We start from the raw sequence: 922,746 nt of genomic DNA on the forward strand, positions 1-922,746 counted from the left end.
AATCAGGTTGCGAGAAATCCGCGGTTTCTTCTCCTTCATGGACATTCGACATGATGATCCTAAAAATATCCCGGGCGATTTGTTGTTCCTCACCGGCAGCCAAATAACCGTCTCCACGGTTTGTGTGCCCGGCCCATACAGCTGCCGTATAATTGGTCGTATAACCGTTGAACCAAACGTCGGGAACCGCTCCGTCGGGAACGCTTTGCCGTTCTTCCTGGTCAAAGTTCGATGTGCCGGTTTTACCTGCCAACGGCAACCCTTCGACGTTGGCTCGCTGCCCGGTGCCCGATGAATCGCTCACCACTCCTTTAAGTACATCCGAAATCATATAGGCCGTGTAGTCGTTCATCGCGCGCTCGGATTCAGGGGAGAATTCGATCTCCCGGCCGTCCCGGAATTCAATCTTGCGGACAGCGTGCGGTTCATTGTAGACGCCGTCATTGCCAAAAGCCGCGTACGCGCCGGCCATGTCCAAACTATTGACTTCTTCTTCGGTACCTCCGAGAGCATAGGCTTCGTGAACTTCTTCGAATTCGAGTCCAATGCCTTCCGCGAATGCTTGTGCATTATCCGTGCCAACCTCCTGAATCGCCTTGACAGCCGGAACATTTAAAGAACGCACGAGAGCTTCCCGCATCGTTACTTCTCCGCTGTAGCCCCCGCCGTAATTCGTAACCTCGGTTTCATTAGCATCGTTATAAGAATGGGGCTCATCGACGAGAGGTTCGCCCGTTGACCATTGCTGATAATCTATGGCTGGACCGTAATCAAGGAGGGGTTTGATCGTTGACCCTGGTTGGCCACCCCCTCTGGCCGCGTGGTTCCAACCTCTTTGCTCATCGGTTTCCTGACGGTTTCCGACCATGGCGCGCAAGGCTCCGGTCTCGGTGTCCAGCAAGGTAAACCCAATCTGAAAGTCTTCATTATCCGGGTAGTGGGCAATGTAATCATCTGTTTGAATCACGTCTTCAGCGTATGCTTGGGCATCCGGATCCAAAGTAGTGTAAATATCAAACCCGGCGGCATACAAGTCCGCGCTTTCAATTCCCTCGATATTTTCCACTTCATCCATGACTTGATCGACAAACGATTCATACATTCCCTCGTCTTCGGCAGGGGTGTAATCCAGTTGATCTTCAATATCCACATCTCTTGCCTCGGCGGCTTCATCCCCTGTAATTAACTCCTGTTCCTCCATCAGGGAAATGACCAAGTTCCGTCGTTCTTCGGCGTTTTCTGGATTGCTTTCCGGGTTATAAAAAGAAGGGCGTCGCGGAATGGCCGCCAATACAGCCGAATCGGCAATTGTAAGTTCACTTAAATCTTCTTTGTTGAAATAACGGATGGCAGCCTCGCCAACCCCCCAAGCGCTCTCATCAAAATAATTAATGTTTAAATACATTTCCAAGATCTCGTCTTTGGAATATTGTTGTTCCATGCGCACAGAAAGCCATTGTTCTTGCACTTTTCTTTCGATCGTTTGATCCGTAGACAAAAAAGCTTGTTTAACAAGCTGTTGCGTGATGGTGCTCGCGCCTTCCGCGCCGAAACCTTCCGTAATATTCGCGGCGATGGCTCCGCCAATCCTACGGACGTCAATACCCATATGGTCGTAAAAGCGATAGTCTTCAACAGCAATGAAGGCATCTTTCAATTGCTCGGGCATTTCCGAAATATCACGATACGTGCGGTTTTCCGTTCCTTGTAAGCGTAGAACTTCATTGTCGTTCTGGTCATAAATCGTTGAGCCCTCTGCGAATACAAGTTCATCGGCATCGATGGGAGGGGCGTTTGAAATCATCGCTACCGCCGTCGCTGTTCCGCCGATAATGCCAACAAGCATGACAATGAGCGCGCTTACCACAACTTTCTTAAAAGCGCCTCTTTTTTTCTCCCCCCGTTTTTTCCCGTTTTTATTTCCTTTGCGCGCCGTCTCCTGGGCACGCCGTTTTTCGGTTCTCGATCTATATTCGGACATAGAATACGGTTCCCTCATTTCTGAATGAAGCCATTCACCTCATGCATTTGTCGATGTTTGTCCTTATTTGTTACGTCGCTCCTTAGAAAAACTTGACTTATCGCCAAGGATGGCGAAAGTCAAAGTCTTTCTTATACTATCACCCAAGCATTTTATACTTTCTGATAGTGCTAATAAAATAATCGGTCCACGGCAGGCAAAAAATCAATCGGCGGAATGAAACCACTCGGCACAGCGATGCTATTTTCGGCAATTACTTGCTTTTGTAATGATTTGCGTTCGCTTCTCTCTTTTAATTGTACAAAAACAGAAGCCTTCATTACAAAAATTTCGTCGCTTTCTGCGAAGCGGAGGATGAGAAAGGCGCACCCTTGTTGCTCGTCCACATCCGCTAAATGTTGCAGTTGGTGCTCATGAAAATTTTTAAAGGGAAACGATTGTTTCTGCCTCGTTTCCTTCGCTTCAAAATCGAGATAGCATCCACGGTAAACTCCGTTGTAGTCGGTAGTAGAAGCTTGCCGAAAGTAGGCTTCCGTAATTTTCGCCCGGCTTCTTGCCGGATAGTCGACGTTAACAATTTGCACGGGTGTTGGTTTTTTGTGAATGACGGCCAATTTTTCCCGTCGATAGTAAGCGATCGATTCGTTAATATCATCTTCAAGTCGCATCCCCCGGTTCCCGTTGTGTGTGGAAGGGAGGGAGGAAGCCTTTTTTTTGGACGTGTATAATTTTCCGTTGGGGTATCGAAAGCGCAACCGAGTTCCCCGTCCTTTCGTCGTTCGTCGTTGATACATGGTTCCTAATCAACGTTAAATAGTACCATAAATATAAGAATTATAGAACCACCTTTCGCCTTGTCCATTGAAATGTTAAACTTTTATTGGTAACAATTTTACGGAAATGAGGCAAATTATGACGCAGAAGCCTTTAAATATCGGGTTTGGCAACATTGTGCCTTCGGGTCGGATCGTTTCGATTGTCCAAGCAGATTCCGCGCCGACCAAACGGATGATCCAGGAGGCGCGGGAACGCCAGATGCTCGTCGACGCGACAAATGGCCGCAAAACGAGAAGCATTATATTGGTTGACAGTGAGCACTTAATCTTGTCGGCGATCCATCCGGAAACCGTAGCGCAACGATTGGATACTTAAGGGAGAACATAGAGCGAAATCCCGGAATCTTTGGCGAATAAGCACCTCTTTTGTCATGCTTGCAGGTTTCTTTTAAGGAAAAGAGAAACTTAATAATTACAAGCGTGAAAAGGAAGGTGTTTAGGTTGAGCACATTGGTGAAGACGAAAAACGTCGCTGAAGTATTGCAGGTTGCCCCAAAGACGGTGCAAACGTGGGTGAGGAAATACCAAATTCCGGTGAAAACGAATGACCGGGGCCATTATTTATATGACCATAATGCCATTGATCGTTTGCAAACCGTAAAGTCCACGCAGATGCCGGAGGAAAATGGTCCGGTCAATGAACGGGAGGCGAAACCAACATACGAAGAAGCGGAGAAGCGCATGGATGACATCTTGCGCAGACTCGATCACCTCGAAAACATGATCGAGCAAAAAGCCGATGAAGTCGTCAGTTTCCAACTCCTTAAGCATCGGCAAGAATTGGACGACGTTCAGTGTTCCCTCGCCGCGATGGAAAAAAACCTGAAAGATTTACAAGTCGAAAAGATAGACCCCGAACGAAAGTTTGAATGTCCGAAGAAAGAACGGGGAAAATTAGCAAATATGTTTTTATTTTCAAGTTAGAAGGTTGGGTCATGGAAGAAAAAGAAATCATCGCCGTAAGCCGGCGTTTATCGAAAGACATGGAAGAGGCAAATCTTTATCGAAAAGCGGTCGACGAAGGCCGGTCGTTTTCGTTTCAAGAGGAAATCGTTCCTTTCGTGGACGATTTACAGACAAGAGCCGAAGAGTGGCGAGCTGGCGTACAAACGCTCCTTTCAAAACGAACGATCGGGGTGTTGCATCCCGACCAGGTGGAGCATACGTATGAAAACATGTACGTGCTGGCAACGGAATCTTTTCAACCGCATATACAAAAGCAACGGTATCAAGAGCGGCAACAAGCGATTGCGTACATTTTGAATATCGTGCTCGAAGAAACAGAAGAACGATAGCAGGATTCCGTAGGGGTCCGCTATCGTTTTTGTTACCTCGGTTTCTCTTAAAAACGGCCGGAGCGAAAAATCGAGAAAATGATGAGACAGAACATAAAAAACGAAATGATAAAACTAATTTCAATGACGGGAAGTTGCACAAGAAAGGATGAAGAATCGCCAAACGTCGATCCGACAATCAACCCGACCATAATAATGGAAAACGCGAGCAACGTTAAACTAAATGAAATCCGGTTGCTGATACGGTCAAGCTTATTTAAAAAGATGTTGAGTTTCGGTAACCGTATTCCGATGGTGAGCTCATCATCATTGATTTTAGCGAGTGCCGTTCTCAATGAATGGGGCAATACGAGCAAGGTGTCCCGTTGCCGTTTCGCTTCTTTAAGCCATTTTTTTGACCATGTTTTCGGGTTGATGCGTTCGCGGGCAAGCAATCGCCCGTAAGGTTCCGCAATTTCCACAATGCTAAGTTCCGGGTCTAGCTCGGAAATAATGCTTTCGATCGTAATCACGGCTTTAGCAAGCAGCGTATATTCTTTGTAAATACGGATATTAAAGCGTTGCGAAGCGGAAAAAATATCGTTGAGCGCTTCGCCGACACGGACTTCTTCGAATGGACGTTCGTAATATTTTGCCAATAAGTATTCAACTTCGTCCGCAAATTCCTCAGCGTCCACGTCCTCGGGAACATCAGCCATGTTGTAGACCATGCGGGCAACTTCCTCCGGGTCTCCTTTCGTCATGGCGATCACATAATCAATGAAATCATTTCGCATCGAACGGTTTAAACGGCCAACTTGTCCGAAATCAAGCAAGCATAACTTGCCATCGGCAGTGAGGAGTATATTCCCGGGATGGGGATCGCTATGGAATAAACCGTCGATGAGCACTTGGTGCAGGAAGGCGTCCGCGAGTTCGCGAGCCAATTTGGGATGGTCTCTTTCTTGCTCATCTTTCCAATGTTTATACTTTATGCCGTCCATAAAAGCCATCGTTATCATTTTCCCCGTCGAATAGGCCGGGTGAACTTCCGGAGTGTTGATGCTACTGAATTTTTGCATATTCACGTGCATTTTTTCCGTGTTGCGAAGTTCCAGTGTGTAGTCCGCTTCATTGCGGATGGCTTCGGCGAATTCATCGGCGACGTCTTCCAGCCGGTAATACTCTGCCCAATGAAATCGTTGGGACAAGAGCCTGGTAAGGTCATGTAAAATGTCCAAATCTTTTTCGATGGTTTCTTTAATTTTTGGGCGGGATACCTTTACAGCGACGACGGTGCCGTCGGGAAGCTGAGCTTTATGTACTTGGCCGATGGAAGCAGCCGCAAGCGGTTCTTCGGAAAATGAGGCATATGCTTCATGAATCGGCGTTTGCAACTCTTGTTCCACGATTCTTTGTACTTCTGCATAAGCAAATGGAGGGACATCATCCTGCAACTTTTGCATTTCATCGACGATATAGTCGGGAAATAAATCGCGGCGCGTGCTGATCATTTGGCCCAATTTTATAAAGGTCGGGCCCAGCTCCTCCATGACGTTACGAATGCGCTCCCCGATTAAACGGTAATTAGGGTCTTTGGGATTCGTGGCCAAACGCTTCGGCAGCGATAAAACGTGAAAAAGACCAACCTCTTGTAAAATATAACCGAAGCCATGTCTAGCCAGAACGGTGGCAATCTTTCGGTAGCGATTGGCGTGTTTCAATCCTGTAGAGAGCACTGGACATCTTCCTTTTTAAAGTGTAAGAAAGAATGACGATCAATGTGTGATCGCCAAGGTTCATCATTTTGGGTCATCATTTGTCCCAGACTGTTTCAGCATGTTTTCCAAACGCTCAATTTTCGCTTCCAATTGCTCGACATCATCGCGGGTAGCAACGCCCATGTCGCTAAAAACCCCTTTGACACGGTCTTTGGACGCTTGTGACCATTCTTCCTCTTTCGTTTCCCCTTTGCGAATTAATTCATCGGCAAATTCTTCCGCTTCGCGGGGGTGATACGTCCTCTCGAGACGAGATCATCCAGATATGTTTGCACTTTTTCTTTTCCGGCGACAGCAGCGCCTAAACCTAGAAAAAAACCGTTTCTGAGCCATTCGTTCATAAAAAATCGCTCCTATCTTTATTATGTTTCATTTCCCGATAGGCGGCAGGATTGGGCAGCGTATGTGAGCTATTCATTAATCATTATCTTTAAACATAGAGACGATGAAATAAACAATCGTAACCGCGGATAGAACATAGATGCTGTTTACAAGAAAAGGCTCGGCATCGTGAGGGGTTGTCGCTGCACCATGGACAATATTTGCCGGAACAATAGCGAACAACATCACAATGAGCCCGGTGATTAATTTCGTTTTCATGGCAGATCCTCCTTTAATGACTATTCAATCACATTCATTATAGAAGTTTAGAAGCAATTTAGCAATTCTTAACGAAAAATAGATCTCCGCGAACGTCAGGTGCTCGGTGCAACAGATGGAACCTTGATTAATGTGTCACAAAAACAGCGCGACCATTCACGCGCAACGGATAAAAAGTTGTTGCTATACATGGCAAAACAGGCGATAAATATGTTAAATTTAATGGATGATAAAGAATTCGATGACAAAAGGCGGTTACGTATGATGACACGAAAGGAAATGACCACGAGTCCGTTACAAATTGAAGATGTAATCATTGCTTACCAAACGTTAAAAGATATTGTGAAACACACCCCGTTGCAAAAGGACGAGGTTTTATCCGAACGGTATGATGCGAATATCTATTTAAAGCGCGAGGACCAGCAGCTTGTTCGCTCATTTAAGTTGCGGGGCGCTTATTACCTAATGAAGACTCTATCCGATGAACAAACGGAAAATGGCGTCGTGTGCGCAAGCGCCGGCAATCACGCGCAAGGAGTCGCTTATGCTTGCCGGGCGCTGAAAGTTCCGGGGAGAATTTTCATGCCGACAACGACCCCGCGCCAAAAGAGAGATCAGGTTAAACAATTCGGCAAAGACTATATTGAAGTCGTCATCACCGGCGATACGTTTGATGATTCTTACGCAGAAGCAATTCACTACCAAGAAGCAAATGATATGGCGTTTATCCATCCCTTCGACAACGAGAAAACGATCGCCGGACAAGGAACGGTCGGGATGGAGATTATGAATGACATCGATGAAAACATCGATTATTTGTTTTCTTCCATTGGTGGAGGAGGGCTGATCTCAGGCCTAAGCACCTATGTTAAATCGATTAGCCCCGGTACGAAAATTATTGGTGTTGAGCCGGGAGGCGCGCCTTCCATGAAAAATTCCCTCGCGAAGAATGAAGTCGTCGCCTTACAGGAAATGGACAAATTTGTGGACGGCGCAGCCGTAAAGCAAGTTGGAAATATCACGTATGAGATTTGCCGCAGATTCGTCGATGATATTGTCCTCGCTCCGGAAGGGAAAATTTGCACGACGATCCTGGAATTGTACAATCAACACGCCATTGTTGCCGAGCCGGCAGGAGCAATGCCAATCTCTGCGTTGGATTTTTACAAAGACGAGATCAAAGGCAAAACGGTCGTTTGCGTTGTCAGTGGCGGGAACAATGATATTGGCAGAATGGCGGAAATGCGGGAACGTTCCATGGTATACGAGGGCCTTCAACATTACTTCATTGTTAATTTCCCACAACGGGCAGGCGCATTGCGGGAATTTTTGAATGATGTATTAGGGCCCGATGATGATATTACCCGTTTTGATTACACGAAAAAGAACAATAAATCAATTGCTCCTGCACTCGTCGGCATCGAATTGGCTGATGCGAATGATTACCCGGTTTTGATGGAACGGATGCGGGCGGAAGGTTTTATTGTCGATAAAATCTCTGCGGACGATAACATGTTCAATTTTGTTTTGTAGGAGGAGGGAAGAAATGATCGTAAGAGACGCAGGAAAGCATTTGGCGTGTATTCATCAAGACGAACACGCGCGCTTAAGCGGTGCTCTATTTCGACAATGGGGAGACCCATTGCTTGAGCAAAAAGGGTGGAAGGAAAGTTTGCACACAGCGATTGCCGAACATGACCGGGCATGGATCTCGCTGGACACGCATCCGATATGGAACGAGGCCGAAGGAAGGCCTTATGATTTCACCGATTATCCCGAGCGCGAAAAAATCGCCGCCTATCAAACGGGAATCAATGAAACGGAAATGATGGACGAATGGGCGGGACTGCTCGTAAGCCGCCATTTGCATTCCTTTTTTGCCCGGATCAATACAGATGCTGCAGAAGCGTTTAAAGCGGAGGAACAAGGCCGATGGGAACGCTTGCGGAGGGCAGAGGAAAGCGAAGATGAAAAAACAGCCCTTTCAATTTTGAAAATGTGCGATGAACTTTCGCTGTTTGCCTGCATGAATCAACCGGGAGCCCGGAAGGAAGATGAAGTTACCTGGTTTCAAAACGGGTTCTCGATGCACTTTGGTTTCTTGAATCATCAAACGGTCATCCCCTCTTGGAAAAATGACGAAGAAATTGAGCTAACCCCTGCCCCCCTCCGTGCTGAAGTGCAATTCCCATTAAAACTCCGGCGAGTTGCCAAGGAAAGTATTTGGGAGCATGGATGGAAAAGCGCGTATGACCGCACGCCGGTATCCACGCAGGTCGTCACGTACTTAGTGAAATGAGGGCAACATGGGGGCACGGCGACTTAAACAAGGGTGTCAATCGTGATTCGGTCACCATGACGGATTCATGAACGCTTCATCGCGACTGTATCATGCTAGTTTCCATCAATTCGGACGTCATCATTGTGACCATGGTGCCATCAACATCCGTACTTAACGGTATGGGTGTTTGTTTTATTTGTTGGGCCGCCAGTCATCATGTAAAATGAAGGTGGCATGCACGGAGAGGAAAGGTGTGGCATTTGTTACAAGAAATAAGCGCGTCCGAATGGAAAAAAATTGAACCCCTTCATTATACGGGATTGTTAATAACCTCGCCTTTTTGCGCAACATGCACGCTTGCGGAGAAAATGGTTGAAGAGGCGTTGAACTTGGAAAGGCAAACGGACATATATAAATTAAACTTGCAACTCGCACCGGACTTTGCGCGCGAGTATAAAATTCAATCCGTACCGATGCTGTTGCTTTTTTATGGAAAAGAGCCTGTCGGACGTTTATCGCCGATCAAAAATCCCGCGAATATCATACATTTTCTTGCTACCTATAGAAGCAATTAGGAGGGCACAGAAGAATGAAACAAGCACCGGCTTTTTCCGTATACGACCCATTTAACGAAAAAGAAATCACCAATGAAACATACAGAGGAAAACCCCTTGTATTAACTTTTTGGACATCTTGGTGCCCGGATTCGCACCGTGATTTGCAAAAGAAAGAAGTTTTATATGCACAAACCGGCGAAGAAACTTTCGCCATGCTAAACGTCAACGTGACAGGGCGGGAGCGCGCAAATCAAGCCGGTCAGACGTATGCACGTGCGCACGGGATGAAGATTCCGATGGCCGAAGACGAAGGAACGGATACGTACGAAAGGTATCAGTGCCAAGGGGTGCCTACGACTGTCTTTATTACACCGGACGGAAGGGTTGCCGAACAGTTTGGCGACCAAACCCCTTTTGAAGAAATTATGAAACAATTGGCTTCTTTTCTCAACGAGACTTCCAATACAATAGGAGGCTAATAGAATGAAAATTACCGGAATTGAACCAACCCCGAGTCCTAACACGATGAAACTAACGTTAGACGAGCATTTGCCTGGAGGCAAAAGCGGCAATTACACGAAAGACAACAAAGATGATGCGCCTTTGCAAATTCAACAATTGTTTGAGGTTGAAGGCATTAAAGGCGTCTATCATGTCGCTGATTTTATTGCTTTGGAACGGGAACCGAAAGCGAGCTGGGAACAAGTGCTTGCAGAAGCGAGGAAAGTATTCGGTGAAGAAGGCGCCGAGACTGCCGAAGCATCTGTTGCCGGCAGCGACCATTTCGGTGAAATCCAAATTCAAGTGCAAACATTCAAAAGCATTCCGATGCAAATAAAAGTGTTGACGGCAGAAGAAGAAAAGCGAGTGGGGTTGCCATCCCGATTCACGGAAGCTGCATTCGCGGCTGCCGGTGAACAGGAAAACATCGTTTTTGAACGGAAGTGGGAAGAACGCAGCGCCCGTTACGGAAATGACTTGGAGGCAATTGGTAATGAAGTAGCCGAGGAAATCGCGGCGGCTTATAGCCAGGAAAGGCTCGATCAACTCGTTCAATGGGGGAACCCCGATAAAGAAGACCCGGCAGAACGCCCACAACCTTTGAAGGTAACGAAAGAAATGCTGCAAGACCCCGACTGGAAAAATCGTTTTGCAGCTTTGGACCAAATGGATCCCGACGAAGAAGACCTTCCTGTATTGGATATGGCGCTGGATGATCAAAAGCAATCGGTGCGTAGACTTGCCACGACGTTGATTGGCATGATTGAAACGAAAGCAACGCTCCCTTATCTTTATAAAGCACTCAAAGACAAATCGGTAACCGTGCGGCGCACAGCCGGAGATGCCTTTTCCGACCTCGGGGATCCGGAAGCGATGGACGCGGTGATTGAAAGTCTGCGAGACAAAAGCAAACTCGTGCGTTGGAGAGCCGCCATGTTTCTTTATGAAGTCGGGGATGAACGGGCGATTGCTCCTTTAAAGGAAGCGATCGGCGACCCCGAATTTGAAGTTGACATGCAAATGCAGATGGCACTCGAGCGCATTGAAGGCGGGGAAGAAGCAAAGGGATCCATATGGAAACAAATGACGGAATCGGTTCGAGCCGATCGAAAAGAAAAGGATGGACTGCAATGACCAGGGAAGAACTCATACAAACGTTGGAGTCAAAAGGATTGGACGAAGTTTTGGAGCTGATCGAGGAAGCAGATAACGGGGAAATGGATGAGCTTGAACTTCTTCCTTCTTTGGGATTGTTACAAGATCAACAATTAAACGACGCCGTCCTTGAGTACCTTAAGGGCAAAGGGGTCACCATTGTAGATGCCGACGAAACGGATGGGTAGGTTCTAAGCCAATGTGCGGCAATAAAAATTCTTTCCCATGGCCGATCGCAGTCTGTGATATGCCACCGCCGCCAAGCGCGAATTGTCCCTTTCAGAGTAGGAATTTCCTCTTTAGAGGTACAATTAAGCGTGAATCGTCCCATTCAGGATAGGAATATCCTCTTTAAAGGTACAACCAATCGCGCAAAAGGGAGAACTTCTGAGACTGACCACTCGATTTGCTAAGCATGTGTGACACATGTGCAACGTGTTATTTGAAGCAGCTTAAAAAGGAGCTAACATTAATGAGGGAAGCACCTGCAAACCGTCTTTCCAAAAAAGCACTCCCCGTTTGGCGGATTACCGGGTTTTTGGAAAGCTTGTTTTATTTAATTTTCCCGGTTGGATACGGAATCGTTTCGGTTTTGTTTGATTGGCCGTTATGGATTTTATACGTGTTGATTCTGATGTGGATTGCCGTTGCTTTATTGCAAAGCCTGCTCGTGCCGGCGATTCGTTGGCGACGATGGCGTTATGAGGTATATGAAGAAGAAATTGATTTGCAATACGGGGTGTTCATTATTCGCCGGACGCTGATTCCCATGATTCGGGTTCAGCATGTAGATACGGAACATGGTCCCATTTATCGCCATTATAAACTCGCGGCTGTATCCATATCGACAGCTGCCACTGTTCATCAAATACCGGCGCTCACGGAAGAGACAGCTTCCAATCTCCGCGATCAAATAGCCGTTTTCGCGCAAACGGCTGATGACGATGAATGATGGAAAGCGCCTGCATGGCGCCACCGTTGTCATTATGTTGCTCACCCGTCTCAAGGATTTTATCATTCCGATCATCTTCGTCTTTTTTGTCGGCGCGACCGGTGGGGGGATTGGACTGTTTGCCATGGTTGCTCTTCCGTTTTTGTTCATTTTTTCCGCTGTTTACAGTTTATTATATTGGTTGACGTATTGGTACCGCGTTGAGGATCAGGAGCTTCACGTTAAACAAGGGATCTTCGTCAAAAAGCATCGGTATATCCAACGAAAACGTGTGCAAAGCTTCGATATGTCCGCGGGTATTTTGCAGCGAATGTTCGGTTTGGTGAAAGTTCAAATTGAAACTGCCGGTGGGGGAAGCGAGCCGGATGTGCATCTGATTGCCCTCGATCGTGCGGAAGCTGAGCGTTTAAGGCAAACGCTCTTGGCAAAGCCGGAAGTTACTGCTGAAGATGGAGAAGCCCGGCCTGCGGAAATGACGGAAGATGAAGAACCTGAACCGCTTGAGCAGGAGATTGAAGCTTCTTGGGCATTGGGTTTTAAGCATTTGTTGTTTGCCGGGATGACTTCCGGCGGGGTAGGTCTTGTCCTCTCGGCTGTACTGGCCTTGTTTTCCCAAGTGGATGTATTGTTGCCGGATGCGTTTTATGAAACAACCGTCGGTTTTGTCCTGTCATCAACGATCACGTTTTTATTGATCGCCATTTTTCTGATTGCCTTTTTTGCATGGTTGATTTCCATTGTCATCACTATCGTGAAATATGGGCAATTTACCGTCGTTAAGCGCGGCAATGATTTGGTGATTTCCCGAGGGTTGTTGGAAAGAAAACAATTAACGTTAAACGTTCACCGAATTACGGCCGTGCGCTTTGTAACGGGCATTTTGCGACAACCGTTTGGTTTTACGACGATTTATGTGGAAAGCAAAGGAGGCGGACGCGCGGACGAACAACAATCAACCATTCTCGTCCCTCTCGTGAACCGGCGAATGGCCAACAGAGTGTTGGGAAAATTTTTGCCGGAATTTGTCGTCGAAGACGAAGTTGGGATCAAGCCTTTACCAAGAAGGGCCCTGATTCGTTATATGATTCGCGCGGTCGTTCCGATTTTGGCCGTGGTGGTTCCGTTGAGCTTTTTAATGCCGTCCGGCGCCTATACATTACTGTTTATTCTTCTCGGGATTTTTCTTGGTTGGTTAAGGCATCGCAATGGCGGATTCAATGTAAGCGGCAATTATCTTATTTTGCAATGGCGATTGTTTAATTTGAATCGGGCAGTCATCCCCCGAAAACGCATTCAGGCAGCAGATGTTACGCAGTCGCCGTTGCAAAGATGGCGCAGATTGTCCACGTATTCCGTATCCATTTTATCGAGTATGTCCGGAAAAAGCTTTGAAATCCGTGATATCACGGCCGTTAGGGGTGAAGATCTCCTCGCCTGGTATTCAAAAGAAGGGGACACCCCTGATTTTTCACGGGAAGGGGAAAAAGAAAAATCGTTGATGTGAAAAAAGAAATTCGCTTTTTTCTGCGGGGTCTTCCCGCTGCGCTTTCCCACAGGAGTCTTCGTGTCGCCAGCAAGTTTTATGACCCTCATTATTCACTGATATCAACGATAGATTTTCGTGAAGAGTCGTGATAAAAATTGGCTTTCGCAAACCGTTGCGAAAGCCAATTTTTCATTTTGACGTTTGCATGTTCGTATACGTCATCACTTGTCGTTCATTGTTCTCGGATGTGCATTCAAAACGATCGTAAATATAGTCATCGCGATCGCTATGGAGCACCCGTTCAAATCGGTGTTGGATCGTAAGAAACGCATCATTTTTTTGGAATGTCATGAAGTTAACGCCTTGAAAATGTTGATCCTCTTCCGATTGCAGCAATTGACGTAACAAGGTGTTGTGGCACTGGACCATATGTTTGCGTTGAAAGCCGTAATAGTGCAACAACCGTGCCAATGATTCTTTGGAAGGTGATTCCAATTCATTGAGGAGGATTTGAAAAGGTTCGAACTGTTCTTTGTGAATACGAATCAAGTCTTTCGTTTGCAGGCGGACTTTTCGGCCTGTGACCGTTTTAAATGTCCACTGGCGATCATGGGCAATTTTGGTCCATTGGTTTTGGGCGGAATCAAACCAGTCCATGTCAAATGGGCAGCCTTCCAGGAGCATTTTCTCGTTTTGTGATTGTTCTTTTAAAACGACTTCCCCGTGTTCCTCCGTGAGATGAAAATACAAGTATGGGTCTTCCGACCTCCCTCGTTTATTTCCCAGTTCGAGACGCATGTCTTGTAATTGTTGCTTTTCATTTTCAAGTTCACGGATGGACGTATTTGTTTCTTTTTCCAATGCCCGAATGGCATATAAAAGGGAAGCGCGAAAAGACCGTGTGAATTTGCCCGAAAAAGGCTTTATTTTTGTGCCGGAGAGCTTTACTTCTTCCCATTCCCCGTATGGAAGGTGAGAGGCAATGTGTGCATTTTCTATGGAGTGGATGCCTGTCATCCGCACCGTGCCTTGCCATGTTTTGTTGTCCGGGGCATCAATAGCCAGTAATTCCCCATAATAAACACAGTCCGGGTGGGCGTTCACCAAAACGGTAGATCCTTTATATTCCATTGCTTCTTTTCGGTTCATAGAATACCCTCGCTTTTCGCAAATAACCTGTTTGCCATTATATAGTGATCGACAAAAATCAGCAATCATAGGGCATTTTTCACAGTCTTCCTTTTTCATATGCTTGGTACAAACCGAGAGAGGAGACGTGACAATCCATTTTTATTGCTTCCCAGGCAGGGTTATTCTCGTCTAATCCTTTGTATGCGTCTCGCACGGACTGATATAAACGCTCGCTTAACGTTCCGCTTCCTCCTTCTTCAGCAGCGACTTCTTTTGTAAGGCTTATCCATTTTTCCAGCCACTCGGAAGTGGATTGGAAAATGTCGGCGATATTTCCGCTCCCACCGAAATGGCCAAAATAAATCGTCGCCGGTTGTAATGATTCAATCCGTTTCCACGATTCTTTCATGTTTGCTGCATCAAATTGCGGCGGGGAAGTGGAAGGTAAAACGAGTAGTTTTTCATGACGAAAGCCTCGATAAAGAATCCCGACAGTGTCACCGGTAAAAAGGGCATTCGTGTGTTCGTCAAGGATGGACATATGGTGGAACGCGTGCCCGGGGGTATCAAAGAAACGCAGCGTGTGGTTCGTTCCAATCTGCAAACGGTCCCCATCTTCACATATGTTTGTTCGTTCCGCGGGGACAGGGATCACGGGGTCGAACAAATCATGAAAACTGGAGCCATACACGAGTTTTGCCCCTTCGACAAGCTTTTCGGGAGCGACGAGATGCTTCTTGCCCGAAGGATGGACGTGAACGGTGGCATTGGGAATATCTTTCAGCAATTGCCCGCAGCCGCCGGAATGGTCAAGGTGGATATGGGTGACGATAATATGGCGGATATCCGCGAGCGTTTTCCCGAGTTGCTCCAATCCGGCTTTGATTTGCGGATAGGAAAGGCTGGGACCGGTTTCTATGATCGTTAATTCTTCGGCGTCGAGGACATAAATGCCGGTGCGCTCCGGCAGATTAAGATCATACCCGTCAATCATATACGTATCCGCATCAAGTTTTTCAACCTTTGCTTCCATGTGAACATGCCCCTTTCTCATTCGTCTTCTTTTTTATTTGGGTATCGTTTTTCGTTTAATTTCAGCAAGTATTCAAAGCGATCGGTCTTAGCACGGTTTTCATGTTCTTGCAAACGTTGCAAGGTGAGTTCCATTTTCGTCAATGCTTCGTATACGCGGGTCATTTGCGTCGTTTGCGTTTCTTCATCCAACCCCAGGTACGCTTCCAGCAAATGAGGGATATCTTCATCGATCATTCGTTTAATTTGATATCGGTCTTCTACCGAAAGCAGATGAAAGGATGGGGTCAGTGTGGTTATTTCTTCCAGAAGCTGCTTGAGCCGATTGGAAAGTGCTTGCGGAAGCTCGGAATTTTGCCTGTACAGTTCCCTTATCGCTTTCTCATAGCTTGATTGTTCCGCTTGTTCATCATTGTTGGCCGAGACTTCCTCCGTTGGTAAAGGTGCACTTGGCCCGGGCGTAGGCGTATGGCCTTCGAGTGCTGCATCCAATTGGATAATTTTTTCCAGAATCCCTTGAAAAAAAGGAGATTTTTGGATGCTGCGCACGTGTGATTTCCCGTTTTTCATGTAATAAACGAGGCCTTCTTTCAACGGTTGTTTCTGGGCTTTATACGTTTGTTGGCGGACAAATGTGATCACCACACGCTTTTTTATGGCAGACGGAGACAGATGGGTATCAAAACTCATCAATTTTAATCGCTTTTGGCTCACTTTCAGTTTTAACTTGAAAGTGCGGCCATTTTTTTTAAACATTTGCGTCCCTTTTATCGGTCCCTTTTCGAGGACGTGCGTGATAATTTTATCAATGACGGCCTCGCTTTCTTTAATGAGGGAGAGGCCGTTAGGATCGGAAAAAATATGATCATCCACGGAACGCAGCCGTTCCGGCAGAAAAAATTCTTGTATCGATGCTGAGAGCCAATCTTTCACCACCATCATCACCTTTTGCTACTCAGGTAGTTTCTTGCGCACATCTTCGTTTAACTTTTCAAGCTCGGCAATAAATGCTTTGCCCGATTTTACAATGCGCTCATTGGATTGTTCGGTTATATCAATTGCCGCCTGCACGTCTTCGTACGCCTCTCGGAACGATTCAATGGCGACGGCAGGTTCTTCAAGGGTTTTTAACGTTTCTTCGGTATTGCTGCGTAACGTTTTTGCGTTGCTTAAAATCATGTCTTCGGTTGCTTGATTGACGTTTTGAACGGCATCAATGACGTTTTTCTGATTGCCGAGGGCGAGTTGAATGGAAGCGGTCACGGTGATGACGTTTTTCGTCATTGTGATCGCGTTAAAAATGGCTTCCTCCAACTTTTCGTTGTTTTCTTTAATGAGATCGACGGAAGCGAGCGATTGCTGCAATACCATGATCGCCTGGGACATGTTTTGGATTCGGGTGACGACTTTTTGCTGTCCTTTTTGCAAGGGGACGGGGTTATCGCGCCATTCTTCAGCCGTCATTTCCGCTTCCAGCATTTCATTTAATTGTTTGCCCGTTTCGATTTGTTGTTCAAGATTTTGAATGCGCGCGTTTGCGGTCTCGCGCAATTGATCGAGCATCAGGTTGTCGGCCTGCAATTTATCTTTGCCGGCGAGGAGGGACTCGATAATGTTTTCCACTTGGCCCTCGACCGTTTTATATTTTTTCGCGTATTGCTCGACCGGATCTCTGCGAATCAACTTGTTTAATGTTTTTTGTAAGCGGCTTTCTTTTAAATGGTCGGGTTCGAGACTCGCCACTTTTTGGCGCAAATCGTATAAACGATCCGGGAGTTCATTGTTTTTTTGTTCCAACATTTCCCCAACCGGCCGTTTTAATGCTTCCAACGAATCCCCGGCCAGTTTTTGTTCTTGTTCGCCCAAATTGCCAAGTTCGTTCACTAACGCTGTGGCATCGTCGTTTTCTTTAAATTTTTCCATGTAACCTTTAGCAGCTTCCTCTGCTTTCGACTGTTCTTCTTCAGGGAGCTGCGTTTCTATTTCTTCATTTTCCTGATTATTTTCTTCGGACATGCATTGCTTCTCCCCTTTACGCAAAATATGCTATATCCATTGTATCATTTTAAGACGAATTCGTCGTTACATACTCGTTTTACTACGATTGGAAGGTCGTTGCGGGAAAATAAGAAGGAAAAAATTTTCGATAAAAAATTTCTTTAATGGCCTTTCATTAAGCGCTTTCAGCTTCTTGCATGAAATAAAAAAAATATTGCCGAAGGTTCAGACAAGTGATAAACTCTTCCTTACCCAAAAAAGGAAGAGGTGAAAGCACCATGCTAAACCAAGACGTAAAAAGCCCGGGTCTCTATCGATCGGATTTTGAACGTGACAATTGCGGGATTGGTTTTCTCGCAAATATGAAAGGAGCCCCTTCTTACATGATCGTCCGAAGTGCGTTAGATTTGTTGTGCAACTTGGAACATCGCGGAGGGGCAGGCGCCGAGAAAAATTCCGGTGATGGGGCAGGGATCCTATTGCAAATCCCCCACGCGTTTTTTAAGGCGGAGGCGGAAAAAGAAGGTTTTCCACTTCCAACAGCTGGGGAATACGGCGTCGGCATGATGTTTTTGCCTACCGACAAAGAAAAACGAGACGTTTGTAAATCAATGCTCATGGACATATGCGCCGAAGAAGGCGCGGAAGTGCTTGGCTTCAGAAGCGTGCCGGTGAATGAAGAGGGCATTGGTGATATCGCTCTTGGCGCTCGGCCATTTATAGAGCAAGTGTTTATTCGGGCTACAGATTTAAGCGATATCGATTTGGAAAGAAAACTATACGTGCTTCGAAAGCGTGCGGAACGGGACGTGCCCAAGTGGGTTAGTAATGATGAACCTTTTTATTTTGCAAGTTTATCAACAAAAACGATTGTTTATAAAGGCATGCTGACGACGGAACAGTTGGGAAGCTTCTACGTCGATTTACAAAAAAAGACGTTCAAAAGCACGATGGCGCTCGTTCATTCCCGTTTCAGCACGAATACGTTTCCCAGTTGGGAACGTGCCCATCCGAATCGTTATTTAATGCATAACGGGGAAATCAACACGATCAAAGGGAATGTGAACTGGATGCATGCCCGCGAATCTGTTTTTCATTCCCGGGCGTTCGGAGACGACTTGGAAAAAGCAAAGCCGATTATCGATGGAAGCGGCAGTGATTCGTCCATGTTTGACAATGCGTTTGAGTTTCTGACGTTATCCGGACGTTCCATGGCCCATACAGCCATGACGATGATTCCCGAGCCATGGCAAAATACGTATGGGATGAGTGAATCGAAGCGCGCGTTTTATCAATTTCATAGTTGTTTAATGGAACCTTGGGATGGGCCGACCGCCATTGTGTTTACCGATGGCAGTCAAGTCGGCGCCAGTTTGGATCGTAATGGCTTGCGGCCGTCCAGATACATCGTGACGGAAGATGATATTGTCGTCATGTCATCGGAAGTCGGGGTACTGCCGGTGGCACCGGAGAAAATTGTAAAGAAAAGCCGCTTGTATCCCGGGCAAATGCTTATTGTCGATCCGGATGAAGGTCGCATTCTTCCCGATGAAGAAGTGAAAAGCAAGATTATCGGCGAAGAGCTATACAAACAGTGGGTAAAAGAGCAAATGCTCACCCTTGATGACATTCGTGAGCATGCCGCTAACACGTTGGAAGACGGGGAGCCTCTCCGGTTGCAGCAATCGGTGCACGGTTACACAGAAGAAGAAATTACGAAACAATTGCTGCCGATGGTTAAAGACGGTGCGGATCCGGTTGGATCCATGGGATACGATCATCCACTCGCCGTATTGGCGGAGAAACCGCAGCTTTTATTCAATTATTTCAAGCAACAATTCGCCCAAGTGACCAATCCCCCGATCGATGCCATTCGGGAAGAAACGGTTACTGCTGTCGGAACAACGATTGGCCGTGAAGGGAATTTGTTGCATCCGGGACCGGAAAACGCGCGACGAATCTATTTGGATACTCCGATTATTACCGATGAAGAGATGGCCAAATTACGCACGTGCGATGAAAGAGGGCTTCGCGCAGCGACATTGTCGATGGTGTTTTCGGCAACGAATGGGGCTGAGGACATCGATATGGCATTGGAACAATTATTTGCGGAAGCAGATAAAGCCATCGAACGTGGCGCGACCCTTCTCGTTTTAAGCGACCGGGCGTTTTCTTCGGAATGGGTACCGATGCCGGTCTTGCTGGCAGTATCGGGCTTGCACCATCACCTTATTCGCAATGGGAGACGTACGCAAGTAAGCCTGCTCGTAGAGTCCGGTGAACCGAGAGAAGTTCATCACCATTGTGTATTGCTCGGATACGGGGCCGAGGCGATCAATCCATATCTTGTGTTCCAAACATTGGATGAGTCGATCAAAAACGGTGAACTCTCGGATTATTCTTACATTGAAGCGGTACAACGGTACATTAATACCGCAACAAAGGGAATTATGAAAGTTCTTTCGAAAATGGGAATTTCCACGATTCAAAGTTATCGGGGCGCGCAAATTTTTGAAGCTGTCGGCATCGATGAAACAGTCATTGACCGTCATTTTACGTGGACGGATTCCCGGATAAGCGGGATTGACTTACCGACGATAGCGAGTGAATCATTCAAACGCCATCAACGGGCATACGAGCTTCTTCACTTTGATGAACTTGCCCTTGATGCCGGCGATGATCATCAATGGCGCCGCGGTGGGGAAGAGCATCAATACAATCCCCATACGATTCACATGTTGCAGCAAGCGTGTCGTACCAATGACCAAGAAATGTTCAGAAACTATAGCCGTTCGATCGATGAACAAAGTGAACGGCAAACGACGCTGCGCGGGCTGCTACACTTAAAAAAAGATCGTTCTTCCGTTCCCCTTGGAGATGTTGAACCCGTCGAAGAGATTTTTAAACGGTTCAAAACGGGAGCCATGTCTTTCGGGTCCATTTCCAAAGAGGCCCATGAGACGTTGGCGATCGCCATGAACCGGATTGGGGGAAAATCCAACACCGGGGAAGGCGGGGAAGATCGGAATCGGTTTACGAGGGATGAGAATGGGGATCTTCGTCGCAGTGCGATCAAGCAAGTTGCTTCGGGACGTTTCGGTGTAACGAGTCATTATTTGGTAAATGCCGATGAAATCCAAATCAAAATTGCGCAAGGGGCAAAGCCCGGGGAAGGCGGACAACTTCCCGGAGAGAAAGTATACCCATGGGTTGCGGCGGTTCGCGGAACGACTGCCGGTGTTGGATTGATTTCACCACCTCCGCACCATGATATCTATTCAATTGAAGATTTGGCGCAATTGATTCATGACCTTAAGCATGCAAACCCGCAGGCCAACATTAGTGTAAAACTTGTCTCCGGAACCGGTGTGGGGACGATCGCCACCGGTGTGGCAAAAGGGCGTGCGGACGGGATCGTCATCAGCGGGTATGACGGCGGAACAGGCGCTGCCGCCCGCACTTCCATCAAGCATACCGGCCTTCCTTGGGAAATCGGTCTGGCCGATGCCCACCAAACACTGGTGATGAATGGGTTAAGAAACCGTATTCGGCTTGAAACCGACGGGAAGCTGATGACAGGAAAAGATGTGATTTACGCCGCGATATTAGGCGCTGAGGAGTACGCGTTTTCGACCGCACCGCTCGTCGTCATCGGTTGTGTCATGATGCGCGTGTGCCATATTGATACTTGCCCGGTCGGGATCGCGACACAAAACCCGGAACTGAGAAAAAAATTCGGGGGATCCGCGGACCAAGTCGTGCGTTTTATGACATTTATTGCAGAAGAAATACGAGAGGTTATGGCGACACTCGGTTTCACGAAACTCGATGACTTGATCGGACGTACGGATCTTTTGGAACAAAAAGCATCAATCACGAATCCAAAAGCCAAACAAATGAACGTACAATCGCTTCTATACCGTCCGAAAGCCGATGATCAAGCCGCCCATGTAGGCAATGGAAAGCAAGAGCACCTGGTAGACGATTCGTTAGACCGGAAAGTCTTAATGGATAAGTGCCGTCCGGCGCTTGAAAACCAACAACCTGTGCGGGTTTCCTTGCCCATTTGGAGCATTAATCGTGCGGTCGGTACGGTTCTTGGAAGTGCCATCTCCAAAACATACGGCTCTGAAGGTTTACCGGAAGATACGATCAATCTGACCTTTTCCGGGTCAGCCGGCCAAAGTTTTGGGAGCTTTATTCCGAAAGGAATGACGCTTTGCTTGCTCGGAGATGCCAATGATTATATCGGCAAAGGGCTTTCCGGCGGCAAAATCATCGCGGCGCCACAAGCCGAAGCGCAGATCGACGCCGAGGACAATATTATTGCCGGAAATGCCGCCTTTTATGGTGCTACATCCGGAGAGGCTTATATATCGGGAATCGCAGGGGAGCGTTTTTGTGTACGAAACAGCGGCGCAAATGTCGTCGTGGAAGGAGTAGGCGATCACGCCCTTGAATATATGACCGGCGGACGTGTCGTTGTCCTGGGTGCAACCGGCAAGAACTTTGCAGCCGGGATGTCAGGCGGAGAAGCGTTTGTATATAATCCGGACAACGTATTTGCGTACTGTTGCAATCGGGAATTGGTGGAGATTGAACGCGTGACAGGTGACGATGCCGAAGAATTGTTCACGTTGATCGGCAAGCACGTGGATCATACGGACAGCGCGTTAGGTTCACGCATTTTGGCCGATTGGAACGTCGCCATCACACAATTTGTAAAAGTGATTCCGTCCAATTACCGTAAAATGTTGCAGGCGATCGAAGCGTTGAAATGGGAAGGGTTATCCGAAGATGAAGCGATCATGATGACGTTCGATAAAAGCAAACAAAAACAACTACATTAGAAACCTAGACAGGGGAGGGATAATATGGGAAAACCCACCGGATTTATGGAGATTGAACGTAAAACCCCCCCGAAAAGGGACCCAAAAGAGAGGGTGAACGATTGGAAAGAATACCAGTTGACGCCCCCGGAAGAAGAAGTGCAAGCGCAGGCGTCGCGCTGTATGGATTGTGGCATCCCCTTTTGTCAAGCGGGAACGAATATGCCGGGCTCCAATGAAATCGGCTGCCCGGTGTATAACCTCATTCCGGAATGGAACGATCTTGTTTATAAAGGCCATTGGAAAGAAGCGCTTGCGCGTCTGCATAAAACGAACAATTTTCCGGAGTTTACCGGGAGGGTGTGTCCCGCTCCTTGCGAAGGCTCTTGTACAGTCGCCATTGACACCGAACCGGTAACGATCAAATCAATCGAACTGCAAATTGTAGAAAAAGGTTTTCGCGAAGGGTGGATCAAGGCGAAGCAACCGCTTCGCCGCACCGGCAAGAAAGTGGCGGTCATTGGTTCCGGGCCGGCCGGTTTGGCGGCAGCCGCCCAGCTAAACAGAGCCGGCCATGAAGTGATTGTCTATGAAAAAGAGGATCGGATCGGCGGCTTGCTCACCTACGGCATCCCTGATGTGAAATTACCATATGAAACCGTCATGCGCCGTATTCACTTGCTTGAGGAAGAAGGCGTAACATTCAAAACCGGCGTTGATATCGGAACAACGATCCGTTGGGACGAATTACGCCAATCCGTTGATGGCGTGATCCTTTGTACGGGCGCACAAGTTCCGAGAGGTGTTGAAGGTGCCCCGGGGTATCACGCAAACGGCATTGAATACGCCATGAATTTTCTGACGCAAAACACGAAAGCATTACTGAACCACCATTTACGTAACAATGATTATATTTCGGCTAAAGATAAGGATGTCATCGTGATCGGAGGGGGCGACACCGGTGTGGACTGTATCACAACCTCTGTCCGTCACGGCGCAAAATCGATCACGCAATTTGACATTAACACCGAAAAAGATGAAGTGCGCGGAGAAGAAGATGCATGGCCGTTGTTTCCGATGACGTACAAACAAGAAGAGGGGCAAAAAGAAGCCGAGGCTGTTTACGGAAAGGACCCTCGTGTTTATCAGTGGCTCACGACCGAATTTCTCACCGATAATTGCGGAAATCTTATCGGTCTAAAAGCTGTCCAGGCAGACACCGTTTACGAAAATGGGAAAAAGGAGAGAAAACCGATCTCCGGGACAGAGCAGGTCTGGGAAGCGGATCTCATATTGCTTGCGATCGGTTTTACGGGTCCCGAACGGAACCTTCTCGAACAAATGGGCGTAAACATGACAAAGCACGGCACGGTAGACGCGGCGTACGGAGATTACGCAACAACCCAAACCGGTGTGTTTGCGGCAGGCGACAATCGCCGTGGCCAAAGCCTCGTCGTTTGGGCCATTCATGAAGGAAGGGAAGCGGCAAGAGAATGTGACCGTTATTTAACCGGATCGACCATTTTGCCTTGAGCACCGGAGTCTTTGCTGGTGACGAACGCAATTGGTTTTTGTTGGTAGAAAAGTTGGGTGAAGGCTTTCGCCATAAAAGCTTGGCGAAAAACCAAGTTTTCCAAAAGAGCAGGGATGTTTTCGCCCTGCTCTTTTTCCTGTGCCCATAACAGAGAGGCGCTTAATGTGTGAATGCACTCGGCTGCCGCTTCATGAACGATGGGATTTGTTCCCCCCGATGATCGTAAACATTCTCGTAATGCTTCATTTGCGAATATATATGCTGTATATCCTCCTCGTTACTTTCACTTCGTCGGACAGACTCCTAGTGCAACGTTTCAAAAATGCTTTCCCGCGCAAAAATCCAGCCAAACGATGATCAACCACGGCAACTGAGGACTCAAAATGTAGTTTTTAACCCCGATGAGTCCCCAGATCGGGCAACTGAGGACTCAAAATGTAGTTTTTAACCCCGATGAGTCCTCAGATCGGGCAACTGAGGACTCAAAATGTAGTTTTTAACCCCGATGAGTCCCCAGATCGGGCAACTGAGGACTCAAAATGTAGTTTTTAACCCCGATGAGTCCTCAGATCGGGCAACTGAGGACTCAAAATGCAGTTATTAGCCCCAATGAGTCCTCAGATCTGACAACTGAGAACTCAAAAGAAGAAACACGCCTTTAGAGGGGCGACAATGTGAACCCTGTCTCTCTCATAATGGGTATGAATACCATTGGGCTGGCGAACAAAGGGAGAAATATCTTTCTAAAAATCGTGCGATGTGTGGTCAATCGATCTGAAAACTGACTGACCTTTGACAGTAGATCGATGGGGGCTTTCTAACGATCTGAAATCAGGGTGATCGCCGAAAGCAGATCGATGGAGGCTTTTTAACGGTTTGGAATCAGGTTGATCATCGAAAATAGATCGATGTGCGACTGCATACGGCCGATTGACACGGGGTTCGGTCTTTTTGCGCGACTTGTCCTATAGTGTGGAGGTCAAACTGCGCGGAGCCCGTTCAATTATTTATAGGAAATGGATTGTTGCATTAGTCCTTGGCGCCGACATTTTTCGCTTCTTTTTTGAAAGGTGCCATCGTGGACGACTTATAAAGGATAATGTTCATGATCGAAGACATGATGATGCCAACTAACGTGCTCATGACACGTGTGATGTATTCGTAAAGTTCAGCACCAGCCATTGTCGGCAATATGGCAATGGCGGTAACGGAAGCGATCGCCCTGAATTTACCGATATTCCTGTAATAACAAAAAGCCAGCGTGATGACGGTTATAAAAGCGTAAACGAATGGGTGTGCACCGAGGGTGTAAAAGAAAAGCAAAGCAAATCCGGCACCTATACAGGCAGAGAGCAAACGGGTCCATCCGTTGCGCACCGCACTGACACCTTTGGGATCCCAAGTGAGCACCGCCGCAATAACGGCAAAAAGGGGAGAAAGCTGCAAATGTAGGCAAACGGCAATACTCAAACCAATACTTAAGCCTGCTTTAAACAATCGTCTGCTCAACATGGCTGCCCAATTCAAACGAAGCCCTCCAAACAATAAAATTTCACGTACCGTAATAATCTACCTTCAATTATAATCTTCCTAATAAAAGGGGAGATTATGCACACAATCGAAATCATTGCTGAGTGTGTGCATAATCTCTTAAGATAACAATAGGAGAACTTTAGAAGAAAGAGGTGCGAATCATGATTATTCAGGGAAAATATAAAACTGGGGTATATGTCGGAGAAAAAATTGAAGAAAAAGGAGACCGTACATTATTAAAAGTATTGGCCGTTCTCAAACATCCACTGCAAGGAGATCTGCATCAAGGGTTTGATACGAATGTTCCTCTTTTTCACGAGAGAAATGCGTTATCCCAATATGAAAAAACGTGGGTGCCTACGGTAACGGTACAAGCATACGATCAGGACATTCCTGACTATAAAGAAAGTTTGCGAACAGCGCTGGATGAAGAAATGAAAAAAATGAAAGCACGAAACGATGAATTTGGAAATGAAGCGCTTAAAAGTTTGGAAAAACTTGAAACAAGATATAAATTTGACTCGTAAGTCGTATCATGGGGTAGGGAATATTTTGGCATTAACATAAACCATAAGGCGAGAAAAGGAGGATAGACTTTTCCCCCGATATCCCCATATTTCGATCGTCAATGAAACAAGATTAATAAATGATGTAGAGGGGAGTCGCAGATGGATCACAAAGTTGCGCTCTTAGGTTTCGGCGGTGTCGCTCACGGGTTTTTGAATATTATCAAAGAAAAGAAAGCGGCTTTGCAAAAAGAGTACGGGCAATCTATTGAAATTGTCTCGATTTCTGACGTTTCAAAAGGCGGTTTGCATCATGCCAACGGTTTGGATTTAGACAAAGTCTTATCCAGCCTGCAAGAAGATGGTACTCTCCATCATTATACGGATGAGTCTGGATTGGAAAAGGGGTGGGACGCTATTACCACGGTGAAAAAAACGAATGCAAATGTCGTCGTGGAGCTCACCCCTACGGATATAGAAACCGGGCAGCCAGCCATAGATCATTGCAAAGCAGCATTATCTGCCGGTAAGCATGTAGTCACGACGAATAAAGGACCGGTGGTAAACGCCTATCGGGAATTGAAACAGTCAGCCGCAAAAAATGATGTCGGCATTTTTTTCGAAGGAACGGTTATGAGTGGGACGCCAGTGTTAAGAATGGCAACGGAAACATTAGCCGGCAACGACATACAGAAGATCCGCGGGATTTTAAATGGAACGACAAACAGTATGCTCACTGAGATGGCCACTGGCGTTAGCTATGAAGATGCCCTCGCAAATGCCCAATCGAAAGGCTATGCGGAAGCTGATCCGACCAATGATGTCGAAGGGTATGATGTTCAGGGTAAAGTCATTATTCTTGCGAATGTTCTCATGGGAGGAAACGTGTCGAGAGATGACATTGCCTGTCAAGGGATCGCCCATTTAACGGAAGCAGACATTGCCGAGGCAAAGCGCGAAGGGAAAACATGGAAACTAATCGGCGTCATCGAAAAAAATGGAGAACGGGTAGAGGGACATGTTCGCCCTGAAAAATTGGATGATACCGATCCCCTCGCGAGCATTTCGGGACCGGCGAATGGCATTTGTTATCAATGTGATTTGTTGGGGGAAGTAACCCTTACCGGTGCAGGCGCGGGAATCACTGAAACCGGATACGCAGTGCTTAGTGACATTCTCACAATTGGGAGGAATTAAGTCTCATGTGTGTAAAAGTGAACAATAAAGGGTAAAGAACTTTAGTATTCACTTTTTCAAAGGTAGGTGGTTGAATTGATGAAGGAAAAAGCAATGTTTTTAGCAGGAGAATGGAAAAATAAATCGCAAGTGATCGAAGTGGATGATCCGGGTACCGGAGAAATTATCGCCACCGTTCCGAAAGGCACGTCCGAAGATATGGAAGAAGCATTGGCGATGGCTATAGATGGAAAAAAGGTAGCTGCCAATCTTACGACGAAACAACGCATGGATATCCTTGTAAACACCGCGAAGTTGGTGGATGAAAATGTAGAAGAAGCTGCCCAGATCATTGCCACGGAAGGCATTAAAACGATTAGCGAGGCACGTTCGGAAGCGAGTCGTGCCGCTGAGACCCTCCGTTTGGCTGCAGAAGAGGCTAGGCGTTTGACAGGGGAAACGATCAATTTTGATCAGGTATCCGGAAATGCTGATCGACATGGATACACATTTCGTTTTCCATTAGGGATTATAGGCGCGATTACACCGTTTAATGACCCTTTGAACCTCGTTGTTCATAAAATTGCGCCGGCGATCGCGAGTGGAAATGCCGTTATACTCAAGCCCGCGACACAAACACCGTTATCTGCTTTATGGCTTACGGAAAAATTTCTTGAGGCTGGGTTGCCTGCGAAAGTGATGAGTACGATTACCGGGCGCGGCAGCGAAGTGACGCCTCCTATGCTTGAAAGCCGGGACGTTCGGATGATCACGTTTACCGGAGGATTGGAGGCCGGTGAAAAAATCGCCAAAAGCGCGGGTTTGAAAAAATTGAGTATGGAACTTGGCTCGAACTCCCCATTTATCGTTTTTAAAGATGCCAATTTGGAAAAAGCGGCGGAAGCTGCCGTTGACGGAGCATACGGCGCAGGCGGCCAAAATTGCTTGAGTGTGCAAAGAATTTTTGTCCATAAAGATGTTGAACAAAGCTTCACGGATAAATTCATACAAAAAGCAAAACAACTGGTCACCGGCGATAAAAAGAGCGAAGACACCGACATGGGACCTGTGATTTCCGAAAAAGAAGCAAAAAGCATCATGACAAACATTGAGAATGCAAAAGAACAAGGAGCGGAAGTGCTTCTCGGCGGCACGCACAGAGACGCATTCGTGTCCCCAACGTTATTAAGCAACGTTCCCAAAAGTTCAACGTTGTATGAAGATGAGATTTTTGGCCCTGTTGCCACCCTTCATACGTTTTCCGATTATGATGAAGCTATCCGATCGGCAAATGAAGTCAATTTTGGCCTGCAAGCAGGTGTTTTTACGAATCATCTGCAAACAGCTCACAAAGCTGCTTACGACCTGCATGTCGGTGGCGTCATTATCAACGACAGCAGTGATTTCCGAGTAGATGCAATGCCTTTTGGCGGGGTTAAAGGATCCGGCATTAATCGGGAAGGCGTGCACAATGCAATCATGGATATGACGGAACCGCGAGTCGTGAGCTTCAAAATAGAAAGTCAATAACCCACGTCTAAAGACGCGGGCTTGCAAAAGCCCTTATTGACTAGCCTAAGCCTTCATTGGCTACGTTCTTTGGGTCACGGCACACCGGGGGTGCCTGCTCTAGCTCCTTGCCCTGTCGTGCGTGAAGTTCTGATGGGTAGGAACAGTGTTGCACATGTAAAAAGCACGTACAACATGATTTGAGATTGTTAGACGGCACTCCTGTCCATAGAAGTGGCTAGTTACAAAAAAATAAGTGTCATCGAAAAAGCAAACACATTGTTAACACAAACCCAAAAAAGAAGGAAAGTGCAGGCTGTCTCCTCTCGTGATTAAAGTCCCGATTCTCCGGCAGCCTAATTTGATAAGAATAACAGGTTGGCGTTTTCACAGCTCTAAGCCGGCCACATCTTGTGAAAATGTGGCGGCTTCTGCGTTTCCAGCATAATATGGCGATTATAAGAGGGGGGAGATAAATGTTCTCGAAAGATGAATTTGTGACGAGGTTGAACAAAACGAAGCAGAAAATGCAAGAATACGGCGTAGAGGTCTTGATTCTTTCCAATCCTTCCAATATGTGTTATATCACGGGGTATGATGCCTGGAGTTTTTATGTCCATCAAGCTGTCATCGTTTTCATCGATGAGGAAGAACCGGTTTGGATTGGCCGGGAAATGGATGCGAAAGGCGCAAAAATAACCACTTGGTTAAGCGACTCTCACATTATCTCTTACCCTGATGAATTTGTTCAATCAACGATTAAACATCCGATGGATTTTGTTGCTCACGTGTTAAATGACTTGGGACAACATACAAGAAAAATCGGTGTCGAGATGGATGCCTTTTATTACACGGCTATGTGCCACGACAGGCTGCAATTCGGATTGCCGGATGCCGAGTTTAAAAATGCAAGCTCTCTCGTAAATTGGGTACGGGTAATCAAAAGCGATGCAGAAATCGACTATATGCGAAAAGCTGCATTTATTGTGGAAAATGCCATGCAAGCGGCCTACGACAAAGTAGATGTAGGCGTGCGGGAAAATGAAGTAGCGGCAGCCATTTATCATGCTCAAATCTACGGCAGCGAAGATTTTGGCGGAGATTATACGTCCATCGTTCCAATGTTGCCGTCAGGAAAGTATACGGCAAGCCCACACTTGACCTGGACCGAAAAAAAATATAAAGAAGGCGATTTTTTAACATTGGAAATCGCCGGTTGTTATCATCGCTACCATACACCGATGGCGAGAACAATGGCTATCGGAAAAGCTCCGGACTTTGTCCGGGATGTTGGAAAGGTCGTTAATGAAGGGATTTCGGATACGCTTGCCGCTATGAAACCGGGCATGACAGCTGAAGAAGTGGAAGAGACTTGGAGCAACTCAATTGCCAAACATGGTTACGTGAAAGCTTCCAGATTGGGTTACTCGATCGGATTGAGCTATCCTCCGGATTGGGGAGAGCATACGATAAGTTTCCGAAAAGGCGATCATTCCATCCTGGAACCCAATATGGCTTTTCATCTCATGCCGGGCATTTGGTTTGATGATTTCGGAATCGAGATTACAGAGCCGCTGTTAGTGACAGAAGATGGGATAGAGACGTTCACGTCCTTCAATCGTGAAATTTATGAAAAGCCAATTGGCTAATCCTTTTTCTTTTTCTCCGGTACCGGGTCGTAACCGCCACGATGAAAAGGGTGGCATTTGCTCACTCGAACAATGGCCAGCAGGATACCCTTGAAAGCCCCTTGTTTTTCAATGGCTTCGACCGCATATTGGGAGCATGTCGGGTAAAAACGACAACTTGGCGGTGTATAAGGAGAGATGTAGCGCCGGTACAATTTAATAGGGAAAATTAACACTTTACGCAGCATATGTGCTCCTCAATTCATTTATTAGAAAACTGGCTTTTCGCCAAGCTTTTATGGCGAAAAGCCTTAGCTGCACTTATGTAGGTAAGGTAAGTTGATTATAATTCTAACTACCCAATATAGAAAGAGCGACCATTTTCATTGGCCGCTCTTTTTTTCATCCATAGCTTAACTAACGAAAAAAGTAGCTTTTGGTTGCAAGGTTTGATACAAAAGTTGATGTTCCTCATCATTTAAACGGATCAATGGCAAACGCAGATTGCCGGATACAATGTTATGCATTTCCAATGCTGCTTTCACCGGTGCAGGGCTTGGAGCCATGAACATGGCTTTCATGACGGGCAATAATTCCCGGTGTTGTTTGGCTGCCATTTGAATATGCCCTTGCGAGAAGTTCTGTATCATTTGCGACATGCCCTTTCCGACAATATGTGAAGCGACGGAAACAATTCCGCTACTCCCGACGGACATTAGCGGCAATGTTAAACTGTCGTCTCCGCCGTATAGTTTAAAACCGTCCTGGGCATTTTCAATAATGAAGGAAGCCGCGTCGGTGTCTCCGCTCGCTTCTTTGACGGCTTCGATGTTATCGATGTTGGATAAGCGGACGATCGTCTCCGGTGCTAAACTGACAGCGGTTCGGCCGGGTACATTATATAGCATGATCGGTAAATCCGTGCTGGCTGCAATGGTTTTAAAGTGTTGATACATCCCTTCTTGGGAAGGTTTGCTGTAATAAGGGGTAACGAGCATAATACCATCGACACCCGCCTTCTCAGCTGCTTGTGTAAGCGCGATCGAAGCACGGGTATCACTCGTCCCTGTTCCGGCAATAACAGGGATTCTTCCGTTCACTACTTTTACCGTATGCTTAAATAAGGACAATTTTTCCTCTTTGGATAACGTCGGTGATTCCCCTGTCGTCCCTGCAACAACGAGTGATTCCGTTCCATTCGCAATAAGATGGTTAATCAACTTCGTGACGTCGTGAAAATCAATCTCGCCGTTGTCATCAAAAGGCGTAACCATCGCTGTAACCAATCGTCCTACATTCATTTTTTACCACCCTCGTGTTGATATTTTTGAGTCTTTTCCATGAGGGGCTTTACACAATTTTAGTTTATGTGCATTTGGTCAGAAAGTGTAGGCGTCCATCCAGAAAAAAATGGACGTTCAATAAAAAACAGCAATGAGCGCTCTCATTGCTGCATGAACACTTCCTTATAACCAGAAGCACTTCATGCGTGAGATAGCCCTCCATATAGCATTTTGCTATATGACAGCCCTGCACTTGTTCAATGCAAGACCAGCCGAGAATGCGTGGAGTCATTCCTAGCTTCGGCAAATACCCCTTTTCGTAAACGCACCGGAATTCCACAGTCCCTGCGCATACGTACTGATGGTCTCTGCTCCTCTACTCCCACTTCAGAAGAAGCTGGATGTATTTATATATGTATGATATCAAATTTTTTTTGGAACTGCAACGGTTTATTTACACTTTTTGTGGATGAAATGTAATTTTTGGCCGTCATTAATTTCCGGATTTTAAACGCAAATAATCGGTTATCCTAATCGGTAAGAAAGGAGGAAGGTCTGTATGAAAAAGAAGTTCCTCGTCTTGGTGATGATTACAATATTCGTAACCAGCGGTTGTGTCCAGACGCAACATGAAACCGGGCATGCCAGACAAGATTACAACCCCGAACGTGAACTTGGCATAAATTTGCATGATCATCTCGGTCCCGCCTCCGATTTGTTGGTGCCAGATGACGGACCGGGAAATTTAACAGAAGAAGGAACGCAGAATATCGATAGCCAACGGGATTACGGTTGGCATGAAAACCGTGCCAACGCCGTAAAAATTGGCCGAGTGAACGATCACCCGCGTTTAAATGATGACGCTGAAAGTCTTCGTGACCAAGTACAGGAGATTAATCAACAATACGAAGGGGAACAAGAAGACCTTATCACCATTAAAGAAAAAATTGAAATGCTTGAACCTGTGTCCAATGTTTATGCCATTTCGCACGACGGCCGTCTATATATAGGTATCGAAGGTGCCTCGGTGGATGATGAACAATTGGGACGGGCAATCTCATCCCTCGTCAGCGAAGAAGATATTGTATGGCATACGGATCGTAGAGCTGTGAACCGTATTCGTGCGGCGGAGAAAACGATGGATCCCAATGGTGAATTTGGCGCGCATGACTGGCTTGAGAACGTCGAGTATGAATTACAAAAATTAGGGGACGACTGGACGCATTAACACTCGCGTCCCTTTTCATTTTAACGTTTTGCCGAGAAGTCCTCTTCAAAGTTTGACTACAGGTGCGGGACTGTTTTAGACCGCGACTAATGCGGCCATCAATATTGAAAAAAAGTTGGACTGGATCTTGGGTTTGTGTCCAACTGTATAAATCGATTGTTTCGACTGTAGGGCAAGGTCCTGTCCGAGTAGTATAAAACAAATTCCTGGGAGAGATGTAAGCAAAGCCATCGTCTATGAAAAGGGAAGCTCCATCAAAATCTTTGATTTGGGTGGAGAGGTTCCCATCACGCGCAAAGCCTTTTCTTCAATATTAATTTTTATCGGCGTTTGTCCGATAATTTCACCGTCCCCGTGCACAATCATGGCCGATGAGGAAGAAATTTCAATTTGCTTTCCCGTAAGCATTTTGATGGATGGATGGCTTATATGTTTTCCTTTAAATACGCCGGGGAATGTTCGGATAAATTGGAGCTTCGACATTCCGTGAACGACACAGAGCTCGAAATAACCATCGTTCCCGTTTGCATTCGGACAAATGGCCATTCCACCTGCATAATAGGGGAAATTTGCAACGGCAACCAGCCATACATCGGTCATTTCTTCCGTTTGATCATCGATTTTTATCGATATGTTGGCCGGTTTATAATTGAACAAAACTTTAAAAACACTGATGATGTAAGACATTCTTCCCAAGCGTAAAAACCTCATCCATTTTTTCGTTTTGGAAGCATTTACGGTTTGGGCCACTTTTCCGTCAAAACCGATTCCGATAACGGTAGCACAGCTTTTATCTCCGATTCGTCCAATATCAACCGTTCGCTCAGTTCCTGCCAAAATCGATTCGAATGCTTCTACTGTATTCATGGGAATGTTCAATGCTCTGGCAAAATCATTTCCCGAGCCGGCAGCGATGATCCCCATGGGGATATTTTTTGACGTTTTCAATCCGTTAATGACTTCATGAATGGTCCCATCTCCGCCAATGACAATGATAACCCCGTTTTTAATTTCTTTGCTGATCTCCGTGGCATGTAAAGGATAGCTTGTAAAAAAAACCCGATAATTCAATTGTTTATGAGCAAGAATTTTTTCAACGTCTTTCCAAATAGCCAAACCTCTCCCATTTCCCGAAACTTTATTGACGATAAAATGATACAAAACACTCGCCCCTTTCTAAAGGACTCACGGTTCATAGCGGGGAGCTCCTTCGTTATTTTCAGAAGAGTTTCCGGCCCGTTGTCCCTCTTTATCAGCAAGGTCTTTAATTTGGTCCATCACCAATTGTGCCAATGCATGGTTGCTTGTGTTTGGAAAATGACCCGGATTGATAGGTTTTCCGATCACAATGGTTACCGGGGCTCGCCATAATGTTTTATTTCCCCAAACAATCGCGACAGGCAAAATCGGCACAGAAGATTTCCGGCTTAAAAAAGCCACTCCTTTTTTGGGACGTACCGTTTCGCCTATTTTGCATCTTTTTCCTTCGGGAAATATTCCAAACCATTCTCCGCGCTCAATGACCTTTAAAGAATGGCGCACCGGCCGAATGACGATCCCGCTTTTACGGTCAATAGGAATGGCATGGAGCCGGCGTAAAAACCAATTGGCAAACGGATGGATGAATAATTCGCTTTTGGCCAAAAAATGAATCGGCTGCTTGAACATTCCGGATATAATAATTGGATCGACGATGCTATGGTGATTGGCGGCAATGATAAAAGATCCCTTCGGAATACGCTCTTGCCCGATCATGTTTATTTTATACAAACAATGCGAAACCATTATTCCAATCGATTTCAACAACCAATAAACCATGACTCCACACCCCGTTTACTGACTTCATCCCTTATTGTGCCTAAACTACTTCTTAAAAATACCGGAAAGCGTATACCAACTTCCCATGTGGTTAAAATAGGAAAGGTATTTCTTCCAAGCGTATGACGCCCGAACATGGAAGCCGATCGTGCTTTCGGTCGCCATGAAGAGCGTATGGCGCTCGACAGGGGAGGGTCCATCTGTCTAAAAACGATTAAGGAGGATTCATTGATGAAAAATTTCACGGTGGCCGGGAAGGCGGAAAGTCCATTTTTATCATGGTTGACTGAAGGGATGATCAATGAATTTGAAGCGGCCGGTTATCGTTATCATAATGAACCTGTGGATGCCATCAATTTGGTTTTCAACCTCATTGACCCCGAAAGTCCCCGTCATTATCGTAGAAACTCCCAGTCCACGTTTGTCGTTTCCATAGTTGAAAACGATGAAGAGCCGGAGAATGTTTTTAAAGCCGCTTACCCTTATTTGGTTCGGTCCCTCGCCAATCACTTGATTTTCATTTCCCATCATGCTGAAGACACAACCCTCTATTTTCTTACGCCCGAACAAGGTTTCTATAGCAAGTCTTACAACAGGGGAGAGGATACAGGCCTTTTTTTCCAACACATATTCGAAAGGCTGGAGCCGTTAGCTTCATCACAGCTCGTCATCGATAATGATTTTTACGAAGATTTGTTTGACGGGTTGGCAGAAGGAAATGAAGTGACTGAAAAAATGGCTTTAGGCGGAAAAAAATTGGATGACATGAATTTATTGCCCGCGCCTTTTCCGATTGAGGACTATTTGTCCTCGCGGGACTTGCGTCATTTGAAAAAATTGTATGGCATTGGCGGGTTGAGTTACGGAAATCTAAGCAGCCGTGAAACTAACGATCATTTCTGGATGAGCGCGAGCGGGATTGACAAGTCAAACATGAAAACAGTGGGAAGAGATATGCTTTATATCACCGGGTATGATTCGGAAAAAAATGCGATGAAAATCAGTATCCCTCCGAAAACAACGCCTAAAAGAGCCTCCGTAGACGCGATTGAGCATTGGATGATTTATAAAGAACACCCGGATGTAGGAGCGATCGTACATATCCATGCCTGGATGAACGGCGTCGAACCGACCCCTGTTAACTATCCTTGCGGGACGATCCAACTTGCAGAAACAGTGGCGGAATTGGTGCGTGAATCCACTGAACCATCCAGAGCGGTGATTGGCCTTAAAAATCATGGATTGACGATTACAGGAACGGATTTAGATGATATTTTTCATCGTATAGAAGGCCGTATCATTCCCCAAGTCCCGATGTCGTAAGGGAGGTTATATGAAACAGACACTTCAAAGCCTCATCGAAGTCGTTATCGAAGCATTAATGTGGTTGTTTGAATTTGAGTATGAAGAAGTGTTGGAACAGTGCAACATGCATCAAAAACAAATCAAATAAATGAAGGAGTAGAAACTGTATGGATGGAATTCATCCAATTGCTTTCGAATTGGGACCGATTCAAATTCATTGGTACGGAATTATTATTGTTGCCAGTGCTCTCGTTGGATTATATCTCGCCGTTCGAGAGAGCGAACGCCGTGGTCTTCCGAAAGACACTTTTGTCGATCTTCTGCTTATCGGGTTCCCTGTGTCCGTTCTTTTCGCCAGGGCCTATTATGTTTTTTTCAATTGGGAACGCTATGCAGACAATCCTTTAAGGGTATTCGCAGTTTGGGAAGGCGGACTGGCCATGCATGGGGTACTAATCGGGGCTGTGCTAACCCTGATTGTTTTTGCGTATGTCCATAGGCATTCCTTCTGGCAACTTGCAGACATTATGGCGCCCAGTTTGATTTTAGCGCAGGCGATCGGTCGCTGGGGGAACTTCATCAACCAGGAAGCCCATGGCGGCCCTGTTTCACGGGCATTTCTGGAAGGGCTATCGTTACCTGATTTTATCATTAATCAAATGTACATAAATGGCGCTTATTATCACCCGACGTTTTTGTATGAATCCTTGTGGAATTTCGCGGGATTTATCGGGTTGATGTTGTTGCGGCGGGTAAATTTACGTAGAGGGGAACTGTTTTTAACCTATCTTCTTTATTACTCGATCGGACGTTTCTTTATTGAAGCTTTAAGAACGGACAGTTTAATGCTTACGGAGCATTTACAGATGGCTCAAGTCGCTTCTTTGTCTCTTATCGTATTTGCAGTGGTTCTAATCATTTATCGCCGGAAAAAAGGGCATGCCGACGTTCGTTATCTAGATGATGGAAGCGGGGTGGCAAGCGCCGTAAAACGTTCATAATTAAAGATTCGGCCACAACCTGAGGTGGCCGAAAAAGGGGGGCATCAAGACACGACCCCAAAATCATCTACTTTCGCTTGATGCGTATACTCCATCGTCCGTAAATATTCCGTGAGGTTTTCTGTGTAACTGCGGGTGAGATCACAGGCTTCTTCGTTGCCATCCGCACATTCACTAATGTTTTTGTCGATGGCGTTCATTTCCAACAGGGAACCTAATGTAACATCCCTTAGATCATAAAACTCGGGTGGTGTTGGCTTTTCCGTAATTTCGTCTACCAAACCGGATAAACGTCCGACGGTCGCTTGTGTTTCAGATTCATCAAGCTCATCAACATACGTATAAAGGCCGAGAAGTTCCTCATGGAAAGTTGTTAAAAAAGCACTGTAATGATCACTATATTCTTTTATTTCGTCATAATTGCTCGTCGCGTTATGCAAATCTCTTCGATACAAGTCGTTAGGTTCATTGCCGTCGTTTGTCACATATTCCATCCTGGCAAGATCATCGTCCAGATCATCCGCATTCTCACTTCCGCAACCCGAAATCGCAAGCATGAGCAAAAGGATGACAAATGATCCTTTCATTAAACGCATATTTTTCATCCCCTTTCCTGTTGAATCCTCATCATTTAGTATGGGGTCAAATGAAAGCATCTATGCATGAAAGAATCCGGATGGGGTCACCCTGATTGATGAGGGAAATCATTTTTTAAGGAAACTTATCGCAAAATATCTTTAATCCAATTTGATTTTCGCTTATAATGGTGTGGAATACACGTCTGGGGGGCGCAGGGACACCATGCAGTCAGAAAAAATTTCCGTACCACTTACAGATGAACTATTCAGTGAAATCAAGCACTTATCCGAAAACGAACAGAACCAATTTTTCCATCAGTTGGTTCAACGCTATATTGAGCGAAGAAGAAAGGAACACCTCCGCGCTGACTTAAAGGAAGGGTATATTGAGATGGCAGAATTAAATCTGTCGATCGCAGAAAGCTTCGCTTACGCGGAATCGGAAGCGCTCCACAAATCAGAAACCAACAAGGAGCCAATCCAATATAACAAGGAGGTGAATGGATGACGTGAATAATTCGAATCAGTCTCAACATCCAACTGCAAAGAAAAGCGTTAAGCGAGGAGATGTTTTCTTTGCAGATTTATCTCCGGTTGTCGGGTCGGAACAAGGCGGTGTTCGGCCGGTCCTTATTATTCAAAACGATATTGGTAACCGCTTTAGCCCCACCGTCATTGTAGCGGCGATTACCGCACAAATTAAAAAGGCGAAATTGCCGACACACGTAGAAATCGACGCTGAAACGCATCGATTTGATCGCGACAGTGTCGTGCTTCTGGAACAAATCCGCACGATTGATAAACAACGTCTTACGGATAAAATTACGCATTTAGACGACGAGATGATGAAAAAGGTTAAACACGCATTGGAAATCAGCATCGGCCTTAGTGATTTATAACCATCCGTACATAATTAGGAAAACGCCAGCTCTCCCCCCGGGCTGGCGTTTTTATATGCATAACATTTCCAACGTTGGATAACCTAACCAAAAGCACCGTCATTTCAAAATAATATGTGATATTGTGTGAAAAAATGAAATAAAATCGCACAAATTTAACGTAAATATGGTACAATAACTAAAAGAGAGAGGGGGGAATGGCGGAGAACGCTGCAAGCTATGATAAAAAGAAAGATATTTTCCGCATCGTTCAAGATTGCCGTTGGATTTTGCATTATCTTATCAAGCTTCGTGAGTGGGTGGGCAACAACATCAGAGGGGGATCTGCCATCGAAAACAGCAGTGATTCTTCATGCCATTAACAATCAATTGGTTGTCCCCGATGAACAACTGACTCCGCCATCGTTTTTAACCGGAAACAATGCATCCGGAGGGACAGCATTCGATCACGAATCTTTAGAAATCCCCGTGAGCGACGGTGCTGTATTGCCAGGGCGCATGCACCGGCCCGCGGATGCTGAAGATGCCCCCATCATCGTTTACTACCATGGTGGCGCTTTTATGGAGGGATATGGGGATATCCATACGCATGATAATATCGTTCGTGCCCTCGCTTATCGTTCAAATGCCATTGTGATCAGCGTTGGGTACCGCCTGGCACCGGAGCATATTTTTCCGAAAGCCGTCGATGATTCCTATGATGCGCTTTTATGGGCGTATGAACAGGCTGAAGCGCTTGGCGGTTCAAAAGATAAAATGATTGTAGCCGGGGATAGTGCCGGCGGAAATCTTGCCACTGTCACAGCGATGAAAGCACGTAATGAAGGAGGGCCCGAATTGACAGCCCAGCTTCTCTATTATCCTTTAACGACGTTTCATGACCGACCTTTGGAAACCCGTGATAAATATGCAAGCGGCAATTATTTGCTTTCAAGATCGGTGATGGAAAAAGCGCGAGACACTTATACACCCGGGGAAGAAATGTGGGAAAATCCATACGTGTCCCCCCTTGACGAAGGAGTGGTCGGTGGGCTCCCACCCGCTTTTATTGCAACAGCTGAATTTGACCCGCTCAGAGATGAAGGTGAACTATACGCCAATAAACTCCATGAAGAAGAAGTGCCCGTGGAAGCCATTCGATACGAAGGTGTTATGCATGGGTTTTTATCCTTTTATGAGGTGCTGGCCACCGGCCGCCACGCGTTGGATGACAGCTTGGCATTTCTTGACCGTACCTTAAATGACAAACAAGTGGCCGGGGCGGGATTCCGAATCGTGGAAAGGGAACAGCCATCAGGTTTTGAAAGACTAAGAGAGGAAACAGAAGCCCATATGGGGGCCGTGTACCTTCTTGGGTTACACGTCCAACGCCAGTTCAATCAATGGGTGGAAACCTCGTTATTGGCTGATTCCGAAGATGAATGATGAAAAGAAACTTATCCTGAATCACATATGAGTGGTTCAGGATTGATTTTTGGTTATATATAATCATCAGATAGTCTGTACCTTTATTTTGTCCAATTTATGTCCATATCCTTTTATATTCTCTGTTTTATTTTCATTATGACTGTGCTAAACTACTAAAGGATTGCCTAACATGGAGAAACAATCACGATGAAAAGGGGGGTCCCTAATGTTGGCGGGACAAAAACAACGACTACAGACATTTGCCGAACGGCGTCGTAGGTTAAATGTCCATGAACGAATACGGGAAAATGAAAATCTTGCAACTCTTGAGAGGGAGATGCCCCGATTTATTAATATGACGATGCCGATTTTTTTATTGCGGCCGGAAATGGAACGGCAGCTCCATCAATTTTTACAGACAGTCGGTCAGAACCGGGTGCCTTCAAAGCTCTTTTTCAAAAAGAATGGCCGCGATCACGCGCTTTTTTATCATAAAGATCTTTTTGTCTTTATTAAGTATTTGCGGAAACAAGGGTTCGATTTAAAGGGCCATGAAGCATTGTTCGCTCATGTGCTTTTAAATCATTTGGCGATTATAAGCTTTCAGCATATGCAAAAGCGATATGGCTTGTTAACATTACGGGGGGACTCCCTTATAGATGTGTTCGATCGTTATTTGCATCTCGTTAATGAAACAAATTATTATCACATTGATCATTTGGAATACTTGCGGCAAAATTTGATCAGCAAACGCTTGGTGCCGGTAACGACGAGTCAAAATAAACTCAAGCGCCAACTGAAACAATATGAAAAAAATCATGAAGACCTGCAAATTCACAAGTTTGAAAAACGAATGGAAAATAATGTTAACTAAAAAGGCTCCCCGGAAAAATGGGGAGTCTTTTTTAATACCTTTCGTATTGCTTAATGAGCGACCGAGCCTAGTTTGGTATAGGGGCGGATTTAGCCTCATCCCACATCTAAAGAAGTGGGCTTTCTCGCTCTAAGTTCTGTAGTGGGCATTAAACACAATGCCTTGTCCATCAATTTCCGAGTATCGTACCCGTAATTCGTGAGAAAAACGAAAGGTTTGATCCATTTCGCTCCTCCCTTAAAAAATAATATGAGCGCATAAAACGATGATCGGCAAAGTAATGATGGTTCTCAACAAGAAAATCATAACCAGTTCCCAAAAGGTAATCGGAATTTTTGAGCCGAGAATCATCCCGCCGACTTCCGACATATAAATTAACTGGGTGATGGAGAGACAGCCGATAATGAAACGCGTCATTTCACTTTGGATATCCGCAGCGATTATAGCGGGGAGCAACATATCCGCGAATCCGATCAAAATCGTCTCCGATGCCGCTTGCGCTTCGGGCACTTGCATAAGTTCCAGAAGCGGGATGAATGGAAGGCCCAACCATTGAAAGACCGGTGTGTGTTCGGCAATGACGATCATAAATGTTCCAAGCGTTAAAACAATGGGAATAACGGCAAGCCACATCTCCAAGACATTCCTTATTCCGTTTCGTCCCGCTTCTTGTGCACTCGCGTGACGTGCACGTCCGAGCGCCCCGCCCCACGCTCGGGTGAGCGCCGTCTGACCGGGATTTTCGTTTTTTGTTTTTGGTTCCGCGCCCGGGTAGTGCTCTTCGCTTTTTCTTGAAAGCGGTGGGATGCGCGGCATGATGATCGCCGCGGCGAAACCGGCGATGATAATCGTGATGTAATAAGGAACGAACATATGGCTCAGCTCGAGGTATCCCAGAACGACGATGGTAAACGTAATGGACACGATATTAAAGGTTGTTCCCAACACGGCTGCTTCCCGTTTTGTATAAAACCCTTGTTCATACTGCTGGTTCGTTAATAATACGCCTATGGCAGCGTCCCCGAGCCATGAAGCCAAACTGTCGATGGAAGAACGGCCGGGCATCGTAAACAGCGGTCGCATAATGACATGCAACAATGCTCCTGCAAATTCCAGCAGGCCAAAGTTCATTAACAGCGGCAAAAAGACGCCGGCAAAAAGGAAGACGGTCAGCAAGAAGGAAGCCAAAGCGAGGATTTCTCCGCCCGTTGCATCTCCCCAAAACCATTCCGGTCCCCACTCAAAGAGAATGGCAACCGCGAATATAAACCCGATGATTCGGATGATGAACCATACGGGCGTAACTGAAAAAAGGGAATCAAAAAATGAACGGCGCATCCATTGCGGATAGAGATAACGATAGATGCCGGTTCCAATCACCGATACGCCGGTAATGGCCACGATCGTCTCCCCCAAAATCGGTGAAATCCATCCGTCAAGTGTTTCGGCCAACCAAGCGATTGGGATGGTGAGCTCCCCATCTACGGTGATCGGTGTAATAAATATAATGATACCGATGATGGAGGGGAGAAGAAATTTTAGCATGTGTGCACTGTTAAACTGTTTCTCAGACAATCAATCACTTCCAAATCAGAAAAGCATATTTTAATCGAATCCGTTGAGCTTACCCAGTGCTCCTTCAAGCTCTCGCAAGGTAGCGATCTCAACGTCCGGCACAATCGTAGTATCGGGTTCGACACCCTCGCGGTTCACCCAAATGGTTTTGATTTCGGAGCGATTGCCGCCAACAATGTCCGTATGCAAATTATCCCCGATCATGACGGTTTGATTCCGGTCGGCGCCAAGTTGCGTGAGAGCATGGTCAAAAATGGACGGATCAGGTTTTCCCACTCCGAACGTGCCGGAGATGACGATTCGGTCAAAGTGAGGAATAAGCGCTTTTGTCATTTGCAACTTTTTCAGTTGTAAACTGGGCGCGCCATTGGTTATGAGTGCAAGTTGGTAAGGAACGTTCATTTTTGTCAACACTTCAAATGTTTCTTCGTATACATAGGGAAGAGTTTCTCGATATTCAATGAAACGTCCGGACAGCTCCCTCGCCAACGAAAAATCTTCAATGCCAACTTTTTTCAATGCTTCCGTCCAAACCTCAAATTGATACATGCGGATGTTTGTCCCCATCTCCCGAAGCCGAACGTCGTGGATGTCATCAAACGTTCCCCATAACCCTTCAAACGGATTAATGCCGAGAGCGGTTGTTAACGGATAAAACGATTGCTTTTCGTAAAGGGAAGGTGCCACTTCCCGCACGGCTTCCATCAATCCGTTACTTTCAACGCCCGCTTGCCGCCAAGCTTCATTGCATGTCGCCAGCAAAGCTTCGGAAATGCTTTTTTTATCCCATAGTAATGTGTCATCCAAATCAAAAAGAAGTGTATGGATCATGTAAATCCACCCTTTCCAATTTTAAGTCTAATGATGTGAGTGAAATCTCCCCCGGGAGATTCCATCTTATTGTAGCATATAGGCAAACAATACCAATAGCAATTGTTGAGAATTCTTTTCCTGATAATGGAATTGTTGCTGTCGGATATTGGAGAAACGAAAAAATCCTGGACTTTTGCCAAGAATAGTGGCCTTTCTTTTGTATCCTTCTAGAGGGCATGTTAAAATAAATTTGTGAACACATGATGACTTTATGATTTGCATGAAAATGGGAAGCGTGTTTTGGGAAAATTTGTCGTATAAAGATGTGGTGCTCCCCAATTTTTCATGCACTAAAAGACAAGTGCAACGGGAGAGTGATGATGCCGGAGTCCGGTTACCTTAAAACGCACCTTAAAAAAAAAGACCGTCAATCCTTGAGAAGCAAACAAGTGTAGTTGGAGGTAGTAGCAGATGGACAGAAACGTTTCCAAGGCGGATAAGACTTGGGAAACATTTCACGGGCCTAACTTAGGTTACGTGATGGATATGTATGAGAAATATAAGAATGAGTCAGACGAAGTAGATTCAGACTTAAAAGAATGGTTTCAAACCTACGGAGCACCATCCGTGGAACCATTAAATGGACATGCAACGGCTGCATCGACGGAAGTATCCGCTTCTGCAATGCATAAAATAGGAAAAGCCATCAAATTGGCGGATAATATCCGTACCTTCGGCCATATTTTGGCAGACATGCACCCCCTTGAAACTCCTGGAGAGGAGTCTCCTCTTTTACAGCCCGAGGAACATGGTTTAGATGAAGAAGATCTGAGATCCATGCCTGCCGATATGCTGTGCAAAGATGCCCCAAGCTATGTAGAAGATGGATATGAAGCTATTCTACATTTAAAACAGATGTATACAAAGACCATCGCTTTTGAATTCGATCATGTATACGACTTGGAAGAACGACACTGGTTGAACCGTATGGTCGAGTCGGGAGATATTTATGAAGACTTATCGAACGAAAAACGACGGAACCTGCTTGAACGTTTAACGGCCACGGAGAAATTTGAACAGTTTTTGCATAAAAATTTTGTCGGGCAAAAACGCTTTTCCGTTGAGGGTCTTGATTCCATGGTTCCCATGCTTGAAGAGATGGTCCAGCATTTTACGCAAGAGGGCGCGAAACACGTCATGCTCGGAATGGCGCACCGCGGCCGCTTAAGCACGCTGGCACATGTGCTCGGAAAGCCATATAGCCTGATTTTTTCCGAATTTATGAATGCGCCCAACAGAGAAGTCTCTCCTTCCGAAGGTGCGTCCACGTTAAATTATGGATGGACCGGTGATGTGAAGTATCACTTAGGCGCAAATAGAAAATTTAATCAAGCATCTACCCATACAACGGTGAGCGTAGCCAACAACCCCAGCCACCTGGAATTTGTCAATCCTGTTGTTGCCGGATATGCACGCGCTGCTCAGGAAGATCGCGATAAAACCGGTTTTCCGGATGTTGAACTAAACAAAGCAGGCGCCATTCTTGTGCATGGAGATGCAGCATTCCCCGGCGAAGGCATCGTGGCTGAAACGTTGAATTTAAGCCGGTTGAAGGGATATCAAACCGGAGGGACACTCCATATCATCGCGAATAATTTACTAGGTTTCACGACTGAAAGCCACGATTCCAGATCAACAACTTACTCAAGTGACTTGGCTAAAGGATTTGAGATCCCCATTATCCATGTGAACGCCGATGATCCGGATGCGTGCATAGCAGCCGTCCATTTGGCTTGCGAGTACCGCAGCCGTTTCCATAAAGATTTTTTAATTGATTTAGTCGGTTATCGTCGTTACGGCCATAATGAGATGGATGAGCCGGCGGCTACACAGCCCCAACTGTACGATACGATTCGTTCCCACGAAACGGCAAGGGCCATCTACGCCGATAAGCTTCAACAAGAAGGGATCGTCGAAGAGGATCAACCAAAAGCCATGCAAGAGGAAGCCCAGGAAAAGTTGGAAAAAGAATATGAAAAGGTTTCCGGACGAAGCGCAACTCCCGGAAAAGCAGAACCCCCGGAAGTCATTGAAAAAGGCTTGCCCGACATTGACACCACCGTTGATTACGAGACACTTAAACAAATCAACGAAGAATTGCTGCAATTTCCGGAAGGATTCACGGTCTTTCCCAAGTTAAAACGCATTCTTAATCGAAGGGAAACAGCTTTTACCGAGGGGAAAATTGACTGGGGGCACGCAGAAGCCCTGGCTTTCGCATCCATTATTTCCGATGGCACACCGATCCGAATGACCGGTCAGGATTCGGAACGGGGAACATTTAACCATCGCCATCTCATCCTTCACGATGCAGAGACCGGGGATAACCATTCGCCTATGCATACATTATCGACGGCTAAAGCATCCTTCGCCCTTCATAATAGTCCTTTGTCGGAGGCTGCAGTCGTAGGGTTTGAGTATGGATACAACGTGCAAGCCCCGGACACTTTAGTGCTTTGGGAAGCGCAATACGGGGATTTCAACAACGCCGCCCAGGTTATCTATGACCAGTTCATATCTGCCGGAAGAGCAAAGTGGGGCCAAAAGTCAGGCATTGTGCTGTTATTGCCACATGGCCATGAAGGCGCGGGACCCGAGCATTCCAGCGCTCGTTTGGAACGCTTCTTATCTCTGGCCGCCGAAAATAACTGGAACGTCGTCAATGCCACCAACACGTCGCAGTATTTCCATTTGTTGCGTCGGCAAGCTGCTTCTTTGAACATGGATGAAGTAAGGCCGCTGGTATTGATGACACCGAAGAGCCTCCTTAGAAACCAAACGATTGCCGACACGAACGAAGCATTTACGGATGGGACATTTTCAGCCGTTATCGAAGATCCGAAAACCGCCGAGAACAATGATGACGACGTGGAAACGTTAATCTTTTGCAGTGGCAAAATTTCCATTGATCTCCATGAAAGCATCGACGAAAATGTCAATGTAGACCATTTGCATATCGTAAGAATCGAAGAATTGTATCCTTACCCGAAAGAAGACATTCAAGCGGTTCTGTCCAAATATAAAAATGTGAAACGGGCAAAATGGGTACAAGAAGAACCAAAAAACATGGGAGCCTGGGGCTACATCGAACCTTATCTTCGTGAAACGTTGCCCGAGAAACTTGACATCGAATATATCGGCCGCAGACGCCGTTCCAGCCCATCTGAAGGTGACCCTAATGTCCACAAACATGAACAGCAAAGAATTATCGACAAAGCGTTAGGCCTTAAAGAAGGGAGAAACTAGAATGGCAGAAATAAAAGTACCAGAGCTTGCGGAATCGATCACAGAAGGAACGATTGCCGAATGGTTGAAAAAACCGGGCGATTTTGTCGAAAAGGGAGAAGCGGTTGCCGAGCTGGAAACCGATAAAGTAAACGTAGAATTGAACGCAGAACAATCAGGAGTCCTACAAGAAATCATTAGCGAAGAAGGAGCAGACGTCTCCGTCGGAGACGTCGTTGCCACCCTGGATGAAAACGCTACGGAAGGAAGTAGCGGAACATCCGGAGAATCCGAAACAAAAGAAGAGGATTCCAAAGGCGAGAAAGAAGAAACGCAAGCGGATAAAAGGGAAGGCGACAACAAAGAAGCGAAAACCGAAACCGCTTCGCAGCAAGAAAGTTCCGAGACTGCGGAAGATGCGTCATCCGAGCATGTTGTTGCCTCTCCCGCTGCCCGCAAACTTGCACGGGAAAAAGGCATTAACCTTGACGATATCCCGGTTCGGGATCCGCTGGGTCGAGTGCGAAAAGAAGATGTTGAATCATATGAATCAAATAAAGCGGCACAAAAACAAACGTCCACACAAAAAAGCGCTTCTGAAAACGATGAAGAAAGCGATGAGTTCGGCGGAAAACCGGTGGAACGCGAACGCATGTCAAGACGCCGGCAAACGATTGCCAATCGTCTCGTAGACGTCCAACAGTCCACCGCTATGCTCACGACATTCAATGAAGTGGATATGTCTGCCATCATGGATTTAAGAAAACGAAAAAAAGAATCTTTCCAGGAGAAACACGATGGCACAAAACTGGGTATGATGTCTTTCTTTACGAAAGGTGTTATCGGTGCGCTTAAGCAATATCCGCTCCTGAATGCGGAAATCCAGGGCAAAGACATTATCAAAAAGAATTTCTACGATATCGGCATGGCTGTTTCCACCGATAACGGTCTCGTCGTACCCGTTGTGCGCGATGCCGACCGCTTAAGCTTTGCCGGCATCGAAGAAGAGGTTGGCAGACTCTCGAAGAAAGCCCGGGATAATAAATTAGGCTTGGATGATTTACAAGGAGGGACCTTCACCATCACGAACGGCGGTGTCTTCGGCTCCTTATTGTCCACTCCAATCTTGAACACACCGCAAGTCGGGATCCTCGGCATGCATACCATTCAATGGCGTCCGGTTGCCATTGATAAAGAACGAATGGAAAACAGACCGATGATGTATACCGCTCTATCGTATGACCACCGAATCGTCGATGGAAAAGAAGCCGTAAGCTTTCTCGTCACATTAAAACAGTTGCTTGAAGAGCCGGAAAATCTATTGTTGGAAGGATAGTCGATCGGATCGAAAAACGCCCTTGCGGGGGCGTTTTTTTTTCACATTAAGAATGTTTAACTTTGTTAAAGGACTAAAGTATAAGATAAACTAAGGCTTCCACTATAAAGACTTGGTGGAAGCCAAGTTTTTCTAAAGGGAAAAAGCACTCATTTCCCCCTTTATCGTTGCAAATATGAAAAATCTTAAAAAATGGGCTTGCAAAAATCAAGAATTATGATATTATATTGCTACCTGCAATACATCCCGCCAAGCGATATGAATTGTAGGTGTTCTTTTCTAAAGTCTCACATTTTAGTCGCATCCATACGGTGCACACGTCAATGGCAAACGCCTAATTTTTTGAGGAGGGATTGACATGCGTGTACAATCAAAAGCGCGTGAACTATGTGCGGCTATTCAAATGCGAGGCTGGTCTAACACTCAGCTTTCTCCGAATCAACATCAAGGATTTGTGCTGAATAGTCGAACGGGTTGTCGTTCCTGGAAGGGAACAAGATGGGGACTGATTTCCGAAAACACACCGGAGCGTCTCACGATCAGCGTTGATTTACCGAGCGGTCATTTTGAAATTGAAGCGGTGGCCGAAAAACTGGGATTGGATATTATTCCCGGAAAAGAAATGACGGATACCAGCGGTGTATTTTTGGAAAACAAATCGGACCGGGACACGTTGCACATATTCTTGTGTGAAGAAGAACTGAGCAATACTAAGTTCAACGATTCCGCGCTCGTTGATATGATCGGTGACATTCGACGATTAAATTGTCTATAATGAACGTCCCATGAGTTGGGAGAGGGCGCCCTCTCCCATAAAACAACCGGTCCGGGTACCGGTTGTTTTTTCATTCGCTGCCTTCCGGGTTTTTTTCTCAGGATACACATGATATAATAATGATAATTACTATCAATTAAAGGGAAAAAACGTTGCGCGTGATTGACGCGAACAACGCCTGGAGGGATCACCATGAGCAAAGCTCCTAAGCACTATTATTATCTTCGTTCACTAAACCATTCCATTGAACCGATTACATGGTCAAAAATAAAAGAAGATGGGTTCGATTTAACGATTAAACGTGAAGATGTTCCGTTTTTTATTTCTTTCTTTCGGGAATTAACCGACCTCTATGAAAACAAAGCTACCCGTGTTTCCGATTCGCACCGCATTTACATGGAGGAGCTTGCCTCTTTCTTCCGGGAACAAGCGCGGGAAATGTCCCAATGTACGTCTTTACAAAGCGAAACGAACGTTTACGTCATTCCGTTCAGCGATTTTGTTGCCGCGTTCATGTTGGCCGATGAAGCCTTCGAACGAATTTTTCAGGACAATGAAAAAATGGCGCATCATTTCGATAAAGTGTTGACGTATTACAAACGATTCAACTTAAAAGCAGACCCTATGAAAGCGCAGTTTATTTTGGATCACTTACCTGAACTTAGCTTTCATTATGAGTAACGACGACAGATGATGGGAGAGGCGTTTCATGCAACATTTGCAGTGGCAAAACCGGGCCCCGATAAAAACAATTACGTGTGTCCATGCAAACGCGGAAAAATACAAAGTGGACCGGGTGCTGACCCCCGGGAAAACATACGATGTGCAAAATGAAACCGATGAATTCTATTTCATCATTGATAACACCGGGATTATCGGGGGATTTAAAAAAGATTATTTTCGAGAGAAAGCCTAAACTTTTCGCCAAAAATGGCGGATGTTACAGACTTTCTTACATTATCAAACGGCTGCTTCGGCGGCCGTTTTAGCTTTTCATTGGCATCTTTTTCTCGATTGTGTTATGATAACGAAAACATATGTTCTTTATTTTCCTCTATGTTAGTATAAAGGGTGGCTTATTACATATGGATCACTACAGACGACGGGAACATGATGAACGAGATAAAGATCCCTTTGAAGAAAAGGATCATGATACGGGGGAAAGAGACGATGAGGACATCCCGCCGGAAGAGCCTCCGTTAGAGGATTTTTATCGCGAAGAAATAGAAGATGCAGGAACTGTAAAGAAAAAGAAAAGCAAGAGACGTTGGATGAAACTAGGCATCATTTTTGTATCTTTTTTATTGGTCATTCAAGGGACCACCTCCCTTATTCAACTTTTTCAACCTGATGTCGTGGATTTCCTGGCAACATCTTATGAGTTATCCCAAGATGAAGACGTGGCGGAGTGGCGGGAATCCGTCGTCACATTGGAAGTGGAAAAACCGGGCCAGACAACGCGGGGGACAGGTTTTTTTATTCATGAGGACGGGCTCATTGCTACGAACCGCCATGTGGTAGAGGATGCGTTGCAAACGGTTGTTACCTTGCACGACGGCTCCGCTTATGAAGCAACGCCCGTGAGCCAATCCGAGGATGTGGATTTGGCATTGATCCGGATCGAGGAAGATGTTGCTGTCGATCCGCTCCAACTGCAATCGGAAGAAGATGTTGAAGAAGGAACTTATATTACGATTATAGGAAATCCGCTTAATTTTAGCGGTATCGCCAACGAGGGCGAGATAATTGAAAGCGGCAACCCAACTGCCATTTCCGCACCCACTTATCGAGGAAACAGCGGCAGCCCTGCCATCAATGAGGAAGGAGACGTCGTCGGTGTCATTTTTGCGACAAGGCATCAGCCGAGAGGACAAGGAGGAAGTGTAGGGTTGATGGTTCCTGTGGGTGAAGTATGGCGACACATTCAAGAAATAGGAGAGGAAGGGTAAGCATGCAATTGCGTTTTTATATGGGGGAAAGCGGAACCGGAAAAACAACCGCCTTATTGAATGAAGTAGAGCGCGCATTGTCTGAAGAAGCCGTCGACGGCCCGCCCATCCTTTTTCTCGTTCCGGAACAAATGACGTTTCAAATCGAATACCAATTGACTAAACAGCTCGGCGGGATGTCGCGTGCCCATGTGTTAAGTTTCTCGCGTCTGGCTCTGCGTGTCTTGCAAGAAACCGGGGGGAATACCGGTGACCGTTTGCAACGGGCCGGTGTCCATATGCTGCTTCGCAAAATTGTGGAAGAGGAGAAAAAGCATTTCCGCGTGTTTCGAAAAGCAGCCGATACGGACGGCTTTATTAATGAACTGGAACTGATGATGACGGAAATGCGGCGGCAAGCGTTAACACCGGAGATGATCGCCGAAAAGCAATCGCTATTGGGAGAAGATGGAAAAACGGCCGGGCTGCACGATAAGCTTCATGATATATCTCTCGTTTTTGAGCGGTTTGAACAAGCCTTTCAGGGCACTTACATGAACACGGAAGAAGCGCTAAAACGGCTCATCCGACAATTGCCTGATTCGGAGTGGCTGGAGGGTGCCATCGTTTACATTGACGGGTTTTACGATTTCAGCCCGCAGGAGCTGTATGTCATCGAATCCTTGTTTGCCAGAGCAAAGGAAATGACAGTTGCCCTTACCATCGATCATGTCCCTAACCAAGACAGGGATCCCAATGAACTTGACCGTTTCTATCTGACGTCAAAAACGTACACAAAATTGACCACTCTTACCATTGATCACAATATTGGTTGGAACGTCCGTATGTTTTCAGACGAACACCCAAGTGTTCACGAAGAAGCCCCTCAGTTGTTTGAAGCGGTGAACCGGCGAGCGGAAGTTGAAGGCGTTGCGCGTAAAATCATTGAACTCGTTCGCGACGATGGGTATAAATACAAGGACATTGCCCTTCTCGTTCGCGATGACAGACCGTACGATGAATTGCTAAAACGCGTGTTTGGCCGCCTTGAAATCCCGATTTTTTTGGATGAAAAAAGGTCAATGATGCATCACCCGGTCGTAGAGCTTATTCGTTCTACGCTCGAAATCGTTGAAAAAAATTGGCCGTTTGAAGCGGTATTTCGCGCCTTGAAAACCGACTTGTTTTTTTTGCCCGAAGACAATTGGAGGGATTGGCGTGAGAAAGTGGACGAGCTGGAAAACTACGCGTTGGCTCACGGCATTTACGGAAATAAATGGAAAGAAGAACATCGTTGGCACTATTTACGGCACCGAAATGTGATGGATACCGATGGACAGACCGATATGGAAAAAAAGATTGAAGCTCGCCTTAACAACACGCGAGATGCGTTGATTGCGCCGTTACTCACGTTGGAAACGCGTTTGAAAGAAAGAAAAAGCGTACGGGGGCGTTGCGAAGCATTGTATCTTTTTTTCGAAGAATTGCAGTTGCCGGCTAAAATAGAAAGGATGCGGGATCAAGCAATGACAGACGGTGCGTTGGAAAGTGCTGCAGAGCATGATCAAGTATGGGAAAATGTGATGGATCTGCTCGATCAATTTGTGGACGCGGCCGGCGATGACCATCTCTCGCTCTTTTACTTTAGCCGCATGATGGATGCCGGCTTGGAAAGCATGCAATTTGCAATCGTCCCCCCTGCCATTGATCAAGTGACCATCGCGGATATGGAACGCTCTCGTCTGCCGGATGTACGCGTCACCTTTATTCTCGGTGCAAATGAGGGGATTTTGCCGGCTAAACCGGAAGAAGAAGGGTTGATCCGCGACCGTGAACGTGATCAGCTGGAATCCATCGGTCTTTCCGTCGGACCTTCAGCCAATGACCGTCTTTGGAACGAACCCTTTTACTTATATATGGCAGAAGAAAGCCCGGCCGATTTGCTTATTTACACCTATGCACTTGCCGACGAAGACGGCAAAACATTGCTTCCGTCCCCGCTTGTTACGCGTTTGCGGGAACAATATCCAAATATGGCACAAACATTTATCGAAGCGGATGCCGGCAGCGCGCAGGAAGACATGCAATGGACGTTTATCAATCATCCGGAACAAGCGATTGAGGAACTGGTTATGCAATTGCAGAGATGGCGGAATGGCGAAGAGCTCCCTGACGTTTGGGGTCATGTCTATAATTGGTTTACGGCAAAATCAGAATGGCAGGATCGCTTGCGAACCGCGTTGGGAAGTTTATTTTACAAAAATCAAGCCATGAGGTTGGATGAAGGAACGACGAAGGAGCTTTATGGAGAAGATATCCAAACGAGCGTCAGCCGTATGGAAATGTTTCAAAAATGTGCGTTTCGGCATTTTGGTACGTATGGATTAGGGTTAAAAGAACGTGAGATTTTCAAATTGGAAGCCCCGGATATCGGTGAGCTTTTTCATGCTGCCCTTAAAGATGTAGCGGAAGTTGTCCGGGAACAAAACCTTGTATGGGCGGATCTATCCGATCATGAGTGCGCGCAGATTGCCCGCGAAACCGTAGAGAAGCTGTTGCCCTACGTCCAACGAAATATTATGTTCAGCACGAATCGCTATGCTTATTTAAGCAAAAAATTGGAGGATGTTGTTGTCCATACGACGAAGACGTTGCGTACTCAGGCGCAATCATCAAGTTTTGTCCCTATCGGGCTTGAAGTCCAATTCGGAAATCAAAAAGGGAATATCCCCACTTATGAATTTCATTTAAAAAATGGAAGCAATCTGTCTTTGCGCGGGCGTATTGACCGCGTGGATCATGCCAAAAGTGAAAGCGGCGACCTGTTGCGTGTGATCGACTATAAATCGAGCCGGCAACAATGGCGCCTATCGGATGTCTTTCATGGTATTTCCCTACAAATGCCGGTTTATTTGGATATCATTTTGCATGGCGCCAAACAATGGTTGGGGACGGACGCGGATATCGGCGGGATGTTTTATTTCCATGTCCACAACCCGATCGTTGAAGCGGATGAGGATATGGATGAGGCCAAGATTGCCGACAAACTTTTGAAGCAGTTTAAGATGCAGGGGATTTTACCCGCGGATGAAACGATTGCCACCTTGATGGATCAATCCCTTCATGAAGGCGGTCACTCGTCCATTATCCCTGTTTACATGAAAAAGGACGGCGCTTTTTCCGAATCTAAATCTTCCATTGTTGCAAAAGATGATTTCCAATCGTTGCGACGGTATTTGCGTACCAAGATGAAAGACATCGGAGAAATGATGAGTGAAGGCAAGGTAGGGATCGACCCATACCGCACCGATAAAAACGAAATCGCTTGTACGTATTGCCCGCTTCAATCGGTTTGTCAATTTGATCCCACACTTCCGAGCAATGACTATCGACTGCTCCCTACGCTTTCGGATGAAATAACGATGGCAAATATGAAACGTGAGGAGGATGAGTCTTGACTCCAGATGTAGAACACGTGCGGTGGCAGATGGCCGAAAAGCCGACCAATGTCCGTTGGACCAATGATCAGTGGCGTGCGATCGCGTTACGCGGGGGGAATATTCTCGTATCGGCGGCCGCCGGTAGCGGGAAAACCGCTGTGCTTGTCGAACGAATCGCGCGCAGAGTTATCGATCCAAATGATCCGGCAGAGATCGATCATTTGCTCGTCGTTACCTTTACAAATGCAGCTGCAGCGGAAATGAGCATACGCATTGGCGAACGATTGGATGAAGCTTTGAAAGATAATCCCGGATCATTACATTTACAAAGGCAGCGCCAATTGTTAAACCGTGCCCACATCTCCACGCTTCATTCATTCTGCAATCAAGTGATTCGACATTATTATTATGAAGCTAATATTGATCCGAATGTGAGAGTCGCCAATGATACCGAACGGGAAATTTTGAAAGAAGAAGTGCTGGACGAGGTTTTGGAAGAATACTACGGATCCGGGGACGGGCTTTTCTTTGAGTTGGTGGATGCTTACAGCGGCGACCGCAGTGATGAAGGGCTTCGACAGTTGCTATTGTCCTTGTTCACTCAAGCCCGGGCGCAGCCGGAACCGCACCGCTGGCTGGAAGATGTGGCCCGCATGTATGAACGTTCCTATGAAAGCTTGGAGGATACGCCCTGGGGGGCTTCTTTTCAATCGCACGCCCGTGAACAATTGCAAGTCGCCGCAGATTTATTATCAAAAGCAATAACTCTCGCCGAGCACCCTTCCGGCCCTTCAAAATACATTGGCGTGCTCACAAATGAACAGCAAATGTTGGAAACTTTGCTTGCGAGTGATACTTGGGACGATTTGCACGAGACATTCAAACATTTCTCTTCGCAAAGGATGCCCGCCAAAGACAAAGAAGCCGATGAATCGATGGCAAAAGAGAGCAAGGGTTATCGGGACGAAGCAAAGAAAATCATCGATGATGTTGCCAAAATATTCGCCCCGAACCCAGAAACCCATTTGGATAAGATTCGCGGTATGAAAGAGAATGTACGCTTGCTTGTGACCCTTGTCCAAGACTTTAGCGTACGCTATGCGGATGAGAAAAGGGAAAAAGCGCTCATTGACTATGAAGATTTGGAGCATTTAACGTTGCAAATTTTGCGGGAAGGAGACACGCAACAACCATCGGCGGTTGCCCTTGCCTACCGGGATTATTTTACGGAAATTCTCACCGATGAGTACCAGGATACAAACCGTGTCCAAGAAGCGATTCTTCAATTGCTTTCCAACGGTCACAACCGTTTCATGGTCGGGGATGTAAAACAGAGCATTTACCGTTTTCGCCTCGCTGAGCCCTCGCTTTTTTTAGAGAAACAACAAAGCTACGGAACATTGAAAAATGAAGATGTAGGGAGCGTGAAGAATAATGGGATTCGCGTGGACCTCGCTGAAAATTTCCGAAGCAGAAAACAGGTGCTCGACGGGGTCAACTATGTTTTTAAGCAAGTGATGGATGAAACGATCGGAGATGTCCATTATGATGAGGACCAAGCGCTTCGTTACGGCAATCTGGACTATGACCAAGAAGCTATAGGTTATGAAAACGAGGTCGTCCTGCTAGACAGAACGGGGCATGGGCACGACGACGAAGAGGAAGAACTTCAAGCCGCAGAAAAGGAAGGACAATGGATCGCGGAGCGCATCCAATCCATGATTGAAAACCGCTTTCCCGTTTACGATAAACACTCCGGCCAAACGCGACCTGTGGAATACCGGGATATCACGATTTTGATGCGCACAATGAATGCTGCGCCAACATTTATGGATGTCTTTAAACAGGCGGGAATCCCCAGTTACGCGGCCCAGTCCGGCGGGTATTTCAGACGCGTGGAAGTACAAGTTATGATGGCTTTACTTCGTGTGATTGACAACCCATATCAAGACATTCCACTCGCGAGTGTGCTCCGTTCTCCAATCGTTGGGCTGCGTGAAAATGAACTGGCAGACATCCGTTTGGCCGGTAAAGGAGAAGCCTTCTATGAAGCGATGAAAAAAATTGTGGCGGAACAACCCGTCCTTCCGGCCGACGCCAAACTTTCGTTTATGGAAGAAAAACAAAGAGCCGGAGAAGAATGGAGAAATCGGGTGGCGGCCTTTTACCGCCATTTACAAAAATGGCGCTCCCAAGCGCGCAATCATTCTTTATCCAAATTAATCTGGGATTTGTTCCATGAAACAGGTTATGATGCCTTCGTCGGTGGTCTTCCCGGAGGAAAGGAGAGGCAGGCGAACCTCCATGCTCTTTATGATCGGGCACGTGCTTATGAACAGACTTCTTTCAGAGGCTTGTTTCGCTTTCTGCGTTTCGTTGACCGTATGGAAGAGAGGGGAGACGATTTGGAAGTAGCGCGTACCCTCGGAGAACAAGAAAACGTTGTGAAAATCATGTCGGTTCATAAAAGCAAGGGGTTGGAGTTTCCCGTGCTGTTCGTCGCCGGGATGACGAAACAATTTAATTTGAGAGATGCACAAGCGCCCATACAAATTCATCAATCGCTTGGGTTTGGCTCCAAATATATAGACACCGAAAAACGGGCAACATTCCAAACATTGCCCCTCATCACGATGAAACAGGAAACACGAAAAGAGCAAATTTCGGAGGAGCTCCGCATTCTTTACGTAGCGATGACGCGCGCCAAAGAAAAAGCCATTCTTGTCGGGGTCGCAAAAGAACCCGAGAAAACGGTCGATGGATGGCTGAAAAAAGCAATGACAGCGAGCGAAAAATTACCCTTTCAAACGAGGGCTCGGGCGAAAACATTTTTTGATTGGATTGGTCCTTCCATCATTCGACACCCCGCTTCAAGCGCATTGCGTGAAATAGCGGAAATCCCATTCGATTCTATTCTTGCGGATGAATCCGAGTGGAACGTCACCTTTTCTGAAACCGAGGGCTTATTTGCCGACGAACCAAACAGTGGCGACTTGGAAGCGACATTTGCTAAGGTGCAAACCTTACAGCCCATTGAATTGGAGTCAAAAGACGATACCGTTGCCGACCTCGTGCAAAAACGTCTCGATTGGGTTTATCCACGCCCTTCGGCAACAACACATTTTGCCAAGCAGAGTGTGAGCGAAATAAAAAAGCGTAACGATAACGAAGATCCATATGCTGCAAAACCGATGCGTGAACAGCATTTTCAATCGAACAATGCCACGCGTCCACGTTTCATGCAAGAAGATAAAGGTTCCCTTAACCGTGCCGAGTTCGGAACAGCAATGCACGCGGTGATGCAACGCATCTCCCTTCAAAGCCATACTGTTTCTCAAATTGAGGCAAAGGTTAAAGAAATGAAAGAAAAAGAGCAGTTAACAAAAACACAAGCACAAGCGATTGATGTCCATGCCATTTCTCGTTTCTTTCAATCCGACTTGGGCAAACGGCTCCGATGTTCCTCTCATGTCTATCGCGAAGTGCCATTTACGTTCGTTAAATCCGCTGAGGAAATCCATCCTGGCTGGGACGATGAATATTCGGAACCAATCCTTATCCAAGGGGTGGCTGACTGTTTGTTTCATGATGATGATCAACGATTCGTTCTTATTGATTACAAGAGCGATAAGATCAATACCCGGATGAATGAGACATTGCTTCGCAAGCGTTATGAACAACAGGTGAACCTCTACACGGAAGCGATCGAACAAATATGGAAAACGAATGTTCATGAAAAATATTTGTATTTCTTTGATGGCGGGTTCACGATCTCGATATAAAAGGCTGACGCTTCACCGAAATCCATCGTTAAGATTTAGCTGTGGAAAAACACTGCGCTTTCCGTGGGCTTGCGCTCAGCCTCCTCGTTAGTCGCACTTATGCCGGTAAGAAAGTTGATTATAATTTCTTACCGGCAAAAAAGAAGTTTGCTTTTTTTGGCGGGGGCTTCCCACTGCGCTTTCCCACAGGGGTATTCGTGTTTTTCATCCGCTAGCCAGTGTTGTGTGGTTGAATTACCTGGTCACCCAGCATCGGGCAAGCCACGCGTCAATCGGCCGCAAGCAGTCGCCCATCTCTGTTTTCGACGATCATCCAGATTTTAGATCGATAGAATCCTGCGCAAAGAGGGGCAACCCATATTGAACCCGTGTCTCAGTAGCATTTGCAGGTGTGATCTTTTATTTCAGCCATAGTGCACACTAGTAGAAGGACCGAGGAGACAGCAAACACTCGCAAGGGTAACAAACATCAGACACGCGGGAAACGTGCCCGAAAAAGGGCTATATTTCGAGTGTGTGTCTCTGTTGCCATCCAGGTTCGGAGTCGCGCCACTTTTAACAGAAACTTCTCATAAGCTTCGTTTTGTGTTCTGTTTCTAATATCGCATGTGGACAGCTTACGATCTAATTTCAGCGCTATCGCCGTTTTTATATCGCAAAAAGCCATTATGCGTTATAATTTCGCGGATCGTTTCAGTCATTATATCGCAAAGAGCCGTCATACGTTATAATTTCAGCGAAAGCTCCGCTAATATATCGTATCGAGCTGTCTTCGGGTCTAGTTGGTCACCCTTCTATTCTAGCCCGAATTGTAACTGTTCTTACCGATGTCAAGCGTATAAACATTTGGATCTTTACTCGTTTGTTAGTCGCACATTAATCCATATACCATCGATTTTAGCGTTTGCCCAATGACGGAAGTCAGATTTCAAAAGCCTGAGATCGAAAATCCCTCTTAGGAAACGAAGAATGATTCTCCGACTTCCGGCATAAAGGAGGTTCTTTAATGAGAATTTTACACACCGCCGACTGGCACTTGGGACGCACATTGGAAGGCAGAGACCGAAAGCCTGAACATGAGGCGTTTATGGATGAACTCATGACGATTGTTGACGAATATGCCGTTGATGCCGTTCTGATTGCCGGGGATATTTTCGACAGCAGCAACCCACCTGCCGAGGCCGAACGTTTCTATTATGAAAGCATGAGCAGACTTTCTGATCAAGGGAAGCGACCGGTCGTCATCATTGCCGGCAATCACGATCAGCCGGAGCGTTTGTCGGCCGCAATGCCCCTCGTTCAAGGCCAAGAGATTTACATGGTCGGATTGCCGCAATCCGCAGCGTTAAAAGTCCCGATAAAACAGGAAGGGACGCATTTACACATTGCCGCGCTTCCTTATCCCTCGGAGGCAAGGTTAAAGGAGAGTTTTTCGGATTCCGAAGCATTTGCAGGGGATGATGAAACGTATCGTGCTGCATATGATGCCCGCATTGCCCGTTTATTTCAACAGTTAAGCAGCGGCTTCACGCGTGATAACGTCAATATGGCGATGAGCCATCTCTTTATAGCCGGAGGCGCAGGCTCCGACTCGGAACGTCCAATCGAAATGGGCGGGGCATACACGGTGCGTCCGGGAAGTCTTCCCGAGAATGTTGCTTACACCGCTTTGGGCCACTTGCATCGTCCCCAATGGGTAAAAGAAGCAACATCTTCGGCCCGTTATGCCGGTTCCCCCCTTGCTTTTTCCTTCAATGAGACCGGGGTTACCAAATCGGTCACGGTGATTGAAGCTGACCCCGGTAAGCAAGCGCGTGTAACGGAAGTACCGCTTTCGAGCGGGAAAAGACTGACACGTTGGCATGCCACGGAAGGCATTGCACAAGTGCATCGATGGTTGGATGAACGTCATGGAATGAATGATTGGATTGACTTGTCTATTCATAGCGAGCACACCATCAAACCTGATGATATCCAAGCGATTCGTCGTGCTCACCCGGGAATTGTAACCATTCGCGCCGTTTTACCCGAAGAGACGTTTAAACCAATGGAATCGCGTCAACATCTGCCCATTGATGAATTATTCCGGCAATTTTATGAGAAAAAAAGCGATGGAGCTACACCGGAACCTGAACTTACGCAACTATTTTTGGAACTTCTGGAAGAAGATGATTCCGTTCAGGAGGAGGTGAATGTCCGTTGAGACCATTACAGTTAAACGTACGGGGCCTCCACAGTTTTCGCAAAGAACAAACGATTGATTTCAGCCAACTCTGTGATGGTGGTGTCTTCGGTATTTTCGGCCCTACGGGAAGTGGGAAGTCGTCGATTCTGGACGCGATGACGTTTGCTTTGTATGGGAAAATTAGCCGGTCTGGAAGTGTCGGCGCGAGCATGATTAATCAATCGGAGACGGAAGTCGCCGTTTCTTTCTCTTTTCGGCTCGGCAACCGTACGTTTATCGCCGACAGAAGGGCAAAACGAAAAGATACGGCCTTGCAAACGACGCGTTCCCGTTTTATCGAAACGACCGAAGAACCGGTCGTACTGGCCGACAAAAAAGGGGCAATGGATCGGGAGATCGAAATGATGATCGGGTTGAAAATTGAAGATTTCACCCGCGCGGTCGTTCTCCCGCAAAACAAGTTTTCCGAATTTCTGAGTCTCAAAGGCGCCGAACGCAGCAAAATGTTGCAACGATTATTTGATTTAGAGAAATATGGGGATGAGTTAAACGAGAAAATCAAAAAACATCTCGCCGAGGCAAGTGCAAAAAAAGATACAATTGAAGCCGAACAAAACGGGCTAGGCGATGCTTCCGAAGAAGCATTGACGAAAGCCAGGCAGACGGTAGTCCAAGTAGAGAACGCACTACATAGGGAAGAAACCTTAAAAGAAGAACTGGAAACGAAATGGCAAAGGGCAAAAGAAATACTACAACAACAAAAGATTGAAGCTGAACTCGAAAACGAGCTAGCATCCTTATCGGAGGAACGCCCCCATCACGAAAAGCGCCGGCAAGCGTTGCGTATCAGCGCGATCGCGAATCAGCTGCTCCCGTATCGGGAAGAGCAGGAACGGAGCGAACGTGAACAACATGAGGCCGAAAAAGCGTTAAAAGAAAGCAGTGAACAAGTGGAAAAACTGGTAAAAAAGGAAAAAGAAGCGCAAGATTACTATCGGAAAACAAAGGAAAAACGACAAGCGGAAGAGCCACAGCTCACCGTAAAAATCGCGAAACTGGAAGAGGCAAAAGGACTGGAAGCAGAGTTGCAAACATCTGCTCAAAAAATGGAGGCGCTCCGGGAAGAAGAATCGCGTTTGTCAAAGGAAAAAGAAACCGCAGATAATAACTTTCAGAAAGCACAAGAAACGGAAACGAACGCGAAGCGCCTTATAAAGGAGAAAGAAGAGCTGCTTAACGCCTATGAAACAGCTCAATCCAGTCGGGAAAAAATTCGACAGGCTTTTGAAAAGGGCGAAGCTTTAAGGCAACAAGCCGAGCGTTTGGATGAGGAGAAAAGCGCGGAACAAATCGCCGTTGATAAAGTTAAACAACAGGAAGCTTACATGAGAGAGGAAAAAGCAAAAAGGGATCAATTATTCGAGCGTTTGAAGTCGACCCGAAAAAACCTTTTCCAGTGGTTTTTTGATTTAAGCGAAGCAAAAAGAGAACAACAATCCTTAATCGCTACCATCAAGGACATGCAAGCAAAAAAGATTCATGCGAGCGAGGCGAAAGCGGTACAAGCCCTTGTTTCCCGACTGGAAAAAGGAGACGCTTGTCCTGTTTGCGGTTCCACCGAGCATCCGGCGCCAGGGCATTCACTTGATGCTCAAGCGCACGATAGAGATTTGTTTCAATCCATATGTGAGCGTTTGGAAGCAGAAACAAGCATTGACCGATATCGTTGGGAACTTGAGCGTTATTCCGAGCAAATCACGGCGGTGACAAAGGAGAAGGCAGCGCAGCCACCAATAGATCAAGGCACGCCTTCCCATCCTAAGCTTTTAAGCGATTTGACCGCAGAGGATGCACAAACGAGAGCAGATCAATTTTTGCATAAATTGGAAGCGAAAACCAAATCATTGGATACACTTTTGACTAATACAAAGCAATGGCTCGAACAAGCACAACAACACACCTCTAATCTCAACGAAATCGACGCACTCTACAAGCAAACGGCGTCCAATCGCGAGGATGCCACAATGAAAAAACAAAAGCAGGAAACCATTTACGAAAAACAAAAGAAAGAATGGCACGAATCGTTTCCGGATCATTCCTTGGAGACCATTCATGAAGAATGGCAAACGGCACAAAAAGAACATGAACAACAGGAAGAGCTTAGGGAAGATGTGCGTCAACAACAAAAACATTTAGAATCATTACGAGAAAACATAAAAGAGATCGAATCCAAACGAACCAACGTACAAATGTTTCTTTTACAACGAAAAGCGGAACGGGAACATCAGGAAAAAGAATACCGGCAAGCTCAAGTAAAGCTTGAGGAAGCACTCGGTGAAAACACATCAGCAACAAAAGCACTGGCGGACGCTGAGGAGACCCTCCGGCATCTCCAAAACGACGAGAAAACCGCGGAAGAGAACTATCAAAAAACGACAACCAGCCGACAAGAAGCAGAACAAACAAAATCGGCCGCCGAGGAACAATACGCATCTGCACATAGAAATCATGCATTGGCGAACGAACGCTGGGAACAGCAAAAAAACACAGACGAAGGCACGGAAGCCGAAAAGCTTTTGCAAGGGGCATTGGATAGTTCAACACTTAAAGGTTATGCCTTAAATGCTGAAAAACGAAACGAATACGAAACGCAAATTCAGCGTTTTGAAACGAAATGGGCTCAAACAAAGCAACGACTAGCGGAAGTAGAGGAAGCATTGGACGGAAAACGGATGACAGAGGAAGAATGGGGATCATTAGACGAAGCCTTTCAACAAAAAAAGGAACAAGTCGATCAAAAGAAGGAAGAACGAAGCGTTGCCCGCTCAAAATGGGAGGACCTTCAAGAAAAGCATCACCGTTATGTGGAACTTGAAGAAGAACGGCAACAAGCGGCGACTAAAATCGGTCATTATCAAGAATTGGAGAGAGTGTTTAAAGGAAAAGCATTTGTCAATTATATCGCCGAAGAACAACTTGTGCAAGTGACTCGGCATGCTTCCGAGCGCCTCCATGCCCTCACACAGGGGAGGTACGCCTTGGCGCTCGATTCAGACAATAACTTTTTAATTGCTGATTATTTTAACGGCGGGCAAAAACGGCCGACGTCCACGCTTTCCGGAGGGGAAACCTTTTTAACTTCGTTGGCGCTCGCTCTTTCCCTGTCCGTATCCATTCAATTGAGAGGCCAGTATCCGCTCGAATTCTTTTTCCTTGATGAAGGCTTTGGTACGCTCGATGCTGAATTGTTGGACACTGTCGTCAACGCTCTTGAACAATTGCAGACCGACCACCTTGCCGTTGGCGTCATCAGCCACGTCCCCGAATTGCAAGAGCGTTTGCACAAACGCTTGCTCGTGGAAGCGCCGAAACCCGATGGCCAAGGCAGCTGCTTAACGATCACGAGCTGATATCAGGGGCTATGGTGCCCGAACAATGTAAAAAACAGGCGATTCGGGTATCATAAAGCGTTCATGAAGCCCGAGAAGAGTCAAAAATCAACGATTCGGTCGCCATGAACGCCCTATGGAGCCCGAAAGCATGTAAAAAAGGTGAATTCAGTCGTCATGGGGATCCGAGTGAAGCAAAAAAGCGGAAAAGACATCGGCGGCTAGGCTTCTCACTATGCATTCAATGACTTTCCAGCATACAATAACGAAAAATGAAAGTAATGAGGGACGAACATGTCATTTAATGAGCGCATCCATTTAGGGGCCGAGCGTTATCAAAACCAAAAAGATAAAAGATTGTGCCGAAATCCAAAGCCCTCTTGCCCACAGTGTTGTATGGTTTGTTATTTCTTGAAAAACTGTGGTTAAAGGATATTAATAAGAGATAGCCATGAGGGTAAATGCTTCGTGGCTATCTCTTTGTGCTACATTTTACGGTTAAGATGTGATAAAATACAGAAAAAGGTGTTTGAGGTGATCTGAAATGCACAAGGAGCAGGTAAAGGATATTATTGATAAGATGCCTGAAAACAGTTCTTTCGAAGATCTTCAATATACCATTTTTGTACAGAGTAAAATTCAAAACGGACTTCACGCTGTCGAAAATGGTGATATTGTTTCCCAAGATGAAATGGAGAAACGGGTAGAAAAATGGCTAAAACAGTAATCTGGTCAAGTCCGGCTGCTACTGATTTGGAAAGGGCAGTCGCGTACATTTACGAGGATTCACCATCGTATGCGATTGCTTTTTATAATAAAGTCAAAGAACGTTCCAGATCTTTAAGTGAGTTTGCCAATCGTGGAAGGATAGTTCCTGAACACGACGACAAACAAACAAGTGAGAGAGATATTCATTCATCGTTACCGCCTAATTTATAAAGTTTTCTACCGAGAAATTGTGATACTTGCTTTTGTACATGGTGCTCAACAATGTATGAAAAGATAATCAGCCTTAGGATGATTATCCATTAAACCCCCGCCGTTCGATCTCCATCTCGCTCCATGCCCAAAGGTCCTTTGCGAGTTCGTCATCCAACGCTTTTCTCTTCAGTACCTGTCGTCTCCCGCCTTCATAATAATAACCGCCGTTCACCAATTCGCGGGTCGAAGCCAAATAAATGCTCGTTTGCGCACCTTCACGCGCTGTTTTCAAAAAAGGGCGCAGGACATCATGAATCTTTTGACCGAATCCCGTGTCGCGATTGACTCCGATTTGGGTGCTTGCCGCCCCCGGATGCACACTGACGGCATTGACAAAACTTGTCTTCAAACGCCTCGCCAATTCTATCGTAAACAAGACATTGGCAAGCTTTGAGCGTGCATACCCTTTCCATATCCCAAACGTTTCTAAATGCGGATCAGAAAAATCAATCGTTCCCCATTTGTAAGCGCCGGAAGAAAGGGTAATAATGCGGGCGTTATCCTTTCCATTAAGTAATGGCAACAGTTTGGTTGTTAAGTAAAAATGGCCAATATGGTTGACGCCGAGCATCTTTTCAAAACCGTCTTCGGTGTATTCCCGCTTCACTGTTACGATTCCGGCATTATTGATGAGCGCATAAAGATGTCCGTGTTTTTCTCGATACGTTTCGGCAAAGGAATGAACGCTCGCTAGTGAAGCCAAGTCACAGTGCTTCACATCCAGTTGGGCATACGGAATGCGGGTGAGGATATCCGCTTTCGCATCTTCTCCCCGCCGGACATTCCGACTCGCGATCGTCACATGTGCGCCCCTCGCCGCCAATACTTCCGCTGTTTCTTTTCCTATTCCTCCACTCGCTCCGGTAATAATGATTTTTTTGCCTTGCACTGAAAAGTTTCCCTCGCTATCATAAGAAGATAGATTCATTTTATCATTTAGCCGAGAAAATCGCGACTTCAGTCGTGTAGATGAATCGGCTTTAGCTATGTCAATTAACGACATATGTTATAATGAAATAAAGACCAAAAGTTGGCATTACTGGAGGTGAGCTTAATCCTTCAACACAAAGCATATAAATTTCGCATCTATCCAAACAAAGAACAAGAAATACTAATTGCAAAAACAATAGGTTGTACGAGATTCGTGTATAATCATTTTCTAAATCTATGGAATAAAGAATATTCCGAAGCCGGTAAAGGCTTATCCTATAACGCCTGTTCTGCTTTACTGCCGCGAATGAAAAATGACTCAGAAACTTGTTGGCTGAAAGAAGTGGATAGCATCGCCATTCAATCTTCGCTTAAACATCTTGCCGATGCGTTCGCTCGATTTTTTAATAAGCAAAATCATAAACCTCAATTCAAAAGCAAAAAACATCCTGTTCAAAGTTATACGACAAAAAATGTGAATGACAGCATCCAAATCAAAGAGAATCGTTTGAAATTACCTAAACTTGGCTACGTTAAATTTGCCAAAAGCAAAGACGTCAAAGGACGTATCCTCAATGCCACGATTCAAAAAAAGCCGAGCGGTAAGTTTTTTGTCTCTATGCTTTGCGAAGAAGCCATCAGCGAGCTTCCTAAAACGGATTCGACGGTTGGTATTGACTTAGGTATTACTGATTTCGCCATTCTTTCTGACGGCCGAAAAGTGGACAATCATAGATTCACGTCTCAAATGGAAAAGAAACTAAAGTGTGAACAGCGCAAGTTATCAAGGCGTGCGTCAGTGGCTAAAAACAAAGGCATCAATCTCTTTGACGCCAAAAACTATCAAAAGCAAAAGAAGAAGGTTGCTACATTACACGAAAAAGTGAATAATCAACGGACGGATTTTTTGAATAAGCTAAGTACAGACATCATCACAAACCACGATGTGATCTGTATTGAAGATTTAAACACAAAAGGGATGTTGCGTAATCATAAATTGGCCAAAAACATTTCTGACGTATCATGGTCTAGTTTTGTCGAGAAATTGTATTATAAGGCTGACTGGTATGGGCGTGACATCATCAAAGTGGATCAATGGTTTCCGTCTAGTCAGATTTGTTCCGGGTGCGGACACCATGATGGTAAGAAAACGCTTGATATTCGAGCATGGACTTGCCCTGAATGTCTGGCTCACCATGACCGTGATATCAACGCCAGTAAAAACATCTTAACCGAAGGGTTAAAACATCTTTCTTCAATATAAGATCAACAAAAACCGTAGGGACTACGGGGATAGCTTGGTAAATAAGAGAAACCGCTGATGCTTGCGTATGCCGCTATTCATCAAGTATGCTCTTTTCCCAAGAATCTCGCGACTGTTTAGTCGGGAGAGGTTCAACGCAACCTTTCTGGGAGGATCTCAATGTTTACGAAAGCGCGCCATCTATTGCACACGTATTATGGCTATAATGATTTTCGGCCCGGCCAAGAAGCGATCCTCGGTTCCATTTTTAACGGGCAGCACACGATGGGGATCATGCCTACCGGAGGCGGAAAATCGGTTTGTTATCAATTGCCGTCGCTCGTTTTGGATGGACTGACGATCGTTATTTCGCCGTTGATTGCGTTAATGAAAGATCAAGTCGACGAGATTCAGGAACTCGGCATTTCTGCCACGTATTTAAATAGTTCCTTATCCTTTGAAGAGATGCAGGAGAGGTTGAGTGACGTGCAGGCCGGAAAATATTCCTTGTTATACTTGGCACCGGAACGTTTAACCGCGCCTCATTTTTTGGCTCGTATCCAATCGATGCCGGTCTCGCTAGTCGCCATTGATGAAGCGCATTGCCTCTCGCAATGGGGCCATGATTTTCGCCCGAGTTATCTTGATATCCCTCATTTTATCAATCAACTGCAATCCGAGCCAGTGATTTTAGCGCTCACGGCAACGGCAACGCCGACGGTCGCTGACGATGTATGCAAATCCCTCGGGATTCCGGCAGGAAATATCGTAAAAACCGGGTTCGCGCGTGATAATCTCACGTTCTCTGTCATTAAAGGGCAGGACCGAGACGCGTACATACAAAATTATATTGAAAACAATCAAAACGAGTCGGGCATCATTTACGCGACAACGAGAAAAGAAGTGGAACGCATTGCCCAACGTTTAAAGACGAAAGGATTCAATGCCGCTTATTACCATGGGGGTATGGAAGCAAACGAGCGCGCCGAAAGCCAAGAAGCATTCGTATACGACGAAATCAACGTGATGGTGGCCACAAACGCTTTCGGGATGGGGATTAACAAATCGAATGTTCGCTATGTGATTCACGCGCAAATCCCGAGGACGATGGAAGCATATTATCAAGAAGCGGGGAGAGCAGGGCGGGATGGCGAAAACAGCGATTGCATATTGCTATTTTCCCCTCAAGATATTCAAATTCAGCAATACCTGCTCGAACAATCCCAGCTTGACGAACCGAGAAAAGCAAACGAATTCCGTAAACTACGGGAAATGGTTAATTATTGCCACACCGAATCTTGTCTGCAAGCGTACATTCTTGACTATTTCGGCGAAGCAAACCCGATCGATTGCAAACGATGTCTCCATTGCACAGATCAGCGCAATGTTATTGACGTCACGAAAGACGCCCAAATCGTGTTATCATGCATTAAACGAATGAAAGAAAGGTTTGGGAAAACGATCATTGCCCAGGTGCTTACAGGATCCGGCAACCAAAAAATAAAAGATTTACGCTTTGACCAATTGTCTACCTACGGCCTCATGAAAGGGGAGTCTCAAAAGGCGATCGTTGCATTTATTGATTTTTTAACCGCCCATCGTTATTTAACGCTTACGCAAGGGCAGTACCCTGTGTTGCAACTAAGCGAAAAGTCGGTTGCGATCCTCAAAGGGGAGCAAAAAGTGATGAAAAAAGAGGATGCAACGGCCAAAGCACAAGTCACGGATGACGACCCTCTCTTTCATCGTTTGCGAGAGCTGAGAACCGCACTCGCAAAGAAACATAAAATAGCCCCGTATATGGTGTTTTCCGATCAAACCTTAAAGGAAATGTCCGGCAAACAGCCCGCGACAAAAGCAAGTATGCTTGCCATTAAAGGCGTCGGCGAGCATAAATATGAAGTGTACGGCGAAGCGTTTTTGGACGAGATTCATGGGGAGGAATAACTGGAGTGGCAAAAGGGATGCCCATGGAGGCGCCCCTTGTTTGGCTAATATTGATTAATGAGTCTAGGGAGAAAGGTGAAAAAGCGGTACTAAGAAAACTAGTAATCGCTGTAATATCTATTGTACTCTTTAGTTTCATTATCCCGTTTATCCAATATACGCCACAATCAGAACAAGAACCCAATGTGGGCTATTTTTCTTTTCTTGATCTTGTAATATCTTATATCATCAATTCATCCCTATTTTTTAGTAGGTGGTATCCCCACTTCGTTATTAATTGGAAAAATGGATGAGAAGATTACTTTTCCCCTGAAAAAGCATTGGTTTTGAAAGGCAATTGTATATCGTTGTTTCAGAGCTATAAAATCATATTCCCACACGAAATGGTATCCACAACTCTGACATTCTCGCGCAATCGCGAGAAACACCCATGGATAAATGGCGAATACCACGCTTATAAGGCGTGCCGTTCCGTTTCACCTGTTCAGAGAGATAAACCGGACAAGGTTGAATATGCTTGGTAGGCGTTATCTCAAAGATTAAATCTTTCTCGGGATTGAGATAGCTTTGTTTAATATATTAACGTCTGGAAGTTCGAGCAATTGCTTGGTACAATGATTGTCCACCTGATCACCCCACTATGATTTTGGTTGCACATTCATCATAGCAAGGGTGGCGGATACTATTCATTTATTTGGATTTATTAACATATTTGTCTGTCGATATTTACTTATCCCACTTCCCAGTAATGGCCGCAAGGATCAGCCAAGGCTCAATAAATAAATTAATCAAAACATGAGCAACTATGGGGGCGAATATATTACGATCAGCAATAATGTACAAAATGGCCAGTAACCCACCAAGGACTGTCGTAGACAAAATAGCCGGAAGAGCAATCTTCAGCTCTCCTCTAAGTAACACGCCAAACCAAATAAAATAGCTGACGCTAGCACTTGGATCGTTAGTGAATAATCTAAGCGCAGTAACCAATCCATCAATAGCTGCCGGAATAATATTTCTTCTACCGTACTAAGAACAAGTGCGGCCCATATACCAATCAGTTTAAGACGCGAGATTGTGAATAAGTTTTCACGAACAAACGGAATGGCTTTAACGGTAAATATAATATACCCAATCGCAATGATTAACGTTAGTATCCAAACGATCGGATTGTTAAAAGCATTGGAATTGATGCCTAATTGATGCTCAATAAATTGCTGCGGATTTCCAACATACCTGAACAACAACCAAATTGTAATCATTAATGAAATACTTACGAGTACGAATGCTGTTTTTCTTTCACCCGGTGCCATCGAGGTTTTCATTGTATTCATATCAAGACTCCTTTAATATGAGTTTGAAACGAATTCATGTATTTTCATAATAAGATCTTAAAGCTTTCCGATATCATAAATCCGACAATTTCAATGTCAAAAATATCGGATCGATGTAGATTGCAGATAATAGATTGTTTGTGTAATGGAGCGGGTACAATGATAAAGGAGCTTAATAACGTCGTATCATATATTGAAGATCATTTGGCAGAAGAATTAAATTTAGATAAAGAAATTCCTCATATGACAGGCATTTCCTTATTTCAGTTTAAAAAACTATTTCTTTTGTTAGCGCATATGCCTTTGTTAGAGTACATTCGTAAAAGAAGGATGGCTTTGGCAGGTTATGATCTTAGGGAAAGAAAAATGAAAGTGATTGATGTAGCGGTGAAATACGGGTATGATTCACCGGATGCTTTTGCAAAGGCTTTTTATAAAGTACACGAAGTGAATCCATCGAATGTGTATGAAGAGAAGACGCTAATAAAATCCTATTCTCCAATCTACTTCCAATTGACAATGATTGGAGGATCTCAAATGAATTATCGAATTGAAGAGAAAAACGCTTTTAACGTGGTCGGAATCCAAAAAAGAATTCCTTTTGTTAAGTGGGGGAAAAGCAAAGCCATTACGACTATTAAAGAAACATTAGATGATGAGATGTATCATAAATTAAATCAATTATCTAATGTGGAGCCTTACGGCGGCTATAGTGCAGTGTACAATATTATGGATTTTGAAGATGAAACAAATGCTCAGTGCGATTTTATTTTAGGAACATTAACAACAAAAGAAAATGTGTTCGATTTAGATGCCCTTTATGTTCCTGAAGCCACCTGGGCGATTTTTACTTCTGATGAAAACAAACAACTCCAACTCCAAGAAGTATGGGCAAAGATTTATACAGAATGGCAGCCATCCTCTGAATACGAAATAATTGATGATGCGCCCGGAATCTTCTTTATGGAGAATGAAGGGGTTGACGATCCTTCGGTAAGAAAAGAAATTTGGGTACAAGTTAAGAACTCAACTTTCGGAGCTAAAAATTACAGGTAAACCCTTATAAAATCAGGATTTGTGGCAGATTTTTTATCCAAAAAAAGCAAAAAACACCCTATTCTTTGGTAAAATAAAGGTACCACACCAAAACCAAAGAAAGGATGTTTTCTGTGGTTTCAATGATACCAAATTCTGATCAAGGTAACCAGCAACAATCTCGCGTGACGCACTTTTTCAAACAGGCTAAAATTGGTACGTTTTTGCACCAATCCAATATCCATAAAGAAAAAGGATTTTCTGCCCTCGTTCTTGTACAATTTATCTTTTCCCTCGTTCTGCAAGGGAAGAATCTTTATCGGACGCTCGAGTCCGGCCGCCTTCCGGATGCGCCGGAAAAGGATGCCGTGTACGACTTGATGAAACGCGCAACGTATAACTGGCGGAAATTTCTCGTCTTGGTGAGCGCGCATCTCATAGAGACCTATCTCCAACCGTTGACGGATCGCGATGGTGTGTTGATCGTCGATGACTCGAGCTATGACCGTAATCGCAGTAAAGCCGTCGAACTCCTATCACGTGTCAAAGACCACAGCACAGGCGCCTATTTCAAAGGTTTTCGGATGCTTACACTTGGTTGGTCGGATGGTGCAACGTTTCTACCTTTGGCCTTTTCATTGCTCAGTTCAAGAAAGGCAAAAAACCGTTTCCAGGAGGTGAATCCGACCATCGACAAACGAACGGTGGGTTACCGCCGCCGACAAGAAGCGCTGCAGAAAGGGACGGAAACGTTGTTCACCTTGCTGGATGACATCAATCCTGTGAAGCTTGGCGCTAAAACGCTCCTTTTCGATAGCTGGTTTGCGTATCCTTCGATCATCAAACGCGTAGTTACCCAGTATCCCCTGGATGTCGTATGTATGATCAAGCGATCCCCCAAGATTCACTACACCTACGAAGGGGAATCCTATACGTTGAACCAGCTTTACCAAAACGTGCGCAAGAAACGAGGCCGGGCAAAAATCCTTGCTTCCATTCTTGTTGGCCTAGGTTCGGATGAAAATGGGCAAGAGATTCAAGCTCGCATCATTTTTGTTCGTGATCGTAACCGTTCGAAACAGTGGTTAGCCATTCTCACGACGAACCTGGATCATACCGAAGAAGATGCTGTTCGCATTTATGGTAAACGCTGGGCCATTGAATGCTTTTTCAAAGTGACCAAATCTCACTTGAGATTGGCCAAGGAATTCCAATGCCGCAGTTATGATGCGTTAACTGCGCACACATCAATTGTTTTTCTCCGCTACATGATGCTCGCTGTGAGCTCGCGGGAGGAAGAAGATCCTCGCACGATTGGTCAGCTGTTTTTCATGTGTTGTGATGAGGTCGAAGATCTTCGATTTTCCGAAGCGATCTTGATGATCCTTGAAGTGTTAGGTTCGATGCTGGCGGAAGAACACTTGCTCACCGACGAGCAAATTCAGCCGTTTTTGGATCGATTGTTTGATAACTTGCCGGATTTTTTGCGAAAACCGTTACTTTCTTGAGGGTGAATTAGTCTTAAATCCCTTTATATCAGGTGTTTTCGTGTATTAGTCATGTCCGAAAGTTGAGTTAAGAAGAAATAAAAATGCCTGACAAGAGTGATGTTTAAATGAACATAATTAGAGGTAATGTTTACCTAAAGTTACATTATGATCAAATTATGATCATAATGATAATTTATTCTGTTAATTTGATAAAATAAAAATAATACTATCCAGTTAAGGGGGCAATAAATTGGAATATTGGGATGTATACGAGCTTAAAAGTAATAGAAACAAAAAATGTTTTATTGAATATCTTGAGGAGCTTCTGAAAACAGAAAATTATGATGCATTATTCCGTGCTATAAAAAGTTCTGGTGTGTATATAGCATATGATCCCAAGACAACAATAGATGAAAAGCAAGTGGAATTAGTAACAAATTTTATAATGGATAACCTTTATATGCTTTCACCAGAGAGAGTTGATTCTTTATTAAAAGAAGTTAAAACATTACAAGAGTTAAGAGATTCAGTTCTAAAAAAAGTGAATAAAACTTATAAACTCATATCAAAACAAAAGCAACCTTATTATTTGATAGAATATATTAATAAATTCTTTGCAGAGAGGTCTGAAGTTGAATTGTATATTAATTCAGATTTCAGTGATATACTTGATTTAAATGAAGAGATTATTATGTCCTTAGGTATTATTTTAAAAGACATGTCTAGCAGAAAAATACCTTTCTTAGTGACCAATGATCCTTCAAGTAATGAATATTATTTAATAGGCAAACATCTGGAAGTTGCTACTGAATTGAGATGCATTAATAATATTATTGAGATGTGGATGTTTGGAGACATAGAAATAAATGAGAATGGAGAAAATGGCCTGCTCGAGATTAGAGAAGTAGGTAATTGGGGGAAAAAGGTATTAATGAGTAAAATACCTTTTCTAGACTTAAAAGAAACTAAGAATGTAAATATGAACAAAGGTTATAATTCAGAGATATTTAATAAAAGAAAAGTGTTAGAAAATAAAATTAAGGAGTATTTTTACACACAAGATTTTTTACAGAAATATAAAGGAATACCTCTAAAAGATTGGATTAATTCCTATTGGTGTCTCTATGAGTATTCTTTGAGACTCGGAACTAACCCTAATATTATTCACCATAGTATAACAGAATGGGAATATATTTTAATGAATGCTGGTGTTTCTGAAGTGCATGTATCTAATTTATTAAATCAGCTCACTTTTACAAAAAGTTCTAGAGATCTGTTTGACGCTCCGTTAATTAAATTTTCTGATGGACTTGTTTGTATAACCAATATGATACCTTATATTGATATTTCTAGAGCATTAATGTCTCAACTTGGTATTCAAGAGGATGAAAATAATAAATTTGGTAGTTTTAACCAAAAAGGCGGGAATTTTGAGAACCATATAGAGCTGCTTACAAAGAAAAATATATCCAAAGTTATTCCGAATTTAAAGCGTAGTGTTAAAAAGAATGAACTTTATGAGGTAGACTTAATTTTTCAATTGGAGGGAAATTTATTTTTCGTTGAAGCAAAAACCCAAAAGCAACCTGTTTCACACAAGGATTATAAGAGGAATCAAGAAGAATTATTTTCCTATATTAAAAAATTCAATCGTAATGTCAATTATTTCATGAATAGTGAAACAGAAAAAAAGCTTATTATGAAAGAACTCGGAATGGAAAAAATAGAAAAAGTATATAGGATATTTGTTACAAATGTATATCAAGTTTTATCTTTCCTAGAAGGAGTTTATATAACAGATGAAATAAATTATTTTTGTTATATGAATCGAAGACCACAAGCAATCCATATTGAATCTGTTACTAAAAGAACTTTTACTAAATACCTTGATCCACATTTATATCAGGGCGATATAACATCTGATCAATTTTTATCAATGATTACTAATGATGAACAAAATAATAGATTGATAAAAAGAATTGGAATTCGCGAAGTGGATTTAAAGGAGCAACTAAATCTTATCCATACTTGTTACTATATAAAAAATGGAGCATACAAATTTTATGATGGTGATTTATCCAACAACGAAATGTTTAAAAACCTATATAATGATTACTTGTAGCAAAAAATATCTAATTTAATAATTAGATATAAAAGGTGAAGATGAAGCGATGATTATAATCTCCAAAAAATTCCATAAGGAGATTGATGATCTGAATATCAATGATTTCAATGAGTAAGTCATTTATAAATTTAGAAGAAGGAAGTTTAACATTCTATTTAAAGCAAGCCCAAATTCACCAATGGGGATGGGGTTCACCGCCGAATCGTGTAAATCGATCAATTCGTGTTACACTGGATATTTCGGCTGATGCATCCATGAGCTTTTTTCTCCTAGCCTCGGACTAACAGATGGGATTATTTCCCATTAGATGTCCTAATTTTGCATGTATCTCGGAGCACCCGTCGCAAAGAAACATAAAATAGCCCCGTATATGGTGTTTTCCGATCAAACCTTAAAGGAAATGTCCGGAAAGCAGCCCGCGACAAAAGCAAGTATGCTTGCCATTAAAGGCGTCGGCGAGCATAAATATGAAGTGTACGGCGAAGCGTTTTTGGACGAGATTCATGGGGGGTGAGTACGGCGGACAATTCTTACCACTTGTGCGGTCTTTTTTACCACCTTTTGCAGGAAAATGTACCACTCAATGCGGATCCCTTTACCACAGATGAAAAGAACGGCTTGAAATAAGATATTCCCCGCCCATGGGCGGGGAATATCTTTAGCCATTAAAATGGGAGTCTCCCTAATTCAAAGTCAAGCTCACATTTCAGCTTATCAATCTTTTTTTGTAACTCTTCCACTTTTTCCTCGAGTCTTACGATTTTGGTTTTATCACTAATTCCTTTTTCATAGGGTGTTCCAACACGACTTAAATCGACCAAAAACGATAATACTGCTGGCTCTGTAATATTGAAATCTTCTCCATTTTCTGTTGCTTCGATTTCACCTTCAGCGATCCATTTTCTAACATCTAATTCATCGCAGTCAATCTCATAATTGTGTAGGAGATCGAGAGTCTCCGCGAGTGTCATGTATTCCCTCATTTTAAACACCCTTTCATTTCTAGGTTTTTTATAAAAAATTGTTGTTCTCTTTATCGTTTGCCGTTTGTTTTTGCACACCAAGACGTTCGCGCATCGACACTTTTCCGTCAATGAAAATATCATAGGAATCATGAATAATTCGGTCGAGAATGGCTTCTGCCAAGGTGCCATCTCCCAGTTTCTCGTACCATCCATCAATATCAAATTGAGAACAAAAGATGTTGGATTGTTTTGCCTGACGTCTTGCGTTTATGATTTCAAGAAGGAGAGCTGCTTCTTCATTGGTTAAGGCGTGAAGCAGCCATTCATCAAGAATAAGAAGATCTACCTTTAGAAGCTTTCTCATGAGTTTGACATAGCTGTCATCCTGTTGATATTTTGCAAGTTTAAATTCCTCTAATAGATCAGGAAGCCGTGTGTAATGTACTTTGAAGAACTGTCGGCACGCCTGTACGCCAAATGCGGCGGCCATCCACGATTTCCCGGCTCCAGACACGCCTTTAAAGATAATATTTCGCCCATCCAGAATATAGCTTCCGCTGGCTAAACGCTGGAGTAAATCTTTGTCTAGTTTCCGGTCATCATAATACATGATCTCTTCGATTGAAGCCGGTTCAGGAAACGCTGCCTGTTTGAGAAGACGGTTGAGTTTATTACTTTTCCGGCGGGATTCTTCATGGTCAATTAAGATGCCGAATAATGTATCAAAATCCATCTCTTTATTTTCTGCCTTCGTGAAAAGAGATTCATAGGCTTCTGCCATCCCTGATAGTTTCAATGTTTTTAGTTTATCAATATTCTGCTGGTTCATTTGTTTTTCCCTCCAAAATAGGAAGCCCCACGTGTAAACGCATGCTTATTTTTGACGTTCTGTTGCTTCTGTGTGAAAGCTTTCTCTGCGTCTGCTTTTTTATTGTTCTTGATGAGCGTTTGAATACTTTTTACTGTAGGCCGATTCGTGATCTGGTGGACCATTTTACACGCACGTTCGATATCATAAACCGTGTAGGTGCGTTCCAATTTCTTTAAGGCAAAAACAGACTTCAGCGCTTGTTTTTCAACCCCGTAGCTCTCCAACAAGAACTTCACCACGGAAAGCGTATGTTCCCCAACATCTGTAGCCCAATCTAATGCATTTTGCGGCGTTTGTTCCACGTAATGCTTATGGTTATCCGGCATATGATCTTTCACAGTAGAATGTTGGCCGTATTTCCCATATAATGTTTGATGTGAGGCAATCCTCATGTGATCGAAATAGACTTCGATCACATGATCTGAGACTTTCACATCGACGTGCTTTCCGATGTATTCATAGGGAACGGAGTAGAACATGCTTTTCACAGAGATGTGATAATCAGGCTGCACCTTGGCGGTTCGCCACTCAGACATCTCGTAGGGTTTAACGGGAAGAGGAGTAAGGGCGAACTTCTCTTCTTCCATAAACGCTGACCAGCGAGAGCCTTCTTTTTTTGTGAAGGGCCGGTGGTTAAACTCCCCTAGCTTCTTTCGGATCTCTTGGTTCATTTCCTCCAACGTAAAACATTGGACATGCCTTAACGCAGCGATAATCCACGTCGACACCGTGTTCACCGAACTTTCCACACTCGGCTTATCTTTGGGTGAACGCACGCGTGCTGGCATGACCACGGAGTGATAGTGGCGGACCATTTCTTCATACGTCTTGTTTAACACCAGCTCTTTGGAGGTATGCTTGGTCACCCCTGTCCTTAAATTATCGGGCACAATAATTTGGGTGGTGCCTCCCATGTATTCAAACGCGTGTTGATGAAGCTTAATCCAAGAAGCTAAATCCATGGATAAAGAGCCCTCCACATAGGAAAGCTGAGAACACGGTAAAGCTGCCACAAATACATAGACTTTCACTTTTTCCCCGGTATCGGGATCAATGATAAATAGGGTAGAACCTGCCCAATCGACTTCTAACAATTCCCCTGGTTTCCGCTTAATTCTCATGGTCGCTTTATACTTCTGGGCAAAATTGTGGTAGTGTTCCGTAAAAGTCCGATAGGCATAGGGAATCTTCGCTTGGTCCCGGGCTTTCCTCACATATTCCTCATGAAGCAATGTCAAAGTGACATGGGGCTTGGCCAACTCCTCATGCAAATAATCAAAATCAATCATTTGCCGTCCAGAAGCTTCTAACTTTTTCTCTGGATATAGAAAATCTTCAATCCAAGCATCTGTCATTTCCTCATCGAGCGGACACTTCAACCCTCTTTTCTCCGCCAAGCGTATGACTTCCGTTACTTTTTGCCTTGAACGGCGGGTCATAGCTGCGATACTTCGTAAACTCCTTTCCTCGTCATGTAATTCCAGCATCTGTCGATATGGGAACATAAAAAACCTCCTGTATTCCTAATGTCATGCCGTTTGGCATGCCCATTAAGTATACAGGAGGTGGTGTATTGGTAAAGGCTTCCGCAATAAGTGGTAAATATCTCCGCACTTGGTGGTAAAAAAGATTGCAAGGGTGGTACAAACCGAATGCAATACTCAGGGGGGAAATAACTGGAGTGGCAATAGGGATGCCCATGGAGGCACCCCTTGTTTGGCTAATATTGGTTAATGAATCTAGAGAGATTCATAATACCTGCCGGAAGACGGTAACGGGTCCATCATTAGAGGCTAAAAAAGCCACATATACGAAAAAGCTGTGATAAAGGGTTTTATTGTACTTCCAATTGGCTCTTTCAATGCCCCTTATAACAACAGTTTCTGCTATTCGGGGGACGTTGTGGACCTTATAAGGACCGGCGATCACTGCTCGGAGGTGCGATGGGTGCTAATCAGCTGTATCAAGCTATCGGTGAATGTGAACAGTTGTTTTGGGAAGAACTCCTGTTATCAAAAGCGTAATATCAACCGTATTATTTTGGTTGAAAATATCATATTGACTTCAATTGGAGTCATGATCGCTCCGCCAATCAGTGATTATGTATATAGATTGGTTGTTCAATCTTTATCCAATTCCAATTAATAGATTCCTGACACTTTTAATTTGGCATCAATAGATTTGGCAATCATTTGTATTAACGATCATATCGAATCTGAAGCGTGTTGAATAGGTATTTCAGAAGGACAGTTTTATCAATTTTTTTCAAACTCTGGCGGCTATCACAAGAGCACTCCATTAACATTGTCATCCCCCCATCCGTACAAAGTAAAAGCTATAAAAGGTTAGCCAAAACAATAACCAGGTGATCATCTTCCAGTGTAACCAGATAGGCTTTAACAACCACTGACTAAGTCCCCATACGAGCAATCCGGCAAGAAGAAAACGTACCACACGCGCCGGGACACTAATGAGCAAAAAGAGCAGGAGGGAAATGTCTGCTTCAGCGGCGTAGCTGGCATAAATTTTATAAGGGATGCCTTGAGTAGGGCCCAGGATGATCGCTTGCCATCCTGTCTCTCGTAATTGTGTACGAACGTCTTCAATTAAAGCGTCATCAATCGCCGGGACCATGACAAGAAGTTGGCGCGTGTGATCAGCAAACCATACGCCCATGATGTACATCAGGCATCCCCCTATTAAAGCTCCGCCAAGCGCCCACAAGCATAAACGAACGACCATCCGGATTCGATTCGAGAGAGCCCCATAGGTAATGAGCACATCGGGAACGATGAAGAAAAGGGTTGCCTCTGCCAACCCCCACACACCTGACCAACGCTTCATTCCCATTCGCCGTAGTTCCCTTCTTCTTTCAATGTCCGAAAGCGGTCACTGGCAGCAGCCATAAATTGCTCGCGGTCCCCTTGCCAAAAAAGCGGTTCCCCAATATGAATATTAGCGGTAAACGGGACGATCAACGGATCTCCTTTCGGCATCGCTTTTCCTAATCCGTGTGTAAAAATGGGATGCACAGGGACATGCGGGTGACGTTTAATCAAATGAGCCAATCCGCTTTTCAGTTCTGTCATTTGCTCCGGTTCTCCGCGTGTGCCTTCGGGGAAGAAAATAAGCACCTCGCCACGATCAAGAGCATCTGATAACGGTTCAAGCGGATCCCCTTGTTTTTTGTCGCCACGTCTTGCAATCGGGATGATATTCATAATGTTTGTGGCGAACCAAGCAAGCCAGCGTGTTTTGAAAAAGTAATCAGCGGCGGCAATCGGACGGACGTTGGGCAATTTGCTGAGTGGAAACAGATTCATCAATAGCGGTGTGTCCATATGACTGTTGTGATTGGCAATCAACACTGCAGGTCCGTCCTTAGGCAGCCGGTCCGGATGATGGAGGTTAATGCCGAGCACAATGAGCAATATCGGTTTTACCATAAAAATAAAGAAGAGCTTTTGTAACCAGGGCATAATGCCACCCCCTTTTTAACACTTTAAGAATATTTACCTTCGTTTTTCGTTTAAGGATTAAAGTATAAGAAAAGACTTTGACTTTCGCCAATTTCGGCGATAAGGAAAGATTTTCTAATAAAAGAAATTTGTGAAATGGAAAAACAACGGGGCAGTGTAAGTCAAGCTGTCGATCCGATCGAGGATTCCCCCGTGGCCCGGAAGCGCCTTCCCGCTGTCTTTGACACCAATGTCCCGTTTTAAGGCTGAAACATTCACATCCCCGATAAAACCGAAGACACTGATCAATACCCCGCTGCCAATTGCTGCCACCCATGTGAAAGGTGTGAGCAAGGGAGCAAGTAAAAGAGCAAGCAACACCGTGGATCCGACACCACCAAGAAACCCGGCCCACGTTTTGTTCGGGCTGACGGCAGGGACAATTTTTCGCTTGCCGAGCATTTTTCCGAATAAAAATTGTGAGACATCATTCAATTGCGTAAGAATGACCAAGTAGATAATAAAACCGGCACCGCCTGCTAACGGGTTCATCGCTTCAGGCAGCGCCAGAAAATAAGCCAAGTGGCTTAAGCCGAAAACCATCAGCATGATTCCCCAATGGATGGCCCCGATGGACTTCAGAAAACCCTTCGTCTGACCGATCAATACCATTACAATAGGCAAAAACAAGAACATATAAATGGGAATGAAAATGATAAACATGCCATACCATTCCATATAAATCCACAGAAATTGAATAGGAATGGAAAGATAGGCAAAGAACAACACTCTGCGATCCGCTCGCCGTGTCGGGATCATCGAAAAGTATTCTTTTAAAGCCAGATATGTAAGAAAAGCAAAAAAAACGAGTGATATGTTCTCGTGAATCAACGTCGCGATGGAAAAGACAATCGCCATAAACCACCATGAACGAATGCGGTTGCCGATCTCACTGAAATTTTTGTCAGGTCTCGATCGTTTCAGAAGATGATTAACAATACTCGCGATAATCAAAAGCACGAAAATCCCGAGCAGCACTTGCACTAGAGGATTTGCCCAAACATTCATGTCCAAAATGGTCTCCATTACATCCGATAGAAATGCCATTTATGAACGAACCTCCTTTAAAGCACGGTTTGCGCGATTAAATGTTGTTAAAACCAAGAGCAGAAATAATACAGCGATCACGATGGTGTAAAGGATCGATGGAAAAGAAAAAAAATAAATCAACAGAGACAGCATACCAAACACAAACGCACGATCACTTTTGCCCATAGGGCCATCATAACGCCTGCTTCCGCCAATCACTGTACCAAGAATCCCCGTGACTTCCGTAACAAGCGCTAATACTACGAGAGATACGACCAAAGCGGGAGGTACATCAAGAATGAGGGCAAAAGGTAAATAAAGGGCTGCATCGGAAACAATGTCCCCCAATTCGTTTAAAATGGCTCCCATGGAAGATTCCATCCCATGTTCACGGGCAAGCATGCCATCAATGGCATTCAACATCATTCGAAAAAATAAAAAAACAGGGACAAATAAAATCAGCCAGTTATAAGAGGGATATAGCAGCAAAAGGATCCCGAGCGCGATCGACAGGACAGCGGCAGTTATTGTAACGAAATTTGCTGTTACTCCTATTTTCGCCAATCCTCTCACAAGTGGGCGTAATAATTGTTGAAATTTAGGCTTCAATTCGTAGATACTCACCACAGCAATATGACTCCTAACGTAAATAGGATCTTATATTGAGCATATCGAATGTCAGTGATTCGGCAAGGGACGATAAGCCTATTTTTCTAGGTTTTTCTTCATCCCTTGCATTTATCAAAAAGGAAAATGATAATTTAAGTAACGGGAGGGGTACAATGAAAATGAAAGCGATACTATTCGATTTTGATGGCACACTCGCCAATACTTTGCCGGTGGTGCACCATGCTTTTCAAACAACCTTTGCAACCTTTGACGGGAAAAATCTCTCGGCGCAAGAGGTCATGTCTATGTTCGGTCCGTCAGAGACAGAGATTATTAGAAAAAACCTTGTGAATCAGGCGAAAAATGATGCCATCGAAACGTATTACGAGGCATATAAAAAGAACCATGCCAGGTTGGTACATAACAACGAAGACATCAACAATTTATTGCGTTCATTGAAAAGCGATCAAGGGATAAAAGTGGGGATCGTCACGGGAAAAGCGAGGCGAAGTTTGGATCTATCTTTGGAAGCGCTTGGAATGGAACATTTTTTTGATGTCATCATTACCGGCGATGATGTTGAACGTCCGAAGCCCGATCCGGAAGGGATACAACAAGCGCTCTCTATCGTAAAGACGGACACTGATCAAGCAATGTTTCTCGGTGATAGTGATGCGGACATTGAAGCTGGGCTCGCCGCTAAAGTGTACACGATTGGGGTACAATGGCTTCCGGAATATCAAACAACAGACTTTAAGCAACAGCCACATCGTATTTTAAAGCGAGTGGAGGAATTTAACAATCTCTAGTACGCTAGTCAAAAGAGAGTTTGCATGGATATCGATCTATAGATTTATCCGATTATTTTTGTGGTCGGTTTTTTCGTTGGTATTATTAATACCGTATTGCGGATGGCATGAATCGTGTGAATCGATCAGTTCGTGTCACACTAGTGCAGGGTGGTTGAATTACTCGGTCACCCAGCATCGGGCAGGCGCTAGTAATCCCTCTGCCGGAGATCGAGCCGCTCCGAGCGGAACAAAGTAAGCAATATCATCCCGTCCCCCTCTCATATTTGGTATGACCACCGTCGGGGGATATAGATACGCACAATTGAGGATATTTCTTTTCTTAGTGACACAGGAGCTTTCAACGTCCCCCATATCGAAGATCATACTTTTTTAAAGACGCTGGAGCTGGCCAGTGTACGCCTGTTTGAGAAATCATTCCAGTTAAAATTTGATGATTCTTCTGTTATACCTTTTTACACTATAAGGATAAACGTACCATTGGCGAGAGGTCACGTTTTTCTAAAAGGCATATACCCAGGCGCGTTGATTTACCATTAAATTCCATACAATTACTTACGTAGGTGTCATGTTCTTCCTGTCATCTAGAAATTGAGCTAAGGTGTCTTTGACTTCCAATGGTGATGTACCAAGGATCAATTCCCGTGCAAATTGAATGAACGTACGCCGGGTCATCCGCCATACAGGTGCCAGCTGGTTGTATAAAAATCGCAGGACCATATAAACCATGATGGCGCAAAATAATTGCCCATAGACCGCATTCGGCGTCGTTCCAAAGAAGTGATTCAGATTCAAGTGTTGTTTGAGAAAGCGGTGAAAAAGCTCGATCTGCCAGCGTGCCTTATAGAGATCGGCGATATCTTCGGCAAAAAGGGTGCTGAGGTTTGTGGCCACCCGAAGGGTATTCCCTTCATCATCATAAAAACAAACGATACGAAACCGGTGATTGGACTGCTTCTTCCCTTTCCCTATTTTCGCTGAATAATCATCGAAAACTCTGGAATGTTCAGACGTTACACGTGGGATAGGCTCCCGCTCTTCGGTATAGATGGACGTTTTCAAGCGGATCACAAAGCCTTTGTCCTCGTCTTCAAGGTTATCGAAATCACGGATGGTAGCATAGGCGCGGTCTCGAACAGATGTGATCAATTGGTGCGAAAATGAATGAGCAACAGCCGCATCATGCGTCAATCCTTTGGAAGCCTCCACTTGGATCGGAAGCAGCGTATCCACACGGAAAAATGTATGCATTTTAACGCCGTTACGTTTCCCGTGATAAGGCGCCCATGGGAGCCGGTTTTCGCCTACGGTCATCGTCGTTGAATCCAGCGCTGCCAACGAAACCGGCAAGTCCATGGAACGACGAGTTTCCCGATTGAAACGGGAACCTAAAAGCTCCAGTATCTCTTTGACGGCTTCATAAGGAAGGATGCTAGCTTTTGTCGATAACGTCGTGTGATCAACGGCTTTGAGGCTCGGATCAATTTTGAGTTTGTTCTCGCTTTCACGGTAATTTTGCCATTGTTCACTTGACGCCAATAGCCAAAAGAAAATTTGATCGGTTCCCAGCCATTTTCGCCCGACTTCTTGGTAATCATGTGAACGAAGAATGTTCTCGATTTCTTCCATCGACACGAAGGATTTAAAAACCTTTAAAAGTGTGTTAGATTGTCCCATGAAGGCATCACTCCTTTGGTAGGGTTTACCTTTATGGTCATAGTGATGCCTTCATTTTTTTAAGTCATTTGCTTGGATAATTTTGGCTAATCAACGCGCCTGGCGTATACCCTTTATTTGATCACCCAAAGCGTCCTTGCCGAGGGTGATTCCCTATTTCAGCTGTTTTGCGCTAGATATGTGACTGATGCTTCCATGAGCTTTTTCCCCTAGCCGCAGACTAACAGATGGTATTATTCCCGATGGGATGTCCTAATTTTGCACGTATCTCGGATTTACCCGTCGCAAAGAAATATAAAATAGCCCCGTATATGGTGTTTTCCGATCAAACTATAAGGGAAATGTTTGGAAAAAAGCCCGCGATAAAGCAGGTATGGTTGCCATTAAACGACCCACCTGCTTTAGCAGGTGGGTTTGGACATAAAATGTCCGCGATTGAAAGCCGCTTTTCAGACTGAGCCCTTCTGAAAGACCCTAAGCTCAAGCATCTGATTTCTTAAAGGGGTCGGCGAGCATAAATATGAAGTGGAAGCGATTCATGGGGAGGAATAAGTGTAAATGAGCAGCCGCATGATCCTGTTGGTCAAGCGGCGCTTCAAAAATCAGCCTAAAATTACGCCTGCGAAAGTGCCCGTCAATACTTTGGTTTCGTTTTGATTTAAACAAACAAATGATGCAGAAATGGAGGTTTTTGCTTCATCTTTTTTCTTTAATTCATCAATGGTGACCTCGCACTGTATCGTGTCTTCCGTATAAACAGGTTTTCTAAAATCAAACGTCATGGTTCGGGCGAGCACATTATTGTCTCCTCCGATTTTTGTTGGCAACGTTGCGGTCAATAATCCTTGGATGACAAGTCTCCCTTTCTCGTCAGGAGTTACGTGGTGCGAACCTTCGTCCAACGATATTTTCGTAAACAATTCAACATCCTCTTTTGTGAACGAACGTTCGAACGTAATAACGTCTCCCGATTTCAGTGACAATGAAATTCCTCCTCCGAAAAAGATCCCTATTCTTTTTCAGTCAACCCCCAAACAAAATAATCGCTGTATTCAGGAACGGCAAAATGGTGATCGAGAAACGATCGGTAAGGATCCTCATAATAATTGTTTTGTTTGGCAAGGCGTTTCAGGTGCTTGGCAATGCCCATGATTTCAGAATCGAGCAACATTGGGGCCATATCCAAATTTCTTTGTAAATAAAATACTTCACGATAAATGAGATCTTCGATGGACGTCCCTCCCTTTAATAAGCGGATAATTTTCTGTTCACGCTTTTCGATGATCGCTAAATACTGCCGGAGCGCTTCCTCATACTCCGAACGCGAAAAGGTTCCTTTATGGTGAAACGTCACATAATAGTCGGCGTCGATGTCCAACGTTCGTTCACCCGAAGTGATGAAATCGTCAATGTCCGAATCAGCGTTGTTGTACCACGGACCGAAAGAGGTTAAATCATAGTCGCCCACGACGAGCACGCCTTCGTCGGGAAAGTAAGGGCAACAATAGCTTTCGCAATGCCCGGGGGTATAGAGCATTTGTACATTTTGCCCCGCGATCGTCATCGGTGTTTCATAAGGGTAGCGCTTTTTCTCTCTAGTTATGACCCCTTGATACGGTGGCGTATCCTTGTTGCTTTCGATCCATTCTTCAACAGCGCTATTCCCTTTTAAAGCATACATCCCCATTGCCTTGGCAAGTGAATCCAAATTGCTTAATTTATATTCGTCAACGGCATTTACCCATATTGTTGCCTCCGTGAAATGGGGAACGCCTTTGATATGGTCAATATGATAATGGGTGATAAAGATGTCTTCGACATTATGATTTTCATGAATGTATGCGTACCCTTCTTTTCCCGTACCGATATCCACGAGTGCGTCTTTTTCCCCGTTTTTCCCTTTGATAACAATACTTGTGGAGTAGGGCACTTTACTGTTTCGCCTCCCTTTCACCAGTTCCAAGTTCCCGATTTTATCTATGTCCATCTGTTTTGTTCCTCCTATTCTGAATGATGATTCAGTATGTAGCAATAAGATGATTGTACCGTTTCTTGAAGGTTTCGTAAATATTGAAACGCGATTATTCGAACATAAGGCAGAAAAGCACACATATTCGAAGGATTTTTAGCCTAAAGCCTGGAAGTTCGCGCTCATAAACGATTACTGCGAATCAGTTATAAATGCAGCCACGAATGAACGTTGATTATTCGACAATCTTTGATAGTATACTATAAGTAATAGTTGATTTATACTTTTCTTACCTGCCAAGGAGGCTTGGATTATGGAAAAAAATCAGGAGGAACGCGTACGCGGCGAAAATGCCGTCGATTATTTGCAAGTTCCCTCCTTTAATAACGTTGAAGAGGAACGTCTGCATAACAAACAACGGTTAGCAGGCGCTTTTCGTTTATTTGCACGTTTTGGTTTTACAGAAGGCGTTGCCGGTCATATTACTTATCGCGACCCTGAATATAACGATCATTTATGGGTGAACCCGTATGGAGTTCCATTTGGAAAAATGAAAGTGTCGGACTTGGTGCTTGTCAATGAAAAAGGGGAAGTCGTTGAAGGGAAATATTTTCTTCACAAATCAGCATTAACCATCCATTCGGCTGTTCACAAAGCAAGACCGGATGTCGTGGCTTCCGCTCACGCGCACCCGATTTATGGAAAAACATGGTCAACAAGCGGAAGGCTGCTTGACCCACTAACACAGGACGCATGTGCGTTTTACAACGACCATGCCGTACTGGATCAATATTCCGGTGTCGTCTTTGAGGAAGCAGAAGGAGAACAAATCGCGAAAGCGTTAGGGAATCACAAAGCCGTTTTATTAAGAAGCCACGGTCCATTGACGGTCGGACAATCGGTTGATTCAGCCGCCTTCTGGTTTATTACGATGGAGCAATCTTGCAAGGCTCAGTTAATGGCTGAGGCAGCCGGCATTGTTAACCCCATTGATGAAAAAAATGCTGAATTGACCGCTAAACAAGTGGGAAGGGAACAAGATGGCTGGGATAATTTTCAACCGCTTTGGGAAACGATCGTGAATGAAGAACCGGATTTATTAGAATGATTAGGGGGGCTCATAGTTGTTAAAATTTGAAAATGTATCAAAGACTTATAAAGGCAACCAATACGCCGTTAAAAATCTTTCTTTTGAATTTGATGAAGGCGAATTTATTGTTTTCATCGGACCGAGTGGCTGCGGTAAAACGACGACGATGAAAATGATCAATCGCTTGATCGATCCTACCGAAGGCTCTATTTTGATCAATAGCCAAAATGCCCAAGAAAAAGATGCGGTAAAGCTACGCCGGGATATCGGTTATGTTATCCAACAGATTGGTTTATTTCCGCACATGACCATTCAGGAAAACGTAACGCTCGTGCCGAAACTGATGAACTGGTCCAAAGAACAAAGGAAGGAACGGGCGAAAGAACTGTTGGAACTTGTGGATATGGGCGAAGAATATTTATCACGTTACCCTAATGAACTAAGCGGGGGACAACAGCAACGTATCGGCGTATTGCGGGCACTTGCGGCCGATCCGCCGTTAATTTTAATGGACGAGCCTTTTGGGGCGCTTGATCCGATCACCAGGGACACGCTCCAAGATGAATTCAAAAATCTACAACAGCGACTAGGTAAAACGATTGTTTTTGTCACTCATGATATGGACGAAGCATTAAAATTGGCCGATCGGATGGTCATCCTTCGCGACGGGGAACTCGTGCAAATGGGCACCCCCGATGAAATCCTGGCGGCGCCCGCCAATGAATTTGTTGAGGAATTCATCGGGAAAGACCGTCTGTTGCAAAGTCGCGCGACCGTGCAAACCGTGGAACAACTTATGAACGCAAATCCAATCACGATTTCCGAAGGGGCGACGACGTCGGAAGCAGTGCAAATCATGCGCGAAAAACGGGTGGACTCTTTGCTTGTGACTAATGGTAACGGCACCCTTAAAGGCTATGTGGATATTGAAATGATTGAAAGTAACCGAAAAAATACGGAAAACATATCCGACATCCTCTTGTCTAAATTGCACACGGTGAATAAAGATGCACGCGTACGCGACTCCATCAGTCGAATTTTAAAAATTGGCGTTAGCTTCGTCCCGGTTGTCGATGGAGACATACGGCTTGTCGGGATTCTGACACGAGCATCTCTCGTCGACTTGGTTTACGATTCGATTTGGGGTGTGGAAGAGCCTGCAGAGGATGAGCAAGCGGCCGCGATTGAGGAGTCGATTTTATGAACGCTATCATCGATTTTTTTCAAGCGAACGGGGGAGAAATGCTTTTTTTAACCTCACAGCATCTTTTCATTACCTTGAGCGCGCTTTTTCTCGGAATTATCGTAGCGGTTCCCCTCGGTGTTGGTTTAAACAAAGTGCCATCTAAGCTGGGGAATGTTGTCATCGGCATCGTAAGCATTCTGCAAACGTTCCCGAGCCTTGCCATACTGGCTTTTGTTATCCCGTTTTTAGGTGTAGGGATGTTTCCGGCGATTGTTGCCCTTTTTATTTATTCACTGCTGCCTATTTTACGAAACACTTACGTCGGCATTCGCGGCGTTGACCCTGCACTTAATGAATCCGGCAGGGGCATGGGCATGAGTGCGTGGGAGCGTATCAGATATGTAGAATTGCCGCTCGCGACACCGGTGATCATGGCCGGTATTCGCCTCGCAACTGTCTACTTGGTAGGATGGGCGACGCTTGCCTCATTTATCGGTGGCGGGGGATTGGGTGATTTTATTTTTAACGGCTTGAACCATTATCAGCCGGAATTCATTATTGCCGGTGCCATTCCGGTGACATTGATGGCACTGTTTTTCGAAATCGTTTTATCAAGACTGGAAAAAGGCATGACCCCGAAAGGGTTGCGAAATCCTGCCACATAAGGAGGGACAAGCCAATGGCGAAAACGAAAATAAGACAGGGATTTTTAACGCTTGCGCTAACGGCCGGCTTAATGAGCGGGTGTGCACTCCCCGGTCTTGGCGGCGGTGGTGGAGATGAGCAAGTCATCATCGGCACGCAGCCTCAATCAGAATCGCAAATTTTGGGGCATATGATACGAATTTTGATCGAGAGAGAAACAGATACAAATGTTGAAATGATCAACAATCTCACGACCAATGTCGTGTTGCATCAAGCGATGCAAAACGGTGACATAAACGTTTCGGCGACGCGATACACCGGAACAGACATTGCAGGTGTGTTGAATGAAGATCCGATCCTTGAGCCTGATGAAGCCTTAGATGTTGTGATTGAGGAATTCGATGAACGATTTGATCAAACGTGGTTTCCTACCTATGGTTTTGATAATTCTTATGCATTCACAATCCGGGCAGATTTGGCCGAAGAAGAAGGGATTGAAACTGTCTCCGATCTGGAAGCGATCGCCGATAACGCTGCCACCGGCGTCGATAACAACTGGTTAACGAGGGAAGGGGATGGCTACCCTGCCTTTCAGGAAGAATACGGGTTTGAATTTAACAATATTAATCCCATGCAGATCGGACTCGTTTATGATGCACTTGCGAACGAACATATGGACATTGTGCTCGCTTATACTTCGGACGGACGAATTGCGGCCTATGACCTCGTTTTGTTGGAAGATGACGAACAGTTTTTCCCTCCTTACGACACTTCGGCCGTGGCCACCAATGAAGTGTTGGAAGCCAATCCGGAACTGGAAGAAGCTATTTCCAAATTGGAAGGACAAATCAGCACCGAACAAATGCAAGAGTTGAACTACGAAGCGGATGCAGAACTGCGGGAACCTGCTACAGTTGCGCAAGATTTCCTTGAAGAAAATAACTACTTTGAGTAAATAATTTACAATTAGAAAAGTAGGAGGTGAGCACATGATTGAAGTGATTGGAGATGTCGTAAACTATTACAGCCAAAACTTTTCGTATGTTGCGCATGAATTTTTCCGCCACTTTTTGATGGCGGCGTATGGCGTCTTATTTGCGGCCATTGTAGCGATCCCCCTCGGGGTATTGATCGCGAGATACGGCCGATTGAGCAACTGGGTGATTCAAGTCGCGAACATTATTCAGACGATCCCGCACTTGGCGATGCTCTCCATCCTCATGCTTGCCATGGGACTTGGAGCAAATACCGTCATCGCCGCCTTATTCCTTTATTCCATCCTCCCGATTCTAAAAAATACGTATACGGGCATTGTCAATGTCGATCAAGTCCTGCTTGATTCCGGCAAAGCCATGGGGATGACAAAAGGGCAAATCTTACGAATGGTGGAGCTGCCGCTCGCGCTGTCGGTGATGATGGCCGGGCTGAGAAACGCCCTTATCATCGCCATCTCGATCGTCGCCATCGGCGCATTCTTCGGAGCCGGTGGATTGGGAGACATTATTATTAGGGGGACAAACGTCACCGATGGCACAGCGATTATTCTCGCCGGTGCTATTCCCACTGCATTGATGGCCATCATCGCCGATTTAATCATGGGGACGCTTGAAAAGCTTTTAAACCCGGTGAAAACGGCAAAAAAAGGACCTGCAGATGTAGAAGCGGCTTGAACAAAAAGTTAGCGCCGCTTTCCCTTCAAAATCTCTGATTTAGTGGGCGTTAGGCGCTAAGGTCTTGGTCTGTATAATTTTAAAATCATATTGGCTAAGTATAAGACTAGACTTTGCATAAAGGATAAAGTATAATAAAATCAAACAAATGTTCCTCTTATAAATAGATAACCTTGGAAAATGCTTGGAAGGAGGGTTTGATGATGAACATAGCCAAAACGTTGTCGCACAAGATTACGAATCACTCTCGTATCTTTGATGCAACGCTAGATATCTACAACGATGCTTTATCCTTTATTATCGAAGTCATAGACAAAGAATTTGATAATCTCGATGAGATGACGACGACATCTATCGTACCTGCGGTGGAACGGCTCATTCATACAACTAAATCAAACCCTTCTCCAAAATACCGGGCGTTTAACGCTCGTTTTTATAAGTTCCCTTCGTATTTTCGAAGAAGCGCCATTGCTTCGGCTTTTGGGAAAGTGAAAAGTTATCGTTCTAATCATTGTAACTGGGAAGAAGAGAAGGCAATTGCGCTTACTGAGGGGAAACATTTTAAAAAGAACCCTCCAAGGTTACAATTAAAACACAAAGCGTTTCCAGTGTTTTATCGAGATAATATGTTCAAGCGAACATCAGATGCAACGGCTCAAATCAAAATTTTTTATAACAATGATTGGGTATGGGTAGATATTACCTTCAAAGACCAAGATTTATATAAACGTGGCGTTTGGGATTGGAAAGAAAATAATCCTACGCTTGTGAAAGTCGGTAAGAAGTATTTCCTGAACGTTAGTTATCAAGCAAAAGTGACATTAAATAAAACCAAAATTAATGACCAAAAAGTATGTGCGATAGACCTTGGCATCAACAACTCTGCGGTTTGTTCGGTCATGGATATAAAAGGCACTGTCTTGGCTCGTAAGTTTATTAACCAGCCAAAAGAAAAAGACCGGTTATATACGTTGACGAACAAACTACGCAAAGCGCAACGGACGTCGGGTTGGATTGCTGCGCCGAATGTTTGGAGAAAAATCAATGGGCTTCAAAAACACATTGTGAACGATACGTCGCATGACATTGTGACATTTGCGAGCGAGAATGATTGCGATGTCATTGTTTTTGAGTATCTGGATAAGATGAAGATCCCAAAAGGGTTTTGGGGCGCAAAGAAACTTCGCTTCAAACTTCGTTACTGGCGGAAAAAAGGGATTCAGAATAAAGTAACGGAGATGGCGCATTATCTAGGTATGCGTATGTCAAGAGTGAACGCCCGAAACACAAGTGCCCTGGCATTTGACGGTTCCGGAGAAGTGAAACGGAATAGAAGAAAAGACCTCGCCACATTTTCAAGTGGAAAGGTCTATCATGCCGATTTATCAGCTTCGTATAATATTGGAGCGCGATATTTCGTTCGGGGAATCCAAAAATCCATCTCTGAAAAGCGATGGTCGTCACTCCAGGCAAAAGTCCCTGGATTGGCAAAAAGGACATATACGACTTTGTCTTCATTCATTAGCCTTACGAAAGCATTAGAGTCGCCGAAGGCGGCTTAACCGCTTTTGTTTGTGCTGTATTTAAGATAAGGGGTGCTCCATCAAAATCTTTGATTTAGGTGGAGAGGTTCACAGGCAATCATCAACTTCTGCAGAGAGTGCAATTTTCAAGCTGCAAATCAATGATCGACTTGAACAATTTGGGAGGACGACATGGATAACAACATACCATTCACTGTTTCGGAAGCAATTGTAAAAGAACTTGTACAGACAGGCGTAGATGTCGTTTACGGGATTGTCAGCATCCATAATATGCCTATTTATGAAGCGATACGACGACAGGGAAGTATTCGCATTGTCACCGCTCGCGGCGAAAGTGCTGCCGTCAATATGGCTGATGCGTATGGACGTACGACAGGCAAATTAGGGGTTGTCCTGACGAGCACTGGCGCCGGCGCCGGAAACGGCGCAGGTTCATTAACAGAGACATGGAATTCAAGTACCCCTCTTTTACACATTACGGGCGAAGCCGATTCGCATTATATCGGAACGGACCAGCGTTATATTCATGAATGTAAAGATCAGTTGAAAATGATGGATGGCGCGAATAAAAAAGCCTATTTATTGAAGCGGCCGAAACAAATCACCCCATTTATTCGCGAAGCGATCAAAGAGGCGCTGACGGTTCCGACTGGACCGGTTACCGTTTCCATACCGACTGATTTTCAAACCCAAATCATTCCCCATTATCAATTGATCGAAGCGGAAACAACCGAAAGACAAAAAAGAACCGTGGACATTCCCCCGGCAGTCATTGAAAAAGTGTTAGAGGCAAAGCGGCCGGTCCTTTGGGCAGGGAAAGGCGTTATCGCTTCAGAAGCTTCCGAAGAACTTTTAACATTCGTAGAAAAGATCCAACCCGGAGTCCTCACAAGTGAAGCCGGAAAAGGTTCGATACCGGAAAACCATTCGCTTTGTATCGGGAATTTCGCAGCTACCCCACAAGTGGAAGACTTATTAAGCAAGTCGGATCTGCTTATTAGCATTGGTACTCATTTCCGGGGAGAAGAAACGAATGATTGGACGTTGCCAATTCCGAAAAATCATATCAATATTGATGCAGATCCAAATGCATTTAACCGTAATTTCGAAACATCATACGGCTTAATTGGCGATGCAAAAGCTGTTTTATTGGAAATGAATAAATCCTTGGAAGGGAAGGATTTATCTCCGGATACAGCCTATGTAGAAGAAGTGAAGTCCGTTCGTAAGGCAGTACGTGAAACCCTTCGAGGTACAATTGGCCCTTATGGAGACATTGCAGATAGCATGCGAGAGCAGTTGCCGGAAGATACGATTTTGGTACGGGACATAACCATACCGGCTTACACTTGGGGAAATAAATTGTTTGATATTTATAAGCCAAGAACGTCGATAACGGCTACCGGTGGAGGAATCGGCCAAGGGTTGCCTATGGCCATTGGTGCAAAAATCGGGCATAAAGCGGAGCCGGTCGTTTTGATGGCAGGTGACGGCGGATTCATGTTAAATGCGGGGGAGATGATTACTGCCGTTCAAGAAGACGCGCCAATCATCATCCTTTTGTTCGACGACTCCGGATACGGGATTTTGCGATACCTTCAAGATGCAGCTTACGGAGAGTGCACATCCGTTGATCTGAAAAATCCCGACTTCGTTATGATGGCAAAATCGATGGGATTTGAATCAGAAAAAGTTACATCCGTAGACGAATTCAAACATGGGTTGGAAAAAGCGATCGCTAGCCAAAACCATTACATGATTGTCGTGGATATGGATAAACTGGAACCCATGAACTACGAGGAATCCAACGAATATATCGAGACATTCCGTCCGAAAAAATAGGAAGTGATCGGGTAGGGAGCAACAGATCTCATGTGTTCTCCCCACTCGCATAAAGAGGTGAAAAAAATGCTGGATGTATCCATGTATATAGATGGGGAATGGAAATGGAGAAGCGCGAAAGGGGATAACACGCGGAACATTTTCAATCCTGCCACCGGTGAGGTGATCGCCACCGCGGCGGAAGGGAACGAAGATGATGCACAAGCAGCCATTACAGCCGCCAGAAAAGCTTTCGATAGCGGTCCGTGGCCCGATATGGGCGTGGATAAGCGCGCGGAATATTTGTTTAAAATAGCGGATAACATGGAAGAAAAACAGCAAGCACTCACGCAACTGGAGACGATGAATAATGGCAAAACCTTTCCCGAAGCAAGTTACGATGTCAGTGATGCAGCCGCTTGTTTTCGCTATTATGGTGAGCTTATCAAAAAATCCAGTGATCAAACCATAGATGTCCCCGATCCCATGCAATCCATCATCACACATGAACCTATTGGTGTATGCGGCTTAATCGTTCCTTGGAATTTCCCTTTGCTCATAAGTGCATGGAAGCTTGCGCCTGCTTTAGCTGCCGGTAATACGGTCATTTTGAAACCGGCGGAAATCACCCCTCTTACTGCTATAAAGCTATTTGAAATCTTTGATGCCGTGGGACTTCCAAATGGTGTCGCCAATTTGGTGCTTGGTGCAGGGGATACTGTCGGCAATAAACTGGCTACTGATCATGAGGTGGATAAAATTTCGTTTACCGGGGGAACAGAAACCGGCAGGCACATTATGCGGGCAGCTGCCGGAAACATAAAAGATGTTTCATTGGAACTCGGCGGAAAATCACCGAATATTATTTTTGCCGATGCGGATTTTGAAACAGCGGTTGATTATGCCCTTTACGGAACTTTTTTTGGAGCAGGCCAAGTTTGTACCGCCGGATCACGAATTTTGGTGGAGGAAAGTATTCACGACTTATTTATCGAACGATTGGTTAACCGAGCGAAGAACATTAAGGTGAAACCCGGAAATCAAACTGGCGCGGAAATGGGTCCGCTCGTTAGCGAAGACCATTTTAACAACGTCATGAGTTACATCGAAGCAGGTCAACAAGAAGGTGCGACATTAAGGTGTGGCGGAAAACGGCTACTATCTCCGGATTTGGAAAATGGATTTTTTGTTGAACCAACGATTTTCACTGACGTAAAAGAGGATATGAAAATTGTGCAAGAAGAAATTTTCGGTCCGGTAGCTGTCGTGCAAACATTCAAAGATGAACAAGAAGCTATCCGTCTTGCCAATGGGACGGATTATGGGCTTGCCGGCAGTGTATTTACTACCGATGATAAAAAAGCAATGCGTGTCATAAAAAAAGTTCGGGCAGGCATTACTTGGATCAATGCATATCATGCAGCTTATAACGAAGCACCTTGGGGCGGGTATAAGCAAAGTGGAATCGGACGCGGATTAGGGACCTATGGGTTAGAAGAATTTCAAGAGGTTAAACAAATAAATGTTAATCTCCAAGTAGAACCTGTCAATTGGTTTTCCGAGTAACAAGAAAGCTCTATCAATCATTTTGAATATTTTTCCGCTTCCGTGCATATGATAGAATATGGGAGGGGATGCAGATGACACGACTGTCACGTGCAGAGATGATACGCCTGCTGATAGACCTATGCGGAATTCCCAAACCATTTCTGGAAACCATGGACACGGAGACCGTTCAAAAACTGTTTGGAGAGCGGCTTGGCAGCCTGGAAAAAGAAGCATGAACATAAAAGAGCGCGCCTACGGGTGGCGTTCTTTTCGCTTTTCGCTTAAGCTAGAAAGCAAATGTAATCAAAAGGGGTAGACGGCATGGCAGATATTCAAATTGACTTTAATCGCGGAGCACCCCTGTACTTTCGCGACCCCGTTTCCATTATCCAAACGGAGCAGCCAAACGAGGTAGAAGCATGTATCAGTAAAGTCCAAACAGCCGTCGATGAAGGATTTTATGCCGCGGGGTATATATCATACGAAGCGGCCAAAGGTCTGAGGCCGGATTTGTCAGTCGTTAGCGGGCATAAAATGCCTCTCGTTTGGTTTGGCATTTTTGAAGAACCGAGCCTGCCACCTGATAGGATGACACAACCTTATCATCTCTCGGATTGGGCGTTTTCGACGAGCGCGCCGGATTACAAAAATAACGTCGAGGCCATTCGCCGGGCCATTGCAAGAGGAGAAACCTATCAAGTGAATTATACGATGCGCATGGAAGCTCGCTTTCAAGGACATGCTCGCACCTTGTATGAACATTTAAAGCCATCCCAACAAGGGATTTACAGTGCTTTTTTGAACATAGGGCAACAACAAATCCTTTCGGTGTCTCCGGAGCTCTTTTTTGAAAAAAAGGGAAATCACTTGCGAACGAAGCCAATGAAAGGCACAATCGCCCGCGGCACTACGAAACAAGAAGACGAGCGCCTATATAACGAACTGCGGCATTCAAAAAAAGATCAGGCGGAAAACGTCATGATCGTCGACCTGCTCCGAAATGACTTGGGGCTAATTGCCGAGACGGGCAGTGTCCATACGACAGACCTTTTTGCCATCGAAGCGTATCCGACCGTTTGGCAAATGACGTCAACGATTGACGCTGAGCTAAAGCGAGGGATTGACTTCGTTGAAATATTTCGTGCCCTCTTTCCGTGCGGCTCCATAACAGGCGCACCGAAAAAAGAGACGATGAAAAAAATTGCGGCGTTGGAGTTCGATTCCCGTGACGCCTATTGTGGGGCAATCGGCTATATAACCCCAACAGGGGACAGTGTGTTCAACGTTGCCATCCGTACCGCCGTCGTTGATTCTGCGAAAAAAACGATCACTTATGGCACAGGCGGTGGTGTTACGTGGGACTCAAGTCCGCAAGGAGAGTACGAAGAGGCTGTTCTGAAAAGTAAAATCATGACCGACATGAGGACTGATTTTTCTTTACTGGAAAGTTTGCGTTTGGAAGATGGGCATTATCCGTTTTTAGCGCGGCATTGTCAACGCATGCAAACGTCTGCGGATGTTTTTCACTGGTCATTTTCCGTGGAAAAAATGCGTGATGTTCTGCTTTCATTTGCCCGCGAACACCCGAACGGGGCTTATAAGGTTCGTTTGCTTTATCATCCGGAGCGAGGGTTTTCTATCGAAGGAGCCGAGATTCAAGGAATGAGTGAACCGGTCGTCGTTGAGTTAGCCCCGGCGGCGATTGCCACGAACGATCCGTTTTCCTTTCACAAAACGACGGCCAGAGACGTGTTCAATGCGCTTCATTCCCGGGCATCAGGTAATGCCTTTGATATTTTGCTCTATAATGATAACGATGAGCTTTTAGAGTTCACGATCGGCAATCTTGTGCTTGACATCGATGGAGCGTATGTGACTCCGCCTGTATCCTTCGGTTTGTTGCCGGGTGTCTATCGACAGTATCTTTTCGAGCAAGGCGTCGTCAAAGAGCAAATGCTTTCGATTGCTGATTTGGAAAAAGCTAATCGCGTTTGGCTAATTAACAGTGTACGCGGATGGGTTGAAGTTTCGTTAAAAAGTTTGTGAGCCCGCGATAATACAAACGTGAGTTCTTGTGTGCTATACTTAAAAAGAAGGAGGGAGATCATGAGACAAAAAGAAGACCTCCAAAGCTTAATCGCGACACTTAAAGAAGATGAACATATCGCCCATTGGCATGAACAACCGGAAAAAGAAGCCAAATACGCGGCGTTTCCTTCCACGTTAAACGAAACGTTGGCCCATACACTCGGCAAACGGGGGATTGAGTCACTATATACCCATCAACGTTCGGCCTATGATGAAGTGGAGGCTGGGGAGAATATCGTGACGGTGACCCCGACCGCTTCCGGGAAAACGCTTTGTTACAACTTGCCCGTGCTTAACGCGATCACAGGGGATCCCGAGGCACGTGCCATTTATTTATTTCCGACCAAAGCGCTTGCCCAGGACCAGAAAAGCGAAATGGCGGAGTGGATTGAAGCGGCCGACCTGGATGTTAAGAGCTATACGTACGACGGAGATACGGCGCCGGCCATCAGGCAAAAAATTCGCCATGCCGGCCATATCGTCATGACAAATCCTGATATGCTGCACACCTCGATTTTGCCCCATCACACGAAATGGGTGTCTTTGTTTGAAAAGCTGCGCTTTATCGTCATCGATGAGCTGCACACCTATAGGGGTGTATTCGGGAGTCACGTCGCGAACGTCATCCGCCGTCTCTTGCGGCTTGCAAATTATTATGGAAGCAATCCACAATTTATCGCGACCTCGGCAACGATCCGCAACCCGCGAGAACTGGCCGAAACGTTAACCGGGCGCTCCTTTTCCCTTATTGACAACAACGGAGCTCCGCAGGGGAAAAAACATCTCGCTTTATACAATCCGCCGGTCGTCAATCAATCGTTAAATGTACGCCGCAACGCCTCCAAAGAAGTACGTACACTCGCTAAAAAGTTTCTTGAAGCGGATGCCCAAATCATCGTATTCGTCCGCAGTCGTGTGCGTGTAGAGGTGATCTATAGCGACCTGCAAACGTTAATCAAGGATGATTACGGCCCTGCCTCCATTCGCGCGTACCGCGGCGGTTACCTCCCGAACGAACGACGCGCCATCGAACGCGGCTTGCGGGAGGGAGAGATTCGTGGGGTTGTCAGCACGAATGCGCTTGAATTGGGGATGGACATCGGACAACTCCAAGTATGCCTACTGACAGGGTATCCGGGCTCAGTCTCCAGCCTTTGGCAACAAGCAGGCCGTGCCGGACGCCGTCAGGAAGAATCCCTCGTCATTATGGTCGCGGGCTCAACGCCGATCGATCAATACGTTATGCAGCACCCGGACTATATTTTGTCATCGCCCGTGGAAGAGGCGAGAATCGAACCGAACAACTTGATTATTTTAATCGATCACTTGAAATGCGCCGCTTATGAATTGCCATTTAAGGTAGGTGACACGTTTGGCGGCATCGACATCAGCGATATGATGAACTATCTTGCCGAGGAGCGTGTCGTCCACAAACGCAAAGATTCCTGGTACTGGATGAGCCAAGCTTTCCCGGCCCACAATGTGAGCCTGCGCTCCGCTTCCCAAGAAAATATCGTCATTATTGACACAACAATGACGGGAAGCGCAAAGGTCATCGGCGAAATGGATCGGTTCAGTGCCATGACGTTGCTCCATGAAGAGGCGATTTATCTTCACCAAGGGCAGCAATACCAAGTAGAAGAGCTCGACTGGGACGAAAAAAAGGCATACGTCCGACTCGTCGAGGTCGAATATTTTACCGACGCGAGCCTGAATGTGAAATTAACCGTCATTGAAAAAGACGAAAGCAAACACCGTGACCATCATCACGTCGCGTTTGGCGATGTGGCAGTGACGATTATGCCTTCCATTTTTAAAAAAATAAAACTATCGACGTATGAAAATATCGGTTCAGGGCCGATTCATCTTCCGCAGGAAGAAATCCATACCGCGGGCACATGGATGGACTTTGACGAAACATGGTTGCAAAGATTTGGCGAGCAACGTTTCGAACTTATGCTTGTGTCTTTTTCCCAAGTGGTTCATCACCTGGGCGCAGTGCTTACGATGAGCGACAAGAGTGATCTCCATGTGGCGGTACAAATCAAAGCCGATCATTCTCAAATGCCGGCGATTTTCATTTATGACCATTATCCGGGCGGCATTGGCCTTGCTTCCCAGTTGTATAAGCGCGTGGACGAGCTGATTGAACGAAGTGCCAAATTGATTCACGACTGCCCTTGCAGCGACGGTTGCCCGGTCTGTATCGGCACGAGTGAGCAAGAAGGGCTGAAAAACGATGTCCAACAATGGTTATCATCATTATTGGAAAAACAAGCGAGGAACGTGTAGGTTATGGATGTTCAAAAAAAATTGCAACGGCTTAAACCGCATATCAATCGTTCCCAACCAGCTGAAACCGTCCCGGAGGAGCAAGATGTGCCTACACAAAAATGGCATGATTTTCAATGTGATGTTTTACCTTTTGAAGATGGCTACGCAGTTCGGCGGCGTAGGCGCTACCCACTTTCCCACGTGCATGGCATTCACCCTTTCAAAAAACTGCAAAAGGCAATTGCCGCCTGGAAAGAAGCCGGCATTGAAGGTCATCCGCTCGCTCCCGGGAAAGACATTGAAGCAGAAGATCTCGTCTTTCTCGATACGGAAACGACCGGACTCAGCCACGGGGCGGGAAATATGATTTTCATGATAGGGACGGCGCAGCTGAGTGAAGAGGAGATCATCGTCGATCAATTTTTCTTGCCGGGACCGGAACATGAAATCGCGTTTTACCACCACTTTTTAATGAACAAAACGTCTCTGCATGCCCTGGTGACGTATAATGGAAAAGCGTTCGATTGGCCGCAGCTAAAAACACGGCATACGTTACTGCGTGAAGAACTCCCGTCATTGCCTGTTTTTGGGCATTTCGATCTCTTGCACGCTGCTCGGCGTTTATTTAAGCATGAATTGGCTTCGTGTCGCTTAAACATCGTGGAAGAAGCGATTCTCAGGTTTGTGAGAGATGACGATATACCGGGTTATCTAGCCCCCATGTTTTATCAGGATTTTCTTTCCGAAGGAGAACCATCTTATATTGAAGGTGTATTTCGCCATAACGAGCATGATTTATTATCACTTATCAGCCTATATATCGAACTTTCGGAAAGGGTTCTGAATGGAGGAACATCAGCTGAAGAAACCTATGAAATTGCACGTTGGTGGCGGGATACAGGGCACTATGCATGGGCAATCGATGCATACGCCGAAGTAAACGAACAAAGCGGTTGCTATGAATATGCCCTTTACGAACGAGGGCATATTCTCAAGAAAACAAACAGGCATGCCGACAGTATTGGTTATTTTGAAAAGGTTTGGGCCATCCAAGGATACTTGGCTCCTAACGCGGCAGAGGCGCTCGCGATCTGGTATGAACATCACCAAAAAGATTACGTCCGCGCCTATTATTACAGTAAGCGCGGGCAGGAAAAATCTCAAGATCGGGATGCAAAAAACGATGCATGGGAACATCGGCTGGGGAGGCTGCGAAGGAAATTGGGAAATAAAGCTCCATTTCCGGGGTGATTATTTCCCGGGGAAGCGCAAGATTCGCTAAAATAATGGTTTTGTATGTAAAATCATCGCGGCTGCTGTCAATGTATTGGAGATTTTCCGATGAAAGTGCCCACAAAAAAATAGGTACTTGCATTATTCCTCCAACTACCTATTCCTCATAAGTTATTAGTAGCCCCAAAATAAAGGAGGAATTGGTGTCATGGGTTATAATCATTGGAACAACAATAACAATCATTGCGGCAATAACCATGCGCAAATGCAACCGATGCAGCATTGCCCGCAAAAACCGGTTGTTTTGCCTGCCGTTGTCCATCCGCCGAAATGCAATGTCACACACAGTATGCAGGAATATGTTGTCCCTGAAGTGCATCCATCGCACACGACGCATGTTCACAATGACGTCTACAAACATGTACACAGTTATCCGCACAGCCAGGATCAAGTCGCCGGTGCACAGTCAGAGCATTATCATTGCCCGCCGGAGCAGCAACACGGGCACGGGAAGCATTGTAATCGTCCTTGGTAGTTCGTCGGCCAGCCTTGATATGACAACTGCCTTTCCATTCCCCCATATCCCCGGCAGACAGATTTTCTGTCGGGATTTATGCATGTCATCAGCAGCAAATTGACATTTCCCGCGTCTTCTGAAAAAATAAAGATAAGTTTAAGAATACTAGCGCGGGGTGTGTACGATGCCAGCAAATGTTCAATTAGAAGCAAAAGAGATCCTTGAAAAAGAATTTAAGACGAGTATGAAAGGCTATAACAAAGAAGAAGTTGATCAATTTTTAGATACGATTATCCAAGACTATGAGCGATTCCGGGAGCAGGTCGACAAGTTGGAGAAGGAAGTAGGACAATTGCGCAAAATGCAATCATCAGGCCTTTCCCAACGCTCCCAACGTTCGCAAGCGGAGCCGGTGGAAGAAGCCACGGCAACGAGTCGGGCACCGGCTGCGGATGCATCAGCGGCCGGGTCAAGCAACTATGATATATTAAAGCGTATTTCCAATCTGGAAAAAGAAGTGTTCGGAAAGAAATTATCTGAATGACGACCGCCCAAGTGGTTCATGTCTATGTCGATGCAGCGTGTAACGGGGACCCCGGTGCATGCGGATACGGCCTTTTTATGAAGCATCCAAGCGGGCAAGTGGAAAGAAAGATGGAAGTTTCACAGTTAACGCATATCCACGAAGTGGAATTTGCGGCTCTTTTTGAAGGGTTGAAATGGGCGAGACGTTTTGGCTATCATCAAGGTCGATTTTTCACGGACTCTCAACTCGTTTTTGATGCAGTGAATCAGGGAGCGGTGAAACGTGCCCGTTACAAGTCCTTTCTAGACGAAATTTTGCTCGTAAGCGCTGACTTTTCCCTGTTTATCGTGGATTGGATCCCCACGCGTGCAAACAAAGAAGCTGATCGCTTGGCGAAAAAGGCTTGTTTTCATTCATGATGTTGCATAAAATGGGAAAGCGCGTTATAATACAGCTTGGTACACGCTGAAAATGTTCGGGCAATCGCTCTGTTCATGCAGGACAGAGAGGAAAGTCCATGCTCGCACAACCTTAAAGGGTTGTAACGATCGTGCCTGACGAAACCATAAGTCAGGGCAGCCCGGATATCCGGGCTGACGGCGCAAGGAACACCTACGTTCTTTTTGAAGAATACGGTTATCCTTCTGAAAGTGCCACAGTGACGAAGTCTTCGTGGAAACGCGAAGAGTGGAACGCGGTAAACCCCGCGAGCGAGTAACCCAAAAATATGGTAGGGGCACTCTCCCCGTTGGAAACGACAGGGAGAGGCGATTGGTTCGCAGATAGATGATTGCCATCGCCATGCAAGGTGAACAGCCGTAGCACGGCGATACAGAACATGGCTTACAGAACGTTTTCAGCCTCTGGGAGGACCCCGTATACGGGGTTTTTTTCATACTTACGGACAGGAAAGGACCCAATTCATGGGAACATATACATACATTGCAACGGCAACGATGGGGCTTGAGAGCCTCGTTGCCAAAGAAGTGCAAAAACTCGGATACGAAACGACGGTTGAAAACGGAAAAGTGATGTTTGAAGGGGACGAGAAAACCCTTTGTCGGGCCAACCTTTGGCTACGAACGGCCGATCGGGTGAAACTTAAAATCGGCGGTTTCACCGCGACATCTTTTGAGGAATTGTTCGAAGGAACGAAAGCCTTGCCTTGGGAGGCGATCATCCCCGTTTACGGCACGTTCCCCGTTGTTGGACGCTCCGTAAAATCCCAGCTGTATAGCGTCCCCGATTGCCAACGGATTGTAAAAAAAGCGGTCGTGGAGCGTTTGAAACAAACGTATAACCAATCGTGGTTCAATGAGGATGGACCTCTTTTTAAAATTGAAGTCGCACTGTTAAAAGATGAAGTCACGCTTACGATTGACACGACAGGAGACGGGCTGCATAAGCGGGGGTATCGGCGTCTGCACGGCGAAGCACCGCTGAAAGAAACGTTGGCCGCTGCCATGATTCAATTAACGAATTGGCAACCCGATTCCGAGATGGCCTTCCTTGACCCGTTCTGCGGTTCCGGAACGATTCCGATTGAAGCCGCATTGATGGCCAAAAACATCGCTCCCGGCCTGCAGAGAGGCTTTCAGTCCGAACAATGGCCGCTGATTGACGAAAAGACATGGGCGGAGGCGAGGGAAGAAGCCCGGGATCTTGCCCAGGCGTCGATGACACCCTCTATACACGGCAGCGATCGGGATCCGGAGATGACTAGACTTGCTACCGAAAATGCAACACTCGCCGGGGTGGGCGAAATTGAATGGGGAACGAAACACGTTAAAGATCTCGGACAACTGGCGGAAAAAGGGGTTCTCGTTTGCAACCCCCCTTACGGAACGAGGATGGAAGAACGGGATAAAGTTCAAACCCTTTATGAAACCCTCGGCCGTGTGAGCGAGAAATATTTTCAAGGTTGGTCCGTCTATGTACTCACCGCAAACGAACAGTTTGAACAATTTTACGGACAAAAAGCCACAAAAAAAAGAAAGCTGTTTAACGGTAATATCAAAACCGACTATTACCAATTTTGGGCGAAGAAATAGTCAGTTTCGCGACAAAGGATCGAGGTTATTGTACCATTGGGCGTCGTTTTCTTTCCTCTTGAGGGACGAAATCGGGTTAGTTTGCTGCTCCCCCTTAAAAGTGGACATCTTTTCCGTGGCATATGGATACGATCGTTGGGTTAACGTTTTCTAGCGCTTCCCGCCCCGAACGCACAGCTTCATCCATATTTGCAGTAAAAGCAGCCATGGGTTTTGTTAACGTACCTTTCTTCGACATGAATGCATCGCCGGCAATGAAAACATCGTCTTCAACATGATAAAACGCAGTGTGCCCGGGGGAGTGTCCCGGTGTTTGATGAATGGTCAAACCCGTATCTTCCGTGAAACGATCATGAAAGGCCTCTAAATGGCCCGATCCCGAAGGCTTTTGAGGTTTCTTCCTGCCGGGATACGGCTTCTCCCCGAGCACATAAGGGATTTCCGATTCGTGCAGAGAAACGGGAACAGGTTTTTCTTTCAAAATCGCGTCCAAGGCCCCAATATGATCAGGGTGCCCATGCGTGAGCACAATCCGTTGGAGGGCGCCCTCTTTTCCAATCTGTTTCATGATTGATCTTTTCATCATCCCAATTCCCGTATCGACAAGTACGACTCCGCCTCTAAGCTTCACGATCCAAACACTGATTTTCAGCCCGAAATTGTATTCCAATTTCACGATGTGCTTCGATAATTGTATACGTTTCATCCTCATTCCCCCCGCACTATTTTTTCGACTGCAACTTCAACAAGCGGCATCACTCTGGCTCCAATCGTTTCAAAATCTTCCTCTGAATTTACATACGTCATGATTGTTCCGTGTAACTGAAAAAATAGAATCCGCGTGAGCAGCAACGTGTCTGCATCTTTTGTTGTTTCACTACTTAAAATGGTTCTGAGTTGTTCAAACAATTGAATGCGAATCTGATTCAGAAAATCTTCACTCTCTTCATCAACGCGCGAACCGTGAAATGTGATATAGAGTTCGTATAAATGACGATGCACGAGACCGAAGCGCACGTAATGTTTCGCCACTTCCACCAGCGACATATCCTGTTTAAGTTCATGAAGCAACTGTTCCAATGGCGGCGCAGCCAGGGAAACAAGGAGCTGCCATTTCGTTTTGTAGTACACATAGATGCTCGTATGCGAAGTATCCGCTTCCTTGGCGATCTCACGAACCGAAACATTTTCATAGCCTTTCGTTGTAAATAACTTCTCAGCCGCGATCAAAATTCTCTTTTTTGCAGACATGTATTCCCACCTCCATAACCAATGGTTACTAACCGATGGTTATAATTGTAATGGAAAAAGAAACAAAAGAAAAGCCCCTTTTTTCACCAGGAATAATTGCGCGAGGCATAATCTAACAATCCTGTGCGTACAATAGCTTTGTTACCACCATCTTAAAGGGAGGAAAGATCGTTGTACGCACAGCTGTGTTTCAAGGAACGCTCGCATACTTACGAACAAATCGCTCGTATTCAATCCGCCGTCAAACACACGGAAGAACAGCTTCATCATATACCGCCCGAATTCGAAAACGATGAAGCGGAAAAAGTGAAAGCGGCTCTGAAAAAAGCGCACCTTTATATCGATCGAGCGCTTTATCATGAACTGGTACATGACGGATAAACTGTCGTTTTTTCGACAGTTTTTTTGTTTGGTGATGGAAAGAAGCGGGAAAGTTAATGAATGTGAGAGGCAGGTGACGTTTGCTAAAATGATCTCATTCAACAATGTATCAAAAACTTTTTTCGCCCAATTTGAAGCGGTAAGGAAACTTAATTTCCATGTGGAAAAAGGAGAGTTCTTTGCCCTTATTGGACCAAGCGGGTGCGGAAAAACGACGAGTTTAAAAATGATAAACCGGCTTGTGGAACCGACAGAGGGAACCATTTCTATTGCCGGGAAAGACATTCGCGACTTTAACCGGCAGAAATTGCGTTGGAATATCGGGTACGTGTTACAGCAAATCGGGCTATTCCCGACGATGACGGTTTCTGAAAATATCGCGGTCGTCCCGGAGATGAAAAAGTGGGGAAAGCAGGAAACCAAAAAGCGGATCGACGAATTGCTGGAAATGGTCGGTTTAGAACCGGATACATATCGAAATCGTCGGCCTGAAGAACTATCCGGCGGTGAACAGCAACGGGTGGGTGTTGTGCGGGCGCTCGCGGGTGACCCCGATATCTTGCTTATGGACGAGCCCTTTAGTTCCCTTGACCCGATCAGCCGCGAACATTTGCAAAGAGATGTCGCCAAATTACAAGCGAGAATTAAAAAAACGATCGTCTTTGTCACCCATGACATCGAAGAGGCGATGCAACTTGCCGATCGCGTATGCTTGATGAGACAAGGAGAGGGTGTGCAGATCGGGTCCCCGCGTGAACTCATGTATTCCCCCGCAAATACGTTTGTGAAAAGGTTCATTGGCGATCGAGGGAGAGATCTGTGGGAGACACCGGTCTCGGAAGTGATGGATAAGGACAGCAAACATATGGCCAAGGAAACGACCCTTCAAGCCCCATCCTACCCTGCACCTTTATATGTGTTTGGCGATCAAAGACGTTTTATCGGTCGTTTGGAACCGTCGGGGACCGTGACCCATGAACTGATGGTTTCACCAGACCGGCCGTTACATGAAGTTGTTCCCACCGTGGAAGCATCCGAATATGATGCGCTCCCCGTCGTTGATGATGATAAACTTGTTGGCGTTTTGACCTATCGAAGCATTGTCGCGTACATGCACGCCCATCGCACGGAAGCGGAGGGTCTATCATGACAGAAGCGATACAGGAATTTTTCACCCTATTCGCCAATCAACAAGAAATGCTTCTGGAATTGCTCTGGGAGCATGTGCAAATGTCTTTCATCTCCCTGTTATGCGCGATTCTCATAGCCGTTCCTCTCGGAATCGTCCTTACACGCACACGACGGCTGGCCGAACCCGTGATTGGCGTCGCGGCTGTTCTGCAGACAATCCCGAGCCTTGCACTCCTCGGATTTATGATTATTTTTTTCGGAATCGGAACGGTGCCTGCCATTATCGCGCTTACCGTATACGCGCTTCTTCCGATTCTTCGCAATACATACACGGGCATTAGCGAAATTGATCCGTCCATTAAGGAAGCGGCTACCGGAATGGGGATGAGTCCCGCGAGAAGACTTCGAAAAGTGGAATTGCCGATGGCAATGCCGGTTGTAATGGCAGGGATTCGCACATCAATGGTCCTGATCATCGGCACAGCCACATTGGCAGCCTTAATCGGTGCAGGCGGTCTTGGTGATTTGATTATGACCGGCATCCAGCGGGCGGATCAATCCTATATACTACTCGGGGCAATTCCGGCCGCGATATTAGCCTTACTGTTTGATTTTATCTTATGGTGGACGGAAAAGGCAAAGCGTTCATTTATGACGTTCTCGATCGTTATGGGGGCTGCTTTCTTGATTGTGATTACGCCGGCCATCGTGTCCACACAACAAGAGGACATCGTTGTTGGCGGAAAACTCGATGCAGAACCGGAGATATTGGCCAATATGTACAAACACTTGATCGAACAAGATACAGATTTAAGTGTCGATGTACAGGCAGGGCTGGGCGGTACAGACATCGTGTTCGATGCTCTTCTTGTCGGCGATATCGACATTTATCCGGAATTCACGGGGACCGCTTATGTGGATCTTCTGGGAGAAGATCCATCGGGTATGAATGAAGAAGACGTGTACGAAGCGACAAAAGAGGGAATAGAAGAAGCATACAGCGTCACTTACCTCGAACCTATGGATTATAATAATACTTATGCGTTAGCGGTAAGCGAAGCAATCGGGGAAGAGTATGAATTAGAGACGGTATCTGATTTGGAACTCTATCAAAACGAGTTAACCGCCGGTTTTACGTTTGAATTTCTTGATCGCCCCGATGATGGCTATGATGCTTTTGTCGAGACGTATGGTTTTGAATTGGCCGATGTGAATGGCCTCGATCCCGGGCTTCGTTCGCAAGCCATTGAAGAAGGGGAAGTGGAAGTCATCGATGCCTATTCTACGGATGCTTATCTCGTGGAATATGAGATGATCGTTTTGGAGGATGACGAGGAACTGTTCCCGCCGTATCAAGGCGCGCCGTTGATGCGGGAGGATGTTTTGCATGAGCATCCCGAATTGGAAGGGATTTTAAACACACTCGCCGGGGAAATTAGCGACGAAGATATGCAGGAAATGAATTACCTCGTGGATTACGAGGATGCTGACCCTGAAGAGGTTGCAAAAGATTATTTACAGAAAAACGGCTTGTTACAATAAAGGAGGAACAACTATGACTACAATTTCCAATCCATCACAAGAAGAAATCGGCCAACTGTTAAAGGATGCCAAACGCATTGCTGTTGTCGGTTTATCCGATAACCCTGCGCGTACGTCTCATGAAGTTTCTAAAGTGATGCAAGAAGCAGGTTATAAAATTATTCCCGTCAATCCTAAAGTGGATGAAGTTCTTGGGGAAAAAGCTGTTTCGTCGCTTAGCGAAATCGAGGAACCAATTGATATTGTGAATGTGTTTCGACGGAGCGAATTTGTGCCGGCTATCGCTGAAGAAGCTGCGCAAACGGATGCAAATGTTTTTTGGACGCAACTCGGCGTCGTCAGTGAGGAAGGCTATACAATAGCAAAAAATAGCGGTAAAACCGTTGTAATGGACCGGTGCATTAAAGTGGAGCATAGTAAAATATAATGGGAACGCGAAATGATGTGTTCCCCTTTTTAAACCGTTTGGAACAGGACCGTGCAGCTGGTTGTTACGGTTCTTTTTTGGTAGGTTGGAAAGTATAAATCAACTTTCTAACCTACATAAGTGCAACTAAGGCTTTTCGCCATAAAAGCTTGGCGAAAAGCCAGTTTTCTAATGATTTGAAAAAAATGCTGAGTTGACAGTTTCGAAAAGCATTGTCAAAATCAGTGTAAGACGAACGCATCGACAAACAACGAATGTTTCAGCGATCCGCTATGCAAAAAAGTTTTCATATAAACACACGTAACACTTGAATGAAAAAATTAGCGCCGCAATCCTCTTCAAAATCTCCGATTTGATGGGGGTTAGGCGCTAAGGTCTTCGTCTATTTATTTCTGATAAGTATAGAATTAGACTTTGCATAAAGGATAAGGTATAATAGAAACAAACGTTCCTCTGATAATGACACTTCACAAGAAATTGTGACGTTTGCAACCGATAACGATTGTGATGTCATTGTTTTCGAATACCTGGATAAGATGAAGACGTCGAAAGGGTTTCGGTGAGCGAAGAAACTTCGCTTCAAGCTCCGTTACTGGCGAAAGAAAGGGATTCAAAACAAGGTAACGGAGATGGCGCATTAGCGTATGATGGTTCCGGAAAAGCGGGACGCAATGGCAAACATTTACAACGGGCAAAGTCTATCATGCCGATTTATCAGCTTCGTATTGGAGCGCGATACTTTGTTCGAGGCATTGAAAAATCCATGTCGGAAACGAAATGGTTGTCGCTTCAGGCAAACGTTCCTGATGTGGCAAAGAGGACATATACGACCTTGTCTTCATTAACTAGCCTCACGAAAGCATTAGAGTCGCCGAAGGCGACTTAAGCGCTTTTGTTTGTGCTGTATTTAAGATAAGGGATGCTCCATCAAAATCTTCGATTTAGGTGGAGAGGTTCACAACGTATGTTCTTTTGTTTATTCTATATAAGAGATAACTATAGATCGAAAGTTGGTACACACTGGAAAGGGGTCACGGAAATTCGTGGACGACATTAAACACACACTCGAGTATAACGACGACGCCATTCAAGTGCTTGAAGGTCTGGAAGCTGTGCGAAAAAGACCCGGCATGTATATCGGAAGCACCGACACACGGGGATTGCACCATCTCGTTGACGAAATCGTCGATAATGCCGTTGACGAGGCAATGGCCGGTTTCGGCCAACATATCGAGGTCGCCTTGCATCGGGACGGAAGCGTTTCCGTGAGCGATGAAGGTCGCGGCATGCCCGTCGGAACACATCGGACAGGGCGACCGACACCTGAAGTGGTCATGACGGTGCTGCACGCCGGCGGAAAATTCGGGCAAGGCGGTTACGCGACGAGCGGGGGGCTCCATGGTGTGGGCGCTTCTGTTGTGAACGCGTTATCTTCCTGGCTGCATTTAACGATTTATCGGGATGGCCATCGTTACGAACAACGATTTGAAAATGGCGGGGTACCCGTCACAACGCTTGAAAAAAAAGAAAAAACGAAGAAGACAGGGACGCTCGTGCGCTTTCAACCGGATCCGAAAGTGTTTCAAGCCGTTTCCTTCCACCATGAGACATTGGCCGAGCGATTGCGGGAAGCCGCTTTTCTTTTGGGCGGAACAGCGATTACTTTTACGGATGAACGAGGGGAATCGGCACAAACCGAAACATTTCAATATGAAACGGGACTGGAAGCTTTTGTTTCCTACTTGAACGAAGATAAGGAAACCTTGCATGAGGTTATCTCTTTTGAGAGTTCCAATCAGGACATCCATGTCAATTTTGCCTTTCAATTCAATGACGGGTATACCGAGAATATTTTATCCTTCGTGAATCACGTTCGAACAAGAGATGGAGGAACGCACGAATTTGGGATGAAAACCGCCCTCACGCGTGCGTTGAACGAACATGCCCGGAAATTGCAAATGATTAAGGCAAAAGATAAAAACTTGGACGGAAACGATATCCGCGAAGGATTAACGGCGGTGTTATCCGTACATATTCCGGAGGCGCTTTTGCAATTCGAGGGGCAAACGAAAAGCAAACTGGGAACACCGGATGCCCGTTCCGCCGTTGACGCTTTTCTCTCGGATAAGCTTGGGTATTTTTTGGAAGAAAACCCGAAACTGAGCACGATGCTGATCCAAAAAGCCATCAAAGCCCAACAAGTCCGGGAAGCGGCTCGAAAAGCGAGAGAAGAGGCGAGAAGCGGCAAAAAGTCAAGGAAAAAGGAGGCCTTGCTGAGCGGAAAATTAACCCCCGCCCAGTCCAAAAATCCGCGACGAAATGAACTCTATCTCGTGGAAGGGGATTCCGCGGGCGGTTCCGCGAAAGAAGGGAGAGACCGTAAATTCCAGGCCGTTCTTCCCTTGCGCGGCAAAGTGATTAATACCGAAAAAGCAAAGCTCGACGACATCATGAAAAACGAAGAAATCCGCACGATTATTTACGCGATCGGAGCAGGCGCGGGGACGGATTTTTCCATTGACGATTGCAACTATGATAAAGTTGTGATTATGACGGATGCGGATACGGATGGCGCACACATTCAAGTATTGTTGTTGACGTTTTTTTACCGCTACATGCGACCGCTCGTGGAAGCAGGCAAAGTATTTATCGCCTTGCCCCCCTTATACAAAGTGGAAAAAGGCAGCGGTGCGAAACGAAAAATGGAATACGCGTGGGATGAAGAAGGTTTAAACGCGGCGATCAAAAACGTAGGAAAAGGGTACACGGTTCAAAGGTATAAAGGTCTAGGCGAGATGGACCCGATCCAGTTATGGGAGACGACAATGAACCCGGATGGACGCACGCTCATACGCGTGAACGTTGAAGACCTTGCCAGGGCAGATAAGCGCGTATCGACCTTAATGGGCGATAAAGTGGAACCGAGACGTAAGTGGATTGAATCAAACGTTGCCTTCGGACTTGATGAAGAAACGAATATTATGGACAATGAGCAAATGTTGTTTGCAGAAGGAGAGGAAAGCCGTGCCTGAAGCTGAAAAATATTTGGACCTGCCGTTGGAAGAGGTCATTGGAGACCGGTTCGGCCGCTACAGCAAATACATCATTCAGGAACGGGCCCTCCCGGATGCAAAGGATGGTTTGAAACCTGTACAGCGCCGAATTCTTTACGCCATGTTAAGAGACAACAATACCGCCGACAAACCTTTTCGAAAGGCGGCCAAAACAGTCGGGAATGTGATAGGGAATTATCACCCCCACGGTGATTCATCGGTCTACGAAGCATTGGTGAGGATGAGTCAAGCCTGGAAAATTCGTCATGGCCTCGTGGAGATGCAAGGGAATAACGGCTCCATCGATGGGGATCCGCCGGCAGCCATGCGGTATACCGAAGCCCGTATTTCCGCTTTGGCACAAGAAATGCTTAACGATATTGGAAAAGAGACGGTTGAGTTCATTCCGAATTTTGATGACACAGACAAAGAGCCGGTCGTTTTGCCCGCGTATTTTCCGAATTTGCTCGTCAACGGATCCACCGGCATTTCTTCGGGCTATGCCACCGACATACCTCCCCACAATCTTGGGGAGGTCATCGATGCGGCCATTCATATGCTTGACCAACCGGATAGCCCCCTTGAAGAGATTATGAGCTTCATAAAAGGACCGGATTTTCCGGGTGGAGGAACCGTGCAGGGGACACAAAACCTCAAGCAAGCCTATGAAACGGGCAAAGGGAAAGTCGTCGTAAGGGGCACAGCCACCATCGAAACGGTGCGGGGCGGGAAAGAACAAATTGTCATCAGCGAGATTCCATATGAAGTGGTTAAGGCGAATCTCGTTAAACGCATGGATGAAATTCGCTTTGATAAAAAAATTGACGGCATCGCGGAAGTTCGCGATGACACCGATCGTACCGGTTTGCAAATCGTTGTGGAGCTAAAAAAAGAAGCAGATGCGCAAAGCATTTTACATTACTTGTATAAGCATACGGACTTACAAGTCACTTATCACTTCAACATGGTCGCGATCGCCGATAAAGCTCCGAAATTAATGGGATTAAAAGAATTATTATCCGCCTATATTAACCATCAAAAAGAAGTCGTTATCAATCGCAGCCGATACGAACTGGACCAAGCATTGAGACGGCAACATATTGTGGAAGGGTTAATGAAAGCAGTCAGCGTACTGGATGAACTTATCGCCCTTATTCGCCAATCGAAAGATAAGGCGGATGCGAAGCAAAACATAGCCGACGCTTTCGGTTTCACCGACGTGCAAGCGGAAGCGATCGTAAACTTGCAGCTGTACCGTTTAACGAATACAGACGTTGTAACATTGGAGAAAGAAGCAGACGAGTTAAAACAAACGATTCAACGTTTAAATGAAATTTTGGGAAGCTCTAAAAAGCTCGTCCAAACGATAAAAAAAGAATTAAAACAAATGAAGAAAAAATATGCGGATGACCGCCGCACCATCATCGAAGAAATGGTTGAAGAACTGAAAGTGGACATGCAAGTGATGATTCCTGCCGAGGAAGTGGTCGTAACAGTCTCCCGGGACGGGTATGTCAAGCGCACGAGCCCGCGTTCTTACAGTGCGTCGATTGATGAGCGTCCGGGGATGAAAGACACAGATGACTTGCTGTTTTTCGAGGAGATGAACACGACGGACACATTGCTGCTGTTCACTTCACAAGGTCGTTACATCTATATTCCCGTTCATCAGCTCCCGGACATTCGCTGGAAAGATGACGGGCAACACGTCGGCAACCTCGTAACGCTTGCCGCGGATGATGGCATTGTACGCGCACTCCCGGTCCGTTCTTTTGAGGAGGATCGTTACTTGCTTTTCCTTACGAAAAATGGAATGGCCAAACGGTCGGTGTTAAGCGATTATCAGGCACAGCGCTTCTCCAATGCGCTGATTGCGCTTAAGCTCAAGGAAGGGGATACACTTCTTGATGTCGCACTTACAGATGGTTCAGGCGATATCTTTTTTGCCACAAAACAGGGCTATGGCCTTCGGTTTTCGGAATCCGAGATTAATATAGTCGGGCAACGGGCCGCCGGCGTGAAAGGCATTGCGCTAAAAGACGAAGACGAAGCCGTGTCTGCGTTCGCTGTGCCCGCGGAGCATGCAGGGTCACTTTTTTCCGTCTCCCACCGCGGAGCCGTGAAAAAAATGACATGGGATCAATTTCCGAGAAGTTCCCGTGCGAAACGCGGCCTTACGATGTTGCGAGAGTTAAAAACGAATCCCCATACGTTAGTTGCCGTCATCCCTGCAAATGTAAACGAGACGTTGATGGTAAAAACCGAGGATAATAGCATCCATGGGGTCTCGACAGCAGGGATCCGCAACTATGACCGTTATCAGACGGGGAGTTACGTGATTGATACGGATGCTTCCGGAGTCGTTCGCGATGTGTGGGCTTACATCGATCACGAACGATCGACAGAAGAATGAAAAGGAGCATAAATTATGAAAGGCGGCACCCATCTCGTTGGCGCTCTAGCGGCCGCGGCAACTTATGATATACTCGCCCCCGAAACGTTCCCGTCTATTGCAGGGGGTTGGGACGCCGCTGTTTTTTTCGGCGCCTCTCTCATAGGGGGCTACTTCCGGATATTTGCCATCCACAATCGAAAGTAGGAAGGCGAGTCTCCTTTTTTTCATGGTTGATCAAACGAATTTTTGGGCACCGCACCTTTACCCATAGCTTGATATTCCTTGTCCTCATCGCGGTACTCACAGGCATGATCCCGGGCACAATTGGGGTGATGATCCAATACGGAGCCTTTATCGGGATGATAAGCCATTACGTCCTCGATATGCTCACGTCCCGGGGCATTCAGCTTTTTTATCCCATCGACGCGACAATACGTTTTCCATTCCATACCCGAACCGGTTCCTGGCTTGGGGAGGGGAGTGTAAACGTCCTCTGTATTGCATGGGTTACGTATTATGGGATGTCGATGGCCGGAATTTAAAGCAGGTATTGTTTATGGGCCTTTTGTCTTATAATAAAAGGTGGCAATTACAAGACTTTAGAGGATATTCCGAAGGAGCATTCCATGCGGCATTTTTTTCGTTCTACCATTCTAGTCGTTATTTTAGTTGTTGCGTCTTTATTATTGTTTTCCTCTGAGATGATTCAAAAAACTGCAATGGAAGATTTATCGGAAAAGAATGTAGGATTGGCGGAAAGATCTGTTATTACACCGATGGGGTCCGAAGACGTTCAAACGGAAGCGGAGGCCGCGGTTCTGTTAGACGGCGATACGGGCAACGTCCTTTGGCAAAAAAATGCCTATGAACCCTTGCCGCCGGCTAGCATGTCAAAAGTGATGACGATGTATTTAATTTTGGAAGCGCTTGAAAACGAGGAGATGGATATTGAAGATGATGTAGATATTAGCGAGGTTGCCGAGGCAACCGGAGGAGCCAGTATCTACCTCCGGGAAGGCTCTGTTTTGTCGGTTGCGGAGCTTTTTCAAGCAATGGCGATTGTCTCTGCCAATGATGCCTCGGTGGCACTGGCTGAATATGCGGCTGGGAGCGAAGAAGCTTTTATCGAGCGAATGAATGAAAAGGCTGGGGAATTAGGGTTGTCTCAGGATGCGCACTTTATCAATGCCAGTGGTCTACCTCATGAAACTCTCGATTTTGAATCCAGAATGACTGCTCTGGATACAGCAGTGCTCGGTTACCATTTGATCCATGATTACCCGGATATTATAAACCTTACAAAGCAGCCAACATTAAGCCTTTCATATCGGAACCAGGTATTGCCCAATACCAATGAACTCTTGGCGAGTGAAGAAGCGGATGCCGACATCGATCCTCCGGATGTTGATCAACATTTAAATCTTCCAGAAGTGGATGGGTTAAAAACCGGGTATACCCGCGGGGCAGGATACTCATTTATCGGCACTTCCGAAGAAAACGGGAAACGATTAATTGCCGTTGTCATGCGTGCAGATTCTGTTGAAGGCCGTTTTGAAGAAACGCAAGAGATATTGAAGGCCGGATTTGAGCATGTACATAAGGATCTTCGGGCTGAGGGTGAGTAGCTGGGTGTTTGCCTGCCTGATGCGGAGGTAATCTTCGCACCCTGTTCCCCTAAAATGAAAAAAAGTTCAAATGGGGGTCCCTGGCGATTCTAGCGCCCCTCAAAAAGGAAAGATGATAAAGAATGGGGTGCGCTGAAGGTTACAACGCCCCCAAAAATGAAGCGCGACACTATAGTGGTTTTCATGCAAAAAGACGTTGACTTTTGCCATTTTGGCGATAAGCCAAGTTTTTCTAAACGTTCATTTCTTTTTGATTGCTGTGAGATTGACTCCCATGGTTAAAACGGCAAAAGCACATGAAAGACGCCGTTTTCTGCCATGATGTAGATGCCTAAACCGATGAAGACAACGGGAACGAGCCAACGTTCATATTTCTTAATTTTTTCCGAGATCAACCGTAGGTTTGCCAAACGGTAACTGACATAACATAACACGCCGACCATAATAAAAAAGACGATGATGACCACGGGGAGTTCATTCATATGTAAAGTGGTGAAATAAGGGATGTAGACGGCAAAGTCATCGGCGCTTGATGCTAATACGATAAATGTTACTGTTAAAAATAACTGTTTAAATCGACCGGACGACAAAAGCGATAAGATATCGCTTTCCTCTGCTTCTTCTCCGCCGTTGATCCAAATTTTCACACCTAAATAAATCGGCAAAAGCCCGAGCAACCCGACGATCCATTGGTGGGGAATAAAAATCGTACCCAGAGCCGCTAATAAGCTGAGACTTATAATAATTGTCGTGCCTAAATATTGCCCGATAACGATATGCTTCAGTTGTCCCTTTTTGATTGTTTGTGAAAAGAGAATGATTAATAGGACAAGGTAATCGATCGCTGTCGCGGCATAGGCGGCGATTGCCGTTAAAATCGTGATACCCATGTAAACAACCTCGAATCTGTTTCATTTTGAAGAGTATAACATATTGAGAAGGGACCGGTTTAATGACGGATAAAAGCATTGGCATCGGCTGGGACGTGGGAGGCTGGATGGGAAATAATCACGGTGTCGCGATTTGTGAGTGGGATCCGGCAACAAACACCATCGATTGGATAGGTACACCGACCGAAATAGCCATCCCGGAGAATGAGAATTTATCATTGCAATACTTAATCGATGCGTCAGGAGATCCCTTTAAACTTGAAACCATCAATGATCACCGCATCATTATTGGCGTTGACGCCCCGCTTGGCTATCCAAAGGCGTTTATACAATTGATCAATGGTAAAATAAACCAGGTGGATAAGCCGGAAAAAGAAATTTACAATCCGCTTGCCTATCGTTACACAGACCGGGTGATCTATGAAACGTGGGGGAAAAAACCTTTATCCGCAGTTTTCGACCGAATCGGAAATAATGCCACCGCCGCTATGTCCCATGCGAAGATGTGGGAAAAACACGATGGTTTCAAGATTTGTCCAATGGCGAAACGAGAAAAAACAGACAAAAAATTGATTATAGAAGTGTATCCTGCTTTGGTTAAGGCGTCCAAAACGGCTGTGGCTCATGCAAACCTCACACAGTATTTGCCAACCGATATTAAACCGGGAACCGACGCCTACGATGCCTGTATTTGTGCCCTTTATGCCATAGCTTTCGGCGCAGACGACGCTCCTTTGCCCAGTATCGCATCCCCTCCGGCGCATGCAGAAGAAGTGGTAAAGGAAGAAGGATGGATTTATTATTTCGAGAAGGGGTGAGTGAATTGCATGATCAAGAAAAAGACATCATCCGCTATTTTGAGCAAATGGATCGTAGTTATTTTATTGATGAAAATAAAGAATTAGCTTCGTTGGATCAGGCTTTATCCATTGGGTATGGTCAAACGATTTCCCAGCCGACGCTCGTGTTGAAGATGACGTTGGAACTTGATCTGTTTCCCGAATCCAGGGTATTGGAAGTTGGCACAGGCTCTGGTTTTCAAACCGCTTTACTGGCGGCATTTTCAGAATCCGTCTATACCGTAGAACGGATTGGAGCCTTGCATGAGCGGGCCAAAGAAAGATTGAAGGAAGCGGAATTTACGAACATTCACTTCAAACACGGGGACGGGAATCTTGGTTGGAAAGAAAACGCTCCCTTTGACCGAATCATGGTGACAGCGGCTGCTCCCGACATCCCGGAGCAACTCCTCGGGCAATTAAAAAATGGGGGTAAGATGATCATTCCCATCGGTAATCCGCACAGCCAAGACTTGACGTTAATCGAGAAGGGTGAAACGGGAGAGATTACGTCTACATTCATTATGCCGGTCGTATTTGTAGGCTTGGTCGGTGGAGAAGATTAAAAGTGGAAAATAAGACACTCATGATTTTGATTGAGTTCTCGATGATTGTTTAGTAAAATAATAATTGTGTAAGGAAAAAGAACTAAATATCGGGATTTATTACATGAATAGGGAGTGAATATAATGAAGTTACAAGATGTTCTTCCTAAGATGAGTAAAATGTATCTATCACGAATCATTGATAGCTTTCTAAAAGATGTAAAGATCAAAGAAGAAGAAGAGATGCGACAAGTCATTTTGAAAAACATAGATGAATTTCAGAACGAAGATCGTGTGAAGAGAAATTTAAATTTTCTGGAGGAAGATAGAGATATTGCTCTCCTCAATGAAATGATTCTTATGTCATTAATGGAAAACGAGGGGTATGTACTAGAAGAAGCATCATTGCTACAGGACGTGGAAAAATTAGAAAGCCAGATAGTATCAGATAGTGACGATGAAGAATTTATAAAAGGACTAATGACGGAAGAATATTATAGAATTTATTCTTCTGTTCTCTCAGCTGCCTGGAAGAAAGACGAGACTTTAAATGCCCATGAAACTAATATATTAAGGGTATTAAGAACAGAATTAAACATATCTAAAAGAAATCATTACATTGTTGAAAGCAGAATAGGTCGCTTTCCTCAAAAAGGAAACAGGCCTCATAGCCATAGGCAAATTGAAAAATCTTTGCGTAACTTACAATCAAGAGGGCTTATTTTAAGGTTTAAATCCAATGCTGTCTATTACATCATCCCATCTGAGATTGCCAGAGTTATTCGGTACGAACTTGGTGGAGAGTTAAGAAAGAAAACCTACGAAGAATTACTAGGTGATCTAACCAAAAATCACTTGAAGCATGTTGTGTCACAATTCAATTTTAATTCTTCCGGGTCAAAAGAAACAATAATCAACCGAATCCTCAAACATGATATTCTGCCATCAGAAGCCTTGGATACTTTTTCTAATAAAGAATTAACGGATATTCTGAAAAATTTGGAAGGGGTCAATATCTCAGGAAAGAAAGAACAAAGAATCAGCAATATCATCGATTATTATGAAAATCTTTCAACCTCTAATATATCTGATCCAACTGATAAACGATCATTGTACTATGATTATTTTGAAGAATTAGCTGCTAGGAATTTGAAACCGTTACGAGTGAACAAAGTCATTAAAAAAGACCTCGACACTGAAAAGTATTTTGAAGAAGCTACCAGGTATTTATTCGAGGAAAAGTTAGGGGTCGAATTGGTCAACATGTCCGGGAATAAGCATGCTGACGGAAAAATAAAATTTAACAGCAAAGAATCTATTCTTTGGGACAATAAGAGTGTCGAATCAGCCTATACTTTTCCAGATAATCATTTTGATCAGTTTCTCAACTACATTAGAGCAAATGATAATCGAGTAACAGCTTTCATAATAATCACTTCTTTCATTTCTGATGAAGCGGTATCCAGGGCACAGAAATTGAAGGCTTATACGGAAACGGATACTGACGTAGCCATCATTACATCCGAGGACTTAAAATTTGTTGCTGAAAACTGGAAGGAATATTCAACACAAAAAGAACCAAAATTTAATTTACAAATACTTAACTACACTGGGGAGTTGACAAGAGAAATTTTAAAAGACAGAATGAGCTGGTCTTTATAAGAATCCATCCAGTTAAACACCTTTTCTTCGGCATGCCACAAAGCGTGCCGTTTTTCTTAACATGAATACATACAATTAAATTGACGAAAAGTTTTTGCAAATATATACTGATTTTTAATTCTAATATCTTTACCGTAAAAGTTTTGCAAGACGCTAATTTATGTATCTACCAAAAGAGGAGGCCTTCATATCATGGATGCCGATGTTATTGTCGTTGGCGCAGGACTCGCGGGATTGGTTGCTACGGCTGAAATTGCTGACGCGGGAAAAAAAGTTTTACTTTTGGATCAAGAACCGGAAGCTTCAATGGGCGGTCAAGCGTGGTGGTCGTTTGGTGGTTTATTCTTAATTGATTCACCGGAGCAACGCCGCATGGGCATTAAGGATTCTAAAGAACTGGCATGGAAGGATTGGATGAGGACGGCGGGTTTCGACCGTGAAGAGGATGAAGATTATTGGGGAAAAAAATGGGCAGAAGCCTATTTGGATTTCGCTGCCGGGGAGAAACGTGAATGGCTACGCAATTTGGGCGTTCGTTTTTTCCCAGTCGTTAGTTGGGCGGAACGTGGGGGATACCTTGCCGAAGGCTATGGAAATAGTCTCCCTCGCTTTCACATCACATGGGGAACAGGTCCGGGACTGGTCGAGCCTTTTGAAAAAAGGGTGCGGGAACATATGAATAACGGAAGGGTTGTTTATCATTCGCGTCATCGCGTTGACGAACTTATGACCCATAACGGTGCGGTTGTAGGAGTGAGTGGTTCAAAACTTGCACCGAGCCACGTTTCCCGAGGAGAGGAAAGTTCACGTGAAATAATCGGAGATTTTGAATACCGATCTGAAGTGGTGCTCGTATCGAGCGGAGGCATTGGTGCGAATTTTGACTTGATTCGTCAAAATTGGCCGAGTCGTCTCGGTGAACCTCCCAAGCGCATGATTGCCGGAGTGCCGGCCCATGTGGATGGGCGCATGCTTGCCATTACGGAAAATGCAGCTGGGCGTATTGTCAATCGCGACCGTATGTGGCATTACACGGAAGGGATTCAAAACTGGAACCCGGTTTGGCCCAAGCACGGCATCCGTATTCTGCCGGGACCTTCCTCGATCTGGCTAGATGCCCGAGGACAACGTTTTCCGGCGCCCAATTTCCCTGGTTTTGACACGTTGAGCACATTAGAGGCGATCCAAAAGAGCGGCTACGATTATTCCTGGTTTATTTTAACGGAAAAAATCATTGAAAAAGAGTTTGCCCTCTCGGGATCGGAACAAAATCCCGACTTAACGAATAAAAGCATTACACAGGTATTAGGCCGTGTGAAATCCGGAGCACCCGCTCCTGTACAAGCTTTTAAGGATAAGGGCGAGGATTTTATCGTCGCCGATACCTTGGAAGCACTCGTTTCCGGAATGAATAATCTTGTTGAAGAAAAATTATTAAATACAGAACACATTGAAAAACAAATTCGCGCGCGGGATCTTGAACTGGAGAACAAATTTACGGAAGACTTGCAAATGATGGCTCTGCGTGGCGCCCGGACCTATTTCGGCGAAAAAATTAGCCGTGTGGCCGCACCTCACAGCATCCTCGATCCGAAAAATGGTCCGTTGATCGCGGTACGCTTGAACTTACTCAGTCGCAAAACGTTAGGAGGTTTGCAAACGAATCTATCAGGAGCGGTATTAAACGAGGCAGGGGATGCGATTCCTGGGCTTTATGCCGCGGGTGAAGTTTCTGGATTCGGAGGCGGCGGCGTTCACGGATACCGGTCACTGGAAGGAACTTTTCTTGGCGGATGCCTATTTACCGGTCGAACGGCGGGTCGGGCGATCGCGGAAAAACTAGGGTGAAAATGTAGCAATATTTATAAATAATTTCCATATCCCTCAACACAGCCGTTGAAAGGAAACGTGTGCTTGAAAAAGACCGCGTCCGTCAAGATCCTGATTTGCTAGAACAACGTGCCACAGCCACTAAGCAGTCTTAATCTACACGTGGATGTTAGCACAACTCTAAACCCCCTTGTTGCTAAGCAGCAAGGGGGTTTTAAATATTTGGCAAGGCAGATGCCCGGAACATTTATTTCATTTTAAGCATCTGTGCATTGATCGCTACAATAACCGTACTTAAAGACATAAGGACTGCACCTATGGCAGGATCAAGCAGAAATCCCCATCCAGCTAGCACGCCTGCCGCGAGTGGAATCGCGACAATGTTGTAGCCGGCAGCCCACCATAGGTTTTGAATCATCTTGCGATAAGTGACCTTTGATAGATCGACAATGGATACAACATCGAGGGGGTCACTATTGACGAGCACAACATCAGCTGTTTCCATGGCAACGTCCGTGCCTGCTCCAACGGCAACGCCGAGATCGGCATTCGCAAGCGCGGGCGCATCATTAATGCCATCCCCTGTCATACCGACACGTTTTCCGTTTTTCTTTAATTCCTTCACTTTTTCCGCTTTTTCATGCGGAAGTACTTCAGCGATGACTTGGTCAATGCCAATTTGCTTGGCTACTTCCTGCGCCACTTTTTCATTGTCTCCGGTTAGCATCACGGTTTCGATCCCCATTTGATGCAAACGATCAACGGCTTCTTTTGCGGATGTCTTTACAACATCAGCCAAAGCAATGGCTCCGAGTAAGGTTTGCCCTTCAAGGACGAAAACAACGGTTTTGCCTGCTTCCGCAAGTTTGGAAAAGCGCGCCTTATCGTGGCTGATGCCCTCCCTTTGCAGATAACCCGGGCTAACGACCGAAATCGTCTTGCCGTCGACGTTTCCGGTAATGCCCGATCCGGTCATCGAATCAAATGCTTCCGGTTGAGGGATATTGATGTTTTCTTCTTTTCCTTTCGCGACAATGCCGGCAGCAATCGGGTGCTCCGATTGCGACTCCAACGAGGCCGCGAGCCTTAGCAATGTCTCCTCGGATACGTTTTCTTCCGGGATAATGTCCGTGACTCCGAACTCCCCGTGCGTTAACGTTCCGGTTTTGTCAAAAATCATCGTGTCAACCCTTCGGGCGCTTTCAAATCCAATGCGGTTGCGAATGAATAACCCTTTTTGAGCTGAAATTCCCGTGGAACGGGCGGCCACTAATGGAATCGCGAGACCGAGGGCGTGCGGGCAAGAAATAACAAGCACGGTAACCATTCGGGTGACCGCAAAATTTGTATCCACACCAAGGGCCATCCAAGTGCTGAAGGTTACGATTCCGGCAACAACAGCAACGTAGAACAGTAGACTGGCGGCGCGGTCCGAAAGCATCTGGGTCTTTGATTTGCTTTCCTGGGCCTCTTTGACGAGTTGCACCACTTGCGATAGATACCCTTCATCGCTTGTTTTGGAAACTTCGATTGTTAAAGAACCGGATGAGTTAATAGACCCGCCAATCACTTCGTCTCCATCACTTTTTTCAACAGGCTCGGATTCCCCTGTAAGCATCGATTCATTGATCGAGGATTTTCCATGTAAAATATGGCCATCTGCCGGTATTTTTTCACCTGGTTTAATAAGAAGACGGTCGCCCTTTTTAAGATCAGACACAGCGATGGTCATGGTTTGGTCGTTCTCATCGAGCTTATTGGCTTCTTGAGGCATAAGTTCCACAAGGGATTCAAGGGAATCGGATGCTTTCATCACGGATTTCATCTCAACCCAGTGGCCAAGAAGCATGATGGCCACCAGTGTGGCCAGTTCCCAGAAGAAGTCCATCCCTTCAAGCCCAAAGACCGTAGCGGCACTGTAGACATACGCAACGGTGATGGCAAACCCGATGAGGGTCATCATTCCTGGGGCTTTATCTTTGATCTCGCTAACAAGCCCTGTTAAAAATGGCCAACCTCCGTAGACGAAAACGATGGTTGCCAAGATGAGTTCAACGGCTGTATCGCCGGGAAACGCAACCGTGTAATTAAAAAACAGCTGAATCATATCGGACAATATGATAATCGGGATAGCGAGAATAACTGTAACGAAAAAGCGTTTTTTAAAGTCGGCCATCATATCGCCGTGATCGCCATGTCCGTGGTGACCGTGACCGGAATGATCGCCATGATGGTCATGCGCATGGTGTTCATGATGATCATGATGATCGTTTTGTTCGTGATGTTCGTGATGATTATTATTGGCCATTATATCTCCTCCTTATAAATCTAATACCCTGTATGGGTATAAACAAAACATACTTATTTTATCTTGTCAATATAGGTTTTACCATAGACCCAACGTTTATGACTTGCGTTTCGGAATAATCCCAGAGACGCAATGGGATTATTCGAATGGGAATGTTTGTTACTGGCAAGAAAACAATTATTTATTATATATTACGGGGGTAAGGTATATAATTTATGACATGGGCCACCAAGAACAGCTAACCATGGAATAAACGGCGCACTTAATATTTTTTCCTTGATTGGTATTACATTTCATTAAGCTTTTTATTTTATCAGCTAGGATGGTCAGCGCAAAAGAGCAGCAGATGGTATAATGAAGATAAAATAAAAAAGAAGGTGTTTCTAATGGTTGGAGTCGAGATTAATATGATTGTAACAGACAGTTTGCGTGCATTGGAGTTATACGAGAAAATATTTGAGACCGAGCGTGTTGAGGTTACGGATTTTTCGAAAGGGGAAAATGAAGTCATTTTTAGCCTGTATGGGGTACGTTTTCACATGTTGGATGAAAACCCTGAATTCGGGTTGAATGCACCAAATGATGATGACAATAAAACCATTTCGTTTAACATCATGGTTCCCGACATTAAAGAAACATTCTCAAAAGCGATCACCCACGGCTGTACGGAGATGCAAGCGGTAACTGACCTGCCTGATTACGGTGTGTCAAATGCCATTTTTATCGACCCTTTCGGCTATGTGTGGATGCTCCATCAAGTCCATAAAGAAGTGAGTTTTGAAGAACGTGTGCGCCTTTGGGAGGAAAAAAGGGAGGATTAACCATAAAAACAATGAGGCATATTAGAATAAAAAAGAAGGAAGTTATCCAACCGGGAGATTTAACGTCCCTGATTCGTGAAGCCGTGGCATTGAATGAGGAGTAAGATTGTTTGACAGGGTATATCACAACAAATGGTGAACCAACTGGGGAATGCCTTTCCATACTATCATTCGATTTCATGTCTTAAAAAAGGAGGATACCTACATGGCAAAGAGTAATAGTGACAGCCTTAAAAAGGAGTTGTCACCGGAAGAATGTGAAGCGTTACTTCGGGTATTGAAAGAGCGCTTTGAGAACAACATGCATCGCCATAAAGGTTTTGAATGGGCCAATGTCCAAGCAAAACTGGAAGCTAAGCCTGACAAGCTATGGTCGCTCCGTGAAATGGAAAGAACAGACGGTGAACCGGATGTTGTTGCTTATGGTGAGGAGACGAACGACATTATTTTTTGCGATTGTTCACAGGAAAGCCCTAAAGGTCGCAGAAGTGTATGCTATGATCGTGAAGCATTAGAGTCAAGGAAAAAACATAAACCGGAAAACAACGCTATCGATATGGCAACTGCCATGGGTATTGAACTTTTAACAGAAAACCAATATCGATCGTTGCAGAAACTGCAAAATTTTGATATGAAAACATCAAGTTGGGTACAAACACCTTCCGATATTAGAGAACTCGGTGGCGCGATTTTTTGTGATTATCGGTACGGACATGTTTTCGTTTATCATAACGGAGCAGAATCTTACTATGGTGCCAGAGGATTTCGTGGCTCGCTTAGGGTCTAAGTTTTCTGCGGCACTTACATGTGTCTGTCTGGGCATAGATAAGTTAAGGATAGGTTTTGATTTCCATCTTCAATAATATACTAGTTATTAGTCAATGTCCAAAATATGGTGAAACAAAAAAGACAAGTAAAACAGGTTCTGCAACGACACATCGCTTTATCCATCGACGATTTTATCGTGAGACATCTCAGTATATTATGGGATAGGGATTGCGCATGATACGGAACCCCTGTTCACTACAAGAGACAGGGGAGCAAGATTGTATAGTTTACACCGCTATACCTCACTAAAAAATTTCCCGCAAATCAACTTGAAATCCGTTCAGCGCTGTTGATTTTGCAATACCTTCACTCTTTAGAATGTCAGCTTGCTGATAGTTTTCATATCAGCAAGTTCATCTCGATGCAATTTAATATCATAAGGGGCACTGAAGACTTCGCAATTTCCACCTTCAAGAAAATTAAATAATTTCGCCTGCAGTCTGGAAGAAATTTGTTGATGTCGTGTTGATGGTGAAGGTGACATGAAAACGATACCATCAACGTATTCCAATATACGGTCTGTTTGTTCGCGCATTTCATAAAATGTTTCGATACCTACATTTGTATCCTTATGGGCTTATTATATCATAGAAGGAAGCGATCTTAACCGCGATTGATAGTCAAGAAAACCAGCTTTATTTTTAAAAAGTTGATGATTTTAAAAAAATTCCCCAATCCCACATGTTTATGTTATCATTATATATAATGATAATAATAAAAAGGCAGGAGATTCTTTTAATGAGCAAATCAAAAGTAGATATTATCTTACACCCGGTGCGGATGAGGATCATTCAAATGTTAATCGGACGTGATCAAACCGTTCAAGAGTTAAAAGAACGACTCACTGATCTTCCGCAAGCAACCTTATACAGACATCTAAACATTTTGAAAGAACATGAAATTGTATCTGTGGCAAAAGAACGTAAAATTAGGGGGGCTATTGAGAAAACATACACGTTAATAACAGATCAAGCTCGACTTTCCGGGAAAGAAGCCAACAAAATTAGCATCGAAGACCATAAGCAGTATTTTCTGAAATACACGGCCAATCTGTTTCACCAAGTAGAAGCTTACTTTGAAGGAGACTATGATATCGAAAAAGATGGTTTCGGTTATAACCAAGTCGATGTCTATGCTAATGATGACGAATACCAACAGATGACAAATGAAATTGGAAATATTTTAGAAAAATATGCAAAACAAGAGCCGCGTGCAGATCGACGTAAACGAACATTAGCGACCATCTTAATTCCCGAGACTCATAAACATGAAGAATAAGCGAGGCGAACGTAACGTATGCGGATAATTTTAAAGTATACTCTTATGTTTCTCTCTATCTTTGCCCAAACAGGCACTCTCGTATATGCATTCATTGATCTGTCTCAAGTATGGTGGTTGGCAGGCGTTTATGTTATTGCACTACTTTTGCTCATTGTGATTTTGATTGTTGAAAAAAGAATAGAAAAAAGAGAGGAAGATAAGTATGTTAATCGCGACTACTGATCAACTGGAAAATCACCACGTACAGGAGGTCATTGGCTATGTAAAAGGAAATGCAATTAAAACGAAACACCTCGGCAATGATATTATGGCTTCGTTGAAAGCTTTGGTTGGCGGAGAAATTAGAGAATATGACGATATGTTAAATCAGGCGAGACAAATGGCGATAAGCCGTATGGTTCAGGAAGCGGAAGAGAAGGGAGCCAATGCGATTATTGGTTTTCGCATGCAAAACTCTGCCATTATGAAAAGCGCATCAGAAATCGTAGCATATGGAACCGGGGTGAAAATCGAGTTCCCCCCGAACGGTTAGATCATGACGTATCAGAAGAAATGGATCATGCGTCGACGGAAGCCATTACCAATACTATGATTGATCCGACATCGCCATCGGTGCTTCACCTTCATAGTGATGAAGATGACGGGTACATCTCGTTTGCGGTGGTATTAGCTACCGTTTTATCAGGGGTTTTCTCTATGATGGTTTTACAATATTTTTTTGGATAAAAAAATATATATTTATGAAAGGAATTAACGGACTGTGCATTTAAATGTGACAGTGGAATTTAATCCACATTGCCACTAGACAATGGTCGGGATGATGCCGCCTTCCATTCGGAGGGCTGCCCCCCTGATAGCGGTGGAGTATGGACTGGCTAAAAATGCGGCCACTCTGCCGATTTCTATAGGACGGATGAATTTTTGAAGAGTGGCACCAGGTATATTTTCAGCGATAAATTCTCGTTCAATTTCTTCGAAGGTTTTATTTGGATCAGTATTGTTGTTTTCTAAAAGGTGTTTGACATTATCCGATAGAGTAGTTCCGGGTAAAATGGTGTTTACAGAAATGTCCCTGCCTTTTGTTAATAATGATAAAGATTTTGAAAGTGATAATATCATCGACTTTGTGACCGTGTATTGCGGCATACCACCGGATGGCATCACCGCCTGGTCACTGCTGATGAAAATGATGCGTCCAAAGTCATTTTCCATCATTTTATTCCGGTAAAATCGGGATAATCGATCCGCCACCAAAAAATTCGTATTGAAATAGTGGTTCCAGGTCTCTTTTGTAATGTCTTCGTACGACATCATTTCATAAATGCCAAGATTATTGATCAGAATATCCACTTCAGGCACATCACCCATAATATTTTCCATATCTTTTTGATCTGCAAGGTTTCCGAATGCGCTTTTTGGATGGGTGTCGCTTTACAACAAGCGTTGGAATAAGTCCAGGATGAAGAACGCGAGCAGGAATATCACGGGCAGGCAGGGGTGACGGCGGAGCGTTTTGTAGAGGCGTATTTCACGTATGAAGGAAATCCTGTTCGTGAAAATGTTGAACCCTATGCGGATGTCCATGTACTGGATGATTTACAGTTTGAAGAACCGGAGATGGGATATGACGATATGGGGGCTGTGCAATCAAGCGTTGAAGATGTCGACGTTTATTATGGGCCGTCGACGGACAATCAGCAGGACATTGTCATTCATTTTGATAATGCCATTCGTGTGGATGGGGTTGATACGAGCACCTATTCCATATTGGACATGGATATGGTTTTATCGGAGGAAACATGGAAAGTTGAAGCGTTGCATTTTTACCAGTTGCCATAGGGAACGAGATAACCGCTTATGAAAAAGAAAGTGGAATGATGTTCCCCTCTTTATGATGTTAACAGCTTGCGGATTAAATCCCGATGAGAGGCGAAAGTTGTGGAATTGATGACGTCGGAGAAATGTGAAACGATCATGTTTATCCGAATCACGGGGCAATTGCTCTTGGAATAGAGCAAATTAATGAATTGTTTGGTATCTACCTACGCCGTAGTCGGACAAGACAGGCTATTCACATAAAATACGCTAGAATGTATGTAGTGTTTTTTGGTGATATCGATTTATAATTATTATTCGTTCTTCATTAATTTCTATGATATGATATTGATAATCATTATCAATTATTGCGAGAACTTAAGTTTTCAATGGTTCATCTCTGTATGTCCGAGTATGTTCAGCTTCTGACCGGTTATAGTGTCAAACGAGTGCATGAGATCAGTGTTTAAAATTAAGAGGCAGCATGTATTTTTAGGTCAAAGGTTACAGAAGAAGGACTGTGTGGTTGATGAACGACAAATTTGAGGACATTGAAGATATGTATTCGGACGATTAATATAGGCCTTGCTAATCCATGCCCGTTGGTTTTTATGATGTTGTGATTGCCAGTGTTCATGATGAATCAAAGGATAAGGGGAAAAATTTCACGATGAAAGGAGCGCGTTCGCGTACGCGCATTTAAATGAACGACTGTTGTCGCTGCCAAGTTATGTCAACTCATCATTAACACGGCGCTATCCAGACGTCTACGTTCACGTGGGGAATAAGGCAAAGATCTCTCCTGACTCCTATGCACAAAAAGTGCTTACTAACGATTAACAGTAAAATTGGTTAAATAAATAAAGAGATCACTGTACAAAAAGTGGCACGCTCATGCAGTCTCAAAGACCCACCTGCCATTTATATACATTAAAATGGAGGATGATGACATGTTCGAAAATCTTTACATTGAGGTTGGCCATATAGGCACAGACTTACAGAACAATTATTCTACGGATCCCAACGACCAAACCGTTGTAGTCATCACTCAAGGGAGAGCATATACAGAACTATCGGGAAAAACAACCTTTTTAGAGGCGGGTGACGCCCTGCTCTTGAACCGTAACATGTGGGGTACGCTACTTTCAGTTTCTACTACTCCCCTGCATGGCATTGTCGTTGATTTTAAAGCAGCGCAGGTTTATTACGAGAAGGATCAATGGAGGATCGAAACAGCCGTTTTCCCACCGAGGCACATCCATAAAATAGATATTTTTATGGTTCAGAACTTTGAACAACTGTTAACAGCCGGAAATCAGAACCAAATTATTTTTGGCCAATACTTGCTGAAAAAACTTTTGTATAAATTCCATCACCAAAATGAAATCTCCTCCCCCAATACGGATAGCCATGTCATCCAGCAAGTCGTCAATTATATTAAAACCAGCCCTCAAGATCCATTCGAGATCGAAAAATGGATCAAACATTGTCAAATGAGTAAAAGCGTTTTCTACCAAAAGTTTAGAGAACAAACAGGTTACTCGCCTCATCAATTTGTGACGCAAAAACGGATGGAAAAAGCAAAACAGCTTCTTGTCCAACAAAACATTCGTGTACAAAAGGTAGGAATTCTTTCAGGATATGGAGATGCGCATTATTTTAGCCGAATTTTTAAAAAAAGCATCGGAATTTCCCCAAAGCATTTTGCCGATTCTTTTTCAAAGAAAGTGTTGTTATTATTGCCAGCGATACTAGGGGACTTGTTGGCCCTTGGCTTCCCTCTCCATAATATTATACCCAACTGGAATACGAAGGATCAGAAGCTCATTTATCAGCACGACAAGCAAAAGCTTTCTGTTCAAACACAGATCTCTCAAAAAGCAGAATGGGCGATTTTTGATGAGCGAACAAAGGATAAGCTTATGAAGATCACAAATATCCAATACACATACCCGATTTATTTATACCCTTCTAAATCTTACATTTGGAAAGAAGGTTTTCTCGATCTTGCCAAAAAGATGGGGGTTGGAGAAGTAGCTGAACATTGGCTACACGATTATGAACAAAAAGCTGCGGTCTTACGCGAGACATTGCAACCACTGATGGCACAAAAAACGGTCATCGGTGTTCGAGTACTCCCCCATTCTTTTAGAGTAATGGGCGCAAGACGCAGAAAGATTGCGCCACTGCTTTATCATGATTTAGGAATGACCCCTCCCTCGTCTGTCCGTTCTTTAACATTTAAAGACGTGGAAACAGTCGAAGAGATCAATCAGATGAATGCTCATGTGGTTCTTTTATTCGAGGGGGATCAACTCTCCTCTAAAGAGATTAAACAATTTAATGGTGAGGTGTACTGTCTTGAAAAAAGTCCTTGGTTTGATGTGTCAGCATTTGGACAAAAAGCCGCCTTAAAACAAACCGCAAGCCTGCTTTTATCTGTTTACGGAGAAAAGTGCAAGTAAGAAAAGAAGATTGTCTATTTTTTTTTTGTTTTCGGGCTTATATACTTTCAATAGATAATGAGAATCATTATCACTAGTAGTTTGCAAGAAAGGTCGAAGGAGATGATGGTCCATCATGAAAAGCAGTTACAATCCTCTAGAGCAATAACAGGAACCACGGTCATTTTAATCAGTCTCGCACTTATGGTCTTTGGTTTCTATTATTCGATCACATCAGGAGCGGCGGATATTTCCGGAGCAGATGTAAGACAAGCTTTTTCCCATTTCAATGCAGAGAAAGAAACGCATTTAATCGTGATGGATTTGAGATTGCCTCGAGCACTTGCAGCATTGCTTGTTGGAGCGGGTTTTGCAGTAGCTGGTGCACTCATGCAAGGGGTGACGCAAAACCCCTTGGCTGATCCAGGATTGCTCGGCGTTAATGCGGGGGCACAATTCATGCTCGTGATCGTGTTCGCTTTTTTTCCATTCTTGCCTTTTTCATCGATCATTTTATTTTGTTTCGTTGGAGGCGGATTTGGCGCTTTACTCGTCTATGGTATTGCCTTTTTATCCGCAGGCGGGATGACACCTGTAAAGTTAGCACTTGCAGGTGCTGTTGTAAGTGCCGTTCTCGTTGGAGTGAGTCAAGGGCTCGCCATTCTATTCGAATTAAACTATGAGATGGCGTTTTGGGAAGCTGGCGGTGTTGCTGGTGCAGAATGGACGCAAGTTCGAGTGATTATTCCATGGATTCTTTTGGGGCTAGTCATCGCTATCCTTCTCTCTTCCTATATCACCATGCTGAATTTAGGAGAGGAGATGGCAAAAGGGCTTGGGCAAAGGGTAAATTTGATTAAAATCGGTGCGGCAGTCAGTGTATTTCTGCTTGCTGGAGCAGCGGTATCAACGGTTGGCGGCGTCAGTTTCGTCGGTTTACTCGTTCCTCATATTGTCCGTTACTTAACCGGAACCGATTACCGTTGGATTGTTCCTTGTTCAGCGCTTGTTGGAGCCGCCGCTGTTTTGTGGGCGGACATTGGCGCCAAAATGGTCAATGCTCCCTATGAAACACCGCTTGGTTCAATCATTTCGCTCGTTGGAGTCCCTTTCTTTATCTACTTAGCGCGTAGACAAAGGAGGGAGTTGTATTGAAACCTGAAGAATTAGCGGTTTTGTTTACAAAACGTCGGAAAATCATTCTAACGATTTTATTGATACTCATGGTGGTCTTCGTTATTCTTTCTGTCAATTGGGGTCAGTTGCGTTTAACGCCATTTGAAGTCTTACGTACACTCATTGGCGATGGGACAAATCAACAAGAACTCGTTTTGTTTGAATTTCGAATGCCACGCATTGTTCTGGCTGTCCTTGTTGGGGCGGGATTAGGACTTTCAGGAGCTATTCTACAAGGAATTTCTCGCAACGATTTATCAGATCCAGGCATTTTGGGCATTAGCTCTGGGGCAAGTTTAGCGATTGTTATGTACATTACCTTTCATCCATTGTCTGGAGGAACATCTCCCTATATCCTTCCATTTCTAGCCTTCATTGGTGCGGGTGTAACTGCCGTACTCATTTATGTCCTGTCGTACCGAAAAGGAACTGGCTTATCGCCCACTAGACTCATTTTAACAGGAATCGCTGTGGGGATGGGGCTAAGTGCGGTTTCTATCGTCTATACGCTTCGCTTTCAACCGGAAGAATTTCAATTTGTCGTTGAATGGCAAGCCGGAACATTATGGGGAGGAAACTGGGTATTTGTCATGGCGTTGTTGCCTTGGATTGTCATTCTGTTCCCTTTATCACTTTATAAGGCGCATACGTTGAATTTGCTGCAGCTCCATGAAACACTTGCAACTAATGTTGGCGTAGCGATCGAGAGAGAGAGAGTTGGTTTACTTGCTGTCGCTGTCGGTTTAGCAGCTTCAGCCGTTGCAACCGGCGGGGCCATTGGATTTGTTGGGCTCGTGAGTCCCCATGTAGCAAGGAGACTGGTTGGCAATAAACATCAAGTGCTTCTTCCAGCGACAGCTGCTATTGGTGGATTGCTTGTTTTATTTGCTGACACGCTCGCGCGAAATATTATTCCCGGAACGGAGATACCCGCTGGAATTATTGTCTCACTCTTAGGCGGACCATACTTTTTGTATTTGCTCATTAAGCAAAAAAAATAAAAAGGAGGAACATCGTAATGTTAAAAAAAGCAACCACATGGTTAACGTTTCCGGTATTTTTGTTAATGATTGGTGGCTGTGGTACGGAAGACGCATCATCATCTGACCGGGAACCAGAGGAAAATGAAGAAGCAAGCGATACAGAAGGCGAAGAAGAAACAGACGAACGCTTTCCACGTACAGTCGAACATGAAGAAGGTGAAACGGTCATTGAGGAAGAACCCCAGCGAGTCGCATTAGGTGATGTTAACATTATTGACTACTTTTTAGCACTGGATGAACTTCCAGTTGGGGCAAGAATCGATACGATCGATCGTTCTCCCGCCTTGCAAGAAATTGTTGAGTCCGCTGACCCAGAAGGCTCGATTACCAGCCTTGGTGGACAAATCAATATGGAAACACTTATTGGTTTGGAACCAGACTTAATCATCGATTCTGAAGGCAAGGCTGAGAATTACGAACGAAATTCCAAAGTCGCTGATACGATCGTGCTCGATGGCTCCAATGACCGCACGGTTCGCCTGGAGCAACTCGCGGATATTTTTGGAAAAGAAGACTTGGCGGAGTCGCTCATTGAGGACTTGGAAACACTAAAAGACGAAACGAAAGAAAATATTGCTCCCAATGCAGATGAAACGGTTTTATTTTTGCGGGCAAATGGAAGAGACTTCACCGTTTTAACACCTGAAGAAAACGGTTTATTGTATGAAGAAATGGGATTAGAAACGGCTGGGACATTTGATGATTTAGGTCAAGTAGGGGTCGAAGCGGTTAGCGATGCAGATCCTGACCACATCTTTATCATGGAGGCCCGACGAGAAATGGATGCGGACAACATCGGGGCGCTCATAGATGTTTGGGATGATAACTCTGTCTGGAATAACATTGATGCTGTTCAAAACGATCAAATGTACATTCTCGATCCTCTTGTAGCGGATGACTTCTTTGCCGGCTGGCACCTAGAACTTGAAGCATTAAATGAACACCTGGGAGAGTAATAATGAATTTTGACCCAAGGATCCGAACCGAATCATTAACCATTGCCTATGAACGAAACATTATCGTTTCCGAATTGGATCTTACCATTCCAAGTGGAGAAATCACTGCACTCGTGGGCGCAAATGGTTCCGGTAAATCCACTATTTTAAAAGCGATTGGTCGCATTCTTAAAGTGAAAAGCGGACACATCTTTTTGGACGGCACAAACTTAAAGGAGATGGCGACAAAAGCCATCTCCAAGCGTCTGACCATTTTGCCGCAGAACCCACAATCCCCTCGTGGTCTCCGGGTCGATGAATTGGTAGCTTATGGGAGAGCCCCTCACCAAACCGGGTTTAATCACTTGTCAAGAGAAGACAAAGAAATCATATATAACGCTTTAGATCAGGCTGGCGTATTGGCCTATGCATACCGAGAATTAGAGTCTTTATCCGGCGGACAAATGCAACGGGTGTGGATCGCGCTGGCACTAGCACAACAAACGGATATTCTTTTACTGGACGAACCGACAACCTTTCTTGACATGTCCTATCAAATGGATGTGCTCCACTTATTGGAAAAATTAAACCGTACACAACAATGCACCATTGTAATGGTTGTTCATGACTTGAATCATGCCTCCCGCTTTTCTGACTATATGGTTGCCATTAAAGATGGATCGATTGTCAAACAAGGGACACCAAGCGAAGTAATGCTTCCCAATGTACTCAAAGACGTTTTTGATATTGAAGCAGACATTATCCCTGATCCTCGTCTTGGTTACCCGCTCTGCATTCCCTATGCAACGACGAGAACTGATACTGGGGCTTCTCGTATATGAAAAAGATCGAATAGGAGTGATAGACATTGCAATCAGAAACCATTAGAGATTACATCCGATCATTATTCGGAAATGATGAGGAAATTTCTTTTGCTCAACAACAAATCAAACACAACGAAATGCCGTCAATCTCAATTGCGCCACTGTATGGAAGGCTGTTAACAATGTGTGCAAAGATGATTAACGCAAAAAACATCTTGGAACTTGGCTGCCTTGGCGGCGTTGGCAGCATCTATTTGGCAAGAGGACTAAGCCAAGACGGAAAGGTGATCTCATTGGAGGCGAAGGAAAAGCATGCACAAGTAGCAAGAGAAACGATTCGAGGTTGTACTCTAGAAGGAAAAATTGAAGTCATCGTTGGAGATGCGTTGACTACAATGAGTGAATTGGAAGAACAACAGATCATTTTCGATTTGATTTTTATTGATGCTAACAAAAGCAATTATCCTGCCTTTTTAGAACAAGCACTTGCGCTATCGAAACCTGGGACGATCATTGCTGCAGACAATACTCTAAGCCGTGGAAAAGTCATTGATCAAACAGACAAATCAGAAGAGACGCAAGCTATTCGAACGTTTAATCGCATGGCTTTGTCGGACAATCGCTTGGAAGCAACGTTGCTTCCAAGTGCCGATGGTTTTGTTCTTGCTAGAGTAAATGATTAATACACGTTGATGAACGGAATTTTTACGAAAGTATAAAATTTCAATTAAAAGGGCAAGCGGTATCTGTTATGATTACCTAAAAATACTATACTTAGGAATGCGTTACAGGAATCTCAAGCTGTAACGCGTTTTTATATAGCCATTTTTAAACGAGAATGCCAGAGTATAACAGACTTGATGAGCAGTATTGTTTTTATGGTAGTTGGTTAGCGATGTTAATTCATTTCAAGTGATTCGCTTTATAAATTCTTTAGAATTGTGTTTTACAATCACATTATTCGCTACAGCACATCATTATTTCTCAAAAAATATTGTCGAATATCAGTACATGCTTTCGTATGCCGTATACATCGGATATAGTGCAAAAAAAATCAATTGAAAAGGACTTCTCCATCACTATCCTTTTTTTAATCGGCTCGTTATAATGAAATTAATAAAAGTTGAAATGCATTGATCAGGAGTAGTACTTGCCGGAATGTTTTCAGAAAGTTGCTGGCTGATGAGAAGCAATAGCAGGAAGGCAGGGAACTCACCTTAGAGCAGCCTTGGTGAAATCGAAATTTCAAAGTAGTTAAGGACGGGAACCCCGCCGTTACAAGGGAAGGATATAAGACAAAGCTGTCTGTATCTGGATAAGTGCATGATAATAGGTGATTATCATGAAATCGGGGTGGTACCGCGTAAGAAAAAGTCTTTCGTCTCCATAGCAAAGTAATTTGCTGGAGAAGAAGGGCTTTTTTCATATTCAATTTGAGGAGGAATCGATGATGTTTAATCATCAAAAATACGACAAGCAATACTACTTGCCACCGACTCTTTCTTATGACTGGGTCAAGAAAGAAACATTAGAGAAAACTCCGATATGGTGCAGTGTGGATTTGCGGGATGGAAACCAGGCATTACCGATTCCGATGAATTTAGAAGAAAAACTGGAGATGTTTCAGTTATTAGTAGATATCGGTTTTAAAGAAATAGAAGTCGCTTTCCCGGGTGCTTCGGATACAGAGTTTAAACTATTACGGACGCTGATTGATCACCATATGATTCCGGACGATGTAACAATTATGGTCATCACGCAAGCGAGGGAGCATATTATTCGTAGGACTTTTGAAGCGATTCAGGGAGCGCCAAAAGCGATTGTGCATTTATATAATTCGACCTCAGAAGTGCAGCGTAGACAAGTATTTAAGAAATCCCAAGAAGAAGTTAAACAAATTGCATTAGATGGTGCTGTTTTAGTGAAAGAGCTTGCCGATGAAGTAGAAGGGGATATTCATTTTCAATACAGCCCGGAAAGTTTTCCGGGAACAGAGGTGGAATATGCATTAGATATTTGTAACAGTGTTTTAGATATTTGGAAGCCGACAGCTGGGCATAAGGCAATCATCAATATCCCGACAACCGTTGAGTATGCCATGCCTCATATCTATGCGAGTCAGATAGAGTATATTCATAAAAACCTAGCTTATCGGGACAGTGTTATACTATCCATCCACCCGCATAATGACCGTGGCTGTGGAGTAAGTGATGCAGAATTTGGTGTTTTGGCTGGTGCTGAAAGAGTAGAAGGGACGCTATTCGGTATTGGCGAACGCACAGGTAATGTAGATTTGATTACGTTGGCGATGAATATGTACTCTCAGGGTTATAATCCGGCATTGAATTTTGGTAATTTAGAAGCCATCCGCAAAGAATATGAGGGATTGACACGAATAACCGTTCCTGACAGACAGCCATATTCCGGGGATTTGGTTTTTACTGCATTTTCCGGATCGCATCAAGATGCTATTTCTAAAGGCATGAAATACAGAAAAGAAAACAACGTGAAAAAATGGGAAGTGCCGTATATTCCTGTAGACCCGATCGATTTGGGAAGGAATTATCAGACCGATGTGATTCGAATTAACAGTCAGTCTGGAAAAGGTGGAATAGGCTATATCCTTGAAACGAATTATGGAATTAAACTTCCATATAAAATGAATGAAGCGATGGGATATGTCACGAAAAAAGTATCGGATGAGACACATAGAGAATTGTCATCAGAGGAAATTTACCACGTGTTTAAAGAGCATTATGTTGATTTTCAGCCTTATTTCCAGCTTGTTGATTACCAATTTAACAAGGGGGATAAGCGGGAGGCTACTTTAACATTGCTTAAAGATAATCAAGAGATCGAAATACAAGGCAAAGGTACCGGAAGTTTAGATGCTATCAGCAATGCAATAAAAGTATATTTTGATATTGATTACGCTTTGGAAGTTTATGAACAGCATTCACTGGGCAAAGATTCCTTTGCAGAATCCTGTGCACAGATCGGTATTGCTTATAAAGGGCAGATGTGTTGGGGGGCCGGAATTGATAATATTATGAGAGCATCGATACAAGCTTTAGTAGTTGCTGTAAATAGACTGGAGGATTTGAAATAGATGAAAAAGGATAAAATCGAAAAAAGTGAAGTGATGCAACATTTAAGAAAATATAACGAACAAGAGATCTTTTATCAGAAATATCAGCAGAAAAAACAGGATAAGAAGACACTTCAAGTGTTTTTGAAGGATTATGATAAAGATGATCTTAAGCGTAAACAAATATATATAGAAGAATTCTTGTCAAAAGCGCATAAGGAATTTGAACAAGAAGATACGATGTGGTCAGGTGAAGAGAAAGATATCGATGTGAGAAAGTATAATCGTTTTATGCCTCATCTGTCGGCTGTCCATGATTTCTTCGAGATCATCTATGTCTTGGAAAATGAGATGTTTCTGGAAGTTGAAGATGAGAGTTTTTGTTTACAGACTGGAGATATTGGCTTTATTCCACCTAATACAATACACAAACCAATCATAATGGAGGATACAATCGCATTTCAAATGATGATTCGTAAAAGTACGTTCCAAAAAGTGTTTTTTAAGATGTTAAAAGGCACTAATGTCATTTCAGATTTCTTTTTAAATGCTTTGTATGTAAACGAAAATCAAAATGTGCTTATTTTCCATAGTCACTTGGATAACGACATATCAGATAGCTTTCTTCAACTATATCAAGAAAATTATAATCAATTGCCTGGCCATCAGCTGATTATTAATAATTTGTTTGAGGTTTTACTATGTTTCTTATTGAGACTCGAATTTACGTATATAAAAATAAATCAAGTCAAACAACATAACGATATGCGCGCGATTCAAATGCTTCAATATATTCAGCAGCATTGTGAACATGTAACCATCAAGGAGATGGCGGACGTATTTAATTTTTCAAAAGCCTACGTATCAAAATATATTACCCGTAACCTTGGTAAATCATTTAGTGAGATTCTACAGGAAATAAGACTGGAAAAAGCCTGTGAGATGCTCAAGAGTAGTTATGTACAAATAGATAACATTGCAGCTGCTGTCGGCTATCAAAATGTGGAGCATTTCATTCGCTTATTTAAGAGAAAATATCAACAAACACCACATCAATATCGCTTAAATAATAGATGATATTAGATATAAAAAACTTTTAATGAGAGCATATCTCCGCAGCAGTATCGCTCTGAAAGAGAGATAGATGTCCTGAATGTCAAAGAAAGCTTTTTTCTATCAAGAATATCGTAAATAATTACCGTAAACTGTTCTCTGCATGAATACGGCGGATGATTTTTAATGGATCGGGACACTTATCTTGAAAGGATGGCGTCCTTCAGAAACGAAACAGATAGTGAATGAATCAGTGAATCTAATTGACAAAAATCGTGATTTGGCAAATGTTTTTCTTATATTATAGTCATGTGCAGGAGGCTGGAATTGATGATCATTAACCTCGAAGATGTCACCGTTGCAAAAAACAAAACGATTCTTAATCAAATAAACTGGAAAGTGGAACGGGGCGAGCATTGGGCAATTTTAGGCATGAACGGCGCTGGGAAAACCGCACTTTTAAATGTGATTTGCGGATATATTTTTCCGACGAAAGGAAAGGTAGAGGTATTTGGAGAAGAGTTCGGGCGATACCCTTGGCAGGAGATCCGTAAAAAAATCGGCTGGGTCAGCTTTTCTTTTTCTGAAAAGATGCATGATCAGTTGCAAAATATCGGCCTCGAAGTCGTGTTAAGCGGAAAACATGCTTCAATCGGATTGCATGAGTTCCCGAGTGACGCTGATATGGAGAAAGCGCAGGGGGTTATGAAAAGCTTGGGTGTTACTTATTTGGAACGCCAGCCATATGCGCATATGTCGCAAGGGGAGAAGCAGCGAATGCTTATTGGTCGCGCGCTTATGGCCAATCCAGAAATTCTTATACTTGATGAACCATGCAACGGGCTTGATTTTTTTGCAAAGGCACAATTACTGCGCACTGTTGAACAACTTGCTGCTGAACAAGCCACAACCATCATTTATGTTACCCATCAAGTAGATGAGATTTTACCGGCTTTCAAACAGACGCTGCTCTTGCGCGATGGTGGAGTATTTGCGACAGATCGTACCGATAAATTACTCACTTCTGAATCATTGTCGGCTTTTTGTCGAACTCCTGTGCGTGTACAAAAGAAAAATGATCATTACTTACTGGAAATTGAGGCAGAAGTACGAGCGAATCCTTCACAGACTTAGAATACGGTCGAAAAGAAAAATACACTAATTATATCTGTAAAAAAATAAGAGGACTGAAACATGAAGGAGCAGAGATTATTATTTTGGCTAAAGGTGTAACATGAGACACGTTTAGAGCTTGGTAAAATACAAGATGACGTTCGTTGATGTCCAATGACACCTAGGTTGATTTTTTAAAGGGGTGGACATGACAGCCATTAAATTTTTGTTGGGCCATCATCAACAGGACAATCTTCAATATTACGTTCGAAAACACAGTCGGTTATTAAATATATTAACAAGACAAATCAATCAATTGGAAGAAGAGCTGATGAGTAACTCTTCTGCGGAAACAGAGACGCTCAATCAGCAGTCTGCCGCTGAAGCAGAAGATGTAGCACCATCAGCGGAGATTGCCAAAGATTGATATGCGTATACATCCCGGTCGTATTTAAACTTTCATGCCCAAGTAATTCTTGTAGGGTTTTTAAATCCACACCTTGTTCATCAATCAAAAGTGTCGCAAACGTATGACGTAAATGATGTAATGTGAACCGTTCAGGGGGGCAATCCCGCCGGTGCCAATAGTTTTTTAAATACACTGTGCAGTCCCCGTGGATCCAATTTAGTACCTCGATAACTAAGAAACATGGGTTCTGTTGGATAGTGTTGGATAGGTTCGATACTTTGGCAAAGACGCCTTGTATTCGTTAAACAAGGGAACCACGATAGGGTGAAGAGGCAGAATGCGTTCTTTTTTCCGTTTTCCGATAACAAGAATGGTATTCACATCCAAATCTAATTGCTTCCATTTTAAATCGACCAATTCTTGACGACGCATACCGGTGGTGGCCATTAATTTGAACATGGCTTCATTACGTAACGCAAAGGCCCCTGTATCCGCCTCCAAGTAGGAGAAAAACTGCTGCAATTGTGGTTGAACATCGTAATTCAACACTTGATCTTGAACAAACCGGCGGGACATGGATGTCGAGAGCTCAGCGACATCGAGCGTACGATTATTGGTGATCAAAAATTGCTGGAAGCAATGTAAATCGTACGTATAAGATCGCAACGTGTTGATCGAATAATTTTTTTCAACCTCCATGTAAAACAGAAATTCATCGACAGCGGCTTGACATTCCATGCTAACGACCTCCAAAAAAATGGTTAAGAGACCGTCTTCGGTATTTATGTATCGACATGTCTGATTAAAATCCCGACATCAACGATTAGCAGCAGCGAACCAAACCTTATGAGAACGCGTGGCTTGATGAGTGAACAATAATGATTATTATGCTCACTCGGATCGTTAAGTTACTGCCCCGCCTGCGTTTCATTAAGTTAACATAATATATATTATCGGAAGCTTTGTTTAGTTGTGTGGATAATCTGTATTCTGCGCTTCACTCATGAATATTTATGCAGTGTGCATCTTCTTCTTTTTAGCAAAGTTACTGTTGTTTAATATAGTGAACAAAGCTGCGTGGAGCTTTCACTATAAACTGTTCGAGGTGTTCGTAGCATCTGTTTGCTTTTAATGGTTTCGCGACATTTTTAATCAGTTTCATCAATTTATTATTGATCGTCGTCTTCGCACTGCTTTTCCGGATATCACACTTGCTGCTTGTTCAAATTTAAAAACGTGATCTGATCTTTGAATAAGAAAAAACATCGCCGCACACCACAATGCACGACCATGTTCTCTTTACCACCTATTATTTTCCTACCAACGCTTGTTCATTAACAACAATTTTCAGATAACATGAGCAACGATCTCAATACAACGAAAGCCCTTCCTACTCTTTCATCATTGCGGCTCCAATGACCGCGCCATAGGAATTGAGCATGTACTTCCAATTACATCGTGGGTATGCATGATAAGATAAGAATGGAAGCGGAAGTTTGAGGTGATTTTCGAAGGAGTTGGTATGACGGGGCATTAAACATACCAACATGAGAAGCATACAGCACAAACGGCTGGAAGTCAAATTTTTCGAATTTAGTCACTCTGATCTTCTTCTGTACAATTTTTTTCCTGAGAAAACGATTCGCCCACTGCTTTTGTAAAATAGACGGCCCATAATTGTGACGAATTTTCAAAATATTGATATGAAAGCTGTGCTTCCGGCACTGTGCTCTTCATGGCTGTTTTATTTCTACACGTTTGCCAAATTGGTTGTAATTACTTCAATACTGTGTTTATAAATGGAATTTTTTGTGTGACATGCTGATCATTCTCGCCTTTTCATTAGCTCAATAAGCACTTGTTGATCAAATGGTCCAATCAAATGCCATGTATGTTTATCCATCATGACCAGTCGCATATATGAATATGATCAGCCCTGCTTTTGTTTTGCGAAATTCTGCCCAACTGATGGATGCACAGTCAACCTCTTTTTGTAGATTTTCACCTGCCATTGCGTCACTTATCTCATGCAGACTTTCCAGAAGCATCAGTTTAATAAGTTTCTGTCGTCAGCTTTTTCATGTAATGTCGAGCTCAAGCTTGGTGACTTGTTCATATAACAGATCAAAGTCTATTGGAGCTATCTATTTATCAAATTCTACCGCTTATACCATAAAAAACCCCTTAGGCAACTTACATCTAAGGGGATAAAACGATCTGTGATTCCGTTAAGCATCGACCAAAGACAGACTTATTTTGCCTTAAACCTTATAAAGAAAACTAGGCCGCTCCCAAAAGCGTTGCTTAGCCATTGCATCTATAAATGTTTGGCCGAATTGAGGATCCGTGTCTATAATAACTCCCGGCATGTCTTCAATGCCCATTTCTTTTAGTAACTGACGACTCTCTTCTTTGGCACTTATCGGCTTGAAATGATTGAACATAGTCGTAATAAAGGTACGAGCTTCGTAATGAAAATAGTCATCCGCTTCGGTGCCGCCAACAAGATATACGCCTTCATAGCTCAATGGAGATCCTGTTAGAAAGCTTTGGTCCACCTTATACGTATATCCCCCACTGCCACTTACTTCTCCGAGATTATTGCTGACAATAACCGGATGCATTCCCGCCTCGGTCCATTGCTTCAGAATGGCATCCACTTCTTTTCCGGGAAAACCTTCCGCAAGAAAAACAGCTACTTTAAGTGTATCCGCCACAAACGTTGTATTCTGCAAACTTACAGCTGGTGATGATTTCGTAACAGCCGCTTCTTCCACATTTGGTACGGTAACGCCAACTTTTTTCGCGACAGGCTCGGCGAGTTCTTTGCTGACCCTTGCCAAGCGGTCAACCATCTGCTGGCGAACAGGCACATGAAGACATCTTCCCAGTTCAAAACTATAAGCTCCAATAATATGTTCTCGTTCCACTGGTGTCATACTGTTCCAAAAGAGCTTGGCCTGTGAATAATGATCGTTGAACGATTCTGCTGTTTGACGCTTTTTCAATCCTTCTACGCTGGAAGGATAGGTAACAAACCCTCCGTCATCTGCCGGAACTTCTGATGGCGTATTATTCGCCAATAAGTTTTTATGGTAAGAAACTTTTCCGCGATCAATGACATGACGCGATGCCCCATCACGCTGGTTGTTAAAAACAGGACAAACCGGTTTATTGATTGGGAGTTGTTGATAATTAACGCCAACACGCGCCTGTTGCGTATCTGTATACGAAAAAAGACGGCCTTGCAGCAACGGGTCATTGGAGTAATCAATGCCGCGAACAATGTTCCCTGGATGAAACGCGCTTTGCTCTGTTTCCGAAAAGGCATTATCAACCGTTTTATTCAATGTTAACTTCCCTATCTTTTGAAGCGGGACATCCTCTTCCGGCCAAAATTTTGTCGGGTCTAAAATGTCGAAGTCAAACATAAACTCCTGATCTTCTCGAATAATTTGTACAGCAAATTCATATTCCGGATAATTGCCCATTTTAATATTTGTCCAAAGATCTCTTCGGTGAAAATCTGCATCTTCTCCAAGCTTCTGAGCTTCATCCCAAATTAATGGATGAACACCTAGGACAGGTTTGACATGAAACTTTACGAAATGGGCTACCCCATCTTTGTTTACAAAACGATACGCGTGAACACCGAAACCTTCCATTGTACGATAATTCTTTGGAATGGCTCGGTCAGACATAATCCACATAGCCATATGGGTCGTCTCCGGGTTGCTTCCCATAAAATCCCAAAAGGTATCGTGCGCTGTTTGGCCTTGAGGGTATTCATTATCTGGTTCTGGTTTCACAGAATGAATCAAATCGGGAAATTTAATCGCATCTTGAATGAAAAAAATAGGAAAGTTGATGGCAACAATATCAAAATTACCGTCATCTGTATAAAACTTAATGGAAAACCCTCGCACATCCCGCACGGTTTCATTACAGCCTCGCGAACCGATAACTTGTGAAAATCTCACAAATAGCGGTGTCTTTTTGGAAGGGTCTTGTAAGAAATCTGCCATGGTTACGTCACTCATGGATTGATACAGTTCAAATTCTCCGTAAGCCCCATAACCTCGTGCATGAACGACCCGTTCCGGTATTCTCTCCCGATCAAAATGTGCCAATTTTTCTCTGGCAAGAAAGTCTTCAATAAGGGTCGGTCCACGATCTCCGGCGGTCAGTGAATTTTCATCATCCACGATTTTTTTCCCTTCATTAGAACTCATCTCTTGATTATGCGTATCTCTAACAGACGATTCTAATTGCTTTTCCTTTTTGTTTAAATCTTGACCTTCACTCATACAGATTCATCTCCTAACAATGATAATCACACTTATTTTTAGCAAAAAAGCTAAAAGTATTCTTTGCAAAGTTAGGATAATCACTAGAAAGCCCTCTGTTTATTTTGCTTCTGCCAAGAGGAAATCATCTGCCGTGTCGTGTGTTATATTCGTTACATACGTCTACATTTTTTCAAGATATACACCTTCATCTTTTTTCCACTCAAAATAAAATATATCTTTATAACGATCGATATTATGCTTTTGAAGATGATTGAGCAGCCACTCTTCACTGTGCCCAGACTTGGATAGATTCTCCCAATCGACTTGTCCATCATTTATTAATGTAACAGGCAGATATACGGGTTTTAAAGGAAGATTCATATCTGAAATCGTAGGCATTTCATATTTTGTTTTTTTCAGGACGCTCATTGTACCATCGGATTCAAGAATCGCATAGGCCACTTCTCTTAAGGAAAATACCTTTTCTTTTCGTAGTAATTGAAGCATTTGGTTCATATCGATTTTATTCTTTTTCATTTCTTGTCTTTCAATTTGACCATCACGAATGAGAATAGATGGTTTCCCTTCAAGAGCTCCCCGTGTCCAGCGGAATTTTTGAGTGCACCATTCAATTAATAAGATCAATGTCCCCCATACAGCAATGGCAAACAGGATCCAGCCAATATTCGCTTCGTCTTCGTAAATGGCGTTTCCAATGAGATCACCGAGAATAAGCGCCGAAATGAAATCAAAGGGGGTCAGCTGGGAAAACGTCGATTTCCCTAAAATTTTTAACAAAACCAGTAATGCAATAAAACCCACGGAAAGCTCGATTGCTGTAGACAGTAAGTTCATTTTTTGTGCACCTTCTTTACATCGATTTTACTTTTAGAATGATCCAAAGAAGGAAGTAATACTCACATTGTAAAGGTCATTCACTGTGTGCTTGAACGAAATGGTAAGATATTTAAGTTAAGGACAAAAAAATTAATTTATCCCTTTACTTTGACACCATGTCATACTTTATATTGATAAGAAAGGAGGCGTTAAGATGAAAATCAGTGAGTTATCAGACCACACAGGTGTTAGTACCCGTTCCATTCGCTATTATGAGAAGAAAAGGTTAATTAAACCATCACGCACAGACAATGGTTATCGGGTTTATGAAGAGCAAGACATTGAACGTGTAAAAGCCATCCAATTATTTTTAGATATCGGGCTTAAAACTGATGAAATACAGCCTGTTATAGCTTGTGGTGCCATCGAACCCATGGATGGGGATTGGAATTGTGCAGATACAGCAATAACTTTATACGAAGAGCAATTGCTCAAAACTAGGCAACAAATGGAACAATTGGAAAATGCCCAAAGACATTTAAAAGAATTAATTGAATTCTGGCGTACGGTTAAAGATCGCCAAAAAAGGAGTCATGAACAATGAATTACCGACTCTTAATATTGGTGTTAGGAACTTTTATCATTGGAACAGACGATTTTGTTATTGCTGGTTTACTGCCGAACATCGCAAGTGATATGAATGTAACGATTGCAGTTGCTGGACAATTGGTAACAGCATTTGCCATTGCTTACGCAATTGGGGCCCCTGTTTTGGGAACATTAACGTTTAATATGCCCGTTAAAACACTACTGGTATTATCTATGTTTGTGTTCACAAGTGCTAATGGTCTTTCTGCAATTGTGACTTCATTTGAATTATTATTTGTCACAAGAGTAATCGCAGCATTAGCTGCAGCTGTGTTTACCCCTTTAGCTATGGCTGCTTCAACTAGTTTGGTTCCTGATACTATGCGCGGGAAAGCTTTGTCATTTGTCATAGCTGGTATAACAGTTGGACTAATTTTAGGTGCTCCTATCGGGACATGGATTGGAAATGCCATGACCTGGCGTTATTCTTTCGTTTTTGTCGCGGTGGTATCTTTCGTAACAGTCATAGGGATCTTAATATTCTTGCCAAAAATAGAACGAGAGGCTTCTGTGAGCATAAAAGAGAGACTCAAAAGTTTTAATAAAATGATCGTATTAACATTGAGTGTCAGCGTTATCGGAACAACAGGCGGATTTATGACTTATACCTACATCGCTCCCATTATTACGGAGATCACAAATATCGAAAATATAAGCATTTTCCTACTGTTACTTGGTATTGGAGCATTATTTGGCAACCTAGTCGGCGGGTACTTAACAGATCGTATAGGTGCTCCAACAACACTTAAATTATCCCTTTTTGGTTTCGCTATTTTATTAGCAGCTCTCTCTTTGCTTCCCGTGTTAAATCCATCTACGTTGGCCATTGTTCTCGTAGGCTTGATTTCCCTATTATGGGGAATCCCTGGTTTTGGAATGAATCCGGCATTAAATGCATTTCTTATTTCACTAAATCCTACCCAAGCATCGATGATTTTATCGTTTAGTGCTTCAGCGCTTTATATGGGCATAGGCTTAGGTGCAATTGTAGGCGGTGGAGTCATTCGTTTTAGCTCTGTAAACTACGTAGGACTGGGAAGTTCAATTTTAGTCATTGTTGCATTAATGATATTCATTTTCGTGAACAGAGCGGTAAATAAAAAAGCAACAACAGCTAATCCTACTGTTTAATTAGCAAAGATCATGCTATAGAGAAGCATTTGTGAATAGATTCATGAATGCTTCTAGTATGATTAAGCTAAGTTTATAGAGTAATTTCAAATATTTTACCTTTCCTCTCAAATAATTGATTGTCACTACTAGTTGTATAATTTCCAATTTCTGTACCAAGACGGCTGTACAAAGAAAACACCTTTTGATGACTTGATTTTACGTATATTGTTTTAAAGTTTTTAAATCTATAAAACGGCATAATAATATCCTTAAACCACATTTGCCCATTTCCTCTACCCTCTTGGGATATATGGAAGTAGTTAAATATCAAGACATCACGATTATTTTCACTTATAGGTATGGGTTCTTTAAAAAAAGTATTATAATCGATATTTCCTTTATTAATAATAGCAATGCCCAAATATTTTTCTTCCTTCATCATAATATGGAAGTCCATATGCATATCCTTATTATGTTTTACCTTCTCAATTAAATTACAGCAATGATAAACTTCATTATAGTCATCCCACTCATTTTCCATTTTAAATAACAAATTTTGGACCATTGGTGCAAGGTATTTACTGTTAAATTCGGTCGTAACTCCAAAATTAATATCATTTATTTTGCTGATAATATCCATGACGTCTCCCCCTTTGCAAACAAAATATGCTTTTTCTGTATCGGAGCTACCTACTATAAATGCTATTCAATAATTTCCGCAAAAGCTCTTATTGGTAAAGCTGCCACTTTTTCCGCTTTCCATGGAACGGCGAAAAAACGAAATTCATTGTTATATAGTTTTTCCAAACCGGTCAAGTTTTCGACGATTAGTATATCCTTTTCCAGGAATAACGTATGGGCAGGCCGATATAAGTCATTGGCGTTGTCTATATTTAGCGTGTCTACCCCAACAAGCTTCGCTCCTTGGCTAATAAGATATCTGACCAATTCTTTGGAAATATAGGGATATGAGTAATACGTTTCTTCGCCCCAGTATTGATCCCAGCCAAAATTAAATAGCACTGCTTTTCCATTTACATTTATATTTTTCGGAAGAGCCTCACACCCTAATGGTTCAAATGCTTCTTTGTAGCGAACATCAATCACTTCACCTGGGAGAATAACTTCATCTATTCGAATATTACTTATATCTCTATTATCCGAATAACGATGGTATGGAGAATCTAGATATGTGCCAACTGAGGTTTGAAACGAGATCTCGGTAATTTCAAAAGACGCTTTGCCATCAAATTTAGGTAGTGATTGTTCGTGTGTTAAAAATGGTTTAATTTCTGATGTGTACTGTGTATACGAATCATCTTCATTTTTTAGTTTAAATCCGGGCATCCTATCCTTAAAGGTATGGCTAAGATCAATAAACTTTGGCATTGAAGTCACCCTCCTTTTAATTGAAAATTAGGTTCCGCCTTTACACAAACATCGAAATCTTCAACTAAACTGCATTCCCGGTAATTTTAACATCATATGAGTCGTTTTTCTTTGATATATGCACCGCAGCACGACCATCTTTTTGAATTTCATGTCCTTGCTCAACTATAAGATCCAGAGAATCTTTAACGCTGTTATTTTTTATGTACTTATCAAAAAATGCTCCCATTACCCCCGAAGCAGTGCCGGTAACTGCATCTTCAATTGTTCCTGAGAATGGTGAAGAAAAGTGTCTAGCGTGCATGTCAGCATTCGTATCATAGGTCCCCATACAAAAAGGATGAATAGATGATGATCCGGGTATTTCTTTCATAATCGCTGGAAATTCCTGATTATTAGGTTTCATTTTTGAAAAATGTGTTAAGCTTTTAGATTACCGTAGCCGTCTTTCCTCAAACTCAGGTTTCTGTTGTTAAAAGGAATCAATCCAGCCATCATTAACTCACTCCTTTATACAACGTTTGACCTCCTGTTTGATAAAAAATCTCTCCATCACTTTAAGCCTCTGCAACATCCCCAAAAGCTAGCGTGCATTCACTCCAAGGGTTTCTCTTGCCATCTGTTCATACTCTTCCAAGCCTGAGGTTATCGCAAACTCAGCAATTGCAACCGGGTATGCCGCCTTAAGTTCGATGATATGCTCTTTCATGGCAGGCCAGTAGATCCCCCCTGCTTGTTTGTAATAGCTAATCAGTTTCTCTAAAGCTGTTTCGCCGAATGCTTGGTATTGGAAAACAAAGTCAATGGATACATCTGTTATTTTTGCTTCGGTCCAGTCGATCAAACCGGTTACGTTCGTATTTTTATCAATCATCATGTGGCCAGCATGAACATCTCCATGAGTCAGACCTGTTCTCAGAGGCCATAATTCCTTATTATTTACCCATAACATCCAGCGGTTCCATAAAGATTCGTCTACACCGAACGTCGCTTTGACCTTTTTCATACGCTCAATCATGGATAATCTTGCTTCTTCTGCTGACTGCACAGATAAGCCGATGTTAAGAGCCTCTGCTTTCGGAAGAGTGTGCAGAGACGCCAAAGCTTTGGCTAATGTCTGATGAAATTGTTCAGGCACGTTTTCATGATTCATCTCCCAAACATAGTTATGAATCTCTGGATCAATTGTGCCGGCTGGTACGCCGGTTAATTTTCTATAAGCAATAAGATCATCTTCATAAATCGACCATACGGGGGCTTGAAACGTGACATATCTATTGATTAAATCCAGTGCTCTCTTCTCTACAACTGCCCTCGGCATCACATCGTCACGTCTTGGGAGCCTGAGTACCCATTCTGCCCCCTTATCGTCTTCTGCGTAAGCGACCAGAAAGTCTAAACCAGACTCGTTGAATGAGATCGAATCCTCATTGATTTCCAAACCACACTTCCGTGCTGTTTCTGCCACTTGCTGCTTGTTCAAAACGATCACTTCCTTCTCTTCATTTACTGATCTTTGCAGTAAAGATACACAGACTGATCCTTATGTCAAAGTCGGAAACGAATAACCGTAAAAATTTTCGATTTTCTTTTTTGGCATTCAAACTTATTTTAACCAATATGCTCCTTCATAATATGGAACAAACATTCTAAACCTCCCCAAAATGTTTTTGTTGGATAAGATTATTTTTCACTTAGTTTAGTATAAATATTTTGAACGAAATTCGTCATTTTCCCATCGTACTCAGGATATTTATAATTTAATGATGAGGCAACTTCTTTGGAATAAATCCTAAATAATTCACAACATAACTCGAAAGATTCCCATGATTCCTTGTAGCCAGATTGCGAAAAAGTATTAACTAATTTTTCTAACTCAGCTTCAGAAAGATAATTACCAATAAATTTATAGTTCTTGCCTACACTAAAATCAAAGCCTTCCTTAATCCCAACTGCCCATGATATCACACGAAAAAGTTCAGGACGAAGAATTTGATTGAAATGATCCAATGCGAAGAACAGCTCTTTTCTAAATAAACCCTTTGCCACATAAGTTGATACATGCCAAAACTCATTACAGCAATCATCAAACTCTTGCTCAGACGGCTTTTTAATCCAATACTTTTTGTCACTTGGAATAATTTTTTTATTGATCCGGTTGTCTTTATCAATCAATATTTCCACTAATCCATCCGACTCAGATAAATAAGCTTCTACTTCATTTAATGGAATCAAAGTCAAATCAATCTTAATGCCATCATTAAAATACATGATATAGCTGAACCAACTTCCTAAAGCTGGTGGAAATAGCCTCATGTCTTCAGGTTTTTGCAGAAAAGTTAAGTCACCAAATACTTTGAGCCAACAGTCATCTTTCTTATAAGATTCTATATCCGTTACAAAAAAAGAAAGATCATAATCCTGAAAATCATCTTTCGGGATGTTTTTGTTTGTTCTAGAACCCTCAAGAACTGATAATCTAACGCCATCATCGTTCATAACAATATTTTCAAAAAGGTTTATCATCTCTTTTTCGTTACGCATTTACATTCACCCAATTTCAAACCTTATTCCACTCTTGCGCTCCGATAGTTGAATGAGAAAGATCTCCAAAAACTTAATTATTCATACGACCTATTCATTAACACGATTCGCCAACCATCAGGATCTTCTATAGTTATCCCTTGTTCTTTCCAGTAGTCATTATCAGGTTTAACTTCCCCATACCCCATTTTTTGTAATCTCTCAAATACTTTACTGATTTCTTCTTTGTTCGTTATATAGAAGACTAAAAGATTATCTTTTGTAGGTGCAGGGCATGGACTTCCATCAATATGGCGAGTGAATTCCAAGTGATAATGAACATCTGGTAGGCCAACAATCACGCCTTCATGCCCTCTATTCCCTTTAAAGTTTTGTATTTGTTTAAGCCCTAACCCATTTACGTAAAAATCAATGACCTCTTCAAATTTTTCTGTTGGCCTAGCTATCCTAACTTGAGCTGCTGTAAAGTCGTTAAATTCCATGTGGTCACCAACCTTTAATCAGTCCTTTTGTTATATTTTATTCTCCCATTTGTAGTCTTTTCCAAAAGCTTTATTATAATGAAAGAAAGATAAGTCACATAGAAGCTAGTATCCAGATTATATGCGACGTCTAACCTTACCTTTATCCTACACTTCCTTCACCCATTTGTTTTTGGGTATAGTATTTACTTTTCGAATTATCAAATACAACCAGATTAATCATTGATCCTAAAGTCAAAAATGCAAATGAACCAATGATATAAACTGGACGAATTTCAAATAGATCAGCTGAAACCCCAATCACTGCCGTGAGTAAAATTACTAGCACAGCTTCTATATTCAATTCCATTTAGAAGCGATTGAACTACGATATTCAAAATAGTTCAGTTGTTACCGATATATTATGAACGTTATTAATCGTTTTTGCTTTGGTGGCTTCGGACACGCATCCGCATCAATCATTTTTATCCTCTGCAATGATCAAATCTTTTTCCGCGCATGTTAAAGGTCATTCGTGTCTTTCGGTGGTGTGTCACCGTCGTTCAGCGGCCGCTTTGACCAATAGGTTGCCATGATTGGTCCTGTAATGTTATGCCATGCAGTTCCGATTACACTTGGAATGGCAGCAATCGGTGTTAAATGGGCAGTAGCGAGTGTAACGCCGAGACCGGTATTTTGCATGCCAATCTCAATAGATACGGCTCTTCGTTGGCTTGGGGTAAGTCGGGATACTGCTGCAGCAGCATAACCAAGTACGAGTCCTGCAGCGTTAGATAAGACCTGCTGTTGCAAGGCTATCTGCATTTGCCCCGACAGATGCCATAAGAATAGCAAGAATGGCTAGAACCGATACGAGTGGCATGCCCGTTATTACCTTATCGACAATGACGGGCAGAAAGCGTCGCAAGACAAGGCCGAGTACAACAGGAACGATGATGACTTGAACGATCATCGTGACCATTTCCCAAACGTTCACCGGCATCCAATGACCGGCTAGAACGAAAAGGATAGCCGGTGTCGTAATTGGTGCCACGAGCGTTGACAAGGACGTCATCGTAATCGACAAAGGTAAGTCCCCTTTTGCGAGAAAAACCATGACATTTGATGCCGTTCCGCCGGGGACGGATCCGAGCAAAACGAGGCCTGCTGCAAGCTCAGGCGGAAGACTTAATAAATAAGCGATCAAAAGGGCTGTGAGTGGCATAATCGTATATTGAAAGATCAAGCCAAGCATAACCGGAAGCGGGTGTTTAGCGATGAGTTTGAAATCGACAGGTTTGAGCGTCATTCCCATTCCGAGCATAACGATCCCGAGTAAGAAAGGCACATAATCATTAATTGGAATAAATGGTTCTGGAACTGAAAAAGCAAGAATTGCAGCGGCAATGACAAAAAAAACAAAAAACCTTCCGGCAAATGTACTGATCGCTGATAAAGCCTTCATGATTTCTCCTTTAATTGGACGAGCTTAAACGGATTTAATCTACTCTCCGGATCTAACGCTTGTTTGATCTTCTCCATAACAAAAAGTGATTCTCCGTGCTCTTTTGCCTGATATTTTTGTTTGCCAAGGCCCACTCCGTGTTCGCCGGTACATGTGCCGCCGACAGCGAGCGCGTATTTAACGATTTCTTCATTTAATTTGGCAGCAGCGTGTATTTCCTCATTGCTACTGGGATCAAACATTAGAATGATGTGATAGTTACCGTCACCGACGTGCCCGGCGATGCCTCCTTCAAACATGGATGCATCAACAACTTCACGCGCATGCTTGATTGCTCCTGCCAATTCGGAAATAGGAACACAGACATCTGTGACCATCATTTTCTTGCCGGGTGCACCGTGAACGTACGCATAAGCCAGGTTGTGCCGAGCATCCCACAGCTTGTTTCTTGCTGCATTATCTTGTTCGAATTCTATTTTCTCACAACCGTGTTCCTTAACAATCTCTTTCATAAATTCAAGATCTTGATTAAGGCCAGCTTCATTGCCGTGAAATTCTAAGAATAGTGTAGGTTGGATTGGATAATTCGTATCGCTAAACTCATTTGCCTTTTTTACGGATGGTTCATCGACGAGCTCACAACGTGCGATCGGCACACCGGCGTGTAATGTAGATACGACGGCTTCAACGGCTTTGTTAATCGTAGGGAAAACAGCTCGTCCGGCGACGATATGCTCGGGAATACCATGCACATTCAATGTTAGTTCTGTGAAGCATCCAAGCGTCCCTTCCGAACCGATGAATAGCCCGTTTAAATTATAGCCGGAAGAAGACTTGGCGGCGAGATTTCCGGTATGCATGACCGAGCCGTCGGCGAGGACAACTTCAAGATCACGGACCTGATCACGCATAATTCCGTAACGTACAGAACTTGTACCACTTGCATTTGTCGCGGCCATGCCGCCAATCGTTGCGTCAGCGCCGGGGTCCACGGTAAAAAAGAGCCCATATTTTTTGAGTTCTTTGTTTAACTGTGTGCGTGTGACGCCAGGTTGGACTTTGACAAGCAAATCTTGCTCCTTTACTGCAATGATGCGATTCATTTCGGAAAAATCGATAGAAACCCCATCTTCAGTTGGAATTACATGGCCTTCAAGACTGGATCCAAGTCCAAATGGGTAAACAGATCGATCAAACTGTTTCGCGATTTTCATTATTTCACTGACGTCCTGAGCGTCGTAAGGGTAAACGACGACTTCAGGCGTTACCGGTGGATGGTAAGATTCATCTTTGCTATGTAATTCTCGCGCTGTTTTGTTTGTAGTCACTTGTGACGTGTTTAGTGATTCCTGCAATGATTTAACAAGGGTGGACATTTGTAGAGCCCTCCATAACAATAGATTTTATAGGTGAAATTTTACACCATATGTCGCAGACCACTTTATTAATTAGTATACTAATCTCAGTTGTATTGCACAACAAATGGTTTCGGGAAATGTGGTTCCGTCATCATCCCTAATTTCCCTACACATCCCTATTTTCGCCAAACATCCTTGCGCTTAGCCGGATCCATTTTTTCAAAAACATCGTTCATATAAGCTTCGACTTCCGGTTTTATCGTTTGTGAGAACATCATTGGTTTATCCTCAAAAGCTTTCTCGGCCTTTTGTAATTCAACTTCATCTGTTGATTCAAAAACCGTTGCCAGCAATGTTAATAGTTCCAATGCTTTTTCCTGTGCCTCCTGACTATCCGTATGTTTCCCTTCATTATAGATCCGATTGATGTCTGTTAAAATTGAGGTCATTTGCTGCTCTGCTGTTAAACGTTCTTCCGCCGGTTTTCCTTCCATGAACATTCTGTCGACCAAGGATTGCGAGACATGGTCTGCCAAATGTTGTTTTATATCTTCCTCATGTTGAATGCCATGAATAAGAGATAACACTAACTCGCCATCGATCTGTTCCTGACCATGAATGAGGTCCTGCACCCGTTTCATTGTTTCAAGGATATTGGAAATTTGCTCCTGCTTTTGTTTGAGCAGTTTCTCTTGTATCCTCAATGATCCCTGAAGATCCTCCCCGGATTTTTCAAGATGGTCGATAATATCTTCCAGGGAAAAATCCAGATACTTGAGCGTTAAGATGTTTTGAAGTCGATATAAATCTTTTTCCTTATATAGCCTGTGCCCTTGCTCGCTATATTTCGAGGGTTTCAACAAATCTTTGCAATCATAATAGCGAAGTGTTCGTTCCGTCACACCGGTTAATGTAGCAAATTGCCCGACAGAATAAGTTTTTTCGGACGATACCATCATCCCAACTCCTCCATTCATTATGGTTATATAAACAGAATAATCCCTGACGTTACGTTAAGGGCAAGAAAAAATTATAAAATGGATTTTGGGATTTTTGCACGCCTCTTATATTGGGATAATGCGGAAAAAATCGCATTCCCTAAAAAAGAGGCAATGCGATTAATTGAATGATGCCGTCTTCCATTCTCTCTGGTCATTACAAAAGGCCGTTCATGGTCTAACTATAGGTATGAAGATTTCAAAATGAGGATCGCTTGCGCTTGAATCACTTGGGTATTTTTCATGTTTTATTGGAAGCTCATCGTAGTATTGAACATCTTGCTCTGTAAAAGGGACGTATTCACTTCCTTCTAACCATTCCATAATTTTTCCGTATGTGTCTTCAATGCTGCCACCTTTATGTTTTGTTACCAAATAGGTCATTTCCGGAACATTAACTTCAGCCATGCCTTCTAGAAGTGGTTGTTCTTTCTGAACTTCATAAGCAGAATAATATACGAAACCATCAGGTCGAAGATGATAAGACAACCCTAATCTCATATCTGTGTTTATAGCATATTCCAGCTCCTTTGCCCTTTTAATTGAATGTTGAATGCCTTCTTTTATGGCTTCAATTTCAGTAAATGCAACGTCACATTTAATCCCCATAGCACGATACGCAGGGAGCGTTTTAATGTCATATTCTAATCTGTTCATCATATTCCCTCCAAGAATTTTATTAGGGTAAACATGCCGTCTCTTAATAAGCCAGAAACCGCAGTATTGCTTAGAGCATACCACATTTTCTTACATTAACTGCCACGCACAATTATTCCATTTTTGAGATGCCTAATTCCCTGGGAGGTTTTTCTAATAATAGCGAAAATGCAGCCCAATTCCCCAAAAAATCTTTTTCACGAAATCCGACTTTATTGGCGAGTTTCAAAATCGTTTCTTTTCTTTGAAAATGTGGATCGAATATGACCTCGGTTACTGTCAAAATGCCGCCCGGTTTAAGCTTATCAAAGATTTCTTTAAAAGCTGCATCTCGATCCGGGATTTCACCCAAAACAGTGACAAGCACAGCACGTTCACAGGGAGCAAGTTGCAGTTTTCCCTCACCGATTTTGCCCTGTATGAATTCAATATTTTTTAAATTCTTGTCCATTGCCTTGCTTTTTGCCCTCTGCAGCATTTCAGATTGCATATCAATTGCGGTTACCTTACCACCGGAACCAACACTTTCTGCCAATGGAATCGTAAGTCTGCCAGGGCCACATCCAAAATCAATGACATGCATTCCCGGATGAATGTTTGACTGTTGAATGATTGTTTTCGCCCTATTTGTCTTTGTAAATGGATTGTCCAGTTCGACAAACCAACGTAACCAAAATGGACAAGGAATTTCATGGCTTCGTGATGCATACCGCCACGCATAAAAGGTAAAAACAGGCAAAATCATCATGAAAATGATAAATACAATCTTCTTCATTTAAACCCCCTTTTCATTGTACCACTACCTCATCTTAGAACTCACTTTCCGACAAAAGAGACCAGATGATTAAAATGATCCATCCGATAATGCCTATAAATCCCATTACAAAGAGATATAGACCGCCTACAATTAAGTTGCAAATAAAAATGGCACCGCTGCTACGCTTTTTTCGCGTCACAGCGATTATTGTAGGTAAAAAACATAACCCTACTATGACAGCTATATAGATCACCGAAAATAAAAAATTTAAAATAACTTCCATATGTCCTCCTCAACACGCCATCTTATTGCACGATACACGCCTCTAATAATATTGATTTATTCACACTTCATTACTTCTTCTTTCCAACAAAAAAATATCACGCCAAACTCCATCCATTTCACCTATACGTTCTCGCCGTCCGATCTCCCGAAAGCCATTGTTTTTATGTAGTTTAAGACTTGCAACATTTTCGGGGAAAATCCCGGATTGTAAGGTCCAGAACCCATTTTGTTCACTTTGTTCGATTAATGTTTTTAAAAGTAAATCGCCAATCCCTTTTCCTTTGCTCCTTTGGCTTACATAAACGCTTACTTCCGCAACGCCTGCGTAGACATATCGGTTTGAAACCGGCGTTAAAGCAACCCAACCTAAAATTTCATCCTTTAAACGTGCAACCATTCGGCATGTAGCTAGATGGTTATTATCCCATTCTTCCCAGGAAGGAGCTTCTTTTTGAAAGGTTGCATTTCCGGTAGCAATTCCTTCAAGATAGATGTCTTTAACTTTATCCCAGTCTTCCGGGTGCATTTTATCAATAACTATTTTACTTTCCATTAGACCACCTACTCAATGACTTGAAAAATGAAAGCACCGCTGTACCGTAAAAGTAAAATCCATCAAAGAAGCGATGCTTCATAAAATAATCTAACATACTTTAGTGTAATCGTTAATCACTTAATTGAACAATCGTTAAAGAGCGATTCATATAACCTAAAATATCAGGAAAATCCGTACGGATACTTACTCCTACTTCATCTCCTGCGTTTAAGGCGGCTTGAACCACAAATGTTGAACTACTTCTATTGGCTATTTTAAAAAAGGTTGTCGTATCGCCAAAAATAGGTGTGCCGTTGACCGTAATAATCGCATCCAAAAATGGTTGATCCGGATCCGGATCAGTTGTTGCTTCTGCATTAATCGATACCGTTATTTGATAAATGCCGCTTTCTCCAACGACTAGTTCATTGCCCGTCCCGCTAACTGTAATTGTATCTGATAGAGGCCCTACTATATTAAATGGTACAGGCTCAAAATCTTCACCGGGTGTTTCTACACTACTTCCCCTTAAAGATCCATAAGCCAAAACAACTTCTCCGGTGGCTCCGGTTGGTCCCGTGGGACCTGTAGGCCCAATGTCGCCTGTGGGGCCTGTCGGCCCGGTTGATCCCGTGGGACCTGTCGGACCAACATCACCTGTGGGGCCCGTAGGGCCAATTGGACCGTCTTCACCTGTCGGACCCGTCGGTCCGGTAGGTCCAATGTCGCCTGTGGCTCCTGTCGGTCCGGTTGGTCCACTTTCACCAGTCGGACCCGTAGGACCTGTCGGTCCAATGGCTCCGCTCTCTCCGGTGGCACCCGTAGCGCCGGTTGATCCCGTGGCACCAGTGGGACCGATGGATCCTGTGGCCCCGGTTGGACCTGTAGGCCCTGTCGGTCCAGTTATAACACAACAATCCTTCTGTGGTATTTCGGAACAACAATGGTCATCTTTCTTTTTCGGGAGTTCTTTGGGATGATGACCACGATATCGATGACCTCCTAAATGTATATTTTTATCAAAAGGCATAGATTTCCCCTCATTTTCACATTTTGATTAGCATATGTAAGAAACTTTCGCGAGGTATGGGGAAATGCCATTATACTTAGAATTTCCTATGTTTGATACGTGAGTGGGTACATGCCGATACCTTTTTTGATTGCGCTTAATAAGATGTAAGAAGCCTCTGTATCGATTATCATATCAAAAAGGAGAAACGGTTTGATGATAAGCCTCTGTATGATTGTGAAGAATGAAGAAGCCGTCATCGGCCGGTGCTTGGATTCGATAAAAAATGTTGTTGAAGAAATCAATATCGTTGACACCGGTTCAACGGATCGCACGAAAGAAATCGCCCGGGATTATACCGATCGCATTTATGATTTCGAATGGGTGGATGACTTTGCGGCGGCAAGAAATTTTTCATTCGAAAAGGCTACACAAGAATACATTCTTTGGTTGGACGCCGATGATGTATTAGCTGAAAAAGATACGGAAAAATTCTCGGCCCTAAAGCAAACCCTTCAACCATCCGTCGATGCTGTCGCTATGGATTATCACTTAGCGTTTGACGAGTATGGAAATGTGACCTTTTATATCAAGCGAAATCGCCTCGTTAAAAGGAAAAGACAATTTCGCTGGATCGGGGCTGTTCATGAATATCTGGAAGTGGGGGGAACCATCGTCCAGAGTGATATAGCCGTGACTCATCTTCCATTGCACCATGATTCTGACCGCAATCTACGGATTTACGAAAAACGCTTGGAACGTGGAGAAGCATTTACCCCGAGAGACTTTTTTTACTTTGCAAATGAACTCGCCGACCACCTTCTATATGAACGGGCTATTTCATATTACGAAAAATTTCTTGCAACCAATAAAGGGTGGATAGAGGACAATATCACAGCGTGCAGTAAATTGGCCGATTGCTATTTTCAATTGGGGCAACCGGAAAAGGAACTGCAAGCTACATTCAGATCCTTCATATATGACCGCCCGCGCCCTGAATTTTGTTGTAGGCTAGGCTATTACTTTTTAAACAGAAACGCATTGGAGACAGCCGTATTTTGGTATACGCTAGCCACTCAACAAACTGAAACAACAATGGGGTTTGTCAATAAGGCATGCTCCACTTGGTTGCCTCATTTGCAGCTGTGCGTTTGCCATAGCCGTTTGGGCGATCATGAATCAGCCTATCATCATAATGAAAAAGCACGTAAGTATCGTCCAACGGATCCAAATGTGTTGCATAACAAGCATTATTTGGAAGGAATAATGCAGAAATACATTCTTTATTAATATGGATTAAAAAGAATGCCGGAAAGGGCATTCTTTTTTTCTGGATGCTCGGTAATTCATGGTCAAGAAGGCGTTACAACGCCTTTACCAATCCCCCGTCAACTAACATCGCTTCTCCGGTCACGTAACTGTTCGCCTGTGAGGCCAGGAATACGACTGTTTTTGCGAATTCCCCGGGTTCACCGTAACGTCCGGCAGGGATACGTGCTTCGGATTCTTTGCGTACGGTTTCCCTATCTTTATTTTGTTTCGATGCCTTTAATTCGTCCAGAGAAGCTACGCGGTCCGTGGCGATTCTCCCCGGTCCGACGGTGTTGACGAAGATATTATCGCCCGCGTATTCGGAAGCCAGGCTTTTCGTTAATCCGAGCACTCCGGCTCGAAATGTATTGGATAATACCATCCCGTCAAGAGACTCTTTGATCGATGACGACGTAATGTTTACGATCCGGCCGTTTTGTTGTTTTTTCATATGGGGAAGCACAGCTTCAGTGGCCCGAACGTAGCTCAACAAGTTTAACTCATAAGCGTTTTGCCAATCTGCCGCGTTAACATCATCAAAACCGCCTGCTTTCGGCCCCCCACTGTTGTTAATCAAAATATCCACGGTGCCGTATTGATCAACCGTCTTGTTAATGGCAGCCTTAATGTCATCTTCCTTCGTTAAATCACAAATCGCGTACTGCACATCACTTCCGGTTTCCTGCCGTATCTCCCCTGCGGTTTGTTCCAATTGTTCTTCGTCACGGCTTGCAATGATAACGTTCGCGCCTTCGCGTGCCAACTCGGCAGCAATCGCTTTCCCCAGCCCTTTGCTCCCCGCGAGGACGAGTGCTGCCTTATTGTAAATGTGTAAATCCAAATCAAATTCCTCCCTATTTTTTCAGACCTTTCACCGGGTTTTCCAATGATGGAAAGCCGGTGATCTCACAGCTGATCATGTCACCATCTTTTAACGGAACTGCTCCCGGCGTTCCCGTGGATATAATATCTCCTGGTTCCAACGTCATGACATTCGAGTGAAAAGAAATAAGCATCTCCGGTGTAAACGTCATATTGGCAACGACATTTTTGCGATGAAGGGAGCCGTTGACGTATGTGGCTACTTCTAAATCGTGTAGGTGATCGATTTCATCGGGCGTCAGCAACGCCGGACCGAAGCTGAAAAAAGTATCAAAACTTTTCGAGCGCGTTAAGTACCTTGGATTTTTAGCCAAAATATCTTCTGCTGTCATGTCGATGACTGTCGTGTATCCGGCAACGACGGAAAGCGCATCGGTTTCGGACACATTCTTACAACGTTTGCCGATCACAATGCCGAGCTCCGCCTCTCCGGTCGTACGTTCCGATTGCGGGGGCAATTGGATCTCATCCCCCGATCCGATGATTGTCGTCGCCGGTTTCATGAAGCTTGCAGGTTCCGTATTTGGCGCTTGTTCATGTAAATCGGCTGCGTGATCCACATAGTTCAAGCCAATTCCCCATATTTTAGGAGGCTGTCGGTATAAAGGGGCGAATGAAAATTCATTTATGTCGACAGCCTCCGGAAGTGTATCATGCGCTTCCATCCATGTTTGCAATTCCCGGATACGCCCCGTTTCAATCAACCCCTGCACTGTAGTCGGGAAATCTTTCTCAACCGATTGATTCACGTTCGCCACCTGGATGACCTGATCCCCTGTCAATATCCCGGCGGTTTCTTCATTCTCTTCTCGATAGCTGACAAGTTTCATAAACACGCTTCCTTTCAATAACGGGCCGGAAGTCGGTTCTTTAGGACCGGCACAGCTTCTCGGAATTCATCCACTTCGGAAAGATCAATAGTGGCGACGAGTGTCTCTTCCTCATCGGGGCTTGCAAGCGCGAGCACATTTCCCCAAGGTGAAATCACGGTGGAATGACCGGAAAAGTTCGGGCCGTCGTGACTGCCGACAGCGCCTGCGGCCACGATAAAACATTGATTTTCAATCGCTCTTGCCCGCAATAAGGCATCCCAATGATCACGTCGCGCTTCCGGCCATTCGCCGAAAACGTAGATCACTTTTGCTCCATTCACTGCTAATGAGCGAGCGATTTCCGGAAAGCGCAAATCATAACAAATGAATGACCCCATCGTTGTTTCTTGGAGCTCATAAGGGCGTACCTTGTCTTTCCCCGCCGCTAAATAACGGGGTTCATCAAGCATGGGCACTAAATGGATCTTGTCGTATTCGCTAATGACCTCCCCGTTTCCGGAGATGGTCAGCGCGCGATTGACAACCCCGTCAGCCGTCTTCACGGCGATGGATCCGGCAACGAGATCGATCTTGTGTTCTTTTGCCAGACTTTTTAGCATTTGCTGTGTTTGCCCGTTTTCCTCATCTGCAAGTTGGGCAATTTCGGAAAGCGTGTATCCGGTCGTCCACATTTCCGGCAGTACAGCCACATCTGGTTGGTGACGCTCCGCGACGTCCTTCAGCCACTGTTGCACCTTAGCTCGATTTGTTTCCGGTTTTCCGGCTTGAACATTCATTTGATAAAGCGCGATCTTCATGTCCATCTCCCCTCCTACTAAAAAACGTTCAATTTTGCAATGCGGTCCAACGCTTCTTCGATTGTCTTTTCATCATTGACGAGTCCTAATCTCACATACCCTTCGCCATGTTCGCCAAAACCACGTCCCGGTGCAACAGCGACATGGGCTTCTTTCAGGAGTTTGCTTGCGAATGCATCAGAAGTCATGCCGTCGGGGCACGGAAACCAGGCAAAAAAAGAACCTTTGGGCGCTTCGCCTTTCCACCCCATTTCACGTGCTTTTTCCATTAAGACATCCCTGCGGCTTTGGTACATGTCAATCAGCTCATCGACATTATCTTGCGGACCTTTCAAAGCATCTGCGGCCGCTTTTTGGATACCCCCGAAGAGACTGACGTACATATGGTCTTGAATCTTGTTGAGCATTTGGATCACCGAACGGTTCCCTACCGCGAAAGCGATACGCCAACCCGCCATATTATAGGTTTTCGACAAGGTGTAAATCTCGATGCCCGTTTCTTTTGCCCCTGGAACTTCCAAAAAACTTTCATGGCGTTTGCCGTCAAAGCTTAGTGCACCATAAGCAAAATCATGTACGACACAAATATCGTTGGCGCTGGCGAAATCGACGCTTTCTTCAAAAAACGCGCGATCAGCGACGGCCCCGGTCGGATTGTTGGGATAATTAATAAATAGGAGCTTAGCTTTTTCCTTTGCTGCTTCCGAAATCGCTTCGTACTGTGGCAAAAAGTGATGCTCCTCGCGCAATGGCATCATTTCCATTTGCGCATCCGCGAGCGCAACGCCTGACCAATAATCGGGATAACCCGGGTCGGGAACGAGCGCGACGTCGCCTTTATCGAGCATGCACTCGCTCACTTCCACGAGCCCGCCTTTCCCGCCGAACAAAACACAAACTTCCTCGTCCGGGTCCAAGTCGACGTTATAATGATGGTTATAATAGTCGGCCGCTGCTTCTTTTAAAAAACGAAACCCTTGGAATGGTGAATATTTATGATACCGCGGTTCTTCCGCTGCTTCTTGCAGCGATTCAATAATATGTTTAGGTGTCGGTTGGTCCGGACTCCCTTGCGCCAGGTTAATAACATCGTGCCCTTGATCTTTGAGGGCGAGAATGCTCTTTTCCAGCTTCGCAAAATACTGATCCGGCAATCGTTGAATCGCTTTTGAGGCTTGAAATGTTTTCATATCGGAGACATCCTTTTTTCTAGCGTTTCCATCAGTTTAACATCTTTTCTCACTTATCGACTAATTATAATAAAAGACGAAATTATTTTCACAGTTTTTCCAATTCGTTATACTGGTGATATAGTTACCTTTCATAAGGAGGAATCGTTATGGGATTAAAATTTCTTGTTGTTGGTGCCGGCGCGGTTGGCGGTTATTTCGGCGGACGCTTACTGGAAGCCGGTGAAGATGTCACGTTTCTCGTGCGGTCCAAACGCCGAAAGCAGTTGGAGCAAACCGGGCTTGTCTTGGAAAGTGTAAAAGGAGATGCGAAACTTGATCCCCCGCTCATCGAAAAGGGAGAAGCGGGAACATTCGATGTCGTTTTATTGAGCACGAAAGCCTACCAGCTAGACAATGTTCTTCAAGACCTTTCTTCTTTTATTAACGAGGAGACGGCAATCATCCCGCTCTTGAACGGTATTGGCCATCTTGATACGCTTGATGATTATTTTAACAAAGGTGCGGTGTTAGGCGGGCTTTGCCACATTGAATCAACGCTCACAGAGGAAGGTCACATTTCCCATACGAGCAGCGGTCATCGCCTCACGTTCGGGGAACGAAACGGAGATATGAGCGAACGCGTCAAACGGATTGCCGCGAGCTTCGAAAAATCGAATGCCGACGTGCAAACGAGCATACATATTTCCGAGGCGATGTGGCGAAAATATTTATTTATCACCACGCTGTCCGGGATTACCACACTGTTTAACAGCCCGGTCGGACCGATTCGCAAGAGCGATGAAGGGCGAGCATTTACACATAAGCTCATTGACGAAATCGTCACGGTCATGCGGCATACAGATGAACCCATCAACAATGATTTTGCTGATAAGGCATGGAGCCAGTTCTTGAAACTCTCCGATGAAACGAAAGCCTCGATGCAAAAAGATAAGGAAAAAGGATTGCCGGTTGAAGCTGACCATATCCAAGGCTATCTGCTTCGGCTTGCGGAAAAACATAAGTGTTCTGCCCCTTATTTACAAGCGGTCTATGCGAATTTGAAGGTCTATGAACAATTCAGAAGGGATGTTGATTGATGACGGAACATACGCTAAAACAGCGGCAAGAAGTCCCCGAAAACCAAAAATGGCACATCGAAGACCTTTTCCCCAGCGAGGCAGCGTGGGAAAAGGCTTATGGGGAGTTACAAGCGCAAATACCGGAAGTATGTCAGTATAAAGGACGATTGCATGAAAGTGGGAACGTATTACTCGCATGCTTCGAGACGGATGAAAAGTTACAGGAAAATCTGATCCCCATCACCACCTATGCGCAATTACGAATGGCAACAAACGGCACCGATCCGAAAAACCAAGCCCGCCAAGGAAAAGCCCGAGCCTTAATGAGCGAGTACAACCAAGCGGTTGCCTTTATTTCTTCTGAAATCATTGCTTTGTCTGAAGGAACAATCGGGGCATTTTTTAAGGACGTTCCTGATTTGCACAAATATGACACACCTATTCAAGATATTTTACGGGATCAACCGTATGCCTTCTCGAAAGAATCCGAGGAAATCCTCGCGGCATTAGGGGAAGTACATAACGCCCCTTTGAAGATTTATGAGCAAAGCAAATCAGCCGATTTAACCTTCTCCCCTTTTCAAGATGATTCAGGGGTAGAATACCCTTTGTCATTCGCCCTTTACGAGGATAAATACGAATTCTCCTCCCAAACGAACATTCGCCGAAAGGCTTACGATGCATTTGTCGACGGGTTGCGTCGCTACCAAAATACTTATGCCGGCACGTACGACACTGAAGTTAAAAAACAGGTGGCGACCGCCAGGTTGCGCGGCTATGCATCTGTGACCGATATGCTTTTGCACCCCCAGCAGGTTTCTCAAGCCATCTATCATCGGCAAATTGACACCATCTATGAGGAATTGGCGCCGCATATGCAGCGCTATGCCAAACTAAAGCAACGGGTGCTCGGTTTGGACAAAATGACGCTCGCGGATATAAAAGCGCCGCTCGACCCTGATTACGAACCGGAAATCAGTTATGATGATGCGGCAGAGACGATTTTGGCAGCTCTGAACGTGATGGGAAGCGAATACGTATCGATCATGGAAAAAGGATTATACGAAGGTTGGGTGGACCGGGCCGATAATATTGGCAAGCAAACCGGCGCTTTTTGTTCCAGCCCTTATGGCACCCACCCCTTTATCCTTCTCACCTGGACGAACATGGCGCGCGGGACGTTCGTTTTGGCCCATGAACTTGGGCATGCCGGCCATTTTTATTTGGCGAATCAACAGCAAAGGGTTGGGAGCGTACGCCCGTCCACTTATATGATTGAAGCGCCGTCAACGTTGAATGAGATGCTGCTGGCCCGCCATTTGCTTAACAAATCAGAGGATGTGAAAATGAAACGTTGGGTGATTTTGTCATTACTCGGCACTTACTATCATAATTTCGTCACACACTTGTTGGAAGGGGCTTTTCAACGCGAGGTTTACAAGGTCGCTGAGAAAGGAGAAACCCTCACCGCCCAAATGTTGAACGAACTGAAATATGATGTTCTTTCCGGTTTTTGGGGAGACGCGCTCACCCTTGACGACGGCGCGGCCCTTACTTGGATGCGGCAACCGCACTATTACATGGGCCTCTACCCTTACACGTATTCTGCTGGCTTAACGGCAGCCACGGCTGTTTCCGAAAAAATTGCGACCGAGGGACAACCGGCCGTCGATCAATGGCTTTCCATGCTTAAAGCGGGAGGCACAATGGAACCGATTGACTTGCTCAAAAAAGGCGGCGTTGATATGTCGACCTCCGCACCCATTTCGCAAGCGGTTAGCTATGTCGGATCATTGGTTGATGAATTGGAAAAAAGTTTTGGGTAAAATCAAAGATATGTGAAACAAATAAAGAAAAGAATAAAAAGCGGGTGTATAAAAATGACAACGACGTATGAAAAACGGCAGGATGTTCCTGAAAAAGAAAAATGGGATTTGACCGACCTTTACACATCCGAAGATGATTGGCAAAAAGACGTCGATGATGTGTTGAAAATGGCAGGTGACCTGAAAACGTACGATGGAAACATCAACGACGGCGCTTCTCTTTTCGCCTACTTAAAAAAACAAGAAGAAATGATTTATAAGCTCCAACATGTTTTCGCCTACACGATGTTTTCTTCCGACATCGACACCCGGGATTCCCATGCGCAGCAACTGAAAGCAAAAGCTTCCCAGACAGGTGTAAAAGTGAGTGAAGCAACAGCTTTTTTCATGCCTTTTTTATTAAGCCTCGATGAAGCAACTTTGGAGCAATATATTCAGGAAGAAGAGCAACTTGCTTATTTTGAAGACAATCTATGGAAGTCGTTTCGATATAAACCTTATGTTCTTTCGAAAGAAAAAGAAGAACTGCTTTCACAATTAGGCGAGTCGTTATCAGCGCCTGCGGATACGTACAATATGCTCAATAATGCCGATATCCCGTTTGGCAATGTGACCGACGAAGATGGGAACGAGGTGCAGTTGAGCCGCGGCATGTACGCGAAGCGCATCGAAGATGAAGACCGGAACGTTCGAAAAGAAGCTTATAAGGCCTATTACAAGCCTTATGTGGAATTAAACAACACGATCGCGACGAACCTTGCCGCAGAAGTGAAAACAAACACGACGATCGCAAAATTGCGTGGTCATGACTCTGCGCTCAGCCAATCCCTTTTCGGAGATAATATTCCCGTGGACGTGTATGAAAATTTGCTTACAACAGCAAAAAATAACATTCAACCCTTGCATGATTACACGGCCATACGAAAAGAAAAACTAGGTGTCGATGAGCTGCGCCAGTATGACTTGAACGTGGCACTCGTTCCTGATATGAAAGTGGACATTTCTTATGATGACGCTTACGATACGATGCTGAAAGCGCTCGCGCCTCTTGGTGATGAATATATTGAAGTTCTCCGGGAGTTCAGAGATAAACGCTACATTGATGTGCGGGAAACACGGGGAAAAAAATCAGGCGCGTATAATATGGGCGTGTATGGCGTTCACCCATTCGTTTTGCTTAATCACCATGATGATTTAAACAGCCAGTTCACGCTCGTCCATGAAATGGGCCACGCGATGCATAGCTACTTTTCAAACAAACACCAGCCGCAAATTACAGCCAACTATCGTATTTTCGTTGCGGAAGTTGCGTCTACCGTCAACGAGGTCTTGCTGATCCAACACTTGCTCAAAGAAACCGAGGACCCGAAAATGCGGAAATATCTGCTCAATCACTTCATTGAACAGTTCAAAGGCACGTTCTTTACTCAAGTTATGTTCGCGGATTTTGAAAAACAAACCCATGAACGGGCGGAAGCGGAAGAGCCGTTGGATGCGAACAGTTTAAATGAATTATATGAATCGCTCTTTCGCACCTATCATGGGCCAACGCTCGTTTTCAACGATGAAGTGAAGTATGGATGGTCACGCATCCCCCACTTCTACCGGGCTTTTTATGTGTATCAATACGCGACAGGTTTTGTCTCGGCCATTGATATCGCCATGCGAATTCTTGATGGCAATAAGGAGACACTCGACAATTATTTGCAGTTTTTGCGTAGCGGCAGTGAGGATTTTCCACTCGAATTATTGAAAAAAGCGGGAGTTGACTTAACAACGCCGGAACCGGTGGAGAATGCCATGAAAATGTTTAGCGACACCGTGGAAGCGTTCAGAAAAGCATGATCACCCGGAAGTTAGGGTTCAGAAGCCGGAAGACGGAAGCCGATCCCGTTGACTGTTGACGTTATAAAGCCGCATTCTTCCATTGAAGAATGCGGCTTTATAAAAATCTGATGACTATTGCTTTAAAGCTCCGTTCGCCTCTGGAATGTTATCGACGTCAAGGGCATTCATTTCACAGAAGTATTTCAGGAAATTTTCAGCCACTTTTATTTCCTCTTCATCCGTTTTTAATGCAATAATATCCTTTAAGATTTGAGCGGCCCAAGCATTTTCGAAATATCGATATTTACCGGAATTCCATGTCATTCGATGAGGATATTTCTTATTGACATAATAATTCCAGAAAAGCATGTTCTCAGTTTCATGGTCTGTGAGCTTGATTCTAAATTCCTCATGAGCCGGGACGATTCCATCATCGCTAAGATTGCCGATAAATGTTTCACTTACCATATAGAGACCGAGAATTTGTCTTTCTGTTTCTGGTTTGTCCGACTTTTTTGCAGTCAAAAGACATAGACTGTTCGGACGCAATCGTGATGGCCTGTTAAGCTCGCCTTTATTTTTTCCGCTTTTGACTTTACCGCTAGGCATTTGCCAGTCGGTAAATACATTTTGTTGCACTTCTTCGTCTAACCAGAAAACAATTTGAGAGCTTTTATGAATTTTATTGTTCTTCAGTTTTTTTCTAAGCTGCTGTTCAAGCGCCTGCCGCTCTTTGTCCTCTTCCCGTTTCTTTTCAAGCTCTTTCTTTTCCGTCTCCCGTTCAGAAATGATTTTCTGCAGATACTTCGCAGTATCCCGATTCTTTAATGTTATAAATGTTCCAAAAGCATCAGGGTAAACGAATTTTTTTGTCTCCTCATTGAAATCAATCGTGATGCTAGATTCGTCCTGATCCACAATATCTCCTTCACCAAAGGTTTTATGAGTTATTTCTTCATTAATTAAATTCATTCATACACTCTCCATGTTCATTATAGTTAGACGCGTATTTTCTGATCAGTCCGCCACGAATTAAAAAACCGCACCCAAATTCTGTCTAGAATAAGTTGCGCACAATGATCGAATGTCCTCTCCATATTATTGTAATTATAGCTTATCATATAATCTGAAATAATGCAAGTTATCTGTTGACATCGGCAGTATGTTTATTGTAAAATATATAGTTATTTTATTTATTCCTTCAGATCAAACCCAAACATCCACATATCGGATGATAGTGTAAAAAAGACGTTGACTTTCGCCACCAATATTGGTCGTGAAGTCAACGTCCTTTCTGAAATCAATCGGCAACGCCGAGCGCGATTTTTGCATAGCGGGACATTTTGTCCTTATCCCACGGTGGGCTCCAAACGATGTTTGCTTCGACGCCCCCGATTTCATTTACGTCTTGCAATCCTGATAAAGCATTTTTTATTTCCGATTGGATCATGCCTGCAAGCGGGCAGCCCATGCTCGTCAACGTCATGGTAATCACTACATTCTTGTCAGGATCCAAGTCGACCTCGTATACTAGACCAAGATTCACAATATCCACGCCGAGCTCAGGGTCAATGACATTTTCCAGTTCTGCCCATACCCGTTCTTCTGTTTCTTGGATATCTTGTTCATCTGCCATATCCATCACCCCTTTTATTGATTCATTGTACTTGATTTCAGCTTGTTAGACAATCAGGAGGATCAGATCCCAATGCAAAAACTCCCACGTGCTTTTTTTCAACAGCCTACGTTGGAAGTTGCAAATGCACTTATTGGAAAACGTCTCGTTCATCAGCAAGAAGGCGAAACACTCGTGGCCAAAATCGTTGAAGTCGAGGCATATAAAGGACCGGACGACCGTGCCGCCCATACATACGGCGGCCGCCGCACGCCCAGAAATGAAACAATGTTCGGGGAAGCGGGTCACGCGTATGTTTACCTCATCTATGGCATTCATCACTGTATAAATTGTGTCACCGTGGGTCCCGAGTATCCCGAAGGGGTACTGCTCCGCGCGGCAGAACCGTTAGAAGGGCTGGAAACGATGGCAAAAAACCGATTCCAACGCCCATACAACACGTTGACACTGCCCCAGCAGCGACAATTAACGAACGGTCCGGGTAAACTCGGGCAAGCATTTGGCATCACGAAGGAACGATACAACGGATACGATCTTCAAAGCGACTCTCTTTTCATTGCAGAGGGATCCGGAGAAGACATTGTTGTCGAAACTTCTCCGCGAGTCGGCATTGATTCGAGCGGCGAAGCGAGAGACTATCCGTGGCGTTTTTTTGAAAAAGGACAACCCTATGTGTCCAAACGCCCTAAGCCCCGTGCCGACGGATGAACCGTTCCAAGCGATGGCATGCTTCCGTGAGATTTTCCATGTCATAAGCATAGGAAAGGCGCACAAACCCTTCGCCATATGAAGAAAAGGCTGTGCCTGGAACGACGGCAAGTTTTTCTTCTTCCAATAAACGCTCAGCAAATGTATAGGAATCAAGTCCGGTCGTTTGGATCGACGGGAACAAGTAGAAGGCGCCTTCAGGTTTTTCGACGGCCATTTCCATGTCACGTAAACGACGAAGCATGTAATCCCGTCGTTTTTCATATTCCGTCCGCATGCGATCCGCATCGTCTTTTCCTACGGTCAATGCCGAAAGCGCGGCATGTTGGGAAATGGAACTTGGACAAGAAATGTTGTAGCTATGCACTTTCAACAGTTGTTCCGTAAGTGCTGCCGGTGCGAACGCGAAACCGATTCTCCATCCCGTCATGCTGTGTGATTTCGACAAGCCGTTAATGACAACGGTACGTTCTTTCATGCCGGGTTGGAAAGCAATGGAGGAATGAGGCCGCGCATAAACGAGTTCGCTATAGATTTCATCACTGACAACAAAAATATTTGTATCCCGAAGAACAGCGGCAATCGCCTTTAATTCCTCTTCGGTGAGCACCACCCCGGTCGGGTTGGAAGGATAGGATAGGATAATTGCGCGTGTTTGCGGCGTTATCGCTGCTTGAATTGCCTCTTTTGTCAGCTTAAAATTCGTCTTGCTCGTATCGATATACGTTGGCTTCGCGCCGTTTAGCCGAATAAGCGGTTCATATGCCGGATACGCCGGTACAGGCAAAAGCACCTCATCCCCGCTAGAAAGCATTGTGCGCAAGGCAATGTCCAGCGCCTGGCTTGCTCCAACGGTGGTGATTGCTTCTCTTTTCGCATCATACGTCAATCCGTATTTTTCCCGTAAAAAATCCGTGGCGGCTTCTTTCAGTTCCGGAATGCCTCCGTTTGCCGTATAAGTGGTGTGATTATGATCAATCGCCTGTTTGGCGGCTTCTTTCACATGACCGGGGGTGTGAAAATCCGGTTGGCCGAGAGTGAGTTGCACCGCTCCTTCTACAGTCGCCACTTTATCAAAAAATTGCCGGATGCCCGATCGTTGAATATGCAATACGTTTTCATTTATGTTCCGATCCAAATGTTCCATTGTTTATGCCCTCCCCTTCTTATCAAGATTATCACACCTCCCTGGTAAAAAAAATGGAATTAAGGCATAGCATCTATGCTGTTTCTTCGTTACAATAAAAAATATGAAAGAGAGGTGACGAAAAATGGCAAGACCGGACGAACGAGTATTAATGACAATCGATGGCTACCAATTTAAAAAAGCTCGTAGCTATAACCAAGTATTTATTACGTCCCCCCAAGGCGTGAATATTACGTTGGATGTGCATGTATTGAAAGAATTTATTAACCAACTGGAAAATAATGAAACAACTGCCAAACAATTCGGGCTATAAGTCTGTCTCGAATTGTTTTTTTGTTTGCGAATGAAAAGAGTAGGGTAACATTACACATATACTGTTATTCATTTGAAAGGGGGAATGTAAAGGTTCTAAATTACGGAGCCTTTACGTTGACATGTCAAAGCATTATACATACGAAATGAAGCGTCCAAACATTGTTTTCGCGATTTCAGCTATTTTAGTGCTGGCATTCGTCTTATGGGGGGCGCTGAACACCCCGTCGCTGGAACACGTCGCGAATGTTGCACTGGACTTTACCATTGAGAACTTTGGCTGGTTTTACATGATTGCAACGGCCTTCTTTGTTGCTTTTTCTATTTTTGTCGTCTTCAGCCCTTTTGGAAAAATTCGGCTCGGTAAAGAAGATGATCGGCCCGAATACCCTTTTTATACGTGGATCGGCATGATTTTTGCCGCCGGGATCGGCGTAGGCTTTGTTTTTTGGGGAGTAGCCGAGCCGGTCATGTATTACTTGGATCCGCCCGAAGGCATTACCCCGGAAACGGCAGCGGCTGCTGACGCAGGTATTCGCTATGGATCCTTTCATTGGTCTCTGCACGTATGGGCAATCTTTGGCGTAGTCGGGTTAACGCTTGCTTATGTACAGTTTAGAAAAGATAAACCGGCGTTAATCAGTTCCGCTTTCGCCTCTTATTTTGGAAACCAAATGGAAAGATGGCCGGGAAAAGCAATTGACACATTTGCTGTGATGTCGACCGCGATGGGGGTTGCGACAACGTTTGGTTTGAGCGCGTTGCAAATGTCCGGGGGGCTCTCTTATATTACGGGCATCCCCAATAATTTCGTTACCCAATTTACAATTATCGCCATCGTTACCGTTTTATTTATCATTTCGGCAGCTTCCGGCGTAAACCGGGGGATCAAGTATTTAAGTAACATCAATTTGGTCCTCGCGGCCGTCTTGCTTTTGTTCGTCATCGCTGCCGGACCAACGATCCAAATTGCCGAGAGCTTCTTGACGACACTTGGCGGATACATGTCCAACATTGTGCCGATGAGTTTGGAATTAGCCCCACATTCGGCGGAAGAGAGCGAATGGCTCGGTGCCAACACGATCTTCTTCTGGGCGTGGCACATGTCTTGGGCCCCCTTTATCGGTTTATTTATCGCGAGGGTATCGCGGGGGCGAACCGTTCGGGAATATATGATGGGGGTACTGCTTTTGCCATCTTTAGTCGGTGTTGTTTGGTTCACGGCGTTTGGCGGTACTGGGCTGTACCAGGAAATTGTGATGGGCACCGGCATTTCCGAATTAGTGACCGCGAATGAAGAAATCGCGCTGTTTGAAATGCTTTCCAGTATGCCTATGGCACTGATTATGAGCATCTTGGCCTTTGTGTTAATCGGCATTTTCTTCATTACTTCGGCTGATTCCGCATCTTACGTGCTTGGGGTCATGACCTCGCAAGGCGGGCTTAAACCAATGCTCTCCATTAAAATTATATGGGGATTTTTGATTGCCGGCACGGCAAGCGTTCTGCTATTAACCGGAGGTTTGGAAGGATTACAAACCGCTGCTATCGTATCTGCGCTCCCCTTTGGGGTGATCATGGTTTCTATGGTGATCGTCGTTCTTCTCATGATGATGAAAGATCATAAGATCGCAAAAAGAAAGCAGAAAGAAAAAGAAACAGCGGAACTCACAGAAAATATCCGTGAAGAAATGTACGATGAGATGAGAGATGAAGTGTACGATAAAATAAAAGAAGACGTGCATCAACAAGTGCAAGAGGAAATGGAGGAAGAAAGAAACGGGCAAAATAATCAAGACGATCAACGATCATAAAAAAATGAGCGGCGCACTCTTCACGCCGCTCATTTTTGTTGCTCCACCAACATTGCTGTCCCCATTCCACCGCCTATTCCCAACGTGGCAATTCCTAATGTCGCATTAGCTACTTCCATTTCTTTTAGCAAACGGACGATCAAGACGGCTCCCGACGCCCCATACGGATGGCCTAAAGCAATTGCGCCACCCCCAAGGTTTACCCGGTCCCAAGAGATACCCATCTCTTGAATGGACGCGACGACTTGGGAGGCAAATGCTTCATTAAATTCCATTATTTCAATATCGCTGATATGAAGGTTATTACGCTCTAATAATGCGCGTACCGCCGGCACTGGACCGATACCGAGCAAGTTAGGATCGACCCCTACCGTGCAACTATCGACGATGGAAAACCGCGTATCCAGGCCGAGGTTGTTGGCTTGCTGTTGGTTTGTCACAACGGCCAAAGCTGCTCCGTCATTAATGGGGCACGCGTTTCCGGCGGTAACGGTTCCATTTTTTTGAAAAACAGCGGGCATTCGCTTCAGTTTTCGCATGGATATGTTCGCTCTTGGGCATTCATCCTCGTTTATTTGCCCTAAAGGAACGATTTCTTCTTCAAACCTTCCTTCTTTTTGGGCGCGTACAGCTTTTTGCTGGCTTTTATAAGCAAATTCATCCTGTATTTCTCTGGATACTTGATATGTACGAGCGACATTTTCTGCTGCCTCCCCCATTTCCGGGTCTCCGATTTCATCCGGCGAAAATCTTGCACGCTCGAATAATACAGGCAGTTCTTGTGCAGGTCGTGATGGCTTTTCCATTTTCCACGGGGCTTGGCTGACACTTTCAGTTCCCCCGCATAGAAAAAGCGCTTTTTCGTTCCATTTTGCCCGTTCAAAAGCCAATTCTATGGCAGCAAGCCCGGATCCGCATTGGCGATCAATCGTCACGCCAGGGACGTTTACAGGAATTCCTGCATTTAATGCACTTAAACGAGCGATATTCCCTCCCGGGCCGACAACATTTCCGAGCATCACATCTTGTATCTTTTCCCCTTGTATACCGGTTTCTTCCTGCATTTGACGGATCAGCGCGGCAGCCATTTTTTCCGGTCTGTAGCTTTTTAATGTGCCGCCTACTTTTCCGATTGGTGTCCGTTTTGCCCAGCCGATCACAACATTACTCATTTTTCTCCTCCCGTTTTACCGCCCACGCTTTCACGGTAGATCTTTTCGGTTTTCCGCTAGTTGTCAGTGGAATTGGGTCCATATGCAGCCAATGTTTTGGACATTTGTACGATGCCAGAGACATTTTGCACGTTTCGATTAACAGTGTAATCAAGTGATCGGTCAGCGGCCGATGATTCTTTATCTCAAGAACAGCAGTGACCTGTTCGCCCCACTCGTGATGATGAATGCCTGTGACAACAACATCCTGAACATCAACATGGGAACGAAGCACCTCTTCCACTTCTTCAGAATAAACATTGAGCCCACCGGTTACAATTTTATTTTGCTTTCGACCTGCCAAATGAAGGATACCCTCACGATCTTTCCAAACATAATCCCCGGTTGGAATCCAAGAGGCTGGAGAGACTGTCTCACCTCCATCGTAGCCGGAGAATACCATGGGGCTGGATACAAACAATTCCCCAACGTCTCCTTCTTCTTTTTTTATATCAATGGATACGGAAGAAAAGGGACGGCCGATAGCGGAAGGATTCGCCTCCTCCGCGTGATGGAGAATCGCGATAAAACTATGTTCGGAAGAACCGTAGAAATCAATCCAATTTGCATTTGGCGCTATTTTCCGCCATGATTTCGTTACAATGGAAGACATCTTGGCCCCGGACGTAATCAGTGTGTGCAAGCACTGGAACGTTCGGGATTCGTTCTTTGCCATACGAAAATACATTGTAGGAACCCCATACATAACGGTAATTTCATGTTTTTGTATCTCATCTGCCAAACGCTCCGGCTTGGGCGATGCTGATAAATAACAAGTAGCCCCAACATCTAACGTATGCAATGCGGCATATAAAAAAAGGGAGTGAACGAGAGAACCGGATACCAATACTCGATCCCCCTTTTTAATCGGTAATTCTTTTTTTCCTTCCGCAAAGCTTTCCACCCAAGAGTGATGAGAGCGAATATACCCTTTTGGTGTGCCGGTAGAACCTGAAGTGAAGCCGATATAAAAAGGTTCCTCCCCGGTAAGGTCGGGCAAAGGTATCTGTTCGGGACCTTCGTTCAACCATCGGTCATTATTGCTACAAATGATTCGTTCTCTATCGAACGAAAGGGAAGCTATTTTATGTTCTAAAGTTGAGTCAACAAACAGCAAATGCAAAGACGTATTCTTTAAGCATTTTTCCAACTCTTCCGTCGTCCATTTCGGATCCAATGTAACTGCCGTCCAGCCAGCCTTCGCCGCCCCTATAAACAATTCCAGAAAGCGAATGTTGTTCGGAATCAAAAAAGCGGCCCGGAAATTTTCGTAATTGGAATACGCGATCAACCTACGGGCAATCTTATCTGTTGTTTTATCAAAGGCTTTATACGTCCGCTTTTCATCTCTTGCTACGATTGCCACATCTGCCGGGTGATGCTTCGCATAATTTGATAAACCTTTAGCAACGTTCATCATCTCACCCCCGCGCTATTTTGAAAAAGAAAAGGACTATGTTGCAGAATTTTTGCAGATAGAATGGCAGCTATAATCGCTTTAGCCAAATCGCCGGGTAAAAAAGTGAGAGAGGAAAGAGCCGCGGCAGTTAAGGGCAGACCTGCAATCCAGGAAAAATATAGGATGCCAGATAAATGGATCACGATAACCCCTCCTGCCAGATTAGCCATTACAGTGTTTATTACTGTCACATTTTTTGCATGATTAATGATAAAACCAATGACGAACGCGGCAATCGGCCAAGCTAATATGTATCCTCCGCCGGGAGCGAGCAGTATGCCCAAACCTCCCCGTCCGCCTGACAATAAAGGTGCTCCTACAGCTATCAAAGCCACAACCAGAAGAGCACTTCCTCCTCCACGTTTTGCACCAAGAATAGAGCCTGCCAACATTACGCCCAATGTTTGCGCAGTAATGGGCACAGGGCTGAAAGGTAAAATAAGTGGCGGAAAAAGACCTAAAATACCGATAATTGCTGCAAACATCGCCATCATTGTTATATCTTTTGTATTCATGGCACACCTCATTTCTTTTCCAACATAAATTGTAAAAAATACAAACATTATTGTCAACATATTTTTTATATTGGTTTACAATTAAATTCAAGAATAAATGTTATTCCCCATGCAAACAGTAATATAAAACAATTGCTTTTGGAGGACTCATCCATGCGAAATAAAACAATGTTGTTATTCCTGCTGCTATTAATGTTAACGGGGGCGCTCATCGGTTGTAATCCCTTCACGGGAGATCCCGGAGCCATAAATGATGATGCGCGTCCTTTTCAAAATATGAATGAACGACAACCTGAGGAAGAACTTTTAGATGAGGATCAAGTGACCACCGTTCAATACGAAACAACACCCGCGATGGACGGGGGCTCGGAGAGAGACGTTCGTGATCCCAATCCGGTCAGTAATGTGGAGTTGCAAAATGCTTTTCCGGACATTGTCACATTACAAGGCCCCGCTGAAGAAAAACAAGTAGCGTTAACCTTTGATGACGGTCCTGATGAATTGATCACTCCGGCCGTTTTAGATAAGTTGGATGAATACGATGTTGAAGCAACCTTTTTTCTTATTGGGGAACGCGCGGAAGCTCATCCGGACATTGTTGAGTGCATCATAGACGAAGGGCATGTTATCGCCAACCATAGCTGGAATCATCCCGAGTTTACAGAGATCAGCAATGAAGAAGTCGAAGAGCAAATAGACCGTACCGAAACAGTTCTTAATGATATCACCGGGCAAGAAGTTCGTATGTTCCGCCCTCCTTACGGCGCACAAAACGAGGATAATGTTCGTACCATAGGGGATTTAAATTATTCCAATATCATTTGGACACAAGATTCTTTGGATTGGAAGGACTTAGAAGTTGAAGAGGTGGCTGACAATATACTAAGCGATATTGATTATGGTGCCATTGTTTTACAACATAGCGCCGGTATGGAGGGCGACGAAGGATTAATCAGAACGGTAGACGCTCTCGACAAAGTGATTCCGGAACTGCAGGACGATAATGTAGATTTTGTTACCGTGGATGAATTGCTGGGGGAAAGTGCATATCGGTAATTGTAAAACCAAAGGGGCGGTCGATAAAAGGCCTCCCTTTTTTGTTTTCAAGACGTTTGAATAAGGACAAAAATGCGGATTATCTAAGTTTTTTGTCTTGAAAAACGTTGAAGGAAGACAAAAATGGCAATTTGGTGGGCGTTTTGTCTTAAAAAGAGCGAATGCAGGATATAATGCTTGACGATAGTAAAATCTTGTCTTATCTTTTTTAGTTTTTTAATATAATTTTTATATAAATAAATACGGTACGTGAAATTTTATGATCTTTTTCCGTGAAAAGCCGCCCCGAAGGACGGCGGCTCAATGCTTAATACGGATCGGACACATCACCCATGCGTTCGGCGTCCAGTACTGCTTCTTCTTGTTTTTCATTCTCCGATGTTTGTACTTTTTCAATGCCTTCTTTTAGGCGCCGACCATATTCCGGATCCGCTTCTGACATATGGTGGATCATTTGCCTTTGGATAGCTTCATCCGCGTCGGAGAGCGCATTTGAGAGGTTTGAAATTAAATCGGCCTTTTCCCGTTCATTAAATCGCCGCCATGTTTCGCCGGCTTGTCCGAAATGATTTTTCCGATCAATTGCCTCTTTTTTCACTTCTCCGCTCACATGCGGTTCGTGCGGTTTTCTTTTTTGTTCTGCTTCTTTTAATCCCCCTGTCAACGAAGGTTCATAATTAACATGAGGATCACTTCCAGGAGGGTTATCGACGTGATACGTCATTTGACCATCCCGTTGATTCGTACCGAGACGCTTTTTCGGCGCATTGATCGGCAGTTGCAAATAGTTGGGGCCAACCCGGTAACGCTGGGTGTCCGAATAAGAAAACGTACGGCCTTGGAGCATCTTGTCGTCGGAAAAATCAAGCCCGTCAACAAGGACACCCGTCCCGAAAGACGACTGCTCTACCTCGGCAAAATAATTTTCCGGATTTTTATTTAACGTCATTTTCCCTACTTTATGCCAGGGGAATTGATCTTTGTACCAAAGTTTCGTGTCATCGAGAGGATCAAAATCAAGCTCTGTATGTTCCCCATCCTCCATAATTTGGACGTACAGTTCCCATTCCGGATAATCGCCATTTTCAATCGCTTCATATAAATCTTGTGTCGCGTGATTAAAGTTTAACCCTTGAATATGGTCCGCTTCTTCTTGCGTCAAGTTTTTGATGCCTTGCACCGGCTCCCAATGGTATTTGACCAACACCGCTTTCCCTTCATCATTGACCCATTTATACGTGTTTACACCGGAACCTTGCATATACCGGTAATTGGCCGGAATACCCCATGGCGAAAACAAAAACGTGATCATATGGGTGGCCTCGGGAGAGCTTGCCATGAAATCAAAGATTCTTCTTGGATCCTGGCGATTGGTGACCGGATCCGGTTTCAACGCGTGAATGACATCCGGAAACTTGATCGCGTCACGAATGAAAAAAATTTTTAAATTGTTGCCGACCAAATCCCAATTTCCGTCTTCCGTGTAAAATTTAACGGCAAACCCTCGCGGATCCCGCTGTGTTTCCGGGGAATGGTTGCCATGTATAACGGTAGAGAAGCGAACAAAAACCGGTGTTTCAACCTCTGTATTCGTAAACACCTTCGCTCTCGTAAATTTGGAAATCGGGTCATCGCCCACTTTTCCATAGGATTGAAAATAACCATGGGCGCCGGCACCGCGAGCATGAACGACCCGTTCAGGGATCCGCTCGCGGTCAAAATGGCTCATTTTTTCAAGAAACTCATAGTTTTCAAGTGTTGTAGGACCACGATTGCCGACCGTTGTCATATTTTGATTATCCGTGATCGGATGGCCCTGTCGGTCCGTGAGCGTATCTTCTTTCTCATTTTCCGCTTTACGGTTGTCCAACGCATCCCCCTCCCCGGATACATTTACTCCATAGGAAGGTTTTTTATATTCGTCTTGCACGATCGCCTTCTCTCCTTTCAAAATGCCATAATTCCCCCGTAGTGTCTCCCGAAACGTTGATCCGTATGCATGAAAAAGGCATAAGCCGAGCGCCTCGTCTTATGCCTGCTTATTTTTTCATTTCAACCAACTGCATATGTTTGTTAAAAAAGAAACGATAAAAAACGATGGTCGTAATCATCGCAGCCAATGACACGGATGTAAAAATGCTCAGGGAAATGACAATCTGATAACGAATCGCTTCAATGGGCGGTACACCGCCTAAAATAAGCCCAGTCATCATCCCGGGCAATTGTACGAGTCCGACGGTTTTTAACCCATCGACATTCGGGATCATTGCGGCCTTAACGATTTTTCGGATGAGAATTGTAGAGGCTTGTTTCGGACTAGCCCCCAACGCCAAAGCAGCGACAAGCTTCCCTTTTGACTGTTGAAACTCGCTTTGCATGCGTTCGAGCGCCAGACCTATGGCCACCATGCTATTGCCGATCACCATCCCGCTCATTGGGATGACCTGATCAGGCTCAAAAGAAATCATATCAAAGCCGAGCCACATGGCAAGGATAAGCAGGGCCACACCGACAATGATCGTGAAAATAATTAAGCGAACAAAAGGCAGTCCCGCCCCTTTTTTACTCGCGTGAAAGGAAGCCACGGCAATCATAATCGAGAGCATGATCGTAATCCCGATCGCCGGCGGCAACGAAAATAAATACGTTAACACATAGCCGATGATAAATAATTGCACGATGCCGCGAAAAGATGACCAAATGATGGATTTGCTTAAGCCAAGGGCATAAAAATAAGACAAAGACACCGGAATGAGAACGAAAAAGATGAGAAAAAACATGGATACATTCGAAATTTCAGGGGCCATTGGTTACTCCTTCAGAAAATATTGAAGACGTTCGGTTTGTGGATTTGTGAATAGCTTCTCCGTTGGTCCCATTTCAACGATTTTTCCATTTTCCATAAAGATCGTTCGGTCTCCAAGTCGTCGTGCCTGCTTCACATCATGGGTTACCATCATAATCGCCTTAACATTTTTGGGCACAATCTCCAATAGAAAAGCTTCAATAAGATCCACGTTTTTTAGATCCACCGCACTTGTCACTTCATCGAGGAGCAAAACATCCGGGCGGTTGGCCAGCGTTCGAGCAAACGCGACGCGCTGTTGTTCACCGCCGGAGAGTGTTTCCACCTCACGATGCAGATAAGAAGCGGGAAGTTGCACATGCGCCAATAGTTCTTCTCCCATGTTTTCTTCCCATTCTTGAAACAGTTTCGGCCCAAAAGCCAGATTATCGGCAACGGTCCCTTCAAAAAGGGAGGAGGATTGCAATACCATCCCTATTGATTTCCTTAGTTTTGGGATTTCGTAATCTCTTACATCCCTTCCCCTAAAGTGAATCGTTCCTTTATCCGGATCAACCAAACGATTCAGAAGCATAAGCAAGCTGCTTTTCCCGGCCCCGGATCCCCCGATTAAAGTAATGATTTCGCCTTTCTTCACTTGTAAGGAAATATTTTTTAGGATAGGAGTATGTACATCTTCCATTTGAATAATCGTTTCCGTTTCTTCCATGTGCCTCACCTCGAATCACAGCCTACTCATTATTCTAGCGTTTCTTATGCCGGAAGAAAACATTTATGAACGAAGTATTCGTGATCATTCGTTTTCATGGCGCCCAAAACAAACAAGACGCGTTGCGACACTCCAAGGAAAGATGAAGGAGGTGTTGATCATATCGTGTTTGTCGCATTTGCGGACTCATTTGACTTCCCGCGCTACATATTGAGTCCTCAAAACCCTATCCTGAGGACTCATATTAATCACGCGCAACACAATAAGTCCCCAAACCCCCGTCCTGAGGACTCATTTGGGTCCCATGCAGCACTTTGAGTCCGCCAAACCCAATTCTGAAGACTCATATGGGGCTCGGACAGCATAAAGAGTCCTCAAAACCCTACCCGAGGGCTAATCTAGTATTGAGCATTAGTGTTCTCATTTCATGCCAGAGCTTTTTATGCTTTGGAGTCGATGTTTCATGAATGATACTGTTGAACGCCGCTATGCCTATAATATTTTGTTGGAATTTAGCGAGGAAATTTACTTTCGACTTACTCTTATCCTTTGCGGAAAAGATGTGGCAGCGCAATTAGCTAACTAATCAAAACTATTGCTCATCTTACTTTTCTAAATTAAACTAATGATAGATTTTTATCTAAAGGAGGGCTTACATGAACACAGATACAAATCAAGAATTGGACAAAACATTGGCTCGGGCTAGACGCCAAACGCTCGGGGATTTGTTGGCCGGAACTCGAGAACGAATGCCGGACAAACTCGCAATCATTTATGGAGCACAAGAACTAAATTACGGTGAATTGGATGATGCCGTGAACCAGACGGCTCGAGCATTCATTACTGACGGCATGCGCAAAGGTGATATGATTAGCGTCATGTCCAAAAACAGCCTTGATTTTGTTATCGTAACATTTGCCCTGGCCCGTATCGGAGCGGTGATGATCCCCATCAATTATATGCTCTCCACCGATGATGTGCAGTATATTTTGGAACACGCCGAAGTGAATGGAATGATTGCTTCTGCCGAATATACCCATGTCTTGGATCCATCTGCCGAAAGACTGGAGATCAACCATCGTTATTTAATGGATACAGATGAAATGGAGGGCTTAAACGACGGATGGGTACCGTTAGCACACGCGCGTGACGGCAAGCCGAAAGATTTTGTTGAGGCTGAGATCGATGATGATGACCTTGCCCATGTGCTTTATACAAGCGGAACCGAGTCTAAACCAAAAGGGGTCATGCTTTCCCATAAAAGCATTATTAGTGAATATGTGAGTTGTATTGTTGATGGAAATATCGAACCAACGGACGTAGCGATTCAAGCGATGCCGCTCTACCACTGTGCCCAGCTCCACGTCTTCCTCGGCCCAAGCATATATGTAGGGGCGACCTGCATCATTCTGGAAGCAGCAAAACCGGACCTCATCTTAGAAACGATTGAAAACAAAAAAGCGAATCAACTGTTTTGCCCGCCAACGGTATGGATCGGATTGCTCAGATCGCCTGATTTTGATCACCGCGATTTGTCCTCTTTGGAAAAATGCTATTATGGCGCGGCAATTATGCCCCGTGAAGTTTTAAAAGAACTTTCCGAACGTTTACCGAACGCCCGCTTTTGGAACTTTTATGGCCAAACGGAAGTTGCGCCTCTCGCCACCGCTTTGCAACCCGAAGATCAATTGCGAAAACTTGGCTCTGCAGGTGTGCCCGCGTTAAACGTACAGACGAAAATCGTCGATGATAAGGATAAAGAGGTCCCCCACGGAGAAATCGGCGAAATTGTTCATCGTACGCCTCATGCCATGAAAGGCTACCTGCACGATCCCGGGAAAACAGCTGAAGCTTTTCGTAATGGCTGGTTCCACAGCGGTGATTTGGGCGTTATGGACGGGGAAGGTTACGTCACGATCGTTGACCGCAAAAAAGATATGATCAATACAGGTGGTGTGAACGTATCCAGCCGTGAAATTGAAGAAGCGATCTATCAAATGGAACACGTATCGGAAGTTGCTGTTGTAAGTGTTCCGGATCCCTATTGGATCGAAGCAGTGATGGCCATTGTCGTTCCAAAACCGGATGTTCCATTGGAAAAAGAGGAAGTAATCGAATTTTGCCGAGGCACGTTAGCCAAATACAAAGTTCCTAAATTTGTGGAGGTAACCGATGAATTGCCGAAAAACCCTAGCGGCAAAATTCTCAAGCGCGACCTTCGCGATCAGTATCAGGAAGTGAAGGATTCATAAAGTGTTTTAACTGCTTTGAAGATCCCTCATGCTCACTTTTTCCTTCCCATTACTGGGAGAACGTGATTATTAAAGCTTTCTCCTTATCCATATCCATACACCACTGATTGGAAGATCTTCTTCTTTTCGGTGGTGCAATTGGATCTTTCCATTCACCTCGAATACGCGTTCATACCTGTCTCAGATGCATTGAATCCTTCATTGTTTCTTCGATTCATAATTTTCCTGATTTCTCAAAGTTCACCTCTCCTTCGGAACTTTCTCGTTTATCATCAAACAAAGACCAATTCGAGTATTTTTTACAGCCACTCATAAAGTTAGATTAACATGTCTGATATTATTGTTCCGGTACACATTTCCATATACTTCTTGACTCCTTCCCAAAGTGGAAACAAATTTTCGAGGTATAACCTTAGGTTATGCCAAGATCACCTTTCGGTATTTCCGGGGATCAGATGACCTCCATTATAATTTGTATGGAATAGGCATTCATTCTGTGAAGGAGCTAGATAAGATGAAACCGATCAAGTTAATGCTTCCCGGATTTTTAATCGTTGCAGCAACATATGGTTTTGCAAGGTATACGTATGGTCCCTTTCTTGCCATGATTCAAAATGACTTTAATCTGGACCATCAAATGACAGGCTTTATTGGCGGCCTGCCTTACTTCGGTTATATCATCGGGACAATACTTGCGATTTGGTGCGTCAAACGCATTGGATTAAAAAAACCGATTATCATTGGAGGAATGCTGGCAACGATTGGTCTTTTTCTGGTCATGTCCTCATTTTCTTTATGGCTTTTAATGGCCGGGATTATTATTGGCGGTTCAAGCGGTGGTTTTGTATGGACCGCTATGCCGATAGCGGTCACTCGACTCATCGATTCATCGAAACAAAGTGTGGTCATCGCCTTTGTTAATGCCGGACCTGCTTTGGCCATCTTTTTAACAGGTCCTTTGGCTTTTACATTCGGTTCTGAGTGGCGTCTGATATGGGGCGTTTTCAGTATTTTAGCTTTGATCACATTGGTATGGACTTATAAGGTGCTGCCTTCAGACCAGCTAACGATAGATCGGAACGCCCTTAAAGGTTATGTAAAGAAAAAAACCCTTCTTAATCAAGGGAAAGTCTTTTTTGCAGCCAGCGTTATTTGTGGGATCGGCACCGGCGTTTATGTCACTTATGCGGTAAACCTAATCTACGACATGCCGCTTTCCATATCCGTTTTAAGCCAATATCCGCAGTTCTTTATGTCTTTTCTTGGACTGATTAGTTTGGCCTCCGTCTTGACGGGCTTAGCATTAAAAAAGGTGCCCTTTCAAACCTTTTACTTACTGACAACATCGACATTGGCTTTTTCAGTCTTATTATTGCCATTGGCTTTTCACTGGTCGATTCTAGTCCTTTCCGCTATCATGTTCGGGCTTACATTTTTCACCTATTTCGCCTTGTTGGTTTTATGGGGATTGCGACGATTTAAGGAGCAAGCATCAGAAGCGAATGGCATCATGTTGTTGCTCATTTCCCTCGGCCAGTTTTTAGCCCCTATTTTTACCGGTTATTTTCTTTCATTTGTTTCGTTATCCACCATTTTTGTGGCATCGGGCCTATTACTTGCGACTTTACTCGTGCTAAAACCTGTTGCTGAGAGCACAAGGAAAACATCTGCTATGCCGAAAGAGCATATACCAGCACATCAAGGATTGAACGATTAACACTAAATAAGTAAAGATTTCGTGTGGGCGTATAATCCACAATCGGCAGGAAACGAACGCCTCGAAGTTCGATATAATTTGCCATAATGCCGGGTATAAAGGAAATGCCGTAACCGCCGGCCGTGAAAGCCACAACGTTGTGCCAAGATGTTTCCATCACTTTTTTTGGCGTCACTTTTCGCTGCTCAATCAACGTCATGACACGTTGATGCAAAGGTGTGCTCGAGAGCGGGAGAATGAGTGTTTCAGCTAAACATTCGTCAATGGATACTTTCGATTGTTTGGCTAACTGATGATCGATGGGAACAGCGATCTCGAATTGATCCTCAAATAAAAAATGTGAAAACAGCCCTTTGTATGAGGGCACATCTTGGATGATCGCGGCATCCAGTTTTGTGTCGAACAACAGGGGGATTAAATCTTTATCGTTATCCAAAACGTCTGGTATGATAACATTCGCACTGTGTAGCCTCCGGTAATGAGCGGGTAAATAATAAGAACTTTCCGTTGGCGCACAACCTAAATGAATCGTTTCATGGTCCATATGTTTTTCAATGGCACGATGGACATCCGAAAATAGTGGCTCAAGATCCTGAAATAATGCCTCCCCTCTTTCCGTTAACTCAATACCTTTGGAGGAACGCCGTAAGACGAGAAATCCTAAAACCCCTTCCAACTTTTTGATTTGCTTACTCAGGGCAGGCTGAGAAATAAATAACTTCGTCGCGGCTTTTGTAATGCTCTGTTCTTTTGCGACCTGAATAAAATAATACAGCATTTGCAAGTTCATGCTCAGTTTAGCTCCTTATGTTGTTATCCTTTCATCTATTATATCATTGTGGACAACCATTCCTTGTCATGTCCAATAGTTGACACGCTTTAACCCCATCTCAGACGTTACATCTTTATTCATTGTTTAGTTTTTTTTAATTTTTTAGATATATTACGCTCCTAATTATAACATAACTGCAATTGAAATACGGCGGTTATATTGAATGATTATGAAAATTAATATAATGGAAATCAAAATGCCCATTCAACACAAAAGGAGAGGCGCGACTAATTCACCCCCCTCCCCATCAAAACCTCTGAATAATAAATGCCGCCGCGATCGCTGCAATAATAACGATCATGATATGTCCTCTGAAATAAGCAATCACAGCTGCCACAAGCCCGCCGATGACCCCGACAACCGGCGCTCCCGGTTCCACCGTAAATATTCCCGGTACGATCAAGGCGCCGAGCGCCGCGTAAGGGATTGCTTTTAACCACTTGTTCACCCACCCGGGAAATTGCAGGTGATCCATAATAAATACTGGCAACACTCTCGGCAGATAAGTAACAAGTGCCATCGCAATAATGATAAGCGTTAACGTCATTCTTTATCCTCCTCAAGCATCCACACACCGATCAAACTTCCGAACACGGTTGCTAGCACAATCGCCCACCCTTCCGACAAATAAAGCGAAAAAATCCAACAAAGCCCGGCGCTTCCGGCCGCGATGAGCCCTATTTTCCGGTAAGCGCGAATCGCCGGCACGAGCAAGCCGATAAATAACGCGTAGAGGGCGATCCCCATGCTATCGCTTAACGCATCGGGGACGACATTACCGATCAAAGCGCCAATCCCCGTGCCAATGACCCACATCCCAAATGCACCGGAAAAAATGCCTAAGTAAATGGCAGCAGACGGATGAGTGCCGAGTTCTTTTTGTTTAAGAGAGGCGAGTGCGAAACTCTCGTCCGTAATCCCTTGGGCAAGTATGGCTTGCCATCGTTTCGGAATGTGCTGCAAGTTGCTGAACAAAGAAATGCTCATGACAAAATGGCGCACGTTTAAAATAAATGTTGCCAGTATGATCTCGAGGCCGACCGTTCCAATCGCTAACATGTTCAGCGCCATAAATTGACTGGCTCCGGCATAAACGGTCATGGACATCAATAATGCATGAAAAAACGAAAGCCCCGTTTGCACAGCGAGTACCCCAAATGAAATAGCGATTGGCAAGTACCCGAGAATGACCGGGACAGCAAGCTTTAACCCATGCCAATAATCCTCTGAATATGTAGTGCTGTGCATTTCTTCTAGATGTTCTTCTCTCATCGCTGTCATCCTTCGTCCGCATAGTACATAATCACTTGCAAAACCGTTTCCGTATCGGCTTTATTTTCATATTGGTGGGGAACATTTGCCGAAAATTGAATACTTTTCTTTTCATCCAACATGTATGTCTTGTCATGAAGGGTGATTTCAAATTCTCCGGCCTTCACGGTAATGTATTCGCGCACCCCATCAAGATGCGGCAAAGAGTGATAATTGGCGCCCGGCCGTAAAATCATCGTATACACTTCGAATTGCGTTTCGGGATCAAAGGGAAAAATAAGGTATAGACGGCAACGACCATTGTCTTCCTCCAAATCGGGTGTTTGTTTTTGTTCCACAATATTGACAACTTCGGCTTCTTGTTTAATCAAGGAAGAGAACGACACATTTAGACCGGTGGCAATTCGCCACACGATCGTGATCGTCGGCTGGGTCTCCCCTTTTTCGATGCGATAAAGCATGCCCTTGCTGACACCGGTGCATTCGGCAATTTTGTCAAACGTCCACCCTTTTCTTTTTCTGATTCGTTGCAAGTTTTGCCCTACCCGTTCGTGTATGTCGATGAACCTCACCCCCCTATTATTCCTTATAGTAAATAATAGCACACTATATTGAACAAAAAAAGAAAGACAAAACGTTTCTCGATGGTTTTGCCTTTCCATGATTATTTTTTCCGTGCAATTTGGTCATCCGCTTGTCTCACGTCATCCGGAACCATACTGCCGCCGGTACCCCAGAGCAAATGCGTGGCATTGGCGAATTTTTCTTCATCGAGTCCTTGTTGCTTCAAGTATTCTTTTCCCGCCGCCGTTCCAATCAAGTTGTAAGGACCAGGAAACCCGGCGAGCGCGGACGGCTCCAGATACATTTCTTCAGCATCCATTAACTGCCGCAAAAGTTGGTAAAGATGTTCGTCCCGAACTGTATACATGCCACTGACCATCTTCTCGATTATTTTTCCGACAGCACCTGAAGGTCTCCCTACCGCCAGCCCATCGGCAACGGTATGGTTGCTCAATCCGAAATCTCCTACACTCACTTTTTCATGCATGCCTGTCAATAAACCGAGAAACATCGCCGGTGATTCCGTCGGCTCTGCAAAAAAACAATGGACGGCATCCTCAAAGACTTGTTTCAAGCCAAAGGTGACACCTCCCGGCCCACCACCGACCCCGCATGGCAAATAGACGAACAATGGATGGGCTTCATCGACTTGAATGCGCGCGGTTTCCAACTGTTTTTTTATTCGAAGCGCAGCGACCGCGTACCCCATGAACAAGTCCCGGGACCATTCATCATCAACAAAATAAACATGGGAATCCGCTTCAGCGGCTTTTCGCCCTTCCGCAACCGCCCCGGAAAAATCATCTGTATGCTGAACGACGGTGGCTCCAACGCTCCGTAACGTTTCCTTCTTCCACTCTTTCGCATCCGCGGACATATGGACGTCCACGTTAAACCCGAGTTTCGCACTCATGATTCCAATGCTTAAGCCGAGATTTCCGGTCGAGCCAACCATGATGCCATATTGTTGAAACAACGCGCAGGGACCCGCGCCGGCAAGCAAGCTGTAATCATCGCTTGTTTGCAGCAAGCCATGCTCCAACGCCAAGTGTTCCGCGAACTTTAATACTTCATAAATCCCTCCGCGCGCTTTTATGGATCCGGCAATTGGCAGTTCGTGATCGGCTTTCACCCATAGTTTTCCGGGTAAATCCACACCGTAATGCTTCGATAAATCGGATTGCATCTTCGGGATTTGGATAATGCTTGATTCAATTAAACCATCATCGTCTGCTGTTTCCGGGAACAATGTTGCAATCAGCGGTTGGAAACGCCTGAATCTTGCTGCCGCTTCTTTTATATCCTCCAGGGATAGCGAAAGAGACGCTTTATAATCGTTAAACGATCGGTATTTTGGATTTAACCAGACGACTTCTTCCGCCCGTATGATTCTTTCAAGAGCAGGATGGCGCTCGATCCACGCTTCCAACGTCTGCCCGTGGATGTTTTGCTTATCCATGAAAAAACTCCTTCGTGTGCCGCTTTATAGAAAAAATAAGCATGTTTTCAGGGCACCGGCGATATATTTGGTATTAGTGCTTGTCTACATCATAATTGTTTGTGAGGTCATCTGTCATGTTTTCAACAAAACGAAAGGAAAGCATTGCACGTTTTATATACCGGTGTTTTATGGTTACATGCGGCGCTATTTTAACAGCCGTCGCGATTCAACTTTTTTTGATCCCGAATTCTGTCATTGACGGCGGGGTTATCGGCGTCTCGTTAATATTGAATGAATTAACCGGTTTGGGCTTCGGCATTCTCGTGCTCGTTATTAATATACCCTTTTTGTTATTTGGATTAAAACAAGTAGGAACGACTTTTTTCCTAACGTCTTTGTATGGGATTGTCATCCTGGCGATTACGGAGCAACAGCTTCATCAATTTACGACTTTCATCCATGAACCAATGATCACGACACTGTTTGGGGGTTTTATTCTCGGAGCCGGGATAGGGATCGTAATCCGCTACGGCGGGGCGTTGGATGGAACGGAAATTCTCGGCATTTTACTGACAAAAAATGTCCCTTTTTCCGTCGGGGAATTTATCATGTTTATCAACATTTTTATTTTCACATGGGCCGGGTTTGTGTTCGGGTGGGAACAAGCGATGCTGTCGGTCATCACTTATTTCGTGGCATCGAAAACGATTGATGCAGTCATACAGGGTATCGACGAGACAAAAGCGGTCGTCGTCGTTTCCAATAAGTATGCGCAGCTCAGTTCCGCGGTCGTGCATCGCTTGGGGCGATCGTTAACGGTCATGGACGGGCAAGGCGCCTTCACCCATAGCGACAAAGAAGTGTTGTACATCGTTGTCACCCGTTTGGAAGTGATGAAATTAAAATCCATCGTTTTTGAAATCGATAAAGAAGCATTTATTACGGTCATGAATGCGCAAGAGGTGCACGGGGGAAAGTTCAAAAGCGACCTTCATTAGCAACATCACAAAAGTTAGACCCCCCATTTTTATGGGAGGTCTTTTCTTATCGCTTATCAGCCTTCTCGCTTTGCTTTCTCTTTTCGAATGACGATTCGTTGAAAAGGAAATTCTTCCGATCGTTCCGGGATCGGAAAGCGATTAAACTCGGCTACAATCGTCCGTTCATGCTCGGCGATCACTTTCAACAGTTCTCCTTCATATTTTACGGTTTCTCCGATTTCAAATAAATTTTCTTTCTCTTCCATTGTGCATCTCTCCCTAAAATCATTGGGCTTTCATCATTTTAGCATACATGGGAGAGCAACACACATTTATTTGACTGAGAAACAATGAAAATGAAGATTGCTATTTTTCCAACGTGTGATTAACCATGATAGTCATTGATCAATTCAATAACTGTTTTCTGTTCTGATACAGGCTCATGATTTTGCTCTCTTCTTTCCTCTGTGTTTGCCATATGGATCATCCCCTTTGTTTTGTTAAGTTTATTGTAAGGCATTGTTATAATACAGTCAAGATAAATTTATAATTTTATATAACAATGTGCTTTAGCCCAAAACTAAAAAAGCACTCTGTAATCAGAGCGCCGTGATGATTCCGAGGTTTCATTGAGGTTTTGGGGGGTGTCTGTGTTAACGGAATCGTTTCCTATAATCCTGTTTGATAACAGTTTCAGAAATAATATCCATCATGATTTTCTCTTCATCCAACATGAACGCGATACGGCCGTCAATACGGAGCACGCCTGATACGTTGGATTCCAATCCTTTTGCTAACTCATCGGGGGCCTCGATGTCTGACCACCGGAGACGCCAAATTTTCGTGACCCTTTGCACGTGAAAAGCCATTTTGTTCCGGCTTTCTTCCAAAATCATAAATTTGTTTTCTTTGCTTGCTTCATGGGTCTTTACATTAAGAACAGTGGCAAGGTTGACAACCGGGATCCATTCATCCCGCAATTGGACGACTCCATCAACATAAGGATGCCGGTTTGGTGATTCCGCGACTTCCGACGTTTGAATAATTTCCCTCACATTGAGAATATCAATCGCGAATAAAACGTCACCCACCTCGTAAAGAATCACTTCAAGCTGATCGGCCTCTTGTGACTCCGTTGTTTCGGAAAAAACGGACGTTTGTTCTTTCATATCTATTGTGGCGCAAGCTGCATACTTGGCACTTCCCCCTTTCCCTTATTTTGATTCTTTTTTCCTATTTTTATCCTAGCACATCATCTATAAAAAGAAAAACCCGAGGGACGTTATCCGCGATCCCTCGGGTTTATTGCTTATAAATCTTCAATGGAGTCAATATCCATATATTCGGGTACAACCAATCCTAGCGCGGCTTCCCCATCCATATTCGCACCTAAATTCTCTACGTCATCTTCGATAGGGTCATAGTATGCGCCATGTGTGTTGGGTAACCATGCACTAATCATGGCATCGACATCGCCATCTGCGACCGCTGAATACATATAGTTCGCTTCCACATTGGTCAATTCCACGTCATAGCCCATGTCTTCCAATACAGGGACCATCATGCCCACCGTGGACAAATCCGTTTCCCACGGACCGTGAACGATTTCGAACGTTTCACCATCCACTTCGTCCACGCCTTCGGTCCAACTGTTAACGGTATCTTCGTTTTCGTCAATCCAGTCTTGCCCTGCCTCGAATTCATCGGTTCCTTCAACAACTAAGTCATACATGATTTCCGCCATGTCATCAGCTGTCCATTCAAAATTCTCCAAGATTTCATAGGCTTCCGGATGGTCATCTTGCAATCCTTCACGGGCGAGTGTATCAATATCCTCCGGTTCCCCAAATGACCCTTCCGGATCGTCAAGATATTTAAGGTCGTGATCAACAAATTTCCAGTGAGGATCCCATCCAGTGATAACGATTGGTTCTTCATTTTCAAGGGCTTCTTCCATCTCAGCGATCATCGCGGTTTCCGAACTTGATTGTAGCGTCCAGTCATCAAGGTTATCATAATCCTCGAGCGCTTGTTCAGCGGCCTCCATGATTCCGGCTCCCGGGTCTATGCCGGTAACCGTGTAATCCATTTCTTCGGCATATTCCGAGGCTGCTTCGCCGTCGCCCGTGTCCTCTCCATCATCATCCGCGCCGCAACCGGCGGCTACAAGGATGACGGATAGACTTGTCAGTAAACCCAAACGTGTTAAATACTTACTCATAGCCAAACTCCTTTTCGCTTATGTTATGTAATCAGCCCAAAGACATTCATCTTTGGGCTGACCGGCTTATTTTATTCTTGCAGATCTTCAATCGATTCAATATCCATATAAGCCGGAACGGTCAAACCAAGTTGCGCGCCATCTGGCATGTTTGGTCCAAGATCTTCGTATTCATCCTGATAATCCTCATGATAATCTTCGTGTGTATGTGGCAACCATACAGCAACGGATGCATCAGCATCACCGTCAGCCACAGATTGAAACACAGGGTTTGCTTCCATCTGGTTCATCTCAACTTCGTAACCAACACTTTCAAGGACGTTTGCAATTACATTGGTGGAAGCAATTTCCGTATCCCAAGCAACGAGGGAAAGGGTGAGGGTTTCGCCTTCTCCTGCATCTTCATCTACGCCGTCTGTCCATTCGGATACCATATCTTCATTGGCATCCACCCAGTTTTGGGCAGCCTCGGCTTCATCTACGTCATCTTGAATTTCAAGCATGACTTCTTCCATGTCCTCTTCTACCCATTCAAAGCTATCCAGAATTTGATATGCATCCGGGTGCTCGTCTTCGAGTCCTTCACGCGCGATCGTATGGATGCTTTCGGCATCCCCATACGAGCCTTCCGGATCATCAAGGATCTCTAGGTCATACTCTTGAAATTTCCAGTGCGGCGTCCATCCGGTGATGAAAACAGGGTCTTCATTTTGATAAGCGTTATCCAACTCCTGAATCATCGCGGGATCAGAGCTTGTCTGTACGTTCCACTCGTCCAGCCCGTAATCTTCAATAGCTTGTTCCGTTGATTGTACAACGCCTGAACCTCCGTCAATGCCGACGATTGTATGATCAACTTCTTCTCCGTAATCCGCGCCTGCTTCACCGTTCGCATCATCGTCATCATCGTCGTCCGCTTCTGTTTCTTCAGCGTCCCCATTGTCGTCTTCGGCGCCTGCGTCATCCCCTTCATCATCTGCACCGCAACCGGCGGCAACAAGTGTAAGCGAAAGTCCGGTGGCAATACCGAGACGTTTCCAGTGCTTAATCATCGACTAACACCTCTCCCTTTCTATTATGTTAATTAACCCCCCTGCGCGCTGCCAGCGGCAGGGAAGAAATGTTCTATTTTTTCTTTTTGAGTTGAAAACCGGCGGTTAAGCGGTCAAGAATGATCGCCACGACAACGATCGCGATACCGGCTTCGAAACCACTGCCCACATCATTTCGTCCGACCGCTGTATAGACAACATCCCCGAGGCCGTCAGCACCGATCATCGAGGCAATGACAACCATCGATAAGGATAACATAATCGTTTGGTTGACCCCGGCCATAATCGTTGTCTTGGCCATGGGCAATTGCACTTTATATAGTTTTTGCGACGGTGTGGAACCAAACGCGTCCGCGGCTTCAGTAACCTCTGAAGATACTTCCCGAATGCCTAAATTCGTTAAACGTATCGTTGGAGGCATTCCAAAGATGACAGATGCAATAACCCCGGCACCATGCCGATCCCGAAAAAGGCAACCGCCGGGATCAAATAAACGAACTGCGGCAATGTCTGCATGAAGTCCAGGATCGGTTTAATGATTGCTTCAACCGTCCTGCTTTTTGACATCCAAATGCCAATCGGTATCCCGACCAAAACGGAAATAAATGTCGCTGCCAGCACGATGGAAAGCATAAGAATCATGTCATTCCAAAATTGGAGATTATCGATAAGCAATAAGCCGAAAAAGACGAACAGACTTAAACCAATCTTCCTGCCGGCAAAGAAAAAGGTAAGAAGGGGAATCCCAATAATCACAACCGGAATAGGCACAATGTCCATAATCGTCGTTAAAGCGCTCAGTATCCAAGCGATTAAAGCATCAATTGAATCAAATATCACATCCGCGTTCGTCAACCAATCAACGAAACGCTCAATCCAATCAGCTAGAGGAAGGCTCGGAAATAGATCCATTGACATTCACCTCTCCTCCTGCTAGCGCACCGAGCACTGAGCTTCGCACGATAATACCGCGAAGTTTTCCGTCTTGGACAACGGCCGCGGGCACTTTGCTGTTTTTGATAAGATCGATCACTTCGGTAACGGGCGTTTCAAGTTCTACTCTCAGCACATCATTGTGGATAACACCCTTGAAATCATCGACTCCTTTATCCACGAGTTGGGATAATTCGTCCGCGTGGACAATCCCTATCAGTTCCCGGTCGCGTTTAATGGCATAAATGCTTGAGATGCCTGAATTGCGCATGCGCTGCAAAGCGACGCGCGGGCCTTCCCGTTCCGGCTGGACGGTTTCAGGTCTCGTCATGACATTTTGTGCCGTGAATACTTTTGAACGGTCTACATCTTCTACGAATTTCTCAACGTACTCATCGGCCGGATTCGTAAGAATTTCTTCCGGAGTTCCGATTTGTACGATGGCTCCGTCTTTCATAATCGTAATCCGATCTCCAATCCTGAGTGCTTCATCCAAATCGTGCGTGATAAATATAATCGTTTTCTTCATGTTTTCCTGCAAATCCATCAGTTCATCTTGCATGTCTTTTCGGATTAAAGGATCGAGTGCCGAAAATGCTTCATCCATAAGAAGAATTTCCGGATCATTGGCCAGGGCGCGGGCAAGTCCTACACGTTGTTGCATCCCGCCCGATAATTCTTCGGGATACATGTTTTCATACCCTTCCAAGCCAACGAGCCTCAGGGCATCACCCGCTTTTTTACTTCTTTCCTCCCGTTCAAATCCCTGTACTTCCAACCCATACTCCACATTGCTTTGAATCGTTCGAAAAGGGAAGAGGCCAAATTTCTGAAACACCATGCTCATGTCCCGGCGGCGAATCGTCCGCAATTTTTTTTCGTTCATTTCCGCCAAGTTGTCATCATTTAAGTAGACAGCACCTGATGTCGGTTCGATCAAACGGTTGAGCAAACGCACGAGCGTTGATTTTCCGCTCCCCGACAAGCCCATAATCACAAACACTTCACCATCTTGAACGTCAAATGATGCTTTGTTTACACCGACGGTAAGGCCTGTTTCTTCGAGAATTTCTCCTTTCGACTTGTTTTCTTTCAAAAGAGAGATGGCCCGTTCCGGCCTTTTCCCAAATACCTTGGTCAAATTCTCAACCTTGATTTTCGCCAATGAATTCACTCCTTGGGCGATCTGTTTTTTTAATAAGGTGCTCAATATGCTAGGGGTCAAATTCACAGCAAGGACATATTCATCTTATGGTAACTTCATCATACTTTCGTTAGCTTTGATCAAAATTTTTCACTCATTCAACTATGATGTTCGTCCGATTCATCTTTGGAATAGGCCATTGTTTAAACCCTACGAATGTCCTGTTGATTTTGACGATCATTCACCCGCACAGCATCATACTTTAAATACTATACTCCTTTCGAAAGATGAAAACAAATCGAGCAATTAAGGTTTATTGCCCGTATTCTCATAATATAATGCGTTATTCATCATAAACATGTCTATTTTTGTTTTATCTATTCATATCTTCTAATATCGACAAAATACGTGTCCTTGATTTGCTAATGATTTGAAAACAATTTATTTTCATTTATTATATAAAAAGGCTTGCCGGAAGGCAAGCCTTTTGTGTACATCAAGTTCCTAGACGTGTATTTCAATGTTCGCGTCTTCTTCCAAGTCATTCGTTAGCGCTTCACGATTTTCTTGATTTTCCATTTGTTCTGCCTGATCCCGGAGTTGATCTTCCATTTCATCGAGCTCCGGCGGATCTTCTTCCATTTCATCGCCCATTTGTTCTTCCATCATAGCGATTTGCTCTTCATAAAGTTCTTCTAATTCTTCATCGCTAACTTCAACTTCTCCGAACTCATCTTCAATTAATTGTTCGATGCGAAGATCTTCCTCCAAAATGTTATGAACTTCGTCTTCCGACATGCCCTGTTCTTCCATCACTTCAAAGAATTCTTCTGTGTCTTGGCCCATTTCTTCGGCCATTTCTTCGATCGCTTCATCCAAGTCCTCGTCGCTTACTTCGATTCCGCGCTCACCCGCTTCTTGAAGAAGCAGTTCCTGTCTTGCAAGTTCATTAGCAATTTCCTCGCGAAATTCTTGGTCTTGTTCCTCATCCTCGGTAATATCCATCATCTGGGTTTGCGCGATCTGTTCCACTTGCATCGTATAGATCTCTTCAAATTCATCTCTGTCGATGCTTTCTTCATTTACTTCAGCAACGGGGTCAGGGACGTCATCCAAGTCAATGTCCGGCTCCGGCATTTCCATTTCTTCCTCCGGAAGCGCGTCACTGGCTTGTTCCTCGCCCTCCTCTTCTCCGTTCTCTGTATCTTCTGCTTCTCCGTTTTCTTCGTCATCGCCGTTGCATGCAGCCAGTCCAATCGCGAGAAGAAACGACAATCCACCAGTTACTAATACTCTTTTCACATAAAAGCTCCTTCCTTCCACAGGCTGAAGGCATTATAACACAAAAGCAGGTGTACTCAGCAAACGTCATCACATTTATAACTTGTTTCATCATTGTGACCGATTTGTGACAGTTATATCACAATGTCGTTCAACTTATGTGAGAGGCGCCCAAACATTCCCGACATGTTTTTCATAGGCTACCGTAACGCTAATAAAACCTTTAGAAAAACTTGGCTTCCGCCAAGTCCTTATAGCGGAAGCCTTAGTTTTACTTATACTTTAATCCTTTAACAAAGTTAAACATTCTTAAAGTGTAATGAAAAAAACGGAAAGTAGGGACACTATGCAACATTCGCTATTCCCGATAAAGGTATTTAGCCGTTGGTACACGAATGACGCCGGTTTTTTTGGATCGTCACTTACACCGGTGCAAACTAAAACAGAAACGCATTGGATCCTACGCTTTCCAATCCAAGGGATGCGTGCAGAGAACGTAATCACTTACATTGACAATCACAATTTGCATATCCGCTTTCAACAAATGACGGAAGAAAAACAAGTGAATGAAACAACGGGCATTGTTTCCGCTTATCAAGCTTTGACAGAATGCGAGACCCTTACATCGCTCCCAGTATACGTAGACACGGGCAGTTATTCCGTTATTTGTTGCAGCGATCATGTGGACCTTTACTTCAATATTCTGAAAGGAGATGAGTATTGATGATCCATCATTCTCAGCAGCGGCCACGGCCGCCTCATTATGAAGAGCCTTACATGTATCCACCACGCCCTTATCCGCCTTCGTTGCCGCCGATTTCCGGGCAACCTTATGGCAGTCCCGGGGCGCCCGCCTATGGAAATGCGGGGAAAAAACCGAGACCGCCGGCTGTCTCCGGAATTATGACCGGATTTACGAATGAAAATGGCCAATTAGATGTTCAGAAAACAATGGCAACAATCGATACGGCAGTAAAAACGTACCAACAAGTTTCACCGATGATTAAACAGCTCTCGTCCATTTTCCTATACCGAAATTAAACCCGGCCCGCGCGGCCGGGTTTAATTTTCTCGATTTAAGATTCTGCGAACGATCGAATCGCTTTTGCTGTTTCCTTCGGCATTTCTTCCGGAAGAAGATGGCCAATTTCCGGATAAGTAGAAAGTGTCGCGCATGGCAAAGCACCCACGAGCTTTTCTCCCACTTTCAAAGGTACGATGCTGTCCGCTTCTCCCCACAGCAAAAGAACCGGCACGTGAATTTCCGCAAGCTCCGTTTTTGTTAAATCACCTTCGCGGTGGCGGATAAATTTAGTTAACGCTTGATACATCGCTTTTTCCCGTAATGGTTCTTCATAAGCGGATACGTGTTTGTCTGTGACGATGGACGAATCAAAGATGACTTCATGCAAAATATTGCTTACGTCGTGTTTGCGTATATAGCGCCTCAGCCAAGTTGAAAAGAACGGGAGGTATGTTGCTGCCCGCAACCAAAAAGGGAGACGGGCGATGCCTCCGGAGCTTGCGAGCAACACAATCTTTTTCGGCAGACGGGGCATTATTTTTGGCAAACGGAGGGCGATTTGTCCTCCCATCGAGTGGCCGACCGGAATCACTTCGGTTTGTTCGGTCACATAGAGCTTTATAATGGCATTTACCGTTAATGCATATTGTGCGTACGAATAGCGGTATCGCAATGTTTTCTTGCTTTTTCCAAAACCGGGAAGGTCGAAGGTGACAACCTCGCCGTAAAGGCGCAATTCGGGAATGAGGGCCTGATAGCTATATGCGGATGACATGAATCCATGAATCAATACGAACAATCGCGGGGGTGAGGCGTTTCCGGCCTCAGGATAATGTTGAACGTTCATATCTTCCGGGCGAACCGGATAGCGGTCAACGTAGTTCATAAGGTGTTTCTTGATAGACGTAATAGTTTAACCAATTGGAAAAGAGCAAATGGGAATGGGCTCTCCAAAGGAGTAACGGATCGTTGTCCGGATTCTCGCTCGGAAAATAACCGGTCGGTGCCTGTGTATCGAGTCCCCGTTCTCGGTCACGTTGATACTCATCCCGCAATGTTGTCGCCTCATATTCCGCGTGCCCGGTGACAAACACCTTGCTCCCTTTCAAATCGGCGATCAAGTATACGCCCGCGTCTTCAGACTCAGCAAGGACAACCAATTCATCTTCCGCTTCAATATCCTCATTTTTCGTCGTCGTATATCGTGAATGCGGAACGTAAAATTGATCGTCAAATCCTCGCAAAAGCGGACTGTTCATCGTTTTAATCTCATGTTTGTAAACGCCGAATTGTTTATGGGGCAATTCAACCTTCGGTATTTGATAATGGTAGTACAGGGCCGCTTGTGCTCCCCAACAGATATGCAATGTGGAAGTGACGTTGGTTTTGCTCCATTCCAACATTTCAACTAATTCATTCCAGTAGTCCACATCCTCGAAGGATAATCGTTCAATCGGCGCTCCGGTGATAATCATCCCGTCAAAATACTGATCTTTAACGTCTGCAAACCTTTTATAAAAAGCTTCCAAATGCTCCGAGGACGTATTTTTTGACCGGTGTGTGCTCGGATGCAGAAACGTAATCTCCACTTGCAAGGGGGAATTTCCCAACAATCGTAAAAGTTGGGTTTCCGTCGTTTCTTTCAACGGCATTAAATTCAAGATAACGATATGCAACGGACGGATGTCTTGCGTATACGCCCGTCTCTCATTCATGACAAATATATTCTCTTGTTGCAGTACATCTTTTGCCGGCAATTCATTCGGAATTTTAATTGGCATCGTATTTCCCCCATGCTCCTTTGTTCGGTTATTTTTATATAATTTCCCACCACTCATCTTGAGGGCTTACAGGTGTGCGTCGTTTATGTTCGGTTACCCGATAATAATGAATCAGTTCATTCTCTATCTTTTTGTTAACGGTTTTTCCTTCCAGAAAATCATCAATTTCATTATATGTCAATCCTAAGGCTTCTTCGTCTGAAAGTCCGGGCTGATCATCTAACAAGTCGGCCGTCGGAGTTTTCATATAGGTGGATGCCGGCGCGTCCAACATTCGTAACAGCGCTTTGCCTTGTCGTTTATTCAATCCGGATAAAGGGACGATATCACAAGCGCCATCCCCATGCTTGGTAAAATAACCGGTAATCGCTTCCGCGGCATGATCTGTTCCGATGACGAGCAGCCCGAATGCGGCTGCCACATCATATTGGACCTTCATACGCTCCCGGGCTTTTGTATTCCCTTTGTGAAAATCGCTAAGCTCCTCGTCAAACGCTTGCGCAAAGCTATTTGCGGAGGCGTCAACCGCCGGTTGGATATTAATCGTTTCCGCGCGATCCGGTTGAATAAACGCGAGCGCTTTGTTTGCATCATCTTCATCTTGTTGTGCCCCGTGGGGGAGGCGCAGGGCAATAAACTGATAATGTTCGTTTTCTTCTTCGCGAAGTTCTTCGACTGCTTCCTGTGCCATCTTTCCCAGTAATGTAGAATCTTGCCCACCGGATATGCCAAGCACGAAACCATTTGCCCGTGCGTGTTTGGCGTAGGACTTTAAAAACCCTTTCCGTCTTCGGTATTCTTCTTCGGGGACAATTGTTGGTTGGACACCTAAAGCACGAATAATCGCTTCCTGTTGCATTGGATATTTCCCCCTATTCAGCATCATTTCTAAATCTTTTCCATTGGTCATATAATCCTTCTGCCAACAGCACACGTCTTTGGTGATTTCCGAAGAGGTCAAAATGGGACAATTCCCCTCGCTCATGAATCCATTTTTCCTTCAACCCGTATGCTTTTCCCCATTGTACCAGTTTCGGGTAATCCCCACAGGCTACTTTCGTCACAGAATCACAGTCGGGAAACCGGTCATCCACCCAATAATGGGTAATAACAGAAATTTCACCTGCCTTCGCTCGCGCTTTCCATTTTTTTAGTTCGTGTTTATCAATCCCAAAGGCCATAGCAGCATTATTCACTTTCTTTTTTTTGTTTCTTTTCACGTTCATATACGTCGTGCCATTCCGGCAAGTGTTTTTTCATGGAACGGGGGCGAAAACGCTCACGGTCGACGATCACATGGGTCGTCGTCCCACTTACGCATAATTCGTTATCTTCATTATAAATGGCGTAACCGTACACCGCCCGTATTCCATCGTAATCCTCAATCCATGTCTCTACACGGACGGTTTCCCCATATCGTACCGCTGTTTTATAAGACAAGTTTGCTTCTGTTACCGGAGCAAGTACACCGCTCTCTTCCAGTTTTGCATAGGAAAAACCCAAATCGTTGATAAGTTCGGTTCGGCCTATCTCGCACCATATTAAATACTGGGAATGGTGTACAATCCCCATTTGATCTGTTTCCGCATACCGAACTTGTATGTGGGTGGACGCTATTTTCAAGCATATACGCCTACTTTCCATTCGTTTATTAAGCTTGAGTTACAGAACCGCTTTCTCTTTAGAATAATAAACAATTGCCGTTCAATCAAGAAAAAGGGGTCTTAAAAAATAAAAATGGCCGCCTCACCTTGTAACAAGATAACGACAGCCGATGGTCACATACGGATTATTTTCTTTTGGCATCCAAGCGTTCTTCAATTCGATTCATCGCTTCCCGATCATTAAGAATCGCTTCGCGATTGTCCCTTAACAAATCGATAAAGCGAACATTTTTGACTCTTCGCATAGGAACGCCTCCTTTTTTTCTTCTATTATCGGTGAATTTTTACATTTTTATACGCGTAACCGAGGGGTCACATACCATTCACCAGCCTCATTCACCGTCATCAGGAAAACATCCTCGACGGCATTATAGCCATGGTCAATCAACCCGTTTTCGAGCTCTTGTCGGGTCATGATTTTCTTCATGTTATGCGTAATCACTCTTCCATCGCTAATAATGACTTTTGGATATCCTTTGTTTTGCGGGCTCAATCCCACGTCTTTCGCAGTTGCCGCATGAAACGGACTTCTTTTAATCACGCTAATTTGGCCGTTCGGTTCCAACACCGCGTAATCAATTTCCTTCAAATCAGCAGCATCATTCAACCTGAGTTCCATTAATAATTGTTCCATGGTGATGCTGCACTTTTTGAGCATATGGTCAAGGATCTGCCCTTTTTCAATAATAATGAACGGTTCATCTTCAATCACTCTTCTGAAACGGGGAAATTTAAGCCCGGCATATGAAAGAAGCCAATGCAAAAAAGCAATCATGGCAGCTCCGGCAAAAGGACCGGTTAGATCTTCATCACCGCTAGAAATTGATTCTCCTAAAATATCCCCAATCACCACACCGAAAATAAAGTCCAACGGGTCAATATTGGCCATCGAACGTTGCCCGATCACCTTCACCATCAAAAATATGTATATATAAACAAACAGCGCGCGAACGATAAAACCATAAAACGGTAAATCTTGCGCCCCTGTCCATACGTCTGTAATATTTTCCATTCTTATCCCATCCCACCTGATGATGTCACCTTTCATCTTTTGCAGATTGCATGGAAATATTCATTGTATAATTACGGTACGTGAAATTTTAATTTGAGAACCATCGATAGGTGATCTTGGTTGGCTCATGGCACTCATGGCACCTCAAAAATGTAAAATCAACCAATCTGAGGTTCCATAAACGATCATATGACACCTTAAAAAGGCAAAATTTCGCATTTTGAGGTGCCATGCATCTAGTGTACCCGTCCATCTCCACTCAAACGAAAAAACCTAGCCGCTTTGGCTAGGTTTTTTTGCGTTTATGCTTTTGTTTCTGCCGCCAGTTTATCGCGAAGAACCATTGGCAAGATTCCGCCGTGACGATAATAGTCAACTTCCACGTCGCTGTCGAAGCGAACGACGGCTTCGAATGTTTTTATGTTTCCATCGTTGTCTTCTGCTGTAACGGTGACGAGTTGCCGCGGGTTGACATTTTCGTCGATGTCTACCCGGAACGTTTCTTCACCTGTTAAACCTAACTCGTCGGCGCCTTCGCCCTCTTTAAATTGAAGGGGCAAAACGCCCATAAGCGCAAGGTTGCTACGGTGAATCCGTTCAAAGCTTTTAGCGATGACCGTTTGAATGCCCAGAAGCGTCGTTCCTTTGGCTGCCCAGTCACGGGAACTTCCCATCCCGTAATCGTCACCTGCAAGCACGACGAGTCCGGTGTTATCTTTTTTATATTCCATCGCCGCATCATAGATGGGCATAACTTCACCGCTCGGCCAGTGCGTCGTAAAGCCGCCTTCTGTTCCGGGTGCTAACTTGTTGCGAATGCGAATGTTCGCGAACGTTCCCCGCATCATCACTTCATGATTTCCACGACGGGAGCCGTAAGAGTTAAACTGCGCCGGCTTTAATCCTTTTGATTGCAAATACTGTCCTGCCGGGCTGTCTTTTGCAATCGAACCTGCCGGAGAAATATGGTCGGTTGTTACCGAATCGCCGAACTTGCCAATGGCCCGCATGCCGCTTAACGTTTCAATCGCCTGCGGATCTTTGGACATATTTTCAAAGAACGGAGGATTCTGGATGTAGGTGGACGCCTCATCCCAATCATACAGGGTAGCATCATCCGATGATTGTAACGCGTTCCAGCGTTCATTATTGTCAAATACACTGCTGTACTCCTCTTTAAAGAGTTCAGGGGAAACGTTCTCCTGAATGAACGTTTGCACTTCAGACGTGCTTGGCCATAAGTCTTTGAAAAAGACGTCATTTCCGTCTTTGTCTTTCCCGAACGAATCTTTGCGAAGATCGACATTAACGGTTCCCGCGAGCGCATAGGCAACGACGAGCGGCGGGGAAGCCAAGTAATTCGCACGCACGAGCGGGTGAATTCTGCCTTCAAAGTTACGGTTACCGCTCAGCACCGAGGAAACGAGCAAATCATTGTCCGCGATCGCTTGCTCCACTTCATCCGGCAGCGGTCCGGTATTGCCGATGCACGTCGTACACCCATATCCGACGAGGTTGAAACCGAGTTCGTCCAAAAACGGCATTAACCCTGAGTCTTCAAGATAGCGGGTGACAACTTTCGATCCGGGAGCGAGGGATGTTTTCACATATGCCGGAACATCCAGTCCTTTCTCAACCGCTTTTTTGGCCATTAATCCTGCACCGATCATGACGGAAGGATTGGACGTGTTCGTACAGCTCGTGATCGCCGCGATTGTTACGGCTCCGGTCGGAATCGTGGACGTTTCGCCATTCGGATGCGTAACTTCCACTTCTTTGTCCAATTCAGCCGCGTCAAGTCCAAAACCTTGATTGCCTTCCGGACCGGTGACGGCTTCTTTGAACGATTGCTGCATATCATTAAGTTCAATCAAATCCTGCGGCCGTTTCGGACCGGCCAATGCCGGTTCAATGCTGTCCAAATTCAAAGGAACAACTTCCGAATAGTTCGGCTCAATGGCATCCTCGCTGTAAAACAGTCCATTCGCCTGGCAATAAGCTCTCACGAGCGCAATTTGCTCTTCGCTTCGTCCGGTCAGACGCATGTAGTTCAAAGCTTCCTCATCAACCGGGAAAAATCCGCACGTTGCGCCGTATTCCGGTGCCATGTTGGAGATCGTGGCACGGTCAGCGAGGGACATGGTCTTCAACCCGGGACCAAAAAATTCGACGAACTTGCCGACGACGTTTTTCGAACGCAACAGCTGAGTGACTTTCAGGGCCAAATCCGTTGCGGTCGCGCCATCCGGAAGGCTGCCTTCAAGCTTCACGCCGACCACTTCGGGCGCCGGGAAGTAAGACGGTTGTTCCAACATGCCTGCTTCCGCTTCGATTCCGCCAACACCCCAGCCAAGGACACCGAGGCCGTTAATCATTGTCGTATGGGAGTCCGTGCCGACGAGCGTATCCGGATAGGCAATCTTCTCCCCTTGATCATTTTCTTTTGCATGCACAACATTCGCCAAGTATTCCAAGTTCACTTGGTGAACGATGCCGGTTGCCGGCGGTACAGCGCTGTAATTGTCAAACGCTTGCGTTGCCCAGCTCAAAAGCTTGTAACGTTCTTCATTCCGCTCAAATTCGAGGTTCATATTCCGCATCAGTGAATCGCTTGTCCCGAACTGATCCACTTGCACGGAGTGGTCGACGACGAGATCTGCCGGTATCGCCGGATCGATCGAAGACGGGTCGCCGCCAACGTCCTCCATCGCTTTTCGAAGCGAAGCAAGGTCCACAACCGCGGGAACTCCTGTGAAATCCTGTAGAATAACGCGGGATGGTTTAAACGGCACATCTTCGGTTCCGCCATCCTTTGTTCCCCAGTTGGCAAGGCTTTCCACGTGCTCCGAAGCAATCACTTTGCCGTCTTGTTGTCTCAGTAACGATTCCAATAATACTTTAATTGAATAAGGCAACTTGTTAATGTCGCCGATACCCGCTTTTTCCAAAGCGGCGAGGTCATAATAATAGTAGGTTTCATTTCCTACATTCAGCGTTTTCTTCGCCTGATACATGTCTTTGGTTTCTCCCATGTATACCCCTCCTCTGTCTCTATCATATAACAATCTGTTAAAAATGTCGAAGCAAAACTAACAGTATAAAAAAAGGAGCGAGATGTGCTAAACTATTCGTAAGAGATTTAGGACGTGGTGGTGGTGAGCAACGTGGGTTCAGATATTTTTATGTGGTTGATTGTCCTTTGGTCTGTGTTCATGATTGTGTTCATGTTTATCGGCGGTTTTTTTATGTTTCGGAAATTCCTAAAGCGTCTTCCGAAAGAAGATGGGCACTCCATCCTCGATTGGCAAGACTACTACCTTGAAAAAACCCGCCATCTTTGGACACGCGAGCAAAGCGATTTACTGGAAGAACTCGTCTCGCCCGTTCCTGAATTGTTCAGGGACATTGCCCGTGAAAAAATCGCGGGAAAGATCGGAGAGCTTGCGTTAAATGAACACGCAAAACAAATGAACGAAGACTTGATTATCCGCGGTTATATTTTGGCAACCCCGAAACGTGACCATAAATTTTTGCGAAAAAAACTGGATGAAAAAGAGATGGATTACAGCCAATATGAACAGCTATTCTAATGAAAAAACCGGGCCACCCAAAAAAGGGAAATCCCGGTTTTTTCACGTTCTTTCTCTCATGGGCATGTCCATGATCGGGTCATTGATTTCTTGTTGTTTCTTTTTGAACATAAAAAGCATCGCGATGCGCCACGGCAGGATCATCCCGTATGCAAGCAGGAAAAACATGCCTGCCAGTTGAGGGAGAATAATTTGTTCCCCGATGATGAGTTTGATGATCACCCGCACGAGGAGCAATCCCATCAATAAAAAAATAAACAATTTGGATCTTTTCATATAGATATCGCCATTGTGTATTTCAAAGCGCGACGTGCGAATCAGCAAATAAGAAGCGGCGGCACCGACCACTAGTGGCGCAACAATACGTTCAATGGGAAGGTGCGTAGGTTCGTATAAAAACATCAAAAAACCCGTGCTCATCATGAGTGGCGGGATAATGATTTTTTTCACAGTCGCCGGTTTTTTTATAGCTTTCATACGCACAATGATGGCGAACGTCCCCATCACCGCCGCGCCGATTGTTGTAAGTATAAAGATGAATGTTGTCTCTGTTATGTTGCCCACCTCCTCCGTACAACCTATCATACCTGTTTCATGTCGAAGGATCAATTTTTTCCCTTTCTCTGATCAAATCGTTGGAGACTGGGCGAGCCAAAACCGGCTTTTATGATACGCCGGCTGCCTTTTTTGATTCACGTCCGGCTTGTACGACTGCCCGATGTATAGCAGGAGCTAGTGCAAAAAGGCTGAAATAAGTGATCACACCGACTATCGGAAGTCTGGATTGGGACTTCAAACCAGGGTAAACGGTCACTGCCCTAGTCAAGGGATCAATTACTCTCGTCAATGACCGAATATCTTCCCTCGAAACAGGACTCCCGGTTTTCATGAAACGGTCATGGCGACCGAAAACAAAAGCCAATCGCTCGTTCGGGCGCCATGAGGCAGCCATGCCGACCGAATATCTTTGATACAAGCCTTTTCGGTCACCATGAAGCGGCTATGACGCCCGAACGCTTTCGATTCAGGCCATTACGGTCGCCATGACGCGGTAAATTGTCCGTTAGGGAGTCAGAAGCGTTGGCGCCCTAACTTCCTCCGTGATTGGCTAATTGAGCCACCTTGCACTAGTGGCGTATACCCCAAAGCGAGAGGGTGAACGACTCCCATTGCTACTATAAACCCGTTTTCGTACCACTTTCGGAAGGAGAACGGGCCCCCAATGGGACAATTTAAATCGATTTTGTTCCACAAACGGAGGGAATACGACTCTAAATGGTACAATAAACTCGATTTCATACCACAAACGGAAGGAAAGTGACTCCATATGGTACGAAAAACCTGACTTCGCCTCTTAATCAGATGGGAGGTGCTCTTCCCAATAGATTTCCATTATATCAAACCACTCTTTTTGGATCATAGTTCATAGATACCCCGCTTGTATTCAGCATAGCACGTTCCACCTTAAAAACAAAAAACACCCCCAAATCCTAAAGAGGTGTTCCGTTCGGTTATTTTTTTCCCTGTTCTTTTTGCATGGCTTTCATCATTTGATTGATCTTCTTTTGGGATGGATTTTGGCCCATTTGCATCATCATCACACGTAGCATTTGTTCATTGATAGGCGGGTTTTTCTTCATATAATTGACCATTGTTTTCCGGGCAATGAAAAACCCTCCCACAAGACCTACGAGCAAGGCTGCCATCGCGATCAAAACAACCCAAATCGTACTCATGCGGTTACTCCTCCTTACGTCGATCGTTCGGCACCGGATAGGTTTCGCTTAAGCAAACATCATTCATTATACCGTATCGATCGAACGATGAAAAGGGATTGCCTCTCAATTAACCGAAAAGATGGGTATGCATTTTGATCGGTTTCAACCACCCGTATCTTCCCCGTTCGACATCACAAGCAAAAAAGTAAGGGTCATACGCCTGCAATTGATCGAACCATGGCCATTCATCCTCCATATGGAGGGTGCTCCAAATTTGCACTCTTCTTTCAGAGAGCATTAATTTTACGCTTTCGCTCTCTTCCAAATAATAGACGAGACCATCGTCCCTCCCCTGTGGAAAGGGAGTTATTTGCGCGGAAGAAAGCCATTCCCCCAAATGATGAATGGAAATCGGCTGACAAATATAATCGACTTGTTTTTGAACCTCATGGTGAAGGGAGGGGACTGTCTCATACTCTTTAAAAAGTTGGAAGAGTTTGTTTTCCAATTGGATAAATTGCCGAGCGATTCCGGGCTTCAAAAGATAGATGTCATATCGATGCAAAAGCTCGCCCTCCTTTTATGTCTTCCCATTATTGTAATGCCTGGCCACAAAATAATATGTCAATATTTGTTTGATAAAACCCGGTAATGGTCGACAAATTTTTTATCCCGGTGATAAGCATACAAAAGAGGTGTCCTGACGTTTGTCCAGGACACCTCCCCAGGGCGATGCTTACTGTTCTGTTAAGGCTTTCACTTCATTTGCGATATTTTCTTCGTGAAATCCGAAGGCTTCCATAACAACGTTGCCGGGGGCTGAAGCGCCGAATTGATCGATGCCGATCGCCTTGCCGTTCGCTCCGGCATAACGCTCCCATCCGAACGTAGCCGCCGCTTCCAACGTGACCGTCGGAATGGCGTTGTCGATGACCGATTGCCGGTAAGCTTCCGGTTGTTTTTCAAATAAATCCCGGCACGGCATACTGATGACGCGAATGGCAATCCCTTGTTCAGAAAGTCTCTCCTTTACGCCCATGGCGAGCGCAACTTCCGATCCTGTCGCGACAATCGCCGCCGCCGGCCGGTCGGCGTCCGCCAAAATATACGCGCCTTTTTTCACGTTTTCATACGTACTCTCCGCATCCGTCATTGTCGGCAGCCCTTGCCGCGTTAATACCAAAGCAGTCGGGTGATCCTTCGCTTCCAGCGAAAGCCGCCAAGCTGCAACAGTTTCGTTCCCATCCGCCGGTCGGATGACGGAAAGGTTCGGCACCGCGCGCAAGGATGGCACCTGCTCAATCGGTTCATGCGTAGGCCCGTCTTCTCCGACCGCGATGCTGTCATGAGTAAAAACATACGTAACGGGCACGCCCATTAACGCCGACAAGCGAATGGCCGGTCGCATATAATCGGAAAAGACGAGAAAGGTTGCTCCATACGCATGCAACCCTCCGTGAAGGGCAATGCCGTTTAAAGCGGCCGCGGTGGCAAATTCCCTCACCCCAAACCAGACATTACGGCCTTCACGGTTGTCCTTCGTAAAATCTTCATACGCGTCCATCAATGTATTATTGGAAGAGGCGAGGTCAGCAGAACCACCGAACAGCCCGTCCACTTGAGACGAAATCGCCTGAATCGTTGCCCCTGAGGCTTTTCGGGTGGCAAGTGTATCTTCTCCGGCAACATAACTCGGCAACGCTTCGAGCTGATCCGTTTGCCAATCACGGTCAAACGCGCGCCTGAGTTCTTCAGCTTTTTCCGGAAATGCCTTGCTGTACCCCTCAAATGTTTTCATCCATTGTTGATACCCATCGACGGCTTCGTCTTGTTTCTTTTCAAAAAAGCTGAGAACATCATCGGGAATATGGAACGGTTCGTGATCCCATTCGTATGCTTCTTTTACGAGCGTGGCTTCTTCATCTCCAAGCGGCTTCCCATGTGCTTCATTTGTGCCTGCACGGTTTGGCGAACCGAAACCGATCACGGTTTTTACTTCGATAAAACTCGGACGGGGATCTTCTTTCGCCTCTTTAATCGCGCGGTCAATAGCCTCAACATCATTACCGTCTTCGATAAAGATCGTGTGCCAACCATACGCTTCATATCGCTTGCAAACATCCTCCGAAAACGCGCGATTCAAATCGCCGTCGAGCGAAATATCATTGGAATCGTAAAGCACAATCAACCGTCCCAATTGCTGGTGGCCGGCTAAAGAAGCGGATTCCGAAGCGACTCCTTCCATGACATCCCCATCACTGCAAATCACATACGTAAAATGGTTAAATAATTCATACCCTTCACGGTTGTACGTAGCGGCCAAATGGGCCTCTGCCATAGCCATCCCTACCGACATGGCAATGCCTTGTCCGAGAGGGCCGGTCGTCGCATCTACCCCTGCCGTATGTCCGTACTCGGGATGGCCGGGCGTTTTGCTCCCCATTTGCCGGAAGTTTTTCAACTCCTCGAGGCTCAAGTCGTATCCGCTTAAATGGAGCATACTGTACAGCAACATGGAGCCGTGGCCTGCGGATAAAACAAAACGGTCCCGATCCCACCATCCCGGTTTTGCCGGGTTATGTTTGAGATGCCTCGACCATAATGCAAAAGCCATCGGCGCCGCACCCATGGGCAATCCCGGGTGGCCTGCATTTGCTCGATTGACACTGTCGATGGACAATGTCCGTATCGTATTAATGGCGCGTTGTTCTATGTTTGAAGTCAATGTTTCCATCCTTTCTTTTGTGAATTGTCTCTATTGGTATGATATATGGTTTTTAAAACTAAAACAAGAAAAAAGCGGCGCACCACTTTGACGAGCGATGCACCGCTTTTTATCGTTAATAAGAACGGCGGTTGCCTTTTGCATTACGTAATTTTTCCGGGGTTACTTCGTTTCCGTTCTCATCGACGACAGATACATTTTGAATCTGCTGTTTAAAAGAGGTTCTGAAGTTCTGTAGATATTCTTCCCGCAAGTCTTTTTGTTCGTCTTGCTCATCTGCAGTCAACCCCGTCGTTTTCTGTCGTTTGGCTAGTTCATTAATACGGTCAAGCTTTTCATCGGATATCAATGAAGCTCCCCCTTATAGAATCATAAATGATGCTTATCGTCACTATAACGTTCATCCCCGCGTGAAATCAACAGGCAACAGTTCATATTATAACCTAAATGAATGGCTGAATATTAATAGTCCTTGATATTCTTTCTTTTTCTTCCCCATTCTTTTATTCTCTCTACCAATCCGTATGTTCGATCGGTGTTGGCACAAGTGTTACTGTTTGCGGATCTCCTTCCGCTTCCGGCGCACTTGTCCCAATCGATTGATCGGCAACCATCGTCATAATGATGATAGAAAGAGCGAATAAAAATAATAATAAACGTTCTTGTCCTTTTCCGCGTTCTTTTTCAACTTTTTGATTCGTCATAAGAAAACCTCCGAAACAATTGTTCTATTATTAGTGTATCAGAACGATCGTTCGTGTCAAGCATTTCAAGGAACTAATGTTTGCAAACGTTTGTTTTATATGGTAAGCTTTAGACAAATATAAATTAACGAGGTGAATAAAATGAAAAAGCTTTCGCAACGACAAGAAACGATCCTTGAGTTTATTAAAGACAACGTGAAAAAGAAAGGATATCCACCCTCTGTAAGAGAAATCGGCGAAGCAGTCAACCTTGCCTCAAGCTCAACCGTGCACGGCCATTTGGCTCGATTGGAAAAGAAGGGGTATATCCGCAGAGACCCGACCAAACCAAGGGCAATTGAAGTTCTTCATCTCGATGAAGATGGAAACGAAATAGCCGAAGCAGACAAGCCGGCAAGTGCTTATGTTCCTTTGATCGGTAAAGTAACCGCGGGCGTTCCCATTACAGCTGTCGAAAATGTAGAGAGCTATATGCCGTTGCCCGACGATTTTGTCGGAAGTGACCAGGTGTTCATGCTCACCATTGAAGGAGACAGTATGATTGACGCGGGGATTCTTGATGGAGATCAAGTGATTGTACGCCAACAACCGACCGCAGATAACGGTGATATTATCGTAGCGATGACAGACGAACAAGAAGCAACCGTCAAACGCTTTTATAATGAAGGGGACCACATCCGATTACAGCCCGAAAACCAAACATTGGAACCGATCATTCTTGACAATTGCCAAGTGCTCGGAAAAGTAAGCGGTGTCTTCCGTACGATTTCGTAAAACAAAATGCCGATAAAGGAGAATGGAAAGAGTGAGTCTTTCCTTCTTCATCTTTTTGACAATTAAGTTAACATAATAATATTACATCAACCTAATTCCGTTTCTGTTTTACTGTATGCACAGCGCGTATCTGTTTAGAACAGCCTGGGTTATTTTTTCTTCCCGTTTTTCTTTTTACAGCGAGAATCAACAATCCAGGCATGGAAACCGCGATTGTTTAGAAAAACTTGGCTTCCACCAAATCTTTATGGTGGAAGCCTTAGTTCATCTTATACTTTAATCCTTTAACAAAGTTAAACATTTTTAAAGTGTAAAAAAAGACCAATTTCCAACACACCCATCACCTCGCGATCATTGCCAATATGGTATGTATAAACGAGCGCGAGGTGAGCGGTAAATGATTGGCACGAAGGGGCCATGAAGACCGAAATGATGATCGAAACACTAATAAAGGCGCCATGATGTGCTCATGGCGCCCATAACGACGATCAAGTCTAAAATTCAGGTGTCATGAAGCAGTCATGACACCTGTAAATCGCTTTTACCCGGGATTTCGGGCGCTATGAAGCGTCCATGGAGACCGAAACGACGTTCGAGACTTCGTTTGGAGCGTCATGAATCGGTCATGGAACCTGAAGGCCTCACCTGCATCGTATTACGAGATGTCCATGATACCCGAAATCGAGCATACACCCATTTGATCAACGATCCTTTTCCATGAAAAACCCCCCGAGCTCATTTGGCTCGAGGGCACTTACGCGCACAACATGCTTGTTTTAGTATTCATTCTCCAGAATCGAAGAAACAATGTGCAAAGAGTCCCATTCTCCCCCGGAGACGCTTATAATCGGGTACTTTTTCGGATAAAAATTGTCTCTAATCTCCTCAACGGAAAGCCCTTCTTTATGTAGGTGTTTCACCTCTTGGGAAAGGTTCTCAAGGTGATCTAGTTTTTGCTTTAGCATCTCTTTCCCGTTTTCTACATATCCGGCATGGCAACAAAATAGCGATTCAAAATCATAAGCGAGCAATGTTCGAATGGAATCCATCGTCTGCGGGATGGACTCGCTGCTCATAATGACCTTCGGTTTCGGAGCAACAAATAAATCCCCAGCAAATAGCGTTCTATTTTCTTCATCGAAAAAAGCGACATGATCATCTGCATGCCCCGGCGTGTAAATGACTTTCCATTCCCTGTTTTGAGATCGGATCGCACTTTCAAGTGGCGTCGTCTGAAACCCTTTCCGTTTCCCCCAAGTCATCTGACGATACTTCGGGTAGGGTGAGTCTTGGGCGCATATATCAACCCCCTTTGGATGAACATAAATAGGCACTCCATGGTTTTGCTGAAGCCACGGCGCTGTTCCGGAATGGTCTTCATGGCTATGGGTCAGGACGACAAAATCAATCGCATGTGCTTCATAAAAAGGAATAAGGTCCGGCTCCATGCGCGGTGGCCCAGTGTCGACTAACATACCGTCAACCAAAAAGGAATAGACGGTATTTGTCTTTTTCCCTCCGAGGACAACGTCCATTTTTACACAAGTCACATTTTCCTTTTCATATACTTGCAACGCAGTTTCACCCCTTTTCTGTTGTTATTTTTTTGGAACAACCGCCATCGTACAACGTGAGACACAAATTAACTTTTCATTTTCATCCGTCAATTGAATATCCCAAACCATGGTCGTGCGTCCTTTGTGAAAAGGCGTAGCGGTTGCCGTAACAACGCCGTCGGTTTTACTGCGAATATGGTTTGCATTAATTTCCATTCCTACCGGATTGAATTTTTGCGGATCGATATTCATAGCCGTAGCCATCGTCGCAGCTGTTTCCGCCAAAGCAACCGATGCCCCGCCGTGGAGAATACCGGCCGGTTGTCTTGTTTTAGGTCCTACGGGCATCGTCATAATCAGACGGTTGGAACTGAGTTCCACATACTCCATTTCTAGTTCTCCAACAAGGGAATCTTTCCCTCGTGTTCGCATTTCCTCGGCAAAAACTTCCTTATCCTCCACACCGTACAAATCCAACACATCTTGAGAAACGATCATTCCAATCCGCTCCTTCTGTTTTTTGAGAATGTTCATTCTAGATCGATCAAAAAAATTTAATCCAAGGCAATCAGTGTCATTTCAATGATCTCTTCCATTTTTTGTGTGTCTTTGCGCGTTTTCGCCAACACACGTAACCCCACAAACGAGTTATTGAGAAACCTTGCTAACTTTTTCGCATCATGACGTTCCGGTATTTCCCCCGATTTTTGGCCGCGCAACACTAGCTCATATAGCATGTTTTCTGTACTTGAGAAACTGTCCATTACCATATCCATTGCTTCTTGGTCATGTTCGGCCAACTCAATCGCAGTATTGACCGTCAGGCAGCCGCTCGGTAATGTTTCTTTTCGATGGATCGTCATCTCAAATAATCGCCTGATCCCTTGCATGGCTGAATCCATCGATGTTAATTGTTTCTTGATATTCGCTTCCACTGTCTCCACGTAGCGTTTCAATGCTTTCATATACAACGCATGTTTGCTGCCAAACGTGTCGTAGATGCTGCGGCGATGGATGCCCATCTGCGTGACCAAATCTTGCATGGATGTTTTTTCATAGCCCTGATGCCAAAAAAGTTTCATGGCTTTATGCAAGACAGCATCCTCATCATACTCTTTGCTTCGAGCCATGCTCTGTCCTCCCTTACAAACCCTATCCTATCATTTCTAGAATGATCAGTAAAGAATTTTTTGATTTCTCGATTATTGCTAATTCATTGGTATCTTTGGGAACAGAAAACCGAAGCGCCCTTGCACATTAGTTAGCAACATTCGGATTTAATTGGTATACTTAAATTAACGGTATTCTAAATTAAAAATCGGGTGATATCCATGGAATGGAAAACCTATTGTCAATAACTCCCACCAATTCGTAGAATTGGAAGGGGCTTGAAAAGCCTTTATTGACTAGCCTAAGTCTTAACTGACTACGTTATCGACCATGAAGAAACCTATGGATGATTCCCTAGTCCGTAGCTCTTTCGTGGCTCTGTAAACATCTCTGAGGGGGTAGGAGACATCAACCACATCGCGAAGGGTCGATAACATTGGCGAAGGGAAACCACTCCTAGAAAGGAGGAACACTTCATGTTAGTGTTCGTAAAAAACAAGCATGGCGAGTCACTAATGCCGTGCAAACCGCAAAAAGCAAGGCGATTACTGAAACAAAAGAAAGCTAAAATCGTATCTTATGAACCCTTTACGATCCAGCTATTATATGGATCAAGTGGCTACAAGCAAAATGTGAATATAGGCGTTGATTTGGGCGCGAAGGATACAGGCGTTGCGATCACTAGCGAGGATAAAGTGCTTGCAAAAGGTGACATCGAAACCCGCCAAGACGTGAAAAATTTGTTGAATACAAGACGAGCGTATAGACAATCAAGGCGTCATCGTAAGACACGCTATCGAAAACCACGCTTTGACAATCGAAAACGCCCCGACGGATGGCTACCACCGAGTATCGAAAGTCGGATTCAAAACACATTCAGATGGATCGATAAATTCTATTCCCTTGTGCCGAATCCAACATTAACAATCGAAGTTGGCAAATTTGATCCTCACAAGATGATCAATCCTGACATTCAAGGGATCGATTATCAAAAAGGACAAACCTATGGCTATTATGATGTCCGGTATTTTGTGTTTGCAAGAGACAACTATACGTGCCAAGTTTGCAAGAAACAAAGCAAGATACTGAATACCCATCATATTGTCTATCGTTCTCATGGTGGTAGTGATCGTGCGGATAATCTCATTACTGTTTGTACCGATTGTCATACGCATGAGAATCATAAAAAAGGGAAAATCCTTTGGGAGTGGATGATGGAGGGCAAAAAGCTACCTAGCTATAAAGAAGGTACGTTCATGAATGTGTTTCGCAGGAGAGTGTTTGATAAATATTCGGATGTAAATATCACCTATGGTTCCGTTACGACACCTAAACGTAAAGCATTAGGGTTAGATAAAACCCATTATAACGACGCGATAGCGATCAGTGGGATAGATAAGATTGATTATGACACCTATTCCATCTTCAAGATCAAGCAGTTTCGCAAAAAGAAACGATCTTTACATGAAGCAACAGCACGAAAAGGAAGAAAGTGTAAAAATACAATCAGCCAGCGAAATATAAAGAATAAGCCGTTCTTAAACGACCCACCTGCTTTAGCAGGTGGATTTGGACATAAATTGTCCGCGACTGAAAGTCGCATTTCAGACTGAAGTCTGCTGAAAGACCTTAAGCTCAAGCATACTGATTTTGACTGGAACTCAATCATCAATCCTGAATATATCGTTCCTCTTCTCGCTGGTCTGGTTTTCGATATAATTTCTAATGATTTCTTCCGTCACATTTCCTACTGTTGCACAAAAATATCCTCTCGCCCATAAGTGCTGACCCCAATATCTTTTCTTCAGGGCGGGGAATTCGTCTTGGATTAACCTTGATGATCTCCCTTTGAGATATTGCAATATCTTACTCGGTGCTATGCTCGGCGGACAGGACAATAATAAGTGAATATGGTCTTTCCCTACACTTCCTTGTACTATCGTGATCCCTCTCGCTTCACATCCTTGTCTGATTAGTTCCCTTACTCGGTGGGCAATGTCGCCACGTAACACATGATATCTATACTTTGTAACCCATATAATGTGGTATTTGATGTCATAGACCGCGTGGCTACTTCTTTTGTATTCATCCATACTCTCACCTCGGTTTAAGTATGGACATTCAAAGGCAAGGCTAAAAGCTTATACCGTCTAAAGACGGTGGAGTTAGACCACGCTTCTATAACTTAAAGGGATTTTATCTCAATGACAAAGTGCTGTTTCAAGGAAAGGTGGGATGGATCTCGGGTTTCAATGGTACAAGCATGGCCTTTGTCAAAAACATCGAAGACCAATATCTCACAAACCCAGATAAAAGTTACAAACAAGTTCCACTAAAAGCACTCACGTTTATCAAACACACAAACAATTGGTAATTCCTCCCCCACTAAATCACAGATTTTGAAGGGGAATCCTTGCCGAAGCCCTTGTTGAAACGGAAATCACGGCATTTACAGCATTCGTGCAGGAAAATATTCGTCATTTAGAACAAAATGATTAGGTTTTCTCACCATCACTTTTCAGCCGTTTTCCTCCTACTTGCAAGTTTTCCTAATAGGCGTATAATAAAGAATGATCATTAAAATATTTTTCCACTAGAGGTGTCGAAAGACTGAGAGGGACGCGCGTCCTAACTCTTGGAACCTGACCCGGTTCATACCGGCGTAGGGAAGTGGAAGGCATGGATTTACGGGCCCAATAGGCTTGTAGACGCCTGGCTTCCCCCTGTGGACAAACAGAAAGGGGATTTTTTTATGCAACAACGGACGCTTGTTATGGTTGAAATCGCTTTAATGACGGCACTCGCGTTTATTCTGAGCTTCGTGAAGTTTCCCGGGCCTTGGGTGCAAGGCGGCTCGATTTCTCTTATCATGGTGCCGATTTTCATTATGGCTTTTAGGCGCGGGTGGCGAGTTGGGGTGCTCACGGGATTGCTCGTCGGGATCGTGAATTTGATGTACAACGCTTCAATCATTCATCCGATCCAGATGTTGTTGGATTATCCGGTGCCATACGCGGTTCTCGGACTTGCCGCATTGTTTGCATTTCGAAATAGCGAGGGGAAATTGTCCGTGCCCTGGGCGCTTTTCGGTTTGTTGTTCGCCGGGTTTTTACGATTGTTATCTCACATCGTCTCCGGTGTCGTTTGGTTTGGGAGCTTCACTCCGGAAGGTATGAATGTCTATCTCTATTCGATCGGTTACAATATTTCCTATTTATTGCCGGAAATTTTGATCACGCTTGTTGTCGTCTACATCCTCTCCAGGGCACAGCCTGATTTTTTTCACATGAAAAAAACAACCCCACTTCCCTCTTAAGATCTGTGCACGAGCGAACAATTCGCTCGTGCCTATTATTTTTCATTGACTTATCAATCACACATGTTATCATAATAATGACCAATTTGTTCATTTGGTCATTTTCTCGAAAAGAGGGACCAAAAAATGATCACTAACAAACGCGCAACGATTTTAGAAGCTGCAAAACGGGCGTTCTCCTTGTTTGGCTATAAAGGCACATCGGTCGCCCACGTTGCCAAGCTCGCCGGTATCGGCAAAGGCACGATTTATACCGAATTTAAAAATAAGGAAGAAATGTTGGAAGCGGTCATGGATGGCATTTTACATGATCTCGGGACCATTTTTGAACGGGTGAAACACAACGATGAACGATCCATACTGAAACTGCACCGTGCCTTATATGATACGTTGCAATATCGAAAAGAGCATCAACTTCTGATGCATCTGGCCGAAGAAGTCAACGTCCATGGCACGAAAGAAGCGGTGTCCGCGATGCAAAAGGTCGAGGATTTCATTATTACCGCTTTGGAACAAGCCGTTGCGCAAGGGGTGGAAAAAGGTCGTCTGCAAGTGATGGACACGGAGATCACAGCCTTCACCATCTATAAACTATACATTGCGTTCATTGTTGATTGGGAAGCAAAAAAACGTCCGTTGACGGAGGAAGAATTATTTCAGGTCTTTGAAAATCACATTTTTAAAGGAATCGTCGTTCGATGATACACGTGAGCGATGTTTTTTTTGAATAAAAAATGACCATCTTATTATTATGGTCATTTGGCCGAATCAGGGAGGTTTTACATTGAAAGGTTTTATTGCCGAATGGAAGGCAATTTTCGCAGACAAAAAAATGCTCATATCGATCATCGGCATTCTATTGATTCCCGTTTTGTATGGAGGTATTCTGCTTTCGGCTTTCTGGGACCCGTACGGGCAGCTTGAAGAACTTCCCGTTGCTATTGTAAATGAAGATGAAGGAGCTGAATTGGACGGAGAAGAAATGAACGTCGGGGATGAATTCGTAGACGAGCTGCTGGAAAGCGAGGATTTCAATTGGAACGTGACGGATGCCGATGAAGCGCAACGAGGCTTCGATGCATTCGATTATTATTTATACGTGTTAATCCCTTCTTCTTTTTCTGAAGATGTTTCTTCATTACAGGACGAGGATCCTGCAAGTGGAATGATTTATTATGATATCAATGAGGACGTTAACTTTGCTGCCTCGCAAATGGGCACGCAGGCAGTGGACACGATTGAAGAGGAACTGTCCCAAACATTAACGGAAACCTATGTGGAAGTTGTCGATGATGTATATACCGAGTTGACAGACGCGGCTGTTGAACTTGAGGAAGGAGCTGAAACGCTTGCGGACGGTGTCGATTCAGCGCTTGAAAACATGGGCTCCCTCACGGACGGCTTAGCAGACTTGCATGAGGGCGCCGACTCCTTACATGAAGGGGCGAACGAAGCTGCTGAAGGCACCCAAGAATTGCGAACGGAAGTCGAAGCTTTCGCGGAGCTTTTCCATAACAGTGAAGAAGTCGATCAATTGGAAGATACATTGCACGAGATGCAAACGGATGTAACAAACGCCCGCGCTTATTTGGAAAGCGACGATGCCGCCCAGCTGGAACAATCCCTTCGTTCCCTTGATGAAAACTGGTCGGCTGCACGTTCTTCCCTGCAATCCGCTGAAGAATCGTTGAGTCAACTGGACGATCGCCTTGAAGACGTTGATCAACCCGTGCAAGACGCACAAGGTACACTCGATGACATCCGCGAGATGAATGATCGCCTGGATCAATGGCAAAACCGGGCAAATGAAAGCTTGAATGATTTAGAATCGCTTGCAGGCGTCTGTTACGAATGGGAAGAGCGGCTTGGCGATTTTGATGACGCCGATGAAGAAGCTCATGCCTTGTCTGATTATATTGCTGAACACTACCCGGAAGATGAAGCATTACAAAGCTATGCGGATACATTGTCAGAAGTAATAGACGAGATTGACGCTGATGATATTCAACCATGTCAACAAGTCGATGAAACCGTAAATACTTTAAATGAGACGTATGATGATATGGAAGAGGCAACGCCGGAGCTTTCAGAGCAACTGGAAGCGATCGATGCCGCATTCAATGAAACCGCAGATACGATTTCAGATGGACAGGAAGATGTCTCCAATTGGATAAATGACGTAAGTCAGGAGTTGGAAAATGTTCGTGCTGCCGCACCTGAGGGCATCGGTGATGGAGACATCGAGCTATTGGACGTGTTTCCGCAAGCAAGATCTACATTGGCAGATCTGGATGAATCCCTTTCCCGGGCAGATGAAGTATTTTCATCGGCAGACGCTACGATCGATGAAGCGGAACAAGCGGTGCAAACCCTAGATGAAGGGGTGCAAGATCTGAACGAAGGCGCAGACGAATTGTCATCGGAAATGCAAGAGGCATTCGAAGGAGGCATTGAGATTGAAGATGGCCTCGAAGAACTCGATGAAGGTTCCCGGGAACTGCACGAAAATCTGGAGACATTGGCCGAAACATTATTGGAAAATGAATTAACCGAAGAGCAACAAGCGCTTTTCACTTCCCCCGTTGAATCCGTGTCGGAAAGTGAAACAATGGATTACACGTACGGAGAAGGGCTCTCTCCTTATTTCTTATCGTTGGGATTGTTCGTCGGAGGCTTGACGCTCTCGATTATCTATCCTTTTTACCAACCGTTGACGAAACACGAAACGGCATGGAGTTGGTTCTCCGGTAAGTTGGGTGTCATCTGGACAGTAGGCATACTTCAAGCGATCGCTCTCATCGGAGTCACCTTCTTCGGGCTTGATCTGGATATCGCCAGCCCTGGTTGGTTTTCATTTTTCATGGTCTTCTCCGGCCTTTCCTTTATGACACTGATTTTCATGCTCGTTGCCATATTGGATAATCCCGGACGCTTCATCGCGATTATTTTATTAATCGTACAGCTCGGAGGAAGTGGAGGTTCTTTCCCCGTGGAACTAACCCCTGTTTTTTTCCAATACGTGCACAACTTGCTGCCGATGACGTATTCCGTGGAAGGACTGCGGGCGACGATCATGATGGGCGAACCGGGATTGTTGCTTGAGTCTTGGCCGTTGCTGTTGATTTTGGTGGTATCATTAGGGGTAACTTTCCTGTTTTTCACCATGAAGCACAAGAAAAATGACTGAATCAAAAGGGGCAGCTTACCAGTTGTAGCTGTCCCTTTTTCTATCATTCATGCACATATTTTGCCCCTATCAAACGAGCGATGCCAACACCGAAACGCGAGAAATATAGCCCACTAATCGCTCGTCATTGTCTACCACGGCAATTGGATACTTAGCTTCCGTGGCGATTGGAATTAGTTTCTCAATATACGTTTCAGGGTCGGTCGTAGGATAATCGGATTTTACAATATTTTTCAGTGATTGATTTTCCTTGTTTGCTTTCATCGCATCGTCGATGGTGACGAGTCCTTCAAGTTTTTTGTTTTCACCGATCACAAACACGCTCGAAATCCCGTGATTTCTCATTTCCTCAATCGCCAGTTTAGGGCCTCCCCCAACAGGGACAATGGCGGAGGGTTTTAACATGACATTTTGCGCCTGCAATACTTTCGTTTTATCAATGTCTTTCACAAATTCTTTAATATAGTCGCTTTTCGGGGTTTCCAAAACTTCTTCCGGTGTGCCGATTTGCTCCATAACGCCATCTTTCATAACGGCAACCCTGTCACCGAGTTGAAAAGCTTCGTTCACATCGTGCGTAATAAAAATAATTGTTTTTTTCAGTTTGGCTTGAATGTCCAGTAATTCCAATTGCATCTCTCGTCGAATCAATGGGTCCAATGCACTGAATGGTTCGTCCATCAGCAGAATATCCGGATCAGTAGCTAAAGCCCTTGCCAAGCCAACCCTTTGTTGCATGCCACCACTTAGCTCGCCGGGTCTTTTTTGTTCCCAACCTTCAAGCCCGACGGTTTTTAAAACTTGCTTAGCCGTTTCTTCTCTTTCTTCTTGACTGATCCCTTTGACTTCCAGACCATAAGCGACATTCGTTAAAATCGATCGATGGCTAAACAAGCCAAAGTGTTGAAAGACCATAGCCATATTGTTTTGCCTAAATTCACTTAATGTTTTTTTCGAGTAGGGAACAATATCTTCCCCGTTCACAATCACTTTTCCCGCGGTCGGTCGATTCAACATATTTAAACAGCGGATCAAGGTCGATTTTCCACTTCCAGACAAACCCATAATAACGAAAAATTCACTTTCGGACACGTCAAAGGAGACGTCGTATACACCGACGGTATGTCCCGTTTGTTCCAATATGGCGTCCTTGGAGTCTCCTTTTTCCACTAGGTCAAGAGCCTTCTCAGGGTCTTGACCAAAGATTTTGGTTAAATGCTCAACTTTGATCTTTGTGGACATCTTCCATTCCTACTTTCACAATTTGATCAATCACTGTATTTGTACTTTTCAGCCACGCTTTGAGATAAGCGATCCAGAATAATGGCCAGAAAAACGATGCTGATCCCGGCTTCAAACCCTGTAGCGATATCAATTTGTTGCAATGCAGAGAGGACTTCCAGTCCCAAGCCTTGTGCACCAACCATGGAAGCAACGACGACCATCGCGAGCGCCATCATCGTCGTTTGGTTAATCCCGGTCATAATGGTCGGTAAAGCTTGAGGCAATTGGACTTTTAACAGTATCTGTGAAGTGGATGAACCGAAAGAGTCAGCAGCTTCCACCATTTCTTTTGAAACGTTGCGAATCGCCAAGTTCGTTAAACGAATGACAGGAGGAATCGCGTAGATGATAGTGGCAAACATGCCCGGAACAACGCCCAATCCGAAAAGCATCATCGCCGGAATGAGATAAACAAAAGTAGGCATCGTTTGCATGGCATCCAGAATCGGTTTCATGAACCTTTCGAATCGATCTTTATAGGCCATAAAAATACCGATAGGGATACCTACGATAAGGGAAATGATGACAGATGCCAAAATAATCGATACTGTATCCATCATGAGCTCCCAATAGCCGAAAGCACCGATCATAAAAATGAAAATCGCAAAAATCAAACCTGTCCACAAACGAATCAACCGCCAGCCCAGCAGAAAAACAACCGCGATGATCACCCACCAAGGCAACCACAAGAGGAAGGAAGACGATAACTGAAAGCTCCATATAATAGCATCTGAAAGCACATCAAAAACAACGCCAAGGTTGTCGGTAAGCCAGTTGACAAAATCATCTATATATTGTCCAAGATCAAAATCAATGTCTGGAAACGTATTCATCGCTTCCCGGGGAACCGGATAGTAGCCATTCCCACTTCACTCCATTCTCTTGGTAACTTTTTCTTTAAAACAAAGAGGAAAGAGCAAACAGAGACTTTATCATTTTGTCCACTGTTTGTCTTTCTTCAAACGTTGTTTATAAAGACGCCAGTACATCTTCAGCTACATCTTCGGGCACCCATTCGGTCCAAAGATCTTCGTACTCCTCTAAGAACCATTCGGCAGCTTCCCATTCATCCGCATCATTTTCTTCCATATAGTGAAGTGCTTCTCCGGTAATGTCACTGCTCGTCTCATATTGTTCCAGAAACGCAACAAATTCCTCATCATTTTCTGCAAACTCTGTGTTGGCTGTCACGGTTACGGGCTGGGATGGGAAAAACGGATCGTCAGGGTCTTCTTCTTCTAATAATGTCATATCAAGCAAACCGATAATCCAAGTAGGCTCCCAATTATAACCGATCCACGGCTCTCCATCTTCATATGCAGTTAACAAAGAAGTGTTAAGGGCAGCCTCCGATCCCGGGCTGAACAAATTATAGTTCTCATTCAATCCGGCCTCTTCATACATATCATCTACAATCGTTTCCGCTTCGTATCCGGGGGGAGAACCATATATTCGCCCAATTCCATCTTCATCCGGGTCCTCGAACACTTCCCAGTATTCTTCCAAGTCCCCTACAGATTCCAGATCAGGCGCCATCGGTTCTATACCTTCCTCTTCGTCTCCTTCAATGACAAATGTTGGAACATACAACCCTTGTTCATTATCATCAAAGTTCGTGGAAAGCTCAACAATTTCGCCTGCATCCATCCCTTCTTGATACGGCTCTTGCATATTCTCGATCCATGTTTCCAAATAAACATCGATATCTCCGTCTCTCAACCCTTGCAATGTAGCCGGAGAGCTCCCTGTCTGCGTCTCCGTAGCATACCCGTATCCTTCTTCAGCAATGATTTGCGCAACAGAATTATGAAACCATATGCTTTCCCATTCAGGTTCGGCAAAGACGATCGTTTCGTTGTCTTCTTCCGCTCCACCACAAGCCGCTAAGCTAAAGGCTGCAACGGAAAGCAGACCACCTGTGCACCATAATTTATTTCTTTTTTTTCGAAATCCATTCTTCATTTAACAAAACCCCTCCAAATTTTCTATGTATGATGTTTATCTAATTTACTTGCTCATTACACCAAACTTCATGTAAGAAGTCAAAATAGTAATCAGTCGTTATTCTTACATATTTGTCGTTATCGTTATCATTTGCTGGCAAAGAAAACTTATACCGATGAATTTTAGCAATTTCGGTTATAATTCATTATAATTCGACAAAAACACTGATTGAATTGAATTCTTTTATGGAAAATGAAAACAGAAGCTACCATTTGACGCTTTTTTCTGCTTTTTGGACACATTTTTTGCCCCGCGCTTCCCTGATATTCCATTAATTAAAAAAACTTGATACTTCAAGCCAAAAGGAACACCTTCATCGTGAAATATCAGTACATTCACCTATTTAGGGACTGCTGAATAACGGAAAAAGATTGGCACATAAGTATTTTTCGTTGATGTTATCAAAACTGGATGCAAGGAATTCTATCCTAAAAGCAGAAAACCCTTGCACTTCTGGAAACATACGAAGGGGTGACGCTGCAATGGCGAGACGCCAGCGGAAAAACGGACGCGTCAAGACTCCGCAGCGCCGGTTTTGCGCGAGGAGGCTTGACCGTTCGTCCGCGAAAAGCGAAGCCATGGAAGCGGCATCCCGGCTTCAGCTGATATATGCAGTTGTTCAGCAATCCCTATTTATCGACGATTATCCACATATTTAACTTGCTAGTTTACCGCGTGACACGGTTCATCAATCGTCTTCTTCCTTCGAAACCATTGATAGTCATCAGTGCTTTCTAAAATGAGAGTTCGTCATATTCACCGGTGTGTTTGTTTCGATAATGTGCTTTTTTAAACTTTGGATAGCCTCATCCACATCTCTCGTTTTGAAAGCATCCAATACAAAACGGTGGTCTTCCGTATGTTTTTGTAAATCTAAAGACTGTTCTTTTTGATATGAAAAAAGCAGACGAATCCGGTTAAATATCCCATCCCATAAAGATTCAACATTACTCATGTTAGAGGAAGAGATGATCAATTCGTGAAATTGCATATCCAAGTCGCTAAAAAGGAGATGATCATTAAATATGGCGGCACGTCTCATTTGCTCTACGATACGCTCGAATTTATCAAAATCTTTCTGCTCCCAAAGTGGCAAAGTGTTTTTTAAAGCAAATGTTTCAATATTAACCCTCATAGGAACTAACAACTCTGTAACTTCTTCCGTTGTAATATGACTTACTTTGGTTTCTTTATATGCTGTAGAAATCAGTAACCCTTCCATAACTAATAGTTGCATAGCTTCACGTATGGGACCTCTACTCACTTCCAAATCCTCGGAAATTTTTGTTTCTGTCACTTTTTCGCCAGGGCTAAGCTGGCCCATAAAAATGGCCTTTCTGATTTCCCCGGCAATTTGATGTTTTAACGAAGTTTTTTTTAGGTTATTCATGATATCACCTTAATTAAATACGATAGTCTCTCGATTCTATCGTAGCATCTATGACAATATACACTTTTTATGGAAGCGAGCCAAATAACGGCATCCACTAGAGACTCGTTGTCATTCCCAATGGGAGTGTGCCCTTGAAAACCCTCGGTATCAGACACCGAGGGATACAAGGGTTAAACAACCAGTTGATATGATGTGCGGCATGGTCTTCTGCTTCATCTAAACTTGACCCATTTTCGGGAACAAATGTGTACTGTGTTGTGGTTGCAGGCGGCTCTCCGGATCAAGGTATGCTTTCACATTACTTATGCCTGTAGGTGCTTCTCCAAATCCGGTGGCAATGAGCTTTATTTTTCCCTCATACGTTGTTATATCTCCTGCCGCAAAAATGCCTTCGATATTCGTTTCCATTTTAGAATTGACGACAATCGAGTTTTTCTCAATATCCAAACCCCAATCTTTAATAGGCCCCAGGGAAGATATAAACCCGTAATTAACAATCAGGTCGTCAATGTCATACCCCTCTTTTCTATCCCCATTCGTTTCTTGAACCACAATCTTATTCACTGTCTGTTCGTCTCCTATAATTTCTTCAGGTGTAAAGGGGGTTAACACATTGATGCTTGATTGTTGGAGTTTTTCCACGCTGTGCTCATGGGCTCGAAATTTGCTCCGCCTATGACATAGTTTTACGCTTTTGGCAATGGGTTCAAGCATTAAAGCCCAGTCCACAGCCGAGTCTCCTCCGCCACAAACAAATACTTCTTTTCCTTCAAAATGGTTAAGGTCATCGATAAAATAATGAAGATTTTTGTCTTCGTACCATTGAGCATTGTCTAATTTTAATTTACGTGGTTGAAACGCACCGACACCAGCTGTAATTAAAATCGTTTTGGAATAATGAACATTTTCCTCGGTTTGAAGGGTAAATATTCCTTCTTCATCCTTCTCTATCGTTTGTAACGTCTCATTTAATATTATAGCTGGATCAAACTGAAAAGCCTGCGTTTTTAAATGATCAACAAGCCCTTGTCCAGTTATCTCCGGAAAACCTGCCACATCATAAATATATTTTTCGGGATACAATGCAGAAAGCTGCCCTCCGAGCTGGGGCATGCTTTCGATTACCTTCACATTTAATTGACGCATCCCGGCATAAAAGGCAGAAAATAATCCTGCCGGACCGCCTCCGATAATGATTACATCATAAATATCCTCTTTAGGCAACAATTTTTGCCTCCTCTCTTGCCACTTCCACACCGGGGCAGGTCTCGCGTGGTATGGTATGGTATGGTATGCTTTGCTTTATCTTATTTCCTGGTAGAAACGATAACATCGTCCCCTTCGAATGATACGTTGAAATTCCCTAGCTTGCGATTGGGATCGACAAGCATGCGTCCTTCGTTTTTGATGTCATATTCGATTCCATGCCAAGGACAGCGAAGAATCTCGCCTTCTTTCACATAATGGTATTCTCCGGGCGTATCCGTAGGAGCAGGAGCCCCACATACCACGCCTTCCGACATGGCAGCCCCTTGATGGACACATTTATCTGTAAAGGCATAAAATTCACCGTCAGGTGTACGGCACAAAACGATCGGTATCGGACCTAAATTAGTACTCATGATATTTCCGGGGGATAATTCTTCTTTCTTGCACACCACTTCTTTCATTGTGTAACTTTCCCCACCTTTGTTGGTAACTTTGGATATAAATTTCTGGCATTTTCTGCAAAAATCTTTTGTTCCAGCTCTTCTCCGAGGGGGGGGAGTGCCCGGAACGGGGAATCATAATCCCAATGGGGATAATCCGTGGAAAAACAAACGATTTCGTCAGAATCCATAAGTTCAATAAACTTTAGAAATTCGTCCTTTGTTAGCTCATCGACAGGCTGAGTCGTAACGCGAACATGATCCTTAACGGTATCACTTGGCATCCGCTTGACCCAAGGGACCTCATGACGAAGTACTTTGTATTGTTGATCCATTTTTTTCATAAACGCAGGGATATATGTGAAACCGGCTTCAATCATCGCCAACTTCAGATTCGGGTATTTTTCAAAAACGCCGTTAAAGATCATGCTGCTAATCTGAATCATATGCGTATTCGGCATGACGGAATGCCATTCAACAAAGTAACGCGGAAATTTGCCGTAATAATTCGGCGGTTCTTGATGATGCATACCGATCATCAAATTATGGCGTTCAGCTGCCTCAAAAATCGGGTGGTAATACGGATCTCCCCACGGGCGATCATCAATCGGCAACAGCACTTGCACCATTTTCGGATGAGAGCCAACCCGTTCAATCTCTCTGACCGCAGATGCAGGATCCTGAGCCGCAATGTGTACAGATCCATATAAGCGGTCATCTTTTTCCAGCCAATTTTCAATTTGCCAATCATTATAAGCAGTAGCTAAAGCTACAGCCATCTCATACCAACCATTCATCGATGATGGAGACGGATCACCCGCTCCTGTTAAAATCCCCGCCTCATGGCCAACATCATCGAGTAATTGTTGCTGCATAAATGAGAGATCGTTTCCTGCCGGACGACCGTCGGGAACTTTAGCATCCGCCCGATCAAGGCCCGCTGCTCCTAATATAGGATAAGGAAGATGTTTTTCCTGCACCCAATTCGTATCTTTTATATATCTTTGCCAAGGATTATCCAAATAGGGAAGCAGTTCATCGTAAGTAACCCTTTCGTGAATATCCATGTCAATAATTGGACGTTTTTTCTTGCTTTCAGCCATTTTCCACCTCTCCTTTGTATTTATTTATCAATGCCCTTGTCGCAATCAAGTGGTCATATGCCTGTGCTGTTTCCTAGTCGAATTGAGGCTCGCGTGAAAAGACTCTTCTTACCATAGGTTCAAAAAACTCAATCGGCAAATATTCATAATCCGGATCAAAACAATTTTGATCGTAATCCCTGCAAAACTTCACACAATCATCATAATAAGGGTGATCTTTAAAGTGGTCACGAGCATTTCTGTCTTCCTCAGATAGATGGCTCATGTAGTGTTGTTGAAATACCGGATGCATTTTTATGATCCATGTGACTTTTTTGGATAGAAAAGGTTTAACGATGGCAGCTACCATTTCTCCGTGCGTATGAGGCGCTAATTCGTCACCGATATCATGTAAAAGTCCGCCTACAATCATATCCTCATCTTCGCCATTTCTATAAGCTCTTGTCGCCGATTGTAAAGAATGCTCATAACGAGAGATTCTGTAACCACTAAAGCTATGTTGAAGTGCTTTAACTGTTTCCAATAACCGATCGGGAAGACCTGTATTAAAGCCATCTTCTAACTCCTCTAAATAAATGAAATCTTCCTCAGTTCCCTCATTCATCTCTCTAAAATTGACTACTTTTTGCATTGATTAGACCTCCTCAAATATTAATTCAGTAAATCTGGCTGCTCATTGACAATACGTTCCCACAAGGGTTGGAAATTTTCCCAACCATCTTTTTCTCTTCCGACTTGCCGGGCTGTTAATTCAGCATTTTTTGGATCGATCGGATGGACGATACCTGCAGCTTCCGCTAGCAATTGTGATTGACAGGAACGCTCCATTGTAATAAACCAAAAAGCTGCCGCGTCTACGGATTGCCCGACGGTTAAAGGACCATGACTCCTCAATAAAACTGCTTTATTGTTTCCTAATGCCTTAGCAACTTTTTCTCCCTCCTTGTCTTCGTATACAACGCCTGAAAATTCATCCAACACAGAATGATCATTATAAAAAGCGCAAGCATCCTGGGTAAGTGGATCAATCAATCGACCACTAGTAGACCAAGTTTTTCCATAAACAGGATGGGCATGAGCAGAAGCAATGACATCCGGCCTTGCTTTGTGCACAGCAGAATGTATAGAGAAGGCCGACTTATGAATCGAATAGTCTCCCTCAACGACTTCTCCACGATCATTGACTAAGACAAGATCCGTTGTCTTAATCTCAGTAAAAGGCTTGCCATAGGGGTTCACCCATAAATGATCTTTATATTCCGGATCTCGATATGTAATGTGACCGGCTGCTCCCTCGGAAAATCCGAAGCGCCCAAATAAACGAAAAGCCCCTGCCAAACGTTGCTTGCCATGTTCACGCTCTTCACTAACACTCTCAAACGAAGGGGGTTGTAAGTAGTCTTGAACATCGTTACCTTTTATACGTTCTTTTTGCTCATCATTGATACTCACATTTCTTCACTCCTTTTTTGACGAGCCTTGATTTTGGATCCAACGAAAAGTTCAGCAACTCTTTACAAAAGAATAACATTAATTATTATATTGTCAACAACATTATAATCATTCAATCTTATGATTGACGTAATTTCTATAACAAGTTACTATTTTACTATGTAATCAAAGATTAAGAAATTTCTGGAGGGTCATGTAAAATGGATGTTGATAAAGAAGTTGAGCATGGATACCTGGAGGTTAATGGGATCTATCTCCATTATGTCACTAGCGGTCAGGATGGCGCACCGGTTTGTGTTCTCTTACACGGGTTTCCGCAAAATTGGTTTTCTTGGCGTTATGTCATTCCTGAACTTAGACATAGCTATAAAGTTATAGCTGTAGATTTAAGAGGGTATGGAGATTCGGATAAACCAGAGGAAATAAAAAGTTATGATAAACAAGTGATGGCAAGTGATATACAAGGGCTGCTCCGTCATTTGGGTGTACAAAAAGCCATCATCGTAGGTCACGATCGGGGAGCTAGAGTAGCGAGACGTCTGGCAATAGATTTTCCTGAACTTGTAGATAAACTTGTGCTTATTGACATCTTGCCAACAGAATACATCTATGATTCGTTGTCGGTTTCGGAAGCAGCCATTAACTATTGGCAATGGGTTTTCCCAGTCATTCATGATCTGCCAGAAGCTTTCATCAAAGGAAAAGAAGAAGAATATCTAAAATTCACATTAAACCAAGGAAATGATTTTTTCAATTTGTTAAGGTCAGATGGGTCTTGGGAGAAATACTTGGCAGATTGGCAACAACCGGGTGCTGTTTCAGCAGCTCTTAATGACTATCGAGCTTCATATCACATAGACTTGCCTCGATACCGAGAAGAAAAAAATACCGAATTAAGAGTAAATACGCTTTTATTATGGGGAGATGAAGGAAACGTGGCTCATTTTCCTGTTCTTGATGCATGGCGTCGTACTGTTCCCAATGCCATAGGTTTGAAAATAAAAGGATGTGGACATTTTGTGCCAGAGGAAAAACCAAAAGAAGTTGCGCAGAATATCATTCATTTTTCAAAAGAATTGTAACTGTTCAGGTGGGGGGATTAAAGCAGCGCTCGTCAAAATGCACGCCACAGCTATCAAGCAATGTTCGATGGTCATTTCCGTCGGTTGTTGAAAGGAAAGAGCAAACAGAGACCTTAGCGCTAATTGATGCGGTCAACTGTTTGTCTTTCTTTTTGTTTATAAAGATGCTAATACATGATCAGCTCCAAAAATCTTCGTACTCCTCTAAAAACCATTCCGTAGCTTCCTGCTCACCGGCATCGTTATCTTCCGTATAGTGCAGTGCTTCCCCGGTGATATCACTGTTTGTCTCATATTCTTCCAAAAACGCAACAAATTCATCATCTCTTTCTGCAAATGATGTTCGCAGTGACCGTTAGCGGCTGGGATGGGAAGAAAGAATCGTCAGGGTCCAAACTTATACCGATGAATTTTGACAATTCCAGTTATTAATCAACATAATTCATCGAAAATATTGATGGGTCAACACTAAAATCTATGGCTGACAAATAGGTTTAAGTATGGGCTATGGTAACCGTTACGGAAAAACACGACGTTTTCCGTGGACTTGCGCTCAGTCTCCTCGTTAGAAAACTTGGCTTTTCGACAAGCTTTTATGGCGAAAGCCTTAGTTGCGCTTATGCAGGTAAGAAAGTTGATTTTTACTTTCTTACCTGCAAAAAAGAAGTTCGCTTTTTCTGCGGGGTCTTCCCACTGCGCTTTCCCACTGTCTCCGCGTTTTTCCTCCGCTAGTGGTCTATATCAGACGTTCTTTTCAAAACGCCTATTCACATATCTCCCGATTCTTTGAGGACTGATCGGGGTCAAAAACTGCATTATGAGTTCTCAGTAGCTCGATCTGAGGACTGATCGGGATCAAAAACTGCATTATGAGTCCTCAGTAGCCCGATCTGAGGACCGATCGGGGATAAAAACTGCATTATGAGTCCTCAGTTGTTGTGGTTGATCATCGTTTGGCTGGATTTTTGTGCAGGAAAGCATTTTTGAAACGTTGCACTAGTGGAACGTTTCAAAAGTCCTTTCAGTGTATAAGTTCCCAAAATCGACTTTATTTCGTCTTTTCCTGAAATGAAACCATATGGATGCCCTGTCAATGTAAGTCATTTCCTTTTTACCGAACAAATAAAGCTATTCTCGGGATTATCATTCGTTTTTGTTCTTAAAAAAGACACAAGTCACTCCAAATAGGGGTCAAAAGTTTTAAAATTTGGATTGTCCCCATCAGTTACCAAGGCGCAATCGCAAAGGCAAAATCATTGATCAATAAATCAATGATCTCTTCCATTATCCCTTTGAACGGGGTGGATTCCCATTTGCCACGGTGATTCGCCATGCCGAGTTGGTAATACTGGGTACTGACCTTTGTTAACCGAGCTCGATTGACTCGTTCACCGTCTTCTACCGAGTAAATAACCAAATGATTGCCATGTTTGCGAACGTTGAGATGGGTCAATCCCTGTTGTTCCAACGCTTCTTCTAATGCATGTTGATCCAGTTCATCGGGTTTTGACATGTTAAGCGGCCTCCTTGGGTTCATGTTGCATTGGATAACCGCCAAATGTCCAGTTAAACGGGTGGCCTTCCTCATAATTCCAGTGCTGAATGAACGCCATAACGTTCGCTTTTAATGCCTCCTGGGAATGAAAGCTACCCCATTTCAAGCAGCGGCGGTGTAAGATGGAGAAAAAGATCTCGATCTGGTTCATCCAAGAGGCATGCTTCGGTGTATAATAAAAGGAAAATCGGTTTCCGTTCCTTTCGTTGAACTTGCTCCATCTCTCGGACGGCCCGTCATGGTGAATGTTTAAGTTATCCCAAACAATAATGACTTCTTGGTGTGGATACGCTGCGGCCAGTTTTTCCATAAACGCCATTAAATCATCGGCTTTTCGGGTTGGGCGGCATTGAGCAACAACGTCTCCGGTCGTGATTTCAAACCCGGCAATCAGCGACATGGTGCCATGACGAATGTATTCATGTTCGTAGCGACCCGGCTGGCCTGGCAACGCGGACTTCGGTTCAAATTTTCGTTCCAATGCCTGCATGCCGGTTTTTTCATCCACGCAAATGACCACCGCGTCTTTGGGCGGTTCAAGGTAGAGAGAGACAATATCATTCACCTTTTCCCGAAACCTCGGATCTTTGCTGTGGAGCCACATGTCGTGACGATGGGGACGGAGATCATTGCGTTGGAGCGTACGCTGAACACTTGAACGACTCATTGCCGGACCTTGAGCATGTTGTGCTGCAGCTTCGGCAAGACTATCCAGGCTCCAATATGGCCGAATGGGAAAGGCATACGCTTTCGGTTTGTCACAGGCAATGGCAATCACTTCGCAACGTTGTTCGATGGTGAACTTTCTGGGAGCTCCGGAACGAGGTGAATCATGAATCCCTTTCATCCCTTGTTCCTTAAAGCGCTTGCGCCACTTCTTCACGGTTTTTTCAGTGGTGTTCTGTTCCTCGGCAACTTGCCGATCGGGCTTCTTTCGATAAATCGTTTCATAAACCAAATGCGCGCGAAATTTTTGACGGTACTCAACGCTTTGACCATTTTTCTTCTCTTGTAATAAGCGTTTCTCTTTCTTGGTTAGAGAAGCCATATCATTCCCTCCAAGTAAACAATTGATATAAATGGATATGAATTTCATTCTATCAATCTATCTGGGGAGACGTGAACAGGTGTTTTGGAAAGGATTTCTGATATAGACCACTAGCTCGTGTTAGTACCATAACTATTCACTGATATCAACGATAGATTTTAGTGAAGAGCCAATATTGATTATAGTAAATTCTTTTATGGAAAAATGTTAGCAGAGACTATTTTTGGCCTCCAGCTTTTCATTTTTGGGCACATACTTTGCCCCGCGCTTTCCTGAATGCTATCCTTTTCTTTGAGAAAGTGAGGATGGTTCTTTTGGTTAACGAAATTCTGTTGAATGATTACACCATTAAAGTTGAAAGCTACGAAGAAGAAAAAATCGATGGTTTATATACCATCAACGTTGGATTTAAAGTGACAAGCGAGGAGTATCACGCGATTACGACTTTGCTGTATGAAGGAACGTTTGATGTGAAGGTGCCGGAGAGAGAGTTAACGTTTCGCGGGACGATTCAGCAATATTTCACCTCTATTACGAATCTGTATATCGAAGGGCAAGTAGGCGATTACACATTAAAATTAATCGAAAATAAGGGATAGTTGGTCTGGATCAGAAATTTTGCCTTCCTTTGTTCCTCTCGGAGTAACTCGTCACCCGTTTGAGGAATTACTTTGCTATTCTTGTTCCTCCCGGCGCAGCTCGACCTCCGTCCGAGGGATTACAATCGCGCTACCGTCCCTATATATGTGGCAATATCACTCTAGATCTACTGATAAGAAAAACAATTTCTGGGATAAATCACTAGAAAGAAGGCATGTTACATGAAGCTAAGCATCTTGGATCAGTCTCCGATTTCGTCAAATCAAACGGCTGAAGAGGCATTGAATAAATCAATGGAGCTGGCACAGACGGGCGAGCAGCTTGGATATGAACGTTTTTGGATGACCGAACATCATGATTTGCCGGGGCTGGCGTGTTCAGCGCCCGAAGTCGTGTTAAGTTACATCGGAGCGAAAACCAATACGATACGCCTCGGCACCGGCGCGGTTTTGCTCCCCCACTACAAACCCTACAAAGTAGCAGAAGTCCACCATCAGTTAGCTACGCTCTTTCCGAATCGGATTGATTTGGGAATCGGACGAGCCCCGGGCGGGTCCGCTGAAGTGACGAATGCTTTAAATGATAACTTTTTGCAAAATGTCTATAAGATGCCTGAGTTGGTCGAGGAACTTCTCGCTTATTTAAATGACAAGGTCCCAAAAGTATCTGCTTCTCCAATTCCGGACGCCTCCCCTACTCCTTGGATGCTTGGCACGAGTGCAAAAAGTGCCTTGTTTGCAGGAGAATACGGGATAAACTATGTGTTCGGCCAGTTCATGAGCGATGAGGATGGACCTCAAGTCACCCGGAAATATTTGGATACCTTCACCCCTAGAAAACAAGGACATACACCGCGAATCATCGTAACCATTTCCGCCACCTGCGCAGAAACGACTGCAAAAGCGGAAGAAATCGCTCTAAGCTCTCTCATTTGGCAGATACAGAAGGAAAAAGGAGACGAAGGGCATGGCGTCCCCTCGATCCGGGAAGCAAAAAACTCCGCTGACAGATAAGGAAAAAGAACGATTAGAAGACATGAAACAGCGCATGATCATCGGCGATCCGCAAGAAATAAAGGCGCAGATTCAAGACATTCAATCGAAATATCAAGCTGATGAACTCATGATCATGACGACCACATACTCCCCGGAAGATCGTGTACGCTCGTATGAGTTGATCGCCGAAGAAATTTTTAAGCGGTGACCCTCTCCCTATTCACCCTCTTACTTCCTCACCCTGAAACAATGACTTATCTTCCACCTTGTGCGTTAGGATCGTGAGGAACATGCCAAATGCAATCATTCCTGCCGCCACGAAAGTAATCATCGTATACGTTAACCCGGCACTCAACAACAACGATCCGAGTGCTGCGCCAATGGCATTCGCGAGATTGAACACAGAAGCCGCGATGGTGCCGGAGAGCGAAGGTGCTTCTTTTGCCGCAAGAATTATCTTAGTATTTAAAATTGGCGTCGTGCCAAACGTTCCCGCGCCAAACAAAAAGGCCATAACGAAGGCGAGGACCGAAAATTGCAAGATGGATGTGAACATTGCAAGCACAATAGCCAACAAACCCAAAACAGTGATAAGTCTCTCGGTTAAACGATTGGGATGAATGTTTCCGGAAGCAAAATTGCCGATAACTGCCCCAAGACCAAAGAAAAATAACCCCGCTGTCACCCCTGTCACGCCAAAATCGGCAAACTCCCGGAGCATCGGCTCTTTAAACGTATAAGCCGTGAATACACCGGAAAATCCAAAGATGATTATGGCAATGACCATAAGGACATTTTTATTTTTAAAAATACCAAGTTCCTTTTTCAAGTTCGGAGCCTCGGACTGTTTCGTGTTTGGAGTGACCGTCGCAAGACCGATCAACGTTATAAAACCAAGAATAGCCATGAACCAGAATACGAATCTCCAGTCAAACATGCCGCCGAGAAAAGAGCCGAACGGCACTCCGAGCATCACGGCAATGGTAAGGCCGCCCTGAACCATAGCGATTGCCCCTGTCCGTTTTTCCGGAGGGGACATATTCATGGCCAGAGACATACATAAGCCAAAGAATGGAGCATGCATGGCAGCCGAGGTCAATCTAGACAGCAATAAAACGTCAAAGTTTGGAGCGGTTGCCGCCATAATGTTACTGGCGACAAATATAGCCATAAGACCAACAAGCAATGGTTTTGGCGGGAATTTAATCGTTATGATGCGAAGGAGCGGACCGAAGATCGCCACACTAATCGCATAAACCGTTAACAGCAATCCTGTCGTTGATACGTCAACGTTCAGATCTTCCGCAAATTGCGTGAGCAAGCCTGTCACGACATATTCGGTCATGCCAACGCCGAATGTGCCAAGCATAAAAATGGTTAAAATCGTTTTCCTGGAAAAGGTTACGCCCATCATGGTCCAACACCCCTTTGTTTCCTCTGTTTTTGAAATCACAAGAAAACATCCTACACCATATGCGGGGAGGTGTCTAGCCCTTTTTAAAATGAATGGCAAATGACATAATTGGCAACAAGCTGTATGAAACTTCTCCTTGATTTTTATCAACTTCAGGCGAGAAATCCACAGTTCCCCCGATGTTACGGTTGTATCTGACAGACACTTTCATAGAAGGTGTTGATGCAAGGGCGTTTCACACACTGCGATCGGCCAAGGGGAAAAATTTCTGTAATAGAGTACTTAACATATTGCTTCAAACATATAACAGACGTATACAGTTGGACAAATCCGTGAAAGATGGAGTAGTGCAAAACTTTGAATCGATGGAGGGACCACCACTTATGAACACGAAAGATGTTCTCATTGGAATGGGGATTGGTGTTGCCGTAGGTGTAACGACAACATTGCTTTCCACGCCAAAATCAGGAAAAGAACTGCGGAATGATATCGGGGAAAAATCAACAAGAGCAAAGGAGAAGACGTCAACGTTCGCCAATATAGTGACTGAACAGTCAAGTCAAGTTAAAAGCCAAATGCAACATGCAGCCAGCCAATTGAAGAACGAGCTTAAAAAAAATTCTGTGCCACCCTTGAATGACACAGAGACAAACGAAGGTCAAAAACAAAAAAAGGCTGAATAAATGGGAAGAAGAATGAGCTAAAAGCTCATTCTTCTTTTTTCTTTTTTGAAATCATTTACTTTCTGAAGAGTGTTATTCATCATCACGGTGTTTCGAATTTTTACCGGTACGTTCTCTCGCTTTTCTATATAATTTTCCGGGTGCTTCAGATGTTTTGCCAATAGCATCATTCGCTTTATTGGCTGTGCCTTTGAGAATTTTTCCTGAAGAATCCGTTGCTTTGCCTACCAACCCTCCTTCTCCTGAAACCGATTTGATCACGCGGCCTGCGGAATCAACCGTATTGCCAAAAAGATCGGTCGCTTCTTTTGATGTCTTTTTGACAAAGTTATCGTCTTGCTCTTCATTTTTGCCATTTCTTTCATCACTCATGAGCCATACCCCCTTTTTTGATCCTCATTAGAGATTATGCAAATTGCTTCACGATATGATTTTTCACAAAATGCAGAGGTGTGCCGGAACCCATGTAACACGAAAAGGCCGGGTTACCCCGACCGATCTGTCCGTTTAATCATCGGATTCTTCGTCCTCTGCATCCTCATTATTTTCCTCATCCTCATCATCTTCGTCTTCCTCTTCTTCTTCGTCCTCCTCTTCTTCGTCTTCCTCTTCTTCTTCGTCTTCCTCTTCTTCTTCGTCTTCCTCCTCTTCTTCGTCTTCCTCCTCTTCTTCGTCTTCCTCCTCTTCTTCGTCTTCCTCCTCTTCTTCGTCTTCCTCCTCTTCTTCGTCTTCCTCTTCTTCTTCGTCTTCCTCTTCTTCTTCGTCTTCCTCCTCTTCTTCGTCTTCCTCTTCCTCCTCTTCGTCTTCTTCATCTTCTTCGTCTTCCTCTTCTTCCGGTTCTTCTTCTTCTATTCCTTCTTCCTCCGGTGTTTCCGGTGTCTCTTCTTCCGTTCCTTCCTCATCCGCTTCCTCGGTTACTTGTGCCGGGGGATCTTCACATCGATAAAGTTCACCGTCAGTCTCACAAACGGAATTCGGTCGTGAGAAATCTTCCGTTTCCTCGCCTTCGTGAACATTTGCCATTATGATACGAAAAATGTCCTGAGCAATATTCCGTTCTTCATCGCTTAAATAGCCGCTGTCTCGTCCGCCGCCGAACCCAGTCCAAACAGCTGCCGTATAATTAGTCGTGTAACCGTTAAACCAAACATCCGGCACACCCCCGTCAGGAACATCAAAATCCCCTAGTTCTTCCTGGGTGAAATTCGAAGTTCCTGTCTTTCCGGCTAGCGGCAGTCCTTCAATATTCGCACGTTGCCCGGTTCCGGAAGAAGTGTCCACAACACCTTTAAGCATATCCGACATCATATAAGCGGTCGATTCATACATCACTTGGTCCGATTCAGGCGAACCTTCTATTTCATCTCCGTCTTGAAATTCTACTTTTCGTACGCTATGAGGTTCATTATAGGTTCCTTCATTTCCAAACGCGGCATAGGCGCCGGCCATGTCCAAACTGGATATGCCATCGGAAAAGCCCCCCAGGACAGAACTCTCGGTAATATCCTGATCAAAGTCGAAGCCGAGACTTTCGGCAAACGACTGGGCATCGTCCAAGCCCACAGCCTGAATCGCCTTTACAGCCGGAACATTGATCGAGCGCACAAGCGCTTCTCGCATGGAGACTTCGCCACTATAACTGTCCCCATAATTGCCAAAGGAAGTCCCATCCGAATACTCATGCGGTTCATCGACAATGGTTTCTCCGGTATGCCAACCCAATTCTTCAATCACCGGACCGTAACCAAGGATAGGCTTGACCGTTGATCCCGGTGAGCCGCTAGCGGCAGTCGCGTAATTCAAGCCCCTTTCCTCTTCTATTTCCTCGCGATTACCCACCATTGCACGTATCGCGCCGGTTTCCGTGTCAAGAAGGGAAAAACCTACTTGGAACTCGTCATTATCGGGATACTGCGAAATATATTCATCGCTTTGAATAACATCCTGTGCGATTTCCTGCGCGTCCGGATCAATCGTCGTATATATGTCAAAGCCGGCGGCATACAGATCCGCACTCTCAATCCCATCAATATTTTCCACCTCTGCCATTACCTGGTCAATAATCGATTGATAAGCGACATTTTCCGGTGGCGTATAATCCAACTGATCTTCGATGTCCACAGACATGGCGTCTGTTGCTTCCTCTTCGCTAATGAAGTCATGCTCCTCCATCAGGGAAAGGATTAAATCTCTGCGTTCTTCCGCCTCCCCAGGGTTATTTTGTGGATTGTAATAGGAAGGCCGTCGCGGGATAGCTGCCAAGACGGCAGCATCGGCGACCGTAAGTTCGTCCAGATCTTCTTTATTAAAATAACGAATCGCGGCTTCTCCAACCCCCCATGCAGAACTGTCGAAGTAACTGCTATTCAAATACATTTCCAGGATCTCATCTTTCGTGTATTCCCGCTCCATTTGCAAAGCGAGCCATTGTTCCTGCACTTTTCGATCCATTGTTTGCTCGGGGGATAGGAAGGCTTGTTTTATAAGCTGCTGGGTGATGGTACTTGCGCCCTCAGACCCAAACCCATCGGTAATATTCGAGACAATCGCACCGCCAATCCGGCGGATGTCAATGCCACTGTGTTCATAAAAACGATAGTCTTCCACCGCGATGAAAGCATCCTTGAGATGTTCGGGCATTTCATCAATTTCCCGATAGGTACGATTTTCCGTTCCCAGCAATCGCCCGAGTTCATTATCATTCATATCATAAATCGTTGCCCCTTCGGCAAAAACCAGTTCCTCTGCATTAAGCGCAGGAGCATCCGAAATCATTGAAGCCCCTACCGCTATTATCGCTGCCATACCAACGACCATGGTCCCTAAGATAATGAATAACACTTTTTTAAGCGTGGACCGTCTTTTCTTCTCTCCAGCACGACGTTTCTCCGTTCGCGAACGGTGTTCCGCCATTCAACTATTCCTCCAATTACAAACCGATGAATTTAGTAGAATATACATACTCTTCTTCCCCATAACTTTTATGATAATACGACTCTTTTTCTATTAAAACATATTCGCTTGCTGATTTTTGTCAAATGTTGAAAAGCCTATGCCTTTTTCTCATTGCTGCGCCCTTCGGCCAAAAGCTCGGGATATAACGATTTCAACGTTTCATAAGTTCTTTCCCACGAAATTATCAAGGCTTTCACCACCTGTTTTTCCGAATTCAATACAATAAACGTTTAAAAACCGCATCCTTTGATTCCCCTCGGTTGTCGCGTATATTCCAAAAGCTTAACTGATCACCTTTTTGATATCAATCCTCTGAATGGATGATTCCGTTTGCTCTTTTTCAATTATCATTCGATAAAATTCGGTCAAAAGCTTCAAACGTTAATTGAAAAGGAATAATTCCCTGTTTTTGATGGATGTGAACAGTTCATATCATTAGACTCTCAGTTTTGTGAAAACGATTCTATGTATTTCATATACATCTCCATTTTGAAATCAAATTGTCTTTCTTATTTAGGGACTGCTTCACAAAGGAAAATAATAGAATATCAGCATTTTCCGTTAATGCTGTCAAATCTAGATGCAAGAAAATCCATCCTATAAGCAGAACAACCCTTGCTCTTCTGGCAATGTACACAAGAATGACGCTGCAATGGCGTAGACATCAAAACGGACGCGACAAGACCCCGCAGCGCCGGTTTTGCGCGAGGAGGCTTGACCGTTCGTCCGCAGAAAACGAAACCATGGGAGCGGCACCCCGGCTTCAAAATCCATTCCAATAGTCAAATTCCGAGCGATAGAGGATATAGGTTATTACATAGGTAAAAAATGGAAGGATAAAAACAGATAAAAGGGTAAGAAAGAGTAATGACAAATTATAAAACGGGTGAACATGAATTATATATCTGATGAACTTCTCCTTGAAGCCTACGATTACGCTAAAATGTTGAACTTAGATCCAGCTTTTATTAAACTGCTTGAAAAAGAAATTAAACGCCGCGGTTTATAAACACCGCAGTATTTTTTATGCACTAATCTTACCCTTTCATTAAAGATCGTTATCCAAATTGGTAAAAGTATTCTTCATGAAGTAGTATCCCCAACCGCTTAAGCGTTGTACCCCTTTCCATCATCAACCATAACTTGATGGTTTTTATCCCAAACGGTCGCAAAAAAGACATCTTCCAGTTTTTTATACCCTTTTTCATTCAATTGGGATCTTAACCATCGTTCATCTCGATAAAGGAGCTTTAAATTTTCATGTTGGATGATCCCTTCAACCACTACAGTAATAGGGAATCCAGCTTTTTCAACATCCACATTTAAATCTTTGCGTGTAACAGGATGAACATCTTCTTTCAGCACAACACTAAGGTCTCCAAAAGGTTCAAGAATGGCATATTGAATGTTTTTTATGTCTAGATATCCCTTACTCCTCAGACTAGAAAGCAACTCAATTAAGGAATAACGATTTTTCTTCAAATTTGATTTAATGATTTTCCCATGCTTGATGAAAATCACAGGTTCGCCTACCACTAAATGGTGAAATTTCCGAAGAAGGCTTAACCTCGCCATGGAATAGTGCAAAACCCCTACGGTGATAACCCCCAAAATTGACTGAAGGAGCGTATTTATTTCAATAGGTGCTGTGGCAATGATAACCAAAAAAAAGACAGCCACTAAGTCATGAGGGGTGATTTGTGAAAAGGCGGAGTGCCCAAACATGCGAATAATGAATAAGGTTAAAAGGAATAGGACAATAATTTCAACGATAAACACTAAGGCCACCTCGAACACAATACGATTTCTTTCGTTTCCCTCTTCTTATAGTTTGTACATTCAGCCATCTTATACAGCAGAAGCTATAAAACGACCGTTAACCATTTTCGAGCGGAATAGTCCGATCATATATGTTTTTACACAAATAATGCCCACTAAAAGGAGCATTCCTGTTAGGGGAAATATTGAGCTTTGAACACAAAAGAGTCCCCTTGGTATAGTACGGAGTGTCCGATGATAACTCATCGACCTCTAAATTGATAACTACCAAGGAGGACTCACCATGAATGATACACAAAATGAAAAGCTCGCTCAAATCACCCCGGAAACACTCGTCATCGGTATCGACATCGCTAAGAACAAACATGTTGCTCGAGCCATTGATGATCGCGGCTTCGAATTTGGGAAACGCATCACGTTCACAAACGATCGTGAAGGCTTTGAAAAGCTTCTACGCTGGGTTGAAGAACACCAAGCGGATCATCAAAAAACACACGTGATGGTCGGTATGGAGCCCACCGGCCACTACTGGTTTAGCTTGGCGGATTACCTTGACTCGTGCGGCCATCAGCTCGTGTTGGTCAACCCCTCGCACGTTAAACGGCTCAAGGAAATCGATGATCATTCGCCAAGTAAAAACGACACCAAAGATGCGATGGTCATTGCCAAACAGGTGAAGGACGGGCGATACTCCGTTCCGAACCTTCTCGAAGGTATTTACGCCGAATTGCGGGAAGGCATCAAATTAAGAGATCAGCTCGTGCAATTAAAAAACCAGACCGAAGGCCGGGTTCAAAATTGGCTGCACCGTTACTTCCCGGAATTTGAGCAGGTGTTTAAAGACTGGGATGGCGTCAGTGCTTTGGCCACTTTGCGAACGTTTCCTCTTCCCCAAGCGATTGCGGAGACGACACCGGAAGCCATCGTAGACACATGGAAAGCCTATGCTAAGCGACACGCCGGATTCGCTCGAGCCCAAAAGCTTCATGAGGCCGCTGAAAAAAGTGTAGGCATCACCGCAGGGCTTCGCTTTGCCCATCAAGAGTTGGAGGCGTTACTGGATCAGTATGAGCTTTACACTCGGCAACTCGAGACATTGGAAGCGCAATTGACTGAACAGCTTGAGCATCTCCCTGGCGCCGAACAAATGAGGGATATCAAAGGCTTAGGCGACATGACCATTGCCGCTTTCTTTGCCGAAGTTGGGGATATTCACCAGTACCGTCATCCCAAACAGCTGATCAGTCTGGCCGGCCTAGATTTAAAAGAGAACAGCTCAGGGGTTTACAAGGGCCAAACCACCATTAGTAAACGAGGACGGAGTCGATTACGCCGCATTCTATTTTTAGCGATTCGGCCGCTCGTCAATCATAATGACACGTTTCGCGCCCTTCATCATGAGCTCACGCAGCGTTCAGACCGCCCTCTGACAAAGATGCAGTCGTTGATCGCCCTGTGCGGTAAACTTCTGAAAGTCTTGTTTGTCATCGGGCAACGCGAATGCCCCTTTGATGGAGCGAAGCTCCTTCAAGATCGGAAGTGTTCCCAGACACAAGCCGCGTAAAGCAAGCAGCAGGAACCATGTTTTCTTGTAAAAACCAGCCATTTTCTTGTCTATGGAACAAACACCAACAGTGCCGAGGCGGCATTCATTTTATCCATTCGGGCCTAGACCCAGCAAAGGAGCATAGCCGCCCCCACCACATGGATACGCCGGACGAAGGAATGTGTGGATCATCACCATCCAGCGATATATGGGAGGTTAAGCGACCATGTATGAAGTGGGCGAATATCAAGCGCACGGTCACCTAATTTTTCCCAACCCCTAGGGGTTGGGTGAGAGGATAGACTCCGGGATGGAATATCATTCCTTCCATTCAAGAATATTCATGAAGTGAAGGGCACGCTCTGGTGTTACTAAATCCTAAGGGCATGAAATTCTAAGAAATCAAGAGCATATGGAAGAATATTTAATTACAAAGAGGGTACATGAACAGAACAACACCGAGGAATTATTAATACAGATAGGTAAGGGTTTGAAGTTATCGTCCCCTTTTCCCCCGCACGTGCGACTTTCACCGCATACGGCGTCCAACTAATCCAATTCGATTTGACCATAACACTTTTTCGTTTATGACAACGCCAGTGTTTCATTTCTTCCGTTTCAATAAGTCGGTGCCTCCCCTTGGGAGGTGAACCTCTATTAGTTTTACAAGAACCTTATTAACCGATAAAGAAATGCCTTGCATGGTTAAATGAACCTTCATTAGCGTTAATGGGGTTAACCTATTTTTCCTTGTTAAAACGCCAAGAAATCTTTGTCGATCAATCATAAGCAAGGATTTAATTTTACAATATTTCGACACCTTATCGATTCAACGGTAAGGTTCTTTAGTGTGTGCAATTTTAGTGTAACATGTTTTATTTGTTCTTTTTCACCTTTAAATGTTGACAACTATTAGCTGGTATTGTTTAGCAACCTTACCAAAATAAAACGATCTTTTATTGAAATTGTTCTTTCACTAAATATCGATATTTCAACCCATCTGATGTATTCGTTCTTTGAAAATGATACCCTAACCGTTCATATAGCTTTTGTGCCCTTGAATTGTCAAATTCCACATTTAAAGAGACAGTTTTGTATCCTCTAGCTTTAGCTCGGTTTTCAGCGTAGCCTATTAACTGATTCCCAATACCTTCCCCTCTAAACTTTGATGAGACTGATATCAAATTAATATAGTAATCATCCGGATCTACGTCATCTTCAACTGAATCGTAGTTTAAATTTGGATAGTGCTTCTTTAAAAAGTCAAATATCGGTTCAAATAACTGATCATCTTTATAACCAGGGTAGTGTGAAATAACCCCAGCTACTGAAGAATCATCTCCATATACATGACAATATTTATAACTAAAAGCATTATTGTCTTCCCGTACAAAGTGATTAATGAACTCCAATCTTTGTTTTTTCTCTACATCTCCTATCCAATGGTTTATATGCGGGGATAAAATCAACTCAAATAGTGGCGCAATTTTATCCGCATCACTTACTTTTGCTTCTCGAATGTTCATGATTGATTAACCTCCCTCCAAATTTTAAAGATCAAATGTTCTATCATCCCGCAATCACTGCGATTTGTACAAAGTTAATCACCCTGAATTACCATTGATTTATTATGGAGAGCGTATTCCCTGTTATTCCAGGATTGCGCTCGATTGCGGTAGATTAAATCGTACTATTTCTTGCATTTTTATTCTACTCTACCAAAAAATCCACAAAAACTTGGCAAAACTCCATCGAATGTTCCTTTTGCGGCCAGTGGCGCGCATTTTCAATAATATACAATTGAGAATCTTTTAACTCATGGTGGGCAAGTTTGACATCTTTTAAGGAAACTGAGCGATCTTGTTTACCATGAACAAAGAGTGTTGGCGTTTTTATTTCATTTAGTTTGGGGGTATAGTAAGTTTTTACACCGTCTCTTCCTTGAAATTCACTTTGTTGATATGACTCAAATGCTTTCCCAGCGTGTTTATATTGAACACTTTGAAAGACATCATTTAAAACATCATTTGTGATGTTTTTCTCATCAAAAAACAGTCCTGCCTTGATTATTTGCTTCGTCAACCCCTTACTTTTTGCCATAAGTCGATAAGACCATAGGTTCAACGGTGTGTTTACAAAGAGATGATAACTGAGCATGTGATAATTCCATTTTTTCGCTAGCCCATTTGGAGCAATTAGGCAGAGCTGTTTCACCCTGTCTTCGTGTGCGATACAGTAACCAAGTGCAATTCCAGCGCCAAGAGAAATGCCTGCGAGTATCACTTCTTTAAGATTGAGTGCCTCAATAAAGGAAGCAACGAACTGAACATAGAAATCTTGCGAATACTCAATCCCGTCTATGTAGCCTGTTTGACCATGTCCCGGAAGATCTACTAGAATCAGTTCATGCTCGATTTGACTCGCCAATCTTTGGGTTACTTCCTTCCAGGACAATTTTGATGAATCTGCGCCAGCCCCGTGAATAAAAATAATCGGTGTTTTCCTACCTTCCACCCTGTAATAAACTGTTTCAATTCCTTTTACTTCTATTAATAGCTCTTTCATTAGTTTGAATCCTTTCCATGGATAACTCGATTAACTCAACTATAGCCTTTTGCTACTTTACGAACTCCGACAATAGTTATTAAGCAATATGGCCTTATTCTGGTACAATTTTCATTCCATTAAAGTGCTCTTTTATTGAAGATCATAAAGATATCAAGAATAAACAGATATCTTATTCCCAAACTTATTTATCTACTTATTTGACTTATTCATTGGTTCTGTAAAACTTAGCTATTTCATGAAATGCCTCTTTAGGCTCCCAGTATCCACTCGAATAGGGTTTCTCAGAATCCTCCGAATAAACCTTGACAATACCATAGCTTGCCATGTCTAAATCATGTCGTGTATTCGAAGAGTGGGGATGATACGGCTGAATAAAATCATATACGAATGCGCCATAGATATTTTCTGATTGATATATATTGAGTAACTCAATAATATAATTTGCTTGTGAACTCTCGTTTCTTTTAATACCGTCTTTAATTTCGGGAACAGTGGTGTTCCAATCTATGATTTCATGGCTTTCCGGTCCTTTTTTATCTGCGTTCTCGAAGGTTCCGCAACCAAATTCAAAAATAACAATGGGCTTATTTTTGCGATGGAACTTCCTGAGGGTTTTAACATATCTTGATTCATTGTAAGGTACTTTGTAAAGATTCAAACCAACTACATCGAACGCTTTCCAATCAACTCTTTCCCAAAGGGCTGCCCCGTAACTTATCTTACCTTTGAATTTTTCGCGCACTATCTTACTTGCTTTACTAAGATAACCGTTCAATTTTTTATTGAACCATGGAAGCAGCCACCACATCGTACGCAACTTCTCTGCTCTCTCGGCATAATTATTTCCTGGCATCAAACCCGATGAAAAGATCGAAAGTTCACAGCCTAGGCTTAGATCGATTCTCTGGTATTTCTTTCGCAATTGTTCGGCAGCTAGTGCTACTTCCGACAAATGTGCTAATGTTTCTTCTTGATTCCCCTCCAACAATCGAGGTTGAAGCCATACGTGAAGACCGTTCTCTAAGGCAATCTTTGCACATGCTATCAATCTATCCACATTCGTGCCATAAATTTGGATTGAAGTACAATGCAACTGTTCACATATCAAGCGGATTTCTTGTTCCATTAACCTCTTTCGCCATTCACGACTCAGAGAATCCGGACTGAAATTGGTTCCCGTATCATAGTTTATTCCCTTTTGAACCAGTGCTCTTTGATGTTTCATTTATCTTCCCCTCGTATTTGTAAGCAAAATATCGCTATATAAACTGCTACTGCTGACAATTTTTATTTTCTTCATAAGGTGCGTCCCATTGTTTATTTCGATAGCTTCCTTTATCCCGTTAAATGGCCCGATAATTGAACACCTTATTCAAAAAAGACACTTGGATACTCAATTACACCAGAAACATTATCAAGGGACCCTTCTTGTAATTCAATAGCCATTAATGCTTCTTCAGGTACTTCAAATGGTGCTTTAATTTGCCATAGTGATGCCTTCTTAAAACCAAATTTCGGATAATATTCTGGATGGCCTAATACAACAACTGACTGAAATTCAAGCTCCTTTGCCTTTTCTAATGCCTTTTGTATTAAAATCCTTCCTATACCTTTATTTTGATAATCAGGTAAAACAGAAACGGGTGCAAGCGCTAGTGACTCTGCCTTTTGATTGCCATCATTAATTAACACTTTAGATAAAAGTATATATCCTAGTATCTCATTATCTTCACCAACAGCCATTAAAGATAACTCGGGAATGAATGCATCTGATCGCCTGATTCGCGAAACTAACTTATGCTCATTCTGATCACTTTGATCTGCAGAAGCAAATGCAATTTCTACGACCTTCTCAGTTGATTCATAGTCACTTTTTTGTTCTTGTCTAATAATAAAATTCATATACACAACTCCTAACTCATTAATCTGGCCCTTCGTGGTACAACTTTTATTCAATTAAAGCGCTTCTATTGTGGAACTTTTATGATTCATTTAAATCACATGATTGGAAGGTTAAGTTGCCAAGATACTCCAAACTGATCATTTATCCAGCCAAATTTCTTACTGAATCCATAGTCATCTAAGGGCATAAGTTCCTGTCCATTCAAAGTTAGTTTTTCATAAAGAGTGTTAATCTCTTCTTCGGAATCACAAGTGATATATATGGAAAACGAAGGTGTAAAGGTAAACTCATGCTTCACATTACTGTCAATACACATGAATTCTTGCCCCTTCAAAGAAAACGTCGCATGCATCACTGTTCCTTCTTCTCCAGATTCATTTGCTCCGTAACGCGTTATGCTTTTGATGCCCGAATCCTCAATAAGGGATATGTAATACTCCATTGCTTCTTCTGCTTTACCATCTTGAAACATTAAAAATGGCGTTACTTTTTCCACTGCAAATCAATCCTTTCCCGTTTCTTTGTTTTGACTATTATTTTCGCAAAATCTTCTCCATCGCTTTTCCCTTTGCCAACTCATCGATTAGTTTATCTAAATAGCGAATTTCCTGCATGGTTGGTTCCTCGATTTCTTCCACTCGGACGCCGCAGATCATACCTTTGATCAAGATCCGTAAGGGATTCAGTTGGGGAGCTTCCGCAAAGAAGGTCTCAAAGTCTGTTTGTTTTTCTAGTTGTGTTTCTAATTCTTCCTGGCTATACCCTGTTAACCACCGTAAGATTTCATCGACTTCTGTTTTCGTACGTTCTTTTTTCTCCGCCTTTGTAACATAATGGGGATAGACACTTGCAACACTCATTGTATAGATTTTATGTTTGGCCATGATACACCTCCTGTAATTATTCCGTTAAATGGCCCTTTAACGGAACAAACAATAATGATCGAACCATCAAACTTTATTTTAACATGAAAAGCTAGCCGCACCCTTTAAAAGAATGCGGCTAACCAAGAAAAATCATTTTCAGCGCAAAATGTTAGTTTTTTGTTAGTTTTTCTCTTTTAATGGCAAAGGATAATGGTTTAAACTCCTCATATCAAATTTGCATATATAGTTCATAAGAATTTATTTTCATTTCAAATTATACTGATTTCTGAATTATTTAGTGCTATAGTTGCAGTATCCTGGGGAATAATCTAGGGGACGGCGCCGTTCCGGGAAGGAATTTCCGTGAACAATTATCAATCGGCCCGTCAGCAGTATTCATTCGAGGACATCTATCAGCAGTACACACCGTTAGTGCATGGGATGCTTAAACGTCTCCATATCCATAGCAACCATGAGGATTTTCTGCAGGCAGGTTATATAGGATTATGGCTTGCATACCAACACCACGATAGTGAAAAGGGACCATTTCCCGCTTATGCCTTTCTTCGTGTCAGAGGAGAAATGTTGACGATGCTGCAGAAGGATGCCAATTATTACGACCGGCATTCCTTCAGTTCCAATGATCAGGAACCTGCTCAAGTGCGCATAGAGACAGAATCCTGGATGCCAGACGTAGACACATTAGCCCCTTACTTGAACAAATTATCCGACCGTGAACAACGCTGGGTCATCGCGCATGCCGTGCACGACCAACCCCCACGCATGATCGCGGCCAATTACAACGTTTCCGTCGAAACGGTGAAAGGTTGGCGGAAAGGAGCACTTGCGAAACTAAGAAAATATGTAAAATAATTCGAAAAGCCTGCAGTAATAACTGCAGGCTTCTATACGAAAACAATAATGTTCCTTTTAGTAACAATGTCTCAAGGGTTATTAGTGTTTGATTACAGTAGAAATGTTTTTAATACAAATCCTCTCCAAACGGGGTCTGGACAATAACCAGAAGCTCTGCACACGTTTTTTTATTAATGTTTTTTAGGATGTTTTACTGATTTCTTAGCGATCTTTACTGTACAGTTTTGTCATGAAAACAAAAGATTTGGATTTGATATCATTTCTTGTTCTCACCTAAAAGTATGAATAATTCCGTATCATTTTTCCCTCCAATATTTTGCTTTTTATTCTTGATCAAGAAATTAAAGTGTCAATGACTCTAAATCACGTGGATAATCTGTTAACCATTCGCAACCATTTCTGGACACAACAAGTGTATCAGAATGTCGAAAACCACCAACATTGGGGATATAAATGCCTGGCTCTATTGTGAATACCATCCTTTCTTCAATGATAAGATCATTATCAAAACGTATATATGGTTCTTCATGAGGGCTCAAACCAATGCCATGTCCAGTTCTATGCACTGCATAGTCTTTGTATCCTTCCCTAATGAAAATGTTACGAGCAATATTGTCAATGTCGCCGGCACGTGCCCCTGGTTTGAGAGCTTCAATAGCAGCACTCTGTGCCTCAACCATTATTTTAAAAGCCTTCTTTTGTTTATTGGTTGGCTCACCGATAAAAACAGTGCGTTCGAGTTCTGTTCGATAACCATCAATACCCACCTGACGCGTATGGATCATGACGTCTCCTTTTTGCAATTTTCTTGAGTTAGAAAAAACATGTGGCATTATGCTACGTTTAGTGCCGGATGGTGACATACCAATAATTTGAATAGTGGAGTTTGGATGGGTCTTTGGGATTTCGGTATACAAAAACGAATTTCCATGATCATCGATTTCGAGTTCACTAACACCTGGTGTACTATATTGCAACGAAACGTGCATAGCTTGATTGATCCAACGACTTGCTTCATGGATATGTTCAATTTCTTCATCCTCTTTAATATAACGCATTTCCACGATTCTTTGGCCGATATCTTTTATCGTAGCGCCTTGAGGAATAACATACTGAGTGAGTATAACCGGTGCACTGTCAATATCGAGAGCGACCGTTTGCGACCTAACACTTTCAATAGCATTTTGAAGGGTCGTAAAATATGAGATGCTTCCTTTATTTACTTCATACTCAAAATAAACATGTAAGACATCAACGGCAGCTTTTTGAGCATGATTCTCTTCAAGACTTGGAATTATAAACTGTGTATGCTTTTCATCAATTAAAAGTGTAATAGGACGAGAGTAAGTTAATGCTTTAAAACCTGTTAAAAAGTACTGATGATCTGGGTTTGTTACTATACTTAAACCTATGCTTTCCTCTGTCATGTAGCTTCTCACTTCATCGATTCGTTTATGATAAATACTCATTATACTCAACTCCTTTAGTATGGTAATATCTGGAAGATTCTTGACAGTGTGAAAAATTTCAAAATTAACTAAACATTGCTTATATTAAAATTCCTTGTGGAAATTGTAGTGTCATTACTTCCTCGAAAGTAATTAACAACCCAATAATCAGAACGACACTTAACACAATGGCTAACCAATTAAAATCGGTTCTTTTTTTCAAAAAAGCAGTAATGAAACTTGCAGCAGCGATTTTAAAGCCTAATAAAAAAATTAACAGAAAGAAACTAGCTACCCAAAGAAAGTTGACAGCGGCCACCTTGAATTTGTGGGTCATGGGAATCTCATATTCATTCGTGTTTTCTTGATCATTCGGTGTCGTCCCTTGCCTTTTGTGGCGAAAAAAAGATCGTGATTGTGACAAAATATTAATTGCTGATAATAAAATACCTGCAACGCCAACAACTAATGGAAAGTACATAGCTGTTGGTGAGAAATCCAAAGATCTCCAAGTTACACTAGCAAATATAAAAAATAGAATCACGCTGAAAACAATCGATAGTTTAAGCTTTATCATTTTTTTAGCCCTCTTACTTTTTAAAAGATTTAATAAAGTTGACTAAGGGACCGTACAAAAATACTAAAAATATAATAACCCCAATGATGGTAACACCTGGACGTGTCAACCAATCAAATTCATAACGACCTATTGAAATGAATAAATATTGTTCAGATGGAATTGCCAAAACGACTCCAATAATCAAGGGTATTCTAGGCCAATCCAATTCCCTTAAAATCCATGCAAGGAAACCCAATGTTAAAAGCAACAAAAGATCTCCCCAATCTCGAGAAGCTTGGTATGCACCGACACTTATGATTATTAATAGAAAGGGAACAAATTTATTAGGGTCAATCGTGGTTAATAAACTTACTGGCTTTGCTATAAAAAAGCACAAACCCGTGGCAAAAATATTGGCAATAACGAGTGTCCATATGATGGAAAGGGTTATTGGCATATTTTCATCAACCATGCTTGGCCCAGTCTGTACGCCCATAAGAATAAGCCCTGCCATAAGAACGGCTGCGGTACCGCTTCCAGGAATGGAGAATAGTAATGTAGGAATTAATATTCCACCATCCTTCGCATTATTGGCACTTTCAGGAGCAATTACTCCTCGTATATCTCCCGTTCCGAATTTTTCATTATTTTTTACTGTTTTTTTAGCAAAAAAATAAGCAATCCAGTCTATGATACTAGATCCGACTCCAGGGATTGCCCCCATTAATGTACCAATACCAGCACTTCTAACAACTAACCACTTATTTCTGAACACATCTAAAAGACCCTGCAAGTTGCTTCCTTCAAGTTTTCCTGTACTTGATATTTTCTTTTCCGAGGATACAAGTTGAATGAGTTCCGGTATGGCGAAAAAACTCAACACGAGAACAACCAATGGTATTCCATCGTACAAATATAACCAATCAAATGTAAAACGATATTCAGGCGCAGCTGGCGCTGCTCCAATAGTCCCTAATAATAGCCCTACAAGCCCTATTAAGATTCCTTGTATAGGTTTTTTTCCTAATAACATACCCATGATACAGATCCCTAATAAAGTTAGCATGAAAAGTTCTGGGGAACCGAAACTCAAAATCACCGGTCTAATAATTGGAATAACTAGAAATAAGACTATGGCTCCAATAATACCTCCAAACATCGATGAAATAAAAGCAGCTGATAAAGCTCTTCTGGCGTGTCCTTGTTGAGCCAAAGGATAACCATCCACAATCGTGGCTTGAGATCCAGCTGTTCCGGGTATTCCAAACAAAACCGAGGGGAATGTATCTGACGTTTGAGTGACCGCGAGGACACCGATCATAAGTGCTATGGCAGAGTCTGGATCCATCCCAAATACGAAAGGAAGTAAAAGAGCTATTCCAACAGTCCCGCCGAGTCCCGGTAGAATTCCAATGAGTATACCTATCAACACACCTAGAAGCATGAATAATAAATTGATAGGATCTAATACAGTAGCTAAAGCTTGGATAGCTGCCTCGATCATTCTAATTCCCCTCTTACTAAAATAAATTTAGACATCATCTTTCGGCGATGATAGCCTCTGCGGTTCGCAGTCCTATGCCGAGGATGGTATCGAGAAGCGCCCGTTCTTCCACAAAAGGGCGCATCCGCTCCTGGACTTTATCGTAAACAGTTTTTAGTTTAATCCTTCCACATCGTATTCTTCAATTAACAAATTCTTTACAAAATCTATAGTTTCAGGATCTATATATTCTTGTTCTCTTTCATAAGCTGCCTCAAGTTCTTCTCCCACCAAAACATTTGTAGTGCCCAAAGCATCCTCTGCTCCTTCTAAAAATTCTGGATCTTCAGCAACATCCTCTGCCGCGTCCTTCAAAGCTCTAGTAGCCTCTTCAGGAGCATCGTTTGGAATGTAAACCCTTCTGGACATTTGGCCTAACGAGCCTTGAAAAAGCTTATAGGCTTCCCATAATTCACCGGAAGGTTCCTCACCATGTAATTCCTCATAAAACTCTTGGATTGTTGGAAGATCTACCTCAGGATCCCTTTCAAAATCACCCTCTTCATTCAATATTCCTGTTTGAAAAAGCGGGATAATAGTCCCTTCCTCTACCATGGGCATCATATCATTAAAATAAGTGTTATTCCCTTGTAGAGTAAGACCTAGTTCACCCTGCTCCAAGGCCATCAATGTAGCACCACCACCATCATAACCAGAAACGAAATCCATTTTATCAGCTATATCCAACAATTCAAACGCGAGGATATGACGGAGGTCTGCAATTGGATCGGCAAGTCCATATGGGATATCTTCATCCCCGAACGCTAGCAAGTCTTCAGGTTCTTCATAACCGGTTGCGGTGCTAATAGCTACCACACTGACTCCCGGCACACTCATAATCACATCCATATCAGTTACATCGTACTCAGCCTCTGGTCTCCCAATCAAATCTTGAATTACCACAGCAGGATTAGCCCCTAGCAGGCTGTAACCATCAGGTTCGCGCATGGCAAAATCATTACTTCCGGTCATAGATGAGCCTCCCGGAATATTAACAGGTTGAATGGAAGGAGATCCTTCTGTGTATTCTTCTATAAATGGAGCCATATACCGATTAGCAGTATCAGATCCTCCTCCTGTTGAGAAGGGTATAACTAGCTCAATGACATCTCCACTCTCATAAAATTCGTCAGCTTCTTCGTCTGTAGACGCTGACGAATCTTCTGTTGAACCCTCCGACCCTGAACCGCATCCTGTAGCAAAAACCATTAAAATACTCGTTAATAGAATACAGTATTTCTTACTCTTCATGATTTCAGCCCCTTCAATTAAGCTCACTTACTTTTCATCTTTTGAGCATTTTTTTATAATTCATCCAATATTAGACTTAATCATATAATTATGAAATCAAAAGCTATATCCCCCAGAATAGTCATTTTATAACTAGACATAGATATATCAAAAGGCATAGTCATCACATAATATACGGCAATTTTATTTATCAAAAACATGTTTACTCAAAATATCTCGAGCAACCATCTCTGGTGCTGGCAAACGATTCTCTTCTTTTAAATTTACAAAGTGACCTCTGTTTGGAAAGTATACATTCTCAGCTTGGCGTATATTTTCTTGCAATTGGGTGTCCATCACACCTGGATCGATAGTCGTTACCTCTACTTTTCGATTATCTTTGTGCTGTTCATCAATAACGTCGTAGAACATTTTAGCTCCTGCCTTAGTGGCACAATAGAGACCCCATCCATCATAAGTCTGAGTCGCTGCTTTCGATGAAATGTTGAGTATGCTAAATTTTGTCTTTAACTTTAAACTTTCTTTGTATAACATTTGCGTCATGTACAATGGCGAAGTAAAGTTAACATCAATAGATTTTCGAATTTTATCTGGTTCAAACTCTTCTATACTACCAATAGGTTCCACTATTCCTGCATTATTTATAAAGATAATCTCTTCAACGTTAAAAGCAGATAGTTCTTGAGAAATTTCCATCTTCTTTAGTAACTGCTCGGGCTGATTGAAATCCTGTTCGATTAACCGAATATGTTTATTTGACTTAGCTAGCTCTAATTGTGAATCCAAAAATCGCCTTGATAAACTAATGATTAAAATAGAAGATAGGTCAGTTAATAAGTCAAACATTTCTTTTCCCAACCCACTTGATGTACCTGTTATAATAACTGCTTTTTTCATAAATATACCTCCGTCGAATTGATTGAAAAGATAGTTCCTAGTCCTTTTTTCGTTTCTTAAGACGTAGTTTAGATTGGCACATTCATTGCTAATAAAATCTCAAACGGGATAGAGGTAAATATATTAGTAATTATATAATAATTTTTGGGATTATTACCTGTTTTTAAAAGGTAAATCCTCATCCCGAATGAGAGAGCATTTCATTTATCATAGAGTTAAATGGTCATAATATTTTATCCTATTTCTTCCTAATAATCTCCACACCACGATTTTCTAATACACGATCATAATAAGCGTCTTTTTCTTTGTTTTTCTCTACAACATCAGGCCAATCGTCTTCGTTTTCTTTAATTGGTATATTCTCACATTTGGCAATAATTCGATCAGCATATTGTTGAGGAACACAACAAAGACCATCCTCATCACCCACTATAATATCACCTGGATGAACAATGACACCTCCACAGTTCACTGGTACACCTATTTCGCCAGGTCCTCGTTTCGGTCCCGTAGCTGGTTGAACGCCCTTGCTAAATACTGGAAAATCAAAGGATTGAATTTGGCTCATATCACGATAAGGCCCATCAACGACTAAACCCGAAATCCCTCGCCTTTTAGCGATTAGTAGCATTCCCCCGCCTCCGCAACAATATGAGGATTGTCCCCTAGCGTCAACGACTATCACATCCCCTGGTTCAGCCAAGGTTAACGCTTTTTTTACCATGAGGTTATCACCAGGTGGAATTTTAACTGTAAACGCTGTTCCTACTACTTTTTTCATTGGTTTGTACCCCGGCTTAATAGAACTGTCCATTGAATAAAGTTGCCCGACCCAATCTGAGATATCAGGTACAAAAAAATCTCGAAACCTTTCTACTTTTTCCTTTGAAGGCCTTTCAAAATCCAAATTGATTTTAAGTCCAATCTCAGGATAGATTTGTTTCCAACCCGGGTCTTTAGGTTCAATCATTTTAATTCCTCCTTCTTCTTTTTAGCGATTTGTATCCGCTTTTAATTTAATAGAACCATTACCAACTACGGTAGAAAATAGTTTAGCACTGCTTTTTATATTTATCTTTTCTGTCCGTACGTTTATACGCACAATACTTTCTATCCTTATCTTGTACCTTTATAAGTACAGAAAACCTTTTTGTGAAAAGAAGTGAACAAGATGAAAAAAATCGAAGTTAAGATTAATACACTCCTCAACAAGCATGACCTCACCATCCACGCACTGCATTTAAATCAAGCATACGCCGAGCTTCACTTAGTGAACTTACTAGTGATAAATGAGAACGTATGCAACTTGAACACATTGAAAAAATTGCTGAGGCATTGGACATCAACGACATTAACGAGATCATAACTATTAAAAATATGACATCCTTTCATCAAATAGACTCATGCATTTAATATTATGCCCTTTTCAAAAAAACGTTTGCTTAGGTTATCACCTCACACTTTTCACAAAGTAAATAACTTGTTGGTTTTTTCTAAATCTTTCATTATAGAGAAATTCTTGTTGTTTTAGAATAATGGTTGGGTCTGTGAATTCTCTAAATCACTTATCAATTTCACGGGTTCATTTGTACTTCAGACCAACGGTGGAAAGGATTGCAAAAAGAACCTACCTTGATGCCATAGTATATATATTTACTGAAAGCTCCAATATGATGCTAAGCATTATGAGATATTCCTATAAAGCCCATAGTCATACCTAAGAGATATCTGTACTATCCCCGACATCATTGGTAAAATTCTTCATGCTTATATCTAGCCTATGATTCCCCCTTGAGATATGGATTTAAAACCCATCCATATATTTCTTTCGGGTGTTGTTCATCCCCCCTTTTAAAACACTGTGATAACAATTGATCCAGCTTATTGATAACCCTAGGATTTAAGCTTGTTTTAATTATAACAAATAGAAATATTTTGTCAACATTTTTATTGCTATTAGTAAACTATACCTATTTCTATTGCTGTTATACCTTGATAAACATATGCTTTCCTTAGGGTACTATTACTGATTGTAATAAAATGGGGGTTTATCATGGAAATTGGTCAAAGGATCCGAGAAATTAGAAAAAATACTGGGTTGACGCTAACTGAACTGGCTGAAAAAATCCAAATATCTCAGCCCTACCTTTCACAAATAGAACTTGGTGGAAAGCAACCGCCAATAGACGTTATCGTCAATATTTGCAAAGCTATTGATATTCCGTTAGCCGAATTTTTTGCAGATGAAGACGATCACCTCCCCACAGACATTCTTCAATTAATTGAAACAGCCAAAAAACTATCATCAGAAGAACGGGAGTACCTTAATCAATTTCTACAATCTACAGTAAAAAGAGCAAAGAAAAATGACTTTGAATAGTTAGCTATTGTTAAAAGTTGTTTCCACTTTTGTATTGAAATAATATTAGATATTATGATTATCCCACTCGTTCAGAATGAGTGATCGTATTCGTTGAGGCACAGAACGTCATTAAACGGCTGAACCATTCAAATCCTATCAAGAAGATGGATGAGATGGTTTGGCTATGAAGTTTTCAACTGGAAGGCTGCCGAGGTTAAATGAAGAATAACAGGATCAATTAAAACAAAAATGGAACAATGGTGAAATTGATCACATTTTGTTTGAAGATAAAAGCATGATCCGAGATTACCAAGCGCTTCAGCATACATGGTTTGCCACAGGAAAGCAACGAATCATTCATACGACCGGTAAACATCGTGGTGTGAAGCTTTTGGCTACGGTCGATTACGTCACCGGAGACATCGTATGGCAAGAGGAAGAGCAATATACGGTCGTAGGGTTTCTCTCCTTCCTAAAAAAAGTGATGGAAGCCTATCCAACCGGAAACATCGTCATGATTCTGGACAATGCACGGATTCATCATGCCAAGTTACTTGCCCCCTTTCTACAAGCATTGAAAGAAAGATTGACATTTATGTTTTTGCCTTTCTACAGTCCACAACTGAATATTGTCGAGGATAAAAGCATGAAAAACCATTGATATCGTGAAAGGTTATTTGGCCCATGATCCACAGAATGGATGGTTAGGCAGGCACCCAATTTCATGTGCCTGAATATCATAGAAAAGAACGTTCTTTGTGACCCAGCGAATCCTTTACTCCTTTTTCGTCCAAAAGGGGCAGTCCCTGTTGGGCTACTGCCTCTTTTTAAAGGACATCTATCTTCCTATTGTGTATCGTTGGAATGATGATACTTTGGGCATACCTTGATCATATCGTCGGAGTTTACTCGTGTACGCTAGAATGGAGAATAAGTATGCACAGAAAGCAATCAAGGCGGAGCAATTAATAACTGCTCCGCCTTGATTGTGTGAACAGATGGGGAAACAAGTTTTTATATCTTTCGTTTCCATAAAGGATAATCTTAATAAACATTAATATCAATCTTTGGTTACTGTTTCCTTATATGTCCCAGTGACAAAGTTCTTACTCTAGACAGCAAAGCACCACATTGTTAATGATTCTCCTAATTCCAACGCTCTTCTTTTATGATTTTATTGTAATCAATTATAGTATTTCTATATACCCATCTGCTCCGTTCACCCTTATCCTTTGTCCATCCTTGATTAACTTCGTAACATTCTCCACTCCGACAACTGCTGGTAAACCATACTCACGTGCGATTACTGCTCCATGGGTCATCAGTCCACCAACTTCGGTAACGAGACCTTTTATGGATACAAACAATGGCGTCCAACTAGGATCAGTAAAGGCAGTGACTAGAATATCTCCATCTTCCAGATTTGCATCTTTCATGTTTAAGATAACGCGTGCCCTGCCCTCTATAACTCCGGTAGAAACCGGTAGACCTACAATAGCACCTGCTGGGTGATTTTCCCGTTTGTATTCACCTGCAATGTTTTCACCATCAGACGTGACCACACGTGGAGGAGTTAGTTTTTCATATAATTTGTACTCGTCTTTTCGTTTTCTGATGATCTGATAATCCAGTTTATTTGTGCGTACGACTTCGTGAAGTTCTTCAAAAGTGAGATAGTATATATCTTCTTTTTCATGAATCACGCCCTCTTGTACGAGTTGTTCGGCTTCTTTCAGTAAGGCCTGCTTATAAACGAAGTAACGATTAACCATTCCATATTTTGGATATTCCCTATACCCGCTGAAATTCCGGATTAGATCGATCATTCGTTTTGTTTCTTTGGCTTTTTGTTCACCATCGGGTAATTGCTTCAATCGATCTAATAACTCTTGTTCTTTTTCTAAAGCAACACGCCGCCCTTGCTCAAATTTCCGACTGCTGGCATTAGGCTTGAAGTTTTTGATATTGCTAAGAATCATGGGGATAAGTGTAATTGGTTTTTCACTCCAACGGGTTTTTGTAATATCGATTTCCCCGACACATCGCATTCCGTATTTCTTGAGATAAGCATCAATAGCATCCCGGGTTTCCTGTCCACCCTCAAACGTAACCAGTTTATCCAAAAAGTGATCATCTTTTACATGTTGTAGGTAATGTATTACTTCCGGATAAGGACGAATCACATCTGCGACATCCAAAAGTTCAAGACCCATTTCCGAAGTAATATTGTTTTGTACAGATTGGGAAAACGTGTCTGCTACGCTTTTTTCACCTAACCACTTATTCATTTTTTCATTGATCCATGATGAAGCATCCATAGCATCCATGATCACACCCATACGTGGGTCAAATAAAATCTTCTTTAATTGCGGGATATCTTCCAGGATAAAATCAAATAAATCTGCTCCTGATTTCATTTGGATGTTTTGTTTTAACACTTCTATTGATGTTTGACTACCCTTAATCGCATCAGAAACAATTTTAAAATTGGTTTCGTTTTGTGTTTGAAAACCCGAAGACGACATACCTTTATTGCCTTTACCAGGACTCGATACTTTTTCAGCATTTGGTGACAATTTTATAAAATCTTCTCGCTCTACGATGGTCATAAGTGCGTCTTTTATGAGCGGATCGGATTGTCCCAAGGCATCTATATATTTCTTTCTGCTAACAGGTGAAGCCAGATCATGTGTAACATCAACAAACAACCTTCCACCAGCTTGACGCATGGGGGCAGGAGTCGTTAACAGGAAAAACGACAATCCCAATGGCTTCATGGGGTCGGTCATCATTTGTTGATGACCGACCGATACATAGACGTGGTTTTCTTTATCATTCACTTCAGGTATCGGAAATAAGGTCGTGATTGGACGACTCTGAACAATATAAAATGTATCATCAACCAGACACCATTCGATGTCTTGAGGACAACCAAAATGAGCTTCAATCTGTCTTCCGATGCGTGCCAATTGCAAAATTTGTTGTTCAGAAAGTGTTTGCGTTTTTTGCTGATCCTGATCGATCTGCTTTGTCTCCGTTCCACCTTCTTTTCGTCCATAGATAGCTAATTTTTTGGTTGCTATCATCTTATCGACGATTTCATCAGCCTGTACCTTATAATTGTCCGCAGTCACTAAGCCAGAGACAAGCGCCACACCCAGTCCAAAACTAGCATCGATGGATAGCAGTTTTCGATTGGAGGTAATGGGGTCAGCAGTAAATAAAATCCCAGAAGCCTTTGGGAATACCATCTGTTGGACGATAACGGATAAATACACTCGGCTGTGATCAAATCCGTTTTGCATACGGTAAATCACGGCACGATCCGTAAATAGAGAAGCCCAACATTTGCTGATGTGCCACAAAATGGCTTCTTTTCCGATGATATTTAAATAGGTGCCTTGCTGACCGGCAAAAGAGGCGTGTTGTAAATCTTCAGCAGTTGCACTGGAGCGCACAGCATAAGCTTGGTTCTCGCCAAACTGGGAGAGATAGTGAGCAACAGCTTTCACAACGTCGGAAGGGATCTCAACTTCCATAATGATTTTCCGAATCTTCCTGCTGATTTTACCAATTTGATCTTGATCCTCTACTTTCAACAGTGCTAGTTGATCCAACAATGCATGGAAGGCTTCGTTTTGTTCGAGGGCTTTTTGGTAAGCTTCTGTCGTAACACAAAATCCTTCTGGTACTTGTATTCCATAAATCTTCGATAGTTCCCCTAAATTAATTCCCTTTCCTCCAACTACCATTTGTCTTGTTTTATCAACTTCTTGAAGCTCTAAAACATATTGTTTCATTTCTTTCCCTCCCATTTAATAGCTACTGATTTCGTCAATGTAGCGACATTACATGATTTATGCTAACGATTTTAAAAGATAAAAAACAGTCTAAAAATTTTCAGGTAACTATGGTATAATTAAACTAGGGAAGGGACAGTTGCCGATTATTTATCGTACTGTCCTTTTTAGTAACAAATCGTTATTGAGCTCCCATGACCATTAACTTAATAACTCAACTTTCGGACATGATTAACAAGCTGCATCAACTCGGTTATATGTACATATAGTGAGGTAAAATATGCGAAGGAAGTGAACTGCATATCGAATGACCAGCTGAAATCGCTACAAACACAAACCCCGGAAGAAGGGTTTGAATTAGCGGTTAAGCTCTCCCAACAAGGGGTTGAGGTTACACAGCCTTATGAAGAGATCAGGCAAATGTTACGACCGGTATATTCGAGAAATGCGGATAGCTTAATAGCGGTATCATAAGTCGTCGCGATTCATTTTCAAACAATAGTTGCCGCAAACAACTATTGGAAGATGGATACACCGCAACACTGGGGACACCACAATATTGGTATTGGTAATACCGAATGAATTGGATCGAGCGCAAATTAGCGTAAAGTTACGCTCTTTGGATGAAATGTTGGTATACTGGCCTAAACAAGAAAGGACGCAAGTCTTATTCGTTTCTTGCGTCCGATGGCAGGATTTCTCACTTCAGAAACTTTTTATCATTAAAACACCCCTATTCCTTTATTTACATGTAAATTGATTTTAATCAAAGTCTTCTTCCTCAATTTTTAATATATTTCCTGTATTTCCGTTTACCTCTACTTCATAAATTCTGTTATCTGGTGTTAAAATAAAGATTTCATAAACAAAAACCCCATGTTCTAAATCCATATCCACATGAATAACCTGGCCAGGAATCCTTTGAAGAGCAATATCTTGTGCTTGTTGCATCGTTAACCTTTGTCTAAACATGAAAACGATCCTCCCTATTTGAAAATATAGGCATTTATCATCATGGGTATAATATGTTTTAGTCATGTAAAAGGTTCAGATAAAGTTAAAGATACTCATTTAGTATATTTTGGGCAGTGAAAAATCTAACAAGAAAAATAACCCTTTCTGGCGAAGGTATACACCCAAACTACCAGAAAGGAGATCAGATCGCTGAAAGGGTTATAGTGAAGTGTACTGTTTTCATGCGATTTGACTATATCCCCACCGTATGCCAAACTTCTTCTTTTTCGCATGTTTGCCCGCAACCCGCATATAACCCATAACGCAAATCTATACAGGTGTGCCAGTGACGACGAAGGTGACCTCAAACATTCCCATTCCCAAAGATCCATGATGAAAAGGGGTGACATTCATTGGATATAAGTGGTTTCCCTGTAAGGTATGTATCCGTATCAACATTGAAAGATGTCCTTTGAAAAAAGGCATTAGCCCAACAGACAGGGACTGCCCTTTGGGTTAAAAGAAAGTTCTTTATAATTATGATTTGCAGAGTGTAATTGGGTGCCCGCTCAACTATACTCTTCGGGTCATGGATAACAGCCAAGGTACTTCACTCCTCCTGTTGCCTTTGCGGCCACATCGATTCGTTGCTTCGGTTGGGCTGACACGCCGTCGCATTCGTGATGAAAAATTGAGAATGGAGATTATGAAAGCTGGAACCCGTTCAAAAACTGGCGTATGCCTTTGCTACATAGAGGACATTTTGGACCCGGATTTACTCAATATTGTTAAAAAAGAGATTGAGGCTATCGATGCCGACAGTATAACGGCAGCAGATCAAGGGCTAGTGGAATATATCACGGGGCAAGGGTACAACCCTTTTCCCTTTGTTCGTTATACGGAAAGACCAGACGTTGCGGCCGTGCACATATTAGAAGGGTATTTAGTGATTATTGTCGATACATCCCCCTCTGTCATCATTACGCCAACGACATTATTTAATCATGTGCAGCACCCGGAAGAATATCGTCAACCACCGGGGGTTGGGACCCTCCTTCGTTGGATGAGATTTTTCGGGATTCTCATTTCCTTTTTAATCGTCCCCTTTTGGCTACTGCTGGTGGAGCATCAAAATTTGGTTCCCCCTGTTTTGGATTTCATCGGCTTGGAAGAAGAACTTGAAGATTTCCCTGTATTTGTACAAATACCTCATTGCTGAAGCTGGAGTTGAAGCTCTTAGAATGGCCGCCATTCACACTCCGGGGCCGCTGGAATCAGCCTTGGGTGTCGTCGCTGCTTTAATCATTGGAGATATGGCCATCGATATTGGCTTTTTTACACGAGAAGTGCTCTTTTACGTAGCGGTTGGGGCCATCGGCATGTACATGACGCCTAGCTATGAGTTTGGATTGACACTTAGAATCTTGAGATACATGCTCATTATAGCGATCGTTGCCTTTGGCCCGATGGGTTTTGTTTTTGCCTTGTTTTTATCCTTTATATGGATCGTTTCAATGCGCCCTTACGGAAAACCGTATTTGTGGCCATTCCTTCCCTTTGACCCGTATGGGATGTATGAAATTCTCGTTCGAACAGCGATTCCTTCCGAGCATTGGCGACCGGCTATTGTTGATGCCAAAGATAAACATAAGCAGAGATCTATGGACGAGTAAACATGCCATTTCTAAAGAAAATGACTCCTATTATCTTTTAAATAGGAGTCATTTTTACATTTAAATTTAACCGTATTATTGGCCTTTACGTGAAGCCTGTTGATTTTGTTTTTTTACCTTCTGTGCATCTGTTTCACTTGCAAATTCTGTTTGGTTGCTTTTTCCTTTTTCAGCAGCCTCATTTTGTTTCTTTACCTTTTCGACATCCGTTTTCGATGGATTATTTTGGTTTTGTTGATGATTCATTTTTATCACCTCCTCGTCTTAACTAACCTGTACGTTTTTCTTTTCTTCTATTCAAACGAACGATTGTCATATTTCTATGATCAAAAAAACAACCTTTTTGGGCGACAAAAGGCTGTTAAGCAAAGAAGGTATATAGATGAGTAACAATAAGCGAACACATACACTTTACCGGGGCCTTTCTTTGATGTCTAATCACCCACTAGAAACGGGAAAACTTTTTAATGCTGAGAAAGCCTTCGCCATTTTTTTTGCAAAATTTATGGGAGGCTCTACGGATTGAACATGTATATAAAGAATCGTTGGGTCCGTGTATATCCAATGATTGTGAATAGCACTCACCGTTAACTCTTGTTGTAACAGTGCCTTTGAAAACGGAAAAACTTCCGTTTCCAAAACGGTTACTTCTGATAGGTTTAGTGCATTTCCTTTATTGTCTAATTCCCCAAAAGATAAATGTGCCACCAATACAGATGAAGCATCCTTCCCTTCAATGGTGACATGAAAATCTCTAGTCAGATCAACAGAACAAGTTCCTTTTTCCACTTGCTCTTTCCCCTTACCATGAACGATACTGGCAAATTCATGGCAAAGAGATTTTTCCTTGCGCTCCTTTGGTTCCCCTTTCGAGCGAAAGTCCTCATACCCCTGATACAACTCATCCATTAGTTGGGTAATAACTGATCCATCCTGGTTACCATTCTCACCAATTTCTTTACGTAGGATTGAGATGTTTCGGTGAAGAATGTTCGCCTGATCAGAGGGAGAATGCTCATTAATCATTTCTTCCATTTGATTCATCCAGCGGTTCACGTCGGTTAGGTAAAGTTCCCAATGAGTTTGTGCCACGGTGTCACCTCCGAAATGTGCTTCTTACCATATGTATGGGACGGATGGATCGTCTTATACCTAACGGTTATTCAAGGTAATTAATTTTATGACCTCAAATCTAATAAGAATCGACTACAAAAAAAAGAGGAGATCGCCCAATCTCCTCATAATGAAAGTTCCCTAACGAACCAACGAATCCAAATGGATACCAACCATTTCCGACTTTTCACTAATTTATGCATCCAATAAGAATATGTTCAAAACTAAAAATCCGGAGGCTTCCCTCCGGATGATGCACGGCCTTCCTGATCATTAATGCTCTTTTTTATCCATGTTTTCTTCGGCCATTTTCACGGCCTGCTTAACCATATTTCCAGCATCACGAGTCGTAATACCGCCCCAACCTTCTTGCTGTACAGTGTCATAAAAACCCAGCTCTTTTGAAATTTCCTCTTTTAAGGCATCGGACATAATACCCCGGTTTCGGGCCACATGAACAACTCCTTGTTTCAAAATACCGTGCTGTATATAGTTTGAATCAGAAGGGCGAAAATATAACTACCGATGTCCAGCACAACTGGAAATCGAAGCCATTTTTTGGTCCAAAAAACTTACCGTAACATACATAAGAACCGAAACCTGAGAAACCCTATCGATATCCAGGTTAAAAAGGTGGTAAGGTTATGCAAGAATCCCTGGTCGTCATTGTACGGGCCCTGATTACTTTTTTTATTATCCTGCTGTATGCCAGGATTATTGGGAAGCAACAAATTGGAAATTTTACGATGTTCGATTACATCAATGGGATTACCATCGGTTCCATCGCAGGTACGCTAGCCACAGATCTTTCTTCTAAGGCCCTGGTTCACTTTCTTGCTTTGACTGTATTTATTATCTTAACCATCGTTTTGCAATTGATTGGAATCAAAAATCGATTTCTGTCTAAGGTCCAAGATTCAGAACCCGTTGTTCTGATGCAGGCAGGCAAGATCCTGGAGAAAAATTTACAAAAGGTACGTATTACCAAGGATCAACTCATGGCGCAATTACGAGCCAAAAATATTTTTTCTCCGCTAGAGGTTGAGGTTGCTTTGTTGGAACCCGATGGTGCCATTTCTGTGTTACCGAGTTCCTCCTATCAGGTCGTCCAAAAAAAGGATTTAAACATTCCTCCTCAAGCAGCAAAACTCACAACTGAAGTGGTCATAGACGGAAAAGTTATTAACCAAAACCTCACTCAGCGAAATAAAGATCAAGATTGGCTTACGGAACAACTCAACAACCAAGAAATCACCAATCTTCGTGAGGTATCTTATGCGGCTATCCTGCCAAATGACACGCTTTACGTGGACAAGTTTGACGATCAGGTTGGGGACGAAATGAATATTAGTGATTATCCTGGTCCTTACTAAGCCAAACGGAATGGGGGAATTCATTCATGAATAAATTTTTGCTTTATTTCATTCCAGCGTTATTTCTTATTTTCGTCATAGGGCTAATGACAGGCGGGGGTTGGCTTAAGGAGCCTATAACCGGACAAGATGATCTATTGGCTTACATCCAGAACATTGAACAGGCCATGGAGGAAGAAAATTGGGAGGAAGCATCGGCTCAACATCAGAATGCTGAACAGGCGTGGGAAACGATATCGAAACGTATTCAGTATAGTGTAGAACGGGAGGACATGCTCGCTGTCAGTGAGACGATTTCTAAAATGGAAGGCGGAATTGAGGAAGAAGATTCAAGCACGATTTCCCCCGAACTCTATTATTTCTATGAATTATGGTCCAAATTAGGTTAAACTTGTTTATATATAATAACACCCACATTTCTATTTTTGTTCATACGTTCATCACAGATTCTCTGATAATGGAGTGTACAACACTGTGATGAACAAAAAACCAAACACTTTATACAACATTGAGTGTTTGGCATTCCATATTCTACTGATAAAAAATGCTCCGCAAAAATTATCTAGCCTTTACGGGAACATTCATAAAATCATTTCTCTGTAGATGTTATTTTTTAAAGAAGTCTATAAATATAGGCGTTTCAAGGATTTGTAAGCAAGCTTACATCATGCCGTCCATATATCAGGTATGTTTTTCATACCTTTCTAATCAATATTGATAATTAATGTCCCAAAAAGGGTACTTTTATTCGTATTATTTCGCCTATAATCCCTATAATCCACTTTTTTTATAATTTTCTTGTTAAAAAGTCATAGTTTAAATTCTTTTGCCCGTTATTCAATTCCTATATAAATGTTACAAACTTAGTTTTGAAAAGGAAAGATTGATCGTTTATCATTATGAGAATATATATTCTGAAGGTGGTTAAAGCATGTATTAAGATTTGTTGTCATTGGAAAGTTGTTATTTACTGAAATCATCGTTAATACCATTGCTCAGAGGATTGTAAAATACCGTCGACAAACTTCAGTTTCCGTTGTTGATGGATGGATAAATGACCACCAGAATGTATATACCCATACCTCCAACCTGGGCACAGCTTCGTTGGAATTAACCCATTTGAACCCGATCGGGGAAGCATTTAATAATAAACCTCGAATATAAAATGGTATAACGCAATATTTATCCAAGTGGGGTTAAAAATCCATCGGTGAGGAAAGGTGATAACATGACTGATGAGTCAAGATACAATAAAGACGAGGAAAATCTAAAAAATCAGCAACTGGATAAATACCGCAAAAGAAATACCGGACATCCATTAACGACTGAACAAGGGAGATTAATATCAAATGATACGGATCAATTAAAAGCCGGTGAGCGCGGTCCTTCCGCACGTCAGGATTATGAGTATTTTGAAAAAATGACACGCTTTGTTCACGAAGAGATACCAGAAAGAGTCGTTCATGCCAGAGGTTACGCAGCCCATGGTGAATTTGAATGTTATGAGTCGATGAAACAATTTACTAAAGCAGGATTTTTGCAGAAGGCCGGAAAAAAGACGCCATTATTTGCCCGATTCTCTACCGTTCAGGGGGACAGGGGATCCAAGGATACAGCAAGGGATTTACGCTGCTGGGGGACAAAGTTTTATACGGAAGAAGGAAATTATGATCTTACAATGATTAATATGCCTGTAAAGGAAAATCAGGATCCGATGCAGTTTCCGGATTTGATGCATGCATACTTCCCCGAGCCACGTACTGGTTATCCAACAGCTTCCGGTGCTCATGACACTTTTTGGGATTATGTTGCCAACAATGCGGATTCCCTTCACATGATTATGTGGATCATGTCTGATCGAGGCATTGTAAGAAGTTATCGCATGATGGAATCGTTTTCGATTAATACGTACCTATTTGTCAATGACCAAGAGCAAGCAACTTTTGTGAGGTTTACTTGGAAACCTGTACTCGGCACCCATTCCCTGACAATGGATGAGGCGCAAAAAATTGGGGGGATTGATCCGGATTACCATCGTCGGGATCTACGGGAAGCGATTAACCGCGGGGCTTTTGCGGAATATGAATTGGGCGTCCAAATGATACCGGAAGAAGATGAATTCAATTACGATTTTGATGTGATCGATTCAACAAAGTTTTGGCCGGAAGAGATCGTCCCTGTTCACATTATCGGTAAGATGACCTTGAACAGAAATGTTGATAATGAATTTGCGGAATCGGAACAAGTCGCCTTTAACCCAGCGAATGTCGTTCCGGGCATAGATTTTTCCAATGATCCCGTCCTTCAGGGCAGGTTAATTGCTTATCAAAGTGCCCAGTACTACCGGCTTGGGGCGAACTTCCAACACTTACCGATCAATCAGCCGATTTGCCCGGTAACGAACAATATTCGACGAGGTTCCATGAGGTATCCCATCGATGTTGATCAGGTAAGCTATCATAGAAATTCGCTGGCAGATAACACGCCACATGAGACGCCCCCGGAAGAAGGCGGCTATGAAAGTTATCCAAAATGGGTGGAAGGACATCTCACGCGAAAACGGAGCGAAACGTTCAAAGATTATTTTTCGCAACCGAGGATCTTTTGGAATAGTTTAACCCCCGTTGAAAAACAACACACGATCGAAGCATTCGGTTATCAGGTTGGAAGTGTCAATAGCGAGTCTGTTCGTCAACAAGTGGTTGACTTACTTGTCAACGTGGATAGGGATTTGGCATGTATTATTGCTGACAAAGTGGGTGTCGATCATCCAAGCGGATCCCATGTTGATGTTTCCACGAGTTACCCTTCTTTGAGCCAAGCGAATACCCCCCATTACGCTTATACGCAGAAAGTTGGGGTTCTTATAGGGGATGGTTTTAACGGGAATGAGGTCACTCATACGATGAACGTGTTACAAGAGTACGGGGTTTTTGTCGATATCGTAAGTGAATCGCTTGGGACTGTGACTGGGGATGATGGCACACAAATCAAGGTTGATAAAACCTTTGATACAACGAACGCCGTCCTTTTAGATGCCCTTTATGTTGTGGGGGGAAAAGCGAACAACCAGGCAAAATTTGATGACGACATTGTTACATTTATCAGAGAAACATTCAAACACTTTAAACCGATCGGCATTGCAACAACCGGACAATCTTATTTTTATGCCCAAGATCCCAAAGCTTATCCTGGTGTTGTCTTTGCTTCCCATAATCCTGATTTCGGGCATGAATTTGTCTCTGCCATCGCCCAACAACGTTTCTGGAGTCGAAAGGTGTATTAGGTTTTGTTCCATTTAGATGAAAAGAGTAGCGCTGGCTACTCTTTTTTACGTCGACGAGCTTCTATGAATACAAATACATTATCAATTTTTCTCTAGCTTATTTGAGCAACATTAAGACTATCTCTCAAGCCAGTCAAGAATTCAATCTCCGGTAGATCAGTTAAAGTAACAATAATAGGAAAAATGTCATATTTAGTAGTTTGATTTTATAGGCGATAAGTTTTTGAACTTGAATCAAAAAAGGTTGGTTGATCCCTCATCCGTTCACCATGGTAAACCTGACTAATGAAGATTAATAGATAAAGGTCAATAATCTATAATAAGATACGTCAAGAAAAATTACAAAACTTAATTATCGGTGTGTATAACGATAATTGAGATTTTCCGTTATGCCTTGAGCACCTGCTTCTTAGCAGCGTTCATCACTGCCAATAACGAAGAAAAACCATCAGTTTTGGTGTTTCACGATTAGTCACCGTTATCCAAACATTTGCTTTTTGTATGAGAGGGCAAGGGTGATTTTCAGGGGAAAGGCTACGGTGCCGATATTCTTCGAATTGCAGTTTTTTCACATGGAAAGTTCGCGCGTTGCATTTTTCCACATCGTTTTCCAACAACTCTTCCAAATCATAAGCTGGATAATCACTTCTTTCGTGCATGAAATGAAAGACTTTTCGCGTGCAAATCAATCGCGCTGTACAGCTGTTTTTTCAATATGTCCCGTAATATCCAATTTTTCAGCCGTACGGCTTATCCGTTGGCATACCTTCTCCCTATAAGTGGCTCCAGCTTCGTTCTGCCGAATCACCTGTGCTTCATACCCTCAGACCTGTTAACGGCATGTAGGATTTGTTGAAGGATGGTTTCGGGAAACATGGTTCCGTCATTCCCATCTTTCATTGTAAAGTTGGAATTACGTTAAAATTCCCTGCATGTTCACGCTTCAAAGCGTTTATAATAGAACTTGTCGCGCGCGCTCTTTTCTTGAATAGTGAATGTGGTGGGATGTGTGTATTCCATAAGTGACATAAAGGCGAGTGAACCTCTCCACCTAAATCAAAGATTTTGATGGAGCTTCCCTATTCACAGACGATGGCTTTGTTCTATGTGAACCGAGTCTTACATCATCTCCCAGGGCTTTGTTTTATACTGATCGGACAGGACCTTGCCCTACAGTCGAAACCATGTATTTATACAGTTGGACACAAACCCAAAAGGTCCCGTCCAACTTTTTCAATATTGATGGCCGCATTGTGGTCGCGGTCTAAAACTGTTCCACATGACTTGCATACATGCGTGCGAACGGACAGGGCCTTTTTCACACGCTTCCCACAGCTGGAACAGTCTTGACTCGTATAATGGGCTTTAATTTTGACGAGTGTTCCACCATTATTGTTACACTTGTACTCGAGCTTACGACAAAAAGCACCCCAACCAGCGTCATGAATCGACTTTGCCAAATGGCGGTTTTTCACCATATTTTGAATCTTTAAGTCTTCTACAAAAACGACTTTATACATTTTCGAAAGGTGATAACTTCGTTTATGGAGAAAATCACGCCGTTGGTTCGCAATTTTTATGTGCAGTTGCTGCACGTTTTGACGTTGTTTCTTCCAGTTATTTGAACCTTGCGTCATTCGGGAAAGTTTCTTTTGTGCTCGTTTCAGTTTCTTTTCTGCTTTCAAAAGGAATCTCGGATTTTCGACGTTGGTCCCATCCGATAGCACGGCAAACTTATGAATCCCAACATCAACGCCTGTGGATTGAACGGGAAAATCAACCGTTTCGTTTACGTGTCTTTCGACGCTGAAGATCGCAAACCAACGATGACCTTGGCGTTTGATCGAGACTTGTTTCACCTTTCCTTCTATTGGGCGGTGAAAGTTTACATAGACTGATCCGAGTTTTGAAATAAGAAGATGATTGTTCTCATCTAACGAAGCGGCATAACGCACATCACGTACGTGAACGTCGCCGGTTTTCTTGTTTTTTACCTTTCTTTTTTCCACCCCAAATTGTGTAAATGTCATTGACGTATAATCCTTGTGTTTCTTGATTTTCGGATAGCGTGCACGCCCTTCGAAAAAGTTCTTATACGCTTTTTCCAGACGGAAGAGTACCTCCTGCAAAGGTTGCGACGGTATTGGTTTAAGAAGTTCGAATCTTTGTTTATCCTTTGTTTGCTGTTTTTGCAATGCATGTCGGGACAGTCCGGTCTTATTCTTTTGGTAAAAACGCTGTTTATCCAAAAGAGCGGAATTGTACTGTTGACGACAGATAGACAGCCAACGATCCATCGTTTGCCTCTGTTCTTCGTTTGGAAACATCTCGTATTTATAATTCATGCGCATCAGCATTTGTTTTCACCTCCCGAACGTTTGATTTGCTTCTATTATACCAAACATATGTTTTTTATCAAGATGTTTTTCTATTTTTCTAATAAAAAAACCGATTCATCCCCCACTAAATCAAAGATTTTGAAGGGGACTTCTCGGCAAGGCGATTAAGACTAGAAAGAATTGAACCTCTACTGAGTTATGTTCTCGAACTGATTTTCACTATCTCTATCTTGCACTCGTTTCCACGCGTCGGATATTGAACATAACGTCAACATCGACGTCAAGGTTTTGGAATTCTTCATGCCAGTTATCTTTCGTTCTAATCTCTCGGTTCCAGTAGCCGGGGTGCTTGGCGCGGATGTATTCCCCAAACCCGAAAATATCCGATTGTTCCTTTTGCATTGTCTGAATTAAATGTTCAACATGATCCGTAGCTATTTTGCCCCCTTCTTCTTCTATTTTCTCAATGAGTTGTGAATCGTTCAGATTGATGTCTGGATCCCCTTCAATGACCGTCTCTTCATATCGAATTTTAACCCTGGCATAAGGTTTTCCTTCTTTTATTTCTGTCTTGATTTTACCTTGACGTAAAAGTGTTTCCCTTGTGATATGTTTATCTGTGCCCGGGATCGGAACAAAACCTTCATTTCCGCCTATCGGATAATCGGTTACAGCCATAAAATATCCAACTTGTAACGGCTCAATATGACCGATCATTCGGTCCGCTTTGAAATAGGCAAGGCCATCTAACCGAATTTGTTCCTCACCTACTGCTTGGAGGTAAGGAAGATAACCATCTTGGCCTTGGCTGGACACCATTCGCCAAAATAAACCCATGTAATTATCAGGAAACTTGCCTAAATCCACAAAACTTTCCACCATATTGACAAGGTACAATGTCGGCACTGCTTCCAATTTCGGAGAAAGATCCATATATTGAGCCGCTTCCTCCTGGGACACGACCATCCACGCGTTCCTCCGCACTTGCGGGTTTTGCCGCAGAGCTTCATTGAAGCGCTCTACCCCTTTTTTGGCAACGTCTTCATTGATGACAATGACACGCAGTTGCCCTAAAAATATATCCTCGGCCACTTCTTGCTGCAAATTGCTGATCGCTTCCTCCACTGTATGACCGGTCACACTCAGCACCCATACCGGATCTGATTGTTCTCCCCCTCCTTGCGGTGGACCCAAAAGCACTTCCCCCGGAACGGCGATTTGCACGGTCACGCGAATCATTTCCGTGTTTGGTGTATCTTCGAGATGGGCAATGTTATCTTCCTCTTCGTCACTGTTGTCTGCTTCGTCAATGGCGATCGCGAGCACATTGGCCCGGTTTTCAATATCCTGGCTATCCCAGCAACCTGTTAGGATTGAGGCCAGTACAAAAAAGAATGCCCCATACAGGCTCATCCGGTGTATTCCATTATTCATGAGCTGATCTCCATTTTAATATTTGATCATGACGGCATTGCTACAATTATGCATGAATATATCTGGACAGCATTTATTGTATGTGTTCGAAATGACAAATATTCAGAGGTGTACATAATGTTGATGAAAGCTAAAAATAAATAGGGTTAACTTCCAACTAGATGGCCTGATCATATTATAAGGTCAGCCAGTCCAGTCATTTCTGGTTGACCATTTTTCATGGGTTTTATGTTTGAGGGAGCCGGGGTAGAACGATCTGACCTGTGGAAAGTTGATCCCGTCCGTAATGCTGTCCACCCCTCCTTGTAGAAACATGTTTGATGCCATCACAAGTTCTAGCTAACTAACACTTAAAAAGGATGCCGCTGCGTTATGACACTAAATAGCATTAGGCCAGTAACTCTTATCCCTTCCGTTCCGGTATTTTCACACGGTATATTTGATAATGCTGTTTTAAGAAATTACGTTGTTCGCTTTCAAAAAGTTTGTTATGTTCCACGGTATTAACGTAAGCGTCATAAATCGAATAACCATATAGGGACGGTAAAAAAAGATACCATTGAGGATCCAAGACCTGGGTAGCTTCACTGATTTGCCCAAGGAATAAAAGATGAACGGCGACCAAAACTCTAGAAAAATAGACGAAAATAATGAACCAAGAGGTGATAAAAAATCCGTGTAGGATGCGATGAATGTATAATTGTCCTGAACCAGGCGTCAAAAGGGACCAAAGTGCCGCCATTAATGGACTTCTTTTGTCCATATAATCAATTTCCATAGGTGACATACTAAAAGACGAAAAAGGAGCGTTTTCTTTTTCAGCCAATAAGAACTGTTTGTTCAGGTCAACGGTCGTTCGGTAACTATCCCAAATCGTAAAAATATAAACGGGAATATACAGAAGCAGCCATCTTGGTTCAAGGACATTTTTTGCCATTTCTATTTGGCCTGTAAATGAATAAACCATGGCAAGGTTGAGATTGGACATGACATTCACAAGAATTTCCCACAGGAATAATATAAACCCTCTTAGACTCTTATTCAATAGAAAATGTCCAAACCCCGGAAGGGCAGCACTCCACCATGCGACAATGTACGGACTACGTAAATGCATCTGGGTGGTGCCAAAAATACTCACATGGGCTTTGGTGCGACGTGCTTGATTCGTTTGTGAGAAATTCTGCATGTATAGACGTCATCCTTTATACTACCTATGCTGTTTATCGCTTACTTTTCTTACAAACACTACGAAACTTTTCGTCATTAAAGACTTCAAGGTAGAACTTAAAAAGGAATGCCGCAACGTCCATCCCTTATTCCATTCGACTAAATTTGTTTTATTTTCTATTAGCCATTCACATAAATTTGCTGGAATTGTTAGAGCAAGTAATTTAAAAACAATCGTCTTTGGCTTATCTTTATCCGTCCATTGGTTGAAGAAAATGGTAAATGTAGGATATACAAGATAATCAAATAGCAAACTTGTTCTAAATAAATTCGGAAAGTGACGAACGGGATATTCAAGTATTTTGTATGAAGCAAGTACATTATCTATAATTCCATTGGTTATTCCATTAAACAAATAAGCCAGTAACCAATCTTTAATTGACGATTTTTTCCTTAATATTAAAATTGGTAAACAGATTACTGTAATAATCAGCGTCCCTCGTAAAACGAATTGATCGACTTTATTCCCTTTCATGGAAACACCTATCTTTCTCTCCATAGCATGCTTTATGAAAAAAGAATTATTCATCCGTGGAATCTAAGGTTATTACACATAATGGCCGATCGTATTCTGATTGAAGATGTGAATAATTTTTAGGGGGGAGTGAAAAATACACTGACACACACGTATTTTGGAGGGAATCACCATGGCAACAACACATAACGCGCCTTTATCATCTGCGGAAATCGCGCAAATCTGGACGTCTTACCAACAGGATACCATGGCGATTTGTTCGCTAAAATATTTTTTAGAGACAGTTGAAGACCCGGATATTGCTGCGTTACTTCAGCATGCTTTGGAAATGTCTCAGTCACACATCCCTCAGCTTACAAATTTTTTTAATGGTGAGAACTGGCCCGTTCCTAATGGATTTACGGATGCTGACGTTAACTTGAACGCCCCACGGTTGTATACGGATGGATTTATGCTGACCTACCTGCAAATGATGGGAATTTTAGGGGCAAATGCTTACAGCGCGGCTATTGGAACGGCCGCACGCTCGGATATTCATAACTATTATTCAACGTGCATGACGGAAACCGTCGACCTTCATAAACAGGCCGTCGATCTTTTGCTGGACAAGGGGATGTTCGTCCGCTCCCCTGAGATAACCCCACCTGATCGGATCGATTTTGTTACCGCTCACGATTTTCTCGGAAAATGGATGGGAGATAATCGCCCTCTTACTGCTATGGAAGTTGGGAACCTTTACGCCAACAACCAACGTAATATATTAGGAAAGTCACTACTGATCGGATTTAGCCAGGTGGCAGGAGATCCGGAGGTTCGCAAACATATGGTCAAGGGGAAAGAAATTGCTGAAAAACACGTGGAAGTCTTTAGTTCAAAAATCAATCAAGATGATCTCCCGGCTTCCACGACCTCGGATGCAGGCATCACCGATTCCACGGTCGCGCCTTTTTCAGACAAGCTCATGATGTTCTTCACAAGCAGTCTTATTGCTACGAGTATCGGGTACTACGGGGCGGCCATGGCCGTGAGTCCTCGAAAAGACATCATTGCCGATTATTCTCGTTTAACCGCTGAAATCATGAAATACTCCGCTGAAAGTGCCAAAATCTTGATTGACAACGGTTGGATGGAAGAACCACCACAAGCAAAGGATAGGGATCAGTTGGCGAAAAAGAATGGAAGCGATTAGAAAATATGTCAAGGAACAATAAAATGTCCCCTTAACCTAATGGGTACATTTTTGTTGCATTCCTTTATTAAACAATCTGGCCCGTTTTTTTCATCACATCTTTATTGTCACTCTACAACACCAACGGTTGAGATCAGGATAAATGCCAAAACTTTCATATGTGAGATTTATCTATTAAACTATAACCATACTTGCAACATCCGTGGACAAATGGCATCATAGAGAACCTGCTTGCTTTTTGTATATCCCTTCCATTTTTGGAAAAGATGTGGTAGGACTTAGGATTTTCCGTCAAACGTAGCAAATGGTACGGGTTGTCTCACGTTTCCAAGGCAATCCCTCCTAATTACGTTTCCCTCCCCTAACCTTGACCTTAGACGCCGTGAATGCCATCTGCTTTGATCGAACACCTGTTTGTTAGCATAAGGAATTTAATTTTAAAATCGTGGTCGTTCCTCCATCCGATTGAAAATTAAAAGCGATGTTTGCTCAACGATTAAATCGGGGACATATCTGTAACATCATGATTATTGCATTTGTGGAGGTTTAAGCCGTGAGCAAGAAAGAGTATGTCACCGAATGGATCGAGGACGTTTTTGGGGATTTGAACGAAGTTACGATCGAGGATTATGACCATTTACCGTACGGGAAAAAAATCACGGATTGCACCGATGATTACGTGATCGTTTATTATGATGACAGGAAAAATCGGGTGAGCTTTATATTTAAAGAAAAGTAAGAAAAGAGGAATATTATGCGTTCGAACACTCTAAATATCGGTTTTGGAAATGTCGCTTTATCCCACACAATATTGCCATTACTTCCGCTGATTCAGCATCTATCAAGCGCATGGGTTCAGGAAGCAAGAGATCAAAACAAGCTTATTGACGCCACAAATGGGCAAAAATCGAGAAGTGTCATCCGAGCCGATAGTGATCACATCATATTATCTGCGATCCAATCTGAAACGCTCGCTGAACGATGGGAAAACGCAGAGAACTGAGCAAATGGGAACTCAGTAACGAATAAAACCGCCTGAGAAGCAAGGGGCAGCTCATTTTTTACCATGAAAGGATCAAGCGAATGCTACGCCACCTCATTATTATGTTCAAGCAAAGAGGAGAATATGTGCCAAAAACGCCCGATATACATAAGGGACTGTCAAAGCATCCCTTTATGCCACAATCGTTAGCAATAGGTAAGCGTTTGATATTAATCCCTGTACAAACAACTACATCACTCCAAAATAGGTATTCAACATAAGGCCCATATACGGCAATATGGACGCAAACCCTTATTCCAGAATTGTTAGCAATAGGTAAGCGTTTGATGTTATCTCCGGCTTTTCCCCTGCTCCGCACAGGGCGTGCTAGTTTCCCAGCACCCTGCGGTCCATCTAACGAGATGTACTATGATGATAAGTTCCTCGTTACCTTCAGACAAGAGAAAAACCATTGCCCAAACAGAAAACTCTAGCCTGAAAGCTCGCACTGTGTAAAATCACACGTTCCTACCCGATCGGTGCGATGCACGCTTGGAAAACCATCGTTCCATTCGCTAGACTTGGGGCTGTTCCTCCACTCCCATTACAGGAGATTCTTCGGTCATACCCCTACCCTCACAAAGATAAATGCTTTTCGATCTATGTCTTATAGCAAACGTTTCGAGTGACAGCTCTTGTTCCAACGTTCCTTGCTTTCCAAGTCCCTTACAACGTAGCTATCGATACTGGACGTAGGTGCTTCCTTTAAGCCTGTGAGCTGGATACCGCCTTTGTCCGGTATAGCGTGTTTCAGAGAGCGCATTTTTACTCCACACCACTCACGCCATCGTTGGATAGCACATAAGTTTCCCTATGTCGAATATCTAGACCCTTACATTCGGAAGTTTGTCAGTTCTCTTTTGTGAGAACATTCTCACCATATCCAGTTTTTCAGCCGTGCGGCATATCCGTCGGCATACCTTCTTCCCATAGAGTGGCTCCAGCCTTCGTTCTGCCGAATCACCTGTGCTTCATACCCTAAGACCTGTCAGCCTTAACGCATGCAGGATTTGTTGACGGGATGGTTTCAGGAAACATGGTTCCGTCATTCCCATCCTCCGTTGTAACGTTAGAATTCATTAAAATTCCCCGCATGTTCACGCTTCAAAGCGTTTATAGCGGAACTTGTCGCGCGCGCTCTATTCTTGAATAGTCTTAGGGAAAAATACTAACAACATTGATCCGAGGAACAACACGCATTGTTGTCTTTAGAACTTTGTTTCTCTTTTTGATCAAAAAAGTTTTTCAAGTTTCCAGACAGCACAAAATTATCCTTTTTACCTTCATTTAACACTGGGGATTGTCCATATACCTCTGTTAGCATAGCGTCCATAATTAGCCCTTTTGGTGCTTCTGTGTACTCTTCACCTTTATACATCCAAACCCGACAATCAACATCTATGCCAGTAATCGTATTACAGGAGCCACAGTTACTCTCTTTTGATACCTGTTGAATATCAACTCCATTAATTCGAATGGTTGGAGAAAGGTTAAATTGTAAGGTATTAGCGTGTTCTTCACTATCAACCAAAACACGATTTACTTTTACATTGTAACCTACTGTGTTTAGCACAGGCGTCACTTCATTAATGGCTTTATCTAGGTTAGATTCTGTTCCTTTACAACGAGAACAAACTTCCAAATCAATATACATAAAATCAATGATCAATTGATTGTGGGATGATTCATGGTTATCCATGAAAAAACCTCCTGCCTTCTTATTTATCTTTCACGTAAGAAGACGAAGGCTTTCCAAAAAAGATGCATTCTTAACATCCATCACAGATAGAATTTCCGTGATTTATTTTATAGTCAAGGATATTTCCAAAACGATCAAAGTTCAAATAACAGCATTCCAATAGTTGATTTTTAAGCTTTTTCCTTGCTCGTTGAACCCTCGATTTAGCCCCCGACATTGATATACCAAGTTGATCGGCTAATTCTTTTTGAGTCATGTTTTCAAACTCAGTTACATATAGGGCAGTCCTATACTTTTCTGGAAGTTGATCAATAAATCTTGTTAACCAAACGGAAACTACTTCATTTATATTTTCTTCATCAGTCATATCATTCTTGTTAATCACTTTGCTTTCCATTTCTGCATCTGGAAATTCAACCCCATTTGATTTCTTGCGATAAAAATCAATAATAGTGTTTCTTGTGATTTGATATAACCATGATCTGAGCTTTCCTTTTTCTTGCAAATCAGGTAAGTGATTATGGACTTTAATAAAAACTTCTTGAAGAATATCCTCTGTATCCTTCTGATTAGATACCCGTGAGACAATAAATCGGTGCAGTGGGTCTTTAAATTCAGTCCAAACAGATTGGAAATCCATTGTATCACCTCCACCAAATGATTTGTCTCGATAATAACATAGCTTTAATTCTCATTCATGAAGAGAGCGCCACTTTATTCAACAAATGCTATCGTTTGCTTAAGAATCACAATCGGCTTTTACGGTGTTGTTTTCGCAAATTGTTGAATGCGGTGGCCAATTTCATCACGTACCCGTTGGAATTCCGCCCACTTCTCTTCGTCCGATCCTTCAGCTTTCACCGGATCATCAAAACCCCAATGATCACGGCGTATATGCGACGGTGTCATAGGGCAACGATCCACCGCATCACCGCATAGGGTCACAATCATATCAACGGCATTCAATAAGTCCGTATCAATCACATCTGATGTTTGATTAGAAATATCAATATTGACCTCGCTCATGGCTTTTACTGCATTTGCATTCAAACCATGAGCTTCGATACCTGCACTGTACACATACCATTCCTGACCTAAATAATGTTTGGCCCATCCTTCAGCCATTTGACTACGGCATGAGTTCCCTGTACAAACAAAATAGATCGTTTTTTTAGACATGATGGGTTCTCACCTTTCTTTAACTAATGATCATTAACCAGAGATAGAGACCGAGCAAGGTAATAAATAAAACGGGTAATGTAATGACAATGCCTGTCTTAAAGTACGTCCACCAGGAAATTTTGACGCCTTTTTGCGTAAGGACGTGTAGCCACAATAACGTTGCCAAAGAACCAATCGGCGTAATTTTTGGCCCGAGGTCTGAACCGACCACATTTGCATAAACCATGGCTTCTTTCATCAACCCAGTTGCAGCTGTTGTATCAATCGCTATGGCATTGATCATGACCGTAGGCATATTGTTCATAATCGACGACAGAATAGCTGCTAAAAAGCCCATACCCATGGTTGCCGTAAAAACACCTTGTTCAGCAACATATTCAAGCCCTGTAGCTAGAACATCCGTTAAACCTACATTTTGCAGCCCAAACACAACGACATACATCCCAACCGAGAAAAAGACAATGTTCCATGGTGCACCTTTAAGGACGGAACGTGTCGTGACAGCAGGGCTCTTGCTAGCAATTCCTAAAAAGATAAGAGCAATCGTTCCTGCAACAATGGATACAGGAATATGTAAGAATTCGCTAACGAGGTAGCCCACGAGCAAAACAGCTAACACGATCCATGAGATCCGAAACATTTTTTCATCTTTAATGGCTGTCACAGGCGCCTGCAGTTTTTCATAGTCGTATCGTTTTGGAATGCTCTTTCTAAAATAGAGATACAAAACAAGGATACTGGCCACTAGTGAAAAGAAATTTGGAACAATCATCCGTGTTGCATATTCAATAAATCCTATCCCAAAGAAATCCGCCGAAACAATGTTGACTAAGTTACTCACAATCAACGGGAGTGAAGTGGAATCAGCAATAAATCCACTCGCAATAATAAATGGAAACACCATCGTTTCGTTAAAGTTCAAAGAGCGAACCATGGCGAGAACGATAGGTGTCAAAATGAGTGCTGCGCCATCGTTTGCAAAGAACGCTGCCACAATGGACCCTAAAATACAGACATAGACAAACATGAGCACGGCATTTCCTTTGGCCGCACGCGTCATATGGAGGGCTGACCATTCGAAAAAGCCTATCTCATCCAAAATTAAGGAAATAATAATAACAGCAACAAACGTTAAAGTTGCATTCCAGACAATGCCTGTAACTTCAATGACATCGCTAAAAGAAACAACACCGAGAAGTAATGCAACAATGGCACCACCACAAGCAGACCAACCAATATCAAGGTTTTTAGGCTGCCAGATGACCAAAACAAGCGTAATAACAAATACAGCAGATGCTAAAATGACTGAAGTCAACGTCTAATCCTCCTACTGACAATCTACAGGTGCTTCTCTCTCCAAGAGTTGACGGTATTGATCATCCTTCTCATCAATTTGACTAAGAATCCCCTTTACGATACTTGCTTCTGGTGATGATTCATTCATCGAATAAAAACGCCATTGCCCTCTGCGGTTTTCTTTAACGAGACCTGCTTCCCTTAATTTACGTAGATGTTGGCTAGCCGCCGGCTGACTCATGCCAAACATATCGACAAACTGGCAAACACAGTATTCTTTTTTCTCCACCAATTTCATCATTAACAATCGGGTAGGATCGCTGATCACCTTAATGCAATTAGCCACTTTAGTGGAACTTAATTTTATCGTTGAGGTGCCCATCTGACCATCTCCTTTTGCGATTAGTATATTACGATTTATTTATATAAGTCAATCGTTATAAATAGCCTTCATCAAATTTTTTTGTTTTAAATGGTTGCAATTTCTGTTTATACAGCATATAATCCAATTAAATCAAAAATAATTGATGTGAAATGAGGAATTGAGTATGAAAGAAACCATGGCTCCGTCAAAAGTTGACCAACATCAGCTATTTCAAACATATAAAGGGAAATTTAAGGCCCTTGCGGATGAGCTTCGTCTAAAAATCATGTATGAATTAAATCAACGTGGCCAAGTTTGTGTATGTGATTTAACAGACATTGTTGGATTGTCCCAATCGAAGTTGTCTTATCACTTAAGGATTTTACTCGATGCAAACTTGATTCAACAAGAAAAAATCGGGACTTGGAATTACTATCGCTTGAATGAAACTGAAGTTAAAAACTTGCTATCTGAAGAATTATGTTGCATTTTCTATCCGAATAGCCCCTAATCATTGGGGATTACTTTTTGATCTTATCATCAAAAAAAGTTGATGAAAGAATCGCTTATATATCAAAAAAAATTGATTAATAAGGAGACAATAATGGATACCTTCTTAAGCTTTCTAAACACCTTTTTCATTCTGTTTTTAGAACTGACCGCTTTGTTCATACTCATTAGTTTTTTGGTCAGTTGGTTACAACAAAAGGTGACAGAAGAGCGAGTTAGACGCATCCTTAATCGACCAAATAAATGGAGTGGCTATCTCTATGGCGTAGGGTTAGGCTCACTGACCCCTTTTTGTTCTTGTTCAACGATACCGATTTTAGCAGGATTGTTGTCGTCTAGAGCGCCCTTTGGACCATCGATGTCATTTTTAATTGCCTCTCCTCTGTTGAATCCTGTGATCATTATCATGATGTTGACCTTGTTGGGGTGGGAATTAACCCTATATTACGCAATACTGATAGTCATTTTTTCAATACTCATTGGTGTTGTATGGAGAGGTTTAGGTTTGGAGCAGTCGGTTAAACAGGTGAGGGTTAAAAAAGGCGATCGTTCAAGCGAAGATCAAAATGTGCCCAAATGGAAATTGGCGCTTCAAGATGCATGGACGTTCTTCTATCCCTTATTCCCTTACCTTCTCATCGGTGTTTTTATCGGAGCGTTAGTTTATGACGTCATCCCGCAGGAATTTATCGTTCAGTACGCTGGAGGGGATAATCCTTGGACGATTCCGATTGCATCGGTGATCGGGATTCCCATGTATATTCGTGCAGAAACCCTGTTGCCGATTGCGGGCGCCTTAGTTAGCCAAGGGATGGACCTGGGAGCTGTGATTGCTCTCTTAATCGGTGGTGCCGGGGCGAGTATTCCAGAGGTTATTTTATTAACCAAATTATTTAAACGAAGATTAGTTGTGGCTTTTGTCGTTTCCGTTTTGATTGTTGCTATTGGTACTGGATTTATCGTGCAAATCATCCTATAAAGGAGGTGATCCCATGGTCCAAAAACAATCAAGCTTGAAAAACCTTTCCAAAGCAAAGCCGGCGCAACAAGATTGCTGCAGTGTAGAAATTGAAGAAGTTGAATCCAGTCAGGAGAACTGCTGTGATTCTATCGAGCAAGAGAAGAAAAACGCGGAATAACATTGTGAAAATCAATGGATAATGATGGTTTCGACACCGTGTTCAAGGGACTTCGTTTTAAGAAGCCCCTTGTTTTAGTTGAAAATGTTTATCCAAGAAAATACAATTGTTCGGATTTAATATATAATGATCAGACCTCATACCTCTCATTTTTCAAAACCTTGCACTTTCGTGCGCAAATCATGAAATACTCTGCGGAAAGTGCCAAGCTCATGATTGACAACGGTTGGTTAGAAGAGCCACCCCAAGCAAAGGATAGAGACCGGTTAGCGAAAAAGAAGCATAACAATCTATAGAATATCAAGGTAAAAGAAAATGTACTCTTTTAAATTAAGAGTACATCTTTGTTGATGCTTTATTCAACAATACGGCTCTTGAATTAGTTACCACTAGGCCCTCAACCTTGTGGAATTTTATATCTCATGTTGTTTCCTATCATGTCAATCATTTCATTATAGGCACCAATAAAACTTGTAGCTTTCACCGATCCCCATATTTACATGAATCAACGTATTTTTTCCTTCTTATTTACTCAACTTTCGCACCTAGATAATGATTATGAAACCTACGGTTGCTTGATCTAGGAAGCTATCAGGTTCGGTTCTTGACATGAGAAACAACCATAAAAAAACACCTCGACGTTTGGTATAGTGTCATTGACAGAAAACACAACCAAAAAGAAGAGGTGCATCTCTATGATACCGAAAAATAGCAAGCATCATCAACTGCCAAATGAATTGCGATCAACATTTCGAGAGTTAAAAATGCTCAAACACCTGCGAAACGCTGGTATTACGAAGTCATTCGGCTTTTCTTGCGGCTATCTTTTTCAGTTGGTCTTCTGCTTGATTTTTGAACATAAAAACTGGTTTCAATTTCTTGAAAGCAAGAAATCAGATGAGTCTCCGGCTAAGGATACGGTCTATCGATTTTTGAATGAATCCACTTTTGCATGGCGTCGGTTTCTCCTCTTTCTGAGTGCTCACACGATTGGAAAAGTGACAAAGCTAACCCGTCATGATCGGCCAAAAGTGTTTGTTCTGGACGATTCCTCCTACGATCGCAACCGAAGTAAAAAGGTGGAATTATTAGCTCGTTGTTTTGATCATGCTTCTCAAAAAATGCGCTATTACAAAGGGCTTCGAATGCTCACGTTAGGATGGACAGATGGAGCAACTTTTCTGCCTGTCGACTTCTCGTTGCTCAGTTCTAAACAATCGTGTATCAACGGCATTTCTGATTACATTGATAAACGGACCTCTGGGTATAAAAGACAGCTTGAAGCTCTGCAATCAGCTCCGGAACAAATTCCGAGCATGCTTCAAAGAGCAACGAAAGCAGGGATTGATGCCTCTTACGTATTGATGGATAGTTGGTTTACGCAGCCGCCATTGATCCAAGCCATTACGGAACAGGGCCTCGACGTCATCGGCATGGTCAAGAAAATGAACCAGCGTTATATCGTGGACGGCAAGCAGGTTGATTTAGAACAATTCTACCGCCTCGCTGCCCCAAGAACCGGGAAAAAGGCGTTGCTTCGCTCCATTCATACAACGATGGCTAACGGCGTTCCTGTCAAAGTTGTTTTTGTCCGCAATCGAAATAAAAAGAGTGACTGGTTGGCAATTCTGAGCACGGATTGTACATTAAGCGATCAGGAGATCATCCGTATTTATGGCATGCGGTGGGATATCGAGGTGTTTTTCAAAACGAGCAAATCCCTTTTAAAGTTGCAAAAAGAGTTCCAAGGGCGCTCGTATGATTCCCTGATCAGCCATACCACCATTGTTTTCGCTCGATATATCGTACTGGCATGGCAAAACCGATGTAGCACCGACCAAAGAACGCTTGGCGGTATGTTTTATGACGTCTGTGATGAAGTGAGTGAACTCGATTGGGCTGTAGCTCTCCAGCAACTCGTCGAGCTTCTTGAAGATGTCTTCAACAACAGCGACAAGAAAATGAAAACATTCATTAAAAGTCAACTCCAACAATGGATCGCGGGTTTACCCAATTATATCAAGGTGTACATGCCTTATTTGGGCTGCGAAAGTTGAGTTATTTATTCTTTTTATCCAAGATGGATCTTAACTCTTCGATTTCTTTTTCTGAGAAAGAGTCGTCCTCAATAAATTGAATTAACGCAGATTTCATTGTTCCCCCGCGTATCTTTTTGATTAGGGATTGGGCCTCAGCACGTTGACATTCGTCTTCAGAATACAAGGGGGAAAATGTGTAAACCTTCTTCTCCTTGTTGACATCAATAACTTCTTTCTGCGTAAGGCGATCTAATAATGTGCGAATCGTCTTAGGGCTCCATTCGGTTTGTTCACGCATCGAGGAGATGACTGCATTTGCTGTTTGTGGCGACTTTCCCCAAAGCACCTTCATCACCTCCCATTCTGCCTGAGAAATACTCGGTACTTCACGTGTCATTTTGTTTTCCCTCCTTTCGATGATGATATATATTTTTCTGATTTAAGATGTCCAACGTTATTTCTGCTGCTTTACTTCCGGTCGCATGATCGTTTTCCTCTATATTTGTAGCAAAGAAAAACGTATCATTCGAAGTCTCTACAAATCCGATAAACAAGCCATTCCTATGTTTTCCGTTAATATTACCAGTTCCCGTTTTGCCGTACAATGTCCCACTGTCGTTCTCTTCGAGTATCATAACATCTTTCAGAAATTGGATATGCTCTTCTTCAAATTCAAACTGATTTGTGTAAACATCTTGCAGTAATTGCACTTGTTCAATTAATGATATTTCAAGCGATGATTCTAACCAGTACTCTTCAATCCCTCCACTAAGATCGTGATTACCATAGTCAACTTTTTCTAAAAAGGATTGGATGTTCTCTTCATTCACTTGTTTGTCCAGTTCCTGAAAATACCAGGTTACAGAATGTTGCATGGCCGATGGTAAGTCTTGATCTCTGTTCCATTCATTGTAGGCATATGGTTGACCATTCCAGTTCAACGTTGAATGATCGATGCTGATAACGTTTTGCTCAAGGGCAAATAATGCACTAAATGGTTTATAAGTGGAATTCGGGGACATTCTGAGCGTACCCTTCTCTTCATTATGGATATGATATTGCTCATTCTGCATGCTGTAAAGCACAAAACTACCGTCATATCCCCCAAAATCGTCGCTAAAATCTTCATACACGGGTTGATCATCATCAAAATCATAGTAATCATTCGGTTCAGCCGTTACAGCTGTAACGGGCACTTGAATAGTGATAACGATACTTAAAAAAATACAGGTGATGATACCTTTTCGTTTTTTTGGCAAGGAATCCCCATTGTAGTCTGCAATATTTATGATTCGTTTCTTTAAATGCGTTTTTGAACCAAAGAATTGGTTCGTCAAATGGAAGGACGAAAACCGCGCATACCGATGGGCAAAATTTATTAGTGTGTTGCCATAATCTTTATAAGATTGTCGGTCTAATGTATGCAAGACAGCAGCATCACATGCGATTTCACGATCCAGCTTCATTTCTTTAAACGCCCACCAAACCAAGGGATGAAACCAATACATGATTTGATAAACCAAAAATATATAATTAACGTGTACATGTTTACTTTTATAATGATGCAATTCATGCAACAAAATCAATTCGATTTCCCTCATGGAAAAACTTTTATCTAGATCGTTGGGTAACAGAATATACGTTTTGAAAAATCCGAACGTGGTCGGAGATGTAACAACGGATGACTCTTTCATCACTAAATCTTGGGTGATTCCCAAGCTCTTCTTACATCGGGCAAACAAACGACGGACGTCTTGATTTTCGATGGTTGTAGAAGCATTTTTAATCCGATGAATCCTGACTTGCGCTAGAATGGCGAAAACCCCGAAGAAAACCATGCCTATCATCCATCCATAGAATATAATCTCACTTAGAATTGTGAAATCAAGACGGTTGACGGAATAGCTGAAGTCATTCATCCAGTTCCCGTTGTTGACCGAAGTACTCGTTTCTGAATGTTGGGAGGTATTCATTATGGAATTATTGGCCTGAGGAACCGAATGTTTCCAATCGATATATTGGATAGGCAAAAGAGGGATTGTCAGTGAGATAAGGAGAAAAAACCACATATAATACTTCCATTTAGCGGTTAATTTATTTCCATAAAACCTTCTGATCAACAGGATCATGGCTATCGTCGCTGTAGAAAACACAATAGATAGAACCATAAGTAAAAAAAACACGCAATCTCCCCTCCTCCCCCATCATTCATTACCTCTTTTTCCCAGGGGCTGATTTTACATTGACATATCCGGACTACATATGTAGTATTTGATTACAGTTGTAGTCATGAATGATCTACTTCTAATTTTACACGATAATGCCACGACAAAAAAGAGGTGAATGATGGATGGTGAAGTAATTCTTTCTCCTTTTTCCACTAAAAATATAGGCGAACAAATCAAAATCGTGAGGTTGATAAATATGGTAAGGATTACGAAGATAGCGGGCTCTTTTCTTTTTACTTTTGTCATGCTTATGGGTTGTACAAACCAAGAGGAATTAGAAGCAAATGATCATGAATCTACAGAAGACACGAACGATGTGTTTCGTCAACTTGAGGAAGAATACGATGCAAATCTCGGTATTTACGCTCTAGATACCGGCACAAATCAAAGCATATCCTATCGAGAAGACGAACGTTTCGCCTATGCTTCCACACATAAAGCGCTCACTGCAGGTATAATGTTGCAGCAAAACGATATCGATGAGCTTGACCAAACGATTCGTATCACAAATGACGATCTTGTGAATTATAATCCGATCACCGAGGATCACGTCGGTGAACAAATGACATTGGAGGAACTTGGCGAAGCTTCAATGCATTATAGTGATAACACTGCTGGTAACCTGATCCTTGAACAGATCGGGGGCCCTGAAGGTTTTAAAGAAGCGCTTCGTGATATGGGAGATGATGTGACCAACCCGGAAAGATCGGAACCAGAATTAAATGAATTTCTACCCGGTGAGACACAAGATACGAGTACCCCTGAGGCGCTGGCATCCAGCCTACAAAGTTTCACAATCGGAGACGCCTTGCCACAAGAGAAACAGGAATTGTTAACAGATTGGCTGAAACAAAATCAAACCGGAGATACTTTGATTCGAGCAGGTATACCGGATAATTGGGAAATTGGCGATCGAACGGGGGCAGCTTCCTTCGGGACCCGAAATGCTATCGCAATCATTTGGCCACCAAATGAAGAGCCTATTTTTCTCTCTGTTCTTTCTAACAAAGACCAGGAGGATGCCGATTATAACGATGAGCTCATTGCAAGGGCCACCGAAGAAGTCATAAACCTTCTTGAATAACAAGGTGTAAAATAAACGGTAAAAAGCCTAACTTCTCGATTACAACATTGAGAAGTAGGCTTCTATTCTGCCATATCCAGTTAGACACCCAATCATTTAAAAATTTGGTTCCTTATATATCAAGTAAACAAAAATCTAGTCTTAGAGCTTTATACCATAGTTTAATCATACAAATTCTTCTCCTTGCTGCCAGCATAGCTGAACATCCACTGTACTCCGTATTTATCCATACATTGGCCGAATTTCTCCGCCCAGGTCGTTTCAGCAATCGGCATTTTCACCTCACCGCCTTCGGAAAGGGCATTGAAGAGTTTGTCAGTCTCTTCTGCCGACTCAGGTTCAATCTCAATCATAAACATATTACCGGCGGTGACGCCGTGGCCAAAAACCCCCTTCCCATCGTCTCCCATGAGCGTCGTGTTTGCCCCAATTGGCAGGGCGATGTTAGCAATCTTTTCACCGTCTTCTTTAGAAAGCTGGTCAAGCCCCGGCATTTCATCTTTCATTTCATTAAACCGCACAAGCTGCGGCTCGCCACCAAAGATCGATTGATAAAATGTAAACGCTTCTTCGCAGTTGCCGTCAAAATTTAAGTAGGGATTTACTTGTTTCATGATATTCCTCCTTTGAGTTTTATTTTACTCTACCATACACCTTTCGAACAGATTTCTTCTGGATTGCTGTTTTTTCAGCTTCAAACCTTTTACACTGCTCAATTTAAATGAGCTTGTTTAGAAAACCGTTCACATGTCACGCAGCCGTTTCTTCATCCGTATTTGCATTTCCCTAATGATTCTATTGCTTTCGTGGCGGATACATAGCTGGAAGGTAAACTAACAATCCCAAGCGCCACGAAAAAAAGCCCCGATGCTTACACACCAAGGCTTTCGACGCTTAATAACTTTGCATATACTGCTCCCGCTCCCACGGGTGGACTTGCGTGCGGAACATATCCCATTCGATTTCTTTTGCTTCGACGAAGTGTTCCACCGCGTGTTCACCGAGTGCATCAAGCAAGGTTTTATCCCTCTTGAGCTCATCGATTGCTTCCTTTAAGCTCGGCGGCAAGGCTTGGATATTGTCTTCCTCCCGTTCTTCCTCGCTCATCACATAAATATTGCGGTTGGTTTCTTCAGGTGCCTGCAATTCGCGTTTTACGCCGTCAAGGCCGGCGGCGAGCATCGAAGCTATCGCGAGGTATGGATTTGCGGCAGGATCCGGACTACGCACTTCTATTCTTGTGCTCGCTTTTCGCGAGTTCGGGATACGTACGAGCGGGCTCCGGTTCCTATGGGACCAGGCAATATAGACCGGTGCCTCGAAACCGGGAACGAGACGTTTATATGAATTGACGATCGGGTTCGTAAGTGCCGTAAAAGCTTTCGAATGTTCCAAAATGCCGGCGAGGAACTGCATGGCTGTTTTGCTTAACTGCGTCTCGGTGTTTTCATCGTAAAATGCATTGGTTTTCCCTTTAAAAAGCGACATGTTGCAGTGCATGCCCGACCCATTCACGCCGAATAAAGGTTTCGGCATAAACGTCGCGTGCAAGCCATGCTGACGGGCGATCGTTTTGACGACGAGCTTAAACGTTTGGATATTGTCACAAGTCGTGACGGCATCAGCATATTTAAAGTCAATTTCGTGTTGGCCGGGAGCGACCTCGTGGTGCGAGGCTTCAATTTCAAAACCCATCCCTTCCAATTCAAGGACAATGTCCCGACGGCAATTTTCCCCCAAGTCGGTAGGCGCAAGGTCAAAATAACCGCCTTTGTCATTCAATTCCAATGTCGGGTCGCCTTTTTCATCGTTTTTGAACAAGAAAAATTCCGGTTCGGGACCAATGTTAAAATCGGTGTAGCCGAGGCTTCTCGCTTCTTCGAGTACATTTTTAAGCACTCTGCGCGGATCTCCATCGAAGGGTTTCGGCTCGTCTCCATGCTTTTCAGGTGGTTCATATATGTCACAAATCAGCCGGGCTACTTTCCCTTTTTCCGGTGTCCACGGGAAGATCACCCATGTGTCCAAATCCGGATATAAGTACATGTCCGACTCTTCAATGCGCACGAACCCTTCAATGGAAGAACCGTCGAACATCATTTGATTGTCGAGTGCTTTCTCCAATTGATCGGTAGGGATTTCCACATTTTTTACGGTTCCTTGCAAGTCGGTAAATTGCAGTCGAATAAACTTCACATTTTCTTCTTCTACCATGCCGGTAATGTCTTCACGCGTATACGACGTTGGCATTTTGATTCCCCCTCAATGGAAAAAATGAGCAATTTGTCCCTGGATCATCGACGCTTTATGCGCGTGGGCATTATTAAGCGCCTCCCACCTGAGTTGTTCATGCAATCGCTTCGTTTCGATTCTCTCTCGTTCCGCTAGTGTTTTCTTTTCTTCTTGTTCCGCGCGATCCCGGAACACCTCTTTAATGCCTGCCATGTTAATGCCACGCTCCATTAGCTGCTTGATGTCAAGCAAACGGTCCACATCCGCAAACGAAAACAATCGTTGATTGCCTTCGGTCCTTGTCGGAGTTACAAATCCGTGGCTTTCATAGTAGCGGATTTGGCGAGGCGTCAAATCTGTTAAGTCTTTGACGATGCGAATCGAGAACAAAGGCATATGCAAACGGTCGCTTTGTCCCACGGTCTCGCCCCCTTTCCTTCACATCCGTTAACGACTATGGCTTTATTTTAAGCGCGTTCGATTATGATGTCAAGTTTATTTACATTTATATGTTATTTTTCCTTACATCATTGCATCCAGAGCATGAATAACGGCGATTTTCACGTGTGCAAAAGACAATCCTCCTTGCACATACGCCGTATACGGCGGTTTTACGGGTCCGTCCGCGCTCAGTTCAATGCTGGCCCCTTGAATAAATGTGCCAGCCGCCATGATGACATCCCCTTCATAGCCGGGCAATGGACCGGGAATCGGAGACACATAGGCATTGACCGGGGAGTATTTTTGAATGTGTTGGCAGAATGAAATCATCTGTTCCTCGTTTTGAAACGACACCGATTGGATTAAATCCGTCCGTTCGGTAAAAGGAGCAGGGGTCGTTTCAAAACCCGCTTTTTTCAGCAACGCGGCCGTAAAATGGGCGCCTTTCAGCGCTTCTCCCACGATCATGGGCGCGAGAAAAAAACCTTGAAACGCTTCCCCGAGAAACGAACCGGTTGCCCCCGCTTCCAAGCCAATGCCCGGAGCGCTCAGTCTGGACGCCGCCTGTTCAACGAATGATGCTTTACCGGCAATGTAACCGCCGGTTTTCGCCAATCCTCCTCCCGGATTTTTAATTAACGAACCGGCGAGTAAATCGGCGCCGACGTGTCCCGGTTCTTTTTTTTCGACGAACTCGCCGTAGCAATTATCGATAAACACGTGTACGTGCGGCCAACGCGTTTTGATATAGTGAATCTGCCGTTCCAGTTGTTGAATGGGAATCGACGGGCGTTCATCGTACCCCTTTGACCTTTGGATGACCACCCATTTCGTATTTTCATGGATCGCCTCCGGCAGTCGATAGAGATCGACATCCCCGGACAGCGTTAACGGCAACACGCGCGTTTGTATGTCATATTCACGAAAATTCCCCGGGCTGTTGCCGACGAGTCCGAGCACTTCTTTCATCGTCTCATAAGGGTCTCCGCTCGCGTAGACGATTTCATCCCCGGGGCGCAAATTGCCGAACAGAGCGGAGGCAATGGCATGTGTGCCGGAGACAAATTGAGGGCGCACGATGGCGCTTTCGGTCCCGAAAGCATGCGCATAAACGCGGCCGAGTGCTTCCCTTCCCGCATCATCGTATCCGTATCCGTCCGACCCTTGCAAATGATCATCGGAAATATTCTCTTTGCGATAAGCGCTCAACGTTTTTGCCTGATTGGCTTCAACAATATCTTCGATTTTCTTTTGAAGCGGCATCCATTCTTCCTCGATCTCTGCTAACCAGCGAGAGATTGTCGAGGCGTTTTTTAGGTCTGTTGTATCCATTAGCTATGATCTTCCTTTTTATCGGTTTGGGTTTGTTTTTCGGCTGCAATTTGTGGATGATGATCAAATGCATAGCCTTGCAGCTTGTACATCTCACTTTCTTCGTCAAATGTTTCAACGCGCACAATCGTTGAATGTCGAATTGCATAAAGACGACGGCCATCGCCGGCCGGGATAGAAATAGAGTAAAAGGACATTTGCTTGATTAATTCTTCTTCCATGATGGTTTGCAGTTCGTCGATATTTTGATCTTCCCGAGCGCTTACATATAATCTCGGGCGTGCCGCGTTTACAACGGGGACCCCTTCCTCATCAAGGTTTTCAGCTTTGTTCATCACCGTGATGACCGGGATGTCCCCTGCGCCGAGCTCATCCAATAACTCCATAACCGTTTGCTTTTCCGCCTCCGCTTCGGGACTGGTGGCATCAATGACATGAATGAGCACATCAGCTTCCGACACTTCTTCTAACGTCGCCCGGAATGCCGCAATCAACGTCGTCGGCAACCCGCGGATAAATCCAACGGTGTCACTGATTTTTACCGATAAGCCCGAGGGCAAACGCAAAGCCCGTGTTAACGGATCCAACGTTGCAAATAACAAGTCCTCGGCCAAAGCGTCTTCGTTTGTTAGCGCGTTCAAGAGAGTGGTTTTGCCGGCGTTTGTATACCCGACGAGTGTAAATTGCGGGTCGTTTTGCCTTTCTTTTTGCTGTCGGAGCGTGGAACGGTGTTTTCGTATCCGTCGCAGTTCCTTTTTTAATTCATCCATTCTTTTTTGAATATGGCGGCGGTCCGTTTCCAATTTTGTTTCACCCGGACCACGTGTGCCGATGCCGCCCCCAAGACGCGAGAGCGCATGTCCTTGCCCGCGTAATCTCGGCAATAAATACGTCAATTGCGCCAACTCGACTTGAATGCGCCCTTCCTTTGTGCGTGCGCGATCCGCAAAAATATCTAAAATCAATTGGGTGCGGTCAATGACACGGGCACTCGTCCTTGCAGCCAGCGACTGCCCTTGCCGCGGAGACAACTCCCCGTTTATGACGACAACATCGGCTTCCCACGCTTCCACGAGCGCCTCAATTTCATCGGCCTTCCCTTTTCCCACATACGTGGATACGTCGGGGGCGGGTCGATTTTGCACCGTCGTTGCCATGACCGTACCCCCTGCGGTGGTGACGAGGCTTTTCAACTCTTCAAGCGAGGCGTATGCTTCTGCCTCGCTTTCCTTTTCGCTAATAACAGCTGTCGCAATCACTCTTTCCAAAAGCCAAACCCTCCAAGTCATTTAAAATCGGCGCTGATTAACGTCCGCAACGCATCTTTATCATGTTCCTTTTTTTCCCGCATTGTTCTAACCGCGTGCTGGCGAACGGCCTGCTCGATTTGATTTCGCACGTAACGGCCATTGCTAAATGCACTTGCCCCATTCTCCGAGCGGCGCAAATGCATTTTTTTCTGTAGCTTTTCTTTCGCTTCCGATGTCCAGATATAATCCCGGTCCACGAGCATATCTTCCGCGATTTTCATTAATTGCTCCGTTGTGAAATCAGGAAAATCAAGCTGTACGGGGAAGCGGGACGGGAGTCCGGGATTCATGGCAAGGAAGCGTTCCATTTCCCTTGAATAGCCGGCTAAGATGAGCACAAACGGAGGCGACTGATCCTCCATTGCTTTGACGAGCGTATCGATGGCTTCTCTGCCAAAGTCTTTCTCTCCACCTCTGGCAAGGGCATAAGCTTCATCAATAAACAAAATGCCGCCTTCGGCTTTTTGCACGATCTCCCGTGTTTTTTGTGCCGTTTGCCCGATGTATTCTCCAACGAGATCCGCCCGTTCCGCTTCAATAAAATGCCCTTTCTCTAAAAAACCCAATTCCCGAAACATATCGCCAAGTAAACGTGCTGCCGTCGTCTTTCCTGTTCCCGGATTTCCTTTGAAAATCATATGCATCGATTGCTGTTCCGTTTTTAATTGATGTTTTTCCCGACAGCGGTTAATATGAATCCAGGCGTAGATTTCACGAATAAATGTTTTTAATTCATTGACACCAACGAGTGTGTGCAACTGTTGCTCCGCTTTTTGCAAGACATAGTGATCGGGGTCAGGTTGATCACGTTCCCGGTCTTGAATGAGTACCCGTATACGCGATTTCGATTTTTGCGCATGCATATAACCCCTCCGCTTCTCTGGTCAAAACAGATTTACCAGGGCATCTGCCCATAGTTTACGCAAGAAGGAATCAATGTGTGCATTTTGGAGGTGGGAGGTGGGAGAGAGGTTGGAAATTGAGAGCACTAAGGAGGTTGCTATGCGTCCCCAAAATGAACAGTTGCCGACAGAAGCCCGTCGTTTTCTTGATTTTTTGGTTTCCAGAGGCAGGAAACCGTCCACCATCCGCAGATACATGTACGACATCGCGGATTTTTACCGTTTCGCCGCCCTGCACGCAGAAGAAAAAAACGTAAGTCTCCAGCATTTGGAACCCGCGCTGATTGAAGATTATTTTATGTTTCTCATTGATACTCGCCAATACAATTATAAAACGGCGAAACGAATCGCAACCGTTTTGCGGCGCTATTTCCAATATCTATCCCAATCCTACGGATTTGCGGAGAATATTATGGAAGATGTTTCACTTCCCGAGGCAGAGGATGAAACGATCAGCGACAATGACCTATTCAGCCAAAAAGAACTTTCCCGCTTGTTTAGAAGCATCGAGTCCGATCTTGGCTTAAGCGATGAACAGATACAGGCTCGACCTCTTTTGGCTCCTCGCAATAAAGCGATGATCCAACTCCTTCTCCATTATGGTTTGCGACTACAGGAATTGCACGGATTAAGCTTAGATGACGTGAATTTCGGCACGGGAACAATGGCTGTTTCCCCAGATGACGGCGAAGTGTTGCCGAGGCATATTCAACTTTCCAAGCAAGATCGCCGGGATTTAAATCATTATTTAAAAGGGATCCCGAAACCTGTCCGCCCATACCCGGGGCAAAACCATCCTTTGTTTGTCGCGTTTGATTTTCAAAAACAGACCTACCGCTGGTCTTATGAACGTGATGAGCCAAAACGTTTAACAATCGTGGCCATGCAAAAAATGATTCGCGAAGAAGCAAAACGGGCAGGCGTCGCATCCGGAAAAAGCGCCCGGAATTTTCGTCACACCTTTATTGTGTCTGCTTTAAAACACGGCCATACGCTTGAATACATTCAAGATATCCTCGGCCTCCATTCCACGCTCGTATTGGCACGTTATCAAGCGTACGTGGACGGGCTGGCGGAATGAGGAAGCTCCGCCTATATGCTAGACGGAGTCTTTTTTAATCGTTTTTTTCCAATTGCAACTCCACGTTTTGTTTGGGGGCAAATGTCGAGATGGCATGTTTGTAAACGAGTTGCTGTTTCCCGTCCGTATCAATGACGACCGTAAAATTGTCAAATGCTTTTAAATAACCCCGCAGTTGAAATCCATTGGTAAGAAAAATCGTAATCGGAATATTGTCTTTGCGCAACGTATTCAAAAATTGATCTTGGATGTTAATGTTTTTCATTATGCTTCCCCCTCAACTTTTGCTTTTCAGTTAACCTTTCGACATGTGTGTCAATTTTCCTGCAAGGTGCACCTTAATTTTTTCCATAACATTTTGTTTTGCCTCTTCGCCCATCTCAAACCATATCACTTGTTCCTTGTTTCGAAACCAGGTGAGTTGTCTTTTCGCGAACCTTCGTGAATTTTTTTTCAGTTGCCGGATGGCCTCGGACCATGAATAATCTCCGTCAAGATAAGCGACGAGCTCTTTGTAACCGATCCCTTTCATCGACTGTGTGTAACGGATACCGGCATCATATAACGCACGCACTTCCGAAAGCAGGCCTTCGGCAATCATTTGATCTACTCGGGTTTCGATTCGCTCATAAAGCGAAGCACGATCCATCGTTAATCCGATCATGATGACTTGATGGGACTTGGCGTTCGGATTTTCGCTTTGAACGGGGGCCGGAGGATGTTTGCCGCCGTATATAAGTTCGAGGGCGCGAATCACTTTGCGCACATTGCGGGGGTGGATTCGTTTCGCCGCATCCGGATCAAGACCTCGCAATTCATCATGGAGGCGGTCCACCCCTTCTTCTTCTGTGGCCCGCGCTTCCAATCGGGCGCGAAGTGACTCATCCCTCGCGGTCCCGCTAAATGACCAGTCAGCGGTTAGGCCTTTGATATACATTCCCGTTCCGCCGACGATGATCGGTTGGTGTCCGCGAGCTATGATATTCTCTACTTCTCGTTGGGCATCCTGACGAAAACGGGCGGCTGAATATGTATCCGTCGGGTCGAGAATATCAATGAGATGGTGGGGTATGCCTTCTTTTTCGTCTTCACTCACTTTTGCGGTTCCAATATCCAAGCCCCGATAAACTTGGAAGGCGTCTCCGTTAATGATCTCTCCCGAGAAATCTTTCGCGATTTCAATACCAACCGTCGTTTTTCCCACCGCCGTCGGCCCGACGATCGCAATTATCGGTTTTTTCACCTTTTTTGCCCACCTCCCATGTGCATCGTTCCGTACGAAACCGTTCGGTGCTTTCTCACATTGTCAAACTGAAAACGTTCAAATAGAAGGCTGTCTCGCTCTGCCTTTAGTACAACGGCACGTTTGGCCACTTTTTTGGCCTCTTCAAGAACAGCTTCATGAAGGGTTCCTGCATCGGCAAAGGCACGCAGCGGTTCGATATGTGCAGAATGCGAATGGGTATGCGTAAACATAGGATCAAAATAGACGACATCAAAGCTATTTGCCGGCATGGATCGTAAGTAGGCATGATGATCATTCTGAACAACCGATATCCTCCGCATTGCCTCATTCAATGCCTCGACATCTTCTTGGTAGCAGTGCAAACCTCTTGCCATCACTTCGGCTATATAGGGACTTTTTTCGACAGCGGTGACGCATCCGGCGGTGGTGACCGCATAACTCGCGACAATGCTGTCCGCGCCAAAACCTAGCGTCATATCGAGAAAAGCGTCTCCCGATCGCAATCCCGCAACCGAAATGAGCGAATCAACTTCGCCGGCCATTAAACGTTGCACACGTATTTTGGCCATGCTCGGGTGAAAAAATAATGGCTGGTTGCCATTGCCCTCATATAGCCTGTCCCGCCCATCTTTCCCGACCATGTATACGGTTTCCGCTTTTTGCAAAAAAGCAGTCATCGTTTTTCGGAAACGCGTTTCATACGGGCATCGAAAACGTTTGGCCAATTGCCATGCGCGCGTTTGCATTTCCGGCGTTGGATAGCGACTCGTCGTGACAATCACTTTAAGGGGCTCCATGTCTATAGTGTACATGTATTCTCCTCGGCACTCAACATAAATAGGCGCAGTCATTGCTGACTACGCCTACTCATGGACTAATTTTTATCGGATGTTGCCAATTTGAACATAACAAAGGTCATGATGACAGCTGCGGCGACGGCGATAAATGAAATACCGATGATTGCGACGAGGTCCATTCCTGACAATTGATTTCTCTCCTTTTTCTCCCTTTTAATGCCATTGTACCAAAGTGTGCAATGAACAACGGTGACGACTGTGACGATGTGTTGACTTTTCTTTATTACATAACTCGCTTGAACATCTTTTCAAGTTCATATCGCGTAATGTGGATATAAATCGGGCGCCCGTGCGGACAAGTGAACGGGTCTTTGCAAGCCCGCATGTCTTCCAGCAACGCGAACATTTCATCAGAACGCAAATGACGATTGGCTTTAATGGCTGCTTTACATGAAGTTAAAGCAACCGCTTCTTCACGCAACTCGGGAATATCCGGTTGTTTTAAGGAGAGCAATTGAGCGATCAGTTCCCGGATCGTCTCTTCTTCCACTCCTTTCGGGATCCAAGTGGGATGAGCGCGGACGCGGTACGTATGCACACCAAAAGGTTCCAACTGAATCCCCATTTCCTCAAACGCGGATGTTAGCTCTTCAATGCGGGCTGCTTCCTGTGGTGTAAACGTCATCGTAAAAGGAACGAGCAACGATTGGCTCATCTGTTCGGGATCGCCGAGTCTTTTCCGAAAATATTCGTAGTTGATCCGTTCTTGGGCGGCATGTTGATCAATCAAATACAGCCCTTGATCGTTTTGCGCCAAAATATACGTGCCATGCAACTGGCCGATGGGATACATGACCGGGATCCGTTGTGAATCCGGCGATTCCGTATTCGTGTTAGGCTCTTCGTGAACGGGATCCTTATCTTCATAAATAGGTTGTGCATCTTCGTCTTTTTCCTGTATCTCGGGTTTTTCAACGGGTCGACGATTTTCTTCTTTAAGGTACGAGACGTGGACGCTCTCATCTTTATTTTGTTCATCATCCTTCTCTCTTACGCTGGAGGTTGTTGGGGCATCTTTTTCTCGCTCGCTGGCAAAAGTGAGTGGAAGCTCCCTCACTTCTTCCCGAGGTTTATCAACGCGTTGGAGCTCACGCTCTGTTTGTTCCGGGATAAGCGTTTCTTGCTGCAAACGTTCCCGGATCATTTCACTTACTTCCAAGAGCAAGGTTTCTTCTTTACTAATACGCACGTCCCATTTGGATGGATGCACATTGACGTCCACCAAAGCAGGATTCATCGTTATCGCGATGACAGCGATTGGATAGCGATGGATGGGGAGTAACGTGTGGTATGCTTTTTCAATCGCTTTTAATAAGGGAAAATGTTTAATATACCGCCCGTTAATAAAAACACTCATATAGTGGCGGCTCGCGCGGTTCATTTCCGGTTTTGCCATAAAGCCGGAAATCTCAAAATCCTGGGAGGTTTTGGACGCCGTCAACATATTTTGTGCCACTTGCTTTCCATAAATAGCATACATTACCGAACGTCGGTCCCCATTGCCGTTTGTAAACAACACTTGCCGATCGTTGTGAATCAAGCGAAAAGAAACATCCGGACGCGCCATTGCCACCCGATTCACGACATCGGTCGCGTTCCCAAGTTCCGTATTAACGGTTTTCATATACTTCAGGCGAGCCGGGGTATTGAAAAACAGTTCTTCAACGAGGACAGAGGTGCCTTGGCGTGCCTTGCTTTTTGTGCGGGCAATCAACCTTCCTCCTTGGTAACGGAGGTGGATGCCGGTTGCTTGATTCTGGGCCGTCTCCAACGTCAACTTGGAGACGGAAGCGATGCTCGGAAGGGCCTCCCCGCGAAAGCCAAGCGTTTGAATGTGGTGAAGGTCGTCTTCATTTTTAATTTTACTCGTCGCGTGTCGCAAAAACGCAAGCTCTGCCTCTTCAGGAGCAATGCCTGTGCCGTTATCAAGCACGTGGATACGGGAAAGGCCACCGTCCTGCAATTCAATATCGATACGAGTGCTACCTGCATCCAGTGCATTCTCAAGCAGCTCCTTGACGACAGAGGCCGGCCGTTCAACGACTTCTCCGGCAGCGATTTTATTGGAAAGTGTCTCTTCCAGCGTAACGATGGCACTCATTGTTTCCCCTCCCGTTAAGTGATGGCGTGAAAATTTTTCGATGGTGACCAGATCGGAGCGATTTTTCTGGTTTCGGGCTTCATGAGAGCTTCATGGCGACCCTATGCGCTTGGTTCATCCAGATTAGGGTTCCATGACTGCTTCATGGTGACGCTAGGCGTTCGATTCATCCAGATTCGGGCTCCATGATTGCTTCATGGTGACGCTAGGCGTGCGGTTCATCCAGATTCGGGCTCCATGATTGCTTCATGGTGACGCTAGGCGTTCGATTCATCCAGATTCGGGCTCCATGATTGCTTCATGGCGACCCTATGCGCTTGGTTCATCCAGATTAGGGTTCCATGACTGCTTCATGGTGACGCTAGGCGTGCGGTTCATCGATTTTCGGGCTTTATGACCGCCCCGCGGGGACCCAATTGTTCCTCTCATAGCTGCTCGATCCCCGTTCGAGGGATTACTTCGCTTCTTTTGTTCCTCTCAGAGCTGTTCAACCGCCGTCTGAGGGATTACTTTGCTCTTCTTGTTCCTCTCAGAACTGCTCGTTCTCCGGTCACCTCATGTTTTTGAACGCAATTGTTTTTGCCAGTTGCCGATGGCTTGCATCGCTTCCAACGGCGTGATGTTCAATATATCCATGTCTCGTATTTGCTTGGCCACTTCGGCATCTTCGGGCGTTTCTTTTTTAACGGAACGGGTCGTTTTTTTCTCTTCTTCGTACGTAAACAACGGTAGCTGTTCATCATGGGCTATCCCATTTTCTTGCGGAACGTTCTCATATTCATCCAACAATGCACGCGCGCGTTCGATCACTGTATCGGGGAGGTGGGCCAATTGGGCAACGTGAATGCCGTAACTTTTATCAGCGCGCCCTTCCTCCACTTTGTGCAAAAAGATCACTTCTCCCGCTTCTTCCTCTGCCCGCACGTGAACGTTCCATAACGTTTCCAGTTCTTCTTCCAAAACGGTCAGTTCATGGTAATGAGTGGAAAATAACGTTTTTGCCCCAATATGCCCGTGAATATATTCCACGATGGAACGGGCAAGCGCCATGCCGTCATACGTAGATGTGCCCCTCCCAATTTCATCAAGGAGGAGGAGACTGTTTGCCGTCGCTTCTTTCAAAGCATGTTCGGTTTCAAGCATCTCCACCATGAATGTGCTTTGGCCACTGACGAGGTCATCGGCAGCACCGATGCGCGTAAATATTTTATCAAACAATGGCAACGTTGCTTCGTCCGCAGGCACAAAACAGCCGATTTGCGCCATAACAGAAATGATCGCGATCTGCCGCATATACGTACTTTTTCCCGCCATGTTCGGACCGGTAATCAGTAACTGTTCCCGCTTGTCATCCATATGGACGTCATTCGCGACGTACGCGCCTCTTTCTAACGTTGTTTCAACGACAGGGTGACGACTGTTTACGAGCGACATCGTGCGCTGTTCGGAAAAGCGAGGGCGCGTGAAACGCCTTTCTTCGCTGACCTGGGCAAAACTTTGCAAACAATCGACATAAGCAATCATTTGCGCAAGTTGTTGCAGGCGGGGAATGTACGCGTTCGTTTCCTCCCGAACGCTTTTAAAAAGGTCAAATTCCAGCTGTTCCATTTTTTCTTCCGCTTCCAAAATTCGATTTTCCATTTCTTTTAAATCGGGCGTGATGAAACGTTCCGCGTTTGTCAGCGTCTGTTTTCGTTCAAAGTGATCGGGGGCGTGCGGCAACTGTGCTTTGGAGATTTCGATATAGTAACCGAAAACACGGTTGTAGCCCACTTTTAAATTTTTAATGCCCGTCGCTTCCCGCTCTTGGTGCTCAAGATTGGAGAGCCACGTCTTCCCGTTTTCACTGGCTTCCCGGTATTCATCAAGTTCTTCGTGGAAGCCGCGCCGAATCATCCCTCCTTCACGGATCGCGATCGGCGGGTCATCCACAAGCGCGGCTTCCAGGCGTTCGCGCAATGCTTCGCACACATCCACATCTTCAGTCAGACGAACACCTTCATCCCCGAGCGCAGGCAACGTATCCACAATTTCCGGAACTTGTTGCAACGACGTTCGCAATTGCACGAGCTCGCGGGCGTTGACATTGCCATACGCGACACGGCCCGCCAAACGTTCCAAGTCGTAAACATTCTTCAGTTGATCCTGCAATTGCGCGCGAGTGAGCATATCATCCACAAGTTGATGGACAAGGGTCTGCCTTCGTTCCACTTCCCTTTTATTCGCTAACGGACGCTCCAAAAAACGGTGGAGCATTCTGCTGCCCATCGCCGTCTTTGTATCGTCGAGCAAATGATACAAAGAGCCTTTCTTTTTTCGCTCTCTTAATGAAGCGGTGAGCTCCAAGTTTCGCCGGGTATGTACATCCATTTGTAAAAATTCCCGCGGCTCAATCGTTGCCAAGGGTTGCAAATGGGCAAGGGAACGTTTTTGTGTTCGGGCCAGATAATGGAGCATCCGTCCGAAAGCGGCGCGAACAGATGGATCCGAGCCATCGTATAAATGCAGATAGGCATCGGGCATGTCCTCGTTTTCTTCATAAGAAATCGTAAAGGCGGCCGTTTTTAGCCATTTTTCCCAATCAGACGGAAGTTCCTCGCGCGGAAAAATCACTTCCCTTAGCCCATCCGCGAGCAGTGCCTTTTCAATATCGGTCACTTCGGAACCGATGATGCCGCCGTCGGTTTCCCCTGTCGTTAAGTCCGTGCGAACATACGCCAACCTATCATGATCCATGCCGGACAAAGCCGCAATGTAATGATTGGCATCTGCCGTTACGGCCCGTTCTTCCATGATCGTTCCCGGCGTAACGACACGGATCACTTCCCGCTTCACAACCCCTTTGGCCGTTTGCGGGTCTTCCACTTGTTCACATATCGCAATTTTATACCCTTTATCGATTAAACGAGCGATATAATTTTCGGCGGAATGATACGGCACCCCGCACATGGGGGCCGCGTCATCGCCTTTTCCCCTGCGTGTCAGGGTTATCTCCAGCTCCCTGGCCGCCAATTCGGCATCGTCGAAAAACAGTTCATAGAAGTCTCCCAACCGAAAAAATAAAAACGCATCCGGATACTGATTTTTTATGTCATGGTATTGCTGCATCATCGGTGTAATTTTCGACACGACTATTCCTCCACTATAAAATGAATCTACTAATTTAAATTATAGCATAGGGAATGCAAGTGCTCGAAGGAAAAAGAAATTCCATGAAACGAGCCGGCACATATCCCTCGGAATTCGTCATATGAAACGTTCCGTTTTTTAGCTGATCATGCCGTTATAGAACGTATGCCAACACTACTGAACCCTTCATGAAGACTGGGCGGCGAACTAAAAAACGAGTGATGGGTTCAAAAACCCTTCACTCGTTCTTTAATTAGTCTTTTTTTTCGCCATGCGCCTCTTCTTTTTTATCTTCCTCCTTCGTTTCCTTATAACGCCCGTGCAATTCAAAATCGCTCGGCCGTCTTCCAAGGAAATCGGGCTGAATGTCATCTTTCAATTCCTGATCGGACACTTGATCCGCCCATTTGACGTCCTTATAATAGTCGTCTTCTTTTTCCGGATGAACGAGAATAGAGATTTTCGTCTCCCCGACGAGCTCTGCCGCAAACTCCCGTTCCACTTCCACATTGACTTCTTTATCTTTCTTGGAAATGGATGCTTCGATGGTATTCGGCTGCTTTGTCGCTCGGGCAATGACATCAAAATCGTCTGTCATCACTTCATCAGAGCGCATTTTTAACGGCACATGTTCCTTGTAAGATACTTTTTCGCTCGCCACGTCCGTTTTTGTGTTATTTTCATAAGAGTACCATACATTAATATCATAATCGCCGGTAATCTCTACACTGTCCCCCTTTCGTTTGGCATCGTACTTGTGGTTAATCACCCAACAACCGAGAATGCTTGATGGGCGATGGGCTGGCTTAATCGTATGTGTCGTCTTTGAGAATTTTTTTCCTTTTCCGCAAACCGCCTTTGTGATGATTTCCCGATAATGTTCTTTTTTATGATCCAAGTGACGGTCCCTCCCTTAAGATTCAGCTTCCGGCGTTTACATGCCTCTTCTTCATATGTATGAACGTATCTGTTGTTCATGACAATAAAAAAACCTGCCACTCGGGGCAGGTTGAAAAAGACATTAGTCTTTTCCCAAATAGGAACGAAGCATCCAGCCGTCTTTTTGGTAATCGCGCGCGATGTCTTGCACCGCGTCAGCGAGGGATAACGCATTTTGGTCTTCAAGGTTTTCCACTGTTTCTAACAGTTGATTGCTTACAAATTGCAAATCAGCGACTAAGGTTTCCACCATTTCCTGTTCTTCTTCGTTGCCGGAAGCTTCTTCAATGGTCGCGTTGGCGAGGTAATCTTTCATCGTTGCGAGCGGTTTAACTTGAATCGCCAGCATTTGCTCGGCATAGTCATCGATGTAGTCCTTCGTTTTGTTATACAGCTCTTCAAATTTTTCATGGAGAGAGAAGAAATGCGAACCCTTTACAAACCAATGATAATTGTGCAGTTTCACGTAAAGCACTTGCATATTCGCGAGTTCCCGATTCAAATCTTGTTCCAACACTCGTCCGGCTTGCCCTTTAATTTCAGTTGCTTGTCGTTTTGCCATCTTTATTGCCTCCTCAGTACATTTCATTTTTTGGTTGTTTTGATTACAATATCTATTATATTATAATCATTATAAAAAAACAACCATTATCATAAATGCCTTTCTACTTATTCCATTCCCGTTTGACACAAAAAGTATGCCACGAATTTAAAATATCCATCAAAAAACTGCCATGCGTTTGATTACACATGGCAGCTTTGTTATTTATTTTGCTTTAAAGGCGACTCATCATCTGAGCGATGATTGATTTCGTTGGTGACTTCATTTGAAATCGTCGTGGACACGGTTTGCAACATTTCGTTTACGTCATTTTGGCTTTGCTTGAACTCTTTAACAATCGGTATTTCATCCACTTCGGCGTGTAGCGCGTTGATCTCCGCTTCCTTTTGGCGGACCCCTTCAGTTTTTCCGTAATGTTTCAAGTTCACGAGCTCTTTTTGCTTATCCTTTATGTCACTAATCAGCTTTTGGATTTTTTCGTTTTGGTTAATCGTCTTCTCGGCTCTTCTAAAAAAGTCAACTTCTTCGGTGTCGACCATCATGTTGGCCAGTTCCTTGGCTTTCGCCAAGATGTCATCCTTTGTATATAACTTTTCCGTCATACGTTTTGCACCTCACTATATGATACCATTTCTCCGTTTAACGACCACGTTTTCACATCGGTAATTTTTACGTCTACAAGTTTTCCGATGGACGTTTTAGGTGCACGAACGTTGACGAGTTTATTCGTACGCGTGCGCCCGGCAAGGATCTCGGGATCTTTTTTGCTTTCCCCTTCAAGAAGCACTTCGACGGTTTGGTCTTGCAGCGCTTCATTGCTTTTTGCCGACAATTCGTTGACGACAGCATTCAACCTTTGCAACCGTTCGCGTTTCACTTCATGAGGGACATTGTCGTTCATGCGGGCTGCAGGCGTGCCATCACGCGGCGAATAAATATATGTGAACGCACTGTCATAACCCATTTCTTTCACTAAGGAAAGGGTGTCTTGAAATTGTTCTTCCGTTTCATTCGGAAAACCGACAATGATGTCGGTCGTAAACGTGGCATGCGGCATGGCAGCTTTGATTTTGCGTGCCAGTTCCACGTATTCCTCTCGCGTGTATTTGCGCCCCATTAACTTCAATACATCACTGTTTCCATGTTGAACAGGCAAATGAATATGCTCAAGAAGGTTATCGCCTTTTGCCAACACTTCGATAAGGTGGTCATCAAAATCACGGGGATGGCTCGTTGTAAAACGAACACGAGGGATATCGATTTTTCGTATTTCATCCATTAAGTCGCCAAGTCCGACATCGTCGTCCAAATCTTTTCCGTACGCGTTCACATTTTGACCGAGCAACGTAATTTCTTTATAGCCATGTCTGGCGAGTTCGCGTACTTCTTGGATAATATCTTCAGGGCGCCGGCTTCGTTCTTTTCCACGGGTATAAGGAACGATGCAATACGTGCAAAATTTGTCACACCCATACATGATGTTCACCCATGCCTGAATATTGCCTTGGCGGCGTCTGGGCATGTTTTCCACGACGTCGCCTTCTTTGGACCAAACTTCCACGACCATTTCCTTACCCTGGATCGCATCTTTTAGCAAATGAGGCAAGCGATGAATGTTATGTGTGCCGAAAACGAGGTCCACATGTTGATGTTTTTGTAAAATGCGATTGACGACGCTTTCTTCTTGAGACATGCAGCCGCATAGGCCGAGAACGACTTCCGGTCGCTCTTTTTTAAGGTTTTTTAAATTGCCGACCTCGCCGAACACTTTATTCTCCGCATTTTCACGGATGGCACATGTATTTAACAAGATGATGTCGGCATCATCGGTCGTATCCGTCGGTGTGAACCCTAGTTCCTCGAGGATTCCGGACATATTTTCCGTATCGTGTACGTTCATTTGGCATCCATACGTGCGAATATAGTATTTTTTTCCGTTACCAATGCTTTGCATATCCTCGGGAATTTTAAAATCATAATAAAATTCCACGTCTTTGCGGCGACGCCGTTGTCCTTTTCGATAGTTTGGCTGTTCGTTTATCTTAATATGCCGGCCGCCGATCTTCATGATTTCCTGGCCGTCTTCATTAACGTCAATGGTTGCATTAGAGAAATCAAAGTACTTGCTGTAGTCTTTCGTTTTATTGGCCGGACGGTGTTGTTCCTCGTTCATACGCGAGGGGAGCCCCCTTTCCTCTATCCTATCCTTTTCAAATTATAAAGCTTCCGGTACCGGAAAACAACCATCTCTATTTAACGATCGCGCGCGATCGACAATGTGCGCAAACGATTAATGGCAGCCGCGATTTCAAAACGGCGCGGCCGTGCCAAATCGCCTGGATGTTTGCCTTTGAACGGGGACAATTCATCCAGTCCGGAGGCGGTGTCTCGTTCATAAATATCCAGCATTTCCCCGAGGGTGTGATTTCCATTGGCGTATTGTTTCGCCAAGTAGTGAAGCGCGCGGGCGATTGCTCTCGTTTGGCTGGGATCGATGCATTGCTCGACTGCGGAAAGGTCGATGGTTTCCCGTCCGTAAAGGATCGTATGTTTCCCTCGGGCATCAACCTTTTCTTTTTTCCCGCGTTGGGCATCAAAACTTTTTGCCAAGGGATAGCGCGTACTTTTAACCGTGAATGGTGCCGCTTCGTGGGTAATCCGCTGACTGCGGGCTTTTTCAGCAATTTCCTTCGCTTTGCCTGTAACGTCATACGGTCGGTACGCATCCATCATCGTCACCGTATCGGCAACATCAAAGTAATCGCCTGTGCCTCCGACAACGATAATGGTAGAGACGCCTTCTTCCTCATATAAGTCCCTCACCCGGTCGATAAACGGGGTGATCGGTTCTTTTTCTGGGGAAACGAGTTGTTGCATGCGATAATCGCGAATCATGAAATTCGTCGCGCTCGTATCCTCATCGATGAGCAAAAGACGGCTTCCGGCTTCAAGCGATTCGATAATGTTCGTCGCTTGCGAGGTGCTGCCGCTCGCGTTGTCCGTTTGAAAACGGTCCGTGCTTTTTTGATTCGGAAGATCGTCGATAAAAGGCGATATATTTACATTCGTGACCCCGCGCCCGTCTTCGGCACGTATTTTACAAGCGCTTGTATCCGTGACGATAAAGGCGCGTCCATCTCCATCGATATGATTGTAAATGCCGCGTTCCAATGCCTCAAGTAATGTGCTTTTCCCGTGGTAACCGCCACCGACAATGACATGAACACCTTTCGGGATAAGCATACCCCGTATATCCCCGCTATGGGGCAACGAAACGGTAGCCGCCCTCGTCTCCGGGCTCTCAAAAGGGATCGCGCGGCCGGGATCAAGGGGACGATTTTCGACGCCGCTTGCCCGCGGAAGAATCGAACCATCTGCAACAAACGCGAGGGCGTCACGTTCTTTTACATAGGCACGCAAGGCGTCTTGGTCATCGCTGAGCGCCACATGATTCTTGAGCCCTTCCATATCAATATTGAATAGGGCTTGTTCAATGATACTCGGTAGTTGTTCAGTTAACAGTTTCGCCGCCTGGACGCCCATAATCGTTCTGCCGCGTGCAGGCAAATGGATGGACAAACGAATCTCCACTTTTTCTTTATCGCAAACGACGGCTGTCCGCTCTAGGATTTCTTGTCCGGGGCGATCGATAAAAAGGCTTTTTTCCGCCTTTTGTTTGCGTATTGCTTTTCCGACCGAACGAGCAACATAATCTGTAAACGCAACGTTGCGATGCCCGCTTTCATACAACGCTTCATTCATATGTAATTGTCGATGGGGGATCTCTACCCTTGCCCGGGAAGGGCTGGCATAAGGATCTGCTTGGATGTGATCCAAATGGAGGCGAAACGAGGGAAACGTAAACGTCCCGCGAATATCGTTATAAGCTTTGTATCCTTTCCGATCGATGCGTTCTAGCGTTTGCTGTAATTGTTTCAACTCTCATTCACTCCAACTTTTAGAAAACTTGACTTCTCGCCATAAAATGGCGAAAGCCTTCATTGCACTAGTGCTGAACGGCTGAAATAAATGATCATCTGTAGTTGTGGCGCCAAATAATCGAGATAAGACTGATATTAGTCCTCACCGGGCGTGAGTGCGGACAAAAAGATAGATAAAGCGTAAAATAATGTTCTCGCCATACAAGTAGCGGCACCGAAAATTCATTTGATATCGCTCATGCTTTTGTGATCGGATAATTCAACCACCCTGCACTAGTGATACTTTGATATCTGCTTTGAAAAACTCAGCGCATGAGGCACGCTGAGTTTTTCATTCATCACCTGGGTTCGATAATGAGTTTAATGGCTGTTCGCTCTTCACCATCAATCTCAATGTCCGTAAACGCCGGGATACAAACCAGGTCAATTCCACTGGGTGCTACAAATCCTCTCGCGATGGCAATTGCCTTGACAGATTGATTTAAAGCGCCTGCTCCAATAGCTTGAATTTCCGCAGCTCCTCTTTCGCGGATCACGCCCGCTAGGGCACCGGCGACAGAATTAGGGGTGGATTTCGCTGATACTTTTAATACTTCCATGATTAGCCCTCCTATAGTTGTGGAATGTCACCTTTTATCCCTTACTATATTCTTTGGATCGTTCTCTATGCCTTCGTTGCATCTATTCGTCGAATGGGTGATCATCATTGATCAGGATTCTTTCAATTTTTCGGGCTTTGCCTGTTTTTTCATCGAATTCCATAAATACAGCGTTGAGTTGACTCCTCCCTTTCGCAACTTCAAATTTTGCCGGCAACGCCGTTTGGAATTTTTTCAAAATCACATCCTTATCAACGCCGATAATGCCATCGTATGGCCCGGTCATGCCGACATCGCTTAAAAAAGCAGTGCCACCCGGCAGTATTCTTTCATCGGCTGTTTGCACGTGAGTATGAGTCCCAATGACGGCACTGGCACGCCCATCCAAAAACCAGCCGATAGCTTGTTTTTCGCTGGTCGTCTCGGCATGAAAATCAACAAATACGAACGGCGTCCGTTTTTTGGCATCCTCCACCGCTTTGTCCAACGCTTGAAAAGGGCAATCAATCGCTTCCAAAAACACGCGTCCCATCGCATTAATGACGACGAGTTCCAATCCGTTCACATTGATCGAGGTTTGCCCCCTTCCCGGGGCGCCCGGCGGATAATTTAACGGACGGATCAGATTTGTTTCTTCGTTAATGAACGTAAAAATTTCGCTTCTTGCCCACGTATGGTTGCCAAGCGTAACAACTTGAGCGCCAAACCCCAAAATACTTTTGTAAATTTTCTCTGTAATCCCTTTCCCGCTCGCGGCGTTTTCGCCATTGACAATCGTTACTTGAGGTTTATATTTCTTCTTAAGCTTCGGCAATTGTGCCTCCAGCATATTTCGCCCGGGCCGGCCGACAACATCTCCGACAAATAATAGTCGCATGCGCTTTAGACCTACTTTCCAGTTTGAAAAGACATTTCTATCCTCACTTATACCCACTTTATATGCCTTGTTAAACGTATGGCTTTCATGATCATGAATATATTTTTCATTCCGTCAAATAATAAAGCAGCACAAATGTGCTGCTTTATTTTGCATAATTTACTGCCCTCGTTTCACGAATAACGGTGATTCGTATATGCCCGGGGTAGTCAAGTTCATTTTCCACTCGCTTCGTAATGTCCCGTGCCAGCCGATGGGCCAACACGTCGTCGACCAAGTCTGGTTTTACCATAATGCGGACTTCGCGACCCGCTTGTATGGCATACGTCTTTTCAACACCATCAAATGATTCTGCAATCTCCTCGAGTTTTTCCAAACGGCGAATGTACGTTTCAAGCGTTTCCCGTCTTGCACCCGGCCTTGCCGCAGACAGGGCATCTGCAGCAGCGACGAGTGTAGCAATGACTGAAGTTGCTTCGACATCCCCGTGATGAGAGGCAACGCTGTTCACAACGACCTCGTTTTCATTGTATTTTTTCGTTAATTCGACACCTATTTCAACATGACTGCCGTCGACCTCATGGTCAATCGCTTTTCCGATATCATGAAGCAATCCTGCCCGACGGGCAAGCTGCACATCTTCTCCAAGTTCCGCCGCCATTAAACCTGTTAAATACGCGACTTCCGTTGAATGATTCAAGACATTTTGCCCGTAGCTCGTTCTAAATCGCAGACGGCCCAAAATTTTGAGAAGATCAGGATGTAAATGATGAATCCCCATTTCAAACGTCGTTTCTTCCCCATATTCACGTATCCGTTCATCGACCTCACGCCGGGATTTATCCACGGTTTCTTCAATGCGGGCGGGGTGAATCCGTCCATCTTGAACGAGCCGCTCCAACGCCGTGCGCGCGATTTCTCTTCGAATCGGATCGAAGCCGGATAGGATGACCGCCTCGGGTGTATCGTCTATGATTAAATCAATTCCGGTTAACGTCTCCAACGCGCGAATATTTCTCCCTTCACGCCCGATGATTCGGCCTTTCATTTCATCATTCGGCAAATGGACAACGGATACCGTCGTTTCCGCCACATGATCAGCCGCGCATCTTTGCAGTGCCACAGAAAGAATATCTTTGGCTTTCTTATTTGCTTCTTCCTTGACTTTATCCGTATTTTCCTTAATCATCACTGCTTTTTCATGATCGAGTTCCCGTTCGGTTTCAGCCCGGACAATCTGTCGGGCGTCTTCTCTCGTCAGCCCCGAGATCCGTTCCAGTTCTTCCTGTTGTTCGGAAATTAATTGTTCCACTTTGCTATTCATCGTTTCTGTCTCTTCTTGTTTCTCAGCGAGCGTTTGCTCCCGGAGTTCTAGAGATTCTTCCTTGTTGTCAAGCGTTTCACTTTTACGGTCAAGCGCCTCTTCTTTTTGCTGAAGGCGGCTTTCCTGATTCTGAATTTCGGTTCTCCGTTCGCGAATATCGTCTTCGGCTTCGGAACGCAAGCGGTACGCCTCATCTTTGGCTTCCAACAGTGATTCTTTCTTGCTGTTATCCGCATCGCGTTCCGCTTCTTCGATCATCTTATTTGCCGCATATTCTGCACTCGTAATCTTTGCTTCGGCAATTTTTTTACGGATGACATAACCAATAAACCCGCTTAAAACAGCAACGACAATAAGCAAAATGGAGATGATCAAGATGAGTGTTCCGTTCATCTCGCCTACACCTCCTTTGCTATTCAATTGTACGTGTACATTTACACCGAAAACGTTGCGGGCTTTGCCTAACGAAAAACGGAGAATGCAGGCAGGCGGGTGCCTGCGATCATTCGTTGGTGTTGATCCATTTCGTTCTGTTGTTTGAATAAAGGTGTTTCCCTCTATCGTTTTCATCCCTTTGGAATGGATGAAACGATGGACACGGCGATAAACCGGTTCAGAGCATGTTTCCTACCCTTTTTTGCCATCATATTCTCGTACTGTGTTCAATTGTTTCAAACGAACGGTTAAAACATGATGCGTTACAACCAGAGAAAAGCCTTTTGTAAACGGCGAATCAATTTATGCGATCCCGCCGTTCCCCAACATTCATATTTAATTGTATACTTGCCATTGTTCATATGTCAACCGTGTCAATCCCATCCATTCGAGCGTGAGAAAACTTAGCTTTTCGCCAAGCTTTTACGGTTTTACGGCGAAAAGCCTTAGTTGCACTTATGTAGGTAAGAAAGTTGAATTATACTTCTTACCTACCCAAAAAGCCGGCTATCCGAGCCGGCTTTTCAATCACGATCCTGATGAATCTTGTGTTTCTTCCTTTTCCTCCTGCTGCTGGTTCTGCTGCCCGCTATTTGGAAGCTCATGGTGGTCACGAATACGTGTTTCAATTTCGGACGCTACAGATGGGTGCTCTTGCAAATATTGCTTTGCATTTTCACGGCCTTGACCAAGCCTCTCGCCGTCATACGCGTACCAAGCGCCACTTTTTTGCACAATCTCCAATTCTGTCGCGATGTCCAACAACGAACCTTCCCGGGAGATGCCCTCCCCGTACATAATGTCAACTTCTGCTTGGCGAAACGGCGGAGCCACTTTGTTTTTCACGATCTTTAATCGTGTCTTGTTCCCGACTGTCTCATTTCCTTGTTTCAAAGCTTCAGCCCTGCGTACTTCCAAGCGTACTGAGGAATAAAACTTCAAGGCCCTTCCCCCGGGCGTTGTTTCGGGGCTTCCGAACATGACGCCTACCTTCTCGCGAATTTGATTGATAAAAATCGCCATCGCGTTCGACTTGCTAATGGCCCCCGACAGCTTTCTCAATGCCTGTGACATGAGGCGGGCCTGCAAACCGACATGTGCATCACCCATATCCCCTTCGATTTCCGCTTTTGGCACGAGGGCCGCCACGGAATCAACGACGATGATGTCAACAGCGCCGCTGCGGACGAGCGCCTCTGCAATTTCCAAGGCCTGTTCTCCCGTATCCGGTTGCGAGAGCAGGAGTTCATCGGTATCGACGCCAAGGGCGCGGGCATAAACAGGATCAAGGGCGTGTTCCGCGTCAATAAATGCCGCTTGTCCGCCTTCCCGTTGGGCTTCGGCAATGGCGTGCAAAGCAACGGTTGTTTTCCCGGAAGATTCCGGACCGTATATTTCAATGACCCGTCCACGCGGATACCCGCCAACACCGAGCGCGATATCAAGGGCTAATGTCCCGCTTGAAACCGTGGACACACGGCGTTCCGTGTCGTCCCCCAACTTCATGATGGAACCTTTGCCGAATTGTTTTTCAATGCTTCGCAAGGCTTGGTCAAGCGCTGCTTTTCTTTCACTCATGGCAATACTCCTTTATAGGCATAAATTTAATCATTGCATTATTTCCCGATAGGCATAAGAACCAATCGTTTCCCCTGCACCTATCATACCGTGTTTTTCATCATTTGCCAAGGATTATACGAACATTTATTCTGAAACTGTTCCGATGAAAAAGGCCCCTCCGTGGAGGAGCCCGATGTGTTTTTAGTTAGAAACGGAAGGATTCGATGTTTGCCGCCCTTGGCGTTTCGGCTTTGGTTTTGCCGGCTCCAAATTCACGCGCGCACCGTGAACACGGGAGTGGCGCAATCCTTCATAAACAAAGGGAGCCACGTCTTCCGGAACTTCCACGAACGTAAATTTTTCGAAAAGGTCGATGCGTCCGATCGACTGTTTTGAAATCCCGACTGCATCGGCAATTTCATCCACGAGTATTTTCGGGGTTAAGCTCACATTGCGGCCCACGTTCATAAAGAAACGGACCATGCCTTTTGCCGCACCGGTATCACCAAAATAATACCCTTCTTCAGAAATATTATTTTCCGTTTGATAATTCATTTTCAACAACGCATCGATGACTTCCTGCGGTTGATACTGCTCGAGCAGTTCCCGGGTTAATTCATCAAAGATCGATGTCTCTTCGCTATGTTCAATGACACCGGTGATTTGCTGTCGCCACGAGTCTTGCTGTTTCTCCACGACTTCTTCCAGCGTCGGGATATCCCGTGTCGGCAAGGACATCTTTATTTCTTTTTCAATCGAGCGTAAATGCTTCATTTCCCTCGGAGTGACGAGCGTCAGGGCCTGGCCGCTCTTGCCGGCTCGTCCGGTCCGCCCGATGCGATGGACATAGGATTCCGGGTCTTGCGGGATATCATAGTTGATCACGTGGGTGACGTTTTGGACATCCAGTCCGCGGGCAGCAACATCTGTCGCGACGAGATACTCAATCGTGCTTTCCCGAAACCTTTTCATGACCGCATCCCGCTGGGATTGGTTCAAATCACCGTGAAGCCCGTCTGCAAAATAACCCCGTGCCTGCAAGGACTCCGATAATTCCGCAACGCCTTTTTTCGTGCGACAGAAAACGATTGCAAGCTCCGGGTTGTAACGATCAATCACACGGCAAAGCGACTCGAGTTTGTTCCTTTCAAGCACTTTAAAATAAATCTGTTCGATCGAGGGAGCCGTAACATCGCTTTTGCTAATGGACACCGTCTCAGGTTGCTTCATATAGCGACGGGAAAGCTTTCGGATCGGGTCAGGCATCGTTGCTGAAAAAAGCATCGTCTGCCGGTCCTCATTCGTTTGTTTCAAAATCGATTCAATATCATCGATGAAACCCATATCAAGCATTTCATCCGCTTCATCCAAGACGAGCGTTTTCACACGGTCAAGCTTTAACGTTTTTCTCCGCAAATGGTCTTGAACGCGCCCGGGGGTTCCGATAACGACTTGGACCCCGCGTTTAAGCGCCTTGATTTGATGACCGATCGATTGCCCGCCATAGACCGGCAACGTTGTGACATGCAGATGGGTGGACAGCTTTTGCAATTCCCCGGCCACTTGAATGGCAAGCTCCCGGGTTGGCGTTAAAACGAGCGCCTGGACGTGGGAGGAGGCGTTTAGTTTTGTAAGCAGAGGAATCCCGAAGGCTGCCGTCTTCCCGGTACCGGTTTGCGCTTGTCCAATCACATCTTTGTCGTTTAGTGCTTTCGGTATCGCTTGTTCCTGGATCGGAGAGGGCTCCTCAAAGCCAATCTCCTTAATTGCTTTTTTTACTTCCGGTTTAATATGTTCACTTTCAAATACATTCATATTCTTCATCACCTTCTTCTATCAAATAAGAAAAACCTCGGCGCCGCAGCAGAAGGCGGGTTATAACGGGTTTTATCCCAATTCTCACCTCTCACTTCCCACATCCAGCATGGCGGCACAAGCTTCTTTTACCGCCCTGCGTCGTATCGATGCGCGGTCCCCGCGTAAACGTCGCTTATAGACATGCGTTTTATCCGGATATGCAACGCCAATATAGACCGTACCCGGCGGATGGCCCTCCTGGGTGCCCGGACCGGCAACACCTGTCAGCGAGACCCCTATATCTGTCCCGTATTCGCTTCTCACGCCTGCTGCCATCTCTTCGGCACATGCTTCGCTTACAGCGCCATGTTGCTCAAGCGTCGCTTTCGTCACATGAAGCTGCTTTTCTTTTGCCTCGTTGCTATACGTAACGGCACCACCGGCATAAACATCAGACGCTCCCGGAACATCGGTGAGCGATGCCCCGAATAATCCTCCGCTTAAACTTTCGGCAACGGCCAACGTCCACCCTTTTGACCGTAAATGATCAAGAGCGCGTGAAAATAACGTGTCTTCATTATACCCATATAAAAAAGATCCGCAACGTTCACAGACGGCGCCTTCCAACTCATCAAGCTTTTTTTTTGCCTCTGTCGGGTCGGTCGTCTTTACCGTCAAACGCAACGTGACTTCATCTTGACCCGCGAGCGGCGCAATCGTCGGGTTTGTTTGCTGTGTGATTAAATCATGAACACGCGCTTCCAGCGCCGACTCGCCAATCCCGTAAAATTTAAGTACCCGCGACAACAATAAATCCCGTGATTCATTCATGGCATCAAGAAAGGGGCTGACCTCTTCTTCAACCATCGTTTTTAACTCGTGTGGTGGCCCCGGCAACAGAAAAAACCACGTGTCTGTATGTTTATAAGCCATGCCGCAAGCGAGCCCTGCGCTATTTTGAAACACGTGCGCCCCTTCCGTATGAAGAGCTTGGCGACGGTTCGCATCATTTACGGGTTGGTTTCTCGATTGAAAAAAAGCTTCCACTTTGTCGAGCGCCTGCTGATCATAGACGAGGTTGAGGCCGTATTCCTCCGCGAGTGCGTTTCTCGTCACATCATCCTCCGTAGGCCCGAGCCCCCCGGTAAGAATAACGATGTCATTGTCGTTCGCGGCCATCCGTATCGCTTGCCGAATGCGTGGCAAATTGTCTCCAACGACCGTATGTTTGTATATATTCACCCCGTGTCCCATGAGTTGCTTTGAAAGATACTGTCCGTTTGTATTCGCTATTTGCCCAAGAAGTAGTTCGGTGCCTACGGCAATGATCTCCGCGTTCATGGATGGATCTCCTTCCAGTCATCTAAGCGTCGTTGAACACATGTTTATTTTTTAAAAAGTAATCGATGCCGGAAATTACCGTTAAAAAGAGGGCGATCCATATCAATATCGCCGCGATCGGCAACCCGAATGCATCAAAAGGTGCGTTGTGAACCATTAGGAAAAAAATTGCGAGCATTTGAAAAAGCGTCTTCCCCTTTCCGAGCGGGCTGGCCGCAATGACCTTGCCTCCGGACGCTGCCACAAGCCTCATCCCGGTGACGGCAAATTCCCGGCTAAGAATGATCACTGCCATCCAAGCCGGCAAGAAGCCAACCTCGATAAGAGATAATAAAGCCGCTGTCACGAGCAGCTTATCAGCTAACGGGTCTAAAAATTTTCCGAAATTGCTGATGAGATTACGGCTGCGGGCGATATAGCCATCGAGCCAATCCGTCCCAGCGGCAACGGCGAAAACAATCCCGGCAACCGCGTGGTTCACAGGCACTTGTGTCCCAAAGACATCTAAGGGAGGACCCCATTGAAAAGGGTAAAGGAAGATCAACATAAATATCGGGATGAATCCGATACGGATGATCGTAATCTGGTTTGGCAGGTTCACGTAACGGTTCCTCCTACAGGAACACCCTTTTATTTTAACAAAAATCATAACAAAGAAAAATGCCAATGTCCGTGCACTTGTCTGGATTTCAGATGTCGGATGCCGGATGCCGGAAGTCAGATGAAAGTTACTTCTTCGATATTATGCCTCGGACCTCTGGCTTCTGAAATCTGTCCTCCGGTAAGCCGGGGGTGTTCTCAAAGCTTAATTCTCTTTTTCGATGGTAATGCGCTGAAAATCTCTTTCTCCGGGATCTAATTCATATTCCAACTCTTCGCCGTTCACATAAATCGTGAGCGCGGGTGTGTAGCCAGCATTGATGGTGATCGCGTCGTGTTCACTAAAATCAAAGTCTTGTTCTGTTGCCTCGGAGGGGGCAGCGGCTGTTTCTACGATCGAACCGTCGTCCGTCGGGTCTTCGCGAAAATCAACATAGCTGTCCGTTTCTTCATCAAACTCAAGCGTGATTTCCAATGAATCACTGTCGATCGTGTAGATCGAATTAAATCCATCTACTTCCCCAAAGGAAAGTTGTCCATTTTCACTTTCTCCGTTATTTCCGTTTTCCCCGTTTTCTTCATTCTCCTCGTTATCCTCATTTTCTTCATTGCCGTTCGTTTCTTCTTCTGCCGTTTCATCCACGATATCTACTTCCCCGTTTTCTTCTTCCTCATCGGATGCAATGTCACCACCACCGTCAATGTTGGAGAGCCATATAACAGCGACGATCGCGACGAGGAAAAAAACGACCAGAACGGAAGGAAGGACCGTGTTCTTTTTTTTCCCTTCCTGGGATGATCGTTTTGTTTTCGAATGTTCGGTTCTGGTTGGAAGATCCACCGACTCCTTTCTCGGTTTCGGCAAATCATGCTCAAACTCCGCAAACACTTCTTCAGGTTCGAGCTCCAATGCTTCTGCATAACTCTTGATAAATGCCCGTGCATAGAAAGCACCGGGCAAATCGTCATACCGTCCTTCTTCTATGGACAATAAGTAGCGCTTTTGAATTTTCGTCCGCGTTTGGACTTCATCAAGCCCCCACCCTTTTTCTTCACGTTTTTCTTTTAAAAATTGCCCTAATTCAGCCATGCTAAACACCTACCAAGTTAGCTAATATCAAAAGAAGAAAAACCCGATTCCACCATTTCATACGTAATTTTTTCATTTTCATCATTACGGAGTTCAATGATGCAATCGAAATCTTTTAATGTATATGCCGTCTCACGCACAAAAATATCCGGATGCTCCACAACTTTTACAGCAGATAAGGCCATAATCTCATCAACGAGGGAGCGATGCTTTTCCGGGGCGCGCATGGTCGTAACGATCCCGTCAATGATATAGACGAGGTCTTCACTAAATTCATCGTCAGGAAGCGTACTTCTGATCGTCTGCCTTAGCATCGTCGAAGAAATAAATGACCAGTGCTTGTTGGCAGAAACACTCGCGGCCACGATTGATTCTGTCTTTCCGACTCTCGGCATCCCCCGGACACCCACGAGATAATGCCGCTTCTCTTTAAACAACTCCGCCAAAAAGTCGACCAACAGTCCAAGTTCATCCCGAACAAATCGATAGGTTTTTTTGTCGCCCAAGTCTCTTTCGATATAACGGCCATGCATCACGGCTAGCCGGTCCCGAAGTCTTGGCACCCGAAATTTTTTAAGCGAAATTGCATCCATCGTTTGCAATATATCTCGTAAACGCGTCACATGATCATCGCTGGCACTGCGAATTAACATGCCGCGCCGATCATTTTCGATCCCGTTAATCGACACGATATTTATCGATAACATTCCAAGTAACGAGGAAATATCCCCCAGTAAGCCGGGACGGTTCTGCCGAATCTGATATTCAAAATACCACTCTTTCTTTTCCATCCCGTTCCTCCTTCTTCATTACATAGGCTCTCGGAATTCACCGAGGCTTGTGTGACAAGGGTTTCTTTGTCACACCTGATTGGCTTTCCTCCCTCTGTCGGGAGGGATTTTTTTATTTTCGCCTGATCTGAAACTGGAAATTAATGCCCTGAAATTTATTGTATTTTTAGATCAAAAAGCACTTGACATTTCGGAACCACCCTCATAATCGCCGGTGAAGGGAACGTTTTTTCCCTTACTACGATCATTGGGGGCTTTCATTTGAAACCGACGGTTATCCCGCATGCGGCTTACCAACATTTTGTCATGGAACAACTCCACGCCCGTTATGGACGCGCAATCTTGTTCGTGAACGCCGATTGGCCTTTAGTCTTAAAATGCTGGCAGACTGATCTGTCCGGCGTCACCACCCAACTACGGACTACCTATTCGAACCGTGGACCTGAACCACGCGATCCAGCCTCGATGCTACGCTCGTATCTCGTCTACTTGTTTACGAATCCAGAAAAAGGGCTGACGGAATGGGTGAATATCATGCAACGAACGCCTATTTATGCCATCCTCAGTGGGTTTTCGCCGGATGATATCCCCGGACTCGGAACGTTCTATGACTTCTTCCGACGGTTGTGGCCGGTAGCGGACAAAAACATCAAACCCAACAAACAACCCAAGAAGAAGAAAAAGCAAAAGCCCAAGAACAAGAAGGGGGAGAAAGCCCCTATGAAACCGGGAAAAGTCCAGCGTTTAGTCACGTGGGTGTTACGGTCCATCGACGTCCACGTGGAGCTACCTGGCGATCGGCTCTTCCATTTCTTCGAGACGAACATTCTGAGTGTTTCCAAAGAGCTAGGCTTGCTCGGCGATGCCGACCATCTTAGTATTGCCGGTGACGGAACACCCCTTGTCACCCAAGCCTATCGCCGAAGCAAAGCCACATGTGATTGTCGTGCCCGTGGTATAACTGGATGCAACCATCATCGCTACTATTCCCAGCCCGACTGTGACCCGGGATGGGATAGCTCCCGAGAGCGCTACTTTAACGGCTATCACCTCTACATGTTCACCGCCGCCGATAGCCCTCACGATTTGCCTGTGTATCCGCGACTGCAGCCAGCTTCCCGGCATGACGCCGTCAGCCTGGTCGCTAGCTCGGTTGAGTTCCAGCAACGTTTCACCCTGGGCACGACCCGCCGGATGATTCTTGACGCTGCTCATGATGCTCAGGCAATCTACGAACTCTTGATTCACCAAGAGATCGAGCCTTTTATCGATTTGAATACTCGAAGCAAAACGAACATAGAAACGGGCAGTGATATTGAGATCTCTCCAGAAGGCATTCCTATCTGTCCGAAAGGGACCAAGATGAAGCCCAATGGCTATGACAAAGCCAGGCATCGGCGTAAGTGGCGCTGTCCACCCGATTGCGGATGTTCGGATGCCAAGTACGGTCGCACTTATTACACACGCACCCAAGATGACCCTCGCTTGTTTCCCAACACCCCGCGGGATTCCAAAGCATGGGAGCTGATTTATAACACGCGCACATCCAGTGAGCGCACGAACAAACGTGAGAAGGTCGATTATCATTTGGAATCAGGCCGGCATCAATCAACAATGATGTGGTATATGCGCATCTATGGCATTATGATCTGCCAACATCTCGACGCTTGGTACGTTAGCCAAAAAGAGGAGTGGGATCTACTTAAGAAAGACATCTGTCCAGCCGCTGCCTAAATTTTTTAAAAATACCCTGATCGCACCTTAGTCAAGTGTGCCCTTTTCTGAAAGTGGTTTTCATTTCCATTTATTCCAGTTCAGATTTTGACGCTACCCCCTTTTTTGGCTTACGAATTCCGAGAGGCTATTTACCATTTTTTTAAATTATAACGTAGTCGCTTCATTTTAGCACTTGTTGTCATTTTACGTTATTTCTTAGCATTTGAACAGGGTTAGGGCATTTCTTTTTGTGAACGGATAGGAAAAGAACGATAGATCCTGGCGATTTTCAATGTGCTCCATAAGAATAAGCACCCCCAGACACAGTAAGACGTGTCGAGGATGCTCCTAGGTGTGCCATGTAACGTTATTTTTCTTGTACCAACTTCACCATCACATTCGCGATCGCGTGTTGCTCTTTTTCATCAGCAACGTGCCACAAATCAGACAAAACGCGTTCTTGTTCGTTTTTCGGGTCTACGTTGTTCGCCAAGTAATCGCCAACTTGGAAAGCCACATCGGAAATTGCATTGTTTGTCATGCCGTCATTTTCGGCATTTCCCAAGCTATCACCCAAAAACGATTTCCACTGTTCCCAATTGTCCAGTACGGACATGGATCGTTCCCTCCTTATCAGACAAACTTCGTTTTACGTTCATAGTTTGACATCTAGAATCAGAAAATATACACCGATTCTCGAGGGAACAAACAATACGGACATTTACTTGGAAAAGAAAATAGTCGCACCGCTTCATGGTGACTGAAAAGACTCGGAATTTATGATTTCGGGCTTCATGGCCGTCTCTTGGCGACCGAAACGATTCGGAGCTTATGGTTTCGGGCTTCATGAACGTCTCTTGGCGACCGAAATGAACCGGGGCCCCTGTTTTCAGGCTTCATGACCGCTTCATGGTGACATTAGGCGCTTCCTTCCTCCCAATTCGGTTTTAACCGCCCCAGGCCCCGTTCACGGAAAGAATATGCCCATTGATATAACTTGCTTCCGGGCTTAGCAAATACGAACAAGCGCCTGCCACTTCTTCAGGGGTTCCGAAACGTCCGGCAGGGATGGCAGCTTGCAATTCCGCTTTCTCTTCGCTGCTAAACGCATTCATCATTTTCGTATCCACCACTCCCGGCGCCACCCCGTTAACAGTGACGTTGGACGGCGCTACTTCTTTGGAGAGGGCGCGGACGAATTGATTCAGCCCACCCTTTGCCGCGGAATATGCTACTTCAAGCGCTGCCCCCACATCGCCCCAAATGGAGGAAATGGCGACGACGCGGCCGTATTTTCGGCTAATCATAGAGGGCAGAAAATGTTTAACGATGCGCATCGGGGCCGTTACATTCAGCGTAAATAAATCAACCAACTCCCGGTCATCCATGTCTGTAAATAGTCCGTAGTAAGCTTGGCCGTTTACGAGAACAAGGTGGTCAACCGGGTCATGCACACTTGCGAAAAGAACGGCGATGCCTTCATCGGCTTGCAAGTTCGCGCACACTAAATGGGCGCTTGCCCCTTGTTTTTCACAGTATGCACGCACTTTCTCTGCCTCTTTCTCCCCTTGATGGTAGTGCAGATACAGATGTTGCCCGGGAGCAGCGAGCGCCTTTGCAACGGCGGCGCCAATGCCTCCGCTGCTTCCCGTAATCAATGTGGTCGTCATGAACCGGAGCCTTCCACTTTCACGACAGAACTTCTTTCGGAGCGGAAGTGCCGATGCAAAATGTTTTCCAAGTCATCGATGCTCATTTTTTCCAGGGTTGGCACAACTTCAAAAAGGGCATCCCCGTTCATCTCATAGCGAGTGAATTGCGTCGCGATGAACTCGGGGCTGTTCAATTGTTTTAGGAACGTCCCGATTTTCCGTTTTTTGGCGAGCTGCACTTCTTCTTCCCGTAAGCCCTGTTGTTTATAGGCGTCTACCGTTTCTTCCAACAAGGAAACGAGCCGATCGGGATCTTTCGTATCGCCTCCGATGGCGGAAAACCCAAACGAACGCTCCATCGTGAAATCAGCGGAAAAACTATTGTCAATTATGCCTTCTTTATACAATTTTTCATAGGTGCTCGATCCAAGGCCGAACATCACATCCAAGAGAAGTTGCACTCCTAATTCATACGCGAGCCCGGAAAGCGGATATTCCTCGTTGGGCTCTTTAAACCCAAGCAAACATTTCGGCGTTTGCACGTTCATCTCTATTGATTTTTCCCGCTCGAAACTTTCCTCAGGCTCAGATCCATACGTGCGCGCGAGCGTATCCGCTTCCGGAAATGATTTCTTTTCCTGATTGGCTTTGACGAGTTGAAGGGTTTCCTCGGGATCCACAGGGCCGACAACGAACAAAACCATATTGGAAGGATGGTAAAAGGTTTGATAGCACGTATAGAGCAAATCTTTCGTAATGTCATCGATGGACTCTACTGTTCCGGCAATATCGATACGCACCGGATTATTTTTATAAAGCGCGCCGATCAGCCCAAAAAATAAGCGCCAGTCGGCGTCGTCGTTATACATGTTTATTTCCTGGCCGATGATCCCTTTTTCTTTCTCTACCGTTTCCTCGGTAAAATACGGGGTCTGCACAAAGTCCAACAACGTTTCCACATTTTCCTCTACCTTACTCGTGCTAGAAAATAAATAGGCGGTTCTCGTGAAACTGGTGAACGCATTTGTCTGAGCTCCGCGCTTGCTGAACGTGTCAAACGCGTCACCATCTTCATCTTCAAAAAGTTTATGTTCGAGAAAATGGGCGATGCCATCCGGGACGTGCATCATCTGATCACTGTTTATTGGAGTAAACGCTTGGTCGATGGAACCGTAATCGGTCGTGAAAATAGAAAACGTCTTATTGTGGTCGGGTTTTGGCAATACGTACACTTTTAATCCATTGCTCAACGTTTCCATATAGATCGTTTCATCGATTTGCTCGTAATGCTGTTTTTCCATTTAAGCTGTCCCCTCCTCGCCGGTCAACAAGTAGACCGTGTCCAGTTGAATCGTTTTGGCCACGGAAATGACGGTTTCCATATCTACGGTATCGATTTCCCGGAGACGATCGTCCACTGTTCTGTTTGCGCCACTAAGCACATTTTGATAATTCATTTCGATTGCCCCGCGGGCACTGTCCACTTGTTCCAAGATTTGATTTTTAAGCATTTGCTTCGTCGTCGTTAACTCTTCCTCGGTTATTTCCCCGCGCTGCATGGCTTCCAGCTGCTCTTTCATAATCCGGACGGCCTTTTCGTATTGATCGGGCGCAATGCCGGCCATGGCAAAAAGAATCCCTTTATAAGGTTCGTAACGGGAAGCCGCGTAATAAGCGAGGCTTTCTTTTTCCCGGACGTTCACGAACAATTTGGAGTGCGGATAGGCACCCAGTATTCCGTTTGTCACGAGAACGGCCGTGTATTCGCTTGATCCGACTGTGTAAGGGACTCTGAAACCGAGATGTAATTTTGCCTGTTGGATGAATTGTTTTTCCACCACTTCATTCACCTGTGCCGGTGCGTCTTGAATCGTTGGCGTTGTTTCGACAGGGTCCCCCGCTGCAACGTTCTGCCCCGTGGAATGAATGGCGTCGGTAATTTCTTCTTTCGTCCCCGGTCCTGTCACAAACAAATCAAATTGATCACTCTGAAGCATGCGTTCATAAGCCTTTTGGAGCTCCTGATCGGTAATCGCTCCCACTTCTTCGGCGGAACCGAAAGGGTGGAGGCCAAACGGCTCATTCGCGCACATCTCTTCCAGCATACGGATATTCGCATAGCGTGTTTTATCATCTGCAATGTTTCGAATCCGTTGCATGAGCGCCTGCTTTTCTTCTTGAATAATTGCTTCACTAAAGCCGTCTTCCGAGCGGTATGACTTTTGAATGACCGACAACAAAAACGCCAACGCTTTGGGAAGAAGGGGGGATTCGTTTTGTAAATACCGTTCGCTTGCCACCTCCATCACGAAGGTAAGCACGTGGTTTTCCCCTTTTTTTCCTACATCTGCATAGAACGTTGCGCCATATAAATCATCCAGAAAATAACGGATTTTCCTACGGCTTGGGAATGCTTCGGTTCCTGCTTGCAGCACATGCGCGAGAAGCGTGCGCGCAGCTGCCGTCTCGGCCTCCAATGGAGCCTTCACGTGCAGAACGATCGTCGTCGTTTTGAATGTGTCGCTCGGTTGCCAATGAACACGCAAGCCACCGGCATTGAATTGTTCTGCCTCTGCCATTCTATCACCTTTTCTTTAGCCTTAAACGAATGACTTATTTCACATTCGTTAAATCTTCGTTGTCGGGCGGCTGATATAAAACTTCCCGAGGTTTTTTCCCTTCGTACGGCCCAACGACCCCTTGCGCTTCCATCTCGTCAACGAGTCGGGCGGCTCTTGTGTATCCGATGCGAAAACGGCGTTGCAACATGGATACGGACGCGGAATTCATTTGGACGACGAGAGCGACGGCATCGTAATAAAGTTCATCTTCCGGTTCGGCACTTGTTTCCGGCACTTCTTCCGGCATCATCTCTTCCTGATACGCGGCCTTTTGTTGTTCGACAACGTCATTTACGATCGCTTCAACCTCATTATCCGATATGAATGCCCCTTGGATCCGCGTCGATTTGTTTGCACCAACCGGCATGAATAACATATCCCCGCGCCCGAGCAATTTCTCAGCCCCGGCCGCATCTAAAATCGTACGGGAATCTGTTTGGCTGGAAACGCCAAAAGCAATGCGCGATGGGATATTTGCCTTGATTACGCCGGTAATGACATCAACCGACGGACGCTGGGTAGCAATGATCATATGAATGCCCGCTGCTCTTGCCATCTGTGCCAAACGAGTAATCGCGTCTTCTACGTCGCCGGAAGCCACCATCATCAAATCTGCCAATTCGTCGACGATCACGACGATATAAGGTAACTTTTGTTGCTCTTCTTCCTCCCCTTCATTTTGCTTCCGGATCATGTCATTATACGCCTCAATATTTCGAGCGCCACTATGGGAAAAAAGATCATAACGGCGCTCCATTTCCGCGACGACTTTTTTCAATGCCTGTGCTGCTTTTTTCGGCTCGGTAACGACCGGCGTTAACAAATGGGGGATGCCGTTATACACGTTCAACTCCACCATTTTCGGGTCGATCATCATTAGTTTGACTTCGTGGGGCTTCGCTTTCATGAGTATGCTAGTGACAATCCCGTTGATGCAAACACTCTTCCCGCTTCCTGTCGCTCCGGCAACGAGCATATGCGGCATTTTATGAAGGTCGGCCGTCATCGGTTCCCCGGAAATGTCCCGGCCTAAAGCGACGGATAACACATGGGAATTTTGCGCTTTATCCGATTCCAGCACTTCACGCAAGGTAACCATCGAAATATCCTGATTGGGGACTTCTATTCCGACAGCGGCCTTTCCCGGAATCGGCGCTTCAATTCGTATGTCTTTTGCCGCCAGAGCCAAAGCAATGTCATCGGTGAGGCTGACAATTTTGCTCACCTTGACGCCGGTCGCCGGTTGTACTTCGTATTTTGTGACCGCGGGTCCCAAATGGACCTCGTTCACCTGTGCTTGCACTCCGAAACTTTGCAATGTATCTTCCAGTTTTTTCGCATTTGAAGAGACATGGCTGCGGTCATTCGTCTGTTTGTTTTGAACGGGCGCGCTCAATAACTTCAAAGCCGGCAACCGATAATCTTCGTTGGTCGTTCCCGAGGTTAACAGCGGAGCCGTTTCGCTGTCTTCCGTTTTCTTTTCTGCCGACGGCTTTTTCTGTACGTTTGCCGATTTCGTCGGCGTTTCCCGAGTCGCCTGTTCCTGGAAATTATGAATGACCGGGCGATCGTCCTTATTTTCATTGGATTTTTGTGCCCCGCTAGGTTGCGTAGCTTCTTTTCCTGATGCCGTTTGTGTTTTTGCTTCATTAGCGGTTACCTGGGATTTTGCGGCTTTCCCGCTTCCCGATTGGCGGCTTGTACGAAAGTTCCGGATGGATCCGGCAAGCGGGGCGGCAGCAGCTTTTATACGTCCATAGACCCACGTTCCGCTTTCTTTTAATGACTTGCCGCTTAACAAAATAAATCCGATCACGACGAGCAATATAGCGATCACTTGAGTGCCGGGCACATCAACTAAAAATGTTCCTGCCGCGTACCCTACCGCCCCGATCATCCCCCCGCCGAGATCATCGGCTTGTCCGGTCAAATCCATCGTGTAAAGCCGAAATGTGTTCATAATAACCGAACCATCCTGAAAAGGGCCACTGCTTGCCAAATTTTCGAAGAGGCCTAAATGGCTGTAAAGCAGAATGGTGAACATAATCGTATAAACGCCCGCCAAGCGACGGGACCAAAAGCTCACAAAGGCGCGCCGGAAAATAAGCGTAAGGGCAAACGCGTATAAAACGACAGTTAAAAAATGATGCCATTCTCCGGTAAAAAAACGAAAAAGCTGAATGATAATCGTGCCTACCGGACCATAAGTAAACGTGGCGATCACGGCGAGAGCGAGGAGAATCAATCCCGATACTTCAAATTTCAGTTGGCTCGTCCATTCCTGCTGTTTCTTTCTTCTGCGTTTTTTCTTTTTGGCCGCCAAACTATCCCCTCCTTCCTGAACTCCCTTCATGGTATCGTATGTATTTTTAAATTGATGTCACTTCTTGCGCTCAATGGCAACACTTGCCTATTATAACATAGATCCGAAACATTCTTCACGGCTTTTTCATTCTAGAGCTTTTTGCGACACCCCATGGAAAGGTGAAAAGGATGTTGAGCCTATCGTTTTTTGTTGCATCTGCGGACCATTTGGCGCTCGGGATACAGTATGAGTTCACTAAACCCTTTCTTGAGGACTCATTTGGGACCCGGGCAACACATAGGGTCCTCAAAACCGAACCCCTATGACTATTCTGATACTAAGCATTGGTATTCACTTTTCATGCCTGAGTGCTTTTTATGTTTTAAAGTCATGTTTCGATAAAAGGACAGACGCACGGGCTTAAACGATTTTATTATTTTGATTATTCCGTCTTTATTTTGTGAGGTTGGAATTTCCAACCCTGTACCTCTATTCTTCGCTATCCCATCTGCTGCCCGGTTGGTACTCATCTTGTAAATAGTCATTTGGATCCGGGCTTACCAAACGTTGAACAATCCAAGTTCCCTCTTCATTCTTCTGCAATACAACCGTGCCGGATGGAGTGTCTTTATATTTCACTTCCGTGTCGTTTTTTTCTGCCATCACATCTTCGAGAGGGAGGTGTGTGTAGATGGTCATTGTAGCATCTCTCCTTGTTCCGCTTCTTTTTCGCGGATAAGTTCATTCAGTTTGCGAATGGCCGGCCCCACACCCCCGGGGGAATGGATCAATCCATGATCGACGGCATCTTTGCCGATCACATTCGTACCGATATCTCTGGAAAGGTTTCCTTTGGCAAACATTAATTCCCGAAACTTATCATCATCCACATTAGAATGAGTCGTTACAAACTGAATGATGCGTTCCTGCATTTCCTCGATATATTCAAATGTTTGCGGCACACCGACGACCATTCCGTTTAAACGGATGGGATGGATGGTCATGGTTGCTGTTTCGGCAATAAAGGAGTAATCACCCGCGACCGCGATGGGAACACCGATGGAATGCCCGCCACCGAGCACGATTGTTACCGAAGGCTTATCCATGCTCGCCACCATCTCCGCGATCGCCAAACCTGCTTCCACGTCACCGCCGACGGTATTTAGCACGAGCAAAAGTCCCTTGATGTTTGGATTTTGCTCAATCGCAACCAACTGGGGAATAATATGCTCGTACTTCGTCGTTTTGTTTTGCGGCGGCAATTGCATATGCCCCTCAATTTGTCCGATTACCGTGATCACATGAACATCCGAGTTGGCTTTTGGAACGTTCGTTTGCCCTAGCGCCTGAATTTTGTCCACGAGCCCTTGCGCAGTTTCATCGGACTGTTTATTCGGTTGCTCGTTCGGTTGGTTTGGTTCTTGTTGTTCTGCCATATTTCCTGCCTCCTTATGCCTTTTTATTATTGGAGAGTATTTGCTTATTCATGCATAAGGCCTGAAATTGGATCGCATACATTTTCCAAAACCTAGGGACGCTCATCCAGACAAAGAAATGCTACATTCATATCATGTCTGTATATTCAATAGAAGGAGGGGATTCGAATGTGTTGCCATCATAGAGGAAGCAACGAGCATAATCATGGGAAAAACAACCACGATAATAAAAACCGCAATCACCTTGATAACGATAATATCCTAAAAGATAAGAACTACAATGTTAGCCATTCAGAAGTTAAAGGCAGCGGGAACGCTTATGTAAATGTAAACGTGGATTCGGAGGCTGACGAGGGAAAACACGGGAAAAGATGTTAATCGCGGGAACAAGAGAGAGGTATGCGAGGTGCTATTGTTTTAGCACCTCTGTATCTTTCTCGATCAAGGGGGGGATAAATCGTGTATAGACGAAGTGACGTTATCCCACAGGTGGAGTCCAATTCGTTGGTGAACGACAGCGGAAACTCGGATGTTGATGTAACGGTTAACGTTGAGACAACCGCCCTCGCTTATGCGCTTGCCTGCTTTTATTATGCCGACGGCCGATTGGATAAAAAACAATACGAAACGATGCTTGGGGAAATGGACCGCCAATTTGAAAAACGAGGACTTAGGACATCACGACCTGCCGAAGATACGACTCCTCACCCCAGGCCATTTTGGCTTCTATAAATAAAGCTTGCTCCTTCATGGGAGCAAGCTTTTCTCCGATTCGAAGTGGCTTCTATTCACACTTCCATTATAATCGGCAAAATCATCGGCCTCCGTTTCGTTTTATCAAAAAGATAACGGCTGAGAACGTCGCGAATATTGCTTTTCAGGGATGACCACTCGTTTACGTTGTCATCCATACACTCGCGTAACGTTTCGGCCACCTTTTGTTTGGCTTCATCCAGCAACTCTTCGGATTCACGAACATAAACGAATCCGCGGGAAATGATGTCAGGACCCGAAACGAAAGCATTGGTTTTTTTATTCAATGTGACTACGACAACAAGAATGCCATCCTTGGATAACAAACGCCGGTCTCTCAATACGATATTTCCCACATCGCCGATGCCGAGTCCGTCGACGAGTACATTTCCGGCTTGGACTTTCGTGCTTTTCGTCGCATTTTTTTCTTCAAGCTGCAACACTTCTCCGTTTTGCAGCAAATGGATTCGTTCGGGATGGACACCGGCCGTCTTCGCCAAATTCCCGTGGGCGATTTGCATTCGGTATTCCCCTTGAATCGGGATAAAATGGCGCGGTTTCATGAGATTGAGCATGAGCATAAGTTCTTCCTGGCTGGCATGTCCGGATACATTCACATTTTTATCGGAGTGAACGACTTCGGCTCCGACTCTGTAAAGAAAATCCACGACTCTTCCAATTGATTTTTCCTTTCCCGGGGTCGGGCTTGCCGAAATCACGACGGTATCCTTCGGCATAATCGAAAGCTGACGGTCGGTTCCTTTCGCCATGCGATGCAACCCGGAGGTAGGCTCTCCTTGGCTACCCGAGGAAAGGATCGCGATATTTTCCCCGTTGTGTTTGGACAATTCATCGACGTTGACCATCAATTGTTTGGGGACTCGCAAATAACCGAGCCGCTTGGAAATTTGGATGTTTTTCTTCATCGACTCACCGACCACCGCAACTTTTCGGTTCGTTTCCATGGCTGCATCAATGACTTGTTGGATGCGGTAAATATTCGATGCATACGTACTGACGATCACTCGACCCGGCGCTTCTCGAAACACGGCCTTGATTCCCGGCTCCGTTGCTTTTTCCGAAGGCGTTGAACCGGGGATTTCCGCGTTTGTGCTATCGGACAGTAAACAAAGGACGCCTTTTTTTCCATACTGTGTCATTTTACCGATGTCGGCAAATTTGTGATCTGCAGGGGTCTGGTCAAATTTAAAATCACCGGTGTACACGACATACCCTTGCGGCGTTTCAATGGCAACACCGACACAATCGGGAATGCTGTGGCTCACCCTGAAAAATTCAGCTTTCACATTCCCGATTTTCACTTTATCGCCCGAAGAAACCGTTTTTAAATCCGTCTTCTTTAGCAAATGCTGGGCTTTCAGCTCCCCTTCAATAAGGCCGAGGGTTAGTTTTGTTCCGTATACGGGCACTTGGAGTTTTCGTAAAACATAAGGCAAAGCGCCGCAATGATCTTCGTGCCCGTGGGAGAGTATAATTCCTTTCACACGATCACTATTTTGGACGAGATAGGATATATCGGCAATAACAACGTCGACGCCGAGCATATCATCTTCCGGGATCATTTGACCCGCGTCCAAAACGATGATTTCGTCGTTCACTTCCACTACATACATATTTTTGCCTGTTTCACCTAGTCCGCCCAAGGCAAAAACACGTACTTTATTTGTCTCTTCTTGCTTCGGCAATATCAGTTCCTCCTAATTAATATGTTGACCATCGTTGTCCGTCAAAACGATGTGCTTGCTTGGTTACTCATTCTGGATGCCGGATATGGGGGGAAGTAGCTCCGTTTATTCTTCCCACTTATTCTCCGCGTTCACAGCTTGATGTACCCGAACGAATGAACTGCTAGTTAGTATACCTTAATTGCCGACATCAAGACAAGCGGAATGACTGTGTTTTTTTACATAAGCTTGAACGAAATTAAAAAAGAAGAGGCATTAAAAACCTCTTCTCCCGCGACGTTTCCTATTCGAAAGTTATCGTTCACTGGCTTTCGGCTAAGTTGAACACGCCATGTAGCGCGTTAATGGCCCCGTTCATCTCTTCTTCACGGACGAGCACCCAAATGGTCGTATGGGAATCCGTTGCTTGCAGGATATCAATCCCCGCTTCATAAAGCGCGCTCGTAATCCGCGACACGACTCCGGGAACGCCGGTCATTCCGGCTCCGACCGCTGAAACCTTGGCACATCCTTGCAATAACCTAGCGGGATAGTTCAGCGCATGAAGCTTTTGTTCCACGCGTTTGCTTTTTTCATCCGGAACGGTAAATACCACCGATGTTGGATCAATATTGATAAAATCGACACTAATCCCTTCCGCTGCCATGCGCGCAAAGATCGTCGAAGCCGCCTGCATATCCTCCTGCCGCTTTGGCACAATCACTTGCGTAATCCCGCGCACATACGTAATACCGGTTATGAGGCTTTCCCTAATATCGCTGCCCGGGGCATGTGTATGAGCAGAAGAAACGAGCGTCCCGCCATTGGAATCGGAAGCGAGTGAGCGAATACGAATCGGGACTTTTGCGTGCATGGCGATTTCCACGGCTCTTGGATGGATCACCTTCGCTCCTTGATGAGCCAAATTGGAGACTTCCGTATACGTCAACGTCTTCATTGGCCGCGCATCCCCTACGATTCTCGGATCAGCGGTCATAATGCCGTCAACGTCGGTGAAAATATCCACGGATTCTGCCTGCAAAGCTGCACCGAGCGCAGTTGCGGAAGTGTCGCTCCCGCCACGCCCCAACGTTGTCGTTTCCCCGCTTGCCGATTCTCCCTGAAAACCGGCAACGACAACGACATCCACCTCTTCCAAACGCTTGAGCAAATGACGTGTATCCATTTCTGTTATACGGGCGCTTCCAAAGTCTTCTGTCGTGCGAAATCCGGCCTGTTTGCCAGTAAGTGCCGAGGCCTTCAAGCCCTCGGAAATCAAAAGGTTCGTAAAGACTACAGAGGAAATCACTTCGCCGGTAGACTGCAACATGTCACGTTCGCGTTTTGGCAACGCTTTGTCTCCTTCGGATATTAAGTTTAGCAACGTATCCGTGGCATAGGGGTCATTCATGCGACCCATTGCGGAGACGACCACGACGACTTTGTACCCGGACTGCACCGCGCTTTTGGCGTGGCCGGCAGCTTTTTGGCGCAACGTTTCCGATTGGACGGATGTTCCGCCATATTTTTGCACCGTAATTCTCATAGGCCGATAATTCCTAATTTGACGAGACTTTCCGCAATCTGCACCGAGTTGTACGCTGCTCCTTTTAACAAGTTATCGGAAACGACCCAAAGGTGATAGCCATTTTCCGCATCAAGATCTTGGCGCACACGTCCGACAAAAACATCCGGAAGCCCCTTTGCTTCGGTGGCAAGCGGGTACGTCTGCGTGGCCGGGTCATCTTGCAAGGTGATCCCCGCGCCTTCCGCGAGCACCCCTTGCACATCTTTTGCCGTCGCGCCACCCTTTTCCGTTTCCACATACACGGATTCCGAGTGGCCGGTTTCCACAGGCAAACGCACACACGTTGCCGATACGGCGAGAGACGAGTCGCGGAGAATTTTTTTCGTCTCGTTGACCATTTTCATTTCTTCAAACGTATACCCGTTATCTTGGAAAACATCGATTTGAGGAAGCGCGTTAAACGCGATTTGATAATGCTTTTTATCTTTGGAAACCGGAAGCAACTCCGGGGAAATGTCTTCCTCATTTAAAATTTGCTGTGTTTGCTCATACATTTCATCGACAGCGCCTAATCCTGCGCCTGAAACGGCTTGATAGGTGGAGACAATGACTTTTTTCAAGCCATAAGCTTTTTTGATCGGCTCAAGTGCCACGACCATTTGGATCGTGGAACAGTTTGGATTGGCGATAATGCCTTGGTGCTTGTGAAGATCGTCCTCGTTCACTTCAGGGACGACGAGCGGCACTTCTTCATCCTGGCGATAAGCGCTCGTATTGTCGATCACGACCGCTCCCCGTTTCACTGCCTCCGGTGCCAATTTTTTCGAAACGGCCCCCCCGGCGGAAAAAAGCGCGATGTCTACCCCTTCGAATTGTTCGGGGGTGGCTTCTTCAACCGTAAGCGTTTCTCCGTTGAATTCAATTTTCTTCCCGGCTGAACGCGGGGATGATAACAGTTTCAGCGAGCGAATCGGAAATGATTTGTCGACGAGCGTTTTCAACATCTGTTGCCCAACTGCTCCCGTTGCTCCAACCAGAGCTACGTTAAATGTTTGATTTTTCGTCATTCTTTAGGTACCTCCTCGGTCGATTGCTACATTTAATCCTCTTTTCTTAAAATAAAAGAATATCGGCATTTTGGCAACAGCTGTGAGCGATTAATCATTGAACTTTTCTATGAAAAGCGGTTGATATTGTTCACCACGTATCGCTGCTTCAATGGTTTGCGGTATATCTTCCATTCTCGCCACCAGAGAAGTCGGTTTTTTATACGGGTTATCCTGGCCGAGCGGAACAAAGTACACATGATGCATTTGCAGCAATGTTGCCAAATTACTGGCATTTAACCCAAGCGCATCGTTTGTGGAAATGGCCAAAACGACAGGGGAACTGTTTCTCAATGTTGCTTTCGCCGCCATTAATACCGGGGAGTCGGTTTGCGCGTTGGCAAACTTGCTCATGGAACTTCCGGTCATGGGCGCGATTAACATGGCATCAAGCGGCGTCTTCGGACCGTAGGGTTCTGCTTTCGGGATGGAGTTCACCACTTCACGGCCGGCCGCCTTTTCGATCGAATCCAACCAATGATTCGGCGTACCAAATTTTGTCTCCGTTGTTTGCACCGTATGACTGACAAAAGGAATTACTTCCGCTCCTTCGTCTTTCAGGCCATTGATCATCGGGATCACTTCTTCCAACGTGCAATGGGACCCTGTCAAGCCAAATCCGATCCGTTTATCGTCGAGCATCATTTTTATCATCCTTTCTTATTATTCTCCGATTTCAATATTGCCAACGTCACGATGGCGAGGATCTCTCCAGCCGTTTCAGGAGCCACTTTTCCCGGCAAACCCGGCGCTTCTTGCGCTTGTAACCCGAGTTGGCCGGCAGTTTCCATATCAATGCCTCCGGGACGACTTGCGATGTCAAGGATATAGCAACTTTCCTTCACATAAGGCAATGTATCTTTTGCAAGCACGGGCGCAGGGATGGTATTGATGCAAATATCGGCACAAGCAAGTTCCGCATGCATCATGCATAGGCTTTTCACGCGATGGCCTGCCTGGTAGGCCCTTGCCTTTTCCTTATCATCATCCGTCACGACGGTTACTTTTGCTCCAACGGATTGAAAAAGATCGGCAATCGTCACGCCACAACGGCCAAAACCGAGGTTAACCACAGTTGCGTTGTGAATGGTGGCCGATGTGTGCTGCATCGCCAGCATCAATGCCCCTTCCGCTGTCGGAACGGAATTGTAGACAGCGACATCGTCCCTTTCCATCCAACAGACGAGGTTTTCACCCAAATTATTTAAGAATTCCGTCCTGATGCCGGTGAAAATAATGCAGTTTTTTGGTTTTTTTGCAAGCATTTCGCGTGTGACGATAAGCGGTTCCGGTGCATATTGCGCCTCTACCTCTCCGTCCGTGTTCACACCACTGACGGGGAAAAGGATGGCGCTTAATTGCCCCCAATGAATGTCTGATAATGTATGGACAGTAACATTGGCATCCGCGAAGGAAAGCTGGTCAAATCCGACCACCGAAATATGGTCAACGCTTTTTTTTAGTCGATGCACGAGTTCAACTTGGCGACGATCTCCTCCGATGACTGCAACATGTTCGATGATCTCCACCTCCTTTTGACCACTGCCCTATAGATTATGAGCAGGTGCACAGTTCCGTGAGGTTTTTCATCATTTCACCAACGGCTTATCAGAGGAAGTACATTTCGTGGAATTGCCCTTACGATATTGCGAAAATACGTGCTTTCCGGAAAAAAGGTGTAACTTGCATTCAATGCGCAACATTTATGTCCGACAAAGAGAGAAAATGGATATGTGCCGGTTGCGGCCACGAGGGAGATAACGAAACAACCATTCTGCGAAGTGCAAAGGAATATCAATTTCTATTCCTGGATAGAAATTGACAGGATTAATGGTTCCAAGAAAAAATAAGAAGAGCCCTATCAACACATTTCAGGCACCTTAGTCAAGGGAGTGGTGCCTATTATGTTCAGTTACGATCAGCGTTGCTTCGTGTTGATTTTTACCGCTGACCGGATACCAATGACACGATTAGTGACCCTTTAATCGGTTAGCCCCCGCTGTTCGGGTGTTAATTGTATGATTAGTGACCCTTCGAGCGTGTTTTTTGCCTCTGTTCGGGTGCTAATGACTCGGTTAGTGACCCTTTAACCTGGTTTTCACTGCTGTTCGGGTCCTAACCCGCAATTGTATGCCCTCCGTTCGAGCGGCAAAACCGCCGGCGCGTACGCCCGAAATGCTCGCAACCAAGTACCCATTACAGCACCTAAGAAATTTCACCAAGCTTTTATGGCAAAAAGCCTTAGTTGCACTTATGTAGGTAAGAAAGTTTATACTTTTTTACCTACCAAAAAAGACCCCAGCAGGGGTCTCTCAAACCGAACGATTGACGATAATCATATCTTCACCAATCGTATGAATATGATGCCAGCGAATCTCGAGCGTTTCTTCATTTTTTCGGAATGGACTCCATCTCGTTGTCGGAAACAAGAAAGCTTCAATTTCACCGGTCGAAGCATTGACGCGGGCATCTAAACGCCCGGGAACACCAAGGCGTTCGCCTTGTTCAAAGTCAACGATTTCTTTGGCGCTCATTTCGCTTAATCGCATACGATCCCCCTTGTTAGGTGATAACGGTGGCCGCACAAGCCGCTTTCTGTAAAAATCTATGCCAACGGCGACAATTTAGAACGACCTTTCGGTAATTTTCCGTCCGGGCTTATGATCGAGAGGGCGTAATCTTTCTCATAAAGGTTTCGGGCAACTTTTTGAATTTCTCCGCTTGTCACGGCATCTATGCGTTCGGTTACCGTATCAAGCGAAGGGTGCCTCCCAAGGCTTAACTCATTTTTTCCGTTTCGGCTCATACGGCTGCTCGTGCTTTCCAATCCCAAGACCATGCTGCCTTGAACTTGCGATTTAACATCCTCCAGATCTTTGCCATCCACCTGTTCGTTTGCAAAGCGCTCAACCATCGATAAAACCGCCTCTAAAACTTCGTCTACATGCGTGGGAGCAGTTCCCGCGTAAACCGTCAACATCCCTCCGTCACGATACGTTACATGATCGGAGAACACCGCGTACGCAAGCCCCCGTTGCTCCCGGATGTCCTGGAACAAGCGGCTGCTCATGCTCCCTCCCAATAATTGATTGAATAAGACCATTGCATAAAGTTCATCATCACAGACCGGAATCCCGCTAAAACCAAGGCACAGATGGGCCTGCTCGATCCTTTTTGACCGTGCTTGCTTTTTGTTAAGCAACACAGGCGGTGTTTCGGAAACCGAGGGAGCCATGGTCGCCGAGAACCCGGAAAATTGAGATTTTGCAAAGGATAACAATTCATTATCTATTTTTCCCGCCATCGATAAGACAACGTTATCAGGCCGGTAATGAGTATGAATAAAATCATATAATTGGTCACGGCTAAACGTGGGAACCGTTTTTTCCGTACCGAGAATTGGTCGCCCCAATGGATGGTCTCCGTAAGCGACGGCGTCGAGGTCATCATGCACAACATCATCGGCTGTATCCTCGACCATGCGGATTTCTTCAAGAACGACATTTCGTTCTTTTGCCAATTCATCTTCATCAAAAACAGAGTTAAAAAACATGTCACTTAAAATATCCAAGGCTTCTTTCCCGTGTTTATCCATCACTTTTGCATAAAAACATGTATATTCTTTCGCCGTAAAAGCATTGACATCCCCGCCAATACGGTCAAAGCTTTCTGCAATCTCGGTTGCCGACCGTTTTTTTGTTCCCTTAAACAACATATGTTCAAGAAAATGGGACATGCCGTTTTCTTCTTCCTTTTCATCCCGCGATCCTGTGTAAATCCAAATGCCGATGGAAAGCGAACGGACATGTTCCATCGGTTCATAAACGAGGCGCAGCCCGTTTGGCAAATTCATTCGTTGAACAATAGCTCATCGTCCTCCTCTTCCTCTGATGGTCTTTGTGGTCCGCTCACCCGATTTTCGCTCATGACCGAAGAGATCGTACCTATCTCCAAATCCTGATCCCGAATCTGCTCAATCATCGCGCCGATGCCTTCGGCTGTCGGTTCTGTCGGGTGCATAAGGACGGTCGCTCCCGGGTGTATTTGATTCGTTACTCGTTCCACCATAGCATCCGGATCGGGATTTTGCCAATCAATCGTATCGACGGTCCATAGCACAGTATACATGCCCAGTTCGTGGGCGATTTCCACCACTTCATTCCTGAAACTTCCCGACGGTGGCGTAAACCATTGCGGATGTTCATTTAACGTTGCTTCAATCACTTCATTCGTCTCTTCCAATTCATTTCTTATTTCTTCCGAGGATAAAGAAGCCATATCACGATGGGAATACGCATGATTGCCTATTTCATGGCCTTCTTCCTTAATCATGCGGGCGATCCTGGGGTAGTCTCGTACCCACGATCCATCCAGAAAAAACGTTGCCTGTACATCCTGTTCGTTTAACTCGTTCAAAATGGTCGGAAGATGCTCGTTCCCCCAGGCAACATTTATAACAAAACCAACCATCGGCTTGTTCGGGTTTGCTTTATAAAATGGTGTTGGTGGCAAATCTTCATAAGACACTTCAGGGACCGTATCACGAAAAACAAGAAGTTCTTCGGCGTAACGGTCATGTTCTTTCATGTTTTCATATGACTCCGAAACATCAATCGTACGACCGTTATAACCGGGAATTCCTTTCCAAACGTCATCAATGAAAGCATCAATGGGAGGTTCATTGAACGCCTCTTCCGCCTCTTGAATCTGCTGGCGAATGTCTTCTGCGCTTTCTTCGGTCTGCAACTCTTCTGCTTCTTCTGTCCATGTATCGACGGTATCCTCCGATGTATGTGGAAGCTGCCAAGCGGTAAAGCCTACAATGACAACGAGAAGGCCTATGAACAGTTGCAAAAACCTCGTTTTAAACATCATTTCGCTCACCCCTCGTCCCATTTTATGCGAGAGTTAAAGCGTTATGTTATGTGATGGACGTCAATGTAATGCAAAAACAGGTCAACATAAACTCAATGGTTATAATATATGAGTAGATGGGATAATGACAACTAGCTAGCGGGGGAAAAACATGGGGACTCCTGTGGGAAAGCGTAGTGTTTTTCCGCAGCGGTTGCCCGAGCAAAAAAACAGTAAAAAAACTTGGTTGTTCGACCAAGTTTCTCTTGCTGATCAATTATTCTTCGTTTAGCAACACTTTTCGGGATAGATTTACGCGCCCTTGATTATCGATTTCCGTGACTTTCACGTTAATCGTGTCCCCGATCTTTACAACATCTTCTACTTTGTTCACACGCTCTTTCGCCAGTTGGGAAATGTGGACGAGTCCGTCCCTTCCTTTGAACAATTCCACGAATGCCCCGAATTTCTCAATGCGTTTCACTTTGCCTTCGTAGGTTTGCCCGACTTCAACTTCGCGGACGATATCTTCGATCGTCTTTTTCGCTTTTTCGTTCGCGCTTGCATCCGTTGAAGAAATATAGACGGTGCCGTCTTGTTCAATATCAATTTTCACGCCTGTATCTTCGATAATCTGATTAATCATTTTCCCGCTCGGTCCGATCACATCGCGAATTTTGTCCGGCTTAATATGCATCGTGAGAATTTTCGGTGCGTAAGCGGACAATTCCGGCCGTGATGTGCTGATCACATCGAGCATGCTTTTTAACACTTGCATACGGGCATTACGGGCTTGATCCAAGGCTTCTTTCAACACTTCACGAGTGATTCCTTCGATCTTAATGTCCATTTGCAAAGCGGTTATCCCTTCGGAGGTTCCGGCCACTTTAAAGTCCATGTCCCCGAGAGCGTCTTCCATTCCTTGGATATCGGTTAACACGGTTACGTCCTCATCTTCTTTGACAAGCCCCATGGCAATTCCGGCAACCGGTGATTTGATTGGAACACCGGCATCCATCATCGCGAGTGTACTCGCGCAAATGCTGGCCTGTGATGAGGAACCGTTGGATTCCAACACTTCGGAAACGAGTCGGATCGTATACGGAAACGCGTCCTCATCGGGAATCACTCTTTCCAATGCCCGCTCGCCAAGCGCGCCGTGTCCGATTTCCCGGCGTCCGGGTGCTCGCATCGGGCCTGTTTCCCCCACGCTAAAGGGCGGAAAATTGTAATGGTGCATAAACCGTTTCGATTCTTCCTCGCCGAGACCATCGATGATTTGTACGTCTCCGAGGGCACCCAACGTACAAACGCTGAGAGCTTGTGTTTGCCCGCGCGTGAATAATCCCGATCCGTGAGTACGTGGCAAAAGCTGAACTTCGGAAGAAAGATCCCGAATGTCTTCCCGGCCTCGTCCATCGGGGCGAATATTTTCTTTCGTAATCAAACGGCGAAATTCGTTTTTGAGAAGGCTTTGCAAAATTTCCTTTACATCTTCATGATAGTCGTCGTCAAAGTTGGCGAGGATGGATGCTTCCACCTCTTTAATGGCAACATCACGGGCATGTTTTTCTTTGACGAGCACAGCTTCTTTCAATTGTCCCTCCGCTTGATGCCGGACGTCTGTTTCCAAATCAACATCCGGTTGTTTCAACGTCACTTCCATCTTCTCTTTGCCTATTTTAGCGACGATTTCTTCTTGAAAAGCGACAATTCTTTTAATTTCCTCATGGGCAAATAAAATGGCTTCCAACATCTTTTCTTCGGCTACTTCGTTTGCACCCGCTTCAACCATGTTAATGGCTTCTTTCGTTCCCGCTACCGTTAATTCCATTTCGCTTAATTCCGCTTGCGCGCTTGTCGGGTTAACGACGAACTCCCCGTCCACAAGACCAATATCCACGCCGGCGACAGGGCCTGCAAACGGTAGATCCGATACCGAAAGTGCCAAGGAAGACCCAACCATTGCCGCCATTTCCGGAGATGCGTCCTGATCCACGCTCATCACCGTACTGATCACTTGGAGATCATTTCGGAAACCATCGGGGAACAACGGACGAATCGGTCGGTCGATAAGCCTACTCGTTAATGTAGCGGCTTCCGATGGCCTTCCTTCCCGTTTAATAAATCCGCCGGGAATTTTTCCGGCTGCATACAAACGCTCTTCATAATTCACCGTTAATGGGAAGAATGGCAAGTCTTTTGGTTCTTTCGAGCCGGTCGCGGTGGTGAGCACGACACTATCGCCATACTTTACAAGTACCGCGCCATTCGCCTGTTTGGCAAGTTTGCCAATTTCAAAAGACATCGTGCGGCCGCCGACATCAAGGGAAAATATTTGTTGTTCTTCTTCCATGTATATACCTCCTTTTTTGTCTTTTCGCGAATACATTTTCTATATACTCTTTGAAAAAAAAGCGGGATCAACCCCCCGCTTTTTGTTTTATCCCATCCTAGCAACGGCGGGGAGCGCTGATAGCAACGAGTGCCTCCGGGGAAGAAACCTCCTCCCCTTACAGCCTCTGTTTATCGACGTAGTCCCAGCTTGCGGATAATATCACGATACCTTGTAATATCTTTGTTTCGCAGATACGTGAGCAAGTTTCGGCGCTTCCCGACCATTTTGAGCAAACCGCGACGTGAATGGTGATCTTTGTTATGGGTGCGCAAATGCTCGTTCAATTCGACGATTTGTTCCGTAAGGATAGCGATTTGAACTTCCGGAGATCCGGTATCCGAATCGTGCACTTTATACGTATCGACAAGTTCTTGTTTACGTGCTTGACTAATAGCCATCCTTTCCACCTCCTTTTTATTTCTCCATTTCCCTCGCTTACCGCCGGTGGCGCGTGTAAGCCAAGCAAATGGCAGTAATGGCCCGGGAAACAGACCACATCGAATACAATACATTTTTTTTTACGAGAATGCAAGTGTTCGTTCGATTTTTCTTTTCATAGACCGGGGATTATTTCGAAATAACGATAAGCCGCGCGCTTGTCAGTTTCCATTTGGGTGACCAGTGCGTCTGTGGAATCGAATTTTATTTCAGGGCGGAGCATCGTTAACCATTTCATCTGTACGCGTTTCCCGTAAATCGTTTCATGAAAAGAAAGAAGATGGGCTTCGATCAGTGGCTCCGGTTGCCGGTCATGAAACGTCGGACGGTACCCGAAACTGCATACAGCCGGGTAATCCGTTCCATCGATTTGCACATACGCGCAGAACACTCCGATTGGCGGCAATACATAGGTATCATCGAGCGCTATGTTCGCGGTCGGGAACCCCATCTCCCGTCCGCGCTTATCTCCTTCCACGACTACCCCATACACCGTATGGGGGCGTTTCAGTAAATAGCTTGCTTGCTCCAATTCCCCGGATTCTATATGTTGACGAATACGGGTGGAGCTTACTTTTTCTCCTTCTCTCTCCCATTTTGTAACAGCTGTCGTCGCAAATTTTCCATGGGCATGGGAAGGTAATGTTTCCATGTTGCCTTTCCCGTATTGACCATAAGAAAAATCAAAACCGGCAACGGCATGAACGACATGAAGCGGAAGGATATAACCATCAACAAATTGCTGGGGCGAAAGAGAGGAGAGTGTTTTGTCGAAAGTGACGACAATGAGCCGATGAACACCCAATTCACGTATGCGCGATTCTTTTACCGGCAAAGGGGTTAATTCGGGATAATCAGTCCCTTCATAATCCTTGGAAAGAACCGTGCGCGGGTGAGGATGAAACGTTAATACAGCAGCCTCGACGTCTCTTTTTTCCGCTTCTGCAATTGCAGTCCGAATCACTTTTTGATGCCCTTCGTGAACCCCATCGAAATATCCAAGCGCTAGCACGATGGGAGGGCGTGATTCGCGTTCGTCAGCTGTTAATTCCGCCTGTAAATATTCCACTTCCATATCTTCGGCCTCCTCATACTGGAGGTGAAAGGTGAGAGGTCTCACCTCTCACCTCCCACATCTATCTCCCCACATCCACTTCCATCATTACATCCGGTTTGATCATGCCTTGTTTGCGAGGATGCGGTTTGTAAATCGCAAGGGTTTGGCGTTCTTTTGTAAACACGATCCGCTTCGATCGCGGATAATCATTTGCCGGCAGAACAGCGCCGTTTTTGATTTTTTGTAATTCCCGGTCGCTGACTTCGTAGTGAGGGTAATCCCGGAGTACATATTCAACGGGCAACAGGGATTCCTCGGCACGTCCATTTTGCGAGCGCTCGTCCATTTCCGGAATGCTCACGCACGCGTTTTGCCCGATGCCTGCACTCATCGTTCTTTTTAGCAGCGATAAATGGCCGGGATACCCGAGGCGTCTTCCAACTTCTACCGCGAGCGTTCGTACGTAGGTCCCTTTCGAACAAATAACCGAAAAAGGGATCAAAAGATGATCCCGGTCCGGTGACCACATTTCATTCCCGGTCTGGTCAAATGCATAAACCGTAACCGAGCGGACCGGGCGTTCAACAGTTTCTCCCGCTCGCGCATACTCATAGAGTCGTTTGCCTTTGACCTTTACCGCCGAATACATCGGAGGGACTTGCCGTATCTCCCCAAGCAATGATGCGAATGTTTGTTCCAATTCCTCATCCGTAATCGCTTCGCTCACCTTTTTGCGCTCGATCACCTCTCCCGCCGCATCTTCCGTCGTTGTCGCGCTTCCCAATGCAATCTTGCCTTCATACGCCTTCGTGCCTTCCATTAAGATAGGTACGAGTTTGGTCGCCCGTCCGACACAAAGAGGGAGAACGCCCGTGACATCCGGATCGAGCGTCCCCGTATGTCCGACTTCGCGCGTTTTGAACCAGCGGCGGGCGCGCAACACACAATCATGTGAAGTCATCCCGGCCGGTTTTTCCAACGGCAAAATGCCACTAACATTCATTGTTTTTTCCCTCTAATCTTCCTTTTTCAGATCATTGATCAGTTTTTCAATCCGATTGCCGTAAGCAATCGATTCATCAAAATCAAACTCAATATCCGGGGTTTTGCGAAGGTTAATGCGCTTGCCGATTTCCGAGCGAATGAATCCTTTCGCTTGGCGGAGCGCCTTCAATGTTTCCTCTTTGTCTTCGGATTCCCCCATCACGGTAACATATACCGTGGCTTGCTGAAGATCCCCGGTTACGTCAACGCCTGTGACGGTGACAAACTCCACGCGGGGGTCTTTCACTTCCCGCATGAGGATATCGCTCAGTTCTTTCTTCATTTGTTCACCGACCCGTTGGGCACGCATTTGACTCATCGTAAACACTCCTTCTATCACTACAGCCATTCATACTGAACCGAATGGCATTCCAATCCTGCGCTGCCGTCGATCATCTTAAGGGCATGCTCGAGCTCTTTCTCAATCACCTTGCGGGTCTTATTAATACAGCAAACAGAAAGGGATGTACGCTGCCATACATCTTGATGGTCCATTTCCGAAATGGAGACATTTAAACGGCGCACCCGGGTAATAAGACTTTGCAAGATTGAGCGTTTTTCTTTTAAGGAATAGCAATCCGGCAAGAAGCATTCACAATGGACGACGCCGATCATGTGCGCGGAACTTCTTCCATTACATAAGCTTCCATCGTGTCTCCTTCTTTCAAGTCGTTAAAATTCTCCAACGTAATGCCGCATTCATAATTGTTGCTGACTTCCCGAACATCATCCTTAAACCGCTTGAGTGCCGAAATTTTTCCGTCAAAAATAACGACACCGTCCCGAAGCACGCGCACGTTTGAATCCCTCGTAACCTTGCCGTCGGTGACATAACTTCCGGCAATTGTTCCGATTCGCGACACTTTAAACAGTTGGCGGACCTCTACATGTCCGATTACTTTTTCTTCATATTCCGGATCGAGAAGCCCTTTCATGGCAGCTTCAATTTCCTCGATGGCGTCATAAATGACTCGGTAGAGACGCACGTCAACGTCTTCTACTTCCGCTGTCCGTTTTGCGTTCGCACCGGGGCGAACATTGAAGCCGATAATAACCGCGTTGGATGCGGAGGCAAGAATGACATCCGATTCCGTTACCGCTCCGACGCCCGTATGAATAATATTAACCTTTGCGCCGGCAACATCAATTTTCTCAAGAGATCCGCGCACGGCTTCTACGGAACCTTGTACATCCGCTTTAACGATGATGTTGATTTCTTTAATTTCGCCTTCTTGAAGTTGGTTATACAAATCATCAAGGCTGACACGGGACGTTTGACGCCGCTGCGCTTCCTTCGCTCGGACCGCACGCCCCTCGCCGATTTGTTTTGCCTTCTTCTCATCGGCAAATACGAGAAATTGATCGCCGGCTTGAGGTACGTCGTTCAAACCGGTAATCTCCACCGGTGTCGACGGTCCGGCAGTTTTTACACGTCGACCGACATCATTCATCATCGCCCGAATACGACCGTGCGTATACCCGACAACGATAGGGTCACCGACGTTCATCGTTCCCCCTTGCACGAGCAATGTTGCAACCGGCCCCCGTCCTTTATCAAGCTCCGCTTCAACAACCGTTCCTTGTGCTCGTTTTTCCGGATTGGCTTTTAACTCTTCCACTTCCGCGACGAGCAAGATCATTTCGAGGAGCTCATCGATGCCTTCGCCTTTCACGGCCGAAACGTTAACAAAGATCGTCTCCCCGCCCCATGCTTCCGGGACGAGCTCATATTCCGTTAATTCTTGCATGACACGATCGGGATTCGCATTTTCTTTATCCATTTTGTTTACGGCTACGATAATGGGCACTTCCGCTGCTTTTGCATGGTTCAATGCCTCCACCGTTTGCGGCATGACCCCATCATCAGCAGCGACGACGAGAATGGTGATGTCGGTCGCCTGCGCGCCGCGGGCACGCATCGTCGTGAATGCCGCGTGGCCGGGAGTATCAAGAAAGGTAACCCTTTTTCCCCCTTCTTCCACTTGATAAGCACCGATGTGTTGGGTAATGCCGCCGGCTTCCGTATCGGTGACCTTCGTCTTGCGGATACCATCTAGCAAGGTGGTTTTCCCGTGGTCCACGTGTCCCATGATTGTAACGACCGGAGCTCTTTCTTCGAGGTTCGCGGGGTCGTCCTCTTCCTCATAACGTTCAATATCCAGCGGATCGACGATTTCTTCTTCTTCCACTTTCACGCCATAATCATCGGCAATCAACTCGATGGAGGCTTTGTCAAGGGCTTCGTTTTTCGTCGCCATGACGCCTAAGCCCATGAGCTTTTTGATGAGTTCGGACGTTTCTTTGTGTAATTTCTCAGCCAATTCCGCAACGGTTAAGCTTCCGGCAAACGTAATTTTTTCAGGCGTTTTCGGCGTTTCTTTTGCGCGCCTTTTTTGATTTTTATTGCCTTTGCCTCTTCTGCCGGGTCCTTGGTTTCCTGCGCGCTGCCCGCCGGGACGTTGGCGCTTTTGCCCATTACTTCTTTTATCTTGTTTCGTTTGTTGATGGGCTTTTTTATGGTTATTTTGGTTTTGGGACCGTGTTGAAGCGTTCGATTGTTTTTCTTTTGTTTGGTTTTGATTTTCGTTTTTCCCCATACTCCCATCCTTTTTCCCTGTTGTTTGATTTTGCTCTAGCTGTTTGATTTGTTCGTCATTAATCACAGACATATGGTTGCTCACGTTTATATTTTTCGCCTTTAAGTCCGCAACGACTTCTTTGCTTGATTTATTAATGGACTTGGCGTATTCATATACTCGCATTTTTGCCATATAAACAACCTCCAACTTCTATTGTTCTAGCATCCGGATCATTTTTTCGGAAAATCCTTTATCCGTAATGCCGATGACAACACGTTCGCGTTTTCCGATCGCTTCCCCTAACGCTTGCCGTGTTCCCGCTTGCCTGATTGGAATATGATAATGGCTACATTTATCATAAAACTGTTTGTTTGTGTTTGTTGATGCATCCTCGGAAATAAGAACAAGATGAAATCGTTTCGTTTTAATGCCTCGCATAACAGTGTCTTCACCGCTAACAACCTTATTGGCTCGTGTAGCAAGCCCGAGAAATCGGTAAAAATCCTGTTTCATTTGTTTATTTGAAGACGTTCCGTCTCCAGCCTTTCATAGGTCTCTTCATCGACGTTTACTTTTAAGTGCCGTGATAAAAGGTCTTTCTTTTTGGCAAGCACGAAACATTCCTCTGTGTTTGAAATGTACGACCCGCGCCCGTTCTTCTTTCCGGTCGGATCAACGGATACATGGCCATCCGTGTCCCGCACGATTCGCACAAGCTCTTTCTTGGCTTTCATTTCACCGGTTACGATGCACTTTCGCAAAGGGGTTTTACGCTTTTTCATTCTTCTTTCTCCTCTACGGTCTCGGTTTCCGGCAGCTTTTCATCAAGTTCGTCATCCAAAACATCTTCTATATCTTCATCTTCATACACGTCTTCATCTTCGATCTCGTCTTCCCGGGTGTTATCCTCTTCTCCTTCATCTTCGCCGGGCACACGAGCGGTTGCCGGATCATATATTCCTTTCTCTTCTGCTTCCGATAGGCTTTTGATATCAACTTTCCAGCCCGTCAACTTCGCTGCCAACCGCGCGTTTTGCCCGCGCTTTCCAATGGCAAGCGACAATTGGTAATCCGGGACGATAACGAGGGTGCTTTTCGATTCCTCATCGACTTGAACGTCGAGCACATTCGAAGGGCTTAAGGCGTTTCCGATGTAGTTGACAGGGTTATTGGAATAATGAACGATATCGATTTTTTCGCCTTTCAATTCATTAACTATCGCTTGAACGCGTTGTCCGCGCTGCCCGACACAAGAACCAACCGGATCAACGTCGGGATCTTCAGCGTAAACGGAAATCTTTGACCGGTCCCCCGCTTCTCGTGACACTGATCGAATCTCAACAGTTCCATCATATATTTCCGGAACTTCAAGTTCAAATAATCGCTTTAAAAGACCCGGATGGGTACGTGAAATCATAATTTGCGGACCCTTTGTCGTTTTTTCCACTTTCGTAATATAAGACTTGATCCGGTCGTTATGCGCGTAGGTTTCATTCGGCATCTGTTCGCTTTGCGGAAGGATGGCTTCCACTTTCCCTAAATCAACATAGATAAAGCGATGATCCTGGCGTTGGACGATCCCAGTCATAATATCTTCTTCCCGATCGATAAACTCTGAGTAAATGATGCCCCGCTCCGCTTCGCGCACCCGCTGGGTAACGACTTGTTTTGCGGTCTGCGCGGCTATTCTCCCGAAATCTTTCGGTGTTACTTCAATTTCGACAACATCATCAAGCTCATAATGCATGCTTATTTCTCTAGCGGCTTCGATGGTAATCTCCAGCCTGTGATCGAAGACTTCTTCAACCACTTGTTTGCGTGCATACACTTTAATTTCGCCATTGTCACGGTTGATGTCAACACGTACATTCGGCGCTTGGCTGAAATTTCGCTTATAAGCCGATATCAACGCGGATTCAATCGCTTCGAGCACGATTTCCTTTTCGATGCCTTTATCCTCCTCCAATGTCGTCAAAGCATCTAAAAAGTCGCTGTTCATAACTACGTGGTCCCCTTTCAGTGAATACAGTGAAACTTCCATTAACAGAGGTCAGATTTCAAAGGCCGGAGATCGGTATTGAGATCACAGAAATCAGAAGCCAGAGATCAGATGCAGATCCAAGAAGCGAGGAGCTTCTAGAAAATAACTTTCATCTGACTTCCGGTGTCTGATCTTCGGTTATAATACGGACAATCGTGCATTTGCAATCAGGCGCTCCGGCACATGGAAAGTAATGGTCCTTGCCTTTTCACGAATGTTGATCGTTATTTCTCCATCTTCATAAGCAGTGAGTTCTCCCGTAAACGTTTTTCTGCCATCAACATGCTCGTACGTCTTGAGATAGACGTTCTTACCGATAGCTTCCTGAAAATCCTTGGCGTTTTTTAGCGGCCGTTCCGCCCCCGGAGAACTTACTTCCAAATAATAAAATCCCTCTATTGGGTCTTCTTCGTCCAATTTTTGACTCATCCGTTCACTGACGAGGCTGCATTCCTCAAGTCCTACACCATCCGGATGGTCAATAAACATACGTAATACCCAGTTTTTTCCTTCTTTTTTATATTCCACATCGACAAGTTCCATGTTGAGGTCATCAAGAATGGGTTTCGCGATCGTCGCCACGTTTTCTTTCACGTTTTTTGACATGTGCTCCCTCCTTTGCAAAAGCCGTCTTAACGATTAGAAAACTTGGGCTTAGCTTAGTTGCACTTATGTAGGCAAGAAAGTTGATTTATACTTTCTTACCTACTAAGTTCCGGTAGCGAGCCTTAGGTTTTACGAAAAGTTCTTTCTAAGTGCAAGCAGAAAGAGTGGGAACCAGCCCCACTCTTTTCGCCGTACGTATCCATCTGTTGCCAACGTTAAAGTATCACAATTTCCAAACGATTGCAAGTCACATGAGGACCGAACGGTGCTCTTTCCGCGTCATTTGCTCATGCTTGTTATTTAATCTTGCCAAATTGTGCAGATCGTAAACCTTGGAACGTCTATAGAGCTTGCACGGTTTTTCAGTGCTTTTACGAAATCTTGTTCACGGACTTCGAAAAAGATCTAAGGACTCGTACAGGAGATGTGGAAGGACCCCCGTACCCCCAGTTAGCGGGATTGCTTGGGCCTCTTTTGTTCCTCTCGGAACAACTCGGCCTTCGTCTGAGGGATTACTCTGCTTCGCTTGTTCCTCTCGGAGCATCCCGGCCTTCGTCTGAGGGATTACTTTCCTTCGCTTGTTCCTCTCGGAGCATCCCGGCCTTCGTCTGAGGGATTACTCTGCTTCGCTTGTTCCTCTCGGAGCATCCCGGCCTTCGTCTGAGGGATTACTTTCCTTCGCTTGTTCCTCTCGGAGCATCCCGGCCTTCGTCTGAGGGATTACTTTCCTTCGCTTGTTCCTCTCGGAGCATCCCGGCCTCCGTCTGAGGGATTGCAATCGCGCGGTCGTCCCCAAAAAGGGGATAGATTACTAAAACAACGAAAGCTGATTCGAATCCGGCAAGCCTTCCAGGCAGTTGCTCGCCTCCAAATTTTGAATCACGTTTTTCGTCGCTTTGCTTCTTTGCTGCAAGTCTTCCTTTGATAAAAACTCACCGTCCGCCCGCGCGTCTACAATATTTTTCGCGGCATTCGCGCCTACGCCTTCAAGCGCGCCAAACGGCGGGATCAACGTGTCTCCATCGACGATAAACGTGTCTGCCTCCGAACGATAGAGATCGACCTGCCCGAAAGAAAATCCGCGCTCCGTCATTTCTAACGCCAGTTCCAACACCGTGACCAAGCTTTTTTCCTTCGGCGCCGCGTCGAATCCTTTGGCTTGAATGTCTTCGATGCGCGCCCGGATAGCGGTGCTGCCTTTTTGCATCGTTTCAAGCTCAAAATCGCTGGCCCGTACGCTGAAATACGTGGCATAGAACAGAATCGGATAGTGGACTTTGAAATAGGCGATCCTCACCGCCATCAAAACGTACGCTGCTGCGTGCGCCTTCGGGAACATATACTTGATTTTCAAACACGACTGAATATACCAATCCGGAACGTCATGCTTTTTCATTTCGTCAATCCATTCTTGTTCCAAGCCTCTTCCCTTTCGGACGAATTCGGTAATTTTAAAAGCAAGCGATGGTTCCAGCCCTTTATAAATCAGGTTAACCATAATGTTATCTCTAAGGCCAATCACGTCTTTCAGCTCACAAACCCCATCGCGGATTAATTCATCCGCATTTCCGAGCCACACATCGGCCCCGTGGGACAAACCGGAAATTTGCAGGAGCTCGGAAAACTTCTGCGGCTTCGTTTCTTCCAACATTTGCCTCACAAAACGTGTGCCAAACTCGGGGATCCCATACGTGCCGGTTTTGCACATAATCTGCTCCGGAGTGACGCCGAGCACTTCCGGTCCTTCGAATATACGCATAACCTCAGGATCGTCAATAGGAATATCGTTCGGATCGATGCCGCTTAAATCTTGCAACATCCGAATGACTGTCGGATCATCGTGGCCAAGAATATCAAGTTTCAATAAATTGTCATCGATGGAATGAAAATCAAAATGGGTCGTTTTCCAACTCGCGTTTTTGTCATCGGCCGGATACTGCACCGGGCAAAAATCATGGATGTCTTTATCGCCCGGAACGACGATGATACCGCCCGGGTGCTGGCCGGTCGTTCGTTTCACCCCTGTGCAGCCATGGACGAGCCGGTCGATTTCAGCGCCGCGGATATGGTCAATTTGATTGTCGTTTTGATACCCGCGCACGAATCCGTAAGCCGTTTTATCCGCAACCGTGCCGATCGTTCCCGCCCGAAAAACTTTGTCATCCCCGAACAATTCACGGGTGTACGCGTGGGCGCGTGCTTGGTAGTCCCCGGAGAAATTCAGGTCAATATCGGGAACTTTGTCGCCTTTAAATCCGAGAAACGTTTCAAAGGGAATATCGTGGCCTTCGCGAATATACGTGGCCCCACATTGTTCACATGATTTATCCGGCAAATCATACCCCGATGCCACTGACCCATCGTCATAAAAAATGGAATGGGAACAGTGCGGACAGACGTAATGGGGCGGCAACGGATTGACCTCGGTAATGTCGGACATCGTTGCCACGAAGGATGACCCGACAGACCCGCGGGAGCCGACGAGATAGCCATCGTCCAGGGAGCGTTTGACAAGTTTATGGGAAATCAAATAAATTACGCCATATCCGTGCCCGATAATGCTTTCCAATTCCTTTTCCAAACGGTCCTCGACAATAGCGGGGAGGTCTTCCCCGTAAATGCGCTTTGCTTTTCCATAGGTGAGCGTCCGCATTTCTTCGTCGGCGCCCTCGATGTTTGGCGGATATAAGCCATCCGGAACCGGCGCGATCGCTTCGATTTCATCGGCAATTTTTTTTGGCGATGTGACGACAATTTGGCGCGCTTTTTCTTCTCCAAGGAAAGCAAATGCCTCCAGCATTTCCGAGGTCGTGCGAAAGTGCACCTTCGGCATCGTTTGTTTATTCAACGGATTTGCCCCGCCTTGAGACGCGACGAGGATCTTTCGATAGATATGATCGTCCGGCTCCAAATAATGGACATTGCCGGTGGCGACAACCGGTATCGACAAACGTTCGCCAACCTCGTACAATTTTCGCATAATGTCCAAAAGCTGTGCCTCGCTTCTAATGATGTCTTTTTCCAATAAATGGCCATGAATTTCCGGCGGCTGTATTTCGATAAAATCATAGAAACGGGCAGCCTTCTCAGCTTCTTCAGCGGATTTTTGCATCATCGTTTCAAAGACTTCCCCTTGCTCACAGCCCGATCCAACGAGCAACCCTTCCCGATACCGGACGAGTTGCGACCGCGGGATTCGCGGGGTTCGGTAAAAATACGATAAATGGGATAAAGACACGAGTTGATACAAATTTTTCAAGCCTTCTTGATTTTGAACGAGAATCGTGCAATGGGAAGGCCTGTTTTTATAAAAATCGCCTTGCCCGATATTTTCATTGAGTTGGCGATGCTGATCAATGCCATTCTCCTTGGCATCACGAATCATTTTCATAAAAAGATAGGCGGTGGCCTCCGTATCATAAATGGCGCGGTGGTGGCTGACGAGTTCAATGTCGAATGCCTTGCATAATGTGTTCAACCGGTGATTTTTCATATTCGGATATAAAAAGCGGGCAAGTTCCAACGTATCGACGACCGGCTGTTCTACCTCCGGCCATCCTTCTTTTTTATAGCCGGCGTTGATAAAACCGATATCAAAACTGGCGTTGTGCGCCACAAGGCCGGCGTCACCGACAAAATCCGAAAACTGTTGCAAGACATCACTTACCTCGGGGGCGTCTGTCAACATTTCATCGGTAATGCCGGTAAGCTCAGTAATTTTCGCGGGAAGGGCTACATGTGGCTGCGCAAACGATTCAAACCGGTCCACAATTTCCCCGTTCGCCACTTTTACGGCAGCAAGTTCAATGATCGTGTCATAAACGGCTGATAACCCGGTCGTCTCCACATCAAAGACGACAAACGTTGACGTTTCAAGATCCCGTTCGCTCTCGTTGTAAGCGATCGGCACGCCATCATCAACAAGATAGGCTTCCATGCCGTAAAGCAGTTTAATATCATTTTTTTTCGCGGCCGAATAAGCTTCCGGAAAGCCTTGTACGACCCCGTGATCCGTAATCGCGACCGCTTCGTGCCCCCATTGTGCCGCCTTTTCCACAATTTCGCCCGGGGATGCCACACCGTCCATTTGGCTCATCGTCGTATGCGCGTGCAACTCAATGCGTTTTTCGTTTTCAGGAGCGTCATCCACCCGTTGGGCAATTTGAACTTCCGTGAGGTCATTGGCGATCATGACGAGATCACGCACGAACGTATCATCTTGAATACTGCCTCTTGCTTTCAACCACTTGCCCGCTTTTATTTCATTGAATAGCGGAATATCCTCTTTATCTCTGGAAAACATTTTCACAAGCAAAGAGTCTGTGTAATCGGTAAGCTTAAACGTGACTAACATACGCCCGCTTCTTAACTCGCGCGTTTCCGCCTGAAACACATACCCTTGTATCGTTACCCGGCGTTCTTCATCTTGGATGGAAGCGAGTGGAAGCGGTTCGTCTTTAATCGGATAACCGATTTGCAATTGTTTTTTTACTTCCGGCGTTGCTTGCTTTTCCTTTTTTTGCTGTTCCATCATGGCTTCAATAACTTTCGATTGTTCTTCTTCTTTTTTTTGTTCCAAAAAGCGGGTTTCTTCTTCGGTAGCAACTTCGACTTTCGGGGAAAAGGTAAGCGTTTCAAACCCTAAAGATTGGAGCGCGGCTTCCAAAGCGGGACCTGCTTGTTTGGTTAGGGAATTGGCTTCCGCCTCACTGTGGCACGTCAGCATCAAGGAACGGCCGTTCACAGCCGGTTCCGAGCGTTCCAGTTTCAGGGCGATATGATCGGGGAGGGCACGCGCTTTGGCAATGATCGCAGGCCAATAAGCCGCCACTTGTTCGGAATGTATGTATCCTTCATCATACACGATGGAAAAATCGATCGTGGCCATTTCCCGGAATCCTGCGTTTAGTTTTTCCTGTAACAGTTGGATTGCGAACGCATTAACCGGTTTGTCTAGCCTGAACATAAAATGCCATTTTCGCGTTTCCCGATAAACATCCAATTTCTCGATGCGCCCGGAACGAAGCTCGGATTTGTAAACATCTTCAGGGATCCCGATTTGTTCCAAAAGAAGTTGAAAACGTTCATACCGAACAGCACTGTCATCCATAGGCAAACCAACCGTCCTTTCGTTCCAGATGTGAGAGGTGGAAGGTTAGAAAACCTTCCACCCCCTTTACCATCCGATATCGTTTAAATACGCGGGCAAGTTTTCTGCTTGAACTTCCGTTACTTCGCCCGTTTTCCTGTCTTTTACTTCGACGATGCCTTCATTCGCTTTTTTGCCGGCTGCAATGCGGATGGGCATACCATAAAGGTCGGCATCCTTAAACTTCACGCCTGCGCGTTCTTTGCGGTCGTCATAAAGAACGTCATAGCCTTCCGTTTGAAGCGCTTCGTAAAGGTTATCCCCGAGCGTCTGTTGCACTTCATCTTTCGGATTAATGACGAGCAAATGCAAATCAAACGGTGCAAGCGCTTTTGGCCAAATGATGCCGTCTTCGTCATGATGCTGTTCCACAACGGCAGCCAGTGTACGGCTAATACCGATGCCGTAACAGCCCATTTGCATCGGCACGCTTTTGCCGTTTTCATCCAAAAACTGGGCGCCGAGAGCCTCCGAGTATTTCGTTCCAAGGCTAAACACTTGCCCGACTTCAATGCCTTCGGCAAATTGAATCGTTCCTTCCCCGTCAGGGGACGGATCTCCTTCCTGAATCATGCGGAGATCAGCGAAGGCATCGATGTCAAAATCACGGCGATGGTCGACATTAGCATAAAAGGTTTCGTCTTGATTGCCGCCGCAAACAGCATTAACGAGCGGGCGAATCGCTTGATCGGCGACAACCTTTACGTTCGACGGCGCCTCCACCGGGCCAATGTAAACAGAAGACGTGCCGAATAGTTCTTGCACGTGTGTATCCGATGCAACTTCAACATCCAATGTATCAAAATGGTTTCCGACCTTTACATCGCTAATTTCATGATGCCCCCGCGTAAGGATCAGCACGGGAACCTCGTCGATATAAAAAAGCCGGCCGGTAATCACCGCGGACGTTGGTTGGCCAGCGGCAGTTGCCGCGGCTTCTCCGCTTGTATAACCGTTTTCTGCGGAAAGGGCTGCCGGTGTGCCCTCCTCTGTGTCGTCAGGCGGACGCACAGCCGCGATTTCAATATTTGCGGCGTAACCGGAGCGATCGGAATATGCGATCGTATCCTCGCCAATATCGGCGAGCGCCATAAATTCATGCGTGCCCCCGGTCCCCCCGATAGCACCAGCGTCCGCTTCCACGGCGCGAAAATCAAGGCCGCAACGACGAAAGATTTTCATGTACGTGTCATACATCACTTCATAAGTGTGCGCGAGCGCTTCTTCCGAAGGTTCAAAAGAATAGGCATCTTTCATAATAAATTCCCGACCGCGCAACAATCCAAAGCGAGGGCGGCGCTCATCCCGATATTTCGTTTGAATTTGATACACATTGATCGGCAAGCGTTTATAAGAATGAATGCCATCGCGAACGATAGAAGTGATCACTTCTTCATGGGTGGGGCCAAGAACGAAACGACGCTCATGTCGGTCGTTCAACCTCATTAACTCCGGTCCGTAATCATCCAAACGGCCGGATTCTTCCCAAAGTTCGGCCGGTTGAACCGCTGGCATCAATAATTCTTGCGCCCCCGCGCGGTTCAATTCTTCTCTGATGATCGCTTGAATTTTGTGCAATACTCTTGTTCCAAGTGGTAAATATGTATAAATGCCGGCAGCGGTTTGCCGCATTAACCCGGCGCGCAACATCAGTTGATGACTGATTGCTTCCGCATCCGCGGGGACATCCCGCATTGTCGGACTGAAAAACGTTTGTTGTCTCATTCGCTGAACCCTCCTTATCCGAAATCAGAAGCCAGAGGCCAGAGACCCGATAGGCACTCCAACCTCCAAACGTCACATAAATAACCGATTTAAGTCATTCCAGGTGACCATGAGCACGAGCAACATCAAAAGCGCAAAACCGATGAAATGGGCAACGCCTTCTTTGTTCGGGTCGATCGGCTTTCGGCGGATGGCTTCCAAACCGATAAAGATCAAGCGGCCACCATCAAGGGCGGGGAGCGGCAACAAATTGATGAGGCCGATATTGACACTCAGCATCGCTGTCCACATGACCAAAATAAGAATCCCCATTTGCATCACTTCACCGGTATAATCATAAATCCCCACCGGTCCCGCTAAATAATCCAGGGAAAAATCACCGGTAAAAATGAGCTGAAGAACGTCGAAGATTAATACAACCACTTCCTGAATTTGTGAGAGGCTGTATTGAAGCGCCTCGAAAACGGAATGGCTCCACGTCGGTTCGACCCCTATTTTACCGATTTCAGCATCCAACACGTCCTCGTAAACGCTATCTACCACCATCGTGAATGATTCCGTGGCACCGTCCCGATCCACCAGCATCGTGATTTCTTCATCCGGCTGTTCCTGAATGATTTGTGTCATATCGGTCCAGCCGTCAATGGACTCTCCTTCAATGGAGACGATCCGGTCTCCTTCGGCCAGCCCTACTTCCTGAGCGACACTATCATCCATCACGTTCGAAACGATCGGTTGCGGAATTCCTTGGATAAGCCCATAGATCAAAAACAAAATAAACGCAAGGGCAAAATTCATCGCCGGCCCCGCAAAAATGGCAGCTGCCTTTTTCCACGGTTTTTTTGATCCGAATTGCCGGTCCCAAGGAGCAATTTGTTCCCTTTCTTCATCCACAATCATATCCGCTTGGCGGTGAATGTCGTAACGAATCAAGCCTTCTTCATCGTCGCTGTAGCCGTCTATAAAAAGGTCATGTTCAAGATCGGCCCGTTCAACCGAAACAATTTTGGCATCGGGATGTTTCGCCTTGTTATTCACGATGATTTCTTTTACGGTGTCATCCGCATGAAACGTTAAACCCACTTCATACCCCGGTTTAATTTGCACGATTTCCGGATCTTCGCCGGCCATGCGAACGAAACCGCCAAGCGGGAGCAACCGTAACGTATAAACTGTCTCGTTCTTTTTCTTGGTAAACAATTTCGGCCCGAAGCCGATTGCGAATTCTCGGCAAAGAATGCCTACTTTTTTCGCTACGTAGAGATGGCCCCACTCGTGAATGGCAATAATGAGCCCGAAAATCACGATGATGGCAATGAGCGTTTGCACGTGCTTCTCACCTTCTTTTTGGCTTGCATATCAGAAGTGACAGGTGGATATTTCCCTACTCACCATTCACTCCCATTTCTAACCCGTTCTCGTGTTTCTTCATCAATCTCCAACACTTCTTCGATTGTAGGCTCCGCAATTACGCTATGGGCAGCGAGCGCCTTTTCAATGACGGTCGCGATGCCGGGGAACGAAAGCTTTCCTTCCAGGAAGCGTTCGACCGCGCCTTCATTTGCCGCGTTTAACACCGTCGGCGCCGATCCACCCGTTTCACCGGCCCGGTAAGCCATCAATAAACATTGATGCTTGACCGGATCGATTTTTTCAAAATGTAACGTTCCGACTTCCCATAAGTTTAACCTTTCCGGTCCATCTAATTCAAGCCTGTCCGGAAAGGTGAGCGCATACTGGATCGGCCCTTTCATATCCGGGGTGCCCATCTGTGCGATCACACTCTTATCTTGATATTCAACGAGGGAGTGAATAATGCTTTCGCGATGGATAACGACATCAATGTTTTCATAAGGCATATCGAACAACCAATGGGCTTCAATGACTTCGAGCCCTTTATTCATCATCGTGGCAGAATCAATGGTAACTTTCTGTCCCATCGACCAATTCGGATGATTCAAGGCATCTTTCGGTGTAGCGTGTTGGATGTCTTCTGCGCTCCAGTCGCGAAAGCTTCCGCCGGATGCAGTGATGATCAGCCGCTCGACGTCGCTGCGATTGCTTCCTTGCAAGCTCTGAAAAATCGCGGAATGCTCACTGTCGACGGCAATCAATTGTGCGCCGTAACGTTTGCAGGCAGCGATAACGAGATGTCCCGCGGTCACGAGGGTCTCTTTGTTGGCGATCCCAATCGTTTTCCCTGCTTTGATCGCGGTCATTGTCGGTTTCAAACCTTGGCTTCCCACCATGGCGTTCATCACGAATGCGGCGTCCGTCTCGCCAAGCGCATCCAACAATGCCGCCTCGCCTGCAATTGCCCGTGTCTCCGGTGGGAGATGGGCTTTCAATTTTCCAAGATCGCCTTCATTTGCAATGACAACGGTCGCAGGTTGAAACTCGGTGATTTGCTTTTTTACACGTTCAATATTTCGGCCACAGGCGAGCAAGCTTACCTGAAATAAATCCGGATGTTGACGGATGACGTCAAGGGTTTGCGTGCCGATTGACCCTGTTGAACCAAGTACAGCAACTTTTTTCATTCGACTTCACCTTCTTCACACCCGTTAGCGGGCCGATTAAATCATTAATACATAAAGGGCGGGAAACACGAAAATAAGACTATCGAAACGATCAAGAATACCGCCATGACCGGGAAGGATTTTGCCGGAATCCTTCACATTATAATAACGTTTAAAGGCAGATTCCACGAGATCCCCGCATTGGCCGGCAACGGAAATGACGATCACCGCGACGATCGTGAGCCACAAGGACGAAAAAGGAGGCCAAAACGACGCGAAAATAATGCTCGCCACAAGCGCCAGCGCGAATCCTCCCAACGCGCCTTCGACCGTTTTCTTCGGTGAGATTTTCGGCCAGAGCGGACGCTTTCCGAATTTTCGTCCGAAAAGATAAGCGCCCGTATCCGTTGCCCAAATAGCGATCAGGACGAAAAGAACAAATGCAAATCCTTCCTCAAGGCGAGCCGCCAGAAAGAAGTGCAATCCGAATCCAACATAAAGGGCGGCAAATGCGACAAACGCAACTATTTCAAAATTGTACCGGTTGGCCGAAATTACCGTTACGAGCAGCAGCAACCAGGCAGCAATCATAACGCTCATCAAGAGGGCCTCATTAGATATCCACGCTGTTTGTGGCCCCGCAACCAGTAGAAAAAGAGAAAGGAGCAATCCGATGAAAGCGGGCATGGAAAAGATGCTCAGTTGATTCATTCGTAACAACTCTATGAAACCGACAATCGCCATTGCTGCAACAAGCAGAGCAAAAACAAACCCGCCGACGACGAGAGGAGCGAGGAAAATACATAAGCCAATCATTGCGGTTACTACTCTTTGCTTCATGCGAATCGCTCCTTACACCCCACCATAACGACGTTTACGTTGTTGGAAAACCGAGATGGCCTCAGCAAAATTTTCTTCGTTAAAATCCGGCCACAATACATCTGTAAACCAGAATTCGCTATATGCCATTTGCCAAAGCATGAAGTTGCTTAAACGAATTTCTCCGCTCGTTCTGATCAATAGATCCGGATCGGGAAAATCGGATGTGTACAGTTTGTCGGAAATCAGCTCTTCGGTGATGTCTTCCACTTGGTAACGCCCTTGTTCGACTTCGGCACTAAGGCGCTTCACCGCTTGGACGATCTCCGATCGTCCTCCATAATTAAGCGCCAAATTTAAAATAATACCATCGTTATCCGCCGTTTCAAGCATTACCGTTTCAACGGCTTTTTTCGTATGGGAAGGCAAGTCTTCAACGGCCCCCATGACGCGAACTTGTACATTGTTCGCTTGCAGCTTTGGCAACTCACTGGATAAAAAACGTTCCGGAAGACGAAGGATAAAGTCGACTTCTGTCTTGGGCCGTAACCAGTTTTCCGACGAAAACGCAAATAATGTGAGCACTTCGACACCCATATCATTCGCGGCTTCTGCAATGCGGTGGATGGTTTTCATGCCTTCACGGTGGCCGATATTTCTCGGCATTCCCCGTTTCTGTGCCCATCGCCCATTTCCATCCATAATGATGGCCACATGGGACGGAACATCCGTTTTCACATCAACGGCTTGTGATTCTTTCTGATGATTAAAAAACCTTCCCAACATGGTTTACGCACCAACCTTACTGGATGTGAGAAGTGAGAGGCGGGAAGTAAGAGAACAAGCCCTACGCTCTCCACATACGTTATTTTCACATCCGTTTATCCGCCGTGTGCCGGCATCGCCACAGCCGACCGGCCGATCCTCCTTAACAGCTAAAACCCCCTTGTCGAGCAGAGGGTTTTTTAGCATCGCACCGCTTTACACTTCCATAATGTCTTTTTCTTTCTCGTCTGCCGCTTCATCGATCGTTTTTATATGCCCATCCGTGATTTTTTGGATTTCTTCTTGTGCACGCTTCGATTCATCTTCGGCAATATCGCTGTTTTTTTCCTGTTTTTTCACTTGATCGTTGACATCCCGGCGAATATTACGGATGGCAACACGTGCGTCTTCTGCATATTTGCGCACAAGCTTCGCCAATTCTTTGCGGCGTTCTTCCGTGAGCGCCGGAATCGAAATGCGAATCACTTGGCCGTCATTATTGGGGGTAAGGCCAAGATCCGCTTTTTGGATGGCTTTTTCAATATCAGCGATAGCTGATTTGTCAAAAGGTGCCACGACGAGCAGTCTTCCTTCGGGTACCGTAATGCCGGCCAACTGATTGAGGGGTGTTTCCATTCCGTAATAATTGACGACAACTTTGTCTAGAATTGCCGGGTTAGCACGGCCAGTACGCAATGTTGCAAGTTCACGGTTTAGCGATTCCACTGTTTTTTCCATACGGTCTTTCATGTCTTTTTTCATTTGGTCATTCAAGATCCATTCCCCCTTACGACGGTTCCAATATCTTCTCCTTGAACCGCCCGTTTAATATTCCCTTCTTTTGAAATCGAAAAAACGATGACCGGGATATTGTTATCCATGCATAAGGAAGATGCGGTCGAATCCATCACGCCCAATCCGTCCTTTAAGACGTCAAAGTAGGATAGTTCCCGGTATTTAACCGCATTTTCGTTCTCCGCGGGGTCGGCATCATAAACGCCGTCCACGTTATTTTTTGCCATTAGGATGACGTCGGCTTCGATTTCAGCCGCCCGTAATGCTGCTGTTGTATCCGTCGTAAAATAAGGGTTACCGGTACCGGCTGCAAAGATGACGACGCGTTTTTTTTCCAAGTGCCGGATTGCTTTGCGACGTATGTATGGTTCAGCGACTTGCCGCATTTCTATGCTCGTTTGCACCCTGCTTTCCACTTCAATTTCTTCAAGGCTGTCCTGTAAAGCGAGGGCGTTCATGACTGTTGCAAGCATCCCCATGTAATCGGCGGTGGCACGATCCATTCCTTGAGAACTGCCTGCCATCCCCCTCCAAATATTACCGGCTCCGACGACGATGGCGATCTCCGTCCCCAACGCGGCTACTCCTTTTAGCTGGGAAGCAATGGATTGGATGACGTTGGGATCAATGCCATACCCTTGTTCCCCGGCAAGTGCCTCTCCGCTTAATTTCAAAACCACGCGTTTGTAATTGTGCATCGTATGCCTCCATTACTAGAAGTGAGAGGTGGGGTGGGGGGTGGGAAAACCCACCTGAATCCACCGTTTGCCTTACTCTTTCACTTGTGACATGACTTCGTCGGCAAAATTCTCCTCTTTTTTCTCCATGCCTTCTCCCACTTCATAGCGAATAAAGGAGGAAACTGTTGCGTTTTGGCTTTTCACGTATTGTTCAACAGTTTGATCACTGTCTTTCACAAATTCCTGATCCAGGAGCGTCACTTGTTGGAAAAATTTCTTCAAACGGCCTTCCACCATTTTTTCAACGATCTTTTCCGGTTTCCCTTCATTAAGTGCCTGTTGCTTAAGAATTTCTCTTTCTTTGTTGACCTCTTCTTCGGGGACTTCATCGCGCGACACGTACGTTGGCTTAATTGCGGCCACGTGCATCGCTACATCCTTTGCAACCGATTCATCCGTTGTGCCGTCGACCACGGCAAGCACTCCGATGCTTCCTCCCATATGAAGGTAAGCGCCAAATGCCTGGTTTTCTGTTTTCTCAACGACCGCGAAGCGCCTTAGCGAGATCTTTTCACCTATGGTAGCGATTTGCTCGGTAATATACTGTTCGAGGGTGTCTCCGCCTTCAGTCTTCTGTGCCAACGCAGTTTCCACATCGCTTGGCTGATGGTCAAGCAGATGCTGAGAAATAGTCGCAACAACCTGTTGGAAGTTTTCGTTTTTCGCGACAAAATCGGTTTCGGCGTTGATTTCCACAATCACTGCTTTATTGCCGTCAACCTTGACATTCGCCAATCCCTCTGCCGCGACACGCTCCGCTTTTTTCGCTGCTTTGGCGATTCCTTTTTCACGCAGAAAAGCAACCGCTTCTTCCATATTTCCATCTGTTTCCGTCAACGCCTTCTTGCAATCCATCATTCCGGCGCCGGTTTTTTCCCTTAGTTCTTTGACCTTGCTTGCGCTGATGGCCATGTAAACTCCTCCTTATTTTTGGTTTTTCGTGGAAAAAAGGTGACATGGGACTCGCCCTTGTCACCCCGTTTTTTCGCTTCCTTATTCTTCAGCGCTTGTTGTTGCCGGTTCAGGTTCGGCATCCGGTTCTATTTGTTCTTCGTCCGCCACTTTTTCTTCTTCTCCCTGGCTTGCTTCCACAACGGCATCCGCCATTTTTGATGTCAACAAACGCACCGCGCGAATGGCATCATCATTACCGGGAATAACGTAGTCAACCTCATCCGGATCACAATTGGTGTCGACAATGGAGATGATCGGGATGTTAAGTTTACGCGCTTCCGCAACGGCGATCCGTTCTTTGCGAGGGTCAATAATGAAAACGGCGTCCGGCAGTGTCTTCATGTCTTTAATCCCGCCCAAGAATTTCTCAAGGCGATCCATTTCTTTTTGCAAAACCGTTACTTCTTTTTTCGGAAGGACGTCAAATGTACCGTCTTCCTGCATTTTTTCCAAATCTTTAAGGCGCGCGATCCGCTTCCGGATCGTCTGGAAGTTTGTCAATGTGCCGCCTAACCAACGTTGATTGACAAAGTACATCCCGCAACGGCCAGCCTCTTCCTTTACGGACTCCTGCGCCTGTTTTTTCGTGCCGACAAACAAAATTTTGCCGCCGTCCGCAGCCAAGTTGCGCACGTATTTGTAGGTTTCATCTACTTTCTTCACCGTTTTTTGCAAATCGATGATGTAGATGCCATTACGTTCCGTGAAAATATAACGGCTCATTTTCGGATTCCAGCGTCTTGTTTGGTGGCCGAAATGCACACCTGCTTCCAGTAACTGTTTCATAGAAATAACAGCCATATTTTTTCCTCCTTTGGTTTTTTTCCTCCGCTTTGCATCATTTTCATGGAAAAACTGTCGTTCTCCCATTACTATCATTTGATAGTAGAACAAAACCGTGGTCGTTCGACGGCACCTTTGTTCGAATCAGCAAGCGTGTGTATTCAATAACACCGCAGTAACTATACCATAAGATGCACGGGCTCGACAAGCGTTATGTTGCGCTTCTATTATTCGTCACTACGAGTTCAATGACTTTCAAAATAGGATCGCCTTGAATGACGGGTTGTAAACGTTTATCGCATACCCATTCGCAAATCAATTATCTTTGTTCATGTTTTTTTAGCAACAATTCCACTTCTCCGTGGCCGAGGGAAAGCGCCTCGGCAATCTCCTGTTTACTTTTTCCTGTTTGTGCCAACCTTAACGCTTGCGCGGCCGGCGTTACTTGCGCTTCGTTCTCTCCGGTCGGTTCAGGTGGCTCATACCCTTTTTCCTGCTTTTCAAGTTTACCAGTTGCTTGTTCAAGCTCGGACAGGAAGGAGCTTTTTGGCGTTTTCGCTTGCATGGGTCGCAATTGCCGGAGCAGTCGCTCATTGTCTTCTTTCATTTCATTTGTGTACCTTTTTAACAATCGTTCAATTTCATCTCCGGTAGCGGCCTTTTTCTGAAAAAGATAGACGATGGCGGCAAGGGAGACGAAGTGCAGGAGTACACTTAGGATTACAAAGACGATCACAATTAGCCTCCTCTTTTTCTCGCGTGGCGTACGGTTGCTTTAAGAATCTTGTTCGGCGATGCGAATCTCCCCTTCGGACAAGAAAATTTTAACCGCGCTTCTGTTTTTCGTAATTCTGCGTTTATATTTGCCGATGTGCACGTTTGTATTCACGAAAACTTGATGGCTGATAAAAACCCCATCGTAACCGTGCCCGTCTATTCGATCATTAATGGCTTGCAAGGTGTCGCGGGCGTCTCTCATTCGGTCGTAAAGCTCGCTAAGCGATTGGCGAATCCGAAGTTTCATTATTCGATCTTTCGTTGACAGAGGAGGATTCTCCTTTCCTTTCTCCGCCATTTTTGTTTGTAATGTTTGCAACTTGGCCTTTTCTTTTTTTCCGTTCAGTAAAACGCTTTCAGCTTCTTTTCGGGCCGTTAGCAACTTTTCCTGTACCCCAATGTATAGGGACGTGCGTGTGTTTAGCGTATTGCCTGCTTCTTTTACTTTGATCGTTCGGCCGGCGGAAAGTTTCCCGCCGACAACATTCCCTTTTCCACTCGTGCATATCAATGCATGTCCAGCCTCACATTGGCTGTGCAAAATGTGATTGGAAACATGAATATTATGACCGGCAAAAACGACCCCTTGATTGATATAGCCACTATGAACATCATAGCGCGCGTTAATTTCCCCTTTTCCTTGGCCGGCAATGCCTTGTGAGACAAAGACAGACCCTCCTGCTTCCAAATAAGCAGCGTCGACGGATCCCTTGACATGGATATCGCCATCGGCATTCACCCGATAGCCGGAAGGGATGGAACCATGAATGACGACATTTCCATTAAATGTGATACTCCCTGTTTTCATCGTTAGATTGCCGGGAACTTCATAGACGGGATAGACGTGCACGGTCCGGCCGGCGATGCTTAATTGGCCGTTCAGAATCGCTTGCAGGCTTTTCCCGTCTTCGGACAAAGCCGTGTTCTTTCCGGGTCTTAACGGAAAGTCTTTCCCTCTTAGGCCTGGGATCGTGTTTCCATATACATCCACACCGGACTCGCCTGTTGTTGGGTCCACTTTGCGGGCGACGATTTCGTTTTGCGTGGCCATCGGTATCTCAGTTACTTGTCGCAAATCCACAGAGCCGGAATCTCCGTTTTCTTCTCGTGATGAAGAGTGCTTGCGGGTCGTTTCCAAATACGCGTCCGTTCCGCGAGTCGGTTTTTTTCCTTTGGCCATAATCAATGGAAAGGTTACATGGATAGGATCATTCGCGAGTTTTCCGATGCTTTCGTCGTCAATGCCATAGACAATCCCATTGGCATGCAAAAATTTTAGGACATCTTCTTCATGAAAATCCCCATCTTTCACCGGTTTATTTGAAAAGCAACTGGCCATCATTGCATCACGAGACACCTTTATTTTAAAGTACTTTGAAAGTTCCATGCCCCCACGTCCCCTCCAATTAAACTATAGCCCGGCGAACGGTTATATTTTTGCTTCTTCTTTTTGAAATGCCTGTTTTAAACGAAACAACGCCTTTGCATGAAGTTGGGAAATCCTTGAAGTGGACAACCGCAATGTATGGCCGATTTCCGTCAAGGTCAGATCTTCTTGGTAAAAAAGGGAGAGCACGAGTTTTTCTTTCTCCGAAAGCGTCGATATCAGATGTTGCAACTGTTTCTTTGTCTCATTCTTTTCTGCCTCTTCATGAGGAGTGGGCGTTTGATGATCTTGCAACATGAACGGATGACCATCTTCCCGGTCCTCGTCCTCCGGCGCTTGATCGATCGATAATAGCTGTGCCATGTAATTTTCGGCCGTCGTTTTTAAAACATCATCGATGGATAGCTGAAGCGTGTTCGCAACTTCATATTCCGTGACATGCCGGCCTTTTTGCTGTTCAAGCCATTCCGTCGTATCTTCAATCCTTTTTGCCTTTTCCCGCGAAGAGCGAGGCAGCCAATCCTCTTTCCGCAAACTGTCAATGATAGCCCCGCGTACGCGAAAGGACGCATATGTATAAAATTTCAAATCACGTCGATGATCGAATTTTAACAACGCATCGTATAAGCCAATCATGCCTTGCGACCGCAAATCCTCACGGTCGACATTTGTCGGAAGCGTAGCGCCGATTCGCTGCACATGGTAATCGACGAGCGGAGAGTGGGCAGCCATAATTTCTTCGGCTGCCTGTTCATCTTTTTCATTGATCCAACGGGCCCAATGATCATCCATTGCGGTTGGTCGTTCCATGGTAGCGCCTCCCTTGCTAGAGGTTAGAGGTTAGAGATTAGAGGTTAGAAGTTTGAAGTCGGATTGGCAGGAATCATTGAAAAAACCGATTTCTTCATCTAAACTTCTTTCCCTCTGAGTAGTCATCGTAATTGATTCTGGTTATTCACCAAAATATATAGTTGGTATCATGGTAATAACACTTGCTAGCGGAGAAAAATACGGAGACTCCTGTGGAAAGCCGCAGTGTTTTTCCGCAACGATGACCATCGTTCATGATCACACCTATTTATCAATGTTTACCCTTGATTCTTTCTTACCTTTTCAATAAATCTTAGTCCCGCTGTGAATCGTTCGTACCGAAAGCGATTGATCCTTAAGTGAAAATACAACACTTCGTCCCTCGGATCCGCCTGTTACATCTGCCATGATCGGGATATTCGCTTGTTTCAACGCTTCTCTTGCCACTTCGGTATTGCGTTCGCCAATCTTCATCATCGGATCAACCGTTGACAACCGTTGAAACATGTTTGCCCCACCGGCAATTTTCGCGCGTAACGTGGCGTTCCGGAATGGGCCGAGTCGCTGCATCGTTTCAAGGAGCAACGGCACTGCTGTGTCCGCATACTTTGCACGGTTAAAATCATCGTTTCTGCGAATCGAAGCGTCCGGCAACATGACATGGGCGAGAGCAGCCGCTGCACCGTTCGCGGGATAAATGACAATCGCAACACATGACCCCAATCCGGAACTCCCGATCGAATTCGGCGCCAAACAATACCCCATATCCGCCATTCCAACTTTCACCGTTTTTTTCGTCAACGTCATGACGGCATACCTTCTAAAGCAGTACGAAGGACATTCATACTGCCCGGTTCGGGGAGTAAGTAAAACTGTGCCTGAAAACGTTCCGGGCTTTTTTCAAACCAATCGTTAAAATTCGTTTGAATCAAAATAACGTCATCCCCGTATAACGAAAGAGGCAAGAGGCTTGGGGTTATCGCCGCACCCGCCATATCGATCACAACATCCGGTATGGATGATCGCACATTTAATTTCGTCAAATCGGCAAACGTCGCTACATAAGCACCGGTAATGATATTTCCAAATTCACGAAGCGCTGAATGGCCGATCCCTTCCAAGATCCCACTCTGTTCTCCGGTTAATTGCTTGACAATGCTTGAGACATGAGCAGCAGGGAAAATAAACAGCATCGTCGCCCGAAACGCACCCTCCATTTTGAGGGAAATTGCAGCGACTTCGTTTTCGGCACCGCCCGCCAATGCGATAATATCGTCAAAGCCGGTGACCGTAACGGCCGGGACCGTCATTTTACATGGCATATCCAACAACTGGGAAAGGGAAGTCGCCGCCTGACCCAGCCCGATGTTGCTAATCTCTCGGATTTTATCTAATTCTGTTCGACTGATGGTAACCATCATTTTCCACTTCCCCGTTCGAATACTCGGTTGAAACACAAACTTGTTTAAGCGACATTGACCACTCCCACACTTTGAATCACCACTTGCGGTTCCAACTCGTTATAGGACAAGACCGGAACATTCGGGAATTGCCGTTCAATCAAATGGCGGACGTGCATTCGTACTGCAGGGGAACAGAGAATGACCGGTGTTTGCCCCAATTCAGACAGCTTTTCTGCTTCCCGACCGATCGTTTCAATCATTTTGCCCGAATCTTCGGGTGGCATGGACAAAAAAGTTCCGTGTTCCGTCTGTTGGAGCGCATCTGCAATTTTTTTCTCTGCAGTGCCTGCCAGGGTGACGACATATAATGGTCCGTTGTTCGGAACGACAGCCTTTGTAATTTGCTTGGATAACATTTGTCGCGCGTACTCTGCGATTAACTTCGGATCTTTGACCATCTGCCCATAGTCCGCCAACGCTTCAAATATTATAGGGAGATTTCGGATCGAAATTTTTTCCTTCAATAGGGTTGCCAACACTTTTTGAATGTCGCCAAGGGCCAGCGGGTTTGGCGTAACCTCTTCCACAAGCGTCGGGTGAGACTCTTTCAAATGCTCGACAAGTTGTTTCGTTTCTTCGCGCCCCAATAATTCATGAGCATGGCGTTTTATCGTTTCCGTTAAATGGGTGGACACAACCGAAGGTGGGTCAACGACTGTATAGCCTGCGATTTCGGCATCATCTTTTTGCGCTTCATTCACCCATAGTGCCGGCAGACCAAATGCCGGCTCTACCGTTTCGATGCCGGTAACCGTTTCATCCTCGACACCGGGGCTCATGGCCATGTAATGATCGAGGAGCAATTCCCCGCGCGTGATTTCATTGCCGCGAATTTTAATCACATATTCATTCGGTTGGAGCTGAATGTTATCGCGGATGCGAATGACAGGCACGACAATCCCATAATCGAGCGCCAATTGGCGCCGGATCATGACGACCCTGTCAAGCAAGTCCCCGCCTTGGTTTGCATCTGCAATCGGAATGAGTCCATAGCCAAACTCGAATTCGATCGGATCAATCGTCAAAAGCTCCGTAACCTGCTCCGGAGAGGTAGTATTCTCGGGGCGCTCTTCCTCTTCCGTTGCTTCCGGTTCTTTTTCCAAGTTGTCGGATTTGCGTCGAGACAGCGTCCATGCGCCTATGCCGAGAAACAGAGCGATCGGCAGAGTAACAATATTGTTAATCGGCGTGAGCAGACCGAGGAGCAGAATGGCAGCCCCCGCGATATAGAGCAATTTGGGATACGCAAGCACCTGCTCGCTGATGTCGTAGCCGAGCGACCCGTCCGATGCCGCCCGTGTTACGACAATGCCCGTGGCTGTCGCGATCAAAAGGGCCGGAATTTGTGTTACGAGCCCATCGCCAACCGTGAGCAATGTGTACGTGGCGGCTGCTTCCTGAAAACTCATCCCATGTTGAAGCATCCCGATGATAAAGCCGAAGATAATATTGACGAGTACGATGACGATGCCCGCGATCGCGTCCCCTTTGACGAATTTGCTCGCGCCGTCCATCGACCCGTAAAAGTCCGCTTCCTCTTCAATTTTTTCCCGTCTCGCTTTTGCTTGTTGTTCCGTAATTAAACCGGCATTAAGATCCGCGTCAATGCTCATTTGTTTCCCGGGCATCGCATCAAGGGTAAAGCGCGCGCCGACTTCAGAAACACGTTCCGCGCCTTTAACGATGACGATAAACTGGATAACGACGAGAATAAGAAAGATGACAAAACCGACGAGCGCATTCGAGCCGACAACAAAGGACCCGAACGTATCAATGACGCTGCCCGCCTCTGCGAGGCTTAAAATCGCGCGGGTCGTCGATACGCTTAACCCAACGCGAAACAACGTCGCCAACAAAAGCACAGTCGGAAAGATGGAAAAATCCAACGGTTCTTTCATATTCATGGCGACGAGGATGATGATGAGTGACATCGAAATATTAACGATGATAAGCACATCAATCATCGGAGACGGCAATGGGAAAATAAGCATTGCCACGATTAAAATAACGCCTATTAAAATGACTAAATCACGTGCTCTCATCGTTCCATCTCCTTCAAAGACTCGGGCGGGCTTCTACGAGGTCGTTTCAGTATGGGTGTGTATAACAGGCTTGGATTCGGTAACAGTTTCAGGCGCCATGACCGCTCCTTTACGACCGGTTGAAAAATAGGCTCAACACCCTCTCTCACCTCTCACCTCTCACCTCCAATCCGATACACATAGGCGAGAACCTCGGCGACCGCGCGAAATAAATCTTCCGGCACTTCTTGTCCGATGTCTGTTCCATCATGGAGGCTACGGGCGAGCGGCTTGTTTTCGACGATCGGCACTTCGTTTAAATTGGCGATTTGCCGCATGCGCAAAGCCGTATAATCCGCCCCTTTGGCAATCACCGTCGGCGCTGCCATCACCTCTCCATCATATTGAAGGGCAACCGCGTAATGGGTCGGGTTAGTGATGACGACATCGGCTTTTGGAACTTCCTGCATCATGCGTTGCATCGCCACGTCTTTGGCACGTTGCCGTCGCTTTGATTTTATTTGCGGATCGCCTTCCATCTTTTTATGTTCATCTTTCACTTCCTTTTTGGACATGCGAATCTGCTTTTCATGGTCATAGCGTTGGTAGACATAATCGGGCACAGCTAACAGGAGCAAAAGCAACGCGCAAGCGATGCCGATCACCCCTGTCAACCAAGCCACCAATTGAAATCCTTCGACGACATCCATGAGTGCCAGTTGCAGAAGTTCGTCCGCATACATCCATATAATCCCAAAGGAAAGCAAGCCGACAAGGCAGATTTTCAGAAAAGCTTTCAACAATTCCACGATCGCACGCGCGGAAAAGATTCGTTTAATCCCTTTGAGCGGGTTTATTTTCGACAATTTCGGTTTAATCGCTTCCGGGGCAAACAACACCCCCACTTGCAGCATACTCGCGACTACACCTGCCAAAAGGGCGGCCAAAAATATCGGCAACAACACAATCACAACTTCGGACATCAAATCAAGGAATAACGCCATCACATTTTCAATAGAAAAAGCCATACCCGCGTAGTTGATATACATTTTTGTGAATAGATCGTGCAGAAATTGTCCGGGAACCGCGGCATAAGCAAAAAGCAAAATAAAAACGATCAGTAAAATGACGGCGGTATTCACATCGTTACTTTTCGCTACCTGCCCTTTTTTGCGGGTGTCCTCACGCTTTTTAGGCGTCGCCTTTTCCGTTTTTTCCTGCCCGCCTTCTGCTGCAAAATATTGCAGATCCATTCGCATGCTTTTTCACGCTCCCTCAAACAACTCTAAAAGCATCCGCATCGTGATTACCATTTCATCGACAAGATTGGTGACGAGCCAAAAGAACGCCGGCAACATCAACAACATGATCGGCAATCCCAGGAAAATTTTCAGCGGCAAGCCGACGACAAAAACATTCATCTGCGGAACCGCCCGCGACATCATCCCAAGCGCCACATCAACGAGAAAAAGTGCGCCCACGATCGGGAAAGCCATTTGAAAAGCAATGACAAACATCGCCAAAACGGCTCCGGCCGCCGTTTCCATCACTGACTCTCCACCAAACTGAACATTCATTTCCTCGACAGGCACATAGGCATAGCTGTAAAAAATCCCATCCAATAACAAATGATGGCCATCGGTAACGAGCAAAAAAAGCACGGCAAAGGCATAAAGGAATCCGCCGGTTAACGGCGTTTGCGCCCCGGTTTGCGGGTCCATCACGTTCGCGATGAGAAACCCCATTTTAATATCAATAAAAGCGCCGGCAACTTGAATGGCATAAAACAATATCGAGGCAATCAGCCCGAGTAAAAGGCCGATCAACACTTCCTTTATGATCAACAAAAAAAAGGTCGCGTCGATCCCGATCGCCGGTGCATCCAGCGTGAAAAAAATAATATAAGCAAAAAAGAGCGAAAAAGCGATTTTAAAGATATTCGGCACATTGCGGTACGAAAACACCGGCAACGTCGCCAAAAAAGCGAGAATACGCACAAAGATTAATAGAAACGCCGGCAGCTGATTGATCCACTCCATCGCCTTATCCTATAAAGTTATGCAAATTAGTATAGATTTCCGTTGTGAAACTCACGAGTTGACTGAGCATCCAAGCACCGAAAATCACGACCGAGGCGAGAACGCCAATAATTTTCGGAATAAACGCCAGCGTTTGCTCTTGGATCTGTGTCGTCGCCTGAAAAATAGCGACAGCCAACCCCAAAGCAAGCGCGACAATTAACAAAGGTCCCGCAACGAGAAAAACAACCGTTACACTTCGTTCCGCCATGCTTATAACCGTCTCTTGATTCATCCCATCCACCCTTTGTTAAAAGCTGATTAAAAGCGACTCTACGACAAGATGCCAACCGTCCACCAAAACGAATAACAACACTTTAAAAGGGAGTGAGATCATGACAGGTGGCAACATCATCATCCCCATGGACATTAAAACGCTGGCAATGATCATGTCGATCACAAGAAATGGCACGAAGATGAGAAATCCGATTTGAAAAGCCGTTTGCAATTCGCTAATCGCAAAGGCAGGGACCATGGCCGACAGTGGGATATCATCAATCGTCTCCGGAGACTCTGCTTCGGCATAGTTCAAAAATAGAGCCAAATCTCTTTCCCGGGTATGATCCGCCATAAATTCTTTTATGGGAGAAGACGCAGCTTCAAAGGCTTCTTCTTGATCCATCTCGCCCTCGAGTAGTGGCGTCAGCGCTTCTTCATTCATTTCGGATACGACCGGGGACATTATAAAAAAGGTCAGAAATAACGCCAGACCGATCAACACTTGATTCGGCGGCATCTGTTGGGTAGCGAGCCCCATCCGCACGAAGGCGAGCACAACGACAATTCTCGTAAAACAAGTCATCAAAATGAGGATTCCCGGCGCAAGGGAAAGGACGGTAATAAGGACAATCAGGCGCAACGCCGTGGACAATCCTTCGGGGTCATCGCCGAAAAACTCACCGATGGGTACGCCCGGTATGATGGATGATATCATCATTTTCTCCCCTCTACCCGGTTCAATCCGCTTTCTTTTTGACGCTTCACGTCACGCATATGCACATCCATTTGCGAATAAATGGAACGTTCCTCATTCGCCTCCATCTTATCCCCTTTCAGAAGTGCCCGCGCTTTGCCTGTAAAATCCGTCGTCTGCTGCTCCTCTGCCAAAGCGATCAGCGCTTTTGCTTCCGCCTCATCCTCGATTTCCCGAAGCAATTCAATCGTCTGCCCGACACCGACAACAAGGAGCCGATCGCCTACGCGAATGAGTTGCACCGACTTTTGCTGTCCAAGGCCAATGCCTCCCAAATTTTGCATCGTGCTCGTCGCTTGAAAGCGATTCGTCCGATTGGCCAACAATTTTAATAAAAGAAACATGACGAGAATGACGGCACCGAGGGCTAATCCGAGCTGAAACAAAACACCCCATAAACTTTGCTCGCCGCTTTCTCCGGCTCCTTCTTCCTCTTCATTGCCTTCGTTCACGCCTTCATTATTTTCCAGGGCATCCCTTACGGAGTTATCTGCGAATCCCTCGTGAGGGAGACCGAGCATGAAAAGTGCGAGCATGCATGTGGCCAACCAGGCTCTTACTATTTTCATGAAAAGTTCTCCTGTCTAACCGAGGGTTTTCTGAACCGCATCAAGCACCCGGTCAGCTTGAAAAGGTTTCACAACAAAATCTTTCGCTCCTGCTTGAATCGCATCGATCACCATCGCTTGTTGCCCCATCGCGGAACACATAATGACTTTTGCCTGTGGATCAAATGCCAAGATTTCTTTTAACGCCTGGATGCCGTCCATCTCCGGCATCGTAATGTCCATCGTTACGAACGCGGGATTCAATTCCTTATATTTTTCCACTGCCTCTTTCCCGTTTTCCGCTTCGCCGGCAATCACATATTGATTCTTTTCCAATATGTCCTTAATCATCATTCGCATAAACGAAGCATCATCTACGATAAGCACGCTACTTGCCATTGTCCTTCTCTCCTTTAGTCATTCCTTAAGTGTTGTAATCGTTGTTCGCGGCTAGCGATGTCTGTCACACGCACGCCAAAATTTTCATCGATGACAACGACTTCGCCTTTTGCCACCAAACGCTGATTGACGAGTATATCCACCGGTTCCCCGGCAAGTTTGTCCAACTCAATGATCGATCCTTGTGTAAATTGAAGAATATCCTTAATCGAACGGCTCGTTCTGCCCAGTTCGACGGTCACATCCAAGGGGATATCCATCAGCATATTGAGGTTTTGCGCTTCGGCAGCTTGTAACCCTACATCATCAAAGTCATGAAAAGCGGCCGGTTGAACGCTTCTTTTCGACGTTTCATCATGGACGTTTAATGCTGATGCTGCTCGTTCCCCTTCTACATTTACACTTCTATCATTTGCTGTTTCATTTATTGCAAGTGGAGGGCTTTCTTCGGTGCTAATTTTATCTTCATTTTCTTCACTTTGTGAATGAAGCAATTGAGAGGTCAGCTCTTTTGCAAAAGCTACTGTGACTAACTGCATAATGGAAGAATCGATCATATCCCCTACACGTAACCGAAAGGAGATTTTGATCAATGTCGCTTCACCGGACAGTTCCTCCGTTCCGGATCCTTCCATCGTATCAAGCATATCGATGCTGGGCGGTGAAATATTCACGCGCAGCCCAAAGATCGTTGACATCGATGTTGAGGAGCTTCCCATCATTTGATTCATGGCTTCCTGAACGGCGCTGATATGCATGTCGGTAAGTTCAGGCTCCGGGTTTAAGCCGTCTCCTCCCAACATTAGATCGGCAATAATTTTTGCATCATTTTCCTTAATGACGAGGAGATTCGTTCCTTTAAACCCTTGCGTATACTTGACGTGAACAGCCACATGCGGGACAGGAAACTCTTCATGCAATAGATCAAATTCAATGGCCTGTACGATAGGCGTCGTGATCGATACCTTTTGGTTAATCAACTCGGATAACGCGGTGGCAGCACTCCCGAACGAAATATTTCCGATTTCACCGAGGGTATCTTGTTCAACATCGGTTAAATACTGATTCACATCCAAGACTGCTTTCGTTGGAGACGGAGGGTAGCCATCTTCTTGCATGTCGTTGCTTTTCGTTTTCTCTGCCCCATCTTCTTCAAAACCTGCGAGCAAACGATTGATTTCCTCTTGGGATAGTTTCTCATCTCCATGGTCGTTCATTTATTGATCGCCCTCCTTCTTGAAGTCCTCAGTCACTTGCACAGCAAGCCGTTGGTTCTTTTTCCCTGCCTGCACGTAATATTTCGGCTCGCTGCCTACATAGGCAATTAGTGGATCATTCACGCCTTGATCGAGTTCAATGACATCTCCTTTATTTAAGTAAAGGAGATCTTCAACGCTAATCGTTGAATGGCCAAGCACCGTTTGCAATGTCAATTGTGCCTGCCGAACCGATGTCTCTATTTTTTGTTCTTCCTGTTCATCACGCGTTTTTTTCGTCGTTTGCATCCAATAATGACCCGACAATTTCGGTAAAATTTCTTCGAGCACGACGTACGGCAAACATACGTTAATCATTCCGGCTGTCTCCCCAACCGTTGCCGATAGGGATACGACAACGACGGTTTCATTCGGCGAAACCATTTGCATAAATTGGGGATTTACTTCCAAATCAACCATCTTCGGTTCAATTTCAACGAGCGATTGCCACGCCTGTTGAAAACTATCCATTAAATAACTCGACATTTGCGAAAGAATCCGCGTTTCGATTTCAGTTAGATTTTCGATCTTATTATAATCGGACCCGACTCCTCCTAAAATGCGGTCAAGCATGGCGTAGCCGATTTGGGGATTCATCTCAATTAACAACCGCCCTTCGAGTGGGGGCGCTTCAAAAGCGTGAAGCAAGGTCATTTTCGGAATCGAACTTATGAATTCTTCATAGGGCAACTGCTCGACGGAGGCGACGGACATTTGCACAAAGGTCCGTAACCTGGAAGATAGGGTTGTCGTAAACAGGCGGGCAAAATTTTCATGCATGCGTGTCAACGTTCGGATTTGGTCTTTTGAAAAACGGAGGGCCCGTTTAAAATCATACGTCGTTATTTTTTTTTCATCGATCTCCTTGCGCAATTCCTCCGCATCCTTCTCCCCTGTGGACAGGGCTGACAACAAGTCATCGATTTCGCCTTGCGAGAGTACGTCTGCCATCACTACCAACTCCGGTTTATCAATGTTTCTTCTTCGTTACCATGCTCTTTTTCGGCGACGCCCGGGAACCAAGGGTGGCCGTCATCGTATGATCCGGCTTGTCGTATACACTCTCTCCACTTCTCCGGTATCAAGCAAGTCATTAATATCTTCCTGTAATCCAGCTTCCAGCGTTTATAATCCATCTGAACTGCCCAATTCATCTGCGTCCATCTCCGCCAATCGATAAATAATCGCATTTTGTATTTGAAAGTCCCGTTTTTCCAATTCTTCAGTCGTATCATTGGAATCTGCCTGGATCCGAAACGAGGCACGTACGTAATGATCTCCCGCCAAATTCGTCGTTAATTCTTCCGTGTCCCAAGAACGATCGATGACTTCATCAATCCCGGGGTCTTCATTTTCCGCCGCTGACCCGCTTCCCGTTTGACCGGCAAGAAAAAACGCCGCCGTTATGCTGACGAGCAATAGCCCAATGATAATGCTAAACGTAATGACCAACTTTTTCATCGAGACGCCCCCTCTCTTCCTCATGGCCAAAATCTTTTATCGATTCTTTGCTGCATTAATATGTAGTCGCGGCGGGCTTGCACCTTTGAAACCTCAGAGGGAGATCTCCCCCTCTGATGAAAGTCAGTTTATTTATTTCATATTCATAATTTCTTGCAAGACTTCATCGGACGTCGTAATAATGCGTGTATTGGCTTGTAAACCACGTTGACCGGAAATCATTTCCACAAATTCTTCGGAAAGGTCAACGTTCGACATTTCCAACATGCCCGCGGCGATGTCACCGGCACCACCGGTTCCCGCTTCCAAATTATTTACGTCTCCCGAGTTAGCCGTTTCCCCGTATAAATTGCCGCCCAAGCTTTCCAACCCTTCCGGGTTCGCAAATGTAGCCAAACCAATCGTCCCCGCATCTTCAGGTTCGCCGTCGATCACTTGCGTCACCGTACCGTCGCTGCCAATGCTGAAATTGGATGCCTCCTCAGCAATATTAATGGTGCCACCATCGTCGTCGAGCACATAATATCCATCTGCGGTCACGAGATCCCCATCACTGTCACGGGAAAAATTGCCCACGCGGGTGTAAAATTCTCCGCCATCCGGATTTTGAATCCGAAAGAAACCATCCCCTTCAATCGCGAGGTCAAGTTCACGGTTCGTCGGTTGCGTCGGCCCTTGGGTATGAATCGTATCGATAGAGCCGGTCTGCGTGCCTAGCCCTACTTGTTCCGGATTTGACCCTCCTTGGGCATCTCCGGGTGCAGTTGCGCCTTGCATTTGTTGGCTCATCATGTCTTGAAAAGTAAAACGCCCTTTTTTAAACCCATGCGTATTCACATTAGCAATATTATCGCCGATAACGTCCAATTTCGTTTGATGGTTTTGCAAGCCGGAAATCCCGGAATACATGGATTGCAACATGGAATAACCCCTCCTGTTTGGTAAAGTAAATGCGACTCTTCATCAAAATCTATCGTTGATATCAGTGAATAATGATGGCCATAAAACTAGCTAACGGGGGAAAAACACGGAAAGCGTCGTGTTTTTCCGCAGCGGTGACCATCGTTCATGATTACATCTATTTTTCAACCATAGATTTTAGTGTTGATCAATAAATGCTTATGTTTCCTCATTTTCGTGCTCCAAGCCGATTTGAGCCACTTGCCTGCTGTCAATCCAACGCCCTTCATCGAGAAGCAGCTCAATGTCCCCCTGTTCGCTTCTGCGCACGGAGGTGACTTCGTTTTCCGCGTACTGAATGTCTCCGTGATCTTCATCAACGAGGCTTGCCCACTTGACCGTCGTTCCGATCAACTCGCTTTGTTGAACGAGGGCACTCCCTTCTTGCCGATCAACGAAACGTTGCATTGCTTCATTCATATTGGTCATTTGTTCCAAAGAAGAAAACTGCGCCATCTGGGCAATAAATTCCCGATCATCCATCGGGTCAAGGGGATCCTGATTTTGCAATTGGGCAATTAAAATTGTTAAAAAATCATCCTTGCCGAGCATGGCGTCCTCCGGCTCCGCAACCTGTCCTTCATTCATGCCTCTTTCACCCGGGGCAGCCGTGGTTTGCATGTTCACGTCCATCTGAATGTCACCTCCCTATTCCTCCTGATTTAACGTCGTCTGTAACCATTCTTCAAAGGATGGGAGGTGTTTCCCATCCCTGTCTTCATCGCTTTCTTCTTCATATGCGGAAGCATCTTCATCCGCCGAGTGTTTTCCTTCTCTTCGTTCGTCGGCAACTTCGGTGCGCGCTTCATCAACAACGATCCGTTCCACCGGGAGCTGTTGTTGGTGGAATGCGTGTCGAAGATTGGGTAGCTGGGACTCCACCAATTCACGGGCCAGCGCTGTTGTCGTCACGAGCCTTGCTTGTAAGACTCCGTTATCTCTTGTGATTTGCACGTCCAATCGACCCAAGCTTTCAGGATGAAGTTTAATTGTCAATTGTTGCCTGCCTTCTCCATCAGAGCGCAAGTGCCCTTTGCTGAGCGCTTGTTGAAATTGTTTCATGAAAGCCATCGCCCGTGCATGCTCGGTTTTTTGATCGCCGATATGAATATTCAATTGTTCCCCTTGATTCAAGGCTTGCATCGTCATCGTTTCATTGAAAACGAATGCAGCAGGAGGCGGGGTTCCATGATTGAGCTTCGGAAGGATCATTTCCATCTTTACAGCTGCATTTGAGGGTTCAAAACGATAAAAGCGGGGGGCAACTTCTGTTGTTTTTCTGCTTTCCTTCACATGACCGGAAGCATCCCCATAATTTTGCGTTCCAATCTCCCTTCCCGGCGACGAATACAATTGTTGGGCGTACTGGGCAAGCTGTTCACGTATCGGTTTTGCATTTTCACCCTCTTCAGCGACAAAAGCGATAAGAGCTATTAATGGCGGTAGGTTAGCCTCCTTCAATTCTTCGGCAAAAGCGAATGCCTCCTCGTTTTCCCCGGGCCCTTTTTCACTGTCGAGGAAGATTGTTTCAAGCATTTCCGGAATGGGGAGGCCGGCATCAATGATAAACGCCGCTATTTGTTCAAAATCGAAAGAAAGGAAGTCTTCTCCTTCGTTTTCGCTCAACGCTTCTTCTGCAATCATCATCACATTTTCCCAATCAATGTCCTCAAAGAAAGATTCTGCTTCAGGGAAGGAGCGAACCCAGTCATAAAACAGTTCCAGGATAGCTTCTATATCAGGCAAATCTTTGTTCACGGTTTTTTCTAACATATCTTGGCTAGTCAGTGAGCCTTCCTCTTGCGAAAATGCCTCGTTCTTTTCTTGGAAATGGGCAAGCTGTTGCGCAAACGTTTGCTCAAGGTTCTCGCCCAATCCTTCCATGGATGCCGGAACGAACCCAGAGACTCCTTCATGGAATGAAAACGACTGTAATCCTGCTGGAATCACCTTTTCACCTCCCTTCGCAGTTGACGCTTAATCGGTTAGCAAGGCCGTAATTTCAGCGGCTCGTTCCGGATCCATATTTTCCAGAATCGCCGAGCGGCTATCATCATTCATCTCCGACATGTGCAACAAAATCTCATCATTTGTCAGTTCTTCCATAATTTCAGCCGCCTGTCCCGGTCTCATATTTTCATAGACGCGGGCAATCCTCGTGAGCGCTTCCGGACCATCAGCCTCGTCAAGCTCCTCGGTGCTTGCTTCTGCAAAGGCTTCATCCTCTTCCATTTGCTCGATCTCGTCTTCCAATTCCTCAATGGTGTCCTCCGCTTCTTGCAGCTGCTCTTCAAGGTTGGCAACTTCTTCATCGCTTTCGGCAAGGGACGGTTCCTGTTCGTCCCTGTCTTCTTCTTCGCTCATCCAAGTGGATGCTTGTTCCATTGGGTTCATCCCCAATGCCGATAAGACGATCGCCCCAATGATAACGAGAAATGCCCCGGGAATAACGATGAACAGCACAAAACGTTTGAAGCCGTTTCCCTTCTTCTCTTTTCTGTTGACCATTGCGTCACCTGCTTTGCAACACTTGTCGGGAAGCGAGTTCATCCATGAGTTTTTGTTCTTGCTTCTTCATTTCCCGGACGTGTTCTTCCCACTTGCGCCCTTTCATCTTTTCGTATTTCTTTGCCTCGATCGTTGCCGTTTGCCATTCTTTTTTCCGTTTGACCATCGTCTTTCGGGCCGCATTTGTTTTTGCTTGGCTCCGGTCAATGGCGGTTTCAATGTTTGTTCTTGCCAATTGTTTGCTTTGCAAGGCCGCGATCGTCGTGCCCGCTTTGCAATCTTGTGTTTGGCTATCATCAAGGGTTTCACGCGCTTTCAACCATTGATATAACTCGTAGCCAACGGATTCAAATTTCCCGGCGGCTTCTTCATACCCTCTCCTGCATTCGGCAGCTTCACGTTCTTTCACTTCCAACACCTTTTCAAGGGCAAACGTAAAAGACATCACTCATCTCTTCCTTTCCTTGCCAGCAACTGTAATTGTTCAATCGTCTCCGTTATGGGATGAGCTTGTTCGGTTCCCTGTTGCAAAAATTCCTGAATATCGGGTTGCACTTGTATGGCAAGGTCCACGTCTTCTGACGTCCCTTTCTTATAAGCGCCCACTTGGATCAAATCCTCACTGTCTTCATAGGTAGCCAAATGTTGCCGGATCGTCATAGCCGCCTCCAAATGTTCCTTTGGAACAATATCTGTCATCAAACGGCTGATGCTTTTTAAAACGTTTAAAGCCGGATAATGCCCTTTATTCGCCAATTTTCGATCAAGAATGAAGTGACCGTCCAAAATCCCCCGCACAGCATCCGCAATCGGCTCATCCATATCATCACCATCGACAAGCACGGTATAGAAGGCGGTGATCGACCCCCGTTCATTGGCTCCCGATCGTTCAAGCAATTGCGGCAAAAGGGAAAAGACAGATGGGGTGTACCCTTTTGTCGTCGGCGGCTCCCCGGTGGCAAGGCCGATTTCGCGTTGTGCCATCGCAAAACGGGTGACCGAATCCATCATTAAATTAACGGTTTTTCCCCGGTCGCGAAAATATTCCGCGATTGCCGTCGCCGCCATTGCGCCTTTAATACGTACGAGGGCCGGTTGATCGGATGTGGCGACGACAACGATCGTGTTCTTCAATCCTTCAGCCCCGAGATCCTTTTCAATAAAATCCTTGACTTCCCGGCCTCGTTCGCCGATCAGCGCGATCACATTGATATCGGCTTCCGAAAATTTTGCAAGCATCGCCATCAAGGTGCTTTTTCCGACGCCACTGCCGGCAAAAATCCCGACTCTTTGGCCTTCGCCGACCGTTAACATGCCATCAACTGCCCGTACACCGAGAGAAAGCGGCTTGACAATTCTAGGGCGCGCCAGCGGGTTCGGCGCTTCCCTGTCAACAGGAAATTTATGTAACCCTTTGGGCAGATCGCCGCCATCAAGCGTCCTCCCCAGACCATCAATGACCTTTCCGATTAATCTTGTCCCCACACCGATTTCTAAAGGTTTTCCCGTGCTTTTCACGAGGGAACCGGGCTGAATATTTGCGGTTTGCGAATATGGCATCAATAGAATGCGCGCGTCTTTAAAGCCAACGACTTCCGCGCGTATCGGTTCACGGGTGTTATCCGTGAAAATAAAGCAGAGAATCCCTACGGCCGCTTGTGGCCCTTTCGCCTCGATTGTCAGGCCGACGACACGTGTTACTTTTCCCATCCATTTCAATGTACGAACGTCATCAAGCTGCTCTTTCACATCTGCGGCTCTCAAGGTCCCCTCTCCCCGGCTAACAGTTCGTGAAGCTCGGTTTGCAACACCTCTAACTGATCGTCTAATGAAGCGACCAAACGCCCGTATGGCGTTTCAATCAAGCAACCATTCTTATCCAAATCCTCATCCGGGAAAAACCGAATGCGTTCTGTGTGGCTGAGAAGGGCTTGCCACTCCTCCCGTTGTTGAACGGTTTCCCCGTAACGATCCGGATGGACAAATATATCGACCTCGCTTTGATCTTTCACTTCCCGGAGGGCTTGTCTTACGAATTGGGACCAATGATTCTCCATTTCCAGCTTTTCGCCAAGGATTTTTTCCGCGAGCTTCACGGCCAGGTCAATAATCGTAGGTTCGGCACCGTCCATGTATTGGCGGTAATCCTCGTGAGCTGCGGTGACAATATTTTTGGCTTCGGCAATGATGGTTTGATACGTTTCATAGCCTTGTTCCTTTCCTGCTTGAAGCCCCTGTTCTTCCCCTTTGCTTTTTGCATCGTTGTATGCTTTTTCAATGGTTTCGTCCAGGTCGGCACGGGCTTTTTCCATCTCTTTTTCCATGTATTCCTTTTCCGATTTTGCTTTTGCGATGATCGTTTCCGCTTCTTCATGGGCTTTGGCAAGCACTTTTTGCTTTTTGCCGCCCTTCGATCCCTCTGACGCTTCATCCGCATCCGCGGCAAGGTTTTGTCCGTTTCTTTCACGTATCGGCTGCAGCAGGACAGCGTGGGGGTCATTCGCCTTTAGGCTTGATGTATCTGCTTTAATAATGTTAGACAACAATATCGTCTCCCCCACCACGGGCAATGACGATTTCGCCCGCTTCTTCCAGGCCCCGTACCGTCCCGACAATTCGCATTTGCGCGTCCTCCACGTCTTTAAGACGAACAGGTCCCATGTATTCCAATTCTTCTTGAAAGGTTTCGGTCATCCGCGTGGACATATTGCTGAAAATGATTGTTTTCACTTCGTCACTGACCATTTTTAAAGAAAGCTGTAAATCTTCTTGACCCGCTTCGCGGATAATGCGTTGGATCGAGCGATTATCAAGCGTGACGATATCTTCAAATACGAACATCCGCTTTTTGATCTCATCGGCAAGTTCCGGATCTTGAAATTCCAGGGAGTCAATGATCGTGCGCTCCGTTCCCCGGTCGACGCTATTCAACACATCCACGACCGATTCAATCCCGCCCGCCTCTTTATAGTCTTGAGATACAGCCGAAGAAAGTTGCCTTTCAAGAATGCCTTCCACTTCGTTAATGACATCCGGAGACGTGCTATCCATCAACGCGATTCGTTTCGCAACATCTGCTTGCACCTCGGAAGGCAATGCCGAGAGAATTTGCCCCGCTTGTTCTGCATCCAAATAAGAAAGAACGAGGGCGATCGTTTGCGGATGTTCATTTTGGATGAAATTTAGAATCTGCATCGGTTCAGCTTTGCGGGCAAAATGAAACGGGCGAACCTGAAGCGTGGACGTAAGTTTCGTGATAATTGCCATGGCTTCTTCTTCCCCGACGGCTTTTTCCAACACATCCCGCGCATAGCCGATGCCACCTTGCGTCATATAATCTTGGGCAACCGCGAGCTGGTGAAATTCACCGATGATTTTATCTTTCGTCTCGCTTTCCACTTTGCGAACGTTGGCAATCTCAAGCGTCAATTGTTCAATTTCTTCCGGTTGCAATTGCTTGTATACGTTAGCCGAGACATCGGGTCCCATGGAGATGAGAAGAATTGCCGCTTTTTGCTTGCCGGTCATTTCTTTTTTCCCTCTCGCCATTGATACTCCCCCCTAATCTTCCGACATCCACGTTCGGAGAAGTTTGGAAAATTCCTCCGGTTTTTCTCTCGCCAGTCTTTCCAAGCGCTGCCGCTGCTCGCCTTCGATCGAATGATCTTCTTCCGGGATGTCGTCGAGCGCAACACGCGCTTCCTCCACTTCTTCATCGTCTATCACATAACGATTGCGCCTAATGAAAAAGACAATGGCTATAATCGCCGCCAAAATGCCGAGCGCCAATATGTAGACCCATGCCGGTATTCCCGCGGATTCCGGTTCTTCATCGGTATCCATATTGCCCATAAATGGCTGGGCGGAAACAAAAATTTTATCCGTGATTTCTCCATCATCCATGTCTTCCAAATAAGTTTCGTCGATGCTCGTTGTGACGACCGTTTCCAAAATCTCTTCAATGTTATCGACGGTGTCCGCCGGCAACGACAACATATCTTCCGGATCCGGCGGTTCAACAATGACTTGAATACCTAAGTCCCTTAACTTGTAAGGACTTTCCTGGATTTGGCGATGAATGCGGTTGACATCGCTGTTTACCCGCTCTTCGATTCTTTCGTAATCGCCGTCCCCACCGGCACCGACACCGGGATAGTTGGCAATGTCATCTTCCCCTGTTCCGGCAACGCCTTCCTCGGGAACTTCTTCGCCTTCATACGTTTCGATGATCGACTCTGCGCTGATCTCAATCCCTTCCATTTGCTCTTCATCGACCGGTTCCACCAGTTCTTCTTCCCGCGTTTCCTGGGTGAAATCGATATCCGTCGTGACCGAAACCATCACGCTGTTTTGCCCCATCATTGTGCCCAACATCTGTTGAAGGTTTTGTTGCAGGTCACTTTCGACGGTACGGCTGATTTCCCGTTGTTGATCATAGGCTTGTTGCGTTCCATCGATGGCCCCTTGGTCCTCATAATGGTATTGATTCGCCAGCTGATCCGTAATCGTGATATTTTCCACAGGCAATTGGGGGATGCTTCTTGAAGCGAGGTGATACAGCGCCTGCACGTTTTCTTGATCCAACTGATAGCCGCCGGCAAGCGAGAGAACGATGGAAGCGTTGGATTCTTCCGGTTCGTCGCTCACCCACACCGTTTCTTCCGGCAGCGTGACCATAACGTCTGCCTGCGAAACACCATCCACCGATTGCATCAAATGTCCAAGCTCCGTTTCCAGCGTCGCTTTTTCCATGACGGAAAATTCATTTTCCGTCATCCCGAATCCAAGTTGATCCTGAAAATCTTCATAGCCGATGGAACCGCTTTGCGGAATCCCTTCCGCGGCCAATTCCACTTTTAGCTGATCGACGCTTTCCCTAGGCACTAAAATAGCTGTCCCGTCGTCGGTAACCTCCGACGGGACCCCCCTGCTGTCGAGCGTTTCTTTTATTTGGCCGGTTTCTTCAACGGGCAAATCATTGTACAACGGGGCATAGTTCGTCCGTGTACCGAAAAAGATGAGCAGCACGATGAATATGAGGAGTAACAGTGCCCCGCCGATGATGAGCAGTTGCTGATTTTTCGTTCTACCCGACCAATGCTCCCGAATTTTATTTCTGTACATATGTATCTTTTCGTTCATTTCATGTTCACTTTCCCATCAAGTTAAGGCGTCTATAAAGTCATTCTCATTACGCTGTCGTATGCGTCGATTACTTTATCCCGCACCTCTACCGTTGCCTGCAAGGCTACGCCTGCCTTCTCGGAAGCAATAAAGACGTCATGCATATTGTCCACTTCTCCAGTCAACAGTTGTTCTGTCTTTTCCGTGGATGCTGACTGGTAGTCTTGTACATTTTGCAACGCTTCGTTTAATATATTTCCAAAACTGTTTTGCACTTCGTCCGTGCGCACCTGTTCGCTTTTCCCGGATTCCGCCGGGCTGTTCGCTGCCTGCGGGGATAACGGTGAAAGGGGCATCTCCCCGGGCGGGTGCCCTTGTATCATTGGCATTTTCTTTCCTCCCTCTTTTAGCCTCGTCCGATTTCCATGGCGTTCATTTTCATAGCTTTATGAGCATCGAACACGGTTACGTTAGCTTCATACGATCGTGTGGCCCCCATAACATCCACCATCTCTTTCAGCGGATCAACGTTGGGAAGCTCTACATTTCCGTCCTCATCCGCATCCGGATGCCCAGGTTGGTGCATTGTTTGAAAAGGCGTCTGATCTTCAACGATGCCGGTCACTTGCACGCCTTCGGTGTTTTCCCTTTCCGCGTTTTGCAAATGGGAAGCAAACGACGGCCGGTTTTCCTGAGGCGCCATCGTCACCATTTTTCGCCGGTAAGGTTCCCACTCCCCATCGACCATGCGTCCCCTCGTCGCCGATGCGTTCGCCATATTCCCCGATGCCGTATCCATGCGCAGGCGTTGCGCGGTTAAGGCGGAAGCGGTCGCGTTCATTCCATCAAACATCGCCATGCTACTGACCTCCCAAAGCGGTTTTCAAGTTGCCAAACTGTCCGTCCATCCGATCAACGAGCGCAGATTGATAGATTTGATTGTTGGCCATTTCCGCCATCTCTTTGTCCATATCTACACTGTTGCCGTTATGATTATAGCTTCGGCTGCGGTCAACGGATGTGTAGGCCTCGCGATGCCCCTCGCCAAAGTCCACATGCCGTCCGTCCGTCTTTTGGGAATCAAACTGTTGCCTTGCATCACCCAACATGTGTTCAAAGCTTGCCTTCCGAGCTTTATAGTTCGGCGTATCTGCATTTGCGATGTTGTTCGCGATCGTATTTTGTCGAAGTTCGGCTCCGTCCAACCCGTTGTGCAATTGGTCGATGGTCGATGAAAACAAAGCCATGGCTCACTACCCCCTTGTTCAAAAATAACTAAAACGTTAAACCCAGACTTATATACTTAATACTTATGTTGGATTTAATTTGTCCTCCCCATTGTATAAAAAAGACAAGATAAATGTCTATCAGAATCGAAAAAAAGCAAAAATCAGTAACTTTTATCTATGCAAACCAAAAATAAGTCCACTTAATTTAAGTCTTTATGCTCATATTTGTTCTCATAAAAGTTGTTTGGGCCTAAATTATTAATGGACGCGCTTAGGGGAGCCATTAAAATTATTCTGCCTTTTGGCGTAATAAAAAACACCCAATATCGTTTTTGAGATATTGAGTGTTTCATCCTATTCAAGAACTGCTGAATTATTTTTTTGTGGTTGATGTGGCAAAGTTGGATGCAAGGAAATCCATCCTATAAGCAGAAAAACCCTTTCACTTCCGGCAACGTACAAAGGGATGACGCGCCAATCGCGTAGACACGTCAAGAGACCCCGCAGCGCCAGTTTTTGCGGGAGAAGACTTGATCATTATGCGTCCCCGGAAAGCGTGGCCATGGAAGGCGGTATCCTGGCTTCAGCTGAAATCTGTAAGTTGTTCAGCAATCCCTGGTTAAATCGCACGGCCTTTCATGACGACCCTAATGCTGAGAAACGGGGCCAATTTGGGCGCCATGGACCTCCCATGGTGCCCGAAAAGCTGATATTCGGTCCTGTTCGGGCGCCAAAGACCTCCCATGGTGCCCGGAAAGCTGGCATCCGGTTCCGTTCGGCCGCCGTGACAGCTTCATGACGACGAAAACCCAACGGGAGACCCATTTCGGGCGCCATACGCCTTTCATGGTGACCTTACAAGCACGTTTCGACTCAATTCGGTCGCCATGAAGTCCTCGATCTAATTCTCATAAAAAAACAGCCTGTCCCCTCAATGAAGAGGAGACAGGCTGTCGTTAAGTGTCGTTTTATTCGTCGCGAAGACGCTCCAATTCGACGAGAAACTTGTTGTTTAGCACTTTAATATACGTTCCTTTCATGCCGAGGGAGCGAGATTCTATCACACCCGCGCTTTCCAGTTTGCGAAGAGCGTTAACAATGACCGAGCGCGTGATGCCGACACGATCGGCTATTTTACTGGCGACGAGTAATCCTTCTTTGCCGTCCAACTCTTCAAAAATGTGTTCGACAGCTTCCAATTCGCTGTAGGAAAGGGAACTGATCGCCATTTGCACAACCGCTTTGCTCCGGGCTTCATCTTCGATTTCGGAAGCTTTTTCATGAAGGATTTCCATGCCGACAACGGTCGCCCCGTATTCGGCTAACACTAAATCATCGTCACTAAACCGTTCATTTAAACGGGCGAGAATTAACGTTCCCAACCGTTGACCGCCACCGATAATCGGAACAATCGTTGTGAGCCCGGTGCGGAATAGGTCCCGGTTTTCCGTTGGAAAAGCGGTGTGCTCGCTGTCAATGTCGAGGTTTGGCGAAGTTTCATTGACGCTGGAAATACCGGCTGTGTATTCTTCCGGAAATTGTCGTTCTTCGAGAATCCGGTCGATTTTTTCATGGCCAATCTCTTGTTCAATCGAGTAGCCGAGCAATTTTCCACGGCGACTTACGACAAAAACGTTGGCAGCAATCACTTCACTTAACGTTTCTGCCATATCCTTAAAATCCACATGTTGGCCCGTCGTCTTTTGTAACATATCATTAATTTGCCTTGATTTCATTAGTAGTTCCATTGTGAATCATTTCCTCCTAATTGTTAAATTACAAAATAAAGTGGCTTGTGTCTTCGTTTCCAGCAACATCCGCGAGTTTTTCTTCGACATAAGGGGCAGTGATTGTGATTTTTTCCAGTGTGATATCGGAAGCCTCGAAGGACAGCTCTTCAAGCAATCGTTCGAGCAATGTATGCAAGCGCCTGGCCCCTATGTTTTCCGTTTCACGATTGACATGTTCAGCTAATTCGGCGATCTTGTCAACAGCTTCGTCAGAAAATTCTACATCTATACCCTCCGTTTTCAAAAGTGCCGAATATTGTTTGAGGAGGGCATTGTCAGGTTCACGAAGAATCCTGATAAAATCTTCTTTTGACAAATTCTCCAATTCCACGCGTGTCGGAAAACGGCCTTGGAGTTCGGGAATTAAATCCGAAGGCTTTGACATATGGAACGCACCGGCTGCCGCAAATAAAATATGATCGGTTTGTACCGTCCCGTGTTTTGTCGTCACCGATGCTCCTTCTACGATGGGGAGAATGTCACGCTGGACGCCTTCCCTGGAAACATCGGCGCTACTGCCTTGTTGTGATCCGGCTACCTTATCGATTTCGTCAATAAAAATCATCCCGAGTTGTTCCGTCTTTTTGACAGCTTGGTGGCTGACTTCTTCCATATCCACGAGTTTTTGTGCTTCATCGTCTGCGAGAACACCTCGTGCTTCTTTCACGGGCAACTCACGTTTTTTCTTTTTGTTCGGCATCATTTTTCCGAACATCTCCTGCATATTCATGCCCGTTTGTTCCATTCCCGTCCCTTGAAACATATCGGAAAAGGATGGGCTTTGTTCTTCTACTTCAACCGTGACGAGGTGATCTTCCAATTCGCCAAGGGCGAGTTGATGGGCGATGCGTTGCCTGCGTTCCCGATTGCTTTCCCGTTCCGATTCACTTTCGTCAGTACCTTCCTCCGTGTCTTCATTGGATGAAGTTTGAAAAAGCATTTCAAAGGGATTTTTTTGTTGCTGATTTTTTCGCTTAGTCGGAGACAAAAGCTTCACTAAGCGCTCATTTGCCTGTTTTTCTGCCTGTGGCCTGACCGTTTCCATTTTTTCAGCTTTTACAATACGGACGGCATGGTCGACGAGATCACGTACCATTGCTTCCACATCACGGCCAACATAACCTACTTCCGTAAACTTCGTTGCTTCCACTTTGACAAAAGGGGCACCGACGAGTTTCGCCAAGCGACGGGCGATTTCTGTTTTCCCTACGCCTGTCGGGCCAATCATGAGAATATTTTTCGGCGTAATCTCCTCGCGGATACCCTCAGGCACTTTACTTCGTCGATAACGATTGCGAAGCGCGATCGCTACCGCACGTTTAGCCTCATTTTGCCCGACGATGTATTGATTGAGCTGCTCAACAATTTGACGCGGGGTATGATTGGCATATTCCACCGGTTATCACCTTTCGTAACCCATTATACGGGAGGTTAAATTTCTTCAATCACGAGCCGGTCATTGGTGTATACACAGATTTCACCGGCAGTTTTAAGCGCTTCTTCGGCGATATCCCGAGCCTCGAGCCCGGAATGTCTCGCGAGTGCCCGACCGGCTGCAAGCGCGTAGAAACCACCGGAGCCAATAGCCAATATACCGTCATCGGGTTCAATGACTTCCCCCGTACCGGCAATCAACAGCAACTGACGATCATCCATAACGATCAGCATTGCTTCCAACTTTCTGAGAACCTTGTCGCTGCGCCATTCTTTAGCCAACTCGCGGGCTGCCCGTTGCATTTGGCCACCGTATTCCTGCAATTTCCCTTCAAATTTCTCGAATAAAGTAAACGCATCGGCGACCGAGCCGGCAAATCCCGCGAGTACCTTCCCGTTATAAATTCTGCGTATTTTTTTGGCACTATGCTTCATGACCGCGGCCTGCCCCATCGTGACTTGACCATCCCCGGCCATTGCGCCTTTGCCATTATGGCGAATGGCAAAAATCGTTGTTGCGTGAAAAGTGGACTCCATAATGACTCCTTTCAGGCTCGCGGGTGCGCCCCTTTATAAATCGTGCGTAAACGATCGGTTGTCACATGTGTATAGCGCTGGGTCGTCGACAAATGCTCATGACCGAGCAATTCTTGAACAGCGCGAAGATCAGCGCCTTCATTCAAAAGGTGGGTGGCGAATGTATGGCGCAAACTGTGCGGAGACATTTTTAAAGAGTGTGACGCTTCTTGTACGCGTTTATTCAACACGTAACGCAATCCGCGATCCGTTAATGTTCCGCCTCTATAATTCAAAAAAAGAGCGGAAGGACGATTTTTTTCGTGATTGGCTAACGCGCTCCTCCCGTCCTCGCAATACTTTATTAAAGCATCGAGGGCATAGGCGCCTATGGGAATGTACCGTTCTTTCCCGCCTTTTCCGGTCACATGGATGGTTTCCGTGCTCAAATCCAAATCGTCGAGCACTAAACCGCAACATTCCGATGCACGGATGCCGGTTGCGTAAAGCAACTCTATAATCGCAAGATCCCGTTGTTTTAGCGGATCTTCCCCTTCACAGACGCTCAATAGCGTTTCCAGTTCGTTCGAATAGAGAAAACGGGGCAAACGCTCGGTTTGGGTCGGAAACCTCGTGAACGACACGGGGTTGTTCTGTATTAGTGATTCCCTTTTTAAGAAGCGATAAAACGACCGAATGACAGAAAGTTCGCGGGCGATACTCGTTCTTGCCAAACCTTTGTCATGCAGATGAGTCAAATACATGCGAATGTGGCGGTAATCAACGGCACATACGTCTACTTGCAATTCCTCCTGCACATAGTGTTGCCAAACGCCCAATTGCCGTCTGTACGCGGCCATCGTATGAGCCGTCGCATTTTTTTCAACCTGTAAATATTGAAAAAATGCCAAATAAGGATCTCTCGAGTCTGAACGCATCAGCATTCACCTCAAATGGATTACTTTCCTCTATGATAAGCGTTTAAAGCTTAACATATTGCATCGTGTAAAAGCAAGATTTTATTCATAAAATTCTGATATGATTTTGCAATAAAGCGTTGCTTATTGATCGCTACTGAGCCTCCCACAATCAGCATATGGAAAACCCCAACTGATGACAAGGGGTTTTCCTTTCCATAAAAGGAATTGTCACTAAATCGTACACAATTATGCTAATTGGGCTCTTCACGATAATCGCAATTCGAACACTGTACCCGCACCGTTTTTTTGGCTTTTTTCTCGACGAGTAAGCTTTGGCACTTCGGGCACGGCCGTGCAATCGGCTTATCCCAAGACACGAACTCACACGCCGGGTAGCGATCGCATCCATAAAATGTCCGCTGTTTTTTACTTTTTCGTTCTACGACGTTCCCTTCTTTACACCGGGGACATTTTACGCCGATCGGCTTTAGAATGGCCTTTGTATTCCGGCAATCGGGAAAATTGGAGCAAGCCATAAACCTTCCATACCTTCCCATTTTGTAAACCATGGGATGCCCGCATTTTTCACAGTCTTCCCCTACCGGCTCGTCTTTGATCTCAACTTCTTCCATTTCCCGATCGGCTACTTTTAACCGTTTCTCAAACCCTTGGTAGAAGGTGTCGATGATCTCGATCCAGTTTTCTTTTCCTTCCTCAACGTCGTCAAGATCCGATTCCATTTGGGCGGTAAATTTCACGTTTAAGATTTCGGGGAAAAACTCGACGATGAGATCAAGAACAATCTCTCCAAGTTCCGTCGGCACGAAACGACGGTCCTGCAATGAGACATACCCGCGCCGCTGAATAGTGTCAAGCGTTGGCGCAAACGTGGAAGGACGGCCGATGCCCAGTTCTTCCATCGTGCGCACGAGTCGTGCTTCCGTGTATCTGGGCGGTGGTTGCGTAAAATGTTGCGTCGGCTCCAGCGATTCTTTTTGTGCCGTTTGCCCTTCTTCGAGCGCGGGAAGAAGTTTGTTTTCTTCCTTTTTGCGATCGTCGCTTCCTTCCACATAAACTTTCATGAACCCTTGAAATTTTATTTTAGATCCCGTTGCCCGAAAGATCATTCCGCCATTTTCCAAATCTGCCGTCATCGTATCCATGATCGCTGGTGCCATACGACTCGCCACCAGACGTTCCCAAATTAGACGATAGAGCCTTAATTGATCCCGGCTCAAGTGATCTTTGACTGATTTGGGTTCACGGGAGACAATCGTTGGACGGATGGCTTCGTGGGCGTCTTGCGTGTTCTCTCCCTGTTTCTTTGGCTTGCGGTCGCCGCCTACATATTGCTGTCCGTATTTTTCTTGAATGTAGGTCCGCGCTTCTTCTTTTGCCGTATCGGAAATTCGTGTGGAATCGGTACGCATATACGTAATTAAACCGACAGTGCCCTCTTTGCCCAGCTCTATTCCTTCGTACAATTGCTGGGCAATCATCATCGTCTTTTTTGCCCGGAAATTAAGCTTTCGGGCCGCTTCCTGCTGGAGCGAAGAGGTGATGAAAGGCTGTACCGGATTGCGTCGCCGTTCTTTTTTCTGAACGGAAGCAATCGTAAAATCGTCCCCTTTTATGTTGCCAAGGACTTCGTCCACATCTTCTTTTGTCTTCAAAGCCTCTTTTTTATTCCCTTTTCCATGAAATTGGGCTTCGAATGTTTCTTTTTCATATGAAAATGTTCCTTTTATGTTCCAGTATTCTTCAGGTTCAAACTGTTGAATTTCTTTCTCCCGGTCATTAATCATTTTTACGGCGATCGATTGTACACGTCCTGCGCTTAAACCCTTTTTCACTTTTTTCCAAAGCAACGGACTGATGTTGTAACCAACGAGCCGGTCCAAAATTCGACGTGCCTGCTGGGCATCAACGAGATCGGTATTAATAGTGCGCGGGTTTTTGAATGCTTCCTGAATCGCAGGTTTTGTGATTTCATTAAACACAACCCGGCAAGGCGTCCCTTCATCAATCCCCAAGCTGAATGCCAAATGCCACGCAATCGCTTCCCCTTCACGGTCGGGGTCCGCGGCAAGGTAGACTTTTTTTGCTTTTTTTGCTGCTTGTTTCAATTCTTGTAAAACCGGGCCTTTCCCGCGAATCGTAATGTACTTCGGGTTATATTGCTGATCCACATCCACGCCCATTTGTGATTTCGGCAAATCACGCACGTGTCCCATCGATGCTTTCACCGTATATTTTTTCCCTAAATACTTTCCTATTGTTTTTGCTTTAGCGGGAGATTCAACGATTACAAGGTAATCTGCCATCTCTAAAGTTTCCTCCCCCCTGATAAGGTAGCTCAAAGGCCTGTGCCACGTGTTGCGCAGGGCGATTTGAACATGTTCGAATTTTAATGTAAAACCTTCCTCATTATTAAACAACAATTTCGTGTTTGTCAAACAAAGTTTTTTGGTAAGGGGAAGAATTTTTCGAATTTGGGAGCGTTTACAGATCCGAGGATCGCAGGACAATCGCTGCTCCTTGTTCGATCAAACGGTTGGTGCCCATGGACATTTTGCTGTAAATCGTTCCGGGAAGGGCACATACATCGCGCCCCTGTTCCAACGCTTGATCAACGGTAATAAGTGTTCCCGAACGTTCGCCGGCTTCCACGACGAATATGCGGTCACTGAGCGCGCTGATGATGCGGTTGCGCTCCGGGAAATGCCACTTTTGCGGACGGCGGTCCGGGGGATATTCTGAGATGATTAAATGGTTATTCGCCAATGTTTCCGCAAGTGCCTTGTTCTCGCGGGGATAAATGTGAAAAAAGCCTCCGGCGATTACGGCGATCGTCTTGCCTTTCGCGATAATTGCACGTTTATGGGCGATGGTATCAATGCCTCTGGCCAAGCCGCTAACGATGACACGGCCGGATTGAACGACCGGAGGGAGCAGTTCTTCCGTGGCCCGCACACCATAGTTACTCGGTAGGCGCGTGCCGATAACAGCCAACGTTTCTTTGTTGCACAGAGAGAGATTTCCTTTGCAATAAATCACCCAGGGCGGGTCGGGCATTTGCAGCAGGCGTAACGGGTAGGAAGGGTCATCTTTCGTGATCGGAATGACTCCGAGCCCCTTCATTTCTTTCTCCAGTTCAACGACGGAGGTGCTTTTCCAATAGGATTGCCAAACGTGTGCCGATTTCGAGCGACAGCCGGTAAGGCCTATTAATGTGTCGATGGAATGCTTGGCATATCGTTCTAATGAGGGGTCATCTGCATGCAGGCGTTGAAGCGCGCGCCAAGTCATGCCGGGGGCGAGATGGGCGTGGAGCAAGCGTTGCCGGTACGAGGACATAGCGTCTCCTTCCATAGATCATATGTTCGATCTATCCTATTATAGCACATGCAAAAAAGAAGTCAAGACTAAAAAAGACACCTGTCACACTTTTTATGACAGATGCCTTTCACGGTATTAATTGCGAGGTTCATGCGTTAAGCATGCATCATACAAATTGTTTTCTTTCAACGTTTCAATCATCGTTTCTCCGATAATCGCCGGTGTTTCGGCAATGGCAATACCGTTATCGGCCATTGTCTTTTTCTTTTCATCCGCAGTGCCTTTGCCGCCGGAAATAATTGCTCCTGCGTGGCCCATACGTTTCCCCGGAGGCGCAGTGGCGCCGCCAATAAATCCGACGACCGGCTTGTTCATGTTTGCTTGCACCCATTCGGCTGCTTCTTCTTCTGCCGTACCGCCGATCTCTCCGATCATAACGACTGCTTTGGTATCGTCATCTTCATTAAATAGATTCAACGCATCGATGAAATCGGTCCCGTTCACCGGGTCGCCGCCGATGCCGACAGCCGTCGACTGTCCGACGCCGGCCGCGGATAATTGATCTACCGCTTCATACGTGAGCGTTCCGGAGCGGGAAACGACGCCAACGTGCCCTTTTTGATGAATATAGCCGGGCATAATGCCGATTTTGCACTCATCCGGCGTGATGACACCCGGGCAATTCGGCCCGATTAAACGGGTCTTTTTGCCTTCCATGTAACGCTTGACTTTTAACATATCGATCACGGGAATGCCTTCCGTGATACAAATAACGACATCAAGCTCGGCATCGACCGCTTCAAAAATAGCGTCAGCCGCAAGTCCCGGTGGAACGTAAATAACGGAAGCGGTAGCTCCTGTTGTGTCTACGGCTTCTGAAACGGTGTTGAATACCGGCACACCTTCAATTTCGGTGCCGCCTTTTTTCGGCGTGACGCCGCCTACAATTTGCGTCCCGTATTCGATTGCTTGTTTTGTATGAAAGAGGCCGGTGGAACCGGTAATCCCTTGAACAATTACTTTCGTATCTTTATTAATTAAGATACTCATAGTAGCGTGCCCGCCTTTCTATTTTACTAAGTCTACGATTTTCTCGGCACCATCTGCCATGGAGTCTGCAGCGGTAATATTTAAGCCTGATTCTTCGAGAATTTTCTTGCCTTCACCAACGTTTGTGCCTTCCAAACGGACAACGAGCGGCATCGTGAGACCGATTTCTTTTGTTGCCGTTACAACACCTTCCGCGATGACGTCACACTTCATAATTCCGCCGAAAATGTTGACGTAAATGCCTTTGACGTGTTCATCTTCGAGGATGATTTTAAACGCGGCGGTTACTTTCTCTGCCGTTGCGCCGCCTCCCACGTCAAGGAAGTTCGCCGGTTCGCCGCCATTATGCTTAATGATATCCATCGTCGACATGGCCAGGCCAGCGCCGTTGACCATACAACCGATGTTTCCATCGAGGGCGATGTAGCTAAGGTCATATTTGGATGCTTCGATTTCTTTCGGATCTTCTTCGTCGAGGTCACGAAGGTCCTGGATATCGTTTTGACGATAAAGGGCGTTGTCATCGAAATTTAGCTTCGCGTCAAGCGCCAAAACGTCGCCGTCTTTTGTCGTAACGAGCGGATTGATCTCCGCAACGGAGCAATCGTTTTCCATAAACACGTCAAAAAGCCCGCTCATAAACTTAACCGCTTTTCCGAGGGAATCGTTCGGAATGTTCATGTTAAACGCAAGTCGACGCGCCTGGAAGCCTTGCAAGCCAATCGCGGGGTCGATAAATTCTTTAAAGATTTTTTCGGGTGTTTCGGCCGCTACCTCTTCGATTTCGGTGCCGCCTTCTTCCGAGCCCATCAAAACGATCCGGGAAGTACTGCGGTCCAATACCAAACCGATGTAATACTCTTGGTCAATGTCGCAGCCTTCTTCAATGAGCAAGCGTTTTACTTCTTTGCCTTCAGGGCCTGTCTGATGAGTGACGAGTGTTTTGCCGAGAATCTCCTCGGCATATGTACGCACTTCATCCTCATTCTTCGCTATTTTTACACCGCCGGCATTGCCGCGGCCGCCGGCATGAATTTGCGCCTTCACGACGCGCACGTCCGTTGTTAATGAACGGGCTTTTTCGACGGCTTCTTCCACAGAGAAAGCCTCATACCCCGTCGGCACAGCGACGCCGTACTGTCGGAGGAGATCTTTGCTCTGGTACTCATGAATATTCATGTTCTGTCCATCCTTCCTATGAGTACTTATCAATTCGATCATGCGATAAAGGAGCGATGAATATCACCTGTCCAATACCTTTACACACATTTTTTATGATACCAGTCTTTTGGAAAAGAATAAAGGGCAAGATTCGTGTGCATTCTTGTTTTTTCCCATTATTTTTCGTATGATAAAAATAATCTATCGAAAGGAGATGAGCGATGAATCGTAGGGAACGACAAGAACCCCTTGAATTAAAATATTTCAGACTTTTGGAAGGACGAATGCATCTCTCCCCGGAAGAAAAACGACAATACACCAATGCTCAAAAAGGGTTTGAAGGTGAGATGACATTTGACCGTTGGATCGAGCAAAATCTATCGACCGATCACCTTCTAATAAAAGGCTTGTTGCTCGAACATAAAGGGGAATTATTTCAAATTGATACCCTTCTTATTTTTTCTTGGCAAATCTATCTCTTTAATGTAAAAAATCACACCGGTGATTATTATATTAATGGAGAAAAATGGCACTTCATATCCGGTGCTGAAATCAAGAGCCCCTTCCTTCAGTTACAGCGAAGTGACTTTCTCCTTCGTCAATTGCTTCGAAAACTTGGCACAAACGCTCCTATCGAGCCCTCACTAGTTTTTATCCACCCTGAATTCATTTTGTATAATGCTCCCCCACAGCTTCCTATCATTTTTTCCGGCCAACTCAATCGATTTAAAGAAAAACTGAACGGCAAACCTTCTAAAATAGAGCAAAAACATGAAAGACTTGCCGAGCGATTAATTTCTTCGCACTTGGAAGATTCGCCGCATACTCGGTGGCCGGACTACGACTATCAACAGTTGAAAAAAGGAGTGACTTGCACTAAATGCGCAGCTTTTATGTCCGACAATGAGAGAAAATGGATATGTGCCGGTTGCGGCCACGAGGAAGACAACGAAACAGCCATTCTACGAAGCGCAAAGGAATATCAATTTCTATTCCCGGATAGAAAAATGACCACAAACGTGATTAGTGAATGGTGCGGGATCAATGGTTCCAAGAAAAAAATAAGAAGAGTTCTATCAAAACATTTCAAACACCTTAGTCAAGGGAAAGGTTCATATTATGTTTAGTTACGATCAGTGTTGGTTTTTACCGCCGACCGGATACCAGGTTAGTAACCCTTTAATCGTTTTCCGCTGGTTCTTCGGGTGTTAATTACATGATTAGTGGCCCCTCGAGCGAGGGTTTTGCCTTTGTTCCGGTGCTAATGACTCGATTAGTCACCCTTTTAACCGGTTTTCACGGCTGTTCGGGTGCTAATTGCATGGTTAGTGACCCTTCGAGAGGGGGTTTTGACTCTGTTCCGGTGCTAATGACTCAATTAGTAACCCTTTAATCGTTTTCCGCTGGTTGTTCGGGTGTTAATTGCATGATTAGTGGCCCCTCGTGCGTGTTTTTTATCGCTGTTCGGGTGCTAATGACTCGATTAGTCACCCTCCAATCCGATTTTCCCTGCTGTTCGGGTCCTAACCCACGATTGTACGCCCTCGTTCGAGCGTGTTTTTTCCTCTGTTCAGGTGCTAATTAATCAATTAGTAACCCTTTAATCGTTTTCCGCTGGTTGTTCGGGTATTAATTGCATGATTGGTGACCCCTCGTGCGTGTTTTTTATCGCTGTTCGGGTGCTAATGACTCGATTAGTCACCCTCCAACCCGATTTTCCTTGCTGTTCGGGTCCTAACCCACGATTGTACGCCTCCGTTCGAGCGTTAAAAACCGCCGGCGCGCACGCCTAGCGGTAATTGTAAAACCCTTCTCCAGATTTACGGCCTAATTTCCCGGCTTTCACATACTTAATAAGAAGTGGGCACGGCCGATATTTTTCGCCAAGTGTTTCATACAACTTCCACCGTTTCCTTGTTCATTTTTTTCCCGAGATCCTGCACAATCCGTACCGTTTCTTCGGAAGTATCCAATCCCTTGATCATCTCTATCAGCTTCATTTTGTAAACCGGATTGAAAAAATGCATGGCCATCACTTTCTCAGGGCGATTCATCGCCGCGCCGATCTCGGTCGGGCTGAGCGTTGATGTATTTGTCGCCAAGACGGTATAATCCGGGCGATACGCATCAAGCTGACGGAAAGCCTCCACTTTTAACAGGATTTCTTCCAACACCGCTTCGATGACGACGTCTGCCTTGCGGACCGCTTCCCGCAGATTATTTTCATAGCTTAATTGTTGCTTCGCCGCTTCTGCCTGACCACCATCGGTAAACCCTTTATCTGCGCCTTTTTTGCAATAATTTCCCAATCACTCCCCTTCCCTGCTCAAGGTTGGCTTCATCAATATCACCCGGAAACCGCTCAAAGCAGCCGTATAAGCGATGCCTCTGCCCATCGTACCAGCTCCCACGATACTAATTTGTTGCAACACACTCACCCCTTATCCCTTTCAAGCATTAAAGCCATGCCCTGACCACCGCCGACGCACAAGGTCGCGATGCCAAACCGTTCATCTTTTCGTTTCATTTCGTAAAGAAGCGAGGTGGTAATCCGCGCGCCTGTGGCTCCTAGCGGGTGGCCCAAAGCAATCGCCCCGCCGTTGCGATTGACATCCACCTCCGGAAGGCCAAGTTCTCGGATGACCGCCAATGACTGGGAGGCAAACGCTTCATTCAGTTCCCATACCCCGATGTCTTCTTTTTGCTTTCCCGTTCGTTCCAAAAGCAGCTCAACTGCCGGCACGGGACCGATGCCCATCACTTCCGGGTCAACGCCTACAGCCGTCCAGTCTACAATCGTCGCCATCGGTGCCACGCCGAGCGCCTCTGCCTTTTCTTTCGTCATCAGCACGAGAGCGGATGCGCCGTCATTGCGCCCGCAAGCATTCCCTGCCGTCACCGATCCATCCGCTTTAAATGCCGGTTTCAAAGACGCGAGCTTCTCCGTGGACGTCTCCCGAGGGTGCTCATCGACGGAAAACGTAAACGAACGCTTCCGTTCTTTCACTTCCACAGGCACAATTTCATCCGCAAACGTCTCGTTTTCAAGCGCGCGCTTCGCCTTCTCCTGGCTTTCAAATGCAAAGGCGTCTTGGTCTTCACGGCTAATTTCATAGCGATCCGCCACATTTTCCGCAGTCGCGCCCATCCCAAGTTTGTCCCCATAAATGTCCATCGGTTGTTGCCCGGCTTCCAGGTTGGAGTCCACAAGCTTCTGTACCCCTTCCCCATAGCGGGTGTTACGCAAATACATAGGTGCTTGGCTCATGTTTTCCGTCCCGCCGGCAACGACGACATCTGCCTGTCCGAACAAAATTTGTTGGACACCGGACCCAATGGCCTGCATACTCGACGCACATAGGCGATTAACGGTAAACGCCGGTTTGCTCTCCGGTACCCCCGCCCGCAAGGCGGCAACTCGGGCTACATTTGATGAAGCAGTCGTTTGCCGAACTTCCCCAAGGATAACTTCATCCACATCGGCTTTTTCAATCCCGGCTCTTGAAACCGCTTCTTTAATCACCGTGCTGCCGAGGTGACCGCTGTCTACATTTCTGAGCGCCCCCCCAGCGCGCCCGACAGCGGTTCGCACGGCGCTTGCAATGACAATCTCTTTATTTTCAACCTTCAAATGGATTCACCCTTTCTATTTTCCTTGGAAATTTGCCTTTCTTTTCTCCAGAAAAGCACTTGTTCCTTCATATTTATCATCGGATTGGAAAGCGACTGCCTGTGCCAGTTTTTCCAATAACTGAGCGCTCTCAAGGTTAGAATCCGCACCCCGGGTCACGACCATTTTCGCGAGGCGAACGGCAAGCGGCCCTTTAGCGGAAATGTCAGCTGTGATTTCCCGCACGTTTTCCTCAAGCGCTTCCGGATCAGCCACATCATTCACGAGTCCGATTTGATGAGCCTCATCAGCCGCGATCAATTTCCCCCGCAAAATCATTTCAACCGCTTTTCCTTTGCCGACAAGCCGGGTTAAACGCTGCGTCCCGCCGGCCCCGGGAATAATCCCTAAATTCAATTCCGGGAGCCCGATCTTCGCTTTCGTGCTCGCCACGCGGATATCACACGCCAAAGCCAGCTCGCAGCCGCCCCCGGCCGCAACCCCGTTGATCATGGCAATTGTCGGCTTTTCAAAGTCTGCCAGTTTGTCGTACACCGCTTGCATGCCGGGCGAGAGCGCATCGAGTGCCTCCTTCTCCCGAAGTTGTGTGATATCTGCCCCTGCTGCAAAAGCCTTCTCACCTGCTCCTGTAAAAATAACACCGTCTACGTCGGCACGCCTGTCAACGTCATCGAGCGCAGTTTCCATTTCTTCCAACACTTGTGCGTTCAATGCGTTGCGCACATCCGGCCGGTTGATCGTGATCGTCGCCCATCGGTCTTCGACGTTTAATTGAATGAATTCAAAGTCCATTTTTTCTCTCCATTATGATTCAACGATTATTCTGTCATTGTCTTCTTGCAACAAGATCGACGTATTGTTCAACCTTCTCGCAACGTCCATCACCGCTTCTGCCGTCTCGTCAGAAGTATGCGGCCCCTGAACAGTCTCGGCCGGATTAAAAATAGACAAATTGCAGACTTGCGATGGCCGCCCGGTGGCATCCGCGATCTTTGAACTGACGAGCGTCGAACTGTTCGTCGCGAAAATCGCGTGCCCAGGGGCATACGCATCGATGGTTTTAAACATATCTGTTTTCGCTGCCAGATTCTCTGTCATCGCCTCGATGACGAAATCCCGATCCTTAACAGCGCTTTCAAGTTCAGGTTCAAAAAAGAGATGGGCAAAAGAATCATCCAGTTTTTTCCATGATATTTTATCTTTCCCAACTTCGTACTGTAATCGTTTGCTAATCCCTTCCATGTTTTTTTCAAACGTTTTTTCATGAATATCCTGAACGTTTACATCAAAACCGGCAAGCACGCAAACGGCAGCGATATGTGAGCCCGCGGCACTTCCGCCGATGACAGCTACTTTCCGGGGGGTTTGTACCATTACTGGCTCCTTTCCTTTTCCATGTGATCCATCGTTTCCTTCACGAGTTCCCGACGCAATATTTTCCCAACGCTCGTCTTGGGGATCGAGTCGCGAAATTCGATTATTTTTGGCACCTTGTAACTCGCCATTCGTTTTTTGCACCAAGCAATTAATTCAGCTTCGGAAAGCGTTTCCCTATCTTTCAACACGATGGACGCTTTTAGTGTTTCTCCACGGTATGGGTCAGGAACACCATAAACCACGAGCTCCTCGATGCTCGGATGCTCATACATGATGCCTTCTACCTCATTGGGATAAATATTAAAACCGCTGCCAATCACCATTTCTTTTTTCCGGCCGACAATATAAAAATACCCTTCGCTATCCACTTCAGCAATATCGCCGGTGGCGAACCAGCCATCTTGCAACTGCTCATCTGTTTCTTCTTTAAGTCCCCAATACCCGAGCATGACTTGCGGTCCTTTAATCCATAATTCACCTGATTCCCCGACGGAAAGCGGATCTCCACTTTCAATATCAACGATTTTGCATTCCGTGCTGGGTAGCGGCAAACCGATACTTCCCGTCTTTCGTTTTCCTTTGAACGGATTTCGATGGGTCGTCGGGGACGTTTCCGACAATCCGTAAGCCTCTGAAATCACCCCGCCCGTCAACGCCTCAACCTTTCGCATGACTTCGACAGGCAATGGGGCGCTGCCACTTGTCATTGCCTTGATGGAGTCAAGGGAAATGGGATGGTCCTCAGCGTAGCGCAACAACCCAATGTACATCGTTGGAACAGCAGGAAAATACGTCGGCCGGTAACGCTCAATAATGTCAACGCCCTCTTCTACCGTCCACTTTTTCATACAAATAATCGTTGCCGCAGCAAAAACGCCTTGATTGATAACACTCGACATTCCCAACACATGATAAAAAGGAGCAGCACCCAGGAAAATTTCCCCCGGCCGTTGCAGCGTATCCGACGTGAATGCAAACGTTTGGTAGACATTCCCAACCAGGTTGTAATGGGAAAGAACCGCCCCCTTAGGTGAGCCGGTCGTTCCACCCGTAAACTGAATAAGCGCTGGATCGTTCCCGGGATCTATCACCGTTTCTGGGATACTGCCGGAATTGCCTTGATCAAAGAGGTCATGTAAATCATATTCATTTTCGTCTAGTTGTAAGTGACCGTGATAGATGCCGAAGGCCGGGGATTTGACCGATTGCACTTTTTCTTTTTGTTTCGCTTCCCCGATGAAGATCAGCGGCTCTGTTTGCCGGAATATATGCTCCAGTTCCCCCGCTTGATACATTGGGTTCACTTGGACGACGATACCGCCGAGACGCTGGATCGCAAAGTAACTCACAATATATTCCACGCCGTTCGGTAGCATTAAGGCGACACGGTCGCCTTTTCGAAGGCCCAACCCGGAGAGAGAAGAGGCGAAGCGCCGAACTTCGTCCCTCAGTTCTTCATACGTGTAGCTTAACTCACCATCGATGACCGCGAGAACGTCACCGTAGTCGTCTGCTGTTCTTTCCAAAAAATCATATACAGAAAGATTCGGAACCTCGATATCCGCCGGAGCATTTTCAGGATAATTTTCGAGCCATATACGTTCCATACCCTCACGAGCCTTTCAACATATTTTTAGAGATAATGAGTCTTTGAATCTCATTGGTGCCTTCATAGATTTTCGTGATTCTGGCATCACGATAAAATCGTTCCGCAGGGTACTCGGCCATGTATCCCATCCCGCCATGAATTTGTACCGCTTTATCAGCCACCTTATTATAGGTCTCCGTTGCAAAAAGCTTGGCCATCGAGCTTTCTTTAATCGCTTTTTCGCCCTGGTCGATCAACCATGCCGCCCGATACGTCATCGTTTTGGCCGCTTCCGTCTCCGTTTCCATATCGGCGAGCATCCATTGGATCGCTTGCTGTTTGGAGATCGGCTTTCCGAATTGTTTTCTTTCTTCCGCGTACTCCATGGCAAGGTCAATCAACTTCTTCGATGATCCGACGGAACGGGCAGCCAGTCCAACGCGTCCTTCCCCTAAAATGGTAAGCGCGGAAACATAGCCCATCCCGACTTCACCGATGACATTTTCATCAGGGACTTCACAATTGTCAAAGATGACTTGACTCGTATGGGAACCTTTAAGTCCCATTTTCTTATCCGGTTTACCGACCTTTATCCCCGGAAAATCCTTTTCGATCAAAAATGCCGTGATGCCGCCTTTTGCCCCTTTTTCTTTATCGGTAAGAGCAAAAACGGTGAAAACATCGGCGATCGGCGCATTCGTGATGAAATGCTTAGTACCGTTTACAATCCAGTTGTCTCCCTTTTTCTCCGCTGTCGTTCCAAGATTTGTTGCGTCCGATCCTGCTCCCGGTTCGGAAAGGGCAAAACAGCCAATTTTTCGTCCAGCAGCCATGTCCGGCAGATATTTTTGTTTGAGCTCTTCCGAAGCCAATCTGACGAGCCCGGTACTGCCGATGCCAGTATGAGCACCAATAAGAGAAACATAGCCATTATGCGTACGGCCCAACTGCTCATACACAATGCACTTTCCTACCGTATCGAGACCGATGCCTCCGTATTCTTCCGGAATGCTTAAACCAAAAAGCCCAAGTTCCTTTGCTTGGTCCACAAGATGCTGAGGAATCTCATCTTCCTCTTCGATTTGCTGCGCGTACGGCTCCACTTCGTTTTCCACAAAATTTTTCACCATCACGCGCATCTGTTCATTTTCTTCGCTAATATTAAAATCCATGAGGTTTTCCTCCCTTTAAAATTCTCATCTCTAAATAGATGCAAAATCCATGCCATTTTTTATGAGCGTTTTAAGGAGGATTCATGCGCCGGGAAAATCATCTATGTATGATTTGATTTATAAATGTATCTTGGACGAAAAAGCCGGCTTCACTTCGAAACCGGTTTCAAAATTGTAAGTCACTTTCGGATTTTTAAGGGTTCGATCACGATGGCCATAAATATTGGGTAATCATGTAAAAGCTCCAGGTTTAATCGATTCAAGCATTTCCTCCGTTGTGAACACATTTCCTGTGGCAATATCCTGATTTGCCCGTTCGATCATTTTTTGCAATTCCGGATTATTCTCGATCTCTGTTTGTATTTCATTTTTTTCAATTGGATGAATCAAAAACTGTTTGCCTTTAATATCGATAATCGTGTCTTCATTTTCATTCAGTACATTTTGTATAGCTTCAGTGCCGTCAAGCTTTTTTGCCATTGAGAATCCCCCCTTTACAATTGTACAGGACCTTTCGATATATCCAAAGTTCATGTAAATACTATCCCCGATATCGATCATGTTGGACGGGGATCGTGACTTGGTCAATTCCCATATTCCCGTGCCCATCGAATTGATAGAAAGTTTTAGTGAGAGGAAAGATCATTGAATAGAAGCAAATTCGTTGTCGTCAAAAGGACCGTCGGACAAAGGATCATAGTCCAGAACTTGAAGCACCTTATCATACGTTTCCCCTTTAATTCCACTATGCCCAGTCTCAATTTTGGAAATCGTAGCTTGTGTAATCGGTCTCTGGCCTTGACTACGTGCTTGCTTAGCTACCAATTGAACGATATCCTGTTGAGTAAGCCCTAAATCAATGCGGCGTTTCATGATCTTTTTTCCCATTTTAACAGGAAAACTTTCCAAGTGCTCTTTCACGCCCGGTACCTGTTTCAGCAAATCTTTTAATTGTTCATGGGAACTGCTCGATTCTTGATGATTGACCATCAAAAACCTCTCCTTTTCATGTTTCGCGGTTTCGGGTATACATTAAGACAATTTGTTCACTTTCTTGAATCAGCCGTTCAAATTCAGGTGGATTTTTCTCTTGTTTTAGAATCGCACGGGTGAAATATAGGATCTCGAGTTTCGCACCCTGATAAATCAATAAAAAAACACCATGAAAATGGATGAAAAAACGTAAAAAACCCGCATGAACACAGGGCTTTTGGTATAATTAAGGTACCAATCCAAATCATGCCAAAAGGACGTGTTATCATGCGGGGAAAAACCAAAGAGATTGAAAAAGTGATTCAAACTCATAGTTTTTCAATTGATTCAATTATAAGGGATGTTATGAAAACGTTCAACTTTCGTTCCCTTTGTCACAAGGTCGGATTCAAGAAAGAGCAAGGATATCCGGTTGCAGATATCATCACCTCCCTCTTTGTAATTAAATATTCTTCCATATGCTCTTGATTTCTCAGATTTTCATGCCTTTAGGATTTACTAGCACCAGAGTACACCACTCATTCGATGAATATATTTCAATTGAAGGAATGATATTCCACTCAGAGGTCCATCCCTCTCATCCAACCCCTAGGGGTTGGAAAAAATTAGGATGACCGTGCGCTTGCATTCGCCCACTTCATACATGGTCGCTTAACCTCCCATACATCCCTGGATGGTGATGATCCACACATTCCTTCGTCCGGCGTATCCATGTGGTGGGGGCGGCTATGCTTTCTAACTGGGTCCAAGCCCGAAAGGAGGAAATAAACGCCGCCTCGGCACTGTTGGTGTTTGTATGCCATTGACAAGAAGTATCCGTTTCACAAGAGATGGCTGAGTTACTGTATTCCTGACTTACGTGGTTTGCGCTTGAGCGCGCTTCCGGTCTTGTAGAAGTTTAGCACCGTCAAAAGCACATCCTCGCTGACCCATCACAAACAAGACTTTCAAAAGTTTTCCACACAGAGCGATCAGTGATTGCATTTTTTTCAGCGGTCGGTCGGAACGCTGCGTGAGTTCATGATGCAGGGCGCGAAACGTGTCATTATGGTTAACGAGGGGACGAATCGCTAAAAATAGAATGTGGCGTAATCGTCTCCGTCCTCGTTTACTAATAGTGGTTTGGCCCTTGTGAACCCCTGAGCTATTTTCTTTTAAATCAAGACCGGCCAGACTGATCAGCTGCTTCGGATGACGATACTGGTGAATATCCCCGACCTCGGCAAAGAAAGCGGCAATGGTCATGTCGCCTAAGCCTTTGATGTCCCTCATTTGTTCGGCGCCAGGGAGATGCTCAAGCTGGTCCGTCAATTGGGCTTCCAATTCCTCGAGTTGCCGGGCATATAGGTCATACTGAGCCAGTAACGCGTCAAGTTCTTGTTTGGCAAAGCGGAGCCCTTCGGTGATGCCTACACTCTTCTCAGCAGCTTCATGAAGCTTTTGGGCTCGAGCGAACCCTGCGTGTCGCTTCGTATGGGCTTTCCATACGTCCACGATAGCTTCCGATGTCATCCCCGCAATGGCTTGGGGGAGAGGAAAAACCCGCAAAGTGGCCAAGGCACTCTCTCCATTCCATTGCTTAAACACCTGCTCAAACTCCGGGAAGTAACGGTTCAGCCAATTTTGAACACGGCCATCCGCCTGGTTTTTCAACTGCACGAGCTGATCTCTTAATTTGATGCCTTCTCTCAATTCAGCGTAAATGCCTTCAAGAAGGTTGGGGTGAGAGTATCGCCCGTCTTTCACCTGTTTAGCGATCACCATCGCATCTTTAGTGTCGTTTTTGCTTGGCGAGTGATCATCGATTTCTTTGAGCCGTTTGACGTGCATGGGATTGACCAACACCAGGTGATGACCGCACGATTCAAGATAATACGCCAAGCTCAAAAAGTAGTGCCCGGTGGGCTCCATACCTACCACCATGTGCGTTTTTTGATGGTTATCCTGATGATCTTCAGCCCATCGTAGAAACGTCTCAAAACCTTCAAGATCGTTGGTGAAATTGATGCGTTTCCCAAACTCGAAGCCGCGATCATCAATGGCACGAGCGACATGCTTGTTCTTGGCGATGTCGACGCCAATGATGAGCGTCTCCGGGGTGATTTGAGCGAGCTTTTCATTTTGTGTATAATTCATGGTGAGTCCTCCTTGGTAGTTATCAATTTAGAGGTCGATGAGTAATCATCGAACACTCCGTACTATACCAAGGGGGCTCTTTTGTGTTCAAAGCTCAAAATTTCACCTAACAGGAATGCTTACTATTGGTGTTTCCACTGATGCTTTTGAACAGCGTCAATGCCTTCTACAAAAGTGGATACAAACAGGTCACCAAAATGCAAAAGGATACGATTTATCGCTTGAAAAACAACGCCCGGATGCCTTGGCGCAACTTGCTTCTTCATGTGTCTAAGCAGTTTCAATCTTTGGTTAACCCTGATCAGGACGTGGACGATAAGTCGGCTTTTATCTTTGATGATACGATGGACGAGCGTGTTGGCCGCCGGATTGAAGAGGTTTCTTACGTCCACGACCATGTGGCCGGACGCAAGAAATCCAAAGCAACGCTCGGGTTCAAAAATCTCACCATGGGACTCTTTGATGGGAAAAGCTTTAACCCGCTTGATTTCAGTCTTCATTCTGAAAAGAAGCTATACAAGAAACAGCGGAAAGAGCAATATCAAAAGAAGCGTGATCCTCGCTCAAACGGTGCCAAGCGCAAGAAGGAATGCGATACGTATGCTCAAAAGAGCGGTGAAGCACGGTTTCAAAGCCAAGTATGTTCTCGTAGACAGTTGGTTTGCCAGCAAGGACTTTATCCGCACGTGTAGAGGGGTCAAAGATGGAGCGATACACGTCATTTGTGCTGTCCGCAAGGACTGGAGAAAGTACCGTTACCAAGGGAAAGACATGCATGCGAAGGAACTGCTGAAAACCCTGAAAAGCGAAGGAAAAGAAAAACGTTGCCGCAAACGCAATACGCGTTATTATGAAGTCACCGTCTACTATCCCGGGATCGATGAAACCGTCAAATTGTTTTTTTGCCGCTTTCCGTACCAAAAAGAGTGGCGACTGTATCTCTCTACAGATATCAGCTTATCATTCATTGAAACCATGGACATTTATTCGGTTCGTTGGACGATCGAAGTTTTTTTCAGAGAGACGAAACAGCACCTTCGTCTGGGGAAATGCCAATCCCAAGATTTCGACGCGCAAATCGCCCATGTAACAACCACCTACATCCTGTATGCCTTTTTGTCTTATTTCCGACGAGTCAACGATTACGAAACCTTGGGAGGATTATTTGAAGAGATGAAAGACGACATGGTGGAGAAAAATATGGCACAACGGTTATGGGAAATGTTTGATGAGCTCCTGGACGTGATTATCGCAACCATCTCAGAATCAGGAGCGGTCGATATTCATGCCTTTAAGACGTCTGAGGAATACCAATACATCAAAACCCTTTTTGAAGACTCATTTTTGGACCATCAGCTATTTGACGGCGATAATGTCGCTTAAAGAGCGAAAATGGAATTTCGATGAAAACACTGTCATACAAGGGCCTTAGGCAGCAATATACACGCTGAATCCCTTGTTATTTGGGGTGCGAAACTCGAGTAGGATTTGCTCGCTTTCATCCTCTACACAAAAGAAAATTGCTCTAAAATATCCCGTTCCTCGCCAGTTGACTCGAAATTCCAACAGAGGTGAATGATGCGTAAGTTCTTTCAGGATTGTGGCAAATGTAAGCGGTCTGCCATTGTCCCGCTCTGTATAAAAGGGTAAGAATTTTTTCTCCGGGACACCTACGTCTTCAAGGTAATCCAACGCTTGTGCAATGTACTTTGCCAAGTTGGCATACCCTTTATCTTCCATTCCTCTCAATGCAATTTCGTAAATGAGATCAAAAACCGGTGCCTGCCCATTTTCGTCTTTCACGTAATGTATAGTTGGCATAATAATTATATCACGTACAATATACATATTCAAAAAAGTGATACGATGTACGCTATATTTCCCCCTCCCATCACCTTGTTAAAGTAAGTTCCAAATGTAAATTCCCGTTAAATTTTATTATACACGAACAATAGTTCTGTGTCTACTTCCAAGTTCCTAACAAAAAAAGTGCCATTCGATCGGCACTTCTTTTCGTCACTGAATTTTTTCTTCTGCCTACGTCATCTCATACTTCTTCAATTTCCTTACAATCGTCGCTTGACTCGTTCCTAATGCGTCAGCGATTTTATACGTATTTTCATAAAGTTTCAGGGCTTTTGCCAAAAGCGCCCTCTCCGAATGTTCCGTTGCTTCCTGCAGTGTCGTAATCTCTTGGGGTAGACCGTCATCGCCTGTTTCCTCCCTAATATCGACAGGGATATCGCTGATATCAATCATATTGGTTGGTATGGTGACAACGAGCCGTTCCACCAAGTTGGCCAATTCCCTTACATTCCCGTGCCAATCAAACTGATAGAAAAAATTTAATGCCGACTCCGAAAACTTTTTAGTGACATCATATTTTTCATTATAATGGTTGAGGTAAAAATAGATGAGGGCCAAAATGTCTTCGCGTCGCTCTCGTAGTGGCGGAATGTGAATCGGAATGACATTAATGCGATAGTAGAGATCTTCCCGGAAGGTTCCTTCTTTCACCATTTTCTTTAGATCACGGTTCGTCGCGGCAATCACCCTGACGTCGATCCGCGTCGTGTTCGTGCTTCCAACCCTTCTGAGCTCACCTTCTTGCAATACCCTTAATAACTTAACTTGCAGCTCCAAAGGGAGTTCACCAATCTCATCGAGAAATAACGTGCCGTGATCTGCCAGTTCGAACATCCCGGCTTTACCCGTTTTTTGTGCACCGGAAAATGCGCCCGCTTCATAGCCGAACAACTCGGATTCCAAGAGTGTCGGCGGGATTGCACCGCAGTTGATTTTTATAAATTCTCCTTGTTCCGAACGTAGACTATGCTCATGCACATTTTTAGCGAAAACATCTTTCCCGACACCGGTTTCTCCGAGAACGAGGATAGTGGCATCGATATTCGCCACTCGTTCCCCCGTGAAAAAAATATTTTTCATTTCCGCGCTCTCGCAGACAATATCCGTCGTCACATCAGGATTTTCCTGCATTTTATTAAGTTCAGCTTTATAAAAAGAGTTCAGTTCCTTCATTTTTTGATTTTCATCGCGTAACTGTTTTAAATCTGTCAAATCACGAATGTTTGTGATGACTTTTTCCACTTCGCCATCTTTATTAAAAATGGGGCTTCCGGTGAGCATCACTTCAATATCCCCTTGACCCCGCTGGTAAACGGTCACCGGTTTCTTTTCTTCCACCACTCTAAAGGTGACGGATTCTTCCAATATGCCCCGCTGAACGAGCTGGTTTACATTTTTTCCAATGTAATAGTCTCTCGGAATTTTAGTAATCCGTTCAATAGCCGGATTGGTTTTCAACGTTGTTCCTTCGGCGTCTGTAATGTAAATCGCATCATACGCGCTTTCCAGCAAACTATTTAATTCTCTTTCCATCTCTTCATATTTTTGGGGAGCAGCCCCTTTACTTCTCGGATAGAAAAAATAAAAAAAATAATTGTTCATATGGGAGTGTTCATATTTTTCCACTAGATAATCCTGACCATCAACGTTGCATGCAAAGTGATGCTCGCCTTCCTTTATGCAACGATGAAAATCTTCATTTGCCCGCTCATTGCGTGCGATCACTTCTCCGCGATCGTTCACAAGAAGCATCGGAAATGGAAGATAGGACCATTCACTGGATAATAACGCTTTTGTTGTCATCAGAAACACTCCTCAAGAGAATGGATTCTATTAGCCATTATACCAGAATGTAATCAAGTCGTCCCAGCCCAATTTTTAGATCCCGTATTTTTTGCCCCGTTGAAAACGTTCAGGATTGACGATCCCATTTTTCCTCTTCGTATAAGCGTTCAATAACAAACTGTTTTAATAAAGTTTGATAGCCTTTCTGTTTCTTATCGGCTAGGGTCTGCAAGCGCTCAAGTGGATCCTGGTCCATTCTGATCGTAATGGATTTTGCTTCTGTTCGTTTTGGGTGGCATTTCAGAGTCATCTAACGGACGGGCGCTTTCAAGCAATTCATCGGTAAGTTCATGGCTATCCCAAAAATCAGCGGATGCACCGTCTTGTGATCAGGCACTTTGTCCGGATGAGGGGCGGATGAGAATTTTTCGTTACAGGCGCGTTGATTATCAAAATTTATCCAATAAAAAAGCTTAAACAAATGTGACGCTTCGTGAAGCCCTATTAAAGGTGAAAACGATGTAAAACATACCGTGTTTTATTATGTATGGACTAGTTTAGCGTTCAGCTACCCTTATGAATCCCCAAAACCCGAGCCTGAGAGGATTCATCTGGCTGATGAACAACACTTTGAGTCCGCAGATATGCTTCCTGAGGACTCATTTGGCTGTTGAGCAACGCTTTGAGTCCGCAAATCTGCTTCCTGAGGATTCACCTGGCTGATGAGCAACGCTTTGAGTCCGCAGATATGCTTCCTGAGGACTCCTCTGGCTGTTGAGCAACGCTTTGAGTCCGCAGATATGCTTCCTGAGGACTCCTCTGGCTGTTGAGCAACGCTTTGAGTCCGCAGATATGCTTCCTGAGGACTCCTCTGGCTGTTGAGCAACGCTTTGAGTCCGCAGATATGCTTCCTGAGGACTCCTCTGGCTGTTGAGCAACGCTTTGAGTCCGCAGATATGCTTCCTGAGGACTCCTCTGGCTGTTGAGCAACGCTTTGAGTCCGCGGATCTGCTTCCTGAGGATTCATTTGATACTAAGCATTGGTTTCTCGTTTCATACCAAAAGGTATTTCTATCATTAGAAACTTCCGATAGATAACATTTGCACTAAGGCGCATTGGATTGCTACGCGATCGAATATAGGCCACCTATGTGAAGGTATTTTAAGATCAACGCCTGTTTTCGTTACTCATAATCGTTTCCTCCTTCGAAAAATCTGTTTTTCAAAGACAGGCAATCATTTATACGTATGATTATAGCTACATTTGCGAAGCACACAATTTTTATACGAATCATCAACATCGAGGACATGACCGATCTGCTTTTTTAAATAAAATATAACATGCGCCCAAACCTTGTTTGGGCGCACGATTTGCAAATTAGTACTCCGTAGATATCCCCACTGTTGTACTTTTATCATTGCCTCGCCATTGATAGATAAAAACAACCGCCAGCAACACAAGCCCGATCAAATCCGTCCATAAGTGATCCGTGACCAATAGAACGGCCGCTACCAATAAAGCTATTCGTTCCCAAACAGCTGTTATTTTCAGCATACATCCTTCGATAAATCCGGCAAAGGCCACTAGTCCCAATAGAGCGGTTATAATGCCGAAAATGATCGAAGGAACACTTCCATCAAAGGAAAGCGAAGGATTATAGACGAGCATATACGGCAGTATAAATCCGGCCATCCCGACTCTTAAAGAATAGACAGAGGTTCGCAACGGATTGCTGCCCGCGATCCCAGCCGTAATGAAAGAAGTGATCGCCACCGGTGGTGTAATGCCAGAAAAAATGCCGAAATAGAATACGAAAAAATGAGCGACAAGGACGGGTACACCCAGTTGCGTGAGCGCTCCGGCAGCAACCGTCGCGAGAATGACATAAGCCGACACCGTCGGCATGCCCATCCCGAGAATAATGGATGCGACCATGATTAACAAAAGTAACGGCAACAGTTGTCCGCCTGACATTTCTACCGCGAATCGCGAGAAAGCCATGCCAAGTCCGGTCATAATAACAGACCCGGCAATAATGCCTGCGCCGGCACACGCCATTACCGTCGGCACAGCATTGCGGATGCCTTTTTCCAAAGCGGCAAGAATAGCCATTACGTTCAAACGGCTTTCTTTTTTAAATAAACTTAATATAAAAACGGACAACAACGCCCACATCCCGGCCCTCATCGGACTGTAACCGCTGACCATCAAAACAATAATGATCACTAACGGCAGAATGAGGTATCCTTTGCCCGCGACGAGCTTCCAGAAATTTGGGAGTTGATGCCCCGGGATGCCTTCCAACCCTAAGCGACGCGCTTGAAAATAAATGACCACGCCGACGACGGTAAAGAACAGGATAGCCGGGAGCAGTGCATAGCCAGCTACTTCAATGTAAGGAATGCCGGTGTATTCCGCCATAACAAAGGCAGCCGCGCCCATGATCGGCGGCATAATCTGCCCGCCTTGGGAAGCAACCGCTTCCACGGCACCGGAAAACGTTTTCGTATAACCGACCCTTTTCATCAGCGGAATCGTGAACGGTCCGGTCATAGACGCGTTCGCCGCTCCGTTTCCGCTCACCGTCGCCAACAACCCACTAGATAATACGGACGCAAGAGCGGGGCCGCCGCGAATGCGTCCGGTCAAGGCAAATGCAAATTCAATAAAAAATTGCCCAACCCCTGTCCTCATCATAAAAGCAGCAAAAATCAGAAACAGAATGAGGACTGTGGATGCCACGTAAATGGGATCACTGAAAATCCCGTTCGTCGTCGTGTAAAGGGCATCAGTCATGCGGCCATAACTAAATCCTTGATGGCCTAAAATTCCCGGAAAAATAGGCCCGATAAATATATACGCCCAAAAGAACAATGCCAATATGGCCATTGCGTGCCCAATCGTCCGTCGTACCCCTTCGATAACTAGAAGAATCATAACCGTCGCCACGATTTGATCAAAAAGGGTAGATGCTCCTTGGCGGAGGGCAATCTCCGGATAGGAAAAGAACGCATGCCCGAGTAGGGCAATCGACAAGACGAGCGGCACTGCATCGAACAATAAATGGCCGGGTTCTTTGCCTTTACGATAGGAAAACGTACTAAAACACAAAATCAAAAAGATTGATGTAAACACGGCACGGTGTTGCCAAGCCGGCAAACCGCCCGCTGCCGCGTAATAGATCACATAAACCGCGAGGGTGATCGCGATGATGGCAATCATAAATTGCCGCAAGCGCTTCCACATTGACCAGCCGTCCGGGTTGTACAAGGACTTCTCAATGGAGGAGTTCATTCTTTCTTCTTCGATGGTTAAGTCAATTTTTTCATTTCCGGTATTTGTTTTCTCCATTGCGCTCTCCCTCCTTTCTAGTCAGTTGCACCGACTTCTTCATAATATCGCAATGCGCCGGGATGAATATTTTCTTCGGGATCGTCAATTTCACCGTAAGCAAATTCCGGATCGAACCATTCCCCTCGGGTCGGTTGTTCCTCTTCAACTCGATCAACATTTTCCCAAATAGCCTTTGTCAGTTCATACACGACGTCATCATCCATATCCTCGTGTACAATCATCATCGCCCAAGTCACAACGGTCGGAACATCTTCCGTTTGAGCGCTATAACTGTCAGCGGGAATCTCCAAATCCGTCGTATACCCATACTCCTGTTCCTCCAACTCATCCAACACTTCATCGGGGATGGACAAAAGTTCCACGGACTGGGTAGCATCAATTTCTGTCAAACCCGGAACGTAAGGACCGCCGCCTTGAATCGTGAGATCAATAATCCCATCCCTCATCTGATTGGCAGCATCACCGTAACCCCCATAATCTATTGCCACACCCGCTTCTTCCAAATCTTCTTCGTCATACCCCATGGCTTCAAAGATTCGATGAAAGGTTTGCACGCTTGCGTCGCCCGGGTTACCGGGAATCACATCTGCGCCATATTCAACCACATCTTCCAGGGATTCATATGGGCTGTCTTCCAATACCGCGATGTTCCAAAAGGTAGGATAAAATGCGCCGAGCGCCTTAACATTCTCCTGAGGTTCCCCTTCAAACCCTCCTTCCCCGTTAATCCCATCAACAAAGTCAGATACAAACGCGAATCCGGTCTGCACGTCCACACCTGTATTCACCTCGCGAATGTTGCCAATCGCGGCACCTTCAACAACAGTCACATCGGCTTCTTCCAGTTCATCAAGCCAAATGTCGGAAAATAAGGTGGACAGCGGGTACCATCCCGAATCTGTCGGCCCGGAAATGTGGGCATGCTGCCACTCATCATCCTCAGCTTCACTATTGCAAGCCGTTAACAGACCGGCTGTGAGTAAAAACGAGCCACTTAACAAACAAAATTTCTTCGCTTTTTTATTCAATCTCAATCTCTTCCCTCCTGTATGTCTTAGATGTCGTCTCATTCTTTTAATGCAATAATGATGCCAAAAAAATAATCGACAAAAAAGGCATCAAATTAAAGGGCTTTCATTTTCTTTATTTTGCTATCATTCATTTCCGTATGGATCATACAAAAATGAATGAAAAAAAGCTTCCGCAGAAGCTTTAACTGGATAAGCTGTTGTCATGTGCAATATTACGTCCGGCTTTTTTTGAACGCAAATAAAGATGAAAAACAATATGGGCAATGATCATCCAGCCTATATAAACGAAAAATAAATTTCGGAAAATCTCTTCTTGAGGCAATTGCTGCTGAACGGAAATAAGCATTCCCGCGACTCCGGCACCGAAAGCGCCTCCCACAAATTGGGATAATTGTATGAGCCCCATGCCTGAACCGATAAACGTTGCCGGTAGTATTCTTGATACCTCATTATTCGCGCTTGCAAGCAAAATGTTCGAGCCGGAAATGGCGATGATGATAATGCCAAGCGAGGCATATGGCGATACATTTGCAAAAAATGCGAACAGTATATAAGCGATGAATAGAAACGCCAAGCCTGCCCGGATCACATTCACCGGTCCTTTGCGATCGATGACTTTCCCTGCTAAGTTTGCAGAAAATGCTGCTAAAATTGCTCCCGGAAAAATAATGAGTCCTGTTTCCAACGGATTTTTATTAAAAAGCTCGGATAAAAGAATCGGAATCGTAAATAACGTTGCAAAGTTCATAAAGAAAGAAGTGAAAGGCATAAGAAGCAACAACAAGTAACTTCGATAATGAAGCAATTCAGACTGGATAAAAGGAATTTCAGCCTTATGTATATGTTTCCATAAGAGGAACATAGCAGGAATCGAAAAAATGAGCGCAATGTAGATCCCACTCGTCACAAACAATAGTACGCCGCCTACAGATACGCCAATCAATATCGCCCCAAATACATCAAACTTCACTTTTTGTATAGCTTCAGAAGGCAGATTCCTGCGAATGATCGGCAAAATCACCAACACGGCAAAAGGGACAAGAAACAAATAATTCCATCCCCATTGCTCTGTAAGCACTCCTCCGAAAAGCGGTCCCATCCCAAATCCTAATGACGCGGAGGCCGCAACGACCGCCATCGCGTTCCCACGCCTGTTTACCGGGATATATTTTGAAAAGAGGACAACAGCTAAACTGGGGAGCGCACTTGCACCAATTGCTTGAAAAAGGCGGGCAAGAAGTAAAAAAAGAAACGAGTTGGAAAAAAATCCGATCAGTGAGGATATACCTAAAACGAGCAGCCCGAAACTGATCAGTCTGCGGATTGGCACATAATCTGATAAACGGCTGAATGTTATCGCAGATAACGCAAACACGACGGAATATCCGGAGACAATCCAGGTGGCAACCGATGAAGGGATCTGAAATTCCGTAATAACCGTAGGGAGCGCGACATTAAACATAGTCGTATTCATCGTCATCAGAAACATCCCGATTCCCCAGAAGACTAAAATGGTTCGTTCATTCATTTCAAAAGGCTTGCCCATGTTTTGCTTAGCCGCAGGCGAACCAGACATAAACGTTCCTCCAATTGTTTTTCATTTGCCTATGCGTGGGCTTAAGATGAGCTCACATACTTTATAAAACAAAAAGAGACCGCTAACACCTTTATATGCAACAATCATTTTTTCAATTATTTCTAATGAATCATCGCTAACGTCAATATGTATTAAACCCCTATCACTTGAAACTACTTTGAGTCCGCTAAACACAATTCTGAGGACTTTTTGGCTCCCGTTCAACACAAAGAGTCCTCAAAGCCCAATCTCGAAAGCTAATCTAATGCCTGAGCATTGGTGTTCACTTTTCATGCCAGAGGGCTTTTATGCGTTGAAGTCGTTGTTTCACATTGGTCATTATAAGCACCGCCAATCCTCGTGAATTTGTTGGGATTGGCGGAAAAATTTTTTCGCGTTTCAGTCATCCCTTGCATGCCAAGGATTCCGAGATAGCGCAATTAGCCTCGGAAGTGCTTTGTGTTCTTCTTCCTATTCTTGTTTTCTTAATAGATAACGCTGAATTTTTCCACTCTGTGTTTTAGGCAGGTTTTCCAGAAATTCTACTTCTCTGGGATACTGATGTTTCGATAATTTCTCCTTTACATACGTCATCAATTCTTTTGACAATTCTTCTGATGGTTGATAGGAATCGCTAAGCACTACGTACGCTTTTACAATCTCGCCTTTTGCTTTATCCGGTTTTCCGACAACGGCTGTTTCTACCACCGCGGGATGTTCCATGAGGCTACTCTCCACCTCAGTCGGCCCAATCCTGTAACCGGCACTGGTAATAACATCATCCGACCGCCCGTCAAACCAGAAATAGCCTTCCTCATCCTGTTTTGCAAGATCGCCTGTTAAGAACCATTTGCCTAAATACTTGCCTTCTGTTTTTTTTGGATTGTTCCAATATCCCATAAAGTTAAGGTCTTGATCTGTTGTATCAATGGCGATTTCCCCTGTTTCACCATTTTTCACGACATTCCCCTGATTGTCTATCAATCGTACACGATAACCCGGTAGTGGTAACCCCATAGACCCGGGTTTTACGACCATATCTGTTATATTATAATTATTCACAATCATTCCGGACTCGGTTGAACCGTAATGGTCATAAATCGCCGTGCCAAAATTATTTTCAAAAAAACGAACAACCTCAGCATTTAATGGCTCACCTGCGCTGCTGAATTTTTTCGTTTGTATATTGTAGTTTTTAATAAGTTCTGGACCTGCCGCCATCATCATTCTGTATGCGGTCGGTGCGTACGTGAAGTTTGTGACATTATATTCGTCCAAAAGCTGATAAATTTTCTCCACATCAAAAGGACCTTTATAGACGAGAATAGGTATTCCAAAACTTAACGGGACAAAGGTACAAGCCATTAAACCATAGGACCAGCCCATATCCGCCCCACCAAAAAAGATATCTTCATCGTCTATATTTAATGCGTATCTCATATATGGATACAAACTTATGACGCTTTTATGAGTGCTCACCGCGCCCTTTGGAAGGCCCGTCGTCCCTGAGGTGTATTGAATGACGGATGGGTCCATCTCGGTGGTTCGTTCAAGCACATAGTCATTAGGGAAAGCTTCAACAAATTCCCAGAAAGTCTTTCCTTCATTCGTTAAACCATCCGTTAATAGTACTTGAAAAGAAGTATTTTGATCTTCGAGTTTACTCATCTGTTCACGATTCGTAATTAAGAAACTGACGCCTGAGTCCGTCGTACGATGCATAATGGCGTCCGGTCCGAATGCTGTAAACAATGGAACGTATATAGCGCCAATTTTCCATGTGGCCAAAACTGAGATGATGAGCTCCATGTCTTTCCCTAAAAGACCTGCTACTCGATCACCTTTTTTAACGCCAAGATGTTTTAAAGCATGTGCCATTTGATTGGATTTTTGCCTCAACTTTTCATACGTCCATGTCTGTTTGTTACCTGAAGCATCTTCCCAATAAATTGCAATTCGATCCGGTTCCTCTGCCCACCGATCACAAACTAAATGAGCCATATTAATGTCATCACCGGATTGCCAATCAAATTTTTTCTCTACCTCTTCCCAAGAAAAAGTTTCAACCAACGCTTGATAATTCATGATTGACCACCTTTCGCATTGTATATTTAAACCTACTTAACTAACCTACTCTCTATATCTAATTGCCTTCTTCTGCATTCGTCAAGATAAGCGTGTAAATAATCCGGTTCCTCATATAAAGTTTTGATAACTTCACTAAAAAGAGTATTTAATGTTTTCCACCTATTTTAGATCTCATTGATAAAATGCATATGATCTAGTTGCGTTTGAGATTCGACTTCATTCATCATATTCCCTTTTCCATATGAACAATTTATATGACTCTTTCTCTTTAACTGAGAAGCATAAATTTTAATGAAATTTCTCTAAATTAATAAGAGAACGATTAGGCCAGTCATTAAGATGAATCCGCAATCATAGACCACACATCGTCTGAACCGCTCTCCAAAACTCTACTCCCCAGAAGATCCGCCCACTCACTCTCGGAACCGTATTCATCTCGCCATGACCATAATCGTCTCGTGCTGTGATGTAATGGGTGTTCATCGGTGAAGCCCATAGCTCCATGAACTTGATGAGCAATGTTTGTGACAGCCTTTGCAGCTTCACCAACTTGGATTTTGGCCATTGCTATTTCCTGATTTTGTGCCCCATGTTCATATGCAGCAACAGCAGAATCGGCCGCTATTCCTGAAGCGGTCACTTCTCCTGTCATGACGGCTAATTGTTGTTTTACGGCTTGGAATTTTCCGATTGGTCTTCCGAACTGTGCCCGTTCTTTTGCATACGTCAGCGATAGTTCCAGTATGTTTTCAAGCGCGCCGGCCATAAGAGCGGTTCGCGTAAGTGAGCCTCTATCCCAAATATCTGCTTCTGTTAAATCGGGAGCAAAAGCAACCCTGTCACTTTCAATCAAAATATCAGTCAAAATAACTTCATCCCTAGGTTCTCCTGCTAGATTTTGTCCATGGGTTAATTGACAATCAGCCGTAGAAACAGTAGATACAATCTGTTTACCTGCACTGGTCGCACCAAATATAACGATGTTCTCTACATCACGTGCCCACGGGATATGTTGGGCTTTTCCAGTCACCACCCAAGCGTCGTCCGTTTTTCTAAAAGAAATTTGGTCGTTTTTTTGTGCAGGTAACAGGGAGATCGGTCCGTCTAATAAAGGTAAACGTGCAACACTTAATATCCATTTTGCAAGCAAGGTCTCTGCTAGAGGGATGGGACCGGAAAATTTACCGACGACCTTTAATAAACTTTGAACATCACTCACATCACCGCCCATTCCTCCTGCTCGTTCCGGCACACCAACGGAAGTCATGCCAACGTCTTCCAATGCTTCCCAGAGACCTTGAGGGAATTCCCCTTTTTCTGCTTTATTGATGACTTCTTTCGTACAAATATCCTTCATAATTTTGGTTGCTGTATCGGTAAGCATGGATTGAATATCACTCATTATACCCCTATCCCCCTAGCTATAATGCTTCGCAAGATTTCGGTCGTTCCTCCGCGAAGCGTAAACCCCGGTGCATGTAGGATCGATTCGGCAAGTAATGTTTCAAATTTAGTTGGTGCATTCATCGATGGCCTGCTCGGGATTAATTCTCTTGCCACGTCGATGACATCCTTTTCGAATTGGGTCCCCATATCTTTCACTAAGGACGCCGCGATATCAGGTGAATCTCCCTTCTCGAGTAACCCCGCGACACCTAATGACATGCATCGCAACGTCCATAATCGTGACGCCAATTTTCCAACTTTAATGTTTGCATGTTTTCCTGATGTTTCTGAAAGTTGATTGATAAGTTCTTTTAATAATGGATAAGTGCTTAAAAAACGTTCCGGTCCACTTCGCTCATACGCAAGTTCGGCCATGCTCTGTTTCCAGCCACCCCCTACTTCGCCGACGATCATATCTTCTGAAACTTCCACATCCTCGAAAATCACTTCATTAAAATGATGCTCACCCGTCATTAAATAAATCGGCCGTACCGTGACCCCGGGTGCGGAAAGATCAACAATCATCTGGCTGATCCCGTCATGTTTTTTCTCGCCCTGTGTGGATGTTCTGAGCAACACAACGATATAATGCGCATGATGGGCACCGCTGGACCAAATTTTACTACCATTCATCACCCATTTATTCCCTAATTTTTTCGCGCGGGTGGAAATCGAAGCTAAATCGGACCCGGAATTTGGTTCACTTAAACCAACGGCAAAAAACAGCTCACCCCTACTGATTTTCGGCAAAAACGTTTGCCGCTGGTATTCATTGCCATATTTCAATAAAAGTGGACCGGTTTGCCGATCTGCAAACCAATGTGCCGCAACAGGCGCACCGGCTGCTAATAGCTCTTCGGTTACAACAAAACGTTCAAATGCCGTTCGCTCGTGTCCGCCATATTTTTTTGGCCATGTCATGCCCAGCCATCCACGTTCGCCTAACTTGCGGCTAAAATCAGCTGAAAAACCACTTAACCAAGAGTCACTTCGCGTTGTAAACGATTCATTATGCAATTCTGTGGAAATAAAGTCGCGAACGTCCTCCCGTAAACTTTCCGTTTCCTTTGGAAGATCAACAATCGGCAATTCTAGCTCTTTTACCATCATATCCCTCCCCCCTTTATTTAAACTTGGGCTTTCTCTTTTCAATAATCGCGTTTAAGCCTTCTTGATAATCGGGGTGTTCGGTGACCAATCCCATATAAGAAGAAACTTGATCAAGCGATGTCCGTAAATCTGTTTTAAGTCCTTGATAAACAGTTCTTTTCATTAACCTTATTGCTTGTTGAGGGCCTCGAGCTATTTTCCCTGCCAAATCATAAGTTTCATCCAATAGATTTTCCGGTGGAACAACTCTGGTCACAAGTCCAATGTCTGCCGCTTCCGCTGAATCAATAATTTTTCCGGTCCATAACATTTCCAGTGCACGATCCAAACCGACAATTCTTGGCAAATAATAGCCTCCGCCATCTCCCGGAACGAGTCCTACTTTGACGTATCCTTCTCCAAAACGAGCCTTCTCTGAGGCAATTCGAATGTCACATTGAAGCGTCATATCTAACCCTGCGCCAATAGCATCCCCATTAATGGCAGCGATCGTTGGTTTATCGATCTCTTCCATTAATAGCGGAATTCGTTGAACATGTTTCCATAAACTATTTTTTCGATTGATGCCTGTCGAAGCGAAATCCTTCTCCTCATGCCCGTCTTTATTGAGAAACCCTTGGCCATTCTTCATCGTCTTGAGATCACCGCCTGCACAAAATGCTTTCCCAGTGCCGGTTAAAACCAAGACTCGAATGTCATCATTGTCACGCACTTCTTCAAGCGCTTTAATCCAATCTTCAATCATTTTCACACTAAACGCATTCAATGAATCCGGTCGATTTAACGTGATTGTTGCAATGCCGTCTTCTATATCAAATAATAAATCTTCCATCTTTTCCTCTCTCCTTCATCTTCGATTGATGTATAATAATGCAATATCTATGCCATTAAAGCCTCCCTCCTTTATTGCGTTGGAGCAGTGAGAGGGCAATTTTTATTCATACAACGACAAACATTTTGTATATAGGTAAATAAAATATATAGCCGACCACTTTTAAAGTCTAATGGTCAAAACTACACTCGATTATAAAATCCCTAGGACATAGCGAGATATAGCAAGAACGATAACGACAATGACAAACAAAATCAGCGCGAAGACCCAGTTTTCCTTCATACCTACTTGAAAAGAAGAACGATTCGTCAGTGAGCTCGTCAACAGTGTTAATCCCGAGAACGGCGATAGGATAGACGCAAGGGACCAACTGGTGAGTAACATAATCGCGATGGCAAGGTGAGACTGTTCAAACTGGGGCAGCTCACTTAAACTTACGGCCATCAATGTCACGGTTACAATCGAATGGACACCTACCATAGAAAGTAGAACGACAATACCGATGATGACGACAGCAAGAATGATAATGTTTGTGCCGACCAGCGAAAAGAACTGATCCATCCACTGCTTAAAATCGGTTTGTACAATCACTGCCCCAAAAAATCCCGCTGTTGCAAATAATACTAACTCTACCTTCATGTTCGGAAGGCTCGTAAAGTATGTATTCTTAAACTCTCCAAAAAAAGGTTTTATTTTCCGCAAAAACAACGACCAAATAACAGCGGCACAAACGGCTGTTACTGAAACAACAACGATGACACTGAGTTCTGAATAAAACTCTATGATAAAAATGCTAGCTGTAATTGCCAATCCAGTTGCGATTAACTGCTTGAGTTTATTTGCACCGTTGTTTCGGGTATTTTCGAACGTGACATCCTGTTGTACACCGTTGTGTTCTTTTTTCCGTTCCCGTTCCATCCCATAGCCGACAGCTAATCCAGTCAGCGCAATAATCACTCCAAACGGAAATATTTGCGCCCAACTAACATCAAAATAAGAAATCACGAGCGCCATTGAAATGAAGTAAGGTGACCACATAACGGCCAAAACATAGCCCCTCAACAAAGCCTTTCGCAATTTTCCCGATAAGGCTTTGTTTTGCTCCGTGTTAAGCATTTGATACAAGAGTGGGAGGGACCCTAAGTTCAATAAGACACTGAATAAAAACGACGTACTGCTCGACATAAAATAGAACTGATTGGCATTGTTAATACGCCGTTTGTAAAAATCATCTAACGCATCCAAATAATAACCAATGCGAACCGGGATACTTAAAATCGGAACGGTGATGAATAGTGTCAGGATACTGGCATTTTCCCCAAACGCGAGGAACCAGCCCTTAAAATCTCCATCTTGTGAAATATGAATCCAAGTTCCTGCAATGAGGAGCAGTACGATCGTTAGAGCCGGAATCCCCTTCAGAGAAGAAAGGCTAGTGATTATAAGCAGCAAACAAAAAAAGGTAAATGCAATTAAGAGAAAATCGTTTGGCACAAATACGTAGAGTAAATAGGTAAAAGCAATGAGGACGGTAATGAGCGCCCTTATCATTTCAGGTTTGTTTAGCAACGATTCATCATCTTTTCTTTCATCCCTTACCTAGTGCATAACGGCCGTAATGATTGTTCACACCGCCTCCTGTTGAAAGCCGTACGACTTCCGACTGTCAGAGATAGGGCTTCAAAAGCTGGCGTTGACGACCTAACGGCTTTCATTTACCGGCGTTAGGTCGTCAAAAGTTGTTATTGGCGACCTAACGACTTTCTCCTACCAGCGTTAGGGGCCAATCGCTGGCGTTGGCGACCTAACGGCTTCCAAAAATCGAATTAGGGCGTCAAAATCCGTTAGTGATTAAATAACTATTATAATTTCAGATCGCAGACCGTTTTCGTGAACAATGCGTTCACGATTGTAGATCAAAATAACACCATTTGTGTCATCGTTGTGATCGAGAACCAGTCATAACTCTTCTCTAAAATCGGGATGAGTAATACTAATTAACTCTTCTTTTCTTTCTGCAATTGTTTTCCCATGCAGCGAGGCGATCCCATATTCCGTAACGACATAATGGACATCGGATTTTGTAGAAGTAACGCTTGAAAACTCAGGAACAATTCTTGATTTCGTTCCTTTTGCTGCTGTCGACGGGAGGGCGATAATTGACTTCCCGCCTTTGGATGCCATCGCTCCGCGCATAAAGTCCATTTGCCCGCCTACACCTGCAATGTAAAAATCTTTTATTTTTTCAGCGTTAATCTGTCCAGTGAAATCTACTTGTACTGCTGAATTGATCGCGTGAAAGTTTGATAGCTGCGAAATGGTTGCTGTGCTATGCGTGTAATCGGATGGATATAATTCTATGTTTGAATGGCGATGGGCATAGTTATACAAGTTTTGCGTTCCTGCTAAACACGTGGCGACGATTTTACCTTGATTAATTTCTTTATATTCGTTCGTCACGACACCGCTCTCATATAAATCGATCAATGCCTCCGGAAATGTACCTGTGTGAACGCCGAGAGCGGATTTATTTTTTAAAGCACTTATAATGCTGTTCGCCAATGATCCTATCCCGATCTGGATCGTCGAACGGTCAGGAATTAATTCAGCCACATACTGAGCAATCCTGTTCTCTGTATCACCCGGAGTTGCACTGGGAAGTTCAGTTGGGGGGAGTGACCCTTCCACAAATAGGTCAATGTCGCTTGCTGAAATCGTTCCTTTTCCGGACGCCCAAGGAAGCTGATCATTTATTTCCGCGATCACCAATTGTGCATGATTAATTAATGATAGTGTGTAATCTGCGGACAACCCTAAATTCACGTTCCCTTCGTTATCGAGCGTCGTACATTGGATAAAAGCAACATCCGGTGCTAATTGTTCCATAAAACTTGGAATATCGGAAAGATTCATAGGAAGGTAATCGGTCATCCCACATTTATATGAATCTTTTAATACCCCGGATAAAAGAAAGCTTTTCACTTTAAAATGTTGATGCCATTCAGGATTTGCGTATGCACATGGACTTCCGAGCGGCATGTTATAGATTGTCACATTTTCAAGCCGCTCTCTTTGCTGAATCAATTCTTGGATTAACGCCGGAGGTTCACTGCACATCCCGGCGAGCACGAGATGATCATTTGATTTCACCTGTTTAACAGCTTCTGATACCGGTACCGTTTTATCCATCATTTTTACAACACCCCGTCTTCGCGCATACGGGAAATTTTTTCACCGGTAAAACCTAATGAAAACAGCACTTCTTCTGTATGTTCACCCAATAAAGGCGGATGGTGGCGCACCGATGCCGGGGTGTCTGATAATTTAACCGGAAATGCAGGTGTTTTTAAGTCTTTAATTTTGGGATGATCAACGTTTACCATCGTCTCTCTGGCAACAGATTGTGGCGACGTGACTGCTTCACCGACAGCGTTCACGGGGCCACAAGGCACTCCGGCTTCGTCCATTCTTGTGACAATTTCATCGCTTGTAAACTGAGCGAACCGTTCAGCCAAAATAGGAATGAGTTGGTCACGGTTGGCCACACGCAATTGATTGGTTTTATATTCTTCCACTTGCAATAAGTCTTCCCAGCCCATTGCTTTGCACGCTTTCTCCCAGAGATTATCATTGGCGGCAGCCAGGATGATATTTTTGTCGCTCGCTTTAAACACTTGATAAGGCACAATCGAGTTATGCCCTTGCCCCATCGGCTTTGCAGACTGGCCGGTTGCAAAGAAGCCTGTGGCCAAGTGGTTTAAGGTCATGATTTGACCATCCAATAAACTGGAATCTACAAACTGTCCTTCACCTGTCTTCCCTCTCGCCAATAAAGCAGCCAAGACCCCCAAAGCACCTAGAATACCTGTCGTTAAATCTGCCACTGATGGTCCCGCCTTATATGGGACACCCGGCTCCCCGGTTGTGCTCATCAGGCCCGCGTACCCTTGCATTAAGATATCATAGCCTGCACGGTCTTTTTCGGGACCCGTTCTGCCGAAGCCTGAAACGGATAAGTAGATGATTTGAGGGTTGATCTCTTTCAGTGTTTCATAGTCAATCCCTAACTTCTCGGTAGCCCCGGTTCTGAAGTTCTCAATTAAAACATCACTGTCTTTGGCTAATTCATGAATGATTTGTTTTCCTTGTTTCGTCTTTAAATTTACAGTGATGCTTCGCTTGTTTCGATTTGAACTTAAATAATAACAGCTTTCCCCTTCCCAATCCGGAGGCGAGAAATGTCTGGCTTCATCCCCCCTTCCGGGCTGTTCCACTTTAATCACTTCCGCACCGAGATCCCCGAGCATTTGGCCGGATACCGGTCCTGCAAGCGTTCTCGCAAGTTCTAAAACTTTTACTCCTTCCAAAGGTAAATGCATGCTCTCCCCCACTATCAAACTTGTAAATTTTCGAAGATGGTCGTAATCCCTAATCCGCCGCCAATACAGGCGGTTACCGCTCCATACTTACTGCCGCGGCGCTCCATTTCATTCATCAACTTAATCGTTAAAATATTGCATGTTGCACCTAATGGATGGCCTAAAGCAATTGCCCCACCATTGACATTCAAACGGTCTTGGTCGATGCCCAACTCCTTAACGACCGCGAGTGACTGGGCTGCAAACGCCTCGTTCAATTCGATAAGATCGATATCTTCCAGTTTAAGACCGGCCTGTTTTAAAGCTTTCCTCGTGGATGGAACAGGTCCTATTCCCATAATATCAGGGCCTACGCCTGCTGAAGCCTGTGCGACAACTTTCATTTTTGGTGTCAAGTTCATTTCTTTAGCTTTTTCCCCGGACATAACAAGCGTTGCCGCTGCTCCATCGTTCCTGCCGCTTGAATTGCCCGGTGTGACGGTGCCGTCTTTTTTAAAAACGGCCGGTAATTTCGATAATTTTTCCATATTCGTTTCCCTTGGATGCTCATCGGTGTCGAACTTAATGGTTTCTTTTCTCGATTTCACTTCATAAGGGGTAATCTCATCCTTGAATTTTCCTTTTTCAATGGCATCTTTAGCCAATGCCTGACTGCGCAATGCAAATTCATCTTGTTCGGATCGGCTGATATTGTGCATGTCCGCCAAATTTTCCGCCGTCAGTCCCATCGTTAAATCATTTCCATATAATTCCTCCGGCTGTGCTTTCGGTTGACTTTCCGTATTCGGATCTACGAGTACACCATTGCCGGCCGTCAACCCAAAGCGAGCACCCCGTATATAATAAGGAGCTGTACTCATACTCTCTGTTCCTCCGGCAATAATCGTATCGTCCAGATTACTCGCAATTTGTTGTGCAGCATTATTGATCGATTGCAGGCCGGAACCGCATTGCCGATGGACGGTATACCCGGGAATTTCGATCGGCATCTCTGCACGAAGCGCAGCCTTTCTCGCAATATTCGGTTGGTCTGCGCTTTGCTTCACATGACCAAGGATCACTTCTTCAACTTCTGAGCTATCCAACTGGGTACGGGAAAGAAGCTCTTTCATTACGTGCGACGCCAAATAATCCGGTTCCACATCTTTTAGCGTTCCACCCATTCTCCCAATTGCTGTTCTGACCCCATTGATGATGACAACATCTTTCATTTGACAACAACTCCCGTTAATTTTTTTGGCATGTGCGTACTATTTCAAAGGTTCTTTCACGGCGTTATACGGACAAAATCCTTGTTAATAGAGTGGAAACTGTCCGAACTAAGGGTGACTTCGGACAATTTTGCAAGGTAAAACGAGGATTTTGTCCGACCTAAGGACAAGTTCGGACACGTGTACCGGGAAATGCGCAAAAACTGTCCGAACCCAATGTTCCGTTGGAACTTTTGGCGGTTTGGTCCTGATAAATTCCTCTAGGAAAGATCAATAATCAGTTTATAGTGTTGATTCTATCTCATAACTCCTTCATGACACCTCTGTTTGAACGTTTTTTCCATTATGAGGTGCCATAGTCCCGTCATGACACCTCTGTTTGAACGATCCTTCCATTATGAGGTGCCATAGCCCCCTCATGACACCTCTGTTTGAACGTTTTTTCCATTATGAGGTGCCATAACCCCTTCATGACACCTCTATTTGAGCGATATTTTCATTATTAGGTGCTATGGTCTCACAGCACTAGACAATCCATGCTGAAAAACCCCCCTCGGCGGGGAGTTCCCTTTATTGATATTCTTTTTTCAGCCTTCCCGCGATAATGTTCTTTTGAATTTCCGATGTTCCTTCATAAATCTTGGTTATGCGGGCATCGCGGTAGTAGCGCTCAATCGGATACTCTTTCATATAACCCATCCCCCCATGGATTTGAACGGCAAGGTCGGCCACCCGGTTATAGACTTCGGCTCCGTGCAATTTCACCGTCGCTGCTTCCTTGATAAGGTTCTGGCCTTGATCACTCATCCATGCCACTTTATAAGTCAGCGCTCGCAATGTCTCAATATCGAGCGTCATATCGGCGAGATAATGTTGAATGATTTGTTGTTCAAAAATCGGTTTCCCAAATTGTTCTCTTTGCATCGCGTAGTCCAAGGACATTTCATGTAACTTCACGCAAGACCCTAGATTCCGTGCCGCTAAGCCGGCGCGGCCACTGGCAAGAATTTTTAATGCATTGACGTATCCCTTGCCTTCTTCGCCCAGAACATTTTCAACCGGCACCTCACAGTCTTCGAAAAACAATTCCACAGACTGAGAGCCGTGCAATCCCATTTTTTCCTCGATTTTTCCTACTTTAAATCCGGGAAAATCGCTTTCTACAATAAAAGATGTAATGCCTTTTGCGCCTTTTTCCGGATCGGTAGATGCCATTACCGTGAAAACATTTCCAATTGTCCCGTTGGTGATAAAATGTTTTGAACCATTTAAAATATATTTATCACCTTTGCGAACAGCTGTTGTTTTGACATTTGCAGCGTTCGAGCCTGCCGCGGGTTCGGTTAAGGCATAACCGCCGATCCATTCCCCTCTCGCCATTGGAGGCAAATATTTTTTCTTTTGTTCTTCTGTTCCCATTTCTACAATGCCGACACTTCCGATGCCTGTATGGGCACCGATAACGGTCGTAAACCCATTAATGGTCTTTCCCAACTCTTCATATACGGCGCACTTCCCAACCATGTCAATGCCTAAGCCGTCATATTCGGCGGGAATGCTTAAACCGAACAAACCGATTTCCTTGCTCTTGTCCATAACATCTTTGGGGATTTCATCTGTCTCTTCAATTTGATGGGCGACAGGATCCACTGTTTCATATACAAAATCCTTGACCGTCGCTTTTAACATTTTAATGTCTTCCGGAAAATCGTAATTCATTTTTTTGCCTCCATCTCGATTAAACGATTTTGCTCTGTTTTAATTGCTCTATATCGGTTGAAGAATATCCCAATTCATCCAATAATTCTTGATTATGTTCACCCAAGTCCGGTGCGCTTCGTCTAACATCGCCTTTTTCCGTAGAAAATTTAATCGGGAATCCAATCTGTTTTAGCATTCCTAGAGCCGGATGTTCATTTTCAACGAGCATCTCTCTGGCGATTACCTGCGGATCTGCAAACACTTCGTCAATATCGTAAACCGGTCCCACACATGTTTCTTCTTCTTTTAATAAATTCAGCCACTCTTGTTGATTGTTTTGTAAAAAAATACGTTGTAATTCTTGTTTCATCTCTTGTTGCTCGTCATCGGGGGCTGACAAACGGTCAATAAAACCCTCTTTTCCAAGAAGTTGACAAAGCCTTGCCCAAAACTTTTCTTCCAAAGCACCCACGGAAAGATACTTTCCATCTTTCGTTTCATAGACCCCGTAACATGCTTTTTGCCCGGAAAGTCTTGTCTCTCCTCGCTTCGGTTTTTCATTCGTTGCCAGATAGCCTCCGGCTACACCTGATAACCAGGAAAGCACCCCGTCCATCATGGAAATATCTACATATTGCCCTTGACCCGTTCTTTCTTTATGGAGAAGGGCCATTAACACTCCAGACAAGGACATTAACGATCCCCCGCCAATATCGGCAATTTGAACACCTGGGATAATCGGTTGGCCATTTTTTTCACCGATCAACCCCAATACGCCGCTATATCCGATATAGTTAATATCGTGGCCGGCCAACTGACTGTAAGGGCCATCTTGTCCATACCCAGTAATCGAGCAATAAACGATTCCCGGGTTTAGGGCAGACATTTGCTCATAAGATAACCCCAACTTATCCATCACCCCAGGCCTAAAACCCTCTATGATGACATCTGCATCCTTGGCAAGATTTTTAAAAATTTCTTTTCCCTTTTCGCTTTTTAAATCAAGGGTAATGCTCTTTTTATTTCGGTTAAGCACTAAGTGCCTTGAACTGTAGCCTTCGATAAAAGGATCGGTGTTTCTGCCATAATCCCCTATGACCGGTTGCTCCACCTTGATTACTTCAGCGCCATAATCCCCATTAACATCGTGCAGTAAGGACCTGGCAGCAATCTCGTCAAATCAAGAATCCGTATTCCATCTAATACAGCCATATACTTATCCACCTGCTTTGCTGTTATTTTTGTAAAATGGTAAAAGCTGCAGTTGCAATCGCGATCAGTCGATCTTGATCATCAACCACTTTTGATTCCACCGGTAATATTCTTTTGCCCGGATGGACGATGTTTGCAGTGGCATACAATGTTCCGTCCTTCACCGGAGCTACAAAGTGTGTATTTAAATAAATCGTCGCTACTCTAACGTCCTGGGATGAACGAATGGTTACGCCAATAATTGAATCCAACAGGGATGTAATGGACCCGCCGTGTAAGTATTGATTGCAATTCATTTGGTTTTCGGATACCGGCATTTTTATTCTCGCTTCCCCCGCTGATAAATAATCCATGGATATCCCCATATGCTTCCAAAAAGGGGACTCTTCAAAATCATTCTTTAGCCAAGTTAAGTATTCGCTATCCAATTGCGCCCTCTCCCTTTATAAGTTGCCGTCCAACCTTTTGGTTGCTAGGTTTGCTTCCTTTAAAATTTGATAAAATAACTGGTCAACGCTCGGGATATCGTCAATCAGTCCGACCCCTTGGCCTGCCCAACCGAATCCTTCCTTCAAATCACCGTCTTGAATGAACTTTTGGTTGGCTTCGCCGTTGATGTATGGCCATAATTCCTCAAATGAAGCCCCTTTTTCTTCCATTTGAGCAATTTTTTCCGTCGCTTCCGAACGTAAGCCACGCGCAGGGATGCCGATTGATTTTTTGATAATGATGGTTTCATTTTCCTGTGCATTTACGATAGCTTCTTTATAGCGGGGATGAGCGATACACTCCTTTGTCGCGATAAACCGCGTTCCCATTTCTATGCCTTCGGCCCCTAAGGCCAAGGAAGCAGCATAGCCTCTCCCATCTACAATCCCCCCGCTTGCCAGCACTGGAATTGATACAGCATCAACGACTTTCGGGACTAAAACAATCGTGCCTACATCATCCCTGCCGAGATGGCCGCCACCTTCGGTTCCGACGACAATAACCGCGTCCGCTCCCAATTCTTCAGCCTTTTGCGCTTGCCGTACCGAGGCTACGAGCACGAGCTTTTTAATATTCGTTCCTTCCAATTGTTGAATAACGTTTTCTGGATTGCCCGCTGTTAGGGAAATTGCAGGAACTTCCTCCTCAATGGCCACGTCCACAAATTGGTCTACCGGGCGTCTTCCTAAAGCAAAATTAACACCGAAGGGACGGTTCGTTAGCTGTTTTACTTTTCGGATTTCATCACGTAAATCCTTTGCATCATTAAAAAACGTAGCCGTGATCTGACCAAGTCCTCCCGCGTTTGAAACAGCAGCGGCTAGCTCGGCAAATGCCAGATAGGCCAGCCCGCCTTGAATGATCGGATATTTAATTCCAAACGTTTCACTCACCCTATTTGACACCCGGAACAACTCCTCATTTGATCGTTTTAAACCGCTTACAATTATTTGTCTCTATTTTACTTATGAAAAAATTTTTTGTCAAATAAAATAAGGATTGAAATTACAAATGTATCCATTTTGCCAAGTTTAATATTGATGGTTGAAAACCTATTTTTATTTCTTTTTTGAAGCAAGAAATTCATCCAAACGATTTTGGGGAACATCTGTCGTAAATGAGAGAGCAAACTGATCAATACTATCTTTAATGGCAATGTCCAATGAACAGTTCTGCCACGTTTCAAACAGCTGTTTTTGAGTGGCAATTGTCTGTCGATCGTTTTTTCCAATTTTTCTGGCCAAAACCTCTGCCTCACCTATCAAATCTTCTAATTTGACGACTTTGTTTATAAAGCCACGGTCATTGATTCGATCAACTGATACACTTTCACCGATTAATAGCATTTCTTTAGCCAAACTTAAGCCAACATGTTGCTGGAGCAGTACAGAGTCAAGGACAGATGGAATACCAAGATTAATTTCCGGCATAGCAAACATTGCATTTTCGGATGCAACTCGCAGATCCGCAGCCATTGCAAGCTCCATAGCGGCGCCAATGCAATATCCATTAATCGCCACAATAACAACTTGCGGCATCGTCCTAACGATTTGAAAAACTTCTTTCAACTCTTCCATAAGTCCGCGTGCACTTTGTGGAGTCAGTCCATTAAATTCATCCACATTCATACCTGCACAAAAGGATTTTTCACCCATCCCGGTAATGATAACGGATGTTATTTGATCATCCTTACTGATTTCACGCATATGTGAACCTAACTCACGGACTGTACTGCGATGTAAGCTGTTTAATTTTTGAGGATTGTTCAGTGTGATCCTCTCGGTATTTTCTTTACGTTCATATAATAAATGCTCTGTCATTTCAATGCCCTCCCGACCTATTATCAGGCCCGACTTCGGCCACTTGCGTTTGCGTGCCCCAAAAGGAAACCCATTCATCCCGATTGCATCATCTCCTCAGGCTTATATTCCTATTTTCGTTTAAATGTATTGCTTAAATATAAGGAAACGATACTCGCGGCTACTAATAAAATGCCCGTGACTCCAAAAGACACCAGATGCGTGCCGTAGGTATCATATCCCCACCCCCCGAGCCAGGAACTTAACATCGCTCCAATTTGGTGGCCGAAGTATGTCCAGCCATATAACAATCCGACAAGTCTCACCCCATATACATCCGACAATATCGCGGAAGAAAGGGCAATGCTGCCTGCCCAAACGATGCCGGCTATGGCTGCCACCAAATATAGCTGCCAAGTGACCGTAACGATAACCAGCGCGACCATTCCCAAACCCCTAACAAAATAAATTAAGGCGAGCAAGTGCTTACGTTGCACTTTGTCTGAAAGAACACCTAAAAACAGCGTACTCGGGATAGCGACAATACCGATTAAACCAATCGCAAATGAAGCAGTGATCGGTGCAAATCCATGATCCTGCAGCATCGGCACACCATGAGTGCCCAAGAGATTCATGCTAAACCCGCATGTAAATAAACCAAATGCGATAAGCCAAAATGGGGGTGTAGCTATCGCTTTTTTCCAAGTCAGTGCAGGGCTTGGATCTTGCGGGGCATTTTGTTTTACATCCGGGAGTGACGCACTTTCCGGCGGATGGTCTCGGATAATGAATATGGTGGTCGGAACGATGATAATAAGAAAAGCTGCGCCAAACAATAAGATGGTTGCCTGCCACCCAAACCGTTCAATTAAAAATGAGAACACCGGAGTCATGATGGCGATGCCGGCCATGGAGCCAGTAGATAAATAAAACAACGCTCTGCCTCGAAGCTTCGTAAACCAGCGGCTAATGATCGGTGTAAGTGCCACCGGGCTCGTAAAAGCAAGCCCGAATGATAAAAAGACACCGAATGCCATGAAAAAGTTTAACGGATGTTGCGCCAGGACGGTCCATACACAAGAAATGGTGACGATTATAATCCCTAAAATAAGCACCATATTTGTGCTATATTTTTCTACCAGATAACCCGCGATTGGCATACCGATGCCATACACAATCATTCCCACCGCGATGATCGTTGACAACTCGGTACGGGTGAAATTTAAATCTTCCATAATAGGCAGAACAAATGGGCCAACACCCATTCGCATGCCAACTGTCAACAACGTAATGACGGCAGCAGCCCCTACAATGTTCCATCCAAAATACCATTTTGGAATTATAATCATCCCCTTGTTTCGGTATACTCAAGTGCTTGCAACAATCCATCAACGATGTCCGTGGGAATCTCCTCCCAATCAATGACTGTGTCCAGCCATTCACTTACCGACTGATCAAACAAGGTGAGATCGTCTGCAGCTTTGATATAGCGATGATAATAATGAAGGCACAGAAATAGCTTACGGTAATTACCATTAACGTTTATATCGTGCTCTGCTTCTTCCAGCAATAAACTTGCAGCAATAAGATGATACATTTGCTCCATAAAGCGCCTGGCCGCTACATTATGTGTACGTGTTTGTTCTTGCGAGATTTTGTCCATGTGCCCGGAAATAACACTTGTACGTTTCTGGATGAGCTTTGCCGCGCGTTCAGTATAAGCATTCTCCAACCCTGAAAGCCGCTGTTCAAAATGATGAAATAATGTACTGCCTGCATCTTCCTTGCGAATCGCCCTTAATACATCAAGGGAAACAATATTTGTCGTTCCTTCCCAGATGGAACCCAAATGGGCATCGCGCACGAGTCTCGGGTTTACCCAATCTTCAATATATCCATTCCCGCCCCGAATTTCCATGGCCTCGGCAGTAACATAACGAGCACGCTTACAAATATAACCTTTCAGTAAAGGCGTTAGAATGCGCAATGATTTTTTGGCATCTTCATCACCATTATCCGACTTATCAAACACATTCGCTGTAAAAAAAATCATGGATGCGGCTGCTTCTGTATCGAGAAGCATTTCGAAAAGACCTTCCCGCATCAAAGGCAGCTGACTGAGTTGTTGACCGAAAGCCAGTCTTCCTCTTGATGCCACAATCGATTCCAAATAGCTGCGTCTCATCAATGCTGCTGATCGAACGGCATTGGAAAGGCGTGATGAATTAACCATGGACATCATCTGCTTAAAGCCATTTTCTATGCTTCCAACGACATATCCAACGGCTCCTTCAAAGGTGACCTCCCCTGAAGCCATGTCTTTTGTTCCGAGCTTATCTTTTAATCGATTGATGCGAAAGTCATTGTGCTCACCATTTTCTAATCTTTTAGGGACCAAAAACATTGCAAGACCTTTTGATCCTTGTTGCGCTCCCTCGGGACGGGCGAGAACTAGCGCTATGTCAGCTGACACGTTGGAACAAAACCACTTATCTCCCGTTATCTCCCAGTGATTGCCAACTTGCTTCGCTGTCACTGTATTGGCGCCAACATCGGATCCGCCCTGTTTTTCTGTCATAAATTGGCCGGCTGTCCAAAGCTCATCCATATCGGTGCTTGTCAATCGAGGTAAGTATTTTTCTTTTATTTCATCGCTTGCAAACTTTTCAAGAATAGTTGCTGCCGAGTCCGTCATACTCATTGGACAACATAGGCTAAATTCACCTTGGGCAAATAAGTACCAAAATGAGTATTTTAAAACTCTGGAAAAAGGAGTCTGCCAATTCATCACACCTGGGCGATGGGACATTGCTGGAAGTCCAAATTGGCCATATCCGATCTCTTCCAACCTAAGATATGAAGAGTGATACTTTACATGGTTTACTTGTTCCCCTTTTTTATTATAAGAAACCAATTCAGGAGGATTGCGATCCGCATCGTGTGCCAGTTTATCCACTTCATTGCCCGCTGTCTCCCCCAAATCTCTCAAAAGCGGGTGTACTTTTTCATATTCATCTTCCGATACGTAGTAGCGAAGTAAAAATTCCATATTTGGGTCTGTTTCAAAAAAGTTGAGCCCATGTGCATCATGCATACCCTGAACGACTGCTTCCGGTTTTGGGACTTGACAATGTTTTATCATTCTCGATCATTCCTTTCTGGTATTATCTCCCCGTAAACTGCAGTGCTCTTTAAAATTTTCGGACTGGAAGCATATATCCTGCCCTTGCAATTCCATCTCCAATAAGGTTTTCAAACCCTTGTTCAAATGTTCGTTCATCATCTTTTTCGCCATACCTCTGGCAGCTATCGCTTTCTTCTCTAACTTTCCAGCTATATCAATGGTTTTGCTTTTGCCACAGTCTCTTCATTTTGTTTCCATACAATAATGCCATCTAAAGCCGCAATCCCTTTGCCGTCTTCAAATACCCATAGTGGGTTAATATCCATCTCCTGAATTCGCTCTTGATGGGTTGAAGCAAATTGGGAAATGCGCACAAGGGCATCTGTCAATGCCTGAATATCCCTCGTTGTTCCACCTCTGACCCCTTCGAGAAGAGGATAACCTTTCAATTCTTTTAACATCGCAAAAGCTTCTTTATCAGTAATAGGAGCGCGGCGAATCGATATGTCTTTCAATACTTCTACGAAAATACCTCCCAAACCACACACAATCAAAGGCCCGAACTGAGGGTCTTCCTTAACACCTATAAACATCTCAACGCTTTCGTCCTGTAACATCTCCTCAGCAAGAATACCCTCAACATCCGCATCAGGGTTATACACGTGTAAGGAAGAAACGATAGATTCATAAGCTTCTTCCAGTTCGGCAGCATCTTTGATGTTTGCTTTAACACTGCCGGCGTCTGTTTTATGCAACACATCTTTGGAGATTCCTTTACAGACGACCGGATAGTGGACATTCGTTTTTACTTCCTGCAAGTGTGCACGATCTTTAATGAGCGTGCCTCGCGGAATCTTTATCCCTAAAGAATCTAGTTCTTTTTTGACACGAACTTCAGTCCAAATGCCGGTTGCATCTATATTCTCTTCTATTTGCACGCCACCATCCTCGAATTGATCTGGCTCTTGTCCCCGGCTAAAACGAGAGAAGTTTGATAAATGTTTGATCGCAAACATTGTTTTATAAGACGTCGTATAAACAGGCACATTTGCTTTTTCCAAGATCGTTCGTCCCTCACCTGTAATCTCCGCCGTTCCCGTGATCGTCACGATAATTGGCTTAGCGGTAGTCTTATCAATTTCGGCGACTTTTTTGCATATTTTTTGGCCTAACTCTCCCCCGAATGTCGTTTGAATGACGATGACATCTACCTCATCTTCATTGATCAAAACCTCAAGGGTGTCTGTGAAAATATGTTGCTCCTTCAAAGCCTGTGCCGTTATATCAATCGGATTTAATGCAGATCCGTAGGACGGGATAATTTCCTCTACTTTAGCTTGTGTTTCATTAGGCAAACGGACGAGTTCTAATCCGAGGGGTTCACTGTAATCCGCCATGGCAATGCCAGCTGCCCCGGAATTGGAAATGGTTACAACTCGATTTCCGTTTGATTGCTTTCCACGGGAAAAAACTTTCATTAAATCAATCATGTCGTCGACATCATTGGCAGTTACCAAACCGTATTGCTTAGCGATTGCCTGGAACGTTTCATCAGACCCTGTTAACGAAGCGGTATGGGACATCGCCGCTTTTCTTCCTATTTCTGAGCGACCGGCTTTTAAGACAATGAGCGGTTTTTTTAACGTTTTGGCCCTTTTCGCCAATCGAATTAACATTTCGCCATCAGGAATCCCTTCCAAATACCCTGCCACAACATCTGTATCCCCATCTTCCAGCATGTAGGCGATACAATCCAATGTATGAAGGTCGATCTGATTCCCAGTATTAATAACGTGAGAGAAACCTATGTTTTCCTCTTGGGCCAACCCGAAAAGGGAGAAACCAAGGGCGCCGCTTTGAGAGGCGAACCCTACGTTCCCGGAAAGAAAACCTTCCTTTGTCTCAAACGAAGTTGAAAAGCCGAGCGGAATGCTTTTCTTCACATTTAACAAACCTATACAGTTAGGGCCTAAAATCGTTATCCCCGCTTTTTTAGCTTTTTCCAGCACTTCTTCTTGCAATCGTTCACCCTCTTCACCGATTTCTGCAAAACCTGAACCGAAAAGAATCACACTGCGGACATTTTTTTGCTCGCATTCGGAGAGAATTTGCATCATTCTTTTAGAAGAGACGGCGATTAAAGCAACGTCTACTTCTCCGGGAATGTCGAGAAGGCTAGGATAGCAGGTAAAGCCTGCTATCTCCTCGTACTTCGGATTTATCGGGTAAATTTGCCCTTTAAATTGATGTCGAATTAAATTTTTCATAGGTTTTCCGCTGATGGATGTAAAATCTTGGGATACTCCTACTATCGCTATCGATTCAGGGTTCAGTAATCGTTCGATGGCTTCTCTTTTAGACATATTGAAACCTCCTTGTTAATGTTACCTTTGACTCACGTTTTCTTCCGTTGTATTCCCTATCTTCTTGCTTATATAAGTAATAACATAAAAGATTATCAACATTGTAACGACAATCATATTTACTGCGAAGTTAGGAACTAGCATCGCGATACCACCAATAGAGAAAATGACCCTGTGAATCATTGTCATGCTGCCATAGCCAATAAGATATCCTTGCAACGCGGATGCAATAAGGAAGACGCCGACCAATGCCGTACCGATGCTAAGTAGCGATTCCGTCAATGTGCCACTCCAAATTAATGCAGGTTGGTACACAATGAAAAACGGGATGAAAAACGTAACGATACCCAATTTTGTCGATACAACTGATGTTTTCAATGGGCTCGAATTTGCTATTCCGGATGCCGTAAACGAGGCAAGCGCGACAGGCGGTGTAATGTAAGATGCAGTTGCCCAGTATAGAACGAATAAATGGGCCGCAATAGGATCAACACCAACCCCTACTAATGCAGGAGCCAACACAATAGCTAAAAAGATATAACTTGCAGAAACGGTCATCCCCATACCGAGAATGAAACTTGTGATCGCGCCGGCAATCAATAGCAGTAAAAGATTATCACCTGCCATCATAACCAGTTCTCTTGAGAATGAGAAGGAAACGCCTGTTGCAGAAAAAGCTCCTACGATTAAACCGACACCCGCAATCAAGGAAATAATTTCTCCAAGCACTTTGCCAGTGTCCACGATCATATCTCCGAGATTCTGCAAACTAAAACGTGTAGACTTCCGTAATGTAGCCAAAATAAGAATTAAAGCGCTGGCATAGTACGGCGCTTGTCCCTCCGATTGAATAAACACGAGAACGAGAATCAGCGTTATCATGCTTGCCAGGTAAATCCAACCTTGGCTTAAAGTCTTTAACACCGGTGGCAACTCCCTTTTCGGAATCCCGCGTAAATCATGTTTGGCAGCATAGCCATCTACCTGGAGAAACACAGCTATAAAATACAAAGCTGCCGGAATGGCCGCCGCCACTACAATTTCTAAATACGCAACGCCGACGAACGATGCCATAATAAAAGCGGCAGAACCCATGATAGGCGGTGCAATCGTTCCACCGGTTGATGAGGTTGCTTCAACGGCCGCCGCATACTCGGAATCGTATCCGGATTGCTTCATCGCTGGGATCGTCATTTGACCGGTCGTCACGGTATTTGAAATCGCACTCCCGCTTAACATCCCAAAAAATGCGCTCCCCGCAACGGAAACTTTCGCCTCTCCACCTCTTTGACTACCAAAAACCGACTGCGCCAACTTGAAGAAAAACGTACCTCCTCCGGTATGTGTGAGAATCACGCCAAACACTAGGAACCCAACAACCAATGACCCCACCGTATCCAAAGGAACACCAAGCACACTATTTGTACTCATGATATGGTTATTTGCCAAGGTAATAAAGTCGAAGTTTTGCCCTTGTAAAAAATACACCGGGATCACATGGGCAAAAAGCGGATAAATCGATATGATACCGCAAATGGCAAATAAAATCTTCCCTCCGGCCCGGCGTAATATTTCAAGAACAAGCACCCATAGTACAACCGCGGCAATGGTCGGTGCTACCGGTGCCACCCAGTCCCATCCTTCCAAAATAATGCGCTCACTGTTGAGGCCTAAATAAAGGGTTGCGACAAGTGTCAACGCAAAACAGATAACATCGTAATAACGAATGGAGGTATCTGTTTTCTTAGCTGGCAACACTAGGAATGAGATTGACATAAATGTGGCAAGTAAATAATATAAATATTCATTTTGTAACGGAGCAAATCCGAATAATCGTAGATAAAAAACATGATTAACGGATAATAATACCCCTAAAAGCGTCGCGATGATAACAATGACTTTCCAAGGTCCGTGTATACGATTCAAAACCTATCCCTCCATTCTAAGTTAGACACTTCTCTAGAAGTCCTCCGGCACTAGCTCTTCTTTTCGCTCTAACCAGTGCTCCTCTTGTTCGTCCTCGGATAGATTCATATCTTCTGCTTCCTCCTGAACAATAGTCCACGCTTCTTGAAGCTGTTCCTGACGCTCAATTAAGGCATCATTCTCTTCTTGCTTCTCTTCATCCCATATTCCAATTTCTTCAAGATATTGGATGGAACCTTCATGATAAGGCACGCCCATTTCTGCCGGACTCGCAACGATTTCATCAGGGTGATAGGTCCACATATTGGCGGTCGCCCCTTCATAGTTCTCGTACTGCTCGACCATAGATTTCGTAAATGCATACATATCTTCCTCATCTTGGTCTGCATATCCAGCAAACAAATAAGCATGTCCTAAAATTTCATTCACATCGGTCATCCCGGCACCATCATCTATTTCTCTTGGATTAAACCAGGATGCAACGTCATGAACTCGATCCCATCCTTCTTCATCGGACGCCGGCATTTGCAACCAGCGAATCCCGTCAAGGCTATCCGCTTCAAACATCCCTCCGGCTAATGGATTGATCGACGCAACATCAAGTTCACCTTGAATTAGCGCCTCTCCTTGTCCCCCATAATCGTTAAATTCAACGACATCGACGTCATCAAAGGTCAATCCGCCGAAAGCAAGTATAGACTCTGTCTTTATATTAATGGACGTATTTCCGCTAATATGAGGAACGCGCATTCCTTCCAAATCTTCAATTGATTCGATATTTGAGTCCTCGCGCACAGCTATACCAAATGGGGCAATCGGTGCCCATATGGCGCGCATATCTTGAGGACCCCAGCCTAGATGGAAAAATTCCTCCGTCCCTTCAAATGCAAACTTAACTTCATCTCCAATTTTGCCGACATCCGCATCTCTTAAATAAAGAGGCATCATGCGGCCAACACCACTTGAAGATGGAAGCATGCGTATTTGCGTGCCATATGCTTCTGTAATCTCATTGGCCACAGCAGACGCCTCTGCATATCCCCCGGCATTAATATCATATACACTCCACACCATATCTTCCGGCATTTGTTCACCATTTTCGCCTATTTCAAGCGTTTCCGATGAAGCTCTTGGATTCGAACAGCTTGATAATATAAATCCCACCACTAACAGCAAAATAAAAACGCTAGAACGATGATAGTTCAATAGTCGCACCTCCTGAAGTTGTGTTTTTAAATTGTTGGCAACTATAATTCTCTTTGAAAAAATATTATATTTTTAGTTTCAATTTATGGAATCGCTTCCAAATAAGATAAGCGCATTTTATATACCACAATAATTTTTGTCAATAAAAATTAAAACCCTTTCAAACAGTTCTTCCGATTAAAAGGGTAGTCTTTTTTATTTTCTGTAATAGCTCCTCTGCTCTCATTGCTTCACTTAATCTCGTTCCTTACCACAGCGACATATATACCGGATTGCGTTGCTCTGAATCGGTCTTTGGTGACTGCATTTTAATTTCCTTTTTATGTACGTCCTTCGAGTCACTTTCTTTACAGGTCAAGAAAGGGTGATCATATGCACCCCGGAAGCCTCAAAATCAGAGCAGCCGCTACTCCCCGGCGATTACGATTATTTCTCTTTATCCCGGTGATGAGCACCCGATTCATTCAACTAACTGTCAGAGTAAAATCCGTCCTCTGATAAATTCCACTTTATTTTACTTATGAATTGTCAAATAAACTAAGGCAGGTGTGATCACCCAAGGTTTTTAACCATGATTCACATTCCAACCAGCCCGGTTGGAGCACTTTTTCAATCAGCTCAACCCGATTCCCGTTCCTAAGGAGCGCTATTAGATACCCAATGATCGCCTTTTTTGTTTTTGTTGGACGTTAACTGTGTGGTTGGATACCCTTGGGTAAGATTTTTCCCTCTGTTCGGGTCTTAACCGGGTGAATAGTGACAAATGGAAATCATTTTGCTGGGAGTTCACATTCGAATTTCCCTTTTACTTTCACTTCCCCATCCTGATTCACCGCTTGAACTTCACCCACAACCCGATGATCATCTTTCTTTTCCAAAATAGAGCCTTCGACCCGTATCTTGTCACCGGGATAAGTCATCTTTTGAAAGCGCACATTAAATTTTTTCACGTTTTTTCTGGGCATCCATGTAGTCACACCCTCGGCCGCCATCCCCATAATCAGCATTCCATGAGCGATCAAACCGGTTCCGGCTTGCTCGCCAACGTCTTCATCCGTGTGCAATGGATTAAAATCCCCGGAAGCACCGGCGTATTTCACCAATTGCACTCGCGTTATCGGATCTTTTTCAATCACCGGCAACTGCTCGCCAACTTCTATATCTTCATAGAACATAATATCTCCTCCTATTGATCAATGTCGTTCAATAGTTGTGCTTCTGGCAATGGCAACTTTTTTATCATGTTGATTGGTATAGATGTTTTCAGTCGTTATTAGATTCATTCCTCCGGAGGCACCTTCTTTTACTCTTACATCAATCACTTTAGAAGTAACGGTTACATGGTCCCCCGCATATATATCACCGATGATTTCATACTCCTGTTCTCCGTGAAGAACCTTCACCGGGTTTATATCGAGCACTTCCACCTTCTTATCAAACGTATATCCACCCCACAAATCAATCGCTTGCAAGAACGTTAATGGAATAGGAATCCCTTCAAACCCTTCTTTTTTAGCCGCGTCCTCACTAAAATAGATAGGATTGTCATCTCCAATTGCCATTGCCAACTCCTTAATTTTTCCTTTCTCTACATCAAAATGATACGGCTCAAGTTCCAAGCCGATTAATTGTTGTTTGTCCGACATTCTGAAACCTCCTCGAAAACTTTAGCCTAATTCTTTTCCTACGATGGAAAGAAAAGAAACACATTCCCACGGCCGTCCGCCTAAGTTATGGGTTAATCCAAGTTTTGGATGTTCGATTTGACGTTTTTCCGCCTTTCCCTGAAATTGCTTATACATTTCATACAACATTCTCAGTCCGCTTGCTCCAATGGGATGGCCAAACGATTTCAAGCCTCCATCGGGATTGACGGGAAGGTCCCCATCCAAATCAAATTTTCCGTTTAAAGCATCTTTCCAACCTTCGCCTCTTTCGCTAAATCCCAAATCTTCATAAATGACTAATTCGGTCGGTGTAAAACAATCATGAACCTCCGCCATACTGATTTCTTTTTGCGGATTTTTAATTCCCGCTTGTTTATAAGCCGTCGTTGCCGCGGCATTGTTTTCCTTAATGCTTGTAAAATCAAAATCTTGGTGGATCGCTCCAACACCTGTGCCTGCAGCAATCGTTAAAGCTTTCACATACATGGGATCGTGTCGGTATTTATGAGCATCTTCTGTCCGAACGATCACCGCGGCAGCGGCCCCGTCAGACACCCCGGAACAATCAAAAACCCCTAAAGGATCGGCAACCATGGGCACGTTCATGATTTTATCCATTGGCACTTCCTTTTGATACTGCGCCTTCGGATTCAACGCACCGTTTTTATGGTTTTTCCATGCAATGCGAGACAGTACTTCTTTTCCCTGTTCAGGAGTAAGTCCATACTTTTCAAAATAAGCGGGCGCTAAAAACGAAAAAGCAGCAGGGGCGCTGATATTGGGCCGGGTGCCGTCCGGATCCGGATCTGTATTGGGCAGACCGCTGAACCCGGAATCCTTCAATTTTTCAACCCCTACCGCCAAGACGACATCATATGCTCCGGAAGCCACGGCATAACAGGCATTTCGGAAAGCTTCCGAACCGGAAGCACATTTATTTTCCACTCTCGTGACGGGAATAAACCCGGTTTTGAGCGTTTTGGAAACCATTAACCCTGAGCCCGACGTCAACAACGTTCCAAACCATGCCGCGTCTAAATCTTCGGATTCAATTCCTGCATCTGTAAATGCTTCCACGGATGCATCTAAAATCATGTCTTCCGGACCTTTATCCCACTTTTCTCCAAACTGCGTACAACCCATGCCGACGACGGCAACTTGATCCGCGATGCTTTTTGCCAATGTCGAACCCTCCTATCGTTTTGGCCGAACTTTCCACGTATAATTATGGATACTTCCTGCTTCATAAAGATGTCTAAACGTCATCTCAACTTCCATCCCTACCGCCAATTGATCCAAATGATAATCGACCATTTCACAAATCATGCGGCCGCCACCTTCAAAATCGATCACATTAAACGTGGAAGGCGGATCCGGAGAGACCGCTAAGTAGTCGGAGGTATACGTGACCACTTTCCCTTTTTTGTCCGTAAATTTATAAGGTTCCATTTGCTGGATTGCTCCACATTCCGCGCAAACGTGCTGTTTAGGAAAGAACGGGGTTTCACAAGACGTACAGACGCTTCCGTACCCTTCTAGATTTTGCTCTTGATGTCGATACATGGCAGGAGCGGAAGGCTGCGGAATCTCCGGACGCCGACCAGCTTCCGTCGGGAGCATGTTTTTCCATTTCAAATAAGTTGTATAGGGAAGGTTGTCTCTTTTTGATTGCAATTGTTTTGCAAATCCCATACGCGGAGCATATGAACGGATGTTTTCTGTTACTTTAAATAGCATAGCGTCACTGCCCGACCCATAGGTGGCCATTACAATCAAATCGCCCGGATGTGCTTCTTCCAAACAGTCTACGAGTAACATGGGAGCCTGCGCAGTGCTGCAATGGCCGATGCGATTTTCATGGCCGGACACAACCTGATCATCGGAAAATCCGAGCGTAGCCGCCAGTTTTTTCTGATACCTTTCCTTTGGTCCTGCCAGAATCACCTTCGAGATATCAGTCGTCTGTAGGTCGTTAGATGTTAAAAGGTCATGAACAGCATCGGACACGAGTTGGTTATAACCGCTTTCAACGCCGAAGCGCTCTTCCCACGATTTAAGGAAATCATCCGCAGAAGATCGCCATTGATCGGTAATATCTACCGTAATGCTCTTGCTGTCTTCAATCGTTGCCAAGACGTTTTCCGTTCCGATCAAAAATGCGGCAGCGCCATCCCCCAGTAACGATTCAAACCCTCCCTGAGCTCCGCCTACCCGCGTATCTGAAGCTGTAACTAACACGCTTTTCTCTCCTGATTTCACAGCATCTGCAGCGGATAATAGTGCTCCGGAAGCTGCCCGAAGTGAGTCGGTCACGTCGGTTGAACGGATGTTCCGCTTAAAATCCAGCGCTGACCGAATAATGGCGGACGATTGCTTCTCCTTGTATGGGGGCGTGGTGGACGCGAAGAAAACGACATCTGCATTGAAATTGCCCGCGTCCGCCTTTGCATCTATGGCCGCTTCTACTGCCATCGACAAACTATCCTCATCGTGGTTTGCGACTGCCTTCTCACCGGAACCTCCTTTTTCCCCGTATGCCTCCGCGATGACTTTCTTTTTTAATCGACTAAATGGAATGTACGCTCCATAGCCTGTAATCCCAACCACATGGATCCCCTCCCTTGTTTCATTAACGTTTAGTGCCCGTCTGCTCCCAGTACGGTTGCCGCAATTCCCTTTTAAGTATTTTGCCGGATGCATTCCGTGGCAGTTCATTTACAAAGTCTACGATCTTTGGTTTCTTATAACTGGCAAGGTGTTGCTTCACAAAATCAATAACGGCGTCTCCTTTTAGATCGTTATTTCTCGATACGATAAAGGCTTTGAGCGACTCACCCCATTTCTCATCCGGAACACCGATGACAGCCGCTTCTTTTATATCGGGATGTTTGTAAAGCACTTCTTCAATTTCTTCCGGAAAAATATTGACGCCACCGCTAATGACCATATCTTTTTTTCTGCCGACGATATAGATGTAACCGTCATCATCTTTTGTCGCTAAATCCCCGGCCGTTATATAATCATGATGGAAGACTTTTGCCGTCTCTTCCGGGCGATCAAGATATCCTTTAAAATAGTACGGGTTTTTTGTGTAGATCGTTCCGACTTCACCGGTTGGTACTTCATTTCCCTCATCATCCAAGATTTTGATGTCGTTAAACGGGGCCGCTTTACCGGCTGATTGGGGCCGTTGCAACTGTTCATGTGGATATAAAAGCGTGTTGACACCGGTCTCGGAAGCTCCGTAAAACTCATATAGGCCTGCATTTGCGAATTCGGACGTGATTTTTTCTTTTATTCTTGTTGGTAACGAAGAGCCTCCTGAAATCATGGTTTTCACGCTGCTAATGTCATAACGTTCTTTCGTTCGTTCATCCAGGTCCAATACAAAGTTGTACATGGTAGGTGCCATAAACATATTAGTCACTTGATATTCGGATATATGCTTTAACACTTCTTCGGGATCAAATTCTTTCATTAATACAACAGTACCGCCCATCACGAGCTGCGTAAGTAAAAACACATGGGGAGCTGAATGGTAAATAGGACCGGCTACTAAATGGACACCACCCGTGCCGATGCCAAATTCGACAGCGTTAATCAATATGAGCATGCCTCGTGATTCATGCGAAACGACACTGCCTTTCGGTGTGCCCGTCGTTCCGGACGTGTATCCAATATAATAAATATCCTGACTCTCAAGCTCGATTTGCGGTTTGTGATTGGGTTGAAGGTTTAATTCCATGGATGCAAAATTGTCGATGTTAAAATAATCGCTCACGCCAATATGAGCTTTCAGGTTTTCTACTATATCAAGGTATTCTTCGGAAAAAAATAATCCCCTGGGTCGACAATGCTGTAACAAACCCGCGATTTCTTCTTCGGTCATGCGATAATTAATGGGTGTAAAAGAAACCCCTGCTTTCGCAGCCCCGATAATGATAACGGGGTATTCGATATGATTCTTCGCCACAATCGCGATCCGATCATTTTTCTTATATCCCATACTCATTAATAGATGAGCAACCTGGTTCGTTCTTTTTTCCAATTCCCGGTGGCTGATAGACTGTCCTTCGCAAATAATAGCAGGCTTTTCGCCTAAATGAGCACAATTTAATGTGTACAATTCACCGACATTCATTGTTCTCCTCCTCTCGACTGCTAGTGTTCTGCCCCCCAACTCGGAATGGCTGATAAACCATTTGTTTTAGCTGATATATTGCAACATTTGGCTGATATCGAGGCGTTTTTGACTGATAAACATGGAACGCGTGTCCAGATTCTCATCTATTTCCACCAATTTCTGAACACACCTCTTACCTTATATCACTGCTAAGTTCAAAGCGCCTTGGAATATTATGTCTGTTCGCGTCTTTCCAATCCAAGGCATCTTCGGCGATCAGCACCCGTTGAATGTTGGCTGAACCCTCGCCCGTGTGCAACATGTTGGCGTAATTCAAAAATTTCATTACCGGGTATTCATCAGCGAGGGCATACCCGCCAAAAATTTCGAACGCCGATTTCGCCACTTTTGTCGTAATCTCAGCAGCGAAGTATTTGGAATGGGCGCTTTCCCTGGTCGCCGCTTCCCGATTGTCTTTCAGAAACGCGCTCTTGTGGACCATCAGTCTTGCTGCCTCTGTTTCCACAACCATGTCCGCGATTAAATGTTGGATCATTTGATATTCACCTATTTTTTGGCCACCGACGACTCGCTCATCACAATAGTTCAACGATGCATCGATACAACCTTGGGCGATCCCGACAAGGCGTGATGGAACCGTGAGTCGCCCATAATCCAGCGCGTTCATGCAAATTTTAAACCCTTTTCCTTCTTCCCCGAGCAAGTTCTCCTTTGGAATTCGATAATCATCGAAAAACACTTCGCAACTGCGAACTGCATTCCCTAACCCGCTCATTGCAATGGGACGTGCTTCAAAACCTGGGCGGTCCGTTTCGATGATAAAAGCCGAAATACCTTTATGTCCGGCATCAGGCTCCGTTTTCGCAAAAAGGACGCCGACATCTGCTTCATTCGCGAATGTAATAAATACCTTTTGGCCGTTGATCACGTACTCGTCCCCGTCACGTCTGGCCGTCGTTTTCATTGCACCTGCCGCGTCGGAACCTCCGCCCGGTTCCGTCAAGGCAAACATACCGATCGTATTTGCCATGATTAAATCCGGAACATATTTTTCAATTTGTTCTTCTGTTCCCCAATTCAGAATCGTAAACGGGCACGTCATCGCTTGCATATTGAAGCCATAGGAAATAGCAGGATAGACCCGGGCAATTTCCTCAGCAATGAGAGCTAGGTTTAAAAAACCCAGTTCCGAACCACCATATTTTTCAGGAAAACAAGCACCAAAAAAACCTTGTTTTCCCATCGATCGCAAAAGATCTTTCGGGAACGCCCCGTTGCTCTCATATTTTTCGATATTCGGAGCGATTTCTTTATTCGCAAAATCAGCCGCCAGTCTTTTGACTTCCTTGTTTTCTTGCGATAGATTAAAATTCATGCTATATTCCTCCGTTTTGAGTTTAACGATGGCTTTGTGCTGCTTTTTCTTTTAAAGCTCGTTTTAAAATTTTGCCTGCACCGGTAATCGGAAGCTCTTCTTCGATATATACGTCTCGAATTTTTTTATAAGGAACGACTTGTTTATTTATATCAGTCATGATTCGTTCTTTGGTTGACACAATATCCAATGAATCAGGCTTCGATTTTAATATAACGAAAGCGATTGGAATTTCAACACTTTCCTCATGAGGGACTCCAACAACAGCGGCATTGGCTACCAATGAATGTTGCATCAATAGTTCTTCCAGCTCCCTCGGATAAACGTTGTATCCTTTGTGAATGAGCATATCTTTCTTGCGATCAACGATATAGAGATAGCCATCTTCATCCAACTGTCCGATATCGCCTGTTCTTAACCAACCATCCTTTAACACTTCTTTGGTTTCTTCAGGCTTTTTATAGTAACCTTTCATGATTTGGGGGCCTTTGGCACAAACCTCCCCGGAACACCCGATAGGAAGAGGCTCATCGGAATCATCCGCTACGATTTTGATATCGGTATCAAAAACCGGCATGCCAACGGAGCCTAATTTTCGGAGCCCCGACTTGTTCCCCGGGTTTGAGGTGTGCATCATCGAAGCTTCGGTTAAGCCGTAGCCTTCTGATATAATCGCGTTTGGAAACAGTTCATGTAAGCGCTGTAACACTTTTTTAGAAATGGGGGCTGCACCGGAACGAACTTGACGAACGGAAGTAAGGTCGCGATCATTAATGCTCTCAGCATTGACAAGGGCACTAAACATCGGCGCTGATCCGCCAATCGTTGTTATTCCATACTGTTCGATGGCATCTAAATAATCTTCGGGTTGGAAACGCGTGTGCAATACAATTCTGGCTCCTTGCAAAATTAAATTATTCATGTAACCTAACGTCCCCATCGCGTGATACCAAGGGGAAATGTTCAAGACTGTCCCGGTGCCTACCGGTACCGGAAATTCCTCTTTAGAAATTTCGGACGCAGAATTAACGATAAGCCCGCCATCTTCCACGTCATGCAAGAGCCCACTCGACCAACAGCATGATTGAATGATGTTACACACCGCCTTATAGTGGGTGATCATCACACCTTTGGATCGCCCCGTCGTCCCGCCTGTATAGGCGATATGCGCCAAATCCCGTTTAGGTTCGATATCCACCTCCGGACATTTAGGTTCATAGTTTGATAGCAAAGCTGATAACCGATACCAATCATCCGGCCATTCTTCAGTCTCATCATCCTTTTCACCTGTTAAGACAACTATGTCTATCACGGTCTCCGGTAAAACTTTCCTCAATGTATCTGCAGCTGTCTCGTGTGTCACTATAGCCCGCGCTTCACAATCTTTTAATTGATGACTTAATTCACGCCCCGTGAGCATCGGATTGACCGGAGAGAAAATAGCCCCATTCATCATTATACCGTAATATGCGATCATATATTGAGGACAATTCGGCATATGAATGGATACGACATCCCCTTTGCGGATTCCTAACGTATGCAAAGCATGGGCAAACCGTAAAGTTTGATCATATATCTCTGCAAATGTCCAATTTTGATCCTTAAAAGTTAGCGCGACTTGATCCGGAAAACGGTTCGCAGACCCTTTTAAAATAGAGTGCACGGGCAATTCAGGAAAATCCATGCTTTTTGGAAGCCCTTTCGGCCAATTGCTATACCATGGTTTATTCATAGAAACATAACCTCCTAAACGAGTGAGTTAATTCATAAAATTATCAGGTAGCCAAAGTGCGATATTCGGAAATACCATAACGAGAATGATGACTAAAATATACAAACCTACGAAAGGCCAGACGGAAACGTACAATTCACGAATACTAATGTCAGGTGCAACACCTCTGAGAACAAATAGATTAAACCCAAAAGGCGGCGTCATATAACCCATGCACATTGTTATAATGAACAATACACCAAACCAGATAGGATCAAAATCCAAACCTGTAATTACCGGCAAAAATAGGGGAGCTGTCATCAATAAGATCCCTGCTGGATCAATAAACATACCCAGGATAAAAAAGATGAGTAATATCCCTACCAAAATCAACCAGCGATTAACATCCAAACCTGTAATTGTCCCGGCAAACCAATCACCTACACCAGAAACCGTTACGATTCTGGCATAAGCCGTTGCACCTATAAGGAGCCAAAACACCATCCCGTTAATGCGTACTGTCATCATAAACATTTGCTTAATATTGGACCAGTTCATTTTTTTCTTAATACCGGCACTAACAACGGCTCCCATCACGCCCACCGAAGCAGCTTCCGTAGGTGTGGCTACCCCAGTGTATATTGTACCTAACACTAAGATAATGATGCTTACAGGTAATAGAATCCCTTTTAGTGATGTTAATTTTTCTCCAAATGTAAACCGATTCGCCTTGTCTATTGACGGTCCCATCTCCGGTTTAATATAGCAAACGATAAGGACATACGCCATAAAAACCAAAGTCGCTAAAATCCCTGGTCCAATTCCTGCGAAAAATAAAGCTGCCGTAGAAACACCAGCTTCCGAAGCGTATAAAATCATGATGATACTTGGAGGCAACAATACCCCTAGAGATCCTCCAGCCACAATTGTGCCTGATATGAGCTTACTATCATATCCTCTTTTAAGCATGGAAGGCCGTGCCGTCACACCAAGTGTGGCCGTTGCCACCGTTGCTATGCCTGTCATTGAACCAAATATAGAGGAAACAACATTTGTGCCTGCGGCTAAACCTCCCTTTATTCCGCCCAACCAACGATAAATCGCTTCGTACATATCTTCTGCTAAATCACTGTATCTCAGTATGGCAGCCATTAATATATATAACGGCAATGCCGATAACGTGAATTCAGAAACCTTACCAAATGAACCCAGGACAAACCCGTCGACGCTGGACAGACCATCCCAAAAGAAAAAACCAAAAATGAGCGATAATCCACCTAATGTGAATGCAACCGGTATCCCCAGTCCCATAAAGAGGAGAAGTGATCCAAACAGTATTAAAGCGACAATTCCACCATCCACTTAGGACTCCTCCTCCCATAACTTATTTCCGGTGAAAACAGTGTACATATCATTAATGACGTCTATCAGCGCTTGAATCGCTAACAATATCCCACCGATTGGCACCATTAACCATTGGATCCACATGAAAATATTTAAACCCGTAGAAGCTACTGCTTCTAGTTCCATTAGATGCAAAACCATTTCTCCGCCTATGATTATAAAGGCAAACGCGATTAAAAATATGAATAAAGCAGTAACGAGATCAACCATGCTTTTTTTTCGCTCTGAAAAATTTTCATAAAAGAAATCAATTCGCACATGACCTTTATGTAACAAGACATAACCGCCTGCTAAAAATGCAGAAAGCCCTGTAAACCAAACGGATAAATCAAACCCCCATTGTGTTTGATTGTTAAAAAAATACCGGGCGATCACATCATAAAACAATAAAATGGCCATTAATGAGATAATAGCACCAATCACCCACAACATTTTATTATTAATCGCGCGAACAATTTTCACAAACGTATACATGTGCTCCCCTCCTTAATCCGGTAATAAAGGTAAAGGAAGCAATATGCTCCCTTTAATAAAAGTCCTCATTTAATCCATGCGATCCTCTAAAATTTCTACCATCCTTGCAGTATCTTCGTTAATCTCAGCAAAATCTTCATATAGCGGTGTACTGCTTTCCTGAAAAGCTTCTATTTCTTCATCCGTGAGTTCATTTACCTCTACATCATGCTCTACCGCCGTATCTAACGCCTCTTCTGTCAACTGTTGGGATCCCTCGATTGCTTTTTCTTCCATTTCCTCTCCAACTTCCAAAACGGTCTCCTGTAAATCATTTGGAAGTTGTTCCCAGCTTTCCATGCTAATCGTAGTCATACAGACAATCGGATCGACAATACCCGGACTAGTTGCATAATCCACTACTTCATGATAATTATGCGTATCCAATGTATATAAAGGATAGATTGTTCCATTCATCATCCCACGTTGCAACGCTTCATACATTTCCGTGGCAGCGATGTTAGAAGGAGCTACATCCAAGTCGTTAAACCAGTCTAAATATAGTCCGGTAGGTAACCTCATATTTGTATCACCCATTTCTTCCGGACTCCTAATCGGTTCATTCGTCATTAAGGACTGTGAACTTGTGGGCCAATAAAACAACACCTTAGCGCCGTATTCCTCCATGTTTTCTTCAAAAATGTCCCCGAATTCTGTCTCTCGCATTAAATGCATCGCGTCTTCCTCTCCCTGTGTTGCAAAGGGAAGCCAAAGAGCATCATTCGTCGGCACAAGGTCACCCCAATAGGGTCCATGCCCTCCCATGTCAACGGTTCCGGACGCTAATGCGTCAAGCAATTGATCTTCCGGTGCTAATTGGTTGCTATAGTAATAATCTATCTCTAAACGGCCATCCGTTTCTTCCTCAATTCTTTCTGCAAATGTTTCTACCGCGTAATGCTTCGGCTCATAATCATATTCTGAAGGCGGAAACGTAATATTATAAGTAAGTGTATATGTTTCTTCTTCCGAAGTAGCGGACGGGCTACTACCACAGGCAGAAATAAATAATAATAGTAAAGATAAAATTAATAACATTCTTATTTTACTCATCATAACCCCCCTTCGTTTCATTGCGGTAATTCTTAGACAAAAAGTCAGTCACTCACTGACGGGGAATATCGGTGGTAAAAGCAAGGCTAAATTCATTTATACTGTCCTGGATAGCTATATCCAAACCTCATCCCATCAGCTTACAAGTCATCCTTATATCTCCCTTTGTTCAACCAGCTCCCACCATCAATAACATGATTTGCCCCTGTCACATAACTTGCATAATCACTGACTAGGTAGGATGCTAAGTTTGCCACTTCCTGACGTGTCGACAGTCGGTGGGCCGGGACATTTTTTAATATCTCTTCCTCTTGTTCCGGACTTGCCCACAATTGACTAACTGCGCCAGTATCCTCCGTTGGTCCCGGGGTGATCATATTCACACGTATATTATGAGGCGCCCACTCAACAGCTAATGTTTTTGTCAATGCTGATACGCCCGCTTTTGCTGCGGCTGAGTGGGCAGTTAATGGCCCACCGGTCCAAGCATAAGTTGCTCCCACGTTTAAAATTGCCCCTGATGTGCCTTGGGCAATCATTTGTTTAGCGACACTCTGACTGCAATACCAAGTTCCATTCAAGACGATATTAATGACGGTATTCCATGCATTCGTTGACATATCGATGGCTTTAACGAGAAAATTTCCGGCGGCATTGTTGACTAAAATATCTATTCTCCCGAATGCCGATACAGTTTCGATCACCATTCTCTCCACTTGATCCGGTTCCCGGACGTCTACTTGTATGGTCTTAACCTTTGTTCCATACTTTTCAATTTCTTTTTTTGCTTCGTCCAACTTTTCCTGTTTGCGGCTCGCGATGACAATATCGGCACCCAAGCGTGCATATTCCTTAGCCATCGCTTCGCCGAGACCTGTTGCTCCTCCTGTGACAATAGCAACTTTTCCTTTTAAACTTCCTTCCGGTAGCATCGGTTGTTTATATTGCTCTGCTGACACATGAATCCCTCCTTTTTAAAATCACACCAATGGGTTATAAGGAAATACATCGGATGAAACATCAAGGGATGTGAAGTCGTTTTTAAACGCTTCCTTTACCGTGTTGCCTATATCTTCAACGCTCCACCCTTCGGAACTATAGGCAGAACGAATCGGTCGTGGTTGCGAAAACAGCATAATTTCTTTGCCGCGAACGCCAAAGATTTGACCGGTCACATCCGCTGCATCATCACTTCCTAAGTACGATACGATGGGAGCGATATGGGCAGGAGTCATTTCTTTCAATTTTCCCACCCGCTGCTCTTGTTCTTCATTTTCCGTTGGAATCGTGCCGATGAGACGACTCCACGCAAACGGGGCGATCGTATTGGCCGTAACGTTATAACGGGCCATATCAAGTGCCGTCACTTTCGTTATCCCGGCGATCCCCAACTTCGCCGCACCGTAATTGGCCTGTCCGATGTTTCCGATGAGTCCGGAAGTAGAACTGAAGTTAATAAAACGCCCGCTTTTTTGTGCCTTAAAATGTGGGGCAGCCGCACGCGTCATATTGAATGTCCCTTTTAAGTGGACGCCGATAACGGTATCCCATTCTTCTTCTGTCATATTAAAAATCATGCGATCTCTTAAGATGCCGGCATTATTGACGACGATATCAATACTGCCGAAAGCATCAATCGCCTGTTGCACCATTTTTTGGCCATTTTCGAACTCCGCGACAGAATCGTAATTCGCAACAGCTTCTCCTCCTGCTTCTTGAATATCAGCAACTACTTGATCAGCAACTTTAATGTCTTTTCCTTCTCCACTTGCTTCACCACCCAAATCATTGACAAGTACTTTTGCACCTTCACTTGCCATCAGCAAAGCAACTTCACGTCCGATCCCCCGTCCTGCGCCTGTCACAATCGCCACTTTGTCATCTAAATGTCCCATGTTTTCCCCTTTCAAATCTTACAATTTCATTTGTCTTGCGATGATTAATTTCATGATCTCCGTTGTTCCGGCCGCGATTGTGTCCATACGGACATTGCGGTATCGGCGCGCAATCGAATACTCCTCCATGTAACCGTTGCCGCCGTGCAGCTGCAAACAATGATAGGCGACGCGATTGGCCATTTCCGTAATCCACCATTTCGCCATTGACACTCTTTTTATATCTTCTTCGCCTTTGAGATGCCCTTCCAGCAATTGGTCAAGTAACGTTCGTCCCAGTTCAATCTCTGTCGCCATCTCGGTGATTTTAAATTGATTATGCTGAAATTTACTGATCGGCTTCCCGAAGGCCGTTCTTGTTTGACAGTAATCGATGGTCATTTCCAACATCGTTTCCGCATCTGTTTGGCTTCTAATAATCTGAATCAGACGCTCTTGCTGCAATTTTTCCATCATGTATTGAAAGCCCTTACCCTCTTCGCCAATCAAATTACCGACGGGCACGCGGCAATCTTCGAAAAATAATTCCGCAACTTCAGATGTGTTACGACCCAATTTATCCAATTTTTTTGCTTTAATGAATCCAGGTGTTCCATCTTCCACAGCGATTAAACTAATGCCCTTATGGGGCGGATCAGCTTTTGTGTCCGTTTTACACGCGACCAGTACCATTCCGCAATTCATACCATTCGTAATAAACACTTTTTGCCCGTTAATAATGTAATCATTTCCTGATTTCTTCGCCGTCGTTTGGATGCTGGCCAAATCAGACCCGGTATTTGGCTCCGTCATGCCGATCGCCAGCGGCAATTCCCCGGATACACACTTGGGAAGCCATTTTTCTTTCTGCTCTTCAGTCCCGTGACTGGCAATATACGGGGCCACAATATCACTATGTAAGCTTGTAGCCATGTCAAACCCGATTTTTGCCATTTCCTCGATTGAAATAACCGAGTATTCAAAACCTACGCCGGCTCCTCCATATTTTTCATCTACCCATGGACATAGAAATCCATGTTCACCGAATTTCTTCCACATCTCTTTTGGAACGGATTTTTCCTTATCCCATTCTTCGAGATTGGGGACTACCTCTTTCTCCAAAAATCGCCGTAATGATTCGCGGAATATTTGATGTTCGTCGGTGTAAACACTTAAACCCATATTGATATCCATCCTTTCTGTTTTGCCGGCTATTGTATACAATTTGTTTAAAATTAATGAAGAAAGCGTTTTCAATGTTTGGTGTTATTTTACATACTATAATTTTTTTTGTCAATAATATTTTGATGATTTTATTTTAGGCATCCGAAGGATAAGTGCATTAAGTAACAACTTCCTCTTAAAAGAGGCGGATCATTCTTATAAAAAATGATCCGCTCCAACATCACGACATATTAAAATTCTCTTGATTGTAAGATCTTTTTCACTCTAAATACTGATCCATGTAATCTTCTGCCTCCGGATTCTCTTCAATCCATTTTTCATTTTCGATCATCAGGTGCTCTATCATTTGTTCAGTTCGTTCATTTATAGATGCAAAATTGTCCCATACTTTTTCTCGACTCAATTGTTCCATACGCTCGTAATCTTCTTCAGTCATACTGACAAATTCAACTCCATTATTTTCTGCGAATTCGAATACTTCTTGTGTGTATCGTTGTGAACCTTCAATCGCAGCTTCCTCCATTTCCTGACCTGTTTCTAATATAATGTCTTGAATATCTCCAGGTAGATCTTCCCATGAATCCTTACTAATCGCTATATGGGTAACAGCCGGATTAAGCGTTGGAACAGCCAAATAATCAACAGTATCAACAAGACTATAGGTTTCCAGTGCGTAATATGGAAATTGTATTGCATCAATCGTTCCTCTATACAACCCCTCATACTGATCTATTGCCGGCAAGGAGGCTATGCCAGCACCCATTGATTGATTAAAATCAATCGTTAAATTACTTGAAATATTCATTACAATCCCTTCCATATCTTCATTGTTGGAAAGTGGGGTCGTTGACATATACCCAGTTGTACTACTAGGCCAGTAATGTAAAAGTTTTATACCATAATCTTCTAATGCCTCTTCATACAATGCCCCGACTTCGGTTTCTCTCAGTACATGAAGGGTATGTTCTTCACCCATATTCCAATATGGCAGACTGACAAGATTTCCTTCCGGAATTCTTTCCGCCCAATAAGATGGTGAGATATTCTGTATATCAATGGTTCCGTTCGCCAGAGCATCAGCCGATTCGTCTTGACCAACTAATTGGTTACTATAATAGACGTCAAATGTTACACGACCATCCGTTCTTTCTTCTACCAACTCTATAAACTTCTCTTGGGCATAATACTTTGGTTCCCAATCATGCACAGAGGGCGGTAGGGATGAGTGGAAAGTCAATGTATACGTTTCCTCTTCATTAGTTCCACCCTCTATTTCTGCTGATTCCGATGTAACGCATGCAGAAAGAATAAATAGTAGCAGCAAAGATAGAAATACGAACCAATTTCTTTTATCCAAACCATTCACAGCTATCCCCTCCTATTGAATATTCTTTCGTTATCTGCCGAGAATGCTGTGCTATTTATTTTGTAATCGCTTTTATTTTTTCAATTTACAGCATTTCCGATTCCGAGCGTTCCCGAGAAGCCCCGGGGTATTTCCCAGGGCTGATGTCTTTTACTTTCTCAGTATGCGCACAATGGCACACGGTTTATTTCGTACATCGGATCTCTTTTCATTATTCGGCTAATCCGTGTCAATCCATCATCATACCCGGCAACCACATAGCGACTTCCGGGAAGATTAATACGATTACGATCAGCAACAAAAGAAGAAAAACAAAAGGCCATACCGCCGAATAAATTTTTCCGATACTTATTTCCGGCGCTACCCCTTTCATTATAAATAAGCTCAAACCTACGGGTGGCGTGAGGCTTCCTATACAAACGGTGATGATGAATAAGACTCCGAACCAGATCAAATCAAAATCTAAAGCCGTAAGTAAGGGTAAGAAAAAGGGAGCCGTGATTAATAATACAGCCACCGAGTCCATAAACATCCCAAAAATAAGGAATAAAACGAGGATTAGTATTAACACAATCCAGCGGTTATAGTCGGACTCAGAAATCATAGCCGCTAATCCGTCTCCTACTCCCGTTACGGCAACGATACGTGCATAAGCTGCTGCACCTATTAGAATCCAGAACACCATACCGGTTAAACGAGCGGTCATGAGAAATATACTTTTAATATTTTCCAGGTTTAATTTTTTCTTCGTACCTGCGGCACATAATGCACCAACACCACCAACAGCTCCTGCTTCCGTCGGTGTGGCAACCCCAAAATAAATGGATCCAAGCACGATAACAATCACGACCAACGGTAGAATGACCCCACGTAATGAACGAAATTTTTCCCCCCAAGTATAACGCTCTTCAAAATCAATCTTTGGTCCTTTCTCCGGATTTATGAAACATAAAACGAGTGAATAAACAATAAATATCGTCGCTGCCAAAAAACCCGGAACGATTCCGGCCATAAAAAGAGCTGCTGCCGATTCGCCAGATTCCGATGAATAAATGATCATCACAATGCTTGGCGGGATCAGAAGTCCTAACGTACCCCCTGCCATAATAACGCCTAAGGTTAATTTATCGTCATAGCCTCTTTTTAACATGGAGGGCCTGGACACCATCCCCAATGCTGCAGTGGATGCAGAAATAACCCCAACCATGGAGGAAAATATAGCGGCAATCACCGATGTTCCGGCAGCCAGTCCTCCACGAATGCCTCCGAACCAACGGTAAATGACTTCATATAAATCTTCCGCTAAACCACTGTACATCAAAACGGCTGCCATAAAAATATACAAGGGAACGGCTGTGAGGATGGCTTGCGTAACATTTTCATATGAACCTAAAACAAAGCCATCCAGACTAGGAAGGCCGCCCCAATAGATCATTCCGAGAATAATAGATGTGCCTCCGAGGGCAAAGCTTACCGGAATACCCAGAAAAAGAAACAAAAGCAATGATCCAAATAAAATAATCGCTATCATCCATAATTCCATTTATTGACCCTCCCCGGCATCATACAGTTCTTCTCCGGTGATAATAATATAGATGTCGTTGATGACTTTCACCAAGCCTTGGAGACCGATTAAAGCTCCTCCTGCCGGAACGATAAGCCATTGAATCCACAAGGGCATGCCCATCCCCCCCGATGACATGGCGTCGATTTGATAATAATGGATGACATAATCCATACCTAACCAAATTAATGTGATCGCCATCAGAAATAAAAAGGCAGCACTAATCAAATCTACGAAACATTTGTGTCTTCTTGAAAACCTTTCAAAAAATAAATCAATGCGGACATGGTATCCCATAGCCAATGCATATCCACCAAGGCCAAAAGCGATGATACCAGTGCTCCACGTTGATAGGTCGAACGCCCATGCGGTAGGGGAGCTAAAGAAATACCTTAAGAGCACATCGACAAAAAGCAATACACTGACGACAGCGATTAATGCGCCCATGATCCATACCATCGATTTATTTATTTTTGTGATCCCATCCATGATCATGATAACGGAGCGTTTCATTGACATCCCCTCACGTTCATAAATTTGTAAGTGGCTTGTACCAACATCTTATACAAGACTAATCTAGATACTGGTCCATGTAATTTTCTGCTTCAGGGTTTTCTTCCAGCCACTTCTCATTTTCCATAAGTAATGATTCGACCATTTGTTCTGTACGATCATTCACAGACGCAAAGTCTTCCCAAACGGTTTCCTGGGCAAGCTGTTCCATTTCCTCAAAATCTCCTTCAGACATGTTGATCAATTCTACTCCATGGTCTTCAGCAAATTCAAAGATTTCTTGATCATAACTCGGTCCCACTTCCGCTGTAGTTTCTTCCATTTCTTGTGCTGTCTCCATCATAATGTCTTGGATATCCTCGGGAAGTTCGTTCCAAGTGGACTGGCTCATCGCAACCATCCCTACAGACGGATTAAAGGTTGGAACGGATAAATAATCAATAACATCAACATATCTTATGCTCTCTAATGAATAATATGGGAACTGTATGGTATCGATCGTTCCCCTATATAGTCCCTCATATTGTTCTGCCACCGATAAAGACGCAGTCCCGGCACCCACTTCTTCGTTAAAATTTATTGCAAAATTACTGGTGGTATTTATAATCGATCCCTGCATAGCTTCAACATCAGAAATAGGAGAAGTGGACATATACCCAGATGTCCCGCTGATCCAATAGTTTAAAAGCTTTATATCATATTCTTCCAATGCCTGTTCATACAGCATACCTACTTTCGTTTCTTGTAATATATGAAGGGAATGCTCTGCCCCCATATTCCAGTAAGGCAAATTAACGATAAAACCTTCCGGTATCCTTTCTGCCCAATAATCAGGAGATGTCATTTGTATATCAATGGTTCCATTTGCAAGTGCATCGACGGATTCATCCTGTCCTACCAATTGATTATTATAATAAACATCAAACGTTACACGCCCATCCGTCCTTTTTTCAACCAAGTCCATGAACCTTTCCTGGACATGATACAAGGGATCAAAGTCGTCCGATTCATCTTTTGGTGTGTAGGAAGAATGATAAATTAAATTATAAGTGTCTGCTTCAATTCTTCCCTCGTCCCCTATTGTTGGCATAACAGTAGACGGAGTAAAGCATGCTGAGATAACAAGTATTAGAAATATAAATGAAACAACCTGCTTACCATGCATTGTCAATTGCTTCATCGTTATCTCCTTTCGTCACTATTTCCCTGTTCATTGTTTCTCATTTTTCAATCCTTAAGAAATCGCTTACAATGCTTTTTGAGCCCTAGCAAATAGTCGACTCAGTAACAAAAGGGGGCGATGCCCATCCGCTGACAGCCCCCTCAATATATAAGTAACCTTTTTTCATATACCCCCGACTCAAATCAGCCCTGCCGCGGACCGCCCTCCACTTTAATCGTCTCCGCCGTAATATAAGAAGATGCCTCGCTTGCCAGATAAAGACAAGCGTTCAAAATATCTTCCGGTACTCCGATTCTCCCTACAGGAATTTTATTTCTATATTCTTGTTCTTTTTTTTCGGTCGGTATTAACACATCTTTAGTCCCCTCGGTTACGATCAACCCCGGAGCAATGCAGTTCACAAGTATATTATACTTCGACCACTCCAAAGCGAGGGTTTCGGTCAAACTAATGACACCGGCTTTGGCTGCGCCATAGGCTCCCAAGCCCGGGGAGGGTCGAATGCCTGCCATCGAACTTACATTAATAATCCGGCCTCCGTCTTGCTCAGCCATAAATGGCCGGACGGCAGCGCAACAATTAAAGACTTGATCCAAATTATTACGGGTAATCGCCGAGAATGCATTTGGTGATAGCTCATCCAATGAATGCCCGAAACTTCCTCCCGCGTTATTGATTAGTAGATCGATTCTTCCAAACCGCTCATTGGCTTTTTTCATTAACGCTACGACATCATCATACTCTCTCATATCCGCTTGCACAGGAAGTACTTCTCCACCGGTTTTCTCTATTTCTTCAATCAGTGGTTTGAGTTTTTCATATTTCCTGCTGTTAACGACAACTTTAGCGCCTTCTTCGGCAAATCCCGTTGCAAGTCTATGTCCGATCCCTTGAGAACTCCCGGTAATGATGACAACTTTGTCTTTAACCGAAAAGTCTTTTAAGCTCAATTTGAGCACCTCCAAATACCTCGTTCGTATGCCGATTACTCGTGCGTAAACACCGGACGTCTTTTTTCGATAAATGCACTGATGCCTTCTTTTGCATCCTTCGTCTCGAAAAGCCCGTCAAAAAGTTCACGCTCCATTTTAAGGCCTTCCTCCAGCGGTTTTTCCGTTCCTTCATTCACTAATTGCTTAATGCGGCTGAGTGCCTGAAGGGACTGCCGTGCAATCTTCGTCGCTAATTCTTGCGCAGTAGCCAGCCCTTCTCCTTGCGGAACGACTTTGCTGACAATGCCGAGCTGAAGCGCTTCATCGGCTGCCACTTGTGAACCAGTAAACATTATCTCTTTTGCTTTGGAGGGGCCGACGATTTTAGGCAACCTTTGCGTACCGCCGCCTCCCGGTAGCAATCCAAGCTTTACCTCCGGCAGACCGACGCTTGCATGTTCTTCAGCGATACGAATATCACATGTTAACGCAACTTCAAGGCCACCGCCTAATGTATAGCCGTTAAGCATTGCAATGGTGGGCTTCGGCGTATTTTCAATCACACTAAAAACATCCATCGATGTGGAAGATGCTTCTTGCTCCGCTTCTTTATCCCGATCCGGAAACTCTTTAATATCTGCCCCGGCCATAAATGCACGTTCCCCGGCACCTGTTAAGATGATCGCAACAACTTCGTTATCTGTCTTTAAATCTGTGAAAACTTCAGCTAGGTCTTTTCTCATTTGCGCGCCCAATGTATTCATCGGAGGATTGTCCATCGTTACGGTTGCAATTCCTTGCTCCTTGCTTACGGATACAACTTCAGCCATTTATAATCTCCCTTTCTATTTTTTATTTCCTTTATTTAGGCTGCATACGAATCGCGCCATCAAGACGAATCGTTTCGCCATTAAGCATGGGGTTCTCGATGATGCTTTTCGCCATTTGCCCAAATTCATCAGGATAGCCAAGCCGTTTAGGGAATGGCGTCATTTCTCCCAATGCGCTTTTTACTTTTTCGGGCGCGTTCCCGAACAATGGTGTTTCAAACAATCCCGGAGCGATCGTTGATACTCGAATGCCCAAGCTGGCTAAGTCTCTTGCAATCGGCAACGTCATCCCAACAATTCCGCCTTTTGAAGCACTGTACGAGGCTTGCCCCATTTGCCCCTCGAAAGCAGCGACAGATGCTGTATTAATGATGACGCCTCTTTCTTCATGCTCATTTGGTTCATTGGCGCTCATTTTCTCCGACGCAAGGCGGATGGCATTGAATGTTCCGATCAAATTAACTTGAATCACTTTTTGGAAATGTCCGAGGTCGTGCACTCCTTTTTTGCCATACGTTTTTTGTGCACCGCCAATCCCCGCGCAATTTACCAAGACATTCATATAGCCAAATTTTGCTACAGTTTCATCTAACGCGGATTGTACACTTTCCTCATCCGTAACGTCTGTTTGAATATAAATGACATTTTCTCCGAGAGACTGAGCCAGGTCCTGTCCTTTCTCTTCGTTAAGGTCGAGGATCGCTGCCTTTCCTCCATTAGACACGATGTTTTTTACAACGGCTTCTCCCAGCCCGGAAGAACCTCCGGTAACGACGGCTACATTGTTCTTTAGTTCCATGTTTGATAAACTCCTCTCGTTATACGTTCCTTAGACTTGTCATAAGCACCTTTTAGTTCATCAACAACTTCTTGCACAGTCTGAACTTCGCGGATGGACCCAACACCTTGGCCGGCACCCCATACATCTTTCCAGGCTTTTACTTCTTTATTTCGAAGTTCCGAGAAATTAATCTCTTCTTTTTTCTGGAGGTTATTAGGGTCAAGACCGGCATTTTGAATGCTCGGAATAAGGTAATTTGCGTTGACGCCGCTGAACGCATCCGTGTAAATGATATCTTCGATGGAAGATTCCACAATCATATCTTTGTATCCTCGCGGAGCCATACTTTCTTCCGTCGGAATGAACCGTGTGCCAACATATGCAAAATCTGCTCCAAGTACTTCGGTGGCCAGAATATCTTCTCCTGTTGTCATCCCTCCGGATAAAGCGATTGGGCCATAAAAAAATTCTCTGATTTCATGGATAAAAGAAAAAGGATTAAATGTCCCCGCGTGGCCACCAGCACCGTTTGCAACGAGTACTAATCCATCCGCCCCTTTTTCGATGGCTTTTTTGGCGAATTTTATATTGATGACGTCGGATAAAACAAAGCCTCCATATTTGTCAACGACTTCAACAACAGGGCTTGGGTCCCCTAAAGATGTAATAACAACTGGGGGCTGATATTTTTCAATCAGTTTAAGATCTTCTTTGTATCGTTTATTCGACTTATGGACGATAAAGTTAATCCCCCACGGGCCAATGTTTCTTTCAGGATTTTCTCGTTTTAATGTAGCTAATTCCTCGTTTATTTGCTTCATCCATTCTTCCAAAATCGTATTCGTACGAGCATTTAGTGCTGGAAAGGTGCCCATGATGCCAGAGGCGCAAGTATTGATCACCATTCTGGCATCATTGATCAAAAACATCGGTGCCATAATAACCGGCAAGTCCATTGATTGTTTCAGATGTTCTATTTTTCTGTTCACCTTTATTAACTCCTTCATAACATCAGCTCTTAAACGTACGTTCTTCCCACCATGGATAAAATTCCGGCATATCTGTGCTCGGTTTCATGTCAAAATTCGGTTCGCGTTTTTCAAGAAAAGAATTAACACCTTCCCGTGCGTCCTCCCGTTTGCCAACCCAATAGAGGTACTTCGATTCTATTTTGTGCGCTTCCATTGGGTGATCAGCACCCATCATTTTCCACATTAACTGCCTGGAAAGCGCTACTGAAATGGCAGATGTATTGTCCGCAATTTCTCGACCCAGGGAAACAGCCGTATCCATGAGTTCTCCAAGGGGAACTACGTTGCTTACAAGATTCTTTTCCAACGCTTCTTCTGCCTTGAAAATCCTACCTGTAGAGACCCACTCCATCGCTTGGCTAATGCCCACAATACGCGGTAAAAACCATCCGCTGCACGCCTCTTGCGTGATCCCCCGTCTTGCAAATACAAAGCCCATCTTTGCTTTATCTGAAGCAATACGAACATCCATCGGTAGCGTCATCGTTGCGCCTATACCAACTGCCGGTCCATTAATGGCTGCTATGATCGGTTTTTTTAATTCATAAATACGTAATGCCAATATCCCGCCGCCATCGCGGTGTTCTTCGATCGAGCCTTCAAAACCGAACGTCTCGCCACCCTTTTCCAAATCAGCCCCGGCACAAAAAGCTCTGCCTTCACCCGTTACGATGACAACCCTGACCTCATCATCCGAATCTGCACGATCCAGTGCGTGTATGAAATCATTCTGCATTTGACGGTTATACGCATTTAGCTGATCCGGGCGATTGAGGGTGATCGTCATAATCTTGTTACTGACATCAACCTTGATCGTCTCGTACATGATTGAATCTCCCTTCCTCAATTTATACGCTCAATGATGGTCGCGTTCGCCATACCGCCTCCTTCACACATTGTTTGCAATCCGTAACGTCCGCCGGTGCGTTCCAATTCATGCACCATCGTTGTCATTAATCGGGCGCCACTTGCACCGAGCGGATGGCCCAAGGCAATTGCGCCTCCATTAGGATTAAGCTTTTTGGGATCAGCCCCGGTTTCTTCTAGCCAGGCGAGTGGTACGGGAGCAAAAGCTTCATTGACTTCATACATATCGATATCATTGATGGTCAAACCTGCTTTTTTCAGCACTTTTTCAGTGGCAGGAATCGGCCCGGTTAACATCATCGTTGGGTCAGATCCCACAACGGATCGCGCTAAAACGCGGAAGCGCGGTTTAAGCCCAAGCTGCTCTGCTTTATCTCTGGACATGAGGACAAGCGCCGCTGCCCCATCGCTAATTTGGCTTGAATTTCCGGGATGAATGACCCCGTTTTCTTGAAATGCGGGCTTTAAACTGCCAAGCTTCTCGAGCGTCGATCCTTTTCTCGGACCGGAATCCTCCCGTACAATTGTCTGTTCCCCTTCCGGCGTCGTCACTTCCAATGGCATGATTTCTTTCTCAAAGCGCCCTTCTTGTTGCGCCTGTAAAGCACGTTCATGGCTTTCTAATGAAAATTCATCCAGTTGTTGCCGGCTCATCCCCCACTTTTCGGCAATACGCTCTGCCGACAGCCCTTGATTGATCATCTCATAGCGCGATGTTAATTCTTCGCTCCGCTCTGCTCCCTTATAAGTTGAGCCCATTGGAACTCTGGACATATTTTCGACGCCCGCAGCAACGACAACATCCATATCTCCACTAGCAATCGCTTGGGCGGCAAAATGAACCGCTTGTTGACTAGAGCCGCATTGCCGGTCAACGGTCGTGCCGGGCACTTCCGTCGGATAGTCGGCAATTAAAGCAGCAACTCTTCCTATGTTTAGCGCTTGTTCTCCAATCTGGGAAACACAACCCATAATGACGTCTTCCACATGCTCTGGAGATAACCCGCCCCGGTTTGCTGCTTCTTTTAGAACTTTTGCTGCCAATTCATCGGGTCTAGTCCCACTTAGTAAACCATCTCTTCTCCCTACCGGTGTTCTCACTGCATCTACAATGACTGCTTCACGCATTGTTATCTTCCTTTCATATGTTCATAGTTTTTGTTATTCGCTGTATACTGTTCTTTCAAAACGTTCTTAAGAATTTTCCCGGTTGAATTTCGGGGTAATTCAGAAACAAACGTGACGTAACCGGGCTTTTTGAAACTTGTCATATTCTCCCGACAATATTGAATGATGGCTTCTGCATCCGGCTGGTTGTTCTCGTCTTTCGGGACGATGATGGCCATCACTTCTTGTCCCCACTCAAGGCTCGGAACGGGGATGACCGAAACCTCATGCACCTCCGGATGCTGGCTAATGACTCCCTCAACCTCCAAAGGAGATATATTTTCGCCGCCTCGTATAATTAGCTCGTCGCTTCTTCCCATAATATAAAGGTAGCCATCTTCATCCAAATAACCCATGTCACTGGATTGAAACCAGCCATCTGAAGTGAATGCCTGTTGTGTAGATGTTTCATCTCCTAAATAACCAGCCATCGTGCGTAATGTTAATAGCTCCACACGCCCCACCTTTTCGGGGGGAAGCACATTTCCTTTTTCATCACAAATACGTATACGTACATCAGGTAACGGACGACCAACAGAATGCAGACGTTTTTTCTGTTTTTCAAGCGCCTCTCCCGTTCCGGATAATTGATGATCACTTGGACCTAAAGCAGTTACCGTCGACATCGTTTCCGTCATCCCAAAAGCATGAGAAAAATCTGTCGTTTCCGGGAACCTTCGCATTGTCTCTTCGATAATGGTGATGGATGCCGGTGCCGAACCGTACGTAACTAATTTCAAGCTCGATAAATCATAGCGATCAAACTCTTTATGATCCAATACGTGTTTCATCATCGTCGGGGTCAGGAAAGTGCGGGTGCATTTCTCAGTATGGACCTTCTCAAGCCATACCTGTGCATCAAACTGCGGAATTAATACGAAACGGACACCTTTGTAAATGCCGATAATTGCATTTAGTAGCCCAGCCACATGAAAATTTGGCACATGTTGGAGCAAAACTTCTTGTTCCTTATTTTCTGAAGAGGGGTAGACGTTTAAAAAATTGTACACTGCTTGGTGCGTAAGCATCACCGGTTTAGGGTGAGACGTCGTTCCACTTGTAAATAAAAGAACGGCAAGATCCTCTTCTGTCCCCTCATGGGCTGATTTTGTTTGAACGCCACGCTTCAAAAGGTCTTTGTAAAATATTGCATCCTCATGATCCCCTTCAAATAACACAACATTTTCCAATGAAAGCACATGACGCTTCACCTGTTGAACCATCGGGTAGTAACGTTCCCCGACAAAAACCATTTTTATATCCACCCGATCCAACATGTATTCCAATTCTTGTGCTTTTGCCCGGTAATTGATAGGTACGAAGACGGCACCCAATGATACAGTCGCAAAAAGGATTTCAAAAAATTCATACCGGTTAGTATCAATAAAAGCAACACGGTCATTTTTTTGCACACCTGCCGCCTTCATGGCAGATGCCAGTCGTTGTGTGCGTTCAAGTTCTTCGTGATATGTTGCTTGGTATTCTCCGTCCGTCACCATTTCCAGTTCACCGAAATTTTCTGCTGACCTCTCGAACAGTTTGCCTAAATGCATGATTAAGCCTCCATTACCAACCTAATTCACCGGCAGCGATTTCAAGGCAGTCGTCTGAAGATCCAAGGTAATTTTCTAGTGCACGCGCACGTTTTAAAAATAAATGGCAATCAAATTCCCACGTGAATCCCATTCCGCCGTGAATTTGAACATTGTCACTTGCCGTCCGGACAAATGCTTCCGAGGTGAAAGAACGTGCAAGCGCGATTGCTTCTACCATATCGTCAGCGTTATTTTCCAAGGCCCAAGCTGCATAATAGGTGAGCGACCGTGAACTTTCCAAATCCATTCTCATATCTACGATGCGATGCTTAATAGATTGAAAGCGCCCGATCGGTTGGCCAAATTGCATCCGTGTTTGCCCATATTCATTCGCCATTTCTACAACTCTATCGATGCCGCCAACCATCATTGAACATAAAGCGACATGTAAATCGTTTATGGCGAATTGCAAAGCGCCCCAGCCTGCATGTTTCGGTCCTAACAGCTGTTGTTTAGCTACTTTTGTTTCCTCAAACGCTATTCTTACTATTTTTCTCGTTTGCTCTAAACTTTGTTGTTCTTGTATCTTTACGTTTGCATCCTCCCGGTCAACCAATAGCAAGGAAATGCCGTACTCGCTATGAATCCCCCCTGTACGGACAGGTACAATTAACGTATCAGCCACGTCCCCGTGTGGGATTAATATTTTTGTTCCGTTCAGTGTATAGTCTCCATCACCCTCGCTTGCGGTCAATTGGATATTTGCCGGGGCAATTTCCCCATTTAATTCATGGAGGGCCAGTGTCAGTTTCCGTTTACCATCTACAATTTCCGGCAAATACTTCTCCTTTTGTTCATCCGTTCCATAAGCCTCCAGTAGAGGAACCGCCACTGCCATCGTTTCCGGATAAGGCCCGGGGATGATGGCACGTCCCATCTCTTCTAATATCGGAACCAAACTAAGCGATCCTTGTCCAAGCCCGCCATAGCTTTCCGAAACATTAACGCCCAAATACCCTTGTTGGGCTAAGCCATGCCACATATCTTGCAAAATGTTCACTTCCCCGTCCATGTAACGACGTGGAATTTCTAACCCCCCTTTTGATTTTAGGTATTGCCGCGTTGACGTTTGGAACATTTCTTGATCTTCATTTAATGCGAAATCCACCTTATCCACCCCTTCTCATCCTTGAAAATTGTGCAACTTATTAATATTTTACATCTTTCGGCAATCCGAGCATTCGTTCCGCGATGATATTCTTTTGAATTTCAGAAGTGCCTCCCTCGATAGTGAAACCAAACGACCGCAAATAATTTTCCTGCCAATCCGATGATACGATTGCATCTTCTTTCCACAATACGTTCCCCGAACCACTTAATGTCATTGCATAGGCGTACATTTCTTTAGCCAATTCACTGGATGCCATTTTATCCATGGATCCTTCAGGTCCCGGACGACCGGTGCGTATGATGTTTGTCAGATGTCGATAGTAATTCATCAAAAGTGCTCTCGACCTGGCCCGGAAACGGGTAAGGTTTTGGCGCACGATTGGATCCTTAATCAGTGAGCGACCATTCTTTTGCAAGGTTTTCGCCAAGTCAACCAACTCCTCAAACTGCTTCTGGATGGCAAACGTTCTTCTGGCTACTCCGACTCGTTCGTGACTTAATAGGATGAGCGATACTTTCCACCCCTCGTTAATTTCGCCGACGATATCTTCATCATAAGCAATGGCATCCGTGAAAAACATTTCATTAAAAATTGGATTATCATCGATTGATCTGATTGGCTTTGTTTCTACACCTTCTTGATTCATGTCAACTAAGAAAGCAGTGATTCCGTTGTGTTTTTTTCCGCTATTATCGGTTCTGGCCAATAAAAAACATTGATCGGCATAATGAGCGTAACTCGTCCAAACTTTTTGACCATTGATGACCCACCGGTCTCCCTTTTTTTCGGCTCTCGTTTGTATCGCTGCTAAATCAGAACCTGCATTCGGCTCAGAATAGCCTTGGCACCATATTTCTTCACCGTTTAAAATTTTATGAACGTACCGATTTTTTTGCTCTTCGGTCCCAATTTGAAGTAAAGTCGGGCCAACCATTGCAGTGCCAATGATGTTCAAAACAGGTGGGGCACTAACCCTGACCATTTCTTGTTCGTAAATGACTTGTTCGATCAGAGAAGCTTCTCTGCCCCCATACTCTTTTGGCCAAGAAATGCCTGCCCATTTCCCTTCATATAGTTTGCGTTGCCAATCACGAAGGAAAATTCCTTTTTCTTTTTCATCTTTAGGGAGCGTGCGTTTTCCGTCCATCCAACCTGTCGGCAAATTTGTTTCTAACCACGCCCTCAGTTCCTCCTGAAAAGCTTTTTCTGTCGCTGAATACGAAAAATCCATTATGTAAATCCTCCTTTATTTTCCCGTGAAATTTGGCTCCCTTTTCTCAAAAAACGCTTGTACACCTTCTTTAAAATCTTCAGTTTGAAAACATATATCTTGGCCTTGAGCTTCCATTTCCAATAAATTTTTCAAATCCTTGTTCAAATGCTCATTCATAATTTTTTTCGTCATTCCCATTGATGCCGTTGCTTTTTTTCCTAATTTCTCTGCCATATCAATGGCTTCCGGCAACAATTGGTCGGAAGAAACAACACGATTCACAATTCCAAACCTTTGCGCATCATCAGCAGAAACCCGTTCCCCTAAAAACATGAGCTCTTTCGCACGTTGGGTCCCAATTAACGCGGGAAGAAAATGCATGGCCGCGAAATCCGGGATTAAGCCAATGTTTACAAAACTTTGAACGAAAAAAGCTTCGTCGGAAGCTACGATGAGATCACTAAGCAATGTCAAACTGAAACCTGCCCCGGCAGCCGCTCCATTGACAGCTGCAATGATCGGCTTTTCCATGCTCAGCATCTTCAGAAGCAAAGGATGGGACTCTTGCAGCCTTTTCCTGCCTTCCAGAGGTTTTATCTCTTTTTTCATGGCCGAGATGTCCCCACCTGCTGAAAAACCCTTACCCGATCCCGTTAAAATGATACATTTAATATCATCATCTTGTTCCGCATCTTCCAATGCTTGCAGTAATGCCATCCTCATCTCCATCGCCAACGCATTACGTGTTTCCGGTTGATTCAAGTAGATGATGTTCGTACTTCCCTGTTTTTCATTAATGATAAATTGCTTCTTCATTTTGACACCTTCCCTATACGAATAAGTTGTTTTCTTGTCCTTTAATTTTTGCACTAATCCGATCGGCCGCATCTTTTAACAATTCCCCTTTTGGAATCAGCTCGTGTTCGTCATACTGTGCAGTCATTCCGAACAAATTGATCGTCATGTCCACATTGTCATCCATATTGAAAATCGGCGCGGCTACCCCGAAGATCCCATTGATGGATTCCCCAAAATTGGTTGCATATCCATAATCACGGATAACGGGAAAATCTGCTTTTAGCTGATCGATTTCTTGATCGGATAATGGGCGTTGCTCTTTTACCTCTTGGAGCAGTTCATTCGATGCTTCTTCTTCCATATACGCGAGTAGGCATTTTCCGTATGCGCCATCCACAATCGAAAAGTGCCTGCCCACCGAAACATTAACGCCGAAATCGCCCCCTTCGCTTTTGGCAACAATCGTTGTGCGTGTTTTGCCAATTCGATTAACGAGCACGGACGTTAGACCGGTTCGTTCGGATAGTTCCTCCAAATAAGGAAGGATAATGGTAATATCCAATGAGTTTTCTTTCGCCCTTTCGCCTAAAACCACTAAATAAGGCCCCAGACTGTACTGTTTTGAACGTTTGTTATAATGAACAACAGAATGTTCCCTAAGTTGTTGCAATACGCGATAACACGTGGTCGGTTGTAATTCGAGGGCATTGGCAATTTCGGTCAAATTGCTTTGGCTGAATTTTTTTCGGCTTAACAGCGTCAAAATTCTAAATGCAATTTCCACGGCAGGTACACTATATTTTCTTTTACCTTTTTCTGTCTCGTTTGTTTTTGACATATTCATTCTCCTTCGTGCGTGAACCATATTATGTAATCGCTTTCAAATATAGATGATAATTTTATTTTATATATTACAAAGTTTTTTGTCAATGAAAATTTAAAGTGAGCTTTTTGTGCTGTGCCGTCTTTTCGCTTTAGGCATAAAAATGGGACTGGGGGCTCACCTTGTTTTATACTGCATCTTCCGCGAACCAACCGCCTCTATTTATAGATCACTCGTTTTTATATGCCGCCAAAACAAGCATTACGTGCTGCAACACCCCTTGGAAAGATGATAAGGATGCTGAACATATCGTGTTTTGTTGCATTTGCGGACTCATATGAGGGTCGGGAAACATTATGAGTCCGCTAAACCTATTTCCTGAGGACTCTTATGGTTTCCGGGCAGCGCTTTGAGTCCTCCAAACCCTTTTCTGAGGACTCTCATGGGGCCTGGGCAGCGCTTTGAGTCCTCCAAACCCTTTCCTGAGGACTCTCATGGTTTCCGGGCAGCACAAAAAGTCCCCAAAACCCATTCTCGTGGGCAAAACTGATACTGAGCATTGGTATTCACTTTTCATGTAGAGGGCTTTATGTTTTGCAGTCAGAGTTTTAATACGGTTGAACACTGATATACCTATGATTGCGTTGGTTTTTGGGGTATTTATTTTCGACTTGCTCTTATCCTTTGCACAGCAAGAATTCTTCGACAGCGCAATTAGCTACAAGTTTTTACTGCATTAAATGAGGTTGCCATTTCACCGCTTATTTTCATCATGAACGCTCTCCCGCAAATAACATGCAAGTTGCACTTGAAGAACGTCGTGACTGTTTTGAAAGGATATTTGTAAAGTTTCCTCAATCTTCTTTAAGCGTTGGTACAAGGTGTTTACATGAATATACAGTTGCCTCGCCGTTTGACTTGCCGAGCGATTATTATTCATAAACGTTTCAAGCGTTTCGCTTAAGCGTTCCTCTTTTCCTTCTATCACGTTCAGTGGCTTAAAAAAGTCCTGTACAAAGGCGAGAAGGTCTTCTTGCGGCTGATCGATAAAAAGGCGGTTAATGCCAATATCCGTATAGTTCATCACCCGCTGCCATTCTTTTTTTGCGCCGAGGTGGGCGAGCGCTTTTTCTGCTTCTTTGTAACTTCTTGGCAGTAATGAGCGTTGATCTGCTTGAGAGCCCAACCCAGCGCGCACCCGCATATTATCGTTTTCCCGAGCGAATCGCCATATGAAAGCATCGATTTCTTTTTTTCCCAACCGTGATACATAGAGAAGCGTAACCACAGTCGTCCCCTTTGTATAGAGAACGGAAAGCTTATCATCAAAGTCATTTCTGATGTCAGTGATGAAGCGATGGATATAGAGATTGGTAAATGAAGGATCCATGTCAAATTCAAATTCAAACTTGAGGATCATTACCGGACGATGATCTTCTATCTTTAACAAACGGGAAGCCTCTTTCAGCTCCTTGGCCGTCTCTGCCATTAACAGCTTTTGAAAGGCTTCTTCAGATGCTTTCAACGAATGGTCGATCACAGATTTCTCCCGAATGAATTCTAACGCTAAAATTGGGATGCCCAGCTCGAGCGCCATTCGTTGTAATGAAGACAAAGGCTCACGTTGCCGGCAAATGATGTACCCCAAACACACGCCTACGCCAACAATGGGAAACACTTCGTGCATCTCCCCTTGGTAGTCTTCAACAGTAAATGAGGCACTTAGCGAGCCCTTCTTTTCAAGGATGACATTTTGGTGATAAGCGGCAAACGTCGACGCATCCGAGTCAACGGGATCGTCGAATATACTTAACAACATGAGCGGCAATCCAAGCACGTCTTCCAACGTTTTTCTAATCGCCGGCGCCCCCTCCCCTTGGATGGAAAGGCTGACTAACCGTTCGTGTATATCATTTCTTTTCGCGAGGAGATAATTTTGTTCTTGTAGCCGGTCAAACAGCTCGGCATTTTGAAGGGCGATCCCGACTTGGTCCGCAAAATTTTGCAAAAGATTAAGTTCATGCTTTGTAAAAGACGCGTAGTTAAATTGATAGAGAATTAACACGCATCTCGTTATTTGCCGGATTTTCACGGGAACACACAGGACGGACGCCGCTTCACCGAACGGGTAGGAGCGTTCGAGGATCGAAAGATTATCGTGTGACATCGTTGAAGCGGCGAATAAAACGTCACGGTGTGTTGGATACAATGCCGCTTCTTCTTTTTCAAACACGGTGCCAACCATTCCTTCCCCCGGCTTCATGCGCATATTTTTCATCGTGCGCGTGTTCACTTCAGCTGAAGTTTTTTGCACTTTAAGACAATCCTCGGCTTCATCATACATCCACAAGACGCCAATATCCGCTTCGAATATCACTTCCATCGTCGTATCGAGAATTTTTGAAAGCAATGCATCCAAATCCGTCAACGCTGTAATCGCGCCAATGCTTTCATTCATTTTTTGGAGAAGACGTTTTTGCTGCTTTTCGGTGATATGATGGGCAAACAGAGGCAGTTCTTTCGCCAATAATTCCTCCCCATGTTTAGGCAGAGACACCGTCGACGCTATCCGCAAAATCAAGCGTTTCCCGTAGGAATACTGAAAATGATATTCAATATAATCCCGGAACCCCCCGTCTGTATACGCCACATCTCCGGCATTTAACGAAAAAATACTAGGTTGTCCAGGTTTATCCAGCGCTTGCTTCGTGATCAACCTTAATCCATCCCCTTCTGAATAAGCCCAAAGTTGAAAAGGGGATGAATGCAAAACATCCGTGATAATATCCGGCATAGAAATCCCGCTCCCGACCTCAAAGATAAATATATTTTTTCACATATATTATATATTATTATAGAGATTATTACACTATTGTAACGATGAATTTTGAATTATACTTTATGCAGAATCTACGTCAAGAAAGGGTGTAAATATGCAAGCGGATACAAAAAATGTTGTGGAACGGGTTTCGCAAATAATAGAGAGCCAGAAAGAAAAATTTACAGCAATTAGCGATCAGATTTGGGAATTCGCTGAAGTCAGGTTTGAAGAAAATGAGTCGTCTGAATGTTTGGCATCCTTCATGGAAGAACAGGACTTTCACATCGAACGGGGCGTAGCAGGGATTCCAACCGCCTTTACGGCAACTTCCGGAACATCAGGACCTGTCATCGCGATATTGGGAGAATTTGATGCTCTCCCCGGTCTCAGCCAAAAAGCCGGGAAAACATCAAAAGAGCCGATTCAATCAGAAGCCCCCGGCCATGGATGCGGGCATAATTTGTTGGGGGTAGGAGGAATTGCTGCTGCTGTAGCAGTACGAACCTACATGGAAGAACAAGGTCTGGAAGGAACGATTCGCTATTACGGCTGTCCGGCTGAGGAAAGTGGTTATGGAAAAACGTATATGGTCAAGGCAGGCCTTTTTGAAGATGTGGATGCGGCCTTCTCTTGGCACCCGCATTATATGAACAGGCTTTTCAATGGTCCGACGCTTGCTGTCGTTCATGCTCATTTTACATTTAAGGGGGTAAGCTCTCATGCAGCAGCTTCACCGGAACTTGGGAGAAGTGCCCTAGATGCGGTGGAATTGATGAATGTTGGCGTGAATTATATGCGTGAACATATGCCGGATGACGCTCGTGTTCACTATGCCATAACCAACACGGGAGGAATGTCGCCAAATGTTGTCCAACCAGAAGCAGAGGTTGCTTATTTTGTCCGGGCTCCTCAATCTGCACAGGCAAAAGAACTTTTTGAACGAGTGAAGAATATTGCCAAGGGTGCCTCTTTAATGACGGAAACAACAGTGGAACACCGTATCGAGGGCGCGTGCTCAAACCTTGTCTCTAATCGTGTCCTGGATCAGTTACTCCACCAAAATATGGCCGCTTTGGAAGAAGCTCATTTTACCGAGGAAGAACTCCGGACGAGCAAAGCCTTTTATGAAACACTTTCCGATAATGAGAAGCAAATGGCGGCATCACTTGTTGGCGAACAACAGGCAGCAGAATTGTCCGAGCGTCCGCTCATTCATGAAGTTGCCCCATACAGCGAACCGAAGGCATCAAGCAAAGGAACAGGTTCTACAGACGTCGGAGATGTCAGCTGGGTGACGCCAACCACGCAATTAATGGCGGCAACCGAGGCCTTCGGAACGCCATTGCATACGTGGCAAGTCGTAGCTCAAGGACAAACGTCTTATGCAAAAAAAGGGATGCTATACGCCGGCAAAAGTCTGGCAAGCACTATCATCAATGCATTGCAAACACCCGATGTGTTAAGGGAAGCAAAAGAGGAGTTACACCGGCAAGGTGCCGGCGCGGACCAATATGATTGTTTGCTGCCGGAAGAACAAGTACTTCCGCATATGCTGCATCAGTAAATTGCATTTGCGCGGGGTCAAGCTTTTGTTGACCCCTTACTGATTTTATTCCTAAATAAGGGGGGGAGAAAGATGACGAGAAAACAAGAACCATTAGAATTTTGGAAGGATTGGCGTTTGTACTTTCTTATTTTATGTATTGTTCTTGTTGCAGAATTAGTCGGACCCATCGATTTTTCCGTTGGACCGGGTGTCATCTCACTGTTGCCTTTGCTCATCGCATTCGCAATCGGTTTTGGCCTGTATTTCACACCGATTATAAAAGAAAAGCAATCAAAAAACGCCCAAAGCTTTGTTACTTTATCGATCAGTTTACTGGTCGCCAAAATAGGAGGAACGATCGGTCCGGCCATCGATACAATTATGGAGGTAGGTCCGGCGTTATTGCTCCAGGAACTTGGAAATTTAGGTACAATTATCTTGGCACTTCCTATCGCTATATTAATTGGAGTGAAACGGGAAGCCATTGGTATGGCTCCGGGTATAGGCCGTGAAGGTTCTGTGGCTATTATAACGGAAAAGTATGGATTCGATTCACCGGAAACACGTGGCGTCATGAGTATGTATGTGTTTGGCACAGTATTTGGCGCCGTATTCTTTGGGGTTTTCGCAAGTTTCTTAGCGGCATTTACCCCCTTTCACCCTTTGTCACTTGCCATGGCTTCAGGGGTTGGGAGTACGAGTATGATGGCGGCTGCAAGCGGGTCTCTCATACCGGCATTTCCTGCTTATGAAAATGAAATTGTCGCGCTAGCAGGCGCCAGTAATCTTTTGACGATGATCACCGGCATATTTGTATTAACGTTTATCGCGCTCCCATTAACACTTAAACTTTATCAAATGTTTACGAAACGAAAATCTCCAAATGCCAGTTCAAAAATGGATGCGGGGGAATAAGGAATGTTAAAAAATATACAAGAATGGTCCGTCGTTTTAGTCATCGTGGGGGTTATTGTTGTCCTTGGCAACTGGTTAGGGTTTGGGGTTATGCCATTTGAAGCTATTCCGGGCATGCTTATTCTTGTGCTTATTTGTTTAGCCGGTTTATTTATCGGAAAAATTTTGCCATTCAACCTCCCCAGCATGATCTATATAGCGGTCTTAGGAGTCATCGTCTCCTTGCCAGCCACACCGGGGTCCGAATACGTTGTCCACGCAACAGATCAAATCGATATGCTCGCGATTACTACACCGGTATTGGCTTTTGCCGGAATTGCCATTGGCCGGCGTTGGGCTGATTTTCGAAAATTGGGTTGGAGAGTAATCGTTGTCGGATTTTGTGTTTTATCAGGCACTTTTCTCGGATCTGCAATTATTGCTGAAATCGTTTTACAAGTGCAAGGAATCGTGTAAGATCCGTCGAAATATCATTAATGCGACTATTATGAGTGGCCGCATGTCTGTATTTTAAACGCGACAAAACGCATTGGGCAACAGGCGGGTCGCTCTTGGTGGTGCCAACCAATAAAAATGACCCTATTGATAGGCTCACTCGATCAATAGGGTCATCTTATCAACTTCTTTCTGATAAGTAACGTAACTCACTTAACATCGTCATTCTTTTAATTTCTTAATGGTTTCTTTCGGCATATTTGTTATTTTCGATATATACGCAGGAAACATTCCATTCTCCCGGTAATGTTCTGGCGATTTTTTATCCCATTTAAGCCCATACCCTATCAACGGTCGTTGGATCATGAAGAACAATGAGTTAAATAAGTACTCCAAAAATATCCACTCCCCTATCTATCCATCGCTCAAAAAGCCAAACGCGGACATATCACGCCTGGCTAAATATCGGTTTATCAATTACACTCCCCTTTACCTCCATTAACTGAAGCTGCACCTGCTTTCATGACCAACCCTTCTAAAGTTTTTTCTATCCATTTTTCCAACTGTTGAGATGTCTGGATCATTTTCTCTAAATTGACGCCTGTTTCCACTCCCATTTCATCGAACATATGGATCATATCCTCTGAGCATACGTTCCCTACAGCCTTAGGTGCAAACGGGCATCCTCCGAGACCTCCTATAGAAGCGTCGAACCGTCTTACACCGGCTTCGTACCCTGCCAAAACGTTAGCGAGGCCAAGACCGCGTGTGTTATGAAAATGAAGTCCTAAAGGAATGTCCTTGCCGAATGATCTGCGGAAGCTTCCTATCATATCCTGGACCTGGTATGGATTTGCCATGCCTGTCGTATCGGCGAGCACAATTTCATCCGCGCCGGATTCCAGAAAAGATTCTACTGCTTGAAATACAGTGTTCGGGTCAACTTTTCCTTCATAAGGACAGCCAAATGATGTGGCTAGAATAGCTGTCACCGGGTAATTGCTTCCCACAGCATCACTAGTAACCTCGCTCAGCTCATTCACCCCATCCTGTACAGACTTTTTCGCGTTTTTTATGTTAAACGTATCACTAGTTGCAGCAGCTATGTGTACGCGATCAATTTGTGTTTGTATAGCTCTCTTAAAACCCCCGCGATTCAACACCAACCCTGCTATTTCTATTTTCTGTTGGTTACCAATTCCAGCAAGCACCTGCTCGGCATCAGCCATCTGAGGCACAACTTTTGGATGCACAAATGATACCGCTTCAATTTTTGTTACGCCAGAGTTGATTAGTTGTTCAATCAGTTTGACTTTATGTTCTGTAGATACATGTTTGTCTTCATTTTGCAGGCCGTCACGCGGACCAACTTCACAAAGAGTTATCATGATGATCTCCTCCTATATAATGCATTAATACATTATCTCTTCCCTGAAATATATGTTCGTGCATTGCTACTTTGGCACGGTCCATATCCTTTTCTTTAATTGCCTCCAAGATCGTTTGATGCATTTGCAGCGATTGCTTTGTTTTGTCATTCGTTGTCCAGTAAAAGGAACGGAAAACTAACGGAAGAACGACCACTTTAGCAACGAGATCGCGAACGTGTTCGTTCCGACTGGCATTAACAATAGTGTCGTGAAAGCGTTTGTTTGCTTCTATTATCGCTTTATTTTGGGTTAAACGTTCCTCATTATCCTGTGCCAACACTTTTTCAAAATCGGCATTTGCCCTCTGCATTGTTTTTATATCTTCCTCGTCCCGATTTATAGCAGCTTGCCCAGCTGCATAGCTTTCGAGCAATGCGCGTATATCATAGATTTGACGAAGGTCTTCTTTAGAAAAAATTCGGACAATAAACCCACGACTTAAAGGTGTGATAAGACCATCGAATTCTAACCTTTTCAAAGCTTCACGGATAGGGGTTCGGCTGACATTCCAGTCTTTAGTCAAAGATTCTTCGGTAAGTCGATAACCGGAAGAGTACTCTCCGGTTATAATTGCATTTTTAATACTTTCGTAGACACCCACACTTAGCACCTCATTCACATTGTATACAAAAACGTTTACTCCTTGCAATATTCCTGTAATATCAACATTTTATCTGTTAGGCGAATGTCGCCATACCCGCTTTGTTGTATACAGTAATGGTGTCTATTCTCGATTTATACCATGATAATATAATTTTATCAAGGTTTGTCAAATTCTATTGCTTATATGTATACATAGTGTTAGATTGTATACATCTAATTTCCGGAATATTTTTTAGAGAGAAGGTGCTAGCTAAATGACAGCCAAAGTAGACAAAGAGAATTTACCGTTAGACGGGGTAAGAGTGCTTGAACTCGGGACACTTATCGCCGGGCCATTTGCAGGCAGGTTGTTGGCTGATTTTGGGGCGGAAGTCATTAAGATAGAACCGCCGGATAAGGAAGATCCAATGAGAAACTGGGGGAAAACGAAGGAGGGACAAGGCCTTTGGTGGCCCATTCAATCCCGTAACAAGAAATCGGTTACCCTTAATCTTCGCGAAGAAGATGGCCAGGAACTGTTCAAGGAACTCGTAAAAGAATCTGACGTTATCATTGAAAATTTCCGTCCGGGAACGATGGAAAAGTGGGGACTTTCCTATGAAGAACTTTCCGACATCAACCCTCGCGTTATTATGATGCGCACCTCCGGGTTTGGGCAAACGGGCCCCTATAAGGAGCGGGCAGGCTTTGGCAGCGTTGGCGAAGCAATGGGTGGCATTCGTCATGTGACCGGCTATCCGGACCGGCCACCTTCGAGAATAGGCGTCTCTATCGGCGATTCACTAGCTGCTTTATTTGCCACGATCGGTTGCCTTACTGCCATTCATGAAAGAGAAAAATCAGGCTACGGCCAAGTGGTAGACACTGCAATCTACGAATCTGTGTTTTCGGTTATGGAAAGTGTCATTCCCGATTACCTTCTTGCCGGGTACATCCGGGAAAAGATGGGGAATATTCTTCCCGGGGTTGCTCCTTCCAACATTTATTTTACAAAGGACGAAACGTACATAGTTATCGGAGCAAATGCCGATGGCGTATTTAAACGCCTTTGTGAAGCGATGGGAGAGCCTCAACTTGCCGAACATCCGGAGTATAACACCCATGAGGCACGAGGCCGCAATCAAAAGAAATTGGATGTGATTATTGAGGATTGGACCAAAACCCTTTCAGCCGAAGAAGCGCTGGAAAAGTTAGAAAATCACGGTGTCCCATCAGGCCTTATCTATACAGCAAAAGATATGGTGGAAGACCCTCATTATCAGGATCGTGAAATGATTGTAAATGTAGACCATCCGGAACTTGGGGATTTCCCGATGCCTGGCGTCGTTCCAAAGTTAAGCCGAACGCCGGGAACGATTACACAGCCTGGAGCAAGCAAAATGGGCGCTCATAATGAAGACATTTATCAAGGGCTTCTTGAATTTGATCAGGAAAAATTAACTGAGTTAAAGAAAAACAACATTATTTGAGGGGGTATTCGTGATGAAAGAGCCTGTCAAGAAGCCTTGGATTTGGATCATCATGGGGTTGCTCGTCCTTTTTAATGCGCCGTGGTATTTTCCGGAAGGGACCATTGAACCTTTGATTTTTGGTCTGCCTTATTGGGTGGTAGTTTCTACTGTATTATCGCTGTTGCTTTGTGCTTATCTATATTGGCTGTGCAGAAACCAATGGCATATTATCGAAGATGAAGAAGAAGCGGAAAACGAGCGGGAAGGAGATTAAGGATGGAAGAATTACGTTTTGCCGGACTCGATGCTGTCATTATTTTATCGGCTTATGCCGTTTTAATGATCGTCATCGGCTGGTTAGCCGGACGAGGAAAAAAGGTGGGAAAGAGTGTAAGCAGCTACTACCTGGCTGGCAGGGATCTCGGAATCATCACACTTTTCTTCACGCTTTTTGCTACTCAATACAGCGGGAACACAGTCGTTGGATACGCGCCACAGGCCTATCGTGAAGGCTTTTCCTGGCTCCAATCCGTTCCTTTTTTTACACTGATTATTGGAATTTATCTATTATTTGCCCCGCGTTTGTATGCTATCGCTAAAAAGAAGAAATTTGTTACGCCTACGGATTGGATTAGTTATCGATTTAACTCCAAACGCGTGACAATCCTCGCTATTTTGCTCATGCTTTGGGGGCTTGCCAACTACCTGTTGGAACAACTTGTGGCTATTGGGCACGCAGTTTCCGGATTAACCGGAGGGACGATTCCTTACGAAATAGCAGTCATTGGATTTATTATAGTTATGCTGACCTATGAATGGTTAGGTGGGATGAAAGCTGTTGCGATCACGGATGCCGTGCAAGGAAGCTTATTGTTTGTAGGGGTCATTCTTCTGCTCGCGGGAGCCTTCGCGCTTACCGGCGGAGGGCTGACAGACTTAACCGAGAATATCGCTGCCGTTGATCCCGAAAGAATCGGGGTGCCTGACCTGACTACCAATATCAACTGGATAAGCATGATACTTCTTACAGGTTTTGGAGCCGCGGTTTATCCTCATGCGGTGCAAAGAATTTATTCATCACGGAGCGAACGTACTTTGAAACGATCATTGGCACGCATGGCATGGATGCCGCCGTTCACTGCCGGCTTCGTTTTAATCATAGGAATTATTGGGATTCAATTATATCCAGGCCTAAGTGTTCCAGAGTCGGAACAACTCGTTGGTATACTGGCGAACGATGTGGCAAACTTAAACACATTTTTCTACTGGGCAATGATTATCCTATTTGGAGCGATTGTAGGTGCCATTGTCTCAACGGCTGACTCTGTATTGCTTAGCTTTTCATCGATGATATCAAATGATGTTTACGGAAAATATATTAATAAGTCAGCGCCTGACGAACGAAAAGTCAAGGTCGGGAAGTTCGTAGGTGTTATTCTTGTTGCTCTATTGCTATGGGTAGCATGGAATCCGCCGGGAACGTTATTTCAAATATTTGTATTGAAATTTGAAATACTTGTCCAAGTAGCCCCCGCCTTCATTTTGGGGCTCTATTGGAAACGTTTGTCCTCCACTGCTGTCTTCTGGGGAATGTTAGTCGGTGCAACCATTGCAGGCGTGATGACGCTTATCGGGCATGAAACAGCTTTCGGCATTCACGGAGGCGTTTACGGATTAGCAGTTAATTTTATGATATGTGTTGCTGGGTCCCTAATGGTTCCTACGAGCCAGGATTACAAAAGAAAAGTAGAAAAAATGACCACAATTGATGCACAGCAATGATACCCCCGCCCCTGACAACACCAAGAGTGCTGCCAGGGGCGGCGCGTGCATAGTTCAACCTTTTTGTTGTCGCTTTATTTTTTTAACGTATCCAAACCTTCCCCGGGCATCATCTCTAGGCAGTATTCACAGTTGTTTTCTTTATGTTTGTCTCCCTTTATAAGCATCCGAACCTTGTTGATACAGATCATTCCCATAACAATCATTAATAACCGTCACCGGAAAATCCTTGATGGTAAGGCGACGAACTGCTTCAGGGCCCAAGTCTTCATAAGCAACGACCGTTTCAGCTTGGATTTTTTTGGACAACAGCGCTCCCGAACCACCGATGGCGCCAAAATAAATGGCATTATATTTTTGGATAGCGGCTTTTACTTCTTCATTTCGATACCCTTTGCCGATCATCCCTTTTAATCCCAGAGAGAGCAATTTAGGTGTATATCTATCCATCCTTCCACTCGTCGTCGGGCCTGCCGAGCCGATAACCTGGCCGGGTTTCGCAGGTGTCGGCCCGACATAATAAATGACCTCACCTTCCAGATTTATAGGCAATTCTTCATTGGCTTCGATACGGTCCATCAATCGTTTATGAGCCGCATCCCTTGCCGCATAGACGTCACCGTTTAAAAGCACCCGATCCCCGGCTTTTAAATCTTGGACCTTTTCATCTGTTAAAGGAAGCGTTACTATTTTTTGTCCCATTCAAGTCCGTCCCTTTCTTATAAAGTCACTTCTTTATGCCGATTGGCATGGCACTGGATGTTTACCGCCACCGGCAAAGCCGCGATGTGACAAGGGTGGACTTCAATCTTAACATCGAGGGCTGTTGTCGTGCCTCCCATGCCTTGCGGGCCGATTCCCAAATCATTGCATTGTTCGATCCATTTCTCCTCCAGTTCAGCAATCCGTTCATCTTTATGACGCACCCCCACAGGTCGAAGCAATGATTTTTTTGCAATGTAGGCGGATTTTTCGAAACTGCCTCCGATACCGACGCCAACGATCATTGGCGGACAAGCATTGGGACCAGCCAAGCGGACGGACTCCATCACGAATGCTTCTATGCCTTCCAAGCCGTCAGACGGTTTTAACATTTGCAAGCGGCTCATGTTTTCCGCGCCACCGCCTTTTGCCGTAAATCGGATCGTAAGGTGATCGCCTTCAACCATTTCCACATACGTAATGGCCGGTGTATTATCCCCGGTATTTTTACGGTCCAAAGGATCACGAACGATCGATTGACGCAAATAGCCGTCCCCATAACCTTTGCTTACCCCTTGATTAATGGCATCGTACAAATTTCCGCCCGTGATTTTGCAATCATACCCCAATTCAATAAAAAATACAGCCACTCCTGTGTCCTGGCACATGGGTATGCGTTCCTGCTTGGCAATTTCGGCATTATCCAACAACTGTTCAATAACATCCTTGCCAATCTCCGATTTCTCTGTTTTCATGGAAGATTGAAACGCCTGGATCATGTCATCGTCCAAATCGAAACTGGCCGTTTGGCACAGGAAAGCAACACTATCCGTGATGTCGTCCACATGGATTTCTCTCATATCCCATACCCGTCCTTTCCGGCAAAGACTCCCGAATAATCTGGCACTTTTATTCCTCCTTTAAAACCTCCATCATGTCCAACGTTCGCTGGGCGCCTTTCACAACGGGAACATCGATCATTTTGCCTTTCAGCTGAATCGCTCCGTCGCCTCGTTCTTTTGCTCGTTCATATGCATCGACAATTTCCAAAGCTTCTTGCACTTCCTGTTCCGAAGGCGTATAAGCGTGGTTCACGGGCTCGATCTGCTTCGGATGGATAATCATTTTGCCTTTAAAACCGAGGCGAATGCCCCGTTCTGTCTCTTCAACTAGCCCCTCTTCGTTATGGAAATCCGGATAGACGGTATCAATGGGTCCTTCAATCCCTGCCGCGTAGCTGCTGTTCACCAGTTGAGATTGAGCATAGAGCAATTCTTCGCCATAGCCGCTGATTTTCGTTTGCATATCTGCCGTGTAATCAATTGCCCCGAAACTAAGCCGTTCGATTCTCGGCGCGGCACGGGCAATCTCGTAACTGTTATGGACACCGAGCGCGCTTTCCAGCAATGGAAGTAACTCAATATGGCCAACGGGAAGACCGTTCTCTTCTTCCAACGTGGAAATCCATTCGTCCATTTCTTTAATATGGTCGGGATTCTCCGCTTTTGGCAGCACCAAGCCGTGGGCACCATTCCTGACACCTGCTTTAACATCTTCACTAAAAAAAGGAGACGTGCTTTCATTCACCCTTAATAACTTGTAAGGCGCTTTATCGATATGTTTCTTTTGCAAATGTTGCGTTGCCATGTTCCTCGCCTGTTCCTTTTCTTCCAATGGAACTGCATCTTCAAGATCATAAATGACAACGTCTGCTTTCGTTTCCATCGCTTTTTCCATCGTCCGCGGATGATTGCCGGGCGCGAAAAGCCATGTGCGATGTTTTTTCATTTCCGTCCTCTCCCTCTATTTTAGACTAAAATAATACAACGGTTCTAGAAAAACTAGAACCGTTTGTCATCATCAAAACGACCGGGGCAAGCCGAGCACGTGTTGACCAACATAGCTACGGATTAAATTATTCGTGATCGGAGCGACCATAAAGAGACGTGCTTCCCGAAATTTGCGCTCAATATGATACTCTGCCGCAAATCCGTACCCGCCGTACGTATCCATCGCGCTGTTTGCTGCTTTCCAAGTGGCTTCAGAAGTCAAAAACTTCGCCATGTTTGCTTCTTCTCCGCAGTTCTCTCCTTGATCAAATAACTCCGCTGCTTTGTCACGCATCAATGTCGCTGCCTGTATGTTCATGTAGTCTTCAGCCAATGGAAATTGCACGCCTTGATTTTGGCCAATGGGACGATTAAAGACGACGCGTTCGTTCGCGTAGTTGACCGCTCGGTCGATAAAATATAAACCGTCGCCGACACTCTCCGAAGCAATCAAAATACGCTCGGCATTCATCCCGCCCAAGACATATTTGAACCCTTTTCCTTCTTCACCGATTAAGTTTTCCTTATGGATTTTTGCCCCTTCAATGAATACTTCCGTTGTGGCATGGTTAATCATCGTGTCAATCGGGCGAATATCGATATGTTCCGCTTGCTCGTTCATATCGAGCACAAACAAGCTTAGGCCATCGGTTTTTTTCTTTTCCTGCCCTTTCGGTGTCGTGCGTGCAAGAAGTAGCATTAAATCGGAATATTTGGCTCTTGATGTCCAGATTTTCTGGCCATGGACGATATAGTGATCACCTTGTTTTTCGGCGAACGTGGAAATGCTCGTCGTATCGCTTCCGGCCGTCGGCTCTGTGATCCCAAACGCTTGCAATCGTTTTTCACCTGAGGCAATCGGTGGGAGCCAACGTTGTTTTTGCTCTTCCGAGCCATGACGAAGGATGGCCCCCATCGTATACATTTGCGCGTGTCCGGCAGCCGCGTTTCCGCCGGAACGATTAATTTCCTCCATTATAATGCCCGCTTCTGTCATCCCAAGACCGGCACCGCCGTATTCTTCCGGAATTAAAACGCCTAACCACCCTTCATCGGTCAATGCTTGGATGAATTCTTCGGGGTATTCATGCCGTTTATCGATATCCTGCCAATACGACTCCGGAAAACGCTCGCATAAACTACGTACACTTTTTCGAATCATGTCATGATCTAGTTTTGTTTGTGTCATTTGTCATCCTCCTGATTATTGAGAGTTTTCCCGATGAACTTTTTCAAATAAATCATTTCTTCCTGAAGGCGCATGGTCTTTTTTATAGACCATAAATGTCCGTTTGTAATCGATGACAACTTGGCCTTCCTGATTGTACCCATATGTTTTCACCGTGACGATGCCTACATTTTCCCTTGAACCGGATTCTCTTTTATCCAAGACCTCGGAATAAGAATAGATCGTATCCCCTTCGAAAACGGGATTGGGCAATCGAATATCTGTCCAACCGAGATTAGCCATCACATTTTGGGATAAATCATTTACCGACTGGCCGGTAACAAGCGCAAGGGTGAACGTTGAATTCACAAGTGTGCGACCGAAATCTGTTTGTTCAGCATAATGATCATCAAAATGAATCGGGTTCGTATTTTGCGTTAGCATCGTAAACCAACTGTTATCTGTCTTCGTAACCGTCCTTCCCAGTGGATGTTGATACACATCCCCTAATTCAAAATCCTCAAAAAAACGCCCTTTCCAACCATCTTTAACACTCACAATGATTCCTCCTTATGTTTGTCATTTATTGGATTCATATTTTCATGTTCCCAAATCCAAATTCCTCCAATATCGAATTAGTATGTTCCCCAAGCGCGGGAACGTCCCCCATCACGGGTTCGACGCCACTGATCGATGCCGGGGGAATTAAAGCCTGAATGGAACCTTGGGGTGTATCGATCGCTTGCCAACGCTCTCTAGCTTGTAACTGCGGATGATCGAAGAATTCTTTCATGGAATTTAATCTCGCGTTTGCGATATTGGCGGTCTCCAACCGATCAATGATGGTATTTCTATTTAACTTTGAAAAAATACCCTCGATCAATTCCTTCAATGCCTGTCGATGTTCAGAACGTTTGGCGTTACTCACAAACCTTTCGTCTTCGGCGGTTTCAGGCTTTTGTAAAACGTTTTCACAAAAACTCAGCCATTCCCGTTCATTTTGGAGGCCGACGAAAACGGTTTTTCCGTCCCCGCATCGAAACGGGCCATATGGAAAAATCGTTGAGTGGCTAGCCCCTTTTCGTTGCGGTTCTTCCCCGCCGTATGCTGCATAATACGTTGGGTAACCCATCCATTCGCCCAAGGCTTCCAGCATGGAAACATTGACGGTTTGCCCTTCGCCGGTACGGGATCGCACGAGAAGTGCCGTAAGAATCCCGGAATACATGTACATGCCCGCGGCAATATCGGCAATCGAGATACCTGCTTTCGATGGAACGTCTTCACTTCCAGTGATTGACACGAGGCCGGCTTCACACTGAACGAGCAGATCATACGCTTTTTTGTCTTTATATGGTCCGGTGTCGCCGTATCCTGTTAAATTACACGTAATTAATGCCGGATACCGTTCACGAAGCACCTCTGTTCCATACCCCAACCGTTCCATCGCCCCTGGCGCGAGATTTTGAATAAATACATCCGCTTCAGCCAATAACCGTTCAAACACCGGTTTCGTTTTCTCCGATTTTAAATCAAGCGTCATTGATTCTTTCGAACGATTTAACCAGACGAAATGGCTCGACATACCATGAACGGTGTTATCGTAATCACGGGCAAAATCACCTGTATGGGGACGTTCCACCTTGATCACCCTTGCGCCAAGATCAGCGAGCTGTCGTGTAGCAAAAGGCACGGCAACAGCTTGTTCAACGGAAAGAACCGTTATCCCTTCTAATGGTTTCATATTGATCCTTTCTATTTTCCAGTAAGTTCTTGTATCCATCCGAAATGAACAGATAGGATATTGTATCCAATATTAATCTGCGAAAGCGATGATTCCTGTTAACCATCCTTCGCCTCGATAAACGCGATTAACCGTTTACCAGTATTGAGAATATGATCATGAAGCAAGGAAGACGCGCGTTCAGGTTCCTGGTCTTTTAATGCTTGAACGATTTGTTTATGACCTTCATTCGATTTCTCCATTTGTCCATGTAAAAATTCCGGCGTTTGCTGAGAATAACCATTCCACAACACTTGAATAAACGTGGAAAGCCGCTTCCATGGGCATCGCTTTAAGAGCAAATGGTGAAAATCAATATTGGTTTGAACGAACGCTTCATGGTCAGCCTGATCCATCCCTTTGATAAGCGAATCCATATCAGCTAAATCTTTCTCCGTGATAAAGGGATATGCCTTTTCAAGCGCCATCTTCTCCAATTCCGAACGCAAAACATAATTTTCATGGATCGCTTCCGTGTCCACTTCGTTAACAAAAGCACCCCGGTAAGGTTCGATCTTGACGAGCCCTTCAATTTCCAATTGCTTTAATGCCTCCCGAATCGGCATTCTGCTGATCCCTAATTGTCTGGCCAATTGTTCCTGAACCAATTTTTTTCCGGGCGGGAAATCCCCGCTTAGAATCGCCTTTCGAATCGCATTACAGGCTTTTGTTTCAATTGAATCTTTATTTTCTAACTGAAAATTTTCCATGATCATTCTCCTTGAGATATAGTATATCGTATCCAATATACTCTTTCAATAGCATGTGAATAATTTTTGAATTTTTATTGACGCTCTACTCATCTTCCTGTTTCTTTTTATCCATATACGCTTGCAAAAAGGGGTACGGAATACCAACGATCGCAAATAATGTTATTATGAGCGGAATCCCTTCTATTTCCATAAGAAACACATAATTCAGGATGATTAATAAAATGGCACCGAAAAACACACCGAATAGCCATTTGAGGTATGCATGTATATAATATCGAATCGTCATGGCGTTTCCTCCGTTCTTCGTCTTCTTCCATCCTACCACCGGGAAAACGGTCATGCCAGACATTTTCTGTCAAGATTCCCTGTTGACATTTTCGTAATTTTCATGCTAAATAAATGTAAACGGTTTCATAATGAGGTGGTGACAAAAGAGCAGCGAGCAGCACCGGTTCATTTTTAACATAAGGAGGCAACGTAATGGCGTTAGGTGTTTTAGCTTTATTGGCATTATTACCGATCCTTGTCGTCTTTTTCCTTATTGCCGTGTTGAATTGGTCCGCGAAAAAAGCGATGCCGGTCGCGCTTATCCTAACCATATTAATGGCATTGATCATCTGGGGGACGGATTTCTCACAGGTGAGCGCAGCTGTCATTAATGGTGTTGTCCTGGCATTGGAAATTTTATTCATCGTTTTTGGAGCAATTTTGCTGCTTAATACATTAAAAGAAAGCGGAGCGCTGCAAGCGATTCGATCCGGATTTACAAGTATCTCGCCGGACAGAAGAATTCAAGCGATCATTATCGCCTGGCTTTTCGGTTGTTTCATCGAAGGATCGGCCGGTTTTGGGACGCCGGCTGCAGTCGCCGCACCTTTGCTTGTCGCGATTGGATTTCCGGCGATGGCAGCTGTTGCAGTAGCGCTCGTTATCCAAAGTTCGCCTGTTTCTTTTGGCGCAGTAGGCACCCCGATCTTGGTCGGTGTCGGTTCAGGCCTGGAAGGTCAGGAAACAGTGATGACAGCGCTGGGAAGCATGCCATTTGACGAATTTATCCATTCCATAGGTGTGCAAGTAGCCCTTACCCACGGGATAGCGGGAATTCTCGTTCCTTTATTAATGGCCGGTCTTTTGACGCGGTTTTTCGGAAAATCAAGATCGTTTTCAGAAGGCTTTAAGGTTTGGAAATTCGCGCTTTTTGCTGCGTTCGCCTTCATTATCCCCTTTTATTTGGTGGCGTTGCTGCTCGGACCGGAATTTCCGGCCATGCTCGGAGGGTTGATCGGATTGTTGATTGTCGTTCCCGCCGCGAGAGCCGGTTGGTTCCAACCGAAGGAATCAGAGTTGTTCGACTTCGAACCTCGGGAGCGCTGGGAACCGGAGTGGATCGGCAAGTTGCAAGACGCAGCTTCTAAAGAAGTGGCTAGTCGGAATATGGGGATGATAAAAGCCTGGTCGCCTTATATTATTGTTGCTTTTCTGTTAATCATTACGAGAGCCGTTGACCCCATTAATGATTTTTTACAACAGCCTGCCTTATCCTTTATATGGGAAGGCATCTTCGGTTCGAACGTAACGGCGGAATTATCTCCGTTGTTCGTTCCGGGAATGTTCTTTGTCATCACATCCATAATCACTTATTTCATCCATGGCATGCATCAACGAAAAGGCGCGTACGCGACAGCCTGGTCGGACACGTTCAAAACGTGGGTGGGCGCGGCCGTCCCCTTGTTGTTCGCGGTACCGATGGCACAAGTGTTTATCAACTCCGCGTCGGACGCTTATCAAAGCATGCCGATCGTTCTGGCGGAAGCAGCCACTAACATGGCCGGTGAAGCATGGCCGTTATTTGCACCCATCGTCGGCGCTTTAGGTGCCTTCCTTGGTGGAAGTAACACGGTAAGCAATGTGATGTTCTCCCTCTTTCAATTTGGCACCGCCCAAAATCTTGGGCTCGATATTGCCGGCTCTAGAGTCATCGTTTCTTTGCAAGCGGTGGGAGGTGCTGCCGGCAACATGATCGCGGTTCATAATGTTGTCGCCGCTTCAGCAACCGTCGGCTTACTCGGAAGAGAAGGGTTATTGATCCGGAAAACATTAATCCCGATGGTCTATTATCTCGCCGTTGCCGGTATGCTCGGCATGGGCTTCATCATCGGCGGCATTAACTTCTGGTTCTTCACAGCCATCTTGTTCGCGATTGTCTACCTCTCTATTTTGGCAAAAAATAAAGGCAAGAACACGCCGATCGATACCGGACGGAAACCTTCGGCATAAGGACAACCGGAAAAAGCGGCAGAGCGCTCTGCCGCTTTTTTTATTTGATGCAAAATATAGCGCAATTTTTGGGGGAAATCTGAAACTATAATTTCCCTACATCCATTAACCGTCTTCATGCATCTGAAAAATAACATCAAATTCATCTGGATTCATGCCAAAGTCTTTGGCAGTTCGCACTTTTGGCGCGTTTACTGAATTGCTGGCTTTATGTCAATGCCCACGGATATTCTGTCATTTCCTAGTGAATATTCACCGCCTGATGCGCTTCACCACTCCCGACAGCATGCTTAACCTCGCCGCAGCGCGCGGGTTTTGGAAATTGTTTATCCGGATTCATTAAGTTATTTGGATTAAACACATCACGCACCGCGAGCTGCCGGTCGATTTCCTCCTCCGTAAAGACGAGGCGCATGTCTTCTTTTTTCTCAATGCCGACGCCATGTTCACCCGTAATGGACCCACCCACGTCTGTGCAAGCCTCTAGCGTTTTCGTTCCCACCTCCAAAGCGAGATCGGTTTCGCCTTCATTTCGGGCATCAAACAGAATGAGCGGATGCAAATTTCCATCGCCGGCATGAAACACATTCGCAATGCGCAAGCCCGACTCCGCACTGATTTCGGCGATTCGGGCCAACACTTCGGATAATCGGCTGCGCGGAATAACGCCATCTTGCACGAGATAAGCAGGGGAAATCGCGCCCATCGCTCCGAACGCCGTTTTCCGGTTCGCCCACCACTTCCCTCGCTCGCGGTCATCTTGAGCTACTCTTATTTCTTTAACGTTGTGGCGCTCACACACCTTTACCATCTCGTCAATTTGATCTTCAATCCCCGCGGCAATGCCGTCCACTTCCATGATCAGCACGGCTTTTAAGCCTTCCGGATGTCCGACAGGATTCGTCGCCCTTTCCACGCCTTGAATTGCAATTTCGTCCATCATTTCAATCGCCGCGGGGACGATACCGGCAGCGATAATGTCCGAGACCGCGTAGCTCGCGTCTTCGGCGGAATCAAAATAAGCCAGTGCCGTTTCTTTTGATTCCGGCTGTTTTAAAATGCGCACGGTAATCGAAGTGACAATGCCAAGCGTCCCTTCCGAGCCTGTAAGAATCCCGAGCAGATCATAACCGGGCGCATCGGGCACGCCCCCGAGTTCAACGATTTCTCCGTCATGCATCACCACTTCCAAGCCAAGCACATGGTTCGTCGTCACCCCGTATTTCAGGCAATGGGCGCCGCCGGCATTTTCCGCGACGTTGCCGCCGATCGTACAATTCGCCTGGCTTGACGGGTCCGGCGCGTAGTAAAAGCCTTTGTGTGTAATGGAATTGGTAAGCGCGAGATTAATATAGCCCGGTTGCACAACCGCTTCCCGATTATCGTAATCGACGTGGAGCAACGCTTTCATTCGCACGAGGCTAATAATCACTTCGCCTCCGAAAGGAGTGGCGCCACCGCTTAAACCCGTGCCTGCTCCGCGGGGGATAAACGGAATCTCATGGGCATAGAGCCACTTCACGACATCGGACACCTCTTCGGTCGTCGCCGGAAAAACAACTGCAAGCGGCATCCCGCGAAAAACCGTTAAACCGTCACACTCATACGTAATCAAATCCGCATCCCGATGCAAAACTGCGTCTTCCCCGAGCAAACGCGTCATTTCCTCCACCAATGCCCTTTTCTGTTCAGTCATCGCTTTCAGCCTCCTCCCGTTCATACGCCCAATCCAAGAGCTGCATCGTGTGGACGATTCGCTCGTCACGTCCGTGCTTCTCGACACCCATCGCCATTTGCAACATGCAGCCGGGGTTCCCCATCGATATCATTTCCACGTCATCCGGCACATCTTCCATCTTTCGATCAAGGAGACGCCCGGCCATATCCGGGTGCGTGATGTTGTAGATACCCGCGCTCCCGCAACAACGATCCGCGTTCGGCAACGGCGCAAGCGCCACGCCCGGGATCGCTTCAACAATTTCCCTCGGCTCATCCCATACGCCCTGACCGTGCGCGAGATGGCATGCATCATGATACGTCACACGCTTGTTCAACGCCGCTTTCGGCGGCTCATACCCGTAATCATATAAATATTTCGACACATCAAGCACTTTTTCCGAAAACTGTTCCGCTTTTTCCCTGTATTCGTCGTCGTTTTGCAAAAGCTCCGGATACTCTCGCAACGCACAGCCGCATCCTGCCGCATTAACGACGACATGCTCCGCACCTGACTCCAAAAACGTATCAATGTTCTGGCGCGCGAGCCGCTTCCCCATCTCCCGATCGCCAGCATGTACGTGCAGTGCGCCGCAACAATTTTGCTTCTTCGGAATCTCCACGTTGTGTCCATTTTTTGTCAGCACCCGCACGGTCGCTTCATTCACATCGCTGTACATCACATCCATAATGCAGCCGGTAAACATCGATGCCGTGCCCTTCTCTTCTCCCTTCGCCGGAATCTTCTCCGGATGCGTTTTCAACACCGGCCGCCCTACGTCCGGCATAATCCCTTCCATCGCGCCGAGATGATCGGGCAACACCTTCTTCGCCCCACTTTTACGAACCACCGTCTGCATGCCACTTTTTTGATAGATTTTCGTCAGCATGCCGAGCGCATGCAACCGTTTAGTATGCGGAAATACCCCGCGCAGGAAGAAACGACTCACGAAACCTTGCCACCCTGTGAGCGGCATCGCCTGCCGCACCTGCCCACGTGCCTCCTCGATGAGCGCGCCCACCTGCACACCCGCCGGACACGCCGTCTCGCACGCGCGACAATCCAGACACGTGAACATCGGATCTTCAAACGCTTCATCAATGCTAATTTTCCCTTCCGCTACCGCCACAATCGAATGAATTCGCCCCCGCGGCGACTGATGCTCATGCCCAAGCTCCAAGTACGTCGGACACGCCTCCAAGCACATCCCGCAATGCACGCAAGCGGAAAATTTATCTTCATCAGGCGGATCCTCCCACAAATAATTCCCCTTCGGCGGTTCATTCTTCGTCACGACCAAATCAGCCAACTTCGGTGCCGTCGACATCTCAAATCCCCCCTACAAATCGTTTTGGATTCAAAACCCCATTCGGGTCAAGCTGCTCTTTAATACCTGTCAGAATGGAAAAATAACCCGGTGTCGCACCCCAAACACCGACAGTCGTGCGCATATCAAGGGGCGCGTGCGTCAAGATCGCGTAGCCCTTTGATTGTTCACTATAAGCCCGCAAGTCTTCAACAAAGGACTGGACGGCATCGCCACTGGCATATACACGACTAATCCCGTGGCCGGCACCACCGTGGGCATACACGTGTACATCCCGCCCTTCCTGCAATCGTTTACAATGATGGATATGATCGAGTACTTGCATGTTTTTGCTGCCGACTTTCACATGAACAGCATCAGTAAAGGTAAGTTGGGCGAATGTTCGCCAAAATTCTTCGGCATCGTTATCACGAAAAACGGTGAGCTCCGCTCGGTCCGGCATATTCGCTTGGATCCATTTTTCCTGAACGTCTATCGCTTTTTTCACGTCTTCAAACGTGATGACCAAACTGTAGCCGTTTGTTTGAAACATGCGCTCAGTGAGATTTGGGTCCATATATTCCAAGGTAATCGGTTCCAGATGCGTATCCAATAATTCCGACACGAAAGGTTTGACGACGCGTGTCGCGTCTTCGTCCGGAAACGTAAGCACACACACGCTGCTGTGCGGTGAATAAGGGCGCAATTTCAAGGTGACTTCTGTGATGACTCCAAGCGTCCCCATCGAACCGACGAGCAACTTGTTCATATCGTAACCGGCGACGTTTTTGACGACTTTTCCGCCTGATCTCAAGATCTCGCCGTTCGGATCGGCCACGCGCAAACCGATGACATGGTCCCGCGCAGAGCCATAAGCCATTCGTTTCGGACCACTGTCGTTAGCGGCCACCACCCCACCGATCGTAGCCAGCGTCGGATACGATGGATCGAGCGGCACCATCTGCTGCTCCGCGCGCGCGGTTTCGTTGATTGTTTCCATCGTCGTACCTGCCTGAACCGTCATCGTCATGTCTCCCGGAGAATACTCGATCACTTGATTCAGATTTTCCATGGATAATAGAACATCGGCCGTGCCACCTTCCCCGCCAAAGCCTTGTTTCGTTCCTCCGCCCACAGGGATCACCGTTTCATATCTGTCATTGGCGCGCTTTAAAATGGCTGCAACTTCCTCGGGTGTGGACGGGCTAACACGCTGTCGTCCCTCATTCCCCAGCGTTTGCTGTTTCATAATCCTCCCCCTTCAGAGCTTGTTGTAGCAGCTCTTCGACATAGATTAAGTGCGTCTGCATGGATGCTTTCGCCGCTTCCGAATCTTGCTGTTTAATCGCTTCATAGATACCCGCATGTTGCTCTTCGATTTTTTTTGCCACATCAGAATCTGCCGCGATCATGCGGTGGCAATCCATCAATGCTTTTTTCATATTTGCTGAAATCGCTTCCATTAAATGCTCAAACATATCATTGCCTGTTGCTTTTGCAAGCGTGATGTGGAAAAGATAATCCGCTTCCCATCCTTCTTCTGTTCCAATAGCCTTTTCCAAGGTAGCGAGGTGTTTCTCATCACGGTGCAGTGCCGCTTCTTCCGCGATGCCGATTTCCATCCACTTTCGCACCGTGTATACATCACGAATCGCCGCTTCATCGCTTAACGCGAAGGTGCCGAACGTCTGCCAGTTACTCGATTCAGACACAAACGTCCCTTCTCCCTGGACGACATTCACCATCCCCTTGCCTTTTAAAACCGTGATCGCATCCCGCACCGCCGATCGCCCGACCTGGAATTGTTCGCAAAGTTCCCGGACCGATTGCAGCTTCTCCCCCGTCGGAAGACTGCCGTCCACAATGGATTGTTCCAATTGCTCCGCCACTTGCTCGGAAATCTTCTTTGTTGTTATTTTTTGAATGTTCATCCTGCCCGCCTCTCAGTTGTCAGATATGTGATATCTTATGGGTTGTTTTTTTATTATAGCCCAGATTATTCAGAAAAGAAAGAGGGTATAGCAATAAATGTATATAAATAATGGAAAGGAAGCGATCACCTTGTTAGAAAGCTTATACGAACGTCCTTATTTTTCAAGACTGAATGAATTCTCCGACTTGGCCCCGGAGATGTTTAAGGAATTTATGACATTCAATGAAGGCGTCATGAAGCACGGCTCGCTTTCGTTGAAATTGAAAGAACTCGCTGCCGTGGCTGTTGCCCACGTCACAGGCTGCCCGTATTGCATCGAACTCCATGTCAGCCAGCTAAAAGAAGCCGGCGGAAGCAAAGAAGAAATGAGCGAAGCGATTTTGATCGGAACGGCGCTAAAAGCAGGTTCCTCGGTGGCGCACGGGGTCAACGCCTTAAATGCGTACGACGACGTGAACGATGACACACTTTATAAACGCAGTTACTTCGATCGGCTCGGTGAATTGTCCAAGTTGCAACCGGACATGTTTAAAGCCTTTGCCAATTTCGATCAACAAGCCATGAAACCAAGCACCATGAGCAAAAAAGACGCCGAACTCATCGCCGTCGCAGTCGCCCACACGACCGGTTGCCCTTACTGCATTGACTTACACACGAAAAATGCCAAAGAAAAAGGCGCCGAAAAAGAAGAAATCGCCGAAATCATCTTCGTCGCCACTGCCTTGAAAGCAGGATCCGTCCTCGCCCACGGGGTAAACGGATTGAACGCGTATGATCGGTAGGTGAGAAAGACGCCCGGGCTCAGTCCCGGGAGGTTCTCGATATATGGGTAGACCATCCTGATAAAATGTCCCAACAAGTGAAAATGACAGAATATCTGTGCAAAATAACAGAATAGGACGTAAAAGTGACAGAATAAGTCGCGAAAACACTATATTACCTCTTGCCGAAACCAACTGTCGTATCCCTTGTCCCTCTCGGCGTAGCCCGACCTCCGTTTGAGGGATTACTTCGCTTCTCTTGTCCCTCTTGGCGCAGCTCGACCTCCGTTTAGGGGATTACTTCGCTTCTCTTGTTCCTCTCGGCGTAGCTCGACCCCCGCCTTGAGGGATTACTTCGCTTCTCTTGTTCCTCTCGGCGTAGCTCAACCTCCGTTTGAGGGATTACTTGTGACCAAAAATGTCTCCACCAAACGAAGGGAGCGCTACTTCCCAAATGGAGGGAATAGATATTTTCGTGTCTCCGACTCATCGAAACGAGATTTCCCCCATAACCCCCTTTTCTTGCCCGCGCGCTGCATCATTATTATACTGGAGTAAGTGTCTGCACCAGGAAAGAAGGAATACGCATGCCCTACATTATCTATTTTATTTTGTGTGGATTGGGCGGACTTTTGTTTTCATTTACGAATCTATCGATTGCATGGATGATCGGCGCTTTGGTTGTCGGCAGCTTAGTAGCGATTTTCCAACCCGGCTTTCTCGACCTAAAACGCGCGGTCAACAAGGTACCCAAAAGTTGGCTTTGGCTCGGCCAAGGTATCCTCGGAATCCAACTCGGCCTCTATATTAATATGACGCTCATCGAAACACTCAGCAACTATTGGATCATCATTCTTTCCGTACTCGTGCTTTCTATTATTTTTGCGTTCATCACCGGTTTTTTTCTCTTTTATTTTACAAAAACGGATCTTTTATCAAGTTTTATCGCCACGGCCCCCGGCGGGGTTGCCGCGATGCCCGCTTACGCGCAAGAAGTTGATGCAAATGTGGCGGCTGTCAGTGTGACGCAAGTGCTCCGCGTCGTGCTCGTGATCAGTACCGTCCCGGTTTTATTATCTTTCAATGGCGGAAACGGGGGCGCTTCCGAAAATATCCAAAGCATCACGTATGAGGCCACCGTTTTGCCATTGTCTTTCGGCCAATTTGGATGGACGTTTCTATTGCTGGCACTGGCCCTTCTATTTGCCTTCACATCAAAAAAACTGAAAATCCCTGCCCCTTGGTTGCTCGGCGCAATGGTAACCGCGGCGGCCTTCAACCTCATTTCGGCGCAAGCATTGCCTGCAGCCACGCTTTGGTGGCCGGACTGGGCATTGCCCGTTGCCCAATTATTCTTAGGGGCAAGCATCGGGGCCAAGATGCAGAAGGATTTATTTCGAGACTCAAAAGCCGTGATCATTGTCGGCATCATCAGTTCCCTGGCGTTAATCGCAGCGCTCGCTGCTTTGTCCATCCTGGTCGCCTCACAAACACAACTGGATATGATCACATCGATCCTCGCGTTTTCACCCGGAGGCGTCGCCGAAATGGCCGCCACCGCAGTGGAATTAGACGCCGATTCAACCTTCGTCGTCGCTGTGCAAGTCATTCGGATCATGGCAGTGCTGCTCGTCCTGCCCCCAATGTTTCAACTGTTGCGCAAGTATGTGTTGAAGGAAGGAAAAGAAAACCATGTGAAAAGCTCATGACTAGCGGGCATAAGTCTTTCACGTGGTTCGTTTAGGAAAAGGCTACGGTTCGGCGTTTACTCGAACCGTAGCCTTTTTCGTTACATGGAAAAGATACGCATATCGCAAACAAAAAAATTGTCACCGCATTTCGTCATGCTTGGCTTCTCCGCATCACGCGCTTCTTCACTTTCCAAATTCAGCCTATGCAAGCAACATTTGTCCGTTTTCAATGATTCTTTTACCCAGACTAAAACAATGAAATAAAGACAACATAATGGTGAATTTTTAGGAATACCTTTGCATGTTCTGGACTCATTTTTATTTCGCCTAAATGTACATCACCATTAGGTGAATTGTCATTAAAATTGAAAGTAAAAACATAAGGACTTAAACGACCCACCTGCTAAAGCAGGTGGATTTGGACATAAATTGTCCGCGACTGAAAGTCGCATTTCAGACTGAAGTCTGCTGAAAGACCTTAAGCTCAAGCATACTGATTTTGACTGGAACTCAATCATCAATCCTGAATATATCGTTCCTCTTCTCGCTCGTCTGGTTTTCGATATAATTTCTAATGATTTCTTCCGTCACATTCCCTACTGTTGCACAAAAATATCCTCTCGCCCATAAGTGCTGGCCCCAATATCTTTTCTTCAGGGCGGGGAATTCGTCTTGGATTAACCTTGATGATCTCCCTTTGAGATATTGCAATATCTTACTCGGTGCTATGCTCGGCGGACATGACAATAATAAGTGAATATGGTCTTTCCCTACACTTCCTTGTAGTATCGTAATTCCTCTCGCTTCACATCCTTGTCTGATTAGTTCCCTTACTCGGTGGGCAATGTCGCCACGTAACACATGATATCTATACTTTGTAACCCATATAATGTGGTATTTGATGTCATAGACCGCGTGGCCACTTCTTTTGTATTCATCCATACTCTCACCTCGGTTTAAGTATGGACATTCAAAGGCAAGGCTAAAAGCTTATACCGTCTAAAGACGGTGGAGTTAGACCACGCTTCTATAACTTAAAGAAACATCCACTTAATTTATCGCTGTTTTCTTGCATAATCCCCTGTTATATTTCGACAAAAGATCCTAAAGTCCTGCAAAAAATAAAAATCCCTATACATTAAAGAATAGATGGAAATCGATACCTCGAATTATATTCAATTATTTTCACAGATACATTATAATACCACTATACATTCCTGCGATAATGGTGGTGAAAAACATGCACGCGCTGCCTAGATGGATTTGGTTGATTATTGTCGTTTTTGTCTTCATTGTGCTTATGCTTGCACTGCTTTATTTTTTTCAACATCGGTTGATTTTTCACCCTACTTCCCTATCGGAAGATGAAGCTGATCTGATTAGATCGCAGCACCCCGAAGCGGATGAGATCACGATTCCTGTGACAGATGAAGTGAGCGTGCACGGCTGGTTGATCTCCAATGCAGAGGAAGAACCGGCGCCATTACTGATTTATTTTGGCGGGAATGCTCAGGAAGTATCGGGATTGATTCCCGAGACCGCGAAACTTGAGGGCTGGTCGGTGTTATTGATGAATTACCGCGGCTATGGATTAAGCGAAGGCGCCCCTGATGAAGAAGCGTTGTTGGGAGATGCGTTGATGGTCTATGACGAAATGGCCGCTCGCGAGGATATTGATGAGGGTAATGTCGTCACGATGGGCAGAAGTATCGGGTCTGCGGTGGCAACCCATCTCAGTGCGGAAAGAGATGTGCAGGGGACGATTCTCATTTCCCCGTTCGATGAATTTCTGAACGTCGCAAAATCCCAATTCCCTGTTCTCCCGGTGGAATTGCTGTTGAGATATCCTTTCGATTCCACGAAAATCGCCCCGCAAATGGAGCAACCGTTGTTGGCGCTAATCGCTGAGAAAGATGAAATCATTGACCCGGCATATTCGAAATCCCTCGTGGAAAAATGGGGCGGACCCAAGGAAAGCTATGTAATTGAGGGTGAAGGGCATAATACAGTTCATTTGAGCGAGATGTATCAGGCATATATTCAAAATTTTTTACAAGAAATGAAGCAAGAACAATGACTCACCTATGCTATAATGAATGCATCACGAAGAAAAGGTGAATAATCATGGATAAGCAAGTGTCCTATTGGATCGATGAAAGTCTGGAAACCATTGATGCTGCCAAAGTATTATTGGATAAGAATAAATACTTGGAAGCGGCGTATTTTTGTCATCTTTCTTGTGAAAAAATGTTGAAAGCGGCGGTTGTTCAACATACGTCTCAAGTGCCACCGAAAATTCATGCGTTAAACAGGCTTGCGAAGCATGCGTCAGTTGATCAAACTATGAATAAATCACAACAACACTTCTTAGATCACCTAGATGTTTTTCAATTAGAAGCGCGTTACCCACAAGATCGACATAAACTGTACCAAACAACTCCACCAAGTGAATTCGTACGCATACATATATGAGGAAACGGAGGAGATGCTCGCATGGCTACAACAACAGATACAATCTTCCGGGAAATAAAACAATACACTCAATATGTAAGCGGGAAAGTGAATATCGAGCAAGTCATTTTATTCGGCTCATACGCGCACGGAACCGCCACAGCAGACAGCGATGTTGACATCGCAATCGTCTCCCCTGATTTCGGGAAAGCACCGCTAATGGAAAAGATGGATTTATATGGATGGCGGTCCGATTCTGATGTTCAAGTTATAATGCAACCCTTCCCATTCGGAACGGACGAATTCAAACAAACGGACGATTTTTTTATTAATGAAATTAAGAAAACCGGGGTGGATGTTACGTATTTACTCGAGCAATAGCAAGTATGTGGTTCCTCATGGAACCTCTTTTTTGGCTATATTTCGCCCTGTAGACAATATTCACGATTTTGCCTATGCTTGTTGTCTTCTAACGCCCTGGTTGAAAACAACACCGCTGGTTTCTCTTATCTTTGTCTTCTTCTATCTGCTTGTGCTCTTTACCCTCCCCATATCCCCTTTTCCTGCTCCCGCGCCTCGTCCTGAATCTCATAAAATTCCTCTTCATACCTCACATCAGGCTCATACACGACAACCTCAGCTAACCCTTCTTCCAACAACATTTCCTGAAACATCCGATCTTCATCCACATAAACATAAAACAACAACCGATCGTATTGATCCCGCTCCGACACGTCTTGCTCCAGATAAACCGTTTCCCCAAGCAACACATCCGTCGCGAACTCGGTCGCTTCATCCCCATATGACTCCGGCTCACATTCCGGGGGATCATGTTGATGACAAATCTCAGGGGCGTCCACCATAATCGGACGTACCCGTTCATCGCCCATTCCCTGAATGTTGACATCAAACGTATCGCCATCCACGATGTTCACGACCGTCCCTTGCAACGGTTCATCGTCAGACGGACTCTGGCATCCAACGAGAATCAGCATAGAAAAAATAACAATCACAAAACGAAACATAAATGCTCTTTCCCTTCCAAAGTTGTACACCAAATTTAACAACAGTCATCTGTTTCAGCCATTCTCAAGCGTTCGAAACCGGTGCAATGACTGAAATTTGAACGCTTAACAGTTTGATGCGTTATAATTACCGGTGTATTCTCTTTAATTACATCGCATAATGGCTTTTCACGATATAATTACCAGCGCACGCTCTTAAATTACATCGCATAATGGCTTTTCACGATATGATAACCGGTGCATTCTCTTTAATTACATCGCATAATGGTTTTCACGATATAATAACCAGCGCATTCTCTTAAATCACATCGCATGACGGCCTTTTACGATATAATTACCGGTTGGTTCGCCGAAATTTAAACGCGAATCCGTCTCATAGGGCTATCGTTCGATGCTTTATCGTAGTTGCGGCGCTCCCTCCTCTTAAAACGCCGTGACACTATGGTTCTTTTTCCCATCATAGCATGATAGAATGGGAGGAATTCCAAAGAAATAGAGGCCATCCATGAAACGAGACAACAAACTCATCATCTACATCCTTATGTTAATCATCACACTCCTCTGGGGCTATGCGTGGGTACTCATGAAAGACGCGCTTACATACATGGGACCATTCACGTTTTCGGCATTTCGCTTCGGCACCGGCGCCGCCACGCTACTCCTCGTCGTATGGATCATGAACATCGGCTTGCCGCCAAGACGTTATTGGAAACATTTAATCGTCATCGGGCTTCTGCAAACATCGGCCGTTTTCCTGCTCGTCATGTACGCCCTGGAATTCGTCGACGCCGGCCAATCCTCCGTCCTATTGTACTCCATGCCGATGTGGAGCAGCTTGCTAGCCGTTCAATTCCTTGGCGAAAAAATAAACCCGGCGAAGCTGACAGGCTTAATTGTCGGGATCATCGGGCTATTTACCATCGTCGGGTGGGACATGTGGGTCGGGCAACCGCTCGAGGTGATCTTCGGCCAACTTCTGATCATTATTGCCGCCATCGCTTGGGCAATATCAAACATTTACTATCGACGTAACGTGTCCGGGCTATCCCAATTGCAAGTATCTGCCATGCAAATGTTCTTCGGCACCATCGGCATAACGCTTGCAGCCCTAATCGCGGAATGGGGCGAACCGATTGTGTTTAATGCAACGAGCATTTATCATGTTTTATTCACCGGTGTGCTCGCCTCGGCGTTAGCTTTTACCGTCTGGTTTTTTATCATCAGCAAAATTGATATGGTCACGGCGACGATCTCCACATTACTCGTCCCGATCTTCGGATTGACATTCAGCAGCCTTTTGCTCGGCGAACAACTAACCGTTGGCATATTGACCGGATCCGCGCTGATTATTGCAGGGATTGTGATCGCGACGGTTGCGAAGGAACGATAACGGCAGCCTTCGTTATGGACCCGTGTTCGGACAGGTTACCAGCGTTTCCTTGCTATAATGTCCGAAGTTACCCCCAGTTCGGACAATCTCCTCGCTTCGTCGCAAAAATTTGTCCGAACCTCACCCATGTTCGGACAGTTTCCGCCCATTTCGCCGTAAAAGTGTCCAAACCACCCTTACAGACATGCTGGTGCCATCATATTAAAAGGCACCCCTTCTCGGGTGCCTATAACGGTCACCTCCCCTAAACCAATGCCTCCAATTTCTGCAGCAACGCCTGATCATTTTGCCACAACTCAGCGTAACGTTGCGCGTAATCGATGGCTTCGTTCTCATCTCCGAGTCCGTAAAATGGGGGGATCGTTTCCGGAATTTTTCTTTTTCCGAGTAAGTAAACCGGAACGTGTAGATTTTGATCGATTGCCTCTTGTAACCACTTCTCCGTTTTTTTCGTCCATCCATTCAGCTTGTATTCGGCATAAGCGCGACTGTAGACCATATTGGCTGTCGGCTCGTCATATTCTTCCACCAGTTCTTTCGCTTCTCCATAGTCGCCCGCCTTCATTAGCGCGCCAATTAAGAGGTAACGAATGCCTTGATTGTCCATCTCGTTTAAGTCAAGCAGTTCCCGGTAGTGTTCCTTCGCGAGATCCAAAGCGCCCAATTGCTCACACGTTTCGGCGTAGCCCTGTTTGGCTCGCATATACGGCCGTGTCTCCGTTAGCCCCCAGAATAGCCCCCGGTTATTTTCAAAAAAATCCGGGCCGAACTCCGCTTCCCCCTTGATCATGCCTTCAAAATACAAATCATTTTGTTCTTCCAACGTGTCTGCCCCTTCTGCCAAAAGCACGTATTGATCGACCTGATCTCCGGTAGCCTCGCTTGTACCGAATGGCAGATCAGCCGGAAGAAGTTCGTTTATAAACTGTTCAATCTCTTCTTCAGATGAAAATTCTTGGCTTTCGAGTGCTTGTTTTAATTCACCAAACATTTGCTCCGCTAGCTCCGAAGCCCCTTCCGTATCAGGGTCAAACGGCGAGAAATCGTCCAGCATGTCATCAAAGAAATCATACATCAAATAGTTCATTTCTTGGTATCGTTGCGATAAAGTGCTCGGGGATGTCCCGTATTTCTCCGCGATCTCTTTTTGCGTCGCGCCATCCCCGTCCATCATATTTACAAGATATTCAAGCGCGGCGGCAAATACTGCTTCTTTTTTTATAACGGGGTTTTCATCTTCACAAAATTCCTGCCATACTTCGATCGCTAAATTGAGGTCTTCATCGTCCCAAATCGGTCTGTTCGTTTCATATAAAAGTTCAATAACTGCCTGATGTTTTTTTGAAGCCCAATCATACGTATCGATTAATTTACGCGGATCCGCTTCCTCGTTAAACAGGTCGTGCAAAACGAAAGGATATTCGTTTTTCATCGCTTTTGAGAAACGAGCAAGGTCCAAATCACTGCGGTATTGCTCATATACGCTTTGCAGCAACTCCAATGGAAACTCATCATAAGTAAAAAGAAAGTGGTTAACGTTATTCGTAAAGGGTACGAAGATCCCGATCACGCCATTGCCGATTTCAGGTAACTCGTCTTCTTTATCGCAGAACACATCGCGTTCACCGGTTTCCAATGAAACCACTTTAAAATGATCGTCATCAATATGATCAATGACTTCATACATGCCGGGCACCGTTACCCATCCATCAATCCTTTCTTTTGTCTCGGGACGCAACGCCCCGCTTTGCTCGTCCATAAACGTTTGAAAAATCGTCTCTCCATCAATCAGCGGAGCATTGCAAATTGCCCAGGCCACAAACAACAGATAATATTCTTCTTCATAATCAGAATCTATGTCCCAGTTATTTTCATGAACATAAGCTTTATACAACGAGTAGATGGGATCGGTATAGTGAAGCGAGAAGTCTTCCAGATCCTCGCTTAGCTGCTCCAATTCTTGTGCCCCCATCTTCGTTCTGATATCTACGACTTTATTAGCCAAACAACAATGTTTATATTTTTTCCCACTTCCACATGGGCACGGCTCGTTACGTCCGATTTTCGCCATCCAATCACTCCCAAACGCTCTTTCTCACAGTCTACCATAAGGCTGGAGATCATGCTAAAATGAAAAAAAAGATATATTCATAAGTTTGAAAACAACAGGAGGTCACACAATGACAGTGCAAGAAGGAACCCTTCTTTGGGAACCGTCACAGGCATTTATCAACCAATCCAATCTCAACGCTTACATGCAATGGCTCAAAAACGAAAAAGGATTGACGTTTAACACCTATCAAGACCTTTGGGACTGGTCCGTTACCAACGTTGAAGATTTCTGGGAAACGTTATGGGTTTATTTTGACATTCAAGCCAATCCTTCCTATCAACGCGTGTTAGAGGCCGACGGCGTTCCATTCGCAAAATGGTTCGAAGGCGCCAAGCTTAATTATGCGGAACATGCCTTTCGCCGCGCCCGACCGGGGGAAACCGCGATTATTTCCAAGTCCGAAATCCGTCCGACCGAAAAAATGACTTGGGAAACGCTTTATGAACAAGTGGCTTCTTTTGCCGCCGGATTAAAAGCGGAAGGCATCAAGCCCGGGGACCGGGTCGTTGCTTATTTGCCGAATATTCCTGAAGCAACAATTGCCTTTTTGGCGTGCGCGAGCATCGGAGCCGTTTGGTCGAGCGCTTCCCCGGATTTTGGCAGCCGAACGGTCGTTGATCGCTTTCAACAGATCGAGCCAAAATTGCTCATTGCCGTCGATGGTTATCGTTATAACGGCAAGGATCATGATCGAATTAGTGCGGTACGTGAAATTCAAACAGCGATCCCATCGCTTGAAAAAACGGTCCTTCTCCCCTACTTGTCGGCTGTCCCTAACACCGCTGGCCTAACGAACGTTGAGCGCTGGTCAGATTTTATCGAAGTCAATCGCTCCACTTCTCTCGATTACACGTATGTTTCTTTTGATCATCCGCTTTGGATTCTTTATTCTTCCGGAACGACCGGGCTTCCGAAGGCGATTGTTCAAGGACAAGGGGGCATCTTGCTTGAACATCTGAAAAAACTGGCCTTCCACACCGACTTAAAACCGGAAGACAACTTCTTTTGGTTTACGACGACCGGATGGATGATGTGGAATGTTCTTGTAAGCGGTTTACTCACCGGCTCCACGATTGTCCTGTATGACGGCAGCCCGACGTACCCGAGGATAGACACGCTTTGGCAATTCGCCGAGGAAACAGAAGTGACTGTTTTCGGCACGAGCGCGAGCTACTTGATGGCGAATAAAAATAATGATGTAACACCCGGGGACACTTATCGATTGGAGCACTTGAAAAGCGTCGCCTCTACCGGTTCGCCGCTCCCGCCGGAAGGATCGGAATGGGTCTATGAAAATGTGAAAAAAGATTTGTGGCTCGCCTCCGTCAGCGGCGGGACAGACCTTTGTTCCGCATTCGTCAGCGGCTCTCCGCTTCTGCCGGTGCACGCGGGCGAGATCCAATGCCGCGCACTCGGGGCTGACGTGCAAGCGTATACGGAAGACGCTCAACCGGTGTTCGATCAAGTCGGAGAGCTCGTACTCGCCAAGCCCATGCCATCGATGCCGATTTATTTTTGGGGCGACAAAAACAATGAACGTTACTATGACAGCTATTTCGCAGATTTCCCCGGCGTATGGCGGCACGGGGACTGGATTAAAATTACATCCAAAGGGAGCTGCCAGATTTACGGACGTTCCGACTCCACGATTAACCGCGGGGGCATTCGCATGGGAACGAGTGAAATTTATAGTGCTGTCGAAGATGTGGAAGCGGTTGAAGACAGTCTCGTCGTTGATATCAATGACCCGAACGGAAAAGACTATATGCCGCTATTCGTCGTACTGAAAGCAGGCGAGGAACTGACCGAAGCATTGGAAAAAGAAATCAAGCAAAACATCCGCGAGCACTGCTCTCCCAGGCACGTGCCCAATGACATTTTCAGGATCAACGAAGTGCCGACAACTTTAAACGGCAAAAAGATGGAAGTTCCCATCAAAAAAATTCTTATGGGCACGCCAATTGAAAAAGCGGTAAATGAAGGATCGATGAAAAATCCGGAGACGTTGGATTATTTTGTTGAATTCGCCGAAAAGGGATAGGGATGCCGGGGCAGGTGCGGCTACCTCCAGTTGATCTGTTCAATGCACCTCTAATGTTCAGAATCCGACCAGGTCAGGTGCGTTGGAACGTTCAATGCACCTCAAATTGCCTGGAAATCCCCAGATCAGGTGCAACGCTTCATGACACCTCTTGCTTCAATATTTTTCCTTTGGTTGGTGTCATGAAGCTTGCATGACACCAATTATTATCATTTTTTCTTTTTAGAGGTGCCATGGGCCGTTCATGGCACCTTTCATTTCTATTTCCTACCTGTTAATGGTGTCATAACGCTCCTAAAAGACCACTTTCTCCGCACCACTACATAAACCCCAATACCTACCAAAGCACCGATGCTATCAAGGACCACATCGCTCACTTCACCGCTGCGCCCCGGAATAAACAGCTGGTGCACTTCATCCGTGATCGCGTAACAAACACAGAGCAACCACGCCCACAAGGTTATTTGCCGCGTACTCCTTTCGGTTGTTGAAACCCGAAACGCATGGACCGCAAAAATCCCGAGCACGACATACACAGCCACATGCGCCGCCTTGCGAATCAACGTATGAAAGCTTTCAAAATCGATCGTCACAAACGGAATTAGACGTTGGCTCCAACTATACGCAACTTCCGTCACTCCACCGCTGAGCGAACTCGACGCTTCGCCCGACTGATGCGAAAAATAAAAAATAAGCCCCATCCATCCAATCACAAGGAGCCATGCCACGATCTTCTGTTTTGATAGATTCTTCATTTTATGCACATCCGCAATAAACACCCATAATCGTTTGTATATCCGATTATATCAATAATCCTTTTCACTTTACTATTTTTTTGCGAAAGAAATTTAATTCACTTTAAAAAAATAGCGTTTATATCATTTTTTCTTTAAAAATGTAGCATGCTGGTATAAAATGAAAAGTAACGTCAAAAATGAGGAAGTGGGGGCTATGCAAAAATATAGAATGAGCCGAGGGATTAATCAGGCTATTATAAATGGCATTCTCCAAGGTTACAAGAACTATATTGAGGAAAGAAAAGCTAAGAGAGAAGAGATGCATATCAGCACTGCTTATTCATGGGTCAAAGGAAATCATATTGATCATCAAACAGCTGAAGAATGCAAAGAATTTGGCATTGGCTTTAAAAAGGCGAAAGCCGGATACGCATGGGGCTATCTTCAATTCGACATTGATACAGGCCCAAGTATGTTCATCATAAAAAATGGAAAATATTTTGATGAAGAAAATTTTACTCGCAGAAAAGGAATGCCTCGCGAAAACACAGATCCGGAAAGGGAAACTTATCTTAAAAGGCTTTCCCATATTAATAACAATGTAGCGTTCCCTGAAGAGCCTTCCCTATTTACAACAGCTCAAAAGAAAGAGTACCTAACACTTTTTGATGATGAGCAACTGGAAGAACCCCAAGCCCGCGAGCTTGAAGAAAAGTTTAACCATTTTTATATCATTACTTACGAAATCGATGAAGCTTTTGCTATTTCTAAAATTCGAATGCTGATGCCGAACCCCCAAGACAATCAGGCGTACGAGATTGAAGATCTTTCAGAATACATTGCCACAAGTACAGTTATTTTTGAAGAGGACGATTATGAAATATTGATCGAAGACGGATTTGACGCTCCTCAGTCACCGGCTGCTGCCGATTATGGCATCGTACATCAAGAAGAGCTGTTTAAAGATGATGAAGAGGAGGGCTAAGAAAATGTTTGTTGGTCCCAATTTAACCAACATTCGTATTCTCCATGGTTTTACCAGAAAACAATTGGCAGAAGAGCTGACAGTCACTGAACAAGCCGTTTGGCAATATGAAAATGGGTTTGTATCCCCTAAAATGGAAATTGTTAATAAACTAAAAGCCATTTTTCAAGTTAAAAGCCAATACTTTTATAAAGAAGATCAACTAAGCAAACATAAAAAAACAACGGTTAACCACAATCACATTGCTTACCGATCTTCTGTAATGAATAGTATACAAAAAACACAATTTGAAGCAACGCATATCGAAAATTTAATTGCCCTTTTGGATCTGATGGATGGGAAGTTGCAATTCCCGGAGAACAGATTAAGAAAACTGCGAAATAAAGTTATTGCAAAGATGGATCATCCGGGAGACAGATTGGCATCCATTCGCAGGGTGGCAGAATATGCAAGAGATTTTCTGGGAATGAGAGAAAATAGCAACAATGACCTATTGTTTCAAATTGAGAAAAACGGTGCTTTTGTTTTTGAAAAATCCATCGGAGAAAAGATAGACGCTTACAGTGTATGGGCTAATGACGACACTCCCTATATAATGCTAGGCAATTTAAAAAAATCAGCAGCCAGAAGAAATTTTGACTTGGCACATGAGTTAGGCCACTTACTTTTGCATTATAAAGTTGAGTTCGCTTTGCAAGACAAAAAAAACCTTCGGGAGTATGAACATGAAGCCAATGTATTTGCCGGATCTTTTTTACTGCCCAAGAACCAATTTATAGATGACATTCAACCTATATTAAAAATTTCCCACCCGGACTCATACATTGAATTAAAAAGGAAATGGATGGTGTCCATCCAGGCAATGGCATTCCGGGCACACTTTTTACAATGGATGTCTTATCAGCAATACCGATACTTTAATATTATGCTTAACAGGCTAAAATACAAAGAAATTGAACCGCTCGACAAAGAGCTGCCGGTCCCGCACCCCGGGAAAGTAAAAAGTATACTTCAATTATTGTTTGAACAAAAATATTTAACATTAGATGAAATAATAGATGACATGGAAATTGATATAGGGTTTTTGGCCAACTTAACGGGGATTGAAAAAGACTTTTTTAAGGAATACCAATTTCAACATGCGAGGGCTTTTTCCATACAGGACTTGGATGTTAAATGATGGCTTCCCAATGGAAGAATGAATACGGTTTTGCCGATTAATTCGAGTTTGTAATTGTTATTATAAAGCGACACCCCACCCTTGTTGGTGTGATGCCGCTTTATTTTTTATCTTGCTAATTCAGGTTTCTTTCCTTTAACAGGATTTGTTTTTTCTATGGCGTAGCCGATATTCAATATCGTCGCTTCATCAAAGGCATTGCCCATAATCTGCATGCCGATCGGCATCTCTTGTTTGAAACCGCAGGGAACGGTGAGAGATGGAAGACCGGTCAGATTCCCCGGGCCTGTAAATCGTATAATATTGTTGACTAAATCCACTTGTTCCCCGTTTAAATCGACGTAGTCTTCACCTATGTCAGGTGCAATGATAGGAAGTGTCGGGGAAACGAGGGCGTCGACTTTTTCAAACGCTTTTTGAAAGTCTTGCTGAATTTGTCGCCGTAGTTGTTGCGCTTGAAGATAGTCAACAGCCGATGGCAATTCACCTAACTCAAATAAGAGACGGATGTCATCCCCAAAGTCATCGGGTCGTTCAATTAAATTTTCATGGTGGATAGCTGCTGCTTCAGTTAAAATTGTGATCAATTCAGTATATTCTGCATATCGGAGCGATGGGATCGCTACTGTCTCTACGTTTGCCCCTTGTTCTTCAAGTGATTGGATTGCTTGTCGAACGGATGCTTCAACAGTCGAATCAACATTGTTGAAAAAATAATCTTCGTTAACGCCAATTGTTACGTCTTTTATATCCGCTGTTAGTTGCTGTGTATATGAATGTACGGGCACATTCATCGATGTCGGGTCATTGGCGTCATATCCGGCGATAACTTCCAAGAAAGCAGCCGCGTCTGTCACCGATTTGGTCATGGGACCAATATGATCAAGGGACCATGATAATGGAAAACATCCATATTTACTCACTCGTCCATGTGTCGGTTTTAATCCCACGATCCCACAGACCGAAGAGGGAATGCGGATGGAACCGGCAGTATCTGTTCCTAAAGTAGCAACACTCATATCAGCGGCAACGGCTGCACCGGAGCCCCCACTCGAACCTCCGGGTATTTTTCGTGTATTCCAAGGGTTACGACATGCCCCGAAGTGTGGATTATTATTAGTAATCCCCCACGCATATTCATGCATGTTCAATTTACCGGTAAAAACAATGCCTGCATCTTTCATCTTCTTAATAATGGTGGCATCATAATCGGAAACAAAATCCCTATGGATTTTTGATGCCATTGTAGTCACCTCGCCCTTAAAATATAAGTTATCCTTCACTGCAATCGGGATACCATGGTATATCCCTTTATAATTCCCGGCGGCAATGTCACGATCGGCCTGTTCAGCAGCCTGTTCTGCCTTTTCTTTCGTAAATGAAATATAAGCGTTTATATCTTCATTATGTTTTTCTGCATGATCAAGTACAGCCTTGGTTAATTCTTTGGATGATACGTCCTTGTTTTTAATTAAGGGCGATAACTCTTCCACCGATTTTGATACGAGCTCATAACTCATAATGATCGCCTCCCGGAATGTTTCTTAACGCAATATCATAATCTTCCAAAGACGCAGTTTTTGATTCTTTTCCTAATGATTGGATCGCCTCCCACCTTGCATGCAAGATCAGTAAATGTTCATCGGGCACCTCTATACCCTTGCCTTCCAACACTTCTTTGATCGATGGATTCATAAAAGTTTTGCTCCTTTCCAGTAGATTGTCCATTCCTCAAGGGTGTACCCATTTAGCTTAAAAATCAAACTTAAATTTCCGAATATTTCATCCATGAACAAAACCTCGTCTCGACCTTTTGATCGAAACGGGGTTAATTGTTCTTGGTTATGGCACTAAAACCGTCCGGCCATTAATTTTACCTTCATCCAGCATTTTCAATACTTCGTTCGCTTTGCTCATTGGATAAGTGGTTGAATGGAGTCGAACTTTTCCTTTCGCATGCATTTGCATGAGTTCATATAATTGATTATAGTTTCCAACGAGACTCCCTATAATGCTGAATTCGTTGTTAATGACGTCGAGGGACGGAACATGTAGAACCCCTCCATATCCGACAACGAAATAGGAGCCGCCTTTTTTTAGCATCTTCATGCTATTGGCATGGGTATCATCTTCTCCTACCAAATCGATAATCAAGTCAATTCCGTTACCATTATTTGATAGATTCAATACCTCTTCAATCATGCCATCCTTTGCGACAACGCCGTGATCAGCCCCGTATTCAAGCGCCATATTTAAACGTTCTTCATTTGTGTCGAGCGCAATAATATCCGAGTTTCCAAATTCTCGCATGAGTTGGACGGCTATGTGCCCAAGACCGCCCATACCCATGAGGAGTGTTTTTGTCCCCGGTTTTGCAAGAGGGGCTGCCCGTTGCACGGCTCGATAAGCAGTGATACCAGCATCTGCCAGTGGTGCAACTTCCTCCGGCTTCACATCGTTTTCCAGTTTTATAAGTGCCCGTTCGGAAGTCTTTAAATATTCCGCGTAGCCACCGTCGGTCGTCAATCCCGGGAATACAAGGTTTTCGCAATGCATATCTTCGCCAGCCCGGCAACTTAAGCATTTTCCGCAACTGGCCACAGGATGAACAATGACGGGGTCCCCTACATCAAACATTGTCACGCCTGAACCCTTTTGGTGAACCCATCCGGCATTTTCATGCCCAATCGTAAAAGGCAGAGGCGTTTCTAATGCCCTGTCCCAAACCCCTTCGATAAGATGAAGATCCGTACGGCAAACGCCTGCTCCACCAATTTTAATGATCACATCGGTCGGATCCTTAATTTCCGGATCGGGAATTTCCTCATATTTCAATGGCTTGTCAAATTCCTTCAAGCGCCATGCTTTCATCTCTTAATCTCTCCCTTAATATGCAAAATTTGTATATCTTGTTTGCAATAACCCCTGGCAGTAATGGCCGTTAAAATCCATGGTTAATCGTGAACGCCGTGCATGCAATAAATGTTGGTCAAATTCCTCTTTCTCTATCGACTTTCCCGTGTGGTCAGTGATAAGGAAACTGTTCTCCTCTTGTGATAATTTGAAGTCTTTACGGATATCCAAGTAGTTCAAATACAGATATTCCAATTTGCGATCATCTATAGATTTTAGGGAATCTAGCGTTATAGCTAAAATTAAATCTTTTGAATGCCCCTTTTTTAATAAATACTGTAGCAAGCGCTCTTGACGGGCATAAAATGCTTTTCTTTTAAAAATTGACCGCAACTCATCTAACCCGCTTCCATCCGTTTTATCGGGAAACATTTCTTCAAACGAATATCCTTCCGTCACACCTTTGCTCACTTTTTCTGATTCAGAATGATCGTGCAATGTTACTTGTACATGTTTTGGCCATTTCAGTCCCAGGATTTCATCACGAATATCTTCTCCCATGATATAGGCAAAATTAGGTGAGCACCAGTAAGTGGGGAGCCTAAATATGACATGAACTACATTCTCGTTAATTTCCACATCCTCAATAAAATCAAGCTCCAGTAATGATTGGTCAAGTTCTGGGTCCATAACTAACTCAAGACAGTCATATACTTGTTTCGTTTTAAACAATGGACCTCCCCCTAACCTCATCTGTAGGACTACTTTTAAGAATTTCTTTTTGCTTTGGTATATCAATATTATACAGGCGAGCTATATTCTCTCCAAGAATCTTTCTCTTCACGTTTATATCGAGCACTGCCCCCGTTTCTTCCCTAATATCCTCTGGCAACTCAAAATCAATAAATTTTTCAATAAGCCAACCTGGCTCCCAAATTGGGTAATCACTGCTGAATATGATTTTATCCTCATCAAGCCAGAACAACAATTCACTTATAATTTGTGCGAAGTATCGGGGACGGGCATATACAAATGGCATTGCAACAGCCAATCCACCATAAACATTCTTTTCTTGCGTTGCTATCCAACAAAAATCCTCTAAACGAGGTAGTCCAACATGCTCTACGATAATATTTAGATTTTGGAATGTACTAGCTACATCATCAACATCACTCACGTCGAATGCATCTTTGTTTAATGGGGTAATGGTGGGTCCTTTATGAATGTGAATATTTCTTATACCCAGTTCCTCACATTTTTCTAAATACTTTTTCGTCCAATAATCTGTTAGTTTATACCCCTTTGAATCCCCTCGCCACTCAGCTGTATATAGTTTAATTCCTTGTAATTGGAACCTCTCGGCTTCTTCTTCTAAATATTTCAAACCTTCTTCTTTATTTCTGGGATCAAAACTACTGTTACAAATAAAACGTCCAGGGTAACGCTGTGACAACTCCATATCATTTTCTACTGAACCAAATGGTTCGCGATAAAAATCAGTTAATGGAACCGGTTGAAAAATTGCCATATCAGCATAGCCACGGTTAAAAACATCGTCTATCAACCTGTTATGATCCGGTTTTAAAAATTCGTTGTAATCCCACACATACTCTGGTGGAGATAGATTCCGTTGGTAATCATAAAAACAATCGATAAACTGCTTACCATAATCATTCCGTTGGTTTTTCCGACTAGCATTCCAATTGTGAATATGCGCATCAATGATAAACAATTCATGCCCTGATTTTGTACGAAACATGATAAATTTCCTCCCCTAATAAGAAATATTTATACTTTTTCAGGTGTCTTGTTAACCTGCTTAATAAATGCTTTCATAATTGCTGGTAAATCCGGCCAAGCATGCCCTGATACAAGATTACCGTCGACATAATCCATTTCATTTATATACTCTGCTCCCATACTTTCCACTTCTGGTTTGCAAGCCTGATATGCTGTCATTTTACGGCCTTTCACAACATCAGCAATAGGAGTAAAAACAAGACTACCATGACACATTACTGCAATTGGCTTTTCGGTCTCGAAAAAATGCCTGACAATGTTTTGAAGTTCCTCATCCATACGAATGTGTTCGGGTGCTCTACCGCCGGGGATGATTAAAGCATCAAAGTCACTCACTACAATGTCCGAAAAGGCAAGAGTTGCGTCTATGCCATAACCTTTCTTTTCAGTATAGGTGTCCCAATCCTCAAAATCATGAATAACTGTCTGGAGCTTTTTAACTGAGTTGGCTGCAATGAAAGGCTCAAAACCTTCCTCTAAGCATCTAAAGTAAGGATAGTAAACTTCTAGGGATTCAACTGCGTCACCCGTCACAATAAGAACTTTTTTGGACATGAAGAACTCCTCCTTTGAATATAAGCGCTTACAATTCGTTTTGCTATGCGCTCTTCTTTATTTTATTGCAACATTTATGCCAATATCGAAATCCCTTTAAAATAGGAATTCGATAGATTTCTAGTATAGTTATTCAAAAATAAATGTCTCATTTTGCTTCATATTGTCTCACTTTGATACATCTATAATTCGAATTTCGTTTTCCAACGATACACTGTAGATCTACTCACACCCAATTGATTTGCCATTTTTGAAACATGACCATTATTTTGGTCGTATGCTTTGAGAAAAATATCTCTTTTTATATCTTCAACCTGTTCTTTATCTTCAAATGAATGGTTTTGTAAATCTTCATCAATAATATCAAGGACTTCATTATGGTCTATGACTGTAGAATCACTCATGATAAGACAGCGAGAAATAATATTTTCAAGTTCTCTGACATTACCCGGCCAGTCGTAGTCTTTTAATAAGGCCATAGCGCCAGGTGTAAAACTTTGTGAGGAGTCATTCCACTGTCCTTGAATGATCCAAGTTACTAATTCTTCGATATCCTCTGGTCTTTCGCGCAATGGAGGGATAGGGATTCTTAATATATTTAAGCGATAGTACAAGTCTTGACGAAATTCACCGTTTTCCATTGCAGATTTTAAATCTTTATTTGTAGCTGAAATGATACGAATATCTACGGGAATGGCATGATTACCGCCTAAACGAGTAACCATTTGTTCCTGAAGCACCCGTAAAAGGTTGATTTGCATATCCGGTGTCATTTCACCTATTTCATCAAGGAAGATAGTTCCTCCGTTTGCGACCTCAAATTTTCCTGGTTTCCCGTCTTTCCATCCACCTGTAAACGTCCCTCCTTCGTATCCGAAAAGTTCACTCTCTAATAGGGTACGCGGTAATGCAGCACAATTAACAACAATAAAGGGTTCATTATGACGATGACTTAGATTATGAATACTATGAGCTACGATCTCTTTTCCACTACCTGTTTCACCCAATAAAAGTACAGTAGCATCTGAGTGGGCTACTTTATCAATTTTGTTACGTAATTGTCCCATGACATCACTTATACCCTTAAGAGATTGTATTGATCTATAAGCTTTATCCCCTTCTACGCTACGTGCCAGACGATGAATTTGATTGACCTCACGGAAAGTTATTACAATTGTCGTGTAATTCGCTATATTTGAAACTGGTTTCACTTGTAATAAGCATGATTTTCCTGCAGGGGTAGCAATTGCTTGTTCATTTTGGAGAGTGGAAAACGTGCGAATAGCTTCTATAAGTTTTGAATTATCAAATATATCATTTAGCTTTTTTCCAGACAATGATTTCATTGTAGTTCCAATTATTGTAGCTGCTCTTTGATTTGTATTCACAATTTTAGCTGATTGGTTCACAACCAACACACCATCTTCAATCACATCAAGTAACGTGCTCAAAGTATGATTTATCTCATTACTCTCTGAAATCTTATGATTTAGGGCATATTGCCGTTCAATAGCTTTTGCTGCTGAAACTACCATCCCAAGTGTATGTTCATGAACAAGTTCAACCGGACCGGAGATGTTTAGAATTCCTCGCAGGATACCTTCCTCATCTTTGATAGGAGCTGCGGAACAAGTCATGCCATTCAACCGCTCCCAATAATGTTCTTTGCCTATTACTTGATTTGGTTGTTCTTCATGTACAACAAGCCCAATAGCGCTTGTCCCGGTAACATCTTCACTCCAAATACGACCAGATTGCAGCTTATATTTTTGAATGAAAAATTCAGTGGAAGGATCATTGAATACTTTAATCACAACACCTTCTTCAGTGGTTAAGAGAGTGAGGAATCCAGTATCGTAAACTATATCGTGTAAATCCTGAATAATTGGAGCAGCAACACTTAGTAGGCCTTCATGTGATTTTTTTAGTTTATCAAATTGCGGAGCGGTCATTCGTTTTTCCATTTCTTCTTGAAAACGATCTAAACCGGCTTTTTCACACCTATTCCATGAACGTTCAATAGTTTCCCTCATAATATTTACCCCCCTCGACTGAATGACCAGATCTTTTTTCCAATTATTGTGGGTCCATTATAACACACTCATTATTAGTCGTTGCCATCGGAAAAAAACAATCACTACAACCTCCCTCCATTTAATGATACAATGAAGTCGACATTGTCTCTTCTTACATAAAAACACCTTAACACCATAAAGGAGTGTCACGCATGCAACAACAGCAATTCGAACAAATGAAAAACGGAGATGGATTTATCGCGGCATTGGACCAGAGTGGCGGCAGCACGCCGAAGGCACTGGCCCTATATGGCATTTCGGAAGATGAATATAGCAACAAAGACGAGATGTTTGACTTGGTGCACGAGATGCGAAAACGAATCATCACCTCCCCTGCTTTTGATTCCGAGCATATCCTCGGCGCTATTCTGTTTGAGCAAACAATGGACCGCAAAATCGAAGGCCTGTACACAGGCGATTACTTGGCTGAAAAAAAAGGCGTTGTTCCTTTTCTGAAAGTGGATAAAGGCCTTGCCGAGGAGTCTAATGGCGTGCAAATGATGAAGCCGATCCACGACTTGGACGAAACATTGAAACGGGCGAATGAACGGAATATATTCGGAACCAAAATGCGCTCCGTGATCAAGGAAGCCAATCCGGAAGGCATTAAGGCTGTCGTTGACCAACAATTCGAGATTGGCAAACAGATTATTGAAGCGAGCCTCGTACCAATTATCGAACCGGAAGTCGATATTAACAGCCCGGAAAAAGAAAAATGCGAGGACATATTGAAGGCGGAGATTCGCGGCCATCTCGATCAACTCAGCCAAAACGATCTCGTGATGTTAAAACTGACGATCCCAACGGTTGCAAACACGTATAAAGAACTGATTGACCATCCGAATGTCGTGCGCGTTGTCGCCCTATCCGGCGGCTATCCGACAGACGAGGCAAATGAAAAACTGACAGAAAACGAGGGCCTCATCGCCAGTTTTTCCCGAGCGCTCACCCAAGATTTGAATGTTAACCAAACCGATGACGCATTTAATGACACGCTACAACAAGCGGTAGACTCCATTTATCGAGCTTCGATTACGTAATATCGCGCACATTCCCGGGGCCAAGTGTCCCCCGGGTTCTTTTTATAAAGTGAGTATCAAGAAATGATATGAAATACGCGAGAATCGGCATATGTAGATGGATGAATATGATGGCCCCCGAAGCATGGGTTCCTTCTTTATTTTGCGCCCCTTTTAAAATCCAGATACAATGGGCGCAGTTATGTAAAATAAGGAGTGAACCTTTTGATTCGGCAATTACACGTTGAAGATTTACCGCAATATAAAAAAATGAACACGGGGATCGAAGATGATTACATACTGGCAATATTTGATCATTTAGTAACCGGAAACCATCGGCTTTATGGGTTATTTATAGATGGCGAACTTGTAAGTACAGGCGGCTATACAATTTTTGCAAACCGCTACGCCATGCTTGGAAGGCTTCGGAGTGACCAATCCGTGCAGGGACAAAGCTTTTCCACAAAGCTAATGACCTATGTGATCGAGCAGGCTTGGGGGCACCCGGAAATCCAGTGGGTCGGCGCGAATACCCAAGAACATAATACACCTGCGCAACGTGTGCTTGAAAAGCTCGGTTTAACGCCACAAACCACATTATTTAATGCCACAACCGACAATATAACGTCACTGGAATCGGGCAGCGAACCTTGGCAGCCCATCCATGATTTAAAAAAGAAACGGGAGTGGTTAGAAAATACATATATTCAATCGGCTACCATTTTTCCTTTCGAATGCTACTATCCTTTTCCCGCGTCGCCAGCGTTATTTTCAGATGACCATTTACAAAGCTGGTCTTTTTATGAAAATAAAAGCCAAACTCGCTTCTTCATCGCAAAAACCGACCAGAAAAAATATCATTACTTGCACATCGTTTATCCATGGAACGATCTATGGTCCCAAAGCGGCTTATGGGAGACTGTTTCTGATGCTTATCACACATTGAAAAAACAAACGGGGGAAGACACCTACATATGGATCGATCTCACCAAAGAAGAAGTTAACCTTCTCCCGGACGATCATCCATTTGCGCTCCCCTCCCCTTGGATTCTGTACGGGATGGACCGGCGTGGCAACGTTTAACCTAGTGCAGAGGCCTTTGCAGGTGTGGCCTTTTATTTCAACTATGCTGCACTGGTCCACAGCCGTGGTTGATTATCGTTTGGCTGGATTTTTGTGCAAGAAAGCATTTTTGAAACGTTGCACTAGTGCAGCTTGTCGAAAATAAGCGGTCACACCGACGATCGGAAGACAGGATTAGAGCTTCAAACTGGGTCAGTGATCGATTGGATTAAACCGCCACAGCCCGAGTTAAGGTATCAAAGGCTATCGTCAATGACCGAATGGTTTCTTGCGAAGCAGGCTCCCCGGTGAAACGGTTCATGGCGACCGAACACGAGAACCAATCGCTCGTTCGGTCGCCATGAGGCAGCCATGCCGACCGAATATCTTTGATACAAGCCTTTTCGGTCACCATGAAGCGGCTATGACGCCCGAACGCTTTCGATTCAGGCCATTACGGTCGTCATAAAACGGTTATGGCGACCGAGCACGAGAACCGACCGCTTTTTCGGTCGCCATGATGCGGTAAATTGTCCGGTAGGGAGCCAGAAGCGTTGCCGACCGAACTTCTGCCAACTGTCTCCATGATTAGGTAATTAAGCCACCTTGCACTAGTCCGTGCTATGTTCCTAGATTTTATCAGCCAAACATGTCACTATATCAGCCATTCCTTTAATCGGGGAAAACAATTTTTAGCAGAAACAGCCCGCTTTATGTTTAATTGTTTATTAGCTTGATCACCCGCTTGTATCACCTTGCTGAAAAATTGACAATCAAAAAGAAGAACGAGCGATGCTCGTCCTCTACTTTTAAAAATGAAACCGACGTACGATTTCGTTTTTCATTGTTTTATTCGCAAATAATCCCATGCCGATGAATGTTAACAGGGCATATAGTGCGGTTACTGCACTTGGCCACAAGACGTAGGATAAAGCACTTAAAAACAAAAGGACAGGGATAAAACCGAGAAAGATCATCGTCATCATGTAGCCGAGGTACTCTCTCCATTTCATCGGTTTGCGCAGTATGATGATCGTAACCATCAATGTCGCCAAAATCACGAGGAAGGGAATCACATAATGGATGGACCAACGTGTACTTCCGCCTGCAACGTCGATCACGACGAGCATCGCCGACAGCGCGAGCACTTGAAAGATTATTTTTGATCCGACATGTGCTTTTGAAAGAATGGTGTGATTGATGAATAACAGGGCATATAAAACAGGACCTACGATGTAAAACACCCAAAGTTGGTCCGGTGTGGTGAGCAAATTAATGAGCAGACTTGAACTAATGATAAAAATCGCAATAAACAAGAACACTCTCTGTTTTAAGTTTCGGTACTTGGCATCCGATTGATAGGGCGGATACATATTCAATGAAGCGATTCGATCCGTTAGTTGGCGTTTACACAGCGGGCAATTCCGGTGGGCGGTCCACACGCCGCAATTTGAGCATCGATGCATATGGAATCACCCTCCATCATTGGCATACACTTCAATATCAATGCCTGATGCTTTTGTGAGTTCTCGGAAGAAGGAACGAATAACGTCGGCTTCTTCAATCGATCGTGCGAACGAAATGACAAATTGATCATTAATGGAACAAATGCCGCCGTTCACCGGACTTTTTTTCGTTGGGTACATGACCATTTCCATCCGTTCAATATGAGGCATCATCTGTTCCGGCAATTGAACGTTGCCTAAATTTGTAAGCGTCATCGTTTTCGTCCGTTCCCCATAGTTTTTATATCCATAGCGGATGGCGTAGTATTTTATAAAATTCGGCACAAAACGAGCTGCCAGCATCGTCTGTAATTTAACATGATGATTTAACCCATGTTGTAACGTTTCTTTCTCTGCTTTTTTTTGTAACTGCTTCGAGACTTCTTCTATGATGTCTTCAAGCGTTGTCTGTTCCTCAACCTGCATCCCTACATTCACGACAGCGAAAAAGTTCCGGAGTGATTTTGACGTAAACATTTTCCGTAAATTAACAGGAATCGCAATTTTAATTTCTTCTTTTCGTGAACGATAGAGCAATTTTTCATGATAAATCGCGGCTATCAATACTGAAGTAATGTAAGCGGTCATCGTTATGCCATGGGCTTTCGCAGCCGTTCTGATATCGCTTGATTTCATGACGCCATGAACGACCATCGTCTCATCGGTCGGTGTCCCTTTAACTTGAAACGCGTGCCCTTCGCGAGGATTCTTAACCGCATGATCGGATTTATAATTATAATAGCTGTCATCTAATTCATAAGTGCTCGGTTGATCCTCAATATCAAGAATCGAACCGTCATTTTCAAGCCGGGCATGTTGCTCGAGCAAATAATGATAGACGAGCGCTTTGAGAAACTCAAGGCCCCCGGTGCCATCAGTGACCGAATGAAAGAACTCAACCGCGATTCGTTTTTCATAATAGATCACACGGAATAAGAAACCATTCGTTTCAATCGGATCAATCGGCGCACACGGAAAATGATGTTCTTTTTGCACGAATAGCTTCTTGTCATTTTCTACGAGAAAATCCCAGAAAACGCCCTTCCCAAGCTTAACCGCAAACATCGGCAACCGCTTCATCACATCATCCAGCGCGCTTTGAAGCTTGTCTGCTTCAACCGGTGCTGTCATGATCATCGCAATTCGAAACACAGAAGAGTTCGCAGATTCGGATACCGCGTGAAAAATCTTTCCAGCATTGTCGATCTTGTACCATTGGTCCATGCGACAAACTCCTCTGACATGTTTATTGCTATCATAACATTTCCTGTCGGTGAAATGGGACATTGCCACAGTAAAAAATAAACAAAGCCATCGCGAGACCATTTGACATTTAACTGAAAGAAGGTTCAACAATGATTTGCATTGATTCTTAATAACGCTGTTGGATTTATCAGCCAGAAAACGCCGCTAGATCAGCCATTCCGTTAAAAACAACCAAAAAATTAAAACGGAGCGATCCACCGCACTACAAATTTTTGACAAAAAACAGCCCAAAACCCTAGGTATATAAGGTTTTGGGCTGTTCTCACTATAGTTGCAAATGCCAAACATCATGTCTTTTCCCCATCGCTATCTAACACCCTGCATAATGGTTGAACACACCAAATGGGCGAGGGTATATATCTAGCCGGGGATCATAACACGTAACCAATTCATCATCGGTTTCTTCAATCATTTCTTGACTCCATGGTGGTGTGGTCTCACCGGGATCGCTCGTTCCTTTGGGCATGCGGATACCGTATAACCGACGTGTTTCGCTGTCTACGATATCTGTCAATTGCATGCCGAGACTTAAACTTTCAAGAAGGCGTTGATGAACATTTTGTGAGATTAACGTTCTAGCTTCTTCATTTTGATGGTTCTGAAGCAACCAGAAATATTTTCCTTCCAACTCTGCTCTCTCCACAACTTCTCCTTGCTCGAAACACTCCATAGCCCCTGTGATGTAATTTAAAAATTGCACCGGATGTTCACTCGTAAAGTACAGCAATCGTTTAAATTCTCTTACGGCATACCTCGTCGCTTCCTGAGGAGCATAATCAGCATTTAAATAAGTTGAATCAGCGTATTTGGTCAAATACCGATGCTGGACAAATTCAGGAGGCACAGCATAAGGGTCTGTTTCTATCGGTATCGGTACATAAGGAGTGGTAACGGCTCCTGTGACGGCGAGCCACAATGTTTGCAATCGATCAGGCACGTGAGACCGGATGTGAGCCACTTGACCGTAACCGGCACGATCGTTTGACCAACGCGGGTCACGCACAAGAGCAAGCATGTCTTCGAGACTAACTGGCGTTAAGCCCATTACCTCTGCTTCTCTTTCCGGAGGAACACGCACAGAAACAAAATGATTTTCTTGCATACTCACCCCTTCCCCCTCGAAAGGTTCTCCATACACATCCTGCAAGTTTAAATAATCAGGATGATCTGTTTCAGGATTCCACCATCCTTGCTCTCTCGCAAACGAAACGATATTATCCGACCCCATATAGTTGTCATTATTTTCAAAATCAACAGGGAAATTATGAATATAACCGGGATACGACACACGCACTTCATCCGGCCCTAATCGCTCTGCTGCCCACAGTCCTTGGCCGCCCGCATACTCGATCACCACCCAGCCTTCCTGTTTATCCGCAAAGAGATGGGAGTTCCCTCCATAGGTGGAATATCCATAAGTGTTAATAAGTCCTCCAATAATCTCAACAGCTTCTCGGGCAGTTCTGGCACGTTCCATGGCGATACGGGCAAGATCACTGTAATTCGGTCCTTGCTGTGGTTCCGACGTCATTTCCACTAATTCAGGACGGGAATTAGACCAAATATCACGCCCGCCTACCCCATACTCGTTTAATCCTCCATTCGTTAAGGGAGGAGGAAACCCTTCGAATTCCGAATACGATGAACTAATAAATTTGTTTGTATAGGATGCTTGCGGAATGTCGGTCAGTCTGCCGGGAATGTTGGCTTCCTCCGTTACGCCGACCTGCGTTGTCGCCCCTTCCGGATGATGCTGACCCGGAACAATATCGATCCAATGACTGGAAGGTTCATGACCAAACCCGCCAAGTAATGTAGAACCGTCTTTTGTTAATTGATTTCCTACATAGAAACCAATGCTCATAAAAAACACCCCTCTGACAGCCATATCAATTTACGTTATGCCCATCAGCCGTTCATTATGTTTCCAAACTCAAAGAATAAAAGCCTGAAAAAGATAGCGGACAAATTACCCCGCTGGTTGGTTAATTAGGTCATGTCTTTTGTGTATAACATGTGACATTTTCAGCAATAAAATTCGACATTAGTTCCACTATTGCGTATAATACATACTTGTATATATTTTTCCGTTTCTTAATGAAAAATATTGGCAACTCGAAACGAGAGGAAATGATTAACATGCAAGTAAACATGTATATTAACGGGGAGTGGCAAATGCCGGAGAAGGATCGCCTTTCATCCCTCATCAACCCGGCAAACGGCACATCTATCGGTACGACTGCAATGGCAACGGCAAGGGATGCTGAAAACGCCATCGGCGCAGCCAACAACGCATACGATGAATGGTCGGCATTGCCCCCGGCGGAACGAGCGGCTTATTTATATCAAATCGCCGATCAAATCGAAAAACGAAAAGAAGAAATATCGAAATGGGAAACGAGAAATAATGGAAAGCCGCTTCGCGAAACCTTCGCAGATGTTGAAACCGCATGCGAATGTTTTCGCTATTATGCAGGGCTCATTTCTTCCACCGACGGCTATACATTCACGAGCGGAACGGAAATACAGGGACTCGTTACTTATGAACCCATCGGTGTATGTGGATTAATCATCCCCTGGAACCACCCTATTCTCATTACCGCTTGGAAAACGGCGCCGGCTTTAGCTGCAGGCAATACAATTGTCCTTAAACCTTCGGAATATACGCCGATCAGCGCGTACATACTGTATGAAATCTTCGATCAAGTTGGTTTGCCAAAAGGTGTTGCGAACCTCGTTCCCGGCGGTGGGGATGAAGTGGGTGCCACAATTACGAACAGTACAGCGATTGATAAGATATCCTTTACAGGCGGGACGGAGACCGGTAAAAGAATCATGGCTGCTGCGGCCAACAATATTACGAATGTCACCCTGGAATTGGGCGGAAAATCTCCGGTCATCGTTTTCGGGGATGCGGAGATCGAACATGCTGTTGACCATGCGTTATATGCCATTTATTTCGGCAGCGGGCAAGTATGCTCGGCAGGTTCAAGAATTCTGGTAGAAGAAAGTGCCTATGAGAAATTTGTCGATCATTTTGTCGCACGAGCGAAACAAATCCGCGTTGGCCCCGGAGAAAACGAGCAGACAGAGATGGGTCCGCTGTACACGGAAGCCCATATGAACAACGTGCTCGCAGATATTAAACGCGGAGAGGAAGAAGGGGCTACGTTGCAATGTGGCGGATACCGGATGCACGGCGAAGATTTAGTTCATGGTTTTTTTGTTGCCCCTACCGTCTTTACTGATGTAAATGAAGACATGTCGATTGTGCAAGAAGAAATTTTCGGTCCCGTCGTTGTCATCCAGACATTCACGCACGAAAGTGAAGCGATCACCCTTGCAAATAAGACAAAATATGGGCTGGCAGCAGCTGTGTTCACCGGCGACAGTGCAACGGGAATGCGAGTCATCCGCGGAGTGAAAGCCGGTTTAACAGGGATTAACACTTACGGCATGGGGGATGTAAAAGCACCTTGGGGCGGTCCTAAAATGAGCGGGATTGGCCGAAGCCTAGGACCGGACGGTTTAAAGGAATTTCAAGAGGCAAAACAAATTAACGTAGCTCTTCACAACGAAAAACTCGGATGGTTTGCAAATTAAGGAGAGACTTCTTAATGAATTTTGAATTCATGTTTCCAACAAAGGTCGTCATGGAAAAGGGAATTCGGAAGCGGATTTCACAGTACATTGCAGACTTACAGATAGAAAAACCCCTGATTATCAGTGATCATGGCATTAGCGAAGCCGGTATGCTCCATGATGTAATCGAAGATCTCTGGAAAAATCATATTCGGACGTCTATCTATCTAGACGTAAAGCCTAATCCAAAGGATAACGATTGCCATCACTGTGCTCACGAGATCGATGGCAAAGGCATTGACGGCATTATAGCGCTTGGAGGCGGGAGTGTCATCGATACTGCAAAAACAGTCAGCATTCTCGCAACGAATGGGGGAACGATCAAAGATTATGAAGGCGTAAATGTTGCTGAAAAAGCCCCTTTGCCGCTCGTCTGTATCCCTACAACCGCAGGAACCGGAAGCGAGGTCACCTCTTGGGCAGTTGTTACGGACACAAAGCAGCAATATAAAATGGCCATTGGAGATGAAAGAATGATCCCGAAGCTCGCTCTCCTTGATGCTGAGCTATTAGATTCGTTACCTCCTGCGATTGCCGCAAGCACAGGTTTGGATGCCCTCACCCATGCCATTGAGGCTTATACATGCAAAGCAGCCAATCCCATATCTGACGCTTTAGCCTTATATGCGATTACGTTAATAAGTGACCACTTGTCCGATTCTATCGTTCTAGAAAACATTGAACACAAAGAACAAATGCTAGTGGCAAGTCTCGTAGCAGGGGCAGCATTTGGCAACGCGGATACCGCCGCTGTCCACTGTCTATCTGAAGCCATAGGCGGGCGTTATGATACTCCCCATGGAGAAGCAAACGCCATGTTTCTGCCATTCGTCTTTGACTATAACAAAACCGCAGACATTAAAAGACATGCAGATGTTGCGCGGGCGATGGGAGTTTGCATTCATAAATCAGATGAAGAGGCTGCCAACAGATGTGTAGCCAAGCTGTTTCAATGGAATGATGCGTTGAACATCCCTCGTTTCCACGAAGTTCCACAAGTCAACGAAGCAAACTTTGCTGATTTGGCGACGCGTGCCTCCCAAAACTATTCGAATGAGGATAACATACGAAGCATGGAGCCGGAAGATTACCTCTTCATCTTGCAAACAGCATTTTATGATCACCGCTAATGGAGGTGTTTAGTATGAAAAATAAACAAGAGTTGTATAAAGCAATCGCAGAAAAAACGGAACAAATGGATGATCCGGATTTTATATCCGGTCCATCATTAAATAAAAAGGATGCCATTGCCATTGCGGTCATCGCCTTGATAAGTGTGATCAGTTTAGTATGGGGCATTTTAATATAGGGGGAATTATCGTTGTATGAGTAAACAAGCGAAAAAAAGAGCAATCGATAGTGAAGTCTATTACGGGACAGTGCCGTTAGGGAAAGAAGATAAAATATACGGATTCTGGGATATCTTTTTAATTACAGGCGGATGGGCAATTGCCACATGGGCGTATGTCCAAGGTGGACAAATTGCAACCATGATTGGTTTAGAAGAAGCGGTGACGAACACGTTCTTTGGCATGACGCTGGCAGGACTGTTTCTTTGTCTCTGTGTCCTGATTACAACGCGATATGGCATTGACATTTGGATGTATCAAAAGGCATTGTTTGGCTACTTTGGCCTCGTCATCTTTGCGGTCATTATTCTTGCAAGCCAACTAGGCTATGATGTGATCAACGCCGAAGTGTATGCCAGTTCGATGATGAAAGTGTTCGCCGAATTTGGGATTACGATTCCTGAATACTTAACGCCATATATCGCTACGACTTGTGTCATATTCGGTGCATGGATTGCCCTTCGCGGCCCTATCGCAGTACGAACAGCTACGCGCATTATGGTTCCTTGTCTTATGGCGCTCGGTGTGTTTATTATCATCACCGTGTTTCGTAACTTTTCACTTCAAGAATTGTTGAATGTTGAGCCTTTATACGAAGCTGAATATGGCAGTGGCCTCGCGAATTACATGGTCGTATTAGAATGGAACATTGCTTTTATATTTGCTTGGTTTGCCTCCATCGGTGTATTATCCAGGCTTGTCAAAACAGAGCGCTCCGCATACTGGGGGCACGTTGGCGGTTTCTCCATTGTGATGGCCACCTTTACGGTCATTGGTGTATTAACAGCGCTGGCTATGCTGCTTGCTACCGGTGTAGAGAGCGTTGATCCAACGGATTGGCTGCTTGAACTTGGCGGTCCCGTGTTAGGTTTGTTGGCGATCCTATTTGTTGCCGTTGCCAACGTAACGACAGTGGCTGTATCGCTGTATGGGATATCGATCAGTACGAAAGTATTAAAACCCGAGTTAAGTTTCAGCAAAGTTGTCATCTTTTGGTCAGCATGGGTTGTAATCCTGCTATTCTGGGGCGGCATCTGGGAGTATTATAGCGTTTTTCTCGCACTCGTCGGTGCTACATCAGGATCAGTGGTTGCTTTAATCGTTGTCGACTTTTTTATCGTTCGCAGACAGAAAATATCCATGAAAGACTTGTACCGAATTGGCGGAAGAAACGCCTACCGCTATACAGGCGGTTTCAACCTCATGGCGATTCTCTCGTTTATTGCGGGGGTTATCGGTTACCTGTGGGTGTATGAACCGATTGAAGCCGTGCCGCGAAACGATATCTTTTTATATACGACGGCAACGGGATTTTCCATGATTATCAGTGGTCTCACTTACTTATTGCTCAGCATGATTAAACCTTTCAATGATTACTTAAGAAAAGACAAGAAAAGGGGGGAATAACACTCATCCGATCAACTTCAAAGACAGCGAAGGAGAGAAACGATGGGGAATGGAGTAGAATTACAACGCAAACTAGGTTTTTTCAGTGTTTTCGTCATCGGATTGTCCTTATTAACACCCGCCACAGTCTTTACGATATTCGGAATCGCGTCTCAAAATACGAATGGCCACGTCCCTGCCGTGTATTTGTTTTCAGTGATTGCGATATTGTTCACAGTTTTAAGTTATACGCATATGGTCAAGGTGTTCCCGCGTTCAGGTTCCGCCTATACGTATGTTCAGCAAACCTTTCACCCAAATTTAGGATTTCTTGTTGGTTGGGGAGCGCTCCTTGATTATCTATTTTTGCCAATGGTGTATGTATTAAGTGTTGCGATCTATATGGTGCCTTTGTACCCCAATGTCCCTGAATGGGTATGGATTGTTGGCACACTGGCTATCATTACGCTCAGCAATATATTCAGCGTGAAGGTTGCCGTATCTTTCAGTACACTCTTAATTGCTTTGCAAGTGCTCATCGCTGGTATATTTATCGCATTGCTCATCAATTTCTATTTGGTAAACGAAGGGGCAGCAACACTTTTCTCGTTAGCGCCTTTCTATACTGAGGAGTTCACACTGACAAATGTGTTTGCAGGGTCGGTCATTCTAGCCTATACTTTTGTCGGCTTTGATGCCATCAGCACATTAGCTGAAGAAACGATTGAACCAAAGAAAAATATACCGCGGGCAATGATTGCTCTTGTTCTCTTTCTCGGTGTGCTGTATACGACCATTACGTATTTCATGCAACGTGCCTTTCCCGATGTGACTGTCTTTGCCACACCAGATTCAGCAGTTGTGGAAATTGCCATTCAAGTCGGGGGAATGTTCTTTAACGCTGTGTTCACGGGCATCGTAATTGCTGCAACATTCGTTGGTGGGATCGCAGCACAGTTGGGGACATCGCGTCTATTGTACGCAATGGGAAGAGATAACGTATTTCCGAAGAAAATCTTTGGTTATTTGCATCCAAAAAGTCACATCCCGATCTTTAACATTTTGGCAACAGGCGTTGCCAGCCTTCCGGCAATCTTCATAACGCTGGATACGGCCTCTTCGGTCATCAGTTTTGGTGCTTTCACAGCGTTCACAGCCGTAAATCTTTGCGTGATTTACTACTTTCTCGTAAAGCGTAAGCGAAAAGATGGCAAAGCGTTGATTTTGTTTGGCCTCTTTCCCAGTATTGGGATTGCCTTTCTTGCGGTCATGTGGTATAACATTGAACCGCTTGCCCTTACGCTCGGCATTGCCTGGAATTTACTTGGCGTCTGTTTCCTCATTTATATCACTCGTGGCTTCAAGAAAACTGCGCCATCACTTGATTTTAATCCTGAAGAAACGACGAAGAAGGTGAAAAAATATGACGACAGCGTTCATTTGGGATGAGTGTTTCGGCCATGCGCACGATATTGGTTACCAATCATTTACGTTTACCGAGACGTCAATCCCTTCAGATGTTGAGTTTGAAAACCCCAGGCGTCTTCAGCTTGCCTATGACATTTTCCGTCACACGAAACTATTGAATAAAATGTCTCAGTACCAGGTGCTTAAGGCTGAAATGGCAGATTTACTGCGCGTCCATTCGGAAGAAATGATTAACAAAGTCATTCGGGCGAGCAGACAAAACGATATCATAGAAGTTGGCGAATCGGCGTTGGCGGGGCCAGGATCTTTTGAATCCGCCCAACATTCGGCCGGCGGTGCAATGAAAGCTGTTGAAGTACTGTTTACAGAGGCTGACATCGAACAATCCTATGCATTCATTCGGCCTCCCGGACATCACGCCGGTAAAGATCAATCCATGGGCTTTTGTCTCTTTAACAATGTCGCGGTAGCTGCAGAATACAGCAGAAAACAATACGGAACTGAAAAAATTTTGATTATCGATTGGGATGTGCATCACGGCAATGGCACACAAGAGATCTATTATGAAGATCCAAACACGTGCTTCATTTCCATCCATCAAGAACACAACTATCCCACTACGGGAGGAGATACCTCGGAAACGGGTGCAGGCCATGGCAAAGGCTATAATGTCAACATCCCATTGCCACCGGGTTGTAATGATCGAGCGTATTGCACGGTATTGGAAGAAATCGTAAGCCCGATTGCCCGATCTTTTCAACCTGAGCTGATCTTGCTATCAGCAGGGCAAGACGCAAATCTCTACGATCCTCTAGGGAGAATGATGGTGACAAGAGCCGGTTATCGCAAGATGGCGCAATGGTTACAGCAACTGGCATCAAACGTATGCAATAACAAACTTGCCGTCATCCAGGAAGGTGGATATAGCCTGCCTTATGCTCCTATTGCAACACTTGGTTTAGCAGAGGGATTGCTCAATTATACGAGTCCGATCACATTTGCGATTGAAGAAGGAAAACCGTCTAATCATTTTTCACCACCCATTGATGGCATCATACAAAATGTCCAAGCCATGTTCCCCCATCTATTTGGACTTCGATAGGGGCAATGGTACAATGAAGCTATCCGTCAACCTGGAAATGATTCGAAAAACAACTGAACAACATATTAGCAACGTTTCCGCTTTTTTAGCGGAGCACGCACATTACTACGGAGGAGCGAGAGTATATGGCAAAGGAATACAGTTTACAACAATTAAAAAACATGGACAAAGACATGATCTTACATCCCCAGTCCACACCAAAAGAGGTCTCCACAAACGGACCAAGCATGATCTTTTCTAAAGGGGAAGGCATTCGTTTCACTGATATGGAAGGCAATACTTATATTGATGGCGTTTCTATGCTGTGGAACGTGAACCTTGGCCACGGCAACAAAGAATTAGCGCAAGCTTCTTATGACCAGATGACAGAGATGGCTTATGGTTCCCAGTTCTACGGCAATAGCAACGAGCCTGCCATCCGCCTTGCCGAAAAAATCGTCGATAAAGCCCCGGGAGATTTGAATTCGGTCTTCTATACATCGGGCGGATCGGAATCAAACGATTCAGCCTTTAAATTCGCTCGTTTTTACTGGCAACTCAAGGGTTATGAAAATAAGAAAATCATTATTTCCTTGAAATGGGGATATCACGGAGTGACAATCTCTACACAGCGGGCCACCGGCATTAAAGAATTCCGTGCCTTCTCAGGCTCATCAGATCCTTACATCTATAATGCCGCCCCGCATTTAACAGCCGCTGAACAAGGAGATCGTTCACACCCGGATTACGAAAACAGTATTCGCGGTTTGATTGAAAAACATGGCAGTAACAATGTAGCCGCGGTCATCATTGAACCCATTCAGGGTGCCGGTGGCGTGCACATCGCTCCCGACGGCTACCTTGAAGCAGTCAAAACGCTTTGTGAAGACAATAAAGTACTATTTATTTCCGACGAAGTCATTTGTGGATTCGGCCGTACCGGAAAGCACTTTGGTGTAAATCATTGGGATATCGTTCCAGATATGATCACATTTGCCAAAGGTGTCACGAGCGGTTATTTCCCGCTAGGCGGCGTCATTCTCAGCGACGAAATAAAGAAAACCATCGATACGTATGACCAAGATATTCCCCACGGCTTCACTTACAGTGGACATCCAACAGCGTGTGCCGTGGGGCTGAAGAATCTTGAAATCATCGATAGAGATGATCTAACTGCACATGCGGCTGAAATGGGCGTACGTTTGCAGCAAGGATTCGACAACCTCGAAAAAAAACATTCGACATTCACGCATTCCCGTACCGTTGGCTTGCTCGGCGCCTTTGAACTTATGCGCGATCGACAAAATGAGGTGCCATTCAAAAACCATGAAAACGAAAGCATCGCAGGCGATTTCGTAAATGAAGGCAGCAAACGCGGCCTACTCATCCGCTCCTTTGATTACGAGGAAGGCATGAATATCCTCGCAGTCGCACCGCCGATCACCATAACGAAAGAAGAACTAGACGAAGTGCTCACCATATTAGATGACACACTTTCGTTTATAGAAGAGAAATGGCTTGCCCTTTAAACCATTTGTTCGCTGGGGATTACTCAGCGAACGTTTTTTATTTACAGCCACAGGGAAGAATAAGTGATTTCAGAATTTTATCACATATAAATACCTCCTCTCTTTTTATTATATACTTCATCAATCCCCGCCTTAGCATGTCTACTCTTCCCAGTCTTCAGGTTCAATTCCCCAGAAAATCTGATGGGCCCATGCCGTATTTGCAAAAAAACTCGCAAGGACATACACTTTTTTATTTCGTTCAGAAATTGAATATACTAAAATCACATTATTCAATAAAGTCCAATAACAACCGTTGTACTTGAAGTTTTCAAAGTCTACGACATCGTAAGCAACAATCCTAGGCGATCGACCTAACAAATGATTTGACTTCACAAATACCAACTTGGGATTAACCTTGTATGACTCCATTTCGGCAAGGCGTATTTGTGCAGCTTGCCCCCATCTTACTTCATACAATTCTTCTTTATCGGTCATTAACTTCGTCCACCAACTTTGAGAATTGCTCTTCATCACCACTAAAATAATCCATATTGCCTTCCTTTAGATGCTTTTCAGCTTCCTCTAATTGACGCAAGATATCAGGCTCAGAAAAAATCTTCTTAGTAGCATATTTCCTTTGCTCAGGTGTAAGAGCCGGCCTCTTTTCAAGCATAACCGAATAGCCTAAGGATTCTAAGGCCTCAACTAAATCTGAAACCGTAACCTTTTGATTAAATTGCTCTCGTGTAATAAACTCCATAATTTACACCACCTTTCATACATTTTATCATATCGCGCTTTTTTATATAAGCAATTGTGCATCCTTAACATCAGTGCCCATGATCTTTCCAATGAGAAAAGGGAAAGGGTGGTCACTTATAAGGGGGGATCACAGACCCTCGAAGGCACGCCAAACAGCCGGCTGGTCCGTGATTCAGCCGGCTGTTTACATTCATTATTCAAACAACGACAGCTGCTCCACCTCACCGAGCCGTTGCAGAGCCTGGGGGTCATGGTCCTGAAAATACGCATGATGCAGGTGTTTTTTTCTTGTCATGATCTGCTTCGACGGGTCGACAGCGGACTGCAGGCGACAGCTGTAGATGATTGGGAAGAATTCATACAGAAATTTCCCCTCGGCATGGGCCGTGAGCGCGATTACCTGGAAGCCGAGCTGTTCGGCGATAAAAAAGACCGGATGAAGCACGTGATCACTGGATGCCTCGCCGAATGGGTTGTCGAGAATGACGGAACGGTGACGTTTCATATACGGTTCGATATGTTTCTGCTTCTCTGCGATATAATTCAGAATGCCTAAAAACAAGGTCATGTTTTTGCTCCACCGTTCACCGCCGGACCATTTATTGGACTGCTCCCATGAGTAGCGGCTCGTCGTGACGCGGGTGTCGTTCGTTACTTTTCGGCAGGTGACTTTCATTGGTTGGCCGTTGAAGACCTGTTGGAGCAGTTGCTTGGACTGAAGCCATGTTTCGATGTCCTTACGCATCCTTGTCGTGTCGGGGCTGCCGTCAGAGGTCTGATACCGTTCCTCATCAAGCTGCTCAATGATCCATTCCACGTGCCGGCGGAGGCGGGACCTGCCTTCATCTTCCTCCCACCCTGGGATTGTGAACGTATAGATCTGTTTCCAGTCATCGCCTGCTTTCACCCGTGTTTTCTTCGGTATCATTTCGAGTTCCTGTTTTACTGCGCTCAGGTGAGTGTGCATCTGGGCGATGAATTGTTCGAACTGCTTGTCGTAGGTGCGTATCGTTTCTTCGTTGATACGGATGGCATGCTCGAGCGCCTGTTTCATGTTCCGACGAAACTGAAGTACGTCCTCATATGTTCGTTTCTGTTCAATACCTTTTATTGCTTTTTGCTGCAGTTTCACGTCCTGCACGTGGTCGCGGCAAAACTGGATGAAATCAGAGGCGGCATGCTGAAGGCCTTTTTGTTTTTTCTGAAGTTCACCGGCAGTGTCTTTCAACGCATCGGTCGTCTCCTGAATGATGCGGCGCTGATCATGTTCGAGTCGTTGGGCTTCGTGAACGCTCAGCACGGCGGCTTCTACCGACGGAACTTGAAATCGGTGCGCTATCTCGAATTTGTCTAGTTTATGCCACGCCTCTTCAAGTGCCTGAAACTGAGCTTCCATCCGGGTCTTCTCCTGCATCAGGAAGGCTTTCCGGCTGTTCACCTGCTCCATTTCCTCCTCCAGCTGCAGGGCAGCTTTTTCAAGCGATGGGAAGTCATCCGGTTCCCGGTCGTGAAACCGCTGCTGAAATTTGCGGTACGCGTCCTGATACGACTGGTCTGCCTTTACCCACGATTCCTTCACGTGTTCGACTCGGGAGCGTGCCGCTTGTTCTTCGGTTTCCTTTTCGCGGTACGCTTGAAAAAGTCGGTCCTGTTCTTCGTCACTGAACAGAGGCGGTACAGCGTGTTCGTCAAGATTATCATGCTCGCGACGGAGTTCATATATCTGTCTTTGCGCCGCTTCTTTCTGTTCCTGCGCGCCTCGGCGCTCGGCGTCCCATTCGCCGCGGCTTTGTGAGATATTGCGGTGCTGCATACGGATGTCATCGTATTCCTGCTCCAGAAGCGCCCGGGATTTTTCGGTGAACTCCGGCGTTGCATCATTCGTTTCCTTGTAACGCGGGTCATCTTGGAGCAAGGTGCATGTCCGCTTGTATTCTTTTTGGTCATCCCGGCGTTCCTGAATATCATCACGGTAACGGCCGCTGTCGCGCTGTAGATGCTCCTGTTCTGCCCGCCGTTCCTTCAACGACACGGCAAGTTCTTGCTGGGCAGCCTGCCCTTTTTCGACCTCTTTAGCCAGCGCGTCATGGCGGACGGCTTCCTGTATAGTATTTTCGAGCCCCTGCAGCACGCCAAGCAGTTCTGTGCTCTCGTTTTGCTCGCGTTCGATCTGCCACGTCATATCCTCAATCTGCTGCGTCAATGTATCGTGTCGGCGGCCTGTTTCTTCCAGTATGGTATTCTGTTCCGACCGTTCTTCCTCCAGCTGACACCAATTGTCATACGAGTAATCCTTGAGAAACTGTTCCAGTTCCCGATAGACGAACTGCCAGTGCCGCAGCTTCTCTTCCTGCTGGCTGCGCAACTCGGTTGCCGCATCCGCCTGCTTCTGGATATCCTTCTGCCATGTTTGAAACGACGCTGTTTCCAGATTCATTTCCCAGTGATCGGGAACGATGCCGGCCGTGTCGGCTTCCCCGCCTTCCGAGATAACCTTAGCTTCTTCTTGGGTTAAAAGAAACACCGGAAACTGGAGCTGTTTTTTCACGGAGGCAAGCTTTTCCCGAAGCGCCGGTTTATCGCGTTTCGTTGTAATCAATGTTACCGGCCAGAACAGGTAGCGGTGCGCATGCTCCTTTGTTTCGTTCGGCAATGTCTGCAGATAGGAGGTGCCGGTTTCAAGAAGGTCAAACTGCGCGACCCACGCCTGCAGGCGCGATGAAAGATACGCATCGGCGAAAAAGTGATCCTGTCCGCTATAATCATCGGTAAAGCGACGCGCTACACGTTCTTTGAACAACGCCTCCTCCAAACTTCGACGCTGTTTATCTATCTGTTCGGCGAACTGCTTGTCAAGCTGGGATTCGTTGTAATAGATGGATGTGACGCTGCGCCACTGATAACGTAGTTGCTGAAGCGATGCCAGCATGCGGTCGTGCTCGGTTTCGAAGGATTTCTTTCTCGTTTCGAGCTTTACTTGCCGGGCTCGCGCAGTTTCAAGTGTTTCCTGTACATGCCGGAGCTCGGAGGCTTTGGCTTCCTTCTTTTCTTTCAGGCGGCGGCTGTTTGTGATAAGTGCATTCCGCTTTTCGTCAGTTTCCTGGTATTGCTTCTCCCATTCTTGTTGTTTCTCCGCAACTGATCCCTGTTTCGGATCCGACAGAATACGGCTCCGGATCCGTTGCTGCTCCGTTCGGCTCCCCTGGATGCTGCCTTCTTGCGTGTTGTACTGTTTCTCTTCGTCATGGATGGCTGCGTCTGTTTCATTGATCCGCTCCTGCAGCCGTGCCAACTCATCCTCAAGCGGGCTGCATTCAGTGTCAAGCTCCTGAATAAGGCGCTCCAGGCGTTCTTCTTCCTGAAGAAAGAAACCACGGTATTCGGATATGTTCTGCCTCGAACGTTCGTTCAGATCCTGCATGTCCTTCTTTTCATCAAGCGCCGCGATTTTGTCCAAGTAATAGGTTTCGCGCTCCTTCTGCTGCTGGAAAAATGTTTTCGCTTCCGCCAGTTTGTAGGAGTAATAACGACGGCGCGCCTGAGTGAGATCATCAGCCGCCTGCTGGTACAAAAGATCCTCTTCTTCCCATTCGCTGTACCGCTGCTGCTTCGCCTGTTCAAGGTTCCGAACGTTAAGGGCATCCTTTTTTCGCAGCAACTCGTTTTGCTTTTCCTCGCATTCCTTCCATCTGTTCTCATTTTCGCGGAGGTTTTGCGTTTTCTCGTTCCGGCGCATCTTTGTCAGCTCCGCCACCGCTTTGGCATACTGCTTGGCGCGCTCGTACGCTTGCTCGTGCTCATGCAGCTCTTCAAACACTTGCACGTAGTCTTCCAGTTCATTTCCGATCATCCGGTTTTCCTCAATGCGGTCGCGTAATTCTTTGTACGCCCGGAAGCTGTCGCGGTGTTCTTCAAACGTATCGGCGAACGTATGACGTTCAAATCCAGCCATCGCGTCTTCAACAACCGGTATGAGGAGCCGGTCGAATAGCTGGTTCGTCTGACGACATTCCGTGAAAAACTGCTCCACATCGCCTTCGTCGCCATTGATTTTGGCAATGCTCTCCCATTCTTTCGTAATAATCTGATAGTGATCCTCCAAATGCCGCTTGTAATCCCGGATCGTCTGAAACGTATGGGCGTTCATCTGTTCTCTTGCCATCCTCTGGTAATAATCCGCGATCTCGCCGCGGTCTGAGGGGCGACGACTGTCCTTGTGGACGAACGGAAGGGCTTGGATGTCATGCTTGTCTCCTTCGCTGTATTCATAGACGTAGCGTAGCGAATCGAGCTCATTGTTCCCCTGATAAAGGCTGACCGCGGTGACGACGTAGCGCCGCGGCACGGATTCCGACAGCAACCACTCCACCGCGATATGGGCGGGCGCACCGTCTAGCTGGAGCGTTTCTTTCATTTTCCGGTCACCAAGAGACGCGTGCGGCAGTACCGCCTGCAACATCGTATGCAGAAACACGGTTTTTCCGCCACCGTTTTCGAGCACAACCGCGCCGTTCCATCCATCAAAATAAAAGCATTCATCGTTGTAGCGCTTCAGGCCTTCTTCATAGATAACGTTCGTGAACCGGATTTTACTGATCGATGGCATCGTTATCCTCCCTCTCCCATTGATACAAAAACGATAGAATGCCGCGGTTGTATTCTTCTTCGCGGAAAAACCGCTGCACAATCGTTTTCGCTTTTTCCGTCAGGGCAGTTTCGTCATTGCCAATATCTTCGGCGAGCTCCTGGTCGATGAGAAAACGTCGCACGGTGTCGATGAAGCTGAGCCGGCTGATTGTGTTGCCGCTCTGCTGTTTTACCCCTTCTTTCACATCATTCATGTCTTCCCATTTCTCGATTACATTGCGCCAGTTGTAAGCAAAATCGGATTCATACGTTTTCAGCATCTCTTCGTTGTGCCCACGCAGGCCCTGGATCCGCTCCTGGACCGCGTCGGTCCACAGATCCGGTCGAACAAAGTCCCGTGTCGGCTCCGGCGTCTGATAACTGTCGTAGAATAATCCGAAAAAAATAATCACGCACACGTACATGAGATACAGATCGGCATTGGTCGCGCCCGCTTTTAAATAGCGCCGCTTGATATCGTCGTTTTTCATATGAAACGGGGAGAGCGATGCTTTCGGAATCATGTAGATTCGTTCGCCGGCAGTGAGAACCGCGCATTCCACGTGAGCGGCAAACGAGTCCACGAGCGATCGGATGTTATCATCGACTTGGTATGTATTTCTCTCTTCTCTGCCACCGTAACCGTCGCGGGCGAGCACCGTATAGAGTTGGAAAGCTTCCAGGATTTTCGTTTCTTCATACATCAGCATGTTCCTCCAGCGAGAATGTCATATTCTGAATCGAAAAACGACTTGAGGGCCGTAGAATTTCCGAGTGTTCCATAACATAAAGGGTTCGTCTGCCAAGGAGCGGCAGCGCATCATCGAGCACGTGGCGGTGCTCGTCCGTCTCGGCGGGAGAGGGAACGCTTGATAGCGGAGACCGTTGATGAAGCAACATCCAGAAGTCGTAAAACATGCGCTCCTCTAGCAACTCCTGGTCATTGTTATCCTTCACCGCTTCCAGCACACCTTCAAGCGTATCGAAACCTCGATCCCACGCTTCCAACAGTTTTTTCATCAATACGGCATAATTTCGCCGCACCGTTTCCGTGTCCCGCGCGGTTTCCTTTTCGTCCCCGGGCTCTTCAAAATTATCAACCCGCGGCTTGTTATCCGCATCGTGCACCCGCTGCTCGGCAAACACCGACAGGGGCGACCACTGTTTCGTCTGTTGCACGCCAAGAAACGGATGAAGCACCCCTTCCACCGCCTCGAGCGGTAGCGGCGGACCGAAGAGCTCCGCACCGATATCCTGTTCGAAATTGAACGATGCCAAGCCGACCCAATAGAGCGACTCCTGCGCCGCCCGAAGTGTATGATTTTTCAAATTGATGCTTTGTTCGAGCAGCCTGGAATGGTTATAATGGACGGATTCTAACTCCTTAGCGATATCAAGAATATAGGCGTACGCTATGCTCTCTTGCTGATGGTAATCCTTTTCGTACAGACGACCCCGGTTTTCTTTCACAAATTCGCGCAGTTCCTGGAATTCCTCCTCCTCAAATTCGAGACGCGATTGAATGTCGTTAAGCAGTTTTTTATACCGGTCGAACGTCTCCTCCGAGACGATATTGCGTTGTACTTCATGGCGGAGCACTGCCATTCGGTCGGTTAACGTGTCAACATCAATCCTCATTTCGTTAATCTGCTTCAACGCACTCCGGAACTCCCCTTTTTCCAGTTGCTTGCGTAACATCAGCTGATTGATAGAAAGTTGAAATTCGCTGTAGAATTCTTTCGTCGCAAAAATCAGTTCCAGGCCCTGGTCGGCGAGCGTGTAATACTGCGTGTTCGTCCCGGCATCAAACTTATTATCTTTTAACAGCGAATACTCTACGGCGTCTTCCTGTTGCATCTCCCAATTGAAAAATGTGTATACCTTCTTTTTCCCGTCGGCGGGACGAAACGTCTGGATCAGGGAGCGGGCAAGTTTCTGCCAGCCTTCGTCGGAAAAGCGGTAAGAGGTTTGAGCCGTGCGCTGCAGAAACAGAGCCAGGTCCTTCTCCCCGGTTCTGCTGCTTCGCATCAGCTTCTCCTCAAAGAAAAAAAGCAGCGTCAGTAGACCGAGCCCTTTCATATCCACAACGGCGCCGTCTTCATCTTTTCGCTGTTGGCGGTCGAGTTCATACAGCGGATCAAAAATGGCGAGCCGCCGCATCCTGTCCCGGTACCCGGCGGCTATGTCATTGATGTCGTAATAGTCCATGACCACTGCCTCCAAATCTCCTGAAGTTCCCGAGTTTTCAGCAACTCCTGCGGAAAATAATAGTCCGTGTTCAGACAGGAGTGGATCTGTTCCTTTCTGTCTTTATCAAAATACAGCAAAAAATCCTGCACCGCTTCGTTCTGCCAGCGCTGCGCGGTGATTTTCTGCAGTGGATCTTTGGCAAGGCAGGCGTTATAAAAAACCAGTGCCGGAGCCGCGAGCCGCTGCTTTTGAAGACGGTGCCAGATGGCAACACCTTCCCGGTCGATATCCCCGAAATAATAGAGGTCATGCGGTCCCGGCAATGGAAACTGCCTGTCCAGCTGTTCGATGTTCTTCGTAATTTTATTGCCGTACCCATAGATCAGGGTGGAAAAGCACGTCTTCGGGAGCTCGTCCAAAAGCGCCTGATAGGTAGTTTTATTTTCGACAATCAAATGCCGATGCCTGGCAAACGTGGAACAACCAGGATGTAATGCAAACATGAGTGGGTCCGACACCGGTAAAATGCCCATTGCCTCCCACAGACCGCAGCGCTCCAACACTTCCTTGCCGCGACCTTCGCTCAGCCACTTTTCATCCCCCACCAGCGCCACACTCCGCTCCGGAGCGGGAACGTTATCCTCAGGAAGCCCATACTGACGCAGGTATTGATCAATCTTTTCAAGAAATGGCAAATCCCGTTCCCACTCTGTCGGTCCCAGTCGGAAATACGTCTCCAACGAAAGCGAAGGATGAAACGTATGCCGTTTTCTTTTCAATTCTTCCAGAAAATCTTTGGAGAGAGCCGGCTTATACAGCTGGTATTTAAAAGCGACCGAAGGATTGCGCCCATTGCGACCTTTTGCTTTCACCATCACCAACACTCCGTCTTCTTCCATTTCCCGAACGATCCCGGCGAATTGTTCATACGTAGATGCAAAAGGGGCGAGGAGCTGCTCCAATTCCGAGAGTTCCATATACTTTTTCGGAAACTGAAGCAGCTGCTTCTGAAATTCTGCCTGCAAAAACCTCCCTCCTTTTCTTCTTTCCATTATACTTCCTCCACTCTATATGTCGGATAAACAGAACGACCAACCTATCTGATTTATTCACACTGATGAATCCCCGGATATTTATGGAATGCAGTTGAATTGAATATTCATCCAATAGTAACTGTTTAGGTACCTTCGAATATTCCTCGAAAAATTTTCGTTTTCCCTCTGGACTCCAACTCATTTCTGTAGCACTGCTAAAAAGTAACGACACGTTATCTTTAGGATCGATGGGTCATGGCAGAGGAGCCAATTGTTGATTTTTTCAACGTCGGTGCATCCAGTTTGATCAAGCATCTTTGTGACAATATCAATTTGTTGGAATCATTATAGCTCGCAGCATATCTAAGAAAATGTGGAAAGTAAAAAAGATGGATGATGGGGGGACATTTACTTTGCCTACACCCTTGTAGTATCGTAATCCCCCTCGCTTAACACCCTTGGCCGATAAGTTCTCTTACTAGGCGGACAATGTCGATGTAATTGAAACAAAGGAGGATGTTTAATTTATATAGTCACCAAATGATTCAAATTCCGCCCCATTATTGGTTTTGATTCACATTGTTTGTTTACTACTTCTAAGTGAAACTTATTGTAAAATTTTATAAGTCTTTGAATGTCAATTTGTTTCTTTTCTTCATCTTTTTCTTCAAATGCCGAGGGAATTAACGCAAGATAATCAATACTTAAGGTCTCCAAATACTCAACAATTTCGATGAGAGCTTTCGAGCCGAGCCCCTTTCCTCTATATGCTTTATTTATTTGTAAATGGTCTAGAATAGCTAAAAGTCCAAGAAAATCAGATTCTTGTTGTAAAACGTCTTCTAATTCATAAATAAGATGAGACATATCACCAGAAATACCATCTGCGGCATCCCGTATATCGAACCAACTATTTTTAGAAAAAGTATTAATAAAATAGAGTGAAGCATAACCAATTGTTGTTCTTTCATCAGAATTCACATTTACAAGATCAAATTCTACACTGTAAGAAATAAATTCTGTCTCTTCATCTAAAAACGAATAAAATTCAACCGCTAGAACAGAATCTTCCATTATGTTACACCTCTTTCAAATTCAAATATCTCAGAATTTCTAGTTTACCGACATTCAATAAGTTTTTAAAATACTTACAATCAATATTATAATAGCACATCTCAAAAGTGTATGAAAACCCTTGTTCCTATTTATAGTTACCTAGAGCTGATTGTTTGAAAGTATTCCTCTGTAATCCGCGGGAGACATATTCACCTCGCCGGTGCCGAATCAATAAACACCGACCGCGCACCTTAATACAAAATCGGATTCGCGCTCGCCACAAACGTCAGCGAAGAACACAAACACAGAGCATCCCTACGCCAAACTGCCGCAATGCAAAATGAATCGCCGCCGTTCCCGAACTCAGCACCGCCCCGTCTTACATGCCCCCAACACTTTTTTCATTTTGCATACGAATCATTGACGTTGAATCCCAGCGCTATTTGAATAACATATTGGACTTAAATAAACCGTGAATATGCTATAATACAAGTAACTAAACATGACAAGGTGGCGTATAAATGAAATCAAAGGTGTTGAAACGAATCCCACTCGAACGACTCATGGACCTCAAGATAGAGTACGCGTTCAAACAGCTTTTTGGCAATGAAAAAAACAAAGATATCACCGTTGTATTTCTAAACGCCATTTTGCAAAAAACCGGCAGAAATCGCATCATAGATATTTCATTCGAAAATACGGAAGCAGGTGGAGAAGATCCCGATGATAAGCGTTCGAAACTAGACTTGTTAGTGACGACCGATACCGGTAAAGTCATCAATGTTGAGATTCAATTCACAAATCGGCACAACATGATTAAGCGTTCCATGTATTATTGGGCAGGCACCTACCACCGGTCTTTTAAAAAAAGGATGACTTATAAAGAATTGCATCCGGTCATTGCCATTAATATTCTGAATTTTAATATCCTTAATGGAACCGATCGGTTTCATACCACCTACCACTTATATGAAGACGAGGAAAACTTTCAACTGACCGATGATATGGAATTTCATTTTATCGAAATGCCCAAACTAATCAAAGATTGGAAAGCCAACAAACTCGACCCATGGAATAATGTGTTGGCTCGGTGGCTTTTGATGCTCGGCATCATTGATCGTAAAAACGATAAGGTTTATGCTGACAAAAAATTAAGGAAGGCAGGCTAAAACCGCCACGTCCTGTGGCAACGCCTGCAGAACCCACCTCCTGTGGGCCCGAGGTGATAGCCATGAAAGACGAAACTTTATACGAGGCTTTCAACCACTGGGAAGAACTCAGCTCAACAAAGGAACAGCGTATAGCCTATGAAGAGCGCTCAAAAGAACTTATGGATCAAGAAGCCGCGGAACGAGAATACGAACTTCGCGAACAAGCATTGAAACTTCGTGAACAGGAGTTGAAACTTCGTGAACAAGAATTGGAACTTCGTAAGAAGGAAGCTGCGGCAAGAGGTGAGGAAAAGGCAAATGAAGCAACTGTCCGCAGGTTTTTAGCAATGGGTATGGACGTTGAGACAGTAACCAAAGGCTCGGGTCTTGATGTGAAAAGAGTCATTGAAATCCAGCGGGAGATGAATAAGAGGTGATAAAGGACGTCAGGGTTTTCCCTGAGGTCCTTTCTGTCTTTTTCGTTGGCCCCATGGGAACCAAGTATCTTCCGGTCCGCACCTTAATCAAAAGTTCGATGGATAGGCAAACTATAAATTTGTGTGGAATGATCATCTCAACAACTCTTCGACAACCCAATCACCCTATCATGAGCTTCCTCACTTATATTCAACCCAGAAGACAAACGCAGCCCATATCAGTAAAAATTCACCATTAAATTTCCCTGGATTTTTATCGAAAAAAATCTGTAACCTCAGATCCTTTTTACAAAATTAGATGCAAAACAAAATGACTTATGACTACATTATCAAATATTAGGCTTAATGTCATTTTAACAGGAAATTTTTTTATGTGACATACCGTTAACACAGAAATATGAATCATTTTATTGATTCAAATGTGAAAAGGCGCATGTCCGGATAAAAAAGAGTTCCAGTTGTTATAGCTATGCATTGATTGATGAATCCGAAGAAGAGCGCTCGGCTTATTGCAATAAGAAAGAGCTATCAGTAACTCTTTCTCCTAGGCGAGATTTACTATGAATACAAAATAACAAGCGTCCTTACTATACTAGATCATTTTTTCACAGTTGGATGGACAGCTGCAGGTTCCGGCCATGTGAAACTTTCTTAAGGTCCAAATAACTCAACAATACATTTCAAATCATCATGTGCTTTCCTCATCAACCATGCTGTATCTGATCTAAATCATTTTTCTTGCAAAATTCTACCGTGCTTTTATAAGATTGCGTCTCTAATGCCACATGATGAAGCCCTTCCCCATTGTCTTTAAAAATCGTGTATAATCACTGATTTCATCCAGCGGTTCAATTAATTCCCATTAAACTGAATGTAAAAACCATAATATCTCTAATCTCCATCCTGCAATCGCCAGTAACGGCTATGCCTAGAGCCGTTAAAGATCATCGATTCAAGCACGATCCCTCTGGATCTGACGAACCGTTAACATCTGCTCACCGTTCATATCTTTTTTCGACCTCATTGAGTGGAGTCATCTTGATCCACTTCCATTCCGGACATCACAGGATCCTCCTCATTTTGAGAGACAATACGGTCACCATCCTCAATTCCGGCAAGAATTTGCACTCCTTGCTCATTACTGATCCCCGTTTCAACTCCTTGTTTGACAATGATGCCATCTTCAATCAGATAGACATACTTAATGTCCGCTTCTTCTTCAGCGCTCGTTTCCGTTTCAATAACTTCCGCAGGGATCACGGTAGCGTCCGTTGCTGTTTCTACATCGATGAATACATTGACATGAAAACCATACTCAAGTTCAGGAGCATCTTCCTCCAACTGCACAGTGAACGGGTAAGAAGCTACGTTCTCCTCTTCCGTTTCCAGTGGATCCTCCTCGTCTGCAGGCGTGGTTCCAAGTTCTACGATAGTTCCTGACCACTCCCGATCATTCAGCACATTTGCTTCGACAGTCACTTCATGATCTTCTTGTAAATGAACAAGATCATACTCAGACACGATCCCGTTAATATCCCAATCTTCATCTGATACAATATGTAACAGTGATTCACCCTCAAAAGCCTCGGCAGGTTCATTTCGTTCATGCACAATGCCACTGACATTGCTATGTACTTGATAAGCATCATCATGCTGAGCTTGATAGTAAGCCAACTCTTCTTCTTCCTCCTGAATTTCTTGTTCCGTTAACTGCTGCTGAAAAAGAAGATCGTCGCGCTCCTGCTCGTGCTGTTCAATCACTTCATCCGATTCTTGATTATTTTCCGCATTCGCGATCCTTGTTTCAGCATTTAAAATTTGTTCGTTTTGTTGTTCCGCCTCCAAATGTAGGCGGTCAATACGATTTTCAGTCGAAATCATTTGTCTTTCCATGTCCTCATCTTCTTCATAACTGACGAGGAGATCGCCTTCCTCAACTGTCTCTCCTTCGTCCACTTCAATTTCTTCCACTTCTCCATGCTGAGGTTCCTCATATACCCGCTGATCGCTTCGTGGCTCTACAATACCGCTTGCGGTTATTGATTCATACATATCCACTTCCTCAGCCATAACAATGTCCAGGTCTTCAAGTTCCACCATCTGCTCTTCCAATAATAGATATGTATTTGTCCCGATCACTCCAAGCACGACGATCAAGCCGACCACTATTGCCATCCATTTTTTCATAAGCTTACTACTCCTTGTCCCATTCCTAGCATCGAGATTCCGGCTATTATCGTCATCACAATCACATATGCAATTGCGCTGACGGTAACGATATACCGTGTAGACTTCGTCGTATTTACTTTTATAGCAAATAGTTGAACAAGAAAACACCAAATGAACAATAAAGATACTTGACTAAAAAACGCGACGAAAAATGGTTGGTCCCAAATTTGCTCGGCCATGAATCCTAAACTTGTCATCGACCTTCCCTCCAGCCCTTCAAAATAAATCAGAAAAGGAAAATCGATCAGTAAAACCAATACATAGATCGGTAAAAAATAAGTAAAAATAAGTAAAAGGTTTTTTAAACCGATATCTTTAAAAAAGCCCCAAAAGATCAACGCTGCGACCAAAACTGCGATCACACTGATGCCAGCAACAAAAATACCTATCAGCACCGCCAAAAGTGTAATAAATGCGGAAGCCTCTTCTGCACTGACCCCTGCCCTTTGAAATGCAGCTATCACCTGATCAGATAACAAATACATAGATAAACCAGTCAGTACACCGATCAATAATGCACTACCAATAAGCCTCCAAAGGCTCCCTTTAATCTCTTCTGCTTCCCGCAACGGGGAGAAGTGCCGCTTCGTATTAAACAATCCACTTGCATACCTCGCATGATGTATGATCCAAGACGCCTCCTATATCAATAAAATATGAGTTTATATCAACATATTTCATCATCCTATCTCTTATTGTGCCATATTTTCTAAAAAATACAATAATCATTGTAGACAGCTGTTTCATCGAAACTAGTTAGGCTGACGAGATTATATCACATCAAGGGGAACGTGATACATTCGTAATATCAATAAGATTATGAAATTATAGCATTAGCTTGTACTTAGGGATTGCTGAACAACTTGCAGATATCAGCTGAAGCCGGGATGCCGCTTCCATGGCTTCGCTTTTTCGCGGACGAACGGTCAAGCCTCCTCGCGCAAAACCGGCGCTGCGGGGTCTTGACGCGTCCGTTTTTCCGCTGGAGTCTCGCCATTGCAGCGTCATCCCTCCGTATGTTTCCAGAAGTGCAAGGGTTTTCTGTTTTTAGAACAGATTTGCTTGCATCTAGTTTTGACAACATCAACGGAAAATGCTTATGTGCCAATCTTTTTCTGTTATTCAGCAATCCTTACTTATGAATTTTTCTTATTACTTCAGATTGTTTGTATCTATAGCCTTGGCATATTACTCATAATCCATTTTACACAAAACCCTCGATATCCAATATTAGATGATCCAAGGGTTGAAAATCTGCTGTTATGATTATCTTTGTTCGACTTAGCTGAAACCAGAGTACACCCCCTGAGACAGTCCAACTGCCACAGGGGAATTTGGGGTTATTATTCCCACTGATCTATCAATTCCTCAGATTGGGCATAGAGCTCATCAAACGCTTCTTCGGAAGTCAAATCATTATCTAACTGATGTTCCAGCAAATCTTTAAATCCTCCCATATGCTGAACCACATTTTCTGCTTCTTCTTGATCTTCGTAATGGCTGACCGATGTTAGGTGAGTCGTTAAGGCCTGAACTGCTTCCTCGCTTGCAAATTCGCCTTCTTCATCGAAACGTTCGACAGATTCATTGATATCGGCTACGGTGATAGGCTCGTCCTCGTCTTCTTCTTCAGCAAATTCGACAACGATCTCACCATCATTTGTTACGTATCCGTACGATAACCCACCACTGGAGAATGGCGAAGCAAGGTTTCCGTCATGATCCAAGGCAATGACAGCACCAGTGGCTCCAAGAGCAGGCATGTTTTCTTCTACAACGGCTTCTGCGGCTTCATAAACAGATTGCTCATCGATTTCAACGAGGGCGGATATGTCCCTTGCGGCCGTTCCCCTGATAAAAACTTCTCCCGTGCCCGTTGCTGATACGGCGACGCCGTTATTATCGGCATACGTTCCCGCGCCAATAATCGGTGAATCTCCAATCCTGCCGACGGCTTTATTTGTCAGCCCTCCCGTAGACGTTCCCGCGGCTAAATTATCGTTTTCATCAAGACCAACTGCGCCAACGGTTCCATGATTTTCATCTTCCGTATCTGCTTCATCCTCATCTTTTGCATCGAGAAGCTGTTCCCATCTTCTTTCGGTGAAAAAATAATCTTGAGTAACAGTTTCAAGCCCTTGCTCTATACCAAACAGATCAGCTCCATCGCCACCGAGCATGACATGTTCGGATTCTTCCATGATTTCATGAGTAAGCGTAATCGGATTTTTTATATTTTTCACCCCGGCGACAGCCCCGGCTTCTAGATCTTCTCCATTCATTAAAGAAGCATCTAGCTCATGAGCGGCATCCGTATTAAAAACAGATCCACGTCCTGCATTTAGTAATGGTGAATCTTCCAGTATAACAATGGCCTCTTCCACGGCTTCTACACTGGTCCCACCTCCCTCAATGGTATTTTTCCCGGCTTCTAGCGCTTCTTCCATCACTTCACGTTGATCATCCTGCTCGTCTTCAGCAACGGTTCCGCTGCCTCCGTGAATGGCAAACATAATGTCTTCTTGTTCAGGATCTTCTTGTTCAGCACTGGAATCCATACTAGCTGTTGCGAAAAAAATGAGCAAAGCAAACAAGCCTATGATTGTCCCCGTTTTAATCATGAAGTTATTTGGCATGTTAGATCCCTCCCCAGTGAATATTTTCCAACTGACTAACGCACCATATCCAAAATCGCGCTACTGACGAGTTCTCCATGCGTTTGAATCCTTTCCTCGCTGATCAAGTCTATCGTATCATAAGGCGTATGATACGTAGGTTCCAGCTCGCCTGTTCCGGGCTCTCTCCAACTAATATTCGCAGCATCAATGCCCACATCATAAAAAGATTCATGATCGGATGCCCCTCGTTCAAAAAGGGTGAGGGCATCGAAGTCTAACCTGTCCGCTGCAGCGTCTGCGTAGTCCCATACAACATTCGGTTCGCCGTCCACAACATTGACATTAAGGCTAGTCGCCTCTTCCCAGTCCGTTCCAACCATATCAAAGTTAAAATTGGCGGCACTGTTGTCAATTTCTGATTGGGACAATTCATCCACGTAGTGGCGAGAACCGTTTAAACCACCCTCTTCATAGCCAAAAGCAATGAATCTGATTTCTTTATCAACGGATATATCTTGCATGGTTCTCGCTAACTCAAGGATATGGGCTGTACCTGAAGCATTATCGTTGGCTCCAGGAGAAAATGCAACAGAATCATAGTGTGCGGTCACATACACAATCTCCGGATCTTCTATATCTTCCTCAGGTTCCTTTACGGCAATGACGTTTTGAGAAATTTCATCCGTCATTGTTTGTACGCTAAGGTTTACAGTCAATCCGTCCTCGGAAATCTCTGAACGCAATGTTTCACCATCTTCCTGTGTCACACCCACAACGGGTATATCAGCAGTTTCATCGGATAATCCAGGTCTGAAGGCCCGGAGATCATCCGTATCATCAGCAATAATCAACCCTACCGCTCCAGCTTCAGAGGCACGATTGGCGGCATCCAGGAAAGATGCTTCCCCTCTCTGGATGAGAGCTATGTTACCTTCAACCTCATCCGGAAAATCGTCTTCCTCGCCATAAGCAACATCAATAACATCAGCTGTGATACCTTCCTCATCCGTTTCCGCTGAACCTAATGCGCTCCGCAAAGGGACTTCGCCGTCACCGCTCGATACCATTGTTAATTGGTCTAAACGTTGTTCATCTTCCTCATCAATATTAAATTCTTGTACTTCAACCGGATAGCCAAGATCTTCAAACTCATTTTTAATATAATCAGCAGCCTCTTTTTCTTCATCCGTACCGGCATATCTCACGCCGATATCTTCGCTCAAATAGTCAATATGCTCGAGTGAGTTTTCAGCATCAAAGGCTAAGACGCCCCACTTTGCCATTAACTGATCGGCTGCATCTTGCAACGTTGTATAAGCATTCTCGGAGATTAACTCATCCTCGAATTGCTGGTCGAGTAAATCGTGGAATCCTTCCATGTGTTGAATAACTTTCTCCGCGTCCTCTTGATCTTCGTAATGACTGATGGATCCCAGGTGAGTGGTTAGAGCACGAACGGCTTCATCAGAGCTGAATTCTCCCGCTTCGTCGAGTTGTTCGATCATTTCTATCATGTCATCGGCTGTAACATCTTCCCGCGGTTCTGGTTCAAGGTGGTCATCTGGCGCATGTGGCGCTTCTTCTCCACCAATACCAACGCCTATATATGCATAGTCATTAACCATCCCAGGCGTTGAATGGGAGATCCCGACCTGCCCGCCGAACATCGTACTTTCCGTTGTCGTCACTTGCCATTCCTCTGGTTCTTCTTCACCATCTGGCCACATTTTCACCTGCAAAGCTTCCGCTTGTCTCTGTAACAACACGCGATACCAATTATCTTCTTCCAACTCAAATGGCAGTTCAGCAGAATCAAGCGTTTCAGTGCTTCCCCCGCTCCTTTGCATAATTCTTACGGAATTTTCGTCTGAGTCTGCGTCAGGCATTTGCGCATCGGCGTAGATAGCGTTCTCGCTTTCCGGGGCACCGGACATATGGAACCCGAGTTCGAACAAGGTCTCATGGATCTCGTCACCTCGAACGAGACCGAAAATTTGGGTATCCCCATAAATGTCACCAACCTCATCCGGCGTGAATCCGCGAATGCCCGATTCGGTGATGTGTTGTAAGCGATTGGGTTCATCCAATACCGTAAATTGATCTTCATCTCCTTGCCAGATCGGAGACCAATCGGCTGGCGCTTCCCCAACGTCATATTCTGTAAAGTCTGTGGAATATTGGTCAGGATCAGAGACATCAGGTGTATCCGGCCAATATTTCGGCAATTCGTAGAAATCATCACCATCGAGTTCATCGTCAACACTTCCATCCGCCATATGCTCCAAAATGCCCCATACCCCATCTTCTTGAATATCAATTAATTCCTGATCATAGGGTGTCTCAGGTTGCTGGCCAGGCATTTCGAATAAGACCGTGGCCGTTCCGTTAAGGGCAAAAGCATGTCTACCTTGACCGGGAAGGTCACGCGTCGAGTGATGCACGTAACGGGATAGTCCCGGCTCTACGTCACCCTCTGCTCGCTCATTAACGCCGTTGGCAGCAGCAAGCGCATAGCTGCGAGACTGGTCTTGATCCCATTCGGGATAGTCATCGGCGTACCTTGGATTATCATCCGGTCCCAACGCCGGGTAATCGATAGCAATTGTTACGTCTTCATCAGTACCTTCAATTTGATTTTGTGCTCCCATTTGATGAAGGTCAACATAAGCGTCCACATGGCCAAATTCATCCTGAAGGTCTTGATACAATTCCGTGAGTATTTGCGATTCGTTAGTTAAAAAGAATCCAAAATGTGCCGTTGTACCAGGAAGATCTTCAGCTTGCGGTTCATAATCGAGATCTGCGTTAAAATCGCGGTTGATATCAAATCCCGGGAAGTTTTCGTTAAAGTTCCAAGCCGGTTCTGCACCTTCGAGCTGAGGGTGGTTCTCTTCAACTTCATCCCAAGTAATATCATTTTGTCGTTGCACGAGCTCGGAACCGTCAGGATTAAACTTGGGTACAGTAACAATGGTGACTTCATTCAAAATAGTTTGAACATCATCGCTATCGCTGGTCCCAAGGGTGTCGAGTAATTGAATCAATGACTCAGTACCGAAATTTTCGTTTCCATGGATTTCACTCGTGATCAAAATGACTTGATCCCCGGATCCAATACGGGCGGAGTAGATATCACGGTCATTCTGTGATTGACCCAAGACGTCAATGTCTAGTTCGCCATCACTTTCCTCTTCAATTTGTTCCAGTTCCGGCAACAAATCATCATAACGGATAAAATCCTCAGGGTCGTATTCATCGTCCTCAGCAGTCATTGTTTCAGCCTCATCATCTTCAATTTCCTGAATTTCTTCGAGCGCTTCAATGGCTTCAACAGGATCGAAATCTTCTTCATCCTCGTTTTCTTGTGCATTCAAACCAGTTGCCGGTAACATTGATAAGAGAAAAGCAGCAGGTAACGTTTTTTTCCAACCAATTTTTTTCATAATAACCTCCTAAAGAGAATGGGCACGGGTAATTTTAACTTTAGAAAATAGAATTAGCACCTTCTTCTATTAATCTAGTTTCTATTCATTGACCAAAGTAATAATTTTCGTTTTTCTAATTATTTCTAGTATTTCTCCTAACCTTCCGTTTGCGTAGCTGTAAACATTCACTCAATGTCGTTTGAAAAATCACTTCGGCCAAATTGCCAGTATTATACAAAAAATGAATTTCCCGAAATCTTCTGTGTTATTTCCTTCTGCATCGATCACTGTGTAGTCGGCTTCCAACATCACCGTATCAATGTCGAGGGTCCCGTTGTTTTGCAGTTCAAAACCATGAATCATCGTATCTCCGGGCTGCAAGTTGTCCACTACCCTCCGATTAACGTTAAGCCGAAAACGGAACTCCTATGCCAAGCTATTGTTTGTTTCCCATTATGGATTCCTCCTTGTGACATTTTGATTATGTGAACGCCTCATCAGGTTGCTCGGAATTACCCCTGACGGGCGGCGACACCGGTTCTTCATTTTTCTTCGACGATTCGATCTATCGTTTGACTGGAAATTACCGCGATCGGGTGACAACGAATAACGTCAATAAATAAAATTGTTGTGAAACTGTTGATGACTTTTTGGTGACACGCCACATAGTATTTCATCACACCACGATAGAATATGGAACATTTATTCAATTTATTATATTAATAATATTGATTCTATTATTCTCCCTCCGATGGCCGCAGGAGGGAGTTTTTACTCCCATATGTGTAGGAGATCCTCAAAACCTCCTGGATGACTTGTTTCGCCGCTTCTTGATTTTCATAATGTGGGCAGCTGAACGGCGAGTATCAAGAAACCCCGATGTCTACATGCCCTTTATTTTGAGCGACCGGAATAAATCTAATTTATCCATTTTATAAATAAGTCTCTGTGATTTTCTATTTTTACTATCACTTTACAAAATTAATGGTTAATTGGGATTTTTAATATAATTGACTAAAATATTACCACTAAAAATATAGACCAAGAAATAACCTTGGGTTATATATTTATTATTTATGTTATTAATTGTTAAATATAGGTTCAAATACTCATATTTAAGAAAAGATAGTTGGCTGAATTGTGAAACTCATTTCCTATATCTCTTGTTATATAAATAATTCTTTATTACTTTTTATTATTTTTATCTTTCTATAAATCTTTTTATATTAATGGTTAGGCGATTTTATAACCTATGTTCTAATATATTTTCCAAAAAAAGGAGGATAGAACTATCCAAACTATAATAGTATTACAGTGAGGAAAGATCCACGAAGAATACTTATCCAAGATTGTGTCTGCAGGTAGTGCAGTTGTTATTTTATTTTTCAATCAATTGAGATTTTTTGTTTAAGGACGTTTCATTGATCTACTCCACCCCTCTCAGCATGCGGATAACACTCAGCTCTTCAATAATATCCAATGACTCATAGCTTGGATGCCCAACAGGTTGATAATGTACCTCTGTTGGCCCTGCCGAAACGGGCAATTCTGATGCCAAAATCTCCGAACGTACCGCTTTTCCGTCCTGTTTACTCGCTCTCTAGCGTTCGTCCCGTTACTGTCCCCTTTTTTACTGCAAGCTTGTTAAAAATAAGCATTATTGTTGTTTCCATATAGTTACATAATGTATTTATTGTAAATTACTTAATTGGTTATACAGGTATACCAAGCTATCGTTTCATCAAGAATATGATCTGTAACAACAGACCCGTTCCCAAGCTTCTTTGTGCATCAATCATTCTCCCATCCTCCGCCTTCGACATTTTCCTGCTCACTGGGATTGTTATACTTCTCTGTGTTTTCGGACACAATGGAGGTAAATCAGATAGCCTTATGTGAAAAATTGCATGTGGTATAATATGGAGGTTTATATGAAGGAAAGAGAGAGGCGCTTTGAGCAGAGTAGGAAAGAGTTGAAAGAAAAACAGAAGCAACGAAGGACCGAAATTGAAAAATCCAGGGCAAAAACAGCAAAGTTTCAAGCAAATCTCAGAAAGAAACTCATGGAAAAATAAGTTTCCTTCCCTAAAATAAAAAAGCCTCTTTAAATAAATAGAGGCTTTTTGTTCGTACTATTGTCCTGCTAACTCTTTGATACGTTTTTTAAACTCTTCTGTTTTCTTCTTGCTTTGTTCCAGCTCGTATTTTCTTTCTTCTTGACGTCGTTCAATCATTTTTTGTGTTTCTGATTTTTCCTTTCGATTGCGAATACTCTTTTTACGGGTTGTTGTCATAAGAACACACCCTTTCGCTTCTTATAGATTATATTTTCTATTCATCTCAATTAAGTTACAATGAGCCTCAATGACTTGATGAAAGTTCAGTTCCGATAGCAAAGCTTGTCCTTCTATTATATCTCCATGTCTTAAGATATTCAACTCACTATCCTTCTCCTTTGATCCCTTGTAAAAGGTTACTATCCAACTTTCACTTGAAGAGTGAATATTAACACGAAATGAAACCCCAATATCGCTTTCATAAATGCCGTCAGAATGAATGGTGTTGAACTGCTGGCTTGCTATGCTATTTGCATCGGTAACATACACTTTATTCGGTATATCTCCTCTTGGATAATACTGATACAGCAAATGTAATTCTTCGCCGTTCTTATCGAGATGGAAGATAGTATAGTGAAAATTCAAAAGATATAAGTGTTCAAAATCCAGCTTTTTTGCCTCAATAAGGCTAAAGTTTTCAGAAAGGTTTTTAACGAAATCACTTAACATGACGACATTTGATTCATTGCTTTCAAGTAGCTTTACATACTTATCTTTTTCATCTTGTATCTCATCGGTTCTCTTTGTAACTTCTTGATAAATTGCTTTTACAGCCTTGTCCCCACTGTTTCTCATCATATAATCAATGGTTGAAGAAAGGGATAATCCGTCATCTAAGAAGGGTTCGATAATGTTATACTCATTGCTCCGAATTCTTCTGTAGGCATCAATATGAAAAAAATAATCATTTTTCCAATTCGTCATTTGAACCAATGTGTACCCCACGGTCAAGAGGTACCAAACCAACAGAATAACCAACCAATAAGTCGTAGTATCTGTGATGTAGCCTTGTATTGCAAGTACAGTTGGAAGCGCCGGTACAGTTGCTAATAAAGCTAGCAAAATGGTGATGATGTTGATAACCGGCGTCACTTTAATTCTCGATTTCCCCAAAATCACCAAATTCCAAAGTTGTTTCAAAGGGTGATAAAGCAAAAGCGGCAACCACATGCGTTCCATTCCTCGCTTGTTTTTCACAACACGATAATTCCTTTTCGAGGCTTCTATTAGTGGGCTCAGATGCTCTTTTAGATGGTACATTTTATGGTCTAGGTTAGGCTCGTTACACATGGGCAAGCCTCCGATTTTTCTATATTATAACACATATGTTCGAGTTTTGTGATCGAAAACATGATAAGTGAAACATTCTTCGGCAAGAAGACAACAGCTCTTAGCTACATCACCGTAGATTGAAAAAAGAACATTCCAAAGATAAAGCACCTCTCCGGACATTGCAGTGTTTTCATCATTGCCCCAACCATCTACGCCAATTTATCTTAAGTGAAATAAAATCCATATTTACGTCCCCCATTATTGTTATTTATGCGTTTGATGATCTGTTTTGCCTATTTTAACTTGACATTATTTTAAAAAGGGTTAATATAAAATATGAAAGCGCATACATTTTATGTTAAAACTATTTTTAGGAAAGGAGCTTAAAAATGGACTTAGCTTTTATGTCTGTTGCTGAATTAGCATTAAAAATAAGGCGCCGCGAGCTTTCACCCGTCGAGATTGTAGAATCCACTATTAAACGAATAGAAAAGAGAAATGATCGTACAAATGCTTTTGTTCACTTAGCATTTGAGGAAGCAAGAGAAAAAGCGAAAAATACAGAAAAAGCTTTAATGTCAGGCGAAGCCATCGGACCACTGCATGGTATCCCTACTGCCATGAAAGATTTATTTGATTTTTATCCGGGATGGCCTACCACATTAGGTGGAATTCGAGTTCTTAAAGATAATTTAGATGATAAACATTGTGTCTATGCTGAGCGAATTGAGCAGGCGGGTTCCATAATTATGGGAAAAACGAATAGCCCCACGATGGGGCTGCGTGGCGTAACCGATAACTATTTATTCGGCCCTACACGTAATCCGTTTGATCTTTCAAAAAATAGCGGGGGTTCATCAGGTGGAAGTGCCGCGGCTGTAGCTGATGGATTAGTTCCGATAGCCGAAGGCACTGATGGTGGCGGTTCAATCCGCATCCCTGCATCGTGGTGCGGATTATATGGCTATAAGGCTTCTGTCGGAAGAGTCCCTTTTGTATCTCGCCCTAATGCATTCGGCAGCGGAAATATTTTTCTATTTGAAGGAACCTTAACAAGAAATGTTGAAGACGCAGCCATTGGATTAAATGCACTAAGTGGTTATCATTCAAGAGATCCGTTTAGCATCGATACGAATTCCAATTTTACTAGCATATTAGGTCGCTCCGTAAAAGGATTGAAAATTGCTTACAGTCCAAATTTTGATATTTTTCCTGTCGATAAAGAAGTTGAAAATGTTGTAAGCCATTCCGTAAAAACATTTGAAGAACTTGGTGCTCATGTTGAAGAAATCAATGTAGGGATTAATCATTCTCAACAAGAATTAAGCGATCTTTGGTGTAGATTGATGATTATCTCGAATATAGAAGCGTTTGAAGAATATAAAAAAGGCGGAATTGACCTTTTAGGTGATCATCGCGATGACCTTCCGCCAGAATATGTCAGTTGGCTTGAAAAGGGGTACAATATGGATATACATGACATCATCAAGGACCAGCGTATAAGGACAGAGTTATATGATGCCATTGAAAATATATTTGAAAAATACGACCTATTAATCACCCCTACTTTAGCGTCCCTACCCGTAGAAAACGCAGATAATGGTAATACTGTGGGGCCAACTCAAATTAATGGTGAAGAAGTGGATCCTTTAATTGGATGGTGCCTCACATATATTACTAATTTCACCGGACATCCATCAGCATCAGTTCCTGCTGGGCTATCAAATAGTAATTTGCCAATTGGAATGCAAATTATCGGTAAGAGGTACGCAGATGATGATGTTCTTTCGGCAAGTGCTGCATTTGAGAGAATAAAACCTTGGCATAACATCTACAACTTAACACAAAAAGAACCTGTTTAGAATACAGCAAAGACCGCCAGTGCATCCACACTATACGATCATCATTTCGTATTGTTCATTTGTTGCTACCAATTGAGTGGTCTTCTGTCAGGAAAGTGGACAAAAAACATTGGGTCTTTAGGAGGGGAGGGTTCCCCCAGAACATCTACCCATATCCGCCGCCTTCGACAGCTGTTTGGGTTCGTGGTGTGCATGTGATGGCGGCTGGGTGAAAAAAGATCAAAGAGTCATCAGCCGCATGCAAAGTTTACCACGAACCCATCGCCTCACACGGTCCTGCTATGAGGCCCCGAACCCATCATCAGGTATTAAAAGACTATATCCCAAAAAGTAGATCGTGCAACTATTGTGGGTGGCTCGTGATTATTACTTCGATATCATCGTCTTAATAACCCCAATAACCCTCTCCAATTCCTCCTTCGTCATATTCGACCCAGCAGGCAAGCACAGTCCATAACAGAACAGCTCATCCGACACATTCCACCCGCCCTCATGCGGATAATACTTCGTACCTTCAAAAACCAGCTGGAGATGCAGCGGTTTCCACACCGGCCGCGCCTCGATATTCTCCGCAGCCAACGCTTCAATCATCTCCAAATGACTCACGCCCGCCTTCTCGGTATTCACCGTCAACGCTGTCAGCCAGCGGTTCGACTTACTCCCCTCTAACTCAGGCATAAAAGCCACTCCAGGCACCCCACTCAACGCCTCATCATACCATTCAAACACAGCCCGCCGCTGCGCCACGCGCTCAGAGAATAATGTGAACCCATCAACCAGAAATTGTACATTTTTATCACAGGTGATGCGTCCTACCGGTTCATACCCTCTGATTTTTCTTATTTGAGCTTTTCGACTTCCTCAATATCTAATCCAGTTTCTTCCGCAACTTCTTCTGGGCTGATTTTTTTCTTCAGCATCACTTTGGCTAATTTTCTTGTAGTTTCTTCGACAGCTGCTTGCGCCGCTGCTTCTCTTTCTTGCTCAATTTCCTTCTCAATAATCCTTCCAACCTTCGTCATGCTTAACCACTCCCTTATCTTGGTAGAAAATTCATCATCTATAAATTTATCAGTTATTGTCAGTATACCGGCGATGACTTGGACTTGTTCCCGTTCATCCGGTATATTTCTTGCCAAATTAATGGATTCCCGTGCCATTTCTTCGCGAGACTTCGTACTGTTCATTAAAGGAAGAAAGCTCAACTTAATCAGTTCCTCATGAGTCAGTGGTTCATCTCTTTTTATTTTATCACTTATCTTCTCTAAGATCACGTCTCCATTATGCTCACTAAGCAGAGCAGCTCTTGACTGAACCCCTATATCCCCGGCGTTCAGGTGTTCTCCCACGCTGACCACATCGCTCGTGTATATCACCACGAGGCGAATGGCTCGGACCACTTTTTCCTCTTGATATTCTCGGTCTAAAATTCGCTGAGCGTAGTCGAGATATTTGATATGGTTTTCAACGATACGATTATCGCTCTCATATTCCAGCATAAGAACAGAGCCATCGTCCAACAGAAACTGTGTATCCGAGCGCCTTTCATCTGCCTGAACTTTCGGCATGGCCGTCGGTAATAATTGTCTGATTTTCGGCAATCCTTCAATGCCAAAGGCATCTAGCGTAGCGTCTTTGTAAAGTTCACTTAAAAACTTAAACAGCACATCTTTATTATGATATGAAATGCCTTCTGTCATAACTTTTCCTCCCCTTCGTTTAAAAGGGAATTTCGTTTGGATTCTTGACATCTTCATATCACACCGCGGATTAATTTGCGAACTTTTGCTACGATTAGTTACATAGTTTATTCTCACTCCAAAAGGGGTTACATACATTACCCTATCATCAATCGGTCCGTCAGCACTATTCATTCGAGGATACCTATCAACAGTACACACCGTTAGTGCATGGGATGCTTCAACGCCTCCGCATTCACAGCAACCATGAGGACTTTTTACAAGCAGGTTATATAGGACTTTAGCTTGCATACCAACACAAGGACCATTTCCCGCTTATGCCTTCCTTCGTGTCATAATGAAAGGTTGGCGATGCTAAGAAAGGGTGCTAACTATTACTACCGGCATTCCTTCAGATCCAATGATCAGGATCCTGTGGACATGGCCATGTCAGAATCCTATATAAGTTGAACTAAAGACCTTCTAGAATTTCGCCTGATTCCATTCTTACACACAGTCGGTCAATGACTTTCACGGGATCACTATTTTCCATGAACGTACCGACATTCTTGCGAATTTCAGCTACGGTATGATAGAAAACATTATTGATGACGTCGGCTTTCAGCCATTTCCAGAGCCCCTCGACAATATTGAGTTGTGGACTGTAGGGAGGCAAAAATGTAAATGTCAATCTTCCATTCATTTCTTGTAGAAAAGGATCAAGCAACCTGGCATGGTGAATCCTTGCATTGTCTAGAATCATGACAATGTTTCCCGTTGGATAGGCTTCTGTCACTTTTTTTAGGAAGGCGAGAAATTCTACGGCTGTATATTGCTCTTCTTCTTGCCACACGGTTTCTCCGGTGACGTAATCGACCGTAGCCAAAAGCTTCACACCCCGATGTTTACCGGTCGTTTTAATGATTCGTTGCTTTCCTTTGGCAAACCATGTTGATTGCAACGCCTGGTAATCACGGATCATGCTTTCATCTTCAAACAAAATATGATCAATTTCGCCGTTGTTCCATTTTTTTTACCTCTGGAAAGGTGGTTTCGACAAATGCTTTTTGCTTTTCTTCGTCAGCTGCAGCCAGCGTATACGTTGGCCTGGTGTAACTCAATCCTAATCGATGCATCATTTTCGATACACCGCGAATGGAGTATTCATGTCCGAATTCGCGATTGATGTACAAAGCAATAAGGCTCTAGCGTCCAATTAAATTTAGCCGGAAACACAACCTCATGAGGGAGGTAGTCAATGATGATTTGTTTTAATCGAGCCTGTTGTTCGTCATTTAATCGAGGCGGCTTTCCCGTTGAGAATTTCATGGTCAAACCATCGAGTCCATGTTCTTCATAGGATTTAATGTACGTTCGGATTGTTTTATCCGATCGGTTGAGAATGGTCGTCATTTGCTTAACGGAATATCCTTTCAGGTACAAACGAATGGTCTGATACCGTTCATACATCCGTCGTTTTTGTTCATGTTTAAGCCTATGCTCAACTTCTTGCAACTCTTCTATATTGGATTTCATCACAAATCACCGTCCAATCAGGGTATTTAAATATTCGACGTGTGATGGGTGAAAATCCTTCCAATTTGCTTAATAAAACTTTAGTTCATTCTATATAGATGTCAGACGTAGACACCTTAGCCCCATATTTGAATCAGTTATCCGACCGTGAACAACGCTGGGTCATCGAGCATGCCGTGCACGACCTATCCCCGCGCATGATTGCCGCCAAATACAACGTTTCCGTCGAAACAGTGAAAGGTTGGCGAAAAGAAGCACTAGAAAAACTAAGAAAATATGTAAAATAAAGCTACTGAGTAGGCGTAGTCATTACTGACTACGCCCCTCACAGATCCACACGTGCGGGTCTACGCATGTGGCTCCTCCCATTTATCCCGTTTAGAGATAAGTTTCTGATAGACAGATGTTAAGCTAACAAGGTTTAATCGCTGGAAGTAATCATTATCGAGAGCGACATGAACCATCGGACTCTTGGAACTTCGCCAAGCGAACATGCGAATCCCTCTCAGTTCATCTTCCTTCCATCCCTTGTTTCTTAATACACGATGGAGGTTTTTGACATAGCGCCAACTCCGTAGCTGTATCATGCGCAATCGACGGCGAACCCACGCATCCCATTTTCGAAATTTCCCTTTCACATGCCCATGTCCAAAGTAATTCGCCCATCCCCGAAGATAGGGGTTCAATCGGTTGTGAATGAGTGTTTCAAGATCAACGGTTTGATTCCGTCTTGTGATTTCCTTGACTTTCTTCTTAAACTTCGCTTCCTTCTTTGGGTCAATTCTTCGAATATGCTTGTAGAACTCAAAACCAAGAAATGTAAACGGTTCTTGCTTGACATCAACGACCTTCGTTTTCGTCGGATGCAACGCCAGACCCAAGTCATTCTCAAGGTAGCGGGTAACGCTTCTCATCACTCGTTCCGCTCCTTTTTGGCTTCGGCACAAAATGACGAAATCATCCGCAAACCGAACAATACGATGCCCGCGTTCCTTCATCAGCTCATCCAATTGGTTAAGGTAAATATTGGAAATTAATGGACTCAAGACGCCGCCTTGCGGAGCACCCAAAGGCGTGTCTTCATACAAATCCCCTTCCATGACACCTGCCCTCAAGATTTGCTGGATGAGTTGAATCACAGAACCATCTGTCACCCGTTTACGGATTTGAGCTTCCAATCGGTCATGCGGAATCGTGTCAAAGTAGCTTTGCAAGTCCGCATCGATCACATACGCGTATCCCTGTCGAAGATATTCACTCACTTGGTCCAGCGCCATGTGGGCACTGATAGTCGGGCGAAATCCATAACTGCACGGAAGGAAATCTTCTTCAAAGATCGGTTCAAGGATGTTTCGGATCGCCGCTTGGACCACTCGATCTTCCACCGTGGGGATACCGAGCGGACGCTTCTTCTTTCCATCCTCTTTCGTAATCATCTTTCGGCGGACAGGTTTGGGGCGATAACGTTTGTCTTTCAGCTTTTGCTGGAGCACTTCTAGATTGTCCTCCAGTTCTGCCTCATAGTCGCCAATTGTCACCTTGTCTACGCCGGGAGCTCCTCCGTTCTTCTTTACTTGAACGAAAGCGTCTCGTAGATTAGCCTTAGCGAACACTTTGTCGTACAAGCTGTACCACACGCGTCCTTTCATCGGTCTACGCTCCTTACGTCATTGCTTTCGGTTCCCTCGCTGTTTCTGTTTCCCCTTTGTTATGACACATCCGCAAGGCTAGTAGCTTTTCAGCAGTCCTTGCTTCTTTACCATAAGGCGGTGGACGGTGTACCCTTCTGTTCGACCCCGGCATCAGCCCCCTTGGCCATTTGTCCGGTTTCTGTCCACTTCCACAGACATCCGAAAGTCTACTCGCATTGATCTTCATGGGTCACGCCCTTCGCACGAAATCCCTGCCTTTTGAGCATAGGTTTCCAACTACAACGGTGTGCAGTTTCACTCATGTGCTGTCCTCGTTCCTGTTACCAGAAAGTCTTAGGCATGAGCTTCTTCACTACTATGGCGATCTCTGACTTCTCCCTCTCATCTTGATACCCTTGGCATAACCTTGCGATATCAATACCTCTATGAGGAAGCAGGGAGACCTCAATGGGTCACATCATACGCTTTCTCCCTAATCCAGCCCTCATAACACTTCGAGCTGCCAGCTATTCGGACTTCCTGTTTTCTTGCACAGTCATCCTGCTCTCGTGCCAACATGGGATTCAGCTCTGTTCAGGGATTTGCCTTCAGATCCTCCGCACGATACCTCACGGTCATCGCACTATCTGTTAGCTAATGCTTACCGGCTGTACGGCTGCATTCGGGACTTGCACCCTATAGCGGTATGTGCTGCCACTCGCGAAAGAAACAAACCGGCGGAGCGGCTGCCGGTTTGTTTCTTTTAGTTCCTCTAAGGAACACTGTTTCTTTAAGTTTCTGTGATTGTTCAATTGTAAAAATTGCATGATTGGTGAACAAAAGTGATGATGGAATGCTTATTTCGAAACAAGTCTATAACAACATCAAGGATAATTCCGGGATCAAAATGATAATCGCTAAGCATACCAACATTACAAATAAGAACGGAACAACACCTTTCACTAATGTTGGCACTCCTAACCCTGATACCCCCGAACCTACAAATAGATTTACACCCATCGGCGGAGTGATTAATCCAATGGATAATGCAACAACCATTAGTATCCCAAAATGGATGGGATCCAACCCAATTTCTAAAGCAATCGGTAAAAGAATCGGTGTAAAAATAATGACCGCTGCAGATGTATCAATAAAAAGTCCAACAAAAAGCAACAAAATTGCGATCAACAGTACGATTACGAATGGATTTTCAGATATGGAGACAAAAGCTTCTGCAAGTGCTTGCGGGATTCTCTCCATCGATAATATTGTTCCAAATGTATTAGCCGTTCCAATAATAAGCAATATCACCACAGAATTTAAAGCAGCATTAGCTATAATCGGTCGAAGATCGCTTACTCTTACCTCCCTGTGAAGGGTTAGGCTGACGATAGCTGAATATACAACAGCGATAACAGCTGCTTCCGTTGGTGTAAAAATGCCTCCGTATATACCTCCTAAGATGATAATAGGCACAAGCAGTGACCACTTTGCACTATAGATAGAGGTAAACATTTTCTTCAATGTGAACCTTTCATCGGTCCCAGAATAATTGTTCATTTTTGAATAAAGATATACCCAAGTTAACATAGCCAATCCTATGAATATACCTGGAAAAATTCCCCCGATAAACAAATCACCAATCGACTGGTTTCCGGAGACCCCATATATAACAAGTGGTATACTTGGTGGAATAATAATACCTAGTGATCCAGCAGCTACAATGACCGATGTCGCAAACTTTTTATCATACCCATGTGCCACCATTGCAGGAATCATAATACCACCAATAGCAGCAACAGTCGCTGGACCGGAACCTGAAATAGCAGCAAAGAACATGCATGTGATAACAGCTGCCATTGCAAAACCCCCGGTAAATCTACCCACAAACACATTTGCTATATCAAATAATCGTGTGGATATACCGCCCTTTCCCATAATTTCACCAGCAAGTATAAAGAAAGGAATAGCCATTAAGGCGAAATTATCAGTAGAGGTGACTAACCCCTGGGTTAAAAATGTGATTGATATATTATCCGAAAACATTGCAGTGACTATCCCCGATAGCCCTAAGGCGATCCCAATCGGAATGGTTAATATCAAAAACAGGAAAAAGCTTCCAAACAAAACAAGCGCTGTCTCTGTCATATCGCTTCCTCCTGTCCTTGTTCCTTATCATTATTACCGTGCGGATTTCGAAGTGTTTTCAATTGTTCAATGAGGTTCTGAATAAGGCGTATAATTGTCAAAACCATCCCAGTCACCGGTGCGGCGTAAACCCACTCCATTGGTATTTGCAATGCTGCGGATTCTCTGGTGATTCTCACCACTATATCTAATCCGTAATAAGTGATAACGACAGCAAATATAAGGAAACATACATTTGCGGTCACACCTATGATCACCTTTCCCTGTTTCTCAAACAACATGGAAAAAGCATCAACGCCCAAATGTCTATGTTTCTTAACACCATAACTTACACCGATATAAATCATCCAAATAAACGCATATCGTGCAATTTCTTCTGACCAAGGCAGTGAAGCACCGAGTACGTACCTCATCACAACCTGAGAAAAAATCACAATAACCGTAAAACAGCTGAGTATGATCAACAGATATTCTTCAAAATGTTCATCAAGCCACCTCAAAAGTTTCATATAAAATTTCCCCCCTATGGAACCAAAAACCGAATCTCCCTCTACTCGTTCGCTGCTTCGATTATTCGGTCTACCAATTCATCGCCATACGCCTGCCTGAAGGAATTATAAACAGGATCTATTTCGTCTTCGAACAGAGATGTGTCAGGCTCAACAATTTCCATTCCATCCTCTTCCAATTCCGCAAGCATTTTCTCCTCATTTTCTCTTTGTGTCTCCCTGTGGAACTGTGCAGCTTCTTCTGCACTGTTATTTAGAATCTCCTGTTCTTCCGTAGAGAGCGACTGCCAAAAATCTTCATTTATAGCTACCGGCAATGGCATGTATTGGTGTGATGTTAAGTTTAAATACTCTTGTACTTCCTGAAAATTACTCGTGTAAGCGTTTGCTATCGGGTTTTCCTGCGCATCCACAGTCCCCTGCTGCAATGCCGTGTATAATTCTCCGAATGCCATAGGAGTGGGGTTCGCACCCATAGCATTGAACGTACTTAGCGATATTGGAAATTCCGGTGTTCTTATGACTAGTCCACTTAAATCCTCAGGAGATTCAATGGGCCTATTAGATGTAACATGCCGAAATCCATTTTCAAAATAAGCAAGTATTCTCAAATCATCCTCCAGGAATAAGTCCGCCATATCTTGTCCAACTTCTCCATCTAAGACGTTCCATGCTTCTTCATAAGAGTCAAAAAGATACGGTAGTTCAAATACGCTTATTCGCTGATCATATTGGGTAAAGGCGGTGGCAGCAACCATTTGCAAATCATTTAACGTAACACTTTCAATCATTTCCGGTTCAGAGCCAAGCTGGGCATTTGGATACACCAAAACCTCCATTTCCCCTTGCGATTTTTCTTCCACCAGTTCTTTAAATTCCATCATCGCTAAATGTCTGTCATTCGTTTCTGCTTGCTCGTGGCCAACCCTTATAGTGGTAACATCATTCGTTATTGCGACATTATCAGAAGCGACAAAGGCCGCTACAATGCTGCCAGCTAATGATAAAGTCAAAAGGATCATTAAATAACGTGTAAACTTCAATATACATCACCCCATCCATGTTAACGTTTACATTCCCCGCAATCATCAGGGAGCATTTAGCAGAAGTTCAGTTTCTTCTTACTCGATACAAATAGGTAACTAAACTTCGAAATGCTTTCTGATAAAATTAATCGATATGTGAGCCACCATTGATATCCAATTCTTCTCCGGTAATATAACCTGCTTCTTCTGATACCAAAAATGCAATCGAATATGCAATATCCTCGACTTTCCCAACCCTGCCAAGCGGAATATCATTTTGTATGGCTTTTTTCTTTTCGTCCGTCAATAAGCCACTCGTAATTTCTGTTCCACCCACGAGTCCAGGGGCGACACTATTACAGGTGATTTGATATTTAGCAGCTTCTCTTGCAACTGCTTTTGTGAAACCAGTAACGCCAGCCTTTGCCGCCGAATAATGGGAACCGCCAAATATACCGCCGCCCCGTTTACCTGACACCGAACCTAAATTTACGATCCGACCGTAATTTTTTTCTTCCATATAGGGTAAAACAGCCTGAGTAAGAAAAAACACACCTTTCATATTTACATTGAATACGAGATCCCATTCATCCTCTGAAATCTCTGTCACGTTAGTTGGTCTTGATACCCCAGCATTATTTACAAGAATGTCTATCTTACCTAAATTTTCAGTGATTTCTTTAACACCCTGTTGGACACTTTTTTTATTTGTTACATCCATTGTAATTGAATGTGCGATGCCTCCGAGATCTTCTATCTCTCTAATCCCCGTTTGCAAACCATCCTCATTGATGTCAGAAAGGATAACTTCAGCTCCTTTTTTACTCAGCTGCCTGGCAATTTCCCTGCCTATTCCGCCTTCAGAACCTGCACCGGTGATAAGAGCAACACGACTTTCAAAATTCATCCTTAACCATCTCCCAGATCCATATCACATTTTTTATCTACAAGTTTTTTTAGTGAGAGGCAACTACTTCCCAATGTAGCTGCCTCCAGTTGTATAAACTATTCATTCAAAAATTCTTTTGAAACTTCCGAAATACCCTCGCCGTTTAACTTGTAATGCTGATACAAGTAATATGGCTTACCAATAAGTGCATACTCATCATGGAAACCGTGGCGTTTGAATTTACAGTTGATCCCTGATTCCATTAATATTTCAGCTACTGCACTGCCCAAACCACCCTGGACATTATGCTCTTCCACTGTCAAAATGGCGCCTGTTTCTTTTGCAGCATTATAAACGGCTTCATCATCCATGGGTTTAATCGTGTGCATGTCAATGACCCGAACAGATAGACCTTCTTCGGAAAGCTGGTCAGCAGCTTTTAAAGCTTCATTGACTTCAATTCCGCAAGCGATTATGGTTAAATTGGTCCCATCCCGCAGAATATTTGCTTGGCCTATTTTATTTTGTACTTCACTTGCTTCTTTTCGATAAACTGGTTCTTCACGTCCGCGACTAATCCTGAAGTAAATAGGACCCTCGTAGGTTTTGACGGATTCCTCGATCAATTCGGACAATGCCGCTCCGTCAGCAGGTGATATGACAGTCATGTTTGCCATCGCGCGTGTGATCGAGATATCCTCTGTCGCATGGTGGGAAGTACCATAGAAACCCATTGCTATTCCGGTATGTGTCCCGATTAAACGAACATTAAGATTCGGATAAGCAATAGCTGTCCGGATATTCTCAGCAGCAAGAACGCCTAAAAAGGAAGCGTACGTAGCGATAAATGGAGTTTTCCCAGTGCTGGCTAAACCGGCTGCTGCAGTAACCATATTCTTTTCAGCAAGTCCGAAGTTGAAGAAACGCTCCGGAAACTCCTTTCCGAAATCCCACAGTCTTGTTGGTTTTCCAAGATCGGCACACAGGGCGACGATTTCGGGATGCTCTTTTCCCAATTTCACTAATGTTTCACCGGCAGTTAATTGCTTTGACATTTCCATCCCTTTATAGAGTTCCCATGTATCCTTATGGAAAGTTGTGGTACCCATGTTTAAAAGCCTCCTTTTATTTCTTCAATTGCTTTTTGCTTATCATCTTCACCAAGGTTAGCAACGTGCCATTCATATCCATGTTCCATAAACGAGACACCTTTTCCGGCTACCGTATCGCAAATAATTGCTGTTGGAACATCAGAGCCAGGGGAAGGCAAGTGATCAAATGTTTCAACGAGCGCTTCCACATCATGTCCGTCTACTTCTACTACATTCCACCCGAAGCTTTTCCATTTTTCTTTAATCGGGTTAATGTCCATTAACTCTCCTGTAACACCGTCTACCGTTACTTTATTATCATCGACAATCGCAACCAAATTGCCTAATTTAAAATTCGCTGCACTCATTGCCGCTTCCCAAACTTGTCCTTCTTGAAGTTCTCCATCTCCCATTAAAATGTAGGATCTATAGTTTTCATTATCTACACGTGCACCGAGAGACATTCCAACTCCAACAGACAGACCGTGACCAATAGAACCGGAACTAAAGTCAATTCCATTTATTTTATTCATGTCAGGATGATCCCCGAATGGGCTCCCCACCTGTGTATACGTATCCAGCTCTTCTTTAGGAAAAAAACCAACATCTGCTAAAACTGGGTAAGCACCTACTGCCGCATGCCCTTTCCCCATAACAAAACGGTCTCTGCTACGCCATTTTGGATTTTTAGGATCATAATTTAATACTTTATAGTATAAAGTCGCAAATATTTCAGAACTTGAGAAAGAAGAACCGTAATGGCCGCTTTTTGCCAAAGCAACTAAACGAATCGTTTCAAGACGGGACATTTTTGCCTTTTCTTTAATCAAATCTATTTTTTCCTTTGAGACAGAAACTGTGTTATCCATGATAGCCCTCCTTAGGTTAATCGTTTAACCTGTTTGATTACATAATAGTGTGTAAGCGTTTTTTTGTCAATCAAAAGTTTGAAATAAATTTATAGGAAATAACATAAATCTACAATAAAAGCCTTTAATTGCACTTATTGATTCATGATTGCGGGTAAGGTAAAATAAATTAAAGAGATCTGATGGTAAAAGGTTTACCCCCCTTAGGAGGAACTATGAAAGTTACAATGAAGGATATCGCTAGAGAAGCAAATGTCTCTACCGCAACTGTTTCACATGTAATCAACGGTACAAAACAAATATCTGAAGAAAAGCACAAAAAAATTACAGCGATCATTAATAAGTATAATTACCTTCCCAATTCCACGGCGAAGAACCTTCGAAAAAATAAAACCATGACTGCGGGTCTAGTTGTATCCAGTTTTCCGGATTCATTTATCACAGAGATGGTCTACGGTGTGGAAGAACGAGCCAGAGAAATGGGTTATCAAATACTATTGGTGAACACAAATGAAAATAAATATTATGAAGAAGAAACCATTAATCTATTGTACTCTAAAATGGTTGATGGAATTATTCTTTCTCCAACTTCCAGTGATATTGGTTATTTAAATAAATACACAAATGATAACTTTCCAGTTGTGCTCGCCAATCGATATGACCCTATTGCCGAAAATGTGCCAAGGGTAACTGGGGACAATTATCAAACCGGTTATGACGCAACGATGCATCTTCTTGATCATGGTCATGAAAACATTGGCGTTATATACGCTGTACCAAATGTTTCAACGACCAGGGATCGATTGAATGGTTATAAAGATGCGTTATCAAAATATCATTTGCCCTTTCTTGAAGATAATTTGGAGCTCGGTTATGCAACCGTAAAGGGAGGGGAGAATGCTGCTAAATCCTTACTTGAAAGAACAGTAGGTATCACAGCAATATTTAGTCTTAACGACTTAATGACAATCGGGATCATATCAAAACTAAAAGAGCTGTCGATAAAAATACCAGAGGATATTGCCGTTATTGGGTTTGGAGATTTTGCTTCAGCTAATATTATAAACCCGCCAGTAACAAATATTGTGCAGCCCTCAGAAACAATCGGAAAAACAGCATTTGATACACTACTAAGTAAAATAAACAACCCGGAATACATGAAACATATTGAATTACCACCTTCCATGATCTTAAGAAAATCATGCGGGTGTTAAGTAAGAGCCAACAACCAGCGAGTGGTGATTGGAAGAGGATCATAGATATGCCGGTTGGCACATGATGGTGAGTCCTTTGGCATCGGACGGTAAAAATCTTGTCACTTATGGCACATTTCTTTGGCGGTATTCATTTCCCTTTATGTGGTAGTAGCGATACCTTCACTTTTTAAGCCATTAGCTTGGATAATTTTGGCTAATCAATGCCCATGAATTGAGGTGATTTAATGAGTAAAACAGCAAAATCGACAACTAAGCAAACAAAAATTCCTTGGCAATATAAGATAACCATAACAACAGGAGTTATTATTCTAAATGATTATCCCACTAGCTCAGAATGAGTGATCGTATCCGTTGAGGCACACAACGTCATTAAACGGCTGAACCATTCCCCTTTGAATTTTCGCCTGTTGAAACGATAGCAAAACTCGTCTAAGTAGGCTTGAAGGTGCTTAGCGTCAAGACCGTGAAAGGTTCCGCCCACAAATGCTTTGGCATTGGAAAACACGGTGTGCAGCCAATGTAAATGATCCGGTGTTTCTTTGACATCATACACCTGATACTCATGATTGAGCACCAGCCAACGCCCGATATGAACGGTAAGCATCGCTGCTGATCGTGGACCCTTGCACGATCCATTTCTCTGCAACTTTGACCAAGGTTTCCCCTTTGATATCAGGGGTCACTTCCATTTTTACATAGCGTGGATGGCCCTGGTTGGTCAACGACAACCCAACCAACACTTTGGTCTTTTCCGTGCCGCGACCGCGCTTTCCGCCTTCTGTGGGCGCACCAAAGTAAGCATCATCCAATTCAACAATACCGGCGAGGGGATATGCGGCATCGCGTTTTCTCATAGCCTGCCGGATTTTGTGAAGCATCAACCAAGCCGTTTTATAAGACACTTCAATGTCTCCCGAGAGCTTATGCGCGGAGATCCCTCTCTTATCATGAGCAATCATGTAGATAGCGATGAACCACTTGGTAAGATCGGTGCGCGTTTTCTCCATCACGGTTCCAACGGTGACGGTTGATTGATAGCGGCATGCTTTACATTCGTAAAGGCGGTGTTTCCGTGTTTTTGTCTCAAAATAAGCGCCATGGCCGCATGTCTCACAGCAGAATCCATCCTTCCACTTCAGGTTGAATAGGTGATCGTGACAAGCTTTTTCTGTCGGAAACTGTTTTTGAAAAGAGACAAAGCTCATCTGTTGATAGTTAGCCATTTTGCGCACCCATTCGAACGATTGTTTGTGATTATATTATATCACACGTACGTTCGTAAGAGTAGTTATTCTGAGCAAAAGGGATACTCATTTTGTTCTATTTCCTTTATAAGGGCTTCATGAGAAAAGTCCATCACATCCTTTCATTTTCGCAGGACATGATGGTCGGGAACAATATCCTCCATATCGATCGATTGAAACAAACAAGTTTGAACATACTTTTGCTTTGGCGATTGCATGGGTCAACCATCCTTACGTTATCGGTATTACTTGTTATATTCGACAATAAATAGCAAATTCCTGTCTATCACAACTCGACTTTTTCACCGGACTTCTAGCATTATTTCATTAATATATTCGACTTCAATACACCGTGAATATGCTATAATAAAAGTAACTAAACATGGCAAGGTGGCGTATTAATGAAATCAAAGGTGCTGAAACGAATCCCACTCGAACGACTCATGGACCTCAAGATCGATTACGCGTTCAAACAGCTTTTTGGCAATGAAAAAAACAAAGAGATTACCGTTGTATTTCTGAACGCCATTTTGCAAAAAACCGGTAGAAATCACATCATAGATATTTCGTTTGAAAACACGGAAGCAGGTGGAGAAGACCGTGATGATAAGCGTTCGAGGCTAGACTTGTTAGTGACGACCGATGCCGGTGAAGTCATTAATGTTGAGATTCAATTCACAAATCGGCATGACATGATTAAACGTTCCATGTATTATTGGGCAGGCACCTACCGCCGGTCTTTTAAAAAAAGGATGGCCTATAAAGAATTGCATCCGGTCATCGCCATTAACATTCTGAATTTTGATATCTTTGATAGAACCGATCGATTTCATACCACCTACCACTTATATGAAGACGAAGAAAACTTCCGATTGACCAATGACATGGAATTTCATTTTATCGAAATGCCCAAACTAATTAACGATTGGAAAGCCAATAAACTCGACCCATGGAATGATGTGCTTGCCCGCTGGCTGCTAATGCTCGGCATTATTGATCGCAAAAACGATAAGGTTTATGCTGACAAAAAATTATGGAAGGCAGGCTAAAACCGCCACGTCCTGTGGCAACGCCTGCAGAACCCACCTCCTGTGGGCCCGAGGTGATAGCCATGAAAGACGAAACTCTATACGATGCTTTCAACCACTGGGAAGAACTCAGCTCGACAAAGGAACAGCGTGTAGCCTACGAAGAGCGATCAAAAGAACTTATGGATCAAGAAGCCGCGGAACGAGAATACGAACTTCGAGTGCAAGAAGCTGAGGAAAGAGGAGAAGAAAGAGGGAAAGCCAAGGGGGAAGAACAAGGCAAAATAAAGGCAAATGAAGCGACTGCCCGGAGGTTATTAACAATGGGTATGGACGTTGAGACAGTAGCCAAAGGCTCGGGTCTTGACGTGAATAGAGTCATTGAAATCCAGCGGGAGATGCAATAACAGCTGAGAAAGGACGCCAGGATTTTCTTGGGGTCCTTTCCATATGATATGATGCAGTCGAAGATCCGTGCATGATCATCTCAACATCCGCTCAACAACCTCAATCACCCCTCCAACTCCTCCCCTTCCCCGACGGCAAACACAAACACACCCAAACAACTCGTCCGACACACTCCACCCCTCATCATCCGGGTTGCTCCCCCCAAACAACGGCCGTAGGTGCATTTGATTCATTTTAGTATATTAAGCCCCTCGCTTACCTATTTTATTGCAACACATTACCTACCTTGATTTTTACTATTCTCCATAAAGGATTGCGGATTATTACTTTTTTAATTCTTAAGAACCAAATATATTCCAATAATTATCTGTATTTATAGGTCGTTTAGTGGTATATTTATAATGCTATGGGGAATGAGGGGGGCGGCGTTATTCCGAGAAGGAATTTCCGCGAGCAATAATCAATCGGTCCGCCAAATCGAGTACATCTCAAAGCAGTACACACCGTTAGTAAAAGAGGAGATATTTATGATATGAAGGTAATTGTTGGAACCAAAGATGATCAAGAAGTGTACGATGGGTGTGTATTACCTGCCACAGAACCGGACGTCATGGAAACAAGGGATTGGATTTTTGATTGGCATGAGGAGTATATTTATCCAAATCGAAACATCTTATCCTTAAAAGTAAATGAAGATCCAAATGTTCAAGCATTGATGTCCTATGTGGTGGACGAAGGGTTTATTCTTATCGAGCTTCTTGAGTCCGCTCCTTCCAATCATCATCAACAGTCTGCACTAAAAGTGACACCAACATTGCTCACTGCTGCCGCAGTTATTAGTTTTGACCATGGATTTTACGGATATACTGCAATTCATATTAAGCATCATCCATCGGTGATTTCACATTATCAACGATATGGAGCAGAAATTATACGGCCAAATCGCATGGCTTTATCAACCATTGCCTCAACCCGTCTCGTTCAGTTATACTTGAAGAAAGGAGAGCGATAGGATGTCTACAAGTCGCGAGTTTTCAGAAATGACTGATGGTGAATTAGCCCACTATATCGATACTGAATTAAACGGCGTTTATGCCATCCCTCAAGAATCTGAAGAGAAACGGGAAGAAACACGCCGCATCATCAAAGAAATGAAGGAAAAGGACCCAAATGTCCCCTCTTATATAGACACCTCTAAATTAAAAGCAGATGAATCAAAGTCCTCGAAATAATCGGGGACTTTTTTTATATATTATGCGACTCAATATTCTTCGCACCCAACGCTTCGACAATATCCAAGTGTGTAATCACCGCTTCCTCGGGATCCACCATCAGCGCCGTGAGCCAAAGGTTGAGTTTCATTTAACAATTAATGTTGAAAAGAGCATCTCAATAATCCCTCAACAACCCCAATCACCCTACTCTGCTCCTCCTCCGTCATACTCGACCCCGAAGGCAAACACAGTCCATAACGAAACAACTCATCCGACACACTCCAACCCTCTTCATGCTCATAATACTTCGTACCCTCAAACAACGGCTGCAGATGCATCGGCTTCCACACCGGCCGCGCCTCGATATTCTTCGCATCCAGCGCCTCGATAATCTCCAAATGACTCACACCAGCCTCATCAGGATCCACCGTCAACGCCGTCAGCCACCGATTCGACTTGCTCCCTTCCAACTCAGGCATAAACGCCACCCCCGGCAACTCACCCAACGCCTTATCATACCGCGCAAAAACAGCCCGGCGCTGCGCCACGCGCTCATCCAGCACGTCCAACTGCCCACGTCCGACACCGGCAACAATATTGCTCATCCGATAATTGTAGCCAACCTCGCTATGCTCATAATGCAGCGCCGGCTCCCGCGCCTGCGTCGCCAAAAACCGCGTCCGCTCCAACGCTTCCAAATCACCCGACACGAGCGCGCCCCCGCCGGACGTCGTAATAATCTTATTCCCATTAAACGAATACACACCAAAATCGCCGAACGTCCCGCTCTTCCGGCCGCCATACTCACTCCCCAACGATTCCGCTGCGTCCTCGACCACAGGCACCCCATACGCCCGGCACACCTCCATCAACCGGTCCATCCGCGCGCTATGCCCGTATAAATTCACCACAATAACAGCCTTAGGCAACACATCGGCATCACCCAACGCCCGCTCCAATGCCTCAGGCGACATATTCCACGTCGCCGGCTCCGAATCAATAAACACCGGTCGCGCACCTTGATACACAATCGGATTCGCAGTAGCCACAAACGTCAACGAGGAATAAAACACAACATCCCCCTCGCCCACACCAAGCTGCCGCAACGCCAAATGAATCGCCGCCGTCCCCGAACTCAGCACCGCCGCACCCGCAACACCGTTGTATTCCGCCACGCCAACGCCGCCTCAAATGCCTTAACGTTGTTTCCCAGCGGCGCAATCCAGTTTAGATCGAACGCTTCTTGTGTATTTATTTTTCTAAAAAATTCTGTCTTGTTATTCTGACATAACAACATCGATTCTCCAATTATAACCCTTCATCGGTTTCACGGGTGCGCCCAAGGCCAACGTATCATCATTAATATGGTACATAACATCGGCACCACCGCTTCATTCCTTCACAAGCATGTCAAGCACCGACACGTGTTTATATTTTTCACATAGTTCATAAGAATGAAATTTTATTATTAATTATCAGAATTAATATTGATTTTCGAATCATTTAGTACTATTTTTATAGTACCATGGAGAATCTATATGTGAAAGGACGGCGCCGTTCCTGGGAAGGAACTACAGTGAACAACTACCAATCGGCCCGTCAGCACTATTCATTCGAAGAAATCCGAAATCTATTAGCAGTACACACCGTTAGTGCATAGGATGCTTCAACGCCTCCACATTCACAGCAACCACGAGGACTTTTTGCAAGCCGGATATGTAGGACTTTGGCTTACATACCAACACCACGATGGTGAAAGAGGACCATTTCCCGCTTATGCTTTCCTTCGTGTCAGAGGAAAAATGGTGGCGATGCTGAGAAAGGATACCAATTATTACGAACGGCATTCCTTCAGTTCCAATGATCAGGAACCTGCTCAAGTGCGCATAGAGACAGAATCCTGGATGCCAGACGTAGATACCTTAGCCCCTTACTTGAACAAGTTATCCGACCGCGAACAACGTTGGGTCATCGAGCACGCCGTGCACGACCAAGCCCCGCGCATGATCGCCGCCAAGTACAACGTTTCCGTCGAAACGGTAAAAAGTTGGCGGAAAGGAGCATTAGCAAAGCTAAAAAAATATATGAAATAATTCGGTAAGCCTGCAGTTCTTTCCCTGCAGGCTCTCTACACGTTTTTCGATATTAATGTTTTGATAGATAGCAATTGGTTCAACAGCTATATTTGGGTAATTTACAAATGAAAATACATCATTTATTCTTGAGAATTTTCATTTGGCATTTAACGTCTGGTTGGTGGGTAATTCCTCATCTTGATAGCCTTTTTGGCGCACGAGTTGATGCCTGACTTCTTGGACAGCCATTCTGGTATATAGTTGTGTTGAAACTAGGGTCGGTTCGGCTTTGTCCATCCACAATAGCCTGGATGTCTTTTAACAAGCGAGGGAGTTGTTGCTCTTCGATTGTCTTTCTGCCCCTTGCTTGAAAAACATCGGTGATTGAAGACCTTGATTCTAGCTCATAATTTCCTTTTCTTATCGTTTCTCTGCCCATGTGAAAATCGTTTGCAACAGCAGTTTGATCCCCATTCCCGTAGCCCTTGGCAAGCTTGGCTAAAGCAATGCGTTTATCGGAACCTTTTAATTTTTGGACGGTTACATAATGTCTTTGAATCCGTTGAATAAATTCTGTATCATGATATCAGTATCCTTTGTGTTTTTTTTGTTGTCGTACTACCACTAAAACATATACAAAGGATACTTTTGTACTTATTATCAAAATTGACTAATTATTTATTTGAACATGCCTAAATTGTTTACTTTAATATAAAACTCTCCTATTCCCTTAAAAATTGGAACGCGATTGACCACCGTCAACGTTAAGTGTTGCGCCAACCACCCAATTTGCTTTTTCAGAAGCTAAGAAGACGACTACATCAGCTACTTCTTGAACGATGCCAAATCGTCCAGCGGGGATATTTGTTTGAATGTATTGATTGATTTTTTCTGGATTTTCATCAAGCCGTTTCTGCCAAGCACCTGACAAATGTATGATGGCACCAGGAGCCACACTGTTTACCCTTATACCATATCTAATAGCCTCGTTGGCAAATGCTTTCGTAAAACTAATCAAAGCAGATTTGGCATTATTATAGGTTACCTTTCCACCGGATTCGCGACCAGTAATGGAAGTTATATTAATGATGCTTCCTGATTGTTGTTTTAGCATGTGTTGTGCAGCCAACTTGCTAAAATGAACAGCAGAATAATAATTATACTCCATCGCTTCTTTAAAAGTAGAAATATGGGTTTCTAAAACATCGCCTCCATTGCTACCCCCACTATTATTGATCAATACATCAATATTACTAAAATCATTAATGAACTCATTCATGCATTTGATTCGTTCATTTTCTTCCGTCAAGTCGGCTTGGTATGTACGAATGTTTTTAAATTCTTGTTTAACCTCGTCTAGCCCTTTCTGTCCTCTAGCAACAACACCAACGTTAGCACCTTCTTCTAAAAAGACTCTGGCGATCCCTTTACCAATGCCTCTGGAACCACCTGTTACAAGTACTTTTTTATTATTCAAGTTTAAATCCATTCCATTCTCACCTATCCTTTACATTTGATCGCAGTACTGTAGGAATATCTAAAAAAAACCAGTAATCACACTCAAATCCGCAAATATTCCCAAAATCATAAAATCTACTCGTCATACATTTGCACCCGCAATAGGAACAGCAATGAATGCTACAAGGCAAATAGGAGTATTATGGTTCAATATGCCAAAATAAAAGACAAGACAAACAAATGTGCAACTAATGGACTGATGCCAAAGGTTATTAAAGCAGGGGGAACTAAAACAACTAAAAGTATATAAACAGTAATAGTTAGTAGGAAAATCCTTCCCTAAAATAAGAGATATAATCATCGTCATGATGAGTCACATGGCACCGGTTAAAAAATTAGTTGAGCAGGCTAAGTTAATGGAAAGCCACGGTTCAAATACGGTTTATTTTGTAGGTTCAGCAGAAGCTCTGCTGCCTCATAAAGTCACAGACCACCCTTTCAAAGGGTGGCTTGATGTCGCCCTATAAGGGCGTATACCAGCAGCGCCTAAAGGCGCGGTTTCACCAGCCTTCGGTTGGATTAAACCCTTTTATTGATTTAACCTGTCTTTGATGATATCCGCCTCTTCTTGTTGCTGAATATATTCGCGAATAACATCTTTATTGAGGCCTACGGTACTCACATAATACCCTCTGGCCCATAAATTCGGATACACTTATTTTCGGCGGTATTTTAACATACATGTGCACGTGGTCCGTGCCAATACTTCCTTTTTCTAATTCCACATTTTTATACTCGCATAACCTTCTCAATATTTCCCCTACTTCTCATCTAACCTATTTCGGGATAAATATGATATGATAACTACAGTCCCATCGGGTGTGGGATAGACTCTTTGCACCCATGGGATACCGTCCTCCTTTGCTTTTGAATTTGGCTGGTGAAACCAATTTCATTATAGCAAAGGAGGACTTTATTTCATCACGCCTCACGGCACTTCCTGTTCAATTCTCCCACGCATAGCGTGGGGCTTAATATCTGAGTAAAAGAAAGAATTAAAGCGCTTCAGACTGAGGTGAAACAAATTAAAAGGCCGCAGGTGCTAATGCCTTACTTAGTAGACCCCCTCCTTGTATTTATTATAAACAAAATCCCGCACATGTGCCTAAGAATCAGTTGTGCAGGATTTTGTTGGAGTATATTAGATTTCAGTTGAATAAAAAGTTCTTTTTTAGTAGATTTGATTATTGGTATGGAATCATGTTTGTGTCTCAAAACTTGACCTACGTTATACCTTTTATTGTTTATAACGAATGTTAAATTTTAAGGGAAATGTACTTTGTTTCAAGGAACTCATCCATGCCATGATGACCTCCTTCTCGCCCGATACCGCTTTGCTTCCAGCCGCCGAATGGTGCCTGTGCGGCGGACGGGCCACCATCATTTAAGCCGATGATGCCGTACTCCAGCTGTTCGCTCAAACGTATCGCTTTAGACACATCGCTCGTAAATAAATAAGCAGCCAATCCATATATGGTGTTATTTGCACGGTCAATCGCTTCTTCCTCCGTTTTGAAGGTTGCGATAGGCGCAAGCGGGCCAAATGTTTCTTCATTCATGCAGGCCATGTCTTCTTTTATCCCGCTCATCACTGTCGGTGTCAAAAACAGCCCATCTTTCTTTTTACCGCCTGTGACGACTTTTGCCCCTTGTTTCTCGGCATCTTCTATATGGGAGATGACTTTGTCAACAGCATCTTCGTCAATTAATGGACCAATGTCGGTATTATCATCGAGACCATCGCCGACGTTTAAACCTTCAACGGCTTGCTTAAATTTATTCGTGAACATCTCTTCAATCGATTCCGCCACGTAAATACGGTTCGCACAGACACAAGTTTGACCTCCGTTACGGAATTTCGAGGTCACTGCCTGTTCAACCGCGTTGTCAATATCCGCATCTTCGAGAACGATTAAAGGCGCGTGCCCACCAAGTTCCAGCGAGATTTTTTTCATTGTTTCTGACGCACCGCTCATTAACGTTTTCCCGACTTCCGTTGAGCCGGTAAACGTGAGCTTACGGACACGCTCGTCTTTTTGCCAAGCTTCGGAGATTTCCCTGGAAGAACCAGTGACGACATTGATAACGCCTTCGGGAATCCCTGCCTCCACGGCCAGATCAGCCAGTTTAAGCGCTGTTAGCGGCGTTTGCGTCGCTGGTTTAATGATAGCTGTACAACCAACCGCGAGTGCTGGTGCGATTTTACGCGTAATCATCGCAGCCGGGAAGTTCCACGGCGTAATCGATGCTACAACACCAACAGGTTGATGTGTGACAAACAAACGCTTGTCCGGTGCAGAAGCCGGGATCGACTCGCCATAGTTACGCTTTCCTTCCTCTGCATACCATTTGATAAACGAATTTGCATAAGAAATTTCGCCGCGCGCTTCCTTAATCGCTTTCCCTTGCTCTTTCGTCATCGTTTGGGCGAGGTCTTCGTGATTCTCACCGATCAATTCAAACCATTTCTCCAACTTTGCACTCCGGTCCGCAGCGGTAAGCTTGGACCACTCGGGGAATGCTTCGTACGCGGCAGTCGCAGCTGCCTCGGCTTCTTTTTCGCCGCCTTTCGGAATCGTATCGAGCACATCCCCCGTCGCGGGGTTAATGACATCGATTTGTTCAAGTTCATTACCTCTCCATTTTCCGTTTATAAGACACTTCATAGATCATACTCCTCAAATTATGTTAAAGTATTTAACTGCCTGATGATCACCCTTTACTATATAAGTGATAAAAAAGGGTTTTAAACCAGTCATGTCGAAGTCTACAGGAAACCCTAAGCTGTTCTTCAAGACATCAAAGATGCTATGAAAGAGACGAAAGATAAACGAATGTATGAACGCTATCAAACGATTGCCCTTCATCTGAAACTTTATATTCTTAAATGCCACTTATATAGAGTTTACTCTTAATACAATTTTTCCTATATTAAGATTTTGTTCCATGCGTTTATGAGCTTCTTCAACTTCTTCTAATTTGTATACACTATCAATGACTGGCACAATACTCTCATTATTGAATTTGCCATCTATAAATTTTTCAAATCTACGAACGAGATCTATTTTATACCTCAAAGAACGTGAACGTAGGGTAGAACCGAAAAAATTAATTCGTTTTTGTAAGAAAGAACCTAGGTTGACTTTTGAAACGTCTCTTCCCCCAAGCGACCCAACCAAAATCCACCTACCATCCATACTAATGGAGCGTAAATTATACTCCCAGAATGATGCACCGATGAAATCCATAATTATATTTACACCTTTGCCCTTGGTAATGTTTAACACTTTTGTTGAGAAATCTCCATCTTTATAGTTGATCACATAGTCTGCTCCCAAAGATAAACAATGATTCTCTTTAATTGAAGATCCTGTCGTAGCAATTATCTTAGCTCCTATATCTTTAGCCATCTGAATAGCAGCAGTGCCCACACCACTACCGCCAGCGTGAATAAGAACATACTCTTCTTCTTTCATCTGTGCCAGTTGGATTAGGTTTAAATATGCAGTTAAAAAAGCCTCAGGAATAGCAGCAGCTTTTTCAAATGACAATCCAGCAGGTATCCTCATTGCCATATCTGATGGAATGACAACTTTCTCTGCGTAACCACCGCCAGGTAATAAAGCATAAACGTGATCACCCACGCACCAATCTGTCACACCAGCCCCCTTTTTTTCGATCACTCCCGACATTTCTAAACCAAGAATATTCGAAGTTCCTTTAGGCGGAGGATGTTGACCTTTTCGCTGGAGTAAATCTGCTCGGTTAATAGAGGTAGCTATTACCTTTATTAATAGCTCGTTTTCATAATAGCTCGGATCTTCAATATCACTAACATATAAATCATGAGTACTATCTTTTATTAATACTGCTTTCACTTATATAACACCTCATTACTTATGTTTTCCCAAAACTCGTTATTCGAATGGAAACGTGCGACAAAATGGTTCCAATTCTAGAAATTTTATTATTTTAGCTTAATTAACTACTTCGAGTGCATGGAACCATCCAATGGTCTTGAAACCACTATACATTTTGATTGAAGCCCACTTAAAAAGCGGGCTTAAAAGTCATGTGTGTACTATCTGATTATTCATCTCACAAGTTAATTTTCGTCAGAAATTATCTCACCGTATAATTCATAATTCTCATCAATAAGTTCTTCATATTCATCACCAGGCATCCATTCTAACGGCGTATCTAAAGACTCTGCAGACTCTTGGAATTCTGGATCATCCAAAGTTTGTTGTATAACTTCCTCCCAAGTTTCTATTATTTCCTCTGGAAGGCCTTCTGGTCCGCCTATTCCGAACCATGATGTAACATTCACATCATACCCTTGTTCTTCAGCTGTAGGTACATCAGGCTCGTCCTCAAACCTAACGTCACTCATTGAAGCGATCAACTTAAGATCTCCACTGTCCAAACCAGATACTACTGCAGATGGGTTATTCGACGTAAAATCTACATGCCCCCCTAATACAGCAGAAGTCGATTCACCGCCCCCATCATATGGAACACTTTCAATTTGAAGTTCCCCGTTTTCTTCTCTGTCTAATAAATCAACAGCCAAACCATTAAGTCCTCCAGGAGCAGGGTCACTAAAACTCATACCTGGATTCTCTCTAGCATACTCTACAAAATCATCAAGATCATCATAGGGCGCATCAGCAGGTGCAACAAGCCCATACATTTGCAACCCCCATCCGCCAACATAAGAAAAATCATCTGTACTATATGGTACTTGCTGGTTATGAGGTGAAACTGTTAAAGGAGCCATTGACAGATTTCCCATCGTATAGCCATCTGGTTCCTCATTAGCTAATTCAGATACCCCAACTGTACCACCACCACCATCCACATTTTCAATTATAATCTCCTCACCTAGGTACTCTTCTGCGACATCAGCAAACTGACGATAGACTACATCTGTATTACCACCAGATGAATAATTCACATAAAATGTTACTGGTTCTTCAGGATAGTTTTCCACATCAACCTCTTGATCACCGCATGCTGTTGCAAAGATAGCAAAAAACGGAGCAAAAGAAAGTAATCCAATCTTTTTAATCATTTTAAAACCTCTCCTTCAATTTAATGGAAATAAAAAGGAATCAATATCTTCAACTAGTTTGATCTTCATTTTTTGGGCTTTTCACCTCCCTAACAATATAAAAGATAACTATCATTATTGTGATGATGATAAAAACCAAAGATATTGGATTTTGAAAGAAGATTATTGGATTATTATTAGAAAGTATCATACTTTGCCTGAAAGAAGTTTCAAATATGGGACCTAAAATGAAACCAATCAATAATGCTGTTGTTGGAAATTGAAATTTAATCATTAAGTAACCAATAACCGCGAAGATAAACATTGTTTGTACATCGAACATATTCTGGTTCATACCGTATGATCCTGCTACACACAAAACTAAAATTGCGGGAATAAGCAAGGTTACATTTATATTTCGTACCTTAACCACCCATCTAGAAGCATACCAGTTAAATAAGAACAGAACACAAATTGAAATAAGAATACCAAAGTATATCCCGTATATAATAGGGCCGTCAGTGTCAAATACTGTAGGGCCAGGAGTGATTCCATGGATTATAAGCACTGATAGAATCAATGCCGCTTCAGCATCTCCAGGTATGCCCAAAGATATTAACGGAATTAAATTCGAACTTCCCACTGCACTATTAGAGGCTTCAGGAGCAGCTACACCTTCAAGTGCTCCTTTCCCATATTTTTTAGGGTTTTTAGCAAGCCTTTTTCCAGCATTTCGGCCTAAAAAAGCTGCTACAGTTGGCCCTAGTCCAGGTAAGGCACCTACAAATGTGCCAATTGCTCCACTTTGTAAATAAATCAATCGAGAATCTTTAAATTCTTGCCACGTCAATTTAGAATTATCATCTGGTTTCATTATATCGTTACCAGTATTTTTTCCTAAAAACGTTTCTTCCATTAGTATAAATACTTGCGAAACAGCTAAAAGACCTATTAAAAGAGGTACCAATTCTAATCCACCTGATAATTCCATGGAATCAAAAGATAAACGAGGCACGCCTGTACTAGGATCATAACCTATTGTTCCTATAAACACCCCTAATACAGTTGCTAACATCCCTTTCATAATGGACTTTTGTGAAATTCCTAAAATCACAGTAAAAGCAAACAGTATTAAAGCCGTATACTCTGGAGGCCCAAATTCTAAAGCGAAATTTGCTATAACTCCGGCTATAGAAATTAAGACTATGACAGCAAACAAATCTCCCAAGGAAGAGGAAACAACAGCCATTTTAATTGCCTTGCGTGCTTTTCCTTGCCTTGCCAATTGATGTCCATCTATGGCAGTTGCAGCAGCTGCCGAAGTTCCAGGAGTATTCAATAGAATAGCTGCAATACTTCCTCCAAATATTCCGCCTTTATACATTGCAGTTAACAGCACAATCGCCTGTACAGGATTCAATGTAAAGGTAAAAGGTACTAATAGGGCTATTGCCATAGTCGCTGATAAACCTGGAATTGCCCCAAGCACAGAGCCGAGAATAACTCCCGCAATAGCTATTAATATTGTTGTTGGTTCTAGTATTATTGAAAGACCACTTAGCACATCGTCCATATCAAACACAATTTACACCCCCCGTATGCTCACATCAAAATACCCGTAGGCATAAATAACCCAAGAAGTTGCTCTAATAACAGATAAAGCATCAAAGGAATTATAACCCCGCTAAAAATCATAGTTTTTATATTCCTGGTTTTGAATAGATATAAAGCTAGCACAATAAAAATAACACTCAGGCTGTAGTAACCGATATATTCTATTAAAAAAACATAGAGGAAATAAAGGAAGATGCCACTACCTAGTTTTAACAAGAGTGACTTGGAGAAGGAAATAACAACTTCTTTTTTCCTAAAACAGTTTGCCAGACCACCAATGGAACATATCAAAACAATAGAAATACTAAAGTACGGGAGAGCTCTAGGTGCCCCTTCTTCAATTTGTTGAGGAATAATAAATAAAAGAAGTAGGCTTACTATTATTAAAAAAATATAGATATATCTCTCTCTCCAATAAATATTTCCTTCCCTCATTTTTATCCCTCCTGCCCCAATTCCTTAGATAATTTATTAGCAGCACTCTTTACTACAGAGATGATTTTTGGCAACTCATCCTCTGTAAAACGACTTTCAATCCCCCCTAAACTTAAAGCCCCTATAGCATCACCTTCATGGTTCATAACCGGAGCGCCAACTGCAACGGTACCCTTATAAGTTTCATTATGGCTAATAGAGTACTCGTTAAAATAGATGAATTCCAACCTTGCGTAAAGTTTGTCTATCTCATCCTGTGTTAACTCAAGATCACTCAAAACAGCATTCTGTGTTTCCCTTTCCATTGATGCAAGTATAGCTAATGGACCCGCTCCCTTGATTAATGGATACGAATCTCCAACATGTGTAGTATTAGCATTTATGACGTGCCCACCTTTTATTGTGTCTACACAATAGGCTCTATTGTTTCTTTCAATGAACAAATAAGCGTTTTCATTAGTCTCTTCAACCATTTTTTTTATATAAGGTCTTGCCCTAGTTGGTAGATCAATTGCATGCAAAGCTTGGTTTCCAATTACAAAAAGGTGTATTCCTAAACGATAATAAGGTGTATTGCCAATGTAAATCTTTTCTAGGAATTTTATCTTTTCCAAAGTGTTACAGTACCTCAATATAGTAGTTTTGTTATTTCCGGATTTTTGAGCTATATCATTTAATGATAATAACGGTTCACTCTTTGAGAAATGCTTCAGTATATTGTTCGCCTTTTCTAAAGAACGAATAATTGTTTTATCTCTTTCTTCACTCATTTACAAAGTCTTCCTTTTTTAGTTACAGCCCCATTTAAACTATTTATAGGGCTGTAACTATTCTATATTTTATACAGGCATGTAAATTCCTTAATTTAGATTTTCCATAAAAGGGAGAGGTGGAATATCATTTGGGTCCGTAAGTAAATCAATTACAACTGAACCCTTTGCCAAAAAAGCTTCTTGTAAGGCTTTCTCAATTTCTTCAGGTGATTCAACTCTTATCCCTTTTATTCCACATGCTCTTGCTATAGCTGCATGATCAACAGCGGTAAAATCACAGACAGATGTATACCTTCCCCAACGTGATTGTTCTGCCAATTTTTGATAAGCTAAGATTTGGTTATTAATAACTACAGTAACTACATTTATTCCTTCCCTCTTACATGTCTCTAATTCAGCCCAGGCGTGAGCAAAACCCCCATCACCCACAAAGGCCAAAACCTTGTCTTCAGGTTTTGCAATATTTGCCCCCATCGCCAAGGGGAGACCCCATCCTAATCCTGCTAAACCTCTTGGAAATATAAATTTTCGATCACCTTTTGCTTTAATATAATTTGCAACCCATACGGACGAAAGACTTGCATCGGTTACTATAGTTTGATCAGAAGATAATTGCATTTCTAGTTCAGCTAAAAATCTTTCAATTTTAATAGGATTTTCATCTGAGTTTTTAACACTTTTTGTTTCTTCTTTATGTGCTACTCTAGCGTTTGCGATCTTTTCTTCTACTAAAGAGCGTTTTTCTTTTTGTATATTTAAATCGTAATTAAATAATGATTTTTTTAATTCATTTAATGCCAGTTTTGCATCACCAACTAATCTTAGGGATTCGTAATTTCTCCCTATTTCGGTTGGATCTACATCAATGTGTATATACGTTGCATTTTCTGGTAACAAGGTCCATGAGTCTGTCCCATTTTGATTTGTTCGATTGCCTACCAATAAAATCACATCAGCATCTTCAATCATGGGCCTTAAAAATTTAGTTACTCCTCTTTTTCCCATGTAATAACCAATTGGACCAATTGTTAACGGGTGTTCTTCATCAACTGACCCTTTTCCCATTGTTGTCGTCGCTACTGGTATTGAACATTCCTCTTGAATTTGCCGAAGTTCCTGTTTAGCACCTGAAGAAATAACTCCACCACCTGCATGTATGATTGGCCGTTCGGCATTAGCAAGTAAATCTGCTGCCTTTTCAATTTTTATTGGGTCTGGAATTGATCTGTCTAACGGATAACTCCCCAAATTTACATTTCTATTAAATTTAACTGGATATTTGTTTGTATCATATGTCAAGTCCTTCGGACAAAGTAAAACAGCTGGACCTGGCTTTCCACTTGCAGCCGCAGTAAATGCCATATCAACGTAATCCTCTATTCTATCTTCCGAAGGGATCTTTTTAACCCATTTCGCTACACCTGAAAAAAGTTCTTTATGATCAAGTTCTTGGAAAGCGTTTTTATCTTCTTGGTCTCTTGGAACTTCATCAACCAGAGCAACTATTGGATGAGACGCTTTTAAACATTCTGCTAAACCTGGTACAAGCAAAGTTGCCGCTGGACCATTTTGCGCTGTTACCACAGGCACTTTTCCTGAACACATTGCATATGCTTGAGCCATATAAGAACCAGCATTTTCCTGTCTAAAACCTATTTGTCGAATTCCTAAGTCCATACTTGCTAGCATAATTGTTTGAGGGTTGCTTTGACCAAATAAATATTCAACTCCATTTTTTTTAAGCGCTCTAGCAATTCTCTCAGCATTGGTTTCTTTATGTGTACTCATGCTCTTACCTCCTGATCTTCTTTAATGTATCTAGATTCACTTCCGCTACCCACACTGTATAGCTGTGTTAATTTCTGTTCCCCAATTTCTTCTACTAAAATTACAGCTATTTACCAATAATAGTAATATTAAATTATTAAGGCTTTAAAACTACCTTCACTTTTTCTCCAGTTTCTGCTTTCTTGAATGCCTTTTTCCAATCAGTCAACGAATAAATATCTTGTATTAATGGATATACATTGATTTTTTTCTTTTGTATCAATTTAATGCTATCTAGCCAATCAATTTTAGTGTGACTATATGAGCCCATTACTTGTATTTCCTTATACGCAATTTTCATAAAGTCAACATTTAAAGACTCACTCCATGTCCCGACTTGAACATATTGACCACTTGCCTTACATAATTCCAAACCTGTATTAACCCCAGCGGCTGTGCCTGTACATTCCAGTACAATATCGGCACCATTTCCTTGGGTATGCTGCATTATGACATCGTCGCTTCCTTCATTGTCAGCCTCAACAACTAAATCAGCGCCTAATTTACTAGCTAATGAAAGTTTTTCATGATCTCTCGATAATCCGGATATTGATACAAACGCACCGTTTGCTTTACCGACCAACATCGCAATCAAACCAATAGCTCCAGATCCAATTACGTGGATAACGTTAGAAGGACTTATTTTTATTTTACGAAACGCATGAACGACTACTGCAAGTGGTTCTATTAATGCTCCAGATAAGATGTCTACTTCATCTGGGAGTACATGTATTTGACGTTGATTTAGTTTTACATAGTCAGCGAATGCTCCATTTTGCTCAAACCCTAATCGGTTTTTTTTACTACAAATATTAGTTTTACCAATTATACACATGTTGCATTGACCGCAGTTAGATGCTGCCGGTTGGCCAGTAACCTTACTTCCCTTAGATAAATTTTTTACGTCTTTTCCAATTGATGTTATATAACCACTAAATTCGTGACCCAAAATAATTGGTAAATTATATTTATAATATTTTCCCTGATACATTTTTAAATCTGTTCCGCAAATTCCAGCAGCCTCCACTTTTACAATAACCTCATCATCCTCAGGTATTAGATCTTCACTGTTTTCTAATGCCATATTGTAAGCTTCTTCGCTTTTTTTATATAGCGCTTTCAATAAAAACCCACCTTTACTTAAAAATATGGGACCTAAAAAATATACGATAATTGCTGCTACTTTCTTATCAATCCATAAACATCCCACCATTAACATCGATTGTTGCTCCAGTAATATATGCTGCTTCTTCCGAACATAAATACGAGACCGCAGCGGCAACTTCCTCGGGATATCCCAAGCGATTTAGTGGAGAAATCCTTATAAATTCAGCATTCGCTTCGGATGAGACTTCATTCACCATGGGAGATATAATTCTTCCTGGCGCAATACAATTTGCCGTTATACCGTACTCTCCATATTCAGATGCAATACTCCGATTAAAACCAATTAAAGCACTTTTACTTGTTGAATAATGAGCACCTGCCACACGACTTAATGTTCGACCGGCTTGGGAAGACATATTCACAACTCTTCCCCAATTATTCAACATCATCAAAGATAATGCTTCACGTACACACAAAAATGAACCAGTTATGTTCACATTTAACACTCTATTCCATTCTTCAAGAGTGGTATCGACAATCATCCGTTTTTGACCATTATGCTTCGGTGAAATTCCTGCATTATTTACTAAAATATCGAGGCGTCCATATTCATTCCTAACATAATCAAAAAAAGTTTTTATTTCTTCTTCCACACCTACATCAAGTACATAATCTACTACTTGTTTCCCCTTACCACGCAACAGTTTAGATTCTTCTTCCACTTTTTTTTGTAATACATCAGTCATTATTACAATAGTTTCGTCATCTGCTAGTTTTTCAGTGATATATAATCCAATCCCTTGTGCCGCCCCAGTAACAACAGCAACTTTTTTATCTGTTGACAATAAATCAACCCCTTTTTAAAAAAAACAATGTTGTAAGTAGGATCTTATTAATTTTCTAGTATATTTCACTATGCGTAATGGTGTTTCGCATTCCGTTGTATATTAAAATAAACTACTGATTGTCACATTGTCAATAGTTTTTGTGAATTTCGTGTCATTTTGTTGTATTAATTACTCGACGGATAAAGTTTGACTGGGCACGTTAAGCCCTCTATGAACCTCAAAACATCGGAAGATAACTAAATTAAATATTAAGGTACTGGCATATTCTTTATGTGTTAGTTACTCCAGAACCATATAAAGACAAGTCACTGCTAGATTTAGACAGTTTTCTTGTATGTTGAACAGGGACCATAAACCACGATGGGTCACTAAAACAGCCTAAATGGCGAGGTAAGTAAATATTCTTTAGCCAGGATAATGATCTTCACAACAACCCTTCAACAACCCCAATCACCCTACTCTGCTCCTCCTCCGTCATACTCGACCCCGAAGGCAAACACAGTCCATAACGAAACAACTCATCCGACACACTCCAACCCTCTTCATGCTCATAATACTCAACACCCTCAAACAACGGCTGCAGATGCATCGGCTTCCACACCGGCCGCGCCTCGATATTCTCCGCACTCAGCGCTTCAATAATATCCAAATGACTCACGCCCGCTTCCTCAGGATCCACCGTCAAAGCCGTCAGCCACCGATTCGACTTACTCCCCTCCAACTCAGGCATAAACGCCACCTCCGATAGCCCACTCAACGCCTCATAATACCTCACAAAAACTGTCCGCCACTGCGCCACACGCTCATCCCACACGTCCAACTGCCCGCGCCCGACACCGGTAACAATATTACTCATCCGATAATTGTAGCCAATTTCGCTATGCTCATAATGAAGCGCCGGCTCCCGCGCCTGCGTCGCCAAAAACCGCGTCCGCTCCAACGCTTCCAAATCACCCGACACGAGCGCGCCCCCGCCCGACGTCGTAATAATTTTATTCCCATTAAACGAAAACACACCAAAATCGCCGAACGTACCGCTCTTCCGGCCGCCATACTCACTCCCCAACGACTCCGCCGCGTCCTCAATGACAGGCACACCATACGCCCGGCAAACCTCCATCAACCGATCCATGCGCGCGCTCTGCCCGTATAAATTCACCACAATAACAGCTTTTGGCAACACATCAGCATCACCCAACGCCCGCTCCAACGCCGCAGGCGACATATTCCACGTCGCCGGCTCCGAATCAATAAACACCGGCCGCGCACCCTGATACAAAATCGGATTCGCAGTAGCCACAAACGTCAGCGAAGAACAAAACACAACATCCCCCTCGCCCACACCAAGCTGCCGCAACGCCAAATGTAATCGCCGCCGTCCCCGAACTCAGCACCGCCGCACCCGCAACACCGTTGTACTCCGCCAACGCCGCCTCAAATGCCTTAACGTTATTGCCCAACGGCGCGATCCAATTCAAGTCAAACGCTTCTTGTATGTATATTTATAAAAAAATGCAGTCTTGTTGTTTTGACATAATAACATCCCATCTCTATTTATAATTCTTCATCGGTTTTCACGGTGCGCCAAGGGCAAACCTTTCATCATAAATATAATACATAACACCGGCACCAACGCTACATTTCCCCGCAACAATTCCAATCATCAACACGTGTTTGGCATATAAGCTCTTTTACCAAAAAATAATATTTAGAGTTGCGCCGATCCGAAAAGGGTTATTCGTGAACAACTATCACTCGGCCCGTCAGGACTATTCATTCGAAGAAGTCTACCAAAAGTACACACCGTTAGTGCATGTGATGCTTAACGCCTCCACATTCACAGCAACCACGAGGACTTTTTGCAAGCCGGCTATATAGGACTTTGGTTCGCATACCAACACCACGATAGTGAAAGAGGACCATTTCCCGCTTATGCCTTCCTTCGTGTCAGAGGAGAAATGTTGACGATGCTGAGAAAGGATGCCAATTATTACGACCGGCATTCATTCAGTTCCAATGATCAGGAGCCTGTGGACATAACCATGTCAGAATCCTGAATGTCAGATGCAGACACCTTAGCCCCTTACTTGAACATGTTATCCGACCGTGAACAACGCTGGGTCATCGAGCACGCCGTGCATGATCAGCCCCGCGCATGATCGCGGCCAAGTACAACGTTTCCGTCGAAACGGTAAAAAGTTGGCGGAAAGGAGCACTTGCAAAACTAAGAAAATATGTAAAATAATTAAGAAGTGGAGCCTGCAGTGAGCACTGCAGGCTCCTATACGAAAATAGCATTGTTCCTTTTAGTAACATTTGCTCAGGGGTTTTTGGTGTTGTGTTGAAGAAGATTGCCAATTACTACGAACGGCATTCCTTCACTTCCAATCATTAGGAACCTGTGGGCACGGTCATGTCAGACGTAGACACCTTAGTCCCTTATTTGAACAAGTTTACCCGAGAGCCGCCATTGATGGCTGTTGTGTTGTGTACAGGCGGCTGGGAAAAAGCTCATGGGAATATCAGCCACATGAATCCATTGCTTTACCCTATACGCCTGTATTTATGCTATTTAAGTTCTTTAGTATACTTTTTAAACAAATTGCCCTCATGCAAGTTGTGTTCTACAAGTTGTTGATGAATCTCTTTTTCCGTCCAGGTAGAAGGGGTTTTACTTGACAGGGCTTTTCCAAATGCAAGTAATGATTGCCTAAATTCATTTAATTTATTCATATCCATAACTCTTGCATTTTCTGGAGGGTGTGCATTATCTTCAGTTTTATTGGATGGGTGTATTATTATAGGAATGCATTCTTGCTTAGCTCCATATCGTTGTTTATACCATTCTATTGAATGAAGTAATTGTCCAACATCGCCTCTCGGTATTTTGTCAGCTATGCTTTGAGATTTCGCCTCAATTAACACGTTTTCATCACCTTCTGGGATCCATAAATTATCGGGGCCATCATTTTCATCAGTCTCGGGTTGTGCACTTCCAAAGCCTAAAAAACTCCCAATATCATGTACTGCTTTTTCAAAAACGTGGTATACAATATCTGGTGAAAACCGAAAGTTCGTGATCATATCCTCTATTGCAATATAAACGTCTGACCCATCACCATAATTCTCTAGCCATTTTTTTATGATCTCAGATTGTTTCCCTCTCGATCTTGTTAGCTTTGAATAATTTGGAGTAAGAGGTTTTAATACACGACGGTATTGATTTTTTGCTTTCACTTGCAAATCATTTGCTCTTGATGAGTTTACTGGATAAATAAAACTTGCAGCAACTTGTGTATACCATGCTTTATCGATATCACTTAATAGCTCTTTATGCTGATCGATATAGGTCAAAAATTCATTGGTTCCTGCCTCATATTTTTCATCAATAAATAAATCAACTGCTTTAGAAAAATTTTCTGCTAAGTTTAATAAAAACGAATTCTGTTCCATATGATCTTTATTTACATCCAATATCAATTGCTTGTGAAAAGACCTCCATTCAGGGTCTCGATTTAAAACAGACTCTGTAGCACTTTTAACTTCTTCCAACGCCTCTTCGCTAGTTTCAGGTTGTTCACCGTCAAAAATTGTTTGCCCAAATTTAATTTGTGCAAGTGTTTCAGGAGCAAAAAATGGTTGATTATTCTTATTAAACATAAATTTTATAAGCGCATTGTCAAGAATAAATACATTACAAAAATCACTTCCGGAACGCACAGCCCGTCCGAGTCCTTGTTCTATCGTTTCAGCTACTTGTGCATTAAATATCGGGGAATCTTGACGTACAATTTGATGATGCTTATCCCTATTTGTAGTTGCTGTTGGCATCCCGTCTAGTACCAACACCCTACACGCATCACCAGCAAGGTCAATACCGTCATATCTCGCTACAAATATCATTAAATTTCCAACTGAAGATTTTAACCTTTCAGTTGCGTCATTTATATTGTCTTTGGTAACGACTTTCGCATGAAATTTCTCCCACATTTTGGATTTTTCCATATTTGGAACAATGACAACAACATTTTGATCCCTAGCATAATCAGCAATGAACGCTCTCATCCTATAATCTTCTAGTTCCATATGATATCTTTTAGGCGTAATAATTAAACGCTCTCCAACATCGCCTTTGTCTTCAGGTTCAATAGGATTTTCAATCGCTGATCGGTCGACGCCTAATTCATTTAACAACTTTGAATCATCACTAAATGTAGCTGATAAAAAAAACCTATGCTTAGCTTGATGAAATGATGGAATTTGCTGTATAGGCAGCTTCATTGGCGTAATTTCTATAGAACTCGAACTAATATAACATTCACATTGATTTAATTCATCCCCAATTATTCCCCATGAATATAATACAGCTGGGTCCTCTTCCTTTAACAATTCACCCAATATATTAATAATTGTTGTTCTTTGTTTATGCCATGACCAGTAAGGAATCATTTGGCTAATCGACGACTCACCAGCTTTTATACTGGCTAACAATCCAGCTCCTTGCTGATGGAGGTCGTCTTCAAACAAGCTGAAGATTTTCGAGTAAGCATCATAAGTATTTGGAATCGTAATTGTAGATTGTTGTCTGGCTTTTTTTATACAACTATGTGCGTCATCAACTACTAAAGTTCCAATCTCTTGTATTTCACGTGTATAATAGCCACCTACACCAAATATAGATCTGCCATTGAATAAGCGCTCAAACGTACAAATCAATATCGCTTCTCCATTCAAAAATTCAATTGGAAATTCTGCCCTCTCATTACTTGAATATTGAATTGTCTTTACAGGTATATTAAATATATCAGCTTGTTCAACAGCCTGTTTCACTAATTGCCTGTCGGGACATAGATATACAGCCGGACCGTACCCTTCATTTAATTTGGATTTTAACATTAAAAGAGCAATAAGTGTTTTTCCGGCACCTGTATTCAATTTCCCTACGATATCTCTTCTACCTCGGACACCACTCCAATTGTCCAAAAATTCCGTTTGGACGTCTCTTAAATAACCATACCCTTCCTCTGGCGGTGTTAAATGCTTAAAAATAACTGTTGGATTAATAGGTTTAGTTGTAGTTGTATTACTCATATTTGATATACGTTTTTTAAATTTACTCATGTAAACTCCACCTTCTTTTGATTAAATAAATGTGTCACTCATTTTATTAGAAAAGCTTTATTCCTCTACTCTAAGTTCATGCCATTGTGTAACCAACTTTCCAGACCGAACATCTGTAGGCAATATTTGTAATATTTTCTTTTCGTTATCTAATTCCTCAATAAAGTTGAGTGCGGTCTTCCACAACCATTCATAAGAATTCTCATGATTTATTCCGGTTTCCTCCGTTGCTGCCAATGCCGTTCCTGATACTCGCAACTCCAACAAAAGACCATTTTCTTTATAAATCCCAATCGAGTCATAATCTGCTCCTTTTCTTGGGAGCGGCTCTCCACAATATTCACCATAAACAAAGTCAGACATCATATGACCTCCCAAATAAAGTGTCTCTACAATTTCCGAATAACGGTAACGGAGTAATTCCTTCTTGTTATATGAAATTTTTTAAGGTTATACTACCTGAAATCCCAATCCCATCCACATACATATTTAATCACTGGAATTCCTTGCATAGCTCTTAGTAACATCCAATAATCATACATCCAATAAGCTCCCACTTCTTTCACCATCGTCAATAATCATGTATCAGCCATACCCATGCCCATTTTGTGTCGAATGATGGATGAGAGCCACTAGATTTGTCCTATTCACATTATTCATAAATGTCTAATCAATGATACCTTATGCGGAAGCGAGCACCTGTCAAAGGTAAACCCCTCGGGCAACTCTCCATTCCCTGCTCTCCCTTACCAGAAAGTGTTCATTTTTATTTAGCGAAAACTGTCTACTTTAGTTTAGCAGTCACAACTGGTAAAGGCTTCAGCAAAAGGTGGTAAACCTTTCAGGACTTGGCGGTAAGAAAGATTGCAAGGACGGTAAAAACTGAATGCAATATTCAGTTCCAGCATAAACATAACACCGACAACCCACTCAACGCATCATAATATCTCTGGAAAACATTAACATGGCGGCGTTGTTCAAACTGCTGATCAAGCACTTCCATTTACCCAGCCCCAACACCAATGACGATATGCGATAGTTGCAGCCGACTCCGCTGTGCTGATAATGAAGCGCCAACTCACGGTCTTGAGTGGCCAAAAAACGAAACGATCCAGTGCCTCCGGATCGTTAGAGACGAGGGCGCCTCCACCTGAGATGGTAATGACTCTATTTCCATCACCTATTCAGCACGCCTTAATACATAATCGAAGTGGCTCTAACCTCATCACTGTTCTAAAACTATGTACTTTGTTTAGAACTGTTTGTACCACTCCTGTTGATTCCACAGTGCATGTACAACAGATCATACAACTCCTACAAACCTATCACTACATACACACTAATTATACCACCAATTCCACTTATATACAAATAATACGCCTATAGCCATATACCTGGATCCTTTAATTCTCCTCCTTCGTATAGTAGTGCCTCAACAATCCCATCACACCTCTCCTTTTCCACCATATGAATAGGTTACACTTAGTTGGACAGATCAGTTAAGGTCATATAAACTTGGTTCAAATAAAAGCGGAGGAAACCCCATATGACCCAACGAACCAGAAGAAGTTTTTCACAAGAATTCAAAGAACAAATCGTTCAGTTGCATGCTTCGGGAAAACCTCGAGTCGAAATTATCAAAGAATACGAGCTGACGCCATCTGCCTTTGATAAGTGGGTCCGTCAACATCGAGGAACCGGTTCTTTTGCAGAAAAAGACAATCGCTCTCCAGAAGAAGAAGAACTCATTGCTCTTCGTAAGAAAAATCAACAGTTAGAGATGGAGGTTGATATTTTAAAGCAAGCGGCGCTGATCATGGGACGAAAGTAGATGTGATCCGGAACAATTGTCACAAATACTCGGTATCAGCAATGTGCGACGTCCTACAAATCCCAAGAAGCACTTATTATTACGAAGCAAAAGCTCGTGATAACCAAGATGAAGAATTAACAACGTTGATCGTAGACATTTTTAAACGCAACCGACATGTTTACGGACAAAGAAAGATCAAGATAGAGCTTAAAAAAAAGAAATGGATCGTTTCACGCCGCCGTATAGGGCGTATTATGAAAGAACAAGGGCTGGTTTCAACGTATACGGCCGCCCAGTTTAAACCGTCTAAAACAGCTTGTAACGAATCGGAGATTGGGAATACGTTAAACCGAGAATTCGACCAAGACCAAGAACTCAAGGTCATTGTGAGTGATTTAACCTACGTTCGTGTCCAACAGAAATGGCATTATATCTGCGTTCTCGTCGATTTATATAGCCGTGAAATCATTGGTCATAATGCCGGTCCTCATAAGAGCGCAGCTTTAGTTCAACGTGCCTTCGCATCGGTCAAATGCAACTTAAACGACCCACCTGCTAAAGCAGGTGGATTTGGACATAAAATGTCCGCGACTGAAAGTCGCATTTCAGACTGAAGTCTGCTGAAAGTCCTTAAGCTCAAGCATACTGATTTTGACTGGAACTCAATCATCAATCCTGAATATATCGTTCCTCTTCTCGCTCGTCTGGTTTTCGATATAATTTCTAATGATTTCTTCCGTCACATTCCCTACTGTTGCACAAAAATATCCTCTCGCCCATAAGTGCTGGCCTCAATATCTTTTCTTCAGGGCGGGGAATTCGTCTTGGATTAACCTTGATGATCTCCCTTTGAGATATTGCAATATCTTACTCGGTGCTATGCTCGGCGGACAGGACAATAATAAGTGAATGTGGTTTTTGCCTACACTACCTTGTAGTATCGTAATCCCTCTCGCTTCACACCCTTGTCGGATTAGTTCCCTTACTCGGTGGGCAATGTCGCCACGTAACAAATGATATCTATATTTTGTCACCCATATAACGTGGTATTTGATGTCATAGACCGCATGACTACTTCTTTTGTATTCATCCATACTCTAACCTCGGTTTAAGTATGGACATTCAAAGGCAAGGCTAAAAGCTTATACCGTCTAAAGACGGTGGAGTTGATCGCGCTCAAGAGGACGGCACCTATCGTTATGCCTGCAATCATGCGCCAACGTTTTTTCAACGTTTCAAAAATCTCTTTTAAACTAATCGTTTCTTCCATGATGTCCTCCAGTTCCGCTAATTTCCATCGTCACTATACTATATGCCTAGGACAAATGCTACCATTTTCACGAAAAATATATTTTTTATTATACAATAACGTTTTCTATGGTACCATTATGCAAGGATATTTTCAAAAAGGAGATTACATAATAAAATGAAAAAATTTCTGATTACAATTAGCGTTTTTCTAGCTCTTATTGTTTTAGTCGTCGGGGGCTTCGCCCTCTATCTGTATTTTTCCGTCACCTCTACCGCAGACCAGATGCACTCACCGCTGGAACGGGAACATTCCGATTTGCGCGAGGGTGCGACCAATCTCGAGGACGAAGAACCGGTTTCTTTTTTACTCCTCGGGGTTGACTCGGAAGATGAAACATCCGGACGTACGGACACAGTGATCGTCCTTACCGTCAATCCAGAGGATGATTCGATGAAAATGGTGAGCATCCCGCGGGATACGCGCACGGAAATCGTCGGACAGGGAACGGAAGATAAAATCAACCACGCCCACGCGTTTGGCGGCACGGAAATGGCGATTAACACGGTGGAAAACTTTTTGGATGTGCCGATTGATTATATGGCCACCATTAACATGGACGGGTTCGAAGAAATGGTGGATGCCGTCGGTGGCGTAACCGTGGAAAATAGCATGGAATTTGAGCAAGACGGCCATCATTTTCCGGAAGGCCAAGTGGAATTGAACGGGGACGAAGCGTTATCCTTCGTACGCATGCGCGATGAAGACCCGCAAGGCGACGCCGGCCGCACCGAGCGCCAGCGCGAAGTAATTGAAGGCTTGCTGAACGAAGGCGCGCAATTCTCTTCTTTGACAAGCGTCGGTGCGATTCTGGATTCGGTCGGCTCGAACGTGCAGACGAGCGCGGACTCCGGCGATCTGGCAGATTTGCTCGGCTATGAATCCGCCAGGCATAACATTGATCAGCTGGAATTGACCGGCGAAGGAACGCGGATTGACGGGATTTATTACGAGCTGATTGATGAAGGAGTGCGCGCGGAAGTGACGAATGAGTTGAGGGAGCATTTGGAGTTGGATTGAGGTGAGCCGGGGCCGCCCGGGCAGGGGCGGTCTTTTTTCGGGAAAGTGACAGATTACGTGTGCAAAGTGACAGATTATTGCCCCAAAGTGCCAGATTACGTGTGCAAAGTGCCAGATTAATTGGGGAAAACGCCAGATTAAGCTTAATAGATTGCTTCAAAGCGCAAGGCGCCGGATAATATCGGCGAAGTTGCCTCGGTTGGTGACCTAACGGGCTCCGATTGCTGGCGTTAGGGCTTCAATCGGTTAGGTTGACGACCTAACTCTGTCCGGATTTCTACGCTAGGGCTTCAACCGCGACGGTTGGTGACCTAACGCCTTGCGACTTCCCTCGTTAGGTCGCCAAAATAAATATTCGATACTGCACGCCCCCGCCTTTTTTCCAATAACTAGCGAGCAGCTGCGCTGCTCGCTTCCTTTTTGCTCTTTCCTAGCTCTCCCCAACGGGTTCGGACATTTTTGGCTTGTTTTTCTGTACAAGTGTCCGAACTAGAGTCTAGTTCGGACACTTATTGCGCATTTCCGTCCTAATGTGTCCGAACCCAACCCAGGTTCGGACAATTTTATCGTTGTTCTTCGCAAATGTGTCCGTATGAAGCAATCACGCCGACTTCTGGAGCGATTGAATAATCCGGGCAGATATACATGAGCGTGATAAAAAATGGCGAGACGGATATAAAACGTGAGAAAAAAATATAGCGAGCAGCCGCGGCTGCTCGCTTCTTTTTTTATTCGATCACTTTAACGAGTTGTTTGCCTAGGTTCTCCCCTCGGAATAGGCCTAAAAAGGCTTCGGGGGCGTTTTCCAATCCTTCGATGATGTTTTCTTCGTATGTTATTTTGCCTTCTTTTAGCCATTTCGATAAATCATTGATGCCTTCTTCATACCGATCGGTGTAATCTCTGACGATAAATCCTTTTAGCAAGACGCTTCTGGTGAGTAAATACGGCAAGATTCGCGGGCCTTGTTCCACTTTTTCTGCATTGTAATGGGCGATTTGCCCACAAAGGGCGACGCGGGCATGGAAGTTTAACTGAAAAAGGACGGCGTCGGTGATTTCGCCTCCGACGTTATCAAAATACGCGTCGATGCCGTTCGGGCAGGCTTTTTTCAGATCTTCACGGATATTGTTTGTCGTCTTGTAGTTAATCGCCGCGTCAAAGCCGAGTTCAGTCCGCAAGTAATTGATTTTCGCTTCCGAACCGGCGATGCCGACGACCCGACATCCGTGTAGTTTCGCGATCTGACCGACGATCATGCCGACTGCGCCTGCCGCTCCGGAAACAACGACTGTTTCACCGGTTTTCGGTTGGCAGATGTCCATTAATCCGAAGTAAGCCGTTAAACCGGGCATACCTGTGACGTATAGGGCAGTTGTCATTGGCGTGTTATCCTGGTTTATTTTTTGTAAATTTTCCCCTTCTGCTATCGTGTAGTCTGCCCAATCAAGATTGCCGCTAACGTAGTCGCCGGGCTGGAAATCGTCGTGATTCGATGCCGCGATCTCGCCGACAACCCCGCCTGTCAGCGGTTTGCCTACCTCAAAAGGGGCGGCGTACGATTTTGCGTCGTTCATCCTGCCGCGCATGTAAGGGTCGACGGAGAGGTAGTGGGCGCGTACGAGCACTTGGTTGGCCGCGGGTTCCGGGACGGTTGTTTCGGTGAACTCGAACGTTGATTGATCCGGGAGGCCTTGCGGTCGGTTCGCGAGTAAAATTTGGCGGTTTTTATTCATCATGCTTCCCCTTTCTGTCCAGTCACTAATTCGTTGGTGAACAATCTTTCTTTTGCGGCGGTGTATTCCCGGTCGAGTCGGTCTACCAATGTTGCCGCGTGGGTGATTTCATTAATAACGCCAATGCCTTCGCCGCTCCCCCAAATGTCTTTCCATGTTTTTTTCTTGTTTTTATCTTCGGAGAAGCTCATTTTCGATGGGTCGCTTTCCGGAAGGGCGTCAGGGTCTAAGCCGGCGTTGCGGATGGACGGGGCAAGGTAGTTTCCATGTACCCCGCTGAAAAGATTACTGTAAACGATGTCATCGGATGTGCTTTCTGTGATCATTTGCTTGTATTCTTCCGCGGCGCGCGCTTCATGGGTCGCGATGAAAGGCGATCCGATGTAAGCAAAATCGGCGCCCATCGCTTGAGCCGCTAGCACGCTGTCGCCGCTCGCGATCGACCCGGACAAAACGAGCGGGCCGTCAAACCATTGGCGAATTTCCTGGACGAGCGCGAACGGGCTCTTCGATCCGGCATGGCCTCCTGCTCCGGCGGCAACGGCAATCAGGCCGTCCGCGCCTTTGTCTATGGCTTTATGGGCGAAGCGATTGTTAATGACATCATGCAAAACAATGCCTCCGTAGCTGTGCGCGGCGGCATTTACTTCTTCGCGTGCGCCCAGAGAGGTGATCGTGATCGGCACTTTGTATTTTTCGCAGATTTCCATGTCGTGTTCGAGCCGTTCGTTGGAGCGGTGGACGATTTGGTTAATGGCGAACGGTGCAGCGGGGTTATCGGGATGGCGAGCGTTATGCGCTGCGAGCTCCTCGGTAATTTCCGCCAGCCATTCATCAAGTTGGGAAGCAGGCCTGGCGTTGAGGGCCGGCATGGCCCCGACGATCCCCGCTTTGCATTGCTCGATGACGAGCTTAGGGTTGCTTACAATGAAAAGTGGTGCGCCGATGACAGGGGTGCGTAGGCCTTTAAGTATTGATGGGATGTTTGACATAGGTTTCGTTCCTCCATTTTATCTGTTTATCTTCAGCATAGCACAAAATGTTAGATGCGTAGTGCATAGGGGGCGGTTGTATCGTTTATCCGTTTATCAGCCGAATACGCGGCGATATCAGCGGAACACGCGGCAATATCAGCCAAAACAAACGATTTATCAGCCAAAGTGAATAGTGGCGTGTACTAGAATGTTTTCCATCAAGTGAGTCGCATGAATTAGCACGCCCGAATTACACTTGTTAGATATTTTCGCGACTTATTCTGTCACTTTCGGTCTTTTTTCTGTCATTTTACGTGGATAATCTGTCACTTCACGAAGTTATTCTGTCATTTTTCCGACTTATTCTGTCACTTTGGATGGATATTCTGTCACTTAATGGACCGGACAGTTTTTCTGCTTTCCAATGTGTCCGGTTGTTACGCTTGATTGCGGAAAGAATTTCTGAATCCTATCATTTTGCCCACCCCTCCCGAAACCCTATCACCCAATTTTTGCTTTTTTATCACCGGCAAATAATGCCCGTGCATTATCGGTGAACAATTTTTCGATTTGCTCTTCTTTTACTCCACGTTCTCTGAGCTCAGGCACGACGGTATCAAAAAGATAAGTTGGTCGCCAGTTTTCGATTAAGCTTGCTAACTCATCGGACATCATCGGGGGACGGCCGAGCCAAAGGTTGACCTTATCATGCGAAAGCAACATGAGATCCTCGTAGCCTTCGTCCAATAGCGTGAGTAAAACGTCGATCCTTTCCTGATCGTAAGGGGTCCCTGCCAACCCCTGCAAGCCGAAGCGATCGAGCCCGATTTTCATGCCCTTATCCATGACTTGTCGATGAACGCGGGGATCGGTATTTCCGCACATATGGCCGATAATCACGCGATTCGGATCCGCCCCTTCCTGCAAAAGCAGTTCTGCTTGCTCCAGTCCCATAGTTCCTTCCTGGGTGTGAGTTAACAATACGATTCCGGTGTCTTGTTGGACTTTTGCCGCTGCTTTAAAAAACATCCGTTCATACGCCGTGATCTCATCACGACTGGACGCGAGCTTGATCACCCCCGGTTTTATGCCTGACTCTTCAATGCCCTCGGCTATTTCGTGCCTAAACAGTTCCTCTATTTCATCTTCCGCCGTACCGAGTGATTGACGAAATTTAAAATACGGCGTTGCACCTTCTCCCTCATAATAATACCCGGTCGCGCAAATGATTTGCAGCCCCGTCGCTTCTGACACTTTCCGCAAGAAACGGGGATCACGACCACATTCATTGGGCGTCGGATCCACAACTGTTTGCACACCTTCAGCCTTCATTTCGTTAGCAATGTCAATGGCAGCTTCCAGATATTCGCTCTCGTTGAAAGGGCCAAGCGTTTGATCACCTTGAAAACCCGGGTAACCAAAGATAAAATGCTCATGAACAAGCGTCTTGCCCATTGCCCCAACGTCGATTGGCCCCGTTACGGTTTGTACAGTTGCCTCGCTCATGACTTGCTCCTTTCCGCTTCTTCGTTTTGAAGCTGACGCCATAAAATTTTTCCGCTGGCCGTGGTCGGTAACGATGTGCGAAACTCCACCGATCTCGGGTATTTGTAAGCGGCCATTTGTTCTTTTGCCCAATCAATAATATCTTCTTCTCTAACCTTTCCTTCAGATTCCGGATGAAGGACGGCAAACGCTTTCACGCTCTCGCCTCTTACGGGATCCGGAACCCCGACCACACATGCTTGCTGAATATCGGGATGGTTGAAAAGGTAAGATTCCACCTCCGACGGCCAGACGTTAAAGCCCGACGCGTTAATCATCCGCTTAATCCGATCGACCATAAAGAAGTACCCATCTTCATCGATTCGGCCCATATCCCCTGTCCGGAAAAAACGTTTGCCCTCGATCTCAATAAAAGACTCGGCTGTCTCTTCCGGGCGATTATAATAGCCTTCAAACACCTGCGGCCCGTTGACGATAATTTCCCCCACTTCCCCAACCTCGACTTCTTGTAATGTGACAGGATCAATCACCCGGGAATCAACGTCAAAAGCAGGAATGCCTAAACATTGCAATTTTGGCGCATCCGGCGGATTAAAATGCGTATGGGAAATCGTTTCGGTCAATCCGTAACCCTCAACGTATCGTAATCCCAACCATTCATGTAATTGCTCGCCAACCGCTTCCGGAAGCGCCGCCCCGCCACCTGAAATCGATGTCAAAGAAGAAATATCATAATCTTGGATACGCGGGTTTGCAAGAAAATCAACGACCATCGTGCTGATGTTCACCCAATTCGTACATGCATAACGCTCAATCATTTCCGCCGCGTGCTCCCGGTTCCATCTCGTCATGATCACAATGGAAGCGCCGATCGTTAACGGCATAATGAGACTATGGATCACACCGGTAACATGGAAAAACGGCAATGCGGCCAAATGGACAGTGCTATTGGCTACGCCGCTCCAATGGGCAGCGCTAAACGTATTGGCTTGGTAGGAGTAATGCGTATGGACACACCCTTTTGGCATACCTGTCGTCCCTGATGTATAGGGTAAAAAAGCCACGTCTTCTTGGCTTCCGGTATATTCACTCGGCACGCGGCCCTCGGCAAGTGCATCACCCCACCTCACGTCAGAATGTTGTTTAACAGGAGCGACGACTTCGTCAGGGAGATTCGTGAATGGCTGCTGATCCGGCAAATAATCAGAATACGCGGCAACGAGAATGGATTCGAGCGTCGTTGACGCTTTTAACCCTTGCACATTTTCATAGATTTCTTGGCCGACGATCCCTGCCTTGATCCCACAATCATTAATGCAAAACTCCAATTCAGCCTCTTTGTTCATCGGATTAATCGGAACAACAACTGCGCCTAACCGCAAAATGGCAAACATTGAAATGACATATTGAGGCGCATTTTGCATGTACAGCATCACACGATCGCCTTTCCTAACGTTAAACGAATGTTCCAAAAAACCTGCAAGCCCTTCCACTTCTAAAAATAAATCGGCATACGTATACGAAGCCCCGTAATAATGAACGGCCACTTTGTCGGGGTATCTCTTCGCGCTCACTAATATGTTGTCATAGACAGTCGTCCCCGGCACTGTCAACGTTTTCGGCAATCGGCCCGGCCATGATGGATAATGTTTCGTATTCACGCGTAACCTCCCCTTTCAAATGTGAAACGTAACTATATTATAACAAAATGAAACGCTTACAACTATTTCCCACATTAGATGAATCAAGAGAAGCAAAGTAATTCCTCTATCGAAGGTCGAGCTGCCCCTTAGGGAAAGTGGGCCAATGGTTCAACAAGCCGATTTTGCCCCACTAGAGGCTGGAAGTCCGGATTAGAGCTTCAAACTGGGGTTAGTGCGCGATTGGATTAAACCGCCACGAAGCAGGATCCCCCAGTCACTATGAAACGGTTCATGGTGACCGAAAACGAAAGCTAATCGCTCGTTCGGTCGCCATGAGGCAGCCATGACGCCCGAACGCTTACGATTCAAGCCATTACGGTCGTCATAAAACGGTTATGGCGACCGAACACGAGAACCGACCGCCTTTTCGGTCACCATGATGCGCTAAATTGTCCGTCAGTGCCCGACTTCTTCCACCTGTCCCCATGATTATTAACTATGCTCCTACAATGACTTACTCTTCTCCGCTTCTTCATTTTGCAACTGACGCCATAAAATTTTTCCGCTGGCTGTGGTCGGTAACGATGTGCGAAATTCCACTAATCTCGGGTATTTGTAAACGGCCATTTGTTCTTTTGCCCAAGCGATTATCTCTTCTTCGGTGACGTTCCCTTCCGATTCGGGATGCAGAACGACGAATGCTTTCACGTTCTCGCCTCGTACAGGATCCGGTACCCCGATGACACATGCTTGCTGAATATCGGGATGTTTGAAAAGATACGACTCCACCTCCGACGGCCAAACGTTAAAGCCCGACGCGTTAATCATCCGCTTAATCCGGTCCACCATAAAGAAGTACCCATCTTCATCGATGCGACCCATATCCCCTGTTCGGAAAAAACGTTTGCCATCGAGCTCAACAAAGGCCTCGGCTGTTTCTTGCGGACGGTTATAGTACCCTTGAAACACTTGCGGTCCGTTGATGATAATTTCCCCAACTTCTTCGATCCCCAGTTCTTGCAAGGTGACAGGGTCAATCACTCGGGAATCGACGTCAAACGCAGGAATGCCCAAACATTGCAATTTTGGCGCTTGCGGCGGGTTAAAATGCGTCTGGGCAATGGTTTCGGTCAACCCGTAACCTTCAAAATATTGTAGCCCCAACCATTCGTGTAATCGCTTCCCAACCGCTTCCGGAAGCGCCGCCCCACCTCCTGAAATCGCTCTCAGAGAAGAGATGTCATAGTCTTGAATATGTGGATTCCCGAGAAAATCAACCAACATCGTGCTGATACATACCCAATTTGTACATTTATAACGGTCAATCATTTCCAATGCGTGTTGCCGGTTCCACCTCGTCAAGATGACAATCGAAGCCCCGATCGTTAAAGGCGCCAGCAAACAAGCCATGACCCCTGTCACATGGAAGAACGGCAATGCAGAAAGATGGACGGCGCTATTGGCGGCGTTGCTCGCGTGGATGCCCCCAAATATATTGGCTTGATAGGAATAATGCGTATGAACACACCCTTTTGGCATACCTGTCGTCCCTGACGTATACGGTAAAAAAGCCATATCTCCTTGCTTTCCGGTATATTCACTCGGCACGCGGGCCTCGGCAAGCGCGACACGCCATTTCACGTCAGAATGGCTTTTGGCGGGCGCAATAACCGCGTCAGGCAAATCCGTAAATATCTCCCGATCCGGCAAATAATCAGAATACGCGGCAACGAGAATAGATTCGAGCGTCGTTTTCGCTTTTAACCCTTGCACGTTTTCATAGATTTCTTGTCCGACGATCCCTGCCTTGATCCCGCAATCATTAATGCAAAATTCCAATTCAGCCTCTTTGTTCATCGGATTAATCGGAACAACAACCGCCCCTACCCGTAAAATGGCAAAAAGAGAAATGATATACTGCGGAGCGTTTTGCATGTACAGCATCACGCGATCGCCTTTCCTAACGTTAAACGAATGTTCCAAAAAACCTGCAAGCCCTTCCACTTCTAAAAATAAATCGGTATACGTATACGAAGCCCCGTAATAATGAACGGCCACTTTGTCCGGGTAACGCTTCGCACTCACTAACAAGTTATCGTAAACGGTCGTCCCCGGCACTGTCAACGTTTTCGGCAACCGGTCCGGCCAAGACGGATAATGTTTCGTGTTCATGGATATCCACTCCTTTTTATTTTCCTTTGAATATAAACAACTCAGGTTTTTCCAAATAAGCTTCCAGAGAACTCATAAACTGACCACAATGTTCTCCGTCGATCACACGATGATCGAAGGTTATAGACATTCCCATTACATCACCAATTTGAATCTCATTATCTTTAACAACTGGCTTTCTTTTGATGGCATGGACCCCAAGAATAGCGACCTCCGGCGGGTTAATAATAGGGGTTGCGAAAAAACCGCCGCTTTTTCCTGTATTGGAAATAGTGAACGTACTTCCCGACAGTTCGTCTGATCTTAGCTTTTTTGCGCGTGCTCGTGTGGAGAGGTCTTCAATACTACTGGCAATCTCCTCCACACTTAGCTTATCTGCTGATTTAAGAACTGGAACGATCAAACCATCTTCCGTCGCAGTCGCGATCCCTATATGAATGTCATCTTGATAGTGAAAAAGCATGTTCGCTTTATCAACTCTGCCGTTAAATCTTGGGTTCTGCTTCAATGCAAATGCTACAGCTTTTACAATAAAAGGAAGATAGGTTAATGTGCCATTTTGCATTTCATTTTTTAGTAAACCTCTAAATTCGCTTAAACGACTCACATCCACTTCATCCATCCCCGTGCATTGGGGAATTTCATTCATGGAATGGGTCATATTTTCAAAGATCTTTTTCCTGACCCCTTTGATCGGTTCACTTGAAGAATCAGAAAGATTTGGCGTTTCAGTACCTTTTGCATGAAGACGAACATCATCTGCAGTTACTTTTCCTGCCCTCCCCGTTGGGGTGACTTCAGATATCATAACCCCAAGTTGCCTTGCCAGCTTTCTCACTGTGGGCGCGGCCTTTACTCTTCGAGGAGGAGCATTGGATGCTTCTTTCTCGCCCCCTGCATCATTCATTCCCTCGCTTTCCGTCTCTATTGAAATCAGTGTTTCACCGACTTTGATACTCTCTCCTTCCTCCCCGCCTCTTTTATAAACGACTCCAGAGTACGGGGTCGTGATTTCCACGACAGCTTTGTCGGTTTGTACTTCTGCTATATTTTCATTTTCTTTGACTGTATCCCCTTTGTTCACAAACCAGGTGACGACCTCCGCTTCCTGCAATCCTTCACCAATGTCCGGAAGCTTGAATTCTTTAATCATTTGATGCCCCTCCTCAATCCAGCGATAATTCCCAGACATGTTTGACTTCCCGTACAATCCGATCCATGGATGGGATCCAGTCATTTTCGACCGTCGCCACCGGGTACGGGCTATCGTAACCGGTCACACGCAGCACCGGCGCAGATATATAAAACAATGCTTTTTCATTAATAATCGCCGATATTTCCGCTCCTACGCCTGCAGATTTAACAGCTTCATGAACAATGACACACCGACTTGTTTTCATCACCGAATCAATAATCGCCTCTTCATCGAGCGGGACGATCGTTCGAAGATCTATAAGTTCTATCGAGTAGCCATTCTCCTCAAGCATTTGCACGGCTTTTTTCGTCTCGGCCATCGCCGCACCCCAGCTAATAAGGGTGATATCCGATCCTTCTTTTACAACGTTTGCCTTTCCTACCTCAATCTTGAAACGCTTCTCTTCCACATTTTCGCGTAAGGCACGGTAAAGCTTCATTGGTTCAAGAAACAGAACCGGGTCAGGGTCCGCGATCGCGGCGCTTAATAATCCTTTGGCATCTCTTGGCGTGGACGGCATAATGACTTTAATGCCTGCCGAATGCATAAATAGAGCCTCTAAGCTATCCGAATGCAGCTCGGGTGTTTTCACGCCGCCACTGTAAGGCGCCCGAATGACCATAGGCGCATGGTAATTACCGGCAGAACGAAAACGAATGCGCGCGGCTTGTGCAGCAATTTGATCCATCGTTTCATAGATAAATCCCAGAAATTGAATTTCAGCGACAGGCTTAAGTCCGCGAACGGCCATCCCAACCGCTGTACCAATAATCGCCGATTCCGCCAAGGGCGTATCCACCACTCGCCGTTCTCCAAACGTGTCGATAAGTCCATCCGTCGCCCGGAAAACACCGCCGTTTCTTCCAATATCTTCACCTAAAATAAGCACATTTTCGTCTTCCTCCATCTCTTGCCTAAGCGTGAAATTAATGGCTTCGATCATAGTCATCTCAGTCATTTGCTCTCCCCCGATCCTTCCCACTCCAATATTTGTTCTTTCAAACGATTCGTCGGTTTTTCATACACATGCCCAAGAGCATCACCAAGTGAAGCAGTCGTTGTCTCTGCAGCTTCATTAAACGCCTGTTTCAACTCCTCTTCTATCGAAGCATTTAAATCCTGTTCTTCCTCCTCCGACCATAGCTGCATGTCTTCTAGCCATTTACGATAACGAAAGATCGGATCTTTATCCCCCCATTCCTCCTCCCCTTCTTTGGCACGGTACTTGGACGGATCATCCGAAGTTGTATGAGGTCCCATACGATGAGTTAGCGCTTCTATCAGTACTGGTTTCCCATCTCTTGCAAGCGATCTTGCTTGTTTCATAGTTTCGTAGACGGCAATCGCGTCATTTCCATCGACTTGAACTCCTGTCATGTCGTAGGCAAGGGCTTTTTGGGCAATCGATTGGCTATTGGTTTGTTTATCGTACGGCACACTGATTGCCCATTGGTTATTTTGCACAAAGTAAATGACAGGCAGTTGAAACACACTCGCAAAATTTAGTGCTTCATGAAAATCTCCTTGGGATGTAGCTCCATCCCCGACATAGGCGACACTTACTGCATCATTGGTTTTATACTGGTCTGCCCAAGCACTGCCTGTAGCGTGCAAAGCTTGAGCGCCAATAATAATTTGGACGGGAAATATGCCTTCTTCTTTTAAGATGCCGCCATGCAAATGCCCCATCGCGTACTTAAAGAACGACGAAGGACTTGTACCTCGCACAAAGCATGCTCCTACTTCCCGGTAGCTTGGAAAAATCCAATCCTTTTCCCCAAGGGCAAACGCGCTGCCCACCTGAGCCGCTTCCTGACCGATAAGCGGTGCATAGGTGCCAATTCTTCCTTGACGCTGAAGTTTAACCGCTAATTCATCAAAACGTCTGGCTTTCACCATCCATTTATAAACCTCTAGCTTATCTTCATCAGAAATACTGGTTTCCCCTGTTAACACACCTTGCTCATTCAATTGTTGTATCGGGTTTACATCAATGCTATTCGGCTCAATCCAATTCATTTTCAAGCCCCCCTATTTCTTATTAGACGTCCTACATTTCTTCACCTTTGTTTGCATCCTCTTTATGATTGATATTCTTCCTATCAATGCCTATCATTAAGATATACAACACTATCCCTGCGCCAAGCCCCCATTCCGGGCCTTCAAGCGCTGTCAACGTTCCAATGAACAACGTTATGCCACGGCCCACGTTGGTTGTAACCATATTCATGGCGATATAGGCGCAGGCAAAACCTGTGAGCAGTAAAGTCAATGATAGCGCAACGTCCAATATTGGAACGAGCAAGGTGATAACAGGCATTAAAAAGCCTAACGGCAGTGAAAGCCAAAAAACATTTATTGTACCTGTAAATATCGAATCCATCACTTTTTGCCCTTGTTTGTACCTTTCAATAACAAACACCTGTAAACCTGTCCAAATGGGGCCGTGTAAAGGAACAAACGCGCCTCCGGTAAATAAATAGCCGAAATTGCGAATAGCTAAAGAATAATGTGAACGTGTATAATTAATATCAATCTTTTCATCCGGTCTATGTTTACTGGCCTCTCTAATCAAACTATCGGCAACTAGCAAATCTCCGAAAACCAAAATATAAATGATTAGCGCCAATGGTATGGCTGTCATAATCATTTCCCAAGACGGCAAACCAACGCCAAAGGGTGTTAACGTAGCAAACATTTCTCCAAATTGCGGGACAAATATGCCCCATTGTATGTCGAATTGAATCTCGCCTGTAATGCTTCCTACAATTCCTGCCACAATAAATCCTGCCAGTAAAGCATTTGCGGCCAATAATGCTTTAATTCTACCTTTCGGTATTTTCTGGAAAGGAATTGAATACATGATCAAAAGTACAACTATCCAGGCACTAATTAATGTAAAGGGCAACTCTTGGACTCTTTCAAACTCATCCATAAAAGCAGCGATAGCTGCACCCATAATAATTCCCGCTTTCAGCGCGTCCGGAACGAGACGATTGAATCTTTCGCCTAAACCCGTGACGGCAAAAAACAGAAAGATGGCTGACACGCCAATCATTAAGGCCATCATCGCGTGCACCGCTTCAGTGCCGGGAGTGAACCCTCCGAGAAACACAATGATCAAAGGTAATGCAGGCGTGATCCATCCCGGAACATGGGGCTCTCCAAATAAAAATGTGTGAGCCCATACCCAAAATCCTTGAATGGCAAGGGTCGTCCATGCCACCTCAAACGGTACATCAAAGAATTCCATCATTAAGGGAGCCAAAGCACCCCCATTGGCTACCGCAATGATCGCTCCTTGGATAACCACCGGCCAGGAAACATCGACATGAACACCTGGGAGTCGTGTTGTAAACGGTCCCCAATTGACTCCAGGCTGAATGCCGCCATACTTTCTTTTTTTAGCCATGAAATCACCACCTCCCGTTCTATGATTATAATTTCTTAATCTTAAAATTCGACGGATACACTTAATTTCCTTTATTACAATTAATTAGATGAGGTGTTATCAGGTATATGCTTACGATCAGTCTTCTCCGAACGTAAATACAAATGAAAAACACCATAGGCAACAACCATCCAGCCGATATATACAAAAAATAGATTGCGGAAGATTTCTTCCGGAGGCAAGTGCTGCTGAACGGTAATGAGCATTCCGGCAACGCCGGCTCCGAATGCGCCTCCCACAAACTGGGATAATTGGACGACGCCCATTCCTGCACCAATGAGTCGTACCGGCAGTATTTTAGATACTTCATTATTCGCGCTTGCAAGCAAAATGTTCGAGCCGGCGAATGCAATGATTAAGATGCCGAGTGAAGCATATGGCGATACGTTCGCCAAAAATGCAAACAACATAAACGCGATGACGAGAAGCATTAAGCCTGCCCGGATAACCATTGATCCTCTGCCGTCAATCATTCTCCCTGTTAGGTTTGTAGCAAAAGCTGCTAAAATCGCTCCCGGAAACATTATGAGCCCAATTTCCAACGGACTTCTATTAAAAAGTTCAGCTAAAAGAATCGGAACTGTAAATAATGTTGCAAAGTTCATAAACAAAGCTGTAAACGGCATGAGCAGTAACAGCAAGTAGCTTCGATTGTGCAATAGTTCAGGCTGGATGAATGGACTATCAACCTTATGGAGATGTTTCCATAAGAGGACCATTGCAGGAACCGAGAAAATAAGCGCAATGTAGACGCCACTTGTCACAAACAATAATAATCCGCCCACGGAAACACCGACGAGCAACGCTCCCGGCATGTCAAACTTCACGGCTTTATTTTCTTCGGAAGGCAAATGTTTGCGAATGACCGGCAGAATCAACAGCACTGCAAAAGGGACGAGAAACAGGTAATTCCATCCCCATTGCTCCGTGAGTATGCCGCCGACGACCGGTCCCAATCCGAACCCTACGACCGCGGAGGTCGCGATGACTGTCATTGCTTTTCCGCGCCTGCTTACCGGGATATATTTTGCCGCGAGCACAACGACTAAACTCGGGAGCGTGCCTGCGCCAACCGCTTGAAAAAGGCGGGCGAGGAGTAAAACGAGATAAGTGTTGGAAAAAAATCCAATCAGTGATGATGTACCTAAAACGATGAGTCCGATACTGATGAGTCTGCGGATGGGGATGTAGTCTGATAGCCGGCTGAATGTTATCGCAGACAACGCAAACACGATTGAATAACCGGATACAATCCACGTGGCCATCGATGAATTGATTTGAAATTCAGTGATGACCGTGGGCAGCGCGACATTAAACATCGTCGTATTCATCGTTATGAGCAACACCCCGATGCTCCAGAAAACGAGGATGAGCCGTTCATTAAATTCGAAAGGCTTGCTTACACGTTCCTCCATCACGATTTTCTTTTTTGCAGTTCAGCGACGATGGTTGGATGTTCTTTATCGAGTTTGTAAAATAATAATAGAATGATGAGGATCACACTTATAAATATGGGAATATAAATATTGATCGCCAATATCATTTCAGTGGCTAATGGCGTCTGTTCCACTTGTCCGCCTACATAGCCGCCAAAACTTAATAACCAGCCGATGAGCGCGAGTCCGATTCCTGAACCGACTTTCATCCCAAAACTCACGCCGCTGTTTATTAACCCCGCTGATCGTATGCCAGTTTTATATTCTCCGTACTCAATCGTATCGTTAATCATGCCGTAAACATACGCTTGTGGTGCCATGATCCCGAAACCAACGATGACGGTGCCTATTAAGAAAATCGTCAAATCAGCCGGGTCAATAAATCTGATTATTTGGCCGGTGATGAGTATGCCCAAACCTATAAGCGCTGTATTTCGTTTTCCGATTCTAACAACGACAGGGATCATAAAAAATAAACCGATAATCATGGGGAGCGTAGTAGCAAGTCCCAGAATAGGGAATACATCAACATTTTCTAATATGACTTGCGCGTGATAAATGGTCGATCCTTGGCTCATTCCTACCAGCGCATACAAAACCATGCTGAAAAGCGTCATAATAACCCAATATTTATTTTTTAATAATGATTTAAATCCCAAAATGAACGGTACTTTTTCATCTGCTTTTAATGATTGCGGCCCTACTCGTTCTTTTACGGATCTAAACGTAATGATTATAGCAACAATCGCGATCAAGCCGTATAATGCCGCGGTTGTTGTCCATCCAATGACCCCTGCTAATGGCTGGGAGAGGACCGTAACGACAAGCGCGCCCGAAAAATTTAATATCCCGGCATACGTATTTGTTACGGAACGACTGGTCGGGGATGCGGTCATAAACCCTTGTAAGGATTTGTAAGAAATAGAAACAGCTGTGTAAATCAAAATAAAACCTAAATAGGAAACATAGGCATAAACGAGCATCCCTGTCATGCCAATATCGGGAACTGAAAACAATAATACGGTTATGATTCCAAAAGGCACGGCCACCCATAATAACCACGGACGGGCGGATCCATGCTTTGATCTCGTCCGGTCAATAAACACGCCCATGCCTAAGTCCGTAATGCCATCAAAAAGACGGGCGACTAACAACAATGTCCCTACTGCTCCCGCGGCTAACCCAGCAACGTCCGTGTAATAATAGGAAAGAAACGTATTAATTAACGTCCAAATTGCAAAAATGCCAAAAGCAGATGTGGCATAGCCCCACATTTCTTTTCTTGCCGGTTGCTCTATTTTTGGGGTGGTTTGATCGGTTGATTCTTCTTGGTTGCTTTGTTCTAACATAGGCTTTTGGCCCCTCCTCTGAAAACACGGGATTAACATCTATTTATCCCACTTTGGCTGATAAATCGTTTGTTTTGGCTGATATATTCCTGTTTTCGGCTGATAAACGATACTCATTACCAATCAGTCCTGCAATTGTTCGCTATACCTATATTTCCTCCCGATGGTACTATACCTATTCTGAGAGGGACGGGGCTTCACCCTGATCATCTTGTTCCTCTCGGCGCTGCGCGACCCCCGTCCGAGGGATTACTTCCCTCTTCTTGTTCCTCTCGGCGCCGCGCGACCCCCGTCCGAGGGATTACTTCCCTCTTCTTGTTCCTCTCGGAACAGCTCGACCCTCGTCCGAGGGATTACTTCGCTTCTCTTGTTCCTCCCAGGACCGCTCGATCCCCGTCCGAGGGATTACCCGGTCTATAAAACTCCCCCTCCCTACCTACTGTGCCTCCTCCCTAACTTTCCGCCGTAATATTTTTCCGACATTTGTTTTTGGTAACTCTTCTCTAAATTCAATCACACGCGGCACTTTATAAGCCGCCATATTTTCTCGACAGTACGCAATTAATGCTTCTTCGCTACTTTGGTGATCGCCGTTTAATACGATAACGGCTTTTACGGTCTCGCCTCGATATGCATCCGGAACACCTACAACGACGGCTTCTTGCACAGCTGGATGTTCATAGAGGATTTCTTCAACATCACGCGGGTATATGTTGTAACCGCTTGCAATAATCAGGTCTTTTTTTCGATCCACAATATACAAATAACCATCTTCATCCATATAAGCGATGTCACCTGTGTACAGCCAGCCATCCCTAAGCGCGTGCGCTGTTTCTTCCGGCATATTCCAGTAACCTTTCATGACCTGAGGACCCTTAATAATGATCTCGCCGGACTCGCTGGGCGCCATCTCTTTTTCACCATTAACCAAGTCAACGATTTTATAATCGGTCGAAGGCAACCCTATCCCGACACTTCCAGGTTTTCTACGAGAAAAGTACGGATTCCCGTGCGTGGAAGGTGACGTTTCCGAAAGGCCATACCCTTCCAATACTGTAGCGCTTGTTTTTTCCTCAAACGTGCGCATGATCTCTTTCGGCATCGGAGCACTCCCGCTTATGCACGCTCTAATGCTATCAAGCGAGTAATCGGCTAAATCCGGTTGGCTTATTAAGTTGATATACATCGTCGGTACGCCCGGAAAAACGGTTGGCCGTAAATCTGTGATGACGTTTAATGCTTCCTTTCGATCGAATTGAGGCAATAAAATATTCATTCCGCCGGTATAGATGGATAAATTCATGCCATTTGACATTCCATAAACGTGAAATAAAGGAATAACTGTAAGAAACCTGTCAGTCCCAAACTCTAAAGCATCTCCGAAAAATTCAGCCGCTTGCAAGACATTGGCCAGCAAATTTCGGTGCGTGAGCATTGCGCCTTTGGAACGCCCGGTTGTTCCCCCTGTATATTGCAAAACGGCTACATCGTCATTCGCGTTAATCCGAACAGGCTGTAGATCACCCCCCGATTCCAGGAAACGATTAAACCCTATAGCAATATCTTGATCCGTATCCCGTCCTTCTAAATTCACCTTAATAACATTTTTAATAAACGTGTCTCCGATGATTTGATCTAACACCGGTAACAAAGGCTCGTGAATCACAATCGTCTCGGCACCGGCATTCGTTAAAATATACTGCAATTCCTTCCCGACTAGCATTGGATTGATCTGTGTCGCAATCGCGCCTGCCTGTAATGATCCGTAAAAACTAACGACAAATTGCGGGCAGTTTGGCAGCATAATCGCGACGCGATCTTCCTTTTCCACCCCAGCGTTTTGCAAAGCCGTCGTAAACGAATCGGTCAATTCACCAAGTTCCCGATACGTTATTTCCTCCCCGTAAAAATGTAAGGCTACATTACCTCCATAGTTAGCAATTGACGCTTTCAACATTTGCGGCAACGATTTATTAGGGATTTCAATCTCTTTTTTTATATGATCCGGATAATGGTCTAGCCACACTTTGCTCATAAAGTCCCCTCCGATGTTGGATTAAGCGTATGCATGCGCCCCTCCGTCTACTGTTAAGATTTCTCCACTTACAAAATCAGAAGCCGGAGAAGCCAAAAACAGTGCTGCGCCCTTTAAGTCATTATCACTCCCGAATCGCTTTAAAGGCGTTCGTTCCAATATGGCGTCGCCACCTTTGTCAAGCAATCCACGTGACATTTTTGTAGGAAAAAAACCCGGTGCTATCGCGTTGACATTAATATTGTATGTCCCCCATTTTACGGCTAGGTCCTTAGTGAACGTCATGACAGCCCCTTTACTCGTGTTATAACCAATCGTGTCCATAACATTTGGATCGGTGCCGCCAAAACCGGATGTAGAAGATATATTAATGATTTTGCCTGCGTTTTGTTTCATCATTATTTTTCCGACCTCTACACTCATATAAAAGGTTCCATTAATGTTGACATTCATCACTTTCTCCCACGATTCAACCGGCATATCTACAACCGGCGCCGCCCACGTTGCCCCGCTGTTGTTCACTAAAATATCAATGCTTCCGAAATGGTTAAGCGTCGTCTCCACAACATGTTTGACATCGTCGTAATTTCCTACATCACACTTAAATGCCAACGAAGCAACGCCGCGTTTTTTTAACTCCTCACTTTTCTCCTCGCAAGCCTCCGGTTTTCGGGAACAAACGACCACGTTCGCTCCGGCTTTTGCAAATACATCTGCAATCTGGGCGCCCAATCCACGACCGCCTCCGGTAACAATGGCTGTTTTACCCTCTAACGAAAATAAATCTTGGATACGCATTCCCAATCACTCCTTCATTCGTCGAATTCCTATCTTTTGACCCGCTTCATCAGGAATAGGTGCTCCTTCATGCGCCTTCGCAAGCTCTATAATTGAATGAACAATCGATTCCGGAAAAGGGGCGGAACGTCTTTCCTTCATATTTATACCCATAAGCATCTGCTCACTCGTTGCCAACCGTTCGCCTTCTTTATTTTTCATAACAAAAAATACATGCAATCGCTTCGTATCATGATCTAAAAGTTGTACCGTTACGTGAATCTCCTGACCATTATAAGCCTCTTTCAAATAGCGCAGATGCGTCTCCAGTGTATAGATCGTATACTGATGCTTCTCACGAAAATCGTGATCGATGCCAATTGTTGTCATTAAACGATCCACGGCTAAGCTGAACACATGCGCATATGAAGCATCATACATATGACCGTTATAATCGATCCAATTTGGATGAACCTTGCTTTCTAATAATGGTTTGTTTGCGTTCGGCATATCACGTGCTCCCCTCCCCGTTATAAGTTCTGTAAAAATGTTGTCGTGTAATTTCCGCGGATAAAATTGTCATCTAACAATATTTTCTCGAATAGCGGGGCATTGTTTTTAATACCTGATAACTCCAAACATGAGAAAAATTGTTTGGCATTCTCAACCGTTGCTCGTCTATTTGAACCGCTTACAATAATCTTTGCAATCATCGGGTCATAAAAATGTGTCACCTTCGTACCGCTCTCCATTCCTGTATCAACACGGACGCCTGCTTGTTCCTCTGGATAGATAAATGCTTCAATATCGCCCGGTGATGGAAGAAAACGTTTCGGATCTTCTGCATACAGGCGAAATTCGATTGCATGACCTTTCTGGTTAAAATCGTCTTGATTGAGAGGAAGCCTTTCTCCATTAGCTACCTTGATTTGCCATTCGACGAGATCAAGTTCAGTCGTCATTTCCGTCACGGGGTGTTCGACTTGCAAGCGCGTGTTCATTTCCAGGAAATAGAAATTTTCATTATGGTCAACAATAAACTCAATTGTCCCTGCATTTACATATCCGACATGCTGCGCTGCTTTTTTTGCTAAAGTAAGCATTTTTTCTTTTGTTGCTTCTGACAGAAACGGGGATGGGCTTTCCTCAATGACTTTTTGATTTCGTCTTTGGATTGAGCAATCACGTTCATACAAATGAACAACACTCCCAAAGGTGTCACCAAAAATTTGAACTTCGATATGACGTCCGTTTTCAATCATTTTTTCTACAAACATACCCGAATCCCCAAAATAGGCTTGCGCCCGCTTTTGATTGGAAGTGAAGGCCTTTCGTAATTCTTCTTCTGTCTCACACCGTTGCATCCCGATTCCGCCCCCACCGGCACTAGCTTTCAACATGACGGGATAGCCGATATCTCCGGCAATCTTTGCAGCTTCATCAATATCGCTGACAGTTCCACCGCTGCCCGGTACGACCGGAACACCCGCTGACTGCATCATTTGCCGTGCACTAACTTTATCCCCCATCATTTCAACAACCTCTGCATCGGGACCAATGAACGTAATCCCTGCTTCTTCAACGGCACGGACAAAACCTGCATGCTCCGATAAAAAACCATAGCCGGGGTGAATCGCATCCACATTTTCTTTTTTGGCTACGTCGAGGATTTTTTCCTGATTCAAATAGGATTGTTCAGCAGGAGGTTCACCAATCTCATAGGCAACCGTTGCTTCACGAATATATGGTAGATTTTTATCAGCTTGAGAATAAACGACGACTGATTCCAATCCTAATTTTTCACATGTGATTATGACTCGCTTTGCTATTTCCCCGCGATTCGCGATTAATATTTTTTTCACGATTCTTTCCCCCTCTAATTCTTCCACTCTGTTAATATCGTATTTTTCAGCTTAAATTTTTCAATTTTATTGGTTGCTGTGCGAGGTAAATACGAAACGATCCGAACAATTGACGGCTGCATAAATTTAGGTATATGCTCTTTTATCCAAGCCTCAAGCTCTGCTTCTGAAATATGCTCTCCTTCTTTTAGAACCACACAGGCAACGATATCATCTTCGTCTCCCTCGCTTGCAGAAATAGGAAAAACGGCAGAAACGTTTACTGATTCGTGATCGCTTAGCAAATCCTCTACTTGGTAGGAAGATACATTTTCTCCCTTTTTTCTGATTACATCTCCCAGACGGTCTACAAAATAAAATACGCCTTCTTCATCTTTGTAAGCAGCATCTCCCGAATGGAACCAAAAATTTGTGGAAGTTTTAATCGTCGCTTCAGGTTTATTGTAATATTCATCCAAAAGTAAACTGGGATATTTCGGTCGAAAAGCTAATTCACCAACTTCACCTGCTGCACATTCTTCGTCCCATTCATTTAATATGGTTGCTTCCAGAAAAGAGGACGGCTTACCCATAAATCCTTTTCCCAATGTCTCCTTTCCTTCTCTAATTTCAATCTCAAGTTGTTGGGCCGTGTTAAGCGTTTCTCTATACGAATATCCTTTATATAGTTCCTGCGGAGTGCCATTTACTCTTTCTAATTCATCAATAACACTGACAAACCCATTGCCTGCCTCGGTCTGACCAAATCCGGAAAAAACAAAATCAAAGCCGAAGCGTTTAGCAACATCGTGGTGATACCGCGGCAATGGTTGCATATATACTTTGTTAAGCGAGTTGTTTAGATCTTTGGATGTTTTGGGTGCTTTCATTAGCCAAGGAATCATAACATCCAATAGAATCGCCGTTGATGCACCACTCTTTTCAATTCGATTCCAGAAATCGGTGGGGCTAAACTTATCCCAAACGGCTACCGTGGAGCCAACGAATGCAGCCCTTGCCAAAAGAGCAAAAGCACCTCCAACATGATACATTGGCAAGTCGTTATATACGACATCATCTTGGGTTGTAAATTGTTGAAAAGAGTACGTGTAGGCATGGATCCACCTATACGATTGTTTTACCCCTTTTGCCGGGCCTGTTGTACCGGAGGTATAAATAATGTTTGCCGTATCCGAATAGTAAAGTTTCACATCAGGGGTTGTTTTCGGGCCTTTAAGTGTGTTATTAAAATCAATCACATGAAAATGATCTGCCTTAATGTCTATAACGTCTTCATGATAATCGTGTTCATTCGGTTGCGGATCATGAATAAGCGCGGTTAGCGGCGGCAAATCGTCTGCAACTTCATTGAGTATCGGGATCATCCGACGCTCCGTAATGAGCCATACTGGTTGGGTATCATTGATTTGATAAGATAATAGGGATCCTTTGTAATTAAAATTAATAGGACTGAATATAGCTCCCGCTTTCCATATGCCAAACATGGACAAGGCACTTACAAATGGGTTCATAAGAAAGACCGAAATCCGATCTCCCTTTTGAACCCCTTTATTTTGTAAATAATGGGCGATACTATTCGCTATTTCATTGAATTGTCGGTATGAAAAATATTGATCCTCTTCTCCGTAATAGAAAAATGTCTTGTCGCCTATCTCTTCTGCCCATTGTTCAAGTTTTTTAGTGACCATTTCTTCGTCCGTATTTAAAGATTTTTCAAATAGGCTCATGAGGAATGCTCCTCTCCATTCTAAATCTCATGATTCAATCTCAATCAACGTTTCACCTTCATTAACAAAGTCACCTTCATTTTTGTATATCGTATGAATACGACCTGCGATTTCTGTTTCGATAGGGATTTCCATTTTCATTGATTCCAATATGGCAAGCTCATCACCGGCTTGGACTTCGTCCCCTAGTTTCACTAATATTTTCCATGCCGTTCCGCTCATTTCGGCTTTTATTTCTGTCATAATACTTTTCCTCGCTCTCCATCATTATGGTTTGAATGTGTTATATTTTAAATTTAAATCTCCCTCTCATGATAGGTTGCCATTCGATTTATAGCTTCTTGAGAAGGCTTTTCAGTCAATGCACTCACACTAATCATTGCAACGATAGACAAAGGTAAGGCAACCAATATCTCTGCATTATAGGGGAATTCAAATCCAAAAAAGGCAATAAGAAAGCTAACAGCACCCACGACAAGACCGGTCATTGCTCCATGAACATTGGCACGTTTCCACCATATCCCCAACACAAGGGGGGCGAATAAAGCTGCTGCCATAAACCCCACAGCTGCTGTATAAAGTACAACTAGAAAATCCGGTGGATTGAGTGAAAGAAGCATTACGACTAAACCAATGACCCATGTAGAGATAGCTGATACTTTTAAAATTTGACGTTGGGTTGCTTCAGGGTTGTGCCAACCTTTATATAAATCAAAGGCAACTGCACTACTTAATGCTAATAGCAAAGCATCGACGGAGGACATAACCGCTGCCATTATCCCTGCAGCCAGCACCCCCATTATGATAGGACCAAAAAATTGTTCTGCAATTAGAAGCAACCACATATCAGATGGATTTGCTTCAAGTAATGAATTGCTTAACAAAGGGATAAATGGTGTAACTAATAAAGCAGAGGCTACCATTAAAGAGCCATAAGTAAACATCCCGATGTTCATCGATAATTTTGCCGAACGATCATCCGTTGCCGTGAAAACTCGCATTAACAAATGAGGGATAACACAAACGGCTACTGCCCAAGTAGTAAATGCACCTATATATCCTGTAACCGGCATCGTGGCCCCAACTGCTCCGAGACCCGGATTTTCGTTTGTTGCATTCAGGAGCAAATCTGTATAAGGCATCGGCAAATGAATAAGAGCTCCGATACATACAATTAATATAAGGAGAATGACCATAGCACCTTGCAATATATTCGTCCAAGTAACAGCTAACATTCCGCCCATTGCAACGTAGAGGATGAAAACAATCGCAATAATAACGACTCCCCATTGATAGGACCACCCGGTGACATAAAAGCCGATCAATCCACCTGCCGTCATTTGTGACATGAGGTACATGCCCGAGCCAATAATAATCACAACCGGTACAGCTACCTTAAACAAACGATGCTCGTAACGATCCACCAAAAATTCAGTGACAGTGAACTTACGCGAATTACGCATGGGCTTTGCCACTAAAACACTCGCAATTGCAAATCCGGCGATTGACCCAAGTGTCATCCATGACAGAAAAGGAAATCCAAGTTCCCAAACAGTACCAACACCGGCCATGAATGAACCTCCACTTCCTAAAGCGGCCATCATAGCTAAAGCATTAACACCGGTCCCAATACGACGCCCCGCAACATAATATTCGTCCGTACTTGCTTGAGATTGTGTTACACGCTTTTGTGAATACTTCCCCAAAATAATAAGAAAAAGAAAATACAAAAGCATGATAGATATTTCAATTATTTTCATGCCATTCTCACCAACCTATGATTTTTAAAAATCTTTAGGTACATTCAATTTTCGCCTTTATCCAGGCTTCTTTTTTTGTTCTCCCAAGTCAAGACAATAGCCAACAGAGGAATGATCAGCTGTAAAGAAAGCCCTCCCCAAGCAACTAACGATATATTTAGAAAGGTTATATCATAGCTCCATGGCAGCATAAAAACGAGTAAAAACAACACGATAAGAATAATGAGCAATCCTTCTCGAAATGGCATTTTGAACCAATTTTTCTCTTTGGTGGGCATGATCTTCCTCCTCATTCAATTCTGTTGAATGCGCTTCCATTTTCGTTTATTAATAAGCTCCAGCAGAAACGCAAACTGAAATCTTGGGTGCGCCCGTATTTTCCAGGGAGCAACTTTCATGCGTTCGTTAAACATTTTTAACAACGAAGTCAACTTTTGCTTGGAATCATATTGAATAGATAAGAAGGTGATCCCACCTAAATTTTGTTTAGCGTTCAAGAGAAACGAAAAAAAACGGGTTAATGGATCGGCTGACACATAGATTAATACCATCGTTAATTCATCTGATGTAATAATTATTTGCTCATGTTTACTGTCATACATGAAATGTGGAGGAGCTTTATTGATTTTGAAATGAACCCCTTGCTCTCTCATTATTTCTGTTATCAACTGGTAAGCTTCATTTTGTTGTATACCTACATATGCTTCCCATTTTGTTTGATAGAATGAGAGCATTTATACTCTCCCCCTCTTTAGCTTTTATTTTTTAGCATTTAGCCATAAGGAGCTCAAGGCCTCATCGTATGTGAATAGGGGCCTAAATGTTGGGGCAGAAGTCGATACGCATCATCAATCCATTCACATAACAGCGGTCTCGTATCACGAGGATCAATGATTTCTTCAATCCCAAATGATTCTGCTGTCCGAAATGGAGAGCGTATTTCTTCCATGTTGTCCATTAAGCTTTTTAGTAATTGCTCTGGCTCTTCACTCGCTTCAAGTTCCCTTCGATACGCGACTTGCACGCCTCCTTCGATCGGTAAGGAACCCCAGTCACCGGAAGGCCACGCGTAGCGTTGATGAAGCCCGTGGCCGTTGATCATACCTGCCCCACCGACTCCAAAGACTTTTCTAAGAATAATTTCAATCATTGGGACCGTTGCTTGGTAAATAGCTGAAATAGCCCGTACCCCTTTTCGAATCGTCCCTTTTTTTTCCTCTTCCACACCTACCACCATTCCGGGTTGATCGACGAAATTAACGATCGGTACATGAAACGTTTGGCACAAATCAACGAAACGTTCGATTTTTTCACTGCTTTCTGCCGTAAGACCGCCTCCTAATATAAAGGGATCAGATGCCAAGTACCCAACCGGGTAACCGTTTAACCGTGCAAAGCCGGTGACAGTCCCTCTTCCGTAGTACTTGCCTATCTCAAATATCGATTCGCGATCAAATACCTTTTCGAGTATGTTTCGTATTTTATAAGGTTTCCGTCTGTTTCTCGGTATAGCCGATAGAAGCTCCTCGTCTTTGCGATCCACTCGATCAGTCGTCGTTTGATAAGGAGGGAGCTCCCAAACATTATTCGGGAGATAGGACAAAAACGTTCGAATGTGTTCAAAAGCCTCTTCCTCAGATTGAACGATGTTATCAACCGCGCCACTCGAACGGTGCACATCAGCGCCACCTAATTCTTCTTTTGATACGTCGTATCCTCTTCCGTACTTCACCACCTGCGGGCCAGCGACAAACAATTGAGAAGTGTCTTCGATCATGATGGAAAAGTGGGAAGCCGCTACCCTTGCAGCGCCAAGGCCGGCTGTTGAGCCCATCGCGGCCGCGACAACCGGAACTTTTCCCATATTGTTCACGACATGATCCCAGGCAGGGTTAACGGGAACATACGTCGCACTTGTATCGTTGAGACTTTTCACACTACCTCCACCGCCCGTGCCATCAACCAATCGAACCATGGGCAACTGAAGTTCGTGAGCCATTAATTCGGAGTACACTTGCTTTTTATGAATGCCTCCATCGGAAGCGCCGCCACGAACAGTAAAATCGTCTGCACCGACGACAACTTTACGGCCATTTATCCTTCCTGTCCCTAATATAAAGTTTGCCGGTTGAAAATCTTTCACTTTCCCGTCTTCATCATAAGAAGCTTTCCCGGCTAATGCCCCTGTTTCGTGAAATGTATCCGTATCTAAAAGCTTGTCTACACGTTCCCTAACAGTATATTTCCCTTTTGAATGATGTTTCGCAACATTCTCTTCCCCTCCCATTTTATGGGCAAGACTTTCCAATCTTTTTAGTTCATCTATTTCAGGCTGCCAGCTCATAATCATTATCCACCTTTATCCATTAATGTTCGTTCATTCCACTTGGATACTTAACGATTAGTATGTTACGCACTAAAACAAATGGCTTAACCTAGAGATTCAACGTCCCTCCATCAATAACCAACGTTTCTCCTGTAATAAAAGATGATTCGTCGGAAGCTAAGAATAACACGGCATTCGCAATTTCTTCTGGTTGTCCGAGTCTTCGTAAAGCATTTGCTTTAGATAAAATCGGCCACTTATCCGTTTCCTTCCAGTCGTCTGTCATTTTCGTATCGATAATTCCCGGAGCAATCGCGTTCACACGTATATTTTGCCTTCCATATTCCGTTGCAGCTGTCTTTGTAAGTGCGATAACACTGCTCTTGGAGGCCGAGTAAGCGGAAACAAGTTTTTGTCCCTTTATTCCAGCTATGCTGGCAGTATTAATAATTGAACTCCCCGGTTCCATATGAGGAATGGCATGCTTCATACCAAGAAAGACGCCATTGATATTAATATCCATCACGTGTTGCCATTCTTCAAAAGAAACATCAGGCATTTTTTTCTCATCACAATTGACACCTGCGTTATTGAATAAAATATTCAGCAATCCGAAGGCATTGATGGTTTCATCGATCATCGTTTTCACTTCATTCGGTTTAGTGATATCCGTACGAATGAAGCCAGCTTTTCCGCCATTTTCATTTATCATATTTGCGGTTTCTTTGCCGGCATCCTCATCCACATCGGATATCATGACTTTGGCGTTTTCCTGTGCAAAACGCAACGCGACGGATCTGCCAATATCTCCTCCGCCACCAGTTACAATGGCAACTTTGTTTTGCAAGCGCAAAACAACCACCCTTTCCGATTATTTAATACCCCGTTGGCCAATTGGCAAGGCGACGCTCGCTTATTGATCCGTTTTTTCCACACGCATACTCTAACGTTCGCGACAAGAACTTCCTCGTTTCTCTTGGGTCGATAATATCATCAAGCATATACTTACCGGCTGCTTTATATGGGGAACTGTCAAAACTCCACGATTTCAACAGTTCCGCTCGGTCTGTCTCCGGCTGTTCCGATTGTGCAAGCTCACGTCCGTATACGACGTTGATACCGACTTCCGGTCCTGTAAAGTTAATTTCAGCCGTTGGCCATGCCACAACAAAATCCGCCCCCATAGTTGGCCCGCACATATTGCCGTAAGCTGCTCCGATACTTTTGCGTATGATGATCGAAATCTTGGGCACGGTTGACTGAGCGAGGGCTTGGTTCCACACCATAATTTTCGTTGGCATTTTCATCTTCTCAGCCTCACTCGATACGCGAAAACCGGGCGTATCATGTAAAAAAATAAGTGGAATATTGTATGAATCACACATTACAATGAAATCGGTTGCCTTCTCACATTCCTTATCTCCCGCGGCGCCTGCAAATTTCATCGGTTGATTAGCAATGATGCCAACTGTCCGTCCATTCACTCTCGTTAGAACAGTGATAAGTGCTGTCCCATAAGAAGATTTCAGTTCAAAAAAGTGATGATCATCTGCAATGTGTTCAATGACCTTTTTCATATCGTAAGCTCTTTGTCTCCGGGTGGGGACAAGATTGGCGATCTCATCCAAACTGCGGAAAGGATCATCATTTGTCTCTTTGAATTGGGGTTCTTCACCCCCATTTTGTGGCATAAAATCAAGAAATTGTTTTATTGAAGCGATCGCTTCTTCTTCATTTTCCGCGAATTGGTCCACTTGCCCAGTATGATTCGCATGTATTTTCCAGCCGCCAAGTTCCTCGTTTGAAACTCTCTCCCCTGTAGCGACTTCAAGCATGCGCGGGCCGGCCACTGCCATGGAAGTCCCTTTACGTTGTGCCACAAAATCCGAGGAAACCGCCGTCCAAGTAGGCCCACCAAAACTGTCACCTAAAATGGCGGTTATCATCGGCACTTCCCGGTGATGGGTGAGAAGCTCATTCGGAAAAAGCACTTGGCTTATGCCATCCGAACCCATCCCATCCGGCATTCTCAAACCTCCGCCTTCCATGAGGTTTAGAAATGGAAAACCCCGTTTCAAAGCAAAGTTGTGAGCAGCTTGCGATTTTCGGAAATATACTTTTCCCTCTGTTCCGGCAAAAACGGTTTTATCGGCTGCCTGCACGACAATCGGCCGTCCGTTTATCTTTGCCAGTCCGATAATGACACCGTCTCCTGCACTCTTTTCTTCACTCCCGTCTTGATCGGAATGGGCGAGCATTCCCAATTCCAAAAAAGATTCCGAATCGACGAGTTTGTCAATGCGCTCCCTTGCGGTGTAGTGCCCCGATTCGTACTGGCGCTCAATCTTTTCCTTGCCTCCCCCCAGCGTGCACGCTCTTTCCGATTTGATAATTCTTTGAGTTCCATCTCCATATTTGTTTTATCCATATATAACTCCCTACCCATACCGATGTGATTTTGGTGATGTTTGGTCGAAGTGAGCCTTTCTATTCCTTTAAAAGCCTTCGCAACACCTTCCCGGAGCTTGTTGCCGGTAATTCTTCAACGAATACGACTTCGCGCGGGTATTTATAAGCCGCCATATGCTCCTTGCTCCAAGCAATAATTGCCTCTGCAGTGACTTTTTCAACATACTCCGGTTTTAAGACGATAAAAGCTTTTACACTTTCGCCACGTTTGCTGTCCGGAACACCTATTGCAGCCACTTGAGCAATGGCTTCATGGTCGCTCATTAATGCTTCCACATCTTCCGGGAACACGCTGTAACCGGATGCCTTGATCATTTCTTTGACCCGACCGTTGAAAGTTAAATAGCCTTCATCATCCAACGTGCCAATATCCCCTGTGAACACCCATCCTTGGCGTAAGGTAGCCGCTGTTGCTTCTGGGCGGTTAAGATACCCCTTAAACACACCGGGGTTTTTCACGGCAATCTCGCCTTGCCTTCCCGGTGGCAAATCTTTTCCGGTTTCCGGATCTACGATGCGAATATCCGTTTGATAAGTCGGAATGCCACATGTTCCATATTTGATTTTATCCATAGGCATCATCGTGTCACATGTATGCGTTTCACTTAATCCATAAGACGCTTCAAAAAGAAGGCATCCATCTGTAAGTTTCCCCCACGCATCTGCTAGTGACTCATCGACAGCCAATCCAAAGCTTGTCGCGAAATTGGTTTCCAAACAAGACAAATCATGGTCTCCTGACTGCGCTTCATTCAATATCGCTGCGTTCATTGTAGCTACCGTGTACAGCTTGTTCACTCTGTAACGCTCAATGGCCTGAATTGCCGTCACAGGATCAAAACGTAACAGTAAAATACAAGAATTGGAACTATAGACGGGAAGATTAACCCCCATAACCATGCCGGCAATATGGCAAAGCGGGGCCACCGCTAGCGTGCGATCCTCTTGTTGGTGTTGGTACCCATGCGCTGTAGCAGCTGTTTTAAATAATGCATTCCCAAACGTGAGCATCGCTGCTTTAGGCCTTCCTGTCGTACCGGAAGTAAATACCATTAGTCCGACATCTTCCCAGACATCAATCGCTTCTGTCTCTTCAAGCGGAGCTGTAACGTCTACAATATTTAATACATCATAAGCGTCATCCATCGCTTTCTTTTCTCCTTGAAGATCTTCAGGCAAAGGCAACGTAAGTTTTTCAGAGAGAAAATCCGCATAATTAGTAATCATAAAAAATTGAAGGGAGGGTGTTTTATCTTTGATAGCGCCTATTTGGTCGTACAATTCATCGCCTGAAATAATGGCCATTATTTCAGCTTCATTTATGAAATATTCAAGTTCCGACGCCTTATACATTGGATTTAAAGGAACAACCGTTGCACCCAGCATTTGTATCGCATAATGGCCCAATAAATACTGCGGGCAATTTTGCATGTATAAAGCGATTTTATCTCCTTTCGCCACTCCCTTGTTTTGAAGAAATTTAGCCAATCGGAGCGTTTGGTCCACTAATTGACTCCAACTTATCTCATTTCCGTAAAAATTGTAGGCTGTCTGTCTTGGCTGATCGATGGCATTTTGAATGAGATATTCATGCAACGGTCTTTCCCCAAGTCGGTAATTTAATGTTTCCGGAACCCCTTGTGACCAACTTTTCTTTAAAGAAGAAGTCATTATTGATTCTTCCCTCCTGTTCACACAATATTTGAATGCCTATTAATAATCCTTATTATCATAAATAAAGCAATTTTTATGCCAATAACAAATCTGCTTAAAATCAGTCTTTGAATTTTATGAACGACGCACACTTTCTTACATTTGAGTTAAGTTAATTCAATAGTGAATAGTTTCAAGCAATCGCGCGATATGAAACCCCTTACATTTAATCATAAATTGTATTTATTGAGCTTTCTCGCAATAGTCGCCTGACTTGAATTTAAGGCCTCTGCAATTTGGTGTGTCGTTTTATAATGGCTCACGGCACTTTGAAGTAAATCTTTTTCAGCTTTCTCAGCTGCTTCATTTAGAAGATTACGATTCTTATTTTCTAAATGAAAAGAAGGTCGATATTCCTCCGGTAAATCAGAGGTAGAGAGCTCATTAGTGGGGACGATAATAACCAATCGTTGGATGAAATTAGTCAGTTCCCTTATATTCCCTGACCATTCATGTCGCTTTATAAAATCCTGCAAACCTATAGACATCCATTTGTTTGTATTGTATTTTTTATTAAACGTCTGTAGATAAAAATGTGCGATAGGTAAAATATCTTCTTTTCTCTCCCGGAGTGCTGGAACGTGTATTGGGAGAACATTTAATCTATAAAAAAGGTCCTCTCTAAACTCCCCATTTCTAACCATTTCTTTCAAATCGCTGTTTGTCGCTGCTATGATCCTCGTATCAATATCTTGTGTTTTGGTTGCGCCAATTCTTCTTATCTCTTTATCTTGGATGACTTGAAGTAATTTCACTTGTAACTTTAATGGAAGCTCACCGATCTCATCTAAAAAAACCATGCCTTTGTTCGCTAATTCAAATAGTCCGGGTTTCCCTGAACGATTCGCCCCGGAAAAAGCACCTGATTCATATCCGAATAATTCTGATTCAAGCAAGTCGGTTGGTATTGCTCCGCAATTAATTTTAACGAATTGCCCCATTTTTTGGCGATCACTTTTATTAAATAGCTCTCTCGCGATTATGTCCTTGCCTACACCCGTCTCCCCTGTTATGAGAACAGAAGCTTCGACATTGCCAACCCGTTCGATAACGTTATAAATCTCGATCATTTTTTCATCGTTACATATGAATCCGTGTTGTCTGGTACCTCTGTTTTTTTGATGGTTATCTGATTCTTCACTTTTCATTTCTTGAGGGAGAACAAGTTCTGTAACATCCCTAATGTTAATGATTACTTTTTCAATTTCATTATGTTCGTTGAATAGTGGAGCCCCGGTCATCACAATTTGCTTGTTATCGACCCCGCCTTGATAAACAGTCACGGATTCCTTGCTTTCTAAAACTTTGGAGGTTACAGATTCTTGTAAAAAACCTCTCGTCATTAATTTTTCTTCGCTTTTCCCTAAAAAATATTCTCGCGGAATCCCTGTCAACCGTTCAATCGATGAATTCAATCGAATCGTAACGCCTTTTTCATCTTGTACGGATATCCCATCATAAGAGTTCTCTATAATGTAATTGAGTTCTCTATTTATTTTTATTAAATTTTTTATTTCCTTTTGTAATTCATTAAGTTCCGAATCCTCGTAGATGATGTGTATCTTGTAACCCTTATTGTTCAGACATTTTTGTTCTATAATACGATATAACCTATGATTGCATTCTATGTGTAGACTTTGATTACGAGGATTGTTCATTTTTTTCTCAATATCAATTAAATTCCCAACGTCTGATCGTTTAACCATTTCTTCGAAAGCTTCATTATATTCTACAATCTTTCCTTTGTAATCAGTAATGGCTGTTGGTAACTCTACAGTACGGGTGCGTTCTATTTCAGCATAAGACATCTGCTTTGTTCACCCCAATCCGGTAATTTACTAATATAACTGTGGGAACGAGTTATAAATTTATAGCTCCAGCCCCCAAAAGGTTTAAGACATACGGAACTACTTCAAAGCCCTTCTTCGTACATGGAACAAAGGAATTTGTGGATGTTCATCGCTTTCTTTTCATAAAGCCCGGCAAAACCGTGGACGACGGCAATACATTTACGGCAGGATCGAAGATAATATCGGCGCCTTTTCCGAATATCGTCCGCCTGATAAGCAACCGCTTCAAATTATACTGACCGATTGGTATGCTCGATCTCTTTTTAAAATAATACAACAGATACGCAATATTTTCAATAAGTATTATTTCACCCTTGAATGCTGAATAAGGCGATGTATTTAATTCATCTTTTCTGAGTACGGCGGACAATTCTTACCACTTGTGCGGTCTTTTTTACCACCTTTTGCAGGAAAATGTACCACTCAATGCGGATCCCTTTACCACAGATGAAAAGAACGGCTTGAAATAAGATATTCCCCGCCCATGGGCGGGGAATATCTTTAGCCATTAAAATGGGAGTCTCCCTAATTCAAAGTCAAGCTCACATTTCAGCTTATCAATCTTTTTTTGTAACTCTTCCACTTTTTCCTCGAGTCTTACGATTTTGGTTTTATCACTAATTCCTTTTTCATAGGGTGTTCCAACACGACTTAAATCGACCAAAAACGATAATACTGCTGGCTCTGTAATATTGAAATCTTCTCCATTTTCTGTTGCTTCGATTTCACCTTCAGCGATCCATTTTCTAACATCTAATTCATCGCAGTCAATCTCATAATTGTGTAGGAGATCGAGAGTCTCCGCGAGTGTCATGTATTCCCTCATTTTAAACACCCTTTCATTTCTAGGTTTTTTATAAAAAATTGTTGTTCTCTTTATCGTTTGCCGTTTGTTTTTGCACACCAAGACGTTCGCGCATCGACACTTTTCCGTCAATGAAAATATCATAGGAATCATGAATAATTCGGTCGAGAATGGCTTCTGCCAAGGTGCCATCTCCCAGTTTCTCGTACCATCCATCAATATCAAATTGAGAACAAAAGATGTTGGATTGTTTTGCCTGACGTCTTGCGTTTATGATTTCAAGAAGGAGAGCTGCTTCTTCATTGGTTAAGGCGTGAAGCAGCCATTCATCAAGAATAAGAAGATCTACCTTTAGAAGCTTTCTCATGAGTTTGACATAGCTGTCATCCTGTTGATATTTTGCAAGTTTAAATTCCTCTAATAGATCAGGAAGCCGTGTGTAATGTACTTTGAAGAACTGTCGGCACGCCTGTACGCCAAATGCGGCGGCCATCCACGATTTCCCGGCTCCAGACACGCCTTTAAAGATAATATTTCGCCCATCCAGAATATAGCTTCCGCTGGCTAAACGCTGGAGTAAATCTTTGTCTAGTTTCCGGTCATCATAATACATGATCTCTTCGATTGAAGCCGGTTCAGGAAACGCTGCCTGTTTGAGAAGACGGTTGAGTTTATTACTTTTCCGGCGGGATTCTTCATGGTCAATTAAGATGCCGAATAATGTATCAAAATCCATCTCTTTATTTTCTGCCTTCGTGAAAAGAGATTCATAGGCTTCTGCCATCCCTGATAGTTTCAATGTTTTTAGTTTATCAATATTCTGCTGGTTCATTTGTTTTTCCCTCCAAAATAGGAAGCCCCACGTGTAAACGCATGCTTATTTTTGACGTTCTGTTGCTTCTGTGTGAAAGCTTTCTCTGCGTCTGCTTTTTTATTGTTCTTGATGAGCGTTTGAATACTTTTTACTGTAGGCCGATTCGTGATCTGGTGGACCATTTTACACGCACGTTCGATATCATAAACCGTGTAGGTGCGTTCCAATTTCTTTAAGGCAAAAACAGACTTCAGCGCTTGTTTTTCAACCCCGTAGCTCTCCAACAAGAACTTCACCACGGAAAGCGTATGTTCCCCAACATCTGTAGCCCAATCTAATGCATTTTGCGGCGTTTGTTCCACGTAATGCTTATGGTTATCCGGCATATGATCTTTCACAGTAGAATGTTGGCCGTATTTCCCATATAATGTTTGATGTGAGGCAATCCTCATGTGATCGAAATAGACTTCGATCACATGATCTGAGACTTTCACATCGACGTGCTTTCCGATGTATTCATAGGGAACGGAGTAGAACATGCTTTTCACAGAGATGTGATAATCAGGCTGCACCTTGGCGGTTCGCCACTCAGACATCTCGTAGGGTTTAACGGGAAGAGGAGTAAGGGCGAACTTCTCTTCTTCCATAAACGCTGACCAGCGAGAGCCTTCTTTTTTTGTGAAGGGCCGGTGGTTAAACTCCCCTAGCTTCTTTCGGATCTCTTGGTTCATTTCCTCCAACGTAAAACATTGGACATGCCTTAACGCAGCGATAATCCACGTCGACACCGTGTTCACCGAACTTTCCACACTCGGCTTATCTTTGGGTGAACGCACGCGTGCTGGCATGACCACGGAGTGATAGTGGCGGACCATTTCTTCATACGTCTTGTTTAACACCAGCTCTTTGGAGGTATGCTTGGTCACCCCTGTCCTTAAATTATCGGGCACAATAATTTGGGTGGTGCCTCCCATGTATTCAAACGCGTGTTGATGAAGCTTAATCCAAGAAGCTAAATCCATGGATAAAGAGCCCTCCACATAGGAAAGCTGAGAACACGGTAAAGCTGCCACAAATACATAGACTTTCACTTTTTCCCCGGTATCGGGATCAATGATAAATAGGGTAGAACCTGCCCAATCGACTTCTAACAATTCCCCTGGTTTCCGCTTAATTCTCATGGTCGCTTTATACTTCTGGGCAAAATTGTGGTAGTGTTCCGTAAAAGTCCGATAGGCATAGGGAATCTTCGCTTGGTCCCGGGCTTTCCTCACATATTCCTCATGAAGCAATGTCAAAGTGACATGGGGCTTGGCCAACTCCTCATGCAAATAATCAAAATCAATCATTTGCCGTCCAGAAGCTTCTAACTTTTTCTCTGGATATAGAAAATCTTCAATCCAAGCATCTGTCATTTCCTCATCGAGCGGACACTTCAACCCTCTTTTCTCCGCCAAGCGTATGACTTCCGTTACTTTTTGCCTTGAACGGCGGGTCATAGCTGCGATACTTCGTAAACTCCTTTCCTCGTCATGTAATTCCAGCATCTGTCGATATGGGAACATAAAAAACCTCCTGTATTCCTAATGTCATGCCGTTTGGCATGCCCATTAAGTATACAGGAGGTGGTGTATTGGTAAAGGCTTCCGCAATAAGTGGTAAATATCTCCGCACTTGGTGGTAAAAAAGATTGCAAGGGTGGTACAAACCGAATGCAATACTCACATCTTTTCTAGTAGATACACATAAGTACAACTAAGCTTTTAGCCATAAAGGCTTGGTGTAAAGCCAAGTTTTCTAACGCCGCAACTCTACAAAAAACAGCCAAAACCCTTCCTGCATTGGGTTATGGCTGTTTTGTTAGGTAATTGCAAAATAGTTATAGAGTTACTGAACTTACTTTAAGCGAGTATCTGCCTTATCCGTGACTTGATATAACATTCTTTCGTTTACATCAACTGTTTGTAAATATTGCGCATAATAAAATTTTGATTCGTTTCAGCTTGTTTTTCGATAGCTTCTTTTTTCAAGGCCTTGGCTTCTTCATCATCTTGGGATAAAACCAATATATCTGAGAGGTGTAATGCCATCTGATATCTTCCTTCATCCATTAAAGATCTACATCTTTTGAGAATGACTTGAGGATCTTGCACAAGAGCATTTATTTCAGCCGCCACATCTTCTTGTTTAGAAGGACTCAGATGCGTTGGATTTCCATCAAACCATCCAGTGTATCGTCTGTAAATTCCCCTAATGGCAAATTCTAAACAGCCGTATGTTTGCTTTACGTAGGGACTATTTTCTAGGTGTTCCGGTAGTTGTATTAACTCCAACGCATCTTCAAGGTGGGTGCCTTTATTGATATGCGCAGTTACTTCATCATGGACAAATTTAAGTGTATCAATGACGTCTTGTAATGCAGATTTAATTTGATCCTTCCCTGTGATTGCTTTCCCGTGCCCCGGAATAAGAATCTCCGGTTCTAGTTGTTTAATTTTTTCCAGTGTTTCATACCATTCCCGTTCGTAACGAATGACCTTTAATGGGTTTCCAATGTTTGGAAAGGACCATACAAAGAAGTCGCCGCAGTAAACAACGTTATCCTCCGGAATATGAATAAAACAATGATCATCCGTTTCTCCTTTACCATGGACGACGTGCATTTGCTTTTCTCCTAATGAAAACTGATAATCCTGGTGAAATGTGATATCAGGGGGGATAAAATCAAATGAACGCAACCCTAATTTATTTTGAAATTGTACACCGTTAATCCTCAAATGGTATTCTTCTAATATTTTATATTTCAAATGACGCTCATTCATATTTTCATGAGCTATCACCTTTGTCTGCTCTTCCTTAAACTCATGAGTGGAATTAACATGATCTAAATGACCATGCGTATAAATAATGTATTTGATGGGCAAATCCGTCTTTTCACGAATAGCCCGATAAATATTTTCAGCGTGAATATTACTTACAGTTGTGTCAATAACTACGACACCTTCAGAGGTCATGATAATACCAACGTTGGCAAAACCCTTGACATAATAGTAACCTTGGGTAAGCTCTATGAACTTCAAATCTTTTTTTGAATTCCCTTCCGTATGTTCCATCACTCGATCAATACTTTGAAGAGATTTTTCCGTACTCATTTCAAATATTCCTCCCTATATTTAATTTGCCTATTTTTCAAGAAATTCAAGTATACGACGCTAATGGGTGTTCATTAAGTTGAATTTTTAACTCTTGTTATTTATCCCTTCTTAGTAAACTGAAACTTTGACCAGAAGGCCCCTCATCTTTTTGTGTAGCTAAAAATAAGGCTAACGGGACTACGTCTTCAGGATCTTTTATCCATTCACTATCGAAACTCTTTAACTTTTCATCATTCTGCTTTTTAAATACTTCGCCTCCATTTGTAAGTCGTGTTCGCACCGGACCGGGGATGATTTCATTAATGCTGATGTTATATTGCCAAAGCTCCTGAGCTAAAACTCGCGTTAACATCCCTAATCCAGCTTTTGAAGAAGCATAAGCCGAATAACTGGCTTTTGCCCGATAGCCAGCTCCTGAACCAATCGTGATTATTTTGCCAGCACCCTGTTTTTTCATATATGGAATAACGCCATATGCACAAAAGTATGGTCCCACTAGATTAACATCCAGTGTTTTGCGCCAATTCTCCGGATTGCTCTCTTCTACAGTGTTACGATCAGCGTTTAGGCCGGCGTTTATCATTAAGATGTCAACAGCACCGAAATGCTCAATTGTTCTTTCTATTAAATTATTAACCGACTCCATTTGTGTAACATCTGTTTTTACCGCCAAGGATTCACCATTCCGCTTTTTTATCTCCTCTGATGTTTCTAAAATCTCTATCTCAGTTCTTGCTGCACAGACAACTGCCGCCCCTTTATCTGCATAGGCAATCGCAATAGCCTTGCCAATTCCTCTTCCTGCTCCCGTTATTACCGCAACTTGTCCATTCAAAGGTCTCTCATCCACTAGTGTTTTTCTCCTCTCCAATATTTTTACACTTAACACATAATAGAACGGAAATGATCACCGATGATTGGCTTCACCTTCTCAGGAACTTCCACATGAATAAAATGGCCTGCATTGGGGATAATGTAAACATTTGCTTGAGATAATTGCTTTTCCTGCGTTTTGTATGCAAACTCATAATCTACATATGGATCTTTTTCTCCCCACAGTATAGTAACGCACGTTTTAATTTTTGACAGATTCAGATAAGGTTCAACTAACTTTTGATTCGCTGATCTGTACAAGTCTAAAATGACGTTTCTTGATTGCTCTGTTTGATATACGCAATAAAAGTCTTCTAGAACATCTTCGTCTATACCAGGAACCTCGTTTTTCATGTTTTTCATCCATAAAGTTTTATTGCCCGTTTTTTCCATAATTCTTTCTCCTTCCCCGGGCGTCCTCCATTTCCTTGCAATTGGATGCCATTTATATTCAGGATCTAGAGAAGTATCGCTAATCACTAAACTCGATACTTTTTCCGGATGATCACACGCCCATCTTAATCCAATTATCCCACCCCAATCATGGACAATAAGATGAATTTCGTCTAAATCAAGTGTTTCCATAAAATTATTAATGAAAATAAGATAGTTTTCCCAAGTGGACTTTGTTTTAAATTGGTCACTTTGACCAAACCCAGGTAAATCCGGTGCAATCGCGCGAAACCCTGTTGAAACGACTTCGGGTATGATATGTTTCCAAAGCATGCTAGATTCTGGTACACCGTGAAGCAGTAACACTGGAGGGCTATCTTTTGAGCCTTCATCGAAATAAGAAATCTTCTGTTCGTTTAATACCATTGTTTGTTTTTGAATCATTCGTCTCTCCTTCCCTCATAATTAAGTTAGCTCAACTCAAATGATTGAATTCTTTAAGTCGCGCTCGCTAGATATCACTACTCCCTAGAAAGGCGCTATAATTCAAAAGCTTGCATAACTTCTATTAAAACTGATTGATCACCTTCAACCTGGACATTACTCTCTTTCATAACCTCTTCAATTTCCATTTTTCCTAGTACAAAAGTAATCCATAGATTACTAGATATTTTCAAAGTAATATCTGGGTCGGTTGGCTCCTCCTCCAAAAATTCAGCAACACCTTTTCTCATATGCAATCCATAACACTCAGTTAAATCACTAAAGCAAATTTTTAATAACTTATCTATTTGCCCCAACTTTTCCGGATCGATTTTGTATTCTAATAATTTAATCGACCTTTCGATTGGCAGATATGGATTAGATACATTGTTAAGATCAATCTTCCCCTCTAAATGTAAAGCTTGAGAAAGATAAAATCCTCTTGATGATAGTGCAGGTGTCGCTTGGCCCATTTCTCTTAACGCTTTTGCTTTAATTAGTCGAGCTTGTTCCATGTCAGGATGGATATTTAGTACATGAGTAATCAATTCAGCTGTCCAGGCATACTCTCTTTCTTCCAAGGCTTTTTTTGAAGCCTGTATTACTTTCTCGATTCCTCCAAAACCTTCAACTATCTTCTCAGATCTATACTGGGTAGATATTGGATTAATGTCGGCGGCGTCAAGGCTAAACCAACCAATTAATCCACTATATACACCTTTCACTTGGTGAGTAAGTTCACCATATACTTCACTTAACCGAGGATGGTTTGCAAGATGTTCTGGTAAAGTTATCTCTTCAGCGATCTCATCCGGTTTTAATCCCTTATTAATTCCGCGAATTGTTTGGGAATATATAAAAGCAATAGCATCTCGATAATTAGTTGCCAATTCATAACTTGATTCTTTTGTGGATACAGGCTCTCCATGTGCAGGTATTAATATTTTCGGATTTAATTTGCGGACTTGATCTATTCCTTCCAGCCAGTAGAGCGGATCACGGTATGGTTGCCCTCTTAACGTATACATGTTTGGGAGCACGTGCCAAATACTATTCGTAATTACCGCATCATGCTCCGGAAGCCATGCGGTCAGTGAATCCATAGTGTCTGATGGAGTATGAAAAAATTGGAACTCCACTCCATCAATCTCCATCTTTTCCTTATCTCTCACTCCGTATGTCGGCTGTACATAACCAGAAGTTTTGTCAGCTTCTTTACTTCCATCATATGAAACAGGAGATGCATCAGGACCTTCTTTTGGAAGGAAAAAACCGAAATGCTGTGCTGTTGTTTTTTTCAACATTTTCCCGAGCTCGACTGAAGAACTTAGCAAATTTTTATGCACATCAGGATGGGCAATAACCTCTATCTCTTTCCCTTCAGAACCCTTTGGAACAAACGGTCTAGCCCCACTAGTGTAGTGATTATGGGAATAAATAACTGCTTTAATCGGCTTATCCGTGAATTTACGAATAGCTTCGAACTTTTGCTTTCCAACGCCCATATTAAATCCTGTATCCCAAATAATTAGACCACTATCCCCTTGGATGACGACGGTATTATCGATGGAAAAATGTTCAAGCACAGATATTTTGTTAGTAAGATGAGTAACTTTAGGTTTGTTCACTTGTGAATAATATTCGCCCATTTGTTTATTCACGATCGCTCCGTTTGGCATCGTAACTTTTTCTACCTGCCCGTTGTTATACTGATTCTTCTTTTTTAATCCAATCTCATTGTTTTTCATGTACAATAGAATCTCCTTTATTGTTATTGAAGAAACTTTATTAGTTTAATCGATTCGACGGGCTCTTAGACCTTAACACTGACCTCTATTTTTCGAAGAATTAACTATCCTATTTTACACAAATTAGTTAATTCATAAGAGGGGCAACTATTCCATATGGTGGGGTTGCTCCCCATTATAACTGAGAGCACCCCTTTCCATATTTCATGAACTAATTAATGTAATAGTCGTGATTTTGACAGTTACTTTATACAAATTGTTTATAAATATTACGCATAATAAAATTTTGATTCGTTTCTGCACATTTTTCACTCGCCTCTTTTTTCAACGCCTTCGCTTCTTCATGATTTTGTGATAAAACCAATATATCCACAAGGTGTAGGGCCATCTGATATCTTCCTTCATCCATTAAAGATCGGCATTTTTTGAGAATGACTTGCGAATCTTGAACTAGAGAATACATTTCTGCAGCCACATCTTCTTGTTTACAAGGGCTTAGATGAGTTGGATTTCCGTCAAACCACCCAGTGTAACGCCTATAAATACCTCTAATTGCAAACTCTAAACAACCGTATGACTGTTTCACGTAAGGACTGTTTTCTAGATGTTCCGGTAATTGTATTAACTCCAAAGCATCTTCGAGCTGGGTGCCTTTATTGATATGTTCAATTACTTCATTATGAACAAATCTGAGCGTATCAATTACATCTTGCAGTGCCATTTTCACTTGGTCTTTACCTTTGATCATCTTCCCATGCCCTGGTATTAGAATCTCTGGTTCTAGTCGTTTAATTTTTTCCAGTGTTTCATACCATTCCCGTTCGTATCGAATGACCTTTAACGGGTTTCCAATGTTCGGAAAAGACCATACAAAGAAATCACCACAATAAACAACATCATCCTCTGGAACATGAATAAAACAATGGTCATCCGTTTCCCCTTTACCATGAACGATGTGAATGTTTTTACCTCCCAATGAAATCTTATGGTCTTTATTGAAGGTTATATCAGGAGGAATTACATCATACGAACGCATGCTGCCTAGCTTATTTTGAAATTGCGTAGAATTAATACGATGGTGATGATGTTCTAATAATTTGTACTTAAAATGCCTTTCATTAACATTTTCATGAGCTATCACACTAGTATCTTCTTCTTTGAATACATGAGTGGAATTAACATGATCTAAGTGACCATGTGTATAAATAACGTATTTAATGGGTAAATCCGTTCTTTCACGAATAGCATGGTAGATATTTTGGGCATGTTTGTTGCTCATAGCGGTGTCAATAACAACTACCCCTTCAGATGTGATGATGACACCAACATTTGCCCAACCTTTAACATAGTAATAACCATTAGCGCATTCAATAAACTTAATATCATTTTGCAAATTCCCAGCCGTATGTTCCATCACCCGATCAATACTTTGAAGAGATTTTTCCGTACTCATTGATGTGATTCCTCCTTAAATTTGTTAACTTACGATTGCTGCATCTAAAGCAACAACACCTTCGCCTTTACTCTTAACAACCAAAGGATTTATATCTAATTCTATTATCGAGTCTTTATACTGCCAGCAAAACTCCGATATTTTAACTAAATCACTTGCTAATGCACTAATATCCGAGGGCACTTTTCCGCGTGTACCTTTTAAAATTTTATAGCCCTTGATGCTTCTAATCATATCTTCGGCATCTTGTTCACTCAATGGAGCTTTTCGAATAACGACATCCGATAATACTTCTACATAGATCCCTCCTAATCCAAACATTATACAAGGGCCGAATAATGAATCTTGAAAACAACCGATAAACACCTCTATACCATCTTTGATCATTTCTTCAATCAGAATACCTTCAATATTAGCTGATGGATAATTTTTTTCCATGTTAGAAATAATTGATTTATACGCTTCGATTACTTCCTCTTTTGTATTTATATTAACCTTCACGCCCCCGTTATCGCTTTTATGGGTAATGTCGGAGGAAGCGACCTTAAGAACGACTGGATATCCGATATCCTCAACGCAATTTATCGCATCATCAACATTTTTAACCAGAGCTCCTCTAGGAATAGAAATTCCATAGCCAGCTAACTCCTGTTTTATATCATACTCCGTCTTCGCGTTCTTTAAGTCGGTAGTTGTTGCCGCAATTTCAGATACTTTTTGTTCTGGTAAATCATTTTTAGTCTGTCCACGACGCTCGCGACCCTCGTTATATTGAATTAAATTTTTAACAGCTTTAATCGCTCGGGTAGGGGTTGGTAGCCAACACAAACCACCGTCTAAAAGTGCATCTTTTGTCTTCTGTGAAGGTTGTGCCCAACAAATGACTAGCGTTTTATCCGTTTGTTCATTAATTTGTTTTAATTTAGGTATAATTTGAGGTGCTATCGCATCGCCCAGTTGCATATAAAGGACCAATGCTTCTACATTCTCATCTTCCAGAACAATGTTAAGGCTCTCTTCAAAATGGTCAATCATTTGAATAATTTGTGCTGTTAAATCAACTGGATTATTTACAGATGCAAATGGCGGTAATATTTCCTTTAGTTTGGATGTAGTTTCTTCTGTCAGATTAGCAGTTTGAATACCATATTCCTCACATTTATCAGCCATAACAATCCCTGCTCCACCTGAGATGGTAACTATACCAACGTCACCGCGGTTTGGGGAAATCTTGCCCTTATTAAACAATGCTAACGTATCAACTAATTCTTCTTCATCATATACTTGCACAACGTTTTTTTGTTTAAAAAAACTTTCATATACAGACTGATTCCCTGCTAGTGAAGATGTGTGTGAAGATGCTGCCTCCGCTCCACGTTGAGAAGAACCGACCTTCATTAATATTATTGGTTTATTATTTTTTTCAGCGGCACTAATACCTTGGGTCATTTTTTCTAAATCTCTTGCTCCCTCAATATAGCCACCAATGACCTTTACATTCTCGTTCTGAGCAAAGTATTCCACGTAGTCAAAAAAATCAACACCAGCTTCATTTCCAGTAGATACAAAATAGTTGTATCCTAAACCCATTTCTTTAGCCATTGCATAGGTAAAAGAACCGAAAGCACCGCTTTGGGTGATGAAGGCAACCGGATCACCAATGTCGAAATCTACAGCAGCAAATGTAGCAATCACTTTTTCACTCTGGTTATAAAAACCTAATGAATTAGGTCCGCATACGGGAATTCTAGTACGGTTAATAAAATCAGTTAAATCATGTTGCAGATGGCTACCTTCTTGTCCAATTTCGGAGAATCCCGAGCTATAAACAACAGCACTTTTCACTAATCGCTCAGCCAATTGTTCTAAGACTGGTAAAGCTTGCTTCGCACTAACCGAAACAATAGCAAGATCTATATTTTCAGGTAGGCTTTCAATATCTTCAAGGCATTTATATCCCGCAATGTCTTCATACTTTGGGTTTACTGGATAAACAGTGCCTTTATAACCTTGATTTCTTAAATTGACTAATGGTCTAGCACTGAGCTTTCTTTCATCCCCCGATGCACCAATAATCGCAATTGACTTTGGGGAAAACATTGGCTGTAAATTAAATGTAGGCATCATTACACACTCCGTTTAAAAACTTTTGATAATAAACCGGTAACTATACTTATTCCGCCAATTCCCTCTCATTGTTTGCACTAACCGTATAGAAGTTACGGAAAAATAAATTGTTAGATACCTCAGACATTTGTTCCAATAACTCTCCTTTAAAAGCATGCATTTCCTTATCAGATGGATTTTCTGTTAAAATTAAATCTATTAAGTGGAGCGCTAATTGCAGATTTCCTTCTGACACAAAATACCTCGTACTCTCTATTATTTTTTCTTGGTTTCCTATCAAATCTAAAATTGCTTGATTAACATCATTAATAGGTGACGGCGATAAATTAGTCGGATTACCATCATACCAACCTGTATACCTGCGATGTATACCCCGAATAACAAATTCAAGACATCCATAGGACTGTTTTATATATGGACTATTCGCTAATTCTTCAGGAATACTGATCTCGTGAAGCATTTTGTCAAGCGATGAACCTTGGTTGATATGCATAACGCATTCTTCATGCAGATATTTCAATACAGCAGATGTATCACTTAAGCATGCCTGCACTTCTTCGTTTCCTAATAGACTTCTTCCATGACCAGGAGCTATCGCTTTAGGATTCAATTTTAAAATACGGTCTAACATTTCATACCATTCTCGCTCATATCGGAGCACTTTATTTGGGTTTCCGATATTTGGAAAGGACCAGACAATAAAATCTCCACTATAACAAATTTTATCTTCGGGAATGTACACTACTGTAGCGTCATCTGTTTCCCCCTTACCGTGAAGTAATCGAAATGTTTTACCTCCAAGTTCAAAAGTATATTCAAAATCATACACTATATCAGGATATATATATTCATTCTTTATTTTTTGTTTTCTTTTGAATTGCATACTATTGATTGCAACATGATGGTCTCTTAATTTTGTGTATCGATTAAATCGTTCAATCACATTTCTGTGACTTATAACAGTCGCACCTTGTTCTTTTAAAACTGAAGCTCCGCCAACATGATCCCCATGTCCATGTGTGTAGATTAAATATTTAATAGGTTGATCCGTCATTTTTGTAATCTCATCAACTATCGCTTTCCCACCTGTACGGGAAATAGTTGAATCAATGACCACGACACCTTCATTTGTAATCACAATGCCAACATTGCCAAAACCATAGTTAGTTGCATTATAAAAACCTTCGCCAAGCTTCTCTAACCTCGAATCGGATCCGGGTTTCCAGTTAACCTCGCCTATCGCAAAATTATTTTGAAGCTTATCATTAGTGTTCATAACTATCCTCCAAATTATTATTATGAAAAGTTTCCGTTTTAAAGTATCAATACATATAATGGGTCCTACTGTTCTAACACTGTTGTCAATGAAACTAAAACAACTTATGAAGGTGATATCTACACAGGAACTCTACTATACATTTGTGTAATAAAGATAATATGATCAATGAATTTTCCATATTCTTCAATCATATTTTTTAACATTTATTACTATTCAATATACCCTTCTTCTCGATAATATCTTTCTGCCCCTGGGTGAAGTGGTATATCAATTGTTTCAATAGAATTTTCTATTGTTATCGCTTCCGCTGTAGGGTGATAACTTGATAATTCTTCCGCCTGCTCATGTACAAATTTCGTAAATTCGTAGATCAAATCTTCTTCTACATCTTCTCTGGTTACAAAATACCTACCCATTCCCGATGTAAGCACATCTTCAGATTGACCACTGTATGCTTCAGCAGAATCAGCTTCAAGTACCACCGGATCTGCCTCTTGATTAAACTCTTCAGCTGCCCCGTGTATTACATCTTCTTCTATTGGTAATACTTTAACACTGGTGGTTTCATCTACACCTTGAACTTGAGTTGACGGATATGAACTAAACGTAACAAATGCATCAATGTTATTGTCTCTTAAAGCATCAACTTGCTCCTGTGCAGGCAACGTTTCTAGCGTATAGTCCTCTGCCTCTTGCAAACCTACTTGATTTAAATGATTTTCAACAGATAATTGAGCTGTATTTAGGAATGTCGCGATTCTTGCTCCCTCAAGATCACTTAATGTATCTATATTAGAATCAGCTCTTACAATAAATTGAATAACTGGTGATTCCAAACCAACAACGCCACGGATCTCTTCATATTGTTCACCTTCAAATACATAGGTGCCCTCATGTGCAAACACTCCGTTTGTACTAGAGATATCTACTATTTCTCCTCTTTCTTGCATAACCATCCGTAATCCCTCAATATCCCCATTTGTTTCTGAAACCGTATAATTAATAGGTTCATCCATGTCATTAGCTAATTGAGCAATGCCTGACCCCATCATATAGCTAGGCGTCCCCCCTATTGAATAAATTGTTGCATGATCTACTTGCCCACTCCCTCCTCCTGATTCACTACCACACCCTACAATAAATAACATACCCATAAGTATCATTGACAATGTTTTTATCACATTCACTTTTCTCCCTCCTCGTAGTAAAATAAATATAGGATCATTCACCTTGCTCTACATTTTAAAAAGAAAAACTATTTTGTACGTGTCCCCTATCTCGAATATTACTATTCAATATACCCTTCTTCTCGATAATATCGTTCTGCCCCTGGGTGAAGTGGTATATCAATTGTTTCAATAGAATTCTCTATTGTTATTTCTTCCGCTGTAGGGTGATAATTTGATAATTCTTCCGCCTGCTCATGTACAAATTTCGTAAATTCGTAAACCAAATCTTCATCAACATCTTCTCTGGTTACAAAATACCTACCTGTTTGTGCTGTAGTCACATCTTCACTTTGACCACTGTATGCTTTAGCAGAATCAGCTTCAAGCTTCACCGGGTTTGCCTCTTGATTAAATTCTTCACCTGCCCCATATATCACATCTTCTCCTACTGGTAATACTTTAACACTTGTGGTTTCGTCTAAACTTTGAACTACACTTGACGGGTATGCACTATAAGTGACAAATGCATCAATGTTATTGTCTCTTAAAGCATCAGATTGCTCCTGTGCTGGCAACGTTTCTAAGGAATAGTCTTCTCCTTCTTGCAAGCCTGCTTGATTTAGAGTATTTTCAACAGATAATTGAGCTGTATTTTGAAATGTAGCAATGCTTGCGCCTTCAAGGTCACTTAATGTGTCTATATTAGAATCAGCCCTTACAATAAACTGCGTAATTGGGGCTTCCAGAGCAACCACGCCTCGAATCTCTTCATATTGTTCCTCTTCAAACACATAAGTACCATCATGAGCAAACACTCCATTTGTACCAGAGATATCAACGAATTCTCCTCTGTCTTGCATCACCATTCGTATTCCCTCAATATCCCCATTTGTTTCAGAAATGGTATAATCAATGGGTTCATCCATGTCATTAGCTAATTGAGAGATTCCTGACGATAACATATAGCTATTCGTACTGCCTATTGCATACACTGTTGCATGATCTACTTCCCCACTCGCTTTATCTGATTCACTACCGCACCCTGCAACAAATAACACACCCATCACAATCATTGGCAGTGTCTTTAGCACGTTCATTTTTTACTCCTCCCAATAAATAATAAAAGATCATCTACCCTGTCCTCGCTTATAATTCGACTTCTAATATTTCTACCCTGTCCCTTTGTCACAAATGACTTTCACTTCTGGTTTTGGGTCTCTCCAGACTATAAATTCATTTGTTCTTTCGCTCGTATCACCCCCAATGCTATCTAATTGCCAAAAGGTGTTTTTTCATAAGGTTTTTTTAACTTAAATTATCTCCATCCATATCACCCTGTCACTCTTTCATCAATAGTTAAGCTAATTCTTTTTGTAATTTGGATTTTTTATTGTCCCGATGATAACTATATTCAGGCAAAATTAGTAGAGTTAATATTACAATCCCTAAAACACTTGTCATGAAATTTCCGTCTATCAAGAATAATCCACTCGCAAAGAATAGTAGACGCTTCCACATTTTAATACTTCTAAATAAATAACCTTGAATACCTATGGCTACACTCCCGACACCTATGATAGCCAATATAACGGATATCATTACTACAGAGCCAGTGCCTATTAACAACAAATTGGGGTTGTACACAAACATGTATGGAATAATCAAAGCACATATGGAAAGTCTAAAAGCAGTAAAACTTGTTTTCATCGGATCTGACCCAGCAATTCCTGCACCATAAAAAGCTGCAAATGCAATAGGTGGTATGATAGAAGATAATACACCATAATAAAATACAAACATATGCGCTGCCATTGGGGTAACACCCAAATCAACAAGGGTCGGTGCGACCATTACTGCTAGAACCATATAAATAACAATTGTTGGTAATGACATCCCCATAATAATGGCAGCAATCATTGCTAAAATTAATAGGGGTAACAAATAACCTTGTGATAACTCGATCAAAATAGAAGACATTCTGGGACCTAAGCCAGTCAAAGCAAATGATCCGATAATTATCCCGGCGCACCCACAGGCTATGGCAATTTCCATAGTTCCAATGGCACCTTTTTCTAATACCTTAATAAATTGCTTAAATGATAAACGATTTTTTCTATTGATAATGTTTATGAGAATGATAAGCACTATCGCAAAGAAACCTGCACGTGCTGGTGAATAATCAACCACCAATAGTAAATAAAAAAGCAATAATAATGGTAAGGCATGAAACCATCCTTCTTTGAAGGTTTTTGACAATGACGGTGCTTCTTTTCTAGGGATTCCACTTAAATTATTTTTAGCAGCTTCAAAATCCACCATAAATAATAGTGATACAAAAAAGAGAAGAGAGGGTACAGCAGCAGCGATAACGACTTGACTATAGGGAATACTAAGAGTTTCTGCCATAATAAAAGCAGCTGCCCCCATTATTGGTGGGACTAATTGTCCTCCCGTCGATGCTGTAGCTTCAACAGCACCAGCAAATTTAGGGCTGTAACCTAAGCGCTTCATTAAGGGAATTGTAATCGCTCCGGTACTTACAACGTTCGCTGCTGCACTTCCGGTGATACTACCAAATAAACCGCTACTAACAACAGCCACCTTCGCCGGTCCACCTCGAACCCAACCGATCAAAGCCTTCGCCATATCCATGAAAAAATTGCCGGCTCCAGTTGCCATGAGGAATTGTGCCATAAGAATAAAGATAATAAGTATCGTAGATGATACACCTATCGCAATACCAAAGATTCCATCTAATGATAAAAATAGTGAACTAACGATTTGACCATGGTCATTGCCTGCATGTGAAAAAATGGATGGCCAATATTCTCCCGTATATGCATAAATAAGAAATACAATCGCTACAATTGGAAGGGCAAGACCTAATACTCGTCTCGTTGCTTCAATAACTATTATAATACCAATAGTTCCGTAAATATAATCACTAAAAATAGGCAATCCTGCTCGATCAATAAACGTATCTGCATTTTGAATAACATAGCTTGCTATAAGAATGCTTGTTGCCACTAATATCATATCCAGCCCTAAAAACAGGCGACTATGTTTAAACTTTTTTGATGGAGGAAGTAGAATAAATGTTAATATCAGCGCAAAGGTTAAGTGAACTGATCGATGAACTAAAGTATCAGGCATCCCAAAATAAGTGGTATATAAGTGGTAAGAAGCCCATATAACTGCAAGGATTGTGATTAATAAGGAAACGATCCCACGAAACTGTCTTCGTCTTCCTTCAGTTAACGATATTTCTTCCGAGTCCTCATGCTCTTCCCCAACTTTTTTTTCATCTACCATAATTGTATCCTTTCCTCTCCAGATTCAGCTATTTATAATTTCAATTCTTTTTTCAATAAAGAATTTCTAGTCATTATAAATGTTAATTACATTTCAAATAAGTTGAAAAATTGAATAGTCTCCTTGATATCGCTACTTCTAATTTGATCTTGAGAAACCACATCTTCTATTTTTGTTTTCCCTAAAGCAATTTCTTTCCAAATCTCACTCGGAAGCTCAATGGTCATGTCAAACTTCTTCGGCTTGTGATTACTAACTTCAGCAATCCCTTTTCTAACATGCAACCCAAAATCCTGTTTCAGATCAGATAAAGTGATAACCATTACTTTATCGATATTTTTTGCACTAACGGGATCGATCTTGTATTCGAGCAATTTCATCAATTGTTCTACAGGAAGTTTTTCAATCCCATCACCGAGTCCTGTCAATCCATGTGGCGTTTGGTTTAAATCCACTTTTCCTTCTAAAACTAACGCATGCGTTAGATAAAATCCTCTTGAAGATGAAGCGGGTGTTGCGTAGCCCATTTGGCGCAAGGCATTGGCCTTAATCTGCCTGGCCTTTTGATTATCAGGATCGATATTTAATACATGTGTAATTAACTCTGCTGCCCATGCATATTCCTTATCATCTAAAGCCTTATTTGATAGATCGATAATTTTATTTGCTCCTCCAAATCCATTCACAATTCGTTCTGATCTAAACGGAATCGAAACTGGATTGATATCAGCAGCATCTAAAGTAAACCAACCAATTAAACCACTATAGATTCCTTTCACATGATGCTTTAGTTCCCCATAGGATTCCTTTAACCAAGGGTGATTAGCTAAATGATCAGGAAATTCTAAACTATCCGCAATTTCATCCGGTTTCAAACCTTTATTTATCCCTCGAACAGCGTGGGCATAAATAAAAGCCATCCCGTCCCTATAATTCGTCGCCAGTTGATAGCTTTCCTCTTTTGTTCTTCTTGCATTACCATGCTCAGGAATAAGATACTGAGGATTAAGCTCACGAATGATATCAATTCCTTTTATCCAACCTTTAGGATCACGATAAGGCTGACCGCGTAAAGTATACATATTAGGGAAAACATTCCAAATGCTATTTGTAATTACCGTATCATAATTTGGTAACCATAATGTTAAAGAGTCGTAAGTGTCTGACGGCGTATAGAAGAATTGCATTTCTACCCCATCTATGTTCATTTTTTCTCCATCCTGAACACCATAGGTTGGCTCAATATATCCCGCTTTTGAACCTCCTTCTGCCCCACTTCCAAAATGAGCATCCGGTCCCGTACTTGGTAAGTAGGAGCCAAAGTGCATTGCACCATTTCTTGTTGCGGCTGGATCAAGTTCAATGGCTGAATTAGTTCTATTTTTATGAACATCCGGATGAGAAAGGACCTGAATCTCTTTTCCTTCTTCCCCTTCAGGAACAAATGCCTTTGCTCCCATGGTATAGTGGTTATGCGAATAAATGATAGCTTTAACCGGCTTATTCGTTATCTCACGAAGTGCTTGATATTTGCGCTTACCTGCCTCCATATGGCCACCTGTATCCCAAACAATAACTCCTTCTTTCCCCTCGATAATAACCGTATTATCAAGGGAGAAACGTTTTAACATAGTAATACCATCTCTGATTTCATCAATTTTAGGTTCGCGCTTTGGAAAGGCAAGTCCTTCATTGACGATTGCTCCATTAGCCAGCGTAGCCGTTTTTACTTCCCCACCCATATATGGTGAATTTTCTTCTTTAATTTGGTTTTGTATTTTATTAGTCATGTTTCATTTCCCCTTTTATAGTTGCTATAGCTGTTCTTTATACCTATTCAGATTATAAGTAGACCTTATTTCATTTCCGCAAACCTGGGTAATCGCTTTCATTTATGCTTATGCCAAGTGAATTAATTTAAACTGATTTTATCAAATTTCTCATAAACATGTTTATGCCTTAAAATTTATGAATGGGGTATAACTATACCGAATGATCCCTTGGCCTAATTATGCACGAAAGAGTCCTTTACCATACGCGAGAATATTTTAATAGCAGGTTTTTCAAAGTTTAGCGGTTTTTTTACGCACCACAGCGGTCTCGAAATTGTTAGATCGGCAATTGGTACTTTAATTAAAAGACCGTTATCTATTTCCTGCTTTACGCTATAATAAGAAGCAAATCCATATCCTAAGCCTGACCTAACAGCACTTTTTATAGCCTGTGTCGTATTTAGTTCCATATAAGAAAATATATCTTTTAATACCCCTTTTTTTTCAAGATGCTCAGCTATGATTTTCCTCGTTCCTGAATTTTTTTCTCGGGCAATCAACTTTTCATTTTTCAGTTCATTTGTCAAAACATGGGGGACGGTTGACCATGGATGCGTGCTTCCAACAATCAATATCACTTCATCATATGCAATAGCTTCCTTGATTAAATTATTATTAACCACTTCTCCTTCCACAAAGGCTACATCAATTTCTTTATCATCCAATTTCTCTAATATATTCGGAGTGTTTTCTATGAATAATTGTACGGTACCAGCATCTTCAAGTTGCGTATTGCCTATATAATCACTGATGACCGATGGAAGAAAATATTCTCCTAACGTAAATGATGCTCCGACCTTTAATTGTGACTGTACTTTTTCGTTCTTGTATCTTACAGCTTCTCTGGAATTATGATACTCATGTATTATCGCCTTTGCATGTGGATAAAGAGTCTTACCCACTTCTGTTAATGATATGCTCCCTTTTTCCCTGTTAAATAGTAACGCACCGTATTCTTCTTCTAAATATCGAATGCTTTTGGTAGCGGATGGTTGTGAAAGGTAGTTTCGTCTGGCTGCGCCGCTGATACTCCCTTCTTCCACTATGCAGCAAAATAATTCCAATAATTTTAAATTCACTACATTCAACTCCCTTTAAACTAACAAGGTTATGCCAATTAGAATTACAATTACAGCTAACATTCTAGTAATAGTTGAAGCAGTTAATCGTTTTGAAATCAAGGCCCCAACTTGCGATCCAATTAATACCCCTATACCACTCCATAGTAATATTTCCCAGTCAATGTCTTCGCGTATTATGGGAGCAGCTAAACCTACTAAGGAATAGATTGATAAGGCATAAATAGATGTTGCTGTTGCCTTATGCATATTTAATTGAAAAAGATACACTAGAATTGGAACAAGTAACCATCCCCCACCAATTCCAAAAAATGAAGATACAACACCAATCATTATACCTACCGCTAAAGTTAGCCAAATCTTTCTACTTTTTTGTTCTTTAGCTGCTGCTGTTTCTTGTTGAAACTCCTCTGTATCCATTGAGATCTCAGGGGTTTTTTTAATGGATAAAAAAAGTCCGAGTCCAACAAGCAATACGGAAAAAGCATAATAAAACGTTTGTTCATTTACAACGTTAACCAGCCAATTTCCCAAAAGTGTTCCCGGAATAGCAGCTAAACCTAAAAATGTACCTTCATACAACTGCACTCTTTGCTGTTTTAAATAAGGATACAAACCAGAAACGCTATTAAGGAACACAATTGCTAATCCTGTACCGGCAGCCATTTGAGGAGAAATATTATAAAAGAGCAAAAGCATTGGCACAAGAATAAAACCGCCTCCCGCACCAACAATAATCCCGTAAGCGCTTGCTAAAAAACCAAGGACTATGAGTAAAATAAACATGCCAGTTCCCTACTTTTTGTATTGTTGTTTTAATTATTTCATAAAAAAGTAGGAAATAGCGTCTCATGATCCAATTGTTATATCCCATAATAAATTAGCATACAGTCATAAATTGCGTGTATTCTATCCCTATGTCCCTATGAAACACAAAGATGTCGAGTTTAAGAGCTTTCTTTCCCGTACTGGATGCCACCCGGCGATACTAACCGATTAGTATGTCAACATTACAATAATGTTTAAAAAAATGCAATAGTAATCGCTATTCATCATTCAATTACGTTCATCCTTTATCTCTGAATTATGTTATAATAACTATCACTAAGACCATAACAAGGTGGCATAAGGATGCAACCCAAAATACTGAAACGAATCCCACTCGATCAGCTTATGGACCTCAAGATAGATTTTGCTTTCAAACAACTTTTTGGCAACGAAAAGAACAAACACATTACAGTTGTTTTCTTGAATGCCATTTTGCAAAAAACAGGCAGAGATCGCATCAAAGATATTACATTCGCAAACACGGAAGCAGGCGGAGAATACGCCGATGATAAACAGTCCAGGTTGGATTTGTTAGTGACCACAGATTCCGGTGAATCTGTTAATGTAGAGATTCAATTTACAAATAAGTATGACATGATTAAACGTTCGATTTATTATTGGGCAGGGATTTATCGTGATCCCTTGGAAAAAAATATGAACTACAAACAATTGCGCCCGGTAATCGCCATTAATATTCTCAATTTTGATTTATTTGACGTAACCCAGCGCTTCCATACTACGTACCATTTATATGAAGACGAGGCAAAATTCCAATTAACCGATGTCATGGAATTTCATTTTATCGAAATGACCAAACTAATCAAAGATTGGAAAGCTAACAAACTCGACCCATGGAATGATGTCCTTGCCAGATGGCTGCTAATGCTCGGAATGGTTGATCACCGAAACCACAAAGTCTATGATGACATCTACAAGGAACTGGAGGAGATTGCAATGAAAGATGACACATTACACAGCGCTTTCCAAAACTGGGAGGAGCTTAGTTCAACAAAAGAACAACGCGTAGCCTACGAAGGACGCGCAAGACAAATTATGGATGAGGAAGCCGCTCGGCGTGAAGCAGAACTTGAAAAAAAAGAAGCGAGGGAAGAAGGAAGGAAAGAAGGCGAAGAAAAAGGTGAGAAGAAGACGAAAGAAGCTAATGCCCGTAGACTTTTAGCAATGGGAATGGACATTGACGATATAGCCAAAGGCACAGAACTTGATGTGGAAACAGTCAAGCGAATTCAGCGGGAAATGAACAATGATCTTTAACACCCAAGTCACAACCAAAGGGCGTGTATAATACAGCGTCTGAAACGAAACAGCCAATAACCCTGCCTATATGGGGTTATGGCTGTTTTATCGTCAATTTAGCTACAGAAGTCTAAACTATACGCCCGGTAATCGCCATTAATATTCTCAATTTTGATTTATTTGACGTAACCCAGCGCTTCCATACTACGTACCATTTATATGAAGACGAGGCAAAATTCCAATTAACCGATGTCATGGAATTTCATTTTATCGAAATGACCAAACTAATCAAAGATTGGAAAGCTAACAAACTCGACCCATGGAATGATGTCCTTGCCAGATGGCTGCTAATGCTCGGAATGGTTGATCACCGAAACCACAAAGTCTATGATGACATCTACAAGGAACTGGAGGAGATTGCAATGAAAGACGACACATTACACAGCGCTTTCCAAAACTGGGAGGAGCTTAGTTCAACAAAAGAACAACGCGTAGCCTACGAAGGACGCACAAGACAAATTATGGATGAGGAAGCCACTCGGCGTGAAGCAGAACTCGAAAAAAAAGAAGCGAGGGAAGAAGGAGAAAAAAGAGGTGAGAAAAAGGCAAAAGAAGCGAATGCCCGTAGATTTTTAGCAATGGGAATGGACATTAACGATGTAGCGAAAGGCACAGAGCTTGATGTGGAAACAGTCAAGCGAATTCAGCAGGAAATGAACAGTGATCTTTAACATCCAAGTCACGTGTATGCATCGTATGAATTGACAAAACGAAACAGCCAATAACCCTGGCAGCATGGTGGTCATGGCTGTTTTATCGTCAATCTAATGCTCACCCTCACGTTCATACAAATGTTCTTCCAACTCCTTCCTAATCCTTGTTGGAATAGGCTCTGGTTTCTGTTCTTCCTTATTATAGTTTACATAAATCGCTTTTCCTCGGGCGCAAATCGTGCCGCTTTGATGAATCTCTTCATATAATTCCAGGCTTGATTTCCCGATCCGCTTTACCCAGGTGTACACGTCAACATTTGTTCCGAAATAAATCTGGCTTACATAATCAATCGATGTATGGAGGATAATCATTCGCCAGTCTGCAAATGAATCATCCGGTGTGAACAATTTAAAAATTGGATTCCGTGCTGCTTCCAGCCAGACGGGTAAGGTGGTGTTATTGATATGGCCAACGCCGTCTGTTTCAGACACTCTGGGTTCTATGATTGTTTTGTACATCTTTATAACCATTCCTTTCTCAGTGCCCTCAAGGGGTTGGCTCATTGCATAGGAGACAACAAATAGTTATTCACCAAATTTTAATTCACCCTCAAAAGCAGATCTATATCGATCCCGAATATCATCCTGAGTAAATGGCATGGGACTTCGATCTAGTAATCTTTTCTGTTTAATGCCTTCTTCCGCGAGCAAGTCCAAATCATTTTCTTTAACACCAAATGAATGTAATTTGCTCGGAATACCAACATCTTTCACGATATTTCTCAATTCACGAACGGCGGCGATGGCTGCTTCACGTTTACTCGTATATTCTGTATTTATCCCTAATTTTTCGGCCATGACAGTCATTTTATCAATGCATGACGGCCAAATATAATCGTATATATATGGAAGCAGTACTGCGTTTGCTTCCCCATGTGGAATTTTATAAACGCCTCCTAATGGATAGGCAAGTGCATGGACGCCGGCCACCCCGGCGTTATAAAAACTTAAACCGGCAATCATGCTTCCCCACGCCATATTACTGCGTGCTTCTATATTTCCCCCATTCCATACAGCAGTACGAATGCTGGAAGAAATACGCTCAATCGCATCTAATGCCAGCGCATCGGTTAGAGGTGTCGCGTTAACAGACGTTAATGATTCAACCGCGTGGGTGAGTGCATCAACGCCGGTAGCAGCTGTGATTTTCGGTGGGACCGTATAGGTCAATTCAGGATCCACCACTGCCACATCAGCAATTAAATATTCATGCGTGAGGACATCTTTCGTATTTTCTAAAGAAAAAACCGCAATATCGGTTACTTCTGCGCCAGTACCGGATGTTGTGGGAATGAGTATTTTCGGTAAACCCTTCGCTTTGATTGATTTTGTGCCGGATAGATTTAAATAATCTTCCACGTTCCCTTCATGGTCCTTTAATACTGCGGCGGCCTTTGCAATATCAAGAGAACTCCCCCCACCAATTCCAATGACAAGATCGGCATCAAATGCCTTTACCGCCTGTAAAGCTTTATTGCCTATATCTAACGGAGGTTCCGGTACAAGCTCTGAATAAACTTGATACTCTACTCCCTGCTCTTGTAGGTGCGTTTCAAGTTTTTGAACAACACCTGCATCAATAACACCCGGATCGGCGTATACCATTACTTTTTTGGCATTAAAAGAATGAATGAGCGACGGAACCTTTCGGATCCCCCCTTCCCCTGATACAAGTTTTAGAGGGGATACAAAAGAATGAGACATAATAACAGCTCCTCGAGTGTTTTATCATGATAATTCGCCAATGTCGACGGTTTTCTGTAACCGAGTGACGATAGATGACGACCTCCACTTCGGAGGGATACTGATCATTTAGTTAGATGATGTAAATATGAATGACTGACGATACACATATACATTTTTAAAAGGAAAACCCATATACCGGCTAATGGTACATATGGGTTTTTCCTACTAGAGAGTTTTGGTTCTATATTCCTGATAAGGACTGTTCCAACGGTGTGTAATACATCGTGTGAACTGATAAAACAAAGCAGCCAATAAAGATCATACAATATTAAAACCCAGGTTACCCGCTCCCTACTGTAATTTCCCCTATCTCCTCGATCGTTTGCGGGTTAACTAGTAAATCTAAATCACCGGGGTCTTCCTTTAAGTAAGCTTTCCGGATCGTTCGGTGTTTAATTTTTTCATTTTTTGTTTTGGGGAGATCGGATATCGCGTGAATTGCCTTTGGACTTAGAGCCTTTCCAAGACGATTGCTAATCATCTCCATGAGTTCGTCCATTAGAGCTTTTGTCGCTTCATTGCCTTGATTGAGCACGACAAAACAAACGGGGGCTTCTCCCTTCACGGCGTCCGGTACGCCAATAACGGCTGATTCAAGGACAGCGGGGTGATCCACAATAATGGATTCCACTTCTGCCGGTCCTAAACGTTTGCCGGCTATATTCATCGTATCGTCAGATCGACCGAAAATCGTCCAATAGCCATCTTCATCTTGAATCACGGCATCGCCATGAACCCACGTATTCTCCCATTTTTGCCAGTAGGTTTCTTCATATCTCTCCGGATCCTGCCAGAACCCATCGGTCATGCCTAACCACGGCTGTCTTAGTACCAGTTCCCCGGTTTCGTTCACTACAGGCTCCCCTGATGAGTTATAGACTTGCGCATCCATCCCGAACGCTCGTGCATTAAAATTGGCTGGTGCTATCGGCTTGAGGGATATGTTCGTCAATATCACCCCGCCGATTTCTGTTCCACCGGAAAAGTTTATGATAGGGAATCGTTTGTTGATCACTTTTTCATACAGCCAGTGCCATGGTTCCGGGTTCCAAGGCTCTCCTGTCGACCCAATAGCCATTAAGCTTGAAAGATCATGTCTTTTCACAGGCTCTTCACCGTACTGCATGAGGGAACGAATCAACGTCGGAGCAATCCCTAGATAGGTAACCTGATGGCGATCGATTAATTCCCATAGACGGTCAATGCCCGGTTTTGTAGGGGATCCTTCATATAGGAGCATCGTTGAGGCACTCAGCAGACTGCCAAAAACATGGGAAGGCCCCATTATCCAACCCATATCCGTTATCCAGAAATTCACGCCGCCACTGCCTCCCGGTTGCCGATCGCCATTGCCGAAAGCTCCTTTTACTGCATATGGGCCATGATTATGAACCGTACCTTTCGGTCGGCCAGTCGTCCCTGATGTATAAATCACCATGCAAGGATCCATGCTGTCCATTGGTTCCGCCTCAAAATGCTCTATGCCACTTTCTAGTTCGACCCATTCCATATCTCTATTCTCCATCCAAGGGATATCTCTGCCCATCCTTGTCACTACAACGACTTTTTCCACACAAGAAACCATTGAAGCAGCTTCATCCACCACTTCTTTCACCGGAAATACGTTTCCTGATCTTAAATACCCGTCTACTGTGATAAGCATTTTTGCCTGGGAATGATCAAGCCTTTTAGCGATTGGATCTGCACCAAAACCTGAAAAACTGGGCACAAAAATAGCACCTAATTTAATGATCGCAAGAACGGCAACGACCATCTCGGGAATCATCGGCATTTGGATGACAATTCTGTCACCCTTAGAAATGCCCTGTTGTTTTAAGCCGTTAGCAACTTGATTCACCCAGTCGTTCAATTCGGCATACGTATATGTCTCACGCTTATAATCTTCCCGTTCCCAGATGATAGCGGGGCGATTAGCGATTTCGGGATCTTTAACCCATCGCTCCAGACAATTGTGTGCGACATTCAATTTTCCGCCGACAAACCAAGATGGCCATGCCATTCCTTTCCTAAAATCCACAACTTGCTGATAGGGTTGGAACCATTCAATACCGGTTCTCTTTTCTGCTTCTCCCCAAAACCACGAGATATCCCGAATCGAAGCTTCATATAACGCTTCATAGCTTTCAAACCCGAGTTCTTTGATCCACTCGTAAAGCGGCGACTGTTGCATTGTTTCCTCAGTTGGAAACCATACGGGGTTCACACTCATTTTATTACCTCACTCATCTAAAAGCTCCTGTAAAGAAAAGACTTGAACAGCATTAATGACTGCTCAAGCACCTTTTTCCATCCAAAATCATTCACCCACATTCACAACCAATTTCCCGTACGTCTTCCGATCCGCCAACAAATTTAACGCGTGTGGTACTTCTTCAAAGCGATACTGCTCATAAATCAACGGCTTGATTTTGCCTTCTTCATACATGGAACAAAGGGTTTTGTGGATATTTACCATTTCCTGTTCGTAAAGCCTGGCAAAATAACCCCAGTGAACGCCGACGATCGAGTAGTTTTTCACCAATGCGTGGTTGGCGGGGGCTTCAGGTATTCTTCCCCCTGCAAAGCCGATGACGAGTAGGCGGCCGGCGAAGGCAATGCATTTTCGTGAGCGATCAAAGGTGTCACTGCCGACGGGGTCGAAGATAACATCAGCCCCGCGGCCATCTGTTTCTTTTTTTACAGTGTCGACGAAATCTTCCGCTCTGTAATCGATGGCGATGTCGGCGCCTAGATCTTTGCATACTTGTACTTTCTCCGAGCCGCCTGCTGTTGCAATGATGCGTGCGCCGGCGGCTTTCCCTAGTTCAATCGCGGCTGAACCTACGCCGCCGGACCCGGCGTGAACGAGCAAAACTTCACCCTCTTTGATGTTTCCGCGATCGTGCAGGGCATAATAAGCGGTTTGATACGTGATGTACATGGCGGCCGCTTCCTCAAAGGGCATCGATTCCGGGACGCTGAAAACGGAGGCTTCCGGGACCGAGACCCATTCCGCGAAACCGCCGGCGGGCATCGCAGGTCTCGCCAATACTTTTTGCCCGACTTGAAAAGCACTTCCGTCATCGGCTGCTTCTACCGTTCCCGCGATTTCCGCGCCCGGTGTAAACGGGAGCGGTGGTTTTTCTTGGTATTTCCCTTGGCATAATAGGATATCGAAAAAATTTAATGCTGCTGTTTGTGTTTTAATGAGCACCTGTCCTTCTTCCCGAGCAGGTTTTTCGACCTCTTCCAAAGCCAGTGCCTGATCGGGATCCGCGAGTTCTTTTACTTGCCACGCGCGCATTCATTCCACTCCTTTTTTTATCGTTTAAACGCTGCCGCGCCGTCGTCCACGTAATGCACATGGGCATTCAGAAACGAGGCATCGTCGCTTGCCAAAAATGTCACCAGTTTCGCGACTTCTTCCGGCTTTCCAGCTTTGCGTCGCATTTGTGCTTTTTCAATTTTGCCCCATACTTCCGGGTTCTTTTTCCATTCAGATACGATTTCGGTTTCAATAAGCCCCGGTGCAATGGCCGTTACCCGAATGTTATGCCGGGCCAAGTCTAAAGCTGCCGACTTCGTCATGGAGACAACGGCGCCTTTGCTTGCATGGTAGGCGAAGCGATTTCGATCCGCGATATACGCGTAGATGGAGGCAGTGTTAACGATGACACCCCCATTTTCCTTCATGGCGCCCGCTGCCGCTTTAATGCCATAAAAAACTCCATTTTGGTTCACATTCACGACATCTTGGTAGTCATCGATGGGCATGTCCATTACGCTGTGGGGCGGGCTGTTAATGCCGGCATTGTTATGCATAATGTCCAGTTTGCCGAAGTGCGCCACCGCTTGATTGACGAGGTTTTTCATGCTTTCATAATCCGCGACGTTTACCTTGACAAAATGTGCGTCGCCGCCGTCTTTTTCAATGTCCGCGGCGGTCGCTTCCCCGGATGGTCCGTCAATATCACCGACGATCACCTTAGCTCCTTCGCGGGCAAATTCCTTCGCCGTCGCGCGACCGATGCCGGAGCCGGCGCCGGTCACGATCGCTGTTTTTCCTTCCAATCTCATCTCGCAATCCTCCTATTTTGCCGTCCCGCCGCCATCTAGAACGATCGTTTGGCCGGTCATAAATAACGCTGCCCGCGATGCCATATAGACGATCGTTCCGCGCATATCATCCGCTTCCCCGAGCCGTTGCAAAGGGACGTTCGCGATCATTTGATCTTTGATCGGTTCGATGACGTCTTTGCTCATTTTCGTCGGGATAAAGCCGGGGGCGATAGCGTTGACGGTAATGCCGTGCCGCGCCCAGTTGATGGCCAAATCTTTCGTAAAGGTGAGCACGCCGCCTTTGCTCGCGTTGTAACCGATCGCCTGCATTACTTCGGGATTTGAACCTTTCAGTCCCGCGACGGACGCGATATTGATGATGCGTCCTTGCGTGTTAGTTTCGATCATTTTTCTTCCGACAGCCTGAGACATGATGAAGGTGCCGACGAGATTGACGTTGACGACTTTTTGGAATTTGTCGACCGGCATATCTTCAGGGTTAAAACCGCCCCACGACGTGCCGCTGTTATTGACCAAAATCTCAATACTGCCAAAATGGTCCATCGTCGCGTCTACGACCTGCTGAACGTCGTCCTCGTCGGTGACGTCACAACGAAAAGCTAAGGCATTGCCTCCTTTGTCGTTGATCCGGTCTCTCACTTCGATGCATGCCTCTTCTTTCCGGGAACATAATACAACATTCGCGCCCGCGTCGGTGAGCGCTTCCGCCATCCATTCGCCAAGGCCCCGGCCGCCGCCGGTGATGATCGCGGTTTGGCTGCTTATGTCAAATAAATCCATTGTCGTCATTGAAAGGCCCCCAAATTATTGGTATTTTTTCAGTTCCAAACGCCCGATCGTGCGGCGGTGCACTTCGTCGGGGCCGTCCGCGAGACGGAGCGTGCGCGCTGATGCCCATGATTTGGCAAGTGAAAAGTCTTCAGTCACTCCACCGCCGCCATGGGCTTGAATGGCACGATCAATGACGCGTAGGGCCATGTTCGGCGCGACGACCTTGATCATGGCTATTTCCGTGCGGCCTTCTTTATTGCCGACGGTATCCATCATGTAAGCAGCTTTCATCGTGAGTAGTCGCGCTTGTTCGATTTCGACGCGGGAATCGGCGATCCATTCCTGAATGACACCCTGCTCGGAGAGCTGTTTACCAAATGTGGAGCGGTCTTGGACGCGTTCACACATCGCTTCAAGCGATTTTTCCGCTACGCCGATAAGGCGCATGCAGTGGTGAATTCGCCCCGGTCCCAAGCGACCTTGGGCAATCGCGAAACCTTTGCCTTCGTCCCAGAGAATATTCGAAGCCGGGACGCGAACGTTATCGAATTCCACTTCCCCGTGTCCTTCGGGAGCATCATCATAGCCGAAGACCGGCAAGTGTCGGCGGACCGTAACGCCAGGCGTGTCTCTCGGCACTAAAATCATCGACTGTTGTGTATATTTCGGCCCATCCGGATCGGTTTTCCCCATCACGATCATGATTTCACAACGCGGGTCCATGATGCCCGACGTCCACCATTTGCGACCGTTGATGACATACTCGTCGCCGTCGCTCTTGATGTGCGTTTCGATGTTTGTAGCATCAGACGAAGCAACGTTCGGCTCGGTCATCGCGAACGCGGAGCGGATCTTTCCTTCCAAAAGCGGTTCGAGCCATTGTTTCTTTTGCTCCTCCGACCCGTAACGGACGAGCGTTTCCATATTGCCGGTATCCGGCGCCGAGCAATTGAACACTTCCGGCGCGATCGACGAACGTCCCATGATCTCGCATAACGGCGCGTATTCGACGTTCGTGAGTCCTGCGCCATATTCACTTTCCGGCAAGAATAGATTCCATAAGCTTGCTTCTTTTGCTTTTGCCTTCATTTCTTCCATAATTGGTGGTGACTGCCAACGCGTCGACTGTTGACTTAATTGTTCTTCAAACACTTTTTCATTCGGGTCAATTTCCTTTTCCTTGAACTCACGCACCCGCTTCTGCAAATCTTTCACTTTTTCCGACAAACCGAAATCCATATAATTCACCCCTCATTTAATATATGCCAAGCGTACTTGATTAAATTTGTCGCTCTGTCGCCATAAGTTCTAAACCGTTCATCTTCCGTTTGTCCGTTTTTCCAGCGAAAATAAATTTGTTGAACAATCACGCCTAATTTGAAGTAAGCAAAAATTTGATAAAAATGAAGCGAAGAACAATCCCGCCCGCTTTTTTCGGCGTACCGATCAATCAGTTCCCGGCGGCTTAAAAACCCGTGGTGCTTCGTGATTGTTTGCGGCGGAGCCTGTAATAACGCCGAGTCATCCGCTTGCACCCAATAACTAAGAACAACCCCAAGGTCAAAGAGCGGGTCCCCAATCGTTGCCATTTCCCAATCAACGACCGCTTCAACTTGACGCAAATCGTTTGAGAATAATAGATTGTTAAACTTGAAATCGTTATGAATCACTGTCGTCTCCCCGTCCGCCGGAATATTGTCCACGAACCATTTTTTCAGTTTTTCATATTCGGGAATATCCTCGGTTTTGGCACGTTCATAACGTTTCAGCCAACCGTGAACCTGGCGTTCCATGAACCCTTTCGGACGTCCGAACGTATGAAGGCCGGCGGCTTCTGCGTCTACTTGGTGTAAGTCGGCCAACGTATCGATAAATGTGTAGGAGAGTTCCCGACATAATGCTTCCGTTACCTGTACCCCTTCGGGAAACGATTGATCAATGACGACGCCTTGTTTTCGTTCCATGACGTAAAACGTGGCATCCATGACGGAATCATCTTCCCCGAGTACATATGGTTTTGGAGCCAGCGGGAAGACAGGGTTGAGACGAGAAAGGATCCCGTACTCCCGTTTCATATCATGAGCTTTCGGAGGGAGCGGACCGAAAGGCGGGCGGCGCAAGACCCCTTGCCACTCCCCGCAAGATAAAAGATACGTCAAGTTGGACGCTCCGGCGTAATATTGCTCGACTTGCAAAGGTTCATCTTTGGGAATGTCATCCAGATGTTTGTCCAAAAATGTTTTTACTTTCGCTATGTCCAGTTCTTCTCCGCTGCGCACAGATTGGCTCATTTTGTTTCACCCCCGATGGACGTAAATCCTAATTCAACTCCGTTATGAAGCTCGACAATTGACGATGAGGTCCCCACGTCTACCACGAACTCGAAGAGCTCATCCAACCCCAGTTTCCCGAAATTACGCCCAACGCGTCCTTGTGCCACAAGTTGCGCGACATGATCGGGATCAAAACGTTGGTGTCGCGCATACACAGCGGCATCATTCAGATGGGCATTCCCAACGTTAAGCTGTGAAAGGATAAGGTTTGCACATACATAATCCTCCAGAGAAAATTGACCGAGCGAGCCTGCACAGATGATGATAACTTCTTCCGGAGCTTTCCGGTTAATATGATCCGCGATCGCATATGCGTTTCGCAAATTTCCCAATAGCAACGTGTCCGCATCTTTTGCTTTCATAATTGCCCGTGTGCCATTGGACGATAAAAAGACAATATCATGGTCTTTGATGCGTTCAGGCGTGTACTCGTCCGGCAAATGGGCCATATCAAACCCCTCAACAGGCTGGCCGCCAAGTTCTCCGCCGGTAAGGACGGATGAGTGATCGAGTTTTGTTTTTAATTGTTGCGCTTCTTCGACGCTTGAAACGGGAAAAATACGCCGGGCACCCCGTTCCATAATGGTGACGAGTGTCGTTGTCGCGAGAAGCACATCAATCACAACTACCGTCGCGCCCTGCAAGCTTTCTTGTTTAATTTCTTCTGTCGATAACCATAAACGGCATTTTTCCATGTTGAATGCTTTCACCACCTTTTCGAAGTTAGGCTAAGAGCGGATCTTTCCTTTGGGGGACGAGAACGGGGTTCGCGTCTCCCTAGTGCAACGTGGCTGAATCGCTCAATCACACTTGAAACCTTCTAATGATTGGTTCGGTTCGTTTATGCCTATTGGCGGTTTCCTTCCGGCTTTCGAAGATTATTTTAAATCACTAACGAGAGCGAGCTTTGGCGACCTAACTCCTGCTTTTGGAGGTCGTTAGGTCTTCAACGGGAGCTTTTGACGACCTAACCCCGGCTTTCGGAAGTCATTAGGTCGTCAACGACATCTTTTGGCGACCTAACTCTGGTTTTCGGAAGTCGTTAGGTCCTCAAAACAGTTAGTCTCATATCGGGGCGGAAACGGTGTGATCACTTATTTCAGCCGTTCTGCACTAGATGTCAATCAAATATATGACCTCATCCTATAATCTTCCAACATCAGAATAAAGCGTTTTCAAACCTGCTGGAAGAAAGAGGGGCACCATGCATTTTATTAGCCCCTCTTTGTTTTTCCTAGTAAGTCTTGAAAACGACCTTTCCTTTCAAAACATCTTCCTCTTTTTGATTTTTCGCGTTCACATTAAACGTGATTTTCCCTTCGGTTTGCTCGCTCACTTCCGCGTGCAAAGAAATTACGTCATCCAAAAAAACCATGCCGCGAAAACGGATTTGATACGTTTCGATGAACCCTTCTTCGTAGTAAGGGGTGAAGAGTTTAGACAGGTTGCCCATCGTCCACATGCCGTGGGCGATGATGCCGGGCAACCCCGCTTTTTCAGCTTCTCCATCAATCGTATGGATCGGGTTATAATCGCCGGATGCGCCGGCGTACTTGATTAAGTCGAGCCGTGTTACCGGAGGCAACGTAATCGACGTCAACGTATCGCCGGTCTGTTTTTCTGCAATCGCGCTCATGCCTCCATCCCCTTTCTGACCGCTTCGGTAATAATCACGACTTGTTCAGCGCGGAAAACAAGCGTCCCCTCGCTGTCCTCGCCTTTTCCTTCGAGGCTGAGAATGCCCATCGTGCCGCTTTTGCCTGCTTTTTCTTTGTAATCTTTCACTTCCGTCCAGCAATGGATGTCTTCGCCGACGAGAAGGGGACGTTCATAATGATAGATTTGCTCGCCGTGAATGAGTCCTTTGCTCGGCAAGTTCAAACCGGTAATTTCCCCGTAATCAAACACGCGCGGAAACGTCGGCGGCGCGATGTTGTCCCCGTAGCGGGACGCCTTCCCAGCTTCTTCATCGACGAAAATCGGGTGCGCGTCGCCGATCGAATCGGCGAATTTGCGCACGGCGCCCCGTTCGACCGTATTTCTCACCTTATTTGATCCCTTTCCGATTGCCTCTTCAAACATGAGCTCAACCCTCCTTTAATCTTTCGGTCCGCCGGCGACATAGATGACTTGCCCGCTCACGAACGACGAACGTTCATCGGCGAAGAATGCCACCGCGTTCGCGATATCTTCCGCTTTGCCGCTTTTGCGCACCGGAATTTCCGCGACACGTGCCTCCACCATTTTTTCAAAAGGAACGCCAATGCGCTCGGCCGTCGCCTTCGTCATGTCGGTTTCAATGAAACCGGGGGCGATGCAGTTCGCCGTGATGCCGAACTTCCCAAGTTCAATCGCCAGCGTTTTCGTGAATCCTTGCAAACCTGCTTTCGCCGTCGAATAGTTGGCTTGGCCGCGATTCCCGAGCGCTGATGTCGATGATAGATTAATAATGCGCCCGTATTTTTGCTCGACCATGTACCCTTGCGCCACGCTCGCGGCATTGAACGAGCCTTTAAGGTGAACATCCATCACCGTTTGCCAATCGTCTTCGCTCATTTTAAAAAGCATGTTGTCGCGGATGACACCGGCATTGTTCACGAGAATATCGATGGAACCGTACGCGTCATGCGCTTCTTTCATCGCCGTTTCCACTTCGGCACGATTCGTGACGTCTGCTTTAATGGCTAAAACATCTTGACCGGAAAAGTAATCCCGCACCTCTGCCAGCGCCTCTTCATTGACATCGATGAGGGCCACTTTCGCGCCGTCATTGACGAGACGCTCGACGATTCCGCGCCCGATGCCTCGGCTTCCTCCGGTTACAAATGCTGTTCGTCCTGAAAAATGTGTCATATCTTCCACTCCTATCCTAGATTTAATTATATTTTACATGAAAAATAGAACCGCACCAAACACGTGGCAACAACTTAGATGTGTTGCCCGAGTTTAACGTTTCCTTTTAATAGGTTACGAGAAATGATCAGGCGTTGGATTTCGTCGGTGCCGTCATAGATTCTCCAAAGCCGGGCTTCCCGGTACCAGCGTTCAATGGGAAGTTCTTTTGTGTAGCCCATCCCGCCGTGGATTTGCATCACACGGTCAATAATGTCATTTCCTTTCGTCGCTCCATACAATTTTGCCATCGACGCATAGTGGCGATTGTCTTCGCCGTTGTCCAAGCTGAAAGCGGCATTGAGCACCAACCATTTGGCTGCTTCAAGTTCAACCGCGGAGTCCGCAATTTGCCACTGGATCGCCTGGCGCGTCGATATCGGTTTTCCGAATGTCTCCCTTTCTTGGGAATACTCGATCGCCATATTAAGCAAACGTTCGGCCGATCCGACCGCGCGCGCCCCAACAATCCAGCGGGCGAAGCCGATCCATTCAAGCCCGAGGTCATAACCGCGATGCAACTCGCCGAGAATGTTTTCTTCCGGGACGCGCACTTGGTCGAAAATAAGCGCCGCCGGTCCCCATTCGCCCATCGTGTCAATGTATTCGGATTTCCAGCCCATCTCCCGTTCCACGATGAAACAGGTCGTGCCGTCCCGACCGTTTGCCGCGTGCGCTTCTTTGTCCGTAATCGCGATCACCATGACAAAGTCGGCTTCATTGCCGCCGGTAATGAACGTTTTCTCGCCGTTCAGCACCCATTCATCACCGTCTTTTTCCGCGGTCATTTTAATGTTTTGCGTGTCAGACCCGGCGCCGGGTTCCGTCATGGCAAAGCAAGATCGTTTCTCACCGCTGATCGTCGGGAGCAAGTATTTTTCCTTTTGTTCTTCGTTGCCGTAATACAAAATATTGTCGGCGGAACCGCCGAACGTGAACGGGACGAACGTCTTCGACACTTCCATCATGACGATCGCGTACATGACTTGGCCGAGGTCAGCGCCGCCATATTCTTCCGGCGTATTGATGCCCCAGAAACCGGCGTCTTTCGCTTTTTGTTGCAGTTCGCGGATTTTTCCTTCCGGAAGGCTCGGTTTTCCTTCCCGTTCATTGCGCAAGACATCATTCTCCAACGGCATCAGTTCTTTTTCTACGAATTTGCGGATCGTTGTTTGGACCATTTTTTGTTCTTCGGTTAAGCGTAAATCCATCGGTTTCATCTCCTACATGTAAATTTTATCTGGCACTTTTGGCATTTAATCTGTCATTTCCGGTGCATATTCTGTCACTTTTGAGTCGGATTCTGTCATTTTCGCCACAGAATCTGTCACTTAATCTCTTTCCACAGCAAGCGCGATGCCTTGGCCGCCACCAATGCAGGCGGTAACTAGGCCTTTCTTCTCCCCGCGGCGCTCGAGTTCATAGCATAATTTTGTTACGAGCATGCCCCCGGTGGCTGCAATCGGGTGGCCATGGGCGATCGCTCCCCCGTTCACGTTGACTTTGTCCATGTCAAAGGAAAGTTCCCGATCACACGCGAGCACTTGAGAGGCAAATGCTTCGTTAATCTCGATTAAATCAAAATTGTCGAGTTTGTCACCGGTTTTTTCCAACACTTTTTTCACCGCCGGGACGGGGCCGATGCCCATGATGTTCGGGTCCACGCCCGCGACAGCTGATGCCGTAACCCTCGCCAATGGCTTAAGCCCGCGTTTTTTGGCTTCACTCCCGGACATCAACACCAACGCGGAGGCCCCGTCGTTAATTCCCGACGAACTGCCGGCGGTAACGCTGCCGTCTTTTTTAAATACCGGCGGGAGCTTGGCGAGCGATTCTTTCGTCACGTCCGGGCGCGGATGCTCGTCTTCGTCAAAGGTGACCGTTCCTTTTCGTGTCTTCACGTCGATGGGCACGATTTGATCCTTGAAGTACCCTTTGTCGACCGCGTTCGCCATCCGTTCCTGGCTTCGTAAAGCGAAGGCATCCTGCTCGTCACGGCTCACCTCATATTGATCCGCCAAGTTTTCCGCGGTGATGCCCATCGGCGGGTCCCCGATAGCATCGGGCGAGAGCCGGCGATTGATAAACTTCGGCGGGCGCAAGTCATAGGCTCTTTCTTGCACCGCCATAAGGTGGGGGCTGCGCGTCATGCTTTCGGTGCCACCGGCCACAACGACATCGGCGTTGCCCGCGATTATTTTCTCGGCCGCGAGCGCGACACTGTTAATGCCGGAGCCGCATTGGCGATCAATCGTGAGGCCGGGGATGTCGACCGGCAAACCCGCTTCGAGAAGCGAAACACGCGCGATGTTTCCTCCCCCGCTCAAGCAGTTGCCGAAAATGACGTCTTCTATTGCTTCGTGTTCAACATTCGCCCGGCGTAACGCTTCCCCAATCACTTCACCGCCATACACGGCCGGGTCGACGGACGCCAGCGCTCCGCCTTTTTTGGCGATGGCTGTCCGTACGGCAGAAACGATAACGACATCTTCCATTTAAATCATCCTTTTCTCAGTATTTTAAATGTCCCTGTCCCTTTTGCGATCGCTGTGCCTTCCGTATCCATAATCACCCCTTCGACGGTTGCCGACTTGTAGCCGAGTTGCAAAATCGTGGCGCTCGCCGTCAACCGCCCTTTTTTCACCGGAGCCAAGTAGTTGACGTTTAAGGATATGGTCGTGCTCGGCATCCCGGTATGTCGAGCGAGGGCCGCACCGAGGATGTTGTCGAGCATCGTGGCGTGGACGCCGCCGTGGAGGATGCCGTTGCGATTCATGTGTTTCTCGTCGATATCGAGGACGACGGTCACGCCCCCGTCTTCGGCTTCAGTCATCTCAAAGCCGACGTGATTGAAAAAATGGCTTTCGCTTGCTAGTTCCACTTGTGTATGCCCTCATTTCGTTGTCTCGGATGCGATCAGTTCCCTTTTTAGTATTTTGCCGACAGCGGTTTTCGGAAGTTCATTAACAAAAGAAACCAGTTTTGGCACTTTGTAATTCGATAGACTTTCTTTGCAAAAATCGATCAATCCTTCTTCCGTGAGTTCCGCACCTTCGTGTTTTACGACGACGGCTTTGACGGTTTCGCCGCGGTACGGGTCCGGAACGCCGATGACGGCAGCTTCTTGGACGGCCGGGTGGCGGTAGATGACGTCTTCCACTTCAATCGGGTAAACGTTGAAGCCGCTCGCGAGGATAAGGTCTTTTTTTCTGCCGACGATGAAGTAATAACCGTCTTCGTCGATGTTTGCCAAATCGCCTGTATAGAGCCATCCATCCCGAAGCGTCTCTGCGGTTTCTTCCGGCAAGCCGTAATACCCTTTCATGATTTGTGGGCCGCGAATGATGAGCTCACCGACTTCACCGGTCGGTTGTTCTGCTTCCCCGGTGGCAATATCGACGATTTTCGCTTCCGTATTCGGCAATGTGATGCCGATGCTGCCGGTTTTTTGCAATCCATCGACAGGGTTGCGGTGCGTGACCGGCGAGGCTTCGGACAGACCAAACCCTTCAGCGACGTTGGCGCCTGTGATCGCGTTGAATGTATTAATGACTTCAACGGGAAGTGGAGCGGAACCGCTCGTGCAAATGTTCAGGGACGAAACATCAAATGGATGCGCTTGATAATGCTGTAATAATGCCATGTACATCGTCGGCACCCCGGGGAAACTGGTCGGTTTGAGCCGTTCGATGATTTGTACGACTTCCTCGACGTCAAAGCGGGGAACCAAGATGATGTTTCCGCCGCGATAGAGCGTGATGTTCATCGCGCTCGTCATTCCGTAGACGTGGAAGAGCGGCGCAATCGAGAGCACCCGTTCCTGCTCATCACTCTTGATGGCTTGCGTCGCAGCCGATTGCATCGTGTTCGCTACCAGGTTGTAGTGGGTGAGCATCGCGCCCTTCGAGCGTCCCGTCGTGCCGCCCGTGTATTGAATGACGGCCACGTCTTCTTTTGCGTCGATCATTGTCTGCGGCGGTTCGCCATCATCATTTAATAATGAATCAAACTCGCCGGGTCCTTTTAACGAGACTTCGATGGCTGTTTTCACACTGCTTTCATTTTCGATCGCTTGGAAAATCGGCTTTAGGTCGTCCAACATAATGATCGCGCTTACATCTGAATCGTTGAGCACATGCAGCAACTCCGGCGGTTTGTACATCGGATTCACTTGCACAACGATCGCGCCCAGGCTGAGCACCGCAAAATAACTCACGGGGTACTGTGGGCAATTCGGGAGCATGAGCGCGACGCGATCCCCTTTTTGGACCCCGCGTTTGGAGAGTGCGCTCGCCACACGCTGGATGTTGTTGCTCAGTTCTTCATATGTGTACGTGAGCTCCCCGAACGTCATTGCCGTTTTATGGCGATTGTCGCTGAGGCTTTGTTCGAACATTTCGGGAAGCGAAATTTCAGGTATTTCGATATCTGCGTATTTGCTCAGGCTCTCCTGCATTTGTGCTCCTTCCTTTCTAAATGATGGCTCGCTTTTATATATGCAAAAAACATGCCAATACTGGAAGCGTTTTCTATCGGTGGGATACTAACCATTTAGTTAGTTATGCTTGAGTGTTTCAATGCAAAAATGAATGACTTGATTCATTTTTGTATCCTAATGTGTTAGACATGTACGATGACATTTTTTTCACGAATGCTCGTCGGAAACGTTTCTACCTGCGCGTCAGCCGGTTGGTCTGTATCAACGGTCACTTCATAGTTTTTAACATAATAACGATTGGGATCAATAATTGACTTCCCGCTTTTAATATCAAATTCCCATCCATGCCATGGGCAACGGAGAATCTCACCTTCGTTAATCAAGCGAACGTCATCCAAGTTATCGCCGCAAACATACATGCCTTGAACACTTCCCTTACATAGGGGCGCCCCTTTATGAGGGCATATATTTTTTATGGCAAAAAACTCACCTTTAATATTAAAAACGCCTATAGAAATTTTGCCAATTTGAACGATTTTTCTTTTCCCTTCTCGGATTTCACCAACTGTCGCGACAGCATGTTCGGCCATTTGAATCCTCCGTCTTTTGATGGTGATTTTAAGGTAGTTTATAAAATTCCTTTGCATTTTCATAGAAAATACGATTCTTTAGATCTTTGTCCATTTTAGGGAATGTTCTGATCGGTGAATCAAAGTCCCAATGAGGGTAATCACTCGCGTACATCATGACTTCTTTTGCGTTCATCATGTCAAATATTTGTAGAAGATGTTCTTTATTTTCAGGCGAATGTAGGGGTTGGGACGTCACTCGAACATTTTCTCTGACGTATTCACTTGGTCGTTTTTTTACCCATGGCACTTCATTCCTAAGGCCTCGCCATCCTTCATCCAAGCGCCAAAGAAGCGGAGCAAGCCAAGAGGATCCCCCTTCAACAAGCGCAACCTTCAAACCCGGGAAGCGTTCAAAAACGCCCTCTGAAATAAAACTGACGAGATGGGCTTGAACCGAGAATGTAAGGCTAGTCGACCATTCAAAATAAGTCGTCGGATATCCTGGCGATGCCGGTGAGTTAATCCCTAACCCTTCGGATGTCGGATGAATCGCGAATGGAAGCCCAAAGTGTTCACAAGCTTCATAAATAGGGTGAAACTGTTTATGGCCGTAATTCATGTCCGAACCGGAATCCGTAAGAACTTGAACCATATGAGGATGGCTCGCCCAGTGTTCGATTTCGCGAACAGCCGCCTGTGGATCCTGGGGCGCTACGGTGATCGAACCCTTGAATCGCCCATCGAAGTTGTTATTATCCAGCCACTTGTCGGCAAGCCATTGATTGTAAGCCCTTGCCAAATCAGCGGCCATGGTGGGGTTGGGCCACATCGTTATATTCGGAATCGGCAGCAAAATAGCATAATCAATCCCAAATTGATTGATTAATTGTTCCCGCAGAAAATCAGGATCACTACCTGGCGCACCACCTTTTTCAGGCAGCGCATCCAACCGAAGAACGTGATGAGGATGATTATAAAAAGGCCTGGAAAATGAAACATAATGTTTGTGCCATCGAGAAGGAAGATAGGCATGCAATTCTTCCAATTTCCTTGGTATCGGGTGCACATCGCAATCAATAATGCCGTTTAATTTATTCGGCTTACCAATCTCTGCCACCACTTATCCCTCCTCTAAAATTGTCACCTTTCTGAATAAAAAGCGCTTACATTTTGATTTTACACTTTTATTATAAATAAGTAAATCCCAGCTGTATTGCTATAAAAATGAGTGACTGATGCAAAATTGTATCTATAAGACAAAAGCTTGCATTTATTTTCCAGGGTGGAAAGGAAGCGGTAATCTACGGTTGCCTGTATTATTTCATACAAAAGCAAAAAATAGTATCCCGTGTTCCATTTGTTATAGCCCATAATGAAATGGCATACGTAGATTTCGACACATCGCGTCATAATATGGGAGCGCGATGATTCAAAAATGAATAATAACGACCCCGATATGAATCGACAACAAATCCACACGGCACACCAAAGAAAAAAAAGCCAAGAGATTGGATGGAGGTGTTCGATACCTCTTCATCTCTCGGCTTGAAAGCTTGTGAAAATATTAGCTTGACTCTATTTTAGTCGTCAAAATCAACGAGTTCGACTTCTCCATCTTCAACGACAGCCATTCTCAATTCGGTTACCATTCCGCCGTCTTCGTCTACCTCACTGACTTCATAAATGTGTTTGTCATCATCCACTTGCTGTAAACCTTCGTCCATGTGCTCGCGAATGGCATGAGCATCTTCGGTTTCACCGGCTGCACTCATGGCTTCAGCGAGGATATAAACACTGTAATAGTGGTAGCCGGCTTCCGAACCGGGATCGGCATCAAACGTGTCTTGATAATCACTGATAAATTGTTCGTTTCCTTGATGAATATCATCGACGAGGGGCGGAACCCCGACCGATCCTTCGATGACTTCCGGCGCACCGCCGAGGACGTTATCAATTTCATCGAGTTTCGCCTGGTCCATTATGAGAAACCCTCCTTCAAAGCCTTGTTCTCTAGCCTGGGCCATAACTTGTGCCGTCGGTTCCGATGATCCGCCGACGAAGAGAACATCCGGATCTTCAGCTAACGCGTTGGTGAGTAACGTGTAAAAGTCAGTATCCTGGGCATAGTCCACTGAGCTTTCATGAACGACGTTGCCGCCCATCTCTTCCCAAGCCGGTGCCAACGCTTCCGCCCAATCCATGCCGAACTCGGTGTTTGGCGGCAACATGGCTAAGTCCGTGCCGAAGCGTTCCATTTGATATTCGGAAAACGGCTCAATATATTTGTCATACGTAGGAGGTATTCTCCACGTTAAATCGTTATCTTGTTGCGTGATTTCAGGCTCACTGGAATAAGAGGCGAGCAAGACTTCATCTTGTTCATTAAATACTTGCGTCGCGTACGTTCCACCACTATGAGGCACGAAGATCACGGGCGTGTCGTTTTCTTGCACGAGCCGACGTACGTTGGCACCTGTTTCATCCGGCAAGTATTGGTCATCGAGGGACACGAGGTTAAACGAATACATTTCTCCATCCACTTCGAAACCGCCGGATTCGTTGATTTCTTCAATCGCCATCGTGAGGCCGTTTAACGTATTGTTTCCATAGTAAGCGCCAGCACCGCTTAATGGGCCGCTAAAGCCAATGTCTACCACTTCCGTGCCTTCGGCCACTTCTGTGTCCACGTCGACCTCTTCGCCACCGTCACCATCGGGAGCGCCGGGTGCAGGGGTTCCTTCCGCTTCCGTGACATCTGCATCTTCCCCGCCACCATCACCGTTACACCCGACCGTCAATAGCATCATGACGCCACCAACTATCATACTGACCTTTTTCATGTGCTGATGCCTCCTTTTTTAAGTTTAAGATTAAGATTAAGCTCCGATATAAGCCTTTCTGACTTCATCATTGGAAAACAATTCCTGACTATCCCCTTCCACGACAATATTTCCATCTTCAATGACGTACCCGCGGTCAGCAATTTTCAAAGCGGCATTGGCGTTTTGTTCTGCCAAAAGAATCGTCGTACCGCCGCGGTTAATTTCCTGAATGACGTCGAAAACTTGTTCAACAATCAGCGGTGCCAGTCCGATCGAAGGTTCGTCCAGGAGAAGCATTTCGGGTTGTGACATCATCGCCCGTCCGATAGCTAGCATTTGTTGTTGACCGCCGCTAAGCGACCCCGCTGATGCCTTTTGCTTTTCTTCCAATATTGGAAAAAGAGTGTAGACACGCTCCAATGTTTCCGAGACTTCTTTTTTATTGCGCTTGATCACATAAGAACCCATTTTTAAATTTTCGGAAACGTTCATTTCCGGAAACAGTTTTCGGCCTTCCGGACAGTGGCCGATGCCTGCTTTTACCAAATTACTGGCAGGAACACCGCCAATCGATTTTCCCTTCCATTCGATGCTTCCTTTTGCCGGTTTATTTAACCCACTGATCGTCCGGAATATCGTACTTTTCCCGGCACCGTTCGCCCCTAGCAACACGACCAGTTCGCCAGCCTTCACACTCATGGAAATGTCTTTCAAAGCCTCGTAATGCCCATATCGCACCGATACATCATTGAGCGTTAGCAGCTTCATCACCCCCTCCCAGATAAGCTTGAATCACCGTTTCGTTGTTTTGGATCTCTTCAGGTGTTCCTTCCGCTATTTTTTTGCCCTGGTTAAGAACGACGATATGATCGGCGATTTCCATGATCATCTGCATCTTGTGTTCGATTAAACAAACGGTTAAGCCGTTGTCAATCATTTTACGCATCAAATTCGTCAGCCCGTCTGTTTCATCCGGGTTGATTCCAGCGGCAGGTTCATCGAGGAACACAACCTCAGGGTCGGTGGCAAGCGCTACGGCAAAGGCTGCGCGTTTTTTGGCTTCCTGGGAAATGTCTGAAACGAGCCGGTTCGCTTCCTTTGTTAACCCTACAAAATGCAACACCTCCTCTGCTTTCTCACGACTTTCCCGTTCTTCACGTTTCAATCTTGGTGTGCGAAAGAGTGCGTCAAATACCCCGGATTTCGTACGCAAACGATGTCCGACAATAACGTTATCCATGACGGTCGCCTGCTCAAACAAGTTTGTCGTCTGAAACGTACGGGCAATCCCCAATTTCGCAACGTTAAAAGCTTTCTTCTTCGTAATATCTTCGCCGTTAAAGACAACCGTTCCTTTTGTCGTTGGATAGAACCCGCTAATCACATTGAATAGCGTCGATTTCCCAGCCCCGTTCGGACCGATGATCGCCGTAATTTTTCCCTTTTGAATGCCGACATCGACGCTATCCACAGCCGTCAATCCTCCAAATGCTTTCGTTAGGCCTTTCGTTTCAATGAGCATTAATCTCCACCCCCATACGTCGATGTGTTCGATGTTTGCTTTTCCAGTTTTTGTTTTTTCTTATATTGCCGCTTCGCTTTCCACATTTGAATGCCACCGACAATTCCTTTTGGGTAAAAAATAACGAGAAGAACCAAGACCGGGCCGAAAATCAACATGCGGTACTCTTCCATAAATTGGAGCGATTGCGTCAGCGTAACAATCAGAAACGTCCCGACGAGCGGACCGTACATCGTGCCGATACCGCCAACGATCAAGTACGTCAACATATCAAACATCGTCATCGTGTACGATATTTCCGGTCCGATAAATTGGACGAATGACGCGTACAGCGCCCCGGCCATCCCGGCAAAAAAGGTGGAGATGACAAACGAGAGCAATTTTTGCTTCATCGTGTTAATGCCGATCGTTTGAGAAAGATCCTCCGAATTACGAATGGCGACGAAGGTGCGACCAACAAGCGATTCGCTGATGAACTTCATAAAGACGATCGTCAATACGAGAAACACGAGCACCAAATAGTAATTGGATTCGGCACTGTCAAATGTAATCGGACCAATCGCGCCGGGAGGCTCGATCCCGATAAGGCCGCGCACGCCCCCGGTTAATTCATCCCACTGGTAGATGATGAGATAGATGATATACCCGACACAAAGCGTGTAGATGGCAAAATAATGCGTCTTCGTTCTGAGAGCAATGAGTCCGATTAATAATCCGAGCACCGTTGTAATCACGCAAGCGAGAACAAACGCAAGCCAATACGGCACATTCACATCCACCGTTAAGAGACCGAGCGAGTACGCCCCAATCGCGAAAAAACCTGCATGGGCGAGGGTGAGCTGCCCTGTATAACCGGATATTAAATTCATGCCATAGACAGCGATTGACCAAATAAAGGCGAGCGTCAATATATACAAGTAATACTGATTGTCTGTGACAAAAGGGACGACTAAGGCGATGAGCAAAAAGATGAGCGGCGTGGCGTTTCTTTTGAACATAGGCATGTCTAGTGAGCCCCCTTTGCAAACAGACCTTGCGGTTTCACCGTTAAAATAATGACGAGCAACACAAAGGCAATGATGTCGCTGTATTCAGCTGAAATAAATGTGGCACCGAGGCTTTCCGAGAATCCAAGAATGTAACCGCCAAGTATCGCGCCCGGTACGCTTCCCATCCCACCGATAATGACGATGACAAATGCTTTCAAAATGACGAGGTGCCCCATGTCAGGGAAAACGAGATTAATCGGTGAATTCAGGGCAGCGGCAATTGCCGCGAGACTTCCTGATATGAAAAACGTCAACATCGCCACACGGTTCGCGTTGATCCCTTGGAGAAATGCCCCTTCACGGTCTTGGGACATGGCAACGATCGATGCCCCTACCATGGTCTTTTTTAAGAAAAGTTGCAAGGCGATCATGACGAGAATCGCAGCCACGACGATTAAAATGCGTTGCGTCGTCACCGTAATGCCGAGAAAGGAAACGATATCGTCGCTAAAGGGAGTAGTCATTGATCGATAGTCCGAGCCCCAAATGACGCGTATGAGCGTTTCCAGGAATAATAGCAATCCAATGGCCGCAATTTTATCGTGAATAGGTGGCGAATCGCGAAGCTGGTTAAACACGAGACGTTCCATCAGAATGGCGATGACTCCCACGACTAAAATAGCGATGAACATGCCTACAAAATAAGGCATTCCCAAGAGAGTCATCGACATTAAAGTTACATAGCCACCGACCATATAAAGAGCCCCATGAGCGAAGTTCGGTACATGAAGAATGCCATAGACAAGCGTCAATCCTAAAGCAACAAGGGCGTACACGCTTCCGATCGTGAGTCCGTTAAACAGTTGTTGTGCAAGAACATCCATGAAGCACCAACCTCTCTCTAATTCGTTTTCTTAGATACGATAAGTTCTCTTTTAAAATTTTAATTTTTTTCACTTCTTTTTTGGAAGTTTCATCGACCAAAAAAACCAGTCTTCGGTAAGTGCACCGGTTTTAACAACGACTGCGTTCCGATTCACCGTGATCATACAAAAATGCATTAAAGTCGCTGACTTTTTAAACACGAAACTTCAATAACTGTTGATACTGCTTTCATTTTTGATCGCTTGGAAACCTCGTTTAAAGTCGTCCAACATCATGCTCGCATTTACATCTAACCGCGAAATAACTTTCGATATCTTCGTATTCGATTGGAGTTTCCTCGCATTTATACCCACTTCCTTTCTAAAATGATGTCACGCTTTATAGATGCAATAAGCGCGCCAACTTGAAAGCGGTTTCAAATGGTGGGATACTAACCGTTTAGTTGAACAAATGCAGATATCGATACAAAAATGAATTTTTTAATTCAATTTTGTATCACAGGAAAAATTGAAGCCGTGAGATTGATGTATAACAAAGCGCGTAGATGAGTCCAAGAATGGCGGTTTTTGATTTAAAAAAACAAGATTGACTCGACGAATTCACAGATGTTAATCAAGTGCTATGATCAGTGTGTTATAATAGCAATTAAATAAACCGGCACGGCGACTTGGGGGGAATTAGGTGGATCAAAAAGTGATGTATTGGATGAGCGAGTCCAAAGAAAATTTAGACACTGCAAAGGTCCTTTATCGAAACGGCAAATTGTTAGAAACAGCATTCTTTTGTCACTTAGCCACTGAAAAAATGCTAAAAGCATTTATCGCCAAGCGTAAAGAAACAATACCGCCAAAAATTCATAATTTATTATCATTAGCCAATAAAGGAAGTCTAGATAATGAGCTTAGTGAGTCCCAATTTAACTTTTTCGCGGATCTTAATCCGTTTCAATTGGAAGGACGATATCCCGGGGATAGAGAGATTTTACTAAAAAAAACAGCCAAGAGAGAATTTGAAGAATTACTGAAAAGAACGGAGGCGGAGCTAAAATGGCTAGAACAGAAACTGAAATCCGAGAAATAATCCTCCAGTATGTGGGTGAGCTAAAAAAAGAAATAAGTGTCGAAAGAGTCATCCTATATGGCTCTTATGCCAAGGGGACAGCCACAGATAACAGTGATATTGATATTGCTGTAGAATCCAACGATTTTAGTGATCACTATTTGAAAGAATGGCAACGGTTATATCGGTATGTATGGAAAAGTGGCGTAGATCCATCATTAGAGCCCCGACCCTTTCACCAGGACATCGATCCATTAATGACCGAAGAGATTTTGAAAACAGGTAAAGTTATTTATGAGGCAGATACCGAAACCGCTCTCTCAGATTATTCGGGATGAGGTCTAATTTCACCGTTATGTCCCCCTGCTCACAGGAAAGTGCCAGAATAAGTTGCGAAAGTGACAGATTATCCTCTGAAAGTGACAGAAAAAGTCTCGAAAGTGCCAGAACACCATTGAAAAGTGCCAGATTATGCTCCAAAAATGCCAGATTATCCCCTAAGAAAAGACGGCAAACGGTCGAAACTTCACCCCCGCGCCACTCGCCCAAACCACCGGTAGCGCCGCCTCGAAACAAAGCGATATACCGGTCCGCCGATCAGACCGGCGCCCGGCACATGCATCAAAACAGCAACAGGAAACGTGACCGGCAGCAACGCGAGCAGTTTGCGCACGGTATTAAAGCCGGTCAACACTTGTTTGTCCGGGGTGAGCATATAAATCTCGTCGTACATATTTTTATAGGCGTTGGCTTTGTCGAGCGTCGCCTCGCTCACGTCTTGCACGGGGAACCAATAAACCGCGCCACGCCAGTCCAACTTGCCAAGCACAAGCTTTACCGCCCGGCAAAGCGGACACTCGCCGTCATAAAACACAACATATTTTTCCGTCATCGGACGTTCACCTCTCCATCAACCGTACCACGAAAAAACAGATGCGCCAATCCATTGACGCACCTGCTCGTCCTTAACATCCTTGATCGTTGCTGTCGTCCTCGTCTTTTTGTTTCCGCACTTTTTTTGTCATATCTTTCGCCACCGCGTCCTGCACCTGGGTCGCCTGAAAGAAGCCGAATTCGCCCGCGATCTCTTCCCTGTAATGATCGACGAATGCTTGGCTTGCTTCCACGTCCAATAAATTCTTTTTCGCCATGTGTATACCTCCTTCTTTTTTAGTCTTTCATTTCTGCATCAACTTTATAAATAAAAGCAAAAACTTCGGCGATCACTTCGTACAAATCAGCCGGGATCGGCGTGCCGATTTCAAGTTGGTCCAACAGCTCCGCAAGCGTTTCATCTTCTCGGACGGGGACATCGTTTTCCCGTGCCCGCGCGATGATATCCTCGGCGATCGCCCCGTGCCCTTTCGCTTTTACGACAGGCGCGATATCTTCCGCTTGCCGATACGTCAACGCCGCTGCCGTTCGACGTTTATCCTTATATGCGCACATCAAATCCCCCTCTTCCAATCGCCTCCCGCTCCGTCGTTACCGCACGCTTCTCCGTTTGATTCCAATGATAAGCGACGAGCTGAAACCCCTGTTCCTCCAACTTTTGCGCCAACACCGGCTTCAAATGCGCGACAATTCCCGGCTCCTTATGATCATTATAAATGTGCACGGAAATGTTCTTTTCTTTTATAAATAAATCAAGCACCGTCTCTTCTAAATGCTGTAATTTCAGGAAAAATAAAACCCGTGTGGAAGCGTCCTCCTGTCCCCGTTCGTGCGCGTGGGTTTGCCATTGGATAAAGCCGTCCGTTAAATAACCATCGAGATTAAACGGCAAAAAGCCGGTGCCTTGCGAAGGGTCCGTGTTCAGCAGCTGAAAGCCGAGTGATTGCTGCAGGAGCGGCAGAAATTGCTGGCGATCTGCCTGGATGACTGTTCGCAGATTCAACACATCTTCCGCCGGGCGCCCGAGGGCAGCAAGCATCGTTTGCAATCCGGAGGTGTCTGGCGCGTCCGCTCGAATCGTACCCTGAGCCAATAGTTTTTGCGCCACTTTCTGATGGCTCAGTTGCGCCGCTAACGATTGAGGATGGGCGGCGCTTTTTAACGTCTGCCAAATACCCGGGGTGAGCGGTATTTGCTTTTCAATCGCCCGGTGCGCGAGTTGCACATGCACCTCGGTCACACGCCCTTCCCCCTTCAGCCGTTCGGCCGCTTGCATGAGATCAGACGAACGAAACGGCGTTTCATTTCGAAGAAGCTGCTGGACCAAAGCGCGCGCATATTTATCATCCGGAATGCCGGACGATAAAGGCTCCACCTTTAATCGCGGCAACCCATCGATCGATTGAACGTGAAAAAGATAGCGGCCGCCGACACTGAGCGCGGTTTCCAACTTTGCCACGAGCGTATGTTGTCCGGTTTCAATCGTGGCAAGCTGCTCCGAGAAAAGACGGGACACAGTGCCGCTGAACATTTGGCCAATGCGAAACGTCGGTTTCGGTTGTCCGTTGTTATTTAATTGGTCGGAGAGAGCGGCGATATCCATCTTTTATCTCCTTACGCTTCCCGAGTGATGACAGGTTGAAACGAGCGGCGGTGCTCCGGGGAAGGCCCTTCCCGGTCCAGCGCTTCCAAATGGGCTTTCGTGCCGTAGCCGGCGTTTTCGTTAAACCGGTAGGCGGGATAGCTTTCATGCAACGTTTTCATATATGTATCACGGGTCACTTTCGCAACGACGGACGCGGCGGCAATGCTCGCGCTTTTAGCATCGCCCTTGATAAGCGGCGTTTGCGGAATATCGAGCGGCAATTCCATCGCGTCAACGGCAAGGTGGTCCGGACGGTTCGCTAATGCTTCGACGGCGCGTACCATCGCCCGGCGCGAAGCTTGATATATGTTGATCTCGTCGATTTCGTCTGACGTCGCCGTGCCGATGCCCACATCCGCGGCTGCGGTAATTTCTTCGTAAAACCGCGCGCGTTGCTCTGATGTTAGTTTTTTCGAATCGGTCAAGCCCGGGAGTTCGAATCGCTCGGGCAAAATAACCGCGACTGCCGTCACCGGACCGGCGAGCGGCCCCCGGCCAACTTCATCAACGCCGGCGATTTGCGCGCCGGAAAAACTGAATGTTTTTTCAAACGCGCGCATGTCCCTAAACTGTTGGATTAACTGCGCTTCCCGTTCAAGGATACGGTCGTAACGCACGAGCAGCTGCTGGACGCCTTTTCGTTCATCGGCGCGCAATGCGTTGACCCAATCGACCGATGGTCGTTGCTCGGCAAAAAGGTGTGCCTTGATCTGCGCGATCGATACGTTTTTTCCCACCGCGTTCACCTCTTTCTTTTCATATCGGTTATTATTTTGGTTCTTCCAGTGACATTGGGCCAAGTTTTTGCGAGCGGAAATCGCGGAGGATCACTTCCGCCGCCTGGTCAAAATCCACATCTCCGCCGGCGATGAGGCACCCTCGTTTTCGGCCGATCGCTTCAAAAAGTTCCACGCCTTCGCTCGGTAGCTCGGACAAATTGTAGCGCGCCTTCAAAGCGTCAGGATAGTGTTCGCGCAGCTTTTGGATAAGATAAAGGACGACGTCTTGATAGACGAGGCGTTCATCTTTGATCGCGCCGGTGATGGCAAGCTTGTAGCCAACCTCGGGATCTTCGAATTTCGGCCAGAGGATGCCGGGGGTGTCGAGAAGATCCATCTGCTTGCTTACCTTCAGCCAATGATTGCCCTGCGTCACGCCCGGTTTGTTGCCCGTTTTCGCCTGGTTTTTGCCGACGAGGCGATTAATGACCGTTGATTTGCCGACGTTTGGGACGCCGACGATCATCGCGCGGATGGAGCGGTTTTGAATGCCTTTTTTTTGCAGGGCTTCCATTTTCGGTTGAGCGAGCCGTTTCACTTCTTGAACGAGTTTGCCGGTGCCTTGATTATGCTTGGCGTTCATGAGGACAACGGTTTCGCCGTTTTGTTCGAAATGGTGCTGCCATGCTTTTGTGACGGATTCATCAGCCATGTCCGTTTTCACGAGCGCGAGCACGCTCGGGCGGTCGGCAAGGATTTCGTTAAGGACCGGGTTCCGCGACGCCTGCGGGACGCGGGCATCGGCGAGCTCAACGACGACATCCACGCGTTTGATCAGTTCCTGGACTTCGCGCGTCGCCTTCGCCATATGGCCCGGAAACCATTGGATTGTCATGTTGGTGTCACCTCCTGACTGGTGTGGTTTTATCAGCCGAAAACGCACGGATATCAGCCGAATTTTGCAGTATATCAGCTAAAAACCTTAATATATCAGCCAAAACAAGCGGTTTATCAGCCATACCCCATTCCGGGTTCTTTAACGCACCTCGGATTCGGGCTGTTTCCTTTTTTGAGGTGCATTGGATCGTTCATGACACCTCTAATCTACTTATTTTTCCGTTTAGTGGTGTCATAAAGTTATTATGGAACCTTAGATTGATGATTTTTTCCTTATGGAGGTGTCATAGACGTTTCATGAAACCGTTCATTGGGTTATTTTCCCTTTTAATGGTGTCAATGAACCGCCTTTTCCTACCAAAAAAAGAGCCTGGTGTCCAAGCTCTTCTTCTCACGATCATTAACGAAGTTCCTTAACACGCGCGGCTTTTCCTTGGAGCTTGCGCAAGTAGTAAAGCCTTGCTTGGCGGACGCGGCCGCGGCGTTTCACTTCGATTTTGTCAATGATTGGGGAATGGACAGGGAATGTCCGTTCAATGCCAATCCCGGATGTAGCCTTGCGGACAGTGAACGTTTCGCTCACGGAACTTCCGCGGCGTTTTAAAACTACGCCTTGGAATACCTGAACACGCTCACGGGTTCCTTCCACAACTTTTACGTGAACGGCTACCGTATCTCCCGGCCGAAAGTTAGGGAGGTCATTTTTTAATTGAGATTTATTTACTTCCCGGATCAAATTGCTCATTTTCGTTTCCTCCTTTCTTCTCGGATGCTCTTACGGGGGCTTTCTCCCGCCGAAGCGGAACATCGGATTCAAAGGCATCTGCCAACGTAAATCATAGCATAGAGTGCGCCGTTCAGCAATGTTTCATCGAGAATTTATTTGGCCAGCGTCGAAGTGTGCTCATGATTCGAACGCCGATCGGTTTATGCAGAATGCCAGACAATGCAGGCATCCGGTCACCCGAAAAATTTGCCGTGCCCGTGCTCATCCGGGACAAGCGCCATGGCGACCGTGCTGCTGTACTGTACGCTTTTTCGGTCGTTATGAAGCCCCCAGGCGACCGAACACAGGGAATAAGTTCTTTTTCAGGCGCCATGAAGCGTTCATAGTGACCGAAATCGGAAATTGCACTCCTTTTCGGGCGTCATAAAGCCCCCATGGCGACCGAAGTCGGAAATTGGGCTCTTTCCCGGGCGCCATGAAACTTATGCCCGCCCAGAACCCGCCACTTATTCGTTCTCAAACTTCCGCAACCATTCCCGTTCATCGTCATCCAGCTCGCGCGCCTCCAGCAAATCGGGGCGCCGCTCCCACGTACGTCGCAATGATTCCTTCCGCCGCCATTCTTCAATATGCGCGTGATTGCCAGACAGCAACACCTCCGGCACGTCCATGCCGCGAAAATCGGCGGGACGTGTGTAGTGCGGGTGCTCCAACAGCCCGTCTGTAAATGATTCCTCTTGCGCCGAGCTTTCGTTGCCGAGGACACCCGGGAGTAAACGGATGACGCTGTCGGCAATGATCATTGCCGGGAGCTCGCCTCCCGTAAGCACATAATCGCCAATGGATATTTCGTCGGTCACGACGGAGCGAATGCGTTCGTCATAACCTTCGTAATGCCCGCAAACGAGGATCAACGCTTCCTCTTTTGCCAGCTCCCCGGCTTTTTGCTGCGAAAACGGCGTCCCTTGCGGACAAAGCATCACGACACGGGCATCGCCCCCGCCCCGAACATCCTCCACAGCATCCACAATCGGTTGGGCGCGCAACACCATTCCGGCGCCTCCGCCGTACGGATAGTCGTCGACTTTGTTGTGCTTATTGTCCGAATAGGCGCGAAAATCGGTGACTGTATAATCAACCGCACCTTTATCCCTGGCTTGTTTCCATATGGAAGAGTTGGTAACACCTTCAAACATTTCCGGAAAAAGCGTGAGAAAATTGATCTTCATTCATCAATCAGCCCTTCCAGCAAATGAACGGTTACGCGCCTTTTTTCCACATCAATCATCTGCACGACCTCGGATGTGTACGGGAGCAGAATCTCTTTCCCGTTGCCTTCGACAACCCAAACATCGTTGGCGCCGGGGGCTAAAATTTCTTTTACCTTTCCGAGCGACTCGCCATCTTCCGTAAAAACATCTATCCCGATGATTTCACTATAGTAAAATTCGTTTTCCGGCAAGGACGCACGCATGGAAGCATGGATCTCAAGAATCGCGTTTTTTAAGCGTTCGGCATCCTCCTTCGTTTCATATCCTTGAAACATAAGCAGATCGAATTGTTTATGTTTGCGATGCGCGCGCACTTCAAGCGTTTCCTTGTCCCCGTTTTCTTTCACCGCACGCAACTCGGAGCCGTCGGCAAACCGTTCTTCGGGAAAATCGGTCGTGGCAATGACGCGCACTTCTCCGGTGAACCCGTGTGTATTGACAATTTTTCCAACTTCGTAGTAATCAGTGGCGGACGCTGTCATCCTCGTCTTCTCCTTTGGAACGAATCTCGCGAACGATGTCATCCTCAATAATAATTTCATCTTCCAGCCGGTGCGCCGACCAACGATCCCCGACCTGAACATCCGTAAATCTTTGCACCTTTTCCCCGGTGACGAGCGAACCTTCAGGCAATGTTTTCACTTTGCTTTCCCTGAAATTCAAGCTTTCGATCCGTTGGCCGCGTTTATTGATCTCGCCATTGTATTTGGCATCAATGGCAGATTTATTGCGGCCCGTCTGTTCTTTTAGCTGTTTTTGATACTGAAACCGCAACTGTTCGATTTCAGTGTTCAAGCGCTCTTTTTCAGAACCTATTTTTTTTAAAAGCTTCTCCCGATAATCTTCGGTCAGGACGTGGCGAACGAGTACATTTTTTTCAATTCTCACGGCTTCACCTCTTTTTTCCCGGTAGTAAGCGACCGTAATCCCAGAGGTCAGATTTCAGAGCCCAGAGGCCGAAAAAACCTTTTCAGGATACGAAGAATGGATCTTCCGACTTCCAGCTTCCGACGTCTGATGTCCGGAATAACGGGCGACTAACACTCCGATTTGTTCCGACGCACAGGATGTGCTAGTGCCGGCGTTGCCACAGGACGTGGCGGTTTTAGCCGGCATTCCTTAAAACCATCAAAGGAAAGCCCCTCTGATGAAAGTTTCACTTCACATGATCAAAAAGGGAAGGCAAAGCCTCCCCCTTTCGTTAATCAGCAATATTAAGCCGGACTTTGCCTTGATTTCTGTTTGCCGCCGTTAACACATTTCGAATCGCGTTCGCGACTCTTCCATTTTTGCCAATGACTTTCCCAATATCTTCCTCGTGGACAGATAGGGTGAACACGGTCATGCCATCGACGTCTTCTTCCTGAACAGCGACGTCATCCGGATGGTCGACCAATGAACGGGCAATCGTTACGACGAGTTCTTTTAACATGAAAAATACCTACTTACCGTTTTTCGTTTGATGGAGCTTTTCCATCAGCCCGCGGGTCGTAAAGAGATTGCGAACGGTGTCTGATGGTTTCGCGCCGTCGAGCATCCATTTGAGCGCCTTTTCTTCATTCACTTGAAAATCACTCGGTTCCGTGAGCGGATTGTACGTCCCGATCTCTTCAATGAAACGGCCGTCTCTCGGCGCGCTTGACTCCGCGACAACGACACGGTAAAAAGGCCGTTTCTTCGATCCCATTCTTTTTAAACGAATTTTTGTAGCCATGATTTATTCCTCCAATTTTTATCAGTCGCATTTTCACAGTTGCCTATTATAGACAAGTTTCCTTTGCTTGTAAAGGGGTTTTCCTTTTCAGCGCATAAACGGCAATTGCATGCCGCCTTTGCCTTTCTTTTTGCCGCCGCCCATCGACGACATTTGCTTCATCATTTTTTTCATGTCTTCGAATTGCTTGAGCAGTTTGTTCACGTCTTGCACCGACGTTCCGCTGCCCTTTGCAATCCGGCGTTTGCGACTCGCGTTCATCAGTTTCGGATCCTGTTTTTCCGCTTTCGTCATCGAGCGCACGATGGCTTCGACACGGCCGATTTGGCTTTCATCCAGCTGCATGTTTTTCATGCCTTTCATCTTGCCCGCGCCAGGGATCATGCTGAGGATGTCTTCCATCGGCCCCATGCTTTTCACTTGTTCCAGCTGTTCCAGAAAATCTTCAAACGTGAGATCGGCATTGCGCATTTTCTTTTCCAATTCTTTGGCACGCTCTTCATCCACATTCGTTTGCGCTTTTTCGATGAGCGAAAGCATGTCCCCCATCCCGAGAATCCTGGACGCCATGCGTTCGGGGTGGAACGTTTCCAACTGGTCGATTTTCTCGCCCATCCCGGCAAATTTGATCGGCTGGTCCGTGACCGCGCGGATGGAAAGGGCAGCACCGCCGCGGGTATCGCCGTCCAATTTCGTGAGCACCACACCGGAGACAGGAAGTTGTTCGTTGAACTGTTCCGCGACATTCACCGCATCTTGACCCGTCATGGCATCAACGACGAGCAGCACTTCATGAGGGCGGACCTTGTCACTCATTTGCTGCAACTCGTCCATCAGCGCTTCATCCACGTGCAAACGCCCAGCGGTATCGAGGAGCACATAATCATGGTTCTCTGCTTTCGCCTGCTCGACCCCTTCCCGGACGATATCGACGGGGTTGGCTTCGGTACCTTTGGAAAAAACAGGCATATCCAATTGCTTCCCGAGGGTTTGCAACTGATCGATGGCCGCCGGACGATAAACGTCAGCGGCAACGAGCATTGGATTGCGATTTTTTTCCTTGCGCAAATGGTTGGCCAGTTTCGCGGCGGTCGTCGTTTTTCCGGACCCTTGGAGGCCGACCATCATGATAATCGTTGGCGCTTTATCGGCGACCGCCAGTTTGCTTTCTTCTTTTCCCATCAGCTCTGTCAATTCTTCGTTGACAACCTTAATGACTTGCTGGCCGGGAGTCAAACTTTTCATTACCTCTTGCCCGACCGCGCGTTCCTTGATGCGATTCACAAACTGCTTGACGACTTTGAAGTTCACATCGGCTTCAAGAAGCGCCAGGCGGACTTCCCGCGCCATTTCTTTCACGTCCGCTTCGCTGACCTTCCCTTTGCCTTTAATCTTCGACATCGTCGCCTGCAAACGCTCGGCTAAACCTTCAAAGGCCATTGTGTCCCCCCTATTCTTCAGATCGTTCCAATTCGTCTACGATGGAAAAAAAAACCGGTGATGCGGACGAATCGGCTTCTCGGCGAAGTTTTTGGTATAGGTGTTGGCGCCGGCGGTACCGTTCGTCGAGCTGTAATTTCGCTTCATACGCTTCCAGCATTTCTTCACTGCGCCGGATGTTATCGTAAACGGCTTGGCGGCTCACGTCAAAGTACTCGGAAATCTCCCCGAGTGAGTAATCATCATAATAATAAAGCTGCAAATAGTCGCGTTGCTTTTCAGTTAAGAGCGGATGATAAAAATCAAAAAGCGCGTTCATGCGCATCGTTTTTTCCAGCACTGGATTCACCTTATCTGTTAAGTGTATCGCCTTTACAAGGATACAAGGGTGAGCGGAGGATGTCAAGGGGGCCTCCCGGTACCGACGTTTGTTGGTATAATAAATGAAATTTAGAAAAGGATGTGTCTCATGATTCTCAAACCCCGCGAAGTCCCCGCCGAATTAAAAACGCTGCGACTGTTACGCCCCCGAATGCCCCTTCCCGATGAACAGCGCTATCTCTATCTTGAGAAAGGTTTTAAAGGCGAGCAACAATTAGATGCTTGGTTGGAAGACTTAACGACTGACTGCTTTGTAATCAACGACCTTTTATTGAACCAAAACCGTAATTTTTTTCAAATCGATAAGATGCTTATTTTGCAAGAAACGATTTATCTTTTGGAGTCAAAATATTCCAAAGGTGATTTTTTCATCGTTGACGACAAATGGAAAGCAATGTCCGGCATAGAGATCCAAGACCCCCGGCTCCAACTAAAGCGGAGCGAAACCCTCTTGCGAAAATTACTTCACCAACATCGACTGAATTTCCCGGTTGAATCCACGCTCGTTTTTACCCATTCCGAATTTTATCTGTACAATGCGCCTCCTCAACTTCCTGCCGTTTTCCCAAACCAAATCCATCGCTTTCTGGAAACATTAAACCGCCTAGATTCTAAAATGACTCATAAACATAATAAGCTCGCTGAAAAATTACTGGCATTGCATGTGCATGACAACCCGCATACACAATTTCCCGACTACAATTATCATGAACTGAAAAAAGGAGTGGTTTGTGCAAACTGCCGTTCTTTTATGGCTGATAAGGGTGTAAATTGGGCATGTGCCAAATGCGAATATGAAGAAGACAATAAAACAGCGATCATGAGAAGCATTGAGGAATACAAATGTCTATTTCCGGATCGAAAAATAACCACAAACAATATTTATGATTGGTGTGGCATGACAAGCTCCAAAAAGAAAATCAACAGAATTTTAACGAATAATTTCACCCGCGTGGGCCATGGGAACGCCTCCTATTATGTCGATTAACACTGTGACAACTTTCCGGACCGTAGCACGTGCTTCTGCGGACTCGGGTCGGTCGATTTTCTCTTTTTCAGTCCGCAGAACGATCCCCTGAGGACTCCGCGCAATCGATTTCACTCTTTTCGGTCCGCAGAACGACCACCTGAGGACTCTGCGCGATCGATTTCACTCTCTTCGGTCCGCAGAACGATCCCCTGAGGACTCCGCGCAATCGATTTCACTCTTTTCGGTCCGCAGATCGACCTTCTGAGGACTCAACTCGATCGATTTCGCCCTTTTCTGTCCGCAGATCGATCCCCTGAGGACTCAACTCGATCGATTTCACCTTTTTCTGTCCGCAGATCGATCCTCTGAGGACTCCGCGCAATCGATTTCACTCTTTTCGGTCCGCAGATCGGCCTTCTGAGGACTCAACTCGATCGATTTCGCCCTTTTCTGTCCGCAGATCGATCCCCTGAGGACTCAACTCGATCGATTTCACCTTTTTCTGTCCGCAGATCGATCCTCTGAGGACTCCGCGCAATCGATTTCACTCTTTTCGGTCCGCAGATCGGCCTTCTGAGGACTCAACTCGATCGATTTCGCCCTTTTCTGTCCGCAGATCGATCCCCTGAGGACTCAACTCGATCGATTTCACTCTCTTCTGTCCGCAGAACGATCCTCTGAGGACTCCGCTCGATCGATTTCGCCCTTTTCTGTCCGCAGAACGACCACCTGAGGACTCCGCTCGATCGATTTCGCCTTTCTCGGTCCGCAGAACGATCCTCTTAAGACTCAACTCGATCGACTCCCTTTTTTCACTCAGCCGACTCGTCATCCTCCGCGAGCTCCCGGAATAATCCGTACGTGAATTGTTCGGCGTCGAAGGGTTGCAAGTCGTCGACGCCTTCGCCGAGGCCGACGAATTTGACGGGGATGTCGAGTTCATTACGAATGGCAAGCACGATGCCGCCTTTCGCGGTGCCATCCAGTTTCGTGAGCACGATGCCGGAAACTTCCGTTGCTTCCTTAAACGTTTTCGCCTGTGTCATGGCGTTTTGCCCGGTTGTCGCGTCCAACACGAGCAATACTTCGTGCGGGGCCGACGGGATTTCGCGGCTGATGACGCGTTTTACTTTTTCCAGTTCTTTCATTAAATTAACCTTGTTTTGCAAGCGCCCAGCCGTGTCGCAAAGCAACACGTCCGCATTTTTGGAGCGGGCGGATTGGATCGCATCGTACATCACCGCTGCCGGATCCGAGCCTTCGGCTTGCTTGACGACATTAACGCCGACATCTTCGCCCCAGGCAGCCAATTGTTCGATCGCGCCGGCCCGGAACGTGTCGCCCGCGGCCAAAACGACGTTTTTGCCTTCGGACTTGAAACGTTGGGCAATTTTTCCAATTGTCGTCGTTTTTCCGACACCGTTCACGCCAACGAATAGAACGACGGTCATGCCTTCGCCGTTCATGTTCAATGCGTAATCTTCACCGCTATAGTCGAGTTTGGCCGTTAACTTTTCGCTGATGACCGGCAGAACGTCCCCGGGCGTTTTCACATTTTGTCGTTTCACTTCGTCGCGCAGTTCTTCGGTCAGTTCCATGACCGTGTGCACGCCGACGTCTGCCGAGATCAACAATTCTTCCAGTTCCTCAAAAAAATCTTCGTCCACGGTTCGATACCGGGCCGCTAAGTCATTCATTTTTTCCGCAAACGAATCACGGGTTTTTTCCAACCCGTCTTTAAATTTCGAGGTAACCGTTTCGGTCTGGGCGGAAACCCGTTCCTTTAACTTTTTAAAAAAGTTCATGGCGTGTCGCTCCTTCCTATCGTTTGCAACGCTTCTTCTGCTTCCGCTTCGGGGACATAGTCTTCGAGCCGGACGGACACGAGACGGGAAACACCTGACTCTTCCATGGTCACGCCGTATAAAATATCACTGGCGACCATCGTTCCTTTCCGGTGGGTAATGACGATAAACTGCGTTTGCTGGCTGAAGGTGCGCAAATAATTGGCAAAGCGTTCCACGTTCGCTTCATCAAGGGCGGCCTCCACTTCATCAAGGACACAGAACGGGACCGGCCGCACGTTGAGAATCGCGAACAACAGGGCGATCGCGGTCAAGGATTTTTCCCCGCCCGAAAGCAAGGATAACGATTGCCTTTTTTTTCCTGGAGGGCGAGCGTATATTTCAATCCCCGTTTCCAATAAATCGTCCGGGTCTTCCAACAGAAGATCCGCTTCCCCTCCTCCAAACATTGCCGAAAATGTTTCTTGGAAATACGTGCGGATCAACGTGAACGTTTCCCTGAATTTGCGCGTCATCTCCTCGTCCATTTCACGAATGGCGGCGACGAGCGTGTCTCTTCCTTCCTGGAGATCCGCTTGTTGTTCCGATAAAAATTGATAGCGTTCGTTGACGCGCTCATAGTCATCAATGGCGCCGATGTTCACGTGCCCGAGTTCATCGATGCTCTTTTGCACGAGTTTTAATCGTTTGCGCGCATCTTCGACCGTATCCTCTTCAAAAGAAGGTCGTTTTTTCGCTGCTTCAAATGTGATTTCATAATCCGATTGCAACCGTTCGAGCAACTGGTCCAGTTCGATATCAAGACGATGGCGGGAGAGTTGCAACTGATAGCGTTTTTCTTCAATGTCTGCGGCACGCTTTTCCAAGACGGCAAGATGGTTCTCGTTCTTTTCGATTAACTGTTGTTGTTCTTCCCGCCGCGCTTTCAAGTCGGACGCTTGTTGCTCTATTTCCGCTTTCTTTGTTTGCAATTCCTCGATTTCATCGTCAAGGTTGTCCGAGCCCCCGGATACTTCTTGCAGACGCGCCTCCAGCTCTTCCCTTTCTTTCATGGCGGCGTGCAAATCGTTTTGTTCCGCGGCAACATCGCTCCGCAAACGTTCAACGGTTTGTTGTTGGTGATCCAGCTGTTCTTTTTTTGAAGCGGCTTGGATGCGCAATTGTGTAAATGCTTCTTGCAGCGCTTGTTCGGACTCGGCTTGTTCTTCTTTTTCTTTTTCCTTCTCGTTAATGTCTGCTTGGATGCGTTCGGTTTTATCCGATTCCTCGCGTTCGCGCGTTTCCAGTTGTTCCAGTTGCGCTTCCCATTCCCGAAGTTCGGATTCCAACGCTTGTTTTTCTTTCGTGTATAACGACAACTCTGCGTGTCTTTTTCCTGCTTCCGCTTCCACACGCACATGCGTCTCTTTCGCTTCCGCCAAACGGGAACGGACGTCTTCGGTTTGGCGCTTGTGTTTTTCCGTCTTTTCGCGGAGTGTTTCGCCCTCTTGTTTAATGGCAGCAACGTTCTTTTCCAATTTCTCGTTTTCAACGTCCAATTGTTTTTGTTTTGCTTGCAGTTCCTCTTGTTCGCGCTGCCGGCTCAACAGTTCCATGCCTTTGCGCTTATCGCTGCCGCCAGTCATGGAACCGCCGGGATTGATGACTTCCCCGTCGAGGGTGACGATGCGGTTGCGGTACTGAACGATTTGGGCGAGGCGGTTTCCCGCTTTCAAATCCGTCGCGAGCACGACATGTCCAAGAAGGTTTTCAATCACCGGCGAAAACCGTTCATCCGCCGTGACCACTTCCGCCGCGACCCCGCAAAACCCTTCCGCACCGCGCAATCGCCCTTGCACCGCATCAGGGACCGATCGCGGCTTCATGACGGAACGCGGCAAAAACGTGGCGCGTCCTTGGCGATTCATTTTCAAATATTGGATCGCCCGGCGGCCATCTTCTTCCGATTCGACGATGACGTTTTGCATCGCGGCGCCGAGCGCGGTCTCCACCGCTTTTTCAAATCGTTCGCCGGTGGAAATGAGCGAACCCACAGCGCCGTGAATGCCGCTTAGCTTCTGAGCGTCCGACGCTTGCAATACCGCTTTCACCCCTTGAAAAAAACCGGCATGTTCCTGGTCCATCCGTTGGAGCAATTGCAAACGGGAACGGGTGTCGTCAAGTTTTCGATAGTTCGCGTACAATTGTTGCTCCGCTTTTTCTTTTTTCTTTTGTTCCGCTTCAAAACGGGCGCGGGCATCTTCATATGCCACTTCTTCGGACTGGAGCTGCGCTTCCAGGGCTTCGTAGGTTTGTTTCGCTTTTGCTTCTTCTTCATTTTGCTTTGCCAAGTGTTGTTCACTGTCTTCGTTTTCGGCAAATAAGCGTTTTAACCGTTCCTGAACCCGCTCTTTTTGCTCATTGCTATGGCGCCGTTCATTTTTGCTCGCCGCGTGGGCGTTGAGCGCGTCAATGTACTCACCCTTTAGCGTTTCCAGTTCCGCTTCCACATCTGCTTTTGTTTTGCTCTTTTTCTTTTCGAGGGCTTCCAGCTCTTTTCTATTTTCTTGCTCGGCCTCAATTTTTTCGTTTAGTACCGCGGCTTCTTCTTCCAACTGCGCGCTTTTTTGCTCCCACGTTTGCTGCAATTCGCGAATTCTGCGATCCAACGCTTCAAGGCGCTCATTGGCGTTGGTACCCCTTTCTTCCATGAGGTTGCGGTGGCCTTCCCGTTGCTGCAACGCTTCACTCGTCTCAAGCAATTCGTTTTGCGCAGCGTCCAGCTTGTTTTCCACATCGGCGAGCGTTTCTTTTTTCCGGGAAAGATCGTCTTGCGCGTCGTGTAACGTTTGTTTTTCCGCTTCCGCTTCTTTTTCCGTTTTGGTAAGGGATTGCTTATATTCCTCCCAGGACGCGTGCTTCGCTTCGATGTCATGGACGAGAATGGCGACGTCCAATCGTTCTTTTTCTTCATGGTGTTGTAAATATTCCCGGGCGGTTGACGCTTGCATCTCCAACGGCGCCAATTGTTCTTCAAGCTCATGGAGAATATCTTGCACGCGATTCAAATTGTCCATCGTCTCTTGCAGCTTTTTTTCCGATTCTTGCTTGCGGGATTTATATTTTAAAACGCCTGCGGCGTCTTCAAACATCGTGCGCCGATCTTCCGGCTTCGAGGAGAGGATCCGGTCCACTTCCCCTTGCCCGATCATGGAATACGCATCCTTGCCCAGACCGGAATCAACGAGCAAATCGACGATATCCTTTCTGCGGCACGCTTTGCGATTTAAAAAATATTCGCTTTCCCCTGTGCGGTACAGGCGGCGCGTCAAGCTGATCTCGTTGAATTCACTCATCATGTATTCATCTTCATTATCCAAGATGAGAGAAACTTCGGCGATATTTACTTTTTTTCGGGATTCGCTTCCGGCAAAAATAACATCTTCCATTTTCGCCCCGCGAAGTTGTTTAGCTGATTGTTCGCCTAGTACCCAGCGAATGCAGTCGGCAACATTGCTTTTCCCGCTCCCGTTTGGCCCGACAATGGACGTGATGCCTTCATTAAAATCGATGGTCAAAGGAGCGGCAAAAGATTTGAAGCCGGTCACTTCCAGTCGTTTTAAAAACAAAGACGCTCCCTCGCAATCTTTTTGCAATGAAACCTTTTCAAACGAGCTCATCCCTTCTACAATAGAGACTAGAAAAAGGAGGCCCGTCATGAACCTTAACGAAGCAACAGAAGAAAATCTTACTTACATTTTCGAGAAACTCCAAGACCAGCTGCAAGTGGTGAACGCCGCTGTGCTCGATCCAACAGGCTATGATCTCCGGTTTTACGATGATATTAAAGAGATCTATGAGTACGTGGACGGCAATTCAAAACTTAGTGTGAAAGAAATGGACGCGCTCATTTCGGAACTGGGAAGACTTAAAGTCGAGAGTAAAAAATAAACCCGTTTTGTCCTCGCCCACTGCGGGTGGGGGCGAATGGGTCATGCACTATGATAATCGCTACGGAAAAACACAACGCTTTCCGTGGGCCTTTAGCTCAGCCTCCTCGAAAAAAGACGTTCGCTTTTTTCTGCGGGGTCTTACCCACTGCGCTTTCCCACGGGAGTCTCTCTGTTTTTCCTTTTCTGGCCAGTGTTAGAATCATAAATATGATGAAGAGCCACATGAAAAACTGTCCCCTTTGTTCGGACAGTTTTATTGTTTTTTCATGCCGATGTGTCCGAGCTGATTCATGGTTCGGACATTTTCAGTATTTTAGTCCGCAAAAGTGTCCGAGGTTGCCTCATGTCCGGACACTTTTTCCGCCCTCTCATGCAAAAGTGTCCGAATAACCGTCACCCTATTGATTTTCCGCGCTTAATTGCATCAGCGCTTTCTGGGCGGCGTGTTGTTCTGCCGATTTTTTCGTTTTTCCGATTCCTTCGCCTTGATGATCGCCATTGATGGAGACGCGGGCAACGAATTCCCTGCTGTGGGCAGGTCCTTGTTCATCGACGATCTCGTACGTGACCGCGCCCGTTGAAGCTCGTTGGACAAATTCTTGTAGCTGGCTTTTGAAGTCCATTACATCCGTGTAGCTGCCGGTTTCGATTTTTTCATAGACGGTTTGTTCAAGGAAATGGTCCACGGCGTCCATGCCCTGATCAAGGTAAAGGGCACCGACAAATGCTTCGAAGACGTCCGCGAGCATGGCCGAACGTTCCCGGCCTCCCGTCAAATTTTCCCCTTTCCCGAGAAACACGAGGCTGCCAAACTGATAGTTTCGCGCAAGGTCTGCCAGGGAAGGTTCACAAACGACGGCGGCACGCAGTTTCGTCATTTCCCCTTCCTGCATCGTGTGAAAACGGCGATACAAGTATTGGGAAACGCATAATTCCAGCACCGCATCCCCTAAAAACTCCAACCGTTCGTTATCGCTGTCGGCATTGTGTTTCTTTTCATTAACATAGGATGAATGGGTAAAAGCCTGGTACAACAATTGATCATCATTAAATTGCAGTCCTAGTTTCGATAATAAATCACGGAATTTCTGCACATGGGTTTCGCTTGCGTGTATTTTTTTCTTTTTATTTGGAGAGGATTTCATTATTGTTTTCTTACAGCTCCTTTTCAAAAAAACCGGGAAGGCAGCGTACATCTGTCTTCCCGCCTATCTTCCATCACTGCTGTCCTTCTATGTAATTCACGACATCAGCGACGGTGGAAATTTTTTCTGCCTCTTCATCAGAGATTTCCATATCAAATTCATCTTCAAGTTCCATCACGAGTTCAACGACGTCCAACGAATCGGCACCGAGATCATCTTTAAACGTTGCTTCACTGATCACTTCCGATTCCTCGACGCCCAACCGATCGACAACAATCTTTTTTACGCGTTCCAGTGTTTCTGTTTCTGCCATTTTTACTTCCTCCTTTATTTCCTAACCCAGAATGTTTCCTTGTCATTATAGGATATTTGTCCACAAAAAACCAGCCTAACTTTTGGAGGCATCTAACCTCTCACCTCTCACCTCTAAGACATATACATGCCGCCGTCAACATGAAGGGTTTGTCCCGTCATATAGCGGCTTTTTTCGCCGGCGAGAAAACTGACCGTTTCGGCCACGTCTTCGGGGCGCCCGAGTTCGCCGAGCGGGATTTGTGCCAGCAACCCTTCCCGTTGCTCCCCTCCCAGCTCGTCGGTCATCTCTGTCTCAATAAAACCCGGCGCGACGGCATTTACACGAATATGGCGGGAGGAAAGCTCTCTGGCCAACGTTTTCGTCAGTCCAACGACCCCTGCTTTTGCTGCCGTGTAATTGGCCTGCCCTGCATTGCCGAGCGAACCGGTGACCGAACCGATATTAATGATTGATCCCGCACGCTGTTTCATCATCGGGCGTATCGCCGCTTTCGCGCAAAGAAAGACGCCTTTTAAATTGGTATCGAGCACTTCATCCCAGTCGTCTTCTTTCATGCGCATGACTAAATTGTCCTTTGTAATGCCGGCGTTGTTTACGAGCACGTCAATCGCGCCGAACCGGTCCGTGACCGTTTTAAAAAGGGTTTTTACGTCGTCTTCTCGGGCGACGTTTGCTTGCACTGGGAAGGCATCCACCCCATAAGATGCGCATTCTTTCGCGGTTTCCGCGGCTTTTGCTTCATTTCCCGCGTAATTGATAGCAACGTCAGCGCCGTTTTGGGCGAGGTTGAGCGCGATGGCTCGTCCAATCCCGCGGGAAGCCCCGGTAACGAGCGCTTTTTTTCCTTGTAACATTTCCCTATGATCCCTCCTTTGCGTTCAATACAGCGTCGAGATCTGCTTGGTTCTCAACGGAAAACACTTCGACGCCGCGGCGCTGTATTTTTTTTACCAAGCCGGAGAGCACTTGCCCACCGCCGATTTCGATAAACGTATCTACGCCGTCTTCAAGCAAAAATCGAATGCTATCCTCCCAGAGCACGGGAGCAGTGACTTGGGTAACGAGGGCTTCTTTTAGCGTTTCCGCATCGGTCGCCGTTGAGGCAGACGCGTTCATGACGACCGGAACCTCGCTGTTGCGAAAACTTACCGGCGCCAACACGTCTTGCAGCTGCTCGCGGGCGGGTTTCATGAGCGGCGAGTGAAACGGTCCGCTCACGTTTAAAGGGACGACGCGGCGCGCACCCTCTTCCTTGGCACGCTCACCGGCTTCTTTAATGCCGTTCGCCGACCCGGAAATGACGATTTGGTTCGGACCGTTTAAATTCGCGAGTTGAACCGGATTCCCTTCCGCGTTAACTTCGGAAACGACCGCTTGCAAATCTTCCCTATTCATCCCCATCACTGCTGCCATCCCGCCTTCGCCAGCCGGCACTGCAGCTTCCATTAATTCGCCTCTTTTGCGAACAACCGAGACGGCGTCCTTAAAATCGATAACATTGGCGGCGACAAGGGCGCTGTATTCCCCGAGGCTGTGTCCGGCGACGTAATCCGGCTGCAAACCGCTTTCGGAAAAAAGTTGCAATACCGCGGTGCTCACCGTTAATAACGCCGGTTGCGCGTTTGCCGTTTTTTTTAATTCTTCTTCCGGGCCGTTTTTCATCAAGTCGGAAAGGGAAAAGCCGAGGGCTTCGTCCGCTTCAGTCAAAACCGCCTGCGCCACTTTGTTTTCCGCAGCCGCGGTTATGCCCATTCCGATCGCTTGCGAGCCTTGTCCCGGAAACAAAAAGGCCGTTTTCCCCATGTCATTCCCTCCTCTGTTTTTGCAAATCAGCTGCGATAACACCTGCTACATCTTCGGAAACCATCTGCCTGGCTTGGCGTATGGCATGAAAAAAAGCGGTGTGATCAGACGAACCATGGGCTTTTACTACAGGCGCCTTCAAGCCAAACAAACCGGCACCCCCGTAATGGGAATAGCTTAATTTTTGCTTGATTCCCTTAAATGAAGGCTTCAAAGCTGCTGCCGCCAGTTTGTTTTTCATCGTCGAGCTGAGCTCCGTTTTTAAAATGGAAAACAGCGCTTCAGCTGTACCTTCGATGGATTTCAGTAAAATATTTCCGGAAAAGCCGTCGCAAACGACGACATCGCAAACACCGTTCAATACATCTCGTGCCTCGACATTGCCGATGAATGTAAAGTTGGCTTCTTGCATTTGTTCATATGCTTGTTTGGATAATTCATTGCCTTTTCCTTCTTCGGCACCGATGTTTAGCAATCCTACCTTCGGTTGTTTGCGATTTTTGACGCGGCGCATATAGACATCGCCCATAATGCCGTATTGGAACAAATGAGCCGCGCGCGCTTCAATGTTGGCGCCCACATCCAAGAGAAGGAACCCTTCCCCGTCAAGAGTCGGCAGCATCGGTGCCAGCGCCGGGCGCTCCAACCCTTCAATGCGTCCGATTTGCAATAAACCGGTGGACATCAGTGCGCCCGTATTGCCCGCGGATATACTCGCGTCCGCCCGGCTTTCGCGCACTTCCTTGACGGCCAGAACCATCGAGGAATCTTTTTTACGGCGCACCGCCTGGGTCGGGGTCTCATCATTTTCGATCACACTCGTCGTGTGCAACACTTTTATGCGCTCATGGCCCGATAGATGAGGGTTAATCTTCTCCTCATCACCAACGAGTGTCACTTCAAGGTCTTCAAATGCCCGGACAGCTGCTAACGTCCCGGCTACTTGTGCTTTCGGGGCATTGTCGCCTCCCATTGCGTCTATGGCTATTTTCATCGAATGTGCTCCTTTATCTTGCGTTTTTCATGCTTCTTTTCCTCTCGACATGACGAACTCCCCTTTGAAAACGAGGGTTTGGTTGACATAGCTTTTCACGGTAATCACCGGAAAGCCGTGACTGCGTTTTTTTATTTTTGCCTTCGCCACAACCCGTTCACCAGTGTAGACTTGGCGCGTGAAACGAATGTTCGCCCGCCCGGTGACCGCGAACGCGTCGTTGATGATGGCAACCGCGAGCGAGTTCGCCTGCGCGAAGAGGTGATGGCCCCTCGCGATGCCGTTGCGCGTAAATACATGGTCATCGGTAATATCGAGGATGGAAATCGCCTGTTCATCCAATTGCAAATCGACGATTTCTCCGATTACTTCTTCGTTTTGTAAGGCTCGCACATCATCATGATTTGTTTCGGCGAGTTGCTTGATGCGCGTTCGGACTTCCGGAATTCTTAACTCGGACCGATCGAGGCGAATCGTTTGCACACTGACGCCAAAACGCTCGGCCAAGGCCTCATCCGTAATAAAAGGATCGGCTTCTATTGTGTCTTCCAGTTCCTGTTTTCGTACAGCTTTCGTTTTTTTCATCTCGCTTGTGCCAAGGAGGCTCCTTCTTAGATAAACTTGGCTTTCGCCAACCCCCTCTCAGGGTTATATTGTGCGACTAGGACTTGGTACTAATTTTGAAGCAAACATGCATGAAAATCAAGTCTCTGATGGTGAAAAATGGAGGGCGCTCGTTTCCATGGCAACCGGTTTGGCAGGAAATCCGCTAATTCGGTCGCCATGCGCAGGTCATAGCGACCGAACCGGCGGGTCTACTCCGGCTTCAGGCTCCATGAGCGCTCCATGGTGACCGAATCGGCCGGACTGCTCCGGTTTCAGGCTCCATAAACGCTTCATGGCGACCGAACCAACGGGACTACTCCTATTTCGAGCTCCATAGGCGCTCCATGGTGACCGAATCAGCGTGGCTGCACCGGTTTCGGGCTCCATAAACGCTCCATGGCGCCCGAACCGACGAGACAGTCTCTGTTTCGGGCTTCATAGGCGCTCCATGGCGACCGGATCGGCGAGACAACTCCAATTTCGGGCTCCATGGACGGGCGCATTGACTACCATATTGGCAGCGACATCCCGTTTTCTCGTGTTCCATCTTCTTAATCCAATTTTTCCCCGGAAGTTGCGCCTGATCCTTGCACGTAGTCTCGCAAAAGTTGATAATCCGGATGATTCCAAAATGCCTCCGAGTCGAGCAACGTGCTCGCATCTTGCCGGGCGGTGTCCAACGCCCGGTAATCATGGACGGGATCGGCGAGGCGGAACTCGGGCATGCCGCTTTGTTTTTGTCCGAGAAGGTCGCCCGGGCCGCGCAACTGCAAGTCTTTTTCCGCCAAAACAAACCCGTCGGTCGTCTCGGCCATAATACGCATGCGTTCTTTTCCTGTTTCCGACGCGGGATCGCTCAGCAATATGCAATAGGACTGGGACTCGCCGCGCCCAACGCGTCCGCGAAGCTGATGGAGTTGTGAGAGCCCAAAGCGGTCCGCATCATAAATGACCATGATCGTGGCGTTGGCAACATTGACGCCTACCTCCACGACGGTTGTGGCCACGAGGACATCAATGGCTCCGCTCGTAAATTCATCCATCGCCGTTTCTTTTTCTTCGTCCCGCAAACGGCCATGCAAAAGCCCGATGTGGTTACCAGGCATTAGTTCTTCCAATTGGGCGTGGATATCGATCGCGTTTTGCACGTCCAATTGCTCGGATTCTTCAATGAGCGGACAGATGACGTATGCTTGTTTTCCCGCGGACGTTTCTTTGCGGACAAAAGCAATGACGCGCTCGAGCATATCGGGTTTTGCCCAGTACGTTTTCACGGCTTTTCGCCCGCTCGGCTGTTCATCAATACGGGACACGTCCATATCACCGTATGCCGTTATCGCGAGCGTGCGGGGAATAGGGGTTGCCGTCATAAACAAAGCGTCCGGATTCCCTTTATCCCGCAGTGCTCGCCGTTGTTCCACGCCGAAACGGTGCTGTTCATCGGTGATAACGAGGCCAAGATCATGAAAAGGAACCGTCGACTGGATCAACGCGTGCGTGCCGACGATCACCGAAATCTCACCGCTCTCCAGGCCGGCATGGATTTCCCTGCGGCGGGCGGCTTTCGTTGAACCGGTCAAAAGCGCGAGTTCCATGCCGTAGAGATGAAAAAATTCAGCAAGGCTTTCGGCATGTTGAGAAGCGAGGATCTCGGTCGGCACCATCAACGCGGTTTGCTTCCCAGCACTCACGACCGCGTACATGGCGCACGCGGCGACGACGGTTTTCCCAGAACCGACGTCCCCTTGCAGGAGCCGATTCATCTTATGATCTGCTTGAATGTCGGCGAGAATTTCACGAAGCGAACGCACCTGTGCATCGGTAAGTGCAAACGGAAGCCCCTGCACAAATCGGCGGGTAGCGGCTTCATCGATCTCTGTCGGCTGCGCCCGTTCATTTTTTCTGCGCGTGCGTTTATACGCCTGGATGCGTAATTGAAAACGGAGGAATTCCTCGTAAACAACACGGCGTCTCGCGTTTTTAAGCGCTTGCGCGTTTTCCGGTTGATGAAGCGTCGAAAGGGCATCGGCGATCGTCGGCAACTTGTATTTTTTTCGCAAGGAAGCAGGGAGCACTTCCTCCGGAAACACACCTTGTTGGATGACTTGTTTAATCCAGTTTTCCAATTGGCGGACCGTCAGTTTGCCGGTTATGGTATACACGGGGGAATAGGCGCGCGTCTCATCAACGTCTCCGAACTCGATTCTTTGGGCAGTGAGCGTGGCGCGATACCGATCCCACTTTCCGGTCACATTCACTTTCGTCTCCGGTTGAAGCTTATTTTTTAAAAACGCACGATTAAAAGCGACGACTTGAACGAGGTGCCCATCGGCAAATAAACGAAAAGAAAGACGGTTTTTTTTGGCCCCGTAGTATTTGACATTGGGCGGCCCTTGAACGGTGCCGGCAAGGGTGGCTTGCGCATCGTGTTCCAATTCTTCCACCGGGCGGATGGCCACATTTTCATAGCGATGGGGCAAATGCCAGAGCAAATCTTCCCATGTGAAAATACCGAGGCGGTTCAACTCCTTTACCGTCTCCGGGCCTACGCCTTTTAGCGCCTCAATACTCGTTTGCGTTTTTTTTAGGCTTGTCATGGTTGTTTCACGCGCCTCCGTTGCCGTTTTTCACTCTCCGGGTGCTGATGCGTGGGTCATTGGACGTGGCTGGCGACCTAACGTCTGATACGATCATGCGTTAGGGCAAGACCTACCCATGACCTATCCAATGCGTACACCTAGGGCTAATCCCTTCCCTCGTTTTCTTGTGCCGGAGCGGCCGTCACCGCGATTGTTCCCGGTCCAACGTGCGCGCCGATGACGGCTCCGATTTCCGTCGTCACGTCAGACACAACGTTGAGCTTTGCCTTCACGTCTGTAGCCATCGTTTCCGCCGTATCAGCGGCAATCGCGTTGGAAAGGCCTAAGTGAATCGGTTGATCCCCATAAATTGTTTCAAGCTCGGTGACGATCCGCGCCATCGCCTTTTTGCGCCCCCGGACTTTCTCGTATGGATAGACTTCTCCTTCTTCGGTCAGCGACAGAATCGGTTTCATTTTTAATAGCGATCCGAGCAGCGCCGAAGCTTTCCCAATCCGCCCGTTTTTTTCCAAATATTCAAGGGTATCCACCATGAAAAAAACCTTTGTATGTTGCAATAAGTGTTCAAGCCGTTCTCGACATTCATCGCTGTCGGCACCGTTTTTGGCGAGGCGGGCTATATCGGTAACAATAATGCCGAACGCATAGCTTGCCCGTTTGGAATCAATGACTTCGACATTTGCCTCCGCTTCTTCCGCTCCGAGCGTTGCCGCTTGATACGTCCCGCTTAATTGGGACGATAAATGAATGGAAAAAATAACTGTATCTTCCTCCGCGAGCCGATTGTAAAGCGTCTCAAAATCATAAGGGGATGGTTGGGAGGTCGTCGGCATAACGCCGCTTTTTTGTAATTTTTCATAAAAACCCGACGGGGTTAACGTTTCTCCGTCCGTGTACGTTTCATTTTCCCCAAAATTAACATTTAACGGAACGACTGTAATGTCCAATTCTTCCAATAAATCCTTTGGAATGTCCGCGGTACTGTCTGTCACCACTTTTACCCGTGCCATACGTATCCCCCTCGTATAATAGGGAGGTGAGCGCCTCCCCGGATTCTCCTCTACTCGGCCGACAGAATGTAATGATAGAGCGGTTGCTTCCCGTCATGAATTTCCGTTTCCACGTCTTCGTAGCGCTCTTCCACATGGGAAGCAAGCGCTTCCGTGCAGTCCTCATCCGCATCTTCGCCGGCGATGACCGTAAGCATTTCAATCTCTTGATCGATCATGGCTTCGGCAGTCTTTTTCAGCGTTTCTTCCAATGTTTCTCCGGAACTAACGATTTCACCTTCGAGGAGCCCCATGAAATCGTTCTCCTTTATATCTACGCCTCCAATAGTGGTATCGCGAATCGCCTTTGTAACGCTGGCGCTTTTCACCGTTGACATGCCTTCGTTCATCGCCTCTGCATTGGCAGCGACGTCTTCCTCCTCGTTAAACGCAAACATCGCGCCCAAGCCTTGCGGCACCGATTTCGTCGGGATCACACGCACGTCTATTCCCTCAAATACATCTGCCGCCTGTTCGGCCGTCATGACGATATTGCCGTTATTCGGGATAAGAAAAACATGTTCGGCATTCGTTTTGTCAATGGCCTCGATAAATTGCTCCGTGCTCGGATTCATCGTTTGCCCGCCTTCAACGAACGCTTCGACACCGAGGCTTTCAAATAATGCTTGAATGCCGGATCCCATCGTAACGGCAATTACGGCGTACGTTTGCTTCTGTTCCGACGTCTGTTCCGTAGCTTCTTGATGCATGTGCGAAGAGAGCTCCGCATGTTGTTCCCGCATATTATCAATTTTAACGTTGATCAGCTCGCCATATTTTTGCGCTTCATCCATGACGGCGCCCGGGTACTCCACGTGTATATGTATCTTGAGCAAATCTTCGTCGCTCACGACGAGCAATGAATCGCCATGTTCGCTTAAGCGTGAACGGAATGCATCTTCGTTGAACGGATTCTCCTTTGTCTTCGCTTCATCAAAACGGATCATGATTTCCGTGCAATAGCCGAACTCAATGTCTTCGGGGGCTATATCGCCCTGGACGTGATGATGCTCGGCTTCCACGAGGGAATCCATCGAAGGCTGCTCCGCGGTTTCCGTTGCGTGATCGACGGTTGATTCCCCTCGCAACCCTGCTTGCATGCCTTCATAAATATGCAAAAGCCCTTGCCCGCCTGAATCGACAACCCCGACTTCTTTCAAAACAGGCAATAAATCGGGGGTGCGTTCCAATGAACGTCTCGCCTCGGCAAGCGTTTCTTCGAGCACGGCGTCGGCATCGTTATGCTTGCGCGCTTCTTTACGCGCTGCTTTTGCGGCGTCTTTGGCCACGGAAAGGATGGTTCCTTCCACCGGTTTCATAACGGCACGGTAAGCTGTGTCCACGCCGTTCTCGAAAGCGGCGGCCAAGGCAAGGCCATCGACGTCGTCTTTTTTTTCAATCCCTTTTGCAAATCCGCGGAACAATTGGGAAAGTATGACTCCCGAATTTCCCCGTGCGCCCATCAGCAAGCCTTTGGAAAAATGCTTCGCCACCGCTGACGCGCGCGTATCCTCCCCTTGCTTCATTTCTTTTACGCCGGAGTTGATCGTTAAACTCATATTCGTTCCCGTATCGCCATCGGGCACCGGAAAAACGTTTAAAGCGTCGACACGTTCCGAATGTTGATCGAGGACATACGCCCCTTCCGCGAACATGTCGATCAGGGTTTTCCCGTCAATTTTCGTTGTCACTGTTCATCCACCTCACTCCACTACGGGTTGCTTACACGCACACCCTGCACAAAAATGTTGACCGATTCGACCGCGAGCCCCAGCATTTGTTCCAGTTGATACTTCACTTTCGTTTGCACATTGTAAGCGACTTCCGATATTTTCGTCCCGTAGCTGACGATAATGTACATATCGATGTGAAGATCGTCGTCGAATTCGCGGATGACGACCCCCCGTGAAAAATTATCCCTTTTTAACAACTCGGATAATCCGTCCTTGATTTGTTTCTGGGAAGCCATTCCCACAATTCCGTAAACGTCTGTCGCGGCGCCACCGGCAACTGTGGCAACCACTTCTTTTGATATATCGATGGATCCCAATTGAGAGTTCATTTCAAGGGCCATAACCATCCTCCTTATATAGGATTTTTTCCTGAACGATCGGCTATGATCATCTTACTATAATCATGCACTTTTAAACAAGAGAACGTTGCGATTATCGGTCAGGTTATGCTAAGATATTGGGGTGTAATCATGCAGGTTGCGTAAAGGAGGTCATCGAATGTCCAGAAAATGCATCGTTACCGGACGAGGACCATCATCCGGAAACAAACGTTCACACGCGAATAACTCAACGAAACGCCGTTGGGGCGCGAACGTACAAAAAGTACGGATTTTGGTTAACGGAAAACCAAAAAAAGCTTACGTATCGACGAAAGCTTTGAAAGCCGGCAAGGTCACGCGTGTTTAATTAGCCGACCGCCGGCTTTTTCTTTTGTAAAAATTTATTCGGGAAGGCGTTTCGCGCGTTCGGGCGGCATGAACGCTTCATGGTTACCGAAATGACGCTCGCTTCTAGAATTCGGTCGCCATAACAGCTTCATGGCGACCGAAAAGCGAGGTTCCGATCACTTTCGGGTCCCATGGGAGCTCCATGGTTACCGAAAAGCGGTGTTCCAATCAATCTCGGGTCCCATGAGCGCTTCATGGCGACCGAAATCGGTGGATACGAGCGTGCCCGGGCTTCATGGACGCCCCATAGCGACCAAAAGGTTCTGCTTCGATCAAGTTCAGGCGCCATGAGCACTCCATGGCGCCTTGTATCCCCCGTAAGGGCGCCATAACAGCTCGACTCCGGTATAGTCCATATAATTGTGTAAAAAGAAAAAGGGTCAAGTCGACTCCCGTGTTACAATGTTTTCAGCGAAAAAAACAAACAGGAGGAATCGACAATGACCCAGTTCCATCTTACCCTAAACGCGGATCAATTAAAAGAAGAGCTCATGAATTCAGACATGAGTGCCGTCGCGAAATCCTCGATGGTCCTCGTCCTGAATCAAATCATGGAGCAGGAGCGCGATGATTACTTACAAGCAGCAGCCTATGAACGCAATGGCGCGCGTGTGGACTATCGAAACGGCTATTACGAACGTGATTACACGATGTCTTTTGGGAAAGTCACACTGACCGTTCCACGCACGCGCAACGGCGAATTCTCTCCCTCTGTGTTTGAGAAATATGCACGTTCCGAACAAGCCTTTCTCTTAGCGATGTTGGAGATGGTCGTTAACGGCGTATCCACGCGGAAAGTCACGAAGGCTGTGGAAGAGCTTTGCGGCGAGCGTGTGTCCAAATCTTTCGTGTCCTCGCTCACCGAAAAATTAGACCCGGTCGTCAACGAATGGGCCCAGCGCCCTTTGAACGTGAATGCCTACAGGTATGTCTACGCCGATGCCATGTATATTAAAGTCCGTGAGGATCAAAAGGTCGTCTCCAAAGCCGTTTATATCGCGCTCGGGGTCAATGACCAAAACAAACGGGAAATCATTGGTCTTCAAGTGAATCATGCCGAATCCAAAGAGGGATGGTTTCAATTCTTTCAATCGCTTCAAGCCAGGGGTCTGGCATCGCCACAATTGGTGATTTCCGATGCGCACGAAGGCCTGAAACAGGCCATTCAACAAGCGTTTGTTGGAACCTCGTGGCAACGGTGCACGGTTCATTTTAAGCGAAACTTGTTTGAACACATCCCCAAAAAAGGTTCAGAAGGCTTTCGTTCGCTCGTTAAGGAGCTCTTAAACGGGAGTTCTCCTGCAAGAGCCCGCCAGTTACGCACCGAGATCTTTGATCAATACGAGGGCGTCAAAGGTTATGAAAAAGCGTTAGAGAAACTCGATGAAGGATTTGAAGATGCGATTCAATTTATGAATGAACCCATCGCTTATCATGACCAATTGCGCACGACAAACAATCTCGAAGGGATAAATTCCGAGGTTCGCCGCCGCGAGCAAGTCATTCGGATTTTTCCAAATACCCAATCCGCCTTTCGATTAATTGGAGCGTTGCTCAAGGAACATGAAGAAAGCCTTGATCGTGGTAACCGAACGTTTTTAAAAGGAAAACCAACCGATTTGTAAGCAAATGAAAAGGCAAGAAAGCAAGGGTGATTCAGCAAAATTTTCCTTCTAGGGCGCCCGCGGGCGCCCTAGAAGGAAACACCCCAAGTTCAAAACCTATCTCCCACTCGCTGATTCATTGTGATACTTTTACACATAATTAAGGACTTGACTTCGACTCCATCTTATAGTTCGTTGAAACCCGAATACAGCTTGCGATATAATTTCACGCGCCTGCCTAATATTTTATCGCATGAAAGCTCTTTGCGATCGTATTTTACGTATCTTTACCTAAATTATATCGTATTGTGCGTGTATACGTTATAATTCATGTGATTTTCTCGAAATTATATCGCATGATGATAAAACGCCGGCTTCCCGAACGACCCCGCTCCCACCCCCGCGCCCATCGAAAAAAGCACCGGCGCAATCCCCGGTGCTTTTTCCTTCCCCTATCCTTTTTTAATCGAGCCTAGAACAGCGCGGACGAACCCTCCCAGAAATTTCGGCAACTTAATGGTATAAAATTTCATCACTATTCCTCCTTGAAGGCCAGCTTAATGCACGGACAGCCATGATGGCACATACGGATTCTTCTATATGTATATTCGCCATTCCCGAAATAGTACATTAAAATTTTTATTTTTTTGCCTCAAGATCCCGAAGAGCAACACAAACATTACTCTCCTCCTTGCAACTTCCGCACAGCTTCGCCCCGATCGTCTTTTTTAAAAATATAAGACCCGGCAACAAGAAGGTTTGCGCCCGCTTGCACACACAGCGGGGCCGTTTCGTCATCAATCCCGCCGTCGACTTCAATCCAAATGGTTGCATTCCCGTCTTCCGCCATCGTTTTAACGGCACTGATTTTTTCCAACACGCCTTCGATAAACGATTGGCCGCCGAAGCCCGGATTTACGGTCATTAACAAGACGAGATCAACGTCTGCCAGCACATGCTTGAGCACATCAACGGGCGTATGGGGGTTAATCGCCACCCCCGCTTTTGCCCCCTGCTCTTTGATCAGATGGACGGTTCGGTGCAAGTGGGGGCAAGCTTCCGCGTGGACGGTAACGATATCGGCTCCGGCCTCCACAAACGCGGGGATGTATTTTTCCGGCTGTTCAATCATCAAATGCACATCCAACGGTAACGCGGTGGAGCGTTTTGACGCTTCGACGATCATCGGGCCGATCGTAATGTTTGGCACGAAATGGCCATCCATGACATCGACGTGAATCATGTCCGCGCCCGCTTCTTCCACGGAAACGATTTCTTCTTTTAATGATGCAAAATCAGCTGCCAAAATAGACGGGGCGATTTTTGCCATCGCTCAATACCTCCTGCTTTCTTCAACTTCATTAAAAAAATGCCGGTAATGCTCATATCGGCCGCCGGCAATTTCTCCTCGTTCAACGGCCGCTTTCACGGCACAGCCATCCTCTTTGCGATGGGTACAGCCCCGATATTTACACTCCATTCTCGCGGCGCTAATTTCCGGAAAACAGTCTTGCACGAGTTCCATTTCAATGCCTGTAAAATCGAGGGAACTGAAACCGGGGGTATCGGCAACACTCCCGCCGCCAACGCTTAAAAGTTCTACATGGCGGGTCGTATGCTTCCCCCGTTCCAAACTTTCGGAGATATCGCCCGTTTCCAATTCCAAATCGGGAGCGAGGCGATTGAGAAGCGTTGATTTCCCTACCCCTGAAGGACCGGCCAAAACCGACACGCGATCTTGAAAATAAGGCAGTAATCGCTTCTGCAGGTTTTCATCGTCTTCGGATGGGACGATCACCGGATAACCGACGTCTTCGTATATCTTTTGATAGTCGTGAAATGCTTCGCATTCCTTTTCTGAAGCAATATCGTTTTTCGTAACGACGATGATCGCATCCACGTCCATTGCCTCGACATGGACAAGGATACGGTCGAGCAAATACCCGGAAAACGTAGGTTTCGTGATGGAAAAAATGAGAAAAACCTGATCGATATTGGCCATCGGCGGCCGGTGCAACAGATTCGTACGCGGATGAACAGCCGTGATGTAGTCATTCGCAAACGTAACATAGTCGCCGACCAACGGTTTGATTTTTTGTTTTCGAAACAAGCCGCGCGCGCGACATCGAAACACTGACGCCTCGCTTTTTACATCATAGAAACCGCCGACGGATTTCACAATTTGCCCTTCATACACATAGGGTCCTCCTTTATCCCGATTCAGTCTTCATAAGAAAATGAATTGGATTGTGCTTCCTCTCCGTCCAAATACAACGTATACGAACCATCGGTATCCGGTGTGACTTCAAGGTTAACTTCGTATTCCGTGTCTTCGGTGATCTCCTCTTCTACATAAACCTCCGTCCCGTCTGTGGTCGCATCCTCATACTCGATTTCTATCTCATAAGCGTTGTCGTCGGACACCTCGACCGGAATGGTCGCGACCACCGTTTGGGCAGGTTCGTCTTCGTCTTCTTCTTCGTCTTCCTCTTCCTCTTCTTCCGGCGGAGGGCCATCGGAAATGACAAAGCTTATTTCCGTTCCTTGCGACACGGTAACATACGGCCCCGGATCATGGGAAATCACTTCCCCTTCCGGCACATTTTCCGATTCGCTTCTCTGAAAAGAACCGGTTAAATTATTCGCTTCCAAATAATTGTTAACGCCATCTTGCGATGTGCCGGTAAGATCTTCAAGAGTGACATCCGGCGCTTCACTGTAAGTGATCTGCACGGTCGTTTCCCCTGGAACAACTTCTTCATCGGCAGCAGGCGTTTGCTCTATGACTAAATCTTCGGCAACGTCTTCCGTTTCTTGGGATATGAGATCGACGTCTTCAAAGTCTTGCAATTCCTCGAGGGCTTGTTCATATTGCAAGCCGATAACATCCGGCATTTCCACGGTCTCCTGTCCTTCGCTTACGGAAATCGCCACCGTCTGTCCTTCACGTACAGTTCTGCCCGCGCTCGGGTCTTGATGAAAAATCACGTCTTCCTCTGCTTCCTCGTGGAATTCATATTCCAATTCCGGCTGCAAATTCAGCGCTTCCAGCTCTTCGATCGCTTCATTTTCTTCGGACCCAACCACATCCGGCACCTCAACTTCATCCGGGCTTAATAACGCGGGAACGACTGTAAAAGCCGCGATGATGGCGATTAGAACCAATAGTGCGATTCCCGCTATTTTCCATAACCGTCGCTTTTTTTTATTCCCGCTCGGCTCCGGAGACGCTTCCGGCGTTTCTTCATCGTCTGCGCCGTTTGCAACTTTTGTGTCTTCCGTATTGTGCCCGGGACCAACGGCAGGAATCGGTCGTGTACTTTCTTCATCAGGATCCGCAATATGAATGGGCGCTTCATTGATCCGTTCCGGCGACAAGGCTGTTTCCCCGTCCAAATGCATTTTTTCCACATTTTCATATCGCTGCAATGGATCCTTAGCCGTGGCCCTGCGAATAATGTTATTTACGCTTTCGGGCAGATCACTGCGCAAATCTTTCGCATTCGGAAATGGATCCTGCAAATGCTTGAGGGCGATGGAAACAGCCGAATCGGCGTTGAAAGGCAAAAGCCCGGTAACCATTTCAAACAGGGTGACCCCGATGGCATAGATATCCGTTTTTGTCGTTAGCGTGCCTGCGCGCGCCTGCTCCGGGGACATGTAGTGGACGGACCCGAGCACGGAATTCGTCTGGGTAATCGTCGCTGCAGAGGATGCGCGGGCAATTCCGAAATCCGTTACCTTTACGCTTCCATCTTCATCGAGCAATATGTTTTGCGGCTTTATATCACGATGGATAATGCCTTGGTCATGGGCATAGGCGATCGCGCTTGTCAATTCCGAGAAAATCCGCATCGCCTCGTCAAAAGGCAATGCCCCCTCGTTTACGATCTTATCCTTGAGGGTATTGTTACGCATATACTCCATGACAATATAAAAAATTCCATCATTTTCGCCTAAATCAAAAATATCAACGATATTGGGATGCACAAGGTTCGTAGATGCCTCCGCCTCCCGCCGAAATCGCCGTACAAACGCTTCATCATCGACGTGCTGGGGCTGAAGGACTTTGACGGCAACGTCCCGCTCAAGAATAATATCACTGGCTCGATAGACGTGGGCCATCCCGCCGCCAATGTAAGCTTTCACCTCATAACGTCCGTCGATACGCTCTCCAATCATGAATCGGTTCCCTCCTCATCATGATGCGCGAGAATGACACTAATGTTATCCTCGCCCCCGCGCGCAAGCGCCTCCCGGATGAGGGCATCGGCAGCTTCAATGATCGAGTTTTCACTGCTCAACATAGCTTCCACATCCATCTCCCCCAGTTTATCCGAGAGACCGTCGGAACAGAGCAATAAAACGGCTCGTGCCGGAAAATCATAAACGTCGACGTCGACGTCGATCTCTTCTTCCGTTCCGATCGCACGGGTGAGCACGTTTTTGCGCGGATGATTTTCGGCTTCTTCCGGTGACAGTTCTCCTTTTTTGACTAGTTCATTGACGAGGGAATGATCGCTCGTGATTTGTTCAATCATTCGTGATTGCAGCCGATACGCGCGGCTGTCCCCGACATGGGCAACGACCATCGTGCCTTTGTAAAGCACAGAAGCGACAACCGTCGTTCCCATTCCGTTAAAAGCAGCTTCATCGATGGATTTGTTATAAACGGCCCGATTCGCCCGTTTTATTTCCGCTCGCAGCCAATCCTTAATGTCACTGATTTCGTTTTTGGGCGGATGGTCTTGCCAGGAATCCCGTAAAGCTTCGACGACCATCCCGCTCGCCACATCTCCGGCACGATGCCCGCCCATGCCGTCGGCAACGACGGCGAGCGTCATACCCTCGCCATAAAAAAGGCCTCCGGCATCTTCATTATGGCGTCTAACATTTCCTACGTCTGTCCTGAACACTGTTTCCATCCGTTCACCCCGTTTCTTTCGCCCGCAACTGGCCGCAAGCGGCATCAATGTCATGGCCTTGCTCCCGGCGAATCGTGACATTGATGCCTCGAGCTTTAAGCGTGCGTTCAAAGGCAAAAATATCGGCACGCGTCGAGCGAATATAGTCTTTTTCGGGCACGTCATTAACGGGAATCAAGTTGACGTGCCCTTTCGTATGGCCGATTAAATCCGCGAGCTCTTCGGCGTGCTCCACTTGATCGTTCACGCCCCCAAAAAGCCCGTATTCATACGTGATCCGTCGATTCGTTTTATTTTGGTAATAGTCAATTGCATCCATCAATTTATGCACAGGAAAGGCACGGTTAATCGGCATCAAACGTCCCCGAATTTCTGAATTGGGCGCGTGCAGGGAAACGGCAAAATTGATTTGCAAGCCTTCATCCGCAAAACGGTAGATTTTCGGAACCATTCCACTCGTGGAAACGGTAATATGGCGAGCGCCGATATTCAATCCTTCATCGTCGTTCACCGTGCGCAAGAACGCCATCAAGTTATCGTAGTTATCGAACGGCTCGCCAATGCCCATCACGACAATCGAATCGATCCGTTCCCCGCTTTCGTCAAGGGCACGCTGAACATCGAGCACTTGGGCGACAATTTCACCGGCTTCCAAATTCCGTTGCAACCCCCCGAGTCCCGACGCGCAAAACGTGCATCCCAAGCGACAGCCGACCTGCGTCGTCACGCACAGACTGTTGCCGTAATCGTGGCGCATCAACACCGTCTCGATGGAATAATTATCCTCAAGCTCAAACAAGAATTTGATCGTGCCATCGGTGGACGTTTGCCGAAGTTTTTCACGCAAGCGCGTCAACGAGAACGCCTCTTGCAGTTTCGCCCGCAAGGCTTTCGGCAAATTGGTCATTTCTTCCATACTATCCACCCGTTTTTGATACAGCCATTCGAAGACCTGTTTCGCGCGAAAAGCCGGCTCCCCATTCTCTTTCATCCATTCCTTACAACCCTCGTAGGTCAACGACAGCAAGGAAGGTTTCATCGCTTTTGTCGCTTCTTTTTGCAATGCTTTCATGTATGATTCCCTCGTTTCTTCATGGCGGCGATAAAAAAACCGTCACTTTCATATTGCTGTGGTAAAATTAACCTTTGGCCACGTTCCGTCTTTAGGCCAAGACGTGCATCCAATGTATCATCCAATTCAAACGAAGCGTTGTTTTCAAGAAAGGCAGCGATCACGTCTTCGTTTTCCGCCGGCATGACCGTACACGTGCTGTACACTAGGAACCCGCCCGGCTTCAAGCATTCAGCGGCCGCCTCCAAAATATTTAATTGCAACGCCGCGAGCGTTTCGATCTCTTTCGGGTCGGTGTGCCATTTGATGTCAGGCTTAGCCCTTAAAACGCCGAGCCCACTGCACGGCGCATCAACGAGTACACGATCAAAGCTTTCCGCTTCAACGCTTGCGGCAAGTTCGGTGGCATCATCGGTTTGGGCCTTGATACTCTTTAAGCGTAAACGTTCTGCCTGCTCGGTGATCAGCGTGCGTTTATGGAAGTGAATGTCATTGGCGAGCACTTCCCCGTCGTCTCCCATTCGTTCGGCGATATGGGTCGCTTTTCCGCCCGGGGCGGCACAGGCATCAAGGACGCGCATCCCCGGCTGTGGATCTAGCGCGTAGGTCACGAGCATGGAGCTTTCGTCTTGAAAAGAGAAGGCACCTTTTTTGAACCATTCGCTGTGCAACGGTTGTCCTTCCGTAACGATCAAACTGTCGGGCGCTACGTTTCCCGGGGTTGTTTTCACGCCACCCGCATCCAAATGTGCCTGTAAGGCCGAACGGTCCGTTTGCAGCCGATTCACGCGCAGCGTCGTATACGCCCGCTTGACGTTTGCTTCACACATGTCTTGTGTGACCGCTTCTCCGTAGGCATGCACCCATTTGCTCACGAGCCATTCCGGGTGTGACGCGGAAAGGGCGATCCGTTTGACGGGGTCCGTGATGTTACGATAGTCCGGAAGCCCTTGGCGGGCCACGTTTCGGAGCACGCCGTTCACGAACCCTTTTAATCCGCCCCTTCCCCACGCTTTTGCGAGTTCCACCCCTTCATGGATAGCCGCGCGCTCCGGCACCCGATCCATAAAAAGCAATTGGTACACGCTCATGCGCAAAATCGTTTTCACCCTGCGGTCGGTTTTGCGGAGCGGATTTTTCATGACGCTTCCGAGCACATCATCGATCGTATTCAAGCGTTTGATTGTCCCGTACACGACTTCGGTGACAAAACGTGTATCCACGTCCGCTAACCGGTGTTCACGGAACGATTCATTGAGCGCAAGATGACTGTACGCTTGATCACTAAACACGCGATCAAGGATTTTTGCCGCCCGCATGCGCGGGGCTTTATCCGTCATTTTCGCCATTGCCGAATACCTCTCCTGCTTCTAAAGATTGTCCGCGCCCCCTCAGAAAGTCACCGACGGCCATTTTTTTCTTGCCGGCCGGCTGCACTTCCTGTAAAGAGAGCCCGTGTCCGTCTCCGCAAGCGACGATGATGCCTTCATCAGCGTCAACGCGAACGATTTCGCCCGCTTTTTTTTGCGGATAGCGTTCATTTACGCGGGCGGCGCGCCAAATTTTCAAGCGCTCATCGCCCCAATGGGTATAGGCGACGGGCCAAGGGTTCATGCCGCGAATCTGGTTATACACAGCTTCGGCAGGTTTTTGCCAATCAATACGTTCCTGTCCGCGGGAAAGGTTGGGCGCGTACGTCACGCCACCTTCCTCCTGCGGTTCGGGCATGACTGTTCCGGCGGCTATCGCCGGCAATGTGTGGCGAAGGAGATCGGCGCCGAGCGCGCTTAGTTTGTCATGAAGCGTGCCGGCAGTGTCCGTCTCCTCGATGGGAAGGGACGCTTGCGCGAGCATATCCCCGGCGTCCAGTTTTTTTACCATATACATAAGGGTGACGCCCGTTTCTTTTTCCCCATCGATGACTGCCTGGTGTATCGGAGCGCCGCCGCGGTATTTCGGCAAAAGGGAAGCGTGGACGTTCACGCAGCCGAAGGAAGGCGCGGTTAAGAGCGTTTCCGGCAGCAGCTGGCCATAAGCAGCGGTGACGACAAGGTCCGGGTGCGGTTCCAGAATGTCCGTAATGGATTCCTTAACCTTGGCCGGCTGCAAAACCTCCAAGCCGAGCCGCTCCGCCTCTTCTTTTACAGGCGGCTTCGCCGGTTTTTGTTTTCGTCCTTTCGGCCGGTCCGGTTGGGTGACGACTTTAAGGACCGTATGCCCCTCATCAACAAGCATGTTAAGCACCGGAACGGCAAAATCGGGCGTTCCCATAAATACAATTTTCAAGCTTTGGCGTCCTCCTTCTTAACAGTTACATGAACATATTCGGGTCCCGATCGATCGTAATGAACCTTTGGTCTTGTTGCAATTCCTTTTGATAATAACTGAATAATTCATGTAAAACGTCCGTGATTTCAGGCTCATCCCTGTATTTTATCATGCATTGGCAACGATATCTATCTTTAATGCGGGCGATTGGCGAAGGAGTCGGCCCGAGGATGACGGTATCATCGCCCAGACGATCGCGCAACAGCTTGGCCGCGTGCGTGCCCGCTTTCATCGCGGTCGCGTACGTGACGTGGGCAAATGTAATCAATGTGAGAAAATAGTATGGGGGATAGCCCGCTTGTTTTCGTTGCCCTAATTCTTTCTTAAAAAAAGATAAATAATCATGTGTTTGCGCATGCTGAATCGCATAGTGCTCCGGCGTATACGATTGAATGATGACTTCCCCTGCTTTTTCGGCACGCCCGGCCCGGCCGCTCACTTGTGTCAACAACTGAAACGTCCGCTCTTGCGCCCGAAAATCAGGGAGGTGCAAAAGCGTGTCCGCAGCAAGCACGCCGACGAGGGTAATGTTCGGAAAATCCAGTCCTTTAGCGATCATTTGCGTCCCGAGCAAAATGTCGGCGTCGCCGTTTCCAAATTGTTTTAACAGCCGTTCATGGGCGCCTTTGCGTTTCGTCGTGTCGTTGTCCATGCGAATGATGCGGGCATCGGGAAGCAACTGCTGCAATTCTTCTTCCACACGTTGGGTGCCGGTGCCAAAATACCGAATATGCGTGCTTTCGCAACTGGGGCAACGCTCGTACACGCGCTCCTCGTGGCCACAGTAATGGCATTTTAGCTGACCATCGCGGCGATGGAACGTGAGCGAGATTTCGCAATGGGGGCACATGCCCACATACCCGCAATTGCGGCACATAACAAACGTCGAAAAGCCACGCCGGTTTAAAAAGAGTACCGCTTGCTCCCCTTTTTCGATGCGGTCACGCAATTTTTCCAATAGCTTTATGGAAAAAACGGAACGGTTCCCTTCCCGCATTTCCTCACGCATATCGACGGTCTCAATGGCCGGGAGCGGCTGTTGGTTAATTCGTTCCGGCAAGGAAAGCATTTGGTAAGCCCCTTTCGCTGCCCGTGCATAACTTTCCATCGAGGGGGTCGCGCTCCCGAGGAGCACCGGCGAGCGGTGTTGCCCGCTCCGCCAAATGGCGATTTCGCGGGCGTGATAACGGGGATGCTCTTCTTGTTTGTACGTACTTTCGTGTTCTTCATCAATGACGATGAGGCCGAGATTCGTAAACGGCGCAAAAACGGCCGAGCGTGCCCCGACAGCGACTTGCACGCGTTGATCCTGAATTTTTTTCCATTCGTCAAAACGCTCGCCAACCGAAAGCGCGCTATGAAGAACGGCTACGCTCGCCCCGAAGCGCCGTTTAAACCGTTCCACCATTTGCGGGGTGAGCGATATTTCCGGCACGAGCACGATCGCTTCTTTCCCTTGTTGAAGGACGCGGTCAATGGCTTGTAAGTAGATTTCGGTTTTCCCGCTCCCGGTAACCCCATGCAAAAGGAGCGAGGCGGATTTGCGTTGATCCATCGTTTCCTCGATTTGCCCGAGCACTTGTGACTGTTGGGCGGTGAGGGTTGCCTTTTCCTCGTCTCCGTCGCCTTCGGCACTTGTGTACGGGTTACGGTCAATGACAATCTCGTTTTCCCGTAAAAAGCCGTTTTTGACGAGGGTGTTGATGACAGCACGGGAGATCGACAGCTGTTGGATGAGCGTCGAGATTGGAACCGCCGTTTCCTCGTAATGCTCGGCAATCGTCGCGAGCGTTTCTTGTTGCTTTTTCGTAGCGGGCATTTCTTTGAGGCCGGACGGGACCGTCACCGCTTTTACTTTTCGGTGTTTGGCCTGGTCTTTAAGCTCATAGCGCTCAGTGATTTGTTGGTGCTCAACGGCCGAGCGGATGTCGCGCAAGAGACGGGCGTCGCTCGGAACGTTTGCCCAATTGATTTCGCCTGCTTGTCCGAAGAGCGCTTGCACATTCATGGGCAGTCGCGATCGTTCGGCTTCGACGACCCCGATTTTTTTTACCGCTTTCGCGCGCATGGCCGCCGGGATCATGGCTTGAAAAGCGGTAATCTGAAAGCAAATCGTTTCTCTTGACATCCACGCGCCTAACGCCAATAACTCCTCATTCAAAACAGGCGTAATGTCGAGCAACTCAGCGACACTTTTTATTTTTTCCACGTTTGTTTCGCTAACAATATCTACGATAAAACCGGTCAGTTTTCTGTTTCCGAATGGCACGAGGGCGCGCATGCCTATGCTAGCCGTTTGCGCGAGCGCATCGGGCAAATAATAATCGAAAGGATGGTCGGTCCCGCCGCTCGGGACATCAACGATGATTTTCGCGTACACGTTCTCCGTCTCCTTTAAAAAGCGGTTGGATCTCTTCCAATAAACGATCAGCCAAGTCCTCTTTGCTCTGTTTGTCGTATTCGATCCTCTCGCTGTCACGGCGAAAGATTGTTATTTTGTTATCATCGCTCGCAAAACCGATGCCTTTTTCATTGACATTGTTGGCGACGATCATGTCCAGATTTTTTTCCTGAATCTTCTTCTCGGCATATTGCGCCAGATTCTTGGTCTCGGCAGCGAATCCGACGAGGATTTGCTTGTCCTTGCGGCGCCCGAGCTCTCCGAGAATATCAACCGTTCGGACCATGTTTATGTTTAAGTCGCCATCGCTTTTTTTCACTTTGTGCGCAAAGGTTTCATCCGGGGTATAATCGGCTACCGCTGCCGTTTTGATAACGAGATCAGCATCATCATACAATGGCGCAATTGCATCGAACATATCTTTGGCGGACGTCACGTCAATGCGCTCCACCCCCGGCGGCGTCGGCAATTCCACCGGTCCGGTAACGAGTGTCACTTCCGCCCCTTGCGCCTTGGCCGCTTGGGCGATGGCAAAACCTGTTTTTCCAGAAGAACGATTGGACAAAAACCGCACCGGATCGATGATTTCACGCGTGGGCCCCGCGGTAACCAGCACTTTTTTTCCTTTTAGGTATGGAAGTGACGGGGTTTGCACGTTTTCTAAAATAGCGAAAATATCCTCCGGTTCCGCCATGCGCCCTTTGCCGATCCAGCCACACGCCAAATAGCCGGAACCGGGCTCGATGAAGCCGACGCCGCGCGCTTCCAACTTGCGTATATTTTCAACGACGGCAGGGTGCTCGAACATGTTCACGTTCATGGCCGGCGCGATATAGACAGGTGCCCGTGTCGCCAGTAACGTCGTCGTGAGCATATCATCGGCGATCCCGTTCGCATATTTTCCGATGAGATCGGCCGTCGCCGGCGCAATCACAACATCATCCGCCCAATCGGCAACATCGATATGGGCAACCTTGTCCACCTCTTCTTCAATAAACGTATTCACGTATACGCGCTCCCGCGTCACAGCCTGAAACGTCAAAGGGGTGATAAATTCACGCGCGCCTTCGGTCATGATCACCTTTACATTCGCGCCCGCCTGGCTCAACTTTGAAGCAAGCGCGGCCGCTTTAAACGCGGCAATCCCACCAGTGACACCGAGAATAATATTTCTGTCGTTCATCGTAAGGTAAGCTCCTTTCCGTACTCTAATACTCGCATTATATCATTCCGGTTGTCGAATTACAGCGATTTTGAGGTGATTTCTCTGGTGGGATTGGGGGTAGGGAGCAAGCAATATGATCGCAAAATCGCTCATACGATATAATTTCGGTCGCAGCACATAAAATACGTTCGCAAATGGATCCCTTGCGATATAATATTGGACATGATCCGAGAACTGAGTAGGCGTAGTCATTACTGACTACGCCCCTCACAGATCCACACGTGCGGGTCTACGCATGTGGCTCCTCCCATTTATCCCGTTTAGAGATAAGTTTCTGATAGACAGATGTTAAGCTAACAAGGTTTAATCGCTGGAAGTAATCATTATCGAGAGCGACATGAACCATCGGACTCTTGGAACTTCGCCAAGCGAACATGCGAATCCCTCTCAGTTCATCTTCCTTCCATCCCTTGTTTCTTAATACACGATGGAGGTTTTTGACATAGCGCCAACTCCGTAGCTGTATCATGCGCAATCGACGGCGAACCCACGCATCCCATTTTCGAAATTTCCCTTTCACATGCCCATGTCCAAAGTAATTCGCCCATCCCCGAAGATAGGGGTTCAATCGGTTGTGAATGAGTGTTTCAAGATCAACGGTTTGATTCCGTCTTGTGATTTCCTTGACTTTCTTCTTAAACTTCGCTTCCTTCTTTGGGTCAATTCTTCGAATATGCTTGTAGAACTCAAAACCAAGAAATGTAAACGGTTCTTGCTTGACATCAACGACCTTCGTTTTCGTCGGATGCAACGCCAGACCCAAGTCATTCTCAAGGTAGCGGGTAACGCTTCTCATCACTCGTTCCGCTCCTTTTTGGCTTCGGCACAAAATGACGAAATCATCCGCAAACCGAACAATACGATGCCCGCGTTCCTTCATCAGCTCATCCAATTGGTTAAGGTAAATATTGGAAATTAATGGACTCAAGACGCCGCCTTGCGGAGCACCCAAAGGCGTGTCTTCATACAAATCCCCTTCCATGACACCTGCCCTCAAGATTTGCTGGATGAGTTGAATCACAGAACCATCTGTCACCCGTTTACGGATTTGAGCTTCCAATCGGTCATGCGGAATCGTGTCAAAGTAGCTTTGCAAGTCCGCATCGATCACATACGCGTATCCCTGTCGAAGATATTCACTCACTTGGTCCAGCGCCATGTGGGCACTGATAGTCGGGCGAAATCCATAACTGCACGGAAGGAAATCTTCTTCAAAGATCGGTTCAAGGATGTTTCGGATCGCCGCTTGGACCACTCGATCTTCCACCGTGGGGATACCGAGCGGACGCTTCTTCTTTCCATCCTCTTTCGTAATCATCTTTCGGCGGACAGGTTTGGGGCGATAACGTTTGTCTTTCAGCTTTTGCTGGAGCACTTCTAGATTGTCCTCCAGTTCTGCCTCATAGTCGCCAATTGTCACCTTGTCTACGCCGGGAGCTCCTCCGTTCTTCTTTACTTGAACGAAAGCGTCTCGTAGATTAGCCTTAGCGAACACTTTGTCGTACAAGCTGTACCACACGCGTCCTTTCATCGGTCTACGCTCCTTACGTCATTGCTTTCGGTTCCCTCGCTGTTTCTGTTTCCCCTTTGTTATGACACATCCGCAAGGCTAGTAGCTTTTCAGCAGTCCTTGCTTCTTTACCATAAGGCGGTGGACGGTGTACCCTTCTGTTCGACCCCGGCATCAGCCCCCTTGGCCATTTGTCCGGTTTCTGTCCACTTCCACAGACATCCGAAAGTCTACTCGCATTGATCTTCATGGGTCACGCCCTTCGCACGAAATCCCTGCCTTTTGAGCATAGGTTTCCAACTACAACGGTGTGCAGTTTCACTCATGTGCTGTCCTCGTTCCTGTTACCAGAAAGTCTTAGGCATGAGCTTCTTCACTACTATGGCGATCTCTGACTTCTCCCTCTCATCTTGATACCCTTGGCATAACCTTGCGATATCAATACCTCTATGAGGAAGCAGGGAGACCTCAATGGGTCACATCATACGCTTTCTCCCTAATCCAGCCCTCATAACACTTCGAGCTGCCAGCTATTCGGACTTCCTGTTTTCTTGCACAGTCATCCCGCTCTCGTGCCAACATGGGATTCAGCTCTGTTCAGGGATTTGCCTTCAGATCCTCCGCACGATACCTCACGGTCATCGCACTATCTGTTAGCTAATGCTTACCGGCTGTTCGGCTGCATTCGGGTCTTGCACCCTATAGCGGTATCTGCTGCCACTCGCGAAATAACATCGTAAACGGTATGCTTACGATATAATTTTTAGTACATCACACAATATACAATCGCAAAATACGTATAATGGTAATTTTTAACATAATCAATCAACATAATAGGATGACCTCCCGTCACCAACGCGTTTAAAATGGTTTAATAATATCTGTCTGACTTTTTGGCTTGACCCTTGCATCCCACACCATTCATAAATCCCTTTGGTTGTGACTTTCCGATCCGGGAAAAGAAACCGATATTCATCGACGCTTCGCATAACCGCTGTTTCAGTGTCTTCCACTATTCCGCACCCGGAACAAAAGAATTTTTTACTACGATGCTTCATAAACGACTGACAACCCGTACACACCACACCCTTTCTCAACCCGGCGTAATCGTATTTAGGCAAACGCATATGCGGGTTATCATGCTGATGCAAACCGAGCAATTGCTCGGCGATTCTCTTCTCTTTTACGCCAATGTGCGAGCGCTGGTTGTTTAATTTTTTCAAAAACCGAGGTACTTGGGGACGAAACACGGCAGGTAGGTCCGGGGGAGTATTGTACAAATAACTCGAGTTTCGCACCCTGATAAATCAATAAAAAAACACCATGAAAATGGATGAAAAAACGTAAAAAACCCGCATGAACACAGGGCTTTTGGTATAATTAAGGTACCAATCCAAATCATGCCAAAAGGACGTGTTATCATGCGGGGAAAAACCAAAGAGATTGAAAAAGTGATTCAAACTCATAGTTTTTCAATTGATTCAATTATAAGGGATGTTATGAAAACGTTCAACTTTCGTTCCCTTTGTCACAAGGTCGGATTCAAGAAAGAGCAAGGATATCCGGTTGCAGATATCATCACCTTACTATTGGTGTTTCCACTGATGCTTTTGAACAGCGTCAATGCCTTCTACAAAAGTGGATACAAACAGGTCACCAAAATGCAAAAGGATACGATTTATCGCTTGAAAAACCACGCCCGGATGCCTTGGCGCAACCTGCTTCTTCATGTGTCTAAGCAGTTTCAATCTTTGGTTAACCCTGATCAGGACGTGGACGATAAGTCGGCTTTTATCTTTGATGATACGATGGACGAGCGTGTTGGCCGCCGGATTGAAGAGGTTTCTTACGTCCACGACCATGTGACCGGACGCAAGAAATCCAAAGCAACGCTCGGGTTCAAAAATCTCACCATGGGACTCTTTGATGGGAAAAGCTTTAACCCGCTTGATTTCAGTCTTCATTCTGAAAAGAAGCTATACAAGAAACAGCGGAAAGAGCAATATCAAAAGAAGCGTGATCCTCGCTCAAACGGTGCCAAGCGCAAGAAGGAATGCGATGTCGACAAAATCACGAATGCGATACGTATGCTCAAAAGAGCGGTGAAGCACGGTTTCAAAGCCAAGTATGTTCTCGTAGACAGTTGATTTGCCAGCAAGGACTTTATCCGCACGTGCAGAGGGGTCAAAGATGGAGCGATGCACGTCATTTGTGCTGTCCGCAAGGACTGGAGAAAGTACCGTTACCAAGGGAAAGACATGCATGCGAAGGAACTGCTGAAAACCCTGAAAAGCGAAGGAAAAGAAAAACGTTGCCGCAAACGCAATACGCGTTATTATGAAGTCACCGTCTACTATCCCGGGATCGATGAAACCGTCAAATTGTTTTTTTGCCGCTTTCCGTACCAAAAAGAGTGGCGACTGTATCTCTCTACAGATATCAGCTTATCATTCATTGAAACCATGGACATTTATTCGGTTCGTTGGACGATCGAAGTTTTTTTCAGAGAGACGAAACAGCACCTTCGTCTGGGGAAATGCCAATCCCAAGATTTCGACGCGCAAATCGCCCATGTAACAACCACCTACATCCTGTATGCCTTTTTGTCTTATTTCCGACGAGTCAACGATTACGAAACCTTGGGAGGGTTATTTGAAGAGATGAAAGACGACATGGTGGAGAAAAATATGGCACAACGGTTATGGGAAATGTTTGATGAGCTCCTGGACGTGATTATCGCAGCCACCTCAGAATCAGGAGCGGTCGATATTCATGCCTTTAAGACGTCTGAGGAATACCAATACATCAAAACCCTTTTTGAAGACTCATTTTTGGGCCATCAGCTATTTGACGACGATAATGTCGCTTAAAGAGCGAAAATGGAATTTCGATGAAAACACTGTCATACAAGGGCCTTAGGCAGCAATATACACGCTGAATCCCTTGTTATTTGGGGTGCGAAACTCGAGAAATAAAATTCAGGGTGAGTAAAAATAAAGAAGTATTCAATCGGCATATTCATTCGGAGTAATTTGCGCAGGAGGGTGACACTCCGTTTCATTTGGAGCAGAGGGTCTTGAATTTCGGTGCCGGAGATGGCCTTCCACTTATCACCATCGATGTAAAAATCTCCGGCGCTATGCTTGGCATCCAACATATAAATCTTTTCTTGAAAAACAAGCAGCGAGTCGATTTGAAAAATTCTACGGTTTTGTTCGAGCAACAGGTCGTTGATAACGAGACAATCAGAGGATAAGTCCTCCAACCAACTATCCATGATCCGTTCTCCGGTATAGCCTTGCTCGAGATTCATATAATGTTGGTCGTCCGGAAGCGTCATGCGCGCACGTAACATTCGCAAAAACTGTAATTCGACAGGTGTTTCACGCGGTTTAAGCAGCTTCATCGCCCACGCCCTTTCATTATTTTAAAAATTTTCTCTCATTATTATTATACCAAAAGAGCAATTGGCCGCAATCATAAGGATTTGCTGATTTCACCCGATTGCTTCACTTGACAACCCGAAAGCAGCAAACTCCCTCTGAAAATACGGATAGAAATCAATTGCTAAATAGACATTGATATTTTTATCCTTCATAGAGAGCACGCATGACTACAACTTGTTTTTCTTCTCCCCTAACTTGATATAAAAGCGGGAATTACTTGAGCCCCTTGATGCTCGTTTTTACCTTCACCGAAAGATTATTGGCTGCACCTTCATTGAAAAGTTCATCAGAGATGTAACTATAAATATCTTCGAAAGTCTTAAATTACTTTCACACCGAAACTTACACTGTTTCTTTATTTTTGTCATCAAATAGCTCGATTCATGCCAAAATTTCTGTGATTCCATTATTTTTGTCATTAATTGTAGTGTATTTTTAATTACCCATATTTATTTTCTGTCATCTTTTTATTTTTCGGATATGAAACATCTGATTTTTTATGATCACTAATGGCACAGATTCAAAAGCTGGTTTCCCAAACAGAAAACCAGCTCTCTCATCTTTTATATTTTCGCTCCTTTTAAACGAAGAGCGTTGGAGACAACACTTACCGAGCTCAGTGCCATTGCTGCGCCTGCCACCCATGGTGCAAGTAATCCGATGGCTGCAACCGGGATGCCTGCCGTGTTGTAGCCAAATGCCCAGAAGAGATTTTGGCGGATGTTTCTAATCGTGGCGTGGCTGATTTTCATGGCTTTCGGGATGAGCAATAATTCCCCGCCGAGAATCGTCACGTCGGCTGCTTCAATAGCCACTTCCGTACCCGTTCCAATGGCGATTCCGATATCGGCGACGGCGAGTGCCGGCGCATCATTGACGCCATCTCCAACCATTGCTACCTTTTTGCCTTGTAACTGGATTTCTTTTATTTTATCCGCTTTTTCTTCCGGCAGCACTTGGGCAATGACTTGGTCGATGCCAATTTGCTTTGCAATCGCTTGGGCTGTTCGCTCGTTATCCCCTGTTAACATGATTACGTCTAAGCCGTCTTCTTTTAACTCTTTTATGGCTTGGGGGGCTGTTTCTTTAATCGTATCCGCAACGGCAACAATGCCGCGATACGTGCCATCGATTGCGACGATCATCGCTGTTTTCCCGTTCACTTCATAATCGTTTAATGCTTGTTCCGCATCGCCAATACCTACTTGATTGTCTTGCATCAATTTTCGATTACCAACAAGAATGTGCTGACCGGAAATCGTCGCTTCGATCCCGTGGCCGGCGATCGCGTTGAAATCATCGACGTCGACGACATCAATATTTTTTTCTGTTGCATAGGCAACAATCGCTTCCGCTAGCGGATGTTCCGAGCCTTTTTCCGCACTTGCGAGCAACTGTAAGGCTTTTTCATCCCCTGTAAAATTCGTGACTTCAGGTTTTCCTTTTGTAATCGTTCCCGTTTTATCCAGCACAATTGCATTTAATTCATGCGTACGCTCGAGATGTTCGCCGCCTTTAAAAAGAATGCCGGTTTCGGCAGCCTTGCCTGTGCCGACCATGATGGATGTTGGCGTTGCAAGGCCTAAGGCACAGGGGCATGCAATCACAAGAACCGCGATCGATGCGACTAAAGCAGGCGCCATTTGCCCGGGTTGGACGAACGTGATCCAAACCGTAAATGTCAGGATGGCAACAACGACGACGATCGGGACGAAATAGCCGGAAATGACATCGACCAACCGTTGGATGGGCGCTTTTGATCCTTGCGCATCCTCGACGACTTTCACAATCGAGGCCAGAGCCGTATCCTTCCCTACTTTTGTCGCTTCCATTTCAATCGCGCCATTTTTATTGATCGTTGAACCGATGAGATTTGCGTCCACGTCTTTTTCAATCGGAATGGATTCTCCGGTAATCATCGATTCGTCGATTGATGTCCTTCCCTTTACAACCGTACCGTCTACGGGTATTTTCTCCCCCGGTTTAACGACTAACCGATCCCCAACGATAACGTCCTCCATCGGTATCATACTTTCTTCGCCGTTTCTTATAACGCGGGCTTCTTTTGCCTGTAAATTAAGCAATGAGGATAATGCATTCGTTGTCCGGTTTTTTGCGCTTGCTTCCAAATATTTACCGAATAAAATCAACGTAATGATGACAGCGCTTGTTTCAAAGTATAAATGTGGCATGTACGCCGGATTAGCGACCGTCAGGATTGATTCATATAAACTATAAAAATAGGCGGCACTCGTCCCTAATGCAACGAGCACATCCATGTTCGCGCCACCGCTCTTCAGGCTTTTATAGGCACCCACATAAAATTGCCAGCCGATGTAAAATTGAACGGGTGTCGCTAACGCAAACTGGAACCATGGATTCATGAAAATATCCGGTATATTCATGCCGAATAAATGCACCAACATGGTGACCAATAGCGGTGCCGTCAGTACAGCCGAAATGATTAATTTCGTCTTCATTTTTTTATTTTCTTTTTCTTTGTGGGTTTGCTTTTCTGCTGCTTCGGCTTTAGGTTTCGCGTCGTACCCCAAATTTTTGATTTTCTCAATGAATGCTTGAGGATTCGTGGTTCCCGGATTATATTCGACGGAAGCCGTTTCGGTCGTTAAATTGACCGTTGCACCTTTAACCCCTTCTTGCTTGTTCAATACTTTTTCAATACGGTTCGAACAGGCAGCACAAGTCATCCCGAAAACATCCAATTCTGCTCGTTCCATTTCAACCCCGTAGCCGACTTTTTCAATTTTATTCGTAATGTCATCGATAGACGTTTTATCCGACTCATAGTCGACGGTTGCTTTTTCCGTTGTGAAATTGACTTGCGCTTCCACACCGTCCATTTTATTTAAAACTTTTTCGACACGATTGGAACAAGCTGCACAGGTCATTCCTGTTACACCAAGTGTGGCATGATTTTTTTCATCCATGATCGCGTTCCCCCTTTACTTCGAAAATTGTTTCAAGACCGTCATTAATTCCTTAATGGTTTCCTCCCCTTCCCCTTGTTTAATCGCATCACTGACACAATGATTAATGTGCCGTTCCGTGATGGCGAAACCTACATTGTCCAACGCGGATTGAATGGCACTGATTTGCACTAAAATATCGACACAATAGCGATCATCTTCTACCATTTTCTGTATCCCGCGCACTTGGCCTTCAATACGTTTTAAACGGTTATTAACCTTATCCATTTCAGCTTGCGTTCTCGGTTTACTTGGGTGATCGTGCAAAGATTTATCCAAATGATCACTTCCTTTTTTATTTTATATATACTATACCCCGATATGGTATGTTTGTCAATGAAAAACTCTATTCGCTTAGGAAGGAGATCGTGCTGCTAAAGTACAGCCTCCTTCTCAGGCAACATCTTCAATGACTTCTGTAATATTTTTCAAGTTTACCTTTCCCAGATCAAAGGTGATGTCGACTTTTCTTCTTGTAAATGAACCTATAACTGTTTCAACTCCGTCCAGTTGTCCCACATTCCCTACAACAGAATTTGCGCAATGGCCGCACGACATCCCTTGTACATTAAGTGTTGTATTTGTCATTTAAATGCTCCTTATTTATAATCCATTCTTAACTTACCATACCCCTGTTATGTATTGTAAAGTGAAACATGATCTTCACGGTAGTCGTCACGTGTGATATCGTCACACTTTTTTTCTTTCACGCATATCACATTTTTTGTCTTCAACCTCAAATCCATTAAGTTTTCAACATGTCATCAATGGGTAAAACATAACTGTGAAACCGATTAGAAAAAATCTCTCGACAAATATAGAAAGAAGGAATATCTATGACGACATATGATGCCATTATTATTGGGTTCGGGAAAGCAGGAAAAACACTAGCCGGCGACCTCGCCAAAAGAGATTGGTCTGTGGCGATGATAGAGAAAGTCCCCAGCATGTACGGCGGGATCTGTATCAATGCCGCGTGTATACCGACAAAAACGCTTGACCATGATGCCTTAAATCAAATCTCCTACGCAGATGCGATTGAACGAAAAGATTACGTCGTGGAAAAACTGCGAACGAACAATTACAACAACCTTGCCGATAATGATCATGTAACCATTTATGATTCGGAAGCCAGGTTTAAGTCTGATAAAGAAGTGGAGATTGAAGTGAACGGCAAAAAGGAAGCACTGACCGCTGAGCATATTTTTATTAATACCGGCTCAACGAGCAATATCCCACCGATGGAAGGCGACTTGAATTCGAGTAAGGTCTATACCAGTACGACATTAATTGATAGAAAAGAGCTGCCGGAGCAATTAGCAATCATCGGAGGAGGATATATCGGACTCGAGTATGCATCGATCTATCAAAATTTCGGAGCGAAGGTAACTGTCATTACTCCTGATGATGGATTGTTGCCGGACGAGGATAGGCAAATTGCAGAGGAAATCCGGAAGGAAATGAAGCAGAAAGAAATCCGTTTTCATTTTAATGCCAAAGCAGAAAAAATAACAGATGAAAATAATGATAAAGTTACGCTTACGTTATCAAATGACGAAACGGTAAGTGCCAATGCCGTATTGCTGGCAACAGGAAGAAAACCAAATGTAGAAAATCTCGGACTGGAAAATACGATAGTTAAACTCGCAGAAGACGGATCTGTCCAAGTCAATGATCATCTGGAGACAACGGTCAATCATATCTGGGCCCTTGGTGACGTTAAAGGCGGCATGCAATTCACATACGTCTCTCTCGATGACTATCGAATCGTCATGGACGCGTTGTTTGGAAATAAAAAACGTTCTCTGAAAACAAGGCAAAATGTTCCTTATTCCATTTTTATCGACCCACCATTATCAAGGGTTGGACTGACGGCAAAAGAGGCAGAAGAAAAGGGGTACGAGATTGAGGAAGGTAAATTCCCGGTAGCTTCCCATCCACCCGCACATGTAATCGATGATCTGCGAGGGGTATTTAAAGTCGTCATTGATAAGAAAACCGATAAAATCCTTGGTGCCAGCCTCTTTGGCCCGGAATCACCCGAACTCATCAACCTGGTAAAAATGGCCATGGATCTTGAAGCGCCATACACGTTCTTAAGAGATAAAATGTACAATCACCCGGTGATGAGTGAGTCCTTCAATACTTTGTTTACCATATAATAGGGGCTTCGTTATCGTTGATACGAAGCCTCCTTTATTTTTACCGCAATTTCCGAATACCGAGAAACACAGCCAGGCAAGCAATGCAGCAGCAAAAACAAACAGTTCCCAAGATCCATATTGATAGAGAAATACCCAAAGAATCGGACCTACGCCCATACCTATATAACATGAAAAATTATAGACGCCAATGGCTATGCCTCTCATATGTTAAAACTCAATCGTAAGTAATGCCGTTTGTACCCGGAAGAGACATATCCACACGACCGCACGATTCCTGTCCCTCTGAGAGTAGGGTGCTCTCCTTTTGGGGGTGACAACAGGTTTGTTGTCCCTCTGGTCGTCGTTTGTTTTCCGCTTAAGGGACGGGAACAGATTTATGGTAGAAGATTGCCAGATTTAACTTAATTGTAATTATACAGTAATAGATTCTACATATTTTCTTCACAATTTCTTGTTATCTTGAATTCAGTATTCAAAAACAAGGAGGAAATCAAATGTTATTTGGAAAAACTGGAAAACTATTCATAACATCATCACTCGTCACAACTGTGATGTTTGCGCCGATGTGGAGTGCATCAGTCTCCGCATATGCCCCGGACAACGGTAACTCTGATGGGCAAGCTCATACTGCGGAAAATTCAAATTCGGGTGATTCCTCAACCCTTCACTTGAGAGGTGACCAGGGCAGTGGGGTAGAGCAATTACAATCTGACTTAAATGAACAAGGCTATACCGTTCAAGTAGACGGGCTATTTGGTTCTGAGACAGAAAATGCCGTCAAAACGTATCAAAATGATCAAGGTCTTGGTGTAGACGGGATAGCAGGCCCAAATACATATGATGCATTATCGTCAGGAAATGCAAGTAGTAGCGATAGCAGTGATGATTCATCGGCTTTGGACGAGTCCAGTGACGAGGAAGCATCAACACCCGAAAATACAAGTAACGATGATCCGTCAAATGGTGATTCAGACAACGAAAATGCTTCCTCCTCAAGCATTGCGACAACAGCAGAAAGTGTACTGGGAACACCTTATGTTTGGGGCGGCACAACGCCTGACGGGTTTGATAGCAGTGGCTTTATCAACTACGTGTATGATCAAAATGGCATCGATGTTTCCCGAACCCATGAAGCAATGTGGAATAACGACGGGGAGCACGTAACGTCACCGAGCATTGGAGATCTTGTCTTTTTTGAAGGAACGTATGATACATCTGGAGCTTCTCACAGCGGTATCTATATCGGAGATAACCAAATGATTCACGCAGGAAGTGAAGGGATTGTTCAAGCCGACATCACCAGCGATTATTGGCAAGACCACTTCTTGGGAATCAAAACAATGCAATAATGCATAATTCAAAAAAAGCTGCTTGCTATGGACTTCATCAAAGCAAGCAGCGTTTTTACTAGAATGGCCATATCGTTTGCGAATAATCTCCCTGAATCGCTTCAATATCTTCAGCAATCGACACTGTATTCGTCTCCACTCCATCATATTGACGAATGACCTGACCATTCGGATCAATTAAATAATGTTGTGTGGAATGGATGATATCGTTTGCCTCCGGATCTTCCTCGATGACGGCGGCGAATGATTCTTGTGCAAATGTTTCTATGTCTTCTTGTTCATACCCGGTGAGAAAATGCCAACTGTCAAAATCAGCGTTATAATTCTCTCAATCATTCGGATGACAAACGATTGTCACCAATGAATCGATCGATACGCTTAATCTTGAAATAGGCACGATCTTCGACGAGCGTTTGTCCAAATTTAAGGCTCGGTGAGTGATACGGTTGCACATGGTTACAGCCCTATAGAAGAGCTTTTTGAAAATCGTATACGGAGCATGTCTGGCTTTTTTCAACAACACCGAGCCATCGACCTCTGTCAAGCCGTGTGATTCGCCTTCCGTGGCAGATTGGCGATAGCCAGTACTTTCATGGACAGAAGCACTGGTCAAATATTGGAGGAGCGTGAACACATCCAGTTTTCGCGCTGTGCCGTTTAACCTACCTTTTCTAACAAGGGCTTCAACTCATTATCAATATGAAGATTTGTAGTAGATACAGGAATGTGATAGATTCATTCAAGAGATACATCCTTTCTTGAGTGTTGTTTTCCTAACTACATTCTACACTTGGAATACAAGTTCTATGAACCTCAAGTTTAGTGTTGACATACCAGTTTTACTTTTCCTCCCTATTCAAAATTTGACTCATAAAATTCAACATAGTCATAGTTGTCATTCTGTAAATCACTGCTGCTGGTCATACTGTGGACAATCTTCTACAAAGATATAGTGATGCTACGAATATAGCTCTATTTCTTGAGTAAAAGCTTCAATGCTTCTACATTATTGGAGATAACAGGCACCTCTTCTTCAATATTTTTACCAAAGGATTCTTTTAATCCATGCCCGGTTAAAATAATGACTATATTCGATGTAGAAGAAAAGGGATGTGTTTTTGCATGTTTAATAAGAGCTGCTACTGAAGCCGCAGATGAAGTTTCAACATATAATCCTTCCCTACTTGCCAATAAATTTTTTGCGTGCATGATCTCTTTATCTGACACCTCTAATGCTATCCCTTCAGAGTCCTTTATTGTATTTAAGGTATATGTTCCATCTTGGGAATATCCAACTAACCCATCACCTATTCCGCCAGCTATTGTATCGGGAGATTTTTCAGGTGTAACATGCTGTTTTCCCTCATTAAAAGCTTTAACAATAGGATTACATCCCATAGATTGAACACCTATCATGTGAGGAATTTTTTGCTTTTCATTTATTAACGTATTCTCATAAAAACCGTTATATATTCCCACTAATAAAGGTCCTGCACCGATAGGTACAACAACATAATCTGGGGAATTGCCTTTCAAATTTTGAATTAGTTCATAAGCAACCACTTTATCACCTTCTATGGTGTAGGGGTTCAAAAAAGTGGTTGTTATATTATACACGTCTTCCTCTTGACTTATTTGCCATGCCAAATTAAAAGCATTACTGTAAGGACCTTCCACTTTTATCACTTTAGCACCATAAGCGTATGCTTGAGAAACTTTCGCTGCCGGAGTAGTAGCAGGGACTAGTACAATAGATTCTAAACCCTCTCGTGTTGCATAAGCAGCTACTGCACTGGCTCCGTTTCCACTTGAGGCTACTATAACTTTTTGATAACCAAATTCTTTTGCTTTTTTTATGCCAACATAAACTGGTCGATCCTTAAACGACCCAGTCAGAGTATTAAATTCTAATTTGAAATATAAATTGTTTGTCCCAACGTCTAGACCTATACCTTTTGCTTTAATTAATGGTGTATTAAAATATGGAAAAGGTTCTTCCTCGTTTATATCTATCGGTAATAATGACGATTTATTCGCTAAGGAAATATTATATATAGTTTCATGGTCTTTTTTAAATTTTTTATAATCATAAGTTACTTCCAAAACCCCTCCACACATTTCACATGAATATATTGGCTTTAAGGAACTAATCTTACCACAATTAATACACCTTAACGATCTAGTATAGTTTTTCATTAGTATCTCCACCTAATAATCTTTAAAACAGCTTTACAATGATATCGGCATTTTCGTTTCTGCTGATTTTTGTATAGCTTCTGATATTTTCAATGCATCAATCGAATCAGGTAGCGGGGAGACTGAAGACTCTACACCACTAAGGACCTGATTTATATAGTGTTCTATCTCCGATCGAATTGCTCCACTTACTTTTTCGTTATCATAAGGCCACAGGGTTAATTCGGGGTACAATGTTTTTTCTTCTGTCCAAATCGAATAACCAGGATTCAATAAATCAAAATTAGCAGTTCCTTTTTCTCCTATCACCTCAATTTGACCGTTTATTGTACCATCCAGTTCCAAATTTTCTACAAGATTTTTAGGTCCTCCTTCTGGAAGTAACCAAGCTGATTCTAAAGACGCCACTACACCATTTTCAAAAGTTAATATAGCGGAGAATAGATCAGGGTATCTTTGTCGACTTGTGTATTTTTCTACGGCAAATACCCTTTCGCACTTACTCTTTACATACCAAAGTAATAAATCAATATCATGAATTCCTGATTCATAGACAGGATGTATTCGTTTCCCGAAATTTTCAAACCATTTTTTGCTAAAGTCTCTTTTTACGCGAATAGTCGCAATTTCCCCTAAATGATTATTCCTTACATTATTTTTTATGGATATATATGGCTGACTAAACCTATTTATATTTCCAACCATAACTATTTTATTCATAGATGTCGCTAATTCGCCAATTTCCTTGCCATCCCCATATGAAGTAGCTAATGGTTTTTCAACAAATACATGCTTACTCTTCTTCAATATTTTTTTCACGAATTCACCATGACTATTTTCGTCAGTAATCACATGTATAGAATCAATTTCAGGATCATTAATTACATGCTCAGCGTCTGTGAAGGCTTTCGCAATATCGTGATCTTCTTTTACTCTATCCAACGTATTTTGATCTTTTTCTGCTACAGCAACTACTTCACAGTTAGGTAATTCTTCTAACACTTTCAAATGCAGCCTACCAAAACGACCTAACCCTATTATTCCTGCATTAACTTTATCCATATTTCTCCTCCGTATTATTTTTAGTATTCATTAATAAATTAATATAAGTTAATGCAACTTCATTAACTTCACTTAATTCTACGAACTCATTGTTGGTATGAGCTTGTTCTAGACTACCTGGTCCAAATATCACGGTGGGTATACCAAGCTTTTTCGATAAATATGGGGCTTCACAAGTTGCATTGAAAACTCCATAGGTAGTTTGCTCGTTAGTCGCATTATAATAAGCTGTCTTTAGATGCGCTACCAGAGAATGAGTAGGTTCAATATAGCTTGCATCCAAAACATAATAATTTTGTAATTCAGCACTTCCACTTTCCGAAACGAGAAACTTATGGATTTCATCATGTATATCATCTAGGTTTTCTGATGGCAAAATTCTTCGATCAATTTCAATTTCACATTTTTCAGGTATAATATTAGGAGCACTACCTCCATTTATTAAAGTAACTGCAAGAGATGCCGATCCTAAAACTTGATCTTTTTTTTGGTTTACTCTTTGTGACAAACTCTCCAAAGACCCTATAATCTGATTCATTTCATAAATAGCGTTTTTTCCTTTATTTGGTTCACTTGCATGTCTAGGAATCCCTCTGGTAGTAATACGAAACTTTGCTACGCCTCTGTGACCTATACAAACTTTCCCATCAGTTGGTTCGCCTATTACACCAAAATCCGCTTTATCTAATTCGTATTTAGAATATACTGGATTGCTGATCATATCTTCCATGCCGTCGTTTCTTCTTTCCTCATCTGCATTCAAGAATAGAATAAGCTCACCTGGAAATTCCTCAAGGTGTTTATTCACATATTTTGTGGCATATATCATAGCCGCTACTCCCGACTTCATGTCTGCAGTACCTCTACCATATAATTTCCCGTCATGAATAATAGGATTGAAGGGAGAAGTTTCCCAACCTTCTCCTGCTGGTACAACATCTAAATGACCATTGAGTAAATATTTAGGGCCTGACATCCCTCCCTTAAGCTGTACAATAACATTAGTTCGTCCTTTATCTATATCAATTAAATCAGCCTTAACCCCCTCATTTGCAAAGTAATCCTTAATGAATAATGCTATTTCTTTTTCATTTCCTGGTGGGTTTTCAGTTTTGATCATAACTAATTTTTTTAGTAGCTCATATAACTCATCTTTTTCACCAATTGATAATTTGATATTAAAACTATTTTGAACATCCATTCGATTCACCCTTTAAAACTTTTTATAAAATGCTTGGTGGCAGTTGTAATTTTTCAAAATAGCTCCAACTTTTCTCGATACATTCTTGCGCCTCCTTTAATACAACTGTTTCATGGCCAGGAAGTAATACATCTAAGTTAAGATCTTTCATTTTTTTTATGCTTTGTCCAAGTTTAAATACATTACAATCATTAATAAATTGAGTAGCTACTTTCCCTTCATAAAAAACAAGATCACCACCAAATAAAAACTTATTTTGTTCTTGGATGAAATAAAAAGACAAATGCCCTTCACAATGACCCGGGGTACTCAAAGCTTGTAAGACAAAATTACCCACTCGTATTTCATCCTTATCTTTTACTACTATATCAACTTCACAAGTTCCAATGCTGTAATTTTTAGGGTACATTCCAGCTTTCTTAGCTACGTCAATACTTGAATTTTTTTCATCACCATGCTTTAGAATTTTGTAAGTTAGGTCTGAAGCAACGATTTTAGCACCCGTGTTTTCTTTAATCGTTTTTGCTCCTCCAATATGGTCTGCATGACCATGAGTAAGAAACAAATAATTCACATCAGACAATTTAAACCCAATATCCTCAATGTTTTTAAGAATTTTTTCTGGTTCCATACCTGCACCAGCATCAATAATAGCCGTTTCTTTACCGCCATCTAATAAAAAAACATTACAATCATAATGATTTGTTAGATTCATCCCCTTTGAACCACTACCAATTAAATAAATTGAATTTGTTAATCTCATGAACCTTCACCCTTAAGTTATTGTATATTTTCATTAGAGGAGTAACTTTTATCGTCTCCATGTGCCTTATCGCTTATTTTTTTAAAGAAATCCTCCACATCAGATTGAGGTGTTTTAGTATTTGTAGAAAATGCTACTATTGTTCCTACAATGATATTAAATAGCAAGCCTAACGGTGTAACATATTCAGTTGGGAAGCCAAGTAACAAGGCAACGGTTACATAAACAATTCCTGAAATTAATGAAGACATAGCAGCAATCGTGTTGTACTTTTTCCAATAAAATCCAGCTAATATAGGGAAAGAAAGTTGCACCAAAAAAGCTGATATATAGATAAGCGCTAAAAGTATATTACCAATAAAAAGTAAAGAGAAAACAATAGTAACCGCCCCAACTAATAAAAAGCATAATCTACTAATGTTTATATAAAATTTTTCATCTTTGTTTTTAAATAAATATCTCTGTACAATGTCATTCACTGTAATCGAAACAGCTGAATTCATCATTGCAACGATAGTACTCATTCCAACTAATAATAGTGTTATTAAAAGGATGCCTTGAATAATAGGAGGAGCGTAAGTTGCTATTAAAGAAGGAAGCGCTTCTTCAGGGTTATCGATAGACGGTAATGCGACTCTACTAAACATAGTTGCAAATACTATTAATGCATAAAGGCCTGTTATAGAAAAAGTATTAATAAGCATACCTAGACGAGCCGTCTGTTCATCCTTAGCAGAAAAAATTCGTTGACCGTACCAAGGAGAACCAATATATGAAGCAGCAACTGTTATACCCCAGGTGATGACAATACCAAAATGATAATCTTCTATATCCCATACAGGATCTAAAGATAAAAACTTAGGTTCATAAACTTGATTTAAAGCTTCAAATCCGCCGGCAACATTCCAACCCAAAAGGAATATAATAGGAACTCCAATGAGGATCATAATATAAGCTACTACGTCAGACCATATTGCCGTCAAAAAACCACCAGCAATACTAATCATAATGCAAAAAATAGTAATCCCAAAAGCCATCAAAAGTGGATTGATTCCTAAAAGAATATTTCCTATTACAGTTATTCCAGCTATATAGGTTGCGGGTGCTATCCATGTATAACTTGCGGTTACTAAAGTAACTATGCCTCTAGTTGCCTCTCCCAATCTTCCTTTAAATCTAGCATCGAAAAATTCAGCTATAGTTTTTATGCCAAGTCTTCTATATTTTTTGGCAACAGCTAGGGCATATATAAGAAAAACTGGAATAAAAATCAAAGCAGTGTACCATAGGCCTACAAGACCGTACGCATACGCAACTCCTGCTCCGCCAATAAGTGTAGCCGTATTAAATTCAGCAGCAGATAAAGTAGCAACTAGCCGGAATAGCCCAGTATTTCTGCCCGCTAAATTAAAGTCTTTATATTCTTGAATTCTACGATAAGAAATATAAGACAATATACCAATTATCAATAAAAAAGCAACCAAAAATACATAATTAGTAACCATTGTTTACAGCTCCTTAAGCTTTTAATTCTGCAATCATTTCAATTTCCACTGAAGTATTAAAAGGAAGTTCATTAGCAGCAATAGCAGATCTTGCATGTTTTCCTCGTTCTCCAAACACTTCTTCTAAAAGGTCTGATGCACCATCCATTACGTATGGTTGCTTCACAAATCCTTCTGCTGAGTTGATAAAACCTAATAACTTGACTATTTGTTCCACTTGTTCTAAGTCCCCGACTTCTGATTTTAATACGGCTAATAAATTTATCATACACTGACGAGCAGCTTGATATCCTTCTTCTATATCTGCATCTTGCTCTAGTTTTCCAGCTTTTATCAATTCCCCGTCTTTTCTACAATCTTGTCCGGAAATGTAAATAATATTACCTACTTTTTTCGCTGGTACATAGGCAGCCGCAGGTTTGGGAGCTTGGGGTATTTTAATGTTTAATTGATCCAATTGTTGTTCTATAGTCATTTTCATTTTCCTCTCTTCAAAAGAATTTCTAATTACTTTTTTTTCTTTTAAATTACTTGTGACAGTTTTTGGATAGTAATATTATTCTTATTTTTGATATTACTGCATATTGACTACAATGGTTTGGGTTTCACTCATATTTTCAATTGAAGCTTTTCCACCGCTGCGATCATAACCACTTGGGCTCCCCGAAGCTCCGCCTGCAGGGACTTGTGGCTCCCAATAATTACTTGCTTCATTGATATTAATAAAGCCAAAATTGAGCTTCTCAGCCAACAACATTGAATGTCTAATATCTTCAGAAAAGATGGAACCTGATAATCGATATGGACTAGAATTTATAATCTCATCTAATTCAAATTCCGTTTTATATCGTACTAGTCCTATGACCGGACCGAAGGTTTCTTCTGTATTGATTAAAGCACTTTTTGACACTCGGTCAATTAAAGTTGGTTTCACATATAAAGAAGTAGGGAATTGATCATCAATACTACCTCCAGTAACCAATCTCGCTCCCTTATCTACAGCATCCCTAATATGTGTCATTATCTTCTTTACCGTATCATCATTATGGACAGGACCCATAGTTGTATTTTTATCTAGGGGGTCCCCTAGTACAATACTTTTTATTTCACCCTGAAGAGATTCTATTAATTCATCAGCCACAGAGTCGTGCACAAGTACCCTTTCTGTTGAAGTACAAACCTGTCCCGCATTTACAAAACTTCCCGCTGCTATGGCTTTCGCAGCTTGATTGATATTTGCATCTTGCATAACAATAGAAGGGCCATTGCCACCTAATTCTAATAAACATGGCTTGATTCCAGATCTTTGTGCAATTATCTCTCCAGTTTTAGTGCTCCCCGTAAATCCGATAGCATTAGTTAATTCATGTGTAACTGCAGTATCACCTACAACAGGACCTTCCCCAATGACTAAGTTCAATGCTCCTTCTGGCATACCTGCTTCAATTACACACTCCATTAGCGCTTGAGCTGTGTTGGGACACGAAGGGGCAGGGGTCCAAACAATTGTATTACCCGCCGCTAAGCCCGGAGCTATATAATATGTGCAGGCATTTCCTATGGGAAAGTTCCAAGGCGTAATTACTGCATATACTCCTCTTGGTTTTCTATATGCAAACGCTCGTTTTGTTGAGTCTCGGAGAGGTATAATTTCATCTGTAATACTATTCATTTGAGAGGCAGCATCCCTGAAAGAAGTAATGCAAGAATCTACCTCTCCCAAGGCTTCTGTATATAATGGTTTTCCATGTTCTTTACTTAACAGCTCAGCAATTGACATACGTTTTTCTTGTATTTTCCCAGCAATATTAACCAATATTTCTGTTCTTTCAAATATTGATAAGGTTGAGAACTCTTTTGTTGCGTGGCTTGCAGCTTGTACTGCCTCGTTTACATCATTTGCATCCCCGTATTTGATTTTTCCTAGTAATTCTCCAGAACCAGGGCTCTTAATTTGATGTTCATTACCATTACCATCTTTCAAAATGTTATTTATAATACTTGTCATTTTACTTCACTCCTAAAAAAAATATATAACGATATTAAAATCTCTCTACTTCAACCTCTTTTTTGTCTTGAACTGATTTTAATATAGCATCATTTACAGCTACTGTTTGTAAAGCATCATCCTCACTGATAATAAACTTTTCATTATCTCTTACTGAACTTGCAAAATGCGAAATCTCTTCCCTCAAATTTCCGTATACCCTCCCATTTACTTCTGGCCAATGCAGTGCATCTGGTAATTGAATGGCGTCTCGATTCATCAATGATAAACCGTGATCAGAGGTATCAATTTGAAGGAGACCTTGAGTTCCTACTAATTCCAAATTCGCGTTAATACCCGATGGAACATAATCAGGAATGGACCAGCTAATTCCTAAATTACCTATGGCACCGTTTTCAAATTCAAGTGAAGCAAAAATAGCATCTTCTGATTCCACCCCATTATCAGGCATGATTTTGGAAACAGAGCGTGCATAAACTTTGCGGATTCTCTGACCTGATATCCATTGAAGGGCATCTACATCGTGAACACCTAAATAGAAGCAAACGGAACTTGAACCATTCATTCTTAAACCAACATCTTGGTAGGAAAATCTTTTTGCATGAATATGTACAGGCTCACCAACATTTCCCTCTTGTACATACTTTGCTGCACTTGAATATCGTGGATCAAACCTCATTATGTGACCAACCATATACCGCCCATTACCTTCTTTAGCTGCTTCGTCAATTCTTTTTGCTCCTTCCAGTGTATCTGCTAAAGGTTTTTCAACGAGAGCTGCTTTTCCTGCCTTGAGAACAGTGACAGCAGCATCAACATGTAAACGGTCTGGTAATACAATGGAATACGCATCTATTTCATTTTCTACGGCTTTTTCAATAGAAGATATATAAGTTACGCCGTACTCATCAGCAATTTTCTTACCTACCTCTTCATTCAGATCAACAATTGCCACCAACTCTGCGGAATCACACTCTGAGATAGTTTTTGCATGCAATTGCCCCATCACACCAGCGCCTACAACAGCCATCTTTATTCTATTCATTCTTTTCTCCCCTTCTTAAAATTGATTCTTTTTTATTTTCTTGTCTAGCCTCATCAAGATAGTTATATAGTGTGTATTTTGAGATATCATAATAGGAACATATTTTATCTCCAGCCTTTTTAATTAAAAAGGCGCCTTTAGAATCTAAATACTCAATACTTTTCATTTTTTCTTTTCTGGTCATAAATGCTACTGGCTTTCCCATCATATCTTGTGCTTCTTGAATTAAAACATCTAATACGTCATTAACGTTGTTTACAAATACTTCTTTTGTTTTTGTATCGATTTCTTCTTCTGCGGTCAATGTTCTAATCGTACTTTCAGCCATTTCAAATTCAGTAACATCAAAGTTAATACATATACTTCCTATGGGAACGTTTTCATTATTTCTAATAAATATGGTTGAACATTTTAGCATTCGACCCGATACCGAACGAGCTAAATAGTTGAATTTATCCCCTTCCTTGCTACTATCACGAAGGACTTCAAGACCTAAATTAGTTCCGGTATCTCCGATACTTCTTCCGGTTACGTGGCTATTTTCAATAGCTACAATTCGACCACTCCCATAAACTTCAGGATTTGATAAATCTAGCAAAACAGTTTCACAGTTTTTCCCAAATTGCTTTGCAATTCCTTTGATCATTTTCTGCAGAAATTCTAACTCATCATTAATATGATCCAATATTACATTTCCACCTCCTGTGAATCAAAGATGATTATTTATTTAATAAGTCTTGGAGTAAATATTAATTGAGATTATTTTATATGTCAATAATTTTTTTTGGATAACTAAATTTTTGTTAGGTAATTTCCATCTGGATAAAATGCCGATCCAATACTTGCAAATTCGTCTATGATCTCCTCTTTTTTATTTCCTGAAATTTCTTTATAAATTTGTTGAAAGGTTATTAACTCTAATTTTTCATCGTTTATATATTTTTAAATTGTCATCAGTTGTTTTACGTTTAGTTTTGCTCCAAATCCTATTCCACCATTTACTGTAATTTTTGTTTTTTGACATGATAACCAACGTTGATTAAATTACATAAACCTTTTGATTGTCATAGCTTTTCAATTTTATTGGCAAGAGTACTGCTCATGAATTTGTACCTTCACTTCTTTTGCACTTACTTCGTTATTCAACCCTTTCCGTATGTCCCGTAATAGTATAAAATTTTGTTAAAAGAAGATCGTGCTGCGTAAACACGACCACCTCCCTTAGGTAAAATCGTATCCTTGATCTGCAATGACCTCTGTAATATTTTTTAGCCTGATTTATTCACAGAAATCCCAAAATGACTTGCGGACCCTTGAATATCAGGTCATTCAGCTGAGTTAAATATTCATCCAATAAATGAAAAAAGAATCCTCTTCTGTTAGGGTTAAATTACGGCAAAATAACCACAGAAAGGATTCCTCTAATGGCTACTTTATCTCAAATAACCCTGGATTTCAATCGCAAGGTGAAGCTGTCGAATGATGGAGGTGCTCTTTCCTCGGATTCAGGAGAGGTCTTATTTAGAGAGTTCGATGAAAAACTTGGGTTCTTCCATACCTTGGATAAACACCTGCAAGACGAGAGGCTTTACCATGAACATTCGAATGAACAGATGCTTCGCCAAAAGATTTATCAGATGATTGCCGGCTACGACGAAGATGATGCGGCGGATCAATTAACGGACGATCCTGTATTCAAACACATCATTGGAACGGATGCGTTAGCGTCTCAATCCAGTTTACCCCGATTTTTTGCACGGTTTAATACGGGATCGATCCAACAATTAAATCAAGCCAACCAAGCGCTTTTAGACAAGGTTCATCAAGTAAGAGGCTCAAAGAGCCTTATCTTTGATTTGGATTCCACGCATGCCGATACATACGGTGAACAAGAATCAACCGATTACAATGCACATTATGGCACCGTAGGCTACCATCCTCTCGTTGCTTTCGATGGGATCACCGGTGATTTTATGAAGGCTCAACTACGCCCGGGAAACGTCTATACGTCCAACGGGGTTGTGGATTTTATGAAACCCTTGATCACCCATTACAATGAAACATTTCCGGAAACGATCCCATTTTTGCGTGGAGACAGTGGTTTTGCGGTTCCGGGGCTGTATGAGTTATGTAAAGAGGAATCCGTCTATTACGTGATTCGCTTGAAATCCAATGCCAACCTGCAACGACTGGCCGATCAACTCCATCCGGCAACGCCGCCATCTGACGTTACACAAACCGAATGTTATTATGAGGAAACTGAATATCAAGCAAAATCATGGTCCAAGCCCAGAAAAGTCATCATTCAATCTGTGCGTCCGGCAGGCGAATTGTTTTTCACGCATGCATTCTTTGTGACAAGCCTATTCGATGCCTTCTCTCCCAAGGATATCGTCCGTTCCTACCAAAAACGTGGCACGATGGAGAATGATATCCAGGAAGCCAAAAATGGTTTTGGCCTGGATCAAATGAGCAGCCATTCGTTTCACGCTAACGAAACAAGGATGATGTTTAGCTTATTAGCGTACAATTTCACCAACTGGCTACGTACCCTTTGTTTTCCGGAAGAACAAAAAAGCATGCAAATCCAAACCATACGAGCAAAGGTCATCAAAGTGGCAAGCAAATTGGTGAAATCAGGACGTTCGCTTTATTTCAAATTATCTTCGAGCTTTGTCTATCAAAGCTTTTTCTGGAAGGTTCTCCAGCGCATTCAAACACTAAAACTAGAGTGACATGCGATCGCTCCTCATTTTTTTAAAAGCCATTTCAAGACCAAGGGAGACGTATGTCCAAAAAAAGGACCTTTTTCAGTAATTGCCACTGAACCTCTTTATAAGTTCAATCATCGTGCCTCATTTTTGTAAACAAAATCGAAAAATCGTTGGCTTCGATGTGCATTCACGCATTCATTTGGAAATATGAATAATTCAGGTTTAAGTCTACTTTATCTGACTTAAAGGTGACGTTAACTTTTTTATCTTGCAAATCAACTTTTACCGCTTCAAACCCATTCAATTCTCCAAAACTCCCCTCTAAAAAAGACATCCCTTGTACGTTGAGTGTTTTATTTGTTATTTAAATGACCTTCCTCATTTCCTCTTTAAACTTACAATACCGAGGATATGTATTTTAAAGTGAAAGAAGGACATATGCATGATAGGCTAAAGATGATACTGAACTTCATAATGCTAAACAGTTATACTGGATATATCGCAATTATCTATATTATCATAATTTTATGAATTAATAATATTGGCAAGTTACTTGACCATTCGGATCAATCAAATAATGTTGTGTGGAATAGATGGCCTCCGGATCTTCCTCGATGACGGCCGCAAATGATTCTTGTGCAAATGTTTCTATGTCTTCTTGTTCTTACCCGGTGAGAAAATGCCAACTGTCAAAATCAGCGTTGTAATTCTCTCCATAAGACTGTAATTGTTCGGGATCATCAAAGTCCGGATCAACGGTGAACGACACGATGAGAATCTCCAATCCTTGTTCTTGAAGATCCACTTGTAAACTCGCCATATTCGGCGTCATCATATTGCACACCGTTGGACAACGTGTAAATACCATATTGGCAACCCAATAGGTCCCTTTTAACTCTTCGTTCGTGATCGTTTCCTCATCTTGCTTCATAAAGGAAAAGTCATTCACGTATAACTCTGATTCCGATAAATCGGTGCCATCATCGGCTGCCCCTGATCCGTATAACCAACCGCAACTTTCATCTATGATCTTCCTCCTGATCAAAGAAATCATTTTCCATCCGGCCCTATTCCATCGATTCCAACTGTTGCAGCATTTGCTCGTGATTCATAGCACCCAGGGAAACATTGTGTATTCTTCCATTGGAATCAATCATAAATGTTGTCGGATATGCAATAACCTGATAGGTATCCATGATATCAGCTTCTTCATCCATCGGCACCGGGAACGTTAATTCAAGTTCATCTATAAAGTCTGCAACCTCTCCCACATTACTTTCCGTATCTGTCATATTCACAGCCAATATGACAACATCCTCTTCATCATAAAGTTTTTGCATATCAGGCATTTCCGCCCGACACGGCGGACACCAGGTTGCCCAGAAATTAAGCATCACGCGTTCTCCATGATAATCGGATAATTGCACCGTTTCCCCCTCCAATGTGGTCACCTCAAAATCGGGAGGGATATCCCCTGCTTCCAATCCGACTTCATCATCTGATTCATCAATGTCTTCCACCCCCGCCGGTGGTGAAGAATCATCACCATTATTTGAAACAACGACATCTTCATCTGCTGAATCATCCGATGACATTACAAAATCAAAGATGGCCCAGCCAAGCGCTCCGATCACAATGACAATGAGAATGCCTTTTTTCATTGATAAGCCCTCCTCTAGTTACCCAAGTTTTGACATCCACGTATCATCGATCAAATCAAGCAAAAATGTGGAAATAGCCGGCATCAAACCTAAGAATAGAACCAGACCCATAATAACCATAAGCGCTCCGCCAACCTTCATAATCACCCCGCTGTGCCGCACAATCCATGTCGTTGACCCGAGGAAAAACGTTAAAATAATGAAAGGCAGTGCAAAGCCAATGACATAAAACATTGTGTAGAATACGCCCTGTCCCGGATTGGATGCCGCAAGGAGCAAAATAGATCCAAAAATCGGCCCGATACAAGGTGTCCACCCGGCAGCAAAGCCCAAGCCGACGAAAAATGTCCCCATAAATCCGACCGGCTTTTTCTTATAGCTTAAACGTTTTTCCTTCATCAGCGTCGGGATCGTAATCCATCCGGCAACAAACAACCCCATGAATATAATAAATATCCCGGCAATGCGTTGGATAAGCAAACCGGTATCACCGATTAATAAATTTTGCACCCATTGCCCCAAAAAGGAGGCACCGGCACCCAGGCCGATAAAGACCAGCGATACCCCCAGCAAGAAGAACAATGAATGGCTTAGTAGCTGACGGCGAATTTTCGTATCATGATCCCCTTGTAGTTCTTTGACACTAATGCCGGTAATGTAGGACATGTAGGCAGGAAAGATCGGCAATACACAAGGAGATAAGAAGGACAACGCACCTGCACCGAGCGCTAACATCATACCGACTACCAGCATTGTTTCTGCTTCTATGGCACCCACTATGCATCCCTCTTTCTTTTGCTAACAAACACGATTAATAAGCACCCAATGAAAAACAAACCGATAAACCATGGCTCAATGATATAACCAAAGACGGTTGCAAATGGTTGAACAAACGTTAACACCAGCATCCCTGCCGTCCAGCCGACTAATATCGTCATAAGCAGTCGAGGCATCGGTAAACGCCCACGCGCAGAAACGAACACGACCAACAATGTGGCCAATACAATCAAATATCCTAGAGAATATGAATGATTTCCCAAGACCAGTTGCATAAATTCATAGAAAAATGAGGCTACCAGAAATACATGTACAAACACTTCAACAAACGCGAGCACATCCAAATTTTTATAGACAGATTTATAAACAACGATAATTGCAGTGAACAGCGTTGCCAGATAGAATGCGCCGGAATTCCCGGGATAAGCGAGCACAGCCATTGGATCCTGTATGAATAAAGATGGATTCAACAAAATTTTCCCAACCCAGACAAAGATAACAAAATTAAGCAGTTGTGACGTCAACGCCTCTATATGCCTTTTCTTTTCTGCCTTTGGCCAGTCACTTAATGGATAAAAGGAAATCAACCCAACAGCAAAACATGCAATAATGATACCGATAGATACGATCGCGCTGGTAATTACCATGAAGTGCTTCCTCCATTTCCTTTCATCTTAAGCAACATTTATATCATCCAGGACGGGACATACTGTCCTAAATACATCGCGATTGTCTCAAAATAACCCGTAAAAAGAAGAATACCCAAGATAATCATAATAACGCCACTCCCTTTTTGAATGGCCGGTAAAAAACGATTGATGGAGCCAAGCTTCTGGAAAGATTGCGCATAAAGGAGCGAAATCCCTATAAATGGGACCCCCAGTCCCATTGAATAAGCAAAAAGCATCGTCGATCCGGTAAACATTGTCCCGGATGTGCCAGCAAGAGTGAGAATGGAACCGAGTGTGATGCCAATGCAAGGGCTCCATCCAGCCGCAAATACAAGACCAAACAGCACCGATCCGGAAAAGCCCGTAGCTTTTTTCGGAGTCTTTGCTACTCGTTTTTCGGTAAATAAGGCTCGAATGGAAATGAACCCTGTCATTTGTAATCCAAATACTGTGATGATGATGCCGCCAACTTGCATAATGGCGCTACCGTACTGATTAAACCAAGACCCAAGCAAGGTTGAGGATAATCCCAGCAACAAGAAAATAATCGTAAAACCAAGTATAAAGCCAATACTTCGGGAAAAAATCAATCTTCGATCCGCATTGATCGCCCCCGATGAGACATTGGCGCCGGTCAATTGAGCTAAATAAGCCGGGAGCAATGGAAAAATACATGGGGAAAAGAACGATATAAGACCTGCCATAAAAGCAATGCCAAGCGATGCGTCATCCATATAACGAGACCCCCTTTTACAACGCTTGCGTGGCCTTCAGTCACGCTTCACTTTCTTTACGTTTGCTGATGAATGAAATAATCATATAGATAATCACGCCTCCTAATAAGGGTTTGGCCATCCAGAGACAAATATTAAAAAGAAGATGGAAATAAGAAGGAACGTTATGCACGGCGGATACAATCCCTGACATACACAAAAAATGCAAGCCGACAGCAATGATAATCACAGCAATCCACCAATCCCTTCTACTCATTCTTCTCCCTCCTTTGCTTCCGGAAACCGCAGCACAAATGCCGTCCCTTTTCCAGGCTCACTTTCTACTTGAATGCTTCCATATTGAAGTTCCGTTAATTGTTTTGCGATGGCAAGTCCTAAACCTGTTCCTCCAAAATCCCGAGCTCTGGACTTTTCACCACGATAGAAACGTTCGAAAATGTAGGGAAGATCTTCAGTCGCGATCCCGCTTCCCGTATCCGTAATCTTCACTTCTATATCCTCATTTTTCAAAGATACTTCAATCCAAACATGGCCGTTCTCCGAGTAATTCACCGCGTTTTGCAGCAAATTTGTGAAGATCTGTTCCAGGCGGAAACTGTCTGCTGCAATGAGCGGAAGGTTTTCTTCTATATCTTCGCTCAAGGATATGTTCTTTTGCTTTGCTTCGGCAGCCACCTTTGTTTTGGTACGATTGATGACATCCTCGATATGGACGAGTTCAAGGTTTAAGGGAAAATGCCCTTCTTCCATTCGGGATAATTCAAATAAATCATGGATCATGCGATTCATGCGATGTGCTTCTTCATGAATAATATCGATAAACTGTTGTTTTTCCATCTCATCCTGATAAAGCTCTTTTTTTAGTGCATCACAATATCCCTGGATATAGGAAAGTGGCGTCCGTAATTCATGGGACACGTTCGAAAAAAAAGCTTGGCGATTATTTCGGTATCTTTTTAGTTCGCGTGCCAACTCATTCGTAGAATGGGAGAGGGAACCCAACTCATCTCTTGTTTCTACAGGTACTTCCACGTCCAGCTCGCCCCTCGTCATTTGCTGTGCCGCTCTTTCCATCTCCTGAAGAGGATTGGAAAATTGTCTGGAGGCGATAAACGTAAAACCAAAAGCAAGAAGAAGGGCACCAATTCCTGATAGAAACAACGCCTGTTGTATTTGAACGGTCGACTGATCCATGCGATCTGAAGGGGAAAAGATAAAGACCTCCCCTATATCATTACCTTGCACCTGTTCTCCAGCATAAATATATTCTTGCTGATCATTTGGATCTGTAAATGTTCCTACGTCATGTTCCGGGGGATGAAAACCACTGATGCCGCAATCTTCTACAACATTTCCACTCGGATCAGTGATCATTATCTTTCGAGGTGTCTCATGATCCAACGATTGAATAAGGGGTTCTATGTCAGAGTCATCAACCACAGCAAGAATGGTTGCATAATGAGAAGCCATTTCTTCCGTATCTTCGTACAAATGGACGTCATTATAGTTGGTAAAAATCTGGATCATCACATAACCTAACGGAAGCAGGACAATAAGGAACAAAATCATAATTGACCCGCCAAGCTTATAAAAAATCCTATTCATCGGCTATTTCCCTTCCGTTGTATTAAATGTGTACCCCACTCCCCACACGGTCTTTATTGGGTTAAATGACAGACCTGCCTTTTTTAACTTCGTTCGGATATTTTTAATATGGGTATCAATCGTTCGAGGATCTTGCCATTCACTCTCGATTGACCAAATCTGCTCGATGACGTTCTCCCTTGTATACACCCGTTCGGGATGGTTAGCCATCAAATATAAGATCTCGAATTCCTTTGCAGTAAAGTCGACGGCTTGTCCCGCCACTTTTACGCCGTAGCGATCCGGTTGAATAAATAATGCGCCGGCTGTGATCTCTGTCTGCCCTTCGTTTACCGGGCTAAATTTACGTCTGAGCAATGCTTTCACACGTGCGACGAGTTCCTCCGGTGCAAATGGTTTGACGAGATAATCATCCGCCCCAAGATCCAGCCCTTTGACCCTATCTTCCACTTCTGTTTTCGCTGTGAGTATCAAAATGCCTACAGGGGACCCTGCGATACGCAGACGTTTACAAACTTCCCAGCCATCGGTCCGCGGCATCATAATATCCAAAATGATAGCATCGTAGCTTTGATTGATTGCCATTTGTATCGCTTCCATCCCGGAACTTGCTTCATCAAGTTCATAGCCTTCCTCTGTTAAATAAAGTCCGATCAACTGTCGCATTTTTCGCTCGTCATCTACAATGAGTATACGTTCGGCCACTTTGGCTCCTCCCATGATTGATCTATTTTCAGTCTAACGAGTAAATATGTGATTTATGTGAAGACTGTATGCTAAAAGTTTGATCATTCTTTGAAGCATACGATTTATCATTAGGGATTGCTGAACAACTTGCAAATATCAGCTGAAGCCGGGATGCCGCTTCCATGGCTTCGCTTTTTCGCGGACGAACGGTCAAGCCTCCTCGCGCAAAACCGGCGCCGCGGGATCTTGACGCATCCGTTTTTCCGCTGGCGTCTCGCCATTGCAGCGTCATCCCTCCGTATGTTTCCAGAAGTGCAAGGGCTTTCTGCTTTAAGGATAGATTTCCTTGCATCCAGTTTTGACAACATCACGGAAAATGCTTATGTGCCAATTTTTTTCCGTTATTCAGCAGTCCTTATCATTAGAAAGCCCTCGTTGCACTTATGTAGGTAAGAAAGTTGGTTTATACTTTCTTACCTACTAAAAAGAAACCCTGAAGACGGTAGAATGCCGCCTTAGGGTCAACAAAATGATGTAGCCCATCATCACGCTACCTTTTTACATAGCGGTGACAATCTTCCGCATAACCTTGAAAGTCTGGACACCATCCATCGTACATTCATTGCCACAAGCCTCACAGATATCCATGCATAATTCCCAGCTTTAATTAGCAAAAATTAAAATTGAGCTTGAGACTCTTTATTACCTTTACGGGACCACATAACAACTGGAATGAGCATCAACGATAAAATTCCTCCAACAAATGACATGGTTTCAAAACTTGAACCGGCGACAACCATTCCCGACAAGGCGCCACCGGTTGTTCCTGCTAAGGCCATAAAAACATCCACTGTTCCTTGTGTTTTAGCACGTGTGGATGCTTCTGTTGAATCAACAATGAGAGCTGTACCACTGATCAACCCAAAATTCCATCCGATTCCAAGTAAAGCAAGCGCAACGATCATATAGAATAGAGAACCTCCAGGCGCGATGGCTGCTATGACGCCCGAAAGGAGTAGTGTAACTCCGGAAGCAATCGCCATGGCAGGGCGACCAACTTTATCAACAAGCATTCCCGTAATGAGTGACGGAAGGTACATGGCACCTACGTGAATGCCAATAACAATTCCGATCGCGTTTAAACTGTGGCCATGATGTTCCATATGGATAGGTGTCATTGTCATAATCGCAAGCATGACAAGTTGGGCAAGCACCATAATGATCGCACCAACGGTTATTCCTTTTTTATTTATGTGATTTATCTCTAGTGCCTCGTCAGGTTCCGTATTTTGCTTATTCGCATTTATTTTTAACGCTATAATGAATGGATCCGGACGTAAAAAAACAAATAACATGAGTCCTGCTAAAATAAACGCTGCTGCGGCCAAAATAAATGGCCCGGCGAGTTCCGGAATACCAATAGAGAGAGCGAAGTCCCCCATAACTTCTACTAAGTTCGGACCTGCAACAGCACCAAATGTCGTGGCCACCATCGCTATACTTACAGCAGTCCCCCGTTGCTTGGTTGTTGCCAAATCTGTGCCTGCATATCGGGCTTGTAAATTGGTTGCCGTTCCTGCACCATATATGAGTAAGGAAGCAAATAATAAGAAAACGTTACTTATAATCGCTGCCAACACAACGCCTACGGCTCCAAGCCCGCCTGTTATAAAGCCTGTGGCAAGACCCATGCGCCTTCCAAAACGATTGGAAAGTCTTCCTACGGCTAACGCAGCGCCTGCTGAGCCCAACGTAAACAAAGCAGCGGGGAGCCCTGCAAGTGCATTTGTGCCAAGCATTTCTTCTGCAAGCAAAGCGCCAACGGTTATTCCTGCAGCTAATCCTGCCCCACCAAACATTTGCGAAATCACGACAATGATCAATGTACGTTTATATAGTTGTTTTTGTTTTTCCGGATGCTCGATATATTCTTGTGCTACATCACTTATGTCATTAGTCATCGTGAACAAAACACCTTCTTCCTACTTTCTCCACTTAATGTAAATGCTCCTGAAACTCATTCCAATCTTGAACGGTGTTTTCTAAACGATAAGCATGAATGCCCTGACTCCTTAAAAACTCTACAGCCTCTACCGATAGCAAACAGTATGGCCCTCGACAGTAGGCGACAACATCGCTGTTTGTCGGTAAAGAAGAAAGTTTTTCCCTTAGTTCTTCAACAGGCATGGAAACAGCACCCGGAATATGAGCATTTTCATATTCTTCTTTCGGCCTGACATCCAACAATAAAACTTCACCCTTTTCCATACGGTCGTTAAGTTCTGAAAGCGAAACCCCGTCCATGCCCATATTGGCATTTAAAAACGTCTGTTTAATTTGTTGCACCTGTGCAAATTGCTTTTCTGACAAGGTGTGCAGGGAATTGATAAAGTCGGAAATGATATCATCTGCCAGTTCATAAATCACATAATTGCCTTCCTTCCGAAACTTGACCATTCTGGCATTGTTAAGCGTTTGTAAATGTTGGGATACGTTCGCCACAGACATCGTCGTTGCTTTTGATAATGCTTCCACCGACTTGGGACCTTGAGATAAAAGGTCAAGGACCTCCAGACGCTTTGGACTGGAAAGACTTTTCCCTATTCTTGCAAACTCTTGATACAATACATTTTTTAAATGTCTTTCATTTTCCATTTAAAATCACCTATTCAATTGATTTATTGAATGTTTGAATTATAATCCTAACTAATTTTTTTGTCAAAAGCTTGAACTGTATCGATCCGTAGTCCAATCGCTGTTTTCACATCTTTCGTTTACCTTCATCCTCATTCCATTATGATTATTGTACGATGTTGGAATGCTAACATATGTCAAAAGAAACGACTGCCTCACGATTAAGCAGCCGAATCAAATGTATGCGGAGAACATATTAATCGCTTTACCTAGGTATTTTCCTTCCTAAATGTTTTTGGCATTAGCACAGCCACTACTTCCCCAGTAACAACGAGATTGTCCGTTGCAAATACCTCCGTGTAGACTTTATACTTTTTTGGATGGATTTCTTCGACTGTTCCAATTGCTTTTAATGGTTCTCCTATCGGAGTTGGATGTTTGTAATCGACGTTTAGAGAACTTGTCACGAATCTCGGCGGATGAATCCCGTCACCGATTTCATTTCCATTCTTGCGGTGCAAATACAAAGATGCTGACCCAGTTCCATGACAATCAATTAACGACGCTAGCAAACCACCGTAAACAAAGTCCGGGATACCTCCTGTATGCTCGGGACGTGGCGTATAAATTGTTACCGTATTTTCACCGCTCCAGCCTGTCCGGAGACGGTAACCGCTTTCATTTAATCGACCACACCCATAACAGCAAGCAAAATCATCAGGGTAATCATCTTGAATCGCTTTCATTGCTTTTTCCTCCATTTTAACATCTCCCTCAAAATTTCATGGATATCAGGTAAAAGCTTCCGCCATGGACAAGTAGATCCCTAGTGCAAGGTGGCTTAATTAACCAATCACGGAGACAGTTGGAAGAAGTCAGGGCGCCAACGCTTCTGGCTCCCTAACGGACAATTTTACCGCGTCATGGCGACCGAAAAAGCGGTCGGTTCTCGTGCTCGGGCGCCGTAACCGTTTTATGACGACCGTAATGGCCTGAATCGAAAGCGTTCGGGCGTCATAGCCACTTCATGGTGACCGAAAAGACTTGTATCAAAGATATTCGGTCGGCATGGCTGCCTCATGGCGACCGGGGAATCCTGCTTCGCAAGAAGACATCCGGTCATTGATCTGAACTCGGTCTGTGGCGGTTTAATCCAATCGAGCACTAACCCCAGTTTGAAGCTCTAGTCCAGACTTCCAGTAGTCGGTGTGATCGCTTATTTCCAACAAGCTGCACTAGTTTTTTCGGAATTTCCCGATAAGATTGTATCCTTTTTCAGTTCTTTCAACACTATTACTTCTCTCCTGAGCAAACGAAAACCATGGCACTTTGCGATCCCCATCGATCTCCCATTGAGTATGAAGGGAAATTGATACCTTCACAATTCTTTACATAGAAAAAGGACCTTAAAAAATCATTCAGCAAGTCACTATTCCTCAGCTCCACCTTTATTATCATAGGATTTATTTTATTCAATTTTAAAGTATTTGAACATTACTTACAATTGTCATTATGTGTATTTTCATCAAAATTATTTCTCCCCGCCCTCCAAAAGTTCCTGCACCACTTCATAAGAACGTCAAAAAGAATTTAAGATTAATTGACAAAATGTGTAGGTTGTTGTTTCTATCGACTATTATTTATACATTATAGATAGACGACCTTTGAACGTCCCGCGGCGGATTGATTAAATGGCGAACAACCATCCTAGCACTCCTGATCTCATCCCACGATTCTACGCGATCATCCACACTTTGACGATCTGCCGTCAAGATTGATTTCCACAATGCCTTATTTTCAGCTGTTTAGCATTAAATTAAATTCTGTAATGCCTTTGGTCTATAATTGATTATCCATTATTTATTGGGGGAGGAACCATTTGGAACTTGATCCGGTTTTGATCAGCAGATTGTTAACGGGCTTAACTCTCGGCTTCCATATTATATTTGCAACCATTGGTGTAGGCGTCCCATTATTCATTTCCATCGCTGAATTTGTGGGCATTAAAAAGAAAGACCCAACGTATACACTTATGGCCAAGCGTTGGACGCGAGGATTTATCATTATAATAGCGATCGGGGTTGTGACGGGAACGGCAATTGGATTGCAGCTATCACTTGTGTGGCCAAATTTTATGCAAGTGGCCGGCAATGTTATTGCACTACCGCTGTTCTTGGAAGTATTCGCTTTCTTCTTTGAAGCGATTTTCATAGGCATGTATTTGTACACGTGGGGTAGATTTAAGAACCCTTATCTTCACTGGTTGCTTTCGCTGCCCATCGTGATAGGCGCTGGAATGTCCGCTGTGTTTATTACCACTGTGAATGGGTTCATGAATCAACCGGATGGCTTTGCTCTGGACGGGGGACAATTTGCAGCGGTAAGCCCTATGGGAGCGATGTTGAACGCTGCCACCCCTTCCAAAGTATTCCATGTTCTCTCTTCCGCTTATTTAACAGGTGCCGCCCTTTTGGCAGCCATTGCCGCCTTTGTGATACTCAAAAAGAAAGCATCCGACGCTCAAAAAAATATGACAGCTGCTTACCATAAAAAAGCTTTAAAAATGTTAATGCCTATTATTCTCGTCTTAGGTGCGGTGAACGTTCTTTCCGGAGACATTTCCGCCAAGTATTTGGCAGAAGATCAACCTGAAAAGCTTGCCGCGGCCGAATGGCACTTTGAAACGGAAGAAAACGCCGATTTAATCCTATTTGGATGGTTGGATGACAATCAAGATGTTCAAGGAGAAATACGTATTCCCAGCTTTTTAAGCTTCCTTGGATTTGGTGATTTCGATGCGGAAGTGACAGGCCTGGAGGAATTTTCGGAGGCAGAAACGCCGCCGCTTATCGTTCATTATTTGTTTGATCTGATGGTCATGATCGGTTTCCTATTGCCAGCTGTAGGGATTTTGTATGTCAGTTTCTATTTCCTGAAGAAGCGTAATGAGCATAACCGCTGGATACTCCGACTGATTGTGCTAGGCGGGCCTTTAGCATTCCTTGCCATTGAATTGGGATGGTTCTTTGCTGAACTGGGCAGACAGCCTTGGATGATTCGCGGGTTTATGACTGTGGAAGAAGCCGCCACTTCTTCGCCCTACATCGGTCTGATTTTTTTGCTGTTCCTCGCGCTTTACATTGTTCTTGGAACGTTATGTATCGTCGTTTTACGCAGGCTGTTCCGCAACAACCCTGCAGAACTTGAATTGGAAAAGCAAGAATTGGGTTAGGCGCGTTGATTATTTATCCAATAAAAAAGAAGCTTAAACAAATATGACGCTTCGTGAAGCCCTATTAAAGATGAAAACGATGTAAAACATCCCGTGTTTTATTATGTGTGGACTAGTTTAGCGTTTCAGCTACCATTATGAATCCCCAACCCCGAGCCTGAGGACTCATTTGGCTGATGAACATCACTTTGAGTCCGCAGATCTGCTGCCTGAGGACTCATTTTATACTAAGCATTGGTTTCTCGTTTCATACCAAAAGGTATTTCTATCATTGGAAACTTCCGATAGATAACATTTGCACTAAGGCGCATTGGATTGCTACGTGATCGAACATAGGCCACCTATGTGAGGGTATTTTAAGGTAAATCAACGCGCCTGGAATTGGGTGATGCATCATGAGTTATGAACTGATTGGCATAACTATATTATGGCTTTTTCTATATGGCTATTTGATTGTAGCTTCCATTGATTTTGGCGCCGGTTTCTTTGCATATTGGTCGAAATTAACAAAAAAGGACCATATTATAAACCAATTAATAGCCAGATACTTGTCGCCCGTATGGGAAATCACGAACGTATTTTTTGTGTTCTTTTTCGTCGGCATCGTGGGCTTTTTCCCCGATACCGCTTATTATTACGGAAGTGCGCTCCTTATTCCGGCGAGCATAGCTATCATCTTAATTGCTATACGTGGATCCTTCTACGCTTTTGAAAACTATGGATCGAAAGACAGCATCGTCTATTTGTTCCTCTACGGCGTATCAGGATTATTGATTCCGGCCTCCCTCTCAGTGGCACTAACCCTATCAGAGGGCGGGTTTATTGTAGAAGAAAACGGACAGGTTTCACTTGAATACTTGACGTTGTTCACTAGTCCATTATCGTGGAGCATTGTTGCGCTTGCTATCGTATCTGTCCTATTTATTAGCGCCACGTTCTTAACGTTTTATGCTTCTCGGGCAAATGACAAGCCGGCTTTAAAATTATTACGGACGTACGCTTTGTTTTGGAGCACACCAATGATAATAGCGGCTTTAACGACATTTATTTTTCTCAGCCAACACAATGAAAGACATTTCCAGAACATGATGGACTTATGGTGGATGCTTGGACTTTCCGTTGGATTTTTCTTGCTATCGCTCTGGCTCCTTTATTCCGGGAAAAATTATGGGCTTGCGTTTATTAGCGTTATGTTGCAATTCTTTTTTGCTTTCTTTGCATACGGGATCGGTCACTACCCGTATATCCTGGATCCATATATTACGATCCAGGGCGGGGCCACGCATGAATCGATGGGACTTGCACTAGTCATTGCCTTCATTGCAGGTTTATTCATGCTCATTCCTTCTCTCGCCCTCGTATTTAAACTGTTTCTTTTCGACGCAGACTATGTGAAGGGGAAAAAGTAGAGAAATGAACCTTTTAAAGATAAGTCTATCGCAACAAAAAGCAAGCATGGCACTTTTGGTTGGGTTCGCTTTTTTATTGGGAACGTCTATTATTAGTCAAGGCGCCATCATTGCTACCGTTATTGATGGCGTTTTCCTTCAAGACCAAGCTTTTGCTACGATTGTTCCACTCTTGCTTTTTTTACTTGGGATCATCTTCGTCCGTGCATCCATCATTTATGCAAGTGGACGAACGGGAATAAAAATGGCTGCTCAAACAAAGCATCATTTCAGAAAACGTTTATTGCAAAAGATGGCACATTCGTCTCTTCATACATCTTTAGAACGACAATCGGGCGGAAAAATCAGCATTCTCATGGATGCCGTAGACGCCGTTGATAATTACTTTAGCCAGTATATCCCCCGCCTGCTGCAAACCGCAGCTGTGCCTTTGATGATCCTCATTGTTGTCTTTACCCAACACGTAAATGCCGGATTGATTATGATGGTTACCGCGCCGTTCATTCCCCTGTTTATGGTATTGGTCGGTCTTCAAACCAAGAAAAAATCTGAAGAACAGTTAACACAATTAGAAGCCTTTTCCGGTACTTTTCTTGAGTCTTTACAAGGTTTGGTAACATTAAAATTGTTTGGCCGTTCCAAACAACAAAAAGACCGAATAGAAGAGAGCAGTATCGGTTTTAAACATGCGACCATGGCTATTTTAAAAGTCGCTTTTACAAATGCTTTTATGCTGGAAATTATTATGATGCTAGGCATTGGCCTTATCGCCCTCGAGATCGCGCTACAACTCATCATATTTGAAAGCCTTTCGTTTTTTACTGCCTTTTTTATTTTATTGCTCGTTCCCGATTTTTATCTGTCACTGAGAGATCTTGGAACGGCCTTTCATAATGGGCGCGCAAGTATGGGCGCGGCAAAAAAAGTGGAAAACGAACTGGAAAATACAGAAGACAACATTCAATGGGGACACAAGGAATTTCCGGATGAAAAATTCCCTCCTCCCATTGAGCTTTCTCATGTCAGTTTTCACTATCATTCGGAAGATTTCGCGCTTAATGACGTTTCGGCAAAGATTCTCCCGTATGAGCATGCGGCTATTGTCGGAAAAAGTGGGTCAGGTAAAACAACGTTATTGAACATTGTTGCAGGATTAATAAAGCCGGTGGAAGGTGCCATTACCATTGATGGCCATAGCCTGTTTGAGTACCGGGAGTCGAACTGGCATCAACACATCAGCTATATTACCCAACATCCCTATATTTTCTCCGGGAGTATTGGCGAAAATATCGCGATTGGCCTTAATGGTCAAGTATCACGGGATGAAGTGATCCATGCAGCACGACAATCCGGCATTTCAGAGATGATCGAAGAGCTAAATGATGGGTATGAGACGATTGTCGGCGAAGGGGGACGCGGGCTGTCCGGCGGAGAGAAACAACGCCTTGCACTGGCACGTGCGTTTCTGAAGAAACCTTCGATTATACTGTTTGATGAACCAACAGTGGGGCTCGATTTGCAAACAGAAGCCATATTGCAATCTTCCATCCAAAAACTCGGGACAAACGCCACGCTTGTAACAGTTGCCCATCGGCTGTATACGATACAAGATGCCGATCGCATTTTATTATTGGAAAACGGTAAACTCATGGCCACAGGCACGCACGACACATTGATGAGCCAATCCTCAACATATGCCGGGATGATTAATGCTCAATTGGGGGTTGAGTGATGAAGGAACTTTCAACGGTCACAAAAGCTATGATTCATGAAAAAAAAGATGTTTTTCTATCCATCATCGCGGGCTTTATCACCGGGACCGCGGGAGTGGGCCTTTTTGCCGCCAGTGGCTATCTAATATCACAAGCAGCATTGGAACCGCCTTTATACGCGTTAATCATCCTTACATCAACGGTGAAATTGCTTGGGCTCGTTCGTGCATTAAGCCGCTACGCTGAAAGGTATTATTCTCATCGGGCAACATTTTCTATTCTCCGCCGGTTAAGGGTTACCTTTTATGAAAAGTTGGAACCTTTTGCACCCGCCATTTTTCAAGAATATCAGAGTGGAGATTTGCTCGCGCGCATCGTAGGAGATGTTGAGCGATTACAGAATTATTTTTTGCGTGTCTTTTACCCACCCATTGTATTGATTATGGTCTTTCTTATGACTATTTTGTTCGTTATGTATTTTTCCGTGCTTATTGCTTTTGTTTTTGTCCTTGGTTTCCTTTTGACAACGTTTGTCATCCCTGCATGGTTTACGGTCCGCCAAAAGCAGATTCAGAACAATGTAGGCGAAAAGCGTGCAACGTTATCGACGAATGCAACGGAGTTTTTATATGGCTTCAGAGATTTGAAAGTCTATCAACAAATGGATGGAAAAGCGAAGGAATTATTGGGTGCCTCCAGTGACTTAATCCAAGAACAAAAAGAAGAGGGCCGTTATTTAATCGGAAACCAAGCGGTCAATACATTTTTGGCATTGGCCATTTCGGTGCTCGTGCTTGGTATCGGTGCTTATTTAGTGTCGGAAAGACACATGGACGGTGTTTTTTTAGCCATGCTTGTCATGCTTGCCATTACTGTTTTTGAGGAGGCTGTGCCAATGGCTTCTTTCCCTTCCCATTTGCGGGAAAGCAAACGGGCAGCAGGCAGATTGTCTCATACGCTACAAAGTGACTCTTTTAACATTGAACAGCGACAATTTGAATTATCGCGGGAGAAGCCGTTACACATTGATGTAAACAATGTCGATGTTCAATTTCAAAATGAACATCGCCCAGCCATCAAAGATGTGAACGTTACCATCCCTACAGGTTCCAAAACAGCCATTGTCGGCGCAAGTGGTTCAGGGAAATCCATACTCATGGCTCTGCTGTTAAAACTCGTAAGTGCTAGGCAAGGGGACGTATTATTAAACGGGAGAAGTGTGAACGAACTCACAGAAGAAAGCATTTGGGAAGCCATAAATGTGGTCATGCAGGAGAATCACTTCTTTTATGGATCTGTTCAAGATAATCTTTTATTAACGAATCAAGCACACACCATGTCAAGCATTAGATCCGCACTACAAAAAGTTAACCTTGATCACCTTGCTTTGGATGATCACATATATGAACGTGGAGAGAATCTCTCCGATGGAGAAAAACAAAGGCTTGCAATGGCCCGGGTACTGTTAAAAGATGGACGAACCTGGGTTTTGGATGAACCTACGTCTTCATTGGATGCCGTAACAGAAAAAAAGATCTTTGCGCATTTGTGGCAACAAGCCAAAGACGACACCATTATATTAATCACCCATCGCCTAACAGGCCTGGAAAACATGGATCAAATCATTGTGATGGATGAAGGAAACGTCATTGAAAAAGGAACGTATGAACAGCTTATGGCCATGAAGGGGCATTTTTATGACATGAAACAGCTTGAGAGACAAGTCCTTTCAGTCCTTTAGGGTTTTCTCAACAAAGGCCCATTGGACACCCTCCCAAAAACGGCAGCGCGATTCGTGTCCCTCTGAGAGTGGGGTACTCGCCTTTTGGGGGACGACAACAGGTTTGTCGTCCCTCTGGACGTCGTCTCCTTCTGCTTGGGGGAAGACGTTTCACGTTCTTTTTCAACCGTCAGCCCGATTAGAGATCATTTGAACGTGTCTCACGTGTTTTCGGGCACATGGCACCTCTCGAAGGTTAAATAATCCATTCAGGGGTGCCATGAACGGGTTATGGCACCTCTAAAAGCAAAAATGTTCTAATCCGAGGTGCCATGAGTGAGTCATGTGGAATAACCGGAAGGTAAAATCATCAAGTGTGAGGAAATTCAGCCATAATGACTAGTAACCATCCTCTTTTTTTGATGTTCCCCTTGGATGTGACCGGATAATTCGACCATCCTGCACTAGTCCTCGTAATCGACAATTGCTCCGAGCTTTTCAAGGGCTTCGGAAACAACTTCTTTGGGTGCTGATTCAACAAAACGATACCCTCTTGCTTTTAAATCCAATGACCTTAGTTGATCGGTCTTAATTTTCCCTGTAGTTTGCATCCCTCCGGGAAGGCCAACGTTGAAAACCCAATCGCTTGATGTCTTCGATATCGAACAACCGATTGCAAGCGTTGAAACTTCGTTATAGTGTTTGTTGGATAAAATAATAAATGGTCGATGTCCTGCCTGTTCGTGTCCTTTTGTCGGATTCACGTTAACCACAATGATGTCGCCTTGCTTTAACATTTATAGAAGTTCATCTCCCACAAAGTCAAATTCATCAAGTTCAGGTTGTTGTTGGTTTTTTGCAATAGCTGCCAGTTCCTTGATGTCGTATTTCTTTCGTTCCACTTTTGCAGGCTCAACGATCAATCTGCGATTTTGATAATCTACAGTGACATCCAAAACGGTGTTTGCATCGATCCCTAAACCCTCTTTCCATGCAGATCGAAACGTTAACGCATCACTATTACCTTGCTTTTTTAAAGTGGTTTGCACGATTATTCCTCCCCTATGAGATTTGCTATTTGAACTCATTGTATCATCACTCCCTTCAAAATGTATATACCTTTGTACTTACATTTATATTATTTATGTATATACAATATGAAAAGCATCCCCAAAAGATGACGGCGATATACCACATTGTCACTTGGTGAAGACAGGTGGTCGCATCATGTCTTACAGCGATCGAAGCGATACAGATTAATTGAATGAATATTATGATCTGACTAAAAAAATATACCGCACCGATGTGCTCCCTCCATATGAGCACAGCTTTAATCGCTGATGGAGTTAAGCAACCCTGACAAAGCAGCTGAAATGCTGCTAAAGTGATTGATTGGTTCAGACAAAATAAGAAAGACAATATTTCCCATGTTCAGCATATCGCAGGCAGTCCAGAGTTAGGCTTCTTCCTGCCAAATACAGAGGGTGTTGAAATACATGAAACGGTTCAACCGTTAGAAAACGAAAATGTTATTGTGAAAAATTTCCCAAACAGCTTTTTGCAGACGGATTTGGAAAGCAAGTTGAGAGCATCGATGCCACAGTCAGAGCGTTGATCTAGGTTTTGAAACGACACTTATCGAAGATGCATGCGTAACAAGGGAGTTATCTTATCAAGAGAAGACAGTTCCGGCAGAACAGGTTCATTCTGCGTGTGTGAGTGCCGTTAACGGCATGTATGCCACTGTCATTTTGACCGAGGATTTCTTGGCGAACGAATAATTCAGTCGTAAAGGGAGGTTGTTGATAAACAATCTCCCTTTTATACGATCTCTATCATTTCTTGATAACGACCTGAATCACATGGCCTAAACCCGAATGTCTTTTTCCTTCATTCCGCATCGCTTCGCCGTAATAAAAATGAATACATTTGTTATTTTTAATCCAACTCAGGATTTCTGCCGGATCATATAACATGTCAAGGGAGGGCGGGCCACCTGTTTGATACTTAAGCTGATCCTTAGAGTAAACTTCAAAAATGACATACCCACCAGGTTTCACTGAATCGATCATGCTTTCCATCAGGAATGGTTGGTCTTTTTTTGGAACGTGTCCAAATACCATAATGGCCGCATCAAATTGATGATTATTCACTTTCTCTTGCGTTAAATCAACCTGAACGGTTTTTACATCAACGTTACTTTCACTTGCTAACGTTTCCGTTTTCTCAAGGCCAAACGTTGATTGATCATAAGTCGTCACGTCATGACCCAATTTGGCTAGATAAACCGCATTCCGGCCCTCGCCTTCAGCAAAACAACCAACTTTTGAATGATCCGGAATGATACTACTTTTATCGTGTATAAATGCATTTTCACTTTTGCCATAAACGTAATCTTTATCTGAAAAACTGTTATCCCAATGTTCTTTTGACATTATTATTTCTCCTTAAAGGACATCCATCCAGATTTTAATGGCAGTTCCAAGTATCAGAATAGCTAACATTCCCTGCAGTATTTTCGTATTCACACGCTTACCGGCATTGACTCCCAATGGCGACGCTATAAGACTGGCTATAATCATAATAATAGCAGAAATAAAGAGTATTTGTCCTGTCAGAATCTTTCCGGCTGTCGTACCAATCGACGAAATAAAGGTGATGGCGAGTGACGAAGCGATGGTCATCCGTGTCGGGATTTTCAATACAATCAGCATGATTGGGACTAATATGAAGGCACCAGCTGCCCCGACAATTCCGGCACCAATACCGGTAAGCAAAGCCAGAATTGTTGCCACCCACTTATTGAAATCGACCTGATCGAACGTTATAGCATCACTACCCTTTTTCGGGACAAACATCATGACAGCAGCAATCGTTGCCAGCAAACCGTAAACAAGATTGACCCCGCCTTCTATCATAAACTGAGAACCATATCCACCGATAAAACTTCCGATTAATATACTGACACCCATATATAGAATTAAAGACTTGTTCAAATATCCGCCTTTACGGTATGCCCACACGCCACCAATTGTTGCGAAAAGCACTTGAACCGCACTTATTCCGGAAACTTCATGTGCTGAAAAAGCTGACAAACCCAATAAAGGCGGAATATATAACAGCATTGGATACTTGGTAATCGATCCGCCAATTCCTACCATTCCGGAAATAAATGAACCGATAAATCCTATCAGAAATAGAACAATGATAAAAATAAGGCTGTATTCCATACAATCTTTCCCTCCTTAAAAGAAGGGAACCCCAGTAGCTGAGGTCTCCATTACGCTTTTTTTATCCAAAATTTCAGGACGTCATCTTCTTTTGCTTCATCAACCAATTCGTGACCTCCGGATTTTGCCCATGCGGTTAAATCGCTTTTAGCACCTTTATCTGTTGCATGAACTTCCAGAATTTCATCTGAGTCAATTTCCTCGATTGCCTTTTTCGTTTTAACTACCGGCATTGGGCACGCCATCCCTTTGGCATCTAATACTTTTACTGCTTCCATTATAAGTCCCTCCATATTTACCCCAGCTCCAGAATCCTATCCGTGCACTGCACAGCGGTTTGGTCCAATTTCCATTTCGCGTTGTTTTTCTTCCTCCGGATTCATCTTGCCCATATTGATTTGACGAATATTATCGTGTTCATTTGGCTGCGGTGGTAGATTCTCGGTGACCATCTTCCGAAAGACCTGTTCATCTTCCACCTGCAAGCCCTCATTGCGTCGATATAAATCACCAAGTCGCGCTGCAACACTGCCTTTTTCGCTCATTTCATCGATAGACGAATAATGGGCAGGCAATACAATCAAATCATCAGACAGTTCTTTATAACGGCTGTACAAGGTATCGCGCAAATCGCCAACCCAATCTTCCGCCTTACCGGCAAGATCGGGACGACCGATAGATTTAACGAACAGAATATCACCCGTCAGAAAATATTGATCATCAATAATTAGAGACGTGCTCCCTATGGTATGTCCCGGTGAATAAATCGGGTGCACGTTTACAGTTGTATTGCCGACTGTTAGATCACTGCCTTCTTCTAATGATGCATAGTCAAATTTGACCTCGCGAGCGTCTTTAGGTGGAAGGTGATAGGTTCCACCTGTATGGTTAGCAAGCTGGCGGCCACCAGAAATATGGTCAGCATGGAGATGTGTATCGATCGTATGCTTAATGGTGACACCTTTTTCTTCAGCAAACCGTTCATAAATATTCGTCATCCGGTTGGCGTCGATAACCGTTGCTTCATTTTCGGAAACAACCATATACGATAGACAACCCTTGCCAAGACGGACAAATTGATAAAGACTTCCACCGTAATTCAAGTCAGCTATTTTGACCGGCTCCAAATGCTCACTCCAAGCTTTCATACCGCCGTCCAAGTCTTGAACATTCGTAAAGCCTTCTTCTTCCATCATTTTAGCTACCATCTTGGATGATCGGCCTTTTGCGCAAACAACAATTATTTCCTGATCTTTATTCAATTTCTCCGCGACGGGATCGATTCCGTCCAGCAGATTGACGTAAGGTTCGTTAATGACCTCGACGCTGTCTCCTTCAATCTTCCAATCATCAAAGTCATCTGTATTCCGAACATCTAAAACAAGAGTTTCCTCAAGATTAACCACACGTCTTGCAAGTTCCTTCGGCGTTATACTTTGTGACATTCTCCATAGCCCCCTTTTGTCATTTAAAATGTCAGTGAGATATCGGCATCTTTGGCAAATTCAATGAACGATGCCGCTCCGCCAACTTCAATGCCATCAACAAAATCGTCTTTTTCCAAATTCATGACGTCCATTGTCATTTGACAGCCAATCATTTTCACATCCATTTCTTGAGCCATTTCTAATAAATCACTAATAGACGGAACATTTGCTTTCTGGAAACCTTCTTGGAAGTGTTCCTTCCCTTCCGGCAACGGCAGAGTCTTGTGGGCTTCCTTATGAATCAGGTTCAACCCTTCAAATGTGAAGAAAATGCCTACCTCTTTATCAGATGCCGCGGCAGCTGTCGCAATATTAAACACTTTGTATGCGTCAAACTTACCGCCATTTGCTGCAATAATCGCTACCCGTGAGTGGTTACCTTCCATTAATTGTTCCTCCCGTCCACATTTAATACACATACCAGTATGGGTATATGAGAAGTCAAAAAAATAAAGATTTGACTGTAAACACTACAATATACCCCTGGTGGTATATTGTCAAGTGAAATTCACTCGTTTATCTACTCTTAACAAGTAAATTTCCCGCTTCATTAATGACATCTACCGCGCTTTCTCCATTAGCCCGCTCCTCCCATAGGTATATAATATAATCAATCTTTTTGTTTTTCCCTCGTATTTATCTTTGTAGTACTATGGAATCTGTTTCAACGTCAAAAAGAAATTAAGATTAATTAGGGTTTTAATGCCCTCATCGGATGATGTTGTTTAATCTCTTGTATGGACAGGTGTAAACTATAATTCCCATGTTCGAGAAGTTGATCAAGAAAAAGATTCAATTGATTTTGGGACCCAACTTTAGCTTTTAAATGATAACAGCCTTCCCCGGAAACCGATGAGCTTCAACGACCGCTTGATGATCTTGAATGAAACGAATAAAAGTATCATGATTAGCCGTTTTCATATGAACGACGACAAACGCCGTGAAAGAAAAACCAAGTTTCATTTCATCGATGACGAGAGAGTAGGCTTGAATAATACCATTATCCTCCATTTTTTTAATACGGTTCCCTACTGCTTGTCCGGTCATATGAATCTGCTCTCCTATATCTCTCCATTGAATACGTGAATTTTCGGTTAATAACCGAAGAATTTGAACGTTTATTTGATCGATGTTCATAATAAAATCCTTTCGCCGTGAAATTCTTTGATACGAAAGTGTTTCATCAAAGGATCGATAAAAATTTAAAAATCCATTATCATTTTTATTGTAATCCATTCTTTAATGAGGTGAAAACAATGAGCACAGCTTTAATCGTTGTCGATATCCAAAATGACTATTTTCCAAATGGAAAGATGGAGTTAAGCAACCCTGACAAAGCAGCTGAAAATGCTGCTAAAGTAATTGATTGGTTCAGACAAAATAACAAAGACAATATTTTTCATGTTCAGCATATCGCAGCCAGTCCGGAGTTAGGCTTCTTTCTTCCAAATACAGAAGGTGCCGAAATATATGAAACGGTTCAACCGTTAGAAAACGAAGATGTTACCGTAAAAAACTTCCCTAACAGCTTTTTGCAGACGGATTTGGAAAGCAAGTTGAGAGAAAAAGGGGTAACCAAGGCCGTCGTTGTAGGCATGATGACGCATATGTGTATCGATGCCACCGTTAGAGCTGCCGTTGATCTAGGTTTTGAAACGACACTTATTGAAGATGCATGTGCAACAAGAGAGTTATCTTATCAAGAAAGGACAGTTCCAGCAGAACAAGTTCATAGCGCGTTTGTCAGTGCGGTCGACGGCATGTATGCCACTGTCATTTCGACCGAAGATTTCTTGACGAACGAATAAGTGAATAACAAATGGGAGGTTGTTAAAAAACAAGCTCCCTTTTAATATGATCACTATCATTTGTTCATCTTCCGCTATCTACTTTTAACTAGTAAATTTACCGCTTCATTAATGACATCTTCCGCGCTTTCTCCATTAGCCTGCTCCTCACGTATACATTGCTCCAGGTTCTTGCTCACAATGAGTGCCGAGGTACGGTCCAGGGCGTTTTTAGCTGCAGACAATTGAGTAACAACATCTCGGCAATCTTTTTCTTCTTCCATCATTTTTAGTACCCCTCTAATCTGCCCCTCTAACCGTTTCACTCGATTTTTCACTTGTTCATCATATTCCATAATAAAATTTCTCCTTTTTCATGATAACCGTATAATATACCCCTGTGCGTATATAGTCAATCTTCCGGCGCACGATAAGGAACCTTTATTTCCGTTATTTTGGTGGTTGATGATCTTCTCCCCACTGGCACATTTCCTGAATAATAGGCCAGAGTGTTTGCCCTTTGTCAGTAAGGCTATATTCAACTTTGGGAGGAATTTGCGGATATTCCTCACGATGAATAATACCATTGTTCATCATTTCTTTTAGTGAAGCGCTCAGTGTTTTATAAGTTATGTTGCCTAACATACGCTGGAGTTCATTATAGCGTACCGCACCATTTTTTGATAGATGATAAATAATTAGCAGCTTCCACTTCCCGCTTATTAAGGAAAGTGTGTATCCGAAAGCAGGTCCTTGGCTGTCAGCAGCATTACCATTAGTTGTTTTCATGTTTACACTATCCCCCAAGATAGTATGCGTCAAAAAAGTGCATACTTGTGAACGGATATGCAATATTTGCGGGGTTGGAACGAATGATTAATTATCTTCAAGCGTTTCATTTCTCTGAAAGTGATTTAGATTATTTGGAGGAGTTAGGCTACCGAACAGACTATATTGATTTTTTAAGAACCGTATATTTTACAGGATCTGTTCGAGCTATGAAAGAGGGGGAGGTTGCATTTGGCGATGCACCAATCCTTCGTATCGAAGCACCGTTAATTGAAGCGCAACTCATCGAAACGGCCTTGTTGAATATCGTAAATTATCAAACCCTTATCGCAACGAAAGCTTCTCGGATAAAACAAGTCGTTGGAGGAGAGCAGCCCGTTTCAGAGCTTGGCACAAGACGAGCACATGAATTCGATGCCGCATTATGGGGGACGAGAGCAACTTATATCGGTGGTTTCTCTAGCACAAGCAATGTTCGAGCAGGGAAACGATTTGACCTGCCAACTTCCGGGACACATGCCCATTCCTATGTTCAAGCGTATCAAAATGAATATATCGCTTTCCATAGGTACGCAAAAAGCCACAGTAATTGTGTTTCCCTAGTGGATACGTATGACACTATAAAATCAGGTGTTCCTACAGCAATCAAAGTTGCCAAAGAACTGGGCAACAACATTAATTTTGAAGGTATTCGGATAGACAGCGGGGACTTGGCCTATCTTTCCAAAGAAGCGAGGAAATTATTAGATCAGGCAGGATTTTTTGACACGAAAATTTATGCTTCGAATGATCTCGATGAATATACCATTATGAACTTAAGGGCACAAGGAGCAAAAATCGATGCATGGGGAGTTGGCACAAAAGCAATAACCGCCTTTGATCAACCGGCTTTAGGTTCTGTGTACAAACTGGTTTCCATTGAAGATGAAAACGGACAGTTGCGTGATACGATTAAACTTTCTGCAAGCCCTGAGAAAGTCACGACACCAGGGTTGAAAAAGGTATTCCGCATTATAAACAACCATACGAAAAAAGCAGAGGGTGATTATATCGCTTTAGCCAACGAACAACCAGAAAAAGAAGGTAAACTTCATATGTTTCACCCAGTGCATACGCATATTGGAAAGTTCGTCACCCATTTCACAGCCAAAGATTTGCACGAAAATATTATCGACCGTGGCACACTTGCGTATGAATGTCCTCATGTTCAAGAAATTCAATCTTATGCAGAGGAACAACTAAACCTGTTATGGGAAGAATACAAACGTTCCTTAAATCCAGCTGAATATCCTGTGAATTTAAGTCAGGCTTGTTGGGACAACAAAATGAAAAATATAGAGAAAGCAAAAAAACACAGCCAAAAACCAGTACCTTTATAAGGGGTTGATTGGCATGAAGATAGGTATTTATGGATCTTCGTTTGACCCCATCACGAATGTTCATTTATGGACTGCTTCCACCGTTCTTCACCAAGCAAAATTAGACAAAGTGATTTTTCTTCCCTGTGCAAGCAATCGTGCTGACAAGCAATTGCACACGGAAGATGAGCATCGTTGGAATATAATTCAACTTGCCATTAAAGACAACCAAGTATTTGTTGCCGACGATTATGAAATTTCCTTGCGCTCAGGGGTTGGAAAACAATACACATTATATACAATGGAACATTTTAAATCTAAATTTCCAAACGATGATGTCTTTTTCATTATGGGAGCGGACGTGTTGCGTGATATCGACAATCAAGATGTTCCCGTCCACAGGCGATGGCGTATGCGGGAGAAATTGATCCATTCAAACAAGTTTATCATCATGGCTAGAGATGGTATTGATATGACGAAAGTGATTTCAAAAAGTCCATTGCTGCGAAATCATGATGATGGTTCACGATTTCACCTAATTGATAAAGGGTTAGCGATGGAAATCAGTTCGAGCTACATTCGCCAAGAGTTTGCATTAGGTGGCGAACCAAGGTATTTACTCCCAGAAGCTTGTTATCAATACATTTTAGAACACGACTTATATCGGCACACGTAGCAAAAAATTGGGAGGTTGTTGAAAAACAATCTCCCTTTTTATATGATCACTATCATTTCATGATCAGCTTGAATTACTTTTTTTCATATACACCCAATAAAATAAAAAACACCCGTGCTGCACAAACAAACCAGCACGGGTACTTCCGGTTAATCTTTTTTAATGCTTAAATGTCCTTCATGCATCTCTTCAAGGGCGATGCCAACAAGTTTGTTAGACGTAGGTTTTTCAAGTGTCGAGGGATGCCCTTCCATTTCCTGGAGTTCACGTGCCCGTTGGGCGGCGATTGTGACGATGGAATACTTCGAATCAATCTTTGTGAGCAATGCGTCGATCGATGGATAAATCATAGTTACTTCACCTCCACGGATTGTCGGTAATGGTCGATGACGCGGTCTTTGCGGCAATGTTCGGCTTCAACAATGGAACGGACCCTTTGTACCGCTTTGTCGACGTCATCGTTTTCCACAACATAATCATAGTTTGCCATCATTTCAATTTCTAACCTGGCAACCGACATGCGTTCCTCAATGAGATCGCTGTTTTCGGTGCCTCGTTCTTCGATGCGTTTGCGCAGTTCGGACAGATCCGGCGGTGCCAAAAAAATAAAGACCCCCTCCGGGTAACGTTCCCTTACTTTCGCAGCACCCTGGACTTCAATTTCCAATATAATATCAGTGCCCGTTTGCACGGTGTCCGTGACATTTTGCAGGGGGGTGCCATAATAATTGTTCACATACTTTGCCCATTCCAACAACTCGCCGTTGGCGATCATTTCCTTAAACGCCTCTTCGCTTTTAAAAAAATAATTCACGCCGTCTTTCTCGCCTTCCCGCGGGGCGCGGGTCGTAGCGGAAACCGAGTAGTTAATCGAATCATCAACGGCGCGCAATGCATTGCAAACCGTACCCTTTCCCACCCCGGCAGGTCCGGAAAGAACGATGAGTAGCCCGTGATCTTTCTTCAACATTGTTCATCCTTCCATCGGTGTACGTTTTCTCCAATTGTATCACCAACATGTCCCTTTGGGAAATAGGATATACCCGCGAGACTCGCTAATCGTCATCGTTTTCCTCTTTTGTCGTTAAGCGTTGGGCAACGGTTTCAGGCTGGACGGCCGAGAGAATGACATGATCGCTGTCAACGATCACGACCGCTCGCGTTCGTCTGCCATACGTCGCGTCAATGAGCATGTTGCGGTCGCGGCCTTCTTGAATGATGCGTTTGATCGGCGCAGACTCGGGGCTAACGATGGCGATGATACGGTTCGCGGAAACGATATTTCCAAAACCGATGTTAATCAATTTAATACTCAATTGTAACCCTCTTTTCTATTCGATATTCTGCACCTGTTCCTTCACCTTTTCAAGGATGCTTTTCATTTCGACGACTACTTTTGATAGGCTTTGGTCATTGCCTTTGGATCCGATCGTATTCACTTCGCGGTTCATTTCCTGTGTAATAAAATCAAGTTTTCGCCCGATGGCTCCCGGCTCGTCTAACGTCTCCCTGCACTGCTTCACGTGTGCGTGCATTCTGGCCAACTCTTCACTTATATCACTTTTGTCGGCAAAAACCGCAACCTCCGTAAGCAAGCGCTCTTCGTCGACCGTCTCGACCATCGCTGTCATTTTTTCTTCGAGCTTTTGCCGGTAACGGGATTGCATTTCGGGCACACGCGCTTCCAATGTGCCCAAGCATTCAGAAATATGCTGCAAATAGTTTTCTAGTTCCCGGGAAAGCAATCGCCCCTCTTTGCTTCTCATTTCCATCAACCTGTCGCAAGCGTTTTGCATCGCTTTCAAAAATGCTTGGTGGACGGCAGGGGCCTCCCCTGTTTCTTCCTGAATGGAAACAATCTGTTCATTAAATAAAAAATCATTCAATGACAGCTGTCCGTCAAATGCACCGAACGCTTGCATCTGTTCGGCTGCTTGCACATATTGGCGCAACAGATGCCAATCAATATGTAGACGTTTTTCTACGCCAAGGGAGGAGGGACTTCCAGTCAACGTGACGGTTATATCCACCTTGCCTCTCTGCACCTTTTCGTTCACCATTGTACGAGCTTCTTCTTCCCGGCTGCTAAGAGCTACAGGCAAATGAATGTGCACATCAAGAAAACGGTGGTTCACGCTTTTCATTTCAACGCTGATCCGTCCGTCAGCAACTTTTTCTTCCGCAAATCCGTAACCTGTCATACTCGTGACCATTTTGTATCACATCCACTTTTCTCATTTTAAACAATTTTAACGATAAGGACAAGGTATTAAGGTAAAAAATCATTAATTCCGATGGAAGAACCATGATTTTTGATATAGAAAGAGAGGTCAGACGTCGGAAGCCGGAAATCGGACAACAGCTTCTGCATAACACAAGGCCGCCACGGCTTTTTGTTCCTCTCGGAGCAGCTCGACCTTCGTCTGAGGGATTACTTGGTTTCGCTTGTTCCTCTCAGGGCAGCTCGATCTCCGTTTGAGGAATTACTTGGCTTCCTTTGTTCCTCTCGGAGCAGCTCGACCTTCGTCTGGGAGATTACTTGGCTTCGCTTGTTCCTCTCAGGGCAGCTCGATCTCCGTTTGAGGGATTACTTGGCTTCCTTTGTTCCTCTCAGGGCAGCTCGATCTCCGTTTGAGGAATTACTTGGCTTCCTTTGTTCCTCTCGGAGCAGCTCGACCTTCGTCTGAGGGATTACTTGGCTTCCTTTGGTTCCTCTCGGAGCAGCTCGACCTTCGTCTGAGGGATTACTTGGCTTCGGTCAACTGCCAATCGACCAATTCTCACTCCATTAGATTTAATAGCATCAGAGGGAAAAGTCGCCCCTCTGATGGAAACTTCCTTTTATTTTTTTCGCAAGCCCGTTCCTGCGAGTGCAACGGTCGGGATCGCGGAGAGACCGAGAATAAGGAGCCAATCGTTCAAACCGAGTGCGGTTGTGTAAAAAATCGGTTGCAACACTGGAACGTAAATGACGATTAACATTAATACGACGGAAGATATAACCGCCCACAGCAAGGCTTTATTTTCAAATGGCGAACGGTGAAAAACGGAATACTCGCTACGGCAATCGAACACATGAATGAGTTGAGCCATTACGAGCGTGGCAAAAGCGACGGTTTGCGCGTGTGTAAGTTCTGGGATCCCGGTGCCGTAAAGGGTGATGACAAAAGCGGCGAGGGATACGAGTCCGATCAACAACCCCCGTGTCATCACTTTCGTCCCCAGTCCGCGCGCAAAAATCCCCTCCCGCGGATCGCGGGGATTCCGTTTCATTACATCGCTTTCCGCCCGGTCGACGCCGAGGGCCATTGCCGGCAGTCCATCCGTCACGAGATTGATCCAAAGGATTTGGATAGCAACGAGCGGCAAAGGCAATCCGAGCAACAACGCAAACAACATGACAAGAATTTCGCCAACGTTGGAGGCGAGCATATAACGGATGAATTTGCGAATGTTATCATAGATGTTTCGACCTTCTTCAATGGCGGCTTTGATCGTGGAAAATTTGTCATCGGCCAGCACAAGTGCCGCCGCTTCTTTTGCTACATCCGTGCCGCTTTTTCCCATCGCTACGCCTATATCGGCCGCTTTCAAGGCGGGGGCGTCGTTCACGCCGTCCCCGGTCATGGCCACAATGTGCCCATTTTGTTGGACGGCTTTGACGATGCGCAGTTTGTGTTCAGGAGAAACCCGTGCAAACACATAGGTTTTCCCGACAGCCGTGTGAAGCGTCCGGTCATCCATGGCATCCAGTTGCTCTCCGGTTAAAACTTCTCCGTGGACCGGGAGCATATCGAGATCACGCGCAACCGCTCTTGCCGTTTCCATGTGGTCGCCGGTGATCATCACTGTTTTGATTCCCGCTTCCCGGCATTGCTTAATCGCTGTCTTTACATCGGAACGGGGCGGGTCCATCATCGCTTGCAAGCCGATTAGCGTCATATCCCTTTCCACATCGGCGGCCTCGTAATTCACGTCTTTTGGCAGGGGCTTAATGGCGATCGCGATCGTTCGCAAGGCTTGTTTTGCCATGCGTGAGACCGTTTTGTCCCATTGGGCTTGCAACGCAGGTGTTAACGGGCGGTCCTCTCCGTTTATTCGCGCGGAGGCGCACTTGGAAATTAACACGTCGGGCGCCCCTTTTGTAATGATAAAACGTCGCCCATTTTGATCTTTTACAATCACGGTCATACGTTTTCTTGTGGAATCAAACGGCATTTCATCAAGACGACTAAATGATCGCGTTGCATCTTCCGGAGACAGCCCCGCCCGAACGGCAGCCAAAACGAGAGCCGCTTCGGTCGGTTCACCGGTGATCTCGACGTCTTCATGCTTTTGGATTTTCGTTTTCGAGCCACGTGCCGGTTCTGTTTTTATCATCTCCGCATTATTGCAAACGAGCCCATACATAAGTAAATCACTGGCCTCTTGGGCACTGCTGAACGAAGCGTCGGGCCCTTCGCCTTCGACGTCCCATTCTTCCGTCCATGTCCACAGTTTGGTGACGGTCATGTCATTTTTTGTAAGCGTGCCTGTTTTATCGGAACAAATCACCGATGCACAGCCGAGCGTTTCCACAGCGGGCAGGCGACGGACGATCGCTTTATGGCGAATCATCCGCTGGACGCCGAGGGCGAGGGCGACGGTGACAATCGCTGGTAACCCTTCGGGAATCGCCGCTACCGCGAGGGAGACACCGGCGATAAACATTTGATACATCGGTTGACCTTGAATAATGCCTAAAAAGACGACGAGGGCCGTAAGTAAAATCGCGCCGACGATCAATATTTTCCCGAGTTGCGCCAATCGGTGTTGCAAGGGCGTCATCTGCGTTTCCGTTGACTGCAGTAAATGCGCGATTTTCCCCATTTCCGTTTTCATGCCCGTATCGACGACGATGCCTTTGCCCCGCCCGCGGCTCACCATCGTGCCGGCAAATGCCATATTATGCCTGTCCGCGAGCGGTACCGATTCTGCGTTAATCGGGGTTGCATCTTTTTCAGCAGGCAGCGACTCTCCCGTCAGCGAGGATTCTTCAATGGCAAGCCGCATCGTTTCCACGAGCCGAATGTCGGCACTAATGCGGGCACCATTATCCAATTGTATGACGTCACCCGGGACGACATCCGCGGATGGGAGGCTTTTCCACCTTCCGTTCCGCAACACGTTCACTTCCGGTGCCGACAATTCTTTCAATGCATGCAACGAGTTCTCCGCTTTTCGTTCCTGGGCAAAGCCAAGGAGGGCGTTCACGGTGACGATCCCGATAATGACGAGCGCATCAATATACTCGCCGAGCAAACCGGAAACAAATGTCGCCACAAGCAGAATAAGAACCATGAAATCCTTGAACTGTTCGAGAAAAAGAATTGGCCATGGCGTCCGCTTTTCTTCCAGCAATTTATTGGCACCGTATTTTTGCAATCGGCGTGCGGCTTCTTGGTCGTTTAAGCCTGTGCCAATATCGGTGTTAAAAGACTTGTACAACGTGTAAGGATCGGTTTGATGCCACTTCATCTCATTTACACCCCACAGCTTGGACTTCTCATTCATCCTATTCAGCGGGTGGGGGAAACATGCTATACTGGTAAAAGTGAGAAAGGATGATCGCCATGTCTTTTGATGGATTTGTCCTGCGCAGCGTTCTCCATGAATGGCAGGAAACGCTTGAAGGGGCACGAATCACGAAAATCAAACAACCGACCGCTACTGATCTGAATATGACCGTCCGAAAGAGCGGAAGCAACCATACAATTTTATTTTCCATCCATCCGAGTTTTGCCCGCCTGCACTTTAGTCCTACGGCAGATTCGGGGCCCGCAGAACCACCGATGTTTTGCCGGATGCTTAGAAAAAATCTCGAAGGCGGTTTTATACGCGGCATCGAACAAGACGGGCTTGAACGGATCGCCACGTTACACATTGAAGGGACGGATGAAATCGGCGATCGGGAAAATAAACGGCTCGTTATGGAACTGATGGGCAAGCACAGCAACCTGTTGCTTATTGATAATGACGACAAAATTGTAGAATGCATGAAGCACGTACCGGCGTCTGTCAACCGCTATCGAACGCTTTTGCCGGGGCGGGCTTATGAGACACCTCCCGACCAACAGAAAAAGAACCCGTTGGAGGCGGACGAAGATACCGTACTGCGCGCCCTCGATTTCAATCAAGGCAAATTGGACCGGCAACTCGTGCAACAGTTTACGGGCATGTCGCCGCTCCTCGCGAAAGAAATCGTCCATCGGGCAGGCGTTGGGGAAAAGGAGCGGCTTGCGGACAGTTTCACGGAAATGATGCGCACCATGAAAGACTTTCGATTGCAGCCGACGATCGTGTATGACGAAACGAAAGAATTTTTTCATGTCGTGGCGTTGACGCATAAAGATGGAAGCAAAGAGACATTTTCAAGCGCTAATGAGATGATATTTGCCTTTTATGAAGGAAAAGCAGAGCGCGATCGCGTGAAACAACAGGCGTTTGACTTGGAACGCTTTATCCGCAACCAACGAAACCGCAATGAAAAGAAGCTCGAAAAACTAAAAGAAACGGCCGAGCAGGCGGAAAACGATTTGGAAAACCAAAAACTCGGCGAACTGCTAACCGCCCATATGCACACGATCCGTCCGGGGGATAGCGTTGCTGAAGTGACAGATTACTACGATGAAGAGGCTCCGACGATTCACATTGAACTTGATCCGGAAAAAGCACCGGCCGATAATGCGCAAGCCTATTTTCAACGCTACAACAAAGCGAAAAATGCCGGAAAAGCCGTGGAGCAGCAACGGCAAAGCGCGCGGCGTGAAATTGATTATTTTGACAGCCTCCTGCAACAGTTGGATAGCATCGAAGCGAAAGATATCGCCGACATTCGCGAGGAGTTGGAAGAAGGAGGGTATTTGAAGGCGAAGCCATCCAAAAAGCGGAAAAAGAACCAACAAAAGCCGACGCTCGACCGCTATGAATCAAGCGAAGGCATCGAGATTCTCGTCGGAAAAAACAACAAGCAAAACGAATACTTGACAGGCAGGCTCGCGAGACGATCGGACACGTGGCTACACACGAAAAACATTCCGGGCTCCCATGTCGTCATCCGCGCCGAGGAATTTAATGACGATACGCTCGAAAAAGCTGCCGGCATCGCCGCTTATTATTCCAAAGCACGCGATTCGGGATCGGTGCCGGTCGACTATACGCTCATCCGTCACGTGAAGAAGCCGAACGGTGCCAAACCGGGCTTTGTCACCTACGACGAGCAGAAAACGGTGTTCGTCACCCCGGACGCGGGTACCGTGCGGAAGTTGCGGCAGTGAAGGAGAGGGGCGGGGCGAGTTTGGGCTTCATGAGCACGTTATGGAGAGCGAAACAGCACGCGCTCTCGGGTTTCGGGCTTCATGGGCGGCTCACGGCGACCGAAACAGGACGTGATCTCAGGTTTCGGGTGTCATGAACGCTCCATGGCGACCGAAACTGGACGCGATCTCGGGGTTCGGGCTTCATGAACATCTCATGGCGACCGAAACAGCACGTGATCTCGGGGTTCGGGCTTCATGAACACCTCATGGTGACCGTAACTAGACGCGCTCTCGGGTTTCGGGCTTCATGAACATCTCATGGCGACCGTAACTAGACGGGTTCTCAGGTTTCGGGCTTCATGTACGCTCCATGGCGACCGAAACAGAACGGGTTCCCAGGTTTCGGGCTTCATGAACGCCTTATGGCGACTCTATGAAGCCGACCGCTCCCAATCCAGGCTCCATAAATTCAGGGCAACCGTACGACTGTGCTGCTGTTCCTGGATTCGGGGCTCATCTCGAAAAAGGGACTGGTCAATTCCCCCTTTTCTCTGGTAATCTATGTTAAGCATAGATATTTTTTAATTTTATGTAAATATTTAAGGCAGGGAGAGGTTAACAATGAGGCTTATCTTGAAACTATTGGCAGGTGTCGTGGCCGGGATTGTAATCGGTTTCATCGTCAATGAGGGCGTTATGGAATACATCATGACGTTCCAGCTGATCTTTGGCCAATTTTTGGAATATGTCGTACCATTCATTATTTTATTTTTTATCACGAGCGGCGTTAGTCGAATGGGAAAAGATGGCGGCAAATTGCTCGGCTGGGCCTCGGGGATTTCGTACGGGTCGACGGTTGTTGCAGGTGTGTTGGCCTTTGTCGTAGCAGCATTGATCCTTCCTTTGTTCATTAGCGGCGATGCCTCGGCCATCGATGAAGGCAACGGATTTTCTTCGCTGTTGGAATTTGAAATTCCGCCCGCGATGGATATTTTAACCGCTCTCTTTACAGCGTTTATTTTCGGGATTGGGATCGCGAAAACAGAAGCAACGACATTACAGCGTTTTTTCGAAGAAGGAAAAAATATCATCGTCAAACTGCTTTGGGCAGTCGTCATTCCTTTGTTGCCTTTTTACATCGCGAGTATTTTCGCCGAACTATCGGCTGAGGGCACTGTCTGGGAAACTTTGGCATCTTTTGGTCTCGTACTGTTGCTCGTTTTGATCACCCATTGGCTGTACTTGATCGGTGCTTTTTCCATTGCAGGAGGCATTACGGGCCGCAATCCATTTAAATTATTAAAAACGATGCTGCCCGCTTATTTTACCGGGATCGGTACCATGTCAAGCGCGGCTACGATTCCGGTTACGACCGAACAAGCGAAAAGGAATAACGTCGATGACAGTGTTGCAGAATCGGTCATTCCATTTGGGGCGAACATTCACCTCGCCGGCAGTACCATGACGATTACGATCGCCACTATGGCGGTGATGATGCTGTTCGACGGATTGGCTTCTCCGACATTCGGGGAGATGTTTCCGTTTATTCTCGCGCTCGGGGTCATTATGATCGCGGCCCCGGGCGTTCCCGGCGGAGCGATTATCGCCGCTTCCGGACTTTTGACGTCGATGCTCGGTTTTAATGAAGCGGCCGTCGGCGTCATGATCGCGCTATACATGGCGCAAGATAGCTTAGGTACAGGATGTAACGTTACCGGCGACGGGGCAATCGCGCTTGTGATCGATCGGTTTCTTGGAAAAAATAGTTGAAGGATCCAATGAGAGCGAGAGCCATTAAACGGGCTTTCGCTTCTACGATTGTTACCATTTACTCTATAACAGACGCGTTGATTATCCAAATTTATCCGATAAAATCGCTTAAACTAATATGATGCTTCGTAAAGCCTATTAAAGATGAAAAAGATGTTAATTTGGCGTTCTGCTACCATTATGAGTCCCCAAAACCCGAACCTGAGGACTCATCTAGCTGCTGAGCAACGCTTTGAGACCGCAGATCTTGCCACTGAGGACTCATTTGGCTGCTGAACAACGCCTTAAGTCCGCAGATCTTGTCACTGAGGACTCATCTGATACTAAGCATTGGTTTCTCGTTTCGTACCGAAAGGTATTTCTATCATTAGAAACTTCCGATAGATAACATTTGCACTAAGATACCTTGGATTCCTACGTGATCGACCATGGTCACCTATGTGAAGGCATTTTAAGGTAAATCAACGCGCCTGATTCAAACCTCTGTATCAGACCTTCCTGTTCCAATGTGCTCAGTTGATGAACCCGTTTCATCACTTCGTGAAATTGGTTATAGACTTTCTTAAAATTTTGAAACCGCTGATGCCATCTAAATTCTTTCGGGTTCATTTTTTGAAAGGAGCCTCCCTTGGAATGAATGAATTCATAAAATCATTTTTAGCATAATTTTCACATATAAGGCGGGAGGGTTTTTTTGATTTATGTCGAATAATAATGAACAGTGGCATACGGATCAAAAAAATGTATATGAGGAGTGTGACGTCCATGAATACGAAAGAAGCCATTAATATCGTGTCTTTGCTTGCCGATGGGATTAGCCCGGAAACCGGAGAAGTATTTCCGGAGGATAGCCCGTACCAAAACCCGGAAACTATACGGGCGTTATTTGTTGCCATTAAGGGGTTGGAAAGATTAGACAGATACGAAGCTCGCTCCCGGCAACTACCCGAAAACGCGGGAAAAGCTTGGACGCAAAAAGAGGATAAAGATCTAACTTTAGCATTAGATGCCGGTACATCCATCCCTGACCTGGCTTCCATACACCAACGAACAGTCGGATCCAGTGAACCTCTCCAACTAAATCAAAGATTTTGTTGGAGCATCCCTTATCTTAAATACAGCTCAATATCTCGCATTGTCACTCCCTTCGGGAAGACCTACGCCAGATTCAGGCTAATGAATGAAGACAAGTTCCGAAATGTTCTTATTCGCAGCATAGAAACTTTTGTCTACAATGCGAACCTCGTTATTTCTAACAAGGATTTTAAACGTCGGATATTTTACATGTCGAACGTTTTTTCGACATAACCTCATATATCCATTTGTCAAGGAACTAATATAAAGTCCATGCCTCTTAATTGGGCGGTGCTTTATATGATATATACATTGTATCAAACATTAGTTCCTGAATCTAGTCTTTTTAGTAATCTTTTTTTTGTTACAAATAAGAATTAAAAAAAGAGCGCCTAACCCCCACTAAATCGGAGATTTTGAAGGGGAATGCGGCGCTGACATTGTTCAATCCAGATTAATCAAACTGGAAAAAATAACCTTCGAATAACCAAACCCACCTTATCCGCACGCACCTATTCCCAAAACAACGAGATTCGTATGCCACCGATATAAAAAAGTATGGTAAAATCATAAAAAGGGGTGAACCAAAATGGGAAACGATAATAATGATTTTGATCAACTCTTCCAATTAATGACCGATACTAGAAAACTGATGCTCGAGCAGTTTAATAAGATCGATAAACGCTTCGAAAGCATTGATCGGCGGTTTGAAAGTATTGATCAGCGGTTTGATCATGTTGACCAACGGCTGGAAAACATAGAAACGAACCAAAGGGAACACAACCGTCGCATCGGAAACCTGGAATCGTCACACATCGATATGAGTGTGCGTCTATCGAAGATGGAAGAAACCCATCGTAAGACAGCGGAGGCCCTGCATACAATTTCAGAAGTCATGAAAAACCAAATAAGATAAATGCTTTAAACGTCCGCCTGCCACTTTTAATGGTATAGGCGTTTTTTTATTGATTTCTATTTTATACATAATATGCACATGCAAAATGGAAAGAAGGAAATACGTAAAATTAGTAATCGAATAGCATGTGACATGATCAATAACCAGTGTAGTTACCGATCAGACCCAAAGAAATTTTTAAACGCCTGCATGGTTTGATCACGATTGACCGCAGCAATCGATGTGGTAATCGGGATCCCTTTCGGGGAAGCCTCCACACAATTTTGGGAGTTGCCACACCCCTGAAGGCCGCCCTCGTCGATAAAGGCATTCAATCGCTCTGACTTATTCATTTCACCGGTTGGATGGGCATTAAACAAACGAACTTGGGATGAGATGACAGGGCCCATGAAACTTGAATTGTCATTGACATTCGGGCAGACCTCTTGGCAGACACCGCAAGTCATACATTTTGAGAGTTCATAGGCCCATTGGCGACGGTTTTCCGGGATGCGCGGTCCCGGTCCAAGATCGTACGTCCCGTCGATCGGGATCCACGCCTTGACTTTCTTCAAAGAATCGAACATCTGACTGCGATCGACAATCAGGTCGCGAACGACCGGAAACGTCCTCATAGGCTCCAGGCGAATTGGTTGTTCAAAATCGTCAATGAGGGCCGTACAAGATTGTTGCGCTTTGCCGTTGATAATCATGGAACAAGCACCGCATACTTCTTCCAGACAGTTCATGTCCCAAACGATCGGTGATGTTTCCATCCCGTCAGCAGTGACCGGATCGCGTCGAAATTCCATCAACGCGCTGATCACATTCATTCGGCCGGTAGGGACTATCAATCGTCTCCGTATAGGGCGAAGCATCTGGATGATCCTGTCTTGTCACAATAAAACGCACGTGTTGCTCTTCACTCATGGGAGATTCCTCCTCATTCTCAAAACGGTTTCCAGTCATTTAACGATCGTTTTCAATGCATGGGAATCCAAGTATGCATCTCTATTTGAGGCTAATGTACGCGAAAAGGAGCGGCAATAGAGACCGTGTAGGTTGGATCACTATGGGTAAACGTTTTCACAAGCCTATAGGTTCCTTCCGGAAGTTGGAGATCGAGTGTTTCGGGGGAGTATATTTGTGTGACCGTGTCACCCGGTTGCAAATGCACGCCCATATTGGTAAATCGAGGATTTTGATAAAAAACAGCATCTGAATATTGTACAATATACCATTTTCCATCAAGGTTTTGTTCCAATTGGAAAAACTCCCCATACTCATAAGTATCTTCACTAACATTTTTTAAAGTGACTTGCATGGTATCAGGTGCCTCGGGGTACTCTGTTTGTTCCAAAACGATACTTAAGCCATCAGCCGAGGAAGGTTGTTTTTGATCGGGAACCGGCTCATCCAAGGTGGAGAGGCTGTTAGACTGACATGCGGAAGCAATGATCAGTCCCAGTAAAACCATGACCATCCATCTTTTTTTCAAACGTATTCCCCTCCGATGTAATGGTGCGTCCCTACGCTTGGGAAGTCCCTCTATCCTTATCAAAGAAAACGCCCTCTTCCGGGGTGTCTATTTGATGGAAGTGCGGGTAGAGGGCCTGTAAATCTTCTTCCGGGAGAGCTTTTTCAATCATTGGAAAAATCACGCGTTCTTCTTTGCGAATATGTTTTTCCAATATATCTCCCAGTTGGTGCATATCATCCACTTCGTTTTCGGTCGCTTCTAACACTTGGTTAACCAACGCCCGCATCTGCACATGTTCGATTAACATTTCGGAGATTTCTGGTTGCTGAAGCGCATCATATTTGGCAAACGCCGGCAACAAAAGTTCTTCTTCATCCCGAAAGTGCTGCTGTCCGCCCTCTTCCCAATATAGCTTTAATTTCCCCTTGATCGCATCAAGGCTAAATTCACTTTCTTCGGTTCCCGCCCGTTTTAAATAAAGCGCGGTGGCTAGACCATTTTGATGGTGATGGGACAATGGAAATAAAGCCTCGTGCCTTCGAACACCTCTTCTTCTTTTTTCGGTCATTGCATCGTCCTCCTTTTCTATATTCTCTTCTACTCTTTTTCATTATAACCGACAAATAGAAACCGGGCATTCCTCGCATTGACATAACGCTTTCAGGCTCGTTTCATCCAAAATTTCTATATACCCCTCTGTGTCCGTAATGATTTTTTTCCGCTTAAAGGACGCCAACAAGCGATTAACCGTTTCTCGGGACGTGCCCAGCATTTCTGCAAATTCGCGATCGGTAAACGTCCTTGTGATTATCACACGTTGGTCGTTTTCCTTCCTGTATGTATTTGCCGTTCGTAGTAATGTTGCGGCTAGCGCCCCTTCTTTGCCATGAAACATCAAATCGCGGAATTTGTATTCAGTAATACGCTTCATACTTTGCCATTGCGTAAACGCCATAGCCGCATCGCCGTTTGTCTTCAAAAGGGCTTCGAATTCATCTTGGTGTATAACGCCGATCACTGAATCAACGGCCGCTCGGGCTGTAAATGCACTTTCATGTTCTCCGTGCGGGTTAAACTCGCCGAATAAGTCATTCTTAAAGTGATAATGAAAGACGAGCAGTTTCCCTTCCTCATTAACTTTTGAGACCAAAACCCTCCCTCGTAAGACAAAATACAACTTGTTCATCACGCTTCCCTCTTGAAAAAGCAAATCATTGGCAAGGACCGTCTTAATATGCATGATCGATTTCATCATGGACAAACTGTCTGGGGAAAAAAAGAAGTATTTGCAGTAAGAGTTGACCTGTCACGATTCATTAGAGCCCTCCCCTTTCGTTGTTTCATGAATAAAACATCAACGAATGTTCGGATTCCTAGAATGATTGTCGCGCAAAAAGTTTTCGTTTCCCATAATGCCATTTTACCTAATATGTCAAAAATATAAAAGAACATTAGAAAACTTGGCTTTCGCCAAACTTTATGGAGAAAGCCTTAGTTGCACTTATGCAGGTAAGAAAGTCGGTTTATACTTTCTTATCTGCTAAAATAATCTTGATATGAATCAAGAAAAACCACTTCATATGAGTTGAAGTGGCTCTGCGTTCTTTATCTTCCCTTTTTTTGATCGGTTATATCACTGAACATACCAACGTATTGATTAACCTCCCCTGCTTCATCTCGAATAGCGTGAATCGTCGGCCATTCCGCGATCAAACTGCCATCTTTATGGCGATTCCACATTTCCCCTTGCCACTCCCCTTGTTCGTTTAGGTTTTGCCAAAGGTTAGTATAAAAGTCATCGGATTGTTTGCCGGATTGCAGAACATTCGGTTTTTTGCCGATCACATCCTCTTTTTCATAGCCAGTTATTCCCGTAAACGCCGGGTTCACTGCGATAATTCTCCCCTTTTTATTCGTGATCATTACACCGATAGGGGGGGGAGTCGATGACCTCCCGTGATAAATGGAGTTTGCCATGAAAATGGAACCAGATCACGAGGATAAGGCAAGCCAGCCCTGTTTGTGAAAAGGCCATAAATCCAATCGCATAACTTTCAGTTAACGTGAAAATGGAGGTTAACACGATGGGCGGGAAAAAACCTCCTAAGCCGCCCATCATGGAGACAACCCCATTTGCCATACCGGCTTGTTTAGAAAAAAAGGATGGCACAAGTTTAAAAATCACACCGTTACCAATCCCGCCGCTGGCAGCAATCGCCAAGCAACCAATCGTAAACAGCCATAGAGCCGGCTCAAATGCAAGGGGGAGTGCCCCCAACGTAATGATCAAAAACACAGCCATTAATAGATAGGTCGCAGACAAACGGTCGGCCAATAGACCACTCACCGGTCGCAAAAAGGTGGCTAGCATGTCCATGCTTTTCCAATAAATCTTGATCTCCGTCAAGGAAAACATCGACGACATCCTTCATAATGACATTGAGGGGGGTGGTGGCCAGTGAGTTGGACACTCTATCAATCCGTGTTATGGGCCCATATTTTTCTCGCGATCATTTGGGTTGGCGGTTTGCTTTTCATTGGTTGGGGCGTGTTTCCCGCGGTAAAAACGTTAGTCGTACGGGAGCAACGTCAAACACTCGCCGTTATCTTAAAACATAGCCATCATTTTTTCACATTGGCAGGGGCGGGCGTTATAGTAACTGGTACAGCACTCGGAACCGTTCTCGGACCGGTGCAAAGCTGGGAGGCACTCTGGCACACCACGTACGGGAATCTTTGGTTTGCAGCGCTCCTCATCGGTATTATGACGTTATTTTGGGGGACCTTTGTCGGCTACCGGCAAGCCATTAAAATCTTATCCACCGAGCATTTATGGACAACTGCCAAAAATGGGTATTCCAGACCCTTAAATCATTCATTATTCGCCTTAGCCCTACTGGAAAGCGTCGAGGGACTCGGCTTTGTCATTCTACTCACATTAATGATCATGCTTTAAAACGGAGGTGCGTTTAAAATGGCACAATTATTCGGCTATCGAAACATGCCCAACAGCTATATTTATCATGCTTCATGGTTTCGGCTGATTCGGCCGCCAACCTTAACCGGATCGATCATGGCTGTGATTGCCGGTACGATGCTTGCTTCCCAATATGTAGAGGTAAATGTCTTTCTTTTTATTGTTTTAATTATCACGAGTGTGCTGATCCAGGCTGCCGTGAATATGCTGAATGATTATTTTGATTATATGAAAGGGCAAGAAGAAGGGAAATGGCACATTTCGGTTCCGACCACTTGCCATCAAGGGCCAAAATATGCGCATGTGCCTTATGTCTCCCTCTCACTGATTGCGTTGGTTTCCGTCCTCACACTCTGGCTCGCACAAGCGAGCAGTTTTTGGATTATTCCGCTCGGCATTATCGGCCTCGTTATCGGTTATTGTTATTCAGCTGGCAGACGATCCCTGTCCAGTTTAGGCCTTGGGGAAATCGCCGCTGCTATTAGCCTTGGTCCCTTGCCGCTTATGATTGCTGTCCTTGTGCAAGGGGCTCCTGTCACGGCAGAAACGATGCTTTTAGCGATCCCCTTCGCGTTGTTAATGGCTTCCTTGATCTTGACGAATAACATTCGTGATATCAAAAAAGACAGCACCACCCGCCGGACGGTGCCGATCCGTATTGGCAGGAAAATTGCCAAGCGTTTGCTTGTCGTGATCTTAACTGCTACCTACATGAGCAGTCTGCTCATCTTCCAATCGATTTTGGTAATCGCATCATTACCCGTTGCTATCGCACTTGTCCGCCATTTTTATGCCCATGATCGATTTAACCCGATGAATCTTGCCGCCTTCCATCATGGCGCGCACAGTCTCATTTTGATTCTCATGATTATTTTTCAATAACCCGCCGTTTTCAACCGATCCGGTCATTTTGAACGGTAAGCCTCTGTTGGGTTTTCTTTAAAGGATTGTCGTAACAGAGAATAGTTCACTGTTAGAACATCGCAAGGGGCGTGATGCACAGATGTACTGATCACGCTTCCAGTAAAACCCCGTTGCGCTGCTCCCCGTCCTGTCGCGGCGGTGATCAACAGATCGGTGTCATTTTGAATGGTGAGCGTTGTGGTATTTCAACCCGGGGGTTGCCGTAATAGAGAATGATCTCAACATCGTTAACCCCTTGTTCTTTCGCTTGCCTTTTGTACTGTTCCAGCATCAGTTAGTGCTCCATGTTTTGCTCCGTTTCTTCCTCATTATTGTCTTGTTGTTGATACACAGATAACACAGTATGAGCATAGGGGCTCGCATGAATCTCGACGACATGAACGATTTTAAGTGACGATTCGTATGTTTTTGCTACCGCGATAGCTTTTGTCAATGCTTTTTCTGATCCATCAACAGCGACTAGGAGGTTATTGTACAAGGTGTCCGTTGCCTGACCTTTGACGGTAAGGACATCACAGGACGCTCGACGTACACTGGCTTCCGTTACGCTGCCAACCAGTATGCGATCAACTGCGTTTCGGCCCCCCCCCAATTAATTTCGGGTTTGCAGCAGCAATAAGGAGCCAAATCTTGATCTGAATCAAAGAATGTTTGAATGATGTCCCGTACACTTAAAGTAGATCAAATCCATACGAGGAGAGATGAAAAATGAAAACTGTTAAATTTGAATTGGAAACACTCACTTGTCCATCGTGCATTAAGAAAATCGAAAGGAATTAAAAAAAGATGAACGACGTGAAAGATCAAGTCCTCTTTAATACCAGCAAAGTGAAAGCACAAATTGATGAAAACGTGATGGCACGATAAGCGTCTGTACCCGGTCATATGCCGAGCATCCTTTTAATAAAAACGAAAGGGCGAAAATAAATGGCAAAAGTTTTATTTAGCATAAACCCCATTACTTGTATCGGTTGTGCCAAAAAACTCGAGGATCGATTCTACCAGCAATCAGGTATATCAGCGGTTAACGTCTATGGACAATTAGGAAAAATATTAGTGAGGTATGACTCGTCAGAAACGGATGTTGAGCACTTAGAAAACTTACTTGCGGATCTCGATTATCCGATGATATCCAAAACAACAGCCTAGGAAAGGAAGCGTTGAAAATGATAAAATCGGTTCATAAACAAACGAACCGTTTAACGTTCATCCATCAAAAAATTAGTCGACATGGCACCGCAAGAAGCAGTTGTTAACAGAGATGGTCACTCCGGTATCGGTTGAAGACGTTGTGAAAGGGGATCGTATTATTATCCGTCCAGGCGGAGAAAGTTGACGATGATACGACGTTCTCTAAAATTATCGAACTCGTGGAATACAAAGGGCGAAAAAGCTACCGAAACCAAACCGGTATAAGTACATCACAATAACGGGGCCGCATCTGCTAACGCTCACCCTTCCTATTTGGAACAAAGGAGGAAAATAGATGGAGAGCGAACGAGTGAACGATCACGACGCCTGTTCACATATTAATAGGGTAAAATTATGCGTGTCTATTGTTCCGATTTTTAACCACTTGGAACCTATGCAAATGGAAGAAGTCATGCAAACGGTCCAATCCACCTGTTACAAAAAGGGTGAACTCATTTTCCAAGACGGTGAGGCTTCCGATGCCCTTTATATTGTCAACACTGGGAAAGTGAAAATATACCGGTTATCAGAAGGCGGGAAAGAACACCTCGTCTCCTTGATGCATCCCGGTGATTTCACCGGCGAATACGCCTTGTTTAATGCATCCACACACACCACTTATGCAGAAGCGATGGTCGATACAAAAGTCTGTAAGATCCACCGCAATGACTTACAAACTTTTTTAATCAAGTACCCGGCAATTTCACTGAAAATGTTAACTGAATTCTCCCAGCGCCTCGATCGTTCTGAAAAGCAAACAGCACACTTCGCGAATGAAAAAGTAGAAACAAGAATCGTGCTATTTCTAGCAGAATTAGCCAATAGGGACCCCGATAGTGACACGCTGGAATTATCTATGACTAGAGCTGATCTGGCCTCCTATTTAGGCACCACGCCCGAAACGATCAGCCGGAGATTAACAATTCTGGAGGACCAGGGATTGATCCAACAAATATCTAATAAAAAAATTAGAATCGTTGATTTGGATGCTCTGCTGTTATTGGTGTGACGAAATCTCGAGACGTTTGGTTAAGATGTTTAGATATTTGGATGAGATTTTCACGTGCCTCCGCAAAAGCATAGAGGCCGATCTTATTTGAAGACAATCCCTATAGTGTGGGTTTTTAATGACACCGTTATGAGTGGGGTTAATCGAATAGAACATGACCTTATCCTAATGCGTCAACGTGAAGGAATAGGGCTTGCCAAAAAAGAGGGTAAATATCGGGATCGAATAAAAAATATCATTCAAGACATGAAGGGATGAACTATGCCGTGAATTTTTATAAGGAAGGGATATGATGATAAATATTTTTCCTTTTTTGCTCTCAATCCACAAATCGTTTCCGTACCCCTTATCAGATTAGAACGCACAAAGCAAAAGGAGATGGAAGTTTCATGATTGTTGCATATGTTATACTGGGCTTATTCTTTATTGTGATGGCTACGCTATTTATTATCGGCGGTGAGCGCACGTATCAAAGGAGAATTAACACACAGTTGCGAGACATGACACGAACCGGGAAAAAACCAAGACGGAAAAGTAGCAGATAGGTTATTCGCGCGAGATAGAGACACGTGGATTGGATGTTAGCTGTCATATCTAAGGTTTACGATTTTCGCATTGGCACGAGCAGTGGCAGACGGATCAAAAAAACTGTACATGCCGGATCCATCCAATCCAGATGACTCAAATTAGAAAAAATAACCTTCGAATAACCAAACCCGACTCATCCCATGCGTTCAAAACAAAGTAGCAAATAGTCATCCCCACCATGTCGGAATGGCTGATATATTGATGGTTTTGGCTGATATATTGCAAAATTTGGCTGATATCAAAGCGTTTTCGGCTGATAAGTTAATTGGAACACGTATCCAGAGATTATCCATGGAAAGTAACAGAATAAGCCGGAAAAGCGCCAGATTATGTCCGTGACAGAATAAGTTCTTTCCTGTCATAATCCGGCGTGATCATCCAGCCTTTTTTATCGATCGGCTTTCATGGCGCTTTCCCATGTCTCCGGATCCCACTGCCAAGTCCTGAGCACGTCCCGGTCTTCTTCAACAATCACTCCGTTATGAATGGAAGCCGCAATGAGTGCGTCGAAATCCGTGAGCGTTTCCAGGCTCAGTTCGGCCTCCGCGAGGTTTCGTTCACCGATGGCGAGCCCATAGGAAAAGATCGCGACAATGCCCAAAACCTCTACACCTTCGGCTTCAAGCGCCTTGGCCGCATCAATCGCGCTTCCCCCCGTAGAGATCAAATCTTCGACGACGACCGCTTTTTGCCCGGCGCTCACAGATCCCTCAATTTGATTTTGTTTTCCGTGCCCTTTCGCTTTCCCGCGCACGTACACCATCGGCATGTCCAAACGGTCGGCCACGAGCGCCGCGTGGGGAATTCCCGCTGTGGCAGTGCCGGCGACGATATCCGCTTCTGAAAAATGCGCCCGAATGTTATCGCTATAAGCCTCGGCGATTTTCGTCCGCAACGCGGGAAACGACAGTGTTAAGCGATTATCGCAATAAATGGGCGCTTTCAGCCCCGAAGACCAGGTAAACGGGTCATTCGGTTGCAAGGAAACGGCGCCAATATCGAGCAGTTTACTTGCCAGTTCTGTCTTTTTATCCATGGCTATTTCCCATCCATTCTTTACATATTTTTCTATAAATTTCTAAAGGGCGGTTGCTTTCTGTTATGCTGCGCCCAACGACGATGGCGTTGCTTCCGGAAATACGCGCTTGTGCCGGGGTTGCTGCCCGTTTTTGATCATGGGCGTCCGAACCGGCCATGCGAATCCCTGGGGTTACTGTATAAACGGCTTCTCCGAAACGGTTACGCAAACCTTCAACTTCTTGCACTGAACAGACGACGCCGTCAAGCCCGGCTTGCAACGCCAAATCCGTAAAATGAAGCACCCCATCTCCGAGGTCACCCTCCATGAGCAGTTCTTCATTCCATTGGCGTTGAGAGGTACTCGTCAGCGCGGTCACCGCAACGCATTTCGGCGCCTCCTGCCCCGGCGGCGTGCCTTTCATCAGCCCTTCTTTTGCCGCTTCCATCATTGCTTTTCCGCCTGTTGCTTGAAGGGTTACAAGATCCACGCCGAAACTGGCAAGGGTGCGCATCGTTCGTTCCACCGTTTTCGGGATATCGTGGCATTTCAAATCGAGAAAAACCGGGTGTCCTCGTTCTTTTAACGCCTGAATAACCCCCGGTCCGTTCCCGTAAAACAACTCCATGCCCACTTTCACTGCCGGTCGTTTCTCTTCAAACTGATCGAGAAAATCCATGGCTTCCTTCTTCGTTTCCATGTCCAAGGCGATATATAACGGCTTCATATGTTTGCTCCTTGCTCGCGGAATGCGCCGATAGATTCCAAGCCCAATTGATCCAGCCACGCCGGTAATTCCCGGATGATCGTCGGGCAAACGAAAGGGTTAGAAAAGTTGGCGGTCCCAACCGCGACAGCATCAGCCCCGGCAAACAAAAATTCAATCACATCCTCTGCCGATTGGATGCCGCCCATGCCGATGATCGGGAGCCCAGTCACTTGCCGCACGTCATGAATCATGCGAAGCGCGACCGGTTTTACTGCCGGGCCGGAAAGCCCGCCCTTTTCATTCGCGAGCACGGGCTTCCCTGTACTTGCATCGATCCGCATGCCAACGAGCGTGTTAATCAAAGTCAACCCATCCGCGCCTGCCGCTTCCACGGCAAGCGCAATGGCCGTGACGTCGGTAACGTTCGGGGATAACTTCACGTAAACCGGCTTCGTGCTCACAGCCTTTACAGCGGTCGTCAGCGCTGCCGCTGCCTCAGGATCGGTTCCGAATTGAATGCCGCCTTCTTTCACGTTCGGGCACGAAATGTTTAGTTCAAACGCGCCCACATTCGGCGCAGTCGTCAACGTCTTGACAACGTGCACATATTCCTCGGGGGTGGAACCGGAGACGTTGGCAAGGACAGGTACGTCATAGCCTTCCAGAAATGGAAGTTCTTCATCTCGCACCGCTTGCGCCCCCGGGTTTTGCAAGCCGATGGCATTCAGCATGCCGGAAGGCGTTTCGGCCACCCGCGGCGTCGGATTCCCTAAGCGTGCAGCTCCGGTCGTCCCTTTGATCGCGACAGCGCCAAGCTTGCTCAGATCAAACAATTCCGCGTATTCCCGTCCGAAGGCAAAGCAACCGGACGCGGGCATGACCGGATTTTTCATCGTTAAACCAGGCAATGTAACGTGTAATCGAGGGTCCACTCCTGTCATAACACCACCTCCTTGAAACGAAAAACAGGGCCGTCACGGCAAATTTTCCGGTAAGACGTGTGATCGCCTGTTTCGCAAACGCAGGCAAAACAAGCGCCGATGCCGCACCCCATGCGTTCTTCGAGTGATACATATCCGTTTGTTTTCGAGTGTGCGGCGTGCGCTTCAATCGCGCGCAACATTCCGCGTGGGCCACAGGCAAATAACCAATCGGGCGGGGACGGACGTTCATTCAAAGCATCAATCACCGTTCCGGCATGTCCGTTGCTGCCGTCATCGGTCATAACGCGCACGTCAGCGTCGGGAAGTTCGCGAAACGCCTGTTCATAAAAAACGGCCGTCGCTGTTTGGAATCCGAGAATGACCGATACGGATACGTCTCGCTTTGCCAGCTCACGCGCGGTGTAATAAAGCGGAGGGACACCGACACCGCCGCCAATGATTAACACATCGTCCCCCGGACTTGGCTGCTCGGCTGGGAATCCCTGCTTGCCAAGGGGCCCAAACACGTCAACACTGTCACCCGCGCGGCACCTGCTCAGGCGCTTCGTCCCTTCACCTTCCTCTTTATACACAATCGTGCATGTACCCGCATCCTGATCAACAGCAGCAATACTGATCGGACGACGTAATACGAGATCATCTCCCGGTACAGCAACGTGCAAAAAGGTGCCCGGATTTACGAGATGCTCCACGAGCGGTCCGGATAGCGTCATTTCATAAGTTTTTTCGGCAATGGTTTTATTTTCCCTCACCGTCATTTGCTCGTTTTTCATGCCTTCACCCCTTGAAGCGCAGGCACCGGCTCCGCGGCAAACGACATCATTTCCAAGACGTGCAAGAGGGCGAAAGCCGTATCCATGGACGTTAAGCAGACAATTTCGTGTTCCACTGCTTCCCTGCGAATACGGAACCCGTCACGGGCCGGTTGTTTGCCTTTCGTTAACGTATTGATGACAAGTTGGGCGCCACCGGATTGGATGCGCTCGACAATGTTCGGGGAGCCTTCGCCGATTTTATGGACGCTTTCCGCATCGATGCCTTTCTCGTTTAAAAAGGCGGCCGTTCCTGCCGTTGCCAGTACTTGAAACCCGAGACGTTCATAGCGGGCGGCGAGTTTTACCGCTTCTTCCTTGTCTTTATCGGCGATCGTAAACAGCACTTGTCCTTCGCGAGGGATGTTCATGCCGGAAGCGACCAATCCTTTATACAACGCTTTTTCCAGCGTTAGATCCCGACCGAGCACTTCACCGGTTGACTTCATTTCCGGTCCGAGATGGATGTCGACACGGCGGAGTTTCGTAAACGAAAACACGGGTGCTTTCACAGCTACGCGGTCCGGTTCAGGCTGGATACGTTCATGATAGCCCAGATCCGGCAGTGTTTGCCCCAGTATCACGTGGGTGGCAATCTGCGCCATCGGCGCGCCGGTCATTTTGCTTAAAAATGGCACCGTCCGACTTGCGCGCGGATTCACTTCAATGACAAACACTTCATGTTCATAGAGGACAAATTGGATGTTTAAAAGCCCGATGATGTTTAACCCTGTGGCAAGCTTCTCGGTTTGGTCGATAACTTTTGCCTTCACCTGTTCAGCAAGTGTTTGCGGAGGATACACGGCGATTGAGTCACCGGAATGGACACCCGCCCGTTCAATATGTTCCATCATGCCCGGGATAAAGACGTTTTTACCATCGGAGATGGCATCCACTTCTATTTCTTTTCCGAAAAAGTAGCGGTCAATCAACACCGGATGCTCCGAATGCACATGAACGGCTTCCGCCATGTAGCGTTTGAGTTCTTGTTCATTCTCGACGATTTCCATCGCCCGCCCGCCAAGCACATAAGAAGGACGGACGAGAACCGGGTATCCGAGAGTGGCAGCAGCGTCAATTGCCCCTTCCACTGACGTGGCCGTTTTCCCCGGCGGCATCGGGACGTCCAATTGCTTTAGCGCCTTTTCGAACTTGTCTCGGTCTTCGGCACGGTCCATATCTTCGAGGGTGGTCCCGAGAATGGACACGCCCGCGTCTGCCAGTTGTTCGGCAAGATTGATCGCCGTTTGTCCACCGAATTGCACCACGACGCCTTCCGGCTGTTCATGATCGACGACATTCATGACTTCTTCGAAGGTGAGCGGTTCAAAATATAACTTATCGGAAACGCTGAAATCGGTTGAAACCGTCTCCGGGTTATTGTTCATAATAATGGCTTCATAACCGGCGTCCTGGATCGCCCACACTGTATGGACAGTAGCATAATCAAATTCCACGCCCTGCCCGATGCGAATTGGGCCTGAACCGAGAACGAGCACCGATGGTTTTCTGCTTTTTATCGATTTATTTTCCCCTTTGTAGGTACTGTAAAAATAAGGCATTTCCGCTGCGCGTCCATCCGAAAACGTGTCGACCTTTTTAAACGTTGAGACGATCTGGTTTTCTTTTCTGAAGCTGCGAAGACGCGCTTCGCTCGCATCCCAAAGTTTCGCGATTTGTTGATCGGAAAACCCGTTGCTTTTTGCTTCATCTAAAAGCGTTTCATTCCATGGGTCATCCGCGAGCTTTTCGTGCAAGCGTACGAGCGTTTCCATGTGCAAAAGGAAGAAACGGTCGATGGCGGTTGCGGCGTGAATGGCATCGACACTATAGCCGCGGCGAAACCCTTCCGTGAGGGCGTAAAGCCGTTCATCATCGGCGATTTTCCATTTCCCTTCCAATTCCTCGTCGCTCATTTCCCGATAATCGTCGACGAGCAAGTGATTTTCTTTCGTATCAAGGGAACGTATGCCTTTTAAGAGCGATTCTCCGAATGTGCGACCGATGGCCATGATTTCGCCGGTCGCCTTCATTTGCGTTCCTAACTTGCGATTGGCGGAAGCGAACTTGTCAAACGGCCAGCGCGGAATTTTTGTAACGATGTAATCAAGGCTCGGTTCAACATTGGATTGCAATTCTTCCAAATGATAGCCAACCGCGATTTTTGCCGCCACTTTTGCGATCGGATAGCCGGTTGCTTTGGATGCAAGTGCCGACGATCGGCTCACGCGAGGGTTTACTTCGATGACATAATAATCATCGCTATCAGGGGCCTGGGCAAACTGCACGTTACAGCCACCTTCGATGCCGAGGGCGCGAACGATCGTAAGCGACGCTTCCCGAAGCCGTTGCTGGTCACGGTCCCGTAACGTTTGACTGGGCGCAACGACGATGGAATCGCCTGTGTGGATACCAACCGGATCGATATTTTCCATGTCGCAGACGATCATGGCATCGTCATTTGCATCGCGCACAACTTCATACTCCATTTCTTTCATGCCGGCGATGCTTTTTTCAACGAGACATTGGTGTACGGGGCTGTTTGCGAGCCCTGTTTCCAGGATTTCGCGAAATTGTTCCCACGTATCGACGAGGCCACCGCCGGTGCCGCCAAGGGTATAAGCCGGACGGACGATGACGGGCAAACCGATTTTTTCCAAAAATGCCTCGCCTTCCTCCAGCGAATGGACGATATCACTCGCGGGAACGGGTTGCCCGAGTTTATACATTAATGAGCGGAAGGCGTCGCGATCTTCTGCTTCGCGTATGGCGTCCAAATCGGTGCCGAGCAATTCGACGCCGAATTGTTCCAACACGCCTTCGCCATGTAATTCCATCGCCAAATTCAGACCTGTCTGCCCGCCCATGGTGGCAATCAGACCGTCCGGACGTTCTTGCCGGATGATACGGCTCACAAATTCAAACGTGAGCGGTTCAATATAAACGCTGTCTGCCATATTCGTATCCGTCATGATCGTCGCCGGGTTTGAATTGATGAGCACCGTTTCATACCCTTCTTCTTTTAAGGCTTGGCAAGCCTGGGTGCCGGAGTAATCAAATTCGGCCGCCTGTCCGATGATAATCGGGCCGGACCCGAGGACGAGCACTTTTTTGATATCGTCGCGTTTTGGCATAGTCCTTCATCTCCTTTATGATTCTGGTATTTATCCTGATGGGAAGCTGTCGTTATATCCGGTGTCCAGGTATCTGTGGCCTCTTCAGGTTTCTGTTGTCTGAATTCTGGCCTCTGTCTACAATGCGTCTCTCAATGCATAGTCGATGGCTTTTGAACTCTCAAACACATGTTTCAAAATCGCCATCCGCGCGTATACGCCGTTTTCCACTTGTTTGAAAATCCGCGAGCGCGGCGATTCAACGAGGGAGGTCGCAATCTCCACCCCACGGTTGAAAGGTCCCGGATGCATGATGATCGCGCCCGGTTTCATCATTGTTTCCCGCTTTTCCGTTAGACCGAATTGCTCATGATAACGTTTTGCATTTTGACTGGCTGTCTGCTCCGCGTGGCGCTCGTGTTGCACCCGGAGCAACATGACCACATCGGCTTGTTTAATGGCGGTGTCAACAGAAACGTGGGCGCACCCCAAGGAATGGTCCATCCAATCGTCGGGGCCGGCCAACTGAACGTTCGCCCCTAGCCGCTTTAGCGCGCTAATATTGGAGCGGGCGACCCGGCTATGGCGGATGTCTCCAATCATAGCCACGTTCACCCCGGCGAATGTATGAAACTCCTCTTTGATCGTCATTAAGTCGAGCATGCATTGCGACGGATGTTCTCCTTCTCCGTCACCGGCGTTGATCACGGGGATTGACAACCCGCCCAGTTGCTCGTAAAACTGTTTCTCAAAATGGCGGACAACGACCGCTGAAGCACCGATCGCTTGTAACGTACGAATGGTATCGTACAACGATTCCCCTTTTTGAACGCTGGACGTATCAGCATCAATATCCAGGACATGGAATCCGAGGCGCTTTTGCGCGACTTCAAACGACATCTTCGTCCGTGTGCTCGGTTCGTAAAAAAGATTGGCAACGTAAGGACGTTCGGGAACCGTCCACGTTTCCCCTTCCTTAAAAGCAATTGCGTCCCGTAGCAACCCGTGCATCGATCCAACGGATAACTCATCAACGGTCTTAAAATGATGGGTTTGTTTATTCATTTTTAGTCCACCTCTGCTGTCGTATTTTCTCCCTCAAGACTGGAAAATAATTGTCCATTACCATATCCGAGCGATTTATTTGGCATGATGGCATGGAGGATCATGCCGATAATCGTTGCCAGCGCCATCGCGGGAATTTCCAGGTATTCGGTGATTGGGATGAACGCACCACCGATTCCAATGACAAGGACGGTCGCGACGATGACGAGATTGCGGTTCTCGCCGAGGTTAATTTCGTTTTCAATGAGCAAGCGCATGCCGGCCGAGGCGATAATGCCGAACAAGAGAATGGAGACGCCACCCATGACCGCATCCGGGATGCTGGCAATCAAAGCTTCGATTTTTCCCGAAAATCCGAACAGGATCGCGAGCACTGCGGCGCCGCCAATCACGAACACGCTGAAAATTTTTGTGATGGCAAGCACGCCGATGTTTTCTCCGTATGTCGTATTCGGCGGACCGCCAACAAGGGAGGCGACGATGGAAGCCAGGCCGTCTCCGAGCAAGGAGCGGTCCAATCCCGGGTTGCGCAAAAAGTTTCGTCCGACAATTTTGCTTAATACCATCTGATCCCCGATATGTTCAGCCATCGTGACGAGGGCGATCGGTGCCATGATGATAATGACCGTCAGCGACCATGTCGGGGTTACCGTTACAAACGGAATGGCGAAGTCGGGGATGTGAAACCACGGAGCGGCGGCTACTTCAGATAGATCGACGATGCCAGCCATGTACGCGATAATATAGCCCCCGACAAGGCCGGTTAAGACGGGAATGACTCGAAGAAACCCTTTGAAAAACACCGAGGTTACGATCGTAATCGCGAGCGTGGCAAGCGCGACGCTCAAGTGACGAAGGCTGTCCACGTATTGACCGGTTTCCTCGTCAAAATTCATCGCCATGTCAATCGCTGTGGAAGCAAGCCCCAACCCGATCACCATAATGACGGGACCGACGACGACCGGCGGCAGGAGGCGCATTAACCAGCCGACACCGAAGACTCTTATAAGAATGGCGGTAAGGCCATAAACAACCCCGGCGGTAAACGTCCCGAGCATCACGGCTGCCGCGCCTCCGAAGGACATGGCGGCAACTAACGGGAAGATAAATGCGAACGAAGAGCCGATGTAGGCAGGAATCTGCCCGCGGGTGACGAGCAAGTAGGCGAGCGTTCCCAACCCACTCGCGATCAAAGCAATCGACGGACTAAGACCCGTCAGAATAGGGACGAGAATCGTCGCCCCGAACATCGCGAACAAATGCTGTAAACTTAAGAAGATCCATTGATGCCAAGCAGGTCGGTCATGGACGTCGAGGACCGGTTTTGTGTTTGTCATGCTGCCTAAGCCTCCGTTCTAGAAGTGAGAGGTGGGAGGTGAGAAGTTGGAAAAACCTTCAAAACCTCTTTTTAAAAAAAACCCCTTTGTCCGTGACAAAGAGGAAGGTGGCAGAGGCAGACGGACGTGCGGCGCACCGCACGGGTTTGCTTTCAATGCCAAGTTCCTCTTATCAGCCTCACGGGACCGTTTTAAAGAGGGGGTTATTCATTTGTTTGGGTTTGGACGATGCTTACTTTGTCGGTGTCATCATTTTGGTATAACTGTACGCGTATTTGCTCGGACTGGGAGGTCGGGACGTTTTTGCCGACATAATCCGGACGGATCGGAAGCTCGCGGTGGCCGCGGTCGACGAGAACAGCGAGTTGAATCTGGTTCGGGCGCCCTTTATCCATCAATGCGTCCATGGCCGCGCGAACGGTGCGCCCCGTATAGAGGACGTCGTCGACGAGGATGACTTTTTTTCCTTCAATCGATGCGGGCAATTCCAATTCATGAATCTTTGGATCGGCTTGTTTTTTTTCAAGGTCATCGCGGTAAAGCGTGATATCGATGCTGCCGACCGGCAAGGTTACACCTTCGATTCGCTTGATGTTGGCTGCCAACTGCTCCGCCAACGGATAGCCACGCGTGCGAATGCCGAGCAAGATGCAATCATCCATGCCTTTGTTTTTTTCAATCATTTCATGCGAAATGCGGGTTAATGCTCGGCGGATCGCTTCTTGATCCAACAAAATTTGCTCCTTTTCTTTTGCCGTCATTTATATGCCCTCCCCATGAAAAAACCCCTCCATCCACGTGGGATCAGAGGGGTTCCTCGTCTTTTAGACATACGAGTGCCACGGCGCTCCGACACTCGATTAGGTTCCTTCTCAGCCTCACGGGACTGCTTTAAAGGGATTATTTTATTGTTGTTATTATTACAGAAAAAACGTAAGGTGTCAATATAAATTGCTAAAATAAATAAGTGATCGTCGCCATGGCGCCCGAAGCATGTAGAGGCTAGCACCTAGCGTCCCCATGAACCGTTCACGGTGACCGAATCTTGATGATATGTGCCGATACGGGCGCCATGAAGTATTCATGAGACCCGAAACCCGATAACGCGAGCCGGTTCGGGTGCCATGAAGCGGTCATGGAACCCGAAAATCGTGATGTCAGCCTATTTCGGGCGCTATGATACGCTCATGAAGACCGAGTCTTGATGCCGCGAGCCGGTTCAGGCGCCATGAGCCGTTCATGATGCCGAAATTCGCATGTTACGCCTATTACCGTCGCCATGAACTCATTCATGGCACCCAAAAGTACTCATTCACCCGCTCGCCGAATCCCCTCGATCAATTGTTCCATATCGTCCGGGAGCGGCGCGTGGAACGTATACATCTCGCTATCGCTCGGATGTACGAGTGTTAGCTCTTCTGCATGAAGCGCCTGGCCGGAAAGCAGGTGCGAATGTCGGCGGTTTCCATACTTTGGATCCGCCACGACCGGGTGGCCAATATAAGCCATGTGTACCCGGATTTGATGGGTCCGGCCGGTTTCCAAGCGGCACCGAATGATCGTATAATCCGAAAACCGTTCCAGTACGTCGAAATGCGTGATCGCTTCCTTGGCATGCACATCGGTAACGGCCATTTTTTGCCGGTCAAAGGGGTCCCTTCCGATCGGCGCCTCGATCGTTCCCTCCTCATGGGATACCGCTCCGTGGACGAGCGCCCGATACACCCGGGACAACGAGCGCCTTTGCAATTGCTCCACAAGGTGCGTGTGCGCGTGATTCGTTTTGGCAACAACCATCAAACCGCTCGTATCCTTGTCAATGCGATGAACGATGCCCGGCCGTAATTCACCATTGACATCCGACAATGCATCCGTGTAATGAAGAAGCGCGTGAACGAGCGTCCCGCCGGTAAAATGGCCGGGCGCCGGATGGACGACCATCCCCCGCGCTTTGTTCACGACGAGCAAATCATCATCTTCATAGCGAATATCGAGCGGAATATCCTCAGCCTCTAAAGCGAAAGGCTCTTCGGAAGGAGGTTCCGCCAGAATGTTGTCCCCCTTTTGCAATTTATAATTGCTTTTCACCTGCTTGCCACCCACCAACACATAGCCGTCGCGAACCCATTGTTGAACCGCTGTTCTTGATGCCCCCATCGCTTTCGCCAACCATTTGTCGATGCGTTCGTCTTCGTTCTCTTCCGAAACATGCCAAGTTTTAGGATTTATCATCGGCTTTCTCCTTTTTTTCCTTGCGCTCATCGATAAACAATTTTATGATGAGCAAAATAACCCCGACGGTCAGCGCACTATCGGCAACGTTAAAAATCGGAAAGCTATATGTACCGATGTACACATCGATAAAATCAATGACTTCCCCGTGCAAAATACGGTCGATGAAGTTTCCAACCGTGCCGCCAAGCAATATGCCGAGCGGGATGCCGATCCACTTGTCTGTTTGCCCCATTTTCTTTATAAAATAAACAATACCGACGGTGACGATAATCGTCACAATATAAAACAACCACATCTGCCCTTGCAAGATACCAAAAGCTGCACCGGCGTTTCGATGGGACGTGATATGTATGACGTCTTCGATGACCGGGATCGTTTCGCCAATCTCCATATAAGCCGCTATAAGCCATTTCGTGAGCTGGTCAGCGATAAGCACAACCAGTGCGAGCAAATAGTAAATAATAATCACTCGGTTCCCCCCTTATCGTCATAGGTAAAAGAAAAGGCGGTGGTTACCGCCAGTTCTCCTCTTCCTCCATTAGAGAATCGTACGCTTCGTTGCGGAACATATTGACATGATCGCTCCCGGTATATCCTTCGATTCCCGTTGAAAGAAAACGCTCCATCTCTTCCGTATAGCCGGGTGCCTCTTCCACCCAAAAGTCCGTCGTTGCCGTCTCCCGGTATCCGTCGTCTTCGGTCGTGTTCATGAGCGCCTCCCACATATCCACGCCATCAAGGGCCGCGTCTCCGTTCACTTCATAATCGTGATTGGCCGAAGGACTTGCTTCATTGGACGGTGGATCGACGAAGAAATGGGCCTCGCTAATGACTCCGTCCATTTTTTCGCCCCCTGTGCGGGCAATCGGGTAGGCGCGCAGGCGCTCGGGAGAAATCTCCGCACCCGTTTTCTCACAGATGCCATACGTGCCCTCCTTCACTTTATGAAGGGCATGCACGATCTCAGCGTACTCGTGATTACGGTGGCGGCGCAAAGCCTTGTCCTTGCTTGCTTCATAAAAAATATCGGCGGCGTCGGCAGGATGGTTATCGTAGACGGACAATTCATTGTCCCGGCTGTCTTGGTTTTTAACCGTTTCCCGCTCATCCATTTCGGATTTTCGCTCGTAAAGCCATTGAATGGCTGCTTCTTTATCGGTCACCGCAAACACTCCCCTTCCTTTCCACCCGCCTTTTTAGCTTCTGATGAAACGAAAGGGATTACCCGCATGGATCATTGGTTAAACTTCCAGATCTGCGGGATCGTACGTGGCGATAACGTCGGCACAGCGTTTGCATACGTCAGGATGTTCAGGGTCGGCGCCGACATCTTCTTTTACGTGCCAACAACGGGCACACGTTTCTCCTTTTGCTTCTTCAACATGAACGGCAGCCGTTTGCCCTTCCGGCACATCATTGCTTTTTTGCAGTTCCACTTGGGAAACGATGAACAGTTTCTCCGATCCCTCTTGTGCCAAAAGAAGGTCATAAGCTGTTTCAGGAACGGAAATCGTCACTTTTGCTTCCAGGGATTTACCAATGACCCGCTCTTCACGTGCCGTTTCCAACGCTTTCAACACATCATCACGCACGGCGAGTAATATCTCCCAACGATTGAGCAGCGCATCACGATCTTCAACTGCCATTGGTTCCGGCATATCCGTCAGTTGCACGAAATCCACATTCTCCGCTCCAGGAATATGCGCCCACGTCTCTTCCGCCGTATGCGGGGTGATCGGCGCGATTAATTTCGTAATGGCGATAACCGTATCGTGCATAACCGTCTGCAACGAGCGGCGGCGCGGGTCATCGGCATGATCGCAATACAAACGATCTTTTGCCACATCCATATAAAACGCACTCAACTCAACCGCACAGAAATGATGAATCGCTTGATAGGCGTTGCTGAATACGTAATTGCGGTACCCTTCTTGGGCACGTTCGATTACGTTGTTCAGTCTTTCCCGCATGTAGCGGTCCATGTCTTCCAATTGATGGACCGGCACACGGTGAACGGCCGGGTCAAAGTCGTGCAAGTTCCCGAGCAGAAAACGCAGCGTGTTGCGGACTTTCCGGTAGTTTTCCGATACCTGTTTTAAAATGTCATCCGATAGGCGAACGTCAGCCTGAAAATCCACGGAACCTGCCCAAAGCCGTAAAATATCGGCACCCAGCTGTTTCATGACATTGGCAGGGTCAATGACATTCCCGAGCGATTTTGACATTTTCTGGCCATTGCCATCCATCGTAAATCCATGGCTCAGCACTTGTTTATAAGGTGCTTCGCCGGTGACGGCAACCGCGGTCGTCAACGAAGAATTAAACCAGCCCCGGTATTGGTCCGACCCTTCCAAATAAAGATCGGCCGGCCGCTGTGCATCTTCTCGCTCCATGAGCACCCCTTCATGCGTCGAGCCGGAATCGAACCAGACGTCCATAATGTCCATCTCACGGGTAAACGTTCCATTCGGGCTATGCGTAGATGTATAGCCGTCTGGCAATAAATCCGTTGCTTCCCATTCAAACCAAATGTTGGAGCCATGTTCCCTAAACAATTGGGCGACATGGTCAATTGTTTCATCATCGACGATCGCCGTCCCATCTTCGCCATAAAAAACCGGGATCGGGACGCCCCAAGACCGTTGTCTGGAAATACACCAATCGCCACGGTCGCGAACCATGTTATACAACCGTGTTTCTCCCCATTTTGGTTGCCATTTCACACGGCCGATGGCTTCCAATAACTCGTTTCTAATATTATCCACGGATACGAACCATTGCTCCGTCGCCCGATAAATAACAGGCTTCTTCGTGCGCCAATCATGAGGATACGAATGGGTGATGAACGTCAGTTTCAGCAAGGATCCGACTTCTTCTAGTTTTTCCGTAATTTCTTTATTTGCCTTATCATAAAACATCCCTTCAAACCCGGGGGCTTCATCTGTAAATACCCCTTTGTCATTGACCGGAGACAGAGCTTCCAAACCGTATTCTTTTCCGATGAAGAAGTCTTCTTCCCCGTGCCCGGGCGCGGTATGGACGGCACCGGTTCCCGCGTCCACTGTCACATGTTCCCCGGTCATAACGAGGGAATCCCGATCATAAAAAGGGTGTTTGGCGACAACTCGATCCAGCGCTTCGCCTTTCACCGTGTCCACGATTTCGGCATCGTCTTGCCATCCCAATTCTTCAATAACGGTTTCATACAATTTACTGGCAACGACGTAACGTTTGTTGCCACGAGTGAACACGCTGTAGTCATAATCGGGATGTACCGAAATGCCCATGTTTCCCGGAATCGTCCATGGCGTTGTCGTCCAGATGATCACCTGGTCTCCTTCATTCAAAACCCCTTTTCCGTCGGTCACCGGAAAGGACACATAAATCGACGGCGAACGCTTGTCATGGTATTCGATTTCTGCTTCAGCAAGCGCGGATTCCGATGATGGCGACCAATACACCGGCCGTTTCCCTTGATAGACGTGGCCTTGCTTCGCCATTTCCCCGAAAACACGAATTTGATTCGCTTCAAAGTCCGGCGTCAGTGTTACATAAGGATTTTCCCAATCGGCAATCATGCCGAGCCGTTTAAATTGATTCCGTTGCTTTTCCAGTTGCTCCCAAGCGTAATCTTCACACGCTTTGCGAAATTCGGCAACCGACATTTTTTTGCGGTCGATTTTTTTATTCTTCGTGAGAGCCGTTTCGATCGGCAACCCGTGGGCATCCCAGCCGGGAATATAAGGCGCGTTATAGCCGTCCATGGACCGATGCCGAACGATGATATCTTTTAAAATCCGGTTCAAAGCATGACCGACGTGAATGTCGCCATTTGCATAAATCGGTCCGTCATGCAAGATGAAAAGCGGTTTATCGGCATTTTTTTCAACGAGCTGTTGATATAGGCCTTCTTCTTCCCAGGCCTCCTGCCGTTTCGGCTCTTGACTCGGCAGCTTTCCCCTCATCGGAAAAGCGGTTTTCGGCATTAAAAGGGTTTGCTTGTAATCCATTTCGTTCTTCCTCCATTTCGTTTTGTATACATAAAGTCAAATAAAAAAACCCCGCCCTGCGTAGGGACGAGGTTTACCCGCGGTACCACCCTGCTAGCTGTTAGAAAACTTGGCTTTTCGCCAAGCTTTTATGGCGAAAAGCCTTAGTTGCACTTATGCAGGTAAGAAAGTTAATTTATACTTTCTTACCTGCCAAAAAAATGCAATGCCGCTCGGATCAAGTAACGTTTGATGGACGCCGGCGCCTACTCTGGCCTGGCCGTTTCGGACCGGTGCTTAAGGGTGATTTTCATGAAGGGGGTTGATCAGGCTCACACCATCCCTGACTCGCTTGGCAACGGGTTCCTTCACTACTGTCCCTGTCATAGCGTACACTATCGATGTTTTACAAAATTATATGGGAGATAGCCACTTTCGTCAAGTAGCGGCTTTTAAGCTAACGATCTAGTCAAGATCCAAATATAAGCAGTGTGTCCGCCGGTGCTTCTCTCGCTTCCGATCGCTCCCTTCATTTGGGTGGGGAGATTTTGATCACAAGTAATCCCTCGAACGGCGGTCGAGCTGCTCTGAGAGGAACAAAAGGATGCATAGTAATCCCTCAGACGGGAGTCGGTCTGCTCCGTGAGGAACAAGAGTGGTTAAGTAATCCCTCAAACGGAGAACGAACTGCTCCGAGTGGAACAAGTGAAGCTAAGTTTGGGGGTGACTTCTCGATTCTTAGAAAACTTGGCTTTTCGCCAAGCTTATGGCGAAAGCCTTAGTTGCACTTATGCAGGTAATAAAGTTGATTTATACTTTCTTACCTGCCAAGAAAGACGACCTTATTTCGATTAATAAATTGTTGTACTTTAACTTTCCGCTTGCTTTTAAGCTTCTTCAGACGTTTGATCGGCCGTGTTCTCTTCTTCTCCTTCTTCTTCGAAAGAATCGGCAAGTTTGTCCCATTCCTCATCGTTAAGCATTTCCAATTGTGATTCAATCAGCATTTTAAAACGCATGCGATAAACGGACGCCTGTTTTTTCAATTCTTCGGTTTCCAATGCAATTTTGCGGGATTTGGCGAGCGCATCGTTGATGATTCGATCGGCATTTTTTTCCGATTCCCGAATAATAAGCTGGGACTCCTTATTCGCACTGCGTTTAATATCTTCGGCCGACTCTTGGGCAACGTAAATGGATTTATTCAACGTTTCTTCCATGTTGGAAAAATGATTCAGGCGATCTTCCAATTCATTCACTTTTTCAAACAATTCATTTTTTTGCCGAATTGTACTCTCATAATCCTTAATGATTTGATCGAGAAATTCGTTGACTTCATCTTCATCATAACCGCGAAACGCTTTCGTAAACTGCTTATTGTGAATATCTACCGGGGTTAGCGACAACGCCAGCCACCTCCAAAATGTTTTGTCTAATCTGTTTTTCGCCCAAATACGATCCGTTGGCGCCCCTTTCGGGAACGTTCTTCTAAGGCGATTAGCGTGCTTCTCCCTTTGCCGCGGACAGAAATGACATCGCCCTCTTCCACGATCGTTGCCGGGTGATCGGTCGTTCTCCAATTCAATTTCACGCGTTCCCGCTCTATGTATGGCTTCACCTTTGAACGAGGAAGACGATAAATCGCAGCGATGACCACATCGAGCCGCAACGAAGAGACGAAGGCGGTGTCTTCCTGCCAGTCCTCTTCGATACGCACGGCTTCCGTAAGAGGTTCCGGAGTTGTTTTCAGCGATGTATTTCCCGCTTTCGTAAGGTTTAATTGGATAAAGTCCGCGATTTCTTTCGCACAAAAAAATTGTAACACATCTTTCGTCACCGTGATATCGCCGAAAAGTTCGCGTTTCACCCCAAGCGAAGTGAGCGCACCGAGGAGGTCACGGTGATGAATCTCCGCAAATTTGCGCGCATAATCAACATCGAACAATTCCACTTGAAAGCGGTGTTCTCCTGCCTCTTCATAGAAAGGGTACAGAAGCGCCCGTTGTCGTTCTGCACCCGGCCTTCCTCCGAAAAAAGCGACATGTACCGTTTCATCCCCGCCAACGACCGCTGACACGATCTCTCGTTCCCGAGGGTCCAAAAAGCCGCTTAATTTTGCCTCATAGATCGTGCCAACATGGGACTTCCAATCTTCCACTTGCTGGATAAACGGAAATTCTTCTTTGCGAAAATGTTGATAAATCTCCATTAGCCGGCTCCTGTCGTTAAAAGAAAATAGCACCGACGCCGCTCGCCGCGAGACGCAAGGCGATTAGCGCGACAATCGGGGAAAAGTCCATCATGCCGCCGAGCGGAGGAATGAATTTACGGAAGGGTTCCAAATACGGCTCTACAATCGAGCCGAGCATCTGGCCGAAATTCGATTCCCGCAAGTTCGGAATCCAGCTTGATAAGACATAAATGAAAACAGCAACTGTATATAAATTAATGCCCATGCTTAAAAGTTGGCCAATCATTTGCATCGGGTGTTCACCTGCCTTCTAGCTTTATCTACCATTCTGCACTTTCCTGGTGAAGAAATTCGGAGATCGCACCGCTTACATCGACGTTTTCCGGGGTACACAGGAACGTCCCCGTGCCGATCTTTTGGATGTCTCCGCCGATCGCGTATACCGTTCCGCTCAAGAAATCCACGATTCTTTTAGCTTGATCGTTCGGGATCCGCTGCATATTAATGACACACGAACGTCTGTTTTTCAAATGATCCGCCACTTCTTGCGCTTCATCGTACGTGCGCGGTTCGATTAAAACCATCTTCGCAGACTGTTGCACACTTTGCAAGCTGACCACATTTTTTCCATGCTTGGCCGTTGGCTCTGTTTCGTCATCGGCAGGAATTTCTTGTTCTTCGTCATAATACTCTTCATCAAAATCAAAAAAACGTTTGAAACGTGTTTTAAAGCCCAAAATCTACGCCTCCCTTCCCGTTTCATTGCCGACAAGGCTTGTCCCCAAACGAATAATCGTGGCTCCTTCTTCCACCGCCTGTTCAAAATCATTGGACATCCCCATGGACAAATGTTGACAAGGGGCATGGGGCAATTGCAAACGTTTAATATCGTCACATAGCTCACGCAATTGCCGAAAATACGGGCGCACGTCTTCCGGGTTTTTCGTGTGCGGAGCCATCGTCATGAGTCCCGCGACGCGAATGTGCTCATAAGATTCGAGGGCACGCACGAAGTTTTCCAATTGATCGGGGGCTACCCCCGCCTTCGTTTCCTCCCCGGAAACGTTCACCTGCACCATGCAATCAATCGGTGTTTCCCGTTGATAACGTTTATTAATTTCTTTCGCTAGAGACGCGCGATCGAGGGAATGAATCACGTCACACTCATGGATAACCTCTTTCACTTTTCGGCTTTGCATGCGTCCGACAAAATGCCAGTGTACGGGCGCCTTTATGGCTTGTTTTTTTTCAAGCAAACCGCCATCCCGGCTTTCGCCAAAATGTTTCACCCCCGCGGCTATTGCTTTTTCCACACGCTCGGCCGATACGTATTTCGTTACCGCCATAACGGTGACGTCTTCCGGGCTCCGGCCTGCGCGTTCACAAGCCGCAGATACCCTTGCCATAATCGCTTCATAATTTTCCTTGATGTTCATTTACTCTTCGTCACTCCCCGCGGTGTTCAAAAACCCTATATAAGCCATCATGCGCCCGGTTTGGCCGGAGTCGCGCCGATGCGAAAAAAATAACTCTTCGTTTTCATAGGTGCACGCGTTGCTTATATCCATATGCGCGCGTTTAATGCCTGCTTTTTCAAGCAACAACGCGTTTGCTTCTTTTAAATCCAATTGAAAGAGCCCGGACTCGTGTTGCGTCCACGGTTCTTTTCCTCGGGGCAATACTTTTTTTAGCGCAGTAATCACCTTGTCGTCCACTTCGTAAGCGGCCTTTCCGATGGACGGTCCGATCACCACATGGATAGCTTCGGCGGGGATTCCTTCGATTTCGTCCCATATCCTGACCATCTCGCCCCCGATATTAGCGGCGGTCCCTTTCCAACCGGCATGGGCGATACCTGCGATCGTTTGCCCGCGGTTATAAAAATAAAGCGGAACACAATCGGCGTATAAACTCATGAGCCACAGGTTTTTCGTTGTCGTATATAGGCCATCCACATCGGGAATCGTATCATCAAGTTTAAAGCTCCCGCGCCCACCGTCGGTTTCATCAACTTTCCGGACCACACCGCCGTGCACCTGCTCGCCGAACACCGCGCGCGAAAGCGAAATGTCGAGGGCATTGGCAAGTTGCTCGCGATTAGCCATGACATGATCGGAATCATCGCCGACATGAAAACCGTAGTTCGCCTCGTTATATGGGTCACGGCTAATGCCGCCGAGCCGTGTCGTAAACCCGGCACGCACCTGTTTTGGGCCGCGGATCTCAAGCAATGTTTTCGTTGGATGTAGGGCAAAAGGTTCTCTATTCATAAAAGACCGCCTCTGGTTCTTTTGTTACTCTTTATTTTACCACATATTCCTTCATATTCGATAGTTATTATTGAAAACTCGACGTTTCTGTTCCATGTACATAAACGAGGATAACATCGGTTCCGATTTTTGCGATTTGCGTCCAGGGAATAATCATTTCATCATCGCGTCCGAACATCCCCAACAACCGCCCCGACCCGGTAATGATTAAGGATTCTATGTTCCCGGTCATCAAATTAATGTCCACGTCCCCAAGTGACCCCAATCGTTTTCCCGTTTGAACGTTCACCACTTCTTTTGATTGCAGATCGGTGATTTTCAACATGTTAGGCGCCTCCCTCATTTCCTGATCGATCCACCTCTTTAATATGTATGACGGAAGACAACCGTTTATCTCTCAGGAATCAGGTTCGTTTTGCGAGAGAGGAGGGGAGGACAGCTAGCGTCATGGCGATCGGAATGAGCGATTCGCGATGATTTCGGGCGTCAAGGGGCGTTCATGGCGACTGAAATGAAGCTTTAGCACCTGTTTCGGGTTCCATGAAGCGGTCATGGCCACCGGAATGAGCATTCCACGGTAATTTCAGGCTCCATGAAACCATGGCAATAAAAAACTCCAACAGGGCACGGGCACCCCATCGGAGTCTGCTTTTATTGACTATGTTTGTTCATCTGTTGAACAGCTGCTTTTTCCAGCCGGGATACTTGGGCTTGGGAAATCCCAATTTCTTCGGCCACTTCCATTTGTGTTTTCCCTTGAAAAAAACGCATGTCGAGTATTTTCTTTTCGCGGTCATTAAGTCGAATCATCGCTTCTTGCAAAGCAATATGTTCAACCCACGATGTATCGCTTACTTTTTCATCGCTCACTTGGTCCATGACATAGATCGGGTCCCCGCCGTCGTTGTAGATCGGCTCAAACAACGAAACCGGATCTTGAATGGCATCAAGCGCAAAAACGACGTCTTCTTTCGGCGTGTCAAGCTCTTTTGCGATCTCCTGAACGGTCGGTTCCGTTGCCCGGTTTTTTTCGGACATGAGACGGTCGCGAACTTGTAATGCTTTGTACGCCGTATCGCGAAGAGAACGGGAAACCCTGATCGGATTGTTATCGCGCAAGTAGCGGCGAATTTCACCGATAATCATGGGCACGGCATAAGTAGAAAACTTCACGTTATGGCTGAGATCGAAATTATCAATGCTTTTCATCAAGCCGATACAGCCAACTTGAAACAAATCATCAACAAACTCACCTCGATTATTGAAACGTTGAATGACACTAAGGACGAGTCGCAAGTTTCCATTCACCAATGTTTCTCTTGCTGTTTCATCACCGGATTGCAGGCGTTCGAATAACACTCGCATTTCATCATTTTTCAAAACGGGCAGCTTCGATGTGTCCACACCGCAGATCTCTACTTTGTTGCGTGTCATGTCTTCCCTCCCACGGTGGCTTACGGAGAACTACGATTCCTCCTTCTTACACGTTCAGTATGTCCGTGTGAAGAAAAAATATGCGTTGCCAACGTCCGCCTTATCGATGGGAAGATGCCCGTATGATGCAAAACCCGCGTGCGTCCGCCTGTTTGTTTTTACACCATTTTATTAAATTCTTTTTTCAGTCTGCGAATAATGCGTTTTTCCAGCCGGGAAATATAAGATTGTGAGATCCCGAGCATATCTGCCACATCTTTTTGTGTTTTTTCCTTCTGGCCGGCAAGCCCGAACCGAAGCTCCATGATTTGTTTTTCCCGGGGATTGAGTGTTGTTAATGCCCGCCGAAGCAGGGATTTATCGACTTTATCCTCGATGCCCCGAGTGATGATGTCTTCTTCAGTCCCCATCACATCCGAGAGTAGCAGCTCATTGCCGTCCCAATCGACATTTAGCGGTTCATCAAAAGAAATTTCAAAACGGGTTTTATTGTTCCTCCGCAAATACATCAAAATCTCATTTTCAATACAGCGTGAGGCGTAAGTGGCCAGCTTTATCTTTTTTTCCGGATTAAATGTGTTGACCCCTTTGATGAGACCGATCGTCCCAATGCTAATCAAATCTTCAATATTAATACCGGTGTTCTCAAATTTACGGGCAATATAGACGACGAGCCGGAGGTTGCGTTCGATCAAAATGCCGCGCACTTCCTCGTCTCCATCCGGCAGTTTGGCAAGTAGGTCCGCTTCCTCTTCTTTTGAAAGCGGTGGCGGCAGCGCCTCACTTCCACCGATATAATAAATGCTGTCCGTTTTTATGCCAAAAAAGGCAAGGATTTTATACCAGCGTTTCAAAAAGTGAACCTTTATTTTTTTCCACAAAGCATTTCTCCCCTTTTATCCCGGTGGTAAACGCCCGTCCCAGAGGTCAGATTTCTGACAGAAGTCGGAAAAAACCTTTTCAGCAAGCGAGGAATGATCTTCCGGCTTTCGATTTCTGATTTCCGGTATAACTGGCGGCTAACACCCCGATTGTGACGCACAGGATGTGCTAGTGTCGGCGTTGTCACAGAAGGTGACGGTTTTAGCCGACTTCCTTACTTGGACGTTTCATTTTAAGATGCAGAATCTAAGCCCGCGGTATTTGGAAGCAAGTCGGGCGGTGTTATACATTGAAAGCGTCCTTCCGCAGAAAGCTTGCGATTCTCAAATCCGATCAACACATTTTTGTGACCCTGCCGCTCGCCGTCGGCAACAATGACAACTTCAGCCGCGGAAACAGCGAAAATAAAGCCATGTTCACGGCCGACGGTGCGATACGGAATTAATTTCATCCGCTCTTCCCATTTCATTTTCCCTTTCTTCCCCTCTGAATCGAGCCATTCGAGCGTTTCCTCCCATTCATCTTCTGTCAGCTGCGATTGAAACAACGCGATCTCGGCCAACAAAACGGGCGCCCTTGAGATGGGATCGCGTAAATGGTTGCCGGTATCGACGAGGGTCGTTGCCTTGATAGCTTCCGTCTGCTCATTCATTTTGATGATCACATCCGCGAACTGGGCAGCTGTTTTCTTTTCCTGTTTAAGCACACGCTTGCTTAATTCAGCAAAAAGAATGACGACCGGTAACGCGGATAAAACGAGCAGTCCGTGCATATCATCAAACAGCACCCAACGGGCGGATGAACGCCATGTTTCCAAAAGTTCAGACGTTTGCCAAAACATGGCCATCGCCATAACGACACCGCCCGTAAGCCAAGAAATAAAATAAAACAATACAACGGTCTTGGCAAAACGTGTAAATGTTTGAAAACCGAACGCCAACAGAATCGTACCCATACAAATAATGCCTTGCGCGATCGGATGCAATAAAAATTCTCCATAAGCCGTTAGCCACATAAACAACGGGAGACCTGAACAGGCTGCGGCGATGAATAGTCGCCTTTTTTTTGTTTGGTAACCGATCCATTTAGCCGTCATATAGAGCAAACTGACAGTTACGGCCGTGTTTAATGCATAGATGATATCTATGTACAGCGTCAAAACACTCTTCGGCCCCCCTTTCTTGTTGACCTCTCTTTTAACAGTATAAGCGTATAGGCATTCGAAGTATGTCACTTTATCAGTGGTTGTCACACTCTGATTTTCATTGATTTGATAAAAAACTGTCGAGGAGGTGTGAGGCGGGGGATTGGAGGTTGTTATTTATTTTTCGGATATTATTTGGCGTGGAGCATCGAACTTGGTCGCTTTGGGGCTTGGGCATCTATCTGGATGGTGACCGATCTAATCGATGTAACCTGTATTCGGGAGCCATAGGGCTGTCATGGCGACCGGACTCATCTTTTTTCTTTTGCCCGGTCGCCATGGACACTTCATAGTGACCGAGTCGTTTTGATTAGTTTTCATTCGGTCGCCATAGCTTCTTCATGACGACCGAATCGCTTGATTTTTTCTTTGTTAGGGAATCATAGTTGCCCAAAGCGGATCATATCGACAATAAAAAACCCAAACGGGAGCCTTGCTCCGTTTGGGTTTTCCTTTCCCGTGTTTTACCGGTTCCGGCGACGGTTACGTAAAAATGCCGGGATATCAAGGGAATCTTGGTCGTCTTCTTGTCCTTGTCTGTCGGTTGGCCGTTCCGGCTCTTCTTCGAAGGCCGGTTGTTGCGGTTGCGCTTGCGGGCGCTGTGGGGCCTGTTGTTGCGGGCTTGTCCGTCTGCTGCTGCCCGTTTCTTGGCTATTGCCGGGACGCCCCCGCTTTTCCGAACCTTCGTTGAATCCCGTTGCAATCACCGTAACGAGAACTTCATCTTTCAAATTTTCATTGATGACGGATCCAAAAATCATATTGACTTCCGGATCCGATGCATCCGAAACAATTTCGGCTGCTTCATGCACCTCAAACAAACTTAAATCGCTTCCGCCGGTGATGTTCATTAGTACCCCTTGGGCACCATCAACGGACGTTTCCAGCAATGGGCTGGAAATTGCCTTTTTCGCCGCCTCACCGGCTCGGCTTTCGCCGGTAGCGATGCCAATTCCCATAAGCGCGGAACCTTTTTCGCTCATGATGGTTTTTACGTCGGCAAAATCCAAGTTGATTAGCCCAGGCGTCGCGATTAAATCCGAAATGCCCTGCACCCCTTGTCTCAGTACATTATCTGCTTCTCGAAATGCTTCCAGCATCGGTGTGCTTTTATCGACAATTTCCAGTAGACGATCGTTCGGGATAACAATCAAAGTATCTACTTTTTCTTTAAGGGTTTCAATCCCTTCGGTTGCATGGGTGGAGCGTTTTTTCCCTTCAAAAGTAAACGGCCGTGTCACGACACCTACGGTGAGGGCGCCTATTTCTTTGGCCACTTCTGCAATGACGGGGGCAGCACCGGTTCCGGTTCCTCCGCCCATGCCGGCCGTGATAAATACCATGTCTGCCCCGGTCAGTGATTCTTCCATTTGCTCTTTGCTTTCTTCCGCCGCTTTTTTGCCAATTTCGGGGTTTGCGCCTGCGCCAAGCCCGCGCGTTAATTTCCCGCCCAGCTGAAGTTTTGTATCCGCCTGGGAGAGGGATAGCGCTTGGGAATCCGTATTTACGGCGATAAATTCCACGCCTTGCAAGCCATTTTCAATCATGCGGTTCACTGCATTGGAGCCGCCGCCTCCAACCCCAATGACTTTGATTTGAGCGAGTTGATCCATGTCCATTTCAAACTCTAGCATCTCGGGTCCCCCTCATCAGTCAATTGTCTGGTATATCCCTTTATGTTTCGTTACAAGAGGTTGTTCAAAAAGTCCGGGGAAAATAGCTGTCGAGAAGGGGAACTTCTGCTAAAAACTGCCACGACACACAAGCGAACGCAGAAGTCGCCACATCCTGTGGAAGCGCGCCAGCTTGCTTCTTCGCTTCCTTGAACTTCTCGGCTATTTTTGTCCTCCTTTTTGAACACGGTTACTATTCAAAAAACACTTTGAAAAAACTACGAACTTTTTTTCTTACTCCTGGTGATTCCTTTTCCTCTCGTTGTTCCCGCTGCTTTTCCGAGTTTCTTGTTTTGCGATAGGCCGGTGACTCCTCTTCATCCTGACTTGCAACGACCATTTCATCCATCTCGTTCATTCTAACATGAAGATGGGCAAATTCAATGAGTCCAACGCCATTGGTGTATCTCGGCTCCCTTACCCCAATATAGTCCGGAATCGCCATTCGGATATTACGGCCGATAATTTCTCTGGCCAATTCAAGGGTGCCCGGCATCATCACCGTACCGCCAGTCAATACGACTCCACCCGGGATATCCCCAATTCCGCTTAATTCTTCGGCAATGATTTCGAAAATCTCTTCCATTCGCGGTTCAATGACATGCGCCAAGTCCCGTTGCGAATACTCCTCCGGTTCATGGCCTCCCATTGGGTGAACGGTGGCGAACACTTCATCGGAAGTATCGTCGATATACGCATGCCCATGTTCTACTTTCACACGTTCCGCTTCCGCCTTGGTTACGCGAAGCCCTACGGATAGATCGTTTGTCACATGCGCCCCCCGATGGGGACGACATTCAACGTTTCCAGTGAACCGTCTTTAAACGTAGAGATCGTCGTTTGGCTTCCACCGATATCGACAAGCGCAACACCAAGTGACCGTTCATCTTTTGATACGGCAATTTCACCTGCCGCCAGCGGCTGCAGGTAAATATCCGAAATGACCAAACCCGCTTTCTCCACACAACGCAAAAGGTTATGTAAGACCGTTTTTGATCCGGTAATGAGCATTCCTTCCATTTCTAACCGTACACCGATCATTCCAGTGGGGTCGTTGATTTCATCGTAACCGTCTACGATAAATTGATTCGGTACGATATCGACCACTTCGCGGTCCCGCGGGATGGATACGACTTGCGCTGCATCCATGACCCTATCGATATCTTCCTGGCCGATTTCTTTATTCGGGTTCGATACAGCAACGATCCCTTGACACGGCTGCAATTCAATATGGTTTCCATTAATGCCGACGACGACTTGGTTAATGGAAACGCCGACCATCCTTTCCGCTTCTTCGGTGGCTTGGCGGATAGATGCGACCGTGGCGTCAATGTCAACAACGGTGCCTTTTTTAATGCCGGTAGACGGCGCTTTTCCGACGCCGATAATATTGAGTATTCCCGCCGAGATTTCCCCGATCATTACTTTTACTTCAGTTGTACCAACATCCAAACTGACATAAATCTCATTATTGTCCACGAATGGCACCTCCTACTGCAATAATGTTCTGCCCATAACATGCCAGGCTTGTGATGTGTTGGGCGCGCCCGTGCGGACGGGAGGTAACCGCAGCAAAGCGGGTCATCACCATTCTTTAAAGCCGTGACTACATCAGCAAATAATTTATCCCGGTTGTAATTGCATGCTAGATTACTAGTTTCACTGGATAGCTCCACAGCTTATTTAAGCTTGTTCACGAATGATGCTGACGAGTCTACGCATATTGCGAAAAAACTTTTTCATGAATAGAAAGATCCTATACCTTCTTTGTGGTTGAAAAAAGATCTTATGTACAAGTTTACACCAATATAGGCTTGGAGAAAAGCGAAAATCGCCTCAATTCCTAGAAGTCCTTTATAATCCTTCGAAATACCATGCATCTGGCCTCCGGCTTCTGATTTCTGTTATTGGTTCTTCACCAAAATCTATCGTCGATATCTGTGAATATTTACGGTGATAACATTGGCTAGCGGAGGAAAAACACGGAGACTCCCGTGGGAAAGCGCAGTGGGAAGACCCCGCAGAAAAAAGCGATCTTCTTTTTTGCCTGCAAAAAAGTATCAACCAACTTTCTTACCTGCATAAGTTGGGCTAAGGCTTTTCGCCGTAAAAGCTTGGCGAAAAGCCAAGTTTTCTAACGAGGAGGCTGAGCTAAGGGCCCACGGAAAGCGTCGTGTTTTCCCGTAGCGGTTACCATCATTCATGATCATTTTTATTTTTCAACCATAGATGTTAGTATTAACCCCTTTTATCAGCCGTTCTCCTCATCGGAATCTTCATCTTCGTCTTCGTCAGGCGTTGATGAGCTTTCAAAATAAGGCCTCATTTTCATATGCAATACTCCCGAATCTTCAGGATCAATCTCTTCTGCGACAGAAGGATAGCCGGACATGTACTCCGCAAATTGGTCGACCGTTGTCTCCACTTCAATCCCATCATTCATATACAATCGTAGTCCTTCATGGCTTTCATCGAGTGGATGCACTTCCGATATTCGGTTCACGACCCCGTCTGTGAGTTTTTCCATTTCAGAAAGAAGTGTTTCCAATCGGGATTCATCATTCCACCCATAGACGACGGGCGCGTCACCGGGGAGTTGATCCAAGCCTTGATCAGGACTTTGTTCCCCGTTCGCAAATACAGGGATGTACGTCTCGTCTTCTTCCATATAAGCGATTCGTTCCTGCTCGGTGATGGCAATATGTACCGTGCTCGGAAATGATCGCGAAACCGAAGCTTCCAACACATGAGGGAGATTTTCCGAAATCCTTTCTTCTGCCCCCCGAAGATCGGCCGCCCAAATATTATCCCCCTGCTCCAAACCGCTTTGAGCCGTCACCTCGTCCTCTTCCCCGGTAACAATTCCTTCCACATTAATCGTTTGAATGTCACTTAGAGGGGATTGCAAATAGACGACAAGCCCGATCAACAAAAAGATCGTGATCAAAGAAATGATCAGCCGGCGATTGGCACGTTTTTTTCGCTGTTCTTTTAATGCGGGAATTCGTTCATTTGCGGATACAACTTTTCGATCTCCCACTCGCCAACCTCCTCTTGATACCGGTTTGTCTCGTATTTATTCACCGCATTTTTGCACTATCAAATGTATAAATTATTCGGATGATAGTATAAGAAAAGACTTTGACTTTCGCCATCCTTGGCGATAAGTCAAGTTTTTCTAATGGCTCTTTTCATCACTTCCCGTAATCGGTCGGCCGCATCCGGAACGCCGATAGATGTTGCCGCCGATTGCATCTCGGCCGCTTCGCCATTTTGAAAAAGCGCCTTTATATCCGCCTCGAGTTTATCTCCCGACCAATCCGTTTCTTTGTGCACCATCGCAGCACCAACGTCCTCCAACGCTCTGGCATTCATTTCCTGATGGTTTTTCGTCACGTAAGGGCTCGGAATTAAGATGGAGGGGATGCCAAGTGCCGTAATTTCCGCCAATGTTGTGGCACCGGCCCGACTCACAACTGCATCTACACTTGCAAGTACATTTGGCATATTGTGAATGAACGGACGGACGACGACATGTGCGCGCGTTTTTTCATTGGCTATGCTTGTCTTCACTTTATCATAATGGACGCTTCCTGTGATATATAAGTATTGACAATGTTTGTCGGTTAATTGTGGAAGTGCCTCTAAAAAGGCATCATGAATCGGTTGTGCACCGCGGCTGCCGCCGACAATCAACACGACGGGGAGGTTATTTTTCAATCCGAATTCGGTCACCAAATTAGTTTTTTCGGCTTTAACGACTTCGGAGGCACGCGGATTCCCGGTGAAGACCGTTTTGTCCTGCGGAAAATAACCGGAAGCTTCCTGAAAAGAAATCGCGACGTTTGTGGCGTATCTGCTTAAAAACTTATTCGTAAGGCCGGGAATGCTGTTTTGCTCATGAATAACCGTCGGCACTCCCAACCGGGCGGCCGCGTACATCACGGGACCCGCCACATAGCCCCCTGTCCCGAGGGCAATGTCTGGCTTAAATTCACGAATCAACTGCTTCGCCCGCGAGGTCCCTTTTAAAAAGCGCCGTACGGTTTTTATATTTTCAAAAGACAATTTCCGTTTAAATCCACTGATTTCGATCGTCTCAAAGGGAATGTCGTATTTTGGCACGATCTCGTTTTCCAATCCATTTCCCGTTCCCACGTATAAAAAGGAGGCAGACGGCTCCTCCTCGCGAATCGCTTTAATCATGGCAATCGCGGGGTAAATGTGCCCTCCCGTGCCTCCGCCGGTGACCAACACTTTCATACATTTCACCTCAGGTTTTAGATATGTGGGAGGCAAGAGGTGATTCCCCCTGCTTCCATCGTGTTTATGTGACTCTTGTATGGGCGCTGATATTTAACAATATGCCGAGCGCGAGGAGCATAAGCGTGAGGGATGATCCGCCGTAGCTGAGCAAAGGAAGAGTGATGCCGGTGACCGGAAACAAACCGATGACGACACCGATATTGATCATCACCTGCACAAACAACATGCCGATAATCCCAACGGCCAACAACGTGCCGAATAAATCAGGGGCAAGCAAAGCCGTACGCAACCCTCGCCACATGATGACCGCGAACAAAAGAATGACGACAACACCAGCAATAAATCCTCCTTCTTCCGCGATCACGGCAAAAATAAAATCCGTTTGCGGTTCAGGCAGATAAAAATATTTTTGTCTGCTTTCCCCGAACCCCATGCCGAATAAACCGCCGGGGCCGATCGCATAGAGGGATTGGATAATTTGAAAACCGCTTCCGAGCGGATCATTCCAAGGGTCAAAAAAAGACGTGATCCGGTCGATCCGATATGGCGCCGAGGCAATCAAGCCGACGAACCCGACCGCTCCAATCGTTCCCAGCCATGCAAAATGGGCTTTTTTTGCACCGGCAATGAAAAGCATAATAAACGAAGTCGCTACCATTACCGCTCCCGTACCGAGGTCCGGCTGTAGCATGATCAATGCAAATGCGGTAAAAATAATTGCAAGGAGTGGTAACATGCCTGTTCGAAATCGCGTGATCTGTTGCTGATTTCTTGCCAACCAGTGGGCCAAAAACAAAATCATGCCTAACTTCATAAATTCCGACGGTTGGATCGAAAAAGCGCCGACGCCAATCCAACTTTGCGCGCCACCCCGGATCAATCCTATCCCGGGAATCAAAACGAGAATCAAAAGGGCAAAACAGACCAAAACTGTCGTAAGCACATAGTTGCGCCATCGCCAATAGCCGAAACGCATCATGAACAGCATTCCGACACACCCCGCTCCCGCAAACAGCAATTGCCGTTTGGCAAAATGGTAAGGATCGGAAAAGCGGTACTCTCCCCAAGCCGCGCTCGCGCTATATACCATGATGACCCCGATGATCAACAATGCGCAAATGGCAAACAGTAAAATTCCGTCAACCGCTTGTTTATTTTCTTTCACATCTTCACCCCGCCACCCGCGATTCAAGTCCTGTCCGAGACAAGGCTTTATTCATACGTATGACGGTTTGTCCGTTTTAGAAGTGGGAGGTGAGAGGTTGAGGATGAGATTTCCAACGTTGCCCTTCTATAGTTCTTCTATGGCGCTGATGAAACAATCGCCCCGTTCTTCAAATGTTTTAAATTGATCCCAACTGGCGCAAGCCGGCGACAAGAGCAATATATCTCCCTCGGCGGAAACATCATACGCTTCTTTTACCGCTTCCTGTAAACGGTTGGTATGTTCAATCACCGGAACTCCCGCGCGGGCCCCCGCTTCTTTCAGCTTATCGCCCGTTTCGCCATACACCACCATCGCCCTCACATTTGTTAGGCTTTCGGCCAGTGAAAAAAAATCATTGCCACGGTCCAATCCGCCTGCAATCAGAACAACGGGTTGTTCAAATGCGTTCAAGGCTCGTGATGTCGCCAATATGTTAGTTGCTTTGGAATCGTTGTACACTTTTCGCCCATCCAACTCTTTTACAAATTGCAAGCGGTGTTCAACGCCTGTAAATGTTGCCAATACGCTTTTCACCGTATCATTCGATACATCTAAAAGTTTGGCAACCGCGACGGCAGCCAACACATTTTCGAGATTATGGATGCCGGGAAGGGCGATATCCCGCGTTTGCAGCAACGGCTCGTTCTGCCAATACACCGTCCCCGCTTCGTGAGAAGCGCCTTCCGCTCGTCTATTCTTCACGGAGAACGGGATGTTTTCCCCTTTTTGAGTCGCCGCCACTTCCTTAACGACCTTATCATCGGCATTGTACACAAAATAATCATCAGCCGTCAGGTTGGCGACAATGTTCGCTTTTGAACGGATGTAATCTTCCCGTGTTCCGTGGTAATCGAGGTGAGCGTCAAAAATATTCAAAAGCACGGCGATATGGGGGCGAAAATGAAGGGTTCCCTTCAATTGAAAACTGGACACTTCTGTTATCATGCATTCATTTTCACCCACCAATTCAGCTACTTCACAAGCAGGCAAACCGATATTGCCGGCGATTTTTGCTTGCTTTTGATCGGCGAGCAACATTTCATGGACCAGCTTCGTCGTCGTCGTTTTTCCGTTCGAACCTGTAATGGCGACAAGCTCCCCCTGTACGATCCAATACGCCAGTTCGAGTTCCGTTACGATCGGGATTTCCCGGCGCATGCCTTCCCGGACGACCGGATTGTCATACCGAATGCCCGGATTTTTAACAATCAGATGAAGAGAGGCGTCAAACATCCATAAAGGATGGCCGCCGGTCACAAATTGAACGCCAAAAGCTTCCAGATCTTCTGTTCCCGTTAACTCCCCGTAAGGCTTCGCTTCGTTTACGATGACGCGGGCTCCATGCTTGGCCAACAATTGGGCGGCTGCTTTTCCGCTTTTTGCAAAGCCGAGGACGAGCACGGTTTTATTTTTCAAATTGGTAAGTAATGGATGGTTTGTCATATTGGCCACACCTCTATATAAACCCCGATGACTGCAAAGACGATGCCGCAAAGCCAGAAGACGACGACCACTTTCCACTCCGACCAGCCGGATAGTTCATAATGGTGGTGGAGCGGGCTCATTTTGAACACGCGCCTTCCTTTCCATTTAAACACGATGACTTGAATGATCACCGAAATCGTCTCAATAACAAAGACGCCGCCGATGACGATTAAGAGGATTTCCATTTTCAAAATTATCGCGACCGCGGCGATCGCCCCGCCAAGGGCCAAGGAACCTGTATCTCCCATGAAAACTTTCGCGGGATGGGCATTGAAAACGAGAAAACCGAGAACCGCACCTACGACAGCGGCACTAAAGACAGCGACCTCGGGGAACCCTGCATACCAAGCAAGTACGGCAAAAGCCCCGAAAGCAATCGCGGACGTTCCGGCGAGTAAGCCATCCAGGCCATCGGTTAAATTGACCGCGTTGGAAGCTCCAACGAGCATGACGGCAACGAGCAATAAATAAAGAATGCCGATGTCCATGCTGAAATCGGTGGCCGGAATTTGCACGACAGTAGAAAATTCATATTGCCGCAGAACAAAATAAAAAACGGCAGCGACGACTAATTGCGCGAGTAATTTTTGCTTCGAGTTTAAACCAAGGTTTCTTTTTAAAACAACTTTAATAAAATCATCCAAAAAGCCGACCAAGCCAAAGGCGATGGTCACGAGCATTAACAACCCGATTTGATAATTGAATGCCAACTCGGTGAAAAAGAACACGACGAAAAGCACGGACAAAACTATTGCCAAAATGACGACGATGCCGCCCATCGTCGGTGTGCCGCTCTTTTTTTGATGGCTGGAGGGTCCCTCTTCGCGGATGCTTTGCCCAAATTTCATCCGGTGCAACATCGGGATGAACAAAGGGGAAAGGAGCACGCTTAGTACAAACGCTGCTACGATGGCTGCTAAAATCGATGGTTCACTCAAGATGTTCACTCCTTTCGTTTCATTTCGATAGGGGCTCGGAGGTAACTTGGGGTTCTTCATGGCACCCCGGATCGTAAGTTTACGTGCTTTATAGTGCATTGTTTCGTAATTTGGTATAAAACCCATCATCTTATGCTTTTCTTTTCAACGCAAACTGTGTGGCCTTGGTGTCCCTCTCTCATTCAATGCCGATTCCTATTTTTCACGTTCCCGCCGAGCGATGATCGCCTCTTTTGCCTCAATGCGATCATCGAACGTGTGAAAGGTTCCGTCAACCTCCTGATAAGGCTCATGCCCTTTGCCGGCAATAACGATGACATCTTTCTTTTTTGCTTTATCAACGGTGTAACGAATGGCTTCTTTACGATCCACGATCGTCCGGAAAGGTTGGCCTTCCGCCCCTGCTTCCATATCCCGAAGAATGGTGCGTGGGTCTTCACTGCGTGGATTATCCGTCGTGAAAATCGCTTCATCCGCATAGGCGGCAGCGATCCTTGCCATTTCCGGGCGCTTCGTACGGTCCCGGTCCCCGCCGCAACCGACGATTACGTAGACGTCTTGTTCTGTAAGCTCTCGGACCGTTTCCAATATGTTATCCAAACTGTCAGGCGTATGGGCGTAATCGACGATTACCGCGAAATCCTGCCCTTCTTCAATCGGCTCAAACCGACCCGGAACCGGTTTGGCAGTTTCTAGGCTTTGCTTAATCACGGGCAAGGAAACCCCGGACGCATACGCTGCCGCCGCGGCAGCCAAGGCATTATATACGCTGAAACGCCCGATCATTTTTAAGTTTAATTCAATCGATTCATCGCCTATTACGAGTGTAAAAAATGTTCCCGTCGGACGCGCATGCAAATCACGGGCACGAACATCGACCCCGTCCCGCAAGCCGTACGTGAGAACCGGCGCTGCGGTTACATCCATCATGTAGCGGGCGTAAGGATCGTCATTATTGACAATCGCCACTTTCAAATCCTGATCATAAGCGTTGCCAAGTTGTGAAAACAAGAGTCCCTTGGCCTGCTTATAATCGTCCATCGTTTCATGATAATCCAGATGATCAACACTCAAATTGGTGAACACAGCGATATTAAACGTCGTTCCGCGCACTCTGCCGAGGGATAATGCGTGCGAAGAGACTTCCATCGTCACATCGGTTACGCCCTTTTCCTTCATTTCCGAAAAGGTTCGTTGCAACACCAATGATTCCGGGGTCGTATTTTTGGCTTCGAAGACTTCGTCATTATATTGGGTATAAAGGGTGCCGATCAAGCCTGATTTCCGCTTGTCATCTTGTAAAATTTGATTCAATAGATGCGTGGTTGTCGTTTTCCCGTTCGTTCCGGTGACACCTATGATGTTTAGGTCATGGGTAGGACTATCGTAAAAACGGTTGGCGATTTGCGCGAGGGCCCGTTTGCTGTCGGATACAATAACGGTTGGAACATCGACGTCCACATCTTCCTCGGCAACAACCGCGACGGCCCCCTTTTTAACAGCTTCTCGCGCATACCGGTGGCCATCGACCGTAAATCCGCGAATGGCTACAAATAATGTGCCTGCTTGTGCAAAGCGAGAATCCATCTCTACGGAAGTAATTATCGGGTTTTCAGCTTTCGTTTTGGTATATGCGAGCAAGCCCGCCAAGCATTCCTGCAAATCCATACATTTTTTCTTCCTTTCAGAGGTTGTTCAAAAAGTCCGGGGAAAAATAGCTGCCGGGAAGAGGAATTTTTGCTAAAAACTGCCACGACACGCAAGGCAAGCATCGCCTCATCCTGTGGAAGCGCGTCAGCTTGCTTCTTTAAGGAAGCCGGCTAAGTTCGTCACCTCCTGTGACAACAACGGCACTAGCGCCTCCTGCGCGTCGCACGTGCCAGAAAACATACCCTCGAAAAAAACACTTTTTCTTCGTGAAAAAAGCTTTCGCACCGATGCTCGGAGCTGCGCTTCCTTACACTCCGGAGTATAAGAAAATCTAAGCTTTCGCCATCTTGACGATAAGCTAATATTTTCTAAAACTTCTCGGCTATTTTTGTCCTCTTTTTTGAACACTCACGTTCATTCCATGGCTTCCGCTATCGACATGTGAGAACAGCCAAGGCTTTCCTTGGCTGATCATATTAAAAAACTTGGCTTTTTGCAAAGCTTTTATGGCGAAAAGCCTTGGTTGCGTTTATGCAGGTAATTAAGTTGATTTATACTTTCCTGCTAAACCATTTTAATCGCTTTCGTCCCTCATGTACAGACGAAGCGTGGAGCCCTCTTCCACTCGCTCGCCTGCAGCGGGGGATTGACGGTAAATTTCTTCCCCGTCTCCTGAAACTTCCAGATTCAGCGGATAATTGGCATCATGTAATTCCCTTAATGTTAATCCCGTGACATCAGGGACGTCCAAGTAAGGGACATCGGACCAAGTCAATTCCTTTTCAATTTGATCCTCCCGCCGCGGCACACCCATCGCCTGTAAACTGTCACCGATGACGTTACCGACGATCGGCGCGGCAACGACGCCTCCGAACTGTACCGTTTCTTTCGGGTTATCGATAGCGACATATACGACGATTTCAGGATCGTCGGCAGGCGCGAAGCCAATGAACGAAACGATATGATTGTTTTCCAAATAACGGCCGCCTTGCGCTTTCTGGGCGGTTCCCGTTTTCCCGCCGACACGATAACCGTCAACGAACGCTCCTCCGCCGGTCCCTTGCGCAACGACGTGTTCCAAAGCCCGTCGCACTTCAGCCGAAGACTCTTCGGATATGACTTGACGCTTTTCCATCGGGGTTTGACTGTCCAGAACAACACCGTCATCAGGGTCGAGCCAATCTTTAGCGATAAAAGGCTGATAAAGGGTGCCCCCGTTTACAGCGGCGGCAACGGCTGCCACTTGTTGGATCGGCGTCACGGATACACCCTGGCCGAAAGCGGTCGTGGAACGTTCCAACGGCCCCACATCCTCTACATCGAATAAAATGCCGGTCCCTTCTCCTTCCAAGTCAATGCCGGTTCGTTCTCCAAAGCCAAACTGATGAATATAATCAAAAAGCGACTCTGTGCCCAATCGTTCTCCCAACGAAACAAACCCGGGGTTACAAGAGTTTTGCACAACTTCCAAATACGTTTGCTCGCCGTGCCCGCCTTTTTTCCAACAATTCAAACGCTGACCGGCCACTGTAATGTATCCGGGGTCATTAAATGTATCTTCGTCGAGATCCACTTCATTTTCTTCAAGGGCAGCCGCAAGCGTTATGATCTTGAACGTAGAGCCAGGTTCATACGTAGACCAAATGGGGCGGTTTTGATCATAAATCTCCGGGGAAACCGCTTGGTAATCATCCGGATTATAGTGTGGCCGGCTGGCCATTCCGAGGATTTCTCCATTGTCGGGATCCATGGCAATGGCAAGCGCCCCGTCCGGATTGTACGAGGCCTCAGCGTTATCCAACTCCCTTTCGATAATCGTTTGCACTTGATCATCAATGGTTAACCGCACATCCATGCCATTTTGCGGTGCCTGATATCGATCGGCCATATCCGGCAACCGTTGCCCTTGGGCATCGGAAAAAAAAGAAACGTGCCCACTCTCGCCTTGCAAGCGTTCATCGTATTGTTTTTCAATGCCTGTAAGTCCTTGATTGTCAATGCCGGCAAACCCCAACACGTGAGAAAGATATTCGCCATTCGGGTAGTGGCGTTTGTTATCTTCGACAATGTAAACGCCGGGCAAGCGTTGTTCCCGGACTTCCGATGCGCGTTCTTGATCAATCTTGCGTCCGAAAGGGGTCAATCGAACCATCGAGCTGTTCTCTGTGATTTGTTCATATACATCTTGTCGATCGGCTTCCAAAACGTCCGCGAGTTGCTCGGACGTTTCCACCGGATCCTCGATCTGTCTCGGAACAACGAGGACCGATGGTGCGCTGACATTCGTTGCCAACACTTCGTCATGTCGATCCAATATCTCTCCGCGCTCCGCTTCAAAAGGCAAGTCCCTGCTCCAAGACTCCTCAGCTTCTTCCGTCAACCAGCCGCCAAGGGAAAACTGTACATAGCCGAGCCTTGCCATGAGCAACAGCGTTAACGCGATCCCGGCCAGCAAAGCCAAAAGCAACCTTCGACGCACGAGCGTTCTCGTAATTTTAGACATGAAAGGCCACCTCATCTGATAGATACTTCCCTTTCAAATCTATGCTTGTACGCCTGCTTTATGAACGCGGAGCAGCATTATATTCGCCGTCAAGCTTCGTCTGTTTCTTCTTCCTCTTGCTCATCGTTTTCGTCTTCTTCTTCGTGATGGGCAAATTCCACGGCAACTGAATCATGACTGCCGGCTTCACTTCCGGGTTCCAGGCTTTGATCCCGTACATATCCGGTCCCGGAATGCTCAATATTCATGCCGGTCGCTGTGCTGAATTTCACGACATCCCTGACCGACCAACCTGTCATATCAGGCATTTCCCAGTTGTCATCGCTGACGAGAAAGATTTTTTCTCCGCCAATGACGTCCTCGCCGGCAAATGGATACTGGCTTTCAATTCGATTGCCCTCTCCCAGAATAAAGGGTTCCAGATTTTGTTCACTCACAGCCTCAGCCGCTTGTTCCGAACGATCCCCCGTTACGTCTTCCAATTCAATGCTGTCCGCTTCGGGCGTTCCCTCTTCTTCATAACCGGGCGATTCATCTGGTTGCAGATTTAAATATTGCATACTTTGATGCATGACTGTGTTAAATATCGTTGATACCGGTTGTGTACCTTGCTCATCTTCCGATAAATTCGGACGATCCACCGCCACGTATGTGACAATTTCAGGATCTTCGGCCGGGGCCATCCCCAAAAAAGAGAATATATTTTGGCCATGGCCGGATAGGTACCCGTTTTCCGACGGAATTTGCGCCGTCCCCGTTTTACCGGCAATGCTCATATCATCAACCTGAAAAGCGCCACCGGTTCCGTTGTCTCCGTAGACTGCTTCCACAAGTTGTTCCCTGACTTCTTCGGCCGTTTCTTCGGAAATCGGTTCCCCGGCAATCTCGGGTTCGCTTTCATAGACAGTTTCATTGACATTTGTATTTTCAATATGGTCCACAATATAAGGATGCATCATCTGCCCATCATTTGCAATCGCCGTAGCCGCCTGGATTTGCTGCATCGGCGTAACCGCCGAAGATTGGCCAAATCCGGTATACATGGCATCCAAGTCACCTTCACTTATCACACCCGGAGCTTCATTGGGGAGTTCGATGCCAGTCTCTCTGCCAAAACCGAAACGGTCAAGGTATTCATATAAAATGTCGGCACCCATAACTTCATTAACAAGCTTTGAAAAACCAACATTGGAAGAACGTTCCATCGCTTCATCGAACGGAATGGTTCCCCAACCTTCTCCGTTATTATGATCGCTAATGGTATGGTCATAACCGGGGTCGTAGGTTCCCGATTCGAATTCCTCATCGCCGTCATATTCTCCGCTATCGATGGCCGCGGCCATAGTAAACATTTTCAGCGTTGATCCGGGTTCAAAATGGTCGGAAATGGCATAATTCGTATGATTGGTAATATCTTCATAGTTATTCGGATTAAAGGAGGGACGGTTGCCCATAGCAAGAACTTCGCCCGTCTTGGCGTTTGCAACGATCGCGATCATCCGTTCCGGGTTGTACTCATCATCGACCGAAGCCATCGCCTGTTCCAACGCCAGTTGTATATTGGAATTTAACGTCAAATGGACATCGTTTCCATCGTAAGCCCCGTTGACTTCTTCTTCATTGCCGGGAAGCGGAACACCGTTACGGGCAACTTGGTAACTCATAGACCCACCTTCGCCTTCAAGTTCTTGGTTAAAGCCTGCTTCAAGTCCCATAACCGCTTCGTCCGTTCCCCGATCGATGTAGCCAAGCACGTGAGAGGCAAATGCTTGATTCGGATAATAGCGTCTTGGTTCGGGGCGAAAATGAACCCCTTCTAACCCTAAGTCCTCGATTTCCTCTCTCTCTTCAAAACTAAGCTGGCGTGCACCTGCGCCTAGTTCAACTTGGAATTGATCGCTCGTCAGAAGTTCGGCCAAACGATCTTCCTCCATATCAATGTATGGCGCAAGGGTTTGCGCCGTCTCTGCCGGATCGTCAATTGCGCCTTCGTATCCCTCTTGTAAAACCGCGAAAGCCGTATAACTGGTCACTTCTTCCGCAATCGCATCTCCGTTGCTCGCATAAATGCTCCCACGTTCCCCTTCTAAGGGCTCATTGTTCGTCCAGCGTTCATTTGCAAGGGTTTCTAAATCCACGTCGTCGATTTCTTGGGAAACTTGCACAAACAAAAACCTTCCGCCCAATACAGTGATGATGATGGCTGCCAGCCCAAAAAGAAGGAATGCCCTGGAAATGATCGTTGTTCGCTTCAACAGTCCCACCACCCACGCATGAAATTTTTCCTGCAAAACCGATTTCGGTAACGAAAGGTTTTAAGGCTGGAGGACGGTGACATTATCTTCATTTAGCTCCATTCCATTTTCCTGGGCGATTTCCAAAATGCGCTCGGGATCACTAAGTTCCGAAACTTGGTGTTCAAGCCCTTCATTATACTGTTGCTGCTGGTTAATTTCACTTTGGAGTTGGGAGATATCCTGTTCTTGCCCATACATGCTTGCATAGTTTGAGACCATGAGCACTGCAGTAACGATAATCGCGATGGCTATTAAGGTTATTAAGTATTTTTCCCCCCGGGTGAATTTCTTTTCGACTCGATTCCGAACGGTTTGTACTTGTCTTTGCTCTTCCCTTACCTGTTGTTTTTGAGTTGCCTGGCTCATTTATGTCCTCCTCTCCCTAATTTTTTCAACAATACGCAACCGTGCCGATCTTGCCCGCCGATTTCTTGCAACCTCTTCATGTGAAGGTACAATTGGCTTTTTATTGATCCACTTCATCGGCGGTTTCATATGTTCGGGAATGACCGGGAGCCCGGATGGAAGTTCAGGTGTTTTGCAATACGTATTCAACGTCCGTTTTGCAATAGCGTCTTCCAAAGAATGGAAAGTGATAACGGCCATTCGCCCTTTTATTTCCAGTTTGGCGGCGAATGCGGATAGCGCATCTTCAAATGCTTGCAGTTCATCATTGACAGCGATTCGAAGTGCCTGGAACGTTCGTTTTGCCGGATGCCCGCCGCTTCTTCGCGCTGCCGCGGGGATTGCCTGCTTGATAAGCTCGGCTAATTGTTCCGTTGAGGTAATTTTGGTTTTCCCCCGTTCCGTTTCAATCGAACGGGCGATGGATTTTGCAAATTTTTCTTCCCCGTATCGGGAGATGACGTGCACGAGGGATTCGAACGGCCACGTATGGACGATTTCCTCGGCGGTGAGGTTCTGATGCCTGTCCATGCGCATATCGAGCGGCTCATCGCCGCGATAACTAAAGCCGCGTGTTTTATCATCCAGTTGCGGGGAAGAGACGCCAAGGTCAAACAATACACCATTCACACGGTCCACACCAAATGCATCCAGTTTGGCCGCTGCATCACGGAAGTTCCCTTGGGTGAATGTCACCTTTGCTTCTTCGGCAAAACGTTCGCGACCGGCTTCAATCGCTTCTTGGTCCGCATCAAATGCATACAGGTGACCGTGCGCATCTAATCGTTTCAGGATTTCCGCCGAATGGCCGCCCCGTCCGTACGTACAATCCACATAAGTGCCGGTTCCGGCGATGTTAAGCCCAGCAATCGCCTCCTGTAACAATACGGTTTCATGGCTGTATTGGCTGATAAAAATCCCCCCTTCACAAGTCCAGGTCTTCCAATGATTCCGCAATATCGTTAAAGGAGCTCTGAGATTCCGCAAAGTAGTCTTCCCAAATGGATTGATTCCAAATCTCTACACGTCGGGATACGCCAATCACGACACAATCCTTTTCCAATTTAGCATGCTGGCAAAGCGTAGAAGGGATATTGATCCTGCCTTGCTTGTCGAAACTGGCTTCAGCGGCGCCGGAAAAGAAAAAGCGTGTAAATGCGCGTGCGTCTTTTTTCGTAAAAGGCAACGTTTTTAATTTCTGTTCCAATTGCTCCCATTCTGTTCGCGGGTATACAAAGACACACTGGTCCATCCCTCTTGTGACCACAAACTGATCGCCCAACTCTTCTCGAAATTTTGAAGGAATGATCAGTCTGCCTTTTTCGTCGATGGTGTGGTTGTATTCTCCCATGAACATGGCGCGCCGTTCCCTTCCACTTAGTACCCCCAATTTACCACAAACCCCCACTTTACACCACGTTATTTTTTGGATTTTTTTGCGCTTCAATTGGAGGAACCCGCGGAACATGCGAAAAATGGCGATTTTTGCGGTGAAATTTTTTTATATTTTATGCTTCCTTTTCATGTGAATAAAAAAAGGATAGCCACGCAGTTTTTCGGGCTCATCCTTTCGTCGATTTATTTTTTAGTCATTAATGGCGAGAGAGATAGGGTTATTTCCGCATAGGGGGAGTTTGCACCCTAAATGGCAGTTACTAGGAGGGGAAATAGTAGAGGCGCGCACCCTTCGGCAAGAAAACTTCTTGTCGATGATATGCACGAACGTTCGGTTATATGGGTGGGGACACGTGTCTAGGGACGCCGACAACTGCCAAACAAAGCAAAGAGAAAAGCGAGCCTCGACAGAAAAAGTTCCCCACGGACGAATGAGAGGTGGGGAACGGTGGGTGGGAAAAAATAGATGGAATCATGAACGATGGTCACCGCTACGGAAAAACACTACGCTTTCCGTGTTTTTCCGTAGCTAGCTCGAGTTATCACCATAAATATTCACTGATATCAACTATAGATTTTAGCGAAGAGCCGTGGTGAGAAGTGGGGGATTTCTTTTTACAAATAGAAAAATTGGTGGCGGAACGTCTCTGATTTCACTTGATCAAACAAGGCCAGCACGCGTTCTTCCCCATATTCGTTAAGCATCTGCACGATATTCAACACGCGTTCTTGCGGTTGTTCATTTGGGTACAAGCGTTTTTCCAACTGTCGGACATTATCCACACGTGGCTTGATGCTCTCCAATTGCTTTTTCTCGATGCGCTGCTGCAAATCCTTGAGCACTTGCTGCATCCGCTCGTAATTTTTGTCTGCATATCTTTCTTCACTCGGCGCCAGCTCATATAATGCGTTGGCGAGCATTTGCTGGCCTTCGCCGGCAAGCGCGAGGCTTTTTTGAAACAATTTTTCCGTGTCCAACTGCCGGTTTTTTTCTTCCAAAGCATCGGCATACGTGGTCACGCCTTCATTTGCCACTTTGTACGCCGATAGATCCTCCGCAGCAATAGTCTTTTCGCTTTTGCGATCGACATACGTGTGGTGAGCGCGGGGGGCAACAGGCGGAACACGCCTCCCGAAATGATGGAAAAGCGGACCGACCATGGACCAGTAAGCGGCTTCTCCCGGACCGGCAACGAACGTTAATACCGGTAATAGCATTTCCTGGACGAGGGGGCGGGTATAAACATTTGCGCTAAACTTTTCCGGATGGTTTTTTGCTTCCCGCGACCAATCCGTCCGCGACATTTTATATTGGCCATTGTGAAGCGACAATTGCCCATCCGAATGGGCAATCAATTTTTCTCTCCGGCCATTCGCGCTATAAAATAAATGGGTATGATCTCGCGTCGCTTCGATGAATGCCGGGGATCCATTCACCTGCTCCACCTTTTCTTTCGCGGTGAAAAATGCTTCTCTTACTTGGTCATTTTTCTCGATCAACCGTGTCCAAGTGTCCGTCATCAGCTGCCGAAATCGGGATTGTTGCGGGTCAATGAGCACAAGCCCGTGTTTGCGGAATAGCCACAGCATCACTTCCGCAAAAAAATCGGAGACGGTCGCTGATTTTTTTGCAAAATGCGCCAGTTTATCATGCAGGCTTCTTGAGTAAGGCGTTTCCCGGTAGTTAAGAAAGACCGTATGTAACCACCGCTGGATAGCAGGCAGATCAATGGGCTGTTCCGAAACCGGGGCACCGGCATGCGTGTGCCCGTCATATTTAATTTTTGCTACATCCCCATCCTCGTTGTGAACGAAAATGTGATTGACTTCCTCCCAATCGTGGTCTTCACCGGCAATCCAAAAAATCGGAAGAACGGGAATCCCCAACCTCTTTTCATCTTCTTCCGCTTTTAATAGAACCGTCAACGCTTTGGAAATTGTATAAATCGGGCCCGTCAGCAAACCTGCCTGTTGCCCGCCGACGACAACAACACTTCGTTCATCTTGCAGTTTATCAATTTGTTCGAGTGCTTTTTCGTGGTGTTCATATTTTTGATGATAGTCGTACAGCGCTTTTCGCAACTGTTCACGTTTAAAGCTGTAATCCCGCAACTCACGACAGCGCCTTTCCTCCTCTCCAAAAGGAGGATAATCGTAAAACGCCCGAACGGTTGGGTCCCCTTCCGCATAAAGATGGGCCCACCCCTGAAGTTGCACGGGGAATGATTCTACCGTCATGTTTACCGACCTTTCTTCTTCTATTCCAAGAGATATAAAACGGTGTATGTATATTCAAATCTTAAAGGAGCCGAACCGAGCATAGCAAAAAAACGAAAACAGGGAAAGAAAGACACACTGTTTTCAAGAACTCTCTGGCAAGCTTAGGGTGATAGGTGGGTTTAGTGTAGCACATGAGCCATACGTTTGCTCATGATCTGCTCAAGTACGGATAAAAATCCCGTTTCACAGCAAAGTGATACGGGATTTTTTGCATGCGTTCGAAGTAGGCCGGGGCCTATGACTCTTTTTCCCCTTGCCATTCCCTTGCCTTATCGAGCATTGATAAAAACGATTTGTAATCGTCACGCAAACGCTCCAGTTCTTGTTGCAATTTTTCCTTGTCGGATGCTAGCGCCCGGCTTTTTTCTTGTTCTTTTGCAAGGGCTTCTTGTAATGATCCGCTGTGTTTTTCATCTTTTTCCATCTTTTTTAAATAAGTGATGACATCTTCCAAACGCAAGCTTTGCTCCGTTTCGACCGCCGATTCTCTCGGCGCCGGCGAGGACTCATCTGCCCGAGCCGTTTCTTTCTTTTCCGTAGTATTTTGTTTTTTCTTTTGCTGCTTTGCTATTTTCACGGCCTCATCGTACTTTTTCCGGATCGTCGCGTTCCAGCGGAACCCACATGCCGCCGATGTCCGCTCCAACTTTTTGCCCACTTCTTCAAAAGCTTGTAATTGGGTCCTCCCTTCACGAATGTTTTTGAGTACAATCTCCGCTAACATTAAGTCTTCCTCTTCACTCCATGCGTCCTGCCTCAATGCAGTCATTCCATTTCCCTCCAATACTTTTATTAAGTGGATAACGTCATAGAATTTGTTTGCGTTTTATCATTCATTATGTACGTTTATGCGCGATTCTATCCTTCTATGATTGCAATTTCAGTTGTTACGATAAAAAAATAGAGCGGCTTTCGTGCTAGACCTAAGATTTTGATCTAGCAGTTAGGGATGGTAAATATTGCAGGGGAGAGGAAGGTGCAGGGCACAATTTTAGGAGGAGATAAGTGTAGATCGTCCTATTTCAGGGGATTTGACCCATTATGGAAGCAGAAAATGGGAAATGACTAAACTAGAGTTGGCGCTCTTGACACATGTAAGCCGTTCTGATGCACGGCGGAGCCAGATCAAGTTCCATGGTGACCCCAATCCGGTTTCGTCGCTCGGTTCAGGCGCCATAAACCCTGTATGGCGACCGGAATTAGATACGCTTGGCGCGTTCGGGCTTCATGACGCTTCCATGGTGACCGAAAACCAGTTTCGGCACTCATTTCAGGCACCATGAGCCGTGTATGGCGACCGGAATTAGATACGCTTGGCTCGTTCGGGCTTCATGACGCTTCCATGGCGACCGAAAACCAGTTTCGGCACTCATTTCAGGCGCCATGAGCCGTGTATGGCGATCGGAATCTGATAAGCTTGGCGCGTTCGGGCTTCATGACGCTTCCATGGCGACCGAAAACCAGTTTCGGCACTCATTTCAGGCGCCATGAGCCGTGTATGGCGACCAGAATCTGATAAGCTTGGCGCGTTCGGGCTTCATGACGCTTTCATGGCGACCGAAAACCAGTTTCGGCACTCATTTCAGGCGCCATGAGCCGTGTATAGCGATCGGAATCTGATAAGCTTGGCGCGTTCGGGCTTCATGACGCTTCCATGGCGACCGAAAACCAGTTTCGGCACTCATTTCAGGCGCCATGAGCCGTGTATGGCGATCGGAATCTGATAAGCTTGGCGCGTTCGGGCTTCATGACGCTTCCATGGCGACGGACGCCCTTCTTTTACCACATCCGGGCCTTACCTACAAAAAAAATCCTGCCTTTCTCAGACAAGATCATTTTTCTTTGCGGCTATAAAAAACCCCGTTGCGTAACAAGGGGTTCGGTCACTTTAATCTCTCGGTTCGGTCACTTCTTCACCTTTGTACGTTCCGCATGATTTGCATACGCGGTGGGAACGTTTCAATTCCCCGCATTCAGGGCATTTCACCATGCCGGGAACATTCAGTTTGAAGTGCGTTCTCCGTTGTCTTTTTACCGTTTTTGATGTACGTCTTTTTGGTACAGCCATTGCTTGCCACCTCCTTAAAACGATTAATCCTCATCTTTAAAGAATTTAGCCAAATCTACCAAGCGGGGGTCAACGTTGTCTTTTGCACCCGAATCGTCATTTTCATCATTGCTTACAACGTTCCAATCGGTACCGGACTGCGGAGCCGGTCCCTCTTTTTTCTCAGTGTTTATCACTCGCATGGGAATGGCCAACAAAATATGTTCTTTGATGTATGGAAGCAGATCCACATACCCGTTCTCTGGCGTATGCACCGTTTCATCGTCTTCCGGGGCTCTAGGCCATCGAGTCGGAAACTTTCTTCCATTTTGATATCAAAAGGAACTTCTGTTTCGGCCAATGTGTTGGAATCCGGCAAGGTCATCGTTCCCCGAACAGCTATAAGAAAATGAGCGTGTTCGTTTTCAACCTCAACATGTCCGGTGACATGTGCATTTGATATGGCTATTAATTCTTTATCCCGGTCTGTAAGTTCACTTACATCCACGTGACGGTCAATATCAATGCCGTTTGCACTGTTTGCCAATAGCTGTTGAATCGTCCAGCGCAATTTGCCTCACCTCAAGACAACAAAAATAATTATAGCGGTCCTATTCATGATTTGTCAACATAATTTCTTTACATTATACTGGGACATACTGAACACTTGACACACTAAACGTTAGTTTAACATATGACATCTTTAATAGCGAAAAAACGCTGAAAGGAGAGCAGCAGGCGGTTAAACGTTCTGTACATAACTTTATGAAATCCATTGGTCTTATTGTTGAATATAATCCCCTGCATAACGGACATGCTTATCATCTACAAGCTTCAAAAGAAGCTTCCGGCGCCGACGTCGTCATCTGCGTCATGAGCGGCTACTTTTTACAGCGCGGCGAACCCGCGAGTTTCCCGCGCCGCACCCGAACGGAGATGGCCCTGGCGGCGGGGGCGGATCTCGTGGTTGAGCTCCCCTATGCCTACTCAACCCAACACGCCCATTGGTTTGCCAGAGGCGCCGTCTCCATTCTCAACGATTTATTTACCGATGAATTCTATTTCGGCAGTGAAGCAGGGTCTATTCAAGATTTCCATGAATTGGACACCTTTATGCAAAATAACGACGATCCGCTGCAAAAAAATGTACGTAATCACTTGGCAAGCGGTGTTTCTTTTCCGGCTGCGCAGGCCAAGGCCTTTCACGACGCAGACCTGCCCGGGTACCTGCCTGATTTATCGAAACCAAATAATATTCTCGGGTATCATTACGTCAAAACCGCCCGTCAACTGGGCGCAAATATCGTCGCCAAGACAATCCCCCGCATCCGCGCGCAATACCATGACGAGGCTTTGACCGAGGGGCAATCGATCGCGAGCGCGACCGCGATTCGCAAAATCCTCTCCGAACATGCAGACGTAAGCTTAATTTATCCTTACGTGCCGCCGCAGGTTTATAAAATGATTGAACATTTTTACGAAAAGGGACAACCCATGCATAAGTGGGACGACTATTATCCTTACTTACAATTGTTACTTGGCACACGTCCCGCCGATGCCCTCGCGCAAATATATGAAGCGGAGGAAGGGCTTGAGAACCGTTTTATTAAAACCGCTTTAAATCAACCAACCTTCCAGAACTTCATGCACGAGGTGAAAACAAAACGGTACACGTGGACGCGCCTCCAGCGTTTGGCTGTACACATGCTTACCGGCACGACTAAAACCGATATGGACAAAGCGTTCGGGGAGGCCGCGCGGCCCCGTTCCGTTCGCATCCTCGGTTTCAATGAAACAGGACGAAAATATTTAAACGCTGTTAAAAAACGTACCCCATTATCGTTATATCACCGGCCGCCGAAGGGGAAAAACGCCCAACAAATATTGGACGAACGAGCGGCACGGACGTATTACGCCATTTTTGGCGGGGAAAAGCGAGTGGAAAAATGGAGAGACGACTATACCCAACGCCCGGTGTATCGGGAGGAGGAAAACTAAACGGAAAACATTTTGGCTTCCCATACGACGTCCGTCTCTTGACTTAAACGTCGTTCTCCAAATAATCCACAGCGTCCTGAAGCTCTAGTACCGGAACGATCGTCATTGGCGTGTCAATATCTTCGGCAGCTTCCACTGCCATTTCATAATCGGATGTATCGCCTAAGTCGGTATCTTGCGGGGCAAAAAATACATCAATGTCTGCATTATCCGCTGCAACCACTTTTTGGCCGACGCCTCCGATACGCCCGACATTCCCTTCCTCATCAATGGAACCGGTGCCGGCAATGTCTAGTCCATACGTTAAATCTTCTTCGGTAAGCTGATTATAGATTTCAAGGGAAAACATTAATCCGGCCGAAGGACCGCCGATATCACCGGTTTCAACGTTTACCTCGGGGTCAAACTCACGTTGATTAACAGGAAACTCAATCCCGAGTCCAACCGTCGGCTCATCTGCATGATGCATCGCCTCCGGAAACTCGACCATCTCAACATCCAACTCCAACGCATTACCTTCCCGATTAACGCTCAGCTGCGCAAATTGTTCCGCTTCTTTTTCCTCAAGCGACTCATTTAATTCGGTTATGTTACCGATATTTTCTCCATCGACGGCAGTAATGATGTCCCCTGATTCCAACACCTCTTTAGCGCCCATGCCGTCCACAAACTGTGTGACGAGAATCCCGTTTTCATGCACTTCAGCCCCGGCTGCTTCATAAGCCGCGACTTGGGCCGCGTCCTGGGATTGGTGCATCGCTTGCAATTGCCGGTTATGATAGTCGTCATCCGTTTCCCCTTCCATGCGAACCGCCTCTTCAGGTGTCAACACGCGGTAAGGACTTAAAAATGACCATGCGTAGAGAATAAGGTTGGCTTGGCTTTGCCGAATCGTCGTTAAGTAAAATTCCCCTTCTTCCCCAATCCCATCTTCAACCGTAATGAATTCATTCAAACCGACGGCATCCCCGGGTTGAGAATAATAATAAGGCATCGGTATTTGATAGACAAACAACAAAACGATGATAAGCCCTACAATCAACCATGTTCTCGAAAATCTTCGCTCTTTTCTTTCCTCACTCACGACCTTTTCCCCTTCCATGCCTCAATCTTTTCCCGTATGTGCGGCATATGGCGCAATGCTTCTTCCCGTCCTTGTTGAATGAGCGATTCCGTATCGTCGAATACAACCGCATTCGTTGCTTGCACGATTGGTTTCATAAGAATATCCGCTTCAATTTTTTTGGCTTTGACGAGCTCCCGAGCCATAATTTCCATACTTTGGATAATGACATCATAGATGGACGACGTTGATGGCGCTTCGGGAAAATAAGAAACATCGACCGCGACAACGAGATCGGCCCCCATGTCTGTCACGACATTTGCCGGAACGCGATCGATGACGCCTCCGTCAACGAGCAGATGATCGCCGGACCGGACCGGGACGAAGATGCCGGGGATGGAGATGCTCGCCCGCAAGGCTTTTGCGATGGATCCGTCCGTAAAAAGAAACCTTTCCCCGCTGTTCAGATCGGTCGCAACCACGCTAACCGGTATATCCAGATTATCCAGCACTTCCCCTTTTGTCAGCATTAAAAATAATTCTTCCAAGCGTTTTCCGCTCACGAGCCCCATCTTGGGAACGGTGAAATCAATATAATATTTTCTCCGAAACAGACTGGCCAGCTGTTTTAAATCATTAGCGGATCGCCCGAGGGCCGTCAACGCCCCAATGACCGCTCCCATACTGCTTCCCGCGATAACATCAATGGGGATGCCTTCTTCCTCAAATACTTCCAGCACTCCGATATGCGCGAATCCGCGAGCGCCTCCCGAACCGAGCGCAAGGCCAACGGACGGTCGTTCGTTCAAAATGGTCTCCTCCTTGCAGCAGGGCGTTTGCTTGTGGCTCCATACTTATTTGGTCTAATTTGAAACGTTCCCTCGTATTTTAGTAATGAAGAACCTGTCCCATCACCCGGAAGGAGAAAAAAGATGACACGTTCCCAATGGCAGTCACTATTTCTGGGCACAAGCGCAGCTATTCTTGCAGCTTCTCTTATGATCTTTCCGCAAGCGTCGTTTGATGCATCCTTGCGAGGCCTTTCCATCTGGTGGGACGTCGTCTTCCCCTCCTTGCTTCCTTTTTTTATTATATCAGAATTGCTGATTGCATTTGGAGTCGTAAGCTTTCTTGGTGCATTCATGGAACCTTTTATGCGCCCGTTATTTAAAGTCCCGGGAACCGGGGGGTTCGTGTGGGCTATGGGCATCGCGAGCGGCAACCCGGCGGGTGCGAAATTGACCGCCCGATTGTGGAAGGAAAAACGCATTACAACGATGGAAGGCGAGCGGCTCGTTTCCTTTACAACCGCTTCAAATCCGTTATTTTTATTCGGAGCCATTGCCGTCGGTTTTTTTCATGATCCCGCCCTCGGCATTCTGCTCGCATTTGCCCATTATGGGGCTAACGTTTTCGTCGGCATCATCATGCGATTCCATGGAAAGGAAGATGCTGCTTCCCGATCGAAAAAAAAGCTCGCTCTCCCTTCCGTGAAAGCGGCTTTTCAATTGCTTCATGAAGAACGGTTGCGCGACGATCGGCCGATCGGAAAAAAATTAGGCGACGCGGTGCAATCTTCTGTGCAAACGCTACTCATGATCGGCGGCTTTATTATCTTGTTCTCGGTGATCAATGAAATTTTGTCGCTTCTTAACGTGACTGCTGTCCTTGCCATGTTCGCCGGTATGTTCCTGGCAGTCTTCCAGTTTTCGTCCGAACTTAGCGTACCGATTGTATCCGGTTTATTTGAAATGACGCTCGGCAGCCAACTGGCGAGCCTTACCGATGCAACGCTGAAACAAAAGGTGATCATTACAAGTTTCATGCTTGCATTTGCCGGATTTTCCGCACAGGCACAAGCGGGAAGTTTGTTGGCAGAAACCGAGATAAGGTTTCGTCCTTTTTTCATCGCCCGTTGCATGCAAGGGGTTATTGCTGCCTGTCTCACATACCTATGTTGGGATGCATTATATCAGCCCGAAGGCATTGCCGTTTTCACTGCGTGGGATCATACAGTAGCTATCAAGGGCATATGGGATATGTTTCTTCTAGGCTCCCCTTATTTTACGCTCGGAATGCTATTGATTTCTATTTATATTTTTCATAAACGGAGAATGAAGACATCGGTTTAGGTCACGTTATACCGCCGTTTTAGTGCATCTTCGACGTGCGGAGGCACAAGCCCGTTTACATCGCCTTTATTTTTCGCCACTTCTTTAACAATGCTTGAACTTAAGTACGAATACTGGTTGTTCGTCATCATAAAAAAAGTTTCAATTTCCTTGTCCATCTTTCGGTTAATGGACGTCGATTGCATTTCATATTCAAAGTCGGTGACTGCCCGCAGTCCGCGGACGATGACGTTTGCGTTTTTCGACCGCACATAATTAACCAAAAGCCCGTCAAATGAATCCACCTCCACGTTCGAAAAATCCCGAAACGAATCTTGCAACAATTCCACCCGTTCTTCAATATTAAAGAGCGGGGTTTTGTTTCGATTGATCAGTACGGCAACAATCACTTTATCAAATATTCTCGTGCTGCGTTCAATAATGTCCAAATGCCCGTTTGTCACCGGATCAAAACTGCCCGGCGCTACAGCTGTCGTTGTCATTCTTGTTCGTTCCTTTCCTGATTTTTATAGGTGAAAATACTGATTTGCGTGTCTCCGAATATTTTCGTCCGGGACTTGGAAAAATGACCGAGTTCATGAACAAGTTTTAAAGAGGACGAATGTTCAGCAACAATAACCGTTTCGGGAATGCAAATCCCAAACTCTTGAATATGTGAAATATCCTTTTCAAGCTGTTGCTCGTTATAAGGCGGATCCAATAGAATCAGGGAACATTTTCTCTTTTCACGCATGAGTTGCTTTGCCATTTGCATAGCTGCCTGCTTGTAGATGTGTGCCCGCTTTTCAAAATGGCATTTTTTTGCATTTCCCCGAATGACCTTGATGGCAGCACCGGATTTATCGGCAAAATACATCTCTTCGATCCCGCGGCTGAGCGCTTCCATCCCCAACGCCCCGCTCCCTGCGTATAAGTCAACGCCCGTCCCTCCTTGAAAATAAGGACCGATCATTTGAAACAGCGCTTCTTTTACACGATCGGATGTTGGGCGGGTTTTTGCGCCCGGGACAGCTTTGAGCCGTGTTCCTTTTCTGCTCCCTGCAATGATACGCATCGCTTCGCCGCCTTTCCTTTTGGCAGCTAAGAAAGTATAAATCAACTTTCTTAGCTGCATAAGTTGGGCTAAGGCTTTCGCGCCACAAAAGCTTTGTCGAAAAGCCAAGTTTTCTAACACTATCGAAGGTATAAACTTTTCGGTTGATAGTATAAGAAAGACTTTGACTTTCGCCATTCCTGGCGATAAGTCAAGTTTTTCTAACGTTTCCATCCTATCATATCCGAAGGGCAAGTGTCAGAGACAATACACGTTTTTCCAAAGGCTATCTCGGAAACTTCGTATATTTCTTCTATTTTCTCCGGTGTCCGTGTATATTTCCCATCGGCCCAGGCTAGACTATTGGATAGCAACATGATCCCATGTTGTTAGATAACCGCGGAGAACGCTTACATTTCCCCATAAGCGCTTCCTCCGGTTTCTCCTCTCCCATTGCCTGTAGTGTTTACAACAGGCGCCGCGTACCGGAATGGTACGCGGTTTTTTATTAGCAATAGCAAAGCCCGGCGCGAAATCAATCGCCGGGCCTGTGGTTCTCACCTCTCACTTCTCACCTCTAGCTTATACATGAACATTGTCAGCCCTCGTTTGAGAGGGCTTCGATGCGCTTGGCTCTTTCTTGAAGTCCATATTCAATTGCGACCGTTTCGACCACTCTACCCCGGTTACAAACGAAAGGCGCTCGATACGCTCACTTAGATGCTCTGCTTCTTTTTCATCGCAATAAAGAATCGCGTATTTCATTTTTTTGGAGACATATTGCACATGCCCATAAGTTCGAAGTTGGCGTACATTTTTTGCGGATCGAAACCAAACGGCCAACCCTTGGCGTTGCTCAAACATAGATCCTCTCTCCTTGGATCAAAATAAATCATGCTACCGTAGTGTATCACGAGGATATAAAATGGACAATGCAGGGGAATAGGATGACAGAGGCACCTCGGACTCATGACAGCGGCATGGCAACCGGAATCTGATTGACTCGGCGCGTTCGGTCTTCATGACGATGCCATGGCGACCCAATTTCGGTTCCCGCGATCATTTCGGGTGCCATGAGCCCTGTATGACGACCGAATTCTGATTGACTCGGCACTTTCGGGTTTCATGACGTTGCCATGGCGACCCAATTTCGGTTCCCGCGATCATTTCGGGTGCCATGAAGCTTAGCATGGTGACCGGAATACGATTGCCCCGTCACGTTCGGGCTTCATGACGAAAACATCCGTGATCTGTTTCCGGCTTCCGTTATCGACGGACAAATAACCCCTTGCAATCAGTCGAGGAACATGATATATTAACAACAATTTCATAGATACAACTAACTTGATACTTTGGCCTACAACATACCGACATATACGAATAAGCGCCGAAAGGAAATAGTAAAGGATCGTCATGCATCAGAGAGCGAATGGCTTGCTGAAACATTCGCGCCACTGACGCCTTGAACCCATCCCGGAGCTGCCAGGGAAAGACCTTAACCTGGCCGTTATGCTTTGCGATATAAGCGTTGAGTGGAAATTCTTATCAGGGATTTCAACGAAGGTGGTACCGCGGAACCTCTTTTCCGTCCTTTTCCGAAGGGCGAAAAGAGGTTTTTTTAATTTCCGGGAGGGTATAGAAATTGGAACGAAAACGAATGGTCGTCAAGATCGGGAGCAGTTCCCTCGCCAATCGTGAAGGCGGGATCGCCATCGACCGGCTCGAGCGGTTTTCCCAAGCGATTGCCCACCTTCATAATCAAGGCCATGAACTTATTTTGATCACATCGGGAGCGATAGCTGCCGGTTTTCAACACGTCGGTTACGCCACTAGGCCGGTAACGACGGAAAAAAAACAAGCAGCGGCCGCCGTCGGGCAAGGATTGCTCATGGAAGCCTATCAACATGCATTCATGAAAGAAGGCGTTAAAGTCGGGCAACTCTTGCTGACTCGGGAAAGTTTTCTGCAAGAGCATCAATACAACAACGCTTACGCGACATTACAGGAATTGCTCAAGCGTCGCATTTTGCCGATTATTAATGAGAACGACTCCATTGCAGTGGATGAATTGACGTTCGGCGATAATGATTGGCTGGCCAGTTTGGTGTCCGGACTGATCAAGGCCGATGCACTCGCGTTACTCACGGATGTCAACGGCGTATATGACCGGCATCCCCAGCATCCGAATGCCCATAAAAAAGAAAGCATTGACGTGATCACGGCAGAAATGCTAATGCAAGCGGACAGTCACCGTTCCACGTTAGGGAGCGGAGGCATGCGTTCCAAACTGGAAGCGGCACGCAACGCGCAAACGTTTGGCATTCAAACGTTCATCGGGAAAGGCGATGAGCCGCGAGGATTGCAGGCCATCATGGATGGAAACGGCGACGGCACCTATGTATACGCGAAGCCTAACCATCTATGGCCAAAAGAAAAACAGTGGGTCGGCATCTATTCGCCCGTGGAAGGCGAGCTTGTCATTGACGAAGGGGCCAAGAATGCCCTGCTGTACGGTGGGAAAAGTTTGCTTTCCGTTGGCGTTCGCGACGTAAAAGGAAGCTTTTCAAAAGGAGCCGTTGTTGCCGTCTTTGACGAGGAACATGAATCGGTCGGCAAAGGACGCGCCACGATAGCTGCCGACGACATGCGCACATGCCTTTACAAACAGCCGGCTGTCACTTATATCCACCGGGACCATTGGGTAAGTACTTCAAAAGGGAGTGTTTTTAGTGACTGAATGTAAACAACAGGCGCTGGACGCCAAAACCGCAAGCCAGTCATTAGGATTGTGTAAAACAACAGAAAAAAACGAAGCATTGCAAGCGATGGCGCGCGAAGTGTTGAACAGGGAACAGGACATCCTCGCCGCCAATGACAAAGACGTTGCGGCCGGAAAACAGAATGGACTGTCCGACTATTTGCTCGATCGTTTACGGCTAAGCCCTGAACGTTTGCAGTCGATGAGTAATGGACTGCATGCACTCGTTGACCTGCCGGATCCGGTAGCGGTTGAACCGGAAACATGGACACGGCAAGACGGGCTCGTCATTGAAAACCGAAGGGTTCCTCTCGGGGTGATCGCCATGATTTATGAAGCAAGGCCCAATGTCACCGTCGATGCTGCCGGGCTTTGCTTAAAGGCCGGAAATGCTGTCCTTTTAAGGGGCAGCTCTTCGGCGGTTCATTCAAACATGGCACTTGTGGACGCCATGAAAGCCGGATTAAAGGCGTGCGGGTTGCCGGAAACATCAGTGCAGCTCATTAACCCCGAAAATCGCGATACGGTCCGGGAATTGGGACAAATGCGCGGCCTTGTCGACGTCATCATCCCGCGCGGAGGCGCCGGACTTATTCAGACGGTGCTCGAACAGTCTAGTGTTCCGGTTATTGAAACGGGCGTCGGCAACTGCCATGTGTATATCGAAGCTTCCGCCAAAAAAGACATGGCCATCTCCATTGCCGTAGATGCAAAAACCGATCGGCCATCGGTTTGCAACGCCGCGGAAACCATTCTCGTCGATGAACAATGGGCTAATGCCAATGGGAGAGCGCTCATTGAGGCTTTGCTCGCCAAAGGGGTCACCATCAGAGGCGATGAAAATATCCGACGCTTGCATGATGACGTGAAACCAGCCGACGACGAGGATTGGGCGACCGAGTACCTCGCGCCGATCGTTGCCCTCGGCACCGTTCCGGATACAGATGCGGCAATTGCTCACGTTCAACAATTCGGCACGACCCACTCCGAAGCGATCGTCACCGAAAATGTAGAAAAGGCTCGTGCGTTTCAAAATCAGATCGATGCGTCCGGCGTTTACCATAATGCTTCCACCCGCTTTACCGATGGTGCGGAATTTGGATTCGGCGCGGAGATCGGCATCAGCACACAAAAACTGCACGCACGCGGTCCTTTGGGACTGGGCGCACTAACGACCAACAAATACGTCGTCTCGGGAGACGGACATGTGAAAGGGGGCACGGTGCAATGACGCTGGCCGATCAAACGATCACCTTTATCGGTGCCGGAGCAATGACCGAAGCAATCGTCTCGGGACTGCTTGCGAACAACCGCGTAAATAACGAACAAATCACTGTCACGAATAAAAACAACGGTGAACGGCTCGCGGAATTACAGAACACCTATCACATTCAAACGACGACGGACAAACAACAAGCCGCAGAACAAAGTGATGTCCTGATCCTCGCGATGAAGCCGAAAGACGTGGACGCCGCACTCGAACGTCTGCAACCGTCTATTCGTGCAGATCACGTTATTTTCTCCGTGTTGGCAGGAACTACAACGGGCTATATTTCTTCACTCATTGAAGCCGATTGCCCGGTGGTACGGATTATGCCGAACACGTCGGCAAAAGTCGGCGCTTCCGCGAGCGCCATAAGCGGTGGCCGATTTGCCGGTGCCAAAGATGTTGACCTGGCCGCGTCCCTCTTTTCTTCTATCGGCTCGATTACAATCGTCCCCGAAGAAAAAATGGATAGTGTCACCGGCATATCCGGGAGCGGTCCGGCTTATTTTTACTACCTGCTTGAAGGATTGCAAACGGCCGCGGTTGAGTCAGGGTTAACGGAAGAGGACGCGAAGGCGTTGCTGATCCAAACGATGCAGGGCGCTGCCAAGCGTTGGGGGCAAACGTCTAAATCGCTCCAATCGCTGTACGAAGAAGTGATGAGCCCCGGCGGGACGACCGAAGCTGCCTTCTCGGTCCTTTGGGAACATGAAGTGCAAGAACATGTGACAGCGGGCGCAAAGGCTGCCATCGAACAGTCCGAGAAGCTTGGAAAAGTGAAAAAGCACGTGTGACAGAACTCCTCCGGGGGTTCTTTTTTAATGAAAGTCCGGAAAAATAAAGCCGTACGCGCGGCTTTATTTTTCCGGACTTCATGACTCGTTCTTGGCGACTAAAATCGGCACGGGAACATCGTTCCGGGCTTCATGACTCGTTCTTGGCTACCGAAATCGGCGCGGGCATACCGTTTCGGACTTCATGAGCCGTTCTTGGCTACCGAAATCGTCACGGGCATACCGTTTCGGACTTCATGAGCCGTTCTTGGCTACCGAAATCGTCACAGGCTCATCGTTTCGGGCTTCATGACTCGTTCTTGGCGACTGAAACCCTCGCGGGAACTTCGTTTCGGGCTTCATGACTCGTTCTTGGCGACTGAAATCGTCGCGGCAACTTCGTTTCGGGCTCCATAACCCGTTCTTGGTTACCGAAATCGTCACGGGCATACCGTTTCGGGCTCCATAACCCGTTCTTGGCGACCGAAATCGCCGGGCTAATCCAATTTCAGGCTTCATGAACCACTTCACCTCTTTGGGGTAGCTTTCCGCGGGTTTTGGACCACTTTTATTATGTCCATGACGAAAAACTTGTTATAATGGCAAGGGTTGCAGTATCATGTTGGAGGTCAAACGGAAAAATGAACGAAGAAGACAAGCCAAAGTGGCGCAGACGTATTGCTTTTCTTACCGAACATCGCTATTTTACGATCGTTATTATGGCGTTGATTTTTATCAATGCTGTTGTAGTCGGGATGGAAACCTATCCGGAACTTTATGCCCGTTATCCGGGATGGTTTTGGTTTGCCGACCGTTTGTTGCTATGGCTTTTCACCATTGAAATAGTTTTGCGCATGATCGCGGCCAAACCTTTTTATCATTTTTTCCGCAGCGGCTGGAACTGGTTTGATTTTTTAATCATCGCCACCGGTCACCTATTTGCAGGTGCTCATTTCGTCACTGTATTACGGGTACTGAGGGTGCTACGGGTCCTACGGGCGGTCACGGTCATTCCTTCGTTGCGACGGCTCGTCGATGCGCTTTTACGTACAATTCCTTCATTGTTTAATATTCTTTTTTTGATGGGGCTCGTTTTTTACATATTCGCAGTCATCGGTACGATGCTGTTCGCATCCGTTTCCCCCGAATACTTCGGAAATTTACAGCGATCCGTTTTGACCTTGTTTCAGATCGTGACGCTTGATAATTGGACGGAATCCGTCATGCGTCCGATCATGGATATAGAGCCGTTAAGTTGGATTTATTTTGTTTCGTTTGTCCTCGTCGGTACATTTATCATCTTTAATCTATTCATCGGTGTCATTGTCAATAATGTGGAACGCGCCAATGACGAAGAAGCGCCTCCTGTCAAAAAACAGGATGTGGAAGCGTTGCAAGCAGAAATTAGGGAACTTAAAAAAATAATGGAAAAACGAGAATAAATAATGCGGCGCGGTAACTCTAATGAGAGTCGCCGCGCCGCAGTTTTTTTCAATCATGCAATTGTGTTGCATAAAACTCATCATAAATCGCTTTGATCGCTTCGTCCCCGACGCGATCTTTCACAGCAAACGCGAGGGAGACTTCGGAAGGGCCCTGGTTGATCATTTCGATGTTAATGCCGGCTTCCGCAAGCGCCTTCGATCCCCGGGCCGCGATTCCGACTGTTTCTTTCATTCCCTCGCCGACGAGCATAAGCATGGTAAACCCGTGTTCAATATACGCGTCGTCCACATCCATTTCATTCTGGATGCGTGTGAGCAGCCGGTTTTCACTGTCCAAAGAGAACTCTGAAGTGCGTAATACGACAGATGTGTCGTCGATCCCTGAGGGCAAATGTTCATAGGAAATGCCTTCATCTTCTATCATTTCCAACAAGCGGCGCCCAAAACCTACTTCCCGGTTCATTAAATACTTGCGAACGTAAATAATGCTAAATCCTTTGTCGGCGGCAATGCCGGTGATCGGATACTTATCGTGGGTCTCTGATTTCTCTGCTGTAATTAATGTCCCTTTCCCTTCCGGATTATTCGTATTCTTTACATTGACAGGGATTTTGTGCCTAAAGGCCGGAACCAAGGCCACATCATGAAAAACCGCGAAGCCGGAATATGAAAGTTCCCGCATCTCCCGGTACGTCATATGATGAATTTCCGATGGGCGATCAATCACTTTTGGATTCGCGACGCAAACCGAATCGACGTCCGTGAAGTTTTCGTACATTTCCGCGTTCACTCCTGCAGCCACGATCGCGCCGGTAATGTCCGATCCGCCACGGGGGAATGTGACCAACTGTCCGTTTTCTTTATAGCCAAAAAACCCCGGGAAGACAAGAATTTCGTCCCTATCTTTTAATTTCGCAAGCGACTCGTAAGCGGCATCCAATACTTGGGCATTTCCTGCTTCCCCGTTAACGAGCAGACCTGCTTCACGAGGGTTCATGTAACTGGCGGCCATTCCGATATGATTAAAATACGCAGCGATAAGTTTCGCATTATTATCTTCTCCCGCCGCTTTCATTTGGTCCATAAAAATACCTTCGTCTTCCGTGCTAAAAGCGGCGCGCGCCTGCATATCGTCTTGAATGCTTTCCGTGATCGTTTTTTCAACGCCGAGCTCTTGTGCAATCGTGCGATAGCGATCGACGACTTGTTCAAGGACGTCTCCAACCGGTTCGCCCTTCAATCGTTTTTCTCCCAAATCAATCAACAAATCCGTCACTTTTACATCGTCGTCGCTTCGTTTTCCCGGTGCGGAAACGATCACAATCCTGCGCGCAGCGTCGGCCGCGATAATGTTTTTCAATTGTTCAATTTGATTTCCGCTTGCTACTGACGTGCCACCAAACTTGGAGACTTTCATAGACAGTTAAAACGCTCCCTTATCTTGTTTTCTATTAAAAATATAATTGCTTGTTTATGCGTTTTCCAACATATCCTCTTCCGACCACTTCTGGTCGGCGATTCCGACCGTTTGCAGCATCGCCATAAATAATGGGACATCGGCATCCTGATAATAGTCAACCGAACAACCCGACTCCGGTTCATAATCGAGGGAAAGCGCGTGCCCATAATTCGTTTCTTGCAAATAGTTTGTGACTTCTGCCTCATCGATACAGAGCGGCGAGACATACTCTTGCGTGGAATGGTCAAGGATTGTTCTTGTATCCGATGGCGCCCCGACATCGACAGGAATGACAAAACCGCCGACGAGCAACACGACGAATGTAAGAAGCAGTCCGGTGATGAGCTTCCGATCTTTCTTTTTCATACTGAAGTCCTTTCTAGTCCGACCACTCTAATTGGCTGGTTACACGTTATCATTATACGTGGATTTATGCGCACGGTCCAGGGGGTGATTAAAGTTGTTTGCTTGACAAAAATGCCATTCAATTCTACGATAAAGATGAAAAAGTATGGGAATTAAAGAAAAAAAGAGTAACAGATCAACGCTGTAATCAATCTTCCCATTTTGTGGAAGGTTCATTTTATGGGGGCAGGGAGACGATGACGATCGATCGTTTAAAACAGAGCCAATTAATGAGCAAAGAAATCAGTGATTTGATTATTTCCCACGAAAAAGTTGCCCATGTGCAGCTTCAAAACCCGCTCGATCATGCCCTCTTAATTTTAATTAAATCCGGTTACACGGCCATTCCGGTCCTCGACAACGATTTCCGGGTGCGAGGGCAAATCAGCAAAAACGAAATTCTCGACTCTATCCTCGGCCTTGAACGTCTGGAAATCGAACGGCTTCACGACATTACCGTCGAAACGGTCATGAAGAAAAAAATCCCCCGCTTAAAAACGGACACGACATTTTCTAAAGCGTTGACAACTTCCATCAACCATCCTTTTATCTGTATCGAAGACGAAGAGGCATCTTTTGTCGGAATTTTGACAAGAAGTTCGATTCTCGCGTTGGTCAACCGTTATTTTCAACAATCAACATGAAAACCCGCCTACACGAGTAAGCGGGTTTTCCCATGGGCAGGCAAAACTTTATTACCTGCACCAGCCGATTTTGGCCCAATAAAGGAAGAAAAATGGTTCCCGATGGGTCGATACCCCTCTTTTCGTCCCATTTCAGGCAGAAAAGTGACTGCCAATGGTACAATAAACTCGGTTTTGCCCCACTTTAGGAAGGAAAACGACTTCCATTGGGGCGATAACCCTGATTTCGTCCCTTAAATTAAGATGGGGTCTGCCCTGCCCGATATCGTTTCATATCAAACCACTCTTTTTAAATCATGATTCATAGATATCCGGCCTGTATCCGGTGACCGCTCTCCACATTATTTCCCCGCCACTAGGCTTTCACCATAAAGGCTTGGCGAAAAGCCTAGTTTTCTAATCAGCAACTGCAACTTCCCCCACTTCCGCAACCACCGCTGCAAGAAGAGTTATCAAAATATGGATTGCTGGAAGGGACTTTAATATTCGGGGAAACGGATGTAGCCAATACCTCGCTGATTTCCGTCAGTAACTTCTCCAAGTCACGTTCAGCTTTTTTATACGCACTCACGCTTTCATGGAGGTCCATTTCTCGCTTTGCGATGCGCAAAGCCTTTGTTACCTCGCTATAATCCGGATGATATTTGCCAAAGCGCTGTACTTCGTCAAATTTAACTTTATGATGATTGAAGTCTTTGATCAGCCTTCTCGCTTCTTCATCTTCCAGCATGTCACGGCGCGCTTCAAAATAAGATTGGTATATATCAGAAGAGCGGATCATCCCTGATAATTCTTCGGATGCATCCAAAAGCTCGATTGGGGTTGACACTACAGTTTGCAACGCTAACACCTCCACATTGCCATTGTAACAGATTTATGCTTCTTTTGTTTACTCGGAGATCGAAACTGAAAACGTTTCTTTTAATCCGAGCGCGCGGCCATTTTCATCGTACGCTTCCAATTCAATGGCATGATCGCCAGGCTCAAGCCCTTTAATGATAAACGCAGCTTGATGGATATCTTTTTCATAATCGTCGTTTATCCTTAGCTTTAAATACCCCTGTGTATCTTTAGATTGGTGTTGATTCGCGTAAAAACTAAACGCCGGAATATAACTTTCCACATACACGTTTCCGTCGTTTATGACATGCTTCACATCAAAGGTTTTTTCGGTGTCCTGTTGGTCTTCTGCTTGCATCACCGGTATCGGTTCAATTTCCAATTCATCACCGGCAAAAGCCGGCTCGATCGCTACATTTACCACCATCAACATCGTCGCGATTCCTATTATTGCCTTACCCAACGCTAAAACCTCCTTTCGCCTAGTATGCAAAAAGGAGGTTCTTATTATCCGATTATCGTTTTAACAGGTTAAGCAACTGAATCGTCATCCCTAAGCCCTGGTTCATTCGGGACACACGCTGCGGCCAAGTCCGGCCATTAAAAAAACGCGCTTCTTTTTCCATTTCTTCCAAACGTTCAGGGCGTCGGGCCAATACCCGATACCAATAAGGCTCTGCACGCAAATACCTCTTCAGATCCGGCCTTTCTGAAAAATACTGCATTAAATCAGCGCGCATAATGGCATCAACCCTTTTTCATTTACTAAATAACCCAATGGCGAGATGATGATTTAAAAACCTCTAAATGAGAACGGATTCTCTTGGGCGTCATTGCGCGATTGATTGGGATTAGACTGAAATTGATTCAATAGCTCTTGGACGTTACCCATCACTCCGTTAAACTGGGATAAATATTGTTGTACATCATTTACATTCATTTGCCCCAGCGTTTTCAAGAGAGAGCCCACGGTTTGGTTTGAATGAAGCAAGCCTTGAATGGATGGCATAATTTCGGTTGAATTTGAATCCGGGGAATCGGCTTCACTTGGATTTTTCGCGTATGTGCTCCAATGCTGTTCGTCATCCCCTAAAATGACCCAATCCTGATATAATCCATTCCACGTTGCTTTCCCGGAACGAACCTCTTGAACAAGTTTCGGATGTTGTTTCACAAAAGCCTTGAAATCACGCAACGAAGGATCCAGCTGCCCATCGTTTTCCATCGGCATCGGCATCTCCTCCTTAACGTTCCCGACCCCACAGATAAGAATGGTCCTTTACTCATCACTATACGCAGGGGCTTAGGTGTACGTTCGCCCAAACTTGCGCATTGCATATTTGCCGAATTCATAATAAGATGATAAGAGATAGAGTTACTGAGGAGGTAAAACGTTGAAGCTAACAGATTTTAATTTTCCGGATAAAGAAATAGGGTTCGGACGGTTATTAGAGGTCATGCAAGATCATGGATTTGTCATCGCGGAGCATTGGGATTACGAACGTGTAACCTTTGATTTGAAAATGCCGGATGAAAGGGATCCGGGAACCTTTTATTTGCGTGTGCCTGGGTTCGCCGTGGACGGTGATATCCCTCACGATGAAACGCTTGTAAAAGTAATGACGCCCCTCTTGGGACGCCATTACTACCCGCACGGGGTCGAATATGGAGAGGATGAAAATTTTCCTGATAAAATCATCAATCGAAGCAAACAAAAACTTTCAGCTGTTGACGAGGAATTGAATGATTAATGATGGCCTTTCGGGCCATCATTTTTTCTATGCATAGTAAGGCGATATCAAGATATAAATGAGAACGCCGGTGATACTGACATACAACCACAACGGCATCGTCCAACGGACAATTTTACGATGCTTCCGCAGTTGGTTCGTATAGCCCCAAATCACGGACAACAAGGCAAGAGGCACGATAATTGCAGCGAGCGGGATATGTGTCATAAGGATAAAGTAATAAATTCCTGCCATGATCCCTTCGCCACCATAACTTGTCGATTCTGCCAACGCGTGATGTGTGAGATATGTGACGAGAAAGAGTGCCGTCGTCGTTAACGCCGCATAAATAAAACGACGGTGAACCTTCACGTTTTTTCTCAAGATCGCGTAAAGGGCAGCCAATAAAAAAACCGTCGTAAAACTATTGTAAATGGCGTTTAACATCGGCAACAACGTCACATCAAAGGGCGCAGATGAAGCAGCCCCATCCATTAAAAAAACAACGGCAATTAACCCGTTGATAACAATCGTCAACGTGACAACGAGCGGGATATAATTTTTTCCTTTTTCCTGCGACTGTGTTGATTGATCCATCGGTCAACCTCCTTGTCCATTATTATACTAAAGATGGATGAGCAGCACCAAACGTGGCTGTTGACGATCTTCTGACATTCCGTTCGAATGCGACAAAGCGCAAAAAACCTTTTGCACTATAAAGCAAAAGGTTAATGTTTCATCGCATATTCTTTGATCAAGTCGTCACCAATCACTTTCTTTAAACGTTTGCCACCTTCAGTTACTCTATCCCAAGGTGTTCCTGATTGATGCGTTAAATTTACCAGCGACCATGCAGTATATCTTCCATACTTATCAAGTGTTTCATCAAGCACGTCTAGATATTTGCCAAAGCTTGACGTTTGCATAAACCGTGAATACACGGATAACTTAAATTCATCATCTTTTAAGATTAATACATCATCATCTTCGGTTGGTCCATCAATACTGCTACTGCCGTATTTTTTATAGGAATCATACACTTCTTCTACTACTGGACCATGTTGCCAGGCAACTAATTTTTCTTTAAAAGGTGCTTCTGAATATTTTTTTACATAACTCACATAAAAAAAGTAAAGTAACTTTTGTAATTTTAAATGCGTACATTCCATTTTAGATATGATGAGATTTGCTATATCGAAAGAAGTTATTTCATCTTCATCAGCAAGAAATCGGGTGAACGATTCAAACTTATTAACCGGAAACACATCTTCAAAGAATTTGTCGTACTCTACAACTGATTCCCATGTTTTAGCATCCGTTTTCACGTGATGAAAGCCAAAAGACAGCTCCGGGAAAAATGACTTTAACTCATCCACTAATTTCTTGAATTCCTTCAGCCCGTGCACACTTGTATGCATTTGGTGAAAAGCTATACGCTTCCCTTCACTGTAATCACTGTGAAGTAATATAAAATGTTCAAACATAGCAAACCCCTCCTTTTTCGTATTAAAATGTTAGCCATCTCTATATTTAGTTGGCCAATATGTGTAATCCTTCTTATAAACCTTATGTGAATCAAGATTAGAACGTTCATTTTTTGCGTCCCAAACTTGAAGCTCTATAGGAAAGCAGTTATTTGACTGCCCCATAAAGTAGATATGGAATGCTTTATAATCTTTTATTTGACGCGTACTTGCCCTAATCCTTGTTTTACCTTCATCTTCCAAAAAATTAATATGTTGAGTAAGATCGTGAGAATCTTCGTTCTTCCCTCTTCCGGTAATCGCTATGTCATAATTGGATGACAATTCCACGACAACATTCGTGTACAGATCGTACAGCCCCGCATGATAACTTTCCATATAATCAAGAAAGTCTGTTTTAATGAAGGCTCTTCATCAAAATCTATCGTTGATATCAGTGAATAATTATGGTAATACCACTAGCTAGCGGAGGAAAAACACGGAGACTCCTGTGGGAAAGCGCAGTGGGAAGACCCCGCAGAAAAAAGCGAACTTCTTTTTTCGAGGAGGCTGAGCGCAAGCCCACGGAAAGCGTAGTGTTTTTCCGTAGCGGTTATCATGGTATATGACCCATTTGGCAACCATAGATTTTAGTGTTGACCCTTAATGAAATCATCCATATTCTTTGGGTCACCGGAAGTAACATGTCTGATTTGTTTCTTTTTAAGGTTAAAAACATCACCCTTTTGATATTCAAGCCACGCATGGTGTACTGATCGTGTTTTTCACAAATAATATTGATGATTCTTTTATAATCGTCAATTCTGTAGATATGTGATAGCGACACGATAATTACTCCTCAGTTTTTCCAAGGTTAACATCAAGTATACACAATGAGTGTTAAACGAGCAAACAGAACAGAGCAAAAAAGAATCGGGCCAACACGAATGTCAGCCCGATTCTTTTTGCTGTTTAGTACTTCACGACACCGAGTAGCAAGATAAGGGCAGCGATCATCGGTGCTGCCAAGACAAGCCCGGAAATCATAAATGAATTCGGCCAGCCGTGATCCTTATCTTTTAGATGCATGAAGTAGTATAACTGTAAAATCAATTGAACAAGTGCGAGCAACAGTATGAACGGCACCGTGAAAGCGTTAGGAATGCCTTCGGCTCCGACGGCTAAGAAGGCGAGTATGGTGATTCCGATCATAAAGGCAAACGCGATGACTTGCGTACGTTGTTCACGATTGATTTTCCGTCTTTCCTCACTATTCATTGCACTCTCTTTAAAGGGTTGATCCAAGTTTTCAGCCATTAATTATTACCCTCCAATCCCCATGAGGTATACAACAGTGAAAATAAACACCCAAACAAGGTCAATGAAGTGCCAATAGAGGCTGAACGCGTAAAATTTCGGCGCGTTGGTTAGCGTGATACCCGCATTTCGGTTGCGAAGGAGCAAAAGCAGGATCCAACCAAGGCCGAACAACACGTGAGCCCCGTGTAAACCTACGAGTGTATAGAACGAAGAAGCAAATGCACTCGTCGTATAACCTAGCCCGTGCTCATAATATTCCACGAACTCATAGATCTCTAAACTGAGAAATGATACACCCAGTAGAAATGTTACCCACATCCAAAGCTTCAACTTTCCAAACTGGTTCTTTTTCATCGCAAACGTTGCTAAGACACTTGTCAGTGAGCTTGTCAAAAGAATCATCGTCATAATAAACACAAGAGGCAGCTGGAAGAGGTCCGCAGATTCCGGACCACTTGCCGTGCCGCTTCTCAGCCCGAGATACGTCCCAAAAAACGTTGCAAACATTGTCGTTTCTCCGGCGAGAAACACGAACATCCCGAGAAACTTGTTTTTCCCTTCGAGCGTCGCTTTTTCAGGATTGGCGGGAAGCCCTTTATTTACGTCAACTGAATCTGCCATGGGCTAGCTCAACTCCTTTTCCATTGATTCCACGGTTTCTTTGTCAATGTTATAACCGTGATCATTTTGTAAGGAACGTGCCGCCATTGATCCGAAGAAAACAATACCGCCAATCGCGATTAAGACATATGGCGAAATGAACAGATCCATATGGAAGCTGATGAACCCGAAGCCTCCGATGAACATGCCAATGCCCATGATGAACGGGAGAATCGAGCCATTCGGCATATGGATATCATCCAATGGTTCCACCGGCTTCATTTCCCCATTTCCATGTATCTTTTCATAAAATAGCGGATCAAGCGAGCGTACTTGCGGCGTTTGGGCAAAGTTGTATTCAGGAATGGGGGTATGGGTGGCCCATTCCAACGTACGCGCATCCCAAGGATCATTCTCCGTGACGCGTTCTGCTTTAAGTGCTGAATAGATGATATTAATCACCAGGATAATAACCGCAACACTCATTAAAAACGCACCGATGCTCGAAATGAAGTTCATCGTGTCCATCCCTTGGCCTTCCAGATACGTGTAAACCCGTCGCGGCATGCCAATAAGCCCGAGAATATGTTGAATGAAAAACGTAAGGTGGAACCCAATGTAAAACATCCAAAAAAAGATGATCCCCAACGTTTCATTCAGCTTATGCCCAAACATTTTCGGGTACCAGTAGAAAAGCCCGGCAAGCAAGCCCAAGACGATACCGCCGACAATAATGTAGTGAAAGTGGGCAACGACGAAATACGTATCGTGATATAAATGGTCTACAGGTGCCATCGCGAGCATGACGCCGGTCACACCGCCGAGAACGAATGTCGGGACAAACGAGGATGCAAAATGCATAGCCGTCGTAAACTTGATTTTTCCGCCCCACATCGTAAACAGCCAGTTAAAGATTTTAATCCCCGTCGGTACGGCGATCGTCATCGTTGCAACCGCAAACACCGAGTTGGCAATCGGACCGACACCTACCGTAAACATATGGTGTAACCAAACCATAAAGGATAGAAAACCGATGATCAAAACGGCAAATACCATCGATGTGTATCCAAATAGACGTTTTTTGGAAAACGCGGGAACAACTTCGGATATTATCCCAAATGCAGGCATGACAAGAATATATACTTCCGGGTGTCCGAAAATCCAGAAGATATGTTGCCAAAGAACAACGTTCCCGCCTTCACCCGGAATAAAGAACTGGGCATCAAAGATACGGTCCAGCATCAATAGCGCGAGTCCGGCAGCGAGTGGCGTAAACGCAAACACAATCAACATGGACGTAACGAGCATCGTCCAACAAAATAGCGGGAGACGCATCATTGTCATTCCGGGTGCACGCATATTAATGATCGTGACGATAAAGTTAATCCCGGATACAAGTGTCCCAAACCCTGATATCTGTAAACCGAGCACATAAAAGTCTATGCCTATGCCTCCGAATTCACGACTGGCCAGTGGGACGTACGACGTCCACCCGGCATCCGGAGCCCCGCCGAAAAACCAACTGAGGCTGAGCAGAACCCCCCGGATAAAAACAGCCAGAAACCGAGCGCGTTCACAAACGGAAACGCCACATCACGGGCACCGATTTGCAGCGGTATGGCAAAGTTTGCAAACGCAAAGATCAATGGCGTTGCAGCCAGAAACAACATGATAGTTCCATGCATGGTGACCAATTCATTAAAAGTTTGACCACTGATAAATTCCATTTCAGGCGCGATGAGCTGTATTCGAAACAATACGGCCATCAAACCGGCTTTAACGAAAAAGAGTGTGCCGGCGATCAAGTACAAGATGGCAATTTTTTTATGGTCAACGGTCGTTAACCAATCCCAAAGCACGCTTTTTTTACGCGTGTTTGTAGCCTCACTTACCACGTTATGTTCCCTCCTTTATATCGATCGATGCTTTAAAGGTCAATGTCTTCTTTTGTTTCGTCATCCAATCGCTCTAACGAATCGAGGTAAGCGATGATCGCATCGAGTTCTTCATCTTCCATTCCGGGTGCTGCCGGCATATTTGCCCCTTGTTTCAAGGCGCCGGGATCCCGGATCCAGTCTCGCAGATTTTCCTCGTTGTATTCAAGGAAGCCGGCAATAGTCGTGCGGTCACCGAAGTTCGTTAAGGCCGGCCCTTGCGCGGAACCTTCGCCATCAACGGCGTGACAAGCAATGCATCCTTGTTCTTCAAATTGCTCGCGGCCTTCTTGGGCTAACGTTTCCTCCGGTTCCTCTTCTTCTTCCTGCATTTCTTCATTCCAAGCAGCGTAATCGTCCTCTTCAAGGGCAATCATTTTAAAGTCCATTAACGCGTGGGACGGACCGCACAATTCGGCGCATTTGCCCATGTAAACGCCGGGATCATCTGCCTCTAGCCACACATGGTTCGTCACGCCCGGAATATTGTCCACTTTCCCTCCCAGGGCCGGCACCCAGAATGAGTGCATAACATCTTCGGCTTCCAGTTGAAAGACCACTTCTTCCTCTGCGGGAATGTAAACATCGTTACCAGTCGTAAATCCTTCGGGATAATCAAATTCCCACCAAAATTGATGGCCGGTAACTTCGATGACATACGCGTCATCTTGCAGGTCTTCTTCATCGACTTCTTGATCATCATCGCCAATGCCTTCAGTTTCCTCTTCTTCTTCGGCTATGTCTTCGGCGTCAACGCTTAAGTAAAATTGTCCCGTAATCGTTGGAACCGCGAGAATCGCCAACAAGAAAATGGGAATAACGGTCCAGGCCACTTCCAGCTTTGTATTGCCGTGGGTTTGTTCCGGGTATTCATTATCTCCGTCTTTTTGGCGAAACTTCATAACGACAATAAAGAAAATAACAAAGACGACAACGGTGACGAGCGCCATGACATATAGGCTCAAAAGCATATTGTCAAAAATCCATTGCGATTGGGGACCCATCGGGTCCAACGCTGACAATCCCTGTTCACCGCACCCCGCGAGCAGCAATAGCATAAAGGCCATAAGCGGCGCAACGCGCAGAAACCTCTTCTTTGCATTCATGTGCTTTCCAACCCCTCTTTCTATGATGTTCTTCGGTTTTCACGCAGCACGTTTTTTATGTAACTCCCGTAAAGGAGCTCACCCTAAACGTCCGGGTGTCTGTCAGCTGTGTTCACAAATGAACGACAACCATTACGACAAATATCACGGTCAAATAGACGAGAGAGTACATAAACATAGAACGCGCCCAAATCGTGTCATCTTTCGAGCGAATCCCTTTCAAGCTTAACATTAACCAGCCGATGCCAAGGGCTGCCGCCACAATGGTATAAATCATTCCAAATGGATAGAGCAATAACGAAATAGGAAGTAAGGCAGCGATGTAGACGAGAATTTGCCTTTTCGTCATTGTAAAGCCCGCTACGACCGGCAGCATCGGTATACCGGCTTTGCGATACTCTTCCACCCTCATCATTGCCAGCGCCAAAAAATGAGGGGGTTGCCAAATAAACATCACTGCAAACATTAACCAGGCATACATATGTAAGCCAGGATCAACGGCTGCCCAACCGATTAACGGAGGCGTGGCTCCCGCGATGCTGCCGACGATCGTGTTTAACGAGTGGGTTCGTTTTAGCCAGAGGGAATAAACGACCACATAAACGAAAAGCCCAACTGCCGCGATGATGGCCGCGACCGGTTCAATCGCTAGCAGAACGCCAACCCCTATCGAGGACTGAATTAAACCGGCGAAAAGAACTTTTCTCGGTTCAATCGTCCCCGTAACGGTCGGACGCTCTTTCTTACTGTCCATCAGCGGATCAATATCTTTGTCAATATAGTTATTTAGCGTCGTTCCCCCGGCGAGCACGAGGGCTATCCCGAACATCGTAAACAAAAGAATGTGGATATTGCTTCCCAAGGAATATCCTGCCGTATACTGTGCCGCCACAAAAAATCCGACGAAAGCCGTCAGCAAATTCGACATAACAATCCCGGGCTTTGCCAACTCAATATACTCCTTCCACGGTTTGTCCACCGTCTTCTCAGAGGCGCTTTCTTTTTTTTCAACCGCTTCGGCTGTTTTCATAACCGTGTTTGACTTCATCCTCTTCACCCCCTTTTCGCATTCCACCTGCCACGTTTTACCCGTGACGAATTCACTTGGCATCCCTTCCTCTATCTTACTATACTTTTTGCTACCTTCGGAAGGGATTTGTCCATTATTGTCATTATAGCGGAAAATAGGTCTTGTTTCATTAAACTACACATTTTTTTCACATCTTCCAAACGAAATCGACATGAAATCTTCACCGTTAAAAAATTGACTTCTGCTCTGCTACTTCTTACTATTTTCAATAAGGGTTATTTTTATGTTATGAACTGGAGACAGACAATCAGAAGACATCGAATCTAGCGTATACAGAGAATATTTTTTTGTCAATCGCTACGGTTTTTTTTAGAAAACTTGGCTTTTCCAAGCTTTTATGGCGAAAGCCTTAGTTGCACTTATGCAGGTATGAAAGTTGATTTATACTTCCTTACCTGCCAAATTAAAAACAAGGTCCATTTTAGAGAAGGTGATGTTTTGAATAAAGGATTAAAGATTTTCGGCATTTTAACATCGATCGGAATGCTGATTGTCTTATTGCAAGGCTCCATCGTGACGAAAACGGATTCCGGGGATGGTTGCGGGGAAACGTGGCCGCTTTGTTTCGGAGAATTTGTCCCTTCTTCCCCTGCGCTCGCCACACTCATTGAATATAGCCATCGCCTCGTTTCCGGGCTTGTTGGCCTAATGGTCGTTATTTTGGCAATTTGGGCGGTAAAAAAACTCCCGCATATACGAGAGACAAAATTTTGGGCGTTGATGGCTGTTTTGTTTATTATTTTTCAAGGACTCATGGGTGCGGCAGCCGTCGTTTTCGGCCATTCAAATATCGTGCTCGCGCTTCATTTCGGCATATCGGCGATTTCATTCGCTACGGTGCTTCTGCTCACGACACTCGCGTTCGAAGATGGCAAACGAAAACCCGCTCCCCGTGTCAAAATGGGCTTTCGCAGATACCTATTTTTTGTTTTAGCCTATAGCTACGCGGTCATATATAGCGGGGCTTACGTCAAACATACCGGTTCCACGTACGCGTGCGAGCAATTCCCCCATTGCGGGGAGGTGGCAACGTTTGGCTTTCAAGCAGGTGTGCAAATGACGCACCGAATCGCGGCAATCGTCCTCGTTGTGTTGCTCTTCATCTTGTTTATACAAGCGTTTCGCTATCGCTATGAAAGTAAAATACTCGCGGGCAGCGGGTTGAGTGCCTTTATGCTCATCCTTGTGCAAGCAGCAGCCGGTGTCGCGATCGTGTACTTCCCGGACGCATATTTAGCTGCCGCGCTCACCCACACACTCGTGATTACATTCGTGTTCACTTTACTCTGTTATATGGCGATGATCGTCACGAGAAACCGGGCGTACTAACGAACAACTAAGTAGGCATTGCCAGTGGGATAAAATTCCATAAAGTGATAAACCGCATGAATGATTTCATGCGGGTTTATTTTTGTGATGCGAACTGAATCCGAGCGAACGCCAACACAGCTACGAAAAAATATACGTCACTGGATGAACGGCCCAACGATACTGGCATACCCATTCCGCCTTGTTCCTCTCACGGCAGCTCGATTCCCGTTTGAGGGATTACTTCCTTTCACTTGTTCCTCGCGGAGCAGGTCAATCCCCGTGTGAGGGATTACCTCCTTTCACTTGTTCCTCCCTTTTGGCTGCGTTCGTAGCATGTGTTGCCTCTTACGAAAAAAAAGTTGGCCGGACAATGTCCGTGCCAACTTTTTTAGAAATGACAAAAAGAGCTATGAAGCACAGCATCCCGAAGGATGATAGTGAGAGAAGAGAGGTTGGTAACTCCAACTTCCCACATCTGACCTCTCACCTCTAGAAAGCATCATAAAGGAACGGCTTTCCGCGCGGAATCGCATTCTCCCAAAGCTTAACCGCCGCTATGGAGCCTTTGATTATCCCCCGTTCATATAACGTTTCTCCGTCAACGTAACGAAACAAAAACGGAATGATGCCTTTAATATCAGTTTCCAATACGAGTCCGGTGGAAGCGGGGTTTTTATGAACAACGTTTTGCCCGTTCTTTTTTTCAACTTGATACAAACCGTCGTTCCACTCCGCGAAGGCGTCGGTGACGGAAATAGACAATTGCTCCCCTTCTTCGAGTTGAAAAGGGAATTGGGTGAGAAAGCCTTCCATTTCGACGATGCGTCCCATAAAATGGATCGATCTTTCTTCTTTAGCATCCGGGTTGTCCATGAAAAAGCGCCAATGCAAATCGTTCGGCATGATGATTCGCATCTCTTCCACCATGGAATCATGATTGGCAATCAATTGCCACAACGCTGATGCTGCTTCTTGATCAACGGCAATGAACTCGGAGACGTTCATGACATCATTTTTTACCGTATAAAAAAGGTAGCCCCGATCCTTCCCTTCCTCATCTTGATAGACGACTCGCCGCTTGTTTTTAAAACGAGCATTAAGCAATATATTTTTCCACCACCACTCATCCCGGTCAATCATGCCGGTATATCGGCTGGCGTATTGATCGTAGATATCTTTAAAAATATGCCAATGCTCATCTTTCACGCGCCGAAACCGGCCGCTTCCGCCTTTTTTCGGTGTTGGGAATGCGTCTTTTTTTATTATGGCGGTCGTTTGATCGCAGTATAATTCCCACCCGAATTTGCGGTAATAGCTGACTGCGAAAGGATCAAGGAGCGATAATACATGCCCTCTCGCTTTCATATCCCGCAAGCTTTCCTTGAGCAATTGGCGCACATTGCCGCTGCGGCGCCCTTCCGGCCAAGTGGCGACGCCGGAGACGCCACCGGCAGGAAGGGATATGCCGTACACCCACAATCGCGTAGGAAGAATAACAACTTTTGAGAGCATTTGGCCGTCTTCCACGGCAACCCAGATGTTGTCCGGAACCATCCGCTTCATGATTTCCTCGGTTTGTTCCTCCGTAGGCTCATGTTGAAACGCAAAGGAACTGAGTTTTATCGCTTCTCGTTTCTCACCCTCTTCAAGTTTACGGATGTCCATTGTTTTACTCCTTCCTTGGCAGGAAAGAAAGTATAAATCGACTTTCTTTCCTGCATAAGTGCAACTAAGGCTTTTCGCCATAAATGCTCCGGCGAAAAGCCAAGTTTGCTCAAAAGCTCGTCTTCATAGACTCCCCTTTTTGAAAGGCTTTAATCCTCGATTTCGATCAATAAGTCTCCGCTATCGATCGCTTCCCCGTTTTCCACGTGGATCGCTTCAATTTTGCCGTCGCGAGGGGCTTGTACAGTCGTTTCCATTTTCATTGCTTCGGTAATGATCAGATGATCACCTTTTTTGACCTCTTCCCCTTCTTTGACGAGCACCTTCAAAACGGTCCCCGGCATCGTTCCGGCAATGTGATTCGGGTTTTTCTTGTCCGCTTTTACTTTTTCGGCAACGGTACTTTGGATATTACGGTCTTTAATGATCACTTCGCGCGGCTGGCCGTTGAGTTCAAAATAGACGATGCGATCGCCGGTCTCTGATGGTTTGGAAACGGAAATGAGCTTCACGATCAGCGTTTTCCCCGGCTCTATTTCCACTTCGATTTCCTCTCCAAGCCGAAGACCATAGAAAAATGTCGGCGTGTCGAGAACGGAAACATCGCCAAAATAATTTCGGAACTGTTCATACTCCTCGTAAACTTTCGGATACATCGTGTGGTTCATCAAGTCGTGTGATGTCACCTGCCGGTCCAGCTCTCGGAACAATTGCTTTTCAAGTGTATTGAAATCTACCGGTTCCATGTGCTTACCGGGACGGTCAGTGTACGCTTCCCGGTTTTTCAAGATGATGCTTTGCAGTTCTTCCGGGAAACCTCCGGGCGGCTGTCCGATCTCTCCTTGGAACATTTCCACGACCGATTCGGGAAAGTCAAGGGAATTTCCTTGTTCAAAAAGGTCTGCTTCCGTTAAATCATTTTTCACCATGTACAGCGCCATGTCACCGACGACTTTTGAGGAAGGCGTGACTTTTACGATATCGCCGAAGAGCGTATTTACTCGCGCGTACATATCCTTCACATCATCCCATCGCCCTTTTAAGCCGACGGCTTTTGCCTGTTGTTGCAAGTTGCTGTATTGGCCGCCAGGCATCTCGTGTTCATAGATTTCCGGATGCGGTGCGATCAGACCGCTCTCAAATCCTTGATAATAGGCGCGCACATCTTCCCAATAACCGCTTAATTTACTCGCGGCTTCCACGTCCAAGGCCGGCTCTTTGCCGGTGCCTTTCAAGGCATAATAAAGGCTTTCCATGCTCGGCTGTGAAGTGGAACCGGCCATCGCGCTAATTGCGGTGTCGACAACATCGACACCGGCGTCAATCGCCCTTGCATAGGTGAAGACGCCATTTCCGCTCGTATCGTGCATATGCAGATGCACAGGCAGATCAACGGTTTCTTTTAACTCGCTCACCAATTGATAGGCAGCCTCCGGTTTCAATAGCCCGGCCATATCCTTGATGCCGAGAATATGGGCACCTTCCGCTTCGAGCGTTTTGGCAAGGTCTTTATAATAATTCAAATTGTATTTCTCCCGGTTGGGATCGAGAATATCACCTGTATAACAGATCGCGGCTTCCGCAAGTTTGCCGGTGTTTCCGACCGCTTCAATCGCTTTCGTCATTCCCGGAAGCCAGTTAAGGGAATCGAAAACGCGGAAGACGTCGATGCCTGCACTGGCAGACGTTTTCACAAATTCCTCGATGACATTGTCTGGGTAATTTTTATAGCCGACCGCGTTCGCCCCTCGCAAGAGCATCTGGAACAATACATTCGGCATCTTCGCCCTGAGATTGAGCAGGCGTTCCCACGGATCTTCGTGCAAAAAGCGCATGGCCACATCGTACGTTGCGCCGCCCCACATTTCCGTTGAAAATAAATCAGGCAACAGGCGGGCCGTCGGTTCGGCAATTTTCAACAAATCATTGCTGCGCACACGAGTCGCGAGCAGCGATTGATGGGCATCTCTGAACGTCGTATCCGTTAAAAGCGTGCGATCTTGGTCTTTTAGCCATTTCACAAGCCCGTCGGCACCACGGTCATCGAGAATTTGCTTGCTTCCGGAGGGGATCGGCGCGTCTTCATCTACCTCAGGCTTACGAGGCGCGGAAAAGACCGGTTTTTTCTGTTGCTCCAGCCCCGGATAACCGTTCACAATCGTTTCGCCGATAAATGTCAGCATTTTCGTTCCCCGGTCTTTTCGGCGCGGGAATACGAATAACTCAGGCGTATCATCGATAAACGACGTGTTGTATTCCCCGTTTAAAAACTGCCCATGCTGCACGACATTTTCCAAAAAGGCAATATTCGTTTTAATGCCGCGAATACGGAACTCCCGTAAGTTTCTAAGCATTTTTGCCGCGGCTACATCAAAGGAGAGGGCCCACGTTGAAACTTTAACGAGCAACGAATCGTAATGAGGGCTGATGACCGCACCCTGAAAGCCATTCCCAGCATCAAGGCGCACACCGAAACCGCCGCTGGAACGATAGGCCATGATTTTGCCCGTGTCCGGCATGAAGTCATTTTCCGGATCCTCGGTCGTCACCCGCGACTGGATCGCGTAACCATGCGTACGGATCTCCGATTGCTCGGGCAACGCGATGACAGACCCGTGTAAGGGCAATCCGTCGGCAATGTATAGCTGAGCATGTACGATATCCACACCGGTAACCATTTCCGTGATCGTGTGCTCCACTTGAATACGGGGATTAACTTCAATAAAGTAAAACGATCCGTCAGTGCCAACGAGAAACTCAACTGTTCCCGCATTCAAATAATTGATATTATCGGCAAGGTCAATAGCTGCCTGGCAAATATCATCCCGGAGCTGCTCGCTGAGCGCAATGCTGGGCGCGATTTCCACGACTTTTTGGTGGCGCCTTTGCACCGAGCAATCCCTTTCATATAAATGTAAGGTGTCCCCTTCATGGTCGCCGAGGATCTGCACCTCAATATGCTTCGGATTCTCAATCAGCTTCTCCACGTAGACCTCATCACTGCCAAAAGCGGATCGCGCTTCCGAACGCGCCCGGTCATAGGAATCCCTCACCTCTTCGGCATTACGGACAATTCTCATTCCGCGGCCGCCACCGCCGAGGCTTGCCTTAATAATAAAAGGGTACCCGTGTTCCGCCGCAAAATGCTCCACTTCCTCGACACCGGAAACGGCGCCGTCGCTTCCCGGTATGACCGGAAGCCCTGCTTCAATCGCAGTTTTGCGCGCCTGTATTTTATCGCCGAACATATGTAAATGCTCGCTTTTCGGACCGATAAAAATAATCCCTTCTTCTTCACAACGTTCCGCGAAATGCGTATTTTCCGCCAAAAATCCGTAGCCCGGATGGATGGCATCTACGCCTGTCCGTTTCGCAGTTGAAATAATATTATCAATGTCCAAGTAAGCGTCAATCGGTTTTTTTCCTTCCCCGACCAGGTACGCTTCATCCGCCTTGTAACGGTGGAATGCGCCTGTGTCTTCTTTGGAATAAACCGCCACTGTACGAATATGTAGTTCCGTACAAGCTCTGAAGATTCGAATTGCAATCTCGCCGCGATTGGCAACGAGCACTTTCTGAATGTTTTTCAGTTCGCTCACGTCGGTTCCCCCATTCTCCACTTTTCTTTTTAGAAAACTTGGCTTTTCCCCAAGCTTATGGCGAAAGCCTTAGCCCAACTTATGCAGGTAAGAAAGTTGATTTATACTTTCTTACCTGTCTAAAAAGGTTTTTCACTATAATAGCATTTCTTACAACTTGAATCTACAAAAATTTTAGAGTAACGCCTTCGAACCGATGAGCGCCAATCGAAGAAAGCCTTGTCTTTCAATGCTTGCTAGCCTATTGATTAATATTAGAAAACTTGGCTTTTCGCCAAGCTTTTATGGCGAAAAGCCTTAGTTACACTTATGTAGGTAAGAAAGTTGATTTATACTTATAATCATGCCTTTCGCGGCGCTCAAGGCACAAAACGTTATGAAATAAGTTGCCTTGAGCGCTTTTTGTATTATTCTAGAATGATAGGGGTACTCGGTAAACTACAAATCACGCAGAGGTGAGTGGCCATTCCGTGAGCGGGGTGACCGCATACTTATATGTGTAGATTGCCACTTGTCAAGCACAAATAAGTGTGACTTCGAGCACGCAGACTTATCTTTGTATAAACATTACTCGTTTATCGCTCGGCAATCAGTCAATGCTGTTTATCCCTATATATTCTAGAAAGGAGTTTCTTATGGGGTTAAAAATCGTTTATCCAATCTGTTGTGGCATTGACGTTCACAAAACCTTTGTTGTTGCCTGCATTGCTTCCACCGACAAAGGCGTCACAACTTACAAACGCCATCGCTTTTCAACCTATACCAAAGGGCTGAGAGAGCTGTCACAGTGGCTTTGTGAAAACAATTGCAAGGATGTTTGCATGGAATCTACCGGGAAGTACTGGATACCCGTGTTCAATATGTTGGAAGATTCCTGCAATATCACAGTCGCACATCCGAAATACGTCAAGGCGATCCAAGGGAAAAAGACAGATAAGAAAGATGCTAAATGGATGGCCGATTTATTTAAACATGATCTTGTGCCAGGGAGCTTTATGCCACCGTCAGATATCAGACACCTTCGGGATCTGATGCGTTATCGTACCAAATTGACAAATATGATCGCCAGTGAAAAAAATCGGCTACAAAACAGCTTATCCGTCTCCAATATTCAACTGGGCTCCGTTGTTTCGGATACACTTGGAAAAAGTTCCATGAATATTATTCAAAAGCTATTGCAAGATCCTGAAAATCCTCATTTGGATATTCCGTCGCTTATTCACGGATCCATGAAGGATAAAATTCCTGAGTTGGAACTTGCCGTTGATGGGTTTATTACCCCCGAACAAGTCGGAAAGATCAGGGTCATTTTGAACCATTACAAGTACCTTAAGCATTGTAAAGACGAGCTTGAACAATTAATCCTTTCTCTTGCCGAGCCCTACACAGAAGAAATCAATTTGCTTTTAACGGTTCCGTCCATCAAGAGCATCTTTACGGCCATCGGAATCATATCCGAAATCGGCGTCAATATGGACGAGTTCCCTTCAGCAAAACATGTCTGTTCCTGGGCAGGGCTAACACCTACGAATAACGAAAGTGCCGGCAAGAAAAAGTCAGTCAAGATTTCAAGAGCAGGGGTATACATCAAACCCCTTTTGGTACAGTGTGCCAACGGTGTTGCCAAAAGCGATAAACATCCTGAAATCCGAAACCGCTATTTAAGCATCAAAAAGCGCCGCGGTCACAAACGTGCCATTATCGCTATCGCACGAATGCTGTTAACAGCAATTTACCACATTTTGAAGAAAAAAGAACCGTACAATCCCGAGCTGTATAAAACATCCGAGGTTCTTCCAGCAAGTCGTGAGCTCACCGTGGAGCAAGCAATAGCGTTAGCAAAATCACAAGGTTTTAAAATCAAGGAACAACCAGCCACTTAAGATTATTTTACAGATTAACCATATTTGACCACAAACCTTCATTTGAGATGGTTTATTTGGCATGCCCTTTTTTAATGTGCGAATATCAGAGGTTTATTTCAGACTTTACCTACAAAAAAACCAATTCCACCATGCAGAATTGGCTTATTGGTTTACCGTTCGTTCATGTAATGCGGATAACTTTCTTTCGAGCTCATCCATGATATGTTTGCCGGCCCGCTCATCGATCAAGTTTAGGCGAATGGCGAAATCTATTTCACGGGAAAGTCCAAACATTTGGGTGTCCAGCACCTCTTCATAGAGCGGACATTGGGGCATCGTTAAATTGTCCATTTGAACTTCAATCAGTTGCCTAATTTTTTCAGCATCTGCCTTCAGGACAGCGTAAGCCTGTTCTCTGCTATCGGTCACGGTCTCCATATGCACATGCATCCCTCCAGATAAAGTGAAACTTCCACAAGAGGAGTTATTTTACCTCCTCTAATGTTTCGTTGAACCGAGATAAAAATCCTATGATTATCTTATCGGTTATCCCGATAAATTGCAAGAACAGCTTTAAAAACTCCCATTTGAATTTATATTTAATTTTGGCGCCGATTATGTCCGGGATTGGAGTCGGTGGCAATTGTCCTATTTGATCCCTGGACCGGACAGAGATCTGTCTCGGCTATTCGCCAGTGTAGGGTGGTTGAATTAGCCGGTGAATTCTCGGCGCTACCTGTGTATGGTGAAGATATTATTTTAAGCTTCGCCTTTTATTTTGTCCTCACTCACGACTGGCGAGGACTAATATCTGTCTTTTTTTGACTATTTGCCGTCACAAATTTATTTCAGCCGTTCAGCGCTAGTGTGACGTACCAAAAGCAGAATAGAATACATTTACCTACCGTTTGACGACCTAACGCCCTTTGAGATCCTCGGTTAGGGCGCCATCTTCCGTCTTTGATGACCTAACCCCCTCCACGATCTGCAGTTAGGGTTTCATCTTCCACTCACCCGCCCGTTCATCCAACGTCAAAAAATGCTCAAACTGAAATGCCGGGATAATCGTTTCAAAAGTTCAACCCCTGCCCGGCTATTGCCTTTTTCGTTCAAAGCGGGACTGTAAATCCCGATCCCCATCCCGTCCGGAACGCTTCCAAGTATCGCGCCGGATACGCCGCTTTTTGCCGGAATCCCCGCTTTTATGGCAAGTTCTCCGGATTCGTTATACATCCCGCACGTGACCATAAATGTTTTTACCATTCTTGCTACCGGCACCGGAACAATTTGTTCTCCCGTCTTGGGTGAACGGCCTTCATGGCCAAAAATAAAACCGATACGCGCAAGATCGCAACACCTCATGCTAAGGGCGCATTGTTTCGTGTACACGTCTAACAAAGGTTCGATGTCACTGCCGATAACGCCTTCTCCTTTTAATAAAAAGCCGAGCGCCCGGTTATGATCGGCTGTTTCCAATTCGGATTCAGCGACTGCGCTGTCATAAGTCACTGTGTCGTTTCCGGTTAATTCACGTATAAACCGCAGCAAACGCTCCACTTTTTCCGTTTCTGTCCGTCCGCCGATCATAGACGTTACAGTAAGCGCGCCCGCGTTAATCATTGGATTTAGCGGTTTTGAGTGGCGCGTTAATTCCAGTCGTGTAATGGAATAAAACGGACCGCCCGTCGGTTCCATCCCGACTTTGTCAAACACTTGCGCTTCACCGCTGTCCATCACCGCAAGTGCGAGTGCCACCACTTTTGACACGCTTTGCAACGTAAACACCCGGTCTTTGTCTCCAAAACTGACACATGTTCCATTTTTGGTGTATAAAGCGCAAGCTAATGCACCAGCGTCTGCACGCCGTAATTCCGGGATGTACGTTGCGATCTCCCCTTCTTTGGTAAACGCACGCATTTCCTCAACAATCTGTCCGACCTCTATTTCAAACTGCCTGAATTCCTCGTGCAATGCCATACGCCTCCCGGTTACGCATTTATTATTCTTTTTCGGATATGTTACGATAAAGAAAAAAGAGGAGTTACTGAAATGGATCCTTTTATTGTCCCCATATCCGGAAACGTCAAACATCGAATTACGATCGACCCTACTGTATGGATCTTTGACAATCGAAAAATAGACTTGGAAACGTTTTTTCAGGAAACGCCATCCGCAGAAGAAACGATGGAAGAAGAGAGGGCAGACTTCGGTCCGAGACGATGGCAAACGAATCAGATTCGCACAAAAAAAGAAGCCTTGATTGAAGGCTCCTACGGGATGAAATTCGAACCATTTATTAACAATGCTGAACCTACACCATCCGCCACAACCCTTGTTGCCGTCACATCCTCAGGTGAAGAAATCACCGCCTCGTTGGCAGACGGGAAAACATGGATTGCCGGTTTTTCTTCAGAAGGCATGGCGCTAAAAGAGGATGGCCCGATCCACATCTATTTTGCCGATGGTTCAAACTGGCATTCACCAATAACCAACGTTGTTGAACTTCGGGTGGAATAACGCTTCCCGGGCCGAACCCTCCCCCTGTTCGGCCCGTTTCCTTCCTTACAATAAATCCGCCGCCAGTTGTGCAAGCGAGGACCTCTCCCCTTTCGCGAGCGATACATGCCCGCTGATCGATTGGCCTTTAAAACGCTCCACTACATAGGTGAGTCCATTATTAAAAGCATCCAAATACGGGTGATCAATCTGTTCCGGATCTCCCATCAATACAATTTTCGTGTTCTCTCCGACTCTCGTTAAAATCGTTTTCACTTCATGTTTCGTTAAGTTTTGCGCCTCATCCACGATGATCAGCTGCCCGGGCAAGCTGCGCCCGCGAATATAAGTGAGCGCCTCAACTTGAATGGAGCCTAACCCTACTAAAATATTGTCCACTTCCTCAGGCTTGTTTGCGTTGAACAAAAACTCCAAGTTATCATAAATCGGTTGCATCCACGGGCGTAATTTTTCATCTTTTTCCCCTGGCAAATAGCCGATATCTTTTCCCATCGGTACGACCGGGCGGGCAATCAACAACTTTTTATAAATCTTTAAGTCTTCCGTTTGCAATAAACCCGCTGCCATGGACAGCAATGTTTTTCCTGTGCCGGCTCGCCCAGTCAATGTCACCAAGGGCAACGTTTGGTCCAACAAAATATCAAAGGACATCTTTTGTTGAACATTCCTCGGTTTAATCCCCCATACGCTTTCACGGTCGTGGATAAGCGGGCGTAATACCTCTCCTTTATGATCAATACGGCCCAAGCCGGACATAGAGGGCTGTAATTCATTTTTTAGAATGACAAAAGAACCGGGGTAGATGGGCGAACAAGGAAGGGACGTTACCGGAATTTGCCGTTCTTGATAAAATTCAGCCAACAAAGCAGGAGCTACATGAACACTTTCATACCCTTTATATAAATTATCATCGACAATGACCCGGTCACTGAGAAAATCTTCTGCCTTTAATCCAAACGCCTCTGCTTTAATGCGAACGAGCGCATCTTTGCTTACTAAAATAACCTGTTCATCACGCGCTTCCTTCTTCTTTTCGTCTTCCACATTTAATGCTAACGCAATAATTCGATTATCGTTTGTCGCGTCAGGAAGAATGTTTTTCAACTTCTCGTAAGAGCGGTGATTTAACTCCACATGCAATTGACCGCCATTCTCAAGCGGCACGCCTTCATGCAACGGCTTCCGGGCCCTTAACTGATCAAGGAGCCGCGCCACCTCCCGGGCATTTCGCCCGATTTCGTTCATATGCTTTTTTTTCGCATCCAATTCTTGCAATACAATCGCGGGGACGAGAACATCATTTTCCTTAAAAGAAAAAAGGGCACGAGGATCTTGCAACAGGACATTCGTGTCAAGAACATAAGTTTTTTTCAATTCGTTACCTCCCGGTTTGAACGAATAACGGTAACGGAGGCATGAAACATTGCCTCTTACTTTTGTTTATGCAGCCAAGAAGGTAAAATTGACAAGTCTTTTAAGCAATGCCGTTAGGCATGTTAAAATATTGGTATGAATGCATGGATGTGAAAGGAGAGAAGCAGACCGTTGCGTGTCGCACCTGCAACCGGATCCTGCGCAAAAAATGCGAGCAAAATGTCTTTTATGTAATAAAATTGACCGGATTTCCGACGATGACCCTCTAGCAAAGCGGTTGCGCAACCGGCCGATTCACACGTATACGTGCAGCGAGTGTTACGACCGGATTTCCCGCAAAGCCAAAACACGCCGAGGCGCAAAGCAATCAACCGAATAGCAAGTGGAAGCAATAAAAAACGCTTGGTAGGTAAGAAAATTGATTTATACTTTCTTACTACCAAGTTTTTTTGTCCCTTAATCTGCATCTTCCACGTAAGTAGCTACATTTTCAGCGTCTTCGCCTTCAAGCATATTTGGCTCCATCGGCCCCGGTCCTTCTTCAATGCCCGTCAACACATCGTCAGACGGCATGCCATAAAGTTCACCGTCACCATGGCAAGATAAGCAGTTCTCTTCGAACAGTTCTTCGCCTTCCGTAAGGTTTACCGTCGCTTCCGTTTCTTCCGCCGCTTCTTCCCCGCCGCAAGCAGCGAGCAACATAGCCGAAACCCCCATCACCATCATTAATTTCTTCATACTGAAACATCTCTCCTTCCTCATTTAGTCAAGGAACGCATTCGTTCGGATATAAATGTCTTTAGAAATGGTTCTTAAAACCTATTTTACATATTTTTCAGTCAATAATCAAGATAATTTTACTATCGGAATTGATTCATGGATTTATTTTCATTTATTTGTCAAATTTATAGAAAAAGCCACTGCAAAAAGAATTTGCAATGGCTTTAACGTTTAAGCTTCTTGCTGATTTTTCTTATGGATTCGCAAGCGAATCCGATAGACGCCAAGCACAGCCGCGATTACAATCAGTGCTTCGGCGACAGGCATAAAAATAGCGAAAAATGTCAAGACAAAGCAGCCGATGACGAGTCCGGTATACACGACGACATTTTTGAGTACAGGCAATTTCCTCGCGAAACCTAAGTTAAATACGATGACACTTAGGGCAACCACCGCGATATACAATAGCCAAAAGCCAAGGGCCATGTTGTCATATATCCCAAACAGCTGTGCAAACCAGGAAAAATCACCTTGAGAGAGTTGTCCTCCTTCTTGCACCTCGCTTACCTCCTAATTACGTTGAAATTTTCTTGTTGCGTTTTTGTTCGCGCTCGCGCATGGACGTACTTAACGTTTTCTTGCGAAGGCGTATAGCCTGCGGAGTGAGCTCACAATATTCATCTTCGTTCAAGTATTGCATAGCTTCTTCAAGCGTTAAGATACGCGGGCGCTTTAACGTCGACGTCTGTTCTTTCGTAGCCGAGCGAATATTGTTCTGTGCTTTTTCTTTCGTAATGTTTACCGCCAAGTCGTTTTCCCGGTTGTGTTCACCAACAATCATGCCCTCGTAAACCGCCGTACCGGCCTCAACAAACAGCATGCCCCGGTCTTCCAATTGCAACATGCTATATGTCGTTGCTTTTCCTTTTTCTTTTGCCACGAGTACGCCTTCCCTGCGTCCGGCAATTTGCCCTTCAATGATTGGTTGATAAGAGTCGAAAGAGTGGTTAATGATGCCATAGCCCTTCGTTTGCGATAAAAACTCAGTTGAATAACCGACCAATCCCCGTGCAGGAATTAAAAATTCCAAACGCGTCTGCCCCTCACCTTCTTGTTTCATGTTGAGCATTTCGCCTTTTCGCTCGCCAAGTGATTCCATGACCGGACCGGTGTAGTCCTCAGGGATATCGATTTGCACGCGTTCGAACGGTTCATGTTTTACACCATCGATTTCTTTTACAATCACTTCCGGTTTGGAAACTTGCAACTCGTATCCTTCCCGGCGCATATTTTCGATAAGAATGGAGAGGTGCAATTCCCCGCGCCCGGAGACCGTCCACGCATCCGGGGATTCGGTTTCCTCCACTTTCAGGCTCACATCCGTTTCCAATTGGCGCAACAAGCGTTCTTCAATTTTCCGGCTCGTCACGTGGTCCCCTTCCAACCCGGAAAAAGGGCTGTTATTGGCCAAAAACGTCATTTTGAGCGTTGGCTCATCAATACGGAGGGCAGGCAACGCTTCCACATGGTCCTCGAGGCAAATCGTTTCCCCGACATTAATGTCATCGACGCCGGCAATCGCGATGATGTCGCCGGCTTCAGCCTCTTTGATCTCCTGTTTTTCCAAACCGTGAAAACCAAACAGCTTGCTGACGCGGAATTTTCGTTCTTCGCCATCCCTCGTAATCAAGACCGCCCGGTCTCCGTGGGCAACTTTTCCGTTGAAAATTCGTCCAACCCCGATTCGGCCCAGAAAATCATTGTATTCCAACATCGTAATCTGAAACTGCAACGGTTCAGCGCCCGTATCCTTGGGAGCAGGCACATTGTCGACAATCGCATCGAATAGAACGTCCATCCCTTGATCGGCCTCATCTTCCGGCTGTTTGGCCGTGCCGTTGATAGCCGATGCGTGGAGGACCGGAAAATCAAGTTGGTCTTCCGTCGCCCCCAATTCTATAAAAAGATCCAGCACTTCATCGACGACCTCTTCCGGTCGTGCATTTTCCCGGTCGATTTTATTCAACACGACGACAGGCGTTAGTTCTTGTTCAAGTGCTTTTTTTAAAACAAACCGGGTTTGCGGCATGCATCCTTCATAGGCATCGACAACGAGAAGCACCCCGTCCACCATTTTTAAAATTCGTTCCACTTCGCCGCCAAAATCAGCATGGCCCGGTGTATCAAGAATGTTGATTTGTTTTTCATTATACTGTACAGCGGTATTTTTCGCTAAAATTGTAATGCCGCGTTCTTTTTCCAAGTCATCTGTATCCATGGCACGTTCGCTCACACGCTCGTGTGCTTTAAATGTCCCCGATTGCTTTAACATTTCATCAACGAGCGTCGTTTTGCCGTGATCCACATGCGCAATGATCGCGATATTGCGCAAGTCGTTACGAATAGTATTCACTATGCAGTTCTCTCCTTAGTCTAAGCATATATCTTTAACTTTTCGATTTTACCATATTGAGTGGGTTATCGGCAAAAGTAGGGATTGGGGTTGGGTGGTAAGTAAGGGGCAGGGCGGTTCACGACGGGTTTGGTCGCCATAAACCTATCATGGCGATCGAAAATGGGTTTACGATGCGAGTTCGGGATCCATGAACCGATCATGGTGACCGAAAACAGGTTTACGATGCGGGGTCGGGCTTCATGGACCCGTCATGACGACCGAAAACAGGTTTACGATGCGGGGTCGGGCTTCATGAACCCGTCATGGTGACCGAAATAGGATTTGCGATTCGGGTTCGAGCTTCATGAACCGATCATGATGACCGAAAACAGGTTTACGATGCGGGGTCGGGCTTCATGGACCCGTCATGACGACCGAAATGGGTCTTTGCGATTCGGGTTCGGACTTCATGAACCCGTCATGGTGACCGAAAACAAGTTTACGATGCGGGGTCGGGCTTCATGGACCCGTCATGGTGACCGAAATGGACTTTTGACAGGTCATTCAGGCTCCATGAAGTAACTCCGCGACAAAAAAGAAGAATTCTCTAAAATATCGCTTGTAAATATTGAATATTTAGTATAATATAATCATGAAAGGGAGTGTGTTATGAGAACTATAAAATATCGCACCGTGTCAAAAGAACTAAAATTTTTAAGACAGTTAAATGCGCGAATGACATTACCACCACATGAGAAAAGGTACTATTCAAATCTTGAGAAAGGATTTAAAGGCGAGCAAATATTCGATTCTTATGTCGAGAAACTTTCCAATGACTTTCTTGTGGTTAACGATTTATTGCTAAAACACAACTACACAACTTTTCAAATTGATTCGCTGATTATTTTTCAAGACATGCTCTATAATTTGAACGTAAAATATTATGAAGGCGATCATTACTTGGAAGGTAAAAATTGGCACAAAATTTCTGGTACTGAAATCAAGAACCCCTTGCTTCAGTTAGAACGAAGCGAATCTCTTCTGCGACAGTTGCTTCAATATCACAAATTCAACCACTACCCGATCGAATCCCTCCTCATTTTTGTCCATCCTGAATTTAACCTATACAATGCTTATCCTGAGCTTCCCGCAATTTTCCCTCCGCAACTTCAACGATTTTTGATCCATTTGAATGAAAAGCCATCGCAAACTAATCATAAGCATGAAAAACTTGCCAACCAATTAGTTTCTCTCCATCAATCTGACCCTCCTTTTTCTCAACTCCCTGAATATGAATACGAAGAAATCAAGAAAAGTTTACTGTGCAATCGGTGTTTCTCAAATATGTCCCATAAAGAGAGGAAATGGGTTATATGCCAAAAATGCGGCTCTGTCGAAGACGACCAAAAGGCGATTATGCGGGCAATTGAAGAATTCAAACTGCTTTTCCCGGAGCGAAAAATAACAACCAACGGTATAGAAGAATGGTGTGGAGGGGACATACCGAGTAAAAAAATCAGAAGAATCTTGTCCCAACAATATCAGCGTGTTGGGCATGGGAAATATTCATTTTACGTTGGGTGAATGAGTCATGGAGACTGAGGCGCGTTTCGTGCTCTATGACTCGCCATGGCGACCGAAAAGGGATTCGCGATGTGATTTCGGGCGCTATGGACCCGCCATGGCGACCGGAATGGGTCTTCCAGGGCGAGTTCGGGCGCCATAAACCCGTCATGAGGACCGAATTAAGTTTTGCGATTCGGATTCGGGCTTCATCAACCCGTCATGGTGACCGAAATAGGTTTTGCGATTCGGATTCGGGCTTCATCAACTCGTCATGACGACCGAAATAGGTTTTGCGATGTGATTTCGGGCACCATAAAGAATCCCTTGATCCCCTTGCGCGTTTTCTTTACACTAGACGAAGGAAAACGAAAAGCAGGTGAACTGATGCGAAAAATAAACTGGACCCTCTTATTCTTAGCCTTTCTTGCCACAGCGTCCATCTTGTCCTATGGCATTGCAGTGGCGGAACGAAGTATCTTAATCGCGATCATCGCGACCATCGTTCTGTATGCTTCGTTCAAAGGCGCGGCCATTTACCGTAAAAGAAAACCCGTGACCTAATCCCTTTTCCCAAGAAAACGAACAGCCCCCGCATCACCGCGCAAGGGGCTGTTCGTTTTTTTATTGATCAGCATTACACCTTTGGTAAATGTCTTCAAAGACGTTTTTTTCACCTGCAAGCATAGAACATGAATCTTTAAACAAGGTATCATGATCAAACAGAGGCGCACAACCGGCATCCGTTTCCGAAAGCAGAACCATTGCGCCTGCGTAGTCCCATGGTGACAAGCGCATATTTATATAAGCATCCAAACGTCCGGCAGCGATGTAAGCCAGTTCCAAGGAAGCAGCGCCGTAAGACCGGGTCGCGCGTACGTCCCTCACAATATTTGCGAACACTTCTTTCGTTGTCGCGTCTGCTCTGCCAACGAGCCAACGCGCGTTAAAACCGATGATTGCACGCGATAGATCCACCGGCCTTCGCGGGTGTAATTTTTTCCCGTTCAGGTATGCCCCCTCCCCTTGAACGGCACTAAACAATTCGTCGGCAATCAAATCATAGATCACACCGACTTTGCCCTCCCCTTCATAATGAATCCCAATCGAAATGGCGAAATTCATATACTGATGGACGTAATTCGTCGTCCCGTCGATCGGGTCGATATACCAAGTCACGACATTTTCGGGCGTTGATTTGTCATGCCTTCCTTCTTCGCCAACCACAAAGTGCGTGGGATATGTTTCTTTAATTTTTTTCGTTAACATACGTTGCACTGCAAAGTCATTCTCGGTCACAAGGTCATCCGCGTCTTCTTTCGTGTCAATATCCAGCTTCCGAATAGCGGGATCGTAAAGACGGTGGGCGGCCTCCGTTATAAATGCTATTGCTTGATCTTTCATCGCTGTCCAATCCACGGGATGACCCTCTCCTTCGATGTTCGCAAATGGCTATGGATAGTATCTCATATTTGCTGTTGATTTTAAAAGGGCTCGCACGCAAGACCATGCTACCCGTATCTATACATGTATGTATTATGTTCCCCTTCTTAGACTTCCATAAACAAGAAAAACGGGCAAATGCCCGCTTTCCGCCAAAACTCATGAATGCGCTTTTATTGTTACGCTTCTAAACGTATGAGCTCTTGTCTAAGTTGTTTCAAGCGTTGTTTTGTTTGAACTTTTTCTTCTTCATCATTGCCTTTCATTGCGTCGTGCAGCGTGACGAGTTCATAATCGATTTCCAGACGTAGCACCGGTATTCGTTCCTCAGCGTCAGTCCTCTTAAGCGCTTGGATGACTTGTTCCATCACACACACCCCTCTTTTTTTAAAGCCTCTGACAACCACAAGCAATGACATGATTAATTATTCTGATTTTGATTATTATATCATATGCACTCCATATTTCAAGCGTCCAGTTCATTTCATATAAAAAAATTCAATCACTGCTTTCGGTTTGATTCCTCGTCCCACAAGCGCTATCATAATGAGTAAAGGAGTTTTGCCAGATGGATCTTCCAACATTTACACACGATGAATTCAATGTCTTTCATATCGAAGGACTCGAACCGCGAATGGAAGCGATACGGGAAAAAATTCAGCCGAAATTCAAAGCGCTCGGTGAACCCCTGGCTGAGGAACTCAGCGATTTAACCGGCAACGACATGTTTTTGCACATCGCTAAACACGCTCGCCGAAAAACAAACCCGCCAACAGATACATGGCTCGCCGTTGCTCACGACAATCGCGGCTATAAAAAACATCCTCATTTTCAAGTCGGATTGTTTGATGATCATCTGTTCATTTGGCTTGCCTTTATTTACGAGCTTCCGAATAAAAAAGAAATCGCACAGCAATTGTTGGACCGCCAAGATGAGCTCGAGAAACTACCCGGCCATTACGCTGTGTCACTGGATCATACAAAGAAAAATGCACGTACATTGGAAGCGATGGGCTCCGAGGAATTGCACAAAAGCCTCGTGCGTTTTCGTGACGTGAAAAAGGGAGAGTTTTTGATCGGGCAACAAATTGCACGTGACAATCCTGTCTTGGAAAACGAAGACAAACTCTTTTCAACAATCATGGATACGTTTAAACGTGTACAACCGTTTTACAAACAAACCACCCAATTGCACACGTAAAAAAACAAGGCGAAAAAGCCTTGTTTTACGTGTGCCGGACGACGTCCTCCGGGTCTTTTTCCATGGCCAAGCGGACCGTTCGCCAACACGATTGCTCCGCTTGTTCATCATAATCCCGAAAATACGTCTTTTCCTCATTTTTTGCCGGCACCACTTCTTTAAATTTCTTATAAGCGTTTAGAAGTTCACCTGCTTTAACGCCTTCATTGTAGGCATTATCGACTTGTGTGAAAAAGTTCGCAACCGTTACAATCTCATCTTCCGTCCAATCGGTAGAAAATGGAATAGCTATTTCGTCTTTCATCGTAACACCACCTCGAAGCTATTATAGTTAGAAAATTTGGCTTTTCGTCAAGCTTTTTATGGTGAAAGCCTTAATTGCACTGTTGATTATACTTTCTTACCTGCTTAGAAAAACTTGGCTTCCACCAAGTCTTTATAGTGGAAACCTTAGTTTATCTTATACTTTAATCCTTTAACAAAGTTAAACATTCTTAAAGTGCAAAAAAAGGTGGCGTCCCGCCGCACGAGCGGCGATACACCACCTCTTAAGAACGCGCGTTGTTATTTTGACGCGCGTTTTTTCTTGCATGCTTCACAATTTCCGTATAACGTTGCCATCTTATCCGCTTTGAAATGTTCAATGGTGCAGTCACATTCGGAACAAACGATCATTGCCATACCATCGCACTCCCCTATGAAAACGTTTTATTAATGTGTATTTTTATAATATGATGTCACAATCAATTTGTCAATGACAAATTGTATAACACATTATGAAGGTTGGAGGGTTAGAAGTTAGATGCAGGAGTGGTCACCCCGGTCTCCGCGGGGCGGTTCATGGCGACTGAATTCGTTCGGGAATTACTATTTCGGGCGCCATGGAGGCCTCATGAAGACCGAATTTCCTCCGGAAATCCTTTTTCGGGCACCATAGGCAATTCATGGAGCCCGAACTCGATTCATAAAGCTATTTACGGTCTCCATGAAAGCGCCCGTTCAAAAACCCGCGCATCACCACACGGGCCTATATCATTCATTCTCCTGTTCAATTTCCGCGGGGTCGATAAAGTCATAGCCTTCGTCTTCGAGACCTAAAATAATATCTTCAAGGGCTTCGCTCGTCCACTCCCGATCATGCATCAGAAGATTGGCTCCATTTTGCAAGAGCTCTGTTTCCACCATAATTTCCGACAGGGCATCGGGATCGGTATATTCTTCTTCCCAATCAAATCCGTAGGTCCAATTCATCCCTACCATCTCTTCTTCTTCCACGACCTCCCAGCTGCGATCGGTATTTGCTCCGTGAGGCGCCCGGAAAAAGTCCGGTCTTTCCCCGGTGATCCGTTCGATTTCATCGTTCAAATCGACGATTTCATCTTCTACCTCTTCCTCGGAGATTTCCTGTAAATTTGCATGGGTCATGGTATGGTTTCCGATTTCATGTCCATGCTCAATAATCTCAAGGAGTTGTTCTTCTCCCTCTTCATCATCAATAAAATGATGATTGATGAAAAAAATTGCAGTCACATCAAGGTCTTCAAGCGTTTCCGCCATCTCAACCCCGTGTTCATCCGGTGCATCATCGATAGTAATCAAGACCGCTTCTTCTTCGGCATCATCAATGGGTTCCAACGCCCAGTTATTTTCATTAAGCGTGTACGCCGGTTCAGGTTCTTCTTCCATATGTTCCTCATTCTCTTCGGAAGGCTCATTGGAGGGCTCATTTTCTTCCCCTTCTTCCGATTCGTTTTCCTCTTCAACAACCGTGTTCTCTTCCTCTTCGGCTTCTTCCACGCTTACGTCTTCTTCCGTTTGTTGGCATGCCGCGAGCACGAGCGTTACTGCCAACAAACAAGGCTTTGCTTTAGACAAACGCAATTCAAAATTCCCCCAACTTATGTATTCATGACCCTCATTTAATATTACATTTTTCTACAAAAGTTGCAATATATTTTCAAAGATTGATTGCTTTTCTTTCTGTGACTTTAATTCTTTATCTTTGTGTTTTCTTTTCTATTACAGTTTCTTTACCTTTCCCCCTCGCTTTCATTTCCATGATATCATCGATTCAAAGATGATTACGCCTGAAAAAAGGTCGTGAGAGAATATGACAGCTAAAAAGACGGTTTTTATAGCCATCATCTTTGCCATTATTACAATTTCCTCTTCATGCAACAACTCAGACGACGTACATACATTTGAAGCAGTCGCTACCACCGAAGAACCTCAAGCATTGTTATTCATTGATGAAAATCAACCCGCCATTGAACGCCCTTATTATGATGCATTGATTGATTTTCAAAATAAAAGTGATGAAAAGACGGACGTCACCATTATTCGAGAGGAAGAGGCCGCGTCTAACCAATGTGAAGTGGAGGAATTTCCCACGCTTATGTTAATCCACGATGATGAATTTGTCGCGGTTGTCAGTGGCGAACAATCGATGGAGCAACTCGTCACACTCTTACAGGACAATTTCAACGAACGCTAAAACACCGGTGCTGCTATCCAGCACCGGTGTTTTCGGTTTGTTTACATTGAATGAATTGGTGTTCCTAACGCCACTTCCGCTGCTTCCATCGTAATCTCTCCGAGGGTCGGGTGGGCATGAATAGTCATCGCGACATCTTCCGCGGTCATGCCGGCTTCAATGGCAAGCCCGACTTCGGCGATCATGTCAGAGGCACTGGGGCCAGCGATTTGAGCGCCAATGACCAAACCATCATCCTTGCGTGTAACAAGTTTCATAAACCCGTCAGTATCATTAAGAGAGAGAGCCCGTCCGTTGGCCTGGAACGGAAACTTCGATGTTTTCGCTTCAAAGCCCGCTTCTTTTGCTTCATCTTCCGTATAACCGACAGCTGCCAACTCCGGCTCCGAGAAAGCAACGAGGGGAATGCCGAGATAATCAATGGCAGACGCTTCTCCGGAAATGACTTCAGCTGCAATTTTTCCTTCGTAAGACGCTTTGTGCGCAAGCGGCGGACCATCGGTGATGTCACCGATCGCGAATATGTTGGACACGCTCGTGCGCGCTTCCTTGTCGGTTTGAATGAGTCCTTTATCGTCCATTTCAACGCCGATTTGCTCGAGGCCAAGCTCTTCCGTATTCGGTTTGCGTCCAACGCTTACGAGCACATAATCGGCATCGATTTTTTGTTCTTCACCTTTAACATCGGCCGTTACTGTCACGCCGTCATCTTTTTCTTCCACACCACTGGCCATTGCTTGTGTGTAGAACGTGACGCCTTTATTTTTCAAACGGCGTTGAACGAGTTGGGACATTTGCTTCTCAAACCCGCCGAGGATTCGTTTTTCTCCCTCGAGAACGGTCACTTCCGTTCCGAAATTGGCATAGGCGCCTGCCAACTCAATGCCGATATAGCCGCCGCCGATGACGACGAGTTTTTCCGGGATATCCTCCAATGCCAACGCGCCCGAGGAATCGATCACCCGATCGCTATATTTAAAATTGGGCAACTCAATCGGCTGAGAGCCTGTAGCGATGATACAGTTTTTAAACTTGTAAGATTGTCCGCTGTTATTCTCGCTTGAAACACGCACAGTGTCCTTGTCGGAGAGGTAAGCTTCTCCCTGCACAACGTTCACTTTGTTTCCCTTCAACAAGCTTTGGACACCGCCCGTCAATTTTTGGACAACGCCGCTTTTCCATTCTTGAACTTTGGAAAAATCAACGGAGACGTTTTCCGCCTTAATGCCGAGTTCATCATTTCCTTGCGCTTTTTCGTAACTGTGCCCGGCCTCAATTAAAGCTTTTGACGGGATGCAGCCAACGTTTAGGCAAACGCCTCCCAAGTTCCCTTTTTCCACGATGGTGACGGACTGTCCGAGTTGGGCGGCACGAATCGCCGCCACGTATCCCCCGGGACCGGACCCGATGATAATCGTATCCACTTCTTCTGCCAGATCTCCTACAACCATTGTTTTACCCCTCCATCATTATTAATTCCGGATCGTTAAGCAAACGTTTCACATGATTTAACGCTTGCTGTGCAGTCACCCCATCAATCAGGCGGTGATCATAACTTAACGATAACGCAAGCATCGGGCGAACGACAACTTCCCCGTCTCGGACGACTGCTTTTTCCTCGATACGGCCAATCCCGAGAATCGCGACTTCCGGATGATTGATAACCGGCGTGAAAAAAGCCCCATTGGCCGAGCCGACATTGGAAATCGTACTCGTTCCGCCTTGCATATCCGTGCTCGCTAATTTTCCGTCTTTTGCTTTTTGGGCAAGTTCATTAATCTCATCGGCGAGCATGAAAATTGATTTGCGATCCGCTTGTCCAACAACCGGGACCATTAGCCCTCGATCGGTGTCTGCGGCAATGCCGACATTGAAATCCTTTTTGTAAACAATTTCTTCGTTTTCATCGTCAATGGAGGCGTTTAGCACCGGGTATTCCCTTAACGCGGATGTGTATGCTTTTACGACATACGGCAAGTACGTAAGCTTAATGTCTTTTTCAGCCGCCACCGGCTTAAATCGTTTCCGGTTTGCCACGAGCGCACTTACTTCCACTTCATCCATGTGCGTGACGTGCGGCGCGGTACGCTTGCTGTGCACCATCGCGTTCGCAATTGTTTTGCGTATGCCTTTAAGCGGCACGCGTTCTTCCGATACATCGGCTGCTGCTTTCGGTGCGGCTTCTTTTTCTTCCGCCGGTTTCTCCGCTTGTTCTCCCGCTTCAGAATCTCCGCTCATGAAGGCATCGACGTCGTCTTTTAAGACTCGCCCGTTTCTGCCCGTTCCTTTTACGTCTATGATGTTTACGTTTTGTTCGCGGGCGTATTTACGGACCGAGGGCATGGCAATGACCCGTTTATTGTCCTCGTCGCTGTCTTCCTGTTGCCCTTCGTCTTTTTTGTCTTCTTTTTCAGCGGCTTCTTCTTCTTTCTTTTCATCGTCCGATTTACTTTCAGCCGCGGACGGCTCGTCCTCGTTGTTATCTTCCTCTTCAGGTCCGCTGCCGTCATCGATCGTGATAATAACGTCTCCGACCGTTACAGTGGTGTTTTCTTCTACTTTCACATCTAAAATCGTTCCGTCTACCGGAGAAGGAATTTCGACGACGGCTTTGTCATTTTGCACTTCACAGAGAACATCATCTTCTTCGACTTTGTCCCCTTTTTTCACAAACCATGTGACGATCTCGCCTTCATGAATCCCCTCCCCAATATCTGGGAGTTCAAATTTATAAGCCACTCACAAGGACCTCCTTTTCAATGATCACTCGGCGCCTCAAGCATTGTTTTTCTAAAAATCGATCGTTGCTTTCGCTTTTTCGACAATATCATTGTGATCCGGCAACCAAACATCTTCATCGGATGCAAACGGATAGACAGTGTCCGGAGCTGTCACTCGTGCCACCGGCGCTTCCAAATGCAAAATGGCACGTTCACTGATTTCTGCGGAAATGCCGGCTGCAACCCCTGCTTGCCGTTGCGCTTCCTGGATGACGACCGCGCGGTTCGTCTTTTTCACCGACTCGATGATCGTATCAAGGTCCACGGGGCTTACCGTCCGCAAGTCAATGACTTCCGCTTCAATGTTTTCTTCGCTCAACTGTTCAGCCGCTTTCAGGGCGGAATGAACCATCGCGCCGTAAGCGATGAGCGTAATGTCGTTGCCTTCCCGCTTGATATCGGCTTTATCAAGATCGATCGTATACCCTTCTTCAGGAACCTCTCCTTTTAAGGAACGATAGAGCTTCATATGCTCCAAGTAAAAAACAGGATCATCGGAGCGGATACTGGAAATGAGCAATCCTTTTGCATCATACGGTGTTGACGGGACGACTACCCGTATGCCAGGGGTTTGCGCCATCAACCCTTCCAGGCTGTCCGGATGCAATTCGGGCGTTTTCACACCCCCGCCGAACGGCGCCCGTACCGTAATAGGACTATTGTAATACCCGCCAGTGCGATAATGCATCCGTGACATTTGCCCGGCGAGGCCGTCCATGACTTCAAAAATAAAGCCGATAAACTGAATTTCCATAATCGGCCGGAAACCGGTGACACCCAATCCAATGGCGAGGCCGCCGATACCGGATTCTGCAAGCGGCGTGTCAAAAACACGGTCTTCGCCGAATTCTTTTTGCAAGCCTTCCGTTGCCCGGAATACACCGCCATAATAGCCGACATCTTCACCGAAAAGAAGAACGTCTTCATCATTTTTCAATTCCGTGCGCATGGCATCTGTTATTGCCTGTATCATCGTCATTTCTGCCATTATTTATTCGACTCCTTCGCACGATACTCCTCCAATTGTTCCTGAAGGTTATTCGGTAGTTCATTTCCCATAATTTCGATTAACTCGCTCACTTTTTGACGAGGCGTTTCTTCCACTTCTTTCATCGCGGCTTTCACATCCGCTTTTGCTTGGTCGACAATTTCACTTTCTTTCTCTTCGGACCAGAGGTCTTTCTCCTCTAAGTACTTGCGAAATCTCACGAGCGGATCTCGTTTTTCCCATTCGTCATCCTCTTCGGACGTTCGGTAACGAGTAGGGTCGTCCCCGGAAAGCGAATGGGGGCCGTAGCGATAACAAAGCGTCTCAATCAAAGTAGGACCATTCCCGTCAACGGCGTTTTGCCTTGCTTTTTGCGTTGCCGCATAGACAGCGAGCGCGTCCATTCCGTCGACTTGGATGCCTTCAATTCCGGCAGCAACCGCTTTTTGCGCGATCGTATCCGCTGCTGACTGTTCATCGGCGGGCACGGAAATGGCGTACTGGTTGTTTTGCACAACAAAGATCGCGGGAACATGAAACGCCCCCGCAAAGTTCATTCCTTCATAGAAATCCCCTTGCGAAGCTCCGCCATCCCCCGTGTAGGTAATGACGGCTTGCGATTTACCTTTCTTTTTCAAACCTAATGCAATCCCGGCCGTTTGTACGATCTGGGCACCGATGATGATTTGCGGAACGAGCGCATTGACCCCTTCCGGCATTTGCCCTCCTTTGTAATGGCCTTTGGAGAACAAATAGGATTGCCAAAGCGGAAACCCGTGCCAAAGCAATTGCGGGATGTCCCGATAGCCGGGGGCAATCCAGTCCTCTTTGTCGATGGCATAATGAGAGCCGATCATGGAAGCTTCCTGGCCGGCCACAGGCGCGTAAAAGCCAAGACGCCCTTGACGTCCCAACGAGACAGCCCGTTGATCGAGAATCCTCGTATACACCATTCGATACATGATGTCTTGCAACTGTTCATCGGATAAATCGGGTTTTTCATCCTCGTTAACCACTTTTCCGTTTTCATCCAGAATTTGCAACATTTCATACTTATGTTTAGCCACAATGGCTCACCTCTTCTTTCCTTTCGTACTGCTAAGCGCCAAAATTTCCCCTTTACGGATCCGTCCCCTGCCTAAATGTCGATTTACAAATAAGTTACCCGAATGAGCCTTTTTTCAATCTTGTTTTCAGGCCTCTTTTTCTGTTTTACTATTAAGCCTGAAAAAACTAATACAATGATTCTAAATTAAGTTTACCTCACTAGCATTTCAGCCGTCAAACCATATGTTTAACTATTTCTGTTTATTATAAATCATTCTATCTGTTATATATCAAAATAGAGATTTCGTGAGATAAGAGTGTAACAGACCTCGCTTTTTCAATCGTGCCCCAATCCCGCGAATCGATAAAATTCTTCTTTTCGGTCGTTAAATGTGACCGTTTGTTCGTTGAACGTTTCTTTATGGCGATCAACGGTCTCATATGTATCGTTAATGGTGTCCACGTGCGCTTCCAAATCCTCAAACGCCAAATCCTCATCCACGAGCATCTCATAAAGCTCCCGGTCCAACCGTAGCCCTTCCATGTATGCCTCATATAGATCACTGTGCGCTTCATACCGCTGTTCCATAACACCGATCACGGACTCTGCCTTTTCCCGTGCTTCCTCATCGTCAATCTCCCGGACATGAACGGCTCCTTCTTCAACTTCTTGATATGCCCGGGAAAGACTTTTTCTTTCCGTATTCATGCGCTCTTCCCGTTCATCAACGTAGGCAGTTGCTTCATTGGCGAGGGTTCCTATATCATCCATCTCCGCTAGGCCTAATTCGATCATTTCCTCAAATCGTTCTTTTTCCGCTTCTTCCGCGGCAACAATAGCCTCTTGTTGCTCTACAAACGGTTCTTCCAACTCCACCGCTTCTTCCAAATGCATTTGCAGGCTTTGCTCCGGTGCATGACAGGCCGATAATGCCAAAAGCATCGAAACCCCTAGCCCGCACACAATGGTGTGAACCTTTGTTTTCACGACCCAACCTCCTCACATCGAATCAGTCGCGTTCGTTGTTATCATATAGTATTTGGAAAACGCTTGCAAAAACGGAGCCCGCATTCTTTATCAAAAATTTGGGTGTTTAACCAAACAATATGGATTATTTTGCATAAAGTGTAGCGTAAGCGCTCATAAAGCGCAGGAGCGTAAACATTAAAGGAGGGGTTTCTCCATGTCATTTGGTTACGGCGGATTCGGCGGAATGGGCTACGGTGGCTACGGCGGATTTTGCCAAGGCGGCTACGGCGGTCAACGCGGTGGCGGATTCGCGCTCATCGTTGTCCTCTTCATCCTGCTCATTATCGTAGGGGCTGCGTACACGCCCGTAAAAAAATAGTAACATTAGAAAACTTGGCTTTTCGCCAAGCTTTTATGGCGAAAAGCCTTAGTTGCACTTATGTAGGTAAGAAAATTGATTTATACTTTCCTACCTATCATGAAAAAACGGCACTTTGCACGGGGAGCAGAGTGCCGTTGTCATGCATGCCATGACTTTTTTTACTTTTGTTGAATTTGTACTTCTGCTATAATAAAGGAGAAATAACCGTTGCAATATCAACAAACGAGCACTTGTTTTTACAGCTTTTAAAATCCGCGCATGCCTCATTAACATATTAGAAAAAAGTCATCAAAAGGAGGCGCAACAATTTGATTACGATGAAAGACATTGTGCGCGAGGGAAACCCGGTGCTTCGGGAAGTCTCTCAATCTGTAAACATTCCGCCATCGAAAGAGGACCGTGAATTGTTGCAGAAGATGTTGGATTTTCTCATCAACAGCCAAGACCCTGACATCGCTGAAAAATATGATCTTCGGCCGGGCAGCGGTTTAGCAGCTCCACAATTAGGGGTGCCAAAACGGATGTTTGCCATGCATGTGACCGATGACCGCGAACGTTTGCATAGCTATGGGTTCTTCAACCCTCGTATCATTAGCCACTCCATGGAGGAAACCCACCTAGAAAATGGTGAGGGATGCCTCTCCGTTGATCGAGAAGTGGAAGGCATCGTGCCCAGGTACGCACGCTTGAAACTGCAAGCACGGACACTGGAGGATGAGGAAGTGGTTTTAAGGTTCAGAGGGTTGCCCGCGATCGTCGCCCAACATGAGATCGACCATTTGAACGGCGTCATGTTTTATGACCGCATTGAAGATTACACCGGCCCGTACAAAAAAACAGCACCTACCATTTAGAAAGGCTTGACTCATCGCCAGGATGGCGATAGTCAAAGTCTTGCTTGTTCTATCGTCCGAACAATTTGTATTTTCTGATAGCGTTAAAAAAGAAGGAGCCACTTTGCCCCTTCTTTTCAGGCATCACGTTAAAAGTCCCAGCTTTTTCAACCCGTTGGCAATCCCATCATCATGAACAGCCGTTGTTGTAAAATCTGCAGCTTCTTTCGCTTCTTTCATCCCATTTCCCATTGCTACCCCTGTACCTGCAAACTCGAGCATTTCAATATCATTGAGCGCGTCACCGAACGCGAATGTATCCTTTATATCCACGTGCAGAATATCTGCGGCTTTTTGCACCCCTTTAGCTTTAGACCCGGCAACCGGCAAGACATCTACCGAAAAATCATGCCAACGCACAAAATCAAAATCCTGATATTTGTCATACGTAAAAGCTTCGTGCTCGGCCGCGAACAATAACGCCTGATAAATATCCCCTTGTCGCGGATGAATGCTAATCGACGGATACGGCATTTTAAGTTCCCCTAAACATTGAGTAATTCTAGGGTTATCTTTCACATCCGTCAGCGCGCTTTTATGATCCATAAACACCATCACATGTTGCTCTTTCAAAGCATCTTCATGTAGTTGTTCCAATGCTCGTTGTTGGAGTGATCTGGCTAAGACAATCTCCCCATTCACCACCACATAAGAACCGTTAAAACTGACGAAGGTATCAATAGCCAACTCTTTTCTCAATTGCTCAAACATGAACGGCGCTCTTCCTGTCGCAATCGCTACTTCATGGCCCCTTTCCTTTAAAGCGCGAATCGCTTTTTTCGCGGTAGCGGGAATCTTTTTGCTATCATCATACAGCGTTCCATCGATGTCAAAAAAGACCATTTTTTTCGTCATGCGGCTTTCTCCTTCTCCTTTTTATCTATCCTTATTATGACTGAACTTTCGTTTCTTGAAAAGCATAGGTTGCCTTCCATAAATTTACTGGCACATTTCGGGGGAATTCTACACAAAATAAAGCAAAGACTATTTTTTGATGCGTTGCACGTTACATGGGAATAATGATTAGGAGGGATAAAAGATGCTGAAAAAATTAAAAGAAAAGTTGCGCAAACGGTATCGCTCTCTTCTTCCCAAGCACCGGTCCATTCGCACGTAACGGCATGTCACATGGAAATCCTTAGCAATTGTTTGCTTTCTTTAAAAAAGTAAGCTATACTGGAAGAACTGGAATCAGCGTCGGCAACATGCATAAGCCCTCCCGCCATCATGAATCTCGGCCAAGCATATTCATGATGGCAAGCGAGAATGCATGTTCAGAACGTTGATAAAGACGGAACGTAGATATAAAATCGGGTTGAGTCCGATTGTTAAACACATGTCTATATAATGAATGCATTCGTTACTCATACCATGAGAACGATGCTTTTCGTCTGCCTATAAAAACGATTGCACGAAGGAGTGATTTTCCGTGATTTTTAAAGTATTGTACCAACAAAATTATGATGAGATGCCAGTGCGCGAAAAAACCGAAACGCTTTTTATTGAAGGAGACTCAAAACAAGATGTGAGAAAAAAGCTTGCCGAAGACCATATTAATATTGAATTAGTTCAGCCATTATCGGATGCGCATCTTGAATATGAACAAAAAAGCGAAGATTTTAAGGTGGAAAAACGATAAATGAAACAGTTACAAAATGACCAAGTTGCTGTTTTTGCCCTTGGAGGGCTTGGCGAAATCGGCAAGAATACGTATGCGATCGAATACAAAGATGAAATTATCGTTATTGATGCAGGAATCATGTTTCCGGAAGATGAATTGCTCGGCATTGATTACGTGATCCCCGATTACACGTATTTATCTCGAAATGAGGAAAAAATTAAAGGTGTTTTTATTACCCATGGCCATGAAGACCATATCGGTGGCATCCCTTATTTGTTACGGGAAGTGAACGTTCCCATCTATGGAGGGAAATTGGCGATTGGCCTCTTGCGCGGGAAACTGGAAGAGCATGGCTTGCTGCGCAAGACGACACTGAAAGAATTGGAAGAAGACGATGTCATTACATTCAAACACACATCGATTTCTTTATTCCGAACGACCCACAGCATTCCCGATTCGTTAGGCGTTGTTGTGCACACCCCTGAAGGAAACATCGTGCACACCGGGGACTTTAAATTTGATTTCACCCCGGTCGGGGAACCGGCAAATCTAACGAAAATGGCGAAAATCGGGGAAGAAGGCGTGCTATGCCTTTTGTCTGACAGCACAAACAGTGAAGTGCCCGAATTTACGATGCCGGAACGAAAAGTCGGCGAAAGCATCGACCATATTTTCAGGGAAGAAGACGGGCGCATTATTTTCGCTACGTTCGCGTCCAACATCCACCGGCTGCAGCAAGTCGTGGAATCAGCGGTCACGTACGGAAGAAAAATTGCTGTCTTTGGCCGCAGCATGGAATCGGCGATCACGATCGGGCAAGAGCTCGGGTATATTCGCGCGCCGAAAGATACATTTGTGGACAACAGCCAAATCAACCGTTTGCCTGACAATGAATTAACTATCCTTTGTACAGGCAGTCAAGGCGAACCAATGGCAGCACTTTCAAGAATTGCCCATGGTACCCACCGGCAAATTCAAATTATCCCTGGGGATACGGTCGTATTTTCCAGCTCTCCGATCCCCGGAAACGCCTTAAGCGTCAACAAAATTATTAACCAATTGTTCCGTGCCGGGGCGAATGTCATCCACGGTCCGTTAAACGATATCCATACATCGGGACACGGCGGCCAGCAAGAGCAAAAGCTTATGCTTCGTCTCATGAAGCCGAAGTACTTTCTCCCGATTCACGGGGAATACCGCATGCTCGTCAATCACAAAAAGTTGGGCGTTGATTGCGACATCCCGGAAGACCACATTTTTCTTATGGAGATTGGTGAAGTACTCGCTTTGCGCAGTAATGAAGCGAAAAAAGTCGGCAAAGTGCCATCCGGAACCGTATACGTCGACGGAAGCGGCATCGGGGACATCGGGAACATCGTCTTACGTGACCGTCGCATTCTTTCGGAAGAAGGGCTCGTCGTCGTGGTCGTCAGCATCGACATGAAAAACTTTAAAGTGGCCGCGGGACCGGATATCATCTCCAGAGGATTCGTCTATATGCGAGAGTCTAGCCATCTTATCCATGATGCACAGAAAATATTGGAAAAGCACATTGAAGAATTAATGAGGAAAAAGACGAGCCAATGGTCCGAAATCAAAAATGAAATCATCGAATTGCTCAACCCATTCCTCTATGAAAAAACAAAACGCAAGCCAATGATTTTGCCGATCATCATGGAAGTGTAAGTTTTTTTGGCAAGTGCTCCAGTCTAATGGGAGCCTTGCTTTTTTTTGTCTTTTGTATTTTTCAGGAAGCCCTTAGCCCACACATTTTTTCACTTCAGCAAGATTTGACAATATGTTATACTAAGCCCCGAGTGACAGATACGCATCCAATCCCATTTCAGACAAGGAGTGATCGCAATGGACGATTTATTAACCAATCCATACGTCACCACTATATTTATGATTGTTGGGCAACTTTTGTTGGCTATTGTCGGCTATTTCATCTTCCGAGCCATCGGAGGATCGCTCATTACCCGGACGTTTCAGCGGATGAAAGAAAAACGTAAAATGAACAACAACCGGGCACAAACGCTTGAAAAATTAGCCATGAATGTATTTTCATATACATTGCTATTCATCGTCATCGTCATCGTGATCGATATCTTCGGTCTCCCCATCGGACCGATTCTCGCGAGCGCCGGTGTCATCGGCCTTGCCATCGGCTTTGGTGCACAAGGGCTCGTCAGTGATGTCGTTACAGGTTTTTTCCTTTTATTGGAAAAACAAATTGACGTCGAAGACTATGTAACGGTCATTGATTTGGATGGCATCGTCGAAGAAGTCGGTTTACGGACGACACGCATACGCGCGTGGGACGGCACGCTTCATTTTATCCCCAATCGTGAAATCACGAGCGTAAGCAACCATTCCCGCGGAAACATGGAAGCGATGGTGGATGTCGGAATTTCCTTTAATGAGAATATCAGTGAAACGATGAAAGTCTTGCAAGACGCCATGAATCGTTTGGCCGAAGAAGAAGACGGTATTCTTGAAGGTCCGGACGTGCTCGGTGTCGGCTCCATCGATGAATACGATGTGAAAATTCGAATTCTCGCCTACACAGGGAACTTGCAACAGTGGGGCATCCAACGGAAAATACTCCAGGCAAGCAAAGAAGCGCTTGACGAAGCCGGTATCGAGATTCCGGTACCGCAGCAAGTGTATATACAGGAAAAAAATAACGGTTAACGGACATCAGGAAGATAGCCTTACGGGCTATCTTTTTTTTCATGCAAGTGATGGACACGTGTGGGTTATTTTCCCGATCCAAGCGCCGGGCTTGCGGCAAGCGTAATATCGGACAGTTTTGCTAGAGAAAGGCATGAGTGTCCGATCTAAAATCTGGGCGACTGCTGGAAGCAGAACGATAAAGGACTGCATATGGCCGATTGACACAGGGTTCGAGTATTTGCTCGATTTGTCCCGCTGTTTGAAAGTCATACTACCGCGATCCCCGTTTGGTTATTTATAGAGAAAGGACTTTTGAAACGTATCGCTAGCGGGATCAAATGATTTATCCCCTTTAGCTGATAAATCATTTGTTTTGAAAATGGAAGATCGGACACAAAAAGCGATGTGTACGAGACAACTCTCATGCTCATTCTTTTCTTTTTTGACAATCCCCTGATCGCCCTCGTAATGGCTGTCTCCATTTTTTTGACGCTTAGGGTGGCCACGGTTATCAAACGATAAATGATCTTGCCGCTTGTGGTCGGAGGTGTTTTTCACGACAGGTTGTTACATCCTGGGGCTACTGATTTATTTTTTCGATTTCGATTGCAACCTTCTTGTTGGATTATTTATAATGGAGCAGTGTGCTTAGAAAACGCGGGGCGTTTTTCCCGCAGAAAAGAGTGCTGCTTATGCCATTATTAAAAACGAAACATTGGTTTATCGCGATGAGCTTTTTTATCTTGTTTATGCTGTTATCTATTTTTTCCTTCCGAGATGATTGGTCGACGCTTGATCAAGCCGTAAGCATCTGGGTTACCGAAACCGTCTCGCCATTTGTCGTTACGTTGATGGACATCCTCACAATGATGGGATCGAGCGAGTTTGTCCTTGTCATCACGCTCATTATTGCTGTTATTTTATTGTGGCGCAAACGATGGCAACTTAGTGTTTTTTTATTGTCGCTTACGTTTGGAGGATTGGCGTTAAATTTTTTCCTTAAAATTTTGTTTCAACGGGAAAGGCCCGGGGAGATGAGTGTGATTGAAGCCTTCGGGCAATCGATTGAAATCGCCTCTTACAGTTTTCCGAGCGGCCATACGATGAGAAGCACGATTTTATTCCTGTTTGCGATCTATATGTGCTATCGTTTGATGAGTAAAAACGTGGGCAGAGTGTGGGGTGTTGTGCTTTTTGCTGCGTTGATCATCATTGTCGCTATTAGCCGAGTCGTTGTGGGCGCCCATTTCCCTTCCGATATTTTGGCAGGCGTCGCTATTTCCATTGTCTGGTTTTATGTGTGCTTGGCGATCCTCCGCTTCCTATTGAAACGTATGCCCACTGCTCGAGTAGATGTATGAAAAAGAGGAGCTCCGAGGATGCGCTCATGCTTTTTTGGGGCGCTATGAACGTGTCGTAGTGCCCGAATTTAAGCGAAGCAGGGCTTTTCGGGCATCATGAACACGGCTTGGTGACCGAAACCTTGCGATTCCTTCGGTTTCAGGCGCCATGAACCCTCCATAGTGACTGTAATTGAGCGAGCCCTTCGGTTTCGGGCATCATAAACGCCTCATGGTGACCGTCATCGAGCGGGCCCTTCGGTTTCGGGCATCATAAATCCTCCATGGCGACCGAACCGCATCCTTGCTCTAGAATGATCATTCAATCAATCTCCCGGCGGCGCGTCACTAATCACTCCATTTACGCCGAACGCTTGCATTTGTTTTACGTCGGATTTACGTGTCACGGCATAGGGAAAAACGCTTACACCTTGCTTTTGCCAACGCTCGACATCGTTATTTTGTAAAATACTTGCATGGGGGTGGAGCGAGTGAACGTCAAATGGTGAAAAAAGACGAAGATAGCCCTCCATATTAACGGGGCGAAAATTCAAAAGTAACCCGATCTTCACCGCCGCATTCCATTCTTTTAATCGATATAAACATGCATGGTCAAAGGATGAAACGATCGTGTTCTCCACGCGATTATGGTTCACCAGCGTATCGCTTACCTTTTTTTCGATTCTTTCATAAGCGTACGGAATGTTTTTGATTTCTACGTTCAGCAACACATTCGCGGGAATCCACGCCAATACGTCATCCAACAGCGGGACACGCTGCTCCCCGCGATCGTTTTCGCTAAACCAGGCGCCCGCGTCCAGTTCGGCCAGCTCGGGAACAGTCATTTCTCGAACCCACCCTGTTCCATCCGTTGTCCGCCCGACATGTTCATCATGCATGACGATCAATTCTCCGTCTTTTGACACGTGAACATCCAATTCAATGCCCGCGGCCCCGTTTTCAATCGCGCGTTCAAAAGCAGCAAACGTGTTTTCGGGTGCTTCACCCGAAAAACCTCGGTGTGCGATCCATTTCATTTCATCTCATCTGCCAAATAACGAATGATGTGATCAACGGCGATAGGGATCGCGGCTTCATCGGGATTAAGCTTTGGGTCATGCAACCCCTTGTCGCTATCGACCCCTAGCCAAAACATGAATCCCGGTATTTTATCAAGAAAAAAACCAAAGTCCTCACCCGTCATCGCCATATCCGCCTCCCTAAAATTCACATCCGGAGATCTTTCGGAAAACGCCATAAAGGACGCCACTTTTTCACTGTTCCATACCTGTTTATATTGCGACCCCCATTCCACGTCCACGTCACAATCGAAACTTGCCGCAATGCCCGCGCCGATATTACGCACGTGTTTCTGAACGAGATTCATCGCTTCCGCCGACAGTGTCCGTATCGTTCCTTCCGTGTCCGCCCGTTCGGCGATAATGTTTTCTTTTGTTCCGCTCTCGATTTTTCCAATCGTAATAACCGCGCTATCCAACGGATCAATTCTGCGCGCGACGACGGATTGGATTTGGGTGACGAGGTGGCTGGCAGCTACGACCATGTCATTGGCTTGATGAGGATAAGCGGCATGGCCACCGCGCCCGCGCAGGTGAACCATAAATTCGGCAGTGTTCGCGAATAAAAGCCCTTTCTTCGTCGTCATCGTTCCAACGGGTTCATTCGGGGCAATGTGAAGGGCAAACATCCAGTCCGGTTGCCATTCTTGAAAAAGATCGGTATTCAACATTGGTTCCGCGCCGCCCGGCCCTTCTTCCGCAGGTTGAAAAACAAACAGGAGGTTGTCTCTCGGCTGATTCTCCGCGTAGTGGGAAAGGATGCCAACGGCGATCGTCATGTGCAGATCATGCCCACACGCATGCATTTTTCCATCGTATCGCGAGGCAAACGTAAGCCCTGTTTCTTCTTTGATCGGCAGCCCGTCCATATCCGTTCGATAACCAATCGTCTGCGTTGCCGCATAACCTTCAACGAAAACAAGAATCCCCGTCTGCCATGTTTTCACCCTAAAATGGCCGTTCTTCATTTCGCCTATCTTATCGAGCAAATAGCGCTGGGTTTTATATTCTTCAAATCCCAATTCAGGATGTTGATGTAAATGGCGGCGAATGGCGTACAACTCTTCTGTCGTGTACATAGTTATCCCTCGATTCCGTATTGTAGAAAAAGCTCCCTGCTCGTGTGAACAAGCAAGGAGCCGGCATTTATTCGTCTTTTAACTTCCGCAGTTCCGTTTTAATTTCCGTTTTTCCGCGTGTGCCTTCATCAATATCCTTGATGACACGCGCCGGCGTTCCAGCCACTACTTTGTTTTCAGGCACGTCTTCGGTCACGACCGCGCCTGCAGCGACGACGGAGCCTTTCCCGACGGTCACTCCTTCGAGAACGACAACGTTTGCGCCAAGCACGACGTCATCTTCGATGATGACCGGGGTCGCCGATGGAGGCTCAATCACCCCTGCCAACACGGAGCCGGCGCCGATATGGCAGTTTTTGCCGACTGTTGCGCGTCCGCCAAGCACGGCATTCATATCTATCATCGTATTTTCACCGACGACAGATCCGATATTAATCATTGCACCCATCATGATAATGGCGTTTTGTCCAATTTTCACGCGATCGCGAATCACTGCACCCGGTTCGATACGGGCAGGGATGTCTTTTTGGTCGACGAGCGGGACCGCGGAGTTGCGGCGATCATTTTCAACGACGTAGTCCTCTATTTTTTCATGATCAAGCATGTCTTTAATGTCGCCCCATTCCCCGAAAAGCACCGCGGCATCTCCAAACGGGAACACTTTTGTATTCGCTCCGAAATCAAGGGCAGAAATGTCCCCTTTGATGTGTACCTTTACAGGGGTTGATTTTTCACTATCCGAGATAAATTGAATAATCTCGTTTCCATCCATCATTTCCATGTTGGTCTCCTCCTCGTCTTTTGTCCGTTAAGCTCACATCTTACAGAATACCATAGTCTCTCGTTCGACAAAAGCAAAACCTCTGACGTCTCTGTTGATTAAGATGGGTCTCTGTGTTTGTATAAATCGGGCATCGGTATCGCGATTTCTACGTTCTCTTCTTCCAATATCTCCAGGATTCGCATATTGAAATACTCTTTTACTTTCAACCACTCTGTCCAAGGGGTAGCGTTCGTAAAGTAATAAACCAACATTTCCATTCCATACTCTTCAAATTCTCTTACGTAAACTTCAATTTCTTCCGGATGCACTTCCGGACTATCCCGCAGCTCCTGATCGACCCTTTTCAACACATTGCGTACGTTTTCCACCGGTGAATTGTACTTTAAGTAAATACTGGAAAACACTTGCCTCGTTCTCATTTCCGACCAATTTGTGATCGAGTCATTGGCTATGGTTGAGTTCGGAATCGTTACCAGACCTTCAGCAAACGTTCGGACTTTCGTACTCCGAAATGCAATATCTTCAACAACTCCTTCAATCGTGGAGGTTTCAACCCAATCCCCTCGCTTGAACGGCTTTTCAGTAACGAGAATAATACCGCCAAAAAAGTTGGCGATCGTATCTTGCGCCGCCAATGCGAACGCGAGTCCCCCAAGTCCGAGTCCGGCAATGAACCCATTAATATCATAGTCCCATTCCATGGCAATGACCGTAAACATGAGCACAATGATAAGACCGCGCAGTACTCTGGATATAAACGGGATCAACATGCTATCTTGATCACCGTCTACTTTTCGGCCTAATCGTGTAAACAAATCCGAGGACGTTCCCGAGAAATTAAAAAATCCCCAGCCGAAAAATACAATCAAGAACGTGCGCAACAGCCGGTTCACCACGACCATGACATCGGGTTGCAAGTTTAAGTACATAACCGCAAAGTAAACGCCGAGAACAACGATAAGCATGCGCATTGGTTTCTCAAACGCATAAAGCAAATTCCCCAAGAAATGACTTTTTCCATGTTTGGAGACCTTTTTTATGACGGCAAAAATAAAACGGGTAAATAGCTTTCGCAACATCAAAAAAACCAGTATGATAAGAGCCGCGATGACATAATGCAACCACGGCCAAGCTTCCAACCATGCATAGTACCAATCAAACACTGTTATTTCCTCCTGCTAAAACCGCTAGTCTGACTTAATGTTAACATCCTAATGCTTCATCGGCTATTATTTTGAATAAGAATTAGAAAACTTGGCTTTTCGCCAAGCTTTTATGGCGAAAAGCCTTAGCCCAACTTATGTAGGTAAGAACGTTGATTTATACTTTCTTACCTACTAAAAAAACCCATGTCGTTGATCGACACAGGGAGCATTAGATTGCCGATGGAACCTTGACCGGGGTTTTGCTGATTACAAAATGAATCAGAGAACGAATGCCTTCGTGGTTCAATAGCCCATGTTCTTGCCCCCGACGAACGCTCAAGGCGTGACGAATCAGGTTGGAATCGGGGAGCTGTTGCAATGCCCATTTCATCCCTCTTGTTTTCGATGTCAGAATCCCGGTTTCTTTAAAACACCACGTCCTGCAGGCGTTCATGACTGCTTCATGTCCATAAGGATCATAAAAAGGATGAAAAATATGCTTTTCATGCCGGCGCAACGAACCTTTCATGGCTTCCTGCAACCAGGGCCTCGGAACACTTCCGAAAACTTCTTCTTTCGGACGGCCCGCCAATGTTTTTCCTGATTGTAAAATCATCGCGAAGTCCATTAATAAGCCCTCGTCCATGCCTTCTTCCTCAACTATGTCCTCAAAGCCCCGACCGGTTAACAGGGCAAATTCATAGGAAAGCAACGAGTGTGGATGTGCAGCCTCTTCCTCCAAAACAACGTAAAATTCCAAACCTGCACCTGGTGACGGCAAAGCATGATACGTCAACGCCTGTGCAAAAGCGTCTTTATCCGTTGCTTTTAAAGGCCGCTTGACGATACAAAAGACATCAAGATCACTTACATCTTTGTCGTAATCATCCACTACTGCCGAACCACACAAATAAAGCCCGACCACACGATCTTCCAATACTGAATTTACAGCTTCCGACAGTTGATGCAAATAGTCATCCACCTGATCATCCATGAAGAAGCGCTTCCCCCATCCATTATTCGTGATTTAATAAATTGTAACTCATTTTTTATTAATATATGTATATACAGGATATCCGATTTTCGCAAACTATGCAATGATTTTTCAGTCATTTTATAAAGGAAGCAGGCAACGATTCGCTATTGCCTACTTCCTTACGAACATTTAGGGAGGTATCGACACATGTCCATAGATCAAAAGCATTTTGAAACAGTACGGCATTGTTTCACGCGCCCACGGGCCAAGGATTAGCGATGACAGCCATGGCAACGCCGGCATCTGGGGCAGCCGCAGCCATGTTTTCTTCGGTCTTTTCGGTCGTCTTCCTCAGCTTCCACTACTCGACATACACACTCAAAGCGGCGCTCATCATCCGCTTCTTCCTTCTCCTTCTCTCCACAGTGATGACCAAATCCCCACATATTATCCCATACCGTGTAACCCATGCCGTTGTCCCCTTTCCTATTGGTTATTGCCGTACACTAAATCATATGTAAAAAAAGTACATGCTTGTAATGATCGAACCTATAAAACGATAAAAATCAGCATACATCTATTGATTGATATGGAAAACTGAGCCGTTCATATTTCCCTAGCTCCTTGCTTACATATTAGGGAGGTGGTTCTCATGAGAACGACGGTGGAAACTTTTCTTAATCAGCAACCGGAATGGGTTTATTTTGTCACCGGCCTCATCATCGTCTTGGGACTCATCACGACCTTTATTCTCATTGGCCGGGCGGCAATGAAATATACGGAAAAAATCGATAAGGAACTCGGGTTTCAGAAAATCCAGCAGGATTTGCACGACACAAAATACCAAGCCGCCATTCACAAAGATATTTCACTTCAGACCATCCACGCGCTTCGAAATGCCGAACGCTTCCTCAAGCAATTGCAACAAGCGCGCCGATATTCCGTTCAATCTGAAGAAAATCTGCAAACCTATGAAAACTTGATTATTCGTATCGTGCATGCCCTCAGCTCGGATATAAAATTCCAACCGGGGGAACAACATCGGTCTTCGGTTTGGATCGAAGAATCAGGGCAACTCGTTTATTTTACCGGAAGCAATGCTTTTGATGACCGGGACGGAAACCAGGTCCTCCCTATGGACGAAACGATCGCCGGCCGGTGTTTTCGCAAAAAAGAAATACAACTCGTGCCTGATGTAAGCGACGATGTAGACGGCATGCCTAAACATCATAACGGGTACGGAGCCATTCTTTGCCTCCCCCTTTCCGAATGGGGCGTGCTAACGGTGGATGCGCACCGCGCCTTTCAGGAAGAAGTGATGTATATTTGCCGCCTTTACGCGCGCGTGATCGATCTCGCATTCTTTGAATATAGTCAAATGATTAATGACGGTTATATCACTCAACAATTCAACGTGCGTGAATAAATTATGGATAGGGAGGGTCTACAATGAGCGGTAAAGATATATTGCGCAAAGCAGCAGCCAAATCGGCGAAAAAAAGAGGCATTCTTTCCGATCACAACTACCGGCAATGGCTCAAGGAGAACGCAAACGTGCAAACGCTCTCCGGCGAAAAAAGCGCCTATTCAACCAATCGCGCGAAAAAAGCGCTTTTAAAACGAGTATAAGACCATAAAAAAAGCACTCCTCGGAGTGCTTTTTAATGATTAATTTTGCTTCAAGTTATAGGTGCCGGCCGGCGTTTTCCGTTGTAGGTTTCCGCCGTAGGATTTTTTCTCCAACATTGGGGCTAATTTCAAAAAGAGTGGCACGAACAAAATCGAGATTGCCAAACCCTTCACAATATTAAACGGCAAAATCCCCGCGAGCACTGTTGTCAACATCACCTGACTGCTCATTTCCCAACCGATCAACCAGGAATATGCCGGTAGAAATACAAGATAGTTAAGCACGGACAGACCGATCGTCATCGATACGATCGCGATCCCCAAACCGGCCATTAATCCTTTTACACTTCGAAAATGACGATACACATAAGCAACCGGCAATACGAATAAGAGACTGGCCACAAAGTTCGAGATCATGCCAACCGGATCCCCTGCTCCCATGAATAGCGTATACAGCAATATTTTCATGCCTGCTACTGCTACGCCGGCAACCGGTGAAAATAGCAACGCCGCGAACAACACGGGCAATTCACTGAAATCAATACTTAAGAAAGATAAAAACATCGGCATCGGAATGCTCACAAACATAAGCGCCGTTGCCATTGAACCGAGCACCGCGTACATCACTAAACGAAACGTCTTGGATTCTTTCATTCTTGCGCCCTCCCGTTCTTCGGCTTTCTAAAGAACGAAGACGCAGAGTTCTCCGTCTACATCGCAAAATATAAGCCCCTAAGTTTTTTAACTTAGGGGCACTTTTACATAACGGAAAATCACACGGACACAGCGGACCATGGACTGCTCTGCAATCTTCTCCCATCCAGACTTTACTGTCGGTTCCGGAATCACACCGGAATCCACCGCAAACGCGGGTCACGGACTCATCGCCAAAAGGCGCATCACCGTCGGTCGGGAATTTCACCCTGCCCCGAAGATTTTTAATGAAGTTATTTGTTATTGTTATGCTATCACTATTGTTTCATGAATGCAAGAGGGAAGTTTCATCGTTTCATAACCTGGATGAACGGCGTAGCGGACGGACATTCCATAGACCGGCTTGGGCATTTGGAAGCCGTTGGACAATTGATCGCATCATGGCGACCGAAAAAGCGGGCGAGTCTCGTGTTTGGTCGTCATAACCACTTTATGACGACCGTAATGGCCTGAATGGAAAGCGTTCGGGCGTCATGGCCGCTTCATGGTGACCGAAAAGGCTTGTCTCGAAAGAATTCGGTCATCATGGCTGCCTCATGGCGACCGAACGAGCGATTCGTTTTCGTGTTCGGTCGTCATAACCATTTCAAGACCGGGATTTCTGTTTCGCAGGAAGACATTCGGTCATTGATGAACGTCTTTGATACCTTTACTCGGGCTGTGGCAGTTTAAGCCGATCGATAACCATGGTTTGAAGTCCTAATCCGGACCTTCGGTAGCTTGTGTGATCACTTATTTCAGCCTTTCTGCAATAGGGGGGTTATGGCCGCGTATCAAACCTCAGATTTTGAATTTTTCTTCTTCGGGAGGTGCGTTGGGTGTTTTCATGGCACCCTTGATTTGCAATTTATCTCTTGGAGCCATGAACGGTTTACGGAATCATTTATTTGCTATTTTTTTCTTCTCGGTGGTGCCAATGTTCTGCTCATGACACCGATGATTCGGATAAGTTTGCTATTTTTCCTTTCGTCAATCTCATTCCCCTAGAATAGCAATAGCCCGCACCGGAGACCCATCTCCGTTTTTAATTTTCAATGGCAATCCGAAAAAAGAAAATGCATCCCCCAGTCGGAGTGATTTTAATTTTTCAAGATCTGTATAGGTTACAATTTGTTTTTTTAATAATTGTCGTTCCAATTCCTCGCTTAAAGACCCACCTACAAACGGCGGCGAAGCAGTCAAAATTTTTTCCAATACATCAACTCCGACCTTTTCTGCAAAAAACAAACCGGTGCGTGAAGGAAAATCCATCGTTGGCGTCACGCGCATCGCCCTTCCGCAAAATTGCTTTAACGGAATTTCATCCAACGATGCCATCCCTTCATGCATATGGGAAAAAGCATCCACATGCGTGCCGGTATGCGAACCCATCTCTAAAGCACGGACCGCATAACCGTGTTCCTTCACCGTTGTTGCAACGACGATATTCACCGCCGGATCCCCCGGATAGACCGGCATGCCATTGGAGATGGTCTTTGTCAAATCAATGATTTCCATGAAATCACCCCTATGTTTCATGCAAAATAAGCCGCCGGCAATCGGCAGCTTATTTTCTCTATTGATTTTGTTTAATCAACATCATACCCCTGGTCTTCAATGGTATCGACAATAGCCTCATGCGTAACATCGCTTTTGTCATAAGTCACCTGTACGGTACCTTGATCAAGGTTTACTTTTACATCGGATACGCCTTTCATTTCACCGACGTTTCCTTCAACGGCCGATACGCAATGGCCGCATGACATGCCTTTAACATTCAGTGTTTCTTGTTCCATGCTAATCCCTCCTCTCAATGTCTACCTTCATTATAATACCCCATTAAGGTATATTGCAAAGATTAGAAACGCATGAACAAACGTTCATCTTCATTTAAGCCGCACGCGCCGCACTGAATCCGATAATTCGGTCCACTATAAGGAATGTGAAACGGGTCCAGCTGCTCCTGCTCAAACTCTTGCACCACTTCCCCACTTTGCGGATCCATCTTGACTGCTTTGGGCACTTGTTCCATAATGTGAAATCGAGAGCGATTCGTTTGGCAACGCGGGCAGACATATGTCTTCGACACGGCCCATCCCTCCTGTTTTTTCTATAGGGTTGCCATCACCATCATTTTTATCCCTCTATGATTCATCTCACCAAAACCATTGACAACCCATGAAAACTACGTTATGATTTTTCTTGGTTATCGATGATCACGTTCCGTTAGCTCAGTTGGGAGAGCGCTACCTTGACAGGGTAGAGGTCGCTGGTTCGAGCCCAGCACGGGACACCATAACAGAAATATTATACCCTTAATATATAAGGGTTTTTTTGTGTCTTCGACTAATACAGTTTGAGACATTTTTATTACTACAGGCATTTTGGGGCTTATTCGCACTCTTATACCAACCCCACAACTTAAAACTAATTTGCCGTATTGTCCACTTTTCTATATCAAAAAAATTAAAAAAAGTTCCTCTATTACATCCTTTTTGCCGAAATGGCTTTTATTTGTATTATTTTATCTATAAAAAATAAAGTATCTGCTTTCTCATCTTTGATCTTTTAAAGCGCTCAATCATATTATAAGTTTAACCAGTCATTCCTGATTGAACTCATAATACAAGGGCGTAATTGCGACACATTCCTAAAAGATACCCTTTGGAATCATCTTATCCAAAGGGGTTAACATCACAACTAATTTATATTATTCTTCAAGTGTGCCAACAGTTGGTAAGTCTTCCAATACATCAGTCCCATGTGGAGCTTCTTCAATTTCTTCTGTGTGGTCCTCACCAGCTTCTAATCCACCAGCGGGGGCGTGTTCTCCACCGTCCCATTCTGCAACATCTGTAACGTCGTAAACGACTCCATCAACCGCTACATAAGCATCGTTTCCATCTTGCCCATCATATTCTGCAAGTTCTTCTAATGTAAATTCTTGATCTCCTTCAGCTTCATCTCCTTCATCCGTTGCTTCTTCTCCGCCGCAAGCAGCAAGTAGCATGACTGAGCTACCAAGAATCATTAATAATTTATTCACAGAAAACCCACTCCTTAAAATCAAATATATACTAATGGTTTCTCCATACATAATATAACATTCGAATTTAGTTCTAAATAGCCATGTCATAGATTTGTCAGTTTTAATGTAAATAGGAGTTTATATTTATAAGTGATAGATTTCTCCTATAGTCGCTTTAACCATGGTTGTATCTTCCCGCAAAATTCCAACCTCGCCTTTTGTAGCCCTAAATCCTCTTTAATATCTGAGACCTCTTTTTCAAAGTTGTCAAATCATACATAAGTTGCCCATCTAATTGCAAAAATCGGCGCGGGCTTATTATTTCACCTTCTTGATAGTATTTCGTTTAGTTGATGAATCACTTCGCCTAATCCTACCAGTACGATGAAAGTTTTGTATGAATTGAATCCTGCTATAAACCCTACTACGATAAGTAAAATACCTGCTGTCACTAGCATTGCATAAATGTAGTAAGCTCTTCTGGTGCCAATTTAAGCTGTCAGTAACAACCGCTAACTGAAAAGCAGAATGACTATTTGAAAGTTTAGTGGTTTCATAACCAAGAACATTATTGAAAAAGACCGCTAATTCAGTTTTGTTTCCTTGTTTATCTTCAGCATATAACGCAAACGTGACAATTTGAGCCGTCGACCTTCCGCAATAGAGAGCCATTCAATTCCAATTTGAGTTTTATCAGGGATTTGACTACACACATTTTCAATTTTCGTGTATGACAAGCATTCAAAAATAAACTCAATTTGGTGGACGGGACCGTTCTCCATCAAGCCACTCACGACCAAATATCAATTTACCTACCTTCACATCAATGCTCAATTCCTCTCGACATTCACGAAGGAGATTCATATGGAGGGATTTGCCAGTTTCTTGGCTACCTCCTGGCAGAGCGTAAAATGCCGTATTACCTTCTTGGTATTTCAAGGCAAGTATGTTATCATCTTGGATTAACAACGCTCTACTTGCTGTTCTAATCAACTTAAGCACGCCCCTATCCCCAATTATTACCTCCGTTTTCGTTTTGAACGTGCGGGCAGAATGTTAATCACATCAATAGCTCCATCATTTTCATAAACTGCATAAAAAATCAAATAATTCAACATCCGATGGCGACTTTTCCCGTATGTAAGACAACGCAAACCTTTAAAATCACCCTGCTCAACCTTCTCTCCCGCATAAGGAAAAGAAGATAACAGACGATCAATCTCATCAATCATGTCATCTTCTTTAGAAAACCACCATTCAATCACTTCTTCTCCTTGCTCCGAAAAAAATGCTTGAATTTGATCCAAACACCTGCTAAATTCCTCTGTATAATGAACCGAAAATCTCCGATTATCTTCTTCTTTGGTCATACCGCGACTCCTTTAACTCTTTTGCGGTATAACGCTTCATGTCCGGATGATCAAGATAACGTTGTAATGATTCCTTTAATTCCGGGTACTCTTCAATCTCTTCTTCCAAGTTATTCGGATTTTCTTCTAAGGAAGATGTATCATGTACTTCCAAAGAGAAAAGTTTTCCATCGTCAACAAACATCGCTGAATTTTTATCATCTAAAGCATTCAAAAGTTCTTCTTTCACATTTTTGCTTAATGAGCTCATTATTTATCACCTCAAACGTTCATTTCTTTATTACTCTAATTATAACAGGTTTTTCTTATTCAACATAATGGCCTTATCCTTCAGGAGAACGCATCCCCTATTATTCCAGAATTGCGCTTCTTTTATTGAAAAACCTACTTCTCATAAATCGATAGTTTATGCCTGAATTTATCCAATCAAAAACCGAATGCTGACAATTAAAGCGATAAATCCAACTGCACCAAGACTGTGGGTCTTCTTCCTCTATTTCACTAACCAGATGATCCGTTTCATCCTCTTCATTGATGAAATGGGAGTTATTAAAAATAGCAAAAAGTGTAATAGCAGCGATAACCAGTACCGCTACCATTACACTCACCTTTGATTTCATATTTACCTCTCCATACTGAAAAGCCTAAAAGCTACTCTATTCAAATCTGAAAGCATCACTTTATTACCAATTTGCTCTAGTCTCTTCTGTAGTATCCGAATAACCATCCCGTTGAAAAGCGTGTTTTCCAATAAAATAAGCACCATTAAAATCAATGTCTGTACCACCAGATGTTGCAGTAGCCGATACATAACTAGAATTTTGAACTGTTACATATTCCTTGTGTGACACAGGGTTGGATATTGACAAACAATGAAAATTTAATTTATTGTATAAAACATACGACGTCATATGTCTAAGGGGGATCGGTGAATGAGCAGAAAATTATCTGATGAAATATTGATGAGTTTAAAAAGGAAGATTATTAATAAAGATTTAGCATTTGGGCAAAGAATACCATCTGAATTTGAGCTCATGAATGAATTTCAAGTTAGTCGCACAACCATCCGTGAAGTCATACAGGTGTTGGTTCAAGCAGGCTTTGTTGAAATTCGAAGAGGTAAGGGTACTTTTGTCATTTATGACGAAAACGAGGAAATGCTCAATGATGCGGATATTGAAGAAACGAAAGCAATGTTGGACGAAAAAATCGTAACATTGGCATGCTCAAGAAGGACAGATGAGGATTTAGAAAGATTAAACCAACTACTGAAAAACAGAGAACAAAACTTAAATATGGGAAATTATGCATCATACGTTAATGAAGATATTGCTTTTCATTTAGCGATTGCAAAAGCGAGTCATAATAATACTTTAGAGAATCTTTATCTTCATTTTTCTGGATTGTTAAGAAATCAATTAAATAAAAAGCTATTATCGATTCCAGATTACAGCGCCAATAGTGACATTCACGAAAATATCTACAAAGCCATTAAAAACCAAAACCAAGATCAAGCGAAGTATTGGGTAGCTGAAAATCTTAAAAATTAGTTCATACATCGAGGTGAAAAAATGAAACGAATGTTGGTCTTTATCGTTGCTTTTATCAGTGGTGTTTCATTAACGTTAGAAGGTTCGATTGGCGGTGCTTTAGGTCAAAATATTGGTGAACTCGAAGCCTCCACCTACGTTTTTGCTGTGGCATTTTTAATTTTATCTCCATTTGTTCTTACACTTCGGAGAACTAATTTATCGACAATGTTGAAATTGCCAAAATGGGAATTAACCGGTGGTTTGTTTGGGGCAGCTTTTCTTGTCCTATTGTTTTTCAGTGTAGCACAACTAGGGATTGGCATTGCCATGGCCGCGGTTATTATTGGCCAATTCGTCATAAGCATTATTATTGATCACAACGGATGGCTTGGCGCTTCCAGGATTCGATTCAACACCAATAGATTTATCGCCATTGTTTTATTAACTATTTCTTTATTTTTAATTTTATAGAGGTGAATTGGAATGACGGTTTTAATTCCATTAATCGGCGGTATATTTGTAAGCCTACAAGGGACACTTAATGGCAACCTCGGGAAAAAAGTAGGGACAATTGAAAGCACGTATCTCTCCTTTTTTACCGGTAGTATTCTCTTAACAATGATCATTATCTTTTTGGGTGATGGCAATATCTTCCGAATTACTGAAGTGCCAGCTTGGCAATTGCTTTGTGTCATATTCGGTTTTATTTTTATTTTTGTGATGGCTTTTTCCGTTCCCAAAATTGGCGTTACGGCGACCAACGCGACCATTGTCATTGGCCAATTAGTAACAAGTATGGTTGTTGACCATTTTGGCTGGTTTGGCAGTGATGTCATCCCATTTACGATAGAACGGTTCATCGGTGTTTTATTAATGATAGCTGCCCTTTATTTTATTTATATGGAATCAGCTATGGTAAAGAAAAAAACAAAGCAGATGATGAAAAAGGAAAAGTTACAAAAGCTATCTAATGACTAAGGAATATGGGATTTACTATGGCTATTATTGGTGAGCCCACGGGATTTATTTGCTTCGCAGGGTTACAGGAGGTTAAAAATTAAAATAAATGAAGCTTGGCGTTTTTGACCGATCTTTCGAAAATAGTAATTACATTTATTTCCATGACATTCAAAAGTGTTCTCATACAAAAATCCCGGAGAAAAGAGCATTCTCCGGGTCTCTTCTAATCTTCCACTTCCAGGTCTTCTATGGAATCAATGTCCATGTATTCCGGTACCACTAAACCGATGGCAGCTTTGCCTTCCAAATGCGGGCCTAAATCATCGACTTCGTCTTCTATTTGTTCATAATACGTCCCGTGCGTTCTCGGTAACCATGCACCGGTCATGGCATCCGCATCTCCATTGGCGATAGCTGTATACATATGGCTCGCTTCCACTAAGGTCATTTCTACATCATAACCTATGTCCTCAAGCACAAGAGCCATCACGTTAACCGAGGCAAGAAGATCAATCCAATCTGTATGAACCAATTCTATCGTTTCACCTTCTACATCATCTACGCTTTCCGTCCAGCCCGACACCTGATCTTCATTCTCATCGATCCAATTTTGGGCAGCCTCGATTTCATCTACGCCTTCATTTAAGTCATCCATAATTTCTTCCATATCTTCAACCGTCCACTCAAAATTATCCAGGATTTCATAGGCTTCCGGCGAATCTTCTTGCAGACCTTCCCGAGCGAGTTTGTGAATGTCTTCCGGTTCACCGAATGACAGATCCGGGTCATCCAAAAACTTGAGGTCATGGGAGTTAAATTTCCAGTGCGGCCCCCAGCCGGTAACAACAATCGGTTCCTCATTGTCGATGGCTTCTTCCAGCTCGGCGATCATTGCCGCCTCGGAACTCGATTGTAATTCCCACTCATCAAGATCATAATCCTCAAAAGCCTGTTCTGCACTTTCCATTATTCCGGCACCGGGATCAATGCCGGTAATCGTGTAATCCATTTCTTCGGCAACACTTCCTTCTTCCGTATCTCCATCCGCATCGTCTGAACCACAAGCGGCCGCGACGAGAAACAACGAACATCCGGTTACTATACTTGCTTTTTTCCAATACTGGTTCATATAAGTATCTCTCCTTGATTTTGAATTTAAGAAAGGGACACAGCCCATCAACCGGGCTGGCCTCAGTTTTATTGCTTTTCTTCTCCTTCAACCTCGATCTCTTCATCAGGGAGCGTTTGCTCGAATTCCTCCCGTTTTTCCTCAAGTGCACGTTGGGATTCTTCCTGATAACCGGGGTCAAACTCTTGCTGTTTGTACTCCAAACGTAAAATATCGTATTCTCTGCTTAACGCTTTGACGAGCGATATACCAAGCAGTATCACGACAAACGCGAATGGAAATGCGGCAATGAGCATCGCCATCTCCAAGGCTTCCAAACCGCCAGAAAACAACAAGACAGCGGCTGTACCGGAAAGGATCGCGCCCCAAATGATTTTAATGTTCACAGATGGATTGAGCTTTCCCCCGGTCGTAAGAATACCGAGCACGAATGTCGCTGCATCGGCAGACGTTACAAAGAACGAGGCGATAAGCAACACAGCTATACCGATCACAATGATATCCAGCGGGAGATTTTCCAAGAACGCGAAGAGGGCCACTTCATCGCCTTCCGCTTCAACAAGATCATATAACGCGCCTCCCAGCGCATTATCCATCTCGATGCCGGCAACACCCAAAACCGCGAACCAAATTAAGCTAAACACTAAAGGAACGGAAATAACCCCGATAACAAATTCACGGATTGTTCTTCCTCTGGAAACACGGGCAATAAACGTGCCGACGAACGCCGACCAGCCAATCCACCAAGCCCAGTAGAAGAGCGTCCAATCATTCAGAAACTCCCGTTCGCCGGTAAAGGCATTCATGTTAAACGTCATGCTAGGCAAATTTTGTAAATAATTACCTGTTGTTGTCATAAACGAATCAACCATCTGCACCGGTGCACCAAACACAACGAATACAAACGCCATTAGTCCGACCGCGATAACGATGTTCATCCGGCTTAAAAAGCGAATCCCTCGATTGACACCGGTGATCGCCGAGGTGACAAACACAGCGGTAATGATCAGGATTACGAGAAGTTGTGTGATGATATTGTTTTCCATACCTTCAAAACTAAAACTTAAACCGGCGGTAATCTGGGTCGCGCCCAGACCGAGCGATGTGGCGATGCCAAAGACAGTGCCAAAGACAGCCAATATATCAACACCATGGCCCAAGCCCCCTTTGGCCCGATCGCCCAATAACGGGGTAAGTGCCGAGCTCATCAAGAGCGGCGCCTGATGCCTGAATTTAAAATACGCAAGGGCCAGGCCAACAACGGAATATACGGCCCACGGATGGATGCCCCAATGGAAGACCGAATGTTGCAGCGCTTCTTCCGAAGCCGCTATCGTACCCGGTTCTTCCGATGCAGGAGCGTAATAACTCGTCAACGGTTCGGTAACACCGAAGAAGACGAGGCCGACGCCCATTCCCGCGGTAAAGAGAAAGGCGAACCATGTAAAATAACTATATTCCGGCCTCTCATCCGGCTTTCCGAGTCTGATCCGTCCAAACGGACTAATCACCATAAAGATGGCAAAAAGGACAAACCCCGTCATGACTAACATATAAAACCAACCGAAGTTTGAAGCCAGGAACCCATCAATAAATCCCAGTACAGTTTCAACATTCTCGGGTAAAAAAGTGCCCCATAAGATAAAAACTGTCGCGATGGCTAACGCCACCCAAAACACGATCGTCAATGTACTATTTTTCCTTTTCAACCTAGAACCTCCTTATATATTTCGGGAAAATATGGAAACATGCACAAGTTCTTTCGATAAACAACCCCCCTTTTAAGTGTCATCCCTATTTTTTAATCTCTTTCGGTCCGAGAATCATCGCGACAATGCCAATGAATCCATAGATAACGAATGTAAGGGTAAAGCCGCCAAGATCAATAAGCATGCCCGCGAATACGGATCCTATGACCTGCCCGACAGCCAGAAGCAAGAAAGGCGTGCCAATCCCTAAAGACGCATTGGTAATAAACACCCTTATGCCCCAAACCATTAACACACCGGTAATAAAGATATACGAGATCCCAAACAATGCAGCCGAAAGGTAGGACGCAACCCATTGTTCCGGAAGCAAAGCAAGCAATAAAGAAGCCGTTCCAATAATGAGGCTCCCCCACTTATAAGCCCACGGAAGTCCGAAGTGTTGAATGAGCGATCCGGAAAAGCCCCCTAAAATCCCAAAAACACCGATGATGATCCAAAACAGCGATAGCTGCCAACTGCCATAAGCGCCTGTCGATGCAAGAAAATCGATGGCGAACGTCCAAAACGTTGCCGTGGATATGCCAAGCGTCGTCGCGCAAATGATTAAAGGGACGGCTCCTTCCACGCCTCTTATAGAGAACTGCCCGATTGCAAAAGATACGCGAGGTTTATCTCCAAGCCGAGGGATCACCTTTGCATTCCATATGAGGGCAATAAGCGCAATAAGCGCGTAGATAACATAAGTTAATCGCCACTCTGATGCCAGGGCAAGCGCTCCTGCTCCTGACAGAGCAAGACCGATGCTCGTTCCGGCATTAATCCACGTATTCGCCTTCCCTTGGTTTTTTTCTTTAATCCAAAGGGAAATCGCTGCCCCATATGGCGGCGACACAAGACCTGTACTTCCCCCCGCGAACAGAACCCCTAAAGCTAACACCCACACATTGGGCGACGCCCCCATGATTAATAACCCGATAAAAGCGGAGGTTCCCGCAGCAAGGATCATGAAACGGGGCCCCTTGTTGATCGTTAAGACAACCGTAGAGTAAACAATGGCAAAGCAATAAGCGATATAGAAAAGCGAAGAGATGATCCCGGACACGGATGAGGACATTTCCAGGTCTTGGCTGATATTTGGAAGCAACAATCCGTAGCTGAACCTTGCAAACCCATAGGTAACGGCAATCATTGTGATTCCCGGAAGAACCAATCTTGAAAAATTCATGATATCCTCCCCGCCAATCATTAGTATATAGAACGATCTTTATATTTACGGTGTAAAAAATGTACGCTGGCAGACGAACGATCCTTTTGCCAACGACACAGGTATTGCATCGAATTTTCGGGTTGGTAATCCCTTTCGGCTCAATTTCACCCGTCTTTGAGGGATTACTCGGGGTTTGTTTTCCCTTTCGGCGCTACTTCAACCGCCTTTGAGGGATTACTTCAGGCTGCTAATCCCTCTCAACGCTACTTCAACCGCCTTTGAGGGATTACTTCAGGCTGCTAATCCCTCTCAACGCTACTTCAACCGTCTTTGGGGGATTACTCGGGGTTTGTTTTCCCTCTTGGCGCTACTTTTCCCGTCCTTGAGGGATCAGGACGGGCTTTTGATACCTCTCGCAATCACTTAACCGACCTTAGAAGTTCCCTATCCGATTTTAAGACCCGTTCATTCAATCATTATATAGAACGACCTTTATATTTTCTGTGCGAAAAATTACGATGGCTAATAAACAATTCTTTTTGCCATCGCCATCGCGTATTCGGTCGCTTTTTCCGCCCCAATTAACGTAGTCATCGATGTTGCGCCTTCAAGCAGCAGTGTAAAATAATGGGCTAAATCACTGTAATCATCTTCGCCGATCCGTTTGGCCAACATTTGAAAGTACTGTAACAATCTTGACTTGTGCGAACGGGCAATATTTTCAATATCATTGTTGGCCCCCGCGTAATCTTCAATCGCCCGCAAAAACATATCCCCTTGATAGGACTCTTCTTCCAGCCATTTTCCATGGGCTTCGACGGCGAAAAGAAAAGGCGTTTCGTTTTCCCCTTGCACAAGCGCATCCAAATACGACCAATATCTTTCCTCCCGTTGTTTTAACACTTCTTCTACTAATTGCTCCTTGGAGGAAAAGTGATTATAGAGCGTCATTGTTGCAACATTTGCTTCGCTAATAATTTGTTTGAGACCGACACCGCGAAAACCATGTTCATAAAAAAGTCTTTCTGCCGCATTTAAAAGATCCGCTTTTTTTACCGGTGTATTCATATCTATCTCCTTATATAGAACGACCTTTATATTTAAAATAACATTTTATTTTTTCACGATCAATAGCTTTATTATACGTAACCATTAAACGCTTCTATTCTCAAAATTACTAACATATGTATGCAAATGAATTGATAAGAAAAGCACGGGAGGTCATTCCATGGATGATTACAAAGATGAGTCATCATCCCGATACAAGAAATCAGTAGGAAAAAACCGAAAAGATGAGCAGTTGGAACAATATCGGAAAAGAAACACCGGCAAAGGCAAAAAAATGACGGATGATAACGGGGTAAGGGTCTCCAATGACCGGAGGACATTAAGGGCAGGGAGACGGGGGCCACTCACTTTCAATGACTTTCATTTTTATAAAAAACAATCCCATTTCAGCCGGGAAAGAATTCCGGAAAAAGTTGTTCATGCTAGGGGTTTCGGTGTATATGGGGAATTTGAAACATATGAATCGCTGAACCACCTTACCCGTGCACATTTTCTAGGAGAAGCCGGGCGTAAAACACCTATATTTATTCGATTTTCCAACTTTGTCGGTAATAAGGGTTCTAAAGATACAGCCGTAGACATTCGCGGATTTGCGGTCAAATTTTACACAGAAGAAGGCAATTATGATTCATTGTCTTTGCAATTTCCAGTTTTTATTCTTGCCGATGCGATGAAGTTTATGAATGTGGCCCACGCGGCTAAGCAAAATCCGGTGACGGATATTCCGCAAGCGACGACCGCCCATGACAATTTTTGGGATTACGTCGCCAACAATCAGGAATCTGCGCACATGGTGATGTGGTTAATGTCAATGCGTGGCCGTCCAAGAAGCTGGCGGATGATGGAAGCTTGGCCGATCAATACCTTTCGGTTTGTGAATGAGCATGGGAAATCAACGTTTGTCCGCTTTAAATGGGAACCGAAACTCGGGGTTCATTCGTTGTTATTGGATGAAGCGAATGTGATTGGAGGGGTTGATCCGGACTTTCACCGTCGGGATATGATCGAGGCGATTAATATGGGCGCATACCCTGAGTATGAACTCGGGATCCAATTAATCGCGGAAGAAGATGAATATAAATATGACTTTGATGTTCTAGATGATACGAAACTTTGGCCGGAAGAAGAAATCCCGGTCCAAATCATTGGGAAAATGACGTTGAACCGGCTTGTTGATAATTTCTTTGCCGAAGATGAGCAGTCGGTCTTTGATCCTGCCAATGTTGTCCCGGGCATCGACTTCACGCATGATCCAGTTTTACAAGGGAGGGCGTTTGCGTATAGGGATACAGAATTATATCGGCAACAATCTGCGAATATTGAGGATATACCGGTGAACAAACCGGTCGCTGAAAGGAACTTTAACTTGCGGGATGGCGCTCAGAGGCATCGGATCGATGTTGATCCTGTTCACTATCATGAAAACTCATTAGCGGGGAATACACCGGCCGAGGCGTCTTCCGAAGAAGGGGGATACGTCAATTACCCGACAGAAGTGGAAGGGCATCTGACAAGGGACGTCCCGAGCGACTCGTTTCTTGATTTCTTTTCGCAGGCACGGCTTTTTTGGAATAGCTTATCACCCGTTGAAAAACAAGACCTTATCGAAACGTTTAATTTTCACCTTGGATATGTAGAGAGTAAATCGGTTCGACAACAAAATGTAGACATGTGGGCGAATGTTGATCGGGAGATGGCTTGTGAGATTGCCGACAATATTGGTGTCGAACGTCCGAAAGGCACCCATGTGCCGGTTACAAAAAGCTCACCCGCGCTTAGCCAGGCAAACACTCCGCATTATGCTTATACACAAAAAGTTGCTGTTTTAATCGGCAACGGTTTCGACGGCCGTGAAGTAAGAGATGTGGTTGAATTACTATACGAATATGGCGTTTTTGTCGAGTTCATCAATAATAAGCTCGGGACGGTCACAGGCGACGATGGGACCAAAATCGACATCGATTCCACATTCACGACGAAGTACTCAGTCTTGTTTGATTCCTTCTATGTTGTAGGAGGTCATTCGGATAATGGGGATCAATTCCATCAAAATATCATCGATTTTATAAGTGAAGCGTACGAACAATATAAACCCATCGGCATTGCAACAGATGCAACCGATTATTTTCAACAGGCAGATGTAAGAAACATGCCCGGCGTCGTTTTTGCCACAAACAACCCTAACTTTGGGCCTGAATTTGTTTCCGCCATCGCACAACAACGTTTTTGGAGCAGATAACATTGCTATATAAAGCATGCAGGGAAATAACGATGCTTATTTCCCTGTTTTTTTATATTTTACGTTTAAACAGCATTTCCATTCCAACGTTTGTTATAATATATTGTAATTACAAGTAGCATCATTTATAATAATAGCAAACAAACATTCCTTTAAAGGAGGGTGACATGATGAAGGACGAGTTAGCACAACAGCTCCTAAATGAAATGAAACACTTTAAACAAGATTTAAGCGATTTTAAGACAGAGATGAAATCAGACATGCAAAGTTTGCGTACTGAAATGAGCTCGGACATGCAAGGTTTACGTACTGAGATGCGCTCGGACATGCAAGAATTGAGAACTGAAATGCATTCGAACATGCAAGGTTTGCATACTGAAATGCGCTCGGACATGCAGAGTTTGCGTTCTGAAATGAAATCGGACATGCAAGGTTTACGTACTGAGATGAAGGATGATACACAAAGCTTGCGCGCTGAAATGAACCAACGCTTTGATCAGGTCGATGCGGAACTAGCCGTTTTAAAAGGCGGACAGAAAGGCATTCGCTCGGAAATGACAGATCGGTTTCGTGAAACAAATGATCATCTTGGCCACCTAAGTCGCCAAATCAATTTTCTCGATGCCGATTATCATTTGCTACATCGTAAAGCATCAGACACGGAAAAAGAACTCAACCGTCTCGCACACAATCAACTATAACTGAACGACTTAAATTTTGATGAAATTCTTGGCGGGATCCTATTTCCCCTGACCCAATCGTTTATAAGCCCGCCTTGTCCTGCTCTTAGCCCCTCAAATAACACGATAAACACCTCTATAACCAATCACAAACTTAAATTCCCAAACCAAAAAACTTTTTCTCCTTCTGTATTGACGACCGTAAAAGAAGGAGTATTAGCAACTGATACTTGACAGGGCATGCAGGGAAATAACGATATTTATTTCCCTGTTTTTAATTACGGTACGAGCAATCCATATCCCGCGGGCAAAACAGCAGGAGAAAAGCCGGGTCGCCGTTGGTTCATCTGTATAATCATTTGCGGAGATACCCCGATCGCTTGACTAATGCTGTACAAATTATCGCCGGTGCTGACCGCGAATACATTGATGGGAACTTCAATAAGCTGAAAGGGTTGCAAGGCATCTGCGTTCGTTAATTGCGGGTTGGCATTGATAAGGTTTTGGACAGGTATTGAAAAATCTTGAGCAATCGCATACAGGCTGTCACCCGGCTGAACGACATACAATACACGGCTTTGCGCATTGGTCTCCCCCGGTACCGGCGCAATCAACCATTGCCCCGGATAAATGGCTCCCGCCTCAAAAAACGGAGGGAAAATCCCATTGATTTGTGAGATCCCCGGTACAGTGCTTCCCAATCTGTTCGCGATCGTGTTAAGCGTATCATTTGGCTGGACGGTATAAACGATATAGGTTCCCCCAACAATCGGCATGTTAACGTCCTCCTCGATTTTCATTCTTTTATCACCATAAGCAATGCAGGTTTGTTTGGTGCATGTATACTTCTCTTTGAATAGATTCACTATTTCTAAAATTTTTGTTAAATATGAAAAAAGATGTTTTGCACGTTTTTTATAAGGGAAAATTTATACATACAAAAAAGCAACTATGAAAAAAGTTTTAAAGGAGGATATCTATGAAGAATGTGAAACATTTCATTATGAAACCGAACCACATGGACCAAGGACTTTTTCTGTGGAAGAAGAAAAAACTTGTAGACCCGTGGCAAATGCTAAAACTTGATAGCATCCGCGAGATCGAAAAACGCGTTCATCATTGCCCCCAAAAAGCAGGAAGCGACGTGTATACTTCTGCGATTACTGATTACATGCGGGAGTGCCGTCGTTTTTTACCTGAAAACGATGCAAATCATTTAGAGGTGTTTTTGCTCAAACAATACAGTCTGGAATAAAAACCTCACCGGCGATAGACCGATGAAGGTTTTTTTGAAAAGAAAAAGAATAAAATTAACGATACAACGCTAAGTCCCACCGCAATGCTAACGTCGGTTGCTGGGACGGTTTAACCGAAGATGATGGCAATGATTCTCCAAAAATCGGTGTTTTACGGACTAATAAATGCTTCACTTGCCTTTCACGTAACTCAATGACTTTTGAGATAAATTGGGAGGGGCCATCGTGTTAAAAACAGGAATTGTTAGCGGGAGTGTGCGTCAAGGTCGTAATGGAGAAGGTGTGACCGATTGGATCTACAACTTTGCCATGGATCGTAATGACGAGGTTGAGTATGAAATCGTCGACCTTGTTAATTATGCCCCTGTTGGGAGCAGCTGTTTCGAAAGAAAGTCGTGAAAATGCGGAGGCTAGAATGAAAGCTTGGCCAGAGAAAATGGCCTCTTTTGATGGCTACGTTTTCATTACACCAGAATACAACCACGCGGTCGGAGGTGCACTAAAGAACGTTTTGGATTTTTTAAATCCGGAAACTCAACAACAAAGCTGCCGGCCTTGTCGGTTACGGAGACTTGGGCGGGGTTCGGGTACATGAAAATATGCGCCTCATTCTCGGCGAACTATAAGTGGCTGATGTCAGCACAGTCGTTACCTTTTCAATCATGACTGACTTTGAAAACTTCAGTGATTTAAAACAGCCGATTATCATGCAAATAACGCGAACGAAATGCTTGATCAGGTTCCGTGCCTTAAAAACGATCAGACAGGAAGTAACTGTATAAAACCAAAACATACACGCGTCAAGAACGCATTCAATAGATAAGAAAATCGTCCGTTTTGTAGCGAGGTGTGGGGGGGCGTGCGCTGACCTTGCTCTCGTGTTCGGGATTCTAAAGGGTATAGTCCATATAATTGTGTAAAAAGAAAAAGGGTCAAGTCGACTCCCGTGTTACAATGTTTTCAGCGAAAAAAACAAACAGGAGGAATCGACAATGACCCAGTTCCATCTTACCCTAAACGCGGATCAATTAAAAGAAGAGCTCATGAATTCAGACATGAGTGCCGTCGCGAAATCCTCGATGGTCCTCGTCCTGAATCAAATCATGGAGCAGGAGCGCGATGATTACTTACAAGCAGCAGCCTATGAACGCAATGGCGCGCGTGTGGACTATCGAAACGGCTATTACGAACGTGATTACACGATGTCTTTTGGGAAAGTCACACTGACCGTTCCACGCACGCGCAACGGCGAATTCTCTCCCTCTGTGTTTGAGAAATATGCACGTTCCGAACAAGCCTTTCTCTTAGCGATGTTGGAGATGGTCGTTAACGGCGTATCCACGCGGAAAGTCACGAAGGCTGTGGAAGAGCTTTGCGGCGAGCGTGTGTCCAAATCTTTCGTGTCCTCGCTCACCGAAAAATTAGACCCGGTCGTCAACGAATGGGCCCAGCGCCCTTTGAACGTGAATGCCTACAGGTATGTCTACGCCGATGCCATGTATATTAAAGTCCGTGAGGATCAAAAGGTCGTCTCCAAAGCCGTTTATATCGCGCTCGGGGTCAATGACCAAAACAAACGGGAAATCATTGGTCTTCAAGTGAATCATGCCGAATCCAAAGAGGGATGGTTTCAATTCTTTCAATCGCTTCAAGCCAGGGGTCTGGCATCGCCACAATTGGTGATTTCCGATGCGCACGAAGGCCTGAAACAGGCCATTCAACAAGCGTTTGTTGGAACCTCGTGGCAACGGTGCACGGTTCATTTTAAGCGAAACTTGTTTGAACACATCCCCAAAAAAGGTTCAGAAGGCTTTCGTTCGCTCGTTAAGGAGCTCTTAAACGGGAGTTCTCCTGCAAGAGCCCGCCAGTTACGCACCGAGATCTTTGATCAATACGAGGGCGTCAAAGGTTATGAAAAAGCGTTAGAGAAACTCGATGAAGGATTTGAAGATGCGATTCAATTTATGAATGAACCCATCGCTTATCATGACCAATTGCGCACGACAAACAATCTCGAAGGGATAAATTCCGAGGTTCGCCGCCGCGAGCAAGTCATTCGGATTTTTCCAAATACCCAATCCGCCTTTCGATTAATTGGAGCGTTGCTCAAGGAACATGAAGAAAGCCTTGATCGTGGTAACCGAACGTTTTTAAAAGGAAAACCAACCGATTTGTAAGCAAATGAAAAGGCAAGAAAGCAAGGGTGATTCAGCAAAATTTTCCTTCTAGGGCGCCCGCGGGCGCCCTAGAAGGAAACACCCCAAGTTCAAAACCTATCTCCCACTCGCTGATTCATTGTGATACTTTTACACATAATTAAGGACTTGACTATTCTACTAAAGCGATCATAGAGACCGTAATCGGGCTTTTCTCTTCCATTCGGGCTTCATGAAACGCTCATGGTGACCGTAATCGGGCTTTTCTCTTCCGTTCAGGCTTCATGAAACGCTCATGGTGACCGTAATCGGGCTTTTCTCTTCCGTTCGGGCTTCATGAAGCGCTCATGGTGACCGTAATCGGGCTTTTCTCTTCCGTTCAGGCTTCATGAAACGCTCATAGCGACCGTAATCGGGCTTTTCTCTTCCGTTCAGGCTTCATGAAGCGCTCATGGTGACTGTAATCGGGCTTTTCTCTCCCGTTCGGGCTTCATGACCTTTCCCATTTCCATTTTTGTATTTTAAACATAGTTGCCTCACCACATTCATTATTTTATCTCGTATGTGAACGAGTACTTATGGACAAACTTATTCTATAGGCATTATTTTGAAACGTTACACGGAAGGAGGATCGATAAAATGAATAAAAAATTACTATACATCTTCTTATCATGTATATTTGCATTCAATATTTTAAGTGCTTGCAATGGCGGGGCACCTGGGGATGAGGGGATGGATGACGATACCGGGGGCGAGGAAGACATGGGCGGCGATGACTTGGATGAAGGTGTCGAAGATGAAGGGATAGACGAGTCAGGTTCTCCAGAAGACCAAGAAGAGCCAGATGACATTAATCCAAACGATTATAGCGATAATGAGTTATAATCATTCGCCAATGTTTATATTTATTACGATAATGAAAAAGCCTGTG

Annotated in this window: 842 protein-coding genes, 1 tRNA gene, 1 other RNA gene, 26 pseudogenes, 3 riboswitches and 2 other annotated features (1 of these 875 cut by a window edge); of the genes and pseudogenes, 245 read left to right on the forward strand and 625 right to left on the reverse strand. The window is 45.0% G+C overall.

Annotated features, from left to right (window positions below):
* Positions 1-1,981, reverse strand: the 5' portion of a protein-coding gene (locus HUG15_RS11155; RefSeq protein WP_200128682.1) for a transglycosylase domain-containing protein. Its footprint begins 653 nt before the window's first position; the window shows 1,981 of its 2,634 coding nt (coding positions 1-1,981); its start codon is at positions 1,979-1,981; its stop codon lies beyond the left edge, outside the window.
* 170 nt (positions 1,982-2,151) lie between these two features.
* Positions 2,152-2,736 (reverse strand): Holliday junction resolvase RecU, encoded by a 585-nt coding sequence (gene recU, locus HUG15_RS11160; RefSeq protein ID WP_200128683.1) that lies wholly within the window; start codon positions 2,734-2,736, stop codon positions 2,152-2,154.
* Between the two features lie 157 nt (positions 2,737-2,893).
* Between recU and HUG15_RS11165 the strand changes: the two genes are divergently transcribed.
* From HUG15_RS11165 to HUG15_RS11175, 3 genes are all read left to right on the forward strand, one after another.
* Complete coding sequence (locus HUG15_RS11165) at positions 2,894-3,133, forward strand: DUF370 domain-containing protein (RefSeq protein ID WP_200128684.1); 240 nt, start codon at positions 2,894-2,896, stop codon at positions 3,131-3,133.
* 125 nt (positions 3,134-3,258) lie between these two features.
* Positions 3,259-3,741 carry a MerR family transcriptional regulator gene (locus tag HUG15_RS11170; RefSeq protein ID WP_211202377.1) on the forward strand — a complete coding sequence of 161 codons (483 nt, stop codon included), beginning with the start codon at positions 3,259-3,261 and terminating at the stop codon, positions 3,739-3,741.
* A gap of 11 nt (positions 3,742-3,752) precedes the next feature.
* Positions 3,753-4,112, forward strand: coding sequence for a DUF1798 family protein (locus HUG15_RS11175; RefSeq protein WP_200128686.1), 360 nt, complete (start codon positions 3,753-3,755; stop codon positions 4,110-4,112).
* 47 nt (positions 4,113-4,159) lie between these two features.
* On the opposite strand, the gene HUG15_RS11180 is transcribed toward HUG15_RS11175, so the two are convergent.
* The 4 genes from HUG15_RS11180 to HUG15_RS11190 all read right to left on the reverse strand — a co-directional run bounded on the left by HUG15_RS11180 (position 4,160) and on the right by HUG15_RS11190 (position 6,472).
* Positions 4,160-5,830, reverse strand: a complete 1,671-nt coding sequence (locus HUG15_RS11180; protein ID WP_200128687.1) for an ABC1 kinase family protein — start codon at positions 5,828-5,830, stop codon at positions 4,160-4,162.
* A gap of 63 nt (positions 5,831-5,893) precedes the next feature.
* Positions 5,894-6,070 (reverse strand): hypothetical protein, encoded by a 177-nt coding sequence (locus HUG15_RS23815; protein ID WP_246516642.1) that lies wholly within the window; start codon positions 6,068-6,070, stop codon positions 5,894-5,896.
* Positions 6,070-6,213 (reverse strand): hypothetical protein, encoded by a 144-nt coding sequence (locus HUG15_RS11185; RefSeq protein WP_200128688.1) that lies wholly within the window; start codon positions 6,211-6,213, stop codon positions 6,070-6,072. Before HUG15_RS11185 ends, HUG15_RS23815 begins: the two co-directional genes overlap by 1 nt.
* Before the next feature lie 76 nt (positions 6,214-6,289).
* The gene (locus HUG15_RS11190; protein WP_200128689.1) at positions 6,290-6,472 is read right to left on the reverse strand and encodes a hypothetical protein; all 183 of its coding nucleotides are present in this window, start codon (positions 6,470-6,472) and stop codon (positions 6,290-6,292) included.
* A gap of 261 nt (positions 6,473-6,733) precedes the next feature.
* Here HUG15_RS11190 and ilvA point away from each other — a divergent pair, with 261 nt between their 5' ends.
* The 8 genes from ilvA to HUG15_RS11230 all read left to right on the forward strand — a co-directional run bounded on the left by ilvA (position 6,734) and on the right by HUG15_RS11230 (position 13,422).
* Positions 6,734-8,005: a threonine ammonia-lyase IlvA gene (gene ilvA / locus HUG15_RS11195; protein WP_425504053.1), complete on the forward strand. Its 1,272-nt coding sequence runs from the start codon at positions 6,734-6,736 to the stop codon at positions 8,003-8,005.
* Between the two features lie 13 nt (positions 8,006-8,018).
* Positions 8,019-8,771 carry a DUF3891 family protein gene (locus HUG15_RS11200; RefSeq protein WP_200128690.1) on the forward strand — a complete coding sequence of 251 codons (753 nt, stop codon included), beginning with the start codon at positions 8,019-8,021 and terminating at the stop codon, positions 8,769-8,771.
* A gap of 242 nt (positions 8,772-9,013) precedes the next feature.
* The gene (locus HUG15_RS11205) at positions 9,014-9,328 is read left to right on the forward strand and encodes a thioredoxin family protein (RefSeq protein WP_200128691.1); all 315 of its coding nucleotides are present in this window, start codon (positions 9,014-9,016) and stop codon (positions 9,326-9,328) included.
* Positions 9,329-9,342: 14 nt separating this feature from the next.
* Complete coding sequence (locus HUG15_RS11210; RefSeq protein WP_200128692.1) at positions 9,343-9,789, forward strand: TlpA family protein disulfide reductase; 447 nt, start codon at positions 9,343-9,345, stop codon at positions 9,787-9,789.
* A gap of 4 nt (positions 9,790-9,793) precedes the next feature.
* The gene (locus HUG15_RS11215) at positions 9,794-10,945 is read left to right on the forward strand and encodes a conserved virulence factor C family protein (protein WP_200128693.1); all 1,152 of its coding nucleotides are present in this window, start codon (positions 9,794-9,796) and stop codon (positions 10,943-10,945) included.
* Positions 10,942-11,154 carry a hypothetical protein gene (locus HUG15_RS11220; protein ID WP_200128694.1) on the forward strand — a complete coding sequence of 71 codons (213 nt, stop codon included), beginning with the start codon at positions 10,942-10,944 and terminating at the stop codon, positions 11,152-11,154. Before HUG15_RS11215 ends, HUG15_RS11220 begins: the two co-directional genes overlap by 4 nt.
* A 284-nt stretch (positions 11,155-11,438) precedes the next feature.
* Positions 11,439-11,918 (forward strand): PH domain-containing protein, encoded by a 480-nt coding sequence (locus HUG15_RS11225; protein ID WP_200128695.1) that lies wholly within the window; start codon positions 11,439-11,441, stop codon positions 11,916-11,918.
* Positions 11,911-13,422, forward strand: a complete 1,512-nt coding sequence (locus HUG15_RS11230) for a PH domain-containing protein (RefSeq protein ID WP_200128696.1) — start codon at positions 11,911-11,913, stop codon at positions 13,420-13,422. The genes HUG15_RS11225 and HUG15_RS11230 overlap by 8 nt, the downstream gene beginning before the upstream one ends.
* 171 nt (positions 13,423-13,593) lie before the next feature.
* Here the strand turns inward: HUG15_RS11230 and HUG15_RS11235 are convergent, their stop codons facing one another.
* The 4 genes from HUG15_RS11235 to HUG15_RS11250 form a co-directional block, all read right to left on the reverse strand.
* Positions 13,594-14,553, reverse strand: coding sequence for a DUF2777 family protein (locus HUG15_RS11235; RefSeq protein ID WP_200128697.1), 960 nt, complete (start codon positions 14,551-14,553; stop codon positions 13,594-13,596).
* Between the two features lie 79 nt (positions 14,554-14,632).
* Entirely contained in the window at positions 14,633-15,568 is a 936-nt protein-coding gene (locus HUG15_RS11240) for an MBL fold metallo-hydrolase (RefSeq protein ID WP_200128698.1), read from the reverse strand.
* A 17-nt stretch (positions 15,569-15,585) separates the two neighbouring features.
* Positions 15,586-16,500, reverse strand: coding sequence for a hypothetical protein (locus tag HUG15_RS11245; protein WP_200128699.1), 915 nt, complete (start codon positions 16,498-16,500; stop codon positions 15,586-15,588).
* A gap of 18 nt (positions 16,501-16,518) precedes the next feature.
* A complete protein-coding gene (locus tag HUG15_RS11250; RefSeq protein WP_200128700.1) occupies positions 16,519-17,583 on the reverse strand; it encodes a toxic anion resistance protein in 1,065 nt (354 codons plus the stop codon).
* A 260-nt stretch (positions 17,584-17,843) separates the two neighbouring features.
* Here HUG15_RS11250 and gltB point away from each other — a divergent pair, with 260 nt between their 5' ends.
* Together gltB and HUG15_RS11260 are read left to right on the forward strand one after the other, a co-directional pair.
* Positions 17,844-22,415, forward strand: a complete 4,572-nt coding sequence (gltB, locus tag HUG15_RS11255) for a glutamate synthase large subunit (protein WP_200128701.1) — start codon at positions 17,844-17,846, stop codon at positions 22,413-22,415.
* A 24-nt stretch (positions 22,416-22,439) separates the two neighbouring features.
* Positions 22,440-23,927 (forward strand): glutamate synthase subunit beta, encoded by a 1,488-nt coding sequence (locus tag HUG15_RS11260; RefSeq protein ID WP_200128702.1) that lies wholly within the window; start codon positions 22,440-22,442, stop codon positions 23,925-23,927.
* Positions 23,928-24,957: 1,030 nt separating this feature from the next.
* On the opposite strand, the gene HUG15_RS11265 is transcribed toward HUG15_RS11260, so the two are convergent.
* Entirely contained in the window at positions 24,958-25,455 is a 498-nt protein-coding gene (locus tag HUG15_RS11265) for an FUSC family protein (protein WP_200128703.1), read from the reverse strand.
* Positions 25,456-25,622: 167 nt separating this feature from the next.
* Here HUG15_RS11265 and kapB point away from each other — a divergent pair, with 167 nt between their 5' ends.
* From kapB to HUG15_RS11285, 4 genes are all read left to right on the forward strand, one after another.
* Positions 25,623-25,988 carry a kinase-associated lipoprotein KapB gene (kapB, locus tag HUG15_RS11270; protein WP_200128704.1) on the forward strand — a complete coding sequence of 122 codons (366 nt, stop codon included), beginning with the start codon at positions 25,623-25,625 and terminating at the stop codon, positions 25,986-25,988.
* A 141-nt stretch (positions 25,989-26,129) separates the two neighbouring features.
* A complete protein-coding gene (locus tag HUG15_RS11275) occupies positions 26,130-27,164 on the forward strand; it encodes a homoserine dehydrogenase (RefSeq protein ID WP_200128705.1) in 1,035 nt (344 codons plus the stop codon).
* Between the two features lie 78 nt (positions 27,165-27,242).
* On the forward strand, positions 27,243-28,673 hold the full coding sequence (locus HUG15_RS11280) for an aldehyde dehydrogenase family protein (protein WP_246516597.1): 1,431 nt from the start codon (positions 27,243-27,245) through the stop codon (positions 28,671-28,673).
* 455 nt (positions 28,674-29,128) lie between these two features.
* Positions 29,129-30,301, forward strand: a complete 1,173-nt coding sequence (locus tag HUG15_RS11285; RefSeq protein WP_200128706.1) for a M24 family metallopeptidase — start codon at positions 29,129-29,131, stop codon at positions 30,299-30,301.
* Here HUG15_RS11285 and yidD read toward each other — a convergent pair.
* Together yidD and dapA are read right to left on the reverse strand one after the other, a co-directional pair.
* Positions 30,298-30,528, reverse strand: coding sequence for a membrane protein insertion efficiency factor YidD (gene yidD / locus HUG15_RS11290; protein WP_200128707.1), 231 nt, complete (start codon positions 30,526-30,528; stop codon positions 30,298-30,300). The two genes, HUG15_RS11285 and yidD, sit on opposite strands and share 4 nt — an antisense overlap.
* A 165-nt stretch (positions 30,529-30,693) precedes the next feature.
* The gene (gene dapA / locus HUG15_RS11295) at positions 30,694-31,581 is read right to left on the reverse strand and encodes a 4-hydroxy-tetrahydrodipicolinate synthase (protein ID WP_200128708.1); all 888 of its coding nucleotides are present in this window, start codon (positions 31,579-31,581) and stop codon (positions 30,694-30,696) included.
* Positions 31,582-31,767: 186 nt separating this feature from the next.
* A riboswitch (Lysine riboswitch) is annotated at positions 31,768-31,950 on the reverse strand.
* Positions 31,951-32,122: 172 nt separating this feature from the next.
* Here dapA and HUG15_RS11300 point away from each other — a divergent pair.
* Positions 32,123-32,791: a YhcN/YlaJ family sporulation lipoprotein gene (locus tag HUG15_RS11300; RefSeq protein WP_200128709.1), complete on the forward strand. Its 669-nt coding sequence runs from the start codon at positions 32,123-32,125 to the stop codon at positions 32,789-32,791.
* A 234-nt stretch (positions 32,792-33,025) separates the two neighbouring features.
* Here the strand turns inward: HUG15_RS11300 and HUG15_RS11305 are convergent, their stop codons facing one another.
* On the reverse strand, positions 33,026-33,952 hold the full coding sequence (locus HUG15_RS11305; RefSeq protein ID WP_200128710.1) for a diacylglycerol/lipid kinase family protein: 927 nt from the start codon (positions 33,950-33,952) through the stop codon (positions 33,026-33,028).
* 24 nt (positions 33,953-33,976) lie between these two features.
* Positions 33,977-34,609 carry a lysophospholipid acyltransferase family protein gene (locus HUG15_RS11310; RefSeq protein WP_200128711.1) on the reverse strand — a complete coding sequence of 211 codons (633 nt, stop codon included), beginning with the start codon at positions 34,607-34,609 and terminating at the stop codon, positions 33,977-33,979.
* Between the two features lie 231 nt (positions 34,610-34,840).
* Here HUG15_RS11310 and HUG15_RS11315 point away from each other — a divergent pair, with 231 nt between their 5' ends.
* Positions 34,841-35,932, forward strand: a complete 1,092-nt coding sequence (locus tag HUG15_RS11315; RefSeq protein WP_200128712.1) for a class II aldolase/adducin family protein — start codon at positions 34,841-34,843, stop codon at positions 35,930-35,932.
* A 149-nt stretch (positions 35,933-36,081) separates the two neighbouring features.
* Positions 36,082-36,915 carry a prolipoprotein diacylglyceryl transferase gene (gene lgt / locus HUG15_RS11320; RefSeq protein WP_200128713.1) on the forward strand — a complete coding sequence of 278 codons (834 nt, stop codon included), beginning with the start codon at positions 36,082-36,084 and terminating at the stop codon, positions 36,913-36,915.
* Positions 36,916-36,959: 44 nt separating this feature from the next.
* Here lgt and HUG15_RS11325 read toward each other — a convergent pair whose 3' ends face one another.
* Positions 36,960-37,511: a hypothetical protein gene (locus HUG15_RS11325; protein WP_211202378.1), complete on the reverse strand. Its 552-nt coding sequence runs from the start codon at positions 37,509-37,511 to the stop codon at positions 36,960-36,962.
* 205 nt (positions 37,512-37,716) lie between these two features.
* Between HUG15_RS11325 and HUG15_RS11330 the strand changes: the two genes are divergently transcribed.
* The 4 genes from HUG15_RS11330 to HUG15_RS11345 all read left to right on the forward strand — a co-directional run bounded on the left by HUG15_RS11330 (position 37,717) and on the right by HUG15_RS11345 (position 40,673).
* A complete protein-coding gene (locus HUG15_RS11330; RefSeq protein WP_200128715.1) occupies positions 37,717-38,001 on the forward strand; it encodes a hypothetical protein in 285 nt (94 codons plus the stop codon).
* 1 nt (position 38,002) lies between these two features.
* Positions 38,003-38,392 carry a type II toxin-antitoxin system PemK/MazF family toxin gene (locus tag HUG15_RS11335; RefSeq protein ID WP_246516598.1) on the forward strand — a complete coding sequence of 130 codons (390 nt, stop codon included), beginning with the start codon at positions 38,003-38,005 and terminating at the stop codon, positions 38,390-38,392.
* A gap of 219 nt (positions 38,393-38,611) precedes the next feature.
* Entirely contained in the window at positions 38,612-39,817 is a 1,206-nt protein-coding gene (locus HUG15_RS11340) for an alpha/beta hydrolase (protein WP_200128717.1), read from the forward strand.
* Between the two features lie 208 nt (positions 39,818-40,025).
* Entirely contained in the window at positions 40,026-40,673 is a 648-nt protein-coding gene (locus tag HUG15_RS11345; RefSeq protein ID WP_200128718.1) for a hypothetical protein, read from the forward strand.
* 237 nt (positions 40,674-40,910) lie between these two features.
* Here HUG15_RS11345 and HUG15_RS11350 read toward each other — a convergent pair whose 3' ends face one another.
* Positions 40,911-42,218 (reverse strand): YjiH family protein, encoded by a 1,308-nt coding sequence (locus tag HUG15_RS11350; RefSeq protein ID WP_200128719.1) that lies wholly within the window; start codon positions 42,216-42,218, stop codon positions 40,911-40,913.
* 60 nt (positions 42,219-42,278) lie between these two features.
* Positions 42,279-43,079 carry an HAD family hydrolase gene (locus HUG15_RS11355; protein WP_200128720.1) on the reverse strand — a complete coding sequence of 267 codons (801 nt, stop codon included), beginning with the start codon at positions 43,077-43,079 and terminating at the stop codon, positions 42,279-42,281.
* Positions 43,080-43,532: 453 nt separating this feature from the next.
* Between HUG15_RS11355 and HUG15_RS11360 the strand changes: the two genes are divergently transcribed.
* From HUG15_RS11360 to HUG15_RS11415, 12 genes are all read left to right on the forward strand, one after another.
* Positions 43,533-46,367, forward strand: coding sequence for a 2-oxoglutarate dehydrogenase E1 component (locus HUG15_RS11360; RefSeq protein ID WP_200128721.1), 2,835 nt, complete (start codon positions 43,533-43,535; stop codon positions 46,365-46,367).
* A gap of 1 nt (position 46,368) precedes the next feature.
* Positions 46,369-47,682 carry a 2-oxoglutarate dehydrogenase complex dihydrolipoyllysine-residue succinyltransferase gene (gene odhB / locus HUG15_RS11365; RefSeq protein WP_200128722.1) on the forward strand — a complete coding sequence of 438 codons (1,314 nt, stop codon included), beginning with the start codon at positions 46,369-46,371 and terminating at the stop codon, positions 47,680-47,682.
* A gap of 358 nt (positions 47,683-48,040) precedes the next feature.
* Entirely contained in the window at positions 48,041-48,457 is a 417-nt protein-coding gene (locus HUG15_RS11370) for a hypothetical protein (RefSeq protein ID WP_200128723.1), read from the forward strand.
* Between the two features lie 192 nt (positions 48,458-48,649).
* On the forward strand, positions 48,650-49,138 hold the full coding sequence (locus HUG15_RS11375) for a hypothetical protein (protein ID WP_200128724.1): 489 nt from the start codon (positions 48,650-48,652) through the stop codon (positions 49,136-49,138).
* A 28-nt stretch (positions 49,139-49,166) separates the two neighbouring features.
* Positions 49,167-49,373, forward strand: a complete 207-nt coding sequence (locus HUG15_RS11380) for a DUF6501 family protein (protein WP_200128725.1) — start codon at positions 49,167-49,169, stop codon at positions 49,371-49,373.
* Positions 49,374-49,542: 169 nt separating this feature from the next.
* Positions 49,543-50,406, forward strand: a complete 864-nt coding sequence (locus HUG15_RS11385) for a S1C family serine protease (protein WP_200128726.1) — start codon at positions 49,543-49,545, stop codon at positions 50,404-50,406.
* A gap of 2 nt (positions 50,407-50,408) precedes the next feature.
* Positions 50,409-53,843: a helicase-exonuclease AddAB subunit AddB gene (gene addB / locus HUG15_RS11390; RefSeq protein WP_200128727.1), complete on the forward strand. Its 3,435-nt coding sequence runs from the start codon at positions 50,409-50,411 to the stop codon at positions 53,841-53,843.
* Entirely contained in the window at positions 53,840-57,607 is a 3,768-nt protein-coding gene (gene addA / locus HUG15_RS11395) for a helicase-exonuclease AddAB subunit AddA (protein ID WP_200128728.1), read from the forward strand. The genes addB and addA overlap by 4 nt, the downstream gene beginning before the upstream one ends.
* Before the next feature lie 1,006 nt (positions 57,608-58,613).
* Positions 58,614-59,810, forward strand: coding sequence for a metallophosphoesterase family protein (locus HUG15_RS11400; protein ID WP_200128729.1), 1,197 nt, complete (start codon positions 58,614-58,616; stop codon positions 59,808-59,810).
* Positions 59,807-63,202: an AAA family ATPase gene (locus HUG15_RS11405; protein WP_200128730.1), complete on the forward strand. Its 3,396-nt coding sequence runs from the start codon at positions 59,807-59,809 to the stop codon at positions 63,200-63,202. Before HUG15_RS11400 ends, HUG15_RS11405 begins: the two co-directional genes overlap by 4 nt.
* A 523-nt stretch (positions 63,203-63,725) precedes the next feature.
* The gene (locus tag HUG15_RS11410) at positions 63,726-63,908 is read left to right on the forward strand and encodes a hypothetical protein (protein WP_200128731.1); all 183 of its coding nucleotides are present in this window, start codon (positions 63,726-63,728) and stop codon (positions 63,906-63,908) included.
* A complete protein-coding gene (locus tag HUG15_RS11415; RefSeq protein ID WP_200128732.1) occupies positions 63,893-64,120 on the forward strand; it encodes a type II toxin-antitoxin system RelE/ParE family toxin in 228 nt (75 codons plus the stop codon). The genes HUG15_RS11410 and HUG15_RS11415 overlap by 16 nt, the downstream gene beginning before the upstream one ends.
* Before the next feature lie 82 nt (positions 64,121-64,202).
* Here HUG15_RS11415 and HUG15_RS11420 read toward each other — a convergent pair whose 3' ends face one another.
* Positions 64,203-65,051 carry an SDR family oxidoreductase gene (locus HUG15_RS11420; RefSeq protein ID WP_200128733.1) on the reverse strand — a complete coding sequence of 283 codons (849 nt, stop codon included), beginning with the start codon at positions 65,049-65,051 and terminating at the stop codon, positions 64,203-64,205.
* Positions 65,052-65,216: 165 nt separating this feature from the next.
* Between HUG15_RS11420 and tnpB the strand changes: the two genes are divergently transcribed.
* On the forward strand, positions 65,217-66,356 hold the full coding sequence (gene tnpB / locus HUG15_RS11425) for an IS200/IS605 family element RNA-guided endonuclease TnpB (RefSeq protein WP_200128945.1): 1,140 nt from the start codon (positions 65,217-65,219) through the stop codon (positions 66,354-66,356).
* Positions 66,357-66,515: 159 nt separating this feature from the next.
* On the forward strand, positions 66,516-68,282 hold the full coding sequence (recQ, locus tag HUG15_RS11430; RefSeq protein WP_200128734.1) for a DNA helicase RecQ: 1,767 nt from the start codon (positions 66,516-66,518) through the stop codon (positions 68,280-68,282).
* A gap of 726 nt (positions 68,283-69,008) precedes the next feature.
* Here the strand turns inward: recQ and HUG15_RS23500 are convergent.
* Together HUG15_RS23500 and HUG15_RS11435 are read right to left on the reverse strand one after the other, a co-directional pair.
* Positions 69,009-69,203, reverse strand: a complete 195-nt coding sequence (locus tag HUG15_RS23500) for a CPBP family glutamic-type intramembrane protease (protein ID WP_343073159.1) — start codon at positions 69,201-69,203, stop codon at positions 69,009-69,011.
* A complete protein-coding gene (locus tag HUG15_RS11435; RefSeq protein WP_246516599.1) occupies positions 69,182-69,616 on the reverse strand; it encodes a CPBP family glutamic-type intramembrane protease in 435 nt (144 codons plus the stop codon). Before HUG15_RS11435 ends, HUG15_RS23500 begins: the two co-directional genes overlap by 22 nt.
* A 159-nt stretch (positions 69,617-69,775) precedes the next feature.
* Here HUG15_RS11435 and HUG15_RS11440 point away from each other — a divergent pair, with 159 nt between their 5' ends.
* From HUG15_RS11440 to HUG15_RS11455, 4 genes and pseudogenes are all read left to right on the forward strand, one after another.
* Entirely contained in the window at positions 69,776-70,672 is an 897-nt protein-coding gene (locus tag HUG15_RS11440) for an AraC family transcriptional regulator (protein WP_211202379.1), read from the forward strand.
* 122 nt (positions 70,673-70,794) lie between these two features.
* Positions 70,795-72,159 (forward strand): IS4 family transposase, encoded by a 1,365-nt coding sequence (locus tag HUG15_RS11445; RefSeq protein WP_246516644.1) that lies wholly within the window; start codon positions 70,795-70,797, stop codon positions 72,157-72,159.
* A gap of 232 nt (positions 72,160-72,391) precedes the next feature.
* Entirely contained in the window at positions 72,392-74,263 is a 1,872-nt protein-coding gene (locus HUG15_RS11450) for a hypothetical protein (RefSeq protein WP_200128737.1), read from the forward strand.
* 367 nt (positions 74,264-74,630) lie between these two features.
* A pseudogene (locus HUG15_RS11455) lies at positions 74,631-74,780 on the forward strand (HRDC domain-containing protein); the annotation flags it as partial.
* Here HUG15_RS11455 and HUG15_RS11460 read toward each other — a convergent pair.
* From HUG15_RS11460 to HUG15_RS11495, 8 genes are all read right to left on the reverse strand, one after another.
* On the reverse strand, positions 74,768-74,932 hold the full coding sequence (locus HUG15_RS11460; RefSeq protein WP_200128739.1) for a hypothetical protein: 165 nt from the start codon (positions 74,930-74,932) through the stop codon (positions 74,768-74,770). The pseudogene HUG15_RS11455 and the gene HUG15_RS11460 overlap by 13 nt on opposite strands.
* Entirely contained in the window at positions 74,932-75,249 is a 318-nt protein-coding gene (locus HUG15_RS11465; RefSeq protein ID WP_200123699.1) for a hypothetical protein, read from the reverse strand. The genes HUG15_RS11460 and HUG15_RS11465 overlap by 1 nt, the downstream gene beginning before the upstream one ends.
* A gap of 28 nt (positions 75,250-75,277) precedes the next feature.
* Positions 75,278-76,060, reverse strand: a complete 783-nt coding sequence (gene istB, locus HUG15_RS11470) for an IS21-like element helper ATPase IstB (RefSeq protein ID WP_200123700.1) — start codon at positions 76,058-76,060, stop codon at positions 75,278-75,280.
* Positions 76,057-77,607 (reverse strand): IS21 family transposase, encoded by a 1,551-nt coding sequence (gene istA, locus HUG15_RS11475; RefSeq protein ID WP_200123701.1) that lies wholly within the window; start codon positions 77,605-77,607, stop codon positions 76,057-76,059. The genes istB (HUG15_RS11470) and istA (HUG15_RS11475) overlap by 4 nt, the downstream gene beginning before the upstream one ends.
* Positions 77,608-78,409: 802 nt before the next feature.
* Positions 78,410-78,952: a hypothetical protein gene (locus HUG15_RS11480; protein WP_211202380.1), complete on the reverse strand. Its 543-nt coding sequence runs from the start codon at positions 78,950-78,952 to the stop codon at positions 78,410-78,412.
* On the reverse strand, positions 78,943-79,581 hold the full coding sequence (locus HUG15_RS11485) for a lysophospholipid acyltransferase family protein (RefSeq protein WP_200128741.1): 639 nt from the start codon (positions 79,579-79,581) through the stop codon (positions 78,943-78,945). Before HUG15_RS11485 ends, HUG15_RS11480 begins: the two co-directional genes overlap by 10 nt.
* 114 nt (positions 79,582-79,695) lie before the next feature.
* Positions 79,696-80,667: a phosphatidate cytidylyltransferase gene (locus HUG15_RS11490; protein ID WP_246516600.1), complete on the reverse strand. Its 972-nt coding sequence runs from the start codon at positions 80,665-80,667 to the stop codon at positions 79,696-79,698.
* Positions 80,668-81,273, reverse strand: a complete 606-nt coding sequence (locus HUG15_RS11495) for a CDP-alcohol phosphatidyltransferase family protein (RefSeq protein WP_246516601.1) — start codon at positions 81,271-81,273, stop codon at positions 80,668-80,670.
* Positions 81,274-81,437: 164 nt separating this feature from the next.
* Here HUG15_RS11495 and HUG15_RS11500 point away from each other — a divergent pair, with 164 nt between their 5' ends.
* Complete coding sequence (locus HUG15_RS11500) at positions 81,438-82,067, forward strand: HAD family hydrolase (RefSeq protein ID WP_200128948.1); 630 nt, start codon at positions 81,438-81,440, stop codon at positions 82,065-82,067.
* Positions 82,068-82,622: 555 nt separating this feature from the next.
* Here HUG15_RS11500 and HUG15_RS11505 read toward each other — a convergent pair.
* The 3 genes from HUG15_RS11505 to HUG15_RS11515 all read right to left on the reverse strand — a co-directional run bounded on the left by HUG15_RS11505 (position 82,623) and on the right by HUG15_RS11515 (position 85,731).
* Complete coding sequence (locus tag HUG15_RS11505) at positions 82,623-83,744, reverse strand: IS4 family transposase (RefSeq protein ID WP_200125136.1); 1,122 nt, start codon at positions 83,742-83,744, stop codon at positions 82,623-82,625.
* A gap of 602 nt (positions 83,745-84,346) precedes the next feature.
* On the reverse strand, positions 84,347-84,727 hold the full coding sequence (locus tag HUG15_RS11510; protein ID WP_200128742.1) for a hotdog family protein: 381 nt from the start codon (positions 84,725-84,727) through the stop codon (positions 84,347-84,349).
* 26 nt (positions 84,728-84,753) lie between these two features.
* Positions 84,754-85,731 (reverse strand): MBL fold metallo-hydrolase, encoded by a 978-nt coding sequence (locus HUG15_RS11515; protein WP_200128743.1) that lies wholly within the window; start codon positions 85,729-85,731, stop codon positions 84,754-84,756.
* Between the two features lie 295 nt (positions 85,732-86,026).
* On the opposite strand from HUG15_RS11515, the gene HUG15_RS11520 reads away from it, so the two are divergent.
* The 17 genes from HUG15_RS11520 to HUG15_RS11600 all read left to right on the forward strand — a co-directional run bounded on the left by HUG15_RS11520 (position 86,027) and on the right by HUG15_RS11600 (position 103,906).
* Positions 86,027-86,821, forward strand: a complete 795-nt coding sequence (locus HUG15_RS11520) for a class II aldolase/adducin family protein (protein ID WP_200128744.1) — start codon at positions 86,027-86,029, stop codon at positions 86,819-86,821.
* 16 nt (positions 86,822-86,837) lie between these two features.
* The gene (locus tag HUG15_RS11525; RefSeq protein ID WP_200128745.1) at positions 86,838-88,007 is read left to right on the forward strand and encodes a betaine/proline/choline family ABC transporter ATP-binding protein; all 1,170 of its coding nucleotides are present in this window, start codon (positions 86,838-86,840) and stop codon (positions 88,005-88,007) included.
* Positions 88,004-88,654: an ABC transporter permease gene (locus HUG15_RS11530; RefSeq protein WP_200128746.1), complete on the forward strand. Its 651-nt coding sequence runs from the start codon at positions 88,004-88,006 to the stop codon at positions 88,652-88,654. The genes HUG15_RS11525 and HUG15_RS11530 overlap by 4 nt, the downstream gene beginning before the upstream one ends.
* 14 nt (positions 88,655-88,668) lie before the next feature.
* Positions 88,669-89,589, forward strand: coding sequence for an osmoprotectant ABC transporter substrate-binding protein (locus tag HUG15_RS11535; protein WP_200128747.1), 921 nt, complete (start codon positions 88,669-88,671; stop codon positions 89,587-89,589).
* 34 nt (positions 89,590-89,623) lie between these two features.
* Positions 89,624-90,304: an ABC transporter permease gene (locus HUG15_RS11540; RefSeq protein WP_425504040.1), complete on the forward strand. Its 681-nt coding sequence runs from the start codon at positions 89,624-89,626 to the stop codon at positions 90,302-90,304.
* A 203-nt stretch (positions 90,305-90,507) separates the two neighbouring features.
* Positions 90,508-91,866: a transposase gene (locus HUG15_RS11545; protein WP_200128748.1), complete on the forward strand. Its 1,359-nt coding sequence runs from the start codon at positions 90,508-90,510 to the stop codon at positions 91,864-91,866.
* A gap of 153 nt (positions 91,867-92,019) precedes the next feature.
* On the forward strand, positions 92,020-93,690 hold the full coding sequence (locus HUG15_RS11550) for a thiamine pyrophosphate-binding protein (RefSeq protein ID WP_200128749.1): 1,671 nt from the start codon (positions 92,020-92,022) through the stop codon (positions 93,688-93,690).
* A gap of 66 nt (positions 93,691-93,756) precedes the next feature.
* Positions 93,757-95,235: an aldehyde dehydrogenase family protein gene (locus HUG15_RS11555; protein ID WP_200128750.1), complete on the forward strand. Its 1,479-nt coding sequence runs from the start codon at positions 93,757-93,759 to the stop codon at positions 95,233-95,235.
* A 74-nt stretch (positions 95,236-95,309) separates the two neighbouring features.
* The gene (locus HUG15_RS11560; protein ID WP_200128751.1) at positions 95,310-95,453 is read left to right on the forward strand and encodes a hypothetical protein; all 144 of its coding nucleotides are present in this window, start codon (positions 95,310-95,312) and stop codon (positions 95,451-95,453) included.
* An 85-nt stretch (positions 95,454-95,538) separates the two neighbouring features.
* Positions 95,539-97,263 (forward strand): aminodeoxychorismate synthase component I, encoded by a 1,725-nt coding sequence (gene pabB, locus HUG15_RS11565; protein ID WP_200128752.1) that lies wholly within the window; start codon positions 95,539-95,541, stop codon positions 97,261-97,263.
* 60 nt (positions 97,264-97,323) lie between these two features.
* Positions 97,324-99,597, forward strand: a complete 2,274-nt coding sequence (locus tag HUG15_RS11570) for a DEAD/DEAH box helicase (RefSeq protein WP_200128753.1) — start codon at positions 97,324-97,326, stop codon at positions 99,595-99,597.
* A gap of 3 nt (positions 99,598-99,600) precedes the next feature.
* The gene (locus HUG15_RS11575) at positions 99,601-100,830 is read left to right on the forward strand and encodes a ribonuclease H-like domain-containing protein (RefSeq protein WP_200128754.1); all 1,230 of its coding nucleotides are present in this window, start codon (positions 99,601-99,603) and stop codon (positions 100,828-100,830) included.
* A 190-nt stretch (positions 100,831-101,020) separates the two neighbouring features.
* Entirely contained in the window at positions 101,021-101,347 is a 327-nt protein-coding gene (locus HUG15_RS11580) for a CotD family spore coat protein (RefSeq protein ID WP_246516602.1), read from the forward strand.
* A 166-nt stretch (positions 101,348-101,513) separates the two neighbouring features.
* Positions 101,514-101,873 carry a cell division regulator GpsB gene (gene gpsB / locus HUG15_RS11585; RefSeq protein ID WP_200128755.1) on the forward strand — a complete coding sequence of 120 codons (360 nt, stop codon included), beginning with the start codon at positions 101,514-101,516 and terminating at the stop codon, positions 101,871-101,873.
* Complete coding sequence (locus tag HUG15_RS11590; protein ID WP_200128756.1) at positions 101,870-102,274, forward strand: ribonuclease HI family protein; 405 nt, start codon at positions 101,870-101,872, stop codon at positions 102,272-102,274. Before gpsB ends, HUG15_RS11590 begins: the two co-directional genes overlap by 4 nt.
* Positions 102,275-102,326: 52 nt before the next feature.
* Positions 102,327-102,706, forward strand: an RNA gene (gene rnpB, locus HUG15_RS11595) — RNase P RNA component class B.
* A gap of 72 nt (positions 102,707-102,778) precedes the next feature.
* Positions 102,779-103,906 carry a THUMP domain-containing class I SAM-dependent RNA methyltransferase gene (locus tag HUG15_RS11600; protein WP_200128757.1) on the forward strand — a complete coding sequence of 376 codons (1,128 nt, stop codon included), beginning with the start codon at positions 102,779-102,781 and terminating at the stop codon, positions 103,904-103,906.
* A gap of 94 nt (positions 103,907-104,000) precedes the next feature.
* Here HUG15_RS11600 and HUG15_RS11605 read toward each other — a convergent pair whose 3' ends face one another.
* Together HUG15_RS11605 and HUG15_RS11610 are read right to left on the reverse strand one after the other, a co-directional pair.
* The gene (locus HUG15_RS11605; protein WP_200128758.1) at positions 104,001-104,612 is read right to left on the reverse strand and encodes an MBL fold metallo-hydrolase; all 612 of its coding nucleotides are present in this window, start codon (positions 104,610-104,612) and stop codon (positions 104,001-104,003) included.
* Between the two features lie 2 nt (positions 104,613-104,614).
* Positions 104,615-105,157 carry a TetR/AcrR family transcriptional regulator gene (locus HUG15_RS11610; RefSeq protein WP_200128759.1) on the reverse strand — a complete coding sequence of 181 codons (543 nt, stop codon included), beginning with the start codon at positions 105,155-105,157 and terminating at the stop codon, positions 104,615-104,617.
* A 171-nt stretch (positions 105,158-105,328) separates the two neighbouring features.
* Between HUG15_RS11610 and HUG15_RS11615 the strand changes: the two genes are divergently transcribed.
* The 9 genes from HUG15_RS11615 (at position 105,329) to HUG15_RS11655 (ending at position 115,711) form a co-directional block, all read left to right on the forward strand.
* Positions 105,329-105,538, forward strand: a complete 210-nt coding sequence (locus HUG15_RS11615) for a hypothetical protein (RefSeq protein WP_200128760.1) — start codon at positions 105,329-105,331, stop codon at positions 105,536-105,538.
* Positions 105,539-105,626: 88 nt separating this feature from the next.
* Positions 105,627-106,688 carry an ABC transporter ATP-binding protein gene (locus tag HUG15_RS11620; protein ID WP_200128951.1) on the forward strand — a complete coding sequence of 354 codons (1,062 nt, stop codon included), beginning with the start codon at positions 105,627-105,629 and terminating at the stop codon, positions 106,686-106,688.
* On the forward strand, positions 106,685-108,211 hold the full coding sequence (locus HUG15_RS11625; RefSeq protein ID WP_200128761.1) for an ABC transporter permease/substrate-binding protein: 1,527 nt from the start codon (positions 106,685-106,687) through the stop codon (positions 108,209-108,211). The genes HUG15_RS11620 and HUG15_RS11625 overlap by 4 nt, the downstream gene beginning before the upstream one ends.
* Before the next feature lie 13 nt (positions 108,212-108,224).
* Positions 108,225-108,638 (forward strand): CoA-binding protein, encoded by a 414-nt coding sequence (locus HUG15_RS11630; RefSeq protein WP_200128762.1) that lies wholly within the window; start codon positions 108,225-108,227, stop codon positions 108,636-108,638.
* A 559-nt stretch (positions 108,639-109,197) separates the two neighbouring features.
* Complete coding sequence (locus HUG15_RS11635) at positions 109,198-109,524, forward strand: hypothetical protein (protein ID WP_200128763.1); 327 nt, start codon at positions 109,198-109,200, stop codon at positions 109,522-109,524.
* A 157-nt stretch (positions 109,525-109,681) separates the two neighbouring features.
* A complete protein-coding gene (gene parE, locus HUG15_RS11640; protein ID WP_281393616.1) occupies positions 109,682-111,670 on the forward strand; it encodes a DNA topoisomerase IV subunit B in 1,989 nt (662 codons plus the stop codon).
* The gene (parC, locus tag HUG15_RS11645) at positions 111,663-114,104 is read left to right on the forward strand and encodes a DNA topoisomerase IV subunit A (protein WP_200128764.1); all 2,442 of its coding nucleotides are present in this window, start codon (positions 111,663-111,665) and stop codon (positions 114,102-114,104) included. The genes parE and parC overlap by 8 nt, the downstream gene beginning before the upstream one ends.
* Positions 114,105-114,211: 107 nt before the next feature.
* On the forward strand, positions 114,212-114,628 hold the full coding sequence (locus HUG15_RS23660; RefSeq protein ID WP_200128765.1) for a metal-dependent hydrolase: 417 nt from the start codon (positions 114,212-114,214) through the stop codon (positions 114,626-114,628).
* A gap of 84 nt (positions 114,629-114,712) precedes the next feature.
* Entirely contained in the window at positions 114,713-115,711 is a 999-nt protein-coding gene (locus HUG15_RS11655; RefSeq protein ID WP_200128766.1) for a D-alanyl-D-alanine carboxypeptidase family protein, read from the forward strand.
* 278 nt (positions 115,712-115,989) lie between these two features.
* Here HUG15_RS11655 and HUG15_RS11660 read toward each other — a convergent pair whose 3' ends face one another.
* Positions 115,990-116,601: a CadD family cadmium resistance transporter gene (locus HUG15_RS11660; protein ID WP_200128767.1), complete on the reverse strand. Its 612-nt coding sequence runs from the start codon at positions 116,599-116,601 to the stop codon at positions 115,990-115,992.
* A gap of 62 nt (positions 116,602-116,663) precedes the next feature.
* On the opposite strand from HUG15_RS11660, the gene HUG15_RS11665 reads away from it, so the two are divergent.
* From HUG15_RS11665 to HUG15_RS11680, 4 genes are all read left to right on the forward strand, one after another.
* Positions 116,664-117,419, forward strand: coding sequence for a DUF429 domain-containing protein (locus HUG15_RS11665; RefSeq protein ID WP_200128768.1), 756 nt, complete (start codon positions 116,664-116,666; stop codon positions 117,417-117,419).
* Positions 117,392-118,006 (forward strand): protein-L-isoaspartate(D-aspartate) O-methyltransferase, encoded by a 615-nt coding sequence (locus HUG15_RS11670; protein WP_246516604.1) that lies wholly within the window; start codon positions 117,392-117,394, stop codon positions 118,004-118,006. Before HUG15_RS11665 ends, HUG15_RS11670 begins: the two co-directional genes overlap by 28 nt.
* Positions 118,007-118,129: 123 nt before the next feature.
* The gene (locus HUG15_RS11675) at positions 118,130-119,647 is read left to right on the forward strand and encodes a hypothetical protein (protein ID WP_200128769.1); all 1,518 of its coding nucleotides are present in this window, start codon (positions 118,130-118,132) and stop codon (positions 119,645-119,647) included.
* Between the two features lie 192 nt (positions 119,648-119,839).
* Positions 119,840-121,495 (forward strand): FAD-binding dehydrogenase, encoded by a 1,656-nt coding sequence (locus HUG15_RS11680; RefSeq protein ID WP_200128770.1) that lies wholly within the window; start codon positions 119,840-119,842, stop codon positions 121,493-121,495.
* Between the two features lie 229 nt (positions 121,496-121,724).
* Here the strand turns inward: HUG15_RS11680 and HUG15_RS11685 are convergent, their stop codons facing one another.
* Positions 121,725-123,785 carry a copper-translocating P-type ATPase gene (locus HUG15_RS11685; RefSeq protein WP_200128771.1) on the reverse strand — a complete coding sequence of 687 codons (2,061 nt, stop codon included), beginning with the start codon at positions 123,783-123,785 and terminating at the stop codon, positions 121,725-121,727.
* A 386-nt stretch (positions 123,786-124,171) separates the two neighbouring features.
* Here HUG15_RS11685 and HUG15_RS11690 point away from each other — a divergent pair, with 386 nt between their 5' ends.
* Complete coding sequence (locus HUG15_RS11690; protein ID WP_200128772.1) at positions 124,172-124,606, forward strand: VOC family protein; 435 nt, start codon at positions 124,172-124,174, stop codon at positions 124,604-124,606.
* A gap of 205 nt (positions 124,607-124,811) precedes the next feature.
* Positions 124,812-125,393, forward strand: a complete 582-nt coding sequence (locus HUG15_RS11695) for a DUF4256 domain-containing protein (protein ID WP_200128773.1) — start codon at positions 124,812-124,814, stop codon at positions 125,391-125,393.
* A gap of 354 nt (positions 125,394-125,747) precedes the next feature.
* Here the strand turns inward: HUG15_RS11695 and HUG15_RS11700 are convergent, their stop codons facing one another.
* The gene (locus HUG15_RS11700) at positions 125,748-125,969 is read right to left on the reverse strand and encodes a Uma2 family endonuclease (RefSeq protein ID WP_200128774.1); all 222 of its coding nucleotides are present in this window, start codon (positions 125,967-125,969) and stop codon (positions 125,748-125,750) included.
* A 203-nt stretch (positions 125,970-126,172) separates the two neighbouring features.
* On the opposite strand from HUG15_RS11700, the gene HUG15_RS11705 reads away from it, so the two are divergent.
* Together HUG15_RS11705 and HUG15_RS11710 are read left to right on the forward strand one after the other, a co-directional pair.
* Complete coding sequence (locus HUG15_RS11705) at positions 126,173-126,712, forward strand: helix-turn-helix domain-containing protein (RefSeq protein ID WP_200128775.1); 540 nt, start codon at positions 126,173-126,175, stop codon at positions 126,710-126,712.
* 205 nt (positions 126,713-126,917) lie between these two features.
* On the forward strand, positions 126,918-127,247 hold the full coding sequence (locus HUG15_RS11710; protein ID WP_200128776.1) for a YbjQ family protein: 330 nt from the start codon (positions 126,918-126,920) through the stop codon (positions 127,245-127,247).
* A gap of 269 nt (positions 127,248-127,516) precedes the next feature.
* On the opposite strand, the gene HUG15_RS11720 is transcribed toward HUG15_RS11710, so the two are convergent.
* Positions 127,517-128,095: an SDR family NAD(P)-dependent oxidoreductase gene (locus HUG15_RS11720; protein ID WP_200128778.1), complete on the reverse strand. Its 579-nt coding sequence runs from the start codon at positions 128,093-128,095 to the stop codon at positions 127,517-127,519.
* A gap of 117 nt (positions 128,096-128,212) precedes the next feature.
* On the opposite strand from HUG15_RS11720, the gene HUG15_RS11725 reads away from it, so the two are divergent.
* The 11 genes from HUG15_RS11725 (at position 128,213) to HUG15_RS11775 (ending at position 140,633) form a co-directional block, all read left to right on the forward strand.
* A complete protein-coding gene (locus tag HUG15_RS11725; protein ID WP_200128779.1) occupies positions 128,213-128,554 on the forward strand; it encodes a hypothetical protein in 342 nt (113 codons plus the stop codon).
* A 926-nt stretch (positions 128,555-129,480) separates the two neighbouring features.
* A complete protein-coding gene (locus HUG15_RS11730; RefSeq protein ID WP_200128780.1) occupies positions 129,481-130,995 on the forward strand; it encodes a helix-turn-helix domain-containing protein in 1,515 nt (504 codons plus the stop codon).
* Between the two features lie 102 nt (positions 130,996-131,097).
* Positions 131,098-132,129 (forward strand): FecCD family ABC transporter permease, encoded by a 1,032-nt coding sequence (locus HUG15_RS11735; protein WP_200123293.1) that lies wholly within the window; start codon positions 131,098-131,100, stop codon positions 132,127-132,129.
* Positions 132,130-132,197: 68 nt separating this feature from the next.
* Positions 132,198-133,151: a FecCD family ABC transporter permease gene (locus tag HUG15_RS11740; RefSeq protein WP_200128954.1), complete on the forward strand. Its 954-nt coding sequence runs from the start codon at positions 132,198-132,200 to the stop codon at positions 133,149-133,151.
* Positions 133,152-133,168: 17 nt separating this feature from the next.
* Complete coding sequence (locus HUG15_RS11745) at positions 133,169-134,149, forward strand: ABC transporter substrate-binding protein (RefSeq protein ID WP_200123294.1); 981 nt, start codon at positions 133,169-133,171, stop codon at positions 134,147-134,149.
* A gap of 2 nt (positions 134,150-134,151) precedes the next feature.
* Positions 134,152-134,970, forward strand: a complete 819-nt coding sequence (locus HUG15_RS11750) for an ABC transporter ATP-binding protein (protein ID WP_200123295.1) — start codon at positions 134,152-134,154, stop codon at positions 134,968-134,970.
* Between the two features lie 26 nt (positions 134,971-134,996).
* On the forward strand, positions 134,997-135,635 hold the full coding sequence (locus tag HUG15_RS11755; RefSeq protein WP_200123296.1) for an O-methyltransferase: 639 nt from the start codon (positions 134,997-134,999) through the stop codon (positions 135,633-135,635).
* A 441-nt stretch (positions 135,636-136,076) separates the two neighbouring features.
* Positions 136,077-136,341, forward strand: a binding site (T-box leader).
* 61 nt (positions 136,342-136,402) lie between these two features.
* Entirely contained in the window at positions 136,403-138,061 is a 1,659-nt protein-coding gene (locus HUG15_RS11760; RefSeq protein WP_200123297.1) for a 2-isopropylmalate synthase, read from the forward strand.
* Complete coding sequence (locus tag HUG15_RS11765) at positions 138,062-139,117, forward strand: helix-turn-helix domain-containing protein (RefSeq protein WP_200123298.1); 1,056 nt, start codon at positions 138,062-138,064, stop codon at positions 139,115-139,117.
* 306 nt (positions 139,118-139,423) lie between these two features.
* Complete coding sequence (locus tag HUG15_RS11770; protein ID WP_200123299.1) at positions 139,424-140,227, forward strand: ABC transporter ATP-binding protein; 804 nt, start codon at positions 139,424-139,426, stop codon at positions 140,225-140,227.
* A gap of 187 nt (positions 140,228-140,414) precedes the next feature.
* A complete protein-coding gene (locus HUG15_RS11775; RefSeq protein WP_200123300.1) occupies positions 140,415-140,633 on the forward strand; it encodes a hypothetical protein in 219 nt (72 codons plus the stop codon).
* On the opposite strand, the gene HUG15_RS11780 is transcribed toward HUG15_RS11775, so the two are convergent.
* The 4 genes from HUG15_RS11780 to HUG15_RS11800 all read right to left on the reverse strand — a co-directional run bounded on the left by HUG15_RS11780 (position 140,569) and on the right by HUG15_RS11800 (position 145,759).
* Positions 140,569-140,808: a tyrosine-type recombinase/integrase gene (locus tag HUG15_RS11780; protein ID WP_246516319.1), complete on the reverse strand. Its 240-nt coding sequence runs from the start codon at positions 140,806-140,808 to the stop codon at positions 140,569-140,571. The two genes, HUG15_RS11775 and HUG15_RS11780, sit on opposite strands and share 65 nt — an antisense overlap.
* Before the next feature lie 38 nt (positions 140,809-140,846).
* Positions 140,847-141,353 carry a tyrosine-type recombinase/integrase gene (locus tag HUG15_RS11785; protein ID WP_200123301.1) on the reverse strand — a complete coding sequence of 169 codons (507 nt, stop codon included), beginning with the start codon at positions 141,351-141,353 and terminating at the stop codon, positions 140,847-140,849.
* Between the two features lie 1,523 nt (positions 141,354-142,876).
* On the reverse strand, positions 142,877-144,922 hold the full coding sequence (locus HUG15_RS11795; RefSeq protein WP_200123303.1) for a catalase: 2,046 nt from the start codon (positions 144,920-144,922) through the stop codon (positions 142,877-142,879).
* A gap of 162 nt (positions 144,923-145,084) precedes the next feature.
* The gene (locus HUG15_RS11800) at positions 145,085-145,759 is read right to left on the reverse strand and encodes a DUF421 domain-containing protein (protein ID WP_200123304.1); all 675 of its coding nucleotides are present in this window, start codon (positions 145,757-145,759) and stop codon (positions 145,085-145,087) included.
* Positions 145,760-145,955: 196 nt separating this feature from the next.
* On the opposite strand from HUG15_RS11800, the gene HUG15_RS11805 reads away from it, so the two are divergent.
* Together HUG15_RS11805 and HUG15_RS11810 are read left to right on the forward strand one after the other, a co-directional pair.
* The gene (locus HUG15_RS11805) at positions 145,956-146,345 is read left to right on the forward strand and encodes a MerR family transcriptional regulator (protein WP_200123305.1); all 390 of its coding nucleotides are present in this window, start codon (positions 145,956-145,958) and stop codon (positions 146,343-146,345) included.
* Positions 146,342-147,520 carry an MFS transporter gene (locus HUG15_RS11810; RefSeq protein WP_200123306.1) on the forward strand — a complete coding sequence of 393 codons (1,179 nt, stop codon included), beginning with the start codon at positions 146,342-146,344 and terminating at the stop codon, positions 147,518-147,520. The genes HUG15_RS11805 and HUG15_RS11810 overlap by 4 nt, the downstream gene beginning before the upstream one ends.
* A 73-nt stretch (positions 147,521-147,593) precedes the next feature.
* Here the strand turns inward: HUG15_RS11810 and HUG15_RS11815 are convergent, their stop codons facing one another.
* The 14 genes and pseudogenes from HUG15_RS11815 to HUG15_RS23365 all read right to left on the reverse strand — a co-directional run bounded on the left by HUG15_RS11815 (position 147,594) and on the right by HUG15_RS23365 (position 158,981).
* Positions 147,594-148,142, reverse strand: coding sequence for a hypothetical protein (locus HUG15_RS11815; protein WP_200123307.1), 549 nt, complete (start codon positions 148,140-148,142; stop codon positions 147,594-147,596).
* A 62-nt stretch (positions 148,143-148,204) separates the two neighbouring features.
* Positions 148,205-148,891 (reverse strand): cyclase family protein, encoded by a 687-nt coding sequence (locus tag HUG15_RS11820; protein ID WP_200123308.1) that lies wholly within the window; start codon positions 148,889-148,891, stop codon positions 148,205-148,207.
* A 64-nt stretch (positions 148,892-148,955) separates the two neighbouring features.
* Positions 148,956-149,264, reverse strand: a complete 309-nt coding sequence (locus tag HUG15_RS11825; protein ID WP_246516321.1) for a PhzF family phenazine biosynthesis protein — start codon at positions 149,262-149,264, stop codon at positions 148,956-148,958.
* A 210-nt stretch (positions 149,265-149,474) separates the two neighbouring features.
* Entirely contained in the window at positions 149,475-150,374 is a 900-nt protein-coding gene (locus HUG15_RS11830; protein ID WP_200123310.1) for a macrolide 2'-phosphotransferase, read from the reverse strand.
* A 200-nt stretch (positions 150,375-150,574) separates the two neighbouring features.
* On the reverse strand, positions 150,575-151,435 hold the full coding sequence (ant(6), locus tag HUG15_RS11835; protein WP_200123311.1) for an aminoglycoside 6-adenylyltransferase: 861 nt from the start codon (positions 151,433-151,435) through the stop codon (positions 150,575-150,577).
* A 77-nt stretch (positions 151,436-151,512) separates the two neighbouring features.
* Positions 151,513-151,917, reverse strand: a complete 405-nt coding sequence (locus HUG15_RS11840; protein WP_200123312.1) for a VOC family protein — start codon at positions 151,915-151,917, stop codon at positions 151,513-151,515.
* 501 nt (positions 151,918-152,418) lie between these two features.
* Positions 152,419-153,361 (reverse strand): annotated as a pseudogene (locus tag HUG15_RS11850) (bile acid:sodium symporter family protein).
* Entirely contained in the window at positions 153,358-154,737 is a 1,380-nt protein-coding gene (locus HUG15_RS11855; RefSeq protein ID WP_200123314.1) for an FAD-binding oxidoreductase, read from the reverse strand. The pseudogene HUG15_RS11850 and the gene HUG15_RS11855 overlap by 4 nt, the downstream one beginning before the upstream one ends.
* A gap of 158 nt (positions 154,738-154,895) precedes the next feature.
* Positions 154,896-155,678: a MerR family transcriptional regulator gene (locus HUG15_RS11860; protein ID WP_200123315.1), complete on the reverse strand. Its 783-nt coding sequence runs from the start codon at positions 155,676-155,678 to the stop codon at positions 154,896-154,898.
* Positions 155,679-155,888: 210 nt separating this feature from the next.
* Positions 155,889-156,374: a GyrI-like domain-containing protein gene (locus HUG15_RS11865; protein WP_200123316.1), complete on the reverse strand. Its 486-nt coding sequence runs from the start codon at positions 156,372-156,374 to the stop codon at positions 155,889-155,891.
* Between the two features lie 112 nt (positions 156,375-156,486).
* Positions 156,487-157,149 carry a class I SAM-dependent methyltransferase gene (locus HUG15_RS11870; protein ID WP_211202217.1) on the reverse strand — a complete coding sequence of 221 codons (663 nt, stop codon included), beginning with the start codon at positions 157,147-157,149 and terminating at the stop codon, positions 156,487-156,489.
* A 34-nt stretch (positions 157,150-157,183) separates the two neighbouring features.
* Positions 157,184-157,414 carry a hypothetical protein gene (locus HUG15_RS11875; RefSeq protein WP_200123318.1) on the reverse strand — a complete coding sequence of 77 codons (231 nt, stop codon included), beginning with the start codon at positions 157,412-157,414 and terminating at the stop codon, positions 157,184-157,186.
* Positions 157,415-157,474: 60 nt separating this feature from the next.
* Complete coding sequence (locus tag HUG15_RS11880) at positions 157,475-157,969, reverse strand: GNAT family N-acetyltransferase (RefSeq protein WP_200123319.1); 495 nt, start codon at positions 157,967-157,969, stop codon at positions 157,475-157,477.
* 112 nt (positions 157,970-158,081) lie between these two features.
* Positions 158,082-158,981, reverse strand: coding sequence for a collagen-like protein (locus HUG15_RS23365; RefSeq protein WP_200123320.1), 900 nt, complete (start codon positions 158,979-158,981; stop codon positions 158,082-158,084).
* A 195-nt stretch (positions 158,982-159,176) separates the two neighbouring features.
* Here HUG15_RS23365 and HUG15_RS11890 point away from each other — a divergent pair, with 195 nt between their 5' ends.
* Positions 159,177-160,250 carry a tetratricopeptide repeat-containing glycosyltransferase family 2 protein gene (locus tag HUG15_RS11890; protein ID WP_200123321.1) on the forward strand — a complete coding sequence of 358 codons (1,074 nt, stop codon included), beginning with the start codon at positions 159,177-159,179 and terminating at the stop codon, positions 160,248-160,250.
* A 73-nt stretch (positions 160,251-160,323) separates the two neighbouring features.
* Here the strand turns inward: HUG15_RS11890 and HUG15_RS11895 are convergent, their stop codons facing one another.
* From HUG15_RS11895 to HUG15_RS11910, 4 genes are read right to left on the reverse strand one after another with little or no spacing between them, the layout of a single operon-like run.
* Positions 160,324-161,112: an SDR family oxidoreductase gene (locus HUG15_RS11895; RefSeq protein WP_200123322.1), complete on the reverse strand. Its 789-nt coding sequence runs from the start codon at positions 161,110-161,112 to the stop codon at positions 160,324-160,326.
* A 13-nt stretch (positions 161,113-161,125) separates the two neighbouring features.
* The gene (locus tag HUG15_RS11900) at positions 161,126-161,983 is read right to left on the reverse strand and encodes a fumarylacetoacetate hydrolase family protein (RefSeq protein ID WP_200123323.1); all 858 of its coding nucleotides are present in this window, start codon (positions 161,981-161,983) and stop codon (positions 161,126-161,128) included.
* Between the two features lie 14 nt (positions 161,984-161,997).
* On the reverse strand, positions 161,998-162,789 hold the full coding sequence (locus HUG15_RS11905; RefSeq protein ID WP_343073108.1) for a carbon-nitrogen family hydrolase: 792 nt from the start codon (positions 162,787-162,789) through the stop codon (positions 161,998-162,000).
* Positions 162,790-162,800: 11 nt separating this feature from the next.
* Positions 162,801-163,973 (reverse strand): pyridoxal phosphate-dependent aminotransferase, encoded by a 1,173-nt coding sequence (locus tag HUG15_RS11910; protein WP_200123324.1) that lies wholly within the window; start codon positions 163,971-163,973, stop codon positions 162,801-162,803.
* A 149-nt stretch (positions 163,974-164,122) separates the two neighbouring features.
* Between HUG15_RS11910 and HUG15_RS11915 the strand changes: the two genes are divergently transcribed.
* Genes HUG15_RS11915 through pepF (HUG15_RS11925) form a run of 3 tightly spaced genes read left to right on the forward strand, consistent with a single transcriptional unit; the run spans position 164,123 to position 168,705 of the window.
* Positions 164,123-165,052 (forward strand): ketopantoate reductase family protein, encoded by a 930-nt coding sequence (locus tag HUG15_RS11915; protein ID WP_200123325.1) that lies wholly within the window; start codon positions 164,123-164,125, stop codon positions 165,050-165,052.
* Entirely contained in the window at positions 165,052-166,860 is a 1,809-nt protein-coding gene (gene pepF / locus HUG15_RS11920; protein ID WP_200123326.1) for an oligoendopeptidase F, read from the forward strand. Before HUG15_RS11915 ends, pepF (HUG15_RS11920) begins: the two co-directional genes overlap by 1 nt.
* A 54-nt stretch (positions 166,861-166,914) precedes the next feature.
* Positions 166,915-168,705, forward strand: a complete 1,791-nt coding sequence (pepF, locus tag HUG15_RS11925; protein ID WP_200123327.1) for an oligoendopeptidase F — start codon at positions 166,915-166,917, stop codon at positions 168,703-168,705.
* Positions 168,706-168,819: 114 nt separating this feature from the next.
* Here the strand turns inward: pepF (HUG15_RS11925) and HUG15_RS11930 are convergent, their stop codons facing one another.
* Positions 168,820-169,659 carry a malate synthase gene (locus HUG15_RS11930; RefSeq protein ID WP_200123328.1) on the reverse strand — a complete coding sequence of 280 codons (840 nt, stop codon included), beginning with the start codon at positions 169,657-169,659 and terminating at the stop codon, positions 168,820-168,822.
* A 328-nt stretch (positions 169,660-169,987) separates the two neighbouring features.
* Positions 169,988-170,323, reverse strand: a complete 336-nt coding sequence (locus HUG15_RS11935; RefSeq protein WP_200090273.1) for a metal-sulfur cluster assembly factor — start codon at positions 170,321-170,323, stop codon at positions 169,988-169,990.
* Positions 170,324-170,395: 72 nt separating this feature from the next.
* Between HUG15_RS11935 and HUG15_RS11940 the strand changes: the two genes are divergently transcribed.
* Positions 170,396-171,031 carry a DNA-3-methyladenine glycosylase gene (locus HUG15_RS11940; protein WP_200123329.1) on the forward strand — a complete coding sequence of 212 codons (636 nt, stop codon included), beginning with the start codon at positions 170,396-170,398 and terminating at the stop codon, positions 171,029-171,031.
* Here HUG15_RS11940 and HUG15_RS11945 read toward each other — a convergent pair.
* Positions 171,009-172,178 (reverse strand): aminotransferase A, encoded by a 1,170-nt coding sequence (locus HUG15_RS11945; protein ID WP_200123330.1) that lies wholly within the window; start codon positions 172,176-172,178, stop codon positions 171,009-171,011. The genes HUG15_RS11940 and HUG15_RS11945 overlap by 23 nt on opposite strands.
* Positions 172,179-172,302: 124 nt before the next feature.
* On the opposite strand from HUG15_RS11945, the gene HUG15_RS11950 reads away from it, so the two are divergent.
* Both HUG15_RS11950 and HUG15_RS11955 read left to right on the forward strand, forming a co-directional pair.
* The gene (locus HUG15_RS11950) at positions 172,303-172,491 is read left to right on the forward strand and encodes a hypothetical protein (protein WP_200123331.1); all 189 of its coding nucleotides are present in this window, start codon (positions 172,303-172,305) and stop codon (positions 172,489-172,491) included.
* A gap of 121 nt (positions 172,492-172,612) precedes the next feature.
* Positions 172,613-174,304 (forward strand): BCCT family transporter, encoded by a 1,692-nt coding sequence (locus HUG15_RS11955; protein WP_200123332.1) that lies wholly within the window; start codon positions 172,613-172,615, stop codon positions 174,302-174,304.
* A gap of 29 nt (positions 174,305-174,333) precedes the next feature.
* Here HUG15_RS11955 and HUG15_RS11960 read toward each other — a convergent pair whose 3' ends face one another.
* From HUG15_RS11960 to HUG15_RS11970, 3 genes are read right to left on the reverse strand one after another with little or no spacing between them, the layout of a single operon-like run.
* Positions 174,334-175,476, reverse strand: coding sequence for a thiolase family protein (locus HUG15_RS11960; RefSeq protein WP_200123333.1), 1,143 nt, complete (start codon positions 175,474-175,476; stop codon positions 174,334-174,336).
* Positions 175,469-176,932 (reverse strand): AMP-binding protein, encoded by a 1,464-nt coding sequence (locus HUG15_RS11965; RefSeq protein ID WP_200123334.1) that lies wholly within the window; start codon positions 176,930-176,932, stop codon positions 175,469-175,471. Before HUG15_RS11965 ends, HUG15_RS11960 begins: the two co-directional genes overlap by 8 nt.
* Positions 176,932-177,489, reverse strand: a complete 558-nt coding sequence (locus HUG15_RS11970) for a biotin transporter BioY (RefSeq protein WP_200123335.1) — start codon at positions 177,487-177,489, stop codon at positions 176,932-176,934. The genes HUG15_RS11965 and HUG15_RS11970 overlap by 1 nt, the downstream gene beginning before the upstream one ends.
* Before the next feature lie 153 nt (positions 177,490-177,642).
* Between HUG15_RS11970 and HUG15_RS11975 the strand changes: the two genes are divergently transcribed.
* Positions 177,643-178,545 carry a polysaccharide deacetylase family protein gene (locus HUG15_RS11975; protein ID WP_200123336.1) on the forward strand — a complete coding sequence of 301 codons (903 nt, stop codon included), beginning with the start codon at positions 177,643-177,645 and terminating at the stop codon, positions 178,543-178,545.
* 307 nt (positions 178,546-178,852) lie between these two features.
* Here HUG15_RS11975 and HUG15_RS11980 read toward each other — a convergent pair whose 3' ends face one another.
* From HUG15_RS11980 to HUG15_RS11990, 3 genes are all read right to left on the reverse strand, one after another.
* Positions 178,853-180,475 (reverse strand): catalase, encoded by a 1,623-nt coding sequence (locus HUG15_RS11980; RefSeq protein ID WP_200128957.1) that lies wholly within the window; start codon positions 180,473-180,475, stop codon positions 178,853-178,855.
* 109 nt (positions 180,476-180,584) lie between these two features.
* On the reverse strand, positions 180,585-181,352 hold the full coding sequence (locus HUG15_RS11985) for an ABC transporter permease (RefSeq protein ID WP_200123337.1): 768 nt from the start codon (positions 181,350-181,352) through the stop codon (positions 180,585-180,587).
* Between the two features lie 3 nt (positions 181,353-181,355).
* Positions 181,356-182,060: an ABC transporter ATP-binding protein gene (locus HUG15_RS11990; RefSeq protein ID WP_200123338.1), complete on the reverse strand. Its 705-nt coding sequence runs from the start codon at positions 182,058-182,060 to the stop codon at positions 181,356-181,358.
* A 463-nt stretch (positions 182,061-182,523) separates the two neighbouring features.
* Here HUG15_RS11990 and HUG15_RS23370 point away from each other — a divergent pair, with 463 nt between their 5' ends.
* The 3 genes from HUG15_RS23370 (at position 182,524) to HUG15_RS12000 (ending at position 186,029) form a co-directional block, all read left to right on the forward strand.
* Entirely contained in the window at positions 182,524-182,646 is a 123-nt protein-coding gene (locus tag HUG15_RS23370; protein WP_281393472.1) for a hypothetical protein, read from the forward strand.
* A gap of 70 nt (positions 182,647-182,716) precedes the next feature.
* Positions 182,717-184,312 (forward strand): fatty acyl-CoA synthetase, encoded by a 1,596-nt coding sequence (locus HUG15_RS11995; RefSeq protein WP_200123339.1) that lies wholly within the window; start codon positions 182,717-182,719, stop codon positions 184,310-184,312.
* 514 nt (positions 184,313-184,826) lie between these two features.
* Positions 184,827-186,029, forward strand: a complete 1,203-nt coding sequence (locus tag HUG15_RS12000) for an MFS transporter (protein WP_200123340.1) — start codon at positions 184,827-184,829, stop codon at positions 186,027-186,029.
* Here HUG15_RS12000 and HUG15_RS12005 read toward each other — a convergent pair.
* From HUG15_RS12005 to dsdA, 5 genes are all read right to left on the reverse strand, one after another.
* Positions 185,983-186,819 (reverse strand): LysR family transcriptional regulator, encoded by an 837-nt coding sequence (locus HUG15_RS12005; RefSeq protein WP_200123341.1) that lies wholly within the window; start codon positions 186,817-186,819, stop codon positions 185,983-185,985. The two genes, HUG15_RS12000 and HUG15_RS12005, sit on opposite strands and share 47 nt — an antisense overlap.
* Positions 186,820-187,108: 289 nt before the next feature.
* A complete protein-coding gene (locus tag HUG15_RS12010) occupies positions 187,109-187,408 on the reverse strand; it encodes an AzlD domain-containing protein (RefSeq protein WP_200123342.1) in 300 nt (99 codons plus the stop codon).
* Positions 187,405-188,133 carry an AzlC family ABC transporter permease gene (locus HUG15_RS12015; protein WP_200123343.1) on the reverse strand — a complete coding sequence of 243 codons (729 nt, stop codon included), beginning with the start codon at positions 188,131-188,133 and terminating at the stop codon, positions 187,405-187,407. Before HUG15_RS12015 ends, HUG15_RS12010 begins: the two co-directional genes overlap by 4 nt.
* Before the next feature lie 5 nt (positions 188,134-188,138).
* On the reverse strand, positions 188,139-188,705 hold the full coding sequence (locus HUG15_RS12020; protein ID WP_211202218.1) for a helix-turn-helix domain-containing protein: 567 nt from the start codon (positions 188,703-188,705) through the stop codon (positions 188,139-188,141).
* Positions 188,706-188,797: 92 nt separating this feature from the next.
* The gene (gene dsdA, locus HUG15_RS12025; protein ID WP_200123345.1) at positions 188,798-190,156 is read right to left on the reverse strand and encodes a D-serine ammonia-lyase; all 1,359 of its coding nucleotides are present in this window, start codon (positions 190,154-190,156) and stop codon (positions 188,798-188,800) included.
* A 116-nt stretch (positions 190,157-190,272) separates the two neighbouring features.
* Between dsdA and HUG15_RS12030 the strand changes: the two genes are divergently transcribed.
* Positions 190,273-191,136 (forward strand): YitT family protein, encoded by an 864-nt coding sequence (locus tag HUG15_RS12030; RefSeq protein ID WP_200123346.1) that lies wholly within the window; start codon positions 190,273-190,275, stop codon positions 191,134-191,136.
* A 56-nt stretch (positions 191,137-191,192) separates the two neighbouring features.
* Here the strand turns inward: HUG15_RS12030 and HUG15_RS12035 are convergent, their stop codons facing one another.
* The 7 genes and pseudogenes from HUG15_RS12035 to HUG15_RS12065 all read right to left on the reverse strand — a co-directional run bounded on the left by HUG15_RS12035 (position 191,193) and on the right by HUG15_RS12065 (position 197,770).
* The gene (locus HUG15_RS12035; protein WP_200123347.1) at positions 191,193-191,384 is read right to left on the reverse strand and encodes a hypothetical protein; all 192 of its coding nucleotides are present in this window, start codon (positions 191,382-191,384) and stop codon (positions 191,193-191,195) included.
* Between the two features lie 387 nt (positions 191,385-191,771).
* Positions 191,772-192,287 carry a chemotaxis protein CheW gene (locus tag HUG15_RS12040; RefSeq protein ID WP_200123348.1) on the reverse strand — a complete coding sequence of 172 codons (516 nt, stop codon included), beginning with the start codon at positions 192,285-192,287 and terminating at the stop codon, positions 191,772-191,774.
* 140 nt (positions 192,288-192,427) lie between these two features.
* Positions 192,428-193,339 carry a glycine betaine ABC transporter substrate-binding protein gene (locus HUG15_RS12045; RefSeq protein WP_200123349.1) on the reverse strand — a complete coding sequence of 304 codons (912 nt, stop codon included), beginning with the start codon at positions 193,337-193,339 and terminating at the stop codon, positions 192,428-192,430.
* Positions 193,340-193,410: 71 nt separating this feature from the next.
* Positions 193,411-194,391, reverse strand: a complete 981-nt coding sequence (locus HUG15_RS12050) for a glycine betaine ABC transporter substrate-binding protein (protein ID WP_200123350.1) — start codon at positions 194,389-194,391, stop codon at positions 193,411-193,413.
* 73 nt (positions 194,392-194,464) lie between these two features.
* Positions 194,465-195,303, reverse strand: a pseudogene (locus tag HUG15_RS12055) (ABC transporter permease).
* Positions 195,272-196,489, reverse strand: a complete 1,218-nt coding sequence (locus tag HUG15_RS12060) for a quaternary amine ABC transporter ATP-binding protein (protein ID WP_200123351.1) — start codon at positions 196,487-196,489, stop codon at positions 195,272-195,274. The pseudogene HUG15_RS12055 and the gene HUG15_RS12060 overlap by 32 nt, the downstream one beginning before the upstream one ends.
* A 483-nt stretch (positions 196,490-196,972) precedes the next feature.
* Positions 196,973-197,770, reverse strand: coding sequence for a SurA N-terminal domain-containing protein (locus HUG15_RS12065; protein WP_200123352.1), 798 nt, complete (start codon positions 197,768-197,770; stop codon positions 196,973-196,975).
* A gap of 325 nt (positions 197,771-198,095) precedes the next feature.
* On the opposite strand from HUG15_RS12065, the gene HUG15_RS12070 reads away from it, so the two are divergent.
* On the forward strand, positions 198,096-198,473 hold the full coding sequence (locus tag HUG15_RS12070; protein WP_200123353.1) for a hypothetical protein: 378 nt from the start codon (positions 198,096-198,098) through the stop codon (positions 198,471-198,473).
* Positions 198,473-198,790, forward strand: coding sequence for a YppG family protein (locus HUG15_RS12075; protein WP_200123354.1), 318 nt, complete (start codon positions 198,473-198,475; stop codon positions 198,788-198,790). The genes HUG15_RS12070 and HUG15_RS12075 overlap by 1 nt, the downstream gene beginning before the upstream one ends.
* Positions 198,791-198,825: 35 nt before the next feature.
* Here HUG15_RS12075 and HUG15_RS12080 read toward each other — a convergent pair whose 3' ends face one another.
* The 8 genes from HUG15_RS12080 to acnA form a co-directional block, all read right to left on the reverse strand.
* Complete coding sequence (locus HUG15_RS12080) at positions 198,826-199,659, reverse strand: alpha/beta fold hydrolase (protein WP_200123355.1); 834 nt, start codon at positions 199,657-199,659, stop codon at positions 198,826-198,828.
* Complete coding sequence (gene metA / locus HUG15_RS12085; protein WP_200123356.1) at positions 199,646-200,554, reverse strand: homoserine O-acetyltransferase MetA; 909 nt, start codon at positions 200,552-200,554, stop codon at positions 199,646-199,648. Before metA ends, HUG15_RS12080 begins: the two co-directional genes overlap by 14 nt.
* A 34-nt stretch (positions 200,555-200,588) precedes the next feature.
* On the reverse strand, positions 200,589-201,413 hold the full coding sequence (gene nadE / locus HUG15_RS12090; RefSeq protein ID WP_200123357.1) for an ammonia-dependent NAD(+) synthetase: 825 nt from the start codon (positions 201,411-201,413) through the stop codon (positions 200,589-200,591).
* A 13-nt stretch (positions 201,414-201,426) separates the two neighbouring features.
* Entirely contained in the window at positions 201,427-201,774 is a 348-nt protein-coding gene (locus HUG15_RS12095) for a hypothetical protein (protein ID WP_425504003.1), read from the reverse strand.
* The gene (locus HUG15_RS12100; RefSeq protein WP_200128959.1) at positions 201,743-202,177 is read right to left on the reverse strand and encodes an acyl-CoA thioesterase; all 435 of its coding nucleotides are present in this window, start codon (positions 202,175-202,177) and stop codon (positions 201,743-201,745) included. Before HUG15_RS12100 ends, HUG15_RS12095 begins: the two co-directional genes overlap by 32 nt.
* A 166-nt stretch (positions 202,178-202,343) precedes the next feature.
* Positions 202,344-202,463, reverse strand: a complete 120-nt coding sequence (locus tag HUG15_RS12105) for an FbpB family small basic protein (RefSeq protein WP_200123358.1) — start codon at positions 202,461-202,463, stop codon at positions 202,344-202,346.
* A gap of 47 nt (positions 202,464-202,510) precedes the next feature.
* Positions 202,511-203,221 carry a DUF421 domain-containing protein gene (locus HUG15_RS12110; protein WP_200128960.1) on the reverse strand — a complete coding sequence of 237 codons (711 nt, stop codon included), beginning with the start codon at positions 203,219-203,221 and terminating at the stop codon, positions 202,511-202,513.
* Between the two features lie 311 nt (positions 203,222-203,532).
* Positions 203,533-206,262 (reverse strand): aconitate hydratase AcnA, encoded by a 2,730-nt coding sequence (gene acnA, locus HUG15_RS12115; RefSeq protein WP_200123359.1) that lies wholly within the window; start codon positions 206,260-206,262, stop codon positions 203,533-203,535.
* 150 nt (positions 206,263-206,412) lie between these two features.
* Between acnA and HUG15_RS12120 the strand changes: the two genes are divergently transcribed.
* A complete protein-coding gene (locus HUG15_RS12120; RefSeq protein ID WP_200128961.1) occupies positions 206,413-206,820 on the forward strand; it encodes a DUF2621 family protein in 408 nt (135 codons plus the stop codon).
* A gap of 42 nt (positions 206,821-206,862) precedes the next feature.
* On the opposite strand, the gene HUG15_RS12125 is transcribed toward HUG15_RS12120, so the two are convergent.
* The 6 genes from HUG15_RS12125 to HUG15_RS12155 form a co-directional block, all read right to left on the reverse strand.
* Entirely contained in the window at positions 206,863-207,384 is a 522-nt protein-coding gene (locus HUG15_RS12125; protein ID WP_246516324.1) for a CcdC family protein, read from the reverse strand.
* Positions 207,385-208,331: 947 nt separating this feature from the next.
* The gene (locus HUG15_RS12135) at positions 208,332-208,556 is read right to left on the reverse strand and encodes a YneF family protein (protein WP_142086948.1); all 225 of its coding nucleotides are present in this window, start codon (positions 208,554-208,556) and stop codon (positions 208,332-208,334) included.
* Between the two features lie 109 nt (positions 208,557-208,665).
* Positions 208,666-209,103 carry a sporulation inhibitor of replication protein SirA gene (gene sirA, locus HUG15_RS12140; RefSeq protein WP_200123362.1) on the reverse strand — a complete coding sequence of 146 codons (438 nt, stop codon included), beginning with the start codon at positions 209,101-209,103 and terminating at the stop codon, positions 208,666-208,668.
* A gap of 171 nt (positions 209,104-209,274) precedes the next feature.
* Positions 209,275-211,263 (reverse strand): transketolase, encoded by a 1,989-nt coding sequence (gene tkt, locus HUG15_RS12145; RefSeq protein ID WP_200123363.1) that lies wholly within the window; start codon positions 211,261-211,263, stop codon positions 209,275-209,277.
* A 115-nt stretch (positions 211,264-211,378) separates the two neighbouring features.
* Positions 211,379-211,612 carry a DUF896 domain-containing protein gene (locus HUG15_RS12150; protein WP_200123364.1) on the reverse strand — a complete coding sequence of 78 codons (234 nt, stop codon included), beginning with the start codon at positions 211,610-211,612 and terminating at the stop codon, positions 211,379-211,381.
* A 163-nt stretch (positions 211,613-211,775) separates the two neighbouring features.
* The gene (locus tag HUG15_RS12155; RefSeq protein ID WP_200123365.1) at positions 211,776-211,967 is read right to left on the reverse strand and encodes a hypothetical protein; all 192 of its coding nucleotides are present in this window, start codon (positions 211,965-211,967) and stop codon (positions 211,776-211,778) included.
* Positions 211,968-212,108: 141 nt separating this feature from the next.
* Here HUG15_RS12155 and lexA point away from each other — a divergent pair, with 141 nt between their 5' ends.
* Positions 212,109-212,741: a transcriptional repressor LexA gene (lexA, locus tag HUG15_RS12160; RefSeq protein ID WP_200123366.1), complete on the forward strand. Its 633-nt coding sequence runs from the start codon at positions 212,109-212,111 to the stop codon at positions 212,739-212,741.
* A gap of 776 nt (positions 212,742-213,517) precedes the next feature.
* Here lexA and HUG15_RS12165 read toward each other — a convergent pair.
* The 3 genes from HUG15_RS12165 to HUG15_RS12175 form a co-directional block, all read right to left on the reverse strand.
* Entirely contained in the window at positions 213,518-214,315 is a 798-nt protein-coding gene (locus HUG15_RS12165; RefSeq protein WP_343073109.1) for an MBL fold metallo-hydrolase, read from the reverse strand.
* Positions 214,316-214,339: 24 nt separating this feature from the next.
* Positions 214,340-214,729 carry a hotdog fold thioesterase gene (locus HUG15_RS12170; protein WP_200128963.1) on the reverse strand — a complete coding sequence of 130 codons (390 nt, stop codon included), beginning with the start codon at positions 214,727-214,729 and terminating at the stop codon, positions 214,340-214,342.
* Positions 214,730-214,851: 122 nt separating this feature from the next.
* A complete protein-coding gene (locus tag HUG15_RS12175; RefSeq protein WP_200123367.1) occupies positions 214,852-215,427 on the reverse strand; it encodes a TetR/AcrR family transcriptional regulator in 576 nt (191 codons plus the stop codon).
* Between the two features lie 456 nt (positions 215,428-215,883).
* Here HUG15_RS12175 and iscB point away from each other — a divergent pair, with 456 nt between their 5' ends.
* Positions 215,884-217,020, forward strand: coding sequence for an RNA-guided endonuclease IscB (gene iscB, locus HUG15_RS12180; protein ID WP_200123368.1), 1,137 nt, complete (start codon positions 215,884-215,886; stop codon positions 217,018-217,020).
* 48 nt (positions 217,021-217,068) lie between these two features.
* On the opposite strand, the gene tnpA (HUG15_RS12185) is transcribed toward iscB, so the two are convergent.
* Positions 217,069-217,500, reverse strand: a complete 432-nt coding sequence (tnpA, locus tag HUG15_RS12185; RefSeq protein ID WP_200123369.1) for an IS200/IS605 family transposase — start codon at positions 217,498-217,500, stop codon at positions 217,069-217,071.
* Between the two features lie 492 nt (positions 217,501-217,992).
* Positions 217,993-218,093, forward strand: a riboswitch (TPP riboswitch).
* Positions 218,094-218,159: 66 nt separating this feature from the next.
* On the opposite strand from tnpA (HUG15_RS12185), the gene thiT reads away from it, so the two are divergent.
* From thiT to HUG15_RS12200, 3 genes are all read left to right on the forward strand, one after another.
* A complete protein-coding gene (thiT, locus tag HUG15_RS12190) occupies positions 218,160-218,723 on the forward strand; it encodes an energy-coupled thiamine transporter ThiT (RefSeq protein ID WP_200123370.1) in 564 nt (187 codons plus the stop codon).
* A 126-nt stretch (positions 218,724-218,849) separates the two neighbouring features.
* Complete coding sequence (locus HUG15_RS12195; protein ID WP_200123371.1) at positions 218,850-219,425, forward strand: TetR/AcrR family transcriptional regulator; 576 nt, start codon at positions 218,850-218,852, stop codon at positions 219,423-219,425.
* Between the two features lie 82 nt (positions 219,426-219,507).
* Positions 219,508-221,910, forward strand: a complete 2,403-nt coding sequence (locus tag HUG15_RS12200; protein ID WP_200123372.1) for a YhgE/Pip domain-containing protein — start codon at positions 219,508-219,510, stop codon at positions 221,908-221,910.
* Positions 221,911-221,979: 69 nt separating this feature from the next.
* On the opposite strand, the gene HUG15_RS12205 is transcribed toward HUG15_RS12200, so the two are convergent.
* From HUG15_RS12205 to HUG15_RS12215, 3 genes are all read right to left on the reverse strand, one after another.
* Complete coding sequence (locus tag HUG15_RS12205; RefSeq protein ID WP_200123373.1) at positions 221,980-223,152, reverse strand: quaternary amine ABC transporter ATP-binding protein; 1,173 nt, start codon at positions 223,150-223,152, stop codon at positions 221,980-221,982.
* A 26-nt stretch (positions 223,153-223,178) separates the two neighbouring features.
* Positions 223,179-224,027 carry an ABC transporter permease gene (locus HUG15_RS12210; protein ID WP_200123374.1) on the reverse strand — a complete coding sequence of 283 codons (849 nt, stop codon included), beginning with the start codon at positions 224,025-224,027 and terminating at the stop codon, positions 223,179-223,181.
* 136 nt (positions 224,028-224,163) lie between these two features.
* Positions 224,164-225,156: an ABC transporter substrate-binding protein gene (locus tag HUG15_RS12215; RefSeq protein WP_200123375.1), complete on the reverse strand. Its 993-nt coding sequence runs from the start codon at positions 225,154-225,156 to the stop codon at positions 224,164-224,166.
* 524 nt (positions 225,157-225,680) lie between these two features.
* On the opposite strand from HUG15_RS12215, the gene HUG15_RS12220 reads away from it, so the two are divergent.
* Positions 225,681-225,857 (forward strand): hypothetical protein, encoded by a 177-nt coding sequence (locus HUG15_RS12220; RefSeq protein WP_200123376.1) that lies wholly within the window; start codon positions 225,681-225,683, stop codon positions 225,855-225,857.
* 65 nt (positions 225,858-225,922) lie between these two features.
* Here HUG15_RS12220 and HUG15_RS12225 read toward each other — a convergent pair whose 3' ends face one another.
* The 6 genes from HUG15_RS12225 to HUG15_RS12250 form a co-directional block, all read right to left on the reverse strand.
* Positions 225,923-226,588, reverse strand: coding sequence for a GntR family transcriptional regulator (locus HUG15_RS12225; RefSeq protein ID WP_200123377.1), 666 nt, complete (start codon positions 226,586-226,588; stop codon positions 225,923-225,925).
* 219 nt (positions 226,589-226,807) lie between these two features.
* Complete coding sequence (locus tag HUG15_RS12230) at positions 226,808-227,818, reverse strand: NAD(P)/FAD-dependent oxidoreductase (protein WP_200123378.1); 1,011 nt, start codon at positions 227,816-227,818, stop codon at positions 226,808-226,810.
* An 80-nt stretch (positions 227,819-227,898) separates the two neighbouring features.
* Entirely contained in the window at positions 227,899-228,261 is a 363-nt protein-coding gene (locus HUG15_RS12235) for a Rieske (2Fe-2S) protein (protein WP_200123379.1), read from the reverse strand.
* Positions 228,258-229,343 (reverse strand): amidohydrolase family protein, encoded by a 1,086-nt coding sequence (locus tag HUG15_RS12240; RefSeq protein ID WP_200123380.1) that lies wholly within the window; start codon positions 229,341-229,343, stop codon positions 228,258-228,260. Before HUG15_RS12240 ends, HUG15_RS12235 begins: the two co-directional genes overlap by 4 nt.
* Before the next feature lie 73 nt (positions 229,344-229,416).
* Positions 229,417-229,974 (reverse strand): HD domain-containing protein, encoded by a 558-nt coding sequence (locus HUG15_RS12245; RefSeq protein ID WP_200123381.1) that lies wholly within the window; start codon positions 229,972-229,974, stop codon positions 229,417-229,419.
* A gap of 20 nt (positions 229,975-229,994) precedes the next feature.
* Positions 229,995-230,795, reverse strand: coding sequence for a class II aldolase/adducin family protein (locus HUG15_RS12250; RefSeq protein ID WP_246516328.1), 801 nt, complete (start codon positions 230,793-230,795; stop codon positions 229,995-229,997).
* Positions 230,796-230,995: 200 nt separating this feature from the next.
* Here HUG15_RS12250 and HUG15_RS12255 point away from each other — a divergent pair, with 200 nt between their 5' ends.
* A complete protein-coding gene (locus HUG15_RS12255; RefSeq protein WP_200123382.1) occupies positions 230,996-231,877 on the forward strand; it encodes an alpha/beta fold hydrolase in 882 nt (293 codons plus the stop codon).
* A gap of 178 nt (positions 231,878-232,055) precedes the next feature.
* Here HUG15_RS12255 and HUG15_RS23375 read toward each other — a convergent pair whose 3' ends face one another.
* The 3 genes from HUG15_RS23375 to HUG15_RS12265 all read right to left on the reverse strand — a co-directional run bounded on the left by HUG15_RS23375 (position 232,056) and on the right by HUG15_RS12265 (position 234,480).
* Complete coding sequence (locus HUG15_RS23375) at positions 232,056-232,181, reverse strand: hypothetical protein (RefSeq protein WP_281393475.1); 126 nt, start codon at positions 232,179-232,181, stop codon at positions 232,056-232,058.
* Between the two features lie 921 nt (positions 232,182-233,102).
* Complete coding sequence (locus tag HUG15_RS12260; protein WP_200123383.1) at positions 233,103-233,390, reverse strand: hypothetical protein; 288 nt, start codon at positions 233,388-233,390, stop codon at positions 233,103-233,105.
* A gap of 1 nt (position 233,391) precedes the next feature.
* Positions 233,392-234,480 carry an IS630 family transposase gene (locus HUG15_RS12265; RefSeq protein ID WP_200123384.1) on the reverse strand — a complete coding sequence of 363 codons (1,089 nt, stop codon included), beginning with the start codon at positions 234,478-234,480 and terminating at the stop codon, positions 233,392-233,394.
* 314 nt (positions 234,481-234,794) lie between these two features.
* On the opposite strand from HUG15_RS12265, the gene HUG15_RS12270 reads away from it, so the two are divergent.
* Both HUG15_RS12270 and HUG15_RS12275 read left to right on the forward strand, forming a co-directional pair.
* Positions 234,795-235,079 (forward strand): DUF3219 family protein, encoded by a 285-nt coding sequence (locus HUG15_RS12270; RefSeq protein WP_200123385.1) that lies wholly within the window; start codon positions 234,795-234,797, stop codon positions 235,077-235,079.
* Positions 235,080-235,301: 222 nt separating this feature from the next.
* Positions 235,302-236,283, forward strand: a pseudogene (locus tag HUG15_RS12275) (LLM class flavin-dependent oxidoreductase).
* 12 nt (positions 236,284-236,295) lie between these two features.
* Here HUG15_RS12275 and HUG15_RS12280 read toward each other — a convergent pair.
* A complete protein-coding gene (locus tag HUG15_RS12280; RefSeq protein ID WP_200128965.1) occupies positions 236,296-237,486 on the reverse strand; it encodes an MFS transporter in 1,191 nt (396 codons plus the stop codon).
* 386 nt (positions 237,487-237,872) lie between these two features.
* Here HUG15_RS12280 and HUG15_RS12285 point away from each other — a divergent pair, with 386 nt between their 5' ends.
* Positions 237,873-238,172 carry a YtxH domain-containing protein gene (locus tag HUG15_RS12285; protein WP_200123386.1) on the forward strand — a complete coding sequence of 100 codons (300 nt, stop codon included), beginning with the start codon at positions 237,873-237,875 and terminating at the stop codon, positions 238,170-238,172.
* Positions 238,173-238,244: 72 nt separating this feature from the next.
* Here HUG15_RS12285 and HUG15_RS12290 read toward each other — a convergent pair whose 3' ends face one another.
* Positions 238,245-238,544 carry a hypothetical protein gene (locus HUG15_RS12290; protein WP_200123387.1) on the reverse strand — a complete coding sequence of 100 codons (300 nt, stop codon included), beginning with the start codon at positions 238,542-238,544 and terminating at the stop codon, positions 238,245-238,247.
* A 135-nt stretch (positions 238,545-238,679) separates the two neighbouring features.
* A complete protein-coding gene (locus tag HUG15_RS12295) occupies positions 238,680-241,085 on the reverse strand; it encodes a transglycosylase domain-containing protein (protein WP_200123388.1) in 2,406 nt (801 codons plus the stop codon).
* A gap of 985 nt (positions 241,086-242,070) precedes the next feature.
* On the opposite strand from HUG15_RS12295, the gene sda reads away from it, so the two are divergent.
* Positions 242,071-242,136 (forward strand): sporulation histidine kinase inhibitor Sda, encoded by a 66-nt coding sequence (gene sda / locus HUG15_RS23665; protein WP_425504054.1) that lies wholly within the window; start codon positions 242,071-242,073, stop codon positions 242,134-242,136.
* 98 nt (positions 242,137-242,234) lie between these two features.
* On the opposite strand, the gene HUG15_RS12305 is transcribed toward sda, so the two are convergent.
* Positions 242,235-242,906, reverse strand: coding sequence for a DUF421 domain-containing protein (locus HUG15_RS12305; protein WP_200123390.1), 672 nt, complete (start codon positions 242,904-242,906; stop codon positions 242,235-242,237).
* Between the two features lie 283 nt (positions 242,907-243,189).
* On the opposite strand from HUG15_RS12305, the gene HUG15_RS12310 reads away from it, so the two are divergent.
* Complete coding sequence (locus HUG15_RS12310; RefSeq protein ID WP_200123391.1) at positions 243,190-244,470, forward strand: IS110 family RNA-guided transposase; 1,281 nt, start codon at positions 243,190-243,192, stop codon at positions 244,468-244,470.
* Positions 244,471-245,408: 938 nt separating this feature from the next.
* Here the strand turns inward: HUG15_RS12310 and HUG15_RS12315 are convergent.
* The 6 genes from HUG15_RS12315 to HUG15_RS12340 form a co-directional block, all read right to left on the reverse strand.
* Complete coding sequence (locus tag HUG15_RS12315) at positions 245,409-245,978, reverse strand: GNAT family N-acetyltransferase (RefSeq protein WP_200123392.1); 570 nt, start codon at positions 245,976-245,978, stop codon at positions 245,409-245,411.
* A gap of 184 nt (positions 245,979-246,162) precedes the next feature.
* The gene (locus tag HUG15_RS12320; protein WP_200123393.1) at positions 246,163-247,017 is read right to left on the reverse strand and encodes an alpha/beta fold hydrolase; all 855 of its coding nucleotides are present in this window, start codon (positions 247,015-247,017) and stop codon (positions 246,163-246,165) included.
* Positions 247,018-247,222: 205 nt separating this feature from the next.
* On the reverse strand, positions 247,223-248,245 hold the full coding sequence (locus tag HUG15_RS12325) for a glycoside hydrolase family 113 protein (protein ID WP_200123394.1): 1,023 nt from the start codon (positions 248,243-248,245) through the stop codon (positions 247,223-247,225).
* A gap of 143 nt (positions 248,246-248,388) precedes the next feature.
* Positions 248,389-248,922: a GNAT family N-acetyltransferase gene (locus HUG15_RS12330; RefSeq protein WP_200123395.1), complete on the reverse strand. Its 534-nt coding sequence runs from the start codon at positions 248,920-248,922 to the stop codon at positions 248,389-248,391.
* A gap of 95 nt (positions 248,923-249,017) precedes the next feature.
* The gene (locus HUG15_RS12335) at positions 249,018-249,419 is read right to left on the reverse strand and encodes a VOC family protein (protein ID WP_200123396.1); all 402 of its coding nucleotides are present in this window, start codon (positions 249,417-249,419) and stop codon (positions 249,018-249,020) included.
* Positions 249,420-249,456: 37 nt separating this feature from the next.
* On the reverse strand, positions 249,457-249,807 hold the full coding sequence (locus HUG15_RS12340; protein ID WP_200123397.1) for a DUF2200 domain-containing protein: 351 nt from the start codon (positions 249,805-249,807) through the stop codon (positions 249,457-249,459).
* A gap of 345 nt (positions 249,808-250,152) precedes the next feature.
* Here HUG15_RS12340 and HUG15_RS12345 point away from each other — a divergent pair, with 345 nt between their 5' ends.
* Positions 250,153-250,662, forward strand: coding sequence for a sigma-70 family RNA polymerase sigma factor (locus HUG15_RS12345; protein ID WP_200123398.1), 510 nt, complete (start codon positions 250,153-250,155; stop codon positions 250,660-250,662).
* A gap of 344 nt (positions 250,663-251,006) precedes the next feature.
* Here the strand turns inward: HUG15_RS12345 and HUG15_RS12350 are convergent, their stop codons facing one another.
* The 6 genes from HUG15_RS12350 to HUG15_RS12375 all read right to left on the reverse strand — a co-directional run bounded on the left by HUG15_RS12350 (position 251,007) and on the right by HUG15_RS12375 (position 257,333).
* Complete coding sequence (locus HUG15_RS12350; protein WP_200123399.1) at positions 251,007-252,134, reverse strand: M24 family metallopeptidase; 1,128 nt, start codon at positions 252,132-252,134, stop codon at positions 251,007-251,009.
* A 79-nt stretch (positions 252,135-252,213) separates the two neighbouring features.
* On the reverse strand, positions 252,214-252,690 hold the full coding sequence (locus HUG15_RS12355; RefSeq protein WP_200123400.1) for a tripartite tricarboxylate transporter TctB family protein: 477 nt from the start codon (positions 252,688-252,690) through the stop codon (positions 252,214-252,216).
* 13 nt (positions 252,691-252,703) lie between these two features.
* Positions 252,704-254,176: a tripartite tricarboxylate transporter permease gene (locus HUG15_RS12360; RefSeq protein ID WP_200123401.1), complete on the reverse strand. Its 1,473-nt coding sequence runs from the start codon at positions 254,174-254,176 to the stop codon at positions 252,704-252,706.
* A 153-nt stretch (positions 254,177-254,329) separates the two neighbouring features.
* Positions 254,330-255,493, reverse strand: coding sequence for a type 2 periplasmic-binding domain-containing protein (locus HUG15_RS12365; protein ID WP_200123402.1), 1,164 nt, complete (start codon positions 255,491-255,493; stop codon positions 254,330-254,332).
* Positions 255,494-255,649: 156 nt separating this feature from the next.
* Positions 255,650-256,363 carry an SDR family NAD(P)-dependent oxidoreductase gene (locus HUG15_RS12370; protein ID WP_200123403.1) on the reverse strand — a complete coding sequence of 238 codons (714 nt, stop codon included), beginning with the start codon at positions 256,361-256,363 and terminating at the stop codon, positions 255,650-255,652.
* A gap of 238 nt (positions 256,364-256,601) precedes the next feature.
* Positions 256,602-257,333 carry an RraA family protein gene (locus HUG15_RS12375; RefSeq protein WP_200123404.1) on the reverse strand — a complete coding sequence of 244 codons (732 nt, stop codon included), beginning with the start codon at positions 257,331-257,333 and terminating at the stop codon, positions 256,602-256,604.
* Positions 257,334-258,416: 1,083 nt separating this feature from the next.
* On the opposite strand from HUG15_RS12375, the gene HUG15_RS12380 reads away from it, so the two are divergent.
* Positions 258,417-258,743: a helix-turn-helix domain-containing protein gene (locus HUG15_RS12380; protein WP_200123405.1), complete on the forward strand. Its 327-nt coding sequence runs from the start codon at positions 258,417-258,419 to the stop codon at positions 258,741-258,743.
* Between the two features lie 226 nt (positions 258,744-258,969).
* A pseudogene (locus HUG15_RS12385) lies at positions 258,970-259,362 on the forward strand (IS630 family transposase); the annotation flags it as partial.
* Positions 259,363-259,912: 550 nt separating this feature from the next.
* On the opposite strand, the gene ppsA reads toward HUG15_RS12385, so the two are convergent.
* Positions 259,913-262,525, reverse strand: coding sequence for a phosphoenolpyruvate synthase (gene ppsA / locus HUG15_RS12390; RefSeq protein WP_211202219.1), 2,613 nt, complete (start codon positions 262,523-262,525; stop codon positions 259,913-259,915).
* 291 nt (positions 262,526-262,816) lie between these two features.
* On the opposite strand from ppsA, the gene HUG15_RS12395 reads away from it, so the two are divergent.
* Positions 262,817-262,999, forward strand: a complete 183-nt coding sequence (locus HUG15_RS12395) for a hexameric tyrosine-coordinated heme protein (protein WP_246516329.1) — start codon at positions 262,817-262,819, stop codon at positions 262,997-262,999.
* Between the two features lie 288 nt (positions 263,000-263,287).
* Here HUG15_RS12395 and HUG15_RS12400 read toward each other — a convergent pair whose 3' ends face one another.
* A complete protein-coding gene (locus HUG15_RS12400) occupies positions 263,288-263,497 on the reverse strand; it encodes a PepSY domain-containing protein (protein ID WP_246516330.1) in 210 nt (69 codons plus the stop codon).
* A gap of 688 nt (positions 263,498-264,185) precedes the next feature.
* On the opposite strand from HUG15_RS12400, the gene HUG15_RS23380 reads away from it, so the two are divergent.
* The gene (locus tag HUG15_RS23380) at positions 264,186-264,698 is read left to right on the forward strand and encodes a spore germination protein (protein WP_281393476.1); all 513 of its coding nucleotides are present in this window, start codon (positions 264,186-264,188) and stop codon (positions 264,696-264,698) included.
* Positions 264,699-264,720: 22 nt separating this feature from the next.
* A complete protein-coding gene (locus tag HUG15_RS23385; protein ID WP_281393478.1) occupies positions 264,721-265,152 on the forward strand; it encodes a spore germination protein in 432 nt (143 codons plus the stop codon).
* Between the two features lie 75 nt (positions 265,153-265,227).
* On the opposite strand, the gene HUG15_RS12410 is transcribed toward HUG15_RS23385, so the two are convergent.
* The 3 genes from HUG15_RS12410 to HUG15_RS12420 all read right to left on the reverse strand — a co-directional run bounded on the left by HUG15_RS12410 (position 265,228) and on the right by HUG15_RS12420 (position 266,718).
* Complete coding sequence (locus HUG15_RS12410; RefSeq protein ID WP_200123408.1) at positions 265,228-265,398, reverse strand: gamma-type small acid-soluble spore protein; 171 nt, start codon at positions 265,396-265,398, stop codon at positions 265,228-265,230.
* A 192-nt stretch (positions 265,399-265,590) separates the two neighbouring features.
* The gene (locus HUG15_RS12415) at positions 265,591-266,244 is read right to left on the reverse strand and encodes a DUF1259 domain-containing protein (protein WP_246516331.1); all 654 of its coding nucleotides are present in this window, start codon (positions 266,242-266,244) and stop codon (positions 265,591-265,593) included.
* 294 nt (positions 266,245-266,538) lie between these two features.
* Complete coding sequence (locus HUG15_RS12420) at positions 266,539-266,718, reverse strand: small, acid-soluble spore protein, alpha/beta type (protein ID WP_200123409.1); 180 nt, start codon at positions 266,716-266,718, stop codon at positions 266,539-266,541.
* A gap of 191 nt (positions 266,719-266,909) precedes the next feature.
* Here HUG15_RS12420 and HUG15_RS12425 point away from each other — a divergent pair, with 191 nt between their 5' ends.
* The 3 genes from HUG15_RS12425 to HUG15_RS12435 all read left to right on the forward strand — a co-directional run bounded on the left by HUG15_RS12425 (position 266,910) and on the right by HUG15_RS12435 (position 270,924).
* Positions 266,910-267,638 carry a DUF421 domain-containing protein gene (locus tag HUG15_RS12425; protein WP_200123410.1) on the forward strand — a complete coding sequence of 243 codons (729 nt, stop codon included), beginning with the start codon at positions 266,910-266,912 and terminating at the stop codon, positions 267,636-267,638.
* A 26-nt stretch (positions 267,639-267,664) separates the two neighbouring features.
* On the forward strand, positions 267,665-268,027 hold the full coding sequence (locus HUG15_RS12430; RefSeq protein ID WP_200123411.1) for a DUF4363 family protein: 363 nt from the start codon (positions 267,665-267,667) through the stop codon (positions 268,025-268,027).
* A gap of 839 nt (positions 268,028-268,866) precedes the next feature.
* Positions 268,867-270,924, forward strand: coding sequence for a catalase (locus HUG15_RS12435; RefSeq protein WP_200123412.1), 2,058 nt, complete (start codon positions 268,867-268,869; stop codon positions 270,922-270,924).
* Between the two features lie 422 nt (positions 270,925-271,346).
* On the opposite strand, the gene HUG15_RS23670 is transcribed toward HUG15_RS12435, so the two are convergent.
* The 5 genes from HUG15_RS23670 to HUG15_RS12460 form a co-directional block, all read right to left on the reverse strand.
* The gene (locus HUG15_RS23670) at positions 271,347-271,583 is read right to left on the reverse strand and encodes a hypothetical protein (protein WP_425504004.1); all 237 of its coding nucleotides are present in this window, start codon (positions 271,581-271,583) and stop codon (positions 271,347-271,349) included.
* Positions 271,584-272,114: 531 nt separating this feature from the next.
* Positions 272,115-273,275, reverse strand: a complete 1,161-nt coding sequence (locus HUG15_RS12445) for an RNA-guided endonuclease InsQ/TnpB family protein (RefSeq protein ID WP_200128968.1) — start codon at positions 273,273-273,275, stop codon at positions 272,115-272,117.
* A gap of 213 nt (positions 273,276-273,488) precedes the next feature.
* Complete coding sequence (locus HUG15_RS12450) at positions 273,489-274,697, reverse strand: Ger(x)C family spore germination protein (RefSeq protein WP_200123413.1); 1,209 nt, start codon at positions 274,695-274,697, stop codon at positions 273,489-273,491.
* A gap of 403 nt (positions 274,698-275,100) precedes the next feature.
* The gene (locus HUG15_RS12455; RefSeq protein ID WP_200123414.1) at positions 275,101-275,883 is read right to left on the reverse strand and encodes a hypothetical protein; all 783 of its coding nucleotides are present in this window, start codon (positions 275,881-275,883) and stop codon (positions 275,101-275,103) included.
* A 21-nt stretch (positions 275,884-275,904) separates the two neighbouring features.
* Positions 275,905-276,399, reverse strand: a complete 495-nt coding sequence (locus tag HUG15_RS12460) for a CBO0543 family protein (protein WP_211202220.1) — start codon at positions 276,397-276,399, stop codon at positions 275,905-275,907.
* A 172-nt stretch (positions 276,400-276,571) separates the two neighbouring features.
* On the opposite strand from HUG15_RS12460, the gene HUG15_RS12465 reads away from it, so the two are divergent.
* From HUG15_RS12465 to HUG15_RS12475, 3 genes are all read left to right on the forward strand, one after another.
* The gene (locus HUG15_RS12465; protein WP_200123416.1) at positions 276,572-277,588 is read left to right on the forward strand and encodes a DUF3231 family protein; all 1,017 of its coding nucleotides are present in this window, start codon (positions 276,572-276,574) and stop codon (positions 277,586-277,588) included.
* Positions 277,589-278,141: 553 nt separating this feature from the next.
* Positions 278,142-278,327 carry a hypothetical protein gene (locus HUG15_RS12470; protein ID WP_200123417.1) on the forward strand — a complete coding sequence of 62 codons (186 nt, stop codon included), beginning with the start codon at positions 278,142-278,144 and terminating at the stop codon, positions 278,325-278,327.
* Between the two features lie 15 nt (positions 278,328-278,342).
* Complete coding sequence (locus tag HUG15_RS12475) at positions 278,343-278,591, forward strand: extracellular matrix/biofilm biosynthesis regulator RemA family protein (RefSeq protein ID WP_200123418.1); 249 nt, start codon at positions 278,343-278,345, stop codon at positions 278,589-278,591.
* Positions 278,592-279,798: 1,207 nt separating this feature from the next.
* Here the strand turns inward: HUG15_RS12475 and HUG15_RS12480 are convergent.
* The 5 genes from HUG15_RS12480 to HUG15_RS12500 all read right to left on the reverse strand — a co-directional run bounded on the left by HUG15_RS12480 (position 279,799) and on the right by HUG15_RS12500 (position 283,189).
* Positions 279,799-280,329 (reverse strand): DUF2703 domain-containing protein, encoded by a 531-nt coding sequence (locus HUG15_RS12480; RefSeq protein WP_200123419.1) that lies wholly within the window; start codon positions 280,327-280,329, stop codon positions 279,799-279,801.
* A gap of 70 nt (positions 280,330-280,399) precedes the next feature.
* Positions 280,400-280,969 (reverse strand): RNA polymerase sigma factor SigZ, encoded by a 570-nt coding sequence (sigZ, locus tag HUG15_RS12485; protein WP_200123420.1) that lies wholly within the window; start codon positions 280,967-280,969, stop codon positions 280,400-280,402.
* A gap of 119 nt (positions 280,970-281,088) precedes the next feature.
* Positions 281,089-281,508, reverse strand: coding sequence for an arsenate reductase (thioredoxin) (arsC, locus tag HUG15_RS12490; protein ID WP_200123421.1), 420 nt, complete (start codon positions 281,506-281,508; stop codon positions 281,089-281,091).
* A gap of 19 nt (positions 281,509-281,527) precedes the next feature.
* Positions 281,528-282,826: an arsenic transporter gene (locus HUG15_RS12495; RefSeq protein ID WP_200123422.1), complete on the reverse strand. Its 1,299-nt coding sequence runs from the start codon at positions 282,824-282,826 to the stop codon at positions 281,528-281,530.
* Positions 282,827-282,838: 12 nt separating this feature from the next.
* Entirely contained in the window at positions 282,839-283,189 is a 351-nt protein-coding gene (locus HUG15_RS12500) for an ArsR/SmtB family transcription factor (RefSeq protein WP_200123423.1), read from the reverse strand.
* 166 nt (positions 283,190-283,355) lie between these two features.
* On the opposite strand from HUG15_RS12500, the gene HUG15_RS12505 reads away from it, so the two are divergent.
* From HUG15_RS12505 to HUG15_RS12525, 4 genes are all read left to right on the forward strand, one after another.
* Positions 283,356-283,682, forward strand: a complete 327-nt coding sequence (locus tag HUG15_RS12505; protein WP_281393479.1) for an ArsR/SmtB family transcription factor — start codon at positions 283,356-283,358, stop codon at positions 283,680-283,682.
* Positions 283,683-283,772: 90 nt separating this feature from the next.
* On the forward strand, positions 283,773-284,660 hold the full coding sequence (locus tag HUG15_RS12510) for a permease (protein WP_200128970.1): 888 nt from the start codon (positions 283,773-283,775) through the stop codon (positions 284,658-284,660).
* Between the two features lie 13 nt (positions 284,661-284,673).
* Positions 284,674-284,820 (forward strand): hypothetical protein, encoded by a 147-nt coding sequence (locus HUG15_RS12515; protein ID WP_200123424.1) that lies wholly within the window; start codon positions 284,674-284,676, stop codon positions 284,818-284,820.
* 695 nt (positions 284,821-285,515) lie between these two features.
* Positions 285,516-286,877 carry an IS4 family transposase gene (locus tag HUG15_RS12525; protein ID WP_200123426.1) on the forward strand — a complete coding sequence of 454 codons (1,362 nt, stop codon included), beginning with the start codon at positions 285,516-285,518 and terminating at the stop codon, positions 286,875-286,877.
* 1 nt (position 286,878) lies between these two features.
* Here HUG15_RS12525 and blaI read toward each other — a convergent pair whose 3' ends face one another.
* On the reverse strand, positions 286,879-287,256 hold the full coding sequence (gene blaI / locus HUG15_RS12530; RefSeq protein ID WP_200123427.1) for a penicillinase repressor BlaI: 378 nt from the start codon (positions 287,254-287,256) through the stop codon (positions 286,879-286,881).
* A complete protein-coding gene (locus HUG15_RS12535) occupies positions 287,246-289,042 on the reverse strand; it encodes a BlaR1 family beta-lactam sensor/signal transducer (protein WP_246516332.1) in 1,797 nt (598 codons plus the stop codon). The genes blaI and HUG15_RS12535 overlap by 11 nt, the downstream gene beginning before the upstream one ends.
* 241 nt (positions 289,043-289,283) lie before the next feature.
* Between HUG15_RS12535 and bla the strand changes: the two genes are divergently transcribed.
* Positions 289,284-290,171 (forward strand): class A beta-lactamase, encoded by an 888-nt coding sequence (gene bla / locus HUG15_RS12540; RefSeq protein WP_200128972.1) that lies wholly within the window; start codon positions 289,284-289,286, stop codon positions 290,169-290,171.
* Between the two features lie 161 nt (positions 290,172-290,332).
* Here bla and HUG15_RS12545 read toward each other — a convergent pair whose 3' ends face one another.
* The 6 genes from HUG15_RS12545 to HUG15_RS12570 form a co-directional block, all read right to left on the reverse strand.
* On the reverse strand, positions 290,333-290,785 hold the full coding sequence (locus HUG15_RS12545; RefSeq protein WP_200123428.1) for a VOC family protein: 453 nt from the start codon (positions 290,783-290,785) through the stop codon (positions 290,333-290,335).
* 280 nt (positions 290,786-291,065) lie between these two features.
* Positions 291,066-292,421, reverse strand: coding sequence for a type I glutamate--ammonia ligase (gene glnA, locus HUG15_RS12550; RefSeq protein ID WP_200123429.1), 1,356 nt, complete (start codon positions 292,419-292,421; stop codon positions 291,066-291,068).
* Positions 292,422-292,433: 12 nt separating this feature from the next.
* A complete protein-coding gene (locus HUG15_RS12555; protein WP_425504005.1) occupies positions 292,434-292,823 on the reverse strand; it encodes a MerR family transcriptional regulator in 390 nt (129 codons plus the stop codon).
* A gap of 102 nt (positions 292,824-292,925) precedes the next feature.
* On the reverse strand, positions 292,926-294,176 hold the full coding sequence (locus HUG15_RS12560) for a methionine gamma-lyase family protein (protein ID WP_200123430.1): 1,251 nt from the start codon (positions 294,174-294,176) through the stop codon (positions 292,926-292,928).
* Positions 294,176-295,435, reverse strand: coding sequence for a GTPase HflX (gene hflX, locus HUG15_RS12565; protein WP_246516652.1), 1,260 nt, complete (start codon positions 295,433-295,435; stop codon positions 294,176-294,178). The genes HUG15_RS12560 and hflX overlap by 1 nt, the downstream gene beginning before the upstream one ends.
* Positions 295,436-295,461: 26 nt before the next feature.
* A complete protein-coding gene (locus HUG15_RS12570; protein WP_200123432.1) occupies positions 295,462-296,349 on the reverse strand; it encodes an AAA family ATPase in 888 nt (295 codons plus the stop codon).
* Between the two features lie 139 nt (positions 296,350-296,488).
* Here HUG15_RS12570 and HUG15_RS12575 point away from each other — a divergent pair, with 139 nt between their 5' ends.
* Complete coding sequence (locus tag HUG15_RS12575; RefSeq protein WP_211202221.1) at positions 296,489-297,469, forward strand: tyrosine-type recombinase/integrase; 981 nt, start codon at positions 296,489-296,491, stop codon at positions 297,467-297,469.
* Positions 297,470-297,503: 34 nt separating this feature from the next.
* Here the strand turns inward: HUG15_RS12575 and hfq are convergent, their stop codons facing one another.
* From hfq to HUG15_RS12670, 19 genes are all read right to left on the reverse strand, one after another.
* On the reverse strand, positions 297,504-297,734 hold the full coding sequence (gene hfq / locus HUG15_RS12580; RefSeq protein WP_200123434.1) for an RNA chaperone Hfq: 231 nt from the start codon (positions 297,732-297,734) through the stop codon (positions 297,504-297,506).
* Between the two features lie 30 nt (positions 297,735-297,764).
* On the reverse strand, positions 297,765-298,712 hold the full coding sequence (gene miaA / locus HUG15_RS12585) for a tRNA (adenosine(37)-N6)-dimethylallyltransferase MiaA (RefSeq protein WP_200123435.1): 948 nt from the start codon (positions 298,710-298,712) through the stop codon (positions 297,765-297,767).
* The gene (locus HUG15_RS12590; RefSeq protein ID WP_200123436.1) at positions 298,709-299,527 is read right to left on the reverse strand and encodes a class I SAM-dependent methyltransferase; all 819 of its coding nucleotides are present in this window, start codon (positions 299,525-299,527) and stop codon (positions 298,709-298,711) included. The genes miaA and HUG15_RS12590 overlap by 4 nt, the downstream gene beginning before the upstream one ends.
* 268 nt (positions 299,528-299,795) lie before the next feature.
* Positions 299,796-301,673: a DNA mismatch repair endonuclease MutL gene (gene mutL, locus HUG15_RS12595; RefSeq protein WP_200123437.1), complete on the reverse strand. Its 1,878-nt coding sequence runs from the start codon at positions 301,671-301,673 to the stop codon at positions 299,796-299,798.
* A 555-nt stretch (positions 301,674-302,228) separates the two neighbouring features.
* Positions 302,229-304,802, reverse strand: a complete 2,574-nt coding sequence (mutS, locus tag HUG15_RS12600) for a DNA mismatch repair protein MutS (protein ID WP_200123438.1) — start codon at positions 304,800-304,802, stop codon at positions 302,229-302,231.
* A 253-nt stretch (positions 304,803-305,055) separates the two neighbouring features.
* Entirely contained in the window at positions 305,056-305,700 is a 645-nt protein-coding gene (gene cotE / locus HUG15_RS12605; protein WP_200123439.1) for an outer spore coat protein CotE, read from the reverse strand.
* A 123-nt stretch (positions 305,701-305,823) separates the two neighbouring features.
* Complete coding sequence (locus HUG15_RS12610) at positions 305,824-306,303, reverse strand: Dps family protein (RefSeq protein ID WP_200123440.1); 480 nt, start codon at positions 306,301-306,303, stop codon at positions 305,824-305,826.
* Between the two features lie 200 nt (positions 306,304-306,503).
* Positions 306,504-306,905, reverse strand: a complete 402-nt coding sequence (locus HUG15_RS12615; RefSeq protein ID WP_200123441.1) for a YlbF/YmcA family competence regulator — start codon at positions 306,903-306,905, stop codon at positions 306,504-306,506.
* Positions 306,902-308,476 carry a tRNA (N6-isopentenyl adenosine(37)-C2)-methylthiotransferase MiaB gene (gene miaB, locus HUG15_RS12620; RefSeq protein ID WP_200123442.1) on the reverse strand — a complete coding sequence of 525 codons (1,575 nt, stop codon included), beginning with the start codon at positions 308,474-308,476 and terminating at the stop codon, positions 306,902-306,904. The genes HUG15_RS12615 and miaB overlap by 4 nt, the downstream gene beginning before the upstream one ends.
* An 80-nt stretch (positions 308,477-308,556) precedes the next feature.
* Positions 308,557-310,242, reverse strand: coding sequence for an ABC-ATPase domain-containing protein (locus tag HUG15_RS12625; RefSeq protein ID WP_200123443.1), 1,686 nt, complete (start codon positions 310,240-310,242; stop codon positions 308,557-308,559).
* Positions 310,243-310,582: 340 nt separating this feature from the next.
* Complete coding sequence (locus tag HUG15_RS12630; protein ID WP_090398902.1) at positions 310,583-310,843, reverse strand: stage V sporulation protein S; 261 nt, start codon at positions 310,841-310,843, stop codon at positions 310,583-310,585.
* Positions 310,844-310,925: 82 nt separating this feature from the next.
* Entirely contained in the window at positions 310,926-311,720 is a 795-nt protein-coding gene (locus HUG15_RS12635; protein WP_200123444.1) for a TIGR00282 family metallophosphoesterase, read from the reverse strand.
* A gap of 145 nt (positions 311,721-311,865) precedes the next feature.
* Positions 311,866-313,437, reverse strand: a complete 1,572-nt coding sequence (gene rny / locus HUG15_RS12640; RefSeq protein WP_200123445.1) for a ribonuclease Y — start codon at positions 313,435-313,437, stop codon at positions 311,866-311,868.
* Positions 313,438-314,007: 570 nt separating this feature from the next.
* Positions 314,008-315,057, reverse strand: a complete 1,050-nt coding sequence (recA, locus tag HUG15_RS12645) for a recombinase RecA (RefSeq protein ID WP_200123446.1) — start codon at positions 315,055-315,057, stop codon at positions 314,008-314,010.
* Positions 315,058-315,240: 183 nt separating this feature from the next.
* Positions 315,241-316,854 carry a DEAD/DEAH box helicase gene (locus HUG15_RS12650; protein WP_200123447.1) on the reverse strand — a complete coding sequence of 538 codons (1,614 nt, stop codon included), beginning with the start codon at positions 316,852-316,854 and terminating at the stop codon, positions 315,241-315,243.
* Between the two features lie 84 nt (positions 316,855-316,938).
* Positions 316,939-318,177, reverse strand: a complete 1,239-nt coding sequence (locus tag HUG15_RS12655) for a competence/damage-inducible protein A (RefSeq protein WP_200123448.1) — start codon at positions 318,175-318,177, stop codon at positions 316,939-316,941.
* A gap of 22 nt (positions 318,178-318,199) precedes the next feature.
* Positions 318,200-318,778 (reverse strand): CDP-diacylglycerol--glycerol-3-phosphate 3-phosphatidyltransferase, encoded by a 579-nt coding sequence (gene pgsA, locus HUG15_RS12660; RefSeq protein WP_200123449.1) that lies wholly within the window; start codon positions 318,776-318,778, stop codon positions 318,200-318,202.
* A gap of 204 nt (positions 318,779-318,982) precedes the next feature.
* Entirely contained in the window at positions 318,983-319,867 is an 885-nt protein-coding gene (locus HUG15_RS12665; protein WP_200123450.1) for a helix-turn-helix domain-containing protein, read from the reverse strand.
* A 17-nt stretch (positions 319,868-319,884) separates the two neighbouring features.
* The gene (locus HUG15_RS12670; RefSeq protein WP_200084255.1) at positions 319,885-320,658 is read right to left on the reverse strand and encodes a DUF3388 domain-containing protein; all 774 of its coding nucleotides are present in this window, start codon (positions 320,656-320,658) and stop codon (positions 319,885-319,887) included.
* 261 nt (positions 320,659-320,919) lie between these two features.
* Between HUG15_RS12670 and HUG15_RS12675 the strand changes: the two genes are divergently transcribed.
* Positions 320,920-322,392, forward strand: coding sequence for a transposase (locus HUG15_RS12675; protein WP_200123451.1), 1,473 nt, complete (start codon positions 320,920-320,922; stop codon positions 322,390-322,392).
* 349 nt (positions 322,393-322,741) lie between these two features.
* Here HUG15_RS12675 and HUG15_RS12680 read toward each other — a convergent pair whose 3' ends face one another.
* The 7 genes from HUG15_RS12680 to HUG15_RS12710 all read right to left on the reverse strand — a co-directional run bounded on the left by HUG15_RS12680 (position 322,742) and on the right by HUG15_RS12710 (position 330,388).
* Entirely contained in the window at positions 322,742-322,990 is a 249-nt protein-coding gene (locus HUG15_RS12680; RefSeq protein WP_200123452.1) for a DUF3243 domain-containing protein, read from the reverse strand.
* Positions 322,991-323,321: 331 nt separating this feature from the next.
* Positions 323,322-324,044, reverse strand: a complete 723-nt coding sequence (gene ymfI / locus HUG15_RS12685; RefSeq protein WP_200123453.1) for an elongation factor P 5-aminopentanone reductase — start codon at positions 324,042-324,044, stop codon at positions 323,322-323,324.
* On the reverse strand, positions 324,041-325,327 hold the full coding sequence (gene yfmH / locus HUG15_RS12690) for an EF-P 5-aminopentanol modification-associated protein YfmH (protein ID WP_200123454.1): 1,287 nt from the start codon (positions 325,325-325,327) through the stop codon (positions 324,041-324,043). Before yfmH ends, ymfI begins: the two co-directional genes overlap by 4 nt.
* Complete coding sequence (gene yfmF, locus HUG15_RS12695; RefSeq protein ID WP_200123455.1) at positions 325,328-326,605, reverse strand: EF-P 5-aminopentanol modification-associated protein YfmF; 1,278 nt, start codon at positions 326,603-326,605, stop codon at positions 325,328-325,330. It lies immediately after the preceding gene.
* 34 nt (positions 326,606-326,639) lie between these two features.
* Entirely contained in the window at positions 326,640-328,970 is a 2,331-nt protein-coding gene (locus HUG15_RS12700; RefSeq protein ID WP_246516333.1) for an FtsK/SpoIIIE family DNA translocase, read from the reverse strand.
* 471 nt (positions 328,971-329,441) lie between these two features.
* Complete coding sequence (locus tag HUG15_RS12705; RefSeq protein ID WP_200123457.1) at positions 329,442-329,651, reverse strand: YlzJ-like family protein; 210 nt, start codon at positions 329,649-329,651, stop codon at positions 329,442-329,444.
* Entirely contained in the window at positions 329,648-330,388 is a 741-nt protein-coding gene (locus HUG15_RS12710) for a ClpP family protease (RefSeq protein WP_200123458.1), read from the reverse strand. The genes HUG15_RS12705 and HUG15_RS12710 overlap by 4 nt, the downstream gene beginning before the upstream one ends.
* A 168-nt stretch (positions 330,389-330,556) precedes the next feature.
* Here HUG15_RS12710 and HUG15_RS12715 point away from each other — a divergent pair, with 168 nt between their 5' ends.
* Together HUG15_RS12715 and HUG15_RS12720 are read left to right on the forward strand one after the other, a co-directional pair.
* Positions 330,557-330,766, forward strand: a complete 210-nt coding sequence (locus HUG15_RS12715) for a hypothetical protein (RefSeq protein ID WP_200123459.1) — start codon at positions 330,557-330,559, stop codon at positions 330,764-330,766.
* A gap of 81 nt (positions 330,767-330,847) precedes the next feature.
* Entirely contained in the window at positions 330,848-331,120 is a 273-nt protein-coding gene (locus HUG15_RS12720; RefSeq protein ID WP_200123460.1) for a hypothetical protein, read from the forward strand.
* Positions 331,121-331,176: 56 nt separating this feature from the next.
* Here HUG15_RS12720 and HUG15_RS12725 read toward each other — a convergent pair whose 3' ends face one another.
* The 65 genes from HUG15_RS12725 to sucC all read right to left on the reverse strand — a co-directional run bounded on the left by HUG15_RS12725 (position 331,177) and on the right by sucC (position 397,948).
* Positions 331,177-332,847 carry a ribonuclease J gene (locus tag HUG15_RS12725; protein WP_200123461.1) on the reverse strand — a complete coding sequence of 557 codons (1,671 nt, stop codon included), beginning with the start codon at positions 332,845-332,847 and terminating at the stop codon, positions 331,177-331,179.
* A 301-nt stretch (positions 332,848-333,148) separates the two neighbouring features.
* Entirely contained in the window at positions 333,149-334,372 is a 1,224-nt protein-coding gene (gene dapG, locus HUG15_RS12730) for an aspartate kinase (RefSeq protein ID WP_200123462.1), read from the reverse strand.
* A complete protein-coding gene (locus HUG15_RS12735) occupies positions 334,369-335,421 on the reverse strand; it encodes an aspartate-semialdehyde dehydrogenase (protein ID WP_200123463.1) in 1,053 nt (350 codons plus the stop codon). The genes dapG and HUG15_RS12735 overlap by 4 nt, the downstream gene beginning before the upstream one ends.
* 90 nt (positions 335,422-335,511) lie before the next feature.
* Positions 335,512-336,105 carry a dipicolinate synthase subunit B gene (locus HUG15_RS12740; RefSeq protein WP_200123464.1) on the reverse strand — a complete coding sequence of 198 codons (594 nt, stop codon included), beginning with the start codon at positions 336,103-336,105 and terminating at the stop codon, positions 335,512-335,514.
* Between the two features lie 5 nt (positions 336,106-336,110).
* The gene (gene dpsA, locus HUG15_RS12745) at positions 336,111-336,989 is read right to left on the reverse strand and encodes a dipicolinate synthase subunit DpsA (RefSeq protein ID WP_200123465.1); all 879 of its coding nucleotides are present in this window, start codon (positions 336,987-336,989) and stop codon (positions 336,111-336,113) included.
* A gap of 783 nt (positions 336,990-337,772) precedes the next feature.
* Positions 337,773-338,009, reverse strand: coding sequence for a YlmC/YmxH family sporulation protein (locus HUG15_RS12750; RefSeq protein ID WP_114370763.1), 237 nt, complete (start codon positions 338,007-338,009; stop codon positions 337,773-337,775).
* 56 nt (positions 338,010-338,065) lie between these two features.
* Positions 338,066-339,325 carry a M16 family metallopeptidase gene (locus HUG15_RS12755; RefSeq protein WP_425504055.1) on the reverse strand — a complete coding sequence of 420 codons (1,260 nt, stop codon included), beginning with the start codon at positions 339,323-339,325 and terminating at the stop codon, positions 338,066-338,068.
* Entirely contained in the window at positions 339,310-340,335 is a 1,026-nt protein-coding gene (locus HUG15_RS12760) for a polysaccharide deacetylase family protein (protein ID WP_246516334.1), read from the reverse strand. Before HUG15_RS12760 ends, HUG15_RS12755 begins: the two co-directional genes overlap by 16 nt.
* A 256-nt stretch (positions 340,336-340,591) precedes the next feature.
* Positions 340,592-342,670 (reverse strand): polyribonucleotide nucleotidyltransferase, encoded by a 2,079-nt coding sequence (gene pnp, locus HUG15_RS12765; RefSeq protein ID WP_200123467.1) that lies wholly within the window; start codon positions 342,668-342,670, stop codon positions 340,592-340,594.
* A 170-nt stretch (positions 342,671-342,840) separates the two neighbouring features.
* Positions 342,841-343,110 (reverse strand): 30S ribosomal protein S15, encoded by a 270-nt coding sequence (gene rpsO / locus HUG15_RS12770; protein ID WP_200123468.1) that lies wholly within the window; start codon positions 343,108-343,110, stop codon positions 342,841-342,843.
* A 155-nt stretch (positions 343,111-343,265) separates the two neighbouring features.
* Entirely contained in the window at positions 343,266-344,225 is a 960-nt protein-coding gene (gene ribF, locus HUG15_RS12775; protein ID WP_200123469.1) for a riboflavin biosynthesis protein RibF, read from the reverse strand.
* 61 nt (positions 344,226-344,286) lie between these two features.
* Entirely contained in the window at positions 344,287-345,210 is a 924-nt protein-coding gene (gene truB / locus HUG15_RS12780; RefSeq protein WP_200123470.1) for a tRNA pseudouridine(55) synthase TruB, read from the reverse strand.
* Positions 345,211-345,222: 12 nt separating this feature from the next.
* Positions 345,223-345,570 (reverse strand): 30S ribosome-binding factor RbfA, encoded by a 348-nt coding sequence (gene rbfA / locus HUG15_RS12785; RefSeq protein WP_200123471.1) that lies wholly within the window; start codon positions 345,568-345,570, stop codon positions 345,223-345,225.
* A gap of 20 nt (positions 345,571-345,590) precedes the next feature.
* Positions 345,591-345,866 (reverse strand): DUF503 domain-containing protein, encoded by a 276-nt coding sequence (locus tag HUG15_RS12790; protein ID WP_200123472.1) that lies wholly within the window; start codon positions 345,864-345,866, stop codon positions 345,591-345,593.
* Positions 345,863-348,022, reverse strand: coding sequence for a translation initiation factor IF-2 (gene infB, locus HUG15_RS12795; protein ID WP_200123473.1), 2,160 nt, complete (start codon positions 348,020-348,022; stop codon positions 345,863-345,865). Before infB ends, HUG15_RS12790 begins: the two co-directional genes overlap by 4 nt.
* A gap of 18 nt (positions 348,023-348,040) precedes the next feature.
* Positions 348,041-348,343, reverse strand: a complete 303-nt coding sequence (locus HUG15_RS12800; RefSeq protein WP_200123474.1) for a YlxQ family RNA-binding protein — start codon at positions 348,341-348,343, stop codon at positions 348,041-348,043.
* A complete protein-coding gene (gene rnpM / locus HUG15_RS12805) occupies positions 348,340-348,612 on the reverse strand; it encodes an RNase P modulator RnpM (RefSeq protein ID WP_200123475.1) in 273 nt (90 codons plus the stop codon). The genes HUG15_RS12800 and rnpM overlap by 4 nt, the downstream gene beginning before the upstream one ends.
* Positions 348,609-349,829, reverse strand: coding sequence for a transcription termination factor NusA (gene nusA, locus HUG15_RS12810; RefSeq protein WP_200123476.1), 1,221 nt, complete (start codon positions 349,827-349,829; stop codon positions 348,609-348,611). The genes rnpM and nusA overlap by 4 nt, the downstream gene beginning before the upstream one ends.
* A gap of 180 nt (positions 349,830-350,009) precedes the next feature.
* Positions 350,010-350,477 carry a ribosome maturation factor RimP gene (gene rimP / locus HUG15_RS12815; protein WP_200123477.1) on the reverse strand — a complete coding sequence of 156 codons (468 nt, stop codon included), beginning with the start codon at positions 350,475-350,477 and terminating at the stop codon, positions 350,010-350,012.
* Between the two features lie 811 nt (positions 350,478-351,288).
* Positions 351,289-355,587 (reverse strand): PolC-type DNA polymerase III, encoded by a 4,299-nt coding sequence (locus HUG15_RS12820; protein WP_200123478.1) that lies wholly within the window; start codon positions 355,585-355,587, stop codon positions 351,289-351,291.
* Positions 355,588-355,653: 66 nt separating this feature from the next.
* Complete coding sequence (locus HUG15_RS12825; RefSeq protein ID WP_200123479.1) at positions 355,654-357,351, reverse strand: proline--tRNA ligase; 1,698 nt, start codon at positions 357,349-357,351, stop codon at positions 355,654-355,656.
* A gap of 72 nt (positions 357,352-357,423) precedes the next feature.
* A complete protein-coding gene (gene rseP / locus HUG15_RS12830; RefSeq protein WP_200123480.1) occupies positions 357,424-358,680 on the reverse strand; it encodes an RIP metalloprotease RseP in 1,257 nt (418 codons plus the stop codon).
* A gap of 59 nt (positions 358,681-358,739) precedes the next feature.
* Complete coding sequence (gene dxr, locus HUG15_RS12835) at positions 358,740-359,891, reverse strand: 1-deoxy-D-xylulose-5-phosphate reductoisomerase (protein WP_200123481.1); 1,152 nt, start codon at positions 359,889-359,891, stop codon at positions 358,740-358,742.
* Between the two features lie 36 nt (positions 359,892-359,927).
* Positions 359,928-360,710, reverse strand: coding sequence for a phosphatidate cytidylyltransferase (locus HUG15_RS12840; protein ID WP_200123482.1), 783 nt, complete (start codon positions 360,708-360,710; stop codon positions 359,928-359,930).
* Positions 360,711-360,722: 12 nt separating this feature from the next.
* Positions 360,723-361,475: an undecaprenyl pyrophosphate synthase gene (gene uppS, locus HUG15_RS12845; RefSeq protein ID WP_200123483.1), complete on the reverse strand. Its 753-nt coding sequence runs from the start codon at positions 361,473-361,475 to the stop codon at positions 360,723-360,725.
* A 195-nt stretch (positions 361,476-361,670) separates the two neighbouring features.
* Complete coding sequence (gene frr, locus HUG15_RS12850; protein ID WP_200123484.1) at positions 361,671-362,228, reverse strand: ribosome recycling factor; 558 nt, start codon at positions 362,226-362,228, stop codon at positions 361,671-361,673.
* Positions 362,225-362,947, reverse strand: a complete 723-nt coding sequence (pyrH, locus tag HUG15_RS12855) for a UMP kinase (protein ID WP_200123485.1) — start codon at positions 362,945-362,947, stop codon at positions 362,225-362,227. The genes frr and pyrH overlap by 4 nt, the downstream gene beginning before the upstream one ends.
* Before the next feature lie 72 nt (positions 362,948-363,019).
* Positions 363,020-363,901, reverse strand: coding sequence for a translation elongation factor Ts (gene tsf / locus HUG15_RS12860; protein ID WP_200123486.1), 882 nt, complete (start codon positions 363,899-363,901; stop codon positions 363,020-363,022).
* An 81-nt stretch (positions 363,902-363,982) separates the two neighbouring features.
* Positions 363,983-364,744: a 30S ribosomal protein S2 gene (gene rpsB, locus HUG15_RS12865; protein ID WP_200123487.1), complete on the reverse strand. Its 762-nt coding sequence runs from the start codon at positions 364,742-364,744 to the stop codon at positions 363,983-363,985.
* Positions 364,745-365,045: 301 nt separating this feature from the next.
* On the reverse strand, positions 365,046-365,462 hold the full coding sequence (locus tag HUG15_RS12870; protein ID WP_200123488.1) for a DUF6115 domain-containing protein: 417 nt from the start codon (positions 365,460-365,462) through the stop codon (positions 365,046-365,048).
* 39 nt (positions 365,463-365,501) lie between these two features.
* On the reverse strand, positions 365,502-366,890 hold the full coding sequence (locus tag HUG15_RS12875) for a flagellar assembly protein A (protein WP_200123489.1): 1,389 nt from the start codon (positions 366,888-366,890) through the stop codon (positions 365,502-365,504).
* A gap of 42 nt (positions 366,891-366,932) precedes the next feature.
* Entirely contained in the window at positions 366,933-367,700 is a 768-nt protein-coding gene (locus HUG15_RS12880) for a FliA/WhiG family RNA polymerase sigma factor (RefSeq protein ID WP_200123490.1), read from the reverse strand.
* Between the two features lie 303 nt (positions 367,701-368,003).
* Positions 368,004-368,507 carry a chemotaxis protein CheD gene (locus HUG15_RS12885; RefSeq protein ID WP_200123491.1) on the reverse strand — a complete coding sequence of 168 codons (504 nt, stop codon included), beginning with the start codon at positions 368,505-368,507 and terminating at the stop codon, positions 368,004-368,006.
* Positions 368,504-369,121, reverse strand: a complete 618-nt coding sequence (locus HUG15_RS12890; protein ID WP_211202222.1) for a chemotaxis protein CheC — start codon at positions 369,119-369,121, stop codon at positions 368,504-368,506. The genes HUG15_RS12885 and HUG15_RS12890 overlap by 4 nt, the downstream gene beginning before the upstream one ends.
* 44 nt (positions 369,122-369,165) lie before the next feature.
* Entirely contained in the window at positions 369,166-371,205 is a 2,040-nt protein-coding gene (flhA, locus tag HUG15_RS12895) for a flagellar biosynthesis protein FlhA (protein ID WP_200123493.1), read from the reverse strand.
* 152 nt (positions 371,206-371,357) lie between these two features.
* The gene (flhB, locus tag HUG15_RS12900) at positions 371,358-372,443 is read right to left on the reverse strand and encodes a flagellar biosynthesis protein FlhB (RefSeq protein ID WP_200123494.1); all 1,086 of its coding nucleotides are present in this window, start codon (positions 372,441-372,443) and stop codon (positions 371,358-371,360) included.
* 6 nt (positions 372,444-372,449) lie between these two features.
* The gene (fliR, locus tag HUG15_RS12905; RefSeq protein ID WP_200123495.1) at positions 372,450-373,223 is read right to left on the reverse strand and encodes a flagellar biosynthetic protein FliR; all 774 of its coding nucleotides are present in this window, start codon (positions 373,221-373,223) and stop codon (positions 372,450-372,452) included.
* A 4-nt stretch (positions 373,224-373,227) separates the two neighbouring features.
* Positions 373,228-373,497 carry a flagellar biosynthesis protein FliQ gene (gene fliQ / locus HUG15_RS12910; protein WP_200123496.1) on the reverse strand — a complete coding sequence of 90 codons (270 nt, stop codon included), beginning with the start codon at positions 373,495-373,497 and terminating at the stop codon, positions 373,228-373,230.
* A gap of 15 nt (positions 373,498-373,512) precedes the next feature.
* Positions 373,513-374,196 (reverse strand): flagellar type III secretion system pore protein FliP, encoded by a 684-nt coding sequence (gene fliP, locus HUG15_RS12915; protein ID WP_200123497.1) that lies wholly within the window; start codon positions 374,194-374,196, stop codon positions 373,513-373,515.
* Complete coding sequence (locus tag HUG15_RS12920; protein ID WP_200123498.1) at positions 374,196-374,804, reverse strand: flagellar biosynthetic protein FliO; 609 nt, start codon at positions 374,802-374,804, stop codon at positions 374,196-374,198. The genes fliP and HUG15_RS12920 overlap by 1 nt, the downstream gene beginning before the upstream one ends.
* 15 nt (positions 374,805-374,819) lie before the next feature.
* Positions 374,820-375,182 carry a response regulator gene (locus HUG15_RS12925; RefSeq protein ID WP_200123499.1) on the reverse strand — a complete coding sequence of 121 codons (363 nt, stop codon included), beginning with the start codon at positions 375,180-375,182 and terminating at the stop codon, positions 374,820-374,822.
* 14 nt (positions 375,183-375,196) lie between these two features.
* Positions 375,197-376,399 (reverse strand): flagellar motor switch phosphatase FliY, encoded by a 1,203-nt coding sequence (gene fliY, locus HUG15_RS12930; RefSeq protein WP_200123500.1) that lies wholly within the window; start codon positions 376,397-376,399, stop codon positions 375,197-375,199.
* On the reverse strand, positions 376,400-377,389 hold the full coding sequence (gene fliM, locus HUG15_RS12935) for a flagellar motor switch protein FliM (protein WP_200123501.1): 990 nt from the start codon (positions 377,387-377,389) through the stop codon (positions 376,400-376,402).
* 2 nt (positions 377,390-377,391) lie between these two features.
* Positions 377,392-377,592: a hypothetical protein gene (locus tag HUG15_RS12940; RefSeq protein WP_200123502.1), complete on the reverse strand. Its 201-nt coding sequence runs from the start codon at positions 377,590-377,592 to the stop codon at positions 377,392-377,394.
* Positions 377,564-377,899 carry a flagellar basal body-associated FliL family protein gene (locus HUG15_RS12945; protein ID WP_200123503.1) on the reverse strand — a complete coding sequence of 112 codons (336 nt, stop codon included), beginning with the start codon at positions 377,897-377,899 and terminating at the stop codon, positions 377,564-377,566. Before HUG15_RS12945 ends, HUG15_RS12940 begins: the two co-directional genes overlap by 29 nt.
* 132 nt (positions 377,900-378,031) lie before the next feature.
* Positions 378,032-378,820, reverse strand: coding sequence for a flagellar basal body rod protein FlgG (flgG, locus tag HUG15_RS12950; protein WP_200123504.1), 789 nt, complete (start codon positions 378,818-378,820; stop codon positions 378,032-378,034).
* Positions 378,821-379,018: 198 nt separating this feature from the next.
* Positions 379,019-379,492: a flagellar hook assembly protein FlgD gene (gene flgD, locus HUG15_RS12955; protein ID WP_246516335.1), complete on the reverse strand. Its 474-nt coding sequence runs from the start codon at positions 379,490-379,492 to the stop codon at positions 379,019-379,021.
* 15 nt (positions 379,493-379,507) lie between these two features.
* Positions 379,508-380,809, reverse strand: coding sequence for a flagellar hook-length control protein FliK (locus tag HUG15_RS12960; protein ID WP_200123505.1), 1,302 nt, complete (start codon positions 380,807-380,809; stop codon positions 379,508-379,510).
* 27 nt (positions 380,810-380,836) lie between these two features.
* Complete coding sequence (locus tag HUG15_RS12965) at positions 380,837-381,367, reverse strand: MotE family protein (protein ID WP_200123506.1); 531 nt, start codon at positions 381,365-381,367, stop codon at positions 380,837-380,839.
* Between the two features lie 4 nt (positions 381,368-381,371).
* On the reverse strand, positions 381,372-381,812 hold the full coding sequence (gene fliJ / locus HUG15_RS12970; protein WP_200123507.1) for a flagellar export protein FliJ: 441 nt from the start codon (positions 381,810-381,812) through the stop codon (positions 381,372-381,374).
* Positions 381,812-383,131, reverse strand: coding sequence for a flagellar protein export ATPase FliI (fliI, locus tag HUG15_RS12975; RefSeq protein ID WP_200123508.1), 1,320 nt, complete (start codon positions 383,129-383,131; stop codon positions 381,812-381,814). The genes fliJ and fliI overlap by 1 nt, the downstream gene beginning before the upstream one ends.
* The gene (fliH, locus tag HUG15_RS12980; protein WP_200123509.1) at positions 383,128-383,910 is read right to left on the reverse strand and encodes a flagellar assembly protein FliH; all 783 of its coding nucleotides are present in this window, start codon (positions 383,908-383,910) and stop codon (positions 383,128-383,130) included. The genes fliI and fliH overlap by 4 nt, the downstream gene beginning before the upstream one ends.
* Complete coding sequence (gene fliG / locus HUG15_RS12985; RefSeq protein ID WP_200123510.1) at positions 383,903-384,916, reverse strand: flagellar motor switch protein FliG; 1,014 nt, start codon at positions 384,914-384,916, stop codon at positions 383,903-383,905. The genes fliH and fliG overlap by 8 nt, the downstream gene beginning before the upstream one ends.
* 12 nt (positions 384,917-384,928) lie before the next feature.
* Complete coding sequence (gene fliF / locus HUG15_RS12990) at positions 384,929-386,509, reverse strand: flagellar basal-body MS-ring/collar protein FliF (protein ID WP_200123511.1); 1,581 nt, start codon at positions 386,507-386,509, stop codon at positions 384,929-384,931.
* Between the two features lie 32 nt (positions 386,510-386,541).
* Complete coding sequence (gene fliE, locus HUG15_RS12995) at positions 386,542-386,880, reverse strand: flagellar hook-basal body complex protein FliE (protein WP_200123512.1); 339 nt, start codon at positions 386,878-386,880, stop codon at positions 386,542-386,544.
* Positions 386,881-386,897: 17 nt separating this feature from the next.
* The gene (gene flgC / locus HUG15_RS13000; protein ID WP_200128976.1) at positions 386,898-387,344 is read right to left on the reverse strand and encodes a flagellar basal body rod protein FlgC; all 447 of its coding nucleotides are present in this window, start codon (positions 387,342-387,344) and stop codon (positions 386,898-386,900) included.
* 7 nt (positions 387,345-387,351) lie between these two features.
* Positions 387,352-387,738: a flagellar basal body rod protein FlgB gene (gene flgB / locus HUG15_RS13005; protein ID WP_200123513.1), complete on the reverse strand. Its 387-nt coding sequence runs from the start codon at positions 387,736-387,738 to the stop codon at positions 387,352-387,354.
* A 950-nt stretch (positions 387,739-388,688) separates the two neighbouring features.
* Positions 388,689-389,468 carry a GTP-sensing pleiotropic transcriptional regulator CodY gene (codY, locus tag HUG15_RS13010; RefSeq protein WP_200123514.1) on the reverse strand — a complete coding sequence of 260 codons (780 nt, stop codon included), beginning with the start codon at positions 389,466-389,468 and terminating at the stop codon, positions 388,689-388,691.
* A gap of 28 nt (positions 389,469-389,496) precedes the next feature.
* Positions 389,497-390,906, reverse strand: a complete 1,410-nt coding sequence (gene hslU, locus HUG15_RS13015) for an ATP-dependent protease ATPase subunit HslU (RefSeq protein ID WP_200123515.1) — start codon at positions 390,904-390,906, stop codon at positions 389,497-389,499.
* Between the two features lie 35 nt (positions 390,907-390,941).
* A complete protein-coding gene (gene hslV, locus HUG15_RS13020) occupies positions 390,942-391,481 on the reverse strand; it encodes an ATP-dependent protease subunit HslV (protein ID WP_200123516.1) in 540 nt (179 codons plus the stop codon).
* A gap of 11 nt (positions 391,482-391,492) precedes the next feature.
* A complete protein-coding gene (gene xerC / locus HUG15_RS13025) occupies positions 391,493-392,398 on the reverse strand; it encodes a tyrosine recombinase XerC (protein WP_246516336.1) in 906 nt (301 codons plus the stop codon).
* Positions 392,399-392,631: 233 nt separating this feature from the next.
* Positions 392,632-394,704: a type I DNA topoisomerase gene (gene topA / locus HUG15_RS13030; protein ID WP_200123518.1), complete on the reverse strand. Its 2,073-nt coding sequence runs from the start codon at positions 394,702-394,704 to the stop codon at positions 392,632-392,634.
* A 178-nt stretch (positions 394,705-394,882) separates the two neighbouring features.
* Positions 394,883-395,737: a DNA-processing protein DprA gene (gene dprA, locus HUG15_RS13035; RefSeq protein ID WP_200123519.1), complete on the reverse strand. Its 855-nt coding sequence runs from the start codon at positions 395,735-395,737 to the stop codon at positions 394,883-394,885.
* Between the two features lie 117 nt (positions 395,738-395,854).
* Positions 395,855-396,769, reverse strand: coding sequence for a succinate--CoA ligase subunit alpha (gene sucD, locus HUG15_RS13040; RefSeq protein WP_200123520.1), 915 nt, complete (start codon positions 396,767-396,769; stop codon positions 395,855-395,857).
* Between the two features lie 18 nt (positions 396,770-396,787).
* Positions 396,788-397,948 (reverse strand): ADP-forming succinate--CoA ligase subunit beta, encoded by a 1,161-nt coding sequence (gene sucC, locus HUG15_RS13045; RefSeq protein ID WP_200123521.1) that lies wholly within the window; start codon positions 397,946-397,948, stop codon positions 396,788-396,790.
* Positions 397,949-398,151: 203 nt separating this feature from the next.
* Here sucC and HUG15_RS13050 point away from each other — a divergent pair, with 203 nt between their 5' ends.
* Positions 398,152-399,057 (forward strand): nuclease-related domain-containing protein, encoded by a 906-nt coding sequence (locus tag HUG15_RS13050; RefSeq protein WP_200123522.1) that lies wholly within the window; start codon positions 398,152-398,154, stop codon positions 399,055-399,057.
* Between the two features lie 662 nt (positions 399,058-399,719).
* Here the strand turns inward: HUG15_RS13050 and HUG15_RS23505 are convergent.
* From HUG15_RS23505 to HUG15_RS13095, 10 genes and pseudogenes are all read right to left on the reverse strand, one after another.
* Positions 399,720-399,830, reverse strand: coding sequence for a 3-hydroxyacyl-CoA dehydrogenase family protein (locus tag HUG15_RS23505; protein WP_343073110.1), 111 nt, complete (start codon positions 399,828-399,830; stop codon positions 399,720-399,722).
* Positions 399,823-400,326, reverse strand: a pseudogene (locus tag HUG15_RS13055) (3-hydroxyacyl-CoA dehydrogenase family protein). Before HUG15_RS13055 ends, HUG15_RS23505 begins: the two are co-directional and overlap by 8 nt.
* 38 nt (positions 400,327-400,364) lie before the next feature.
* Complete coding sequence (locus HUG15_RS13060) at positions 400,365-401,561, reverse strand: thiolase family protein (protein WP_200123523.1); 1,197 nt, start codon at positions 401,559-401,561, stop codon at positions 400,365-400,367.
* Between the two features lie 15 nt (positions 401,562-401,576).
* Positions 401,577-402,353 carry an enoyl-CoA hydratase/isomerase family protein gene (locus HUG15_RS13065; RefSeq protein ID WP_200123524.1) on the reverse strand — a complete coding sequence of 259 codons (777 nt, stop codon included), beginning with the start codon at positions 402,351-402,353 and terminating at the stop codon, positions 401,577-401,579.
* Between the two features lie 12 nt (positions 402,354-402,365).
* Complete coding sequence (locus HUG15_RS13070; protein WP_200123525.1) at positions 402,366-402,935, reverse strand: 3-hydroxyacyl-CoA dehydrogenase family protein; 570 nt, start codon at positions 402,933-402,935, stop codon at positions 402,366-402,368.
* Entirely contained in the window at positions 402,935-404,545 is a 1,611-nt protein-coding gene (locus tag HUG15_RS13075) for a long-chain-fatty-acid--CoA ligase (RefSeq protein WP_200123526.1), read from the reverse strand. The genes HUG15_RS13070 and HUG15_RS13075 overlap by 1 nt, the downstream gene beginning before the upstream one ends.
* 4 nt (positions 404,546-404,549) lie before the next feature.
* Entirely contained in the window at positions 404,550-405,698 is a 1,149-nt protein-coding gene (locus HUG15_RS13080; protein ID WP_200123527.1) for an acyl-CoA dehydrogenase family protein, read from the reverse strand.
* Positions 405,699-405,929: 231 nt separating this feature from the next.
* Entirely contained in the window at positions 405,930-406,178 is a 249-nt protein-coding gene (locus HUG15_RS13085; RefSeq protein WP_200123528.1) for a hypothetical protein, read from the reverse strand.
* A 162-nt stretch (positions 406,179-406,340) separates the two neighbouring features.
* Positions 406,341-406,688, reverse strand: coding sequence for a helix-turn-helix domain-containing protein (locus tag HUG15_RS13090; protein WP_200123529.1), 348 nt, complete (start codon positions 406,686-406,688; stop codon positions 406,341-406,343).
* Positions 406,689-407,546: 858 nt separating this feature from the next.
* Entirely contained in the window at positions 407,547-408,827 is a 1,281-nt protein-coding gene (locus tag HUG15_RS13095) for an IS110 family RNA-guided transposase (RefSeq protein WP_200123530.1), read from the reverse strand.
* 119 nt (positions 408,828-408,946) lie between these two features.
* Between HUG15_RS13095 and HUG15_RS23675 the strand changes: the two are divergent.
* Positions 408,947-410,210, forward strand: a pseudogene (locus tag HUG15_RS23675) (IS4 family transposase); the annotation flags it as partial.
* Between the two features lie 45 nt (positions 410,211-410,255).
* Here HUG15_RS23675 and HUG15_RS13105 read toward each other — a convergent pair.
* The 52 genes from HUG15_RS13105 to HUG15_RS13365 all read right to left on the reverse strand — a co-directional run bounded on the left by HUG15_RS13105 (position 410,256) and on the right by HUG15_RS13365 (position 476,820).
* A complete protein-coding gene (locus HUG15_RS13105) occupies positions 410,256-410,648 on the reverse strand; it encodes a hypothetical protein (RefSeq protein WP_200123531.1) in 393 nt (130 codons plus the stop codon).
* Positions 410,649-410,864: 216 nt separating this feature from the next.
* Positions 410,865-412,496, reverse strand: coding sequence for a sigma-54 interaction domain-containing protein (locus tag HUG15_RS13110; protein WP_200123532.1), 1,632 nt, complete (start codon positions 412,494-412,496; stop codon positions 410,865-410,867).
* A 1,360-nt stretch (positions 412,497-413,856) separates the two neighbouring features.
* Positions 413,857-415,830, reverse strand: coding sequence for a TRAP transporter permease (locus tag HUG15_RS13120; protein WP_200123534.1), 1,974 nt, complete (start codon positions 415,828-415,830; stop codon positions 413,857-413,859).
* Positions 415,831-415,847: 17 nt separating this feature from the next.
* On the reverse strand, positions 415,848-416,867 hold the full coding sequence (locus tag HUG15_RS13125; protein ID WP_200123535.1) for a TAXI family TRAP transporter solute-binding subunit: 1,020 nt from the start codon (positions 416,865-416,867) through the stop codon (positions 415,848-415,850).
* A 178-nt stretch (positions 416,868-417,045) separates the two neighbouring features.
* The gene (locus HUG15_RS13130) at positions 417,046-418,440 is read right to left on the reverse strand and encodes an MFS transporter (RefSeq protein WP_200123536.1); all 1,395 of its coding nucleotides are present in this window, start codon (positions 418,438-418,440) and stop codon (positions 417,046-417,048) included.
* A gap of 471 nt (positions 418,441-418,911) precedes the next feature.
* Complete coding sequence (locus tag HUG15_RS13135; RefSeq protein WP_200123537.1) at positions 418,912-420,525, reverse strand: acetate--CoA ligase; 1,614 nt, start codon at positions 420,523-420,525, stop codon at positions 418,912-418,914.
* Positions 420,526-420,862: 337 nt separating this feature from the next.
* Positions 420,863-421,930, reverse strand: coding sequence for an acyl-CoA dehydrogenase family protein (locus tag HUG15_RS13140; RefSeq protein ID WP_200123538.1), 1,068 nt, complete (start codon positions 421,928-421,930; stop codon positions 420,863-420,865).
* Positions 421,930-423,084 carry an acyl-CoA dehydrogenase family protein gene (locus HUG15_RS13145; RefSeq protein ID WP_343073114.1) on the reverse strand — a complete coding sequence of 385 codons (1,155 nt, stop codon included), beginning with the start codon at positions 423,082-423,084 and terminating at the stop codon, positions 421,930-421,932. Before HUG15_RS13145 ends, HUG15_RS13140 begins: the two co-directional genes overlap by 1 nt.
* Before the next feature lie 13 nt (positions 423,085-423,097).
* The gene (locus tag HUG15_RS13150; protein ID WP_200123540.1) at positions 423,098-423,916 is read right to left on the reverse strand and encodes an enoyl-CoA hydratase/isomerase family protein; all 819 of its coding nucleotides are present in this window, start codon (positions 423,914-423,916) and stop codon (positions 423,098-423,100) included.
* Between the two features lie 192 nt (positions 423,917-424,108).
* Entirely contained in the window at positions 424,109-425,485 is a 1,377-nt protein-coding gene (locus HUG15_RS13155) for a hypothetical protein (RefSeq protein ID WP_200123541.1), read from the reverse strand.
* Between the two features lie 390 nt (positions 425,486-425,875).
* Positions 425,876-427,108 (reverse strand): acetyl-CoA hydrolase/transferase family protein, encoded by a 1,233-nt coding sequence (locus HUG15_RS13160; RefSeq protein WP_200123542.1) that lies wholly within the window; start codon positions 427,106-427,108, stop codon positions 425,876-425,878.
* Between the two features lie 2 nt (positions 427,109-427,110).
* Positions 427,111-428,295, reverse strand: a complete 1,185-nt coding sequence (locus HUG15_RS13165) for a CaiB/BaiF CoA transferase family protein (RefSeq protein ID WP_200123543.1) — start codon at positions 428,293-428,295, stop codon at positions 427,111-427,113.
* Positions 428,296-428,309: 14 nt separating this feature from the next.
* Positions 428,310-429,506: a thiolase family protein gene (locus tag HUG15_RS13170; RefSeq protein ID WP_200123544.1), complete on the reverse strand. Its 1,197-nt coding sequence runs from the start codon at positions 429,504-429,506 to the stop codon at positions 428,310-428,312.
* Between the two features lie 570 nt (positions 429,507-430,076).
* Positions 430,077-431,225: an acyl-CoA dehydrogenase family protein gene (locus HUG15_RS13175; protein ID WP_200123545.1), complete on the reverse strand. Its 1,149-nt coding sequence runs from the start codon at positions 431,223-431,225 to the stop codon at positions 430,077-430,079.
* A 19-nt stretch (positions 431,226-431,244) separates the two neighbouring features.
* On the reverse strand, positions 431,245-432,318 hold the full coding sequence (locus HUG15_RS13180) for a CaiB/BaiF CoA transferase family protein (protein ID WP_246516339.1): 1,074 nt from the start codon (positions 432,316-432,318) through the stop codon (positions 431,245-431,247).
* 124 nt (positions 432,319-432,442) lie between these two features.
* Entirely contained in the window at positions 432,443-432,847 is a 405-nt protein-coding gene (locus tag HUG15_RS13185; protein ID WP_200123546.1) for a PaaI family thioesterase, read from the reverse strand.
* A gap of 15 nt (positions 432,848-432,862) precedes the next feature.
* The gene (locus tag HUG15_RS13190) at positions 432,863-433,813 is read right to left on the reverse strand and encodes an NAD(P)H-dependent flavin oxidoreductase (protein ID WP_200123547.1); all 951 of its coding nucleotides are present in this window, start codon (positions 433,811-433,813) and stop codon (positions 432,863-432,865) included.
* Between the two features lie 153 nt (positions 433,814-433,966).
* On the reverse strand, positions 433,967-434,728 hold the full coding sequence (locus tag HUG15_RS13195) for an enoyl-CoA hydratase/isomerase family protein (protein WP_200123548.1): 762 nt from the start codon (positions 434,726-434,728) through the stop codon (positions 433,967-433,969).
* A 110-nt stretch (positions 434,729-434,838) separates the two neighbouring features.
* Complete coding sequence (locus HUG15_RS13200; protein WP_200123549.1) at positions 434,839-436,056, reverse strand: MFS transporter; 1,218 nt, start codon at positions 436,054-436,056, stop codon at positions 434,839-434,841.
* Positions 436,053-437,849: an acyl-CoA dehydrogenase family protein gene (locus HUG15_RS13205; RefSeq protein ID WP_200123550.1), complete on the reverse strand. Its 1,797-nt coding sequence runs from the start codon at positions 437,847-437,849 to the stop codon at positions 436,053-436,055. The genes HUG15_RS13200 and HUG15_RS13205 overlap by 4 nt, the downstream gene beginning before the upstream one ends.
* Before the next feature lie 191 nt (positions 437,850-438,040).
* Positions 438,041-440,194, reverse strand: a complete 2,154-nt coding sequence (locus tag HUG15_RS13210) for an acetate--CoA ligase family protein (protein WP_200123551.1) — start codon at positions 440,192-440,194, stop codon at positions 438,041-438,043.
* A gap of 21 nt (positions 440,195-440,215) precedes the next feature.
* A complete protein-coding gene (locus tag HUG15_RS13215) occupies positions 440,216-442,120 on the reverse strand; it encodes a TRAP transporter permease (protein WP_200123552.1) in 1,905 nt (634 codons plus the stop codon).
* 33 nt (positions 442,121-442,153) lie between these two features.
* Positions 442,154-443,326, reverse strand: a complete 1,173-nt coding sequence (locus HUG15_RS13220; RefSeq protein ID WP_200123553.1) for a TAXI family TRAP transporter solute-binding subunit — start codon at positions 443,324-443,326, stop codon at positions 442,154-442,156.
* A 770-nt stretch (positions 443,327-444,096) separates the two neighbouring features.
* Complete coding sequence (locus HUG15_RS13225; RefSeq protein WP_200123554.1) at positions 444,097-444,501, reverse strand: MaoC family dehydratase; 405 nt, start codon at positions 444,499-444,501, stop codon at positions 444,097-444,099.
* Between the two features lie 18 nt (positions 444,502-444,519).
* Positions 444,520-444,972 carry a MaoC family dehydratase N-terminal domain-containing protein gene (locus tag HUG15_RS13230; RefSeq protein WP_200123555.1) on the reverse strand — a complete coding sequence of 151 codons (453 nt, stop codon included), beginning with the start codon at positions 444,970-444,972 and terminating at the stop codon, positions 444,520-444,522.
* A 21-nt stretch (positions 444,973-444,993) separates the two neighbouring features.
* On the reverse strand, positions 444,994-446,175 hold the full coding sequence (locus HUG15_RS13235) for an acetyl-CoA acetyltransferase (protein ID WP_246516340.1): 1,182 nt from the start codon (positions 446,173-446,175) through the stop codon (positions 444,994-444,996).
* Positions 446,176-446,187: 12 nt separating this feature from the next.
* Positions 446,188-447,600, reverse strand: coding sequence for a 3-oxoacyl-[acyl-carrier-protein] synthase III C-terminal domain-containing protein (locus HUG15_RS13240; RefSeq protein WP_200123556.1), 1,413 nt, complete (start codon positions 447,598-447,600; stop codon positions 446,188-446,190).
* A gap of 22 nt (positions 447,601-447,622) precedes the next feature.
* On the reverse strand, positions 447,623-449,134 hold the full coding sequence (locus HUG15_RS13245) for a class I adenylate-forming enzyme family protein (protein WP_200123557.1): 1,512 nt from the start codon (positions 449,132-449,134) through the stop codon (positions 447,623-447,625).
* 175 nt (positions 449,135-449,309) lie between these two features.
* Positions 449,310-450,512, reverse strand: a complete 1,203-nt coding sequence (locus HUG15_RS13250; protein ID WP_200123558.1) for an acyl-CoA dehydrogenase family protein — start codon at positions 450,510-450,512, stop codon at positions 449,310-449,312.
* Positions 450,513-450,534: 22 nt separating this feature from the next.
* Positions 450,535-452,244: a class I adenylate-forming enzyme family protein gene (locus HUG15_RS13255; protein WP_200123559.1), complete on the reverse strand. Its 1,710-nt coding sequence runs from the start codon at positions 452,242-452,244 to the stop codon at positions 450,535-450,537.
* 27 nt (positions 452,245-452,271) lie between these two features.
* Positions 452,272-453,585, reverse strand: coding sequence for a TRAP transporter large permease (locus HUG15_RS13260; protein ID WP_200123560.1), 1,314 nt, complete (start codon positions 453,583-453,585; stop codon positions 452,272-452,274).
* Positions 453,586-454,101 (reverse strand): TRAP transporter small permease subunit, encoded by a 516-nt coding sequence (locus HUG15_RS13265; protein ID WP_200123561.1) that lies wholly within the window; start codon positions 454,099-454,101, stop codon positions 453,586-453,588.
* A gap of 69 nt (positions 454,102-454,170) precedes the next feature.
* Complete coding sequence (locus HUG15_RS13270) at positions 454,171-455,193, reverse strand: TRAP transporter substrate-binding protein (protein ID WP_200123562.1); 1,023 nt, start codon at positions 455,191-455,193, stop codon at positions 454,171-454,173.
* Between the two features lie 140 nt (positions 455,194-455,333).
* Positions 455,334-456,125, reverse strand: coding sequence for a 2,4-dienoyl-CoA reductase (gene fadH, locus HUG15_RS13275; protein WP_200128978.1), 792 nt, complete (start codon positions 456,123-456,125; stop codon positions 455,334-455,336).
* Positions 456,126-456,173: 48 nt separating this feature from the next.
* Positions 456,174-457,088, reverse strand: a complete 915-nt coding sequence (locus tag HUG15_RS13280; protein WP_200123563.1) for an SDR family NAD(P)-dependent oxidoreductase — start codon at positions 457,086-457,088, stop codon at positions 456,174-456,176.
* 18 nt (positions 457,089-457,106) lie between these two features.
* On the reverse strand, positions 457,107-458,249 hold the full coding sequence (locus tag HUG15_RS13285) for an acyl-CoA dehydrogenase family protein (protein WP_200123564.1): 1,143 nt from the start codon (positions 458,247-458,249) through the stop codon (positions 457,107-457,109).
* A gap of 262 nt (positions 458,250-458,511) precedes the next feature.
* Positions 458,512-459,618 carry a TRAP transporter substrate-binding protein gene (locus tag HUG15_RS13290; RefSeq protein ID WP_200123565.1) on the reverse strand — a complete coding sequence of 369 codons (1,107 nt, stop codon included), beginning with the start codon at positions 459,616-459,618 and terminating at the stop codon, positions 458,512-458,514.
* 229 nt (positions 459,619-459,847) lie between these two features.
* The gene (locus HUG15_RS13295) at positions 459,848-461,161 is read right to left on the reverse strand and encodes a TRAP transporter large permease (protein ID WP_200123566.1); all 1,314 of its coding nucleotides are present in this window, start codon (positions 461,159-461,161) and stop codon (positions 459,848-459,850) included.
* A complete protein-coding gene (locus HUG15_RS13300) occupies positions 461,162-461,695 on the reverse strand; it encodes a TRAP transporter small permease subunit (RefSeq protein WP_200123567.1) in 534 nt (177 codons plus the stop codon).
* Between the two features lie 58 nt (positions 461,696-461,753).
* Positions 461,754-462,875, reverse strand: a complete 1,122-nt coding sequence (locus HUG15_RS13305) for a TRAP transporter substrate-binding protein (protein ID WP_200123568.1) — start codon at positions 462,873-462,875, stop codon at positions 461,754-461,756.
* A 185-nt stretch (positions 462,876-463,060) separates the two neighbouring features.
* Positions 463,061-463,828: an SDR family NAD(P)-dependent oxidoreductase gene (locus HUG15_RS13310; protein WP_200123569.1), complete on the reverse strand. Its 768-nt coding sequence runs from the start codon at positions 463,826-463,828 to the stop codon at positions 463,061-463,063.
* A 35-nt stretch (positions 463,829-463,863) separates the two neighbouring features.
* On the reverse strand, positions 463,864-464,640 hold the full coding sequence (locus tag HUG15_RS13315; protein ID WP_200123570.1) for an enoyl-CoA hydratase/isomerase family protein: 777 nt from the start codon (positions 464,638-464,640) through the stop codon (positions 463,864-463,866).
* A 31-nt stretch (positions 464,641-464,671) separates the two neighbouring features.
* A complete protein-coding gene (locus tag HUG15_RS13320; protein WP_200123571.1) occupies positions 464,672-465,439 on the reverse strand; it encodes a 3-hydroxyacyl-CoA dehydrogenase in 768 nt (255 codons plus the stop codon).
* A complete protein-coding gene (locus HUG15_RS13325; protein WP_246516656.1) occupies positions 465,430-466,377 on the reverse strand; it encodes an NAD(P)H-dependent flavin oxidoreductase in 948 nt (315 codons plus the stop codon). Before HUG15_RS13325 ends, HUG15_RS13320 begins: the two co-directional genes overlap by 10 nt.
* A gap of 55 nt (positions 466,378-466,432) precedes the next feature.
* A complete protein-coding gene (locus HUG15_RS13330) occupies positions 466,433-467,278 on the reverse strand; it encodes a crotonase/enoyl-CoA hydratase family protein (protein WP_200123573.1) in 846 nt (281 codons plus the stop codon).
* A 17-nt stretch (positions 467,279-467,295) separates the two neighbouring features.
* Complete coding sequence (locus tag HUG15_RS13335) at positions 467,296-468,447, reverse strand: thiolase family protein (RefSeq protein ID WP_200123574.1); 1,152 nt, start codon at positions 468,445-468,447, stop codon at positions 467,296-467,298.
* A 2-nt stretch (positions 468,448-468,449) separates the two neighbouring features.
* Positions 468,450-470,039: a class I adenylate-forming enzyme family protein gene (locus HUG15_RS13340; protein WP_200123575.1), complete on the reverse strand. Its 1,590-nt coding sequence runs from the start codon at positions 470,037-470,039 to the stop codon at positions 468,450-468,452.
* A 13-nt stretch (positions 470,040-470,052) separates the two neighbouring features.
* Positions 470,053-471,198: an acyl-CoA dehydrogenase family protein gene (locus tag HUG15_RS13345; protein WP_246516341.1), complete on the reverse strand. Its 1,146-nt coding sequence runs from the start codon at positions 471,196-471,198 to the stop codon at positions 470,053-470,055.
* A gap of 31 nt (positions 471,199-471,229) precedes the next feature.
* Positions 471,230-472,423, reverse strand: coding sequence for an acyl-CoA dehydrogenase family protein (locus tag HUG15_RS13350; protein ID WP_200123576.1), 1,194 nt, complete (start codon positions 472,421-472,423; stop codon positions 471,230-471,232).
* Between the two features lie 15 nt (positions 472,424-472,438).
* The gene (locus tag HUG15_RS13355; protein WP_200123577.1) at positions 472,439-473,221 is read right to left on the reverse strand and encodes an enoyl-CoA hydratase/isomerase family protein; all 783 of its coding nucleotides are present in this window, start codon (positions 473,219-473,221) and stop codon (positions 472,439-472,441) included.
* Positions 473,222-473,234: 13 nt separating this feature from the next.
* Positions 473,235-474,041, reverse strand: coding sequence for an IclR family transcriptional regulator (locus tag HUG15_RS13360; protein ID WP_200123578.1), 807 nt, complete (start codon positions 474,039-474,041; stop codon positions 473,235-473,237).
* A gap of 739 nt (positions 474,042-474,780) precedes the next feature.
* Positions 474,781-476,820, reverse strand: coding sequence for a helix-turn-helix domain-containing protein (locus HUG15_RS13365; RefSeq protein ID WP_200123579.1), 2,040 nt, complete (start codon positions 476,818-476,820; stop codon positions 474,781-474,783).
* A 139-nt stretch (positions 476,821-476,959) separates the two neighbouring features.
* On the opposite strand from HUG15_RS13365, the gene HUG15_RS13370 reads away from it, so the two are divergent.
* From HUG15_RS13370 to HUG15_RS13380, 3 genes are all read left to right on the forward strand, one after another.
* Positions 476,960-478,411, forward strand: a complete 1,452-nt coding sequence (locus HUG15_RS13370) for a M20 family metallopeptidase (RefSeq protein WP_200123580.1) — start codon at positions 476,960-476,962, stop codon at positions 478,409-478,411.
* A gap of 72 nt (positions 478,412-478,483) precedes the next feature.
* Positions 478,484-479,308, forward strand: coding sequence for a DUF3100 domain-containing protein (locus HUG15_RS13375; protein WP_200123581.1), 825 nt, complete (start codon positions 478,484-478,486; stop codon positions 479,306-479,308).
* A 3-nt stretch (positions 479,309-479,311) separates the two neighbouring features.
* Entirely contained in the window at positions 479,312-479,764 is a 453-nt protein-coding gene (locus tag HUG15_RS13380; RefSeq protein WP_200123582.1) for a hypothetical protein, read from the forward strand.
* A gap of 452 nt (positions 479,765-480,216) precedes the next feature.
* Here the strand turns inward: HUG15_RS13380 and HUG15_RS13385 are convergent, their stop codons facing one another.
* Positions 480,217-481,131: a hydroxymethylglutaryl-CoA lyase gene (locus HUG15_RS13385; protein ID WP_200123583.1), complete on the reverse strand. Its 915-nt coding sequence runs from the start codon at positions 481,129-481,131 to the stop codon at positions 480,217-480,219.
* Positions 481,115-481,774, reverse strand: a complete 660-nt coding sequence (locus tag HUG15_RS13390) for a GntR family transcriptional regulator (RefSeq protein WP_200123584.1) — start codon at positions 481,772-481,774, stop codon at positions 481,115-481,117. Before HUG15_RS13390 ends, HUG15_RS13385 begins: the two co-directional genes overlap by 17 nt.
* A 256-nt stretch (positions 481,775-482,030) precedes the next feature.
* Here HUG15_RS13390 and HUG15_RS13395 point away from each other — a divergent pair, with 256 nt between their 5' ends.
* From HUG15_RS13395 to HUG15_RS13405, 3 genes are read left to right on the forward strand one after another with little or no spacing between them, the layout of a single operon-like run.
* Positions 482,031-483,245, forward strand: coding sequence for a CaiB/BaiF CoA transferase family protein (locus tag HUG15_RS13395; RefSeq protein ID WP_200123585.1), 1,215 nt, complete (start codon positions 482,031-482,033; stop codon positions 483,243-483,245).
* Positions 483,246-483,258: 13 nt separating this feature from the next.
* Positions 483,259-483,501: a hypothetical protein gene (locus HUG15_RS13400; protein ID WP_200123586.1), complete on the forward strand. Its 243-nt coding sequence runs from the start codon at positions 483,259-483,261 to the stop codon at positions 483,499-483,501.
* 2 nt (positions 483,502-483,503) lie between these two features.
* Positions 483,504-485,009, forward strand: a complete 1,506-nt coding sequence (locus HUG15_RS13405; protein WP_200123587.1) for a sodium:solute symporter family protein — start codon at positions 483,504-483,506, stop codon at positions 485,007-485,009.
* Positions 485,010-485,150: 141 nt separating this feature from the next.
* Here the strand turns inward: HUG15_RS13405 and HUG15_RS13410 are convergent, their stop codons facing one another.
* From HUG15_RS13410 to HUG15_RS13445, 8 genes are all read right to left on the reverse strand, one after another.
* Positions 485,151-485,711: a Fe-S-containing hydro-lyase gene (locus HUG15_RS13410; protein ID WP_200123588.1), complete on the reverse strand. Its 561-nt coding sequence runs from the start codon at positions 485,709-485,711 to the stop codon at positions 485,151-485,153.
* A 17-nt stretch (positions 485,712-485,728) separates the two neighbouring features.
* Positions 485,729-486,571: a fumarate hydratase gene (locus HUG15_RS13415; RefSeq protein WP_200123589.1), complete on the reverse strand. Its 843-nt coding sequence runs from the start codon at positions 486,569-486,571 to the stop codon at positions 485,729-485,731.
* Between the two features lie 49 nt (positions 486,572-486,620).
* Positions 486,621-487,499 (reverse strand): HpcH/HpaI aldolase/citrate lyase family protein, encoded by an 879-nt coding sequence (locus HUG15_RS13420; RefSeq protein WP_200123590.1) that lies wholly within the window; start codon positions 487,497-487,499, stop codon positions 486,621-486,623.
* Between the two features lie 72 nt (positions 487,500-487,571).
* Entirely contained in the window at positions 487,572-488,729 is a 1,158-nt protein-coding gene (locus tag HUG15_RS13425) for an acyl-CoA dehydrogenase family protein (protein ID WP_200123591.1), read from the reverse strand.
* 15 nt (positions 488,730-488,744) lie between these two features.
* Positions 488,745-489,266, reverse strand: coding sequence for a MaoC family dehydratase (locus tag HUG15_RS13430; RefSeq protein WP_200123592.1), 522 nt, complete (start codon positions 489,264-489,266; stop codon positions 488,745-488,747).
* A 34-nt stretch (positions 489,267-489,300) separates the two neighbouring features.
* Positions 489,301-490,452: a CaiB/BaiF CoA transferase family protein gene (locus HUG15_RS13435; RefSeq protein WP_200123593.1), complete on the reverse strand. Its 1,152-nt coding sequence runs from the start codon at positions 490,450-490,452 to the stop codon at positions 489,301-489,303.
* A 98-nt stretch (positions 490,453-490,550) separates the two neighbouring features.
* Complete coding sequence (locus HUG15_RS13440) at positions 490,551-491,201, reverse strand: GntR family transcriptional regulator (RefSeq protein WP_200123594.1); 651 nt, start codon at positions 491,199-491,201, stop codon at positions 490,551-490,553.
* Between the two features lie 85 nt (positions 491,202-491,286).
* Entirely contained in the window at positions 491,287-491,490 is a 204-nt protein-coding gene (locus HUG15_RS13445) for a hypothetical protein (protein WP_200123595.1), read from the reverse strand.
* A 194-nt stretch (positions 491,491-491,684) separates the two neighbouring features.
* On the opposite strand from HUG15_RS13445, the gene HUG15_RS13450 reads away from it, so the two are divergent.
* Positions 491,685-493,481, forward strand: a complete 1,797-nt coding sequence (locus tag HUG15_RS13450) for an L-lactate permease (protein WP_200123596.1) — start codon at positions 491,685-491,687, stop codon at positions 493,479-493,481.
* A gap of 241 nt (positions 493,482-493,722) precedes the next feature.
* On the opposite strand, the gene HUG15_RS13455 is transcribed toward HUG15_RS13450, so the two are convergent.
* Genes HUG15_RS13455 through HUG15_RS13470 form a run of 4 tightly spaced genes read right to left on the reverse strand, consistent with a single transcriptional unit; the run spans position 493,723 to position 498,435 of the window.
* Positions 493,723-495,177, reverse strand: a complete 1,455-nt coding sequence (locus HUG15_RS13455; protein ID WP_200123597.1) for an FAD-linked oxidase C-terminal domain-containing protein — start codon at positions 495,175-495,177, stop codon at positions 493,723-493,725.
* A complete protein-coding gene (locus HUG15_RS13460) occupies positions 495,170-496,525 on the reverse strand; it encodes a (Fe-S)-binding protein (RefSeq protein WP_200123598.1) in 1,356 nt (451 codons plus the stop codon). The genes HUG15_RS13455 and HUG15_RS13460 overlap by 8 nt, the downstream gene beginning before the upstream one ends.
* 1 nt (position 496,526) lies before the next feature.
* Positions 496,527-497,753: an FAD-binding oxidoreductase gene (locus HUG15_RS13465; protein WP_200123599.1), complete on the reverse strand. Its 1,227-nt coding sequence runs from the start codon at positions 497,751-497,753 to the stop codon at positions 496,527-496,529.
* Complete coding sequence (locus HUG15_RS13470; protein ID WP_200123600.1) at positions 497,728-498,435, reverse strand: FadR/GntR family transcriptional regulator; 708 nt, start codon at positions 498,433-498,435, stop codon at positions 497,728-497,730. Before HUG15_RS13470 ends, HUG15_RS13465 begins: the two co-directional genes overlap by 26 nt.
* Positions 498,436-498,532: 97 nt before the next feature.
* Between HUG15_RS13470 and HUG15_RS13475 the strand changes: the two genes are divergently transcribed.
* On the forward strand, positions 498,533-499,219 hold the full coding sequence (locus tag HUG15_RS13475) for a carboxymuconolactone decarboxylase family protein (RefSeq protein ID WP_200123601.1): 687 nt from the start codon (positions 498,533-498,535) through the stop codon (positions 499,217-499,219).
* 566 nt (positions 499,220-499,785) lie between these two features.
* Positions 499,786-500,907 carry an AbrB family transcriptional regulator gene (locus tag HUG15_RS13480; protein ID WP_200123602.1) on the forward strand — a complete coding sequence of 374 codons (1,122 nt, stop codon included), beginning with the start codon at positions 499,786-499,788 and terminating at the stop codon, positions 500,905-500,907.
* A gap of 492 nt (positions 500,908-501,399) precedes the next feature.
* On the opposite strand, the gene tnpA (HUG15_RS13485) is transcribed toward HUG15_RS13480, so the two are convergent.
* On the reverse strand, positions 501,400-501,831 hold the full coding sequence (gene tnpA, locus HUG15_RS13485; protein WP_200123603.1) for an IS200/IS605 family transposase: 432 nt from the start codon (positions 501,829-501,831) through the stop codon (positions 501,400-501,402).
* A 298-nt stretch (positions 501,832-502,129) separates the two neighbouring features.
* On the opposite strand from tnpA (HUG15_RS13485), the gene HUG15_RS13490 reads away from it, so the two are divergent.
* From HUG15_RS13490 to HUG15_RS13500, 3 genes are read left to right on the forward strand one after another with little or no spacing between them, the layout of a single operon-like run.
* Entirely contained in the window at positions 502,130-502,966 is an 837-nt protein-coding gene (locus HUG15_RS13490; RefSeq protein WP_200123604.1) for an alpha/beta hydrolase, read from the forward strand.
* A 47-nt stretch (positions 502,967-503,013) separates the two neighbouring features.
* A complete protein-coding gene (locus HUG15_RS13495) occupies positions 503,014-503,361 on the forward strand; it encodes a HEPN domain-containing protein (RefSeq protein WP_200123605.1) in 348 nt (115 codons plus the stop codon).
* 21 nt (positions 503,362-503,382) lie between these two features.
* A complete protein-coding gene (locus HUG15_RS13500) occupies positions 503,383-503,721 on the forward strand; it encodes a nucleotidyltransferase domain-containing protein (RefSeq protein ID WP_200123606.1) in 339 nt (112 codons plus the stop codon).
* A gap of 158 nt (positions 503,722-503,879) precedes the next feature.
* Here HUG15_RS13500 and HUG15_RS13505 read toward each other — a convergent pair whose 3' ends face one another.
* Complete coding sequence (locus HUG15_RS13505) at positions 503,880-504,365, reverse strand: thermonuclease family protein (protein ID WP_211202223.1); 486 nt, start codon at positions 504,363-504,365, stop codon at positions 503,880-503,882.
* A gap of 505 nt (positions 504,366-504,870) precedes the next feature.
* On the opposite strand from HUG15_RS13505, the gene HUG15_RS13510 reads away from it, so the two are divergent.
* Positions 504,871-505,755: a DMT family transporter gene (locus tag HUG15_RS13510; protein ID WP_200123608.1), complete on the forward strand. Its 885-nt coding sequence runs from the start codon at positions 504,871-504,873 to the stop codon at positions 505,753-505,755.
* Between the two features lie 244 nt (positions 505,756-505,999).
* On the opposite strand, the gene HUG15_RS13515 is transcribed toward HUG15_RS13510, so the two are convergent.
* Positions 506,000-507,826, reverse strand: a complete 1,827-nt coding sequence (locus tag HUG15_RS13515) for an SEC-C metal-binding domain-containing protein (protein ID WP_200123609.1) — start codon at positions 507,824-507,826, stop codon at positions 506,000-506,002.
* Between the two features lie 109 nt (positions 507,827-507,935).
* On the opposite strand from HUG15_RS13515, the gene HUG15_RS13520 reads away from it, so the two are divergent.
* Positions 507,936-509,909, forward strand: a complete 1,974-nt coding sequence (locus tag HUG15_RS13520; RefSeq protein WP_200123610.1) for an acetoacetate--CoA ligase — start codon at positions 507,936-507,938, stop codon at positions 509,907-509,909.
* A gap of 260 nt (positions 509,910-510,169) precedes the next feature.
* Here the strand turns inward: HUG15_RS13520 and HUG15_RS13525 are convergent, their stop codons facing one another.
* Positions 510,170-510,664 (reverse strand): VanZ family protein, encoded by a 495-nt coding sequence (locus HUG15_RS13525; protein ID WP_200123611.1) that lies wholly within the window; start codon positions 510,662-510,664, stop codon positions 510,170-510,172.
* Between the two features lie 196 nt (positions 510,665-510,860).
* On the opposite strand from HUG15_RS13525, the gene HUG15_RS13530 reads away from it, so the two are divergent.
* A complete protein-coding gene (locus HUG15_RS13530) occupies positions 510,861-511,631 on the forward strand; it encodes a spr1630 family ClpXP-sensitive toxin (RefSeq protein ID WP_200123612.1) in 771 nt (256 codons plus the stop codon).
* A gap of 4 nt (positions 511,632-511,635) precedes the next feature.
* Positions 511,636-512,811: a spr1629 family repressor/antitoxin gene (locus tag HUG15_RS13535; protein WP_200123613.1), complete on the forward strand. Its 1,176-nt coding sequence runs from the start codon at positions 511,636-511,638 to the stop codon at positions 512,809-512,811.
* 107 nt (positions 512,812-512,918) lie between these two features.
* Here HUG15_RS13535 and HUG15_RS13540 read toward each other — a convergent pair whose 3' ends face one another.
* The 7 genes from HUG15_RS13540 to HUG15_RS13570 all read right to left on the reverse strand — a co-directional run bounded on the left by HUG15_RS13540 (position 512,919) and on the right by HUG15_RS13570 (position 520,052).
* Positions 512,919-514,331 (reverse strand): amidase, encoded by a 1,413-nt coding sequence (locus tag HUG15_RS13540; protein WP_200123614.1) that lies wholly within the window; start codon positions 514,329-514,331, stop codon positions 512,919-512,921.
* Positions 514,321-514,506 carry a hypothetical protein gene (locus HUG15_RS13545; RefSeq protein ID WP_200123615.1) on the reverse strand — a complete coding sequence of 62 codons (186 nt, stop codon included), beginning with the start codon at positions 514,504-514,506 and terminating at the stop codon, positions 514,321-514,323. Before HUG15_RS13545 ends, HUG15_RS13540 begins: the two co-directional genes overlap by 11 nt.
* A gap of 147 nt (positions 514,507-514,653) precedes the next feature.
* Positions 514,654-515,682 (reverse strand): NAD(P)-dependent alcohol dehydrogenase, encoded by a 1,029-nt coding sequence (locus HUG15_RS13550; RefSeq protein ID WP_200123616.1) that lies wholly within the window; start codon positions 515,680-515,682, stop codon positions 514,654-514,656.
* Positions 515,683-515,697: 15 nt separating this feature from the next.
* Entirely contained in the window at positions 515,698-516,396 is a 699-nt protein-coding gene (locus HUG15_RS13555) for an iron-sulfur cluster assembly protein (protein WP_200123617.1), read from the reverse strand.
* Positions 516,389-517,423: an amidohydrolase family protein gene (locus tag HUG15_RS13560; protein ID WP_200123618.1), complete on the reverse strand. Its 1,035-nt coding sequence runs from the start codon at positions 517,421-517,423 to the stop codon at positions 516,389-516,391. Before HUG15_RS13560 ends, HUG15_RS13555 begins: the two co-directional genes overlap by 8 nt.
* A gap of 29 nt (positions 517,424-517,452) precedes the next feature.
* Positions 517,453-518,019 carry a DJ-1/PfpI family protein gene (locus tag HUG15_RS13565; protein ID WP_200123619.1) on the reverse strand — a complete coding sequence of 189 codons (567 nt, stop codon included), beginning with the start codon at positions 518,017-518,019 and terminating at the stop codon, positions 517,453-517,455.
* A 182-nt stretch (positions 518,020-518,201) separates the two neighbouring features.
* A complete protein-coding gene (locus HUG15_RS13570; RefSeq protein ID WP_200123620.1) occupies positions 518,202-520,052 on the reverse strand; it encodes a sigma-54-dependent Fis family transcriptional regulator in 1,851 nt (616 codons plus the stop codon).
* A gap of 194 nt (positions 520,053-520,246) precedes the next feature.
* Here HUG15_RS13570 and HUG15_RS13575 point away from each other — a divergent pair, with 194 nt between their 5' ends.
* Positions 520,247-521,134, forward strand: coding sequence for a fructose bisphosphate aldolase (locus HUG15_RS13575; protein ID WP_200123621.1), 888 nt, complete (start codon positions 520,247-520,249; stop codon positions 521,132-521,134).
* Between the two features lie 195 nt (positions 521,135-521,329).
* Positions 521,330-522,196, forward strand: coding sequence for a GNAT family N-acetyltransferase (locus HUG15_RS13580; RefSeq protein WP_200123622.1), 867 nt, complete (start codon positions 521,330-521,332; stop codon positions 522,194-522,196).
* 788 nt (positions 522,197-522,984) lie between these two features.
* Here the strand turns inward: HUG15_RS13580 and HUG15_RS13590 are convergent.
* The 3 genes from HUG15_RS13590 to HUG15_RS13600 form a co-directional block, all read right to left on the reverse strand.
* Positions 522,985-523,641 (reverse strand): DUF6320 domain-containing protein, encoded by a 657-nt coding sequence (locus tag HUG15_RS13590; protein WP_200123624.1) that lies wholly within the window; start codon positions 523,639-523,641, stop codon positions 522,985-522,987.
* Between the two features lie 6 nt (positions 523,642-523,647).
* Positions 523,648-524,904: a condensation domain-containing protein gene (locus HUG15_RS13595; RefSeq protein WP_200123625.1), complete on the reverse strand. Its 1,257-nt coding sequence runs from the start codon at positions 524,902-524,904 to the stop codon at positions 523,648-523,650.
* 352 nt (positions 524,905-525,256) lie between these two features.
* The gene (locus HUG15_RS13600) at positions 525,257-526,810 is read right to left on the reverse strand and encodes a C69 family dipeptidase (protein WP_211202224.1); all 1,554 of its coding nucleotides are present in this window, start codon (positions 526,808-526,810) and stop codon (positions 525,257-525,259) included.
* Positions 526,811-527,085: 275 nt separating this feature from the next.
* On the opposite strand from HUG15_RS13600, the gene HUG15_RS13605 reads away from it, so the two are divergent.
* From HUG15_RS13605 to HUG15_RS13635, 7 genes are all read left to right on the forward strand, one after another.
* A complete protein-coding gene (locus HUG15_RS13605; RefSeq protein WP_425504008.1) occupies positions 527,086-528,549 on the forward strand; it encodes an aldehyde dehydrogenase family protein in 1,464 nt (487 codons plus the stop codon).
* Positions 528,550-528,563: 14 nt separating this feature from the next.
* The gene (locus HUG15_RS13610) at positions 528,564-529,718 is read left to right on the forward strand and encodes an iron-containing alcohol dehydrogenase (protein WP_200123627.1); all 1,155 of its coding nucleotides are present in this window, start codon (positions 528,564-528,566) and stop codon (positions 529,716-529,718) included.
* A 14-nt stretch (positions 529,719-529,732) separates the two neighbouring features.
* Positions 529,733-529,897 carry a hypothetical protein gene (locus HUG15_RS13615; protein ID WP_200123628.1) on the forward strand — a complete coding sequence of 55 codons (165 nt, stop codon included), beginning with the start codon at positions 529,733-529,735 and terminating at the stop codon, positions 529,895-529,897.
* A 16-nt stretch (positions 529,898-529,913) separates the two neighbouring features.
* On the forward strand, positions 529,914-531,344 hold the full coding sequence (locus HUG15_RS13620; protein WP_200123629.1) for a cytosine permease: 1,431 nt from the start codon (positions 529,914-529,916) through the stop codon (positions 531,342-531,344).
* Between the two features lie 42 nt (positions 531,345-531,386).
* Complete coding sequence (locus tag HUG15_RS13625) at positions 531,387-532,772, forward strand: APC family permease (RefSeq protein ID WP_200123630.1); 1,386 nt, start codon at positions 531,387-531,389, stop codon at positions 532,770-532,772.
* Positions 532,747-533,853, forward strand: coding sequence for an arginase family protein (locus HUG15_RS13630; protein ID WP_200123631.1), 1,107 nt, complete (start codon positions 532,747-532,749; stop codon positions 533,851-533,853). Before HUG15_RS13625 ends, HUG15_RS13630 begins: the two co-directional genes overlap by 26 nt.
* A 125-nt stretch (positions 533,854-533,978) precedes the next feature.
* Positions 533,979-535,361, forward strand: coding sequence for an aminotransferase family protein (locus HUG15_RS13635; protein WP_200123632.1), 1,383 nt, complete (start codon positions 533,979-533,981; stop codon positions 535,359-535,361).
* A gap of 141 nt (positions 535,362-535,502) precedes the next feature.
* On the opposite strand, the gene HUG15_RS13640 is transcribed toward HUG15_RS13635, so the two are convergent.
* From HUG15_RS13640 to HUG15_RS13670, 7 genes are all read right to left on the reverse strand, one after another.
* The gene (locus HUG15_RS13640; protein WP_200123633.1) at positions 535,503-535,838 is read right to left on the reverse strand and encodes a hypothetical protein; all 336 of its coding nucleotides are present in this window, start codon (positions 535,836-535,838) and stop codon (positions 535,503-535,505) included.
* Entirely contained in the window at positions 535,828-536,103 is a 276-nt protein-coding gene (locus HUG15_RS13645) for a hypothetical protein (protein WP_200123634.1), read from the reverse strand. The genes HUG15_RS13640 and HUG15_RS13645 overlap by 11 nt, the downstream gene beginning before the upstream one ends.
* A gap of 195 nt (positions 536,104-536,298) precedes the next feature.
* Positions 536,299-540,711, reverse strand: coding sequence for a coiled-coil domain-containing protein (locus tag HUG15_RS13650; protein ID WP_200123635.1), 4,413 nt, complete (start codon positions 540,709-540,711; stop codon positions 536,299-536,301).
* On the reverse strand, positions 540,695-541,435 hold the full coding sequence (locus HUG15_RS13655; RefSeq protein ID WP_343073116.1) for a DUF6063 family protein: 741 nt from the start codon (positions 541,433-541,435) through the stop codon (positions 540,695-540,697). The genes HUG15_RS13650 and HUG15_RS13655 overlap by 17 nt, the downstream gene beginning before the upstream one ends.
* Complete coding sequence (locus HUG15_RS13660; protein WP_200123636.1) at positions 541,428-542,939, reverse strand: replicative DNA helicase; 1,512 nt, start codon at positions 542,937-542,939, stop codon at positions 541,428-541,430. The genes HUG15_RS13655 and HUG15_RS13660 overlap by 8 nt, the downstream gene beginning before the upstream one ends.
* Positions 542,912-543,946, reverse strand: coding sequence for a Wadjet anti-phage system protein JetD domain-containing protein (locus HUG15_RS13665; protein ID WP_200123637.1), 1,035 nt, complete (start codon positions 543,944-543,946; stop codon positions 542,912-542,914). Before HUG15_RS13665 ends, HUG15_RS13660 begins: the two co-directional genes overlap by 28 nt.
* Positions 543,947-544,480: 534 nt before the next feature.
* Positions 544,481-545,029 (reverse strand): GNAT family N-acetyltransferase, encoded by a 549-nt coding sequence (locus HUG15_RS13670; protein ID WP_200123638.1) that lies wholly within the window; start codon positions 545,027-545,029, stop codon positions 544,481-544,483.
* A 503-nt stretch (positions 545,030-545,532) separates the two neighbouring features.
* Between HUG15_RS13670 and HUG15_RS23075 the strand changes: the two genes are divergently transcribed.
* Positions 545,533-546,180: an Rpn family recombination-promoting nuclease/putative transposase gene (locus HUG15_RS23075; protein ID WP_246516343.1), complete on the forward strand. Its 648-nt coding sequence runs from the start codon at positions 545,533-545,535 to the stop codon at positions 546,178-546,180.
* 62 nt (positions 546,181-546,242) lie between these two features.
* Positions 546,243-546,599, forward strand: a complete 357-nt coding sequence (locus HUG15_RS23080; protein ID WP_246516344.1) for a hypothetical protein — start codon at positions 546,243-546,245, stop codon at positions 546,597-546,599.
* Between the two features lie 1,020 nt (positions 546,600-547,619).
* Here the strand turns inward: HUG15_RS23080 and HUG15_RS13680 are convergent.
* The 5 genes from HUG15_RS13680 to HUG15_RS13700 form a co-directional block, all read right to left on the reverse strand.
* Positions 547,620-548,786: an efflux RND transporter periplasmic adaptor subunit gene (locus HUG15_RS13680; protein ID WP_200123639.1), complete on the reverse strand. Its 1,167-nt coding sequence runs from the start codon at positions 548,784-548,786 to the stop codon at positions 547,620-547,622.
* Positions 548,783-549,397 carry a hypothetical protein gene (locus tag HUG15_RS13685; protein WP_200123640.1) on the reverse strand — a complete coding sequence of 205 codons (615 nt, stop codon included), beginning with the start codon at positions 549,395-549,397 and terminating at the stop codon, positions 548,783-548,785. The genes HUG15_RS13680 and HUG15_RS13685 overlap by 4 nt, the downstream gene beginning before the upstream one ends.
* A gap of 774 nt (positions 549,398-550,171) precedes the next feature.
* The gene (locus HUG15_RS13690; RefSeq protein ID WP_200123641.1) at positions 550,172-551,464 is read right to left on the reverse strand and encodes an isoaspartyl peptidase/L-asparaginase family protein; all 1,293 of its coding nucleotides are present in this window, start codon (positions 551,462-551,464) and stop codon (positions 550,172-550,174) included.
* Between the two features lie 35 nt (positions 551,465-551,499).
* A complete protein-coding gene (locus HUG15_RS13695; RefSeq protein WP_200123642.1) occupies positions 551,500-554,889 on the reverse strand; it encodes a M28 family peptidase in 3,390 nt (1,129 codons plus the stop codon).
* A gap of 189 nt (positions 554,890-555,078) precedes the next feature.
* Complete coding sequence (locus HUG15_RS13700) at positions 555,079-555,252, reverse strand: CalY family protein (protein WP_246516345.1); 174 nt, start codon at positions 555,250-555,252, stop codon at positions 555,079-555,081.
* Between the two features lie 1,550 nt (positions 555,253-556,802).
* On the opposite strand from HUG15_RS13700, the gene HUG15_RS13705 reads away from it, so the two are divergent.
* On the forward strand, positions 556,803-556,946 hold the full coding sequence (locus HUG15_RS13705) for a hypothetical protein (RefSeq protein WP_200123643.1): 144 nt from the start codon (positions 556,803-556,805) through the stop codon (positions 556,944-556,946).
* A 57-nt stretch (positions 556,947-557,003) separates the two neighbouring features.
* Here the strand turns inward: HUG15_RS13705 and HUG15_RS13710 are convergent, their stop codons facing one another.
* Both HUG15_RS13710 and HUG15_RS13715 read right to left on the reverse strand, forming a co-directional pair.
* The gene (locus HUG15_RS13710; RefSeq protein ID WP_200084769.1) at positions 557,004-557,165 is read right to left on the reverse strand and encodes a hypothetical protein; all 162 of its coding nucleotides are present in this window, start codon (positions 557,163-557,165) and stop codon (positions 557,004-557,006) included.
* A gap of 21 nt (positions 557,166-557,186) precedes the next feature.
* Entirely contained in the window at positions 557,187-558,278 is a 1,092-nt protein-coding gene (locus HUG15_RS13715; protein ID WP_200123644.1) for a hypothetical protein, read from the reverse strand.
* A 371-nt stretch (positions 558,279-558,649) separates the two neighbouring features.
* Here HUG15_RS13715 and HUG15_RS13720 point away from each other — a divergent pair, with 371 nt between their 5' ends.
* Positions 558,650-560,122 carry an amidase gene (locus HUG15_RS13720; RefSeq protein WP_200123645.1) on the forward strand — a complete coding sequence of 491 codons (1,473 nt, stop codon included), beginning with the start codon at positions 558,650-558,652 and terminating at the stop codon, positions 560,120-560,122.
* A 366-nt stretch (positions 560,123-560,488) separates the two neighbouring features.
* Here the strand turns inward: HUG15_RS13720 and HUG15_RS13725 are convergent, their stop codons facing one another.
* The 3 genes and pseudogenes from HUG15_RS13725 to HUG15_RS13735 all read right to left on the reverse strand — a co-directional run bounded on the left by HUG15_RS13725 (position 560,489) and on the right by HUG15_RS13735 (position 563,340).
* On the reverse strand, positions 560,489-560,869 hold the full coding sequence (locus tag HUG15_RS13725; RefSeq protein ID WP_343073117.1) for a DegT/DnrJ/EryC1/StrS family aminotransferase: 381 nt from the start codon (positions 560,867-560,869) through the stop codon (positions 560,489-560,491).
* A 92-nt stretch (positions 560,870-560,961) separates the two neighbouring features.
* The gene (locus HUG15_RS13730) at positions 560,962-561,822 is read right to left on the reverse strand and encodes an RpnC/YadD family protein (RefSeq protein WP_200123646.1); all 861 of its coding nucleotides are present in this window, start codon (positions 561,820-561,822) and stop codon (positions 560,962-560,964) included.
* A 451-nt stretch (positions 561,823-562,273) separates the two neighbouring features.
* Positions 562,274-563,340: pseudogene (locus HUG15_RS13735) on the reverse strand (IS630 family transposase).
* Positions 563,341-563,435: 95 nt separating this feature from the next.
* Between HUG15_RS13735 and HUG15_RS13740 the strand changes: the two are divergent.
* Positions 563,436-563,624 (forward strand): sigma factor-like helix-turn-helix DNA-binding protein, encoded by a 189-nt coding sequence (locus tag HUG15_RS13740; RefSeq protein WP_200123647.1) that lies wholly within the window; start codon positions 563,436-563,438, stop codon positions 563,622-563,624.
* A gap of 60 nt (positions 563,625-563,684) precedes the next feature.
* On the opposite strand, the gene ltrA (HUG15_RS13745) is transcribed toward HUG15_RS13740, so the two are convergent.
* The 7 genes from ltrA (HUG15_RS13745) to HUG15_RS13780 form a co-directional block, all read right to left on the reverse strand.
* Positions 563,685-564,986, reverse strand: coding sequence for a group II intron reverse transcriptase/maturase (ltrA, locus tag HUG15_RS13745; protein WP_200123648.1), 1,302 nt, complete (start codon positions 564,984-564,986; stop codon positions 563,685-563,687).
* Between the two features lie 855 nt (positions 564,987-565,841).
* Positions 565,842-567,116 (reverse strand): TRAP transporter large permease, encoded by a 1,275-nt coding sequence (locus HUG15_RS13755; protein WP_200123650.1) that lies wholly within the window; start codon positions 567,114-567,116, stop codon positions 565,842-565,844.
* The gene (locus HUG15_RS13760) at positions 567,113-567,625 is read right to left on the reverse strand and encodes a TRAP transporter small permease (RefSeq protein WP_200123651.1); all 513 of its coding nucleotides are present in this window, start codon (positions 567,623-567,625) and stop codon (positions 567,113-567,115) included. Before HUG15_RS13760 ends, HUG15_RS13755 begins: the two co-directional genes overlap by 4 nt.
* A gap of 41 nt (positions 567,626-567,666) precedes the next feature.
* Complete coding sequence (locus tag HUG15_RS13765) at positions 567,667-568,668, reverse strand: TRAP transporter substrate-binding protein (protein WP_246516347.1); 1,002 nt, start codon at positions 568,666-568,668, stop codon at positions 567,667-567,669.
* A gap of 127 nt (positions 568,669-568,795) precedes the next feature.
* Positions 568,796-569,557, reverse strand: coding sequence for an SDR family NAD(P)-dependent oxidoreductase (locus tag HUG15_RS13770; protein WP_200123653.1), 762 nt, complete (start codon positions 569,555-569,557; stop codon positions 568,796-568,798).
* 98 nt (positions 569,558-569,655) lie between these two features.
* A complete protein-coding gene (locus tag HUG15_RS13775; RefSeq protein WP_200123654.1) occupies positions 569,656-570,648 on the reverse strand; it encodes a transketolase family protein in 993 nt (330 codons plus the stop codon).
* Positions 570,649-570,650: 2 nt separating this feature from the next.
* A complete protein-coding gene (locus HUG15_RS13780; protein WP_200123655.1) occupies positions 570,651-571,499 on the reverse strand; it encodes a transketolase in 849 nt (282 codons plus the stop codon).
* Positions 571,500-571,714: 215 nt separating this feature from the next.
* On the opposite strand from HUG15_RS13780, the gene HUG15_RS13785 reads away from it, so the two are divergent.
* Positions 571,715-572,713, forward strand: a complete 999-nt coding sequence (locus HUG15_RS13785) for a LacI family DNA-binding transcriptional regulator (protein ID WP_200123656.1) — start codon at positions 571,715-571,717, stop codon at positions 572,711-572,713.
* 319 nt (positions 572,714-573,032) lie between these two features.
* Here the strand turns inward: HUG15_RS13785 and HUG15_RS13790 are convergent.
* Positions 573,033-573,939, reverse strand: a pseudogene (locus HUG15_RS13790) (IS1595 family transposase).
* 422 nt (positions 573,940-574,361) lie between these two features.
* On the opposite strand from HUG15_RS13790, the gene HUG15_RS23085 reads away from it, so the two are divergent.
* The 4 genes from HUG15_RS23085 (at position 574,362) to HUG15_RS13805 (ending at position 576,628) form a co-directional block, all read left to right on the forward strand.
* Complete coding sequence (locus tag HUG15_RS23085) at positions 574,362-575,009, forward strand: Rpn family recombination-promoting nuclease/putative transposase (protein WP_246516348.1); 648 nt, start codon at positions 574,362-574,364, stop codon at positions 575,007-575,009.
* 62 nt (positions 575,010-575,071) lie between these two features.
* Positions 575,072-575,395 carry a hypothetical protein gene (locus HUG15_RS23090; RefSeq protein WP_246516349.1) on the forward strand — a complete coding sequence of 108 codons (324 nt, stop codon included), beginning with the start codon at positions 575,072-575,074 and terminating at the stop codon, positions 575,393-575,395.
* Positions 575,396-575,928: 533 nt separating this feature from the next.
* The gene (locus tag HUG15_RS13800; protein ID WP_200123657.1) at positions 575,929-576,408 is read left to right on the forward strand and encodes a hypothetical protein; all 480 of its coding nucleotides are present in this window, start codon (positions 575,929-575,931) and stop codon (positions 576,406-576,408) included.
* A 1-nt stretch (position 576,409) separates the two neighbouring features.
* The gene (locus HUG15_RS13805) at positions 576,410-576,628 is read left to right on the forward strand and encodes a hypothetical protein (RefSeq protein ID WP_200084779.1); all 219 of its coding nucleotides are present in this window, start codon (positions 576,410-576,412) and stop codon (positions 576,626-576,628) included.
* A gap of 137 nt (positions 576,629-576,765) precedes the next feature.
* Here the strand turns inward: HUG15_RS13805 and HUG15_RS13810 are convergent.
* Positions 576,766-577,907: pseudogene (locus HUG15_RS13810) on the reverse strand (DegT/DnrJ/EryC1/StrS family aminotransferase).
* A gap of 364 nt (positions 577,908-578,271) precedes the next feature.
* Between HUG15_RS13810 and HUG15_RS13815 the strand changes: the two are divergent.
* The gene (locus HUG15_RS13815) at positions 578,272-578,703 is read left to right on the forward strand and encodes a sigma-70 family RNA polymerase sigma factor (RefSeq protein WP_246516658.1); all 432 of its coding nucleotides are present in this window, start codon (positions 578,272-578,274) and stop codon (positions 578,701-578,703) included.
* Between the two features lie 141 nt (positions 578,704-578,844).
* Here HUG15_RS13815 and HUG15_RS23680 read toward each other — a convergent pair.
* Both HUG15_RS23680 and HUG15_RS13820 read right to left on the reverse strand, forming a co-directional pair.
* Positions 578,845-579,267, reverse strand: a pseudogene (locus HUG15_RS23680) (ISAzo13 family transposase); the annotation flags it as partial.
* 148 nt (positions 579,268-579,415) lie between these two features.
* Positions 579,416-580,174, reverse strand: a complete 759-nt coding sequence (locus HUG15_RS13820; RefSeq protein ID WP_200123659.1) for an SDR family NAD(P)-dependent oxidoreductase — start codon at positions 580,172-580,174, stop codon at positions 579,416-579,418.
* Between the two features lie 331 nt (positions 580,175-580,505).
* Here HUG15_RS13820 and HUG15_RS13825 point away from each other — a divergent pair.
* Positions 580,506-580,634, forward strand: a pseudogene (locus HUG15_RS13825) (4-hydroxy-2-oxovalerate aldolase); the annotation flags it as partial.
* 98 nt (positions 580,635-580,732) lie between these two features.
* Here the strand turns inward: HUG15_RS13825 and tnpA (HUG15_RS13830) are convergent.
* The 11 genes and pseudogenes from tnpA (HUG15_RS13830) to HUG15_RS13880 form a co-directional block, all read right to left on the reverse strand.
* Positions 580,733-581,048 (reverse strand): annotated as a pseudogene (gene tnpA / locus HUG15_RS13830) (IS200/IS605 family transposase).
* A 411-nt stretch (positions 581,049-581,459) separates the two neighbouring features.
* Positions 581,460-582,869, reverse strand: coding sequence for an NAD-dependent succinate-semialdehyde dehydrogenase (locus HUG15_RS13835; RefSeq protein ID WP_200123660.1), 1,410 nt, complete (start codon positions 582,867-582,869; stop codon positions 581,460-581,462).
* 228 nt (positions 582,870-583,097) lie between these two features.
* On the reverse strand, positions 583,098-584,081 hold the full coding sequence (locus HUG15_RS13840) for an NAD(P)H-quinone oxidoreductase (protein WP_200123661.1): 984 nt from the start codon (positions 584,079-584,081) through the stop codon (positions 583,098-583,100).
* Between the two features lie 227 nt (positions 584,082-584,308).
* Complete coding sequence (locus tag HUG15_RS13845) at positions 584,309-585,277, reverse strand: tripartite tricarboxylate transporter substrate binding protein (protein ID WP_200123662.1); 969 nt, start codon at positions 585,275-585,277, stop codon at positions 584,309-584,311.
* 49 nt (positions 585,278-585,326) lie between these two features.
* Positions 585,327-586,829, reverse strand: a complete 1,503-nt coding sequence (locus HUG15_RS13850; protein ID WP_246516660.1) for a tripartite tricarboxylate transporter permease — start codon at positions 586,827-586,829, stop codon at positions 585,327-585,329.
* 29 nt (positions 586,830-586,858) lie between these two features.
* Positions 586,859-587,305 (reverse strand): tripartite tricarboxylate transporter TctB family protein, encoded by a 447-nt coding sequence (locus HUG15_RS13855; RefSeq protein ID WP_200123664.1) that lies wholly within the window; start codon positions 587,303-587,305, stop codon positions 586,859-586,861.
* Between the two features lie 2 nt (positions 587,306-587,307).
* Complete coding sequence (locus HUG15_RS13860) at positions 587,308-588,075, reverse strand: IclR family transcriptional regulator (RefSeq protein WP_200123665.1); 768 nt, start codon at positions 588,073-588,075, stop codon at positions 587,308-587,310.
* Positions 588,076-588,165: 90 nt separating this feature from the next.
* Positions 588,166-589,866 carry an acetolactate synthase catalytic subunit gene (locus HUG15_RS13865; RefSeq protein WP_200123666.1) on the reverse strand — a complete coding sequence of 567 codons (1,701 nt, stop codon included), beginning with the start codon at positions 589,864-589,866 and terminating at the stop codon, positions 588,166-588,168.
* 136 nt (positions 589,867-590,002) lie between these two features.
* Positions 590,003-591,124 carry a zinc-dependent alcohol dehydrogenase gene (locus HUG15_RS13870; RefSeq protein ID WP_200123667.1) on the reverse strand — a complete coding sequence of 374 codons (1,122 nt, stop codon included), beginning with the start codon at positions 591,122-591,124 and terminating at the stop codon, positions 590,003-590,005.
* Entirely contained in the window at positions 591,096-591,857 is a 762-nt protein-coding gene (locus tag HUG15_RS13875) for an SDR family NAD(P)-dependent oxidoreductase (RefSeq protein ID WP_200123668.1), read from the reverse strand. Before HUG15_RS13875 ends, HUG15_RS13870 begins: the two co-directional genes overlap by 29 nt.
* Before the next feature lie 427 nt (positions 591,858-592,284).
* Positions 592,285-593,362: pseudogene (locus tag HUG15_RS13880) on the reverse strand (DegT/DnrJ/EryC1/StrS family aminotransferase).
* Positions 593,363-593,719: 357 nt separating this feature from the next.
* Between HUG15_RS13880 and HUG15_RS23685 the strand changes: the two are divergent.
* A complete protein-coding gene (locus HUG15_RS23685; RefSeq protein WP_200123669.1) occupies positions 593,720-593,917 on the forward strand; it encodes a sigma factor in 198 nt (65 codons plus the stop codon).
* Between the two features lie 511 nt (positions 593,918-594,428).
* On the opposite strand, the gene HUG15_RS13890 is transcribed toward HUG15_RS23685, so the two are convergent.
* Together HUG15_RS13890 and HUG15_RS13895 are read right to left on the reverse strand one after the other, a co-directional pair.
* On the reverse strand, positions 594,429-596,981 hold the full coding sequence (locus HUG15_RS13890; RefSeq protein WP_200123670.1) for a DEAD/DEAH box helicase: 2,553 nt from the start codon (positions 596,979-596,981) through the stop codon (positions 594,429-594,431).
* Between the two features lie 57 nt (positions 596,982-597,038).
* Complete coding sequence (locus HUG15_RS13895) at positions 597,039-597,344, reverse strand: hypothetical protein (protein WP_200123671.1); 306 nt, start codon at positions 597,342-597,344, stop codon at positions 597,039-597,041.
* 1,183 nt (positions 597,345-598,527) lie between these two features.
* Between HUG15_RS13895 and HUG15_RS13900 the strand changes: the two are divergent.
* A pseudogene (locus tag HUG15_RS13900) lies at positions 598,528-599,336 on the forward strand (IS3 family transposase); the annotation flags it as partial.
* 120 nt (positions 599,337-599,456) lie between these two features.
* Here the strand turns inward: HUG15_RS13900 and tnpA (HUG15_RS13905) are convergent.
* Positions 599,457-599,888: pseudogene (gene tnpA, locus HUG15_RS13905) on the reverse strand (IS200/IS605 family transposase).
* Between the two features lie 59 nt (positions 599,889-599,947).
* Positions 599,948-600,064: pseudogene (locus HUG15_RS13910) on the reverse strand (Wzz/FepE/Etk N-terminal domain-containing protein); the annotation flags it as partial.
* Positions 600,065-600,220: 156 nt separating this feature from the next.
* Here HUG15_RS13910 and HUG15_RS13915 point away from each other — a divergent pair.
* On the forward strand, positions 600,221-601,123 hold the full coding sequence (locus HUG15_RS13915) for an LCP family glycopolymer transferase (protein WP_200123673.1): 903 nt from the start codon (positions 600,221-600,223) through the stop codon (positions 601,121-601,123).
* Positions 601,124-601,851: 728 nt separating this feature from the next.
* Here the strand turns inward: HUG15_RS13915 and HUG15_RS13920 are convergent.
* From HUG15_RS13920 to HUG15_RS14125, 42 genes are all read right to left on the reverse strand, one after another.
* Positions 601,852-602,862: an NADP-dependent oxidoreductase gene (locus HUG15_RS13920; protein ID WP_425504009.1), complete on the reverse strand. Its 1,011-nt coding sequence runs from the start codon at positions 602,860-602,862 to the stop codon at positions 601,852-601,854.
* Positions 602,859-603,851: an NAD(P)H-dependent flavin oxidoreductase gene (locus HUG15_RS13925; protein ID WP_200123675.1), complete on the reverse strand. Its 993-nt coding sequence runs from the start codon at positions 603,849-603,851 to the stop codon at positions 602,859-602,861. The genes HUG15_RS13920 and HUG15_RS13925 overlap by 4 nt, the downstream gene beginning before the upstream one ends.
* Before the next feature lie 483 nt (positions 603,852-604,334).
* A complete protein-coding gene (locus tag HUG15_RS13930) occupies positions 604,335-605,339 on the reverse strand; it encodes a phosphotriesterase family protein (RefSeq protein WP_200123676.1) in 1,005 nt (334 codons plus the stop codon).
* Positions 605,336-607,000, reverse strand: coding sequence for a long-chain fatty acid--CoA ligase (locus HUG15_RS13935; RefSeq protein ID WP_200123677.1), 1,665 nt, complete (start codon positions 606,998-607,000; stop codon positions 605,336-605,338). Before HUG15_RS13935 ends, HUG15_RS13930 begins: the two co-directional genes overlap by 4 nt.
* A gap of 486 nt (positions 607,001-607,486) precedes the next feature.
* Positions 607,487-609,154, reverse strand: a complete 1,668-nt coding sequence (locus HUG15_RS13940) for a long-chain-fatty-acid--CoA ligase (RefSeq protein ID WP_200123678.1) — start codon at positions 609,152-609,154, stop codon at positions 607,487-607,489.
* 16 nt (positions 609,155-609,170) lie between these two features.
* Positions 609,171-610,307: a dihydrolipoamide acetyltransferase family protein gene (locus HUG15_RS13945; RefSeq protein WP_200123679.1), complete on the reverse strand. Its 1,137-nt coding sequence runs from the start codon at positions 610,305-610,307 to the stop codon at positions 609,171-609,173.
* Between the two features lie 13 nt (positions 610,308-610,320).
* Positions 610,321-611,307 (reverse strand): alpha-ketoacid dehydrogenase subunit beta, encoded by a 987-nt coding sequence (locus HUG15_RS13950; protein WP_200123680.1) that lies wholly within the window; start codon positions 611,305-611,307, stop codon positions 610,321-610,323.
* On the reverse strand, positions 611,304-612,368 hold the full coding sequence (gene pdhA / locus HUG15_RS13955) for a pyruvate dehydrogenase (acetyl-transferring) E1 component subunit alpha (protein ID WP_200123681.1): 1,065 nt from the start codon (positions 612,366-612,368) through the stop codon (positions 611,304-611,306). Before pdhA (HUG15_RS13955) ends, HUG15_RS13950 begins: the two co-directional genes overlap by 4 nt.
* A 31-nt stretch (positions 612,369-612,399) precedes the next feature.
* Positions 612,400-613,761 (reverse strand): hypothetical protein, encoded by a 1,362-nt coding sequence (locus tag HUG15_RS13960; RefSeq protein ID WP_200123682.1) that lies wholly within the window; start codon positions 613,759-613,761, stop codon positions 612,400-612,402.
* Positions 613,762-613,841: 80 nt separating this feature from the next.
* Positions 613,842-615,215 carry an MFS transporter gene (locus HUG15_RS13965; protein ID WP_200123683.1) on the reverse strand — a complete coding sequence of 458 codons (1,374 nt, stop codon included), beginning with the start codon at positions 615,213-615,215 and terminating at the stop codon, positions 613,842-613,844.
* Positions 615,215-616,585 (reverse strand): MFS transporter, encoded by a 1,371-nt coding sequence (locus tag HUG15_RS13970; protein ID WP_200123684.1) that lies wholly within the window; start codon positions 616,583-616,585, stop codon positions 615,215-615,217. Before HUG15_RS13970 ends, HUG15_RS13965 begins: the two co-directional genes overlap by 1 nt.
* Before the next feature lie 436 nt (positions 616,586-617,021).
* A complete protein-coding gene (locus HUG15_RS13975) occupies positions 617,022-618,620 on the reverse strand; it encodes a long-chain-fatty-acid--CoA ligase (RefSeq protein WP_200123685.1) in 1,599 nt (532 codons plus the stop codon).
* Between the two features lie 21 nt (positions 618,621-618,641).
* Positions 618,642-619,418 carry an SDR family oxidoreductase gene (locus tag HUG15_RS13980; protein WP_200123686.1) on the reverse strand — a complete coding sequence of 259 codons (777 nt, stop codon included), beginning with the start codon at positions 619,416-619,418 and terminating at the stop codon, positions 618,642-618,644.
* Between the two features lie 6 nt (positions 619,419-619,424).
* Positions 619,425-619,907 (reverse strand): thioesterase family protein, encoded by a 483-nt coding sequence (locus HUG15_RS13985; RefSeq protein WP_200123687.1) that lies wholly within the window; start codon positions 619,905-619,907, stop codon positions 619,425-619,427.
* A gap of 20 nt (positions 619,908-619,927) precedes the next feature.
* A complete protein-coding gene (locus HUG15_RS13990; protein WP_200123688.1) occupies positions 619,928-621,259 on the reverse strand; it encodes an acetyl-CoA carboxylase biotin carboxylase subunit in 1,332 nt (443 codons plus the stop codon).
* 14 nt (positions 621,260-621,273) lie between these two features.
* The gene (locus HUG15_RS13995; protein ID WP_200123689.1) at positions 621,274-622,986 is read right to left on the reverse strand and encodes an AMP-binding protein; all 1,713 of its coding nucleotides are present in this window, start codon (positions 622,984-622,986) and stop codon (positions 621,274-621,276) included.
* Positions 622,987-623,013: 27 nt separating this feature from the next.
* Complete coding sequence (locus HUG15_RS14000) at positions 623,014-623,229, reverse strand: acetyl-CoA carboxylase biotin carboxyl carrier protein subunit (protein WP_200123690.1); 216 nt, start codon at positions 623,227-623,229, stop codon at positions 623,014-623,016.
* A 53-nt stretch (positions 623,230-623,282) separates the two neighbouring features.
* A complete protein-coding gene (locus HUG15_RS14005; RefSeq protein WP_200123691.1) occupies positions 623,283-624,746 on the reverse strand; it encodes a sodium:solute symporter family protein in 1,464 nt (487 codons plus the stop codon).
* Between the two features lie 44 nt (positions 624,747-624,790).
* Entirely contained in the window at positions 624,791-625,024 is a 234-nt protein-coding gene (locus HUG15_RS14010) for a hypothetical protein (RefSeq protein ID WP_211202225.1), read from the reverse strand.
* Between the two features lie 15 nt (positions 625,025-625,039).
* Positions 625,040-625,480, reverse strand: coding sequence for a hypothetical protein (locus HUG15_RS14015; RefSeq protein ID WP_200123693.1), 441 nt, complete (start codon positions 625,478-625,480; stop codon positions 625,040-625,042).
* 53 nt (positions 625,481-625,533) lie between these two features.
* Positions 625,534-627,090, reverse strand: a complete 1,557-nt coding sequence (locus HUG15_RS14020; protein WP_200123694.1) for an acyl-CoA carboxylase subunit beta — start codon at positions 627,088-627,090, stop codon at positions 625,534-625,536.
* Between the two features lie 91 nt (positions 627,091-627,181).
* Complete coding sequence (locus tag HUG15_RS14025; protein WP_246516350.1) at positions 627,182-627,919, reverse strand: SDR family NAD(P)-dependent oxidoreductase; 738 nt, start codon at positions 627,917-627,919, stop codon at positions 627,182-627,184.
* Positions 627,920-627,947: 28 nt separating this feature from the next.
* Positions 627,948-629,465, reverse strand: coding sequence for an acyl-CoA carboxylase subunit beta (locus tag HUG15_RS14030; RefSeq protein WP_200128983.1), 1,518 nt, complete (start codon positions 629,463-629,465; stop codon positions 627,948-627,950).
* A 94-nt stretch (positions 629,466-629,559) separates the two neighbouring features.
* Positions 629,560-631,212 (reverse strand): AMP-binding protein, encoded by a 1,653-nt coding sequence (locus tag HUG15_RS14035; RefSeq protein ID WP_200123696.1) that lies wholly within the window; start codon positions 631,210-631,212, stop codon positions 629,560-629,562.
* Between the two features lie 212 nt (positions 631,213-631,424).
* Positions 631,425-633,062 (reverse strand): sigma-54 interaction domain-containing protein, encoded by a 1,638-nt coding sequence (locus HUG15_RS14040; RefSeq protein WP_200123697.1) that lies wholly within the window; start codon positions 633,060-633,062, stop codon positions 631,425-631,427.
* Between the two features lie 386 nt (positions 633,063-633,448).
* A complete protein-coding gene (locus HUG15_RS14045) occupies positions 633,449-633,613 on the reverse strand; it encodes a hypothetical protein (protein WP_200123698.1) in 165 nt (54 codons plus the stop codon).
* On the reverse strand, positions 633,613-633,930 hold the full coding sequence (locus HUG15_RS14050; RefSeq protein ID WP_200123699.1) for a hypothetical protein: 318 nt from the start codon (positions 633,928-633,930) through the stop codon (positions 633,613-633,615). Before HUG15_RS14050 ends, HUG15_RS14045 begins: the two co-directional genes overlap by 1 nt.
* A 28-nt stretch (positions 633,931-633,958) precedes the next feature.
* Positions 633,959-634,741, reverse strand: coding sequence for an IS21-like element helper ATPase IstB (gene istB, locus HUG15_RS14055; protein ID WP_200123700.1), 783 nt, complete (start codon positions 634,739-634,741; stop codon positions 633,959-633,961).
* On the reverse strand, positions 634,738-636,288 hold the full coding sequence (gene istA, locus HUG15_RS14060; protein WP_200123701.1) for an IS21 family transposase: 1,551 nt from the start codon (positions 636,286-636,288) through the stop codon (positions 634,738-634,740). The genes istB (HUG15_RS14055) and istA (HUG15_RS14060) overlap by 4 nt, the downstream gene beginning before the upstream one ends.
* 384 nt (positions 636,289-636,672) lie before the next feature.
* Positions 636,673-637,875 (reverse strand): alkyl sulfatase dimerization domain-containing protein, encoded by a 1,203-nt coding sequence (locus HUG15_RS14065; protein WP_200123702.1) that lies wholly within the window; start codon positions 637,873-637,875, stop codon positions 636,673-636,675.
* 97 nt (positions 637,876-637,972) lie between these two features.
* The gene (locus HUG15_RS14070; RefSeq protein WP_200123703.1) at positions 637,973-638,728 is read right to left on the reverse strand and encodes an SDR family NAD(P)-dependent oxidoreductase; all 756 of its coding nucleotides are present in this window, start codon (positions 638,726-638,728) and stop codon (positions 637,973-637,975) included.
* Positions 638,729-638,760: 32 nt separating this feature from the next.
* Positions 638,761-639,588, reverse strand: coding sequence for an alpha/beta fold hydrolase (locus HUG15_RS14075; protein ID WP_200123704.1), 828 nt, complete (start codon positions 639,586-639,588; stop codon positions 638,761-638,763).
* Positions 639,589-639,683: 95 nt separating this feature from the next.
* Positions 639,684-641,375, reverse strand: coding sequence for an alkyl sulfatase dimerization domain-containing protein (locus HUG15_RS14080; RefSeq protein WP_200123705.1), 1,692 nt, complete (start codon positions 641,373-641,375; stop codon positions 639,684-639,686).
* A gap of 247 nt (positions 641,376-641,622) precedes the next feature.
* Complete coding sequence (locus HUG15_RS14085) at positions 641,623-642,828, reverse strand: alkyl sulfatase dimerization domain-containing protein (RefSeq protein ID WP_200123706.1); 1,206 nt, start codon at positions 642,826-642,828, stop codon at positions 641,623-641,625.
* 24 nt (positions 642,829-642,852) lie between these two features.
* Positions 642,853-644,952, reverse strand: coding sequence for an acetate--CoA ligase family protein (locus tag HUG15_RS14090; RefSeq protein ID WP_200123707.1), 2,100 nt, complete (start codon positions 644,950-644,952; stop codon positions 642,853-642,855).
* A 49-nt stretch (positions 644,953-645,001) separates the two neighbouring features.
* Entirely contained in the window at positions 645,002-646,231 is a 1,230-nt protein-coding gene (locus HUG15_RS14095) for an alkyl sulfatase dimerization domain-containing protein (protein WP_200123708.1), read from the reverse strand.
* Positions 646,232-646,443: 212 nt separating this feature from the next.
* Positions 646,444-647,421 (reverse strand): TAXI family TRAP transporter solute-binding subunit, encoded by a 978-nt coding sequence (locus HUG15_RS14100; protein ID WP_200123709.1) that lies wholly within the window; start codon positions 647,419-647,421, stop codon positions 646,444-646,446.
* A gap of 101 nt (positions 647,422-647,522) precedes the next feature.
* Positions 647,523-648,500: a TAXI family TRAP transporter solute-binding subunit gene (locus HUG15_RS14105; RefSeq protein ID WP_200123710.1), complete on the reverse strand. Its 978-nt coding sequence runs from the start codon at positions 648,498-648,500 to the stop codon at positions 647,523-647,525.
* Positions 648,501-648,759: 259 nt separating this feature from the next.
* A complete protein-coding gene (locus HUG15_RS14110) occupies positions 648,760-650,715 on the reverse strand; it encodes a TRAP transporter permease (RefSeq protein ID WP_200123711.1) in 1,956 nt (651 codons plus the stop codon).
* 86 nt (positions 650,716-650,801) lie between these two features.
* The gene (locus HUG15_RS14115) at positions 650,802-652,505 is read right to left on the reverse strand and encodes an alkyl sulfatase dimerization domain-containing protein (RefSeq protein ID WP_200123712.1); all 1,704 of its coding nucleotides are present in this window, start codon (positions 652,503-652,505) and stop codon (positions 650,802-650,804) included.
* A gap of 215 nt (positions 652,506-652,720) precedes the next feature.
* Positions 652,721-653,626, reverse strand: coding sequence for a LysR family transcriptional regulator (locus HUG15_RS14120; protein ID WP_200123713.1), 906 nt, complete (start codon positions 653,624-653,626; stop codon positions 652,721-652,723).
* A gap of 15 nt (positions 653,627-653,641) precedes the next feature.
* Positions 653,642-654,412 carry a sulfite exporter TauE/SafE family protein gene (locus tag HUG15_RS14125; RefSeq protein WP_200123714.1) on the reverse strand — a complete coding sequence of 257 codons (771 nt, stop codon included), beginning with the start codon at positions 654,410-654,412 and terminating at the stop codon, positions 653,642-653,644.
* Between the two features lie 345 nt (positions 654,413-654,757).
* On the opposite strand from HUG15_RS14125, the gene HUG15_RS14130 reads away from it, so the two are divergent.
* On the forward strand, positions 654,758-655,729 hold the full coding sequence (locus tag HUG15_RS14130) for an Rpn family recombination-promoting nuclease/putative transposase (RefSeq protein WP_200123715.1): 972 nt from the start codon (positions 654,758-654,760) through the stop codon (positions 655,727-655,729).
* A 143-nt stretch (positions 655,730-655,872) separates the two neighbouring features.
* Complete coding sequence (locus HUG15_RS14135; protein ID WP_246516662.1) at positions 655,873-656,442, forward strand: Rpn family recombination-promoting nuclease/putative transposase; 570 nt, start codon at positions 655,873-655,875, stop codon at positions 656,440-656,442.
* A 93-nt stretch (positions 656,443-656,535) separates the two neighbouring features.
* Here HUG15_RS14135 and HUG15_RS14140 read toward each other — a convergent pair whose 3' ends face one another.
* The 23 genes from HUG15_RS14140 to HUG15_RS14250 form a co-directional block, all read right to left on the reverse strand.
* Positions 656,536-656,943, reverse strand: a complete 408-nt coding sequence (locus HUG15_RS14140; RefSeq protein ID WP_200123716.1) for an acyl-CoA thioesterase — start codon at positions 656,941-656,943, stop codon at positions 656,536-656,538.
* Positions 656,944-657,009: 66 nt separating this feature from the next.
* Entirely contained in the window at positions 657,010-658,188 is a 1,179-nt protein-coding gene (locus tag HUG15_RS14145; protein ID WP_200123717.1) for an iron-containing alcohol dehydrogenase, read from the reverse strand.
* Positions 658,189-658,510: 322 nt separating this feature from the next.
* Positions 658,511-660,460, reverse strand: a complete 1,950-nt coding sequence (locus HUG15_RS14150) for an AMP-binding protein (RefSeq protein ID WP_200123718.1) — start codon at positions 660,458-660,460, stop codon at positions 658,511-658,513.
* 87 nt (positions 660,461-660,547) lie between these two features.
* Entirely contained in the window at positions 660,548-661,534 is a 987-nt protein-coding gene (locus HUG15_RS14155) for an NADPH:quinone oxidoreductase family protein (protein ID WP_200123719.1), read from the reverse strand.
* 17 nt (positions 661,535-661,551) lie between these two features.
* Positions 661,552-662,307: an SDR family NAD(P)-dependent oxidoreductase gene (locus HUG15_RS14160; RefSeq protein ID WP_200123720.1), complete on the reverse strand. Its 756-nt coding sequence runs from the start codon at positions 662,305-662,307 to the stop codon at positions 661,552-661,554.
* 12 nt (positions 662,308-662,319) lie between these two features.
* Positions 662,320-663,099 (reverse strand): SDR family oxidoreductase, encoded by a 780-nt coding sequence (locus tag HUG15_RS14165; protein ID WP_200123721.1) that lies wholly within the window; start codon positions 663,097-663,099, stop codon positions 662,320-662,322.
* Positions 663,100-663,114: 15 nt separating this feature from the next.
* A complete protein-coding gene (locus HUG15_RS14170) occupies positions 663,115-664,320 on the reverse strand; it encodes an acyl-CoA dehydrogenase family protein (protein WP_200123722.1) in 1,206 nt (401 codons plus the stop codon).
* A gap of 5 nt (positions 664,321-664,325) precedes the next feature.
* Positions 664,326-665,372, reverse strand: a complete 1,047-nt coding sequence (locus HUG15_RS14175; protein ID WP_200123723.1) for a phosphotransferase family protein — start codon at positions 665,370-665,372, stop codon at positions 664,326-664,328.
* Positions 665,369-666,109 (reverse strand): 2-phosphosulfolactate phosphatase, encoded by a 741-nt coding sequence (locus tag HUG15_RS14180; protein WP_211202226.1) that lies wholly within the window; start codon positions 666,107-666,109, stop codon positions 665,369-665,371. The genes HUG15_RS14175 and HUG15_RS14180 overlap by 4 nt, the downstream gene beginning before the upstream one ends.
* Positions 666,110-666,648: 539 nt before the next feature.
* The gene (locus HUG15_RS14185) at positions 666,649-667,050 is read right to left on the reverse strand and encodes a MaoC/PaaZ C-terminal domain-containing protein (RefSeq protein ID WP_200123725.1); all 402 of its coding nucleotides are present in this window, start codon (positions 667,048-667,050) and stop codon (positions 666,649-666,651) included.
* Positions 667,047-667,496, reverse strand: coding sequence for a MaoC family dehydratase N-terminal domain-containing protein (locus HUG15_RS14190; RefSeq protein WP_200123726.1), 450 nt, complete (start codon positions 667,494-667,496; stop codon positions 667,047-667,049). Before HUG15_RS14190 ends, HUG15_RS14185 begins: the two co-directional genes overlap by 4 nt.
* Before the next feature lie 15 nt (positions 667,497-667,511).
* The gene (gene fabG, locus HUG15_RS14195) at positions 667,512-668,267 is read right to left on the reverse strand and encodes a 3-oxoacyl-ACP reductase FabG (protein WP_200123727.1); all 756 of its coding nucleotides are present in this window, start codon (positions 668,265-668,267) and stop codon (positions 667,512-667,514) included.
* A 74-nt stretch (positions 668,268-668,341) separates the two neighbouring features.
* A complete protein-coding gene (locus HUG15_RS14200; protein ID WP_200123728.1) occupies positions 668,342-669,517 on the reverse strand; it encodes an acyl-CoA dehydrogenase family protein in 1,176 nt (391 codons plus the stop codon).
* Between the two features lie 120 nt (positions 669,518-669,637).
* Positions 669,638-670,801 carry a thiolase family protein gene (locus tag HUG15_RS14205; protein ID WP_200123729.1) on the reverse strand — a complete coding sequence of 388 codons (1,164 nt, stop codon included), beginning with the start codon at positions 670,799-670,801 and terminating at the stop codon, positions 669,638-669,640.
* 5 nt (positions 670,802-670,806) lie between these two features.
* Positions 670,807-671,187, reverse strand: coding sequence for a PaaI family thioesterase (locus HUG15_RS14210; RefSeq protein WP_246516351.1), 381 nt, complete (start codon positions 671,185-671,187; stop codon positions 670,807-670,809).
* Positions 671,188-671,199: 12 nt separating this feature from the next.
* Complete coding sequence (locus HUG15_RS14215; protein WP_200123730.1) at positions 671,200-672,762, reverse strand: long-chain-fatty-acid--CoA ligase; 1,563 nt, start codon at positions 672,760-672,762, stop codon at positions 671,200-671,202.
* Positions 672,763-672,926: 164 nt separating this feature from the next.
* Entirely contained in the window at positions 672,927-673,334 is a 408-nt protein-coding gene (locus HUG15_RS14220; protein ID WP_200123731.1) for a Rieske (2Fe-2S) protein, read from the reverse strand.
* Positions 673,335-673,362: 28 nt separating this feature from the next.
* On the reverse strand, positions 673,363-674,433 hold the full coding sequence (locus tag HUG15_RS14225) for an amidohydrolase family protein (protein ID WP_200123732.1): 1,071 nt from the start codon (positions 674,431-674,433) through the stop codon (positions 673,363-673,365).
* A gap of 463 nt (positions 674,434-674,896) precedes the next feature.
* Positions 674,897-676,156: an ABC transporter substrate-binding protein gene (locus HUG15_RS14230; RefSeq protein WP_200123733.1), complete on the reverse strand. Its 1,260-nt coding sequence runs from the start codon at positions 676,154-676,156 to the stop codon at positions 674,897-674,899.
* Positions 676,157-676,192: 36 nt separating this feature from the next.
* On the reverse strand, positions 676,193-676,900 hold the full coding sequence (locus HUG15_RS14235) for an ABC transporter ATP-binding protein (protein WP_200128986.1): 708 nt from the start codon (positions 676,898-676,900) through the stop codon (positions 676,193-676,195).
* Positions 676,884-677,660, reverse strand: coding sequence for an ABC transporter ATP-binding protein (locus HUG15_RS14240; protein WP_200123734.1), 777 nt, complete (start codon positions 677,658-677,660; stop codon positions 676,884-676,886). The genes HUG15_RS14235 and HUG15_RS14240 overlap by 17 nt, the downstream gene beginning before the upstream one ends.
* Positions 677,660-678,664, reverse strand: a complete 1,005-nt coding sequence (locus tag HUG15_RS14245; RefSeq protein ID WP_200123735.1) for a branched-chain amino acid ABC transporter permease — start codon at positions 678,662-678,664, stop codon at positions 677,660-677,662. The genes HUG15_RS14240 and HUG15_RS14245 overlap by 1 nt, the downstream gene beginning before the upstream one ends.
* Before the next feature lie 2 nt (positions 678,665-678,666).
* The gene (locus tag HUG15_RS14250; RefSeq protein ID WP_200123736.1) at positions 678,667-679,533 is read right to left on the reverse strand and encodes a branched-chain amino acid ABC transporter permease; all 867 of its coding nucleotides are present in this window, start codon (positions 679,531-679,533) and stop codon (positions 678,667-678,669) included.
* Positions 679,534-680,215: 682 nt separating this feature from the next.
* On the opposite strand from HUG15_RS14250, the gene HUG15_RS14255 reads away from it, so the two are divergent.
* Both HUG15_RS14255 and HUG15_RS14260 read left to right on the forward strand, forming a co-directional pair.
* A complete protein-coding gene (locus tag HUG15_RS14255) occupies positions 680,216-680,614 on the forward strand; it encodes a HEPN domain-containing protein (protein ID WP_200123737.1) in 399 nt (132 codons plus the stop codon).
* Complete coding sequence (locus HUG15_RS14260) at positions 680,581-680,931, forward strand: nucleotidyltransferase family protein (RefSeq protein ID WP_200123738.1); 351 nt, start codon at positions 680,581-680,583, stop codon at positions 680,929-680,931. Before HUG15_RS14255 ends, HUG15_RS14260 begins: the two co-directional genes overlap by 34 nt.
* A gap of 188 nt (positions 680,932-681,119) precedes the next feature.
* Here HUG15_RS14260 and HUG15_RS14265 read toward each other — a convergent pair whose 3' ends face one another.
* The 14 genes from HUG15_RS14265 to HUG15_RS14335 form a co-directional block, all read right to left on the reverse strand.
* Positions 681,120-681,485, reverse strand: coding sequence for a thiol-disulfide oxidoreductase DCC family protein (locus tag HUG15_RS14265; RefSeq protein ID WP_200123739.1), 366 nt, complete (start codon positions 681,483-681,485; stop codon positions 681,120-681,122).
* Between the two features lie 73 nt (positions 681,486-681,558).
* Positions 681,559-681,744: a hypothetical protein gene (locus HUG15_RS14270; protein ID WP_200123740.1), complete on the reverse strand. Its 186-nt coding sequence runs from the start codon at positions 681,742-681,744 to the stop codon at positions 681,559-681,561.
* Between the two features lie 19 nt (positions 681,745-681,763).
* On the reverse strand, positions 681,764-682,042 hold the full coding sequence (locus HUG15_RS14275; RefSeq protein WP_200123741.1) for an EscU/YscU/HrcU family type III secretion system export apparatus switch protein: 279 nt from the start codon (positions 682,040-682,042) through the stop codon (positions 681,764-681,766).
* Complete coding sequence (locus HUG15_RS14280; RefSeq protein ID WP_200123742.1) at positions 682,029-683,090, reverse strand: hypothetical protein; 1,062 nt, start codon at positions 683,088-683,090, stop codon at positions 682,029-682,031. Before HUG15_RS14280 ends, HUG15_RS14275 begins: the two co-directional genes overlap by 14 nt.
* 11 nt (positions 683,091-683,101) lie before the next feature.
* Positions 683,102-683,869 (reverse strand): ribonuclease HII, encoded by a 768-nt coding sequence (locus HUG15_RS14285; RefSeq protein ID WP_200123743.1) that lies wholly within the window; start codon positions 683,867-683,869, stop codon positions 683,102-683,104.
* A gap of 31 nt (positions 683,870-683,900) precedes the next feature.
* A complete protein-coding gene (gene ylqF, locus HUG15_RS14290; protein ID WP_200123744.1) occupies positions 683,901-684,746 on the reverse strand; it encodes a ribosome biogenesis GTPase YlqF in 846 nt (281 codons plus the stop codon).
* Between the two features lie 402 nt (positions 684,747-685,148).
* The gene (gene rplS / locus HUG15_RS14295) at positions 685,149-685,493 is read right to left on the reverse strand and encodes a 50S ribosomal protein L19 (RefSeq protein WP_200123745.1); all 345 of its coding nucleotides are present in this window, start codon (positions 685,491-685,493) and stop codon (positions 685,149-685,151) included.
* 488 nt (positions 685,494-685,981) lie between these two features.
* Positions 685,982-686,704, reverse strand: a complete 723-nt coding sequence (gene trmD, locus HUG15_RS14305; protein WP_200123747.1) for a tRNA (guanosine(37)-N1)-methyltransferase TrmD — start codon at positions 686,702-686,704, stop codon at positions 685,982-685,984.
* Positions 686,701-687,228, reverse strand: coding sequence for a ribosome maturation factor RimM (gene rimM, locus HUG15_RS14310; RefSeq protein ID WP_200123748.1), 528 nt, complete (start codon positions 687,226-687,228; stop codon positions 686,701-686,703). The genes trmD and rimM overlap by 4 nt, the downstream gene beginning before the upstream one ends.
* Positions 687,209-687,634 (reverse strand): YlqD family protein, encoded by a 426-nt coding sequence (locus HUG15_RS14315; protein WP_200123749.1) that lies wholly within the window; start codon positions 687,632-687,634, stop codon positions 687,209-687,211. Before HUG15_RS14315 ends, rimM begins: the two co-directional genes overlap by 20 nt.
* Positions 687,635-687,947: 313 nt before the next feature.
* A complete protein-coding gene (locus tag HUG15_RS14320; protein WP_200123750.1) occupies positions 687,948-688,178 on the reverse strand; it encodes a KH domain-containing protein in 231 nt (76 codons plus the stop codon).
* A gap of 9 nt (positions 688,179-688,187) precedes the next feature.
* Entirely contained in the window at positions 688,188-688,460 is a 273-nt protein-coding gene (rpsP, locus tag HUG15_RS14325; protein WP_200123751.1) for a 30S ribosomal protein S16, read from the reverse strand.
* An 87-nt stretch (positions 688,461-688,547) separates the two neighbouring features.
* Positions 688,548-689,900 (reverse strand): signal recognition particle protein, encoded by a 1,353-nt coding sequence (gene ffh, locus HUG15_RS14330; protein ID WP_200123752.1) that lies wholly within the window; start codon positions 689,898-689,900, stop codon positions 688,548-688,550.
* Between the two features lie 10 nt (positions 689,901-689,910).
* Positions 689,911-690,240 carry a putative DNA-binding protein gene (locus HUG15_RS14335; RefSeq protein WP_200128987.1) on the reverse strand — a complete coding sequence of 110 codons (330 nt, stop codon included), beginning with the start codon at positions 690,238-690,240 and terminating at the stop codon, positions 689,911-689,913.
* Positions 690,241-690,369: 129 nt separating this feature from the next.
* Between HUG15_RS14335 and HUG15_RS14340 the strand changes: the two genes are divergently transcribed.
* Positions 690,370-691,269, forward strand: coding sequence for an NERD domain-containing protein (locus HUG15_RS14340; protein ID WP_200123753.1), 900 nt, complete (start codon positions 690,370-690,372; stop codon positions 691,267-691,269).
* A gap of 794 nt (positions 691,270-692,063) precedes the next feature.
* Here HUG15_RS14340 and ftsY read toward each other — a convergent pair.
* Both ftsY and smc read right to left on the reverse strand, forming a co-directional pair.
* Positions 692,064-693,056, reverse strand: a complete 993-nt coding sequence (gene ftsY / locus HUG15_RS14345; RefSeq protein WP_200123754.1) for a signal recognition particle-docking protein FtsY — start codon at positions 693,054-693,056, stop codon at positions 692,064-692,066.
* Positions 693,053-696,664 (reverse strand): chromosome segregation protein SMC, encoded by a 3,612-nt coding sequence (gene smc / locus HUG15_RS14350; protein ID WP_211202227.1) that lies wholly within the window; start codon positions 696,662-696,664, stop codon positions 693,053-693,055. The genes ftsY and smc overlap by 4 nt, the downstream gene beginning before the upstream one ends.
* A gap of 88 nt (positions 696,665-696,752) precedes the next feature.
* Here smc and HUG15_RS14355 point away from each other — a divergent pair, with 88 nt between their 5' ends.
* The gene (locus HUG15_RS14355; protein WP_200123756.1) at positions 696,753-696,986 is read left to right on the forward strand and encodes a DUF1128 family protein; all 234 of its coding nucleotides are present in this window, start codon (positions 696,753-696,755) and stop codon (positions 696,984-696,986) included.
* Positions 696,987-697,386: 400 nt separating this feature from the next.
* Here the strand turns inward: HUG15_RS14355 and rnc are convergent, their stop codons facing one another.
* The 10 genes from rnc to HUG15_RS14405 form a co-directional block, all read right to left on the reverse strand.
* Positions 697,387-698,133, reverse strand: a complete 747-nt coding sequence (gene rnc, locus HUG15_RS14360; protein ID WP_200123757.1) for a ribonuclease III — start codon at positions 698,131-698,133, stop codon at positions 697,387-697,389.
* A 73-nt stretch (positions 698,134-698,206) separates the two neighbouring features.
* Positions 698,207-698,446: an acyl carrier protein gene (gene acpP / locus HUG15_RS14365; protein ID WP_200123758.1), complete on the reverse strand. Its 240-nt coding sequence runs from the start codon at positions 698,444-698,446 to the stop codon at positions 698,207-698,209.
* Between the two features lie 113 nt (positions 698,447-698,559).
* On the reverse strand, positions 698,560-699,303 hold the full coding sequence (fabG, locus tag HUG15_RS14370) for a 3-oxoacyl-[acyl-carrier-protein] reductase (RefSeq protein WP_200123759.1): 744 nt from the start codon (positions 699,301-699,303) through the stop codon (positions 698,560-698,562).
* Between the two features lie 4 nt (positions 699,304-699,307).
* Positions 699,308-700,252: an ACP S-malonyltransferase gene (gene fabD, locus HUG15_RS14375; RefSeq protein ID WP_200123760.1), complete on the reverse strand. Its 945-nt coding sequence runs from the start codon at positions 700,250-700,252 to the stop codon at positions 699,308-699,310.
* A gap of 1 nt (position 700,253) precedes the next feature.
* Positions 700,254-701,246 (reverse strand): phosphate acyltransferase PlsX, encoded by a 993-nt coding sequence (plsX, locus tag HUG15_RS14380; protein WP_200123761.1) that lies wholly within the window; start codon positions 701,244-701,246, stop codon positions 700,254-700,256.
* Between the two features lie 27 nt (positions 701,247-701,273).
* Positions 701,274-701,831 (reverse strand): transcription factor FapR, encoded by a 558-nt coding sequence (gene fapR, locus HUG15_RS14385; protein WP_200123762.1) that lies wholly within the window; start codon positions 701,829-701,831, stop codon positions 701,274-701,276.
* 572 nt (positions 701,832-702,403) lie between these two features.
* The gene (gene recG / locus HUG15_RS14390) at positions 702,404-704,449 is read right to left on the reverse strand and encodes an ATP-dependent DNA helicase RecG (protein WP_200123763.1); all 2,046 of its coding nucleotides are present in this window, start codon (positions 704,447-704,449) and stop codon (positions 702,404-702,406) included.
* A 146-nt stretch (positions 704,450-704,595) separates the two neighbouring features.
* Positions 704,596-705,462: a DegV family protein gene (locus tag HUG15_RS14395; RefSeq protein WP_200123764.1), complete on the reverse strand. Its 867-nt coding sequence runs from the start codon at positions 705,460-705,462 to the stop codon at positions 704,596-704,598.
* 50 nt (positions 705,463-705,512) lie between these two features.
* The gene (locus tag HUG15_RS14400) at positions 705,513-707,156 is read right to left on the reverse strand and encodes a DAK2 domain-containing protein (RefSeq protein ID WP_200128988.1); all 1,644 of its coding nucleotides are present in this window, start codon (positions 707,154-707,156) and stop codon (positions 705,513-705,515) included.
* 56 nt (positions 707,157-707,212) lie between these two features.
* Positions 707,213-707,575 (reverse strand): Asp23/Gls24 family envelope stress response protein, encoded by a 363-nt coding sequence (locus HUG15_RS14405; protein WP_200123765.1) that lies wholly within the window; start codon positions 707,573-707,575, stop codon positions 707,213-707,215.
* 157 nt (positions 707,576-707,732) lie between these two features.
* On the opposite strand from HUG15_RS14405, the gene rpmB reads away from it, so the two are divergent.
* A complete protein-coding gene (gene rpmB, locus HUG15_RS14410; protein ID WP_200123766.1) occupies positions 707,733-707,921 on the forward strand; it encodes a 50S ribosomal protein L28 in 189 nt (62 codons plus the stop codon).
* 481 nt (positions 707,922-708,402) lie between these two features.
* Positions 708,403-709,587, forward strand: coding sequence for an IS256 family transposase (locus HUG15_RS14415; RefSeq protein WP_200123767.1), 1,185 nt, complete (start codon positions 708,403-708,405; stop codon positions 709,585-709,587).
* 431 nt (positions 709,588-710,018) lie between these two features.
* Here the strand turns inward: HUG15_RS14415 and spoVM are convergent, their stop codons facing one another.
* The 12 genes from spoVM to HUG15_RS14475 form a co-directional block, all read right to left on the reverse strand.
* A complete protein-coding gene (gene spoVM, locus HUG15_RS14420; RefSeq protein WP_200128989.1) occupies positions 710,019-710,099 on the reverse strand; it encodes a stage V sporulation protein SpoVM in 81 nt (26 codons plus the stop codon).
* Positions 710,100-710,245: 146 nt separating this feature from the next.
* The gene (rpe, locus tag HUG15_RS14425; RefSeq protein WP_200123768.1) at positions 710,246-710,896 is read right to left on the reverse strand and encodes a ribulose-phosphate 3-epimerase; all 651 of its coding nucleotides are present in this window, start codon (positions 710,894-710,896) and stop codon (positions 710,246-710,248) included.
* 3 nt (positions 710,897-710,899) lie between these two features.
* Positions 710,900-711,763: a ribosome small subunit-dependent GTPase A gene (gene rsgA, locus HUG15_RS14430; RefSeq protein WP_200123769.1), complete on the reverse strand. Its 864-nt coding sequence runs from the start codon at positions 711,761-711,763 to the stop codon at positions 710,900-710,902.
* A gap of 23 nt (positions 711,764-711,786) precedes the next feature.
* On the reverse strand, positions 711,787-713,748 hold the full coding sequence (gene pknB / locus HUG15_RS14435) for a Stk1 family PASTA domain-containing Ser/Thr kinase (protein ID WP_200123770.1): 1,962 nt from the start codon (positions 713,746-713,748) through the stop codon (positions 711,787-711,789).
* Positions 713,745-714,545, reverse strand: coding sequence for a Stp1/IreP family PP2C-type Ser/Thr phosphatase (locus HUG15_RS14440; protein ID WP_246516352.1), 801 nt, complete (start codon positions 714,543-714,545; stop codon positions 713,745-713,747). Before HUG15_RS14440 ends, pknB begins: the two co-directional genes overlap by 4 nt.
* Positions 714,496-715,530: a dual-specificity RNA methyltransferase RlmN gene (gene rlmN / locus HUG15_RS14445; protein WP_425504056.1), complete on the reverse strand. Its 1,035-nt coding sequence runs from the start codon at positions 715,528-715,530 to the stop codon at positions 714,496-714,498. The genes HUG15_RS14440 and rlmN overlap by 50 nt, the downstream gene beginning before the upstream one ends.
* A gap of 29 nt (positions 715,531-715,559) precedes the next feature.
* Positions 715,560-716,912: a 16S rRNA (cytosine(967)-C(5))-methyltransferase RsmB gene (gene rsmB, locus HUG15_RS14450; RefSeq protein ID WP_200123772.1), complete on the reverse strand. Its 1,353-nt coding sequence runs from the start codon at positions 716,910-716,912 to the stop codon at positions 715,560-715,562.
* Complete coding sequence (gene fmt / locus HUG15_RS14455; RefSeq protein WP_200128991.1) at positions 716,893-717,834, reverse strand: methionyl-tRNA formyltransferase; 942 nt, start codon at positions 717,832-717,834, stop codon at positions 716,893-716,895. The genes rsmB and fmt overlap by 20 nt, the downstream gene beginning before the upstream one ends.
* Positions 717,835-717,874: 40 nt before the next feature.
* On the reverse strand, positions 717,875-720,271 hold the full coding sequence (priA, locus tag HUG15_RS14460) for a primosomal protein N' (RefSeq protein ID WP_200123773.1): 2,397 nt from the start codon (positions 720,269-720,271) through the stop codon (positions 717,875-717,877).
* Positions 720,249-721,475, reverse strand: coding sequence for a bifunctional phosphopantothenoylcysteine decarboxylase/phosphopantothenate--cysteine ligase CoaBC (gene coaBC / locus HUG15_RS14465; RefSeq protein WP_200123774.1), 1,227 nt, complete (start codon positions 721,473-721,475; stop codon positions 720,249-720,251). Before coaBC ends, priA begins: the two co-directional genes overlap by 23 nt.
* A 271-nt stretch (positions 721,476-721,746) precedes the next feature.
* On the reverse strand, positions 721,747-723,048 hold the full coding sequence (gene ltrA, locus HUG15_RS14470; protein WP_200123648.1) for a group II intron reverse transcriptase/maturase: 1,302 nt from the start codon (positions 723,046-723,048) through the stop codon (positions 721,747-721,749).
* 800 nt (positions 723,049-723,848) lie between these two features.
* Complete coding sequence (locus HUG15_RS14475) at positions 723,849-724,250, reverse strand: hypothetical protein (RefSeq protein ID WP_200123775.1); 402 nt, start codon at positions 724,248-724,250, stop codon at positions 723,849-723,851.
* A gap of 198 nt (positions 724,251-724,448) precedes the next feature.
* Here HUG15_RS14475 and HUG15_RS23690 point away from each other — a divergent pair.
* Positions 724,449-725,897, forward strand: a pseudogene (locus HUG15_RS23690) (IS4 family transposase).
* A gap of 32 nt (positions 725,898-725,929) precedes the next feature.
* Here HUG15_RS23690 and HUG15_RS14485 read toward each other — a convergent pair.
* The 4 genes from HUG15_RS14485 to HUG15_RS14500 form a co-directional block, all read right to left on the reverse strand.
* Positions 725,930-726,433 (reverse strand): nuclease-related domain-containing protein, encoded by a 504-nt coding sequence (locus HUG15_RS14485; RefSeq protein ID WP_200123776.1) that lies wholly within the window; start codon positions 726,431-726,433, stop codon positions 725,930-725,932.
* Positions 726,434-727,036: 603 nt separating this feature from the next.
* Complete coding sequence (locus tag HUG15_RS14490; RefSeq protein WP_425504057.1) at positions 727,037-729,424, reverse strand: heavy metal translocating P-type ATPase; 2,388 nt, start codon at positions 729,422-729,424, stop codon at positions 727,037-727,039.
* A 12-nt stretch (positions 729,425-729,436) separates the two neighbouring features.
* A complete protein-coding gene (locus HUG15_RS14495) occupies positions 729,437-729,739 on the reverse strand; it encodes a metal-sensing transcriptional repressor (protein WP_200123778.1) in 303 nt (100 codons plus the stop codon).
* Positions 729,740-729,853: 114 nt separating this feature from the next.
* Complete coding sequence (locus HUG15_RS14500) at positions 729,854-730,048, reverse strand: cation transporter (RefSeq protein ID WP_200123779.1); 195 nt, start codon at positions 730,046-730,048, stop codon at positions 729,854-729,856.
* 248 nt (positions 730,049-730,296) lie between these two features.
* Between HUG15_RS14500 and HUG15_RS14505 the strand changes: the two genes are divergently transcribed.
* Positions 730,297-731,622, forward strand: coding sequence for an FAD-dependent oxidoreductase (locus HUG15_RS14505; RefSeq protein ID WP_200123780.1), 1,326 nt, complete (start codon positions 730,297-730,299; stop codon positions 731,620-731,622).
* Between the two features lie 497 nt (positions 731,623-732,119).
* Positions 732,120-732,974 carry a C40 family peptidase gene (locus tag HUG15_RS14510; protein WP_200123781.1) on the forward strand — a complete coding sequence of 285 codons (855 nt, stop codon included), beginning with the start codon at positions 732,120-732,122 and terminating at the stop codon, positions 732,972-732,974.
* Between the two features lie 972 nt (positions 732,975-733,946).
* Here HUG15_RS14510 and thrC read toward each other — a convergent pair.
* From thrC to HUG15_RS14560, 9 genes are all read right to left on the reverse strand, one after another.
* Entirely contained in the window at positions 733,947-735,170 is a 1,224-nt protein-coding gene (thrC, locus tag HUG15_RS14520; RefSeq protein WP_200123782.1) for a threonine synthase, read from the reverse strand.
* Positions 735,171-735,203: 33 nt separating this feature from the next.
* On the reverse strand, positions 735,204-736,232 hold the full coding sequence (locus HUG15_RS14525) for a Gfo/Idh/MocA family protein (RefSeq protein WP_200123783.1): 1,029 nt from the start codon (positions 736,230-736,232) through the stop codon (positions 735,204-735,206).
* Positions 736,225-737,433, reverse strand: a complete 1,209-nt coding sequence (locus HUG15_RS14530) for a M20 family metallopeptidase (RefSeq protein WP_200123784.1) — start codon at positions 737,431-737,433, stop codon at positions 736,225-736,227. The genes HUG15_RS14525 and HUG15_RS14530 overlap by 8 nt, the downstream gene beginning before the upstream one ends.
* A gap of 22 nt (positions 737,434-737,455) precedes the next feature.
* Positions 737,456-738,196 carry an MBL fold metallo-hydrolase gene (locus HUG15_RS14535; RefSeq protein ID WP_200123785.1) on the reverse strand — a complete coding sequence of 247 codons (741 nt, stop codon included), beginning with the start codon at positions 738,194-738,196 and terminating at the stop codon, positions 737,456-737,458.
* A gap of 17 nt (positions 738,197-738,213) precedes the next feature.
* Positions 738,214-739,701: a sodium:solute symporter family protein gene (locus HUG15_RS14540; protein ID WP_200123786.1), complete on the reverse strand. Its 1,488-nt coding sequence runs from the start codon at positions 739,699-739,701 to the stop codon at positions 738,214-738,216.
* A gap of 13 nt (positions 739,702-739,714) precedes the next feature.
* The gene (locus tag HUG15_RS14545) at positions 739,715-740,176 is read right to left on the reverse strand and encodes a RidA family protein (RefSeq protein WP_200123787.1); all 462 of its coding nucleotides are present in this window, start codon (positions 740,174-740,176) and stop codon (positions 739,715-739,717) included.
* Between the two features lie 99 nt (positions 740,177-740,275).
* Positions 740,276-741,709: an aldehyde dehydrogenase family protein gene (locus tag HUG15_RS14550; protein ID WP_200123788.1), complete on the reverse strand. Its 1,434-nt coding sequence runs from the start codon at positions 741,707-741,709 to the stop codon at positions 740,276-740,278.
* Between the two features lie 34 nt (positions 741,710-741,743).
* Positions 741,744-742,754: a Gfo/Idh/MocA family protein gene (locus HUG15_RS14555; RefSeq protein ID WP_200123789.1), complete on the reverse strand. Its 1,011-nt coding sequence runs from the start codon at positions 742,752-742,754 to the stop codon at positions 741,744-741,746.
* A complete protein-coding gene (locus HUG15_RS14560; RefSeq protein ID WP_200123790.1) occupies positions 742,747-743,439 on the reverse strand; it encodes a helix-turn-helix transcriptional regulator in 693 nt (230 codons plus the stop codon). Before HUG15_RS14560 ends, HUG15_RS14555 begins: the two co-directional genes overlap by 8 nt.
* A gap of 739 nt (positions 743,440-744,178) precedes the next feature.
* Between HUG15_RS14560 and HUG15_RS14565 the strand changes: the two genes are divergently transcribed.
* Positions 744,179-745,489, forward strand: a complete 1,311-nt coding sequence (locus tag HUG15_RS14565; protein WP_200123791.1) for an IS1380 family transposase — start codon at positions 744,179-744,181, stop codon at positions 745,487-745,489.
* 643 nt (positions 745,490-746,132) lie between these two features.
* On the opposite strand, the gene HUG15_RS14570 is transcribed toward HUG15_RS14565, so the two are convergent.
* The 11 genes from HUG15_RS14570 to HUG15_RS14620 all read right to left on the reverse strand — a co-directional run bounded on the left by HUG15_RS14570 (position 746,133) and on the right by HUG15_RS14620 (position 754,998).
* Positions 746,133-746,522: an SCO family protein gene (locus HUG15_RS14570; protein WP_200123792.1), complete on the reverse strand. Its 390-nt coding sequence runs from the start codon at positions 746,520-746,522 to the stop codon at positions 746,133-746,135.
* 13 nt (positions 746,523-746,535) lie between these two features.
* Positions 746,536-747,129: a redoxin domain-containing protein gene (locus HUG15_RS14575; protein ID WP_200123793.1), complete on the reverse strand. Its 594-nt coding sequence runs from the start codon at positions 747,127-747,129 to the stop codon at positions 746,536-746,538.
* A gap of 18 nt (positions 747,130-747,147) precedes the next feature.
* Positions 747,148-747,882, reverse strand: a complete 735-nt coding sequence (locus HUG15_RS14580; RefSeq protein WP_425504058.1) for a cytochrome c biogenesis CcdA family protein — start codon at positions 747,880-747,882, stop codon at positions 747,148-747,150.
* A 23-nt stretch (positions 747,883-747,905) separates the two neighbouring features.
* The gene (locus tag HUG15_RS14585) at positions 747,906-748,553 is read right to left on the reverse strand and encodes a hypothetical protein (RefSeq protein WP_200123795.1); all 648 of its coding nucleotides are present in this window, start codon (positions 748,551-748,553) and stop codon (positions 747,906-747,908) included.
* Positions 748,554-748,591: 38 nt separating this feature from the next.
* The gene (locus tag HUG15_RS14590) at positions 748,592-749,311 is read right to left on the reverse strand and encodes a cytochrome c biogenesis CcdA family protein (RefSeq protein WP_200123796.1); all 720 of its coding nucleotides are present in this window, start codon (positions 749,309-749,311) and stop codon (positions 748,592-748,594) included.
* A gap of 40 nt (positions 749,312-749,351) precedes the next feature.
* Complete coding sequence (locus HUG15_RS14595) at positions 749,352-749,567, reverse strand: hypothetical protein (protein WP_200123797.1); 216 nt, start codon at positions 749,565-749,567, stop codon at positions 749,352-749,354.
* Positions 749,564-750,916, reverse strand: coding sequence for a sensor histidine kinase (locus HUG15_RS14600; RefSeq protein WP_200123798.1), 1,353 nt, complete (start codon positions 750,914-750,916; stop codon positions 749,564-749,566). The genes HUG15_RS14595 and HUG15_RS14600 overlap by 4 nt, the downstream gene beginning before the upstream one ends.
* A 3-nt stretch (positions 750,917-750,919) precedes the next feature.
* On the reverse strand, positions 750,920-751,621 hold the full coding sequence (locus HUG15_RS14605; protein ID WP_246516355.1) for a response regulator transcription factor: 702 nt from the start codon (positions 751,619-751,621) through the stop codon (positions 750,920-750,922).
* Positions 751,622-752,280: 659 nt separating this feature from the next.
* Positions 752,281-753,564, reverse strand: coding sequence for an MFS transporter (locus HUG15_RS14610; protein WP_200123800.1), 1,284 nt, complete (start codon positions 753,562-753,564; stop codon positions 752,281-752,283).
* A gap of 34 nt (positions 753,565-753,598) precedes the next feature.
* Entirely contained in the window at positions 753,599-754,258 is a 660-nt protein-coding gene (locus tag HUG15_RS14615; RefSeq protein ID WP_200123801.1) for an ArsR/SmtB family transcription factor, read from the reverse strand.
* Between the two features lie 248 nt (positions 754,259-754,506).
* Positions 754,507-754,998 carry a PaaI family thioesterase gene (locus HUG15_RS14620; protein WP_200123802.1) on the reverse strand — a complete coding sequence of 164 codons (492 nt, stop codon included), beginning with the start codon at positions 754,996-754,998 and terminating at the stop codon, positions 754,507-754,509.
* A 1,118-nt stretch (positions 754,999-756,116) separates the two neighbouring features.
* On the opposite strand from HUG15_RS14620, the gene HUG15_RS14625 reads away from it, so the two are divergent.
* The 4 genes from HUG15_RS14625 to cydC all read left to right on the forward strand — a co-directional run bounded on the left by HUG15_RS14625 (position 756,117) and on the right by cydC (position 762,331).
* Positions 756,117-757,469, forward strand: a complete 1,353-nt coding sequence (locus HUG15_RS14625) for a cytochrome ubiquinol oxidase subunit I (RefSeq protein WP_200123803.1) — start codon at positions 756,117-756,119, stop codon at positions 757,467-757,469.
* A gap of 395 nt (positions 757,470-757,864) precedes the next feature.
* Positions 757,865-758,878: a cytochrome d ubiquinol oxidase subunit II gene (locus HUG15_RS14630; RefSeq protein WP_200123804.1), complete on the forward strand. Its 1,014-nt coding sequence runs from the start codon at positions 757,865-757,867 to the stop codon at positions 758,876-758,878.
* Positions 758,879-758,882: 4 nt separating this feature from the next.
* Complete coding sequence (gene cydD, locus HUG15_RS14635; RefSeq protein ID WP_200123805.1) at positions 758,883-760,610, forward strand: thiol reductant ABC exporter subunit CydD; 1,728 nt, start codon at positions 758,883-758,885, stop codon at positions 760,608-760,610.
* The gene (gene cydC / locus HUG15_RS14640; protein WP_200123806.1) at positions 760,610-762,331 is read left to right on the forward strand and encodes a thiol reductant ABC exporter subunit CydC; all 1,722 of its coding nucleotides are present in this window, start codon (positions 760,610-760,612) and stop codon (positions 762,329-762,331) included. Before cydD ends, cydC begins: the two co-directional genes overlap by 1 nt.
* A gap of 443 nt (positions 762,332-762,774) precedes the next feature.
* Here the strand turns inward: cydC and HUG15_RS14645 are convergent, their stop codons facing one another.
* Complete coding sequence (locus HUG15_RS14645) at positions 762,775-763,107, reverse strand: type II toxin-antitoxin system PemK/MazF family toxin (protein ID WP_200123807.1); 333 nt, start codon at positions 763,105-763,107, stop codon at positions 762,775-762,777.
* Positions 763,108-763,359, reverse strand: coding sequence for an AbrB/MazE/SpoVT family DNA-binding domain-containing protein (locus HUG15_RS14650; RefSeq protein WP_200123808.1), 252 nt, complete (start codon positions 763,357-763,359; stop codon positions 763,108-763,110).
* 335 nt (positions 763,360-763,694) lie between these two features.
* On the opposite strand from HUG15_RS14650, the gene HUG15_RS23110 reads away from it, so the two are divergent.
* Positions 763,695-763,925 (forward strand): cysteine hydrolase family protein, encoded by a 231-nt coding sequence (locus tag HUG15_RS23110; RefSeq protein WP_246516356.1) that lies wholly within the window; start codon positions 763,695-763,697, stop codon positions 763,923-763,925.
* A 220-nt stretch (positions 763,926-764,145) separates the two neighbouring features.
* Here HUG15_RS23110 and HUG15_RS14660 read toward each other — a convergent pair whose 3' ends face one another.
* The 6 genes and pseudogenes from HUG15_RS14660 to HUG15_RS14685 all read right to left on the reverse strand — a co-directional run bounded on the left by HUG15_RS14660 (position 764,146) and on the right by HUG15_RS14685 (position 768,164).
* Positions 764,146-764,745, reverse strand: a complete 600-nt coding sequence (locus HUG15_RS14660; protein WP_200123809.1) for a class I SAM-dependent methyltransferase — start codon at positions 764,743-764,745, stop codon at positions 764,146-764,148.
* A gap of 12 nt (positions 764,746-764,757) precedes the next feature.
* Positions 764,758-765,540 carry a sulfite exporter TauE/SafE family protein gene (locus tag HUG15_RS14665; RefSeq protein ID WP_200123810.1) on the reverse strand — a complete coding sequence of 261 codons (783 nt, stop codon included), beginning with the start codon at positions 765,538-765,540 and terminating at the stop codon, positions 764,758-764,760.
* Between the two features lie 50 nt (positions 765,541-765,590).
* Positions 765,591-765,818, reverse strand: a complete 228-nt coding sequence (locus tag HUG15_RS14670) for a sulfurtransferase TusA family protein (protein WP_200123811.1) — start codon at positions 765,816-765,818, stop codon at positions 765,591-765,593.
* Between the two features lie 36 nt (positions 765,819-765,854).
* On the reverse strand, positions 765,855-766,985 hold the full coding sequence (locus HUG15_RS14675) for an MBL fold metallo-hydrolase (RefSeq protein ID WP_200123812.1): 1,131 nt from the start codon (positions 766,983-766,985) through the stop codon (positions 765,855-765,857).
* 23 nt (positions 766,986-767,008) lie between these two features.
* Positions 767,009-767,413 (reverse strand): DsrE/DsrF/DrsH-like family protein, encoded by a 405-nt coding sequence (locus HUG15_RS14680; RefSeq protein ID WP_200123813.1) that lies wholly within the window; start codon positions 767,411-767,413, stop codon positions 767,009-767,011.
* A gap of 305 nt (positions 767,414-767,718) precedes the next feature.
* Positions 767,719-768,164 (reverse strand): annotated as a pseudogene (locus tag HUG15_RS14685) (Lrp/AsnC family transcriptional regulator).
* 119 nt (positions 768,165-768,283) lie between these two features.
* Here HUG15_RS14685 and HUG15_RS14690 point away from each other — a divergent pair.
* A complete protein-coding gene (locus HUG15_RS14690) occupies positions 768,284-768,835 on the forward strand; it encodes a cysteine hydrolase family protein (RefSeq protein ID WP_200123814.1) in 552 nt (183 codons plus the stop codon).
* A 74-nt stretch (positions 768,836-768,909) separates the two neighbouring features.
* On the opposite strand, the gene HUG15_RS14695 is transcribed toward HUG15_RS14690, so the two are convergent.
* Positions 768,910-769,170, reverse strand: a complete 261-nt coding sequence (locus tag HUG15_RS14695) for a metal-sensitive transcriptional regulator (protein ID WP_200123815.1) — start codon at positions 769,168-769,170, stop codon at positions 768,910-768,912.
* A gap of 94 nt (positions 769,171-769,264) precedes the next feature.
* Positions 769,265-769,603 carry a winged helix-turn-helix transcriptional regulator gene (locus HUG15_RS14700; protein WP_200123816.1) on the reverse strand — a complete coding sequence of 113 codons (339 nt, stop codon included), beginning with the start codon at positions 769,601-769,603 and terminating at the stop codon, positions 769,265-769,267.
* A 50-nt stretch (positions 769,604-769,653) separates the two neighbouring features.
* On the opposite strand from HUG15_RS14700, the pseudogene HUG15_RS14705 reads away from it, so the two are divergent.
* Both HUG15_RS14705 and nadD read left to right on the forward strand, forming a co-directional pair.
* Positions 769,654-770,982 (forward strand): annotated as a pseudogene (locus HUG15_RS14705) (nicotinate phosphoribosyltransferase); the annotation flags it as partial.
* Between the two features lie 13 nt (positions 770,983-770,995).
* Positions 770,996-771,637 carry a nicotinate (nicotinamide) nucleotide adenylyltransferase gene (gene nadD, locus HUG15_RS14710; protein WP_200123817.1) on the forward strand — a complete coding sequence of 214 codons (642 nt, stop codon included), beginning with the start codon at positions 770,996-770,998 and terminating at the stop codon, positions 771,635-771,637.
* A gap of 149 nt (positions 771,638-771,786) precedes the next feature.
* Here nadD and rpoZ read toward each other — a convergent pair whose 3' ends face one another.
* The 5 genes from rpoZ to HUG15_RS14735 all read right to left on the reverse strand — a co-directional run bounded on the left by rpoZ (position 771,787) and on the right by HUG15_RS14735 (position 777,154).
* Positions 771,787-771,987: a DNA-directed RNA polymerase subunit omega gene (gene rpoZ / locus HUG15_RS14715; RefSeq protein WP_200123818.1), complete on the reverse strand. Its 201-nt coding sequence runs from the start codon at positions 771,985-771,987 to the stop codon at positions 771,787-771,789.
* Positions 771,988-771,989: 2 nt separating this feature from the next.
* The gene (gene gmk, locus HUG15_RS14720) at positions 771,990-772,604 is read right to left on the reverse strand and encodes a guanylate kinase (RefSeq protein ID WP_200128994.1); all 615 of its coding nucleotides are present in this window, start codon (positions 772,602-772,604) and stop codon (positions 771,990-771,992) included.
* Positions 772,605-772,692: 88 nt separating this feature from the next.
* Positions 772,693-772,953, reverse strand: coding sequence for an extracellular matrix/biofilm regulator RemA (gene remA, locus HUG15_RS14725; protein WP_200084951.1), 261 nt, complete (start codon positions 772,951-772,953; stop codon positions 772,693-772,695).
* A gap of 15 nt (positions 772,954-772,968) precedes the next feature.
* Positions 772,969-773,850 carry a YicC/YloC family endoribonuclease gene (locus HUG15_RS14730; protein WP_211202228.1) on the reverse strand — a complete coding sequence of 294 codons (882 nt, stop codon included), beginning with the start codon at positions 773,848-773,850 and terminating at the stop codon, positions 772,969-772,971.
* 628 nt (positions 773,851-774,478) lie between these two features.
* Positions 774,479-777,154: a calcium-translocating P-type ATPase, SERCA-type gene (locus tag HUG15_RS14735; protein WP_200123820.1), complete on the reverse strand. Its 2,676-nt coding sequence runs from the start codon at positions 777,152-777,154 to the stop codon at positions 774,479-774,481.
* Positions 777,155-777,249: 95 nt separating this feature from the next.
* On the opposite strand from HUG15_RS14735, the gene HUG15_RS14740 reads away from it, so the two are divergent.
* The 4 genes from HUG15_RS14740 to HUG15_RS14755 all read left to right on the forward strand — a co-directional run bounded on the left by HUG15_RS14740 (position 777,250) and on the right by HUG15_RS14755 (position 782,695).
* Entirely contained in the window at positions 777,250-778,953 is a 1,704-nt protein-coding gene (locus HUG15_RS14740) for an Rqc2 family fibronectin-binding protein (RefSeq protein ID WP_200123821.1), read from the forward strand.
* A 603-nt stretch (positions 778,954-779,556) separates the two neighbouring features.
* Complete coding sequence (locus HUG15_RS14745) at positions 779,557-780,705, forward strand: dicarboxylate/amino acid:cation symporter (RefSeq protein WP_200123822.1); 1,149 nt, start codon at positions 779,557-779,559, stop codon at positions 780,703-780,705.
* Between the two features lie 765 nt (positions 780,706-781,470).
* A complete protein-coding gene (locus tag HUG15_RS14750) occupies positions 781,471-782,013 on the forward strand; it encodes a hypothetical protein (RefSeq protein WP_200123823.1) in 543 nt (180 codons plus the stop codon).
* 355 nt (positions 782,014-782,368) lie between these two features.
* A complete protein-coding gene (locus HUG15_RS14755) occupies positions 782,369-782,695 on the forward strand; it encodes a hypothetical protein (protein ID WP_200123824.1) in 327 nt (108 codons plus the stop codon).
* Positions 782,696-782,847: 152 nt separating this feature from the next.
* On the opposite strand, the pseudogene sdhB reads toward HUG15_RS14755, so the two are convergent.
* The 6 genes and pseudogenes from sdhB to HUG15_RS14785 all read right to left on the reverse strand — a co-directional run bounded on the left by sdhB (position 782,848) and on the right by HUG15_RS14785 (position 786,570).
* Positions 782,848-783,604, reverse strand: a pseudogene (gene sdhB, locus HUG15_RS14760) (succinate dehydrogenase iron-sulfur subunit).
* A gap of 91 nt (positions 783,605-783,695) precedes the next feature.
* Positions 783,696-784,172, reverse strand: coding sequence for an immunoglobulin-like domain-containing protein (locus HUG15_RS14765; protein WP_200123825.1), 477 nt, complete (start codon positions 784,170-784,172; stop codon positions 783,696-783,698).
* A 31-nt stretch (positions 784,173-784,203) separates the two neighbouring features.
* The gene (locus tag HUG15_RS14770; RefSeq protein WP_200123826.1) at positions 784,204-784,722 is read right to left on the reverse strand and encodes a hemerythrin domain-containing protein; all 519 of its coding nucleotides are present in this window, start codon (positions 784,720-784,722) and stop codon (positions 784,204-784,206) included.
* A gap of 42 nt (positions 784,723-784,764) precedes the next feature.
* Positions 784,765-785,340 (reverse strand): Crp/Fnr family transcriptional regulator, encoded by a 576-nt coding sequence (locus HUG15_RS14775; protein ID WP_246516357.1) that lies wholly within the window; start codon positions 785,338-785,340, stop codon positions 784,765-784,767.
* 419 nt (positions 785,341-785,759) lie between these two features.
* Positions 785,760-786,044, reverse strand: a complete 285-nt coding sequence (locus tag HUG15_RS14780) for a PAS domain-containing protein (RefSeq protein WP_246516358.1) — start codon at positions 786,042-786,044, stop codon at positions 785,760-785,762.
* Between the two features lie 19 nt (positions 786,045-786,063).
* Positions 786,064-786,570: an MFS transporter gene (locus tag HUG15_RS14785; RefSeq protein ID WP_211202230.1), complete on the reverse strand. Its 507-nt coding sequence runs from the start codon at positions 786,568-786,570 to the stop codon at positions 786,064-786,066.
* 42 nt (positions 786,571-786,612) lie between these two features.
* On the opposite strand from HUG15_RS14785, the gene HUG15_RS14790 reads away from it, so the two are divergent.
* Both HUG15_RS14790 and HUG15_RS14795 read left to right on the forward strand, forming a co-directional pair.
* Positions 786,613-787,110 (forward strand): hypothetical protein, encoded by a 498-nt coding sequence (locus HUG15_RS14790; protein ID WP_200123830.1) that lies wholly within the window; start codon positions 786,613-786,615, stop codon positions 787,108-787,110.
* An 18-nt stretch (positions 787,111-787,128) separates the two neighbouring features.
* Positions 787,129-788,013, forward strand: a complete 885-nt coding sequence (locus HUG15_RS14795; RefSeq protein ID WP_200123831.1) for a prenyltransferase — start codon at positions 787,129-787,131, stop codon at positions 788,011-788,013.
* A 23-nt stretch (positions 788,014-788,036) separates the two neighbouring features.
* Here HUG15_RS14795 and HUG15_RS23695 read toward each other — a convergent pair whose 3' ends face one another.
* The 4 genes and pseudogenes from HUG15_RS23695 to HUG15_RS23700 form a co-directional block, all read right to left on the reverse strand.
* Entirely contained in the window at positions 788,037-788,201 is a 165-nt protein-coding gene (locus HUG15_RS23695; RefSeq protein ID WP_200123832.1) for a universal stress protein, read from the reverse strand.
* Complete coding sequence (locus HUG15_RS23390; RefSeq protein WP_281393507.1) at positions 788,198-788,326, reverse strand: hypothetical protein; 129 nt, start codon at positions 788,324-788,326, stop codon at positions 788,198-788,200. The genes HUG15_RS23695 and HUG15_RS23390 overlap by 4 nt, the downstream gene beginning before the upstream one ends.
* Before the next feature lie 3 nt (positions 788,327-788,329).
* Positions 788,330-788,533 carry a universal stress protein gene (locus tag HUG15_RS23395; protein ID WP_211202231.1) on the reverse strand — a complete coding sequence of 68 codons (204 nt, stop codon included), beginning with the start codon at positions 788,531-788,533 and terminating at the stop codon, positions 788,330-788,332.
* A 57-nt stretch (positions 788,534-788,590) separates the two neighbouring features.
* A pseudogene (locus tag HUG15_RS23700) lies at positions 788,591-788,647 on the reverse strand (hypothetical protein); the annotation flags it as partial.
* 335 nt (positions 788,648-788,982) lie between these two features.
* On the opposite strand from HUG15_RS23700, the gene HUG15_RS14810 reads away from it, so the two are divergent.
* The 4 genes and pseudogenes from HUG15_RS14810 (at position 788,983) to HUG15_RS14820 (ending at position 790,800) form a co-directional block, all read left to right on the forward strand.
* Positions 788,983-789,204 (forward strand): cation transporter, encoded by a 222-nt coding sequence (locus tag HUG15_RS14810; RefSeq protein ID WP_200123834.1) that lies wholly within the window; start codon positions 788,983-788,985, stop codon positions 789,202-789,204.
* A gap of 337 nt (positions 789,205-789,541) precedes the next feature.
* Positions 789,542-790,255 carry a Crp/Fnr family transcriptional regulator gene (locus HUG15_RS14815; RefSeq protein ID WP_200123835.1) on the forward strand — a complete coding sequence of 238 codons (714 nt, stop codon included), beginning with the start codon at positions 789,542-789,544 and terminating at the stop codon, positions 790,253-790,255.
* Positions 790,256-790,338: 83 nt separating this feature from the next.
* Positions 790,339-790,548 (forward strand): annotated as a pseudogene (locus HUG15_RS23705) (recombinase family protein); the annotation flags it as partial.
* A 96-nt stretch (positions 790,549-790,644) separates the two neighbouring features.
* Positions 790,645-790,800 carry a hypothetical protein gene (locus HUG15_RS14820; RefSeq protein ID WP_200123836.1) on the forward strand — a complete coding sequence of 52 codons (156 nt, stop codon included), beginning with the start codon at positions 790,645-790,647 and terminating at the stop codon, positions 790,798-790,800.
* Between the two features lie 431 nt (positions 790,801-791,231).
* On the opposite strand, the gene pyrE is transcribed toward HUG15_RS14820, so the two are convergent.
* The 37 genes and pseudogenes from pyrE to HUG15_RS23400 all read right to left on the reverse strand — a co-directional run bounded on the left by pyrE (position 791,232) and on the right by HUG15_RS23400 (position 834,914).
* Positions 791,232-791,879: an orotate phosphoribosyltransferase gene (pyrE, locus tag HUG15_RS14825; protein WP_200123837.1), complete on the reverse strand. Its 648-nt coding sequence runs from the start codon at positions 791,877-791,879 to the stop codon at positions 791,232-791,234.
* Positions 791,872-792,588, reverse strand: coding sequence for an orotidine-5'-phosphate decarboxylase (pyrF, locus tag HUG15_RS14830; protein ID WP_200123838.1), 717 nt, complete (start codon positions 792,586-792,588; stop codon positions 791,872-791,874). The genes pyrE and pyrF overlap by 8 nt, the downstream gene beginning before the upstream one ends.
* Entirely contained in the window at positions 792,585-793,511 is a 927-nt protein-coding gene (locus tag HUG15_RS14835) for a dihydroorotate dehydrogenase (protein WP_200123839.1), read from the reverse strand. Before HUG15_RS14835 ends, pyrF begins: the two co-directional genes overlap by 4 nt.
* The gene (locus tag HUG15_RS14840; RefSeq protein ID WP_200123840.1) at positions 793,508-794,287 is read right to left on the reverse strand and encodes a dihydroorotate dehydrogenase electron transfer subunit; all 780 of its coding nucleotides are present in this window, start codon (positions 794,285-794,287) and stop codon (positions 793,508-793,510) included. The genes HUG15_RS14835 and HUG15_RS14840 overlap by 4 nt, the downstream gene beginning before the upstream one ends.
* Entirely contained in the window at positions 794,284-797,460 is a 3,177-nt protein-coding gene (gene carB, locus HUG15_RS14845; protein WP_200123841.1) for a carbamoyl-phosphate synthase large subunit, read from the reverse strand. Before carB ends, HUG15_RS14840 begins: the two co-directional genes overlap by 4 nt.
* 117 nt (positions 797,461-797,577) lie before the next feature.
* Entirely contained in the window at positions 797,578-798,504 is a 927-nt protein-coding gene (locus HUG15_RS14850; protein ID WP_200123842.1) for an aspartate carbamoyltransferase catalytic subunit, read from the reverse strand.
* Positions 798,505-798,506: 2 nt separating this feature from the next.
* Positions 798,507-799,841: a uracil-xanthine permease family protein gene (locus tag HUG15_RS14855; RefSeq protein WP_200123843.1), complete on the reverse strand. Its 1,335-nt coding sequence runs from the start codon at positions 799,839-799,841 to the stop codon at positions 798,507-798,509.
* Between the two features lie 203 nt (positions 799,842-800,044).
* Entirely contained in the window at positions 800,045-800,602 is a 558-nt protein-coding gene (gene pyrR, locus HUG15_RS14860) for a bifunctional pyr operon transcriptional regulator/uracil phosphoribosyltransferase PyrR (protein WP_200123844.1), read from the reverse strand.
* 547 nt (positions 800,603-801,149) lie between these two features.
* Complete coding sequence (locus tag HUG15_RS14865; RefSeq protein ID WP_425504010.1) at positions 801,150-802,073, reverse strand: RluA family pseudouridine synthase; 924 nt, start codon at positions 802,071-802,073, stop codon at positions 801,150-801,152.
* On the reverse strand, positions 802,060-802,539 hold the full coding sequence (gene lspA, locus HUG15_RS14870; RefSeq protein WP_200128995.1) for a signal peptidase II: 480 nt from the start codon (positions 802,537-802,539) through the stop codon (positions 802,060-802,062). The genes HUG15_RS14865 and lspA overlap by 14 nt, the downstream gene beginning before the upstream one ends.
* Positions 802,540-802,588: 49 nt before the next feature.
* Complete coding sequence (locus tag HUG15_RS14875; RefSeq protein ID WP_200123845.1) at positions 802,589-803,239, reverse strand: TraR/DksA C4-type zinc finger protein; 651 nt, start codon at positions 803,237-803,239, stop codon at positions 802,589-802,591.
* Positions 803,240-803,317: 78 nt separating this feature from the next.
* On the reverse strand, positions 803,318-806,086 hold the full coding sequence (ileS, locus tag HUG15_RS14880; protein WP_200123846.1) for an isoleucine--tRNA ligase: 2,769 nt from the start codon (positions 806,084-806,086) through the stop codon (positions 803,318-803,320).
* Between the two features lie 866 nt (positions 806,087-806,952).
* Positions 806,953-807,471 carry a DivIVA domain-containing protein gene (locus tag HUG15_RS14885; protein ID WP_200123847.1) on the reverse strand — a complete coding sequence of 173 codons (519 nt, stop codon included), beginning with the start codon at positions 807,469-807,471 and terminating at the stop codon, positions 806,953-806,955.
* A 26-nt stretch (positions 807,472-807,497) separates the two neighbouring features.
* On the reverse strand, positions 807,498-808,274 hold the full coding sequence (locus tag HUG15_RS14890; RefSeq protein WP_200123848.1) for a YlmH family RNA-binding protein: 777 nt from the start codon (positions 808,272-808,274) through the stop codon (positions 807,498-807,500).
* Positions 808,275-808,290: 16 nt separating this feature from the next.
* Positions 808,291-808,548: a YggT family protein gene (locus HUG15_RS14895; protein ID WP_200123849.1), complete on the reverse strand. Its 258-nt coding sequence runs from the start codon at positions 808,546-808,548 to the stop codon at positions 808,291-808,293.
* A gap of 28 nt (positions 808,549-808,576) precedes the next feature.
* Positions 808,577-808,993, reverse strand: a complete 417-nt coding sequence (locus HUG15_RS14900) for a cell division protein SepF (protein WP_200123850.1) — start codon at positions 808,991-808,993, stop codon at positions 808,577-808,579.
* Between the two features lie 3 nt (positions 808,994-808,996).
* On the reverse strand, positions 808,997-809,692 hold the full coding sequence (locus HUG15_RS14905; protein WP_200123851.1) for a YggS family pyridoxal phosphate-dependent enzyme: 696 nt from the start codon (positions 809,690-809,692) through the stop codon (positions 808,997-808,999).
* On the reverse strand, positions 809,693-810,526 hold the full coding sequence (gene pgeF, locus HUG15_RS14910) for a peptidoglycan editing factor PgeF (protein WP_200123852.1): 834 nt from the start codon (positions 810,524-810,526) through the stop codon (positions 809,693-809,695).
* A gap of 67 nt (positions 810,527-810,593) precedes the next feature.
* Positions 810,594-810,851 (reverse strand): YlmC/YmxH family sporulation protein, encoded by a 258-nt coding sequence (locus HUG15_RS14915; protein ID WP_200123853.1) that lies wholly within the window; start codon positions 810,849-810,851, stop codon positions 810,594-810,596.
* Positions 810,852-811,177: 326 nt separating this feature from the next.
* Positions 811,178-811,960 carry an RNA polymerase sporulation sigma factor SigG gene (sigG, locus tag HUG15_RS14920; protein WP_200123854.1) on the reverse strand — a complete coding sequence of 261 codons (783 nt, stop codon included), beginning with the start codon at positions 811,958-811,960 and terminating at the stop codon, positions 811,178-811,180.
* A 158-nt stretch (positions 811,961-812,118) separates the two neighbouring features.
* Positions 812,119-812,829, reverse strand: a complete 711-nt coding sequence (sigE, locus tag HUG15_RS14925; RefSeq protein WP_425504059.1) for an RNA polymerase sporulation sigma factor SigE — start codon at positions 812,827-812,829, stop codon at positions 812,119-812,121.
* A 245-nt stretch (positions 812,830-813,074) separates the two neighbouring features.
* Positions 813,075-814,001, reverse strand: a complete 927-nt coding sequence (locus HUG15_RS14930; RefSeq protein WP_200123856.1) for a sigma-E processing peptidase SpoIIGA — start codon at positions 813,999-814,001, stop codon at positions 813,075-813,077.
* A 509-nt stretch (positions 814,002-814,510) separates the two neighbouring features.
* Positions 814,511-815,680, reverse strand: a complete 1,170-nt coding sequence (gene ftsZ / locus HUG15_RS14935; protein ID WP_200123857.1) for a cell division protein FtsZ — start codon at positions 815,678-815,680, stop codon at positions 814,511-814,513.
* A gap of 232 nt (positions 815,681-815,912) precedes the next feature.
* Positions 815,913-817,198: pseudogene (ftsA, locus tag HUG15_RS14940) on the reverse strand (cell division protein FtsA).
* A 772-nt stretch (positions 817,199-817,970) separates the two neighbouring features.
* Entirely contained in the window at positions 817,971-818,759 is a 789-nt protein-coding gene (locus tag HUG15_RS14945; protein ID WP_200123858.1) for a cell division protein FtsQ/DivIB, read from the reverse strand.
* Positions 818,760-818,887: 128 nt separating this feature from the next.
* Positions 818,888-819,982, reverse strand: a complete 1,095-nt coding sequence (murG, locus tag HUG15_RS14950) for an undecaprenyldiphospho-muramoylpentapeptide beta-N-acetylglucosaminyltransferase (RefSeq protein WP_200123859.1) — start codon at positions 819,980-819,982, stop codon at positions 818,888-818,890.
* A gap of 64 nt (positions 819,983-820,046) precedes the next feature.
* Positions 820,047-821,150, reverse strand: a complete 1,104-nt coding sequence (gene spoVE, locus HUG15_RS14955) for a stage V sporulation protein E (protein WP_200123860.1) — start codon at positions 821,148-821,150, stop codon at positions 820,047-820,049.
* A 126-nt stretch (positions 821,151-821,276) separates the two neighbouring features.
* Positions 821,277-822,635 (reverse strand): UDP-N-acetylmuramoyl-L-alanine--D-glutamate ligase, encoded by a 1,359-nt coding sequence (gene murD / locus HUG15_RS14960; RefSeq protein ID WP_200123861.1) that lies wholly within the window; start codon positions 822,633-822,635, stop codon positions 821,277-821,279.
* A complete protein-coding gene (gene mraY / locus HUG15_RS14965; protein WP_246516359.1) occupies positions 822,632-823,615 on the reverse strand; it encodes a phospho-N-acetylmuramoyl-pentapeptide-transferase in 984 nt (327 codons plus the stop codon). Before mraY ends, murD begins: the two co-directional genes overlap by 4 nt.
* 195 nt (positions 823,616-823,810) lie before the next feature.
* Positions 823,811-825,283 (reverse strand): UDP-N-acetylmuramoyl-L-alanyl-D-glutamate--2,6-diaminopimelate ligase, encoded by a 1,473-nt coding sequence (locus tag HUG15_RS14970; RefSeq protein WP_200123862.1) that lies wholly within the window; start codon positions 825,281-825,283, stop codon positions 823,811-823,813.
* Positions 825,284-825,839: 556 nt separating this feature from the next.
* Positions 825,840-827,768: a stage V sporulation protein D gene (locus tag HUG15_RS14975; RefSeq protein ID WP_200123863.1), complete on the reverse strand. Its 1,929-nt coding sequence runs from the start codon at positions 827,766-827,768 to the stop codon at positions 825,840-825,842.
* Between the two features lie 89 nt (positions 827,769-827,857).
* Positions 827,858-830,032, reverse strand: coding sequence for a penicillin-binding protein (locus tag HUG15_RS14980; protein ID WP_425504011.1), 2,175 nt, complete (start codon positions 830,030-830,032; stop codon positions 827,858-827,860).
* 51 nt (positions 830,033-830,083) lie between these two features.
* Positions 830,084-830,431 (reverse strand): cell division protein FtsL, encoded by a 348-nt coding sequence (gene ftsL / locus HUG15_RS14985; RefSeq protein WP_200123864.1) that lies wholly within the window; start codon positions 830,429-830,431, stop codon positions 830,084-830,086.
* A complete protein-coding gene (gene rsmH / locus HUG15_RS14990; RefSeq protein WP_200128999.1) occupies positions 830,432-831,382 on the reverse strand; it encodes a 16S rRNA (cytosine(1402)-N(4))-methyltransferase RsmH in 951 nt (316 codons plus the stop codon).
* 13 nt (positions 831,383-831,395) lie between these two features.
* Positions 831,396-831,827 (reverse strand): division/cell wall cluster transcriptional repressor MraZ, encoded by a 432-nt coding sequence (gene mraZ, locus HUG15_RS14995; protein WP_200129000.1) that lies wholly within the window; start codon positions 831,825-831,827, stop codon positions 831,396-831,398.
* 653 nt (positions 831,828-832,480) lie between these two features.
* On the reverse strand, positions 832,481-834,103 hold the full coding sequence (gene bshC / locus HUG15_RS15000) for a bacillithiol biosynthesis cysteine-adding enzyme BshC (RefSeq protein ID WP_200123865.1): 1,623 nt from the start codon (positions 834,101-834,103) through the stop codon (positions 832,481-832,483).
* Between the two features lie 277 nt (positions 834,104-834,380).
* Positions 834,381-834,914: an RsfA family transcriptional regulator gene (locus HUG15_RS23400; protein ID WP_200123866.1), complete on the reverse strand. Its 534-nt coding sequence runs from the start codon at positions 834,912-834,914 to the stop codon at positions 834,381-834,383.
* A gap of 292 nt (positions 834,915-835,206) precedes the next feature.
* On the opposite strand from HUG15_RS23400, the gene HUG15_RS15010 reads away from it, so the two are divergent.
* Positions 835,207-835,428, forward strand: coding sequence for a hypothetical protein (locus HUG15_RS15010; RefSeq protein ID WP_200123867.1), 222 nt, complete (start codon positions 835,207-835,209; stop codon positions 835,426-835,428).
* A 605-nt stretch (positions 835,429-836,033) separates the two neighbouring features.
* Here HUG15_RS15010 and rpmF read toward each other — a convergent pair.
* The 3 genes from rpmF to HUG15_RS15025 are packed head-to-tail and all read right to left on the reverse strand — an operon-like array spanning position 836,034 to position 836,763.
* On the reverse strand, positions 836,034-836,213 hold the full coding sequence (rpmF, locus tag HUG15_RS15015; protein WP_200123868.1) for a 50S ribosomal protein L32: 180 nt from the start codon (positions 836,211-836,213) through the stop codon (positions 836,034-836,036).
* A gap of 23 nt (positions 836,214-836,236) precedes the next feature.
* Positions 836,237-836,467, reverse strand: coding sequence for a YceD family protein (locus tag HUG15_RS23710; RefSeq protein WP_211202232.1), 231 nt, complete (start codon positions 836,465-836,467; stop codon positions 836,237-836,239).
* Positions 836,386-836,763: a hypothetical protein gene (locus tag HUG15_RS15025; RefSeq protein WP_200123870.1), complete on the reverse strand. Its 378-nt coding sequence runs from the start codon at positions 836,761-836,763 to the stop codon at positions 836,386-836,388. The genes HUG15_RS23710 and HUG15_RS15025 overlap by 82 nt, the downstream gene beginning before the upstream one ends.
* A gap of 194 nt (positions 836,764-836,957) precedes the next feature.
* Here HUG15_RS15025 and HUG15_RS15030 point away from each other — a divergent pair, with 194 nt between their 5' ends.
* A complete protein-coding gene (locus tag HUG15_RS15030; RefSeq protein WP_200123871.1) occupies positions 836,958-838,190 on the forward strand; it encodes a nucleotidyltransferase in 1,233 nt (410 codons plus the stop codon).
* A gap of 43 nt (positions 838,191-838,233) precedes the next feature.
* Here the strand turns inward: HUG15_RS15030 and HUG15_RS15035 are convergent, their stop codons facing one another.
* Both HUG15_RS15035 and HUG15_RS15040 read right to left on the reverse strand, forming a co-directional pair.
* On the reverse strand, positions 838,234-839,274 hold the full coding sequence (locus tag HUG15_RS15035; protein ID WP_246516361.1) for a YlbL family protein: 1,041 nt from the start codon (positions 839,272-839,274) through the stop codon (positions 838,234-838,236).
* Positions 839,271-840,062, reverse strand: coding sequence for a patatin-like phospholipase family protein (locus HUG15_RS15040; protein WP_200123873.1), 792 nt, complete (start codon positions 840,060-840,062; stop codon positions 839,271-839,273). The genes HUG15_RS15035 and HUG15_RS15040 overlap by 4 nt, the downstream gene beginning before the upstream one ends.
* 123 nt (positions 840,063-840,185) lie before the next feature.
* Here HUG15_RS15040 and ylbJ point away from each other — a divergent pair, with 123 nt between their 5' ends.
* A complete protein-coding gene (gene ylbJ, locus HUG15_RS15045) occupies positions 840,186-841,385 on the forward strand; it encodes a sporulation integral membrane protein YlbJ (RefSeq protein WP_200123874.1) in 1,200 nt (399 codons plus the stop codon).
* On the opposite strand, the gene coaD is transcribed toward ylbJ, so the two are convergent.
* The 3 genes from coaD to HUG15_RS15060 all read right to left on the reverse strand — a co-directional run bounded on the left by coaD (position 841,382) and on the right by HUG15_RS15060 (position 843,282).
* Positions 841,382-841,867: a pantetheine-phosphate adenylyltransferase gene (coaD, locus tag HUG15_RS15050; RefSeq protein WP_200123875.1), complete on the reverse strand. Its 486-nt coding sequence runs from the start codon at positions 841,865-841,867 to the stop codon at positions 841,382-841,384. The genes ylbJ and coaD overlap by 4 nt on opposite strands.
* Positions 841,864-842,652, reverse strand: a complete 789-nt coding sequence (gene rsmD / locus HUG15_RS15055; RefSeq protein WP_211202233.1) for a 16S rRNA (guanine(966)-N(2))-methyltransferase RsmD — start codon at positions 842,650-842,652, stop codon at positions 841,864-841,866. Before rsmD ends, coaD begins: the two co-directional genes overlap by 4 nt.
* Before the next feature lie 348 nt (positions 842,653-843,000).
* Positions 843,001-843,282: a YlbG family protein gene (locus HUG15_RS15060; protein WP_200123877.1), complete on the reverse strand. Its 282-nt coding sequence runs from the start codon at positions 843,280-843,282 to the stop codon at positions 843,001-843,003.
* 514 nt (positions 843,283-843,796) lie between these two features.
* Positions 843,797-844,014 (forward strand) — a binding site (T-box leader).
* Between the two features lie 46 nt (positions 844,015-844,060).
* Here HUG15_RS15060 and proB point away from each other — a divergent pair.
* Genes proB through proC form a run of 3 tightly spaced genes read left to right on the forward strand, consistent with a single transcriptional unit; the run spans position 844,061 to position 847,237 of the window.
* Positions 844,061-845,155, forward strand: coding sequence for a glutamate 5-kinase (gene proB / locus HUG15_RS15065; protein ID WP_200123878.1), 1,095 nt, complete (start codon positions 844,061-844,063; stop codon positions 845,153-845,155).
* Entirely contained in the window at positions 845,148-846,407 is a 1,260-nt protein-coding gene (locus HUG15_RS15070; RefSeq protein ID WP_200123879.1) for a glutamate-5-semialdehyde dehydrogenase, read from the forward strand. Before proB ends, HUG15_RS15070 begins: the two co-directional genes overlap by 8 nt.
* A complete protein-coding gene (gene proC / locus HUG15_RS15075; RefSeq protein WP_246516362.1) occupies positions 846,404-847,237 on the forward strand; it encodes a pyrroline-5-carboxylate reductase in 834 nt (277 codons plus the stop codon). The genes HUG15_RS15070 and proC overlap by 4 nt, the downstream gene beginning before the upstream one ends.
* Before the next feature lie 234 nt (positions 847,238-847,471).
* Here proC and HUG15_RS15080 read toward each other — a convergent pair whose 3' ends face one another.
* Positions 847,472-847,735: a hypothetical protein gene (locus HUG15_RS15080; RefSeq protein ID WP_200123880.1), complete on the reverse strand. Its 264-nt coding sequence runs from the start codon at positions 847,733-847,735 to the stop codon at positions 847,472-847,474.
* 122 nt (positions 847,736-847,857) lie between these two features.
* Between HUG15_RS15080 and HUG15_RS15085 the strand changes: the two genes are divergently transcribed.
* A complete protein-coding gene (locus HUG15_RS15085) occupies positions 847,858-848,658 on the forward strand; it encodes an ion transporter (protein WP_200123881.1) in 801 nt (266 codons plus the stop codon).
* A 49-nt stretch (positions 848,659-848,707) separates the two neighbouring features.
* Here the strand turns inward: HUG15_RS15085 and HUG15_RS15090 are convergent, their stop codons facing one another.
* Complete coding sequence (locus tag HUG15_RS15090; protein WP_200123882.1) at positions 848,708-850,078, reverse strand: aspartate kinase; 1,371 nt, start codon at positions 850,076-850,078, stop codon at positions 848,708-848,710.
* A gap of 54 nt (positions 850,079-850,132) precedes the next feature.
* On the reverse strand, positions 850,133-850,486 hold the full coding sequence (locus tag HUG15_RS15095; RefSeq protein ID WP_200123883.1) for a hypothetical protein: 354 nt from the start codon (positions 850,484-850,486) through the stop codon (positions 850,133-850,135).
* 98 nt (positions 850,487-850,584) lie between these two features.
* Here HUG15_RS15095 and cbpB point away from each other — a divergent pair, with 98 nt between their 5' ends.
* Positions 850,585-851,169, forward strand: a complete 585-nt coding sequence (cbpB, locus tag HUG15_RS15100; protein WP_343073119.1) for a cyclic-di-AMP-binding protein CbpB — start codon at positions 850,585-850,587, stop codon at positions 851,167-851,169.
* A gap of 400 nt (positions 851,170-851,569) precedes the next feature.
* On the opposite strand, the gene HUG15_RS15105 is transcribed toward cbpB, so the two are convergent.
* The 4 genes from HUG15_RS15105 to ylbD are packed head-to-tail and all read right to left on the reverse strand — an operon-like array spanning position 851,570 to position 853,240.
* Positions 851,570-852,019 carry a YlbF/YmcA family competence regulator gene (locus tag HUG15_RS15105; RefSeq protein WP_343073120.1) on the reverse strand — a complete coding sequence of 150 codons (450 nt, stop codon included), beginning with the start codon at positions 852,017-852,019 and terminating at the stop codon, positions 851,570-851,572.
* Positions 852,020-852,058: 39 nt separating this feature from the next.
* Entirely contained in the window at positions 852,059-852,472 is a 414-nt protein-coding gene (locus HUG15_RS15110) for a hypothetical protein (RefSeq protein ID WP_200123885.1), read from the reverse strand.
* A gap of 52 nt (positions 852,473-852,524) precedes the next feature.
* Positions 852,525-852,749 carry a YlbE-like family protein gene (locus HUG15_RS15115; protein WP_211202234.1) on the reverse strand — a complete coding sequence of 75 codons (225 nt, stop codon included), beginning with the start codon at positions 852,747-852,749 and terminating at the stop codon, positions 852,525-852,527.
* Positions 852,750-852,802: 53 nt separating this feature from the next.
* Positions 852,803-853,240 (reverse strand): YlbD family protein, encoded by a 438-nt coding sequence (gene ylbD, locus HUG15_RS15120; RefSeq protein WP_200123887.1) that lies wholly within the window; start codon positions 853,238-853,240, stop codon positions 852,803-852,805.
* Positions 853,241-853,403: 163 nt separating this feature from the next.
* On the opposite strand from ylbD, the gene HUG15_RS15125 reads away from it, so the two are divergent.
* Positions 853,404-853,760, forward strand: a complete 357-nt coding sequence (locus HUG15_RS15125; protein ID WP_200123888.1) for a YugN family protein — start codon at positions 853,404-853,406, stop codon at positions 853,758-853,760.
* A gap of 27 nt (positions 853,761-853,787) precedes the next feature.
* On the opposite strand, the gene HUG15_RS15130 is transcribed toward HUG15_RS15125, so the two are convergent.
* From HUG15_RS15130 to cyoE, 7 genes and pseudogenes are all read right to left on the reverse strand, one after another.
* Positions 853,788-854,336: a DUF420 domain-containing protein gene (locus HUG15_RS15130; RefSeq protein ID WP_200123889.1), complete on the reverse strand. Its 549-nt coding sequence runs from the start codon at positions 854,334-854,336 to the stop codon at positions 853,788-853,790.
* A gap of 131 nt (positions 854,337-854,467) precedes the next feature.
* On the reverse strand, positions 854,468-855,223 hold the full coding sequence (locus HUG15_RS15135) for a Panacea domain-containing protein (RefSeq protein WP_200123890.1): 756 nt from the start codon (positions 855,221-855,223) through the stop codon (positions 854,468-854,470).
* Between the two features lie 951 nt (positions 855,224-856,174).
* The gene (locus HUG15_RS15145; protein WP_200123892.1) at positions 856,175-856,519 is read right to left on the reverse strand and encodes a cytochrome C oxidase subunit IV family protein; all 345 of its coding nucleotides are present in this window, start codon (positions 856,517-856,519) and stop codon (positions 856,175-856,177) included.
* 6 nt (positions 856,520-856,525) lie between these two features.
* Positions 856,526-857,143 carry a cytochrome c oxidase subunit 3 gene (locus HUG15_RS15150; RefSeq protein WP_200123893.1) on the reverse strand — a complete coding sequence of 206 codons (618 nt, stop codon included), beginning with the start codon at positions 857,141-857,143 and terminating at the stop codon, positions 856,526-856,528.
* A gap of 3 nt (positions 857,144-857,146) precedes the next feature.
* A pseudogene (locus HUG15_RS15155) lies at positions 857,147-858,888 on the reverse strand (cbb3-type cytochrome c oxidase subunit I).
* A gap of 161 nt (positions 858,889-859,049) precedes the next feature.
* Entirely contained in the window at positions 859,050-860,162 is a 1,113-nt protein-coding gene (coxB, locus tag HUG15_RS15160; protein ID WP_200123894.1) for a cytochrome c oxidase subunit II, read from the reverse strand.
* Positions 860,163-860,274: 112 nt separating this feature from the next.
* On the reverse strand, positions 860,275-861,210 hold the full coding sequence (cyoE, locus tag HUG15_RS15165; protein ID WP_200123895.1) for a heme o synthase: 936 nt from the start codon (positions 861,208-861,210) through the stop codon (positions 860,275-860,277).
* Between the two features lie 480 nt (positions 861,211-861,690).
* Between cyoE and HUG15_RS15170 the strand changes: the two genes are divergently transcribed.
* Entirely contained in the window at positions 861,691-862,581 is an 891-nt protein-coding gene (locus HUG15_RS15170) for a COX15/CtaA family protein (RefSeq protein ID WP_200123896.1), read from the forward strand.
* A 471-nt stretch (positions 862,582-863,052) separates the two neighbouring features.
* Here the strand turns inward: HUG15_RS15170 and HUG15_RS15175 are convergent, their stop codons facing one another.
* Both HUG15_RS15175 and pyc read right to left on the reverse strand, forming a co-directional pair.
* A complete protein-coding gene (locus HUG15_RS15175; RefSeq protein ID WP_200123897.1) occupies positions 863,053-864,228 on the reverse strand; it encodes a GNAT family N-acetyltransferase in 1,176 nt (391 codons plus the stop codon).
* A gap of 149 nt (positions 864,229-864,377) precedes the next feature.
* Positions 864,378-867,818, reverse strand: a complete 3,441-nt coding sequence (gene pyc, locus HUG15_RS15180; protein WP_200129003.1) for a pyruvate carboxylase — start codon at positions 867,816-867,818, stop codon at positions 864,378-864,380.
* A gap of 644 nt (positions 867,819-868,462) precedes the next feature.
* Here pyc and HUG15_RS15185 point away from each other — a divergent pair.
* Complete coding sequence (locus HUG15_RS15185; protein WP_200123898.1) at positions 868,463-869,710, forward strand: IS110 family RNA-guided transposase; 1,248 nt, start codon at positions 868,463-868,465, stop codon at positions 869,708-869,710.
* Between the two features lie 144 nt (positions 869,711-869,854).
* Here the strand turns inward: HUG15_RS15185 and HUG15_RS15190 are convergent, their stop codons facing one another.
* Entirely contained in the window at positions 869,855-870,130 is a 276-nt protein-coding gene (locus HUG15_RS15190) for an Fpa/YlaN family protein (RefSeq protein ID WP_246476738.1), read from the reverse strand.
* Positions 870,131-870,724: 594 nt separating this feature from the next.
* On the reverse strand, positions 870,725-871,609 hold the full coding sequence (gene glsA / locus HUG15_RS15195) for a glutaminase A (RefSeq protein WP_246516672.1): 885 nt from the start codon (positions 871,607-871,609) through the stop codon (positions 870,725-870,727).
* A gap of 132 nt (positions 871,610-871,741) precedes the next feature.
* Between glsA and HUG15_RS15200 the strand changes: the two genes are divergently transcribed.
* On the forward strand, positions 871,742-872,209 hold the full coding sequence (locus tag HUG15_RS15200; RefSeq protein WP_200123900.1) for a peptidyl-prolyl cis-trans isomerase: 468 nt from the start codon (positions 871,742-871,744) through the stop codon (positions 872,207-872,209).
* 45 nt (positions 872,210-872,254) lie between these two features.
* On the opposite strand, the gene HUG15_RS15205 is transcribed toward HUG15_RS15200, so the two are convergent.
* Positions 872,255-873,583: a PhoH family protein gene (locus tag HUG15_RS15205; protein ID WP_200123901.1), complete on the reverse strand. Its 1,329-nt coding sequence runs from the start codon at positions 873,581-873,583 to the stop codon at positions 872,255-872,257.
* Positions 873,584-873,791: 208 nt separating this feature from the next.
* On the opposite strand from HUG15_RS15205, the gene HUG15_RS15210 reads away from it, so the two are divergent.
* Complete coding sequence (locus HUG15_RS15210; RefSeq protein WP_200129004.1) at positions 873,792-873,962, forward strand: YlaI family protein; 171 nt, start codon at positions 873,792-873,794, stop codon at positions 873,960-873,962.
* A gap of 77 nt (positions 873,963-874,039) precedes the next feature.
* On the opposite strand, the gene HUG15_RS15215 is transcribed toward HUG15_RS15210, so the two are convergent.
* The 3 genes from HUG15_RS15215 to typA all read right to left on the reverse strand — a co-directional run bounded on the left by HUG15_RS15215 (position 874,040) and on the right by typA (position 876,716).
* Complete coding sequence (locus HUG15_RS15215) at positions 874,040-874,321, reverse strand: c-type cytochrome (RefSeq protein WP_200123902.1); 282 nt, start codon at positions 874,319-874,321, stop codon at positions 874,040-874,042.
* 213 nt (positions 874,322-874,534) lie between these two features.
* Positions 874,535-874,789 (reverse strand): YlaH-like family protein, encoded by a 255-nt coding sequence (locus HUG15_RS15220; RefSeq protein ID WP_200129005.1) that lies wholly within the window; start codon positions 874,787-874,789, stop codon positions 874,535-874,537.
* A gap of 88 nt (positions 874,790-874,877) precedes the next feature.
* Positions 874,878-876,716 carry a translational GTPase TypA gene (gene typA / locus HUG15_RS15225; protein ID WP_200123903.1) on the reverse strand — a complete coding sequence of 613 codons (1,839 nt, stop codon included), beginning with the start codon at positions 876,714-876,716 and terminating at the stop codon, positions 874,878-874,880.
* A 651-nt stretch (positions 876,717-877,367) separates the two neighbouring features.
* On the opposite strand from typA, the gene HUG15_RS15230 reads away from it, so the two are divergent.
* Complete coding sequence (locus tag HUG15_RS15230) at positions 877,368-878,282, forward strand: nuclease-related domain-containing protein (RefSeq protein WP_211202235.1); 915 nt, start codon at positions 877,368-877,370, stop codon at positions 878,280-878,282.
* A 366-nt stretch (positions 878,283-878,648) separates the two neighbouring features.
* Positions 878,649-878,825 carry a DUF5325 family protein gene (locus HUG15_RS15235; RefSeq protein WP_200129006.1) on the forward strand — a complete coding sequence of 59 codons (177 nt, stop codon included), beginning with the start codon at positions 878,649-878,651 and terminating at the stop codon, positions 878,823-878,825.
* A gap of 60 nt (positions 878,826-878,885) precedes the next feature.
* Here the strand turns inward: HUG15_RS15235 and HUG15_RS15240 are convergent, their stop codons facing one another.
* Together HUG15_RS15240 and HUG15_RS15245 are read right to left on the reverse strand one after the other, a co-directional pair.
* Positions 878,886-879,680 carry an inositol monophosphatase family protein gene (locus HUG15_RS15240; RefSeq protein WP_211202236.1) on the reverse strand — a complete coding sequence of 265 codons (795 nt, stop codon included), beginning with the start codon at positions 879,678-879,680 and terminating at the stop codon, positions 878,886-878,888.
* 203 nt (positions 879,681-879,883) lie between these two features.
* Positions 879,884-880,072, reverse strand: coding sequence for a hypothetical protein (locus HUG15_RS15245; protein WP_200123906.1), 189 nt, complete (start codon positions 880,070-880,072; stop codon positions 879,884-879,886).
* A gap of 200 nt (positions 880,073-880,272) precedes the next feature.
* Between HUG15_RS15245 and HUG15_RS15250 the strand changes: the two genes are divergently transcribed.
* The gene (locus HUG15_RS15250) at positions 880,273-880,905 is read left to right on the forward strand and encodes a YktB family protein (RefSeq protein ID WP_200123907.1); all 633 of its coding nucleotides are present in this window, start codon (positions 880,273-880,275) and stop codon (positions 880,903-880,905) included.
* Positions 880,906-880,930: 25 nt separating this feature from the next.
* Here the strand turns inward: HUG15_RS15250 and HUG15_RS15255 are convergent, their stop codons facing one another.
* From HUG15_RS15255 to HUG15_RS15265, 3 genes are all read right to left on the reverse strand, one after another.
* A complete protein-coding gene (locus HUG15_RS15255) occupies positions 880,931-881,209 on the reverse strand; it encodes a UPF0223 family protein (RefSeq protein WP_200123908.1) in 279 nt (92 codons plus the stop codon).
* Between the two features lie 260 nt (positions 881,210-881,469).
* Positions 881,470-881,586, reverse strand: a complete 117-nt coding sequence (locus HUG15_RS15260) for a GapA-binding peptide SR1P (protein ID WP_200123909.1) — start codon at positions 881,584-881,586, stop codon at positions 881,470-881,472.
* Positions 881,587-881,937: 351 nt separating this feature from the next.
* The gene (locus tag HUG15_RS15265) at positions 881,938-882,786 is read right to left on the reverse strand and encodes a polysaccharide deacetylase family protein (RefSeq protein WP_246516363.1); all 849 of its coding nucleotides are present in this window, start codon (positions 882,784-882,786) and stop codon (positions 881,938-881,940) included.
* Between the two features lie 229 nt (positions 882,787-883,015).
* On the opposite strand from HUG15_RS15265, the gene HUG15_RS15270 reads away from it, so the two are divergent.
* Positions 883,016-883,399, forward strand: a complete 384-nt coding sequence (locus tag HUG15_RS15270) for a thioredoxin domain-containing protein (protein ID WP_200123910.1) — start codon at positions 883,016-883,018, stop codon at positions 883,397-883,399.
* 41 nt (positions 883,400-883,440) lie between these two features.
* Here HUG15_RS15270 and lpdA read toward each other — a convergent pair whose 3' ends face one another.
* The 5 genes from lpdA to HUG15_RS15295 all read right to left on the reverse strand — a co-directional run bounded on the left by lpdA (position 883,441) and on the right by HUG15_RS15295 (position 889,202).
* The gene (gene lpdA, locus HUG15_RS15275) at positions 883,441-884,850 is read right to left on the reverse strand and encodes a dihydrolipoyl dehydrogenase (RefSeq protein WP_200123911.1); all 1,410 of its coding nucleotides are present in this window, start codon (positions 884,848-884,850) and stop codon (positions 883,441-883,443) included.
* A 4-nt stretch (positions 884,851-884,854) separates the two neighbouring features.
* On the reverse strand, positions 884,855-886,138 hold the full coding sequence (locus tag HUG15_RS15280) for a dihydrolipoamide acetyltransferase family protein (RefSeq protein WP_200123912.1): 1,284 nt from the start codon (positions 886,136-886,138) through the stop codon (positions 884,855-884,857).
* 51 nt (positions 886,139-886,189) lie between these two features.
* Positions 886,190-887,167, reverse strand: coding sequence for an alpha-ketoacid dehydrogenase subunit beta (locus tag HUG15_RS15285; protein WP_200123913.1), 978 nt, complete (start codon positions 887,165-887,167; stop codon positions 886,190-886,192).
* Positions 887,167-888,213, reverse strand: coding sequence for a pyruvate dehydrogenase (acetyl-transferring) E1 component subunit alpha (gene pdhA, locus HUG15_RS15290; protein WP_200129008.1), 1,047 nt, complete (start codon positions 888,211-888,213; stop codon positions 887,167-887,169). The genes HUG15_RS15285 and pdhA (HUG15_RS15290) overlap by 1 nt, the downstream gene beginning before the upstream one ends.
* Positions 888,214-888,551: 338 nt before the next feature.
* Positions 888,552-889,202 carry a YkyA family protein gene (locus tag HUG15_RS15295; protein ID WP_200123914.1) on the reverse strand — a complete coding sequence of 217 codons (651 nt, stop codon included), beginning with the start codon at positions 889,200-889,202 and terminating at the stop codon, positions 888,552-888,554.
* A 196-nt stretch (positions 889,203-889,398) separates the two neighbouring features.
* On the opposite strand from HUG15_RS15295, the gene HUG15_RS15300 reads away from it, so the two are divergent.
* Both HUG15_RS15300 and def read left to right on the forward strand, forming a co-directional pair.
* On the forward strand, positions 889,399-889,563 hold the full coding sequence (locus HUG15_RS15300; RefSeq protein ID WP_281393512.1) for a YjcZ family sporulation protein: 165 nt from the start codon (positions 889,399-889,401) through the stop codon (positions 889,561-889,563).
* A gap of 311 nt (positions 889,564-889,874) precedes the next feature.
* Positions 889,875-890,420: a peptide deformylase gene (def, locus tag HUG15_RS15305; protein ID WP_200123915.1), complete on the forward strand. Its 546-nt coding sequence runs from the start codon at positions 889,875-889,877 to the stop codon at positions 890,418-890,420.
* A 123-nt stretch (positions 890,421-890,543) separates the two neighbouring features.
* Here the strand turns inward: def and HUG15_RS15310 are convergent, their stop codons facing one another.
* Positions 890,544-891,314, reverse strand: coding sequence for a Cof-type HAD-IIB family hydrolase (locus HUG15_RS15310; RefSeq protein ID WP_200123916.1), 771 nt, complete (start codon positions 891,312-891,314; stop codon positions 890,544-890,546).
* Between the two features lie 574 nt (positions 891,315-891,888).
* Here HUG15_RS15310 and HUG15_RS15315 point away from each other — a divergent pair.
* The 3 genes from HUG15_RS15315 (at position 891,889) to HUG15_RS15325 (ending at position 894,774) form a co-directional block, all read left to right on the forward strand.
* Entirely contained in the window at positions 891,889-892,098 is a 210-nt protein-coding gene (locus HUG15_RS15315) for a DNA-dependent RNA polymerase subunit epsilon (protein ID WP_200123917.1), read from the forward strand.
* Entirely contained in the window at positions 892,099-893,766 is a 1,668-nt protein-coding gene (gene rnjA / locus HUG15_RS15320) for a ribonuclease J1 (RefSeq protein WP_200123918.1), read from the forward strand. It begins immediately after the preceding gene.
* A gap of 177 nt (positions 893,767-893,943) precedes the next feature.
* Positions 893,944-894,774, forward strand: a complete 831-nt coding sequence (locus tag HUG15_RS15325; protein WP_200123919.1) for a mechanosensitive ion channel family protein — start codon at positions 893,944-893,946, stop codon at positions 894,772-894,774.
* A 273-nt stretch (positions 894,775-895,047) separates the two neighbouring features.
* On the opposite strand, the gene HUG15_RS15330 is transcribed toward HUG15_RS15325, so the two are convergent.
* Positions 895,048-895,314 (reverse strand): hypothetical protein, encoded by a 267-nt coding sequence (locus HUG15_RS15330; protein WP_200123920.1) that lies wholly within the window; start codon positions 895,312-895,314, stop codon positions 895,048-895,050.
* A 134-nt stretch (positions 895,315-895,448) separates the two neighbouring features.
* Here HUG15_RS15330 and HUG15_RS15335 point away from each other — a divergent pair, with 134 nt between their 5' ends.
* Positions 895,449-896,117, forward strand: coding sequence for a phosphatase PAP2 family protein (locus HUG15_RS15335; protein WP_200123921.1), 669 nt, complete (start codon positions 895,449-895,451; stop codon positions 896,115-896,117).
* A 305-nt stretch (positions 896,118-896,422) separates the two neighbouring features.
* Here the strand turns inward: HUG15_RS15335 and HUG15_RS15340 are convergent, their stop codons facing one another.
* The 6 genes from HUG15_RS15340 to HUG15_RS15365 all read right to left on the reverse strand — a co-directional run bounded on the left by HUG15_RS15340 (position 896,423) and on the right by HUG15_RS15365 (position 901,629).
* Entirely contained in the window at positions 896,423-897,133 is a 711-nt protein-coding gene (locus tag HUG15_RS15340) for a glycerophosphodiester phosphodiesterase family protein (protein WP_200123922.1), read from the reverse strand.
* Positions 897,130-898,254 (reverse strand): N-acetyldiaminopimelate deacetylase, encoded by a 1,125-nt coding sequence (locus HUG15_RS15345; protein WP_200123923.1) that lies wholly within the window; start codon positions 898,252-898,254, stop codon positions 897,130-897,132. Before HUG15_RS15345 ends, HUG15_RS15340 begins: the two co-directional genes overlap by 4 nt.
* Positions 898,255-898,321: 67 nt before the next feature.
* Positions 898,322-899,035, reverse strand: a complete 714-nt coding sequence (gene dapD, locus HUG15_RS15350; RefSeq protein WP_200123924.1) for a 2,3,4,5-tetrahydropyridine-2,6-dicarboxylate N-acetyltransferase — start codon at positions 899,033-899,035, stop codon at positions 898,322-898,324.
* 98 nt (positions 899,036-899,133) lie between these two features.
* Positions 899,134-900,201 carry a mechanosensitive ion channel family protein gene (locus HUG15_RS15355; protein ID WP_200123925.1) on the reverse strand — a complete coding sequence of 356 codons (1,068 nt, stop codon included), beginning with the start codon at positions 900,199-900,201 and terminating at the stop codon, positions 899,134-899,136.
* Positions 900,202-900,412: 211 nt separating this feature from the next.
* Positions 900,413-901,177 carry an aminoglycoside adenylyltransferase domain-containing protein gene (locus tag HUG15_RS15360; RefSeq protein WP_200123926.1) on the reverse strand — a complete coding sequence of 255 codons (765 nt, stop codon included), beginning with the start codon at positions 901,175-901,177 and terminating at the stop codon, positions 900,413-900,415.
* Between the two features lie 254 nt (positions 901,178-901,431).
* Positions 901,432-901,629 (reverse strand): hypothetical protein, encoded by a 198-nt coding sequence (locus HUG15_RS15365; RefSeq protein ID WP_200123927.1) that lies wholly within the window; start codon positions 901,627-901,629, stop codon positions 901,432-901,434.
* Between the two features lie 182 nt (positions 901,630-901,811).
* On the opposite strand from HUG15_RS15365, the gene HUG15_RS15370 reads away from it, so the two are divergent.
* Together HUG15_RS15370 and HUG15_RS15375 are read left to right on the forward strand one after the other, a co-directional pair.
* On the forward strand, positions 901,812-902,585 hold the full coding sequence (locus HUG15_RS15370) for a GAF domain-containing protein (RefSeq protein WP_200123928.1): 774 nt from the start codon (positions 901,812-901,814) through the stop codon (positions 902,583-902,585).
* 23 nt (positions 902,586-902,608) lie between these two features.
* Positions 902,609-902,788, forward strand: a complete 180-nt coding sequence (locus tag HUG15_RS15375) for a hypothetical protein (protein ID WP_200123929.1) — start codon at positions 902,609-902,611, stop codon at positions 902,786-902,788.
* A gap of 39 nt (positions 902,789-902,827) precedes the next feature.
* Here the strand turns inward: HUG15_RS15375 and HUG15_RS15380 are convergent, their stop codons facing one another.
* The 4 genes from HUG15_RS15380 to HUG15_RS15405 all read right to left on the reverse strand — a co-directional run bounded on the left by HUG15_RS15380 (position 902,828) and on the right by HUG15_RS15405 (position 905,570).
* Complete coding sequence (locus tag HUG15_RS15380; protein ID WP_200123930.1) at positions 902,828-903,442, reverse strand: ECF transporter S component; 615 nt, start codon at positions 903,440-903,442, stop codon at positions 902,828-902,830.
* 150 nt (positions 903,443-903,592) lie between these two features.
* Positions 903,593-903,728, reverse strand: a riboswitch (FMN riboswitch).
* 749 nt (positions 903,729-904,477) lie between these two features.
* Entirely contained in the window at positions 904,478-904,999 is a 522-nt protein-coding gene (locus HUG15_RS15395; protein ID WP_200123933.1) for a cyclase family protein, read from the reverse strand.
* 71 nt (positions 905,000-905,070) lie between these two features.
* Positions 905,071-905,277, reverse strand: coding sequence for a copper chaperone CopZ (copZ, locus tag HUG15_RS15400; RefSeq protein WP_200123934.1), 207 nt, complete (start codon positions 905,275-905,277; stop codon positions 905,071-905,073).
* 62 nt (positions 905,278-905,339) lie between these two features.
* Positions 905,340-905,570 carry a DNA alkylation repair protein gene (locus HUG15_RS15405; protein WP_200123935.1) on the reverse strand — a complete coding sequence of 77 codons (231 nt, stop codon included), beginning with the start codon at positions 905,568-905,570 and terminating at the stop codon, positions 905,340-905,342.
* 131 nt (positions 905,571-905,701) lie between these two features.
* Here HUG15_RS15405 and HUG15_RS15410 point away from each other — a divergent pair.
* Positions 905,702-905,777: transfer RNA gene (locus HUG15_RS15410), tRNA-Val, on the forward strand.
* Positions 905,778-906,191: 414 nt separating this feature from the next.
* On the opposite strand, the gene HUG15_RS15415 is transcribed toward HUG15_RS15410, so the two are convergent.
* The 5 genes from HUG15_RS15415 to HUG15_RS15435 form a co-directional block, all read right to left on the reverse strand.
* A complete protein-coding gene (locus tag HUG15_RS15415) occupies positions 906,192-906,527 on the reverse strand; it encodes a cytochrome b5 domain-containing protein (RefSeq protein WP_246516364.1) in 336 nt (111 codons plus the stop codon).
* Positions 906,528-907,262: 735 nt separating this feature from the next.
* Positions 907,263-907,502, reverse strand: a complete 240-nt coding sequence (locus HUG15_RS15420) for an NUDIX domain-containing protein (protein WP_200123937.1) — start codon at positions 907,500-907,502, stop codon at positions 907,263-907,265.
* 26 nt (positions 907,503-907,528) lie between these two features.
* Positions 907,529-907,879: a type II toxin-antitoxin system RelE/ParE family toxin gene (locus tag HUG15_RS15425; RefSeq protein WP_200123938.1), complete on the reverse strand. Its 351-nt coding sequence runs from the start codon at positions 907,877-907,879 to the stop codon at positions 907,529-907,531.
* Positions 907,860-908,129 (reverse strand): hypothetical protein, encoded by a 270-nt coding sequence (locus HUG15_RS15430; RefSeq protein ID WP_200123939.1) that lies wholly within the window; start codon positions 908,127-908,129, stop codon positions 907,860-907,862. The genes HUG15_RS15425 and HUG15_RS15430 overlap by 20 nt, the downstream gene beginning before the upstream one ends.
* 100 nt (positions 908,130-908,229) lie before the next feature.
* Positions 908,230-908,499 (reverse strand): hypothetical protein, encoded by a 270-nt coding sequence (locus HUG15_RS15435; RefSeq protein WP_200123940.1) that lies wholly within the window; start codon positions 908,497-908,499, stop codon positions 908,230-908,232.
* Between the two features lie 312 nt (positions 908,500-908,811).
* Here HUG15_RS15435 and HUG15_RS15440 point away from each other — a divergent pair, with 312 nt between their 5' ends.
* From HUG15_RS15440 to HUG15_RS15450, 3 genes are read left to right on the forward strand one after another with little or no spacing between them, the layout of a single operon-like run.
* Positions 908,812-909,429 (forward strand): FadR/GntR family transcriptional regulator, encoded by a 618-nt coding sequence (locus HUG15_RS15440; protein WP_200123941.1) that lies wholly within the window; start codon positions 908,812-908,814, stop codon positions 909,427-909,429.
* Positions 909,430-909,450: 21 nt separating this feature from the next.
* Complete coding sequence (locus tag HUG15_RS15445) at positions 909,451-909,882, forward strand: DMT family transporter (RefSeq protein ID WP_200123942.1); 432 nt, start codon at positions 909,451-909,453, stop codon at positions 909,880-909,882.
* 12 nt (positions 909,883-909,894) lie between these two features.
* On the forward strand, positions 909,895-910,389 hold the full coding sequence (locus tag HUG15_RS15450; protein ID WP_200123943.1) for a DMT family transporter: 495 nt from the start codon (positions 909,895-909,897) through the stop codon (positions 910,387-910,389).
* 205 nt (positions 910,390-910,594) lie between these two features.
* On the opposite strand, the gene HUG15_RS15455 is transcribed toward HUG15_RS15450, so the two are convergent.
* The 4 genes from HUG15_RS15455 to HUG15_RS15470 all read right to left on the reverse strand — a co-directional run bounded on the left by HUG15_RS15455 (position 910,595) and on the right by HUG15_RS15470 (position 915,484).
* Entirely contained in the window at positions 910,595-911,500 is a 906-nt protein-coding gene (locus HUG15_RS15455; RefSeq protein WP_200123944.1) for a glycine betaine ABC transporter substrate-binding protein, read from the reverse strand.
* Positions 911,501-911,568: 68 nt separating this feature from the next.
* Entirely contained in the window at positions 911,569-913,209 is a 1,641-nt protein-coding gene (locus tag HUG15_RS15460; protein ID WP_200123945.1) for a BCCT family transporter, read from the reverse strand.
* An 85-nt stretch (positions 913,210-913,294) separates the two neighbouring features.
* Positions 913,295-914,434 carry an MFS transporter gene (locus tag HUG15_RS15465; protein ID WP_200123946.1) on the reverse strand — a complete coding sequence of 380 codons (1,140 nt, stop codon included), beginning with the start codon at positions 914,432-914,434 and terminating at the stop codon, positions 913,295-913,297.
* 504 nt (positions 914,435-914,938) lie between these two features.
* Positions 914,939-915,484, reverse strand: coding sequence for a TetR/AcrR family transcriptional regulator (locus HUG15_RS15470; RefSeq protein ID WP_200123947.1), 546 nt, complete (start codon positions 915,482-915,484; stop codon positions 914,939-914,941).
* 160 nt (positions 915,485-915,644) lie between these two features.
* On the opposite strand from HUG15_RS15470, the gene HUG15_RS15475 reads away from it, so the two are divergent.
* Both HUG15_RS15475 and HUG15_RS15480 read left to right on the forward strand, forming a co-directional pair.
* On the forward strand, positions 915,645-917,723 hold the full coding sequence (locus HUG15_RS15475) for a catalase (protein WP_200123948.1): 2,079 nt from the start codon (positions 915,645-915,647) through the stop codon (positions 917,721-917,723).
* Positions 917,724-917,893: 170 nt separating this feature from the next.
* A complete protein-coding gene (locus HUG15_RS15480; protein WP_200123949.1) occupies positions 917,894-918,424 on the forward strand; it encodes a DUF1640 domain-containing protein in 531 nt (176 codons plus the stop codon).
* A gap of 257 nt (positions 918,425-918,681) precedes the next feature.
* On the opposite strand, the gene HUG15_RS15485 is transcribed toward HUG15_RS15480, so the two are convergent.
* Entirely contained in the window at positions 918,682-919,179 is a 498-nt protein-coding gene (locus HUG15_RS15485) for a LysM peptidoglycan-binding domain-containing protein (protein WP_200123950.1), read from the reverse strand.
* A 203-nt stretch (positions 919,180-919,382) separates the two neighbouring features.
* Between HUG15_RS15485 and HUG15_RS15490 the strand changes: the two genes are divergently transcribed.
* From HUG15_RS15490 to HUG15_RS15505, 4 genes and pseudogenes are all read left to right on the forward strand, one after another.
* Positions 919,383-919,658, forward strand: a complete 276-nt coding sequence (locus tag HUG15_RS15490) for a hypothetical protein (protein WP_200123951.1) — start codon at positions 919,383-919,385, stop codon at positions 919,656-919,658.
* Between the two features lie 226 nt (positions 919,659-919,884).
* Positions 919,885-920,482 (forward strand): annotated as a pseudogene (locus HUG15_RS15495) (NADPH-dependent FMN reductase).
* A 169-nt stretch (positions 920,483-920,651) separates the two neighbouring features.
* Complete coding sequence (locus HUG15_RS15500; RefSeq protein WP_200123767.1) at positions 920,652-921,836, forward strand: IS256 family transposase; 1,185 nt, start codon at positions 920,652-920,654, stop codon at positions 921,834-921,836.
* 618 nt (positions 921,837-922,454) lie between these two features.
* Positions 922,455-922,700, forward strand: a complete 246-nt coding sequence (locus tag HUG15_RS15505; protein ID WP_200123952.1) for a hypothetical protein — start codon at positions 922,455-922,457, stop codon at positions 922,698-922,700.
* Positions 922,701-922,746 lie beyond the last annotated feature (46 nt).

This window comes from Salicibibacter cibarius, assembly GCF_016495725.1.
GTDB classification, from domain to species: Bacteria; Bacillota; Bacilli; order Bacillales; family Marinococcaceae; genus Salicibibacter; species Salicibibacter cibarius.

Coding starts and splice junctions, on each gene's coding strand:
- HUG15_RS14230 (WP_200123733.1), bottom strand. CDS start 676,156: ATGAAAAAGGTCAGTATGATAGTTGGTGGCGTCATGATGCTATTGACG.
- HUG15_RS15365 (WP_200123927.1), bottom strand. CDS start 901,629: ATGGGTTACACGGTATGGGATAATATGTGGGGATTTGGTCATCACTGT.
- pyrF (WP_200123838.1), bottom strand. CDS start 792,588: ATGAAGCCGTTATATATCGCCTTGGACATGGAAACGAAGAAGGAAGCC.
- rpoZ (WP_200123818.1), bottom strand. CDS start 771,987: ATGATTTATCCATCGATCGACGCATTGCTCACAAAGATTGATTCGAAG.
- ftsY (WP_200123754.1), bottom strand. CDS start 693,056: ATGAACTTTTTTAAAAAGTTAAAGGAACGGGTTTCCGCCCAGACCGAA.
- HUG15_RS12015 (WP_200123343.1), bottom strand. CDS start 188,133: ATGAGAGAAGAACATCTAGAAGAAATGCACAGCACTACATATTCAGAG.
- HUG15_RS11655 (WP_200128766.1), top strand. CDS start 114,713: ATGCGGCATTTTTTTCGTTCTACCATTCTAGTCGTTATTTTAGTTGTT.
- HUG15_RS13775 (WP_200123654.1), bottom strand. CDS start 570,648: ATGGGTACCACAACTTTCCATAAGGATACATGGGAACTCTATAAAGGG.
- HUG15_RS14125 (WP_200123714.1), bottom strand. CDS start 654,412: ATGTTTATTTTACTCATAGTCCTTGGTTTTTTAGCAAGCGCTTACGGG.
- sucD (WP_200123520.1), bottom strand. CDS start 396,769: ATGAGTATCTTAATTAATAAAGATACGAAAGTAATTGTTCAAGGGATT.
- HUG15_RS15115 (WP_211202234.1), bottom strand. CDS start 852,749: ATGCGCGCTGATTTAATGCAGTATTTTTCAGAAAGGCCGGATCTGAAG.
- odhB (WP_200128722.1), top strand. CDS start 46,369: ATGGCAGAAATAAAAGTACCAGAGCTTGCGGAATCGATCACAGAAGGA.
- HUG15_RS12255 (WP_200123382.1), top strand. CDS start 230,996: ATGGATGTTGATAAAGAAGTTGAGCATGGATACCTGGAGGTTAATGGG.
- HUG15_RS15345 (WP_200123923.1), bottom strand. CDS start 898,254: ATGTACACGACAGAAGAGTTGTACGCCATTCGCCGCCATTTACATCAA.
- HUG15_RS11950 (WP_200123331.1), top strand. CDS start 172,303: ATGGCAAGACCGGACGAACGAGTATTAATGACAATCGATGGCTACCAA.
- HUG15_RS12445 (WP_200128968.1), bottom strand. CDS start 273,275: ATGCGCATGAATTATAAATACGAGATGTTTCCAAACGAAGAACAGAGG.
- HUG15_RS12430 (WP_200123411.1), top strand. CDS start 267,665: ATGAATAAATTTTTGCTTTATTTCATTCCAGCGTTATTTCTTATTTTC.
- HUG15_RS15300 (WP_281393512.1), top strand. CDS start 889,399: ATGTCATTTGGTTACGGCGGATTCGGCGGAATGGGCTACGGTGGCTAC.
- HUG15_RS14130 (WP_200123715.1), top strand. CDS start 654,758: ATGCAACCCAAAATACTGAAACGAATCCCACTCGATCAGCTTATGGAC.
- HUG15_RS14680 (WP_200123813.1), bottom strand. CDS start 767,413: ATGGAAGGTAACCACTCACGGGTAGCGATTATTGCAGCAAATGGCGGT.
- HUG15_RS12505 (WP_281393479.1), top strand. CDS start 283,356: ATGAAAGAAACCATGGCTCCGTCAAAAGTTGACCAACATCAGCTATTT.
- HUG15_RS13300 (WP_200123567.1), bottom strand. CDS start 461,695: ATGAAACGCTCCGTTATCATGATCATGGATGGGATCACAAAAATAAAT.
- HUG15_RS15235 (WP_200129006.1), top strand. CDS start 878,649: ATGCGAAAAATAAACTGGACCCTCTTATTCTTAGCCTTTCTTGCCACA.
- HUG15_RS13255 (WP_200123559.1), bottom strand. CDS start 452,244: ATGAATAAACCATGGTATAGCAATTGGCCGAAAGGGCTTCCAAAAAGC.
- HUG15_RS12105 (WP_200123358.1), bottom strand. CDS start 202,463: ATGCGAAGAGTCAAAAATGTTCGCTTTATCGATTTGTTAAGGGACAAT.
- HUG15_RS15360 (WP_200123926.1), bottom strand. CDS start 901,177: ATGGATGATCAGGTGGATGACTATTTGCATCAACTGTCGGAAGCTGTA.
- ffh (WP_200123752.1), bottom strand. CDS start 689,900: ATGGCCTTTGAAGGTTTAGCCGAGCGTTTGCAGGCGACGATGTCGAAG.
- HUG15_RS15470 (WP_200123947.1), bottom strand. CDS start 915,484: ATGAATACACCGGTAAAAAAAGCGGATCTTTTAAATGCGGCAGAAAGA.
- bshC (WP_200123865.1), bottom strand. CDS start 834,103: ATGACGGTAGAATCATTCCCCGTGCAACTTCAGGGGTGGGCCCATCTT.
- HUG15_RS13475 (WP_200123601.1), top strand. CDS start 498,533: ATGTATATAAATAATGGAAAGGAAGCGATCACCTTGTTAGAAAGCTTA.
- HUG15_RS12965 (WP_200123506.1), bottom strand. CDS start 381,367: ATGGTCAACAGAAAAGAGAAGAAGGGAAACGGCTTCAAACGTTTTGTG.
- HUG15_RS13405 (WP_200123587.1), top strand. CDS start 483,504: ATGGAAGAATTACGTTTTGCCGGACTCGATGCTGTCATTATTTTATCG.
- HUG15_RS13625 (WP_200123630.1), top strand. CDS start 531,387: ATGGGGAATGGAGTAGAATTACAACGCAAACTAGGTTTTTTCAGTGTT.
- HUG15_RS11680 (WP_200128770.1), top strand. CDS start 119,840: ATGGATGCCGATGTTATTGTCGTTGGCGCAGGACTCGCGGGATTGGTT.
- HUG15_RS14670 (WP_200123811.1), bottom strand. CDS start 765,818: ATGGAAGCAGTAAAAGTATTAGATGCCAAAGGGATGGCGTGCCCAATG.
- HUG15_RS12615 (WP_200123441.1), bottom strand. CDS start 306,905: ATGACGGAAAAGTTATATACAAAGGATGACATCTTGGCGAAAGCCAAG.
- HUG15_RS14395 (WP_200123764.1), bottom strand. CDS start 705,462: ATGGCACGGGTAAAAGTGGTGACAGACAGTACCGCGGACATTCCAAAG.
- HUG15_RS14970 (WP_200123862.1), bottom strand. CDS start 825,283: ATGGATTTGCAGGAATGCTTGGCGGGCTTGCTCGCATATACCAAAACG.
- HUG15_RS13985 (WP_200123687.1), bottom strand. CDS start 619,907: ATGCCGAACGCAAACAAACCATTATTAGAAAGCAAGGTTCATCCAAAT.
- HUG15_RS13460 (WP_200123598.1), bottom strand. CDS start 496,525: ATGTCGACGGCACCGAAGTTGGCTGATTTGGTCGTGACGAAGAATGAA.
- rpsO (WP_200123468.1), bottom strand. CDS start 343,110: ATGGCTATTAGTCAAGCACGTAAACAAGAACTTGTCGATACGTATAAA.
- HUG15_RS13995 (WP_200123689.1), bottom strand. CDS start 622,986: ATGAGCCTATTTGAAAAATCTTTAAATACGGACGAAGAAATGGTCACT.
- HUG15_RS13680 (WP_200123639.1), bottom strand. CDS start 548,786: ATGAAAAAATGGATGGCAATAGTGGTCGGCTTGATCGTCGTGCTTGGA.
- HUG15_RS11260 (WP_200128702.1), top strand. CDS start 22,440: ATGGGAAAACCCACCGGATTTATGGAGATTGAACGTAAAACCCCCCCG.
- HUG15_RS14190 (WP_200123726.1), bottom strand. CDS start 667,496: ATGTTTGAAGAGGCAATCGGAAAGGGATCAAATAAGGTGAGAAATACG.
- istB (WP_200123700.1), bottom strand. CDS start 634,741: ATGAACCAGCAGAATATTGATAAACTAAAAACATTGAAACTATCAGGG.
- HUG15_RS14510 (WP_200123781.1), top strand. CDS start 732,120: ATGTTATTTGGAAAAACTGGAAAACTATTCATAACATCATCACTCGTC.
- HUG15_RS14080 (WP_200123705.1), bottom strand. CDS start 641,375: ATGAAAAACAATGAGATTGGATTAAAAAAGAAGAATCAGTATAACAAC.
- HUG15_RS15340 (WP_200123922.1), bottom strand. CDS start 897,133: ATGAAATGGATCGCACACCGAGGTTTTTCGGGTGAAGCACCCGAAAAC.
- HUG15_RS14185 (WP_200123725.1), bottom strand. CDS start 667,050: ATGAGCGCGATTGCAGAAAAACAGACCGGCGATACGTTGACGTCGATT.
- gltB (WP_200128701.1), top strand. CDS start 17,844: ATGCTAAACCAAGACGTAAAAAGCCCGGGTCTCTATCGATCGGATTTT.
- HUG15_RS11770 (WP_200123299.1), top strand. CDS start 139,424: ATGATCATTAACCTCGAAGATGTCACCGTTGCAAAAAACAAAACGATT.
- HUG15_RS13965 (WP_200123683.1), bottom strand. CDS start 615,215: ATGGAGGAACGTGTAAGCAAGCCTTTCGAATTTAATGAACGGCTCATC.
- ylbD (WP_200123887.1), bottom strand. CDS start 853,240: ATGCCGATGGAAAACGATGGGCAGCTGGATCCTTCGTTGCGTGATTTC.
- HUG15_RS14265 (WP_200123739.1), bottom strand. CDS start 681,485: ATGACGGAAAAATATGTTGTGTTTTATGACGGCGAGTGTCCGCTTTGC.
- HUG15_RS14660 (WP_200123809.1), bottom strand. CDS start 764,745: ATGTCAAAAGAACATTGGGATAACAGTTTTTCAGATAAAGATTACGTT.
- HUG15_RS14620 (WP_200123802.1), bottom strand. CDS start 754,998: ATGGAGGAAAAAGCAATGAAAGCGATTCAAGATGATTACCCTGATGAT.
- HUG15_RS12880 (WP_200123490.1), bottom strand. CDS start 367,700: ATGGAACGACCAACCGCAATGGATGATCATTGGGCCCGTTGGATCAAT.
- HUG15_RS13135 (WP_200123537.1), bottom strand. CDS start 420,525: ATGAATTATCAAGCGTTGGTTGAAACTTTTTCTTGGGAAGAGGTAGAG.
- HUG15_RS14150 (WP_200123718.1), bottom strand. CDS start 660,460: ATGAGTGTGAACCCCGTATGGTTTCCAACTGAGGAAACAATGCAACAG.
- HUG15_RS13520 (WP_200123610.1), top strand. CDS start 507,936: ATGACAGTGCAAGAAGGAACCCTTCTTTGGGAACCGTCACAGGCATTT.
- HUG15_RS14145 (WP_200123717.1), bottom strand. CDS start 658,188: ATGTCTCATTCTTTTGTATCCCCTCTAAAACTTGTATCAGGGGAAGGG.
- HUG15_RS13415 (WP_200123589.1), bottom strand. CDS start 486,571: ATGAGAGAAATCCATGTGGACGACATCACGGATAGTGTTGCTTTCCTG.
- HUG15_RS11855 (WP_200123314.1), bottom strand. CDS start 154,737: ATGTCCACCCTTGTTAAATCATTGCAGGAATCACTAAACACGTCACAA.
- HUG15_RS13740 (WP_200123647.1), top strand. CDS start 563,436: ATGTCAGACGTAGACACCTTAGCCCCATATTTGAATCAGTTATCCGAC.
- dapA (WP_200128708.1), bottom strand. CDS start 31,581: ATGAATGTAGGACGATTGGTTACAGCGATGGTTACGCCTTTTGATGAC.
- HUG15_RS14275 (WP_200123741.1), bottom strand. CDS start 682,042: ATGTGCGCATATAAGGATAAACGTCGAACGGCAGCGGCGTTGACGTAT.
- HUG15_RS13165 (WP_200123543.1), bottom strand. CDS start 428,295: ATGCATTTACCTTTGGAAGGAGTAAAAGTTTTAGAACTTGCGAGAACG.
- rbfA (WP_200123471.1), bottom strand. CDS start 345,570: ATGAGTCAAATGCGTGCCCAACGGGTCGGTGAACAAATGAAGAAAGAA.
- HUG15_RS12455 (WP_200123414.1), bottom strand. CDS start 275,883: ATGCAGAATTTCTCACAAACGAATCAAGCACGTCGCACCAAAGCCCAT.
- HUG15_RS14565 (WP_200123791.1), top strand. CDS start 744,179: ATGGCTACTTTATCTCAAATAACCCTGGATTTCAATCGCAAGGTGAAG.
- HUG15_RS11900 (WP_200123323.1), bottom strand. CDS start 161,983: ATGAAACTTGTCAGCTATCGAGAAGAGAATGAAGAAACCGCCGGGATA.
- HUG15_RS12375 (WP_200123404.1), bottom strand. CDS start 257,333: ATGATTGAACCTAAAGACCCGGGTTGGAAACAAATCTATCCTGAGATT.
- HUG15_RS12325 (WP_200123394.1), bottom strand. CDS start 248,245: ATGAAACATCAAAGAGCACTGGTTCAAAAGGGAATAAACTATGATACG.
- HUG15_RS15245 (WP_200123906.1), bottom strand. CDS start 880,072: ATGGAACAAGTCATCCAAGCGCTTAAGAGGACTGACGCTGAGGAACGA.
- HUG15_RS11825 (WP_246516321.1), bottom strand. CDS start 149,264: ATGAAAGAAATACCCGGATCATCATCTATTCATCCTTTTTGTATGGGG.
- HUG15_RS13960 (WP_200123682.1), bottom strand. CDS start 613,761: ATGGCTAAAAAAAGAAAGTATGGCGGCATTCAGCCTGGAGTCAATTGG.
- HUG15_RS12545 (WP_200123428.1), bottom strand. CDS start 290,785: ATGAAACAAGTAAATCCCTACTTAAATTTTGACGGCAACTGCGAAGAA.
- HUG15_RS14180 (WP_211202226.1), bottom strand. CDS start 666,109: ATGGAAAAATGCCGTTTATGGTTATCGACAGAAGAAATTAAACAAGAA.
- HUG15_RS15425 (WP_200123938.1), bottom strand. CDS start 907,879: ATGACCAAAGAAGAAGATAATCGGAGATTTTCGGTTCATTATACAGAG.
- HUG15_RS14500 (WP_200123779.1), bottom strand. CDS start 730,048: ATGACAAATACAACACTTAATGTACAAGGGATGTCGTGCGGCCATTGC.
- plsX (WP_200123761.1), bottom strand. CDS start 701,246: ATGAAAATAGCCATAGACGCAATGGGAGGCGACAATGCCCCGAAAGCA.
- HUG15_RS12890 (WP_211202222.1), bottom strand. CDS start 369,121: ATGATGGTTACCATCAGTCGAACAGAATTAGATAAAATCCGAGAGATT.
- pgeF (WP_200123852.1), bottom strand. CDS start 810,526: ATGAATAGAGAACCTTTTGCCCTACATCCAACGAAAACATTGCTTGAG.
- HUG15_RS11285 (WP_200128706.1), top strand. CDS start 29,129: ATGTTCTCGAAAGATGAATTTGTGACGAGGTTGAACAAAACGAAGCAG.
- HUG15_RS12710 (WP_200123458.1), bottom strand. CDS start 330,388: ATGGCAGAACAACAAGAACCAAACCAACCGAACGAGCAACCGAATAAA.
- HUG15_RS12410 (WP_200123408.1), bottom strand. CDS start 265,398: ATGAATCATCAACAAAACCAAAATAATCCATCGAAAACGGATGTCGAA.
- HUG15_RS11880 (WP_200123319.1), bottom strand. CDS start 157,969: ATGGAAAGTAAAATAGTTATTGATAAAATGCACCCGGAAGACTGGGAT.
- thrC (WP_200123782.1), bottom strand. CDS start 735,170: ATGAAAAACTATACTAGATCGTTAAGGTGTATTAATTGTGGTAAGATT.
- HUG15_RS13600 (WP_211202224.1), bottom strand. CDS start 526,810: ATGAGCATTGGTTTCTATGTAGGAAATCAATTAACAAAAGACGGTTCT.
- HUG15_RS13495 (WP_200123605.1), top strand. CDS start 503,014: ATGGATAAGCAAGTGTCCTATTGGATCGATGAAAGTCTGGAAACCATT.
- HUG15_RS13160 (WP_200123542.1), bottom strand. CDS start 427,108: ATGATGGATAAAACGGTACCGGTATCAGAAGCTGTTAAACAGGTGAAA.
- HUG15_RS15095 (WP_200123883.1), bottom strand. CDS start 850,486: ATGAAAAAGAAAGATCGGAAGCTCATCACCGGACTGCTTCTTACATTC.
- HUG15_RS13295 (WP_200123566.1), bottom strand. CDS start 461,161: ATGGAATTATGGATGATAGCGATTATTTTATTTGGATCATTGCTTTTG.
- rnpM (WP_200123475.1), bottom strand. CDS start 348,612: ATGAAAAAGCGTAAAACCCCTTTGCGAAAGTGCATCGTAACCGGTGAA.
- HUG15_RS13645 (WP_200123634.1), bottom strand. CDS start 536,103: ATGGAGTTTATTACACGAGAGCAATTTAATCAAAAGGTTACGGTTTCA.
- rsmB (WP_200123772.1), bottom strand. CDS start 716,912: ATGGCGAAAATGACGGATAAAGCCCCGCGCATGCGGGCGGCAAAAATC.
- HUG15_RS12630 (WP_090398902.1), bottom strand. CDS start 310,843: ATGGAAGTATTAAAAGTATCAGCGAAATCCACCCCTAATTCTGTCGCC.
- HUG15_RS15230 (WP_211202235.1), top strand. CDS start 877,368: ATGAGAACTATAAAATATCGCACCGTGTCAAAAGAACTAAAATTTTTA.
- HUG15_RS11960 (WP_200123333.1), bottom strand. CDS start 175,476: ATGAGTAATGTTGTGATCGGCTGGGCAAAACGGACACCAATCGGAAAA.
- HUG15_RS12460 (WP_211202220.1), bottom strand. CDS start 276,399: ATGAAAGGGAATAAAGTCGATCAATTCGTTTTACGAGGGACGCTGATT.
- HUG15_RS14850 (WP_200123842.1), bottom strand. CDS start 798,504: ATGAATAAACAAACCCATCATTTTAAGACCGTTGATGAGTTATCCGTT.
- HUG15_RS14215 (WP_200123730.1), bottom strand. CDS start 672,762: ATGCAGGAGAGCCTGAGCAAATACGCAGATATCGAAATACCTGAAATT.
- HUG15_RS11370 (WP_200128723.1), top strand. CDS start 48,041: ATGCGTGTACAATCAAAAGCGCGTGAACTATGTGCGGCTATTCAAATG.
- HUG15_RS15210 (WP_200129004.1), top strand. CDS start 873,792: ATGCGAGCAAAATGTCTTTTATGTAATAAAATTGACCGGATTTCCGAC.
- coxB (WP_200123894.1), bottom strand. CDS start 860,162: ATGAATGCAAAGAAGAGGTTTCTGCGCGTTGCGCCGCTTATGGCCTTT.
- HUG15_RS13350 (WP_200123576.1), bottom strand. CDS start 472,423: ATGGATTTTTCGTATTCAGCGACAGAAAAAGCTTTTCAGGAGGAACTG.
- HUG15_RS12135 (WP_142086948.1), bottom strand. CDS start 208,556: ATGAGTACGATTTGGGTTGTTTTGATCGCGATGGCAGCCTTGCTCGTA.
- HUG15_RS13530 (WP_200123612.1), top strand. CDS start 510,861: ATGCAAAAATATAGAATGAGCCGAGGGATTAATCAGGCTATTATAAAT.
- HUG15_RS13205 (WP_200123550.1), bottom strand. CDS start 437,849: ATGATAAAACATTGTCAAGTCCCAAAACCGGAAGCAGTCGTTCAGGGT.
- HUG15_RS13975 (WP_200123685.1), bottom strand. CDS start 618,620: ATGAGCAAAGTGTGGCTAGACCATTATCCGGATCATATAAAAAAAGAG.
- HUG15_RS11890 (WP_200123321.1), top strand. CDS start 159,177: ATGATAAGCCTCTGTATGATTGTGAAGAATGAAGAAGCCGTCATCGGC.
- nadE (WP_200123357.1), bottom strand. CDS start 201,413: ATGCAACAGGAAGCGATTATTCGTGCTTTAGGTGTCCAACCAACAATT.
- HUG15_RS11975 (WP_200123336.1), top strand. CDS start 177,643: ATGCGAAATAAAACAATGTTGTTATTCCTGCTGCTATTAATGTTAACG.
- HUG15_RS11800 (WP_200123304.1), bottom strand. CDS start 145,759: ATGAACTTACTGTCTACAGCAATCGAGCTTTCCGTGGGTTTTATTGCA.
- HUG15_RS14570 (WP_200123792.1), bottom strand. CDS start 746,522: ATGATTTCTTTGATCAGGAGGAAGATCATAGATGAAAGTTGCGGTTGG.
- rpsB (WP_200123487.1), bottom strand. CDS start 364,744: ATGGCTGTTATTTCTATGAAACAGTTACTGGAAGCAGGTGTGCATTTC.
- flgG (WP_200123504.1), bottom strand. CDS start 378,820: ATGTTGCAATCCATGTATTCCGGGATTTCCGGCTTGCAAAACCATCAA.
- HUG15_RS15450 (WP_200123943.1), top strand. CDS start 909,895: ATGACGGTTTTAATTCCATTAATCGGCGGTATATTTGTAAGCCTACAA.
- HUG15_RS13690 (WP_200123641.1), bottom strand. CDS start 551,464: ATGCCAAATAACTTCATGATTAAAACGGGGACAATCATAGGCTTGTTT.
- HUG15_RS11535 (WP_200128747.1), top strand. CDS start 88,669: ATGGCGAAAACGAAAATAAGACAGGGATTTTTAACGCTTGCGCTAACG.
- HUG15_RS13620 (WP_200123629.1), top strand. CDS start 529,914: ATGAGTAAACAAGCGAAAAAAAGAGCAATCGATAGTGAAGTCTATTAC.
- pepF (WP_200123327.1), top strand. CDS start 166,915: ATGACAACGACGTATGAAAAACGGCAGGATGTTCCTGAAAAAGAAAAA.
- HUG15_RS13630 (WP_200123631.1), top strand. CDS start 532,747: ATGACGACAGCGTTCATTTGGGATGAGTGTTTCGGCCATGCGCACGAT.
- infB (WP_200123473.1), bottom strand. CDS start 348,022: ATGGCAAAAATGCGAGTATATGAATACGCCAAGTCCATTAATAAATCA.
- HUG15_RS13780 (WP_200123655.1), bottom strand. CDS start 571,499: ATGGATAACACAGTTTCTGTCTCAAAGGAAAAAATAGATTTGATTAAA.
- HUG15_RS12350 (WP_200123399.1), bottom strand. CDS start 252,134: ATGAGTATTTATCATAAACGAATCGATGAAGTGAGAAGCTACATGACA.
- HUG15_RS14095 (WP_200123708.1), bottom strand. CDS start 646,231: ATGAACACTAATGATAAGCTTCAAAATAATTTTGCGATAGGCGAGGTT.
- HUG15_RS15150 (WP_200123893.1), bottom strand. CDS start 857,143: ATGGCAGATTCAGTTGACGTAAATAAAGGGCTTCCCGCCAATCCTGAA.
- HUG15_RS14595 (WP_200123797.1), bottom strand. CDS start 749,567: ATGAGTAGAAGGGATTGGTGGATTGCTGTGATTATCATTGCTGTCGGC.
- HUG15_RS15395 (WP_200123933.1), bottom strand. CDS start 904,999: ATGGAAATCATTGATTTGACAAAGACCATCTCCAATGGCATGCCGGTC.
- HUG15_RS15435 (WP_200123940.1), bottom strand. CDS start 908,499: ATGAAATCAAAGGTGAGTGTAATGGTAGCGGTACTGGTTATCGCTGCT.
- HUG15_RS11575 (WP_200128754.1), top strand. CDS start 99,601: ATGGATGTTCAAAAAAAATTGCAACGGCTTAAACCGCATATCAATCGT.
- HUG15_RS12210 (WP_200123374.1), bottom strand. CDS start 224,027: ATGAATACGTTTCCAGACATTGATTTTGATCTTGGACAATATATAGAT.
- HUG15_RS11345 (WP_200128718.1), top strand. CDS start 40,026: ATGTTGGCGGGACAAAAACAACGACTACAGACATTTGCCGAACGGCGT.
- ribF (WP_200123469.1), bottom strand. CDS start 344,225: ATGGAAGTGGAATATTTACAGGCGGAATTAACAGCTGACGAACGCGAA.
- HUG15_RS11730 (WP_200128780.1), top strand. CDS start 129,481: ATGTTCGAAAATCTTTACATTGAGGTTGGCCATATAGGCACAGACTTA.
- HUG15_RS13105 (WP_200123531.1), bottom strand. CDS start 410,648: ATGCCAACTATACATTACGTGAAAGACGAAAATGGGCAGGCACCGGTT.
- HUG15_RS12435 (WP_200123412.1), top strand. CDS start 268,867: ATGACTGATGAGTCAAGATACAATAAAGACGAGGAAAATCTAAAAAAT.
- HUG15_RS12235 (WP_200123379.1), bottom strand. CDS start 228,261: ATGAAAGAAGTGGTGTGCAAGAAAGAAGAATTATCCCCCGGAAATATC.
- HUG15_RS14585 (WP_200123795.1), bottom strand. CDS start 748,553: ATGGTAATTACCAGCGCGATCGTATCTATCGGTATCATTATTGCATGT.
- HUG15_RS13760 (WP_200123651.1), bottom strand. CDS start 567,625: ATGAAACTTTTGAGGTGGCTTGATGAACATTTTGAAGAATATCTGTTG.
- HUG15_RS14770 (WP_200123826.1), bottom strand. CDS start 784,722: ATGACCGAAAAAAGAAGAAGAGGTGTTCGAAGGCACGAGGCTTTATTT.
- HUG15_RS13195 (WP_200123548.1), bottom strand. CDS start 434,728: ATGACAGAGCATTTATTATATGAACGTAAAGAAAATACCGAGAGGATC.
- HUG15_RS11515 (WP_200128743.1), bottom strand. CDS start 85,731: ATGGACATAGATAAAATCGGGAACTTGGAACTGGTGAAAGGGAGGCGA.
- topA (WP_200123518.1), bottom strand. CDS start 394,704: ATGGCAGATTACCTTGTAATCGTTGAATCTCCCGCTAAAGCAAAAACA.
- HUG15_RS13660 (WP_200123636.1), bottom strand. CDS start 542,939: ATGGACTATTACGACATCAATGACATAGCCGCCGGGTACCGGGACAGG.
- HUG15_RS11590 (WP_200128756.1), top strand. CDS start 101,870: ATGACGACCGCCCAAGTGGTTCATGTCTATGTCGATGCAGCGTGTAAC.
- acpP (WP_200123758.1), bottom strand. CDS start 698,446: ATGGCAGAAACAGAAACACTGGAACGCGTAAAAAAGATTGTTGTCGAT.
- pepF (WP_200123326.1), top strand. CDS start 165,052: ATGACGGAACATACGCTAAAACAGCGGCAAGAAGTCCCCGAAAACCAA.
- ltrA (WP_200123648.1), bottom strand. CDS start 564,986: ATGAAAGGACGCGTGTGGTACAGCTTGTACGACAAAGTGTTCGCTAAG.
- HUG15_RS15375 (WP_200123929.1), top strand. CDS start 902,609: ATGAGCGGTAAAGATATATTGCGCAAAGCAGCAGCCAAATCGGCGAAA.
- HUG15_RS11620 (WP_200128951.1), top strand. CDS start 105,627: ATGATCTCATTCAACAATGTATCAAAAACTTTTTTCGCCCAATTTGAA.
- HUG15_RS11805 (WP_200123305.1), top strand. CDS start 145,956: ATGAAAATCAGTGAGTTATCAGACCACACAGGTGTTAGTACCCGTTCC.
- HUG15_RS11485 (WP_200128741.1), bottom strand. CDS start 79,581: ATGCCCTGGTTACAAAAGCTCTTCTTTATTTTTATGGTAAAACCGATA.
- HUG15_RS14615 (WP_200123801.1), bottom strand. CDS start 754,258: ATGGAAAATGAAAGACATTTAAAAAATGTATTGTATCAAGAGTTTGCA.
- HUG15_RS12665 (WP_200123450.1), bottom strand. CDS start 319,867: ATGGCTGAATTAGGGCAATTTTTAAAAGAAAAACGTGAAGAAAAAGGG.
- HUG15_RS13070 (WP_200123525.1), bottom strand. CDS start 402,935: ATGGTACAAACCCCCCGGAAAGTAGCTGTCATCGGCGGAAGTGCCGCG.
- HUG15_RS13420 (WP_200123590.1), bottom strand. CDS start 487,499: ATGAAAAAACATCGCACATGGCTTTTCGCGCCCGGCAATCATCCGCGG.
- lgt (WP_200128713.1), top strand. CDS start 36,082: ATGGATGGAATTCATCCAATTGCTTTCGAATTGGGACCGATTCAAATT.
- HUG15_RS14155 (WP_200123719.1), bottom strand. CDS start 661,534: ATGCGCGCGTGGCAAGTAAAAGAACTCGCGGATCCCGATCAGGCACTG.
- HUG15_RS14840 (WP_200123840.1), bottom strand. CDS start 794,287: ATGAAAAACGAGCAAATGACGGTGAGGGAAAATAAAACCATTGCCGAA.
- mutL (WP_200123437.1), bottom strand. CDS start 301,673: ATGAGTGCCATCGTTACGCTGGAAGAGACACTTTCCAATAAAATCGCT.
- HUG15_RS11995 (WP_200123339.1), top strand. CDS start 182,717: ATGAACACAGATACAAATCAAGAATTGGACAAAACATTGGCTCGGGCT.
- HUG15_RS14755 (WP_200123824.1), top strand. CDS start 782,369: ATGGGAAACGATAATAATGATTTTGATCAACTCTTCCAATTAATGACC.
- HUG15_RS11350 (WP_200128719.1), bottom strand. CDS start 42,218: ATGCTAAAATTTCTTCTCCCCTCCATCATCGGTATCATTATATTTATT.
- HUG15_RS12080 (WP_200123355.1), bottom strand. CDS start 199,659: ATGAACTACGTTGACCGCTATCCGGTTCGCCCGGAAGATATGAACGTT.
- pdhA (WP_200129008.1), bottom strand. CDS start 888,213: ATGTTGCAAATTCTGGATGAAAACGGAAAAGTGGTTAACGAGGATGAA.
- HUG15_RS13395 (WP_200123585.1), top strand. CDS start 482,031: ATGACAGCCAAAGTAGACAAAGAGAATTTACCGTTAGACGGGGTAAGA.
- HUG15_RS13705 (WP_200123643.1), top strand. CDS start 556,803: ATGAAGGAAAGAGAGAGGCGCTTTGAGCAGAGTAGGAAAGAGTTGAAA.
- HUG15_RS13490 (WP_200123604.1), top strand. CDS start 502,130: ATGCACGCGCTGCCTAGATGGATTTGGTTGATTATTGTCGTTTTTGTC.
- HUG15_RS12735 (WP_200123463.1), bottom strand. CDS start 335,421: ATGACGAAAAATCAAACATTTAACGTAGCTCTGGTTGGAGCAACGGGA.
- HUG15_RS11530 (WP_200128746.1), top strand. CDS start 88,004: ATGAACGCTATCATCGATTTTTTTCAAGCGAACGGGGGAGAAATGCTT.
- HUG15_RS13565 (WP_200123619.1), bottom strand. CDS start 518,019: ATGTCCAAAAAAGTTCTTATTGTGACGGGTGACGCAGTTGAATCCCTA.
- HUG15_RS12330 (WP_200123395.1), bottom strand. CDS start 248,922: ATGAATTTTATTATTAGACAAGAACAAAAAAGTGACTATGAATCAACT.
- HUG15_RS11690 (WP_200128772.1), top strand. CDS start 124,172: ATGGTTGGAGTCGAGATTAATATGATTGTAACAGACAGTTTGCGTGCA.
- fabG (WP_200123759.1), bottom strand. CDS start 699,303: ATGTTACAAGGAAAAAAAGCGCTCGTTACCGGGGCTTCCCGCGGGATT.
- nusA (WP_200123476.1), bottom strand. CDS start 349,829: ATGAACAGCGACTTTTTAGATGCTTTGACGACATTGGAGGAGGATAAA.
- HUG15_RS13440 (WP_200123594.1), bottom strand. CDS start 491,201: ATGGAAAATTTTCAGTTAGAAAATAAAGATTCAATTGAAACAAAAGCC.
- HUG15_RS11605 (WP_200128758.1), bottom strand. CDS start 104,612: ATGAAACGTATACAATTATCGAAGCACATCGTGAAATTGGAATACAAT.
- HUG15_RS13890 (WP_200123670.1), bottom strand. CDS start 596,981: ATGAGTAAATTTAAAAAACGTATATCAAATATGAGTAATACAACTACA.
- HUG15_RS15490 (WP_200123951.1), top strand. CDS start 919,383: ATGAAGAATGTGAAACATTTCATTATGAAACCGAACCACATGGACCAA.
- HUG15_RS14245 (WP_200123735.1), bottom strand. CDS start 678,664: ATGCCTATGTTCAAAAGAAACGCCACGCCGCTCATCTTTTTGCTCATC.
- HUG15_RS13265 (WP_200123561.1), bottom strand. CDS start 454,101: ATGTATACGTTTGTGAAAATTGTTCGCGCGATTAATAATAAAATGTTG.
- proC (WP_246516362.1), top strand. CDS start 846,404: ATGACGCTGGCCGATCAAACGATCACCTTTATCGGTGCCGGAGCAATG.
- HUG15_RS12820 (WP_200123478.1), bottom strand. CDS start 355,587: ATGGATGACAGTGCTGTTCGGTATGAACGTTTTCAACTTCTTTTGGAA.
- HUG15_RS23090 (WP_246516349.1), top strand. CDS start 575,072: ATGAAAGACGAAACTCTATACGATGCTTTCAACCACTGGGAAGAACTC.
- HUG15_RS14040 (WP_200123697.1), bottom strand. CDS start 633,062: ATGTCTTATGCTGAAATAGAACGCACCCGTACTGTAGAGTTACCAACA.
- uppS (WP_200123483.1), bottom strand. CDS start 361,475: ATGTTGGGAAGGTTTTTTAATCATCAGAAAGAATCACAAGCCGTTGAT.
- HUG15_RS11235 (WP_200128697.1), bottom strand. CDS start 14,553: ATGAACCGAAAAGAAGCAATGGAATATAAAGGATCTACCGTTTTGGTG.
- HUG15_RS13095 (WP_200123530.1), bottom strand. CDS start 408,827: ATGAATTATACACAAAATGAAAAGCTCGCTCAAATCACCCCGGAGACG.
- HUG15_RS15260 (WP_200123909.1), bottom strand. CDS start 881,586: ATGGCAATGATCGTTTGTTCCGAATGTGACTGCACCATTGAACATTTC.
- rlmN (WP_425504056.1), bottom strand. CDS start 715,530: ATGAAACCTTCCTTGCTGTCGTTGACCTACGAGGGTTGTAAGGAATGG.
- spoVM (WP_200128989.1), bottom strand. CDS start 710,099: ATGAAATTTTATACCATTAAGTTGCCGAAATTTCTGGGAGGGTTCGTC.
- metA (WP_200123356.1), bottom strand. CDS start 200,554: ATGCCAATTAAAATTCCGAATGAATTGCCGGCAAAAGATGTACTGCAA.
- HUG15_RS15380 (WP_200123930.1), bottom strand. CDS start 903,442: ATGAAAGAATCCAAGACGTTTCGTTTAGTGATGTACGCGGTGCTCGGT.
- ftsZ (WP_200123857.1), bottom strand. CDS start 815,680: ATGCTAGAGTTTGAAATGGACATGGATCAACTCGCTCAAATCAAAGTC.
- HUG15_RS11930 (WP_200123328.1), bottom strand. CDS start 169,659: ATGAATTTAATTAATGAAGAAATAACTCATAAAACCTTTGGTGAAGGA.
- HUG15_RS13920 (WP_425504009.1), bottom strand. CDS start 602,862: ATGATGAATAAAAACCGCCAAATTTTACTCGCGAACCGACCGCAAGGC.
- ilvA (WP_425504053.1), top strand. CDS start 6,734: ATGATGACACGAAAGGAAATGACCACGAGTCCGTTACAAATTGAAGAT.
- HUG15_RS13360 (WP_200123578.1), bottom strand. CDS start 474,041: ATGTCAAAAACAAACGAGACAGAAAAAGGTAAAAGAAAATATAGTGTA.
- murD (WP_200123861.1), bottom strand. CDS start 822,635: ATGACAAACCATCCATTACTTACCAATTTGAAAAATAAAACCGTGCTC.
- HUG15_RS11520 (WP_200128744.1), top strand. CDS start 86,027: ATGGAAAAAAATCAGGAGGAACGCGTACGCGGCGAAAATGCCGTCGAT.
- HUG15_RS14220 (WP_200123731.1), bottom strand. CDS start 673,334: ATGGCCGAACATGCTGTCGCGACAGTTGGTGAAATCCGAGAAGGGAAA.
- HUG15_RS11200 (WP_200128690.1), top strand. CDS start 8,019: ATGATCGTAAGAGACGCAGGAAAGCATTTGGCGTGTATTCATCAAGAC.
- flhB (WP_200123494.1), bottom strand. CDS start 372,443: ATGCGAATGGATCTGCAATATTTTGCAGCAGAAGGCGGGCAGGAAAAA.
- HUG15_RS11505 (WP_200125136.1), bottom strand. CDS start 83,744: ATGGGACAATCTAACACACTTTTAAAGGTTTTTAAATCCTTCGTGTCG.
- HUG15_RS12680 (WP_200123452.1), bottom strand. CDS start 322,990: ATGTCCGTACTGGACAATTGGGAACAGTGGAAATCGTTTTTGGGTGAT.
- HUG15_RS13595 (WP_200123625.1), bottom strand. CDS start 524,904: ATGGACCAATGGTACAAGATCGACAATGCTGGAAAGATTTTTCACGCG.
- HUG15_RS12050 (WP_200123350.1), bottom strand. CDS start 194,391: ATGATTAAGCACTGGAAACGTCTCGGTATTGCCACCGGACTTTCGCTT.
- HUG15_RS12790 (WP_200123472.1), bottom strand. CDS start 345,866: ATGATCGGCGTCGTCCATTGTGAATGCTTCTTGCCGGATTGCTATTCC.
- HUG15_RS11990 (WP_200123338.1), bottom strand. CDS start 182,060: ATGGAAGAAACGGAAACGATTATTCAAATGGAAGATGTACATACTCCT.
- HUG15_RS13855 (WP_200123664.1), bottom strand. CDS start 587,305: ATGAGGGAAGGAAATATTTATTGGAGAGAGAGATATATCTATATTTTT.
- HUG15_RS12215 (WP_200123375.1), bottom strand. CDS start 225,156: ATGAAGAATGGATTTCGAAAAAAAAGAAATAAATTATGGTGCACAGGT.
- HUG15_RS14400 (WP_200128988.1), bottom strand. CDS start 707,156: ATGTTCGCGGAAGGGGCGTATGTCCTCGATCAACATTCGGAACGTGTC.
- HUG15_RS13545 (WP_200123615.1), bottom strand. CDS start 514,506: ATGAATCCATCGATCAAAGAAGTGTTGGAAGGCAAGGGTATAGAGGTG.
- HUG15_RS11870 (WP_211202217.1), bottom strand. CDS start 157,149: ATGAAGAAGATTGTATTTATCATTTTCATGATGATTTTGCCTGTTTTT.
- HUG15_RS14240 (WP_200123734.1), bottom strand. CDS start 677,660: ATGCTCATTGAAACGAAAGGCCTAACGAAAGCATTTGGAGGATTGACG.
- HUG15_RS13110 (WP_200123532.1), bottom strand. CDS start 412,496: ATGACAACAAAAGCGTTATTATCCAGTGAATGGTCCTATCTTCCATTT.
- HUG15_RS11460 (WP_200128739.1), bottom strand. CDS start 74,932: ATGGCTAAAGATATTCCCCGCCCATGGGCGGGGAATATCTTATTTCAA.
- HUG15_RS12635 (WP_200123444.1), bottom strand. CDS start 311,720: ATGCGACTATTATTTGTCGGAGATGTTGTCGGCCGGCCCGGGCGAAAT.
- HUG15_RS13785 (WP_200123656.1), top strand. CDS start 571,715: ATGAAAGTTACAATGAAGGATATCGCTAGAGAAGCAAATGTCTCTACC.
- HUG15_RS11820 (WP_200123308.1), bottom strand. CDS start 148,891: ATGCCAAAGTTTATTGATCTTAGCCATACCTTTAAGGATAGGATGCCC.
- HUG15_RS15060 (WP_200123877.1), bottom strand. CDS start 843,282: ATGTTTGAGCAACGCCAAGGGTTGGCCGTTTGGTTTCGATCCGCAAAA.
- HUG15_RS13715 (WP_200123644.1), bottom strand. CDS start 558,278: ATGTGTAACGAGCCTAACCTAGACCATAAAATGTACCATCTAAAAGAG.
- recG (WP_200123763.1), bottom strand. CDS start 704,449: ATGACAAGCCTAAAAAAAACGCAAACGAGTATTGAGGCGCTAAAAGGC.
- HUG15_RS14160 (WP_200123720.1), bottom strand. CDS start 662,307: ATGAGATTGGAAGGAAAAACAGCGATCGTGACCGGCGCCGGCTCCGGC.
- HUG15_RS11330 (WP_200128715.1), top strand. CDS start 37,717: ATGCAGTCAGAAAAAATTTCCGTACCACTTACAGATGAACTATTCAGT.
- fapR (WP_200123762.1), bottom strand. CDS start 701,831: ATGAAAAAAACGAAAGCTGTACGAAAACAGGAACTGGAAGACACAATA.
- HUG15_RS14590 (WP_200123796.1), bottom strand. CDS start 749,311: ATGGATGACGCATCGCTTGGCATTGCTTTTATGGCAGGTCTTATATCG.
- HUG15_RS12040 (WP_200123348.1), bottom strand. CDS start 192,287: ATGAAAGAACAAACGTCCGTTTTTTCCGAAACAACGGAGTCACAAGAG.
- HUG15_RS12715 (WP_200123459.1), top strand. CDS start 330,557: ATGTGTTGCCATCATAGAGGAAGCAACGAGCATAATCATGGGAAAAAC.
- HUG15_RS13365 (WP_200123579.1), bottom strand. CDS start 476,820: ATGCCGGATATTATCACGGATGTTTTGCATTCATCCCCTTTTCAACTT.
- gpsB (WP_200128755.1), top strand. CDS start 101,514: ATGCCAGCAAATGTTCAATTAGAAGCAAAAGAGATCCTTGAAAAAGAA.
- HUG15_RS13305 (WP_200123568.1), bottom strand. CDS start 462,875: ATGAAGCAATTGACAATGCATGGTAAGCAGGTTGTTTCATTTATATTT.
- HUG15_RS13230 (WP_200123555.1), bottom strand. CDS start 444,972: ATGTCGGACAAACAACAATTAATCGGCTTGGAACTTGAGCCGTATCAT.
- HUG15_RS11415 (WP_200128732.1), top strand. CDS start 63,893: ATGGCTAAAACAGTAATCTGGTCAAGTCCGGCTGCTACTGATTTGGAA.
- HUG15_RS11810 (WP_200123306.1), top strand. CDS start 146,342: ATGAATTACCGACTCTTAATATTGGTGTTAGGAACTTTTATCATTGGA.
- HUG15_RS13375 (WP_200123581.1), top strand. CDS start 478,484: ATGACGAGAAAACAAGAACCATTAGAATTTTGGAAGGATTGGCGTTTG.
- HUG15_RS11325 (WP_211202378.1), bottom strand. CDS start 37,511: ATGCGTTTAATGAAAGGATCATTTGTCATCCTTTTGCTCATGCTTGCG.
- HUG15_RS15185 (WP_200123898.1), top strand. CDS start 868,463: ATGGGGTTAAAAATCGTTTATCCAATCTGTTGTGGCATTGACGTTCAC.
- HUG15_RS14575 (WP_200123793.1), bottom strand. CDS start 747,129: ATGAAAAAAGGCATTCTCATTGTCATTGTGATCGGAGCGCTTGGCTGG.
- sigZ (WP_200123420.1), bottom strand. CDS start 280,969: ATGGATTTCCAATCTGTTTGGACTGAATTTAAAGACCCACTGCACCGA.
- HUG15_RS12840 (WP_200123482.1), bottom strand. CDS start 360,710: ATGAAGCAAAGAGTAGTAACCGCAATGATTGGCTTATGTATTTTCCTC.
- HUG15_RS15445 (WP_200123942.1), top strand. CDS start 909,451: ATGAAACGAATGTTGGTCTTTATCGTTGCTTTTATCAGTGGTGTTTCA.
- HUG15_RS15475 (WP_200123948.1), top strand. CDS start 915,645: ATGGATGATTACAAAGATGAGTCATCATCCCGATACAAGAAATCAGTA.
- HUG15_RS12295 (WP_200123388.1), bottom strand. CDS start 241,085: ATGGCGGAACACCGTTCGCGAACGGAGAAACGTCGTGCTGGAGAGAAG.
- HUG15_RS11695 (WP_200128773.1), top strand. CDS start 124,812: ATGGCAAAGAGTAATAGTGACAGCCTTAAAAAGGAGTTGTCACCGGAA.
- nadD (WP_200123817.1), top strand. CDS start 770,996: ATGAAGATAGGTATTTATGGATCTTCGTTTGACCCCATCACGAATGTT.
- HUG15_RS12280 (WP_200128965.1), bottom strand. CDS start 237,486: ATGGGCGTAACCTTTTCCAGGAAAACGATTTTAACCATTTTTATGCTT.
- HUG15_RS12465 (WP_200123416.1), top strand. CDS start 276,572: ATGGCAACAACACATAACGCGCCTTTATCATCTGCGGAAATCGCGCAA.
- HUG15_RS13465 (WP_200123599.1), bottom strand. CDS start 497,753: ATGAAACAGCAAACGCTGGGGAATGAGGGACGACAGCGTGTTAGCCCG.
- HUG15_RS13550 (WP_200123616.1), bottom strand. CDS start 515,682: ATGAAAGCATGGCGCTTGAAGGAATTTGACAAGCCATTGAAATATGAG.
- HUG15_RS11550 (WP_200128749.1), top strand. CDS start 92,020: ATGGATAACAACATACCATTCACTGTTTCGGAAGCAATTGTAAAAGAA.
- HUG15_RS13980 (WP_200123686.1), bottom strand. CDS start 619,418: ATGCGTATCCAAGATTTATTTTCGTTAGAGGGTAAAACAGCCATTGTT.
- HUG15_RS12245 (WP_200123381.1), bottom strand. CDS start 229,974: ATGCAAAAAGTAGTCAATTTTAGAGAGATGAATGAGGGAACTGAGGAA.
- HUG15_RS14075 (WP_200123704.1), bottom strand. CDS start 639,588: ATGATTCAAAAACAAACAATGGTATTAAACGAACAGAAGATTTCTTAT.
- arsC (WP_200123421.1), bottom strand. CDS start 281,508: ATGTCTAAAAAAACGATCTATTTTGTTTGTACAGGGAACTCATGCCGT.
- HUG15_RS14280 (WP_200123742.1), bottom strand. CDS start 683,090: ATGGATATCGCCGCTCTCTCCGACCAATTAAATAACAACGGACAACCG.
- HUG15_RS11940 (WP_200123329.1), top strand. CDS start 170,396: ATGCAAAAACTCCCACGTGCTTTTTTTCAACAGCCTACGTTGGAAGTT.
- HUG15_RS13170 (WP_200123544.1), bottom strand. CDS start 429,506: ATGAAAGATGTTGTCATCATCAATGGGGTCAGAACAGCAATTGGGAGA.
- HUG15_RS11795 (WP_200123303.1), bottom strand. CDS start 144,922: ATGAGTGAAGGTCAAGATTTAAACAAAAAGGAAAAGCAATTAGAATCG.
- HUG15_RS11905 (WP_343073108.1), bottom strand. CDS start 162,789: ATGGACATGAAGATCGCGCTTTATCAAATGAATGTTCAAGCCGGAAAA.
- HUG15_RS11410 (WP_200128731.1), top strand. CDS start 63,726: ATGCACAAGGAGCAGGTAAAGGATATTATTGATAAGATGCCTGAAAAC.
- HUG15_RS11545 (WP_200128748.1), top strand. CDS start 90,508: ATGAACATAGCCAAAACGTTGTCGCACAAGATTACGAATCACTCTCGT.
- HUG15_RS12800 (WP_200123474.1), bottom strand. CDS start 348,343: ATGAAACAGGATTTTTACCGATTTCTCGGGCTTGCTACACGAGCCAAT.
- HUG15_RS11465 (WP_200123699.1), bottom strand. CDS start 75,249: ATGAGGGAATACATGACACTCGCGGAGACTCTCGATCTCCTACACAAT.
- HUG15_RS15130 (WP_200123889.1), bottom strand. CDS start 854,336: ATGGATCAATCAACACAGTCGCAGGAAAAAGGAAAAAATTATATCCCG.
- HUG15_RS11665 (WP_200128768.1), top strand. CDS start 116,664: ATGACGGATAAAAGCATTGGCATCGGCTGGGACGTGGGAGGCTGGATG.
- HUG15_RS14665 (WP_200123810.1), bottom strand. CDS start 765,540: ATGGAATACAGCCTTATTTTTATCATTGTTCTATTTCTGATAGGATTT.
- HUG15_RS12240 (WP_200123380.1), bottom strand. CDS start 229,343: ATGGCTGAAAGCAAGAAAAAACGTCCAATTATTGACATGGATATTCAC.
- HUG15_RS15285 (WP_200123913.1), bottom strand. CDS start 887,167: ATGGCAGAAATGACGATGATACAGGCAATAACAGATGCCATGCGCACG.
- lexA (WP_200123366.1), top strand. CDS start 212,109: ATGAAAAAGCTTTCGCAACGACAAGAAACGATCCTTGAGTTTATTAAA.
- HUG15_RS13695 (WP_200123642.1), bottom strand. CDS start 554,889: ATGAAAAAAATTGGTTGGAAAAAAACGTTACCTGCTGCTTTTCTCTTA.
- HUG15_RS13410 (WP_200123588.1), bottom strand. CDS start 485,711: ATGGGACAAAAAATAGTAACGCTTCCTTTAACAGATGAAAAGGTCCAA.
- HUG15_RS13385 (WP_200123583.1), bottom strand. CDS start 481,131: ATGATAACTCTTTGTGAAGTTGGTCCGCGTGACGGCCTGCAAAATGAA.
- HUG15_RS13150 (WP_200123540.1), bottom strand. CDS start 423,916: ATGGAAGATTTATTATTTGATATAGAAGACGGCATTGCAACAATCACG.
- HUG15_RS12070 (WP_200123353.1), top strand. CDS start 198,096: ATGCAACATTCGCTATTCCCGATAAAGGTATTTAGCCGTTGGTACACG.
- HUG15_RS14675 (WP_200123812.1), bottom strand. CDS start 766,985: ATGTCACAAAGTATAACGCCGAAGGAACTTGCAAGACGTGTGGTTAAT.
- HUG15_RS14200 (WP_200123728.1), bottom strand. CDS start 669,517: ATGGATTTACGCTTAACCGAAGAACAAAAAATGGTCCAAACAACGATC.
- ymfI (WP_200123453.1), bottom strand. CDS start 324,044: ATGACGACCACATTGATTACGGGAAGCAGCGGAGGCATTGGCGCCGCC.
- HUG15_RS12450 (WP_200123413.1), bottom strand. CDS start 274,697: ATGAATAATGGAATACACCGGATGAGCCTGTATGGGGCATTCTTTTTT.
- HUG15_RS15335 (WP_200123921.1), top strand. CDS start 895,449: ATGCCATTATTAAAAACGAAACATTGGTTTATCGCGATGAGCTTTTTT.
- tsf (WP_200123486.1), bottom strand. CDS start 363,901: ATGGCCATCAGCGCAAGCAAGGTCAAAGAACTAAGGGAAAAAACCGGC.
- HUG15_RS11210 (WP_200128692.1), top strand. CDS start 9,343: ATGAAACAAGCACCGGCTTTTTCCGTATACGACCCATTTAACGAAAAA.
- acnA (WP_200123359.1), bottom strand. CDS start 206,262: ATGGGAGAAACCAAAGACATGTATCAGGCGAAGAAAACGCTGAATGTA.
- rnc (WP_200123757.1), bottom strand. CDS start 698,133: ATGAAATCCTCTCCAAATAAAAAGAAAAAAATACACGCAAGCGAAACC.
- HUG15_RS23670 (WP_425504004.1), bottom strand. CDS start 271,583: ATGCACGAAAGAAGTGATTATCCAGCTTATGATTTGGAAGAGTTGTTG.
- HUG15_RS14105 (WP_200123710.1), bottom strand. CDS start 648,500: ATGAACGTGCTAAAGACACTGCCAATGATTGTGATGGGTGTGTTATTT.
- HUG15_RS11785 (WP_200123301.1), bottom strand. CDS start 141,353: ATGGAATGTCAAGCCGCTGTCGATGAATTTCTGTTTTACATGGAGGTT.
- HUG15_RS12045 (WP_200123349.1), bottom strand. CDS start 193,339: ATGAGTAAGTATTTAACACGTTTGGGTTTACTGACAAGTCTATCCGTC.
- HUG15_RS11560 (WP_200128751.1), top strand. CDS start 95,310: ATGACACGACTGTCACGTGCAGAGATGATACGCCTGCTGATAGACCTA.
- HUG15_RS14750 (WP_200123823.1), top strand. CDS start 781,471: ATGAATACGAAAGAAGCCATTAATATCGTGTCTTTGCTTGCCGATGGG.
- HUG15_RS13120 (WP_200123534.1), bottom strand. CDS start 415,830: ATGGAGAAAACAAATACCGGAAATGAAAAAATTGACTTAACCATCGAA.
- HUG15_RS13280 (WP_200123563.1), bottom strand. CDS start 457,088: ATGGGACATTTAGATGACAAAGTGGCGATTGTGACAGGCGCAGGACGG.
- murG (WP_200123859.1), bottom strand. CDS start 819,982: ATGAAAGTGTTGGTCACCGGCGGAGGCACGGGAGGGCACATTTACCCC.
- HUG15_RS11400 (WP_200128729.1), top strand. CDS start 58,614: ATGAGAATTTTACACACCGCCGACTGGCACTTGGGACGCACATTGGAA.
- HUG15_RS12945 (WP_200123503.1), bottom strand. CDS start 377,899: ATGAAAAAGTTGGTCATTACGTTTAGCATTATCATTGGGCTATTGCTC.
- thiT (WP_200123370.1), top strand. CDS start 218,160: ATGCAACAACGGACGCTTGTTATGGTTGAAATCGCTTTAATGACGGCA.
- rimM (WP_200123748.1), bottom strand. CDS start 687,228: ATGACAGCGTCCGCCACTGATTACTACGAAGTTGGAAAAATTGTCAAT.
- istA (WP_200123701.1), bottom strand. CDS start 636,288: ATGTTCCCATATCGACAGATGCTGGAATTACATGACGAGGAAAGGAGT.
- HUG15_RS11710 (WP_200128776.1), top strand. CDS start 126,918: ATGTTAATCGCGACTACTGATCAACTGGAAAATCACCACGTACAGGAG.
- HUG15_RS14915 (WP_200123853.1), bottom strand. CDS start 810,851: ATGTTGAAAATCACCGATCTGCAATCAAAAGAAGTGGTGAACGTTCAA.
- mraZ (WP_200129000.1), bottom strand. CDS start 831,827: ATGTTCATGGGAGAATACAACCACACCATCGACGAAAAAGGCAGACTG.
- HUG15_RS13575 (WP_200123621.1), top strand. CDS start 520,247: ATGCAACAACAGCAATTCGAACAAATGAAAAACGGAGATGGATTTATC.
- HUG15_RS12560 (WP_200123430.1), bottom strand. CDS start 294,176: ATGGATACAACAGACCTAAAAAACGCCTCGACAATCTCTCGCTGGTTA.
- HUG15_RS14115 (WP_200123712.1), bottom strand. CDS start 652,505: ATGACTAATAAAATACAAAACCAAATTAAAGAAGAAAATTCACCATAT.
- truB (WP_200123470.1), bottom strand. CDS start 345,210: ATGAATGTTAGTGGCATTTTGCCGTTGGAAAAACCGGCCGGGATGACT.
- HUG15_RS11570 (WP_200128753.1), top strand. CDS start 97,324: ATGAGACAAAAAGAAGACCTCCAAAGCTTAATCGCGACACTTAAAGAA.
- rnjA (WP_200123918.1), top strand. CDS start 892,099: ATGAAACAGTTACAAAATGACCAAGTTGCTGTTTTTGCCCTTGGAGGG.
- carB (WP_200123841.1), bottom strand. CDS start 797,460: ATGCCAAAACGCGACGATATCAAAAAAGTGCTCGTCCTCGGGTCCGGC.
- HUG15_RS14050 (WP_200123699.1), bottom strand. CDS start 633,930: ATGAGGGAATACATGACACTCGCGGAGACTCTCGATCTCCTACACAAT.
- dapG (WP_200123462.1), bottom strand. CDS start 334,372: ATGAGAATTACGGTGCAAAAATATGGCGGAACATCCGTCCAATCGGAA.
- HUG15_RS11705 (WP_200128775.1), top strand. CDS start 126,173: ATGAGCAAATCAAAAGTAGATATTATCTTACACCCGGTGCGGATGAGG.
- HUG15_RS13140 (WP_200123538.1), bottom strand. CDS start 421,930: ATGAGTGATATTCAATCCATGCTTACCGATACAGCAACCAAAATTATG.
- HUG15_RS14140 (WP_200123716.1), bottom strand. CDS start 656,943: ATGTACAAAACAATCATAGAACCCAGAGTGTCTGAAACAGACGGCGTT.
- HUG15_RS23085 (WP_246516348.1), top strand. CDS start 574,362: ATGAAATCAAAGGTGCTGAAACGAATCCCACTCGAACGACTCATGGAC.
- trmD (WP_200123747.1), bottom strand. CDS start 686,704: ATGAAGATCAATTTTCTCACGCTTTTTCCGGAAATGTTTGAAGGTGTT.
- HUG15_RS14610 (WP_200123800.1), bottom strand. CDS start 753,564: ATGACTAATGACATAAGTGATGTAGCACAAGAATATATCGAGCATCCG.
- HUG15_RS11380 (WP_200128725.1), top strand. CDS start 49,167: ATGCAACATTTGCAGTGGCAAAACCGGGCCCCGATAAAAACAATTACG.
- HUG15_RS13860 (WP_200123665.1), bottom strand. CDS start 588,075: ATGAGTGAAGAAAGAGATAAAACAATTATTCGTTCTTTAGAAAAGGCG.
- HUG15_RS13570 (WP_200123620.1), bottom strand. CDS start 520,052: ATGAGGGAAACTATTGAACGTTCATGGAATAGGTGTGAAAAAGCCGGT.
- pyrE (WP_200123837.1), bottom strand. CDS start 791,879: ATGGATAAAAAGACAGAACTGGCAAGTAAACTGCTCGATATTGGCGCC.
- fliR (WP_200123495.1), bottom strand. CDS start 373,223: ATGGAGTGGATCAATCAGCTGCCGGCGTTTCTATTAATCTTTGTGCGT.
- HUG15_RS14020 (WP_200123694.1), bottom strand. CDS start 627,090: ATGAGCTGGCAGCCTGAAATAGATGAACTAAAAAGATTGGAAAGTCTT.
- HUG15_RS13340 (WP_200123575.1), bottom strand. CDS start 470,039: ATGCATTTAGGCAAACTGTTCGAGAGGTCAGCAGAAAATTTCGGTGAA.
- fliP (WP_200123497.1), bottom strand. CDS start 374,196: ATGATATCATCCATCATACCGGGCGTACCCATCGGTGAGTTTTTCGGC.
- ltrA (WP_200123648.1), bottom strand. CDS start 723,048: ATGAAAGGACGCGTGTGGTACAGCTTGTACGACAAAGTGTTCGCTAAG.
- yfmH (WP_200123454.1), bottom strand. CDS start 325,327: ATGGAAAAACAGCATTACGAGCAAATCGATGAAACGATCTATATGGAA.
- HUG15_RS13515 (WP_200123609.1), bottom strand. CDS start 507,826: ATGGCGAAAATCGGACGTAACGAGCCGTGCCCATGTGGAAGTGGGAAA.
- HUG15_RS12480 (WP_200123419.1), bottom strand. CDS start 280,329: ATGGATAACCATGAATCATCCCACAATCAATTGATCATTGATTTTATG.
- HUG15_RS12170 (WP_200128963.1), bottom strand. CDS start 214,729: ATGCGAACACGAGGGAAAGATTCCCTTGTTGGAGAACTAGAAATGGAG.
- HUG15_RS13640 (WP_200123633.1), bottom strand. CDS start 535,838: ATGACCGATAAAGAAGAATTGTATGAAGTAAGATGGGGGCAAGCTGCA.
- HUG15_RS12885 (WP_200123491.1), bottom strand. CDS start 368,507: ATGACGTTGACGAAAAAAACGGTGAAAGTTGGAATGGCGGATATGGGG.
- HUG15_RS15440 (WP_200123941.1), top strand. CDS start 908,812: ATGAGCAGAAAATTATCTGATGAAATATTGATGAGTTTAAAAAGGAAG.
- HUG15_RS13915 (WP_200123673.1), top strand. CDS start 600,221: ATGAAAAAATTTCTGATTACAATTAGCGTTTTTCTAGCTCTTATTGTT.
- HUG15_RS11910 (WP_200123324.1), bottom strand. CDS start 163,973: ATGAAAACATTTCAAGCCTCAAAAGCGATTCAACGATTGCCGGATCAG.
- iscB (WP_200123368.1), top strand. CDS start 215,884: ATGTTAGTGTTCGTAAAAAACAAGCATGGCGAGTCACTAATGCCGTGC.
- fliY (WP_200123500.1), bottom strand. CDS start 376,399: ATGAACGACCATGGAGATGAGAAACTATCCCAAGAGGAAATCAATCGT.
- HUG15_RS11945 (WP_200123330.1), bottom strand. CDS start 172,178: ATGGAACATTTGGATCGGAACATAAATGAAAACGTATTGCATATTCAA.
- HUG15_RS13525 (WP_200123611.1), bottom strand. CDS start 510,664: ATGAAGAATCTATCAAAACAGAAGATCGTGGCATGGCTCCTTGTGATT.
- HUG15_RS15030 (WP_200123871.1), top strand. CDS start 836,958: ATGAAATCCATTGGTCTTATTGTTGAATATAATCCCCTGCATAACGGA.
- HUG15_RS11865 (WP_200123316.1), bottom strand. CDS start 156,374: ATGAACAGATTAGAATATGACATTAAAACGCTCCCTGCGTATCGTGCT.
- HUG15_RS14815 (WP_200123835.1), top strand. CDS start 789,542: ATGGAGAGCGAACGAGTGAACGATCACGACGCCTGTTCACATATTAAT.
- HUG15_RS12940 (WP_200123502.1), bottom strand. CDS start 377,592: ATGAATTGGGCAGTTCAGATGGATTATAAACGCTGGAAGCTGGATTAC.
- sigG (WP_200123854.1), bottom strand. CDS start 811,960: ATGACACGCAACAAAGTAGAGATCTGCGGTGTGGACACATCGAAGCTG.
- HUG15_RS14015 (WP_200123693.1), bottom strand. CDS start 625,480: ATGCTCTCATTCTATCAAACAAAATGGGAAGCATATGTAGGTATACAA.
- HUG15_RS13655 (WP_343073116.1), bottom strand. CDS start 541,435: ATGTATGAAGAAACGAAAATCCTGGAAGCTTTCCAACTCTATACGGTG.
- lpdA (WP_200123911.1), bottom strand. CDS start 884,850: ATGGTTGTAGGAGATCTGGCAGAAGAAGTGGATACGATTATCATCGGG.
- HUG15_RS12670 (WP_200084255.1), bottom strand. CDS start 320,658: ATGGAAAAGAAAGAGTGGTATTTTGAATATCAGATTCGGCAGAACCGT.
- HUG15_RS14270 (WP_200123740.1), bottom strand. CDS start 681,744: ATGGCGAAAAAGAATTTATTGGACGTGGAAGCAAGCCAAGCATTCGTC.
- HUG15_RS11190 (WP_200128689.1), bottom strand. CDS start 6,472: ATGAAAACGAAATTAATCACCGGGCTCATTGTGATGTTGTTCGCTATT.
- HUG15_RS12920 (WP_200123498.1), bottom strand. CDS start 374,804: ATGAAAATAGTAAGAGCCTGGTTGGCCACATGCATGCTCGCACTTTTC.
- HUG15_RS11735 (WP_200123293.1), top strand. CDS start 131,098: ATGATGGTCCATCATGAAAAGCAGTTACAATCCTCTAGAGCAATAACA.
- HUG15_RS12355 (WP_200123400.1), bottom strand. CDS start 252,690: ATGATAAAGCTTAAACTATCGATTGTTTTCAGCGTGATTCTATTTTTT.
- rny (WP_200123445.1), bottom strand. CDS start 313,437: ATGAACGGAACACTCATCTTGATCATCTCCATTTTGCTTATTGTCGTT.
- ylbJ (WP_200123874.1), top strand. CDS start 840,186: ATGACACGTTCCCAATGGCAGTCACTATTTCTGGGCACAAGCGCAGCT.
- HUG15_RS11315 (WP_200128712.1), top strand. CDS start 34,841: ATGAAAAATTTCACGGTGGCCGGGAAGGCGGAAAGTCCATTTTTATCA.
- HUG15_RS14005 (WP_200123691.1), bottom strand. CDS start 624,746: ATGAAAATAATTGAAATATCTATCATGCTTTTGTATTTTCTTTTTCTT.
- HUG15_RS12575 (WP_211202221.1), top strand. CDS start 296,489: ATGCGTCCCCAAAATGAACAGTTGCCGACAGAAGCCCGTCGTTTTCTT.
- HUG15_RS11300 (WP_200128709.1), top strand. CDS start 32,123: ATGAAAAAGAAGTTCCTCGTCTTGGTGATGATTACAATATTCGTAACC.
- HUG15_RS15220 (WP_200129005.1), bottom strand. CDS start 874,789: ATGGCCCTTGGCTTTTGGCTATTGTATATCGCGGTGGTTGCCCTAAGT.
- HUG15_RS15190 (WP_246476738.1), bottom strand. CDS start 870,130: ATGGAGACCGTGACCGATAGCAGAGAACAGGCTTACGCTGTCCTGAAG.
- HUG15_RS14600 (WP_200123798.1), bottom strand. CDS start 750,916: ATGAATAGGATTTTTTATAAGCTTGGCGGGTCAATTATGATTTTGTTC.
- fadH (WP_200128978.1), bottom strand. CDS start 456,125: ATGCTACCGGAAGGAAGTTTAAAAGGAAAAGTTGCTATTGTCACAGGA.
- rimP (WP_200123477.1), bottom strand. CDS start 350,477: ATGTCAAAAAACGTGAAAGAAAACGTGGCGACGATCGCGAAACCCATT.
- HUG15_RS12590 (WP_200123436.1), bottom strand. CDS start 299,527: ATGTACACTATAGACATGGAGCCCCTTAAAGTGATTGTCACGACGAGT.
- HUG15_RS13510 (WP_200123608.1), top strand. CDS start 504,871: ATGAAACGAGACAACAAACTCATCATCTACATCCTTATGTTAATCATC.
- HUG15_RS13635 (WP_200123632.1), top strand. CDS start 533,979: ATGGCAAAGGAATACAGTTTACAACAATTAAAAAACATGGACAAAGAC.
- HUG15_RS14745 (WP_200123822.1), top strand. CDS start 779,557: ATGAGGCTTATCTTGAAACTATTGGCAGGTGTCGTGGCCGGGATTGTA.
- dapD (WP_200123924.1), bottom strand. CDS start 899,035: ATGGAAATGATGGATGGAAACGAGATTATTCAATTTATCTCGGATAGT.
- HUG15_RS15175 (WP_200123897.1), bottom strand. CDS start 864,228: ATGGACATCCGTAAACTTGAAGAGGGTGAGAAACGAGAAGCGATAAAA.
- HUG15_RS13800 (WP_200123657.1), top strand. CDS start 575,929: ATGAAGGTAATTGTTGGAACCAAAGATGATCAAGAAGTGTACGATGGG.
- pabB (WP_200128752.1), top strand. CDS start 95,539: ATGGCAGATATTCAAATTGACTTTAATCGCGGAGCACCCCTGTACTTT.
- fliJ (WP_200123507.1), bottom strand. CDS start 381,812: ATGTCTTTTACGTTTGCCCTTGAAAAGGTGTTGGAAGTGAAAGAACGT.
- HUG15_RS14820 (WP_200123836.1), top strand. CDS start 790,645: ATGATTGTTGCATATGTTATACTGGGCTTATTCTTTATTGTGATGGCT.
- HUG15_RS12610 (WP_200123440.1), bottom strand. CDS start 306,303: ATGGCAAAACGACAAGCAACTGAAATTAAAGGGCAAGCCGGACGAGTG.
- HUG15_RS11250 (WP_200128700.1), bottom strand. CDS start 17,583: ATGTCCGAAGAAAATAATCAGGAAAATGAAGAAATAGAAACGCAGCTC.
- HUG15_RS11220 (WP_200128694.1), top strand. CDS start 10,942: ATGACCAGGGAAGAACTCATACAAACGTTGGAGTCAAAAGGATTGGAC.
- HUG15_RS11840 (WP_200123312.1), bottom strand. CDS start 151,917: ATGGAATTTAACGACTTTACAGCAGCTCAAGTTAGGATAGCTAGGCCA.
- ftsL (WP_200123864.1), bottom strand. CDS start 830,431: ATGAGCCAGGCAACTCAAAAACAACAGGTAAGGGAAGAGCAAAGACAA.
- HUG15_RS13320 (WP_200123571.1), bottom strand. CDS start 465,439: ATGGAACTAAAGAACAATGTAGCCGTCGTTACCGGAGGTTCTTCCGGG.
- HUG15_RS13225 (WP_200123554.1), bottom strand. CDS start 444,501: ATGTTCTATGAAGATATAGAAGTTGGCGAGCAGTTGCCGGTGATTGAA.
- hslV (WP_200123516.1), bottom strand. CDS start 391,481: ATGGAGTCCACTTTTCACGCAACAACGATTTTTGCCATTCGCCATAAT.
- HUG15_RS12380 (WP_200123405.1), top strand. CDS start 258,417: ATGGAAATTGGTCAAAGGATCCGAGAAATTAGAAAAAATACTGGGTTG.
- HUG15_RS13355 (WP_200123577.1), bottom strand. CDS start 473,221: ATGAAGAAGCAATTTATCATTAATGAAAAACAGGGAAGTACGAACATC.
- HUG15_RS13480 (WP_200123602.1), top strand. CDS start 499,786: ATGCCCTACATTATCTATTTTATTTTGTGTGGATTGGGCGGACTTTTG.
- HUG15_RS13835 (WP_200123660.1), bottom strand. CDS start 582,869: ATGAAGTGTCTTATAAACGGAAAATGGAGAGGTAATGAACTTGAACAA.
- HUG15_RS15250 (WP_200123907.1), top strand. CDS start 880,273: ATGGATCTTCCAACATTTACACACGATGAATTCAATGTCTTTCATATC.
- HUG15_RS13770 (WP_200123653.1), bottom strand. CDS start 569,557: ATGAATTTTGAAAGTCGTGTTGCTCTTATCACCGGTGCAGGTTCTGAA.
- HUG15_RS11280 (WP_246516597.1), top strand. CDS start 27,243: ATGAAGGAAAAAGCAATGTTTTTAGCAGGAGAATGGAAAAATAAATCG.
- HUG15_RS13505 (WP_211202223.1), bottom strand. CDS start 504,365: ATGTTTCGTTTTGTGATTGTTATTTTTTCTATGCTGATTCTCGTTGGA.
- HUG15_RS23080 (WP_246516344.1), top strand. CDS start 546,243: ATGAAAGACGAAACTTTATACGAGGCTTTCAACCACTGGGAAGAACTC.
- HUG15_RS13540 (WP_200123614.1), bottom strand. CDS start 514,331: ATGAGTTATGAGCTCGTATCAAAATCGGTGGAAGAGTTATCGCCCTTA.
- HUG15_RS11815 (WP_200123307.1), bottom strand. CDS start 148,142: ATGGATATTATCAGCAAAATAAATGATATTAATTTTGGAGTTACGACC.
- HUG15_RS13400 (WP_200123586.1), top strand. CDS start 483,259: ATGAAAGAGCCTGTCAAGAAGCCTTGGATTTGGATCATCATGGGGTTG.
- recA (WP_200123446.1), bottom strand. CDS start 315,057: ATGAGTGAAAGAAAAGCAGCGCTTGACCAAGCCTTGCGAAGCATTGAA.
- HUG15_RS13535 (WP_200123613.1), top strand. CDS start 511,636: ATGTTTGTTGGTCCCAATTTAACCAACATTCGTATTCTCCATGGTTTT.
- HUG15_RS15485 (WP_200123950.1), bottom strand. CDS start 919,179: ATGCCGATTGTTGGGGGAACCTATATCGTTTATACCGTCCAGCCAAAT.
- HUG15_RS23075 (WP_246516343.1), top strand. CDS start 545,533: ATGAAATCAAAGGTGTTGAAACGAATCCCACTCGAACGACTCATGGAC.
- HUG15_RS12340 (WP_200123397.1), bottom strand. CDS start 249,807: ATGGCCAAACATAAAATCTATACAATGAGTGTTGCAAGTGTCTATCCC.
- HUG15_RS15480 (WP_200123949.1), top strand. CDS start 917,894: ATGAAGGACGAGTTAGCACAACAGCTCCTAAATGAAATGAAACACTTT.
- HUG15_RS13650 (WP_200123635.1), bottom strand. CDS start 540,711: ATGCCATCGATCAGTAAAATCCGGTTCACGAACGTTATCTATGAAGAA.
- HUG15_RS11340 (WP_200128717.1), top strand. CDS start 38,612: ATGATAAAAAGAAAGATATTTTCCGCATCGTTCAAGATTGCCGTTGGA.
- HUG15_RS14535 (WP_200123785.1), bottom strand. CDS start 738,196: ATGAGATTAACAAATTCAATTTATTTAATTGGTAGTGGTTCAAAGGGG.
- HUG15_RS11230 (WP_200128696.1), top strand. CDS start 11,911: ATGAATGATGGAAAGCGCCTGCATGGCGCCACCGTTGTCATTATGTTG.
- HUG15_RS14110 (WP_200123711.1), bottom strand. CDS start 650,715: ATGGTAGATGAAAAAAAAGTTGGGGAAGAGCATGAGGACTCGGAAGAA.
- HUG15_RS13805 (WP_200084779.1), top strand. CDS start 576,410: ATGTCTACAAGTCGCGAGTTTTCAGAAATGACTGATGGTGAATTAGCC.
- HUG15_RS11720 (WP_200128778.1), bottom strand. CDS start 128,095: ATGGAAAATATTATGGGTGATGTGCCTGAAGTGGATATTCTGATCAAT.
- HUG15_RS14035 (WP_200123696.1), bottom strand. CDS start 631,212: ATGACTTCTTCTTTAAAGAAAAGTTGGTCACAAGGGGTTCCGGAAACA.
- HUG15_RS11385 (WP_200128726.1), top strand. CDS start 49,543: ATGGATCACTACAGACGACGGGAACATGATGAACGAGATAAAGATCCC.
- HUG15_RS14170 (WP_200123722.1), bottom strand. CDS start 664,320: ATGGATTTCGGTTTGTCGGAAAAAGTGAAAGATTTGCAGAAGCGGGTG.
- HUG15_RS12500 (WP_200123423.1), bottom strand. CDS start 283,189: ATGGGCACCTCAACGATAAAATTAAGTTCCACTAAAGTGGCTAATTGC.
- pyrH (WP_200123485.1), bottom strand. CDS start 362,947: ATGCACAATTACAAACGCGTGGTTTTGAAATTAAGCGGAGAGGCACTT.
- HUG15_RS13075 (WP_200123526.1), bottom strand. CDS start 404,545: ATGGAACGTATATGGCTCGAAAATTATCCTGAAAATGCTCCGGCGGAT.
- HUG15_RS13820 (WP_200123659.1), bottom strand. CDS start 580,174: ATGGATTTAAACTTGAATAATAAAAAAGTACTTGTAACAGGTGGTTCC.
- HUG15_RS14440 (WP_246516352.1), bottom strand. CDS start 714,545: ATGACATTGATGCCGCTTGCGGCCAGTTGCGGGCGAAAGAAACGGGGT.
- HUG15_RS14730 (WP_211202228.1), bottom strand. CDS start 773,850: ATGGTCACGAGTATGACAGGTTACGGATTTGCGGAAGAAAAAGTTGCT.
- HUG15_RS12475 (WP_200123418.1), top strand. CDS start 278,343: ATGCGTTCGAACACTCTAAATATCGGTTTTGGAAATGTCGCTTTATCC.
- HUG15_RS11625 (WP_200128761.1), top strand. CDS start 106,685: ATGACAGAAGCGATACAGGAATTTTTCACCCTATTCGCCAATCAACAA.
- HUG15_RS12760 (WP_246516334.1), bottom strand. CDS start 340,335: ATGATGTTTAAAACGAGGTTTTTGCAACTGTTCATAGGCCTTCTCGTT.
- HUG15_RS13285 (WP_200123564.1), bottom strand. CDS start 458,249: ATGGGTTTAAGTGTTTACACCGACGAACATCAAATATTCCGCGAATCA.
- HUG15_RS13815 (WP_246516658.1), top strand. CDS start 578,272: ATGCTTCAACGCCTCCACATTCACAGCAACCACGAGGACTTTTTGCAA.
- HUG15_RS13865 (WP_200123666.1), bottom strand. CDS start 589,866: ATGAGTACACATAAAGAAACCAATGCTGAGAGAATTGCTAGAGCGCTT.
- HUG15_RS11540 (WP_425504040.1), top strand. CDS start 89,624: ATGATTGAAGTGATTGGAGATGTCGTAAACTATTACAGCCAAAACTTT.
- HUG15_RS14340 (WP_200123753.1), top strand. CDS start 690,370: ATGATTCTCAAACCCCGCGAAGTCCCCGCCGAATTAAAAACGCTGCGA.
- HUG15_RS15310 (WP_200123916.1), bottom strand. CDS start 891,314: ATGACGAAAAAAATGGTCTTTTTTGACATCGATGGAACGCTGTATGAT.
- HUG15_RS13325 (WP_246516656.1), bottom strand. CDS start 466,377: ATGGACTTGCCGGTTATTATGGCACCGATGTTTTTGATCAATGATGCC.
- HUG15_RS11275 (WP_200128705.1), top strand. CDS start 26,130: ATGGATCACAAAGTTGCGCTCTTAGGTTTCGGCGGTGTCGCTCACGGG.
- pnp (WP_200123467.1), bottom strand. CDS start 342,670: ATGGAAGAAGAACAACAAATATTTTCCCTTGATGTCGGCGGCCGCACG.
- cydD (WP_200123805.1), top strand. CDS start 758,883: ATGAACCTTTTAAAGATAAGTCTATCGCAACAAAAAGCAAGCATGGCA.
- HUG15_RS11490 (WP_246516600.1), bottom strand. CDS start 80,667: ATGGCATTTCTATCGGATGTAATGGAGACCATTTTGGACATGAATGTT.
- HUG15_RS13845 (WP_200123662.1), bottom strand. CDS start 585,277: ATGATTAAAAAGATTGGATTACTTTCTTTTGCTCCGTTTTTTGCTATC.
- HUG15_RS11875 (WP_200123318.1), bottom strand. CDS start 157,414: ATGGAAGTTATTTTAAATTTTTTATTTTCGGTGATCTATATAGCTGTC.
- HUG15_RS12320 (WP_200123393.1), bottom strand. CDS start 247,017: ATGAAAGAGCTATTAATAGAAGTAAAAGGAATTGAAACAGTTTATTAC.
- HUG15_RS13870 (WP_200123667.1), bottom strand. CDS start 591,124: ATGTTAATGGTGGGATGTTTATGGATTGATAAGAAAGTAGCAGCAATT.
- HUG15_RS13850 (WP_246516660.1), bottom strand. CDS start 586,829: ATGGACGATGTGCTAAGTGGTCTTTCAATAATACTAGAACCAACAACA.
- coaD (WP_200123875.1), bottom strand. CDS start 841,867: ATGACAACGACAGCTGTAGCGCCGGGCAGTTTTGATCCGGTGACAAAC.
- hfq (WP_200123434.1), bottom strand. CDS start 297,734: ATGAAAAACATTAACATCCAAGATCAATTTTTGAATACGTTGCGCAAA.
- HUG15_RS11580 (WP_246516602.1), top strand. CDS start 101,021: ATGGGTTATAATCATTGGAACAACAATAACAATCATTGCGGCAATAAC.
- HUG15_RS13470 (WP_200123600.1), bottom strand. CDS start 498,435: ATGAACATTCAAAAAATAACAACAAAGAAGATTTCCGAGCAAGTGGCG.
- HUG15_RS15370 (WP_200123928.1), top strand. CDS start 901,812: ATGAGAACGACGGTGGAAACTTTTCTTAATCAGCAACCGGAATGGGTT.
- HUG15_RS11440 (WP_211202379.1), top strand. CDS start 69,776: ATGATAAAGGAGCTTAATAACGTCGTATCATATATTGAAGATCATTTG.
- HUG15_RS11765 (WP_200123298.1), top strand. CDS start 138,062: ATGAAAAAGGATAAAATCGAAAAAAGTGAAGTGATGCAACATTTAAGA.
- rpe (WP_200123768.1), bottom strand. CDS start 710,896: ATGGCAAAAATCGCCCCGTCTATTTTGGCAGCTGATTTTGCATCATTA.
- HUG15_RS23365 (WP_200123320.1), bottom strand. CDS start 158,981: ATGCCTTTTGATAAAAATATACATTTAGGAGGTCATCGATATCGTGGT.
- HUG15_RS11225 (WP_200128695.1), top strand. CDS start 11,439: ATGAGGGAAGCACCTGCAAACCGTCTTTCCAAAAAAGCACTCCCCGTT.
- HUG15_RS14405 (WP_200123765.1), bottom strand. CDS start 707,575: ATGGCCCTTGAAATGAACTCTCAATTGGGATCCATCGATATATCAAAA.
- blaI (WP_200123427.1), bottom strand. CDS start 287,256: ATGACACGTGAAGTACCGAGTATTTCTCAGGCAGAATGGGAGGTGATG.
- coaBC (WP_200123774.1), bottom strand. CDS start 721,475: ATGAACGACAGAAATATTATTCTCGGTGTCACTGGTGGGATTGCCGCG.
- HUG15_RS14205 (WP_200123729.1), bottom strand. CDS start 670,801: ATGGAAGATGTCGTTATCGTTTCTGCCGTACGGACAGCCATCGCCAAA.
- HUG15_RS13710 (WP_200084769.1), bottom strand. CDS start 557,165: ATGACAACAACCCGTAAAAAGAGTATTCGCAATCGAAAGGAAAAATCA.
- HUG15_RS13605 (WP_425504008.1), top strand. CDS start 527,086: ATGCAAGTAAACATGTATATTAACGGGGAGTGGCAAATGCCGGAGAAG.
- HUG15_RS11240 (WP_200128698.1), bottom strand. CDS start 15,568: ATGGAAGCAAAGGTTGAAAAACTTGATGCGGATACGTATATGATTGAC.
- HUG15_RS11310 (WP_200128711.1), bottom strand. CDS start 34,609: ATGGTTTATTGGTTGTTGAAATCGATTGGAATAATGGTTTCGCATTGT.
- HUG15_RS12195 (WP_200123371.1), top strand. CDS start 218,850: ATGATCACTAACAAACGCGCAACGATTTTAGAAGCTGCAAAACGGGCG.
- HUG15_RS13245 (WP_200123557.1), bottom strand. CDS start 449,134: ATGAATGTCGGTGAATTGTACACATTAAATTGTGCTCATTTAGGCGAA.
- HUG15_RS11985 (WP_200123337.1), bottom strand. CDS start 181,352: ATGGCCCCTGAAATTTCGAATGTATCCATGTTTTTTCTCATCTTTTTC.
- HUG15_RS13270 (WP_200123562.1), bottom strand. CDS start 455,193: ATGAGTAAAATAAGAATGTTATTAATTTTATCTTTACTATTATTATTT.
- HUG15_RS15325 (WP_200123919.1), top strand. CDS start 893,944: ATGGACGATTTATTAACCAATCCATACGTCACCACTATATTTATGATT.
- HUG15_RS14045 (WP_200123698.1), bottom strand. CDS start 633,613: ATGGCTAAAGATATTCCCCGCCCATGGGCGGGGAATATCTTATTTCAA.
- HUG15_RS13450 (WP_200123596.1), top strand. CDS start 491,685: ATGGCGTTAGGTGTTTTAGCTTTATTGGCATTATTACCGATCCTTGTC.
- HUG15_RS14555 (WP_200123789.1), bottom strand. CDS start 742,754: ATGAATAGAATAAAGATGGCTGTTGTAGGCGCTGGTGTGATGGGGCAA.
- HUG15_RS12225 (WP_200123377.1), bottom strand. CDS start 226,588: ATGAATAACCTAAAAAAAACTTCGTTAAAACATCAAATTGCCGGGGAA.
- fliQ (WP_200123496.1), bottom strand. CDS start 373,497: ATGAATCAAGAGACGGTTATAAGCATGGCGGAACGAAGTGTAACGGTT.
- HUG15_RS14890 (WP_200123848.1), bottom strand. CDS start 808,274: ATGGAGATTTATCAACATTTTCGCAAAGAAGAATTTCCGTTTATCCAG.
- HUG15_RS13175 (WP_200123545.1), bottom strand. CDS start 431,225: ATGAATTACGATTTTCCGGAAGACATTAAAATGTTAAAAGCGACGGTC.
- HUG15_RS11965 (WP_200123334.1), bottom strand. CDS start 176,932: ATGAACGTTGCTAAAGGTTTATCAAATTATGCGAAGCATCACCCGGCA.
- fliM (WP_200123501.1), bottom strand. CDS start 377,389: ATGGCAGACGTACTCTCGCAAGGCGAAATCGATGACTTGTTGTCAGCC.
- HUG15_RS13380 (WP_200123582.1), top strand. CDS start 479,312: ATGTTAAAAAATATACAAGAATGGTCCGTCGTTTTAGTCATCGTGGGG.
- HUG15_RS13335 (WP_200123574.1), bottom strand. CDS start 468,447: ATGCGTGAAGCAGTCATTGTAGATGCAGTGAGAACACCGGTAGGGAGA.
- HUG15_RS11185 (WP_200128688.1), bottom strand. CDS start 6,213: ATGAACGAATGGCTCAGAAACGGTTTTTTTCTAGGTTTAGGCGCTGCT.
- HUG15_RS11955 (WP_200123332.1), top strand. CDS start 172,613: ATGTCAAAGCATTATACATACGAAATGAAGCGTCCAAACATTGTTTTC.
- HUG15_RS14695 (WP_200123815.1), bottom strand. CDS start 769,170: ATGGAATATGATGAACAAGTGAAAAATCGAGTGAAACGGTTAGAGGGG.
- HUG15_RS13720 (WP_200123645.1), top strand. CDS start 558,650: ATGGACTTAGCTTTTATGTCTGTTGCTGAATTAGCATTAAAAATAAGG.
- HUG15_RS11445 (WP_246516644.1), top strand. CDS start 70,795: ATGATACCAAATTCTGATCAAGGTAACCAGCAACAATCTCGCGTGACG.
- HUG15_RS13145 (WP_343073114.1), bottom strand. CDS start 423,084: ATGATGGTAAAAGAGCTAGAATTGCCGATTGTTGATCTTCCAAAGGAA.
- HUG15_RS11175 (WP_200128686.1), top strand. CDS start 3,753: ATGGAAGAAAAAGAAATCATCGCCGTAAGCCGGCGTTTATCGAAAGAC.
- HUG15_RS12260 (WP_200123383.1), bottom strand. CDS start 233,390: ATGTCAAAACCCGATGAACTGGATCAACATGCATTAGAAGAAGCGTTG.
- dsdA (WP_200123345.1), bottom strand. CDS start 190,156: ATGGATAAGCAAAACATCCACGGGCAGACGTTGGAAGCGTGGATCGAG.
- HUG15_RS13250 (WP_200123558.1), bottom strand. CDS start 450,512: ATGAATTTTAATCTATCGCAAGAAAACAAGGAAGTCAAAAGACTGGCG.
- istB (WP_200123700.1), bottom strand. CDS start 76,060: ATGAACCAGCAGAATATTGATAAACTAAAAACATTGAAACTATCAGGG.
- HUG15_RS15135 (WP_200123890.1), bottom strand. CDS start 855,223: ATGTTTGAACATTTTATATTACTTCACAGTGATTACAGTGAAGGGAAG.
- HUG15_RS14975 (WP_200123863.1), bottom strand. CDS start 827,768: ATGTCTAAAATTACGAGAACGCTCGTGCGTCGAAGGTTGCTTTTGGCT.
- HUG15_RS11935 (WP_200090273.1), bottom strand. CDS start 170,323: ATGGCAGATGAACAAGATATCCAAGAAACAGAAGAACGGGTATGGGCA.
- HUG15_RS14775 (WP_246516357.1), bottom strand. CDS start 785,340: ATGAACAAGTTGTATTTTGTCTTACGAGGGAGGGTTTTGGTCTCAAAA.
- HUG15_RS11745 (WP_200123294.1), top strand. CDS start 133,169: ATGTTAAAAAAAGCAACCACATGGTTAACGTTTCCGGTATTTTTGTTA.
- HUG15_RS12205 (WP_200123373.1), bottom strand. CDS start 223,152: ATGTCCACAAAGATCAAAGTTGAGCATTTAACCAAAATCTTTGGTCAA.
- HUG15_RS13615 (WP_200123628.1), top strand. CDS start 529,733: ATGAAAAATAAACAAGAGTTGTATAAAGCAATCGCAGAAAAAACGGAA.
- HUG15_RS11630 (WP_200128762.1), top strand. CDS start 108,225: ATGACTACAATTTCCAATCCATCACAAGAAGAAATCGGCCAACTGTTA.
- flhA (WP_200123493.1), bottom strand. CDS start 371,205: ATGAGAGCACGTGATTTAGTCATTTTAATAGGCGTTATTTTAATCGTG.
- HUG15_RS13370 (WP_200123580.1), top strand. CDS start 476,960: ATGCAAGCGGATACAAAAAATGTTGTGGAACGGGTTTCGCAAATAATA.
- HUG15_RS13610 (WP_200123627.1), top strand. CDS start 528,564: ATGAATTTTGAATTCATGTTTCCAACAAAGGTCGTCATGGAAAAGGGA.
- HUG15_RS15500 (WP_200123767.1), top strand. CDS start 920,652: ATGACCCAGTTCCATCTTACCCTAAACGCGGATCAATTAAAAGAAGAG.
- HUG15_RS14165 (WP_200123721.1), bottom strand. CDS start 663,099: ATGACGACAATGGATTTATTTGACATAAGCAGCCAAACCGCGATCATC.
- HUG15_RS23385 (WP_281393478.1), top strand. CDS start 264,721: ATGGCCGCCATTCACACTCCGGGGCCGCTGGAATCAGCCTTGGGTGTC.
- HUG15_RS12315 (WP_200123392.1), bottom strand. CDS start 245,978: ATGAACATTCGAGAAGCAAAAGTAAGTGATGCGGATAAAATTGCGCCA.
- HUG15_RS14540 (WP_200123786.1), bottom strand. CDS start 739,701: ATGGTTACTAATTATGTATTTTTGGTTGCTTTTTTATTGATAATTGGT.
- fabG (WP_200123727.1), bottom strand. CDS start 668,267: ATGACACATTTTTCAGGACGAACAGCATTTGTAACCGGAGGAAGCCGA.
- HUG15_RS11685 (WP_200128771.1), bottom strand. CDS start 123,785: ATGGCCAATAATAATCATCACGAACATCACGAACAAAACGATCATCAT.
- HUG15_RS14740 (WP_200123821.1), top strand. CDS start 777,250: ATGTCTTTTGATGGATTTGTCCTGCGCAGCGTTCTCCATGAATGGCAG.
- HUG15_RS11700 (WP_200128774.1), bottom strand. CDS start 125,969: ATGCGCGAACAAACAGACCGTATATTGGAATACGTTGATGGTATCGTT.
- HUG15_RS13090 (WP_200123529.1), bottom strand. CDS start 406,688: ATGGTCAATCATCAAGAATCGAGCAGTTCCCATGAACAATTAAAAGAT.
- HUG15_RS15200 (WP_200123900.1), top strand. CDS start 871,742: ATGGATCCTTTTATTGTCCCCATATCCGGAAACGTCAAACATCGAATT.
- HUG15_RS11375 (WP_200128724.1), top strand. CDS start 48,650: ATGAGCAAAGCTCCTAAGCACTATTATTATCTTCGTTCACTAAACCAT.
- HUG15_RS13445 (WP_200123595.1), bottom strand. CDS start 491,490: ATGACGATTCGATATTATATACATGCATACCTCAAATGGCTATTCGGT.
- HUG15_RS11215 (WP_200128693.1), top strand. CDS start 9,794: ATGAAAATTACCGGAATTGAACCAACCCCGAGTCCTAACACGATGAAA.
- HUG15_RS12290 (WP_200123387.1), bottom strand. CDS start 238,544: ATGAGTGATGAAAGAAATGGCAAAAATGAAGAGCAAGACGATAACTTT.
- rsmD (WP_211202233.1), bottom strand. CDS start 842,652: ATGGAAACGTTAGAAAAACTTGACTTATCGCCAGGAATGGCGAAAGTC.
- HUG15_RS11775 (WP_200123300.1), top strand. CDS start 140,415: ATGACAGCCATTAAATTTTTGTTGGGCCATCATCAACAGGACAATCTT.
- HUG15_RS15080 (WP_200123880.1), bottom strand. CDS start 847,735: ATGAAGCCTGAAATTGGATTAGCCCGGCGATTTCGGTCGCCAAGAACG.
- HUG15_RS12360 (WP_200123401.1), bottom strand. CDS start 254,176: ATGATCGAGGCAGCTATCCAAGCTTTAGCTACTGTATTAGATCCTATC.
- HUG15_RS14785 (WP_211202230.1), bottom strand. CDS start 786,570: ATGTTTTCCTTGACGGAGATCAAGATTTATTGGAAAAGCATGGACATG.
- flgB (WP_200123513.1), bottom strand. CDS start 387,738: ATGGCTTTGTTTTCATCGACCATCGACCAATTGCACAACGGGTTGGAC.
- HUG15_RS13435 (WP_200123593.1), bottom strand. CDS start 490,452: ATGAAACCATTAGAAGGGATAACGGTTCTTTCCGTTGAACAAGCTGTT.
- HUG15_RS12010 (WP_200123342.1), bottom strand. CDS start 187,408: ATGACGTTAACGCTTATCATTATTGCGATGGCACTTGTTACTTATCTG.
- glnA (WP_200123429.1), bottom strand. CDS start 292,421: ATGCCAACGTCGTATACGCGTGAAGACATTACCGGCATGGTAGAAGAA.
- HUG15_RS12400 (WP_246516330.1), bottom strand. CDS start 263,497: ATGTTTAGACAAAGGTTAACGATGCAACAAGCACAAGATATTGCTCTT.
- rpsP (WP_200123751.1), bottom strand. CDS start 688,460: ATGGCTACAAAAATTCGTTTAAAAAGAATGGGATCGAAGAAACGGCCT.
- fliF (WP_200123511.1), bottom strand. CDS start 386,509: ATGAACGAAAAGATACATATGTACAGAAATAAAATTCGGGAGCATTGG.
- HUG15_RS11915 (WP_200123325.1), top strand. CDS start 164,123: ATGGGATTAAAATTTCTTGTTGTTGGTGCCGGCGCGGTTGGCGGTTAT.
- HUG15_RS12570 (WP_200123432.1), bottom strand. CDS start 296,349: ATGCATGCGCAAAAATCGAAATCGCGTATACGGGTACTCATTCAAGAC.
- HUG15_RS12035 (WP_200123347.1), bottom strand. CDS start 191,384: ATGGAAGAGAAAGAAAATTTATTTGAAATCGGAGAAACCGTAAAATAT.
- HUG15_RS13895 (WP_200123671.1), bottom strand. CDS start 597,344: ATGTCTGACTTTGTTTATGGTGAATATTGTGGAGAGCCGCTCCCAAGA.
- HUG15_RS12875 (WP_200123489.1), bottom strand. CDS start 366,890: ATGGAACTTTCAAAGTACTTTAAAATAAAGGTGTCTCGTGATGCAATG.
- HUG15_RS13730 (WP_200123646.1), bottom strand. CDS start 561,822: ATGACAGAAGGCATTTCATATCATAATAAAGATGTGCTGTTTAAGTTT.
- HUG15_RS12825 (WP_200123479.1), bottom strand. CDS start 357,351: ATGAGACAACAAACGTTTTTCAGTCCGACAATGCGGGATGTCCCCGCG.
- HUG15_RS12075 (WP_200123354.1), top strand. CDS start 198,473: ATGATCCATCATTCTCAGCAGCGGCCACGGCCGCCTCATTATGAAGAG.
- HUG15_RS14320 (WP_200123750.1), bottom strand. CDS start 688,178: ATGTTAAAAGAACTCGTCGTAACGATTGCCCGTTCATTGGTCGACCAT.
- codY (WP_200123514.1), bottom strand. CDS start 389,468: ATGGAACTACTAATGAAATCAAGGCAAATTAATGATATGTTACAAAAG.
- HUG15_RS14735 (WP_200123820.1), bottom strand. CDS start 777,154: ATGAAGTGGCATCAAACCGATCCTTACACGTTGTACAAGTCTTTTAAC.
- HUG15_RS11480 (WP_211202380.1), bottom strand. CDS start 78,952: ATGGGAATGAAGCGTTGGTCAGGTGTGTGGGGGTTGGCAGAGGCAACC.
- fmt (WP_200128991.1), bottom strand. CDS start 717,834: ATGGGAACGCCCGATTTTGCCGTTCCGGTGCTTAACATGCTTGTTGAT.
- bla (WP_200128972.1), top strand. CDS start 289,284: ATGGTAAGGATTACGAAGATAGCGGGCTCTTTTCTTTTTACTTTTGTC.
- HUG15_RS13210 (WP_200123551.1), bottom strand. CDS start 440,194: ATGTCTAAAAGAGAAGCCATCGAACGATTACTGAACCCTGAATCGATA.
- HUG15_RS14175 (WP_200123723.1), bottom strand. CDS start 665,372: ATGAGCCAATCTGTGCGCAGCGGAGAAGAACTGGACATAGCGAAAGTA.
- HUG15_RS12120 (WP_200128961.1), top strand. CDS start 206,413: ATGTGGTTGATTGTCCTTTGGTCTGTGTTCATGATTGTGTTCATGTTT.
- ylqF (WP_200123744.1), bottom strand. CDS start 684,746: ATGACAATCCAATGGTTTCCGGGCCATATGGCGAAGGCGACGCGCGAA.
- cydC (WP_200123806.1), top strand. CDS start 760,610: ATGAAGGAACTTTCAACGGTCACAAAAGCTATGATTCATGAAAAAAAA.
- flgC (WP_200128976.1), bottom strand. CDS start 387,344: ATGTTTGATGGAATGAACGCGACCGCTTCCGCCTTAACCGCGCAACGC.
- tnpA (WP_200123603.1), bottom strand. CDS start 501,831: ATGGATGAATACAAAAGAAGTGGCCACGCGGTCTATGACATCAAATAC.
- HUG15_RS14000 (WP_200123690.1), bottom strand. CDS start 623,229: ATGACAGAAATAAAAGCCGAAATGAGCGGAACGGCATGGAAAATATTA.
- HUG15_RS11355 (WP_200128720.1), bottom strand. CDS start 43,079: ATGATCCATACACTTCTTTTTGATTTGGATGACACATTACTATGGGAT.
- dprA (WP_200123519.1), bottom strand. CDS start 395,737: ATGTCCTCGTACCGGCAACGCTTGCTCCACGCCCATCTCGCCCCCGGC.
- fliG (WP_200123510.1), bottom strand. CDS start 384,916: ATGGCGAGAGGGAAAAAAGAAATGACCGGCAAGCAAAAAGCGGCAATT.
- HUG15_RS11610 (WP_200128759.1), bottom strand. CDS start 105,157: ATGTCTGCAAAAAAGAGAATTTTGATCGCGGCTGAGAAGTTATTTACA.
- HUG15_RS23390 (WP_281393507.1), bottom strand. CDS start 788,326: ATGCTGGAACAGTACAAAAGGCAAGCGAAAGAACAAGGGGTTAACGAT.
- tnpA (WP_200123369.1), bottom strand. CDS start 217,500: ATGGATGAATACAAAAGAAGTAGCCACGCGGTCTATGACATCAAATAC.
- HUG15_RS23380 (WP_281393476.1), top strand. CDS start 264,186: ATGAAAGCTGGAACCCGTTCAAAAACTGGCGTATGCCTTTGCTACATA.
- HUG15_RS12705 (WP_200123457.1), bottom strand. CDS start 329,651: ATGACCATCTACACACACCTCCCTCTCGAAGATGTGATGGCAGAAAAA.
- yfmF (WP_200123455.1), bottom strand. CDS start 326,605: ATGGCAGAGGCAGAACAATTCAATGCCGGTGGCTTGCGTGTTCATTGG.
- HUG15_RS14545 (WP_200123787.1), bottom strand. CDS start 740,176: ATGACTATAGAACAACAATTGGATCAATTAAACATTAAAATACCCCAA.
- fliE (WP_200123512.1), bottom strand. CDS start 386,880: ATGCCAATGATACAAGGGCACCCGCCCGGGGAGATGCCCCTTTCACCG.
- HUG15_RS15465 (WP_200123946.1), bottom strand. CDS start 914,434: ATGAATTTTTCAAGATTGGTTCTTCCGGGAATCACAATGATTGCCGTT.
- HUG15_RS12525 (WP_200123426.1), top strand. CDS start 285,516: ATGATACCGAAAAATAGCAAGCATCATCAACTGCCAAATGAATTGCGA.
- HUG15_RS14550 (WP_200123788.1), bottom strand. CDS start 741,709: ATGACAAGTATTATAAATAACATTTTGAAAGATGGTAATGGTAATGAA.
- HUG15_RS11660 (WP_200128767.1), bottom strand. CDS start 116,601: ATGGGTATCACGATTTTAACGGCAATCGCCGCCTATGCCGCGACAGCG.
- HUG15_RS11970 (WP_200123335.1), bottom strand. CDS start 177,489: ATGAATACAAAAGATATAACAATGATGGCGATGTTTGCAGCAATTATC.
- HUG15_RS13200 (WP_200123549.1), bottom strand. CDS start 436,056: ATGATTATAATTCCAAAATGGTATTTTGGATGGAACATTGTAGGGGCT.
- HUG15_RS15085 (WP_200123881.1), top strand. CDS start 847,858: ATGAACGAAGAAGACAAGCCAAAGTGGCGCAGACGTATTGCTTTTCTT.
- HUG15_RS12285 (WP_200123386.1), top strand. CDS start 237,873: ATGAACACGAAAGATGTTCTCATTGGAATGGGGATTGGTGTTGCCGTA.
- addB (WP_200128727.1), top strand. CDS start 50,409: ATGCAATTGCGTTTTTATATGGGGGAAAGCGGAACCGGAAAAACAACC.
- HUG15_RS14795 (WP_200123831.1), top strand. CDS start 787,129: ATGGCACAATTATTCGGCTATCGAAACATGCCCAACAGCTATATTTAT.
- HUG15_RS12310 (WP_200123391.1), top strand. CDS start 243,190: ATGAATGATACACAAAATGAAAAGCTCGCTCAAATCACCCCGGAAACA.
- HUG15_RS15010 (WP_200123867.1), top strand. CDS start 835,207: ATGACTAAACTAGAGTTGGCGCTCTTGACACATGTAAGCCGTTCTGAT.
- HUG15_RS12000 (WP_200123340.1), top strand. CDS start 184,827: ATGAAACCGATCAAGTTAATGCTTCCCGGATTTTTAATCGTTGCAGCA.
- HUG15_RS23400 (WP_200123866.1), bottom strand. CDS start 834,914: ATGACTGCATTGAGGCAGGACGCATGGAGTGAAGAGGAAGACTTAATG.
- HUG15_RS14835 (WP_200123839.1), bottom strand. CDS start 793,511: ATGACAGGAGTGGACCCTCGATTACACGTTACATTGCCTGGTTTAACG.
- HUG15_RS11165 (WP_200128684.1), top strand. CDS start 2,894: ATGACGCAGAAGCCTTTAAATATCGGGTTTGGCAACATTGTGCCTTCG.
- HUG15_RS14355 (WP_200123756.1), top strand. CDS start 696,753: ATGAACCTTAACGAAGCAACAGAAGAAAATCTTACTTACATTTTCGAG.
- HUG15_RS14415 (WP_200123767.1), top strand. CDS start 708,403: ATGACCCAGTTCCATCTTACCCTAAACGCGGATCAATTAAAAGAAGAG.
- HUG15_RS12425 (WP_200123410.1), top strand. CDS start 266,910: ATGCAAGAATCCCTGGTCGTCATTGTACGGGCCCTGATTACTTTTTTT.
- rpmF (WP_200123868.1), bottom strand. CDS start 836,213: ATGGCTGTACCAAAAAGACGTACATCAAAAACGGTAAAAAGACAACGG.
- HUG15_RS14810 (WP_200123834.1), top strand. CDS start 788,983: ATGGCAAAAGTTTTATTTAGCATAAACCCCATTACTTGTATCGGTTGT.
- HUG15_RS13065 (WP_200123524.1), bottom strand. CDS start 402,353: ATGGACTTTGAATTCATTCAATTAAACGTCGAAGACCGATGGGCGACG.
- HUG15_RS14895 (WP_200123849.1), bottom strand. CDS start 808,548: ATGCAAATGATTGGCCAACTTTTAAGCATGGGCATTAATTTATATACA.
- HUG15_RS14260 (WP_200123738.1), top strand. CDS start 680,581: ATGGCTAGAACAGAAACTGAAATCCGAGAAATAATCCTCCAGTATGTG.
- recQ (WP_200128734.1), top strand. CDS start 66,516: ATGTTTACGAAAGCGCGCCATCTATTGCACACGTATTATGGCTATAAT.
- HUG15_RS13755 (WP_200123650.1), bottom strand. CDS start 567,116: ATGACAGAGACAGCGCTTGTTTTGTTTGGAAGCTTTTTCCTGTTTTTG.
- HUG15_RS13425 (WP_200123591.1), bottom strand. CDS start 488,729: ATGACACAAACAAAACTAGATCATGACATGATTCGAAAAAGTGTACGT.
- HUG15_RS14905 (WP_200123851.1), bottom strand. CDS start 809,692: ATGAACATCAAGGAAAATTATGAAGCGATTATGGCAAGGGTATCTGCG.
- rplS (WP_200123745.1), bottom strand. CDS start 685,493: ATGAGCAATTTGATCCGGGAAGTAAATAAATCTCAATTAAAAAATGAC.
- rpmB (WP_200123766.1), top strand. CDS start 707,733: ATGTCCAGAAAATGCATCGTTACCGGACGAGGACCATCATCCGGAAAC.
- HUG15_RS11750 (WP_200123295.1), top strand. CDS start 134,152: ATGAATTTTGACCCAAGGATCCGAACCGAATCATTAACCATTGCCTAT.
- sucC (WP_200123521.1), bottom strand. CDS start 397,948: ATGAATATTCATGAGTACCAGAGCAAAGATCTCCTCCGACAGTACGGC.
- HUG15_RS15505 (WP_200123952.1), top strand. CDS start 922,455: ATGAATAAAAAATTACTATACATCTTCTTATCATGTATATTTGCATTC.
- ppsA (WP_211202219.1), bottom strand. CDS start 262,525: ATGAAACAATATGTTTTAGAGCTTCAAGAAGTTGATAAAACAAGACAA.
- HUG15_RS11675 (WP_200128769.1), top strand. CDS start 118,130: ATGAAGTTACAAGATGTTCTTCCTAAGATGAGTAAAATGTATCTATCA.
- copZ (WP_200123934.1), bottom strand. CDS start 905,277: ATGGAACAAGAAACACTGAATGTTAAAGGCATGTCATGCGGCCATTGC.
- HUG15_RS14855 (WP_200123843.1), bottom strand. CDS start 799,841: ATGACAAACACAAAACCGGTCCTCGACGTCCATGACCGACCTGCTTGG.
- HUG15_RS12655 (WP_200123448.1), bottom strand. CDS start 318,177: ATGAACGCGGAGATCATTGCCGTAGGCACCGAACTACTTCTTGGGCAA.
- HUG15_RS11600 (WP_200128757.1), top strand. CDS start 102,779: ATGGGAACATATACATACATTGCAACGGCAACGATGGGGCTTGAGAGC.
- HUG15_RS12370 (WP_200123403.1), bottom strand. CDS start 256,363: ATGAAAAAAGCAGTTATTATAACAGGTACATCAAGTGGGTTGGGAAAA.
- pdhA (WP_200123681.1), bottom strand. CDS start 612,368: ATGAATTGGATTGAGCCGAATAGCATTGATGTAAACCCGATACAACAA.
- glsA (WP_246516672.1), bottom strand. CDS start 871,609: ATGCGTGCGTTTACCAAAGAAGGGGAGATCGCAACGTACATCCCGGAA.
- HUG15_RS13330 (WP_200123573.1), bottom strand. CDS start 467,278: ATGTACGAGACGATCAAGGTTGATGTCAGTAACAAGATTATGACGATC.
- HUG15_RS13945 (WP_200123679.1), bottom strand. CDS start 610,307: ATGATTAAAGAATTCAAGCTTCCGGACATTGGTGAAGGATTGCAGGAA.
- HUG15_RS14250 (WP_200123736.1), bottom strand. CDS start 679,533: ATGGATGTTCTTGCACAACAACTGTTTAACGGACTCACGATCGGAAGC.
- HUG15_RS12265 (WP_200123384.1), bottom strand. CDS start 234,480: ATGGCTTCTCTAACCAAGAAAGAGAAACGCTTATTACAAGAGAAGAAA.
- HUG15_RS13925 (WP_200123675.1), bottom strand. CDS start 603,851: ATGTCAAACATCCCATCAATACTTAAAGGCCTACGCACCCCTGTCATC.
- HUG15_RS12030 (WP_200123346.1), top strand. CDS start 190,273: ATGTTTTCAACAAAACGAAAGGAAAGCATTGCACGTTTTATATACCGG.
- HUG15_RS12750 (WP_114370763.1), bottom strand. CDS start 338,009: ATGCGATTAAGCGAAATGAGCGCCAAAGAAATCGTTGACTTTGAACAA.
- HUG15_RS14630 (WP_200123804.1), top strand. CDS start 757,865: ATGAGTTATGAACTGATTGGCATAACTATATTATGGCTTTTTCTATAT.
- pknB (WP_200123770.1), bottom strand. CDS start 713,748: ATGATTGGAGAGCGTATCGACGGACGTTATGAGGTGAAAGCTTACATT.
- HUG15_RS13670 (WP_200123638.1), bottom strand. CDS start 545,029: ATGGAAGATTCTGTTCTAGCGGTTGAATTTTATTCGTTTTTAGATGAA.
- HUG15_RS11860 (WP_200123315.1), bottom strand. CDS start 155,678: ATGATGGTATCGTCCGAAAAAACTTATTCTGTCGGGCAATTTGCTACA.
- fabD (WP_200123760.1), bottom strand. CDS start 700,252: ATGGGGAAAACGGCCTTTTTGTTTCCGGGACAAGGCTCGCAAGCGATC.
- HUG15_RS11555 (WP_200128750.1), top strand. CDS start 93,757: ATGCTGGATGTATCCATGTATATAGATGGGGAATGGAAATGGAGAAGC.
- HUG15_RS23370 (WP_281393472.1), top strand. CDS start 182,524: ATGAATGATACTGTTGAACGCCGCTATGCCTATAATATTTTGTTGGAA.
- HUG15_RS13455 (WP_200123597.1), bottom strand. CDS start 495,177: ATGACTGAACAGAAAAGGGCATTGGTGGAGGAAATGACGCGTTTGCTC.
- HUG15_RS13315 (WP_200123570.1), bottom strand. CDS start 464,640: ATGGCTGAAGTTGTATCCGTAAGCAAGGAGCAAGGAATTGCAACCGTA.
- HUG15_RS14865 (WP_425504010.1), bottom strand. CDS start 802,073: ATGATAAATCCTAAAACTTGGCATGTTTCGGAAGAGAACGAAGACGAA.
- HUG15_RS13130 (WP_200123536.1), bottom strand. CDS start 418,440: ATGTCTGGTTCGCCTGCGGCTAAGCAAAACATGGGCAAGCCTTTTGAA.
- HUG15_RS15145 (WP_200123892.1), bottom strand. CDS start 856,519: ATGGCTGAAAACTTGGATCAACCCTTTAAAGAGAGTGCAATGAATAGT.
- flgD (WP_246516335.1), bottom strand. CDS start 379,492: ATGGACGTGAACATGCAAACCACGGCTGCCCCGGGTGAAAGAGGCATG.
- HUG15_RS11670 (WP_246516604.1), top strand. CDS start 117,392: ATGGATTTATTATTTCGAGAAGGGGTGAGTGAATTGCATGATCAAGAA.
- HUG15_RS12175 (WP_200123367.1), bottom strand. CDS start 215,427: ATGGCTCGAAGCAAAGAGTATGATGAGGATGCTGTCTTGCATAAAGCC.
- HUG15_RS11360 (WP_200128721.1), top strand. CDS start 43,533: ATGGACAGAAACGTTTCCAAGGCGGATAAGACTTGGGAAACATTTCAC.
- HUG15_RS14580 (WP_425504058.1), bottom strand. CDS start 747,882: ATGCTGGTAGTCGGTATGATGTTAGCGCTCGGTGCAGGTGCGTTGTCC.
- HUG15_RS14485 (WP_200123776.1), bottom strand. CDS start 726,433: ATGAAGCTGCTTAAACCGCGTGAAACACCTGTCGAATTACAGTTTTTG.
- HUG15_RS13970 (WP_200123684.1), bottom strand. CDS start 616,585: ATGTTAGAACAAAGCAACCAAGAAGAATCAACCGATCAAACCACCCCA.
- HUG15_RS14505 (WP_200123780.1), top strand. CDS start 730,297: ATGACGACATATGATGCCATTATTATTGGGTTCGGGAAAGCAGGAAAA.
- HUG15_RS14085 (WP_200123706.1), bottom strand. CDS start 642,828: ATGAGTACGGAAAAATCTCTTCAAAGTATTGATCGGGTGATGGAACAT.
- HUG15_RS13590 (WP_200123624.1), bottom strand. CDS start 523,641: ATGCATCGATGCTCAAATTGCGGCGTGTGGACCGCCCACCGGAATTGC.
- HUG15_RS14700 (WP_200123816.1), bottom strand. CDS start 769,603: ATGAAAACAACTAATGGTAATGCTGCTGACAGCCAAGGACCTGCTTTC.
- dxr (WP_200123481.1), bottom strand. CDS start 359,891: ATGAAAAAAGTTGCTGTACTTGGTTCAACAGGGTCAATCGGCACGCAA.
- HUG15_RS12740 (WP_200123464.1), bottom strand. CDS start 336,105: ATGATGCTCGACGATAAACGGATCGGATTTGGCTTGACAGGGTCCCAT.
- HUG15_RS13080 (WP_200123527.1), bottom strand. CDS start 405,698: ATGGATTTTAATATTAGCGAAGAAAATGAACAGATGCGCGTGATGGTG.
- HUG15_RS14090 (WP_200123707.1), bottom strand. CDS start 644,952: ATGCCTACATTTAATTTACAGCCAATGTTTTCCCCAAAGTCAATTGCG.
- HUG15_RS13050 (WP_200123522.1), top strand. CDS start 398,152: ATGAATCGTAGGGAACGACAAGAACCCCTTGAATTAAAATATTTCAGA.
- miaB (WP_200123442.1), bottom strand. CDS start 308,476: ATGAACGAGGAACAACACCGTCCGGCCAATAAAACGAAAGACTACAGC.
- HUG15_RS15255 (WP_200123908.1), bottom strand. CDS start 881,209: ATGAAAGACGAAATAGCTATTCCATTTTCTACCGATTGGACGGAAGAT.
- istA (WP_200123701.1), bottom strand. CDS start 77,607: ATGTTCCCATATCGACAGATGCTGGAATTACATGACGAGGAAAGGAGT.
- HUG15_RS12515 (WP_200123424.1), top strand. CDS start 284,674: ATGGTCCAAAAACAATCAAGCTTGAAAAACCTTTCCAAAGCAAAGCCG.
- HUG15_RS12220 (WP_200123376.1), top strand. CDS start 225,681: ATGGCGAGACGCCAGCGGAAAAACGGACGCGTCAAGACTCCGCAGCGC.
- HUG15_RS12650 (WP_200123447.1), bottom strand. CDS start 316,854: ATGAATGTATTTGAAAGTGAACATATTAAACCGGAAGTAAAAAAAGCA.
- HUG15_RS11435 (WP_246516599.1), bottom strand. CDS start 69,616: ATGAATACAATGAAAACCTCGATGGCACCGGGTGAAAGAAAAACAGCA.
- HUG15_RS13560 (WP_200123618.1), bottom strand. CDS start 517,423: ATGTTTCGTACAAAATCAGGGCATGAATTGTTTATCATTGATGCGCAT.
- pyrR (WP_200123844.1), bottom strand. CDS start 800,602: ATGACGGCAAAAGAAAAGGAGCAAATTTTGTTGGATCAAGAAGCGATC.
- HUG15_RS13085 (WP_200123528.1), bottom strand. CDS start 406,178: ATGGCAAAAAAGCTTGACGGCACTGAAGCTATACAAAATGTACTGAAT.
- HUG15_RS14010 (WP_211202225.1), bottom strand. CDS start 625,024: ATGCCCACCAAAGAGAAAAATTGGTTCAAAATGCCATTTCGAGAAGGA.
- HUG15_RS14065 (WP_200123702.1), bottom strand. CDS start 637,875: ATGAGTACGGAAAAATCTCTTCAAAGTATTGATCGAGTGATGGAACAT.
- HUG15_RS12155 (WP_200123365.1), bottom strand. CDS start 211,967: ATGACGAATCAAAAAGTTGAAAAAGAACGCGGAAAAGGACAAGAACGT.
- yidD (WP_200128707.1), bottom strand. CDS start 30,528: ATGCTGCGTAAAGTGTTAATTTTCCCTATTAAATTGTACCGGCGCTAC.
- xerC (WP_246516336.1), bottom strand. CDS start 392,398: ATGCGTTCAGACTCGAGAGATCCTTATTTGGCATTTTTTCAATATTTA.
- HUG15_RS13930 (WP_200123676.1), bottom strand. CDS start 605,339: ATGAGCGAGGCAACTGTACAAACCGTAACGGGGCCAATCGACGTTGGG.
- kapB (WP_200128704.1), top strand. CDS start 25,623: ATGATTATTCAGGGAAAATATAAAACTGGGGTATATGTCGGAGAAAAA.
- ileS (WP_200123846.1), bottom strand. CDS start 806,086: ATGGATTACAAGCAAACCCTTTTAATGCCGAAAACCGCTTTTCCGATG.
- HUG15_RS15090 (WP_200123882.1), bottom strand. CDS start 850,078: ATGAAAGTCTCCAAGTTTGGTGGCACGTCAGTAGCAAGCGGAAATCAA.
- HUG15_RS13500 (WP_200123606.1), top strand. CDS start 503,383: ATGGCTACAACAACAGATACAATCTTCCGGGAAATAAAACAATACACT.
- HUG15_RS13940 (WP_200123678.1), bottom strand. CDS start 609,154: ATGAACACGAAACATTATCCGTCTTGGCCGGACCGGTTGCCGAAAACG.
- HUG15_RS14530 (WP_200123784.1), bottom strand. CDS start 737,433: ATGGATGTTCAAAATAGTTTTAATATCAAATTATCAATTGGTGAAAAA.
- HUG15_RS12005 (WP_200123341.1), bottom strand. CDS start 186,819: ATGAACTTGCAAATGCTGTATTATTTTATTCAGGTCGCAAAAGAACAG.
- HUG15_RS15430 (WP_200123939.1), bottom strand. CDS start 908,129: ATGAGCTCATTAAGCAAAAATGTGAAAGAAGAACTTTTGAATGCTTTA.
- HUG15_RS11500 (WP_200128948.1), top strand. CDS start 81,438: ATGAAAGCGATACTATTCGATTTTGATGGCACACTCGCCAATACTTTG.
- HUG15_RS15270 (WP_200123910.1), top strand. CDS start 883,016: ATGACAGCTAAAAAGACGGTTTTTATAGCCATCATCTTTGCCATTATT.
- HUG15_RS15455 (WP_200123944.1), bottom strand. CDS start 911,500: ATGAACCAGTATTGGAAAAAAGCAAGTATAGTAACCGGATGTTCGTTG.
- HUG15_RS13950 (WP_200123680.1), bottom strand. CDS start 611,307: ATGACTGAGATGACTATGATCGAAGCCATTAATTTCACGCTTAGGCAA.
- HUG15_RS14525 (WP_200123783.1), bottom strand. CDS start 736,232: ATGGATAAAGTTAATGCAGGAATAATAGGGTTAGGTCGTTTTGGTAGG.
- HUG15_RS11760 (WP_200123297.1), top strand. CDS start 136,403: ATGTTTAATCATCAAAAATACGACAAGCAATACTACTTGCCACCGACT.
- cyoE (WP_200123895.1), bottom strand. CDS start 861,210: ATGAAGTCAAACACGGTTATGAAAACAGCCGAAGCGGTTGAAAAAAAA.
- HUG15_RS15215 (WP_200123902.1), bottom strand. CDS start 874,321: ATGAAGAAATTAATGATGGTGATGGGGGTTTCGGCTATGTTGCTCGCT.
- HUG15_RS12925 (WP_200123499.1), bottom strand. CDS start 375,182: ATGGCAAGTAGCGTGCTTATCGTAGATGATGCTTCGTTTATGCGAATG.
- HUG15_RS11740 (WP_200128954.1), top strand. CDS start 132,198: ATGGTGGTCTTCGTTATTCTTTCTGTCAATTGGGGTCAGTTGCGTTTA.
- HUG15_RS14690 (WP_200123814.1), top strand. CDS start 768,284: ATGAGCACAGCTTTAATCGTTGTCGATATCCAAAATGACTATTTTCCA.
- HUG15_RS14645 (WP_200123807.1), bottom strand. CDS start 763,107: ATGTTAAAGCAAGGCGACATCATTGTGGTTAACGTGAATCCGACAAAA.